The following is a 922746-nucleotide window of genomic DNA, read 5'->3' as shown; positions in this document are numbered from 1 at the left end:
CTGTATGTTTAAATTCGGCAAGCTTTTCTTCTAATTTGACATGAATATCTAACGTTCCGTTGATCGTACGAACCGCACCGGATCCGACCCCATATTTTTTCGTTGCTTCAATGCATGCCTCTATTAATCTCTGATCTGTTGCTAAACCTAAATAGTTATTGGATGATAAATTAATTAACTCTCTGCCTGCAATGGTAATTACCGGACCATTTGGACCTTCTACCGGATCAATAACGTTGTAAAGTCCCTTTTCTTTTAAATCTTCCAAATTTTCATTCAAAAATTGATTTAATATTTCACTAGACATTTCATATACCCCCTTATTGATGGTTGGAATAAATGCAGGATTTTTTTTATGATTTACCTCTATTCTCAAACATTGCATTTAAGAATATTGAATTTTACTCATTTTCAAGAAAATACATGTGTCCTCTCCAAAAATACATGAAGAAGTAACCGAAATCCTTTTGTACTAATAGTTATAAGAATCATAATAATAGAAAAAATTATAGTTGTCCATATTGTGTGGACAAAAAATTTTGGAATTTTTGTAGCTTTGTAATAAATCCCGCTCAAAAATACGTTTAAATTGTAGAAAATACGAAGAGAATTCCATCATTAATTTCGAAGTTAAACATAGTGATAGATGTGAAAAATGAATACTAAAGGCAGTTTTCTTGTTTATTAAAGTGAACTTCGAAAGAGCCCTTATCAGTACGTGTGTCATCGCCTATGAAATATGTTTTTAAAAAAAGAGTTGACATGAAATTTGTACCCTTCTTAAACAAAAAAAGCTTCCAGAAGGAAACTTTTACCAAAATTTAATAACTTTTAATCACCAAATGCAAATATTATTTCTGTTTCGCAAACTATCTCCCCATCAACTGTAGCTATACCTTTGCCTTTCCCAATAGGACCTTTTAATCGCGTGATTTCAACTTCAAGAAGGAGTTGATCTCCTGGTTTTACTTGCTGTTTAAAACGACATTTATCTATACCTGCTAAAAGCCCTAATCGTCCTTGGTTTCCTTCTTTAGTTAACATCACAACTGCACTTACTTGAGCTAATGCCTCTACAATTAATACACCTGGCATAACTGGATAATTGGGGAAGTGCCCGTTAAAAAAATCCTCATTTGCTGTAACATTTTTTATACCAACTGCTCTTTTTCCTTCTTCTAATTCCAAAATCCTATCCACTAAAAGAAATGGATAACGATGTCTAATTACTTCCTTAATTTTTTGAATATCTAACATCATTAAGGCCCCCATAACAATAATAATATTTTATTACTAACTATTCATTTAATTCTATCATCTGGTATTAATAGTTGGTACTAAAAATGATCCTTCTTCAACCTATACTTCCCTTTAATCCATAAGAAAAGGAGCTGCTGATCAGCTCCTAATAATGAAGTAAAGCACTGGTTTGTTGAATAACTTATTTTATCTGAATTTCTTCAAACTACTCATTGCATCGCTTTTACCATGGTTTCAAGCTTTTTGATCGTTTTCCAATTACGTGCTGTGGCTGGAAGACCTAACTTTTGAAGCTGTGAAGAGAGCTTGGATTTTCGAACACCTTGACGTAAATATAGATAAACTTCTTTACCCTTTATATAACATTCTTCCATTTCACTTTTAAGGTCGAGTAAATGATTTATACGTTCCTTTGAAGGCTCTTTTGCCAAGAGAGAAAGGTGCACACTCTCTCCTTCCAATAACAAGTTAACTGGGTATGGACAATTGTTAATAATCTGTTCCAACTCTGTAACCGTTCTCAAGATAACGGTTACTCAAAAACCAAAATAATTTCTAATCTCTTGCTCAATTTGATGTTGTAATTGTTCTGCATTTTCCTCAGACTGAAATACAATATTTCCACTTTGAATATAAGTATTAACTTTATCTAACCCCATATTTGTTAATAAGTTCCTTAATTCTTGCATCTTTATCTTATTGTGTCCACCTACGTTAATCCCTCGCAGAAAGGCGATATAGAAAGTCATTTTTGCCCCTCCTTTTTTTCATTTCACATTTGACCTATTTCTAGCATTAACTCCTACCTCAACTAATCTGCCCTTCTAGCTAAATTAATTTAAGTGAGATGTACTATTAGTAAATCGGATAAGTTGCACGTTCCTAATATATTCAAGGAGATGAATTCCTGTATTATCAGAATTAAACCATACATTATTATTAACTGTTGGTAATTGCAGAAAACTTTCAATAATTTTAGTTATCATTCCACCGTGTGAAATGATAGCAATTCTATTGAACTCTTTACTGTTTTCTTTAATAAAAGAAAAAATTTGTTCACCACGAACCCTAAATTCTAGTTTACTCTCACTTTCTTGCTTTTCTATAAGGTCATCTAAGTATTCCACTGGGCAACCGATAGTATTGGATAGAATCTCAGCTGCTTTACTAGCTCTTTTCAAAGTACTACTCCAAATAAAATCTGGTGGAAACTCGTTTAACACACGATTAGACATTTTCTTAACTTGACTGAGACCTTTACTTGTTAATGGTAAATCAGTAGAACCTGTGTAATCCTTCTCTAAAAAGTCATCTTCTGATTCACCGTGACGAATCAATAAAATTTGCATTTAATCACCTCTACTTTATTTATATTCCTATATAAATTCTTCAAGGTACTATATGATTCCTCTTACTGGTTCAACTGCTTAACTTTATCAGGTTACTTAATTATGATTCTATACGCTATTCGCATTAGAATAGCGTTCAGATAGTTTCTTTTTATGGGCATTAAATATTTCTTCTAAAGGGATGTTGTACTTGTTCGCAATCACAATTAAATTACCTAACACATCTCCTAATTCTTCGGTTAACTCCTGTTTATTCTCCTCAAACGAACCACTTACTTCATCTGGTCTATCCCTGCCAATCTCAAGTGAGCGAATAGCCCGTGCGACCTCGCCAGTTTCTTCTGCTAAAAAGCCAATCCGAATAAAAATGTCTAATTCAGACCAGCCCCTTTCTTCATAATACTCTCTTACCCATTGTTGAAATTCAGTTACGTTCATATTAACCCACCTTCCATTTTAATAATTTTAGTTTAACAAAATTCCCATATTTCTGTATGATAAGTAAGGAAGACTACTTATTAGGATGTGATATTAATTGAAAACTCTAGCTGTATTTTGTGGATCAAGTAAAGGAGCATCTAATGTCTATTTAGATGCTGCAAAAAAGCTGGGTAAAGAACTGGCTAAACGTAATATTACACTGGTATATGGGGGAGCATGTGTAGGAATTATGGGGGCAGTTGCAGATTCCGTTTTGGAAGCTGGTGGAAAAGTAATTGGAGTAATGCCTAGTTTTCTAGAAAAAAGAGAAATCTCCCATAAGAACCTAACCGAACTAATTGTAGTGGACTCCATGCATGAAAGAAAAGCAAAAATGGCAGAACTTGCCGATGGTTTTATAGCTTTGCCAGGTGGGCCAGGAACATTAGAAGAGTTCTTTGAGATTTTTACCTGGGCTCAGTTAGGACTTCATCATAAACCTTGTGGACTGTTAAATATTAATCATTATTATGATCCTCTTGTTGCTTTATTTAATCATATGTCTGATGAACAGTTCCTGCATGAAAAATACCGTTCTATGGCGCTGGTAGATGTAGAACCAAATGGCCTACTTGATCAATTTAATACATATGAACCACCAACCGTAAAATCTTTTATTACTGAAAAACAAACCTGATTATTCAAAAACAACAGGCCCGTACTCTTCTGCCCCTTTAGTTGAAGATGTAACAATCCCGGTACATATCCAACAGGATTTTTATCAAACTTTATTCAAAATCCACAAAAAGTCCCTATCAACATAGATAGGGACTTTTATTATTTTGATTTAGCAAACTACGATTCTTTTGGTTTTTTGAAGAGCTGCCTAAATATCCAAAAATGATAATGGGCACTTGGTTAACTTTCCTGTTTGTCAATTCACTTCATATTATAAGAACAATTATAAGAAATCATTTTAGTAATTACAAACTCATTTCACCTTAGTAAATATAACCTATTATATGGCTCAATCACGTAAGCCTAACGAAGAAGGGGGCAGGGTATCAATGAATTTCATAGAAATTATAAGCTTTACTGCTGAATTAGTAGGATTATTGTCAGATATAAATGAGTTTCTAATATCAGATTCTAATGCTAACTTAGGTATAGTATTTGTTGGATTTTTTCATAATAAAAAAGAAAAGGACTCTAATTTAGGAATTTAAGGTACAGTAAACAACTTTTCTTTTTAGGGTAACCACCTATGAGTTAATGCACCCGTTTAACAAGAAACCTGTTTTATTCTACAAGAATCGAAATTGCACTATACACTAATAACAAAGCCATAATTAGATTAAACTGACTTCTATACTTTTTTAGGAACCTTTGAAACAGCGAACCAAACACACTCCAGCTCATAGTACTAAGAAAACCAACAAAAGCTAGAAAAAATGAAAAAAATAATAAGCTGAAATTTGAAGTATGATATGGAATGATAAAGGTTGATACTGCTGTTATGCCATATAAAATACCTTTCGGATTTACGAATTGTAAAAGCATAGCTGAAAAAAAGCGGTTATTTTTATCCCCATCATCGTCTTTATCATTATTTTTACTACTTATTATTTTTATAGCCAGATACAACATATAGATTGCAGCTAGGAACGTCATAAAAAATTCAATTTTCGGAATGAAATTTTTAAGCAAAAGATTAAAATAACTGGACAATATCATGATTACAAAGAAACCTGCACCTACTCCTAAACAAAATCCAAGTGTCTTTTTAAACCCGTATTTGTTAGCGAATAACATTGCCATAATATTATTAGGACCTGGTGTAAAACTAGTAACAAAAACATATAGCAAAAACGACAATAAAGGCATATTGGGCCCTCCTTCTGTGATGTATGTTATAATGTCTAAAATGAACAATATAACGGTTTACTTTTTATTGTACAATACGGACGTTATATTGTATATAAAGGAGTGTATTTATGGAGGAAATAAATCTTATCCTTGCAAAAAACTTAAAAGCCTTTAGAGAAAGTAAAAAATTAAGCCTTGAAAGGGTCGCAGAGTTGACTGGAGTAAGTAAAACAATGATTGGTCAAATTGAAAGAGGAGGATCGAGTCCCACTATTACAACGATCTGGAAAATTGCAAATGGCTTAAAGATCTCTTTTACTTCTCTAATAAATAATCCGCAGCCAGATACAAAAGTTGTTCTAAGAAGTGATATTCAAACATTATCTGAAGACAACGGAAAATATCGAGTCTATCCCTACTTTCCCTTCGAAGATGATAAACGCTTTGAAGTTTATTCAATCGAGATAGAAAAAGGTGGATTCCTAAGTGCTGATTCACACAGAGAGGGAACTGAAGAGTTCTTAACTGTTTTTGAAGGGGAACTAACTGTACGTGTAAATAATAATGAATACACAGTAAGAAATGGTGATTCTATCAGATTCAAAGCTGACAAACCCCATGACTATCTTAATTCAGGGGAAACATTAACTCGATTAAGTATGATCTTATATTATCCAACTTAAAAAACCCCGTCTTACAAGAACGGGGTTTTTCTTCTGTTTTTATTTGTGCCTTTGTAACAATGAAGTTATTACTAAACCTGCCAATTGTAGTAATCATACTTTAAAAAAAGCCGCAAAAAGGCGGCCTTCTTATGGCGCTAACGCACCCGTTAGTTGAAGGAGAAGGTGTTATTTTCTACTTAAATAAAATGTAAACCTCTCTTAGAGTCTATAATCCAAAATTCATTTCATGTTTTACTCGTCTGATTCACTTTCTTCGAAATCCCAAATTCATCATCATCAACTACGATAGGGTGAGGATTATTTTGAATGAATCTTACAAGCATTTAAACCGATCATCTGAGCAGGTATGGAAGTGTTACCGTCTGGTAAAATAGGAGCGACAGAAAGATCAGCGACTTTAAGATTTTTGGTACCAAAGACATTTAGGAATTCATCGACAACTCCTTTTTCATTGATATCCTTGTTGACCTAAACTGCCCCGTTAGTGCCATAAGAAAAAGGCTGCCTCAGCAACCTGCCTTATTGAAGAAAAGCACCCATTAGTTTAAGTACTATATTTCACAAATTACACTTTTCTGCGTTAATGATTAGTTTTGGAACTCTTCAATTCTATCCAACCATTCATTTAATAGAGTGCTAAAAAGTTGTGGTTGATCAATTTGTAAATTGTGACCTGCTGTATCCAATACAGCAAATGTTCCTCGCGGATACTTGTTTATTATGTCAAGAGCATCTTTATATCCAACCGAAGAGTCTTGTCTTCCTAACAGGAATACACTGGGTTTAATAAAATCAGACTGGTCAATCTTAAAAGAAAACCCATATTTATTCTTAACCTTATTTAGAAACTTTTCATCTCCAATTTTACAACCACTTAGAATTTCTTTGTTGTACCTTAACCATGTGTACTCATCAAGTACAATGTTGTTATTTCCAAAATCTTCTAATTCATCCTTTGATAAATTTTCAATAAACTTTTCATCTGTTCTCAATATTTTATGTTTCTCAACTGTTCTATTTTCTGGAAGAGGAATAATAAGAGGACATATAAATGCTGCACCGAGTATTTGTTCTTGATGCTTTTCAATAATGCCCCTAGCTATATAGCCACCGTAAGATTCCCCAGCAATTACGTACTCTTGGTTAGGAATTACAGTTTGAATAAAATCTAAAACAGCATTCAACATTTCATCAGAACTGCTTATTTCGTTATATTCTTTTGTTAATCCCATTCCAGGTAGGTCAATATAAATACGTCGCCACCCCTCCCTCTTAGTAAATATAGGTTCCATACAACCACTCATTAATCGATGGTCCGGAGAATAACCGTGTATCATTAAAATTGGTTTACCTTCCCCTAAATCTTCATAATAAATTTCAGCTTGCCGAACTTTGCAATATGCCATATTAATCCTCCTTTCTATAAAAATCATTTTAACTAACAGTACCTATTCTCTTTTTGTTTCTTCAATTCCTTCTTCAACTAACCTGCCCCTTTTGTTGTATAAGAAAAGGAGCTACTGATGCTCCTGGTAATGAAGTAAAGCGCCTGTTAGTTGAAGAAGGTTTGTGCTTTTTTAGTCTTCAAAATCATTTTCATAAGGGTTTGCATACAAATCAATATCAATTTCAGCCTTAACACTATTTGCAAATTCAATCTGTTCGTTATCCAGATACAAACCCGGTGAATCTCCATTTTCCATAATAATAACAATAAAGATTTTACATTCCAGTTTATACTTTGTTTTTAACTGATTTATTATATCCGCTTTATTTTTTAACGGTCCTAAAATCTGGTCCATTTGTTCCTTCACATCAAAGGATTCTTGATAGCCTGTACTTAATTCCCAGGCTGTTTCTTTTCGATAAAGAGTTTTCGCTGAAATAACATTTGGGTTATAAGGTCTTACGATGACTTCACCCTTCTTATAGGTTTTTGTTGGTTTAATTTCCAACGTTTTAGTCGCATAATCTATTGGAAATTCAGCTCCATACAAGCTGAAGTAAACCATTACTTGAGTTTTGTCCAAGGTCAAATTTCCACTCACGATAGTTCTCATTTTCCATCTTTTATATGAGAATTATTATATCACCCTTATTCAACTATCCTGCCCCGTTAGTTGCATAAAGAAAAAGCTGCCATAAAGACAGCTCTGATTGAAAGATCTTACAGTTGAACTATAATGAAGATTAAAGAGTTAGTTGAAGAGACCAAAAAGAAAAAGTGGGTCTGAGATTAATAGCTTGTCTAAGAAGATATCGGAGGAAATGATTATGTTTTTTTAAAAAGATTCTAAAATTAATAAAAACAGTGTTTATACAGCATTACAGAGTACATTTATATTTTTGGGGGTTACCCTTCTTATAAATGCACTCTTTGAAATGGCTCAAGATAAACCGTTAGTAAGTAATTCCTTTGTTATTTTGTTTTCAGGATTAGCAATATTCTTTTTAACTGAACAGATAGCTAATTATTTCAACAACAGAAAAAAATAAAAGTTACTGGGATCTACATGAATATGAGTGAGATGCCCCAATTCTAATATCCTTAATAATTATCCCTTTTTCTTTTTTGTTACACACATTAAGTGCATAAATACCAACCGCAGGAAGCGCTATCTTCAGCTATCGCACCCGTTAGTTGAAGAACATAAAATTAGTCAGAACTTAGATAATACTTGGTTAAGGTTATTCCATTCGTATATAAGAAGATTCAATTCAGCACCTGCAATTGTTATTTTTTCTGATTTAAGTAAGTTAGCATCGTAATACTCATAGAAATAACGGGTTTTATTGTCTTCTAATACTTCAACAAAAACTCTATTGAAACCGAGTTCTTCAAATTGAAGAAAAAGTTGTTTAAATAGTTGCTTTCCAACCCCTTTTCCTTGATATTCTTTAAGGAGATAAATAGAGGTTAAATCACCAGAATTATTGACATTATTATTTTCTCTTTTTCCGCAATCTGCAAATCCTACGATTTCTCCCTCATTATTTTCTGCGACAAAGACATAATTTCCTTCTTTAGAGATATTACGATTCCACAAGTCAGTTCGCTGGTCATATGATAATTTCTTTAAAAACTCATCTGGAATAATGTTTTTATAAGTAGATTTCCAACTATCAACGTGTACTTTTGCAATACCTTTTGCATCTGCAAACGTAGCTTTTCTTATATACATTGAATTCACCTCTTATGAAAATTTAATGATCAAAGTATATATTCCATTTAATTACAAACAATCCTTCTCTTGTAAAACTAAACTGCACAGATAGTTCCATAAGAAACTCCTATGGCGGCGCTCCTCGCCGCCACCATCTACTACGAAAATCTATACTCAAAATAGAGTCTAACCCTTTAACTCCTTGACGATAATGGATGATAACAATACAACCAGGCTGAACTTTTTTTGGTGGATCTTAAGGAAGATACCCTGTATAAGAAACTGGTTGTGACAGTATTGAAGAACCATTTAGTGTATTACAAGTACGTATACAAAAATTTTTGTAACAAATCTCCTGTCATATGTATTGTTAATCTTTTATTGAGGTGATTCTCCTATGGAAGCAATGATTGAACGGTGTGCTGGCCTAGATGTACACCAAGAAACAGTAGTAGCCTGTGTATTATTTGGTCCATTAGATAAAAAGCCAAAAACCTCTATTGAAACGTTTTCAACTACAACAACGGGACTCTTGGCTTTAAGTGATTGGTTAACTACCCTTCAGGTATCCGATGTTGTGATGGAAAGTACCGGAGTCTACTGGAAACCAATATGGAATATTCTCGAAGATTCTTTTCACCTTGTTCTTGCCAATGCCAGGCATGTCAAAAATGTTCCAGGGCGTAAAACTGATGTGAAAGATGCCGAATGGCTTGCCAAGCTTCTAAGATGCGGACTTATTGAAAGCAATTTTGTTCCACCGGAGGATATTCGTGATTTACGGGATCTTACTCGTTATCGAAAAAATTGATTCATCATCGTACATCCGAGCAGAATCGCATTCACAAAATTCTTCAAGATGCTAATATCAAGCTAACATCCGTACTATCAGACATTTTTGGTGTATCGGGACGCCGTATCCTTGAAGCGATTCTAAACGGTGAAAAAATAGAGACCGATGGTCTTCGAAAAATGGTGGATTGGCGAACAAAAGCTAGTATTACGGACATTGCCAGTGCAATTAATGGACGTATTCGCCGTCATCATCGTGATATGTTGCGTTACCATTGGGAGCATATGAGTTATTTAGAAAAAGCCATAGAAGAATTGGAAAAACAAATCGATCAACTCCTGTCCCCCTATCGTAAGGAAGTAGAATTATTGGATGGAATACCTGGTGTGAACAAAGCCGCCGCGACTACTTTTATTGCAGAGATGGGCGTGGATATGTCCGTATTTAAGTCAGCTAAACATCTTGCCTCTTGGGCTGGTGTGAGTCCTGGAAATTACGAAAGTGCTGGTAAAAAAAAACGAGTAAAACCACACAAGGTAACAAAGCTTTGAAAACGATGGCTGTAGAATGTGTACTAGCGACATCAAGACAAAATAATCGAATTGCTTCACATCGAAAAAGGATTACCAAACGGCAGGGAAAAATGAAGGGACGAATCGCTTCTGCTCATTTACTACTAACGATTGCTTACAACATCTTAAAAACAGGGGAACCCTATCAAGAACTAGGCTCAAATTATCTTGAAGAAAAACAAAATAACAAAGAATTAAAAATGATCGAATACCTAAAAAAGAAAGGCTATACAATCGATCCATCTGAACAACAAACTGCATAACCAGTTAAAATAACGACATAGTACATTTACGTCCTTCAAAAAAATTAGAATATGGTGGGCTTATTTAAGTATGGCCTTTCACTAAAGTGTTTTCATACAAAAAAGAGCTGCCAAAGCAACTCTCTTATCGAAGTAAAGCAACTGTAAGTGGGACAAGGAAGGATTAAGTGTATAGTTCTTTTTTTAAAGCCTTAATTCCATCAATTACACTTTTTACATTTTCATCATTATTCAATTTGTTTCTTGCATGGAGTAAAACTGGTCTAACAGATTCCACCGAACGTCCAAAATTGTACATCCATTCATATCGAGGAACCATCCAAGTATGAAAATGGTGGGTTGTATCTTCATTATAAAAGTAATAAACATGTTCTATCCCTAATACTTCCCTTTGAGCTTTTCTAATCTTAGATAATAAGTTTATGTAATCAACCTTTTCTAAGTCATTTAATTCGTCAAAGCACTTAATATGGCGTTTTGATGCTAAAATTACTAAACCTTTAATGGGATATGCAACGTCTTGGTGAGCATGAAAATATTCAGTTTCGACTATTACACCACCATCCGGTTCTATTTCCCCACTTGTTAAAGCACAACTTAAACATTCGACTTCAACTGTTTTTCCATTAGACAAAGTAATTCCCCTCATAATTCCCTCCAATAACAAAATATTCTCTCTCTTAAAAAGATAAAAATAAACAAACCCTTGTTGAGCTATCCTGCCCCGTTAGTGCCATAAGAAAAAGGCTGCCTCAGCAACCTACCTTATTGAAGTAAAGCACCCGTTAGCATTCCTGTAGAGCATTAATTATCGGCTTTGAAAAAAACAGAGCCCCTCAGTATGATGAGAGTACACACAAACCAAAACTCATCTTAAGGAGGAAGCCCTACTATGAATTTTAAAATGCAAAACAAACAAAATCAACTGATTGAAAGAATTACGGATCAACATCTAGTTGTTGGTGTGGATATCGCCCAACACGTACACGTGGCCCGTGCTGTAAACTATCGAGGCATTGTGATCGGGAAACCTTTGTCTTTTGAAAATAACGAAGAGGGTTTTACTAGATTACTAAATTGGATCAAGGAACTAAAACACATGAAAAACCTAGACACCACGATAGTCGGAATGGAACCTACCGGTCATTATTGGATAAACCTTTCAAAGTGGCTAGTCAAACAAAACGTTGATGTCGTTACGGTCAATCCTCACCATGTCAAAAGAAACAAAGAAAATCGTGATAATACGCAATCCAAAAGTGATAAAAAAGATGCCCTTGTCATCGCTGATATGGTGAAGAATGGCTATTATGCCTTCGTTCGTTCCACTTCAGAATCATTTGAAAAACTTCGTGTCCTTATGGCCAACCGAGATGTGATCGTTAAGCGCCTTGTTAGCTCCATCAACCAGATTAATCGCTGGGTGGATGTTGTCTTTCCCGAGCTCCGGCAAGTGTTTAAAGACGTATCATGTAAAGGGGCAATCGCAACCCTACGCCTCTTTCCTACCCCAGCTGAAATATGTTCCTTACAGCCTCAAGATATCGTAACCGGGTGGAAATCATGTATGAAGCGACATTCCGGGCATAAAAAAGCCCGTTCCCTGATTACATTGGCCAAGCGTTCAATTGGTACGAAACAAGCCCTTGATGCGTATAAACTTCACTTGGAACAGTTATTAGAGGAATATGATCTCGCTTCATCCCAACTCGAAAGAGTGACGCAAGAAGTCACAAACGTCTTGGAACAGATTCCATTCGTTAAGCAAATACTTGCCATTAAAGGAATCAGCGAAATTTCACTGGCGGGCATCTTAGGAGAAGCTGGAGATCTGAGTGGGTTCGCTCACGGGAATGCGCTCCTTCGTCATGCAGGATTGCATCTCGCTGAGGCAAGCTCTGGGAAGTGGAAAGGCCAAATTGTTCTTTCCAAACGTGGAAGATCACGCCTGCGGCGTTACCTCTTCCTTGCGACCATGAGTCTGGTGATGAATAACCCTGAGTTTAAAGCCCTACACTCGAACAATGTTAAGGTGAAGAAGATTAAGAAAATGAAATCCATCATGAAACTATGTGGAAAACTCGCCCGTGTCCTAGTAGGGATTGCTCGTAATGGCTCTGTCTATAAACCGGAAATGGTATTCCCTCTTGAACAACTAGCAGCGTAAATTTACATTCACATTGTTTTTACGAAAGTTGGCTTATTCGTAGGATTTCAAAGAAAGCACGAAGTACTGGATATATAGAACAAAAGGGCAATGACCCGTTCCGTTAGCAAAACCAGCCTCCACCCCTTGGATAGGCATGACGAAGGAATGAAAGGGCATAGGATTATGACCCGTTGAGACATGGGAGGGAAAGCCTCCAGGGGCAGCGTGGAAAATGCGTGCAGCATATGTAATAATATGGGATTCTCAATGGATCCCCTATTTCAACCTGCCCTCATCTTATCAAAACGGTCCTATCTCTTTCGTTCATCTAAAGCAACCTATACCATGTGGTTTGAAATCCTGCGAATAAGCGAGTATTCGTGAGCATTATCTATTAAACTGAGGGAGTTCTATAAGCATGAAGTGGTTTACCCTTATTTTAGATTAATCCACTCGCTTTTCTCCCAATCATTTTTCAACAGGCTAAATGTAATTAAGTCTTCATAATGGTCATATAACCATTGTCCATCCCGTTTAATTCCTTCTTGAACAAATCCCAATCTTCGTGGAATAGTTATACTTTTTAGGTTATTAACTGCAACCTGAATTTCAATTCTATTTAAATCCAACTCTTTAAATAGGTAGTTTACTAATGAACTTACACTCTTAGTTATTATTCCATTCCCTTGTGCTTCTTCTGACAAAAAATAGCCGATACTTGTAGCTTTGTTCTTCCAATCAATATAATGCAGACCAATCATTCCAACCAGCTTCCCATTATATCTAATACCTGCATCAAATCCATTATTATTAGCGTAATTGTTTATCCAAATCGATATGATAGGCTCAAAATCCTGTGCAGATTTTCTTTTATCAACCCAAAGTAGCCATTTTCGTAAATGTTCTCTGTTATTATCTACTAATTTGAATAATTCCTCTTTGTCTTGCTGTTGAAGTAACTCAATTCCTATTTGATTATCTACTTTGAATGAGAACATCTTCCAACCACCTAATTTTTCCCTATTTTAACACATGTTTTTATTTTATAAAATGTTATTCAACTAACCTGCCCCGTTAGCTGCATGAGAGTTAGTGTTGCTCCTTTTTGGGTGATCATGGTCATATACGGCAGTTACAGAAGGGTTTTTGGCATACAAGGTTGCCGAAGGAATTCAAGTTTCAAATGATCTCCCTAATAGTTACCCCCAACAAAGTAGAAGATTTGACGTCCTGCTTTTTTGGTTTTTTTTTCCTCTTCATAAAATTTTTCAATTGACTTATTGAGAAAAATAAAATAAAATTCAAAGTACTTCTTTTAAACTACTCTAACTTGAGTACTTTGAATGAAGTAACCTGTTAAAATTAACTCAAAAGGATGGATTCAACAGATGAAATTTACTAAATTCTTAAAAACAAGAGGGGCAACTGCGGCAATCTTTATGGGGATTTTCTATGCTGTTGCCATGCTAGGCATCTTCTTGCCTGGGTATACAGCCATTCCAGGGAATGTCGATAAATTACCTATCGCTATCATCAATGATGATGCCGGTAAAAATGGTGCGATGATTGCCGAAAAGTTACAAGAAAATTTACCCTTTAAAGAAATCGAGACGGATATAACCAATAAACAAGCCTTAAAAGATTTAGAGAAAAATGATTTGGCATTAGTCGTACACATCCCAAAAACCTTCTCTGCGAATATGCAAAAAGGTGAAGCATCATCAAGCATTGACTTTACAATCAATGAGGCAGGGGCAACAGTCGTTTCTTCTACCATGAATGCTATCGTAACTGAAATTAACAATCAGTTAAGCACACAATTCTCACAACAAACAGCCCAGGGCGTATTGATGAACTTTAATGTACCAGAAAAGCAAGCCGCTGAATTAGCGGAAAAGATTGAGAAATCCTATGTCGGAAATGTAGTTACAATCAACGAAATACCAGATGGTATGAATAATAATATGCTGCCAATGTTCTTAACAATGGCCGGTTATGTTGGGGCGATGATTGGAGCGATGCAATTAGTAGGTGCATTTAAAGCCAGTCGAGGAAAAGCAAGTAAAACACGTTTATTCATTTATGTGCAATTAGCTGCATTATTGATTGCAGTTATTTCATCACTCGTTGCTGTAGGTGTAGCGTATTTAATTGACAAGCCAAGCGGTGACCTATTCTTCAGTATAGTAGGTCAACAAATTTTAAACTATATGGTATGTTTTAATTTCACAGCGATTTTAATCTTCTTATTAGGTGAAGGCGGCATGATTTTAAACTTACCGATTTTATTAATTCAAACAATAGCAAATGGTGCCACTATTACACGTGATATGATGCATTTACCATATGAATGGATGAGCCACATTTCACCAATGTATTACTCGGTGCAAGCGTACTTTGCAAACCTATATGGCAGCATTAGTCCAAGTCCGTATATTTGGTCAATGGTTGCGGTTGGTGCTGTTTCGATGTTAATTAATATGGCTATTGTCGCGTTTATTCAAAAACCAATGCCAGGACAGGTTTCTGAAACAGAAGCTGAAAAGAATGCGGCTGAAATCACAGCTTAGGTTTTGCTACAATAAGGAGATAATACTTCTTAAAGGAGCGTAGGAAATGTCTATTCAAATTTTTATATTGAGCAAGCTTATGGAAGATAAAAATTATCCTTATAAATTAAAAAAGCGACTTTCAGAACCCATTCCGTTGGATCGCCTAGGCGGGTTAACTGAAAGTAAACTGTACTACCATTTTGAATCATTAGTAAAACAAGGTTTAGTCGAGCCAGTTGAAGTGATAAAAGAAGAACATCGGCCTGATAAACAGGTATTTGCGATTACGGCTAAGGGTCGCGAAGAACTACCAAATAAAATCTATAAATTATTTGAAAGTTCGAATGAAATTAAGGATATGATTGTTGGTTTAGCCAACATCAAGTATGTAGACCGGGATAAAGTAGTAGATATATTAGAAAAGAAAGTAAAGTCCATCAAGGCTATTTGGGAGCAACTTGAGAATTTCGAGCCAGACCCTAAAGGCAACGAGAATATTCGTGAATTTTTGGATGGTTATTTTTCGACCAGAACAGATCACACAATATATTGGTTTGAAGAGTTAATTAGAAGGATTAAGACTAATGAATTATAAGTTTACTCAAGAGCAGGATTTTTGGCAGGAGTTCCATACTTTAGATTAAAAAGTAATTAGAGGTTCACAAAATGAATAATGTATATGTCATTACTGGTGGTTCAGACGGAATGGGCAAAGCGATTGCTGAATTAGTTGGTAAAAAAGGAACACTATTATTAGCTGATATAAATAAAGAACGACTATAATAAGCAAAACAAGAATTAGCAGTCGCAGGGGTTACTGAATTGTAGATGAATTAAACACCTTTGTTAGCCCATTGAATATTAAAAATTTTAAAGAGCCTTACTAACATTCTTTGTAGTAAGGCTCTTAGTTTTCTATTCATATTTAAATTGTTTCCCTATATGATTACAAAAGATTATATTAAGTTTTCCCATCATGAAGTTTAATAAAATGGAGTGCCTAGGCGCTTTTCCCTTTAGCTCCATAAGAAAAAAAGAGTTTACGTGTACTCACTCACAAACTTTAAATTTTCATTCTAAATCTTAAGGCTGAATTACTTAAAATACCATTTTAACGCATTCGTGTACAATATTTTATCGGATGCTTTTTCATCAAATAGACGCTGAATCAATTCAATGTCTGCATACTCAAAAGGTCTTTTCGCCCTTGTAGATGGCAAATCTGTTCCGAACATAAGAGCGTCTGGATTAATATCATAAATAGAGTGTAAGGCATTCTCAATATTCAATTCTACACGACCAAAACCAGTTGCTTTAACTCGAATGCCTTTATCCACCTGCCTTAATAAATGAGGTAATCCTTCTTCAGATAATCCTAAATGGTCAATTGATATGGCAGGTAATTTTTCAATAGTAGATGCAATTTCGGGTAACTCTTTTGCATCAATATAAAGTTCGCTATGCCACCCTACTAAATCATAAACTCTCCTTGCAAAGTAATCGAGCTTCGATAAATCTTCTGAACCACCTCGTTTTATATTAAAACGTAATGCTTTTACCCCATTTTTATTTAAACTTATAATCTCTTCGTCCGTCACAGTAAAAGGTAATTGCGTAACGCCACAAAATGTTGAACCCATTTGTTTAAGTGCCTTCAATAAATATTCTTGATCAAACCCTTGGAATGACCCAGATACAATCGCTCCACCTAATACATTCAAATCAGAAGTTTCATTTTGATAATCTTCTACAACATAGCTGGGTGGCAAATATCCTTGGTTTTCGATGATTGGAAAATCAAAATCAATAATATGAAAATGTGCATCAAAAATTCTCATTTCAAATCCCCTTTCTTTTCTTTAACATATCAATTATGGTACATAAATAAAATTGTGGGTTATTAATACAGATTCATAAGTTTATCTTATCGCACTATCCTGCCCCCTTAGTGCCATAAGAAAAAGGCTGCCTCAGCAACCTGCCTTATTGAAGTAAAGCACCCATTAGTTTAAATACAATTCTTCACAATCTGCTTCGTAAGTCAAAAAAGCAAAAGGCGATGCCCTAATTCAAGCATCGCAACCGTAAATTGAATAAACGTTTATACTCTTGATACCGAAATGATTCAAATACACTGTCTGAGGAATAATTTAAACTCATAAAAACTTTTTTCAATTTCATTAAAAAAACCTTCGGATATTAGTTCAAAATCTTTCTCATACAATTTAATTTCATCTCCAACTTTATACTTTAAAACTGACTTAGCTGGTTCATACTTGATTGTTTTATCGGATCCCATTTTACTGTTGTTATTCATTATTGAATCACACAAAATTCTAACTTCATTCAATGGATTGCCATCCTTCTTTTCTAACCCCCTCATTCTATGTAAAAAATAATCGTTTAAGGCTAAAAGCATGTTATTAAAGAAGTTAGGTTCAAACATTTCAATTGCAGAATTAAGTTTCGCATTATCAGACCCACCTTGTTCTTTCGATGTTGTAACCAAGTCTTTATATGTTGATAGCAGTAAATTAATTTTTTCTCGGCATTCATCTATATATTGTTGAGAATAGTTTTTCACAGCAAGCATATTTTTCCATCCCTTCAACGTTTATAATAATGGTATTTTACAACATTTTCCTTATGAATAATTATAACCCATTTAATGAAAACATATTGCTTTTCTGTTCCTTTAGTCGATTAAGGAAACGGAGAAATATCCTCGAAGGTAACGTACCATATAGTTTAAGTGAAATGCTTCACAAATTATCTGGTATAGTGAAAATATTAAAAGGCTGTCTAGTATTCTCGACATTTTCTATCGTAATTACTTGAAGGGGTTACTTTATTGAGAAGTAGCGAAAGCTTTAGACGTATTAGTATAAGGGTAGATTCGACATTACTTTCTCTCGAAACGCAAATGAACAAACTTCATCATCTTTAATAAATCTACAGCCCTCACCATTACACGAGTTCCACTTTCCCACTTCTTGCTTGCGGGTATACCCTTGAAGTACGATTCGCAGGATAATACCTTGATTTTTGACGACCAGCCTTCAAATACTTTTGGATTGTTGACATAGAAATACATTTTTGCGCCCTTGTTCCCCGTTTTTTCCACCGTACGATTTGAAGTCTTTAACGCAAATTTTGATTCCGCATCGAAGTACAACTCCCCGCCTGGAAAGCGAAGCCCCATTTCCTGAAATATTCCTTTGAGTTCACTCTCCTGAAAATAGTAGAAAACACCAGCAGATACAAAAAGTATGCCGTCTTCCTCATTAAAAATCACATCATCAAACCACGAAACATCAAAAAATGATTTGGCAACGCTGATATTCCTCGGAGAGTCTGCGATAAGATTTTTGCGGAAAGCTATCGCATCTGGTAAATCAAGGTTGTACCAGTTAAGTGTGCCATTATCAACTCTTGAAAATGTAGTATCAAGTCCCGCGCCGATGTTTACAATAGTGGCCCGAGGATGTTTTTCTATAAAAGCCCGGATGGTATCGTCAACTTTTTTTGCTCGGACTATATAGCTTATGCCTCCGTACTCTCCAAATGTATTGGATATTTCGTTAAAATTAAAATCACAACCTGCAATGATCTCTATCGCTTCCTTGTCGTACAAAATTTCTGGATTCTTCTCACTGGCAGTGGCGCGTCCCCAAAGAGGTATTAGCATTGTGCCTTGAACGGATTGTAAATTTAATGACATATTTATCTTTCCTCCTTATTTTAAGCGATCATTACGAATTCTTCATACAGAAGCGATTTCGCCGAATTAATTAAAAGAAGGAATAATAATTGAGCCGATTATAACTCCTAGACTTATCATTGAAGGCACACTCACGTTCAGTCATATATATCAATCCTCCATTTTTTTAAGCAGGTAATTCACTTTATGCAAAGCGTATTGAAGATCCAGTTGCTCTTCACTATCTAACTTGGATAGGTCATTGACGAAGTTCTGATAAATTTTCGTCCATTTTTCTTGTTGTGAAGTTTTTCCTTTCTTTGTTAACTCAATTACAAACGACCTCTTATCATTCTTATTTTGACTCTTAGTAATGTAACCCTGATCAAATAAGCGCTTAAGCAAGTCTGTCATTTGCTGTTTGGGTACATTTAGGCCTTCACTTATTTGTTTGATAGTCAGGGGATTATGATTCATAAATACGAATTCTAAGATTTGGTTCTGTAAATGCGTTAAGTTACTAGATTTTTGATTCATTCGCTGAAAACTCTTAAACAAATTAGGGATTAACTCGATATATTCTTTACTAACTTGTTGAATAGTCATTGATTACCTCCTAATATAGTAATGTATTATATACCAAATCGATTAATAAACAAACTATTTTTCGTATTTAGTAAATAATTCAATACTAAATGTTGATTTTTTGTATAAAAAACTTATGAAAATACAACTGTACTTTTTGTCCAATAAAAAAGAACTGACGAATATCAGTTCACGAGTTCTTGTACACGTTAGCTCTAAAGGAAATTCAAAATCGTTTATCAACCGTTGTTTAGTATTATACTTCCTCAAAACAGTATTATTTATTGAAATCGTTCCTTATTACATAAAGAAAAAACTGCCTTAAAGACAGCTCCGATCTTTAGCTAATTTTCTTTTGTAAGAAGACAGAGTCCCAAAACCAATAAATAGCTGCTGCTGCAAAACTTAAACCGTAATATATTTGGGTTTTAACTAAATATGTAGGTTCCCTTTCAAATAATATTACATTAAACAAAATTACTGCTACTAAAGAAAGTACCGTGTAAATTAAAAGATAAAATACATTAAATTTTCTCGGATGTTTATTAAATGTAGTTTGCAATGGTACTGCAAATAGTAAGTAAGGTATGACAACATAAAAAGAATAAATAATAACAGGCAATGGCCGCAACCAAGAGATTTCTCCACTAAAAACAATTATAGCAACAGAAAAAGAGATACAAGAAAAGAATAGACAAAAAAAATAATACGGTATTGCGTCGCTAAGTTCAGATACTTTTTCGCTTAATTTCCCAATCCCCAATTTTACTCAACCTTCCAAAATGATAGGTATATTTATTCAATTTTAACATAATTCTTAAACTAACTGCCCCGTTAGTGCCATAAGAAAAAAGCTGCCTTTTAAGACGCTTCGATCTTAAGCTAACGCACGTTGAATGGCTATCCAAGTAATAACTCGGACTTAAATACGATTACAGCATTTCCCGCAATCCTTACTTCCTCTGGTTCCTGATTACAAATTTTCACTTGAACATCAATGACACCCGCCCGGTTTATAGCTTCGCCCTGCACTGCTTTAAAACTAAATAAAGTATTATCATGTTTGACAAGTCCATGGTGTATTAAGTATGCGCCTAAAGGGCCGTTCGCATTGCCTGTAACAGGGTCTTCGTTAATACCAATTGCTGGAGCAAACATTCTTCCATGAATTAAGATTTCGGAGTCGGGAGCATTCATCGTAAACACATAGAAACCATTGCAATTAATTAATCCACTGACTTTTGTTAGTAAATCCATATTAGGGTTTAATCGGTGAAGAAGTTCCGAATTTTTAATTCCAATCATCACCTTGGAATGCCCAGTAGAAACGATTTGTACTGGACAATCTTCTAATAAATCATTTTCACTAATATTGAAAGCTGTAAATATGTTTTCTAAAGCTAGACCATCAATCACCGCATCAAAACTTATACTACCCTGGGTCATTATAATTTTGTAATCATTATCTTCTTTAATCACATCGACTGGTAAAATGTCAGCACCAGTTTTATGATAAACTTTACCTGTATTTAAACTATTTTCAACTGCACGAGCATAGTGGGCAGCAATCGTCGCATGTCCACAGATGGGAACCTCATGAGTAGGCGTAAAAAAACGAATATGTACATCAGATTCGCTATTGTCTGATTTAAATATAAATGCCGTTTCCGAATTGTTAAGCTCTCTAGCAATCCTCTGCATCTCACCCGAAGATAAACCATCTGCATTTGTAATTACACCAGCAGGATTACCTGATAATTTTTCTTTCGTAAATGAATCAATTTGATATAATCGGTACTTTCTTGCCATGTCATTTCCCACCTTTAATATAGTGAATTTCCGGTCCTTTATACTATCTATAATTCTTATTATATTAAAAATTACCCCGTTAGCTCCACAAGAAAAAGGAACCGCAGCAACCACAGTTATTGAAGTAAAGCACCTGTTAGTTCAACAAGGTTTACATTATCCCTGACGTAATATTTTTTGAAACATTTTTGGTTGATGTTTTTCCAAAACCTTTATCAATTCTTTTCCAAAAATAGTTATGGTTCTTTCCCAAGGGTGCCCTAATAATCCCCATTCAAAATTCTTATGAATAAAAAAGTAATAATCACCGTTTGGAAAAATAGGTACTGTCCATTCATCAAATTCACTTTTCGGAAACTCCAAACGGAGGTTTATCCAATAACCTGGATGTTGCCAATCTAACGCATACATATATTCATTTTTCTGTGTGAGTTCTTGAAAGACAAGCAATGATTTTTCCTCTAGGTCATTATAAATCTCATCATAAGTATCTAAATCTACGGACACGTTTAAATACTTGGATACATCATAAGTGATAAATGGATTTGGCACTTCAAAAGATGGAAAGTCTGACATACCCGGTTCAAATTTAAATGCATCATATATCCTATCCCATACCGCTTTATATTCTAATGTAGATAATTCAATCCAATTTTCCATTTGAATAGCCACCTTTACGATGCTTTTAATGAGGGTTATTATATCATTTCTTGTAGAACTAACCTGCCCAGTTAGTCCCATAAGAAAAAGGCTGCCACAGCAACCCCTGTTTTTGAAGTAAAGCACCCGTTAGTTCAATAACAAAGTCTAGGAATCTCCTCATTCCAAGAACAAAATAGATAAAATTGAATAAAATGCATCCCATTATAAAGGGTTACATTAATAAATCTTAGCATATATAATTCTAAGTTTGTGTTGTATGAGAAAGGTAGAGGATCTAGCCAGGGTGGATTTTATTCATATAATTTCAGATGCAATCATAATGAGATCTACTTCCTATTCCAAGATAAAAATGGCAATAGAAAATCTAAGCTCTGAATGATGGTTCGGGAGCTATATGAGGGATCTTTTCTGTTTTAAAGAGGGCTTAAATAAAAAATTATTTAGGTTTTATCAATAAAAAAAGCAGATTTTCCTACGTGGAATGAACCCGTTTTTTTGGATTTCATCTCATTAAACAAACACGTGTAGCCAGTCACTGTTATCCGTTAGTTGTGCTGTAAAACCTCGAAGGTTGACTTGTTTGTTGAAGTTAAAAAGACTGGGCAAGACGGAATCCAAGGTCGTCTATACAAAATGACGGATGGCTACGTCGACGACACGAAGCCCCACAACCCCTGGCCTCTTCAGCCCAGCTACCCCCTCGGAAAATTCGGTAGGAGCCGTACACTTGTTCATCATATAAATCCCAACACCACTCCCAAACATTCCCTAACATATCATACAGACCCCATATATTCGGTTCCTTTCTTCCTACTTCATGGATCTTGCCTCCTGAATTTTCGTTATACCAGGCAATCTTATCAAGCTCTCCGTATCTATAACCAGTAGTCCCTGCTTTACATGCATATTGCCACTCTGCTTCTGAAGGAAGTCGATAACCGTTTGATTCCCAATCACAAATAATGTTTTCACCATCATTACTTATAGAATAACACTCTTTCAGTCCAGCTTTCTGTGACAGTAGATTACAAAAAGAAATTGCATCATTCCAAGAAATATTCACAACCGGTTTTAGATCTCCGTCAAAAGAATTAGGTGATTTATTTGTAATAGCATAGTATAGACCCATAGTTACAGGATACCGGGCAAGAAGAAACGGTCTTATTTCAGCTTTCCATTTGCTTTTTATTCTATCGTCTCTTAATTCTATTTCTCCCCCTGGAATTTTTACCATAGGATAGTCAATATAACTCTTTATTTTATTAGACACTCTACCTTCCTCCTAATGATCTTGATTTTATAACCTTATTTCATCTTTTCTTAATCCTAATCTCATTATTTCAACTCCTTTAAATATTAAATTCACTCTTTCACTAAGAAATTCCTTCTTAAACTAACCTCCTAGTTCATTAAGGAAAACCAAAATCAAATCGGTACATCTTTTTTATAAACAGTACGACTTAATTTTAAAACTACACTTAAACACATGACAAAACCCCACCTGTTTCCATTTAGCAACTGGTGGGGTTTCTATTTGGCTTCTACATCTACATCAACCGGGAGGTCCATCTTGTGCAATCACGCCCTTTCATTTAAATGGCTAATTTACTGTATTCATCCAACTGATCTTTGGTTAAATTTTTGATGAAGTGGTCGAAGTTGATCGACTCCATTTCATACCTTTCACAAATCTTTAAATAACTTTCATAGGCTTTATCATAAATGTTCATCATCTGATTCCTCCTTCTGTTATATAACAATAAATTTAACTTATAAATAATATATAACAACGTCATTTTATTGTCAATATTATTTTCTGAAAATTCTAAATAAGCATCCTTCCCTTTAGTATTTCCCCCATTGTTCTTCGCTAACCGTCTACTTTAAAAAAAGCCTGACACAGCTCTTCAATTGGATAATTTGCCTTCAATGGGTAAAGTAGTATTATGAATGCCCCCCTTTGTGTAGCTTTAAAATAAAGTTTGCTTAAATTAACGCTTTTAACCTGGATATAAAAACAAATATGAAGAGCATGTTTTGAAAATAGATTAATCAAAACATGCCCTTATTAATTGGATTTATTCTTTTATAAAAAAGATTGATCATTATTGTGTTCCTTCATGAATGAACTAACGCACCAGTTAGTTCAACAAGGATTTACTCTGTGTAAATAATTCCTACTAACTTCGACTTATTGTACAAAAAACTAAAAAAGGTTCGTGGTATCTAATGATAAAAGGAAATAGTTATATTCTTGTTTTCACTGTGCTTGTCTCTTTAATAATAATACTTGTTTCAACTACACCAATAATAATTTAAATTTCTTTTATCAATCCCATATCCAAAAAAGAACTACCCCAGCTATAAAAAGAATAGGGAATATAATGATTAATACTCCTATCGTTGCAAATCCACTACCCTCACTTATTCCATAGAGAGTAACGACTATCTTGAAAATAAAGGGGCTATTACGAACATTGTAGTTATCCCCCAAATGCTGTACTTCAATCTACAAACAATAAGTCTTAATTTTGAACTACCCACCACTTATCTACCTTACGGTCTGATTGAAGTGGGGGATTCCTAAGAACATTAGCCTATCGGCCAATTTTTAATTAGGCTACTCCCGTAGTTCCTACGGTTAGAAGCCTTATGGCTTCATTCATTAGATTGAGTCCTGCGTTAATATCTCGATCGTGGTGAGTAGTACAAAAAGGACAATCCCATTCACGAAGATTCAGATGTTTAACGTCTTTATTTTGGTAACCGCAGCTAGAACACAATTGGCTAGAAGCAAACGTTTTAGATACGGTCACGATTTGTTTACCATACCATTTTGCTTTGTATTCCAACATTTTTTTGAATTGGTACCAAGATACTTCACTAATAGCTTTAGCTAGTTTGTGATTTTTCATCATATTCGACACTTGCAAGTCTTCCATTCCAATCACATCGTGGTTTTTGATGATTTCGGTAGAAACTTTATGTAAGTAATCCATTCGGGCATTTGAAATTTTTTCGTGTAGGATAGCCACTTTTCGTTTTTGTTTTTGATAGTTTTTGGCTTCAGCCAATGGTTTATTTTGATTCAAGGCTATTTCTTGTCGCCTTGAAAGAATCCGTTGTGCTCTCGCCCTTCACACGCTTGAAGAGGGAGTCTTCTGGCGGGAAATGATAAATTATCAAAATCCACAATAAACGAAATAGAGTTGATTCTACTGTATTGTAGAATCAACTCTATTTTTAATTTCTGACTAATCAACATTAAAATTTGACATAGACTTTATAAAAAGTTTGATCATTTTTTCTATGCACTTACAAATCTATTTATTTATATGACTCATAGCTTGTCCATTAAAGACCTAGCAATATTAAAACACTTAAACAAGTTTTTTCAAACATAAAATACTGCTTTTAAACTGAATCAGCAAGCTTCTAATAAAAGGAATCAACTATTTGGAATGGCTGCATAAAAACCAAATTCTATAAGAAACATAGACTACTTTCAATAAATGCAATTTTAACACGAGAACCGGATATTACCTTTCACATCTTTCTTTTTGTTTTAAATTTCAATAAAAGAGAGAAGTATTGGCATATAGCGATGAGGCGCCGCCAGAGTGTACAAATAGTATATTATCATCCGGCTTAAAGGTGCCTTTTTGTATTAAATCAATGAGTCCCGCTACCGCTTTACCCGTATATACGGGATCTAATAAAATCCCTTCTGTTCTTGCCATGAGTTTGACAGCTTCCACCATTTCTGGCGTAGGTAAAGCATAGCCAGGTCCGACATACTCATCAAAACACATAACAGCCTCACGAGGGATTGAATTTGGAATGCCGATGTGTGTTGAAGTTTCTTTAACAAGCTGAAAAACTTTCTCTTCTTGTTCAGCTTTTCCTCTGCTTACGTTTATTCCAATTACCGATATTCCACTTTGATTTCCATGAAATCCGGTCACCAAACCAGCATGCATTCCCCCACTGCCGCTTACACAAACGACTGACTTCATATCGATTCCTTGATTAAATGACTGTGCCAAAATTTCCTGAGCGCAAGCAGCATATCCCGTTGCACCAATCACATTGGATCCCCCGACTGGTATTATGTAAGGTCGATTCCCTTTCTCCGTTACCTCATTAGCTACTTTCTGCATTTCTTGCATTAAGTCCGCTCCATTAGGCACAATTTTGATTTCTTCAGCGCCCAATAAATGATATAAAAAATAGTTACCGTTAAAATCTGGCTCAGGACTTTCTGAAAGGCCTTCTTCCAACACAAGGATGCACTTCATTTTCTCTTTAACTGCAGCGGCTAGTGTTAAGCGGCAATGATTTGATTGAATGCCTCCACATGTAATTAACGTATCCGCACCTTTTTCCATTGCATCGGCAACAAGGAACTCTAGTTTTCTTGTTTTATTTCCCCCAGCCGTCAGACCCAGTAAATCATCTCGTTTAAGATAAATGGATGGGCCCCCAAGAACTTCAGAAAAATGATGTAATTTCTCAATAGGTGTATCGGTTGGTGTATATCGTCGTCTAGGGAATTGTGCTAAATTCATATTAAATCTCCTCCATATTTCTCTGTTTAAGACTAACCATATGTAAAATAAAGAAAAGAGAATTTCATTCTAACATTCTCTTTTCAATTATTATTATTATTAAATCATAGCAATGGCTTCGATTTCAATCATAGCATCTTTAGGCAAACGAGCAACTTCAATCGCACTTCTAGCTGGATAATTATCTGTAAAAAATTCTCCATATACATGATTCATCGTGGCAAAGTGACTCATATCACTTAAAAAAACCGTTGTTTTTATTACCTGCTGTAAGCTTGCTCCCGCCGCTTCCACAACCTTCTTAAGATTCTCCAATGACACCCTTGTTTGCTCCTCAATATTATCAGGCATTTCTCCAGTTTCAGGATAAATTGGAAGCTGCCCTGAAGTATACACTACATTTCCTACTTTAATGGCTTGTGAATAAGGACCGATAGCCTTGGGGGCTTCTTTGGTTATGATTGTTTCTTTTAACATATAAAACACCTCTTTTTTTGTAATCCTATTTATACGGAATTGAATTTAATTTCCCTTTGAATAAAACGCTTACATTTAATTACAGCCTTACCTCTTATTCTTTGCGCTCAAAATCACACTCCATAAGCGGAACTATTTTTGTTTTCTTAATGATTTTATAACCAAGCCAGAGAAGCAAGAAAATAGGAAGACCAATGTACGTCGCTATAATTTCTGCCCAGCTAATTTGATGTCCAGAAAAAAGTGTCTGCCCAAAAATGAAAACCACAAAAAATAACAGCGTGATAACCGGGCCCAACGGGTACCATTTGGCTTTAAACGGCAATTCATTTAGATCTCTGCCTTGAGCTACATATGCCTTACGGAAGCGGTAATGACTAACGGCAATCCCGAACCATTTGATAAATCCGGTAAGGGCTGAAGCATTTACCAACCAAATAAACACTGAACCATTTCCAAAAAGGGAAGCTAAAAAAGAGGCAAGTCCTATAATAGCAGTTGTACAAAGGGCCAACATGGGAATTCCCTTCCTGTTAAGCCGTGCAAAGATTCGTGGTGCCTTTCCTTCTTTCGCCAGTGCCCATAGCATACGTGAAGAAGCATACATTGCTGAATTTGCTGCTGATAAAACAGATGTAAGCAGCACGGCATTCATGACGGAAGCGGCAAATGCCAACCCAGCTCTCTGAAGAACAAGCGTGAAGGGGCTGATAGATACATTTTGAACGCCGGATTTAAGCAGGTTTGGATCCGTATAAGGGATAATCAAACCGATAACAAAAATCGTCAACACGTAGAAAATAAGGATTCGCCAGAAGATTGACCGAATCGCTTTCGGTACATTTTTCGATGGATTTTCGGTTTCACCGGCTGCCGTCGCAATAACCTCAGTTCCCTGGAACGCAAAGCCCGCGATGAGCACTACACTAAAGATAGATACAAGCCCGCCATTGAAAGGAGCATCTCCATGGGTAAAGTTACTGAACCCGACCGAATGTCCTCCCATAATTCCAAAAATCATAGCAACCCCAATAACGAGAAATACGATGATCGAGATGACCTTAATACCAGCAAACCAGTATTCACTTTCCCCATATGCCTTGACTGATAAGACATTTAACATTAGCAACAAACCCAAAAATAGTGCACTCCACAAGATAGAAGGTGAGTCCGGAAACCAATACTTCATAATAAGAGTAGAGGCCACCAAATCTGCAGGAACCGTTATCGCGGTTGTATACCAATAGTTCCAACCTAACGCAAAGCCTAACGCAGGATCAATATACTTTGAGGCATAGATATCAAAGGCCCCCGGGACCGGTAAGAAGGCCGATAGCTCTCCTAAACTATTCATGACAAAATAGACCATGATTCCTACCAGAATGTATGCTGCTAGCGCTCCTCCCGGCCCCGCAGTGCTAATCGTCGATCCGCTGGATACAAACAATCCTGTTCCAATAGCGCCACCAATAGCCATCATCGTTAAATGTCTGGGTTTCAGCTTCCTTTGTAAGGATGCTTTTGAATTTCGCTCTTCTAGGGTGTTGCTTATCTCTGCTTCTAATTTCCCCATAGTGTATCCCCCTTCAATTTGTATGCAAGGCTCATCTGGCTGTTCTTTTAAAAAATCTCTTTATTGATTATTTTTAGAACTTTCAGTCATTTAACAAAATACCTCTACCTTCTGCTTTTGCCCTGACCCCTCTCAAATCCAGGCGAGAAAATGATATATATGCACTCTCCCGCTTTAATTTTAAGTAACTATTAATTGAGAAAAATAGATATTTTTTATGAAGTTAACATAATTTATATTTTTCCAACTTGCGATAAAGAGTAGAAAGGCTAATCTGTAGTTCCCGGGCAATTTGTTCTTTATCATGCCGATATTTTTCAGCTAAGAAATAGCTCTGGATTACGTCTTTTTCATATTCTGAAATCATTTGTTCTAAACTTAATCCGCTACTCTCCACAGTGAGATGATCCTGTTGAAACAGATAGTCAGGTAAATCATGGAAGGAGACGGTATCTGATTCAGCCATATTTGCCATATATTCTACGGCGTTTTCCAACTGCCGTATATTCCCCGGCCAATCATAGCGTATAAGCCATCGCTCCAGCATTGGGTCCAGTCTCAAGGGGTGCCTTTGCATGATCTTACAATGTTTATGCATGAAATGTTCAAGATACAAAGCGATATCATCACGCCGCTCTCGCAAGGGTTTGGTATGTAGAGGGATGACATTGAGACGATAATATAAATCCTCGCGAAAAGTTCCGTTTCGCACCATTTCCTCCAGGTTTTGGTGAGTGGCTGCAATCACCCGTACATTAATCTCGATTGCTTTTTTTCCACCGATTCTTTCAATCTCTCTTTCTTGTAAAACCCGTAATAACTTTGGCTGCAAGAAAAGCGGCATATCTCCAATTTCATCAAGAAAAATGGTTCCGTTGTGCGCTAATTCAAATTTCCCCATTTTCCCATTCCGACTTGAGCCGGTAAATGATCCGCCCTCATAACCAAACAACTCACTTTCCAACAAGCTTTCAGGTATGGCAGCGCAATTAACTGCTACAAATGAATGCATCCGGCGTTTGCTTTCAAAATGAATCGCTTTGGCTAATAATTCCTTCCCCGTACCGCTATCTCCCCTAATCAGGACAGTGGATGGGCTGTTTATAATCCGTCTTGCTTTTTTAATAACATCTTGAAGCCCGGAATCTTTACCAAGAATGTTTTCAAAAGTAATAGATTTCGGGGGGATCGGGATATCTTCTTGTATTTTGCAACCCGGTTCTTTATCAGGGTCCAGCATTGCTAATTTATTGACTAACAATGTACTAACATTGCGTAAAAACTGGATCAGATTCTCTGATTCTATAATCATTTTCTCCTTTTGTTCATGGGAAAAACCAATCATGCCGATGACGCCAACTGGTTTGTCTTGCTTTACAATAGGAAACCCGATGGTAGCGAGTTCTTTGCATTGATTTACGAATTTACAACTCCTACACTGCGACTCATCTTTTTTCACATCATAAACCACTCCAGGCTCCCCTGTTTCCAATATCATTCTGAAAAAGGAGCCTTCCGGAGCCGTTTTGCCAATGAGATCTTTATAGTAACCAGTTCCGCTAATACGAACGCCCTTTTCATCAAGCACGGTTATATCCAGACCAAGGATTCCTGCTGTGTTCTCAGCGTAATCTTGAATAAACTGCTGCATGCCGATAAATCCTGCCATATTATCCTCCTCTGCTATAGCGGTATATGAAATAATAAAATAAATTTATTATAAAATAAATTTCTACGCATTGCACAAAGAGGAGAAAGCTTTTTCTATGCCACCCAAAGCATTTTTCAACATCGAACGCGGGCAAGCGATATTAAGTCGCATAAACCCTTCACCTTCCATACCAAAAATGTGCCCTTCATTCATTGCAACCCTTGCTTCTTGCAACATAAATTGATCCATTTCTTTAATTGAAAACCCTAATTCCCGGCAATCCAGCCAGACAAGGTATGTGCCTTCCGGCTGGATGACTTTGATTTGAGGGATGTTTTTGCTGAAGTAACTCAGAGTGAACTCCAAATTCTCCTGCAAATATTCAAGGAGCTGATCGAGCCATTCTTCTCCGTATCGGTAAGCAGCCTCTAACGCAACAACACCAAATATGTTCGGCGAACCAATGGATAATGTATTAAGTTCTCGATCATACCTATCGCGCAGTTGCTGATTTGGAATAATGATACTTGACGTCTGTACACCCATCAGGTTAAAAGTTTTGCTTGGCGCAATGCAGGTAAGAGAATGATTCGCAAACTCTTCTGATATAGAGGCAAAAGGAATGTGAGTATGTGTCTTATAAACAAAGTCAAAATGAATTTCATCTGCCACAACGAGAATGTTATGCTTCATACAAATCTGTCCCAATCTGGTCAATTCTTCTTTGCTCCATACCCTTCCGATTGGGTTATGAGGACTACACAAAATCAACATTTTTACCGTTGAATCTATCTTTGCCTCTAAATCTTCGAAATCTATGGAATAATGCCCATTTTCAAGCTTAAGCGGGTTGTTTACAATTTCACGGCCGTTCGCTTGGATCACCCGGGCAAAATGATGGTATACAGGAGGTTGAATAATTATTTTGTCACCTGCCTGCGTGAAGGACTGAATCGCCAACGATAGGGCTGGAATCACTCCTGGGCTGTGGGTAATCCATTCTTTCTCAATGGACCATCGATGTCTTCTTTTTAGCCAACCAACAATGGATTCCATATACGAGTCCGGACTAAGCGTGTAGCCATATACACCGTGCTCCACACGTTGTTTTAATGCTTCGATGATAGGTTGTGGAGACTGAAAATCCATATCGGCCACCCACATCGGTATAACATCCTTTATGCCAAAATGATTTTCTAGATCATCCCACTTTTCGCAGGCTGTACCCAGTCGACAGATTTCTTGGTCAAAATTATATTTCATCGAGTATCTCTCCTTCTTATGTTTGTTTGCACTATGCCTCATTACTAATTTATATAAGCAATTGTCATGCCAACTCATTTCACTTATAAAATCTCCTTATTTTTATAGAGGTTCTTGGTTGAATTCCCTAATGCCGCGGTCATTATTTAAAGACCCTTTCATCCTAAGCATTACCACATTTGCAATTATGGTAAGTATTTTCGCATGGATGATAAAATTCAAAGATTTCATTTAGCATCTCTGGTGGGTCGTAACTTCTTCTGTTTATTCCATTCCTCATAACCACCTACAAGGCTTTGTACTTCTTTAAAACCATGAACTTGTAGAAGGCTTGCAGCGATGGCTGATCTTCCGCCGGTTTTGCAATAAACCAAAATTGGTTTATCATGCGGAATTTTGTGTGCCTGTTCCTGTAAATGACCAAGCATCACATGCTTCGCCTGCGGAATATGGCCTTCCTCCCATTCGCCCATGCTTCGGACATCAAGCACATATATGCGTTCTGTTTGAATAGTGCCATCTATCTGGTCCATTGTCACTTCTTCATACTTCATAACACGTGAATCAGATTCTCCTTCCTGCTCAATGATATATGGTTCCATTGTTGCAACGACACGATCCAATCCAATGGACTGGAGATCATTTATCATATCTGCCACATCAGCATTGCATGCCAGAAGATATATTGGTCGGTCATAATCCAACAGCCATCCCGCCCAAGTTACAAATGATTTGTTATAAGGGATATTAATTACCCCTCGTATATGCTTGGTGGCAAATTCACTGGCCGGACGTGTATCAATGACAATTCCCTGTTCCGTCCATTCCTGCACAATATCTATTGAAACCTCCATACAAAGTGGTGCTGCTATACTTCGAATTTGCTGCGCTCCCTCTTTATTCAACCGCTTCATCATTGAAAAATATGGGGGTGCCTCCGGCTGTCCAGCCAACAGCGCTTCTATAAAGCGATCCTCATTATCATATTGCAGTGCCCAATTTGTCCGTTTTTCATATCCAATGGTCGACGACGGGATTGCACCTAGCGCTTTTCCACAGGCACTGCCCGCTCCATGCCCCGGCCATACTTGCAGATAGTCAGGAAGGTTTTTAAACTGCTGTAAAGACCGATACATCATGCGTGCCATTTTTTCCGAGGACCCGTGCACCCCTGCGGCTTTTTCTAATAAGTCGGGACGTCCCACATCACCGACAAATACAAAATCTCCGGTAAATATGCCAAGTGGATCCTTGGTAGATGCACCCCCATCTGTTACGAGCAGCGATATATGTTCAGGTGTGTGTCCTGGTGTATGTACCACCTCAAAATTGATATTTCCAATGGAAAATACATCTCCATTTCTTAGAAAGCAGTGTTGATATTCAGTTGCGTACTCATATTTCCAGTCCGCCCCTCCTTCATCAGACAAATACAATGTGGCCCCAAGCCTTGAAGCTAGCTCCTTTGAACCAGACAAAAAATCCGCATGGATGTGTGTTTCCGTTACACCCACGATCCGCACACCATGTGCTCTTGCCGTTTTTAAGTAAGCTTCTATATTACGTGACGGATCAACAATGATCGCTTCGCCAGTAGCCTGACATCCCACAAGGTATGAAGCTTGAGCCAGTTTCTCATCATAAAAATACTTGAGTAGCATAAATCATCCTCCTTTTAAGGGCCTTGCTTACTTTTGTTTTGTTATGCCTATCAGAAATGTTTTTACATCATACCTTTAAGCATCCCGTTCCAATACATAACGGGAAGCAAGTTTTTCTTCAATACATACATACTGAACCTCTCACGGGATTGATCGATAGGAAAGGTTTCTTGCGGCTGTAAATCATAATTAAATTCAGCCAGTATAAGCCGCCCGTATCCAGTAACAAGTGGACATGATGTATAGCCGTCATATTTATGAACCATTTGTTTGGCACGCATCCGATGAAGTAAATTTTGCACAAGCACGGGTGCTTGTTTGCGAATTGCAGCCCCTGTTTTTGAAGTAGGCAAGTTTGTGCAATCCCCTATGCCAAATATATTGTCAAAGTGTTCATGCTGCAGCGTATATTTATCTACATTCAGCCAACCATTACTAGCTGCGAGGGAACTATTCTTGATAAAATCAGGGGCGCTCATCGGCGGTACCACATGAATCATGTCATATTGCATATCCACACACTCTTTTGTGTTCAGATTTTCAAATGTCGCTCGTTTCTTGTCACCATCAATTTCAATGAGATGATGCATAAAACATGTCTCGATTTCTTTCCGTTCAATTATTTTATTTAGTGCCTGTTCATATTTTTTTACATTGAAAATGGATGGGCTACCTGAAACAAAAATAACCGAAGATTGCGAGCGAACTCCTGATTTTCTGAAATAATCTTCTGCCAAATACATAATTTTTTGAGGAGCTCCACCGCATTTTACCGGCGTGTTCGGATTGGTAAAAATGGAAGTCCCCCCCTTGAAGTTTCTGATCGCCTCCCAAGTGCTATCAACATAATCATAAGAGTAATTACTACATACCCCATTCTTTCCAATACTCTCTTTTAACCCCTTGATTTCATGCCAGTTAATTTGAATCCCGGCAGCGACAACTAGATATTCGTAGTGCAGTTTCTTTCCGGATGCTGTTACAACAGCATTTTCATCTGGCTGAAATGTGGTTATCGCATCCTGTACCCACACGGCTCCGCTCGGAATAACGGATGCTTCCTCCCTTTGTGTCACAGTTTTGTCAGCTTCGCCAGCTCCCACAAGTGTCCATAATGGCTGATAATAATGTTTCGTCGCAGGGTCAATGATGGCAATGTTTCCGCTCAGAGTGCGAGATTCACGCAGGAGACGGGCTGCAACCGTAATTCCGGCACTGCCCCCTCCTACAATCAAAACTTTGTAATGTGTTTCATTCTTCATATTTGCCATTCTAATCTCCTCATCTCAATTTTATTAAGTAGCTCACCAATCTAACGCTTCAGCATTAATGATTAGCATGTAAATGGCGACCAACATTGCAACACCGGAAAATACATAATGGAGCGTACGCTGCTGTTTGCTTAAGCGCACTGCCAGCCAAGCCCCAACTGTTCCGCCGACAACTCCCCCTCCAACAAATGCGAACACAATCCACCAGTTTACAAGGCCAGATAAGGTATAGCTTATAGCTGTCATAAGCCCAAATGTGCCCACAGATACCAGAGAAGATCCAATTGCTGCAATCATTGGCATCCTTGTTACAAAAATTAAACCGGGTACAATCAAAAATCCGCCACCAATCCCGAAAAAACCGGATAACAGCCCCACTAGAATGGCCATGGTGATCAACAGTGGAAGCTTCACTTGATTTTGAAAATCATCTTCCTGACTCTTCGTTTTCTTTGGCATAACCATTTTTACAGCTATGACGATCATCAAAATGGCAAAAAGAAATAACAACTGTTTACCAGGTACCAACTTTCCGATAATCGATCCCGTATAAGCACCTATTGCACCAGGTAGGGCAAAAGTAATCGCCGATTTCCATTGCACATGGCCGGCTCGTGCGTATGGAATAAGGTTTGCATAGGCATTTATAGCCACGGCTGACGCTGACGTGCCAATTACCACATGCGGATCTTTCATACCAACAACGTAAAGCAAAAGTGGAACAGCAAGTATTGATCCACCTCCGCCGAGCAAACCAAGTACGAATCCGACAATAGTTCCTGAAAAAATGGAGAGGAGCACTTGAATAGTTGTCATTCTTTCCTGAGACTCTTACCAACAAAGCTGAGTAGTTGGTGATTCATCTCTCCCTCCTTTCTCTATTTACTCACTATTTATATAAGCAAAAACCATGCCAACTATTTTCTCCTGTAAAACCGCTTGTTTTGCACACTGAACTCTTTGGAAATTCCCAATTTTGCTATCAATATATAAAAAAAGCCTTTATCATCAAGTTTAAATTCTTCCTAGGACTAGGAACTATTTTTGCATCTGTGATAAACTCTTCAAGCTATTTCTATAAAGTGTTTTAACTAACATATCTGATACCAAAAATTTTTTTAGATTTCGTATAACTGAAATAGCGTACAGGAACTTGTTAATGTGTTAGAAATGAGATAATTCACCTTTTGACATACAGATTAGAGCTATCATTCTACGTGTCATAAAGTATGCTTTTTGACAGTAGCTACAACATTGAAAAAAACCTTACATTTGTTTAAAAACGTTAATCATGCTATTCCATTAAAGGGCCATTTAATGGAATAAGACTCTCAAACAAAACTGGATATTTATGTGACATTGTTAAGAAATGCACTTAAACTAACGGGTAGATTATCGACATAAGTTCCCTGTAACTTTCAAGCCAGGTCTGCTTGACATGACACCAATTAATGTCCTACTATAAATCGGACACCAATCGGAGTCTCTTTATAATCCGAAAGTAAGGGGAGGGTGATTTTGACCCATACAAAAAAAATGAGGGATGTGTATGTTGCCCTTGCCGACCCGACCCGACCCGACTCGACGTGAACTGATGGCAGACGTAGAAGAATTACCTCTTCACGTCCGCCTTAACCGATTCAAGCAAGCTTGCCAAGTGGGTCATATGATTCAAGGTTGATGAATATTCAAGTAAAGCCAAAAAGTGACAGAAAGAATTGGAGAAATTGAGAATGATCATTCTTGACGGTCAGCTGATTGAAAAATTGAAGAGGAGTGTTCCTTGATGACAAATAGTAGAATGAATCCTAAGGTTGATGAATTTTTAAGTAAAGCTAACAAGTGGAAGGAAGAATATGAGAAGTTGAGAAATATCGTTCTTGACTGTGAGCTGACCGAAGAATTTAAGTGGATGCATCCTTGTTACACGTTTGAGAAAAAAAACATTGTTTTAATACATGGATTTAAAGAATATTGTGCGCTTCTGTTTCACAAAGGTGCCTTGTTACAGGATACCCATGGGATTCTAATCCAACAAACGGAGAATGTACAGGCGGCGCGCCAGATTCGGTTCACCAATGTTCAAGAAATAGTTGAAATGGAAACCATCTTGAAAGCCTATATTTATGAAGCCATTGAAGTTGAAAAAGCCGGTTTGGAAGTGAATTTTAAGAAGACGACAGAATTCATAATTCCTGAAGAATTTCAAAATAAATTCGATGAAATCCCTGCCTTGAAAACTGCTTTTGAAGCATTGACGCCGGGACGGCAAAGAGCATACATTCGTTATTTTTCTGAACCCAAACAATCCAAAACTCGAGTGTCAAGGGTTGAAAAATGTATGCAGCAAATTCTCAATGGAAAGGGATTAAATGATTAGGGCACTTATATACTTGATGATAGGAGAATAAAACTAATGCTATTATGGAAAATAAAGAAAATGACAGGACACCAATTAGTGTCATATAATAAAGGCACCAATTGGTGTCTAATTTAAAGGGGGGGTGATTTTGAACGATAAAAATCAAGAGCGTGATGTTTATGGAGCCATCGCTGACCCAACAAGACGTAAATTACTTCGTTTGTTGGCAGATGCAGAAGAGTTACCTCTTCACGAATTAACCGCTCAATTTCAAATGGGTCGTACTGCTGTTTCTAAACATTTGGCTATCCTTAAAGAAGCTGGTCTAGTTGCCGACCGTAAAGTTGGTAGAGAAACAAGGTATCGGCTGAATGCTGCTCCGTTAAGAGAAATTGAGGATTGGGTATCGTTTTACAGGAAATTCTGGAATGAAAGAATATTGCTTTTAAACCAAATATTACAGGAGGAACAAAAAATGAATTTAACAGTATCACAAGATTTTAATTTTAAGAGCCCGATCAATAAGGTGTGGAACGCATTAACAGATTCGGATACTCTTGCAAAATGGATAATGGAAAATAACTTTAAACCAATCGTAGGACATAAAAGTCAATTCCGAAATGAGCAGTGGAATTTAATTGTAGATTGTGAAGTATTAGTAGTGGAAGAGCCTTATAAGTTATCTTACACATGGGTAGGTGGTCCGATAAACACTATAGTCACATGGACATTGAAACAAGAGGATGGAACAACCTACTTACATCTTGAACAAACAGGATTCGAAAAAGAAGATCAAGCGTTCAATGGTGCGAAACATGGTTGGGCGAAAATGGGCGAAGAACTAAAAAAAGTGTTAGAGGAAATGTAAGACCAAGCCTCTGAACCTGTTTTTTTTATTAAGCTAAAAACGTAGAGGAAAAAGCAAACGGCTCAGTATAGGACTGATGCGTTTGCTTTTTTAGTAAAAATATTGATACAAAACACATTACAAATTCAGATGCAATTTTGATTACAATTTCGGATTTTGCAATAGGATATGGAACCCGTCCTCTTTTATGAAAATGGATTTCAAGAAAAGACAATATAATAGGGGAACCGTCAGGCAAATGCGGATTTACAACGCTAAGCCGATTGTCCTGACGAATGTGAAGAGTTGTAAGGAACTACCCAGTAATGGTATTTCATTTTTAAATCAATGATTAAAGGAAGGGATTAAAGGATGAAAACAAAAGGAAAAATGATTGCTTATTGGACGGTCACATTACTACTCGCAGCAGCTATTATGTTAAGTGGTATCGGGCAACTGATGCAATATGGGGGAAACGTCGAGTTAGTGACGAATCTTGGTTACCCATTATACATCTTGACCATTCTCGGGATTTGGAAAGTGCTTGGAGTCATCGCTCTCGTTGTGCCAGGTTTTCCTCGGCTTAAAGAATGGGCTTACTCTGGTATCTTCTTTTTAATGACTGGTGCGGCTTTATCTCATGCGTTTGCTAACGATTATGGTGATTACGGGTTTCATATTATCCTTCCGCTTTCATATGCTGCACTCAATATCGCTTCATGGGCGTTGAGACCACAAAGCCGCATCTTCTACACCAATAAACGAGGCATTGGGCCAAATTGTTAATCAAATCCCCCAAACAAGAAATTAAAGTTTTATATAAAAGAACTAGGAGGCTTTATTTTCAAAAGAATGCGAAATAATGTATGTGAACTAAGGGCGCAATTGTTGAATAATTAAATCCCAATTTCTCATTTATATCACTGAGAGATTGGGATTTTTAATGTTGGAATATCCTTAATGTTGTAAATCCGCGTTTTGCTGGCGGTACCCCCATTGCCATCAAGTTAAAGTTTTGTAGTACCCCAGAACGAAATTTTTACCACTCTACAGTTATTTATGAGAATTAAATTCATTTTTTTCATTACTGGGGAACAAACATTTTTTTAACGTGATGGAGATAGGGTACAATACCAAATGGAATATCGCGTCCGGTAATCATACCTGCTAACCAGCCGATAATACCTCCAATAATGACCATAAAAAGGACATTTTTCTTCCTCCTTTGAATTTTTAAAAGCATAATCGTTTAAGTCTTCAAGCATTTTTTAATATATTGCTTTTATGAAGCTTATTTATTTTGCCGTTATATTTCCCTCCGTATTAAAAATTATTATCCTACCTAGAAAGACGAATAAAAGATGGAAATAAAAGAATTATTTTTAGAATAACAAGGTACTTTTTTGTTAGTAGCCAACACGAGCTCCCCCCACATATTGATTACAAATAGTTATTATAGTGATTAAAATACAGCGTTTTTTTCGATATTTGCCTAGCTTGATGGGCATGTGGTAGGACACCTGTAAGATCAGAAACAGCAATTATTGAAATAAAATTAATTTCGTTTATTCCCCGTGAAAACTAGGGCAGTATCCATAGCGATGATATAAAGTTCTTTTTTTATGAATATTTCCGGAAATCCAGCAGATAGTACTAGGGTATAAACTTTTAAAGGAGTGACTAACATGAAATACACATTTTTAACAAGCGCCTTGATTGCTCTATTCCTAACGGGCTGCGGGGTAAGTGATAATAATGATAATGGAAAAAATGTAGGAATGAATACACGAAGCGATAAAAATAATGCCATGGACAATACCTTGAATGTAAATGACAGAAACAGGGACAACGATTACAATACCAGGCAATTAAGCAATGATGACAATGATAATAAAATGCGCGTGGCTGATGAAGTAGCAAATCGGTTAGAGGACATGGAGGGTGTAGACGGTGCCTCTGTCATTATTACAGATAATAACGCATATGTCGCCGTGAATCTGACAAATGACAAGAACCTGACAAATGACTTAGAAAAGAGAATTGTTGATCATGTAAAAAAACATGATGAAAGTGTAGACAACGTTTATGTCTCTGCGAATCCTGACTTTGTTAAAAGTATGAATGATTACAGGAACGATATTCAAAATGGAAAGCCGATTGGCGGACTATTTAATGAGTTTGGTGATATGGTACAAAGAATGTTCCCGGATGCCAAATAAAAGAGCTTAAAACCTCTGTTTATAATCGACTTGAGCTCATATTGCTTAGGTTCACTATCGGATCAAGATATTGAAAAAACGAGGAAGCATTTTGGTGTATTTCGTTTAGACCTGCGGTAGGCTTTATGGCCAAAAAGAGGTGCTACCTATTGTTACAGGTAGCACCTTCTCATACTTCTTCAATCCCTAAAAGGGGTACCTTTAGCAAAACGCGGATTTACAACGTTAAGGAATTTCCACTATTAAAAATCCCAATCTTTCAGTGATATAAATGAGAAATTGGGATTTAATTATTCAACAATCGTGCCCTTTAACAGAAGACTCGATTTCAAGATAATCTTAACAGACATTAATATCGATCTTCAGTTACTGCCCTCGTATATGTCCTAGTGACAGGGTTCTTACCATAGACCGCAAAGCACCATGATATCAATGATTTTCCTAATTCGAATGCTCTTCTTTTATGATATAAATGTAATGAATTATAGTATTTCTATATAACCTTCTGTTCCATTTACTCGAATACGTTGCCCATCTTTTATCAGCTTGGTGGCATTTTCAACACCGACAACGGCAGGTAAGCCATATTCACGTGCGATGACTGCTCCATGGGTCATCAGTCCGCCAACTTCGGTGACAAGTCCTTTTATGGATACAAACAATGGTGTCCAGCTAGGATCCGTGAAGGTTGTAACCAGTATATCTCCATCTTCTAGATTTGCATCTTCCATTTTTAAGATGACGCGCGCTCTGCCCTCTATAACTCCGGAAGAAACCGGTAGACCTACAATAGCTTCGGCTGTGAGATTTTCTCGTTTGTACTCCCCTACAATGATTTCACCATCAGACGTGATAACACGTGGTGGAGTTAGTTTTTCATATAATTTGTACTCGTCTTTTCGTTTGCTGATGATCTGGTAATCTAGTTTATTTGTGCGTACGACTTCGTGAAGTTCTTCAAAAGTGAGATAGTATATATCTTCTTTTTCATGAATTACGCCCGCTTGTACGAGTTGTTCGGCTTCTTTCAGTAAAGCCTGCTTATAAACGAAGTAGCGATTAACCATGCCGTATTTTGGATATTCCCGATAACCGATGAAATTCCGGATTAGGTCGATCATTCGTTTTGCTTCTTTGGCTTTTTGCTCACCATCCGGTAATTGCTTCAATCGATCTAATAACTCTTGTTCTTTTTTCAAAGCTTCCTGTCGCCCTTGCTCAAATTTCCGATTGCTAGCATTAGGCTCAAAGTTTTTGATATTACTAAGAATCACGGGGACAAGTGTAGTTGGTTTTTCGCTCCAACGAGTTTTAGTAATATCGATTTCTCCGGTACATCGCATTCCGTATTTGCTGAGATAATCATAGATAGCGTCTTGGGTTTCCTGTCCACCATCAAACTTAACCAGTTCATCCAAAAAGTTATCATCTTTTACATCTTGTAAATAATCAATTACTTCTGGATAAGGACGAATCACATCTGCGACATCCAATAGCGCCAGACCCATTTCCGAAGTAATATTGTTTGGTACAGATTGAGAAAGGGTGTCGGCTGCGTTTTTTTCACCTAACCACTCGTTCATATTTTCATTGATCCATGATGAAGCATCTATAGCAGCCATAAACACAGCTGAACTTTGTGGGTCAAATAAAATCTTCTTTAATATCTGGATATCCTCCAGAATAAAATCAAATAAATCCGATCCTAATTTCGTTTGGATGTTTTGTTTTAACTCTTCTATCGATGTTTGACTACTCTTAATCAAATCAGAAACGATTGTCGGGTCGTTTTCGATTTGTGCCTTAGAATCCGCAGACGACACACTTTTATTGCTTTTACCGGAACTCTGTTCTTGCTTATCATTTGGTAAAGATTTTATGAGATCTCCTCGCTCTATTATGGTCATAAGTGCGTCTTTCATGAGCGGATCGTGTTGTCCCATGGCATCTAATAACATTTTTCTGCTGTCAGGTGAAGCCAGCATATGTGTGACATCAACAAACAACCTTCCACCAGCTTTACACATGGGTGCATTAGTCGTTAACAGGAAAAAAGACAATCCCAGTGGTTTCATGGGATCGGTCATCATTTGTTGATGACCGACAGATACATAAACATGATTTTCTTGATCATTCGCTTCAGGGATCGGGTATAAAGTAGTGATTGGCCGACTCTGGACAATATAAAATGTATCATCAACCAAACACCATTCGATATCTTGTGGGTAACCAAAATAAGCTTCGATCTGTCTTCCTGTGCGTGCTAGTTGTAAAATTTGTTGTTCAGTAAGTGTTTGAGTCTTTTGCTGATCAGGATCAATCTGTTGTGTCTCTGTTCCGCCTTCTTTAAGTCCATAGATAGCCAATTTTTTGGTTGCTATCATCTTATCGACGATTTCCTCTTCCTGTACTTTATAACAATCGGCAGATACCAAGCCGGAGACAAGGGCCTCTCCTAGTCCAAAGCTAGCATCGATCGATAGTAGATTTCGATTGGAAGTAATTGGATCATCAGTAAATAAAATCCCTGAAGCCTGTGGGAAAATCATCCGTTGAATGATAACTGATAGGTAAACTTGGCTGTGATCAAATCCGTTTTGGATTCGGTAAATTACTGCGCGATCAGTAAATAGGGAAGCCCAACATTTACTGATATGCTGTAAGATTGCTTCTTTTCCGATGATATTTAAATAGGTATCTTGTTGACCGGCAAAAGAGGCGTGTGGTAAATCTTCAGCAGTTGCACTGGAACGCACTGCATAAGCATGTTCATCGCCAAACTGGGAGAGATAGTGAGCAACAGCCTTCACTACATCGGAAGGAATATCTACTTCCATAATGATTTTCCGAATCTTCCTGCTGATTTCACCAATTTGATCTCGATCCTCTACTTTTAGCAGTGTTAGTTGATCCAACAATGCGTAGAATGCTTCATTTTGTTCGAGGGCTTTTTGATAAGCTTCTGTCGTAACACAAAATCCTTCTGGCACTTGTATTCCATGAATCTTCGATAGTTCCCCTAAATTAGACCCTTTTCCTCCGGCGAGCAAAAGTTGCGTTTTATCGATCTCCCGAAACTCTAGTACATATGGTTTCATTTCTTTCCCTCCCATTTATCTCTCAATACCAAGACGAATCATATTACAAAAATTGTTCATCTGATCAACCAATTACGCTGTCCACTCGTTCCTACTCCTGGCGAAGTTCCATGTTCCCTTAAAAAAATAAAAATAGTGGTTGACTGAAAAGGATTTTATGATGTATAATTAAAATAGGGATACTTTATACAAAAATATACAATTGATGTATCTACATAAATTTACCACAGTTCCTCATTTTTATCAATGTATTTACACGACATAATTGTTGCAAATTCAAAGGAAGAAAAACCCCATTTTACAAGACAAATGACTCACAAATAATTTTGAATTTTAGGTCGTGATTTTCATTTGATAACTACGACTTTTTTTTGTTTTCCTGTGTTGCAAATATACAATACACGCAAACCTCCAAGAAATTCACCAATTACTTTTATGACTGTAGCTTTGAAACAAAGTTGATCAAATTAATAGAAGAAACCTAAATGAATAAATAGAAAGGGCATGTTTTGAAAAAAGATTAATCAAAACATGCCCTTATACTATTTAATTGGATCAATCTTTTATAAAAAAGATTGATCATTTTTGAGATCCTTAATGAACTAACGCACCTGTTAGTTCATTAAGAAAAGTGATTCTTATTAAAGAATCGCGCCCTTTAATTGAATAACTAAAATCTGACTTCACTTATAAAATCACTTAATTCTTACTACAGATTCGTACCTGCTAATAATACGATATTAAACTGTAAGGCTCTAAAAACAAAAGCACTGACTACACACTGCTTTTGTTTACGTATGATATATCTTGTTCTTATGAGTATTTCTTGAAAGATTCTATTATTAGTAATTCGCATAAATCTTCATAACTTATTTGATTAGCATGGGCTTCTTTAGGTAATAAACTAGTTTGCGTCATACCAGGTAGAGAATTTGCTTCAATACAATAAATTACATTATCCTGATCAACAATAAAGTCAATTCTAGAATAGACTTTTAATCCTAATAAATTATGTACTTTTAACGCCGTGTTTTGTAATTCTTCAGCTAGACTATTTGGAATATTTGCAGGAGATATTTCTTCACTTGCACCTTCTTGATACTTACTTTGGTAATCGAAGAAACCTTTCTTAGGAATAATTTCTATAACAGGTATAGCATCATTTCCAATTATGCCCACAGAAAACTCTCTACCATCTATTTTTTCTTCAATTAGAATAGTATTTGAAATATCCTTTATTTCTTCTAATGCTTTATGAAGTTCATCAGAATTATTAAGAATTATCACTCCAATACTAGAACCGTTGTCATTTGGCTTGAAAACTACTGGATAATTAATTTCTGGTAATTCTTTATCGAAATCATAAATATCCCATTTTGGCGTTTTTATCCCATTAAAAGCCATTAATTCTTTTGAAATTATTTTATTCATCGCTAATAGACTGCCCTCATAGGGACTACCAGTATATTGAATACCGTATATATCGAATAAGGCCTGTAATTGTCCATTTTCACCAATTCCACCATGAAGAGCAAGGAAGCAAATATCGGCATCTTGACAAATTTCTAACACATTAGGACCAATTAAAGACTTTTGATTATTTTGCTGTTTTCGTAATACTTCCAAATTAGGTTTTTCTTTAGGCACATTATAAGTATATGTTTCTTTTCTATATTTTTTATAAGCTGATTCAAAATCAGAAACATCTTGTAAACCTTTATAAATATCTAGTAATAATACATCATGATTTTTTGAAACTAAAGCATTAGAAATTTGAGCACCAGAAGCAAGAGAAACATCCCTTTCATCACTTAATCCGCCAGCTAATACAACTATTCTCATTTTTTACCTCCTATGACGATTATTTACTATTAATTAAATAGTTTCACCTCATTCATTATATATTAAGAATGGAAATGGAAAAAGTTTCATAAACACTTATGTCTTATTTCGGATAAACTTTGCACCAGTCCTTCACTAAACTGCTAGTTACTTTAAGTACAATTCTTCACAACCCCTTTATACTTTAACATAATTATCCATTTATTTTAAAAGTGAGTTACTCAACTAAATGGCCCTTTAATGGAATAACATGAATGACGTTTTTAAACAACTTTATTGTAAATTAAACAACTTTAATGTCACTTAACAGTATTCCTTATGGAATTATCCTGCCCCGTTAGTTGCATAAAAAAAGAGCTGTATAAACAAACAGCTCAAAGATTTTCTACTAAAGCACCCGGTAGTTGAAGAACGATTTTTTAGAAATCAATAGAATTAGCTATTTGAACTAGTATTTCGGGTGTTACCTTATCAGAAACTTCTTTATCAATACCGAACATATATACCCAATCATCTCTTTCAAACACTAACAGATTAAAACCCTTAAATGGTTTTTCCATATACTTTGCAACACTTCCGTTATCTAGCTTGAAGGTTTTTGAAACATACTTGTCACTAAATCTTATTTGATGCATAATTGGTCGAACATCAATTTTAAAATGATTTTCAGGTATTTGGTCACTTATAAATTTATCTTCAAAAGCATCATTTATCTGGCTAATTCCTCAAAAGATTGAGGAGTATCGTTTGTATTACCATAAACTTGTCCATCATTTGTTCCAAAAAATAAAATACCTATATAGTTCCTTATGTTGCCGAATTTGTTTGAGATAACATGATTGTTTAGGTGACTGTCATCCTTTTTACTCTTCTTCCACCTTAAATTTAAAATCCTGGTCTACTAGCTGATCGAGAAGAGCTTGGAAAATACAGCGCCTATCTCCGTCTTGAAAACGTTCTTTTCGTTTGACTTGGTAGCCGCGCTATTGACAAGACCATCAAAGTGGAAGTCATTTGAGTTTTATTATGAAAAAATGATGGAGTAAATGAAAAAACTAATCCCGGATTTCAGGACTAGTCTTTGGAGTAATTTATTTATTCTTCATTTGTTGCGATTACACGTGGTTCCGTCGTACTATTTGATGCATCAGTATCAATAACTGCATTTCGTTCTTTGCCTTTATTTGTTGTGATTACATGTGGTTCCGTCGTACTATTTGATGCATCAGTATCAATAACTGGATTTCGCTCTTTGCCTTTATTTGTTGTGATTACATGTGGTTCTGTCATACTATTTGATGCATCAGTATCAATAACTGGATTTCGCTCTTTGCCTTTATTTGTTGCGATTACATGTGGTTCTGTCGTACTATTTGATGCATCAGTAACAATCACTGCATTTCGTTCTTTTCCTTCTTTCAGCGTTGGTGGCTCTTGGCCAGTTGCCGCAAAGACGGTCATCCCTCCAATGACTAATGTACATGCAAATACTGTTCCTAAAACCGACTTTTTCTTTAAGGTCATAATGGACACTATCCTTTCTTCAATCCCGTTTTTACTAAAATGGTTACAAAGCGGCGTAACCGTATAGGTTTCATCTGCCATATTGATGAGAGATAGTGCATATGCTGACTTTGCCTTATCTCCAAACTGTCTAATAACCCTTTCGTCGCAAGACAATTCAATGTCTCTGTTTACTAAAAAATACATAAGCCAAACTAATGGATTAAACCAATGCAAAGCTACCATAATCGTTAAAATTACTTTCCACAAAACGTCAAAGCGTTTAATATGAATTAATTCATGCGTGAGAATAAACTGAATATTTGCAGCGTCTTCCCAATTTGTTGATTTCGGCAATAAGATGACTGGTTTAAAGATTCCATATGTTAACGGGGTTGTAATTCTATCTGATACTGCAATTTGAATCGTTCTTTTTAACTTATGATCGTTTAGCCATTGATCGAGATACTCATTATTCTTCACTGGAATGGCTGTTTGAAATTCTTTATATAATCTAACATAGGCCACTATAAAGAATAGCAAAACCCCGATACCCCCACATGCCCAAAGGTACTGAACGAAATCGCTTGTCATCACAAGCAAAAGCTGATCATAGAACGTGCTTGATGTTTGTGCAATTTCGATTGTATTGTGCATACTTTCCGAATCATTTGAGTGAGTGAGCGTAACAAATAAGTTTTTCAGCATAGGCTGTATGCTCAACTTTGAATAAAAAGAGTAGGGGATGAGTAGTTTAAATGCAACGATTCCCCAAAGAATTAAAAATGTTTGCTTTGGCACTTTATTTCTTACTAACATCCTCATCAATAGCACAATGATGAGGAGGAGAGATGCGTCTACACCCATGTTGAGAATACTCATATCATAATTCCTCACTCAAAATCTTTAACAATTTGCTTTAATTTATCGATCTCACTCGCGGACATTTTTTTCTTGTCTAGTAAGGATGCGAATAGTAAAGATTTAGAACCATTAAATATTTTATCAATCAATTCCGTCGTTTCTTGTTCTTGTATCTGTTCTTTTCTGATGATTGGATGACAGATAAAGTTAGGTTCAATTCTTTCAATGGCCTCTTTTTTTATACATTTTTTTATGACTGTATAGGTGGTATTTTTATTCCAACCTATTCGTTCGTTTAACATTTGTGTGAGCTGTTTAGCTGTCAAATCGCCTTCTTCCCATAAAATATTCATGACTTGTAATTCCGAATCAAACAATTTAACTTGCATACGCGCATGCTCCTTTTCTTAAGTGGACTATTGCAATAGTTTGCCACATACCAATACTACCGCGATAGTCTGTAGTTGTCAAGACTATTGAGATAGTCCGTTGGAGAGAATCCATTTTAAGGGCATAATTATACGGATAAATTAACCTTTGGATACTGTGTCTAAATCCATTTAAAATTCAATAAAAGCTTAGTAAAGTCTTCTTCGATGATGACTCTTTTAATTTGCCTCGGCTTCACTTCACAGGTGACATCAATCTGAATTTTAAGTGCAGGTTCTAAAGCAAATCTGAATTCAATGAGAACCTAACACTCCATGATTCTACACCTTGCTGACCACTAATAATAACCCATTCTAACCCTTCATCAATAAGTGTACGTAGACGGTCTTCAAGCGCTTTTTTCACGATAACGCCAGGATGCTTGTCATTGATAATCCCTAGTTCGTGTGGTTTATAGCCAGTGATAATAATTCGCTGTAGCAACAAAACGCCCCATAAGCTGTATATTATGTAGTACTAATATACAGTTAGGGGCAGGTGAAAACGAATTCCAATAGGTTGTATAGTTGTACCCAAGTAAGGTTAAATGTTAATTAAAATGCAAATAGTGTTAAGACTACAGCTACAGCAGCACATAGGCCTAAAAACCACCATGTATCTGTAAAGTCCTCTTTGGAGTCACTATTCATGTAAAGTACTTCCGTTCTGTTTTATCTTAATCTGTCCGTTCCAAGACCAATTTGTCCAAATTCGAAGTATCGTTTCAAATGGTCCTCGATTCTTTAAATAAGCAAGGCTGAAAATACATTGCAAACTGTAAAGAATTATTAGATAAATCTCATAAACAAGTTGCTTTTAAATTCCAGTCAAGCGACACTACCTCAACATCTTTAAGTGAGCCGATTATAGATAAATCTTCTACTCTCATTTCATATATATACAGCATTTTCGGATTGACTAGTCTCAATATAGTATTGATTTCATTTTGGTTTACTGTGTAAATCCACAGTTTTATCAATTTCGAAAAAGATTTTAGCTTTTCAATATTCTTTGTTTTCCCTTGGATTAACAATTCAGTAGAAGAGTCATCTACGTCGGATAAATCATCTACAAACTGAGGTTGTTCTCCCATACGAAAAATAAAATGGGGGTGTTCTTTTAAAAATAACATTTTATACCTCAGCATAATCGTTTAAAAATATTCTACCATTTCGAATACTATTGAACTAAACTGCCCCGTTAGTTGCATAAAGAAAAAGCTGTTTTAAGACAGCTCCGATCTTCAGCTAACGCACCCGTTACTTTAAGTATATTTCTTCACAAACTTAATATGGTGCGATTGCTCTTATTAAACAATCGCAACCGGTAGTTAAGTAACTTTATTTGACTTTCTGTTTAAACACTCGTCCCGAAATGGCGAATCGGGTTTTCAGCCTTGCGGCATTTTGCTCATATCCATATACAACGCGTTCCACCGATGACCGTCCGGATCGGCAAAACCGCAGCCGTACATCCAGCCACCCTTTTCGCCCGGCTTGCTGAATACAGTGCCGCCGGCACGTTCGGCTTTCAAGGCGAACTCATCAACTTCATCCCTGGAGTTCGCCCCCAGAGAAAATAACACTTCAGTGCCCTGCCACGAATCCGCAACCGCATTACCAGCAAAACCGCGGAACGCGGATTCCGGGAAGAGCATCAAAACAACCTGATTGTCGCCGACGATCAAGCTAAATGAGCCGTCTTGACTCGCATACTGCTCATTCAACCGAAAACCGAGCTGGGTATAAAACGCCTTTGCCCGTTCTGGTTCTCGCACTGGCAGGTTCAACCATAATTCTCTCGACATACCTAACAACCTCCTGATATAGAGATGCAGTAATCACTCACCCCGATATAATTTCAATGCTTATTATAATCTTTCCTTCTTGTTTGGAAAAAATCCTTATGCAACTATCCTGCCCCGATAGTTGCATAAGAAAAAACTGCCTTAAAGACAGCTCTGATCTTCAGCTAACGCCAAAAAAGCGATTCTCAAGAAGAACGTCAACCAAAAGTTCATTTTCAATAGATGGCTTTTCTGTTCCGATATATGGTGTAGTGATAATAAGATAAGAATTGTCTATCTGGTCAGCAATTCTTATTGCTCCATATTTACCATTTGGTAAATTCACAGCAAAAACATCTCCATTTGTTACTATGTTTTTAGCCTTTTCTTTAGCCATTTTGAATCCTCCTATGGAATAGATACAACCTTAATATTTAATTATAATAGACGATTTTCATCTTCAACTAAACTTCCCCTTTAGTGCCATAAGAAAAGGAGCTGCTGATCAGCTCCTGGTAATGAAGTAAAGTACCTGTTAGTTCTATAAAAAAAGCGATTCTTATTAAAGAATCGCACCCTTTTCTTGAATAAATAATTTAGTTTTTTTGTAGATTCATAAGGGTGACTTGAAAATTTAATAAATTTCAAGTAAACCATCCTTATGACGACAAAAGAAAGAACCCCTTTTAGTATTGAATAGATTCATAAATTAATCGAAAATTGGAGAACAATCTAACATAATAAAGGGAGACCTTTTCAAGACTCAATACCCATAACTTCTCATGTTCTACATTTTTACCGTCACCTTAAATAGTGAATTTCACGTTTATTAAAGGATAATTATATGTTCCTGTTGCATCCTCCATTTCATCTGTGTTGATCAACAAGAATGGGATTACCATCAGGATCTTCAATTGTAAAGCTTGCAGGCCCTTCGGTTGTTTCATCTGCTTCAGACAGTATTTTAATTCCATTTTCTTTAAGCTGATTTTGAATGTCTCGAATGTCCGTAAACGAATTGAGATTTTCGGCATTTTCATTCCATCCTGGATTAAAAGTTAGAATGTTCTTTTCAAACATTCCTTGGAATAGTCCAATTATGCAACTTTCTTTTTTCATAATGAGCCAATTTTGGGTAATATCCCCTCCGAAGACTTGAAATCCTAAATTTTCGTAAAATGATTTTGATTTGTTAATGTCTTTTACACTTAAACTTACAGAGAATGCGCCTAGTTTCATAATTCCTCCATTTAAAAAATTAATAATTCAGAAAGTTCGCTGCGTAAATTAAGTATACATCATTACTTTGAAGAACACATTTCAGTTTGTCCAATTTTTATAAAGTAAAACCAAAGCACAGTTAATATTCCATTAAATGGCCCAATTGTTGAACAAAGGTCAAACAGCACTCTTCAACTAATCTGCCACTTTAGTGAAATCCACTTTTATTCCCCCTAAAATAAAAATAGTGCCAACTTCTCATTAATAGAAATCGGCACTTCGTTTATTCGCTATACATTATCGTGTCGCTTTAGGCGGTTGGCACACGTCACATTTACGTTGGTTATTATTTTTAAATTTCGTAAATGTTTTTTCAAAGTTGCTACCACATGTACATTTAAATAGTAACTTTTGAGAAAAACCGTGATATTCAGTCGTTAGCAACTTACTTTCCGAATTGTTCTCAACAAAATCTTTAATTTTACCAATCGTCCATTGTTTATTCATTCTCTTACACCTCCATATTTTATCGCTATGCGGAGGCTTTTCTTGGCATCCGTTCAATTATAGGTAAAAATAGTAATTATCTTAAGTTATCCATTATAACATGAGCTGGCACTCAATTAAACAGATGGAAGATATCTTATTAAACTCCCTCCTAATAAGTCCAAGTAGATTTATAATTTTTTCTTTATGTTTATTACATATAAAAAAACAGATCATCTACTTAGAATTGATCTGTTGGACAAGTTAAGGAGTATCCGAATGAAAATTCATATCGAGGTTCAATTATTTGCAAATTAGGGAAAATAATTATTTAAATAATAAAATACTGCGATAAAAAATGTTACAATCTATTTGTTAATAATAGGAAAAACACATTAGACTGCTCAGGAGGTTTTTTTTGAAATTTTCATTAGGAAAGAATAAGGTTCTAGCCATGCTTCTAGCTTTATCTGTAGTTATTATTGGATGTTCTAATAGTGAGGTTACAGTGACAGAAGATATGGATCAATTCATTACAGATACAATAATAGAAGAAGGTAAAGCTTCTGTCAGTTCGACTGATAAACAATTCGAAGCTCACAATATTTTTGGGACCGAGGAAAAAGATGGTTTAACCAACATTTATCTTCACACTGTTTATGAGGGATATGATAAAGTAACTGGAGGCGAAATTAAAGCAGGGTTTTCTTATCCTGTACTGATTAAATTAGCAAAAGAGAAAAATGTATACGTAGTAAAAGAGTACAGGGTTCCAGAAGATGGAGCAGAATATACAAAATCAATTGAAGAGATGTTTCCTAAAAAATATGCCAAAAAAGCAATCAACAACAAACAAGGTACTGTTCATAAATTGGAAAAAGAGATCCAAAAAGAGGTTGATAATTGGCTAAATAGTACAAAGTGACGAAATTAATATTTTTCTCATATAACTCCTCCTAATTTTTAATACAAAGTTAATTATACATACATTAATTTCAAAAAATATATAAAAAAGCTAAATATTGATTAAATGTACAATACTTTGTAAAGCTTTGTTGTAACACAATAGTTTTTGGGCTTTTTCTGATTTCGAATCAAGGTTCGGCAGACTGAAAAACAAAGGGATGATTATACCTTTGGAGAAGTAGAAAATATTATAGTTGAGCATTTGAAAGCAAACGGGTGCTCATTTCCCTCGTTGGAGATAAGGATTATCACCCGCTAAATCTTGCATGCTAGTAAGCCGTAGCCCACCGCTATGGCTTTTTTTTGGTCGTACTTTCTGACTTTCTCATCACCCATTACAAACAAAGTACATGCATAATAAATTCCCGTTTGGTATGCCCGTACTGCCACTCAAACGTAGTCTCCTCTATCCTCGTCGTAGTATCTTTTTATATACTCGATGAAGTCTTTCCTTGGATGTTTAGCTACATAATCCGGCTCCTGAAGGATTTCAGGTCAAAGAGGTATTCATTAGACACGAAATACAACATATACTGAATGATACTTATGATCAGATTAGAAAGGAGAAATCAGCTTTGACAAAATATCGGATCATGACCTTTGATGGAGGCGGCACCTTAGGGGCTTTAAGTTTACAACTTTTGAACAGACTGGCTCAGCAAAACCCAAAATTAATTAGTCGAACCAATGTTTTTTCGGGAAATTCAATCGGTTCATTCACTGCCCTTGCGTTAGCAAGTGGAAGATCGCCGAAGGAGACACTCCAGTTTTTTAAGGATAAAATCCTGCCGGCATTCAGCGTTTCCCGACCAGGTGGACCTGTTTACAACCAACAATTACCATATTCTGGTTTCATTAAAGCGGTACAAACATTTTTCCCACCAGATCTTCTCCTCAAAGACTTAAAAAGACGAATTGTTGTCCCTGCATTTCATTTATTCTCACCGGAGCTGAATCGTTGGACTCCTGTGTTATTCCACAACTTTCCTGGCTCTCCCTATTTACATGAGAAAGCGAGTGATGTAATACTACGGAGCAGTGGTGCTCCCGCGACGCAACGAGCCTATCAAAACTACGTGGATGGGTATACAGTAGCAACTAACCCCAGTACAGCCAGTATCGCGTTTGCAGTGGGGAAAGCCAAACAGCCGTTGGATCAAATTGCGGTATTATCCATTGGAACAGGTGAAGAGCCGACTCAATTAAGAAGAGATACAAAGGGGTGGGGGATGGTGAGTGCAGATAACATACGCCCCGAAAATATGAAGAACCTTCCCCCAAATTGGGGAGTTCTTTTGGACCGATCGCCCAATGAACCCTTACTGCCATTTCTTCAAATAATCGCTAGTGGATCCGGTTACTATGAATCCATGGTCAGTTCTCAGCTTCTAGGAAATCGTTTTTTTCGGTTAAATCCACGGATCCCTAATTTATCCAAAACGGACCCTTCTGTGGTTCCCACTGTCATTTCAATTGCTAACAAAACAAATTTACAACCTGCAATTCAATTTATAGAGAAAAACTGGAATTAATAAAATTATCCCATAAATTTGATTGAATTTTTTTCATTTTAAGAATTTGGATTTTTTATAAAAAACAGCCAGAACCTGGCTGTTTTTATTTATTTATTTATTTATTTATTTATTTATTTATTTATTTAGTACTTCTTCAACTAATCTGCCCTGTTAGTGCCATAAGAAAAAGGCTGCCTCAGCAACCTTCCTTAGGTGCCCCCTGTATATCTGATCATTACATTAAAATATATATTTTTCCTTAATATTCTGCATTGAGTTATGAAGTCCTTCTTGAATAAACCTGCCCTTTAGCTCCATAAGAAAAGAGCTGATCGTCACAGCTCTTTAAAGAACAAACGCACCAGTTAGTTTAACAAGAAAAAGTTAGGCACTTCTATTTCACGTAATGTTTTTTGAAATCTAGTTTAAGTATAAACCCTCACAATCTAATAGAGTAATGTAGGACCCCTAGTGTACGAATAACAATGACATCCTTTTAAGGTAGATTACTTTAAATAGGGTGATTTTTTATGCAAATATGAATAAGGTATGCAATTTTACATGTTTTTGGAACTTAATTGTGGTCTCAAGTACAAATTTCTTCTCATTTGATAAAGGATTTCTTAAGGCTTGTGTCACCACAAAAGAAGGTCGTTTACTAATTATGAGAAAATGGCATATTTTTTGCTTTGTTTTATGTGTAGAAACTAAAACAGAAATAAAGGGGGTTGTTATATGTCAGATTCAAAAGGGATGAAGAGGTCGTTAACGCTTATTCCTGTCGTTCTATTTGGTTTTTCATTTATGGCGTTGGCCACTGTGTTTAGTACATATGGAATCGCGGCTCAATTATCTCATGGTATGGTTCCAGGATCCTACTTACTCGCTTTAGGTGTGATGTTCTTTACGGCATACAGTTATGGACAGATGGCAAAGGTTATACCTTCAGCAGGTTCTGCTTATGCGTACACACAAAAATCAATCAATTCTTATGCTGGTTTTCTCGTAGGTTGGTCGATTTTAATGGATTATTTATTCATTCCAATGGTCAACTACTTATTATTTAGCATTTTCTTCTCGGCAGCTTTTCCATCTATACCGGCATATGTTTGGGTATTAAGTTTACTGTTGATTGTGACAGTGATTAATGTGATAGGTGTAAAAATAGCGACAAAAGCAAATGCTCTCCTTACAATTTTAGCCATTCTTTTCATCGCTATATTTATCGGATTATCCATCCGTGAAATTACCGGTGGCACAGGAACGGGTACACTTTGGAGTTTTGATTCTTTTTATAATACGAATGAGCACTTTTCTTTCATAGTCGCAGGAGCAGCACTTCTTTGTTTCTCATTTCTTGGGTTTGATTCTGCTACAGCATTTGCTGAAGAGACGATTCAACCTGAAAAAACCATTCCCCGCGCAATCTATATCATCATGTTTACAGGAGGAATTCTATTTATAGCCGTTTCATATTTTGCACATAACGTATGGCCTTTATATGATACGTTCAGTAATGCGGATGCAGCAGCTAATGAAATTATTACATTAGTTGGCGGAAAAACATTTGCTACTCTCTTCTTAGCTGTCTATGGGTTCACCGCCTTTGGATCTGCAATGTCTTCTCAAGCAAGTGCATCACGTGTCCTCTATGCAATGGGGCGTGATGGACAATTACCGAAGCGATTCTTCGGAACTCTTCATAAAAAATATAACACTCCTGTTAATAACATTCTTGTAATTAGTGGGTTTTCACTACTTGCATTAGTTTTAAGTTTGACATTAGTTGCTTCATTTATAAATTTCGGAGCCTTCCTTGCCTTCACTTGTGTTAATCTCTCTGTAATTTTTTATTACTTTATCAAGAACAAACAGCGATCTTTCAAAGGAACCATTCTATATTTAATCATCCCACTTATTGGAGCCGTTCTTGATTTATGGTTACTTGTGAACTTAGATATTCACTCAAAAGTACTTGGAGGGATTTGGTTTGTGCTTGGGTTTGTGTACATGCTGGTATTAACAAAAGGATTTAAAGAGTCACCACCAGAAATAAACTTATCAGGTGAACATACTTAAAAATAAAGGGGAAATTATCATGATAAAAGAAGATACAATAATCAAAAGTAATAGCATTTTTATAGGATTAGGTGAACAGCCAGAGTTAATTTGGCATAGAACTTGCACTTTTTAAATAAAACAAGTGGCATGCGAAAATAAGATTTTACTCTATAAGGAGAGGTTACAATGCCGATCATAGCAGATATTGTTATTAGTGGGAATGCAGTTTTAACTGGGTCAACAGACTCTCCCGTTCCAGCGTCTATATTAATCAAGGAAAATAAAATTATAGAAGTTTTAGAATTAGGTTGTTTTGCTGAATATGTAGATAGTCAGACGAAGATTTACCATTTTGGTGATCAACTGATTATGCCGGGTTTCCATGACTTCCATATCCATTTGTTGTTAGGAGGTTTATTGAATGATAGCGTTCGGCTCAATTCAGCGAAATCGGCAAAAGATGCCGCTGAGATGGTTAAAGCATACGCAGACACCAAAATAGATGACCCCTTTGTCATAGGGTGTAGCTGGGAACAAAGCCTTTGGGAGGATGGGCAGCCGCATCGATCCTTCTTGGACGAAGTAATTTCGGACAGACCTGTACTGTTATATCAGGCTGAATTTCATAGTGCATGGGTGAATTCCAAAGCGTTGGAATTGGCAGGGATCGATAAAAATACGAAAAATCCTCCATACGGCGAGATTGTTAGGGATGAAAATGGGGAGCCTACAGGATTATTACTTGAGCACGCTGTAGGTTTTGTCACGAAAGCATTACCTATTAATCTTGAAATGCAAGAGAAGTTACTCAATAATTTTTTACGTGAAGCAGCTAAATACGGAGTTACTTCTGTTCATGATTTATTAAGGATCCCAGAAATGGGTGTGGAAGAAGCTGAATTGTATGGTGAATATGAAAAACAAGGTAAGTTAACTGCAAGAATTCATTTTGTTGCTCCCTTAAACGGAGATTTGGGACTGGCAAAAAGTTTACGTGAGAAATATACATCCAATTTGGTTCAATTCTGTGGCTTCAAGCAGTTTGTCGATGGAGTCACCACCAGTCATACTGCCTATTTGCTAGATGAATATGCAAACAATCCAACGACAAAGGGGAATACAGTTTTTCCTGAGGAGACGATTAAAAATTGGACAGTAGAAGCTGATGAAGAAGGATTTCGGGTTCGCTTCCATTGTATTGGGGATGGAGCGGTTAAATTAGCTTTGGATTCTTTTGAAGCAGCACAGCGGAAAAATGGGGTGAGAGATTCCCGTCATGTAATAGAGCATGTAGAAATGATTCATCCTGATGACATTGAAAGGTTTAACAAACTAGGAGTACTTGCCTCTGTTCAGCCAGAACATATCAACGTTTCACAAAGGGAGGTGTACGAGGACTTAATCGGGCAAGAGCGAATGAAATATACCTTTTTACTAAAAACGATGATAGATAATGGCACAAATGTTGTATTTGGCACCGACTATCCAGTTGTAAAGTTGGAACCGTTGTCAGGGATTTATCGTGCTGTTACAAGGCTAGATGATGAAGGTGTAACATGGGATGAAAAGGAACGAATTTCATTAAAGGATGCGCTACTTGCTTATACTGCGGCTCCGGCATATGGGTCTTTCCGTGAAAAAGAACTAGGAACAATTGAGGCTGGAAAACTTGCAGATATTATTGTCCTTGACCGTAACTTATTTGATGTCCCATATGAGGAAATCAAAGATGCAAATGTTGTTTTTACCATGGTAGACGGTAGGGTTGTCCATGAAATTGTTGGGGAGGTATCCATATGAGCAAAGTGAAGATAGGATTAATTCAATTGACTTGTGATGAACGAATTGAAGTGAATGTAGAAAAAACAAAAGTGAAGGTCAGAGAAGCTGCAGCTCAAGGAGCAAAGGTTATTTGTTTACAGGAACTCTATCATTCTGAATACTTTGCTCAAACAGTTTCTGTAGAGAATTATCAATTAGCAATCCCTTTAGACCACGTAGCTATAAAGGAGATGCAGGAACTTTCCAAAGAGCTAGGAATCGTGTTAATCGTTCCTTTCTATGAATGGGTAGCAAAAGGGATTTATTTTAATAGTGCGGCAGTTTTTGATGAAAATGGACAACATTTAGGCACAACACGGAAAAACCATATCCCAGACGGGCCTCAATACCATGAAAAATATTACTTTACGCAAGGAAATACAGGGTATCCAGTGTACGATACGAAATTTGGGAAGATTGGAATCGGCATCTGCTGGGACGAGTGGTTTCCGGAGGTAGCCCGTATTTTGACATTGAAGGGAGCAGATATACTATTCTATCCCTCCGCAATTGGTTCGGAGCCGGATCATCCAGAGCTATCCACTAGAAGAACCTGGACCAAAGCCATCTCTTCACACGGCATTCACAATGGAGTATTTGTAGCTGCGGTTAACCGAGTCGGCCAAGAAAAAGATATGAGATTCTATGGTGGAAGTTTCATAAGCAATCCAATGGGGGATATTGTCCAATCATTAGATGAAGAGGAAGGAATCCTGGTCCAGGAAATTAATATAAAAGAAATCGAGTTTGCAAGAAATCTCCTACAATTTTTAAGGGATCGACGAACGGATACATACGGGCCGATTTTGGAACAATGTTAGGGGTACCTGTCCTATGTATAAGTACGTACTAATCATTTATAATTTTCTATTAGAAAATGTTGAATCCAATAAAACACTAATTGGTAACTCTTTTGAAGTTAGCTCAAATAAACCGAATAAACGTTATGTAGATACAAGAGCATAATGCAACTCTTGCTATATTTCGTTCGGATTATGTATATGAGGAAACAAATAATAATCACGGATTGGGGTCCTACCAATTTATTGAATTAAAAAAATAACATAATAAACTGAAGGGACTGCCTTATTTTATATAAGACAGTCCCTCTTCCTTTAAGTCAATCTTTCGTCATCCTTGCTTTTGATAATGACTTCATATAGATCGTCCTTCACCTTTTCTCAAATTTCATCTGTCATGATAAACTCTTCAATCATCGTGTTTAGTTTGCCTGCCAATTCAGTGGCTTTTGGTATGGCGCTAGGAAGTTTTATTCACGCCTTCCCAATTAGCTGTATAAGAAAATTACTCTGCATTTCACTTTTTTGTACAATAGACGCACTTTTTCGAAGTAAAGTCCGGACTCACTATTTAGGTTATAATTGCGGGACGATACCTAGCAATTTTTTAGCCTTTAGCCATATCGTCAATGCAGTTGTCCAAAGGATTAGTGCGGAGCCGAAGCCGATTATCGATAACGGTGCAATGATTTGATGCTCAAACAGCGTGACACTCTCAGGCACAACCAGTAATGTAATAATCGCAAGTAAACAGAGGAGTAATCCGGTAACATAGTAGATTCTTAATTGAAAAAGATGCGCCAAAGGTAAAAAATGAATACCCACAATTAAGGCGATAATTGCCGGTATTAGATCAGTAAAATTAGTTGCGTTACAGATGGCAATTGCAATCCCGATTGCCAAACCTTCCGCAATGAAGGTTATGTTAAACCAAAACCTTATACGCTTCCAGCGCCTGGCCTCTTCTTGTGAGACCTGATTAGATAATCGTTTTGATGCTCGTATTAATGAAATCCCACCAATAATCAACGTAATACCTACGAAAACAGCAACTAACTCCACGTAAGGAAATCCCCAACCTTGCAATCCCATTACACCTGTGCCTGCCCAAAGCGTACCGAAAAACGCCATGAATAGTAAACCACTTGCAGATCCGCGAACAGCAGCTCTAGAAATGATTCTTGAAGTTTGTACCATGAATAAAGGTTTCCTTTCATCTTAAGTATTTGATCATTACACCTTTCATTGGCGAAAAAAAACTATATCCCTTTTTCATTATATTCGGGCGTGTAAATTACTGAACTATTCACCCACATTTGCTCTTCAAGAAAAAAGCGACACTTCGTAATTGAAGTATCGCAACAGTTCGTTTAAGAAGAATTAGTTTAGAATAAATTCAGTAATCTTTTCCTGCGAAGCACCTTTATTATAAGTCCAAATAAAACTATACCAGTTAAAGAACCCACAGTGTATGACCAAGAGGAGTAATCAAAGATAAAATAAACTATCAACATACAAGCAATATATCCTGCTGAAAAACCTATTATATTATCAATTTCCCTTCCTTCACCTCTCAAAATATTACATATTATAAAACATGTGTTTCTTGTTTATCAATCCTGCCTCGTTAGTTGCATACAAAAAAAGTTGCCTTAGCAACCTCCCTTATTTAGTAAAGCACCCGTTAGTGAAACAAGAAAAAGGCGAAGTAATTTACTCTTCTGATTTTATTTTTACAAAAAAAAGCTTCCCTAGAAACTGACACGGCAGTATTAAGGGTAGCTTTTTAAGGAGCATATCTATATTCTATTCCATCCACTTTTTGTAGAGGTCGTCAAATTTTCCCTGGAGCTTCATTTCATCCATCCACATTTCCAAGTAGCTTGCATAAATGAAATCACCTCGTGGGATCATATAACCTTTTTCACTGTTTGTGAAAGGCTTGTCAGTTAGAGCCGCATACAGTCTGGGATCAGCTTTAGCATACAGCATTGCTTCTACTGTGTCTGTGATCATAACATCATACGTACCTTCTGCAACAAGATGAGGGATATCAAGATTGTTTTCTACAACAGTTACGTTAGCATTGCTTAGATACTGACGAACAAATGCTTCGTTTGTTCCGCCTGGATTTACGCCAATGCGTACAGAAGGCTTGTTGATATCTTCAATGGTAAGATAATTGTCTTTATCTTTCTTGCGAATCAAAGGCACCTTACCGAATGAAAGGTAACCTTGGGATACATAAGCGCTTTTTTGTCTGGCTGTGTTGCGAGTCACACCGCCCAAAGCGATATCAAATTTGTCCGCTTGTAGGTCTTTCATCATCGTTGGCCATGTGGTAGCGACAAATTCTACCTCCACACCGAGGTCTTTGCCAAGCTCTTTGGCAGCGTCCACGTCAAAGCCTTCATACTCATTTGTTTCTGGGTTCAAATAGGTAAAAGGTTTGTAGTCCCCGGTCATTCCTACCCGAATGTATCCTCGTTCGATTATTTCATCAAGCCGGGAAGTCTCAACATTTTTCAAATGCCCTGGTGCATTTTCTGATGCGGGTTTAGCCGATACGATTTGCGAGGAGATCAGGTCGTGACCGACGTACCCTGTACCTAGCAAGGATAAGCTGATCACTCCAGCCATTAGTGTTTTTTTCCAATTTTTAAACATGTGATTCCCCCTCCATTTTTTGCTATATTTTCAGAAATAATCTACCAATTATTAAAATACGACAACATCAATGAATCACCTTCAAAACAAATAAAAATGCCACTTTTTTATATTTAGGTTAGATTAGCGTAACAGTTGATATTAAAAGGACTACACATATTAGACATATCTAAAATGTGTAGTCCTAATTTAATTTCTTGTTGAACTAACGCACCCGTTAGTTTAAGTTCAAAGTTTCACAAAAACTTGATAAAGAAAGGTCCTTCAAGATAATTCTCATAGGACTCCTTAAGAACAAACTTTTTAAAAGAATTTTTTCATACTTTCCAACTAATTTTAAAAAGCATCCATGGAATTTCGATAAACCACCCCTGGTTGACAATAGTTCGATGGTTGGAGGAAATAATTCTTCCCCACTGCAACCTCATAGAAAATTAATTGGTCAGATAGAACTCTAAATGTTTTTTTATATAAGTTGGTAACAGCTTCATCACTTAGGTAAGTTTCTATCAATTCTTTTTCGCCATTAATCGCTTCCCCTCTTGCTTTTATAACAGCTTGTGTAATCTCAGTTGCGTGGTCGTAAATTGTCTTGTACATAGTAATCACCTCCACAACTATATGGATAAACAAATCTACTCTTATCTACCTGTTTTTTGTATAGTAGGAAAACCCGGGATATTTCACAACTGGCCATTTCTCCTTGCGTAGAAAATCGAGCAATTCTGATCCAACATTTAAGTTGCTTTGAACTAATTCTTTAGGAGTCAGTGCCATCCATTGATTCAGCGACACATCTTCAAAGCGGTCGCTTTTGAACATCTCTAAAAACCATAATGTTTCTGTACCCGTGTTTTGAATATAGTGTCCAGTAGCAAAGGGTACATATCCGACATCACCAGCTCTATAATCAAATGTACGTGCTGCACCGTTTCCAGTAAATACAGTCATTCGCCCTTGTCCGGTAAGGTAATACTGCCACTCGTCGTTATTGGGATGCCAATGAAGTTCTCTCATTGCACCCGGTTCAATCTCAACGAGTGCTGCTGCGATTGTTTTTGAAATTGGAAAGTTGGAAGAATCCACAATTCGTACACTACCACCAGGCGTTTTGATTGGTGTTTGTTTCAACAGCTCGTGCTTAAAGGTAAAAGGGACTTCTCCGTAGGGTGACTGGACTTCTTGACTTTCCAGTGAACCTGGAACCTCCCCCTGATAGATATATACCTGTTCAGAAGGAATGGAGTTAAACGCACTCTCTGGTACTCCAAAATTGGCCGACAGAACATCTTTTGGAGTATGTGCAAACCAGTCGGAGATGGATAAGGTTGAAAGATCGGAAAAGTTTCCGTCATCGAAGACGAGCAGAAATTCGCAATGTTCCAACCCTTGAATCGAATGCGGGATACCTGGGGGAAAGTACCAAAGGTCACCAGGACCCACGTCGGCAATGAAATTTCGTCCATGTTGGTCAACCGAGGTTATACGTGCCCGTCCCAACAGCATATAAGACCATTCTGCCTGTTTATGCCAATGGAGTTCACGTACTCCTCCGGCCGTTAAGCTCATATTCACTCCAGCAAGAGTAGTCGCTATCGGAAGTTCCCTGGCGGTGATCTCCCGTGACCATCCCCCGTGATTTAATGTCATAGAAGTGTCTGAGAATGAGAATTTCAAGTTAGGAACTAAGCCTGCATCTGTAATAGGTGGGACGAGCATATTCGGATTTTGAATATCTCGCATAATATTACGCGGGCCAGAGTCAATCCCTCCAGCTCCATCACTTCGGATAGGTTGAGGCACGTTCCCACCCAATTGATTAATAGTTCGTTTATCCATCATTACACTCCTCATTTATGGGATTATTAAGGGAAAATTCTTTTTCATAGTGTATGACTTGGGCTTCAAATGGTTACTGTGCCTATTAATAAAAAATACAGGGGCATCCCTTAATGTAGAAATGCTCCCTTAGTTTAAAATTAATATTAGAAACCACTTCTAAAATTTTTGTTGTTCAACTAAACTGCTAGTTACTTGAATAAGAAAAGGGCTCTACTTCTAATTAAAGTAAAGCACCCGTTCGTTTAAGAAGAAAACTAAAAGAACAATTGCCCCAGTACCCTATAAACAAGATTGATAATATAAAAGTTGGTATTGAAATTAATATCTTATTTCGCAACCTAATATTCTCGAATTGTCTATATATCTTACTCACTACTCGGTAAACGATGATTATGATAGGTAAGCTTATACATATTGCTATTAAATCAACAGAAGTAAATGGTTTACCTATGTATTTATCAAGGGGAATGTTGATAACAAAAAGTGCTGAAAATAAGATGAATTGATAAATACAAAATCTTACATAATCCAAAGTTGATTACCTCTATTCGATGGCTATTAATATATCCTTTAAAGGATACTTTTACATTTAGTATATTTCATCAGGAAATTTTTTCCTCCCCCCCTTATTCAACTATCCTGCCCCTTTAGTTCCATAAATCGAGTAGGAGAAGGCGCCTAGCCTCCGACCTCTCACACCACCGTACGTACCGTTCGGTATACGGCGGTTCAGTTTAAGTCTGACGTAGTTTTGTATATCGTTCATATAGATTGACTAACCCTTGGTGGTGCCAATAAACATTATTAAGGGTTTTGTCTAGAATAGGACTATGCGCTATGCGCCAATAACCCTTTCTGCTATTTCCCCATTCATACGCTTTTCCAAATGGGACGCCTAATCCTTTGAGTTTCCTCACTCTCGTTCTTGGCAGTTTCCATTGTTTCCATAGGCACATCCTGAGTCTTCTTCGAATCCATGAATCTAAATTCTTCAATACGTTCGGAGTATCAATGGCCGCTTGCTTCCTTCAGATTCCACGTCACCATGGATACCCTTGCATTAAGTTAACCATTACTACTGCCTTCATGGTTCGGGACTCACACCCTATAGATTGCACCCATGCCGGGCGCACGAAAAAGCCTGTCTTAAAGACAGCTTCGATCTTCAGCTAACGCACCCGTTAGTTCAACAAAACTGGGTTTTACTGTGTATTATGTTCGTTAAAATCAGTTTATAGCTGCTTTTCTGCCTTTTATGACAGCTCCGGTTTACCACTAGTAGAAATCCATTAGTTCCTTAACGCTTTTCTGACTTTCCTTGCAAAAACTAATGGGTCATCAACAGCTTCAATATTAACGTAAATCAAATTCGGATTATCAAAAAGCCACTCATTGTGTATGGATGAAACTATTATTCCTTGTTTAAGAATGGAAGCAACAAAATTCTCAACTTCTTTTTGCAAGAGTGCTACCCTACCTAGGCACAATGCTTGTCCAGTCTTATTATCTCTTGATTCAAATGAGAAAGAAGAGGTCACTCTAAAACGTTTTCCTAAAATTTTTGCTTTTATTTCATTTCGATTTATGGTTGTCACACATTTTCCACCCGCAAATCCTTCTTGGCCGCCGATAATTCTTGCAAACTCTTGACAAATTAATTCATCATTAGATGTCATCTATTCATCTCCTCCCTAGTATTAATAGGATATGAATTAATGAATAGAGCCGAAACGGATATGCATCTATTTTGAAATATAAATTATGAAAATTATTCATATCTTATTCAAACTATCCTGCTCCCGTTAGTTCCATAAGAAAAGCGATTCTTATTAAAGAATCGCGCCCGATTATTGAAGATTGATAGTGATGTAAAGCACCCTTTAGCCGAAGAAACAAAACTATTATTTAACAATTTTTTCAAAAAAATTTAAAAAATAAAATGTATATATTTTTAAAGCATGCTACATTCAAAATGTATCAAACAAATATAAACAAAGAAAGGAAGAAAGAATTTATGAAATTTAAAGTCAAAACACTTCCAAACTATCGTATCGCTTATGTGCGACGAGTTGGTCCATATGGTCCTGAAAATATTGAAGTAATGGAGAAGTTAAAAGTATGGGCTAGGGAGAAAAATCTTCTTAAATCGGCAATCCTACTTGCAATTCCACAAGATAACCCTGAGACAACACTTCCTGAAAACTGTAGGTTTGATGCTTGTATTGTGATTTCAAAGGATTCTCAAATGGATGATTCAATTTGCGAAAGTGAACTTTCTGGTGGAAAATACCTTATTTACGAAATCAAACATACAGCAGAAGATATTCAAAAAGCATATGCTGAAATTTTTCCATCTATACAAAGCTCTGGATATCAAATTGATAACAAACCCATCTTGGAAAGATACACTGGTGATATGATTAATAACCCTTATTGCGAAATATGCGTACCAGTAAAACCTTAATAGTTGATTAGCTTTTTTCTAGTTTGATAACTTTATCAATGGATAATTTCCCAATTAATAAAGGGTAACCCTGCTACTTAATCAAGAACGTCTCTCCTTTTTCATCAAATGCATGCTTAAAATCAAATGCAAAAGGAGTGGGACCATGCTGAATATAATAGTTATATCTCTTGAATGCCTCCTCCCATGAGACATCCGTCTCCTTTTCTGTCCACCAAACTACATAAGAAAGGTGTTTCTCTGGATATGGCTCGATCCATCTGCTTCTATCTCGTAATGCTTGCATATGCTGTCCTGAATAGGTAAAGCGATATAAGGATTGAAGGCTTCTCCATACAGTTAGTGTGAGAATAGGAGAACCCTTTCCCTTTACGGTTTCGTCTGGGAAAGGGACTCCTTCAGGTGAAAACGCCTCTATAAGTCCTGATTTAGTTGCCTGACGATATACTTCATTTCCCACTTGAAAAAATTCACGAGAGGCAGGGTGGTCATAGGGGTGGTTTAGCCTACCAACAGTATAGATTGAAACTAATGCCATAAATAGCCCTCCATCTATAGTCTTTTCCTAGATATATTCAAGTGAAAATGTGAAAATTCCTTCTTCAGCTAACCTACCCCTTTAGTTGCATAAGAAAGAGGTCACCTCAGCAACCTCCCTTATTGTAGTAATGCACCCGTTAGTAGAAGAACACTTGAGCTACACTTATTGGAATAGATGATGAAGCAACCGATCTTTATCTTCAAAAAACTGTTTCATTAATAAATAGTGATTGGACTCCTCTAAAGTTACTTTACTCAATCCACCCTCTTTTATTTCAATAATTTTAGCATCTGGATAGGCCATAATTATCGGAGAATGGGTGGAAATGATAAACTGGGACCCTTGATTAACAAGTTCATTTATTCTGGCTAACATCGATATTTGTCTCAGTGGTGACAAAGCTGCTTCAGGCTCATCGAGGATGTACAGACCATTGCCTTGAAATCGTTCTATAAAAGCTGAAAAAAAAGATTCACCATGAGATTGTTGGTGAAGTGATTTTCCTCCAAAGGAATCTATAATTTTTCGACCACTCGATGGCGCCTTGTCTAATTCCTCTATATTTGTAGCTAAATTATAAAAGGTTTCCGCCCTAAAGAAAAAACTATCCTTCGGCTTATATACCCCCTTTTTTAAACGGAGATATTGCTCTAAATTTGAGTGTGAATCATAACTGGAGAAGTTAAAATTTAGAGTTCCACCTTCTGGGTTAAATCCAAATGCAATAGCAATCCCTTCAAGCAAGGTTGACTTCCCCATTCCATTTTCACCTATAATATAAGTAACATTGGGATGAAAAGTTAATTCTTGCATGTGCTTAATTACAGGTAGATTAAGTGGGAAATTTTCATATGAGGAAATTTGATCTCTTTTAAGGTAGGTACCCCTGATAAACTGTGAATCATGATAAAGCTTCATTATTAATCACCTCGTGTCAAATACAATTCTTTAGCTATAACCATATAAACTTCTAGGAACCTTTACGACAAATAAAGCGAGCTTCATATGTATCATTATAATAAAGTATAGCAGATCTATTTACACTATATTCCCTTAATATAAAGTGTAATCTCCCGTTTCTCAGAATTTTATAGAGGTTTAATTTAGCTAGTTATCTTCTATTCTTTAGAGTTATTCTGCTTACTAAGACATGTGCTTCACCATTCCCAGAAACAGATTCTAAATTAGGTTCTTTGAATTAATTAGTTGTCACCTAGTCATATTTTACATAAATTCACATAGACATGTTTCTCTGTTTAAGAAGTTTCCTAATAGATTCGGCAATTTTTTGTACACCAATACTGATAGAATCATCTTCAATTTGAGAAACACTAAGTCGAATAACATTTTCTTTTTTACATTCTGGCATGTACATTTTTCCAACATCGTCCACATACACACTTTCCATCATTAAATGTTCAATGAGATGTTTAGCTTTTAGAGGATAAGGTAATTCAATGGTTGAATAAAAACCCGATAATGAACCGGAAAAAGAAGCAGAAGAAGGCAGATGATCTCTATAGGCTGTTTGTAATAGCCTTCCTTTGTTTCTATACATCTCCCTCATTTTTTTTATATGTGCATGAAACATTCCATTTTTGAAGTAAATTTCTAGAGCACCCTGTGTAAGAACAGGGGTATGTAAATCTGCAGCAAATTTGGCCTGCAAAAATACTTCTTTCATCGAGTCAGGTATGACTGTCAGGCCCGCCTCAAACCAGGAAGTAATATCTTAGAAAAGCTTTTTGTATAGATAACCCTTCCTGATGTATCATAGGCAAACATCGGGTCCTGCTTCAAATTGAAATCAAGATCTCCCATATAATCATCTTCAACGATATAGACATCATATTGTTGTGCCAATTCCACAATCTTCTTTTTTTCAGCATTCGAATAACTGTAACCAGTTGGATTATGAAACCTTGAAGTTATGTAAAAGAACTTGATGCTATTCTTTTTAAATATTTGTTCCAAATCATGCAAATCTATCCCAGTTTTCGTTACCTCTATTCCATAAACAACAGCATTCTGATGTTTTAGAGATTCAATGAATCCAGTATGTGTTGGCTGTTCAATGCAAATATTATTCTTTCCGTTAGGAAATGGAAGTGAGACAAAAAGATGAAGGGCTTGTTGAGATCCAGTTACAACAAATATTCTTTCGGGTACGGTAAAAACCTGGAGGTCCTGTAAATGCTTCGCTAGCTCTAAACGAAGCGAACGCAATCCTTGAATCTCTGAATAGGAAAACATTTCTTCTTTATATAAATCAATCGCCTGGTTGATGCAATGTTTAAAGTCAAGATATGGCATTGAATGTTTATCGGGACCTGCAGACAAAAAATCTATTTTCTCATTCTCTATGTGACCCTTTTGGCGAAGAGAGTAGTCCTCGACAACATAATAACCACTCTTGGGAACAGAATAGATTAAATGTCTATTCTCCATTTCCTGGTACGCCTTGATCACACTGTTTTTACTGCAAGAGAGCTCGTCCGATAAAGCCCTGATAGAAGGCAGCTTGCTCCCTGTCACCAATGAACCTTGAGCTAGCCGATGATTAATGACCTCGATAATCTCCTCGTATATCCTCACCATTTTTCCCTTCCCTTCTAATCTGTATGGGCACAGCATAAGAAAAACATCGTTTAGTTTCTCAACGGAAATAAGTATACTTTAGCTATCAAATCTTGTTAACTATTTTTGATTGCAGTAATGAAGGCCTGCATTGCTGCTGATCCATCAATCCATGACTTTAAGGAGAGTGTGAAATGAAAACCCTAAAGGTATTTCTAATGCTTATTGTACTCCAATTTAGTGGTTCAATGAGCAGCATTCAAGTAAGTGCAAACAACCAGAAGGTGAAAGTACTGCAAGTTGGGGAATCGTTCGATGGGGTACAAGGGACAACCGTAATACAAAACATTAAAACTGATAAGGTATATATCTATAACAAAAAGAGAAGTAAAGTGCGCTTTACTCCAGAATCGACTTTTAAAGTGCCAAATGCATTAATCGGCTTACAGACAAAAGCCGTACATGATGAATATGAAGTGAAGCGCTGGGATGGTGTACTTAGGGAATTTGAGGATTGGAACAGGGATCATACCCTGGCTTCAGGCATGAGACATTCAGTGATCTGGTATTATCAAGAAATGGCCCGAGATATTGGTGCAGAGGATATGCAGAAATACGTGAATCGAATCAATTATGGTAACAGGGATATATCCGGTGGGATTGATCATTTCTGGCTTGACAGCAGCATAAAAATATCTGCCCAAGAACAAGCTCGTTTTATGGAGAACCTCGTAGAAGAAAAACTACCCTTTGATAAACAGCATATGAGAACAGTAAAGAGAATCATGATTAATGAAGAAGCAGACTCATATGTTCTCCACGGAAAAACAGGTACACGCCTTTCCGATCTGGGATTAGGCTGGTATGTAGGTTACATCGAAACAGACAAAGGGAAATGGGTCTTTGCAACGAACATTAACGGAAGCGGAAGCAAAGCAAAGACGATTACAGTAGATGTTCTGAAAGAGTTGAAAATTATTAACGAATAAACCTTCACGTATGCTTCTAATTAGATTTTACAATATGAGGAAAAATTAAAAGGAACCGATTGATTCAGGTTCCTTTTAATTTCCTTTATGTTCTGCCTTCTCTTAGACTGATATTCCAACCAAAACAGAAACCTTTTTCATATTACCTAAGCTACAACAATTTTACATAAGTGTATGTATGGCAATGAATGACACATTAAGCAAAGTGTTGGTCAGCATACTTGCGGTTTTTTGAAGGATTTCGACCCGTGACTCTTCTCCTTCAGTCATAAAAAAACAAAAACTCCTTTCCACAATAGAAAAAGAGTTCAAAAAGAATTTTTAATCTATTACAACATAAATCTCACAAGTAGATTCCTGAGAAGTTGTTTATTTTTGGGTGAAGTTAATAATTTCTAACCGGTTGGTAATTTCATTTTATCTTTGATTGTTGATAAATATTTTCTTACAGTCCCAATTGTGTTACCTTGCTGATTAGAGGGTTCAATTGTGGTTTGAGCATCGGCCAACAGTCCTAACACTCCCATATCCTGTTCATTATTGTTGGAAGCATGATCTATAAGTTCGGGGGAGTAAATTCGCTTTCCATCCATTATACTGCGAATCGAACAGGCTAACTCGTCGCTTGGGCTGTCCTTCAATAAATATCCTCTTACATTAGCTTTTAACGCACGTTGAAAATAACCATTTTTCCTGAAAGTTGTTAAAATAATTACTTTGAAATCAAATGGCTTTAAAGCTTCTGCTGCCTCAAGTCCACTCTTTTCAGGCATTTCTATATCCATGATACAAACATCCGGCTGTAATTGGTGCACAAGTGTAAGTGCCTCTTCTCCATTACGCGCTTGCCCGACAACTTCAATATCATCTTCAAAATTAAGTAGGGAACTCATTGCCTCTAACAGCATTTCCTGATCCTCTGCAATTACAATTCGAATCATTTAAGTTCTCTCCTTACCGGGCAGTTTTATATTAATCAAAGACTCCCCCTATAATCAAGGGGAGTCTGTCCATAAATGGTGCAGTTAAATCTCAGATTTCACTTTAGCAGAAACACTTTTTTCCGCTACATATCTTAAATCTTTGAAGCCAATAAAATTCTTATTTTCCTCATCCCACAGGCGGAAACGGATTGACCGTAAACTTGTAGCAAGAGTAATCGTTGGTACGTTCTTTAAAGGAAGGGTATTATTATGTGCCTCTTCTAGTTTATAGTTAGGTACCCTTGGACTTAAATGGTGCACATGATGGTATCCGATATTACCAGTAAGGAATTGCATCAGTTTTGGAAGCTTATAAAAAGAACTTCCTTCCACTGCTGCTTTTACATATTCCCATTCCTTATCTTCTTCAAAATAAGAATCCTCAAATGTGTGCTGTACGTAAAACAGCCAAATGCCTACTGAACCTGATATTAAGAATATGGAACCTTGTACTAAAAGAACCGACTGCCAACCAACTGCCAAGCAAAGTAATCCTACTAAAACAACGATTAGTACATTCGTCAAATAGGTATTCATTTTTTCCTTCTTTCGAGCACCTTTTCGGTTAAATCTATTTTTAAGAAGGAAAACATAAATTGGACCTATTCCGAACATTACCAATGGATTGCGATAAAAACGATAGGCTAAACGTAGTTTAAGTGGTGCTGCCAAATATTCATCCACCGTAAGTGTCCAAATATCTCCCGTACCTCGCTTATCTAAATTACCACTTGTAGCGTGATGAACAGAATGCTCATGCCCCCACTGATCAAACGGGAATAACGTTAAAACACCCATAGCTGTCCCCACTATTCTATTGATACGGCGGCTTTTAAAAAATGAATGATGGGTACAATCATGAAAAATAATGAAAATTCGTGTCAAGAAGCCAGCAGCTATCACGGCTGGAACTAATGCTAGCCAATAAGAAACGGAAAGGCTTATATATGTTAAGTACCATAAGATAATAAATGGCCCCAACGTATTGATAATCTGCCATATACTTTCCTTTGTGGTTGATTGTTCAAAAGGAGCAACTTGTTTTCTCAAGTTTTTAGTATTTTGTATGGTCATTATTCAAATGCACTTCCTTTTGTTTTTGTTGTTAATTCATATTATAAAGGAAAGAAAATGACATTGTTAGTACCTGGTGTCATGACTAGCATATGACAAATGTCATGTACAAGTTAAATTTATACTACACTTGCCTATGATATTTCCCTAAATTTCTGAACAAAGGACGTAATATCAGAAACATCCTAGTTTCCTTAGCCTTTAATTCTAGGAGTAGTCAATGCGTTTCTATGGGGTCTTGGTAGAATGCTGCCCCCAAAATAGCTTCTAAATCTAAAAAAAGTTAGCCTTCACTAAAGGCTAACTCAAAAGTTCAAATTAAGAATAAAAAAATCAAGAACTATGCCTTTAACCTTTAGGGCATAATAGGCATAGTTCTTCCAATAAAAATTCTATATATTAAAGTTATTCTCGATCGAAAAGAGAAGCACCCGCAATACCAGGCTTTGTCATCTCATAAGGGTTTAGAATTAAATCTAATTCTTCTTCTGTTAACACATCATACTGTAAGCAAAGTTCGCGAACTGATTTGCCTTTTAAAATCGCTTCACGTGCAATACGTGAAACCACTTCGTAACCAAGGTGCGGGTTGACTGCTGTAATCACTCCAACACTTTGTTCGACATAATCTTTTAAATGTTGCTCATTCGCTTCAATACCTTCTAAACAATAATCTGTAAAGACATTGAATGCATTATTCATAATGCTAATTGATTGCAATAAATTGAATACAAGTACAGGCTCCATTACGTTTAATTCTAATTGTCCTGCTTCTGATGCTAAGCAAATCGTATTATCATTCCCAATTACTTGGAAAGCAACTTGATTAATTAATTCTGGCATTACTGGATTTACTTTTCCTGGCATTATTGATGAACCTGGTTGACGTGCCGGAAGCGAGATTTCACCTAACCCAGCTCTTGGCCCTGATGCCATCAAACGTAAATCATTAGCAATTTTAGACATATTCATCATACATACTTTCAATGCAGCTGACACTTCAGTATAGGCATCCGTATTTTGTGTTGCATCTACTAAATGTTCTGCACCTACAAGTGGCAATTCACTAATTTCAGCTAAATAAGTAACAACATTTTCGATATAACGTGGATCTGCATTTAATCCAGTTCCAACAGCTGTTGCTCCCATATTCACTTCATATAAATGCTGACGTGATTGACTAATTCTTTTTATATCTCGTTCTAGCACGCGACTATATGCTTCAAATTCTTGGCCGAGACGAATTGGCACTGCATCCTGAAGATGTGTACGGCCCATTTTGATAACATGATCAAATTGTTTTGCTTTTGCCTTTAATACTGACGCCATCTTTGTCATTGTTTTTATTAACTGCTCTAATAGTCGTAGTGTTGATAAATGAATAGCAGTTGGAAATACGTCATTGGTTGACTGCGACATGTTAACGTGGCTGTTTGGACTAACTTTTGCATAGTCACCTTTTTCGTGCCCCATTAATTCTAACGCTCTGTTCGCAACGATTTCATTGATATTCATATTCATCGATGTACCCGCGCCACCTTGAATTGGATCAACGATGAAATATTCATGCCATTTTCCATCAATCACTTCATCTGAAGCTTTAACGATAACGCTTCCAATTCCTTCATACAAACGTTTTGTGTCCATATTTGCTAAAGCGGCTGCTTTTTTTATCATGGCTAGTGCACGAATCATTTCTTCATTGACTTTGTAACCGGTAATCGGAAAATTTTCTACAGCGCGCATAGTTTGTATTCCATAATAAACATCTGCTGGTATTTCCTTTTCACCTAGAAAGTCTTTCTCAATTCGGCATGTTCTCTCGTCTATCATCATTTCCCCTGCTCCCCCATGTTTCAAAATGTAATATCTTCTGCAATTGGTGTTTCCATCATTTCCTTCACCTTTTGTGGATCCTGTGTCTTGCCTAATACCCACATCAATTTAGGAACGATGGCTTCTGTATTCATATTTCTGGAACGAATGATTACATTCTGATTTACTTTACGCCCCACTTCGTATATATCCATATCCTCCCCTTCCTCTAAACATTGAGTAGTAATGACAACAGATATTCCACACTCTGCCAATTCATTCAATTTCTCCAAAATGTTTCTTCCGTGAAATGGAATACCGCCGCTTCCATAACTTTCTATTACAATCCCCTGATATTCGTTTTTCAGAAAATCAAAGAATTCTGGCTTAATTCCAGGATGTAACTTTACCAAAGCAACATCTGTACAAAGGGAAGTATCTAATTTAACTTCCTTATTCTTTGATAAATGAACAGACTTATTATACTCTATTTTATCTTTATATATAGTAGCAACATAAGGGTAATTAATACTTTCAAACGAGTCATAGCTTTTCGTTCTCAATTTAATGGCCCTTGTTCCCTGAATGACTCTACCATCAAAAACTACATATACTCCTCCGATCCCTTCACAAGCAAACCGAATTGCGTCCGAGATATTTCTTTTGGCATCTGTTTTTTTAAAGGCAATTGGGATTTGAGACCCTGTAACCACAATTGGTTTCTCTACATCTTGTAACATATATGAGAGCGCAGCTGAAGTGTAGGCCATTGTATCTGTCCCATGGGTGATTACAAAGCCATCGTAATCATGGTAGTGTTCATGGATGGATTTTGCCATTTCAGACCAATATTCCGGTTGCATATTTGTACTATCAATATTCATCAAAGGCTTACTATCAATCTGACAGAGTAAATCTAAACCCGGTAGATGACCTAAAATTTCATCAGCTTTCATCTCTGGAACCAGTCCATTTTTCCCTTCTAACGAAGCAATTGTACCACCAGTCGTGAGAAGCATCAACCTCTTCATAATTATACCTCCTCTATAACTTACCTATATCGGTATTTACAATTACTATAAGTATAACGACAGAAATAAATGCATTTTTCATTAAAATTCGCGTTCCGCGAACGCTATTTGTATTATAATTTTATAAAAGAGGGAAATCAAGCAAAATATTATTCGCTTCGCGTACATTTTATATTATTATAATGGTATAAGAATAAGAAAAAGAAGGAGTACTGGAAAATGATATTAAACAGAATTATCTCATTAAGAAAGAAAAAAAGATGGTCATTGCAATACACCGCTGATCGACTCGGGATTGCCAAGAGTACATATGCAGGTTACGAGTCCGGATATCGTCGTCCATCATTAGAATCTATTAAGTCAATGGCTGATTTATTTGATACTTCGATTGACTACATTCTAGGTAGAGTTGAACATTCAACTTTTCTGCCTAAAGAGATTTCCACAGAGTCCGTTCAATTCATGGAATTAACGGATCCCTTAAATTTGGAGCTGGCTGTCGATGGAATATCTCTTTCTGAAGAGGAAATGATACAATTTATTGCTTTTATTAGAGCTAAGCGAGAATTGGAAAGAAACTGCTATAAACAATATGTGACAAGAGATTCATTGGGCTAAGGCCGTAATGGATTCTTAATCAACCTCAAATTTTTTCAACAAAATAAATAGATATAACCAAAATACAGAATATTCTAATCATAGAAATTCAACTTTAAGTATGATTATATAATCCCATTAACTGAGATTATTTTGTTTTTGCTATCTGTTTATTTTCGCTCCAGAACCACAAAATAATTATTTCCCTAAAAGTTTATCATCAGGAACAGTAGGTGGTTTATTTGAATATTTCAAGCTGAACCACCGTAAACAGTGGTTTTGCTTGAAGAAGCCCCTTTTTGTTGGTTATATTATCAAAAAGATTAGAAAATCTTTGGAATCAAATAGAAATGGTTGCAATTGATGAGCATGATTCTTAAGATCACTTGGTGAAATGCTGCCTTTTGCAAAGGATTCTTTTTGACAAGTTTCTTCTATTGTATGATGATTTTTTTAAGATTCCTTGTCATATTCCCTAGCCAACTTATAAATAGTCTGATCATTTAATGAATTAAGTTATCCACTCTCTATAACAGAACATTACAATTTCTGAATTTCGATTTTCTCCATTTCTTTCTTCCTCTTCTTTGAAACACGTTCACGGCCTGATATCCAAATCCCCATCAAGATTACTGTCCAAATAAACCTAGAAAAATTGCCCCCTTATCATCAAACAGAAAGAACCCATTTTGAAATAGAGCTAATCAAAATAGGTTCTGTACTTACATATAAGATTGTGATTTTTATCCATCTTCTTTTAGAAGTCCCATGAGTAAAACGCGGAAAAGATACCTGGACTTCATTGGTGAAAAAATTTTAAATAATCGTTCGTGTAAACTTCATAAGCTGGCAATTTTATGGAAACTGAGAATCTATGTTTCTAAGGAGTAGATTTTGCACCAGAACCAAAATACTTTTAATTATCTTGAGATAAACCAATTGGAATACAAAGTGGCGTTTGATCAACAGGGTTCTCAATAATACAACAATCTAGTCCAAAGACATCCTTAATCATATCTTTTGTAAACACTGTTTCAGGATGTCCCTCTTTATAGATTTTTCCCTTAACAATGCTAATTAGATGATCAGCATACTGTGCGGCTTGATTTAGATCATGTAAAACCATGACAATCGTACGCCCATAAGTTACATTTAAATCTCGTAGTAATTCTAATATTTCAATTTGGTGTGCTAAATCTAGATACGTTGTCGGTTCATCTAACAGTAAAAGATCCGTATCTTGTACCAAAGCCATTGAAATCCACGCTCTTTGCCTTTGTCCTCCAGATAGTGCATCCAATGTACGATCAGCAAAATCAGTCATTTTTGTTGCAGATAACGCACGGTCTACAATAGCATGATCTTCTGGAGTTTGTCTGGAAAATAAGCCTTTATGTGGATGCCTCCCATAATAGCATAGCTCTTTAACAGTTATATCTTCAGGAGCTTCCGGAGCTTGGGGTAAAATAGCCAATTTCTTTGCAACTTCCTTGGAAGATTGATGATGAATAGCTTTTCCATCTAAATAGATCGTACCTTGTTGCGGTATTAATAATCTAGCTAGAGACCGTAAAATAGTAGATTTGCCACAACCATTAGAACCAATGATAATACTGATCTTACCTTCAGGAATTTCTAAATCGATATTATCCAGGATTTGAGTTGTTCCATAAGAGAGAGAAAGATTCTCTGCCGATAATGTTGTCATAATCTCCCGCCTTCCTTATGCTTTTTTTCGTTCACGACGTAATAGATATAAAAAATATGGCACCCCAATCACAGCTGTGATTATTCCGGCGGGTATTTCTACTGGAGGAAACAATCCTCTTCCTAGGCTATCAGCAACGAGTAGAAAGATAGAACCAAAGAGAGCTGAAGCAGGAAGTAAAACCTTAAATTTAGATCCTACTACTCTTCGAGCAATATGAGGGGCAATTAAACCAATAAACCCGATAGAACCAACTGCAGCAACACATACTCCAATTAAAATTACAGAAACACTTAGTAATATAAATCGTAGAATTTTTGATCTTTCACCGAGACCTGTAGCTATATCGTCTCCAAGGCTCAGTACATCCAATTTAGAAGTTAATCCAATTAATACCGGGACAAGAATAAGACATGGAAGCAATATAAATACTTGATCCCATCCTCTTCCCCATAGACTGCCTGTCAACCACAAGAGTGTCGTATTCACATCATCTGGGAACTTGACCATAAAATACTCAATGCCTGCTTGACATATTGCCCCTAGAGCAATTCCCACCAAAGCTATTGTATTTGGTTGAGCTCCTTTTTTATAAACAAATATCATCAAAATTGCCGCCATGATAGCCGCTCCGATAAAAGCTGAAAGGGGTAGAATGATAATTGGCGATTTTGGAAATAAAACAATTACTATAACCGCTGCCAATCCTGCCCCTTTTGTTACCCCAATCACATCAGGAGAAGCCAATGGATTTCGAAGAACACCTTGCAGAATAGCTCCAGCTGTTGCCAATCCCGCACCTACTATCACAGCAATCAAAATACGAGGTATTCGGTAGTTGTGCAGAATAAACGTCTGACTTTGAATGCCATCTCCTAATAAATTTTGTATAATTTCTAAAGGTGAAATATAAATGGCCCCTAACCCTAGACTCACCATTGATAAAATTAGCGTCGTTACCATCAGCAGAAGGAGAATTGAATAAGGGTACACATTTGGTTTCAACACAAACCTTTGTTTTAGTTTCATTGTTTAATATTCCTGCCTCTCTTCGCTAAGTAAAGGAAGAATGGCGCACCGATTATAGCTGTTACAATTCCTACCGGCGACTCAAAAGGATAGGCGATAAACCGAGCGAGAATATCTGCATAAACTAAGAGTAAAGCGCCGAATAATGCAGAAAAAGGGATGATTCTTCGATAATCTCCCCCCACTAGTCTCCTAACAATATGAGGAATAATCAATCCAATAAAGCCCACTGGGCCTGCGACTGCCACCGAAGATCCTGCCAAGATAATTACCAATATCCCTGCTAAAATGCGGATTCGATACACCCGTTGCCCAAGTCCTTGCGCCATATTTTCTCCTAATACAAGGATAGAAACAGATCGAGAGAACAATACAGCAACAAATAGCCCGGAAAGAGACCATGGAAGAATCACGTTAACATGCGTCCATGTTTTTCCATTAATAGATCCTACTAACCAATAGAGCACATCTTTCGCTTGTTCATTAAAGATAATCATACCTTGCGTTAAAGAAGATAAAAAAAAGTGAACAGCCATTCCGGCCAATGCCAGCTTTACTTGTGTCATTCCTCCTCCCGAAGCAAAAGAATAGACTGCCATTCCTCCCACTGCTGCACCAATAAATGCAATGCAAACTAGAGAGACAGAAGAGAGGTTAGGAAAAAAAACAAAAGATGTCACAATAAAAAATGAGGCACCGGCATTAACACCAAATACTTGTGGAGAAGCTAATGAATTCCGGGTAATAGCCTGCATAAGAGCACCCGCCACCGCTAAATTAGCACCGACTAATGCTCCAACTAAAGCTCGAGGTAAACGAAGAGTCCTTATAATAGTCTGTTCTTTAGACGAGTCCACCTCAAAAAAGGACTTCAAAACCATTGCTACATCTATATCAGCTGCTCCCACAGAAATACTTGTTATAACTCCTAAAATTAACAAAACTATTCCAGCTATAGCCGTACAATACACTTTCATTTTACTTCTAACTACAGTATCCATTGACTATACAACACACTTCCTAACAAAATTTATAACTAATAGAAAGAGAAGTAAGAATTAGATCTCTTACTTCGCTTTTGTTCCTTTATTTTTCATCTAGCATTTTTAAAGTGTCTTTAGCAATAGCCTCCGCGGATACAACACCACGGTATCTCGTCCATAAATCTCGATCAACACTATAAACTTGTCCGTTTTTTACAGCCTTTAGGTCTTTCCAAAGAGGATTGTCCTTCCACTCATCAGTAAGTAACTTACCCTCATTGTTCGCTAAAAGTAGCACATCTGGATTAATCTCGACAAGCTGCTCTAGATTCATCTCAGCATGTGGTTGTTCTTGCTGAATAGCATTTTTCAATCCCAGACGTTCAAGCAATTCTCCATCATAAGAAGAAGAAGTATGAGCCTGGAATGAAGTATCTCGAACAACTGCAGGTAAAACCGTCATATTTGAATTAACATTAAGCTTTGATTTAAGTTCCTTAATCGTTTTTTCATGCTCACTTAACCTTTTTTCTGCGGCCTCTTCCTGATTTACTGCTTTTGCAATCGATTTAAAAGAATCCAAGTTTTCTTGATATGTAGATTCCCGACTTTTTAAGATAACGGTAGGAGCAATCTTCTGTAAATCTTTATAAATACCTTTATGTCGCTCAGCATCTGCAATAATTAAATCCGGCTTTAAAGAACTAATAACCTCTAAATTAGGCTGTTCACGTGTTCCTACAGAAGTATAATCTATTTCTTTACCTACAAGTTTTGTAATCATATCTTTTTTGTTGTCATCTGAAATTCCAATAGGGTTTATTCCTAGAGCATTTAAAGAATCAACGAAAGATAACTCAAGTGTAACGATTTTTGTAGGAGTATTTTGAATTTCTGTTTCTCCCATTTCATGCTTAATTGTTCTTATTTCTTGATTTTTTGTTTCGGCAGAATTCTGTTTCTTCTCTGCTTCTGTCGTTTTTTGAGAGGTATTACATCCTGTTAACAACATCATAATAGTAAATAACAGGATTAATATTCCCCCTCCAAATGTTCTTACTTTATTAAATCCTCGCATTTTTTGCACCCCTTCTGTCTTCTATACCTATTTAACTAATTCTCCAACGAGATAATCATAATTGAAAATGATTATCATTACTGTTGTTATGATAAAGTCAGAGATTGATACCGTCAATATTAAAAAAGTTTTGTGATTAAAAATCATTATGACCATTAAGACAACCTACATGCATTTTATCGTTTACAGTTTTAACCACTGATTCGTGACGTAAACCGGTTAGATTATAAAAGAAAGGATTAGGCAAGGCTTGAAGTAGACCTGGAAATTCCGTAAAAAACCCTAACTAAAAGAGATAGTTAGGGTTTTTAAAGTTTACATAAGTCAGATTGATAGACACATATTATATGAGAAATAAGAGAATAGATGAACGTTATGGGTACTTCCTCTACAGCAAGGGGTTCTTTCTTAAGGTAATTGAAACATTTTCTTCAAAAAGCGATACAAGCCATCTTCTCTATAAGAATACTCTGTCACTTCATCGGCTTGTTCTTTGACAAGGTCAGTGGCATTTTTCATGGCCGTACAATGCCCAGCGAGTTTAAATAGAGGGAGGTCATTTTCTCCATCGCCTACTGCCAGGATATTTTCCGGTGCTAGCTGGAAATGCTTCAGTAATATTTGAACGCCTGTTGCTTTTGAGACACCTTCCACAGTCACTTCCACGTTGTGATGCGTAGAAGAAGCAGTCGTAAAAGCATTATACTGCTTGATCTTTTCCAAATCTGCTTTCCATTTCCGAATGACATTCATTTCATTGCTGAAAAAGTAGATTTTGGCGACACTTTTTATATCTAATTGTTCTGACCAGTGGATTTTCCCATCTATTGCATCCTGTCTTGATAGCCATTCATTTTCTTCGACTGTTGCAGGCTTGGGCCCCAAACCCTGTTTAACCATAAAGACTTTATCTTTAAGTAATGCCATCCGTGATCCGTCGTTCGGATGAACTTCGTAATAAATCTCTCCCTCTCCTGCTTTGGCGACCAATTCTTCCACAAGTTCAGGCGACAGAGTGTGTTCGACAATCTGCTTCTTTCCAATAAATGCAGACATTCCATTCGCAGTTACCATTCCATCCACTTTCAAATCAGCCGGCAAAACGTCTCTTACTTCTTTTAACGTTCTTCCCGTTGCAATAAAAATCAACTTTCCACTTTCTCTAAGTTCGATTAAGTAATTTTTCAGTGTCTCATTCACCGTATTCATTTCATTCAGTGTCGTGCCATCCAAATCTAGTACAATTACTTTATAATCCATACCATCACCTCTTGAACTACCCACCACTTATCGACCTTATGGTCTGATTGAAGTGGGGGATTCCTAAGAACATTAGCCTATCGGCCAATTTTTAATTAGGCTACTCCCGTAGTTCCTACGGTTAGAAGCCTTATGGCTTCATTCATTAGATTGAGTCCTGCGTTAATATCTCGATCGTGGTGAGTAGAACAAAAAGGACAATCCCATTCACGAAGATTCAGATGTTTAACGTCTTTATTTTGGTAACCGCAGCTAGAACACAATTGGCTAGAAGCAAACGTTTTAGATACGGTCACGATTTGTTTACCATACCATTTTGCTTTGTATTTCAACATTTTTTTGAATTGGTACCAAGATACTTCACTAATAGCTTTAGCTAGTTTGTGACTTTTCATTATATTCGACACTTGAAAGTTTTCCATTCCAATAACATCGTGGTTTTTGATGATTTCGGTAGAAACTTTATGTAAGTAATCCATTCGGGCATTTGAAATTTTTTCGTGTAGGATAGCCACTTTTCGTTTTTGTTTTTGATAGTTTTTGGCTTCAGTCAATGGTTTATTTTGATTCAAGGCTATTTCTTGTCGCCTTGAAAGAATCCGTTGTGCTTTGGCCAATTTTTTTTCGACCGTCCGGAAGAATTTTGGGTTTTGATAGACCGTACCATCTGAAAGAATAGCAAAGTTCTTCAAACCAACATCTACACCGCACGAACGATTCGTTTTAGGAAGTACTTGTACATTGGTTTCGGCTAAAACGGAAATGAAATATTTACCCGAAGGGTTCCGCCTGATTGTGGCATTGATGATTCGCCCTTCGACTTCGCGGCTTTTAGCAAAACGAACTAGACCGAGTTTTGGCAATTTGATTTTGTTTCCAATTATTCCGATATTTCCATTCGTATGTTTAGTCGTGTAGGACTGGATAGGATTCTTTTTCGATTTGAAGCGTGGTGACCTGTTTTGCTTTTTATAATATCGACTATAGGAATCTGCTAGATTTTCCACCGATTTCTGTAAGGCAATACTGTCTACTTCTTTCAGGAAAGAATACTCTTTCTTTAAAGCTGGAAGTTCTTTGATTGTTGCGTATTTATTCAGAAAAGAACCTTTCCATTCATTAGAGGGTAATTGGCCGTTCTGCTTCATTTCTTCACAGATATACCAGTAGGCATCTTTCTCCTTTTGTTTGCCTAAAAAGAAGTTATAGACAAAACGGGAGCAGCCGATCGTTTTATTGATTAGAACTAATTGTTCTTTAGTTGGATAGATTCGAAATTTATAAGCTTTGTTTACGACCATTGGTTTCACCCCCTTATAGTTATTATTAACCAAGGAACATACGTTTGTCAAAAGATTACTTTGGCATATGCCAACCGGCCATTCATCTCCCCCTTACCGTTGGGCTCTCGCCCTTCACACGCTTGAAGAGGGAGTCTTCTGGCGGGAAATGATAAATTTCTATTATGTAATAAAAATGCCAACAGCCTACTATCTATAAGATCTTAGGCTGTTGGCAGATATATGATTTTTTCCTTATTCAATATCAGATTAAGATAATCCTAATAGTTTCATAATACTTAGAATTAAGAGACCAACCACACCGAAGTCTGAATCACCAAATGTGGTACCTTCAAACCCTACATCTCCTAAGAAGACCAAGAGAACCGCCGGCAGAAAACTAATAATGATTCCGTTGGCAAATGATCCTAGCATCGCTCCACGTCGGCCACCCGTAGCATTTCCAAATACACCGGCAGCTGCCCCGGTAAAGAAATGTGGTACGAGCCCTGGAACGATAACTTTTAATCCTATTGCCGGAAGAAGGAACATGGATAATAGTCCAGCTAAAAAACTGAATAAGAACCCGATGATCACTGCGTTTGGAGCAAATGGAAAGATGGTTGGACAATCTAACGCTGGCTTTGTATCAGGTGCCACTTTATCCGCAATCCCTTTGAAGGCAGGAACGATTTCAGCAATTAACATCCGTACCCCCGCAAGAATGATGTACACACCGGCCGCAAATGTAATGGCCTGGATGAATGAAAATACGATGAAGTTAGAACCACCGGATAGTTTCGTTTCAATATAGTCTTGACCCGCAAACAACGCAACAATCACAAAGAACAATGTCATCGTTAATGATACAGCGACTGAAGTGTCCCTTAAAAATCCTAAAGATTTAGGAACCTTAATCTGCTCCGTCGTCTTTTCCTTATTTCCAAACCATTTTCCAACAGTAGCGGAAACAAAATACCCGATCGTTCCAAAGTGGCCGATGGCAAAATCATCGCTTCCGGTAATCTTCCGTACGTATGGTTGAAGGATAGCAGGGAACAACACCATGCATACCCCTAATATAATAGAACCGACCAGGATAAGCGGAACACCGTTAAGCCCTCCGACCGACAGGGTCACCGCAATTAAACAAGCCATAAATAATGTATGATGGCCAGTTAAAAATATATATTTAAATGGCGTGAAACGAGCTAGTAAAACATTGACAACCATACCAAATACCATAATAAGTGCAGTCGAAGTACCAAAATCACTTTGTGCTGCTGCGACAATGGCCTCGTTATTTGGTATGACGCCTTGAACATTGAACGCATGATCGAACATTTGACTGAATATATCAAGGGCGCCAACAAGTACTGTCGCTCCCGCTCCAATGATAATGAAGCCCATAACTGTTTTTAGCGTTCCGGATACAACATCAGCACTGGACTTTCGCTGTAACAGCAAGCCAATGAGAGCAAACAGCCCTACTAGTATGGAAGGTGTACCTAAGATGTCATTCATGATAAGTTCCAGCATTGCCTCTCCCCCTCTTCATTCTGTTTTAAATTACAGATGTGACGCTAATTTCGATGTAATTTCAGGAATGCTCATCATGTTTTCCAGGGTAACAATCGTACGAGTCCCATCATCAAGCTGACCTACAATATCCGCTGCTCCAAGGAAAATATCCGCCTGTACCGTTTTTGCGGATGTTAGATCTGTATGATCTACCTCCGCCGTTTTTCGCATTTCCGTTAATGCCTTTTTCACATTCATCTCCATAATGAAACTGCTGCCTAATCCGTTCCCGCACACTACCATGATTTTCTTCATATCAATCTCTCCTTTTTTTATCCTAAATGCGACTCTAATTTAGATTTGATTTCAGGAATGCTCATCATATTTTCAAGCGTAACGATTGTTCGGGTTCCATCATCTAGCTGGCCTACAATATCCGCTGCTCCAAGGAAAATATCCGCTTGCACTGTTTTTGCAGATGTAAGGTCTGTATGATCTACCTCCGCTGTTTTTCCCATTTCCGTTAATGCTTTTTTCACATTCATTTCCATTATGAAACTGCTGCCTAATCCGTTTCCGCACACTACCATGATTTTCATTCCGCTTCCTCCTTTGAATATTTATGAACATACTCCATAAGTACAGATTTATCTGCAGTCTGTAAAATCTCCTCAATATTAGCTGGTTCATTCAATAATTGAGTGAGCTGAATTAATGCCCGCAAATGCGAATCGTTATCTACAGCTGCCAAAACAATAATCAGCCGGACCGGTTTATTTGGTGCGAAGTCCACAGGTTCGTCCAATTTCAATAGACTCATGGATAAAGAGCGAACTCCCTGCTCCGGACGCGCATGAGGTATGGCCACTCCAGGCGTGATGACCACATATGGGCCATTCGTTTCGATAGCCTCAATCATGGCTTCCACATATCGCTCTTCGACAGTTCCTAAATCCACGAGAGGCTTGGCCGCGACTTGAATGGCTTCTTTCCAATTTGAAACATGCGACTTTAATTGAATCGTTTGTATGTTGAGTAATTCTTCTAACACAGGCTTCTCTGCCTCCTTTAAAGAAAATTGGGTTACTTTTGGTGTGTGATTATACACATTTGATTGAAGTGCCTTTTCAAGCTGATCCGGTTCATGAATGGTTGCATACTTGGAAATGACTTTTAATAATGCGGCACCATCTACATTGTCCGTCGTATACCCATACAATTCCTGCATGACTTGCTGACGCAGCTTATGTTTGTCCTGCATTTCTAAAATAGGCGGTACAACAAATAAAGTTGCTTTTGTTCTCATATGCACCGTTGAAAAAACAAGATCGTACGACAGTTGATACTCAGCGGCATTTCGAACAGACAAAACATCCAGAAACAAAATATCCGGAAACAATTCTCTCAATGTATAAATGAGAATATTGCTGATTCCTATACCATTCGGGCATACAACAATCGCTCTTTTTCGATCATCCAATGTTGTCCCTTGCTTGCGCAGCCATCCGCCAAAATAAATAGTAAAGTATGCTATTTCTTCTTCAGATACTGAACGGCCAATCTCTTTTTCTAATAACCATAGAGATTTTTTGGTCAGATGATGCAGTTCAGGATAGACCTTCTGCACCCGTTCTGTCATCAGATTCATTTGTGGGAGCCCATATTTTAGACGATGATAAGCCGGTTTAAAATGAACGTACAATTGTTGGCATAGCTGTTCTTTATCATGTAAATGAACAAAAGCCAATCTCTCAAACTCTTCCACAATCTCCTGCAAAAGATGTTGAATGACTTCATCATCCTTAAGAGGGGAAATATCCTTCGTTCTATTCATACTTAGTAAATGTAAGGTTGCGTATAAATTTTCCGTTTCGCTCCATATTGATTGAAAAGCATCGGTTTTGGTCATTTCCTCAACCATTTTATATTCTTCAGTTGTAACAAAAGGCGCCCAGCTCTGATCAGATTGTAATTCTTCTCCTTTTCCAATGAGCTGATCTGTACATAAAAACAAATATGTCAGTTCATAAAGCCGCTCATCCGTAAAGGTAATGCCCAATTTACGCTCGATTCTTTCAAGCTGTAACCGGATTGAGCTTATTTGTTTTTCTTGATTTCCCCATATGCACTCCAAGATCAATTCACTATTTGGGCTGTTCAGTACATCATGTACGAGATGTTCGATGATATATCTCTTTAATCGACTTTCACCCTTCATCACGTAACCATCTTGTTTGGAATACTGGATCTTAAGCGCTATGTTCTTGTTTTTCTCCTTAAGCCGCTTTAAATCTTTCAACACAGTATTTCGAGAAAGCCCTGTGATCGATTGGAAATGATAGACCGATAATTCTTCCTGGCTTAGTAAAATCATGAGGTAAAATACTTTTTCTCTATCTGTCTCTGAAAATATATAATTGCGTTTTGTCAGTTTTACGTTCAATTCTTCATCTCTGATGTTTCCAGAAAAGGAATAGCCTGTTTCACGATTATATTGAATGGGCTGATATCCTTGAAATTGGAGCCAGTCATTCGCTTTATTCAGGCCATATTGTATTTGCCTTCTTGTCAGACCGGTTTGTGCTTCAAGTTCTTTCATTTTTGAAATGGGCGAATGCTGTAATAGTTTTAGTAAATTGGCGCTTCTTTCATCTAAAAACATTCTCTTATCCCTCTCCCTGCTTCTACGATATCTTACTTCTTATTGAAAATGAATCGTTTCTAAGTCCGATTGTTGTCACATGGACTGCACAACAATATACTCTATAAACATTTGTGCACATTATGGCTCATGAATAAATACTACTACGTTAGAGAAAGAAGCGTTTATATAAAATAAAAAACAGATCACCTACTAGACGGTGATCTGTTTTTTTAAGCTTATATAATACTTTGAGCATATGTTACTTCGGTTTTTTCATGAACAATGAAAGTACCACATTCACGATGGCGAAAATTAAACTAATTTTAAATACAAGTGATGAACCTGAGGCAGCAGCTGCCGGTAAATCATTTGCCACATCAGTCAAGTAGCCATTTTGCTTCGCTGAGAATAGCGAAACCATGACCGCTATACCAATTGCCCCTGCTACTTGTTGAGAGGTTTGCGTAATCGCAATACCATCTGGATAGAATTGTTTTGGCAATGCATTCAATGTATTCGTTTGTACTGAAGCAAGTACCATACCAATACCAAGCATCATCACGATATGCGTAACAACCATAATCCATAGTGCTGTTTCTGTACCATACATTCCATATAGCCCGTAGCCAATGACAACGAGAATCGTTCCTGGTGTAATCACGGCACGAGGTCCATATTTATCAAATAGCCGCCCGATTATTGGGGCAAAAACGCAGTTTAATAGACTACCAGGCAGCATAATCAGCCCAGTGGCGAACGCAGATACCAATAAAGCCATTTGCATATACATTGGTAACACAACCAGCATCGATAACATGTTAAGGAACGTAATCATGTTCATCGCAAGACCAAGTACAAATAGTGGGTACTTGAAAGCTTTTAAATTCAACATTGGGTTTTCCATCTTCGTTTGTCGAATTGCAAAGAGAATCAGGGCGATCAACCCAACGATGATCGTGCCAAATACCGTCGTACTCGTCCAACCGTGATCCCCGCCTACACTTACACCGTATACAACTCCTCCAAAACCAATCGTCGATAACACAACTGACAGGATATCGATTGATACTTGTCGAGTTTCATTGACATTCGGAATATAGAAATAGCCAAAGATAAGGGAGAATAATAAGAACGGAATCGTAATCCAAAATATCCAATGCCATGATAACGTATCTAAAATCATCCCTGCCAATGTAGGACCGAATGCCGGACCTGCCAAAATGACTAAGCCCATCACACCCATTGCCCCACCACGTTTATTCGGTGGAAAAATCGTAAAAATGACATTTTGCGTCAATGGCAAAATAATCGCCAGTCCAGCTGCTTGAATGACACGTGCTGTCAATAACACGCTAAAAGCCGGTGCTACTGCAGCGAGAACCGTTCCGATGATTGAAAAAAATAAAGACGCCATGAACATTTGGCGTGTTGTGAATTTTTGCATTAAAATTCCTGTTACCGGCACTAAAATACCAAGCGTTAAAAAGTAGCCTGTTGCAAGCCACTGTATTGTCGTCGCATCCACGCCAAAAATTTGGCTTAATTCACCTAAGGCGATATTCAATGCGGTTTCACTAAATAGCCCAACAAAGCCTGCTACCAAAAGAGCAGCCATTATGGGTCCTGTTTTAATATTTTTATGATTCACTTGTTAAAACTCCTTCAATTTATTGGGTAACAATTGCGAAATTACTTTTAGCGGCTTTGCCGATGTTTCGGCCAAACAAAGCATCATTGCCCCTTCGATAGAGGCTGTGATCATCAATGCAATATTGGAAGCTAACTCTTTTGAATATCCATCTTCCATAAGCTTTTTAAAATAAATCCCTTGAATTTTTGCATAGAGTTCGGCGCTAGCCTTTCGTACAGGATCACTTAATGTGGCCATTTCACTTACCATGCTGCTAAATGTGTAACCCGTAATCGTCCCTTCCGTTTCTAAATTGACGATTAGCTTTTCAATCATTGAATTTGTCGCTTCTAACGTTGTCGGATATCTTTCAAAAATATCCACGATATCCAACGTAATTACTTCATTCTAAAAATGAAGGCAAGCAATTAATAATTCCTCTTTTCCATTAGGAAAGTGGTGATAAAGCGAACCTTTCGTAACATTACATACTCTTAATATTTCGTTAAGTCCAACACCTTTATATCCTTTTTGTTGGAAAAGAATCGTTGCATTGTCGATTATCAACGATTTAGTATCCATTTCCGTAGCACACCCCCACCATACCAACCGGTCTATTTGTTACTATAACAAAAAAATTTCTTTGAATGTAAGTACTTTTTTGCCTCTCTATATAACGAATTCACAATTTAGACAAACTTTTTATAAACTGCATTTTAATTTTTAAAATGCACATTTGATTACTAGTTGACATTTTGTATACATATGTATACAGTTAATACATAATACAATGTGTATACAATCGTATACACAGGAAGGGGTTTTATAATGAAAAATGAAAAATTCAAGGATTTCAAGAGAGAGGGACATCACCGTGGTGAGCATCACAAAGGAAAAGAGCATGGTTCACACCATCGTGGTCCAAAAACGTTTCGCCGCGGAAGGGCAATTGCTTTTTTAGAAATGATGAATCTTAAACGTTCAACCATCAAGGAGCAATTAGATAAACCAGAGTTTCAATCCATAAACCAAATCTTAGTCGGTGAATTGAAAGCCATTGATATGTTAATCAACGAATTTATTCAATTATTTGAAATACAAGAAAGTGAGGCAGCCGATAAAAAAAGTGAAGAAAAGGAAGCTTCCAATAATGATGAGAAAGGAATTGAAATGAATGAAACAAATTAACAGTTATATCGATTCATTGTTTTATACCCAAGATGCTCTTTTGGAAGAAGTCATTACGACCATACAAGAAAATGGAATGCCGTCCATATCGGTATCTCCCTCATCTGGAAAACTTCTTACCATGCTTATATCCATTTCAGGAGCTAAAAATGTTTTGGAAATAGGAGCTCTTGGGGGCTATAGCGGAATTTGCCTTGCCAGGGGATTCGGCAGCGAAGGAAAATTAACCTCCCTTGAATTAAAAGAGTCATACGCAAAGTTAGCTTATGCTAATCTATCCAAAGCTGGCTTTGGCGATCAAGTATCATATATGACCGGAGCAGCTTTGCAAAGCCTTGAAAAACTCGTTGGTGATAACAAGCGATTTGATTTTTTCTTTATAGATGCTGACAAGGACAATTATGAAAATTACCTGCAATATTGCATTAGACTGGCGGAACCGGGTGCTTTAATCGTCATGGATAACGTACTTGTGGGAGGCAGTGTGGCGGATCAGGATGCTGAACCTAAACATTATACTGCATTTATGAAGACATTCAATGAAACTGTGGCCAATCATCCTCAATTAGAATCCCTGCTTATTCCAATCGGTGATGGGCTGACCATTTCAAAAGTAATCGATCAAACTCACGAGTAAAACTGCTAAATTTACGAGTAAATAGTTCAAACTCACGAGTAAACAGCTCAAACTCACGAGTAAACAGCTCAAACTCACGAGTAAACAGCTCAAACTCACGAGTAAACAGCTCAAACTCACGAGTAAATTGCTCAAACTCACGAGTAAACAGCTCAAACTCACGAGTAAACAGCTCAAACTCACGAGTAAAACTGCTAAATTCACGAGTAAACTGCTCTAACTCTCGAGTAAACAGCCAAATTCACGAGTAAAACTGCTAAATTCACGAGTAAAGTGCGAACTCTGAGCAAAACAGCTCAAACTCACGAGTAAAACTGCTAAATTCACGAGTAAATTGCGAACTCTGAGTAAAACAGCTAAATTTACGAGTAAATTGCACAAAATCACGAGTAAACAGCTCAAACTCACGAGTAAAACTGCTAAATTCACGAGTAAATTGCTCAAACTCTCGAATTTATCGCCCAAACTCAGAATTTATCGCTCTAACTCAAGTTTACGCACTAACTCACGAATCTCACGAGGTCATGCAGAAAAAATAAAATGAATTTCTATAATCTTGAATGAAAATGATAATTGTTATCAATAATATAAATAAAGAAGGGTAACCAGTATGATGGTTACCCCCGATGATTTAAATTTCTGGATCAAATGTTTTGCAATCAGTTTCTTCGCTATTAGATGCTTGTTTCCCTTTATTACTAACTACATAAATAGCATCAGCACTACATTTGTTTCCAGAATCCCAAAATTTACAATTATTCACTTCACATAGAACATCTTTTGCCATAGTATCACACCTCCTCATTTGTTATCATTAACAAAGTTGGGGTTATTGATACTTTCCTTTTTCAGGCTCAAGTTCCTTTACTTTAAAATAAATGTCATGAATCGGGAAATAAAAGCTTTTTAACCGATTAACAAAGGACTTTTTTCTCGTTATACTGTTTAGATATTTTAGACATTAGGTCGTTTTTTTTCTGTTCACAATATTCTTTTGAAGTTGATTGGATATAAATGAATCTAAAAAACCCGGGCAACTTTCGCCCGGATTCTTTAACATTATGCTGACTTTTCCAAAAGTTCGGCTTGTGGGATCTTCCAAAGCTCCCGCCATTTTTTCAAGGCTGAAATAAGAATGACTAATCCTAGGCATAACATGGTGATAGATAATACACCATTTAAGATACTAAATCCTGCAGATTCTGGATTTAAGTATACGTTTCTTACCATCCAGTACCCCGCTACATTAACCGTTACATATAAGTAGGCAAGAGGTACGAGGCATGTCCATATATACCAACGTTTGTCTGCAATTTTTAAGACGACAGTCGCACCGATGATGAGTCCAATCGAGGCCATAAGCTGATTTGATACACCAAAGAGTGCCCAAATTGAACCAATGTCACCAGAGTAGAGAAGATAGCCCCAAATAAAGCAGGCTAACGCACTGGCGAAAATGTTACCCGGTAACCAGTCGACTTTCTTTAATGGTTTATAAAACTCTCCGAAGAAGTCCTGGATTAAGTAACGGGCAACACGTGTCCCAGAGTCGATTGCGGTTAGTATAAAGACCGCCTCGAACATGATGACGAATTGGAAGAAAAATGAAGCCAACTTGTCAAAGAAGGGAATTCCGGTAAAAATATAGGTCATCCCAACAGCAAGTGTAACTGCCCCACCTGTTCTTCCCTCAAGATTAATGCCAATTTCCTCACTAAGTTCGTTAAGATGTACGGTTTCCATGCCTAATGTTTGAAATACTTCAGGTGAGGAGTTAATGGCAAAATAATCGCCTGGTTGCAGGGAAACTGCAGCAATCAATGCCATAATGGCAACTACACATTCTACAAGCATCGCACCGAAACCAACGGATTTTATATCACTCCAGCGATTTAACATTTTTGGAGTTGTGCCTGATCCAACAAATGCATGGAATCCTGAAATGGCACCACAGGCAATGGTTATTGAAATAAATGGCCAAACCGGACCGGCGACAATCGGACCTCCGCCATTAATGAATTCCGTAACCGCAGGAAATTGTATCTCTGGATTTACCACGAAAACGCCGATTATCAATGCGGCAAACACACCAATTTTCATAAATGTACTCAAGTAATCACGCGGTGCGAGCAGCAGCCAAACCGGTAATGCGGCTGCGAAGAAAGCATAGATTGGTAGAATAATAGCAAGTGTGCTTGCTTCTAGTGTCAATAATTCCCCAAGTGCTGTACCTTGAATGTTAGGCCCAAGTAAAATCCCGGCCATAATGAGCCCGAACCCGACAATGGTGGCACCTTTTAGATTGCCAGTTTTTTTATGGTAAATCCCAACACCCATTGCGATAGGAATTGTAATCCCAACAGCAAAGGTCCCCCATGGGTTATTTTCTAAAGCATGCAGAACGACCATTGAAAGTCCTGCCATCGTAATAGTAATGATAAAAAGCATCGCTAGTCCTGTACAGAAGCCTGCTACAGGTCCAAGTTCTTCTTTCGCTACTTCCGATAGGGATTTACCGTCTTTACGCATGGACGCAAAAAGCACCACGGCATCATGGACGGCTCCCCCGATTACAGCTCCGATTAAAAGCCATAATAAACTTGGCAAATAGCCGAATTGTGCAGCCAAGATGGGGCCCACAAGTGGACCAGCAGCTGCAATGGCTGCAAAATGGTGGCCAAATGCCACCCATTTATTTGTTGGTACATAATCTTTTCCATCTTCTAATTTATGAGCCGGAGTCGGCTTAGAATCATCGAGCTTTAACACTTTGAGTGCTATGAATGTCCCGTATAAACGGTAGGCAATCATTAAAATACAAATGGAGCCTATGACGATTGGAACCGCATTCATTTTTGAACCCCCTCTATTTCTTACATCGTAAAATGATGATATCACAATGAAAGCGGATTCAAATGGTTTTCAAGTTATAATGCAAATAATGAGGGATGGGTTGCAAAATAAAGAAGTTAAAATGCAGAATTGTTAAAATATTAAAAACCAATAAGCTGCTTTAGCTCTTTCACATATGTGCGACTTACTGGAATGTTTGATCCATCACTCATAATGAGGTTATAAGTCGAGTTGAACCAAGGTTGTATTTCTAATATATGGACAATATTTACAATGAAACTGCGATGCACGCGTAAAAAAGAGCGATTGTCGAGCTTCCTTTCAAGCACAATGAGAGGGTCACCTATTTTATATTCATTATCCTCGGTTTTAATGATTGTCTTTCCTTCTATGAATCCTAAAAATATAATGTTGTCCCTATCAATCAAGACAATCCGATCATCTATTACAACAGCCAATTTACTTGTTTGTTCAACCGCGGTTCGATTATCAGGAGATTTTATCCTAGATTCGTCTTCCCCGATCTTATGGAGTTTCATAATTTTATCCAAAGTTTGACGAATTCTTTTTTCATTAAATGGCTTTAATAGATAATCAAAAGCATATAATTCAAAGGCTTGAAGGGCAAACTCGTCATAAGCCGTCGCAAAAATAATCGAAGGCGCATGGTCTAGTTCTACTAATTGTTTAGCCAATAGTAAACCATTTCCCTCCGCAAGCTCAATATCCAAAAAGACAAGATCAGGATTCAATCGAGGGATATCCCTCATGGCTTCTTCTATCCCATCAGCCTCGCCCACAACTTCAACCTGTCTGCTTCTCTTCAGAAGATATTTCAATTCATCTCTTGCCAGTGGTTCATCTTCTACGATAAATGCTTTCATCATCGTTGACATATACTCCTTTTTCGTTAAGTGGGATTGATATTTTCACTTGTGTTCCATGACCAGTTTCACTTTCAATAGAGAGGCTGGCATGACCATTATATATACCTTCTAGCCGTTCACTGATATTATAAAGGGCGGTTCCTGTTCCTTTATTAGATTTTACAGCATGTTTACCTAATTCATCTAATTTCTCGCTTGAAATCCCTTTCCCGTTATCTTCTACAACAATACACATCATTTCGTTTTTAAAATATACATGAATGATAATTTCAACATTGCTCTTCACATGTGGAAAGGCATGGTGTATCGCATTTTCAACAAGTGGCTGTAACGTAAATGGAGGCAACAGAACTTCTTTAAGACTTGGCTCAATTCGATACACGATATGATATTTATTTGGAAATCGGGCCTGCTCTAGTGATAAATAAGCGTTGACATGCTCTAATTCTTTTTCAAGCGGAATTAGTATTTGACGAGCACCTTGTAAATTGCTACGAAAAAAGGCACTTAGCTCCAACAATAAATTTCTTGCTTTCTCCACATCAGTCCGGCATAAAACAGATATCGTGTTGATCGCATTAAACAAGAAATGAGGGTGGACTTGGGCCTGTAAAGCCTTGATTTCAGCATCTTTTAATAATTTCGTTTGCATTTCCGCTTCGGCTAGTTCCAATTGTGTGGAAAATAGTTTCGCCAATCCCTCAGCTAACTCTTGTTCTACTTGGCTTAATTTATCGGGATGCTTGAAATACATCTTCAAAGTTCCGACCGTTTTCTGTTGGACTTGCAATGGCAGGACTACGGCAGCTTGCAATGGACAAAGTTCATGGAAACAATAAATATCCTTTCTTGTTTTAGCTATAATAATTTTGCCTTGTTCAAGGGATTTTCTCGTTAAGCCTGTAGCTATTCCCTCCTTTGGGACATGGTGATCAGAAGCAGCACCCACATGAGCAAGGACACTGTGTTCATTGGTTATGGCCACAGCATCGGCTTCAGTCAGCCCCAAAATGATTTGTGCTATTTTCTTACAGGAAGTTTGATTTAATCCTTGTCGGAAATAAGGCAATGTCTGATCAGCAATCAAAAACGCAAGGTTCGTTTGTACAGCCCGCGTCCGTGCTTCATCCCTCATAGTGGATTGAATGATGAGCATAAATAGCAAAGTGCCAAACCCGTTGATAATAATCATAGGGAGTCCGATTACTTCTACGAGCTCCCACGCCCTTTCAAATGGTTTAGCGGTTAATAGTATAATGACCATTTGAATCGCTTCTAAGGCCATACAAATAGGAAGAGCAAACCAGGGAGTGATCATCCCATACTTTCGACGCCTATTACCTAAAAACCCCGATAAGACTCCAGCCAAAATTGCTGCTATGGCACAAGCCCCCGCTGTAAAACCTCCAAGAGAATAACGGTGCAACCCTGCAATCAAACCGACACCTAAACCAACAAATGGTCCCCCTAGCAAACCACCGATCGCTACTCCCATGATCCGCGTATTCGCAATAGCGTTATCGGGAGCTATCTCAGTATGCCAAACACTTTCTGGTATTACATGATTCCCAATTTCGACTCCTGTATAGTTACTTATAATTCCGAATGCCCCAAAAAGTGTTATGAGCATGATTTTCTTTGACATTTGATGTTCATGACCAATCATTTGCCGAAAGGGTTTCATATAAGAAAGCAGGAATGCAGCAATCACGATGATCCCTACTTTTTCAATCAACGACGGTAATAATAGAACCAAATCATTCACCCCTTTTCTGGCTTTTTCATTCATCTTACAACAGCAAAGAAATCATTGTCGAATCTGGTTTTACGTTAGCTACTTAATAGTCATAGGGACTTCCCCATTAACCTGATACCAGTTATTCCTTGGGCACACGCGTTTCCTAACTTTCTAACTACGTGTATACATAAAACTCCTGCTAGTATTTTTGGAATGGAAAAGACGATTTTACCTAATCCAAGGGGAAAATCGTCTTTTTGCTATTATTTCTTGCATGTTCGGGACAAGCCCAAGTTTCAGCGATCCTTAATCATTTTATGTAAAGAGATATGATTTCATATTGGCTCAGGAATGGTTCCAAGCTTTTGATTAAATCTGTTTAACCGTACATTCATGATGAGCTTCAATTGTTTGTAAGAAGCTTTGCATGGAGTTTGTCAAATAAGCATCTTTACGGTGAATGAAGACAGTCGAAATATTGCCGTACTCTTCTGGAATTGCATGAACATGCACATTTTCATTGGCTGCAAGGTGATTTACCGCTGATTGTGGTACGAGGGTTATGCCAAGGCCGAGTGTTACGCTGGTTAAGATGGTCTCTAATACATTGAACTCCATAATCCTTTTAGGCATCACTTCTTCTTCTTTCAACCATTGTTCTAGTTTAGAGCGATATCCACACCCCTGACTGAATACTAAAATTGGTTCTGTTAAAAATTCTTCAAGGTTTAATGTTTCATTTCTTGTAACTAAAACAAGTTTTTCTGTACACACATCGTATTGCTGAATGAGTGGATGTTTAATCGGTCCTGTAACAAATGCGCCATCTAGCCTATGATCAATAACATCTTTAATTAACTCCTCTGTTAACCCAGCCTTTATGGATAAATCGACATTTGGATACTGTTTATGATAAGAGGCTAGAATCTTAGGAAGACCGCTGACCGTTTCAACTGTACCGATGTTCAATATCCCTGTAGGTGTTTCACTATCCAGGAATACTTGCTTGAGTTCTTCCATATCAAGCAAAATTTTATTTACATACTCCAGCATTTTTCGTGCCTCTGCAGTTAAAGACATGCCACGTTTATGCCTATTGAATAAAGGCGTCCGTAACTCATGCTCCAGATGCTTAATCCTCGCCGTTACATTGGATTGGACGTAATTTAACTCAACAGCTGCCTTACTTATGCTTCCATATTTAGCGACACACTGGAATATTTGCAAATCCCTCATTTCCATATAAGTGACCCCCTTTCCAAAATATCATTAATAATGATGGTTATATTCATTTTAAGTCATTTTACATGATAATGACTTTATCATAAGGTGTGTATAGGAATTTAATCAATCATTATTTTTTTGAGGGGAAGCTTTTAATGAAGAAAAATCAAGTTTTAATCGGTGCACTTTTATGTTTGACAGCCAGTATTTCTTGGGGAGCCATGTTTCCAGTTGCAGAAAGGGCACTAAGGTATATTGATCCTATTTATTTCTCTTTTCTGCGATATTTAGCTGTTAGCATAATTTTAGGGATATTGCTTTTAATTAAAGAGGGAAAGAAGTCTTTTTGCTTGGAAGGTAAAGGAAAGAATTTATTGTTTTTTGGAACGATGGCGTTTACAGTATACAATTTTCTCATTTTCTCAGGTCAAGACTTACTGGGCCATAACGGGGTAATTGTTGCTTCCATCATGGAATCATTAATGCCTATGATTTCAATTATGATAATGTGGGTTTTCAAAAATGCAAGACCCATGAAATATACCATCGCCAGTATGCTCCTTGCCTTAATAGGGGCCATTCTTGTTATTACCAATGGAAACTTATCATTCCTATTTTTATTGAAAGACAGCATCATTCCCATCCTTTTCATTCTTATTGGGGTTATAGGATGGGTTATATATACGATGGGCGGCAACCAGTTTAGTGGATGGTCAACACTCCGCTATTCGACTTTAACGTGCATTTTAGGAACATCTGTATCAGGAATCATCACATTCTTTGCAACTGTACTGGGCCTGTCCGTCCCTACAGCAGAGGTTATCGAATCCATTTATGGCGAGATGATTTTTATGATTATTTTCCCCGGTGCCATAGCACTATTAAGCTGGAATTTAGGTATTAAACTTTTAACTCCCATTAATGGAATTCTATTTATCAATGTAGTTCCGATAACTACATTAGTCATTGTTTTTATCCAAGGGGGATCACTTACATCATTCGAATTACTGGGAACTTTTTTAGTGATATATGCATTGATTCAAAACAATTATTATCAAAGAAAAAACTTGCCTTCCCAAGTTGAAGAATTGAATCCAAGGAAAGTAAAAAGAATCGCTTAATTATAAAGGTACAAAACATCAATTGGGAGGACAACAATGGATTACTTATCGCTTATGATAATCTTTGGATTTGCTGTACTATGGGAATTGGCAACGATTAATAAGAATGTGAAAAAAATGAATAAGCAAAATGCAGAATTAATTAATCTATATAATGATAGAAGTAAAAGAAATCAGTAATAATCAAAAATAGACTTTTGTCAGTGCCTGTAAGCAAAAGCACACGAATAATATGCAAAAAAGCCTATCATTTAGAGGCTTTTTTGCACTTTGGTTTGATATAAAATGGTTTATTTACTGTCTCATGACCGTACTATTCACCAAGTTTCTTCCGTATATCCGCTGCTACATTCTTCAACGCCTTTTTGGATCCTCTTTCAAGGTCCCGCTTCAATTTCCTTTCTTTGTAACTGACAAATAAAGAATTCAGGTCATAGCCTTCAGGATATAAATCGCTGGCTTTTATTTCAAGCTCCATTCTATTAACGTGAACCTCTATGAATGTATCTTCGAAAAGCACAACTACATTATTGTAAGAATCCATTTTTTTATATACAATGCCATAACCATTCAGTTCAGTTAACTTTACCTTGTCTCCAACTTCAAATTCATACAATGCTTCCTTTGGAACCGCCGCTACTTTCGGTTTTTTGATTTTACCTTCTTGGATACGGTTCAAGTCATAGTCTTTATTCTCGATATAAAGCTTTGCCTTTTGCAAAACCTTTTCGCGCACATCCATTTTTTTTGCTATCCAAAGGGCGTTACTTTCCCCGGATTGACCGATCAAAAGCTTATACTTTGGCTCTAGTGTTTCACTATTGAACTGCATGGCAGCATTCATAAAATCACTGTGTATTTCCGAATAGCGTTTAATTTCACCATAATGGGTTGTTGCAACTGTTATGCAGCCCATTTGATAAAATTCCTCGAGTATTGCAATAGCTAGAGCTGCGCCTTCATTCGGTTCCGTCCCGCTCCCTATTTCATCGAATAACAGCAATGAATTATTGGTTAATGCACTCATGATTTCTGAGATGTTTTTCATATGCGATGAAAAAGTACTGAGTGCATTTTCAATACTTTGGTTATCACCAATATCGACAAATACTTGATCAAAGACTGCCAGTTCCGTTCCCTCTTTTCCGGCAACATGAAACCCTGACATAACAGCCAATGTAAGGATACCGATTGTTTTCAGGACCACTGTTTTACCACCGGCATTAGGGCCTGTAATAATTAGACTGCGATAGTCCTTACCTATCTCAAAATCCAAAGGTACGCTATTTTGGGGTAAAAGAGGATGTTTACAACCTTTTAACTGAATATAACCATGATTATTTATTTTCGGTTCAATGGCATCCATGCTTTTACTGAACTTTGCTTTTGCGAAAATCATGTCGTATTGACTGATTAGTTCTATATTTATTTTTATTGGTTTCAGTTCCTCGTAAATCGTGCCGGATAGAGTTGCTAAAAGTTGATACACTTCCATCGATTCTTCAGCTTTTAAACTCGCTAATTCTACATTTAATTTGGTCACAGATGCTGGTTCAATGAACACTGTTGCCCCTTTAGATGATACTTCCACGATTGTTCCAGCCACTTGATTTTTATAAGAAGCTTTAATCGGGATCGTAAAGCGATCATCTTTTTTACTGATAAAAAACTCCTGAATGAACTCTTTGTTCGCCCCACTCTTTAAAAATTTATTTAAGCGTTCCTCTATTTTACTTTCTGTCTTAACTATTTGGTTTCGAATGCGCTTCAAATCCTTACTCGCTTCGGAAACAACCATATTTCCTTTTATAACGAATTGAATATCTTCTTCAATACTCCTGAATTCAGTCATGGAGTGAGCATAGGCATGCAATGTGGGTGCGAAGAATTCTTTATCTTTCATAAATTTCTTAATATTCCTGCAGCCTCTTAAAAAATCTGCTATTGCAACTAACTCTGATGGTTCTAAAATCATTCCTTTTTCTAGCTTTTCAATTTGGTATCCAACATTAGATATGCCTTTTAAGGGAATATGGTTTTCAGCATTCAGTAAATTCCTCGCCTCAGTCGTCTCGTTTAAACGAATTTTAACCACATTCAACTGAGTACTTGGCTGAAGCCGATCCAACAACGCTTTTCCTAAACCACTTATGCAATGTTTTTTTACCATTTCTTTCAGTTCTATATATTGTAATTTTTCATATGTCATCTTATTCATTATGATTGCCTCCTTAAATGAGTGAGAGATTAAAAATCCTTGATTCCAAAAAAATGCCCGCAAAAGTCCTCCTACCTTTACAAATGAACAGGCTGCATTGACAGCCATTCATTTGAGTAGAAAGCTCCTGCGGGCATCGGCCTTATAGATAATAAGGACCTTTATCGATAACAAAATCGGCAGGTCAAATAGACCTACTTACAACGAAAAAGCATGGCAGGACAAATCCCACCATGCTTTTCGTCGTAACACCTTTATGTTACACGATTATGGAAAAGGAAGCAGTCTTAAGGTAGGTATTTACAGTGCATATTTACACTGTAAAAAAAGGCACACTTAATGCACTGATAAACCAGTGATTAAAAAACCTTATTCAACTAAATTAGTTGATACCTACTCCCGACATAAAACACCACACCTTTTCTTAGATTGGAAAAATTATACCATATCAGTAAAAAAGAGTCAATGAAATTCAATAACCATTCAGATAAAATATTTATTAGCATAAATTGGCAGACTGGATAGGAAAGCCAAATATTCAGGCCAAAAAACTGATGCAGTGCAAAACTTATCAAAAATACAATACTGGATTAAAAAGAGAAAAAACTGAGCCAACCCCACTTTACATGGTTTTTGGTATCAGTTTTTTCCCTGATTTAATGTAGAAAGGATTTATATACTAAACTAATCCTCATCACTTACTATAAGAGGGACAATTTTCCCTTCATTTACGTTGATTAATCCATGGTCAGTTATTTTTAGAGCCGGGCTGACAGGAAGCGATAAAGTGCTCAATGACATAATTACATTGTAATGTTCATATCCTAACGACTTAAGAGCATTAGTTAGATGCTGAACCTGTTCCGATACAATGTCTAATGGCTCTTCCGAAAGAATTCCTCCTACAGGGAGAGGAATCATGGAAAGGACTTTACCATCTTCTACGCAACAGACTCCGCCTTGCTTCCTTATTACTTCGTTTGCGGCAATCAGCATATCCTGCTTATTGCGACCAATCACCAATAGATTATGGTTATCATGGGAATAGGTGGTGGCGACTGCTCCCCGCTTTAAAACATCCCCTGTGATTACCCCATGCGCACGATTACCGTTTTTTCCGTATCGTTCAAATGTTGCGATTAAACCGTAAGAGCTTTCTTCCCAGCATAACTTACCATCTCTTATATCAAGCATATCATGTGTCTCACTTGTAAAAGTTGAACCATTCTGCACGTTTATAATGCGGCATTTGCAGCGGTCATGCTTGTGTGAAAGTGGGACATCAAAATCGTCTTCTGTAAGTGCTTCAAGCTTCACACTTTGATAAAACGCTTCAGGGAATTGTCTCTCCTTTACTACCTGCACGTATGGCTGTGAAGATTCATAAACAAGCTCACCTTTTTTGTATACCTGTTCAATGTCAAAGGTTTCCAAGTTTGATACAAGCAGAAAATCAGCCACTTTCCCTGGTGCAATGGTACCCCGGTCATACATTCTCATCCGCTGTGCAGGTGTGTAAGTGCACGCATAAATAGCTTTTTCCGGGGACAAGCCCATTTGTATCGCTTTCTTTAATAGGACATTGAGATGTCCTCTTTTTTGAAGAGAGTCAGTCATAACATCATCGGTGACAAAGCAGAAATGTTCATCTACTTGTTTTTCCTTTAAGTAATCGATAACTTCTTTAGTCATTGATTTTTCTTGAATCTCAAGAAACATTCCAGCAGCAATCCTAGCATCCATTCCTTCCACTGTTTGGTGGGTGTGATCTGAATTTACTCCGGCATATGCTATCTTTTGTAAGTCTAAATCGAGCAGTTTTGGAACATGCCCCTCTATTATTAAATCGGGATAACGAGAACGGATATGAGACAAAATCTGATTCGTTTTACAATCCGGGTCGGAAATAATCTCATAGTAGTTCATGATTTCACCCAGACATTTAATGTCTTCTGTTTGGATCAATTCATCTATGTCGCTAATTTCAATAGAACCGCCTGTTGTTTCCATCGACGTCGCAGGAACAGAACTCGGGATTGCATAAAACATATCTGCTACGCAATCTTTACTCGCTTTAATCATTTCCTTAACACCTGAAATTCCGAATATATTGGCCATTTCATGCGGTTCCGGCACGATCGTTGTCACGCCATTCTTGATTAACCCGTAGGAAAACGTGGACGGCGTCACCATCGTACTTTCAATGTGGAGATGGATATCGATCAGACCTGGAACCATATACTTACCATGCCCATCAATAATCTGAGCCGGTTGGAAGGTCTCTATTTCCCGATCTCCAATATAATAAAACTTCCCGTCTTTGATAGCTGCATTTCCTTTAATAAATCTTTTAAAATAGCTGTTAAAAACGTAGATATCTCTTACCAGCATATCTATTTGCATAACTTACCCTCCTAAGCTAATCAACAAGCACCATCTGGTTTCTCGGAATTTCAAGGACAATTTCCTGACCATCACGATAAGATTCTGTCATTTCCTTGTTCACAGTGAAATCTCCTATTGGAGTTTCAACAACATATTGAAAGCTTCTTCCCAGATACGTGCTAACTTTAACTCGGCCAGATATACTATTTTCCGAAATAACTTCAGAGATATCTTTTGCCCGAATTAAAAGATCGTCCGGTCTGATAGCCCCTATTTTTCCAGATAAATTAGACATTTGTGCGTCCTTTTGTATCACAAAGACATAACCCGACTTACTAAGTTCAATTCTATCCTCGTGATCCACGCGCTTATCAAAATCAATGAAGTTTTTAAAACCGATAAAGTCAGCGACAAATTTGGTTTCAGGATATTTGTAGATAGACGCAGGATCGCTAAGCTGCTCAATGACACCTTTATTCATAATCGCTACCTGATCAGAGATGGAGAAACATTCTTCCTGATCATGCGAAACATACACCGTTGTAATCCCCAGCTCTTGTTGGATACGGCGAATCTCAACTCTCATATTCACCCTCAAATTTGCATCAAGATTACTTAAAGGCTCATCAAATAATAGGATATCAGGTTCAATGACGAGTGCCCTTGCAATCGCAACTCGTTGCTTTTGTCCTCCAGAAAGCTCTTGTGGATATCTCTTTTCAAATCCTTTTAGATTAACAGTCTCTAGCACATTCATAACACGCTTTTCAATTTCACTTTTAGAAATCTTTCTAAGCCGAAGACCGAATGCAATATTATCGAAAATGGACAAATGCGGAAATAATGCATAGTTTTGAAACACAAAGCCAAAGTTCCGCTTGTTAACAGGTACTTTCGTATAATCCTTATCTTTAAATAAAAACTTCCCTTCGTTTGCCTGTAAAAATCCAGCAATTAAACGCAAAGTTGTTGTTTTCCCACAGCCGCTAGGGCCAAGAAGAGAAACTAGCTTTCCTTTTTCAATCTCAAGATTGAAGTCTTTTAAAATATTTTGTTTATTATAAGCTACAGAAATATCTTGTAATGTAAATAAAGCCATCCATTATTACCTCCTTATCGTTTTGTGAAATAGGACAAGCCCATTAGCCGTTCAACTATAAACATGAAGAAAGCCGTAATGATCATGAGTAATACCGAAATAGCTGAAATGGTAGGATCAAAGTAGTTCTCTACATATGTCAGCATCTGAATCGGAAACGTACTTACCCCAGGACCTGTCATATACACTGAAATGTCTACATTATTGAAGGATTCTAAAAAGGCAATCATGACAGCTGCTAAGATTCCTGATTTTATATTCGGGAGGACCACTGTAAAAAAGGTACCCACCTTACTCGCTCCTAGACTCTCAGCCGCTTCTTCAATTGAAAAGTCAAAATTTGATAAGCTTGAAGAAATCACACGTATAATGAAAGGAAGCATTATGACTGTATGTCCAACAAACAGTGCCGCATAAATCGGTAGCTGATACGTCCCCACAATGTATCGTAAAAACGCAAAGCCCAGCACAATTCCCGGAACTAATATAGGAGAAACAAAAAATGCATTTATGATTGTTTTCCCTCTAAAATCAAATCGGCTTAATGCATAGGCAGCTGGCACTCCTAGTAAAAGAGCCAAAAGGTTGCCTGCAAGTGAAACTAGAATGGACGTTTTAAACGAAATTAAAAACATTTCCACATTAAAAATATTTTCATACCATCTTAAAGAAAATTCTTCTGGCGGGAATTTTAAAATATTGCCGCCTTCAAATGACGTAACGGATATGATAAGTAAAGGCCCTAGTAAAAAGAGAAACACCAGGAAGGTAAACAGGGCCAATCCTCGATTTTTTTCCTGCATACACCTCTACCCCTTTGGATTTAATTTTTTAGCCAAACCATTCATTATTGATATGATAAGAACAGTTACTGCGATCATTATCGTAGCGACAATTGATGCCACTTGCCATTCATTCAATGTAATGGCATTTTGATAGAGAAACGTCGAAATAACACGCTGTTTCCCACCAAGTAATGCTGGCGTTGTATACGCAGTAAAGCTCCCTACAAAAACTAGAATACTACCAATGACCAAACCTGGAACCGAAAGTGGAATAATCACTTTTGAAAATACCGCCAATCTTGAAGCACCTAAACTCTCCGCTGCTTTTAATAGATCAGTTTCGATATTTTCCATCACTCCTACCAGTGTTACAATAATCAATGGCAAAAATAAATGGACTAATCCGATAATAATAGCCGTTGGCGTGTACAAGATGTCGAGTGGTTTGTCGATCAAGCCTATACTCAGCAGCAATTTATTTATCACGCCGTTTTTACCGATAATCACCATCCAGCTAAATGATCGAACAACCGGACTTGTTAATAGTGGGAAAATTGTCAACAATAGCATGATAGCTTTTGTTCTTTTTCCTAGCTTAGAAATATAATAAGCTGCTGGAAATCCTAACAGAATACAAATAATAGTCGTGAACAGACTCACTCTAAGTGTCGTGAGCAGAATTTCAATGAAGTATCGATCTTTGAAAAAATCGAGGTACCCTTGGATAGTAAAGCCACTTTCATTAAAAAATGTCGTACCAATCGTTAAGAAGATTGGAACAATCATAAAAATCGTTAAAAAAAGAACACCTGGCAACAGCAACAGGTATAGATAACGTTTTTTCACCTCGTAACCCCCTGTTCATATTATTTATGAATTGATTATGCGAATAAACAGGTTGAAAAACGCCTCCGCATTGACGTCTAGACAAACATTTACATTTGCTGGCTTCATCAGCCGGTTTTGAAAGTCGCAAACCATCTGCCCGTCACAAATCTCACTTCTTGTTTCTACATCCACATAGTATTCTTCACTAGTGACAAGATCTTTTTGCAAAGCAATACCTACAGCTAATGGATCATGCATAGCACACGCCCAAATATTATTACGTTCAAAATACCTTTTCCGATATTCAGACGTACTGTCTCTTATATAGTCAGCAAGTGTACTGTTTTGAATCAATTGTATATGCTCTTCTGTTAGAAGAACCTTTCTCGTGACATCAAGACCAACTTGTGTAATAGATTCGAACCCCGCTTGTAATACAATTTTGGCTGCCTCAGGGTCGACAAACGTGTTATACTCCGAGGTTGGTGTGACATTGCCAACCCCCTGTACAACTCCTCCCATAAAGATAACTTCTTTCACAAGCTTGGTAATTTGCGGACATTTTTTAACTGCCAGGGCCAAATTTGTAAGAGGTCCCGTCATGACAAGTGTTACTTCATTAGTGAAATTTAAAATGGAATTAATAATAAAGTCAGAAGCAAAGCCATCATCAGGCTGCTTGTTAACTTCAACATTCTTTAAGGCACCTCCAAGACCGTCTTCCCCATGAACTCGATGTTCAAAAAAGGAATTCCTGATAATTGGAGTATCTGCCCCCTTAATGACTGAAATTTCTTGTTCACCCAACAGATCTAGTATTTTGCATGTATTCCGTGTGGCAGTATCAAGTGATACATTCCCGTTTACTGTTGTAATGCCTAATATGTCAAATTGACGGCTTTTAACAGCAAGAATGATCCCGATTGCATCATCTATTCCTGTATCCACATCGAGAATCAATTTTTTTTTCATCGATCAAACCTCTTTTTCTTAGTGTGCAAGTTCACGATTCCAACGATCAATCCATTGTTTAGAGTTTTCATTAACAAACTTCATATCTAGTACAAATAATCTGTTAACAACATCTTCTCCATACGTTAAGCCTTTTGCTTCTGTTTTAGATAGCTTAACTTCTGTGTTAACTGGAGAGTCGATCTTCGCTTTCGCTGATTTTTCCTGAACTTCATTACTTAAGATGTAATTAATAAATTCTTCAGATAATTCTTTTTGATCGCTTCCTTTTACGATATTCATCGTATTCATGACTGCGTATCCGCCTTCTTTAGGGGAAACGAACTTAGCATTAGGAACGGCTTCCTGTAAATCGCCAAAGTACATTTCCATTATTGGACCTGCAGCAATTTCTCCTTGCGAAAACATGTTGACAAACTCAGAGGTTTGTCCATATTCTTTAACAACATTTGGCAATACTTTTTTCATTTGACCAAAGGCTTTATCTTCATTAAACTCATTACTTCCACTGACTTTTGAAGCAGCATCTAAAAACATTGGTCCAGTTGTTGAAGTAATTGATGGAATTGTAATTTCACCTAAATCCTTGCTCCAAAGATCTTTCCAAGAGGAAATTGGTTTACTCACTTCATCAGGGTTATACGCAATTCCAAATTGCGCAATTGTATAGGCTGGTCCATACTCATCGCCATTTGGAGCTTTTGCTTTGTCATAAATTTTATCAATATTCGAAATCTTGCTATGATCAATTTTTTCAAACAAACCATCATCGATTCCCTGTTGTGCATAGTAGTCGGATAGATAGATAACATCCACATCGGTGTTTTCTTGACGCACTTTGTTCAATCGATCTGCATTGTTTCCTGAATCTATTACAATTTCAACATTGTGCTCCTTTTCAAATGGTTCGTAAACTTCAGGTCGAAAGAAATCCTCAGCAAATCCCCAAGTTGAAATGACTAATTTTGTTGGCTTTTTCCCATCAGAAGTATTTTCATTTGAAGAGCATGCAGCTAAAACTATTGCAAAAACCGATAACATCATAAATGAGCTAATTATTTTTTTCATCAATTAAACCTCCGTTTTTTATATGGTTAAAGTTGCCTTTCTTACTAATATAAATGTAAAAAAAGACAATCTTAAATAGAATATAAATTCTACCCAAGATTGTCTTTTCTTTGTAAACAAAGATAAAACCTATCATTTGGTTCTTTTGTGGCGTTCCCTCCAGATAAATCCGAAGTGGAAATCCATTTATATTATTATATTATTTTTCTTTCAATACTATATTGGTAAATGCCCGTTGCGTCGCTGAGTCATAATCTCTTAGGACGGCTTCAATATCCCAATCCGTTTGCGTTTCTAACTTTTGTCTTAATTTCTTTTTATAAAGCAGTGACATATGAAAATCAACCTCCTGCTTTAGGCTAGGAACTTCTCCCTCTAAAGCTTCAGAGCGTGGGGCACGTCGATGTTTGGCCTGAAATGTAATCACATTCAGCTCAACAGTAACCTTTAGCAACGTCGTACCAAAGCCGAACAATTCCTTCGATACCTCATTATACATATGAGAAAGCAATTTCTTCGTTTCGTTAGAGTTTATCGGTAAGATGACTATCACCTGCCAAACCTGTTGTTTGAGGTAATTATATATACTTTTTGTGAATTACACAAGATAATATTCGGATTTTCAATAAAAAAAATGTTTTTTCTTCAGAAAAATAACTTTTACCCACCAATACCCGAATTATACTAAAAATCATTTGGATATTTTTGTGATTTTATTTACAACTATATATCAGTATAATCACCCAAAATGTGGATTTCAGCCTTAATCATAGCGAATCTCCCTATAACATCCATACAACTACAGCTTTAAAAATTGCAGAAAACAGGGCAATTGTAGTTGTTAGTGATATGTATCATAGGGCTGTAAGTTTTCAGCATGTTTTTGTTAGCTAAACCTGACAGAAGGTCATCGATACTATTCATAATACTGGAGTTGACTCCGTTCCTTCTAAATAAGCAAAAACAGCTTTTAATTTTTTAAAAATGAATACTTTGTCATAAAAAAACTACACCTCCAATTGTTAGACGGTGTCTAACAATTGGGGTGCAGTTCCTTTTAAACTATATCCCTTATTACTGGCATAGAACGTTCTTGGAGGCTATCGGAAAGCAGACTATACGCAATTAATTTCTTCTTGTACTGTTTGACTACATCCACGTGGTCGTTGTAAATGTACACAAATAATCTAACATCCGTTTTGCCTCTTTTAGTATCAATGATTAATGGAGTCCCACCGTTCTCTGGATGCAAAAATAATTGCTCGTTCCCTGGAAATATATGATTTTTTTTCAAAAATATCGCTTTGTTAAAATAATTAATAACTTGAATCTTGTCTTCACCTTCCAAGCGTTTTCCGTCAATGGTTACGATGGCATTCGCGTCACTAAGTTCTGAATGCAGCTTAAATTTACTGATAATCCAATTCACTGCATCGGTTGGAAGACAAGTAACTAATATTTTTAACAAGGCTAAGAGAATTGTTAAAATCAAAATAGGCAATGTCATATTTCATCATCTCCGCTACGTTATAAATTAATTGTTATATCCAAGGAGCGGACAGTTTTTCTTAGAAATGACCGCTCTATTAACGTTTCACTTTTGGTGAAACGTTGTACTTAAACTAGAGACCAGTAAGTTAAGTTCACAATTTTGTCACATTTGTGAACTAATTCACAAATACTCACAAATACTCACAAATAGTTAATGTCATGTACATCACTCGAACAAACATGACCTTTATACAATTAAGCCTATATTTTTCTCCCGTCTTTTCATCTCCATTCTGTCAATAATCAGCAACAGTAAATTGGTTTTAAGTTGATAATTCTATCATAATAAAATTGGATGAAATTAAACCATCCACTTGGGTGGTATTTTGACCATCCACTTTATTTTTTTAGAAAAAATACAAATTAGTTAACCTCTGCTTCATGCTATTAATCCAAATCTTAGCCATAAATGAATTATAAACCTCAAGATTTGATTATTTTTATGATTACTTTAGAAATGCTTTAAACATTTATACAAATACTTATTTATGGTATACCTTAAACAATAATTCAAGCTAATTTTATTATGAAGTAGAAGATGCCTACAGTTAATACTAGTGCAAGACCAATATAAATATAACTAAGATTCAACAAATTCCCTTTTGTAGCTGAAGAATAATTACTATCACTCTTCCCCATTAATGAAATGGTACTAACTAAGGCAACTAAACTAATGGCTACTACTAATATTACACTAATCATCATCATCATACGCCTCCAATATTATTAGTATTTATATCCTTTAACCATTTAACATTATTCTGATTCTCATTATTGATGTGTAACGTAAATATATCAGGTCTGCTGTAATGACCAACTGGATCAAAGTCAAATTGGCTGTATGCTATTTGTTTAAGGTTCAAATCACTAATTAGTATTGCTTCTTCACCATACACTGGTTCAGAGACATATTCACCAAAAGGATTAATAATTGCGCTTCCTCCCCGGCACATTTCAATAGGGGAAGTCTCTAATTCATCATAGCAGGCCAAGTCCTTGGGATACATATCCTTTGTTACGTATTGATTACATGACAAAACAAAGCACCTTCCTTCCATAGCAATATGACGAATAGTAGATTGCCAGGAGTCCCTTGAATCGGCTGTTGGAGCAATATAAAGTTGTATGCCCTGTGCATACATGGCGCTCCTTGCTAATGGCATATAATTTTCCCAACAAATAAGCGCCCCAATCTTTCCATATGGAGTATCAAAAACAGGTAAAGTGCTACCATCTCCTTCGCCCCATACAATTCTTTCTGAGGCCGTAGGTTTAAGTTTACGATGTTTTCCTAAAATCAATCCGTCCGGCCCAATAAAAAGCACTGTGCAATAGAGAGTTCCACCGCTATTCTCAGAATCCCTTTCTATTACTCCAATAACAAGATAAATATTAGCTTTACGAGCAGCTGAACATAATAAATTCGTTTCTTCCCCTGGTACAAGTATAGAATTATCCCAATAACGATACCAATCCTCTCTTCCTGATTGAGAACGGCTGCCAATTTTTGTTCCGAATGAAAGCCCTCTTGGATACGCAGGGATGAACGCTTCCGGGAAAACGACTATATTGGCTCCTTTACTTGCAGCCTCGTGAATAAGATCAATGGCTTTTTTCACACTTGCCTTTTTATCCATTATGACGGAAGCAGCCTGAACAACAGCTACTCGGACATTCTCTTTGTTCTCCATCCTTGTACCTCCTCTTCTAAAGTGCAACAATACCTTTTTTTATTTTCTTTAAAATTTGAGCCTTTAAAAATAACACAAAACATTCAGTGTATATGAATATGAAATAATTTACATACCAAAATTAAATTGTCTAGGTAGACTACTCTTAGTTTTTACGGTGTAAATGTATTAGAATGAGCCCTACTTCTCTATAATAAAAGAACGACCGATTTTATGACCATCCAATCTTGTAATATTTCCACCCTCCACTTGTTGAACTCTTTTATTAATATACATAAAAAGGGAAAAGAACCTTTGAAGGAACGGCTAAGATACCACGTCTTGTGGCACCTCTAACCTAACTCGCTTCTTTGAAAAGACAAAAAAAAGAATCATGACTTTGTCATGATTCACTCGAGAATATTTGAGCATACAGCTATAAGCTCCTTACAGCATCTGCAAATCTTTTGATCCCTTCTTGAATGGACTCCTCGTTTTCTCTCGCAAAGGTAAATCGAATATATTCCTTGTTTGTTCCCAATGTTGAACCGGGAACGTAAATGACTCCTCTTTTGATAGACTCCTCTAGTAATTGTATTTCGTTTAATTGTACTTTCAACTTACACCACAAATGAATACCACCGTTTGGCGAATAATAATCAACTTTGTTTTTTAGAAATTGTTGGAGGCTCGATACTATTGCATCCCTTCTTTTTTCTAGCTGTTCTCTTAAGTAGGTAATATGAGTTGGGAAATGATCTGAATCAAGAAAATCGTTTGCTATCCATTGAGTGAATGAGCCATGACCGAAGTCAACCTGTTGCTTAGCATCAGACAGTCTCTCTATTACTGGTTTCGGTCCTATTATCCAGCCAATTCTTAAACCAGAAGCAACAATTTTTGACAAAGAGCTTATATATAAAACATTTCCGTTGTTGTCCATCGATTTAAGAGTAGAGATTTCCTCCCCAGAAAAGGAAGTTAAACTATAAGGATCATCTTCTATAACCGGTATTCCATATTCGGATGAAATCTCTAGAATCCTTTTACGACGGTTGATATGAAGTACAGTTCCTGTTGGGTTTTGAAAAACAGGGTTCAAAAAAATCATCCTGATTCGATGTTTTTTGTGGAGTGCTAGTAAATCCTCTGGGTTGATGCCATCCTTATCAACTGGTAATAGAAAAGTTCTTAGTCCTGCGGATTGAAAAATGGGAAGGTTGTAACTGTATGAAGGATTTTCCAATACAACGGCATCTCCTGGCTTTAACAAGCATTGGATAACGAGATATATAGCTTGTTGTGCACCAGAAGTAATTAGTATAGAGGATGGATTCGTGTCAATTCTCCTATACTGTTTAACATGATTGGTAATGGTGTCCCTTAAAACCGCATTGCCCTGAGGATGATCATAACCTAAGCTACCAATAAAAGACCTATTCGAAATGATCTCACGTAAGGATTGGACTGGAAATAAGTCTTCTGATAACTCCCCACTAGCTAAGTTTATAAGGTTATGCCCTTCCGTCTCTTTACGTATTCTTTGGGTTACCGGCAAATTGGGTAAAAATGAACCAGCTTCGATATATCTATTCCAACTAGGCATACGTTTTCTGTTGATTCCCCATATATCCTTGCTGATCATTGTTCCGCTTCCTTTTTTTCGTTCAACTAACCCATTTGCTTCCAATTCATCATAAGCTGCTACAACTGTACTTCTGTTAACCCCAAGTTCATGTGCCAAGAAGCGCTCAGAAGGTAACGGCTTATCTAGTAAAAATGTTCCATCAGCAATACCACTCTCAATATAACCGGCTATTTGTTTATATAAAGGCTCCTTGGATTTTCTATCCGTTCTCCATTCCATAAGCTACACCCTTTAAAATCGTTTAGTTAAAAGCGTACTAAATCCTTATTTATTCCCTTAAGTGGAAAAACCATTTATGTCAGTATAATCCTCTATCAAGATTATTGCACGATTGGGATAGAGGTTCACAACATTTGGTGAGTTTCATCCATTTTTTCAAACTCATTGGAATTCTCTGCTAAAATAAAAACGGCCTCTATTCCTTATAGGGGAATGGAGGCTTTAGCTTATTAAGAATGATACATTCTATTAACTACGCAAACTTCCTTTCAGCCATGGGCGCTGTCGATAGGGACCGATTGGAACTTGGATGAGGCTTGTTTTTCCTAGGTGATTTTCCATCTTGTAAATTTCATCACACACGTTCACATCAAATCCGAGTAGGGGGTGACCATTCATCCCGAGTGCTGAAGCCGCTATAAGTAATCGTTGTACGAGCATACCTGCTTCCATTTGCTGGATTCGATATCCTCTATAGCCTAGTTCCGGTTTGTAGTGATCCTTATTACCCGCTACATGAAGGCAGAGCGGTATTTGCTGCAAATTCACATTATCCAGCGACATTCCGTATTGCAAAGGAATCCGATGATCTCCGGGCTGTATCTGACGTAACACATGATCCATGCTGTCATATTGATAAGCTCCATCAGGTATGTCTTCTATATTATATAAACAGCCATACAAGGAAACACGCGGATTTTGCTTTGTATCTGTTTCATCCAAATCATTTCGATAGGAAAAGGAAGCCGTCGCCTCCTGAAGAAGTGTGGCTAGTTGTGTTTGACTTACCTTTCCCAAAACGAAATCCATTTCCGGTGAAAATCGCTTTCGGCTAACCGAAGCCAAATCATACGACAATCGCTTCGTAGAGGACAGAGCGATCTCGATTCCCTCACAATTCCTACCTTTCATTGCTTTCATTGGTCGAAACGACTCTGATGACTCCATCATGGATGCTGCATTCATTTTGGTTAACATCGGATACTCTTTAATCGTCAGTGACCGAACATAGTGATTACACTGAATCGTTGTCAATTCCCTGTATAATTCTTTTGAAGAGACAAGCCCGCCTGTGTTGCCTACATTTGCAAACGAGTGAATCGGTTCCACAGATAAAGGAATCACCGCATACGTGCTCTCTTCTTCTTCGGATAACCCAAGCAAATGATTGATGGCACGATCTAAAAATTGGAAGTATACCATGGATGTAAAGCCAAACCGTTTTGCCACTTCTAGCAACTGTCCAATCAGCACTCCAGCATCCAATCCTTGCAGACGGTATGAAAAATTATTGTATTTATAGAAATTTTTCCAAAACATGGTCGACACAAAAACAGTGCCAAAACAGGATGAGATGTCACACCGATTCCCAAGAGCCTGTTCTAAATATTCATCAAAATTTCCTTCGCGCAAAAACACCAATCGATGATGTGCCACATCATAATGGTACACACCTACAGGCAACTCCTCCATCTTCAAATACACGTATAATTCGTTTGGATACAACGCTCCTCCTGAAGGAGCAAAACGCCGAAAGGATTGCATGAGATCCGCCTGATCTGCAGAACCCAAAGTCTGACTTACTTGTGTAAGTCCGAATACATACCAGAGAAAATGACCGATTCTATCGCAATCAGGGTTCGAAGGCGTTGCCCCTTCTTCAAGCGTCAGCGGCATCTCCATGGATAAAGGAAACACCGGTCTATCACGGTAGAGCTTATACGTAAGCGGTGCATCATTCCAATCCACCACCCAATCTGGTGGACTTGCCTTCTCAACGTCAAAATGTAGATTGTGAAGAAATGTGTCTAGACTCATCCTCCTGCCTCCTAGTCACCGCTTATGGAAACGGGTGCGGATGTGGGTTGAGCTGTTCAAGTTTCAGCGGTTGTTTTGCATATCCGAGTTCCATTGGAACCTTCAATACCCTCTCCAGCCCAGTTGTACGGGTAAGATGATGTCCGAATGTCATCGGCAGCATTCCTGGAATCAGCACCTTTACGCAATGTAATCCGTTTCGTTTGATTTCCGGAGTCGTCTGATCTACCACAATCACCTCAAGTTTCAATCGGCGAAATTCTTGAAGAATATCTTGCAAATCATCAGTCAAATCTGAATGCTTCGCCTTTTGCTTGAATTCCTCATCAAATGTTCTCAATGGACGATTATCATCCAATAAGAACTGCAAGCGTTCTTCAGCTTGTGGCAAGCCATACAGCATGCCATGATCATCCATCTTCTGCACCAGCGAGGAATCATGCAGCATTTTTTCAATCTCCTCTTGGTCCTCCTCCATTTTCTCGTCAAGAGTCAGCATCATGCCAGCCAACTCGAAAACTGCGCTTTTCACCGCCCTTATCGGATCAAGATGAGCTCCGGCCGCACATATGATATTCAAGCCTTTTTGCTTCCTGTTTTTCGCCATCGCCCATACGCTTGGAATGCCGTGTTCCATTGTCGAATTATACAAATAAATATCATATCCCGCCGCAGCCCTTGCCCGGTCAATCATCAACTCCAGTTCTTTGTCATTTGCAGAATAAGGGTCAAGACGCGGGAGAGACAACTGCGCGTACCAAGTCAACAGAAACGAATCACGCTCCACCACTTCCATAATGCCGTAGAAAATGGCCTCCTCCAAACTTCCACCTAAAGCGCAGCCATTGGAGGTTTCATAAACAAATCCTTCCCCGCAGCCTAAGCTGTAATAAGAAAGTAACTCCGGAACAAGGATCGGACGCTCCTGCAGAAATGAATGGCCCCATACCCAATCTATTGAGCGATCAGGATTAAACGGTGGAAACGGAAAATCAGACTTTGCATATTGTTCCTTGGCGTGTACGCCTACCTTGGTAGGATTAAGTGCATGATCTTTCAAATTACGATAGCTGTCATGGATTACTGTCCGTTTGCCACGGGGATCCATCCCACAATACCTTTCCAAGCCCTCCAATATAGCCGTCATCTCACTTACGGCGTATGAGAGAGTCCGACCTGCAGCTCCCTCATCTCCAATGAACAAAGGCAGATTAACACTTACATCAGCAAATGGAGGCACAAGATCATACATTTTATTATTCAAAAATCCCATGCGGTGGTCCAAATAATCTTTGGCTAATACTTTACTCAAATCCTCCATAGAACGACAGCGGTAACTGTCGGGACTGATTTTCAGACTTGATTGTAATGAAATACGGGCCAGTTCTGGCGAGTCTTCAGGCAATTCGCTGCAAACTGCACACAGCGGATCAGGTAAAAAAGAATGCCATGAACTATTCAGTGTTATCAGGTTGATTAATGCAACCCTTCCTTCCGAATGAGGGTGATCACCTTTCATTACCCTCCCTACCTCGGCGCCTATCAGGTGAGCCATCTGCATAAGTCCTGTACGTGATGCCGCCACATCACGCTGTATTCCTCCTTTTTCTTGTAACTGCTTGCGAATTTCCCACATCTCTTTACGATCACGTCCTGCCATGAGATGCCTTAAATCTGCACACTGAGAACACCCCTGAGTGTCCGGGCGTACCAGCGGACCAATTATTCCTTCTCCAAATGAAACGAAGCCCCGCAGCCAAGGAATGCCCGTTGGCCGTAACATCTCTTCTGCCTTTTGATGGGCAATAGGATTCCAAGCATCTAGTAACACCAGAACCATAGCAGTCGTTTGCGGTATTCCTGCCTCGAAATCGGTTTGGTGAGTGACCTGGTATTGGCCGGACAGGTCTCCATAAACATGGTCAGCCAACACTCCTTCTCCGACAACCAATACGTCAGCTTTCACCCTGATTCCTCCTCTCGCAACAACACTCCAAACACCCCTGCCAGTTCTTCTTTCAAAAACGATTCCAACTCTAGTTCGAAAACACAGATTCGCTTTTTATTCCTTTCCAAAACTTGCATGGCAGACTGAAAAACCTCAGAATGCGCTGTCACCTCGTACGCAGGAATCACAAGCTTTAGCGGCGCTTTGCCTTCCTGAAGCAAGCTTGAACCTTCTACCTCTTCCGTTGTGGGGCAAACTGTTTGATTTTGGGATTTCGTAACGGCCTGCTGTAACGCATTTCGCAATGCCATTGTTATATTCAAACCGACAGAACCAGACCAGTCATCACCCGAAAAGACCCATACCACAGGGAAACCGGATACTTCCTCTCCTAAGCCAATGATTGGTTCACCTTGCAGCGTGGTCAGTGCCTGCAAGAAATACTGGCAGCGTTCATCTTCTACCGCGTCCAACTGCACCTTGGCAACGATATTCTCTTGATTGAATGGCTGCTTGTTTAACTCATCATCTAAACACCTTTGCAATCCTCGGCACATGCATTCCGCGAACGTTTCCCCTGCACCAACACCGACAAACCCCTGCACTTTCTCAACTCCCTGGAACGGCGATAAAGTCGTTACAAGCTGTTTGACTGTTGGGGACACATACGCTTCAATCCCTACAAGGCCCGCTTCCCTCCTTGCTTCTTCATGCGTCAAATCGGAACAGATTATTTCTGGCTGCAGCTCGCATGGTCCCTCTGACAATGGATCAGCCACCTGAACTCGGCATTGAGCCAGCGGCAGCTGCTTAAGATCTCCCTCATCCCAACGATGGAAAATTCCTGACTGTACCGATGTCAATCTGCTGAAACCCAAAAATAATTTCCCCTGCTCATCGCTTCCCAATTTCTGTTCGAGACGCTGACCGAAATCCTGAACCCATTTTGCTGCCATATTTCCAATCACCAGCGGGTGAGGCATGAACGAATGCCAGCTTCCCTCCAATGTTTCCATATTAAGCAGGTAGAATTGATTATTTTGCCTCGATTCGTTCACTTCTGTCGTTTCTTTAAAAAATTCAAATACCATCACATTGGCCAACATCGCTCCTGCTGTGGATGAAAAGGCGGAGACATGCTGATTTTTACTCAGTACAGACTCGTGTATTCGACGCCATGAAGACTCCCAACACGCAATAGAATCCGGATTCACCAGCGGGCCTGCCAATCCTACTTGATTTAGACTTATTGCAGGGAGAAACATTTTTTTCTCTTGCCTACAAACCGAATGAAGTTCTTGTAATTCCTCTACAGCACCTTCTTGTGACACATACAATATCGAATCAAACGGCTGTATAATCTCTTGCCAAGAAGAACCGCCCTCTCTCTCCTGCTGGACCTCATCTACGGCTACATCGGAGTCTGTCTTCCGTGCATGTGCCACGAGCTCCTTCAACCGCTGTCTATCAGTTGGTACCGAGTCTGTAATGAAAACATGGAATGTGGGTAATCCAGATTCCATTAATGCGGAAACCAACGAAATAAAAAAGGGACCAGAACCAATAGCCAATACTTTTTCTTGGCGAAAGCCTTGAAAACGGTATTTGCCCGAACCCCCAAAACTGTCCAAAAACTCTATTTGAGAATCATACTTTTTAAGAACCTGTTCCGACAGTTCATGCGGTCGATCTTGACTTACATCCCGAACAAACCCGTTTTTATATAAAACCTCTGCAATTTCGAACACTCGATTTCGGTACGGACCTGGCAATCCTTCAGTCAATTCACTCAATGTATGGTCCCCATTGAACATCGGTAATAGCTTTTCAATCCACGGAACAATCGTACTGCCCTCCATACGGAACGAACTTATGTTATTCCTGAAATACACACCTCTGTTTGGTTCAGGGAGAAAAAACGTGTCCCTTTTCACTTTCAGACGCATAGAAGGGGTCATATTTTCCATTCCGGTCCTCCTAACCCGAAGCTTTTCTAGTTCTGCTTCAGCACTTCACTTTAATCCTATGTATGACAATTTGTCTCTTATGTCTAATCTTATAAAGAAAAGTCCCTGCAACATCAATGCAGGGACTTCTCCTTCTCTTTAGAAAACTTGAACTCTTAACGACCGCAACGTCCACAACCTCCGCAGCGACCACAGCCGCCGCAACGACCAAAACCTCCACAACCTCCACAACGACCGAACCCTCCACAGCCCCCAATAAAGCAACCAAGACATCCAAAACAACCAAAACCGAAACCAATGAGTCGAGAATCATCCGTAGAATACGGTTGCTGGAACTGGTTTTGATCCCAAAGAATTGGCTGGCTTACCTGAAAATCGTCAACATTCAACATTTGAAGTTGATTTTGAAACTCATACATTTATATAACCTCCGTTTATTATATTAATAAGTTAGTGCTTAATAACAGGAAAGAATATCGGACCGAGATAGTCTGGGAATCCACGTCGTGTACTCCCTCCAACAAAATATGTAAGGGGAATGGGGATTGTTACTGATTCAAAAGCCTATTTTTATTGAATCTTTATAAAACGGTTCAAGAGGAAACAGGGATAATCACTTTATTAATATGTGGCTTAGTACAAATGAAAACTTAGAGACAAAGCTAAAAAAACTGGGACTAAGTTAGCAAGCCTAGAGTAGGGACTTAGCTTATCAACTCAAAAACCGCTCTGGTGCAAGTTAGAAACATAGAATCTCAATATCCTTTTCATCTATGAATAATGATGGTACTCAAAACAATTTATGTATGAAAACAATTTCGCTTCGGACCAAAATAAAGCCCTTGCACTAACTTATGCAAGGACTTTATCATTTCCCGCCAGAAGAGGGAGTCTTCTGGCGGGAAATGATAAAATTGTTAAACCTTAAACACAATCAAAAAAAACCAGAAGGTTCCCCAACACCCTTCTGGTTTTCATGCATATGTAATTCTTTAATTATTTGTCTTACAAGTATTCCAATTAGTTCTGTAGTTGTTCATAACGCTTCCAGTTTACCGACTTTTCTAACACTATCGATATTAATACTCCCATTATGAGCCCATTTGTTAAAAAGGGCTGTAAAAGCATGGGAACGCTCGAAAATGCGTTGGGCAAGATGTTCATCAAACTCACTCCAATCAATACAGGTACTGCAAGCCTAAATATCGTGTCTGAAGTAAAATGCTGACCCTTGACGCTATTGAAAGCCGTTCCAAACAGTTGAAGGTAAGCAACAAACAATACAGCGTTCCCGACGGTTATTGGCATGGTGGCCAGGAAAGAGATAAAAGGAGGAATGAGTCCAATTATGGTCAACAACATGCCTCCAATTAGAAAAGGCCTCCGCTCATAGATTTGAGTACTTTGCAAAAATCCGATGGATGAGGTAAAAGGCGTATACGGAACAAGGCCCAGTACCGGAGCGAAAATGGTAAAACCGCCAGTCATAAATAAAGAATTTCTATATTGCTTGTGGCTAGCATCATCTCCCATTAGCTCGGATGCGGCTTGAATGGAAGCAAATGTGTTACACAAATTCAGTAATCCTGCAAAAAAAGAAATCGCTATAATACCGAATTCCAGGTTTGGAACACCTAAAGGGAAAAATGAAAAAGAGACACTTGTTGACCCTATTTCAGAACCAGCATTTGGAAATAGTAACGAGTAAAAAATCCAACCCACGATAATTCCGATCAAAATAGAGAAATTGCTAATATTTCTGGATCCTTTTAACTTTAATATACTTACTAAAATGACAATTCCTAATGATAGGAAACTGACCGGGATGTTAATTTCCCCTTCCTCTGTAATTCCCAGCATCCCTTTAAAAAAGACGAAAATGAGCTGAAATGTCAGAAGGAATAAGTAAACGGTCATGACCATGGGGGTGAAAATCTTCTGGACATAAGAAATCAGGTTAAAGGCAGAAATAATTAGGGTCACGACACCAGCTGCAAGTAGTCCTGTAGCTATACCGCCTCCTATTTCGGCATAACCGAGCCCTAGTGATGGTGCAGATAATCCCAAATTCAACATCACTCCCCACAATAGACCAGAGTGCCCTTCCATAATTGGATACTTATGTCCCTTCCAACCCTGTATAACACAAGCAACCCCTGTGAAAATAAGCGAGCTTCTCATGGTCATTTCCGTAACATCAGAGGGAAGATGAAAGGCAGCTCCGATTGAAATGGGCACTACTACGGTATTTGCAAAAATAAAAAACAGCCATTGAAAAGAAGAAAATAGAGTCACAGTTGATCTCAAGCTTTGCATTGTTTCCATCTCCTTTGAACTTTGAACACGATACTTTCTAAGCTTCTTGCGAATATCTGGCTTCCTCCATAACTCTTTTCCCCTTAAAGGCAGTTGAAAGGACAACACCAATGATTATTAATAGCGCACCGAATAGTTGTGATGGTGTGACGCTATTTTTCAGCACAACCAACCCGACCAACATGGCAACAAAGGGCTCTAAGTTAAGAAACATAGATGCTTTAGATGCTCCTACAATCTGAATTTGATTATTCCAGATTAAAGTGCAAATTCCATGCATAATGATAGCGGTTGCTATTAAAAGGACCCAAGGCCACGGCTCCCTGCTCATTTGTTGGGGCGACTCGGATAATAGAGCAATGGGCAACAGACCGCCAAATCCAATTAAGTTGGAATAAAGAGTTATAGTAATGGAATGGTTTCTCTCAGTAAGCTTCCTAATCATGATAATGGATATGGAAAAAGAAAGCATCGTAAGAAATATCCAAATTAGGCCAATTGAAAGCTGGAGCGTTCCACCACTTGCAATAACTAAAAAAACACCTGCCAATGCAACGATTGATCCTAATAAAAATCTCTTTGTTAATCTTTCCCTCAGAAAAACTGCAGCCAAAAGGGCTGTAGTAATAGGGGCGAGGGCAAGTATTAATGCCGAAGTTGTCGGATGAGCTGTTTCTAGAGCTGCATAAAAGGACCATTGATTGATAAACGTTCCAATGAATCCTAGCAGAATCATTGTTAACCAGTCCTTTTTTTGAATCGAATTCCATTTCTTCTTCTTTAGTGCGTATAAGGCAATAAAGATAATGATAAATAATAACCTTGTTGCTGAAAGCAGCATAGGAGGGAAGTCCTTGACTAGTATAGCCCCAAAAACAAAATTACTTCCCCAGCATATTACACAAATAAGCAATAGTAAATAAGACCGGATCATGTTAAGCAGCCTGCTTTCTTTGTCTTTCATTAACCAAAACGAAAAAGGAAATCCGGACGTGTCCAGAGATCCTTTTTTTGGGTTAGCATTACACGTTAATTGATTGATTTTGTAGATATAGTGAACCGGAAACTATATTTCCCTTGTAAAATACCGCTTTACGCTCAGAGCGCCTTGCAACTGCTTCAGCAGAACAGCTGGCATCAATTAACACCAAGCTAGCAGCATCCCCTACTTTTGGCCATACCTGGTTACCATCTTTATCTAACGGGGTTTTGCCGCCAGTTATATACCTGAGTGTTTGGGATAGCGAGACTTCATCAACCCACTTGAAACGTTCTGCTAGCCGTCCAGCTCTTTCTAGAATATCACCATTTCCTAGAGGTGACCATAAATCAAAGATATTATCGTTCCCTACTGATACCTCAACCCCTCTTTCATGTAACAAATCAACCGGAGGCATTTGTCTGTTAATAGGTACACTTGTAACGATGGAAATCCCTGCATCCCTTAAAATATCAGCAAGCTCATAGGCTTCTTCTTTCGAAACATCTCCTATACCGAATGCATGGCTTACAGCTACTCTGCCTTCCCAGCCCGCTTCCTTAGTAAGAGCCGCTAGCCGTTTCATAGTAAACGTTCCCAGGTGACCAGGGTCATGTAAATGCAGATCAACATCAGCATTTGCTTCCACTGCTAAATCTATTAATTGTACTAATGAGGCTTCAATATTGTTATCGATTGTGGCTGGATCGACTGCCCCTACTATTCCTGCTCCATTTCGCAATGCCTCTCTGACAAGCTTTGTAGAACCTGATCGCAACAATCCGTGCTGCGCAAATGCGACTATTTCTGAACTGAGTCTATTAGAATAGGTTTCTAGTGCCTGTTGCACTTGCTCTAGGTTTTGCAATCTTACTTCTGGGTAAATATCAACATGAGTCCGTACATGAGTAGAGCCAGAAGCTAAAAGTATTTCCAGTAAAGATTCAGCACGATTACGTGTGCTGGTTGCAATAGTAGGAAGCACTTTTTTTTCATTTTCAAAGCGTTCAGTGACACTTGAAGAAGGGGTACATGCTCTCCATACATCTCCCATCAGGGTCTTATCAAGATGTACATGCTTTTCAATAAAGGAAGGAAGCACTAGCAATCCTTTTGCATCTTCCACCGGTACATCATTAGAAATGGGCTCCCCATCTTTGACAATCTTCGTGATCCTTCCATCCTCTATTAACAGATGAAATAGCCCAGTTATTGTGCCTGTAACTCTTTCATTCTCTTTTTGGTAACCACATTCTAAACGTGCATTCTTTAACCAAAAGATTGTATTCATGCCATTCATCCCTTCTTGTAATAGACATTCAATTTGCCTTCAAAGCAGATTCACAGTTGAATCCACCGTAAACCAAATTTCCATTGACGATAACCGCAGCACGCCTTGATCTTCTAGCAACTGCCTCGGCAGAGCATGATGCATCTACTAATACCATACTTGCATCATCTCCAACATTCGGCCATAAACGATTTCCTTCATCGTCTAGTGTCTTAACCCCGCCCGTAATGAATTGGAGGGATTGAGTCAATGCATACTCATCCTTCCAGTTGTACCTCTCAGCTAATCTACCTGCCTTTTCAAGCATATCTCCTGTACCGAATGGAGACCAGGAGTCATAAAAACCATCACATCCAAGAGCTACGTGTACACCCTTTTCATGAAGTAAATCAATGGGGGGAATTACCCGGTTTATCGGAACAGTAGACATGATGGCTATTCCTAAGTTTGATAAAATACTAGCCAGATCATTTGATTCTTCAATAGGAACATCCCCAATTGCAAATGCATGACTAACAGCCACTCTGTTTTTCCACCCTGCTTCTTCGATTAAAGAAGCCAGTTTCTTGATTGTATAAAATCCAAGATGACCTGGATCATGTATATGGATATCAATATCTGCATCAAACTCAACAGCTAAATCCACCATTTCATATAGTGAAGCCTCTATATTATTATCAACTCCACCAGGATCTAAGCCTCCCACTAAGGACGCTCCTTCTTTCATCGCCTGTCTCATTAATGCAGTTGAATTTGTTCTTAGCAGTCCGTGTTGGGGAAAAGCTACTATCTCGTGTGTCATTTTCCCTTTAAAACTCTCTAGTGCTTTCTGAATTTCTTCTAAATTCTTCAAACCAATGTATGGGTCAATATTAACATGAGTTCTGACATGTGTGGCGCCACCTTTTAACAGAAGATGAAGCATCTGCTCAGCTCGGTGTTGTCCTGTTTCGGCGAGTTCAGCGAGCTCCACCGCTTCTAAGTTTAAGCGCTCCATTAAATTCGGAACCGGAATGCATGATTTCCATGGCAGTCCTAAATAGGTCTTGTCAAGATGGTTATGCATTTCTTTAAAAGCAGGAAGTGCAAGTAAATTTCTTGCGTCTTGAACTGGTAAATGAGTTTGCAAAGGAACATTAGCCGATTGAATTTCCTTAATGATCCCGTCATTTATAAAGATATTGTATAGGGCAGTCTTTGTTCCATCAATTCTTTCATTCTCAAATACATATCCGCTATCAAGCGTAACGTTAGTAAGCCAGTACGCTTTATACATTAAATCACTCTCTTTAATAGAAGATTAGACACCTGTCGTCTCAAAAGATGAAATAGATCCACTTACAACATTACCTCTAAAGATGACAGCGGCACGTTTTGACCTTCTAGCCACCGCTTCTGCTGAACAGCTGGCTTCAACCAGAACTATATTCGCTTCATCCCCAATATTAGGCCATGTCTTGACTCCTTCTTGGTTTAATGGAGTCTTTCCTCCTGTAATGAATTGTAGGCTACTAGCTAAAGATCTTTCGTCAATCATGCGAAATCTCTCTGCAAGGCGACCGACCTTTTCAAGATTGTCCCCGATACCAAAAGGTGTCCAATGATCAGTAATGCTATCATTACCCAATTCAACTTTTACGCCTTTTTCATGTAACAGAGGGATTGGGATCGTTCTGAAAATAGGCACTGTGGATGTAATGGATATTCCTAATTCCGAAAACCTTTCGGCTATACTCGTTGCCTCTGAAACTGAAAGATCGGCCAAACCGCTGGCGTGGCTCACAGTTACTCTTCCTTGCCATCCTGCGTCTTCCGTTATGGAAGCAAGGCGTTGCATAGTAAAGAGTCCAAGCTGATCTGGATCATGTAAATGAACATCAATATCGGAATTCGATTCAACGGCAATATCCATGATTGTTTCAAGAGACCGTTCTATATTTTCATCAATGGAGGCAGGGTCCACTCCACCTACAAGATTCGCCCCATTCTTCATGGCCTCCCTAATTAGCCCTACGGAGTTGCTGCGTAATAGTCCATGCTGTGGAAATGCGACTATTTCATGAGTTAATTTATCTTTATATCCTTCTAACGCTTGTAATGTAGCCTCTAAATTTTTCAAGCCTATAACGGGGTCTACATTACAATGGGTGCGTATATGAGTAGATCCGAAGTCCAATAATAAATCCAACATTTTTTCTGCTCTTTCTTTGACAGTAGGTAATAATTTAGGAAGTAATACCTGTTCTTCTTCTATCCGGGTTTTCACACCATTAATTGCTGGCATACAAGCCTTCCAAGGACCACCATAGTAAGTTTTATCAATATGAATATGCATTTCTTTAAACGAAGGGACCATCAGAAGGCCACGAACATCATATTGTGGGTTTTGATCTGTTATAGATTCCTTTGCTAAAATAATAGAAGAAATTTTTCCGCTTTCAATCCTAACGTGGTAATTTCCGGTTGCGGTACCAGTAATCGTTTCATTTTCATTATAAGTAAATCCATTTTCCAAACGTACATTCGTTAACCAATACGATTGTGACATTAAACTCACCCTTCCACTCCAGATTGAACATGCATCTATTTCATTATAATTCTAAAGGACATTTTATAAATTCAGGATTTTTACTCATTTTTATGTTATTTTTACTTTTTCATTGGAGATGAAAGGGGTTCGGAATTATAAAATTCCGAACCCCTTTTGAAATTCCCATTGAATTTTGGCCCAAGGTTAAGAGATTGGGTAAAGTAATCATTTCAAGTTGATCTCGCTGAATAGAATCATATTTAGAAAGCACCCTTTATAACCTCAAGTTTTAATACTTCTATTTTAAAACAAAAAAGACTGTAGGCAAAAGGAGTTCTATCTAAATGTTAAAACAAAGTTGATTGGAATGGAAGGTACGAGACTCCTGCGGGAAAAGCGCGTCCAAGGGAGACCCCGCAGGCGCAATGGCGCCGAGGAGGCTCCCGGACCGCCCGCGGAAAGCGAGTGCCTGGAGTGGAAATCAACGGTCAAATTTTAAAAACAAAAAAAGACTGTAGACAAACTCAATTATTATCGAGTTTGTCTACAGTCTGAAAGTTCATCCTGTGGATGAACTTTTTCTTCATATATTATTATCACTTTAATGTTATGTCATTAATCTCTAGATAGCCTGAAGGACTGATTGAAAACCCTTTTACTTCTTTCGAGACTGCGGCAACATTTTCAATGACCCTTACAGGAATATATGGGGTATCACTCAGCTCAATCTCTTGTGCCTCTGCGTATAGATCTTTGCGTTTTTCCTCCTCTTTTTCTTTACGGGCAGCATCTATTAAATTATCAACCTTTGGATTGCTGTAAAAGAAGGTATTTCCAGCCGGGCCCTGTGAATCCGTATGAAAAAGATTATATTGATTATAATCAGCATCTCCCGTTGCATTTCTCCAACTGATTATAAACATTTCCGATTGCCCTTTATTTACTTGTTCAACGAACGAACCGTACTCCATGACCTGAACCTTCAAATGAATCCCGATACCTTTTAACTGAGATTGAAGTACTTCTGCCAAATTAACTCTTTCTTTACTATCCATTGTTAGAATAGTTGCATCAAGACCTTTAGAATAACCAGCATCAGCCATCAATTTCTTGGCTTCTTTAAGATTGTAATCATAGGTTTTTAGATCAGCGTCGTACCCGAATACCTTAGATCCCATTAAGGAATTTGCCTTTACACCAACATTATTAAAGACACCCTTAATAATGGAATCCATTTCAATGGCATGGGCTATAGCTTTACGGACACGGACATCATTAAACGGTTCTTTATTGACATTAAATCCTATATATTCGGTACCATACCCTTCATTGCGGTAAACATCCATAGCCGCTGAGGATTCTACCTGGTCCATGACAGCTACAGGAAGAGGTTCTGCAATATGCGCTTCTCCCGTTTCTATCATGGATATTCTTGTAGAGTCTTCTGGGACAACCTTGAAGATAACTTTGTCCACCTTTGGCTTGTCTCCCCAATAATTTTTGTTTTTCGTCAATGTAATTTCTTGGCCTGGTGACCATGAATCAAAAACAAAAGGACCGGTCCCATTCGGTTCTTGGATAATTTTCTTTCCATACTTTTCAATAGTTTTTGGACTTATAATCCCTCCTTCATGATTCGCTAAGATAGAAAGCAGTGGGGAAAAAGGTTCCTTTAGAATGAATTGCACGGTATATTCATCAACTGGTTTCACTTCTTTTACCATATCGAATACTACGGCTCTAGGAGAAGCAACATTCGGATCTAAAAGTCTGTCAAACGTCTTTTTTACTGCATCCGCATTAAATGGTGTGCCATCATGAAACTTCACATCATGTCTAAGCTTAAATTCCCAGGTTGTGTCATTTATCTGGTTCCATTTTTCTGCTAGCATAGGCTGTATCTCACTATTTTTATCTCGTTGCACAAGCCCTTCATAGATTTTATGGTGAGTAACACTAGCGGCATTAATCGTGGACATAAATTGCTGATCCAAATTCTCAGCATCTGATAAACGAGCAATAACTAAGGTTCCCCCTTCCTTTGATGCTTTGTTCGGATCACTTGCTTTTGTGCTTACGTCATGATTAGAAGAACAGCCAGTAATTACGATAGCCACAATTATGACTAGAAAAAAATTCCTTATACCTCGTTTTAACCCCATGGACTTCGACCTCCTGCTTTTATTTTGTTTCCGTGACCATTTATCTAATTATAGGAAATATTCAGAAAATTTATTTCGAAAATCTTTACTATATTTTTCATTTTCTTTACTTGTTTTTAATAAAATAATGTTCATGCTTCTGTATGATCTATCGATTCTACAACCTTAAACGACGGCTGAAACAATTCCTTCTCTGAAAGCTGCTGATAATCTCTTTCCATATATCCTCTTCTCATCTTGTTAAAATATTTTTGTCCCTTGTCTTTGATTACTTCCATATCAAGATTAGGTATATTTTGATTTTCCATGACTATCCTGCCATTAATGATAGATAATTTAACGTCTCTTCCAGATCCACTAACGAACATGGTTCGAATGGGATCATCTATTACACCCATATGAAAACTGTCTAAGTCCATCGCAATAATATCTGCTTTTGCACCTACAGCAATACGGCCGAGATCGTTCCTCCCAAGGAAAGCAGCCGCACCAAGAGTGGCTGACCGAAAGAGATCGGCATACGTAGAGCCTTCAACCTCTTTTTCCACCAGCCGTGAGAGCATACTCCCTGTCCTAACATTCTGAAACATATCTGGAGGGAAGGTATCCGTTCCAAGCGCTATATTTATTCCTGACCTTTTATATTTTGCAAAGGATTCTAAAGCTGAACCATGCCTCCCGATAATTAGAGGGCAATGAATCACTGTTGTATTTGTTTCTTTTAGAAGCGCTAAGTCATCACCCTTGCCGTATCTCGCTTCACTATATCCTGACACAAAATGGGCATGCGGTATCCCTGTTCTTGGACCCAGAAAACCAAGATCGTACAAATACCTAATAGGTGTTACACCATGTTCTTCCAATATGGTGTTGAACTCAAAACTTCCTTGTGCAGCATGAAGCTTTATGGGAACCCCTAATTTTTCACTGTAATACTTTGTCTGAAGCAAATTATCTTCAGTTTGAGACTCGATACGTTCTGGGGCAAGCATCCCTCTAACCAATCCTTCAAAGGCTCCATCAAGTTTTTCTACAAACTCTACAGCTCTCTGTAATCCAGCTTCCCCCGCTTTTTCATCCCAGTGTAGTTTTATATTTCCATCAGGCTGGACGACTCTAATCCCAGATTGATAACTGGGTCCTAGGTAAATTCTTAACCCTAAGCTAGCCGCATGTTTCGCTGCAGATGCTAATTCTTCATAGGTTTCAGCCCAGCCTTTATAAAAAACAGAAGTTATAGGCATGGCTGTTGTTACCCCATGAAGAATGAGCTGTGAATAAGCATATAAAGATTTAAAGGACTCTTCTTCCTCGGTCATTAATTCATGATGTCCCCTTTCTATATATTGCTCTGACCAGAGAAGGTTTTTCTGTCTATTAGAACCAGCTTCTAAATGTAAAATATCATGGTCAATGTCCCCTAATGCATTTAAATCTATAAACCCAGGACTAATGATAGCATTACCAGCGTCTATCACCTCATCTACTTCTTCAGTATAATTTTTTCCAACATACACAATCGTGTCTTTTTCATAAACAATCTCCGCATTTTCCAAAATGACATGGTCGCACCCATCATAACCAATTACGTATCTTCCTTTAAGTTTGATTTTCATCTTATTCTCCTTTCCACATAGCAGCAGTGTTTTCTCATTCGTCATATCTCTTTTCATCTACATATGCACGGGCATTTCCCCAGAAATATTTCGTCGGCTGCATATATTTTTCGAGTCCAGCACGCTTTATCGTTGAAAACGCCTCTTCATTTGCCTCATTTAGTACTGTACTTTCATGAACTGTTCGTACATTTCGCCCTTCCATAATTAATTTGCCGTCGACAATGACATGCTCCACATCATTCGCCACTGCTTGAAATACAAGTCTATGAACATGCATGAATTCTGGAGTCAGATGCGGCTGATGCAGATTGACTGTGATGACATCCGCTTTTTTCCCAATCTCGAGGGAGCCTATTTCATCATCCCAGCCAATGCATTTCGCTGCATCTATCGTAATCATTTCTAATAGCTTGCCAGGGGGTAAATAATAATAGTCTCTAAGTGCTGCTTGGTGAACAAACTGTGTTTTCCTCATTGCCTGAAACATATCAAAACTTGTAGAAGGGGAAGTCCCATCTGTAGAGATTGCTACAGTTGCACCCATTTCTAATAATTCAGTTATAGGGGTACGTGCATGAACCTGCCCAAATCCAGGAGATGCACTAACATTAGTACCTGTTTCTGCAAGTATCCTTGCCTCATCAAAAGAAATACCGCGACAATGCTGTAAATGGACATCGGGACCCAACAAGGCATTTTCCTTATCCTGTATCGCTAAATGAATCATCCCACCAAAGGCATCAGAGTGTATCCTTGTGTCATATTTCCTGGCAATTTCTCTAATTTTTTTCGCTTGATAAAGATCATGATTATTTAACCCATAAAGCCTGTCAGGAGATGTGGGATTGGAGGGATCAACGGACGTAACAATGACAAATGGTGTAATAAAGGCTCTCGTCCGGTCTTCATTTGCATGATTCAGCGCTTCAATTACAGCTTCTGCCCCCATTAATACTTCTTCATAGGAAACTTCCTTTACAATTCTTTTTCCGTCAATCCATCGGCTGAATGAATGAGGCCATGGAGGGTTGCAAGGACCCGTGCAGACAACCTCTCTAACACCTACTTCAGCGTACGCTTTCGCATGATTTATTGCGAAAATTGGATCATCGGATCGTGGCATGGAGCCTAAAACACTTACACCTGTTGTCACGCCAGCCTTTAATCTCTCTAGAGAGGAGAGTTTTCCTTCGTAGTACCAAAAGTCATCTGTTACAAAATGTTTATACGTGTTTGTCATAATAGGCATCCAAAAATCAATATTCTCCATAGCAATTGTTTTAAACATAGAATGTCCTCCATGACCATGAACATCTATTAATCCAGGCAATATACATTGATGGCTACAATCAATAACTTTTTTTGCCTCATACTTCGATTTCAGTTTTTCTGTTAAATCAACGTCTAAAATTCTTCCTTGGTTTATGGCGATGGCACCATCTTGAAGAATTCGTCTATTTTGATCCATAGTTATCACAGTCCCATGAATGAGCAGCAAATCAATCATATTTTCCCTCCTAATTGAGAAGACAGCATAACGGCCGTATGCTGTCTGCCCTTTTTGATAAATTCTCTACTGCACAGTTATGTCATCAAGCATTAAATAATTTGCTGGATTCAGCCAAAGTCCTTTAACAGTTTCTCCATAAACGGCTAGATGTTCATAGTTACGGATTGGAACATATGGTACTTCTTCTCTTTCAATTTCTTGTGCTTTCGAATATAGTTCCTTACGTTTATCTCCATCTGATTCTTTACGTGCTGTTTCAATCAATTTATCCACTTCAGGATTACTGTAGAATGAACTATTTCCAGCAGCACCTTGGGATTTGCTATCAAAAAGATTGAATTGATTATAATCTCCATCTCCCGTAGCATTGCCCCAACCACCTATTGAAACCTGATGTTCACCTTTAGCAGTCGCGTCAATATAAGCCCCATATTCAAGAACTTGAATTTTGACCTTAATTCCAATTCCTTTTAACTGGGATTGAATTACCTCTGCCATATTTATTCTTTCCTTACGATCACTCGTTGTTAATGTAATCTCCAAGCCATCCTTAATTCCGGCTTCCTTCAACAGCTTTTTCGATTCATTTATATCATAGTCGTATCCTTTTATATCTGGATCATAGCCAAAAACCTTCGGGCTCATTGTGGAATTTGCCTTCGTACCAACATCGTTATAAACGCCTTTAATAATAGAGTCAACCTCAATCGCATGCGCGACCGCTTTACGAACACGTACATCATCGAATGGCTTATTCTTAACATTAAAGCTTAGGTATTCAACAGCAAGTCCATCTGTGCGATATAAATCCATTGTGTCTGATGCTTCAATCCTATCAATCTCAGTCACGGGTACTTGATCAGTCACATGTGCTTCACCTGTTTCAACCATCGCAATTCTCGTAGCATCTTCAGGAACAACCTTGAATACTACCCCATCAATCTTAGGTTTATCTCCCCAATAGTCCTTATTTTTTGATAGTGCAATCTCTTCTCCTGACTTCCAAGATTTAAAAACAAATGGTCCTGTTCCAACAGGATTTTGGCCTAGCTTGTCACTATTTTCTGTAATGGCTTTGGGACTTAAAATGCTCCCTTCATTACTTACTAATATGGATAATAGTGGAGCATAAGGGTATTTCAGTTTAAATTGTACAGTCGTTTCATCAACTACTTTGATTTCTTTGATCATTTCCAATTTACCCGCTTGAGGAGAAGATGTTTTTGGATCTAGTAATCTGTCAAAGTTAGTTTTTACCGCTTCAGCATTGAATGGTGCTCCATCATGGAATTTCACTCCCTCACGCAGTTTAAACTCCCACGTTACATCATCGAGCTGTTTCCATTCTTTTGCGAGCAGAGGTTGTGGTTCCATGTTTTTGTCGGGAACAACCAATGTTTCATAAACCTTTTCATATACAACATTTGCTGAAGGAATGTCTGTAATGAAATGAGGGTCTAGGGTAGTCGCGTCAGATAGCCGGGCGACGACTAGTGTTCCCCCTTCTTTCGCTTCTCTTTCTGGTTCCTTGCTGCTGGTTTGATCTGATGTACATCCAGATAAAACCGATGAAATACCTAATAACGATGCAAATAGTAATCCAACCATACCTTTTCTCATTATTTTTCCTCCCTTTCATACTTGCTTTTGTTTTCCAAGCAACTTTTTTCTATTAGTACATTGGGCATAATCAAATTATAAAAAAAAACAAAATTTTATATTTTCAGAATCTTTACTCATTTTTTTATTATCTTTACTGCTTTTCCGCATCATATTTACTTCAATACCTATTTTGAATAAATTTAATGAAAGAAAAGGAGGAGTTGCCATGAAGCCAGAGGTCGTTATAAATAATACCGAATTAAATCTAAACAACAAAAAATCTTCAAAACTAAAACACTGGAAAGCCTTTTATAAAAAGTTTAAGAGAAATAAATTGGCATTGATAGGCGGGTACATCGTACTTTTTTATATTTTATTAGCCATTTTTGCACCTTTAATTTCACCACAGGATCCCTATGAAATTGATTTAGTCAACAAACTCCAGACACCCTCAGCAGATCATTGGATGGGAACAGATGATAAGGGAAGAGATATTTTAAGCAGATTATTATATGGAACCCGTCTTTCATTATCTGTTGGATTTGTCTCTGTGTTCTTCGGGGCGTTTATTGGCATACTCTTAGGATTAACAGCAGGCTATTATGGAAAATGGATTGATACCGTCATTATGAGGATTGTTGATGTTCTACTTGCTTTCCCAGGAATATTGCTTGCCCTTGCAATTATAAGTGCTCTAGGGCCAAGTTTAATTAACGTAATGGTAGCAGTTGGTGTCTTTTCAATTCCTATGTTTGCACGTATTGTACGGGGTTCCACACTTTCAGTCAGGAAGCTTGAATATATTGATGCCATTCGTGCATTAGGTGCCACTGACTTCACGATTATTTTCAAACACATTTTCCCTAATATTCTTTCACCTGTCATCGTTCAAGCTACATTACGTCTAGCTACAGCCATTCTATCGGCAGCCGGCTTGTCATTCCTAGGACTAGGAGCTCAGCCTCCTTCACCAGAATGGGGAGCCATGTTAAGCAGCGGACGAGATTATTTGTTCAGTGCCCCTCACATCGCTTTGTTTCCAGGAATCGCCATATCAACACTTGTACTCGGATTCAACGTATTCGGTGATGGACTAAGAGATGCCCTAGACCCAAGAATGAAAAAATAAGGAGGAGAGAAAATGTTTGTATTTATTGTCCGGCGAATTTTGCAAACCATACCGGTATTACTAGGAGTAAGTCTTGTGGTTTTTCTCATCATGCAGATGGTTCCCGGAGACCCGGCAACCCTGCTTGCAGGTGAAGGAGCAACTAAAGAAACGATAGAAATGATTCGACATCAGCTTGGCTTGGATCGTCCAATCCTCTATCAGTACTTTGACTATGTAATCCATGCTGTACAAGGTGATTTTGGAGAATCACTTCGTAGTAGCCGCCCTGTTTTGGACGAGATTTTGGTCCGCTTGCCAATCACCCTAGAACTTGCCCTTGCAAGTATTTTTATAACCGTTGTCCTTGGAATGGTGGCGGGAATTATCTCAGCCACTAAGCAATACTCAGCAGCTGACATTTCTATCATGATCGTTGCTTTATTAGGAATCTCTTTACCTAGTTTTTGGTTAGGTCTGATGCTTATCTACTTTTTTTCCGTTAATCTTCAGTGGTTTCCTGTTTCAGGTTGGGGAACTATTAATCACATGATTCTCCCAGCTATTACCCTCGGGGCGGGAGGAGCTGCAATTGTAGCCAGAATGACAAGGTCAAGTATGCTCGAAGTTGTTCGTCAAGACTATATTCGTACAGCAAAAGCCAAGGGATTAAAAGAGCATGTCATTATATATAAGCACGGTCTAAAAAATGCGCTTATCCCTGTTATTACAGTCGTTGGTCTTCAGTTCGGTGCGCTCCTTGGCGGTACCGTATTAACAGAGTCCGTATTTGCCATCAATGGACTTGGTAGGTTAATAGTTGATGCCATTAGAACGAGAGATTTACCAATGGTACAAGGCGGGGTCCTTATTGCATCTGTTATCTTTGTATTTATGAATCTAGCTGTAGATGTCCTCTATCGATACTTTAACAAGCGAATAGACTTAAATTAGGGAGGTACTAAGATGAAACAGTTTGAAGAAAAAATACTGGAAGTTAAAAATCTGCAGACCTACTTTTTTACTGATGAAGGAACGAGTAAAGCAGTTAATGGAATTAGTTTCACCCTAAACAAAGGGGAAACTCTTGGAATTGTAGGGGAATCTGGGAGTGGTAAAAGTATTACTTCCTTATCACTATTAAGGTTAATCCAATCCCCTCCCGGAAAAATTACCGGGGGCAGCATCCTTTTTAAAGGTGAGGATCTACTTACAAAGACTGAAAAACAGATGCGATCCATACGTGGTAATGAGATTTCTATGATTTTTCAGGAACCAATGACATCATTAAATCCCGTTTATTCAGCGGGTGAACAAATTGCAGAAGCTATAAGACTTCATCAAAAGCTAGGAAAAAAAGAAGCTTGGAACAAAGCAGTTGACATGCTTCGGCTTGTCGGAATCCCCTCTCCTGAAAAAAGGGCAAAACAGGAGCCGCATGAACTAAGCGGCGGAATGAGACAAAGGGTCATGATTGCAATGGCACTTGCATGCCACCCTGAGGTATTAATAGCGGATGAACCTACAACAGCCCTTGATGTGACGATTCAAGCCCAAATTTTAGAGCTAATAAAAACCCTGCAAAAGGATTTCGGTACGGCTGTCATTTTGATTACTCATGATTTAGGGGTCGTATATGAAACATGCGACCGAGTAGCTGTCATGTACGCAGGAAAAATTGTTGAATACACACTGGCAAAAGAGATATTCACAAATCCTAAACATCCATACACGATTGGTTTATTGAACTCCCTACCACGTCTCGACATGGACCAGGAAGAATTGACTACCATACCCGGGACTGTTCCAAGTCCATACAATATGCCCAAAGGCTGCAGCTTTGCACCCCGTTGTGCACATGCAAAGAAAATTTGTGAACAGGCTGTACCAGATCTCCAAACAACCGGCCCAAGTACCCAGGTCAGCTGTTGGATGTTTACCCCCCAATGGGAGAAAGAATATGACGCTCAAGAGAAAGTAGGGGTTTAATAATGGTATTACCAGTTGTAGAGAAAAAGGTTCTGCTAAAAGTAAATCAATTGAAACAATATTTCCCAATTAAGGGTGGGTTTTTCGGGAGAACTATTAATCATGTAAAAGCTGTTGACGACATTAGCTTTAATATCTATCAGGGAGAAACCTTGAGTATAGTTGGTGAATCTGGTTGTGGTAAATCGACAACTGGACGGGCCATTCTTCGATTAGATGAACCTACAAGTGGGAGTATACACTTTCAGGATAAGGATTTACTAAGTTTAGGAAAAAAAGAAATGAGGAGTACAAGGAAGGATTTGCAAGTTATTTTTCAGGATCCATTTGCCTCCCTTAATCCTAGACAGACTATAGGACAAATTCTCGGAGAAGCCTTATCCATACAAAATGTAGTGCCTAAAGAAAACCGAAAGAGCAGAATTGAAGAATTATTAGGCCATGTCGGCTTGAGACCAGAATCCATGGAAAGATACCCACACGAATTTAGCGGGGGCCAACGGCAGAGAATCGGTATTGCACGGGCACTTGCAGTAGATCCAAAATTGATCATTTGTGACGAAGCTGTATCTGCACTTGATGTCTCTATTCAAGCGCAAGTACTAAATTTATTAAAATCATTACAACGACAATTCGATCTTACCTTTCTTTTTATTTCACATGATTTAGGTGTGGTTAGACATATCTCGGATCGTGTAATGGTCATGTACCTAGGAAAGATAGTCGAAATTGCTGACAAAAAGTCCATTTTTGAACAGCCGCAGCACCCATATACACGGGCATTACTATCTGCTATCCCAGTTCCAAATCCAGTGCAAGAAAGAGAACGAATTCTATTAACGGGTGATGTCCCCTCACCTATTGATCCTCCAAGCGGCTGCCGCTTTCATACACGGTGTCCTTTTGCTATAGATATCTGCAAATCACAGCTACCTGAATTAAAGATTTCTGCCCAAAATCATCAAGTCGCTTGTCACATCGTGTCATAAATTGTAATAGATTTCCGAAGGAGTCTTTAGTAAGATACTAATAAGCAGAATTATTAAAGTTATATAAAAATATTATCATTAGAGGTTCATAATGCTTAGTTACGAGGGATTTACATTATTAATCATGCTTTTTATTTTAGCTCCTATCATGGGAGCTATTGCTCTTTTATTTCTGTTTGTATTTGAGAAGAGAATTGATCTTCTTGAAAATAAAAACAAAGAGATACGGCTGGAACAAGCACTCCAAGAAGCCCAATATAATAAATTAAACCAGCAAATTCAGCCTCACTTTTTGTTTAATACACTAAATGTCATATTAAGCTTGGCACGTTTAAACAGAACGACAGAATTGATACGTGCCTTAGAGGCATTTTCGCAATTCTTAAAATTCAAGTATAAAGCATCTGAACCATTAATTCCCCTAGCTCAAGAAATTCAGTATACTCAGCATTATCTAGATATTCAAAGTCTTCGCTTTGGTGATCGGCTTAAGATAGATATGGAGTGCCCAGACCAATTATTAATTGCACTAGTTCCACCCTTCATTCTGCAGACTTTAGTTGAGAATTCGTTTAAACACGGTTTAGAAAAAAAAGTGGGAGAAGCACTTCTTAGTATCCGATTCTATCAGGATTCCCAGACGATATATTTAGAAGTAATAGATAATGGTTTAATGGTAAAAGCCACTTCCTTTACAGAGAAAGGCGGTCATGGCTTAGACAATATCCAAAAACGTTTAGATTTGTACTTTAGTAACCGTGCACAAATAATTATTTCTTCAAATGAGTCAGGAACAAAGGTAAAGGTAGTTTGGCCACTGGTTTATGATAAGAGAGTTGAGGAGGGAGCTTCGGAATGAATGTTTTATTAGTTGATGACGAACCATTAGAACTTGAACAAATGGAATATATGATTCAGTCTATATACCCTTTTTGGAAGTTTCACAAAGCCGCTGATGCCTGTCAAGCACTTACCATCAACCAAAATTTCAAAATAAACCTCGCTTTTTTAGATATTAATCTACCTGGGCGATCCGGTCTTGAATTTGGTGAAGACCTGAGGGCGGTAAACAAAGAAGTAGAAATAATAATGGTTACAGCACATCAAAGTTTCGATTATGCCCAACAATCCATAAGAATAGGAGTGGTTGATTATTTAACGAAACCTGTAATTGAAAGTGATTTGCATAAAGTTCTATCTAAGTATAAAAAACAAGACTCATCTCATGATTATTCAAGCCTAATTCATCATTCGCTTTCATTTATTCATGACAATTTTGCTGAAAAAATCTCTCTTTCCGACATTGCTCGTGAAGTACATACAAACCCGACCTATTTGAGTAGGAAATTTCACGAAGAAGTCGGCGCTTCTTTTACAGAATATTTAATACATTATAGAATACAAGCCGCTAAACGATTTTTAACCAATAACACGAGTTGGAACATATCAGACGTTGCTGAAAACTCAGGTTTTAATAGTCAACATTATTTCAGCACTATATTCCGTAAGACAGAAGGAATAACGCCAAAAGAGTTCCGTGAGAAAGGAAAATAAACATTGCGTCCTCGTTCATTTCAAGAATACGTACAAGGCCCTATTCAAATTGGGATGGGCTTAGGAATTATCTCCCTCCTGGCACGTTGGGTGACAGGAACCACGATATTATCCTCTCCTGAGTCCATGGTAAAGTATGGAGTTTTCGGAGGAATTGGCTATGCTCTAATGGGAGCTATTGCTCTATTTATGTTCAGTTTTATAGGGCGGAGAGTTCGACAGGATTTCCCTGTGGGATTGACTATGGGAGACTATTTAAAAACCAGACTTCATCCCCTTGGATATTGGATATTGATAGTGATTCTGGTATTAACTAGTTTACACACTTTATTCATTCAGGGAATGGCAGCGTCTACCCTTTGTCAATTTCTTTTTGATACGCCACTTTATGTAGGGTTGTTCTTCTTTTTCTGTTTTTGTGTTCTTTTTGCTGGATTCGGCGGGTTAAAATTTATTCACGGAATCGCATCTTTTCAAGTCATTTCTATGTTTGCCGCCGCTATCTTAATTCCATTATACTTTTTCGTCAAGGAAGGGATTCAACCTGTTTATGATGGGATCCGTCTATATCACCCATATATGCTAGTAATCAATAAGTATGATTTATGGAATTTTATTTTTGCAGGGCTTCTAGTAGGGTTCGGTCAGTTTTTCTTTGACCTCACATCATGGCATCGTCTATTTATGATAGAAATAAAAAAAGTCCCCTTAACATTTTCCTTATCTGGTCTTATATGGATTACATTCCCATTATCCTTTTCATCTCTTTTTATCATGGTTATCTTTACAGGTGGGTTCACTGATATACATTCTATTTTAGTTGGATTAGCTAACAAGATTACGACACCTTTCATTTTTATTCTTTTCATATTATGTGCATTTAGTGCAATCACCTCCACATTTGGTGCCTGTCTACATTCATTAATAAGCTTAATTGTGGCCAATATTTTAGAACCTTTCCAAACTAAAAAAAGTGACCAGCAAAAAATAAGAATGGCCTATCTTCTATCAATCTTGATTGGAGGAATGGTTTTTGTTGCTACACTCTTCAATTCTCCAACCTTATTAGAGCTTTTATTTTATTCTGGAAATATATATTCAGCATTGCTAGCACCATTTCTGGCAATAGTATTTAGTAAAGGGCAAGTTGCGAATTTCATTCCAATAAGCGCAGTATTAGCTATAGTTATCTCATACATTATTCAACCTTACGTAAGTGATTTTCAAAGCATTTGGTTTAGTGGGTTAGCTTCATTTACCATTATAGTGATTTGTACGATTCTTTCGTTCATTAAGACTAAATGGAGATTTTTTAAAACTAAACTGAACTAATTACGGAGTAAGATTTATCGGATTTAGTGCAATATTTAAAGAACGTCTAAATACTACCAACCCCATTCATGTACATTACGCTGTTCCGTACATGAATGGGGTTTCTCTATTAATCTCGTAAAAAGTAACGAAAACGATTATCTTAGCTTTCCAACTTTTTGAAATACCGATATACCTTATCTAGTTTTTTTGTTTGTTTTCCATTTGAACTTTCCATATTACCAAATTCAAAAAACTTAGCTTTTTTGATACCCACAAAATTAAATAAGGCTTTTTTCATCAATATTTTATGCGCATTATTCAACCAGAGAAGTGGATATTTTGTGGGTCCCTTCATAGTGGAAACACATACAACTGACTTTCCTTTTAAAAGTCCTTCTGGTAGAAGTCCCTTCTTATCCCTGTAGGCAAAATTTGCAGCAAATAATTGATCAATATATCCCATAAGCATTGCGGGAGGTCTCCCCCACCAGATTGGATAGACAAAGACAATCTGGTCAGCCCAAGTAATTTGATTTCTATATTTTTCAAGGTGAGGATCACGGTGCATATCACGCCTTCGTTTATGCTCATTGAACACTAGGAGTGGATTAAAGCCCTCTTCATATAAATCTAAGACCTGCAACTCCTTTATGTTAGGGTTCTCATTACTACCTTTGATGATTTTCTGTAAAAACGCATAACTTAAACTTTTGTGATTAGGATATGTGTAAATGACTAGCATGTTCATGACGCACCCCTATTTACTTATCATTTGATAATAAAATTATAACACTCACAGATTTTTATTGTCAAATGATAATTGTATTATGATAATATTTTTGTTATCTTCTCAGTAAGAGGTGAAAGTTATGGACAAAAAAGCTCTTTTTGATAAATGGGTGTCATTTACAACTTCTGCTCATCAGGTGACACACGAATTAACACAAAATGCTAAATCTGATTCCATCACGCCAGTTCAATATAACATTCTTGAATATATAACTGTAAGTCAGCCTGTCACTCCAAGTGAAATCAGTGACTGTCAGCATATATCAATGCCAAACACGAGTCGTGAGCTGAAAAAATTAAGCGAAAAGAATTTAATCGAAAAATTAAGTGATTCCGAAGATCGACGAAAACAATATATTCGTCTCTCGAAAGAGGGGGAAACCATGATGAACGAAGCCTTTGCAATCGTAGAATCTCGTTTCCAAAGTCGATTGCAAAATGCTTCGAAAGAAGATTTAGAGGATATTGAGCGTGCCATGGATATTCTTCAAACAAAACTATTTTACTAATGGACATGTAGTACAGAAAAATGGCTCCCTCGATTGAAAGATAATCGTTTACAACTGATCATCTTTCAATCGAGGGAGCTCCTTTATGATCTCCAAACACTAGGCGGTTTTTATTCCAAAATCCATTTCATCTTCATTCACGCTTAATGAGGAGAATGTTCTAGGATCCTTCTTTTGTCTTTCAGCCTCACAAATTGACTTCTCTAATCCTTATAAATCAGGTACCGCAAAAGGTCCGGTAAGGTGTTGTTGACTCAGGCAGTGTGGAGTATTCAGCCTGTTCGGCGGAGTGCGCGTAAGGGTTTGAAAGAACATCTAAAAGCCGCTCCATCACGCTGTAGTCTCCTTTTTCCACTGCTGCTTCCAGTGCCTCTTCTACCCGGTGGTTTCGTGGGATAACCGCAGGATTGCTGTTTTGCATCAACTGATTCGAGGATGCTTTCGATTCCTTCTGCCTGCCTAGTCTCGCCTGCCAGAGCTCATGCCACTGAGCGAATTCAGGCGTCCCAAATAGGACAATATCCTTCGGTGTATCAAAAGTTAATGTGCGGAAGGTATTGGTATAGTCTGCACCATGCTTCTTCATCATATTGAGGAGGTTATCAATAAGCGCTTCATCCTGTGACTCTTCGTTAAATAGCCCCAGTTTTGCTCTCATTCCCGCTAGCCAATTAGATTGATACAACTCATTAAAAACTGAAATCTTATCCTGGGCCAGTTTAACAGCCTGCTCCTGATCATCATGCAACAGCGGCAATAATGCTTCAGCAAATCGTGCAAGATTCCACCCGGCAATATAGGGCTGATTGCCATAAGCATAGCGGCCTTGGGTATCAATGGAACTGAAAACCGTTGCCGGATCATAGGCATCCATGAAGGCGCAAGGACCATAGTCGATGGTTTCTCCGCTAATCGTCATGTTGTCAGTATTCATTACCCCATGAATGAAGCCGACCAGCTGCCATTGTGCAATAAGCTCAGCCTGTCGCTTGATCACTTCCTGAAATAGCGAAAGATAGCGGTTCTCATCTGCTTCAACGTCTGGATAATGACGCTTTATTGTATAGTCGGCAAGGGCCCGTAGTTCCTCAACCGTTCCCCATTTTGCAGCGAATTGAAAGGTTCCTACACGCAGATGACTTGCAGCCACACGGGTCATAATTGCACCAGGCAGCCCGGTTTCGCGGATTACTGATTCACCGGTTGTCACCACCGCCAGACTTCGGGTGGTAGGAATGCCGAGTCCATGCATCGCCTCGCTGATGATGTATTCGCGCAGCATCGGTCCAAGTGCAGCCCGGCCATCACCCCCGCGGGAGTATGGCGTTCTTCCAGGACCCTTCAGCTGGATATCGAATCTCCCGCCTTGAGGCAAGATCTGCTCGCCAAGAAGCACCGCCCGTCCGTCCCCTAACATGTTAAAATGCCCGAATTGATGCCCCGCGTATGCTTGAGCAAGAGGCGAAGCACCTTCTGGAATCCGATTTCCAGCAAACACCGCTACGCCATCTTCGCTTTGCAAGGCCTGAACGTCCAAACCAAGGGATGCTGCCAACTGTTCATTGAGAATGATCAACTCCGGTGAACTTACAGGAGTCGGGTTGGTACTGGTGAAAAATTTTTCCGGAAGACGGGAATAACTATTGTCTAAATTCCATCCTGTTTCATTACTTTTTGTCATAGTTTCTCCTTTTCTTCTTTTGTCTTTTTGTATAATGGTTCCTTCTCTCATAATTCAGTTATATACACGCCATTAAAATCAAGTGCAGTCCATTTTAATGTCTACTTCTGCCAATTTATTATACCGTTTCCACATAAAAATGGCTCTCTTTAAATATAGTTGATTGCCTGCCGCTGCTTGGGATTTTACGAAAACATCGGTATACTCTCACCATTATCTCTTCACACTGCTCCTAGAATTGAATTGAAGCAGGTACCCTTAATGGGTTCCTGCTTCTTCTCTTAAGAATATCTTAGTTGATTATAATTTCTACTTTTTTGTTTACCATCACATGTGATACGGTTCTCCGTATTGTGTCTAAATGAGGTTTTGAAAGCACTCATAATTAATTTACTTTAACTAAACATACTCTACTCTTGTTTCCAGACTTATCCTTTGCGAATACTGTTAAAGTAGCACCTTTCTTTTGCTTCGCAATTGTGATGCGAATATTGCCCTTTGTATCAACAGTACCTTTTTTCACATACTTGTTGCCATTATAAATATAGACTGTTGCGCCTTTTTCTGCTTTACCTGTCAGTATTTTTGTATTCGCTGTAACTTTATTTATCTTTGGCGTCGTTGGTGCAGTTTTATCGATGACTGTAACAGTCTTTGTTTTACTTATATTGTTTAATGGATCTTTTGCGTATACCGCAATTTTTATACCCGCTTTTTGTTTTGAAATTTTGATACTGTAGTTTCCTTTAATAGAAGCCTTCGCCGAGTTGATGATTGTTTGGCCCTTTTTCACATAAACTGTCGTATTCGGTGTCGCTTTTCCTTTAATTACTGTATGCGAATCCCAAATGGTACTCACTGTTGGTGTCGCTGGTTTGCCTTTAAAAATATTATTGATAGTAATTGATTTTGTTGCCAAATTACCAGCTGTATCTTCTACTGTGAATTTATATTCACCTGATTTACTCACGACAAAGATGGTACTTGCGCCATTTAAAATCGTGCCGTCAGGTAATTGGATGTTTTTGATGCGCATGTTATCTGCTGTTTTCGCTACAATCGTTACATCTTTTTTCGTAGGTTCAGTTGTATTCGTGGATAATGTGATTGTTGGTTTGACTTTATCGATATTGCTAATTTTGATTGACTTTTTAATAACATTACCTAACACGTCTTCAATCTCGAATGTATAGGTTCCGTTGCCACTAACCGTATACACCGCTTTGTCTTTATAGACAATATCGTTATGTGGCAGTGTAATTGAGCGAATACCTAAATTATCATTCGCGTGAATTGTAATATCAATATTCCCATTCGTTAGTGATTTCGTGCTGGGTATTAATGTCACAGTTGGTAGCTCTTCATCTACTACCGTTACTTCCATGCTATATTCTTTATCTGCTACCGCAGTGGATTCTTTACTTTTCGCAAGTACTTTCATCGTATATGTTCCTTGATGGCTTGGGCGCCATATAAGATTTGACGATGAACTAAATTTTTGAAGCACCCGTCCTTGCTTTGAGTTTCCTTCATACACTTCGAATTGATACAATGGCTCACGACCGCCAAATGCATTTGCTGTGAACGTATACGCTAATGGTGTTTTATTGCTATTCATTGCCATCGATAACTCCGCTACTGGTGCTACAGCTGTTGTAAATTGAATCGTATGATTTGTCGTAAGTGATTTCCCTGAATAATCAGCCAATGCATCTTTACCAATCGTTAACGTATATGTTGTATGATCTAGTAAATATTCTGGAGTAATCGTTAATTGATCCTTATTTAGCGCCACCCTCACATTGACATCCCCATTAGGGCTTTGTAGCGTAATTTTTTCTTTATCTTTTAGTATCATATTATGATTAAACAAAAGCTTAAACTCGCTATATGTCGGTATGTTTTTTGATTGATTTGTTAAATCTTTCAATATTAATTTTTCGCCTTTATCATATGTAGTAAAAGATTGCTGATCAACAGTAAACTGACCAGCGCCATAATCTTTAATAAACTCTAAGAAATGATTCCCTTGAACATCTGTATAAATAGCTATTAAACCATTTTTAAACAATAGCTTATCCGCAATAATATTACGCTTCAACGTATATACATATTCATTCGTATCATATGTATACACATGAATACCGCCATTGCGACTTGCCGCAAATGTGACATTGTCTTTCAGGCTAAACTCAAAATCGTTATATACTTCATCAAATGTAAATTTATTAAATAAATCTTGTGTTTTCTCTTTCGCTAAACTAAACACCGATGAAGCACTATATATTCTTTCGTCATCAGGAGAAATTTTCGCCTCCTTATTTAGTCGGAAATCTCCATGATAAGGTGAGTCATATATACTCGATATCACACCTTGATTGACATCGTGCGCTTCAATGTCTCTTGGAGATGAAGCCGAAGTAATCGTATATATTTTTGAAAGCGTGGGATTATAAGTAATTGTGGAACTTTGATAGCTGCTCGCACGAGAATTATTCTCTACTTCTTTTTTGTCCGCTAAAGAATAGACCTTAATATAAGAATGTTGACCCGAGCCAGATGTAACATACAAATAGCCATCCTTATCAACAATCACATCATAGGGATCTATCGTCACAGGCAACATCTCTTGAAATGAAAAATCATTTGCATCGACAATTGCCACACTACCATTATACGGACCGAAATTTGTCATACTATGCTTAAACTTCAGCTGTGTAACATAAAGTTTGTCATTATATACAGTTAATCTTTCTGCTATGTAAGGCAATTGCAACGTCTTTATTACACCAGTTTCATAGTTAACTGCATAAATCAATCTACTACCATTCTGCGTCATGTACACGACAGGTTCATTCGGATCTAACACTGTATCTAAAGGTTCAAATCCAAGATTGATTGCATCACTTGCTGCGTTTGCATGGTCTCTAAAATCAACAGTAATTAAAATGCAAAAAACTACAAAATAAAATAAAATTATACGTATACTAGTCTTCAAAAAAACCCTCCTCATGCTGTATCTCAAATATTATATCATTTTCCAATATTAATAATCATTTCCTCATCAATTATATTTGCGTTCATATTATGTAAATGAAAAAACTGCACCTATTTATTGTACAGTTCTCCGTAACTATCTAAAATGCAATTTTCTCTATTCATTTTCCCCATATCGATTTTGCTTTCCCATCCACTCATTTGCTTCTCTCCACTTTAGCTTTTTTGCTGCAATCCAACTCACACCATTTTCAATTTCTTTTTCAGGCTGAAAATTATAGTCATCTGCCCAATAAAAATTGTCGTCACTTTTTAAAATAATGGCATCTCGGATAATTGAGTCATAATTTTCTGGCGTCGGGATAATATGAATACCCGTTACACTTTCAAAAAGCAATTCAATTGCAGATGGATTGCTATACTGACGTTGAAATAACATTTTTATATTCGTATCTAATTCTCCAGGAACAGTCATGGAAAAATCTTCATTTACATAAGTTCCTGTCCACATATGATTTCCCTCAAGCATCCATCATGAAAATAACCTAATCGCTCTAGCAAATCCTTGATATCCGATTCCTCTTTCAATTCAATCCAATTCATCTCTGTTGTCCTCCAATAAATTTTATCTTCTTAATAATTCGTCATTAAAAGAAACCACTCCTTTTTATACAACAATTAAAAACCACCTGAAACGCTTTACTTCAAACGTTTTAGGTGGTTCTTTTATAAACCTCACTTACTTATGGTACGGTTCACTACGTTTCATTCTAAACAAAAAAACCTACCTATGATTCGGCAGGCCATGAATGGATTTTCACATTCTATTATCTTCCCAAACAAGTGAACAAAAACTTGGAACTCGAGTGGAGGCTTCATGATTTCAGATATGCCGCCTTCACCTTTTTATAGTCCTCTCTTTTTCCTACTTTGGCTCCCACGTCCCCTCTCCACTCCAGGCTATACTCAATTCAGTATAGTCAGGCTGATAAAGGCAATGCCAAATATGCAGTACAGGCCGAGGGTAAGAGGCTGAGGAATAATAATGTATACCATCATGCTTACAATCACTAGCAGGATGCTAAAAGCATTTATTCTATCTCTCCACATACTCACCTTTGGTCAACTCCTTTTCTATTGCTTTTCAGTAGCAAGATAATCATTCAGAAACTCTTTTTTGTATAATCATATTCTTCCAGTTTCTCTTCAGAAATAAGGTGTAGCATCTCATCATAGTTCTGCTCGGAGAATCGTTTTACATATTCATCGAATACTTCTTAAGTGTTGCCTGATCGTTTTTAAGGAAATGCCACAAAAACACTCCTCCTAAGGTCAAAGCGGATATCAGCAAGAATAGTAGTCCTTTCTTCATCCTTCATGCCTCACTTAAAATGCTTGTGTACCTAATTTGTATTTTTTTCATTTTTCGTTAGTATGTCAGCGTCTGATAATTTATAATTATATGATTGAACTCACTAAACAGCCATGTAATGAAAATGATAAACCTATGAAAACAATCTAAATATTTAGACTTTTAAGGAGATAAGAAGTGAATGAGCATCAAAACTTTTAAGGTTGTATTGAGAACCATGCACAAAGGCCAACCTGAGGAATTCGCCTATGTCTTTGAAGGAAAAAGCCTCCTGATTGGCCGTGCCAGCCAACACTCCAAAGCTGATTTCAAGCTTTACAATGATTTCGTTTCCAGGGAACATTGCCAGATTTATATGAAGGAAGGAAAGCTTCTTATTGAGGATTTATCGAGCAAACATGGCACCTCAGTGAACCAGATGCCACTTGTGCCGGGGCAGCCTTGCCTAATTGAACCGGGGGATACCATTACTTTGATTAATGGAATGATTGAATTCATGATTTCCATCGACAACGATTTAACACAGGATTTCACTCCGTTGAACATCACTTTTCAACAAAACGTGGTTATTAAAGAGCATCTTCAGACTGTGATCATCAATGAAAAAGCTCCCATTAAAATGCCTTTAAAAGAATTTACTTGCTTTAAGTTGCTTTATGAGAATTTGGAGAACCTTATTTCAAAGGAAGAGATTGTCCGACATGTATGGCCCGAGAGAATTGGGGACCCCCAGCAAATTGTGTCGGCAGAAGAAATCGCTTCACTTCTGTACCGGGTACGAAAACGGGTAAATGGCCATTTCGCAATAAAAGCTGTAGTTCAAAAGGGATATTATATGGAATCCACCCTTTCAATCAACCTATCGGACCTGTAATGAACAATCATTCGAAACTCTAATAACAGGCATGAAAAAAAGCATTGCGAATAACAATGCTTTTTTTTTCATGCTTTTATTTCTTTGGTAAGTCTAAATTAGTGAATTGATCGACTGGAACAACCTCTTCGTCCATATCCATCACTTTCAGCACAACCCGGTCTCCTACATTCGTCAATACAATATCAGAGAGTGCACTGACTCCAGGATCCACTGAGAATCTTTTGGCATTGCCTTCTACAATTAAATAGAACACGTAGCCATTTGAGAGATTGGCATCGTTGATCCTTGTTACTTTCCCTTTGATTTCTTTCAGTTCAAATCCTTTTTGAGGTGTAACACCACTGACTTTTCCTAATGAAGCTATTAGCTTTTTATAGTTCCGGAATGCTTCATCTTTTGTTTTCCCAAAAACCACTTGGGGATTATCGCTATTGGCATACACGATTGCTACCCCTTGAAACTTACTGCCCTTTGTAACGGGAATTACATAAGTGGGTGCACCGTATATCGTATAGAAAATTCCATTAGTGGCTTTCCACCCTGGATATTTAGACAAGAACTCGCTCGCATTGGCGTTGGATTTTGCTTCTTTTCCAGTTAGAACGGACGTAACGCCTTTATAGTATGTCATCTCACCGGTTTTAGCATTGAATACTCCGTAACCTACTAGAGTTTTGGAGTTTCCTTTTGATTTTGCTCTTGTAAAATCAACTACATATATTAATTCGCCTTTTTCGTTAAAAGTAACTTGCATATTATCCTCATTAGGAATCAAAACATCTTTCTTCGCTCCAATTAAGGACTGATTTCTCCACCCGTGAACATATTTCCCCCAGTATGTCCAATATTCCAGGGCTGTTTCTAAGGTAAATGTTCTATCAACCCATTTAGGTTCTTTTCCTAAAGGATAGTATTTTGTGTCGCCCGTTTCCGGATTCACTAATACCACTCCGTCCACAACAGACCCACTGCGGTATTTCAAATAATGTCCTACTGAAGCTACAAAGAAGGGCTTTCCATCTTCGTTTGGTTCTAGGTATGAATCATGTATGATTTTTTTCGGATATTCCTTACGAATCGTTCTTTCTAAATCATAATCAAGATACTGTGATGGAGCATACAACATTTTTCCTTTTACAGTACTTGCACCTTTATCTGTCGAAATGGCGGAAATTAGATTATAACCTGGCGTGTATTCGGCTTTCCCAGCTTTAAAAAATCCGTCCATTTCAATTGGTGAAGTATATGTTAATTCACCATTTATATTGGTTAGACGGTACTCGCCTTCAGTGAAATACGATGCGTTTGATATTTTATTAATAGCTGCATCGCCTTTTGCGTCTGCCATTTTTACTGTTACAAGCGGCATGGTTTTAATGTCTTGAACTTCTTCTAGCTTATTTTTCTTATCAACTTTTGCTAAATCATGAAGTTTCTCGGCAAATGTTAGGGGATAAAACAACATGATAACCCAAGCTGCGATCAAAGCGATTCCCAGCAAACTGTTGAAATGTACATTCCAAGGTGTTCTTGTTGAATGTTTCGCCCCCTCATTATTCCGATTGCGGCGGGGTATTGAAGACACTTTTGCACTGTACATGTACATTCTTGAATCAAAAATAAGAATAAGTCCAAAAATAACGGCAAAATTTGAAAAGAATGCAGTCGCAGTAAGATCTAGTAAAATAATATCAATAACAAAAAATAATACGATAGCAGAAAGTAAAAGTCTCAGCACTTGCTCAATGGAAAAGAGTATATCCTTTTCCTTGATTGCGTTAGTCCATCTTTGTGGAATTAGGGAAAGTCCCAATACAGCAAATGGTATTTTCGTTAAAACCCCTTTTAAGATAAAAGCTATTAGTGAAAGTATCATGGTTTTAAAAATCTCCCCTTATAGTATATGTTTCTATTTATTTACTATTTTATCACTTTTTGACCAACTAATTTACTATCTTCTTCATCTCGTCTAAATATATCGATATAGCATTTTCTCCTAAAATATAAGATTCCTAAATTTTTTTTTCTACGATGCTACTTTCTCATATCTAAAGTTTATATAGACAGTGAAGATTGTTCCTTTCGATACATCTATCCCAGACACTCGGAAAGTTCAATCCAGAACTTTTAGGAGGAATAGAAATGGAATTGGAAACGTTATTAGATCAGAATTATAGCTTAGGGTTCAACCCTTATTTAGCAGAAACAATCGGCATACCAAAGGCGCTGATGCTGGCATTTCTTCACTCAACAATAGAAGCGTATGGAATGGAAAGAGACGGAAGGGACTGGATTTACTCTACATATGATCAATTGCACACGCAGCTGCCGTTTTGGTCAAAAGGGACCATCAAGCGGATAATCCTTAGTCTCGAAAAGGAAGGGTTTATGGTCTCCTGCAACTATAACAATTCGAAAATGGACAAAACGAAATGGTACAGCATCTGTTATGAAAAGTACATCGACATGTGTGAAGACCCAGACGGATTTTTGCTGGATTACTAAGAATAAAATGCCCCCTGCCTCATAGAAAAAGGCGGATAATAAAGGAGACGAAACCGTATGATTTATGAAGAAACCTACCACTATTTATTAAGAAATGTATCTTCTACTGAATTTGATACGTGTTTGTACTCCTTGCTTCATAGTGATTGGGATGGGGTTATTCAGAGCCCGCTTCATATGATGGCGAGCGGCGTGGGTACGACAGAAAAATACTTAAAGCAGATCATCAAGAAATTCACGTCACCTCAAGGATGTCTCCAAAAAGTTTTCGTACCTGTTGGTCAAGGCGGAGATGTTTTATATAAGTTCAATCTTGGACCTACTAGTAATCTTGGCTTTAACAGTAAGACCGACCGTTATTGCAAGAAATACCGTTTCTTTTACAGTGAGGCTTTCAAAAACTTAACCATACATGCAAAGCGGCTGTTGCTGATGGGTGCTTTTCGAATGTCGGTTACGAAGTCCGAAGAAGTATTATTTGATTATAGTGAAATCGTTCCCGATTCCAGCTCACTTTTCACGAGGCAGCGTTTATTAGATGCAATAGATACAGTCCATAAGACTTTAGGTAATTTAGTGACAATTTCTTTCGCAAGCAAGGCTTTTTCAAAAAAAGAGGCTGTTGTGTTTACCTTCAATGAAGGAATGCTGGAGCAGTATATGGAAAATCGAGCAGAACGAGCATTTTTACGCAGAACGATTTTCAACACGGGCTTTCTTGGACATATCAGTGATTCCGTATGTATGGAATTGGAACGAGTCGGCAGATACATTTTTCGTTCGTTTCTTCAAGATGCGAAAAAATCAGGCATTTCTATGGATATACAACATGAACTGCTGAAGCTAGCACGGTTCGTCTATACCTATTCTCTTAAAAAACTCGGTCTTGCTCTTCCTGCCAATAAACACCTTCTTGCGGCTCCTAAACAGGCATCCGCTTATTTAAGTACAATTATTTACAATGAAACGTTAGAGCAGATGGCAAAGTATTCTCACCGAGCAGAATCGATCAAAAGCCTTCTTGACCGTGACCACTTTCATAAAAGCATCTCCGAGAAGGCTCTAGGCCGGGAAGTGAATTATCTGGAAGTAGATCAACATATCGAACCCATTCGCGTCAAGCTCAAGCAAGCCGATTTCATCCACAATGTGCTGAACAACTGGTGCGAGGAGTGGCTCATTTCCCGCGTGAAGACAGTGACAGAAGAAAGCGAAGCAGAAGGAATAAGGAAAAAGACCAGTGATAATAAACGTACCGCATCCGAATTTATTACGGACCTTAGAAACGATACATATGATAAGTTGGACATGCTGATGACACTAATCCGCAAGTTCGGCAATCATGCGGTTCCTCCATCCAGTCAAAATTCTTCCCTCACAAAGAAAAAGGCAACCATTCAATCCTACTTTGCTATTCAAAAGGAGCGTCTCTACATGCTCTCTGTATCACCTTCCTAACATTCACACTGAATGTATTCGTTCAGTGTGTTTTCCCCTGCCCTTTTTTATTAATGGTTCTATCACTTTTATAAAATCACCATGAGAGCTGACCAGTTCTCTTTTTTTTGCCCTCATCGGGTTCTGTGGATAATAAATGCAGTCTGTGAATTGCAGATTTCCATTTGTAGATTGTGAATAACTTACTGTGGGTTTTACCTTTCAGTATGTAGGTTGCAAGTTCGCCTTGTTAATAGCGGTTATAGTCGGCAGTTTGTTTTTAAAGTAGGGGACCAGCCCTGTGATAGCAAGGGTTCCCATAAATAAGTTATCTAAGGGTCTAAAGAAATGGTCTGTAAAAAGGAACTGAAAAAGATTCTGAATATCATTATAAATAAGGAGATGAATCGCCGAGCCCTTTACGAATTAATAAAGAATGAATGGAAGCAACCTAAAAAGAAGTATTCGAGGACTACCTATAAATAAGATAGCCCTCGAATACTTTATGGTATTAATAATATTTTCCCAGTACTTTTACGGCTTTCTAGAAGTCTATGTGCGTCTGCCCCGTCCTCTAAGGAAAAGAGAGTTGGTTCTTCGATTAGGATCTTCTTAGACATGATCCATTCAAACAACTCTGCTGCTCTTTTTTTCCGTTCATCATGAGAAGTTAATACATTCCAAAGATCTCCTCCTATTAATGCTTTTGAAGTATCCATTAACATTCTAGGATCGATTTTCTCTGGATCCCCACCTGCCATTCCAAAGAATACGACAGTCCCTCTAATCTTAGTTGCTTCGAAACTGTCTAGCAAAGTTTTCCCAACTGATTCATAAACAAGATCAACACCTTGTCCATTCGTTACATCCTTAATGGATTTCACCCATTCTGATTCATAAAGAAAAACATGATCCGCACCAGCTTGTTTTGCTACAGTTGCTTTGTCATTTGATGAGGTTAAGCCAATAACTTGACCACCCTTCATCTTGATTATTTGTGTTAGTAATTGCCCGACTCCACCTGCAGCAGCATGAACAAGGACGGTCTCTCCTTCTTTAACTGAATAACTGTCTTGAGTTAAATATTGGGCAGTTAATCCTTGAAGTAAAACTGAAGCGGCAGTTTCAAAAGAAATGCCATCAGGAAGCGGTAACAGCTTATCAGCAGAAACAGAAACTAGTTCAGCGTTGGCATGGGGAACATCAGCAAACCCGACACGATCGCCAACTTTCACACAATGAACATCTTCTCCAACATATTCAATGACTCCTGCACCTTCATAACCTAGAATAAATGGCGGATTACCAACTAAGTGATAATTCCCTTTTCTTCTATATACATCAGCAAAATTCAAGCCGATTGCTTTCATTCGAACAATTACTTCTGATTTTGAATGTTTAGGTTCCTCAATTTCTCTTATAGATAGGACTTCTGGTCCACCAAAATTATCAAAGACAAGTGCCTTCATTTTCATTTCTCCCTTCAAACGTTGTTCCTTCTTTACGATATCGAATGAAGCCTCTGATAGCAAGAAAGTCACTACCTTGAAAGAGAACTTTCAATTAGTTCTTTTACTAGACTAACCACATGGTACCTTTTTAATCATTACAAAAAATACCGCTATGCCCTAAAGGCATAACGGTTGTAGGAAAATGTAAGAAAGGATAGAGAGAAACTCTCCTCTATCATTCAGTATTGGAACCAGGACCATTTTTTCGTTTTTTCGGAGAAAATTCTTCACCGTGTGCTTCTTGTTCGGCTATAATGGCTTCTTCAGGAATATGATTATTTTTTTTCGGTGCATTGACGCGGTTACGGTTTTTTTTACCCATCATTAATCTCCCCTTTATTATTTGGGTTGAACTTCTGCGACTTATATTTAACCTATTGTGGAAAGGCTAATGATAGCTTGTCCGAAAGCCCGCAAAAATACCTGCAAAATGAACATTTCAAAAAAAAGGAAATACCTTCGCTTTGAACGATCTAATAGAACATTAATATTTGTTATCTAATCTACTCCACATTTTTCTAATGTTCTTCCATATTAAAAATTATTTCTTCATTATTATTTTGCTCGTATTCTTTTCTTGCTAATTTACTTATTTCTTCTTCATTATTTAAATCAATATCATGTAAATTATCTTGCTTATTGTCCATTATTAATATCATTTCATCCGTAATTACCTTCACTGTTGGATTCACTTGAATAAAATCTTCTATAGGCTTTGTTTCATTTTTATAGGGCTTTATGAATAAAAAATATCCGACAAATAGTATAAATATTGAAGTTAAAATACCTAATTTTTTTTTCATTTATTCATCCCTTTCTATTTTCCCAAAACTCTAATTATACTTATTTTATCACAAAAGGATATTTTTACCTTAAAAAAACTTTCATTCCTAGTTAATGGAACACAATAAAAAAAGGCTACTGCAACAGCCCTCATTATTTAAGAAAAACATCCTTTAGTTTAAGAAAACCATACCTTTTATTGTGTTAAATTAGGTTATAATAATTATATAACCTATTAATTAGTTTTTTTATGGTTAGAATAAAAGGTGAAATGAGAGATAAACGTAATGACTAAAACAAATAAATTTCCACTTATATCAGGAAATCTTTCTCTTGATTTAGTGAACACAGAACTAGTAAAACGTGGACAGCGGCACGATTTATTGCTCTTGGAAAGAGATGTGCTGGAGTGGCTTCATGTAATAAAAGCGGAAAACGCATTTTGGGATGATCGGTTATTCTTAAAGATAGAAGAAAGAATCGGACAAGTATTTTTATGTATTCTAGAAATGCGTGCTGTTTTAAGAGAGCGATTTGAATTAATAGCAGATGGACAATCAATTCCAGATGAATTTATCTCTTTTTTAGAAAATAAGATTGAAAAAGCGCCATTCATCTATAAATTAATAAATCAAAAACTGATACCCTCACCTATTGGAGAGATAGAGGATGTCCTTTTGTCTCTAATTGCCTTTGACGCTTTAACGTTAATTGAAACAAACAAACTTTCCTCCCTCAAGAGATGCTCTAATCCGGACTGCGTACTTTTATTTATTGATGAAAGTGGAAGACGTAAATGGTGTTCAATGAAAATATGTGGCAACAGAAAAAAGGTAGCCCGCTTTCAACACCGGAAGTCTGATGATGAATGAAGAACCAACTTATTTCAGAGTTGGTTCTTTTTTTTAGGCACTCTAACTAACCATTAAAAATACTTTGACGGGTTAGTTAATTTCATGTAAAGTGAAATATGAATAAAAGGAGGGTGAATGTTGGACAGTACAAAAATAGCAAGCCGAGAAGAAAAACACCTATTTAATGTACGATATTTATCTAAAATGAAAGGAAAAGGGAGAAGTCCATTACAGGTTAATGCAAAGGACTCAGTAACAGGCTTGATTGGTGGATTTTTAACCATTTTCGTTCTAGTTTATTTAACAAATATGACATCTGCCGCGTGGTTAATGGCTCCATTTGGTGCAAGCTGTGTCCTGGCATTTAGTGTTTGGAACGCGCCATTATCACAGCCACGAAATATTATTGGTGGCCATTTTGTTTCAACATTTGTGGGCTTAGCTATATATCATCTTTTTGGTGATGAACCTTGGGCAATTGGCTTAGCTGTAGGCTTAGCAATTGCGGTGATGATGCTAACAAAAACGACGCATCCACCAGCAGGAGCAGACCCTCTCGTTGTTATGCTGGGCGCATACAGTTGGAGTTATTTAATTACGCCTGTTTTAATTGGCTCTATCCTGATCGTTTTCTTTGCACTAATCATCAATAATTTGCGTAGCAACCGAGAATATCCAACGTTTTGGATTTGACTTTTATTATTGGGGAGGAAAAAGTATGAAAAACTACATCTTCAAACAATTAAAGTTTGTTCGGGAAAACACTATTAGGTACGTGGCAAATATGAATGAAGAGAAATCACTTTTCATTCCAGTAGGATTCAATAATAATATCAAATGGAACCTAGGACATATATATGTTGTACAAGAAAGGTTCTCCTTTGATATTATTGGAGAAAAAATGACAATGCCGAATCACTTTACGGAATTATTCTCTACTGGTACTAAACCAAGTGAATGGGGAGAACAAAAATCACCCGCGATCTATGACTTAATCCAATTGCTCGATAATCAAGTCAACCGGGTTGAGCAAGCATTGGAATTTCGGTTGAACACAACGTTAGAACAACCATACACAACATCTACAGGTCTTACTTTATCATCAGTAGAAGAATTACTACCCTTTTGCTTATACCATGAGGGAATGCATTTTGGTGCGATTAAATCGATCTCACGAATGTTTCAAGATGGAGAGAGAAAATGAAGTATTTTACTAAGAACTGAAATATTTTAGTTCTGCCTTTTTATACAATAAGTTTTATAGTATTTTCAAATCTGTTTTTTAAAACCATTCAGCCACATATCAAACGAAATATGGTTAGCGACTTTAAATAAAGTCTCCAGAATAACTAAGAAAAATAAAATTCATTTACAAACGTTCAAATTTTATTTTAATTGATCAGTCTATTAAATAATGAACATGCAACCAATTGGATGGTCATCGCAAAAAGGGCTCTGAAGCAAAAATTACAATGAATGCAATCTTTGCTCCAGAACCCGTATATTATTAAACCTTAGTATTTATTCCAAGTTATTAAAGTATCAAGTGGTAAACGTACTTTTTCAAATCCTGCTTTCATTCCTTTTCCAATGGAGATTAACATGACAGGTTTGAAGTTTTCCGGTACATTGAATGCATCCACAAATTTGTTTTCATCGAACCCTCCCATAGGGACTGTATCGTATCCTTTTGCTTTTGCAGCTAACATGATCTGCATGGAAACTAAGCCACCGTCAATCATTGCTACACTTAAAGCTTTTTCAGCAGAAAAGTTACCATAATTATGCATAATTGAAGCTACATATGGCTCTTTGATTTCATTCTTCATAATTCCTTTATTAACTAATTCACCATAAATTCGTTCAGCATTTTTGTAACCTTCAATATCAGCTAAAACTGCAATGACAGCAGAGGCATCAACAATTTGTTGTTGGTTATGTGCGATGGGTAGCAATTCTTGTTGGATTTGCTTATCTTGTATTACAAGGAATCTCCATGGTTGTAAATTAGAAGAAGACGGTGCTTGAATCGCAATATCCAGGATTTCATGAATTTCTTCTTCAGTCATCACGTATTCTGCATCATATTGGCGAACTGATCTTCGTTCTTTCGCTATCGTAATAAAGTCTGTATCAGTAAGTACCTTTGGTTTTTCAAGTGATGTATTTATTTCATTTGATTTAGTTAGGTACTCTTCTTTACTCATTGTATTTTTTGTCATTTATAATGACCTCCATTTAACTGTGTTTATTACAGGAACAGTATATATCAGATACTGTTCTTATGTCAAATACAGTTTATAAAAGACGAAACCCTATTAGTTTCGTTTTTCACATTATGATTTTGATAGTAAGTCAGCAATCGTCTTTTGTTCAAGACCTTGTATAATCCAACTCTCCATCTCATTTTTCAAACCGCATAAAGCATCACGAGAAGATGGTTGAAAGCATTTTTTATCATTCACATCAAGGAAGCCTTTTGAAAAAGGTTCAGATTTTATTGCAGAGTAAATATCGGCAAGTATGATTTGATCAGGATCTTTGGCAAGTGAATATCCACCATCCCTACCTTCCTTAGCTTGAATCAGCCCTGCTTTTACTAAATTACTTAATATTTTTCTAAGAAAACCAGACTCCGAGTTAAGCTTTGTTGCCAACTTACTGCTGTTACATAATCCCTCATGATCTGCAAGAACAAGTAGAGCTTGTAATGCAAGACTGAACCACATTATACTTGAAACCTTTTCGGTCATTTCTTTCACCTCTCCTCTACTTTAAACTATTTTAATGCATATACAACGAGGTATCAAAGAATTCTGCCGGAAAAAAAGCCACTCTTTTTCAGATCTATCTGGATACGAATTTCTAACCATATTGCATTGTATATAACAACCGCAGTACTAGTCTATCAACAATGAGGTTATTTTATTATCCTCGTTAAAAGAACCATTACCCTATTAGAGGGAATATGTGTTTATTTATCATTCCATTTTTCTTTGTATTCTTCGTAAGCTGCTGTCCAGTGATACGGTTGTACTTCTGATAATGTTTTAAAAGTTAGGTCTCGTCCGGGTAAAGTAACAGCTACTTTAACTGTTGGCCCCCAATAAAATAGTCTTTCTTGGCAAATTCCACAGGGAGAAAGCACTTTAAACTCTGACTTCTCATCATCACGAACTACACATATCGAATGCGTAATTTTTTTATTCAATTTATGCGCCTCTAAAATAGCTCCTGTTTCTATACACAGATTTGTCGAATCGTTTATTATATCAGGAGCGACACTTGTGAGTATTGAACCGTCTTCTAAAGCCATTGCTGCTGCTCCGCCCCAACCTTCGGGGTATCTTTTTTCTATTAAGTTAGTAACTGCATCAAATAATTTTTGCTCGGTATTCAAGTCATTACCTCCTTTGTCATTAGTTAAATTCTAACAACCAATCTATTCTAGGTATAGTTTTTTAAAAGCGAAACTGCCCCTTTAGTTGCATTTGAAAAGAGGCTGCCTCAGCAACCTCCTTTACCGAAATAAAGCAACCGTTTGTTCATTTTGATCAGTTTAAGTTCGTTAAAATCTTACTTCCCTTCCAATATGGTATCAGATATCCGGTAAATAAAACTTTTAATAAACTGAACATCATGGTAATTACAGGTTTTTTTTATTTTATCGTGAAAGGGTACCCTGCAATCGATTCACTTCGGCAATTACTTTTTCTTCATCAATCGTTAAGCTGCAGCCGTCTTTTACAACCATCTTACCATCAATGTATACATCACATACATCATTTCCGCGTGCCGCATAAAGCAAATGCGAATATGCTTCACTAAGCGGTTGTAGATGCTCTTTATTATAAGGATAAATAGAAATGAAATCTGCTTTTTTATCTACTTCCAAAGAACCCGTATGGCCCATGCCAATCGCTTCGGCTCCCATTCTTGTTGCCATGGCCAGTGCCGTTTGAGCAGGGAATTTGGTGGCATCTTTATAAATGCCTTTTTGAAGCAATGCAGCCGTTCTCATTTCCTCGAACATATCGAAGTTGTTATTGGAAGCTACGCCATCTGTTGCAACCCCCACTTTAATCCCGGCATCCAAAAGACTGACAATATCTGCAATCCCAGATCCCAGCTTCAAATTACTAATTGGATTATGGGCAACCCTTACATCATGCTGTTTTAATATCGCTCGCTCTTCATCGTTGAGAACCACTCCATGGGCCATCACGGTTGGTTGATCGAAGAGACCTAAACGGCGAAGGTGCTCGACAGGACGAAATCCGTATCGCTTTTCAATGTCCAGAATCTCAAAATCCGTTTCCGAAACGTGAATGTGCACCATCAAATCATTCTCTTTAGCAATCCGTGCACTCTCAACAATCGCCTCAGGCGTACAAGCATACGGGCTATGTGGCGCGACCATGGTAGTCAGGCGGCCATCGGCAAACGTTTTATAGTTTTTAGAAAACTGCTCAGCCCCCGCGAGATTCGCCTTTTGTTCTTTTTCCGTACCTAAGCTAAAAATCGTGTAGGAAAAGGCTCCGCGCATTCCTGTTTCGCCTATCGTCTCCATAACAGCACCCGCATCTATTCCATTAGGATTAAACATATCCGAAAATGTAGTTGTTCCTGATTTTAACATTTCCAAAATGCCAAGCTGAGTACTTACAGAGGCGATTTCTGTTGTAAACTGGCTCTCAATCGGCCATATTTTCGTTTCCAACCAGGGCTTCAGCAACATGTCGTCTCCGATCCCTCGTAAAAGGGTCATCACAATATGCGAATGAGCATTCACAAGGCCTGGCATAATCCATTTTCCGCCAAGGTTGACCACTTGATCTGCATCTGCCAATTGCTCTTCAGAATGCGGTCCGATGTAGGATATGAGTTGATCTTGCACAATCATCATGCCGTTTTCAAAGATTTGATTTTCCTTGTCCATAGTAAAAAAGGTACCGTTAATAAAAATCGTCTTCATTTGTATTTCCTCCAAATTTATTACGTATCATTAGAAAAACTTGTTTCTATTCAGCTTTATTAAAAAGCTACTTTGATAATCCTCTGTATGCCTTCCAAGCTATGATTTGCCAAGTCTATTGCAGATAACATTAGCAAATGTTCTTTTCTACCACACTTATTATTCTCTCCATATAATTAGTAAACGACAGATAACTGTCTATACGAATATCCTCACCCATATAGTTATAATTACTACTTATTCTACAATTAAATATTTTCTAGGCTGTGACCTTTCCACAATTGATATCTGCCACATCATCCGGATCCATCAGATTCTTCGTCTGTTCTAGAGTAAAAATTCTGTTCCAAAATTCGCTAAGATGTACTTTTACGAACGGTTTAGAAACTCACTTGAAACTTCCAAATCCACATGGAACTTTCAAAAAAAACACTTCAAACAACAAAAAAAGCTATCACAATGACAGCTCCGATTTTAAAGTAAAGCATCCGTTAGTTCAAGAACAATATGATTTTTCCATAAATACCCTTCAAATAAAAACTTTCTTCAAGTTGCCGTAGGCTGCGATAACTTCATTTGCGACCTCTATTAAATTGATTTTAACAAAGAGTAAACGTTCGTACCTGCTTTATTGAAAAATTGTCACATTAGTTGAATTAAAGCTTCATTTTTAGACCCTCATGAGTCGCTTTAAATCCTAAACGTTCATAAAAATTCAGCGCTTCTTCTCGTTTTTTATCAGTTGTTAGCTGAATAATATGACAGCCACGCTCTTTTGCACGCTCGATTGCCCATAGGATTAATTGGGTTCCTATCCCTTTTCCCCGTTCTGTAGATGCCGTTCGAACCCCTTCAATAGTAGCTCTCCAACCACCTTGATGTGTAATATATGGAGTAAAAGTAATCTGTTGAACACCAACAATTTCTTCACCAAGGCACGCAACAATCAATTCATTATTCAGGTCTGAATCAATTGATTCAAATGCTTTTAGATAGCTTTCAGGAAGAGGATTTTCGTAACGTTCTCTCGTCCTCCCCAATTCATCATCCGCAAGCATTTGTACAATTTCATTTAGGTCTTTTGCTGTGGCCTTTCTAAATTTAACCATACAACCCCTCCAAGATTTAAGATAAGTTACTTTAGTAACAATCATCATACCTAACGATTAGATAATGATTAAATTTTAATAAATTATTTACATTGATGACTTTTCCTTAATCAACTATCCATACTTTACATACCGCCAACCAAAACTTCATTCCCAATAAGAAAGTACCAAAATTAGAGTACTTGTACCTTATTGGGAATGTGTGCTTAACCGTAAGAAGCATACTAAGCACAGCTGTAGAAGTAGGATAGGTCGATTGGAAATTAGAACTTTGAGTTGGGGTTTATACTAAGATTAATCATCAAGTATATATAATTACATGATTTTTTTATAAATGAAAAGGTTAATTAAACTAATTTTACGATTTGATTAACCTTTTATAGTACTATCATTTCTGTGAAGTTTTACTCAATAGTAAATAGAATAAATATTGCAGGTATAACCTTAATAAGAAGAATATCCAGTACACCAAAAATGGTATAAAAAAGTGATATTGCTACTTTACTTTCATCTTATAAAACCCCTTTCTATTAAAGGAAGTTTCCAATTTAGACTTTTAAAATTAGTTTCGGCATTCGATGTTATACACTGTTCCTACCTTGCTTTGTCCATTTTCGTATATAGTTTAAATATTATACTTAAAACTGCAAATAGCATGAGAGTATTTAGTACAAGTAAACCTAATTTAATCTGTGTGTGTTTAAAAATCTTATACTGAAATATTTGTAGAATATTTGTGACCTCTCCATCACCCTTATAAATTATCCAATTCAAAGGTATCCCGTATCCATCGCCAATTTGTGGTAACACGAATGCTGCAACAATAGTCACAGCCAAACTAATTAAGAACAATTTCTTGTAAAACATTTTTTACCACCCATTGTATTTAATTACATATTTTGTTTATTTTTTGAAATTATGTTAATATTATTATAGTTTCATACTATCATATTTTATTAGTGGGTAATAAAAGTTTTCAAGCATCATATGTGTTTTTACTTTATTTATGCTCGGGATAGCTAATCCTATTCAAACTTTCGCAGAATCATCATCTACTCAACAGGACATTAATGCTGAAATCAACCAATTAGAAAAAACTTATGGTTTCGAAACAGTTGACTTGAATGATTCAACAGAAACTATTAATCCAACAGAATTAGAGTTTGATACAACAGAAGAATTTGAAGAATTCGTAAAAGGTCTTCAAGAAGAAGATGAAGTTGAAGTTAATGAAGAAATTTCAATTTCTGAAGATGAAGAATACACCGGTAGAATGCAAACTTTTGCTACTACAAAGAATGGCTCAAAACTTCTCAACTGGTGGGCACCAATTCAAAACGGGAAAATTATACTAGGTTCATACAAGAATATTCGAATTAAATATAAATATAAATATAAATTGGTTAATAAAAAACCTCAGTTTGTATCAGTTTCTGAATACGATTCTTACTTGACTGGTATTAATTTAGAAGTTGACTGGTTACATAAAGATGGGAAGAAATCCTTCAGTAAAAAGAACAGTACAAAAGATACTGCTAACATAACTGTTGAAGACATATATGTGCTAGGTGTTATAGTTGCCGGACACCCTATTGGATTTAAATGGAATGGTTCATGGAAACGCTCTTTAACATTAAAGAAAGAAAAGTGATTAGATGTTCAATAATATGAATGTAGAGGTTTATCAGTCTGTATCACTGATAAACCCTTTTTAATTAGCATCATAAACTTCGCAATCTTCGCCACTACCAAGCCTTCTTCTTTATGTATCTTGTTATTATCCCTTATGCCTAGCATAAGACATAGCAGACTACATAGTCCAACAAGCGTTCCCCAAAACATCCTTTTCACTTCATTTATAAACCTAACAAAGGAAAATAACTTTTACTTGAATTTTATTATTAATCTTTATCCATTTACCAGCCCTGTAGCTCTCAATAAGAAAAAGGTACGCCGCAGCAACCTTCATTATTGAAGTAAAGCACCAGTTAGCGAAATAAGGGAGCAATCGTTATCATTAACATTGAAAAGCAAATTAGAAAATACTTATTTTATTTGAGAGTTTTTCTTTTCCTTTACCTTTATAAAACCCTGAAAATCGAAGACGATTTCTATAGAATACAAAAAGTATAATTAAGATTGCTACACCAACAAACCATCCACCAGTAGTATTATCTACGTTTATTTCCATACCCGCATAGATTAAGTTAACTAAAGCTCCTGTTAAACTTCCAAGAATAAAAATGATAGCTACGATGCGAAGTAATTCTAAGATTACCCTAAACATAATTCATCTCCTTATTCAAAAGTTATACCTGCTTTTGCAACTCACTATAATGACTGTGTGGTGACTATCTTCAATTGCACTCTAATCATACAGTGTCTGCCCTACTCTTTTACATAACCTTGTTTTCGGATTCAGTAAGGGTTTTAGGAGCCTTAAGTACATAAAACAATCCGCTGAAAATTAATAAAATTCCAAGGCATTGAAGCAAATCTGGATGAAATCCAGTAATCAAGATATCTAAAAGTATAGCAACAAACGGGTCTACAAAAATCATAAAAGAGACTATGTTTGTAGGCAGGTGACGAATACTATTAAAAAACAAAAGGTACACAACTCCTGTATGAACGATACCAGTGAAAATGGCATAAAACCACTCCGCTGAATGTAGGACTGTGTAGGTTGAAAAATCAATAAACGGAACTAGTAATAGAATACCTATAAACATTTGAAGAGAAGTAGTGGCATACACACTTGTCTTTGTAATGCTCTTTCCTAAAATCATTGTAGCTGCATAGAAAAGGGCCGCAAGCACTCCATATATAATTCCTTCCCATTCAGGAGATGATGAACGGAACCCATCTGTTCCCATAATAAATAATGTTCCTATGAAACATAGAAAGATTGCTATGATAGAGAACAATGTCAATTTCTCTCTAAAGATGAAGCTCCCTATAATAAGAACAATCATAGGAGCTAAATGATAAAGTGAAATAGCAATCGTCACGGATATCAATTCAAACGATTTAAAGAGGAATATCCAGTTTAATAAGTTGGTTCCCCCACAGAGAATGATCAAAGGTGTCTCTTTGAAATTCCATATCTCTTTCTTATAATTCCCTGTCATTACCCAAGCAGTACATAAGAATACTGCAGCACAAATGCAACGAACAAAAACCAGTTCCATTGCCGGAAGGCCTGTGAGTTCAGAGAAAAAACCGACAGTTCCAAATATGGTCATAGCCAAAGAGAGTTGGAATAGTGCATTTCTATTCATTTTTAATTTTCCTTTCTTCATTTCAATAGTAAGCTGGTCATGCTATCTTTCTCAGGCATGCCATCGCGCGTGACAATATTGGCCCACATTTGTTCTAGAATTACTAATCTATCCAGGTTATTGCGCGGCAAGACTGTCACAATATCATCTTCCATACCTTTCATTAATTATTTAGCCTAGGCGGGTTCTATCAATAATTTCCTACAAAGTGCCGAGGCTTTTTGTTCTAAATCCAGTCATTCGGTTATGTATATTATATCTGGGGCTTAATTCTAAAATAGAATTAAGTGTTGGCCCATTTTTATTGTATTTAACAATTCTCATTATATACTCTTGAAGTAGGTTAACGGATGTAGTTTCTCCTTTATCAACTAAAGCTGCCAACTGAACAATGGTTAATTTTCACAGCTTGGATTTGCTCAGTACCCAAACTGTTCCCTTCCTTGCAGTACACAGTGCAATACATTATGTGTTATACCTCCTTCCTATTTATATCTAATTACTTCAGTTCGACAAAAGCAATAAAGAACCTCCCTTTATATTCCATATTACCTACAAAAAAAAGTCACCACTACATGGCGACCTTTAACTGTTACGATTTAACTCACAACCATATAATCCCTTAAGGCCTGCTGTAGCGTCCCCTTTATCTCTGCTTTATTATCGAAACAAAGCCCTGCACGAATCATTTTTGTAACAATTTCTGGGCGTAATCCAGTAATCACAGCTTTACACCCCATCATCGAGGTCCCATCGAGAATCTTCATTAATTGATTAATGATCTCAACCTCCATTTCAAGAATACCAGATAAATCCAGGATCAAGATTTGAATCTTCAGTTTACCTATTTCCATCAATACCTTTTCCTCGATTATACGAATACGCGATTCATCGATTGATCCAATTAACGGAAGAACGCAGGTAGAGGGAGTGATTGGGATGATAGGAACAGATAGATTTTCTACCAAGTTTTGCTGAGCTAGAATCAATTTGTCTTTATAATCAGAATAACTGATAAAAAAAGATTTAAGGAAAACATCAACCTTTTCGTTCACTTTTTTCTCTAAATCGAAAAAGACTTTCGAATCGTTAAACACATCTTTTAATTTCTCAAATTCATAAAGAAAATTCCACAGCGTTCTTCGGATAGCTTGGATCCATTCCAATTTGAACGAGAGAGTTAAGGAATAAGTTGCCCAGACTACTCCTTCTTTTTCGGCAAAGGCAATCATATCATCCTCATTCTGCTCCACGATATAACGGATCAGCTTATGTGCATTATTCAAAAGGTCGACATTTCCAATCAACAAGATTTCCTCAATTTTCTCTCTAACATTGACTGCTTCCGACAAAAGCTGCTCCTCAACCTCACTTTTGTTTTGCACAAGGAATTCCATTATTTTATCTTCCTCATTTAAAGAAAAACTCACTATTCTCCACTCCCTTTTTGGCACATTTCCCCTGTGATTTTTGTTACTAATACATTCTCTATTGGCGAAGTTTTTTCCTTCTTAATTAGAAAGTTCCCCTTAAAGCTAAAAAAAGGTTCCGAATCTAATCGGAACCTCTCATTAACGAGTCATAATAATTTTTCTTAGCTTGGTAGTGTCAGCTTATTTCCAATAAGCTAGTGTACGGGTTTTCATAGATTCACGGAATTGTTTTGTTGATTCTGGCAGTACTTTATTAGTTGCATAATCTATGATGACTCCATGTTGACGAATGACATCCAGGTTATCCAGCTCACCATTCGCGAATTTCTCTTCAACAACTTGAACGTTCTCTTCAAGCCATTGTTTACGATTGTTTCTTATATATGATCTAGCTAGATCTGTTGCTTCATAATCTATTTCAAACAAATCCAGATCTTTATCGATTTCATTAATAACCACACCGTAATCTTTTTTGGCTCTCTCGATTGAAACATACTCATCAATAACATCTTCCATAACATCTTCTGGACTTCTTTCAAGCGGGTCCCCTAAACCACCGCCCCCTGCTGATGGGCGTACAAAGGAATCCCCTTGTTGCACTTTTACATTTGAAAAAATCGCCCCTAAATATTGTTCGTTCTCCTTGCCCGGATTAAGCCATGCTCCATGTGGAGAAGAAGGCAGCCCTCCAAAAATACCCCATGTTATCGAACGAGAACGGTCACAGCAATAGGACATTACCGTGTTTTTGACATTTGTGAGAGTTCCGCCTTTTTCTACACCGCACCCGCCGCGGTATTTCCCAGGACCAGCTGAATCTGTAATAATTTCATGTTTCATCGTAACAACAGGTGACAATCTTTCTTGACCTTCACAAGGCTGAACGCTGAGCCCCAAACCGAATGTTGGTGAAGTGGCGTTCACACCGTCTCGATCGGAACGACCTCCATGCCCGCCAGCCATCCAGTCATACCACATAAAGTATTTATCTTGTTCCTGACGTTGGTCCCACCCGCCGATCAGTAAATACTCGAGGTTAAACGAGCAAGCAATGGCTCTCTCTGGCATAATGTTAGACCAAAGTTCAAAACAAGCACTCATGATTTTTTCATATGCCCCTGAACAAAATCCTGTTACAGCCACCGGTGCAGGAGCATTGACGACTGAGTTTTCAGGCAGTTCAACCTTTACCACTCTATAAAAACCAGAATTCAAAGGAATCTCAGGGAAAAATGTCTTGGTACCTGAATACGTAGCCGATAAAGAAGCCCCGAAACCTGCATTTAAAAAGCAGCCAATATAAGAGTGGGAACCAGAAAGATCATAAAGAATTTCATCATCTGTGATGGTCATCTTCACCTTAATCGGGATTAATCCATCTCCTACTTCAGGATCCATATCAATATAATCAACGGTCTCCCATGTACCGTTTGGCAAAGCCGCAACCTTGGCTCTTGCTAACCGTTCTACATAATTCTGCACTTCGGCAAAAGCGGACAAAGTTGTATCGATTCCATACTTTTCGATGATAGCAAACAGCTGACGCTCGCCTACTTTCGCGGCTTCCACTTGAGCTCGCAGGTCCCCTACCCGTTCTTCTGGAACGCGCATGTTCGAAACGAGAACATTAACCACATCTTTTAAAAACGTTCCTTTACTATAAATTCTAAGAGGTGGAATTCTTACACCCTCACCGAAATGTTCTTTGGCGTTAATATCAAAGGATCCTGGTGTTGATCCTCCCATGTCTGCCCAGTGACCATTTGTTTGCATGAACGCAATAAGCTTTTCACCATGAAAGACAGGCAATAGCACCCGAGTGTCATTGAAATGAGTACCACCACGATACGGGTCATTGACTAAGAAAACGTCTCCAGGGTGGATATCACCTTCGAAGTCTTCCAGTACCGCTTTTGCAGTAAGATGCAGTGTTCCAACATGGACGGAAATATCCTGTGTTCCTTGCATAACTGTATTTCCTTCTGCATCACAAAGCGCACAGCTGAAGTCTCGGTTATAAATAACAAAGGAGTAGCATGTCCGAAGAATCTGCTCAGCCATCTGATCTACAAGGTTAACGAAGCCATTTTTTATCACTTCAAATGTCACGGGATCTAAACCGGTTCCAACTCCAGATTGGTCAATTAACTGTTTATTCGACAATAGAATCCACCTCTTTTTATTTATTTAGTGAAAGAATTAAGTTCCTATATTTATCAACTTTGGCCGTGAAGTTTGGAGGAATAACAGTCGTTGTATCGAGCTGATCTACTATGGCTGGCCCTTGAATTTCAGAGAAAGCCGGAATTAGTTCTCGGTTATACACGTTTGTATTTACATAACCTTCTTCTTCAAAATAAACATCACGCGTTTCTTTCAAAGCATCCTCAAGCGTGCCACCAGGTTCATAGGTAGGAAATTCAGGTTTTGGCACAGTTCCAATAGCCGTAACGAGCAGCCCGTATATTTCCACAGTTTGTTCTTTATCAGAGAAAGAAAATTCCCGTTCATGTTCTTGATGGAAACGGTTCAGAGTCTCTTCTAATGAAGAGATTGGACAGTCAACTTCTATTGCCAATGAACGCCATTGCCCCATATACCTCATGTCAATATATCGCATCAAGGTAGAAGCATCTTTAGAAACTCCTTCTTCTTGCAATAATTCCTCGGCCTCTTTTTCCATTCCAACAAACTCTTTCTCTAAATCCTCTAACGACACATCCTTAACATTCTTAACATATGTTTTGGAGATATCATGACGAACATCAACAAGCAGGCATCCCATTGCCGCGGCAACACCTGGGTGTGGAGGAATGATAACAGTTGGGATTTCCATTTCCTTTGCTAGGTATGCTCCATGTAAAGGACCAGCCCCACCAAAAGCTACAAGTGCAAAATCACGTGGATCATATCCGCGTCTTACTGAAATTAACCGTAGCGCATCACACATATTGGCATTAGCCACCCGTGTAATGGCATTCGCCGCCTCTTCAATTGTATAATTGAACTTCTTAGCGATTTTATCCACAACTTCCATCGCTTTTTCTTTATCCAATTCCATTTGTCCGTCTAATAGTTTTATGCCAAGGCGTCCTAATACTATATTTGCATCTGAATTAGTCGGTTCTACTCCGCCTCTGCTATAGCAAGCAGGTCCAGGAACAGCCCCTGCACTTTGAGGTCCGTTTCGTAAAGAACCACCTTCATCTACCCAGGCTAAGCTGCCGCCGCCTGCACCTATCGTCAGAATTTCGATGCTTGGAAATCCAATCGGATATCCATACTCTATGTACCAATCTTTTGTAATCCGTAAATCACCTTCATGCATCAAGGAAATATCGGTACTCGTTCCTCCCATATCCAGCCCAATCGCATTATTAAACCCGCATAGTTGAGCAATATGTTTACTAGCGATGGCACCTGCAGCAATACCGGAGCTAGCCAATCTTGCAGCATAACGTGGAACAGTTTGTGACGTCATTACTCCGCCACCAGAATGAAGAACTAAAATATCATCTTTATATCCTCTTTTATTCATTTCTCCTTCTAGCGTTTTGATATAGTTACTTACAGTCGGTCCTAAAACCGCGTTGACAATCGTCGTACTCATGCGCTCATGTTCAAAAATTTCAGGGAGGACTTCACTCGAAATGCATATGTAGACATCCGGCAGTTCCTCTTGAATGATTTGTTTCACTTTAGCTTCGTTGCTTCCATTCACATACGAGTTAATGAAGCAAACTGCGATGGACTCAGTACCGCGTTTCTTTAATTTCCTAGCCAGTAACCGTACTTCCTCTTCATTGATTTCTGTCAGAACGTTCCCTGAATAGTCGGTGCGTTCTTCCACTTCAAAACGGTCTCTTCTTTGAATATACGGTTTGGCTACATCATCATATGTATCCCATAACTCGAGTTTGGTTCCACGGCGAATTTCTGAAACATCTCGGAACCCTTTAGAGGTGATCAATGCTGTCTTTGGCAATTTTCTTTCAATCAAGGCATTGGTACCCACTGTCGTACCATGGGAAAACACTTTAATATTTTCACAATCTATTTCCGCTTTTGCGATTCCATCTAATATACCAATCTCAGGATTTAATGGAGTAGACGATGTTTTGGTTATTGAAATTTCCTTCGTACTTTCATCAAAAACAAAAACATCCGTAAATGTTCCACCTACATCTATTGCGAGTCTAGTTTGCTTCGTACCTATCATATAATTCCCACCCCTGCTTCAAGATTTAAAATACTTTATACCATTTGAACATTGCTTTCTGCTTATCTCCTCCGGTGGATCTTTACATGTTTTAATGGAACTGTTTAAAAAATAGATATCGAATGGAGGTCAATCAGCAGTTGAATTTTATCGACTTAGGAAGAAACAGTAAAAAAGTGAATGATAAAATAAAAAAAACCAGTTATATCAATAAGAAATAATTGATATAACTGGTTTTGATCTAAGGTTAGCTTCGTTGCTAAACGAAGTCTATTAGATTTGACAGTTATTTTTCATATTCATCTTTTCATCTAAGTCAATTTTGAGACATTGAATACAATGTAGATCAGAAAACTTCGGCAATCTACCTGTATACACTATTACTATATACATTATATCACTTCAATTCCTAATAAAGTCAAGTTAATTTTTAGAATATTGAAATAACTATCCACTCTGGATTTCTGAGGATTCCCTACAAAGAAGAACAAAATTAAGTAAGCATAACTATATAGCTATGCTTACTTACAATCATTATTTATTAGGTGTTTCTTTTTCATCATCATCATCCATATTAGTGAGATATGCTTCTTGAATTCCATTCATCCCGTTCATAAGTTGTTCTGTTGTATATTCAAGACTTCCGACTTTACTACTCTGCTTATTTTTATTATTCTGTTCGACCTTTTTAGAATCTGAATTATCCAAGTTTTTCACCTCCAATGTTTAGGATGTCTAAACATGGAAGAAGTATGTATGATGGCTGGCCCTCAATGAAGGGGCTAGCCTTCACTCTACTCTACGTTACTATGCTTGGAATAAGTTAATTCATGGCTTATAGACTGGCTTAATGAATAATTTAGGCATACTGCATCACACAAAACATGTACACACTGATCAAACAATGAACTTAAAGGCTGGACACTTTTCGTTTCATGGTTTAAACGATTTTTCGTTGCAGCCGGAATCACCAGAACCTCATTAGAAACATTCGCTAAATCCGATTGATTATTCGTAGTAATGGAAATCACCTTGCATCCGATGTCTCTACCTTTTGCAGCAACGGAAATCACACTATTCGTAGAACCACTCCCGCTAATGGCTATGATTAGATCTCCTTTCGCAAGAGAAGGTGTAATCGTTTCCCCGACTACAAAAACGTTTAAGCCAAGATGCATCAATCGCATCGCAAAGGCTTTAGCCATAAACCCCGATCGTCCTTCACCTACAATAAAAACTCTAGTAGCAGGCTGTATCTGCTGCAGGAGCAATTCCGTTGCTCCTACATCCATTTTGTTAAAAACACCGTTCACTTCTTCTAAAATAATCGAGATTTCCTTTTTCAAGCTTCATTCACACCTTTCACCATATTTATCGTTTCCTTAAACAGACGAGCAGCTTCTGCTGGATCTTTTGCTTTTGTAATCGCCGAGCCAATAATAATAACATCTGGACCCTGCCTGATCATTTCTGGCAAGGTTGCAAGTGTAATCCCCCCTGCTACTGCTCTTATTAATCCAGCCTGCTTTCTCATTTTGGCAACGGCATGATCAGCGATCTCCTGGCTATCCTTACTTACATGCTCACAAAACACTGCCTGATTGTATATCTGTAATTGTTCAAACCGGGAATCAGGTACATTCAATAAATCTATCATGATCTGACCTTTGTATTCACGCGCTTTTTCCAGGCATTTTTGTATGGTTACATCGGGTGCAGCTCCCATCACCGTAGCAACATCTGCACCCTCCTCAAAACATAAATCCATTTCGTAAGCCGCATTGTCCATCGTCTTCATGTCTGCAACGATTTTTTTATCCGGAAATTGATTTTTCATTTTTTTAATACTAGTCGTTCCAAACTCTTTAATAAGAGAAGTTCCTACTTCTATCCAATCAATAGAGGATTCCACGGTTCGAGCCATTTCAATGGCTTCCTTCATGTTCATGCGGTCCAGTGCTAGCTGAATGATCATGACGAAACTACCTCCCTTTGCTCGACTGATGCAACCACAGGCTTTTTAACCGTCAATGTGAGCAGAGCTGAAATCAATAAGGAACCGGCCATAAAAATATAGGATGCTCCTGGCCCTCCAGTTAAGCCGTTCAAATATCCAACAAAATAGGCACCTACAAATGAACCAAGCGCCCCCATACTATTAATTAGGGCCATTGCTCCTCCAGCCACATTCCGCGGAAGAATTTCAGGAATGATGGCAAAGAAAGGGCCATAAGGGGCATACATAGCACCGCCAGCAATGACCAACAGAGCATATGAAAGCCAGAAATTCGATGTACCGATCATGAAGGATCCGAAAAATGCGACCGCCCCTACAAGCAGCGATGTCCAAACAAACGTTTTTCGATTTAATGTTTTATCTGAAAAATAGGATAATGTCAGCATCGAAATAACAGCTAACAAGTAAGGCCCGGATGATAACCAGCCCGTTGCTACAATATCCATATGGGATGCCTTTTTAATAATAGATGGCAGCCACATAACAAACCCATATACTCCAATGCTCCACGTAAAGTATTGGATGCTGAGTACGATGACCTGCTTTGATTTAAAAGCTTCACGATAATCTTTTACAGGCTTTAATGCAGCCTGTTCTTCTTGAAGGACAGACTCCATATTTTTCTTTTCTTGATCCGTAAGCCATTTAGCATCTTTTGGACGGTCATTAACAAGCTTATACCAGATAAACGCCCACAGGACAGCCGGAAGTCCTTCAATTATGAACAGCCATCTCCAGTCAAATGCCTTCAATAAATAACCGGAAAGTATCGACATCCATAATACAGTAACTGGATTTCCTAAAATCAAAAAGGTATTGGCACGAGAACGTTCTTCTTTTAAAAACCAGTGGCTTAAGAAAACGAGCATCGCAGGCATAACAGCGCTTTCAACTACTCCCAGCATGAAGCGAATGGGATATAACCACTCCACACTTGTCGCCATTCCCGTTAATGTGGCTAGTCCTCCCCAGAGAATCAAACTCCAGAAAATAAGTTTCTTTGCACTTTTCTTTTCCGCGTAATGTGCGCCAGGAACTTGGAAAAAGAAATAACCAAGGAAAAATAAGGCGGCCAGAAAGGAAGATACTCCTGCTGTAATATTGAGGTCTTCCCCCATCCCTCCTGCTACACCAAATCCATAGTTGGCACGGTCGAGATAGGCGAGACTGTATGTGATGAACACCAAAGGGATTAATCTCATCCACCTTTTCCTCGAAGCTACCTGTAATTGAGCAGATTTCATGATTGAAGCACTCCTTTTTTCATAAAGTGTTCTAGCTCTACCATATTAGGAAACCCCTCATGATCTCCAGAAGACATCACGGCTTTTGCTCCTATCGCATTTCCTCGTACAACAGCTTCTTCATATGACAACCCTTCCAATAATGCGCTGATTACCCCGACAGCAAACCCGTCTCCCGCCCCAACTGTATCAACCACTTTCGTGACAGTAAAACCGGGCACCTGTTTCCTTTCATTTTCTGTAGCAAGATAGGCTCCTTCTTCCCCCAGTTTAATCACCACAAGCTTAACCCCTCGTTCTAGATAATAACTGGCGATATCCTCTTTGTTGCCATATCCTGTTAGAATTTCTCCCTCCTGAATTCCGGGAAGCAGCCAATCCGCCTTTTCTGCAAACTGATTGACGACGTTAATCATCTCCCTCTCATTCGACCAGAGGGTAGGACGAAGATTTGGATCGAATGATATGGTTACATCCTTTTGTTTCAGATGATTCAACACTTGCCACGACAAATCTCTGAAACTACCTGAAATGGCAGGCGGTATCCCTGTTAAATGCAGGTGCTGAGTTAAAGGGAGCTGTTCTAATGGAAAATCCTCTAGGGAAATCTTACTGGCGCTTGAATTCTTCCTAAAGTATTCAACGACCGGATCTCCTTTTTCGACTTTCGATTTCAGCTGGAACCCTGTTGGATTTAGCTCATCCACTAAAATATTCGAGACATCTACTCCTTCAGTTGTGAGCGTTTTCATAATCATTCGCCCGAATGAATCATTTCCGACCTTGCTCATCCATGCAGTCCTGATTCCTAACCTTGACAAGCCAATGGCTACATTGGTTTCCGCCCCCGCCACAGATCGTTTATAACTTAAGCAGTCTTCAAGGCTCCCCGGCTCATCCGCTATGAACATCGCCATTGCCTCTCCCATCGTTAATACTTTAAGCTCGCTCATGGTTAACCCCCTGTTCCATTTTCATATGTGAAATATAGGTTGCTACATTTTCCAAGGTTACTGGGAATTCTATCGCTCTCGGATAGGTACCACTTAACCTTTCTAATAACTCATTCACATCAGACTGCAGTGGCAATGAAATCGGCTCAGTTATCCATTCCTCTTTCTCCCTCTTCACCTGTTTCAAATGAACATAGACAACATATCTCCCTAACTCTTGTGCAGCCTTCATTGGAACCTCATCTGTGTACAGCCAGTTGCCCATATCAAAAGTCAATCGAATCGGAATGTCCAACTTCTCAGAACGGTTCAGAAAATGAGCGATTCGATTTAAATTTCCACCTTCAAGCGTTTGGTCGTTTTCGATGGTAATCTTTAATCCACTGTGGCTTTGCATCTCTTCTACTAAAACCTTATTTACTTGAGTCATATCAGTTTCCGTGAAATGATAGTGTCCTAGAGGCAGCTTTAGCAATTCAGCTCCCAGTTCATCCGCTTCCCTAGCCAGTTGCTTAAAACGTTGCTCATCCATTTGATAGTGAGGGCCGATCAGACATTCAGGAGCAGAATAATAAATGTCTAAGTTAAGCTCTCTGCATAAGGCACCTAATTCTTTCAATGAATCATCTGGGCCCAATAGCTCTCTTCTGATTTCGATTCCATCTGCTCCAGCGGCTGAGATTGATTTTATGATTTCAAGATGCCCGAGTGTTTGAAGTATTTCTAATGGTATTGAATTCATGCATACAAAGACTTTCATATTATCCCTCCTAATGAATGCGTTTTCATCAAAATGGTATCGGTACCATTTTGTGATGAAATAAGACTTCCTTTCTTAGAAGACTTATTTCTGGATATAAGGCGTTGTTTGTCTTATGTTCAGTTTCGCTTGATACGCCATTGTTTGGGCTGGAGACTCGTGCCCGTCAATACGACGCAATATCATTTCCATAGCAGCCACCCCGATTTGATACGTAGGCTGTTCAATTGTTGTAATTCCTGAATAAACAATCGTACTCCACTCTGGATTATCAAAGCCAATCATTGCTAAATCTTTTGGAACCGACAGTTTCTTTTCTTGTAAAAGCAAAATTAATTTTAATAGCACCACACTATTTGCGGTTAATATAACTCGTGCCTTGCCTTCTGAGTCATCTAAAAAGTGCTGAAGCTTGGAATCTACATCATTTAAATCGTCGACATTTACCTCATAAACATCTTTTGAACTCGGATGACCGTGGCTCAATAACGTTTGCTGAAAGGATAGCCGCCGTTCATACCGGGTACTTACTTTGCTTGCTGGTTCGCTGAAAAACGCTATTCGTTCATAGTTTTGGTTGACCAAATAATTGACCGCTTGCGAAGTGGCCTGAAAATTATCCAAGCCTACAGTATCAATTTCAAGATCAGGTACTTTCCGATCCAGCAAGATAATCGGCGTCTTCTGGTCTTGCATCTGTTTTAACATGTCGTGATTTCCGCCGGTTGTATGAATAATAAGCCCATCAATACGATGGGATAGAAGCATTTCAAAATATCCTCTTTCCTTAACCGGATTATTATCCGAGTTGCAAATCATCAGATTATAACCGTTCTGGCTGCATATATCTTCAGCCCCACGAAGGATAGCCGTCGTGTATGGATTGTTAATGTCTGCAACTATAATTCCAATCAAATAACTCTTATTGCTTTTAAGCCCCCTGGCCATGGTACTGGGGCGGTACTCCATTTTGTTGATTGCCAGCTCGATTTTCTTGCGGGTTTTGTCAGAGAGCTCATCATATCTCCCCCCTAAATAGCGGGAAACCGAGGTTTTTGAGACACCAGCTTCTCTAGCGACGTCGTAAATTGTAACTTTTGAATTTTCTCGTTTAACCATTTCATTCATCCATTCGCGAATTTTGGTACCGGTTCCATTTTTATAAATATTAACACATTACCAATGAATGTCAATCTATTTTCAATCTAAAAAGAACATTACATTAAATCACTTGTATTCTTTAGTTTTCCTTTTTAAAAAGTTTATTTTCAGGTAGTTGCACAAACAAAAAAAGCGGCCAGAGGGCAGCCGGATCTTCAATGAAAGCAAGTTTTCAACCTAAAAAAGCCGATTAGTGTACGTTAAAGTATCGACTTCCTTAATTTGTTTAGTTAAACTAACACCACCATTAGCTTAAAAATAAGTTATCCGCAGATTAATAGTTAAATATGATAAGAAGCATTCATGTGGCGGACTTTCCAAAAAAATTGTAAATATTAAAATCTGTCATAGGAGCATCGGTTAAACCAATATTGCGTCCAATAGTTATAATTTGCCCTCGATGATAGGTACTGTGATTCATTACATGGAGAATATATTCAAATCTTGGACGGGTTTCATTAAACCATGGAGTTTCCACATGGCAATCTTTTGTTATTGAACTTTCGGTAAGTGAATTCACATATAGGGCCAGTTCTTTGGAATTGTCCACAATCATTTTAAACACCTCTTCGACAGTCTTATATGATCGATCACTGAAAACCCCTATATCCGGTGTTGACTCCTGCTTTAACACTTCCAACCAAAATTTCTCACCATCAGAAACATGCTTGAGTGTCCATTTGATACTCGGAAAACTCGAAGGTATTTTCTGTTCTATTATTTCAGATGGCTTTGTTTTCAGCCAATCTATCAATTGGGCATTTGCCCAGAGGTTGTAGTTCGCATAGTCTTTCATGAGCGATGTTAAATTCATTTCTTTTGTTTCTGGTTGTTTTTCTTTCATGTTTAACTCTCCTTTGTTTTAAGATTTTTTTCTACCCTTTTCTTACGTTGTTACCTTAAATAATATTCTTCCATATCCCCCTTTGATACCATGTTGAAAGAGTGTAAAACTAAACGGCCACGTTAGCACAATAAGAAAAGAGTTGCCGCAGCAACCCCTACTTTAAACTTAAGCCCCCGTTCATTAAATAAGAGGTCATATTCAAGTCTATCGTTTAATAGTCATCTATCTCATCACTTTGAAGAACTGGACATTTGAAAAAAACCTTAATAGGGTCCTAGTGAACCCCCTGGTATTTTAGGAACCATCCATATCTAATCTTAGTTCTATGTTTTCTTAACTTGGAAGCATTTCAATTACAACATGTATATTTTAGAAATTTGGAACAAATATTATTACAGTTGCAAATCCAAAGGAGGTGGCTAAAATGAACGCACAACGAGCAGAAGAAATTGCTTCTTCGCCAATTATGGCTAATGTGACCTATAATGGGGAAAGTATCTACATTGAGCATGTGGATGAACAGAATGGAATAGCTACAATCCATTCCCTTGATGAACCAAATAATAAACAAAGTGTTTCTGTAACCATCTTAGAAGAACAGTAATTTGTCGTGTATTTCCTCGATACAATAAGAAACCTTCACCTTCGGGTGGTGGTTTCATTTTAGATTAAGTTCAGTTGCCATCTTCTTCTTTAACAATCCATCTCCTTAATTAGAGCCTTTTCAATAAACTGCCACGTTACTTGAAGTAAAACTACCCCTTCCGATATATCATTATTAAATAAAGAACTTATATACTTTATTAACTTAAGAAAAGTCCCTTTATTTATAAATATGTAGTCATCCTCTTGAACTCCGATACCAAGATAAGGCTTTTCGTTCAATTTCCAATAATAACTTTTCTTTTCCTTTGATGTACGAATCCATATCGTAAGGAAATATATATGACAATTCCTCTTTAAGATCACCATATTTTTCTGCAGCAGAAGGATTTTCTCGTAAGTAATTTCGAAAAGCAAGATGACGTTCAATTCCGGGATTGCCTAATTGATAAATATGAACGTGATGAGTTCGGTTATCTCCTCCTTTTTGAAAGAACCTACGTCCATATAATCCGTTTTCTCCTTTCGGCTCATAACCAATCCCTAACATATTCTTGTTAAACTCATCTATTAGATGGATTTTTCTTACCACAGGCATTATGTCAATAACAGGCTTTGCCTTTAGTCCGTAAACAGAAGTACTTCCTATATGATGAATTTCAATTATTTCAGGCCCAAAAATCTTATGTATTACATTAGCCTCTTCCTTATACATAGAAGTCCATTGGTTATTATATTCAGTTACTTCAACTTTTCTTATTTTTAATCCCTCCTCATATATTTCCCATTTTTTATTTTACAATATATTAGCTCGGCTGATCTTATCTATCTTCATACAGATACCGTCTATATTGAAGACCAACAAAGATCTAAAGGGTTTTGGGCAGAAAAAGTGGATTTTGAAGTGCGCAGACCATCCAATGGGTCCAAAAGAGAAAGCTTATGTAGTTCCGATTTTTCAATAAGCTTAGCTTCGAGCATTAACATAAAAAAACCTCCTATCATTTTCTTAATAGGAGGTTTTATAAGGTAAGTCTATAATACTCATTAATCTAGACTTTTTTGCTATAAGAGTATACCTTCAGGATCCTTCGTTCTTCTTAACGAGTAGTGTTCTTGAAATAGAATTTTTAAATCATGTACTATCTGCACTCTTTCAGACGGTCAAAAAATTTGTTATGTCCCTATAATTTACGAAAACTAATAGAAAACTAGTGTAGGTATATTCATATAGCCTCATAATTTTCTAATTCTTTCCCCCGACTTAATGATAATATTCATATTCCATAAATCGCCACTTTCAATATGACTTTCCATCTGTGATACATCAATATCAGTATCGATTTTCACCCTTTTACGCTCTTTTCCTCTTAATCTTACCTCATATGGAGAATCGGTATTCATAAGTGAAATCATTTTCACATCATCTTCGTACTCGTCAAAAAATTCAATAGTGAATTGTGCATCATCCTTGCTGTAGTTTTCAAAAGGAAGTTCGCATTCCCCATGCAATATTGTCTCATTGGTCATTTCAAAACTGCAACTACTTATATCACGTTCATAGGAAATGGCGTAAATGCCAGTTGCAAAATATTTTTGAAACGAACTGGCTAAGAAAGGAGGAGTAATCATTGCAACCATAATAGCCAGCACTACAAATCTACCATGATATTTTCCCAATGATTTCACAAGAAAAAATAGGCTCATAATTAAAAAAATTAATGATGTAATTCCTATATACTGTAATCCATTTACTGATTCAACAGGTATATTTAAAACCAAAGCAACTGTTTCACCATAAGGACTTTCATGTGGGAAAGGGAAATTTAATGCCATAGACACAAATAAAAAAATGAGAGCAAAATATATATATTTTTTATCTTTTATCAATATGAACCACACCTATTCATTTACTATTATTCAGAACACTTCTTACAACAGGTTTTATTATCTTATTTATCTTGTAACAACACAGCGTAAATTTAACATGTAATTTCCTAAAAGGATATATATCAAAAAAAAATCTCCTGCCCCTTAGTTCAATAAAAACCCCTGTATAGAAACAAAGAAAGCATATAAAGAGGCAATAATACTCATATACCCCCAAAATCTTTTTCTATCTTTTTGAAGCTCGGCTAATCCTGTCACCAACATTAACGCTCCTAAGAAAAAAATCATATATGAAGATAGCTCGAAATTTTTAGTGATTAAACCATATCCTGATAAAGTAAGAACTATTATAGAAAAAACGATTCTTAATATTTTTAACAAGGTACCACACCGACCTTCCATATTAACCCGTTATACTAGAATAAAAAAGCTATCCTATATAATAAAAGGGCCTAAGCTACTACAATAACTAATTAGAAAATTTTACCGAACTAGTCCCCATTATACTTCCCCCACCAATTCCAATCACTATGCCAAAAAGTGTCCATTGGGATATATAAATTCCTACTAGAAACAACGATAACCCTACTAGCCCCATTAACAAACCAATTTTTTTATACCTAGGAGCCCCTTTCATAATCTTCTAATAGATATTTACGGATAATTGGATAAAGTTCCAATTATATTAATTTCTAATTAACCTTTTAGCTTAATAAAGAACTGTTATTCAACTAATGCTGCCGGGTTAGTTGAATAGAAAAAGGCTTTACTTCTCATTGAAATAAAGCACCCATTATAAAATAAGACTGCTAATAAATTTTAAGGTGTAAATACATTCCAGTTATGTTACGATACACTGAATGGGTAATTTTAACATTTTATAAACCCATAAAATGAAAACATTAAAGGAAGTGAAATATTATGAGAAAAAGAAAGGGAATTATTTTTATGACTATGCTTTCAGCAGTCCTTTTTTGTGTTTTATTGATTACAATCTCACTATCCCCGCTTGCAGATTTAGGACCGAATGCTAATCAATTCGGGTCTTCAGGAATGTGGATATCAATAGGAATGATACTTGTTTTTTATCTATTGCCCTTAATAATATATTGGATAGGTATAGATATAATGAGATTCGTTTTAGCCTTGTTTTGTTGCGGCGGTCTACTGATAAATTCCACAATAATTGTAGCAGTTTTAGTAATAGCAAAATTTAAAGACATTAGCGCTATATATATTGCTAGTATCACAGGTCTTTGTCTTGCTGCAATAATTGTAAATATTTTATGGTTCTTCATAGCTTTTCGTTCACCTTCAGCTAAGAATAATCCAAATCAAACCGTATTACCTTAAAAGCAAAAAGCCTATAATAAATGCTCTTCATAATGGAGAGCTTTTTATATGCTTATATTTATTCTTAATTATCCTGCTCCGTTAACTGCATAAGAAAAGGCGATCCTTATTAATGAAGAATCGCACCTGTTAGATTAATAACTATTTAGAGATTTTCTGTGTGGAATGGGAAATCGATTATTCAAGATGTCTTCAGCGGGTATTAATTTAATTTTTTTCCCTTGTTGCTATAAATATTGATCTCATATTGATCGTTTTTAATTATATTCTTTCCTTTCTCTGAGTTAAGATAATCTTGAACTGTTTCTTCAATGGCTTCAACAATCTTTTCTGATTCTGAATCAGAAGATGACAAAGTTGTCTCTATAGAAATCGGTAAATAATCAAATTTATCCTGGCCTATCAGCTCAACAAGAAAAAGTTACCCCGAAAATTGAAATGATAAAATAATGTATATAACCGCAAATCCGTAATTTAATAGATAGACCCGCTTATCTTCTTTTTGAAAATAACTTTCAATCCCATCTATTACTGAATTGACCCCTAATAAGGTAAAGAACATAACAAAATAGAAATCAAAATCATTGATAAAGCCCATTACCAACACGAACAATATTGCTAGGCTCATTAAGATTTTTATTATAATAAATGATTTTGTACTTTTCTTTGCCCTTTTTTCAAAAAATAACCCCAATCTAAAACACCATCCTCATTCATTACATTCCTTTTTCTTCAAGCATAATATAAAACGAAATGAATTTGGTATAAATTCTCAATGTTCTTGTTTTATTAACGCCCTTTGTCTTAATAAGAAAAACCGAAATCAAAGATCGATTTCGGTTCATTCTATTTATAAATGGAAAAATCTTAGTTTGAAATATCCTTCTTTTGAAAGAAGAAAAAGGTTAATGCTAAGAAGATAAGGTAATAGATTGCTAGTACACTTATAGAAAATCCAAGAGTTGCTCCCTCAAACATTGAGAACGATTCAGAAATGTAACCTCTTAAATTGAGATGAGGGAATAAGACGAACTTTAACCACTCATTTTTTTCAATAAGTGACTGTATAACTAAATTTAAAGGAGTTGAAGCAAATAAAATAGATATTGAAACGCCTACTGCAAGTGCTTGGCTTTTAAATAATGTGCTTAACATAAAAGCAATGGTTGTGATAACTAAAAATCCTGGTATCCAATAAACCATCATATCAACAAAATAATCGCCTACTATTACAGGACTAAAACCAAAAGATGCAGGATCTAGAATTTTATCTGAATACGACCCATTTCCAAAGAATAAAATTCCTACTATATAACTGAATATAAATAGACTCACAAGTAATAACGCTGCAAATAGTAGTGATGTTATATATTTAGAAAGGAGAATTTTCCAACGTTTATAAGGCCTGATTAACAATTGCTTAATGGTGCCATCTGAAAATTCAGATGAAACTAAGGAGCTGCAAACAATCACAACAAATAGAGTAACAAATGATGTTAATGATGTAGTCCAGTTTGCCATATACGTCCAGTTCGTACGCAAGTCAGGGTTTATATTAGCGTCTAAAAGTTGTTTATTTAAATCGATTTCTTCCATTATCGCGGACTTTTCATCTTCACTAATTTTAGAAGTTTTTAAATCATTCTGCTGTTCTTGTATTTCTGCTTGTAACTCTTGCTTCCAATCTTTACTTGATTCGACTGGATTTAGTTTATAATCAATCAACGCTGTTCCTACAGCTGCCAATAAAAGAAAAACGATAAACAAATATGTAGATCCTTTTGAAAAGATTTTCATCCATTCATTTCTTATCAAGGACATCATACAGACTCCCTCATTTCCTGCTCAGTTATTTCAAAGAATTTATCTTCTAGTGATTTTCTAGTAATGCCTATTTCATAAACATCTAATTGATTACCATTAAAACTTCTGTTTATACTAGCCGTTTGTTCACGTGTGGCTGATACAGAAATTGAATTCGCCTCATATTTAAGAATAGGTATATTACCAAACTGTTCTTGAAGGATTTTTTTAGCTAGCCCTCCATCACTGACAGTAAAAAGAACTTCACTAATTGTTTCAGTTTTTTCATCTACAATATGTTCTTTCGTATGTATGAGTTTTCCCTTTTCAATAACGGCAAAGCTATCACACATTAATTGCATTTCTGATAGTAAATGCGATGAAATTAAAATACCCACGCCCTCACTTGCCAGTACCTTCAAATAATCACGAAACTCGCGAATCCCTTGTGGATCTAAGCCATTAGTTGGTTCATCAAAAATCAGTAAAGACGGTTTATGCAAAATTGCTTGTGCTACACCAAGGCGCTGACGCATTCCTAATGAATATGTTTTAACCTTTTTATCTATGGCATGATCTAATTTAACAAGCTTTATTACTTCTTCAATTCGCTCATTAGATATTTTATTAGGTGACATACGAGCATAGTGAAGGATATTTTTTCTGCCTGTCATGTATTTATAGAATTCTGGATTTTCAACAATGGCACCTAATTGATTCATGGCACCTTCAAAATCTTTATCGAGGTCATATCCATTAATCATGACTGTACCGCCCGTACGATTAATAAGACCTGTAATCATACGAATAATAGTGGTTTTACCAGCTCCATTGGGACCGAGCAAACCAAATATTTCCTTGCTTTTTATTTCAAAGCTAACATTATCTACAATGGTGGCTTTTCCAATTTTTTTAGTTAAGGATTGGACCTTAAGAACTGTTTCATTCATATAATACCTTCCTTTTTGTATATTTACCAAAATCACACAAATGTAATATTACCATATTATGCATATTATTGCTATGCTGATATTTTTCCATATTGGCTATAACATAGTCTCTTAGGTGAATGAACATAGAAAAAATAGATCTAGTGAAGATAATCTATTATAAAAGTATTATCTTATTCAAATGTTTCTATTTATTTGCCATAGAGGTACATGGGATATAATATTCAAAACTCGAATTGTTGCTTAATATGGAAATTATTAAGCAACATCCAGATATTCCAGATGAATTGATTGAAATAATGAAACAAGGATAGAATTAAAAATGCAGGAGCAGCAATGGTTTGAACATCAATTTTTAATAGCAAGAAAAGAATAATTCATAAAAAAAACCTGCATTTACCTGACGCTGCCCCAGATAGTAGTTATAAAGAAAGGGATATTTATTTGCTCGTTTTACTTAACCAATTTTCAACCTTTTTCTGTAGTTGTTCACCTAAATCAGCACCATCTTCTGTATCTTTCAATACCTGTTTTGAATATTTACTAGGAAACATATCTTCAAGTGAGTCTATGAATTCTTCTCCCTCTTCTGTTTCTTTATATTCTTTTAGAAAAAAACAATAAGAAAAACCGAAATCAAAAATAAATTTCGGTCCATCATTTTATAAACGGTAAAACCTTTTCATAATCCCATTCAATCAGTAGAGTCTAGTAGTATCTTCGATTTTCATTTGAATTTCCCCGTTCTTATTAATAGATTCTAAAGTGATTTTTCCCCCACCTGAATATCCTTTTTCAAAATATCCGATTACATATTCTGTATGCTGTTTTCCTTTACTATCTTTATATTGTAGTTTCATCGAATTCTCTCCAAAATCTTCAGTTGGCGTTACATTTAACTTAGTTTCTTCGCCTGGCTGGATTGAGGGAATTTTAATATCAGAGTTTATATGATTATAGGTCAAATATAAACCTGTAATTTCTTTATTCGTTTGATTTTTTACCGTGAATTCAAATCCTTCTTGCTTTAATAATAGAAAATAACTTCCCAATCCAATAATTCCTAATACCAATATTACGCCTATAACTTTTTTCATCTAGCCAACCACAGCTCCTAAAATCTTGTCGCATTTGATACGTCTCTGAATGTTAATTCGTCCTTCAGGAAGATAATTCGTCCGTAGTGCAAAATAATTCGACCTTCAAGAAGATAATTCGTCCGTGTGTCAAACTAATCCGTCCTTCAGGAAGATAATCCGTCTTAAAATTAGAATTATCGAAAATATCTTAACCCCCATTATATGCCACCCATTTAATTTAATATTTCAACAAAAAATCTTTTAACACTGTAAGTTTAAAGATTTCCCGAAAACTCATATCTAGAATTTAGTTGATTCAAGCTTCAAAATATATTCTTCAACCTCTTCGCCTCGTGCATTTGAATATCCTTTGTCCTCATCGGTAATTGCAAACCCGCATTTTTTCAATACTCGAATAGATGCGATATTATCCTTAGCCGCTCGGGCATAAAGAGGTCGAACATTTATTTCATGGAGGAATTTACTCAGTGCATCAGTGGCAATCCCCTTGCCCCAATATTGCTTTCCAATCCAGTAACTGACTTCTGGATTGCCAAACTGTTCAAAGTTTAGAATGTTGCCCACCACACACCCGTTATAAAGTATGATCTTTTTCAAGATATTCTGGTTCGCTAAAATATTCATCCAGTGTTTCAAAAAAGCCTCTCTGTCAGTAGGATCTTTAGATGTGAAAGCAGCCATATTGTTTACAGTAGAATCTAATTGATGCTCGAAAAAGATGGATAGATCACTCTCTCTGACATCTTGCAGTTGGACTTCTTCGTCATTTTTAAGGAATCCCATAAAATTCACACTCACTCCCTGACAGATTTAGTGTCTATCTTTTACATTAGCATTAGGAAAAGATTTCTCAGCAATCAACCTCATTGAAATAAATCAGACCCCATAGTTCAATTAGAACTATTTCTTTTCGGTAATTGCTTATTCAATAAGGTTCGTACTTCATCTACTCCCCTATTTCAGTAAAGAGTATACGTTCGTATCAAATGGAACATCATTTTGATACATATAATTCTTTAAAACCCCTTCCTTCTCAAAGCCCAATTTTATTAATAACTCATTAGATGCTTTGTTTTCTACAAACACAATAGCTCCAATACGCTTTAGATTAAGTTCTTTAAAACCATATGATATGACTTCTAAAACAGCCTCAGTGGCAAGACCTTTGCCCCAATTCTCCGGAAAAAGTGCATAACCTATTTCAGCCCTCTTATGTTCAGAAGACCAATCGTGAAATCCAATTGTTCCGATAATGCCTTCCTTTTCTTTACTTTCAATTCCCCATTTAATGCCGCGTTTTTCATTGTAGTTATTAGCAAAATTCACAACAATATTTTTCACCTGATCTAAACTGGTTAACGGTTTTTGTCCATAATAACGTAATACATCAGGATTTGAAAAACAGTTTAATATATCCTGGGCATCATCTACAGTAAGTTCTCTCAAGATAAGCCGTTCTGTTTCTAATTTAGGAAACATTCTCCCACCCCTTTTTTCATAGTCTTTCACGTTAATCAAACAACAAGCTAGGTAGACCTATTTTTTCAACTGGTTATTTACTATCTTTTCTAAAAGGGCCTTAATTTCTTCATTCTGCTTTGTATGTTTGTGTAAGTCCTTTGCTATTAGAGGTAAGTAGTAAAGGAGAAAAACAGTAATTGCTATAAAAAAGATTATGGATAAAAATTGCTTGAGTTCACTCCTAATGGTCATTTACAACAATGAAAAAATAACATTAATACGATCAAACTGCCTCGTTTAATAAAAAAGAACTGTCATATAGACAGCCCTGATCCACTACTTGACTTGCAGTTAGACAAGTTTGTCGTTATCTTTTTTTCCTAATATAAATGTAAAGTAAGTTAGTAAAAGTGTTAGTATTCCAGTGCCAAATAAGACACTTCCAATTATTATAAAATTATTTTTATGAGTCTCAACCACCATATTGTATTGGTCAGTATCATAGATTCCATCTTCCTGATTATCAAGCCAAGAATCCCCTAGTGAAATGCCAAAATTAATACTTGAAAACATCAGTGCTAGCCCTGTTATTGCTAGTAAAGATGAAATAATCAATAAGTTATTACTATGTTTAGTTAACATGTAGTTTTCCTCATCTCTAAATCTATTTCCACAATAAATAAATGTTACCATATTTTTCTTCACAATTGAGAGTTAATACAAACAGCACCTTAATAAATCAAAGGGTTTGTTTTTACTATGAATTGATGGATTCCACCATTAATACTTATCGGTTGTAGCACCAAGGATAGAGGCGCGGATAAAATCAAGGTTTTGGAAACGTTTAAGTTCCTTCGGTGTACCTGTCACGACCGCTCCATTTAATCAACCTCAATCAAATTATTTTTATCCAAACCAGCACTTGATGTCCTTCTGCATGGATGGGCCACTGGTAAAATCGATTTCTTCTACTTTTTTTGATTCATTGATTATACGGAGAGCTAGAATTGAAAGGGATGAAGAGTTTATTATATTTAGTATTATTTTCCTAAGTAGTTGTGTAAATTAAGAAAAAATCTTTCTTTTAAGTACGAATGTCCGATAACTGCGTATATGCCACCTCTTCTTCTTCTTCAAAAATGAACTACGCTATTACAACTAAGGATATTGGCATCATATATCCTCCCTATTCGTTTCTCTGTTTGTTACATGTATTAACAATTCTTTAGTGCCTTCGAGGTGTTTTTCCTTAACTGCGCCTGAAAAAGTGATAGTTTAGCGAATTGTTTAAGGCAAGAAACAACGAGGAGGACAAACATGAAAAAAATATTATTTACGATCATAACGGCTTCTATATTCATTATTGGAATTTGTATGCCAACTAGAGGTGAAGCTGCCGTTGGAGATCGCACACTTTCGTATGGAACGAGTCATAGTGATGTAAAGGAGCTACAGGAATTATTAATGACAAAAGGGGTCTTCCCCTATCATGAAGCAACAGGCTACTTCGGTCCGATTACAAAAGAGTCTGTAAAGAAGTTTCAGGAAAAATCAAGACTAAAAGTTGATGGAATAGCAGGTTCACAAACGAACCAGAAAATAAAAGTCCTGCGCAGTGGGGATATTGGCAAGCCTGTAGCTGAACTACAAAGGCTATTGAAGGTATGGGGTGTTTACACTTCAACGGTCGATGGCATATATGGCACTGGTACAAAGCAGGCCGTTTCAAATTTTCAAAAGCAAAAGAGTTTATCGGTTGATGGAATTGCAGGAGCAAGGACTTTAGGCAAATTAGAGGAGAAAGCCAATTTAGTAAGCCAAAATGTTAAGGAGCTGACCGTTGCAAGCACAGCTTATACGGCAAGCTGTTCTGGATGCTCCGGCACCACGAGAATGGGCGTCGATTTAAAAAAGTATGATGATGCAAAGGTGATAGCAGTCGACCCGAATGTGATTCCTTTAGGTTCTAACGTGGAGGTTGAGGGTTATGGACAAGCCATCGCGGTAGATACGGGTGGAGCGATCAAAGGTAATAGAATTGATGTTTTCATCCCAAAAGAAGCGGATGCTTTAACGTGGGGAAGAAAAGAAGTGAAAGTAAAAATAATAGAATGATTGAATACGGCTCCAGCGTTTCAATCTGAATCTGCTAAATAAATAGAGAGAAAGAGCATGTATTGAAAACTTAAAATACATAAACAATTATTAGAAATATCAAATTAAAAAGAGCATCAAGTGTTGATGCTCTTTAATTTCTTATACTAAATATAACATCTCTAGGAAACTTCAGATTAACCTATTTCTAATTCCATTTAAATATTCGTTAATCCTTCAAGAATGTACCTTGCCGATACTCTAGGTAAGCTTGATCAATTTCCTCTTCTGTATTCATTACAAATGGTCCACGGGCAACAACTGGTTCCATCAAAGGTTCTCCCGCATATAAAACAATTCGCAATGGTTCAATTGCTGTTATATCCACTTCACTTTCCTCTGATTCTTTCCCTGCACCCAGCCACAACACTTGACCCTTTGAAGCTTTCATTTCGTTTTTACCGAATACTCCACTTCCTTCTATTAGATAGATCATTCCGTTGTAGCTACCCGGCAAATTCTGTGTGACCGAAGTTCCAGGCTCTAGAAGCATTTCCACCATCGTAACAGGAACATGGTTTTTCGTCGCAGAGATAACATCCTTTGATGAACCAGAAAAGACGCGGATGATAGCTCCTTCTTCTTTTCTCACTGGCATATCTTTTCCCATTAAATTTTGATATCGCGGTGTTGTCATTTTTTTATCGCGTGGAAGATTGACCCAGAGTTGAAGCGAATGGGCTGTAACACCTTCAGAAGGCACCTCATTATGCACAACGCCGCTCCCGGCTGTCATCCATTGGACATCACCCGGTCCGATTATTCCACCATCCCCGGTATGACTGTCATAGTGCTCAATCGTTCCATCAATAACAAATGTGACCGTTTCAATCCCTCTATGTGGGTGAATATCAAATGAACCTTTTTGAAATTTATCCTCCATCATTAAAAGAAAGGGATCACTCTTCTCCCAATTTCCTGGTTCAATGACTGGTCCCGCAGTATGAATCGGACTATATTTTTGAAGTTTCACATCTCTTACTTCAGCAATATCACGTTTGAAGATATTTTTACTTTCCATGCCTCTATTCATCCTCCTTGAAGTTACTAGTAAACTGATAAAGTGCCATTACTATATTTCTTCCTTTTTAGCTACTCAATAACTTTCCTAATGCTTTGAAAACAAGTTTCGCTCCAATCACATACCTGATTTAGGATTCCTCCTGTATGGGATTAGGCACTTCCATTTGTAAACTATATCTATGAACCTTTATCATCATCTCATGCAGATTCTTCTTTTCAGTGTCATCCAATACATCAAATAATGAAGCTTGAAAATCTGATTGAATTGGCATTACTTTTTCCATTAAATCTTTCCCTTTTTCAGTTAATGAAATATATTTAACTTTCCATTGTTGATCCCGAACAATCAGATTATCCTTTTCTAACCTTGTTAACATATGTGATACGCCTCCACGACTGATCGTAAGGTGCTCCGCCAATTCCAGTTGTGAAACAGGTTGATGAATAAGCACTTGTGCCAACATATCAAATTGCGCAACAGTGACGCCAAAATGTTGTAAATGATCATTCGAAAGCTGGTTACTTCTTTGATAAAAACGAACCATTCGCAACCAAATCAACAAACTCAATTTATTATCATCGGTAAACCCTCGTCTATCCATATTTGACCATCACCTCTCCCCTTTGATACACCCTCAGTTTACTAGTAACTTGATAAGTAGTCAAATGGCATTAGTTTATCATACAAATTCCCCCATATAGTATAGCCATTCTGTTTCTAATATAGAAGATTTTCTCTCATCTAATGAGAGATTTTGGGAGAATTATTGTAGTAGCAAAATAAAAGAGAATGTTAAACCTAGAATAATATCAAAAAAACACCTCATACCTTGGTTTGCGATTTACGAGAAATCACTACCAAACGGCTAAGGTGTCCTTATAGGATACTATAATTTAATTTAACATTTTCAATATCAATTCAGGGTGCATAAAAGAAATTTGTTTCTACATCTTTCTATAATTAATTATTGATGTATATTTGTAATAATTGTGTTATCTTTTATTTCTCCATTCTCGGAGTAATTGTCCACATGGAAACTATTTTTTTCTGCACTGGTTGTAATTTCATTTTCTATGATAGAAAATCCTTTTGTATATTGTATAAACAGGCCAATTCTTCCAATATCCGAAAGAGTGTTGTGCCTTATTTTAATATTATTTGTATATCCCTTATGTTGATATTTCAAATCTGGTTCATCTACTAATAAACCATCCGTTCCTATATTTTCAAACGTATTATCACTGATTGTTACGTTACTAGCAAACCCCAAATATATGCCACGGTACGCATTGGAGATCCTATTATTTGAAATAGTTACTCCATCAATCCAGTTGAGATAAATATTAGGCTTTTGATTGCCACCAAGCTGATTATTAAAGACATTTTTTGATATAATGAGGGACTCTATTTTTGCAACGTTTGTAGGGCTAGGCCAACCCTCTCCATATATATTCTCTCTGCGCGTATTTTGAAATATATTATTCGATATTGTTGTGTTACTACCTGATTGTGGAAGTCCTGTTTGAATACCATTAGATGTTTTCGAAGATTCCCCTTTTCCGTCTGGATTGGAAAGTGCAATTCCTCTGTTATTATTTAAAAAGGTATTATCTTGAATAGTCGTATCTTTCCATTTAAAATTACGAATGCCTACGAAGGTAATACCTTCAAATGTATTATCTTGTATCATGATATTAGTGCTGAACTTATTGTGAACAGAACCATGATTCCCAATGCCGACTGGCCAAGCAGTTGTTCCTTTGGTTCCACTTGCTCCAAAATAGGAGTTGCGAATTGTTACATTTTTTGAAGGGGTTCCATCATAAACGCCATATTGACTAAATCCCAATTTAGTATGCTCAGATATTTGGATTGCCTCTGAATAGAAGCGAGAATGGTCAGGTGTTGTGTCCTTAAACCCTAAAAATTTACTATTCTCTATTACAACTTGTTCGGAAGCATTAATATCTATTGCATGATCGCTTGCTACATCTCTAACCTCTATATTTCTTATCGTAATATTTTTCCCTCTTGCAATACCAATAGCATTGAACGGGTCTGGATAGTTTTTAATATTACCATTCCAAATACCACCCTCAATCGTGATATTACCATGTCCATTATAATCCGTATACATTGCTCCGGCATCACCATTAACCATTATCGTATTGTCATGACTGCGTAGCAGCTCAGCCCCTTCTTCAAGGACTAAATGTGTGTTCTTATATATGCGTAACGTGCTTGTAAGCTTATAGGTTCCTTTTGGAATGACAATCTTGATCGGGGTGCTACTTGTCTTAGCTAAGTCTAAGGTTTTTTGTATTGGTTTCGTATCGTCGCTCCTTTGATCTCCTTTAGCACCAGCATCTTTTACATTAATAACAGACTCAGAAACAGTCTTTGAGACAGGCGAATATTCATTATTATTCAAAGATATGATTCCCTTGATAATAACTAAAACGATTAAAACAAAACAGGCGATAATCAAAGGTACCTTTTTAGGTACGTGCTTAAAACGGTGTATTTTTTTCATTTGAAAGATGATTCCTTTTTTCTGGATAAGTCATTTTACTACAATCTACTTGAGCGAAAATCCCTATTTCATGACCTTCTATAACCAAATCCATTACTTTTAAAGAGTTTCATTTATACCATATTATCCTAAATTAACTTTGAAAGTATAATGGGTAATAAATTTTCTACTCATAATCGTTTAAAGAAAAGCCTAAGTCCATATAAATTTGGGACTCAGAGTCGCATAAAACGTTTTTATTTAACTCTGTCTACTTTACAAGGCTCATTCGTAGTAGTTGCTTATAACTTTAGGTCAGCTTTAGTTAAGCCTTAATCAATTGTTTGTTCTCTTGTCCTTGCCTATCACTTTGCAAATCTTGCATTACAAGTTTATTCAATCTATTCATAAATTCTTTATAATAACCTGACTGATAGTGGGAGAACGTTTTCCCGAATGGGTGATCATGTTGTCCAATATACTTAGTATCTTTTAGGTTAATTACCTTACAACCGGGAATGCACTGTATGAACCAAGAATTTAGCTTATCCCAGAAATAATTATTCCTTTGAATAATATGATTCCGTGGGAACTTTTTGATAGAGCCATCTGCATCATAATATGTTGAGGTAAAGCCCCCGATATTAAGGATGATGCGATCTTCAGGAAGGTATTCTTTAATTTTTTCTGAAAACTGAATCATAGCTTCTTTCCATAAAGCAAAGTAAGTATCATTGTTGTCATGAGTAACTACTTCATAATCCATGAATTCCTTAAAGTATTTGCTTTGCCTTAAAGCAAGGCTTGCACTAACGATAGTATCATCATTTATTTTAATTATGTCACGTGCAGCATCTGCATATAAATCAATGATCAAGTATTCAGGACGCAATTCTTTAATCTGATCAAAGAAATTCTTCTCAAAGTCGCTCTGAATAAAATACTTGTTATACTCTGATACATCATCCATCTTAGCAACATCTATTTGCATAGGATTGGAAACCATGCTGATAATGGATGAATGGAATTGGGTTAATACACATTTATAATTCTGCTTATAAGTTGGGTTAAAGTAGTTTGTTGAATTGAATGGATTTCTACTAAAACACGAGCCTAATACTGCAACTTTAACCGCATCATGTGAAGGTTTGTTAGAGTCTATAAAATAGAGAGAGAAGTTGCCTAATCCGTTTACATATGGTTTAAACTTATATGATGGATTAGCACTCATAATTTCGTATGTAAATTTCTCTTTTTTTAGATCTTCAAGTGGCTTAACCATTACATCTATGATTCTACCATCCAATGTAGTTAAACGTACAAACATATCCCATACATCTCCATGATGAATAACTTCATCGTTAAGAAGCTCTGCTACAGATAGTTCTGCTTGAAAATGGGCATTTAACAAGGATAAATGCGATACTTTTTCTGTATAGTAAACATTTTCTTTTCCAACCGTATAGCGCTTTTTTATAATTAGATATGATTCGAGCTCATCGAAATTCCAGACATCATATTCAGGAGAAGAAACTGTCCCTAAAAGATGCATAGTATTGTTTTCAAATTTCAGCTGTGAAAGGTTTATTTTTAGTTCACTAGGCCTAATCAAAAGGGCGATAGAATTCTTCCCCGTAACATATGGCTTGGTTCTATATAAATCATTATGGGAAAAATTAAAATAATTGAAATTAAAAAGTCCTTTAGTTCCGCTTGAACATAGTAATGGAGCTTCAACAACTAATCCATCTTTGCTTGTTACTTCGATAAAAAGGTCCCAAATAAGGTTCTTATTCAATTGATATTTTTCAAATAAATCATTAATGTTTAAGGAGAAATTTAATGGATTTACACCTGTAACAGGCTCAATTACCATAGATTCGTAATACTCGAAAAGGTGCTCTTGCTCTCGTTTTTTCACCATTAATCTAATAGAATAGTTATTCCAATCTTCTTGTTTCAAAATTGCTGAATTACTCATTTGAACTGATAAATTGAAGACTCCCTCATTAAATGAAGCTTTGCCGATGGTTGCTTTAATATCGTTTTTTAATACAAATATAGATACTCCGTTTTCTCCTGTAATGTACGGTTTTACTTTAAATTGTTTATTATCTAAACTCACATAATCATTTATGCTAATTTTTAGTTGGTTGTCTGTTTCTAGTTTGAAATAATCATCCCCAGACAATAAAAACAAGTCCCATATCATTTCATTATTTAGAGAAATCCCTTGAAGAAGAGTGTTTATATCTTTCTCAAAAACAAATTCACTACCGTTAATATTCAGTGGAAATGAATACTCCTCTGGATATTCTAATCCATGTTCAATTTCTCTTCTTCTAATACAAAGGGAACAACTTTCTTCTAATGAAACTTCTGCTTTACCATTTAGCGATAATTCACCATTACTATATCCTAAATTAGTTACTAAAATTGTCATACGTACCGTACCCTCCATAAGATTGAATACCCTTAATTTATTGTTCCACCTAAGGAATTTATAGGTTGTTTATTCATGCTGTGAGTATTTTCTTCTATTATATCTTCCCAAATTTTACCAATGTTATCTATTTCGTATCGCTTAACACTTTCAAGGCCTTTTTCGGAAAATGCTTTCCTATTTTCATAATCCTCCATTAGCGCCATTAGGGCTTCTGCGAATTTCTCAACATTACCATCTTCAACAAGTAAACCATCTTCATTATGGGAAATAATCTCACTTGGCCCTTTTGGACAATCAAAGCTCACCACTGGCACTCCACATTGCATAGCCTCTACAATAACCATTCCAAATCCTTCAAATCTTGAACTTAATGCATAAATAGAAGCTTTAGAAAGTTCAATATCTATATGCTGAGTCGAGCCCATTAAAATCACATGATTATACAGTTTATACTCTGAAATTAAATCTTGAAGATTATCTTTTTCACGGCCGTCTCCAAAAATTTTGAGCTTCCAATCCGGATATCGCTGATTGACAATTTTGAATGCCTCTATTAATAAATCAAATCCTTTTTGTGGTACTAAACGTCCAGCGGCAATTATGGTCTTAGAATCCAAAGGGGATACGACACCTTGTAAATTTGGAATAGAGTTGGTGATTTTTCTAACTTCAACTCTTCCATCTTTAAGTAGTTCTTTGTAATCCTTTGTATCTTCATCTGTTAACGTGGCCAAATAATCCAACTTAACATAATGTTTAATAATGGATTTCTTCATTCCCTCAGGATAGATGGAGAAGTTTAAGTGTTCTTGTCCAATAATGCGAACTTCTTTATTTGCATATTTACTTGCAAAGATGTTAAAGCTTGGTCGAGTGGTGACTAATATCCCCGAATTAATAGTTTTAATTATGTTATACAGCTTTATATCAGTTAGCAAGGAAAAGAAATGATATCCCTCGTCATCTGTATGAATAAGTTTACTTTTGATTTTAGATAATTTATTAGCTGTTCTCGTTTTTAAACTTGTATCATCTTTTCTTCTGCTAACTACATCGTGTAGGACAACGACCTTGATTCTAGGATCTATTTCAAAAAAAGGCACTTTCCGATAACGGAAGACACTAATGATTTCTATATCGTAACCAGATTGAGCTAAATAGTTAGTTACGTTAAGAACAGTTCGTACTGTGCCACCCATTCCATAAATATCAAACACTAAGAAACGAATTTTCACAACAGCTACACCCTTTTTCTATTTAATTTTTAAATACGGCTTCTATCGTTCGTTTAGAGGCTTGTCCGTCTTCTAAATGGCAGAACTTTTCTCTGAAATTCTTGAATCTCTGATTATATAATTTTTCTATTTTATCAATGTTTTCAATTGCATGGAAAAGTTGCTGTTCATTAAGGACAATAGGTCCTGGAGCTTCCGTCTGAAAGTCCATATAGAAACCACGAACCTGGGAACCATAACGAGATAAATCATATGTGAAGAAAATAATCGGTCTGTTTAAATTGGCATAATCGAACATAACAGATGAGTAATCCGTAATTAATAAATCAGAAATTAAATATAATTCCTGAATATCGTCATAACTTGAAACATTATAGATAAACTCTTCATACCCCTGAAGCCTAATACGGGTAGCATCCCGGTAATGTAATCGTAATAGTAAAACGTATTCTTCCCCGAATTCTTCTTTGAACCTTCTTAAGTCAAATTTAAATTCATATGGCTTATGTTGATTTCCGTTATGAAAATCATAGTCTCTCCATGTAGGGGCATATAAAATAACCTTTTTGTTTTTTGGGATATTAAGCTTTCCCTTAATTTTCTCGGTTTTCTCTTCAAGGTTTGTTTTATAAAAAATATCATTCCGAGGATATCCTACATCTAACATCTGTTTATCAAATCTGAATGCTCTCTTTAAAATTGTAGACGTGTACTCATTTGGTCCAATGAGATAATCCCACCTTGCATTTCGTCTGCTGATCTGAGGTGATGTGTTTTCTGCATAAGATAAAGAGTTAGGATCTATATCGTACCCTAGCTTTTTCAATGGTGTTCCATGCCATGTTTGTAGGTGGACTGTCTTATTCCTTTTTTCATAAAAATCAGGGAAGTTCCCATTATTTACAAAATATTTTGATGTAGCCATATAATAGTAGTATTTGAAAGAGTGTGGTCTGACCAGAATTGGATTCCCTGGAACTTCTTGCTTAAGATTATTTAAGACCCATATAGGTTTAATATTCTGTTTTTGCTCAAGCATTTCTTCATAAATTGCTTTAGGACTACATGAATAGCTTTTCCCATGAAAACTTTGGAAAATAACATTTTTTCGGTTAATTGGAAGAACCTTATTACAAGCCTTATAAAAGCGGAGACCCCATTTAGTCAAGATTCTTTTATACTTACCATTTTGTTTAAGACGATCCTCTAAGGTTGAAATCACCTTTGCCGGGTCAATATTCATAGTAAATGGTACAAAACCTTTTTCAAGTTGAATTTCACACTGAATTAGATCAAAGCTAATATCTTTAAGCAATGAATCGCTCATTTCTAAAAGGCCTTGAGAACCTAAGTCTGCGGATACAATAAATTGAAACTCAAGCTTAGTTTTTCCTGTTTTTTCAGTTTGCCATGTGACAGGAAGTTCATATACGACACCGTATTGTGCTTTAATTGTTAATTTTCCTTTAGTAGTTGCAGGGAAGTCGATATTAGGAGGTTGTATATTTAGCTTTCCTACTATAGAAAGAATCCCTTTTTCTATTTCAACCTTTTCAATAGACTTAACGGCAAGATAGTCCCGAGAAAAAATGGATACTTCCTCATGGAGGGTATAATAAGGCTTTACAGCAAGAATTTTCCCTTCTGCATCGGATAACATCATCTGTGGTATTGAGATTAACTTTTGTTTATTAGTAATACCATCCAAACGCGTTACTAAACGGTTCATTTGTCCATCCACCAAAAGATATAAATCCCAAACCCCGTCTGTAAATATGCCCCTGTCCACAAGTTCTTTTACTTCGAATGTGTGGGTGAAATAAGACTCATTGATTTCAATATCTATTTGATATTCTTCAACAGACTGACGCTCTCTCACAACAATATGAGCGTTATTGTAGGATACTTCATTGGCTTTATCTCGTGAGATTACTCTTCCTGATAAAGTGATTTCTCCATTTTCAGAATAAATTGCTTCGACTTCAGCCTGTAAGTTTTCTTTTGTCACAAATAAAGCCATTCCTTGACTCTCTTCATCTATATTAATGTAAATATTCTTAATACCTTCAGAAGTCTGGAAAACTGCTGTTTTATTAAGGTCTACAGCAGGTGGAATTATTATTGGTAACATCATCTCTTGGTTCTCAAAGGTCACTTTGATGAATAGTTCTGTAGATTGTTCATCTAACAACTCATAAGAATTTTTTGAGAAGTCGAGGCGAATATCGAACCCTGTCCAATTATATTTATTATCTGGTTGACCAAAAAGTGTTGAAACATCACTACGAGCCACATTATTAATATCAATATTTATATCTTTATTACTAGAATGAAGAATAAGTTGCTTCCTCACATCTTCAGACTTTTTCACATCCCAAGATGGAACTAGGAAATAGCCACTTAACAATAGAGTTCCGTTTTCTTCTAACGCTATGTTTTCTACTCTGAGGATAGCTTTACTTTCCTCACATCTAAAAGATAAATTTCCTTTGATTGTGGAATAGGGGAGAAATGAGATATTTGAATTTTTCACATAAAAAGGAGGGAATTCAATCGATTCTGAAAGTTTATTTTTAACTCGAGTTTTAATTACAGTTCCATTTTTTTCTTTTTGTAAATAGGCATCCCATATTCCTGTTGTAAGATAGTTGATATGGTTATCTATTGAAATGTCCACACTAAATATTTCTTTTCCTTCATGCTCGTTTATAGGAAACTTCAAAACCTGTCTAGATGTTCTATCGATTAAAGTGAAGAAAGCCTCGCCCTCACTTAACGCTTCATCAGTTTTTAATATGATGCTAATTTTCTTTGCTTGATACTTTATATCAAACAAAGAACACTCTGATTGTTCTTTAGGAAGCCATAATAATTCTAAAACCTTCAATTTGCATTTGCACCTCTCAGTTATTAACTCTTAATTTTTCTGTTGGTTTAAACCATTTAATAAAATATTAATTAAACAATTCGCTTGAGCAAGCAATAAATAATACGATTGTTATATAAAACTTATTTACAAATAATTTATAAATAATTTACAAAATCTTAATACCATTATATATATTTTTTAACAAAACTGAGTATATCATACCATTTAGTTACATACCATAAGGATTTTTTTGTTATCATTTTATAAGGATCGTTCTGTTTAGAATTATAAAATTTCATCAAATATATTAAACGGTTTATGGTACTTTAATTGACGTATAGGCTTTTTTAGAGATTAAACACCTCTTCTATGTACTTTGCAATCATCCACCTTAGTATAATCCCTTGACCCTTGGTCTTTTCCTATTAGCTTTTCCGAATTGTCCATGTAGGAGTATCTACTCATAAGTATTTAAAGAATAGTCATTCATTAAACACTATCCTACCTTTCCCTCCATATTGCTGAACTAATTGGATCTCAAGCATAAAGACATAGAAAATCCCGGATAAGGGACCTTTTTTCATGACCATTATTCGGGATTTTGTTCAAGTTCACAATGAAGAGAGTTTTTTTATACAAACAGAGTATTTTTGAAAGGATTTAAAGTTAAAGATAATTCTCATGAGATTTATGTAAAAAAACTACTTAACTGCCTTATGCTTTTTGAGTATACTTTCCAATTCTCTTAAAATGTCGTCTCTCAATTCAGGACGTTGTAGGGCAAATTCAATGGTAGTTTTTACAAAGCCATCTACAACTCCGACATCATGTCTTTTCCCTTCAAAATCATAGGCAAATACTGTTTGAATTTCGTTTAGTTTTTGAATGGCATCAGTTAACTGAATTTCACCACCAGCACCCGTTTCATGCTTAGCTAAAAAGTGAAATATTTCTGGGGTTAAAATATATCTCCCCATAATGGCTAAATTAGATGGAGCTGTTCCTTGTTCTGGTTTTTCAACAAAGTTATTAACTTCGTACCTTCTACCATCTTGAGTAAGCGGGTCAATGATACCATACCTATGCGTTTCGCTTTCATTAACGGATTGTACGCCAATAATAGACGAACCTGTCGCATCATATTCATTTATTAATTGACGCAATGAAGGTACCTCGCTTTGAACGATATCATCACCTAAAAGTACGGCAAATGGTTCATCTCCAATAAAATTACGGGCACACCAGATAGCATGTCCAAGGCCTCTCGGCTCTTTCTGCCTAATGTAATGGATATTGGCTAAATTTGATGGATATTGTACTTTCTCCAATAAATCAAATTTTCCATGATCCCTCAAATTATTCTCTAGCTCATAGGCATTATCGAAGTGATCTTCTATCGCACGTTTATTCTTTCCTGTGACAATAATAATATCTTCAATGCCTGATTTTACAGCTTCTTCTATAATATATTGAATAGTTGGTTTATCCACTATTGGTAGCATTTCTTTTGGCATTGCCTTTGTAGCAGGTAAAAACCTTGTTCCCAATCCCGTCTGCAGGTATAATTGCCTTTTGTACTTTTTTCATTAATTTGTAGCTCCTTCATATTTTAGAAAATGTAAAACAAAAAAACCTTTCAACAATTACAATTGTTGAAGTTTTATTAATCAAATGGATACCTCTTATAATTTTAAAAAAATTCATATAGGTAATTAACTGATTATTTTTCCAGTATTTATAATGAATTGAAAAAACACTAAAAATTTCTTAATCACATTATTGATAGTAACATAGACTCATTTTTTGTAAATATTTTAGCCTACATTCAATAAAATTTGTAATTATTAATATTTTGAGGTAATTTCATATTTTGATGATGCCTTTTACTAGCATTTTTCCCCATAGCTTCTTAGTATAACTACGGTGGAAGTGAACCTAATCCATCAGATTTTGATTTTTTCAATTCATTAGAATAGGTAATACCAGTAAATTGGTAGCAAAGAACGTGGCTCTAGAGGGTAAAAAGGACGTATCATCCATAGTTATATTGACATACTACATGGTAGTAATCCCAAAACAAAAAGAAGTATCGAGGATTTTCCTTTGATGAGGATATTATTGATAGTGTAGACAAAAGGAAAAGGTTAGAATTAGTAATCCAAGCACTAGTTTGCCCAATGGCGGTATTCGCCAGTACAAGTTGACTCTATTATAGAATGGAAGAATATTGATTTACTTATAAATATAAATACACCTATAATATATTCAATCTTTGCCATTCCATGTTAGTCAGGTACGTTCACCCATTTTATTTTAATGGATATCCCTGACTTATTAGGCAATATTCTGAGATGCTCTCATTCTCTATTCTAGATAATCAAAGAGTTAAGTTCCCTTCGAATATTGTCACTGCATTTCCAGAAAGTTTAACTATATCTTCTACTACTTCAACCTTTATTACGCCCCCTCTTTCTGACGCTTGATAAGCTTGAAATATATTTTTATTCAGCTTACTTTTCCAATATGGCCCTAAACAACAATGTGCAGATCCTGTTACATAATCTTCATTAAGGCCTTGGGCTGGAGAAAAGAAACGAGAAACAAAGTCATATTCACTCGAATCTGATTGACTCGTTACAATGATGCCGCGAATCGGTAACTGAGCAATTAAGTCTATATCGGGATTTAAGTTTCTTACGATTTCTTCTGATTGAACTTCAATTAGGTAATCCCATTTGTTTTGACCAACATAAGTAGGAACAACTCCTAAAGCCTTAATTAGTAAGTCAGGAGCAATAGCCTCCTTCTCCATTAATGACGGAAATTCCAACTGTACCATTCCATCTACCAATTTTGAAGTAAGAACTCCACTTTTCGTTTGATAGACAATTGGTTTATTCTTTTGTACGTATCCTTTTCCCCATAAAAAGAAAGAACTTGCTAGTGTTCCGTGACCACAAATAGGTATTTCAATAGAAGGAGTAAACCATCGTAAATTACATTCATTTTTATGAAGATTAATAATAAACGCAGTAACAGGTAAATTAGTCTCTTTAGCTACCTTTTGCATCCACTCCGGATCCTTTTCCTCACTAAGCAAACAAACAGCAGCTGGGTTCCCTCTAAACGGTTGGTCTGTAAATGTATTGATAATAGTTAATTCCATCAAGTAAGCCTCCGGTAAAAAGTATTGTTAGTTACATATTTCGACTCCAAAGATCACAATCCCTTTGTAAACCTTACTCAAAATTTTGGTTAGTTGTACTAGGATGCTTAAACACCTTCTCCAACTTCGTTAACACATTACCACTTTCATCTTTTCACAAAAAATCCTTCTACCAGTGGTATCGGCATAAGCTGCTCGTTATTGACTACTTTATTAAAATAATAGAAGCACTTATTTGGCAATTCAGCTTCAAAAGGCAAAAACAAAAAAATAACATTTTTTTCAAACCGTTTTGATGTTTGTCTCGTTACCTATAGTACAAAGAATTTTTCTTGAAAGGAGAGAAGAAAGACGTGAAGAAATTTTTTTTTGTTGTTGGCTTGATATCAATAATGATTGTCGTGTTAGGATTTTCAACTGAAACGGATTCTAAACAGGGTCTAGCTGTCAACGATGTTGTAAAAGTATACGGCCCAGGTGGACCTCTTGGACCAATCAAGGAATTGGCGGATCAGTTTACTAACGAAACGGGAATAAAAGTTGAAGTAACTGCAGGACCCGAAGCAAAATGGATTGATCAAGCCAAACAGGATGCCGACATTATTTACGGAGGGTCCGAGTATATGCTGACTGATTTTATGCTTAATCATCCGGGTATCATTAATGAAAAAACCCGTACAGAATTGTATTCACGTGCAGCCGGAATTTTGGTTAGAAAGGGAAACCCCAAGAATATACAGTCTTTAGAGGATTTAACGAAGAGAGGCGTAAAGATTATAGATGTTAATGGAGCTGGACAACTGGGACTATGGGAGGATCTAGCAGGAAGAAAAGGGCTTATTCCAGGAATTAGTAGTAATATTGTCATTTCAGTAAAATCTAGCGCAGAAGCAATCGATTTATGGAAGGCAAATTCTAAATACGACGCCTGGATTACGTATGAATCCTGGCATTACCGTCTGTCAGACGTGACAGAACTGGTTCAGCTTCCTGAAGAAGATAAGCTCTATAGAGGAACTCCAGTAAGTATAACAAGCAAGACCAACAATAAAAAAGAAGCAAAACAATTTATTAATTATCTAAAATCTGATACATCCCATAAAGTGTTTCAAAAGTGGGGATGGAAATAAATAAGTGAGGAGTGGGATTATATGAAAAAATGGATGTTTATTTTAATGACTTTGACAATGGTGTTGGTTTTAGGAGCATGTGGAAATGACGCTAAAGATTCTATTACGAAAGATCAAGTGGTGAATAGCACAGCTGATGATACCGCCGATAGCCTGAAATCATTGGAGAGTGGAACAACGAGCGAGTACCTTGCTGATTCCAAAGGAATGACACTGTATTATTTCAAAAAGGATGAATCCGGAAAAAGCAATTGTTCTGGTGAATGTTTAGAAAATTGGCCGCCGTTCATGGCAAAGGATTTCAATGTGCCAAAGGGCTTTGACAAAAAAGATTTTGGAACAATTAAAAGAGAAGACACTGGGACAGAGCAAGTAACTTACAAAGGATTTCCGCTTTACTATTTTGTAAAGGATAAACAAGTGGGAGATGTCAATGGTGAAGGTGTGAAAGATGTTTGGTATATTGTAAATAATGAAACAATTTTTCCAAAATAACAAAATATAGGGAACGATCAAATAAAAGTGATCGTTCCTGTTGTTTGTTTTCCAAATTTACTTGGTGAGGAGTTGCAGGTGCGATTGGAAGAAAAACTTGATAAAGAATTAATGGCATTAGTAAAGAATAAGTATCGTCCTGCTCTGGAAGAACTTTATGACCGGTATATTAAATTAATCTATGGCTTTATTTTTAAATTCACAAATGGAAATGAAGAAAAAACAAAAGAGATTGTGCAGTTAGTTTTTTTAAAGCTTTGGACGACAAAAAGCAGTTATAACCCCGAAAAGGGAAACTTTGTGAATTGGCTTTTGACTGTTACACGGAATGTATGCGTGGATTATGTTCGTAAAGACAGTATTCATATTCGGAATAACAAACAAATGGATCTGAGCAAGCCCATTGATATAGAAGATCCGAATAATGATATAGAAAATGGACTTATAAACAGTGAAATTGCCAAAGCAAAAAATAAGTTAAGCAAGCCGCAAAAAAGACTAATAGATTTACTATATTGGAAAGGCTATTCGCTAACGGAAATTGCCAAAATTGAAAATGAACCGATTGGGACCATCAAGAGCAGACTACATCAGTCTCTCAAGCAGTTGAAAAAGTATTTGGAAGTAGGTGATTTGTAAATGAGTATAGAATGCGATAACCTGCTTTCATTTTTATCAGATGAGCTGGAAGAAAAAGAAAAAAAGGCATTCGCGGAACACTTAATCCACTGCCCCGAATGCACCAGGGAGTATGATCAAATGACGGAAGCCTGGAATTCATTGAAGTGGGATTTCGAGGAATTTGCCCCCCCTTCTTCCCTAAAATCGGAAGTTATGAATTTTGTATTTGAGAGTAATCCTGAAATTCCTGTGCGAAAGGTGAAGAAATGGAGCAGTTTTTTCCGGAAACAGTTTACTCCTATTACTTCAGGGCTCTTGCTAGCCACTCTAGTTTTGGTGATTGTTCTGTTAAATTCCAATGTGCAACTAAAAAAAGAACTCTCAGCTATCAATCTGCCTGTAGAGGTTGAAACGACTCTTTCTTTACAGCCTGCTGATAAGACGGCTGTAAATATGAATACTGACGGAGTTGCATATGTTTTGCAACAAGGTGAAGAAAGAAGATTAGTCGTACAGATTCAGAATTTGCCTACTCTTAAAGAGTCAGAGGTTTATCAAGTATGGCTGCTGAATAAAGGCGAATGGGCTAATGCAGGAACTTTCAAGCCTGATGAAGCTGGCACAGGATTGTTGACATACAAGCTTATATTAAATGATCAATTCAATCAAATCGGCATCACAAAAGAACCAGACCCAAATGGTACACAGCCGAGAGGTAAAAAGATAGTTGGATCTTCATGACAATGAGAGACTTGCCTACATGGGGAGTCTCTTTTTTGGGATATTTTTCAGACCATACCAAAAGGAGTTTAATCATCCAATTGGCAGTTTCGATATTGTTCGATAAAATCGCAAATGCTAAAGAAAGTACATATCAGATATGTACTTTCTTTTTTATACTATTGAACTAAGCTGACGAACACCATAGAAGAATGGCTATTCATCTACTACGTTGTTCCTTTCATACAAAGAAACAGCTGCTTAAAGGTCCTTCATCCTTTTTAAAGTATAAACTAAATACTCCCAGTTATTTATTGCTGAAGGGATACTTAGGTGTTCATCAGGTGTATGTACGGCAAACATATCCGGCCCGATTGAAACAGCATCTAATCCTGGTATCTTATCTATGAAAACCCCACACTCGATCCCTGCATGCACAGCAATGATTTCAATCTCGTTATTATACTTTTCATTATATGTTTGTTCAAATAATTTCTTGAGCTTCGATTCAGGATTATATGGCCATTCCGGATAATCCGCATCTATTAATAGTTCACATCCAAGCATTTCCGCTAACACTTTTGCCTGAGTAACCATATTGTATTTCATGCTTTTGACCGAACTTCTGATTTCACTTTCGAATTTCATTTCTGTATCCGTTGTTGTTACGACCCCTAAATTCGTCGAGCTCTCAACCAATCCTTCTATTCCCATATTCATCCCCTGAACACCATGTGGGATTAACAGTAAGGATGTAATGGCTTTACGCACCGTTTCTTTGGACAAAACTTTTGTAGAGGCGCTATCGCTTTTTTCAAATCCAATCCATACTTCTGGGTCGGAGGATTGTAGTTCATTTTTAAACGTTTCATCCCACTGTTGGATTTTCTCAGCAATCTTCTGAACATCGTCTAAATGAATCAGAACACTTGCCTCTGCTTCGCGAGGAATCGCATTCCCTTTTAGACCTCCACTAATTTGCTGTACAGAGCAAGGGAATTCTGTTGTTAAATCCTGTAACAATCTACCCAATAGTTTATTGGAATTCCCTCTTTCCTTATTGATTGATATACCAGAGTGACCGCCTTTTAACCCTCTAATACTGATACAGTATGTTACTTCAGTATTTGACGCAGGTTCCCATATAATAGGAAGGATTTGCCTAACGCGTATTCCTCCTGCACTGCTAACTAGCAGCTTCCCATCTTCTTCTGAATCAATATTAATCAAAATTTTACCCTCAAAGTGAGATGCATCAACATCAAGAGCGCCGTTCATTGTCGTTTCTTCTTCAGTAGTGATAACTACTTCAAGAGAAGGATGCGGAATATCATTTGAATCTAATAAAGCTAAAGCATAAGCAACTGCAATTCCGTTATCCGCCCCTAATGTTGTACCCGTAGCATACAACATGTCCCCTATAATCCTTAATTGAAGAGGATCTTTCTCAAAATCATGAATAGTATCCTTATTCTTTTCGCAAACCATATCCATATGCCCCTGGATAATTATGGTGGGAGCACTATTATAACCAGCTGTAGCGGGCTTTTTTATTATGACATTTAATGTTTTATCCTGTACTACCTCCAGGTTTCGATCTCTTGCAAAGCGAACCAGATAGTCACTAATCTCTTTCTCATTACCTGACCCTCTTGGGATATTGGATATCTCCGCAAAGTAATGAAACACTGGATGGCTTGTTAACTCTGCTAAATTGCTATACATAGGATACACCCTCTCATTTAACTTATTTGTTATGCCCAAATTCAATATCTCCATCAACTTTTTAATCACATGTATCTTTTTCTTCACAAAATCATATTATCCTTTTCATTTTTCCAGAATGGAACGCAACCACTTTTGTAAACAATGGATACAGGATGTAACCCAGGTAAACGCCAATCATATTCAATATAAGATCATCAACATCCAAACTTCCTCGTCGAAAAACATACTGACAGATTTCAATGCTCAAGATCGAGAAAAATGGATAAAGAAATTTCCGAAAAGAGGACAACTCTTTCCCCTCCCTGGACATCAAGTACAGCCCAAATGGAATTAACAATCCTACATTGGCGCTAAGGTTATAAAAAGACACAAGCCAGTTAGTTTCGTTCGACAAATAAGAAAGAATCGTAGAAAAAGGGATAAAATTATACGAATAATCCTGCCCATTCGGTCGAAAGAACAGCAAAACCAATAATGAAAAACTGTATCCAATCATACCTGCCTGCCACCAAAACCGAGGAAGCATGACCGTTTCACCTCGAAATAAAAGAACCAGCATCGAGACAACAACCAAGATACAAACCCACACAACCACGATAACCAAAGGATTCAAATATAAAAGGAGCTGAAGAAAAACAGACAGCCCACACAAAAACAAAGCTTGCGATAACAAAAGGGAAAGAATAAAGGATTTTAGTGACATGTATTTTTCTCTCCCTTCTATTTCCTTCCAAAAGTAGCTCATATCTTTTTATCCTAGGACATCTTGTACAAGGCGTCAACAAACTATATGAAAAAGAGACAGAACATAAAATTCTCTCTCTTTTTCCGTTATATAGAAATCTCTTAGTATACTAAGAGTCGTTAATATGAATGTATGATAGTAAACAACCAATTAAATAAAAGGAAGCAGCTTCACAACAGAAGTTAAAAATGCGGAGAACATATGATGGCTATTATCTGACATAAAAAATCCTCCTCTATTCGCAAAATTACTAGGGTCTATTGAACCCCTGTCTACTTGTCTGGGTCACATTAAGGGTAAGTTATTATCTGTTCAACTTTATCAAGAGTAAGCGCATTACTTGGTATAAATTGAGCAGTTAATTGATAGTCACCTTTTGAAAGTAACTTCGAATTAACCTTTATTATATACTCCCAAGTATCTCCTTTATTAAATTCTTTTTTGTGTTTTTCGGTCGGTTGAGATTCAATAGTAATAATATTGCCCTCTTTAATTGGACTATCAGTTAATGTGTGGAATTCTACGTCTATTTCATTACCTGTGCCAAATAGCAGATTAAAATTTTTATTTGTATTATTGGTAATTTTATAAGTAAAACTCTCGTAGTCTTTGGTTTTTAATTGATGTTCAATGGATTGCTTGACGTTAAGATCCATTCTGTTGTTCGTTTTGTCACTTTGAACTATATAGTCAAAATATAAAAAGACGATAAGAAAAATAGCAACAATACATAAAACTAACTTTTTCATATATAACCCTCCGCAAAGTTTCTTACTGTTCATGTAGAAATTCCGTTCTTTTAATTTTGAGCTTGTACATCCCCACTAAATCATCTTCCTGAATAACGTATATGTGGCTCAAAAAACCTTCCCTCATCCTACTTCTACCATTATTTTCGTTAGGTAATTTTCGTAACCCTTTACTGAGACTTCATCTAACATATACTCTTCGTATGAAAACGTTTTGAGGTTCAAGTTTTGACTTTGCATAAAGTTTACTATTTTTTCATATGTTTCGGAAATACTCTTATAACTCCCTTTATGATAGGCAACAATATATTGTCCCTTGGGCTTTACATATGTAAAAGAGCTCGCATGATTGTCCATAACTTTCGTGTACAAATATGAATAGTTATCATGGTCTCCTTGAACTATCTTTTCTTTGTTTATCATGGCCCCAATAGGGAAACCCGTATAAAACTTATTTCTATTACAATAATCGATAAATTTAGATGTTGATCTTAAAAAATCAGCATCAGAAGAATTCAAGATGGAATCACTAAGGAAAAGTTGTTCTTCCTCCTGAAATTCTAATGTGATTTGAGAATAATCAATACGTATCGCTTTTTCCGTGAGGGATATTTTCGTTTCAATAATCTTCTGTATTCGATAAAGATTATCTATTTTTTTTTCTAATTCTATGGATTTTTCTTTAAAAAGGTTAATTAATTCTATAGGAGATCTGTTAGTAAGAAACCATTTAATCTCTTTCAAGGGCATTTTAACTTCTTTTAAAAGTGTGATTACAGAAAAAACATCAAATTGTTGATAGGAGTAATACCGATAGCCTTTTTCATTTTTTATATCGGGAGAAAAAAGCCCAATCTCATCATAGTGAATTAGCGTTTGTTTTTTTACATTACATAGTTTGGCGAATTCTCCAGTAGTAAAATATTTGCCTGAATTTCCATCGACCAATACAATCTCTCCCTTGACTATATGGTAACCATATACCTTAGGCTATTAGTATATCATGTTAACAAAACGGCTAAACATGAGGGAAAATGAGGAAGGATTAATATTATGACCATCACTATTAATGAAGTCACGAACGAAAATGTAAATGACATTTTAAAATTGGGAATAAACACAAAGCAAAAATCGTTTATTGAAACGACAGAACAATGTATAGAAGAAGCCATGGAGTGTAAATATTATAAGCCAGTGGGTCTTTATTCAGACAATAGCTTGGTCGGTTTTGCTATGTATGGATTTTTTCCCGAAGAAGGGGAAAATGGAAGAGTGTGGTTAGATCGTTTTTTAATTGATGCTAGATATCAAGGTCTTGGACTTGGAAGTATCATGTTAAAAGCTTTAATACAACGATTAACTAAAGAATATAATTGTAATGAAATCTATTTAAGTGTAGTTGAAGATAACCAAGTCGCACTTCACTTGTATAAGAAATTTAACTTTACATTCAATGGTGAATTAGATATTAACAAAGAAAAGATCATGGTTAAAAAAGTATAATACATCAGAATGGTATAAATAGATATACATGTAACATGCCACCTAATTGGTGGCATTCTATCTTGATAAACAACTTGTTTTATTGATCAAGAATTTCATGCAAATAATCACCATGTCCTCTAACCAATTCTACTTCGCCCAACATAGATACCCAAAAGAATCGGAACGTTAAACCAGACTCTGCCCCACCACCTGTGGGATTATATGTCCATCCTTCTCGCGTCTCATGAACGGTTATTTTATAAAAATAACGCTCATGTATTGCCCCATCATCGCATTTCCATCGATCCTGTATAATTAATTGCTCTACATTAAAATTCATTAAACCTGTTTCTTCCCTGATTTCACGAATGACTGCATAATAAGGATCTTCTTCTGCTTCTACTGTACCTTTTGGTATCTGTATCCCAGCCTCTTTAATAGGATGTTGAAATACTAATACTTGTGGTTTTCCCTCTTTGATTCGTGTTATATATCCATAAGCTTTTTTTATAGCGGCCATTACACACCACCCTTTAAATTGAAGAATTAGATAAACTTCAATTAGATTTTTTGTTTTTTCTTGGTTTCCATTGCAGACCAAAAGCTTATAAATCTTTTGCCTCCACACTTTTAACGGAATAATATCTGCTCTTAGAAGGCTTCATACTGAGTATAAATAACAAAATTGTAAGAGCAAACATAATTATTGACCCGGTAATGACTACGAACTGAATCGAAATGAACTGGGCTGAAACTCCCACAATTGTTGTCGTAATAATAATCAAACATGCTTCTAACAAGCCAAATACACTTCCGACTCTTCCCATAATCTCAACTGGTATATTGTTTTGATAAAATGTTTGGTAGCCTGTATTGGCAAAAGCCAGCGAAAAGGCAATGATAAAAAATCCTAACGCGGCAATCGAAAAGGAACTTGAAAAGGAATAGATTATATAACCTACCGAAACAAATAAAGAGCCTAAGCCAATTAGAAAGGATATTTGTATTTTACTCACAATCATTGTATTTACTAGAGCCCCTGCAATTATACCTGCCCCGGCTATACTTACAAGGAATCCGTAATCTGTGTCAGTTAAAAAAAGCACAGCTTTTGCAAAGGCTGCCTCTTGTGAATCTATAGCTGTTGCCATTACCATCATGCGACTAAATAAAAAGTATATAAACATAATATAAGAGTATTGTCGACTAAAATTAAGGACAATCGCCCAATCCTGTTTGATTATTTTCCAAGAAAGGTAACTATCGGATTGCTCAAGGGAACGATCCTTTTCAAGATTAGGCATAAATAAAGTTATGATTCCTGATAAAAATAATGCTACTGCGTTAATATAGATGGCTAAAATGGGTGTACCGATTAAAAAAAGGATGCCCGCTATCGCTGGACCAATTAAGAAAGCCCCAGAATCTATTAAGCTTCTAAGTGAGTTAAATCGTTTTCTCTGTTCAATGGGTATTAATTTTGTTATATAAGACCTTGATGTTGTTCCAAACATAGCCCCTGCCATATTAATCACAAAAACAACCGAATATATTACCCAAATAGAAGAAGTCAATGGCAGCAAAGCTATGAATACCGCTCGAAATAGGTCAAGTGCCACCATTAGATTCCGCTTATTTATTCGGTCAATAACGCTGCCAGCCCATACATTCGTGAATAACGCAGCTATCGGTTTAACAATATAAAGTCCAGCTACGGCAAGCGCTGAGTTAGTCAACTCCAATACGATTAAATTAAGTGCAATAAAATAAACCCAAGCACCAAAGTTTGAAATTCCTATTCCAAGTAATAATATCGAAGGGTATTTCCAAGATAATAATAGATTTTTGAATTTCATCTTTTCTCCTTATAGTTGTATTGAATTTTATTAAAAAATAGAAAAATCTCGTCTCCAAGACATACATCTTGAGGACGAGATTTAAAGTCGTGGTTCCACATCTGTTTATTAATATGTCACCATATTAACCTTATTAGGTACGGCACTTAATAAAAATGTGAATACCTTAGCTCTATAACGGAAGCTCCCGTCACACTTTTCCCCAAAACATAAGGTTCTAAAGTGAGGGTCAAAGGCTTGCTTCAATAAAAAACTCTTACTCCTTTTTAGCTAACAGAGCTCTCTAAAGAGTTAATCTTATCTTCATTGCACCCTAGTCTGATTTAACTAAATATTAACATTTTTAGACTGATATTGTAAATAAAATGCTGAAATCCTCCCAAATACTTTTCGGAATATTCTCTTTACACCATTAAGTGATTAAAGAAAGAATTCATACTTATCTCAGCAAGTATGCTTGGCACTAACTAAGTTATGAGGTATTTTAGAATTGAAGTCTCCACATATTCACCCCTATACTTTATCTTCAGTAGCAAACTTATAATGATAACAAGTATGATATAACTCTTCTAATTCTTGTTTAGTTGGGACCCTTGGGTTATTAGCAGGGCTCCCGCTATCTATGGCGTCTCTTGCCATTTTACTGACTGAGAGATTAAATTTCTCCTCTTCTATTCCCCATCCTTCGAGATTAGGAATGTTCAGCTTTTGGCAAAGTGCCTTAACAGATTCTACCGCAACCAAAGCTGCCCTTTCTATAGAAAGGTTTTTATATTCAGTTTTAAAAATTCTCCCCAAATCCGCTAACCGTTCCATACAGGCTTCCTTGCTGAATTCTAATACCGCTGGCAATAGCATGGCATTCGAGTATCCATGAGGTACATGGAACAAAGCTCCAATTGGTCTCGACATTCCATGAACTAAACAAACGGATGAATTCGAGAATGCTATCCCTGCTTGAAGGGCTCCTAATGACATCTTTTCACGGGCATCTATGTTATCCCCATCATCGTAAGCGTTTTCAATATTCTCCACAATCAATCTCATCGCGGACAGAGCCATTGTGTCTGTCATTGGGTGAGACCGTTTTGATAAATAGGCCTCAACCGCATGACTTAATGCATCCACACCCGTCGCAGCCGTTATATGTGGTGGAGAAGAAACTGTCAGCAACGGATCAACAATGGCGACTAAAGGCATAAAATTCGGCTGTTTAATCATCATCTTCACATCATCATCGGTGTTGGTAATAACAGTAGCATCCGTCGCTTCTGAACCAGTTCCAGCAGTTGTTGGAATAGCAATGTGCGGTATTGCCGCTTTGTCTGCTATTTTTCTTCCGCCCATATATTCTCCAATATATCCACCATTCGTGGCCAGGACAGCAATTGCTTTCCCAGTATCAATACAGCTTCCTCCACCAAGGGAAATGATTAGATCACATGACTCCTTTTCAAAAAGTTCTAATGATTCTTCCACATATTGGTCTGTTGGTTCTGAATCAACTCCAAGATAAACTGCACTTGCTACTCCGTTGTCATGAAGATACTGACAACATTGATTGACACAACCGAGTCGGCTCATTACCTTATCACTTATAATGAGTGCTTTCTTCCCACATAATGCCGCTTCCGCTCCCACTTTCTCAAAAGATTTCCTCCCATATATAATAGTCTGTGGCATTCTGAAAAATTCAAATCCCTTCACTTGATAATCCCCCTTTTGTTTTCATACAAATAAATAAAGCAAAAACCAATACCGCACATCCTTATTGAAAAGCACTGAAGAGAGTTCCAGTATCCCTGTAGAAAACGTACAGAGTCTTGCATCCGAAATGCTTGACCCTGGAAGATATCGTTCTCCATTACCTTAAAGTAAAAGAAAATGAAAAGGCAGCTGACATAACAAATTTAGTAAATTACCAATGTACTAATTGATTCTGTTTCTTGTTTTATATTTAAGATAATACCAAGTTTTTTATCTATCATCTGATTAACTCTTGAATACATATGCATCTCTGCTAGTGAATACAATGTAATAAATCTTTTTCACTAGGGGCGAAGAGATGTCTAATAATCAGTTAACGACTCAACAAATGATTAGCATTATTAAAAATGGTCTTAAAAAGTCGCAAGTTCCCAAGAATATTACTATTGTGGGCGCAGGACTAGCAGGACTGGTTGCATCTTCTCTTTTGAAGAATGCAGGGCACAGCGTCACCATCCTTGAAGCAAATAACAGGGTGGGCGGACGCGCCTATACAATACACTCTCCCTTTAGCAATGGGCTTTATTTAAACCTAGGTCCAATGCGTATTCCTGAAGGTCATTTTTTGACATTAGAGTATATTAAAAAATTCGGACTAACCGTAAACCAGTTTATTAACCGAACTCCAATGGATATTCTTTATCTCAATGGTATCAAAACACGTCTTAACATTTTTGAACGGTCTCCTGGTATTCTCAACTTTCCCGTTGCCCCGAATGAAAAAGATAAAAGCGCAGAGATGCTGATGAATTTAGCTACACAGCCCATTCTCGATTTTATTAAACAAGATCCAAAGAGAAATTGGAATCTCGTAGAAAAAGAATTTAAAAACTACTCACTAGGAACTTTCTTAAACACTTACCATTATCAATATGGAACGACTTTTTCAGATGGCGCGGTCGATATGATCGGTTTACTCCTTGACTACGAAGCATATATGGGGATGTCATTTGTTGAAGTTTTGCGAGAAGCGGCGTCCTTTGGAGCAAATCGTTACTATGAGATAACCGGTGGTATGGATCTGCTTCCAAGGGCATTTCTTCCACAATTAAAAGATGTCATTATGTTCTATCAAAGGATGACGAAAATTGTCCAACATAACAACCGTGTAACCATCCATTCCACCCACCCGCACACCCTAGAGGATTCCACCATAACTGGTGATCTTGCCATCATAACTATTCCCTTTTCAGTGTTACAATTTGTGAAAGTTGAACCATACCATTCTTTTTCCTATTATAAACGGAGAGCAATTCGTGAACTGAACTATATGAGCGCAACAAAAATCGGAATCCAGTTTAAAAGCAGGTTTTGGGAAAGGCACCACCAATATGGTGGTAAATCCATAACTGACCTTCCGATTCGATTCACTTATTACCCAAGTCAAGGGATTGGTACAAAAGGTCCTGCTGTGGTTTTGGCAAGCTATACATGGGCGGATGAGGCTTTAATATGGAACGGTCTATCAAACGAAGAGCGCATTCAATATGCTTTAAAGAACTTAGCTGAAATTTATGGAGACCAAGTCTATTCTGAGTTTGTATCAGGAACTTCCTTTAGTTGGGTCGATAATGAGTATTCTTCTGGAGGTTTCGCTGCTTTTGAACCGGGTCAGGAAACCGAGTTGTATCCTTATATCCCTACACCTGAAGGAAGAGTGCACTTTGCCGGTGAACATACTACTCTTACTCACGCTTGGATGCAAGGGGCGATTGAATCTGGAATACGGGTTGCATACGAAGTGAATGACTTGCCAAAATAAAACAGAAAAAAAGGTAAATCAGATGTTTACATGGAGACTTCACATGTTTCCTAAAAAATTTCATAGAGTCCTAAGTTTATTACCATTTAGGTCATTGGATAAAGATGTATTTAAGACTATTATTGGAGTAAACGAGCAAAAAGTCAATAACTTCCAAGCGACAAACTATCTAAAAAATGTATATTAAGTAAAAGTATTGTCGCCCTAGTGATTACCACATGTCTTAGAGAATAATCCAGGGCGAGGTTTCCCCCGCCCCGACTGGATCTGATTTCCAATTTCCTTACGACTCATTGTTCGCTAATGCATAATTTGCCAATGACACACTACCTTTAACTTCTTCTTTATTAGCAGAGTAATCGAAAATGCTTTTATCTTTGTAAATTCTTTCCCGTTAGTCACTAGTGGATAATGTTTCCCACGTTGCATATTTACATAAGCCAATGAATCTATAAATCCTTTTTATTACTTCTCTTCTTTAAAATTTGTAAATGGTTTGTGAGAATATACACTCCCATATGACATATACTCTAACTTCCTCATAATATCGAAAACTGATGAGGAAAAAGTTATGCCTTATATCTTATGGATCAAGGTAATCTTCCATGATTTTTTACTCATTTCCTTTAGATCCATTTTCGATATCACATTCTCTATTACATCCAAATCTTTTAAGCTTTTTTGAATATTTCCATCCCAATATTTAATATACACAAAAAAAACTCATTCAATATAAATGAGTTTGAAAATATAACGCAATATGGATGTTAAGCTTCAGATTGCCTGATTAACGCAGGAATTTAAATAGTTGAAATACTGCAAAAGGACATAATGAGTGAATTATTATTCAATATGCTTGACCCTCTACTATCTTTTAATGTTCAATTATTTGCATGATCCAGTTAATAAGGACCTATGGATTCAGATGAAATTACCTTTGAAAAAAAATTTATCAATGGATTCTTTTTCTTATCTGTTATCCTTAACTCATTCATTATTATTTGATCCTCATGATCGGCTATCCATTTCCTTAGTGCATCTTTATCCTGGCATTGAGTTAAATACGTCTGTCCACCTTTACCTGTAGCGTTAACAACATATCTATTAAACGTCTTCTCCATACTTGCCCGCCTTTTTTATATAATGTATTAAAATTTCAAAATACGAATTCAATAAACTTTGAGATTTTCTGTATCTAATTCCAAAAGGAAATACCATATATTTATTTATTAGAAACATAAAATTACTGGATGTTATTTTTCAAATTTATCGAACCTATCATAATGTCCCAACTAATTTTTGTCAATAAGTTTTTAATATGTAAAAAAAACGTAAATTTTCTGTTTTGTTCTAGCAAATTTTTTTTACAATTTAGGGGTTTACAACTAGTAAATGATGGGAGTAGAATACGTTTATCAATTTAATGCATTTCGGCCTAAACTCAAGTAAATTGATTACGGAGGAACCAATCATTTGGGGTTAATTCTGCCTTGCAGAAAGGATGAGATCAGCTCTTTCGCCATCCTACCCGTCAGCTAACTTCGTCGGCTAAAGCGAAGGAGGTCATAAGACCGCCTATTTCAGGGGCTTTTTTGTTTGCTTTTCTGTAACAAAATAGCAGCCAGATGTTATGTAGGTCTTTTTATTATGCTTTAAAAAAGGATTTCCAAAGAGAATTACCTAAGCTTGATTAAGGATAATGAATACCTTTTTTCACAAATAAAAGGGCTTGTGCAGAATGGGCGCATGTATAGCAAAAGGAACTTGGTCTATTGATTGTTTATCTAGATGGATGACGAATGGAATGCAGTACGAGCGAAATACTAACCCTATCACTGGATAATGGTTGGTTATCTGTGGATATATTACGTTTGTTAGTAGGTTGCTAATTCATTAACAGGGTAAGGATGATCAATTTGATAAAAGCAAAAGATTTGTTAGATCCGCCAAAAATTCTTGTACTTGGCTTTGCCTTCCTGATACTTGTTGGAGCCTATTTATTAACCCTGCCGATTTCCACTGAAAATGGGAATGGTCTTTCTTTTCTAAATGCTTTATTTACCTCAACCTCTGCTACATGTGTAACAGGGCTTGTCGTAGTAGATACGGGAACCACTTTTACAACATTTGGAGAGTTGGTCATTTTATCACTCATTCAAATAGGCGGCTTGGGGTTTATGTCATTTGCGACGCTTTTCTTTTTCTTATTAGGCAAAAGAATTTCTTTAAAAGGCCGGTTAGTCTTGCAGGAGTCTTTAAATAATTTATCTATGGCAGGTGTAGTTAAGTTAGTAAAAAGGATTTTAATTTACACTGCCATTATTGAAATTTCAGGTGCCGTTATACTATCGATTCGCTTTTCTTTTGACATGCCAATAGGCAGAGCAATCTATTACGGCCTTTTTCATTCGATTTCCAATTTCAATAATGCGGGCTTTGACTTAATGGGAGGGTTTAGGAGCTTGACTACTTATGCATCAGATCCTTTCGTAACCCTTACAGTCGCTTCCCTGATCACATTAGGCGGTATAGGATTTATCGTGATGAATGAAATTTACGAATACCGTGATACCCATCGTTTGTCTGTACATACGAAGGTTGTACTGATGGCTAGCTTAATCCTTACAATTGGAGGGGCCATTTTAATCTTTATATTTGAATTTGGAAATGCCAAAACATTGCAGCCTTTATCTTTCATGGGGAAAACGTTGGCTTCTTTGTTTCAATCCGTTACTCCGAGGACAGCAGGTTCTAATACATTGAATATCCCTGATTTAACACAACCCACATTGCTGTTGATCATTTTCTTGATGTTTGTTGGGGCTTCACCGGGATCGACTGGCGGTGGGATTAAAACCACCACATTAGCGACGCTGATTGGAACGGTTTGGTCACAGATTAAAGGAAAAGAAGATGTGGTATTGTTTCGGCACCGTATTGTGAATGAAACGATATTTAAAGCATTATCCGTTACCTCCATCGGGATATTTATCGTTTCAACCATCACCATTCTGCTGACTATTACAGAAACCGGAAGTGATTTCTTGACGGTTTTATTTGAAGCCACTTCAGCATTTGCTACCGTGGGTCTCTCAATGGGATTAACCCCTGAATTATCCCCCATTGGTCGGATGCTCATTATTTTCACAATGTTTGCGGGCCGGGTTGGACCTTTGACTTTTGCTTTTGCTATCGCAATGAGACGTAAACCAGATCCATTCCGCCGTCCAAAAGGCAAAATCATGATTGGTTAATCATTAATGAGGGAGTGTTAAAGATGGGAAAACGACAATATGCCGTTATCGGTTTAGGAAGATTCGGAACGAGTGTAGCTCATAGATTATATACAGCCGGACAAGAAGTCTTGGGTATTGATGTAAGCGAGGAAAGAGTCGAGAATGCAGAATTAAGTGTAACTCATGCAGTTATGGCTGATACTACCGAAGAAGAGGCACTAAAATCCATTGGAATCCGTAATTTTGATTGTGTCATCGTAGCCATCGGAAATGATATGCAGTCAAGCATTTTAACTACATTGCTTTTAAAGGAACTAGGAGTGAAAAAGGTAATAGCAAAAGCTCTAAATAAACATCACGGTCAAGTGCTCGCTAAAGTTGGTGCTGACTGGGTTATCTACCCTGAAAGAGATATGGGTGAACGGGTCGCTAATCAACTCCTATCACCCAACATGCTGAACTATATAGAACTCTCAAAAGAATACAATATCGAGGAAATCATTATACCCATAAGCATGACAGGAAAAAGTCTCAGAGAGCTTGATTTACGTGCGAAATATAATATTAGTGTTATTGCCATCGTGAGTAATGGAGAAATTATCATAGCTCCATCACCTGATCAGAATATCCTTGAAAAAGATATGCTTTTAGTGGTTGGTAATAAAGAAGACCTAGCCGTGTTTGCAAATATTGAATAACCTAGGTCCCTAACCAAGGAGCAGGCTACCCTTTCATTGGTTCCGGCTTTCGCTGTACGAGATGACCTAAAAAAGATTGGGCTTATCCGCCAATTAAGAATGCCTCATCGTATGAATCTGTGTCATAAATATCAATCCCTATAAAATCTAAACAGTCAGCATCCGAAAAGTGAAACACTATTTTCGCAGTATCTGGATGAGTAACTGATTGTTTTACTGATTTATCATGCAATCTGAAAGAGTAAAAAATCTCATTATCAGCAGTAGTTGCCTTTTTGAATATATGTACTGTATCAACAAGATGTTTAATTTTTATCGCAGTAGCTCCCGCTAATTCAATTCCGATGATCGGAACGTCGTTACAAAAATCTAACATTATATCATTATTTTGTGGGAGCTCATCCGTATATGAAATTTTGTATTTATATGGTTCAGCCAAGTAAATATAGCCCATTTCTGCTTCATTATCATATGTTACTTGTTTATCCAATGGTCCACCGTCCTCAATCTATTTTTCTCTTCTACTTGAAAACCAAATCTCTTTAATACTTCCTTACCATTTAAGTAAGAATTCCCCCAGTTAAACCATTTTTAGCTTTATGGCCTTGTGTCCCAGCCCGTAGATAGTTTATTCATTTGTATTAATCGCTTGGGCCAAAGTGGATTTTATCGTTACTTTATCAAAAGGCAGTTGAAGTTGCACAGCAGTAATAGCTATGTCTGGACGAAGTCCCGAAAGAGTTGTATCAACCCCAATTAGATGTAAGGATTCAATCAATTTTGACAGTTGTTGAGCAGATACACTGTCGATTGCATGAACACCTGATAAGTCTATAAAAAGCCTAGTAACATTTTTTTCTGCACATATTTGTAACGTGTTTTCAAGCAAGAACATCCCTCTCATTGTGTCAATATCGCCAATAAGGGGAAGTAACGCGGTGTTATCGTTTAGTGATATGACAGGAGAGCCTAATTCATTAATCGTATCCTGTTGAGCTTTCATTATTTCATTAGAATATCTATTATTAGCTTCAGTAAACCTCTCTAGAACTTCACTGAACACTTTGATAACAATTCGATACCATGAATTTATTTCCTTTTGCGAGTATTGACCTTCATTTAATGATACAAATTGCTCAATAAAATCTAGATATTGCTCCTGCGTTCGAAAAAATTCTCTTAATATAAAATAGATGGGTGTTTCTAAATGCTGCCCATCCTGTGCGATTTCTTCAATCCACTCATCAAAATGCCTAAAGAATTCTGATTCCTCTTCTATAAACACCTGAAAAAAATGTAAGTGAAAATCGTTATTTTGTAGCTTTAGTTTTTTAATTACTTCGGGATTAGCTGAGCTATAAACGCCTATCACATCATTTTTATTTAAGGTTTCGTACCATTCCTCTGTCAATTGTGCTGCTTTGTCTAATAGAAATGAATGTAATTTTTGGTTTCTATGCATAAATTTCTCCACCTATTTAATTTTTTATAAAAATAGCAGTCTAGTACTCGCTTCTATTTACCTCGTATACTTCAATAGAGGTAGGTCCTCACTATATTCCCAACAATATCCACAACCTCATTGTTATTATAGTTTAACATTTATGTTTTTTACCGACAATTTTTTCGCAATCCAATATATTCAAGGTATCTTAAGGAACCTCTATCAAAATTGAATTTTTCACAAAGAAAAAAGGATCTACACTCAGATCCTTAAAGTTCAATTTACTATTTTCATCATAAAGTTCATCCACACTATCTACAAAATCTCATCAGAGATCTTCATTATTATCTGAATGCCATCGCCCTATAGTTCACAAAAATTACTTTTTCCTAAATAAAGCAGTCCATAAACCAGAGACCCCAAAGACTTCATTAGACCGCTTAAATTCCTTCATTTTACGTATTTCTATCTCTTCAAAATCCTTAAAAATCGTTCTTAGTTTTTCCTCAGTAAAACCTAACCCGCCTCTAAGACTTCCTAATCTATATACTTCCCAATCTGAAATATCTGCACCACCTAATATTCCTCCTTGAACAAAACAAGTAATCGCATAGAAACCCTTAGGCTTTAACGCCTTTTTCACCATTTCTATATAATTCATTCTTCTATGTGGAGCAATATGATGAAAGCAACCTGAATCATAGACGGTGTCATATTTTCCTTCTTCAATATCTAAGTCAAAAATGTTTTTTTGAATAAAATTTATGTTCACTTTCTTTTCTGTTGCCCACTCTTTTCCCCATTCAAGAGCTTCTTTTGAAACGTCAACAGCATCAACTGAGCAGCCCTTTTGAGCAAAATAAATGGCATTCCTTCCAGGACCACATCCAAGTTCAAGAACCTCCCCTGAACCAAGTAACTCTCTGTCAAAATAATTAACTAAATTCTCGTCTGGTAGGTTTTCAAAAAAGGGAATCTCCTTTTCACGATCTTCATAAAAATCATTCCAGAATTTAGTTGGTTCACGCAATAACGAGTCCAGCATTTCTAATAAATCTTCATAGTTATAAATCGTTTCAGACAAAATATCCCCTCTTTCCAATTAAATCCTTCCAACTAATTGTACTGAATTTCAAAAAAATTATTCACCTGAAGTTCTTGCTTCATAAAGACCCTTAATCATTGTTTCCTACTCCTTAGAAAGGCACGTCATCTTCATTTGCAAATTATTATCTTTCTATACATTCCATTCATCATAATCGATTGATCTTCTACGATTTTTAGATTTTTATCATGTCTATGATACAAGTCTTCAAACCGCAAGCCAATATCTGTACCTAAAACCCTAATAAAAGGTCTAAGAAGCTTCTTTGGTAAAGATAGCTGTTTATTTTTAGAGATAAACTTATCGAATATAATTATTTTCCCATCTTGTTTTAAAACCCTAATCATTTCTTGAAAACATTTATTTGCATCAGGCACTACTGAAAGGACCAAACTTCCAACTATATAATCAAACGATTCATTGTTGAATTCCATATTTTGTGCATCCATCTCTAAAAATGTGATAGAGGTATTTCTATATCTCTCCATTGCTTTTTTAAGCATATCCTTTGAAAGGTCTATTGCTGTTATCTCTAAGTCAAAGTGCTTGATTAACTCTATGTCAGCACCCGTTCCTACGCCCACAAACAGAACTTTGTCTCTGCTATTAAACGATATCTCATCAAATACTCTTCTTCTGGCATTAAAAAAAAGATTTGAATTGAAAACTTTGTCATAAATTGGAGACCAAATCTTATATATCACTTTATTCCAAGAATTATTCAACATTCACCACTCCCAGATATCTCTTAACACTACTTCTACAAATCATAATAAATTCCTTCCAAGTATGATTGCATAAAGGACAATTAAGAAAAAAGGCCACACCTAAAGAGTAATATTACCTTGACTGTCATAGTAATATGTTATAAGTTATACCAAAGGAGGTGAGGATTTGGTTCAACGAAAACTATCCTCTGACCTACTACGCGGACATGTTGATACGATGATTTTAAAACTCCTGCAAAGTGGCGATAAATATGGTTATGAAATTAGTAAATTGATATATGTGAGTTCAAATGAGCAGTACGAAATAAAGGAAGCAACAATGTATTCCAGCTTAAAACGTCTTGAAAAAGACGAATGCATCATCTCCTATTGGGGAGATGCTACACAAGGCGGCAGAAGAAAATATTATAAAATCACCGCAATCGGAGAAGACACATATACGCAAAACAAAAATAACTGGGAGCAGGCCAAGCAAATACTTGAACGCCTCTTGTAGAAAGGAAGATAAAATGTGATTGAAAAACTAAATGCACATGTTCACAGCATTTTTGCTCCGTATCAAAATGCCAAAACAGCAAAGGAACTGGAAGAAGAACTGCTGCAAAACTTAATAGAGAAATATAATGACTATAAACAAAAAGGTTCTAGTGAGCAGGAGGCTTATAGATTAACGGTGGATTCAATTGGAGAAGTGTCAGAGCTCCTAGAAGCATTTAATCTCCAATACAGTGAGCTTGAGCAGGCGATAAACATGGACTATTCCAGGCAACGCTTATTGGATTCCGACTTCCGCTCGGTTTCGGTGCATGATGGAAAATTTAATTCCTGCGATTTAACCCGTTCTGATTTCAGCCATTCTGACCTGACGAACAGCACATTTAAAAGCAGTAACTTAAATAATTGTATCTTTGAAAACGTCAATTTAACGAGTACCCTATTTAAAAGTTCAAACTTAAAGGGAGTCATTTTTAAAAATAGTAGCTATAATAAAACCCACTTTAAAGGCTGTAATTTAGCTGGTCTTATCTTTGATGGGGAAACATTTAACCAAACCATTTTTGAGGGCTCAACATTGAAGAAAGCATCATTTCGCGACGCAACACTCAAGAATGTTCAATTTCGAACGTCTGATTTAAAGAAAATCGACTTTGAGGGTGCGTCAATGGATAAACTTACTTACAACTTTTTAATTGGAGCTAAGGTTAATCTTAGCAACGTAACAATACTTTAAAGGAGGGATTTTTATGAGTTTACCAATCGCCATTGTAGTATCTACCTCAATCATATGTGTGACTGTGTTCATAACTGCTGTGACATTAAAAGGGATGAGCATGGGAGACTAATTCAACAGCAACATTTTATCAAATTCCCCTTGCTAAGACTGAAAAAGTGTAAGTAGCCTTTCTTTTTTCCTTAAGTAGAGTGGCTTTACACAAGATTTCATCTAAATGGTAATGTCTTAGCTTGGGTTTTTATGTTTATTTAACATTTCCCCTCTAATTTAAGAAACAGAACGTTCCCCTTTATTCGAGTTATCAATGAACTTAAAGAAAGGAAGTAATATTCCTAATAAAGATACAGTGCAGATAATGCTTCCTATTAAAAAGTACAATGGACGTATCCCCCAGATATCACTCAAAAATGTACCTGTTATTACCCCTAATAGCATCGTACTTCTAATAATAAATAATCGAACCGAGGATATTTTCCCCATTAGATGATTAGGTACGCTTTGTTGAAAAATAGTTTTATTATGAATACTAAAAATAGCCATAGCTATTCCAGCAAGAATTTCAGTCAAGAATGCAACAACTATACTATTGCTAATACCTAAGGAGATATATGTTAGACCTCCGATAATTAATGCTCCTAACATCAAAACCCTGCGACTCTTATGTTTTATTTTACTTACAAGCATGGAACCAATTACATACCCTAAAGGGAAACTAGCCATAAAATATCCGTACTCTGCATAACTACCAGATAACTCACCAGTGATATAGGGAAGAGTGATAACCATCGTAACTCCCACTCCAAATTGAACAAACGCCAAAAAGACTCCTAACCAAACTATGAGGGGTTGTCTAAAAAAATAGGATAGACCCTCAATGAATTGGTTTAACCATGATTTGCGTATAGATAATGAGACTCTTGATTCTTGGATGAACAGCAGTATAAAGCCACTTGTAATAAGCAATAAGCAAACAAGCGGTAATGTGGTTTTAACACCTAAGTACTCTACAACGACTCCCCCTGCAATTGGTGCCAAGAACGTCATTAATCGAATCGTTCCATCTAAATAAGCATTTGCAGCGCTTAGCTGGTTCTCAGGAACAATTGTAGGCAAAATTGATTGATTAGCGGGTGAATATAAGGGCGTAATTAAACCTACTATGATTTGGACTGTGAAAATGTGCCATGCTTCAAGATTCCCCGTTAATAATGAAATAAGTGGGATAAGAAAAATTACACCTCTACTCCACTGTGAAAGTATCATCGTCCACTTACGGCTCCATCTATCAATAAAAGGGCCAATAAATAATTGCAAAAGCAGGGATGGTACAAAATATAATATCCACATACTTCCCAAAGCCATAGTGGAACCTGTAAGTTGATAGATAAGAATTGAATTACAAAAGGTCCCAAAGGCAGCGCCTAATTCAGAGATCACATTACCGATCCATATGAAGAGAAATGAACGGTTCTTTAATATATGCTGATTCATTTAACCTCTCACCTTTCTCTTCATCTGTTAGTCCATCTTATTCTAAGATGACACCTGCTGAACTTCCTTTATTTGATTTATTACTAAATGCATCACACTTGAAATTTTCCCCAATTTTAAGTATGACGTCTCCTAGTAAATGAATGATAATCCTTTTAGTTAGTACTTCTATATTCTTATTAAAATCCCTTTTACGACCAGTTAATCTATATTAAGAGAAAGACTGAAATGATAGGGGTTTAATTTATTTTTGAAATGAAAACGTTTATCTAAACAGATTAATGATCGAGGAAATGGAAAATTCGAGGCGAAAGGTAGAAGCCTCACTCCACTAACCGTGCAGGATAGTGACACCTGAAAAATAAAAAAAGAACGACTTTTAAACAGAGTCGTTCTCTCAAATAAAACAATCGAATTTTTAATCTTTACTCCAGTATAGTGAACTAGTAAGAGCTTGCTGCCCTATTGGGTGTGTATTCTTTTAATTCATTTGAGATTTATGCCATTTCCATGCACTTTCAATAATCTCGTCTAAATCTATTGCTGCTTTCCACCCAAGATCTTCATATATCTTATTGGCTGAAGCAACCAGTCGAGCTGGATCTCCCTGCCGACGATCTGCATATTCTATATTCGGTTTTACCCCGGTGACTTTTTCACATGTGTCTATTACATCTTTAACCGAAAATCCTTTTCCATTCCCAAGGTTGTAGATTGCCGTATTCTTCTTCCCAGACAATAGGGCTTGAAGAGCTAATATATGTGCTTTAGCTAAATCCGTTACATGAATATAATCACGAATACAAGTACCATCTTGTGTGTCATAGTCTGTACCAAACACGGAAATCTTCTCCCGTTGACCTAATAAATGCTGTAAAATAATAGGAATCAAGTGTGTTTCTGGGTCATGGCTTTCACCGATTTCTGCCGACTCATGTGCTCCAGCCGCATTAAAGTATCGCAAAACAACATAATGAAGTCCATATGCATGTGCAAAGTCACCTAAGATTTGCTCTACCATCAATTTCGAGCGACCATATGGATTAATCGGATTAGTTGGCTGTTCTTCATCAATTATATCTACATTTGGTATCCCGTAAGTAGCTGCCGTAGATGAAAAAATGAAGTTCTTAACATCATGCTTGAGCATAGTATTTAATAAAGTAATAGTTGAAGCAACATTATTTTCATAGTATTTATAAGGGTCTTGAACAGACTCACCAACTAAACTATTAGCAGCAAAATGCATAACAGCCTTAATTGGATATTTAAGAAATATATCATTTAAAACCGCTTCATCCCCTAAATCCCCTTCTATCAAGATGGCCTTCGAATCAACCAGCGAACAAAAACCGGTAGAGAGATTATCTAGAATAACCACCTCTTCTGTATTTACTAACTCTTTTACAAGATGACTTCCAATATAACCTGCACCGCCAACGACTAAAATCAAATTATATTTCTCCTTTCGAAACTACCTTCACTTGCCCTTACACTGGGAGAGGCTTTTTTCTTACTAAATTAGCGAAATGAGCCTCCAATTATTTATAGGCATTTCTTGAAGGTTTCCATGGCTAATGCATTATATTGATGGTAATCAAATTTTTCTAGTTTAGTGTTAGCATTACTAGCCATCGTAGATAACCCTTTTTCAAGCCCATTTATGCTATTTTCAACAAGTAAACCATATTTACCGTTTTCCAAAACGGTCCGGTTCGCAACAATATCAGTAGCCATGATTTTCATTCCTAACGTCATTGCCTCTAATAAAACCATAGGCTGCCCTTCATAATGTGATGACAGTACAAAGCAATCACATTTCTCCATAAACGAAAATGGATTTTCAAGCTGACCCAAAAGATGTATGGAATGATTTAAATCCAGCTCTTCAATGATGGCTTGTAAATCTTCCTTTAAAGGACCTTGGCCTAAGATATACAGCTTGCTATTTTTGTGTTTCTCATGGAAGCTTGCGAATGCACGAATCAAATTATCTTGACCTTTTTCAGGAGATAATCTTCCCATATTGACAAAATTAAAATCATTTTTATTAGGATATGGGACGAATTGATTATTTACTTCCAACCCATGCACTTCTTGTACGATTAACGCCTGTTTATCCAACCAACCTAGGGATATCCCGTCCTTTAATATATGAGTATACGTACCAAGTTGAGTAACTGCTTCTTTATCGAATTCAACAATCCACCCATTAAAGGTTGGCCCATCTTCCACGATCATGGCATCTTGTAACCCATACGGTTTATCCCAAATATTATAATTTCCTAACTGGATTTCTGCAGTGCCGCGCACTTCCCGTTCTTTTAACACTATTGGCTCGTCTATCATTTCAAAGGCCCCCGTATTTAGCCAGCCAATTTTCTTATTGTCTATTACGAAAAGGTAATAGCCGCCTTTTCTGGTTCTGTTGTATTTTATGATTTTGACGGTTTGCCCTTCAAAATCGATTGCCTTAGTTACTCTTTTAGCCTTGTAATTCGGATAAGCCTTTGACCAAATTGTATGGTCTTCCGGTTTAGTTATTTTTCCATACTTCTGTTCACTGGTGTTTACTTCCTTCAACGTTCTATTATCAATCTTATCAATGAATTTTTTATTACTTTTATAGTTTCTGGATATCATATACTTTCTTTTAAAAATGATTTGCGACTTGTCCTTAAAGCTCGTGTTTTCATTGATTGTACACTGTTCAAGCATGGATAAAGCTGAATTATCCACCCAGCCGATTACCGTACGATTTACGGATATTCTACTATAAATCGAATGTTGGGTTTTTACTTCCTTATCGACCTTCACGATTATGCCTTTAAAATCTTGACTGCCAGAAACTTTGTATGAACCTTCAATCTTATATGGCATCGACCAAATGAAGTTTCCTCTTGGTCTTACTAGCCTTGCGATTTTATCAAGTTCCTTTTCGTAAATAATACTGTCTGGCAAGAACTCTACAGCCTCTTCGTTAATCCAGCCGATTATTTGATTGTTGAAGCTGAATTTGTAAAATGTATTATGATTAACATTGGCTTTTCTAGAAATCATAATTTCAGCATTTTCAAATCGTTCTTCTAGAGGGAATTGAATGGCATCCACATTCCCGGGAAGGGTATTCCAAGCATGATTATTTCTAACATCCCTTAATATCGCTCTTGCTTTGAAATTCTCTGTAGTAGTCAATGAACTTTCGTTATTTTCTACGAATTCAGATTTCTCTGAATCTATTTGAAGGATTTTATCCGGGTTGATAGAATTCATTACATAGTCAAATTTATCATAGTCTGCATACTGCATTAGATTCTTTCGGTTTAATTCCATTGTTCCCTTAGAAACACTTACAAGTTTATCAAATCGATTATATACGGAAAAAAGTCCCCTTAGATTTATCCGATGAGGCCTCCTTCCATTAATCACTCGCTCACTATCAGATAGCAAATCATTATGCATATAACAAACTTTCTTTTTTGTGTCTGCAGCTAGGAGGAATTTAGCCCAATAATGGCTATACCCACTAAAATCAATAACAAAATCAAATTTAGTTTTACCGAATAAACGTGCATGTTCTCTAATATAGGCACTTTCCGGGTAAAACTTTTTCCCTAAGAAGCCTGTTTCCCCTCTGTTATGGATGAATTTATCCTTATACACTTCCAAAAATTTATACACAGGCAATCCAGGTTTAAAAAGAAAACGCACATTCTTATTTACCTTGTCCATATTTTTTAAGACCTCATACGAGTGAGGAGTAGCAGTAAAACAGCTTACATCATATTTGTCATAATCAATGTTATTCATTAAGTTAAGAAAAGAGGATGTAATTCCGTTATCCCTCAATCCGCCAGGATAAATCAATATTTTTTCCTTTGAGGAATCTAGACCAGTAATTGTGTTTAGTTCTTTCGTAGACTTATTAAATAGATTAAGGACAATTCTCTCTGTTACATTCCCATCCTCGTAGTTTGTGAACTTTTGCTGCATGTTTTTATATTTATCAGAATAAAACAGTTTTACATTTTTAATATCTTTAATTGCATGAGCTAATTCTTTTGAGTTAAAAAGCATTGGGCCTGGAAGTTCATCGTTTTGAAGATATTGCCCTCTTTCCTCTGTATAAACATCCGTATCCCAAGTGTAAAATAGAATTGGCTTATTAGTAACAAGGAAATCAAAGAAGATACTAGAATAATCAGTAATAAGCAAATCAACAGTAGCAAGCAATTCATTTGTATCCACATAATCAGGGATTAACCTATTTTTAATTTCTGTATGCTTATTAGCTTCTTTATATAGAAAAGGGTGCACCTTAATCAATAAATTATATTGTTCACCGATTTGACTTTCTAAATAATTTATATCTGCAATGATTTGAAGAATATCATTATCCACTTTGGCAAGATTTGTTCCCTTCCAAGTTGGGGCGTATAAAATATTCTCTTTGCCATCGTTGATTTTCAAACCTAGAGTTCTTAGATAGTCCTTAAACTCCTTCGGATTCGTATTAAGAGTTAAATCGATCCTAGGATATCCTTCTTCTACAATTTTCCCTTTATACAATCCGTTTAACTTATAGCTTCGTGTAAATATGTCTGTAGTATGGGCATTAGGGCTCAAAATATAATCTGCACTTAAAAAGTTCCTTACAACGTTTTGAGAGACCGAGGGGTTGCCTGGTATGTCAAAGCCCATACTCTTAAGTGGTGTCCCATGCCATGTATTAATGTAAATTTGGTCGATTTTAGGTATGAAGAAAGATTGGAATGTTGAGTTATTGATTAAATACTCACTTGTTGCTAAATACTTTAAATAATCCTTTGAATTACGTTGCACAAATTTAACATTAGGCATATCTTTATACTTCGATATGACACCTGAAAGAGCACTAAAATTTTGAATAGACCATATATGCATAAAATCTTTAAAGTCTTGATTTTCTATCATATATTTAAACATCGCGTAGGGACTGTCAGTTATACTGTTTCCATCACGACTCTCATATAGAATTGTGTTTTTTTGCACGTTTAATTTCTCATAATACTTTGCATATCTATTTACACGTTGATGTTTTTCCTTTAATAAGAAATTAGCAATCGGCTGTTTAAGGAAACTAACTTTTCTTTTTATTACCTTCTTATTCACCAAATAGGCATCCCCTTTTATGAATTAATATTCACCATTCAAAATTACAATTACCTTTCATTAACAAAAATAACAACTATGAATGATCAATAGTTGGAGATTTTTTGATATTAAATTAAAACGAAACAATTTGATAATTAGCGAGCAAATAAACGAACCCCTTACTTACTGCTTTTATACTCTTTGTTGTGTAGAAAGATACTTCCTTTATCCTTGGCAAGTAAATTATTTCACAAGGCCTAAAATGAGAAATTGAAGTGTCCCATAGCTATAAGCTCTCACATTTTTCACCATAATTTTCTTCAAACGGTTTTATCCAGAAAGATAATTGAAACTTCCGTCATGTTTATGGGAAGCAATCAACGGATAATTTATTAAATTAATCCGTTGAAATGACAGCGATAAACAACCAATATCTTTGATAACTTACATAAATGGCTGAAAAGGTATTCATCCAATATTATCTAGAGAGTGAAAGTAAATAATCTATTTGCTTACTGCCTTATGCTTTTTGAGTATACTTTCCAATTCTCTTAAAATGTCGTCTCTCAATTCAGGACGTTGTAGGGCAAATTCAATGGTAGTTTTTACAAAGCCATCTACAACTCCGACATCATGTCTTTTCCCTTCAAAATCATAGGCAAATACTGTTTGAATTTCGTTTAGTTTTTGAATGGCATCAGTTAACTGAATTTCACCACCAGCACCAGTTTCATGCTTAGCTAAAAAGTGAAATATTTCTGGGGTTAAAATATATCTCCCCATAATGGCTAAATTAGATGGAGCTGTTCCTTGTTCTGGTTTTTCAACAAAGTTATTAACTTCGTACCTTCTACCATCTTGAGTAAGCGGGTCAATGATACCATACCTATGCGTTTCGCTTTCATTAACGGATTGTACGCCAATAATAGACGAACCTGTCGCATCATATTCATTTATTAATTGACGCAATGAAGGTACCTCGCTTTGAACGATATCATCACCTAAAAGTACGGCAAATGGTTCTTCGCCAATAAAATTACGGGCACACCAGATAGCATGTCCAAGGCCTCTCGGCTCTTTCTGCCTAATGTAATGGATATTGGCTAAATTAGATGGATATTGTACTTTCTCCAATAAATCAAATTTTCCATGATCCCTCAAATTATTCTCTAGCTCATAGGCATTATCGAAGTGATCTTCTATCGCACGTTTATTCTTTCCTGTGACAATAATAATATCTTCAATGCCTGATTTCACAGCTTCTTCTATAATATATTGAATAGTTGGTTTATCCACTATTGGTAGCATTTCTTTTGGCATTGCCTTTGTAGCAGGTAAAAACCTTGTTCCCAATCCCGTCGCAGGTATAATTGCCTTTTGGATTTTTTCATTAATTTGTAGCTCCTTCATATGACCTTTTAAAAAACTACTAATTTTTCCATCTAATATTTATAGTAACATAGACTTGGTTTTTGTAAACAATTTATCCTAAAAAATCCATTTAAGTTGTAGTTGGATACATAATTGTAATTTAAAGCTAATTAACACATCCCAATTACTTAGGTACTTAAAGACCCATACTTAAGAGAAACCTTTTAATTGAGGGTGACTGCCTGTCTAACATTATTTCCAACTATATCACTTGGTTCAAACCCCTAATGAAACTACTTCTTCGACAAAGTTGGAACTGCACTCCCCCTCTTACCTCTTTGACAAGAGAAAACATCACATATTCCGTTCAGTTTTTTGTCTCTAAACCAAATACAAAAACGGAGAGACTGAAAATCCCTCCGTTTTTTGACTATATTTTAATTAAGCCATTAATTTTTTCTATTTAAACATTATAAAGTTTAAGTTTACACTCATAAATCGTTACGAATTATTCAGCTTCCGAAACAACAGTAAAGCGTTCATTTATGTGCTGAGGGCTTTCAATTTCATCTAATACTGCAATAGCAAAGTCAGCATAACTTATATAACTTTCACCTTTTGAGTTTACAAGGATGTTATCTTTCCCTAATTTATACCCACCTGTTCTTTTGCCTTGTGGATCAAAGAATGCAGAAGGACTGATAAACGTCCATTGAATTCCACTAGCATTTTGTAAATCCTCAAGGTTTTTAGATTGATTAGATGCTGTTGCAAAGTATTCTTTAGGAAAATCCGGTGTATCTAGTACGCGAGTTGTTTTCGCTTCGTCGACAAACAGACTTCCTGCACCACCAACAACAAGCAATTTAGTATTAGGTGCATCTTTCATAGCTTCAATTAAGACTTTACCAGCTTCAACATGTAGATGTTCATGCCCTGGAGCAGCCCCAAACGCATTTACGACCACATCAAATTCTTTAACATCATCTGCCTTCAAAGCAAATACGTCTTTTTCTAAAACTTCAGCTCCTTGATTTTGTACTTTCGCTGCATTTCTGACAATAGCCGTAACCTCGTGGCCTCTAGCTATAGCTTCTTTATAAATCAGACTCCCAGCTTTTCCACTTGCACCAATAATAGCTATTTTCATTTTAAAACTCCTCCTATAGTCGTCTTTATATTTAGGTTGTAACTAATTTGTTTACATGTAATAATATAAGTTACAGGATGACGTTTTGTCAATTTATTTTATCCAAACTTTAGTTTACTAATAACTTTTGTGAGCAATACTAACTTGTAACTACTCGAATTACATGTTAAGTAATTTATACTTAAATATAGAGATTTTAAAGGAGAGAAAAAAATGTCTATCAGTACCCGCTTTTCAGTAGGAATCCATATACTATCTCTTTTAGAAGTAAATAAAGAGGGAGTTAATACATCTGAATTTATCGCAAAAAGTGTTAACACCAATCCTGCTTTAATAAGAAAAATCACTGGCATGCTAAGAAATGCAGGTTTGGTAAATGTTCGGCCAGGTATTGCTGGAGCTACTTTGGCTAGGGAATTATCCGATATTACATTACTCGATGTTTATCAGGCTGTTAACGTCGTGCAGGATAAAGAATTATTTGGGATTCATGAACAGCCAAATCCAGCATGTACCGTTGGAAGAAACATACAAGATACAATTGGACCCATTTTTTCCGTTGCAGAATTAGCCCTAGAAAAGGCATTAGGAGTAGTAACTATTGAAGATGTTGTAAAAGATATTTTAGAAAAAGAAAAATTTAATAATCAGTAATGTATATAGAGGATTTTGGGGAAGTACATCAACTTTACGAAATGGTGCAAATTAAATAAAGGCACCATTCATTGTAGAGGTAAAATGAAACCATTTCCACAACGAAAGATGCCTTTATCAAAGGGTGTATTAATTTAAAGATTACTTACTCAATCATTATTGTTCTTACTCATAAGTATTCCCATACATACAGTAATAAATGAAAAAGCAGTAAAAGCTAACAACGGAATGGTGATAAATCCAAGCCAGTTAATATATTCTCCTGAACAAGGAACACCACTTTGACACATTTCGAACTGTTGAAGAGCAGGGATTTTTTGCAAGCTATAGTGATATCCTGAAACCAACATACCTAAAATCGACAAAGGGAGAATATAACGATAAATTTTTAGTTCCTGGTCATAAAAAGCACGGCCTAATAAAAAAACCAATGGATACATCAGGATTCTTTGATACCAACAAAACGTACATGGTACATAATGAAGAACCTCACTAAAATAAAGACTTCCAGATGTCGCAATGATAGATATTATCCAGGAAAATAACAGTGGCTTATTCATGAATTATTTCTCCTTCGCAGCTTCATCTACCATTTTCACTAAATCCTCAAGTGTATTTCCTTCAAACTTCTTACCATTAACAAATAAGGAAGGTGTTCCAGATACTCCTAATTCGGCCGCAGTCTCCATATCTTTGTTCCATGAATCCTCGGAAGAATCTGCTTTAAAAGATGTAACAACCTTTTTGACATCACTATCATTTACGATTTCTTTCAAGGTTTCTTCTAAAAACTTGTCCGTAAACACATCTTCTTTTTCATATTTCTGATCATCTGGCTGTTTACTGTATAACAGCTCATGAAATTCCCAGAAGGTATCATTTCCTAATTCCTTATAAACAGTCTCCGCGAATTTAGCGGATCGTATTGAATCTACGTTAATAAACGAATAATTCATGAAGTAAAATTGTGCTTTTCCGGTGTCAATCAATTCACTTTGAATAGAGGGAAAGAAATTCTCCTCAAATGATTTACAGATTGGACATTTATAATCACCAAATTCAACAATTTGAACAGGAGCCTTTTTATCTCCTAAATAGGGTTGTCCTTTATAATCAATTTCAAAGGCTACATCTTTTTCTTTTCCATTTGCTAAAAATATAAAGCCGATAATAATAACAGCAATTAACCCTATGATCCAAAATGTGAATGTAGACGATTGTTGTTGTTTATTATTTTTTTTGTTTTTATTGTTTTTATTGTTTTTAGTCATCTTATACCTCCATACTTATGTATTTGGGCAGAAACACTTCGTGGAGGTTCGGTTTTCAAACTCCTTTTGCTTCTACATTTATTGATACTTACTACATGTCACGAAATAATCAGCTTCCGAAACAAAAAATTCTTTCATGGATATACTAAGGTTTTTCTATTTCATCTAATGCGGTACTACCAAAATTAGCACCTAAAATGCCAATTTCCCCCTTCTACTTTTCCGCCCTGTAACTAATTCATTTACATGTAATAATATAAGTTTCAGGAGAGTGTTTTGTCAATTACACGTAACTTTTATTTTGGCTCTTAACACACCTTCCATTTTTTAACACTTTTCAAACTAAAAACTGGGTTATCTCTCTAATTTTTTTAACTTGTAACTACTTGTATTACATGTTAAATAATTTATACTATTTAAGTATAGAGATTTTAAAGGAGAGAAAAAGATGTCTATCAGTACCCGTTTTTCAGTTGGAATCCATATATTATCTCTTTTAGAAATAAATAAAGAGGGAGTTAATACATCTGAATTTATCGCAAAAAGTGTTAACACCAATCCTGCTTTAATAAGAAAAATCACTGGCATGTTAAGAAATGCAGGTTTGGTAAATGTTCGGCCAGGTATCGCTGGAGCTACTTTGGCTAAGGAATTATCCGATATTACATTACTCGATGTTTATCAGGCTGTTAACGTCGTGCAAGATAAAGAGTTATTTGGAATCCACGATAACCCAAATCCAGCATGTCCCGTTGGAAGAAACATTCAAGATGCAATTGAACCTATCTTTTCAATTGCAGAACTAGCTTTAGAAAAGGCATTAGGCGTAGTAACTATTGAAGATATTGTAAAGGATATTATAGAAAAAGAAGAATTAGGTAAACGGACATTCTAAGGAAGATCAGCTTATCTATTAGTGATATTTGTTTATTTTTGTAGAAAAATCGATATAGAGATAATTTCGAAGATAATATGCTTTTTTCGTAGATATATTCCTTAATTCGAAGATAAGATGCCTGTTTCATAGATATATCCTCTCATAAGGAACAAAGTAGTCTGCGAATAATAGCTTAAAGTAAAAACACATGAGATATTCTCATGTGTTTTTACTTTTTTATTTATATTTAGGAATTTCAATCGTCAATTTATATGAATCTAATAAACTATACAAATTATAAATCTGTTTCACTTGTTTTGTTGCCCAACCAATATCAGTTGCGTACTGGTGTGAAGCATATCCATATTTCTCTGAGGCTGTGGGATTCCATCTCATTTTGTATAGCGTATCCTGTCCAGCAGAGATATATCCTTTGGCGATGAATTCAGCACCGCCAATGATTGCCGCTTCTGGAGTGAACCATCCTGCATTATAAGCATATTGTGCACCACTGCTTACCGCTGATCCATCATATGCTCCTACTCCATACATATTATAGACCGTTCTTCCATTCACCTTGACACCTGTCGCTAACGGTGAAGTCCCGTTCCCCGTCTCCAACAAAGCGTGTGAAATAAGATAAATCTCATTTACCCCATATTTTTCTCCTGCCGAAGTGAAGGTTGCAGCATGGCCTTGTAAGATACCTTTACCCGAAAGGATTCTATCATTCACTTCAGAAACATTCATGTTGGTCAATTGAGAGAGCTTAACGAATTGGAACGAATGGACTGGATCATTCACAAAATTATCAGGGTTGATATTATATTTTATATCTTCTGGACTAGCATTTACCCATGTCTTGTTATAATTCACTTCATACCAATAGTATCCGTCAGAGCCCTTTACTTTTGATTTAATATCCAATGATTGATTATTGCTGACAGCCCCCACTACCCAATAATTAGATCCGGCTCCGCCCCTTACACGCCAACTGGTTCCTTTTACCGTGCCTTTTGTTGAATTGATTAAAGTTAACCCATCCTCACGTATGTAGGTTTTATACTTTTTATCCGTTTGACCATTTACAGCCATTTGAATTTCAACCATCTTGTCCATCGTAAGATTATACTCTTTATCAACCCTGATGATCGTTCCATTCGAATTCCCTGGACTTTCTGGTGCTTTGGCTGATAAATATTGCGAACTTACATATCCTGTCTTTCCATTCGCCGTGATTCTTGACCACCCATTAGACTCCGAATAAACTGTTACTGCCGTATTGTTTACAAGTTTAGCTATAATCGAAGCGGAAGTTGATGCTGAAGAGCGCATATTTAAATTAGAGCCATCAACCACTTTTACATATTTAACTACCGTGGTTTCTTCATCGTCTGGATCCGGATCCGGGCTTTCCGGGATAGAACCAGGCTTCGTTGTTGATAGATATTGCGTACTAACGTACCCTTCTCCACCATACGCTTTAATTTTTGACCATCCATTCGATTCCGATATGACTTCTACCTCTACACCTTTTGCCAATTTCACAATGATGGAAGCGTCTTCTGACGGTTTATTCCGCATATTGAGCGTCCCCGAACTTACATTTACATATTTCGTCGTCGTTTTTTCAGGTATAGATGGTGTGGATTCCGTTTCTGGCTTTGTTGTCGATAAATATTTGGTACTGACATACCCGTCTTTTCCATCAGCCTTGATTTTTGCCCAACCGTTGGATTCTGAATACACCGTTACCTGCGTGCCTCTCGATAGCTTCGCGACTATGCTGGCACTTTCCGTCCCACTTTTCCGCATATTGAGCGTCCCTGAACTTACATTTACATATTTCGTCGTCGTTTTTTCAGGGGTGGATGGTGTGGATTCCGTTCCTGGCTTCGTTGTCGATAAATATTTGGTGCTGACATACCCGTCTTTTCCATCGGCCTTGATTTTTGCCCAACCGTTGGATTCTGAATACACCGTTACCTGCGCGCCTCTCGATAGCTTCGCGACTATGCTGGCACTTTCCGTCCCACTTTTCCGCATATTGAGCGTCCCTGAACTTACATTTACATATTTCGTCGTCGTTTTTTCAGGGGTGGATGGTGTGGATTCCGTTCCTGGTTTCGTTATCGATAAATATTTGGTACTGACATGTCCTTCTTTTCCATTAGCTTTGATTTTCGCCCAACCTTTAGATTCCGAAAACACCGTTACCTGCGTACCTTTCGATAGCTTCGCTACTATGCTAGCAGTTTCCGTTCCACTTTTTCGCATATTGAGCGTCCCTGAACTTACATTTACATATTTCGTCGTCGTTTTTTCAGGGGTGGATGGTGTGGATCCCGTTACAGGCTTTGTTGTCGATAAATATTTGGTACTGACATGCCCGTCTTTTCCATTAGCTTTGATTTTCGCCCAACCTTTAGATTCCGAATACACCGTTACCTGAGTGCCTTTTGAAAGCTTCGCGACTATGCTCGCAGTTTCCGTCCCACTTTTTCGCATATTGAGCGTCCCAGAACTTACATTTACATATTTCGTCGTCGTTTTAACAGGGGCGGATGGTGTGGATCCCGTTACAGGCTTCGTTGTCGATAGATATTTAGTACTGACATATCCTTCTTTTCCATTGGCTTTGATCTTCGCCCAACCTTTGGATTCCGAATATACCGTTACCTGCGTGCCTTTCGAAAGCTTCGCGACTATGCTGGCAGTTTCCGTCCCACTTTTTCGCATATTGAGCGTCCCAGAACTTACATTTACATATTTCGTCGTCGTTTTAACAAGTACTTCAGCTTTATTTACCGTTCCTGGCTTCGTTGTCGATAGATATTTAGTACTGACATATCCTTCTTTTCCATTGGCCTTGATCTTCGCCCAACCTCTGGATTCCGAATACACCGTTACCTGCGTACCTCTTGTCAGCTTCGCTACTATGCTTGCACTATCCGTTCCACTTTTTCGCATATTGAGTGTTCCGGAACTTACGTTTACATATTTCATCGTCGTTTTAACTGCGGTAGTAGCTGTGGTTACCGTTACAGTCTTCGTTGTCGATAGATATTTGGTACTGACATATCCTTCTTTTCCATCAGCTTTGACCTTCGCCCAACCGTTAGATTCCGAATACACCGTTACCTGCGTACCTTTCATCAACTTCGCTACTACGCCGGCGTTTTCAGATGCACTTTTCCGCATATTGAGCGAACCTGAACTTACATTTACATACATGTTACTAGTTTCTATAGTACTTATTTGTTCTGCAGGTAGTGGAGCTGCAGATATTTTTTCTTCGAAAGCAACTGTAGACAATACTGCAAAACAGAAAGTCGGTATAATTAATTTCTTCATTCCATTCTCCCTACTAAAGAATTATATTTTTACCATTTATTTAAATATCGGTTAAAATCATAGTTGTTTTATAGGTATTTATCCTTATTCATTTAAAAATATATCATATTTCCTAGTGTCTTCAGATCTATAGAATCGATTTTAACAAAATAGTAATCTAACAGACATTTAAGTAATCAAATAGATATAATTGTAATATAGTCCACGTCCCAAAGTTAAAACGGAAAAAATACGCTATTGGATGACAAATAAAACCGAGCAGAATTAATGATGAATGCAAAAAAAGCCCCTCTTCCAGAGGAGTTATTTAGAAAAAATATGAAGATTTAGTTTTGAATTTATTACTCACTTCAGAACAGCCTAACTCCAATTGAAATAATAATTAACGTTCGACTAAATAAAAGCACATTTTTAAAAAAAGTCCGGAATATATATGTAGAGTAAGACATCCAATCCTTTTGTTTGACGCTTTGTCATAATAAACTATATAATTACTTATATATACTTATAGGAATCCTTCTGTTAAGGGGAGTAGCTATACAATAAAGTCGTCAATACAGGATTTTATCCTCGGCTTTATTGGCAACTAATTTTCAGTTGTTTGCAAGACCTTGCCGATTATTTGGTGAGGTCTTTTAATTTTTAAAGACGGTATAACCAACAATCGGTTATACCGTCTTTTTTATTGAAAAGAATTTGAAGCGATAATACTACTAATAGAGGTGAAAAGTATGCAGCAATATAGTGAATTAGCTCAAAGTGTCAAGATTTCTCATGATAAAAATAATACATTACTAGATGCCGATCATTCTTTATCACTTATTGGAAAAGGCCGAAGTGCTTATGTATTTAGAATACATTCTACCAATAAAGCAATGAAAGTTTTTTTTCCGAACCATACTCACACGGCTAAAGTAGAAGCTGAGATATACCAAACTGTTCAATCTATCGAATACTATCCAACTCTTTATGACGCGGGTGAGAATTATTTAGTTATAGATCACATCGAAGGCAACACTCTTTTTGAATGTTTAACATTAGGAATTCCGATAACGGAAGAAAACATAAAAGAGATTGACCATGCATTACAATTAGCAAGGAAAGAGGGATTAAATCCTTCAGATATCCATTTAAGAAACATCTTTATCACTTCTGAAAAGAAGGTGAAGATCATTGATGTTGCAAGGTTTAAGCAAGTGAAATCCTGCAATCAGTGGCACGACTTGAAAAGTGCTTTTCATCTCTTCTATTCGAAGTCATTTTTCCCGAAGAAAATCCCTAGCTTTATACTGAATTCCATAGCAGCGATTTATAAAAAAAGATTCTTACCCATCTAATCATCACTATAAAATCACATTGGAGGAACATATGAAAAAAATTATAATCATTGCTTTTATGTCCATCCTTACATTAAGCGGGTGCTCGCTTTTGGGAGAAGTCAATTCATCATTGGAATATGCAGATAATGCGACAGGGTATGTAAGTACAGTTAAGGAATTTGCCAATGAAGTGCCCGCATTGTCCCAAGATGCCGTCACTGATACCGAAGCAAGAGAAAACCTTGAAAAAGAACTACAATTGATGAAAACGGAGATTGAAGAATTTAATGCAACTGAACCACCCCAAATAGCAGAAAGCATCCATGAAAAAATCGTCAGTTCTAACCAACAGCTGTCAGATGGAATTGATTTATACCTAAATAATATTGAAAATGGTCAATTCGACCCCGAGGCACTAGAAAATTCAGAGATAATGAAATCCATCGAGAATATAACAAGTCTGGCAAACCAAATTGAAGAATTGGGTAATTAAGCAGACGGGCTGGATTGTTTTAAGCGCAGTATTTCTCTAAAATCATGAATAAAAATAAATGCATGGAGACAAGTTATCATTGACATGAAACCAAAAGGTTTTATATAATCAACAAAAGCGAAACCAAATGGTTTTATATTTATGATAAAAAAGGAGAATTATTATGGAATCAAATCAGAATACACTACAAGATGTCAAGAAGACGGTTATTCTTGAAGCACCCATCCAAAAAGTTTGGGATACAGTTTCGAATGCCGAGGGTATAGCTTCATGGTTCATGCCAAATGATTTTCAGCCGAAAGTGGGACAGGAGTTCCATGTACAATCACCTTTTGGCCCATCTCCTTGTAAAGTATTAGAGATAGATGCTCCACATCGGCTCTCGTTCTCCTGGGATACGGATGGTTGGATCGTTTCGTTCATTTTAAAAGAACTGGATGGCAAAACGGAGTTTACCCTTATTCATGGCGGTTGGAAAGAGCCAGACACGATTCTTCCGAAACCGAACGAAAAAAGCTCGATCATTCGCGATAGAATGGATCATGGCTGGGAACAGATCGTTAATCAAAAACTTAAAAAGGCTGTTGAGGGCTAAGTGTCTGCAGCAGAAAAGCATGATGTATTTCAGGCAATTGCAGACCCAACCCGCAGAAAGGTCCTGCAATTGCTTGCTGAAGGGGATTTGCCCATTTCAGAAATCACTTCTCACTTTTCCATGAGCCGTACAGCGATTGCCAAGCATCTTCATATCCTTTCTGAAGCTGAATTGGTCAGTGGCCGGAAGGTCGGAAGAGAAAAACGCTTTCGGCTTCAGCCAGAACCTTTAGCGGAATTGAAACAGTGGCTTTCTTTTTATGATCAATTTTGGGATAACAAACTATCCATCCTTAAACATGTGATTGAAAATTCAGGGGAAAATGGATTGAAAGTCATCGAAAAAGAAAAGGACACGGATGAACCATCATAATGAAGAAAACCCCCGGCGCATTGCACCGGGGGTTTTCTTTATAAATTTATGCATCCAGCTCAACATTGTGTTCTTTGCGCTTCCTGATGACCATTGTTAGCAATAAGAGTAGGTTAAATACAATTATGCATCCAGTCAGGAACACTATACTGGCTGTCAATGCACCCGCTCCAAGGCTCGTACTCATCGCTTGACGGAAGCCCATGACAGAGTATGTCATTGGTATGAACGGGTGAACCGAACTGAAGAAGTTATTGGTCAGCTCCACAGGGAACATTCCTCCGCTTGCACCTAGCTGTAATACAAGGAATATCATCGCCAATAAACGACCTGGATTTCCAAATCCTACAGTCAAGAAGGTAACGATGAACATGAAGGTAAGTGAAGTCAGTATGGAAACCCCAATGAATTGCCCCATATTTTCGACCTGTAAATCCATTCCCCAAATCATGATCGCATCCAACACTAATGCTGAAAGCGTTGCTTGGATAAATAGGACCGTAAATTTACTGAACCACCATGCCACTCCTGATGTAGGTCTTGTAGAAGGCAACCCTGTCGGGAATCCCATATTGAAGGCAATAGCTCCTACAAATAACCCAAGAGATAATACATAAGGAGCCAGAGCATGACCATAATTAGGAACGTCACTGCTTTTTTGTTCTTTAACCTGTGTCGGTTCAGCAATCATGCTGTAATTATCATCGGTTGTTTTATTTTCACTTATTTCTTCTGCACCATCACTTAATTTTTCCGTAAGTTCAACCGTTCCATCTTTTAGTGAGGAGATTCCATCACCCAATTTACCGGAACCTTCAGCAAGTGCTGATGAACCTTCATTGATCTTACCTGCGCCTTCAGCAAGCTGGATGACTCCATTGCTTAAAGTAGGCAGATTGCTTGCCAATTGTTCAGTGCCATTAACAAGTGCTGATGAGCCCTCGTTCAAGGCTGCTGAGTTGGCATTCAGTTGATTGGCCCCATTAGCAAGTTTGTTTGCCCCTTCGCCAACTTGGCTAACACCAAATGCATACTTCTCAAGACCATCCCCAAAGGAGGATGACCCTGCTTGAAGTTGTGAAACTCCATCAACCAACTGACCAGAACCCTCAGTTAGTTTTGACAGGCCATTATTTAACGAGGAACCGCCTTGTGCTAACTGGTTGATCCCCTTCACTAGTTCTGGTGTCTTTTCATTTAAACTTTGTGTTGCCGCCGTTAATTGATTGCTGCCTTCAACAGCTTCATTCAAGCCGCTATTTAATTGGGTTGCACCAGGAATCAATTGTTCTTCCAGCGCGTTCCTTATTGCCGTATATCCGTTTAACGCTGAAACGGCGTTTGGATTGACTTTATTCACCGCATTATTTAAATTGGCCACTTGTTCTGGAAGCTGGCCTAATCCATTCAATACTGGCATTACTTTATCCGTTAATTGCGTTGATAAGTCGGATACACTTGCAGCAAGAGTCGATGCAATTTGTTTTTGTGCTTCCGCCTGGTTTTGAAGTTCATTTTGTATGGCTCCGATTAATTCGGATTGTTGTTCACTGGTCATGCTTTTGAATGCTTCCGTGTTTTGAACGGCATTGATTGTTCTTTGTCCATTATTCGCAATCGTTGATTGAAGTTCCGTTAAAGCTGCTTGGCTATTCTGGAGATCTTCAGTAATGCCAGATACAGTACCGGACGTGCCGCTTCCTGCTGGAACCGCTTCTTGCAATTGATTTACACCGCTTTGAATGCTTGTCAGTCCTTGCTTAAGCTGACTCAGCTGTTCTTCTCCAGGCAATTGGCCATCCATTTTTTTCAGGCCGTCATTTAACGCCTGGCTTCCTGCTGCCAGTTTATTGATTCCCTCATTTAAACTCTGCTGACCTGCTGCCATTTTTGGGATTCCTGTCGATTGGTCCGTCAGCTGGCTTGCATTTTGTGATAATTGATTCAACCCATCATTCAAATTCGCACTGCCTGTTTGCGCTTGTGCCAATCCAGTATTTAAAGTTTGGGCTCCTGGAACCACTTTAGCCAGCCCAGTGGAAAGTTGGGATGAACCTTGTATAAGTGCTTCACTATTATTAGTTAATTCTCCTGTGCCTGATGCGAGTTCGTCCGCACCCTTTTTCAACTGACCGACACCGGAAGTGTATTGTGAAATTCCTTTATTTAATTCCGACGCGCCACTTTCAAGTTTATTGGCTCCTTCTAAAAACTCGCCAACGCCAATTTGAAGCTTATTCGCTCCATCTTTAAAAGTTAATGTACTGGAAGCTAATTTATTCAGATTTTCTGTCACTTCTTTGTTTCCATCATGCAGTTTTTCAGCACCCTCATCCAGTTTTGATGCCCCGTCTGCTGCATCGCCGAATCCATCTCCAATTTCATCCAGCTGTGAGAAGATCGCTTCAGCATATTCTTTTGTGACACTTTCAGCAATTTCCGTTTTCAAATTATTGGTTGCCTGTTTTCCGACCGTTTCAGAAACGAAACTGCGACCAGGATTCACGTCATACGTTAAATTCATTTTTTGGGGCTTATCATCCATGACGGTTGAAGCATTTTTCGAAAAGTCCTCTGGAATGGTGACGACCATATAATATGTACCATCATCAAACCCTTTTTTCGCCGCTTTTTCCGTTACGAAATGCCATTCTAAATCATCATTGTCCTTTAATTGCTCGACTAGCTCATTACCGACAGTTAAGGTTTTACCCTCATACTCCGCCTTCACGTCCTTATTCACGACTGCAACAGGCAATTTACCTGTATTTCCGTATGGATTCCAAGCAGAACTAAGGAATAACCCTCCATAAATAATCGGGACGAACAGTAAAACGATTGCGACACCGAGTAGTTTTCGATTTGTAAGGAAAAGCTTCCATTCTTGTTTAAGCATGTTCACTCTTTTTCACCTTTCTTTTTCCGCAGTACTTCACTCAATGACGCCGAATTCCAATTAAGAGTCGGTATTTCCGTGGTGCCAAAGCTCTCTTTAAGCAAATCTGCTACTGTTTGTCTGGAAAAGAACTCCATTAAAAGTTCATCCGCCTGAGAAAACATCCGTCGAAGGACGTCCATCCCCTTCTCTGCATACTCTCCATCTTTAAACGCTTTTTCTATAAGTCCCGTATCCGGAAACATCGAAATGGGTCCTTCCATCGCTTCAATAATTTCAAGGTTTTTAATCTTATCTACACTTTTGGCAAGAGAAAGGCCACCATTATTACCAGGGACGGAAGTGATTATCTGCTTAACGACCAATTTCCTAATGATTTTTTTCAAATAAGAAGGAGACACCTCTAATCTCCTGCTGATCTCATTAGACGAAAGCGGTACATTTTTATCCTGGGTAGAGAGTATAACAATGATGCATATAGCTTGCTCGACCCCTTTTGTTAATTGCAAATCAGTTCACCTCTTCAAGTATGTATGTGGATGTTTGATATCCATAATGGATATTCGGTATCTATAATTAAAACTCGTTTCACTATAAAAATCAAGCTATTTCTAGAAAAAATTTCTAAAAAAAGTTGAACCCCGCATGACAGCATCATGCGGGGTTCACTTTACCTAAAGTGTTTTTATAGGTTATTTAAAAATTCATTCACTGCCTCTGGAGTTTTAGCATTTGCACTGTGCAAATGAGCAATCTTTTCACCATCTTTAAATACTAATAAAGATGGAATTCCCATAACCGTTTGCTCTTCAGAAATCTCAGGGAACTCATCACGATCGATTGTAAACCACTGTTTATCTTGATGTTCTTGAGTGATTTCATCGATGAACATGTCTAAACGTTTGCAGTCTGGACACCATGTAGTCGTAAAAATCCCAACTGTTAGTCCCTCTTGTTTGATTTGTTCACGGTATTCTTGTTCTGCACTAATATTTTTCATGATTTTCTCCTCCGAGCTTTTCTTTTCTTACCCATCATACTTTAATCCATAAATAAAGGTACTCAAGGATTAATATATAATTAATTCCTTCACAGTACAAACGGTTTATCCTGGATCTATCTAACTAATGCTCGGTTTATGTACCTTTTCTATGCTTTGGGCGAAACCACCATTTCCTGGTCCAAATCTCTCGTATATGAATGAGGAAATCCTTGAAATGAATTCCCTATTTTCATCAATGAAAAGATAGTGACAGCTTTTTTCAAAAATAACCAACTCACTGTCAGGAATCTGGCAAGAAAATAGATTGGTTTCATAGAATTCTCCTCTTATCTAATGATATTGGCTAACGGTAATAATACCTTTTCTAATTCTCCTGGTGAAACGTATTCTTGACCTAAAAGTTTTTTAATAAAACTCAAACAAACATCTCCTTTAATAAAGGCTCTTTTGTATGTATTTGAGGATTTTACTAGTCTAATAATAAAAAATATATAATACTACAAAGGTTCAATAAATTGCCCATATTCAATTTTATTCTCAGGTATAATCAGAGTAGGGTTAAAATAAAGAGGTGGAAATAATGGATACTATTCAAGAAACTATCAAATTGGCTGGTTGGGGCAGAAAAAAGGCTATGGAAAAACAAATAGAAATGTTTGAAAAAAGTTTGCAAAAGGGGGAAAAATTACTTGGTGCAGGAGCTGTGAATGAATATAAGAAAGCAATCTAGTCGATACTCCTGAAGTTTCACCTAGTTATTTTATTGGGGTAGATGGAAGGCAAAAAAGAGAAGAGAATAATTTTAATATTTTCTAGGGGGACGTAATGAAAAAGATTTTGTACACTGCAATCCTAACTTTGATAGTACTTACTATGGGTGCTTGTAATAATACTAATAATATTTCCAAATCCAAATCAGATAATACACTATCTGAAGCTAAGTTGACTGACAGAGAAAAAGACATATTATCAACAACAACTGATCAGTCATTTGTATTCGAATATCATATGGCTGATAGTACATATAAAGAAGTATCTGTATGGGTTGAAAAATATGAGTCCGGTAAAAGGGTTGAAGATAAAAAAATTCACGTTACTGCTGGGCTAAAAAATAATGGTACGATTATCTTTGCAACATCGACACCAACTTCTCACCAAAATGAATCTATGTTTAGTGTCAGCATCAATAGTAAAGGTGATACGACTACAGGTAGCAACTTGGAAACGATTACGAAGGAAGGTTCTGGACAGAGCAAATCTTTAAAAATTTCTGAAATCAACACCGAGAGCGTTATGAGTGTTTGGGGAAGCAATGAAGCAGAAAACATTCTGATTTCAGATAAGATGGTTTTAGCTAGTGTAGGGTATTCCTATGGTGAAGGTAGTATGAGAACACTTTCCCAAGATTTTTATAGCGATATGGACCATCACATTAACGAGATAAAAGACTTTGATGTTGTTTATCTACTGAGAAGTGAATTTACTAAATAGATTGAAGAAGACGGAAAATAGGACCCATAATGGTCCTTTTTCTTTTGAAGAAATATTTACAATTCATTTAAATATCTAAATACGTTCAACAAAAAATTTTTCCGGATTTGCACAGAACCCAAAATATGGGAATATTAGCCTTTTGTGATAAAGTAAGAATAAGGCTGATTTAAGAAAAGGAAAGGGATGAAAAAAATGAAAAAAATAGTAGGGATTTTCACTTCAATAATTATTCTATTTGGCGGATATTTTTTATTTAATAATGCTCATAAAAGTAAACCAAAATCTATCAAAACATGGACGAGAAAGTCTTTCTATGTCGAATCGCAGTTTCAACTCTCCCTTGCTCACACTTCATAATCCTCCTTTCTGCCGTCGAAAGTTATGTGATATTACTTTTAATCTAGCAATCCGCATGCCAGTGTTTAAATATTCTGTAAATAATTTTTAAAATGAAGGTAAGAAGGGAGAATTCACTAGTAATGTTCGATGGGCAAACTTAATATCGAGGACTTATTAGTTGTATTGAGAAGGGAGAATTCTTCTTTATTAGTAAAATTTTTTTTCATCCCTTAAGGCTTCGGAATTTTATACTTCTCCGAATGTCCATGGAGTATGTACAAAGTGCTAAGGAATGGAAAAACCTATAAACCAGATGATTCCATGAAAAAAAGCCACTAATTTAGTGACCATTTCTACATCAATCATTATTTATATTGGAAGAGTAAGTTGCCAAGAAACACCGAACTTATCAGCTACCCAGCCGAATTTCTTACTAAAGGAATAATCAGCTAATGGCATTAGTACTCCTCCACCATCTGTTAAACTCTCATAAATCCTGTCAATTTCTTCTTCAGTATCACATGTAATAAACAATGAAAAAGAAGGTGTAAATGTAAATTCATGCTTGATATTACTGTCGATGCACATAAACTCCTGACCCTTTAACGTAAAGGTAGCTTTCATGACGCTTCCCTCAGCACCTGCTTCATTTGCTCCATACCGAGTAATGCTGGTTATTTCCGAATCTTCGATTAAAGATGTGTAATAATTCATGGCTTCTTCTGCATTTCCTTGGAACATTAAGAATGGTGTAACCTTTGTCATTTATCGTCAAACTCCTTTTTATAGCTTCTGTTATTTTAAACAATGGATTTTCCAATAAGAAAAACAGATCATAATTTAGGGTGCTCTTTGAAGCTTCTTCTTAAACTAATGTCCCAAGCATCCTAGTTGAAAAAGGATATAAAATGTTAATGTATATATCGAACTTCTTGTACATTTATGTGTTGGATTCTGGAGCCCACCAGTTACCAGAAACCACAATCATTGTCTGTAATTTAATCGTATTAGCAAAATAGTCATCATCGTCGTGTTCTTGAATCGTTCTGCTCCATAATTTGTTGATCCATAGCTGATTAGAAGAATCAACCATGGCGCTCACCATGAATGGAGCAACAAAGCTTGTACTATTTCCTTCCTCAACCGCTTTTCCATTTAGCATATAGCCAGATTGAATATTTTCTGGATTGCCATGTGTTTCCTCTTTAATCCAATTGTTCATCCTTTGTATTTGCCCCAACGCTCTAGTGTCACCGGTTAGTAAGTAATCAATCGTATAGCGCCATGGGATTCTACTGCTGTTCCAGCTATAATTACCGTCATTTGGCCCCTCTAGAAAATCAGCTTGAGCCGGCTGATAAACTCCCTTAGATTGTACAATGAAATCAGGCATAAGACCGGTATTGTCACTTTTTGTTGTATAAATAGAATGAATAATCGCATAAGCCTTATCCGTTACATCTTTCCATTTATGATTCCCTGTTGCGGTCTCAAATGTCTTCAAATGATTTAGAAGAAGGTCTGATGAACGAGTTGATTGCCCGTAAACATGATCTTTATCCTCCGCCCAGTCTCCTAGTTTTATAAGAGACTGAGACTGATTTATTTCATTCAACATGATGGCCTCAATAATGTCTTTGGCTCTAGCAAGATAGTCGATATCCCCTTTACTTCCCCACTGCTGATCAGCCAATAATAACGCATAAGCGATGTCCATATCACCATCAGTTGCTGAATCAGCATCCCCTGGCGTATTAATAATTTCTCCCTTTTTATTCTTTACCTGTTGCCAAGCCATTAAAGATGGATTATTTTTGCTGCTATGCGCCTTGTAAAATCTATAAAGACCATCAAAGTTTTGTTTGGCCTTATGATCCTTTCCCGCCATGATTGCGGTTATCATCATCCCATAACCATGCGCTTCGGAAACGGTAACAGCGTTTTTTGGCTCTGCATACCCCTTATCATTGTAAAAAATATAATACTCATCATTTTTATCAACAGGCTGCTTAAGATATTTTTTTTTCCAGGTTTTATAAAAGTCAGCTACTTCATCATCCATCTCATCTTGTGACACATTGTCTGGTTTTATTGTTCCAGATTGATAGACTGTATGTTGAGGAAACGGCCTTTTACTGGCAACCTCTTTTTTTGTATTTTGATCCACTAATGCTATCGAGGCAATGATACCGACTACTATCACGCCTATTAATAAGCTAACTCTTTTTTTCATGTCTGGCTCCTTAGATTATGGTGTTATATTTACTTTAGAATATTGTGCGAGCCATAAACATTTGTATGTAACTGACAATTTTCCATGTATTCAAAGAGCTGTTAGAATTTCCAATCCCCTCAAACACCGATTAAGTAATATACCATTTATTTACGATTATTTATTAAACTAATCTGCTCCGTTATATCAGTAAAAAAAGGGTGTCTCAGCAACCACTCTATACAGTGCACCTGTTAGTTTATCTAGACAAATCTATTATTTCTTCTTACCTACTTTAGTTTCCGTACCCTTCAATATTCTCTTAATATTTTCTCTGTGAAGAATAATGACGAATAAGCTAATAAATAATGAGAGTGCTATAATTAGCTTTTCTTCAAATATAAAACTGTAAATAACAATTGAAATACTAGCTAAAATTGAACTAAGAGACACATATTTAGAAGTTAACAAACTAATAAGAAACACAATAAATGCAGTACATGTACCTAATGGAGATAAAAATATAAACACTCCTGCTGATGTAGCCACTGCCTTACCACCTTTAAAGCCCGCGAAGATAGGAAACGCGTGTCCACATATGACGAGTATGCCACACAATATAGGAGAAACCGTTGAATTAAAGATTTGTGGGAGTAGGCAAGCAACAGTACCTTTTAATATATCCGCAATAGCTACTGTAGTTCCTGCTCTTTTTCCCAAAACCCGAAACGTATTAGTGGCTCCAAGGTTCCCACTCCCATATCCTCGAATATCGGTTTTATAAAACAATTTACCGATAACCAAAGCAAATGAGATTGAACCAATTAAATAACTTGAAACGAGAGTCATTATATTCAGCATAAGTTACCTTCTTACTTGAAATTTATTGTTTCAATTATATATTAATATTCGTTTTATTATGCTTATTTCCCTGCTATTTTTCTTAACTATTCAACACCCCAGTGTTGAACCGAACACCCTTCACACTAACGTCTTTATCATTATCTATTATCTTTCCATCGCGTATTATTACCATAACAACTTCTTGACGGATATATTTGAAAAATATAAAAGGGTCATGCATCCATCAGAATGATAGGCATGACCCTAAATAATAAATTGATACATTAGGTGTGTATAATATTGCGAATGGTTTATTGAAAGAAAAAACATTTAATGCTGTAATCCCTCATTTCTTGACGTTATTCCTTTAATAAAATAATGAAGTAGCCGATTTCTTGATGTCATATTTTGCTTAGCGTATGTTTTTCGCTTTTGGCTAATGAATGTTTGCTCAAATTAATATTATTAATCTTGGTAAACGAACAAAAAGAAAGAAGCTGTTTTGAAAAAAAGGTTGAATGACTAAAAAGATGTTTTATTACAAATAAAGTTGATTAAAACGTTAGTCAAGTTATTCAATTAAAGGGGGCGATTGTTGAAAAGATATAAAAGGATCATACATATTAGTCAGGCTAATATATATGATCCTTTATTTGTTATCCACGCAAAATAAATATGAAAATGACATTTTGATTGATTAAGGGTTATTCAAAAAGGCTTCGACACAAAAAAAAGCTGCTTATGAATAGCAGCTTTTTCGTCCAATAATGCTCAGTTAACTACAAAAGGCATAAAGTACATTTATACTCCAGTCTTATGTCTTTCTGGCATTTGATAATAATATAAGGCAGCAATTAGTACGGATATAATTCCACTTGTTAGAAAAAAAGTATTAAAGAAACTTCCCCCTGCAGACGGGGAATTAGATACCAATCTGCTTAAAAGTAGTAAAAGTACTCCCAAACCAGAAAGAAATAAAGCTATTTTTTTGGCACTTCTTTTAAATAGCATCGATCCCAAAAGAATGATTATATAAAGTGCTGTAATTATCATAAGGCTAGGAAACAATGGTTTGAATTTAGCTGCATATACGAAATAATCTAAAACTGAAATATCATTTGCATCCACAACTTGATCATTCAGCATCTGTGAAAAGTGAGTTGAATATTTCCATTCCCATGGGTTATCTAAAATTTCGCTTCCTTCGTACCATGTACACAATGTAAAAAACAAAAGAAACAACATAGCAATTACTAATTGAAAAATGTATTTCACTTACAATTTCACCACCTCTAGACAATTGCCTACATTATACCAATAATTTGAAAGTTAAAATATAACTAACTTCCCTCATCTTCTTAATAATTAGAAACGATTCGATTCATTTCAAACGATGGGCTACCTCTCATTCCTAAACCCTGGCTTTGAAGGTTTATGTAAACATACACTGGTTTATGAATAATATAAAATAACCTCTTTTAAGGAGCGTTTGGGAATATGACATTTCGTGGAGAAGACCTCATTCTTTCAGGAGCATGGATACTATTTATTGGTTCACTTATTGATACAACCGGGCAGACCCAGCAAACTTTCACCCACAGCGATCAGGGGAAAGATTTAATCGTAAAAGGAAATGGGATTGAAGCATTCGGAAACTCGTTGCAAGCCATCGGGAGAACTAAGCTGTTAAAACCTGAGAGGGAGCTAGCACAAATATATACCATCTTCGGTGCTTGGCTTGAGGCTGCTGGTAATAGTACAAATGCAGTTGGAGTAAGTATTGAACTAAATGGTGCTGAGGAAGAGGGAGTAAAAATAGATACCCTTGGCAGTGGAGTCCAAGGTCTTGGCGCAGCTTTTGAAGCAGTAGGTGCATTTCTTGAAGAGGATTCATCCTATAGGGAACTTGCGATTATAGGAAATAGCTTCATTTCTTTAGGCTCTTTTTTAGCAGCGATCGGTAATATTTACGTTTTAAACGAAAAAAGTGTAATTGGGGAACAGATTCTATTGGTCGGTAGCTGGATTCAAGTTATTGGTGCATTTATATTACTTCATGCAATTACCCTTGAGGTTGAACACATTAAACACGAGGAACACGAGAAAAATCCGAAAAATGGAAACGGCAATTCTTATCCCTATTCTTATAATAATTATTCCTACACCTGATAAAGGGCTACCTACAGCTAAAGATGGATGTCGTTAGCTCCTTATCATATAGTGAGGTTGCTTAGCAATTCTCCTTCATCTTATCAAACTAACTCCCCTATAATGGAAAATACTTAAGGTGCCACCAATTCAACTTTCATTATATCTGGGTCTTCAAAGTAAACAGCATAATGCTCCTTTCCACCAGCGAATGGGTGAGTGTCAGTATAGAGAATGCTTACTCCTTTGTCCCTTAATTTTTGAGTCATATCATCAACCTGATGACGTGAAGTCGCGTGAAATGCTAAATGGTTAAGACCTACTCTCCGCCTATGATAGGGAACATCAAGAAATCGTTCCTCTGCTTGGACAAAGACTATATACATTTCACCTATGCTCCAACTCTTCCCGCTTTCCCACTCCTGAAAAGGTTCATACCCTAATTCCTCTAAAAACCAGCCCCAAAAATCAACAGTCCTTTTTAAATCAGAAACATATAGCTCAATATGATGAATAAGTCCTTTTGACAACTGTCATCCTCCTAGATATCCCCTTATATTTCTAAATTGAAAACCGTATACACGATTCAGTGTGCGAAAGAATGGATTAAAGGTTTTTTCATAAAAATAACTCTTATAACTTAAAAATCTATGTATAGTTGCAAATTCAAATAATTCTTTAAGAAGTGAAGGCTATATGCAGTATTAAACTAAAGAGTATGGCACAAATTTTAATCCAAAAGTAACTCATTTTTGTTAAAACATTCTGGGATCTTTCAATATAACTGATCATAACTATAAGCCCTACGACACCTATATAGGGTTTTAAATCATATAAATTATCATAATTCCAATTTATATCCGTGAAACTAAAAAAGAACAACATGAGAAATGTATATGTTCCAAATACAAATAAAAACTCCTTGAATTTTGCACCTTTCATATCACACCCACTTTTTCTCTCTGTATTTATCTAAAGTTGGTTTTATTCTATTTGCTTTTACTCATGAAAATCCGAAATAAGTCATTTAGTAACAGGTTTTGGATGTGATTTACTTGCTTTAAGATTTAGGAATATGATCCTTCCTATTATATATCATTCTTTTAGTAACTTACTTGTAAGTTTTTTTGAGTGGGTATAAAAGGTTATTTTTCATATAGATAGTATGCACTCGAGATTTTATTATTTAGGGGTGATACTTTGAGGAGTAAATATAGTTTGTTTTCACTTGTTTTAAGTATCATAGGAGCATAACTGATTATTTTACTTTTTAGAGATGTTGGTGAATCCCGAAGTCAGATAGTATGGGCTTATGTATCCTTCATCTTAGGTCCTATCCTTTTGATAACTAGTATTATATTTGGGATTTTAGGTTTCAAATCCAAAGAAAAAGGACGGTTGAAGTATGCCGGAATTATAACCACAATACTCGTTATAATAGGACTCGCCATAGTGATTGCACTTTTTACTATCGGGTTTTAATTAGTTTTCTTCTATTACAAATGACAAAAAGGGCTGTCATTACAGCCCCTTTTTCTGTGATGTCAAACAGCTTAGTGTAGTGACTTTTTATTTAATGACCTCATTAAAAATCTCTCCGCCACCGTTTATTTTTACGATTTTAAGGCGATTGGTATTTTTAACGAAAATGGTTTTATATTGTTTTTCACCCTTTAGGTCAATAAGAAAAACGCGTTTATTGTCATTATCCGTTTCCTTATTAAAATTATAATCTTCGTTGCCGATTTGCTCGATTATCTTTCCATATTCAGGTAAAGAAGACCACTTCTCATGATCTGCAATTGGAGTTGTTCCGTTTTGTGCGGATTCATTTTGTGTTACTTGTTCATCTGCTGTTTGCACGGGCTGTTCACTTTTTTCTGTAACCTCTTTAGTGTTTTCATCTGTTTCATTACTGTTACAAGCAGTTAGCATTGTTGCGGCTGCAACTAATGCAATCATTGATTTGTACATGCTTCACATCATCTCCTCTAGGTGTATTCCCCCTTAACTCTGGCAAAAAACCTAGCCGATTTCATGAAGTGGCTTCTATACCTGATTAAAGAACTACCTATGATGTCTGATCCTTAAAAGCGACTGGACATATTGCTATAATTTCTGTTATTATAGTTACTCAGGGTAACAATTACTCTCAGTAACTATATATTATAAGGAGTGTTTCTGATAAAGACTTACCAAAAATTCTTTCAAGAACTATTGCTACTGTACCGGCCTTTTGAAAATAATCTAAATATACAGCTAAACAAGCATAATTTGCACAGAGCGCAATGGTCAATTTTGCATTACTTATCCAATTATGGTTCTGCAACGCTTGTAGAGCTTGCAAATTATCAGAGTGTGGAAAAACCCACAATTACCAGGACCATTACCCGCTTAGAAGAATTAGGATATGTAGAGCATGTTCCCAGCAAAGATAGACGCGAAAAAAGAATGCAGCTTACAGAGCTTGGAACCAAGATATATAGTGATGTCCGTGTGACCATTGACCAATATGAACAGGACATTTTAACAGGAATCTCTGAAGAAGAACAGCTCGCAGCCATCCGCATTATGAGCGAAGTAAGAAATAATATTATAGAGTAAGGGGATAATAAAATGGATCAATCCAAACCAAAATTGTGGACGAAAGATTTTGTTATTGTTTCCTCCATCAATTTTTTCATAACATTAATTTTTTATTTATTAATGGTGACATTGGCTATCTATGCAGTAAATGAATTAAATGCTTCTACAAGCCAAGCCGGCCTTATATCTGGGATATTTATTATTGGAACTTTAATTGGGCGACTATTCATCGGCCGCTTTATTGATTCGATTGGCCGTAAGAAAACATTGTATATTGGTCTAATCTTTTTTACTTTGACAACACTATTATATTTTGTTGATTTCGGTATTACCTTTCTGCTTGCTAACCGTCTAATACATGGTATAGCAATGGGTATGGCCAGCACAGCGACAGGAACGATTGTAGCTCAGATTATCCCGGCAACACGAAAAGGGGAAGGAATCGGCTACTACAGCATGAGTGCAACACTGGCCACAGCAATCGGTCCTTTCATCGGACTTTATATGACACAACATGCAAGCTTTCAAACGATTTTTAGTTTCTGCCTTGCTTTAGGGGTAATCAGTTTGATTACAGCATTCTTCCTTTATGTACCTGCATTAAAAGGAACGATCAAAGTATCTGAAAGTAAGGGATTCAAGCTATCCAACTTTATTGAGCCAAAGGCACTGCCCATCTCATTTATTACTCTATTATTAGCTTTCTGTTACTCTAGCGTTCTTTCTTTTATCAGTTTCTATGCAATGGAAATCAACCTAGTTAATACTGCAAGCTTCTTCTTTGTAGTCTATGCAGTAGCAGTATTGTTATCACGCCCTTTCTCAGGACCGTTAATGGACCGGAGAGGATCGAACTATATTATGTATCCGGCCTTTATTATCTTTGGAGCCGGACTGCTCCTTCTAAGTCAAACAAGTAATAGTTTCACTTTATTGGCAGCCGGATTCCTTATTGGACTTGGATTCGGTAATATGCAATCAAGCTCGCAAGCGATCGCCGTTAAAATGACTCCGCCTCACCGTATGGGAATGGCAACGTCAACCTTCTTTATCATGCTTGATGCTGGACTTGGATTCGGTCCTTATATACTAGGTTTAATCATTCCATTAACAGGCTACAGTACACTTTATGTCATCCTAGGTGTTGTGGTCATAGCAACTTCTCTTCTTTACTACTTCTTGCACGGCAAGAATGAAAGTGCAGCAAGAGCAAAAATCGCTTCAATTTGATCGAAATTAGAAAGGGATATCCTGTAATGGGATATCCCTTTTTTTAATGCTTTTATGCCATGAGTTCGATCTAAAGAATAAGTCTGAGATAAGCAAATAGTTTTATTGCACAACGGGAATTCGTCCTTTGTTGGGGTTAATTCGTCCGTTGTTGGTATTAATTCTTCCGTTGTTGGTATTAATTCGACCTTCAGAGAAATAATTCGTCCTTCAGAGAAATAATTCGACCTTCATGAGAAATAATTCGTCCTTCAGTGAGATAATTCGTCCTTCATGAGAAATAATTCGTCCTTCAGAGAAATAATTCGACCTTCACTAAAAAAAGAAGCAGTCTCAATAGTTTTTGAGACTGCTTCTAGTGATAGGGGTCCTTATTTGACTTCTATATTTTCTATATAAAAACCATGATTTTTGGTTTTCTTTTGATCTGCTGATTGAATGACTGTTTCACCTTTATATAAAGTCTTTCCGGTCTTTAAATCGGCAATCAGCAATCGAGGCGGTTTAGTTTTATAATCCATTTCCTCTGGATATCTGTCATTACCTAGAAGGATATACACCTTTCCATTCTTAACGGTGGCGAAGTATTCTTCATTCTTATGAACAGCTAGATCTAGCTCTAGATCCTTTGTTATCTTTTGACTGCTTAGATCAAACGTCTTAATGTGATATTTATCGGATTTGGTATCAACTGCGTATAGGTTTTCCCCATCAACATATCCTGATTTTGCCATGTCCAGGCTAAGAGATTCTTTTTCGGACCCATTAACCGTTTCTAATTTTTCCGTTTCATAATGATAAGATAGCAGTTTGCTTTCTTTTGGCTTTTCCTCATATGGACCATCCTCATGATTTACCCCTTTGATCACAGAAAATAAAATCATGTTGTTTGACTGGGTGGGAGCAACATCAATTGGCATCCCAACTTCGACTTGGTCATTGCCATTATAAGTTTCGGATAAAAGAGTTTTATCGCCTATTACTTTCTTATTAGCTAAATCGATCGTATACAGATGAACCTCTTTCGTTTGTTTGTCATCGTTGGAATTCACATCATTAGTCGTTAATACCTGTAGTTTTGAATGGACCAATTGCACATCCACGACATTCGTATTCATTTTTCTCTCTTGATCAGGAAGTTCCAAACTGAAAGAACTTTCATCGTTGCTTTTCTTCTCCAATAAAGCGATATCAAACTTCGCTTCCATGTTTCCGCTCTTTGTGAAATCTTCATTTACCGAGGCGTAAGCCAGGAAATCACTGTCTTCATAAAAAGAATCGATAAAACCCTTACCACGCATAAATGAACGATGTTCTTTCATTAATCTTCCCATTTGAGCATCTTGTCTTCCAGTTAAGCTTTCAAAGTAAGACTTTTCGCTGTCATATGTTGTTTGATTGGATTCAATCGTTAATAATTCAAAATAGGGATTGGCTTCAAGTGAAGAACCATTTATGATTACCGGATCAAGCTCTTTGCTACTACCTTCTAGCGTCTTGAACGTATACTTTGGAAGGCCGGAAGCGGAGGAAGCTACTTTGACATAATAGGTTCCGATGCTTAAGATGACAACCATTCCAATAATGATGCTGCATATATAACGTTTCACCTTGTTCACTCTCCTTTAATAGTTGTTATACGGTAACGCGATTTTTCAATAACCAGGAACCAAGCCAAATCGATAGTCCTGTCACAATGATTCCTAAAGCGATCAGTATACCCACGAGTTCACCAGGGTAAAAATAGAAAACATCACTTGCCATTACGAAAACAGGAGTTAAAAACAACGCAGCGGCGATTCCGGTATACACCAAGCCCAAAATGATGCCTTTTATACGGAAACTCCTTTCAAACATGATCGCTGTGAATAATATCGACATGACCATAAGACCAATGCCATAGTTAAGCAGGAATTGTGTGAAGGTGCTTGGGATAACCAAATTCAAGACACTATTAAATTTCGCAATGGAGTAAATTGACATTTCCTTGTTCAAGAACGATTCAGGTACGTATGAATTAAATAGGGCATTTTCCATGGGTAAAATGATAATCTGCAAAGCAATCAACCCTAACACCATCAAGATGATGGCCGTAGCTTTAGAAAGGTAGATTGACAATCTCGATGTCGGTAACATCAATAGGCGATAAATGAAGGTATTCTTTCCAAACCAATCACGATACCAAATCAGAAAAATGTAAAAAACAAGAGCAACTGCACTCAACGCGATCGGTCCTTGGAACCAGAGAGAATTAGCAATTTGGGTAAAATCAATACCACCATAATTAGTAAAATAGGCGGCTTCTGATATTTTTTCTTCCGACATGATATCATGGGCTCGATTAAGAAAACTCTTTGTTCCAATGATCACTCCAACTAACTGCGACACCAATGTTATCAACAATAAAGAAATATATATTTTACTAAATCGATTGATTTCAAAATTCACTAGCTTTAAATAACGCATCATGATTGGTACACCTCTCTCATTACATCGACTACTGATTTCCCTTCCTCTTCACGCATTTCTTCTGTATTGAACTCTTTGAGGACTTTACCGTTATCCAATAAAATGACCTTATCGATTAAATGTTCAATATCACCGATTTCATGGGTCGTGATGATGACTCCTCTGTCTTCGATAAGGTGGCTCGCAAAGACATCGGCAATTTGCTCCCGGCTAAACATATCAATGCCCGAAAATGGTTCGTCCATCAGTACATAATCCACATCAAGGGACAGACCCAGCATTAGGTTAAGCTTAGCTGTGTTGCCTTTTGACAATTCCGAAATGGGGATCTCTTCGTTCAGTTTAAAAAATCCCAATAATTGATTAGCTCTTTCCGAGTTCCATGACGTGTAGAAATCTTCCATGAAAACCATTGCCTGTTTAACCGTCATTGATGGAAGCATGGTCGGTGCGTCCGGAATAAACGTGATTTTTTCATAACTGTTCTTAGTCATTTTTTCATTATCAATTAAGATTTCACCTTTATAAGGCGTCAATCCCATAATGGCTTTGAGTGTAGTCGTTTTCCCGACACCATTTATCCCGATCAGACAAGTGACTTCACCTTTATTAGCAGTAAACGAAACACCATCTAAGATTGTCTTCCGGCCGTATTTCTTAGAGATTTGTTTTACTTCTATCATTTTTCTTCCCCCTCCCTTATTTCTTCCGAATATTTTTCTTTAACCACTCGAAGCAGCTCTTCAACTGGCACATTAATAGGCCGAATAGCATCGACAAAAGAATCAACCGCTGCCAGAATAAGCTCCTGTCTAACAGCCTGTAAAATCGTTTCATTTGTTGTGATTTGACTAGGAAAATTTCTTTCTGTATGAATCAAACCCTGTTCCTCCATTTCTTTATACGCTTTTTGAGCTGTATTAGGATTAATGTTCAGTGAAGCCGCCAGTTCTCTTCGGGATGGAATTTCCTGTCCCGCTACGAATTTCCCAATGGCAATTTGTTCTTTAAAATGCCTCACAACTTGCAAATATACCGGTTCTCGGGTATTAACGTTCATAAAACTACCCCCTATTTATTTAGGAAAAAACTTCGATTTGAAATTTAATAACGAGTGTATGTATTAAGTAGTTCATACACCTTATAGATGTACTATACTCGTAATACACCTTCACTGTCAATATAGAATTTCCACATATTAAAAAAACCGATTGCGTAATGAAATCGAGGTTTTAGTAGCTTATTGGTGATCATCGTAAAGTCGGCGATAATTTTTTTTGCTCATTTTTCTGTTAAGTCCCTTATAGAGTAAAATCTGTAAATTAATCAAATAATAATAGAGCATGTAAATTTCTATAAAGGGGATGGTTTTTATCAAAAACCGGTTTTTAAAGTTAATGATCTTGTTTATGTCTTTTGCTTTGATCTTTTCTCCTCTAACTACTGAGGCAAAAGGAAAAGGGGCTCAACAAAGACAATGTATTAGTAAATCATCGGAACAGCTAAAACATACTTTACAGAAACTTTGGATCGACCATACTATATGGACAAGAAGCTATATGGTAAGTGCCTTATCAGATTTGGATGACAAAGAAAAGGTACTGACTAGGTTATTAAAAAATCAGGATGATATAGGAAATGCAATCAAACCTTATTATGGCGATGCAGCCGGCAACAAACTAGCTGAACTGTTAAGGGAGCACATCGTTCTTGCAGGAAAAGTGGTGGATGCAGCAAAAAGCGGAAACCAGGAAAATCTGAAAATATTTAATGCTGAATGGTATAAAAATGCTGATGATATTGCTCTTTTTCTTAGTAAAGCCAATCCAAATTGGAGCAATGATGAATTAAAGGAATTGCTATATACACATTTAAAATTGCTTACAGACCAAGTTGTATCAAGAATTAAAAAGGATACAGATGCGGAAATTTCTGCTTTTGATAAAGGTGAAGATCATATTATTAAATTGGCAGACACCCTAACAGAAGGGATTATCAAGCAATTCCCAAAAAAGTTTTAAAACATCTAATAAAAACAAATCCCGATTCTATCTCTTTCTTTCAAAGATAAAGTCGGGTTTAATATGCTGGGGGATCCTAAAGGGGTAGATTCGCAGATACTTGAGCTAAACCCCGTTTATCTGTTTCATCTCGTAAACTTCGTAAAGCTTGTTGAACAATAGCCATTGTTTATGGGCAACTTAGATTCAACCTGAACCTACTTTGGATTTAAGGAAACATCCCGATCATTCAAAAAACGATCCATTTTGGATTAACTTTTAATAAACTTCCTGTAATCCTTATTGCAGGGTCCTTGACTCCAGAACTCTGAATTAAGGCAGGCATTTTATTGTCCACATACCATTGATGTGAACAATCCTTGTCCCATAATGAAGCGACCAGATATCTTCCATTTTTCTTTTCAGCAAATACTCCAGCAAGCATTCCTGGTGAAGCCATCATCCCTTTGTTCCATACTTCTTTTTGCATGTGCTCAAACTCAAGTTGTTTATTTGTTTCTACAAAACAATCTGCCACTCGAAGAAGACTTCCCTTACTTAAAAAATCTGTCATGTCTGTTGTGCTTGTATTAAACATTTTCTCGAAAATTTGAACAGAGATATTGGAATAAGTATTTCTTTGGTTACTCTTCTCGAAAATTCCATCATGCTGTTGCTCCATGAATGCTTGGTAAGAACGATCATCTCTCCAGAAAGAAATAATGCCTGCTTCAAACGGATTGTTTTTATCCCATCCCCCGATTTGGCCTATAAATCCATCTAACTGTTTCAAATCTCCCCAACCCTCTTGTGCGTTAGAAAATGAACTCTTGTTTTCCTCATTCACTTGGCATTTTATCCACTTTATTAACATATTTGATCCACCTACTTATTTATAGATTTCACCCAACTTTTGCTTTTTTATCTATCTCTTTTATTAAATCATTTTTTACCGTTTATATAATCATCGATGGAAATTCTGCATCCAAACTTTGATTTAGCTGACTATGCTTCTGTGCATCCAAAAGCGCTAAGGGTGTTTCTTAAATCCAGTGTATAACAAAATAGATCCATGTCCATGTTCATGTTAAAGAATGGCGTTGGAATCATTATGCTCCTTTGTTATGATGAAGGTATCCATTTTCAAGAAATAATATCCTTTAGGAGAACGCCATGAATAAAAAAAAGAAAACTACTATATCAGATGTTGCTGAGAAGGCTGGTGTTTCCAAAAGTACGGTTTCTCAATATATCAACCAACGTTTTCGTTATATGAGTGCTGAAACCAAAGACAGAATCGAGCAAGTCATCCAAGAACTTGACTTTCGTCCCAATGATAATGCTAGAAATTTAAAAGTAAAAAAAACAAAAGTCATAGGCATTCTCGTAGCTAATATTTTACATACTTTGTCCACCGAAATTATTCGTACCGTGGAGGAACAGTTTCGGCAGCACGGCATGAAGGTATTCATTTGTGACTCTGCTGATGATCCAGAGAAAGAAAAAGAATACCTTGATTTGCTGGTTTCTACGCAAGTAGATGGAATCATTATTTTTCCAGTAGGAAATGATTTTAAAGTCTATAATTATCTAATCGATCATTCGATTCCTATGGTATTCGTTGATCGGTTAGTTGATGGCGTGACATCTGATTCCGTCCTTTTAGACAATCACGCTGCAATCTTTTTAGCTGTATCCATGCTAGCTGAAAAAGGACACGAAAATATCGCGTTTTTAACCTTACCTATTGATATCCCTATCACGCCAAGGTTGGAAAGAATCGAAGGATTTAAAAAAGCAATGGCATCTTATGATTTTGAAGTCAGAGAAGATGATATCTATTCTTTACCCAAAAACCAAATTCAAGAAAAATTGGCCCAAATATTCGATACAGAAAAGCCTCCAACAGCCATAGTAGCAGGAAATGATTTAGTGCTCCGTGAAATCCTTAGCTATTTGAAAAAGCAAAAAGTCTCGATTCCTAATGAAGTAGCCATTATCAGTATTGATGATGTCGCCTATTCGGAATTTTATGAACCTTCTATCACAACAATTGGACAACCTATCCAACAAATGGGAATCAAAGTAGCAGAATTATTATTGGACCGGATAACTAATCCTGTTCAGGCTCCGTTCATTACATATCGGTTTGCCCCGGAACTTATTGTTCGAAGTTCATGCTAAAAGGCTATTACCATAAGATTTCACACACAAAAACGGCAGTTTATATCCACTGCCGTTACATCTGCCATGGAATAATAGAGAACATGTAATAACCGAAAAGCGAACGACTCTTAGATTTGATTTTTCTTTCAGTACTCTTCAGCTTTTACTTCATAGACTTTGACAGTTCAAGTTTTTTACTAATCTTGTTAAGTGAATATAACCTCTAAAAAAACAATCTACGACCACCCCTCCAATTAATTGGTCCCATCGTAAGGAGAAGTGAGCCTAAAATGGTCGCTAAAAAGATTGAAATGATATACTCCTTTTAATCACATACTATTTATCTTTTTTTTGCTTCTTCTATGACATATCGGATAAATGGGGCTTTTGCTTGAGTATATCCCACTCTATCTAAATGATGCTTTTGAGATAAGTTTTGTTTTAATTGCTGGTATTGTTTACGAATATCAGGATGAGTGCTTAAATAATCCCTAAATAATAGATGATTATTCCACTCTTCACTTCCGAATTTGTAGATATGTAAATGGTGTGTACCCGCTCTCCATTGGCCTTTTCTAAAAAAACGCCTTTCAGGAAACTCCTTATGTGCGACAAACTCATAGCCAATTGTTTTTAATGGATCAATAAACTTGTCCACTTCATCTAAATGTTGAACGCCTGCCATTATATCCAAAATTGGTTTTGCGCATAAGTCTTTTACAGAGGTACTCCCAATGTGCTCAACACAAATAGGTTTGTCCTTTAGGACTTCCTTAATCTTCGCTTTTTCATGTTCGAACTCAGTAACCCAATTTGGGTTGTAATTCTCAATCGTAACTGGTTTTTCCATTTTTCCTCTGACTTTCATGTTAATCATGTTCATTAATTAAAAATATCCCCCTAGAATGGGGGGCTTGTTTTAGACTATCGTTTTTATCTATAGTAAAAATGGGATAAGCGTAGTAATAAGAGTTGTCATCTAATCACATACCTTTTTTACTTTTTGTCACGTGACCACTCGATGATAGGATCCTGAGCACTCGGTTCATAGTACGTTCCGGCATACTCCTTTTCTTTTCCAGTTATTTTATTAGTCCGAATAACTGTGTAAGTTCCTTTATCGTAATTTTTGGTAAGATAATATTTCCGGTAGGTAAATCCTTTTTCGGGGCCAGTTAAGGTGACTTCGTGTTTGTACTCTTCTGGCTTGTTTAGGTTTTCTTTCACTACACCTTGAATATTCAGTGGTGTTTCTTCAAGCTGAACATCTGTGCGGATATTAACATCTTGGGTCTTTACTTTACCCAGAGGTACAGATGCCATTTCGATTGTTTCTTCGGTTTGTTCCAAGAATGACTTTGTAACGCTGTAGGAGTATAGGATTTTCATAGAGCTTATATCGTTTTTTACTTTGCCTGCCAACTCTGGCATGGCAAAGCTTAAGACAAAGGTAATGGATATTCCGATGATTAATAGTGTTAGCGGAATTTTTTTCATATTTCCTCTTTCTTAATAACGTATTTGTATAACAAGAATATTGAACATCCTCTGACATCATCAATTCTGTAAATCCCTCTGTTTTGAATCATTAGGAATAATTCCAAATTTCGCGATCAATAGTAAGGCAAAAAAAATAAAACAACTGAAACTGGTGTTATCACTTGTAAAAAATACACTAAGTATAATACGTGATGCAAGAAGTACATTTAAGATATAGGCAATAAGAAAACCCGCATATGAAATGCAACTCAGATAGTTTCCAACTACTGTTCTTTTGTAATGAACATAATCTGATTTATTTCCTTTTCTGATACTAACTATTTGCCGTATTTGTCTTATAAGACCGTATGTGAACGCAATGATCAACATTACAATAATAAGAAAACTAATTATTGCTTCATTCACTTTTTTTATCCCCCCTGTAAATAGGTCTAACACTAATAGATAAAAGCTTTAGGACGGTTAATTACTATCCTTTTTTATGTAATAAACCTGCTTTTTTATCAGGATTATCAGCCCATAGTCAACTAAGCAATCCTCCAAGTACATATTCCTCTATTACGAAACATCCACTGAAAGAGTCATAACGGCAAACTCATCGTAAGTGTTCTGATGTTAAAGCCCATTTTTTCGTAGAGCTTAATAGCTTTGTTCTGGGCAAAAGCACTTAGACGGACTTCAGAATGCCCATCTTGTTTTAGAAAATCAATTGCTGACTCCATTAATCTCTTAGAAATACCTTTCCCTCTGTATTCTTCTATTACAAACAGTTCATAAATAAATCCATTCATCTTATCCGTAAACTGATCTTTACTTGCTCCTAATAGAATCCACCCCATTAGTCGATCTTCTTCTATCGCAATGACATAATAACTCCCTTTTGCAAGCAGTGGTTCAACAAGTTGTTTGATTTTTTGATTAGTTGGCTTCACTTCACCTAATGTGCCGTCAAAAACAGCTTGTGGCGAAAGTGATAAGACCTTTTGAAGTTCATAATCAGTTGGTTTCCTTATTTCCATGAATGAAAGCATCCTTTCTAAGGGCTAGTACATGTTAGTTAAGTAGTTCCATTGCCATTTGAATATTTGTCCTATTAAAAAATATTACTAATACATTTTCTATACTATTTATAAGTATTCTAATGCTTCTATATTCCTTCCCTTAATCAAATTTATAAATAAAGGAATCTTAATGTTATGAGGAAACCAAACAACGACTGTTAACCCCATCCATTTCAAATGGTGTTTTCTTAAATGTGGCCTTGTTGATTTTTCACTTTCACTACTATCGTTCACATTATATACGGATTACGGATGATAAAGTTTCAAAATAAAGGAAGAAATACCAATCTATTTCCCCATAAATTAATTAAAAAGACCACCAAATTGGTGGTCTTTTTAATTAATTCATATTATAAAACCCAACTGCTTCCATCGAATATCCCCTTGGAAAGCTATTACCGTCAATATCGATGATTCGTTGTGAAGTTTTTCACGTTTATCGGTTCGGTTTCTGTTGTTATAAAGGCTTTTGTAAGTATCCTATTATGTTCCATAACAACCCTTCCTTAAATCCATAAACTTCATAAGGCTTTGTTTTTCTTTTTTTTCATGTACCCGCGAATGAACATTCCTGCAATAATAAGAACCGCAACTATTGCGATTGGCTGGATATAGGGCTTGGCCATCTCATTAATCTGTCCCCAATTGCTTCCTAACTTCATCCCGAGAAATACAAAAAGCACAGACCATGGAAGTACGGCTAGTAGCGTATAATTCGTGAATTTTATTAAAGACATTTTAGAAATCCCTGCTGGTATCGAAATAGCATGTCTGACAACCGGAATGAACCGAGCCGTAAAAATGACACTTGGTCCATAGTTAGTAAACCATGATTCCGATAGCTCAATATGTTTCTTGTGTATGAAAATATACTTTCCGTATCGTTCTAAAAATGGTCTTCCACCATAATATCCGATTAAATAAACAAAGATCTGAGCGATGGTTCCACCAATTGTTCCGGCAATAACCGCCCCTACAAAACTGATGTTTCCTTGGGATACTAAAAAGCCTCCATAAGATAATACAATTTCACTTGGAATGATTTCAATCATAAGACCGAGGGTAATTCCAAGGTACCCATAATCCATAAGTGTAAGTAGAATAGATTGGATAAAGTCGTTCATAACTCAGCTTCCCTCTTTCATTTTCAGCTTTTCTCTTAAAAAAATCTCGACCGTTGTTGATAATTCCCCTTGTAGATCACCCAATGGCGCCCACTACAATTTGCTGCTGGATTAAACGAATCTTCCAGCCGATTCATCAAATACAGAACAGATATTTTAACACCATGTACTTTAACTGAATTATCCCTAGCTATAAATAACTTTTGACTGATTGGTTAGGTATGACGGCTTACTTGCTTGTCTAAGATTAAGGATCAATTTCATTACTTCCACCATTCCCTCAGGTTTTTCCAACTCTATTTCCCTTTGATAAGATTCGATGGATATATCCCACTGATCCATTTTTTTATGGTCCTTTAATATACTGAGTATTTGTTTTTCAAATGATAAATTGTGATTGAGTTCAAATACAAGTTTATGGTCTTTTAAATACTGTAGATTAATTTCCTCCTGTCCTGGAAGCATTGAATGAACAAAAATCGGTAGCCTTTTTCGAAGTGCTTCACTAATGGTGACACCGCCGGGTTTCGTAATGATTGCGTCCACTTCTTCATAAAGTTTGTTCATTTCTGACCTTGATGAGATATAAGGTAATGGGTTAATATGAGCTAAATTCCACGTATCGATTGCATCATATAGCTTTTTGTTGTTACCACAAAGTACAAAATAATCACAGTCGGTTGATTTCTTTAACTCATCTTCTAAATTCAATATCCCACCCAGACCACTGTTTCCTCCTGAAATTAAAATTTTGGGGCGATCTGCGTTTTTTAATCCACGGGCTCTTTTAGTGATTTCCTCATGCACAGGAATACCAGTTACCATCATACTATGTTTCGGTATTTGATTCTTGATTATTAGCTTTTCTTTCAATTCCTGGGTAGGAAGAAAATGAAAATCAATCCCCTTGCTTCCCCACACATTATTAATAAAGAAATCCGTATACACGTTGATAATTGGGATATTGCATTTCCCTTTTATTTTCAACTGGCTTAAGAGATAGGAAGGGAACCCGTGTGTACACACAATTAAATCTGGCTTTTCCTCCGCTATCAATTGTTCCATTTTCTTCAAGAATATATGTTGATACCATTTAAAGGAACGTTCCTTCGGCAAGGAAACGTAAAAAAGGTTTTTATAGGCTAGATTATAGGTTTCAGGTGCATAACGGATCCATTTCAAATAACCAGTTGTTATCATTTTTTCTAAAGAGTTACTTGTATAACTTAACAGATCCACTTTTTTCAAAGTAACTCCGCTTGTATGTTTTTTTAACATATCCATTAAGGCCTCTGCAACTTGATGATGTCCTGACTGCATGCGAAAGAGAGGTAAAAACAAAATCTTCTTCATATATGTCATCTCCTATAGAAATCATTCTTTTAATACGATGATTACATACTAAGAAAAAAGACTATTTGCATGTTCAAGAGCTTTTTTCCTCTTACAATATATCACTGATTTTGTTAAAAACTTTCTTTTTAATCAATTTTTAATGATACGTTCAAGGTATCTTTAGTCCCCATCTCTAAACCTAATAGCCCGATTAGAAAACCAATTGTAGAAACTGGTTATTCCAATCGGGACGGGAATCATCCTTAAGAAGTAGGCCTATTTTTGGGCATTCTTTTTTTCTTTTTCATATAATTGATAGAAACGTATATCAATAAAAAAACTATGAATACGACACCTAAAAGTGGAACATATTCCGGATTTATATGAAAGGCATTGCCCAAATAATACCCTGCCACTATAAAAGGGACAGTCCAGAGAACCGTGCCTAGCAGGGAAAAGAGGAGAAATTTACAGAAGGGGATATGATTGATTCCTGCAAAATACGGACTAATTTGTCTTATTCCTGGTAGATAAAATCCAAACACAATTGTTTTTTGGACATTTTTCATATACTTTCCCTGTACTTTCTCCCAGCGATCATTTGTAATGCCCACGTATTTTCCAAATTTATTTATAAAATGATACCCAACGTATTTCCCACATACATAAGCGATAAGCATCCCCATAAAGGCTCCAAGAAATGCACTCAGCGTAGCTAAACCAAAAGAGAGCTTATTTTGTCCAATCAAGACTCCGATTAGAAACAGAAGAGATTCTTCTGGGGCGGGAATTCCCACAATGCCCATGAATAAAAAAAGAAAAATGATAAGATAGCCATATAAGTCAATAAAATGTAAGATACTATCTATATTCATAAAATCCCCTCGAATCAGTTTATAAGTCTTTTAATGTAATAAATTGTGTTCCCTTTTTTATTGTTTCTTGTAGGTAAACTTCCAAGGCTTCAATCATATATCGAGGTGCTTCTTTATCCGCTCCCAAGGTTTCCCCACAGTCATGGAGCAGGAGAATGGAACCTTCTGTTGACGTTTTTCGCAATTGATCAAGTAGGTCATTTTTGCATGTTTCCACTTTCCAATCTCCGAAAATGTCTGACCACATGATCACTTGATATTTCTTACTGGCTATTTGCGTAAAAATATTAAAATGGCCCCATGGAGGTCTGTAAAAAGTGACTTTTTCATGGGTACATTCCATTATGGCCTTTTCAGTCATATCTAACTGTTTCCTTAAATGAAATGGCGAAAGGACCCAGCTTGAAATATGATCAAAATGATGGATTCCAATTGTATGTCCTTCTTCATGCATTCGTTTAATGATATCAGGGTTGTTTTTCACTTTACTGCCCACAACAAAAAACGAACTCTTTATCTTATACCTTTTTAAAAGGTCAAGTAATTGTGTCGTATATTCAGGGTTAGGTCCATCATCAAAAGTTAAGGCTATCCTATTATTCCTCTTGATATTTTTGGTTATGCCCAGTCCGCATACACGAATAAATACCGTTGGGACAATCGTATAAACGAGAAATAGCAATAATAAGATACTCAAGCTAATCATCCCTATATGTGTCACTCACAGAACACCTCATTCTTGTATTTAGCGGCAAATTATCTTGCACCTTCTTCATCCATTCAAGTCTGAATTTAGCAAGAAGCAGATTATCTTTTGGGTAAGGACAATACCACCTCTGTTCCTTTTCCATCGGTACTAACCACTTTAATTTCCCCATTATGTTGATTCATTATATTTTTGGCTATCGACAAACCTAGCCCTGTTCCACCTGTCTCCCGGCTTCTAGCCTTATCCACCCGGTAAAAACGTTCGAAGATATTTTCTATTTCATTCTCAGGTATTCCAATCCCATAATCTTTTACTCTAATGACCGTAGAGTATAGCTGATCCTTTACATACACATCAATTTTGTCTGTACTATATTTGATTGCGTTATCTAAAAGGATAATGATCACCTGTTTTATCTTCAATTCATCTGCTATAACCATAATGGAATCTTCTTGATAATGAAAGTCTATTTCCCGATCATAGACTTCTTTGAATTGATTAAACACGTTCTGACATAAAGTTATTACATTCAATGATTTATAATCTAAAGTATTTTCCAATTCTGTATCGGCTAATTCTAGCAGCCTTTCCGTCATTTTCTGTATACGAGTTGCCTCTGAATGAATTACATCTATAACATCAAGTGCTTTCTCTTCGTTTTGTATACGACGTCTTCGCAGTAGATCAGCATAACTTTTTATAATCGTAAGCGGGGTCTTTATTTCATGAGAAGCATCCGAAATAAATTGCTTCTGTTTATCCAAATTTGCATCCAATCTGCCCATCATCCGATTGAATGTAACAGCCATTTTTTGCAGTTCATCCTTTGTTTCATGTTGGATGATGATTTTTTTTGGTATACCGCTTTGTTCAATATCCTCCATCGTATTAATCATATTGGAAATAGGTCTCATAATTACATTCGATAACCACCTGCCGCCTAGCAACGATAACCCCGCCCCTAATAGCGTACAAAATGTCAGAATGGAAAGTAATACATCCTTCCCTAATTCCAGTCCTAGTAATCTATCTCCAATTTCTAACGTTTCAACAACTTTACCTTTAGATAGGATAGGAACCCTAACAATTAATATTTGCTCTTCTTTATGCGCTTGTCTAATTGTACTTCTTTGCGATTCTTGTTCGCTTGAAAATTCTCCTTTAAATTTAGTAAGCAAATAATGGTCACTGGATACTTCACTACTAATTTGAGAATCAGGTTGAATGATCCGTATAAATGAATGATTCGTTAAATATGTGGTTAATTTTTTTTCTATCTCTTGAGGAGAATCATCCTTTTGAATTTCAGCAATAATATTTTGCGCTTTGTGAAGTAATATATCCTCTTCCATGTTTACAGTAATTTTCATAAAAGAAATAAATACAACAGCATTAACGGCAACCAACACACAGAGTATCCAAGCAGTCGTAATCAGGTTAATTTTTGTAGTAATTTTCATTACTTAATTCTCCCTTACTGTATAGCCAATTCCTCTTACCGTCTGAATAATCGTTGGATCAGAAAAACCTTCTTCTGTTTTCTTTCTTAAATGACGGATATACACATCGATTACATTGGTCTCCCCTTCATACTCATAACCCCATACATTAATCAGGATATTTTCTCGTGTCACTATTTTATTTTTATTGGATAGTAAATAAACGAGTAAATCAAATTCCTTCGGGGTTAACGCTATAGAAAAATCGCCCCTGTTAACCTCCCTAGTATCGAGATTAATGAATAGATCCTTAATTGATAAGATCGATTCCTGTTCTTTTGAAGCTTTGGCAGCTATTGAATTCTGACGAATACAAGAACGTATTCTTGCCAATAACTCCTCGATTTCAAAAGGCTTCGTTATATAGTCATTGGCTCCCTGATCTAGTCCCGTCACCTTATCCATCGTAATATTACGAGCTGTTAATAGGATGATCGGCAGTAAGGTGTTCTCATTTCGTATTCTTCTTAAAACTTCAATACCATTCATCTCAGGTAACATAACATCTAAAAGTATTAAATCTAATTCCCCCTGTAATGCAGCTTCCAACCCCGCCTTACCAGTATGGGCCACAAGCACTTCATACCCTTCGTACTCGAGTTCTATCTTTAATATCGTTGCTATCTGGACTTCATCTTCTACAACCAAAATACGCTGTTTCATTTAAAATCCTCCTACTTGAGTGCAATATGGAAAGGAAGCCACATCCACATGTATTTATTGAATTTAGCTAGGAATATTAGTTCCATCCTAAATACAGAAAATTGTCGTCCGCTTATAATTCAATACCCTTCTATATTTGCTCCAAAGTCCTGCATTTTACTCGCTTTTACTAATTATTGAAATGCTCTTTCTACAATTTAGCATTATTTTGCTTTTAATTTCGCTTTTTAATTGATTTTTAATCCTTTTTTCAAGTTGCGTTAAGGTTGACTCGATATAGTGAATCTAGGGAGCAATAAAACCAGCCAATAAGGTTTTATAGAAAACGAAATAAACCAAGAGAAGATAAGGAGGATTCATAAATGAATGATACAAAAAGCCCATCCATAGGGCGGCAGATGTTGAACAAGGTTCCTGAAGTCATCATTTACTTCTGGATCATCAAAATAATGGCCACCACTGTGGGCGAGACGGCCGCAGACTTTCTGATTGGTAATCTGAAATTGGGCTTGACCAACACAACCTTAATCATGAGTGTCCTTTTAATCATAACGCTTTTCTTCCAATTCAAAGCGAGTAAGTATGTGCCAAGTATTTACTGGTTCACGGTAGTGATGATTAGCGTTGTAGGCACGCTGATTACAGACAATCTCGTGGACAATTTCGGGGTCAGTCTAGTGACGACAACTATCATCTTCACAGTTGCGATGCTTGCGACGTTTGCGGCTTGGTACTCGAGTGAGAAGACACTGTCCATTCACTCTATCTACACGACCAAACGAGAAGCGTTCTACTGGTTGGCCATCCTTTTCACCTTCGCCTTGGGTACTGCAGCTGGTGACCTCATAGCAGAAGGTCTCAACATAGGCTATTGGAAGTCAGCACTTATGTTCGCGGCGTTGATTGGGGTGGTGACCATCGCCCACTACGGTTTCAAACTAAATACAGTGCTTTCCTTCTGGATTGCCTACATCTTGACTCGTCCTCTCGGCGCCTCTCTTGGCGACTATCTGTCACAACCTCGTGATAAGGGTGGCCTTGGTCTAGGTACGACGGGAACCAGTTTGGTCTTCCTCGTTATAATCTTGGGCTTGGTCGTCTATTTGACCAAAACCAAAAGAGATGAGAGCAAAGTTGTAGAGTAGAGGTAGTCAATTTCTGATAATTCAGCTGTCCATCACTGAACAGGTTACAGACCTCGTGGAAAGAGTACAATCATTTACTTGAAACACCCTTCATGGTTCTGTACTCCACCCTGTAGATTGCACCCATGCCCGGCGAACAAAAGAAAAGGCCACCAAATTGGTGGCCTCAGTTTGTAGACAAAAGGGGTTCGGAATGTTTTAATTCCGGACCCCTTTTGAAATTCCCTTTGAATTTTGCTCATGATTAAGAGATTGGGCCTCTACGAGCCCACTTTATTAAGCCATTCTTGGACCTTGCCATGTCCAATTGGCTATCTTCTTTAAATTCATGGCAGCGAAAGTAAGCATCGCCTGCATCGACAATTTTTTAAGTCCCCTTAAAGTAGTCCAACGCATACCATGCTTTTCTTTTGCATCTGCGAATACACGCTCTATTGTTTCTTTACGTTTCGCATATATAGGTTTTACATCCTTGTGATGACGCAGATGATCTGCTTCTTCCATATAATTTTGCCAGATATGGCGTGTCACCACTTTTTGATGGTCTTTGCTTACTGTACACTGTGATAAAAATGAGCATGTCGCACAAGTGTGTTTGGGTGATTTGTACTCGCGATAGCCCTCTTTATTTGTTGTTGAGTACTTTAAAATCTCGCCCGATGGGCAGAGATAACAATCAAAATGTTCATCGTAAACATAGTCATGCTTGCGAAAGAACCCTTCTTTTGTTCGTGGACGTGTATAGGGTAAAGCTGGTGTGATTTCTTTCCCAAAAAGGTAGCTTGTAATGGCTGGTGTTTTGTAAGTCTGCATCTGCGGCAACAGCTTCAGGTTTTCCAACTTTCTCAATCACTTGTTCAACAAGAGGCTCTAAGATATGACTATCATGCGTATTTCCCGGTGTTACAATCGTCCCCAGCACAAAACCGTTGCGGTCCGCAGCCGCATGAAATGAATAGGCAAACTGTTTTGTTCGTTCATCTTTTACATAGTAGCCACTCTCAGGGTCAGTTGTACTTTCTTTAATTTCTTTGGTTTCTTCTTTATCAAATTTATCCGGTGGAAAAGGCTTCTTTCCATTGTTTTCACGATCTTGATTTATTTCTTCTTGAAGGCGTCCTTGATATGCTCGTGTTTCCTTACGAACGATTTTCTTTTCGAATTTTCGCTTATTCGCACTGGCTTTCACATGTGTTGAATCAACGAATACGTGCTCTGCACTTATTAACTTTCTTTCTGAAGCTGTCATTAAGATACGATAAAAAATCCGTTCAAACAGGTCTGTATCTTTAAAGCGACGCTCATAATTTTTCCCGAACGTTGAGAAGTGAGGTACTTTATCATGGAAACCGTAACCTAAAAACCAACGGTAAGCCATATTCGTTTCAACTTCTTCAATCGTTTTACGCATCGAACGAATACCGAAGGTATATTGAATGAATGTCAATTTAACTAAAATAACTGGATCAATACTTGGGCGCCCTATCTCTGAATACATATCTTTCACCAAGTCATAAATGAAAGTGAAGTCAATGGCTCCCTCAATTTTACGAACCAAATGGTTCGCTGGCACCAGTTGATCCAAAGTAATCATTTCAAGTTGATCTCGCTGAATAGAATTATGTTTCGAAAGCATCGTCATCACCTCAAGTTTTAATACTTCTATATTAAAACAAAAAGGACTGTAGGCAAAAGTGGTTATATCTAATTGTTAAAACAAAGTTGATTGGAACGGAAGGTGCGAGACTCCTGCGGGAAATGCGTGTCCAAGGGAGACCCCACAGGCGCAAAGGCGCCGAGGAGGCTCCCTGACCGCCCGCGGAAAGCGAGTGCCTGGAGTGGAAATCAACGTCGAATTTTTACAACCCCTCAAAAAAACTGTAGACAAACTCGATTTTCATCGAGTTTGTCTACAGTCTGAGGCCACCAAATTGGTGGCCTTTGTTATAGAATGAAATTTATCTTTATTTTACAAAACTGCGGCATTAATTCAAATCTTCAAATCCATATTTTTCAAAAACCTTGATAGAATCTTCGCTTTGAAGATAGTCGTAAAATAGCTGCGCTTCTTTTGGATGAGAACTATCCTTAATCATGCCTACTGGATAAATAATCGGGTCGTGTAAATCTTCCTTAGCTGTTGCGACGATATCAACTTTTTCTGAGTTTAAGGCATCTGTTTTATAAACTAGTCCTGCGTCTACATTTCCTGTTTCTACGTATGTAAGCACTTGGCTAACGTCCTTGGCATATACCAATTTACCTTCAATCTCTTTCCAAAGATTTAGGTTTTCTAATGTTTGTTTCGCATATTGCCCTGCCGGCACTGACTCAGGGGTACCGATGGAAATTTTGGTAGCCTTTGTGATGTCATCTATTCTCTTGATTTCTTTATCCGATTCCTTTGGAACCACCAGCACAAGTTCATTTCCTACTAAGTCGATTCCATTTTTCTCTTCAATTAGGTCTTCAGCTACTAATTTATCAAATTTATCTTCTGCAGCAGAGAAAAACAGATCCACAGGTGCTCCTTGTGAAATTTGTTGTTGAAGAGCTCCAGAAGCTCCTAAGTTATAGTTTACTGTCACATTTGGATTTTCTTTTTCAAAAGCAGTTTTAATGTCATTTAAGGCAGCTTGTAAACTCACGGCTGCTGACATCGTCAATTCTACTTTCTCGTCAGCTTGTTGCGTCTGCTTTTCTGTGCCTTTTTCTTTATCACTTGAACACCCTGTGCCAACTATCACAAGTAGCATAATCGAGAAAATCATAAGATATATTTTTTTCAAAGTCTCTCTCCCTTTCTGACTAGTTATAACTAGTTATATCTAATTATAACTAGTATAAAACAGATAAAAGGTTTTAATCAATGCCTTTTTTTACTGTGAATTTACTTTTCAAAGGACTCTAAGCTACAATAAAGAATGGAGGGATGCACATGTCAAAAGAGCTTTCCTATACGATCGAGGAAGTGTCACAGCTTTTAAAGGTATCTAAATTGACAATTTATGATCTTGTTAAAAAAGGGGAACTGCCTGTATTCCGTGTGGGAAGGCAGATGAGAATGGATGCAAAAGACTTGGAGATGTATATTAATAACAATAAGTCCAGTACATCCCCAGTTCCTGTTGCCGAACCCCATAGAAACGATGTGAAGGATTCTCTTAACCTTGTCATTAGCGGGCAAGATATGGTGTTAGATATACTAGGGCAGCACATTGAGAAGGACTCCAGCTATAAAACATTACGCTCTAACAAAGGAAGTCTAAGCGGGCTTATATCCATGTACAATGGGGATTCCGACATCGTTAGTTTACATATGTATGATGGAGATACTGGGGAATATAATCTTCCTTATATAAAAAAGATTTTGGTAGGCTATCCTTATATTTTACTTAATCTGGTTTCAAGGAAAGCAGGTTTATATGTTAAAAAAGGAAATCCTTTAGACCTCACAAATTGGACTGATTTAAAACAAAAAGACTTGTCCATCATCAATCGAGAAAGAGGATCAGGAGCTCGAATTCTTCTTGATGAGCAGCTAAGGATTCACAAAATCCCTTCAAAAAATCTTAAGGGATATGATAACGAAGAGACCAATCACTTAAGTGTGGCATCAGCTGTTTCTGCTGGGATAGCGGATGTAGGTGTGGGAATTGAAAAAGCTGCAAAAATCGTTGGAATCGACTTTGTTCCATTAATTACAGAGCGTTATGACCTTGTTATTTTAAAATCTCCGAAAAACGAACAGCTTATAAACGTTGTTAAGCGAATTTTATCATCAAATTCATTTCAAGCTGAAATCAAAGCTTTAGGTGATTATGATATTTCCCAGACAGGCTCTATCATTTACGAGACATATTAAACAGGAAGGCTACTGATTCAGCAGCCTTCCTGTTTAATATGCAGTTTTTTTACTATGTTAAAGAGCGCATTCTTCAATTTCAAAACCAAGGTCTTCGATAATGCCCCAATCCGCCGTAGGTTCTTGTCCAGCTGTTGTTAGATAATCGCCGACGAAGATAGAATTGGCTGCATAAAGTGCCATGGGTTGCATGGAACGGAGGTTCACCTCGCGACCTCCAGCTAGACGGATTTCCTTACTTGGATTAACAAATCTCATCATCGAAATTAATTTCAAACATTTAGTTGGAGTCAACTCGGAAGTTCCCTCAAGTGGTGTACCGTCAATCGCATTGAGGAAATTACAAGGAATAGAATCCGCGTCAAGACTGCGTAGGGATAGGGCAATCTCTACTGCTTCTTCATTAGACTCATTCATACCAAAAATGGCACCCGAGCATGGAGACATTCCGGCCTCTTTTACAGCTTCGACTGTATCTACACGGTCCTCATAGGTATGTGTGGATGTAATATTCTTATAATTATCTTGAGATGTATTCAAGTTGTGATTGTAGCGATGAACCCCAGCTTCGGCTAACTTACTGGCATGCGTTTCATTTAAGAAACCTAGACAGCAGCAGATTTTAAGATCCGTTGTCTCGCGAATTTCTTTCACGGCTTCAATGACATGATCAATTTCCCTATTGGTCGGACGACGGCCAGAAGCAACGATACAATACGTGCCAGCTTTGCGACGAATTGATTCTTGAGCACCTTCAACAATCTTCTCTTTGGTCAGCCAAGCATATTTATCGATAGGAGCTTCCGACACGATTGACTGCGAACAATAGCCACAATCTTCAGGACATAGACCTGACTTCGTATTAATGATCATATTCAACTTAACCTTTTTTCCATAATAGTGCTGACGAATAAGGAAAGCTGCATTCAAAATCTCTAAAACCTCGTTGTCAGGTGCTTGTACAATAGCAAGTGCTTCTTCTGCTGTTACTTTATATCCTTTGATTACGTTCTCCGCTAGCATCTTCCAGTCCTTTTTCACCAATGTTTCCAAACCTAATCCCTCTTTTCTTATATGTTGTACATCCCATTCATCCTATGAATCTAGCTTATGTCTTTATTTAACGTCCTCGCCGCGATAAACTTCCTTGAAAATCAAACAACCTATTTGTATCTATTGGTACGGATTGTTCTGAACACGTCGATAACATGATTCATTTGTTCTTCTTGATGTGTCGCCATTAACGTAAATCGAATGCGCGAAGTTCCAGATGGTACCGTTGGCGGACGGATAGCTGGTGCATAAATTCCGTGCTTATGTAATTCTTTCGAAAGGAACATGGCCTGTTCCGGTTCTCCGCAAATAATGGCAAGAATCGGAGTTTCTCCCCCCGACACTGTGTAGCCAAGGGAGGTTAATTCATTATAAAGACGCTGGCTCATGGCTCGAATGCGTACTCTGCGTTCAGGTTCTGATTGAATGATATCGACTGCTGTAAGTGCACTTGCTACTACTCCTGCTGATAAGGCGGTAGAGAAGACAAACGGTCTGGCTCGATTTAAGACATAGTCAACTAAAGACCTGCTTCCAGCGATATACCCTCCTTCTGTACCAACAGCTTTGGAGAGTGTCCCCATCTCGATATCTATCTTCCCCTTCAGTCCAAAATGTTCAGAAGTTCCCCTTCCGTCTTTGCCTAAAACCCCCGTCGCATGTGCGTCATCCACCATAACAAGTGCATCATAACGCTTGGCAAGTTCGACAATGCCTGGCAATGGCGCAATATCACCATCCATCGAAAAGACGCCATCCGTTACAATTATTCTTTTCCTGTAGCGGGTATTAATCTGGAGTTTCATTTCCAAGTCAAGTAAATCAGCATGACGATAAATCATAGTTTCCGCACGTGATAAACGGCAGCCATCAATAATACTGGCATGATTCATCTCATCGGATAAAATGAGATCGTCCTTACCAACAAGGGTCGTTAACGCTGCTATGTTAGCCATATACCCTGTGTTTAACACAATCGCTGAATCCGTTTGCTTAAACTCAGCTAGTCTTTTTTCTAGTTTTTCATGGACAATTGTATTGCCAGTTGTTAATCGTGAACCAGTAGAACCCGTACCAAATCTTTGGGTCGCTTGAACAGAAGCCTCGATTAAGCGCTGATCATTGGCAAGCCCTAAGTAATTATTGGAGGCAAACATCATCATTTTGTGCCCGTTCACCATGGCATATCCTTGATCGCTCATTGCTTCAACGGTTTGTAGTTGCCTGTAAAGTCCTCCTTCTTTAATCTTTTCTAGTTCCTTCTCCCAAATCATCTTTCCTTAACCTCATAAACCGATTGATATACAAGATTCCAATATTCGTTACCTATGAGTGGAGCTTCTTGCCATTCTCGCTGATGACTGGATTTTCTTCGAAGAATTGTTTCATCAGAAAAAAAGGGCGCCATAAATACCGCTGTTTCTCTGGAAAGTTCATGCTGTATTAACATTTCTCCTGTCATATTTGTTCCCTCCAAGCTTTTATATGTTAACTATATTTTAAAAATGGTTAACATATAAAATGAATAATAACACACAAACAAAATATTGTTCAATTACTAATTTTCAATATTTTTCTAAGTCTGTCATTTTTAATAGCGTTTTATATGTTAACTAAAATAATAAATGGTTGACATATAAAATATAAATCATGCACACTAATAGTGGGCATTTTACCTACCAATTTCAAAAAAGGAGGTTGAAAACTTGAAAGCAAAAACGATTTCTTACGTGGCCCTATTTACTGCGTTAACTGCCATTGGCGCCTTTATAAAGATCCCTATTCCCTACATACCTTTCACGCTGCAAATTCTAGCAGTCTATTTGGCAGGGGCGCTGCTAGGACCACGTCTCGGGTTACTTAGTCAATTATGCTACGTCTTAATCGGTCTTATAGGAGTGCCAGTGTTTGCCGAGGGCGGAGGTTTTGGCTATATATTTAAGCCCACTTTCGGCTATTTGCTTGGTTATATACTCGGGGCCTATGTGAATGGATGGTTGATTAACAGGCTTAATCTCTCCACGATTCGTTCCATTTTCTTCGCTAACCTAGCATCATTGCTGACTGTTTATTTATTTGGCTGTATATGGCTTTATGGAGCGATGAAGTGGGTTGTAGAAACGCCTCTTTCAATCTACCAGACAATTTTTTACGGCTTCTTACTACCTGCACCCGGTGATTTGTTGCTGTGTGTTCTATGTGCCATCATCATTCAGCAAGTAAGGCCGCGTATTGCACGATTTACAAAAATGAAGGAGCTGAAACACCCATGGGCCAAGCCTACTTTATAACCGGAACTGGCACGGATATCGGAAAAACCGTCGCCACGAGTTTACTCTATATGTCTCTTCAAACAATGGGAAAAAGCGTCACAATATTTAAGCCATTTCAAACAGGATTGATTCACGAAACGAATACATACCCCGACATCTCTTGGTTTGAGCAGGAACTTGGTGTAAAGGCACCTGGGTTTTACATGCTTGAACCAGAAACATCTCCACACTTAGCTATAAAGTTAACAGGGCAACAAATCGACGAGCAAAAGGTCGTGGAACGAGTTCACGAACTCGAACAAATGTATGACGTCGTGTTAGTCGAGGGCGCTGGGGGATTGGCCGTACCACTCATTGAACGAGCGGACAGTTTCTATATGACAACCGATTTAATTAGAGATTGCAACATGCCAGTCATTTTCGTTTCTACAAGCGGTTTAGGATCGATTCATAATGTCATAACTACGCATTCGTATGCCAAATTGCATGATATTAGCGTTAAAACTATTTTATATAACCATTATCGGCCCGACGATGAAATTCATCGTGACAATATCCTAACCGTTGAAAAACTCACAGGACTCGCTGACCTCGCCTGCATACCAACATTTGTCGACGTAAGAAAAGATCTGAGAGTCTACATACTTGATTTACTTAGTAATCATGAATTTACCCAACAACTAAAAGAGGTGTTCAAGAATGAATAGTCATGACTTAGAAAAATGGGATAAGGAATATGTATGGCATCCGTTTACACAAATGAAAACGTATCGAGAAAGTAAACCGCTAATCATTGAACGCGGGGAAGGGAGCTACCTTTTTGACGTAGAAGGCAATCGGTACTTGGACGGTTATGCTTCATTATGGGTCAACGTACATGGCCATAATGAACCAGAGCTAAACAACGCTCTCATTGAACAAGTTGAAAAAGTCGCACACTCTACACTACTAGGATCTGCAAATGTACCATCCATATTACTGGCTAAGAAATTAGCAGAGATTACTCCTGGTCATTTATCGAAAGTCTTTTACTCGGACACAGGATCAGCTGCTGTAGAAATCTCCCTTAAAGTCGCTTATCAATATTGGAAAAATATCGATCCTGTAAAGTATCAACATAAAAATAAATTTGTCTCCCTGAACGAGGCGTACCACGGTGATACAGTTGGAGCAGTGAGTGTCGGCGGAATGGATTTATTCCATAGAATCTTTAAACCACTACTATTTGAACGGATTCCAACTCCTTCTCCTTATACATATCGCATGACTGAATACGGGGATCAAGAAGCAGTGAAAAACTATTGTATTGATGAGCTGGAAAAGTTGCTTCAAGACCAAGCAGAGGAAATTGCAGGATTGATTATCGAACCGCTTGTTCAAGGAGCAGCAGGTATCATTACCCACCCTCCTGGCTTTTTAAAAGCAGTCGAACAATTGTGCAAGAAGTACAATATATTATTGATTTGTGACGAAGTAGCGGTAGGATTTGGTCGCACCGGTACATTATTTGCCTGTGAACAAGAAGATGTCGTCCCTGATATTATGTGTATCGGTAAAGGAATTACTGGCGGCTATATGCCTCTGGCGGCCACTATCATGACCGAACAAATCTTTAATTCTTTTTTAGGAGAACCCGAAGAACATAAAACCTTCTATCACGGCCACACCTATACAGGGAATCAACTAGCCTGTGCCCTGGCACTGAAGAATATCGAACTAATAGAAAGACGAGATCTCGTCAAAGACATCCAGAAAAAAGCCAAGCAGCTATCTGAAAAACTGCAAACACTATATGAACTTCCGATTGTCGGTGATGTCCGCCAGCGCGGTCTCATGATTGGAATAGAAATCGTTAAAGATCGCCAAACAAAAGAACCGTTCACAATCCAAGAAAATATCGTTTCAAGCATCATTCAAAACGCTCGGGAGAATGGTCTGATTATACGGGAACTTGGCCCCGTCATCACGATGATGCCCATTCTTTCCATGTCAGAAACAGAACTGAATATTATGGTCGAAACTGTCTACCGTGCCATTCAGGAAGTCTCCATTCATAAAGGATTGACTCAAGCAGCAAACTGATATAAATTTTTCAAAAAGAACCGGAATAAGACCATATCTCATTCCGGTTCCTTCTCGATTCAATTTTCAGTTCTTCGCAGGGGACTTCGTGAAATACGCTGCCATTAAAAGAAAGATCACAGATAATGTCCACAGTGCGATTCCCTTCCATGGGAAATCAACTGTTAAACCAATTATCTGCACGGCTGCACTTAATAAAATGAAGAATATGATTGGCCGGATTTTCATCCTGTACCTCCTCTGGCAAATTCCATACATACTTCACGTTTTTGCAAAATGATTTTTTCACCTGATACGCTAAGCACATTTCGACACGAAAAAGCCAAGTTTCCTAAGCTAAGGAAGGATTGGCTTTTATTTGTATTGGATAAGGGGGCCTACGACTCCAAAACTTTTTAACGGAGATTTATCCCGATCAAAAAAAGAATTATAATATGAATAGGATAGAAGAAATAAAAGAAATATTTTAATCCAGTACCTTTTTTCCCATTGTAGAGTAATAATAGTGGCAGTGCAGAAATCATCATCCATTGGTAATCACTAAACGGAAATAAATGATTTATAATACCGTCCTTGACAACTCCCCATTTAGCGTAAGCTGTAAAGATAATCAAGTGAAAAATGATATATACAATAGTAATTCCTACTTTACTTCTACTTAAATAAAGTAGAATACCCAGTAATACAAAGAAAATACCACCCTCAACAAAGAATATATTTCCTAATATTGCTCCATAAAATAAATGGTCTGCCTGAAAATTAATCACTATAATCTCTGAAAAAAGTACACATAAGATAGTACTAATCAGTTGCCATAAAATAAAGTACGCATATAGTTTTACCTGCCTTTTATCCAATAAATAAATTACTAGAACAATTACAAATAAAGTTGCAAAGAAATTGTTTGTGATAATGACCCCTGTTTGGCTATAGGCAATGTTAATTCCTAAATTAATAAAGGCCATAGCAACTCCTGAAAAATACAAACGTAACATGTATTTCTTTCTGTTAGATGTATGTTTGTATCCTAAAACAACACAATATATGAAAATTGGGATAGCCAACCTGCCAATCCATCTAAAATATTCTGGAGTATCAGGGATGAATTGCCCGGTATGATCAATAAACATAGAAACTAATGCAATTAGTTTAAGTAGTGTAGAAGTCATTTGAATATTCCCCATTTTGTTTCATGTAAAAAGACTAAAAGCATCAACAAAAGACACTTCTAGTCTTTCAGGTTTTATAATATGTATTTATTCTACATATCCGCTAAAATTACTTGGAGCTGCAAATTTAATGTAGTATAGTCCATTTTTATCTAAACCAGATGGAAATGCAGTTAATGTATGTCCTGAATCTAAAGTTTCAGAATATACAGAAATAATACTTGTGCTTTTATATATTTTTAAGGTTAATTTCGTAGAATGGTTATTCTTTACATAAACCTTAACTTGAGATTTCCCTTTAAAATACTTATTTGTGAATAAATTTGATCCTTGAGCAGAACCAGAAAATGTCATTCTTCCGCTACTTACTAAATTATGAGAGGTAGTTGGAGTACCAGTTCCAAAAACAGTAATTCCCCCGCTTTCAGTAACAGGTGATTCAGTTGTTACACCAATACTTTCTCCTTCTTCCGCAAACGCAACAGTACTACTAAACATTAAAACTACTAACATAATTGATAAGAAACCTAGTTTTGAAATTTTCTTCATTTTCAAAACACCATTTCTTTATTTTGACAACGAAACCTATATTAATCTATTTTACTAGTTATTTCAAATTTTTTAATATATTACAATTTATTTTCATTTTTTAATTTTACTTTTCATATGGGCAATTCAAACACTTCTATCCGTAATGGAAGAGATTTAGGGTAATAGTTTTTGACATTGGGTTGGAAAATCTAACAAATTTGTTGAAGGAAAAAGGGAAATCGTGAGAAGTTTTACTAAAACATATTTCGTCATTAAGATGGGAACATATCAATTTTCTTGGTGAATACACCTTTGATATGAAGAATATAGGATAATCGCCGCGTCCGCTTATCCAATACAAATAAAAGCTAATCCTTCCTTAGCGTATATTTTCCGCGTTTTGTTAGCAGGACCTCTCAAAACGCTGAACAACTGGCGTATGGTAATGGCCCGTTGACTCCATAAAAGAATTAGCCTGATGTGAAAACATTCTAGACTAACTTCCGGATTCTGCAAAGGGTTACATTGGATGCCCTTTTTTTCGACAATTGTTGAATGATGTCACTCTACTCAAACATAGGGATTTCCGGCGGATGCACAAAACATGATAATCATTGTAATAAAAAAGATGACCCCTTTAATTCAGAGGTCATCTTCATTTTATAGTCTATTCCTTTTTTCCTTACTGCTGGCTAAGTGTTAGCGAATGCCTTTCATGTAACCTTGAATCTTTGGTGATAAGGCCATCAGAGCCAGTCCAAGGATCATTGAAGCAACGCCGATCACTCCAAAATAAGCCATTTCGGTTTGAGGAGTGTAGAATCTAACGATTTGCGCGTTTAGTGCTTGTGCTGCTGCACTTGCCAGGAACCACAGGCTCATCGTTTGTGCCGAGAATGCAGCCGGAGCCAATTTTGTAGTTGCTGAAAGTCCAACAGGGGATAAACAAAGTTCTCCAAGCACTACAAGGAAATAACTAAGTACAAGCCATAATGGATTTACTAATGAGTCTGATCCACCGAAATAAACAGGAAGCAGGATCACCAAGAATGATAAACCGGCGAATAGCAAACCTAATGAGAATTTTTGAGGTACGGTCGGCTGACGCTTTCCTAGTTTAATCCATAACCATGCGAATACTGGTGCAAGGGTAATGATGAACAAAGGGTTCAATGATTGGAACCATGCCGGGTTTATTTCTATTCCAGCAAAATTCAACTGTGTCCGTTTGTCTGCATAATTTGCTAATATAGTTGCACCTTGCTCTTGAATTGCCCAGAACATGACAGCTGCTATAAACAAAGGAATATAGGCTATCAATCGTGAACGTTCAACAGAAGTTGTTTTAGGGCTGCGATACATGAAAATGAAATAAAGGGTCGGGATAAGGATCCCTAGGATACCTACAAGATTAATAAAGGTTTTAATCGTTAAGATACCTTTAGTGGCAGTGATGCCGATGATGGCAGCTACAATCAATGCAGCTATTCCCAATTTAGTGAATACGGTTTTCTTTTCATTTTGCGATAATGGGTTAGCAGGAAGAGTTCCAGCTAGGCCCAGGTTCTTTTTCTTTGTTGCAACAAAGACGATAAGCCCAAGTAACATACCAATTGCCGCCAGCCCAAAACCAAGGTGGAAGCTGTAATTCATTCCGACTGTACCGACAAGAAACGGTGAAAGGAATGCACCCATGTTGATACCCATATAGAATATACTGAAACCGGAATCCCGGCGATCGTCATTTTCCGCGTATATTTCCCCGACAATGCTGGAAACATTCGGTTTTAACAGACCAGTACCCAGAACAATGAGTACCATGGAAACAAAGAACATGGAGAGACTGCCTGGTACAGCAAGGACAATATGCCCGAGCATGATCAAGATACCACCGTAAAATACGGATTTTGAAGTCCCGAAAATCCTATCGGCAAGCCATCCGCCAATTATACCGGACATATATACTAAAGATCCGTAGATGGATACAAGGGCAAGGGCTGTGTGTTCATCAAGACCTAGTCCCCCTTTAGAAACCTCATAATACATATAGTAAACAAGAATGGCCTTCATGCCATAATAGGAGAAACGCTCCCAGAACTCAGTAAAGAAAAGGGTGAATAGTCCTTTGGGGTTTCCAAAAAAACCTTTTTGAGGTACACTATCCACAATTTTCTGTTTATTTATCGTTGCCATACCTAGCCCTCCTTTTATTATTGTATAATAACTTTTATTTGCTCTATTGTAAATAAATATTTAGTATATTTAAATAATTGTTTTCAAAATAAAATAGTGCTTCTCACCTTGAAAACCGATCTTACAATCTCCAAAAGGGCAAACCACTATTCAATTTTGCCTATAAAGATGAATCACCAATGATATAATACCTAACTTTCCCGACCGCATCGCAACAGATACACTGTGCAAAAAAAGAGGGTTCGAAAAATATAAGAGCAAATAAAAAGAGTGTATTGTAAAAAAATCCAACCAAAACCATTCAATACACCGTATAATATATATAGTAAAAATACTTTTTAAAACGAGGAGGCACAAATATGATAGGTCTAGTAACAGTTATAATGATATTTTCCATTCCCATTATTGGAATCATAACGAGCCATTTCGAAAAACAAGCAAAAACTAAACACAATATGATTAAAGACGAATTAGAACTCGAAAAACTTAAACACGCAAATTTTCTTATTGAAACGGAAAAAATGAGGCTTGAACTGGATCAGATGAAATTTGGGGAATCAAAAGACGAACCAAAGTTACTGTAATCGCGTAACTTTGGTTCGTCTTTAATTAACGAGTATTTTGAGTTCTCTGTTTTAAAAACAAATCGCTCTTCATACATATAAGTTTAAATAAGTAAGTTCTTAATGAATATATTGATCCCCAACTAGAAGATCTGATATAACCTTGGTCGGGATCGTAAATTCAACTGCACCCATATATCCTGGTGCTGCTTCATAGCTGTTAAAAGCGATCACAAGCTTGCCATCTTTGTTGATATAAAAGTTTTGGGTTGCATCGATACCTTTAAATTCAACAAATTCATCGTCTTCCACCCAATATATTTTATTTGGGTCCTCAGCCATTTGCTGTTTCATCTGTTCCATAATATTCTCGTTTATTACCTGAAGATAGCGGTCATCTTTAAACAAGCTATTTAACGTTAATAGCACTTCGTTTTTCTTGTCAACTGTATCAAATTGGCTCTCTGTAGAACTGGAAGCTTGAATCTTGTCTGTATAACGCTGGACGGATAATATCGTGTCATTATCGGTTAATATCTTATATCCACTTTCCACCGAGATATTTCCATTTTCTCCTTCCTTCAGAGTAGACATGGAGTCCGTGAATTCCTTATAGAGCTGTTTGCTCTCCGCTAAGTATTTATCATTTAAGCTATTTTCCAGCTGTTTATTTTCCAGTCCTGTAATAGCTGGTGTTTTGATTACTGCTGAGGAATTATTTTCTTCTTCATTCCATTCAACGAATGTAATCACTTCGATGACTTTTTCAACTATCGGAATGTCGCTCATTGCTTTTGCCACTGCTGGGCTCATGTTTACTGAGGCTGTCACAATCAGCATGGCCGCTGCTGCTGTAATCCATATGGTTCTGGCAACCCTCGGCTTTTTCCTGGGTTTTTCATTCAAGGCCGCTTGAACGACATCGTTTAATTCCTTTGGGATTGGTGTTTGAAGATACTCTTCTCGCAGATCCTTTAATTTTTTTTCCATTTTTTCGTTTCCTCCTGTTCAGTCATGTTGATCCGCAATAGTTGCAGTGCTTTATATAATCTCGTTTTAATTGTGCTTACGTTCTCTTCCAGCACTTCCGCTATTTCTTCCAACTTCAAGTCCTCAAAGAAACGAAGAATGACTACCGTTTTATACTTGATCGAAAGTCCCTCCATGGCCCTTTGCAAATCCAGGTCCCGATAGTGATCTTCCTCTCCACTACGTAAGTATTCTATTGTTTCGTCATCCGCAATTGTCAGTTTCTTATTCTTTCGTAAAACATCAAGTGCCGTTCTGACTATGATCTTATATAACCAGCTGTCTATAGAAGCAGCATCTTTAATTTTGCTGCTCGAGGCTAGCGCTTTTCTAATTGATTCCTGCACGATATCAAGCGCATCCTCTTTATTTTTCACATAGTAAAAAGCAAGTCTGTACAAATTTTCTTGCCGTTCGGTTATCCGGGCCGCTATTAATTGATTTATATCTAGATTTTTCATTCCCTTAAAGAGCTCCTTACATTTAAATTACGTATCCTAGGTACAAAGAATAGACGCTCGACGGGCTTTAAAAGTTTGAAAATGGCTAAAGAAAGATTTTCATATAAAAAAATGAAATTTCTTACAAACTTTTAAGGCTTTTGGCGCGTCTATATAGTAGAATGATTATCGAGGTGGAATGCATCATGAGGAAATTAAATTATAAAAAGGTCTTTATTTTTCTATTTTGTCTAACAGCTGCAGTGGGAGCAATGGGTTTAGCTATAAAAAGCCTAGCTTTTGATAAGAAGAAAACTGTTTCGGCTTATTCAAATGATCAAAATTACCCAGAAGCTGATATTCAAACGTTTGTAAAAGATGATACGAAAGGCGGGTATTCAGTAAGCAGGCCCGTTCTTCATATAGAAAATATCGACATGCAACTAGAAGCTTACATAAAAAAAGAAATAAAAGATTACGAAAAGAAATGGAAAGCCATTGGCGGTAAAGCGTCTTCTGAGCTTAACCTCACTTATACGATACTCCATTTCAGCAAGCAAACCATTACCATTTCCTTCGATAAATATGAACAAGTAGGAGGAAAGAAGCAGTCCGGATCCCGGATCTTCACTTATGATATTCCATCTCAGAAAAAACTCTCTATAGAAGACATTTTTGCCCCGGATACTGATTATTTATCCGTTTTATCTGACATTGTTTTTGAAGAGTTAACCGAGAGTAAAGAAGAAGGCATTTCGAAAAGTCTTGTTAAGAAGAAAACCCAACTAAAAGCAGCCAACTTTGATTCTTTTTCAGTGCTGAAAAATACGCTTGTATTCTATGTAAAGACTGATGAGGATGGAGACTCATCTAAGACTCATACCATCGCTATTAATAAAGAACTTTTCAAAAATAGTTTGCTAGATTCATATCAAAGTAAAGATTTAAATCAGGATCGTGTAAAGGAATGGCAACCGAAACATGTCGTCGCCAAGCTCCCAGTGAAAAATGAATGGATTGACCCTTCACAAAAGGTAATCGCCTTAACGTTCGATGACGGGCCACATCCAAGTCATACTATGTCTATCCTGGAAGCCCTAAACAAGTATGATGCACATGCTACCTTTTTTGTGCTTGGAAGCCGCGTGCAACACTATCCAGAGGTGCTGCAAAAGATGACTGAACAAGGAAATGAAATCGGCAACCATTCCTGGGATCATCCGCAATTGACACGTCTAAGCAAGAAAAAAATCAAAAGTCAAATTGAGCAGACTCAAGACGCTATTGAAAAAGCTACCGGAACTGAGCCAGACCTTATTCGTCCCCCATATGGAGCGATTAACGATAATGTCCGGGAATATATGGAAGATATGAAGGTCACACTTTGGGATGTTGACCCTGAAGACTGGAAAAATCGCAGTAAAAAGAAGATTGTAGGCAAAGTAATGAGCAAAGCCAAAGACGGTAAAGTCATTCTTATGCATGATATTTACCAAACTAGCGCCCAGGCTGCAGTGGAAATCATCAAACAATTGCATGACAAAGGATATCAACTAGTTACCATTTCCGAACTAGAGCAGGTAAAAAAAGACCGCGAACTTTACGGTATCGACTTACAAGAATAATAGATTGTTAGCAGATTAAACGAAAAAGAGAAGGATAGATAAAAGCCAAATTAATTCGCTTTTATCTATCCTTCTCTCCTTTTATTTTCAACCCTGTTATGCACCTTCATTAAAGCCTTTAATATCTTCTTTAGTAGGAGCTGAGGTTCAAAATGGAACTGCCAATGATTTTTCAGTCATAAAAGAAACGTCCGTCATTTACATACCAGGCTCTCAGTGCCCCATGAATGCAAAATAAGCAGGCCTTTGATTACATAGCAAAGGTCTGCTCAACTTTTTTATTCCCCAAGATCCACATTGTGATAGACCTGTTGAACATCTTCTAAATCTTCTAATGCATCGATCATTTTTTCGAATTGTACTTGTGCATCTTCCGGAAGGGTTAGGTCATTTTGTGCAAGCATCGTTAGCTCTGCTACTGTAAATTCCGTAATGCCCGCATCTTTGAATGCTTTTTGTACAGCATGGAATTGTTCAGGTTCAGCATAAACGATAACCGATTCTTCTTCTTCAATAATGTCACGTACGTCAACATCCGCTTCCATTAATAGTTCAAGCACATCGTCTCCAGTTTTACCTTCAATACCGATAACTGCCGTTGCATCAAACATATAGGCTACAGATCCACTGACTCCCATGTTTCCTCCGTTTTTACCAAATGCAGCACGCACATCTGATGCCGTCCGGTTCACGTTGTTTGTCAGCGCATCTACGATAACCATTGATCCATTTGGTCCGAAGCCTTCATAACGAAGTTCGTCATAGCTTTCTTCAGAACCGCCTTTTGCTTTTTCAATCGCACGGTCAATAATCGCTCTCGGCACATTGTATGTTTTCGCACGTTCAAGTACAACTCTCAAAGCCTGATTGGATTCTGGATCTGGTTCACCTTGTTTGGCCACTACATAAATTTCACGTCCAAACTTAGCATAAATACGACTTGTATTTGCATCTTTTGAAGCTTTTTTTTCTTTGATATTGTTCCACTTACGACCCATTATATTCCACTCTCTTTCATCATTGAATATACACAAATTGATTACTATAATTCTTGTCTCTACAGCATTTTTTCATATAACTACAAGGAAATCCATAAATAAATTCCACGGAAGATATGCTATACGATTACTAGATTATATTATACATCAATTGTATAAATTTGAAAAAGTCCTGCACACCATCTCTAGGGACAAATTGATCCCAACTTGGCACTTTGTTTTTTTTAATACTATGGAAAACGCCAAGAGTAGTATAGTATAAAATGATTACAAAGGAGAGATGCTACATGACGGATACTCAAATTATTATCGGGATACCTGGAAAGTGGAAGAACCGAACAGAATTGATTCAAGCTGTGGCTTCTCAAAGTGAAGGGTACCTGCTAGCCGGTCATATTTTGCATAGCAAGGATAAAAACATAACTTTCCAAGTGGAAGTCTATGATTATGAACCGAGTTTAAAAGAGACCTTTTCCTATGCCAGTAAAGGGGCCTTTTCGGAGCGTTTATTAGAGGAAATCAATAATCATACTTTTACGGTATATATAATTGCTGATGTATCTGACTTTGGAAATATTACAGATTTGATTGATGCTGGGGCAGCAATCCTGAAGGCTGGTGGAATGGCTGTAAAAATAGAAACCACAGGCATTGCACATTCAAAAGAGGATTGGCAACAACTTCATCATACCCCGGATATTCTCTCGGTTTATGCCCATTTTGTTACGATTATTGGCGAGGAAGATTATTATTGTTCATTTGGAATGAAAGCATTTGGTCTACCAGATGCCGTGACACTTAACACGATGAGACCAAAAGAGGCAGCTGATTTACTTAACACATTTAATTATTATCATGCAGGAGAAAGACCCATCTTTACAAATGGTGAAACCTTTTGTGTACAACCAGATGCACCCACCTATATATTGACGGGTCTTCAAGACTTTAGATACGAAGAAGACCATCCTTTCTACAACCCATTTGGATTATGGAATTTAGGGACAAGTAAATAGAGGAGCTAAAAGCTCCTCTATTTTTGTTATTCAAGCTGATCCCGTACTCTTTTCTTCCTCATTTTCTTTCTTCACGAGTGACATACCGCTTGCTTGGTATTTAAGGATTTTTTGAATGACCGTGCCGAGATGTGCTCCCGCTTCGACCGGTGGAATGCCGCCTTTATGAATGTTAGAGATAACCATCCGCTCTGCTTCAATAGTACCCAAACAAGGTTCGTAGCAAAAATAGGCGCTCAGTGATTCAGCACTGACAAGTCCCGGTCGTTCGCCGATCAACAAGACAATGACCTTTGGTCTAAGAATTTCACCGACATCATCCATCACAGCAACTCTGCCTTTTTCAATATAAAAGGGAGTACCGACATCCAAGTTTGCCCTTAGCAAAGATTGTTTAAAAGATAGATAAACGTCTTCCACATTTTCTTCCACTGCCTTGGAGCTCAAGCCATCTGAAATGATGATTTGAACCATAGGGCCCTTTATGCACTTGGCTTCAATCATTTGCTTTGCTTCGTCCGAAAGCTTTCGGCCATAATCCGGACGACGCAAATAGACTTCCTTATCACTCGCCCTCGTTTTCACTTTGAACAGATCCAACCGTTTCAATAAAACCTCACTAACGTCACCATATACTGCATCAACCGCCGCAGCGTGGTCAAACCTAAACTTCAGCCATGAATCTGTCCTCGGACGTGTCCCTGCTCTGCCTATCCCTATTCGAGCAGGAGTTTTCGTTATCAAGGCTTCCAATTCTTCCTTATTAAATGGTTCGTTTATTCCCATATCATCCACTCCTAACGTTTAAAAATAGTCGGATCACCCGCGCGTTTCGTCAACTTGCCGTTTTCCATGATACCCATCTTCTCTAGCCAAGATTCGAATAAAGGTGCAGGTCGCTTGTTCATCGTTTGCCTCAATGTTGCAATATCGTGGAAACTCAAAGACTGATAGTTCAACATACAGTCATCCCCCATTGGAGTAGCAATGATAAAATTCACACCAGCCGCGGATAAAAGAACACCCAGGTCCTCAATATCATTTTGATCCGCTTTCATATGATTCGTATAGCAAATATCCACTCCCATCGGCAGGCCATGCATTTTCCCCATAAAATGATCCTCTAATCCGGCGCGAATGACCTGCTTACTGTTATAAAGATATTCTGGACCGATGAATCCGACGACCGTATTGACGATGTACGGATCAAAATAGCGTGCAAAGCCATAGTTCCTGGCCTCAAGCGTCACTTGATCAATTCCAAAGTGGGCTTCCGCTGATAATTCTGAACCTTGCCCCGTTTCAAAATAAAGATGTTGTGGACCTGTGCCGGTTCCATAAGACTTTGCTACCTCATTGGCTTCTTCAAGCAATTCAACGCTAATTCCAAAAGAACGATTGGCCGCTTCCGTTCCGGCTATACTTTGAAAAATCATATCAGCGGGTGCTCCCTGCTGTACGGCTTTAATTTGAGTGGTCACATGAGCAAGTACGCAATTTTGGGTTGGGATATTCCATTTTTGAATAACGTCCTGAGTGGCATTTAACAACCTTTTGATACTTTCCACTGAATCATCGACAGGGTTGATTCCAATGAGTGCATCCCCAATTCCATAGGAAAGCCCCTCCTTTAATGAAGCTAGCATCCCTTCCACATTGTCAGTCGGATGGTTAGGCTGAAGACGGGAGGCAAGTGTTCCTTTGTATCCGATCGTACTATTGTTTTTGGTAAGCACTTCGATTTTATTGGCTGCATGGATGAGATCGAGATTCGACATGAGCTTTGTTGCAGCAGCAATCATTTCACTATTTAGTCCTCTACTTATCCTCATTAACTCTTCGCCAGTCGTCTCATCACTTAAAATATATTCCCGCAGCTCGGCAACCGTCCAATTTTTCACAGATTGATAGATGCTACGATTGATGAGTCCATCAATTATTCGGGACACCTCATCCTCATCCGGAGAGAGTAATGGATAGTTTCGAATGTCTGCTAAAGTCACTTCGCTTAGTACCGATTTCGCAGCTATCCGTTCCTGGACCGATTCAGCTGCAATCCCTGCAAGTCTATCCCCTGATTTCTCTTCGTTTGCCTTGGCCAAGACGTCTTTAAGTGAAGTAAATTGATAGGTTTCCCCAAAGTATTGTGTAGATAATTTCATCATATCCTCCTCCATTTCTTAGTTGTGGAAAGTTAGTGTTTTAACAACAACCGGCACAACCCCTGACCGCAATAGCCTTCCTATATCTAAATAATCACCATGCTCCACCTGTGTTTGATCGATACAGATAACCGGCTGTTCCGGCTGATTCGCTAGTAAGGTCTGACCAAGCACCTTTCCATAATCACTATCCATGACGATTATCAGCGGCTGCTGCTGATTCGGTTTTTGCTTCAGTGCCTCAGTAAAAGCCAACGTGAGCAGCTGAATGTCCCGGAATGATAGATATGGTAGGTTCGTTAAATAAAAGGCAAAATTCTGTCCTTCCCGCTGGGGGTCATATATCGTAATCGCGTCCTGAACCGCTTTTGTCATTCCCTCGATACCTTGCTCTAGAACACCCTGAAAATCGATCCGATAGACTGGGATATTTCGTACCGGTAGGTGGGAATCATTCACTTCAATTGTTGCCCCGCTGATCTCGGTTGTATGGGTGCCGGCTCCAAGAACAGTCGCACGAATCGTTTCAACTGGCTTTTCCCACTCCCAATAAGCCAATTCTTTATTTTCTTTTATAGAAGTGGCAAGAGTCATGCCAATATCCTGAAAGCTGGTGCACATCAGTTCTTCATGATACATGCAGTCACTGACTCCACCCGAGAACATTAATCCATCAATGCGACCTGTCCAAGTTGGCACCTTTCCTACTAAAAGCTGTTCGTCTTCTTTCGTATATGAATTGTCCAAAAACCTCGCCAGCACCTTAGCCATCTCATCTGTAATTATTCCCCTATTCTCTTTCGAAGGAGAATACCCCTTTGTTTTCAGCCATTGTTCAATCGAAGGAGCGACTTTCATCTCCGCCCCCTCCCATTCCCATTCCATCAAACGGCCTCCGATGTGTAAGGTGCATGTACCGCAAAGCGTACCCGAACGGTATACGGCAATATTTGCTGTTCCCCCGCCAATGTCAATGTTTGCTATAGTTTTTCTTGTCTCTATTGAATGTTGATAAGCACCGGAACCCTTTGCGGCAATGATTCCCTCTAAATCCGGTCCTGCTGCTGCGACGAGGAATTCCCCTGCCGCTTTAGACAACTGGTGTACCATTTCTTCTGCATTTTGTTTTGTTGCCGTCTCGCCGGTGATGATGACTGCGCCTGTTTGAATCTTTTCCATCGTGATGCCTGCATGATGATATTCACTTTCTACTATTCTTTGAACCGCCGGGATATCAATCACTGTATCCGATAAAAGTGGGGTCCTGAAAATCGGGCTTCGATACAGAACTTTCTTATCGGTAATTTCAATTTTCGGGACCTGTCCCCCGCCCGCCACATTCATAAGTGAAAACTCGCTGATAACAAGCTTCGTCGTGCTTGTGCCAATATCAATTCCTGCACTGATGATTCGCTCCAACTGTTTATTTAGCAAAACCTCACCTCAGTTTTAAACCACTTGAATTTTATTGTCCTCTTCTTCTTGGTTTTTTTCTTTATATTCATTCAAACCGATAACACCTAATTCACGATCCTTTTTCTCTAATTCCAAAGCCTTCGGAACTGACAGCCAGTAAGCCAGACCGATTCCGATAACACCAGCAGATAGCTTCCCTACGATGATAGGTAAAATTAAGGAAGGTTGAAAGTTTGCCGTGAAGGATAAGTGATCCCCTAATAAGAAGGCAGCACATACTGAGAAGGAAATGTTAATCACCTTATCCTTTGGGGGCATATCTTTAATAAGTTTGAACATCGCTAATATATTGGCAACCGTGGCTAGAATTCCTGCACTCCCCTCCTTGCTCAATCCAACTTTTCTACCCATTGCTTCAAGGGGCTTGCCTGCATATTTCTGAATCAGATAAATCATTGGAAAAGCACCTGCAAGCATTATTCCGATATATCCTGCCGTCTCCAGGGCACGAAACTGATCCGCCTTATCGGCCATGATTGGATGAAATCCCCAAGCACCAAATACCTTAGAAAACAGCCCGGTGAAAATTTCTACAATCGAGAACACTAATACGAGTTTAATCCCCGCATCCATTATTCTCCCAAACCACATAAATCCTTTAATCATCATATCTGGCAAGAAATAAAGACCTAATGCAAGCAATACAACAAAAATAAGAAGCGGTGAAAGATTCAAGACGATTTTCAAATAGCTCAATGTGAATTCATATGTAGAATCCGCATTAGTAGAAATCACTTCGCGTACCTTTGAATTCGTTGCAACGACTAGTATGCTTGAGATAAAGGCACCTATTGGAATCGTCAAAATTCCAGACATGACGCCAAGTGCCATATATTTATGATCACGTTTCTCTAGCATTGCCAGCCCCATCGGGATCGAAAAGACAATCGTTGCCCCAGACATGAAACCTACAATCATCGCCATGATCCAGCCTTCATATGTCTCCTGTAGTTGAGCTGCTAATTGGTAACCACCCATGTCAGTTGCCAAAATCGCTGTGGCAGCGAGGGCAGGGTCTGCGCCTATCGCGGCAAAAATCGGGCCGCACACTTTATCAATGAACCATGATAAATAAGGAATCGACGCCATAATTCCAGCTGCAGGAATGAATATATGGCCAACGGTATGCAAGCCTTCCATGAACTGCTTACCCAAGCCTTGCTCACTGTCTTTAATCGACGCAAAAGCACCTAGCACAGCACAAGTCATAATGATATAAATAACGAAATTCCCAACCATCTCCATACGTTTTCCCCCTTGAATTATGATTTGGTTTTGCACATTTCAACTAGAAAAAAGAATATAAAAAAAGACGCATCGTATAGCCCAAACTAAGGTTTTTCCGTAGAAGTTTCTACGATACAACCATTTGGTCTATCAAAGCGTCATTGCTTCATCTATTCACTTGTTTTTGATCATTTATAATTATTAGTTCTGCAACTTTTTCAATCGATAGTTGCTTATTCATACTCAACCTTCGTAGCTTGTTATATGCGATTTCTTCGGTTACATTCTTTCTCTTCATGATAATTCCTTTTGCTTTTTCAATGGCTTTACGATTGTGGAGGGTTTCATCCAATTGAGCCATTTGTTCCTGATACTTTTTTGTATTCTCAGCTTGCAGTAAGGCAATCTCTACCGCTGGGATTAGACTAGCTTCGGTAATTGGCTTTACAAGATATCCTACGATATTGGCTCGTTTCGCCTGGTCGATATATTCACGCTGGCTAAATGCCGTTAACAAAAGGACCGGAATCTGAAAAGTATTAGAAATCACTTCACTCGCCTTGAGCCCATTCAGTTTAGGCATTTTTATATCCATTAAAACGAGATCGGGTTGCAATGTATGTGCCAGCTCAATCGCCTTTTCACCATCACGTGCCTGTCCAACCACATCGAAACCCGCATCCTTGAGCATATAAGTAATATCAAGCAGAACAATCGATTCATCTTCCACGACCAAAATCCTCTTGCCCATGTCTCACCTACCTATTGTATGGAAATCTTATGGAAGCCAACGTACCATCCATGATTCGACAAACCGAAAATTCTCCACCCAAATCATTCTCGACCGTCATGCGGATAATATCTAATCCTAATGAAGGCTTAGCTGCCGGAGAATACCCAATGCCATTATCCAAAACTTGAATCTCTAATTCAGAACCATCCTTTTGAAAAGACACGGTAATCTTTCCAACCGTTCTTCCACTGAAAGCATGCCTCACACAATTATAAATGAGTTCATTCGCCACCAACGCAACTGATACAGCTATATCGGAGTCAATGGAATGAAGCTCACCAATATATTCAATACTTAGGTTTTTACTTTCTTGATTCTCACTATACACAATCATATCACCGATTTTTTTAATGAGCTCCAGTAAATCTACATGATCAACATGGCTACTAGCCAAAATGATTTCATAAACCGACGATATGCTTAATACTCGGTTTAAACTGACCAATAAATGAGGTTTACTTTCTTCAGGAACCTCCATCCTCATCTGTAGCCGAAGCAAACTGGCAACCGTCTGCAGATTATTTTTCACTCTATGATGAATTTCACGAATCGCAACCGACTTACTAATCAGTTCTCTTTCTTTTTCCCGCAGTTCAGTCATATCCCGGAAGATGATAAATGCTTCCTTAGATTTCTTGCCGCGTATATGAAATTTCTTTACTTGAAAAATTTTCTTCCCAATGTGCAGCTCCTTCATTAATACTTCTTCTGTTGATGCGAGTACATCAGCAAAGCTAGGAAAATAGTCGAAAATGCTGGTACCTAGCACACATTCGGTCAAACAAATATCCGTTACTAGATTAATAGCCGCCGGATTAGTATAGACAATCTGATTATGATTATTAATCAGGAATATAGACTCTTCAATAAATTCAGGTACTAAAGAATTTTGTTCATCCTGTCTTTCGAAAAAATTTGAAGTTTCGGGTTCTTCTTGAATCGCCTTCTCCATAATCAATACGGCAATGACACGATTGCATTCCCCTCTAACCGGAACAACACTTTGTTGGACCATGACTCCCTCTTGAGTCAATGCTCGATTCACAAACATATCCTTTCCGGTACGTAATACATAAAAGACTGCCGGCTCGAAGGCTTCATAGGCGATCTTACCAACAACCGAATAATTATAAACCGACTTTACAGAATGTGCGCTTTGCTCTGCCACAACAATGGCATGCTTTCCTTCTCGTACTGGACAGTCAATAAAGACATTGGCTTGATTCAAATTAGCAATCAATGTTAGATTATTCGACAGATTTTCAAGTATGCATATATCCTTGTCTATTAAGTTAGTATGCATTTCACATAATTCTCGGACTGAAGATGTCTTCTCCATTGGCAAAACTCCAATAAAAGTTTAATCATGGGTATTATTATTAATCATTATAGATACCGCTTTCATTTTTGTCAATATTCCAAATATTCTAATGTTATATATCCTAACATCAGAAATAATATTTTCATAGGAGCATAATACTAAAGCAAATATCATACTAACGTTGCTTTAGTATTAATTTCAAGCAATTAAATAAACCCTCCATTGACTCTGATCGTTTGTCCCGTAACCCACTGTGCTTGTTCACTCACTAAAAACGTGATCACATTAGCAATGTCATCCGTTTCACCTAAACGTCCGAATGCACTCATTTTTTTCATCCCTTCGATTTGTTGCTCGGATTTTCCTATATTAAACAATTCTGTGTTAACGGGACCTGGAGCAATTGCGTTAATAGTGATCTGTTTAGAACCAAACTCTTTAGCCAGTTGTCTTGTAAATTGTTCAACTGCCCCTTTTGTACCTGCATACATACTATACGTAGGGAACATTTGGCCTAATACAGAGGTAGAAATATTAACGATCCTACCATTGAGCTCCATATATTTTAATGCTTGTTGACAAGCAAAGTACGTCCCCTTAACGTTTACGCCAAATTGTTTATCAAAGTCTTCTTCCGTTACCTCTGCTAGTGGTTTATTAATCATCAGTCCAGCATTGTTCACTAAAATATCAATTCTCCCATACGCTTTGACCGTTTCTTCGAAGAGATTGACAATGTGAGTAACTTGGCTAATATCTGCTTGGATAGCAATTGCTTCTCCATCATTTTTCTTTATGCCTTCCACTACTTCATACGCCTTTTGTGAACTGCCTGAATAGTTGATTACTACTTTTGCACCTAAATCCGCGAGCTGTTCTACTATAGCTCAGCCAATTCCTCTTGATGAACCTGTGACCAACGCAACCTTTCCATCTAAACGATTATTCATTAAGTTCACTTCTTTCTTTTCATATAGTTATTCAATTTCACACCAAAACTTATTAGTCCATATTTTACCACCATTTCCTCGCTACAGTTTCTTTTCGTTCAATAAAAAAAGTTCCTCTGATTATATTTTCAATAAAAGAAAATTTAAAAGTGCTTGTCCCCATCAATGCTCATGAATTACTCCTCTTCTGGTTATAGTAAAGAAGAAAATAACTGAGGAGGTTTTATCCATGAAAAGTTCAGAAGAGTTTGTAGAGAATATTCAAGAACAGCAAAAAAAAGATGCAGCCAATAAGCGTCGTCAAGGTAACGGCAATCCCGCCCAGAAATTACCGAATAAAAAACATTAATACAGCAACATTGTATTAGGTACGCATCTTCATATTCATTCTCCGCTCCTATTTAGGGCGGGGAATGTTTCATGAGGCATTCTCTTTCTTGTTCATCGCTTCGATTTCTTTTGAAAAGGTCTCTTCTATTTCGTTTTTATTTCCATACAGAAAGAGATTATCACCAAGTTGAATTTTATGTTCATTTAACTCTTTCCTAATTTTTGCTTCTCCGCTTTCGATATACAAGATATTGATGTCTACTCCTCGCGATACGATATCAAAAGTAATAACGTCAATGAACTCAGAGTCCTCATTAATATCAATCTGCATAACAACGTCTTCATTTTCTAAAAATAAAACCTCTTCTATCGGGTGTTCCCACAATTCATAATGATTGTGCATTTCACTTTGCATTTTATTCGATAATCTATTATTTATGAATGGTGTTTTAACGGTAATAGTCAAGATCGTCAATATCCCAATAATAATGCTTAACTCCATTAAGCGTAAATCATCTGTAAGCAGTGTACTAATTGATGAAATAATAACAGCAAGAGAAAAGGCTCCAAATAAAATTAAAAACATGCTTATTTTTCTTCGAACAGGATGATCAATAATAGACTTTGATTCGTCAGTAGTGAATCCAGTACCTGTTAGCATGGAGATAACTTGAAATCTAGCTACAGTGTTCTTTAACCCAGTCAGTTTTAATAAGGTAACCGATATTTCAATAACAAGACCAATGATTAAAAAATAAAGCACCATAAACACTACATTCATCATTATGATTATTACCTCCATCCATCTTTCGTCATTTATGGTTTACCCTAATTATTCTAAAAAGAATCCTCATCATTTATTCTAATAGTTTACATCTGATTTAGAGTATTGGATTCATGCGAATAACTAGCGTGAAATACAAAAAAACACAGTAGAATTCATTGCTGAATCCTACTGTGTTTTACGTACCTCTTATGATCCTGTTAATCAAATTGGGATGTATTTTTCCGTTCAATATTTATTCAACCTACTTTAATGTTGCTGAATTCCCCCGCCTTGTATCGGAAATTCAACATATTAGCTCTAAAATCCTTGCATCGGGAATCCTCCAGGTTGACCTTGAAATCCTTGCATCGGGAATCCTCCAGGCTGGCCTTGAAATCCTTGCATCGGGAATCCTCCCGGCTGGCCTTGAAATCCTTGCATCGGGAATCCTCCAGGCTGGCCTTGAAATCCTTGCATCGGGAATCCTCCAGGTTGACCTTGAAATCCTTGCATCGGGAATCCTCCAGGTTGACCTTGAAATCCTTGCATCGGGAATCCTCCAGGTTGACCTTGAAATCCTTGCATCGGGAATCCTCCAGGTTGGCCTTGAAATCCTTGCATCGGGAATCCTCCAGGTTGGCCTTGAAATCCTTGCATTGGAGATCCTCCCGGCTGGCCTTGACCTCCGGGCATTGCAAATCCTCCCGGCTGGCCTTGACCTCCGGGCATTGCAAATCCTCCCGGCTGGCCTTGACCTCCGGGCATTGCAAATCCTCCCGGCTGGCCTTGACCTCCGGGCATTGCAAATCCTCCCGGCTGGCCTTGACCTCCGGGCATTGCAAATCCTCCCGGCTGGCCTTGACCTCCGGGCATTGGAAATCCTCCAGGCTGGCCTTGACCTCCGGGCATTGCAAATCCTCCAGGCTGGCCTTGACCTCCGGGCATTGGAAATCCTCCAGGTTGACCTTGACCTCCGGGCATTGCAAATCCTCCGGGTCGATCAAATTCACCAAACCCTTCCGTCATAGGGGCCCCATCAAAACTTCCATATTCACCATAGTTTTGCATTGTATCTTCCATTTTTCTTTCACTCCCCATCTAGGTTACAGTCTAGAATATGAATGTTGAGCGAAAGAGTGCAGGTACATGGCTTTCTCAAATGGTCTTCAGTAACAGCTTCTTTAATAGCGGGGTAAAATGCTCTGGCAATTCAGCTACACTCGGAATCATCAGCCGTTCTTTGCCGTAGATGTTTTTCATCGTCAGTTCTTCACTTTCATCCACGCTTCCATCCGCTAAAAACATGCCAATGATTTCGATTCCTTTTTTCCGGGCTTCGGATACGGCAAGATGCGTGTCGACGATTCCATTTTGGTCATAATCGGCCGCGGCAGGTTCACCATCGGAAAATACGAGCAAGAAGCGATTCTTTTCTCTCCTTTTTTCCAATTCTTTTGTTGCAACCCTGATACTGTATCCGTCTCGGTTGTCTTCCTCCGGTTCAAGCTGCATGATTTTTGCTCCTGAGTTTTGATAAAACGAATCAGAATGGGATTGGATCACGTGGAAGTAATTTGGCTGATAGCCTTCTTTCACCTCATTTGCATCCTCCCAAAAACCGACAATCGAGTGAGGAATTCTTAATTTTTTTAGCACTTCATGAAACAGGACGATCCCTCGTTTCGTTTCATCCATCTTGTTATGCATAGAGGCCGAGCAATCGATCAATAGCGTGAACACGGCATCTATTTCATTGGAATCCCTATTCTTTTTGTAAAAGACCCTTGGATTTTCGTCGAGTACAAGCGGCAGTAATTTCTTTGATAAGCGGCCATAGACCAAGTCTTTTCTTGGTGCATTCTTTTTATTTTCGAGTGTTTTCTCAATCGTACTTGAGAGTTTTCTCTTGAACGGTTCAATATCCGCAACAAACTCGCGATAGCGTTTTTCCTCAATAGGCGAAGGCATTTTTGCTTCTTTAATTATCTGAACGACGTCTTTATTTTCTTCGCCAAATGGATGTTCACCACTTTTTCCGATATTCATTTGCTTCTTTTCGAGCGTTTCCTGTTGCTTGTATTCCTTTTGTTCACTTTCTCCTGACGAGCCTTGAATCGAGGCCAGCGCCTGGTCAGCATCTTCCGCTTCCCGAGCTCCTCCGCCCATCAAGCTTGTTTTCGTTCCCTGCTCCAATTCAAACTGAAGGAAGGTCGAATTGTTCTCGCCATTTTTATTCTCGCGATGCCATGTCGAGAATTTTTCATCAATAAACTCACTATTCTCTTCACTTACATCTTCTGCGTCATCGTTCACCAGTTCATCATTTCTTGTTAGTTCATCAAATAACGTATTCGCCGTATACTTCTCCACATTAGCAACAGGAAATATGAAATATTCATTCATCGTATCCTGATACTCTTCGTTCAACCTAAAAACGATTTGTTCACAAATTCTAGTGATATCACTCGTTTTTGTTGCTTCAAAGACCGAATGAATAAGTGGTTTAATTTTTTCCAGTTCCTCTAGTTGGCGTTCATTAGCTCTCGGAAAAACAGGATCGGGCCTATCTGAATGAATCAGTAAATAAACGAGGCAATACAGTTCGTCTAGCGCAAAGCTTCTTGTGACATTTGTCGCTAATTGGCTTTCGAAATATTGTTTAAGGTACGTTCCCCGTACAGAGAACCACTTTTTCGTGCCAGGACGTTCTTTTTTCACCAATTCCTCCAAACGCAGATCTTCGAATATGGTGAACAACTGAGCAGCAAACTTTGGAAGCGAGCATTCTTCTATGATGTCCTGGTACTCTTTCATGCTTCGGATTGTAGAATGATGCAGCGTCCCAATTGTTCTAAGCAGCACATCTGTTTTCAATCCCGCTTCCTTTACCTCCTGATTCCCATTTTCCCAAAAATGGCTGGCTGTGACCTTAGTCTGAATCAGATCAATAAAGGAACCATAATTATATTCAAATTCCAGGTCAGGAATACCTGATAAGACAGTCGATAGATCCTGCAGCTGTAAAAAAAGGGCCGTATCAATTATTGAATCATTGAATCGAATATACTTCATGCGGCATTCTCCTAGTTAGAATAATGTATCTGCCAAATTCTTCACAAACTCCCGCTCTCGTTCCTCGTCCAACTTATCCACGATGGAGCGAAGAATCGCACGTTTCGGGGGAATCAATACACTGAGGTCACAGGCATCAAGCAAAGCCCGAATTGATGCTGCATCTTCAGCCACTTTTCCTTGATTAACGGCGTTTATCAAGTCACCTGAGAGCTTAACGAACAATTCGATACTTCTTGAATCCTTCAACTGTGTATTCGATTGAATCAATTGCTTTAACTGCTCTCCTTCGATATAAGGAACCTCGATCACGACAAACCGGTTTTTCAGCGCCTCATTCAGCGGTACTGTACCGACATAGCCTTCGTTTATTGCAGCAATTACGTTAAAACCATCTTTCGCAGTGATGACTTCGTTCGTGAACGGGTTCGTTATCGTTCTCCTGTAATCGAGCACCCCATTGATTAACGGCAGTGTTTCCGGCTTCGCCATATTGATTTCATCTATGTATAAGAAATGTCCATGATTCATCGAATTGATAACAGGACCTGGAACGAATTCAATCACCTGTTTTTCCTCTTTGTAAGCAAGCGTCTTGAAGCCCAATAAGCTTTCAGCATCCAAATCGACTGAGCAGTTGACACTGAACATCGGTTGGTTGAATAAATTCGATAACGTCTCGGCAAATTTCGTCTTCCCTGCCCCTGTCGGTCCTTTCAAGAGGATGTTCTTCCCCATACTTAAGGCTGTAATGGCATCCACCATCAACTCCATCTCAGGAGGCAGATATCCACCTTTCCTTATCAGTTCCTCAAATTGAGAAGAATTTTTTTATTTGTATGTAAAATATTAGCTATTTCTTTTGGTAAACGATTAATCATTGTCTCCATACACCCCTTTTTCATCATTTTAATGCTCTTTACCGGTAAAAACAAACACTAAGAAAAAGAGCCGTCATAAAGACAGCTCTAAGAGTAATCATTTACATTCAACGTTCTGATGCCTATTTTCTATAACTAGGCTTAATACACTTCTTCGGGACTCCTTTTCATTAGGCTTATCGTAAAGCCTAATACACCACCAAAGATGGCTGGAAGCACCCATCCTATTCCTACACTATATAATGGAAGGAAATCGGTGAAAAAATCGGAAATAGCATAAATTTTAACACCGGAAGCCATTAATCCATCCAAAATACTGATGATGGCTGTTAATAATAAACTCCCCAAGTATACCTCGGATTTTCCTTTGAAAAAGGAATGCAAGAATGTTAACACAATTAAAACGATGGCCAATGGATAAATCGCGGTTAACACAGGCACTGTAATCGAAATTAGTTTAGTCAGACCTACATTGGCAACAGCTGCGCTAAAAACTGAAAAAATAACAACAAATGACTTATACGATACAGCAGGAATTACTTTATTGAAATAGGAAGAACAAGCTGTTATCAAGCCTATACTAGTAGTTAAACAAGCTGCGATTACTATTAACCCTAACAGTACTGCACCTGCAGGACCAAAAAAATAATTCGAAGCTTGCGCTAGAACGTCTCCACCATTCCCTAAATAACCAAGTTTCTCCACACTAGTTGCTCCGACATAAGTTAAAGCAGTATAAACAATTACTAATAGAGAAGCTGCTATAAGGCCAGCTTTCATACAGAAACCTAAAACTTCTCTTCTTGAAGTAATTCCTTTATCTTTGATTGCATTAATGATAATAATACCAAATGCAAATGCAGCAAGCGTATCCATAGTTAAATATCCTTCTTTGAAGCCTTTGAAGAACGAATTATCTGAATAATCCGCAATAGGAGATTGGATTTCCCCCATTGGATTTGCAATTGCCACTACAATTAGTATCCCGATAAAAATCAATAATAGTGGAGTTAGAATTTTCCCGACAATATCCAACATTTTCGATGGGTTAATAGATAATAAACAGGCAAGTCCAAAGTATATGACCGTAAATACTAGCAAAGGTAAAAAGCCGACTCCATCTGGAAGAAAAGGTTTAATCCCTATTTCATAAGACACACTTCCCGTTCTTGGAAGAGCGAATAACGGCCCGAGCGATAAATATAGAACGGCTGTGAAAATAAAACCGAACATCGGGTGCGCTCTGCTTGCAAGCGACTGCACATCACTTTTACCTGAAAAACCAAATGCCAATATTGTGACAAATGGCAATCCAACACCTGTTATGATAAATCCTAAACTAGCAGACCATAAATTTGTCCCGGCCGATTGACCGAGCATAGCAGGGAATATTAAGTTTCCTGCACCAAAAAATAAAGCAAAAAGCATTAATCCTGTAACAATTACAAAAGAAAGTGGTGCTTTCTTTGACATTTTGAAGCCTCCAATATTTTGATTCTCTTAACGAAAGAAAAGAGATGTTGTCCATCTAATTTCGATTTAAAAGTGAAATAAACTACTGAATTGACTTATTCCGTAGTCATGTATCCACCTGAAACTTAAACACAACACCCCTTACTATAAAATGCACTGGAACGTTTGTCAAAAGTTATTACATTTATTATTCAGAAAAATCTTTCTTTTCCTGTTACCTTTATTAAAATGAGAGATAACAAAACAAATTAGAAAGAAGGTTGAAGTATTGAAGACAGAAAAAGAAAAAATGGTGAACGGAGAACTATATATTGCGGCGGACCCAGAATTAGTAAAAGATAGAGAGAATGCACGAAGATTAACCCGACTATACAATCAGACAACGGAAACCGATGAGTGTAAAAGAATTGAACTTCTGAGGGAGCTTTTTGGTTTCAGTGGGAAAAAGATATACATTGAGCCCACTTTTCGTTGTGACTATGGGTATAACATTACTGTAGGGGAAAACTTTTATGCGAATTTTAATTGTGTCATCCTGGATACTTGCGAAGTCCGTATAGGAAGGGATTGTATGTTGGCTCCTGGGGTACATATCTATACAGCCACACATCCACTAGACCCATTCGAACGCAGTTCAGGTGTAGAATACGGAAAGCCCGTAACGATTGGAGACAATGTTTGGATTGGCGGCAGAGCCATCATCAATCCCGGAATTACAATAGGGAACACTGCTGTTGTTGCTTCGGGAGCTGTTGTAACAAAAGATGTCCCAGATTGTGCGGTTGTAGGTGGAAACCCTGCTAAGATCATCAAATATATAGAAGGAATAAAATAGCAGAGCACATTCACTTCTGAATGGCTCTGCCTCTATTTTTCTTATTAAATTGTTTTTAACGCTTGAGGAATCGGTGTATCCCCTGTTATTAAGTCAAAGGAACGGTTATACGTATTTTCTTCGATTAATGAGGAAAGAATTGTTTGAGCCACATCCTCCCGCGCAATCGTCCCTCTTTCCAGTTCCTCAGCAGCGGCTACATGGCCTGTGCCAGGTTCGTTCACAAGTCCACCCGGCCGGATGATGGTATACGTTAAACTGCTTTGTAACAATGCTCTATCCGCATAGTGTTTGGCCACATAATATGGTTTGATGGCTTCATTCCAGTTTTCCCTATTATTCGCCTGAAAGGCACTGACCATGATGAATCGGTTGATTCCTAGGTTTTCAGCTGCTTCAATCGTTTTAACAGCACCGTCTAAATCAATCAAAAGCGTCTGATCCGCGCCTGTGCTGCCTCCCGATCCTGCCGTAAACACGATTGCATCGCACCCATTTGCCGCTTTCGCAATCTCATCCACTGATCCCGTTAAACTTACGATTACAGATTCGACTCCGATTTTCTCAAAGTGCTTCCTCTGTTCTTCTTTGCGAATCATTGCTCGTACACTATGTTCCTGGCTATCTTTTAGCAAATCAACCAGGTGTTTACCGATCTGCCCATTTGCCCCAACTACGAATACTTTCATAAAAGTCAGCTCCCATAATGGTTAGTTTACTTTCTATATTCAATTATTTCATGTACAAAGTTCATTATCAAACAATCAGCCCATCCTTCTATCCATTTGGGTCCGTTCATTTTGCATCATCATATATTGGAAATAGTTTGCAATCACATTTATATATTTTATAATAATTAAAATAAGTGTTATTTATAACACAAAGGGGAGGTGTAAAGATGGCAATAAGACTTTTAATGCCACCTTCTGCAGCGTCTCATGCAAAGCCTAGTATTGGAGGCGATACTTTGCATGGGGTAAAATTAATCTAAACTAACATCGCCCAGCTTATCATTTCTATATATTTGGCTTTGCACCTTATTTTGTTCTAAAAAAAGAATAAGGGGCTGGCAGAAATGAAATATGTAAAAGCAACGACTGTTTTACCTGAAAAGCTGATTGTGGAAATTCAAAAGTATATACAAGGTGAAACGATATATATCCCTAAACTAGAAACGACTTATCAAAAGTGGGGAGCTAGTTCGGGATCAAGGAAATACATTGATGACAGAAATGCTTCTATTAAATATGCATTTAAAAAGGGGCATACAATTCATCAATTAGCCGAGGAACATTTTCTCTCCATAGAAACCATCAAAAAAATCGTTTATTCTAAATAGGTAAAAAAATTGTAGCGCTGACAATATTATCAGCGCTACTCATATGTCGAGTATGTTTCTTAGTCGTTCTCTACCTTTTAATGTTGATGCAAATTCTGTAAAGTAATTAGAAACGGTACCAAGTTTAAATGGTATCGTAGCAACATGAACAGGGGTGGAAAAATGGAACCTTTTATCAGAAGTGAGCAATATAACTTTATTAAGTCTCAAACTCAGATTCTCATAAATGGACACGCGACTGCGAATGATAGGGATGTTATTCATACCCTGAAAACAGTCGCGAAAGAAAGAGTGTTAAGCTTATTCAATGAATTGAGTGAGGAGCAAAGGCAAGTATTAGACCCAATTGATACCATCAAAGAGCCTGCACAAGCTGAAGTGTTTCTATTGAAGGTAAAGCCATTTGTGATTCCTTTTAAAGAAGTGACTGAAAAAACGATCAAAAAGCTATTTCCTAAAGCGAAGAAGTTAAAGAACCCTATGTTAGAGAACTTAGACTTGAGAGAGATTTCATATTTGGGATGGGATGATATCGGCTCCGGAAAAAAATTCATCATAGCACCTCATCACAATAAGCTATTGGGGTTGCATGGGACAATTAAACCTTCTAACAAAAAAGGTATCTGTGCCATATGCAGTCGCTTTGAAGAATTAGGAATGTTTATGTCCGAAACAAAAGGAACAGTACAAGGTACATTCATTAAAAAAGGTAATTATATTTGCTTGGATAGCTTAAAATGCAATCAAAACATCACCACATTGGATAAATTAAATGATTTTATCGCGCGAATAAAGTAGATATGGTACCCGAATAAAAAAGCAATCCTTCATTATGGAAGAATTGCTTTTTGTGTTTTAATTTTAGTTATAGTATAGGATCAAACTTAGAAAAAGTGGAATCGTATTTTATGAATTTCTAGTATACTTCAGTGGCAGTAATTCAATAATTTTTGTTTTAACTGTTACTCCATTTACATCTAATATGACAAAACAGTCTTCCGCATAGTCTGAGATTAATTCACGACACATTCCACAAGGACTGACAACTTTTAAAGCTCTATCCACTTCATCAGCATATGGATGCTTTACTGCCACAATTGTATCAAATTCTTTTTCTCCGTCCGATATTGCCTTTCCAATTGCAATAGCTTCTGCACATACTGTTACACGGCCAATATATGCTTCAATATGTACGGCAGCAACTATTTTCCCTGTCTTTGTTTTCAATGCAGCACCCACATGATGCTTATTTTCTTCGTAAAGTTCTGTAATTTTAGCACTTGCAGCAGCAATTAAATGATAATCGGATTCATTTAATGGATAGGTTTTCATGATGATATGCCCCCCTTCTCTTTTGCTTCAAATATTTCATTTAGTTGACTTGTTGTATACGATTTTTTTTCTACTTTCATTGGATGCATAAGGTAACGAATTTGATGACCTTCTTATTTAGCTTGTTTCTTCGCTTGTTTAACAAATTGTGTTCGATTTACTATCAACTCTTTACTTTTTCAACGCTTCTAAAGCCAATAAGCGAAAATAGGAAGCGGCTGGGAAAAGTGCCGTTTCATCTACTATAAACTTCGGATGATGCAGGTCATATGGACCGCCTGAACCTAACATTACGAAAGCACCTGGTATTTTTTCTTGGTAAAAAGCGAAATCTTCACCTATTGAGCTAGCTTCTAGCGTTTTTGTCGTGTAGCCTGCTGAGTCTCCAACCTGAAGCATCAAATCTGCCCATTCTGGCGTATTATCAACTGATGGGGGACCTGGATGCCAAGATAATTCAACTTTCGCATTGAATGTTTCACTTATACCATGTAAGACTTGTTTCATACGTTTATGTATAAACTCTCGTTGGATTTTACTGAAGGTGCGTACGGTCCCTTCTAAATATGCACTATCAGGGATAACATTCCACGTTGATCCACTATGAATTTGAGTGATGCTCAAAACGGCGGTCTCTTTTGGTGCCACATTTCGGCTGATGATGGTTTGCAGCGTTGAGATAATTTGTCCTGCTATGATAATCGGATCATTCCCCTCTTCCGGTTTGGCCGCATGTGAGCCAGTTGCTTTAACATGCACTTCAAAGCGATCGACTCCCGCTGTCAATGCACCATGTTTTGTTCCTAACTCCCCAACTTTCAACGTCGGATCATTATGAAGACCAAAAATCACATCCACATCATCCAACACACCGGTCTCCATTAAAGCACTTGCACCGTGTCCCGTTTCCTCTGCAGGCTGAAATATCAAACGAATCGTTCCGGCCATATCTCTTTCTTCTTTTTTTAATAAAAAAGCAGTACCCAAAATGACAGAGGTGTGAAAATCGTGACCACATGCATGCATCACGCCGACGTGCTTTGAAGGGAAGCTCACCTCAGATTGCTCCAAAATCGGTAAAGCATCAATATCGGAGCGAAGTGCTATCGTAGGTCCAGGCTTGCTTCCTTTTATCTCAGCTACCACACCCGTTTTCAATGGAAAATTAAGTATCTTAATATCCTGAGATTGAAGTGCTTCTTTAATTTTCCTAGTCGTTTCAAATTCTTCGTTTGATAACTCAGGTGTCATATGAAGATCACGCCTGAATTTCAATAGATAATTCTCTAATTCTATATTGCTAATAGTCAACGGTTATCCATCTCCTCAAAAATACGATTAAAAGTTTTCCACATTCATTCTCATGAAAAAATTAAAGAACGAAACTAATTCCAAGGAATATCAATTGAAGCAGCTATCGCTTGTTGATAAACGTGTAAAGTATGAGTTCTAATTTATGTAGCATGGTAAGCATCTGATGGAATGAAGTCAATCATATCCCAGAAATGAAAAGTGTTTATTTTGAATATTTTCCATTGACAATTTATTATACAAAATGCTACCATTTGAAGTAATTTACTATATTAACGTATCAATACAAAAAAGTATTTAATTTCAATAGTAGTAAAAAAGTAAAGACATTACATACACTTTGGGCGGAAGAAACCCTCTTCTAATTGGAAGCGGGTTTTATTTTAGCAATAATTCAGAGTAAACCAGTAAGGATATTTATATTATAAATCCCCTGCGTTTAAAAGTGAAGACACAAAGGAGTAATTGACACATGAAAAAGAAAAAAGTAAAACTAGGTGTATTTTTGGCTGGAACAGGACATCACGTTGCTTCTTGGAGACATCCAAACGCCAATCCGAAAGCTAATATGAACATCGATTATTTTAAGGGGTTAGCGCAGACTGCAGAAAAAGGATTATTTGATTTATTATTTTTGGCAGATAGTTTGTCAGTTGCAAAGGACTCGCACCCTAATATTCTGACACGATTTGAGCCATTGACCCTGTTATCTTATCTAGCCTCGGCGACTTCCAATATTGGTTTGGTTTCAACAGCCTCCACCACCTACGAAGAACCCTTTAATGTTGCTAGAAGATTCGCTTCTTTAGACCATATTACCTCGGGCCGTGCTGGCTGGAACGTAGTCACAACGTCCCTTGCCTCTACAGCAGCAAATTTTAATAAATCAGAACATCTAGAACATAGTCTACGTTATAAAAGAGCTACTGAATTTGTTGAAGTTACCAAGAAATTGTGGGACTCATGGGAAGACGATACGTTGATTATTGATAAAGAAACAGGTCAATTTATTGATGAAAGCAAGTTTCATGAAATCAATCATCAAGGTGAGTTCTTCACTGTAAAAGGACCATTAAATGTTTCTCGCTCTCCTCAAGGGCATCCGGTTATCGTACAAGCAGGCTCTTCTGGCGATGGGCAATTGCTTGCAGCAAAGCACGCAGAGATTGTCTTTACTGCGCAGGAGAACAAGGAAGACGCGATTTCATTTTACAATGAGTTAAAAAGTCATTTGGCCGCTTTTAATCGGGAGAAAAGCAGCTTGAGTATTATGCCAGGATTGTTCCCGATTGTGGGACAGACTGAGAAGGAAGCCAAAGAGAAGTATGAGGCATTACAGGAGTTAATTATTCCCGAAATAGGGTTGGCTATTATGGGAAGGTATTTTGGAAATGTGGATTTTTCGAGTATCCCTTTGGATACACCGTTTGCTGATATTTCATTGCCTGATAATGTAGATAGTATCCAAAGTAAATATGATTTGATCGTTAAACGAGCGACCAATGAAAATTTAACATTACGTCAGACATATCAATGGGTTGCAGGTTCACGTGGACATCATATCGCAATTGGAACACCAACGCAGATTGCGGATAAGATTGAAGATTGGGTGAATGAAAATGCAGCTGACGGCTTTAATATTATGCCAGCCCTATTACCTGATTCTTTAACAGATTTTGTTGAACTTGTTGTCCCTGAACTGCAATCAAAAGGAATTTTCCGTACGAAATATGAAAGTAACACATTACGAGGGAATCTTGGCCTGGATAAACCGGTCAATCAATATTCTCATAACTTTTAAACTTCTTACACCTGGATGATGGTTCGCAAAGACAGAGCCACCCCACCGAAGAAGAAATTACTAGAGTATAGGAGGTACGAGATGAGTCAAATATTTCGTGAAGTACAAGTAGAAGATGTGGATAAATTTCTTCGTTTAACATTAGATGCTTATGCGAGTATTCGAGAATTGGATATTCACTTCTCTGCGTCAACAGCCACAAGAGAGGAAGCGATTAAACACATAACCGAAAATAAGGTATATGTTCTGGAGGAAAATGGGACATTCATTTCCACCGTATCGATTCGGTTACCATGGGGCCCAAATCCTGGCCCGCTCGTATTGCCACACATAGGCTGGTTCGCTACAAACCCTGCATATAAGCGTCAAGGCATAGGGAAAAAAGTTCTGTCATGGCTCGAAGAAGAAATTTTGAAGAAGCAACTGAGAGCCCCCGCGGTTACACTCGGAACCGCGGATAATCATCCATGGCTAAAAGAAATGTACGAAAAAAGTGGATTTGAAGAGATAGGTCAAAAAGATTTAGGCAAAGGTCATCTCACGATATATTTGAGGAAAATATTGCAACCGGAACAATATCAAGCTTGGACTGCAAAACATAATCAAACTATTTAATAATTAGGAGGAAAACAACGATGAAAAAAATCCTTTCCCTTGGACTCTCTTTACTTTTCATAGTAGTACTTGCAGCATGTGGCAATTCAAAACAAGAGGATACGGCAAAAGATTCCTTGCAAAAAACAATCAAAGTGGGGTCAACTGGCCAAAGCTATCCAAATGGTTATCAAGAGGATGGTAAATTAATTGGTTTTGACGTAGAAGTTACAGAACGCATCGCTAAGGATTTAGGATACAAGGTAGAGTGGGTCACTTCTGATTTCAGTGGGATAATGGGGCAATTGGGATCAGGTAAATTAGACACCGTTGCGAATGCGGTTGCTATAACACCAGAACGCCAAGAGCAATTTAATTTTACAGAGCCATATAGTTATTATGGTGCACAAATTGTATCAAGCACAAAAAACAATGATATTAAAAGTTTGGCTGATCTTAAAGGCAAAACCGTTTCCGGTGTGTTGGGGTCTAATAACGTTGCGAACCTAGAAAAATATGATAAAAACGGCGATATCAAAATACGAACCTATGAAACTCGGGATGGCGCAATGCAAGATGCCATTAACAACCGTGTTGATGGATATATCAATTCCCGCCCAATCCTAGTTGCAGAAATAAAGAAAAATGATCTTCCGTTAAAACTAGTCGGTGATCCAGTTGCCTATGAAAATGTAGGATATCCATTTCCCAAGACAGAAAAGGGAAAAAAATTAAATGAAGAATTCACGACAGAAATAAAAAAACTTAAAGAAGATGGTACATTAGCGAAGCTATCCAATAAATATTTTGGTGAAGATATCACCACGAATTCCGGCGAATAACATAGCGGAGGTTTTAAAGCATTATGAATTTTGATTTACAATATATGTTGGAAATTTCCCTACAAATCGCAAAATTTATTCCGATCACTCTGGTTTTAGCCATCATTTCGATGGTTTTAGCCATTATTATCGGACTTGTAGTAGCCTTAATAAGAAATAGTACTATTTTTGGAATCACCCATTTGGCAGGCTTATATATCTCTTTATTTCGAGGGATGCCAACATTGGTACTTTTATTCATCATTTACTACGGTTTACCACAGTTATTCCCGTCGTTGTCAACGATGGAAGCAATCACGGCGGCGATCATTGGATTTAGTTTGAAAGAATCCTCCTATTTAGCAGAAATTTTCCGAGCTGGATTGAATTCCGTGGACAAAGGGCAGATGGAAGCGGGCCTTGCAACTGGCATGAAACGAGTGCAGATTTACTCGCGAATCATTTTACCACAGGCTGCTTTAAATGCATTGCCAGCAACAGGAAATACATTTATATCTTTGATTAAAGAAACGTCCCTTGCCTTTACATTAGGAATCACGGAACTATTTGCAGAGGGAAAAATGATTGCATCCGCTAACATGCGCTTTTTCGAGACGTATTTGGTGGTTGGCTTGATTTACTGGCTATTGGTTATTCTTTATTCTTGGATACAAAAATATCTGGAGATTTGGCTCAGCAAACCACTTAGAAGGTGATCATATGATAAAAGTAAGAAACTTAACCAAACATTTTGATGATAAACAAGTATTGAACGATATTAACTTGGATATAAAAACCGGGGAAGTTGTCGCCATTATTGGTCCTTCGGGTTCTGGAAAATCAACGTTATTACGCTGTCTGAACTTGTTGGAAAAGCCCAACAGCGGCACCATAGAAATCAAGGATGTAAAATTGGATACCCAAAAATATAAAGAGAGAGACGCGTATCAATTAAGACAGCAAACAGCGATGGTATTCCAACACTATAACCTATTTAAAAATAAAACGGCCTTAAAAAACGTGATTGAAGCGTTGCTTGTCAGCAAAAAGATGAAAAAAGAGGAAGCCATTCAAATCGGCGAGGATTTATTGAAACGGGTTGGCTTAGAAAAACAGGCAAAACAATACCCCGCTACCTTATCTGGTGGACAACAGCAGCGTGTTAGCATCGCTAGAGCTTTAGCTGTAAAGCCACATGCCATTTTATTTGATGAACCTACCTCCGCTCTTGACCCTGAATTGGTTAATGAGGTTTTGCAAGTAATACGGGAGTTGGCAAAAGAAGATACCACTATGGTGATTGTGACGCACGAAATGCAATTTGCGAAGGAAGTCGCGGACCATGTCATTTTCATGGCTGATGGACATATTATCGAACAAGGCACCCCAGAACAAGTAATTGACCATTCTCTTAATCCGAGAACGCAGCGTTTTTTACGGCAAATGGGAGATGAATCAGACGGAGCAGCCAGGTAAAAAAGGAAGTGGTGTGGATGAACACGGAAATGTTAGAAGAAGCGATCTATTATTCTAATCCTTTGGAAAATGAGTTGGTAAAAAATGCTGCCATCGAAGGAATGCTTGATTATCTAGCTGTTTCCTATCAAACAAAATCTGAGAAAGAGATTACGATTTTAAAACAAATCATTTTGGATGAAGGCGGAAATGGAAAGAGTTACTTGATTGGAAGTGACATTCAAGCAACAAGGGCCCAAGCAGCACTCTTCAATGGCTTTCAAGCTCATTTACTAGATTATGATGATGTACATTCAGATGTAAGAGGCCATCCAAGCGCAGTCATTTTGTCTGCTTTGTTAGCGGTGGGAGAACCAGAAATGCCCGGGAATCGTTTTTTAGCTGCCTATGTGATTGGTGTGGAGATTATGGCTCGGTTTGGCGAAGCTATGAACCCCTATCATTATACAAAAGGTTGGCATAATACAGCTACACTAGGCGTGATAGCTGCTGCTGGGGCGATTGCATACTTACGGGAATATCCTCCACGTTTAATAGCTGAAACGATGAGTCTGGCCGCTACGCAATCGGCGGGTCTTCGGCTTCAGTTTGGTACTGTGGTAAAGCCACTCCATGTAGGAATTGCTGCTAAAAACGCTGTGGATTCAGCGGATTGGATTCGTGCGGGATTACATAGCAACCCAGACTTCTTAAATGGAAAGAACGGTTTCTTTGAGGTATATGCGGATAATGGAGTTCCCGATTTGACAGTAAATTGGGGAAAGACATGGCGTATCGTTACACCAGGGTTATGGTTTAAACAGTACCCTTTTTGTTCTGCTGCTGCACATGGCGTGGAAGCAGCTGTTTTTTTACAAAAGAAGTACGATTTGTCGGATGAAGATATTCAATCGGTGAGTGTTTGCTTTCCTCCAAATGGTGATTCCGCTTTGATACATCGTAACCCCGCGACTGGTGAAGAAGGAAGATTTTCGATCGAGTATATAGTATGGCTCGCGCTCTCAGGCAAACCGCTGACCTTTTCATCTTTTGAATCGACACCTATTCCATCTTCATGGAGAAAATCTTTTCAGAAAGTAACTAGAGAGATAGATGTAACGACCAAGCCTTCAAAGACAGCACTCCCAGTGGGACGATTTACAATTGTGAACGTGACCACAACAAGTGGGGATGTGCTTTCGAAACGAATCGATACACCTAAAGGAAGTCCTGGGAATCCTTTAACTAAATCCCAACTAAAAGAGAAATTGCTTCAAGCCGTAGGAGATGACGTAAAGACAGAAAAAATAATTGCATCTGTCCATGCACTAACTCACACAGAACTTGGTGTTTTTCAAGAAGCAACTACAGAAGCTGAATGATAGTATTTTAGGCGGACAGTGTTTATATACTGTTCGCCTATTTTGTATACCTAGCAATATTGGCTGCTCATTAATCCTAAGTGAATTTACTCGTGAGTTTTACTGATTTACTCGTGAGTTTTGTTCCTTTACTCGTGAATTTTACTGATTTACTCGTGAGTTTCACTAATTTACTCGTGAATTCACCAGCCAACAAAAAAAGGAGCGCCATAATCGTTTTTATGGCACTTCTTTTTTCTGTTTAAGGTAATACCGACGAACCCATCAAGTAGCGGTCTACTTCCCTTGCTACTTCACGGCCTTCATTGATGGCCCAAACAATTAGGCTTTGTCCTCTTCTTGCGTCTCCAGCAGCAAAAACACCTTCGACATTCGTTCTGTATTCGCCATAGACTGCATCAATTTTTTGATTGACGGTTTCTACACCAAATTGAGTTAAAAGCGGCTGTTCTGTTCCTTCAAATCCGATTGCGATGAATACAAATTGTGCAGGCCATACTTTTTCCGTTCCCGGGATTTCTTTAAAAATGTATACTCCATCTTCCCCTTTAATTTTTTCCATTGAAATCGTATGCAGTTCTTTTACGTTGCCATTTTCATCCGCGACGATTTTTTTAGTTTGGATTGAATATTGGCGCGGATCTGCACCAAATTTCGCTTCCGCTTCTTCATACGCATATTCAAGTGAAAATACATTCGGGTAGGCTGGCCACATATTATCGGAAGTCCGAGCTGTCGGCAGGATAGGATGCTTCCCGAACTGTACGACACTCTTACATTCTTGGCGAAGAGCAGTAGCAACACAGTCAGCGCCTGTGTCTCCTCCACCAATTACAATGACATCTTTACCTTTTGTATTTAAAAATTGACCATCTTCAAAGTTGGAATCCAACAAGCTTTTAGTCGAAGTCGTTAGGTAATCCATCGCTAGGTGAATGCCTTTTGCTTCGCGCCCTTCAATTACTAAGTCACGTTGCTTTTGAGCACCTGTACATAGGATAACTGCATCATATTGATTTTGCAGTTCTTCAGATGAAATGTCTTTTCCAATTTCCGTATTCGTGACGAAATCGATACCTTCCTGGTTCAATAATTTGATTCGACGCGCAACGACATCTTTTTCAAGCTTCATGTTCGGAATGCCGTATGTTAATAGCCCGCCTGCACGGTCTGAACGCTCATAAACCGTGACCGAATGACCTGCTTGATTTAACTGATCAGCACTTGCTAATCCAGCAGGTCCTGAACCGATGATAGCAATTTTCTTTCCGGTCCTATATTCGGGGATTCGAGGTGTGATCCAGCCATTTTCAAACCCTTTATCGATTATAGTACGTTCGATGTTTTTGATGGCAACAGCAGGATCATTAATCGCAACCGTACAAGACCCTTCACAAGGGGCCGGACAAACGCGGCCCGTGAACTCAGGGAAATTATTCGTTTTCGTTAAACGGTCTAATGCTTCTTTCCATCTGCCGCGGTAAACCAAATCATTCCACTCTGGAATCAGATTATGAATCGGGCAGCCCGTTGTGACTCGGTTCAATTCCATGCCCATATGGCAGAAAGGGGTGGCGCAGTCCATACACCGCGCTCCCTGTGTACTTAACTTTTCATCAGAGAAAGGAGCTGTATACTCTCTCCAGTCGCTTAAACGAGTGAGAGGATTCCGGTCTTTTGGCTTTTCTCGCGGATAATCCATAAATCCTGTTGCTTTTCCCATCTTTCTCTCCCCTTCCTTACTGCATCACAGCTTGTTTTGTGGTTTTTTTATCTTGAACGGCATTTGCTTGAAATGCACTCATAATCGCTTCTTCGTCCGTCAGACCTGCATGCTTTTGCTCTTCGATACTTTTCATCATCCGTTTGTAATCTTTTGGAATGACTTTTACAAATTTCTTAACGAAATCGTCCCAATTCTCCAGTACATAAGAAGCTTTGGCGCTCTCTGTATAATGTAGATGGCTATGGAGCATTTCTTTTACTTCGTTCACATCATTTATATCCTCAAGTGTCTCGAATTCTATCATTTCTACATTGCATAATGCCTTAAATTCTTCTGCATTATCTGCAAGTACATAAGCGATACCGCCTGACATACCTGCAGCAAAGTTTTTGCCGACATCCCCTAGAATTACCACTCGCCCGCCTGTCATATACTCACAGCCGTGGTCGCCGATTCCTTCAACAACGACATTGACACCGCTGTTCCTAACCGCAAAGCGTTCTCCAGCACGGCCATTAATGTATGCTTCGCCGCTTGTTGCGCCGTATAAGGCGATATTTCCGGCAATGACATTATCTCCTGCCTCAATCTGATTACCAGTTGGTGCCGTGACAATGATTTTACCGCCGGATAAACCTTTCCCAACATAGTCATTGACATCGCCTGTCAAATACATCGACATGCCTTTGGGAATGAATGCACCAAAACTTTGGCCTGCTGATCCTGTGAAACGGAGTGTAATCGTATCTTCAGGCAACCCTTCTTCTCCATAACGTTTGGATACTTCACTACCGACAATCGTTCCGACTACACGGTTCACGTTCGTAATCGGGAAGCTAACATCCACTTGGGATTGATCATCTAAAGCAGGTTGCACAGCCGGTAAGATCTCCCGAATATCTAAGGATTCTTCAATTTTATGATTTTGAGGACGTTGGAAAGTACGAATGCCCTCTGGTTGGAAAAGAAGTGTCGTTAAGTTCAGATGTTTAGCTTTCCAATGCTTTTGAGCGCGTTCACTCACTTGTAAAACATCGGTGCGGCCAACCATTTCCTCCAATGTTCTAAAACCAAGCTCAGCCATTGTTTCACGAACTTCCTCAGCGATGAAGCGCATGAAATTTACAACATGATCCGGATCTCCTGCAAATTTACTGCGGAGCTCAGGATTTTGCGTGGCAACTCCGACCGGACATGTATCCAAATGGCAAGCACGCATCATTACACATCCAAGGACAACAAGTGGTGCAGTTGCAAAACCAAACTCTTCCGCCCCAAGGATCGCTGCCATAACTACATCGCGTCCCGTCATTAACTTTCCATCTGTCTCAAGGATTACACGACTACGCAGGCCGTTCAGCATCAACGTTTGGTGTGCTTCTGCAAGGCCTAGCTCCCAAGGAAGACCTGTATGTTTAATACTCGTTTTAGGCGAAGCACCTGTACCGCCGTCATATCCACTGATAACAATAACATCTGCAGCACCCTTGGCCACACCTGCTGCGATCGTGCCAACACCTGCTTTAGAAACAAGCTTGACGCTGATCCGTGCATCGCGATTTGCATTTTTCAAATCATGAATTAACTGTGCCAAATCTTCAATCGAGTAGATATCATGATGTGGTGGTGGTGAAATCAGACCAACACCCGGTGTAGAGCCACGAACTTCAGCAACCCACGGATAGACTTTGTTCCCCGGCAGCTGACCACCTTCACCTGGCTTCGCACCTTGCGCCATTTTAATTTGAAGCTCATCTGCATTGACAAGGTAATGACTTTTCACACCAAAACGCCCAGATGCAATTTGCTTAATCCCACTGCGGCGGTTATCACCGTTTTCATCCAATTGATATCGGCTTGGATGTTCTCCGCCTTCACCGCTATTGCTTTTTCCGCCTAAACGGTTCATCGCAATCGCTAATGTTTCATGTGCTTCCTGACTCAAAGAGCCAAATGACATCGCCCCTGTTTTAAATCGGCTGACGATGGATTCTACGGATTCCACTTCATCTATAGAGATACTTTGGCGCTTCTGATCGAATGAGAATAAATTACGTAAAAACCCGAGTCTCTCTTCATTCGCCAAGTTTGAATATTGTTTAAATAAACTGTAGTCACCTTTTCGGCAAGCCCATTGAAGTGTATGAATCGTTTTGGGGTTGAAAGCATGATGTTCCCCTGTTTTTCTCCACTGAAAGTCACTTCCGCTTTCAAGCGTCTGATCATAAGAATCTGCTGCAGCATTTTGGTGACGAATTAACGCTTCTTCTGCGATAGTTTCTAGCTCAATCCCGCTAAGCTGTGAAGCCGTACCATTGAAATAACGTTCAATCACATCTGCACTGATTCCTACCGCTTCGAAAATTTGAGCTCCGCGATAACTTTGAATCGTTGAAATACCCATTTTCGACATCACTTTTACGATGCCTTCTGTTAAGGAGCGAACGTATTTGTTTACCGTTTCTTCGTAGCTGATGGATAAACTGCCTTCTGATACAGCCTGCTTGTATGTTTCAAAGGCAAGATACGGATAAATGGCATCTACCCCATACCCGATAAGTGCCGCAAAGTGATGCACTTCCCTTGTTTCTCCTGTTTCAACGATAATGCTCACTTTCGTACGATTTCCATGACGAATAAGCTCTTGATGAAGGGCGCTCGCAGCCAACAAGGAAGGTATAGCAGCCTTTTCTTTGCTCATATTTTTGTCAGACAAAATTAAGAGACTAACACCTTCAGCAATCGCTTGTTCTGCTTCACGGCAGATTCGATCCAGTTCGCTCTCTAAATCTTCTGAAAATAGAGTTTGAATGACCTTGCTTTTGAATTCCGGATATACATTTTCTTTTAGCTGCTTCATCTGACCTGGCGTCAAAACAGGTGAATCCAATTGAATCCGGCGGCTATTTGTTTCATTTGGCTTCAGAAGATCTCCTTCCGCACCTAAGAAAGTCATCGTTGACGTGACAATTTGCTCACGAAGCGAATCGATTGGCGGATTGGTTACCTGTGCAAAGGATTGCTTGAAATAGTTGAATAACGATTGCGGACGGTCAGATAAGACCGCAAGCGGGATGTCATTCCCCATGGAACCTAATGGATCTTTACCTTCCTTAATAACCGGCAGTAGATATTTTTGAACATCTTCATACGTATAGCCAAACGCTTTTTGTCGGAAAAGCAAATCAGACAACAGTTCCTCTTCAACCACATGTTCTTCGTTATTTAATTGAACAAGCTGCTCATCCAGCCATTGCTGGTAGGGGTATTCCTGTGCCATTTCGGATTTGATTTCTTCATCTGAAATAATGCGGCCTTCCTCTAAATCTAGTAAAAGCATTCTACCTGGGCTTAAACGATCTTTATATAATACATTCTCCGGCTCCACATCGATCACGCCGACTTCAGAGGAGAAAATGATGTAATCATCTTTGGTCACATAATATCGTGCTGGTCTTAAACCATTACGATCTAAAATGGCTCCAATTTGTTTCCCGTTCGTAAAGGAAATCGCCGTTGGACCATCCCACGGTTCCATCAGCATGCTATGATATTCGTAAAAAGCCTTCTTTTCCTTCGTCATATGTGGGTTTTCCGTCCATGGTTCAGGAATAAGCATCATGGCTGCATGCGCCGGTTTACGACCTGCAAGTACGAAGAACTCAAGTGCATTATCAAGAATCGAAGAATCACTTCCATCTATATCTAATATAGGAAGGACCTTTTGCAAATCATCTCCAAATGCTTCTGAAACAAACTGCTGTTCACGCGCTTTCATCCAGTTTACATTTCCTCTAAGCGTATTGATTTCACCATTATGAATCAGGTAACGGTTTGGATGTGCCCGTTCCCAACTTGGAAATGTATTTGTACTGAAGCGGGAATGCACTAAAGCAAAAGCCGACACAAAATCCTCTTGTTGAAGATCAAGATAAAAAGCATCTACCTGCTCTGGTGTCAACAATCCTTTGTACACAATCGTAGTACTTGAAAGACTAGCAAAATAAAAACGATTACCACGTTCACGAGCCCAGTTTTCGGCTTGTTTTCTAATAATGAATAGTTTACGTTCAAAAGCTAAATCGTCGGATATCTCCTCACTAGCCCCAATGAATACTTGGCGGATCGTCGGACATGTCTCCTTGCCGACCTCTCCGATTTTTGCTACATCCACGGGAACCGTTCTCCAGCCTAAAAGCGTTTGTCCCTCTTGTTCTATAAATGCATTTAGACGTGCTTCAATCTCATTCCGTTCCAAATCATTGTTTGAGAAAAAGAGCATCCCCACACCATAGCGCCCTTTAGCTGGCAAATTCATTTCCGGGCATGCCAGTCTGAAGTATTTATCAGGAATTTGCACCATTAATCCTGCGCCATCTCCTGTAAGGGGATCGCTTCCTTGTCCTCCACGATGATCTAATTGACACAGCATCTTTAGTCCTTGTTTGACGATGTCATGTGTAGCAAGCCCTTTTAAATGAGCGTATAAACCGATCCCACATGCATCATGTTCAAATTCAGGATGGTAGAGACCTTGTGCCTTTGGTATTTGATTGTATGTCATATTAATCGCCCCCATCGTATTCTTATACCGTTATTTCACTTACATTTAATTCTAGGTTTTCAAATCAATATAAACAATATATAATTCTATTAAAATCCATCTCATATTGAGATAGATAAATGGAGGATGAATAAATGGAACTACGTCAATTACGTTATTTTGTTGAAGTCGCTGAAAGAGAACATGTCTCTGAAGCCGCAGCGCACCTGCATATCGCACAATCAGCAATCAGCCGGCAGATCGCCAGACTAGAAGATGAACTTGGGGTCCTTTTATTTGAAAAAGCAGGCCGTAATATTCAGTTAACTCCTATTGGTAAAATATTCTTAATCCATGCAAAAACGGCAATAAAGGCGATAGAATATGCAAAAGATCAAATAGAAGAATTTTTAGACCCTGAACATGGAACAATTAAGATCGGCTTTCCTACAAGTCTCTCCACCCAATTATTACCTACCGTTATTTCCGCATTTAAAGATGAGCAGCCGAATATCGGGTTCCACTTAAGACAGGGTTCGTATTCCGCATTAAAGGAAGCTGTCAAAAACCGCGAAATCGGATTAGCCTTTCTTGGCCCAGTTCCAACACAAGATCCAGATATCGAAGGCCATATTTTATTCACAGAAAACATTTCTGCTTTACTTCCCATCTCTCATCCATTAGCTGATAAGAAGAGTTTGCGACTTAGCGACTTACGAGACGTTCCATTCGTATTGTTTCCAAAAGGATATATTCTCCATAGCATAGCAATCGATGCATGCAAGCAAGCAGGATTCACACCGATCATTGCCTCAGAAGGTGAAGATATGGATTCCATAAAAGGACTCGTATCAGCGGGAATCGGAGTCAGCCTTCTACCTGACAGTACCTTTTATGAAGTAATTCCCAGACTAACTGTAAAAATCCCGATTGATACACCTGACGTCAAGCGGACAGTTGGTATCATCACACCTAAAAACAGGGATTTGGCTCCTTCCGAAAAGGTATTTTATCAGTTTGTCAAAAAGTTTTTCTCGATTCTAGAGCAGTACCAATAATTATTTCAGAATAATATAAATGAATGATACTTACTCAATGCATAGCTCTTGCATAGCCTATTTCCACTTCAATATTGAGAGTATATTGAAAATGGATTAAATATGTGATTGAAATGATGGAACTTTTGAAAAATCACCCTTCTTCCAAAACTGGCAATTTAGTCAATTGGATTAATGATCAGTAGATCAGTGTGATTGAAGATAGGAAATTTGAGGTAAAAAGACAGTTAACCGATGCACGCAGGATTTCAATCCTGAGTTGCCGAGACCACTGTCTTTTTCTTGTTCTGCCTTTATTTCGGAGTTTGATCAAGCTTGCCGTTGAAAAAACGGAAAGCGTTTCTCGATAAGTAATCTAAGCTAAAATGCTGGACGATTTTACTCATCTTTTTTCAAAAGACAACTTACCAAGAGCCCACTTTACGAATAACGTATCAAGATTATTTGTTCAGGAGGAGTTTATATGAAACCCACTCATTCACACCTTGCTTGGCACGAAACACTTGAACTTCATGAATTGGTCGCCGCCCAGTCCAATGCACTTATGAAATTGAAAAAAGCTTATCCAAAAGTAAAAGATCCCATTTTAAAAACGATTTACAAGCAAATGATTGATACACTAACTCAAAATATTATGGAGTTGCTAAAATTTTATCCGTTGGCACCTAAAACAGAGAGGGATGATGAGGAGGAGGAACAAAGAGACAATATATCAGCCACGGCTGCCGGAGATTTGCTAGGCTTGGCCAAATCATCTATCAACAATTATGCTACTGCCTTAACTGAAACGGCCACTCCTTCCCTTCGAAAAGTATTTAAAAAGCATTTAAATGGAGCTATTGATAACCATGCCAAAATTTTCAACTATCTATACGAAAGAAACCTATATCCTGCTTATGACTTTAATCAACTGCTTCAAAATGACGTGAATGTAGCTAATAAGGCTCTTTCCCAACAATTCTAAACACAAAAAAGGTAAGTGCACCGAATGGGTGTCCGCTTGCCTTTTTCTCACTTTCCGTTAAATTGCTGGGTCCAGTAGTTTCAATTGCAAACTATGGGACAGATGAGCTCCATTAATATGTTATAATATTAAATAATTGTTTATTATTGGATTACGAATTAAATTTTGGGGGAGAAAATAATAAAAAAAGTATTTCTATCAATCATGATATCCCTGCTCTCATTTTCTTTAGTTGCCTGTAAGAATGCTGATCCTAAATCTGAGAATTCTCTTTCTGTTTCTAAGTTGACCGAAAGAGAAAAGTCCATCCTTACGAATACAAGTGAACACTCCTTTCTTATCGATTTTGATGTTGATGATACATATAAGAAGATGTCCGTTTGGGTCGAAAAATATGAAGCTGGCAAACTTGTTGAAGATGAAATGGGCCTCATGACAACTGGGATTAAAGATAATGGTACGATCATCTTTACAACATCTAAAACGCCCGAAAAACAAAATCTATCGATGTTTAATATCAGTATTCAAAGTGATGATGGTGTGTCTACAGCTACTTATTTAGAAAAGATTGAAGAGAAAGATTCCATCGTAACCGGTAGTATTGAAACGATAAATATGCTGAAAACAAACAAGCTCGTATTAGCGAGTATTTGCTATTCAAGCGGACATGAAGGCATGCATTCTCTTTCTACGGATTTTTATAATGATATGGATAGTCACATAAACGAATTAAAAGATTACGATGTTGTCTATCTTCTGAGAAGTGAATTTACTAAATAAGCTTTATAGATAGTGTTGTTACAAGTTTGCTCCAACTTGTAACAACACTGTTTGGCGTTCATATAATTTAACCTGTGATTAAGATCCTATAAATATTATTTATTTTCCTTCAAGCACTTTTCTGGATCAATTTTAATTAGATCCCATTTCCCTTTAGAATTCTTTTTATATTGAGCAATTAAGATATCAGAATCATTCGTCAATTGATAAAAGACAAAACGATATTCGCTACCATCGGTACCTACACTATCAATATTCTTAACGTATCCCTCCTGCTTTGTTGGCCATCTTTTTTTAATAAGTTTACACCAATTACCATACTCAATATCCACGACCGCTTCCGCATTATGCTGCCAAAGATGATAGGCAGCGCATAAAAAATCTTCTCCAATCAATGTAACTTCTTCTATTTTATACATGTTGTTTTCATTTTTTATAGTGACATATCCATAATAATAGGCAAAATAAGTAAGGTCCTTTGGTGACCCCTCAATCGTTTCAAGCTCAATAAAGTATCGGGTGGTTTTGGATTGGTTTTGGACGGAAAGCTTATTTAATTTGATTAGATTAGTATGACCAATCCCTTTGAAAGACATTAGGTATGCTGTATAGGGTACCTTCTTCTGATACTCCTTTGTAAAAAAATGATAAGCGATAGGAAAAGGGATTTTTGCCATCCCAACCGTTCCACAGCCTCCTACTTGATTACCTGTAAGATTTTCAGCCTCTCGTATTATACTGAAATAATTTACAAGCGTATTTTCAGGTGAATTCATAAGGGATGCTGGAAGAATAATATTATCCAATGCTTTCTCATAATACGGCTGAAAAAACTTATAATCCAATTTCTGATCATTGAGGATAGAGCGACATGAAGGGCGAAAATACTTTTCAGTATCTGCTTTTTTATATTCATTACCTATCTCCCTTGTTTCTGTTTGTTTATCACCCTGCTTTTCAAATGTAGCCCCCATAATTAAAGTTGATTCTTGTTTACTGAATATATAGTGAAACGGATTAATTTTGTCAATAAACTTCACTACATACCTCCACTAAAAACAATTCATTTGAAATGTTTTTTTACACTACTGTATGATTCACTGTTGGGAATAGAACGGAAGCGTGACTAGGCAAATATTATAAGTCAAGTTATTACTAATAATTAGAGAACCCTATAGGAATAAACATGCTTAGGAAATCTAGGTTTTTTGACCGGATGAGGTACTGCAATACCAGTCCTTCAAAAAAGTTGAAGCTGGTGATCATACAAAATTAATAGGCGTGGTTTTAGATATTCAGCTAATAAACCGTTATATATACCCAGAAGAAAATTGGGCAGGATTCCAGATGAGTTTATCTTTAATGGATAATTACCAACTAAAGCAGCCATTGCTCGTCGTTTGAACATGGCTGCTTTTTTTCCATTATGCACTCACTCCATCACAATGAAACTGCTTAGTAATGTTGGGTATGCGTTCATTTTAATGCAATGTCGGATAGGTTTGTGACAATTTTTCAACATCTTTAAAAAGTCTATTGAAGAAAAAGATTTCTAAGTGTAATCTTTTAAAATAAAAAAATAGAAAGAAGATTTTTAAATTGAAGAAGCTCATCCTTTTCTTTGCAAAGCAGTAGTCATTGCAAGCTCTCTCGGACACCAAATAAAAGGCGGATTTAATGACCCCCGTAAATCCCGCCCTAGATATCATATAAAATAATGAATCTTGCTATAATCAGTTTGATTCCTAATGCCTTTTGATAAAATGCACAAAAAAAACGCCCTGAACTATATCCCGAATTTTTGACACTTGGGTTATTTCAAAGGTCATGTCAATAACCCACTTGGTATGCGCTTGATGCAGAAAACTAAATGTAGTGAAAGAGAATGTCAAAAAACAATATGTCTAAATTTTTGCTTTCTCAATAGTTTTTTGTATTTCAAATCGAATTAACTAGTATGACATTGATATTTTTGTTTTTATATCATTTGTAATAGAAGGGTATAAACAGTAACGCCGCCCAAACAAAAAACAGCCGTTTAACATAAATGTTAAACGGCTTTACTTTTTATTTTTTATACTTCTTAACCGTTACTTTTGTCGCTTTACTTGTATTGCCAGCTTTATCTTTTGCTGAGACATATAATACAGAACCTGCTTTTTTCTTGCTGATTTTAACAGAGAATTTTCCATTTTTATCAGCTTTAGCTGTGCCGATATTTTTATCTTGATACTTCACCGTAACAGTTGAACCGATTTCCGCTTTACCAGTTACGTTGGTGGATTTATCGTTTACTTCATTCACTTTCGGTGCACTTGGAGCTGTTTTATCTTTAACCGTTACTTTTGCTGCTTTCCCTGTATTGCCAGCTTTATCTTTAGCTGAGACGTATAATACAGAACTTGCTTTTTTCTTGCTAATTTTAATAGAGAATTTTCCATTTTTATCAGCTTTAGCTGTGCCGATATTTTTGTTTTGGTACTTCACCGTAACAGTCGAACCGATTTCCGCTTTACCAGTTACGTTGGTGGATTTGTCGTTTACTTCGTTCACTTTCGGTGCACCTGGAGCTGTTTTATCAATTACAGTCACGGTTGCTGCTTTACTTTCACGCTTTGCCAAGTCTGTAGCTGTGATTGAAAGCTTAGTCCCCGCTTTTTGTTTGCTGATTTTTACTTTAAATTTCCCCTTGCTATCCGTGTTGCCTGAACCAATTACTTTTTTTGCATTATTTTTGATCGTGATTTTCATGTCGGCTTGCGATTGACCAGTTACATACGTATCTTTGTCACTGACAGCCTTAACAGTTGGCTTATTAGGTGTTTCACCCTTCTTCACAAACACTTTGATTGAAGAGACTGCTAGTTTGGAAGAATCAGATATATTCACAGTAAGAAGCTGACTTGCTTTTTGGACTGGAATCTTAATACTGAACGTTCCATTGGCTGCAGTTGTCGTTTTACCAAGCGTTTGCTTTCCATTTTTCACTTCGATTGTCGAACCTTTTTTTGCTGATCCTGCAATTTTTGTTTGCGTATCAATTAATGGATTAACTTTAGCTTGTAAATCCACTGTACTAAGTGCACTATAAGCATTCAGTCTTCCAAATCCCGATACGATATCTTTTCCAATAGGTAATTCTTCTACTGGATATTGGATTCCACCTTCCTCAGGTTGGTAGTCCTCATACGGATCTACATTATCTTCTTCTTCAAAAGCAACATATTCGGATGTCTCGTGAAGAATTTCTCTTACATCATTTAATTTCAAACCAGGATTCCCGGATAATAACAAGGCAGTAGTTGCAGCAACATGAGGAGCTGCCATTGATGTACCATCCATGTAGGTAACATTCCCATTCGGTACAAGGCTTGGAATGCCTGTCCCTGGAGCAACCATGTCTAATTTCGCGCCATAATTAGAATAATCCGATACTAAATCAAGGGCATTGGTTGCACCGACGGAAATGACATATTTAGAAGATGCAGGGTAAGAAAGACCTTCCATCCCATCATTACCGCTTGCTACGACAACCATTACATTTTTGGCAGCAGCATCTTTCAAAGCATGTTCAATTGTTCTGCTGTATTCTCCACCTAAGCTAAGATTTATCACCTTGGCGCCATGGTCCACAGCATATTTAATGCCTAATGCAATTTTCTCCATGTCTCCATATCCTGAAGAATCGAGAACCTTCACAGGCATGATTTTAGCTACTGGATTAATTCCTTGCATGGAATACCCATTATCAGCTTTGGCAGCGATAATCCCAGAAACATGGGTACCGTGACCATTGTCATCAACGGCATTTCCTTTTTTATCAATGAAGTTCTTTCCTAAATCCATGCGAACTGTATCTTTCAAATCCGCCAGGGAATCATCAACACCTGTGTCAACAACTGCTACTAATGTATCCTTTAAATTACGTTTCTTAATAAGGTTTTGCAGTTTTTCGTTATCGATGTCTGCTCCCTTATAGCCCTCTTCTCCACCGGGGTTATTTAAAGACCATTGATACGGTGACTGAATATCGGCTGAAAGTGCTTTGTACGTTTTAACCGCTTCGATATATTCCACTTCTGGAAGTTTCTCAATATTCGATAGAGCTGCTGTGCTCATTTTAGCTTGATTCTTTAACTCAACAACGTACATATCATCATACAGAACCTCTTGTTTCTTAGGTGTCGATAATGTTCCATATCCTTTTCCTTGTACCTTGGATTGGACTGAACTTAAAGACTTCCCAGGTTTAAGTTTGACAATATATTTGTTCTTTGTATTCTTCGAAGTTGGAAGTTCAATTCCTGCTTTGCTTGCGATATCGACGATTCTCTCACCTGCAAGCTTATCAAGGTTGATTTTCTTTGCAATGCTGTTCATTTCTTTTTTCAATCCAGCTGGAGCGACGTCTGCTGTCTTATTAAATAATGCTTTAATCGCTTCTTGCTGTTTGTTGCTAATGACTGCCGTACTGCTTACTCCATTTTCATTAAGATCCTCAATTAGAGGCTTAAGGACGACTAAATGATTATAGACAGCTTCTCTAGATGTTTTATTACTAGCCAAATGAAGAGCTAGGAATGGAGAGGCTTTATAGTATAAAGATGAAAGGCTACGTCCCTCAGATGACTTCGTGAGAACTTCGTCTCTAAACACGCGAAGTGTTTTCAACATAGATTCTCCCGTTTTCTTATCGGTTACGCTTACTTCAACTGGGCATGATTCGAGATCCATCTCTTCGTCCCCAGCGGATGGCGGTAGCGTTACAGAATGAGCATTGATAGAGTACTCTGCTTCATTTTTAGCTTCTGGTATAGGATTTCCCTCTTCATCCGTTTCACCAAAATATTCAACTTTAACATAATACGTGCCTTCCCAAGCATATGGGAAATCTACAACAGCCTTTTCATCAGGATAAGCAGAGGCCATGTAATTACTCTCATCTTGTTCTGCTTTTTCTTTATCTTGATAAACGGAAATATTCAAGATTTGCTCCGAATTGACTTCGAACTCAATATGGGAGAATTTTTGTATTTCTTCTGCTGTCGGTTTAATTTGGTACCATTGAACATCCGGTTTTTCAAACTTCCCGACTAAAGTATCTCCATTTTTAATCGGTTTTACGTTCTCAATGGGTGATACAGGATTTGGTGCAGCTTGAGATTGTTGTGGAACCATCAAGCTGAAAATCAGTGCAAAAATAAGTACAAACGCTGTAAATCGACTTACACTCTTAAATTTCACAGTTTCGCCTCCAATAAATAGTAAAAAATTACATCACTATACCAAACTATCATACTGTAAAATTTTATCAACCAATTTTTTCCCTTTTTCATAAAAAATGCTTGATATTACTGAACATTTTGCTGAAAAATGGTTCACATGTACCAATTAAGCAATCTCTAAATGTCCAAAAACAGTATTTTCCTCAAAAATATTAAATGAAATTCACTTAGGCTTCCAATAACTAGTTGATGATTTCAAAATCTGATATTTAATACCGGAAATCGACTTTTATCATAGAAATCACAAAATATGTCGAATTTCAGTTTTATTTCTGCTCATGAAAAAAAAGCTGACCCTGCACAAGACATGCGGGCCAGCTCTCAACTATTTAGTTTGCGACAATGTTGACTAGTTTTCCTGGTACAGCAATGACTTTACGGATGGTTTTGCCATCAATTTGTTCTTTGATGGAGTCATCGCCCATCGCAATTTCTTCTAGTTTTTCTTTCGTTGTGTCAGTTGGAACCATTAATTTGGCTTTGACTTTTCCGTTGATTTGGATGACGATTTCAACTTCGTTGTCGACTAGCTTAGCTTCGTCAAACGCTGGCCATGTTCCGTATGTGATGCTTTCAGAATGGCCAAGTTTAGACCAAAGTTCTTCGGCGATATGCGGTGCAACTGGCGCAAGCAATTTCACGAAGCCTTCGATATATTCTTTAGGAAGCGCATCTGCTTTGTAGGCATCATTGATAAATACCATCAGCTGTGAAATCGCCGTATTGAATTTCAATTCTTCATAGTTCTCGGTCACTTTTTTTACCGTTTGATGATACACTTTTTCAAGCTTTCCGCTGTCATCAGTATCAGCCATTTTATCTGTAATCGTGCCGTCTTCGCTAATTAGTAAACGCCAGATACGATCAAGGAATCGGCGCGAACCGTCCAATCCGTTTGTCGACCAAGCAATGGAAGCGTCCAATGGTCCCATGAACATTTCGTACATACGAAGTGTATCGGCACCATGGCTTTCAACGATGTCATCTGGGTTTACGACATTGCCCTTTGATTTACTCATTTTTTCATTATTCTCTCCAAGGATCATTCCTTGGTTGAATAGGTTTTGGAAAGGTTCACTCGTTGGTACGATACCGATATCGTACAAGAATTTATGCCAGAAGCGAGCGTACAATAAGTGAAGAACTGCATGCTCAGCACCGCCAATATAAATGTCGACTGGCATCCATTCTTTTAATTTTTCCGGATCTGCAAGTGCTTCAGTGTTGTCCGGATCAATATAACGAAGGAAGTACCAGCTGCTACCTGCCCATTGTGGCATTGTATTCGTCTCACGGCGGCCTTTACGTCCGTTTTCATCCGTTAAATTCACCCATTCTGCAATGTTCGCAAGCGGTGATTCACCAGTGCCTGAAGGCTTGATGTCTGTTGCTTTCGGTAAAATCAATGGTAGTTCTTCTTCTTTCACCGCGGACATCGTGCCATCTTCCCAATGGATGATTGGAATCGGTTCACCCCAGTAACGTTGGCGGCTGAATAACCAGTCGCGAAGACGGTACGTGATTTTTTTCGTGCCGATTTCTTTTTCTTCCAGCCATTTGATCATGGTTGAAATGCCTTCTTCTTTATTCAATCCATCTAGGAATTCAGAATTCACATGAAGACCGTCGCCTGTGTATGCTTCTTTTGTCACATCTCCACCAGCTACAACTTCTTTAATTGGCAATTCGAATTTAACAGCAAATTCATAATCACGTTCATCATGCGCAGGAACGGCCATGATAGCACCCGTTCCGTAGCTGATTAACACGTAATCAGCAATCCAGATCGGCATTTTCTCGCCATTGACTGGATTTATTGCATAAGCCCCTGTGAACACGCCTGATTTATCTTTTGCCAAGTCTGTTCTTTCCAAGTCGCTTTTATGTTTCACTTCATCTAAATATGCGTCAACTGCAGATCTTTGTTCCGTAGTCGTAATTTTATCAACAAATGAATGCTCTGGAGCCAATACAGCATACGTTGCACCGAATAAAGTATCCGGACGAGTCGTAAACACCGTGAATGTTTCATCGTGGCCATCGATATTGAACGTCACTTCCGCTCCCTCAGAACGGCCAATCCAGTTACGTTGCATATCCTTAATGTTCTCCGGCCAATCCACATCATTCAAATCGTCGATCAAACGGTCTGCATAAGCTGTGATTCGAAGCATCCACTGCTTCATCGGACGGCGCTCAACCGGATGGCCTCCACGCTCACTTTTTCCATCGATGACTTCTTCGTTAGCCAAAACCGTGCCAAGTGCCGGACACCAGTTCACAGCTACTTCATCAATATAAGCAAGACCCTTTTCATATAATTTCAAGAAGATCCATTGCGTCCATTTATAATATTCAGGGTCGGTCGTGTTGATTTCGCGGTCCCAGTCATAAGAGAAACCAAGCGCCTTGATTTGACGGCGGAATGTGTTGATGTTGTGTTCCGTAAATTCCGCTGGGTCATTCCCCGTATCAATCGCATACTGCTCTGCCGGAAGTCCAAAAGCATCCCAGCCGATTGGATGTAACACATTATACCCCTGCGCCCGTTTCATTCTTGCTAAAATATCACTTGCCGTATAACCTTCAGGATGCCCAACATGAAGACCCGCTCCTGATGGGTATGGGAACATATCAAGCGCGTAGAATTTACGTTTTCCGCTCTCTTCCCCCGTTTTAAATGTCTTATTGCCCTCCCAATACTGTTGCCATTTTGTTTCTATACTTCTATGGTCAAAACTCATTTGATTTCCTCCTAATTTCCGTATAAAAAAACAATAAAAAAACCCCTCATCCCAAATAGGGACGAGAGGATTATGTATATCTTCCCGCGGTACCACCCACATTGGCGATACTTAAAAAACCGCCCAGCTCAAACATCCGTAACATGGATTAAACGCCAGGCATTACTATTACCTTCACACCTGTAACTCCAAGGCGAGTTCACAATCATTCCAGGTTGACTTGCACCATCCGTCAACTCTCTATACTGGTTCTAATCGCTACTGCTCCTCATCATAGTCTTTATGAGAATATTTGATTATATTACATTCTAGTCAATTTTACCGATAATTGCAATAGCCGTTCACCAACATTATCAACAGGTTTCTCATTATATATGCATATTTGAGAAAAATCGTTCGAAAATAAATAGGAGGCTATGCATCCATAGCCCCCATTCTTACTTTAATGACGCAGTAAAATCATCTCATTTTTCAGTTCATTCAACTGCTGTTGCATCCGAGCAAGCATATCTCGTTGTTGGGCATTCGAACTGGCATACAATCGTTCCATATCCGTCAAAGCCTCTTCGATATATCTTTGCGAATTTTGAAATTGTTCATCATCATAATGCTCCTGCCGTGAGGCCTCGTTAAATTCAAACTCTGCAAAATGGAGAGCCCCTTCACATTGCTCTAAAAAATGATCGATGGATTGTCTGGTGGCCATTTCAAACCCTCTCCTTCGCGTCTCATTTGGATGATTTGGAATCATCTCGATTAGTTTGAGCAAATAACGAGTGGATTATCAGTTTTTTTGAGGAATCATTATTTATCCCAAAATTTCTCTCCTTGATGGGAAATAAACTGATCAATCCATTCGGCAAAGCCCATATGAAGTTTCTCGCCTTCTTCAAAATCGTCTATATGTCCTTTTACCATTAAATAATTCTTATCGCCTTTCGCAACGGCTTCCCCATCAATCACGATATTATCTTGATAGATGCAGGCAATCTTATAACATCCTTCGTAGGAGTCTTCATATGTGTAATTAATAATATCATCCAGGCTGTATAAATCATTTTCTCCCCCGGATTCGAGGTTATCGAACAGACGGCATCCATTCGTTATTTTCAAAAATTCTTTATAATCATCGGGCAGCAGCAATCCAGTTTTCTGTTCAAAGGAATGAATTTGTTCGTCCGAGGCAGGTGAATTGAAGGTACAAGTGGCTTTATATATAAACCCATCTTCATTTACTTCGATCACCTGATTATTTTCGGCTAATTTCTTTTTCATTTGATTAATTGCTTCTTCAACTTGACCAGTCATGTCCATCAGCTCCCGATTGGATTTATCATTCACTAGATATACTGGCATTAGTAGCCAATGTTTAACCTTCAAGTATACATTATACGCTTATTTTTAGAAAAAAGACCTAGCTGCCAGAATGTTGTATAATATATGTTGCGCTTTATTATTCTTAGGAGGTTGCTGACTTGAATCAAGCAAACCCGTTTATATATGCATCGGATAACAAACGATATCATACTTGGAATTATCACTTACGCAATCACTTTGGACATAAAGTTTTTAAGGTTGCTCTAGACGGCGGTTTTGACTGTCCGAACCGTGATGGCACCGTCGCACATGGAGGCTGTAGCTTCTGCAGTGTCTCTGGATCGGGAGACTTTGCAGGTAACCGCGTTGAGCCGCTCGACGTCCAGTTTAAGAAAGTCAGTGAACGAATGCATCATAAATGGAAAGACGGAAAGTATATGGCCTATTTCCAAGCGTTCACGAATACGCATGCACCCGTGGCAGAGCTTCGTGAAAAATACGAAAGCGTACTGACTCAAGAGGGTGTCGTCGGCCTCTCCATTGCAACACGGCCGGACTGTCTGCCAGATGATGTAGTCGAATATTTAGCGGAACTGAACGAGCGCACTTACCTCTGGGTGGAGCTTGGCCTGCAGACCGTTCATGAAAAAACCGCCACGATGATCAACCGTGCTCATGATTTTGATTGCTACAAAGAAGGCGTTGATAAACTGCGCAAACATGGCATTCGAGTTTGCTCCCACATCATTAATGGCCTTCCTCAAGAAGACTACGAAATGATGATGGAAACAGCTCGTGAAGTCGCGAAACTAGATGTGCAGGGCATTAAGATTCACTTACTTCATCTATTAAAAGGGACGCCCATGGTCAAGCAATATGAAAAGGGCCAGCTTGAATTTCTTGACCGAGACGATTATGTCAATCTTGTTTGTGATCAGTTGGAAATAATCCCTCCTGAAATGATCGTTCACCGCATAACTGGAGACGGTCCGATTGATTTGATGATTGGCCCGATGTGGAGCGTCAATAAATGGGATGTATTGAATGCTATTGATGCCGAATTGAAACGCCGCAACAGCTGGCAGGGGAAAAATTATCATATGGAGGTACCATCACGATGAAGCTGGATCGCATTTTGCCATTCGCAAAACTTCTGCTTGAAAAAGCAGTTCAACCCGGGGACATTACCGTTGACGGCACTATGGGCAACGGCTTTGACACTGTCTTTCTTGCAGGACTAACTGGTGAAAAAGGGCATGTCTATAGTTTTGACATCCAAGAAGATGCCATTCAAATCACAGCAGCTAAACTGAAGGCTGAAAGTATGCATGAACGCTGCACTCTTGTTCATGACGGACACGAGCAGATGAACAAATACATCAGCAAAGAACATTTTGGGAATATTACTGGAGCTATTTTTAACCTGGGCTACCTTCCTGGTGGAGACAAATCAATCGTCACCCAAGCTAATACAACGATATCTGCAATTGAACAGCTTTTCGAAATGATGGCTCCCGAAGGTATCATCATCCTCGTCATCTATCACGGTCATCCAGAAGGTGCTACGGAACGGGACGCATTATTACACTATGTTCAGGATCTCCCTCAGCAAAAAGCCCATGTCCTGAAATATGACTTCATTAATCAAACCAATAATCCGCCATTCATAGTGGCAATTGAAAAGAGATAACCACAATTAACACCGTTCATTAAAACGGTGTTTTTCATATTCATCGAAAATCATTCCCATGTGTTATGAGTAAGCAATAGTACACATGTTACAGGGCAAGCCAGTGACTATTACCAAAAAATATGATTTTTTTCCTCTTTGTTAAAGCAAACTTCCTGATAAGAGTGAACAAAAAAAGCAGTCATTACTAAATTCGCTCTAGATTACATTTACTTTGAACACCTTTCCCCTTATATAAGTTGAGATATATTCATCCCCTTGTTAAAGGGATACTATTCTTATTGCAAACAAATTATCTTAAAATATTACCAAACAGAACTTTTTGAATTTTTAGTCTATAACTATTATAATGATTAAAAACAGATAAGTAGGTGCAGAAAAATGGAACATTTGTCGACTGCAATACTGACAGATATATTGACTGAAAAAATCAAACGAGACACAAGTGAGGAATATGGAGAATTTGTCAGCTCCCTTAACTCATTAACAGAGAAACAAACAACGGTAGAAGACCTGAAACAGTTTGAAAATCATTTTGATAAATTCCTGCCTCAACTCGATTTAGTGATTTCCACTCAAGGACATGAAGAGATCATGAATATGAAGGCGACCCTCTTAGACCTATTCGCGAATGACTTAAGCTTCAAATCAATTTACCTTTTGTCTGCTGCCTTATCCAATAAAAAAGAGCTTACACACTTGAACCAATTTATGTATCCGGTTACTTATTGGGCACCCGTCATTAAGTCGAACGAATTACTTACAAACGCTGGATAAAACAAAAAAGCTGCTGATAATCGCTTCAGCAGCTTTTTATATTTATCCAGCAGTATGTACCTTCAAACAACATACCCTAATATTTTTAAACGATTTTCAACAAAACTCAATGCGTATTGGAATACGTCATCCCGCTCTGGTTCGTTGAAGATTTCGTGATACAGTTTTGGCCATTCTTTGTATTGTTTTTCACTAGCCAAGTTATAATTAAACCACTCACGAACCGCCTTTTTATTCACGATTCGGTCATCTCCGCCTTGCATCAACAAAAGAGGCACATCCTGAAATTCAGGAATCTCTTCAAATGCATCCTTCATAGCCTGTGCAAGCTCACGATACCAGCGAATCGAAACCTTTGTAATGTATAATGTATCATTTTTATCTGATTCACGGACTTCAGAACTTCTCGTAGCCATTTCAGGAGTTAAGCCGGAATCGACTCTGAACTTAGGCATCACGAGGTTCAAACCATGCGAAATGGCTGTTAAGAACTTGCGGGGCTTCGTCACGAGGCCCAGACATGGTGAAGATAAAATCACCCCTGCAATATCCCACTCTTCTTCCTGAAGTAAGCGTATCGAAATCAAACCACCCATGCTGTGTCCAAGCAAAAAGACTGGCAGCGAATATTCGTAGGCATCTTCTATCCAGCTTTTTACTTCGTCTAAATATTCGTCAAAGGAATCGATATGTCCCCGGTAGGCACGAGTTGTCATCCCCTGCCCAGGAAGGTCGCCCATGACAACATGATATCCGGCTGAAAGCCACATTTGTGTTACCCACTTATATCGGCCGTGATGCTCCATTGCCCCATGAATGATGACAATGACGCCTTTTGCGTCTCCTTCTGTCTCCCATTTCCACATTCGAAATCCCCCTTTCACTTTTCTCTTGTTGTATACGATCAATGATAGCTGAAAAATAATATATATAAATTATAACCATATTCATGATTTTCGACAAAAAGGAACTCTAATAAGTTCTACATTTTTATTATAAATAGCCAAGTCTATTTACATACGGTATATTAAAATAATACATAAAAACATCTACTTCGGAAAGGAAATGATTAAAAATGATTATTTATCCATTTAAAGGTAAAGAACCTGAAATCTCTGAAAGCGCTTATATTGCTGAAAATGCAGTCGTGACAGGTGATGTGAAAATCGGCGACGAAACGTCAATCTGGTTTAATACCGTTATACGTGGCGACGTAGCCCCTACTATAATCGGTAATAAAGTAAGTGTACAAGATAACAGCGTTCTTCACCAAAGTCCAAATAATCCATTAATTATTGAGGACGAAGTAACCATCGGCCATCAGGTTATTTTACATAGCTGCAAAGTTCGTAAAGGAGCTCTAATCGGCATGGGGACGATTGTACTTGATGCAGCAGAGATCGGGGAAGGAGCTTTTATCGGTGCTGGAAGTCTTGTTCCCCAAGGCAAAGTCATACCACCAAACACATTGGCATTCGGCCGTCCAGCTAAAGTCGTACGCGAAATTAACGATGAAGATCGCAAGGATATGGAACGTATCGTCCGAGAATATGCTGAAAAAGGACAATACTATAAACATGCAGAACGCATTAAATAATTCATGTAAACTCACGAGTAAACTTGCATAACTCACGAGTAAAACACTAAAATTCACGAGTAAAACTACATAATTCACGAGTAAAACCCAAAACTCACGAGTAAAAACTAAAACTCACGAGTAAAACTAAAATTCACGAGTAAAAAACTACATAATTCACGAGTAAAAAAACTAAATGGCTGGTTTAAATAGGATTTCTTGAATTATTCCCTTAGTCGACAAATTTAATCCATTTCACAATTGAAAAAGGTGCCTCGCTAGTTGCGAGGCACCTTTTACTTTTATTTGATTACGCTTGTGCTTTTAAAATTTCAGCTTTATCTGTGCGTTCCCAAGGAAGATCAACATCTGTACGGCCAAAGTGTCCGTAAGCAGCTGTTTGTTTGTAGATTGGGCGACGAAGATCAAGCATTTTGATGATACCAGCTGGACGCAGGTCGAAGTTAGCGCGTACTAGATCAACTAGTACTTCTTCGCTTACTGTTCCTGTTCCGAATGTATCAATCGAGATTGATACAGGCTCTGCCACACCAATTGCGTATGCCAATTGTACTTCCGCTTTGTCAGCAAGGCCAGCAGCTACGATGTTTTTCGCAACGTAACGAGCAGCGTATGCCGCAGAACGGTCAACTTTTGTAGCATCTTTACCGGAGAATGCACCGCCACCGTGACGAGCGTATCCGCCGTACGTATCAACGATGATTTTACGTCCAGTAAGACCAGCATCCCCTTGAGGTCCGCCAATTACAAAACGGCCAGTTGGGTTAATGAAGTACTTAGTCCCAGCATCGATTAATTCAGCTGGTACAACTGCTTTAATCACATGTTCTTTTAAGTCAGCTTGAATTTGCTCAAGAGTTACTTCTGGATCATGTTGTGTTGAAATAACAATTGTGTCAACTCTTACAGGTTGATTATTTTCATCATACTCCACGGTTACCTGTGTTTTACCATCAGGACGTAAGTAAGCAAGCGTTTCATCTTTACGAACTTGAGACAAGCGGAATGAAAGTTTATGAGCTAATGAAATCGGAAGTGGCATAAGCTCTTCTGTTTCATTGCAAGCAAAACCGAACATAAGCCCTTGGTCCCCTGCACCGATTGCATCGATTTCTTCATCTGACATATTTCCTTCACGAGCTTCCAACGCTTTGTCTACGCCAGCTGCGATATCAGCAGATTGCTCATCAATAGAACTCAATACGGCACAAGTTTCAGCATCGAAACCGTATTTCGCACGTGTGTAACCAATTCCTGCAATCGTATCACGAACGATACGTGGAATATCCACATAAGCGGACGTTGTAATTTCACCAGCAACAAGTACAAGACCTGTTGTTACACTTGTTTCACACGCAACACGTGCATTTGCATCCTTAGCAAGGATAGCATCTAAAATGGAATCTGAAATCTGATCACAAATCTTGTCCGGATGGCCCTCTGTAACAGATTCAGAAGTAAATAGACGTTTCTTTGACATCATATTTCCTCCTCGGAAGTTAGTATGTTGTAGGCAAAAGCCTGATTTTTTTACGGAACTCGTTTTCCCTTATTAGCTTCAACTATAGACACAGAATTACTAAAAAACACAAAAACCTTCCCTGGCAAATGAGGAAAGGTTTAAAATTCTGTCATCTATCCTTTCACTCTTATCGTTCAAGGGTTTTTTACCTTGCTCAGGTTAGCACCATCACCACTATTCCTTGAAGAACTATCGCTTTATTTTCGGCGATTGATCTTGGAGTCAAGTTCAATATGGCAGGTTGCTGGGTTTCAAAGGGCCTGTCCCTCCACCAACTCGGGATAAGAGAATCCGTACAATTTAAGATATTATCGTATTTGGTCGGAATCTGTCAATGCTTTTCGAAAAAGAACATTTTTCCCCATCACAGCTTTCACGATAAAAAATGTGCTAATCCTCTGTCATTATTGGATTTTCGATGTAGAAAACAAACGAAAATGTAGAAAATTACCATAGATAAAAGAACTTGAAAAATCTGACTTCGAACCGCATAATAACTTTTTAGGATTTTGCCTTTTGATGTAATAGCAAGTTGTTCTTTTCTTAATTTCTTCCTATTGAATAAAAGAATAAAACCTTTTTTATATTCCTGAAACGAGACCCATTCGATCAAGATTCTAATCTTGATAATGGGCTTTCTTCCTAATTACACCACCCAGTTCAGATTCCTCCATTCAAGTATATGCAGGAACCCGAACTCGGTTCATAACGCATTTTAAAAAATGATTAAGGAAACCATATAAAAAATATCACAAAAAAAATAAATAGTATAGACTATTTAAGTGAATGTGTTATACTAATTGTAATATAAAAACTTAAAACAAAGGAAGGTACCTCATATATGAATTCTGTAGATGTTTCTAATGAGTTACACCAATTATTGGCAGGAAATAATGTGCAAACTCAACTTTCAGTTCCCCAATTGGTTGAAAAAGTATTAAGCAGAAACGAAGGCGTTCTGACATCAACTGGCGCAGTAAAAGCTGAAACAGGCAAATATACTGGCCGTTCACCTAAAGATAAATATATCGTAGACGAAGCTTCTGTGAAAGACAAAGTAGATTGGGGTTCCGTAAACCAACCAATCTCTGAAGAAGTATTCAATAAACTATATAATAAAGTAGTTGACTACCTAAAAGCAAAAGAAGAGATCTTTGTTTTCAAAGGTTTTGCTGGCGCGGACGAAACATCACGTCTTCCTATCCAAGTTGTAAATGAATATGCTTGGCATAATCTTTTCGCTCACACTTTGTTCATCCGTCCAAATGAAGAAGAACTAAGAGGTCACGAATCAGAATTCACGATTCTTTCTGCACCTAATTTCAAAGCAGATCCAGAAGTGGACGGAACTCAATCCGAAACATTCATCATCGTTTCATTTGAACGCCGTACTATCTTAATCGGTGGAACGGAATATGCAGGTGAAATGAAAAAATCGATCTTCTCAATCATGAACTACCTACTTCCAGAGGCTGGAATCCTTCCAATGCATTGCTCTGCTAACGTAGGACGTGAAGGAGATGTCGCTTTATTCTTCGGACTGTCTGGTACTGGTAAAACAACTTTATCTGCAGACACTAATCGCAAACTGATTGGTGATGACGAGCACGGCTGGTCTTCTAACGGTGTATTCAACATCGAAGGCGGCTGCTATGCAAAAACAATTAACCTTTCACGTGAAAAAGAACCGCAAATTTTCGATGCCATCCGTTTCGGTGCCGTATTGGAAAACGTAGTTGTTGATCCGGAAACACGTGAAGCAAACTACGATGATAGTTCATTAACAGAAAACACTCGTGCTGCATACCAAATGCAAGCGATTGATAACATCGTGAACCCAAGTATCGCAGGACACCCAAATACAATCATTTTCTTAACTGCTGATGCTTCAGGCGTACTGCCTCCAATCAGCAAACTTTCTAAAGAACAAGCAATGTTCCATTTCCTAAGTGGGTACACAAGTAAATTGGCTGGTACTGAAAGAGGAGTAACTTCACCAGAAGCTACATTCTCAACATGCTTCGGTTCACCATTCTTACCTCTTCCTGCTACACGCTATGCTGAAATGCTTGGAGATAAAATTGACGAGCATAGCGCAAAAGTATACCTTGTCAACACTGGATGGACTGGCGGTGCATACGGAACTGGTAGCCGTATGAAACTTGCTTACACTCGTGCAATGGTACAAGCAGCACTTGAAGGCGAATTAGCAAACATCGAGACTATCAAAGACGATATCTTCGGTTTGGATATTCCACTTCATGTTCCTGGTGTTCCTGACGAAGTGCTTCAACCAATCAAGACTTGGGCAGATCCTGCTGCATATAAACAAACAGCAACAGCTCTTGCTGCTCAATTCCGTGCAAACTTTAAAAAATTCGGAAACGTTCCAAGTGAAATTGAAGAACTTGGCGGTCCGACTGCTTAATCTTAATAAATAGAAAACAAAAGGACCAAGCGAAACTTGCTTGGTCCTTTCTTTATAAACTGACTAATCTAAACGATAAATCGGCCATCACGATCTTACTCCTGTAAAAGCCACATTAACCTGAAGCGCCAGTATTTTTGAATTAAAAACAGCCAAGAGGCTGTCTCCTATGTTCCAGCTGGTGTCTTATCCCCTTTGTTTCACAAAAGCCCAGACAAAGGTCTCCTGAGCCAAATCCTCTACAGCCTTGTTTGCCAATATAATAAACTAGAAAGTTCATCATACTTTTTTCATACGTATGATTCCACTCCCTCTTGGTCCGCCACCTATAAATAGGGAGAAGGTGGCGCCAAGCCAACCAATTCTGCTCTTCCCATGTCCCATAGGAAGTCATATTTACAGAACATATAATAATTATCCGATCCCTATTATTATTTCAAATGATTTTTTTAACATGTTGCACAACTATAAAGGGTGCTGACTGAGTCAACACCCTTTTGATCCCTATCATATCCGGCCTTGCAGAATCAGTTGTTTATTAGATAATCATTTTTTTCCTTACTTCTTTCAAATGTTCTGTTTTATATTCGAATACATTGCCTAAGTTGGCAATTTGGATGTTATGTTTATTAGCATCAATGCAATTCCGAGTATCCAAAATCATTTTATGAGCCATCTTGTTCGATAGTTTATCATAATCCATTTCTTTAAATTCATTATGATCGGTTAAGACAAGAATCAGGTCGGCATCTTTTACAGCGTCTTCGACAGAAACGACTGGCATTTTCCCAGATTGGACATGTGGGTCATGCAAGGATACTTCCACATGATCCATGCTCATTAGTATATTTACAACATCAATGGCCGGGCTTTCACGGATATCATCTACATTTCCTTTGTAGGCAAGTCCAAAAACCGCTACCTTTGGTTTACGGATCCCCTCAAGTAACATCCTGACACAATTGACGATATAATACGGCATCGAAACGTTCGTGTCGCGGGCTAATTTGATGATTCTAGCTGTCTCAGGAGCTTTAGCGACAATGAAATAAGGATCGACCGCGAGACAATGTCCACCTACCCCTGGTCCTGGTTGATGAATATTTACACGTGGATGCTTATTTGCCATTGATATGACATCTAATACATTGATATCCAATTCGAAGCAAACTTTAGCCAACTCATTCGCAAGAGCAATATTAACATCACGGAAGGTATTTTCCATCAGCTTGGACATTTCAGCCGTTTTCGCATCCGTACGAATGATTTCCCCTTTAACAAAAGTTTCATAGACAAGACTTCCTTTATAGGAGCAGGCTTCTGTGATGCCGCCGACTATTCGGTTATTATGAACCAATTCTTCTAGAATTCTCCCTGGCAAGACACGTTCCGGACAATGTACGAGAAAGATGTCTTTCCCGATCGTTAGCCCTGTCATCTCAATCAATGGCTTGATATGATCATCCATGCTCCTTGGTGCAATCGTCGACTCGATAATGATGACATTTCCCTTCTGAACAAAAGGAAGAATCCTTGAAGTTGCTTGCATAACATAGGTAAGATCACAGGATTGGTGTTGATCTTCATTGTTTGGAGTTGGGACCGCAATGATGAAAACATCCGCAGACTCCGGATTCAAGGTAGCACGAAATCGTTTAGCATCTAGCACTTCATCTAACACTTCTTCTAGTCCAGGTTCTTCAATATGGAGCTTTCCATTATTCAATTTAGTAATAACATCAGGATGGATATCCACGCCAACAACATCTACACCGTGTTTTGCGAACATTAAAGATGTTGGAAGTCCTATATAACCTAGTCCCATTGTACATAATTTCATAATAACCACTCCTCATCATATTTTCTTCTAGTATTCTAGTTTTTGTTAAGCTGATTGATAGATTTGGATGAAGATTTCTTTCTCTTGTTTCCAATTGTATTTAAGGCGGGCATTCAGACAGTTGCTGCTCATTTCCGCTCTTTTTTCTGGATGTTTTAATAAATAATTGACTCCGTCCGCAATAGAACGGGGATCATGGGAGTCGACACACACACCAATTTTCTCAGTCTCGACTACCTTTTGAATTTCTGGAAAGCTACAGGCGATGACGGGTACTCCGCTCATCATATATTCAAATAACTTATTGGAAGAAGCAGAATAATGATTAAAGCAGACATTATTCAATACCTGAAAACCTAAATATGCATTTTTCGTATAATGAAGCAAATCGTCAACCGGCACCTTCGGGATAAATTTCACCCGATGTTCGAGACCCATTGCCTCTACCTTTTTTATTAACTCAGGCTTGATCTTTCCATCTCCAATAAAAACTAGCGTTCCTGCTTCCATCATCGGCACAGCCTCAACCACTTTCTCTAACCCCCTGCCCGTTTGAATGCCGCCTTGATATAACAATATCGGCTCGTCCTCTGGCAGCATGAGCAACTCGTGTAAATCCACGACTGTACTTTCCTCAGGCAATGTAGGGATTGGGTAGTTATGGACCACTTTCGGATACAGACCGTATAAGTCTTCATTATATTTAGCACGAGTATGATTTTCGGCGATCATTTCGTCGACAAATTTTAATAGAAACTTCTCTTGTATCCCGTAAATCCGGCTATTATAACCGGTTCTGCTTGTTTGAACTTCATGAGAGTCATATATGAGCTTTTTACGTCTTAGAAATTTACTGCTGATTGCTCCCTGCATTAACGTATTCAAATCATTCGAATGGTAAAAGTCATACCTCTTTTTCCGGCCGTAATGAACCATTTGAAAAAAAATATAGCTTCTTGTCAAAAGAATCGGTAGTTTCGTTTTCGTAACAATTGTGGCGATTATTGCAAGAAGCGCCATAACACCGACTAATACGACAGTACTGATCCAGCCCGTTATCAGGTTCATGTTCAACAAGGTATTCCAAACCAATAAGGTGAGAACAGTCAATTCAAACATCTTATTTTTTGTTTTTTTTACGATATTAAGTACTCTATTAAGTCTTTCCCAGCGATTATTCACTCGAATGACATTAAATCCATTTTTATGTTTCTCTTTTTTGGGTAATTCTTCATTTTTCCAGTTATGAATCGCAATTAAGTCGACTTCATAACCTGCTTCGGTAAGAGCAGTGCATTCCCTTAGAACCCGTGCATCGTTGGTAAAATGATTCCACACAAACATACATACCGTCTTCGCCATTTTTACCTCCACTTTTCCAGATATCCGTCAGCTAGATGCTTCCATCACGTTAATGAGCCCTTGAATATTTTTTGACCATAGAAAATTTTGTTCCGCATATCGATGGCCATTTTCACCAAGCTCTTCGCGTAAAGCTTTCTCAGAAGCCATTGTTAGAATATGTTGACTGATTTCATCAACCTTTCTACTATCTGCCACCATCCCGCATTGCGCTTCTGAAATCATTTGTCTGGCACGCCCGGCGACATCACCGACAATCGGTTTTCCGACGCACATATAGTCGATTATTTTTCCAGGCAGCACCTTGTTAAAGACATCCTTCTCAACTAAGCTTACATACGCAATATGGGAAGAGGATACTTCATTAAGAGTCACCCTCCTATTCATCGCTTTGATGACCTTTATATTGGTCAAGCCTTTAGAGGAAATCTCGTCTTGGACTTCGGACATTCGATATCCATATCCAATAATCGTAAACTCAATTTGTTTATGTTCTTTCAGTTTTTCAGCCACTTCTATTAACTTTTTAATATCTTGGGCAAGTCCGATATTACCCGTATAAACGACTTTAATTCTATTTTCCGAAATGGGTGGAAGTCTTTTTTTCAAGTTCAGCTCGTCTGCAGTGAGCGAGTTTGGAATGAATTGGATATCATCATTCTTGACTCCTTTTGAAAGGATATAATCCCTAAATCCAGGACTATTGATGATAATTTGATTAGAGTGCTGATATATTTTTCTTTCAAGGAAAAAAGCCATTTTCAAGATCCACTTATTCGTGAATACGCCTACTCCCTGCAATGATTCGGGCCATAAGTCTCTTACATCGGTTATTAGCTTTGCCTTCATCTTTTTCTTGGCAATCAATGCCGCAAATATCGGGAAAATAGGTGGTGTCGTGACAAACACATAGTCATATTTTTTTTCCAGTCGAATGATTGTGTAAATGAAAAGCCACATCGCTTCCAAATAATGAAGCAAGCGTCTCCCCATATTGCTTGTATACCTCTTCACTTTATCTGGTTGAATCCTGATGATATCTTTCTCCTCAATATCGACTTCATCCCAAAAATGGGCATCTTGATATAAACTTTGGTGAGGATAACTCGGCTTCAAAGTGATGACTGTTACCTCATAGCCGCTTCGCTTCAAATTGAGATATACATTTTTCATCCTGTTTCCTGCACTCCCAATTTCAGGATAAAAGTTTTGTACAATCATCAGGACACTTTTCATATGAGCCTATCACCTCTATTCTTAAAATGTTCATCGTCCTGCTTTTTATTGTAAATGGACGATATTAAGTGGGGATTAAAGAAATATAAAGGTCTTATTAACTTTGTAAATATTCTGTTAATTGTTGTGTCAAAAAATTTTTTCTTAAGAACAACTCGTTATAATAGGGAGGAAATAAAGAAAGCGAGGAAATCATAATGCCTAAAAATCGTTTAAAGGTCATGACTGTGTTTGGGACAAGACCAGAGGCCATTAAAATGGCACCTGTCGTATTGGAGTTGAAAAAGCATCAAGAATCGATTGAAAGCATTGTAGTGGTCACCGCCCAGCATCGGGATATGCTTGATCAAGTCCTGCAATGTTTCCAAATAAGACCAGACTACGATTTGAATATGATGAAAGAAAGACAAACATTAGAAGAGATCACAACTCGCGGGATTGGGAAACTGAGCGCTCTTATGAAAGAACTACAACCCGATATCGTGCTAGTTCATGGAGATACAACGACGACTTTCATCGCCAGCTTAGCCGCTTTTTATAATAAAATTCAAATTGGTCATGTTGAGGCTGGTCTTCGGACTGGTAATAAGTATTCTCCGTATCCTGAAGAAATGAATAGACAGCTGACAGGCGTCTTAGCTGATTTGCATTTTGCCCCGACAAATCAAGCAGCAGAAAATCTCATTTTGGAAAACAAAAAGAGTGATTCTATCTATATTACCGGCAATACAGCCATCGATGCTTTGAAAACAACAGTACGGAAAGACTATGAGCATCCAATTCTATCAGGTTTGAATGGAGATCGTATGCTATTGATGACAGCGCACAGACGAGAAAATATCGGAAAACCAATGGAAGAAATATTCCGTTCCGTCAAACGACTGCTTGAAGATCACATGGATATCCAAGTCGTTTTCCCACTTCATAAAAACCCAGTAGTCCGCGAAATTGCTTATCGGATTTTTGGTGAAACGGAAAGACTTCACTTAATAGAGCCGCTTGAGGTGCTTGATTTTCATAATTTTGCGGCGCATGCCCATTTAATACTGACAGATTCCGGAGGGGTGCAAGAAGAAGCTCCTTCACTTGGCGTTCCTGTCCTTGTGTTACGCGATACGACAGAACGGCCAGAAGGAATTGAGGCTGGTACCCTTTTATTGGCAGGAATTGAGGAAGAACGAATTTATCAATTAGCCACAGACTTACTTACAAATGAAGAAACCTATAAAAAAATGGCGACAGCTTCTAACCCATATGGAGATGGATTTGCCTCGAAGCGAATAGTCGAAATACTTTTAGAGAAATTGAGTGCTGATAACAATAAGATGATAAATCGGCCAACCCTCTCATCCTAATTTTTATCATTTATTAACGTTAGAAAGAACGATAAATCAAAAGAAGAAGCCTAACACTCTTTAAGAGGTTGCTAGGCTTTTTCTAATTCTTCTTATATATTAGATTTTAAAATGATTCACTTCCATTTTAAGACTCTCGGCCAGGGTTGCTAGTGATTGAGCGCCTTCAGAAATCTGTTCAGTCGCTGCATGCTGTTCTTCAGTTGCAGCACTTGTATCATTTGCCCTTTCTGCTGAAGTAACCGCTATTTCTTTTATTGCATTCGCACCAGCGGCTACATCCTTGGTCATCGCTTGAATTTCTTCTATAGCAGAGGATACGGATTCAATTTGCTCACTCACTCCTCCAACTGCGGATTTAATATGATTGAACACCTGGAGTGAGTTTGCTGAAGCAGAAAGTCCATCTTCTGCTTTCTTACTTCCAATATTAATTGATTCGACGCCTTTTTCGGTAGCTTCTTCGATCAATTTGACCATTTTTTCAATTTCTGAGGCTGATATTTTTGATTGTTCAGCAAGTTTTCTAACTTCATCAGCCACTACTGCAAAACCCTTTCCATTTTCTCCGGCACGGGCCGCTTCAATTGCAGCATTTAATGCCAGTAAGTTTGTTTGCTCAGAAATGTCCGTAATTAATGTCGTAACTCTTTGAATTTCACTTGAATGCTTCGACATTACTTCCATTATGCTCGCTGACTCGTGAATCGTAGTGTTTATATTATTCATTTGGGTAGTTACATCATCTATAATGTTAGATCCTTGTTGAACAAGTGAATTCACAGATTCTGCGGAGGTAAGCATTTCGACATTACTTTCGGTGATCTGCTCGATAGCTGCAGCCATCTCATTCATAGAGTTTACTGAGTTCTCTACTATAGTGACCTGCCGAGCTGTCCCTCTCATATTTTCTTCAGCAGTTGTTGCGACCATCTCCGAAGAAGCCAGGCTTTCTTCAGAGCTTGCCGACATTTGTTCTGCTTGAACAGCAAGTTGTGACGAAGAATCCCTCATATTTAAGACAATCGCTTTAAGTTCCGCAACCATTTTATTAAAAGCACCGGCCATTTCACCAATTTCGTCTTTGTTTCGAATCCTAATTTCTTCTATCTGTAAATTACCGCCTGCAACTTGACCAATTGCTTCTGTAAGTTTGCGAACCGGGCGAGAAATACTGCGACTCAGGACGATTGGTAAAATAATACTAAGGATGAATCCAAAGATTATTAGCAATACAATAATTCTTTCCATATCCTTTACTTTCTCGTTCAAATCTTCCCGAGTCTCTTGTAAATAAGCATTTTGATTGTCACTTAGTTTTTCAGCTTTTTCCAAGATTGTTTTTTCCAAGACACTTGCTTTATCCGTTTTCTCAGTTATATCTAGATCCTTCGCACTATCGCCTTGCTGCATGCTGATAATTATCTCTTCAGCCAATTCCATATATTCAAGTTTTGCGTTATGTATCTCTTCCAACAATTCTATATCGTCTTGTGATGTAAATGTTTTTCCAAGATTTTCGTAAGCCTCCTCAAACATTTCGTTTTTAACTACTCTATTTTCCAAATATGTAGAATCCTTATAGATAATATAACCACGAACATCATTTGAAACAGCTTGCTGTTTGTTAATCATTTCATCTACCAGATTGATCTTTTTCACTCGATCATCCAATAAAAAAGTATATTGTTTATTCAAATCGGCGATGATCCAGAGATAAAAGAAACCTATAGTCATAAGGAATATAAGTATAGACAAAAAACCTGCCCATAATTTTTTTGATACAGATAATTTCACGTTAAATACCCTCCAATTAATCAATAATTTTTAATTTTCAAACTCTATCAATAATATCGGTTGCATAGTGCCTTTTTTCTAGTCAGTTCACTAAAACACAATAAAATAAACTTATATCAAAAAACTAAGCGGTTTGGGGTAAAGTAAAAAAGAAGATATGATAATAAAGCCGGAAGTGTTGATCAGCATCGTCCATTTGAGGCTTCGTAAAACAGCATGAAACATCCTTTTCTGCTTGCAAATTAGCGTCAAACCTAGTACTCAATTGCATCTTTTGATTACTTCACCTTTAGTAACTGTACGATTTAAAACTAAGCAAAAAAGACCACCAAATTGGTGATCTTTAGGAATTTCTAATTTTCATCTTATCCTTTGATTAACCGGACATTTTTTCCAAAGTTTGAACCTACGCTTTTTAAATAAAGTAAGACGGTTAAGAATATGACTACCTCTGATAATGGAATGGCCAGCCATGCTGCATTTATTCCAAATATAAGCGGCAATGTTAGCAGGAATAAAAGCATGAAAATAAATTCGCGTCCAATCGTAATCCAAGCGGCCATCTTTACTTGCCCAATTGATTGGAAATAGGTCATCATAACGAAGTTGACTCCCATTAGGATATATCCGCTAAAGAAGATTCTAATTCCAATTGTAGCAAGCTCTTTTACATCTTGAGAAAAGTCTCCGAATAAATCTACAATATAAGGTGCCGCCACTTGTCCCACCAGGGTAATGGATATTCCTGCACCAATTGCTGTGAAAATGGCAATGCGAACCGTTTCGCGCTTCCGCTTTTCATCTTTTGCACCATGATAATAACTTACTAGTGGCTGTATTGCCGACCCGATGCCAAGAAACATCAACAGCATAACACTATGTGCATAATTGACAATAGAAAATGCAGCTAATCCGTCGGTACCAGCAAGGCGCGAGAACGCATTATTATGAGCAATAGTAAAGACTGATACACCTATTTCAGCTAAGAAACTAGGAAAGCCAATCATCATTGTCATAATGAAAAGTGACTTTTCAAAACGAAACTTAACGAGGCGAAGCGTGTTCTTCTTCGTGAAAAAGTGCGTGCTGAGAACCAGTATGCCCAAGGCAGCTGCAATGATTGTTCCGTATGCAATCTCGCGCACCCCTAAATCTAGTACATACAGGATAATGAAGTTCAAAACGAAATTGGAAATGGCCGTGACGATAAGAGATGCCATGGCCAGATTCGGATTACCATTGTTCCTGACGAATATACTTAAGGTGTTTTCTAGGGTGAAAACAAAACCCAGCATTAAGAATACGTTCATGTAGTCCGTTGCAAAGGGAGCGGTTGCTTCATTGGCCCCTAGTGCATAAACAAGCTGATGGTGAAAAGCGTAGGCAATCAGACCAATGATTACGGTGAATATTGTGATTAGAATGATGGAATGGGTGAAAATAAAGCGTGCCCGATTATAATCCTTTGCCCCCATGCTTTGTGAATAAAGCGTTGCGCCGCCTACCCCGATCCAAATCGACATCGCTACAAAGATTGTATAAATGGGCCCTGCAATATTAACTCCTGCAAGGGCAACCGATCCAAGCTTATTGCCGACCATCACGCCATCGACAACAAAGTTCAATGCCATCAATACCATTCCGATCATAGAAGGAATCAGATAGCGCAGAAAGACCTTTCCTGTCGATTCTATCTCCAATAGATTTTGTTGTTGTTTTTCTCTTAATGACATTTATACCATCTCCTGCTATTGACCTTACTTTGAAATTCCTCTCCAAAAAATAGTCCATGACGCCGCAAGTTTTTCCGCAATTCGGTCTGGATTATCGGCATAAACAAGTTCGACCATAATGGCCACGATGATGCCTGAATACGCCAGTGTCAGGGTTCGCGCATCTCCTGAGTTTAAAACCCCAGCGGATATCCATGTTCTGAATATCTTTTCCATTAAGGCTTCCTGTTGAACCTGAAGATCATCAGTCTCTTTCTGAATTTCACTGTATAGATGTGTTGGTGGAAAGAACCCCATACGAAGCCAGAACTTTAAACTCTCAACCTCCTGGAACATCTTTATCATTTCTTCCAAAAATCCGTATAGCGTCTTTTCCGGATCACTTTTTTTCATGATATTGAAATACTCAACATAAAACGAAAGTTCCATTTCCTTGGCGTCTTTAAGTACAGATAAAAACAGATCGTCTTTCCCTTTAAAATGAGAATATATTGATTGTTTTTTTATCCCAACATCTTCGGCAATTTGAGAAAGTGAAGTACCCTCATAACCATGAATCGTAAAATATTTGAGTGCTGCTTTTTTTATTTCATCGCTTTTCATAATGTTCACCTTTCATTGCTGAATATTATTTTCTGTATTTCTGATAAACCTATCATAACCTAACGAACGTTCGTCAGGCAAGTTCTTTCATTTTGGAAATTTAAGGTTTACCTCCTATTGAAATAAAGATTGGTCCGATTGAAACCATTCTATAAAGGAGGGTTCATGCTGCTACATTATTCCCTAGTATTAAAAGGATTATAATGTCTACCTGTCGAAATGATAGTCATAATAAAAAGGAGGGTTCAAATGAAACATCAGATTACCCCATACTTAACATTTGATGGACAAGCTAGAGATGCATTAGCATTTTATGAGGAAGTATTTCAAGCAGAGGTTTTTGATATACAATCATACGGGGAAGCTGATTTCCCAACACCTGAAGAAGCAAATGATAGGATCTTGCATGCTAAGATTAAAAAAGGTGAGTTATTGGTTATGGTATCTTGATACGTTTCCTGGAAATCCCCTTGAGGTCGGGACCAATATTTCTCTCGTGCTGGAGTGTGAAAGCGAATCAGAGATCCAGCATTTATACGAGACATTGCGTGAAAATGGAACAACCTTAATGGAACTTCAAGATACCTTTTGGGGTGCACGATTTGCTAAAGTCAAGGATTGCTTTGGCGTTCATTGGGACTTGAATTACACAAAATGAATCAAAAAAATGGCCGAAAAATACCAATAGTATTTCCGGCCATGTATTATTATTTAAAGTCTTTATTTTTGGTGAAAAAGTCTAAATGAACATATCAAAATAATATCATATATTACTCTTTTGAATGCCTCTTATTAAATCACGTGAAGATAATTCAAGACATTTTTGCCGATCAGTAAAATGGTGACGCAAATAAATAATATACGTACATAGGCAGCACCTTTTTTTATCGCAAAGTTCGATCCTACTAATGCTCCGACAACCATTGCGAAGCCCATCGGAATTCCATAGACAAAATTGACTGACCCCATTGATAAGAAAATAATAAGTGCGGCAATATTGCTACCAAAATTAAGTACTTTTGCATTTCCAGCAGCCTGAACAAAATCAAATCCAATAATCAAAAATGAAAACAATAAAAAAGAGCCTGTACCAGGACCAAGAAAACCATCGTAAAAACCAATAGCAAATATTGCGATGATCAACATAATCATTTTCTTTCGTTTTAACCCTTTATATTTTGCGTCTTTACCCCAATCCTTTTTTAAAATCGTATAAATTGCGACGATAACTAATAAGATTAATATGAGCGGCTTTAGGATTTCAGGGGAAACAAAATGAACCACATATGCCCCTAGAATCGCACCAATCACAGTAAGCGGAAAAAGCTTCATGACAAATTTGAAATTCACTTTTCCAGCTCGAATAAATGAGATTGTACTCGTTAAAGAGCCCATCGAGCTTGCCAATTTATTAGTAGCAAGGGCTGCTGAAGGTGATATCCCTGTAAATAATAAAGCAGGAATGGAAATTAACCCTCCTCCGCCTACAACAGAGTCAATGAACGCAGCAATAAAACCAGCAAGTATTAAAAACAGCAAAGTATAGAGATTAATTTCCTCCATATATTCTCCTCCCTTCAAAAACAATAACTCTATTATACTCCCACTTTCTGTATCTGTATTTCTGGAATTTTAATGAAAATGAATTCTACCGATTACTCTTTTTCATTTAGAAATTCAAACAGTTTTCCCTCTGAAGTTACCGTAAAACCGTGTCGTTTTAGCAACGCAGCCGTAACTCCATTCCCAACCTTTTTCTTCCCCTTAAATCCACCATTATAAATCGTCGAACTCCCACAGGATGGACTGTCTTCTTTTAAAACTACAAGTGTGGCACCTGCTTCTTGAGCCTTATTTAATGTTAAATTTGCCCCCTTTATGTACAAATCCGTTACATCCCTACCAGACTTTTCGATTATTTTTGCTTTCCCATTAAGGACATCTTCACCATCACCGCCTATTATCTCAGCAGGTTCTCTGGGAGTTGAAAAGCCACCAAGCAACTCAGGACATACAGTGATTGCCTTTTTTTCTTCTAACAATCTCAGAATTCTATTATCTAAGCTATGTGTACCATTGTATCTTACCTCTAAACCTGCTAGACAAGAACTTACTAAAATCATTAAAATCACCTCATCATATTAGCTTAACAATATTTTACCATTCTTCTTAAATAATATTATTTGAACGATTAAAATCTGCTGAAGATTGTTATGCTCGATTTATTAGCTACGGGGGTCGATTTATTAGCGTGTAGGTCGATTTATTAGCGCGTTGGTCGATTTATTGGCGTGTAGGACGAATTATTGGCGCCAAGGACGATTTATTGGCGTGTAGGTCGATTTATCAGTGCAAATGTCGATTTATTAGCGTGTAGGTCGATTTATTGGCGTGTAGGTCGATTTATTAGCGCGTAGGTCGAATTATTGGCGCCAAGGTCGAATTATGAGCGCCAAGGACGATTTATTGGCGTTATAGGTCGATTTATTAGCGCGTAGGACGAATTATTGGCGCCAAGGACGGATTATTGGCGTGTAGGTCGATTTATTAGCGCGTAGGTCGAATTATTGGCGCCAAGGACGGATTATTGGCGTGTAGGTCGAATTATTGGCGCCAAGGACGGATTATTGGCGTGTAGGTCGATTTATTAGCGCGTAGGTCGAATTATTGGCGCCAAGGACGAATTATTGGCGCCAAGGACGGATTATTGGCGTGTAGGTCGATTTATGAGCGTGTAGGCCGATTTATTAGCACCAAGGACGAATTATCCGCAAAAAAGGTCAAATTCCACCAACCAAATCAAAAAAAAGCGCTTGCAGAGAAACTATTTCTCGGTAAGCGCTTCATTTATTCAGTTGGTTGAGTTTAATGATAACAATTGGTACGTAATGGTGGTTTTTTCGTTGGTCCATTCAACTTTTTGAATAACTGCTGTTCCGCTTGAGTCAGATTGAATAGTTTTACGGACGTCAATTGGAATGTCGATTGGATATAGCCGATAGCCTGCTTTTGTTAGGCTGAAAATATTTTCTTGTTCTCGAATTTCGTTTCCTTTTGTAACGATCATGGTGTTGAGTTCCATAGGCATGCCCATGTATATCTCCTCCTCTGGCCAATGTATACTTCATTCTAACATTATTCCGTTTTATTTTTCATCCAAGTTGTTAAATCTTCGACTACTTTTCTGTTGACGGCTGGCGGGAAGTAATGTGTGAATTGAGGAAAATACCAGCTTTCTACCTCTTTATCATGGGTTTTCAACCGTTTTTCCAGCCGGTACGCATGTTCAACCGAGACATTGTCATCCAGTTCACCATGAATAATCAGAACAGGAACATTCAATTCTTCAATCGCAAACAACGGAGTCCGGAATTCATATTGGTCTGGGTATTTTTTAGGCGTGCCTCCAATGACTCGCTTCATCATGCGGCGCATATCGACCCGTTCTACATAAGTTAAAAACATATCTGACACACCGCCCCACGTTACAATTGACGCCGCATTCTTACAATAGATTCCAGTCCAAAGCGCCATGATGCCGCCACGGGAAAATCCGAGAATGTGAATATGTTCCTTATTCACTCGGGGATGTTGCTCAAGCAGCTTGAATCCAGATATCGCATCGAACCGATCTTCGCCGGCAAAATCCTCATCGCCCTCGCCACCTTGATTCCCCCGGTAAAAAGGGGCAAATACGATAAATCCTTCTGCAGCATACTGGATAATTCTTGCAGGCCTCACCTTGCCTACATTTTTAATTCCACCTCGTAAATATAAGAAGGCATCGTGCATCTCACCATCCACCGGTTCAGCTAGCAATCCCTTAACCTTCAAGCCCTGTGATATGTATGTAATTAAATAAAGATGGATTTCTGGATGCGGTGATGGAAACCGCTGTTTTGAAATAATCGATCCGTTCTCCAATTTCCACGCCCCTTTCTCTTTCCTTTATTGTAAAACATCCAACAGTTTTTATCCCCTGATAGGCATTCACATATTTTTTCTCCCGTTCATACGATAAGGTAGGCAAAATACCTATTTATGAGGAGGAAAGAATTTTGAAAAAATGGTGTAAAGCAGGTGTCATGTTTTTGCTCATGTGTTTGCTTCTGATTCCGCTTGGAGCATGCGGCAGCAAGGAAAAAGAAACAACGAAGGTCAGGGTTGCCGAAGTGACCCGCTCCCTTTTCTATACACCGCAATATGTCGCGATTGAAAAGGGATTTTTTAAAGATGAGGGCTTATCTATTGATTTAAAAACGACAGCAGGCGGCGACAAGACGATGACCGCTCTCATTACGAATGGAGCGGACATTGCTCTCGTGGGCTCTGAAACATCGATTTATGTGGCGCAGGGATCAGACGACCCGGTCATAAACTTTGCTCAATTAACGCAAACAGATGGAACGTTTCTTGTTTCACGTGAAAAAATTGACAATTTCAATTGGGATATGCTGAAAGACTCCACATTTCTTGGTCAGCGTAAGGGCGGAATGCCGCAGATGGCCGGCGAGTTTGTGTTGAAAAAACATAACATTGACCCGCAAAAGGATTTGAATCTCATCCAGAATATTGATTTCGCTAATATCTCAACTGCATTCGCTTCCGGTACAGGTGATTTTGTACAGCTATTTGAACCAACTGCCAGTGTGTTTGAAAAAGAAGGAAAAGGCTATATCGTCGCTTCTTTCGGCACCGAGTCTGGTCATCTTCCTTATACGGTTTATATGGCTAAACAAAGCTATTTAAAGGAAGACAAAGAGACCGTTCAGAAATTCACGCGAGCTTTGAAAAAAGCACAGGACTGGGTTCAGGAAAGTGATGCATCAGAAATTGCTAAAGTCATTCAGCCCTATTTTGAAGATACCAATCTAGACACGATGGAAACAGTCATCAACCGCTACAAAGAACAAGGCTCCTTTGCCACTGATCCCATTCTTGATGAAGAAGAGTGGAACAATCTGCAAGACATCATGGACGAAGCCGATGAGCTCCCTTCAAGAATTAGCCATGATGAACTGGTAAACACCGATTTTGCTGTAAAAGTATCAAAGTAGCTAGAGGTAAGGAGGATGTCCGATGAGCTTTTTAAAAATCCAAGACATTCACCATACTTATTTTTCAAATAAGACGGCAGCGACCGCACTCGCGGACATTTCCCTCGACATTGAAAAAGGTGAATTTGTCTCTTTTCTTGGTCCGAGCGGCTGCGGAAAGACGACCCTGCTTTCCATCATCGCCGGACTATTCCCGCCCACTTCGGGAAAGATCCTGCTCGAAAACAACCCGCTGAAGGCCGACAGTGACTTATCAATCGGCTATATGCTGCAACAGGATTATCTTTTCCCATGGAAAACGATTGAAGAAAATGTTTTATTAGGATTAAAGCTGATTAATAAGAATGAAGGCCTGGAGAGAATAAAGACGTTGAAACTGTTGAGTGATGTTGGATTGGGAGGCACCGGAAAATTATATCCGCGTGAACTTTCCGGAGGGATGAGGCAACGAGCTGCTCTGGCACGAACACTCGCAGTGGACCCAAAAATCCTCTTGCTTGATGAACCGTTTTCGGCCCTAGATTACCAAACGAAGTTGAAGCTTGAAGACCTTGTTTTTGAAACTCTGAAATCTTTTGGAAAGACGGCAGTGCTTGTCACCCATGATATTGGTGAAGCCATCGCAATGAGCGACCGGATTTATCTATTTTCCGCGAAGCCAGGCAGAATTTACAAAACTTTTGAAGTACCTGATGAACTACGCGAACTAACACCTTTTCATGCCCGTAATCACCCACACTATTCGGTATTATTCCAAACGATCTGGAAGGAGCTTGAGAGCCTTGAATATTGAACAGCTTCATAGCCAGTATAAAACCTCTTTGAAAAAGGAAAACAGGCTAATTCGCTTTTATCAGATCCTGATTTTCATTGTCTTTTTCAGCAGTTGGGAACTTTTTTCTCGGATGAAGTGGATTGACCCGCTCATCTTCAGTTCGCCCTCTAAAGTGTGGCATCTATTTATAAAGAAATTAGGTGACGGAACACTTCTTTCCCATTCAGGCGTGACCCTATTCGAAACCGTGCTCGGCTTCATCATCGGGACACTGCTTGGAACGATACTTGCTTCCTTGCTCTGGTGGTCGCCGAGGTTGTCGAAAACGCTCGACCCGTATCTCGTCATTTTAAATGCAATGCCAAAAGTCGCCCTCGGACCTATTATCATCGTAGCATTCGGACCAGGTTTCCCGTCAATCATCTCGATGGGAGCGATCATTTCCATTATCATCACCACTATCGTCGTCTACACAGCATTTCGCGAAGTTGATCCTAACTACCTAAAGGTACTGCAAACATTTGGTGCCACAAGGGCTCAGTCCTTCCGGGAAGCCATATTACCGGCATCCTTCCCGACTATTATCTCGACATTGAAGGTGAATGTAGGCCTCTCCTGGGTCGGCGTCATCGTCGGTGAATTTCTCGTCTCAGCAAAAGGACTCGGCTACTTAATTATTTATGGATTTCAAGTCTTCAATTTTACCCTCGTTATGCTCTCCTTGATGATTATTGCCTTCTTTGCGACAATCATGTACCAACTTGTCGAACTACTCGAGCGAAAATTAATCAAGGATTAACCTAACTGCCGATACTCGTCGGCAGTTTTCATATTTACCGGGTTTACTCGTGAATTAGATGGTTTTACTCGTGAGTTTTCGGGTTTTACTCGTGAATTAGATGGATTTACTCGTGAATCTATGCAATTTACTCGTACAAACCATCCAACCTCGCTAAACTCAACGGCACGATTTCATCTTTCATGATAAAACTAAACTCCTCACCTAGCACATCCGGCAACACATCCAATAGAATCGGTCCATCCGTTTCTAGATAATTTTCTTTCCACTCTATCTCACTCAACTTAGCAAAGTAAATCGATTTTACAAATGGCTTCACTGGATTATGAACTTTATACTGTCCCAAAAATTGCAGGTGTTCCACCACTCCTCCGGTTTCTTCATACACTTCCCGCTTGGCCGCTGCTTCAATTGATTCCCCAGTCTCCCTCTTTCCGCCAGGAAATTCCAATCCCCGCTTACGGTGTTTCGTCAATACCCACTTTCCTTTAATTCTGCAGAGCACGAAAACATGCCAAGCTTCCCCAAAAACAGGATCCACGGAGAATTCCACCTTATATCCGTTCATATCACAAAACTGTTTCATATTTCCCCTCTCTCTATTTAAGAAAAACTATTTCATTTTATTGGAGTCACCATTCATTATATGGAATAAAAATCCCGCTATCCAGCGAGAATTCTCTTCACATTGAAAAAAACGATGGCCTCTCAATATTCGAGGCCATCATCTGTTCGTTTTGCCTGTAAAATTCCCATACTCTCTATATGCCGCTTTCCTTCTTCAGTTCCAAGTTTATGAATCATTTCGTATATCTTTTGAAGCGTGATATCCTGTTTATCATTTTCCCGGTCAAAATGATATTGAAGATACGGGACGTGGGCGCGATAAAAGTTTTCTTCGCCAACTGAATAATTGTAATCAAATAACTCACGCAACTGCAGGATTTCGTTGTCGGTTGCTTCGATTTCAAAATTCCACTCAGAACCTTCCCTATCTTGTGAGATTTGCCCAGTTGGGAGCCAAATGTAATACGTTTTCCTATTTTCAGACACATCCATCCACCCTTTCAATAAATCCTACGCTTATTTTTTCACGTAACTCTCCACTTCATACAATGGAAAATTTTGTTTACAGAAGACCAAAGATGTTAAATAATAGATTAAAGTATCTTTCATAGGGTAAAACATATAATATAGGCAAGCATCCCTACAAATTTTTATATGCACCCAGAGGTTTTTTTGATAACCTACATATAAAGAGATAACGGATTTCTAAAAAATGTGAGGTGAAAGTTTTGAAGTTAATTGAAGAATTATACAATATGTACCGTAATAAGTTGACCGGTGATGAAGAAGACATTGATATGCTTACTTTTGCGGTTCTGGAACAACTGGACAGGAAGGAAATTTTCGAATTGCTTCAAGAGATGGATGATCAAGAACTAACCAATCTAATGGGCCTTTACATTATTGAAACGTTAAAAGGGAAGTTCGCTCAAAACAGCATGAACGATACGAAACCTACACATTTTCCACCTCGGAATATTCATTAATACATACCATTCAGGTATCCCTCTTTATGGGATGCCTTTTTTCTTTCCGCTTTATGAAAGTTATTGGTGAAATAGACACAGAACCTCTTTCTATCGTACAAATATATTAAAAAAAGCCCTACCGAAGTAGAGCTTTTCAAAAGAAACCTTAATGTCCTAAATACGCACGCAGCATCCATGCATGTTTGTTTAAGCTTTTCTTCATGCCTGTCAGCATATCAGCTGTAACCGGATCTTCTTCTTCAGCAACTGCGATAATTTCTAGGAACTCTTCGGAAAGCTTCTCGAAATCGCTGATGACACTTTGCACCATATCTTCTGTATTTTCGGTCCCTGTTGCTTCTTCAATAGTAGTCAATTCCAAATATTCTTTAAGCGTAGCAACTGGTTTTTCACCAATGGCTAAAAGTCGTTCAGCCAGCTCGTCATAATTAGCTGTCACTTCTTTATATAATTCTTCCAATTTTTGGTGAAGTTCAAAGAAGTGCGGTCCATTCACGAACCAGTGGTAATTGTGAATTTTCGTATAAAGAACACTGAAGTTTGCAATTTCCTTATTCACTAAAGTTCCTAATTTTTTCTGAGCCATAAATATCTACCTCCGTAAGTTGGTTATACCTTTATATTTCCCTCTATTCGAAAATTGAAACATTATCTGACTCGGTTCTTATGCTAAAATGAATCTAAATTGTGAACGTTAGGAGCTGTAAAGTATGATTACGGTTTTAGTTATCTCCATTATTGTGATTCTGATTGTATTGGCCTTATCGGTCCTAACAATCGGAAAAGGTTACAGCTACAAGCATACAGTGGATCCGGTCGATCCTTTGCCTGAGGATGAGGGAAAAAAAGAAGAACCCGAAAAATAAAAAAAGTTCCTGTCACAAATGGACAGGAACTTTTTTATTAACCGAAAACTTTATGAAGATCTTCTTTATCTTGTGACAGCCAGAAATTCATTAATTTCTTAGCTCCTTCAAGATCATGCAACTTCGCTTGGCCGCATTGTTTTTCGTTTGCAGCAGGAATTTCTGTAATTGTAACAGCATCCTTGAATGTATCTTCAAGAACATCGATGATTTCCGTCACTGTCGGCTCGCCGCTGACCACAAGGTAATATCCTGTTTGACATCCCATAGGTGATATATCGATAATATCAAAATGATCGAACCGCTCAGAATGCTTACGGATATTGAAAGCTAGCAAATGTTCTAATGTGTGGATTGTATCCGGCTTCATCGCTTGTTTATTCGGCTGACAAAAACGGATATCAAATTTATTAACAACACCATCTGTTCCAACCTTATGGACACCGCAATGTCTAACATATGGGGCTTTAACAGCGTTATGATCTAATTCAAAGCTTTCAACTGAAGGCATTTAATTCACTCCTTAATTGTATGTCATTTCTATTTTACCTTGAATTACAATATATTTCACCCTTTTAAATTAATTCCCATTATTTCAATCGGATTTATCCTTGCGCTTGTTCCTTTATTAACCTTATTGGAAACAAAAAAAATATGCTATAATTAACGGTATTGAATTTTACTCGAAAAGAGATGAAAACGTCTTGCTGAAAAAAGTATTAATGGGAATTATCTGTATTTACCAAGTTGTGATTTCACCATTAAAACCGCCTACCTGCCGTTTTTACCCAACTTGTTCCCATTACGGTTTGGAAGCGATAAGTCGATTCGGACCGATAAAAGGAAGCTGGTTAGCCATCGTCAGGATTCTTAAATGCCATCCTTTTCATCCAGGCGGTATTGACCTCGTTCCCGAAAAAAAGAAAAAGGGTGAAGATCACTAGAAAAAAACCTTGCTTTCTTGTGTAATCTTTTGTATTATACAGAAGTCAAATCGTAATCATTTCGTTTTTAAATTATAGATCTCAAATCGTAATCAATACGAATTATCTAAAAAGGAGAGTTTTATATGAAAAAAAGTGTACTTCTCTCCCTTTTTCTGGTTACAGCGCTATTTCTTTCAGGCTGTGGCAATTCAAAGGGAGAAACTACTGATACTAATAAAGACATTTTAAACGTGTACACTACCGTTTATCCTTTGCAATACTTCACAGAAGCAATTGGTGGAGAGTACGTAAACGTCGAAACTGTTTATCCACCTGGTACTGATGAACATTCATTTGATCCCTCTCAAAAAGATATTGTAAAAATGGCTGAATCAGACCTATTTTTCTATATTGGTTATAATCTTGAAGGCTTTGTCACAAAAGCAGAACCGATTTTAAGCAAAGAAGGCGTCACTACAGTCGCTATAGGTGAAACGGTTCATTTAGATGAAGATGAGCATGCACACGAAAACGAGCATGCGCATGAAGAAGACGGCCATGATCATGGTGGCGTTAATCCCCATTTGTGGCTAGATCCCATCTATTCCATTGAAATGGCAAAAAGCATTAAGGACGAATTAACGAAGCAAATGCCTGAACAAAAAGACTACTTCGACAACAAATTCAACGAACTTACTGTAAAACTTAAAGCTCTTGATGAAAAATTCGCTACGACAATTAAATCGGGTCGTACCAATAAGATTATCGTTTCTCATTCCGCATATGGTTATTGGGAAGAACGATACGGACTTGAACAAATTGGCGTCACCGGCCTTACGTCTTCAAACGAGCCTTCTCAAAAAGAACTAGGGAAAATCGTAACAATGGCCGACAAAGAAAATCTTCACTACGTCATCTTTGAGCAAAATATCAGTTCTAAACTGACTGAGATTATTCAAAAGGAAATGGGTGCGAAATCACTTGAGCTTCATAACCTTTCCGTCTTGACAGATAAAGATATCGAAGCCGGTGAAGATTACTTTAGTTTAATGGAAAAAAATATCAAGACGCTACAAACTGCGTTGCAATAGACAAAGAAGAGGCAGACTCAAATGGGTCCGCCTCTTCTTTGCTATTGCCATTTTTATAGTTTAAAGTTTCTTTCTTTGTCTCGAGCTATACATGGCTCAAGATGTAAAGTGTTCCGTTGACACCTGTTCCTTCTGAAAACATGGCAATCGCTGTGCTGCCTATCCGGTTCTTCTATTTCTCTAAGTGTTTTTCACGGATTCTTTCCATTTTTTCCATCAGTTTCGTCCCAATTGTAGACTCGAATTCCGGATAGATGACCGTCATTTTATCCATCCACTCTTTTTTTTCTTCATCAGATAATGTGTATATGTCGATATTGGATTTTTTCTCAATTTCTCGAAGCTGAGCTTGATTCATTTCATTGGACTTGATCCATAGCCAATTCGTTGTATCGTCCATTGCCCGCTGAATTTGTTGCTGAATGTCCACCGGAAGCTTGTCCCAAAACGGCTTATTCATCATGACAACATAGCCTAAATACCCGTGATTACTGATAGTTAAATATTTTTGAACTTCGTATAGTTTCTTGGAATAGATATTCGAAATCGTATTTTCCTGGCTGTCCGTTTTATTGATTTCCAGGCTTTTGAACGTATCATTAAATTCCAGCTTAGATGTTGTGGCCCCAAAATGCTGAAATTGGCTTTCAATCACCGTACTTGGCATAATCCGGAAGTTCTTCCCTACAAAATCTTCTGGATGGCGAATTGGCTTATTGCTTGTAATTTGCTTGAAGTTATTCGACCAGAATGCTAGCCCTTCTATATCTATCGTATTTAACTGATCTAGTAGCTCATCTCCCACTTCTCCATTCAATGCTTCCTGTAAGGCGGCATCCGTTGGAAAGACATAGGGCAGGTCCAAAAGCATCCACTTTTTCGATATGCTTGTAATTTTAGAAGTGGTCGGGGCAATCATCTGCACCTTATTTTCGTGTAAAGCATTGATTTCTTCATGATCACTATATAAAGATTGATTAGGGTAGACTTCAATTTTGACACGGTGATTGGTATATTCATCAACAAGATCTGCAAATCGGTTCGCTGCTAGCCCTTTAGGCGTATTTTCAGCGACTACATGGCTGAACTTAATTACAATTTGATCTTCCATTCCTACCTGCTCTTCATCCTTAGGCAGATCAAAATTGGAGCTAGAAAAGAACGATTGAAATGAAATATATACCGCAATCAGCAACCCTATTCCAATTAAAACAAAGTACCCCCAAAAAGCACGCATATTGACATCTCCTTACCGCTCGCTTCACAGTATATCTATTCTATCACAGCCTTTTTCCTGTCGTAATACAATGCGCGAAAAATAGCGAAAAGTGTTAGAAATTCTGTTACTATTAAGTATAGAAGTAATGGAGGAAAAATAATGGATAAATCCTTTCATATGCCGATTCAATTGAAGATTACCCTGCTATCATTCGTAATCGTAGCTTTTTCGATTCTAATAGGCGGGATTTTTATATTTGGAAACATCGTTTCAATCAGGGAGGATGAAATTGGCAAACGCTCCATGATTACAGCCCATACCATTGCCGAACTACCTGAAGTACAAAAATTAGTCCGTGAATCAGAAGGTTGGACAAAACTAAACCCTATGATTGAAAACTTAAGAAAAATTCATCAAGCTGATTATATAGTTGTGCTGAACAATCAACATATTCGCTATTCCCACCCGGTTTTCAGCCAATTGGGAACACAATCAAAAAGCAACGACGAAAGCGCTGCTTTTGCTGAACATGAATATCTATCAAAGGCTTCTGGCGAACTTGGAATTTCAGTCCGTGCATTTGTCCCGATCCTTGATAAGGAAAATGAACAAATCGGTGTCGTTCTCGTCGGAAACATATTACCGACAATTCCCGAATTAATCATGGACTTGAAAGGCCAAATCGCGATTATTCTATTACTTACACTGCTGTTCGGCGTATGCGGCTCCTGGCTCATGGCCAGACGGATAAAAAAAGAAACCTTTCAACTTGAGCCTCATGAAATTTCAAGAATGTTAGTCGAAAGGACCGCTGCCTTTAATGCGATGCATGAAGGTGTCATTGCAATAGATAATAATCAAACCATCACAATTTTTAATGAAAAGGCAAAGCAAATGCTAAATATCAGTGGCGCGGTGATTGGCAAGAATATCAATGACATTATTAGTGATACCCGCCTGCCAGAAGTGCTAGACCGGACATCTCCTATCTTCAATCAGGAAATTTCGGTTCAAAACAGAAACCTTCTAAGCAACCGGGTACCTATTAAAATAGCCGATAAAACCATCGGAGCTGTGGCAATCTTTCAGGATCGTACCGATGTAGCGAAGCTTGCTGAAGAATTGACGAGTGTCAAAGCATTCGTTGAAGCCCTACGTGTTCAAAACCATGAACATATGAATAAACTTCATACGATAGCAGGATTGATTCAACTTGGGAATTTAGATGATGCACTACAGTACATTTTTCAAATTACAGAAGAGCAAGAGGAATTGACCAGGTTTTTAACGAAGCACATTCACGATGATAATTTAGTGGGGCTACTATTAAGTAAAATCTCCTTAGGGCGTGAACTTGGAATCGAACTCATCATGGATAAACATACGAAACTGGACCGCTTTCCAAATGATATGGATCATCATGATTTCGTATTGATTATCGGGAACTTGATAGAAAATTCCTTTGCAGCCCTCAAACATTTATCAGAAGAACCAAAGCAAGTCTACCTATCCATCTATCAGGATGAACAGCATTGCCAAATTGTACTTGAAGATAATGGGTCCGGTATCCCCGAGGAGATTCACAAAGATATATTTGAGTATGGTTTTACAACAAAAGGTGCGGAAGGATCAGGAATTGGTCTCTATCTTATAGACCAAATTGTAAAAAAAGCGAATGGCGAAATGAGTTTTACAACACGTCCTAATGAAGGAACAAGCTTTTTTCTTTCTTTTCCCATGCATGATATAGAGGAGAACCAAAATGACTAACCAAATTCGCGTACTTTTAATTGAAGACGACCCAATGGTCCAAGAGGTAAACAAGCAGTTCATTGAGCGGCTACAAGCATTTAAAGTCTTTGATACAGCTTCCAATGGACTTGAAGGTCTTGAAAAAATCAGGCAATCTAAACCGGATCTTGTCATTTTGGACATCTTCATGCCTTCTTTAAACGGGGTAGATACACTCTATCAAATAAGAAAAGAACAAATTGATGTGGATGTCATCATCATTTCGGCAGCTAATGACCAGAAAACCATCCGAAAAATGATACAAAACGGGGCTTTTGACTATTTAATTAAACCATTTAAATTCGAGAGACTAAAACATACACTTGAGCAATATTATGCTTTTCGTATGGAAGTTGAACCCGACCATCAGATTTCTCAAAATCAACTCGACCGAATTCTCTTTCAAAATAAAACATCTCCTGAAACGAGTCCGAAATACGATGTTCCTAAAGGGTTAAATGGTGCGACCCTTGAGCAGGTCACAAAATTCATAAAAACTCAGCCTGGATCTTTATCTGCGGAGGAAGTGGCCGATGGAATTGGAATTGCCAGAGTAACAGCCCGTCGCTATCTAGAATACTTACACGGCGAGGACGTTCTGCAGCTTGATGTCCAGTACGGCAGCATTGGCCGTCCAGTTAATCGATACCGTCTAAAAAAATCTTAGAACATATGGGGACCTACTAGAACCATAGCGGTTCCCTTTTAGCTTCTTAACCTACGCTCCCGTTGTTCTGTTATATATGCCCCACTTTCTCTTCAAGAGAAACAATTCACACTCAGCCAATGCTGTAACTTCTTTAATGACAAAATCCGGAACGCCTCTTCTTAATAGAATTTCTGCAATAAGGTATGGCTTTTTCATATACTCTCCCCTCCCTATTCCTTAGTTGTTTCACTTTTCTCTATTATACAAAATAATCCATAAAAGGAAAAATAGACAAAGCCCCATTTTTCGAAAAAAATATGACTTTTGGAGAATTAGGAATTACTTATTTTTAAACACCGTATCTGTTTTATGAGTCGTTTTATTTAGAGGAATAAGATGAATAGGGTAAAAATCCATTTGTATCATACTATTAAAAAAGTTTATTAAGGGGTGGATTTTAATCCAAGATTGTTTTATTTGTTACTAACACACAGGAATCATTCAGACGGATGGAGGTACAATTTTCGGGGAAAATGATGATTATGTTGGACATATTAATCATTACGAACAATCAAATTATTCAGGTTATATTATAGTTGGCTTCACAAGATACAACCCTATCTTTTGCGGTATGAATATAGAAGAAAAAGCATTTGGGTTCACTAAGACAAGTGATAGAAATGTATTATTAGACAGTAGAAAGCGGAACATATTTATTCACGTGCCTCCCTTCATTCTATTTCCTATCTTCATATGCATCTAGCTCCTCGCTTGTTATCCAAACAGCCTAAGGAATATTAAAGACGATGGCCTTACGAATTAAAAGTACATTCAAAAGAGGAGGTGCGAATTGCACCTCTTTGTCGTTTTACCGGTACAGCTTACTATAGGTCGTCAATTCATTTAGTCGCTTTTCATTTATGGCAAAACCGATTCCTGCTTTTTCCGGAACCTGAATGACGCCACTTTCGACGATGACTTCCGGTTCAATAATATCCTCTTCCCAATAGCGGGACGATGATGATATGTCCCCCGGAATTGTAAAGCCTTTTAATGTGGCTAGCGCGATATTATGAGCTCGGGATATGCCAAATTCAATCATGCCTCCGCACCAAACGGGCACGTTTTTTTCCACGCATAGATCATGGATTTTGACCGCTTCCGACCAGCCACCTACTTTGGCCATCTTAATTGTAATTACCCCGCAGCTCTCGAGTAAAAGTGCATTTTTCGCATCATGATAGGAATTGATGCTTTCATCAAGACAAATTGGCGTCTGCAGCTGCTTTTGCAAAACAGAATGTTCGACTATGTCGTCATGCCCTAGTGGTTGCTCAATCATCATCAACTTGAACGCATCAAGCTTTTGCAGGTGCGAAGTGTCTTCAAGCTTGTACGCCGAATTGGCATCCGCCATTAACGGGATATCAGGATAGGTGCGTCGAATTTCTGATAGAAACTCCAAGTCATTTTTAGGATTGATTTTTATTTTATACCGCTGATACCCGAATGCGGAAAAATCGTCAATCTGACGCATCGCATCACCGATATTATCCGATGCAACGACAACACCAGCCGTAACTTCGCTCCGTTCCCCTCCAAACAACTGTCCGAGGTAGAATCCCTTCTGCTTCGCATATAAATCCCAAATCGCCTGATCTAGAGCTGACTTCGCCATCGCATTCCTTCTTATTCCGCTCCATAAGCTTGGCAGTTCATTAGGGTGCTTAAACTGACCAGCCAATGTCAAAGGAATTAAGAAATCCTCCAACATATGAAAGCAGGTTTTAACCGTTTCCTCGGTATACCAAGGACTTGTAAATGGCACCGCTTCACCGTATCCGATTAGCCCATCTTGATCTTTGGCTTCGACAACAATCACTTCGCGTTCGCTTACCATCTCGAGGTGGGTCTTAAACGGTTGCTTTAAAGGGGCCGTAATGAGCCGTAATGAGATGGAGGATAACTTCATCGTTGTTTCCCCACTCTCTTCTTCAATTCCCTTCGCAGCAGCTTACTCGCACCATTCCTGGGAAGCTCCTCACAAAAAATAACATTCCGGGGAATTTTATAAGCAGCCAAGGAGTCCCCGCAATAATTCAAAAGCTCGGTCTCTTTCAACTCTGCACCTTGATGTAAGACGACAAACGCGAGTGGTACCTGTCCCCATTTTTCATCGTCTGTTCCCGTAACTCCCGCCTCGAAAACAGCCGGGTGCTTACTTAGAACATTTTCAATTTCAGCCGGATAGACATTTTCGCCACCGGAGATGATTAAATCGGAGCGTCGGTCAAGCACATACAAAAAGCCTTCTTCATCAAGATAACCAAGATCCCCAGTATAAAGCCATCCCTCCGTAATCGCTTGCTGTGTCGCATCCAATCGTTTGAAATAACCTTTCGTCACATTCGGACCTGAAACAACAATTTCACCCGCTACACCAGGTTCACAGGTCCTACCGTCCTTAACTATCCGTAACTGCGAAGGAAACAAAGGTTTCCCCGCCGACCCGATTTTTGTCATGCTATATTCCGGTGCAAGTGTTACAATCTGCGAAGATGTTTCAGTCATCCCATACGTCTGATAGACAGGAATCCCTTTTCCCTTACATACTTCAAGCAAATGAACCGGTGCCGGGCCGCCGCCTAACAGCATACAGCGGAAGGTTTCTGGATAGCTTGTCTTTCCTAAATCATGCAACATCCGGTTCAGCATCGTCGTCACGACCGAAATAATCGTCACGCCATTTTCCTGAATGCTCCGGTTCGCTTCTCGTTCATCAAACTTCTCTACCAGCACGACCTTCATACCATAAATTACATTTTTCATCAAAATAGACAGGCCGCTAATATGAAAAATCGGGACCGCACAATACCATGTATCTTCTTCCCTCAATCCAAGATTCAACATAGAACCAACCGCACTCCACCAGTGGTTGCCGAATGTTTGTATTACACCCTTTGGATTACCCGTTGTACCCGATGTATACATAATCGTAGCTGTATCTTCAAGATTAAACTCATGGAGAAATTCTGTCGTGCCTTCTTCGGGTAATTCTTCCTTTAAAAGAATCTGGAAACCCGTGAGAATGTCACGAATATCGGAGAGTTTTTCAGAGAAGGAATCCTCCGATATCAGACGTACTGCCTCACTATCCTCGATCTGCCAGGAAAGTTCTTTTGCCGTTAACTTATTATTCAGCATCACGATCTTCACACCCAGATAAAAGAGCGCATGAATCACGACGACACTATCTATATGATTCCGGAGCAAAACCGCGCATGATTCGCCAGCCTTCACACCTTTGTTCGCTAGCTTACCGGCCATTTTCCCTGTTAGAGTATGTAGTTCTAGAAAGGTATACGTACGCCCTTCAAATTCAATCGCCGGACGATCCGGTGATAGATGTGCCCGATTTTTCAGCCAGTTCGGCAACTTTTCTTCTGCCATCATTGCTTACCCTCCCATACATTTAGATATAGAAAACAGCCCGGCGATTATCCGCCAAGCTGTCTGTCTTATCGATTCACGCGTCTCATTAAGGGAAACGAGGGAATTGTCCGAAGTCCGGATCGCGTTTTTCTTTGAACGCATCGCGGCCTTCTTTTGCTTCTTCTGTTGTATAGTATAAAAGTGTAGCATCGCCAGCCAATTGTTGAAGACCTGCAAGACCATCTGTATCCGCATTCATCGCTGCTTTTAAGAAACGAAGTGCAGTTGGGCTCTTCTCAAGCATTTCTTCACACCATTTAACTGTTTCTGCTTCTAATTGGTCTAAAGGAACAACCGTGTTAACTAGTCCCATATCCAATGCTTCTTGAGCATTGTATTGACGACATAGGTACCAAATTTCACGTGCTTTCTTATGACCAACGATACGTGCTAAATAACCTGAACCATAACCAGCATCAAAGCTTCCTACGTTCGGCCCGGTTTGTCCAAAGACTGCATTGTCAGCGGCAATTGTTAAGTCACATACCACATTCAATACATTACCGCCACCAATCGCATAACCAGCAACCATAGCTACAACTGGTTTCGGAATCACACGGATCAAACGTTGCAAATCAAGTACGTTTAGACGCGGAATATTATCTTCGCCGACATATCCACCGTTTCCGCGTACTTTTTGGTCCCCGCCTGAACAGAATGCTTTGCCGCCTACACCCGTTAAAATAATAACTCCAATGCTAGAATCATCACGCGCTCTTGCGAATGCATCAATCATCTCAGCAGTCGTTTTTGGCGTGAATGCATTATGTACATGCGGACGGTTGATAGACACTTTCGCAATCCCATTATATTTTTCATATAAAATTTCATCATACTCACGTATTGTTTCCCATTGTATTGTCATCTAAAATCCTCCTTTAATTTCGCATTAAAAACTCACTTATTATTTTACCAAACTTTTCTCCATCTTCCACATGAATCGCATGTCCGGCATCATTAATTATTTTCCATTCAGCCTGTTTCAGCATTTTTTGCATCGATTCCGCAATCAGACAAAACTTGGGATCGAGTTCACCAGTAACAAGAAGCACTGGAAAATCAAGAAATTCTAGTTCTTCCCAATAGGAAGCCTGACTGCCGGTTCCCATTCCTAAAAGGCTACTGGAAAGGCCCGAAGGATTATTTTCCAAACGCTGCTGTCGAATCGCCGCCTGGGTTTTAGATGATAACCTTTTCTGACTTTCAAACAGCGGGATGTTTTCCCACTGATCGACAAACGCCTCGATGCCGTTTTCAAGAATCTTTCCGGCAAGCTTCTTATCATTACTTCTGCGGATTTCCCGCTCCTCTTCTGTTAAAAGGCCAGGTGAAGCGCTTTCTAACATCAATGTCTTTACGTACTCAGGATACAAACAGGCAAAGCCCAAAGCAAGCCTCCCTCCCATTGAATATCCAAGGATATGGGTTTTTGGGAAATTTAACTCATCCAAAATATGCTTAAGGTCCTCAGTCACTTGCTTCATCTTATACCGACGATAATCGGCTGGAGATGCAGTCCCTCCATGTCCGATAATATCGACCATGATCAAGGTATATCTTTCACGCAAAAGCGGGATGAGAAATTTCCATGTATCTCGATTTCCCGTAAATCCATGCAAAAGTACAAGAGGTTCTCCATTTCCCACTATTTCAACAGAATAAGTGACATCTCTGCAGACAATTTTCATGATATTCCCCTATCTAATACCACTTTTATTTCCTGGGAAACAAAATTCCACAAATTTCGATGCTTTTGCAAATTGGACTCCCTTTCGGTAGGTACTTCGATTATTTTCAAGCCTTGGATTTCAAACGACTCTGTAAATACCTGCTTCAGTTCATCCCAATTTTGCACCTTGCTGTATTTCCCGCCGTAAAGCTGTGCAGTATGGGAAAAATCAAGCCCGTGGGGAGTGCCGAATAACGTTTCGAAGTGTTCCCTATCATTTGCCTGTGGAAGGAAAGAGAATATACCGCCGCCGTCATTATTAATCAGCAAAATCGTGATATTTTGCTTTTGCAGCTTAGCCGCAAGCAATCCGTTCATATCATGGAAAAAGCTTAAATCTCCGATTGCGAGTACTGTATTTTCTGAAACGGTGCTTACGCCAAGCGCAGTAGAAACTACACCATCAATTCCGTTCGCTCCCCGATTTGCAAAGGTTTTGATTCCTTTTTCATTATTCAAAAAGAATGTATCCAGATCCCGTATTGGCATACTATTTCCGACGAATAACGTCGATTCTATTGGCATCATGTCCTGTATCAGCGAGAACAGCTTTCCTTCACTTAACTCCGCTTCATCACGGATGGAAGATAAGGCATTCTTCGTTGCTCCATTGACAGTTTGCCACAAACCAAGCCAGTTTTTCTCAGTAGCATTCGGAATTTTTTCACATACACGTTGGCAAAAATCTTTTTCTTCGCAGTAAATCATGTTGGTTGCCAGTCCTGCTGGTTCGCGCCATCCTGCTCCGCCATCAATGACCAAAGTAATTGCCTGTTTTTGTTTTTTCATGAATAACAATAAAGGTTTAGATACCGGCATAGAACCGAAACGCAACACTACATCCGGCCGGAAAGCTTCCTTGGCCGCTTCATCACGTAGAAATGTATCGTAGGTATCAATAATACCTTCTTTATCGTGTTTGCCACTTCTTAGCTGAGAAAGAGGGTCAGCTAGTATCGGGAAAGCAAGCTTCTCAGCTAAAGCTACAATTGCTTCCTTCATCTTTGGATGCCGTAATTCTCCACACACGATCATTCCTTGTTTCGCTTGTGATAACGTAGCTGCTAGCGCCTCTATATGTGAATCAGACAGTGATAGTGCACCATTTTCAATCATCACAGCCGGTGTCATTTTATTTTGCCTATATTCTTTAGCTTGTTCCAAATTTGGAATAAGTGGTTCACGAAGCGGGAAGTTCAAATGTACGGGTCCAGCTGGCTCAGTTGCCGCTGTCGAAACTGACCTTGCACCGATTGTTCTCGCATATCGCATCATTTCATCGGTACTTTCCGGAAGCGCCATTTCGACAAACCACTTCACTTGCCTTCCGTACAGATGAATTTGATCAATGGCCTGTGGAGCCCCTACATCACGCAACTCATGCGGACGATCAGCCGTCAGCACGATCAGTGGCACCCTTGAATAGTAAGCCTCAATGACAGCTGGGTAAAAGTTAGCAGCAGCTGTACCAGACGTACAAAGAAGTCCGACAGGTTTTTTTAATGCCTTAGCCAAACCAAGGGCAAAAAAAGCAGCCGAACGCTCATCCACATTAATATGAACTTCGATATCAGGATGTTCTACCAGCAGCAAAGCGAGCGGTGTGGATCGTGAACCTGGACTTACCACCACATGCTTCATCTTATTTTGTGCAAGCTCATCGACAAATGAAGCAGCATACGCTGTCAATGCATCTCGGTCATTCATTAAGATTTCCTCCTAAAGCACTTAGCATTGGATTAAATTTAATCCCCGTTTCCTGGAATTCACTTTCAGGTGTCGAATCTTCCACTACGCCGCACCCTGCAAAAAGCGATGCCTCATTATCCTGTAGTAGGGCGGAACGAATCCCAACTGCAAATTCCCCGTTCCCATAGGTATCGACCCAGCCCAATGGTCCCGCATAAAAGCCGCGTTCAAGACCTTCTATTTCTCGAATACGGGCGACAGCTTCTTCTTTCGGAAGCCCGCCCATAGCAGGTGTTGGATGCAGATTTTCTACAAACTCAAAAATCGTGACACCCTCATTGCAAATTCCACGGACCGGTGTATACAGATGCTGAATATGACGGTTTTTCATTAATTTCGGTTCGGTCGGAACGATTACCTTTTCACATACCGCCTCAAACGCATTTGATATCATCGAAACGACGTATTGATGCTCTTGTAAATTCTTTTGGTCATGAAGCAGTTCATCACCAAGACAAGCATCCTCTTCTACAGTTTTCCCCCGTCCCATCGATCCTGCAAGACAGGTAGAAAAGACTTCATTACCCTGCTTCTTTATCAAACGCTCAGGAGTTGCACCCACGAAACAGTCACCGCCCGCTTCCAAACTAAAAATATAGCTTAATGGCTGCTCAGCAATCAATTGCTCGAGTACTTTCTCTGAATCAATGGAGCGCTCAAACACAAGGCGCAGCTCTCTTGCCAAAACAATTTTGTCGAGATCTGTTGTCTTGATTTCCTCAACAGCCTCTGCAACCGTCTGCTTCCATTCCTTAGGTTTGACTTCCTTCTGCTTAACAAGAGTATTGGCACGCAGTTCGGTGCCATTCAAGCTTTCGATAAGGAAAGATTCCCGTTCATTTATCATATCTATGAAGAGTTTTTCTGAATCATCCGGTGAACAAAGTAGGTTTGTCGTTAAGTAAGCTTGCTCCCCCACTAGCGATAGCATGAAGGCAGGTATATAAAACAGATTGTCCCCGAATTGGTTCCAAAGGAGCGTACTGTTAGTTTCATAATCAAAAGAAAAGCCACCAAAGAGTAAAGGACCAGTTGCTTCTACATCGGTCACTCCTGTTTTGACAGCAGTATTCTGCAGTTTGATCCAGCTCATTTCGACTTCTCTATAACGGTCGGCATTTGATGCCGCTTGGAGTTTCTTAACGTTGCCTAAACCAGTAATGGTTATTTCTTTTGCAGGGTCCTCCCAGAAAAAGCGTTCACCCGCATACCGTTCTCTTCCAGCTTGATAAAATGAAAGGGGGTTGTTGCAATTTATTTTCTTAATATGACTGAATAGAACTTGACCATTCAAGTCCTTTGCCTTTTGTATAGCTGAAGCCAGTCCCTGAAACTGTTGAGTTTCTTCTGAGATAGCCAAAAAAATCCCCCCAAATGTACATTTTAAAAGCTTTTTAACCTATTTAAAGATACACCTCTCTTCAACCCAATGTCAATAAAACGCCCCTTTATCGAACGATTCATGACTGCTTTTTTCCTTATTATATGATTCTTAGTGAATGAAGTAGAATACCCTTGATATTGGAAGTGATCGTCTATGAAATTCAATTGACACTTCCCACCACTTTTCCTACACTAAATAGGATAACCTTTTGTGAACAATTTCAATATTTGATATAATTCAAGGGAACTAATAATGATTTTGAGGAGAGAAATAATGCAAACAGAATACGACGACCTTCCCCTTAAACGAACCTGGAAAATTTGGTGGGAGTTAATTCGTCCACATACACTTACCGCAGCTTTTGTTCCAGTCCTACTTGGAACTATGATTGCACTTTTAGAAGATGGCGTAAATTGGCTACTATTTGCAGCCATGATGATTGCAAGTATCCTGATTCAAGCTGCAACGAACTTATTCAATGAATACTATGATTTCAAGAGAGGCTTGGATACAGAAGAATCTGTTGGCATAGGTGGTGGCATTGTCCGTCATGGCATGACTCCAAAACTCATCATGACCTTAGCCCTTAGTATGTATGGCATCGCACTGATACTTGGAATCTATATCTGTGCTGTATCATCTTGGTGGCTTGCTGGGGTAGGACTGGTCTGTATGCTTGTCGGCTACCTTTACACTGGCGGTCCACTGCCTATTTCATACACACCATTTGGAGAACTTTTTTCTGGATTGTTTATGGGCTTTCTGATAATCTTGATTGCCTTTTTCATTCAAACTGGTTTTGTTTCTACCACAGCTATCTTAATTGCAATACCAAGCGGAATTTTAGTTGGGTTAATCAATTTATCCAATAACCTCCGTGACCATGACGGAGATAAGGCACACGGTCGAAAAACGATGCCTGTAGTAATGGGCAGAAAAAATGCCTTAACATTTATGGCGATTATGTTTGCCTTCTCTTACCTATGGCTAGTAGGATTAGTCCTAGCTGGAAGCGTTACAGCATGGATTTTGCTTGCCTTCCTAAGCATTCCGAAAGCCTTGGCAGCTATCAAAGGCTTCGTAGGTAAAACTTCACCTATTACGATGGTCCCTGCGATGAAAGCCACGGCCCAAACGAACACCTTCTTCGGCCTGCTTATGGCCATTGGATTATTCATCAGCTATCTTATTTAATCTCTAAGGACTGAGTCGATTTGACTCAGTCCTTTTTTGCTTCCTATCCAATTTGTTTCCCTCCCCTCCGATTCGGGTAATGAATAAGACACCCATCCAACCATTATTCAAATGAGATATAGACTTTCGAAGGAGTGAAATAAACATGGCAACCAAACAACAAACGCAACATTTAAAAAAAGAACTACTTATAGAAAAAGAAGAACTGAATAATAGGCTAAAAAATGATGAACAATCACTTCTAAATAAAAGTCAGACAGAATCTGTAGGGGAACTATCCTCCTATGACAATCATCCCGCTGACCTTGGAACCGAATTATTCGAAATGGAAAGAAACCAGGCACTAGATGAGCATGCACAATCTGAAATGGAAAAAGTCAAGAATGCATTGAATGCGATAGATGCAGGCTTCTATGGCCATTGTAAAACCTGTGATACTGAAATCCCTTTTGAACGGCTTGAAGCCATCCCTACCACTCTCTACTGTGTCGAGCACGCCCCAGAACGACCGACTATACAAGATCGACCAGTTGAAGAAGACGTACTGATTCCATCAAAGGGAAATAATTTTGAAAACCGTCATGGAAGTGAAATAGTAGATAAAGAAGATAGCTTTGGCGAAGTAGCCAAATTTGGTACATCTGAAACACCTGCGGATTACATGGGCGATCATGACAGCTATAATAATCTTTATAAAACAGAAGATGAAACCGATGGATTTCCTGAAGACTATGAAGGATTTGTAGCAAATGATATCGAAGGAAAAAAAATAAGGGGTATCCCGAATAAAAAGCAAAAGAACTATGAAGATACATTAGATGAAGAAAACGTTGAATCTCAGCTTGGAGACATTCCTTATAAACAAAAAGATAGTTATATCAATGAAGAGAAATAAATAAAAAAAAGAAGCATACAGAATGTATGCTTCTTTTTTATGACCCGTACGGGATTCGAACCCGTGTTACCGCCGTGAAAGGGCGGTGTCTTAACCGCTTGACCAACGGGCCAAATGGCGGAGAAGGAGGGATTTGAACCCTCGCGCCGCTCACGCGACCTACACCCTTAGCAGGGGCGCCTCTTCAGCCTCTTGAGTACTTCCCCATGGCTCCGCAGGTAGGACTCGAACCTACGACCGTTCGGTTAACAGCCGAATGCTCTACCACTGAGCTACTGCGGAACAATATGAATATGGTGGGCCTAAATGGACTCGAACCATCGACCTCACGCTTATCAGGCGTGCGCTCTAACCAGCTGAGCTATAGGCCCATAAATTGGAGCGGGTGAAGGGAATCGAACCCTCATCATCAGCTTGGAAGGCTGAGGTTTTACCACTAAACTACACCCGCGAAATGGGGCGACTGATGGGAATCGAACCCACGAATGCCTGAACCACAATCAGGTGCGTTAACCACTTCGCCACAATCGCCGTAATTTTTGAAATAATGGTGGCTCAGGACGGAATCGAACCGCCGACACAAGGATTTTCAGTCCTTTGCTCTACCGACTGAGCTACTGAGCCACATTTGTATTAAATTTTATAATGGCGGTCCCGACGGGAATCGAACCCGCGATCTCCTGCGTGACAGGCAGGCATGTTAACCGCTACACCACGGGACCTAATAATTGCGGGGACAGGATTTGAACCTGCGACCTTCGGGTTATGAGCCCGACGAGCTACCGGACTGCTCCACCCCGCGACGGTAATAATGAAACGATTTCGCATCAAGTTTTCGTGTAAATTGTTTCTTCCGCTTCCTCTATGTAAAGGTTGTTTCAAAACAACTTGCTGCTTTTAAAGAAATGGAGGAGGTAGAGGGATTCGAACCCCCGCGGGATTTGACTCCCCTGTCGGTTTTCAAGACCGATCCCTTCAGCCGAACTTGGGTATACCTCCGTGGCTAAAAAAATTACATGGTGGACCTTGTAGGACTCGAACCTACGACCGGACGGTTATGAGCCGTCTGCTCTAACCAGCTGAGCTAAAGGTCCTTATATTTATTGGTAGCGGCGGAGGGGATCGAACCCCCGACCTCACGGGTATGAACCGTACGCTCTAGCCAGCTGAGCTACACCGCCAATATAATATAAGTTTTGATGAAAAATGGTGGAGCCTAGCGGGATCGAACCGCTGACCTCCTGCGTGCAAGGCAGGCGCTCTCCCAGCTGAGCTAAGGCCCCATTCATTAGAAATCACGTGGTCGGGAAGACAGGATTCGAACCTGCGACCCCTTGGTCCCAAACCAAGTGCTCTACCAAGCTGAGCTACTTCCCGCAAAAAACATGGTGCGCCCGGCGGGAGTCGAACCTACAACCTTCTGATTCGTAGTCAGATGCTCTATCCAATTGAGCTACGGGCGCATATTAAGATGGTGCCGAGGACCGGAATCGAACCGGTACGGTAGTCACCTACCGCAGGATTTTAAGTCCTGTGCGTCTGCCAGTTCCGCCACCCCGGCACATACGAAAAGTGGAGCGGAAGACGGGATTCGAACCCGCGACCCCAACCTTGGCAAGGTTGTATTCTACCACTGAACTACTTCCGCATGAAAGATGCGGGTGAAGGGACTTGAACCCCCACGCCTTGCGGCGCCAGATCCTAAGTCTGGTGCGTCTGCCAATTCCGCCACACCCGCATAATATAATGGTGAGCCATGAAGGATTCGAACCTTCGACCCTCTGATTAAAAGTCAGATGCTCTACCAACTGAGCTAATGGCTCGTACGTTTAATAATAAAAGATGGTGCCGGCAAGAGGACTTGAACCCCCAACCTACTGATTACAAGTCAGTTGCTCTACCAGTTGAGCTACACCGGCAGGTGTAAAAATGGTGGAGGATGACGGGATCGAACCGCCGACCCTCTGCTTGTAAGGCAGATGCTCTCCCAGCTGAGCTAATCCTCCATATGTGTAACTGCTTGGCGGCGTCCTACTCTCACAGGAGGAAACCCCCAACTACCATCGGCGCTGAAGAGCTTAACTGCCGTGTTCGGAATGGGAACGGGTGTGACCTCTTCGCTATCGCCACCAAACAATGTTAACATTTTTTTAAGACATTTATTATTATAACGTCTTTTTGAAAAAATGCAAGAAGAAATTTTCATTCCTTCAAAACTAGATAATAAGAAGGTATTTCATTTTTTAAAGCGTGGTTAAGTCCTCGATCTATTAGTATCAGTCAGCTCCACATGTCGCCACGCTTCCACCTCTGACCTATCAACCTGATCATCTTTCAGGGATCTTACTAGCTTGCGCTATGGGAAATCTCATCTCGAGGGGGGCTTCATGCTTAGATGCTTTCAGCACTTATCCCGTCCGCACGTAGCTACCCAGCTATGCCTTTGGCAAGACAACTGGTACACCAGCGGTGCGTCCATCCCGGTCCTCTCGTACTAAGGACAGCTCCTCTCAAATTTCCTGCGCCCGCGACGGATAGGGACCGAACTGTCTCACGACGTTCTGAACCCAGCTCGCGTACCGCTTTAATGGGCGAACAGCCCAACCCTTGGGACCGACTACAGCCCCAGGATGCGATGAGCCGACATCGAGGTGCCAAACCTCCCCGTCGATGTGGACTCTTGGGGGAGATAAGCCTGTTATCCCCGGGGTAGCTTTTATCCGTTGAGCGATGGCCCTTCCATGCGGAACCACCGGATCACTAAGCCCGACTTTCGTCCCTGCTCGACTTGTAGGTCTCGCAGTCAAGCTCCCTTGTGCCTTTACACTCTACGAATGATTTCCAACCATTCTGAGGGAACCTTTGGGCGCCTCCGTTACTCTTTAGGAGGCGACCGCCCCAGTCAAACTGCCCACCTGACACTGTCTCCCACCCCGATAAGGGGCGCGGGTTAGAATTTCAATACAGCCAGGGTAGTATCCCACCAACGCCTCCACCGAAGCTAGCGCTCCGGCTTCTCAGGCTCCTACCTATCCTGTACAAGCTGTACCAAAATTCAATATCAGGTCAGCAGTAAAGCTCCACGGGGTCTTTCCGTCCTGTCGCGGGTAACCTGCATCTTCACAGGTACTATAATTTCACCGAGTCTCTCGTTGAGACAGTGCCCAGATCGTTACACCTTTCGTGCGGGTCGGAACTTACCCGACAAGGAATTTCGCTACCTTAGGACCGTTATAGTTACGGCCGCCGTTTACTGGGGCTTCGGTTCAAAGCTTCGCTTGCGCTAACCTCTCCCCTTAACCTTCCAGCACCGGGCAGGTGTCAGCCCCTATACTTCGCCTTGCGGCTTCGCAGAGACCTGTGTTTTTGCTAAACAGTCGCCTGGGCCTATTCACTGCGGCTTTTCCGGGCTATTCACCCTAAAAAGCACCCCTTCTCCCGAAGTTACGGGGTCATTTTGCCGAGTTCCTTAACGAGAGTTCTCTCGCACACCTTAGGATTCTCTCCTCGCCTACCTGTGTCGGTTTGCGGTACGGGCACCTTACATCTCACTAGAGGCTTTTCTTGGCGACGTGGAATCAGGAACTTCGGTACTATATTTCCCTCGCCATCACAGCTCCGCCTTAATGGAAACGGGATTTGCCTCGTTTCCGGCCTAACTGCTTGGACGCGCATATCCAACAGCGCGCTTACCCTATCCTTCTGCGTCCCCCCATCGTTCAAACGATGTATAGGTGGTACAGGAATATCAACCTGTTGTCCATCGCCTACGCCTTTCGGCCTCGGCTTAGGTCCCGACTAACCCTGAGCGGACGAGCCTTCCTCAGGAAACCTTAGGCATTCGGTGGAAGGGATTCTCACCCTTCTTTCGCTACTCATACCGGCATTCTCACTTCTAAGCGCTCCACCAGTCCTTCCGGTCTGACTTCAACGCCCTTAGAACGCTCTCCTACCATCGACACCATACGGTGTCAATCCACAGCTTCGGTGATACGTTTAGCCCCGGTACATTTTCGGCGCGGAGTCACTCGACCAGTGAGCTATTACGCACTCTTTAAATGATGGCTGCTTCTGAGCCAACATCCTGGTTGTCTAAGCAACTCCACATCCTTTTCCACTTAACGTATACTTTGGGACCTTAGCTGGTGGTCTGGGCTGTTTCCCTTTCGACTACGGATCTTATCACTCGCAGTCTGACTCCCAAGAATAAGTATTTGGCATTCGGAGTTTGACTGAATTCGGTAACCCGTTGGGGGCCCCTAGTCCAATCAGTGCTCTACCTCCAATACTCTCATCTTGAGGCTAGCCCTAAAGCTATTTCGGAGAGAACCAGCTATCTCCAGGTTCGATTGGAATTTCTCCGCTACCCACACCTCATCCCCGCACTTTTCAACGTGCGTGGGTTCGGGCCTCCATTCAGTGTTACCTGAACTTCACCCTGGACATGGGTAGATCACCTGGTTTCGGGTCTACGACCTCATACTCATTCGCCCTATTCAGACTCGCTTTCGTCGCGGCTCCGTCTTATCAACTTAACCTCGCATGAAATCGTAACTCGCCGGTTCATTCTACAAAAGGCACGCCATTACCCATTAACGGGCTTTGACTACTTGTAGGCACACGGTTTCAGGATCTATTTCACTCCCCTTCCGGGGTGCTTTTCACCTTTCCCTCACGGTACTGGTTCACTATCGGTCACTAGGTAGTATTTAGCCTTGGGAGATGGTCCTCCCTGCTTCCGACGGGATTTCTCGTGTCCCGCCGTACTCAGGATCCACTCAGGAGGGAACGAAGTTTCAACTACAGGGTTTTTACCTTCTTTGACGGACCTTTCCAGATCACTTCATTTACCCCGTTCCTTTGTAACTCCATGTTGAGTGTCCTACAACCCCAAGAGGCAAGCCTCTTGGTTTGGGCTAATTCCGTTTCGCTCGCCGCTACTCAGGAAATCGCATTTGCTTTCTCTTCCTCCGGGTACTTAGATGTTTCAGTTCCCCGGGTCTGCCTTCAGTACCCTATGTATTCAGGTAAAGATACTGTTCCATTACGAACAGTGGGTTTCCCCATTCGGAAATCTCCGGATCAAAGCTTACTTACAGCTCCCCGAAGCATATCGGTGTTAGTCCCGTCCTTCATCGGCTCCTAGTGCCAAGGCATCCACCGTGCGCCCTTTCTAACTTAACCGTTAAAAAAGATCTTACTGATGCTTTGAAAAAATTAATTGCCTTCTATCTATTATCTAGTTTTCAAGGAACAAAGAAGAAAGAATTCCATCACAACGTGATGATGATCTTTCGTATCTGAATGAATTACTCATTCAAAACTGAACAAAACAAAAGCGCTCTCGTATTTATCCTTAGAAAGGAGGTGATCCAGCCGCACCTTCCGATACGGCTACCTTGTTACGACTTCACCCCAATCATCTGTCCCACCTTAGGCGGCTGGCTCCATAAAGGTTACCTCACCGACTTCGGGTGTTACAAACTCTCGTGGTGTGACGGGCGGTGTGTACAAGGCCCGGGAACGTATTCACCGCGGCATGCTGATCCGCGATTACTAGCGATTCCGGCTTCATGTAGGCGAGTTGCAGCCTACAATCCGAACTGAGAATGGCTTTATGGGATTCGCTTACCTTCGCAGGTTTGCAGCCCTTTGTACCATCCATTGTAGCACGTGTGTAGCCCAGGTCATAAGGGGCATGATGATTTGACGTCATCCCCACCTTCCTCCGGTTTGTCACCGGCAGTCACCTTAGAGTGCCCAACTGAATGCTGGCAACTAAGATCAAGGGTTGCGCTCGTTGCGGGACTTAACCCAACATCTCACGACACGAGCTGACGACAACCATGCACCACCTGTCACTCTGTCCCCCGAAGGGGAACGCCCTATCTCTAGGGTTGTCAGAGGATGTCAAGACCTGGTAAGGTTCTTCGCGTTGCTTCGAATTAAACCACATGCTCCACCGCTTGTGCGGGCCCCCGTCAATTCCTTTGAGTTTCAGCCTTGCGGCCGTACTCCCCAGGCGGAGTGCTTAATGCGTTAGCTGCAGCACTAAAGGGCGGAAACCCTCTAACACTTAGCACTCATCGTTTACGGCGTGGACTACCAGGGTATCTAATCCTGTTTGCTCCCCACGCTTTCGCGCCTCAGTGTCAGTTACAGACCAGAAAGTCGCCTTCGCCACTGGTGTTCCTCCAAATCTCTACGCATTTCACCGCTACACTTGGAATTCCACTTTCCTCTTCTGCACTCAAGTTCCCCAGTTTCCAATGACCCTCCACGGTTGAGCCGTGGGCTTTCACATCAGACTTAAGGAACCACCTGCGCGCGCTTTACGCCCAATAATTCCGGACAACGCTTGCCACCTACGTATTACCGCGGCTGCTGGCACGTAGTTAGCCGTGGCTTTCTGGTTAGGTACCGTCAAGGTACCAGCAGTTACTCTGGTACTTGTTCTTCCCTAACAACAGAACTTTACGACCCGAAGGCCTTCTTCGTTCACGCGGCGTTGCTCCGTCAGACTTTCGTCCATTGCGGAAGATTCCCTACTGCTGCCTCCCGTAGGAGTCTGGGCCGTGTCTCAGTCCCAGTGTGGCCGATCACCCTCTCAGGTCGGCTACGCATCGTCGCCTTGGTGAGCCATTACCTCACCAACTAGCTAATGCGCCGCGGGCCCATCTATAAGTGACAGCAAAACCGTCTTTCCATCTTCTCTCATGCGAGAAAAGAACGTATCCGGTATTAGCTCCGGTTTCCCGAAGTTATCCCAGTCTTATAGGCAGGTTGCCCACGTGTTACTCACCCGTCCGCCGCTAATCTCAGGGAGCAAGCTCCCATCGATCCGCTCGACTTGCATGTATTAGGCACGCCGCCAGCGTTCGTCCTGAGCCAGGATCAAACTCTCCGAAGAAATGTTTGACTTGCTCATTTTGCTTTTTTTGATAGTGTGTGCTCACTTAAAAATTAACGTTGGCGCTTTGTTTTGTTCAGTTTTCAAAGAGCAATTTGTTGTCATTTCTCTCAGAAGCGACTCCTATAATGTAACACATTGTGTCACGTTTCGTCAACAACTTTTTTTAAAAAGTTTTAACAGTTTGTTGAGCTGTTTAAGTTGTTGTCTTAGCGACAAGAAATAATATACCATGTACAAATAATGTTTGCAATATGTTTTTCAAAACTTTTTTCAAAAAAGTGTTTTTTCATTCTCCTTCTATATATTCCTTTCTAGAATAACTCTTTTTCGAATGCATCAAGCCCCCCTACCTCTTAAACACAGTCCGCCGCTTCAGCTGAATTAACTCGCATATTTCTCCTTAAACCCAAATAGACATATAAAGATATCTTCTTTCTTTGAGGTGAAGCAATGAATCTATCATTAATCGCACTACTCATTTCTTACAGCATGGCTCTTTACTTATTTAGCACTGCTTATTATGAAGCCATAAAGTTCAGTAGGGAAAAAGGGAAAGTGAATGGTACAACGTTTTTGTTTAGCTTTACATTTGCCTTGATCTTCACTCGGATTACCTATTTGTTTTATCCCTATTAAATAAAAGCAGTAAGTCGGGTTCGACTTACTGCTTTTATATGGAGACTGCTTCTTTTTTCTGCACCTTACTTTTCTTTTCATCCTTTAGGAATATCATCAAGCCGGCCAATATGATGGTACCTCCTAGGATTTGCGTCCAGAGTATGGGTTCACCAAGAATGAAGTAAGCTAGAATTGTCGCTCCAATCGGTTCCAGTAAGATTCCCATAGAGATTGTTGAAGTACTTAACCACTTCAATGACCAGTTGAATAATGAATGCCCTAATAGAGTCGGGAAAATAGCAAGCAAAACGAAATAAATCCAGTCGACAGTAGGATATGGTCCCATTGGCTCTCCCTTAAGGACAACGTAGAAAAACAATGTAAATGCACTAATTGCATACACGACGAATGTGTATGTTATAGAAGAGATACGCTTTCTAACATTTTGACCAAATAGTAAATAACCAGTTACTAACGCACAAGCAACAAGGGAAAGAATGTCTCCCCAAAGCGCCATACCGCTGATTCTAAAATCTCCCCAGCTGATGACAAGACTGCCCGCTATCGCGATGATCCCGCTTAATATTGCCTTCATTGAAAATCGTTCTTTAAAAAACAAGTAAGCCCCTGCAAACGCAAATAACGGCTGAAGGGTGACAAGCACAGTTGAACTCGCAACCGACGTGTAATTGAGCGATTCAAACCATAATATAAAATGAAAAGCTAGGAACACACCTGCCGCAATCGAACACAACCAGTCCTTTTTCTCAATGAATTTAAGTTCATGGCGGTATTTTATTATGAAAACCGGCAACATAAGCAGAACAGTAAATAATAAACGATAAAAGGCTATAACACCTGATGGAGCAGATGCTAATTTAACAAGTATGGCCGAAAATGAAACGGATGCCACACCTATCGCCAATGCAAAATAGGGATTTATTTTAGGTATTTGCATTCTTGTTCCTCTTTTCATGTTGAATTACCTATCATTGTACTCTATTTTACTATGGTAAAATTATTAGAGTGAGTTATTTGAAAAAACGGGTATATTGCACCAAATCATATAATTCTCGATACTCTTTCGGAAGTGGTGAACATTATGGAATGGACATTCGATCCTCAATCAGAACTGCAAATACTTATTAAGCTGGGGATCTCAGCTCTCCTTGGATTAATTATCGGGCTAGAGCGAGAAATGAAACGAAAACCCGTTGGATTAAAAACAAGCTTGGTTATTTCCATCGTCAGCTGTTTATTAACGATTGTTTCCATGGAGTCAGCTTATAAATTCCCCGGAAGTGACGATGTAAATATCACAATGGATCCCTTACGTCTTGCCGCACAGATTGTTTCTGGCGTCGGCTTTATCGGGGCCGGCGTTATTCTCCGCCGTGACAATAACAGCATCTCCGGTTTAACCACCGCTGCCATAATTTGGGGAGCAGCCGGAATTGGGATTGCTGTCGGAGCTGGATTCTTTCTCGAAGCAATTGCCGGAGTCATTCTATTAATCATCAGTGTCGAATTGGTACCCGTAGTCGTCACCTGGCTTGGCCCGATGAAATTACGGCAAAAAGAAATCTTTCTACAACTAGTGGTAAAAGATAAAGATGACATCGCTTTAGTTCTCAAAAAAATCAAAGACGAAAAGATTTTTATCAAAAACCTAAGAATCAAAGATGTTGCAGAAGACCATCACCTCTTAACACTTAAAGTTTTGGTCGATCATAAAGTTAGAACTTCAGAAGTTTATTACACCGTCTCCAACCTTAAAGAAATTGCACGGGTAGAAATCGAGAATGCTTAAGCGAAAAAAACCGTTTGATACCCTCAAACGGTTTTTTCTTACTATTTTGCAAATTTCTCAATTTTATTATTGACTTTTCCTGAAATTTCGATAAAATAATTATTGTACCCTAACCCGGGGCATTAGCTCAGCTGGGAGAGCGCTACGCTGGCAGCGTAGAGGTCAGCGGTTCGATCCCGCTATGCTCCATACTTGAAAACCCTTGTGTATCAAGGGTTTTTTTCTTTTTCCACTTATAGAAACCTGCCGATTCATTTCAAGATTGCACAATGCGTGCACCTTTATCCCACTAAAGTTTTGATCCGTTAAATGCGGAAAGAAGGATTGCTCTAGCCGGAGGGCTGCTTCATCTTGGATAACGGATGATGCAATTCCTTAACCGATTTAGGTGACGGTCCTTCATCCAGTTTGTCATTTATAGAACTCATCCAACATCTGAGTAGTGATTTTATCCATTGAATATTGCCGAAATAAGACAAAATATGCTTTTTAACCGAATACCATCTTGCTTCTGCTCTAGTTTCAGCTACACTCCTACGATAGGAAGTATTAAACCATTTTACCATCGTTACGGTATTTCTTCTGCGCCCTGACGTTAAAAACCATATAATAACTACTCCACCACAGCTACCGTCATATCTCCACTTAAAGCTATCTCAACACCTGGCGAACCATAATCCTCCGTTAACTTATTGATGCAACCATTTCTCAGCTTGCTCCTAATATAAATATCAGTTTATATCCCTCGTATTTCGTGAGGGTTTCCCCCTCGTGATCCCCTTTCCGTTTTCATCTGCTCCTCTTCTTCAAAACACTTTCATCCTTTATCACTTCGCTTACGACTTGGCAAAAACTACTCTAGTAAGGCTACTAGGGTAGTTAACTGTTATTAGCACTTACCGTTTTTCCGTGATACCAATTATTTGCGAAACTATGCGTATATTTTTGTGAAAGATGGACGAGACTGCTAGTACAATAAATACTAGGAGGTACGCGAAATGTTTAGATTCGGGAAGGGAAAGCGTCGGAGTAAGGTCGGCAAATTAATAGATAAGCACGGGTATACACAAGAGGAGTTTGTAAGCGCGTCTGGAATCTCACGCAATACGATTAGCAGAGTTTGCAGCGATCCTAAGTATGTGCCTTCTGCCGGAGTATTAAAGAAAATCATGAAGGCGATTCGGAGTATAGATGCCGGCGCAAAGTCAGACGATTATTTTGATATTTAAGGTTGCGCTGAATATTCGATGTTTAAACGCAAAAAAAGCCCCGACCCAAACAAACGGTTCCACTTAAGGTCGTGGCTTTGCTACGTTACATGAAAACAGATATTTCTTTGAATTGTTTTTTGGTATACCCTATATGCAAGGAGACCTCTTCGTTGGTCTTCGAATTAATTAGGTAGACGTAAGCTTTCGAGTTATCACGGAGACGCCCTCCTACAACAGCTCCGGCAATTGTGCCGATTGGTCCTATGAGAGCCGTTCCGAGGATTGAGCTGACTGCCGGTTAGCCTCCGCTACGACGAGCTCTCTTCCCACTCGATACCATCAATCCTTACTTATCCTTTGATAAGTAAGGAATATGAATGACTACCTCGCCATCGCTTGTCTGGCTCCATCATTACGGCTGAGCAAATCCCCGCCGGTATTTCTTTACCCGTTAAGTTCAAATCGTTCCCGCCCCCAAGTATATCGAGGCTAATTTTCCGTTTCATTGTGTTCTTCCAAAATCCCATATCAACAGCTTCATTTAGCTGCCTCAAAATTGAGTAGAATAAACCCTGCAGGTCAAATTATGTTGATCTTCAGGTTATAACAGCAGTAGCAGGGGATTGCGAGTCCGTGCTTGACAGTTGGCTTTAAACCCTCAAAAAAAGATTGTTGGAAGTAAAATACCCCTTAAGTCGGCACGAAACCGCATATGGGGTATTTTACTTTTTGCGAATTTATTAGAATACTAGTACTATCACCTTTATGGTTTTGAAGAAAGCAAAATGTGCTTTTACCGGTAAGCAGCATAAAGGGCATTCGTATTCTAATATGATTTTCTTAATTTGAAAGAATTGTTCTTGTTCCTAAGAATGACGAATTCATTTACTGAATTTTAAATGCAGAATGACCTTCCAGCCCTACAGCGCCATGCCTTCGAACAAAATAATCAGCATTATTCGGTGGAGACAAATGCGTGAGTTGACATATTAGTTCTTCAGAACCATTATCTCTACTACATCATGATTACTTATTAATCTAATATGTAAAATCCCCCACTTCTATATTAGAAGTGGGGGATTTTTTTGCTAAAGTTATCTATTGATTACATATGCGAAAGGAAAAGAGTCATTTCAACCTTATTCATCGCCGCATCTAATGCTTTGACACTTCATATATAGCGACTTCTTTTTGAGTTTATTAACATACTTCCTACTATTATAGGCATACACGGTTGCACCTTCTTCAAGCGGGGCTCGATGGGACAAGGGGTATGTAATCCGCCACATCTATTTTCGACTAACCATTTTCTTTATCCTTCTAACAACAGGTGACACAATGACTTTATGTGCTTTTGTGAAGGCTAGTCCAATAAACCCTGTTATTACCAGAGCCATTATCAAGCCGATTATCAATCCAGATGTTTCTCTAAGTTCTTCAAATACCGCACCCATTCCTTATCCTCCCCGCCTTACCGATGTCACTTATTTTTCCGGCCCACGCCATTAACTTCCGATCATGTAACAGAAGATGTACTCGGTTGGACCTATAGTCAGATTCATTATATCGCATTGGATTATTATGGTCGAGCTACCACTTTTAAACGCATTAGCAAAGGTTTCATCTTTCACAGGGCTATTTTCTCCTAAGCACCTTTCTTCTAGCTTTTCTTTATAAGATAAATTATAAACCTTTCGTTCTATCCATTAAGATAGGAGAAAATTGAGTACCTCCCCTTCATTGTCTCTAACCGACAAACAAAAGACAGAATTATTGTATTTTTAGAACATTGCGCAAATTGTCGAAAAACCATAAAATTATCTTGTGATTACAACTTCTTAGGGGGTGTGTTTTTTAAATGGAAGCGATTACAAGGGACTTTTTCTTATTTTTATCTAAAAATAACTTACTTAATAATATTGCAAAGAAAAGCGGCGGTAGTTTTGCAGCTGGAAAAATTATAGGGGGAACTGATTTCCAAAGTTCCATTAAATTCATTAAACAGCTTAATAATAGTGGCTTGTCGGTTACAGTCGACCATCTTGGGGAATTCGTTGATTCTAAGGAAGTGACCCAGGAAAGGACAGCAGAATGCATCGAAACCATTGAAATGATCAGCAGAGAAAAACTGGATTCACAGGTATCTCTCAAAATGACTTCTCTGGGTCTTGATATCGATCATAATCTGGTCATCGAGAACATGACAAGAATTCTTGATACAGCAGAAAAACACAATGTCATGGTCACGATTGACATGGAAGATGAAGTTCGCTGTCAAGCAACAATCGATATATTTAGGCAGTTCAAAGAAAAATACAACTGCATAAGTACTGTTTTACAAGCTTATTTATACCGCACAGAGAAAGATTTGGAAGACCTTGCCCAGTATAAACCATTCCTGCGTCTCGTAAAGGGTGCCTACAAGGAATCTGCCGAGGTGGCTTTTCCCGAAAAGAATGATGTAGATGAAAACTATAAAAAGTTGATTAAGCAAAGTCTTCTTAACGGTAATTATACTGCCATTGCCTCACATGATGACCAAATCATCGAATATACAAAAGAGCTGGCTAAAAAGCATAACATTCCAAATACACAATTCGAATTTCAAATGCTTTATGGCATGAGAAACAAAACACAATACGAGTTGGTCAAGCAAGGTTACAAGATGCGCGTCTATGTACCATATGGTCTCGATTGGTATGGATACTTCATGAGAAGGCTTGCGGAAAGGCCATCCAATATTGCCTTTGCCTTCAAAGGGATGGTCAGAAGCTAAATATACATTCAACATTCTAATTGCTACAAAAATTCTATAAAAAGGTGTGATTATCAATGATTTCATATAAACATGAACCATTTGTTGATTTTAAAAACGAGGAAAACAAAAAAGCTTATCAGGAAGCTCTTCAAACTGTTGAAGGCTACTTAGGACAAGACTACCCTCTTTATATCGGGGCAGAGAAAGTGACGACTGATGAGAAAATCGTTTCATATAACCCTGCTGATAAACAAGAGGTCATCGGCCGAGTATCGAAAGCGAACAGGGCTCTTGCTGAAAAAGCTATGCAGGAAGCTGTTACCGCTTTTGAAAGCTGGAAAAAAGTGAAGCCGGAAATCCGTGCTGACGTTTTGTTCAAAGCTGCTGCCATCATTCGCAGACGCAAGCATGAATTCTCTGCGTTATTGACAAAAGAAGCGGGAAAACCTTGGAATGAGGCTGATGCGGATACAGCGGAAGCGATCGATTTCCTTGAATTCTATGCCCGTCAAATGCTGACGCTTAAAGATGGTGTGCCTGTTCAAAGCCGTCCGGGAGAATTTAACCGCTATGATTACATTCCATTAGGAGTAGGCATCATCATTTCTCCTTGGAACTTCCCATTTGCAATCATGGCAGGTACAGCTGTTGCCGCTATCGTCACTGGTAACACAATCCTGTTGAAACCAGCTTCGACTACTCCTATTGTTGCTGCGAAATTCGTTGAAGTGATGCATGAAGCCGGCCTTCCAGCAGGTGTGTTGAATTTCGTTCCAGGAAGCGGAGCCGAAGTGGGCGACTACCTGGTTGATCATCCTAAAACACGTTTCATTTCCTTCACAGGTTCACGCGATGTAGGTCTGCGCATTTACAAACGTGCATCAGAAGTGAACGAAGGCCAAATTTGGCTGAAGCGTGTCATCGCTGAAATGGGCGGAAAAGATACGATCGTCGTTGACAAAGAGGCAGATCTTGAATTGGCCGCTCAATCGATCGTGAAATCTGCATTTGGCTTCTCTGGACAAAAATGTTCTGCTTGCTCCCGTGCTGTCATCGTAGAAGATGTATACGATCAAGTTTTAGATCGCGCTGTTGAATTAGCAAAACAACTTACTGTTGGTAATCCTGTAGAAAATCATTTCATGGGACCAGTTATCGATCAAGCGGCATTCGATAAAATCATGAGCTATATTGAAATCGGCAAAGAAGAAGGACGCATTCTGACTGGTGGAGAAGGAGATAGTTCAAAAGGATACTTCGTTCAGCCGACAATCGTCGCTGATGTCGATCCGCAAGCCCGTTTGATGCAAGAAGAAATCTTCGGACCAGTCGTTGCATTTTCAAAAGCGAAAGACTTTAACGAAGCTCTTGAAATTGCCAATAACACAGAATACGGTTTGACTGGGGCTGTCATTACGACAAATCGCCTGAACATGGAAAAAGCACGTCAAGAATTCCATGTAGGGAACTTGTATTTCAACCGCGGCTGTACTGGTGCAATCGTAGGTTATCAGCCTTTCGGCGGGTTCAACATGTCAGGAACTGATTCCAAGGCAGGCGGACCGGACTACTTGCAGCTTCATATGCAAGCCAAAACAACATCCGAAACATTCTGATAATGTTCCATTAAGCAATTTGAAGATGATTTGTATACCCTCTTTGGATATGTATCTTCGATTCTGTGATATGAATCCAAAAAGAGGTTAAATGGAGGAAGTGACAAATAGGTTGCTTCCTCTTTTAAAACAAAAAATTATATATTTCATCCTGAAGGGAGTCTTCATATGATAGATTACTCATTAATAATTTCCATTAGCATTTATATGGCGGGCATGCTGTTAATCGGATATTTCGCCTACAAAAAAACCTCTAACCTAAATGATTACATGCTGGGCGACCGGGGTCTTGGCCCTGCTGTAACGGCATTAAGCGCCGGTGCTGCAGATATGAGCGGTTGGCTTTTAATGGGGATGCCAGGTGCCATGTTTGCAACAGGACTCAGTTCCATCTGGATTGTAATCGGCCTGACACTAGGTGCCTATGCGAACTGGCTGTATGTTGCACCAAGATTGAGAACGTATACAGAAGTAGCCAATAACTCCATTACGATCCCTGCTTTCCTGGAAAATCGTTTTGGTGAGGGCTCACGGATCTTAAGGCTCATTTCCGCTTTGGTTATCCTGATATTCTTTACCTTTTACGTTTCCTCCGGAATGGTATCTGGCGGAGTCTTATTCCAAAGTACATTTGGCCTAGATTACCATACAGGTCTATGGATCTTAACAGGTGTTGTCGTGGCCTATACTTTATTCGGCGGATTCCTGGCAGTAAGCTGGACAGACTTTGTTCAGGGAATCATCATGGTCGTTGCCTTGGTTCTTGTACCGATCGTTACCCTTTTCCATGTTGGCGGTTTCGGTCCTTCCATAGATACGGCACGTTCCATTGATCCAGCCTTATTGAATATTTTCACAGGGACGAGCTTTTTAGGAATCATCTCATTATTTGCATGGGGACTGGGTTACTTCGGACAGCCGCATATCATTGTCCGCTTTATGGCGATCAGTTCTGTTAAGGAAATCAAGAAAGCCCGTAATATCGGGATGAGCTGGATGATTTTCTCCAGTGTCGGTGCCATGCTGACTGGATTCATCGGTATCACGTATTTTTCTCAGAACGGTCTCAAGTTAGATGATCCTGAAACGATTTTTATAGAGTTAGGGGAAATACTTTTCCACCCACTTATCACTGGTTTCTTGATTTCCGCAATACTGGCAGCCGTCATGAGCACGATTTCTTCGCAGTTGTTGGTTACAGCTAGCTCTTTAACCGAGGATATATACAAAACCTTCTTCCGTCGTTCCGCTTCAGATAAAGAGCTTGTCTTCCTAGGCAGACTTTCTGTACTGATCATATCGATCATCGCGCTTATTCTCTCTTGGGAGAAAAATGACACGATTCTTGGACTTGTAGGGTATGCTTGGGCTGGATTCGGTTCTTCATTCGGTCCATTGGTCTTACTAAGCCTATGCTGGAAACGCATGACAAGATGGGGCGCATTAGCAGGGATGGTCGTTGGTGCCGGGACTGTGATTTTCTGGTCGATGGCAGGATTATCCGATACGCTTTATGAAATGATCCCTGGTTTTGGCGCAAGCTTGATTGCCATTATCGTGGTAAGTCTTCTTACAGCCAAGCCATCAAAAGAAGTAGAAGAGCAATTCGAGGAATTCGAAAGAACATTAAAACAATAATAAATCACCTAAAAGGAACGGTCTATGAAATTTTTTTCATAGACCGTTCCTTCTTTGTGCCCCTATACACATCATCCGTTTAAAAGTATTATTAAACTTAGTTGTCATATACTTCAAAAAATAACAGGGGGCCATATATGTCATTAGAAAAAATCCTGACTCTCACAAACATCAACGATATAACGGATATGGTCAGCACTTATTTAAAAAAACCAGTTGTCATCGAAAATGACCAATTTTTATTGCTGGCATATAGTTCATATTATATCGAGCACTTCGACCAAGCCAATCAGCAAACCATCTTCACTAAGCATTGGCCGATTCCAATCTTGGAGAAATTCATGGATGAGGGCATTGTCGAACAGCTTAAAACGGTGGAGCATCCATTTAGAGTGAAACAAATCGAGGAAATCGGTTTAAATCAAAGAGTTGTTGTAAGCGCTGTCCACAAAGGGCAGGTCTTCGGATTCATTTGGGTCCAAGAGACGGAAGTGATGCCTGATTCCGATTTGGAATTTTTACATGAGGTTTCCCATCATATCGGCAAGCTCCTCTATCAGAAAAAACAGATAAACATGAAAAAAGATGAAGAAAAAAATGAGTTTTACCAAAAGGTCATCGACGAAGTCTATCAAACGGAAAACCAAATAAAATGGGAAGCAGCCAATATGAGTCTTCTTATTCCGGAAACTTTCCTTGTAAATGTCTTTACCATCGCTCAATCCGATGCGGAACATTTCGATGAATTAACGGATACAGTCAGTCTATTCGCAAATGCATTGAATCATTTTTCCCATGTATTCACAAACCAATTGAAGATCATCGTCTTAATTGGTAGCAACGGAAAAGGGAAAGACCTGCTTTCTGATAGCGCCACTGATTTAACGAACACGGTTCTTTCCCAATTCAATGGCCAAAAGGTGTTCTCAGGAATCGGAAATGAGTATTCTTCGATTCTTCAATTAAGAAAATCCTATCTAGAAGCCCTGGAAGTGATCAATGCAGCCAAGTTCATCGGTAAACCTGAACAGCTTCCTTTTCAATATAGCAAACTTGGGATTTTCCGTTACCTCGAAATGATCTCCAATCATCATGGTAAAACGAATTATACCAATATGGATTTACAGATTCTGCAAAAGAAGGACCAGGAAAGCCAAACAAAGCTCCTTCAAACAATGGAAATATTTCTGTTGAATAATTGCCGGATAAAACCGACAGCTGAACAGCTATACATTCATACCAACACGTTAAAATACAGAATGAACCAAATAGCCGATCTCACTTCAATCGATTTTGATGACTTTCATTCACGGATACAGCTATACGTCGACTTACAACTATTAAAGCAGAAAAAATAGGAAATGCTTCTTTGGCTGGCCAGACTTTCAAGCTATCCTTTAAATCAGCTAAGAAATAAGAAACACGGCAAAGGTTCGATCCCGCTATTATTCATACTTTAAAGCCCTTGTGTAGCAAGGGTTTTTTCTTTTTATCCATCACTCCATTTTGATGTCCTGCTGGTCAGGTTTAAACTACACCTTATTGGTCCAAAAGCATCATGAAAATTCTATTTACTATCACGGTAAATCCATAGAGCCAAGCTAATTTAACGTTTTTAAGGGACAAAAGTAATCCTGCTGGAACCAAGAAAATCAATGCTTCCAGTAGCAAATGAAGTTGTGCTGATAGTTGTATGCTGGCCTTAGGGGAACCAAATGCCCCCCAAAGGATCACTATACCAATTGGGATAACAATGCTAAAAAAACTTTCATGATGCTGGTATTTCCTACTTTGAAACCCCAATAACCGTATACAGCAAGTGCAAAAATTTCTAATAAAAACCGAACGGATAAGTTTACCATTTGCAAGACAGCCAGAAAACCCATTTTAACCTTCCACCAGCTCATATTTATCTTTATTTATAACTATAGAATGGATTCCCTCAATATAAGTATTTAGCAGTATAGCAAAACTCTTATCGATATCAATCGGCATCCCAAACCCACCCATTTTTTCAATTGAAGTAAATCCATGTAAAATGCTCCTTAATCCTCTCACCAAGTGAATCGCCATTTCTTCCTTCAAATTATAGGCTTGTAGTACTTGGACAACAAGCTCTACAACTGATTGCTGTGCTTGTTGTAACTCCTTGTCTTCAGAATTTGGAAAACGGGTGGTAGCATCATAAAGTCCTGGATGAATTCTAGCAAATTCAACATATGCCTCACTAAGTGCCCTGATTGCATCATCACCGGAGCGTCCCACTGCTGCTTGAAGCATGTATTCATAAAGCTTTTTAACTCCATTTACTGCTAGTTTCTGTTTTAATCCATTTAGGCCGTCTAAATGGTTATATAACGAGGGGGGGCGTATTTGTAATTCTTCAGCCAACTTGCCTAACGAAAGATGATCAAGGCCGTTTTCATCAACTAGTTCTGTAGCTTTTTGTAAAATGATAGACAAATCTAACCTTATACGTTGAGACATCAATTTTTACCTCCTATTTTCATGATTGAAGTTTTAATTCTGCTTCAACTATTGCTCTGTCAATAGAATTCCCAGGGTGTTCTAGCATCTTCCCATGACCAACAGCAAGTAAACTCGGTTTATAACTTCTTAATTTCTTTACACTTTCAAGAGCGATAAGTTTATTCCATGTGGCAAAGGCCGGGAACGGAAATAAAGGTTTAATCATTCCAGACACCGCAGTTCCACCTCTAGTTTGTAAGGCATCCCCCACAATTAAACTATGATTCCGGGTGTCAAGAAGAGATATAGAACCAGGGGTATGTCCTGGTGAAAAAATAACTTCCAATGAACCAATACGGTCGCCCTCTTTGAGTAATAAGTCTGGTTGAGTTTGAATATTTTTAGGGACTCCTCCGCGGATTGGAGAGTTTGTTTCATTTTGTAGGAGGGTAGAATCACCAGCCAGTAATAACGCATCCCTAAAAGAAATACTCACTTGTAAATCAGGGATTAACGCTTTAATCCCGTCTAGTGCACCAACATGATCATCATGTGCGTGGGTAACTATTAATCTTGTTATCGGTTTTCCAATAATCCGAGCCGCATTTATTATACTTTTTGTACTGTAGGGTAAGGCTGCATCTATTAGTGTAAGACTATTCTCTTCTTCTACAAAATAACAGTTCACAGGAAATACACTTGGCATAAAAGATAGTTGATATACTGTACCAACCTTAGTCATTTTCATCTTTAATCAAACTCCCCCCAAAACTAATATAATTAATATTATAACTAATATGATTAGTTTTTCAATAATATTCCATGTTTAAAGATTTAAAAGTTAATCGCCAAGTCAATTTCTGCACGTAAGTAGTTCTTTATAAGTTTGTTGAATCTATGAAGGCGTGATTGTTCTATTTGCAAGCATTCTATCATTGAATATGTAAAAGATGAGCCGCATTGCCACTCATCTTTTACTCACACATCTTTAATTCAAATAAAATCATGGAAAATAAGATAAACGCCAGCAAAGCCGCTGGCGTCTAATCGTTTCAGGTATAAGTTAAGATACTTTAATAGCACCATGTATTTCTTGTTCCAATTGGTTTGTTCTTTCCGTTTTTGTTGATTCCGTCCAGCCAAAATATTCAGCCATATATTTAATTACTGCACTTTTATGTGTTTGGACTAAATCGATATCAAATAATAGGGTGCCGGTTCTGCGGAAGAAGAAATCAACCGGAGTTGCGGCCATTTCATGATCTAATGCGTATTGCAACTGTACGAACAACTTCTGTGGGAGGCCAGTGCGAGTTTCCACGTCCCCTTCACTTTTTGCGATATTGAACAAAACAGCCGCGTTTGATCCGTACATAGCCAATAATTCTTTGGAATCCTTAGCAGTGAGTCCTGAGTCAACCCCTATTTGAATATGTGTCTGGATATAATCAGAGAAATTGATTGATCCTCCGACATCCCCTCCAGAAATCGGCATTTTTTTGGTACTGCTATTAGGGTAAGATCTATTTGTTTGCTGAGAAAGCTTCCCGGCTACGAGGTCGACTGTAGTTTTTGCCATTTTGCGATATCCCGTTAATTTTCCTCCGGCAATTGTGATAAGACCAGAATCGGATTCCCATATTTCATCTTTTCTTGAAATTTCAGAAGGGTCTTTGCCTTCTTCAAGAATTAACGGTCTAACTCCAGCCCAGCTTGATTCGATATCCTCATCCGAAACTTTCACTTCTGGAAACATATAACCAATCGCCTTTAATAAATAGGCACGATCTTCCGATGTAACGGTAGGGACAGCAGGATCGCCATTATAAAAGGTGTCTGTAGTTCCAACGTAGGCCTTACCAGCTCGCGGTATGGCAAAAATCATCCGGCCATCGGGCGTATCAAAGTAAATCGCCTGCTTCAAAGGAAATTTCGATTGGTCAATTACAACATGAACACCCTTTGATAACTTCAGCGTTTTCCCTTTTTTCGATTGGTCTTTTTCACGGATCGAATCAACCCATGGACCTGCGGCATTGATAACTTTGTCTGCATATATTTCATACTGATTGCCTGATAGTATATCATTGACCTGGACGCCTATTACCTTGCCATTTTCATACAACAGTTTTTCTACTTTTGTATAATTTATCGGCGTCGCGCCTTTATCCACAGCCGCCTTCATCACTTCTATCGTCAGGCGTGCATCATCTGTACGGTATTCAACATAATGGCCTCCGCCTTTAAGTCCTTCTTTCTTTACAAGGGGTTCCATTTTCAGTGTTTCACTAACCGATAGCATTTTCCTTCGTTCACTTTTTTTGACGCCTGCTAGAAAATCATAGACTCGGAGTCCGATGGATGTACTGAATTTTCCAAATGTGCCGCCTTTATGCATTGGGAGCAGCATTCTTTCCGGTGTAGTCACATGTGGCCCATTTTCATAAACGATCTCTCTCTCTTTTCCAACCTCAGCAACCATTTTTATTTCAAATTGCTTTAGGTACCGCAAACCACCATGGACAAGCTTTGTTGAACGGCTTGATGTTCCTGCAGCAAAGTCCTGCATTTCCACCAATGCCACTTTCATTCCTCGAGTCGTTGCATCCAGGGAAATCCCTGCACCTGTAATTCCTCCGCCAATGACTAACACATCAAATTTTTCTTTTTTCAGAAGCTCAATTGTTTCTTCTCGATATATATTTGAAAACCTCATGCCTAACTCCTCCTTTGAGTGATACCTGCTTTTGTCGAGTAGTTGTTGGTTCTTGTATTTAAATAAGTTAATTTGTTCTCATAGTTTTCCATTCATATAGATATTAATTACCCTAATCTGCCAATAAAAACAAAAAAAGAGACCATAAATGCACATTATCGAATTCTCGATAACGCATTCATGGTCTCTCCTGTTCTCCGGCCGATTTATTAACTTGATTTTAGTATATCATACTCTAACTCATATTAGAAAGACTTCGCTTTGTTTTTATTTAACAGTTCAACCAAAGGGGCAGATTAGCTGAAGTAAAAACAAGGAAAGATGATTCCTATCTTATGCCGTATAAGACATATTATGTGCAACAATAAGAGTGAATTATTATCAAATTCACTCTTGAAAAATTATTTATCTTTTTATCGGACGTTCTAGAGTTAATATTTCATCTTCAAGTGAAGAAAATTGCTGTTCCACTACATGTTTAACATCTAAGACAGCAGCGTTATAGAAATGAGGAGCAAGTGACTCCTTAACGAAATCTAATACTCTTTCTGCAGCAAATTCAGTTATTTCTTCATCTCTTTCTTGTGAAAAAAAGTATTGAATGTCAGAAATCATTAATTGCTGTTGGTCTTTTGTAAGTTTTATAAACAAGTAAAACACTCCCTAATAAAATATATTACAGCTAACTATACATGTGAAATTCAGTAAATCACAGGCTATATTTTCATAAAATATTATGTACAAGTAAGAGTGGTAAAAACCCTTTATTATGGGTAGTTGAAACTAGATTTAATGCAGATGAGCATACCTCGACATTGTTTGGTTTAGGTTTTCTCGAATTAATTCTTTTATCATACCCGTATATCTTTATTGGATTATCAGTTTTACAGGAACAAAAGAAGAGCGAATTTAAACGTGATTCTAGTTAATAAAAACAAAATTTAAGGGGCGGTAGTTAGTTGAAGAAGATGAATACTTATAATAAAGTCATTTAATTTTATAGCCATCAATCAAGAAAACCGATACTACTGATGTAGAATCGGTTTTCTAAGTTCGTTAATTTAGTTGGAAAGTGGGTACTACAGAGTAAAAACTTTAACTATAAAGTTGTTTAATCATTCTTTCACTAACGCCCCAAACTGTTAAATAATCCTATAAATTACTGAAATTTAATACAAACGTCATATAGCTGTACATGTAATAAATCACCTAAATTAAAAATCATGCACGGTTACACAAAGTTGGATAATTACTCCAAACGGATCTCGTACAATGGCATATCCTGGACTAAACGCATTGGGTTCATATGGTACTAAAATGGCCACCTGTTCATGTTGAATAAGCGAGTCATAGAGATGTTTAATTACAATCTTATCTTGAGACTGAATACATAAAGATGAACTATTACCTAATTGCCAAGGTTGTGTATTGTCCATTTCTTTCTCTGCAAGCATAAGCTTATTCGCACCGATTTGCAAAACAGAATGTGTAATATACTCATCTTGACCTTCTCCATAAATAAAATTAGGATTCATTTCCTTCATCTCTTTATAATTTTTCTTAAAAAGAACGGTCGCCCCTAAATATTCCTTATAAAACTCAATAGCAGCTGCACCTTTACCATTCATCGATAGAAAGGGAATTACTTCAAAATTCATTTTATTGCCTCCTCAACAATTATTTATTACACTTACAAGTATATAAAATAAAGGTGACAAAAAACGGCACCATTAAGGGGTCATTTTATGAAAAAATCAGAACGCTTAAATCAAATGCTGCGTTTTATCAATCAAAAACAACAGTTTACGCTCCAAGATTTAATGCAAGAATTTCATATTTCTAAAAGAACTGCATTACGAGACATTTCTTCACTAGAGGAAATTGGCGCACCAATTTATGCAGAATATGGTCGGTATGGAGGTTATCATTTACTTAATCAAATGACACTACCCCCCATTTCTTTTAACAGTCAAGAAATTTATGCGCTTTATTTTGCAATGCAGGCACTACGCAGCTTTTCAAATCTACCTTTTCAAGTATCGCTTCATTCTATTCATGAGAAATTTATAAACGCGTTAGCAGAAAAACAACGTCAGCATATAGAGAGAATTCAAGATCGGGTAACCTTTCGACACACGGAGCAAATCAAAGAAAGCGCACATTTAGAAACTTTATTACTTGCAGCCATTAAAAATGAAGTATTAAAAATCAGTTATCAAACAATGCATCAAAAAAGCACTCGTAGCATTCAGCCAATCGCTATTTATGCAATGAAAGGCTATTGGTACTGCCAGGCTTATGATGTAACTAAAAAAGCTTATCGAGTATTCCGGTGTGATCGTATTACAACAGTGGAAATAACGAACATCGAACCATTAATTGACTTAAAGGAGATTAATGTTCACAATGCACATTCACTCTGGAAACCATCTGAAAAGGCAATTCAATTCAAGTGTTTAATAAATCAAGAAGGGGTTGAGCATTTTCAACAGCAACATTTCCCATCTATGAAGTTAATCACCGAGAGTGAAAGTACCTATATTGTTGGTTCGTATGAGCCAAATGAGCTTGAGTTTATAGTTAACTATATTGCTAGCTTTGGTAAGTCCATAAAAATAGTAGAACCTAATATATTAAGAGAACTTTTAAGAAAGTATTATATAGATTTACTAGATAATTTATAGAAGGCTAGTTTGTAAATTATTTCGTCTTATTTAAAGACTTTATTATGGTAATCTGCCCACATATTTAAAGCATTTTATTACTTTATTGTAAATTTAACAACAAAAAGACCACTATATAAGTGGCCTTCTTTATTTGTTAAATTTAGTGTTTATCAGAACCTTTATTTAAAAGCCATTGCTGCTTGAACAGCTTTTTTCCATCCGTCATATAATTTTTCACTTTCTTGCTCATCCATGGATGGTTTAAAGGTTTTGTCTATTGCCCACTGCTGAGCGATTTCCTCTTGGTCCTTCCAATAGCCAACAGCTAGTCCAGCCAAATACGCTGCACCAAGTGCTGTCGTTTCGTTTATAGTCGGCCTTTCAACAGGGACACGTAGTAGATCGCTTTGGAATTGCATTAAGAAGTCGTTCTTAACTGCACCGCCATCCACTCTCAATGTCTTCAGCTCAATACCTGAATCTGCCTCCATTGCATCGAGTACATCCTTCGTTTGATATGCAAGCGATTCAAGGGTAGCACGGACAAAATGCTCTTTAGATGTTCCACGAGTTAAGCCAAAAACCGCACCTCGGACATCGCTGTCCCAATACGGAGTCCCAAGCCCCACAAATGCAGGAACAACATAAACTCCATCAGTACTTTCTACACGTTTTGCATAGGCTTCACTGTCCTCGGCATTTTTTAGCATCCGTAAGCCATCACGCAGCCATTGAATCGCTGATCCTGCTACAAATATGCTGCCTTCTAATGCATATTCAACCTTGCCATTCAATCCCCAAGCAAGAGTTGTCAATAACCCGTGCTCGGAACTGACAGCCTTTTCACCCGTATTCATAAGCATGAAACAACCTGTTCCATACGTATTTTTAGCCATTCCTTCATTAAAACAAGCTTGGCCAAATAATGCTGCCTGTTGGTCACCTGCTGCTCCTGCAATTGGAATCGACTGGCCGAAGAAGTGATATTCGATCGTTTGGGCATACACTTCGGAAGAAGGTCTAACCTCTGGTAGCATTGATTTTGGAACAGTCAATATCTCCAGAAGCTCCTCGTCCCATTTCAGCTCATGAATATTATACATTAATGTCCGAGAAGCATTAGAATAGTCTGTTACATGGGCCTTGCCTCCTGATAGCTTCCAAATCAGCCAGGTATCAATGGTTCCGAATAACAACTTGCCTTCATCTGCTTTTTGGCGAGCTCCTTCCACATTATCCAGGATCCACTTCACTTTTGTACCGGAAAAATAGGCGTCTATTAACAATCCTGTTTTTTCTCGGAACAGATCATTAAGACCTCTTCCTTTCAATTCATCACAAATTTCGCTAGTTTGTCTGGACTGCCATACTATCGCATTATACACAGGGGTTCCTGTTTCTTTATCCCAAACGACTGTCGTTTCACGCTGATTAGTGATTCCAATACCAGCAATTTGCTCAGGCTTTACACTAGATTCCGATAGTACACCAGCAATCACTGCTAAAATTGATCCCCAAATCTCATTGGCGTTATGCTCTACCCAGCCTGGCTTAGGGAAATGCTGTGTGAATTCCTTTTGGGCCGAGTGGACGATCTCGCCCTTTTCGTTAAACAAAATCGCCCGTGAACTAGTTGTTCCTTGATCCAATGATAAGATATATTTTTCCATAATGTGTTTCCCCCCTTTTTAATTTAACTAGCAATGTTGCTAGTTTCTAACTCACGCGACTGCTTTTTTCCAAAAGTATATGCTAATACCAATATTATTAGGCTTGCTCCTAAAACAGTCCAAAAGACTGTCGTCAATTCACCTAAAAAGACTGCTTTATAGAAGACAGCTCCAAGTGCTCCACCGACAATCGGGCCAACAACCGGAATCCAAGCATAGCCCCAATTCGAATTTCCCTTACCTGGTATTGGCAGCATGAAGTGAGCAATACGAGGTCCAAGATCACGTGCAGGGTTTATGGCATAGCCTGTTGTTCCTCCGAGCGACATCCCGATAACAACAATCAATAAACCGACAGCAAATGGGTTCAGACCTTCTGTAAACTTGCCGGCTCCAATAAATAATAAGCCAAGAACAAGGATGAATGTACCAATCATTTCACTTAATAGATTTGAAAAAGTATGTGGGATAGCTGGTGAGGTTGCAAACACACCAAGCTTTGTACCTGGATCCTCCGTAGCTTTCCAGTGAGGCAAATAATGCAGGAATACAAGAGTCGCACCTATAATTGCCCCTATCATTTGCGCCACGATGTACCCTGGCACATCAGCCCAAGGAAAATCTCCATTGATAGCTAATGCTACTGTAACAGCCGGGTTTAAATGTGCTCCGCTTATGGAACCCACTGCAAAGACACCCATTGTAACAGCCAGTCCCCATGCAATCGTGATGACAATCCAGCCTGCATCTTTGGCATAAGATCCCTTTAAGGAAGATCCTGCCCCAATACCTGCACCAAATAAAATTAAAATCATCGTGCCTACTACTTCTCCCCAAAATGGAGTCATACATAACCCCTCCTCTTATAGAATGATGCCTTACCAACAAATAAAAGGAGATTCACAGCAGAACTTTCCTCAAAAAATGAGTATGTCTGGTGTGAATCTCCTAATCTCCGTCACATGTATTAACTTGTAATGTAAATATACTAGGTAGTGAAAACGCTGTCAATTAATTTATATAAAAACAAATGATTTTTTCTGTATTTTTTTTCCTCTATCACACATCAACTCCTATCTGAAATTAAAACATCTCCCATAATTCAGTTTTTGAAGTCGTGATTGACGAAGCTCCTGCCTCAAGGGCATTCAGGACTTCATCTGAAGAACGTATGAGCCCTCCAGCAAAGATAGGAGTTTGTAAGCGTTCCTTTACCTCTTTAATCATCCAAGGCATTGCGCCAGGCAAAACTTCGATATAATCAGGCTTTGTTTTCTGTACCAGCTTATAACTTTTCTCTAACGCATGTGAGTCAATTAAAAAGATTCGTTGAATGGCAATAACACCCTTTTGCTTCGCTTTCAAAATCACGCTGGATTTTGTTGAAATCAGGCCATATGGGCAATACTCCTGACAAATAAATTCTGTAGCGTATTCATCACTTTTAATACCATGAATTAAATCGACATGATAAATCATTTTCTTATTATGCTGCTTTGCCATTAAGCTTACATTTTTCAATTGTGATATATGCAAATCAAGAAACACACCTATTTCATAGGAACTTTCTAGAAATCTTTCGAAATCCTTCATGCTTGCCGAAGCAGGCAAAATTTTCTGGTCCATTCATTTTCCCCCTTATCTACCGGAAAAACTCAAAACTTTTAGTTATTTAGTATATTTTAAAGAACTTGATTTATCAAACACAATATTTCTTATTGAAGAATCGTCCTTTACCATATCCTTACACTAACATACCTGGTATCCCCTTTAAAATAGTACAGGTAAGAATGCTATCATTTCCTTAATTGCTTACCCTTTCTTCAATTCATCATAATGAAAGTTTAATTTTTAATGCACCTTCCACCAACTCATACGATTTAATAGTGCCCACGGGTATTCTTTTCACGATGTTCCAAGCATTAAAATTCATTTTGATCATTCTATTTTCAAATTCAAAAAATGGCGGTCTGTTAAATATCTTTTGGTTAATAAAATTCCTATCAATAGGCTTCATTTCTACTAATTCAAATGAAATCGTTCTTTTTTCCACGTGAATCGGTTTTAATGTAATACGGAAAGGCACGTTTTTCTTAAACATCATTTTTTTCACTTCCGTCGTTCCGAAAAGCACTATATGTACTGGCGTAATCTCGACTTTAACATCCTGCTCACCTGATTTCATCTTTATAATTCGCTCTAGCATAGACGCAGTTAACGTTATCGGTAAACCATTCCCGGAAATATTAGATGGATTGAACGTATTCATCGTGGTTTTCCCCCTCCAACTTAACTTACAGGTAACTTCATTCCATATGGAACGTCAGTTATAGCATATGCTGTCTTCACGAATGTAGTTAACCCTTCATAACATGCAAGGTCCTGGTGAATAATCGGTATATTCTAAATTTTACACCTTTCACCCTTGACCTTTATTAAAACTATCTGTATAGTCATACTTAATTTAATAAACAACTCTTATCAAGAGAGGTGGAGGGACTGGCCCTTTGATACCTCAGCAACAGACTTTAATGTACTGTGCTAATTCCAGAAGTGTAAAAACTTGAAGATAAGAAGAGTAAATTGCTTAGTAGCCAACACCTCTTCTTTTTTTAAAAGAAGAGGTTTTTTATTTTATAAAAAGAAAGAAGGAATGAAACATGTCAATCACAATAACAAAAGCACCATTTAGAGCAGATCACGTCGGGAGTTTATTAAGACCGGATAATTTACATGATGCTAGAAAGCAATTTAAAGACGGCACAATTACTGCAGAGCAACTTCGCGAAGTTGAAACGGAAGAAATCAAGCGGATTGTTGATAAGCAAATTGAAGTTGGACTAGAGGTAGTAACGGACGGTGAGTTTAGACGCACATGGTGGCACTTTGACTTCCTAGAGCATTTAAATGGAATCGATGGGTATGTAACTGAAAAAGGTCTCACATTCGATGGCGTGGAAACAGAGAGATACAATATTCGCAATACTGGGAAGGTTTCATTCAATCCTGAACATCCCTTCATTCATGACTTTATTGAATTGAACAAAATCGTTGCCGGACGTGCTGTTACGAAACAAACCATTCCTAGTCCCAATCAATTATTTGCTGTGGGTGTTTATAATGAAGACATCTACCCTGATATCGAAGACTATGCAAATGACATCATTAAAGCGTATCAATATGCTTTAAAGGCCTTTTATGAAGCTGGTGTACGTTACTTACAATTGGATGATGTTTATATTGCTAGACTTTCCTCTCCAGAATTTCAGTTCAAAGATGGAAAATACTCTAGAGAACAATTAATTGATTTAGCATTGCGCGTAATTAATGGGGCTTTGGAGGGAAAACCAGAGGATTTGGTCGTCACGACACACTTATGTCGCGGGAACTATCAATCAACGTGGGCGTTTGAAGGAAGCTATGCACGTATCGCACCAACATTATTGGCAAAAGAAAAAGTAAATGGATTCTTCCTGGAATATGACGATAACCGTTCAGGAGATTTCAAACCGTTAGAATACATTCCAAATGGCGGAGCACGAGTTGTTCTAGGAGTCGTCACTTCAAAAAATGGAGAAATCGAAGACAAAGAAGCAGTTATAGCTCGTATTAAAGAAGCTTCACAATTCGTGCCACTCGAACAATTATGCTTAAGTCCACAATGCGGATTCGCTTCCACCCATCATGGCAATAAGCTAACGGAAGAACAACAATGGGAAAAGTTGAAATTTATTGTTGATGTAGCGAAAGAAGTTTGGGGATAAAGAAATATTATAGAAAGAGCAACGCATTCAAATAAAGCGTTGCTCTTTCTATATTGTCTATATATCAGCATCCTCTATTTCATGAGGAAGTTTGAGTTATTAATCAAAATGCAATTTATAATCCTCTGCTTTAATCAGTTTTAATTTTTTCGAGAATATATAGATAAGACCTAGGTTCAATACAATCGGAAGAATAAAGAAAGTACTTAGCATGATTGCTACATTCTCAACGACCCATCCACCTTCAGCCAGTTTCATATAATTTAATGGACCAACTAGACCTGATAAACCGAACCCAGCACTATAGGGTGTGCCTTGAATATTTAACAGACCGGCCAAAGCACCAAGAATCGCAGCTGTGATCAACATCGGAAAAGCGATCTTCGGTTTCATGAAGAAGTTTCTCATTTGAATTTTTGGTGAGCCTAATACATGTGCTAATGCCGTTCCAAGGGAGTTTGCTTTATAACTTGCAATGGCCAGACCAACGCCTGCTGCAACAATACCTAGATTAGCCGCACCAGAGCCAATACCTGAAAGCATGATCACAGTGGCTACCCCTACTGTTGAAATAGGCGACAAAATTATGAGACAGAACACAACAGAAATAATAGCTCCCATTATAATTGGTTGTAATGATGTCACATTTGAAATAGCGACTCCCAGTAAACCAGTGGAAGATTTCACAAATGGTAGAATTAAATACCCAATCATCCCTGGCACTAATATGCTTAAAGTCGGCATCAATAAAATGGAATATGCTTTTAATCGGTCACCAATTAATTGAACAAATAACACAGTCAGTGCGGCTGTAATTCCTGTATTAATAACGATTCCAATACCATTTAGGGCAAATAAACCATCAGCCGTTTTTTGAATAGCACCACTACCGACCATTGCCGCGATCCCAACACTTGCTGTTTGTATAGATGTTAGCTTAAATGTAATCCCTACCATCACACCAATCATAACAGGTAACAAACTCATCACAAAAACTGTAATATCGAATATATGTTGTAATACTGGAAAATGAGGAATCAATAACTTAAGTACTTCCCCTAACAAAGCATTTGGAATTAAGGAAACAACAATCCCTATACTCATTCCAGTTAGTAATTTACTGAAAAAATCTTTCATCCTACTAATCTCCTATCCCGTCTCTATAATGTAGAATATTATAAGGAATATTCTGATAATAGTCAAAGGATTTTTTTAGCACTTTACCGCGAAAGCGCGAAAAAGTTTATGAGGTTCTCCTACGTCTTTACCCTATTCTATTTCATCCAAGCACAAAAAAAGAACGAGCATCAAGAACGTCCCTTTTTACTTGCAACTATCATCATCATCCATTTTCTTCACCAATATATCATCAGTCACCCTATCTTCCAACTTGTTCCTCAAGGCCAATTCTGCAGCCTTCCCATCACTAGGCGACCCGTCCGAGAAATACATTGGAAACAAGGAGAAAAACATAATATAGAAGGAAAAATATATGAATTGGTACCATATTACTGAGCTTTCCAAGATATTCTGATACACTAAGCTATATATGATTAGCATACTGACTAAATTAAAGATAGAGCCCCCTAAATAAATCAGCATATTCGTCAATCGATTATCATGTTTCAATCCCCTAAACTCGCATGTCCCATTCCAAAAATAATATTTCCTCACCTCTATGTTACAAAAGGAGAAAAGTTTATTCCCACATCCGATCAAGATTCTCTTTTCTGATCCTCCGAAGATCGTAACAAAGAAGATATGCCCGCTCAAATGTATCAGTGTAACGATTGGCATAATCAGAAAAAAAGAAAATAGAAATTTAATGATATCATAGAGACCAAAGATTATTATCATCCTCCTATCTAGAGCTTTTTCTTATAAATCCTTTGTTGAAGGATGATACTCTGATACCCGGTAAACGCTAGTTGTAACTGGTAATTTTTAGCACACACGTCTTGTTGCTTTCATTGATAAAAGATTAATTTGGCCTTTCTCCGATTAATTCGACCTTCCTCCACTTATTTCGTCCTTCATCCACTTTATTCGTCCTTCATCCAATTAATTCGACCTTCCTCCGATTTATTCGTCCTTCCTCCCACTTAATTCGTCCTTTCTCCTACTTAATTCGACCTTCCTCCGCTTTATTCGGCCTTCCTCCTACTTATTTCGTCCTTCATCCACTTTATTCGTCCTTCATCCAATTAATTCGACCTTCCTCCGATTTATTCGTCCTTCCTCCGCTTTATTCGTCCTTCCTCCCACTTAATTCGTCCTTTCTCCTACTTAATTCGACCTTCCTCCGCTTTATTCGTCCTTCATCCACTTAATTTGACCTTCCTCCCACTTAATTCGTCCTTCATCCACTTTATTCGTCCTTCATCCACTTATTTCGTCCTTCCTCCATTTAGCTCGGCCTCATAAATGTTGCAGCACTATGAGTACAGGAGTATTTACGTCGTTGCAGCGAAGATTGAATTCAAAAAAATTAGGCTATCTCTCTCCAAAAAGATTTTGGAAAAGTGACAGCCTTTAAATATATATATCATTTTAGCTAGGTCCGTTTCTTTATTTAGCGATTAAAGGTGTGGAGAACTTCTTCATTGCTTTGTCCTGGCTTCAGCCCTGTATGTTTATAATCAGGGGTAAAAACCGATGTTTTGATTGGACAGGCAATTTGCTTCTGGATGCTTCCTTTTCCGTCAGGTATTTCAACAATCATGCCCCGTTCCTTAAGTTGGGGATGATTGGTCGCTTCGGTAAAAGTCAGTACTGGTTCTACACAGGCCTCAGAATCAGCAAATATTTCTTTCCATTCATCAAAGTTCTTTTCAAGAAAAGCACGTTGGACAGCTGTTTTAAATCTACTTCCACTCTCAGCATCTCTACTCAAGCTTAGTTCATACAATTCGGGCTTGAGGATTGCTTCACATAGAGCTTTACGGAATGGAGGCTCCAGGCTTCCTACCGAAAAATAACGCCCATCTTTCGTTTCGTAAAAGTCATAAAATGACCCTCCGTTTAACATCAATTTCTCTGGCTCAAGCTCCATGCCCCCTTGTAAATTCAGAGGTGCGGATATGGCATTTAAAGCGAAACTGCAGTCGGTCATGCTGATGTCGATGTATTGGCCTTCCCCCGTTCTGTCTCTATAAATGACTGCGGACAAAATACCGATAATAGCATGCAATGACCCTCCTGCAAGATCAGCTATTTGCGTTCCGTTCTTTGCTGGGCCGTCTTTTTGCGTACCGGAATAGCCTGATAATCCTGCAATCGAAATATAATTGATGTCATGACCCGGGCGGTCTTTGTATGGACCGGTTTGGCCAAATCCTGTGATTGAACAATAAATTAACTTCGGATTGATTTGTTTTAAAACCTCGTACCCCAGCCCTAAGCGCTCCATGACACCTGGCCGGAATTGTTCAAGGACGATATCGTATTCTTTCACTAAATTTTTTACGGCTTCGATGGACTCCGACTGTTTTAAATCAAGGGTAATCGATTGCTTTGATCTGTTAAGATATTGATTCACACCCCATGAATCCCCTGCTGCCGGCCTTTCTACCTTCAAAACATCTGCTCCTAAATCAGCTAGCATCAAAGTGGCAAATGGTCCGGGCAGTAGCGTTGAAAAGTCCAATACTTTCAAATTAGTCAATAGAGTCATAAGCGCGCACCTTCCTTTTCTAGGATTAGATACTTCAAACGGTTAAAGTCTGGCTTTCTCTTCTCGAAGATGGCAGTTCCCCCGTCGTACTAGCATGCATTCCTTTGCTTTTTTTAAAAAATTTGAAAGAGATTAGAATGATACATAGAGTCTCCTTTAGCTAATTTTATAGAAAAACACACATAGAGATTACGTTTATCATATAACATCCCTCTTTGAATTTGTATTAATTTCCATTTATCACAAAATAAAAAAGGCCAGGAATCCCGCTCCCGGCTTTAAATAAAAATTTTGAATGGCGAAGATAAATAAACCTACATGCACATAGCTGTTTTACATATAGACAAATAAAAACCGGACAACTTAAAACAACGTTGTCCGGCTGATTTTACTTAAAGCATTATCATTCGTATTTTTTGTCAAAGTCAAACTCCACTTCCTCAAGTTTAACGAATTTAGTTTTCCTTACCAGTTTATATCCAAACCATAGACCAAGGAAAAGTGGGATTCCTAGGTATGCAGCTATTACACTGCCCCAATCAATGTGGTCTGAAAAAAACGCTTGAAAATTTTGAGATAGAATAACGATTAAGCCAATCACAATAGCAAAAATCGGTCCAATCGGAAACCATAATGCCTTATATGGCAGCTTCTCCAATGAATGGCCTTGAGCTATATAAGCTTTACGGAAACGATAATGACTGATAGAAATACCTAGCCAGAAGATAAATCCTGTAATACCAATAGCATTCATTAACCATATATACACTTTACCATCACCAAAAATAGAAGCTAAAAATGCAAGCATACCGATGGCACATGTCAAAATCATACCCGCAACCGGCACTCCGCGTTTGTTAAGTTTTGCAAAAATGCGTGGTGCTTGCCCATCTTTAGCCATTGAATATAACATACGCGTCGAAGCATATAAACTAGAGTTACCTGCTGACAATACCGCTGTTAAAATGACTGCATTCATGAGCGAAGCTGCAAAAGCAACTCCAGCCTTTTCAAATATAAGCGTGAATGGGCTGACCATAACATTATCCCCTTGTAAACTTTGGCTTGTATAAGGGATAAGTAACCCTATCACAAAGATTGCCAATACGTAAAAGAGTAGGATTCTCCAAAAAACGCTTTTAATAGCCTTTGGTATATTTTTGGCTGGGTCTTCACTTTCACCTGCAGCCACACCGACGATTTCTGTACCTTGAAAAGAAAAGCCAGCTGCAATAAACACAATGAAGACACCCATAAAACCACCCGGGAAAGGCGCGTCATCGATTGTAAAGTTCTTAAAACCTACTGCTTCGCCACCCATGATGCCAACAATCATTAGTATGCCAACGATTATAAAAATAACGATGGCCGTTACTTTTATGAAGGAAAACCAGTATTCCCCTTCACCATATCCTTTAACGGATAAATAGTTTAATAGGAAAATGAGCACCAAGAATGATGAACTCCACAACAATGATGGACTATTCGGAAACCAAAATTTCATAATCATTGTTGAGGCTGCCAACTCCGCCGCTATGGTCATCGACCAATTGAACCAGTACGTCCATCCCAAGGCAAACCCAAATGCCGGATCGACGAATTTCGTTCCATAGGTACTGAATGAACCGCTTGTCGGCATAAAGGCTGCCAGTTCCCCTAAGCTGGTCATCACGAAGTACACCATTGCCCCAACTAAGGCATAAGCAAGTAATGCGCCGCCTGGCCCAGCTGTATGAATGGCTGCCCCGCTGCTAAGAAACAGCCCGGTGCCAATAGCCCCTCCAATAGAAATCATCGTTAAATGACGGGATTTCAAACCGCGCTTTAATTCTTGTTCTTCTTGCTTTGGAGGATGCTGAAAGATGTCATTTTCTTGTTTTGGTATCATAACTTTTCATCCCTTTCTATATAAGCGCTTACATGTATGGGGAAATCCATTTAATAAATTTTCCTATTTCATAGACTTTCAAATAGACCTAATTTACAATTCGAATATTCCTTTTCTGAATATATGCAATTTTCATGCCAAATTTTCAAACTGCAATATTCAACAAATTATTTTAAAAAACGCTTTCAATAGACAAAATATTTTGCACTTTATGCCATGTTTTTTTGCACTTTATGCCATGTTTTTTTGCAGCATAAAAAAAGCGGGACTTATAAAATACTAAGCTCATTTCATACACCCTTAAATATATTCCAAATATTACTAGAAGAATATTTGGAAAGAACATTTCTATTAAGAACCATTTTTCTCCATTTTATTCCTTTAAATGTCATATTTTTTGCGTGTTTTCTCCATTTGATAATAATATGAAACGATGTAAAAATGAGGTATTCTCATGAAGGAGTTGAAAGGTTATGAAAGGTAAGGTATTTTTAGGAACTGCACTATCTATCGGTCTATTATTTTCTGCTATTCCCCAACAAGAAGCTTTAGCGGCAAAAAACGTGTTAAGCGTTGAAAAGTATAATAAGCATAGAGATTCGCTAGAATTCAAGTCTGGGAAACTCACAGAACCTTCAAAGCAGACGGCAGAGGATATCATTCTTACCTTTTTTGATAAAAACACAAAGTCTTACAAGTTAGAGAAGCAAAAGGCGAAAGACTCCTTCATTATCCAAAAAGAAAGTAAGGATGAACTTGGAAATACCGCTCTAAGATTGCAACAAACCTATAAGGGCGTACCTGTATGGAATTCTACACAGGCAGTATTAATTGACGCTCAAGGTGTTTTAACAGTCGTGTCCGGAACAGTTGAAGCCAATTTAAACACTAAATTAGGGAAAAAGGCTAAAAAAGGCATCAGTAAATCAGAAGCAATCCAAATAGCCGAAACAGATATTGGATTCACTCCTTCCTACGAACAATCTCCTGAATCAGAGCTATATGTATACGCCAATGAAGGAAAGGCTGACTATGTATATAAGGTCAATTTAAATTTCTTAGATCCGGAACCAGGAAACTATAATTATTTCATTTCAGTCAAAACAGGTGAAATATTGAATAAATATAACACCCTTGATGAAGTGACGGGGACCAATTCCGTCGGTACGGGCGTCGGAGTCCTAAACAATACCGTATCGGTAAACACTACCTTATCGAGCGGTAAATATTATCTACAAGACAATACACGTGGCAAAGGTATTTTCACCTATAATGCTAATAACCGGTCAAAATTGCCTGGTACACTCTTATCCAATACAACCAACGCTTTTACTTCTTCTACCGATAAAGCTGCAGTGGATGCTCATTTTTATGCTGGTAAAACCTATGATTATTACAAATCCATGTTTGGACGGAACTCTTACGATGGAAATGGAGCCATCCTAAAGTCAACCGTTCATTATGGTTCGAAATACAATAATGCTTTTTGGGATGGTACACAAATGGTTTACGGTGATGGGGACGGCACGACGTTCATCCCATTGTCAGGCGGCTTAGACGTTGTTTCACATGAATTGACACATGCTGTAACTTCTACGGAATCGAATTTGACCTATCAGAATGAATCCGGTGCTTTGAATGAAGCGATTTCTGATATTTTTGGCACCGCTGTTGAATTTAAGAATCAAAGTGCAAAAGCGGACTATCTGATAGGAGAAGATATTTATACACCTAATATTTCCGGTGATGCCCTCCGTTCAATGGCCAACCCAACATTGAATGGCGACCCTGACCATTATACGAACCGTTATACAGGATCGGGCGACAATGGCGGCGTCCATACGAACAGCGGAATCATTAATAAGGCAGCTTATCTTATCTCCGCGGGCGGCACTCACCATGGTGTGACCGTAACTGGAATTGGCATTGATAAACTAGGAACCATCTTTTACCGGGCCAACACGACTTATTTAACTTCCTCGTCCACTTTTTCACAAGCCAGAGCAGCAGTCGTCCAATCTGCCGCTGATTTATATGGTTCAAGCAGTGCAGAAGCCACTGCAGTCAAAAACGCTTTTACAGCTGTCGGTGTGAATTAAGAGATCCACCCTATGAATTTTTATATGTCTAGGCTAATCTAATAAGTAGGACAACCTTAACACCTCCCTAAATGTACAGAAAAAAGTACATGTTAGCTGAGGTGTTTTTTTATAAGTATAAATGTAAGCAACAACCCGCACCCAAACCTGAGTACATAGGATTTAGAATAGTATAGAAGAAGACAAAAGCATTAAAAAACAGTCACTTTTGGAAAGAGACTGTATTTCATTAAATACACTGGTGGCTTTTAAACGATTGTGCCCCACAGTATGAATGTATGCCGTGCCACTTACAATTTACGGACAGGAAAGGAGTACAGCTCCTACTGTGTATGACGCATGAGTTACCATTTCCGCACAGGGAAACGCGTCCTACTATAAATCCATCATTTATCATTTCAGGACGCCCTTACTAAAAATAATAAGCACAATATTAAAAAGTCGCGCACCTTATAGGAAGTTCGTTCCGGACGTTCGTAAAAGGACGCGAGAGTAAAGGACATTCGTATAGTATTTTCGTGCTTTAACGAACGTGAATAACGGCTGTTTTGAGAAGAAACTCCACCGTTCGAGAAGTCGGACTCTTCTACGTTATAGAACTAAAGCACTCGTTTGTTTAAGTGATTTTATTCACAATATTTCAGTGTAAAAATGAAATTCTTATATATTACTACCTTACAAAAAATGCAATAATCCCTAGGATTATGCACAAAATCCCACCCAAAAATTGTCCTAATCCTGATGCTTCTCCCATTATTAATAAATTAAATATATTCTTACTTTTTTGATTTTTTCCGAATAAACCATCGTCAGTTTTCATACGATAAATACTCCAAACTATTAAAACTGCCCCAAAAATAAATAATATAATCTGCATTTAAAATCCTCCGTTGTTTGTTTAATATGTGCATCTTTTTAAAATGGATTATTTGTCATCCTCATCAAAAATAAAAGTTTCTTCAATTGATAAATTAAAAACTGAAGCTATTTTATACGCAAGTAGCACAGATGGATTATACTGTTGTTTTTCTAATGAGATGATTGTTCTAGAAGATACACTTACTTTATCAGCTAATTCTTGTTGTGTTATTTCATGTTCTATTCGTAATTCTTTTACTCTATTTTTCATAAATCCCCCTAATTAAAGGACATGATTATAATATTTTCTAGCCCAAAATTCACTAATTATTAATGATAATAAGACAACAAACAATACAGTTTTTGTTGCGATTACCACAAAATTAGTTAAAAACATAAGAATAAAGATTTCGTATATCAGAATTTGCAAAGAAAAGCGAGCAACTTTTCCATCAATTAAAGCGTCTCTTTCATCATATTCCTTTGCTAATTCCTTTTCTAGAGATTTATTCTTTCGGGATTTAATATAAGAAATTGTTGAGGAAACCAAGATTATTCCCCCTAAGAATAATATGAAATACCCAAAATCAAATCCTACTGATTTATCGAGAGTTATTTGAATGATTCCCAATACAATTATCAAGATTGATACAAAAAAGCGCTGTATGAATAGGTTTTTCAAACATACCTCTCCTAACCAATTTAAATTCTCCTGAAGTGAAGTTTGTTTCACGTGAAGTTTTCTTCACATGAAGTTAACTTCACGTTACTCATTCTCAAAGCAAAAGTCAATAAGTAAATGTTGATTATTAAAATCATTTTAGTTTTCATTGTGTTGAACTAACCTGCCCCCATAGTTCATTAATCAAAAAGGCCACCACGTGGTAGCCCTGGATCTCAACTAACGCATCTATAGTCAGACTCGATCATTTCCAAGATTTCTTCAGCCGTATATTTTTTCTCAAAACCTCCTTCAATTATTTTTGACTGATGAATTTTTCAAGTTCTTCTACTTTCTTCCCATCAGCATGGTATGTGTATCCAGTCAGTTCTTTTCCTTTTATACCATTTGCGACAATATCAAGGTCGTTAAACACGTACTTCTTGTATGTTATAGCTTGTTGCTGTCTGTCTGTCGGTGGATTCCAATACTTATGAGCTTCCCATTTATCTGTCCCTTTCGGTAGGGTAACTCCATCTAAAACTTTGCCTTGTTCTTCTTGAATTATGTAGGATAGTTCTAAGAGGTTGTTGAAGTCTTGTACTAAAACTTTTGGTATATCGTTAGCATCTTCTTCACTCGTAAATGATTGAGCTTCTGCTAAGTAGTAGTATTCAATTGGGTTGCGATATTGCTATCGGATTCATCAACTAAAATTCTTCTTCTAACATCTCATGATCTCGTTAATTATTTTCAAATTTGGCTTGTACATCTTCAATGGTTTCTTTAGGTGCTTAAGGAGCAAGTTTCATATCCTCAAATGTCATCTCGGTTCGAGCGATTTTCTTATCATATGTTAGATGTTTTACCCTTATTTTGAGAGCCGTTTTTTGCTTTGCTTTTTCTAGATTGATGTTGGACGACATAGGACGACCACCGGACATTTGATAAACAATTCTGATACTTGGAATAATAAAAATAAAAAGCCCTTCTCACACGAGAGGGGCTTTTTTGTTATTAATATTCACTTACAGAATAACTTTTATATGTTAACTTGTTGTTTTCAAAAGCCATATCAACATATATGTCAGTAGTGTCACTGTAACGGCTCCAGACATAATCTTTTTCGGTAATACCGCCATAGGTATATGTTGATTCTAATTTCATATATTCACCTGTGATAGATACCATTTGATTATAAGTCATTCCTTTTTTTACATTCGTATATTCATTGAAAGTTATACCATTTTTAATGGGAGTAAAGAAATATCCTTTGGCTGTTTTTGTATACTTGACCCACTTTGTTCCTACTTTATCATAATCTACAAATGTTACTGTAGCATATGAAAAGTTTTTATTTGTTGCATATGGAGTTAACGTTACAGCTTTAGTAGTTTTTGCATTAATTGTATTACCTTTATAATCTTGAACCTTATAGGTAGTACCTACTAAGGCGCTCTTATAGAAAGTTGAACCGATCGGCTTTGTTACTGTTGCAGCTTCTCCTTTATTTGCTCCAACTCCTGCCAGTAATCCTAGAGCTAATACTCCTACAGTTAATGCCTTTGCTAGTTTTTTCATCTTAATTTCTCCCCCAACCCGTTAGGTCTTATGAATTTATATGTACATTTGTAGAATACCAAATCTTTTTCAATGGGTCTATGACTTTTCGTAGAGAACGGGTATTTACAATATCCATCTTAGGCAATGCGGCTTTTGACTTCAGCAAACTTCAACACAAACCAATGCTCCATATTCATGAGTTCTTAGAAAAAGACGCAATTGCACCTCAATATATAATTAACATTCCAAACATGTTAAAGCGGATTGAAGAATTTAATCCAGAAGCACATAAAAAATACCATTGCTTAGATGTAATAGAAGATACTTGTTGGACAATCAGCTGAGGGTGATAATTTCTTGAGCCAATAATAGTTCTGTTTTTGACACCAAGCAGCTTTTGATAATCCACTTTCTTTAAAATCTTGAATGTGAGCTTCCCATCCTTTCTTTATAAGGCGCCTTTTCATAAAAAAACCTCCACATGTAGGATGTAAGGAGATTATCTCATGAGCTATTTACAAGTAGTAGGTGGGGAATATTTGACGCTTACTTTTATCTACTGCTTTTTCTTCTTGCATACATGCACCAAGCAATCCAATTGAGATAACACTTGTCGCTAAAATAAAATAATTCCTTATAAAATTTTTCCCCATTTTCTCTCATATAGTAAAGATTAACTAATCCACCTTAATCTAATTGAACTAGAAAAGCACTATGATTATTCAGAGTACCTAAACAAAAAACTTTGATAAATAAATAGAAAAGGCATGTTTAGAAAAAAGATTATCAAAACATGCCCTTATACTACTATTAAATTGGATTATTCTTTTATAAAAACGCTGATCTTTTGTCTTCCTTAATCAACTAACGCACCCTTTAGTTGAAGAAGAAGTCATCATTTTAATAACTCAGTCTTATACCTATATCGTACATTTTCAAGAATTTGGTTAAAAATATGCAAAGGGATTCCTACTTAATCTTTAATTTCTATTTCTTTTCCCGAATCAAGGTATGTAAGGAATCCCCAATAAGAAATGAAAAAGTTATAAGTTGGTTCGTAAATAAACTCCATCCACCCCCCTGCAATATGTTTATCTTTTTCATTGAATATATTAATTCCTGAGAAGTTTTCCACTACCCCATCTAAATAAATAGCATCATCTCCTTCTATACAACTAATCTGCCCCTTTAGTTCAATAAGAAAAGAGCTACCGAAGAAAACGTATAATTTTGAATTGACTGAATTTTCACTTTGTAATATACTTGGTATACCACATACCAATAGGAGGAAAAATGAAAAAAATAGAGACAGTTATGCCGTTAAGAGATATAGCTTTTGAGGCAATTAAGAAATCAATTTTGAATTATGAACTTCTACCGGGTCAAGCAATTTATGAAAGAGACCTAAGTGAAAAGTTAGGTGTAAGTAGAACTCCTGTAAGAGAATCTCTGTCGTTGTTAGAAAGAGAAAAATGGATAATTTCAAAACCACGGGTTGGTACGTTTATTAATGAAATAACAGAAGAAAATGTAATTGAAGTAATGGAAATTCGAATGATTTTTGACCGATTCTCACTAGAAAAAATCTGTGGAAATATTACTCCAGAACAAATAAAAGTATTAGAAGGTTACATAGAGGAGCAAGAAAAAAATAAAACAGATCACCAAAGATTTATTGAATTAGATAAAGAGTTCCATTCTGAAATTGTATTATTAACTAAAAATCAGCGATTAGAAAAATGGTTTGAAGAAATTGGTGATCAGATTAGATGGTTTGGGTTAAAAGCCATAACTGAGAAGTCGCGTATTGAGGAAACAATATCTGAACATAAAGCAATTGTACAAGGTATAAAATCACAAGATATTAATCAACTTCTGGTAGCATCAAATAACCATGTGGAAAATACCAAAAATGAAATTATTAATCAATTGAGGAGGAATTCAAATGAGAAAAGTAATTAATTTACATCTTTCTAATGGAGAGGTTAAAAAACATGAAATTGATATTAATAGAGTAATTGTTGTTGGATATGGGGGACGAAATATAGAAAAAATTCAAGAACACATAGATGAATTAAAAGAATTAGGTATTGCACCTCCACCTCATGTACCAATGATATATCCACAAAAAATAGAACAACTGAATTTTTCTAATGAATGTAATGGAAGCAAATTTTCCTCAGGGGAAACAGAATATGTGTTATTCCATGATGGAAAAGAATGGTTGGTTACCCTTGGCAGCGATCATACTGATCGAGAAGTAGAAAAAGAAGATATTTTAAAGTCCAAATCAATATGTGATAAACCTCTTGCAACTGATTTTTGGAGATTAGCAGATTTAATAGAAGACTGGGATAATATTATCTTACGTTCTTATGTTACTTCAAATGGGGAAAAATATTTATATCAAGAAGACACTTTAGACGCACTCTTAGAGGTTGATGTTTTATTGGAAAAGCTGGACAAGTTCGGGGAAAAGGATCTAGAACATACTGTTATTTTTTCAGGTACTGTTCCTACAAAAAATGGATTTATTTTTGGTGATAAATTTGAATATGAAATTGAACACCCCAAGTTAAACAGAAAAATTAAACATCATTATTCCATTATTTATTAAGGGGTGATTGTTTTGAAAAAGGAACCTACAAAAGTTAGATGGGGACTAGCATTCTTTTTCTTTATAATAGGTGTAATCGCTTACATGGACAGATCAAATATTTCAATAATAGCAAAACCAATGATGGATGATTTAGGCTTAGATAAAGTTCAGTTTGGTATGCTTGCATCATTATTCTCATTAGGTTACGCGTTAGTTCAAATTCCAGCAGGACTTATGGCAGAAAAGTTTGGTCCAAGAAAAATGATCACTTTTGCTCTAGTATGGTGGTCAGTATTTACGGGTTTGACGGGTTTAGTTAAATCTCACGGTCTATTGTTTATGGTGAGATTCTTATTTGGGATAGGTGAAGGACCGATGTTTCCTGCTAACGCCGTATTTAATACAAACTGGTTTAGAAGAGATGAAAAGGCCAGAGCATCTAGTGCTTTATTGGCCGGTTCATATTTTGGACCAGTTATAGCCCCTATCGTTACGGTTTATATCTATCAATATTTTGGCTGGCAAGCTGTATTTTATATTTTCGGATTAATAGGAATAATCATTGCGGGTGTCTGGTACGTTATAGCCCGAGACTATCCTGAAATTCATAAACTTGTGAATGAACAAGAAAAAGAATATATACTTGAAGACAGAGAAATTGTTGATACCGCTAAAGTTAGAGCCCCATGGAATTCTTTTCTGAAAAGCTATAGATTTTGGGCGTTAGGATTACAATATTTTGTTGTTTTATATATTATTACTTTCTTTTTAGTTTGGTTACCTACCTATTTACTGGAAGATAGAGGATTCTCATTAAGTAAAATGGGATTTGTCTGCAAGCCTACCTTGGTTAGCAATACTGATAACTGTAATGACTGGTGGTATTCTTTCTGACTACTTAGTACGTAAAGGTTTTTCAAAGCAAATATCAAGATCCTCTTTAGCTATATCAGGTTTAATAGTATTTATTATTTCAATGTACCTTGCTGTTATGACAGTATCGCCTTATATGAATGTTTTATGGTTATCATTATGCTTGGGTTCACTAGGATTCACAGTAGTGTGTTCATGGGCTTCTGCTACAGACTTAGGAAGAAACTTTTCTGGTTCCGTTTCAGGTTGGATGAACTTGTGGGGAAATCTAGGAGCATTTGTATCACCGTTATTATGTGGTTGGTTAGCAGAAAACTTTGGGTGGAATATCACATTAGGAGTAACTATAATCCCTGTGTTTATTGCAGCTATATTATGGTTGTTTGTGAAACCAGATACTTCATTACTAAACTAAATACAATTAAGAGGAGTGACCAATGTGAATTATCTAGTATTTCAAATGGATTTAGTAGTTGGAAATCCTGAAGAGAATAGGAAAATCATTGAACGCTGGTTAGAAGCTAACTATAGTGATGATGTGGATGTTGTAGTACTTCCTGAAATGTGGTCTACGGGCTATGTGTTGGAGCAACTGGAAGAAATCTGCAATGTGGATGGTAAGCGTTCCATTGAATTTTTACAATCACTGGCTAAGAAGTTTAATGTAAACTTGGTGGGTGGCTCGATTGCCGTATTAGAAGGTAAAGATATCTTTAATCGTGCGGTTATAGTTAATCGAATGGGTGAGATTGTTCACACATATGACAAGATGCACCTTGTTCCGATGTTAGATGAACCAAAGTTTTTAACGGGCGGTCATAATCAAGTGGAAGTATTTGAACTTGAAGGTGTGAAGATGGGGGTTATTATTTGTTACGATTTACGATTCCCTGAAATTATTCGTGACTTAGCATTACAAGGTATTCAAGTGTTACATATCGTCGCAGAATGGCCACTTGCAAGGGAAACACATTGGAATACGTTACTTCGTGCGCGCGCAATTGAGAACCAAATGTATGTTGTTGCTTCAAATGTGGCGGGGACAAAGTTAGGAGTGGAATTCGCAGGTTGCTCACAAATTGTAGATCCATGGGGAGACATTGTTCAAAAATTAGATCAAGAAGTTGGTGAATTAAAAGCAACTTTAAATTTAGAGACAGTCCCGCAAGTCAGGAAAGATGTGCCGATCTTTAGTAGTCGTGTACCATCACTTTATAGGTCCAACCTAAGATTCTTCTTAGACGGAGTGGAGAAAATATCGAGACCTGAAATTGAATTCACAGACTATAAGAATTTTAAACTTGAACCAATTGATGGGTTGGTAGAAGGGCTGTCACAAAGGGTCATTTCAGAGAATTCGTCAACACAGGAAATGGTTCGTATTTTGGAGTTCGCACCCGGTACAGACACGACGCCTAATGGAGTTCAAGTCCATCATTATTGGGAAGAGCTATATGTCGTTAAAGGGTCTGTCATAGATTTAACTTTAAATAAGATATTCACTGCGGGAATGGTTGCTTCACGTCCCCCCGGAATGCAACATGGTCCATGGAAGTCAACGGATGGTTGCGTAATGTTTGAAGTGCGATACAGTCGATAATAAAGTGCTGATAATTTGATAATGAGTGGAGTTTTTAATAATGGGGTACCACCTATTTCGATGACAAAAAGACGACAATCCAAATGAAAGTTGCCATTTCCCCCGATTATTTGCGCTTATTTTAAGTGTTATTTTGCACATCCAACTTTAAAACCCAGCTACCTTCACATGAGAAGATTAGCTGGGTTTCTTAATTATTTACGTCCAATCACTAAGCTATTTCGTGCAGCTTCTACGGCTTCTGTTGTAATGGATGTCAGGTGATTGATTTCGAGAATACGTTCAATTTGAGTAAATAACCGGTGAATGAGTCTAAAATTACAGTTTGTGACTTTCATGATGTTAGTGAGTGCCTCATAGTCGGAAAAGTCCTCCCGTTTGATGGAGATGCCGAGTTCATCCCCTGTGTTGAGATGGAAGTCTATTTTTAAATTCGCTAAGCCAATTTTTAAAATCATCTTCTTTTAATGGTCTTATTACTAATCTTTCCGTTTCTGAAATGCTGGCAAATTTGTTAAAATAAAACTTACTTTCTAATTACGTCTTTTCTTAATTCTTAAAATCTCTCCCTTTCAAAATAAATCCAATTATTAACTATTCGCATTAACAGTAATAATCCCTTTTTGCAACGTATTCAATCTTCAACTAAACTGCCCCGTTAGCCAACCATGCAGCGCACGACCAGCGCTGCACCACAGAGAATGAAAATGGTGGAAAACCGTCCATACTGATTCTATGGCTGGGTGAGGAAGGTCGATGAACTATGGTGCCATTAGAGCCCATCCGTTAGTCTGACTCCAACGACCTCGGTGCATCACAGACTGTCGCTCCCTTACGGGAAGCACTCATGGTAGATTAATCCTATTCTGGTTTTTGCACCAGCCTCTAATTTTTTGCCATAGAAAGGATGGTTTCAATGGAAGTAATCATTGAACGAGTATGCGGAATGGATGTACATAAAGATAACATTACCGCCTGCATTATGACCCCCGAAGGAAAGGAGATTCAAACATTTTCTACAAAAACGGTGTTTTTAATTCAACTGATGGATTGGATTAAATCACATGGTTGCACTCATGTCGCTATGGAGAGCACAGGTGTGTTTTGGAAGCCTATCGTGAACTTAATTGAGGCTGAAGAAATGGAGTTTTTAGTTGTTAACGCACAACATATGAAAGCAGTCCCTGGTCGAAAAACAGATGTCAAGGATGCTGAGTGGATCGCTCAACTTCTTCGTCATGGTTTATTGAAGGCAAGCTTTATCCCTGATCGAAATCAACGAGAATTGCGTGAGCTTGTTCGGTATCGTAGAAGTATTATTGAAGAACGAGCCAGACAGCATAATCGAATTCAAAAGGTGCTTGAAGGTGCAAATATCAAATTAGGCTCTGTCGTATCGGATATTATGGGTGTTTCATCAAAGGACATGCTTCATGCGATCGCATTTGGTGAGGATGATCCTGAGAAACTAGCAAACCTTGCGCGACGTTCGATGAAGAAGAAAAAAGATGATTTAATCCTTGCCCTGAATGGGTATGTGAATCCTCATCAACGCATGATGCTTAAAACGATTCTAACTCATATTGATTTTCTGACTGAACAGATTAAAAACCTCGATCAAGAGGTTGCCCAAAGAGTTAGTGTGTATCAAGAAAACATAGAACGACTGGATTCAATACCTGGGATTGCCACTCGAATGGCAGAACAAATTCTAGCTGAAATCGGAACGGACGTTGAAAAACAGTTCGAAAGTGCAGCCAGATTATGTTCATGGGCCGCCCTCGTACCAGGACACAATGAAAGTGCAGGAAAAAGGAAATCAACCAGAGGCAAAAAGGGAAATAAATATTTAAAATCTGCTTTAACTGAGGCTGCTCACTCAGTTGGAGCCTCCAAAAACTATCTTGGCGCTCTATACAGACGGACAGTCAGCGCGAAAAGGAAGAAAACGAGCTGGAATTGTCGTTGCCCACGCCATGTTAAGAATTTCTTATTATCTTTTAACAAGGAAAGAAATGTATGTAGACTTAGGCGAAGATTATTTTGATAAGCAAAAGCAAGCTTCCATTGTACGAAATTCGGTCCGAAGGTTAGAAAACTTAGGATATACCGTAAATATATCAGAGGCATCCTAACCACCGATTTATTAGGAGATCTAATAAGGCGCTGCTCTTTTTCAAAAAAATTGAAGCTTGCGTTTTATTTAATATGGTCTTTTTTCTTATTATTAGTGTTTAATTTTCATGGTAGTTGAAGAAGAAAAATCAAAAGCATTGTTTAACAGATTCTATTTTAAAGAAGTAACAATCAAAAAAAAGTTCGTAAAAGTGTAATTAAACGAACGGATAGCTAATAAACAGATTAAGGTTTATTTGTGCACATGGGTCTGTACATACCTATTCACGCTTACAGCCATAAGGATTCTATGTATGGTAAAATGTTGGTTAGGAGATTATATTATTGCCGGCCCTGATTCTTCTACGAGGCCTAGGGAAGCAGCAATAGTTTTTATATCCCACTTTCATTCTTTCAATTTAAATGGAAGTGGTTATTATACATATAACAATCCCTTCTTTTTCATTTGAAAAAGATTAATTCCCTAAAATAGTTGCTTTTCTTCTTATTAACTGTCAAGCTTAGATGATCTAGACTATAAAGAATAGAACAAGTAGGTGACGAACATGATTGAAGTTAAAACTTCCACACTCAGTGATGGTGAGTTCAATAGAGGCGTATTCGCTACGCAAGACATTAAAAAAGGTGAGCTTTTACATGAAGCACCTGTTATTGCTTATCCAAACGAAGAGCATGTTTTCATAGAGAAAACATTGCTTGCAGATTACGCGTTTGAGTATGGAATTAACCATACTGCCATGCTTTTAGGATATGGCATGCTGTTTAATCACTCTTATACTCCCAATGCTACTTATGACATAAACTTTAAGAACCACACGTTTGATTTCTTCGCTTACACCGACATAAAAGCAGGAGAAGAAATTCTTATTAATTATAATGGTGAAGTCGATAATGAAGATCCATTATGGTTCAATAAAGAAGATAATGGTGAAGATGACGCTGAGTAACAACACCATTACTTTTGAATGACCTGAAGGTAATAATTTATTAATGAGAGCCATTTACACAGACAACAAGGTTTAATAAAAAATCCCCTTTAAAAGGATTGTGGCAATTACACAATCACTTAAGGGGATTTTTTTTACTTAATGAGCGGAAGGCTTATTCGATTTTGATTTTGTTAAGGATTGGAGTTGGCTCTTAACCTTATCAATGTTTTCTGGAGTGGCTAGGGATTTTATTTGACTCATGGTTTTTTCACGAGTTTTTTTATTGCGCATTAAGTATGCTGCTGCTCCTATCACGACAGTTCCAATCATTTTATTTGATGGCATATGAGTTTCCTCCTTGAAGTTGGTTAATTATAGTATTCCCTCTATCGATTGATTTAAACAACAGGCCGCAGCTTCAGCCTGCATTGAATAGGCTGGTAAAAACTCTTAAACTTGACCCGCGAAACCCAGCCTTCGCTGTTTTATTTGAGCGAGGGCTAAGCTTTGATAGTTGATTTTCCTTTTATTTCTCCAAGTTCAGACTGTTAATATACTCTAAGCTTTCTGGACTTTTCACCACTTTTGCAGCTTGACCTGGATCTACCTTTGTTTGTTTCATGTTGTAGAGTTTATAGGTTAGAACTCTTTTCGTTGACTCGTTAATTCGCTCCATAGGAACTTCTCCTGCTTTCACCGCTTCAAGTAAACCGTTATATACCTCAAGCTCATGCGAATATTCATGACAGACCAATAATAAATCCGCTCCTGCAAGGATTGCTTCTTTCCCCATATCTTTATAGGAAAAATACTTATTCACTGCGCCCATTTCCAAATCATCCGTGACGACAAGCCCTTCAAATCCAAGTTTCCCCCGAAGCAAGTCTTCAATGATAACCTTGGACAGGCTTGCCGGTTTTTCTTTATCATAAGCTGGATATTTAATGTGGGTCACCATAACGAAAAACTTTTGGTTATCCATTTCACTAATAATTTTCTTGAAAGGATAGATATCTGAGTTTTCCAGATCGAGCTGGTTTGCTTCCACAGAAGATGTTTCGACATGCGGGTCAATCTCGCTGCGTCCGTTTCCTGGAAAATGCTTCAAAGCTCCTGTAACGGAAGCATCGTTCAAGCCTTGAATCGCTTTCGTTCCGTATTGATAAACCTTTTCTGGATCTTTTCCCAGTGAACGGTTGTCCGTCTTTGATAAATCCAGAACAGGAGCAAAATTTATATTAATCCCCATAGAGTTCAGTTCTGTCCCGTTCAATTTTGCCACCTTGTACATGTCTTCGACAGAAGCATTTTCCCCAAGTTCCTGTTGCGAAGGGATTGGCGATACTCGTTCCCTCATTCGGATTATGTCTCCGCCTTCCTGATCGACGGCTACCATAAGCGGAAGGGAATTCTTACTGCGATCAGCCGATTGCTGAAGCGAATTGGATAACTTCGCCACTTGTTTTGGCGATTTCATATTGCGGTCAAAATAAATGACGCCCCCTATATGTTTTTGTTCGATTAGCTCCGTAATTTCACTGTTCTTTTCAGTTCCTTTGAAACCGACCATCATTAGCTGTCCAATTTTTTCTTCAAGTGTCATGTTTTCAAGCAATTCTTCTATTTTTTCATCAGTATCTGTGAGGACATTGATGCCGGTTTCTTCCTTACCGCCTTGCTCTTTCTCTTTATCTGCTGTGTTTTCTACCTTCTCGGTTTCTTTGGATTTCGTATCCATATTTATTTGAACGAGCACCACCGTTAATAACGAAATGATAGCAATGAAGAGCAGTACGATATACTTATTTTTTTTCTTCATTGTACTTTTTTATCCTTTAGTTCCATATCAGAATCCGCAAGCTTCCTTCCGGAGATTCCCTTCATTAGATACCCCTTGCTTCCCCATATATGGACTAACGTTTCGCCCTCCTTACAGTCCTCGTTGAAAATATCAAAAGAGACTGTCGTTTTACTATTCTTCATTAATTCTCCTTTTACTAATGACACTTCATCACTCATATTGTCCGTCATTCCTTTTCTGCTAAATTTATTTTTTCTTTTTAGGCTGTACTGCTTAAATTGTATTTTCCATTTGTTCTCTCTTAATAATGTTCATAAATGACCTATTCTATTTCTTCCTTAGGAATTTATTGTATAAAGCATAAGCCACGTACCCCATACTATACATACCCCAATACAAAGGAGATACAAACCCTTATGGACGGAATCTTAAAGAATCTTGCCGATACTATTAGTCATGCAGTTGTTTATGCAAAAGAAAAAGTAACAGACATCACAAGATCAACATCTGTTACGATTTTGCAGTTGAGTGAGCATATTATGAATCAGCCTGAAACCAAGCAAATAGAAAAAGACCTTTTAGGTATAGTTTATTCTTTTTATCATTTACAAAAAGAAGATGTTTCGTATTATTTGGAAATGAAAAGCTCACATATTCTACAGTTGGACGTGTATTCTCACGACCACACGATTGTTTCTTACCGGTCTTATCGCGATCATTCTAGCTTACCCACTCCAATAAAATTTCCAAAAAACCTTTTATCCGAATTAATATCCTGAATCGTTTAAATATAAGTATATCCACAAATCAACAACACAGAATCAGAAGCTAAGGTAGATAATAAAAAAAGCTGATATCCCACCACATTGGGGATATCAGCTTTTTTGAACTTTATTTGAATTGTGCACTAGAAACAAAGGTAAAACAGGATCTAACTAGAGTAAGAAAAACTGATCTCTTTCTCTCGATATCCAATTCTCAGCATCTTCATTATCCTTTTTAACTAGTCGGTTAACGAGGATATCATGCCAAATGTAGTTTTCTAGAAAATTGATATGAACCGGATCATCTGTGTAAAACGCTGTTTCTCTTTCTTCAGAAGAGGGGCCGTAAATTGTCTCCTTGCCATCAATGGATAAGATAAACCATTTGTTCTCTCCAATATTGTCTACATAACTGGTTTTACGATGAATATCTATCCCTGGTAATGGGTTGTCAACTTGAAAAACAATACCTTTGAGATTACAATACGCTGCTGTATCTTTTAGCTCTTGTTCAAGTTTCTCATACATCTTATCCCATATGGAAACAATCACTCTTTTCTCAGCTTTTTGTAATAAAGTACGACAAAAGGATAGAATATGCCGTTCTCCTTTAAGAGTCATTACACGGTTATCGGAAATGGGCTCTGTTTTTTCAAATTGCTTTAATGTATCACTTATGGATTGATAGGTATTGTTCCATTTTGTTTGAACAGATTCTAAAAATACATCGACAGGTAAAGGTGAATATTGAACCGAATCATTAATTTCTTCTTTTAACACGATTCCCTCTTCTTGAAGCCCATTTAATATTTCATAGATACGCGCTCTAGGAATTCCTGATTCCTTGCTCACTTGATAGGCACTTGTTGGTCCTTGACGTACCAAAGAAACATAAGCCTTTGCTTCATATTGACTAAATCCTAGAGACTGAATTTTTTGAATGATATCTTGCATAGTACCTCCTAGTGCAATTAGTAAGTTATATCTATAATACCAAATCTCTATTTGAAAAGTTAAGAAGTTATAAAATCGTAAAAGTCTTATTTACATGGATAAATTTTTTAGTTACTATTTAAGTAGTAACTAAAAAAATGTCTTACTCTAATTTTTTTAGTAAAGTAGATAACTTTGGATTAAGGAGCCCCCATCAGCGAGTGATTCGTCCTTAATTCTATTGATACGGAGGTTTCTTAGATGGAAGATATTAATATTTCTACACTTTTGTTGTTAGTATGTTTCGGATTTCTAGCAGCATTTATTGATTCTGTAGTCGGAGGCGGAGGTCTCATTTCTATACCTGCTTTATTATTTTCAGGTCTCTCCCCTACAGCGGCAATTGCTACGAATAAATTGGCCAGTTCAATGGGATCTTTAACAAGTACCATTGCCTTTATCCGTTCAGGAAAAGTCGATTTTCAATTAGTAGCAAAGTTGTTTCCTCTTATTTTCACAGGGTCCTTACTAGGTGCCTGGGTAGTCAATTTTGTCTCACCCGAATTATTAAAGCCATTGGTATTAGTTCTCTTAATAGCCGTTGCTATTTATACGATTCTAAAGAAAAACTGGGGACATGAATCGACTTACCAAAAACTCTCTTTGCAAAAAGCCCTACTATTTTCATTTACTATATTTGCAATTGGTTTTTATGATGGATTTTTAGGTGCTGGAACAGGATCCTTTATATTATTTGCCTTTTTGATTATTGGTTTCGATTTTTTACACTCAGCGGGAAACGCAAAATTTCTAAACTTCGGAAGTAATATTGCGGCGCTCATCATGTTCATTTTTCTTGATGCGGTCAACTTTTCCTATGGGATACCGATGGGGATATCTATGATAGTAGGAGCTTTAGTAGGTTCTAAATTCGCCATTAAGAAAGGAGTAGCATATGTAAGAGTGTTATTTATCTTTGTTACTGTTTTCTTAATCATAAAAAATATTATTGATTACATAAAAATTTTGTAATCGTTTAAAAGCCCTTACCCTTTAGTTAAATTAGACTTAACATGTTTTTCGATTTGATTACACTCTTTCACACCTCTAAATGTGACATATAGGAATTATTTAGGTATATGATAGATAGATATAGAATGTGTGGAAAGGTGTGGTTGGTGATGAGTGAAAAGTGGAATGGTGAAGAAATGGTAGATATAACTGGGAAAACGATTGTGATTACCGGAGCTAATAGCGGTATTGGCTTTGAAACAGCCTTTGTGCTCGCTAGTAAAGGGGCAGAGATAATTCTTGCGGTTCGGAATGCTTCAAAGGGCGAAAAGGCTGTCGAAAGAATTACCTCCGTCTACCCTAAGGCGGACGTACGAGTGATGCAGCTCGATTTAAGTGATTTAAGCAGCATTCGTCATTTTGCTGATTCCTATTTGGAAAACTATGACTCACTTTCTGTTCTTATCAATAATGCAGGTGTCATGATCCCGCCTTACAGTAAGACGAAGGACGGTTTCGAGCTACAATTAGGAAGCAATCATCTCGGTCATTTTGCTTTGACAGGTCTGCTTCTTCCGTGTATTCTCTCTACACCAAAATCGAGGGTTGTCACATTAAGCAGCTTAGCCGCCATCAATGGATTTATTGACTTCGATAACTTAAATGGTGAAACTAATTATAAACCCATGAAATACTATGGGCAAAGTAAGCTCGCCAATCTTCTCTTCGCCCGCGAATTACAGAACAAGTTCAATCAGCACCAAGCCGACTCGATTAGTGTTGCCTGTCACCCTGGCCTTGCTCATACGAATCTTATGTCACGCGGATCAGGAAGACCGGTAAATAAGTTCGTCCACTTTCTTTCCAAAACTATCACCCAGCCTGCAAGCATGGGGGCGCTTCCGACTCTGTACGCCGCGACGGAACCTACCTTAACAGGCGGAGAATACATCGGACCCGATGGAAAGAAAGGCAGAAAAGGCTTTCCTAAAAAAGACGATATTATTAATACTTTATATAATGAGGAAACCTCGAAGAAATTGTGGGATATTTCGGAAACTATGACAGGTGTCAAATATAGTTTCACCGCAGACATATACAATAAATAATCATCGAGTCAATCACTTATAAAACATTCATTAAAAGAGCAATTTTCAATGCTCTTTTTTATTTTTCCCTTTTCAATAGAATGGGTGAGCCTATAAAAGAAAGAAACTAAAAACATTAAAGAGGTGCGTAAATGCTTAATAATGAAAAAATCACTTTATATCCACTATTCTCAATGAAAGCAAAAGAGACCGAATGAATAAAAGGCAGGCAAGTTTTTATCTCAAATAGGTTAGCTGTTGCCTCCCCCCTCTCATCTTCTTTCCGGATATGCTATGCGGTCCACACTAACATGGATTTTAAGACCAAAAAAAGAGGAAGCATAATGCTTCCTCTTTCTACATCCATTATTCAGCGTCAAAAACTTCGACTTTCTCCATTTTGTCGCCATTTTTCATAGCTTTAGCTGTTTCAAGTCCAGATGTTACTTTACCGAATACCGTGTGGACACCGTTAAGATGTGGTTGCGGTGCGTGAACGATAAAGAATTGGCTTGAGCCAGTGTCTTTTCCAGCATGTGCCATAGATAGGCTGCCTGCTTCATGTTTATGAGGATTTCCTACAGTTTCACACTTGATCTGTGTGCCGCTTCCGCCTGCACCTGTACCTGTTGGATCTCCACCTTGGCTTACGAAACCTGGGATGACACGGTGAAATACTACGCCGTTATAAAATCCTGTGTTCGCTAAGTTTTCGAAGTTAGCTACTGTGTTTGGTGCTTCGTTCGGGAAAAGATCGAATTCGATTTTTTCTCCATTTTCCATAAGTATGTATCCTTTTTTAGCCATGTAAAACATCTCCTTTAATATAAACTGAATCAAACCTTATAGTAACATTTTTAGAAGAAGAAAGAAAAGATAGAGCCATTTATTTCGAATTCAATCATTATACAGCTTACCGTCTTTTCTTATATAATTAGAATGATTTAAATCAAAGGGGGAACTAATTATGGTACAACGATTTGATGCATTAGTCGTGGACAAGCAAGAGGACCAATTTTCCGTTAGCATACAGGGACTAACACTTGATGACTTACCTCAAGGCGAAGTGCTCATCCGCGTTCATTATTCAGGTGTGAATTATAAAGATAGCCTAGCTAGCATTCCGAATGGAAACATAGTCACAAACTATCCAATTGTTCCGGGAATTGATTTAGCTGGTGTCGTCGTTTCATCAGAGAATCCCCATTTTAAAGAGGGAGACGAAGTCATTGCGACTTCCTATGGAATCGGCGTTTCCCAATCCGGGGGCTATAGTGAATTTGCCCGCGTTCCTGCAGAGTGGATTGTTCCACTTCCTGAGGGCCTTACATTGAAAGAAGCGATGGTTATCGGGACGGCTGGTTTTACTGCGGCCTTATCGGTTCTCCGTCTAGAAGAAAATAACCTCACTCCTGATCAAGGAAGTGTTCTCGTAACTGGTGCAACAGGTGGGGTCGGCAGCTTTGCAGTCTCGATACTTTCCAAACTTGGCTATTCGGTTGAGGCGAGTACAGGAAAAGAATCAGAACACGGGTACCTTAAGGAAATTGGTGCCTCAACAATTGTATCACGTGAAGATGTCTACAATGGCAAGCTTCGGGCACTAGGCAAACAAAAGTGGAGTGGTGCGGTTGACCCAGTTGGCGGAGAACCACTTGCTTCTGTCCTTAGTCAAATTCAATACGGAGGTTCTGTTGCGGTAAGTGGATTAACAGCAGGTACCAATCTACCAGCTACTGTCTTTCCATTCATCCTAAGAGGTGTTAATTTACTCGGAATTGATTCCGTGAATTGCCCAATGGATACGAGATTGAAGGTTTGGCAGCGACTCGCTACCGATTTTAAGCTGGCACATTTAGAACAGCTCATACAACGGGAAATTACCCTTAAAGATTTACCGGATGTCCTTCCTACCCTTTTAAAAGGGGAAGCAAGAGGCAGAACAATCGTTAAACTATAAACCAAAAAGTGACGAGAGCATTGACTTCTCGTCACTTTTCATTGTGAATTTTTATCGATAGGGAGAATGATATCAACGATGGTTCCTTTTCCTACTTCACTACTAAATTGGATTTCACCCTTATGCTCATGAATGATTTTAGTACTGACCATGAGTCCTAATCCTGTTCCTTTTTCCGTTGTACTATAAAAAGGCTGTCCTAAATGCTTTATACGCTCTTCTGAGATTCCACTACCCTGATCAATAAAGGAGATAACTATGGATTCCCCTTCATATTTTAACTGAATATGCAGTTTCCCTCCTTTAGGCATTGCTTCTATCGCATTATTAACGACATTAGTAAACACCTGTTTTAACTGAGTAGGCTCACCAAGGACCCATGCAAAATTCTTTTTATATTCTTTGATAATTTCAACGTCATTTATTATCGCCTGAAACTCGGCTAACATAATTACACTGTCTAATATATCGGTAAGCTGAATCGATTCCCAAACCTTCGCTTCAGGCTCTGCTAAGCTCAAAAATTCATTGGCTAAAATTTCAATTTTCTCAACTTCACTTACAGTCATTTCAAGATAGTCCTTTTTATCAGGGCTTTCTCTCAATAGTTGTAAAAATCCTTTAACCGTTGTTAACGGATTCCTTATTTCATGTGCAATACCCGCAGCCATCTGCCCCACCGCAGATAGCATGTTAGATTTACAAAGTATTTCTTCTGTTTTCTTACGCTCGGTAATATCTCTGCAAAACACCTGTATGGCTGGACGGTCCTTATAAATAATCGGAAGTCCAAGTGTTTCTCCATAAAATTCTTGTCCATCAAGTCTAATGAACTTTTGCTCCAATAAATCAACTGCTTTATAATCGTCTCTCATTATCTTGATTCGTTTTTTTACAGTTTCTAGAGAATCAGGGTGAACGAACTGAAAAACGGACATGCCAATAATATCATCTACACTATCCATACCTAGCATTTTTGCCCCCATAGGATTCATATACTCAATGACCCCATTACGATGCACAAAAATCGCTTCAGGTGATACTTCCACTAAACTGCGATACCTTTCTTCACTTTCCTTCAAGGCAGCTTCAGCAAGCTTTTGATCCGTGATATCCCGATAAACGAAGGACAATGCACTCGGCTCATTTTTATTGTCTCGGATAGTAAAAAGGGAGATGCTCACATTGATTAACTGGCCATCTTTTCTTTGTCTAACCGTTTCAAAGCCTTTCTTTTGTTCCCCTTCCCTAACCTGGCTATGCAATTCATTTACTGACTCCTTCAAGAATTCAGGAATAATCGGAAACGGCTTACCTATTATTTCATCATTTTTCCAACCAAAAAAATCTTCAAAAGCAGAATTAACTTGAAGGGTTTTTCCTTCCAGATCAACGATAGAAATGGCGTCCGCATTATTCTCCATGAAAGACTTAAGTTGCTCTGCGATTTCCTCCGACTGTTCTCCCATTTGCCTTTGCCCATAATTAACAAGCCTTTTACTCATCAATTTTTTTATTCCTTTCTTATCCGGAAATTTACTGTCTCAATTTTACAGTATCAGTAAATCATTTGCTAGTTTTAGCATATGATATTTTGATTACATAATTGACACACAAAGAGGCCAAACCTCCATATAAGGTTCAGCCTCTTTTCTAAAATGTATTATAAATATTTTCACATTCTGTACCTGTGGGTTCATAAAAACAATGAAGCTTAAAACGCCCTACTAAAGGCTGGTTATACCAGGTTGCCGGACAATCTCCCGGTGGCCTGAAGTACCATAGGCTAAATTTTGAAGGCCATATCCTTTCACCATTTACACTACGACGCGCAAGTCTTTTTTCTCTCTCTCTTGCTCGTTGATAAAAATAACCTTTTTGAACAGCTTCGAAGGCATGTTCCTGATAAACCATATCCGGAATCGTTCTTAATCCTAAAAAATCGGAACAGTTCGACCTTATTCGGTTGACTCCAACATTCCCAATCATCAGCATGCCTTGATCACCTTCGCTCTCACCTTCAGCTCTAAGCAACCTTGCCAACAATGCAATATCAGAATCCGTATGTTTTACGACGGCCATTCTATCACCTCCACTTTTTTTATCCTATGCCTAGTGGGTAGAAAAATGACTTCTTGATTTAACAAAACCTTCATACACACTACATGCCCTTTCAACAATGCGGCACTATACTTAAGTAAGGCTGGATAGCACGCGTGGCTATCAAGGTATTTGGCGAAGGCGGGGCCAGTACTAGTACTTTTTATACATATAAAAAAGACGACACCCAATGTGCCGTCTTTTCCAGTTTCCCATCAATCCTGCGGATCAAAAGCTGCTTCGAACGCTAGGGATACCTTTTCGAACTCCTCGTCCGTTTCGATATCGATTAGCTCTCCTTCACCCTCGACTCTGAAAAAGAAAATATCAATATCATCCTCTGTATCTTCTTCAATATCTTCAAGCAAGCCCACTGCTACATATTCCGTTCCTTCTACATCTAATGATCCTAGAACTTCAACTTCATGGCCCTCGTCATTGTCATCAGTAAGGGTGAAAACTTCACCTTCTCGAATTTTTCCCATAATATCTCTCCTCTCATATCCATTAATAATGGCGTTGTTCCCATAGTATATCTACTATTTCATATAGAAACAAATTTTTGCTTACAAAAAGATAAATTCTTTTCTTTCTTTGAAATATGTCACTATAGCCTCAATATATTTTTCGTATTCCCCTGTCCTTAACAAATGACTTCTCCACTATACATGTGTAGACAATACTTTTTCTTCATTAAATATTGTCTATTGATTTATCGATCACTTTTCACGATTTACCAGTCCATTCTTCCTTCATTAATCATTTTTTTAATAATCAGACAAACACTACCTCAAATTGTAATTTTATTACGAATAATGTTATATATACTAGTATTAGCATATTGCACCTAAACAGAAGGAGGAAGTTCCTTGGCTATAAAAAGAGTCGATCATATTGGAGTTGTTGTTAGAGATCTTGAAAAATCCATAACCTTTTATCAGGATGTTTTAGATTTAAAATTGAAATCGCGGGTGCCACATACAGATGGGGTAATCCAACTAGCATTCCTTGGATACAATGATTCAAACGAAACAGAAATTGAATTAATTCAAGGTTATAGCGACACGCTGCCATCCGAAGCAACAATTCATCATTTTGCCATCAGTGTCGATGATATAGAAGAAGAATATGCTCGGATTCAAGGCTTTGAAAACGTCGAGCTAATTGATCAGGAAATTGTTACCCTGCCCAATGGTTATCGCTATTTCTACATATATGGACCAGAAAAAGAATGGATTGAATTTTTCCAAAGATAATTATTAATAAAAAAGCAGAGTTGCTAAAACTTCTGCTTTCTTTGCGTTGCATCATAAAACACCTCTCTTTTACAGCAATGCTGAAATATATGGCTATATCATACCTACTAAAGGAATCCCCCTTCTCTTTAACCAAAATAAAAAGAACCTTACAGGTTCTTTCAGACTGTAGACAAACTCGATGAAAATCGAGTTTGTCTACAGTTTTTTTGAGGGGTTGTAAAAATTCGACGTTGATTTCCACTCCAGGCACTCGCTTTCCGCGGGCGGTCAGGGAGCCTCCTCGGCGCCTTTGCGCCTGTGGGGTCTCCCTTGGACACGCATTTCCCGCAGGAGTCTCGCACCTTCCGTTCCAATCAACTTTGTTTTAACAATTAGATATAACCACTTTTGCCTACAGTCCTTTTTGTTTTAATATAGAAGTATTAAAACTTGAGGTGATGACGATGCTTTCGAAACATAATTCTATTCAGCGAGATCAACTTGAAATGATTACTTTGGATCAACTGGTGCCAGCGAACCATTTGGTTCGTAAAATTGAGGGGGCCATTGACTTCACTTTCATTTATGACTTGGTGAAAGATATGTATTCAGAGATAGGGCGCCCAAGTATTGATCCAGTTATTTTAGTTAAATTGACATTCATTCAATATACCTTCGGTATTCGTTCGATGCGTAAAACGATTGAAGAAGTTGAAACGAATATGGCTTACCGTTGGTTTTTAGGTTACGGTTTCCATGATAAAGTACCTCACTTCTCAACGTTCGGGAAAAATTATGAGCGTCGCTTTAAAGATACAGACCTGTTTGAACGGATTTTTTATCGTATCTTAATGACAGCTTCAGAAAGAAAGTTAATAAGTGCAGAGCACGTATTCGTTGATTCAACACATGTGAAAGCCAGTGCGAATAAGCGAAAATTCGAAAAGAAAATCGTTCGTAAGGAAACACGAGCATATCAAGGACGCCTTCAAGAAGAAATAAATCAAGATCGTGAAAACAATGGAAAGAAGCCTTTTCCACCGGATAAATTTGATAAAGAAGAAACCAAAGAAATTAAAGAAAGTACAACTGACCCTGAGAGTGGCTACTATGTAAAAGATGAACGAACAAAACAGTTTGCCTATTCATTTCATGCGGCTGCGGACCGCAACGGTTTTGTGCTGGGGACGATTGTAACACCGGGAAATACGCATGATAGTCATATCTTAGAGCCTCTTGTTGAACAAGTGATTGAGAAAGTTGGAAAACCTGAAGCTGTTGCCGCAGATGCAGACTTACAAAACACCAGCCATTACAAGCTACCTTTTTGGGAAAGAAATCACACCAGCTTTACCCTATACACGTCCACGAACAAAAGAAGGGTTCTTTCGCAAGCATGACTATGTTTACGATGAACATTTTGATTGTTATCTCTGCCCATCGGGCGAGATTTTAAAGTACTCAACAACAAATAAAGAGGGCTATCGCGAGTACAAATCACCCAAACACACTTGTGCGACATGCTCATTTTTATCACAGTGTACAGTAAGCAAAGACAATCAAAAAGTGGTGACACGCCATATCTGGCAAAATTATATGGAAGAAGCAGATCATCTGCGTCATCACAAGGATGTAAAACCTATATATGCGAAACGTAAAGAAACAATAGAGCGTGTATTCGCAGATGCAAAAGAAAAGCATGGTATGCGTTGGACTACTTTAAGGGGACTTAAAAAATTGTCGATGCAGGCGATGCTTACTTTCGCTGCCATGAATTTAAAGAAGATAGCCAATTGGACATGGCAAGGTCCAAGAATGGCTTAATAAAGTGGGCTCGTAGAGGCCCAATCTCTTATTCTTGAGCAAAATTCAAAGGGAATTTCAAAAGGGGTCCGGAATTAAAACATTCCGAACCCCTTTTGTCTACAAACTGAAAGAACCTTACAGGTTCTTTTTTGGTTTAGTTGTTAGAATGCATATTTGAATAACCCATAATATAACGGTCCAAGACAGACGACTAATGTGATTGCAGTCAATAATTTACTAATAGAATCAGGTAATTCTTCTGCTTTCTTATCACTATTGTAGTTTTTGCTCATAAAGCTGAAAATAATATCCCATAGCAAAGAACCAACAAATACGCATTTCCATACCAGAGGTGTAAGGATAGAGGTTTTCGTTATGTACCCAAATAACCCTACCCAAGTGATAATCGAAATGACAAAATCCATTTTTGCAAGAGAGGTTTTATAAGCACCTTTAATGAGAAAACCAATCGCGGCCGTTCCTAATATTCCTAAATAAATCATCCAAAATATATGTCCCATTTCTCATTCCTTCTTCCCTATGATTCTTCAATTATATGAAGAACCAAAGGAAAAGGAAATCTCTTAATAATTGAAGCCATTGTCCAAACGATGTAAGCAGAAGTTTTGCGTACAAGAACCACTACATCCACGAACATTCGATACAGGATTCAATGAAATAAAAAAGGAAGTGGTGTGAGGACTATTACGAATAAAGATGATTCAAGGGACCCTACCCCTGAATCACCTTTGCTTTTATCCCCGTTATTACCAGCTTGCCTTTTTGACACCAGGTAAATGTCCTTTATGAGCGAGGTCTCGAAAAACAATACGTGACATGTTAAATTTGCGCATATACCCACGCGGTCTTCCTGTTACTCCACAACGATTGTGAACACGTGTTGGTGAAGAGTCTCGTGGGAGTTTGGCCAATGCATCAAAGTCCCCTTTCTCTTTCAGTTCCCTACGGATCTCTGCATATTTTTCTACCATCGCCAACTGTTTTTGTGCTTTTACTACTTTAGATTTTTTGGCCATTTGAATCTCTCCTTTATTAAAATATAGAGAATGTTATTTAGGTTATATAATTCTATAAACTGTTCACGATTCGTTCCGCTACCTATCTTTCTTCATAAAACATAATCATTACGATTTAAAATTCAAAATTACTTCGTTTCACGGTGAAGCGTGTGTTTCTTTAAACGCGGGCAGTACTTTTTCAATTCAATTCGATCCGGGTTATTCCGCTTGTTTTTCGTTGTGATATAATTTCGGTCCCCTGTTTCTGTGCATGCTAAAGTGATGTTTACTCTCATCTTTGTTTCCTCCTATTTAGTTTTTTAATGAACTATTTCCGTAAAAGCAGGTAATGGATCTTCATACTGAGACCAATCCTGCTGCAACTCTATTTCCGTCAACAAGCATTGATCTAATTCATTTTCGATTTCCTGTTGATTCATTTGAATGCCAATCATCACTAGTTCCGTCATCCGGTCTCCGTAAAGATCATCCCAGCTTTTCAACAATTCAGGTTCATCCTGCAATATCTGCTGTTGTTCATCTTTAGGATAAGCTGCAATCCATTTACCTGCTCCCTGGATCATTAATGACGGTCCAGCCTGTGATAGCAGGCCTGCTGTATCATTTCTCGATGCCAACCAAAGGAAGCCCTTTGCCCTCACCACTTCCACCGGCCAACTTTCTAACCACGTCATCAGCCGCGATGGATGAAATGGCTTTTTCCTTCTGTAAACGAAGGAGGCTATCCCATATTCTTCGGTTTCTGGAATATGCTCTTCATTTAATTCCTTTATCCAGCCTGCTCCTTGGCTCGCCTTTTCAAAATCGAACAGATGGGTGTTCATGACTTCTTTTAGCGGCACCTGGGAATGACTCGTTTCAATGATCCGCGCATCAGGATTTATTTTTTGAAGAACCGCGTTCAATTCCGCAACTTCTTCTGCTTTCATTAAATCGATTTTATTTAAAAGAATCACATTAGCGAACTCTATTTGGTCAATCAATAGATCAACCACTTCCCTCTGATCGGCCTCATCGGTTGCCTGCATTCGATCAATAAGAGTTTCCCCTGAAGCGTAATCCTGCCAAAAGTTCTTCGCATCAACAACGGTAACCATCGTATCGAGCCGACAAAATTTTGATAAATCAATTCCCACGTTTTCATCAACATACGTGAAGGTTTGAGCGACTGGAACGGGTTCACTGATACCAGTCGATTCAATCACAATATAGTCGATATTACCTTTTGTGGACAGCTTTTCAACCTCAATCATTAAATCCTCACGAAGTGTACAGCATATGCAACCGTTCTGCATTTCCACCAACTTTTCATCTGTCCGAGTAAACCCTCCCTGTTTGACAAGGGACGCATCAATATTGACCTCACTCATATCATTGACGATGACCGCAACCTTCAGATTCTCTCGATTTTCAAGGATATGATTCAGCAGCGTCGTCTTTCCCGCACCAAGGTATCCACTTAAAACCGTAACGGGGATTTTCTTATTTCTCATTCACAAACACTCCTTAAACATATCTGCATTTTAAATCCATTCACAAATCAAAATCATTACGATTTATACCATAGGATTACTTTCTGTTTAAATCCACCCCCTTATAATAAAACGTAATCATTACTATTTGCAAGTTTTTTTAAAAATTTTATTGATTTCAATTTTCCTTCCATTACACCTTTTTTAATAGTATAAGAATCATAAAAATAAAAATAAATGGAGGCCCAATCACACATAACAGCATGTGTAAAGAACCTCCAGTGTTATTGTCATATTCACATTAAGCTACATCACCAATTTTAACCTTATTCCACCATTTCCAACTCTGAAGATTTTACTGTCTCTTGTTCAAAAGATTCAATCTCTCGTTGTTTCGCCAGTTTAGAAGCTTGTGACACGGACCACGTTAAATTCCCAAAGGCAATCACTGTCCCTACCGAGATAACTAACACCTTTTTACAAAGTATTTTCTTCAATAGCAACCTCCTGAAAATGTATTGGAATACTTCAAATATAAACCAACAATGTTAACCTAACATCAAGAAACTGTAAATGTACGGACTTATTTTTGTACTTTAGATGTAACAAAAAAAGCTGATTGCATAGGCAGTCAGCTTTTCATAGTTGATTCTTATTATTTATAAAACACTTTGTCGATATTGTATTTTGCATGAAGTTTGTTGATCATGTACGTTTCATAGATTTCACGTTCCATTGCGTCTTCTACAACAAGAATGTCAATTTTTTTGACTTCATTACGGTGTAACTTAATCGGAGAAACATTATCCTCGAAATGTTTTTTGACTCTTTGTCTTAATTTACGTGCTTTTCCGACAAAAATCAGCTCATCATTTTCGTTATAAAACATGATGATGCCGCCTTTATCACGGGGAATTAAATGAAAATCAATGAACCCGTAAATTTCTGGGATGATCGCTTCGTCTCCCTCTATTACTTGTTTCCTTTGTTTAATGCTTATATCCGCTGCAGGGATCTCAATATTTATCATTAAAAATCACGTCCTCTATTTGTGTAAGGTAAAACTTCCAACATTGGGCCTGTTTACCCTTTGATGGTTAATATGCACAAAACCAAAATTGCTGCGCCCTGTGTCAACGCCTGGCAACTTACGCCCGGCTCTGCTTTATTCCTAAAGGTAAATGTTATCATAATTATGAAGGAAAAGCCATGCATGCCTTATTTGAGCGTTTATAAGCGATATAGATTGCAATCATGGAAATCAGTGAAAGAACACATATATTAAAAACCTATATCACGGTCCTATGTATACTTTACCCCAACATATAAAGAAGAAGACCCGTTAAGAGTCTCCTTCTTTATCAGAAATATCCGTTACCACTTGTGAGCCTTTGCATTACTTTTTAGTTTAATGTTTGTTTGCGATTCTTGCGTATGGCCATTTACTTGAGACTTGGAACGCTTAGGTCTTGTCCAGTTATGGTGAAACTTTTGAGAATGTGGATCTAATTGATCTTTATAACTCATTCTGTATCACCTCATCAATAGGATTTGGATATTCTGTACACGTGATAGGTCATCCCTATCACATGTCCTAGTATTTGATTTTTGCAAGGCATTCATACACCACTATTATTAAAAAGTAAATTCCATGGACTTACCTTTTGAAAGGACCTTCCCTTGACTATCAATCGCATCACTTGTCATAAAGGAAATTCCCTTCACATCTTTAGCACTTAGAATGAAACCAATGTTCCCCTGCTTTGAGCCATTTCCTTCTATTTCCCCGTTCAGCTCTTCTAAGTAGATGTCATCTTCCCATGTCATATGTTTCCCACTGTCAGTTTCCAGAAAAGCAACCGGGGAGAACATAACGTTTTTCTCTGAAGTATTTTTGATTTCAACATTCACTTTTACGATATCGAATTCGTCATCATGTGTGTATCCATGAAAGAAATCAATCATACTGTAATCCGGGAAGGCATGCATCACCTTTATATCTTTGATTACTACCTCAATCGGACCGACCTTCAGAGACTCATTTGCCTTATTATAGGCCTTTAATGTTAGGTCACCTTTTGCATCGGAAACCGTTTGGCCGATTTGTTTCAGGTTAATATCATCAGGAAGTTGTGGATTCGGAACATAGACATCCTTTTTCACCAATGGTTGTGCAACTTCCTCCGTTTTTTCTTTCCCTTTCTGTTCGTCAAAAGCTGGTTGAGTGTTTAGAGCACCAAATGTGGTTAATAAAAGGGCACCAATAATTAGTTTGTTCACGGAATCCCTCCCAGAATTCATTACCTTTTCTTTAATAGATCAAAGATGATCTTAGCCTGGTCCGTATTATCAACCTGGCCGGCAAAGCGCTCTTTATATGGACCGTATGCATAGACCGGTACATCTTCACCTGTATGACCGCCGGTTGTCCACGCGGTATTAGTCCGATTATCAAATATTGCTTCTATAGCATTATCGATGTTCGTCACATTTTTTGTTTTAGCTGCATCTGAAACCGTTTTGATTTCATCTTTAGTCAGCTTGACTTTATTTTGATCAATATATTGTTTTAAAGTCTTTTCTACATCCGCGCCTTTTACGATCGCATCAGCCATAAAGTCAGGTGTACGTTTTGCAGCCTTAATCGGTTCACCGAACCAGTTATAAATACCCTTTGCTCCAATTGAGAATCCTCCAGTAGAATGGTCAGCAGTCGCCACTACCAAGGTATGCTTGTCTTTCTTTGCAAATTCAATGGCCGCTTTGTATGCTTTTTCAAAGTCCTCCATTTCACTCATCGCACCTACAATGTCATTATCATGTCCAGCCCAATCGACTTGGCTTCCTTCAACCATCAAGAAGAACCCATCTTTATCTTTGTTCAAACGCTGAATGGCTGAATTTGTCATGTCTTTCAAAGAAGGAGTTTCGTTTGGACGATCAATCATTTTCGGTAGTCCTTCTGAAGCAAACAAACCAAGAACCTGTTTATTTTTATCCTTTAACATTTGATTTTTATCGGTTACATAACTATAGCCATCTTTTTTGAAGGCTTTCGTCAAATCAATATCCGGTCGGACAAAATTGGATTTCCCACCACCTAGCAGGACGTCAATCTTATGTTTGCCATTAATTAATTCCTTATAATAATCATCCGCAATAGCATTCATGTTTTTCCGGCTTTCATCATGTGCACCAAAGGAGGCTGGTGTAGCATGAGTGATTTCCGAAGTCGCAACAAGTCCAGTCGCTTTTCCTCTTTCCTTTGCGGCTTCCAACACCGTTTTGACATTGGATTTATCATTATCAACAGCGATTGCAGCGTTATAGGTTTTCACACCTGCAGACATCGCCGTTGCCGCTGAAGCTGAATCCGTTATGTTTTGTGCAGAATCCTCTGGGTATGTCATCTGCTGACCAACCAAGTATTTATCAAACTCTGTCCTTTCTGCCACTGAAGTAGCAGGATTATCTTTTAAATACCGGTAAGCGGAGGTATAGGAAACACCCATGCCGTCACCTATCAAGAAAATGACGTTTCTAATTTCTGGTGATTTTTGTGATTTTTCCTTTGCCAACGCATCTTCATTAGTTGTGGACCATGTTAAACTTCCAATTGCTAAGGCAGAAACGAGGGTAATAGGCAAAAATCTTTTACTCAATTTACTCTTCAAAAAAATGACCTCCCATAAATTAGTTCATATATTTAATTAAACTATAAGGGAAGAAGATGAACCTAGTGTCAAGGAAATGTAAAAATGCAGCGGTTTAATTATTAAGACAGAGTAAATACAAATTAGGAAAAGACGGAGTCATCGTAATATAGTTCGAGGTGGACTGCTTCAACAAACGGATGCCAGTTCTGCTACTTCAGATGAGGTTTTCCAGATGATAATAGAAAGTACTCCACTCCAAAAAGTGACTGCCCCTGAAGAGGCAGCCGATGCTGTGTTATTCTTCACATCCCCCTGGAGCAGGGCTGTAACTAGTCGAACTTAGTTGTGGATTTTATGGATTAACCATGGAGATGGACAATCATGTCTAAAGTAAAAAAAAGCGCTCTATTCCAGAGCGCTTCAGTTTGTAGACAAAAGGGGTTCGGAATGTTTTAATTCCGGACCCCTTTTGAAATTCCCTTTGAATTTTGCTCATGATTAAGAGATTGGGCCTCTACGAGCCCACTTTATTAAGCCATTCTTGGACCTTGCCATGTCCAATTGGCTATCTTCTTTAAATTCATGGCAGCGAAAGTAAGCATCGCCTGCATCGACAATTTTTTAAGTCCCCTTAAAGTAGTCCAACGCATACCATGCTTTTCTTTTGCATCTGCGAATACACGCTCTATTGTTTCTTTACGTTTCGCATATATAGGTTTTACATCCTTGTGATGACGCAGATGATCTGCTTCTTCCATATAATTTTGCCAGATATGGCGTGTCACCACTTTTTGATGGTCTTTGCTTACTGTACACTGTGATAAAAATGAGCATGTCGCACAAGTGTGTTTGGGTGATTTGTACTCGCGATAGCCCTCTTTATTTGTTGTTGAGTACTTTAAAATCTCGCCCGATGGGCAGAGATAACAATCAAAATGTTCATCGTAAACATAGTCATGCTTGCGAAAGAACCCTTCTTTTGTTCGTGGACGTGTATAGGGTAAAGCTGGTGTGATTTCTTTCCCAAAAAGGTAGCTTGTAATGGCTGGTGTTTTGTAAGCTGCATCTGCGGCAACAGCTTCAGGTTTTCCAACTTTCTCAATCACTTGTTCAACAAGAGGCTCTAAGATATGACTATCATGCGTATTTCCCGGTGTTACAATCGTCCCCAGCACAAAACCGTTGCGGTCCGCAGCCGCATGAAATGAATAGGCAAACTGTTTTGTTCGTTCATCTTTTACATAGTAGCCACTCTCAGGGTCAGTTGTACTTTCTTTAATTTCTTTGGTTTCTTCTTTATCAAATTTATCCGGTGGAAAAGGCTTCTTTCCATTGTTTTCACGATCTTGATTTATTTCTTCTTGAAGGCGTCCTTGATATGCTCGTGTTTCCTTACGAACGATTTTCTTTTCGAATTTTCGCTTATTCGCACTGGCTTTCACATGTGTTGAATCAACGAATACGTGCTCTGCACTTATTAACTTTCTTTCTGAAGCTGTCATTAAGATACGATAAAAAATCCGTTCAAACAGGTCTGTATCTTTAAAGCGACGCTCATAATTTTTCCCGAACGTTGAGAAGTGAGGTACTTTATCATGGAAACCGTAACCTAAAAACCAACGGTAAGCCATATTCGTTTCAACTTCTTCAATCGTTTTACGCATCGAACGAATACCGAAGGTATATTGAATGAATGTCAATTTAACTAAAATAACTGGATCAATACTTGGGCGCCCTATCTCTGAATACATATCTTTCACCAAGTCATAAATGAAAGTGAAGTCAATGGCTCCCTCAATTTTACGAACCAAATGGTTCGCTGGCACCAGTTGATCCAAAGTGATCATTTCAAGTTGATCTCGCTGAATAGAATTATGTTTCGAAAGCATCGTCATCACCTCAAGTTTTAATACTTCTATATTAAAACAAAAAGGACTGTAGGCAAAAGTGGTTATATCTAATTGTTAAAACAAAGTTGATTGGAACGGAAGGTGCGAGACTCCTGCGGGAAATGCGTGTCCAAGGGAGACCCCACAGGCGCAAAGGCGCCGAGGAGGCTCCCTGACCGCCCGCGGAAAGCGAGTGCCTGGAGTGGAAATCAACGTCGAATTTTTACACCCCCTCAAAAAAACTGTAGACAAACTCGATTTTCATCGAGTTTGTCTACAGTCTGAAGCGCTCTATTCCAGAGCGCTTTTTAATATTACTTCTCTACCTTCAAACATTCCAAAGCACGGGCTGCATTCACTCGCGCAATTTCGACTGAATCGGCGGAAGATAAAGCAACAGCTACCCTTCTACCAACCTTCGTGACCGGTTTTCCAAAGACGCGCACTTGTGTATTCGGCAAAGCCAAGGCTTGTTCAACACCAACTATAGAATATTCCGATAACTCAACTGGCGCTTTTAACGGACGGCTGGCTCCTGGAGTAATCAGCGTGATTTCTGGAATTGGAAACCCTAGAATTGCTCTTACATGCAGGGCAAACTCCGATAAATTTTGGGTAGCTAATGTCACTAGCCCTGTATCATGCGGGCGTGGAGAAACTTCACTGAAATAGACTTTATCTCCAGATAGGAAAAGTTCTACCCCAAATAATCCGTATCCTCCAAGTTCATCTGTAATGGCTTGGGCAATTCTTTTCGCCTCTACGATTTGTGCTTCTGTCATATTATGAGGTTGCCAAGATTCAATATAGTCCCCACCCTGCTGAATATGACCGATTGGAGCACAAAACATCGTTCCATTTACTGCACGAACAGTAAGGAGCGTGATTTCAGAATCAAAACGAATAAATTCTTCAATTATCACTCGTCCATTTTGAACCCGGCCGCCTTCCATCGCAATTTGCCAACATTCTTCAAGATCATCTTCCGTACGGCAGACACTTTGCCCTTTCCCTGAAGAACTCATTAGCGGTTTTACGACATTAGGAAACCCAATCTCTTTGGCAGCTAGGACAAATTCTTCATATGTATCAGCAAATTTGTAAGCAGCAGTTGGAAGCTCTAGTGTTTCAGAAGCCAACCTTCTAATTCCTTCACGATCCATTGTTAACTTAGCCGCTCTTGCTGTTGGAATGACATGAAAGCCCTCATCCTCTAATTTGATTAATTCAGATGTGGCAATAGCCTCAATTTCCGGCACAATTAAATCGGGTTGTTCTTTTTCAACAATTTCCCTAAGCTGATTCGCATCCAGCATATCGATGACATAACTTCGATGAGCAACTTGCATTGCAGGTGCCTGTTCATAGCGGTCTACGGCAACGGTCTCTACACCAAGACGCTGTGCTTCAAGAATGACCTCTTTACCTAATTCACCCGAACCTAATAATAAAATCTTTTTCGATTTATACATCCAGTCTCTCCCCCTCCATGTCTTCAAAACCATTATATACGAACTATAAATGAATAAACACAAAATTTTATTCGTCTTTTCATTTATTTTTCTCTATTAATAGCAAGTGAACGTAATAAATACAGGTTTTTTAACAAATAAAACGCTTAACACAAAAACCAATATTTAATTCACACTTGACAACTAAGATTAATATGTTTTATGCTGGTTTTATATAATAAAATATATCGGCTGACTAGTTCACTAGAGGCTCTCTATTCAACAACATGAATAGGGGGCCTTTTCGTTATTATCAAATGAGGGAGGAATTTACTTTGCAAAAAGAATTACTAAGGCCTATGTTCCCTATTATGAAGGAGAAAAAAAATACCCGCTTAGAAGAGATGGAGTACCTACATCTGCCTGATAGAAAATTTTTTCAATGGTGCCAGCAGCAATATTCGCTGAATAAAGGAGTTTACAATACGATTGATAATTGGTTTTATGAATATGGTATCATCCATATCCTTAACCGTCGGATCAACCTTTTAGCCTTCTTGGAATTTGCTACTTCTCCAGAACAGGCAGCTGGAAAGACAAAGTTCATTAAATTTGGCAATGGCGGCCTAACAAAAAAACTTCAGGAATTCATCGCTCGTTAACATGGTTAACACTAAAGAATCCCACCTCAGTGAGAAGTCAAATTCCCTTCACTAAGGTGGGTATACAGAAGTAGATGTCGAAATTTGTTCTACGATTTTTTTGTAAATGTAAGCGCTTTCTATTATAATAAACTTAGGTTGGATGGCATGCGTGGCCGTCAATGTATCTGGCGTAGGTGGGGCCGATACTAGCGCTAAAGGAGTCAAGCTTCTTTACCGTAAAACTATTAGTATACCTTTTAGGTAAGGGCTGCAATTTAAGTAATACGAATGCTGGAGAAAAATCGTTACTTTTAGGCTTAAAAACGAGTTAATCATGCAATCAATAAGGAAATTCAAACTTTACCTTATTATTGAAGCAGCCCTCATCGTTTCCGGTCTAATAGTTTATAAGACTAAAAGCTCTTCCCCTAAAGACCCGGAGTTGAGCTTTTTCACATGGACAAATTCACATATACAAACCAGCTAAAAAAATCCCCAGCGTTTTCTGATAAATCTCATCAAATTGTGTTAAAGGAAGCGGGTTTTTTCCTTTGCCGAGTTCAACGGTAAACCCTGGCCTCCGCCAATCCTGAATAAACCAATCCTTATATCCTGCATAACTATTAGCGGATTTGACGGGCTCATAACCGCTGACCCTCGCAAATTCATTGACGATCGTTTTAGACTCGGGTGGTTCCAAATCTTCAAACCCCCAATAAATGACCTCCCCTTGGGTATGAAAAGCAAGCACTCTGTCAAAATCACGTTTTCTTGTCAAATCAGCCATCGCAATTGCCTCTGGCTGCGTTAGCGGACCTTTTCCAGAATAATTTGCTGGTCCTGGCTTCGTTACCATATTGCGAGCTTGTTCTAGCTCCCATTTGGCGGGAAACTGATCATTCAGATCGACTCCATTGATATTAGCTTTCCAGCCGGAAAAATCCTCGCTATTATTATTCCATTCCACGAGCTGTGATTTCAATGAGGCATCAGCAGGTGGTCCTTTTAGAACCAGCTCCACTCCATCAGGATTCACCATCGGAACGAGAGATAGCATCGTCTGCTGATAATAAGGGAACAGAGATAGACTGCGGATCCCAGTTTGATTCGTGATTGCCATTAAATAATCATTTAAAAAAGTCATAATCACAGGGGTCGTAATCCACTCATTTGCATGAAATGAACCATCATAGTGCACTCGTTTGTCACCATTCCCAATCAGCACTTCAGGGATCTCCCTCCCGAGAACCGAATCTCCAATCGAGGATGTTTTAATAAAAGGATAAATGCTTTTCAGTCGTTTTACATCATTCATCATCATTTGATAATCATATTCCTGATTTCCTTGAACAAGCCTCCAAGTAATCCTTAATGGTACAGAAATCGTCTGGCCAATTTTCAAGGCATTCGCATTGAGACTAGGATTAACCAAAAATAGTGCATCCAATGGAAGATTGCGTGATTTGGCAATCGCCCATAAGGAATCCCCTTTCTTAATATGATGACCAGTCGTCGTAAAGCCCGGAATTTTGATCTTCTGTCCTATCTTAAGGGCAAGAGGATCAATCCCGCTATTGGAATCAATTATCAGTTGATAATTCACATTGAATAATTGGCTATAATGCCACAAGGAATCATTCTGCCGCACAAAAACGTCCATACTGCACCTCCACTTATCCAAATGTATGCTGGTTTGACCAAATTATTGCCAATTTTCATCCCAATAATGGGCTGTGCCAATACACAAATACAAACCGCTTTGGTTGGCCTCACTGTCACATTGGTCAAATAACCCAGCTCAATTTTCTCCACATCAAGCCGTTTAACCTTCAAATAAATACAGGCATCCATTTATAAATGGATGCCTGTTTGCTTTTAGTTAAGATTAAGAATTCATTATTTTATGCTTCTTGCTTCTTCTGGTACTACTAAGCCTAGACCTTCAGCAATGCGTGTTCCGTATTCTGGATCAGCTTTGTAGAAATGGCCAATTTGGCGAAGTTTGATTTCTTCTAATTCGACTGGTTTCATTGCTCCCACAATAGTCTCTACAAGTCTAGTTTTTTCTTCTTCACTCAATAGGCGGTATAAGTCACCTGCTTGAGTGTAGTGGTCATCACTGTTATGTCCTACTTGTGCAACTTGCCCAGTCACTTCAAATGGAGTGGTTTTATTTTCAGCTGTTTCAGCAGGGCCATCAAAACTATTAGGTTCATAATAAACTGAACCCTTGCCATTGTCATCCGCACGCATGAAGCCATCACGTTGATAGTTGCTTGCTTCCACTTTCGGACGGTTAACCGGAAGTTGGTTGTGGTTAGAACCAACACGGTAACGGTGTGCATCACCATATGCAAATAGACGTCCTTGAAGCATTTTGTCTGGAGAAGCTTCAATTCCTGGTACGAATGTTCCTGGTGAGAACGTAGCTTGCTCTACTTCTGCAAAATAGTTTTCAGGATTCCTATTCAATTCCATCCGGCCAAGTTCGATTAACGGGTAATCTTTTTGAGACCATACTTTTGTTACATCAAATGGATCGAAACGGTAGGTATCTGCATCTTCCAAAGGCATGATTTGTACGTATAATTTCCATGCAGGGAAGTCGCCTTTTTCAATTGCATTGAAAAGATCTTCCGTATGGTAATCAGGGTTTTCACCCGCAAGTTTTGCAGCAAGATTCACATCAAGATTTTTGATGCCTTGTTCTGTCTTAAAGTGATATTTCACCCAAACGCCTTGTCCTTCATCATTCACCCATTTAAATGTATGGCTTCCAAAACCATGTGTATGACGAAGTGTAGCCGGAATGCCTCGGTCAGACATTAGAATCGTTACTTGGTGTAAAGATTCTGGAGAATGTGACCAAAAATCCCAGACCGCAGTCGGGTTTTTCAAATGTGTTCTTGGATCTCTCTTTTGTGTATGGATGAAATCGGGGAATTTGATCGCATCGCGGATAAAGAATACAGGCGTATTGTTACCAACGATATCGTAGTTTCCTTCTTCCGTGTAGAATTTAACAGCAAATCCGCGTGGATCACGAACTGTATCAGCTGAGCCTAATTCGCCAGCTACTGTAGAAAAACGGATAAATAAATCTGTCTTCTTGCCAACACCATTGAAAAGCTTAGCTTTCGTATACTTAGAAAGGTCGTTCGTTACTTCGAAAGTACCGAATGCACCGGCACCTTTTGCATGAACTACACGTTCAGGCACACGCTCACGGTTAAAGTGCGCTAATTTTTCTAATAAGTGTACATCTTGAATGAGTACAGGGCCACGTTGTCCCGCAGTGATTGAATTTTGGTTATCTCCAACTGGTGCACCCCAGCTAGTTGTAAGGTCTTTCTTATTAGTCATAATTGAACCACCTTTTCATTATTATTTATGTATATAATGATAAGCCTTATCAGAAAAAAATCAATACTTATTTATAATAATTTTAATATAATAATTAATTCATTAAGGTTATAATTGTTTATACTTTTATTTTAAATCCAGTAAAAGGAAATATCAAATTTTACAAATCGCTTTACTACAAGTTTCTTCGATTTTTTCATCCCTTTTACTGGTATTTCACTTCAATGTCACTTTTCCTTCATACTGCATGATTTTATCATTTCTATATCTAATAAGTTATTAATCGAGAATGAAGAAAAGTCTAAGTATTTTCCATTATTTTCTTAAAAATTGGATAAATCTAGATCACTCTCTCATTTTATAACAAAGCATAAGATTCGCATGTGACAATGTTCACTTCTATTTTCTTTTTTAAAATCACAAGCAAAAGAGCTGCCATCCTTATATAAGGAATGGCAGCTCTTTTTTATGAACTAATGCTTTTATTGTTTTTGAGTGATTCCGGTATCTGATCAAACACACTTTATGAAGGACCTAAAAAAACGCCACACCTAATCGATGGTAGCGCCACATTCGCTAAAGCTTAGTTTAGGAAAGCTATGAATCCACCTGATATAAAGGTCGCTATCCACCCTATACAGCCGCCGTTTTATTGATGTTGAACCCTATTACTTTTTCTTCTATTAAACTTATCGTTCATTTTTCCTGACACCACTCCCTTCCTGGAATTAAGCAATAAAACAATTGTGAAAATACTGGTTTGTGTTCGTATAGAAAATAAGATACTATTACGTTAAAATGACCGTCCAATAAGAGTAAGGGTGATTTATATGAATGAACGGAAACAACTTGTAGTTAAGTATGCACACCAGTTATTTATTGAAAAGGGTTATCAAGCAACATCTATTCAGGATATTTTGGACTATAGCGGTATTTCAAAAGGGACATTTTATAACTACTTTTCTTCTAAAAGTGAACTGCTTAAAGCTGTCTTTATCTCGACCCAAGAAAAATTCGAACATGAAAGTAATGAACTATTAATCGGTCAAAATGTTGCGGATATTGAAATATTCATCAAACAATCTGAATTACAAATACACTCCAATAGAAGTAATAAACTATTTTCCTTATTTGAAGAAATAATGATTTCAAATGATACCGAACTTAAAAACTTTATTACACATGCAAAATTCAAACATATACATTGGCTATCAAAACGGTTTCTAGAAATATTCGGCGAAGAGAAAAAACCTTATATATTAGATTGTGCCATACTTTATTCAGGGATGATGCACCAAACCATTCATTTTAATGCGTTAGCTAAAGAGCCTGATTTCAACCCTACTGAAATAATTCGTTATTGTGTTGATAGGCTTAAAACTCTTTTCGATGATGTGAGCCAATCAGGAGTACAGCTTCTCGATCCTGATTATATAAAGCAATGGTTGCCAGAATGTTTCGATACGAAACAGGATTTTCACACTGCTCTCCTTCACTCTACAGCCGAACTTAAAAAAGTCATCTTAAAACTTTTCCAAGATGAAGCAGAACGGGTAAAACACTTAAAATTAGTTCACTTTATCCAAGAAGAATTTCTGCAAAAAGGTGAGCCGCGCCACTTTCTCATCGAAAGTGCTCTACTATCTTTAAACACAAATTTAAAGCTTAAAAACTCAAAAGAATTGAGTGATTTCGAAAAGATTATCGCTAGTAACTAAACTGGTTAAAGCCCCAATTATGGGTCTTTCAGTTTGTAGACAAAAGGGGTCCAGAATGTTTTAATTCTGGACCCCTTTTGAAATTCCCTTTGAATTTTGATCAAGATTAAGAGATTGGGCCTCTACGAGCCCACTTTATTAAGCCATTATTGGACCTTGCCATGTCCAATTGGCAATCTTCTTTAAATTCATGACAGCGAATGTAAGCATCGCCTGCATCGACAATTTTTTAAGTCCCCTTAAAGTAGTCCAACGCATACCATGCTTTTCTTTTGCATCTGCGAATACACGCTCTATTGTTTCTTTGCGTTTCGCATATATAGGTTTTACATCCTTGTGGTGACGCAGATGATCTGCTTCTTCCATATAATTTTGCCAGATATGGCGTGTCACCACTTTTTGATGGTCTTTGCTTACTGTACACTGTGATAAAAATGAGCATGTCGCACAAGTGTGTTTGGGTGATTTGTACTCGCGATAGCCCTCTTTATTTGTTGTTGAGTACTTTAAAATCTCGCCCGATGGGCAGAGATAACAATTAAAATGTTCATCGTAAACATAGTCATGCTTGCGAAAGAACCCTTCTTTTGTTCGTGGACGTGTATAGGGTAAAGCTGGTGTGATTTCTTTCCCAAAAAGGTAGCTTGTAATGGCTGGTGTTTTGTAAGCTGCATCTGCGGCAACAGCTTCAGGTTTTCCAACTTTCTCAATCACTTGTTCAACAAGAGGCTCTAAGGTATGACTATCATGCGTATTTCCTGGTGTTACAATCGTCCCCAGCACAAAACCGTTGCGGTCTGCAGCCGCATGAAATGAATAGGCAAACTGTTTTGTTCGTTCATCTTTTACATAGTAGCCACTCTCAGGGTCAGTTGAACTTTCTTTAATTTCTTTGGTTTCTTCTTTATCAAATTTATCCGGTGGAAAAGGCTTCTTTCCATTGTTTTCACGATCTTGATTTATTTCTTCTTGAAGGCGTCCTTGATATGCTCGTGTTTCCTTACGAACGATTTTCTTTTCGAATTTCCGCTTATTCGCACTGGCTTTCACATGTGTTGAATCAACGAATACGTGCTCTGCACTAATTAACTTTCTTTCTGAGGCTGTCATTAAGATACGATAAAAAATCTGTTCAAACAGGTCTGTATCTTTAAAGCGACGCTCATAATTTTTCCCGAACGTTGAGAAGTGAGGTACTTTATCATGGAAACCGTAACCTAAAAACCAACGGTAAGCCATATTCGTTTCAACTTCTTCAATCGTTTTACGCATCGAACGAATACCGAAGGTATATTGAATGAATGTCAATTTAACTAAAATAACTGGATCAATACTTAGGCGGCCTATCTCTGAATACATCTCTTTCACCAAGTCATAAATGAAAGTGAAGTCAATGGCCCCCTCAATTTTACGAACCAAATGGTTCGCTGGCACCAGTTGATCCAAAGTAATCATTTCAAGTTGATCTCGCTGAATAGAATTATGTTTCGAAAGCATCGTCATCACCTCAAGTTTTAATACTCCTATATTAAAACAAAAAAGACTGTAGGAAAAAGTGTTTATTTCTAATTGTTAAAACAAAGTTGATTGGAACGGAAGGTGCGAGACTCCTGCGGGAAAAGCGTGTCCAAGGGAGACCCCACAGGCGCAAAGGCGCCGAGGAGGCTCCCTGACCGCCCGCGGAAAGCGAGTTCCTGGAGTGGAAATCAACGTTCGAATTTTTACAACCCCTAAAAAAGACTGTAGACAAACTCGATTTTCATCGAGTTTGTCTACAGTCTGAAAGCCCCAATTATGGGGCTTTTTATTATCTGCAAGAAAACGTATCGAATCGTTATTTTTTTGTGACAATTCAGCAAACATATAACTGAAATTCATAAAATTTTAGTATAATGATTAGTGTAGAAAAGTGTCTTCAGGAGGAGTTTTTCATGAATATAATAATGCGATTTCTTATCAACGGGTTGATTTTACTCGTTATTGACTGGCTTCTCGACTCCATCACGATAAAATCTTATGGTACAGCTCTACTGGCGGTTTTTATATTATCAATCATGAACATGCTAGTTAAACCAATTCTTCAACTTATCGCTTTGCCGATCACTATCCTAACCTTCGGCTTGTTTTCGTTCATTATCAATGCCTTCACGTTCCAAATTACATCCTATGTTGTCAGTGGCTTTGAAATAGAATCTTTTTGGGGAGCCCTAATCGGTTCATTGTTATTAAGTTTCATCCAAAGTCTTATTATAAAAAAAGAGTAGAAAAACCGTCAGTAGAATGCTGACGGTTTTTCGTTTCCATGACTATTTCCATAACACCCTTCGATATTTCCCGGGCTATTCCCCTAAATTCCCCTATTATGTAATATCTTTATTCGCTCATTTTTGACACCGGTTATGGTGACTTTTTTTCCTTTTAGTGAAGGATTAGATTTTAACCCAAATTCAGAGTGAAGGAAGGAGGGAATCTGAGCATAAAGGACAGCATAAATCTTGGCTTACGTTTTGTGAACATGTCATTCCTTCTTGAACTACCCACCACTTATCGACCTTACGGTCTGATTGAAGTGGGGGATTCCTAAGAACATTAGCCTATCGGCCAATTTTTAATTAGGCTACTCCCGTAGTTCCTACGGTTAGAAGCCTTATGGCTTCATTCATTAGATTGAGCCCTGCGTTAATATCTCGATCGTGGTGAGTAGAACAAAAAGGACAATCCCATTCACGAAGATTCAGATCTTTAACGTCTTTATTTTGGTAACCGCAGCTAGAACACAATTGGCTAGAAGCAAACGTTTTAGATACGGTCACGATTTGTTTACCATACCATTTTGCTTTGTATTCCAACATTTTTTTGAATTGGTACCAAGATACCTCACTAATAGCTTTAGCTAGTTTGTGATTTTTCATCATATTCGACACTTGCAAGTCTTCCATTCCAATAACATCGTGGTTTTTGATGATTTCGGTAGAAACTTTATGTAAGTAATCCATTCGGGCATTTGAAATTTTTTCGTGTAGGATAGCCACTTTTCGTTTTTGTTTTTGATAGTTTTTGGCTCCAGCCAATGGTTTATTTTGATTCAAGGCTATTTCTTGTCGCCTTGAAAGAATCCGTTGTGCTTTGGCCAATTTCTTTTCGACCGTCCGGAAGAATTTTGGGTTTTGATAGACCGTACCATCTGAAAGAATAGCAAAGTTCTTCAAACTAACATCTACACCGCACGAACGATTATTTTTAGGAAGTACTTGTACATTGGTTTCCGCTAAAACGGAAATGAAATATTTACCCGAATGGTTCCCCCTGATTGTGGCATTGATGATTCGCCCTTCGACTTCGCGGCTTTTAGCAAAACGAACTAGACCGAGTTTTGGCAATTTGATTTGGTTTCCAATCATTCCGATATTTCCATTCGTATGTTTAGTCGTGTAGGACTGGATAGGATTCTTTTTCGATTTGAAGCGTGGTGACTTATTTTGCTTTTTATAATATCGACTATAGGAATCTGCTAAATTTCCCACCGATTTCTGTAAGGCAATACTGTCTACTTCTTTCAGGAAAGAATACTCTTTCTTTAAAGCTGGAAGTTCTTTGATTGTTGCGTATTTATCCAGAAAAGAACCTTTCCATTCATTAGAGGGTAATTGGCCGTTCTGCTTCATTTCTTCACAAATATACCAGTAGGCATCTTTCTCCTTTTGTTTGCCTAAAAGGAAGTTAAAGACAAAACGGGTGCAGCCGATCGTTTTATTGATTAGAGCTAGTTGTTCTTTAGTTGGATAGATTCGAAATTTATAAGCTTTGTTTACGACCATTGGTTTCACCCTCTTATAGTTATTATTAACCACCGAACGTACGTTTGTAAAAAGATTACTTTGGCTTATGCCAACCGCCATTCATCTCCCCCTTACCGTTGTGCTCTCGCCCTTCACACGCTTGAAGAGGGAGTCTTCTGGCGGGAAATGATAAATAGATTCACTCCCATTTCCATCGAAATGGTATGTACGGTTATACTTATGGGTAAAAGGCTCTTCTTTCTTGTTACTGAGTGAATATTTCACCCATCCCGGCTTAAAGGATGTATCTGCCATGGATTCAGTGGGTGACAGAACCGGGGTTGGCTCCTACCATGACTATGAAAATCAGGGTCTTCGCTAAAGAACACCCTGCACGAAATCATCGATGACCCTACAGAAATATCGAAAGGACTACTACAGTACGACCTTCGATAAGAGCTTAATTCACTATGTAGATTCACTTTTTTCGTGTTACTTTTTCCGCATCTTCAAATTACTTATCGGTGAAAACGGCAAATTTTACATTTACAAATCTATAAAAATAGATATAATGATTTATATGGAACCTACATTAATTTATAAAGCTTTATCAAACGATACACGTCGTCAAATTTTGCAATGGCTAAAAAATCCAGAGAAGTGCTTTAATGAAAAGCCTTATTTTCAACAAGGTTTAAATTTTAAAGTTGGTGTATGTGTGGGAGATATTCAGGTTAAATCAGGGCTTGCACAATCTGTCATCTCTAGTTATTTGTTAACAATGCAAAAAGCTGGGCTGTTGGAATCTGAGCGAATCGGAAAGTGGACCTATTATCGTCGGAATGAAAAAACAATACATGAATTTTCCGAGTACATTCAAAAAGAACTATAAAATAAACGTAAAGGAGGTCATTCTTTTTTTTGTTTTTACATATCTAGATATACAGATATTTAATTTTATAAATGATTTATATCTTTATATAAATTAAGAAATATACAGTAGGAATGGAGATTTGTATTAATGAAAAAAGTTAACCCTTTGCTTATTATTATGTTGGCTCTAGGCGTATTCGGCATTATTACAACTGAAATGGGGATTGTGGGAGTTCTACCCCAGATAACTCAAAAATTTAATATAACAACTTCACAAGCCGGATTACTTGTAAGTATATTTGCTTTAATCGTTGCCATTTCAGGTCCATTCTTGACATTACTCACTTCTGGAATTAATCGTAAAATAATTCTATTAACCTCAGTGTTTATGTTCACGATTTCAAATATTATTTATGCATGTACAACGAAATTTGATATCATGCTAGTTTTCCGTATTCTACCCGCTATTTTTCATCCTCTCTTTTTTTCAATAGCTCTTGTGACTGCTGCCAAACTTGTTCCTCCGGAAAAAAGTAACCAAGCAGTTACAAAGGTTTTTGCCGGAATTACTTTCGGATTTGCATTTGGCGTACCTTTAACTTCTTATTTCGCGGAACAGTTTTCGTTAGAAACTGCTTTCCTATTTGGGGCTGTTGTAAATGCGATTGCTTTTGTAGGAATATTAATGTGGCTTCCTTCCATGCCTAATGAGGAAAAAATGTCTTATGGAAAGCAGCTTGGAATATTACGTAAACCGGGATTATGGTTAAACATCGCAGCCGTTATGTTTATCTTTGCAGCGATGTTTTCTGTGTACAGCTACTTTGCCGAATATTTGGGACAATTAACACATATGAATGGTTCTTTGATTAGTGTAATGTTGATGGCGTTTGGTCTAATCATGATTTTTGGGAACTTTTTGTTTGGTGGATTCTTGCAAAAAAGCATAACTAAGACCGTAATAATGTTTCCCCTTCTATATATAGTAATCTATTTATTCGCTTATTATTTGGGCTCTTATTTAATTCCGATGATTCTAATGGTTTTCATTTGGGGAATAGTGCATTCTGGTGGTCTAATTGTCAGCCAAACATGGTTGACAACTGAAGCGAAGGAAGCACCTGAATTCGGCAACAGCTTGTTTGTCTCATTTTCCAATCTTGGAATTACTTTGGGGGCATCTATTGGTGGTTGGTTTATTTCTCACTTGGGAATACATCAACTCATCTGGAGCGGAATTGTGTTTTCATTGCTAGCTTTCTTATTGATTATGATAAAAATTAATATTTTCCGTTCAAACGTAGAAGGAGTTAACGTAGCGTAGGTTCGTGAATTGAATGAACAGCGAAATTGCCCGAATACTGTTTTATATGGCCGTTCATTACGGTGATAGTGGTGAAATTAATTTAGATCTAAATAATCAAGTGAACAACCGCACCAATCCTTATCATAGAAAGTTGGAGGTCCTGCCGGAATGGAACGAACTGTCCCCAGTAGATACCTTTGAACGGAATCGAAATGCAACCATTTATAATAAATATCAGTATAATCGCAACCCATTCATTGATCATCAGGAGTGGGCCTCATCCTCTTACAAAGTCTAAATTTTTAGAAAAATCACATAATTATACTTTCTTCGAATAGCAATCTATTTAAATATTATAAAAATTTCAACTTTTTTTATATAGCTAATACCTTTTATAGTAAGCGTTTTCATTTTTTTACTTTACAAATTTTCTATTAAAATATATTATTTAGTTGTAATATTATGTGAAAAATCAATAAATAATATTGATTAGCCTCTACTAGTGATAAAATGCTAGAAAGACTAGAAAGAGAAAATTACACTCCAACAAAGAAAAGGGGAAAATTATGCAAAACTCCAAAGATTCTCAACTGCACAGAGGATTGGAAGAAAGACACATCGCATTAATGTCTCTTGGCGCAGCCATTGGAGTCGGTTTATTTCTCGGCTCGGCATCTGCGATTAAATTAGCCGGCCCAGCTATTATTATTTCGTATGCAATTGGCGGGCTTATGATCTATCTTATCATGCGGGCACTAGGGGAAATGGCGATAAAAAATCCAGTCGCAGGCTCTTTTAGTCGCTATGCAAGCGAATATGTCGGCCCTCTTGCCGGATATATAACCGGTTGGAATTACTGGTTCGTTTGGATTGCCACCTGTATGGCTGAAATTACAGCAGTCGGAATTTATATGCAGTTTTGGTTTCCAGGGACCCCACAATGGGCTTGGGCATTAGCGGCTCTTGCCATTATGACGACGATTAACTTTCTTGCTGTAAAGGCTTATGGTGAATTGGAGTTTTGGTTTGCCTTAATTAAAATTGTTACGATAATTCTAATGATTGTTCTTGGGTTTGGAATGATTCTCTTTGGACTCGGAAACGGTGGAATCGCAGTAGGATTCGGCAACCTTGTAGAAAATGGCGGTTTTTTCCCTAATGGAATTTCCGGTGTCATCCTCTCTTTCCAAATGGTCATGTTCGCTTATTTGGGAATTGAAATGCTCGGAGTAACCGCAGGTGAAGTCAAAAATCCTGAAAAATCTTTAAAAAGAGCAATCGATACAGTCTTTTATCGAATTTTACTTTTTTACGTTTTAGCTCTAACTGTTATTTTATCGATTACTCCATGGGATCAAATGAATGGAAAAGACAGCCCATTCGTTATGATGTTTGATAAAATCGGTATACCAGGTGCAGCAGGAATCATTCAGTTTGTCGTACTGACAGCCGCCCTTTCATCTTGTAACAGCGGAATCTTTAGTACAGGCAGAATGTTGTTTAACCTAGCACAGCAAGGGGAATCACCTAAAAGCTTCCAACGTACAACAAAGACAGGCGTTCCAGGTGTTGCCATTATTGTTTCGGCTGTCGTGCTTCTTTTCGGCGTCTACCTTAACTATATGGAAGCGGATAAGGTCTTCGGTTACGTAACAAGTGTTGCTACATTCGGTGCCCTCTGGACATGGGGAACCATTCTTGTCACACAGATTATCTCAAGAAAGAAAATGAGTCCGGGAGAAAAACAAGGCTTAACGTATAAGATGCCGTTATTCCCACTCACTTCTTATTTCGCTCTTGCTTTTCTAGTATTTGTAATGGTCATACTCGGCTTTTCAGCAGATACCAGAATCGCCTTGATCGTCGGTCCGATTTGGATCATATTGCTTGTAGTCTTGTATTATGCATCCGGTTTGCATAAGAGAAAATAAATAAAAAAGGGTGTCCAATCAAACTTGGGCACCCTTTTATGATCTATATTTAACCTTTTCTCCTTCTTTTTAGCGTCCAATAAATTACAGCACCCACTCCGCCTAAAATAATGAGGATCGGCAAGTTTCCTATAATAAAAACAATCAGTCCTGAAACTGCTTTAAGTAAAAAATTCGCACTCGTTGCGAATTGCTTCTTCGTTCTCTCCCATGTATTCAATTTTTTATTATCAATACCTGGCACAATAATATGGTCTTGCGATAAAGTTATTGTTACCGTTGAAAACGAGGTTTGGTTTTCAAGATACTTTATTTGCCCAACTAGCTGCTCTATCTCCTCTTGGACAGTGGCAAGATCGGATGATATTTTCAGCAAATCTTCCGTTTTCTTAGCATCCTTCATGAATGCAAGTAACCTCTCTTCCACAGCCCGCTTTGATTTCAGTCTTGCCTTTAAATCTACATACTGCTCTGTTACATCCTGGCCTGTCACATTTCTTTCGACCACTTCTGAAGCCTGCTCCTCGGTATCAACAAGAAAATCCTGAAAACGAGCTTCCGGAATCCGTACTGTAATCGAACCTTCTACCATCTCTTCATCTTCCCTGTATACATTCGACTCTACAACATAGCCGCCGTATTCGTTCGCCTTTCTTTCAATCTTCATTTGTGTTTTTTCAAGATTTTTCACTTTCAACTGAAGCTGTGCTTGATGGATGGCCATTCTTTCATTTGTTGCCGCTTCTTTTTCCGCCTGCTTATCAGAAGCCTGTTCTCCAGATAAGGAGGCGTCCATTTTACTTTCCACTTTTCCTTCCTGTGACTTCGACAAGGATTCTTCTTTATCATTACTACTGCATGCCCCCAATAAAAGAAACAAGCTGAAAATAAGTATCACTTTTTTTCGATTCATCGGTATTCCTCCTTCTCTTAACATTACCGACGAATAATTTGGAAGAAAGTTACACTTCAATGATGAAAGGTACTGGTATACAAACATCCAAATTATGTATAAAGATGGTGGTTAGTATATTGACTATAGAAAATTAGCTAAAAGTGTATTAGTTCCGATTTTCAGAGGCTCATTTGTGGACGTATTAGCCACAAGAAATACTAAAGAAATTTGAAAGCGGGGATATATCAACCTTTCTATAAAGGAAGAGTTTATTCTAACAATACAAAGGAAACAATAAGAATTATAATCAGCGATGGAAAGTCGGGATATAGTGGGAAATTTCAAAATTAGCGCTCGACAATTTGCAATATTAGTTATTTTATTTTCTATAGGTACGACCATCTTGGTGATTCCTGGAATTATGGCTCAAGAGGTAAAACAAGATGCTTGGATTGCAGCTGTAATTGGTACAGGCATAGGTTTATTGCTGGTGGCTTTATATATCTCCGTAGGCAGGATGTTCCCCACTAAGACACTGGTTGAAATCATTGAAACACTTTTTGGCAAATGGTTAGGTAAGGCAGTCTCCATTACATTTGTTTTTTTTTCACTTTACTCCACCGCAGAACTATTGCTTTATGTTGGGAATTTCTTAACTACACAGATTATGCCTGATACACCAATTGAAGCGATCCATATCCTTTTCGCATGCATCTTAATAATGGGAGTTCGACTTGGTCTTGAACCGTTGGCTCGTTCTGCAGAATTGTTATTTCCTATCTTTGTTTTTTTATTCGTAATTCTAGTGGTTTCAATATTATTACCTCCTGCTGAATATAAGTTTGATAATATACAGCCCGTATTTGAAACAGGAATAAAACCGATGATTCATGCTGTTTTTCTTTTTACAAGTATTTTTTCTTTGCCATTGTTTGTTTTATTAATGATTTTTCCTGTTTCAGTGAATCAACCAAAAGCAGCTGAAAAAAGCTTTTTTATCGGAGTACTAATCGGCGGAATCTGTTTACTCATCATTATCGCTTTAACTATTATAGTTTTAGGTGTAGATAATACTGCCAGAAACACGTATCCTAGTTATGCTTTGGCCAGAAAAATAAACGTTGGCGATTTTCTTCAAAGGATTGAAGCAATAATGGCTATCATGTGGATTATCACGATTTATTATAAAATGTCTTTTTACTTTTACGCTTCTGTCATAGGTCTTGCACAAACATTGAATATGAAGGATTATCGGCCACTTACGCTACCCTTAGGGATGATCATAGTTTCGCTTTCCTTATTTATACATCCCAATGTGGTACATTCATCCACATTTGATAAAGAAATTTGGCCCCTATACGTTTCAACGTACGGACTTGTACTTCCTATTCTCTTATTAATAGTCAATGCATTCCGAAAAAAAATACATCAAAAATAAAAAACGTTTCATTGAATACTCCAGATTTTCAGAGTATAGATAATTTACATAAAATCTACTCTAAGAAAATTTATGTAAATTTCTTTCTGTTTTTTTATAGGATTTTGAATAGGAAGGGTTTAGGGACTAAAAGCATTCATTTTAGCCATCAATTTCGAACAATATGTCCCCCTAATGGTCGTTTATGGAACACCCTGAAAAAATTGCCAACGATTGGTAAACTGTATCGCTATGACCCATTTTTAAACGTATCTCGGCTGAACCCCTATAAATAAATAGAGTGAAAGGAGTCTCGTCTATGAAACGGAGCTACACCATGTTTATCATACTAATCGTATTCCTGTTATTCACTACGGGTTGCTGGAACCGTCGTGAATTAAATGAACTGGCTATTACGCTGGCCATAGGACTAGATCGTACAAAAGATGGTCAATATCTTGTAACAGCCCAAGTGGTGAATCCTGGAGAATTAGCTACAGGAAAAGGAGGCGGTGGAGGTTCCGACGGGTCACCGACAATCATCTATCAGGCGAAAGGGGAAACTATATTTGAGGCTTTCCGACAAATGACAAAGGAATCCCCTAGAAAAATATATCCCTCACATCTTCGAACCCTCGTGATTGGTGAGTCATTAGCAAAAAAAGGAATTGGGAAACCGTTAGATATTCTCTCAAGAGACTGGGAACTCCGATCCGATTTTTATATCGTCGTAGCTAAGGGAATGAAAGCAGCAGAGATCCTGAAGGTGCCCACGTCTTTAGAAAAAATACCTGCAAATGAAATATTTGATACCCTGGAAGTCTCTGCAGCTGCATGGTCAGCGACAAGTTCCGTTAACTTAGACGATTTGATTTCAGATATAGTAAATGAAGGAAAACAACCTGTGTTAACAGGAATCCAAGCAGATATAAAAGGTGATAAAAAAACTTCTTTAAGCAAACAGAATGTAGAAATGATTGATCCCCCTGCTCGTTTGAAGTTTCAAGGATTAGCAGTATTTAATGAGGATAAATTAGTTGGCTGGCTAAATGAGAAACAAAGCAAAACGTATACCGTCATTACAAATAAGGAGAAAAGTACAGCTGTGAATTTATCGTGTCCTAAGGGCGGAAAAGCTGTGTATGAAGTGAAAAGGTCAAACACGGAAATGAAGGGTAAGATAAAGAATGGAAAACCTGAGATAGATCTAAATATTCATGTGGAAGGCAATTTAGGCGAAGTAGAATGTCAAATCGATTTGACAAAACCAGAAACGATTGAAAAATTAGAGAAAATTTATGAAAAAGAAGCGAAGAGATTTTTCATGAATTCAATAAAACAGGTACAGAAAAATGAGAAAGTAGACATTTTTGGATTTGGTGAGGCGATTCATCGAGCTGATCCTAAAGCCTGGAAAAAACTAAAAAAAGATTGGGATAAAAATTTTGAGCACGTGCCTGTAAATATAAAGGTGCAAGGAGAGATCCGAAACATAGGTACGGTTGGTAATTCCGTTTTAGAAAAAATAAAGTAATTGGCTTGGTTTATTATGAAATGAGGTTACGTTGTGTTTCATGAATCCCTTTTTTTGAATGGAATCTATTTGAACATGGCCCCTCATTTCACAAATGGTTGCTGTACCCCTATTTGCGATACTCACACAAAAGCATAAACCAAGTTATCTAAAGTGTACTTTTGAAAATTAATCGGATTTTTCAAGCATCTAGCAGATTTATTTCAAAAAGAAAAGGAACTGCCTCCAGCTCCTGATGTGAATGATGGCCTCATTGCTCCGACACACACTGATTAAGTTCTTTAGCCATTTGTTATTAAATTGACCACTCTTTTAATTTAAGTCTGAACATTATCATCATCATGAGAATCATTTTCCGCCAATGAGTGCGCTTCTTCAAATTTTACTGCAATATAGACAACTAAACCGCCTAAACTATCCGCGATAAGTCTGCTTTCAAAAACTTTCCCTTTTTGATCACGTTCGTCTAAATACTCGATATGAAGTGGACACACTTCCTTATTTTTCAACTATCAACCATATGTAAAAAATGCCCGTTTTAAGCATCCCTTCATATTCCATTTTCACTTTAATACTTTCTCAATCATGTCGGAAAGCGGTTTATAAATAGCTGTAATCCAGTCTAGTGGATTGGGAATCTTGATATTCAGTGCTTGGGCAATGCTTAACGCAGTTCCGAATAGTAGAAGAATGGAAAATATCCATAATTCCTTTTTTAATTTTTTCCTCAACAGACTAGGAGCCTCAATAGCGATAATCACAGCGACAATGACAAGGATTCCTGCAACAGCCAACAATTTCTACTACTCCTTTCTCTATTTGCTTTATAACAGAATGGGATACTGTACCGTCAAATCTTTGTATCTACCCAGACAAGTTAAAGTTGTTTATTCCAATCCTTCTTATACCTTTTTGGTATCTTAGAATCGCCATGATAAATGGCTTTATCCAACTAAATAGAAGCGTTTTTTGTGTATTTTGATACCATTTTGATAACTTTGTTGTCAATCTCACACTTTATCCCGCGGCGGTTTCGGTGCCGAGGTCTGCTCGCGTTTATTGTTTTGCTGGCTGATTAAACGGGGGCGGGCAAACATCCCCCATCTCGGTACCCGAATAAGCGTATCCTTCATGTCTTTACCGATAAAAGGAGCAAAAGGACTCATATAGGGAACCCCATAGGAACGCAAGCTGCACAAGTGAAGAACAAGTGCAATGACCCCAACGATTATCCCGAATAAGCCAAAAGTAGCGGCAAGCACCATCATCGGGAAACGGAGTATTCTAATCGACATGGATATGGTAAATGACGGAAGAACGAAGCTTGAAATAGCCGTGATTGCAACAACGATTACCATGGCGGCCGATACGATTCCAGCCTCTACTGCCGCTGTTCCAATCACCAGTGTCCCTACAATAGATATAGCTTGTCCTATAGCTTTTGGCATTCGTAAACTAGCCTCCCGCAAGATTTCAAACGCAACTTCCATCATAAGAGCTTCAATGAATGCAGGAAAGGGAACCCCTTCTCGTTGAGCGGCTAGACCGATCAATAGTTTAGTTGGTAACATTTCCTGATGATACGTGGTGATAGCGATATATAGGGATGGTCCTAGTAGAGCAATAAAAATAGTAAAAAAACGAAGCAAACGAATAAGGGTGGCAATGTCTGCACGCTGATAATAATCTTCCGCGGATTGTACAAAGGAGACGAACAGTGCCGGGACGACTAGAACAATCGGCGTTCCGTCCACTAGTATGGCGACTTTCCCTTCCAACAGCTCGGCGGCAATCACATCAGGGCGTTCAGAATAATAGATAGTCGGAAAAGGGGTGTGCGTCTCATCTTGAATCAATTCCTCAATATAACCACTTTCTAGGATTCCATCGATATCGATTCGATCCAGACGCGTGTGCACTTCTTCGACAACTTTGTCATTCACAATTCCGTCGATGTACATGATTGCTACATCGGTTTTGGTCAAGTTTCCAATTTTTTTCGATTCCAACCAAAGTTGAGGAGTCTTTATTTTTCGTCGAATTAGCGCCGTATTGGTACGCAAGCTCTCCGTAAAACCTTCCTTTGGTCCCCTAACGACGGTTTCCGTGGTGGATTCCATTACACCACGGTCTTTTCCACCACGCATACCGATTGTAAACCCTTGTGCATATCCATCCAATAAAAGAATAACATCCCCTGATAACAGGGAAGTAAATAAGGAACTGAATTCCGTAACATCCTGTATGTCTCCTACCGCAAGGATGCGGCCTTTCAATAATTGTAAAACATTTTGTTGAGACGATATCATTTGCTCTTGATCAGGATGGATATCTAACATGAGTGATTCCAGGATAAAGTTCTGAATGGAATTAGTGTCCACCAATCCATCCGTATAAAAAATACATGCTTTAACGTTTGGCTCTTTGCCAATTTGTATTTCTCTAATCACGATATCGCTGCTATTTCCAAGCTGCTGCTTTACATGTTGAATGTTTCCTTGGAGGCTTGTTTTTAACAAGTCTTTGTTCGTTTCCTTATTTTGATCGTCTTGTTTGAATGAGGAGAGGTTAATGCTGTTTTTTCTTTGTTTTTTAAATAAACTCATACATTTTATCCCCCTCTCAGTCTTTTTCTTTTTCAGAAGGTAGAGTTATTAGATTTCTTCCAAAATTCTTGAGAAAAGATTTGATAAGTTAACTTGGTTTTTAAAGCACTTGTAATTTCATATTTTATTCTCTACTATGTATTTGCTAATTCATTATGGTCAATTGCTTGTGAAGGTTGTATATATATAATTGGCCTAGTGACTGAGAATCCCCGATTTCAATGTTATTAATGCCACTCATAGGTCTTTCTAAAATAAAACTGCAAATGAGGTCTTTATTAGCTAACCCATTTATCTAAATAATCTGGACTGTTTTCAAATACAGGGTTTTCTCCCTTTTTTTTATTATCCGGTTGCATGAATTGGTCACTTTCTTTTAACACTCCAAGTTTATAGTGTTACCTAATGAAGTGCTAGATGTCTTCACTATTATCATGCCTATTTTCCAATTTTTAATACTTTTAGATAATAAATACTTTTCATGATACCCTGCACGGAACAACCTTACTGACACTCATTAATTCAACTGCTTTCGAGATGCGACCGTATAGCAGGAATAGTAATGTTCCCGAACTTTTGTATGTTCAGAAAAATTAATAGAAAAGAGAGCGTCCCTTTGTATTACGGAACGCTCTCTTTTTAATATTTTTGCGAGTAAATCCTGCAAATTCACGAGTAAATACATAAAACTTACGAGTAAACACACCAAATTCACGAGTAAACTTTAATTTGACTGGTAATCTTCAATTAATTATTGATATTCGTAATTCTGCCTTCTATACCTGCCGTGATCTTTCCACCTTTAAAGGTATCTTTCACATAGTTAACGAAAGCCTCTAGATCAGCATGTCCAAACACACGCTCTTTTCCTATTAAAACGGTATAATTATCGCCACCGCTTGCCATGAAGTCATTGACGGTCACGGTGTAAGTTTCTGTATCCTCAATTGGCGTTCCATCCGCTTTCTTCAATAAAGTGACACGTTCCGTGACAGGTTTACTGAAATCGGCCGTATAGCTCAATCCTGAGATTTGTAACGTTTTCGGAGAGCCTTCAACAATCCATTGCTGTTGAAGCAATGTTTTCACTTCAGCCCCAGTTAGTTCAAGTCGGACCAACACATTTCCGAACGGCTGGATTTTCGCTAAATCAGAAAAGGTAACTTCTCCTTTTGGAATATCTGCGCGAATTCCACCTGGATTCATGAAGGCAAAATCAGATTTCAAATCGGCCTTCATGGAGTCCGCAATTAAATTCCCAAGACCAGTTTCTTGTGTATAGGCATTGGCTCTTAAAAATTTCTCATCCGTTGTCCCTAGTGGGGTTTTCAATTCAGGGAACATGTCTAGATAACCGTTAATAAATTTAGTCGTCCCAGCATCTGGCGTGATGCCATCTTGTGTAACTGTAACAATTTCGGCTGACTTTTTAACAATATCCTTTGTGTTTGGATCGATTTCCAAATCAACATCTTCAAAAGCCGTTCCATAAGAATAAGCTTGTACAATCAATTTATTATCTACATAGTTATTGACCCTTGCATGATTATCTCCAGCTAAAATTACATCGACTTCATCATCTACCGCTTTGGCAAGATCCGCTACTTCACCAGTAATGACACCGTCTTTTTCAGTACCTGGGTCATGCGAGATGACGACAATTGATTTTACACCTTTTTTCTTCAACTCATTAACCGCCTTATTTACGGCAGGTGCCTGTTCTATAAATTCCACATTCTTAATGCCATCCGGACTGACTTTTTGAGGTGTGGCATTCGTGACTACACCTATGAAACCAATATCAACCCCGCCGACCTTTTTTATGACGTAAGGGTCCAAAATAGGTTTTTTCGTGTCTTTATATACGACATTGGCAACCACATACGGAAAGTTCAATTTATCAAATACTACATCCGATGTAGGTGACTTTCCGCCATTGATTTGAGCCATCAGGGTTTCTACCCCTTTATCGAACTCATGGTTCCCGAGAGTTCCTACATCAAATTTCATATTATTTAAAAACTGAAGCGTCGGTTTGTCCTGGACCAAAGAGGAAACAGGAGCACTTGCCCCTACTGCATCCCCAGCTGATAGTAAAAGTGTATTTTCAGGGTTTTCAGCTTTACGCTGCTTTAAGTGCGCCGCTAAATAATCAGCACGTCCTTGTTTGACCCCACTAAATTCAGAAGTAGTGTCCAACTGGCCATGAAGATCATTGATTCCAAGCAATTGCACTTTAATGTTTTCTTTCCCCAGATTGAATTTGTAAATACCAAAGCCTTTATCATCTTTTTTACCTGTATAAGAAATCGGGCTATCTTCATTTAAATATTCCGCACCCTTTGGTGATGAGGTGAACGTAACATTCACCTTGCCTGAAATTGGGGCAATCGACCAGTTATTATCAGCGGTTGGATTGATCTCCTTCTCTTGTGTAATGTAATCCATCAAGATCTGGCGATTTTCATCCGCAGAGTCAACTACGTATTCGCTTCCCTTGACTCCCGGGAAGTTTCCACCACCCGAAGCACGGTAATTATTCGTCACGACGATGAAATCCTGATTAGGATTGACTGCTTCACCATTATATTCTAAATTGGTAATCCTGCTTGAATCTGACACTTTTATTCCTTTTTCATCATAACGCGGAGCCTTAGTGACATCGATTTGATACGTAACACCGTCAATCACATCAAAATTATAGACGGCAAACTTTCCATTAAGCAATTCCTGTTCCTCAGTCTTAGCCGGATCAATTGTATTATATTTCCCCGCAGACATTTCAAGCCATTCTTTTACTACGGAACCTTTGATTTTGATCGCTTTCAAGGTATTATCGTATAAATATAAGTCGCCGGCGCTGCGAATTGTCAAACCACCTTTTTTTATTTCGGTGAATTCTTCGACTCCATTTCGTCCTGCTTTGAAAGGAGCTCCTACAGAGAGAATAGGCAAGTCTTTGTATTCAGGTCGGTTGCTTTGGATGTATTTTTCTACATACCATTTCTGTGCGCTTGTCACGACTTGTACAGAAGGATCATCTTGCACAAGGGCGAAGTAACTATGAATTGGAGCTGTAGTCGTTCCAATTGGTGTGTTAACATACTTGATCGTTCCTTCGTGCTCCTTTTTAACGGCTTTGACGACAGATGCATCTTCAGCTGCTTTTTTCCCTGTTATTTTGTCGTTGATTGCTCGTGTTGATGAATCTGAGTTAACGACTTTCCATTTCCCCTTGATATTCTGGATATCAAGATCGATAATCCCTAGATTACTACCGCCATATCCTGCTTGAACGGCCGGTACACCATTGATTGTACCCTTTTTATTATCCACACCTTTAAGAACTTTTCCTTGGCTATCTTTAAATAAGCTGTCTAAAGAAGCTTCATCTTGTGCCGGAAAGACTTTATGTGTATGGGAGAACGTGATAGCATCGATATCAGACACTTTACTTAATGAATAGATGACATCCTCGGTGTTCTTTGTGTCGCCATTAAAACCAGAATGTGTAAGCGCCACGATGACATCTGCGCCCTTTTTCTTCATTTCAGGTACATATTTTTTTGCTGTTGTGACGATTTCTTTTGTAACGACCTTACCATCAAGGTTCGTTTTATCCCAATCCATGATTTGTGGTGGAGCAAATCCGATGTAGCCTACTTTTACGGATTTTTCAGCTCCATTAATATCTTTTACTTTCTTGGTGACAATTTTATAAGGGGTATATTTATTTTTGTCGTTTTTTGGATTTTTATCTTTATCCTTTTTATAAATATTTGCATTTACATAAGAGAAGTTCGCATCGTTGATGGCTTCATCTAAATAGGACAACCCATAGTTGAATTCGTGATTGCCAAATGTAGCTACATCATAATTAAGCAAATTCATTGCTTTATAGACAGGGTGGACTTCACCTTTCTTCAGTGGAACTACCTTCGCTTTGTATGTACCAAGCGGTGTACCTTGAATAAGGTCCCCATTATCTACTAAAACACTATTTTTCACTTCTTTTCTCGCCTGCTTGATTAAAGTTGCTGTGCGTGAAAAGCCGACTGAATCTGATACAGCATCTTTATAATAATCATAGCTTACTAGATTTGTGTGTATATCTGTCGTTTCCATAATCCTTAGTTCAAACGGGGCATCGGAAACGGAGGTTGCTAGGCTGGTGCCAAAATTGCTCGTATTGCCGTTATACTTGGAGACTACGGATATCTTAATCCAATAACCTGATTTGTACGAGTTGAAGTATGCGGAAAATTTCTGGGCTGATTTAATATCCGTCTCAACAGCTGACTGTGAAACAACCTTCTTTCCATTCATTAGCTGGAAGACAACAGTTTCCTTCCCCGTATTTCCTTTTTTCGGTGTGACCGTTACTGTAGCTTTTGCCCCATTTGTATAATTAACAGTAGGAGATGAGATGACAAACGGTTTAGTCGTGACAGGTCTCTTGGCAGCCTCTTTGGCGGATGCCTCCATCGGTACGGTAAATGGAGTCGTAATTAAACTCACAGCAAGAACCGGGGCTAGTATTTTTTTTACATTGGACTTAAACGACATACTTCACAACCCTTCTATATTTTTTGTAAAATTCTAGAATAATATAACATGATTTTGTCGAAAAAGTGTCACAATTTACCTCAATTTTAAGAAACTATAATAAAAAGTACTATTTTAGCTAATTCATTTTAAAACCTGTGACGCTATTGACTTTCAGATATATGTAATTATTAATAAATTTTACCGAATCATAGTAGGTAATCTCCCTTTAATACATGCAAAGAGGCATATGAGCCAGCCTACTAATTATAGATTAACTTGTAGTTTCTTCTTTCTCTGCAGCTCTTTTTCTAATTGGAACGGTTTTATGTGACAGTGTGTAATCCTTTTGAAGCGTCTTATAGAATGAAAGCATGATCAACAGATGCAGACTGCAATCCGGATAATCCGCTTACTAAAAGCAGGACTGATGTGTTTAAGAAAAATAAGTTTATTCCCTACTTTTCAATCCTTAATCCTCCATTATGAAAAAACGATAGGAATTAAATATCTAAAAAGCCGGTAAAGCAGGTTCCTTTACCGGTTTCTTTCATGCTTAAATAAGAACTTACAAAACTCGATCAATCACACTGGCAGATACCGGTTTGATTCCGATTTCCCTCGACCAGATAGACAGCTGGCCAATATGATGAATTTCATGGGCAATCAGATGGCGTAATATCCTGCCTATTTCATATGTCCCCTCCATCCAAGAAGGCTCAACTATCTCATTCTCCCAATCAGGTGAATACGAGTACAAAAAAACTTTCACTTCAGAATGATAACGTTCCGATAAGCCTTTTACCTTCTCGATTGTATTGTAAGAATCCATATCAATCTCTCTATCTGGCTTCCCTTGAATCGTCCGAATCCAACTGTATTCAACATCAATAATATGAACGAGTGTTTTTAAGATAGTGCCCATCCCACCACTCCGCTGCCGTAAAAGTTCAGCACTCGATACAGTCTGGCACCACTCAAACCACTCTCTTCTCACCTGCCAGTTATAGGTGAATAACGTTAGCATCCTATTCCCCCCTTATGTACCTTCACCCAAGCATCATCTTGCGAATTCCTCAATGCTTTTTGTTTCTATTTATTTACTCAGTCAGATATCTCACTTAGTTTTAACTGACATACCGTTTTTAAGTTGGACCATTGAATCCATTCATACAATTATGTCATTCAGCCTTCTAACTTTTTATACTGATAATAATCCTGGCGTTGAACGGTTTTGAATCCGCAAGATTCATAAAGTCTTAAAGCATGATCATTGGTTGCTTCTACTTCAAGAAAAATATCATACCCTAGTTGCCGTTGTTCGGCTACAATCCTTTTCAGCACCTTTCTGCCAAGCCCTTTTCCCTGGTATTCCGGAAAAATTGCAAATCCATAAATCCATGCTTCTCCGCCCGAATGATCAACACGGATTTTACCGACCGCTCGACCATCTTTTTCAATCATCATTGTTTTCAAAGTATCCTCGATTTGAACACGTTGATAATAATCTCGCGCTTCTTTTTCCGAAAACTTAAAACAATGAACATCCAGCTGAATTTCCGTTTCCGCATCATCTCTGTTTGAAGGACGAACGACCACATCCTCATAATTATCCAGCTCCATGTTTGACCATTTCATTTGATACTCAGAAAAGGAAAACTCACATGGCAGTTGCTTCATAAACCCCTGCCCTGAATGAGATTGGGCAGGGGTATTCAGGATAATTAGCTTATAGTCCCGCTGCAAAGCAGTCCTTAAAGCTTCGTCCATTAAATCTGTAAAAATCCCTTGCCTCCGGAAGTCTGGATGAACCATCCCACACATCTCTACTTTATTCCCGAAATCATAAAGACCAAGAAAACCGACAAGTTTGACTCCCACGTAATGAAAGAAATCATTCTTCATTACACCATTTCGGCTGCGAAGCGTCTCCCAATTTAGCTTTAAAGTAAAATCTTCCTGTTCACATCTCTGTTGCAGACTTTCGATATCATCGAGCTGTTTTTTGTTCAAAATTGTCACCCCTTTTCCATAATATCAGTTTATTACCAAAAAAATAAGAAAAGCAGCACCCTTTATTGGGATGCTGCAAGCTTTCTATAAGTTTATTTATTAAAGTTGTTTTTTTAAAAGTATTTTCACTTTAACCTATAAAACTAAAATCGTATGAGAGGAGGATTTCCTACCTAATTCTATTGTCGGATGAATTATAGTAGTAAAATGATTCAATTTGACGATTATTTATCACCCATTTTATGGTATATTCCAAATAATGGAGTATCATTATCCCTATCCGACTCAAAAGGAGGAATTTAATGGACTCACTTTCCATCGTCCCGAATTCTTTATACCCGAATTTCGGATCCTCTTTTGTATAGAATCCGAAATTCGGTTTTCACTACCTAGCGACGTAACGTCCTGAGGTTATCGTTTCGTTTTATGAGCGGACTTTTTTAAGTTCTCGACGTCCGTTGTCAGTTCTTTTAATTTTTTACCGAAGCGGAAGAGCAAAAACATAGAAACGACGAATGGATAGCCAAAATCGCTAACTAATGACACCCACATAGTAGCATCCTCAATCATCATCCTCTTCACCCCTTTTCTTGTATCTGATATCTAAAGTGAAACTTGTTTCAGAAAATCAATCTAGCACTATTGATTTATGGTAAAAAGAACGAATGTTCGTATATAATTGATTTATTCCCCTTGTCTATCACTTTAATAATTAAAGGAGGGATAGCAATGAACAAGTTAACTTCTCATTTCTTTTCTCATTCATTAGAATTTTTACAACAGCATTATTCGTCATTCTTCGAACAGCCAATCATTCAATTATTTTTACAGAATCCAGAGCATTTAAAAATTTTCACTGATACTTTAGATTCCCCTTCTACACACAACATTGGTCATCTCAACGAGACCTTTAAAATTTTCTATTATCGGGCAAGAGTATACAAATACATGTGCTCTTTAATTTACTTCTTCTCAGTTGATTTTGATAAAAGAGCACGAAAACAACGGGAACGCTATCGAATGGTACTTGATGCGACACCAAAGGATACCGGAAGAATGATTGACCGAATTGGCAACTTGGATGGACGACTTGAAAAGATGGGGGAAACCGATGAACTATCCTCCCACATAAGTGATGAAAAATTGATAGAAGCCTTGAAAAATTTAACAACCAAGCAAAACCTGGTACTAACCATGGCCTTTACCTATGGACTATCCAACAAAGAAATTGCGGCTTATTTTCATGAGTCACCTCAGAATATTTCAAGCATACGTAAACAAGCTCTCAAAAAACTGCAAAAGTACTATATGAATGATGTTTATGATAGGAAGGAGAAAAGGTATTGTGGATAAAAAACTCTCAAAAGAAGAATTAATTGACCTAATTGATTCTTTGAATCCTAAAATAAAAAAATCATTAAAAAACACACATTATCAAGACAGAAATGACCTAGAGCAAGATATCAAACTCAAAATCATTGAATCATACGAAAAAATAGCCGCTATCGAAGCACCAAATTTCGAAGAGTTCCTTGCAGAATTCTTAACTAAACAAAAACGTTAAAAGAGTACCAAGTTCAGCTCATGCTGGACTTGGTACTCTTTTTTACCGCTGCCATGTATTGTGTCAATTAAGCACTTAATCGCATCACTCCAGTATCATAAAAAGCCTTACTTCTATCAAAGCAAGTAAGGTTACGCTAATTCTTATGGGTTTAATATCAGTTTATCGCCTTTTGGATGATCTAATACGGTTTTATGATAGGTTCCGTCAGTCCAATCATCAAGCTGATCGTGGTACCATTTGCTTTTAACGTTACCTGATTGACCCGGACCAACGAGATGGTAGCCTTGATTCATATCAGATAGATCGATGACAAAGCGCCATGAGCCTCCATGATTGACGGTTCCATCATCTAGAAATGCTGCTGCCTGTACGGTGACACTGCTGCCGCCGACTGGAATTCCACCTTCGTTGTTAAACAAATAATTCAACGGAGCAACACTCGATAGAGGATGGTTAAAGCGGACTTGGTGATAATCCCCCCACTCCCAATCAGCTATGTCGTTACCCTGTGATTTCTCCAGATCCTTCAATGTCTGTTGTAATGACTTTGCGAGTACTTGCTCAAGTCCGCCAGCTTCTTCTATCCAAGGACCTGGCTTCCCGTCCAGTGCCCGCCGCAGCAGTTCATCAATGGCGGATCGCCTTCCATTAAAGAGGTTGAGAGTTTCCTCAGGTATTTCATCCATTAGCAGAACTTCCCCTATCTTTTTCATCCAGACATTAAAAATCATCGGCGCTGCTGCATCTATAGAATCAATGTTATTCCATTTCTTCAGAATTCTTAAAGCTTGGTCTTCCTGTTTACCAGATGAGCCTTTCAACACCTCTAAAAATTGAGGGACAAACTCCTTAGCCTGTAGGTTTAACTGATCCATCTGCAGACTTTGCATATCCTCTGTGGTGAGCTTTTTATTAGCATGTAAAAACTCCTGGATCCTCATCTGACGGTATGGCTGCGCCCAGTTATTGCTGATATGGTAAGGATAATCATCGGATATAACCTTATTATTTGCTGTCGAAATAAATCCTGATTCTGGATTGATCGTTTTTGGGAGTTCATCGAACGGGATATAGCCTTTCCATTCATATTCATCGGTCCAACCAGGGACAGGTAACATACTATCCCCTTTTTTCCGAATTGGGATTTTCCCGTTCGCCTTATAAGCAATAGTCCCATCGACCGAAGCAAAGACAAAATTCTGTGCCGGCGTTTCAAATTTCAAGAGGGCTTTTTCGAATTCTTTCCAGTCTTTCGCTTTATTCATATTCAATACCGCTTCCAGCTCGGCAGATGGATCAAGTGCTGTCCACCTTAACGCAAGGACAGTATCTTTTCCACTTTTACCAGCAAACTCAGAGACAACCGGCCCATGGCGGGTAACCGTCACTTTATAATCGAGCGTCTTACCGTCCTTCACCTTGATCGGTTCGTCCAAGATATCAGCTTTTTCCCAATCATCTTTGTAAGCAAACTCATTCTCGTTTGCTGGATTTCTCTTTTCGATATACAGGTCCTGAACATCCGGCCCCGTATTGGTCACACCCCAGGCAACCTTTTCATTATGACCGAGAATGATTCCCGGAATCCCGGCAAAAATAACACCGCTCACATTGACAGTCGGAGCCTCCAGGTGCATTTGATACCAAACAGACGGGGTGGCTAAGCCTAGATGGGGATCATCCGCCAAAAGCGGCTGACCTGAATCTGTTTTCTTCCCCGAAACGACCCAATTATTGCTGCCGTTGAATTCATAAGGAATAACTGCCCCAGCAAAGCTTTTTTCAATATCAAGTTCGTCCTTGCTGATAATATAAGGAGCATCCTCTGGATAATTCGGGAATAAATCATACGCTTTTTCCTTTGAAAAAGTTTGCAGCAAATACTGTCTAAACGCTTGGTCTTCCCAATTCCCGCCCAAATCAAAGGCCATATATTTTCCTATAGTGAGAGAATCAACAGGTGTCCAGGGTTCTGGCTCATAGCCAAGTAAAGTGAACTCTACCGGCCAATTTCCGTTCTCCTTCAATTCATCGATATAGAGATTTACCCCTTCGGCAAACACATCCAAGGCTTCTTTCCCTTCACTTGTATACTCTGCATAGGAGGATTCAGCAGCCCGCCTCAACCCCAGCGTTCGAAAATATTTATCATTTTTAACTGTCTTCTCACCAATCACTTCACTTAATCTACCTGAAGCCTGGCGCCTGCTTAAATCCATTTGAAATAAACGATCTTGGGCCTGAATATACCCTTGCGCTAAATATAAATCATGATTATTTTCTGCCTTGATATGCGGTACCCCACTGGAATCCCTCACTACTGTAACCGGTTGCAAAAGACCGGATAGCAATATTTCACCCTTGGTTTCCGGCAGTGAGCGCGATAGAAATACGTTTGCTACAATCAAGATAGACAGCAAAAGTAAAATCAGAATTCCTAAACTCCATAGGACGCGTTTTCTCCACTTCCGTTTTGGTTTTTGCTGAGGTACGACAGCTTCCATTGCTACATCTCCCTTTCCCTTTAAAGCTCTCTTTCTTTCTACTTTAGTTATTCGCGTTTCTATCCATCTTTCCTACTACCTTCCTGATTTTCTCTATTTTTCCTGTTATCTATCAAATATGAAAAGGAATCAAGCATCATGTCAATTGGTATCACGATTTTTTAATGAGGAAAAGGAAATTCTTTTTCACAGTGTCGAAAAAGTCGCCCTGGGAATAAACAATAAAAAAACACACCGAAACAGAGTATCGGCGTGTTCAACATTATTTTGTAAGATATTCAATCGCATTGTCTACATCATCCGTATAATAAAGGGCCTTGTCAAAGTCGTGGGCCGCCTTTGTCTCTGCAACCATGTATTCAATCGGAGATAGAAGACCAAAAAGCCTCTTCCATTTATGGGTTTTCTCCAGAAGCTTCCTTTCTCTTTTTATATCCACTGATTTGAATTCATTAATAATAAAACAAGGATCAGAAAATGTCGGGTATCGAAATCGTTCGTTCAAGGTTTGCAGTTTTTCTTCATCCCACTCTACCCTGACCAAATCCGATATGATTACAACATTTTCGACCGAATCGTGAATGCGTTTTATTAAAGCATCATATTCTTCATCTTGTAGCCCATGATCCGTCATGATTCCTATACTGTACCATTTTTTATTTGGATCCAGTTCATCCCTTTTCTTAAAAAGCACTATTTATCCACCGTCCCTTTATTTTACAGGCAGCTCTTGTTTTTGCGCTTTACTATATCCAATTTTTATTTTAACGCTTGCGCCCTGCTGCACTTCCAGTAGTACCCAACTCTCTTTGAATGTCCAATTATTAGGAAGAGAGGCAAGCATATGTAATCCGGCCATTTCATCTGGTCGATAAACTTCTATCCCCTTTGATCATTTACTAAATTTGTTTCATTTTTTACTATAACATGTTGAAATATTGCCATGATGATATAAAAATTCATTTTCACTTCAATCTACACAGGTAAAGTAAACCTAATTAATGATGCAGCATACAGGAACGGTAAGCAAAGCCAGTCAGTTCTATACCTCTGTTTATGGAATTTTTTTAAGCAGTACCATAAAAAAAGATACCCTCATTTTAAAAGGATACCTTCATTTCACCGGTTGAAGAGCCAGCCCTCTTTGCTTAAAGATATAATCCAGAGCCTGTCCGAATGATAGGAAGGATTTTACCCGATTAGCAAAATCAAGTTGGACAATTTGCCGAACCACATCCGGAGTAAAACCGACAAACATCGTTTCCGTTCCCATCAGCGACAGTGCTCCTACCAATTGATCAAGCAGCAAGAACATATTATTTTCCTTCGTAAAGGTAATGCCAGAGAAATCCAAGATCAAAACTTCTGCATGTAAATCTGCACATTTTTGGATAACCGTCGATTGCATGGACTCCATTCTCCAATCATCCATACGGCCGATTAACGGTACGAGAAGAACGTCTTTGAAAATGGTCTGGACAATTGGTGTTGCCAATTCTTCCATAACTTCTTGATTTTCTTTAATTTTCTGCAATGATTCATTCGCCGCTGTGGCTATTTCTTTATAATAATTCACATAACTTATACTCACGCAATGAATGAACTGATCCAAGATTGCATCAATTATAGAACTTGCCTTTAATAAAATTTCAATGGAATAGTAGCGATTGCTTACTTCTTCTTCAATAAAACTCCAGAAAAGATTACGAACCAGCTGTATTTCCTCAATATGTTTATCCAAAGGAATACCCATATCCACGATTTGCTTTCCAATCTCCATACCCGTTTTTTTCATAATTTCCATTGCTTGAGATTTTCCATGAATTAACGCATCTGCATGAATTTGAATAAGCTGAGCCCGTACCTCTTTACTGATTTCCAAATTATAAAGAGATTCCTCTTCTTCAAACAACTCAATATGTTCCGCTAAAATATATTTGAATTTTTCTATTTTCTCACCAATCAATTTTAGTTCTTCCATGTAGGCCTCCCACACAGGGCTTTTTTCACATTTTATCAAATTATAATTAAAAAAAGAAATAAGATCCTAAAATTACCAATATGATAAAAGACGTTTACCTGAGTCTTCAAAAGGGTATTACGATATATGACATGGAGGGAATCCGATGAAAAAAAATCAACAAGACTATGAATCTGAGAACATGAGTGATTTAGTCGAACTCATAAATAGTAAAAACAACAAGCGTAGAATCTTAGATATACTTCAGCGCAATAAAAAGGACAAAAGTAAAACTAAGAAAAATAAATAAAAAACCCAGTCCATAATGGTCTGGGTTTTTAAATGGATTGGATAAAAAGCTAAACTTTAAACGTATGAATGATTGCATCTCATCCATTTCACCTTCTAATGTGCGTGGATGTTCAGCAAAACCACTAATCTCTTCAATGGCCGCCGATTGTTCCCCTGTAGCAGTAAAAGCGTTTCGCGTCGCTGTTTCTTCCACAATTTTTTCGAAATTGGTTCGAAATTCATCAAAGTAAAAAAAGCTGATTTTGTTATTTAAACAAAATCAGCTTTACCGTTATTTTATGTATTCTGTGTGATTGACGAGCACTACCTTTTTCTTCGAATTTCCTTTACTTGTTTCCCATCAGAAGTAATATAGACTGTTTCATCAATTTTGTATGTTAAATAACGGTCACAATCAATTTCCAACGTTTTCCCATTGTTGAATTTCATTGCGCAATTGGATCCCTCTTCGGTTTCCGTCACATCAATGACTTCGTTCGTCTTAAAACCGACCGCCTTGCCATCGGAAAAATGTGGGTAGTATTTTTCTACAATCTCTACCTTTTCCAAACGACTTGGACTTGTTAAGTATACAACGAATAATATAATTAAAACGGCTACTAAGCCAATGAGAATTACAGCTTTTTGTTTCACTCTATCCACTACCCTCTTCTCTTATCAATCTATTATTCTTTATCCGTTTTCACTAGATTATATTCAGAAATTCGGCAAATATGATAGAAAAGATACTTTTATTGAGCGATTTTCACCTTTTCAACCATCATGGCACACACGGCAGCGAGAATGATTAGGATGGATACTGCTGAAATGACCCCGCTCCAGCCGAACTTCATCAGAAATAGTCCACCCGATGCCCCTACGACACTAGACCCTGCATAGTAAAACAAAAGGTATAAAGAGGAGGCTTGTGCCTTTTCACTTTTTTTAGCTAACCTTCCGACCCAACTGCTCGCAATTGAATGAGCTCCAAAAAAACCAAATGTAAAAAGTGCCAGACCCATTATTTTTAATAAAAGTGGGCCTAATAAGGTTAAAAGGGCACCCATTAGCATGATGGCTATTCCGGAAAGAAGAACGATCCTCCGACTAAATTGGTCCGCCAGCTTTCCCATCCACGTTGAACTAAATGTCCCAACGAGATAGATAATAAAAATGAAACCAATCAATGTCTGTGATAAATGATACGGCGGTCCCATTAATGGTATACCTACAAAGTTATAAACAGTCACAAACGAGCCCATTAATAAGAATGCCATGCCGAATAAGAGTACTAGTCTAGTATTCCTTAAGTTGTTGATAAGTGAATTTTTAATTCTCGACAACGATATTTTATTGCGAACAGCATGCTGTGAAGGAGGAAGCATCCACCAAAAGGCTAGACTAATAATCAAACTCAAAGCCCCAAGACTACCTATCGCTATATTCCATGAGAAATGATCAGTCAGCACTCCTACAATGAGCCTGCCCGCCAGTCCGCCGATACTCGAACCGCTCACGTAGATTCCCATCACATAGCCCAGACTTTTCGGATGAAATTCTTCACTGATATAGGCCATTGCTATCGCGGGGAAACCTGCAAGCACCGCTCCTTGAACCGCTCTGATTGCGATCAAGATGTATAGGTCGTCTTGAATAAAGCTGACACATATAGATAACAATGCAGACAATGTGAGCGCTGTACCCATTATCTTTTTCCTATCGATATTTTCAGAGAAAAAGGAAACAAGCAATAAACAAATGGCAAGCGTCCCTGTAGCGAAAGATAGTGTCAGGCTTGCCACCGCTGGAGAGACTCCGAATTGTTTTGCGAATACCGGAATGACTGGTTGAGTACTATATAAATCGGCAAATGTTACAAAGCTTCCAAGAAATAAAGCCAAGATTGTCTTTCTGAATGATTTACCAGCAGGCTCAATATAATTCACTGTTGTTCAAACCTTTCAAAATTAAACTTTCTCTTATGTTAATACTATCTGCCTGAGTTGTCTATTTCGCCATAAGTTGTTGAACGGAAAGATTTTAGATTCATAAGAAAAACCCTTCACCGCAAAAGCGAAGGGTTTTCTTAAATCATTAATTTGATTGCTTCTCATTCCGCTCATTTTTTGTAAGCAACCAGTATACCGGCATACCCACGATCACAATAATTACCGAGTAAAGAGCATCTAACGGTGTATCAATTAATGTGCTCACAACAATATAAACTGCACCAGCAATCGCTATAATAGGAACTAGCGGATAAAAAGGTACTTTATACGTTTTTGCATCCGGGTCTTTTTTGCGTAAGATGAAGACCGCAAAGAAGGCAAGCCCATAAAAACTAAAGACAGAGAATATTGCCATATTGGTAAGTTTGTCGGGATTTGTTACAACCATCATGATAATCGCTATGACCACTTGTAAAATGGTTGCATTAATAGGTGTTTTAAACTTGGGAGATATTTTACTGATTTGTTTATGACCAGGCATCATTTTATTATCCGCCATTGCTAGTGTTATACGCGGAAAGGTTAGAAGTTTCCCGTTCAAACAACCGAAAATTGAAACCAATATTCCGATCGCTATTAATTTCCCACCCAATTCTCCAAAAAGAAGTGTGGCCGCAACGTTTGCTGCATTTGTTCCATTAGCTATAATTCCCTCTGCACCCAATACATGAAGCATAGCAAGGTTTACAGCTAAGTAAGCAACCATGACCACAAGAATTCCCGTAATAATCGCTCGTGGCAAATTTTTCTGTGGATTTTTCATTTCGCCCGCCATGAAGCCGACATTCATCCAGCCGTCATATGCCCAAAGTGTAGCCAAAATGGCACCGGCCATACTGATTTTCATTGAACTTTCACTATCTATATTGAATACAGGCATCTCACCTTGTGCAATTCCGAATACTGCAATGAAAATAATCGGAATCAATTTACCAACCGTCGATAATGCTTGTATCATACCGCCGTATTTCGTCCCTAGCAGATTCATACCGGCTAAAAATACAATCGTTAGAATTCCTATAAACAATGTATAATCCCTAGAGATATTAAATAGCCCTACCACTAACAACCCAAAATATAAACTGAGTGCGCCCATAACTGCAGGACCATATACTAATGTTTGAACCCAGCCGCACAGAAATCCCCATACTTTTCCGTACACTTCCTCTAAATAGACATATAAACCACCCGTTTTAGGAATGCGTGTACTTACTTCAGCAATTGTCAATCCGCTAGCTAGTGTAATTAAACCACCAATCAACCAAGCTAATAAAGCCATTGTTGAATTACCACTTAACTCAAGCACGTCACCAGGCTTCATGAAAATACCAGAGCCGATAACTGTACCAACTACAATAGATGTTCCAACCCAAAAGCCAATCGTTTTCTTCAATTGGTCATTCCCCATGATGTCCTCCCGACGTGTACACATGTACTTATTTTATACTAAAATTATATCATAAAAATTATTTGGGAATAGTTTATGCAATAGTTGGAATATTACATCATCGTCTGAAACTGTTGGTGTTCCTGCACTGAGAGCGTTTTATAAAAATTTATTTATTTTTTTCTAATTCTGAATTAGATACCTTAAAACCGAATATTTTTTTTACATTTAGGAATTAAACGATTATTTACCGACTAATTGCGAATTAAAAATTTTTTTATTATAAAATCGTTCGCTATATTTAAGGGGAACTTTCGCATTATTTTAAAAAAATACAAAAAAACCACCCCTTATAAAAGGGATGGATGTGATATTCCTTAAGGATTAAGTTCGTATTACCAAAAAATAAACATAAGCACAACTGCCACGACAATCCGATAGATGGCAAAAGGAGTCAATTTAACTTTATTGATTAAAACCAAGAAAAAGCGGATACAGAATAACGCAAAAATAAATGCGCTGATAAAGCCTGCGATAAAAAATGGCAGAACTTCAGGTGTGAAAATATCCCAATATTTTATAATTTTCAACAAACTGGCACCAGCCATGATTGGAACTGCCATGATAAAAGTGAAATCAGAAGCCGCCCGGTAGCTCATACCTAATAGCACACCGCCTGATATCGTTGAACCTGAGCGGGAAAATCCCGGCCATAGGGACAAACATTGAATTAACCCGACCCCAAGGGCTTGTTTATAAGTAATTTGATCAACCGTTTCAGCAGTCATCTTTGGACGGAATTTATCAGCAGCAATCATCAATAATGCGCCCAAGATTAATCCAACGATAACCGTCTTCATCTTAAATAAGTTTTCATCAATATAATCTTCAAACAATAAACCTAATACGCCAGCCGGTAACAATCCGACGAGTATCTGCAATAGGTTGAGCTTTTGTCCCCCTGGAGCAGATGGGTTTTTCATTTTCCTTAAACCAAGCAAGTCCATGAATCGACCCCAGAAGAGAACGACTACAGCAAGAATCGATCCAAGCTGGATTACAACTTTAAATGCATTGGCCACTTCACTTCCAAAAAGCTCGTTCGATTTCAGCCATATGTCATCAACAATAATCATATGCCCTGTAGATGATACAGGAGCAAATTCAGTTAATCCTTCTACTAGTCCAAGGATAACCGCTACAAAGATTTCCCACATATTCATTATTTTCACCTCATAATTCGCACACCTATTTATGGAAATACCATTAGTATTGTACTAGTTGTTTAATATATTGTCTATTAAACATTGCTGAAAGAAATTTGGGGTACATGTATGATAGGTATAAAGATAAATTCTAAAAGGAGTGATGAACTTGAAAAACATCCAAATTTTCGCCCATAGAGGGTCCAAAGGAACACATCCTGAAAATACTATGGCCGCTTTTAAAGAGGCAGCACGAATCGGGGCTGAGGGAATTGAGTTTGACGTCCATCTTAGTTCAGATGGAGAAATGATCGTTATCCATGACGAAACACTTGACCGAACTACTTCCCTTTTAGGTTATGTAAAAGATTGTTCAGCACAAAAATTGAAAACAGCAGATGCTGGGAGCAAATTTTCTGAGGAATTCCAAGGAGAGCCGATTCCTTTTTTAAAAGAAATTTTCGACTGGGCTATAGATAATACAATGTTGATGAATATCGAAATCAAAACGGATAAGCTCCCATATGAAGGAATTGAACAGAAAATTGTTGATTTAATTCGTCAGTACCGATTGGAAAATCGTGTGATTCTGTCCTCCTTCAATCATCAATCAATTGAGAAAGTGAAGAAGCTGGCTCCTGAAATCGAGCGGGCCTTATTGTTTGAGGGACTGCCTGAGAACATCGAAGAAATCTTAAGCGCAAAAAAAGAAGCTGGGTTCCACCCTGATAGAAACAGCCTGACTGAAACTATTAATCACTATGCGAAAAAACTTGGATACAAAGTCCGGCCATGGGTCGCCAATAATAAAGCTGACATTATCAGGCTCGCTGAAATGGATGTCGATGTGATTATGACGGACTTTCCTGAAAAGGCAATCAAGACCTTAAAAGCTTGGCAAACGAGCGACTAAAATAATGCGAAAGAGAAGGAGGACGATGCTCCTTCTCTTCCTAATCCATTTTTATTCAGTTAATTAACGAGAATATCCGCCTAATTGTTGTTCAGCCATTTGCACTAAACGTTTTGTAATTTCTCCACCAACAGATCCGTTAGCACGAGCAGTAGTGTCGGCACCTAAGTTTACGCCAAATTCACTAGCGATTTCATTCTTCATTTGTTGTAGAGCTTGCTCTGCACCAGCTACTACTAGTTGATTGCTGCTATTGTTGTTTGCCATGTGTTTTTCACCTCCTACTAATATTAATTAGCATTTTTAGCTTAAATTATTATTGCCAATTTATTGAATTATTTTATCTTTACGTTCCCTTCAATCCAAAGCTCTTTATCATGAATTTCTTTTTAGGCTCATAAACTGTTAGGAAACTTTCAGTAGGAGGGAAAAGAATTGCAAATTCATGTGGTTAGGCCTGGCCAGACGTTATTTGGCATCGCCCAGACGTATAGCGTAAGCGTTGACCGGCTCGTGGAAACAAATAAGATCCCTAACCCAAATAATCTTGTTACGGGGCAGGCCCTTGTCATTCCAATTGTCGGCAGTTATTATTTCGTGCAATCCGGCGATAGTTTATCTTCGATATCTAAAAAAGTTGGTGTCCCTGTTCAAGAATTGGCAAATATAAATGGTATTTCCGAAAATCAATCTTTATCCGTTGGATACCGTCTCTACATTCCTGCACAAAAGAAAAGGACAGCTGAATTTAATGGCTATGTCGAGCCGCGGGGCACGACCGTCGCACCTGCCCTTGAGACAGCTGCAAGGGAAGCTGCGCCCTATTTAACCTATTTAGCTCCTTTCAGCTTTCAGGCGCTTCGTGACGGCTCCTTAAAGGAGCCATTGCTCAACAACTTTCCTACCATTGCCAAAGAAAATAAAAATGTATTAATGATGGTAATCACGAATCAGGAAAATGACCAATTCAGCGATGAGCTCGGGCAAATCATCTTAACGAATACTTCCGTTCAGAATAAGTTCCTGAACAACATCGTTGCAACTGCGAAGAAATATGGTTTCCGGGATATCCACTTTGACTTTGAGTTTTTACGGCCGTCTGATAAAGAAGCCTATAATCAATTTCTCCGAAAAGCCAAGGAACGTTTCAAAAAAGAAGGATGGTTCATATCAACTGCACTAGCCCCGAAAACAAGTGCAGAGCAAAAAGGACGCTGGTATGAAGCGCATGACTATAAAGCGCATGGTGAAATTGTCGACTTTGTTATCATCATGACATATGAATGGGGATATAGCGGCGGGCCCGCAATGGCTGTATCACCAATAGGCCCTGTCCGCGATGTTCTCGAATATGCCATCACGGATATTCCAGCCAACAAAATCCTGATGGGGCAAAATCTATATGGCTATGATTGGACATTGCCCTTTGTGCAGGGTTCCATTGCCAAGGCCATCAGTCCACAGCAGGCCATCCAGATTGCAGCAACCAATAACGTATCAATCGAGTATGATGAAAAAGCGCAGGCTCCTCATTTTAGATATACAGACGTTGAGGATAAACAGCATGAGGTCTGGTTTGAAGATGCCCGATCTATTCAGGCAAAGTTTGATTTAATCAAAGAATTGAATCTAAGAGGTATGAGTTATTGGAAGCTCGGTCTAGCCTTCCCTCAAAACTGGCTTCTTATAAGCGATAACTTTAACGTACGAAGAAGGGTTTGAATCACCAATCGTAAAACTTTCAGGAATATCGCGGAAAGTGCTTGCATATAATCTAACATCGAGCATAAAGTCCAGTTCCAGGATACGTGACTCATCTATAAAAGCCTTCCGTCGTTTAACGGAAGGCTTTTATCATTTTTCCTCCTTAATCGCCTACTGAAGCTTAGGTTTTTAATCTTTTTGATATCAGTCTCGACAAAATCAAGGAATCCATCAAGAAATTTTTCAGTTTGCATTATGAACCCTTGATCTAGAAGGTACTTTGGATCCAATGTCGTCATAATACCCAGGTTTTCACCCTCAGATTCTTCTATACTCCTTGTTACTATAATGAAAAATTTTTTTCATTAGAGGGACTCATTCAAAATTTGTCCAGCCAATCCTTATGAGCTATTCCTTTTTTGTCCATACTAAAAAGGTACATCTAGGGGGTGTGAAAAACATGATTCGAATCAAACCATTCAATACCGTCTTTCCAAGAATTCCGCGATTTATTAGATTGCTTTCTATCATCGCGCTATTTTTACTCTCATTTGGTATACTGATTCATCTAGTTGAGCCACGGAATTTCCCTACCCTACTTGATGGTATCTATTGGGCAATCGTAACTATGTCAACGGTAGGGTATGGAGATTACACTCCAATGACGGATATTGGAAAGATCATTGGAATATTCCTCATTTTGTCAGGTGCCGGCCTGGTCACTTCTTATTTTGCTCAAATTGCTAAAATGTCTATCTCCAATGAAAGGCAATATCTAACAGGAAAAAAGGAGTTCTCTAGTGGAGGACATATTATCATCGTTGGCTGGAATGGTCGTTCTAAAAGAATCATCAGTGACATTCATGATAGTAAGCACCATCAAGCTATTGTCCTGATAGATGATACGTTACAAAAGCACCCGCTTCCCAGAACAAATATCCACTTTATACAAGGAAAAGCAACCTTAGATTCCGTTTTGAAACAAGCTAATATAAAACAAGCCATACGAGTTCTTATCACTGCTGATCTAAAGCAAAATGAACTTCAAACCGACATGTTCTCGATTTTAACGTTACTAGCGGTCAAAGGACTAAATCCGAATGTGTATTGTCTAGTAGAAATTTTAACGCAGGAACAAAAGGAAAATGCTTTACGAGCTGGGGCAGACGGTATCGTAGAAACAAATAAGTTTGCAAGTGAATATATGCAGGATTGTTTATGGAAAGGGATGGCAGGAGAGTTTGAAGAGAAAATAGAAAAGTGGAGTTTGAACATTAAACAGCTGCCCACTCATATCGAATGGACAGGTTTGTCGTTCAAAGAATTGAGCGTTAAGTTATTTGATAAAAACATTTTATTAGTCGGTATCATTTCAGGAGGCGAGACAATTATCAAACCCCCTGCAGATATAATCATTCATCATAATGACACCCTACTAATCATTGAAGATTAATGTATTAAAAGCTTTTCCAAATCATGGACTAGTGATTTTCCGTATGAGATATAGTTCTCCGGGAACTCCGCATCTGGATTTTCCGGTTCAGCAAACTGATTGAAGGAGGCTGCAATGTTACCTATATTTCCTTCATCGTCAGTACCATCCTCGTACTTATGAGATAACAAAAACGGTTGTAAAAGTTCTACCATCACCCCATCCGTATCAAGAGACCCATCAACAGCCTTGAAAGGAATTCTTAAAAATTGATAACCATCACTGTCATCCATTTTATAATCAAAAGATCCATGGTCATAGTCCCAGCCTCCGCCTATCACATAGCCTTCTGGTTTTAACTTCGTCTCCAGATCAAATAAACCGAATGTTTTCCCTTCCAACTCAGAAGATATTTTAATCATTGTAAAAACCTCTTTCGCTAATTTTTTATTAGCATAACCAAAAAGGCTTTAAAAAAACCTGGGGATTACTACTATTCCTCCCTCGTTTGAGCATAGAGGAGATTAGCTTTGTCACTGATTTCCAAGCTATCCCCACTCTTTTTCGTAGTCTCTTCACCTTTATTGCTTCTTTTGTCTCGTCCATTTGCAATAGATGTATTTGTCTCAATTTGCTGCATTTCTTGTTGCAGCTGCTGGACCTTCTGCTGCATTGCTTCAGCCATTTCATCCGATAGGTAAGCTTCCTGAATATCAGCCTAGAGCTCACTCCTCTGTTTCTCAAGCACTTTGATGGCACTTGAGAAGCTACCCATTGCAGAACTTGTAGAACCTAATATGTCGTCGATGATACTTGCATCATAATCCCTCACTTCTATTTTAATATTGCGATTACCATTATCAGGGATGTATTTTAACTTCCCCTTGATTTACATTTACTAAAATTAGATAAAAACAAAAAAGGTATCAAGCTTGGACAGTGTAATCCAGCTTGATACCTTTTTTAATAAATGCTTATAGGCGCTGTTCGAGCTCCTCTTTTTTCTTTTCATAACCTGGTTTACCTAGAAGGGCAAACATGTTCACCTTATACGCTTCCACTCCAGGCTGATCAAATGGATTGACCCCTAGTAGGTAACCGCTCATCGCACAAGCTTTCTCGAAGAAATATACGAGATAGCCAAATGTATACGCATCCAGCTGCGGCACCGATAAAATCAGATTTGGAACACCACCGTCTGTATGAGCTAACAGCGTACCTTCGAAAGCTTTATTATTGACAAATTGCACCGTTTCTCCCGCCAAATAATTCAAACCATCCAAGTCATTGTCCGCTTCCTCAATTAAAATTTCATGACGAGCTTTTTCCACTTTGATGACCGTTTCAAAAAGATCGCGGCGTCCTTCCTGAACATACTGTCCTAATGAATGCAGGTCAGTTGAAAAGTTGGCGGATGCAGGGAAAATTCCTTTTTGGTCTTTCCCTTCACTCTCTCCGAATAACTGCTTCCACCACTCGGAAAAGTACTGAAGTCCAGGCTCATAGTTTATCAGCATTTCAATAGTCTTACCTTTATTGTATAGAACGTTGCGGACCACTGCATACTGGTATGCCTGATTATCAGCTAGCTCAGAAGAACTGAAGTCCACTCTTGCATGTTCGGCACCCTCCATGATTTGGTCGATATCTGCACCGCTCACTGCAATTGGAAGCAACCCTACTGCTGTTAATACTGAATAACGGCCACCAACATCATCTGGAATAACGAAGGTTTGGAAGCCCTCTTCAGTTGCTACCGTTTTTAAAGCGCCCTTTTCTTTATCAGTGGTCGCATAAATCCGGCCTTTCGCTTCTTCGACACCATATTTTTGTTCGAGCAGTTTCCGGAAAATTCGGAACGCAAGAGCAGGTTCAGTTGTCGTGCCCGATTTTGAAATTACATTGATGGAGAAATCCTTATCCGCCAATAAATCCATAACATCTTGCATATATGTAGAGCTGATATTGTTACCGACAAATATAATTTGTGGTGTATTTCTTTTGTCCGAATGCAAAAGATTATAAAAACTATGTTGAAGCATCTCAATGGCAGCACGTGCCCCTAAGTAGGATCCGCCAATTCCGATAACCAATAACACATCTGAATCATCTTTTATTTTAGCGGCTGCTTTTTTAATCCTTGAGAATTCTTCCTTATCATAATTAGCAGGTAAATCAATCCAGCCAAGATACTCATTGCCTGCCCCTGTCTGTTCATGCAGAGAATGGTGTGCCACTTTTACAGCATCCTGTAAATAAGTCATTTCATGCTTTCCAAAAAACGGTAGAGCCTTTGAATAATCGAAATGTAAATGGGCCAAGCCAATTCCTCCTCTAATTTTAAGATTCTCTTTCACTTTATCTGATGTATTAATCATAATCAAGGAATCGATAAAGTAAACATCAGATTATACCCTTCGTTTAAGAATTTCTCCCACCATTTGTGATGGGAGAACTCAGCTTTATAACTCGAATTATAACGAAGCCCGTAAAATGGCAAGAACATCTTCGCGATTCAACACTTTAAATTGGCCAAAATCTCCTCTGCTCATGGCTTTATCGGCCATGATCTCTAACTGCGAGTCGTCGATACCATAATCCGCAAGACGTGTCGGCGCCCCTAAGCTGCTCCAAAATGTACGAAGTCGTTCAATGCCCTCAAGCGCAGCTTCCTCATCCGTTTTACCATTCGGATCTACATTAAATACGCGGACTGCAACCTGCTTGAAACGGTTGACATTTTCATGGAGCACATGTTTCATCCAATTTGGAAATAGGATAGCCAATCCTCCAGCATGGGGGATATCATATACCGCCGAAACTGCATGTTCAATATTATGTGTAGCCCAATCGCCGTTGTAACCAACCCCTAGAGATCCGTTTAAGGCAAGTGTTCCCGCATATAATACCGTAGACCGGTGCTCATAATTCTCCAGGTCTTCCAATAGCTTTGGAGCCGTTTCGATGACCGTCAACAAGAGAGATTCACAAAAGCGGTCCTGAAGAGGTGCATGGGTTTCTGGATGAAAATATGATTCAAACACATGTGACATCATATCAACCATTCCGTAGACCGTTTGATTTTTTGGAACCGAAAAAGTATTTACGGGATCTAAAATGGAGAATTGCGGATAAACTAAAGGACTTCCCCATCCGTATTTCTCTTTCGTTTCCCAATTTGTTATGACAGAACCTGGATTTGCTTCAGAACCAGTTGCGGCTATAGTCAGCACTGTGCCAAACGGAAGGGCTTCATTCACTGGTGCCTTTTTAATTACGAGATCCCATGGGTCTCCCTTATATTTCGCACCTGCAACAATGGCCTTTGTAGCGTCAATAACGCTTCCTCCGCCAACTGCAAGTACAAAGTCGATTTGATGCTCCTTACAAAGCTCCACACCTTTACGGACTGTAGAAATGCGTGGATTCGGTTCAACTCCGGCAAGTTCATGTACTTCCGCATTAATCTCCCTTAATGCTGTGATTACCTTATCATACAGACCATTTTTCTTTATACTTCCACCGCCGTATACAAGTAACACTTTATCACCAAAGGGTGGAATTTCTGTTTTTAGACTTTCAAGCTGATTTTTCCCAAAAATTAATTTAGTAGGATTTTTATAAGTAAAATTCTCCAATACATTCTCTCCTTTTATGACACATTGTCCTCTTTTTCAGGCCACAATATCCACCTCTTGGGCAATGGTGAGTTTTTGCTTTTCTTCATTATGCCGAAAGTTCCATATAAATACAAAGTATCCGTTCGGAAGTTTTGTCCGGATGTATATTTGCATGGTGAAAAAGCATGATAAATAAAGAACTACTTATTAAAAAAGGAGGCTGTACAATGAGTGGAATACAAAGAACTGCACTTGTTTTTACAATTATCGGTGCCGTGAATTGGGGATTAATCGGGTTTTTCCAATTCGATTTAGTTGCTTCTATCTTCGGCGGACAAGATGCTGCATTGGCTCGTATCGTTTATGGAATAGTAGGAATTGCCGGTCTTATTAACCTTGGTCTTCTCTTCAAACCAAGTCCTGAAGTTTCAAGAGAGCCTGAAGCTAAACCAACTCGTTGAAAGTCTTAGGTCTATAGATAATTTGTTTGTCCTATAAATAAAGCCGGTCCATGATAACCTCATGCCCCGGCTTTATTTTAATTAATACTTTTTTTCAATGCGTTCAAAGTCCTAATCAATTTCTGGCTTATCAATTACATCGGAGTACAAATCGAATGATGTTTTCGCATTTTCTTACAGCTTTACAGAGTTTATATATCCGACTTCAATTCTTCTTCAATCACAAGCAAACATTTTCCACCTGACTTAATTTATCAGTAATAAAAACAAGTGGAATTCATCTCTATATTTCGTATTGGAGAGCGGCATGGCTGTCGTCGTCCGACCATGAAAGTTCCCGATAGAAGCAATTATTTTCACCGTTCAAACAGAGATAACCCGCACTTTGGCGAGTTGATGATTTGAATATGAAGGGTCGAAATGCTATATGAAAATGCTAATAAGCACAAAAAAACCGACTGATCAAAGGATCTGTCGGTTAAAAAAATTATTTTTTGATTAGGTCTTCGCGTTGAGATTGCTCAATCCAAGCTTGAAGTTTGTCTTTCAAAGAGTTGAAGCCTTCAGTAGATTCGATGTGAGATGTTGCTTTAACAGATGCTTGGCGTTTTTTCGGAGCTTTTTTCGGAGCTTCAGTACGCTCAGGAGCTTCTTCTGTTGCGCGGATCGATAAGCCAATTTTTCCAGCAGCTGAATCGATAGAAAGCACTTTAACTTTTACTTCATCGCCCACTTTTAAATGTTCGTTAATATCTTTTACGAATCCGTGAGTAATTTCAGAAATATGAACTAAACCTTGAGTTGAATCATCTAGAGCAACAAATGCACCGTATGGTTGAATACCAGTTACTTTGCCAGTAACTACCGCACCAATTTCGAATTTTTCAGACATGGTAACACTCCTATTTTATATATATTTTTTCGTCTTTTCACGCAATAAAAAATTATATCACATAATTGGAAAATAATCAAAGTTAAGTATATCATACTTTTTAGGTTTTTACTCAATAAAAATGTTTGTTTTTTGGAAATACTTATTATTATAAGATTGTTATTTATAACTTAACCTAAAAATATGCAATTAAACATGATTTCCTTTAACATATTCACTTATTTTTCTAAAGATTGTAATTTTAAAACACTACCTAATGTTGAAGAGTTTGGTTTTTCTTGATTCGCTACATCGTACCAATCATGAATATCCCCGTGTTTCTCAAGTCGATAAATCTAATGTAACATCCCAAATACGCCGCTTCGATATTTTCTCGATGTGGCGTTTTTTCACAAAACATACATATTCATTCACTTTACTTATACTATAATATGGTAAAATAATCATATAAAGAATATTTCCTGATAAAGGAGTGCTTGACAATGTCAAATATCGCGAAGAACATCCGTCAGTACCGAGAAGATCATAACCTCACTCAGCAGGAACTGGCTTTAAAATTACGTATTGGCACCAAGAAAATTGAAATGTATGAATCAGGTGAGTCAGTCCCTGATACACAAACCATTTTGCGGCTTTCTACCGTTCTTGATATTCCAGCTTCAGAATTTTTAAAAGTTAGTCCAACAGTGAATGCCGCTGGTGTTGACGAGGAAATCGAAAAGCTAATTGAGGAGATTGGAACCGAAAAGGCAATACTTATCCTAAGAACAGCTAAAGATTTTAGTGAAGAGCAAATTCTGAATGTTATGAATAAATTATATAACACGCAAACTTAATTAAAAAAATGCTGGTTGCACATGTATTTTTTTCCAAATTATCGGATATACTATGATTAACACTTTCTATGTTAATCCATTAGATTAACTCTTTTTTCTAATTCCCCCTATGGAAAAGGGATCCGTCGTAAGTAACGACAGGATCCCTATTTTTTTGCTTTTATTCAACAATGATTCTTCATGAAACGTTCCATTCTTTTCAGTGCTTCTTGAAGATGCTCCATGGAAGAAGCGTAAGAACAACGGATATGCCCTTCACCGCTTTCTCCAAATACATCTCCCGGCACAACAGCAACTAGTTCTTCCTTCAGAAGTCTTTCTGCAAATTCCATCGAAGTCATCCCTGTTTTTTCGATAGATGGAAAAGCATAAAAGGCCCCTCCTGGTTTATGACAGTCCAGACCGATGTCATTGAACGATTTCACTATATAATTCCTTCTTCTTCGATAACTCCTTCGCATCTCTTCCACATCTTGCATCCCGTGCTTTAATGCTTCCAATGCTGCATGCTGCGCCATAGTTGGGGCACACATCATCGCATATTGGTGAAGCTTCAGCATTGCTTCAGAAATTTCTTTAGGCGCACATACAAATCCTAGACGCCATCCAGTCATCGCAAAACCTTTAGAAAATCCATTGATTACGATTGTACGTTCCATCATGCCATCAATAGCTGCAAAAGAAGTGAATACCTCATCATAAGCAAGCTCCGCATAGATTTCATCGGAAATAACTAGTAAATCATGTTTTTTAACGATATCAGCAAGCATCACTAATTCTGCCTGCTCAAGTTGAGTACCTGTAGGGTTATTCGGCGAACAGATTAAAACGGCCTTCGTTTTAGGAGTAATCGCCGCTTCAAGTTGTTCGGGTGTTAACTTAAAGTCATCATCCTTAGAGGTTTGAACCGTGACTGGAATCCCCCCTGCCATGGTCACTAGGGGTGCATAGGCGACAAAACAAGGTTCGACGACGATAACTTCTTCACCTGGATTCAAAATAGTTCTCAGCGTAATATCGAGCGCCTGGCTTGCTCCAACCGTTACAATAATTTGATCCTCAGGTCTATACGAAACATGGAACTGCTTCTCCATATATTTGCTGATCTCTGACCTTAATTCAAATAATCCGGCATTAGCTGTATATGAGGTATATCCTTCCTCCAATGAGTTGATAGCTGCTTCCCTTACTGCCCATGATGTAACGAAATCTGGTTCACCTACACCAAGTGAGACGACACCCTCCAAATTGGCAGCCAAGTCGAAGAAGCGGCGAATTCCTGATGGTTTTAGCTCTGCAATCGTCCTTGAAACATAACTCGTTTTAATCATGGTGACACCACTATCCGCTTATCTTCTTCAGTTTGATCAAATATAGTGCCGTCATGCTTGTATTTTTTCATAATAAAGTGAGTCGTAGTAGATATAACAGAATCAAGTGTCGAAAGTTTTTCTGATACAAAGCTTGCCACTTCATTCATCGAACGTCCCTCGACGATGACGGAAAGATCATAGGCTCCAGACATTAAATAGACGGACTCTACTTCTTTAAACCGGTAAATTCGTTTTGCGACCTCATCGAAACCAACACCGCGTTTTGGTGTAACTTTTACATCAATCATCGCAGTGACACCATGGTATTCATCCACTTTTGCCCAGTTAATAACTGTTAAATAACGGACAATCACACGCATGTCTTCTAATTTTTTTAATGTTACTTCAATGTCCGCTTCTGATAACTCGGTCATTTTCGCCAAATCCTTCAGATCAATCCGGCTGTTATTTTCAATGATTCTCAAGACTTCCAATTCCTCTTCATTCAAGTGCATCGGAAAACCCCCCTTTTGGAATTCACTAATTTAGACGTGATGTTTGGCTGGCAGATAGTCTGATGAATTACCTTATTAGACTTTTATAGAATCAAGTACGACAATATAAATTAATAAGTCCTATTCTGTCAGGATAAACTTACACTATTATATCAAAATTGATTGAAAACCTGTTATAGTAATTGTCTTTTTTCATGGTTATTATTACAATTACTGTTATGCAACAGCGTTAAAGGACAGAATTTTTGGATTTTCAGGGAAAATCTGTGATTGAGACAATATCTCTTTTTATTTAGATGAGAAATAATAATAGAGAAGGAGCTTTATATGGAAGGTCACACAATTAAAGGCATCGAACAGGTGGGAAATATTGATATCTATTTTGAATATGATCAAATTAATGATTCCTTTCCGACCCTTGTATTACTGCATGGGTTTTTATCATCCAGCTTCAGCTTCCGTAAATTAGTACCTTATTTAATCCAAGATTTCAATGTAATCTCGATAGATCTTCCTCCATTCGGTCAAAGCGGGAAAGCTTATCGATATACATATTCTTTCCAGAATATCGCCAAATCCGTTGTCCAGTTTTTAGAAGGCAAAAACATCAGGAAATTTAGTATCATCGGGCACTCTATGGGTGGCCAGGTTTCCTTGCAACTCATTAAATCACATCCGGACCTGGTCGAACATGCCATTCTCCTTGCCGGTTCAGGCTATCAGCCTAGCTATTCAGAAAAAATGAAGATGATTAGCTATCTGCCTTTCTTTTCGTTCGGAATAAAACGGTATCTACAAAAGTCGGGGATAGAAAAGAACTTGAAAAACGTTGTTCATAATCAAGCCATGATTGATGATGAAATGCGGCAAGGCTATCTAGAACCATTCATTAAGAAGCATGATATATTTCGTGCGCTAGGAAGGATGCTACGCGATAAGGAAGTCGATTTATTAGAGGAGGACCTATATTCGATTCAAACGCCTTGTCTGCTTGTTTGGGGTCGGCATGATAAAGTAGTACCCCTGAAGATTGGTGAAAGGTTACATAAAGACCTTCCTAATTCAAAACTTGCCGTCTTAGAAAATTCAGGACATCTGCTTCCAGAGGAGAATCCCGAAGAAGTGTATCACTTAATTAAGGAATTTTTAAGGACACCGACTATCCAAACATAAAAGAGGATGACCCTTATTTCGGGTCATCCTTCACAGTCTTTAGATCGAGCAGCTGGCATCATTCTTTATGATTAGCAGCTTCTTTGCAACATCCAGACATTTTTCCATCATAACGGGCGCATCAAATGCGAACTCATAGATAGATTTTATTTTTATCGCCAGTTCCTGTGGGTTATCTATATCTCGGATTGCAACAACTGTATCCGCAATTTCGGGCTCATATAGTTCCCCGCCAATCTGAAAAGGGTCCCATTCTTGCAAAATAGCAACCAACGCTAAATTCATTTGCTGTGTATCCATATAATCATCACCTGCTCAATATATTCAGAGAACATGATATCATAGTATCATAACAACACGCTTTTCGCGAAGACGACAAATTTTTAAATCGGTGGTGGATATTTTGAAAGAGTCAATTTTTGAAGAACACATTAACAGGGAAAATACCGGATCAGTAAAATGGGATAAAAACTCGCTTAAATCATTGTATGGAAGAGAAGATGTACTGCCAATGTGGGTTGCCGATATGGATTTCCCTTCTCCTGAGGGCATTCAAAAAGCGTTAATTGAACGCCTGAATCATCCGATTTTCGGTTATACCGTCCCTTCCGAAACGGTTTTCACCGAAATTCAAAGCTGGCTTAGAGACCAGCACTCCTGGCCCATCACAAAGGAATGGATCTCATTTAGCTCTGGCGTCGTTTCAGCCATCGGTACAACGATCCAAGCATTCACGAACCCGGGTGATAAAATATTGGTACAATCACCGGTCTATACACCATTTTTTGATATGGTCAAAAATAATGACCGGGAAGTGGTCAACAGTCCGCTTATCATAGAAGACGATCGCTTTAAGATTGATTTTACGGATTTTGAAGACAAGCTGAAAAGTGGAGTGAAACTATTCCTGTTTTGCAGTCCACATAATCCCGGCGGACGCGTTTGGACAAAAGACGAACTCCTGCGGATTGGCGAGCTCTGTGTAAAATATGATGTAATCATAGTCAGTGATGAGATTCACGCTGACTTATTCCATTCAACATCCAGACATTATCCCATCGCCTCACTTTCAGAACAATTATCGGATATAACAGTTACGTTAATGGCACCAAGTAAAACATTCAATATAGCCGGCATTCAGGCTTCATTCCTGATCACCAGTAATGAAAAACTGCAGAAGCAATTGCAAAAGGCTCAAACGAAACTGGCCTTTCATGGACTGAACATCCTAGCTTTAACAGCTATGGAAGCCGCGTATCGAGAGGGCTTACCCTGGCTGAAAGACATGATTGCTTACATCGAGGAGAATATAAAAGTGGCAGAGGAATTCATTGCTGCTGAAATTCCTGCACTGCACGTCATGCATCCGGATGCCTCTTACCTTTTATGGATTGACTGCCGTGATCTAGGATTGAACGACAAGGAAATTAAGGAACGACTGATCCATCAAGGGAAGCTCGCATTAGAGCCTGGTTCAAAATATGGCCCAGGCGGAGAAGGTTTCGTCCGGATGAATATTGGTTGTTCACGCAGTGTGCTGTTGGATGGGCTTAATCGATTAAAAGTGGCTTTTTCATAAGAAATAACAAAGAACCAGGTTTGAAGCCTGGTTCTTTGCTTTTTTCTATTAGTCCTTCTCTTCTTCTACATATGGATCATGCTCATAACGAGGCAGATCCCCAATCGATGTTTGTATATTTTCTTCAATAAGTGTTTCCTTCAATTCTTGATACTGGGAGTTAGGATAGACCGTTATCTCCTTACCGTATATATCCACGCCAACAAAATTTTCATAATCTTCAACATACCCAATATTTTCTTCAGACTCGACATACATATCTTCATAATCGTTAGGAGGATAAGCAAAATCAGAAGGCGTTTCAGATGTTCCATAGCTAGCAACTTCCTGCCATGAATCCTCCGCATCGAATGCAACCGATTCGTCCCGCCCATCATAATCAAACCTTCCAAATGGAGGTCCCAACACTTCCTCTTCTACCGGCCGATTGTCAGAAGTTTCTTGAGATGGCGAATGTTCAACACAAAAGGTAGTCGTCGGGATAATGCTCAAACGGTCAAGAGGAATTTCTTTTGAACAAACTTCACATTTCCCATACTCTCCTGCATCAATTGCTTGAAGGGCTCGATTAATATCCCTAATTTCATCTCGGACATGCTCACCCAGCGCCAAATCTTTTTCACGCTCATATAATTCTGTTCCTTGATCACCAGGATGATTATCATAGCTCGATAACTCACCAGTCGAATCATCTTGACTTCTTCTTAAACCAAAGTCACCCGAGTCATTTAATTGCTTTTCCAACTCCTGCTTTGTGTGCTGCAATTGCTGTTGAAAGCTTTTTATTTGCTGATTAGATAGCATGTGCAACATCCTTTCATAATCGTTTCTTCTCTCTAGTATTTCTATCTTTACTTCATTCCATAAAGGTACTTTTTACCTCAAGAATAAATCGGAAGAGAGAACAAAAACTAATAAAATTCAAAAAGATGGGCTTTTCGTGTGTTTTTCCAAAGAGGATTAATTAACATAATCGTTCCAGACAATTCGGTAAGATGCAGATGATGATGCAATATTCGTATCAAAGCGTAAACTTTCGTGTAAGTAGGGGATCACGGGGGATTATTAGATGCGACTTAAATAAAATAAGGCGGACACATCATTCTGTGTTCGCCTCTTTTTTAATTATTGATATATTTTTCAAAAACATAACCGAAATCTTTAATATGATACTTTTTCCGGCTGTCCATCAACCATTCAAAAGCAGCGGAATTAATATCCTTAAAACTCGCGGCCATTTGACTTCCTTCAGTCCGAACCTGGTTCAAAGTGGAAGAAGCAAGGTTTACACTTTGCTGGGCATATTGAAGGGCATACTCATTTTCATGACAAATTTCCGATATTTTAACAAGTGATTTGAACAAGTCCTTTAATTCTTCGATGAATTTTTTATGAACATCAATGGAAAAAGTTTTTGCCCCAATCGAAAATTTAATTTCTGCATCCAAATCCACGGTGCCTGCCGTTTCAAGGGTCACGTTGGAAATATTATGCTGGCTATAGCTATACCTTGTAAGTGTACGCTTTTTACTAATGGCACTTGTACCATCCAAATGGATAAACGCCTGATTCGTAAAACAGTATTCATCGGTTTTCGATTTAATCAGGAAATAAATTTTTTCCTCATCTTCGTGCATGATGTAATCATCTGCATCCACCTTGTCATAGTCGGCAGGCTTAATCACACTTCCAATATCACTGAGACCAAGTGCATCAGCCGCAATTTTCTTAAACAAATTCCATTCCTCCTCTATTTATACTCAGTTAAATTCTACCATATTATAAATATTTCTCTAGTATTATCTCATCTCGTACCGGAATTCCATCAAAGCTGTAAAATGGGATTTCAGGCTTGATTTTTCTTGATTCTTCGACTGCATTTTTCACAATTTCTGAAATGACATAGCCACGCTTTTGGAAAAACTTCAATGCCTGTAAATTATCATTGGTTGTAATCGCTTTAATAGTATGGCAATTTTTTTCCTTTGCAATATTTTCTATCACATAAAGCAACGATGAGCCCACACCTTGCTTCTCATGCTCACTATTCAAAGAAATGATCTGACATACCTGATTGGCCATCTTGTATGTCCCTAATCCAGTGATTTTTTCATTCTCATCCATCACCCCAAATCCCTCAAGTTCTGCATAATGAAACAAGCCTCTAGAAAAAACGACTTGAGTCGTTTCCCAATGCTGCATGAAAAAACTCTTAACCGTATCTGCCGCAATCATTCTTTTAGCTACGATTTGCATAACAATTTACGCCCCCAAAAATTCTATCTATATCCTTATAGTATAAAATGCTTATGCTGATAAAGGAACAGTTTATTATGTATACAGGGACTTTACGACCTATTATCAAAATCGAATCCCATTCATAACAGGATAATTAATGTTCAAATTACCAATAGAATATAATAAAAAACTGCAATCTCTCATGAATGAGCTCGCAGCTTTTTTAGTTTAAGAAAGAGAATCATCCTTTATACGTTGATTTCTTTTAGTGACTTCATCTTCAAATTGTTTTGTTTTCATTTCTTCTTTTTTTGAATATTTTATGATGGCTCGCATCGTAAAAACAGCTGCAATTAAAAAGATGAAACATGTTATACCTGCCGAGATATATTCAGTCTTGTCTTCTGGAAAGTAAAGAAACAAACCTAATAAAGTATGATTAAGAAAGTCCATCCGATACATCCTTCCTGATAGAAAATAACTTCTTTATCTCATTATAACAATTACCAGAACAATCCACTAGTGGGCCAAATCCACTAAAACTTTATAAAACGAGAGGTATCAAACCCCTCGCTTACCTTTGACGATTATTAAAGGGTAATACCCTTGATGAATACGTCTACAGCTGGTGTATCTCCAGCCACTGTCTCAACGTTAGCGATCATGTCGACAAAATCCATTAAGTAAGGTGAAATAGAAGGATATTTTGACGTGGTTTGAGGAAGGGTAGAAGGAAAAAGTTTACTAATATTTGTGTATAAATCGTGAAAACCATTACTGTTAGAGAGTTAAAAATGCCTTGACTTATAAAATGTTATTTTGATATATTTAAAAATAGACCGGTTGGTATGGAGGGTGTTTATTATGGATACGAAATCGCGGATAATCGACATCGCGACAAGTCTTTTCCAGCAAAAAGGATATTTGGGAGTAGGATTAAACGAAATTTTAAAAGCATGTAACATTTCAAAAGGTTCGCTTTATCATCACTTTCCAAACGGAAAAGAAGAATTACTCATCGCTTGTCTTCATTCATTAAATGAAGCAATTACAACGCATATGGAAGAAATTTTTCAAAATTATCCATCTACTCAAGCAGCTACACAAGCGATGATTGAGGAATTGATCGTTCAATATGATCGAGATGGGATGATTACTGGTTATACATTTAGCAGCATCGTTAGCGAAATGGGATTACTAAGTGAATCAGTCAGGAATGCCTGTGATCAATCTTTCACAAATATTCAAGAGATTTATTCGAACAAGTTAGTAGCAGATGGTTTTTCGAAAGAAACAACTGATTCAATTTCTCTAATGATGACAGCTTCTATTGAGGGTGCTATTATGCTTTGTTTAACAAAAAAAACAAGTGATCCACTAAAAATGATTTCACAGGTATTACCAAATTTATTAAATTCGTATTAATAAGTGAATAAACAAAACTAAACAGGGTCTATTATGGCTCTCTTTTAGTAACTGACTTGTTGGACTTTTTAGTGAATCCGTATTAAATATTGCCTTAGCATTTGTGATGCAAATGCTTTTAAAGCACTAAATCATGTATTGATACTATCTGAAATACTTTTTTTGAAAGGAAGAAAAACATGAAACTAGAAACAAGATTACCTAGAAACGGTAAAGAAGGAGCGTTATATGGCGGTATCATTTGTACGCTGACTGTTTTGTTGATGACGACGCTAAGTATCATTCTAATTTCAGAAAAATTAGATGGGAATGTTGTATTACTGATACTTAAAACGTTACCGATTATGTGGATTATTGCGATGATTATGGAACCGGTAATCGTAGGTCCTATTGCAGAAAAATTAGTTGGGAAATTTACAGAACCAGCAGATAGCTTTAATGCAAAGATTTTATTTAGGATCTTATTCACTGTATTGGGAATGTCAGCGTGTATGACGCTTATTGGGGATATCGTAGGAAACGGTATTAGTTCAGAAATATTTAGTAGATTTTTAACGAATTGGCCAAGAAATTTCTTGATCGTACTTATAGCTGAGAGTTTAGTGATTCAACCAATTGCAAGATTTGCGATGGTAAAATTACATGCTTATCAAGATAAAAAAAATTATGCATCGATGATGACAAAATAACATTGTTTAACGAAAGAAATTAATTTAATGAGCTATCATAGGAATGGATTTGTATTCAGGTAGAAACAATTATTTCGACCGCATCAGCTATCTTTGGAGTGAAAATAGGATTTGCAGCAGCTTTTTTAGCTCCAGCCATTGAAATTATTTTTATAATTATGCAGGTGTGGCCAACGCTAAGATTGGAACGCTAGTAAAAACGAGAGGCATCAAGCCCCTCGTTTCATTTTGACGATTATAAAATGGTAATACCCTTAATGACTACGTCAACAGCTGGTTTGTCTCCGGCAACTGTCTCTACGTTAGCAATCGTATCAACAACATCCATGCCTTCGATAACTTGTCCAAAGACAGAGTGTTTATGGTCAAGCCATGGTGTGCCGCCTTGTTCCATATAAGCGTTAATGATTTCTTCCGGATAACCGGCTTGCTTCATTTGTTCACCCATTCTGCTGTCTACGTGCTGTGCTTGAACAACGAAGAATTGGCTGCCATTTGTTCCTGGTCCTGCATTCGCCATGGAAAGAGCTCCTCGCAGATTGAATAATTGCATAGAGAACTCGTCTTCAAATGGAGCGCCCCAAATACTTTCACCACCCATTCCAGTTCCTGTAGGATCTCCGCCTTGAAGCATGAAATCTTTGATGACACGATGGAATATAATCCCTTCATAGTAACCGTTTTCAGCATGTGTTAAGAAGTTTTCTACTGTTTTTGGAGCCAGTTCGGGAAACAGTTTAATTTTAATATCGCCTTGCGTTGTTTGCATAATGACCGCTTTTTCATTTTCCAATACTTCGTTTGTTAATTGTGGAAAGTTTGTCACAGTTCATAACCTCTTTCTTTTTTAAATAAAATGGCTTACATCTCCATTTTCAACCTTCATTTGTACACTTTACACGATTTTTGTAAAAAAAGCATCTTTGCGAAAATTAAACAAATTCGCTGTGAAAAATCGTTGTTCTTATGTATCATGAAGGAAGCTAAAAGAAAGGTGGATGAAAAATGTCCGAACAGGAATTTAACATTGGCGACAAGGTTACTGCCATATATAAAACAGGGAAATACATCGGCGAAATCAATGATATCAGGCCTACTTCATATCTTGTAAAAGTGTTGGCAGTTGTGAAGCATCCTATGCAGGGAGATCTTCATAACCCGAAGCAAACAGAAGTTTCCATGTTTCATCAACGTCGTGCACTTGCATTCCGCGAGAGAACCAATGTACCGAAGAATATGGTCAGGGTCTTTGAAGAGGAAATTCCTGAGTATAAGGAATCATTAAGAGAAGCTGTTGAGAATATGGCACGAACTTTAAGCGAAGTCCACACAGAATGGAATAATAAAAGCTTACAGTTGCTTGAAGAGTTAGCAGCGGATTATTTCAAATAAAGCATGATAAAAGCCAAATCAGTAGTAATTGATTTGGCTTTTATAACGCTAAATGATTCAATACCTTCGATAAATCAATGCGATCGCCAATTGTCGTCGGTTCATGATTTTGCATATAACTCTTATCTTTCTCGACTAACTTAAAGATGTTATAGGTCGTAATCGCATCATCAAGGGCTCTGTGGTGCTTGCCTGTCCCTTCTTTACCATAGGCCTGTACAGCCTTCCATAATCCGGTTTGATTTTGATCTCCGAAAAAGCGTTTGTATTCCAAACAAAGATCCACTTGTTTACCAGAAAAAGGAAACTTTAATCCTGATTTCTGACAGTTCTGCCGCAGTACCTTCATGTCCATATTTCCCCAAGTCACAATTGTCGATGGAGCTTGCTCATCTATTTTCTTCAATAAAGAAACCAACTCTTCAAATGAAATCCCCCGGTCCACCTGATTTTGGGTGATATTCAAGAATTTCTTACATCTTCCCGTTAAGACTGGAAATTTCAACGGGTTAACAAAGGAAGAGAACTGTTCTTGGATTGTCTCATTTATAACTGAGACTAAACCGACCTCAATAATTTCCGGATAAAACCCTACTGGATTCGCTTTTCCTTCAGGCATCGTAAATTCAAAATCAATGAATATATATTGCTGTTGTTCCTCCATTTTTATGACCCCCTTCTTATTCCTGACATCTTCATATCAACCAAAATTTGGTTTTCAATATTCTCATGAGAATATTATAACAGAAGATTTAGAAAAATTTTTATTGGATTTTACTACCCTAGATATTCAGTGTCATTGCGACTGACGATTCCCAATTTCTTTTAAAACTCTTTATTGTCTTCCTTAATTGGATTGTGATGGATTCATAAATCGAAAGTACCATTCTTTATTCCCTATACTTTTCCATAAATATACTAAAAATATATTAGTTAGGAAGTTGAACTATGCGCACGTATCTTGCTTATATCACGATTTTCTTCTTGTTTCCTGTTTTATCCATTCTTATTTTTCTTTCCTATAAAGAGTGGTCTAAAACCCAATCTCCCAATCAAGTTCTCGACGAGAGAATTCCCATTGAAACTATCGAACTGGCTCGGACAAGTTATATGACGGCCGCAAATGGAAAAGTAATAAGTGAAATTTCCAATGGTGAAAAACGAACTTACCTGAAACTTGAAGATATACCTTTGTTCCTAGAAGACTTGTTCATTGTTACAGAAGATCAAAATTTTTATGAACATGCAGGTGTTGATATAACCGGTATCAGCAGGGCGCTTTTAGTCAATTCACAAAACAATGATTTAGAAGCTTAGTGAACTCTTTTATGCCTATCAGTTAGAACGAAAAATATTGAAATCAGAAATCATTGAGTTATATATGAACGCTATTTATTTCCATAATGAAGATTACGGAATTGAAGCTGCTTCCCAGTTTTATTTCAGTAAACCAAATGCGGAGTTATCAAAAGCAGAATTGTCATTCCTAGCAGCGATTCCTAATAATCCCGAAATCTATAACCCTCTTAAACATTTTGATAAAACGAAAAAGCGTCAGGAACGGATTCTAAAGCAAATGGTCGCAGAAGGTAAATTAAAACAGAACGAGTATGAAAAGCTTGTCAAAGAAACAATTAAATTAGACTTGTCCACCACGATCGACTTATATCCCGATTATGTGACATATGTTCATCAAGAGTTGAAAAACCTGGAAGCATCCTCTGAAGGTCTCACAAAGTCTTTGCAAAGTTCTAATGAAGCTACACGTCAGCAGGCGGAAGTCGAGCTGAATAAAAGGGTCGAAAAGCTTTTGAATTCCGGTGTAACCATCCATACCGCACTAGATACTAAGCTGCAAACCCAGTCTAAGACTGCTGTGCAATCAAAATCGGCGTCAATGATATCGAGGGAGCTACAGTGGTTATACAGCATCATACGCACGAGCTTGTCTCTTTGATTGGGGGAAAAGATTATAAAAAAAATTCTTTCAATCGAGCTTACCAAAGCTATAGGCAGCCAGGATCAGCCATTAAACCACTTCTTGATTATGCACCCTATATCGAAGAAACAAATGCGGATATTACTCAACTTGTAAGCGGGGCCAGCTATTGCAGCAATAGCTATTGTCCGAAAAATTACAGCGGTGACAACTACGGGATTATGCAAGATATTATTCAATTCGACAATGGATGGCATTTATTATTCCATTAAAATCACTTATAAATAAATTTTTTAGGTCGATTTTCTCTCCTTTTCTACCTATATATAAATCTTTATTTCGGCATGCCACCCCTGCTCCTAAAGCCATGCAAACCCTGAAAAATTACGTTATACTTTTAAGCAAGACAAACATTTATTAATAAAAAACACATTCAACGAAGATATCCTAACGTCTAGGATTGCGTGAAAAAATGCATAATAAGACGAATAACTTCGTTTAAAAGGGGGGGAGTTTATGTCTTTGCTTCATTGGGCTGTATTATCACCGTTTCTATTAGCAATTATAGTACCGTTCTTATACAAACTATTTCGACAAATACATACAGGATGGTTTGTATTAATTTTACCTGTTATACTTTTCACCTATTTTTCACGGTTCATTTCATTGACCAAACAAGGAGAAGTAATTACGGAAAGAGCTACATGGATTCCTTCTCTCGGAATTCATGTTGATTTCTATCTAGATGGACTTGGACTTTTATTTGCACTGCTCATTACAGGAATTGGTTCACTCGTAATTTTGTATTCGATTTTTTATTTATCAAAAGTGAAAGAAAAGCTGAATCAGTTTTACGTCTTCCTCTTGCTTTTCATGGGTGCGATGCTTGGTGTTGTACTTTCTGATAACTTAATCGTCCTTTATTCCTTTTGGGAATTTACGAGTTTATCATCCTTTTTATTGATTGGATATTGGAACGAAAGGGAGCGCTCACGTTATGGAGCACAAAAATCCCTGCTTATCACCGTGTTCGGGGGCTTAAGCCTGCTTGGAGGAATCATCCTCCTTTCCATTATGGGGAACACATTCAGCATACGTGAATTGATTTCACAAAGCGGAGAGTTGATGGACCACCCGCTCTTCACTCCCGCACTTTTGCTCGTGTTACTTGGTGCCTTCACTAAATCCGCACAGTTTCCATTCCATATCTGGCTTCCTGATGCGATGGAAGCTCCGACACCGGTCAGCGCTTACCTTCATTCCGCCACAATGGTCAAAGCGGGAATTTATCTGGTTGCCCGTTTAAGCCCAGTTTTCGCAGAATCTGGCGTTTGGTTCTGGTGCGTTTCGATTGCCGGCTTGATTACCCTATTCTGGGGTTCGTTCTCTGCAGTCAAGCAAACCGATTTAAAGGGGATTCTGGCATTCTCCACCATCAGTCAGCTCGGCTTGATCATGTCTCTATTGGGACTTGGAGCAGCAGCACTCCACTATGACACATTGGGTGAAAATATATACTTGGCAGCCACGGTGGCAGCTGTTTTCCACTTAATCAATCATGCGACTTTTAAAGGCAGTCTATTCATGGTTGCTGGTATTATTGATCACGAAACTGGCACCCGGGATATCCGGAAGCTCGGCGGATTGATGCAGCTGATGCCAATCACCTTTACCGTGGCCGTCATCGGTGCTTTTTCAATGGCAGGCCTTCCACCCTTCAATGGTTTCTTAAGTAAAGAAATGTTCTTGGCCAGTATGGTGAATGTATTAGAACTAGATATTTTTAATATGGAGACATGGGGAGTATTGTTCCCCGTTCTTGCTTGGGTTGCTAGCGTGTTCACATTTATTTACAGCATGATTGTCGTGCTCAAGCCCTTTACTGGCAAGCTTCAGCTCCATCTATTAGAAAAGAGGCCGCACGAGGCACCAATCGGCATGTTAATTTCTCCGATTATCCTTGCTACCTTGGTCATTGTTTTTGGAATTTTTCCAAATCTGCTGTCTTCGTCAATTATAAAACCGGCGGTAGCCAGCATACAGCCAAACTTAGTAGATTCGAATTTCCAAGTTCATATCGCTTTCTGGCATGGATTCTCACCAGAATTATGGATGACGATTGGCATCATTGTAATAGGGTTAATTTTATATAAAACGTTTCCGAAATGGGAAAGGATTTATCAGTGGTTGCCTGAACGTTTTTCTTTGAACACTCTGTATGATAATGGGCTAAAAGTGCTCGAACGCTCCGCTTCCTCTGTCATGAAATTTCTGATGACAGGCTCTATTCGGACCTATTTATTATCGATTTTCCTTTTCTTTATTCTATCATTGGGCTTTGCCCTCTATTGGAAGGATGCATTTAAATTAGATACAGGGAATTTTGCCCCGATTGGTTTATATGAATTGGTTTTAGCGGCGATTATCGTGATTGGCTCAATTTCCATTCTGTTTGCAAAATCCCGTTTAACATCCATTATCCTATTAGGAGCTGTTGGTTATACGGTTTCTCTATTTTTCGTCTTATTCCGGGCACCGGATTTAGCGTTAACTCAACTAGTCATCGAAACGATTTCAGTCGCTCTGTTTTTGCTCTGTTTCTTCCACTTACCGTTACTGGCAAGCAGAAAAGAAGAGCGGATGACCTTCAGATTGAATAACGCATTGATTTCTATTGGTGTAGGTACCATCGTCACATTGATTGCCTTATCAGCTCACAGCAACAAACTATTTGATTCTATATCAAGTTATTATCTTGAAAATGCTTACAAGGAAGCAGGCGGGAAAAACGTAGTAAATGTCATTCTAGTTGACTTCCGCGGACTTGATACGATGTTCGAAATTAGTGTTCTTTCTATCGCTGCGCTCGGAATCTTCGCGATGATTAAATTGCGGCTGACAGGGAGGAAAGATAAATCATGAAACAAAATGACCTGATTCTTCAAACGGTGACGAAGGTAGCCGCCTTTGTTATTTTACTTTTTTCGGTAGCAATCTTTTTAGGCGGCCATTATTCGCCAGGGGGCGGGTTTGTCGGCGGCTTGATGACTTCAGCAGCAATTGTCCTGCTTCTGCTCGCTTATGACATTAAAACCGTCACCAAGATCTTGCCGATTGACTATAAATTAATGATTGGTTCAGGCTTGTTCATCTCAAGCCTGACTGTTGCTGGTGGGTTAGTGTTCGGGGTTCCGCTCATGACCCATGTGTACCGATATATCGACCTACCTATTCTTGGGCACATCTCGCTTCATACGGCAGTACTTTTTGATTTAGGTGTTTATCTTGTGGTTGTTGGTGTAACGATGACCATTATTCAAACGATTGGGGAGAGTGAATAATGGAACTTTTAATGGCCATTGTCATTGGAATTTTATTTATGAGTGCGACCTATTTAATGCTTTCAAAAAGTATTTTACGAATCATAATAGGAACTGGTTTGCTCAGTCACGGTGCCCATCTTTTAATTTTGACGATGGGCGGTTTAAAAGGCGGCTCGGTTCCATTGCTTAGCGATAAAGTGGCATCCTATGTTGACCCGCTTCCGCAAGCACTTATCTTAACTGCGATTGTCATCAGTTTCGGTGTCACCTCATTTTTACTGGTGCTTGCTTACCGAACCTATCAGGAGCTTGGAACTGATGATATGGAAGAAATGAGAGGTACGGAAGCAAATGAATAATCTAACTTTTATGCCTGTTTTATGGCCGCTTTTTACAGGCATTATCCTCATCTTCTTTGCAAAAAAAATCAAGCTCCAACGAGGGATTTCTCTATTTTCCTCCCTTATTGGAATCGTAATATCCCTTTATTTAGTGCTTTCCGTTAATAATCAAGGGATTTTGACACTCGGTGTCGGTAGCTGGGATGCTCCATTTGGGATTGTGATTGTCGCTGACATGCTTTCCTCGCTGCTAGTTCTAACCACGAATATCATTGGATTAGCTATATTGATTTACTCGTTTTACTCTATTGGTAAAGAACGTGAAACACACTATTATTATCCTGTATTTCAATTTTTACTGATTGGTGTTAACGGAGCATTCCTCACGGGAGACCTCTTTAATTTATTCGTCTTCTTTGAAGTCATGCTGATGGCTTCTTACGTGCTTCTCGTACTTGGAGGAACGAAAATCCAGCTGAGAGAATCATTGAAGTATATTATCGTCAATGTACTATCATCTGCCTTTTTCGTCATCATGGTCGCATACCTGTATTCAGTTCTCGGCACCTTGAACATGGCACACCTCAGCCAGCGGATATCAGAGGTTAACCAGCCTGGGATCATCTCGGTGATTGCCATTGGTTTCTTAATCGTATTCGGTTTGAAGGGAGCTATTTTCCCGTTACTCCAATGGCTCCCTGGGTCCTATTATGCCCCACCTATCCCAGTGATGGCTCTATTTGGAGCGTTGCTGACCAAGGTCGGGATTTACGCTATTTTCAGGACCTATACACTGATGTTTTATCATGACCAAAATTTCACCCATACTTTTTTAGCGATACTTGGTATCTTAACCATCATCATCGGTGTCATTGGTGCGATCGCCTATTGGGATGTTAAAAAAATTATCATTTACAATATCATCATTGCAGTTGGGGTTATCATTTTCGGAATCTCCTTGATGAATGAGCAGGCCTTATCTGGTTCCATTCTTTACATCATTCATGACATGCTGATTAAGGCAGCACTCTTTCTGTTGGTTGGTATCATGATTAAAATTAGTGGATCAGATAATTTACGGAATATGGGAGGACTGATCAAGCAATACCCTGCCCTTGCCTGGACCTTTTTTATTGCAGCTATATCATTGGCAGGGATTCCTCCCTTCAGCGGATTCGCTGGCAAGCTGCTGATTCTTCAGGGAGCTGCAGAAAAAGAGGCCTACTTTGGAATGGCTGCAGTCTTATTATCAAGCTTAATGGTTTTATACTCAGTGATGAAGATTTTCATAAATGGCTTCTGGGGTACTCCAAAAGCAGATTATACCCTAGCTGAAAATACGGTTAATAAGATGCTTGTTCCTGCTGTTCTCCTTGTTGTCCTTTCCGTTTTATACGGAGTTGGAACAGAATCAATTTATCCTTTTATTTCACAAGCTGTTGACACATTAATGAATCCCGATATTTATATCGATGCGGTTTTAAAGGAGTAGTGCCTGATGTCCTTTCAAATTTTACTGAATGTGTTCCTGGCGGTTATCTGGATGTTTTTAAAAAATGAATTTAACGGGAGCACCTTTATCATCGGCTATGTATTAGGGCTCGGTATCATGTTTGTCTTCCGTCATTTTTTCACTGAGCGTTTTTACCTGAATCGGGTGAAAGCTGTCATTCAATTAACCCTGATTTTCGCCAGGGAGCTCATATTATCAAACGTTAGCGTCCTTAAGGTCGTGCTTAAGCCCAAACTGGATATGAGGCCTGGCATATTTGCATTCGAGACCGTGCTTACAAAAGATTGGGAAATTACGATACTATCAAATTTAATTACACTGACCCCCGGAACACTTGTCGTTGAAGTTTCAGAAGATAATCGAATTCTTTATATTCATGCGATGGATATCGCCGACAAAGAAGAAGCCGTAGACAGCATTAAAAATACATTTGAAAAAGCGATTATGGAGGTGAGCAAATAATGTTTGATCTTTTACTTAAAATCGCGTTGCTCGGTGTCTCCCTTTCCATGATTGGTTTTTTATATCGTTTAATTAAAGGACCATCCGTGCCGGACCGGGTCGTTGCACTTGATGCGATGGGTATAAACCTTATTGCAATCGTAGCGCTTGCCTCCATCGTTATGGATACAAGCGCTTATCTTGAAGCCATTCTGCTGCTCGGAATCCTATCATTTATCGGAACGGTCGCTTTCGCTAAATTCCTTGAGAAAGGGGAGATTATCGAAAATGATCGAAATCGTTGAAATCCTATCAGCTGGATTCATTTTAATTGGGGTATTTCTCTTTCTAGTCTCAGCTTTCGGTGTCATTCGACTGCCTGATGTCTATACAAGAAATCATGCTGCATCCAAAAGTTCAACACTCGGAATCATGTTCATCCTAATCGGCACATTGTTATATTTTTATTATAAGCATAGCCACTTCGATTTCCGTGTCGTGCTTGCAATTTTCTTTATCTTCATGACAAGCCCCGTAGCCGGACATTTAATCAACCGCTCCGCTTACCATTCCGGTGTTAAAATGTGGGATAAAAGTGTCCAGGATGATTTGAAGAAGAACCGATGATTCGTTATATCCAAACCAAAAGAGCTGCCCTGTTGAAAGGGGCAGCTCTTTTGTATGTCTTAATCCTTTAAAAATACTTGATCTCCCAAACTGATTTCACCAGTTCGAATTACCGAGGCATACACGCCAAAATGATTTTTTCTTTCTTTGACTACTGTTTTTAAAAGAGATGGATCTCTTTTTGAATCGGTTGGATCGACTGTTATAATCATACAGCGCTCACAATGCCTTTTAATTTCCAATTCAACACGATCTCCGATTTGAAGTCTCTTTCCGAACCACTTCTCTTCTAGAAAGGGTTTTTTGTTCATTAGTGACAGCACCAAATTGTGCCTAAATCTCCTGCCATCTACTTCTTTTCCCCAAAGCTCTGTCAATTTGGCAATCGAGGCGTCGCTCACAAGTAAGATGCTCTCTTCTTCAATTGCTCCCAATGGAATATGTGCCGGTGAATACTCAACGAATGATGCCTCCTGTTTTAACAGCTGATCCATTTCTTCTTGAAAGGCTGTATCTCCCCAGGTTAACACGTTTCCTGAAGGAGTCTTCACTTGAATTTCCGGATAATGGTCCAGAGCTTCCTCTCCAGAAAAAACGGCTTGATAACGGACCATTTCAGGAACTTGAGTAATCGTTAAAAACTTTCCATTCTTATCTTTAAAGGCATGGCTGCGATCTCCATATAATCCATATCCCATAACCTTAGTTTTTTGTACCTGTTCCCCTGTAAACGATTTTACCGGGTGACGGGTTATCTCTTGTACATGACCAACCAGCATAAGAGAAAACTCCTTTCTAAACAATAAAGGTCTACAACATTACTATACTTAACCCAAGAAATGTAGAATCAAGAAAAGGAACTAAATTACAAAAACACTGCGTTATTTCTAAAATCAACTTCATTCATTTTACTCACTTTTTGGTAAATCAATTATAGCTAATGTACAGCGTGAGATGCAGATAAGTTGATCTTTGTTATCCCTGATTTTCACATCCCATACCATTGTTGACTTCCCTCGATGGATTATGTTCCCTTCTGCGATAACATGACCAGAACGCACGCCTCTTACATGATTGGCATTGATTTCAAGACCAACTACCGCTTGTTTCGTACTATCAACAAGCTGTATTCCACCAACGCTTGCGACTGTTTCCGCAAGGGCTACAGATGCTCCTCCATGCAATAAACCAAGCGGCTGCCTTGTTCGTTCATCAACTGGCATCGTCGCAACGACTTTCCCATCACTTATTTCTTTCATTTCAATTCCAAGCGTACCGATCAGTGACTTTTCGATATTAATCTCCATCTCTATACCCCCACATTTTGTTTTTTTACTATCTAGATAATTTTACCTTTTCATTAAGTAATACAACAGGAAATTATTATATATAAAAAGGATGACTCAGTTTAATCAAGTCATCCTTCATCCTATACTGATAGTGCGTTACTTTGAAAGAATCTCTTTCAGTTCCAACCAACTTGTCAATCTTGGAATATCCATTTCTCTGTTATAGGAGTTGTCCATAGCATATACTTTCGTTGGAATATCCAATAATGTTTCCAAAACTGCCGGTTTATCATCAAAGTAATAATCCAATTCCAATTCGCGAATCGTTTCAATTTTTTCATGATCCTTCATACCGCAGTAAAAATGTTCGTCCTTAACTGGAAAGCCGTTTTCGATCAACCATTTTTTCGTCCGTTCACCATGCTCCGATTTTCTGGCGGTAATGTAGTATATTTCATGTCCTTCGCTTTCAAGCTCCTGTAACGTCTCTACTGCGCCCTCAAAGGCTGGACAGGATGAATAATAGACTTCTTCCGCAAGGCTGTTCCACATCTTTCCTCCTGCCTCTTTATCCAACCCGAAAGCTTCATGGATCTCTAGCGTTTTTAATGCCCTGAATTCCGTTAACTCTACATTCTTATTAAGCTTTTTATTATAGAGATGGAACGCAAACTCCCTCAAATTAATAAGAGTATCGTCTATATCAAAACCAAATTTCATATCCTTCACTCCTCATTCAAACATAAACGGCAAACTGTGATGCGAAGGAAATTTCCTTGTCCACCTGAACGGCCTGTAATTTTTCAATCTCAGCTTTTCTTTTCGGCTCAGCCATTTTCAGACCAAAAAAGCTGGTATCCTGCTGCATGATGCATTCTTGAATAAGATCAGCTAATATATCTGCATCCTTCATTGCACAATTAAGGCCAAATGCGCCTGTAGGTGTCATCGTATGGGCCGCATCGCCCAATAAAGCAACCCCATCTTTTGTCCACGTTTCACAATAGCTACTGTGAACATCCAATAAAATAAAATCCTGCCAGGAATGAATATTTTCTCGCACCACACTCTTTAACTCTGGGAAGGCTAATATCAATTTTTCAATAAATGGCTCAAAGGGTTGTTTTCGCAGATGAGGATACGAACCATGTTCAATATTCCACCCGATTTGTATGAAACCTCCTGCCTGAGTGAAGAGAGCAAGCTGGGAATCATTGACCAAAGCCATCTTGATGGAAGGTTTCCATCCCTGTGGAGCAGGAATCTTAGCCCACAGCAAATCATAGCCATGGTTTTTAATAACCACAGGAATTTTCGCTTTCTTTCTAACAGTTGAAAATCTGCCGTCCGCCCCAATAATCAATGAGCTTTCCACTCTAATGTTGTTTTCTTCTTTTCGAGCTTCCACACCGGTAAATTGGCCCATTTCGTTCTGAATTAAGTCAGTCACCCTTGTGTTCATCATCAATTGAAAAGAATCGAGCTTTTCAGCTTCATTCAATATAGCAGTAAGCAGGTGATTCTGAGGGACATGGATGCCAAGGTTATCTTTAGTAACTTCGGGAAAAATCCGCTTAAATACTTGGCCGTCCTGCCAATATTCAATTTGCTCCATTCTAAGCAAGCCAAGCTCTTCCACATCCTCGAATAAGCCGTGCTTTTTAAGAATGCTTTCTCCTTCATCGTTTAAAAACTCACCCCGAAACTCTCTTGCTACTTCTGAATGCCTCTCAAGTAGGATGACTGATATGCCTTGTTTGGCCAATAGGTAGCCTAATAGCGCTCCTCCTGGTCCTGATCCGACAATACATACATCTGATTTAACCACCATGCTTTTTCACCTGTTGTCTATTTTTTATTTAGGATAAGCAATGATACAGATATCCTCTCCAGACATGTCCACACTAGAGATGGAAACATCCATTGCTTCATCCATTGTATCTACATTGATTCCGCTAAATGGTGTAAGCGAGTTTCTCCCGCCTAATAGTTTAGGTGCGACATAGATCAAGTACTTATCGATGAGTCCTGCCCTTAGGAATGAGGCGTTTACTTCGCTTCCGCCCTCAAGTAAGACATCCGTTATTCCTTTTTTATATAGTTCTTCCATCAGAATTCTCAAATCCAAACCCGCATCTGTTTTTGGAACAATAATGAATTCAATTCCCTTTTCACTTAAGGCAGCAATTTTATCTACAGATGCATTTTCCTGCGTCACAATCACGGTTTTAGCATCCGATACCTGAACAACATTGGCATCTAATGGAACACGGAGTTCACTGTCTAAAATAATTCGTATCGGGTTCTTCCCTCCGCCTTCTGGAAGCCGAGTCGTTAAGGATGGGTTATCAGCCAATACAGTCCCAATACCGATGAGAATAGCATCGACTTCATCACGAAGAAGATGAACGGAATGGCGAGACTCTTCTCCTGTAATCCACTTAGAATGGCCTGTATGGGTCGCAAGCTTGCCATCGAGTGTCATCGCATATTTGGAAATGACAAATGGACGATTTGTTATCATATTGTGAATAAAACGCTCATTCAATCTTTGGGCTTCCTTTTCCAAAACTCCGACTTCCACTTCAATTCCTGCATCCCGAAGAATTGAAATTCCTCTTCCTGCAACTTCAGGGTTTGGGTCTTGTGTAGCCACTACAACTCGACGTACACCTGATTCTTTTACTAAATTAGCACACGGAGGTGTCTTTCCATAATGAGAACATGGCTCAAGAGTGACGTAAAGAGTCGCATCTTTCGCATAATCCCCCGCCATTTTAAACGCATGAACCTCTGCATGCGGCTCACCCGCTTTACGATGGATCCCCGTTCCAGCGATGACACCGTCTTTAACTATAACTGCCCCAACTACTGGATTAGGATTCGTCTTTCCTTTAGCACTGGCCGCTAAATCAAGCGCCAATTTCATGTAATATTGATCATTATTCATAGCCACATTCTCCTTACACAATCAAAGTAGGCTTCTTTTGCGGAATATGCCCGGATTTCTTAACCTTTGTATTCAGATAGAAACTATTATCGTCTGTCAAACCGCCCCAAAGTGGGATATGGTCTTTAGCCGCAAGTCCATGCTTTTTAAGAGCGTTCAACTTTTTCGGGTTATTCGTAATCAAAGTTACTGGATTCTCACGCAGTTCTCTCAATACCCGAATGGCACCCTCATACGACCGTGTGTCGTCTTCAAATCCTAAAGCTTGATTCGCTTCAACAGTGTCATAACCTTCTTGTTGAAGCAAATATGCCAAGGATTTCGAGAACAAGCCTATCCCTCTTCCTTCATGGTCTGCAAGGTAAAAAATAGCGCCGCAACCATGCTCGGCTATCATCTTCATTGATTGGTGAAGCTGGTATCCGCAATCACAGCGTTTACTGCCAAAGATATCCCCTGTGTGACAGATGCTATGCATACGGACTAGTGCATCCTCCGACTTCTGGAAATCACCGTACACCAATACAGAAGATTGCTGACCAAAAGCCAGGTTGGCTTCTGAAAGCGACTCAAGTACTGTTTCCTTTTCGTTCTCAGTGCCATCTAACTGGAGCCATGTATACCATTGAAAAACAGTAGAGAAATCCCCTTGTTCAACTGGAAGATTCACCGGCCCCACAAGGCATAGATCATCTTTCCCTGGAGTTTTAATGATGTTCATTTTATCTATTAAAAGGTCTTTTGTTTGCTTGGTTATATTCATAATAACATCACCTATTTTATAATTTATAGTGAGCCTGCCCCTTACTTTAGGTAAGTAAGTATATTACTATACACTATACCTGTCAATGAATGAGTTTACAAATAATAGTGTGTGTTTGTTTCTAATTTTCAAGTAGGTTTTTCTCAAACCGCTATCATATCGGCTATCTATAATACATATTTTAACGTATAAAGAAAACGTGTCTATAGATAGACTCAGGAAAGGAAGGCAAGATTTTGGAGGATTTCCCTTATTTTTTATACGACCCTGACCTTTTTCCGATTTGTGACAAGGCAGAGAATATGTATCGAAAATCCGAAGGACCAATGTTCCGCCCCTTCTCGGCCGCTAATCCAGATATGTTAGTTAAATCAGCAAAGTCTTCGCAATCTTTACTACTCGATGTAAAAAAAGTCGTGGATACTTTAGCCACATCCATGCCCTTCTCCACCAGGTTAATGACTGCTGCTCAAGAATCAAAAAAGACTGTCGTGATCGATATGATTCGAAAGACAGGCGTCAAAACCGTACCTGACATCATGTATAGCCCTGATGGAATACGCTTTGATTTCCATCAAATAACAGGTGATGAAACGCGTATCATCGTCAGCTTGAAATGGAGGGATATGTAGGTAATGACCAATCTTTTCAAAAAACCGAAGCCCTTTTTTCGGCTTCGGTTCATTAAGTTCATTTGTTTACGATTCGAAAGTTTCAACTAACAATGCGAGCGTACGTGCCATGACTCCAGTAGCCCCCGCTGTGCATAATTCGGAACTAATCGAGGTCGTGGATGTTCCGGCAATATCCAGATGCACCCATGGAGTTGCTTCGGCAAATTCACCTATAAAGGCACCGCCCATGATTGCATGTCCAGCTCCACCTGGTGAATTATTCAAATCCGCTATTTTACTGTTGCGCACCCGTTCTTTGTCTTTTTCGGTAATTGGCAGACGCCACATCGGCTCTCCCGCTTCCTCTGAGGCTTTAAGGACTTGCTCATAGAATTTCACGTTATTGGTCATTGCACCCGTCATATCCATACCTAGGGCCGTTATAACACCACCAGTTAAGGTTGCAACGTCAACAAGATATTCTGCACCATGATGTTTAGCGTACGTTATAGCATCCGCCAAAACAAGCCGTCCTTCCGCATCAGTATTCAATACCTCAATCGTTTTGCCGCTCATGGCAGTAATCACATCATCCGGCTTAAAGGCATCGCCGCTGATCATGTTATCAGTAGAAGGAATGACAGCTACGACATTTTGATCCGGTCCTAATTCACTTATAATTTCCATTGCACCTAAAACCGCTGCCGCTCCTCCCATATCCGTCTTCATTCCGACGATTCCAGCCTTCGTTTTCAATGAGTAGCCACCAGTATCAAAAGTGATACCTTTTCCCACCAACCCGATAACATCTGTCCATTCTTCTTTGCCTTGATACTTAAGGACAATCATTTTCGGAGGTTCGACCGACCCTTGATTAACTGCAAGAAGAGCACCCATACCTAGCTTGAGCATGTCTTCTTTCTCAAGGATTTCTACTTCAAAACCATAACGTTCACCTAAAGTAGATGAATAGTCAGCTAGATCCTTTGATGTCAACAAATTTCCTGGAGTGTTAACCAATGTTCTGGCTGAATTCGTTGCTCTTCCAAAAATGCGGCCAACATGAAGGGCAGCTCCAACTTCTTCGTTATCAAATTCACTATAGACCGTAATTGATTCAATATTTTTTTCAGCCTGATTCGATTTTTGTTTGTAGCCCGCAAACTTATAGGAAGCCAGCTCGAAAGCCTCAGAAAAGGCGTGGGCAGCATCTAGTGCATCCAAGTTTTCAGTCGTAAATGTATCCAAAGCTATCGAAAGCGTCGTAAGTTTTGATTTTGCAATTGTTTTACACGATTTACCCAGAGCTTCACGCAACGTTTCAAGGGTAAGCTCTTTATCCTTTCCCAACCCTACAAAGATCAATCTCTTTACACCTAATTTTCCTAATGTATGTATTTTTACAACTGATTTTTTCTTGAAAGAGATTTCACCTGCCTTCACTAATTCAGTAAGTTGACCGGATAATTTCTCATCGGCTTCTTTTCCTATACCGGCAAATTTTATGGGCCGGTCAAAAACGCCTATAATCAGGCATTCTTCGATTACATCTATATTCAAGGAATTTTTTACTGTAAACATTCTGATACCTCCTCCGTTCGATTATCTTTATTATAACGAAATCTTCCGAAATTTTCGAATAAGGACCAATGTTAATAATAATAAGAGATATAGTTTAGAATACCCACCTTTAGAGAAATAGTATAAGAAAGATCATATTTACTCTTACAAGCAGGTAATCGACAGGATTTGATGGAAAGTATAATAAGGACCAAATCGTCCGATGAAAGAAGCAAGATTACTTATTCACCTTTATATAGATTTCAACGTAATTTTATAATCAGAAAGAAGGCTGATACTTTTGGAATTATTTTTTAACTTCCCTTTAATCGCAGCATTAATTGCCATTTTCTTTGCTCAATTCATTAAAGTACCCATTCATTTTATCGCTTTTCGTAAAGTTAACTGGTCACTTCTTAACTCGACTGGCGGTATGCCAAGCTCTCACTCAGCGGCCGTGTCCGCTCTTACCGTAGCCGTGGGGATAGAAACCGGAATGGACTCCCCGGTCTTTGCCGTTGCTACCATATTCGCCGTCATCACGATGTTTGATGCGACTGGAGTAAGACGGCAGGCAGGAGAACAGGCGGCTGTCTTAAATCAACTCGTAACAGACTTTAATACGTTTGTCGAGCAAGCAAAGAATTGGCAGAAAAAAGCGGAGAAACAGAAACAGCAACAATTAAAGGAACTGCTAGGCCATAAACCTATTGAGGTCTTTTTCGGTGCCTTAACAGGAGTATTCATTGCACTTATTCTTCACTTTTTTATCTTTCAAGGGTAGGTGGTTAACATGAAAATAATCTCTCTTTGCCCAAGCAATACAGAGCTTTGCACATATTTGGGTATTGAAGAACAGCTGATTGCAATTGATGACTATTCAGATTGGCCTGAATCCATTCAGCATCTGCCAAAAGTCGGTCCGGATTTGTCGATAAATATCGAACTCGTAGAATCATTAAAGCCTGATTTGGTGCTGGCTTCACTGAGTGTACCTGGCATGGAAAAAAATATTGAAGGACTAAAGGAAAGAAATCTCCCTTATATTATTTTCAACCCGCAATCGCTTGAAGATATCGCCCAGGACTTGCTGACACTTGGCAAGGCCATTCACGCTAAGGATATAGCAGAGGAACAGGCTGCCAAATTCCGGGCGACTATCTTGCAATATAAAACGATTGCCGACAAAATCGAAACAAAGCCATCCCTATATTGGGAATGGTGGCCTAATCCCCTATTCAGCCCTGGGGGGGTTAACTGGTTAACGGAGATCAGCCGACTGGCCGGTGGGTATAATCTTTTTGAAGAGATAGATATGGCAAGTATTCAGGTTCCTTCCGAAGAGGTCCAAACAAAGAATCCTGATCATATTTGTTTAGCCTGGGTCGGTGTTCCTTTACGAAAAGTAAAACCTGAGCTGGTCAAGAAACGGAAAGGGTGGGCAGAGATAAAGGCTGTCCGAGATAATAACATTCATATTATGGAGGAACCTTTATTCTGCAGGCCTTCTCCTCGTTTACTAGATGGATTGTCAAAGCTGGCTATGACTCTTCACCCTGAGGCCTACAGCGGCATTAGGTAAGTCAATAAAGCATCTGCTATAACAAAAATTACATCAAAAAAGGCTGACTCCCAAGTTGAGTCAACCTTTTTTTAAACTCCAGATTTCCGTCGATTGGAATTTTAATAGTCATCTAGTTAGCTTTTAAAAGGCAAAGGAAGAAACCTTTTTGTTTAATGCCTTTTCGGCAATTTTATGCTTAAAAACCTGCCTAACTTTGGTTTCATTCAACTTGTTTAATTGTTCTTCTGATAAATTTCCATTCCCTTTTTGCACAATATATACTTCTAGGGTTTTCTTTCCCCAGTTTTCATACACATCTTGTACCGTTTCGTAGTATAGATCGAGGTGATTTCCTTTAATCGCTCCACCCTTATCTGCTACTACTCCAAACCCATAACCAGGTATCCAAAGGATGGTGCCTAGCGGAAAAACAGTAAGATCAGCAGCAATGGTGGAAAACAAATCCCTCTTCACCTTCACCCCTGAATATGTAATCCCATAAGATGGGCTTTCCGGATACTTTCCTGTCGACTCATACCCTGCTGTATATCCTGTTGCCAAAACCTCATGCTTAGGATATTTAGAGAGCTCGATTGCCTCTTCAATAGTTGCTGGACTATTGCTCATTGAAGCGGAGGCCGCTAGTTTTGTGACATGGCTCCCTCTATGTACGGCTTTATATTCGAGACCAATCATTCGATTTTGTCTCACAGCATCCTCTAAAGGGTGAACTTCTGACGATGCTCCAAAAGCATGATTTAAGGTTGATTCAATAGCTAAGATAAATAATATGATGATAGCAACCCTCAAAAATAATGTCTTTAAAATCTTCATGTATATTTGTTTCACTCCTCTCACAAGGATATTTGTTCCCTTTCCCTAGTGAAAGTATTCATAAAACATAAAAAAAGACTGCCGATAAATGACAGTCCTTCATATTTAAAACATTTGATATCCTTTATTTCTTAAAGTCTTAATAACGACTCCAGCTAAAACCGCTCCAAGTAATCCACTTGATAAAATTATAATATCCGCAGTATGCAAGGAAGTAAGGTTCGTCCCAAGTCGCGAAAAAGATTTCCCCGGATTTCTGAAATATTCGATTAGCTTAGTTTCATTAACAATGATGATGAAAACGATTGGAAATAAGATGACCATGATCCATGAAGAACGAAAGAGCATATTAAGCAAAAAGCCTATACCAAAAAATAATATAAAAAATAAGAGTATTGAGATAATTAAAACAGGCAATGGCATGTTATTCTAGACCCTCCTTTAAAGCAACACTTTTAGTTTACTGAAAACATAATTGGTACGTCAACGACTTAATACCAAATAATACCGAACAAACGATAATTAACCAAATCACATAAATAATTTATACGATGTATATCCAAATTGATTTCCCGGGTTTAACCCGTCCAGCATAGTCTGCATTCTTTCCTTTTTAAAGGCTAATAGTTGTTCTAATAATAAAGATTGCTTGCCTTCCTGTATGAGTAAATCAGGATCATAAAATTTAGCTTCATACAATTCATCCAATTGAGCGGTCACTTCAAAACTAAGCGGCTTAAGTAAAAACACTAACATATTATCACTTATTTCCCCTTTAATGACCCCGCTTCTTACACCTACCATGCCTTCGATTTCTGTATGAATGCCTGTCTCCTCTAACACTTCTCTTATGACAGCTTCATCAACTGTTTCATCATTTTTGACAAAACCGGCAGGAAGAGACCACTGCCCCTTCAACCCGCCGTAACGTTTGTTGACGACCAGCCATTCACCCGTATCGGATATCACAAGACCAGACACAGCCAGCCAAACATTTTTGCAGCGTTCCACCAAATCCCACTTCCCTCTATTTAATTTCCACTATTAGTAGTGTAAACCCATTTTTCCCATAAAACCACAGAGAACGTACAATATTGAGACAGATACTATCCGTTCATTCAAGGGTTTGACTTAATCAATTTATTAGCATCTATTTGGGATGAATTTCAATAATATGTCTGTAACGTACAAAACTTTATCAATCTAATCTTATACCAATACTTATTTTTCATTGTGTTCCACATCTGAATGGCACATACTCCTCATCTCTCACAGAGTGAGTATCATTATTTCAAGAACACATACTTGCTAAAGATTGAGATGTTTCCATATAATAAAAAAAAGCCATTCAGGGAAAATCCCCAAACGGCTTTCGGAATATATTTTAAAATTAAAGGACGTTGAATTTACCCTTTTTAGCAACTAGGGAGGCTCCACCAATCATTAATAACGCTCTATTATCAACCATTTTCTTCATAAATGAAGCGGTTTTCCCTGTAACTTTCTTGCCGAATACAACGCCAATCGCATTGTCATCACCAAGTGAACATACAGTTCCTTTGTTTTCGAATGTGAAAGTCTCAAGGTCACTTTGGTTACGTACTAATTTAGTGAGGTTTTTCGCAATAACTTCACCTTGTTGCATAGCGATTTGTGCAGTAGGAGGATATGGACGATTAATTTCTTCGTTGATGATTAATGCACAGTCACCTACAATGAAGATATCGTCATGACCTGGTGCACGCATATCAAGGTTTACTTTAATACGTCCGCGCATTGCTTCAAAGCCAGAAGCTTCAATAACTGAGCTACCACGTACGCCTGCTGCCCATACTACAGTTCCTGCTTTGATTTCTTCTACTTCATCTTCGCCTTTTGCAACGATAATACCTTCAGGAGTAGCACCTTTAATCGGAGTACCGATTTTGAATTCCACACCTTTTTTCTCAAGGTAAGACACAGCATAGTCCACTAATTCTGGATCGAAACCCGGAAGAACAGCTGGTGCTGCTTCTACACAGTACATACGAACTTTTTGGAAATCGATATCGTATTCTTTACAAAGTTCAGGGACACGGTTAGCTAATTCTCCAAGGAATTCGATACCCGTAAATCCTGCTCCACCAACAACGATTGTTAAGCGATCTTCATTTTTCTCAACTTCTGAGCTGTAAGTAGCAAATTGCAATTGAATATGATCACGGATTTCACGTGCAGTGTTTACGTTAGAGATAGAGAAAGCATATTCTTTTAACCCTTGAATTCCGAAAGTTTCAGATTCTGGTCCAAGTCCTACCACAAGGAAATCATAAGAAACTTCGCCGTTTTCAAGAATAACTTTTTTATCTTCTGTTTTAACTTCTAAAACAGAGTCTTGGATGAATTTAACTTTACTGCTGTTGATTACACTTTTGATTGGGTAACGCACACGATCGTGGTGAAGAGTTCCAGCGGATGCTTCATGTAGCCAGGTTGTTTCATAGTGGTAATCATTTTTGTTAACTAATACGATTTCTGCTTCATTTTGACCTAATGCTTTTTGTAAACGAGTAACGGTCATTAATCCACCATAACCTGCTCCTAAAACAACGATAGTTGGCTTTTTCAAAAGTATTCGTCCACCTTTACGATATTTTCTTGTGATGCTTCCCATAACTAAAATCTATTGACTATCCTATAATTTCCATTATAAAAAGCACTCTTATACATTTGTGACTTATTTCACGTACTATTTCAAAATTGTCATAAAAAGTTCATAAAAATTTTACAAAATGATGTCTAAGTAAATATTAGTCGTTTTCCTATCCTTTTTCAAGTAACAATCTGAATTTTTTCTTAATTAAAATACAGATAAAAAATGACACTAATTACTTAGTGGTTATGCAGTATTTTACTACTCTTTTTATAGCAGAAAGAGCACTTTTACCTACTTGACATAGGATAGCGAAGTACATTCTCATTCTATTTATTTAGCATGCCTCTCTTATTGTCGGAACTTTCTTACTTTTTGAATCTTTCTCCGTTTTTTAAAACTTTATCTATGGTAAAATAAGAGAATAAATTTTAGCAAACCTAGTATATCGGAGGGATAACGTTGGAAGTTAATGAAAAAGTTTATGATATTACCATCATTGGCGGAGGCCCAGTCGGACTATTTACTGCATTTTATGGTGGCATGAGACAAGCATCCGTGAAAATCATTGAGAGTCTCCCACAATTAGGCGGGCAATTATCAGCCCTTTATCCTGAGAAATACATTTATGATATCGCAGGTTTCCCTAAAGTACGCGCTCAGGAATTAGTCAATAATTTGAAAGAGCAAATGGCAAAATTTGAACAAACTGTAGTCTTAGAACAATCCGTTAAAGAAGTAGAAAAGCAAGCCGATGGCGTATTCAAGCTAACGACTGATAAAGAAATTCATTATTCTAAAACCATTATTATTACAGCTGGGAATGGAGCATTCCAACCGCGCCGCATCGAAATTGAAGATGCAAAAAAATACGAGAGCAACAACCTGCACTATTTCATCGATGACCTTAATCATTTTGAAGGCAAAAAAGTGGTGGTCTTCGGAGGCGGGGATTCAGCAGTCGACTGGGCACTAATGCTTGAGCCTATCGCTGAGAAGGTAAGTATCGTTCACAGAAGAGATAAGTTCCGTGCCCACGAACATAGTGTAGAAAATCTTAAAAATTCAAAAGTTGAAATAAAAACCCCTTACATACCTGCAGAATTGATTGGTATTGAAAATCAAATCCATACAGTGGTCCTTAAGGATACAAATGGTGAAGATACAGAAACTTTAGAAGTAGATGCAGTTATTGTCAACTACGGTTTCGTTTCTTCTCTGGGTCCCATTAAAGAATGGGGACTTGATATTCAGAAAAATAGCATCTTAGTGAACTCCAGAATGGAAACAAACATCCCCGGAATCTATGCTGCAGGAGATATTGCAACCTATGACGGCAAAGTCAAATTAATTGCAAGTGGTTTTGGCGAGGCTCCAACCGCTGTTAATCACGCTAAGCAATATATTGATCCAAAAGCAAAAGTCCAGCCTATGCACAGCTCCTCTATGTTTTAATAAACAAACTTTCAATACAACGCATGAACCGGCATAATCAAAGCCGGTTTTTTTATTGTCCCCATTTTCCTACTGTGGATAACTATTTTTTTTATGAATTATCCACAGTATTAACCATGTTTTATAACGGGTAGAGAATATTAGTAAAACAGAAAAAAAGAATGCACATATGAATATTTTAATTGCAGGAGCTGATGGAACAACTGGAAAGCATATATTATTGAAGAATTATTGAAGAATTTTCAAAAAATCCACAACTTACAGTGTATGGCATGATCCGGAAAGAAGAACAAGCTCGGACACCCTATACTTGCAGATTTAGGGGGTAATGTGGATAAAACAGTGGATAACATGAAAGCGATCATATTTTCAGCCGGACCCGGACCAAAAACAGGACCCGTTAAAACGACAGCTGTGGATAAGAATAGAGCAATTAAACTAATTGATGCTGCTAAGATGAACGGTATCGATCGTTTTGTAATGATAAGCTCTGATGGTTCTGATAATCCACAACAAGCTCAAGAAACACTTCGCCACTATCTCGAAGCAAAACATGATGCGGATGAACATTTAAAAGCAAGTGGAATGACTTACACCATTGTCCGTCAGTAGCATTGACCAATGACAAAGCTGTGGGCAAAATCACAGCTGAGGAAAAAGTCGACCATCCCCACAAATCAATTCCAAGAGCCGACGTTGCTACAGTTCTTGCTCATTCTGTCACATAGGAAAAAACATTTAATAACACATTTGAGATTTCCAGCGGCAGCCTTCCAATCAAGGAAGCTCTGCACAATATATAAAGTATCGCTTAATTAATAAGCATTAAAAAGGTGAGCACTTTAAAAAGTGCTCACCTTTTTTTCAACAATCAAGATTTTTTAGCAATTCTCCGGTGTACCAGCGTTCTTTGCTGTTTTGAAAGAAGACCCACAACCGCATGACGCGATAGCATTTGGGTTTTCAATTGTAAACCCTCCACCCATCATCGTTTGTTTATAATCAATCACTGTTCCATTCAATATATCTGCATCCTCGTTATCCACAAGGATCTTAATTTCAAACTGTTCCAGCTGGTCATCTTTCTCTCCGGGCTCTTGTTCGAAGCCCATTCCGTAGGATAATCCACTGCAGCCTCCGCCTTTAACAGCCACTCTTAAAAAGGAACCTTCTTCACCATTTTGCTTCATCATTTCTTTTATCTGAAAAGCAGCAGCTTCCGTTATTTGAACAACTTCACTCACAATAAATCCCTCCTTCTTCTGATATGTGAGATAGACTATTTCTCCTTATATTATATACCAAAGAATTTCACCCGCTCAATTTTCCAGCTCGAAAAAATTAATCTTCCATCTCCTATTGTACCAACATTTTATAAAAATTAGGTTATATTAAGGTGTATAGATATAATGAACCAAGCAAATAGTCTTACTCTTAAAAAGGGGGAATCTTTATCGAAGATTTAAGGCCTCTATATGACAAAAGCATGGAATGTCTTCTGTACCTATTTTATAACAAGCAAAAAGACTACCCCAAAAGGAACAGCCTTTTTGATTGTTATTGATGATTAAAACATTTGATACTCATCAATAAACTTATATATTTTTTCTACCAGTTCATCCGTTGTATCCCCAAAAATTACTTCACCATTTACAAGTGCGTATAAGTTACTGGAACATCTACCACAATGACCCAGACAACCATATTCAATAATATCTAAATTAGGATCGCGTTCTAATCTTTCCAAAGCCTCTTGAGCACCACTGGCTAGATTGCTTACACAAAATTCAATAATCGGATACATTGTTTCACCTCATCGTTATTAACAATACATCTTATTACATCTTCCATATACAGTCAATATTTACGCACAAAAAATAAGCCGATTTTAAGATACCAGTTGTGATTTCCCTTTATATTCGTTATACTTTTGTCGGGGTATGTAAAACAAGAAAATCATTTATTTATTTTTATTCTTATTAAATTGGGGCATATATATTTAATTAAATTTTAAAGGGATTCATTTGGGGGAATCCTATAGTAGGACATTTACTTTTACAAGTGAAATAATTAACAAATTTTTCAAGAGATCAAATAAAGGGGAAAAAAACATATGAAGAATTTAGTCATACTTGGTGGTGGCTATGGTGGTATGCGCATGTTGCAAAGATTGCTGCCTAATCAGCTTCCTGAAAATGTGAGCATCACGCTTATCGACCGTAATCCTTATCACTGCTTAAAAACGGAATATTATGCTTTAGCAGCAGGTACCATTCCTGATCAGCACATCCGTGTTGCATTTCCAGAACATCCTCGCTTGAAGAACGTATACGGAGAAGTACTTTCCATCGATATGGAAAATAAACAAGTTATTTTAGAAAATCAAGAGCCTGTTGTTTATGATGATTTAGTTATTGGCCTTGGCTGCGAAGATAAATACCACAATATTCCTGGTGCAGACACACATACTTATAGTATCCAAACCATTGATAAATCACGTCGCACATATTCAGCATTGAATAATTTAGGTGCTGGTGCAACTGTATCAATAATTGGTGGAGGACTTAGCGGTGTTGAGTTAGCCAGCGAATTGATTGAGAGTCGTTCTGATTTAAATGTTAAGCTATTTGACCGTGGACCACATATTCTATCTGCATTCCCAGAAAGACTAAGTACCTTTGTCGAATCTTGGTTTGATAAACATACAATTGAAATTATTCATCATTCTAATATAACCAAAGTTGAACCAAACCTTCTTTATAATGGCGATGAAGCCGTTCAAAGTGACGTCATCGTCTGGACAGCTGGCATTCAGCCAAGTAAAATAATCCGCGATATGGATATTGAAAAAGACGGTCAAGGTAGAGCAGTACTGACGCCTCAGCATTTCCTTCCATCTAATGATAGCATCTTTGTAGTCGGCGACTGTGCTAGCCTGCCGCATGCACCAAGTGCCCAATTAGCGGAATCACAAGCTGAACAAATCGTCCAAGTCCTTGTAAAAAAATGGGCAAATGAACCACTTCCAGAAAGCTTCCCTACCATGAAATTAAAAGGGACATTGGGCTCTCTTGGGAAGAAACAAGGTTTCGGTCTTGTTGCAAATCGTCCTATTACTGGAAGAGTAGCACGCCTGATGAAATCAGGAATTCTATGGATGTATAAATACCATAACGGTTGATTCAAGATTTCATAAACTGACCCAAGAAGTTGCGATAAGCTTCCAAACGGGTCAGTTTTTTTATTTTCCTTCCATTATATATCACTTAAACTTTATATCCGTATTTCCCCATCACTTCCACCACTTTTTTAAGACGCACATTTCCTTCTGCAACGATTTCATCCTCAATGATGATAAGCGGATAAAATAAATCTTCTTCAATCATCTTTGCTGCAAAGCTTTTTTGCTTAATATTTTCTGGAGGATTAAACATATCGATATACGAAATTTTAAAGTTCTGCTCAGGAAACTTTCTCGTTAAAGCAGCTTCTAGCCACTCACACGTATCTTTCGAAGAGGGAAGATTTACACAACTTGCACAAATCTGTTCCGCCCCATATACTTCTATCTCAATTTCTTTCTTTACCATACTCTTCCTCCTTTATTTTAGTTTTTTAGCTTCATTTCGATAACTTTTTAAAACCATTCACCTGTTCCTAGCTTACTTGAATAAGATAGATTATTTTTCCGCAAGCTACAGTTGGATTTTTTACTATCTTCGCATTATAATATGATTAGGAAAGGAGTCGATTGCAATGTCTGACCAAACAATGGAAGCCCAAGTTCAAGATGTTCTAGATAAGCTTCGTCCGTTTCTTCTTCGTGATGGCGGTGACTGTGAACTAGTTGACGTAGAAGATGGAATTGTAAAATTACGATTACTAGGAGCTTGCGGAAGCTGTCCAAGTTCGACCATTACGCTAAAAGCTGGGATTGAGCGTGCTCTTCTTGAAGAAGTTCCCGGTGTAGTGGAAGTAGAACAAGTTTTCTAATAGCCTTTATAATAACGTATAACGTATATTAGCTAGAGTATCACTTCAGCTAATATACGTTCAACCATTTTAGATACACACAGCCAAGAACCTTTTTTGCCTGTTATAGAAATAAAGCTGACTCCTCTTTCGGTCCTATCAATTGAATTGATACGGCTTTTGAAGGGGTCAGCTTTTTTTATAATTAAAGAGTAAGTATATGAAGCAGGTATGGCTCACGATTTAATAAAGTTCAATTCCTTCTTTTCTTCCTCTGATAAGATCACTGTATGGCTGCCATCGTTATCAATTTGCAACTCTTTCACTTGAAAGTCCGGAAAGATTTCTGTCAAACTTGAAATCACACTGCCTGCTTTTTCGGCAGAGACCAAGCACAGAACAGTGGGACCTGCACCACTTAGTGCAGTACCATACGCACCTTCATTAAGGACAACCTCTTCTATTTGTGCTAAATGAGGCACTAGCCCAGCCCTATATGGTTGATGAAAACGATCATTTTGCATCATTTTACCGACAAGATTCCAATCATTCGACAAGATTCCAGCAAGCAAAACATTGGCTGCCGCACTTCCGTTTATCGCTTCTTTATAGGGAAGCGAATTTGGAAGGACATTTCTTGAATCCTCTGTAAGCAATTCAAAATCAGGAATGACTGCAATTACCTTAACGCCCTCAATTGGAAACGAAAGGACATCAGTTCTTTCCTCTGTATGCAATCCTACAACCAATCCACCGTAAACAGAGGCCCCTGCATTATCAGGGTGCCCTTCAAAGAGAGAGGCATGTCTATTCTTTTCCTCATCGGATAAATGGAGTTCACCTACCAGGTTTGCTAATTCAATACCTGCTACAATGGCAGATGCACTGCTTCCGAGGCCCCTGGCAAGTGGGATTTCACTTGAAACATAAAGGCGACATGGGGAAAGTTCTTTTCCATAAGAAGCTGCCGTTTTCTTGGCAATTTGAACAATATAATTACTATCATCCCCAGGGAAAACAGACATTTCCTCAGACAGCGGGATGACTTCCCAATGGTCTGATAAAGATCCGTGTACTTCTAAGTAAAGTCCTAGGGCCAGGCCGATTGAATCGAACCCTGGTCCTAAATTGGCCGTACTCGCTGGTACACGGATCAAGAACATCTCAGAATCTGCACTCATGCCTGCTTCACACCTTGCAGATGTTCTAAAATAATCCCTTCATCCATTGGCAGCAACGTTGGTTGAATGGTACTTGTATCAACTGCCACATTCGGATCTTTCAAGCCATTCCCTGTTAGCACCGCTACAATCTTGCTTCCCTTTTTAATTTCACCGCTTTTTAATTGTTTATAAATACCTGCAATAGATGCACATGATGCTGGTTCAGCAAATACTCCTTCTTTTTTCGCAAGGAAATGATAAGCTTCCAGTATTTCTTCGTCGGTCACCTCATCAATTTTACCGTTAGATTCGCTTGCTGCTTCCACAGCGAATTTCCAGCTTGCAGGGTTACCAATACGGATAGCTGTTGCAATTGTTTCAGGATTTTCAATAATAGTGTCCCGAACAATCGCAGCGGCGCCTTCCGCCTCGAACCCTCTCATTTCAGGGAGACCCGTTTGTTTCGTCTCATTATATTCTTTAAACCCTTTCCAGTAAGCAGTAATATTCCCTGCATTTCCAACTGGAAGCGCCAAAATATCAGGTGCCGTGCCTAGGGCGTCACAGATTTCGAACGCGGCCGTCTTCTGGCCTTCAATCCTAAATGGGTTTACCGAGTTCACAAGAGTAATTGGTGAACTCTCACTAAGTGAACGAACGATATTTAATGCTTGGTCAAAATTCCCTTCAATTGAGATAATCTCAGCTCCGTACATAACAGCTTGAGCAAGCTTACCCATTGCAATTTTCCCCTCTGGAATAACGACGATACAGCGTAGGTTAGCACGCGCTGCATAAGCTGCTGCAGCTGCTGATGTATTTCCAGTAGACGCACAGATGATTGTGTCACTGCCCGCCTCGATTGCTTTGGCAACAGCCATGACCATTCCGCGGTCTTTAAACGAACCCGTCGGATTCGCTCCTTCATATTTTACATGCAGGTCGATTCCCCACTCTTCAGATAAACGGTTTAGTTTAATTAAAGGTGTGTTTCCTTCTAATAGGGAAAGTGCAGGTGTATTTTCATTTACAGGTAAAAATTCTTTATATTCACTAATTAGTCCTTGCCAGCTCATTTGATGTTCTCTCCTTCAACTCGGTATGTGCTTTTGACTTCTCTTACCATATTGTAATCATGTAATTTCTGCTTTATTTGTTCAAATGCTGCCAAAGAAGCTGTATGTGTAACCAGTACGATTTCGGAAGATTCTTTTTCATCCAGCGGCAGTTGAAGGATTTTGTCGAATCCAACCCCATGCTCTGCAAATAAATTCGTGATTCTAGCTAAAACTCCCACTTCATCCTGTACATGCAACCGGATAAAGAACTTAGCAAAAATCTCTGTAGCATCTTTTAATTGTTTCGGGTACTGCGGTGAAACAGCACTTCGCCCATTTACACCTAGTCTCATATTCTTGATGACCGTTACCATATCTGAAACAACAGCAGTCGCGGTCGGCAGGCTACCAGCCCCTGGTCCGTAAAACATCGTTTCTCCTACAGCTTCCCCATAAACATATACCGCATTATATTCATTATTTACCGATGCTAATGGATGTGCTTCCGGAAGCAAGGCTGGTTGGACGCTTACTTCAACCCTATCTCCAGCTCTAGAAGCCACTCCAATCAATTTCATTGTATAGCCCAGCTTTTTACTGTATCTCAAATCCTCTTCAGAAATCTCAGTAATCCCCTGTACCTCAACATCATGTAAGCCAATATTCATTGAGAAACCAAGAGTCGATAGAATCGCCATTTTTCGGGCCGCATCCAATCCCCCTACATCAGCTGTTGGATCAGATTCTGCAAATCCTAGCTCTTGTGCTTCCTTTAATACGTCTTCATAGGCTCTGCCTTCTTTGCTCATTTTCGTTAAAATGAAGTTCGTCGTTCCATTGACAATTCCCATCATTTTTGTGATTCGGTCAGAAGATAATCCATCAACAAGACCTCGCAAAATCGGTATTCCCCCTGCAACACTTGCTTCATAGAACAAATCACACTGATTCTCAGTGGCCAATTCCAGCAGTTCCGGACCATATAAGGCCATCAGATCTTTATTAGCCGTTACGATATGCTTTTTATTGTTCAACGCTTCTATTAAATAGCTGCGTGTTTCTTCAATTCCGCCCATTACTTCAATAACTACATCAATCTCAGGATTCGAAAGAATATCCTCTGGATTGGAAGTTAACATACTTTTATCAATATCAACAAGGCGCTCCTTCGTCGTATCCTTGACAAGTATCTTATTAATTGATATTGAACAACCTACTTGATGCATGAGCTTGTCCTGATGACTTTCGATAATTTGTACGACTCCTGATCCGACTGTACCTAACCCCAATAATCCGATCGAGATGGTTTTCATATTTGGTTCCCCCTTAAGAACTGTTTACCTGAAGAAAACATTTGTATTTGTATAGTAGACATTATATGTTTTTTTTATTTAATTATCAATAGTTAGAAAATACAGTCTTCAAGATTTTTTTCTTCTATCCCTTGAAAGAGTAAGATCGAATACCCCTAAATTTTTTATGGGAGAACCATTTTGATGGATATTACTTAACGGATTTCAAGGATTCATTCGTCCCCATAATTATATGTGGGTTTTGCTCGGGATCCATCCATTTCAACAAACTTAGTACATTCTTTTCAGCAGTAGCCGTGCATCCCGCTGTCGGCTTAGTTTCTCCTCTCCATATATGAAGAAAGATTGCACTGCCTTTTCCTTTTTTGATGGGATTCATATTATAATTGATGACCGCTCCATATTTATAGAGTTCATGGTTCATCCTTTCAAAAGACTTCCATTTATCAGCAGGATTTCCCGTGTAAGTCCTCCACTTGTTATAATCCTTCGAGGTCTGATCATCAATCCAGTAATCATTTTTGGTTGTTTTCTTATATTTCATTTTCATATTTGCCGGCTTCGTTTCACTTCCAAAAGCCGTACCAAATGAATATATTCCAATAGGTGATTTTCCGTCGCCCTCTTTTTTACTCTTAGTAAAGCCGTTCTTCCCAATGACGCCCTCCATCTTCTTTAACGCACGTCGCCATTCGCCTTTTTTCTTCTCATATGTTTGAATTGTCACCTTGGTATCACTCATAGATTTTCCTGTGACAGCTACAACTTGGTTAACATTCTTTCTCGTATCAAATTTCTTCAGAATGGCTTTTTCACTGGAACTGAATACCTCTTTGGCATCTGTCATACTGATATATGCGGTCTTTTTTGAATAGCAAACCTTATACCAGTTTCCAGTTCTCCCACTGACTGATAACTCTTTATTTTTCTTATATGTTTTTAAGGTTTTACTGCCAGCCGACGCCTTTTCTTTCAAATCAGTTGTGCTCTTAATGACAATCTTGAATTGCGTTGCTTCACAACTTGTTTTCGTTTCAGCCTTGGCAGGTATCGATGCTTGGAAGACTAGTAGGAATAAAAGGGTAGCCATCATAATTCTTTTCATGGATTCATCCTTCCTCATCTTGAAGTAAAGTAAATAAATATCAAACTATTCTAAAAAATCTTGTTTTTATCATAACATAGTAAGCAAGGATGAATCATATTTCTTTCCAGTTTTTATCTAAATCCAGTCAATTTGAGGCAAATTATATTGCTTGACCGGGACTTCCGCCAATTCATAAAAATGTTTGAGGAAAGACTCATATTGTTGGGATGATTTCGTAATTGAAGATATCTTATCTTCCAGTTCATTGGATCTTGATTCCGTTGTTTTGGAAAAATACTCTTCGACTGTTTCAAAATAATGAATCGGAAACAGCATTCTCGAATATAACAACCGAGCAGAGAAACTCGAAAACTGCTCTACATTCTGATATTCATGAAAAAAATGCGCAATGCCTCGCTGATAAGTATGTTTGTTTTGAAAATAGTGTTCCCTCACCCATTCTGCCACATCCCTTGTTCCATGGTCGAATACCCAATCAAACGGATTTTTCATCCAATTATTGCTTTTCCAGGTATCATGTAAAAATCGTTCATAGCATACCGTTCCACTGTCGACAAGTTGTGGGGTATCATCAATTTCCGTGTCGACTAAATATTGAATCGCATTTTCACCTAATACCATATAATAGGGAAAGGTTTCTACAAATAATTTTTCAAACTGGTTATCCGGATGGGCGTTCAGCTTATCCTTCCAGATCATTTCTAATTGATCAATCCTTTGTTCCCAGAGCTCTTTCCATTTACCAATTCTTGAACATGTTCGAATCGTTTCATTAATATCTCTCCCACGCTGATGAAATCTCGCTAAACGCCGGCCCGGGTTGAAATTTTTCGGACCTTCCAATGCCTCATTAGCAAGGAGGATAAATAATTGCTCATCCGCTTCCGAAACATAACTGCCATGATTTGCAAGGACAAAGGCTGAAACATGACGATCTCCCTGTGAAATCAGATGCTGAGACATTTTATGACGTTCCACTAATTCCTCTTGTTCCACATTTTCTATTGGAACAATGCTGTAAAACATATTTCCAGAACGAAAGCTAGGAAACCGGCTATTGGCTTCCTCTCGCTCTACTTGTATACCGTAATTATTAAAAATGATTTCTTCTATCATAAAATTGCCCCTTTCATCAAATGGATAAAAATAGAAATATTTGGACATTATATACTTATATATATGTGGAATAACCCGTTTTCTGAATGATTATCGAAACCTTATTAGGAAATAAAAGCATGTTTCAGGATTTTCAGTTTTACCACAGTACTACTAGCGTTAGAACTATCCCTTAAAATATAGAGAAATGGGTGAAGACCATGGCTAATATTGAACAATCAATATCTGAACAAACGGCTCGAAGATGGCTAAGTGAACGGGGAGTGAAACTAGAGGATATTGCAGAGCTTGTCATGTATCTGCAAAAAAGCTACCATGAAAATCTTCAAATGTCTGATTGCCTTCACAATGTCGAACGGGTAATCTCTAAACGCGAGGTCCAAAATGCTATCTTAACCGGCATACAGTTGGATATTTTAGCTGAGAAAAAATTGCTTGAAGAGCCTCTACAAAGCATCATTGAAATAGATGAAGGACTATATGGAGTCGATGAGATATTAGCCTTATCGATTGTAAATGTGTATGGATCTATCGGTTTTACGAATTATGGATTTATCGACAAGCAAAAACCCGGTATCTTGAAATATTTAAACGATAAAAGCACAGGTAAGGTCCATACTTTTTTAGACGATATCGTCGGTGCTATTGCTGCTGCCGCATCAAGCCGACTTGCCCATCGAACTAAAAATGTTGAATAGTGGACACCACCTTTAAACAATCGGAGATAAATTTTTTCATCTCCACAAATTCCCCTTAATTTTGAATATATGCTGAAATTTTATGATACATCTAAATTCCAGTTCCATAAAAAAATCCAGGGCTGCTTTCGCAGGCCTGGATTTTTTTATTCGAAGTGCCATAGGTCGAGCGTGTCCACCACATATGTAGGCTGCTTCTCATATTGCTCTAAGCGTTCTTTTGTTGTTACACCTGTATGTACAAGTAATGTATCGATACCTGCGTTAAGGCCAGCCAAAATATCCGTATCATAATTGTCGCCGACCATGATTGTTTCTTCTTTTGGTACACCCAATACTCTTAGCGCCTGCTCTACTATGACGGATTCAGGTTTTCCAATGAATATCGGCTGTACCTGAGTAGAAACAGAGACAACGGACGTCAACGCGCCATTTCCCGGTAATAGACCCTGTTCAGTAGGGATGGCAATATCACCATTAGTTGAAATGAAAATGGCGCCATTTCTCACTGCAAGACAAGCTTTTGACAGTTTTTCGTAATTAACGCCACGGTCGATACCCATCACAAGAAAGTCAGGAGATTCATCAACAAGATTCATTCCCTTTTCCTTAAGAGCCTCGATAATGCCTTCTTCACCAACTACATAAACGGATGCATCTTCTTTTTGTTCAGCAATGTAATTCGCTGTAGCCATACTTGTCGTGAATACCTGGTCATCTTCAGTTGAAATACCAATGCTTCTTAATTTATCCGCTACCTGTGCCGGAGTCCGGGAAGAGTTATTGGTTACGAATAAATAAGGGATATCTCTTTTTCTTAGTTCATTAATAAAACCTGCTGCTTCTGCAATTTGTTCGGTTCCACGGTACATCGTGCCATCTAAATCAATTAAATATCCTTTGTACGATTTCATTTGAATTCCCCCTTACCTAACCAAACTAATTTTTAAAAGCTGAAACAGGACCCAATTCGTTTGTTAAATAGTTTCTTACCAAATCAGGGAATTGTTTAAATGCCTCTATGTTTTCCTCGAATACGGAAAGTAGTTCTTGATGGTTCACTTCAATGAAATCCTGAACTAGCATTTTTCTTAGCGGCAGCACCTTTTTAAATTGTATGGCGATAACTTCGGAAATGACTTTTTCATCATGAAGGATATCAATAATATCTTCGTAACTGCCTGGATCACGCATAATAAAACCATCAATTACTGCATTCCCTACATCCAACACAGAATCGATGGAAGTGTGTATGAGCCTTTCGACGATAAGCTCCGAAAGGTCTCCATCCCAATTATCTTGCCCTTCAAAAAGCCCAAGCTGTTTTTCAAGAAATCCTAAAATCTGTTCAATTTTTTGTCGGTCTACAAAGTACATTCTTTCCAGATCCTTTCTGATCTAAGATGACACATGAATTTTATCTACAATTGAAGGTCTAGCCTAGTAATAGCCCAGTACCAAATCAACCTTATACCTTGATAATACCATAGCTTCTCCAATACTCTCAATTCCTTGGGCTACAACTACTGACCCATTCTCTTTGGCAATCATGTAATTTGGTCATTTCATCAGAAATTTCATACTAAATACTCTCTCTAAAAAAGTAGTACCTCCATAGTACTCCAAAAATGTCTGTTCCCCTATTGCAGTCACTTTGTTATGATGGAACTACCAAAATGCAGATATGAAGGGGATGATAATGTGGAAGAACGTTTTTATTTATACAATGACGTGGTTGACTCCAAAACCCGGTTTATAAGTTTTATGGGTGAGGAATCAAGATTTGATTTGGCCATTACGACTACCGACCGCTTTTATGGCAAGAAGCTTGTATTAAACATGCAGAGTAACCGTTTCGCGATTATTGGACCGGATGATTTAGAAGAGGAAGGCTATCTTGAACATGCATTTCAGTTAACAGAAGCGGAAGCAGAGGAACTAAGTCACTTTTTAATGGAAATCGTATAAATGCTAAAGTTTTTTTCTTTAACGGGAAAACCTACTGAATGTACGATTACATGAGGAGGGTTTACCTTGGAAAAAGAAGAGGAAACATACCACGATTTCTCCAATGTTGAAAAGCAGCGGGATTTTTTACTTCCTGAAGAATTTCCCGAAGGACCTTTTGGATCCACAATAGCACAAGATGCCCCTGTCGAGAATAAAAGTACACCATGGCAGGAAGGACAACGATCTCAAAGTGCCTTTAATTTTGAAAATAAATCATTGCACGAAGACTTACCGCGCAAATATCCTGGTGCTCATCCGACACATGATGATCCGGAAAAGCCTGAACAGCCCCCTTATGAAGGATATGGAAGCTCTTAAAGTTAAAGGCCAGAATGCATTCTGGCCTTTTTTATTTCTTTATTTTTTTCACAACAAAATATGGACAGCCAAAATTGCAGTACTCATATAAATATTCGCTAAGCGTACTTATTTTTGTATCGAAGGTTGCTTTCTGATTAGAATCATCAAAAAATCCGCGCAGTCTCAATTGACCGTAACCCCAATCCCCTACGATAAAATCATACTTCGTTAAAATCTCACTGTATCTGGCTTTAAACGCTTCTTCGTTATAACCTTCTCTTTCGTCTTCGATTATTTCATAGGTCAGGTTATTGATGTTAATCATTCATTTCACCTCTCAAAAATACATTCCTTCTTTAAATTATAACTGATTCCCCATCAATTACTAAGCGAAAATTAGAGAAATATGTTCATCCTAAGGTTACAGGGGGTGTTTTTTAATGAAAAAAACAATAATAGCAGTAGGTTTAAGCTCAATTATTGCACTAACCGGCTGTGCTACTAATAAAGATAAAGAACAAGGTATGGGTCCCAACAATAATGCCGATAATCCTACAAATGTAAATAATCCAACTCAATATTATGACGAGGATTATCGTAATCATGACAACAAAAGTGATGATTTTGGTTTTACCCGGACCAATAAAACGACCATTAAGGGCCGTAACATTTCTAATAAAACAGCTACCGTTGACCGTGAACAATTGTCTGATATTATTTCAACACTAAGCGTTCAGCTTCCAAATGTCAATGATGCCGCTACCCTCGTAACTGATGAGGAAGTTCTTGTCGTATATGATACAAATACCAAGAATCGAACCGACACCGCGGATCAAGTGAAGCGTACGGCAATGTCTATCGTCCCTCGCTACTATCATGTTTATGTCAGTGATGATCCAACACTTGCCCAAAATGTCGAAAACTTCGCAACTCTGCAGTCCGACAGCAAAGGTGTCGACTATACTATCGAAGAGACCATTAAACGCATGCTAAAGTCACCTCAAGGACACAAAATGAGTGATGTGGAAAACGAGAACGGTGAAATGGTTAACGATAAAAGTGATCATCATGATAACATCCAACAAAAAACGGACAATTTTTAATTATCTAATTTACTGATTAAGTAAATGAATAAAAGGAAAGGACCGAATATTTTCGGTCCTTATTTCTTTCTATTTCAATAATTCTTCACCTTTAATTTGCTTATGTTTTGCTGCGGCATTAACCTGTTCATCTGCATGATAAGAAGAACGGACAAGCGGACCGGATTCACAATGACTGAAGCCTTTTTCCAGTGCCCTCTCTTTCAATTCATTGAACTCTTCTGGTGTGTAGTATTTCAACACCTTTAAATGTTTTTTAGTCGGTTGTAGATACTGGCCGATCGTCATGATATCCACATTATTTGCCCTTAGGTCATCCATTGTTTCAAGGATTTCCTCCCTCGTTTCACCTAAGCCGACCATTAAACTCGACTTCGTTGGAATCTCAGGATACATCTCCTTGGCTCTTCTTAAAAGCTCCAAAGAACGTTCATATTTAGCTTGCGCCCGCACTCGGTCGGAAAGGCTTCTGACTGTCTCAATATTATGGTTCAGAATGTCAGGTTTAGCATCCATCAATATCTTGATATTATCATACACTCCGCCCATATCTGATGGTAATACCTCAATCGATGTAAATGGATTTTTGCGTCGGATAGCACGAACCGTTTCAGCGAAAACTTCAGCGCCACCATCCTTTAAATCATCACGGGCAACAGCCGTAATTACAACATGTTTTAAATTCATCAATACAACGGAATCTGCAACGCGTTCAGGTTCAGCCCAATCTAATTCGTTTGGACGTCCAGTTGTAACAGCACAAAAGCGGCACGCTCTTGTACAGATTTCACCTAAAATCATAAATGTGGCTGTTCGTCTAACTGCCCAGCATTCATGAATATTCGGACATTTTGCTTCTTCACAAACAGTATGCAGATTTTTCTCCCGCATCATATTTTTTAAACCAATGTAATTCTCATTGGTATTAAGCTTTATTTTTAACCAATCTGGTTTACGAAGAATTTCTTTATTTGTAGCAGACATGAAAATGTCACTCCATTCTATAGAAATTAACACACCCTACTTTAACAATAATAATACATTTAGACAAGTTATAGGGAGTTTCCCATCATTTATTTTTCATGTTTAAAGCTAAATCAGTAAAACTTATAAAAGATAGACAAACTGATGTCTTTATAAATACGGATAGCAATATGAAAGGAGCCTGCCCCGTTGAAAAAAGTATTCCTTTTTACCCTAGCTTGTTTGTGTTTTTTGAATACCCAAAGCCTAGTTGCAAATGCTGCTGACACCCCTGATCCTTATCCAGGGAGAATGGAGCTTTATAAAAACATGGAAACAACTCTCCAAATTCCTTGGTATTATCTAGCAGCAGCTGATCAATATGAGCATAGCCTGAGACTTGCCCGCAGGGACCTAGAGCCGGCAAAGGGCCTAATAGGGATTAATATTGAACCTTCTAAGTGGAGAGGGGCTCTTAATCCCAACTTAAATGATGTAAATCCGCTTACAATCACATTTTTTGATGGCTTAGGTCAAGATGGGAATGGTGACGGGAAAGCTGATATTACCAATGATACAGATCGTTTATATGCCTTTGCAAAACATCTTCTTAATTACGGAACTGACGAAGATAATATCCGGATCGGCCTCTGGAATTATTATAAACGAGATAAAACAGTTAGCATAATTATCGGCAACTCCATGATTTATAAAAAATATGACCGGCTGGATTTGCAGGAGAAAGCTTTCCCTGTTCCAGTAAGGACTCATTATACGTATTTAAATACATGGGGAAGTGCTCGTGGGTGGGGCGGCAGGAGAATCCATGAGGGAACTGATATTTTTGCAGACTATAGCCTTCCTGTACGGTCAACAAGCTATGGAATTGTTGAAATGAAAGGCTGGAATAAATTCGGAGGGTGGCGAATTGGTATTCGTGATTTAAATAATACGTATCATTACTTTGCCCATTTAAGTGGTTTTTCTGATGGATTAAAAGTCGGCCAAATCGTTGAGCCTGGCCAAATAATCGGTGGTGTCGGCAGTACGGGTTATGGTCCTCCAGGTACATCCGGTAAATTCCCCCCACATCTTCATTACGGAATGTACAAAGACAACGGAATAACAGAGTGGAGCTTCGACCCATACCCTTATTTAAAGATGTGGGAAAGGAAAGATTTAGCGAAAAAGCAAAAGTGAGCAGCGGGAAATTTTCCGCTGCTTTTTTTTGAAACGAACATAAACCCCTGAACTTTACGCATAAGTATTAGTAAAGGGGGCTAAAGCGTGTTCCGAAAAAGATTTCGCCCAAAAAAATTCCGAAAAAAGGGACCTCTTCCTACCCGAAAAGTATTTCTCTATTCTTTTATCCTTTTTATCATATCGAGCATCTCTACACTCTGGTATGTTGATAAAGCAATCGAACCCGTTATCATGAGCGTGGCTGAAAAAGAAATCACGCGTATTGCTACAGAAACGATTCATGAAGCTGTTGATGAGAATATATCAAAGGTTGATATGAAAGAAATGATCACTACCAGCAAAGGCGGTGAGGGGGCCCCTTCTTCTTACAGCTTCAATCCAACGATTTATAGTGAATTGAGATCCAACATTACTAAGGATATTCAAAATAAATTAGGAATCAAAAAAGGAAACCCTTTTACTGAAACCGGCAAAGCGAAACTCAGTGATGAACAATATAAAAGCGTTGTGTACTATATACCTCTTGGTGTAGTTACCGGAAATAACCTTCTTTCAAATTACGGACCTGAGATTCCTGTGAAAATGTCTGTCATTGGAAACGTTGAATCAGATTTAAAGACCAAACTGACCAACGCTGGTATCAATAACATTTATTATGAATTAACCGTTGATTTTAATGTCAATATTCAAATTGTCATCCCCTCACTATCTGAGGAAACTAAGGTGAGTCAGGAAGTAAAGGTTGGAGATATACTGATTAATGGTGACGTACCTAGTTATTACAGCAACGGAAGCGGCTCAGTCCCTCCGGCCATTATGAAGGATAGCAAGGAATAAAAAAACAGCTTAACCAGTAACAGGTTAGGCTGTTTCTTGTATGTTTAGGCATTTCCTAATCAGCAAGTGCAGGTTTTTCTTCAAATTCACTTCATAGGGCTCTACTACCTGTTCACCATTTTCCTCAAGGATTCGTATCATGGGACGGTCTCCTATTCCCTCATTTTGAGCAGTCACGACCCCTTTTCTCCCATCATTCAATTCAATAAATAGTCCATTTGGGTATATAGCAACCGCCCGGCGGAAAGCCTCAATGATCGTATTATCAAACTTCTTTCCTGCTCCCGCATAAAGAATTTCCAAGCCCTCATGCGGCATCATAGCCTTGCGGTAAACCCGGTTAGACGTAACGGCATCAAACACATCAGCCACGGCAATAATCTTACCGAAATAATGGATTTCATCCCCTTTGATACCACCGGGATAACCAGATCCATCTAATCTTTCGTGATGCTGATAAGCACAATTCGCAACTAGGAGTGATACAGTGTGTACATTTTTTATAAGTTGGAACCCATACTCGGCGTGCTTCTTGATTTGCTCAAACTCTTCTTCTGTTAACTTACCGGTTTTTCGTAAAGTATCCACAGGGACAAGTATTTTCCCGACATCATGCAAGATCGCTCCAAGCCCAAGAGCTTCTAGATTCTTTTTATTTATGTTCAATTCCATCCCAATTGCCAGTGTATATAAGGTCACATTAAAGGAATGAGTAAAAATATAATCATCATATGTATAAACATCAGCCAATAGAGTCAGTAACTCTTTATTCCTGTTCAACTCTTCCATGATGTTTCGAACTATTTGAGTGAACTTAACGTCGGCCTTCTCTATCGTAAACGAACCATCCAGCTTCATATTTTTTTTCAAGTCCAGAAAAGTGCTTTCTATCGTTAGAATAGCGTCTCGCCTTAATCCCCCAGCGATTGTAGGCGCAGGAATAATGTCATCCGTCCTTGAGTCTTGAATGTAGACAAAGGGAATATTAAGGAAAATCATTCGATTAATCATGTTCTGCGTTAATGTTAGGCCCTCAGCCAATAGGATATTACCCCGCTCATTATAGATGCTTTTACCGAGCTTGGCTCCTGGGGTGAGAGACTCTGTAATAGATAGCCTCATAATTATACTCCGTTTCCCCATTCAAGATTTGTAAATCCACGTTCATATTCCTTTATAAGGATTATCGGACAATATCTAGAAAAATCAATCTGTTATTGTACATATTTACAAAAAAAATATTGATTTATCTAGGTGAATTAAAAACAAGGCTCCCTCTAGATAAAGGAAAGCCCTCCTGATTAAATCATTTTCATTAATGCCTTTTTTCCAATCATCCCTGGATGAATGCCCTTTTCCGCGGCCTCCCAGGTAACCGATTCAAGTGGTGCATCTAAAAGCTCTTCAATCGACTTAACACCGGTTGCCCTTCCTGCAAGGATTTTACGATTTTTCAATTTATCATTTAGTAGTCCGATATCTAGAGCACCGCACATTATATACCCTTTCTCGGACGCGACAGCAATCAAATTGGTTTTGGGCAGTTGGACAGAAATAGCTAGGAATGTATGATTTTCAAGTATTATTGGCATCATGTTAATCAATTGGTTTCGCCCCTTTCTTCCCCATACTTTATGAAAAAAAGGGAGAAACCGTGTTTATAGCCTATTCATTCGGATATACTTTTTTCAACTTCCATAATAGGATATCCCGTAAAAATTCCGGCAATAAGTAATCTTTTCGATTAGAGCGCTGGATACTTGGAAAGAAGTGCCCAAACGTGAACATATCCGGTATCGCAAGTTTATAGGACTTATGAGGCTGAAGCTTTTCCCCATTTATAAGAATCTCTTTTACTATTCCATTTGTAACTTCTTTAAATTCTATTTGATCATAATGCATGACTCCCATGATTTTCCCACGGAAACCGAACCCCTTTATCTGAATATGAGGCCACTCCTCATTTCTCGATTGCATTAAGATTTCCTTTAATTCATTACCGTTAACCTCAACGATGCATGGATTAATCGGGTGTGGACAGATTCGGTGAATATCTCCTTTTGTGACAGGTCCCTTTGGCAAACCATCAAGTAGAAGGCCTGCATTCAAAAAGGTACAATCTGCCTCACTCCACTCCCTTAAAGCCTCCCCAAGGATTTCAGTAAGCGGACTAACTTTAAACCATTCATTTTCCAAAGACTCGGGTAAGTTTACTGCGACTTGTTGAAGAGTCTCTCCTCCGGCCTGGTACATCTCTTCAATCCAAGATCGTTCATCCTCTAATTCTGGAAGATCGTTTGTATCATAGAGAATAGCCCTCTTTTTACAGACTTTCATTTCTTCATTGACGGACATTTCTACCTGTCCAATAAAAAAGCCATATTTCCCAGCACCACAAAGAAGCGTATTATTAACTAATTTGCCTTGATGAAGTATGTGATGGGTATGTGCACCAAGAATTACATCAATCTCGGGAAAGTCCTCTGCCATTCTTTCGTCATCATGAATGCCTAGGTGGGAAAGTATAATGATTGCATCTGCTTCACCTTTAATCTTATGTAGCTGTGTCTTTAATTCCGTAAATGGTTCGGTTAGTTCCCAACCCATTGCTGAATAAAACTTTTGAAAATAAGCAGTCAATCCTATCATGGCAATCTTTGTACCTTTTGCCGTCGTATGTATCCAATAAGGCAGCGCCCATTCCGGTCTTTCATTATTCTGGTTATAGATATTGGCTGCCAGCACTTGGAACTTTGCATTCTCATATAAGGAGTCTAACGCTTCATGCGGCAAAGTGATTCCTTCATTATTGCCGATTGTTACATATTGATAACCCGCTTCATTCAGCAGTTCAATATTTCCTTTCCCTAAAGTACCTTCTGTATATGGGTGCCAGCGATCAACATGATCTCCTATATCTAGTATGATCGCTTCTTCTCCCGTTTCTTGATGAAGTTGTCTTCTTTCTTTAAGAAACTTATCAATACGAGGCCAGTTTTCAAAATGACTATGAAGATCATTGGTGTGATATATATGAATGATTTCTGACATTTTTTCCTCCTCGTTATCCTGTAATACCTTGGTATATAAGACGTAGACCAATGATTATCAGCACAATTTTCAACATATTTTCGAGCGATGTACTTTTTAAGCGTGTATTAATAAATGCACCCAATTTTGCTCCAAACCAGGCTCCGGGAATAAGGGCAAAAGCATATGGCCAATTTACATTACCAAGCGAAATATGTGCAATCGAATTAGTAATGGAAGACAGAAACACCATGAACATCGACGTCGCTACAGCCATATGCGGCGGGAAGAAGAACATCAGTATCATTACTGGAACCATTAAGGAACCTCCGCCAATCCCAAATAAACCGGAACTGAATCCAACGACGAAAGCAATTAATATCGCTACCAGAGGGTAATATCCATAAGAAGATACTTGTCCATTTTTATTTTTATACGTTTTTACGACCTTCCCTGTTCCAGGTTTGAATACCATAGGCTTCAGGCGGCCTTTTACTAATAAAACCAAAGCCATTAATACCATGAAGATTCCAAAGTACAACGAAAAGGCTTCCACATCAAGTTTTTTATTAACATAGGCTCCAATTATTCCTCCAGGAGCACTGCCTATAAAGAAAATTAAGCCCGCCTTATAATCGACTACTTTATGCTTCATATAGGATAAAGTAGAAGATAACCCGGTAAAAATCATAATAACAGTTGAAACACCGACGGCGACTTGAGGTGTTAGTTCATCGATAATATCTGTCGATGTACCTAGAAACAAAAGGGAAGGTACTATGATTATGCCGCCACCCAGGCCAACGAGAGAGCCGATTGAGCCTGCTAATAACCCGATACCCACTAATACTAACCATACCATGAAGAAATCCGCCTTTATCTGTTTGTGGGCCTCGCGATCCCTTACTAGTTTGTCACATCAGCTAATTTACTAATTATATAATGACGCTTAAAACAAACCAAGCTGCTTAGGGGCTAGCCCTTCATATTCTATACCAAGCATCTCAATCATCTGCTTCGCATTATCTGCGGCATCTCCGCCTGAGTTATTATTGAAAAGGACATATATATCCTTACTCTGTTTTTCTAATTTCCTGATTTTCTCCACCCATTCGGTCAATTCCTGATGATTGTATCGGTATAAATAACGAACTTCCCGCCAATTATCCCCCGAAGAAGGTTTTTGCCAACCATGGATATTGCGGCCATGAAGGCGAACTAAGGTTTTATCTGGATGTATAGACTCGAGCACAATAGGAATGGACCCTTCTCCTGCCTGCGGCTCATCACATACAGTATGAATCCAACCTTCCTTTTGGACAAACTCCAGGGTTTGCTGATACATGTTGGGTCTGTACCAGCTTTGATTCCGGAACTCAATAGCTACTGGAGTATCCCCCATCTCTGCTTTGCACCACCGTAAATAGTTTACATTCTCCCGCTTACAATCAAACCATGGTGGAAATTGAAACAGCACCATTGCTAGCTTGCCGGCTTTTTGATAGGCTTCAAGAGAGTCACGGAAAGCTTTAAACATTTCTTTTTTATTTTCAAAAGGAATTTCTCCACGCTGATGCCCTGTTATCCCTTGATAGGCTTTTACAACAAATTGAAAAGGAACCGGTGTCTCGGATACCCACTTTTCACTGTTCCTCTTAGGCTGGACCGCATAAAACGAAGCGTCCACCTCCACAACAGGAAAATGAGCCCCATACTCTTTCAGCTTATCACGTTGGGACACCCCGTCACGATACAAACTATCATGATCCCCCCAACCAGTCACCCCAACATAAATCATCTGCACCACTCCTTTTAGGGGTCAGACCCCATTTCCCGAATTATTTCCCAAAAGAAAAAGCCTGCCGGATCTACCTGGCAGGCTTTTTATATGAATCGGTTATTCTAAAATGCACTACAGGCAAGTTAGTCGGTTATTATCCGATTGAGCCTTCCATTTCGAACTTGATCAGACGGTTCATTTCAACCGCATATTCCATTGGAAGTTCTTTTGTAAATGGTTCGATGAAGCCCATAACGATCATTTCTGTTGCTTCTTGCTCGGAGATTCCGCGGCTCATCAGGTAGAACAATTGCTCTTCTGATACTTTGGATACCTTCGCTTCATGTTCAAGAGAAATGTTGTCATTCAGGATTTCATTGTAAGGGATTGTATCAGATGTAGACTGATTATCCATGATTAATGTATCACACTCAATGTTAGAACGAGCTCCATCCGCTTTACGTCCAAAGTGAACGATACCACGGTATGTTACTTTTCCGCCTTGTTTTGAAATTGATTTTGATACAATAGTTGAAGATGTATTTGGCGCAAGATGAATCATTTTTGCTCCAGCATCTTGGTGTTGACCTTTTCCAGCAATAGCAATAGATAATGTCATACCACGAGCACCTTCACCTTTTAAGATGACAGCAGGATATTTCATTGTCAATTTAGAACCGATGTTTCCATCAATCCATTCCATTGTTGCATTTGCATCACAAACCGCACGTTTCGTAACCAGGTTAAACACGTTGTTTGCCCAGTTTTGAATCGTTGTGTAACGGCAGTAAGCATCTTTTTTAATGACGATTTCAACAACCGCACTATGAAGAGAGTTAGTTGTATAAACAGGTGCTGTACAACCTTCTACATAGTGAACAGATGCTCCTTCATCCACAATGATTAGCGTACGTTCGAATTGACCCATGTTTTCAGAGTTGATTCGGAAATAAGCTTGAAGCGGAGTATCTACTTTAACACCTTTTGGTACATAGATGAAAGATCCGCCTGACCATACAGCTGAATTCAATGCCGAAAACTTATTATCAGTAGGCGGGATTGTTTTACCGAAATGCTCACGGAAGATATCTTCATTTTCACGAAGTGCAGAGTCCGTATCTTTAAACACGATACCCAAATCTTCTAATTCTACTTTCATGCTGTGGTAAACTACTTCGGATTCATATTGAGCAGAAACACCTGCTAAATATTTTTGTTCTGCCTCAGGAATTCCTAATTTATCAAAAGTTTGTTTGATTTCATCAGGGACTTCATCCCAAGATTTCTCTGATTTCTCTGATGGTTTAACATAGTATGTGATTTCATCAAAGTTCAAGCTTTGCATGTCGCCGCCCCATTGAGGCATTGGCATATTGTAAAAATGCTCCAATGATTTCAAACGGAAATCAAGCATCCATTGCGGTTCATTCTTCATTCGAGAAATTTCTTCCACGATTTCTTTTGTCAGACCACGCTTTGAACGGAAGATGGAAACATCTTTATCCGCAAAGCCATATTTATAATCGCCGATTTCAGGCATTTTCTTAGCCATAGCTCGTATTCCTCCATTTCAAATGGCTGAATCTACAACAGCTCATTTAAATTTATTTATTCCTTTAATCCCTTTTCCATGGCTTTCCAAGCTAGAGTTGCACACTTGATACGGGCAGGAAATTTAGAAACTCCTTGAAGGGCTTCAATATCCCCAAGGTCGATCTCATCATCATACTCTTTTCCCTGTATCATTAAGGAAAATGTCTGGGACATTGCTAGAGCGGTATCAACGTCTTTGCCCTTAATGGCTTGAGTCATCATAGAAGCTGAACTCATGGAAATGGAACAACCATCACCATCGAACTTAACATCGCTGACTTTGCCATCTTCAATCTTCATCGTTAAACGAATCCGATCGCCGCAAGTTGGATTATTCATATCGATTGTCATGCTACCATCTTCTAGCATACCCTTATTACGTGGTTTCTTATAATGATCCATAATGACTTGACGGTAAAGTGTATCTAAGTTATCAAAAGACATTACTGAAATACTCCTTCGTTTTAACAAGCCCGGACACAAGCTTATCAATATCTTCTTCCGTGTTGTAGAGATAGAAACTTGCTCTTGCTGTCGATGATACGTCAAGCCATTTCATTAATGGCTGTGCGCAGTGATGACCGGCACGGACAGCAATTCCATCTGCATCAAGAACGGTAGCGACGTCATGTGGATGAACGTCATTAATATTAAAGGTTATTACACCTGCACGCTTTTCTGCATCTTTAGGACCGTAAATAGTCAGTCCTTCAACTGCAGACATTTTCTCCATTGCATAAGCTGCAAGTTTATGTTCATGCCGTTCAATATTATCCAAGCCGATTTCTTCTAAGAAATCAATTGCAGCCCCAAGGCCAACGGCGCCGGCAATGATTGGGGTACCACCTTCGAATTTCCACGGGAGTTCTTTCCATGTAGACTCATACAAACCTACAAAATCAATCATCTCTCCACCAAATTCAATCGGCTCCATTTTTTCAAGAAGTTCTTTTTTACCATATAAAACGCCGATACCTGTTGGACCGACCATTTTATGACCTGAGAAGGCAAAGAAATCACAATCCAAATCACGAACATCCACTTTTAGATGCGGAGTGCTTTGTGCCCCATCCACAACCATGACAGCATGGTGTTCATGGGCAATTTTTGCGATTTCCTTCACAGGGTTGATAACACCAAGCACATTGGAAACCTGCATAATGGAAACGATTTTCGTTGCATCTGTAATTGTAGCCCTCACATCATCAAGGGAAATCGTTCCATCCTCTTGAAGCGGAATATATTTCAGTACAGCACCTTTTTCTTTAGCCAACTGCTGCCACGGAATAATATTACTGTGATGCTCCATGTAAGAGATAACAATTTCGTCGCCCTCTTTTACATTTGCTCCACCGTAACTTCTTGCTACAGTATTTAAAGAAGTTGTTGTTCCTCTTGTAAAAATGATTTCTTCTGTAGAAGAAGCATTAATGAATTTACGCACCTTTTCACGTGCACCTTCATACGCATCCGTAGCTTTTGTTCCAAGTGTATGCACCCCGCGGTGAACATTCGAGTTGTATCCGCGGTAATATTGCTCAATCGCTTCAATCACTGCAGCCGGTTTTTGAGAGGTTGCAGCACTATCTAAATAAACTAATGGCTGACCATTGACTTCTTGATCTAATATCGGAAAAAGCTTACGAATTTCGTATGGGTTCATTACTGTACTTTCCTTTCAATGACCGCTACTAATTGTTTTTTAACTCCTTCAATTGGAAGCTGGTTAACAACAGGGGCCAAGAATCCGTGAATGACAAGTCTTTCTGCTTCTTTTTTAGTAATACCACGACTCATTAAATAATAAAGTTGAAGCGGGTCAACACGTCCGACAGAAGCTGCATGCCCAGCCGTTACATCATCTTCATCAATTAAAAGGATTGGATTGGCGTCTCCGCGTGCTTTTTCACTTAACATCAGTACGCGTGACTCTTGTTCAGCATTGGCCTTTGTAGCACCATACTCAATTTTCCCAATTCCATTAAAAATGGAGGATGCGCCGTCTTTCATAACACCGTGCTTAAGGATATAGCCCTCAGAGCGTTTGCCATAATGAATAATGGCTGTCGTAAAGTTTTGTTTTTGTTCCCCGCGGCCGACTACAACGGTTTTAGTATCACCGTGAGAGCCATCGCCCATTAGATATGTTGTGTTATCTGAAATCGTATTTCCATCGTTCATTAGGCCAAGTGCCCACTCAATACGAGCGTCACGTGCTGCAACTCCACGGCGGTTAACATATGTCGTAAAACCTTTCGAAAGGGTATCAACAGCTCCATATTCCACTTTGGCATTCGCATTTGCAAATACTTCAGTTACGATATTAGCAATACCTTCGTTAGACTCAAGGCTTGAGAAGTAGTTCTCTACATATGTTACAGAGCTATTATCTTCTGCCACGATTAAAACGTGGTTGAAAAGTGTAGTTTCAGGGTTATCCAACAAAAATACTGCTTGAATTGGATCTTTGATCTCTACATTTTTTGGAACATAAAGGAATGCACCACCGTTAACTAATGCAGCATGTAATGCTGTTAAACGGTGCTCATCTATTTTAACTCCGTCCTTCATGAAATATTTTTGTACGAGCTCAGCATGGTCACGAGCCGCTGTAAAAATATCCGTGAAAATAACGCCTTGTTCTTTTATTTTTGCTGACAAATTAATATGTGCCGGCGTATTATTGCGTTGAATGTATAAGTTTTCATTTCCTTCAATGATGGATTTAATTTCTTCCGGAAGCTCATCTAAAGAGGCAAAAGTTTCACTTTCAACTGTATGAGTCTTGAAAGAAGTAAAATTCCATTTATCGATTTTTGTTTTATCCGGCTTTGGCATTGGGAGCTTTTCTAATTCAGAAAACGCTTGAATTCGAAGCTCAGATAGCCAAGCTGGCTCATTATTTTTAGTTGAATAAGAGCTTATGTCCTCTTGTTCAAACGGTAATTTCGTTTCTGTAGTCATTGCAAATCCTCCTACTTACGCTTCTTCGCCAACAGTTTCGTCTTCAATGCCCAATTCTTGTTTGATCCAATCATAACCTTCTGCTTCTAAACGTGCAGCTAGTTCAGGCCCGCCTGATTTTACAACACGGCCTTGCATCATTACATGTACGTAATCAGGAGTGATGTAATTTAATAGACGTTGGTAGTGAGTGATGATTAAACATCCAAAGTCTTCTCCGCGCATTTCGTTGATTCCTTTTGAAACGACTTTAAGAGCATCGATATCTAGCCCAGAGTCAATTTCATCTAAAATAGCGATTTTTGGCTGAATCATCATTAATTGAAGAATCTCGTTACGTTTTTTCTCTCCGCCTGAGAATCCTTCATTTAAATAACGTTGCGCCATATCTTCATCCATTTCAAGGAATGCCATTTTTTCGTCCATTTTACGGATGAATTTCATCAATGAAATTTCATCGCCTTCTTCACGACGTGCATTGATAGAAGAACGTAAGAAGTCAGCATTTGTAACACCACTGATTTCGCTTGGATATTGCATAGCAAGGAAAAGACCAACACGAGCGCGCTCGTCAACTTCCATTTCCAATACGTCTTCACCATCGAATGTGATGCTGCCGCTTGTTACTTCATATTTAGGGTGACCCATAATTGCTGAAGATAAAGTGGATTTACCAGTTCCATTTGGTCCCATGATTGCATGGATTTCTCCGCCTTTTACTTCAAGGTTAACCCCTTTTAAAATCTCTTTACCCTCAATTGATACGTGAAGATCTTTAACCGTTAATGTAGAAGCTGACATAATAATACCTCCGTGAACTAATTCCTATTTTATTACCAGAAAGTAAAAACTACTTTCTTTACTATTTATTTTTCATAAAAGCATTCTCACTTTATTCTCATTCCAATTTTATAACAAATCCAATTTGGAATCAACTAATATAGATAGGGGTTTCCACTTCTTTCATGATGAAAACCTGTCCTATTGTTACAAACCCTACTGTTATAGGCTATTTACAGCAAATAGAGCCTTATTTTAGCTTTTCTTATTTAAAACTTATTATTCAACAAACCTTCGTTCTTATTAATATATGTCTAAAAAATCTTAATTGGAAGGTACATATTACCTTTGTTAAAGAAAAAAAGGTCTGCTAGGTGCTATGTAAGTTAATCTAATAAGGAAACCCTTATTTTCTAGACCACTTATCATTTTACCTCTACAGACCGATCTTTTAAAGACTCTTTTATATGCTTAACCGTGAATTTTACGTTGTAGGTCAATGACCATTTTGTTGCACTTTTCATGTTCCTTATCTCGTTCTTTCTCAACCTCGATACGGAGGTCTAAATTTCTGCTGTACTCATTATAGCCAATCCCATGTGATAACTGCATCGCTTTTTCCATTTCGCTTGTTACATTTAAATCTAAAGTATTGATAGTGAACCATCCTTTCAAATTTGTGAATTACTTTATTACTCTATTAATTCTATACCCTGTGTTTTCATCTTTAAACAAAAAACGACCTGAAGATTTCCAGGTCGTTCTTTACCATAAATTATTTAGTTGGTACGACTGCACCTTTGTATTCCTTTAGAATAAAATCTTGAATTTCTTTAGAATGTAATACTTCTACTAGCGTTTTGATTTCTTCTTTATTTTCATCACCTTTGTTAACAGCAATAACGTTCACATATGGTGATTCAGAGTCTTCAATAGCAATTGAATCTTTAAGCGGATTCAATCCAGCGTCAATCGCATAGTTAGAGTTGATTAGAACGGCATCCCCTTCGCCACTCTCATAAATTTTCGGAAGTAAAGCTGCTTCATAATTAGCATCAAATTTAAGTTTTTTCTTATTTTCAACAATGTCTTTTGTTGTAGCTGTCGTTTTATCGATGCCTTCTTTTAATGTAATCAGGCCATTTTTTTCTAATAGAGATAACGCACGTCCGTGGTCAGCAACAGAGCTGCTCATAATAATTGTTGCGCCTTCCGGAAGTTTATCAATGCTTTTATATTTTTTTGAATATAGAGCAATCGGCTCGATATGAATTCCACCAGCATTAACGAAGTCATATCCATTTTCTTTAATTTGCCCCTCTAAATATGGAATGTGTTGAAAGTAGTTAGCATCCAATTCTTTATCGTTTAAAGCCTTATTCGGTAAAACATAATCTTGGAACCGTTTAATTTCCAACTCAATTCCTTTTTCTTCAAGAAGAGGTTTAGCTTTTTCAAGAATCTCAGCATGCGGAACATTGGATGCACCTACAACTAATTTTTTCGTTTCCTTTTCTGTATCGCTGCCGCTGTTGTCCTTATCGGTTCCACAAGCAGCAAGAGCAATCGATAAAACAAGTACTAATGCAAATCCTAAAAACTTTTTCATCCTATTCATCTCCCTTTATCTTTTGTCTAATTTAGATGTAATCACATCTCCAATAATTTGAATAATGAAGACGATAATTAGTATAACAATCGTCGCTACAAGTGTAACGTCATTGTGAGTCCTTTGATAGCCGTCTAGATAGGCCAGATTACCAAGCCCGCCTGCACCGATAACCCCTGCCATTGCGGTATACCCAACCAATGCAATCGATGTTACCGTAATCCCTGAAATTAATGCTGGCATCGATTCTGGAAGAAGTACCTTCCAAATGATCGTGCTCGTTTTCGCTCCCATTGATTTAGCCGCTTCAATTACACCTTTATCGATTTCACGGAGGCCGATTTCAACCATACGTGCATAAAATGGTGCCGCCCCGATAATAAGGGCTGGTAAAGCAGCATCCTCACCGATCATAGAACCGACAAGCAATTTTGTGAAAGGTATGAGCAACACAATTAAAATAAGGAATGGAATGGAACGGAAAATATTAACGATAGCACTCATGGTCGTGTTAATTACCCGATTTTCCCACAAGTTACCTTTCCCTGTTAAAAACAGGACTAGCCCTAATAGTATGCCTATAAAAAAGGTTGCTAGTACTGAGATACTAGTCATATAAAGTGTTTCTTTTGTTGCTTCAATAATGTCTTCCCAATATACATTCGGTAATAATTCTTCAAGCATGAGTAATCACCTCCACGCCTACATGCTGTGCTTTAATGAATTCGATTGCGCGGAGCATTTCATCCTCATTGCCATCAAGGTGGATAAATAACGTTCCATATGAACCACTTCTAGTTTGAGATATTTTTCCTTGAACGATATTGACATCCAACTCAAAGTTACGTACCAGCCTAGTAATTAACGGACTCTCTGCATGATCTCCTACGAACGTCAATTGAATTACTTTTCCTGCTGGATAGCGTTCCAGCAAGTGTTCCATTGTTTCTTTTGTTTCTTCAGGCTCTGTTACCTGTTGAACGAAACGCTTCGTCATTTGTTCTTTCGGATTCTTGAAGACTTCCAGGACAGGTCCTTGTTCAACTACTTGACCACTTTCCATTACTGCAACGCGGTGACAAATTTTACGGATGACGTGCATTTCATGTGTAATCAAAACAATCGTTAGACCAAGACGCTTATTGATGTCCACAAGCAATTCAAGTATTGAATCGGTTGTCTGCGGGTCTAAAGCAGACGTCGCTTCATCGCACAGTAGCACCTTAGGATTGTTAGCAAGAGCCCTAGCAATCCCGACCCTTTGTTTTTGCCCTCCGCTTAATTGCGAAGGATATGCCTTTTCTCTTCCTTCAAGCCCAACTAACTTAATTAATTCATTCACACGCTTGATACGCTCATTTTTCGAAACCCCTGCAATTTCTAGAGGAAACGATATATTCTCCTGAACGGTTCTAGACCATAATAAATTAAAATGTTGAAAGATCATGCTGATTTCTTGTCGAGCTTTACGTAGCTTAGCACCTTTGATTTTGGAAATTTCTTTATCAGCCACCACAACGGATCCTTCTGTTGGTGTTTCCAATCCATTAAGCATCCTGATCAAAGTACTTTTCCCTGCTCCGCTGTAGCCAATAATACCGAAAATCTCGCCTTTATTTATTTCAACATTAACATTATTTACAGCCTTAATCGTGTCACTGCTTCCTTTTCCTGTTCGGAATAGCTTACTAACTTTTGTCAATGTAATCATTAATACTCACCTCTTTTATCCAATAAAACCTATGAACTTAGTTGATTTATCTTCATTATCAGCCTGTAAATATGATTTAAAACCGTTTTTCAATATTGCTATACATGTAAAGGTTTTCCCAAACTAAATAGAAAAAACCTTTCTGCATGAGCAGAAAGGCAGGTGAAAAAGCAGGCCTTTCTCTCATCTTCCAAAGCGATTAAACTTTGTGTGAATTGGCACCTTTCCAAGGAAATTTCCTTGTCGGTTGCCGGGTTTCATCGGGCACATCCCTCCACCTCTCTTGATAAGAGCTAATATATAGAATATTTGTACATCATTAAGTTCTTTAGTATGGAGAAATTTTATCATAGATAAAAAAGGAGCGCAATGTATAATATTTCTAGGAAAGAATGAACAGGTCTTTTTTATTAAACAGTTTTAGAAGTTAAGGAGACAATATTCGTCGCTTTTTCAATTGCCTGCTCTAAATCTTCTATTAAATCCTCTACGTTTTCAATACCAATCGATATGCGCACTTGATCAGCACTTACACCCGCTTTTGCTAAACCTACATCATTCAATTGTTGATGGGTCGTACTAGCAGGGTGGATAATTAAACTTTTAGCATCCCCTACGTTGGCTACATGCGACCATAACTCTACCGAATTGATAAGTTTTGCTCCAGCTTCGCGTCCACCTTGAATTCCAAAAGTCACAACAGATCCTGCTCCCTTAGGCAAATATTTATCCGCCAGCGCTTTATCAGGGTGACTTCCATTACTAGGGTGCGAAACCCAGTTCACAGCAGGATGATTTTCCAAATATTGAATAACAGACTTAGTATTCGAAAGATGCTCTTTCATTCTCACATGCAACGTTTCTAGCCCCAGCGTAAACTGGAACGCGCTTTGAGCACTTAACGTCGGCCCTAAATCACGAAGTAATTGCACACGAGCTTTTGTGATAAAGGCAGCAGGGCCGACTGCTTCAGAGTATACAATCCCATCGTAGCTTGGATCCGGTTCCGTAAAGCCAGGGTAGTTTGGTGAGTTCCAGTCGAATTTGCCCCCATCCACGATGATGCCTCCTAAGGTGGTTCCATTTCCCAAGAGCCATTTTGTAGCAGAGTGGATGACAATATCCGCTCCAAAATCAATTGGCCGGCAAAGGTATGGGGTAGCAAAGGTATTATCGATAATGAGTGGTATGCCCGCATTGTGAGCAATGTCCGCTACAGCCTCAATATCAAGAATCCTTAGACTTGGATTTCCAATTGTTTCCGCAAATATAGCCTTCGTTCTAGGCGTGATGGCTTTTTTGAAATTTTCAGGGTCATCAGGAGAGACGAACTTCACTTTTATCCCATATTTAGGAAGAGTATTTTCAAAAAGATTATACGTACCGCCATATAATGTAGAAGCGGACACTATTTCATCTCCTGCACCAGCAATATTTAGGATTGACAGTGTAATGGCAGCCATCCCACTTGCGGTTGCCAGTCCGCCGATACCACCTTCCAACAAGGCCATTCTTTCTTCGAAAACACTGACCGTAGGATTATGAAGTCGTGTATAAATATAGCCATTTTCCTTTAAGCCAAATAAATTTGCTGCATGGTCAGTATCTTTGAACAAGTATGCATTGCTTTGATAAATAGGCACTGCACGTGCACCCGTTTCATCTACTTGCAGACCCCCGTGAACACTCAATGTTTCGAAACGCAACTTTTTCTCTGCCATAAGATTTCTCCCCTTTTTCTATGGATTTAGTTGGATTTAAGAATCAGGCCTTCCTCTTTTAACAAGCAAAAAAACCACTTCATAAGAAGAGGCTTATATACTCTCCTCATCTTCCAGAGCCAATACTCTGTTGGAATTAGCACCGTATATAAATTTATACCGGTTGCCGGGCTTCGTCGGGCCAATCCCTCCGCCACTCTTGATAAGAACTATTAAATTTAGCAGTTACTTTCTTAATTCAAAATATAGCACTTTAGAATTATCCAGTCAATCAATTATTTGAATATTCTTATTTCAATTCCCCATCAACTATATCGTTTATTCACTACTTTTCTACAGCTAAAAAGCCAACCCATATTGGATTGGCTTTTTAGCTTATTTCCTTAAGCACTCCGTACAAATAAGGAACAGACTGAAAGGCATAAATTTTTTTCCGCAGCTGCCCTTCTTTAAATAGTAATAAACAAGGTACACTCTCAATTTCATATGATTCGGCGATTGTTTGGACATAGTTCATATTCATCTTTCCTGCCTTCAAGTCTGGAAAAAGCTCCAATGATATCGTAAGCATCCTAGAAGCCACCTGACAGGTCCCACACAAAGGTGTATATAAATATAAGCAAAAGGTTTCCCCTTCTTCAACAGCACGCCTACAATCTTCTTCTTTCAATTCTTGCATCAATTAGTCGTTCACCCTTTGACTTAAAAATTTCATTTTCACATTCATATTGGCAGATAGGAGCACTGTAGCGATATGATGTTCGGGGGCACTTTCCACTTCTTTGTACATTTTATTGATATACAAGTGGCTTGCTTCTGGCATTTCCCTTCGGAATTGCTTCCGTAGCTTTTCTCCTGAATCATCTGCGTCAAAAAGGAGATAAACATCACGGTCCATCATTTCATCTACTAACTCATCCAGCTTAGTTAATGAAATGGTCCCATTTGTACATCTTATTTCCACATCTTCATTCAAAACGGAGGCAACTTTTCTTCTATCGGAACTGCCTTCTACAATGATAACTTTATCAAATTCGCCCCACTCCATGTCATCACTCCATCTCACGAATTGTGTGCATGCTGCCTTTTTATAAACTGAAAAAGAGAGCAGGCCTATTTAGACCCTCTCTCCTTCATTTTAACCGTTTATCAGGCTATCATATTCTTCAGCGCTCATCAGGTTTTCAACGTCACTGATATTTGATGGTTCAATCACGATCATCCATGCCTTTTCAAAAGGAGATTCATTTACGAATTCAGGATTGTCATTCAACTCTTCATTTACTTCAACAACTTTACCACTGATAGGAGCATACAGCTCAGATACAGTTTTAACAGATTCAACACTGCCAAATGGCTCGTTCGATTTCAATTCAGCGCCAATCTCTGGAAGCTCAACAAAAACGATGTCCCCAAGTTCGGACTGAGCAAATGCTGTAATTCCGATGCGTACTGTTCCATCTTCTGTTTTGACCCATTCATGTTCCTTTGTGTAACGAAGTTCTTTTGGTGTTGTCATCATTAATTCCCTCCATAGTACATCTTATTTTATCTATTACATTATAAGGTAGATTTTTTTTAAAAGTAAGGAATTAACCAAATATTTCGTATTATTTTAGTTCCAAGTCTGTTCGAATTGTTCTTCTTTGAAACCAACTGTCACTTTTGTGCCGTCCGTAACAATCGGCCTTTTAAGAAGCATACCATCAGTAGACAATATATCTAGCATTTCTGCTTCAGAAGCTTCTTTCAGTTTGTCCTTTAAACCCAGCTCCCGGTATTTTTGCCCACTAGTATTAAAAAACTTCTTCAGCTCTAATCCGCTGGTATTATATAGTTGTTCGATTTCTGTTCGAGAAGGCGGATTTTCTACTATATGAATCGCTTCATATTGCAGTTCATGACTATCCAGCCACTTCTTCGCATTACGGCATGTGCCGCATTTTGGGTACCAATATAATGTTAAGCCCATTGTTTCACCACCTATCAATAGAATACCCGTTTTTTCTGTGCAATACAACGAATTCTCCTTGTCTTTCCATCGTGAAAATTTCACACGTAATAAAGGGAATACCCGATTACGGGAATTCCCTTTAAAGGTTGAACTTTGATTATAGTGCGTATTTTTCAGTTTCGATTACCTTAACAGAAGCTTCGCGTTTTTTCGCAATGACATTGATTGGGTTGTGTCTAGTCAACTTGCGAAGTGAAGAAAGCATAATGCGAAGAGTATCGCCTGTTTCAACGGCAATTAACGTTTCTTTTGCATGCTGTTCTATTTCATTGAACGCTTCTTGAACGAAAATTTCAGTGTACAATACCTTTTGTTTATTCTTTTCTAAACCTGTAGTCGCAATTGCTTTTTCTGTACGTAAAACCACAGATTCAGCAGCGTATGCAAGGGATGCGATATCAGCAATGTTAGATAAGATTTCTTGTTCTTGATCAAGTTTCTTGCCGTATTTCTGTGCTGCAAGACCTGCTGCCAAAATACCGATTTTCTTAGCATTTCTAACCAGCATTTTTTCTTGTGCCAATGGCTCATCGCTAGGCTCTTCAGGCATCATCATCATTAATTCCTCTTGCAGTCCCTGTGCTTTTTGTAGAAGAGGAAGTTCTCCTTTAAGTGCTTTTTTCAGGAATGTTCCCGGAACAAGCAAACGGTTGATTTCATTTGTGCCTTCGAAAATCCGGTTAATACGAGAGTCACGGTACGCTTTTTCAATTTCATATTCCTGCATGAAACCATAACCACCATGAAGCTGTACGCCTTCATCTGTTACGTAATCCAATACTTCAGAAGCGAAGAATTTATTCAAAGAACACTCAATTGCATATTCAGCGATCGCTGCTGCCATTGATTTTCCATCTTTCACTTGCTCATCAGTCAGCTTGCTTTGTCTTTGATCATAAAGACCGACGGTACGGTATACAGAGCTTTCTGCTGCATAAATTTTAGAAGCCATCGTTGCAAGTTTTTCTTTCGTTAGGTTAAAGTCAGAAATTTTCGTTTTGAACTGCTGACGTTGATTTGTATAAGCAGCAGTAATTTCAAGAGCGCGTTTAGATCCGCCGACTGCGCCAACACCCAATTTATATCGGCCAATATTCAAGATATTGAAAGCAATAACATGCCCTTTTCCAGCTACGCCAAGAAGGTTTTCAACTGGAACATGTACGTCTTCCAGGATTAAAGTACGTGTAGATGAGCTTTTTATACCCATTTTCTTTTCTTCAGCGCCCGTAGATACACCTTGATATTCACGCTCTACAATAAAGGCAGAGAATTGTTCGCCGTCGATTTTAGCATATACACAGAACACATCCGCAAAACCTGCATTGGTAATCCATTGTTTTTCACCGTTTAAAACGTAGTGAGTACCTTCTGCATTTAATTTCGCTGTCGTTTTTGCACCCAATGCATCAGATCCTGAGCTAGGTTCAGTTAAAGCATAAGCAGCAATTTTTTCGCCCGTTGCTAGCAATGGAAGGTATTTTTTCTTTTGTTCTTCATTTCCAAATAGTACGATTGGCAAAGATCCAATCCCTACGTGTGCACCGTGAGTGATTCCGAACCCACCTGCAAGCGCCATTTTTTCTGTAATTATTGCCGAGCTAATTTTATCAAGACCAAGCCCGTTATATTCTTCAGGAACGTCAGCACCAAGTAAACCGATATCCCCTGCATGCTTCAGTAATTTTACAGAACGGTCGAATTCATGATTCTCTAAATGCTCAACTTGCGGAAGAACTTCATTCACTACGAAATCTTCAGAAGTTTTGGCAATCATTTTATGCTCATCAGAATAATCTTCTGGTGTAAACACTTGATTATACGTAATATCTTCTACTAAAAAGGCGCCGCCTTTTATGAGGTTATCTGTTGTTTGTTTGGACATGTTATTTCCTCCTAAATGATTAATGATGATTAATTATCTTAAGCCCGCCGGAATTGTTGATAAACTTTCGATCGAGATGAAATTACGCTAATAATTCAAATACTCCAGCAGCACCCATACCGCCACCGATACACATTGTAACGACTCCGAATTGTTGGTTTCTGCGCTTCATTTCATGAAGTAGGCTTAATGTTAATTTAGTACCGGAACATCCTAGTGGATGGCCTAGGGCAATAGCTCCACCATTGACATTGACAATCTCTTCATTCAATCCCAGCTCACGAATGATTTGAATGGATTGAGAAGCAAAGGCTTCATTCAATTCAAATAAACCAATATCAGAAAGCTCAAGACCTGCTAGTTTCAAAGCTTTTGGAATCGCAGCGATCGGACCAATTCCCATAATTTCCGGTGGTACCCCTGCTACGGCAAAGGAACGGAACTTACCAAGTGGCTTCATCCCTATTGAAGAAGCTTTTTCTCCATCCATGACCATAACTGCAGCAGCTCCATCACTCGTTTGTGATGAATTTCCTGCTGTAACGGATCCTGTCACAGAGAATGCTGGTCTTAATTTCTTAAGCACTTCAAATGTTGTGCCTTCACGAACGCCTTCATCTTGTGCAAACTGGAATGACTTTTCCTGTAATTTAAGATCCGGACCTACTGAGCGAATGGTTACATCAACCGGAACGATTTCATCTGAAAACTTTCCTTCAGCAATGGCCTTAGCAGCCCTTTGATGACTGCGCACAGCAAATGCATCCTGTTCTTCACGCGAAATACCGTATTTTTTTGCAACGGCTTCAGCTGTGTGACCCATCCCCATATAGTATTCTGGTGCTGTTTCCGCAAGTTGTGCGTTCGGACGGGTTACATGTCCCATCATTGGCAAAAGACTCATGGACTCTGCTCCACCTGCAATGACCGTATCACTTTGGCCGAGCATGATTCTTTCCGCTCCATAAGCAATACTTTGTAATCCGCTTGAACAGTAACGATTAATTGTTATAGCTGGTACTGTGTAAGACAATCCTGCTAACGCACCAATATTTCTCGCCATATTCAGCCCTTGCTCCGCCTCAGGCATTGCGCAACCGATAATTAAATCATCAATAGAACCTTCATAATTTCCAGCACGCTTTAACGTTTCTTTTACAACAAGAGCCCCTAAATCATCTGGTCGAACGTTAGCAAGAGAACCCTTTTTTGCTCTTCCTACCGGAGTCCTTGCTCCAGCTACTATTACCGCTTCTTTCATGAGGATCCCCCTTACTTCATTTTTAAGCTATCAATCTATTAACCTTCATTTGCAATCTAACCGTATTTTCACTTATCCATTAGTTTCGAAGTGGTTTCCCTTTTACAAGCATATGCTGCATTCTTTGCTGAGATTTCGGAGTAGAAATTAGTTTTAGGAAAGCTTGTTTCTCTAGGTTCAAGATATACTGCTCATCTACTTCTGTACCGTATGGAAGTTTTCCTCCGGCCAGGACGTATGCAAGCTCTTTAGCTATAACAAGGTCATGTTCAGATAGGAAGCCGGAAAGGCGCATGGATTCTGCCCCTAAAAGAAGTGTGGCATAACCTGTTTCACCGACCACAGGAATTTTTGTACGAACTGGAGCTGTATACCCTTGGTTATACATGGAGATGACTGCCTGCTTCGCATCATATAATTGATGATCTGCGTTCACACTTATTCCATCAGAAGAATTAAGGAAGTTATTCCCGCGTGCTTCTTCAGCAGAAGTCGAAACTTTTGCCATCGCGACTGTTTCAAATACTTGATTAGCCACTTTCTGCAAATCAAAGGCGACGCCCTTTGGCATATTCTTCAGCGTTTTTACATAAAGTTCTTTTGTTCCGCCACCGCCTGGAATCAATCCAACACCAGCTTCTACAAGACCCATATATGTTTCTGTCGTTGCTTGGATACGTGCAGCAGGAAGAGATACTTCCGCACCGCCGCCAAGTGTCATATTAAATGGCGCTACAACAACAGGTACAGCACTGTACTTAATCTTAAGCATTGCCTTTTGGAATTGGCTGATAACCATATCCAATTCCAAAATATTGTCATCTTGTGCTTCCATCAACATCATGGCAATATTAGCACCTACACAGAAGTTTTTGCCTTGGTTTCCGATCACCAGACCTTTATAATTAGCTTCTGCTTCATCGACTGCGGCATTGATCATTTGCATGATATCAAGACCTATTGCATTATTTGGTGAAGTGAATTCAAGAAGAGCCACTCCATCACCAATATCAATCAGACTTGCACCGCTGTTTTTCTTGATTACGCCTTTTTGCTTCTTGATTGCTTTAAGGTTAATCACCTTAGGGTTTTCAAGAAGTTCTTTATATTCTCCATTATCATAGTAGAAAACTATGCCATTTTCTTCTTTGTAAAAAGAAGTGATACCTTTTTCCAGCATATCCTTCACCCATTGAGGAACAGTAACTCCTTCTTGTTCTAAACGTGCTACTGATTTTTCAACACCAATCGCATCCCACGTTTCGAAAGGTCCCATAGACCAGCCGAAGCCCCATTTCATTGCTTGATCGATTGCCACAATATCATCGGCAATATTCCCAAGCAGTTGTGCAGAATACACAAGAGCTGGATTTAACACATTCCAAAGTAATTCACCAGCACGGTCATCGCTATAAACAAGCGCTTTCATTTTGTTGGCTAGACCCTTGGCCTGTTTAGCCATTTCAATAGAAGGAGTCTTTAATTTTTTACGGGCTTCATATTCAAGAGTTTCAGGATTCAGCTCAAAGATCTCCTTACCCTTTTTCACAAAAAATCCTTGTCCGGACTTGCTTCCAAGCCAGCCGTTTTCAAGCATCCTATTCATGAAACCCGGTATTTGGAAAACTGCTTTTTCTTCCCCTTCCACCTGGTCATATACATTTTTAGCAACATGTGCAAAAGTATCCAATCCAACTACATCAAGCGTCCGGAATGTCGCGCTTGTCGCTCTTCCGATTAATGGACCAGTTACCGAGTCCACTTCACCAACGCTGTATCCGCCTTTTTGCATTTCACGAAGGGTAACTAGCAAACCATAAGTACCGATGCGGTTTGCAATAAAGTTTGGTGTATCCTTTGCTTCGACAACACCTTTGCCCAGTACATCTTCGCCGAATTGTTTCATGTACTCGAGCACTTCTGGAGATGTTTCTTTAGTGGGAATGATTTCTAACAATTTAAGATAGCGCGGCGGATTGAAAAAGTGAGTTCCTAAGAAGTGCTTTTGGAAATCCTCTGAGCGGCCCTCTGCCATAGCTTCAATTGAAATTCCAGATGTATTGGAAGAAATGATGCTTCCAGGTTTACGATGTTGATCAACCTGGGCAAATACACTTTGCTTCACTTCAAGTCTCTCAACGACTACTTCAATAACCCAATCGACGTCTTTTAAACGACTTATATCATCTTCCAGGTTCCCGGCTTCAATTAACGCAAGATTTCCTTTAGCTGAAAGCGGAGCTGGTTTTTGCTTTAAAAGTTTAGTAATCGCAGTTTGGCTGATGCGGTTACGTACTTGTTTATTTTCTAATGTAAGACCTTTTTTCTTTTCATCCTCTGTGAGTTCACGAGGTACAATGTCCAATAATAAAGTCGGAATGCCGATGTTAGCAAGGTGTGCAGCAATCCCTGATCCCATAACTCCTGACCCTAGAACAGCAGCCTTTCGTATTTGTCGAACCAAGTTTATATCCCCCTTACACAATGTATTGAATGAATGCTCATTCATTTTTAATTCAAAAAAATTTTGAATATTTTTTCTTATTACTAATATAGAATATAATTGGAAATTCCGCAATGATAAAACTGGAAAAAAATAAATTTTTTTATCATATTACCTTTGATTAATTCTCCTCCTTTTAGTAGACAATAACGACCAGGAGGTGACTTATACAATGAAGCGTAAAAATAATCCTTCTAATAGAGCTGTGAGTGCCGCAAGCGTTAAAGGCAATGCCGGCCCTGGTCGTGAACGTCAGCAAGGGATAAATAAAGTAAACAGCCAGAACAATCAGTACAAAAAATAAAGTCGTTATTAGAGCAGCCGTCCCTTATCCGGGCCGGCTCTCGATTTAGCTATTTTTTAAATAGTCCCTTTAAAACGAAAGCAATATTGGCCGGCCTCTCTGCAAGGCGGCGCATGAAATATCCGTACCAATCCGTACCATATGGAACATACACTCTTACCTTATATCCATCTTTTACGAGTTCAAGCTGCTTTTCATTACGTATGCCGAATAACATTTGAAATTCAAATTGATCAAGAGAGATCCCTTGCTCTTTGACTAAGCTCTTCGTATAATCAATAATTTTATCGTCATGGGTGGCAACAGCTGTGTAATTTCCATTCAGCAGATGCTTCTTAATGATCTTTTTAAAATTATCATCGACATCAATTTTCTCTGGAAAAGCTATTTCCCGAGGCTCTTTGTAAGCTCCTTTAACAAGTCGTAGATTCGGGTTGTATGCATTCAACTCCTCAATGTCTTTCTCTGTCCGATAAAGATAAGCTTGTATGACCGTCCCCAGTTCATTATATTCAGCCTTTAAGTTTTTGAATACATCCAAAGTTGGCTGACAGCGCGGAAAATCTTCCATATCAAGTGTTACGAACACCCTATGGGTTTTGGCTTCTTCTAATATTCTTCTCATATTATTCATTACGACTTGTTCTGATATATCCATGCCCATCGACGTCAATTTCAAAGATAACTGTGAATCCAGATTTTTTCTGGAAATCATTCGAATGGCCTTTATACACTGATCTGCCATCTCATTTGCTTCTTGTTCATTATCAATGAATTCACCTAAATAATCGATGGTTACAGACAGCCCTTTTCGGTTTAAATCTGCGATAGCTGCAGCTGCCATATCCAACGATTCTCCAGCCACAAAGCGGGATGCCCCAAACCGCAATCCATATTTTTTCGCTGCCTTTGTCATATTTTTATTCTTTGATAGAAAAAGAAATAGATTTCTTAATATTTGTTCCATCTGCATTCCCTCCGTATCTTTTCTTCGGAAAATAGATGTATTTCATAAGAATATTTTACCATTTAATTCAAATTCCAGATATCCAAACATCAAGAATAAAAAAATTGTTAATGGGAAAATTAAAGTCGTTTAGATAACACTTAAGGAGGTAGACTGATGGAACAACAAAATTCATTTAACAGCCAACAACAGTCCACCGGCTTCATGAAACAACCGCCGGAAATGGTTTCTGTAAAAGACAGTTTATACTTATGTGATATGCTTGCATGGAACCTGATTGCGATTAAAAAGGCACATTTTTTTGCGGCTCAATGTAAAGATCCACAAATTATTGATGCGTTAAACCGCTGTGGACTAATGCATCAGCGCCATTACGATACCATTCTGAATCATTTAAATCCAAACCAATATCAGAGTCAACAACAATTCCAGTAAGGAGGGTTCTTGATGCCCAACCAAAACAAAGTCCAAAATCCAGAGTCTCCTGTGGCAAAGACACCACAAATGAATGATCGGGATTTTATTAATGATATGCTTGCAACGGAGAAGTACTTCTGTAACTCTTTATCTGTTGCCCTACATGAAATGAGTAACCATGCGTTATTCCAAGACATTTTCTCAGTTTCGAAAGAAAATCAGGAGATGCAACGTGAGCTTTATAACCTTATGTTCGAAAAAGGCTGGTATAGTTTAGAAAAGGCTCAATCCAATAGCTTAAGCCAAACCTATCAACAGTTTTCGGGCTATAAAAACCAATTCCCATATGGATCAAACATTCAATAAGGACATATATATGAGCTGAGATGCACTATAATTCAGTTCCTTTTGTTTGTTTTCTCAATAGCTGTGGCAACAACCTCATTTAAAAGAGCCGGCCCATAGCGAAGCGTGGACCGGCTCTATATATTTAGATATCCGTTGAAAACATATACTTTTTATAGTGATACCTGATGCTGAATATTAGGCCCATGGCCATCATATTCCCCATTAGCGAGCTTCCTCCATAACTGATAAATGGAAGTGGAATCCCCGTAATCGGTAAAAGGCCTACCGTCATTCCGATGTTCTGAAAAACATGAAACGTTAACATGCTGATAACACCAACACAAATATATGTATAGAAGTTATTTCTCGTTTCCATTCCCGTTTTTGTTATATGGTAGATCAAAAGGAAGAACAAGGAGATGATGATACTTGATCCGATAAAACCAAATTCTTCTCCGATTATACTGAAGATGAAATCCGAATGACTCTCAGGTAAATACACTTCTCTCGACCCAATTCCCTTTCCTGTGGTCTGACCAGAGCCGATAGCTAACAGAGACTTGGTCAAGTGATAACCTTCAGCGCTCGCATAATTATAAGGATCCAGCCAGGAATAGATGCGGCCGAATTGATAGGATTTTACTCCCAAGTATTTTTCCAGAAGTTCTGGCTTCCAAAGTACAAAATATAGAATCGTAGAAGCGACAACAATTCCTCCTGAGACTATCGGAAGCAATATTTTCCATGAAACCCCTGAAATAAAAACCATTCCAAGCATAATCGACAGTATGACAAGCGCGGTTCCTAAATCCGGCTGTTGCATGATTAACAAAAGCGGAGCACCCGTCACAAGACCGATTTTAACAAGCAACCATAGATCCGTTTGAATCGTTTTCAGCGTGCTTTTGAGATGATGGTTTGATATAACATTTGCTAAAGCCAGGATCAGGAAAACCTTCATGAATTCCGATGGCTGAATCGAACCGACTCCCGGAATTTTGAACCAGCTTCTTGCACCATTTAATTTAGGTACGATGCTTTCCGGCATAAGGATCAGCAACAAAAGCAAAAACAATCCGAATCCATAGGCATACCAAGAAATTTTTTTCAACTGATCTGAATCTAGAGTAATAAACCCTAATACGATTCCAATTCCTACTATATACCAAAAAATTTGTTTAATTAAGAAGTTTTCAGCGTACTGTCCAGTCGTTTGGGCACTATAGATTGCTAAGCAACTTCCAACGCATAACAACAGCAATATTGTGACCAAAGAAAAATCTATTCGTGATGAAAATTTATTTTGTTCTTCCATACTTAACTCTCCCTTAAAAAGGCTCCTGCGATACATCTTTTAATACACTTATTCATTATACTTTAAACAAATAAAATCACAACTATATCGCAGAATAGATTACAGGCTGCATGGAGTTATAAGCATGCAGCCTGTTAGTTGGAGATACTAAGAATGTGATTCCATTGCGCTTCTGCGTTTCAAAAATCTACTGACTAATCCATGGCTTGGAGAAAAAAGAAATGCCAATCCGAATAACAGAGCGGCTGCACCTACCATGCATCCCGATATCGAGGCATCTAAAACGGTAGCTGAAAAGTAACCGATAATAGAACTGAGTATTCCAACCCCGATACTGACCAAAATCATCCGACTTAAACGGTCTGACAGCAAATAGGCTGTTGCCGCTGGTATAATGAGCATCCCGACTACCAAAATTGAACCTACACTATCAAAGGCGGCTACTGTCGTTAGCGAAATAAGGCTCATCAGTAAATAATGAAAGAACAAAACCGGAATTCCCATCGCAGCCGCAAGTGATGGATCAAAGGAAACAAGCTTAAACTGTTTGAAGAAAAGAAAAATCAGAATAAGATTGAGAATAAAACAACTGCCAACAATCCAAACAGCTTTTGGTCCCGCCTCGAATCCGCTAATTGTCATCGTATTCCATGGAGTATAGGCAATTTCTCCATACAGGACATGCTCCAGGTCAAAATCGATTTGTTGCGTATACAAACTCACTAGTACAATCCCTGTTGCAAAAAGAGAGGTAAACACAATGCCGATTGCTGCGTCAGACTGAACGCCTGAAGATTGAAAAAGCTGGATTAAGAATACTGTAAGTAACCCTAGTGCTGCTGCCCCGATCAGCATTGGAACCGAGTCACGTGTCCCGGTTATTAAAAATGCCAATACGATTCCTGGTAAAACGGAATGACTGATTGCATCCCCAATCAATGTCATTTTTCTGACTATCAAAAAGCAACCTAATACACTGCAAGAACCCGCAACTAGTGCCCCGACTAAGATAATCCAAAAATCATTCATAATGGATGGCTCCCTTTCCTTTTATCCTGTTCGAGAGAATATTTCTTTTTCGTTGATAGCCTTCTCCATACAGTTGAAAGAACCCCACGTTTAGGAGCAAAAAGCATGGAAAAGAAAAACCATACCGTCGCGGACAAGACAATTAATGGACCTGTCGGCAAATTATTGACCGATGTACTGATTAACGTACCTGATACACCGCTCAGCATACCGAATATTCCAGACAGGATAACCATGATATGCAGCCGCTCTGTCCAGTACCTAGCAGAAACAGCCGGAGTAATGAGTAAAGATGCCATCAATACAACTCCTACTGCTTGAATACCGATGACCACGGCCGCCACGATCAGCATCATAATGAAATAGTCTAGAAAAACAACCGGTAAACCTATTCCCTTAGCAAATCCCGGGTCGAAGGACAGTAATTTAAATTCCTTAAAAAACACGGTACAAGTGAAGATGAGTATAAAGGAAACAGTCATCATCATATAGACATCCGACATGACCATTGATGCAGTCTGCCCAAATAGAAATGTATCCAATCCACTCTGGTTTCCATATTCACTCTGCTGGATTTGCGTAAGTAACACAATTCCAAAACCAAAAAATGAAGATAACACAATTCCGAGTGCAGCATCTTGCTTGATCTTACTGTACCTCGTAAGTACGCTGATTAGGAAAACTGCCACTAAACCAGCCAAGGCTGCTCCTATTAGAAAGAAGGAAGTAGATTTCACCCCAGTTAATATAAAAGCAACGCAAATTCCTGGCAATGCCGCATGTGCGAGCGTGTCACCAAGCAAAGACTGCTTTCTGAGGTAGGCAAAACTGCCGATGACTCCACTGCTTAATCCGAGGAACATCGTGCCAAGCAGAATCCACCGTGTATTCGGATCATTAATAATATCCAGTAAATTCATCATGTACACCTCATTTTAATAATAGACCGGACTGTGCATCTGATAATATCGCTAAGCGGCCCCCGTATGTTTCCTGTAAGTATTCGGGGATAAATACCTCTTTTGTCGGTCCAATTTTCATAACCTTTTTATTCAACAGCATCGTCCAATCAAAATATTCCTTTACTGTTGATAAATCATGGTGCACAACAAGAACTGTCTTGCCTTTTTCCTTCAATTCCATCAGCAATTGAATGATCGCTTTCTCTGTTGCTGCATCTACCCCTACAAATGGTTCATCCATAAAATAAATATCCGCTTCTTGTGCTAAAGCACGAGCTAGAAAAATCCGTTGCTGCTGCCCGCCTGAGAGCTGGCTTATCTGCCGGTTAGCGTATTCAACCATCCCCACTTTATCCAAGCATTCCATTGCCTTATGTCTTTCAGCCTTTCCTGGTCGCTTTAACCAGCCGAGGTGACCATACCTGCCCATCATCACGACATCGAGCGCATTGGTTGGGAAATCCCAATCTACTGACTCCCTCTGTGGTACATAGCCTATACTCTTCCTCATCGATTTATAGGAAGATCCACTGATTGTGACTTCCCCGGATAGTTTAGGAATCAGTTCGAGTATCCCCTTTATTAATGTGGATTTCCCAGCTCCATTTGGACCTATGATACCGATTAGATTCCCTTCTGGCACCTCAAATGAGACATCTTCGACAACCGGTTTTTTATGATAAGCTATCGTTAAATTTTCTACCTTCAGAGCTGCCTGATACATTCTTTCTCCCCCTTATTTCAAAGCATTAACAATGGTATCTGTATTATGACGGACCATACCGATATATGTTCCTTCTTCAGTGCCTTTTTCCCCCATCGCATCCGAGAATAGTTCACCACCGATTTTCACTTTGTGACCTTGCTTTTCAGCTCCTTGAATAACCGCCTCAATAGCCTTCCTTGGCACGCTAGACTCTATGAATATTGCTTTAATTTTATTCTTCACAAGATAATTCCGCATATCAGTCACATCTTTTGACCCATATTCCGATAGCGTATTAATCCCCTGTAGCCCTCTTACTTCCAATCCATATGACTTGCCGTAATATCCAAATGCATCATGTGCCGTAACGAGCACTCGCTGATCTTCTGGTATTTTATTTATTTCACCCTGTACATATTTATCAAGTTCCTTTAACTGCAGAACATAAGCTTCATAATTTTCTAGATAACTTGCTTCATGGTCAGGATCAATGGCAATTAACTCTTTTTTTACCGCTTCCGCTGCAACCATCCAGAGCTTTACATCAAACCAAACATGCGGATCATGTTCCGTTGCACTTACTTTACGAAGTTGTTCCTCCTTGAAATCCTCCGTTACCGCAATCGTCGGTTTATCCTTGCTCATCATTTCAAAGATATCTGTCATTTTCCCTTCAAGGTGCACGCCGTTATAAAAAATCATGTCAGCTGAATCCAGTGTCTTCACATCACCCTGTGTTGCCTTATAAAGATGGGGATCGACTCCCGGTCCCATTAAACTAGTGACCTCCACATGTTTACCGCCAATATTCTCAACCAAGTCCCCAATCATCCCCGTTGTTGCGACGACATTTAACTTGCTATTGCCTTTATCTTGTTCAGTCGTATCATTTCCGCATCCCGCTAAAATGATCACAGCAGCAAGTACGCCACCAATAGTTTTTAAAAACCCCATCCTTATTCCCTCCCTTTTTCATCTTCCTAAAAATGTTTACCAAGCGCAAAATTTAGCTCAAATTTTTTTTCTGTCTATCACATTGTCGTAAATGCTAAAAAGTTTCCCGTACACAACTTATTTTATACTATACACAAATGTACTAAAAAAGTGCAACATTTTTATCTTTGACCACTATTCTTTATCATAGGATTTTGTCGAATGAAAATTATTTACACATTTTCAATTTGTAAAGTATACTTTACGTAAAGCTAGCTTTACATTTCTGAAAGGAGTTTAAGAATTTGAAAAATAACATTCGGGAACTACGCAAAGCGCATCAACTTACACAAGAAAAGCTGTCCGAACTTACAGGCGTGTCCCGACAGACGATTATTTCTATAGAAACAGGAAGATTCGACCCTTCCATCAAGCTTGCTTACAAGCTAGCGAAAGTGTTTCAACTGGCCATTGAAGATATATTTATATTTGAGGAGGAGTTATGATGGAGGATTTTAACTGGGGGGCCTTTTTAGGAATCACGCTTGGGATTATTTGCGGACTGACTGGATTATGGTGGGGACGCCGTGCCGCCGCCAAGCAACGGGGATTAGATGAACGATTTGACCTCATCCGAACTAGAGCACGGGCATCCAGTTGGTTTTTCCCAATTATTGGGACGTGCTTTTTTTTCTTGTTATTGCTTTTTGGAGTGAAGCTCTCTGTTGCAGCTGTCCTTGGCATTCTATTGTTCATTCATCTGGGCTCATGGGCGATCTTCGTTCTTTATTATCAAGCGAAGTTATAAGCCGTCAACATTCCATTCATTTTTCCGACTTCAAATATACTGCGAAGTAAGCTAATCCCAATTCGATACCGCATAGTACGATCAGACAGAGTAAAGTTTGGACCATCCTAATCTCCTCCTCTAAGACTTTTTTCAATCTTAAAGGATGAAACCCATACCAGAACAAGACCCTGAATAAAGAAATCTTTAGTTCTCTTATTCTCGCCTCTTGCTCTGAAATGGGTTTCATACGATACAATAAAAAAAAAGAAAAAACGGTGATCCTATGACAAATATTAAAGAAATTGCTCAATATGCAGGTGTGTCCGTCTCCACAGTGTCTCGTGTAATGAATAATCACCCATATGTTAGTCCTGAAAAAAGAAAGAGTGTTTTACAGGCCATTGACCAATTAAACTATTCGAGAAATATCAACGCCATTCATCTTTCAAAAGGCAAAACGAATCTAATCGGCGTCATCATTCCATTCACCAATCACCCCTATTACGGAGCAATCGTGCAAGGAATTACAAAACAAGCCAATGCTATCGGCTATCATATAGTCATCTTTCAAACACAATATGAAAGAGAAAAAGAAATTCAGGCATTGAATATGTTACAAATGAAGCAACTCGATGGCATTATCGTTTGTTCAAGAATTTCAGAAATGAAAGTCCTCTTGGACTATCAAAAATATGGACCAATTATCTTATGTGAAGATACAGCCCAGGCTGAATTATCGTCCATAAGCATTGATCACTATGCCGCTTTTTCCTCTGCACTTGAATACGTGGTTGCTAAAGGATATAAGAAAATCGGATACAGCCTCGGGCGAAAAAAGAGCAGAAACAGCTCCCTTCGTACAAAGGCGTTTAACGATATTATGAATAAGTATCATCTTTTAAATAAAAAAGAATGGCTGTTTGAAGGCAGTTATCACATCAAAGATGGTGAAAAATTGTTCCAAGATTGGAATTCTATGATAGATAAACCAGAGGCTATCATCATTACTAATGATGACACCGCGTCCGGATTCATTCTTACTGCCAACAAATTCGGAATGAAAGTACCAGAAGACGTGGCCATTCTAGGTTTTAATAATGATAGCCTCAGTGAGATGCTCGATATCACAACCGTTTCCTTACCGCTTGATTGGATTGGCAAAATGGCTGTTGATCTATTTGAAAATCCTGAAGTTATCAGACATGTAAAATTAGATTATACTCTTATGAAACGAAAAACTATTTGAATTATCTTAATTATCCAAATAAAAGATGTTTAAATGACAAACATTTAAACATCAAATTCAAGTGATACATTTAAAAACTAGGAAAAAATAACCTTGAAAAATAATCATTGCGCTATCTATAAGATTATTTTATAATTTTAATATAGTAAAGTTTACTCAATGACCTGCTGACATAGAAGTAATTGTTTGAACTTTATATTGAAATCGTATAGGTTGACTAGAAGTTGACGCAACGATTTATATATTTAGTATAAGAAAATTGAATACTTCCTCATTTACCGATGAGTTAGAGGCTGCGGCTTATAAAAGTAGTACGGACGAGATTCAGGAAAATTGACGACTCCGTTTGAAAGGATAAGTTGCCGAAGTTTAGATATGGTCCTTGTATATCTAGGCTGGCGGTGTTACCGAATAGGAACACCACTGTCACGTTTTATTAACGTGGGGAGCTATCTTCGGAAGGATAAACGGGTTTATTATAAACAGCCGTCGATCTTTTTCGACTGCTGTTTTTTTATATATCGTTCCCTTCCAATAAAAAGGAGTGTAACATCAATTGTCAAATTCACAAACAACATCAAATCCCACTGAGTTGAAAAGGAGCCTGAAAGCACGTCACTTAATGATGATTTCATTAGGTGGAACGATTGGAACAGGTTTATTTTTAGCAAGTGGCGGTGCCATCCATACCGCTGGGCCTGGAGGTGCTTTGGCAGCATACGCAGCCATTGGCTTCATGGTTTATTACTTAATGACAAGTCTTGCAGAAATGGCAGCATTCATGCCAGTAGCCGGTTCGTTCCGTGTCTACGCATCCAAATTCGTCGACCCATCTTTCGGCTTCGCGATTGGCTGGAACTATTGGTATAACTGGGCCATCACAATTGCAGCTGAACTGGCTGCCGTTGTCCTAATTATGAAATTCTGGTTCCCGGACAGCTCGTCCATTATCTGGAGTGCCGTTGCGTTAATTATTATGTTTCTTTTTAACTATATGTCTGTTAAAGGATTTGGCGAAGCTGAATTCTGGTTTGCTTTAATCAAGATCGTGACCGTTATCATCTTCTTAATCACTGGATTTCTAATGATTTTCGGAATCCTGGGGGGAAATGACCCAATTGGTTTTTCTAATTTCACCATGGGAGAAGGTCCATTTAATGGAGGCTTCTTCACAATTCTAGGAGTATTCATGGCAGCAGGTTTCTCTTTCCAAGGAACAGAATTACTTGGAGTTACAGCCGGCGAAAGTGAGAATCCGGAGAAAAATATCCCTAAAGCGATCAAGTCCGTTTTTTGGCGCATCCTTTTATTCTATATCCTTGCGATTTTTGTAATTGGAATGATTATTCCGTTCACAGATGCACGTTTATTAAGCGAAGATGTTGCCGTCAGTCCATTTACACTTGTATTTGAACGCGCAGGTCTTGCGTTTGCGGCATCGGTCATGAACGCAGTTATATTGTCATCTGTGCTCTCTGCTGGTAACTCCGGCATGTATGCTTCAACTCGTATGCTATGGGATTTGGCCCGCGACGGAAAAGCTCCGAAATTCCTTGGCAAGCTCGATAAAAGAGGGGTACCAGTGAATGCTCTTATCGCGACTTCTTTAGTTGGTTGCCTCGCTTTCTTAGCTTCATTTTTTGGAGACGGTGTTGTTTATATCTGGTTATTAAATGCTTCAGGTATGGCCGGATTTGTCACATGGGTTGGAATTGCGATTGCTCATTATCGATTCCGCAAAGCTTATGTAGCTCAAGGTCTTGATTTGAATGCTTTACCATACCTTGCTAAAGGATTCCCAACTGGACCGATTTTCGCGCTCGTCCTATGTATTTTCATTATCATTGGACAAGGCTATCAAGCTTTCAGCAGCAGCGGGATTGATTGGAATTCAATGTTTGTTTCTTACATTGGCCTGATCTTATTCTTCGCCCTATGGTTCGGCTATAAAATTAAGTATAAAACTAAAATCATCCCACTTGAGGAATGTGATTTTAAAGTAAAATAAGCGTTTTAAAAGGACCTGATTTCTTCTTCAAGAGGAATCAGGTCCTTTTTTTATCATTTCCCACCAGAAGACTCCCTCTTCAAGCGTGTGAAGGGCGAGAGCACAACGGTAAGGGGGAGATGAATCGAGGTTGGCATAAGCCAAAGTAATCTTTTTACAAACATACGTTCTATGGTTAATAATAACTATAAGGGGGTGAAACCAATGGTCGTAAACAAAGCTTATAAATTTCGAATCTATCCAACTAAAGAACAACTAGCTCTAATCAATAAAACGATCGGCTGCTCCCGTTTTGTCTATAACTTCTTTTTAGGCAAACAAAAGGAGAAAGATGCCTACTGGTATATTTGTGAAGAAATGAAGCAGAACAGCCAATTATCCTCTAATGAATGGAAAGGTTCTTTTCTGAATAAATACGCAACAATCAAAGAACTTCCAGCTTAAAGAAAGAGTATTCTTTCCTGAAAGAAGTAGACAGTATTACCTTACAGAAATCGGTGGAAAATTTAGCAGATTCCTATAGTCGATATTATAAAAAGCAAAACAAGTCACCACGATCGAGATATTAACGCAGGACTCAATCTAATGAATGAAGCCATAAGGCTTCTAACCGTAGGAACTACGGGAATAGCCTAATTAAAAATTGGCCGATAGGCTAATGTTCTTAGGAATCCCCCACTTCAATCAGACCGTAAGGTCGATAAGTGGGGGGTAGTTCAATTCAAATGATAAACACGGCATTCAAACGGTCGCAGAGGTTTAACGGAAATTTCCTCAATCGGCAGTTGTTCATAATTGCCGATTAACAGTGTAGCAGACATTGTATCTAACCCTTCAGGTATGGAATAGGAAGCTTCATAGTCTTTGAAATTACATAACACCAGCAGCTTTTCTTCATCAAGTGTTCTCGTATAAGCAAATATTTGTTCATCATCAGGCCATAGTAGTTCGTAACGGCCATAAACGACGATTTCATGTTTTTTACGTAATTGAATAAGCTTTTTATAAAAATGAAAGATGGAATTCGGATCGTTATAGGCTTTTTCTGCATTGATCAACGGATAATTAGAATTGACACCGATCCAAGGAGTTCCCGCTGTAAACCCCGCGTTTCTTGAGTCATTCCACTGAACAGGTGTCCTCGCATTATCTCGACTGCGCGCGTAAATGGCCTCTAGCATCCGCTCTTCTGTCCATCCACACGAATTCACAAGTTCCTCATAAGAATTCAGCGTTTCAATATCGCGGTATTCATCTATTCTTTCAAAGCAAACGTTGGTCATACCCAGTTCTTCGCCTTGATAAATATAGGGCGTTCCCTGAAGCATATGCAGACAAACAGCAAGCATTTTTGCGCTTTCTACCCGATACTTCCCATCATCTCCGAACCTTGAAACAATTCTCGGTTGATCATGGTTATTCCAGTATAAACTGTTCCAACCATCCTCCTCTAAACCAATCTGCCACTTGGAAAGAATCCGCTTTAAGTCACTCAATTCCCACTTTTTGTTACTCCATTTCCCTTCTGGTCCTCCCCCCAAATCCATATGTTCAAATTGAAAGACCATATGTAGCTCACCACGTTCTTTCCCTGTGAACAATTGAGCTTCATCAGGTGATACACCAGGCATTTCACCAACCGTTATCAAGTTATAACCTGAAAGCACTCGCTGATTAATTTCCTGCAAAAACTCATGAATGCGCGGACCATTCATGAAAAATGGACTTCCATCACCATGCTGCTTCCCATACCGGACATCCCCGTCCAAATATCGCTGATCTTTCGAAAGGAAGTTAATAACATCCATTCGGAAGCCATCGACTCCCTTATCCAGCCACCATTTCATCATGCTATAAATTTCTTCACGAAGCTCAGGATGTTCCCAATTTAAATCCGGCTGTTTTTTACTGAATAAATGCAAATAATATTCATCCGTTGCCTCATCATATTTCCACGCCGAACCTTTGAATATGGATTCCCAGTTATTTGGCTCCTTTCCATTCTTCCCAGGTCTCCAAATATAGTAATCCCTCTTCGGATTATCTTTAGAAGACCGGGATTCCTTGAACCATGAATGTTCATCTGACGTATGATTGACCACAAGATCCATCATGATTTTCATTCCACGTTCATGAACTGCCTTCAATAATCGGTCAAAATCACTCATTGTCCCAAACTCAGTCATAATCGAACGATAATCACTAATATCATAACCGTTATCATCATTGGGAGATTGGTAAACCGGAGAAAGCCATATCACATCTACACCCAGCTCCTGTAAATAATCAAGTCTCATCAATATTCCTTTCAGGTCCCCTATCCCGTCTCCATCGCTATCCATAAAACTCCTGGGATACACCTGATACACAACCGCCTCTTTCCACCATGTTTTGTCCATTTCCTCCACACCCTTCATTAAGCAAATTGACATAAATGTTTACATCAATACACCTATTATAAAGAGCGAAACTTCAGAATATTCTTGATTAACGAATCTATTTAAGGAATTTTTATATTATGGATTTTTTTCCTTATTCTGCGATTCCCGTTTGAATCATTTCAATATCTACAGCCAAATCAATTGGAATATGAGGATATACTTCCTCCCAATGTTTTCGATTAAAATTTCTTGTTTTACTTCTAGCGATATCACCCATCGCAATTGGATCTATATTATTTTCCTGAAACATAGTTAACATCTTATTTAGTTTTTTTTCAATGGCCTGCTCAGCTTTATTCTCAATATTTTTCACGTCGAGTGGTTTGCCCAAGTCATACCCTTGTACCTCAAGTATACTTGCCTTTATTTTCACTTCAATCCTGACCTTGGGCTCTTGGTTTGCATGTAAGATATCATAATGGACATGTGATTGAACGTTATTAATATCAATAAAGTCATTATCCTTCAATTTTATTTCATAACTCCCCAGTTTGAAGTTTTCGCTAAGTACTTTGAATAAGAAACCGTCCTCATAAGAAATATACTTACCAATGTACCTGTCCTTTTTAAACAGAGCTATCCCTTTCACCCGTACACGCTCGCCTGCTGTTTCCAATAATGGCATAACCGGATCAATTCCTTTACCATGACTGGCATATAAATAGTGGTGCAAATCGACATTAGGTAAATTCGTTCTGATGTTTTGTTCAATTAGCTCTTTTACTTGAACCCCTGGAGTTTTGGATAACTTCGGCTCTATTTTAACTACATCATCAGCTCTGCCATGAACAACAGCTAAATATAGATTTCTTCCTACCATTGGGTCACGCCTATATGTATCGACATAATCATTGAGGCCTTTTCCAGCTAATTCTTCACTATAGAGAATTACTGATAATCTACCACCAACAATTGGAAATGTGGTTTTAGAGTTTTCTTGCTGACGAGTAGCTTTTACGTCATGAGAAATAGCTTCATAAACTTCCTTACCTAGGTTTGCTTCCTCTCCAAGTTGAGGAACATTGACAACAACTGTTCCCTTAATCTTATGGTCACCAGCATCATCATAGCCAACGACTTCGGCAATTAAGATATCTTCTAAAATTTGCTTCTCCACTCCGCACGCTGTCATTAATACGCAACCTAATGTAATCAATAGTAGTTTGGTTTTCATGGTTTATGATCCCTCACTTTGTAAACAATCAACTGCCATAAAAATAAAAAGGGAAGGTACAGATACATCATATAAAAACCCATACGGGAAATGTACGTATTTAACAAATCGATTTTATTGCGATTATCCAAAAAAATACAAGACACTAAAATAACCATCAGAATAATAACTAACATTTTTTTCTGTCGGAACCCAAATACCCGTTTCGCACATCTGCTTGCAGCCCAGACTCCCAGGCATGCATTCGGTATCACCATAAAAAGCCACATAGAAATTCCTATGTATTCAAATCTTTCAATAAAGGGTAGGTCTACAATTTTCCATAACGTCAAAGTTGCCCAAATAACATCTTTCAGCTGATCCTGGTGATAGTATGCTAATGAGACAAGAATTGAGATGAGATATAGAAAAGTTGTATAAAGTGCCCCGAGATGGGCCCACTTTTGAGACCGTTCACGCTTTTTTATAAATGGATAATAGACCAAGAGCAGTTCAAAACCGAGATAATTCAGCGTCATCGACTTACATGCTTTCATAATATCTAGAAAGGAATGATCCAGGACAGGTGTCAAATTATAGAAATGAGCTTGTTTTAATGGGAAATACTTCAAAAGCATTAAGGGCAATCCAATCATCAGCCCGATCATACAAAAACCGGTGATAACTCTAAACCCTCCCGTAACAAAACTATAAACAAGAATCAGGATGATGGTTAATAACAGCGGGATATTAACACTAGGGAACATCCAGACCTGAATAACCTCTAAATAAGTCCTAATAATAATGATGGAAATCAATATAAAGTAGAGGATAAATACTATATTGAAAGCATTTCCTGCCCATTTGCCAAACAAATCTTGATGGACAGCAACCAAATCAAGTGTTTGTGGACCGCGTCCTAAAATTTTGTAGCACATCCAAAGAAGAATATTTATGATTAATCCTGAAATCAGGACTGATATCCAGGCATCTTGGCCTGCCTCTTTTGCTATGATCCGTTCAAATCCCAATACCCCTACTCCAATTTGCATACCTGGTATGAGGAAAGAGACAAAGAATGGAGAAATCTGTTTAGTCACATTTGTTTGAGCTTCCATGCTTTCTCACCGCTTTCTACACCTTATTCATCAATATCATTTTGGGATTTTTGGGTTTGAGTTTTCTTTCTTATTCTTACTGGATTTTCAGTCCGCAAAAAATGCGGACGTTTTTTCTGTTTTGAAAAGTGAAGTCGAATAAAACTATCTTTAAAATCCTTAATTCTTAGCGGATAAAGCGGTTCTAAATATGGACTGCCAAGTGACGTCAGTTTTAATAAATGACTTAAAATAAATGCACTACATAATGCTATTCCAAACAATCCGTATAACTGGGCGCCCAATAAAAAAGGAAAGCGGATGAGACGAATCGTATTACTAATCTGGTAAATAGGTACCGTAAAAGAAGCAAGGGCAGCCAAAGCGACAAGCATTAATAAAACATTACTAACAAACCCCGCTTCTACAGCGGCTGTACCGATAACAATACCGCCAACAATACCGATGGTAGAGCCGACCTTTGCCGGGAGCCTTACCGCAGCCTCCCTCAGCAATTCAATCGTTCCTTCAAGCACTATTGCTTCTAAAATCGGCGGAAAAGGGATGACCCCCCGTGAGGAGATTAGGATTGGCAATAAATCCGTTGGAATAACCTGATAATGATATGTTAAAACTGCAACATAAAGAGGCGAAGATAAAACAGAAAATAAAACTGCGAAAAGGCGAATCAAACGAAACGAAGTACCGATATTCCAAGTTAGAAAATAATCTTCAAATGACGAAAAAAAACTAATGATGGTGTTGGGACCTATCAATACATGAGGTGATCCATCCAGCATTATCCCTATTTTCCCTTCTGTTAATACACTGGCCAAATGGTCAGGCCGTTCTGTATCAATCAGCTGGGGGAACATCGAATTCCGATTATCTGTTATCAGCTGGCTAACAAAAGAAATATCCACGACCGTATCATAATCGATGTCATTTATTCTCTGCATAATCGTATTAATATTTTGTTGATTAGTAATCCCCTCTATATAGAGAACTACTAACCTGGTTTGTGAGATACTCCCTACCTGAAATTCTTTTGCCTGCAATTCGGGAATTGGGAGACGATTACGGATTAAATTTAAATTCGTATCAATCGATTCTACAAAGGCCTCTTTAGGACCCAGGACAGTATACTCCGACTCTGGAGTAGAAATTTGCCTTTTAACACTGTTGACACATGGAATTAACAAACAATTTTTATCATCTTTTTTGTATTGAATCATGATTGATCCTGTCAGCATCAACTCTTTAATTTCGTTTAAGTCCGCCGTTTCTTTTATATCTCCGACTGGAAAATCACTTTTTAATTGGTGGATATCTTTCTTTGGTTGATTCGAGATAACAGGTAGCAATTGTTCATGGACCTGTTGTGAACTAACTAGTGATTTAAAATAGGAAATGATATAGCCTTCTTCATTTGGGAATAGGTAAGTAAGAAAATCAGATGACTCTTCAAACTTTTTAAACAGTTCCTGAAAATCCTCAGAAGAATGCTGAAAAGCTGTTACCTCAGATTTCTTTTTTCCATTAAAAAACCTCACTTTCCCGCCCCCTAACACCGTTCTAAGTTTACCCAATTATTGTAACCAGACTCCCCAAAGTTAGTCATAAAATCCCATTACCTCAGAACCTGACACAGTAGCTGAATACTCTAGCTAGTGGTTTATCTCTTCATAAAACATAAAAGACCTATCCGTATCATTTTCAAGCTCTTATAAAGCTGAAAATAAAAGAATAAGTCTTAATGTGGAAGGGATTTCACCCCTTATTAATCACTCTGAGCTTGGAAAAATACGTGTTACAAGATCACGGAATTCATCAACAAATCCTTTAACAGGCTTTCCATTATTTATATCGGTAACATAATCATTCATTCTTTGAACAAAATCAGGGTTCGTAGACACATACACTTTTTCTACGGATGAATCGGCTCCTCTTACAGAGTCGGCGATTCTATCTTTCAATTCATTTGTAAGATCCTTATCCGCCCCGTCATTTAGCTCAGCCCCAACATACGCATGATGATCAGTTACAATAACCCAGGCATTTTTTACTTCCTTCAAGGCCTCAACACGATTTGAGATATCTTCAGAAACCCTCAAATCGTTTGTACCATTATCATTTATATTATCATTTAGATCATTATCATTTTGCCTTGTGTCACTTACCCTCATAGGTGTATCATAATTATCCTGATTGTTCCGATTAAGTCCAAGATTTTCATTTGCTCCTTGTTTATCATTAGACGTACAGCCTGAAATCAATAAAGCCATCATCGCACTTGATACTACCGCTTTATAATTCATTTTCCTCACTCCTTACAAATTGTTTAATGCTACTATTTGCAAGGAAGCAATTAATTATTCAGAAGAGGTGACCTTTAATCCAATAATGCCAATCAAAATGCAACCAACAAAAACTAAGCGCATCGCATCTTTTGGCTCGTTAAAGACAATAATGCCAACAAGGACGGCACCGATTGCCCCTATTCCGGTCCAGATTGCATATGCTGTCCCCATCGGCAATGTTTTTATCGCCGATGATAAAAAATAAAAACTAATAACCATACCGACAATCGTTATGATAGAAGGAATTAATTTTGTAAACCCCTCCGTGTATTTCAAACTCGTTGCCCATATTACTTCGAATAATCCTGCAATAACTAAGTATAACCAAGCCAACTTTTTCCCTCCAATACAGAAAAAAACCCAGTAGGTTATAAATATAACCTCCCGGGCTTTTTTCCCTCCGTGTACGCAAAAAAATCCTGCGCGCTTCTCTCGGACCATCCTGCAATTAAACTGCGGAACCCTAGAAACTTTTTATCCCCATACTATATCACGCAATATCAAAAGTGGTCAAATACATCCTCAACCGTTTCGTCTGCTTCTAAGGTTCCATTTTTCACCCTTGATTGTAAGCCAAATATTTTTAAATGGTTCCGGCGTTTGTTTAGCTGCATCAACTGTATATTGAACGGCCTCTTTTTTATATTGAACATCTTCTGTGATTTCCTGCTGTATCAATGCTAGCTGATCCGTCTCTGATTTAATTTGATCCGTTTTTGCCTGAATCCGTGCAACGGTTTCCGTCACGTTCTCAATTGCAGGTTTAGTATCCTTATATGTTTTGAGTGCAAAAAAGACTAAGTAAATAATGGCTCCAATGAAGAGGGCAAGACTAATATATACAATTAACATCTATAATTCCTCCTTCTTCTTTTATCTCTAATATACCCATAATACTGGGCAGAAAACGACTGACTATGTATTTTATTTTATTCCTGGACATATTATTGAAGAGAAAAGGAGGAATGAAAAATGAATCACACACCTCTCATTAAGGCTTGTCTTAAAGCTGGGTTACACTTTATTAGACATATGACCATTCAGCAGGCTGCCACAATTGCAGGAATCGTTTTTCTTATCATTCATCCAGAAATATTTAGCCCTATTTGGCTAACCCTGGCAACCTCTGTCTTAATATTACTCTTTCTTTGACATGAAAATACCCCTCTATAAAAAAAAGTTTTACCGCAGGTGTTTCACTAACAGCTTTTAAAAGTTCACCCCAAACATCAAATTATTTGAGTTCTGTGCAATCATTTTTGTAAACATTTCTTTTACCTTCGATACACTTATGATTTGTCCTTGCTCACTTTCTCTACTCATTGAAAATATTTGCACATACAATCTTTAATTAGTATTAAATATCTTCCTGGAAGTTTCCCTCTACAAGCCACAAGACTACATTGAGGTACATACTGAACAAGAAGGCAACAGGCCACCGCGTAAAGTATACTCGATTAATGAAAAGGGCAAACAATATTTCACGAACTATTCATTCCTAACCTCTCATCAGCTGAATCTACCGTTGGAGAGAACCATCCCTGTGCGGAAAAGCAGACTTTCTGAGAATATGAATTTCATAAATATGTTTGATCAAGCATCGATACATGGGACATGCCTTGGGGTTGATCTTGCAATAGAGCATAAAATCGCTATGTGCTAAGGCAGAAACTTAATTCATAAAAAAACCGTCCCTATCCTTAAAGTGTAACAGGAAAAGGGATGAACTTGGCTCTTAAAAGATTACCCTTTCAGGAAACAAAAATAACCAATTTCCCAAAATGGACCTTGAGGGGGATTAAATGAATGTTAAACCCTTATTTAATTAAAAAGAAAAAAACTGTAGATTCCCTATTTGGTAACTATATAAACTCCCCCCCTTCCTACTACAGGATGGGGGTTTGTCGATTAGAGACATATTCCTTTATCCATTTAGAATTGTAAAACATCGTCTAAAAGTTATAAAGAATGATAACCTATACCTATTATCCGAAAATTATAAAAATTGTTATAATTAGGCTATATTCCAAAAATCCTAAGGAGGACTTATTTTCATGGATACTCTCATTCAACAGTTTAAAGCTTTACCTACCACGGCCATTTCTGATGCAATGGATGGATTGAACAATCTAGACTCAGCAATTAAACCCCTAAAAGATGATTATCATTTTGCCGGACGCGCATTAACTGTCCAGGTACCAGTCGGTGATAATTCAGCCGTTTTAAAGGCAATCGGTGAGGCCCAGGCAGGGGACATATTAGTTGTTGACTGCAAAGGGGATACATACCGAGCTATCGCTGGTGACTTTGTTGTGGGCATGATGCAAACAATGGAAATTGAAGCTCTCGTCGTCGATGGAGTTATTCGTGATCTAGCAGCCATTAAAGATCTAAATTTCCCTGTATTCAGTAAAGGGACCACTGTTGCCTCAAGCGGAAAGGCTGGTGTGGGTGAAACCAATATCCCAATTTCCTGTGGTGGTGTCACTGTATATCCAGGCGACATTATAATAGGGGATGTAGATGGAGTCGTGGTCGTCCCTCAAGCTATTTGTGAAGAAATATTAAAAAAAGCAAAAAATAAAATCGTAAAGGATGAACAGCGTGCAGAAAAGTATGCAGGAAAGCCTGATGAAATCAGGAAGTATATTGCCATGATGACTGCAAAATCCTAAAGAACTGCCTTATTAAAATTATCCCTTAAACTATAAAAAAACAGGCAGGAAGCTATTGCTTCCTGCCTGTTTTTTTATTAACCACTTATTTATCAGACTCAGCTTTTGAATCAACTTCTTTTGAATCTTCTTCATTGTATGTGTAATCATAATCCTTCGGATCAATCGGTTTAAAACCATTTGGAGTATAGAATCGGAGTAAGTCTCCGTTTACGACTTGGTCGGATAAATTAAGCATCTTTTCAGCTCTCGTTTTATAATTGAGAATGTCTTCATTCTCCTCGACCAATTCTCCAGTATTAGTATCATAGTACTTTCCTTTAATGGAAGTAACATCTGGCGTTACAAAGTCTCCATTCCTGAAAGGTACTACTTCATTATGATCTTTTGACAATAAATCTGAACCGAATTGTACATAATCATTTGATTTAATCCCTAACAAATGTAGTAAAGTTGGGAGAAGATCTATCTGTCCACCGTATTGATGCATTTCCCCGCCTTCAACGCCTGGAACATGAATCAATAATGGTACACGTTGTAATTGGGCATTCTCAAACGTGCCTACTTCTTTGTCCAGTACTTTTGACATCGCTTCTTTATGGTTTTCAGAAATACCATAGTGATCGCCATACATAACGATTACCGAGTTATCATATAGGCCTGATTCTTTCAGATAATCGAAAAATTCTTTAAGCGCTTCGTCGGCATAGCGTGCAGTTTGGAAGTAACTATCAACCGATGCATCACCCGTTGTTTGTTTACCAATTGTTGCTTTTTCCTGATCCATAGCATATGGGAAATGGTGAGATACTGTTATGAATTTTGTATAGAAAGGCTGCTTAAGTGTTTCTAACATAGGAATGGATTCTTTAAAGAAAGGCTTATCCATTAATCCATAACTTAGTACTTCTTCTTTATTTTCCATATTATAATGGTTTGCATCGAAGAACTGATTAAAGCCAAGAGACTTATACATATTATCCCGGTTCCAGAAAGATTTATAATTACCATGGAACACAGCAGATGTGTATCCTTTTTGTCCTAAAATCGCTGGTGCCGCTTGATACGTATTTTGAGATCGATTTGTGAATGCTGCCCCCTGTGGTAAACCAAACAGAGAATTTTCGAGCATGAATTCAGCATCCGCTGTTTTACCCTGACCAACTTGATGGAAGAAATTATCAAAATACATGAAATCAGATTTATCATGTGCAAGTGAGTTTAAAAATGGAGTTACTTCTTCTCCATTCAACTTATAGTCAATCAAGAAATTCTGCATGGATTCCAAATGCAAGTATATGACATTCTTTCCTTCAGCTGCACCGAAGTATTTAGGATTAGGCTCAGCGCTTGTCGCTTTTGTATAGTTGACGACTTCTGCGATATCCGTGCTATTAGCTGTTGCACGCTGAGCATAGGTTTTAGTATTCTGAACCGCATCATAGACAGTATAGTTATACATGCCTAGATATTTGACAATATAGTTCCTGTCAAACGTTCTCGATAATAATTGCGGACGATCCTTTTCAGCAAGTCCCAAATTGATAGCGAAAATTGCAAGTCCTGCAAGGTATACCATTCCAACAGTACGACGTTTAATTTTGATGTCTTCCACTTTAAAGTCTTTGAATTTATATAAAACAATTAAAAGAACCGTATCAAGGAAATAAAATACATCATGGCCTTTAAATAATTCTAAAATACTCGGTCCCAAATCCCCGGCATTTTGCACTTGTGTCAAGGTTGGTAATGTAATGAAATCGGTAAATGAACGGTAGTATACAATATTGAAGAATAGCCATAAGGACATCAATAAGTTCAACCGAATAATCCATTTAAACGATTTTTTACCTTTTGCCAGTAATGCCAACCCAAAGAATAAAATAGCTGAACTAATCGGGTTTATGAATAGCAAAAACTGTTGTAGTCCATTTTCAATACCTAAGTTAAATTCAACTCGATATCCAATATAAGTTTTAATCTGAAACATTACTACGGCAATAAAGAAAAAGCCTAGTACATTATTTGCAAATAAATGCTGGCTCTTTTTAAGAAAATTATTCATGCTTTCACCTCTATTAATCTAGTGGTTTATATATATAAATTTTTACATACTTACAGAAGACGGAAAATCGCAAACCTTATGATAGCATTCTTTCCCTTAGATAGTCAAGATTGCGCAAAACCACTTTTTGTCACAATATTTACTATTGCATAAAGAACGCTTCTTTAGCTTATGAACAAGCCTTTGAAAAAATAACAGAGTTTCGCCCCGCCTTTGAAGTATGATTTCCTATAATAAATATATAGGAACTCCAAATCTTATTCCAATAAATATCACCATAAATTCCTGGTAAATGTGGATGACAAGTTATATTTATTTTCACTTCCCTTAGGCTTTTACCATTATAAACGACTCCTTATAAAAACACCAGTACATTACAAAAACTGTAAAAAAAATTCTTTAAACATCGAAAGCTATTAGATTTATCCTAGATTTTTTTCCCGATAATTCGACAGTATAAAAATGATCTGCTTTTTTTCATTTTATTTATGTCCAGGAATTACTCCCTGAAAACTTTTTAACTTCGAACATCTACCTGCAGGGCTTCTCTTTCAATATCTCCGACCTCATACGCGAGTCGGATACCTACTAATAACTCAAAGCATTTATCCTACATTTACTTGTATTCCTGACTGTAAAAGATGCCTTTTCTTATGCTCAATTCGAGTATTATCGACAACATCGCCTTCCAAATTTCCCATAATTCGATCATTTGTATATTCTTTTTTTTCAATATTATTAGGCTTCTTTTGATTAACACCGCAATTATTTATTAAATAATTGTCTATGTTAAATAAGTGTTGATTCACTAACAAATTGTAAAAATATCTCAAAGAACATATGGAAAGCGAGTATTCTTTTTCTCTATCTAGATATTTTTCATCTGCTCCATTTTTTCGTACGGCAACCAAAAGATATAAAGAATGACAGGCTGAAAATGATTACAAATGGAATAACGGAAGTGAAAAATGTCACCCAGCTACTTGTCTTTTTCCGAGGATCAACAGTGATGATGCCTTTATCTAACCTTTCTACGGCATCACCAGATACGTACGTTACTAAGTTCTTGTTTTCATCATACCCCTTATGCCTTCCCTGTGATTTTATATTTACTGCTTTCGGACTGCATCGTAAGTGATGTTACTTCCCCACTCTTCAAAAAAATAGAACTTATCTTGGGTCATTTTCTCTGTTTGTTCATTGATATTATTCAAGATGCATACAAATCCTATGATGACCAGCCAAAGTTCACTGAGATTTTTGACTTTAAAATACCCCTGACTCATAAATAGCAGCAAGATAAATAGCATCGCTATACAAACGACATATAATAGGAAGAAAGTATATTTATTCTCTTCTGGTTTTTGTTTTTTTTGGTTCCCTGTTTTAAGCTCCTAGGAGTCCAATTCCAGCTTTTGATCTCCTTGGCTGCTATCAAATCCATAGCTGGGATTGTATTCACTATGGTGCCCAACTACAAGGCTTGGTTAACGGTCGTTGAGCATAAGCCCTCGTTATTTAAAGGTGGGGATTTTCAATAATTACAGTCATCTTTCATTATGGTATGTTCTCTTAGCCTATTTGTTATATGAGCAAATCTGCTTTATATATAAAACAAAAAAAGCCTGCTTTCACTTTACGTGAGAGCAGGCCTTGCTTTACATCTTTATTATTTAATACCCTTAGAGATTTCTTTAACCATAGAATCAACAGACTCTAAACCGCCGCCTGATAAGTACCAGTAGTTAGGATCAAGATAAATGATGTTGCCTTCTTTATAAGCTTTTGTATTTTTTACAATATCATTTTCAACTGTTTCTTTCGCTGCAGCTCCATCACCAGCAACTGCATCCCTATCAACTACGAAAAGGTAATCAGGGTCTTTTTCAGCAATGTATTCGAAAGAAATACTTTGACCATGTGTAGATACTTCTAATTTATCATCAACTGCAGGAACGCCGAATACATCATGGATAATACCAAATCTTGAATCCGGACCGTATGCACTTACTTTTCCACCGCTAGCAAGAATGATTAAACCTTTTTTATCTGTTGGTGCTTTTTCTTTCAAAGCAGTGATGTTTTCTTCAACACTTGCAAATTCTTTAGCAGCTTCTTTTTCTTTACCAAAGATTTTACCAAGAAGTGTTACGTTTTCTTCAAATGATTCCATATATTTTGTAGTATCCACACCTACATAAACTGTAGGAGCAATTTTACTTAATTCTTCATATGCATCAGATTGACGACCTGAAATAAGGATTAAGTCAGGAGCAATCTCGTTAATTTTTTCGAAGTCAGGTTCTTTTAATCCACCAGCATTTTCAGTTGTACCTTCATATTTAGAAAGGTATTCAGGAAGGCCATCATGAGGAACAGCAGCCACTTCTACACCCAATTTATCAAGTGTATCAAGAGTTCCCATATCGAATACGACAACTTTTTCAGGGTTTGTTTTTACTTTCGTCTCTCCTAGTTGGTGCTTAACTGTTATTTCTTCGCTTTTAGCCGATTCTTTTTTCGGACTTGAATCTTCTTTTTCATTATTTGATCCACAAGCTACAGCCACTACAGCCAGCATTGCTATTAATAGCAGTAAAGATAATTTCTTAATCATTAAAATGTCACCTCAAAAAGTATTTTTTATTATTTAAAATTACATGTTGAATCCGTAACTTGTTAGAACCCATCGTTTTTCCCTCTTTTTCCTTATATTTAAACAGGAGGCGGCTAATTCTTGGGCGCCCGCCAACTCTTAACAGCCTAAAGAGTGTTCTTAATGTTTCCTAGTTTAGTTACGAATACCTGAAGTAATTTAAAACCAAATGGCATAGTTCCTAAGTAAAGTACACGCAGATCTTATTATCATTGATATTTTGAATCTCAATATCCATATCATAGATTTCCTTTAATACATTGGAATTAATGACTTGTTCGGTAGGTCCATTTTGGACAACCTTTCCATCCTTCAATGCAACAATATAGTCGGAATAACAGGATGCAAAATTAATATCATGAATGACGATAATGACTGTTTTCCCTAATTCATCAGCCAACCTTCTTAATACCTTCATGATTTGGACAGAATGCTTCATGTCCAAATTGTTCAAAGGTTCGTCAAGAAGTACATACTCTGTATTTTGTGCAATTACCATTGCAATGAAGGCCCGTTGTTGTTGGCCCCCGCTAAGCTGGTCAAGAAACTTATCCTGCATATTCTCAAGTTCCATATATTCAATCGCTTCATCGACATATTTCCAATCCTCTTTAGTCAATTTCCCTTGTGAATAAGGGAATCGACCAAAGGCGACGAGTTCACGAATCGTCAATCGGATATTAATGTGGTTAGCTTGCTTTAAAATGGCGATTTTTTTCGCAAGCTCATTGCTGTTGAATTTCCCCATGTCTTTACCATCAATCAGGACTTCCCCTGAATCTTTAGTAATGAGTCGGCTGATCATCGAAAGAACCGTACTTTTCCCCGCACCATTAGGGCCGATGAAAGAAGTGATTTTTCCTTTGGTAATTTCAATGGATACATCTTCGACAACCGTTTTATTATTATATTTTTTGAATAAACTTTTCACTTCTACCATGACTTATTCTCCTTTAATAGAAGATAGATGAAATAGACACCGCCAACAAAGTTGATAATGACACTCAAAGTTGTAGAGAAGGTGAAGATTCTCTCAACTATGAATTGGCCGCCGACCAAGGCAATCACACTAATCAGCATCGCACCTGGAAGGATATGTTTGTGCTGATAAGACTTAATAAATTGATACGCCACATTGGCAACAAGTAAGCCGAGGAATGTGATAGGACCTATCAGGGCTGTTGAAATGGAGATTAAAATCGTGACAACGATTAATACCCGTTTCGTTACAAAATCATAATCCACACCTAAGTTGATGGCTTGGTCTCTCCCTAAGGACATGACATCTAAATACTTCAAAAATCTCATAAAATATACGATTACTGCTATCATAAGGACAATAGCTAACGTCAATAAGTCCGTATTGACATTGTTAAAACTCGCAAACATTTTATTTTGAATGATTTGAAATTCATTCGGGTCAATCAATACCTGCATAAATGATGACATACTGCCGAATAATGTTCCGAATATGATGCCTATCAGCAAGAGAAAATATATATTTCGATTTTGCTTGAACATGAACTTGAACAGCAGACTGGAGAAAATAAGCATAGCTGTCAAAGTAACCAGAAAATTTAGATTTTTATTTAAAATCATGACATGTGTTGAACCGAACAGGAAGATGACTCCTGTTTGAATCAGCATATACATAGAATCTAATCCTAAAATGCTTGGTGTTAAAATTTTATTATTTGTTACTGTCTGGAAAACTACTGTTGCGAAGGCAATCGCACAACCAACTACAATGATGGCGATAATTTTGATAACCCTTCTTGGAAGTGCATAATCCCAATTCGGGCCAAGATCCCAAAAGATATAACATGCCGTTAAAACAGTTGCAACAACAGCTAGTAAAATGATTTTTCCTTTATTATTCATATGCCTTTCTCCTCATTATCAGATAGATAAATACGGCGCTTCCTATTACACCAACTACGAGACCTATCGGAATTTCAAATGGATAAATGATAATCCGACCCAGAATATCGCAGATCAATAGGAACACAGCCCCTAGCAATGCTGTATGAGAAAGACTCTTCTTCAAATTATCACCAAGGTAAAGTGAAACAATATTAGGTACAATCAGTCCTATAAAAGGAATTGTTCCCACCGTTAACAAGACGACGGTAGAGGATAATGCTACGATTACCAATCCAAAATTGACTACAAATTTATAATTGAGTCCAAGATTGATAGCAAACTCCTCACCCATCCCTGCCACAGTGAATTTATTAGCAAAGAAGTATGCGAGAATGACCAAAGGGATACTTATGTATATTAGTTCATATCTTCCCGACATAATCATCGAGAAATCACCATTCATCCATGTGTTGAGACTTTGAATCAAATCATATTTATAAGCAAAGAAAGTTGAAATAGATCCGACGATATTACCGAACATCAAACCAACCAATGGAATGAAAATCGTATCCTTGTATTTAACTTGATCAAGAATTTTCATGAACAAGAAAGTGCCTGCCAAAGCGAATATGAATGCGAATGCCATTTTCTCAATAAGTGCTGCGGATGGAAAAATGATAATAGCAAGAAGAAGACCCAACCTTGCAGAATCCATCGTACCGGCAGTTGTTGGTGATACAAATTTATTTCTACTCAATTGCTGCATGATTAAGCCACTGATGCTCATAACCACCCCAGCAATTACAATAGTTACCATTCTAGGAAAACGGCTTTGCAGCATAATTTGCACTTTATCATCACTTAAATCTAATAAATCGAGTGGCGTAATATCTTTTACTCCAATGAATAATGAGGTAAATGATAAAACAATTAACGCCATGACTAAATATCTTATCTTCATCTTCATTTCCTACTCTTCCTATATCAGTAAAAACACAGTGATAATATTTTTAATTAAAAATGTCTGAATAAAGACTATTATTAAGTTTTTATCTATCTTTAATAAAAATAAGACCCATGAGCTACAATAACTGCACGTGTTTTCCTTTTTTTGATAATGAGATTCATTATCAATATCGTATTCATTTCTATTCTACCATTCCTTTGACATGTGTCAACATATACAAGCGAATTACTTTGATAAATTGGAAATTGTATCCGTTCTTGTTCACACAATCTATATAAAGTTCTTGTGTATTAAATTCTTTCAAACCATGCATTTCGCAACATTAAGTGATAAAATCAAAATAACATATATTTACTCTTCCAATGAAAGTAGCGATATGATGAAAACCTTTCTTTCTAAAATGTTCACCAAAAAAGAGAAAATCCAGATTGAATTTTGTCAAAATAATCTTGACCGTTTCCTTAATGAGCAAACACTCGCTGTGTTTGGAAAGTTCTTGACGAACCCCCGAATTCAATATAAAGAATATGAATGTTTAAGTGAATGTAAACTTTGTAATAAGACACCCTATGCTAAAGTAAACGGGCAGATTATGAGTGGGGAAAATACACAAGATCTTTTAAACCAGTTACAAAACATATTAAAATAAATACGGGCCAAGCAACTTCAAATTGCTTTGGTCCTTATTTTATTGTAGAGACTTTAACTATATCCCTAAAATTATAATGAAGAAAACCGTGTAGAAAAAAACCTCTATAACTCCTATTCCTTCTATATTATAGGAGTGCATAAAAGGATTAGCTGTATCAGCCCCTCTGGAGCATCCGTTATATCAGCCATTGCAGTCGGGATGAAACAAGATCCTGCTCTACTGTTTCACGGCTGGAGCTCTCTTATTGTTGTTTCGTCTTCATTTCTTTGATTTAGGTTTTACATTGTGATTTATGAGGAGTAGCAGAATACATACTACTTCTGGGCACCTAGCCATAGAACGCCCTTTATCAACCTAGTAGATACTTCCTGTTTTTTACTATTTTCAAAGTTTATGCTATTTTTCTAGTATTATATGTGATAATTTATGGAAAAAAGATTAATTAGGAGGATGTCTGTGAAAAAGATCATACCAACGATTGTTTCTGTTGTCTCTCTTAGTCTTATCACTGGATTGCCCGGCCTAAGCTCCACGGCTCAGGCAGATGAATTTACCCCTTATTATGGCAAGGGTCCTAGCTACATTCAGCCAGAAAATCTCTCCTACCTTTTCCCAGACCCTAAAGTTACCTTCAATACTCCTGCCTTTCAACATGACAAGATTGCCTTTACAAGCCAAGAAGAAATGATAGCTTATATCAAAAAACTATCCCACAAAAGTAAAAACATCCAAATTAAGACGATTGGTCAATCTACAGAAGGACGCGATATCCCGATGCTCCTTTTCAGCAAGGATTCAAAAAAGCTGAAAAAGGATACTAAGAAACCGTTGATTTGGATTCAAGGTCAGATTCATGGCAATGAACCCGCCTCTGGTGAATCTACATTAGTTATTGCCCAATGGCTTGCTGAAGGAAAACTTGGTGATGTCCTCGATAAAGTGAACATTGCCATCGTTCCACGTGTAAATCCAGATGGCTCCTATTATTTTAAACGGTTTACCTCTAATGACATGGATGCGAATCGAGACTATTTAAAAGTGGAGTATCCTGAGGTACAGACTATTCATCAAACCATCAATGATTATGAGCCTGAAGTCATTCTTGATGTACATGAATATACAGTGAACCCCGCTCCCCTTAAGAAGGTTGGCGCAAATGGATCCATCGCTTCCTATGATCTGCTCATTTCTTCAGCAAAAAATTTAAATATTCCGGAACAGCTTCGAAAAGCATCCGACGAACTACTTTTGCCTAATGTTTTTAAAACATTGGAAAAAGAAAAGCTTTCCTATCATGATTACTATACACTTGATACTTCTGATGCTGGAATTCTTACCGCTACTGAAGGAAGCACAGAAGCCCGCATCGGTCGCAACGCTCTCGGATTGAAAAATACGATGACCTATTTAATTGAAACAAGGGGTATCAATATCGGTCGTACTGACTTCAAACGTCGTGTTTATGCACAAGCTACAGCTCAGGCGGCCTTCATTAAAACGACAGCTGATCAAGCCAGTACAGTAAAAAAGGTGGTCAAGCAGGCCGAAAATGAAGTGGTGAAAAAAGGGAGAAAGGCAAATGATCATGATAAAATTGTCATCACCAGCGAAAATAAATTGATAAAAAATCAAAAGTTAACAGTAGTTGATTTAGCAAAGTCCAAAAAGGTCGATACGCCTATCGATTGGCTGGATTCTACCGATGCCTACCCTACCCTTGTTAGAGATCGACCAACAGCTTATATCCTCCCACCTGAATATGAAGATATTGCAAAAAAACTTCAGTTATTGGGAGTGCAGGTGAAAAAACTAAAAAAACCTGTAAAATTATCTGTGGAAAGTTACAAAGTAAAGGATTTGAAAGTGTCCACTACACTTGAAAGCGGACATACAACCAAAGAAGTGACGACCAATGTATCAGCGAAAAAACAGGAATTCCCGAGAGGAAGCTATGTATTTAACATGGACCAGCCTGATGCTAACTTCATTTCCCTCGCACTCGAACCTGAGGGCATAGACAGCTATGTGACATTCAATTTCATTCCCGCTGTTAAGGGCGGAGAACTTCCGATTTACCGCTACATGCAACAATCAGCATTACCAGTTAAATAATAAATCTCCACTACTATCTAAAAAACGCTTTGGCAGCTTTCCTTGCCGAAGCGTTTTATTTTTTATTCCATCTTTAAGCATTAGCAGAATTTCTGACACCATTCAGTCGTCTTTCTTGAATGCAGCAAAAACTTTTGAATATATATATAAACGGACAATGTGTTTAGGAGGGGGGAACACCTTTGAACCACCAACATGTACAATTGGAAATTAACCGACTTGTTTATCGCTTAAAGCAAGACCAATCAGCAGATGGATCTTGGAACTATCCCTTTGACACTGGGATAACAGCTGATGCCTATATGATTATTTTACTAAAAATTTTAGACATAGAAGATGCTCCACTTATAGAGGCCTTAGTAAAAAGGATTGAAAGCAGACAAACAGAAAACGGTTCTTGGAAACTTTTCCATGATGAAAAGGAAGGCAATCTCTCGGTCACAATTGAAGCTTACTATGGTCTTCTATATAGCGGCCAACGGAAAAAACAAGATCCCCATATGAGAAAGGCCAAACAATTCATTCTTTCTAACGGCGGAATCAAACAGGCCAATACGCTAACTAAAATGATGCTCACCGTCACTGGCCAATATAAATGGCCGCCTCTATTCCCGATCCCACTCGAGGTTATATTACTGCCGCCAACCTTTTTCATCAGCATTTATGACTTTTCCGTATATGGGAGAGTTAACATGATCCCCATGCTTCTGCTTGGACATAAAAAGTATCAGATTAAGTCCTCGAACGCTCCTAATTTAAAAGATTTATATCAAACGCGGGAGGAACGTACTGAAGAATATGTGTGGGAGGAATATCGAACGGACGAATACCGCTCTTTCTTTTCCAAACTTCAAACAGGTGTCAAAACCTTAATTGGTTATCCAGATTATTTGCATTCCTTGGCGCTAGAGTCAACGAAAAGATATATGCTCGACCGGCTAGAGCCCGACGGAACGCTTTACAATTATTTTGTTTCTACCTTTTTCATGATCTTTGCACTTCTCTCAACCGGCTATTCGAAAAAAGATCCGGTGATCCTAAAAGCAGTTGCCGGTCTGAAGGGAATGGCCTGTTCAGTTGATGGTTACACTCATATCCAATTTACAACAGCCCATGTTTGGAATACCTCCTTAATCAGCTATGCTTTGCAAGAAGCAGGATTGCCTTCCAAAGATCAAACTGTTAAAGCCGCAAATCAGTACTTACTTTCCCGTCAGCATTATATGTATGGTGATTGGCTGGTTCATAACCCTTACGCGGTTCCAGGTGGCTGGGGTTTCTCAGATTTGAACACAATGAATCCAGATGTAGATGATACGACTGCTTCACTACGGGCGCTTGCCGGTCAATTGCAAACAAACCCAGATAATCAGAACAGCTGGCAGCGTGGTGTCGCCTTCACGATTTCCATGCAAAATGATGATGGCGGATTTCCTGCATTCGAAAGAAATAACGACCATAAATGGTTACACCTTACCCCTTTCAAAGGAGCCAAATATCTCCTAACTGACCCATCGACCGCTGATTTAACAGGAAGAACACTTGAATTTTTAGGGAACTATACAAATTTGAAGAAACCTGAGAAAGTCAGCAAAAAAGCCGTAGATTGGCTCTTGAAAGACCAGGAGCGCGACGGATCTTGGTACGGACGCTGGGGAGTTTGCTACCTATATGGCACATGGTCTGCACTGACTGGCCTTAAGGCAGCTGGGCAATCCTCTGATCACCCAGCTATCCAAAAAGCTTTGGCCTGGTTAAAGAAAATTCAAAATAAAGATGGAGGCTGGGGAGAATCTTGTTACAGTGACATCAAGCAACATTATATGCCTCTCGGGACCAGCACCCTGACCCATACAGCTTGGGCTGTGGATGCGTTGATTTCGGCATCTGAAAAAACGACACCCGAAATCGAAAAAGGCATCACCTATCTCATTCGCGAAGCCCAAAAAGAAAGCTGGACCAATGACTATCCTGCAGGTCAGGCACTGGAAAATTTTGTGTATATCCATTATCACAGCTATCGCTATATTTATCCGCTATTGGCCTTAAGTCACTACAGAAATAAGTTCATGAATGTTTAAGCGCTGTGTGTCGGCGCTTTTTTTCGTCATAAAAAGATGAATATGTGGATTACCTGTGGAAAAGGGTGGCACATAAAAGTACAGTTATCCACATTTTAAGGTTATCCACATATAATTAGCCAAAAAATTGACCCGAAGCATTTTATAAACAAATTATTATCCACAATTGCTGTGAGTAACGTTCATTCTTATGTATTTTGCCAACTTATTTGTCCGAAAGTATGCACACAAGCTCTAGATTACTTGTCTTCTTAAGGTTTTGTGGATAATTTGGGGATGAATCCTCACTGTTTTATTATTTTTCACTTCCAAACCGTATCAAGTTTATCGCTATAGAATTCTATTGCCTTTGCATATGACTGGATTGCATGATCCTTAGAAGTTTCCGCAATAATTTTCAGTAAAGATTCCATTGCCAAATTATGATGTCCTAAATTATAGAATGCCATTGCTCTAAATACTATTAAAGCCTTGTCCTCAGGAAACTTGCTCAGCCCTGTTTCTAATGTTCGTTTTGATTTTTCATATTCTCCAATGGTACGATATGTACTCCCCAACCCTAAATATGCACCTTTAGCATCCTCCTCTGATAAACCCAATGTGAGCGCTGTTTCATAATAGGGCACAGCCTGTGACTCAAGCCCAAGAATATCCAAACTCCAGGCACATTGATACTGAATTACAGCATCCTCGGGATTTTTCTTTGCGAGTTCCATTAAAAGTTGATTTGATTTCTCAAACTCTTTCTTACACCGTAACGATAGCGCCGCTTCTAAATTCTTCACTCTCATTCCCCCTATTGGATAAAGATCTTTATGTCCCTTATTCTGGAGGAACCCTTTAATTCCTTCTTAATTTCGAAACGGATATTGCCATTGGTCATTTATAAGAAAAAAACTAATATGACTGACCAGATACTGTAACAACTATTCTTTTAATGGATTTTGTAAGTATTTAGATTACTAACAAAAAAAGGATCTGCCCCATGGCAAATCCTTTTTAGTCTTTGATAATCATTTCAGCAAGGTTATTAACAATAAATGTTACGTATTCGAAACAACTTTTGGTCTTGATATTCGATTAATCATCCAATTCGGTTTTTAATACTTTCCCCGTAGTAGCATCAACTACTACGTCATATTCCTTTTGTCCCTGGTTTATCTCCAGCTCGTATACAAGGATGCCATTCTCAGAATCCAGCTCTACATCCGTAATTTGGCCATCCACCTTTTTCAAAGCAATCTTTTCAGCTTGATCCATACTGATTTTGGCAGTTTCCACCGCTTTTTGAGTGCTCATATCCTCATCATCATCGTCTTCCATCTCCTGAGAAAGAATCTCTCCTTTTTCAGCATCCACATCTACGTCTTGATAGCCTTCTTCCGTTTTAACGGTCATCTCATAGGTCATCGGCTGGTCCCAATCTTTTTCAAATTGAGTAACTTCCCCACCTAGTTTTTCTGAAATCATTTTGACAGCCTCGTCTTCAGATAGCGCACCCTTATTGACTGCATATACGGCCGTTCCGGCAGCACCACCGAAAAGCAATACAGAGGCTATGGACACCGTCATTATTACCTTTTTCTTTTGGATGATACCTTGTTTTATCATGCTCCACTGCTTTTTCATGAATGAATTCCTCCTTTAATTTGTTACCTTAAGAATAACAATCCTTCATGAAACGAACATGAACGCTAGATTAGAATTTGATGAGAAAGAATAATCGTCACCGACGTTCCTTCTCCCACTTCGCTTTGAATTTCCAATTTGCCGCCGAATGACTCAACAATTGATCGAGCAATGGAAAGACCAAGTCCATTGCCTCCCGTTTTCCTTGCTCTCGATGAATCCACACGATAGAAGCGTTCAAATACATGTAACAGATGTTCTGGTGATATGCCTACACCTTGATCTTTCACTCCAATAAAAACTTCATTTCCCTGCTGATTAATCAAGATCTTTATACCCGATTCACTGTATTTCATGGCATTGTCCAATAGGATGACCAACACCTGTTCAAGCTTACTGGAAATGATCATTGCATATATTTCCTTAAACTCGGATTGTATATTTATTTCACGATTCCCAGTCCGTCTAAACGTTTGGGCAATCTGTTCACAAAATGAAATAAGTTCGATTTTTTCCTCCATATCGACTGAAGGTTCCGATTGGGAAGCCGCCTGTAGAAGATGTTCCGTCAACTTTTTCATCCGGATGGCTTCATGATGGATCGCTTCCACTGCCTCTTCCTGAATCGCTGCATCCTTCATTCCCCAGCGTTTCAATAGTGAGGAATAGCTTTCAATAACCGTAATCGGTGTTTTCAACTCATGTGAAGCGTCTGAAAGGAATTGCTGCTGTTGGTTATAATTCCGTTCTAGCCTTTCTATCATCCTGTTGAATGAAACTCCCATTACCTGTAGTTCGTCCTTTGATTGATCCGATAGCGGAATCCGTTTGAATTCTCCACTTTCCTCAATATCCATCATTGTCCCGCTCATGATGGATATTGGTTTAAGAATTAGATTTGCCAACCACTTGCCAGCAAAAATGGATAAAAGAATGACAAAAAGGGATGAACCAGCAAGCACAAGTGCAAGTGTTGATAAATTATCAAGAAGGCTGTCCTGTGCCTGGGTGACCTCAATCATTCCAAGCGGCTTACCTTCTTCCGGATAAGGATAGCGGTAGGTTAACACATACTCTCCGTCGACTTTGGTAAAATCATATCCCTTCTCGTTAACGGATTTTATTATAAGCCCCTGGAGGTCCTCTTCATCAGTAAATATGTTGACCAAGCGTCTTTCGGTGTTAAATACTCGTACCATTCCATCGTCTGGGGTATATGGCTCTACCAAGCTAGAATTGCCGGAGAATAGATCCTTCGCCTGGACATTTTCTTCGATTAACGAAGCCTGATTTTCAAGCATATCCTGTTCCCTCTCAACGGAAATCCAAAGAAAGGCGGTTAAAACGATGATACTCAGCACTACCAGCATGAGGATTAAAAAAAGACTAGAATACCATTGGATTTTCGTCCGGATCTTCATACTGGCTCCTTCAAGCTATATCCTACCCCTCGATAGGTATGTATGAGCTGCAAATCAAAAGGATAATCAATTTTTTTACGTAAATAACGAATATACACATCAACCACATTCGTATCCCCTACAAAATCATACCCCCATACATGGGTCAGGATTTGGTCTCTCGACAATACTTGATTTTTATTTTGCAAAAGATAAACTAGCAAGTCGAACTCGCGGGAAGTCAGCTCGATCCTTTTACCTTGCCTCAGAATGTCCCTTGTACCAAGGTTCAATTGCAGATCATGGACCTTAAGGTCATCCGCTTTTTCTTCTGATTGGCTCCCCTGTACATTCATCCGAAAACAAGCACGAATCCGGGCAAGTAGTTCTTCTATTTCAAATGGTTTTGTTACATAATCATTCGCACCATGGTCCAGGCCGTTCACCTTATCAGGTATTGCATCCCTGGCTGTTAAGAGGATGACTGGTGTGTGACCATTCTTTTTTCTAAAACGCCTAAGTACTTCTATGCCATTCAACTCGGGTAGCATCACATCTAATAAGATTAAATCCCACTCTTCAGCTTCAGCCCTTTCCAGACCTGTTTTTCCGGTAAAAGCCGATTCAGTTTGATAACCCTCATGGTTCAGTTCCAGCTGTATGACCCTCGCGATTTTTTCTTCATCTTCTATAATTAAAATTCTTTTAATCATTATTTAACACCACCTACCCCTTAGTGTACTGAAGAAAAATGAAAATATCATGAGAAATTGAACCCTTCTCGTTAAATCGTATGACAAAAACAATTCTATAGAGAAAAAAAAGCCCTGCTTCTATCTTTACAGATTAAAGAGAGGTGACCTCCCTGTTTTATGTTCCTTAACTATCGATACTGTAGAGCTTTAATTAATAGGGGCGGATTCCCAGCAATCCACTGCCTTATGCTCTATGTCATTTTTTCGCGCCAACTGTCCCATATACTACCGATAAAGAAGAATCTTTAGAAATTCTGTTGGATCGCCCTTATTAACAACGAATATACTTACATGAAGAAAGAGTCAAAATTGAAAAAAGAACCGGATGTGAAAACACATCCGGTTCTTTTGTTCTTTTATTTACCAATCCAATGTTGATCAATAAATTCATCGCGTCCTGATTTCGCACGGTCCGCTTTGTACTCATCTTTGTTCTTCTTATGATAGCCTTGATGATATTCTTCAGCCGGATAAAAGGTTTGGGCCTGCAGGATTTCAGTTACTATAGGTTTCTTGAACTTACCGCTAGCTGCTACCTGTTCCTTAGTTTCAATAGCTAATTGTTTTTGAGTTTCATTATGATAGAAGATAGCCGTGCGATACTGGCTTCCTCTGTCATGGAATTGACCGCCATCATCGGTTGGGTCAATCTGCTGCCAATACAATTCCAGCAGTCTTTCATAAGGAAATAACATAGGATCGAAAGTAATTTCAACGACTTCATAATGGCCCGAAGTTCCCGTCTTCACTTCCTCGTAAGTTGGGTTTTCAAATTGTCCACCTGTATAACCGGATACGATTCCTCCAATGCCAGGTTGTTCTTCAAATGGTGTCACCATGCACCAAAAACAGCCTCCAGCAAATGTAGCTTTTTGCATAATGGTCATCTCCCTCCAATACTTATGAATAAAAATTAATATATCATATCCTAACCCCAACCATATGTTTTTTTGATTCTTTATAATTTGCGGAACCGCCATGTCATCGTGCCAAAAAGGATCTGCCTCTTTGGCAAACCCTAAATCAATCTTTTGACCAACCCTTTTCCTTGAATCTTACTATCGCTTCAACGCGATTGCTTACATCCAATTTATCGAGAATGACCGAAATATAATTACGAACCGTTCCATTAGTTAGATAAAGTTGGCTGGCAATTTCCTTAGTATTCTTACCATCTGCAATCAATTTGAGCACTTGACTCTCTCGTTCAGTCAACGGGTTTTCTTCTTCAAAAGCCATATCCACCAGCTCCGGAGCATATATGCGCCGACCATCCATGATGACTCTAATTGAGTTTGCCAATTCCTCACTTGGACTATCCTTCAGTAGATATCCACCTACTTCTGCCTTTCTGGCTCTTTCAAAATATCCAGGACGTGCAAAAGTTGTTAAAATGATGACTTTGCATTGATGGCCCTGACTCTTAATCTCTTCTGCTACATCGAGGCCTGTTTTAACGGGCATTTCAATATCCGTAATGCAGATATCCGGCTTTAAACGATTTACGAGATTCATTGCTTCTTCCCCATTGCTTGCTTTTCCGACAACTTCCATATCCTCTTCTAAATCAAGGATAGAACCTAGCGCACCAAGCAGCATCCGCTGGTCTTCAGCAATAACGATTCGAATCAAAGTTAATCCCACCTATTCATTATTTTTTATAGCATTCGGAACCCTAATGTAAAGTGTAGTTCCTTCAGTTGATTTAATATCTAGGCTGCCGTTAACGAATTCAAGCCTTTCTTTCATTCCTTGAAGTCCATTGCCTTTAAAAAACTCTGATTTGTGTGAAAGCCCCACTCCATTATCTTGGACTTTGATCGTCACTCCTGTCTTTAATTCTTCTATAACGATATTACAGCAGTCGGCACAGCTATGTTTGACTATATTGGTCACAGCTTCTTTCAAGCACATGCTTAAAACCGTTTCAACAAGCAATGGGGTATCTTGCAATTCCGTGGTTCCTTCCAATTTGAATTCTATCTCTGCCGCTTTCAAAATTTGCTTGACCCGGATTATTTCATCGCTTAGCTTAGCCCCACGCATTTCCGACACCATTTCCCGTACTTCTTTGAGTGCCGTCCTCGCCGTTTGGCGGATATCCTTGATTTCCTTCTTAGCCGAATCCGGGTTTAAATCAATCAATTTCCCAGCAAGGTCACTTTTCAAGCCAATCAAAGAAAGTTTTTGTCCAAGAGTATCATGTAAATCACGAGCAATCCGCTGACGTTCTTCCATTTTGCCAAGTTCGGATATTCTTTTATGCGCATCTTCCAGTTGTTCTTCCAGCCTATCCCGTTTATTCCGATTATATGTGTTGAATGGGAGAAGAATCACGCCTACTACACAAATGAGCATAAAGGGAAATTGCGAAAAGAAGGTAGGATCTTTCATGATGAACCCAATATTGACGGACACGATGGTAGCTAATAACTGAATCGAATATAATACGAAAAAACCAACCTTATTTTGAACATTCCCAATAAAGAATGCTAAAAAAAGTGAAAAGTAAATGTAGCTGAAAAATATGGTCATGGATATGGATATGACTATTTGTATCGCAGTCCAAACGTATACGGGCCATCCCTTTGAAACGAATGAAAGGCCATATGAAATGAAAAACAAAATGATCATGACGATTCCAAAAACAATCTCCAACATAGATGAAGATTTGAAAATGAAATAAAAAGGGAGGATACAAAAAATGATCCAGACATAAGGGCTTAGCCCTGTGTTCTTCGGAAAGATATGATACCAACTTTGCATGGCGCTGCCTCTTTTTCTTTTTCTCCTAGTATATACTAAGGTGTTTTATCAAAAAACCATCCAATGGAAATTGAATGGTTTTTTAATAAACTATTTATTTTTCTTGAAGACTTGGACGTTTATTATTGATTCCTACCTTTGATTTTGTATCGCTTAGACGGTGCTTAATCTCTTTAAAACTTACAAACGTTTTGTTTTCGCTATCATAAAGGCGGAAGCGAAGCGATTTTAAGCTTGAACCAAGAGTGATTGTTGTTGCCTGTTGCAAAGGAAGGGTGGAATCATGGACTTTTTCCAGATTATAGTTTGGCACTCTTGGACTAAGATGATGCACGTGGTGGAAACCGATATTTCCAGTTACCCATTGTAAAATCTTTGGAAGCTTATAATAAGAACTTCCATCAATGGCAGCCTTCACGTAATCCCATTCTGATTCCTCTTCGAAATAAGAATCTTCAAACTGATGCTGTACATAGAACAGCCAGATGCCCAGTGATCCCGTTACAAAAAGAAGCGGTACTTGGATCATCAAGAATGCCTGCCATCCGATAGCCAAGCATAAAAGACCATAAATCACCAAAATAGAAGCATTTGTCAAATACGTATTCATACGTTCTTTCTTTCTAGCGCCTTTTGTATTCAAACGATTCGACACAAGGAATAGATAAAATGGTCCTAAACCAAACATGACGATCGGATTTCTATATAAACGATAAGCTAGACGTCCCCAGAATGAAGCGGCTACATATTCATCAACGGTCATGACCCAAATATCGCCAGTACCGCGTTTGTTTAAATTACTGCTTGTTGCATGATGTATGGAATGACTATGCTTCCATTGTTCATACGGAAATAATGTGACGATTCCACTGATTGTACCCAGGATATTATTCGCTTTCCTACTTTTGAAAAACGATTGATGACAGCAATCATGAAAAATAATGAAAATCCTGACCACAAACCCTGAAGCTAGAACAGTAAATGCAAGGGTCAGCCAATATGAGATCGATAAGCTCTGATAGGCTAAGAACCATAATAGAAAAAAGGGTGGAAATGTATTTAAAAGTTGTTTCACACTTGATTTAGTATTGGACATTTCAAAAGGGGCAATATCTTTTCTCAATTGTTTTTGATTATGGTTACTCATAACTTCCTCCTAATAAATATTATATAGAAACGTGGAGTGTTTAAATGGATTGGTAAGCTTACATTTTAAAGCAACTATAATTTACGCTTTGGCCCGTTAAATTTAACGAACTATCTTTCTCTTCTTAAGTATAGGAATAATCACCGATCATCTGAAGTAATAAACGTCAATTGGCTGGCATGACAAACGTCATATACTTGTCTATCCTTTCACTTTTCACACGTATTTTTTCCTCATTTATCATTTTTACCCCTCGAAAATTGATAAATCCACTCAAATGGGGGAAAACAATTAACTATTTTCAACCCAATCAAAACAACTTCCCTTATATGTAAAGCAAGTCTATGTATTGCTCAAACACAAAAACAGATTCACCACAAGGCGAATCCATTTATATCTTAATGGCATAAACCCTTTCAGGCCGTCCTACCGTGCCGTATGTTAAATCCGCTTCAATTTTTTCCTCAGACATCAAGTGTTCAAGATAACGCCTTGCCGTAGTCCTACTCACTCCGATTTCCTTCGCCACTATTTCGGCAGTTAACCCAGGGGATGTGTTTCCCAACACTACTATCACCTTCTCCAAAGTCATCCTATCAATCCCTTTTGGCAATGAAGTCTGTTCTCTTTCCTTGTCATTCATTTCCTTTCTCAAAAGCTTATCCACTTGTTGCTGTGTCACAGGAAAATTGCCCTTTCCTAATTCAGATAATTTAATGTAATATTCTTGATATCGGAGTAAGGACTGTTTGAACCGTTCAAATACGACAGGCTTGATAATATAATCAAATATACCGATTTTAATGGCTTCCTGGACTTTTTCAATCTCTTTTGTTGCCGTAATCATAATGACATCCATTTGTTTGCTTTGCTGCTTGATTTCTTTCAGGATATCGAGCCCATTCATATCCGGAAAATACATATCGAGCAGCAATAGGTCCGGCTGCATGATTTCAATGAAGCTTTTAGCTTCGACATAACTTGACGCTATCCCAATGGTTTGAAACCCTTCAATTTTTTCGATGAACAGCTTCTGTATTTCAGCAATCCGTAAGTCATCTTCTACGATTAAAACTTCTATTTCGCTAATAGCCTTCATTTAATCACCCCTCTGTTTTTTGGTATGGCTACTGTAAAGATCGTATATTCCCCTTCCTTTGATGAAAAAGTGATATATCCTCCTAAACCATTAATTGCTTCCTGAACAAGACTCAGACCAATCCCTGAATTAGTTTGATGGTTTTTCGTGGTAAAACCTTTCTGAAAAATTTGTTCGGTAACACCTGAATTCATCCCTTTTCCGTTATCTTCAACTTCGATAATCAGTTCTTTACCCAAATCAGTTACGAACAACGAAACCTTTTTTTCCTCCCTTTGGTTTTCCCGTACCGCTTCAAAAGCATTATTGATAAGGTTACCGATAATCGTCACTAACACATCCCGGTCTATTTCGGACGGAATATCTTTAAAACTGCTCTCTCTATCAATAGTAAAATGAATTTTCAGCTCGCTTGCTAAACTTACTTTCCCTAAGATGAACCCAGCAATAATCGGATCAGGTACTTCCTTCATTAAAAAGTGAATGAACCCTTGTGTGACATCTACTTCCTTCGATATAAAATCTATCGCTTCTTTATAGGACCCCAGTTGAATCAAACCAAGAAGAGTATAAAGCCGATTGGAATATTCATGTGTCTGAGCCCTTAGCCCCTCTGCATAGGCCTTCACATGGGAAAGCTCTTGAAGAAGGTTCGATAGTTCGGACTTATTTCTTAAACTCGCAACAGCACCGATAACTTCTCCGTGTTTATTTAATATTGGAATGCGACTTGCCAAAAAAATTTCACCGTCTATCATAAATTCCTGATCATATTCGGCCTGTGCTGTACTGACTACATCAAGCAGATGTGTATTTGTAATGACCTCTTCAATTTTTCTCCCGCGTAGCACAACGTCTTTAGGAATATGAAGGAATTTATGCGCCGTTTCATTGACAACAGTGATTTTCCCATAGACATCAATGGCTATAATTCCTTCATGAATGGATTCCAAAATGGCATGTTTCTCTTGAAACATCCAGGCAATCTCCTTGGGCTCAAGTCCTAATATGGCCTTTTTTATATTTAATGAAATAAAGAAGGCAATTAGTAAACCACCTATTAAGATAAAAGAGATGGTCCATACTATCTTTCTTTGTATTCTAGACACTTCATTTTCAATATCGTTCTGCATGTAACCAACAGAGACTACACCAATGACTTTTCCCTCATCCTCTATTGGAGCTTTCCCCCTTATGGAAGGGCCCAATGTCCCGGTTGATTCCGTGATGATTGATTTCCCATTCCAAACCTCGGCGTTATCTCCCCCTACCATTTTCTTCCCAATCAATTTGGGATTAGGGTGAGACAGGCGTGTTTCATTCTCATCTCCTATTACAATGAATTCCGCATCGATCTGTCTGCGAATTTTTTCCGCAATAGGCTGGATGATCACGGAAGGGCTATCCGTTTGAAAGGCTTGTTTAATTTCAGGCAGCAGTGAAATAGTCTGGGCAACTGATAATGCTTTTTCCCCTGTTTCCTGTTTCAGGTTAATTTCTAAGATATTTATAAAAATAACTTCAAAGATTCCACCTATTAAGATGATTAACGTGCAGATGCCCAGCATCAACTTAGTATGTAAACGCATTCAATCACCTCTTCTTACATCATATAAAAAAAAACCCCTTTAAAAAAGGAGTTTTTTTGCAACATTCAGAAAATATTTATTAACCTTCTATATTGATGACGACATCTTTCCCTCTCTTCTTAAGTAAAACCGGAATGAGCAGCCATAATGCCGTTACAATCAAAAAGGTAAGTGAAAGTGGCCTAGTGAAAAACAAGCTGTAATCACCATCGGATATGGTCAAGGCTCTGCGCATATTATTTTCTATCATCGGCCCTAATACCAACCCTAGTACCAATGGAGCAATTGGATAATCATTTTTACTTAAGAAATACCCCAAGACCCCGCACCCTAATAATAGCAATAAATCATAAGTGGATACTTGAACCGCATAAACACCAAAAATGGAAATCGCGATAATGATCGGAATCAAGTACTTCTTAGGCGTTTCAATGATTTTTGCAAAAACCTTAACGAGCGGAAGATTAAGGATGAGAAGCATCAGATTCCCAATGAACATACTGGCGATAAGTCCCCAAGCTACCTGAGGATGATCTTCGAATAATAATGGTCCAGGTTGAACATTGTACATCATGAGTGCTCCCATTAAGATAGCTGTTGTACCGGAACCTGGAATCCCCAGAGTCAATAATGGAATCATCGCTCCACCAGAAGCTGCGTTATTAGCTGTCTCAGGCCCTGCTACTCCTGCAATTGCTCCAGTACCAAATTTCTCAGGTTTTTTTGAAATCCGTTTTTCCATAAGATAAGAGAAGAAAGAAGCAAGAGTTGCCCCTGCACCTGGTAGGATTCCTACAAAGAAACCTAAGAGCGATCCCCTGGCAATGGGACCCGCGGATTCTTTGAATTCTTCTTTGGAAGGAATCAAATTACTAATCTTAGCGATTTCCCCGTCATCCTCTTCTTTTTCCAATATCGTCTTGAACACTTCTCCAAGGGCGAATAACCCAACTGCGATTGTCAGGAATTCAACCCCTTGATATAGCCAGGGAACGTCGAAGGTAAAACGAGCAATCCCTGATACATTATCAATGCCTATCGTCCCAATCAGCAAGCCGCAAACAGTCATAATTAACGCCTTCGTTACTGACTTTCCCGCCAAACCACTAACAGCTGCCAGTCCTAGAAGCATAAGTGAAAAATACTCAGCTGGACCAAATTTTATGGCAATCGTCGATAATGGTTGAGCTAAGGCAATCATAGCGATAAGGGTGACAATCCCTCCAACAAAGGAACCGATGGCAGAAATAGACAAAGCACTTCCAGCCCTGCCCTTTTTCGCCATTTGATAGCCATCCAATGTTGTAACAACAGAAGAAGATTCCCCAGGTGTATTTAATAGTATAGAAGTTGTCGAGCCTCCATACATCGCTCCATAATAGACACCTGCAAGTAAAATGATGGCGCTTGTTGCCGCTTGCTCTGGGGGAAGTCCTCCCGTAATTGAAGCCGTTACCGGAATTAAAAGGGCCACACCGCTCATCGGTCCAATCCCTGGCAAAACACCAACTGCCGTTCCAATCAATACTCCAACAAAAGCAAAAAGCAAATTATACCAAGTAAGTGCTGTTTCAAACCCTTGTAATAAATAATCAAAAGTGCCCATTACTCATCCTCCTTTCCTTTATGAAAACCAGATTGGCCAACCAGGCAGTGTTCCTTTTAAGACATTTACGAATAAAAAATAGACGATTCCGGAAAACCCTGCAGATATAATGAGTGCTGTTACCCACTTGCTCCGTTCCATAGTTTGAAAGCAAACAAACAAAAAGAGAAAGGTTGTAATGACATACCCAAATGTTTCTAATGTCAAAATATAAATCAATGTTGAGAGTAAAATAATGATAAAAGGCTTATACTCCAGCTTTTCCTTACTCGATTCTTGTCTCTTACTCTGATATGCCTCATAAAATAGGCGAATACTCAATGCAGCAAGAACAAGTCCCAAAACAAATGGAAAAATATCTGGCCCCACTGAACTTCCATAAGAAGAACTGGATAAATTCCTGCTCCCTATCATAAACAACACACCGACAGCCAGAAAGGCTACAGCTGCAAAGCGGTCAAATTTCATGTCCACCCTTATCCCCCCAATTCAGAAAATAAGAAGAAGGAGAAGTACCTCCTTCTTCTCCCATTATTTTTCCATTCCTAAAGCTTCTAATAATTGCTGCACTTGTTTCTCTTGTTCTTCTAAAAACTTGCCAAACTCTTCACTGTTTTTATATTCTTGCTCCCATCCTTGTGCCTCGACTTCCTTTTTCCATTCAGAGGTTTCAACTAACTTTGCAATAGATTCGTTCCAAAATGTTTTAGCTTCATCAGACATTTCCTGAGGACCAAAAACTCCCCTCCAAATGGTAAACTCAGCATCTACTCCCTGTTCCTTAGCCGTTGGTATATCTTTAAGATCTCCACCAAGGCGTTCAGTCGATGTTACGGCCAGAACTCTAATCTTCCCTGCTTTTAAAAACTCTCTTACACTAGAGGCATCCGTTCCAATTACATCTGCATTGCCTCCAAGCAATGCCGTTATCGCTTCCCCGCCACCGTCGTACGATACATATTTAAGTTCAGTAGGATTTAAACCATATTCATAGGCTGGAAGAATGGAAATCAAGTGATCCATGGAACCAGGAGCTGATCCTCCTGCAAAAGTTAGCTTGCGCGGATCTTTTTTTACTACTTCCAACACTGATTTTAAATCTTTAAATTCTGAATCCGCTTTGACTACGATAGCTCCATAATCTTTTGTCAGCTGCGCCAAAGGAGTCGTATTTTTATATCCATAAGGACTGTTGCCCTCTTTTTTAAGATTATTAATAATGACAGGGGGCGAGTTCACAAACAGCATGTCGTTATTATCAACTTGCTGTGTTGCATATTCCGCCATAAAAACAGCACCACCACCACCGGGTTTGTTTTCAACGGTTAACGGCTGGCTTACCAGTTTTGTCTCACTTAAGACCTTTGTAAATGAACGAGCTGTTAAATCCCATCCGCCACCTGCACCCGACGGAGCAACAATCGTTATGGCTTTTTTCGGATATCCAGTACTTTCTTTCTTTTCGCCTGATGTATCCGAACTACTGCATGCACCTAAACTTAGGGCTAACGAACTTGCCAATATAACCGCAGAAATCTTTTTACGAGAAAACATATGAATCCCCCTTTTGAAAGCGTTTTCTTAATTTTACAAAAATTTATACCTTTTCTTTAATTATTCACCTAAAAAACATAAATTCCATAATATCCATATTGTTCATAAAGTTTTATAGCAGGAAAAGGGGGAAAAGACTGCTCCTTCAGAGCAGTCCCAGTTTGTAGACAAAAGGGGGTCTATCTAAATTAAACAAAGTGATTGGAATGGAAGGTGCGAGACTCCTGCGGGGAAAGCGAGTGCCTTACGTTCCAATCACGGTTCGAATTTTACAAACACTTAAAAAAAACTGTAGACTGCCCATTAAGAGCAGTCCAACTAGAATAGAATTTTTGATAGATATACGACCAACGTTACCGTTATACTGCTGAATAAAGTGGACATCAAGACGGCCTGTGCCGCATACTCCGGATGGTTACCATATTCCAAAGCAAATAAAGCACTGTTTCTTGATGTTGGAAATGAGCTTGCTATAAATAATCCTTGAGCAACCGTCCCTTCCAGCCCAAGCATGAGAATGATTAGGAAGGCAATAGATGGGGAGAGTATTAAACGGCCAATCAAGCTAAGAATTAGCGGAAGCGGGAAGTGAGTTATTTTTAAGTACGCACTCTGTGCACCCAGTGTAATCAAGGCAATCGCTATGAACGCACTTGCGATATTATCAATCGGAGTCCATAAAAACAAAGGAATATTGATTGAAGTCGCCTGTAAAACGAAACCAAGTAAGAGAGCGTATATAACAGGGTTCTTCAAGAACTCACTGATCGCTCCCTTTGCACTTTTTGTATGAACGGAAACGGAATTCATCAATCCATATGTATAGGTCAGTAGATTTTGAAAGATGATAACGATGACTTGAATTGATAGCCCAAGAGGATTATTATGAAACACCAACTGGCTGACTGGCATCCCAAAATTGGCTGAGTTATTTAAGACCACACTATTTTTAAAAGTTGCAGAGAGACTTTGATCAAACTTAGCGAGTTTAGCAATCAATGTACTTACTATGATGAGACTTACAGCTTGAAGAGCAAGGAAGCCAAATATTTGTACAATCATCCCCCCTCCCATCTTGCTTTGATAAATATTAACAAAGCTAATGGCCGGCATAAGCAGGAAATTGTTCAATTTAGACAACGTGTTCATATCCAGATGGAATTTACGATGAAGAAATGCCCCCGCTCCTATTAGAAAAAAGACAGGTACAATGACATTCAATAAAATTAGAAACAAAACACTCATATTACTACCTCTCCATTTCAAAAGGAAATATCCTGTAGATTCACTTCTCTCATACATCATAATGTGGATGAACCCATAATTAAAATACGAATAAATTATCGTTGGCTATTCAAAAAAGGAATGATAAAAAAAGCACAGAAGTTTCTGTGCTTTATCTAAATATCTCTCATAAAATCGACACTCTTAACAAATTGGACAAACTCATTGACCAGCTTTAATTCTAGCGTCTTTTCATGATATAACATCCAAGTATCTCTAATAAGTGTATCTCCTTGTTCATCCTTTAAATTAATCTGATATAGATTTTGGTCTTTCTCCAGTAAGACGCTTGGAAGAATCCCATATCCTAGCCCATTCCTGACCATTTCTTTGCATGTATCACCCTTATCCACTTCCATTCCAACCAAAGGGGGTCTGGAGAAATTCCTTCTCCACCAATTATCAATCATCGATTTCAAAAGAGCGTCGGTCCCATAATCAATCCTCGGCAAAGATGGAAGGTCCTGGATATCAATTTTTTCCTTTGAAGCGATACAAATCGTTTCCTCAAAAAGATGATGCCTTGATTCCGACCATTGATAGTCCCCACGTACAATCCCAACATGGACTTCTTCGTTGTAAATGAGGTTTAGTATTTCCTTACTCCAACCCGTTGTCACATTAAAATCAACCTTAGGAAATTGTTCACGAAAAATTTTCAACAGGCCCGGCAACTTATGAAGCGTAATATAGTTGGAAACTCCCAATCGCAACGTTCCACTAATCTCCTGTCCCATGTTAAACGCAGTCTCTTTTATCTGACGGAGCCTTATCAGCATCTCATTTGCACAGTTCGCCAAGTACTCCCCTTGAGGGGTAAACTGGACACCTCTTGTTCCCCGCTCCACAATCTTCAAATTAAATTCTTTCTCGATTTGTTGAATTCGTTTTGTTAAAGAAGGTTGCGAGATATATAAACTTTGCGCGGTTTTAGTAATATTCTTTTTTTGATATAAAACCTTTAAAATATGCCAATCCCTTTCATCCATTGACTTTCCTCCGATATAACTTTCCAGTAATTGTTTTACCCAAACTGTACCACAAAAGGCTTGAAGGATATATTATTTAACAAAGTCAAAAAAAGGTCCGAGCCATGCCGGCAAGGACCTTTTTACCTTTAAGCAAATTCTCCACCCTTTTCCCTAGTGGGGGGTGGCAACATTCAAGAGGAATACGCTCATTTATTCATTTAATTGAATTCTTTCAGGACATGTATAGATATTCATGGAATCATTACGAATAAATCCGACCGTCGTAATTCCTAATCCTTCAGCTAACTCCAAAGCTAGTTCTGTTGGAGCAGATTTTGAGAGTATAAGTTCACAACCAATCTTCGCCACTTTCAATAAAATTTCCGATGAAATTCGGCCACTGAACACGATAGCCTTTCCTTCTATCGAAATACCATTTTTCAAGCAATATCCATATATTTTGTCCAGAGCATTATGTCGTCCAATATCCATCCGACTTAATACGAGGCCATCGACATCACATAACGCAGCATTGTGAACTCCACCCGTATTTTGAAACGTGACAGCAGAATTTTGCAGATCCTTCATCAAGCGGAAGCAATCATCAGGTGTAAGTTTTACTGAAATATTATCCATTTTCTTAGCAGTCAGTGCATCGTTTACAAAGACAAATCCTTGCCTGCTCATCCCACAGCAAGACGTAATATACCGCTTATTTTGAAAGTCCTGGTAGTATGGGTTCACCTTATCCGTTTTCACATGAACAAAACCTTCTTTTTCTTGCACCCAAATTTCCTTTATTTCTTCATATTTTTTGATAATTCCTTCAGAAGCCAAGTAACCAATGACCATATCTTCAATGTATTCAGGTGTACAAACCATGGTAACAAATTCTTGTCCATTTATTTTCACAGTAACAGGAAACTCCGTCACGACCGTATCTTCTATTCTCTCAATTTCTCCATTAGCTATACGGATAATGTCCCGCTTCATTTCAATTGCTTTCATGTCCCCACTCCTTTTAATGTCTAGGAGCTAATTGACCTAATATGTTAGGAACCTATATCTTCTAGAGGTTGGTCAATGCCCGTTTAGTTTTTCCGCTATTTCCTTATCAAAGACAAATACGGAAATCGCTATATTTTCTTTTACTTTTATATCTGAAAACAAATGGACTAGTTTAGCTCCAACCAGTTTTTCCATTCCTTCCGGAGGATTCACCGAGTATACATCCTGAATCATTTTAGTTCTGGCTGAATGGACCATCTCTTTTCCTTCCTCTGTGCTTGATATGAACATTTCCGTCGGAGTTAAATTACCGTATAACGTTGAGACGGCCATATTTTCAACGAAAACTGTGTGGATACGCTCCGGACCTTTTCCAAATAGTTCCTTACGAAGCTTACGAATCATATCATTGAATTCATGAATTACTTTTGACATATTACCCTCACTCCAATCCACGGGATTACACTTCTCAATTTTCTTATCATAAATCAACAAGAAAAAAAACGAAAGGAATTTGGAAATGGTAGCTCCTTTACAGGATTGTTTCTTTTTGAAATTAAAGGTATAATATCAATAATAAAAGTTGGGTACGCAATAGTGTACTGTTGTGTTTCTATCTTTTCTCAATACCCATACATAATGGTATGATTGGTATATTGGCAAGTTTTGCTATTAAACTATTCCACCATGACTTACACCACCGTTCAGAGCCGGAGGTGTAATCATGGTGGTTTTTTTCGTGTTTTCGGCTATAAAAGGGGGAAATATTATGAGCGATTCAAATATTACTATAAAAATTAATGGTTTGGACTATACAGCAAAAACCGGATCAACAATACTGGAAGTTATCAATCAAAATGAGATAGCTCATCCACAAATTTGTTATGTTCCTGAAGTAGATCCGATCCAAACATGTGATACATGTATCGTAGAAGTAAATGGGAAACTCGTCCGATCCTGCTCGACAGCGGCAGTGAGCGGCATGGATATTGCCTTAGACTCAAGCAAGGCAAAAGAAGCCCAAACCGAAGCTATGGACCGGATCCTGGAAAATCATTCTTTATACTGTACAGTATGTGATAATAATAATGGAAATTGTAAACTTCATAACACCGCAGAATTAATGGAAATTGAACATCAAAAATATCCTTACACACCGAAAGTGAAATTGGGTGACGTCGATATGTCCCATCCTTTTTACCGCTATGATGCTAATCAATGTATTGCATGCGGACAATGCGTAGAAGTCTGCCAAAACCTTCAGGTCAATGAAACGCTATCCATTGACTGGGAAGCAGATCGCCCTCGGGTAATATGGGATGAAGGAACAGATATTAACAACTCATCTTGTGTCGGTTGCGGACAGTGTGTAACCATTTGTCCTTGTAATGCATTAATGGAGAAATCAATGCTTGGTGAAGCTGGTTTCATGTCAGGTTTGAAAAACGACATGCTTGAGCCAATGATTGATCTTGTTAAAGAAGTAGAACCTGGCTACAGTGGTATATTTGCCATTTCAGAAATTGAAGCAGCAATGCGAGACACTCGGACGAAGAAGACAAAAACAGTCTGTACGTTCTGTGGGGTAGGCTGCTCATTCGAAGTTTGGACAAAAGGCCGAAAAATCCTTAAAGTCCAACCAACTCATGAAGGCCCTGTTAATGCGATTTCCACTTGTGTTAAAGGGAAATTCGGTTGGGACTTCGTAAACTCTGAAAAACGGTTAACTAAGCCCCTAATTCGTAAAAATGGACAATTTGTTGAATCAAGCTGGGATGAAGCACTTGATTTAATTTCATCTAGATTAGGTTCAATCAAACAACAGCACGGAGGTAATTCTGTAGGTTTCATTTCTTCATCTAAGATTACGAATGAAGAAAACTATGTAATTCAAAAACTAGCACGTCAAGTTTTCGAAACGAATAACGTCGACAATTGCTCCCGTTACTGTCAATCTCCAGCAACAGATGGATTGTTCCGTACAGTCGGCATGGGTGGAGATGCTGGAACGATTAAAGATATCGCCGCTGCAGGTCTTGTCATTATCGTTGGGGCAAACCCGGCTGAAGGCCATCCTGTACTAGCAACACGCGTTAAGCGGGCACATAAGCTTCATGGTCAAAAACTGATTGTTTCAGATCTTCGTAAAAATGAAATGGCAGAGCGTTCTGATATCTTTATGAGACCAAAGCAAGGTACGGACCAAGTATGGCTAATGGCCGTTACAAAATATATGATCGATCAAGGTTGGCATGATCAAGAATTCATCAGTGAAAATGTGAACTTCTTCGACGATTATAAAGAGATACTTAAAAAATATACCTTAGAATATGCAGAACTAAACACAGGGATTTCAAAAGAAACACTAATTCAAGTAGCCGAAATGATTCGTGATGCTGACGGGACTTGTATTCTTTGGGGAATGGGTGTAACACAAAACACTGGAGGTTCCGATACTTCCGCTGCGATTTCCAACCTTTTACTAGCTACAGGAAACTACCGTCGTCCAGGGGCTGGAGCTTATCCGCTTCGCGGTCATAACAATGTACAAGGTGCTTGCGATATGGGTACACTTCCAACATGGCTTCCAGGATATCAGCATATTTCTGATGATGTAGCACGTGCTAAATTCGAAAAAGCATATGGAGTAAAAATTGATGGAAAACCAGGTATGAACAATATCGAAATGCTTCACGCTATTGAAAAAGGCGATATGAAAGCAATGTACCTTGTCGGTGAAGATATGGCACTTGTCGATTCCGATGCCAACCACGTCCATAAAGTGTTATCAAGCTTAGATTTCTTTGTTGTTCAAGATATTTTCCTTTCTAGAACAGCTCAATATGCAGACGTCGTATTACCAGGAGTACCATCTCTTGAAAAAGACGGAACGTTCACTAATACAGAACGTCGCGTACAGCGTTTATACCAAGCACTGCCTACTTTAGGAGAAGCTAAAGCAGACTGGTGGATCACCCAAGAAATTGCTAAACGTTTAGGAGCGGATTGGAACTTCAATCATCCAAGTGAAATTTATGCGGAAATGGCGAGCCTGTCTCCAATATTCAGCGGAGCGAATTATGAAGTCCTTGAAGGCTGGAACAGCTTCCTATGGGGAAGCCATGATGGAACTAGCACACCGCTTCTTTATGTGGATGGCTTCAACTTCCCTGATAAGAAAGCCCGTTTTGCTCTATCTGATTGGGTGGAGCCTGCTCAGTTCCCAGAGGAATATGATCTTCATATCAACAATGGACGTATGCTTGAACATTTCCATGAAGGAAATATGACGAATAAATCCAATGGAATTCAATCTAAAGTTCCTGATATATTCGTTGAGGTTTCTCCTGAGCTTGCAAAAGAACGTAAAGTCAATGACGGCGGACTCGTACGCTTAGTGTCACCGTTCGGAGCCGTTAAATTAAAGGTTCTTATCACAGACCGAGTACAAGCAAATGAGCTTTTTCTACCGATGAACTCAGTTGACAAAGATTCAGCCATTAATTTCCTGACAGGTCCTGTGTATGATAACCGTACAAGCACGCCTGCTTATAAACAAACGATGGTTCGCATGGAAGTATTAAATAAAAGCGGAGACACTCCATTACCGGGATCTAATCCACGGAATAAAAAACGTCATCCTCAAAAAGGTGTTGAGGTAGAACGTAAGTGGGCTCGTCCAGGGTATGTTCACTTAACGGATAAATAATTAAAGGAGGGTGAAGCTCATGGCAGCTCCAATTACGGAAATCCATAACCCTATAACAGAGGAAGAAATAAAGCTACAAAAACTCGAAGAACTAAAAACGCTTGTCACCAACAATGAGGATGTGTTGAACAATATGTTTAAAATCCTCGGTGAACTTAATGAATCAGGTGTCCTTGAAGCTGCGAATTCCATGCTTCAAGGAAAAGAACAAATTGCAAAAATCGCTCTTCAACAAGTCACAAGACAACCTGTAACCAATTTAATCAATACCCTTATGGGAGCAACAGGAGCTTTGATGAACGCTGATGCCGCACAATCTACAAAACTACTTAACAGTGCACTAGCAGGAGTCGATGAAGCCAACAAATTCCTACAGACCGATAAGAAAATTGGTGTAATGAATTTAATGAAAACATTAAATGACCCAGATATAAATCGAGCAATCGGTTTTGGCATCCATTTCCTAAAAGGAATGGGTAAGGAACTAAAAGAATAGATTTAGAACCTTTTTTACAAGTGACTATCCCTAAAAGTCAGCTTTCTCTCAACAAATAGATTAAGACTTAAAAGAAGTTCATCCTTCTTTTGAGTCTTTTTTCTATCATGCACGACGATATTGAAAACAAAAGGATGGATGAAATGCTAACACATGAAAAAGTCATGGATGCTTTGAAACATGTCGAAGATCCTGAATTGCATAAAAGTATTGTAGAGTTGAATATGGTTAGAAATATCAAAATCGACGGAACCCATATCCAGTTAGAAGTAGTCTTAACCATTCAAGGTTGTCCTTTAAAAGCGAAAATTCAGGAAGATATTGAAAACTCGCTAAAAGCCATCGGTGCTTCAACTGTGTCTTTAGAATTTGGCTCGATGACTAAAGAAGAACGAGAAGCCTTGACGAAATTACTAAAAAGCAATGCAACCACTGAAACGGGTATGCCTAATATGCTTCGCCCTGATTCAGGTGTGACCTTCATTGCCGTTACAAGCGGGAAAGGAGGCGTTGGAAAATCAACTGTTACGATTAATCTCGCAGTCTCTTTAGCACGAATGGGCAAACGTGTGGGCATTTTAGATGCTGATATATATGGCTTCAGCGTCCCAGCAATGATGGCAATTACCCAAAAACCAACAATGATTGACCAAACCGTCATTCCCGTTGTCAGTCATGGTGTGAAGGTCATGTCCATGGGATTTTTTGCAGCAGATGATAATCCTGTTATGTGGCGGGGACCTATGCTTAATAAATGGATAAAAAACTTCCTTGTGAACACGCATTGGGGAGAACTGGATTACCTGCTGCTTGATTTACCTCCTGGAACTGGAGACGTAGCCATCGACGTAGCGGCAATGATCCCTCAAGCTAAGGAAATCGTTGTAACCACTCCACATAACGTCGCCTCTTTTGTCGCTTCAAGAGCAGGTGCAATGGCCAAACATACTAAACATGAAATCTTGGGTGTCATCGAAAACATGGCATATTTTGAAGAACAGGACGGATCGAGGAATTACCTGTTTGGAAAAGGTGGCGGGGCCATTTTGGCACAACGACTTGAAACTGAAGTAATTTCTACCATCCCATTCTCAAACCGCAAAGAAAATAACGACGCCTCTGTCTTTGATGAAGAATCGTACGTTGGAGAAACCTTTACATCTTTAGCAGAAGATATTATCAAACAAGCATAATTGAACAGAGGTTGACTCTTAAGAGTCGTCCTCTTTTTTTACTCATTAAAAGACAAGCTGTATACTCTCCCCTTATTCGCCCCCCTACTTGTTAGATTCAATGATTGCAATATTCTCGCAGCACTAGCAGAAGATGAAACAAGTAAAAACTCCCTCAATTGACGATTGATTTATAGTCGAGAGTTATAGCGGATACACTTCCGGAACTTGTTAATGGAATGAATAAGACGAGAATTTACTCAATTTTGCCGATATCGAGCGGCAAATCCTTGCGAGGGGCAGGTCCTCTCCTTTGTCTATTAAACCTTGCACAGGAGCAGGAGCACCTGGAAGAATTCGGAATAAAACTTTCCAAATACTTTGCCTGTAAAATCCGGTTTCTGTTCTAACCCCGATTGTAAGAATGAGGAATTATCAACTTTACGCTATTTCTCTAGAGTGTATTTTTAATAATGGACCCTTTATTTGCGTTACCGTTTGTTCAAAAGAAGTAATTATCTTATAAAAATTCGACCTATATGGAATTTAATTCGATAGTTATTCCTTTTTATATCACATATAATAAAACGAAAAAGAGCAATTAGCTCATATTTGCTCTTTCCATACAAAAATAGCCATATTTAGTCAGTAAGGAGATAAAAATATGAATGTTGTACATATTTGTTTTGGTGATTCTGCTTATGGGAGTTTAAAAAATATTTTTCAAAAAAGTAATGAACACCAAAACCAACAAATTATTTGTATTAATGAAGATTTTTCAATAGGTCCTATTTATAAATTAGAATCTATTGAAGGGCTACACGAAAGAAAACAATGGCTGAAAGAAGTGTTAACAAAAACAGGACCAACCTCAGATACAGACTACTTAGATTGGATTGAAACAATCCTTAAAAGTAATTCACGAATCGCAATTGAAGTTCCGAGTAATAGCAGAGTAATCTTATGGCATGGTGACAATACTTCTGATGAAATCGGTTTAAGATTTGTATTATTTTTACTTCAAAATAAACATATTCAATTTGAAGAGGTCGATGTTACAGAGTACAGCCACCATATAGAATACAAAGTACGTGACTTACAGGACAAAGAAATTTCATATGTGATAAGAAGTTTAGGTGAAATGCCTCCAAAACTGATTTCAGATGCTCTACAAATGAAAAAAAGCATGTCTCATATAAAAATTAAAGATTTAATAAGTGACTGGAAAAAATGGTCTCAAACGAAAGACGTATTAAGAATATTATTAGATGGAAAACTAGTAGCTGTATCTGAAGATTATTATGATGGATCTATCTTAAAAAATATTTCAAATGAATATCAAAGTGCAGCCCGAGTTGTTGGAGAAGTAATGGGGGAAAGTGACCAATGTATTGGTGATACGTATTTAGCTTTCCGAATATACCAATTGATTCAGCAACAAAAATTAAGTTATCAAGGAAATCTGGGATCTTTAGGAAAATTGAAGATTCGATTATCTTAAATAGTAGAACTTAAAGAAGATGACCCCTGTTAAATACAGGAAATCATCTTCTTTGTGCTGCATGCTTATAGATTGTTGTTATTCGTTCTGGCTTCGATTAACATTCTAGTAAAGCATTAGGCGGTATGTGTTTAATATTGCTGAAAAAACTAAGTTCAAGATAAGAATCTTTTGTTAATTTGTATTTGTCCCTCCGCCATTCAATCCTTCTTTAATCAGCTCGTTGACTTTACTGTTCCAGAGCATTCCCACGTGGTCTACACCGCTAATTTGAACGTTTTTCGCTCCCTGAAGTATTGAAAGCGAAGTGGGTACAACATAGTCGTTGGTACTGTAAATCGAAGTATAACGGATTTTACGGGTAGGATCTGTACCTACGGGAGCTTTCGATGTTACAAATTTGTTTGGAGAACCCAACGTTACCACATCGTTTACCTTGCTTCCGCCGCCATTGAGGAGAATATAAGTCAGGGTATTGATGCCTCCCGCGCTGTGTCCAATAATATCAACCTTACTCTTTCCTGTTTTCTTTAACACTTCATCTACATAAGGAGCTAGCTGTCTTGCATTATTCAAGCTATTACCCGATTTATCCACCATTTCGATGGCATACAGTTCATTATCGGACCAGCCTTGTGCTTTCAGGTAGTTCTTAATGCTGTTAAAGTTTCCGCTATTACCGCCGGCTCCGTGAATGAAGATAACTGGATCATGGCTGTTTGTCTGTGCTTTGGAATCAGAAGGCTGAATAGTAACAACAGAAAAAATAATGGCCATGCATGCAATTATTGAAAGTAGCAATCTCTTATTTTTCATTATTTCCCTCCTATGTGTTTGTCTGCTTTTTTGTTACGTTAATTGTCATACATTTTGGAGGGTGAAACAACCGGCAACTTTTTGTAACACTGGTTACTGCTGGTATTTAACTGGTAAATAAGAGAAAAACTACTTCGCCTATGGCCCTGTAAAATACAGAAATCATCTTTTTTGTGCCGCCTAGTCCTTTTTTCAAATAACCTTTACAAAGGGGACACTTCATTTAAATTTATCCTTTATACTTTTGAACAAATGGTAATCTTTTCTATTATTATTTATATGCAAATAAGGGTAACAGCCCTAATTGACCATTGTTTTCTTTCTTCTTGTAGCGTCAGGAAAATGCGGATTTACAACGTTAAGGAAATGCCAATATAAAAAGCCCAATTTCTCAGCATTAAAATTGAGGAATTGGGCTTTTTTCGTTACTTGTTCCTACTTTACACTCTTACTTGTAAGAGAATAACTTTAATGGTCCTTTTAATTTTCATCATTTACGGATTCCAATGTTTATTAATAATATGGATGAATGATTTAGAATCATTGCACTTTGTACATTAAATAAATTTGATTTGCAATATAATCTGAACTAAAATGAAGCCCCTTCGTTATCCACCACATGATGATGCCTACCAATGAAGCTGTTTTAATATCAACCGCGACATAGTCAGCAGGTAAATCCTTTTTGGTATTCTTTCTTCTTGTTTCTACTAGTTGCTTTAAAAATAAAAACAATTGCTCCTCAAATTGATTCATTTTAAATATAATAAGTAAATAATTTCGATGGATATATAAATAATCAAGAAATTGTGTTAGCTTTTGTTTTTCTGATAAATCTTTTGCATGTATTAAATCAACAATTTTATTAGAAAGCTCATTTGAAATCTCGTTGGTGATTTGCGTTAGTAAATCTTGAATATCTTGATAATGTAAGTAAAATGTTGTCCGATTTAATTCTGCTTTGGCTGCGACTTTCTGAACCGTTAAGTTTGAAATGGCGGGGTCCTCACATAAAAGAGAAAAGACGGCATTTTTAAACATTTCTCTTGAACGAATTGTACGAGGATCTTCTTTTTTAGGTGTAGACATTTTTAACCCCCTTATAGATTTTCCTTTTACTTTCTCAACATCATATATGTTTTATGTCGAGTAGTGAACATTTTAAAAAAAACTGTTCATGGTCAAAGAATATATATCTTGTTACTATTGATTTTATCGACACGGTGTCGATAATTCAAGTCTAGAATAAAGGAGTTTATGAATGCAGAAGAAAATAGCGGAAAAAAATAAAAAAATCTTATTAATGGTCCTGATTGCTGGCTGTTTTTTATCAACATTAAATCAAACACTATTAAATGTAGCAATGAGTAATTTTATGGAGGTATTTCATGTTACGGCTGCAACTGTACAATGGCTATCAACAGGCTTTATGCTCGTAAACGGTATTTTAGTGCCGATTACTGCGTTTTTAATGAAACGTTTTACAACAAGGCAGCTGTTTATTAGCTCGATGTTCTTTTTGTTCATGGGGACTGTGCTATGTGCCTGTGCCATGAACTTTAGCATTCTGTTAACAGGAAGAATGATTCAAGCAATTGGGGCAGGAATTATTATGCCACTAATGATGACGGTTATTTTGTATTTATACCCTAGTGAAAAGCGTGGAAGTATTATGGGAACTATCGGCTTTGCCATAATTTTTGCCCCAGCCATCGCTCCAACAATATCTGGCTTTATCATTGAATATGTATCATGGAGATGGCTATTTATTGGATTAGCTCCAATAGTATTAATCGTCATTATTCTGGCTTTTAAATATTTAATGAATGTTGCAGACACAACAAAAGCAAAATTAGATATCGTAAGTGTCATTTTATCAACGATTGGCTTTGGTTGTATTTTATTTGGATTTAGTAGTGCAGGAAGCAAAGGATGGGCACATCCAGTTGTTATTACAACAATCATCATCGGAATAATCGTTACAACTCTATTCTGTTTACGTCAAATAAAGTCTAACGATCCATTATTAAATTTATCCGTATTTAAGTATAAAATTTTCACTCTTACATCAGTCATTAACATACTCATTACGATGATTATGTATGCCGATCTAATTCTTTTACCAATTTACTTGCAAAATGGACGAGGTTTTACCGCATTTGAATCAGGTCTACTTCTATTACCTGGAGCCGTGATTAATGCCTTCTTATCACCTATCACAGGTAAAATGTATGATAAATACGGGGCGAAGCCACTCTTTATTACAGGTTTAGTATTTATCATTATTTCGATGTGGGGTGCAATTGATTTGACCGAATCCACAACTTATATGTATTTAATGGTTCGTACCATTATTTTACGAATTGGATTAAGTTTCATTTCGATGCCTTTAAATACAGCAGGGTTGAATGCTTTACCCAGAGAATTGGGTTCACATGGTTCAGCAGTAAATAATACCATTCGCCAATTAGCAGGTGCTATAGGAACAGCAGTTATCATCACAGTGTATACAATTCAAGCAACTTCGCATGCTTCTCAGTTATCCATTGAAAATGGAGACATTTCAGCTATACAACTAGCGAAATTATCTTCTATCTTCAGCTCAAGTGACGCCTATGTATTTATGTTATTCGTATCTTTTGTAGCATTAATTTTTGCATGTTTAATGCCTAAAAAAGTAGCCATTCAAAAATACGAAAGTGAATCACATAACTAAAATAGCCAACATTATTATTTAGTGTATTTAAAATGAAAGCATATCTGAGAAATCTCAGATATGCTTTGTTATTTTTCAGATATTACAATTCCATATAATTCATCTCGGAGTAGGTAATTTTAATGGTGACTTTTTACATCATATATCTACTTTAGGATGGGATCATATTAATTTACGGAATTAATTCAGAGAAAATGATCACACTATCTTTATTTTAAATAATCTAACTTTGTTTTAAATGATCAATCTTTTTTATAAAACCACAATAAGTGAGTTAACGTTAACTTTGTGGAAGCATATTATTGCACAACAAAAAAGGAAGCATAACCCTGCATTTTATGAAAAGTTACGCTTCCTGTTATATAAAAATAAAAAACCACCAATATATGTATTGGTGGAGACGGTGGGAGTCGAACCCACGTCCAGACATAACGGCACTTAAGCTTCTACGAGTGTAGTCGATATATTCGCATTTCGCGAACTCATTAGCCTATCGACAGGCGGCAGAGCAGCTAGTCTGATTGGTCTCTTCCTTCATCCTCAGACGGTGGATTCCGGCGTATCCCACTTAGAGTGAGTCCCTTACCCTACCACGTGGGCCATGGAGGGAGGAACAGCTATCGACTGTTGTTACGCAGCGAAAGCTAGGTTGTTGTTTTGTTTGCCAGTTATAGGCGTTGACGTTTTAACGAGGCCGATCCCCTCGACTCGCAACTTAAGCTCGAACTATCCCTGTCGAATCCGTAACGTCCCCATGATTAAAATGGAGCGTACGAGAAAAGAATAGTCAGCAAGTTGTGCTGATATTCAGTTGTCATCGGTACAGGATTAATTATAACAGATTCATTAAAAAAATCAATTGTAAGGTCTTGGCAGTTCTACATCTTCTGTCTGTCGCGGAAAGCACGTTCAATATCACGTTTCGCTTCCTTCTTCTTCAGGTCTTCACGCTTGTCATATTGTTTCTTCCCTTTACCCAGCCCAATTAAAACCTTGGCAAAGCCATTTTTCAAATACATTTTCAAGGGTACAATTGTGTATCCTGTTTCTTTCGTTTCCCCAATAAGCTTATTAATTTCCTTTTTGTGCAGGAGAAGTTTTCGTGTCCGTAATGGATCATGATTATAACGGTTTCCTTGCTCATAAGGACTGACATGCATATTATGTAGATACAATTCGCCGTTTTCAATTTTGGCAAAGGAATCCTTTAAATTGGCTTTTCCAGCCCGAATCGATTTGATTTCTGTCCCTTGCAAAACAATTCCTGCTTCAAAGGTATCTTCAATAAAGAAATCATGAAATGCTTTTTTATTTTGTGCTAATTGCTTCCCTGAGCCTTTTGGCATCTAACTCTCCCCTTTATCATCCAATCAGGGAGAGGATGACTGGATCATCCTCTCTCCTCAATCTTATCTCTTTTTAGGTTTTCTTTTGCGCTTAGCAGCTGGCGCATTTTCAAAGAATTTTTTCTTCTTTTTCGGTTTTCTTTCTGAAGAAGACGAATCACTATTGCGATTGCCTCCACGGCTTCCGCCTTTGCTTTCGTTACGGCCCGAATTACCACCGCGGCCTCGTTTACGCTCACCTGAATTAGCCTTGAATATTTTCTTCTCCCCAGAAGGACGAGGACGGCTAACTTTCATGCCGATGATTTCAAAATCAATGGCCCGTTCCTCTTTATTCACGTTGGAAACACGTATGTCTATCTCATCGCCAATCCGGAATACCTTACCTGTTCGTTCCCCGATCATCGCAAGCTGACGCTCATCAAAGCGGTAATAATCATCCGTCATAAAGCTGACATGAACAAGCCCCTCAATGGTATTCGGCAGCTCAACAAACATCCCGAAGTTCGTAACAGATCCAATGATACCGGTGTATTCTTCACCAATTTTATCAAGCATGTACTCTGCTTTCTTCAAATCATCGGTTTCCCGCTCAGCATCGACTGAGCGACGTTCGCGCTTCGACGTATGATCGGCAATCTCAGGTAAAATGGCATTCCACTTTTCCTTGGTAGCTTGATCTAGTTTACCCTCCACCAAATAGGTCCGAATTAAACGATGCACGATTAAATCCGGGTAACGGCGTATCGGTGATGTGAAATGGGTATAAAACTCAGCTGATAAGCCAAAGTGGCCCAAACTCTCCGGATCATATTTAGCCTGTTGCATTGAACGAAGCATTACCGTTGAAATAACCGTTTCTTCCGGTTTTCCAGCAACAGCCTCAATGATTTCCTGTAAAGCCTTTGGATGAACATCATTTGCCGATCCTCGAACAATATATCCGAAGTTCGTAATGAATTCAAAGAAACGCTGCAGTTTTTCAGGTTTCGGATCCTCGTGAATACGGTAAATGAAAGGTACATCGAGACGATGGAAATGCTCTGCAACAGCTTCGTTAGCTGCAAGCATGAACTCTTCAATCAGCTTTTCCGCAACTGATCTTTCACGTAATACAACTTCAGTCGGATGTCCTTCTTCATCCACAATGACTCTCGCTTCATTAAAATCAAAGTCGATTGCACCGCGGTTCATCCGCTTTTTACGAAGAATGGCCGCTAACTTCTCCATGTCCTGGAACATAGGTACCAGCGCTTCATATCGTTCGAGTTGTTCTTCATCTTTGTCCACAAGAATTTTGTTCACATTGCCATAAGTCATTCGTTCCGTCGTTTTAATGACACTTTCAAAAATTTCATGATTGACGACATCGCCATTTGGCGTGATTTCCATTTCACACGATAGTGTAAAACGATCAACTTGAGGGTTCAAAGAACAAATCCCATTCGATAAGCGATGCGGAATCATAGGAATAACCCTGTCCACCAAATAAACGCTCGTACCTCTTTCAAGAGCTTCCTTATCGATCGGTGAACCTTCCTTCACATAATGGCTTACGTCAGCAATATGTACACCCAACTTGTAATTGCCATTTTCAAGTTTAGAAACCGTAACAGCATCATCCAAGTCCTTCGCATCCGCTCCATCTATCGTTACTAATACATCATTACGCAAATCCCTGCGGTTGCCAATTTCACTTTCTTCAATGGTATCCGAAACGGCATTAGCTTGCTCCATGACTTCTTCAGGGAACTCCATTGGCAAACCATATTTATGAATTACTGACAGAATATCCACGCCAGGGTCATTCTTATGCCCAAGAATTTCAATGACTTCTCCTTCTGCACTTACACGTCCTTCAGGATAAGAAGTCAGCTTAACTACAACCTTATGACCCTCTACCGCTCCATGAGAAGCATGCTGTGGAATGAAAATATCATTCGCAATTTTTTTATCATCTGGGATGACAAAACCAAAACTTTTACTCTCGGAGTATGTACCGACTACTTGTGTAATTCCGCGTTCAAGTATTCTAATAACTGTACCTTCTTGTCTTGAGCCGGATGTTTCTGAAGAAACACGGACCATGACGATATCTCCATGCATTGCTGTACCTGTTTCATTTGGCGGAATGAAAATATCATCCATTCCTGGATTATCTTCAGGTGTAACAAATGCGAAGCCCTTAGCATGTCCTGTTAATTTACCGCGAAATAAGTTCATTTTTTGCGGCAGACCGTAACGATTGCTTCTCGTTCTGACTACCAATCCCTTTTCTTCCATCTTAACTAGCGCCTTCACGAAATTCTTGAAGTCTGCTGAGTCTTCGATTTTTAGAGCCTCTTCAAGTTCTTGTACTGTTAATGGCTTATACGCTTCGTCTGTCATATACGTCAGAAGCTTATTTATGTGTTCTTGAATGTTATCTTCCATAAAACCCCTCCTATTCAGGGTATGATAATTTTGTTATTCGGACCAATCCAGACTTTCTAAAAATTCAAATACATCTTCATGCAACTGGTTACGTTCTTTATCAAGGGTTATGACATGACCGGATTCTTCATACCACTTGATTTGTTTAACAGGTGATTCGATAGCTTCATAAATAATATCGGCACTTTTCGGATTGATTACATCATCATGCCGACCCTGCACGACAAATGTCGGCGTGTAGATATGATCGACGTGCTCTCGTACATCAGTTATCAATTCCTGAAGAGCTTTCAATGTATTCATAGGTTTGTCAGCAAAGCGGTCCATTTCCTGCTCTATTTGTTCTTGTGTTTTCCCTTCGTACTTCTTAAATTCTCTGGCGTACTCCAATACTCCTTTATACATCATTTCTTCACTTTTAATATACATAGGCGCACACATTGATACGATACCCTTTATAGGTACAGTGTAACCTAATTTCAGAGAAAATACGCCTCCTAATGAGAGTCCAGCAACAGCAATTTCTTCATGGCCTTTGCTTTTTAAAAAATCATAGGCCATCATGACATCTTTCCACCAATCAGCAGGACCCGTTTTTACCAATTCCTCTGGTGGCACACCATGTCCTTTATAGTGTGGAGCATGACAGGTGTATCCCTGTTTCTCCAAGTATCGGCCAAGCATACGTACATCTGCAGAATTTCCCGTAAATCCGTGTAAAAGTAAGACAGCTCTTTTTCCGCCTTCAAAAGTAAAGGGCTGTTGCAGCTTGATTTTCATGATTATAAGCTCCTTTATTTGTAAATAGCATCCAAAAAAATTTCTGTATTTTATCATTAAGTGCTAAAATTACTATATCTATACATACAACTATAGTGCAAAGAAAAAAGCCTAGCTATTTAGCTAGACTCATTTTTGATCCATTACACATCAAAGAATGCAACAAGTAAAGTTAAAGCAAAGAATAAAACAGCTAATACTATCGTTGCCCGATGTAAAATTAGGTCTAAGCCGCGTGCTTTTTGTTTTCCGAATAACTGCTCAGCACCACCGGCAATCGCACCTGATAAACCTGCACTTTTTCCTGATTGAAGCAATACCGTCACAATAAGAGCGATACTAACAATCACTAAAAGCGTTATGAGAATTGCATGCATGCAATTACACCTCCTGAAGGACCAATACAATTAATTTAACTTTACCACACCCAATAAATATCTACAATCTTTGTTATGATTTTATGGTAAGAACTTCTAAACATTTATAGTCATTGATTTCTTTTTGAATCAAAGTTTGAGATAATTTACATAAAGAGAAGAAAGAGGTGTCACCATGTTTAAGTCCATACTTCGGATTCTTGATCTCCTGACCATCCTATTCTCGGCGGTTGCCGGTTATTCTTTATGGACAGGCGGTAGCAACCTTATGAGTGTCCTGTTAATCATCCTATCACCGCTTTTATTGCTGCTTGCCAAGTATCACGGAAACCGTTACTTATTATTTGCTGCATATATCACGACAACTATTTATTTTACTGCTATTATTTATAATGGACTTTCCAATAGCAGTGTCGACTTTTTCCAATCAAGCTTTCATGTACTTCTAATTGGGGCAGCAGCTGTTTTACTGAGTATCGTAGCCGCAGTTATTGGGTTTGGAACTAATACCCTTACGATTCTCTGGCTATCGCTACACGCCCTAGTCACATTTGAGACAATCAGAATGTCATCTGGTTTCCTTTCGCACTTTTGGTCTACACCAGTCGTGGAAGCCGCAGTCCGTAATGATTATCCTTTTTTGTTGATGGTAGTCTGGATTGGATTATTTCTGGATAAATATCAGAGTGAATTAACAAGGGACTATTTATCCCGGTAATATTGTAAAAACTTTATCTTTGGAAATCTTATTTTAAAAGCAAGGGGCCTTTCATATGTTAAAACCTATATTTGCAGCAACTGCTCTTTCAACTTTTATTCTATTAGCTGGATGTTCATTCGACCTATCCAACGATGATAAAAAAGAGCAAAAAGAAGAACAGCCGATCTCCCAAGATACGGAGACAGAAACTAATGAGAAAAGTGATTCAAATGAATCGGCCCAACGCCAGGTAGAAGTCGATACGACTGTTAAACCCGCACAGAAAGGGCTTCAGACATTGGCCGAACCGGAAAGCATACCTGTCCTTGTCAATAAACAATACAGTCTGCCGGAAGATTACAAACCTGACGATCTTTTCTATCCAAAAGTAGATTTCATCTTTCAAGATAAAATTGAAAAAAGAATGATGCGAAAAGAAGCAGGAGAAGCTCTTGAAAAAATGTTCCAAGCTGCTGAAAAAGAAAACATGCATTTAGCTGGCGTCTCTGCCTACCGCTCACACCAAACACAAATCTCTATCTTTAATAACTATGTGAAAAGAGATGGGGAAGAAAAAGCTAAAACCTACAGTGCTCTGCCCGGAACAAGCGAGCATGAAACAGGTCTAGCTATTGATGTTACGACCCATGATGGTGCATGCGCTGCTCAAGACTGCTTCGGCGACACAAATGAAGCTACCTGGCTGGCCGAACACGCCCATGAATACGGATATATTATCCGCTATCCAAAAGGCAAGGAAAGCATCACAGGCTATAAATACGAACCATGGCACATCCGCTATGTTGGTGTTGATACCGCTGCTGAAATTTTTGAAACTAATAGTACATTAGAAGAATTCTATAATGCAGTTCCCGTACAAGCTGTAACGGATAATTAAAAAAAGGTGCCCAGATGCGGCACCTTTTTTTGGATGAATTCGATTTAATCAAACGTTTGATTAAATCTATTTATCAGGCTTGAACCCAATGTTATTAAGGTTTTCATTAAAAAGCTGGCTCAGTATTATCGTCTTTCAACGAATTTTAGAGTCAGCCTTTTTTAGAAGATTACTTCTTCAAGTTATAGAAAGATTTCAAGCCGCAAGATCACCAAGCTGGTCTTCAATGCGAAGAAGTTGGTCGATTGCATGTGATTTCATGAAATCCACCTAGTTCCCTTTGCCAAATCTATTAAGGTCAATTGAAATAAAAAAGAAGAAGATTTTCATCTCCTACTTTATTAAGTAATCATCATTATACAAAAACTATATACGCGTCTCTTTTTCCATTTAACAAAGTCAAAATGTATTTAAAAACTTCATCAGGTTTAATATCTTTAATAGAAACATATATTAATGTGTCACCAAATTCTTTTTCCACTAGATAATATTCTTTCCAGTTATTTATTTCTATCATGAACTCCTTCAAAAATCCTTTATAAACATAAAAAACCTCCTATTTAAATGTGGATTACCACATTTAAATAGAAGGTCAAAAGCATTAATCTGTACTAATTAAATCTGCTTCTCGTCAGAAGCGGACTTCAAAATGATTACTTCTTCAAGTTATAGAAAGATTTCAAGCCACCATATACAGCCAAGTCACCAAGCTGGTCTTCGATGCGAAGAAGTTGGTTGTATTTAGCGATACGGTCTGTACGAGACATAGATCCGGTTTTGATTTGCCCTGCGTTTGTTGCAACAGCGATGTCAGCGATTGTAGCATCTTCTGTTTCACCTGAACGGTGGGAAACGACTGCAGTGTAACCAGCGCGTTTTGCCATTTCGATCGCATCAAACGTTTCAGTTAGTGTACCAATTTGGTTCACTTTGATCAGGATGGAGTTGCCGATGCCTTTTTCGATGCCTTCAGCCAATTTTTTCGTGTTAGTTACAAATAAATCGTCACCCACTAATTGAACTTTTGAACCTATGCGTTCAGTTAGAAGTTTGTGTCCATCCCAGTCATTTTCATCCAAGCCGTCTTCAATAGAAAGAATCGGGAATTCATTCACTAGCTCTTCATAGAAAGCAACCATTTCTTCGGATGTTACTCCATTGCGGCCTTCGCCTGCAAGATCGTATTTGCCTGTTTCTTTGTTATAGAATTCAGATGAAGCTACGTCCATACCAAGGTAGATATCTTCGCCAGCTTTGTAGCCTGCTTTTTCAATTGCCTCGATAATGACTTGTAACGCTTCACGGTTTGAACCAAGGTTTGGCGCAAATCCTCCTTCATCACCAACAGCCGTGTTCAGGCCTTTAGCAGAAAGAACAGATTTTAAGGCATGGAATACTTCAGCACCCATACGAACTGCTTCTTTGAAGCTAGGAGCACCGACAGGAAGAATCATAAATTCCTGGAAGTCGACATTGTTATCGGCATGTGATCCACCGTTAATGATGTTCATCATTGGAGTTGGAAGTTGTTTCGCATTGAACCCTCCAAGGTAACGATACAATGGTAAACCGGAAAATTCCGCAGCAGCATGGGCTGCAGCCATTGATACACCAAGGATTGCATTTGCTCCCAAGTTTCCTTTGTTTTCTGTACCATCTAGTTCAATCATGGTAAGGTCAAGGCCTGCTTGGTTTGTTACATCCAAACCGATGACAGCTTCAGCAATGATCTCATTTACATTATCAACTGCTTTTTGTACCCCTTTACCCAGGTAACGAGATTTATCTCCGTCACGAAGCTCAACTGCTTCGTGTTCTCCTGTGGAAGCACCTGATGGTACAATTGCTCGTCCGAAGTATCCGGACTCTGTTTGGATTTCTACTTCTACTGTTGGATTACCACGAGAATCTAGCACTTCGCGTGCATATACATGTTCGATGTACGGCATTATAAATCTCTCCTTTTCCAATTCACAATTTTATTTAGATAATAGGGATTTCCCTGTCATTTCAACAGGTTTTTCGACTCCAAGCAAATCAAGCATCGTTGGAGCTAAATCACCTAGGATACCACCTGTTCTTAATGTTACCTGATTTTTAGTGATAATGACAGGCACAGGATTTGTTGTATGGGCTGTCATGGGGTTGCCTTCAAGCGTTACAACTTCATCAGCATTCCCATGGTCAGCGGTTATGATTGCTGTTCCGCCTTTTGAGACGATTAGATCGACAATTTTACCTAGGCACTCATCCACGGTTTCAATCGCTTTAATAGTCGGCTCCAGCATCCCTGAATGGCCGACCATATCCGGGTTGGCAAAATTCAAAAGAATAGCATCAAAGCGGTCCGCCTCAATTTGTTCCAACAACGCATCCGTCACTTCATAAGCACTCATTTCTGGCTTTAAATCATATGTAGCAACTTTCGGAGAATTAATTAAAATTCTCTCTTCTCCAGGAAACTTCTCTTCACGTCCGCCGCTCATGAAAAATGTCACATGAGGATACTTTTCAGTTTCAGCAATGCGAAGCTGGGTTAGTTGATTTTGAGAAAGTACTTCCCCTAATGTATTATCAAGATTTGTTGGCTTAAAAGCAACATATCCGTCAACTGTTTCTGAAAAATGTGTCAAGCAGACAAAATGCAGGTTATTCGGATGACCAGGACCACGGTCAAATGATCGAAAATCCTTATTCGTAAACGTATTTGAAATCTGAATTGCCCGGTCTGGACGGAAGTTATAAAAAATAACCGCATCATCATCTTTTATTGTCGCTACCGGTTTCCCATCTTCCGCTGTAATGACTGAAGGTATCACGAACTCATCAAAAATACCATGTTCGTAAGAGTCTTCTACACATTCCATCGCAGAAGGGTAAGCAGGTCCATCACCGTACACCATTGAACGATAGGATTTTTCCACACGCTCCCAGCGTTTATCACGGTCCATGGAATAATATCGTCCGGATATGGTCGCGAACTGACCAACACCAATTTCCTTCATTTTCGCTTCCGCATCCTTAATATAACCTTGTGCCGTTTTCGGTCCAACATCCCGTCCATCTAAAAATGCATGAACATATACGTTTTTAACTCCTTCTTTAGCCGCCAATTTCAGCAGGGCATACATATGTTCAATATGACTGTGCACACCGCCATCTGAAAGGAGACCAAAAAGATGAAGGTCTGTACCTTTTTTCTTGGTATGGTTCATGGCATCAAGAAAAGTTTGGTTTTCTGCAAACTCTCCTTCACGAATTGCTAGGTTCACCCGGGTCAGACTTTGATAAACGATCCGTCCGGCCCCTATATTCAAGTGACCCACTTCAGAGTTCCCCATTTGACCAGCAGGCAAGCCGACAGCTTCCCCGCTTGCAGTTAAATGGGAATGCGGATACTGGTCCCAATAACGATCAAAGTTCGGTTTTTTTGCATGAAAAACAGCATTTCCTTCTTCTTCATTTCGGCAACCAAAACCGTCTAAGATGATAAGTGCCACAGGCGACTTACTCATAGTGACCAGCCTCCAGCAATTGTAAAAAGGAATCGGTTTTCAAGCTTGCCCCGCCTACCAATGCACCGTCAATATCAGGCTGTGCCATGTACTCTTTGATATTCTCAGGCTTCACACTGCCGCCGTACTGAATGCGGATGGCTGCCGCTGCTTCGTTAGAAAACTTATCAGCAACAACTGAGCGGATATGTGCACAAACTTCATTTGCATCCTGAGCAGATGAAGATTTCCCTGTTCCAATCGCCCAAATCGGCTCATAAGCAATAACAGCTTGTTTCAATTGGTCATCAGATAGCCCCGCAAGGCCTTTTTCAATCTGGCTACCAACGAAATCATTCGTTTCTCCAGCTTCCCTCTGCTCTAGTGTTTCACCACAACAAATGATAGGCGTTAACTGATTTGCAAAAGCAGCATGAGCTTTTTTATTTACGGCTTCATCCGTTTCATTGAACATTTCCCGGCGTTCAGAATGACCAAGAATGACATATGATACACCAAGATCAGCCAAAGCAATTGGACTGATTTCTCCTGTGAAGGCACCACTCTCTTCAAAGTGCATGTTTTGCGCCCCGATTTTCACATCGGTTCCTTTTGCTGCTTGAACAAGTTGATCCAAAAATAAAGCTGGAGCACATACAACTGAATCGATTAAATCTTGCTTCGGAATCAAATTGCTCACTTCTTCTAAAAAGGCAGTCGCTTCAGATAGTGTTTTATTCATTTTCCAGTTTCCTGCAATAATCGGTTTTCGCATTTGGTTTCTCATCCCTTCTAAAGTTGATATTTTTAACGGTTCACTCTTATTTATCGTTCAAGGCTACTACTCCAGGAAGCTCTTTGCCTTCCATGAACTCAAGAGAAGCACCGCCACCAGTTGATATATGGGACATCTTTTCTGCTAAGCCAAACTTTTCAGCAGCTGCAGCAGAATCCCCTCCGCCTACAATGCTGTAAGTATCTTTTGCTTCCGCCAATGCTTCAGCAACAGTTCTCGTTCCATTCGCAAATTTATCGAATTCAAATACACCCATTGGTCCATTCCAAATTACTAGCTTAGAGCCCTTGATTACATCTGCAAATAATTCACTTGTTTTAGGTCCAATATCAAGCGCCATTTTATCATTTGGGATAGCATCAATATCGACATTCTGGGCTTGTGCATCAGGTGAAAATTCTGCTGCTACAACAGCATCAATTGGCAAATGCAGTTGTACGCCTTTTTCTTTCGCACTCTCAATGAAAGATTTAGCCAGCTCGATTTTGTCTTCTTCTAATAAAGAATTACCGATTTCATGACCTTGTGCTTTAATAAATGTATAACCTAATCCACCACCAATAATCAAGTGATCGACATTTTCCAACAGGTTCTCGATAACACCTATTTTATCCTTTACCTTTGCTCCCCCAATTATAGCTGTAAAAGGACGTTCTGGATTGGATAGAGCTTTTCCTAATACCGCAAGCTCTTTTTCCATTAACAATCCAGCAACAGCAGGAAGATGATGGGCTATCCCTTCCGTTGAAGCATGTGCACGGTGCGCAGCTCCGAATGCATCATTTACATAAACATCAGCCAATGCAGCAAATGACTTCGCTAATTCAGAATCGTTCTTCTCCTCACCAGGATAGAAACGAACGTTTTCCAATAATAGAATCTCGCCATTTCCCATGTTATCAATGATTGATTGAACTGACTCCCCGTAAGCTTCTTCAGCCTTTTGTACATCTTTGCCACTAAGTTCACTTAGTCTTTCCGCAACAGGAGCTAGGCGTAATTCTTCAACAACTTGTCCCTTTGGACGACCAAGGTGGCTGGCTAAAATAACTTTAGCACCTTGTTCTGTCAGATAGGAAATCGTCGGCAGTGCAGCTTTGATTCTCGTATCATCCGAAATCTTTCCGTCCTGCATCGGAACGTTGAAATCAACACGGCAAAATACGCGTTTCCCCTTTAATTCAATATCTCTAATCGACTTTTTATTCATAATCCAAGAACCCCCTTAGATATTGTTAACATATTTTTGATTCTTTTAGTCAAAAAGGGAGAGGGTAAATATCCCAACTCCCCTTTTCTCTTTTTCATTATAGTCGGTTTCCAGGAAATTATCCAAAAACAAGAAATGTAAACGCTTGACTGTTTAATGACTTACTAATAATATCATCTTCTGCCAAGTTTTTTTAGAGGTGTTATTAAAAAAACCTCACCTTGGTGAGGTTTTTTTAATATTCTAATTACAATCCTTTTTTAGCCAAATAGTCGATTAAATCTACAACACGGCTAGAATATCCTGTTTCATTATCATACCAAGATAATACTTTTACCATGTTTCCTTCCATTACCATCGTGGAAAGAGCATCAATTGTAGAAGATGATGCGTTACCGTTATAGTCTCCTGATACTAGAGGAAGTTCGCTGTAATCAAGAATTCCTTTTAGTTCTCCTTCTGATGCCTTTTTAAATGCTGCATTTACTTCTTCAGCTGTTACATCTTTTTCAAGCTCTGCAACAAGGTCGACTACAGATACGTTTGGAGTAGGTACACGCATTGCCATACCATTCAATTTCCCTTTAAGTTCAGGAAGAACAAGTGCAACAGCTTTTGCTGCCCCAGTTGTTGTAGGAATGATATTTTCAGCCGCTGCACGTGCTCGACGATAATCTTTATGAGGCAAATCAAGGATTTGCTGATCATTTGTATAAGAGTGAACTGTAGTCATCATACCGCGTTTAATTCCGAATTGTTCATGAAGCACTTTAGCAAATGGAGCTAAACAGTTCGTCGTACAAGAAGCATTTGAAATAACGTGGTGGTTTTCTGCATCATATTTGTCTTCGTTTACACCCATAACGATCGTGATATCTTCATCAGATGCAGGAGCTGAAATAATAACTTTTTTCGCGCCAGCTTCTAAATGTTTAGCAGCATCGGAACGTTTTGTAAAACGTCCTGTAGATTCTACAACTACTTCTACTCCTAGTTCTCCCCATGCTAACTGTGCAGGATCACGTTCAGCCAATACTTTAACTTTATGGCCATCAACAACTAAGTAATCCCCATCCACTGTTACTTTTTCATTAAGAGAGCCATGAATTGAATCATATTGCAGAAGGTGCGCTAACATATTAGCATCTGTTAAGTCGTTAATAGCTACAATATCTACCTCAGGATTACTCAATGCTGCCCGAAATACATTACGTCCAATACGTCCAAAACCATTAATTCCAACTTTTACTGTCATGAAAAATTCCTCCTTTTAAGTTCGCAAATATATTAAGGGGTATAATTCCCCTGAATTAACTCTTGTGCTGCCGCTTCATCCGTGATTAAAACCGTCGATGAAGGTGCGCCTTTCATATATGAACGGATTGCTTTTGCTTTAGTTTTCCCACCTGCTACAGTAATCACTCGCTTTTCAGGGCTAAGATCATCTAATTGAATGCCGACAGTCAAAACTTTATGAACAACTTTTCCGTTTTCATCGTAATAATAACCGAATGCTTCTCCTACAGCATTTCCATCAATCAGCTTCTTTAGCATTTCTGGTGTAGAATTTCTTCTTTTAGCCATTGCCAAAGCATCACCAATTCCATGGATAATCATATCGGCTGACTTGATTTGGGAAATAACTTCTTTAATTGCAGGTTCTTTCATAAAGGAAGCATATACCTCACCGCTTAATTGATCAGGTACATATAACACTCGGTACGAGGAATGCGTCTTATGTGCCATTTTCTCTACAATGGTATTAGCTTGATTCTGTACAGCTTCACCAATTCCGCCGCGAGCAGGGACAAATGTCAATTTCCTTGACGCTGCATCAGGTGACAAAGAATTAGCTACTTCGGCCATTGTTGATCCACCTGTAACAGCAATGGTATTCTTTGATTCCCACTCTTGTTTCATACGGTTTGCACATGCTTTGCCCAATTCTTTTTTTACCCATGGAATTTCATCACAATTACCAGAGACTATGATGACTTCATCAACTTGTAATATGTCCTGCAACTTCCGTTCCATTATGTCTATACCCATTACTTCACGCATTATTCCTTCTAACTTATCCAGGATCTCCATCCCTTCATCAGTGAGAGTCATTCCAGAACTGAATATATTTATCAGGTTCTGACTTTTCAGAAAATCAACCTCACCTCTTAGCGTCCGCTCCGTCAAATTAAGGCTAACTGCCAGACTTCGCCTTCCAACTGGCTGCATCATTTTGATATAACGCAGGATATCATATCTTTTTTGCATAACCATAAGGAAATCAGGTAATAATTTTCTTTGTACCTCGAGTAATGTACGCATGTTTAAAACTCCTAAAAGTTAAAGTTGGACACTTTATGTCCCGTATAGTCATTTAATGTCCCACTTAAAACAAAAAAATATTCCTGCTACATATTTTATTCTAGCAGGAACGGAATGTTTCTTCAAATGATTTGAAAAATTATTTTTCCACAAGCCTATTTAAAGCTGATTTATCAACATTTCCGAATTGAATTATATTACCTTTCCATTCTATAACAGGAATCATAAGCCCGAACTTTTCAAGTAAAGCATCATCAGAATAGATATCAATTTCCGTATATACTATACCTGATTCAAATTTAATCTCTTCAAGAATCTGTTTGGCCTTTTCACATAATGGACATTTTTCCCTGCTGTATAAAACAAACACATTTGATTCCAAATTACTCATCCTTTTCAATCATATCTTTTTCGTTTAGATGAAGAAGGAATCCCTAATTGTTCCCGGTATTTGGCGACAGTTCGACGTGCCAGAATAATTCCATTCTCCTCTTTTAATCGTTCAGCCAAGTCCTGGTCAGAAAGCGGCTTTTGTTTATTTTCACTATTGATCGCTGCCTGGAGGCTTTTTTTTGCTTGCATGCCCGACATATCTTCATCAAGGCCGACAGATTGTAAAGAAGTAGTGAAAAATATCCGCATCTCTATCGTACCAAATGGTGTCTGCACGTATTTCCCTTTAACAGCCCGACTTACTGTGGACTCATGTATGCCAAGCTCGTCGGCGATTTCTTTCATGGTCATCGGCTTTAAATAATTTAAACCGTGATGAAAGCAAGCTGGCTGTTTTTCGACTATACACTGAATAACCTTCAATATAGTCTCTTTTCTCTGTTGAATCCCTCTTGAGATCCATTGGTATTCTTGCCACTTATCCTGGATAAAACGTTGCACTCCCTGGTCCTTATGACTCTTCATTCTGTTTAAATACCCTTTATCCACATTAAGATTAGGTGTGTTACCATCAAAATTCCCGACAAGCAGGATTCCGTCACGAACTTCCACGACTACATCCGGCACAATATAGGATGGTTTTTCCTGAAAAAAGAGTGAAGCAGGACGCGGATTCAATGTCTGGACATAATCAAAAACTTCTTGAATCTCCTTCATTGTAGCGCCAATTTTTTTACTTAAGTCTTTCCACCGCTTTTCAGCAAAATCGAGGAAATGGTTTTCTATGATCGATTCTGCCAGCAGATTCACACCTTCTGCTTTTACCTGAAGTAAAAGACATTCTTGAAGATTCCTCGCTGCAAGCCCATGCGGCTCGAGTTGCTGTAAAAGTCGTAGGCTCTCATCTAAAACGGCTGAAGATATCCCCGGAACACATATATCTTCCAGCTGGATTCGCAAGTAACCGTTTTCATCAAGGTTATGAATTAAGAGCAACATCGCCTTCTGATGCTCACCAGAAAGTTGCTGGTGATTCACTTGCGACATGACATGCTGTTCAAGTGAAAGGGTATCTTCACTGATTTGTTCAATCCAATAATTAGCATCATACGTATTTTTAAGAGTTCGTTTACCCTTTTTCCGGTCAAGGGTTGGCTGAAACAAAGCAGATGTTGGCTGATCTAGGGACAGTAATGGATTTTCCACCATTTTATTTTCTAAAAAAGCGGAAAGCTCTTGTGCGGAGTACTGCAACAATGTAATAGCTTGCATCAGCTCCTGGGTCATTGCCATTTTTAATGTTTGCTGTTGAAAAAGTCCTGCTTTCATATTCATACTCATCGATTCATCCCTCCCCTATTTCATTTTACATTATCAGGAGAAAATTCTACACAAAAACCCATGAAAACGCTTACGTTTTTTTCTGAATAGTGTATTTGTTTTAAATACTATATGTCAGGAATGCTATTTTCACAACTACTTTTATTGAGAAATCAACATTTTCTAAGGGTAATGACTATTTTTTTCCAAAATAGGGTGATATTACAGGATTCGATGGAAATTTACGGAAATCGATTAAATTCATCAAAAATCGCTTGGAGCCATCGGATGCCTTCACTTAAAAATAACAAATAAAAAATCCCCCACTTAATTAAGCAGGAGATTGGTAATGCCCTCGGCAGGAATCGAACCTGCATTTCAAGCTTCGGAGGCTTGCGTTCTATCCGTTGCACTACGAGGGCGAAATAGAAGATCATTTACTATATTTTTTCGACAGACTTCATTATATGATAGAATGCCTTCCTTTGCAAGGGTTATCAGGTTTAAAACTTCGGCTTTTGGGTATTATGGGTAATGTGGAAATTCATCCCTGTGCGGCATAATTATAAATAAATTTAATTAGGAAGGAGACTTAGCTAGAAAATTGTCGAACAAATTATCAATTATAGGGTTTGTTTTGTTTGACCTAAATTGACCAAAAAGTGTATCATACATACATAAAGAATTTAAATGATTCTCTTAATCGAAGGAGGAAATGAACATGAATTTAATTCCTACAGTTATCGAACAAACAAGTCGTGGGGAGCGTGCCTACGATATTTATTCCCGTTTATTAAAAGACCGGATCATTATGCTTGGAAGCGCAATTGATGACAATGTTTCCAATTCTATTGTTGCTCAATTACTATTTTTAGAAGCAGAAAATCCTGAAAAAGATATTACTTTATATATCAACAGCCCAGGTGGAAGCATCACATCTGGTATGGCTATCTACGATACAATGCAATATATTAAACCAAATGTATCAACTGTATGTATTGGTATGGCTGCTTCTATGGGTGCATTCCTATTGGCTGCTGGTGAAAAAGGCAAACGTTATGCCCTGCCAAACAGTGAAGTCATGATTCACCAACCACTTGGAGGAGCTCAAGGTCAAGCAACGGAAATTGAAATTGCAGCACGCCGTATCCTTCACTTGAAAGACAAATTAAACCAAATCCTAGCAGAACGTACTGGACAACCTATAGAAGTCCTTCAAAGAGATACAGAACGCGATAACTTCATGACCTCTGAAAGAGCTCTTGAATATGGCTTGATTGACAAAGTCATCACTCGTAGCAATCTTGAGGATAAAAAAGACAAATAATAAAACTAAAGGACTCGAAAGTAGCATAAAGCAACTTTTGAGTCCTTTTTCTTTTATGTGAAAACTTTAAGAGGATGCTTGTCGGCACCCTCTTATTTTATCCTTCTTGCTGTACGAATTCTTCTAATGCCTCTATTGCTTCTTTTTCATCACGGCCTTCAACAATAAGCTTGACGGACACGCCAGAGCTAATGGCAAGACTCATTAACCCCATAATACTTTTTGCATTCACTTTTTTTCCTTCTTTTTCAAGGAAAACATCTGAATGAAAGCGGTTAGCTTCTTGAACAAAAAGAGCAGCCGGTCGTGCTTGTAAACCTGTTTTCAGTCGTACTTCTACTTGTTTTTCCACCATCTTGATCTCCCCTGTTAGCTTTATTTTTTCGCAGCAATAGCTTCTCCTCCACGGAGTCTATCAGCTATTTCATCAATTTTTCGCAACCGATGATTAATCCCCGACTTACTGATGTTTCCTCCTGATACCATTTCTCCAAGTTCCTTTAATGTTATATCCTGAAATGCTATCCTTAGCTCCGCAATTTCCCGAAGCTTATCTGGTAAAATATTTAATCCTACCGTATCCTCAATGTAATGGATATTTTCAACCTGACGCAATGAGGCCCCAATCGTTTTGTTCAAATTAGCTGTTTCACAATTCACAAGGCGATTTACGGAATTACGCATATCACGGACAATTCTTACATCCTCAAACCTTAATAAAGCTGAATGAGCTCCCACAATACTTAAAAACTCTGCAATTTTTTCGGCTTCTTTTAAATAAATGATATACCCTTTTTTACGTTCTAGCGTCTTAGCCTTTAAACCAAACTTATTCATTAGCTCACAAAGCGCATCATTGTGCTCTTTATAAAGTGAGAAAATCTCAAGATGATAGGAAGACGTTTCCGGATTATTGACCGAACCTCCCGCAAGAAATGCACCTCTTAGATATGAACGCTTACAACATTTTTTCCCAACAATAGTATCGGATATAGCATGGAGAATTTCAAAGCCCTCGCCTAAAATTTCTAAATCGGTTAAAATCCGCTGCCCTCCAGATGACATCCTGACAATATAAACATTATTCTTTTTAAGCTTCATCTTTTTACGAACCAGCAGCTCGACCTGGACCTCATAACTTTTTTTCAACAGCGTGTAAATCCGTCTGGCAATCGCTGCATTTTCAGTTTGAATATCCACAACAAGCTTCCGATTAGAAAATGAAAGGGATCCATTCATCCGGATAAGTGCACACAATTCTGCTTTTCCGCAACAATCCTTTCCTTCCAATGTAGTAAGCTCTTTTTTTGTTTCTGAAGCAAAAGACATCCATTTCACCCCCAATCGAACGCAGGTAATCTCTTTTTATTAGTCAAAAAGCAGTATCCACTTATATCTACGGAACTATATGACTTTTCGTTTCATTTACCAGCATATTATAAAGCAAATCTGCCACTTTTTTTGTGTCATGGCGTATTACATTACCTTCATAGCTAAAAATGCGTTCTTGTATGATTTCAAGACCCATTCTTTTTAAACTTTCCACATCGTACACAACCGGTTTGGCATATTCAGCTTTATAACGTTCCTGAATTTCAGACGGTATTTCCTCATTATTAACAAGTATCCTGTCAATATATGCATTTCCCATATGATCATATATAGCTTTTATATGATCGCTTGCGCTATAATCCAGCGTCTCGCCTGCTTGTGTCATTAAATTGCAAATGTACACTTTCTTCGCCTTAGAGCGGCCTACTTCTTCACCAAGACCTGGAACAAGTAGATTAGGCAGAATGCTAGTGTATAAGCTTCCTGGACCGATGACGATAAGATCTGCCTGCTTGATTTCTTGGAGAGTTTCACTTAGCGGCTTTATATGTTGGGGCGACAGAAATACTTTTTTTATTTTCTTTCCTGAAAAGGGGATTTTGGATTCTCCAGTAACAATCGATCCATCATCCATTTCCGCTTGGAGAACCACACTTTGGTTGGCAGCTGGCAGTACTTTACCCCGGACATTCAAGAATTTACTCATTTCCTGGATTGCATGGACGAAATCTCCCGTTAATGAGGTCATAGCAGCGAGAATCAGATTCCCCAACGAATGCCCGGACAACTCATTTTTACTCTGAAAGCGATGCTGAAACATTTGCTCAACAAGAGGCTCTACATCTGACAATGCAGCAAGAACGTTACGAATATCACCAGGTGCGGGGATATCCATGTCCTCACGAAGGCGCCCTGAACTTCCACCATCATCAGCTACCGTAACGATTGCTGTTATATCCACTGGATGCTTCTTTAATCCTCTTAATAAAACCGGAAGGCCGGTTCCCCCTCCAATGATCACAACTTTAGGCCGGTTCTTTTTATTTAACATCTTTTACTTTCCCCTTACTTTTTTCGATATCTCGATGAGACACCTGAACCCTGTAATCCTTTTGGAAGTAGTTCGAAATATACTCAGTCAATGCTACAGAACGGTGCTGACCTCCTGTACACCCAATCGCAATAACAAGTTGCGCTTTCCCTTCACGCTTATAATATGGAAGCATAAAGGTAAGCAGATCTGTTACCTTTTCTAAAAACTTTTGTGTCTCACTCCATTTTAAAACGTAGCTAGATACTTCTTGCTCCAACCCCGTCTTTGGCCTCATGTGGTCAATATAGTACGGATTGGGTAGAAAACGTACATCAAACACAAGGTCTGCATCTATAGGTAGACCATGCTTGAACCCAAAGGACATGACATTGACTGTAAATCCTACACTTTTATCCGTTGAAAATTCTGAAGCAATTTTTTCCCTAAGTTCACGTGGCTTCAGCTGTGAAGTATTAAAAATCAACTGAGCCCTTCCTTTTAGTTCATCCAAGAGTTCCCGTTCCATTTTAATACCTTCTAATGGCCGGCCTAATGGAGCTAATGGATGGGTCCTTCTCGTTTCCTTATATCGACGGACCAAGGAATCATCATCAGCTTCAAGAAAAAGAATTCTTGGTGAGACCGATGATGTTTCTGTTAATTTGTCCAAAGCAAGAAATAAGGAATCAAAAAATTCTCTCCCCCGTAAATCCATAACAAGTGCTACTTTATTCATCTTATTCCCAGAGTCCTTCATTAACTCCAAAAACTTTGGCAATAAAGTGGGCGGCAAATTATCGACGCAAAAAAAGCCGAGGTCTTCAAAACTTTGAACCGCCACTGTCTTTCCTGCTCCTGACATTCCAGTTATGATGACCAATTGCGTTTCATTCATCTGCCCTGTACTCATTTTTCTCCGCCCCCATGTATAGCAATCTTTTTTATAAGTAAATATTAACCTGGATCTAGTCGATAAGAAAGCAACTTAAATTCAGGTGTATAGGTAAACGTTCCGTAAATAATTCCACTTCCATGAACCATATAGTCCAGAATGTGAAAATCCCCTTCAGCCATTTTCAGCTTTTTAACATCTTCTATAGGGTGCCAGAAAAGCTCCCCTTCTTCACATACATCTACATTGACACCATCAGAGTCCGTAGCAAAGAAAGTAAACATCATCCATTCTGACAACACCTTATCCCCATCCTTCATAATGAAGGTGAAAATGCCTTTGATGGTAGGGTTTTTTAAATAAACACCTGTTTCTTCGCGAAATTCTCTTATACAGGCATCACGTATAGATTCTCCGGGCTCCATCTTGCCACCAGGAGCTACCCACCATCCGCGTCTTGGTTTTTTTAATAATAAGATTTGATTATCCTTAATCAATACACAGTTTGTGACACGTTGCACGTTCTTCACCTCAAATTGGCCTCTGCTCGACTATAGAAACCTTCACTCTTGTGTTCCAGAGATTCAGTTTATATCTTTAAACCGCCGCTAGACATCCATTTGGCGATTTACAAATGCTTATAGTTCAAACAAGCTGTATTTTAAATCTTACCCTTATGAATGATATATGTTTAGTATATCTTATCATTATACTATTTTTGAAATAAGCTAACAATAAAGTAACCTTCCTGCATTGGGGGAATATTCATCTCGTGGAATTACCGAGTAAATTTCTTCTCTAGCTTACCTCCTATTCTTCTCCACTTTCATTCCCTAAATGCAGATGGCTATCTTACTTTCTATTACAACATATTGATTCTTCCTAGAAAATGGTAGGGAAGATATAGTCTTAAAGCAGGAAACGAAAAAAAGGACACAGATTCTTAATCTGTGTCCTCAACGTTTTATAATAAAAGGGGGTCAACTTCTACTCTTACTATACCCAATCATTATTTCACTGGTGTTACAACATAATTAAAACAGAATTACGATGTGTAAATTTTTGTATATAAATTATAATACTTAAGCCTTCGGTTGCAACTTTTCTTGAAGTTCTTCCACATAATGCTGAACAGATTGAGCAGCAATACTTCCATCACCTGTTGCTGTAACAATTTGGCGCAAAGTTTTTTCACGAACATCTCCAGCAGCAAAAATACCTGGGACCCGTGTTTCCATCCGATCATTCGTTTCGATGTAGCCTGTAGAATTCAAGATGCCTAATTTTTCAAATGGCTTAGTTAGTGGCAACATTCCGATATAGATGAATACACCGTCTGCGTCCATTACTTTCTCTTCTCCATTTACTGTGGAAACAAGAGTGACACCACCAACTTTACCGCCTTCTTCATTAATTTGCTTCAAAGTATGATTCCAGATGAAGTTAATTTTTTCATTGGCAAACGCACGATCCTGAAGGATTTTCTGTGCACGAAGCTCTTCACGTCTGTGAACGATCGTTACTTTCGAAGCAAAACGAGTTAGGTACACACCCTCTTCAACTGCAGAGTCTCCTCCGCCGATAACGAACAGTTCTTTTTCTTTGAAGAATGCTCCATCACAAACAGCACAATACGATACACCACGTCCGCCTAATTCTTTTTCGCCAGGAACGCCGATTTTCTTGTATTCGGCACCTGAAGAAATAATGATCGAACGAGCTTTAAATTCTTTAGAACCGGCAACAATTGTTTTATACTCTTCCCCGTCGATGATTTCCTTAACATCACCATAGGCATACTCCGCACCAAATTTCTTGGCATGGTCAAACATTTTTGTTGAAAGTTCAGGTCCGAGGATTGTGTCGAATCCTGGATAGTTTTCAACTTCCTCTGTGTTCGCCATTTGGCCGCCTGGTACTCCGCGTTCTAACATCAATGTTGAAAGGTTCGCACGTGATGTATAGACAGCAGCCGTCATCCCAGCAGGACCAGCTCCGATAATAACAACGTCATAAATTTTTTCAGACATGTTCTCACTCCTCCATATTCCATAACAAATGGAACCTTCACTAAGGTTAGTGTTCCCTACCTATTATCCTATATAACAAATAATTTTTCGTCCAAATATCTGCTCACTCTAGGAGCGTTTGAACCAATTTTACATACTTCGATAAGGTCGACACCGATATGAAATGTTTGTCTGCTATTGCCTGCTTGCTCATCTTTTCATTTTTAAGCTGATTCCACACGTATTCGACTGCAGATGCCCAGCCTGCTGGATTATTAAGCTTTTGCTCTGAATTAACCGCTTCGATGAAGACAGAAAACCACATTAAATAGAGCCCAGCTTCATCTAATTGAATCGGTTGAAAATGCTGATATAATAATTCAGCCGTTCGATCGGCAAAATCAATGGGTGTCAGTTGACGATTTTTTGCAGGAGCTTGCACCAGGTCTGCATAATCCCTTTCCAAGTCAGTGAAGTTCTGATTCAGGTTGAGGACCTGGTTTTTCAATAGCTTTTGCTTATGAACCGAATGTTTCAAAAGGAAAATAGCAAACAGTCTTTCTTCAATAAATTCGCTTTCAAGCCGTTTTATAATGGAAGGAAAATGATGTTCAAAACCATCAGAAGTTGCATTCATATCTCCCCAAGGCTCCATGCCTTCTTTTTCCGGATTCATTTCTACAACCTTTTTCCAAGCTTTTCTAGCTGCCTGTTCATGTCCTAAGTGGAAGGCCGATATAGTAAGCCAATAGTAGAAGGTTCCATCTCCTTCAAACCCTTGTTTCTGCAATATTTTTAGCCATTTATATGCGGATGCATAGTTCCCGATTAACGCGAAAGTCGCACCAAGCTTGAAGCGATGTTCAGATAACATCGGCCGAATTTTTTCGAGCATTTGTATGAGCTCTTCCACCTTATCCTCATCCTGTTGATAATGATGGAAAACCACCAGATTACAAAGCGCATGTAAGTTTCCTGGACTTTTTTCAAGTACCTCATCCAACGTTTCAAAGGCTTCATCTACCTGACCAAGGTAAAAATAAGCAAGTGCTAGATTATTATAAGCCGACCAATAATCCTGGTATTCGGCAATCGTTTCTTTTAGTACTTCAATTGCCTTAGGGAAATTCCCCGATTCTAAATACTCACGAGCCTTTTCCTGCTTGGAAATAAGTCCATCATGCTTAAAGAGATTTTCTTCGGATTCATCCGACTCGAAGGTAATGAGTTCAAGAAGATCCTCTGCATCATCGCTGAACTCTCCGTCTTCTTCTTTATCCAGGTATGCACTCGCGTGGCGGTAAGCCTCCTTGAACATGCCTAAATGAGCATAATTATTCGCCAGGAAGTAATGGCATTCCGACATATATGGATCCATCACATCCAAGATATTTTCCAGGAGGTTATTTGAATAATTATATTCACCGATCTCTGAGCAGGTGATTGCCAATTGACAGGCTATCATCGGTTCTGACGGTTCAAGTTCCAGCGCACGTTCCAAGTATTTTTTTGATTTAGGTAGTTCTCGTCTATGATATGCTTTTAGACCCTTGGTGAAATAATACTCACCTGTCGGGTGAAAGGTTAGAATTTTTGCCTGTTGGCCAAATTTAGAGTCTTTACTCATGTAATCCTCCATCTACAAGTTGATTAACCATAGTATTATAACATATTGAAGAATTTTTGCCGAATAATTCAAGAAAATGGAAAACGGATTTATGATACTTTTATTTAGAAATTATCAGGCAAAATACACGGGTTTTGAATCATCATTTTCTCATAAATGTTTTCCTTCACAGGTGTAAAAAAGAGCCAAGATTATGAAGTGAACCCAAAAAGTTAGACACTTTATTTAATTAGGCAGCCTTGAGGGCATGAACCCGGTAATCTTCCGGGCTCATGACTTTTAAATTTTACCTTGATTCGTTGATGATTGTCGTCGTAAACACACAGAAAAAAACCTTATAAGGAAAAATACCCTCCGGATTTGGGAGGGTATTTGACTATTTATTTATTCATTTTCTTTAGGTTCGTCTTTATCAGAATGTCTGGCCTTCAGTACATCAAGCACTGCTTGGAAAGGCAATTCTTGTTCTTGAAGAAGAACAAATAAGTGATAGAGAAGGTCTGCACTTTCCATAGAAAGCTCTTCAGCATCGCGGTTTTTAGCAGCAATGATTACTTCAGCAGCTTCTTCCCCTACTTTTTTCAAGATTTTATCAACGCCCTTATCGAATAGGTAGGTTGTATAAGATCCTTCAGGCATTTCCGTTTTTCTTTTTCCAATCAATTTCTCTAATTCCGTCAAGAAAGTCACATTTGTCTGTACCGCTTGTTGCGCTTCTTTATTTTGATAAATCGTTTCGCTGAAACAGCTTGTTGCACCTGTATGGCATGCCGGCCCTGCAGGAACAACACGAACGACTATTGCATCCTGATCGCAGTCATACTTCATTTCTGTGATTTTTTGCGTATTTCCACTCGTTTCTCCCTTATGCCATAACTCATTGCGTGAACGGCTGAAGAACACGGTTTCTCCTTTTTCTATGGATAATTGCAAGGATTCTTTATTCATATAAGCAAGTGTCAGCACTTCGCCAGTTCCTGCATCTTGGACAATCGCCGGAACCAGACCTTTTTCGTCATATCTAATAGTTTCGAGATTCATCGTACAACCACTCCTTGTTGTTTGAGAAACGTTTTGACTTCTTTAACAGATGTTTCTTTATAATGAAAAATTGAGGCTGCTAACCCTGCGTCCGCTTTTCCTTCTTCAAATGCTTCCTGGAAATGCTCCGCGTTACCTGCACCGCCAGAAGCAATAACAGGAACCGAAACTGCTTCCGATACCGCTTTTGTTAATGCGATATTAAAGCCCTGTTTTTCTCCGTCACAATCCATGCTTGTCAATAAAATTTCACCAGCACCACGTGTGACCGCTTCCTTCGCCCAATCAATTACTTCCCATTCAGTCGGTTTTCGACCGCCATGGGTATAAACGCGCCATGAACCAAGCTCTTCATCATATCGCGCATCAATAGCAATTACGATACATTGAGCACCAAAATAATCGGAACCTTCATTAATTAAGTCAGGTCGTAAAACAGCTGCTGTATTTAAAGATACTTTATCTGCACCAGCACGTAGAATCTTCTTCATATCAGCTAGCGAATTAATACCGCCGCCAACTGTAAACGGGATTGCTAGACTGCCTGCAACCGCTTGAACGACGTCTACAATCGTTTCCCTACCTTCGTGTGAAGCAGAAATATCAAGAAAGACAAGCTCATCAGCACCTTCTTGGTCGTAAAAGGCAGCTAGCTCGACTGGATCCCCGGCATCCCTTAAGGAAACAAATTGTATCCCCTTAACCACACGTCCGTCTTTTACATCCAGACAAGGAATAATTCGTTTGGTCAGCATTTAACCACGCACCTTTTCTACCGCTTCTTTTACAGTAAAGCGATTAGTATAAAGCGCCTTGCCAATAATCGCCCCTGCAACACCTTGAGCTTCATACTCCTTGAGGGTGATTAGATCTTCGAGCGAACTAATGCCGCCAGAAGCAATTACATTTTTGCCAGTTGCCTTCGCCATAGCCACAATCCCGTGCACATTTGGCCCTGAAAGCATGCCGTCTGTTGCGATATCGGTCACGATAAATGTCTCTGCACCAGCATCAGCTAGTAGTTTCCCAAGCTCTATGGCCTGTGTTTCTGACGTTTGAAGCCAGCCATGAGTGGCAACCTTACCATCCTTCGCATCAATGCCAATCGCGATATGGTTTCCATATTTTCTGATCATATCTTTAGTAAATTCCGGGTCTGAAACGGCCGAGCTGCCTAGAATTACACGCTCTACACCATTATCAAGATAATGAGCAATGTTCTGCTCCGTTCGAATGCCTCCGCCAATTTGGACGCGGGCACCTAACTCTTTGGCTGCTTTAATAACGTAGGAATCGTTGATACGAACGCCTTCTTTAGCTCCATCCAGATCAACCATATGTATCCAATCCGCTCCTTGGTCCGCAAAACTTTTAGCCATATCAAAGGGGGAATCGCCATAAACCGTTTCCTGATTGTAGTCTCCCTGGATTAAGCGAACGCATTTGCCTCCACGCATATCAATCGCTGGGTAAATCGTAAAGTTGCTCAAGCTTTTCCCTTCCCTTCTACTAATGTCAAATAATTTTTCAAGAGTGACATGCCCATCTGGCCGCTTTTTTCCGGATGAAACTGCATCCCAAATACATTTCCTTTGCCAACAATCGCCGGTACTTCCACATCATAAGTTGCTGAAGCGGTAATGTATGACTCATCAGTATCAGCGTAATAAGAATGGACGAAATAAACGTGTTCCTCTTCAAGGCCTTCGATCACTGGCGATACATGTTTAAATTCAAGACGATTCCAGCCCATGTGCGGCACCTTATAAGTCATCTCATTGGCATCCATCCCCGTAAAACGAACGACTTTACCTGGGATGAGAGATAATCCTTTTGCTGGTCCATTTTCCTCGCTTTCATCAAAGAGAAGCTGCATACCCAAGCATATGCCTAATAAATAACCTCCACCGGCTACGTATTTTTTCAGGAATTCATCCAGCTTTTGTTTTTCCAAAAGACTCATAGCATCTCTGAAAGAACCGACACCGGGAAGAATAATGCCTGTCGCTTTAGAAAGTTCTTCTGGATCATCGGAAATGAATGAGTCAGCTCCAAGTCGTTCCAGCCCTTTACTGACAGAGAATAAATTCCCCATTCCGTAATCGACGATTCCTATCATTTACAACATTCCTTTCGTTGAAGGAATACCTTTAACACGAGGATCAATGGTAGTAGCTTCGTCCAATGCACGCCCAAGCGCTTTAAATATCGCCTCAATCATATGATGCGTGTTGTGACCGTAATGAACGACAACATGAAGGTTCATCCGGGCTTCAAGCGCGAACTTCCAAAGGAACTCGTGCACTAATTCAGTATCGAATGTACCAACCTTTTGTGAAGGAAACTCTGCACGAAACTCAAGATGCGGCCGATTACTTAAATCGATGACAACCTGCGCAAGTGCTTCATCCATAGGCACGAAAGCATTTCCGTAACGTTTTATACCACGCTTGTCTCCAAGAGCTTCCAACAATGTTTGACCTAAGCAAATACCAATATCTTCAGTTGTATGATGATCATCGACTTCTGTATCACCCTTCGCATCAACGGTCAAATCAAACTTCCCGTGCTTCGTGAACAAATCAAGCATATGCGTCATAAACGGAACACCCGTCATAATTGAGGAATTCCCTTCCCCATCCACACCAAACTTCAAGCTAATATCAGTCTCATTCGTCTTCCGCTCCACACTAGCAAAACGCTCCATTACAACTCCTCCTCATTGGGGTCAGACCCCATTTCCCAGATGCAAAAATGCATTACAAATACTTTTATATCAATGTTTTCCGTATTATTTTCAGGGGTCAGGCCCTATTTCCCAAGTTTATTCGCACCGCGAGATTCGATTGCGCGGGCATGAGCTTCGAGGCCTTCCATGCGGGCAAAGGCAGCGATTTTCTCCGCATTTTGACGGAAGGCGGTTTCGCTGTACATGATGATGCTGGACTTCTTTTGGAAATCATCCACATTCAGCGGGCTGGAAAAGCGGGCCGTCCCATTAGTAGGCAACACATGGTTTGGGCCTGCAAAATAATCACCGACTGGCTCCGAACTAAAGCGACCAATAAAGATGGCCCCTGCATGGCGAATTTTAGCCATTACTTCGAGTGAATTATATGTCACAATTTCTAAATGCTCTGGTGCCAGTTCATTGATGGCCCCAACAGCTTCCACCATATTTTCGCATACAACAATCCGTCCATAATCGTTAATGGATGCAGCTGCAATATCACGGCGTGGAAGTAACGCTACCTGCTTGTTCACTTCCGCTGACACTTCTTCAGCCAGCTCCATTGAAGTCGTCACCAGAACACTGCAAGCACGGGCATCATGCTCTGCCTGTGATAGCAAGTCCGCTGCCACTTCTGAAGCAATTGCGGAATCGTCAGCTAACACGGCTATTTCGCTAGGCCCGGCAATCATATCGATGGCAACGTCCCCGAATACTTCCCGCTTTGCTAACGCCACATAAATATTTCCTGGACCTACTATTTTATCAACTTTCACAATTGTTTCTGTCCCATAAGCAAGAGCCGCTATAGCCTGAGCGCCTCCAACCTTATAGATTTCTGTCACTCCTGCAATTTTCGCTGCAGCTAAAACCGCTGGCGTTAATTTTCCATCTTTTCCTGGAGGAGATACCATAACGATTCGTTCCACCCCTGCAGCTTTAGCCGGCATTGTGTTCATCAGTACAGATGAAGGGTATGCTGCTGTGCCACCTGGGACATACACTCCAACCGCATCAAGAGGTGTTAATTTTTGTCCAAGCATTGTTCCCGTATCATCAGTGGTAATCCATGAATTGCGAATTTGTTTCTCGTGAAACAATCGAATATTATCTGCCGCTTCTTGGATTATTGCAAGCTGCTCTACTGTTAATGCTGCTGTTGCTTCTTCAATTTCCTGTTCGGAAACGAGTAATTCCTCAAGACTTACACCATCAAAACGCTCAGTATAATTATGTAAAGCGACGTTTCCGCTTTTTCTTACATCATAAATAATATCCTGAACCGCTTTTCGTTGATCAGCCGTACCTGCATCAACAGAGCGCTTCAGTGAAATTCCTTCTGCTAACCGTTCAATTTTCATACGCTCACCTCATTAGCGATTCTTTTACTATTCTATAATTTCTGCTAAGCGATCCACAATTTCAGTAATCCTTGCTTCTTTTATCCTGTAGCTGACAGGGTTTGCCACCAACCTTGAAGTCACATCAGCAATTTTCGCATATTCAACAAGACCGTTTTCCTTCAACGTCTGTCCCGTTGAAACGATATCCACAATTCGTTCAGCTAAGCCAATTAAAGGAGCTAACTCAATAGATCCGTTCAATTTAATAATTTCGACTTGCTCTCCCTGTTCACGGAAATAACCAGAGGCTACATTTGGATATTTACTGGCTATTTTGGGCGCGATATCGCTAATTTTCGTACCAGGAAGACCAGCAACAGCTAAGTAGCAGGCACTGATTTTCAAATCAAGTAACTCATATACATCTCGTTCTTCCTCTAACATAACATCCTTACCTGCAATTCCAATGTCCGCTACACCGTGTTCCACATAGGTTACAACATCCATCGGTTTAGCTAAAATGAAACGTAGATTCTCCTCTTCTACTTCAAGAATTAATTTCCGGGAATCATCAAACTCAGGAGGTAGACGGAAACCGGCCTTTCTTAATAGCTCTGCCGCTTCTTCAAAGATTCTCCCTTTAGGCATCGCAATTGTTAAAAAGCTATTATTCATCTTTTCCATTCCCTCCATTCCCCACAAATAAATGCACTTCCGAAAATGTTCTAGTAAACGCATCAACATTTTGAACGACCGTGATATCTTGAATCGTCACCCGTTTTCCTTCAGATCTTTTTGATTTTGCAAAATCAAGTGCTTCCATTCTGCGTTCGGGAGTGAATAAAATACATTCCGGCGCAACAGGCTGCATAGGTTCCCCAAGTGCTTCAGCAAGACGATCCACACGGATGGCAAAACCCGTAGCAGAAGCATTCCAGCCGAATTTTTCAAGCAGGTTATCGTAGCGGCCACCATTACCGATTGGTGAACCTACTTGATCTGCATACACTTCAAATAAAGTTCCTGTGTAATAGCTCATATGGCTGACTAATGTTAAATCAAAGCTCACATATTGAGCCACGCCAAATTCTTTCAACTGCTCAGATAATTCCTTCAGTTCACCTAAAGAATCTTGTCCTTTGTTGTTTTCAACTAAATCCAAAGCTTTTGTCAGCGTGTCTTCACTACCTCTTAATGAAATAAACTCGATGAGCCTTTGTTTATCAATAGATGAAAGCGGCAGTGATTTTACATGCTCCCTAAAACCTACATAATTCTTCTCATATAAAAACTTCCTTAATACAGAGGCTCTTTCTTCCGTACCAAGAATGCTCACGAAAAATTCCTGTAAAAATCCGATATGACCAATGGAAACCTTAAATTCCTGAAGTCCGGATGCCTTTAAAACATCTGCCAGTAACGCAATCATTTCAGCGTCGGCACAGATGGACTTATTTCCGATACATTCAATACCTATCTGTTCGAATTCTGCTGGTCGGCCGCCTTCACGCTGCTGAGCGCGGTACACATTTGCTGAATAGGCAAGGCGAAGCGGTATTTGCTGTTTTAGCAGTTTGGATGCCGCAACTCGTGCAATAGGGGCTGTCATATCCGGTCGAAGTACAAGCGTATGGCCCTGAGAATCAAGCAGTTTAAACAACTGCTGATCCAAAATAGCTGAAGCTTCACCAATTGTTTCATAATATTCCAAAGTAGGCGTTTCAATAAATTGATAACCCCACTTCTTGATTTCATCACTCATTTTATTTCGGACCGAGGCTTTCGTTTCATACAGCACCGGCAGTGTATCTCTCATGCCTAACGGTTTCTCAAACATAAATGGCTTAGTCACGACTGCACATCCTTTTGAATAATGGTTACTTTATATATATTTCCAATCGGTCCGCCTTTAAGCAAAAACCAATGTCATTACAAGTACTCATTTTTGTATATACAATTATCTTTCCAAGATAAAACTCTTAAAACCCACTGGGCTAACATATAAAATAGTATCAAAAAAAATAACATAATCATATAAATACTCGAAATTATCTATTAAATCACTTTAGTTCGCTAATATGGTAACAAGATGAAGTTATTAATAGTTTACTCCTGCCCCTATCTCCCGTCAAGAAAAAGGTGCCTGACCTTATTTCCCAAAATAAATAACGGTTACTGATACTTACAGCAGCAAGGTTTTGGAATAAAAAGTAAAGGGTCAGATCCTATTTCCCAGACCCATATACCTATCTTCAGTCAATCTTTGTTGTTGATGTATACCTTTTGTTCAGGCTGTCTTATACTTTTTAGGAGATTGGTATTATTTTATTTTAGGGGGAAATGAGATTGAAGAGAATTTTTTCGTTTTTTGTTGCATGTGTCGTTCTTTTTTCGCTTGGTTTTAGCGGAACAAAGAGCTTTGCCGCAACTATGATTAACCAGGATGAGCTTAAAGCATATCTGACTGAAATAAGAATGACACAAGTTGAACTGGAAGATTATTTAGCATACTACGACTTGACATTAGATGAGTTAGAATCGGTAGCAGAGCTGCGTGATACGTTGGGACCGACTGTCACTCCAGAGACTTTACAGAATCTGCTTAATGAATATGAAATGACCGAAGAAGAACTTACGGACTTATTAATTGAATACGGCGAACTTGAAGAAGGAGAATCCATTATCGATACCTTCCACTTCATTTATGACATTGAAGATCTAATTAATTTAGAAATGGATTATGATGAGGAAGACATGGAATATGATGAGGAAGAGATGCTCGATTTAATGGATGGACTCTTTACTGAGATCGGTCTTACAGACGAAGAGCTTGAAAGATTCATGAATCACCTTTTACCCATCGTCGAGGACCCAGCTTTTGAAGATCGTCTAATGGCGATTTCCGATAGGATGGACCAATTCGAATATTTTGAAACAATTGATGAATTGTCTGCGGAACAAGTAGCGGAATTGCTTTCGATTTATAATGATTTGCAAAGCTTGCTACAAATTCAATTCAAATTTGCCTTAATACAGGACGGTGTCACCACAAACCTATCCCTTGAAGCATTATTCAAGCTTGATGAATTGACGAATGCTAGTTTACTAGTTTCAATCTATGATTTAAGCGGTAACCTTTTACTAGATTTTAAATTGACAGGTGAAATGATTGGTTCCAATTTAGTAAAAGAAACCGGTAATGACCTAAAACAGTCTACTGAGGTCATATCTAAAGTGGTGGATGTAAAATCTAAAGTGGTGAATGTAAAAAAAATAAAGAAGAAACCCACACATAAAACTGTAAAAGGCGGAGTGATGCCTAAAACAGCTGGCAATTACCTATTCGGTTCATTAATCGGTTTAATCATGATAGCCTTTGCATTTGGATTATTTAGAAAAGCGAGACTCGTTAAGTAAAATGAGCGAAAATAGGCATTCTAAGCACAAAAAAAGATGGTTGATTGCCACTGCGGCCTGCTTTTTGATCGTGGGTTTTTATTTTACAACGACGAACGCTTATACACTGTTAAAAGGATATGCCATATATAAATGGAATAAGTCTGAAACAACTGAGGCAACAGCTAAACACCCAGAAACAAAGGCTGATACTCCGGACGAGGATGAACTATATGATACACGACCGGAAACAGGTGATTTAATAGGTGAGCTTTATATTCCAAAGCTTGAGGCAACACTTCCGATCTACCATGGAACGAATGAAGATGAACTTGAAAAGGGTGTCGGTCATTTCGCTGAGTCGGTCCTACCAGGTGAGATGGATAATTCCGTTTTATCTGGACATCGAGATACCATTTTCAGAAAGCTTGGTGAAGTTGGAAAAGGTGACTTGCTTATTACCAAAACAGAAGCTGGCACGTTTACCTATAAAGTGAGGAAGGTCCGTATCGTTGATGCTGATGACCGTACGGTAATTGTTCCCAAGCCTAAATCCACACTTACTGTAACAACCTGCTACCCATTCTCATATATTGGTAATGCACCTGAAAGGTATGTACTGATCGCTGATTTACTTAAATCGGAAATAGACAATTAAAAATGAGGGCTGCATGCTTTTGCAGCCCTCTCTCCATAAAAAAAGGGTAGGAGGACAAATTCAAAATGGATAAAAAAGCTCAGGATAAGTTTTTTCAAATATTAAAAAATACGTATGATACTACAACTAACGAAGAGAATATATCGATTGACGAATTCATCGGCCAAATAAAGAATGAATTGACTTCACTATACCCCAAATTACATTAAAAAGGACTTGCCACATAGAATGGTAAGTCCTTATTTTCATAAAGAAGTTTGCTGTTCCCGATTCAGCATTTCCTCTTTTGTATAAATGATTTTCATTGGATTTCCTCCGACAAAAGCTCCCTCGGGAACATCTTTATGGACTAGTGTACCAGCAGAGACAATCGATCCATTTCCAATTGTAAGTCCTGGGAGAATAGTTGAGTTGGCTCCAATCAATACTTCGTCTCCAATCACGACTTCTCCTAACCGATATTCATTAATTAAATATTCATGAGCAAGAATCGTCGTATTATAGCCGATGACAGTATTTTTCCCCACAGATATTTTTTCTGGAAACATCACATCCGGCATGACCATCAAGGCGAATGAAGTATGCTTTCCAACTTTCATATGTAAAAAAGTCCTGTAAAGCCAATTCTTCATGCCTAAAAACGGTGTATAACGCGCTAACTGAATCACCACAAAGTTCTTCACGACTTTCCAGAATGGTACGGTCTTATACACATGCCAAAGTGAATTAGCCCCTTCTACCGGATAGCGGGTCGTGCGTCTCATTTTCTAACCTCTGTATGCTTTTCAATCTCTATGATATTCAGTAAGTCAGCCATTTGCTCTAGCATATAGTCAGGATGATAGCTTTCTAAAAATTCACGTCCTCTAATCGACCACGCGACCCCCGCTGTTTTGGTACCAGTATTTTTCCCACCAAGAATATCATGATAACTGTCTCCAACCATGATTGCCTCTTCAGGAACCGAACCGAGTTGGTTTAACGCTTTTACCAGCGGCTCTGGATCCGGCTTGGCTTTTTCCACATCATCCAGAGTGACCACGACTTCAAAGAATTGGTCAAGTTTGCTTAAACGCAGACCTTTTTCGACGACATCACGTCTCTTCGTCGTAACGACCGCCAATTTATAGCCACTCTGCATCAAAGTTTGAATTGTTTCAAACACACCGTCATACTGTGTCACAAGTAAATCATGATTCTTCCAATTGTGCTCCCGATAGAAAGCGATCATTTCATCTATACGTTCCGGATCTATAGACGAAAACGTATCAACCAAAGTCGGGCCGATAAATGGAATAATATCCTCCCGCTTGAACTGTCCCGGACAATAATGATCTAAAGTTTTTGTAAAAGAGTCGATAATCAATTCAATAGTATTGATTAACGTTCCATCAAGGTCAAATAATAATGTAGTTATGTTACTGTTCATATACGGCTTCCTTCCTCTGCACACTGTCAGTCCGATTCCAAATATAAGCGACCACCATAGTAAGCACAATAGCGGTGATTAATCTGATAAGTAATAACGGCAAAACCGGAATCCCCAGTGGAATAAAAATTAGTGTATCCTCTATAACAGCATGACAAGCAACTAAAAAGATAAATGCAATCGTCATATCCTTCTTCGAGACATTATCTTCTTTCGCTGCTTGAATCATTACACCTGCCCCATATGCAAGACCAAGCGTCAACCCTGTTACAAATGGCATAGAGGCATTTGGCTTCATCCCTAAAACTCTCATAAAAGGAGCAAGAGCTTTTGAGAAAGCTTCTAGCCATTTTAAATCTTTCATGATTTGAACGGCGACCATAAGCGGGATAACGATAACCGCCAGTTGGGCTATTCCGGAAAGAGCTTGCATAACCCCATGTAAAAGGATGGCACCAACCCCTGTAATCTCGGCTGTCTCCCGGATAGCAATTCCTTGTGCCATTTCCGATCCGCCCTGCCAAACGAGATTGATGACAACCGCAGACAAAAGCGCCAGTCCAATCCGTACAGTTAAAATGATCCACAACTTGACACCAGTTTTCATCGCCACACCTGATTCAATTAATAAATTATGTGAAAAAGATAACATCATTGCGATAATAAATACCTCTTTCACAGTCAGGTCTAGCGTTAATATGCCTGCAATCGCTGCATATAAGTTCAAAAAATTCCCTAGAACAAGCGGGATTGCTGCGTCACCAGGAAGGCCGATGAGATTCATCAATGGTGCTATCAAGTTAATGATCCATGGCAATACAGGTGTATATTGAAGCACGGTAACAATCAACGTAACTGGAAAAATCACTTTTCCCAATGACCAAGTTGTATTCAAGCCAGAAAGGAGCCCCTTTTTAACTGAATCTACTATCACTATGCCCTCTCCCTTTACACATTTTCTCTAAGCATCTAAATATCTTTTCTCGGCATATCCACGGACCCTTCTAAAGATCACTAATGCAATAGCAACAGCGATTAACACAATGGAAATCACTTGTGCGATACGTAGTGACTCCGTTAACATCAAGCTATCTGTCCTTAGTCCTTCAATGTAAAAACGGCCAATAGAATACCAGAATACATACGTTAAAAATAGCTCGCCCCTACGCAGGTTCACTTTACGTAAACTTAGAAGAATAATTACACCGATAATATTCCAAAGCGATTCGTACAAAAAGGTTGGATGATAATACGTTCCATTTATGTACATTTGGTTAATAATGAATTCAGGCAGATGCATATTTTCCAAGAACGATCTTGTTATTTCTCCTCCATGCGCTTCCTGATTCATAAAATTACCCCAACGGCCAATTGCTTGACCTAACAATAAACTCGGTGCAGCGATATCAGCCAACTTCCAGAACGAGACTTTCTTCACCTTAGCAAAGACTATCGCGGTCAGTACCGAACCGATTAACGCACCGTGGATTGCAATTCCACCATTCCATATCTTAATGATATCCCCAGGATTTTGTGAATAGTACTCCCACTGGAAGATGACATAATAAATACGTGCACTAATAATCGCAATTGGAACAGCAAACAATATCATATCTGTAAATATTTCTTTATCAAGACCTCTGCGCTCAGATTCCCTTAAAGCAATAATAAGACCTAGTAACACTCCGAAACCGATAATTAGACCATACCAATGTATCTGGATTGGCCCGAGATCAATTGCAATCGGATTCAGCGGCTGTATAGCTTGTTCCATTTCGTCCCCTCTTTTCCTATATACCTATTCATTAAAATTCATCATGATCCGGTTCTGCAATTGCATGATTCAAACGATCTGAAAATTGTTCTGCAGCATTTACTCCCATCCGTTTTAGACGATAGTTCATGGCTGCCACTTCAATAATAACAGCTAAATTTCGTCCGGGGCGGACAGGTACAGTTATTTTCGTAACTTCCGTATCAATTATTTTCATTTTTTCTTCATCAAGACCAACTCGGTCATATTGCTTATTTTTTTCCCATAGTTCAAGATTAATGACTATCGAGATTTTTTTATTGCTCCGGACAGCACCAGCCCCAAATAGCGTCATTACATTAATGATTCCTAACCCTCGGATTTCAAGAAGATGTTCAATTAAATCAGGAGCATTCCCGACTAACGTATCCTGATCTTCCTGACGGATTTCTACACAGTCATCTGCAACAAGTCGATGGCCCCGTTTCACTAATTCAAGCGCTGTCTCACTTTTACCGACCCCGCTTTTTCCAGTAATCAATACACCTAAGCCATAGATATCTACTAATACACCATGAACGGCTGTAGTTGGTGCTAGTCTACTTTCAAGGAAGTTGGTCAGACGGCTGTACAACCTTGTAGTCTTCATATTAGATCTCATCACAGGAACGGACTCCCGCTCAGATGCTTCAATCAACTCTATTGGCACTTCCTGACCACGCGTAATGATAATGCCTGGTGTAAAGTCCCTACATAGTTCTTCCATCCTCTGTATTCGATCCGGCTCATTCAGTCGATTAAAAAACGACATCTCCGTCATACCTAAGAGCTGTACTCGATCCGCAGGATAATAATCAAAAAAACCAGCTATTTCAAGTCCTGGACGAGATAAGTCACTAGTGACAATTGGGCGATTAATTCCTTCTTCTCCGCTGATAAGTTCTAGACCGAATGCTTCAACTATATCTTTTGTACGGACTTTTGCCATATATCTTTCCTCCTTTTGGAGCGATACTATTTTTAGCGATACTTTTTCTATTTTAGCATTTTTCTGTTAATAACCAAACAAAGCATTATCGATTTATTCTTTTTTTCTGATGAACATGCTACTTTTTATTCCACTCGTTTGATTATAATAATGGATAAAGTATTTTTGGAAAGGAAAGAATTACATGAAAATCATTATTGATGCAGGGCATGGGTATAATACTCCCGGCAAACAATCTCCTGAGGGTATGAAGGAATATGAATTCAATAGGGAAACGGCTGAATTTACGAAGTTCTATTTAGAAAAATCAAAAGCAGTCACCGTTCATTTTGTTCATGAAGACGGGCGAGATGTTCCACTTAAGGAACGTATAAACAGAGCCATTTCACTCGGAGCTGACTTATATATCTCCATTCATGCAAACGCCTTTGGTTCTGGAAGTTGGCATGAGGCAAATGGAATTGAAACGTTCATTTATCTCTCGAGACCGAAAGAGTCACTTTCCATAGCTGAAAAGGTCCAAAGCGAACTTGTTAAAGCTACTCAGTTAAAAAATAGAGGGGTAAAAACCGCCAATTTCCAGGTTTTACGCGAAACAAGATGTCCGGCCATTTTAGTCGAATGCGGGTTTATGACCAATCAAAAAGAAGCATCTCTTTTAAAAACTACGGCGTACCGGAAAAAATGCGGAGAATCTATTGCTAAAAGCATCCTCGCATACTATAACCTCCAAGCTGATGTAAACCCCATTATGTATAAAGTTCAAATAGGTGCCTTTACAGAAAAGAAAAATGCAGAGGCTCTTGTCAAAAGGTTAGCCAAAGATGGTTACAAAGCAATCATTAGCGTACAAAAATAAATGAAAGCCCCCCAATTTGAACTGGTGGGCTTTCATTTTCACTAGGAAACTGTTATCGCTGCAGTCTTGGTTTCTGCAAATACATGAAGCACAGGAACTTCCTCTTTAGCAGTCTTAAACTTAAGGACCTTTTGAACCACATCACTCTTTTCTTCGATGATGGTCATCCCTTCCAAGCTTACGTTAAAACCTCCTAAATTAGATTTCAACTCTCCCTCGATTGCCTTTCCTGGCGGCAGGATCAGCTGGACTTTTCCGGTAATCGATTTAGCATGTATAGAGTCGCAATCTAGCTCGGAGTTTTTGCAGACAATTTCACCATTAAAAGTTTGCACATCTATTTTTTTGAAATAACCATCCGCATTAATAGCACCGTTTAAGGTTTCAGCTTCCAAGTCATTATAATTTGTATCTGAAATGGTGATCGTTCCATTACCTGTTTCGAGCTCGCACGACTCACCATTACCCTGTAAAATATGAATCGCACCATTGGCTGTTTTTGCTTTGAGTTTATTGGATTCCAATGATTCGGCGGTTATAGCACCGTTAAACAACCTTACCTGAATGTCCTCATATTCCTTCCGAGGAATGTACAAAACCGCATCGACTTTAATGGATTTTTCGAAAACCTTAAACCTCATTTTCCCTTCTTCAATCGAGAAGTGAACATCCTCTAAAAAGTTTTTTCTCGCTTCTTCGATATCCTCCACCCTGTATACCTTTGCCTGACATTCAACCCGTACATCCTTATGATCCCAAGTAGCAATTTTTATTTTCCCATTGGCTATATCTATATCGACTCCATTCAGAACCTCATAATCATGCTGGAAAATATGACTGACATCAACTGATTTTCCAAAGTTGAAATCAAGATCGGTTTCTTTAATCTTCTTAAAAGCACTTTCAACAAAATCAATAATCTTTTCCTTTGATGACTGAATATTCTTCTTGAACGTGTCCTGAGTATTGTCCTCGCTTTTCTTATCCACGACTACGGTTGATAATTCATTTTGTAGTTTCTGCTCTTTCGCTTCACTTTCCTGACTAGCTTTTTCTAAGTCTTCCAAAAGACTCATTGCTTCTACCGCAGTCAACTTTCCATCTTGAATCATCTCTAAAATTTTCTTTCTTTCTTCCTGCATGAACATTCCTCGCTTTCTTAAATCATTTTATTCATACATACGCCTAGAAATCTAAAAAGTTTCATAAATACACTAATTCCCATTTCTCGACAAGGTGCTGCGACAATTTTCGAAAAGAGCAAAGTGGAATTTCCCCGGAAATATCTAGCTTTCATGGGTTTTAATCAAATGATTAATTAAATTGACGCTGTCATATTTCCACATAAAAAAACAAGCCAACTGGCTTGTTTTTTTATGCATGTTCATGCTCTTGTTCTTTTTCTTCAATCAATTTTTCCATTCTAATTTGGTCACGGGTCAGAACAGGCTTTAAGTATTTCCCTGTGTATGATTCGGAAACTTCACATATTTCTTCAGGCGTACCGTAAGTGACAATCGTTCCGCCCTTATCCCCGCCTTCTGGACCTAGGTCAATAATATGGTCCGCAGCTTTGATGACATCAAGATTATGTTCTATTACTAAAACAGTATCCCCATTGTCTACCAGCCGTTGCAAGACTTCGAGCAACCTCGCTATATCATGGACATGAAGTCCGGTAGTTGGTTCATCCAAGATATAAAAAGAGCGGCCAGTTGAACGGCGATGCAATTCAGAAGCGAGTTTCACCCTTTGCGCTTCACCGCCCGATAAAGTGGTTGCCGGCTGTCCAAGCTTGATATAGCTCAGACCAACATCATAAATCGTTTGTAGCTTCCGCTTGATTTTCGGGATGTTTTCAAAGAAACTAACCCCTTCCTCAACAGTCATATCGAGAATGTCGGAAATGTTTTTACCTTTATATTTCACTTCAAGCGTTTCCCGGTTATAACGTTTACCATGACAGATTTCACACGGAACGTAGACATCAGGAAGAAAATGCATTTCAATCTTGATAATTCCGTCACCACGGCAGGCTTCACAACGACCGCCCTTCACATTGAAACTGAATCGTCCTTTTTTATAGCCACGGATTTTCGCTTCATTCGTTGAAGCAAAAACGTCACGAATATCATCAAATACACCTGTATAGGTTGCTGGGTTAGAGCGTGGCGTTCTACCAATAGGTGATTGGTCAATATCAATGACCTTATCTAAATGCTCGATTCCTTTAATTTCACGAAACTCCCCTGGTCTAGCTTTGGCGCGGTTTAGCTTTTGAGCTAATGACTTATGAAGAATCTCATTCACTAATGTACTTTTCCCCGAACCTGAGACTCCTGTGACAGCTGTAAAAACTCCAAGCGGGAATTTAACATTAACGTTTTTTAGGTTATTTTGTTTGGCCCCTTTAATTTCAATAACACGGCCGTCATTTTTCCGGCGTTCCAATGGCAGCGGGATAAATTTCCTCCCTGATAAATATTGGCCGGTTAAAGATTTAGGGTTATTCATGACCTCTTCCGGGGTTCCAGCAGCCACGATTTCTCCACCATGAGCGCCTGCACCTGGTCCGACATCAATCAAATAATCCGCCGCAAGCATCGTATCTTCATCATGCTCAACAACAATCAGCGTGTTTCCAATTTCGCGCATATTCTTTAATGTTTCAATTAATCGATCATTATCTCGCTGATGCAATCCTATAGACGGTTCATCTAAAATGTAAAGAACACCAGTCAAACGGGAACCAATCTGTGTTGCCAATCGAATACGCTGGGCTTCACCGCCTGATAATGTTCCGGCTGCTCGGCTTAACGTTAAATATTCCAAACCGACATTGGCTAGGAAACCGAGCCGCTCCCGGATTTCACGTAAAATCAATCTCGCAATTGCAGCTTCCTTTTCGGTCAAATCAAGCTCGTCAAAAAATACTAAAGCTTCTTCTACCGATAAAGCGGTAGTCTCACTTATATGAACCCCTTGAATAAGCACAGAAAGACTCTCTTTTTTCAGCCGATGTCCCTTACATGTTGGACAGTGGTGCTCCGACATATATTTCTGCATTTGTTCACGAATATAATCTGAGTTCGTCTCCTTAAAACGCCGCTCGATGTTTCTTATGACGCCTTCAAATAGAATATGTCCCTCTTGCACTCTTCCAAAATCATTTTTATAGCGGAAATAAATTTTATCTTTACCTGAACCGTATAAAATTTTCTCCAATTTATCATCCGGTATATCTTTAACTGGCACATCCATATCTATGTCATAATGGGTGGCTACCGCTTCAAGAAGCTGAGGATAATATTGAGAACTCGTCGGTTCCCATGGGGCAATCGCATGTTGACGCAGACTTAATTCCTTATTCGGGATGACCAAATCACGGTCCACCTCAAGTCTCGCTCCCAAGCCATCACAATCAGGGCAGGCCCCGAACGGGCTATTGAAGGAAAACATTCTCGGCTCTAGTTCTTCGATGGAAAAGCCGCAGTATGGGCAGGCATGGTGTTCGCTGAACAGTAGTTCTTCTTCACCCATTACGTCAATGATGACTTTGCCTTCACCAAGCTTCAAAGCACTTTCTAATGAATCCGCAAGCCGTGCCATGACTCCCTCTTTAATAACAATTCGGTCTATAATGACTTCTATAGAATGCTTTTTATTCTTTTCGAGAGTGATTTCTTCACTAAGATCGTGCATCTCCCCATCCACACGAACGCGGACATACCCTTGTTTTTTTACTTCTTCTAAAACTTTTACATGCGTTCCTTTTCTACCTGAAACAATCGGTGCCAATACTTGAAGCTTAGTTCGCTCAGGGTAATCAAGGATGCGATCTACCATTTGCTCAATCGTTTGAGAGGTAATTTCTATATGATGGATCGGACAGGTTGGCCGGCCGACTCGAGCATATAGCAATCTTAAATAATCATAAATCTCCGTGACAGTCCCCACAGTTGAACGAGGATTCCGGCTCGTCGTTTTCTGATCAATAGAAATCGCCGGTGACAATCCTTCAATCGCATCGACATCCGGTTTATCCACTTGGCCTAAAAATTGACGGGCATAAGCGGACAGTGATTCTACATAACGTCTTTGACCTTCTGCATAAATCGTATCAAAAGCCAAGGAAGACTTTCCAGATCCAGATAATCCTGTTATCACGACGAGTTTATCTCTAGGTATCGTGACATCAATATTCTTTAAATTGTTGGCTCTGGCGCCTTTTATCACAATTTTCTCCATTGCCATGTTTCGTCACCCTTCCGCTTTTAACTCTAGTAATAAGTCACGCAGCTCGGCAGCACGTTCGAAGTCTAGTGCTTTTGCTGCTTCCTTCATTTCTTTTTCCATGCTTACCATCACTTTTTCGCGCTCTTTTTTAGGCAACTTCGCGAGGCTTGGAGCAAGGTCTTCTTTATATTCTTCACCTTCTTCGGCTACATGAGTAGCCCGGATGGAGTCACGAATGTCCTTTTGAATGGTTTGCGGTGTAATTTGATGCTCTTTATTGTATCTTTCCTGAATTTCACGGCGCCGCTTCGTTTCATTAATCGCAAGTTCCATTGAATTCGTAATACGGTCGGCATACATAATAACGTGGCCGCTTGCATTACGAGCAGCGCGGCCCATCGTTTGGATGAGTGAACGCTCTGAGCGAAGGAAGCCTTCTTTATCAGCATCGAGAATCGTAACCAACGACACTTCCGGAATATCCAAACCTTCACGTAAAAGATTGATTCCAACCAGCACATCGTATTTGCCCATTCGTAATTCTCGGATGATTTCTATCCTATCTAATGTTTTTACCTCTGAATGCAGGTATTGAACTTTGATTCCAATTTCCTTTAAATAATCAGTTAAATCTTCAGACATCTTTTTCGTTAAGGTCGTAATTAGTACCCGTTCATTCTTTTTAACCCGCTCCTGTATTTCACCTATTAGGTCATCTATCTGGCCTTCAATTGGTCGTACTTCAATCGTAGGATCTAGCAAGCCAGTAGGACGGATTATCTGCTGAACCATTTCCGGTGTGTGTTCGAGTTCAAATGGTCCCGGAGTTGCCGAGACGAATATAGATTGATGAACCTTTTCTTCAAATTCCTCAAATCGGAGTGGACGGTTATCTTTTGCAGAAGGCAGGCGGAAGCCATGATCAACGAGCACTTGCTTACGAGCCTGATCTCCATTGAACATGCCCCTGATTTGTGAAAGGGTTACGTGTGATTCATCCACAACTAATAGAAAGTCTTCTGGAAAGTAATCCATCAAGGTGTATGGTGTTGCACCTGAGGGACGGAGGGTTAAATGGCGTGAATAGTTCTCGATACCCGAACAAAAACCCATTTCCCGCATCATTTCTAAATCATAACGGGTCCGCTGCTCCAAGCGCTGAGCTTCAAGCAGTTTTTCATCCTCCCTCAATTCCTTCAATCGTACTTCCAGCTCTTTTTCGATATTTTGAACGGCGATCTTCATTTTCTCTTCACGAGTTACGAAATGGGAAGCTGGAAAAATTGCGATATGTTCCCGTTCACCAGTAATCTCACCGGTTAGGGCATCGACTTCACGAATACGATCAATCTCATCCCCGAAAAACTCGACCCGTACACAATGTTCATCACGGGAGGCCGGGAAAATTTCGACCACGTCACCACGAACCCGGAAAGTCCCCCGTTGAAATGCAATATCATTCCGCTCATATTGAATGTCCACAAGTCTGTGCAACAATGTATTTCTATCTATTTCCATGCCTGTGCGGAGAGATACCACCATCTCCCGATACTCTTCTGGAGAACCCAATCCATAAATACAAGAAACACTGGCAATGATGATCACATCTTTTCGTTCGAACAAAGAGGATGTCGCCGAGTGACGTAGTTTATCAATCTCATCATTGATACTTGCATCTTTTTCAATGAATGTATCAGTGGAAGGCACATAGGCTTCTGGTTGGTAGTAATCGTAATAGCTAACAAAGTATTCAACAGCATTATTAGGAAAAAACTCTTTGAACTCACTATAAAGCTGCCCTGCCAGCGTTTTATTGTGGGCAATGACAAGCGTCGGTTTATTTATTTGTTGAATGACATTAGAAACGGTAAATGTTTTCCCTGTACCCGTTGCCCCCAACAATGTTTGCATTTTCTTTCCTTCTTTTACACCATCGACAAGCTTTTCTATTGCTGCAGGTTGATCTCCTTGAGGAGAGTATTTTGAGACTAACTCAAACTTATCCTTCACCAAGCATAGCCTCCTACTGAAATATTTTTATATAAAAAACGGGATATACTATATCCCTTCTATTTATTCCGGTTTTAGAAAGTATATATACACATTCTACCACAATAGCCTCAAAACAAACCAGCAAAAGCGAACATCTATTCTATTTTTGGTTTTTTATAATCTTTAGATGTCGAGAGTAATAACAGGAAGAAGTACAAAAAAAGCACCTTTATGTCAGGCGCTCTTTGATGTTCGTTTCATCATTCTTTTTGACAACCAAAATCCCACTGTCAGTGACAGTGCGTCAACGATGATTAATAAATTTGTATGCGTATAACCTTTATATGCAGAAGCTGTAATCAACGCAACTGTTAAAACAAGACCCACGATATTATTATAGGTGACCCTTGAAAATAGCATAACAAGTAGACAAGGAAAGAAAAGGGCAGAAAGAAATTTAATCATTTTTTCATCTCCTTTATAAGAGAAAAATAGAATAGTTTCAGTTTAAATGATTATGAAGTTTTTTGCCAATCTATTTCCTACTATATTTAATAATTGTTCGGAAGGTTGGCTCTACCACGATTACAAATTTATTCTTATTAAGCAAAGAGACAAACCCCTTCTAAGAAGGAAGTTTGCCTCTTTTCCATCTGTTAATACGGATCTGCGTCATGTCCTTTTCTAGCTCCTTCCTCTGGGTTATCTGTCCCTCCCATAGGTTTTGAAGACTCTGTATGTTCAGAAGCTGAAGCTAAACCTTCTTTCAGTCTGCGACCGTATTCTTCATCAGCCTCCTCAGCAAGAGCAACCATTTTTTCCTGAATGCGTGGATCTGCAGGAGCTAATGCTGACACAAGATTGGAGATTAATTCATCTCTTTCCCAATCTTCAAATTCACGGAATGTTTCACCAGCCTGTTTCGTATTACTTTGCCGATCTATTGTTTCTCGAACAAGTTTTCCTTCTATAAAAGGTGTATACTCTTTGCCAGTTTGCTTGGCTTCCTTTAAACCACCTACAGTTGATGGTTCGTAGTTGATATGAGGACTTTGATCTCCTCTGCCAACTTCATATTGCATTTGTCCACCAGTTTGATTGGTTGCTGTTGGTTTTTTCGGTGAATTAATCGGTAATTGAAGATAATTTGCTCCTACACGGTGACGTTGTGTATCAGAATAAGAGAACGTACGCCCTTGTAACATCTTGTCATCCGAGAAGTCTAGTCCATCTACTAGGACGCCCGTACCGAATGCAGCCTGCTCCACTTCAGTGAAATAGTCCTCCGGGTTTTTATTCAATACCATCGTACCAACATGCAGCCACGGGAATTCATCTTTTGGCCAAATCTTTGTATCATCTAGCGGGTCGAAATCCAATTCAGGGTGATCATCATCACTCATAATCTGTACGTTGAGATCCCATTCCGGATATTCCTCACGTTCGATTGCTTCATATAAGTCCTGTGTGGCATGATTGAAATTCGTAGACTGAATTTCATTAGCCTCTTTCTGTGTCAAGTTCTTTATCCCTTGTTTAGGTTCCCAGTGATACTTAACAAGGACTGCTTTCCCCTCTTCATTCACCCATTTATAGGTATTAACACCAGATCCCTGCATCATGCGGTAGTTAGCTGGAATGCCCCAAGGGGAGAACAAAAACGTAACCATATGAAATGTTTCAGGAGAGCTTGAGCAAAAATCAAAAATTCTTCTCCCGTCCTGTATATTCGTGACCGGGTCAGGTTTAAAAGCGTGAATCAAATCCGGAAATTTCATGGCATCACGGATAAAGAAAATTTTCAGGTTATTTCCGACAAGATCCCAGTTTCCATCTTCTGTATAAAATTTAACAGCAAATCCACGAGGGTCACGTAACGTTTCTGGTGAAGTCCCTCCATGAATTACAGATGAAAACCTGACGAATACCGGTGTTTTTTTACCCTCCTCCTGAAATACCTTAGCTCTCGTATATTTTGAAATCGGCTCGTCCCCTGCTTTACCAGTCGGAACAAAATAGCCATGGGCGCCTGCACCGCGGGCATGCACGACCCGCTCTGGAATCCGTTCTCTATCAAAGTGACTAATCTTTTCCAGAAAGTCGTAGTTCTCTAGTGTACTTGGGCCTCTGTTACCGACCGTTCGGATACTCTGATTATTCGTGATGGGGTGCCCTTGCCGGTTTGTTAACGTTTTTTCTGAGTTATCATTTGTTCTTTTAGATTTTTCAGACAAAACATTTCCTCCTTTGCTAATTAAAACCATAATACATTTTACCTTACCCTAATTCCCAAATCTTACTCGTCTATCTTCAACATTATTCAAGATATTGTAAGACCAAGTTCTGCGGTTTAAACCTGGTAACCAATGTTAATGAAAAAAAGTTAGCTAAAACTATACAATCTGAATTCAGAAAACAAACAAACTTGAAAGACCACGATACAAAACGTGAAATTTCGAGGTTATTTAATCAAGCAGCTAATTAGTAGAATTAGGATTTTTCACCAATCCCCAATCAAACCTAGAGGAAAAATTGATAGTAACTACTGGGGGAGATTGGGTTAAAAAAACACTTAAATTTGATTTAAATTTCTATAATCATGAAAAAGCTTTGAATGGAAAGCTATTCAAGGCCTTTTTTGTGAGAAGACGAGCATACCCATTTTTGTATATGTCATCAAAGCTCCATTATAATTAAGGATAGAATAAAAAAATTCAAAAGCGAGGTGCCTTCATTGGATGAAACATTATTAGGAAGACTAAGCAAAATGATGACAGGAAAGGTCAGCCGCTGGGTCGTCATCGCTGTCTGGATAATTGCAGCTACAATATTAACAATAACGTTACCGGATGTTAAGGATCGCACATCCAATAATACCGCTGACCTGCCTGCAGACTCAGCTTCTGTCGTGGCTGATAAGCTCATTAAAGAAGAGTTCCCGAATTCCTCAGGGATACCCGCTTTACTTACATGGCATCGGGAAGGTGGACTGACAGAAGCCGACTTGGCCGAGGTTCAATACCTTTCCAAGGAATTGACAGAGAATCCATTAACACAACAATCATTTTTACCTCCTCTTCATGAAATCCCATTGCCTGCGCTGCAGGGATCTGTTTCAGAAGATGGTACGACTTTCGTACAGCCGCTCTTCTTTAAGGAGAAAACTGAGACCGCTGTATTAGAAAAAAACCTTAAAATTATTTATAGAATAGTAACAGAGCGCGTTGGCCTTGACCCGTTGAAAGTTCAAACAAATACAGAAAATTTATCACTTCGTGTAACAGGCCCGGTTGGAATTTCTGTCGATGCAACTGGATTATTTTCAGGTGCAGATTTCCAATTACTTTTTGCGACAGTAATACTTGTACTTGTCGTGTTATTACTAATTTACCGCTCCCCACTTTTAGCCATTATTCCACTTATCGGAGTCGGCTTCGCCTATCTTGTCACCAGTCCAATCCTTGGATTTATGGCAGATCACGACTGGATTACAGTTGATTCTCAGGCTATTTCCATTATGACCGTATTATTATTCGGTGCAGGAACGGATTATTGTCTATTTTTAATCTCCCACTACAGAAGTGAATTAAGACATCATGAAAGTAAACGAGAAGCCATGATTGCAGCCTTTAAGGATTCATCAGGTGCCATTGCGATGAGTGGACTTACGATTGTAATCTCTCTACTAACTTTACTTGTAGCCAAATATGGAGCCTATCATCGTTTCGCAGTACCATTCAGCTTATCCATTTTAATCATGATGTTAGCAGCCTTAACACTCGTACCTGCACTACTTTCCGTATTCGGTCGGGCCTCTTTCTTCCCTATCGTTCCACGCACACCAGAAATGGAAGAATCACGTGCGAAGAAAAAAGGCAAACCCGTTAAGAAACATAAAGAAGCAGGTCGCATCGGCAATTGGATTGGGAATATCGTAACAACCAAACCATGGACTGTCATTCTTACATGCCTGATTATCTTCAGTGTATTAGCGTGCTATTCATCTCAAATAAAATATTCCTACGATATTCTATCTTCATTCCCTGAAGATATGAACTCCCGTGAAGGATATAAGGTCATTTCCGACTCATACACACCCGGAGAACTTGCACCAGCCACAGTGGTTGTCGATACTGATGGTAAGGACATCGACTTGGCAGATGAACTAAAAAAGATGAATCTGGTTGAAAGTGTCACAGATCCTATTAACAGTAAATCCAATAAGGATTTGCAGTCATATGAAGTCACATTCAATATCAATCCGTACGATATTGAAGCCATAAATTCAATTCCTGACATTCGCAGCCTAGCTGAAAAAGAACTGAAAGCCGCCAATATCTCAGCTGTTGATGAAAAAGTATGGATTGGAGGGCAAACAGCCACTCAATTTGATAAAAGAGATACGGTTAAGACCGATGAATTTATGATTATCCCAATCATTATCGTCTTGATTTCCTTGCTCCTTTTAGCCTACTTGCGCTCTGTGACAGCTATGATTTATTTAATGGGAACGGTCATCCTCTCCTTCTTTGCCGCTATGGGCTTAGGTTGGATAATCCTCCACTATTTCATGGGAGTGGAAGCAATTGAAGGTACAATTCCACTATATTCATTCGTATTCCTTGTCGCCCTTGGGGAGGATTACAATATCTTTATGGTTTCGAGTATTTGGCGCAAGAAAAAAACAATGCCTATCAAACAGGCAATCAGAGAAGGAGTCGCCGAAACAAGTGGGGTCATCACCTCAGCTGGCATCATCTTAGCAGCCACTTTTTCTGTTCTTGCTACACTGCCAATTCAAGTACTGGTTCAATTCGGACTCATTACCGCACTCGGTGTGTTAATGGACACGTTCATCGTTCGACCATTCCTTGTTCCAGCGATTACCGCGCAGCTTGGGCGCCATGCCTTCTGGCCAAGTAAAGTCGCTATTCATGAAGAAAAAGAAAGTGCCCAATAATAAAGAAAGTTAGTTTTATTTTTTAAGAAAATAAAGTATTAAATAACCTGCGCCTCGTAACATCGGCACAGGTTTTTTGTATATTTTTCAAAATTAAGGAAAAATTCCAGTTGACACTAGTAAGCTAACCTCTTATAATTACATCAAGTTCAAATATCTCAAATTAAAGATATATAAATTCAAGATTAATATACTAGGAGGAAAAAACAATGACAAATACCAAATGGGCAATTGATCCGACTCACAGTGCAATTGAATTTTCTGTAAAACATATGATGATCGCAAAAGTAAAAGGGAGTTTTAATAAATTCGAGGCAAACATTTCTGCAAATCCATCTGATTTAACAACAGCTGAAATAGATTTTACTGTAGATGTAGCAAGTATCGATACACGCAACGCAGACCGAGATAATCACCTGCGTTCAGCTGACTTTTTTGATGTAGAAAAAAATCCGACTTTAACGTTTAAGTCAACGAAAATTGTGAAAACAGGTGATGATGAGTACGATGTGACAGGTGATGTAACCCTTAATGGATTTACTAATGAGGAAACATTCGCTATTACATTTGAAGGTCAAGGAAAAGATCCATGGGGAAATGAAAAAGCAGGGTTTAGCGGAAAAGGTAAAGTTAAACGCAGCGATTATGGTTTAACCTATAATGCAGCATTAGAAACAGGCGGCGTTCTTATAGGCGACCAAATCACACTTACCATCGAAATAGAAGCAGCTAAAGAAGCCTAATATTAAAAGCAGCTATCCGTTAGGATAGCTGCTCAGACTGTAGACAAACTCGATGAAAATCGAGTTTGTCTACAGTTTTTTTGAGGGGTTGTAAAAATTCGACGTTGATTTCCACTCCAGGCACTCGCTTTCCGCGGGCGGTCAGGGAGCCTCCTCGGCGCCTTTGCGCCTGTGGGGTCTCCCTTGGACACGCATTTCCCGCAGGAGTCTCGCACCTTCCGTTCCAATCAACTTTGTTTTAACAATTAGATATAACCACTTTTGCCTACAGTCCTTTTTGTTTTAATATAGAAGTATTAAAACTTGAGGTGATGACGATGCTTTCGAAACATAATTCTATTCAGCGAGATCAACTTGAAATGATTACTTTGGATCAACTGGCGCCAGCGAACCATTTGGTTCGTAAAATTGAGGGGGCCATTGACTTCACTTTCATTTATGACTTGGTGAAAGAGATGTATTCAGAGATAGGCCGCCCAAGTATTGATCCAGTTATTTTAGTTAAATTGACATTCATTCAATATACCTTCGGTATTCGTTCGATGCGTAAAACGATTGAAGAAGTTGAAACGAATATGGCTTACCGTTGGTTTTTAGGTTACGGTTTCCATGATAAAGTACCTCACTTCTCAACGTTCGGGAAAAATTATGAGCGTCGCTTTAAAGATACAGACCTGTTTGAACGGATTTTTTATCGTATCTTAATGACAGCTTCAGAAAGAAAGTTAATAAGTGCAGAGCACGTATTCGTTGATTCAACACATGTGAAAGCCAGTGCGAATAAGCGAAAATTCGAAAAGAAAATCGTTCGTAAGGAAACACGAGCATATCAAGGACGCCTTCAAGAAGAAATAAATCAAGATCGTGAAAACAATGGAAAGAAGCCTTTTCCACCGGATAAATTTGATAAAGAAGAAACCAAAGAAATTAAAGAAAGTACAACTGACCCTGAGAGTGGCTACTATGTAAAAGATGAACGAACAAAACAGTTTGCCTATTCATTTCATGCGGCTGCGGACCGCAACGGTTTTGTGCTGGGGACGATTGTAACACCGGGAAATACGCATGATAGTCATATCTTAGAGCCTCTTGTTGAACAAGTGATTGAGAAAGTTGGAAAACCTGAAGCTGTTGCCGCAGATGCAGACTTACAAAACACCAGCCATTACAAGCTACCTTTTTGGGAAAGAAATCACACCAGCTTTACCCTATACACGTCCACGAACAAAAGAAGGGTTCTTTCGCAAGCATGACTATGTTTACGATGAACATTTTGATTGTTATCTCTGCCCATCGGGCGAGATTTTAAAGTACTCAACAACAAATAAAGAGGGCTATCGCGAGTACAAATCACCCAAACACACTTGTGCGACATGCTCATTTTTATCACAGTGTACAGTAAGCAAAGACCATCAAAAAGTGGTGACACGCCATATCTGGCAAAATTATATGGAAGAAGCAGATCATCTGCGTCATCACAAGGATGTAAAACCTATATATGCGAAACGTAAAGAAACAATAGAGCGTGTATTCGCAGATGCAAAAGAAAAGCATGGTATGCGTTGGACTACTTTAAGGGGACTTAAAAAATTGTCGATGCAGGCGATGCTTACTTTCGCTGCCATGAATTTAAAGAAGATAGCCAATTGGACATGGCAAGGTCCAAGAATGGCTTAATAAAGTGGGCTCGTAGAGGCCCAATCTCTTAATCATGAGCAAAATTCAAAGGGAATTTCAAAAGGGGTCCGGAATTAAAACATTCCGAACCCCTTTTGTCTACAAACTGAGCAGCTATCCGTTAGGATAGCTGCTTCTTTTGTTTTTGCATACGAAAACAAGTATTATAAATATCCTGATCCATCATGTTTAGCATTTATGATTTCCTGCCAGAAGACTCCCTCTTCAAGCGTGTGAAGGGCGAGAGCCCATCGGTAAGGGAGAGATGAATGGCGGTTGGCATAAGCCAAAGTAATCTTTTGACAAACATACGTTCTGTGATTAATAATAACTATAAGGGGGTGAAACCAATGGTCGTAAACAAAGCTTATAAATTTCGAATCTATCCAACTAAAGAACAACTAGTCCTAATCAATAAAACGATCGGCTGCTCCCGTTTTGTCTATAACTTCTTTCTAGGCAAACAAATCGTGACCGTATCTAAAACGTTTGCTTCTAGCCAATTGTGTTCTAGCTGCGGTTATCAAAATAAAGACGTTAAACATCTGAATCTTCGTGAATGGGATTGTCCTTTTTGTTCTACTCACCACGATCGAGATATTAACGCAGGACTCAATCTAATGAATGAAGCCATAAGGCTTCTAACCGTAGGAACTACGGGAGTAGCCTAATTAAAAATTGGCCGATAGGCTAATGTTCTTAGGAATCCCCCACTTCAATCAGACCGTAAGGTCGATAAGTGGTGGGCAGTTCAAGAGTTCCTAGTTTTATAAAGTAAATAAATAAAGTATGGCGCCCCAATGCTTGCTGTAAAGACACCAGCAGGTATTTCTAATGGTGAAAATAAGGTTCGCCCAATCAAATCTGCGATCATAACTAGGATACCGCCTAGTAAGGCTGAAGTGGGCAATAACACTCCAAAACTTGAACCTACCAGCCTTCTAGCCATATGAGGAGCCATTAATCCAACGAAACCAATACCTCCTGCAAAAGCAGTAGCACCACCTATCAAAGCTGTGCTTATCATCAATAATGTAAATCGCTGTTTTTGAACTTGCCCTCCAAGCCCGGTTGCCAAGTCATCACCCAGCTCTTGTAAATTAATATTTCTTGCATAAAGAAAGGCTAGTAAAAGAAATAGGATGGTCCATGGCGCAAGCACGGCGATATTTTGCCAGCTAGAGTTAGACACTGATCCTGTAATCCAAAGGTTTGCCTGGCTTGCTTGATAGATGGGACCAAGAATCATCATCATAGTAGTGAGGGCTTTCATTAAAGCCATGACTCCTATCCCAATCAATACAAGTCTTATTGGGGGAACTCCATTTTTCCATGCTAAGAAATAAACAAGTAATGCAACAACTGTGGCACCAATAAACGCAGCTAGCGGCATCCAATTAATACTCACTGTTAAAGAATGATTTTTGTCGCTAAAAATAGCCATGAAACCAACAACAGCTACAGTTGCTCCTCCAGTTATTCCTAAAATATCAGGTGAGGCAAGTGGATTTCGAATCATCCCCTGAAGAATCCCCCCTGCTACTGCAAGACCCATCCCTACCAAAAGTGCCACAATAATTCTCGGCAGACGGAAAGACTGAATCACAAGGCGATCACCCTCAGTTCCTCCTCCAAGGAAGACCTGTAAGACACTCAAAGGGTGAATATTCATTTCACCTATCCCTGTACTGATCACAAACACTAAAGCAGTAACCAAAAATAATACAAAAACAACAATTATAGCTTTTTTGTCCATTAGGAATGATATTCTTTCATTGAATAAACGAAAGTTCTTATATGACTTCATCGACCGCTGAACCCCTTTCTGGCAATATAAATAAAGAATGGGGTTCCGATAATAGCTGTCATAACTCCGACTGGAACTTCCTGTGGCATCAAAATATACCTAGATATGATATCAGCTGCAAGCAAAAGCACCGCCCCTAAAAGTCCAGCAAAAGGAATTAACCAGCGATGGTCAATACCTACTATAAAACGGGTAAGGTGGGGAACAACAATCCCAATAAAGCCAATTGGACCAGCAACCGCTACTGATCCTCCTGCTAGTAGGATAACTACCAGTCCCAGCACAATCTTAAGAAAAACTATATTTAAGCCAAGACCTTTTGCAACATCTTCACCCATAGATAACACATTCATTTTTCCAGATGTAAATAAGGCTAGGACCCATCCAACTGCAAGATACGGAAACACTGCAGTTAAATTATCCAAACTCCTACCGGAAACTGACCCTGCAAGCCAAAATAAAACTTGCTCTAAAAGTGCCTCATTTGAGACAAGAAGACCTTGTGTTAGCGAAGATACCATGGCTGTCATTGCTGCACCAGCCAATGTCAGCTTCATCGGTGTTAAACCGCCTCGGCCCATGCTACCAATCATATATATACTTACCGCTGCTATAGCGGCTCCAATAAAAGACAGCCAAGTGAATACTTGAAGATTGCTTATTCCAAATATGGTGACTCCAGTAACAACCGCCAAGCCAGCCCCAGCATTGACCCCAAATATATCAGGAGAAGCGAGTGGGTTCTTAGTTAGAGTTTGCATTAATACACCTGAGATTGCTAGACTTGCACCAACTGCAGATGCGATAAGAGCGCGGGGAAGCCTTACAGATTGAATAACAATATGTTCATTTGATCCATTGAAATGTGTAAATGCGTCAATGGCCATTTGCCAAGTTGTATTCGTATAACCGTATACGATGCTTGAGCACAGTAAAAAAAGCAGCAAAACAATGGTAGTAAATATTCCCATCCATTTCTGCCATGTATTTTTTAATAACATATCCAATTACCTTCCCAATCACTTTTGTAAATACTTATGATAATTAATTGTACTGGCGGTAAAGGGAATATGTCAATGAATTTGAGAATCATTTTCAATTATATATTGACAGAAAAGTATATTCATTTTATGATGATGCTGTTAAGTGCGAATGATTATCATTTGCTCTATATTAGGAGGGATACATAAGATGTTTAAGATTAGATCACTTTTTACTATTATTACTTTATTTGCAGTCTTCCTTCTAGCAGCTTGCGGAAGTTCAAATGACCAAGCAGAAGGAAATAAGGCTGATGACAAAAAAGAAGAGAAAAGCTATACAATTGAACATGCCATGGGAACAACCAAATTAGAAAAACAACCTAAAAGAGTGGTAGTTCTTACAAATGAAGGTACAGAAGCATTACTAGCTTTAGGAGTTAAACCAGTTGGGGCTGTTCAATCTTGGCTTGGAGACCCTTGGTACGATCATATTAAAGAAGATATGGATGGCGTTGAAGTTGTTGGTGTTGAGCATGAGGTGAATTTAGAGAAAATTGCCGCATTAAAACCTGACTTAATTATCGGAAGCAAGATCCGCCAGGAAGCTGTATATGATAAATTAAGTGCAATTGCTCCTACTGTTTTTTCAGAAACACTTAGAGGAGATTGGAAAGAAAACTTTAAATTATATGCAAAAGCTTTAAATCTTGAAGAAAAAGGTAACGACGTAATTGCTCAATTTGATGCCCACACTGAAGATTTAAAAGCTAAACTTGGTGATAAGGTAAATCAAGAAGTTTCTATTGTTCGTTTCATGGCTGGAACAACTCGTATTTATTACACAGATTCATTCTCTGGAGTAATTTTCGATCAATTAGGATTTAAGCGTGCAGAGCAGCAGAAAGAACTATTTACTGCAGATAATAAACTTGGTAACCTTGCAATTGAGGTAGGAAAAGAAGTCATACCTAAAATGGATGGAGATATTCTTTTCTACTTCACATACGCACCTGAAGGTGACAAACAAGCCCTAAGTACAGCAAAAGAATGGACAAATGATCCTCTTTGGAAAAACCTAGATGCAGTGAAAAAAGGAAATGCCTATGAGGTCAGCGACGCAACATGGAATACGGCTGGCGGTGTTATTGCAGCTAACAAAATGCTAGATGATCTAGAAAAAATAATGCTTAAAAAGTAAAACTCATACAAAGAAACGGCCTTTCTTGATTTAAAAATCGAGAAAGGCCGTTTCTATTTTTCAAATCATTTCAATTGAAGTTTTGTCTCTTTCATCGAAATAAAAGTTAGTACTGTGTTCAAAGATCCAGTCGATATATATTGAAATTATTATTAGCCGATCTGCTGAAGTCGTCTTGGCAACTATTTTCCTCTATATAGATTAACATCAAAAATAATACGTCCCGCAAAAATTATTAACGTGGAATTACGACACTATTCCAAGTGATTATGAAAAATCTCAATTACCCTGCTTGTCCACTTTCTTTCAATTGATCGTCAACAAACAGTATGCCTAATTCATAATGCTCGCCGTCAAATAAGGCTCTTTGCACAAAACGTATTTGTTCATTATTACCGATTACCTCAAGCTTACAGTGAGCCCGATTTATTTGCAGCGCCCTGTATAACTCCTCTTCTTCCCTGACGACTATACCATTTATTTTCGAAATGATCTCGCCTTTTACTAACCCCATTTTATCCGCCGGGGACTGAGGGATAACGCCTAAGATCTGGACACCAAGCTTGCTTTTCGAAAAATAAAAAGGTAGCTTTGCATCCGAAACCTTTTGGGAATAATGCAGAAACTCTCGTCCTAGAAGAGCTAAAACAGCTGTTATAATGGCCAATAGCGGGTACCAGTTACTAATAACCGCGAATGCAGTAATCACAAACCCTAAAGCTCCCACCTTTTTACCATGGGCCCTAATGGCCTGTTCCGGAAGCGTTCCATGAACTTTTTGCTTAAACCCAATTAAAAAGGGCACAACAATCGGTGACAGATTCACTTCTCCGATTGAAAAAACCGGATACCATTCGAAAGGTGCTGGAAGTTCACCCCCTGGAATCATAACGAACATCGGAATTAGCCATATTCGTTGAGAAACATACACACCTATTGGCTGTCCCCGCTTGGAAACCTCCAACTGAGGGGATATCTTTTTACTTCCATTGCTAACAATCAGAAAGCCTTCAGCAATCAATAAAAACCCAATCAAAATAACGAGTGTTGGATAGACAGATTGATTCAACTGATTAAACGCATCCTGAAATATCGGCAGTTGGATATCTCTATCGTATAAAAAGAAAAGGATAAAGAAGGTGACTCCCATTGTATAAACGGGTGAAACAAATCTCCGGTTCATGGTCAGCACAGCTATCATCGTAACCGCTGCCACAATGATTAGCGCCGCCAGCGGAATGACGATTCCAGAAGCCAAGGTGAGGAACGAAAGAATTAATCCCCAGATCACTCCTTGCGGAAACAAAGCACGCAGCTCCATGGATTTTCTGTAAATCTTCGTATTAAAGTCATGGCGTTCTCGTTTAACGCGAAGATAGCCTATGAATAAACAATATGCAATTGAAACATAAAGCAATGGATGAAGAAAAAGTTTTCCTAATCCTAGTAAGCATGCACTCAACCAATCTGTTGTCAATTTCTTCCCACCATCCTTACAAGTAATCAAATGTATGTATAATTTCTCCTAGTCAGTTATCTCCTATTCTATCAAATATGCCAGCTCCCTGCCTATTAAGATGAAGAAAAAAAAGCGTTTCCTTAAGTTTTCTCCGTTCATCGTATTTAAAATATCCACCCTGCAAATTGAAACCATGCAAAAAAGGCACCGCCACAAATGAGCGATGCCTTCTCCTTTACTTCACCACATAATTCAATGCCGTGCGCAACTGAATATCATTGTCTTCATCCTGAATTTTTTCCAGAATTGCGGTTTCTAGGTGTGCAGCGGTTTTAGTGTCCAGTTTACCAGTCACTTTCAAACCATACTGCTTTTGGAATGCTTTAACTGCTATCTCTGTACTCCAGTCATAATAGCCATCTTCACGTCCCGTTTCAAAACCAAGTCCTTTTAAAATAGTTTGGGCATATTGAATTTGTTCATCAGTCATATCACGCTGAAGTACCTTTTCAACGGACAGCTGATGGGCATCAAAGAAATCCGGCTGTTTTACTTCAATTGTAGGCTTAATCCCCTTTTTATGAATCCAGTTCCCAGATGGCGTCAGCCACTTGTATAGCGTAAGTTTAATCTTGCTGCCATCTCCCATTGGTACAGCCTGCTGTACAGTTCCCTTGCCGAAGGTCTTCTCACCTATCAATGGGTAGCCCCCCGCCTCCTGCATCGCACCAGCCAGGATTTCTGAGGCCGAGGCACTGCCCTTATCCGTCAAGACGGCGATTGGATAATCCTTTTCTTTATTTAGATTTGTAAAAAAGGATTGCGTTTCACCCGTTCTCTCAGCAATTTGTAAATATGGTTTATCCTTTGTTATAAACTCTCCAAGTATCGTTTCCACACTCGATAGGAGGCCGCCTGGGTTGCCGCGCACATCTATGACCAATCCTTTAATCCCTTTCTTTTCTAACTCCTTCATCTGCTTTTTAAAATCAGATGCGGTATTTTCCGAGAAAGTGGTTAATTCGATATAGCCAATTTGCTCTCCCGCCGCTTCTTTAATCGATGAAAAAACAGTGTCAAGTGGAATTTCAGCACGAACCATATTGAATTCAATTGGATTTGAAACCCCCGCACGCTTTATTTCCATTTTAACGGCTGACCCTTTTTCACCACGGATCTTTAAGCGTGTTTCATACAAATCCAAACCTTCGACACTTTCATCATTCACCTTAAGGATTTGATCCTTCGGCTTTAACCCCGCTTTTTCAGCAGGGGAGTCTTTGTAAGGAGACACAATAATGACCTTACCATCTTCCATCCCGATTTCCGTACCGATCCCTTCAAACGAGGAATCTAAAGTTTCATTAAATTGCTTAGCGGTTTCCTTGTCCATATATACGGAATATGGATCTTTCAAAGCTGACAGCATACCTTGAATGGCACCTTCGACAAGGTGAGAACCGTCAACCTTGTCCACATACTGATTTACGATCAAACCATAAGCTTGTTCCACTTTTGCCCATTCCTTATCTTTTATTACCATTTGGTTTTCCTGTTTTGTCTCATTCTTACCTGGGGAGCTTGTCCAATATATGCCCCCCCCTGCCCCAATAACTAATGACATAATGATTGCTAGAGGAAGTACCCATTTTTTGACCATATTTATCCCCATTTCTGCCCTGATATGTATTTCAATATATGAGCAGCTTGGAGGAAATATGCTTGTAGACAATAGTGAACACAACAAAAAAACAGACTAGAATTTTATCCTAGTCTGTTTTTCTATTGATGTATTGGGTATTAATTAGGTATGTAGTTTAATGGATTTACTGCATTTGACTTGCTATAATTCCATGCACCTTTATGTAGCTCAAAGTGTAAATGCTGACCGTATGAATGTCCTGTGTTCCCCATAATACCAATTTGTTGACCTTTGGCAACAACAGAACCAGTACTTGCTTGTCTAGAGCTTAAATGTGCATACACCGTTGTCCATTGCTGACCACTGATTGAATGGGTAACAAAGATAACATTACCGTATGTACTAGAGAAGTAAGAACGGCTTACAACTCCGTCTGCTGCCGCTACAACAGGAACCGTTCCACTAGCAGCAATATCAATGCCGGCATGCTGTTTATTCCAACGTTCACCCATTGTTGAAGATACATATCCTGCACTTGGTCTAGTAAAAGTACCCGATGAAACAGCTGGCACTTGACTTACATTAGACGAAGATTGGGATGATGATGATGGTGATGGTGATGAACTGTTGCTTTTTGCACTAGCCCCTGAAGAAGAAGATTGTTTTTTTGATTCAGCTGCCTGTGATGCCGCTTGTGCCGCTGCTTGCTCTGCACGTTTTTTCGCTTCGGCTGCCGCTTTTTTACGAGCTGCTTCCAATTCTGCAAGACGGTTTTGTTCTAAGTTGATAGCCGATTTGATAGCAGTTTCTTGAGCAGCAAGGTTCGCTTTTTCTTCCTCTAAGCCCATTTTCTCATCTTCATGTTTTTTGGTTTGTTGCTTTAATTTCTTAACTAAAGCAGCCTTTTCTTGCTTCTGCTGTTTTTGTTGCTTTTGGATTTCCAAAAGTTCGGCTTTGGCTACTTCTAAACTAGCAAGCTTCTTTTCAACAGCTGTCTGCTTTTCTTCTAGGTCCTTTTTATCCAACTCATGCTGCTTTAAAATATCCCGATCGGCTTCAGCAATTGTCGCTACAGCTCCGACGCGGTCAATTAAATCACCGAAACTGGATGATCCGAATAACACTTCTAGGTAGTTCACGTCCCCACCAGTCTCTTGGAAAGAACGCGCCCTTTCCTTCAATACTTCATTACGTTTGGCGATCCGTTCTTTTAATACTTTAATCTCTTCTTTTAATGCTTCAATTTCTTTTTTCGTTTGTGTAATTTCAGCATTTTTAGCATCGATTTTTTTTGTCGATTCTGCAATTTTTGCTTCAATGGCTGCAATTTGTTCCTCTGCCGTCAATTGTTTATCCTGCAGGTTATCGATTTTTTTCTCAGTATCGGAAATATTCGATTCAACACCCGAACGTTTCTCCTGAATAGATTCTTTCTTTTGTTGCAAATCTGAAAGCGATTCAGCATAAGCCGAAGGTGCGACTAAAATGCTCCCCAACCCGATCATTATCGAAGCATTCATGGCAATGATATTTTTTTTCAACGTTTCATTTCCCCTTTCAATCCCGTCACATCTAACGCCTTGTAACGTCTCTCTATTTGTACTAGGCTTCTTTTGACATTCGAGTGTAAAAGAAGGTGTGAAGATACATTTTTATACTTTTAAGAACTTCCTAACGGACATCAAGCTACCCCATATCCCGATAACGGCGCCTATTGCAATAAGAATGGCCGAAACTTGATAAATAAACGGGCTTGCAGGTAGAAAATCTATGAATTTAAACGTAATCTGTGGTGCTGCATATTTATAAATATTGTAATAGAGTACTGAAATCAGACCAATTGGCACGATTGAACCGAGAATTCCCAACCAGAGTCCCTCTAAGAAAAATGGCCAACGGATAAAGTTATTTGTTGCTCCTACTAATCTCATAATCTCAATTTCTTTTCTTCTAGCTACAATTGTAATTTTAATAGTATTCGAAATAAGGAACATCGCAGTAAAAAGCAAACCTACAATAAGAACGATTCCTATATTTCTGGCTATATTCACGAAACTGAATAGTTTCTCGACGTAGCCTTGTCCATATTTAACACTCTGGATATATTCAAAACCTTCAATTTTTTTTGCCACCTTGATGACATCTTGCGGAGATTTCGTTTTGATAATGTAAACGTCCCTTAATGGGTTGTCCTGTTCAAATGGTTTGAAGGCATCACCATTATCGCCTAAATCATCTATTAAATTGGTGAGCTCTTCATCTTTTGGAGAGAATATGACTGTTTCGATGCCGCTCATCTCTGTAATTTTCTTACCGATTGCTTTTATATCGTCATCATTCGCAGCATTATCAATATGTGCACGAACTTCGACATCCTTCTCCACATTTCCCGCGATATGATTTAAATTCATCATGAGCACTAAAAAAACGCCAACCAATGTTAGAGTGACTGTTACTGCACTGACTGATGCAAACGTCATCCAACCATTACGGCCAATATTTTTAAAACTTTCACGGAAGTGACGGAGTAATGTTCTAAATTTCATATCCGTAATCACCTCGATGTTCGTCTCGAACTATTTTTCCACTTTCAATGGCAATGACACGTCGTTTAATATTGTTAACGATGTCCCTATTATGTGTGGCCATGACGAGTGTTGTTCCACGATTATTAATTTCTTCAAATATGTTCATAATTTCCCATGATGTTTCAGGATCTAGATTCCCTGTAGGTTCATCGGCGATAACCACCTTAGGGTCATTGACGATCGAACGTGCAATCGCAACCCTCTGCTGTTCTCCACCAGATAGTTCAGAAGGTAGCATTCTAGCTTTATGTTTAATCCCTACTAGATCAAGAACTTCCATGACTCTCATTTTAATTTCTTCTGGTTCTTTTTCGATAACTTCCATCGCAAATGCAACATTTTCATAAACTGTGAAGGTTTGAAGGAGTTTGAAATCTTGGAATACCATACCGATATTACGGCGGAATAGAGGAACTTTCGAATTGCGGATACTTGGAAGGCTGACACCATTTACCAAGATATTACCACTTGTCGGCTTTTCTTCCCGATACATCATTTTGATGAAGGTCGATTTACCGGCACCGCTGGGTCCTACTACATAAACGAATTCGCCTGGTTTTATTTTTACATTGAGTCCATTAATGGCAATTACGCCATTAGGATAGGTCTTTTTCACATCTATCATTTCTATCATTCTAAAACCACCTAATTTGCTTGTTTTTATATCTATGTAACTAAGCTTTTTCGACAATTTTCACTGGAATCTGACAGGAATCTTTCTTACTAGAGCACAGAAACATTATAACATCTAATTTTGTCAAATTAAGAATAAAAATATTACAGTTTCATTTCAGTGAGAAAGATTATCAACATCTACGTAATAATTCTAGGATTAGTTTTCTTGATTAGGGATTAGATGTGGGTTTTCTGTGGATTTAAAAGGAGGATAAATGAAACGCCCCGCTGTATGCAGAACGTTTCTATAGTCGTTATTTATGTTCAGCAAGCCATTCAGCAACTTTGCTCGCTTCGGTTCCCTGAATTATACCTTTTGGCATTGCTCCTTGACCCTTTGCAATGACTTGCTCGATTTCTTCTTTTGATAATCTCGAACCAACTTTCGTTAAATTCGGTCCTACGCCACCTTCAAGATTTACTGCATGACAGCTTGAGCATTTGTTTTCATAAATTTTCGCTGCATCTCCTGCATCTACGGTTGTAGTTTCGTTCTTATCACTTGCTGGCTCATTATCTGCATTATCATTGTTTCCTCCGCATGCAGCCAAGGCGAGAGACGTACCCATTAATAAGGCTAACCATTTCTTTTTCATAGAATTTACCCCCTCTGATTTATACCAGTACAGAAATATTATACCAATTTTAATCTAGTTTAAAACCCTCCCCAAGTACTTCCGATGCATCCATTACGATCACAAACGCTTTAGGGTCAACAAGTTTAACCAATTGTTTCAATTTAGTGAATTCCGACTGGTCTATTACACACATCAATATTGGACGAGTATCATCCGTATAGCCGCCATACCCGGAAATTCGTGTTACTCCCCGGTCTAGCTCATGTAAGATAGCATTCCTTACTTCCATTTCATTATTCATGATAATTAATGCCATCTTAGAACGATTCAACCCAACCTGAACGAGATCAATCGTCTTGCTTGTCACATATAAACCTATTAACGCATAAAGCCCTTTTTCAATATCAAAGACAATCGCAGCGCTTAAGACAATGATTCCATCAATCACAGCTACACATGTCCCTAATGACATATGGGTATACTTATGAATAATCTGCGCCGCTAAATCCGTTCCCCCTGTGGAACCCTTCCCGCGGAAAACAATTCCTAACCCAAGGCCCACCATAATTCCCCCACATATTGAACCAAGCAAAGCATCATTCGTCCATGGCTCCCAATCCTTTGTAAGGAAAACAACAAGCGGTAAGAACAAGGTTCCAATCAGACTCTTGGCACCAAAATGCCGTCCAAGTATAATAAGTCCAGCAATAAATAAGGGAATATTACATCCCCACAGAACATAGGCTGGCTCCCAACCGAGCGTAGAATCGAGAATCGTACTAATTCCGCTGACTCCGCCTGAAGCAATTTGGTTGGGAAGCAAGAATACATTAAAACCAATTGCAATAATAGCCGAACCGACAATTACCAACCCATACTCCATTAACTTTTGTATCAAAGGGTGCTTCTGCTCCCGGTATCTTTTTCTCATTCTATATTGTCTCCTAAAAAACCATCATTTTTTATCTAGTATTGGCCGAACGTTGTATTGCATCCCCTATAAGATCCTGTAAAAGTCAGCCAAATGACTTTTACAGTGGTAGTAAATTGAACTTCCATGTATACGTAATCATAAAAAAAGCCGAACCAGAAAATCCGGCCCGACTTTTACTTCTTATAATTTTGAACGTAAATAAGCATCAATGAACATATCGATATCTCCGTCCATGACAGCTCCCAAGTTTCCTGTCTCCGCACTAGTACGGTGGTCTTTTACCATGGAGTAGGGATGGAAGACGTAAGAACGAATTTGGCTTCCCCAGCCAATTTCCTTTTGCTCTCCGCGAATTTCATCCAAATCGGCTTGCTGTTGTTCAATTTCAAGTTGATATAATTTGGCTTTCAGCATATTCATGGCTTGAGCCTTGTTTTTGATTTGCGATCTCTCGTTTTGGCACGTTACCACAGTATTTGTAGGTAAATGCGTAATCCTTACGGCTGAGTCAGTTGTATTGATATGCTGACCACCTGCCCCACTTGCCCGGTACGTATCAACCTTCAGATCTTCCGTACGAATTTCTATATTAATCGTCTCGTCGAATTCAGGCATAACTTCGCAAGAAACGAATGAAGTATGACGGCGCCCTGATGAATCGAAAGGAGAAATTCGAACTAGACGGTGAACACCTTTTTCTGCTTTCAAATAACCATATGCGTTATGGCCCTTAAACAGAAGCGTGACACTCTTGATTCCAGCTTCATCACCTGGAAGGTAATCAAGGGTTTCTACTTTAAAGCCCCTTTTTTCACCCCATCTTGTATACATACGAAGCAACATTGAACCCCAATCTTGGGACTCAGTTCCACCTGCACCAGGATGCAATTCCAGAATTGCATTTTTCGAATCATATTCTTCACTTAGTAAAAGTTGAAGTTCAAATTCATTCATCTTTTGTGAAAGAATCGTGATTTCTTCTACCAACTCAGCAAGAAGTTCTTCATCGCTTTCTTCTTTCACTAATTCATACGTCAAATCCAGATTTTCATATGCATCATTCAAATCGGACAATTGATTGACTTGATCTTTCAATGCATTCGTTTCATTGATGACAGTCTGTGCTTTTGACTGATCATTCCAAAAATCAGGGTGTGTCATCTCATTTTCTAGTTGTGCGATTCGTGCCTCTTTTTCATCTAAGTCAAAGAGACCCCCTAAAGTCTGTTAATCGTTGTGCGGTTCGTTCAAGTTCATTTCTAATTTCTGCTAATTCCATTTCTCTTCACCTCATTAAGTATGTTAAAAAAACCCCTGTACAGGGATGTGTTTCAGTACCAATAAACATCTTCAAACTATACGCAAACTAAACATGAAAAGAGGCGGCAAGTTCTTACACCGTCTCTCTTATCATTATACACCTAACTTTAGGCTAAATTACCATGGCAATTCTTATATTTTTTGCCGCTGCCACATGGACATAAGGCATTTCGCCCGACTTCATCCTTTTTACGGGCTGGAGCCTTCTTCACTTTTCCTCCATCTTCTTCCTTCGGATTGACCGCTTGTCCTTTTATGACTTCTTTCCGTTCTAAATTGTTGCGAATTTCAGCTTTCATAATGTATTTAGCGACTTCATCTTCCATGGAGGCAATCATGGCTTCAAACATTGCGAAACCTTCTGATTGGTATTCACGAAGTGGGTCAATTTGACCATAAGCACGAAGGTGAATCCCTTGACGCAATTGTTCCATAGCATCGATATGGTCCATCCATTTGCTATCCACCGCACGAAGAACGATAACCTTTTCAAACTCTCGCATTTGATCTTCTGAAAGCTCTGCTTCTTTTTGATCATAGTCTTCTTTCACTTTATCTAAAATAAATTCAACCAATTCCGATTCATTTTTTCCTTCTAAATCTTCTATTGTGATTGAACCTTCATTGAATAGGTTACCATTCAAGTAATCGACAAGACCTTGTAAGTTCCAGCCTTCTTCATCACCCATTGGGGCAAACGCAGCAACATTGCGCTGAATGGATGCCTCAATCATCGTCTCAACAATTTCACGTAAGTTTTCACTTTCCATCACATCAAAACGCTGTTTATAGATGATTTCCCGTTGTTGACGTAGGACATCGTCATACTGCAGCAATTGTTTACGCGAATCAAAGTTATTCCCTTCCACTCGTTTCTGAGCAGATTCAACGGCTCTCGTCACCATTTTACTTTGAATTGGCTGTGAATCATCCATACCAAGACGTGCCATCATACTTTTCATATTATCCGAACCGAAGCGTCGCATCAGTTCATCTTCCATTGATAAATAGAATTGAGTAACCCCAGGATCTCCCTGACGACCGGAACGACCACGCAACTGGTTATCTATCCTTCGACTTTCATGACGTTCCGTACCGATAACAGCAAGGCCGCCAAGTTCTTTGACACCTTCGCCAAGCTTGATATCCGTACCACGGCCAGCCATGTTAGTAGCGATTGTAACTGAACCTTGATTACCTGCATTCGCAATGATTTCTGCTTCACGCTCATGATTCTTTGCATTCAAAACATCATGAGGTATACCTTTTTTGGATAAATACGCAGAAATGACTTCAGACGTTTCAATGGCAACAGTACCAACAAGCACTGGCTGTCCTTTTGTATAACGCTCAGCGATGTCTTCCACAACAGCGCGGAATTTCCCATCCGTTGACGCGTAAATAAGATCGGCGCGGTCATCACGAACAATATTCCGGTTTGTTGGAATCGCAATAACATTCATATTATAGATATTCCGAAATTCCTCTTCCTCTGTCTTAGCTGTACCTGTCATACCAGAAAGTTTTTCGTACATCCGGAAATAGTTTTGGAACGTGATGGTTGCAAGAGTCATGCTTTCATTTTGAATTTCAAGGCCCTCTTTTGCTTCAATTGCCTGATGAAGACCTTCACTATAACGACGGCCCTTCATTAAACGGCCAGTGAATTGATCGACGATGACAATCTCGCCATCTTGAACAACATAATCCACATCCAAATGCATGGAAACATGCGCCTTCAAAGCCTGATTAATATGATGGTTTAAGGTAACATGGTTGATATCGAACAAGTTATCGATATTAAATGCTCTTTCAGCACGGTTCATACCTTCTTCGGTCAGCTGAACACCTTTTGTTTTTTCATCATACGTATAGTCCGTTTCTTTTTGTAACGTCCTCACAAACGCATTTGCTTGGATGTAAAGCTGTGCCGATTTTTGCGCTGAACCAGAAATAATCAATGGCGTTCTCGCTTCATCAATCAAAATCGAATCGACTTCATCGATGACAGCAAAATGCAACGGGCGCTGTACCATTTGTTCTTTATACAAAACCATATTGTCACGCAAGTAATCAAAGCCTAACTCATTATTCGTGCTATAAGTAATGTCAGCATTGTAGGCAGCTTGTTTTTCTTCTTTAGAATGACTGTTCAAATTCAACCCAACAGTCAAACCCAGGAAATCATACAATACACCCATCTCAGTTGCATCACGGTGCGCCAAGTATTCATTGACAGTCACGACATGCACACCTTTACCAGTAAGCGCGTTTAAATAAACCGGCATGGTTGATGTTAATGTTTTACCTTCCCCCGTTTTCATCTCAGAGATGTTTCCATCATGAAGTGATGCCCCACCCATGATTTGAACACGGTAAGGATACAAACCAAGAGCTCGTTTTGCCCCTTCACGCGCAACCGCAAAAGCTTCAACAAGCAAATCATCCACGGTTTCCCCGTTTTGATAACGCTCCTTAAACTCCTCTGTTTTGGCGCGCAACTGCTCATCCGATAACGCAGCTGTCTCATCAGCCAGCGCTTCGACCTGATCAGCGACTTTTTCCAGACGCTTAATTTCTCGCTTATTCGGATCAAAAACTTTATTTAATATATTAAGCATTCAATAACGCTCCTCTATTATGGTAATGATCATTCAATAACACATTCATATAAGTAAGAAGAAACACACCTTCTGTTAATACTAATCCAAGCTTAATTTTAACACTTCTATTCTAGAGGTACAACTTCATGTCACTCTATGTCTATGGACCTGAATTCAGTTCTTACGAAAAACATTGGATAAAAGAGGGGTAAAACTGTTAAAATAGAGGGAAGTAGCAAAAGTACATTACACACTCCCCACTTTTCACATGAGTCCTTAACAAGACAAACGAAAATGCGAAGTAAGCACAACCTTCTATCAATAGAAATTTTTGGTCCCTCTATGACTGATAGTCAGTTGAAGCAATCTAGCTTTTCAGGCTTCCTATTCCTGTGATTTTATGTGGGTTTAAAACTTATAAATCGAAGATAAAAAGAACATGTTTCGAGGTGGTATTGTTGATTGGTGAACGTGTAAAAAAACTGCGAGAAGAAAAGAAAATGTCAATGACTGAACTAGCCGATAAAGCCGGAGTAGCAAAGTCATACTTAAGTTCGCTCGAGCGTAACTTACAAACGAATCCTTCTATTCAATTTCTCGAAAAAATCTCTTCTGTACTTAACATTCCTGTAGATGCCCTTCTTTACGATGCACCAAATAAGGAATCCTTGGACACTGACTGGATGAAAATTGTTGAGGAAGCTATGAATTCTGGCGTTTCAAAACAACAATTCAGAGAGTTCATTGAGTTTAATAAATGGAGAAAAGATAAGCAAGAATAGATGAATTCTAAACTATCTTCACAAACATAAATAGTACTGCTCTATCAAACTAGTATTGATAGAATTTCAGAAAATAAAATAATCCCTATAGACAGCTATGTTGTAAATCAACTGTTTATAGGGATGTTTTTTTCATTCCTTTTTGGTTCTTAGTTTTCATTGTTCTGCTCTAGTGGCACATTTAGATTCTCTTTTTTTAAAAAAGCACTAATTTCTTCTTTCTTAAAACCCAATTTCCTAGCTTCTGAAATCAACTTCACCCATTCTTGATCCACTTCCACGTTAACCACCTCTTTTATCCTCCTAAAATACTACTTGTATGTATTTCAGGCAGACCAGCCATCTTAGCATTAAGCAAACTTAGGCCTGTGCCTTTGCGCCCTCATCTTTCGCTGAGCTTGCCTTTGTCAGGGAAATTATTACAAAAACTATATTTATTAAGTTATTATAGCGAATATTTGCTCCAAATATTGCTACTTTATGTCGCTAAATTACCACAATGCACAACTTTTTATCGACAAAATATTACAAAATCAAGAAATCCATGATATTTTTTGTCTATTTCATGTACAAAACAAGATGGTTCAAATGATTCACGTTCGTTTTTTTATAAAATTATAAACATTGCCCTTCTTATTCAAACGATGGGGCATATTAATTCTTTCCATAATAAGTGCATCAAAGGCTTTTTGCGCAGACAAGTCCTCACCGCAGGTCGGACAAAGCCAACCTCCATATTCTGCACTGCTAAAAGACGCTCTATGACATGTATAGCAATTTTTCTGATACAAAAATCCAACTCCTCTGCACCATAATCAAATCATTTTATATAAATAAATTATTGTTCTTTTTAAAGAACTTTAATCTGAGTATAGTGCAATAGGAGGGGTTATTTAAATAGGTATAAGTACCTATTTATCTTATTAAAGAACGGAAAATGTTCTTTTTAAAGAAAATACAATACATTCCATACTTCATTGTGTTTTTTAGAGAACAATGAAATTCCCAGGAGCCAACCAATTAATCGATACTATTTGATACCTTGTTTTCAACAGATGGATTTTACTTATTATCACATTATCAAAACACTTATCAAATTGCCGAAAGTTCATTAAGGAAAAAGGAAGGAAATATAAACAACCATTGACTTCTATGGTTGAAATCGGTGGTTTTTTTCCAGAGCTTATAGAACTCCTTAGCCCAAATGAACATTGCAATGGATGGAGTAAAATTTAAAAAGCACAACCCATAGTCTGGGTTGTGCTTTTGTTTATAGATTCATATTAACTAGGTTCAATTAATCCGTAGCGCCCATCTTTACGACGGTACACAACGTTCGTTGTATTTGTATCCGCATTGGTGTAAACGAAGAAACTGTGACCAAGCATATTCATTTGCAGAATCGCTTCTTCACTATCCATTGGCTTCAAATCAAAGCGCTTATTGCGGACTACTTCAATATCAGTATCATCTTCAAATTCATCCACCACTTCATCAATTTCCGTATTAAAGGCGAACGCCTCAGGAGTTGTAGATAAGTTGTTACGGAATTTACGATTGACTTTCGTTTTATGTTTACGAATTTGGCGTTCAAGCTTGTCATTAATCAAGTCAATAGCAGCATACATATCCGCATTTTCCTCTTCAGCGCGAAGAACCAAATTCTGCATAGGAATCGTCACTTCGACCTTGGATGTATTATTGTTAACTTTCAAATTCACTAACACATTTGCATCTGGTGTATTGTTAAAATATCGTTCTAACTTGCCAATTTTCTTTTCGACGTATTCTCGAATTGCTGGAGTTACCTCAATGTTTTCACCGCGTACGTTGTAATTCATAAAGTGAGTCCTCCTTAAATTAAGACTATACAGTTAGATTCTACAATACCCCTCCGGTTTCCTTTAGAAACACATCATGAAATATGTCGAGATTATGAAACAATTGTCGGAAGGTTAGGAAAGGGTTGATGTCTGCCCTAGCTTTATTATAACAAATACAAAGCTATAAAGAAAAAATTAAGCCCTTAATATTTACAGAAAATTTAAAAACAATTAACATTAAAACTGTTTGCAATTAAAACGGCTGATTAATATCTAATTTCTTTTATCGTAGAACACGCCATCTGTGGATAATGATTGATAAGGGTTCACATATTTATTAGTAGATTCTTTTTTGAGACTTAGCTGTTTAATATCGCGTTGGATTTCTACTTTTTGTTCTTCTAGAAGTTGTGAAACTTTTTCGTTGAGTTCGATTAACTTCTTCCCTAAATCCTGTTCAGAATCAGAAAAAGGCGGTTGAATCCCTGCCATCAACTTCTCCCGCTCCTCAAGCAAGGCCTCAACCTTTTCAATTTTCCGGTCCCGATCCTGCTCATTTTCCAACGTCGAAAGTAATTGGTTCGTTGCCTCATAAAAATGTTGAATAGCTCCCATTATGCTTGACCACTATTGGCAAATTGCTTCTGGCGGTTCAACTGAATAGCTTCCTTCCATGTATCGCGAAATTCCATGACAAACCCTTCAACCTCTTCTAAAATATCCAGATCACTTTTAATGTTGGCTTCAATCAAGCGTCGATTCAAATAATCATAAAGGGACATTAATTCCTTGGATATAGCCAAATCCATTTTTAATGTGACCATTAGCTCCTGAATGATTTTTTGCGCTTTAATTAAATTCGTGTTTTTTTCTTGAAAGTTTTTTTCCGCAATTGCTTTTTTGCCCAATGTAATAAACTTAAGGCATCCATTATAAAGCATTAACGTAAGTTCACCTGGAGAGGCAGTATTCACCGAATTTTGTTGATAAGATTGGTAGGGATTATTGATTGCCATCATTCAAACTTCCTTTCTAAAATTGCTTAGCTGAAATACTGAGATAGGCTGCTGCTTTGACTATTCGCTTTCGAAATCGCTTTCTCCATGGCTGTGAATTGATTATAATAGCGGGTTTCTAAAGCCTTCAGCTTGTCTTGCCAACTATCTATTTTCGTATTGTAGCTATTTAAGAGTTTTCCAATCGTGAAACTTGAATTATTAACAGAAGTCGCTTTACCTGCTTTATCTTGGATATTAGTCATCGTCGCTTTGATATCAGCCCTCAACCTTTTGGCCAATCCCATTTCACCAGTTGTTTCTCCTGATTTCATAAACAAATCATAAATTTTGTTTGGATCCTCTGAAATAGCAGCACGCAGTTTTTCTTCGTTTATGGTTAACTTACCACCTTCAAGATAGTTACTTGTAGTAGTTATTCCAATTTCACTTAATGAGTTGACGGAGTTGCTTCCACCAACAGAGGTATATAGCGAGGTCCGCATTTTCGTAAGGAGACCCGTCAACATAGAATCTCCCCGAAGTGTCCCACTCTTTGCCTTCGTTTCCCACAGTTTAATTTCATCCTCAGTCATGTCTTTCCTTTGTGCCGTGGTCAACGGTTGGTATGCACGGTACTTTGTTTCATCTGTCTTCGTTTTGATGTTAGCGATAATCTCATTGTACTTGTCAACGAATTGGGTAACAGTATCTAGAACTGCGTCTACATCTGAGGTAGACGAAAAGGTTACCGGACCCGTATTCCCCTGTTTAAGAGTAATTTCAACACCGTTAATGGTGAATGTGTTGGCGGAACGTTCAATATCCAGACCGTTATAATTTAAGGTTGCATTTTGACCGGCCGTTCCTCTACTCGCTCCAACAGCAACTATATTATTTTCATCTAAATTTAGGAGATCCGTAAAGAGTGTACCACTCAAACCAATTTCTGCAGTAACACTCGTTCCATCTTCTCTTGTTAATCCATCTGGAACTGCCCCCGTGTTTTTCGCCGTAAATGAAATCTGTTTCGTGTTCTGATCATAAAAAGCGGTAACACCTGAATTAGCATTAATTTTTGATATTAAACTATTTAACGTATCAGTATCTTCAATTTTTGTTGTAAAGGTATTTAAAGAACCGTCCTTATTAATCGTTTCAATTTTTATTTCCTGTCCTATATACGCTTCAGGAATGATATCTGTTGCTTTTTCAACTCCCACTGCCCCATTACTGAGCATAGTTGCTGCTGAAGCTAATTTTCCTACTGTCAAAGTCCCAGAAAAATCAACCGTTGAATTGATATTCTTTACTGAGATTGCATTAGGATCAGAAACTGACACTGTTTTCTGAATAAAGGATTTTTGCATCCCCACTCCATCTTTAATAAGGGTATCCAGTTCCAACAATAACTTATTGATCTCACGATAATCATCTCGCTGCCATTCAGCATTTTGTTTCTTTTGTTCTAGCGTATCCAAAGGAACACGTGCAGCCTGCATCATACTGCTAACAAGCGCGTCAATATCCATCCCACTCGCTAAACCGTTAATTCTTACCATCGTAACATCACCTACCTATACTTTTTCATCTACCATAATACCGACGAACTCGGTCATCGCTGCATAAAAGTCTAAAAGCTTCTTTGGTGGGATTTCCCGAATCGTTTCATTGGTTACGTCATCCACAACCTTGACATAATACTCATTCAATTTTTCATGATATTCAAAACGAACTGCCGTATGTGTTGGATTCAGAAAGGTGTTTAAACTATCAACTACATCTTGAACCCTTTCTTTTGAAGGCTCAATATTAGATTCCGCACTTTGTTCTGAATAGGTAACTGTATTTATTTCTCTCTGATAGTAGGAACTAATTCCATCTGAAATTGCTGTTCTAAGTTGTGAGGAAAGAATATTCGTGGATAAACTCTCCAGCATCTTAATGCCCCCAATGTATTATCTTTATTTTTTATATCGGTAATTACTATTTTATATTTAGGCTTTCAACATTTCTTAAGAAGTAAGATATACGGGATTTATTTAGTAAGCATCTATTTAAAACCTTGGAAACTTTGATTATACCTATGACTTTCTGTATTCTTCGATAATTATTCTTTTACTAACTCTCTATGAAAAAGGATTCTACCTTAGCGAGTTTAATATGGACTATTAAGTAATACTTTAGCAATTTAATTTCCTTAGAAACGAAAAAAGACTCTAGAAAAATTCTAGAGTCCTTTTTTTCTAAACTGTAGAGTAAAAATTAACGTAATAACTGAAGAACACCCTGTGGTTGTTGATTAGCTTGAGCCAACATTGCTTGAGCTGCTTGAGAAAGAATTGAATTCTTAGTTTGGTTCATCATTTCTTTTGCCATATCAACGTCACGTACACGAGACTCAGCAGCAGTTAAGTTTTCTGAAGCATTATTTAGATTATTGATTGTATGCTCCAAACGGTTTTGAACTGCTCCTAGATATGAACGACCTGAAGAAACAGATTCTATTTGAGCCTGTACAGCAGTAACAGCAGCATCAGCACCTGCTTGAGTTGATATATCTAATGCAGCAACAGCAGTGTGAGCAGCAGATAAATCAACACCTACAGTAGTTAGGTCGATGTCAATTGTTTGACCTGCATCAGCGCCAACTTGAATTTTACCGTTTGCGTCTGAACCGTCCAGCAATTTTTTTGTGTTGAAAGTCGTATTGTCTTTAATACGCTCTATTTCTGAAGAAAGTTGTGCAAATTCATCTTGTAAAGCTTTACGATCTGCATCTACATTTGTGTCATTTGATGCTTGAACTGCTAATTCACGCTGACGTTGAAGGATAGAATGTACTTCATTAAGTCCTCCCTCAGCTGTTTGAATTAAAGAGATACCATCTTGGGCGTTACGAGAAGCTTGGTCAAGACCACGAATTTGCCCACGCATTTTTTCAGAAATAGCAAGACCTGCTGCGTCGTCACCTGCACGGTTGATGCGAAGACCTGAAGCAAGTTTCTCCATTGATTTAGATTGTGCATTTGTTGCACTTGATAATTGACGGTGTGTGTTTAGAGCTGCGATATTGTGATTAATAATCATTTTTGTTTCCTCCTTGAGTTTTAAGTTCCCACATCCATGTGGTTTTTTACGATGAATAGTGAATAAGACTCCCGTCTATTTCACTACTTATCGTTGTATGTATAATATCGACGTGCGTAGAAACATATTTAGAGATTTTAAGATTTTTTCTTGAAATGTTCATATAAATTTTCCAGAATACTGGTTTCTGTTTTAGTAGCTTCATTATTTTCTTGCTGAATTGATAGATAGATTTCTTTTCGATGAATCTCCACATTTTTTGGAGCATTTATACCAAGTTTGATCTGTTCGCCTTCTATAGCTAAGACCGTAATTTCAATATCATTACCTATCATGATCGATTCATTAGATTTTCTAGTTAGAACAAGCATTATTTTTCCTCCTGTTCTACTGAAGGTTCAATAAGAAGATGCTTAGTCATGTAGCCACTTCCATTCATGATAAACTGCTTTCCTGTTTTTTTAGAGCTATTTAAAATGATAGGTGCTTGAAGATTAGCGGTCGTTTTCTTGAAAGGTTCGTGGATTGTTAAAATGACGAACGTAATAACCTCCTTTTCTGCTTCTATTTGCAAAGTAGATAGTACCTCATCAGAAAGCTTCACTTCATAATCATGAAAAATATCAAAAGGGTTCAAAATAATAAAAGCAACCTCTTTTGTTGTTAGAGATTGCAGAACGACAAATGGTGTTTCCTCCAAAGCTAGCAAACAAAACTGTTTTTCGTCTAAAAACCCTGGTATCCCGCTTTCAAATGTATAAATGTTTTCTTGTGCTATCTCTATTTCGCCATGAAATTTTGTTTGTCTATTCATATATGTTTTCACTCACCTATCTCATCTGGAAACAAATTAATGAAATCTATATCCAGCGAATTTTCTTGTAAAACTTCCACTTCTACATTACCTGGCGTGTATGTATGGTTTGGCTTATTAACCTGCACATCGATGATCGGTTTTTGAGGGGTTGCTTCAATTTCTACCTGAGCCGGTTGATAGTCCAGCTGAACACTGAAATGAGAGGGAATCCAGCTGAGATTGAATTGCTTTTCTGGCCCCTTGCTGTTTCGCTTCGCCTGAACCGCGATTGCATTACCTCCGTTTTAAATATGTCTCAACTCCGTGCCTTGCTGTGACCTTCTCGCCATACCTGCCAGCCAATCCTGATAGCCCTGCTGTGCAAATTCCTCAACTCGCTTGGATAGGCTTTTCAAATCCATATCTTCTCTCGCTTTTGTTTGATCAATCGTTAGCTTCCCTGGGGTTATCTGAATTTCTAAGATTGCTCTCGGCTGTTCAATTGATTGGCCCGCTGCCTTCTGTTCAATTTCCTGTACAGGTTGGTCTATATTCAATCCAATCTTCATTGAGGAAGACTGCAATTGTATTTGTGGCATTTGCATCCTTATCGCTCCTCTCCTTATAGAAAAAAAGCTACCCATTTAGGAATAGCTTAGCGAAGAAAATCTAGTAAACTCGGTTGGATGATTCTTGCTCCAACACTTAATGCAGCACTATGAATACTTTCCTGGGTCGTTAAATCCATTATCGCCTTTTCGATATCGACATCCTCATTTTTCGAAAGGATTTCTGTAGCAAAAACTTCCTGCTGCTTTAGGCGGTCCGTCATCAATTCAATTCGATTCTGCCTGGCACCAACCTGAGCTTGCATAGCTAAGAATGTATTGATAGTTTCGTCAATTCCTTCCAGTGTGCTACTCACGTCACCGCCGTTTTCAAGTGCATCGATCGTTTGATCAATGCTGCCGCCAATAGCAAGCGCATCTCCAAAAAGCTTGGATCCGTCTGTATTAATCTGAATAGTAATCCCAGAAAATACTTCAAGATTAATAGCTCCTGTGCCGTACAATATATTCCCATCACCATCTTTAACGGAAGATGGTTTCACATTCGTATTCTGACCGTTAAAAATATATTTCCCACCAATCTGGGTATCACCTATACTTACGAGATGTTCTTTTAATTGCTTAATTTCTTCTGATACACTTTCAAACTGTTCTCCATCATAGGTTCCATTACTACCTTGAACGGTTAACTCACGAATCCTTTGCAGAACGGAAACTGCTTCACTAATGGCATCATCTGTACTATCAATCCAGTTAGTTGCCTCCGAGATGTTACTTGTATACTGCTGGATTTGATTGAGATTGATCCGGTACCCCATTCCCATCATTGCAGCAACAGGATTATCGGATGGTTTAGAGAATTTTTTTTGAGAAGAGACTTGTTCCTGCAACTTGCCCATTTTTTCGTAACTTCTGCTTAAATTACTTAACATATTATTGGTTAGCATGGATTGCGTCACACGCATATTTTCTCACTCCTATTATCGGCCTACCGTACCCATTCCGTTAATGATTTTATCGAGCATTTCATCCATCATCGTCATCATTCTTGCAGAAGCATTGTAAGCTTGCTGGAACCTAATCATATCTGTCATCTCTTCATCTAAGGATACAGAACTGACAGAGTCTCTATTTTGGTTAACGGATGTAGCAAGCACTACAGAGTTGGAAAGATTCTTTTGAGCACTTTGTGAATCAACACCCAATTTCCCAATAATCCCGGAATAATAGGTGTCAAAGGTCCCAGTTAACTCCTTAGAATTTTGGTCTTTAGTTGAGTAATCACTAAAAGCTTTCTTTTTCAAATCAGCTAAGAGTTTAGCATTTTCATTATCCCCAGAAGCTCCTCCACTATTACCACCTGCGGCGATTAATGAAGGGTCCTTCAATATCTCACTATTCACCTTGATGCTTTCAGCAGCACTCTTACCTGGTTCAATTTCAAAAAAGTTTAATGTCGATGTTTCACTAGCTCCTAACGCATACCCCTGCTTATGAATAGCATTAAACTCATTCACAAAAGCCGTTGCCATATTATCCAGCTTCTGCAGCATATCAGGATAGGTTCCTCCGATTGTACCATCACTCTTTTTATAGCCAAAACTGTTAATCAACCCGGATAGCTCTCCTGAAAACTTGTACTCCGTTAATGTTTTCGAACCAAATTTCACTCCATCTACCATACCTGTCGATTTATCATAGCTAACTTCAACTTTTGAAGTTCCAAGCATCCCAGTTTGGTTAACACTGACTAGATTGATAGGTGGCACATAAGAAGAACCGTCTTCTTGCATTAATTCAATGTTGTATAGTCCTGTTGCTACATCACTAGCTTTGCCATAATCAGTTGGAATGACGTTTTTTACGTTTATACTGACAAGCTGAGAGAGGCTGTCTACAAGTAAATCACGTTTATCGTAAAGTTCATTCGGGATAATCCCATGCGGCTCTACTTTACTAATTTGCTGGTTAAGTTGATCAATACTGCTAATAAGCAGATTGATTTCGTTCGCTTTAACGTTTATTTGATTTCCGATATCCGTTTGAACGCTTTTTAGCGAATTGTAGTAGTAGTTAAGGGTATCCGCGACCATAACGCCTGTTGAGGCAACAACCTCACGAGCCCCTGAGTTTTCCGTGTTGGCCGTTAACCCCTGCAGAGAATTCCAGAATTTTTCCATCATTGCAGCTAACCCGCTGTCGGTTGGTTCATTCATGATGCCTTCCATTTTAGACAATGATTCGCTCATCGCCCCGTAAAAACCGATTTTATTACTTTGAGTCCTGTATTGCGAGTCCAAAAAGCTGTCTCGGATTCGCTGTACAGTTTCTGCAGCCACCCCTGTCCCGAGTTGACCTGCTACACGAGGGCTGTTTAATCCGACGGTAGGAAACCCAGATGTCTGTACCAAGTTAACACGCTGCCTTGAATATCCTAATGTATTGGCATTGGCAACGTTATTTCCTGTAGTATACAAGGCTCCTTGTGAGGTCGATAATCCACGTTTAGCTGTTTCAAGCCCCATAAAGGTTGAAATCATTTGCTCAAACCCCCATCTTTTTCTGTTTCTTATGCTTTCGAATCAAATATGCCTATACCGCTTTTTGTTGGCTTTTTAACGGACTTCCCGTAGTTCATATCCTGAGTTTGCGGTCTCAGCATATCTAAAGAGACATTAATGAATTGAAGTGACTGATAGATTAATTGCTGATTTAAAATGTTCCGCTCTTTCAGCTTAGCTACTTCATCGATTAGCTCTTTTTTTAGTCGTTTTAGTGCAGCCGTTTCAATTGGTTCTGTTAATTCCATTACTGTGTCGATGGAAGCAGTCTGTCTCACTGCTCCTTTTGCTGTAAAAAATCCCTCGACTGCTGCTTCTCTTTCTTTATCCGTTTGACTGATTGCTTTAATATGCTTTTGTTCTTCGATCAGCAGGGCGGTAATTGCCTCAGTGTCGCTAGCTTTTAAAATGGTTGTTTTTCTTAAGGCTAATTGATTGAAACTTTTATGAAGCTTGATCAATTTTTCAACCGACTCGATGATGTTTCGTGCAGACATTCTTACTCCCTCCTCTGCTCATGAATGATGGACGGAATATGTTTCCGTTCACAATAATCAAACGTTTATTAATAATTTATTTTCGATAAAAATCAATAATGCCTTTTGCTGTCGCCTGTGAATTCAATTTATAATTTCCATTTTCTACTTGGATTTTCAGTTCGTCCACTTTTGCTTGTCTTGCAGCAGGAATTGGAGATAATTGCTGCATTTCTTTTGCCGCTGAAGAAATTTCAACTTTATCTGAGGCATTGACCTTAGATTCTTTGACATTCCCCGCTTTATTGGCTTGAAGATTATACGGGTTAATCCCTGTCATACCGACGTTATTGATTTTCATATTCCAGATCCTCTCCTTCGGCCGATTTTCTTTATCTAATCTTATATATAACTTCATATTTCGATTCCTTTAACAGACCATGAGAATGACTCTTGGCTGTGTTTATTCTCCCTATCATTAATATCGACAAGGACTTATTTTTTTTTATGTTTTCCTGTAATCTTTCCTTCGACAACCATTGTCGAATTTTGTTCTCAATACCGAATATTCTAACAAAATACCAATCATGAAGCCAAGGATTATCCTTCGTGATTATCTTTAATATAATACGTATTTTTTTTATTTCGTTCTTGTATTTTAGTTAGGCACTTTTCTTCATCTTCAAAAGTCTGCAATTCAGAGCGAAGGGAATCGCTGCATTTGCTACATAATCTCCCACTTTGAATGTTGGTCCCGCATTTTTCACAAGGAATGCCTAGGTTAGGAAATTGGGAAATTCTCAGTTTTCCTGTTTTTACAAATTTAATAATCAAATCTTCTTCCACGCCTGTGGCCTCAACCACTTGCATCATTAACGCCGTTCGATTACTTTTCTTGCGAATGTAGGCATACACTTCATCAAATTTAGCTTCTTCTTCTTTATAGCAAGCATCGCAAACATCACGAAATTTTGTTTTAACAAATAACGAATTACAGTTTTGACAGTTGAACAAATCCATTGAGGACCCCTCCTTTACTATCACAATGATTGTTCTTCAGTACTGTATATATCGAATATTAACACCGATACTTTAGAAGGTTTATAAAAAATATTCGGTTTTACCTAGCCAGAGTAATTGATGAAACTTCTGTGGCACCAGCGGTTTTCAAAGCCTTAGCCGCATGCCGGAGTGTTGAGCCTGTTGTGTAAATGTCATCCACGATCAAGATTGATTTTTGCTTTAATAAATCCGGTTTGGTGACCTGAAAAACTTGTGGCAATGATATCCGCTCCTCACGTGACTTTTTCGATTGTTTTTCCGTATGAAGGCGCGTTAATAGCTCAACCGTGTTAAGGCCTAGCAGATCTGTCAAAGCCTGCGCCTGATTGAAACCCCTCTCCATCAGACGTTCATTACTAAGAGGAATGAACGTTACCAAGTCAAAATCCATGTCTTTTAGTTTGTCTTTTAAAAAGGGAACGAAGGCCTCAGCCAGTGCATAATCTCCTCGGTATTTATATTTCGCAATCATGTCTTTCAGGAATTCATTATAATGAAAAAGCGATATGTTTATGGACAAATACCCGCTCCATTTCTTATCTTTTTCCCATCTCACACAATCCAAACAAAGATCCTCGATGCGGTAATTCTTATCAAGCTCTCGAGAGCAAATCGAGCATGCCTCACCTGCTAACTTTTTAAGTTTCCCTTCACATCTTTCACAGATTGTCATTGCCTCTTTCTTCAGTAATAGATTTCTCCACGTCAATACTGCTTTCATTTCTTCAACACAAAATAAGCATCTAGCCATCCAGCAGACCTCTTTTCCAGGCCTCTTTATTCATCATTTGTATATGGCAGATCGCCTCGACCATAGCTTTGCTTTTTCCGTAATGAAAAAAAGTGATAGTACCCGTTGGATAAGTAAAGCTTCTGCCGACTCGGCCGGCAATCTGGACGAGAGCACTCTCAGAAAATACCTCATGTTCAGCACCAATCACGGCTACGTCTAGTCGTTCAATTGTCACCCCGCGTTCTAAAATCGTCGTGGTCAATAATCCAGGGACCTCGCCATTCCGTAATGCCTGTACTCTTTCTTTTCGTTCAGGGTGCTGTGAGTGAACGGTCTCCAATTTAGGGGATAGTGTTTGAAACAACGGAATTACCTGTTCCATCACCTGAATGCTCGGAAAAAATAATAATAGAGGAATCTTCAGCTGAAGACGTTCGCTTACCCAACTGGCAATCACAGGAGGAATCTTTTTTTGGAGATATTGTTTTTGCCAATTGCCGCTCCATTTCATTTCAGGAACAGGGATCGGCTTATGATGGTAACGGGCAGGGATTGTCACGGCTTGTAGTTTCCCACTACGGTAAGATCGTTGCATCTGTTTAGAAGGAGTGGCAGTTAAGTAGATAGTTGTAGCAGAGGGCTTTTTGGATTTGTTAACCGCATAATGTAGAGAATCATCAATAGAGTAGGGAAACGCATCGACTTCATCAATGATGACTACATCGAAGGCTTCAGAAAAACGAAAAAGCTGATGTGTGGTGGAAACGGTTAGCGGCGAAGCTTTGCTTCGGTCTTCGCTGCCTCCATACAGAGCGGATACCTCAATGGCTGGAAAGGCTCTTTTTAACCGGGGTGACAGTTCGAGAACGACATCGGTCCGAGGTGTTGCCATACAGATTCGTTTTCCGGCAAGCAAGCCCGCCTCAATGCCAGCAAATAGGACTTCCGTTTTACCAGCTCCGCATACGGCCCATACCAGTAATTCACCTTTTCTTTTTATAGCCTCAACGACACAGTCCGAGGCCGTTTGCTGACCTGAAGTTAGAGTTCCATCCCAGCTCATTACTTTGTCAGGAACCGCAAACTTCAAATCAGGACCGATCCAGCCGTATAATTTTGCACATTCACTGACCCGCCCCATCATGATACAGGCCCGGCAGTAAGTACAATCTTGATTGCAAATTTTACACGGAAACGTATAAAACAAAGCAGAATTTTGGTTACCGCATCGTACACAATTGTACTGACCATTCACACATTGCACGCCGGAAGTCACAGAGACATAGCCGTGCTTTATTTGGTCGGAAATGATTGCCGGGGAAAAAGGAATTTCGGAGGCCAATAACAACCTTCCTGTGAGGTGATTCTGAAGTTCTGGGGAAAAAGGGGGAGAACTAATCGTATTTTCCAAACTATAACCTTCTTTCTTTCTTAGAATTGAATTTTACACTCGTAAATAGAATTCGCTTTTCACTTTAGAATCCCTCTTACATCCATAAAAAAACGCCTCCTCCTTTTTCAAGGAAAGACGTTCCTCTGTTTATACTTTATACCAGCCCATCCCCATCGAGCCTTCGCCCAGATGCGTTCCGATCACAGGACCGAAGTAGCTGATGTCAAACTCGACATTTGGGAAACGCGCTTCAAGTTCCGTTTTCCAGTCTTTAGCTTCAGCTTCACGCTTAGCATGAATAATGACCGCTTTATAGTTTTCACCGTTTGCCGCGTCTTCTCCAAGTAAATCAGCAATCCGTTTCATCGCCTTTTTTCTAGTACGGATTTTTTCGAACGGGACAATGACTTTGTCAACAAAATGGAGAACAGGCTTTACTTGTAGCAAACTCCCTATCAAGGCCTGGGCACTGCTTAGCCGCCCCCCACGCTGCAGATGGGATAAGTCATCCGCCATGAAATATGCCCGGACGGAAAGTTTCATTTCTTCGAGCCTGGCCATAATCTCTTCTGCGTCCTTACCGTCAAGTGCCATCTGAGCCGCTTCGAGAACATAAAATCCCTGGACTCTACAGCTGATTTCAGAATCAAAGGCGTGGACCTGAACTCCCTCTACCATTTCACCTGCTGAAACCGCACCTTGATACGTACCACTGATACCACTCGATAAATGAATTGAAATAACATCATCATATTCTTTTTGCAGCTCTTCAAACTTCTCAACAAACTGACCGATTGGCGGTTGTGACGTGGTCGGTAGCTTCGCTTGCCTTTTTACTTCTTCATAAAACTCATCTGCAGCAATATCGATTTCTTCCCGGTAGGCTTCGTTGGAGAAAATGACATTAAGCGGCATCATATGTATATGTAAACGATCACGCATATCCTTAGGTATATATGCAGTGCTATCTGTTACGACTGCGGTTTTCATAGTGAGTACCATCCTTATAAAATTACTCTAAATATCTTATACACCATTCTATCTGAAAATGCCTTAACTTGCATTAAATAGCTTATCTTTTTTTACCATAAATTAGTACAATTTAAGTAGGTGAATAGATTTATGCCGAGTTCGGCATTTGACAAAAAAGTCCGGCGCATCAGTACGCATTGCGAAAACTGAAGAGCCGGACTTATCATAAGTTGAAATTATTTCACTTCTACCCAGCCGTTTTTAATAGCTAAAACAACAGCTTGGGTACGATCGTTTACATTCATTTTTTGAAGAATGTTACTCACATGGTTTTTTACTGTTTTTTCACTGATATATAAAGTTTCGCCGATGGCACGATTGCTTTTTCCGTCTGCTAAAAGTTGAAGAACTTCACACTCGCGTCGAGTCAATAGGTGAAGCGGTCTTCTAATCTCTACAGCATGTACTGAATCACGATCAGCACCCTCTTCAGCAGCTAAACGGCGATATTCTTTGACTAAATTATGTGTCACCTTTGGATGAAGGTATGAGCCACCTTCTGCGACTACACGAACAGCATCAATTAGCGCATCTGCGTCCATTTCTTTCAACAGGTAACCTTGTGCTCCTGTTTTCAATGCATGCTGTACGTAGTTTTCATCATCATGAATCGATAAAATGATGACTTTCGTTTCAGGGTAACGGTTTACAAGCATTTTAGTCGCTTCGACACCGTTCATATTCGGCATGTTGATATCCATGATAACAACATCTGGTTTGTGTGTTTCAACAAGATCCATAGCCTCGCTTCCGTCATCGCCTTCGGCAACAACATCAAAGGATGATTCAAAATCTAATATACGCTTAACACCTTCACGGAAAAGCTGATGGTCATCTATAATGATGATACTAGTCTTCAACGGCTTCTTCCTCCTAATTTCTATTTAAATGCCTATTCTCTAAAATTTATAAATGATAGGGAATTTGTATAAACACCAAAGTGCCTGCCCCTGGTTGTGAATCAATTGTCATTTCACCTTCAAGTAGCTCGACTCTTTCCCTCATGCCTACTAAGCCAAAAGAACCCTCTTTTTGAATGGAAGAATCAAACCCTTTTCCATCATCTTTGACGACAACCGTAACCATCTCTTTAGAAATGGAAAGTTTTACTTGAACTTGCTTTGGCTCTGCATGTTTCAGTGAATTCTGTACAGCCTCTTGGACCAGCCTAAATAAAGCAACCTCCATATCAGAGGGAAGCCTTTTGACCTGGCCGAGGTTAACGAAATTCAAATGCACACCAGTATTATAGTCTTCGGTCGTTTGCAGATACTTTCTGAGGGTAGGAACAAGACCTAGATCGTCAAGGGCCATAGGACGCAGATCATAGATGATTCTACGCACTTCATATAACGCATTCCGTACCATGACTTTTAAGCTACGGATTTCCACAAGAGCTTCATCAGGACCTCTCTCTCGTTGTACACGTTCTATCAAATCCGAACGCATCATGACATTAGCAAGCATTTGCGCGGGGCCATCATGGATTTCCCGTGAGAGTTTTTTACGTTCCTGCTCCTGGGCTTCTATTATTTTCAAGCCGAAGTCCTGCTTACGTTTCGCTTCTTGTAGAGCTTCTCCCACAAATTTCAAGTCCTGTGTCAAATAGTTTTGTACAACAGAGATTTGCGAGACGAGATGTACAGCTTTATCAATCGTCTGCTGTAATCCCCTTAATCTAAGCTCAAGTTCATCCCGTCGATTACGAAGCTCTTTCTCTAACTGGCGATTTATTTGTAAATCGACTTGCAGCTTATGTGCTCTTTCATAAGCATCGCGAACCTGTTTTTCAGAAAAATGGTTGAAGTGCATACTGACTTCGGAAAGCCTTTTTCGAGCAAATCTGGCTTTTGAATCCAGTGCATCGCTGTCGGTTATCACAATGGCAACTCTGATTTTCACATCATCAAGCTCTTTTGTTAATGACTCAAAGTCTTTGCGACATTGCTCTCCAATATCAAAGACTTCATCCTTACTTTCACTAACAGTGCTTACCATTGTTTCTAAGATCTTGTCCAATGCTTTAGCATCAACCTTTTTTATGGACATTAAGATCCCTCCACTTAAATCAACAGACTTAAACAATTTGTTGTCTTATAGACTATGTATATGGAAAAAAGCTCTTTTTCCTTTTTCATGAATGGTTAATTATCAGGAAACTTGCAATGAAGTAACCTTCATGAACATATTGTACCAAAAAAAGAAGAAAAATACGTCAATTTCATTGTAGGATTTTCACAAAATATACATATTTAGTATACATTTCATATTCCTAGCTTTTATGGATATCACGTTAGACCACCTATTAAAAGGTTGTTTCTATTATCCTAATCCGAATTATCCTTATCAATCAAATGGAATATTCCACTCCATTGATTATTATACGAAACAGATACATTTATTAAATGGCAAAATCCTTGAAATGAGCTGACTCGATATGGACAAGCCAGGTTTATGGTACAAAACTCATTGTTTTTCCTACAATGATATTCTTTTAAGCATATATGACCATCTAATAAACATTAGCTGGCAGTAGAATTAATTATAACACGTACAACTTTTTCTTATATTAAAGTTTCTTTACACTATACGGAATAAAAAATAATCTTCATTGCCACTTTTTGCGCAAAGCCTTATAATGAATCAACTAATAGCGAGAGCGAAGGTGGAATAGTAATGCTCCCTCATTATTTAACGGTAAAAGGACGTGGTGAACATGAAATCGTGATTGAGAAATCTCGATTTATTGCCCACATCGCCCGAGTGGAATCAGAAAAAGCAGCACAGGCCTTTATTCAAGAAATTAAGAAAAAGCATAAAGATGCTACTCATAATTGTTCAGCCTATATGATTGGAGAACAAAATCAAATTCAAAAAGCCCTTGATGATGGAGAGCCAAGCGGTACGGCAGGCGTCCCTATTCTTGAGGTTCTTAAGAAAAAAGACCTAAAAGATACGGCTGTTGTGGTTACACGATATTTTGGCGGCATCAAACTTGGTGCAGGCGGCCTGATTCGTGCTTATAGTAAAGCGACTTCAGAAGGAATTAATACCACGGGTGTAGTTAATAGAAAATTAATGCGCGTAATTTCAACAAATGTCGACTATACCTGGCTCGGAAAATTGGAAAACGAATTACGATCATCGATTTATCAAATAAAGGAAATTCAATACCTTGAACAAGTCAATCTTCTGGTATATGTAGAGGAAGCCCAAAAACAGGCATATACCAACTGGATGACAGAGCTGACAAACGGTCAAGGCCGTATCACTGAGGGCGAAATGATTTATTTAGAACAGGCTCTCGTTTAATTTTCTCCTGCATATTTTTCCTTTTTTTTGCTGTAATATAATTGAAAAGAAATATTTATTTTACGAAATTATTAAATCATTGTAAAATTAGTATTAATATATGACGAAATATATACTGAAGGATTCGAAAAATGGCGATTTATGTCTGCTATTTAAAAGGAGAAGAAAAAGATGTCTAATACTAGGCGTGTTTATAAAATTAAAAAAACAAAGAAAAAAAGGCGAAAGAGGCTTTGGTTATTTCTAGTCCCCCTGTTGGTACTTGGTCTAGGAGCTTCTACGTATGCTGCAACTCTATATATGAAAGCCCAAAATGTATTTAATGATTCTTACGATCCTGTCGAGGCCTCAGCCAAGCGGAGTGAAACGGTTGACCCACTCAAGGATAATTTCTCAATTCTTTTCATAGGGATTGATGACAGCGATGAACGCGACTATAAAGGAAATTCACGCTCGGATGCTTTAATGCTGGCTACATTCAACAAAGATCAAAAATCTATTAAACTATTAAGCATTCCACGTGACTCCTATGTGTACGTACCAGCCAAAGGCGTAACGACGAAAATCAACTCAGCTCATGCAGCTGGTGGACCAAAAGCAACAATGGATACTGTGGAAGAATTATTCGATATCCCTGTTGATTATTATGTCCGGATGAACTTTAATGCCTTCATCGACGTGGTGGACTCATTAGATGGAATTGAAGTTGATGTACCTTATGAAATGAACGAAATGGATTCACATGACAAGAAGAATGCCATTCATCTCGAAGAAGGATTACAAACTGTTAATGGTGAAGAAGCATTAGCCTTTGCACGGACTCGTAAAAAGGACAGTGATATCCAACGTGGTGAGCGACAACAGGAAGTTCTGAAAGCCATCATGGCCAAGGCAACCTCTGTTGGAGCATTAACGAAGTATACAGGAGTTATGGAAGCTGTTGGCGACAATATGACAACGAATCTCCAATTCTCACAAATTAAAGGTTTCATAAAATATGTAACATCTGACAACGGTCTGGATCTCGAAACTATTAAACTTGAAGGTCAAGATTCCACAATTAGCGGAACCTATTACTATCAATTGAACGAAACATCAGTAGCAAATACTAAGCTACTACTTCAATCCCACTTAAATCTGGGACCTAAAGAAGTCTCTAATCAAACTGAAGCCGTTCAATCACAATAACAATTAGAATAAAAGCCCCCCCACTCATCCTAGGATGATGTGGGGGGGGCTTTTTTTTTGACTCTCTCTTTTATCCCCTAAGAAGGTCTCCTCTATCGTCCTTAAAACGCCAGTAGCAAAGAAAACAACTTGATAAAAAAATGACCGGAGAGGAGTGCGTAAACATAATAATACGATGTCCAAAACTTTGATTAAATGAGCATCTGAGTGGTAAATTTACGACTTGATATTTTATACTAAATATTACACACAAATAGGAATTTAATATATAAAACATCCTTCCGTACTAGATACACACTTTTTATTTCATGGGAAGGTTACCCTTAACGAAACTATAAAAAAACCTCCATACGTATTAGTAAATACGGGATGGAGGCATTAAACATATTTATTGAGCTTTGCATAGAGAATAATAATCTAGTATTCTATGCACTAAAGCAATTATGGTTTGTTTTTAAAATTAAGCATCTTCAGCAAAGGCTGATAATTCGAGCTGACCAGTCCAATTTTTTCTACAAAAATTTCTATAATCAATAAGAGGCCAGTTACAAGAATCAAAGCTCCCCACATTGTTGCAAACGAAAAGATTATGGCAGCTAAACCAAAGCAGGCAGCTAAAGCGTAAATAAGAAGTACAGTCTGCTTATGAGTAAATCCTAGGTCTAACAAGCAGTGATGTAAATGTGATTTGTCAGCAGCTGATATCGGTTGTTTATTGACAATCCTGCGGATAATCGCAAAAAATGTATCCGAAATAGGAACCCCTAAAATGATAATCGGTACAATTAAGGAAATCATTGTAACGTTTTTGAATCCAAGCAGGGACAGAACTGCGATGATGTAACCTAGGAACAATGCTCCTGTATCTCCCATAAAAATCTTTGCAGGATGGAAATTATATTTCAAAAAGCCAAGGGTACTTCCAATCACAGTCAATGCAACCATCGCTACAAATAAATCCCCTTTAATAAGGGCCATCGTAGCAATCGTCACTAATGCAATTGTGGAGACTCCACCCGCAAGACCATCTAGGCCATCTATTAAATTAATGGCATTAATAATCGCCACAATCCACAAAATGGTAATAGGGATACTAAAAATGCCAAACTGAAGTGTGTCGGTAAAAAATGGTAAGTTGATAAATTCAACTTCAAGACCGCCCCATAACACGATAATGAGTGCAGCTAAAACCTGACCCAAAAACTTGGGTGCAGCTCTTAATTCATATATATCATCCGCCATCCCAATTAATATGATGACAAGAGCACCTACTAGAAGAGGCAATTGCTCCCAAAAGTCATTCGTAAAAATTAAGAATGTAATGAAAAAACTCAAAAATATAGCTAAACCGCCCATGCGTGGCATAATTTTGCTATGCACTTTTCGCTCATTCGGTTTATCAGTAGCTCCTAATTTAATGGCCAACTTTCCGACAAAAGGAGTCAAAAAAATGGACAATAAAAATGCTACCAACAAGGCCCCTATTAACATCAAGAACCACCTCTATTCAACATAAATCTAATACCCTTAACAATCATTAAGAAAACGTATTTATAATAACTTATTTATTTTTTCATCCTCAAATAAACATTATATACGTTTTCGGCTAAAATCTCTATAGAAAAGTTGTTTTTTGCAAATTTTTGTAAATCTGTCCCTAACCTTGTCAGGTTTCCGGATTTTTTTAATTCTACTGCTTTACAGATAGCCATTTTCAATTGGGTTACATGCCCAATCTCTGTTATCCAGCCAAATTTCTCATCCGGAATTAATTCTTTTACACCGCCAACATCACTTGTAATCGCAGGCAAACCTGCCCTTGCCCCTTCAAGTAAAACAAGTGGGAAACTCTCGCTTAAAGACGTTAACAATGTGACATCAGCCAAGGGATAGAGCTTCTCTATATCTTTACGATACCCTAAAAAGAACACGTGATTAGTTAAACTTTTTTCCAAAACCATCTTTTCTAAAGCCAGTCTTCTGCTTCCCTCACCCACAAGCAACAGCTTTACATGGGGAAACTCCGATATCACTTGACTTAATGCCTCTAAGGCAAATTCATGCCCTTTTACAGGTTCAAGCCTAGCAGGCATAATGATAACAAAATCATCAGCCACAAACCCAAAGTCTTCTCTTTGAAAGGGTCCCTCTAATTTCTTTTCAAAGTTAATACCATTTAAAATCTTGGTGATCTTGGTTGAGGGAATCCCTTGACTAATTAAGTCTTGCTTAAATCGATCGGAGACCGCCAGTATATGATCAGTATGCTGAAATGACCTAATATGCAAGTTCGTAAACAGTTTTCCTTTTACACCCATATCTAAAAAATCATGCTGAGGGGAACTGTGCACAGTAAGAACCCAGGGGCGTTTTACGAGACGTTTTAAAAAAGCTCCGTAAATATTCGCACGCGGACCATGTGTGTGGATGATCTCTATATTATTTAGACGGATAAAGTCCCGTAAAGGTTTCAATATCGAAAGATCATATTTAGAATGTTGCTTGAAAATTTCAGTTTGAATCCCAGATGCCACAGCCTGCCGGTACAGAGCTCCTTTTTCAAACACTCCAAGAAGGCATTCCTCTTTATTTAGTTGGTTAAGTAAGGACAGAATATGAAACATACCGCCGCCAGTTTCATTACCAGCGTTTAAGTGCATGATCTTCATCTAGTTCACTCCTTATGTTTAGGAACGCTGCAACCTTTTCTTTTTCCGTCTAACCTTTAATACGAATTTCGGCAGCACAAGCATCCGTTTCCATCGGGAGGGCTGTTGGATTAGTCGGAACAACCATTCAAGACGCACCTTCTGCCATAAGACAGGAGCGCGGTTCACCTTCCCGGCAAGAACATCAAAGCTCCCTCCAACTCCCATAAAAAACCCCTTTTTAAATAAGGGATAGTGCATAGAAACCCACTTTTCCTGCCTAGGAAAGCCTAAGGCAGTCAAAATAATGTCGGGTTCCAGTTCCGCTATGGACTTTGCCAAGCACTCGTCCTTGATATCAATGTATCCATGGTTGTATCCTACAAGTTCGATACCCGGATATTTCTCTTGAACCTTTAAAGCAGCTGTTTCAATCACGGATTCTTCAGCTCCAAGCAGATATACCTTTAGAGCCTGCTCATCGGCAATCCGGAATAGTTCATTCATCAAATCGAACCCAGTAATCCGCTCCTGTAATGGTTGATTCAGCCATTTTGAGGCCATAATAATACCAACGCCATCCGGTGTAATGTAATCAGCCGATGTAATGATGTCCTTATAATCCTGATGTTCATTTGCATACTCAACAATTTCAGGATTTGCCGTAACGACAAACGTTTTTTCTTGATTCATTAATCTTGGGTAGATCATCTGATTTATAAATTCATCCATATTGCTATCAATAAATGGTATGGACAATATCTCCACATATTTCTCAGTCATATCTCTTCAGCCTTTCATATGTACTATACATCTATAGGGTCGGGTATTATTCAAGAAATTTTTTCATACAAATCATATAACGTAATTTTGATTCAAAGGTGGTTGAACAATTGAAGCTTCTTGAAAAACTTTCGTTACCCATTCTAATTGTGTGCCTGCTCTTCTCATTAGCAGTACCTCACCCTATCGTCGGCTACACTGCGACGGCATTGATGCTAATTTTTATCGTTATAAATAAAAAAAACCTGATATTAATTCTATTCATTTATTTCCCAGCCCGTCCCTTATTTATGGAACTGAATAGCGGCTTAACCTATACAGGAGACCTAATTATCCTTTTCCTATTTATTTCTTTACTTATTGAAAAGTTTAAGAAGAAAGAATGGTCAACTGCGAAGTATCATTTCACTTTACCGTTCTGGCTGTATTGTTTAGTTGGTGTTGTTGCCTCGGTCTTAACCGGGGTGGGTCTCATTCCAATTCTGTTTGAACTCCGAGCTATACTTGTGACCTTCTTGCTTCTCTATATTATCGGTGAATTAAATCTAGAAAGAAAGGATATCTTTCGCTTTTTGAAGGTCACCCTACTATTTACAATCGTCCTTTGCCTTCACGGCTTATTGGAGAAAATCTTTTCTCGTTCCATCTTACTGCCTCATGCTTGGGAAATGTGGACTCTTTCCTCAACAAATCGAATGAGGATTTATGGTGCAGCTGCCAATCCTAATGTCTTTGCTTTATTTTTAAGCATCCAGTTGTTTTTTAGCTTCTTCCTCTTTCAAGCGTTAAAGAAATATAAGTTCTCGGTCTTTCTAGCATCCATCTTAATGTTCGGAACTTTACTGCTCACCTATTCACGGGGGACGATGATCGCTTTCGGAGTAGCAACGCTTGTCTTTACTATCTGGACTAAAAATAAAACATTTTTCAAATTTGCTTTAGGGTCATTTGTTTGCGGTCTGCTTCTCATATATTACCCGGTTCTATTCACTTCAAGCAAAGTGGAGCTGTCAGCATCGGTTCCAATGGAAAATATGACAATTGGCAGCACTCCTATTTCCGAACGTGAACATGCCCTGTCCAATCGTTTCTCAGACATGTTCTCTGATAAGACTCTTCATCAAAGTACAGAATGGGGCAGGTTATATGTCGTTTTTAAAGGGCTTGAAATTTTTATGGATCATCCCATAGCTGGTACGGGGCTTGCTACATTCGGAGATTCAGCCACCCTTTCCTTCCCCTCACCGATTTATCAGGAATACCAGATTGGTGAAAGGATGTATACTGATAATCAATACATTCAGATTCTTGTCCAAACAGGGGTGCTCGGTTTTTTATCAGTTTTCGTATTTATTCTTTTAACCTTTCGTAAAATCATTAAAACAAGCAATGGCACTTCAGCAGTCTTCACCATCTGCTTGATGATAGCAGGGCTAATAGCTGGACTTTTTTACAATATTCTTGAGGATAAAACGTTTACCCTCATTTTTTATAGTTGTTTAGGATTTTGTTTACACAAGGACATCTTTTTAAAGGATTGAACATATGCCTACTCTTTCACATGTTGTTAAATCGGTCGGGCTCGTCACTATCATTGCAGCCATTGGAAAAGTCCTTGGCTTCGGCAGGGAATCAATCATTGCCGCCTATTTCGGAGCATCATCAACGGCAGACATCTTTTTCGTAGCCAGTCTAATTCCTACCATTCTTTTTACAGCTCTCGGCAGCGGTCTTCAGGCCGGTGTCATTCCTATTTACCTGGAGAAAAAAGCGGAAAATCCAAGGAGAGCTGATGAATTCATCAGTGTATTAGGTTCCTTTTTTATGCTAGTAGCCGTCGTAATGACCATTGCCTGCCTGATTTTCACAAAGCCGCTCGTTATGATGGTGGCCCCTGGATTCTCGGGTTCCGAACTTGCTTTAACAGAGGTTCTAACCAGGATTATGCTGCCGAGTTTACTTTTTTTCACGCTTGCCTACATGGCGACAGGAGTATTAAATGCGAATCAGCGTTTTCTACTCCCAGCTTTTACTTCAACAGCCCAAAATACAGTCATTATAGTAGCTACCGTATTGTTCGCTGCTCCCTTTGGGGTGAAAGGATTGGCCTGGGGATTTGTGTTTGGTGCCGCCAGCCAATTTATAATTCAATATCCATCATTAAGAAAATACCAGATTCGTCCGATTTTTTCCTTTCGGCCTTACAAACAGCAAATTAATAATACGCTTATCACCTTTTATCCTATTATCATTGCGGCTTTGGCCATCCAATTAAATAGTGTCGTCGACCGGATTATTGCCACCTCGCTCGAGACTGGAAGTGTATCGGCCCTGAACTATGCGAATCGGCTATTGTGGTTGCCACTAAGCATTGTCCTCACACCGCTGATTACCGTTTTATATCCTTCGATTGTCGAACGCGCTATTGAAGGATATCAATCTTTCCTTAGTTTAACCTTAAAAGGATTGAAGTCCCTTTTATTCTTAGCTGTTCCTTTTATGATTGTCATGTTGATCAGTGGAAACAGCTTAATCGCTCTGGCTTTTCAACGCGGTGCCTTTGATGCATCCGCAACAGAAACAACTTATGCAGCATTTTTCTTTTATTCAGCTTGTCTCCCTTTTTTTGCACTAAGAGATTATTTGATGAACGCCTTTTACGCCTTAAAAAAAACAAAGGTGGCTATGTATTCCTGCCTGATTGCTGTTTTACTAAATGTCCTGCTCAGCTGGGCACTTTCACGTTTTCTCGGTGTCGGCGGAATCGCCTTAGCCTCAGGTATTTCGATGCTCCTGCAATCTCTCTACCTATTCTTCTTCTTGTGGCTAAAAACAAAAAAAACTGACAAAGCTGTATTTACTGATGTTTTTCAAGAAAGTAGCAAGCTAATCATCATCGGAGCTCTCATCTATGGACTTGCTTTATGGATCCATCCTTTTACGCTAAAGTTCTCCATTTTTGTGGAATTAGTTATAGTTTCCCTTATGGTATTCGGGTTATATATCCTATTTTCCATGCTTTTTAAAGTAAGTAGTCTACATGCATTGCGGAAGATTAGATCGAAGTAGTCATTTAAAAGAACGGAGTGCGGATATGAATATATTAATAACAACGATATTTTCCTACCCTCATGAAGGGGGCCTATCAAGTCATATCACCACGTTAAAAAAGGGATTGAATTCACGAGGTCATAGCGTGGACATTTTGTCTTTCTCACAATTACCCTCATTTAAGAAAAAGTTGCTCGCCCAGGCTCCAGGTTTTTTATTAAATAAAGTAAAACACGGGAGCGGGCAGCTGTTCAATGATCGACAACGTCTGAAGTTATTGACCTCTTCTATTAAAAGTTTGAAAAAAAAGTATGATGTCATTAATGCACAGGATATTTTCGCAACGCTTGCCTCCATTGAATCAGGAATCCCAACTGTGGAAACAGTCCATGGGTATTATTCATTTGAGGCGGTTAGCAGGGGGGCCATTTCTCCTGACAGTATGGAAGATTTAATCATTCGCGATTTTGAAAGAAAAGCCTATCAGTCTGTTGCAAAAGTAGTAACCGTCGATCACCGAATTAAAGACTATATTAACCATTTAGCACATATCGAAGCGGAAACAATTAAGAATTTCATTGACGTGGCTGCTTTCAAACCCGAAACCACCGACCGGAATGAAACTCGACAAGTCTTTCAAATCCCCTTACATAAAAAGATGCTCTTTGTTCCTAGAAGAATGACAGAAAAAAACGGCGTTATTTATCCGATAATGGCTCTTCCCGAGGTACTGAAAAATCATCATGACACTGTATTAGTCTATGCCGGGACAGGAGAACAGCAAGCCCAACTTGAAAAAACGATAACCAGGCTCAAATTAACAGATTCAGTACTATTCCTAGGTTCAGTGCCTTTCGAGAAAATGCAAAACCTGTATGGTGCTTCAGATATCGTACTCATTCCAAGCGTTCATTCACACGGGGTAGAAGAAGCGACCTCCATATCTGCTTTAGAAGCGATGAGTTCCGGTTCACCTGTTATTGCAAGTGCAGTCGGAGGCCTCAAGGAAATTCTCTCTGATGGAGAAGATGGTTTGCTCGTGGAGGAGAAAAACATCACAGCACTATCTCAAGCCATCTCTACTCTGCTTAGTGACCCAGTACGAGCTGCAAAATTAGCCGAAAAGGCAAGATATAAAATTGAAAATGAGTATTCCCATCTAGCCGCTGCCGAGCGGTTTGAGAAGGCTTACCAAGAAGTGGTGAATTCAAAAACAGGCAGACCCAATACTTGAGTCTGCCTGTCACTTTTATACCGTTGTAGAACTACGCTTGTTCATTTGATCTTCGCGGTATTTTTTCTGTTCTTTTTTAGACATTGCTTTATATTCTTTCAAGAATGCTTCATATTGCGGCATAACTTCCTTGATGGGGCCGTACGCTTTTACTTCTCCATATTCAAGCCATAACGCCTTTTGACAGAATTTCTTCATCTGACCGATTGAATGGCTGACGAAGAACATCGTTTTGCCTCTTTCCTTAAATTCATTCATCTTCTCTAAACACTTTTCAGCAAAGTTTTTATCCCCAACTGATAAGGCTTCATCAATAATCAGGATATCTGGATCAATATGAACGGAAATGGCAAATCCAAGCCTTGACTTCATTCCACTTGAATAAGATTTCACCGGTTGGTTAATGAACTTGCCAAGCTCTGAAAACTCAATGATTTCAGGCTCCAGTTCGCGAATCTGCTTTTTATCGAATCCGAGCATCAACATTTTCAATTCGATATTTTCTCTACCTGTCAATTGGTTGTTAAGACCTGATGAAACAGCGATTAAAGCTGTTTTCCCGTTAGCTTGCACATTTCCATCCGTGGGCGGGATAATACCAGCAATAATGTTGGACAATGTGGATTTTCCGGAACCATTGACCCCGACAAATCCGATTACATCTCCCTTTTCCGCTTCAAAGTTAACATTTCTAAGAGCATAATACTCTTCTCCATAGCTTTTAGGCAAAAGAAGATCCATCAATTTTTCTGAGTTTTTATTATATAATTTATATTTTTTCGTTACGTTTTTGACAACTACCGATTTTTCCATCTATTCTCACTTCCAGTTTACTTAAAGTCAACAAAGCGATCTCTAAATCTAACATGCAGCGAGGAACCTATCAAAAATAAGACGATTACGACTGCCCAGAAATAAAGCGTATATTCCCAATTCACTATTAGGTACCATGATTCCCCCAATAACGAAGCTCGATACCCTTCAACAATATAATATAGAGGATTTAGCTTCATGATATTAACGATTACTGGATGATCTTTAGCATCTAATACCCAAAGGATTGGTGTTAAATAAAACAAGACTTTCATTAATGACAGTATTATATTGTGAACATCACGAATAATGGTTGATAAGGTGGAAGAAATTAATCCAAATGAAAATAACAGAGCCACTGTCGCAACAATATAGTAAGGCAGTTGTATGATGTAAAACGTCGGGAGATAACCCGTAAACGCTAAAAGTATGATGATGATACCAAGCAGCATGAGATGTTGATACAACTTAGCAAAAATAACATAAGAAGGAATGACACTCATTGGAAAACTCATCTTGGACACCATATTCATTCGGGAATAGACAGATTTAGACGTCTGGGTTATTGTCGGATTCACAAAGAACCAAACTACGATCCCTGCCATCAGCCATGGAAGGAAATCCTCGCCACGATTAACCATTATAAACCCGAATACAAACCAATAAATCGCAATTTGAATCATCGGATTGATGATTTCCCACAGGATTCCTAGGTAGTTACTGCTGTTAGCGCTTTTCATCTCGTAAGCAGACAAACGCCTTATCAAATAAAAATTGTTAATTTGTTCTTTTAAAACGGTCAAAGCTGAACTCATATATTACACAGACCTTCCTAAAAACACTTTTTCTACGACACGGCGCGAAGCTTGGCCATCCTCGAGCGCACAAAACTTCTCATGAAATTGATTAGATCCTACAGCATTTCCAAACTCCATAGCCTTGATGCTATCAATGACCGCATCAGACGTTTTTACTAACGAACCTGGTGCCATCGCTTCAAAATCAAAGTAAAACCCGCGAAGCCTGTCCCTGTAATTTTCAATATCATATACATAGAACAACATTGGTCGCTTTAAATTTGCGTAATCAAAGAAAACTGATGAATAATCAGTTATTAATAAATCTGAAATAAGATACAAATGATTGATATCTTCATAGCTGGATAAATTGTAGACAAAACCTTGATACGCCGATACATCCAAGTTCTCAGAAATTAAATAATGAAGACGGAGCAAAATAACATACTCATCCCCTAATTCCTGTTTCATTTGATCCAAGTCCAGTTTTATTTCAAATTTATATTTTCCCTTGCTATAAAACTCATCGTCTCTCCACGTAGGGGCATATAAAATAACCTTTTTCTCTAATGGTATACCCAACTTCCGTTTCAATGAGTCGATTGTATCACGATTATTCCCATTGTACAGTAAATCATTACGCGGATAACCCGTTTCCAGTATTTTAGAAGGTTCAACTTGAAAGGCACGAGCAAAAATCTCACTTGAATAAGCATTCGGAGAAATTAAATAATCCCATTTACTTGATTCGGCATGGAAATTTTCTTTATAACTTTCCGTTGTCGTTCCAGGCATATGAACTTCCTTCATATCTGACGCAAGTTTCTTCAATGGAGTTCCATGCCACGTTTGCAAATAAACCGTGTGATTCGGCTTTGGAATCCAAAGCGGTAACCTGCTGTTCGTTACCCAGTAACGAGCGCGTGTCATTTTAAGTAGCCAACTAAGTGAAAAACGTTTGAGATAGGGAATACCTGCCTCTTCAAATTGAGCGGTATACCTATTATCTACACTCCAATACATTTTATATTCAGAATGGTGACACTGCAAGTATTCATATATTGCACGAGGATTACAACTGTATTGCTTCCCTAAAAAACTTTCAAAAATAACAAGCTTTTTGTCGACTGGAAGCACTTTCGCTGCTATGCCAAAAATGAATTTATATCCTCTAAAAAAAATGGTTTTAACTATATTTTTAAACGCTGATAAAAAGGAAGGTTTACTTGGGATTTGTATTTTTTTATTTAACATATCTTATCTCCCTGTTTATTAAGTAGTAGTAGTGGTTGAATGCTTAAACCCAGAAAATACAGAATCTCTCCTACTCAACAAACTACTTCTTTAAAATATTCCGGACTAAAAATAAGCTCGCCCATATTAGGGAGAGCTTATTTTTGGTGTACACTTAACGGCTACTCCAAAGGCTTTAATGCTAGTCCCAAATTATTTGCCACTGTTGTCTAAAACTCGACATTTTTATTAGAATCTCGCATTAACCATTCAAATAGCATTATGAAATCACCGATGCGATTCTCCATAAATCAATCATCTATGATTATAATTCAATCTGATCTCTATAGATTGATTAATTACCGATTCAATGGTTTTTCTAATGAACTTCTCGGCATTATATGCTACAGCAACTACAGAGACCTTTTTATCTCACCTAGAAATAGTAAATCAATTATCAAAGAATTTATCAACGATTCTCTTTGTTGCTTTACCATCCTCTATTCCACAATACTTTTCTCTAAATAAACTGTACCTTTTTTTGTATTGCATGTTTAATTCATCAATATTGGTAATAGATTCTATAATATCCTCAGTGGTTTTTAAAAATGGACCTGGTGCTTCTCTTTCAAAATCCATATAGAATCCACGAATATTATCTCTGTAATCTTCCAAATCATAAGTGTAATACAAAATAGGTCGACCTGTATTAGCAAAATCAAACATTACTGAAGAATAATCAGTAATCAATATATCACTAATCAGGTAGAGCTCCTGAATATCTGAATAATTGGACACATTCATAACAAAATCTTCGTACCCTTCTGGGATACGGAATTTATTACTAATTACAACATGCATCCTTAATAATAGGATGTATTCATTTCCAAGAACTTCTTTCATTCTCTCCAAATTTAAATTCAACTCAAAAATGAATTTATTGTTTTTAGATGTTTGATTATCTCGAAATGTAGGAGCATATAAAATAACTTTTTTTCCTTTTGGCAACTTCAATTTACCCGCTACAGAGTTTGCAATGACTGAAACATCTTCCCTATAAAACAGATCATTCCTAGGATATCCCGTTTCTAATATTTCTCCATCATAGCGAAACGCACTTTTGAAGGCCTTGGACGCATATGGACTTGGTGATATTAAATAATCCCAATTCTTTGTTGCACTATGCACTCGATTTAAATATCCATCGTCTCTTCCTTGAATATTCTCTATATCAAATTGCATCTTTTTCAAAGGTGTACCATGCCACGTCTGAATATAAGTCGTCTCTTTTCTTTTATTTATATACGTAGGAAAGTTTTGATTATTTATCCAATAGCCTGCTTTAGCTAAATAATAATAATATTCCGGACTTAAACGTTTTATCCGTTTAGTATTCTTATCCTTTATCGGTAAATTACTATTATAAACCCAAATTTTTTTATAGTTATTATCCCTTTTTACTAGTTCTTCATAAATATACTTGGGACTATCTGCAAATTGTTTTCCAATTCCACTTTCAAAAAGAATAAGGTTTCGGTCAACAGGTAGTACCCTAGACATAATTTTATATACTTTTTTCATTACAGGGAAATAAACTCCACTCTTCCTGAAACGATTCAATAAGAATTTAAACATTACATGATTATAGATTTTCTCTATTAACTTTTCTTCTTTTTTAACATTTTGAATCACATCGAAAATTCTTGAATTAGAATGAACATCACGATATTTAATAAAACGGTTAGCTTTATCTATATATTTTTTCTCCATGATAAAATTATTTTTGGCATACTTTTCAATAAAAACGATCAGTTCATCCAATTCATTAACGATTTCACCTGGAAGATCATTATCTAAATCCAAATGTGATGGTCTTTTCCCTATGAAACGGTCTCTATCAAATTGATAGTAAATCACTGGCTTATGCAGGAAGCTAAAGTCAAAGGCAACACTTGAATAATCCGTTATCATAATCGCACTTTCCTTAATTAGCCTTTGAACATCCACTTCTCCCTGACTAATTACCCTAACTGGAGCATCTTTAAAATAAGGCGTGAATTTTTGCATATTAGGGTGCAGGCAAAAAATGATTTCAAAACCGTAATTTTTAGAAAAATCATGTAAAGCCGAATGGTGCACTAATTTCTGATAACGCTCAAAATACTCACTTTCCAAAAATGCTTCATCAGATGTAATCCAATCTCTCCAAGTTGGAATAATCAACAATTGTCGCTTCAATAAAACATCATTCTTAAACAAGGAGTCAAACCTCGAGAGTCCTGTCGTAAACACTTCATTTTCGTTATACTCAAAATCAGTGACAATCATATTCTTTTCGAAATCTGAACTTACTAGAAAAACATCCGTATTAAAGCCTGATGTTGCATGTTTCCCATAATTAGCTACCATATTCTTAGTACCCATAACACCATGTTGAAGAAAAACTTTAACAGCCTTAACCCGCCTTTTAAAAGCAGATGTTCTTAAAGGATACAAATAATCAGGATGATGTGATGATATAACACGTGTCGATTCTAAGGTCTTTTTAATATGTTCCCTTGACTTGAAATAGAGTACATTACCTAGAGGCTCTACGTTCTTAGCTTCCACAGATTTTTCCTCGATCACATAATACACTTCTTTTTCAGGATGATTTTCCCTCATATATTTAAAAAAGTGATATCCAGTATCCTGCGCTTTATAAGTTCTTTCGCCAATAATCCATACATCTTTTTTCTTTTTAAATAAACTCGAGAACCTTCCCCAACGCATTTCCCTTCTTAAATATTGATACGTATCTATCGGGAAGTTAAACACTTCTAATGATAAATTTGAGGCTTTAAAGGTATAGTATGGTTTGACTACAGCAACTGTATTATCCCGGTTAACACTGGTCTGTTTTGTAAATATTTTAGCTCTAGTTGTTGGTCTACCAACCCGTACCATTTTCGGCTCTTCCTGATCGTGCAAATGCAATTTCATATAAATATCAAATACATCATCTGCCAAATCTTCATCGACTAATTGTTCTAAATTTAAATTGATATTATATATATAACGATTCAACCCATATTTCTTAATATTAACTTCCTGGTTATAAATAAAGGATATATTTGCTTGATATTCTTTTTCACTTTGTCTTCCTTTTACTATACCTTCACCTGAAAGAATCTTTGAATTCTTAGTAAAAATTTGCCCATTGATAAGCATTGATTTTGGCTCATAGGTCAATTTTTCAATTTGGGATTTTACTGAAGTGCCAGGTACCTTATTGAAGTGAAGAGATAGATTACCTTTTTTAGTTATAGAGAAAATACTTTGTTTATCTTCATATGTGAAAAAACTTAATTGATCAATGTAGGTTTCCTGAAAACGCCCTAGACGAAGTAAATATTCGATATATAACTCGTCGCCTACCTCCACATACTCGGCTTTATCTTCAATTTTAAGGATTGTTTTTTCGCTCAGTTTTTCAACAGGCACGGAAACCTTGATATAACAGTCATAAATCATTGGTTCCGACTCTTGTAAGTTTTGGTTTAAATCTTTTAGATTTATTTTAAAATCAAAATTAGATGAAGTTTCAGCGATTTTTATCGTTTTAACTTCATTTTCCCTTGAATGAAGCCAAAGTTCTTTTGCGCAATAATATTCTTTTGAAAACTTTCCTTTAATCAAAAGAATATCTTTTTCTTGGACAATGGTCAGACTCTGTTTCAACCTAATTTTAGGAGATTTTTTCACTTTCCTTTTTCTAAGAAGCTTATTTATCATTGTAGACCACCTATAACAAATTATTTAAAATAAATCATTTGCAAATTTACACTCTAAAATCATAAACTTTTTTAACGTTTTTCTCAATAATTAATGAGGTAAACTATCTTTACATAACTGGATGAATTATTGCTTATGGCACGTTTCAATAGGATGAGGTCAATGTTAGGGGATACATTATATAGAAGTATTATGCGCAATAATCTTGATATAACAGCGAAATGGATTACATATTAACAAAATGTACAAGGGTTTCCAAATCTTTTCTATTGCACAGAATTATTCTTCCTACGAAGCGGGATGTAGGTATAGCGGTCCATCTTGCACGTGACAACTTGGTAAATACGCATTTTGGGTCTATAAAGGTTGTACTATAACCCTTGCCTTTACTCAACTAGACACAAAGGGTACCCTGAATCTCTCAGCTTGCTTTCTGTCTCAAGACGAAATGCAATTGGCACATAGCTTCCATTGATAAAGCAGTTGTAAATTTGTTTTTAAACGATAGTTCCCATATTGTTCAGGAGACCATTTATAAAGCAATTTTACGTAGTCTGTTCAAGCTAGACTAAATAATATTTCCCACTATGTATACAAGCTATTTATGACCTTATATCCAGCTATTGAGCCTCCTGGCTGCTTTATTTATCATATAAACCATAATTTCATTTTTACTCACGCGCAATACAGAAAGAATGGCTATTTAAAATGACACCAACTTCTCTTGTAGAATGCCCTAGTATACGAATTATTCGCTTCTAGTTGTTGCGCTTAAGATTACAATGCATCTTATAAATTTGTTGCTAACAACTCGCCCTTACTCGAAACAAGAATGTTATTGTTCCCCTACTGGTTGTACCTATAACTTAATCACCCCTTTCTAAAATAGATTTAACCGCAAACCTAACAGTATCAAAATAAAAAAATTAATGAATATGTACTGACACATTTTCGAGTACCAAAATAACTAAAAGATACTATATAATAGATATTTAAGAATTTAACTTCCTTATGTAATTTATTGGAATATTGTGCTTTTTTCTTGTCCTAACAGGTTTAAAAATTGTTAAACTCATGAATAGTTATCTAATAAACTAATTATTTATTAATATTGTAAAAATTTTGTGGTTTATTTGTAAAAATTTTGCGTTATAATTAGATAGTGAAGCATTATTAAAACACAAACACTTCATATTCATATATATAATGCGTCCAATTGTTCGCCTTTATGCTTCTCATTAAAATATCCTACTTCGACCTTTTCTTAATAAATATAAATAAATATACTTGTACAGGAGGAATAAAGATGAAGAAAGTAATCACGTACGGTACCTTTGATTTGCTTCATTGGGGCCATATCAATCTATTAAAACGCGCTAAGGACCTAGGAGATTATCTAATCGTTGCTATTTCAACGGATGAATTTAATGCTCTAAAAGATAAAAAAGCTTATCATAGCTTTGAAAACAGAAAAATGATTCTTGAATCCATTCGCTACGTGGATGAAGTTATACCGGAAGACAATTGGGCGCAAAAAAGAGAAGATATCGTTCGTGAAGGTGTAGATATTTTTGTCATGGGAGATGACTGGAAAGGCCAATTCGATGAACTGGCTGAAGTTTGTGAAGTTGTATACCTGCCAAGAACAATCGGCATCTCTACTTCTCAAATTAAAGATGACCTTTTACAAGTTACAAATGGCTAAAGAATTCGCGATAGGGATTTATTTATTTTGCTTCAAAGTGATATTCTCTATCTTTAAACTATTTCCATTAACTGATAAAACAACCTTTGTCACATCCTTCGGGGACAATTGTCAGTACATTGCAGATGAAATGGACAAGCAGAACCTTGCTGTACAAAAAGTATTTTTAATGAAATCGAGCAGTCATATACAAGTGAAGGACGATGGAAAAACCATCGTCCTTCCGTTTGAAACGAAAAATATAATCGCCATGATTCGGTCGATTTATCACCTGGCTACTTCCAAAGTAATTATCATTGATAATTACTTTGGTTTTCTTTCAACCACTACATTTAAAAAGACAGTGACTTGTGTTCAAGTATGGCATGCGGCCGGTGCCATTAAGCAATTCGGGTCGAAGGATCCTTCGATTAAAAGTCGTTCTGCCGGTGCAAGAAAAAGATTTTTGGAGGTATATCAAAAATTTGATTATGTCACAATAGGTTCCGAGAAAATGGCAGAAATTTTTCAGGAAAGTTTTCAATTACCGAAATCCCATATTCTTAGAACTGGGATACCTCGGACTGATTTCTTCTTTAATGATGAATCTAAAAAAACTTCACGTAGAGCGTTGTTAGCCATGTTTCCTGAGCTCGAGCATAAAAAAATCATGTTATATGCCCCCACATTTCGAAATGATGGCTTAAACACCGGAGAAATTGCACTCGATTTAGAATTACTCTACAAAGAACTGCAAAGCGAAAATTACGCGTTATTGTTGAAACTGCATCCGGCTGTAAAAGCAGAACATGATTTACAACATAAATTTCCCGGATTCGTATATCCAGTCCATAGTGATTTTCATGTGAACCAACTGCTAATTAGCACGGATCTTTTAATAACCGATTACTCTTCGATTCCATTTGAATTTTCTTATTTAGAAAAACCAATGATTTTCTTTGCTTATGACTTGGAAAAGTACGAGAAAGAGCGCGGATTTTGGGAGGATTATTCCTCTTCCATGCCCGGACCGGTCGTATCTACCAATGAAGAGCTCATTAAAAAAATCCGGAACGCTGATTATTCTATAGAAAAAATTGAGCCCTTTAAGCAAAAGTGGAATCAATACTCCACTGGAAATTCAAGTGAAAAGTTAGTAGATTTTCTCTTTCACAATTCAAAATAAGAAAATCATTAGATAAATTCTGATTTTCGATAAAAATAGAGCAACCACTCCGTAAAACACGGAGTGGTTTTTTTATGTAATAAACCATCGACAATCAGTTCAAATAAACAAACATTTAAAAAAGGAACGAAATTATGGTTGTAGCAAGTTCTATAGAAGAAAATAATTCTGCTAATTTGTTCAATTGGTATAAGATCCAAATTTCAGGATCAACCGCCATTTGGTATGTCGCTTTTTCCAATAAACGAAAGAAAGGATACCGTCCAGGAACCCTTTTTTCGTTTTTATTTATTTATAATTGTAGATCATCATATACGCACAAATCTTCAATATCTGCAAAATGTGAAAAAAGACTCATAAAATAGAAAATATTGTAGATTACAATACTCAAATCCCACCAGTATAAACCAGTAAAATACTACTATCTTCCCCTTGTAACAAAAATGTAATATAATTTTTACCAATTAATTTGATAGAATAGGGAAAAAGACATATTTGAGGTGGAAAACCGTGAAAAAGAGTGTTGTCGCATTTTCGACATTAGCTATTCTATCATCGACGTTTGTTTCTCCTGCCCTTGCCAGTACCTATACAGTTAAAAGCGGCGATACCTTAAGCAAGATCGCTCAAAATCATAATACTACGGTGAAGGACTTAAAACTTCTTAATAACTTAAAAACAGACCTATTGAAGATTAATCAAAAATTAATTACACCCAACTCCAAAACAACAACAACCACAACAGCAAAGTCTGCTTCAGTTTCCGTAGAAAAAACAAAGAAAACCACTTATACCATTGTTTCTGGAGATACTTTAACTAGAATAGCAAACAAACATAACCTTACACTTGCTGAGTTAAAGAAGTTAAATAACCTAAAATCCGATAGAATTTATGCAGGTGCTAAACTTATCGTATCTAGTTCCACTACTTCAACTACTATTGATTTACCTAGCAGTTCCAAACCATCAAATGTTACATCGCCCCCAAAAATATCGGGTACATACGTTGTGGTAAAAGGTGACACACTTTCAAAAATTTCAAAAAAGACTAACTTAACTGTGGCTGAACTTAAATCAATAAACTCGTTAAAGTCCGATCTAATCAGAATAGGCCAGAAACTAAAACTAGTTAAATCAGCCAATACAGACTCTACAGATCAAAGCAATGAAAAAGTAGATACACCACACTCCGGTAATAAGGTAGACACACTCGTTTCTGAAGCAAAAAAATTAATTGGTTCCCCTTATTCGTGGGCTGGCGCTTCCCCCTCAGGTTTCGACTGCAGCGGATTTATTTACTATACGTTTAAAAAAGCTGGTTATAAAGTTTCGAGGCTTTCCTCTTCCACTTATTATGATATGGGAAAAAAAGTTACTTCACCGAAGTCTGGTGATCTTATCTTTTTTGCAACTGGTTCGAATAGAGCAGTCGTTAGTCATATGGGTATTTACCTAGGAGATGGACAGTTCATTCATGCCTCTTCAAGTAAGGGAATAGAAATCAATACCGTTTCAAACTCTTACTTCAAAAGTAGAATCATTGGTTATAGAAGTTTATAGTGTTTTTTACCAGACTACATTTTAAGATTCTGGTAATTTTATGCAAAAATATGCACTTTCTATATTAATCTATGGTTATTATTATCTCGAAATGGGGCATAGCATGTTAATATTTCGTATATTTTTATTTTCTTTCGTCATCCTCTGCGGGTCTATATCACTTTTCACAGAATCTACTTTTGCACAATCATCGATTGTTAATCCGAATCAAACATACTCTACCGCTAAGATGCTAAACGATATTAAGAAGCTCGAACAAGCTTATCCCGGTATCATCAAAAAAGAAGTTATTGGAAAATCTGAATACGGGCGGAATATATATGCTGTTTCTCTTGGAAAAGGGGATTCTACTGTTTTCATTAATGGATCTCACCATGCCCGTGAATGGATTACTACCAATCTCACGATGAATATGATAGACAAATATTCAGCTGCCTATAAAAGCGGCACCAAAATCAACGGCTATGATGTCAAAAAGCTCCTTAATAATACAACCATTTGGTTTATACCAATGGTCAATCCGGATGGAGTAACCTTGCAACAATTTGGTCTGAAATACTTCCCTGCAAAAGACCATTCAAAAATCATTAAAATGAATAATGGCAGCAAAAACTTTAAACGTTGGAAAGCAAATGCAAAGGGAGTAGATTTAAACAGACAATATGATGCAAATTGGAAGAATCTCGAAAGCCCTAAAGCACCCTCATATAAAAATTACAAGGGCGCTAAAGTGGCGACAGCGTCCGAAACTAAAGCCGTACTTTCATTTGTTGAAAAAATCGATCCAGAAATGACGATTTCCTACCATTCAAGCGGGCAAATTATTTTCTGGAAGTATCAGCAAACAGGGAGCCGCTATACTCAGGATTATAAGTATGCCAGTAAATTAAGTAAAATAACCGGCTACAGCCTTGTTAAACCAAGATCGACCGGAGGCGGTTTCGGTGATTGGTTTAACAAAGTAGAAAAGAAACCAGCCTTCACCATTGAAGTTTCTCCAGCTGTTGGGGAAACTAATGTACCTCTTAAACATTATTCTAAAATTTGGAGTCAAAACGCAAGCATTGGTCTTTATACAGCACAAGAAGGCTACAAGCTATTTGATACTCGCAATACTGCAGCCAGTGATAAAGTAACGAAGAATATTAAAACGTACAATAATACAGCGGCTAAGTTGAAAAACTATTACTCTCAAAACAAATTGACGGTTACGAGCACCCATAAGACACTATATGACAAAACGGTTAAAGAAATAAAAAAACAAGAGAAAGCAATTGCCAAGCTTCCAGCGAAATATCGGACAAAACCAAATGCGGCATTAAAAACGACCAAAACCTATCGTGATTACTCCCTAGCCTACATGAATGGAATTAAGGCAGGAGACGATCTCGTCTCAGCTAACAAGAAGCTTACCGGTTATTTAACTGCAGGAACTTTAAACGATACAACGCTTACTCTCTATAATAATTCGATAAGTCAGATAACAATAGTTGAAAGTAAAATCAAGAAAATGTACAGTAAAGATGTCCAAAAACTTGCCACTGCCAAATATGTCACCCCAGCTAAAACTAGCAATAAAAACATAGGCTATGACTTAGCCAGATATGAGCTATTATTAAAAATGAAAAATGATTTAAAAAATGGAAAATATGATGAAGTTAAAGCTAATATTTCAAATTATGAAAAATTATTTTCGACTTACTCTTACAAAAACACAGAGATTCAATTATCGAACATGCTGCAAGCCATTAAAGATGAGATCCTGCAACTAGAACCAGAAGAGCCTGAACAACCTGAACCACCAATTGAAGAACCAGGAGAACCAGGAGATTCAGATACAGCTCCTGAAGCTATAGAGGGCGACTCAGCCGCCCACTAATATTCCACTAACAGGAAATCGAAGGAATCTTGTTACTAGGACTCCTTCGATTTTTTGAATGGAAATAGGTAAAAATACACTGTAAGTACAAAAAGAAACTATTCTATTCTTAACAAAAAACAGGTATAGTTAAACATACCAACTAGGTACTTTTTCATACTTTTCCATTTTAGTGGAATGGTTCAGGGAGGAATTAAGATGAGATCCGAACATAAAAAAAAGAAAAAGAAACGAAAAACGTTTAAAATAATAGGGTTTACCCTTCTTATCCTTTTCATCGGTGGTGGCGCTTATGCGGCCTCTGTTTATCAATCCTTGGCAGGTGCAATTCATACTATGCAGGGTGCGGCGCATAAAACGGACAAACGTGTAGATGATATCAAATTTAAAAGTCAGGACCCTTTTTCACTGCTTATACTTGGAGTAGATGAAAGAAAAAATGACAAAGGCCGTTCAGATACGATGATTGTTATGACCATTAACCCTAAACAAGAATCCATCGAATTATTGAGTTTGCCCCGTGATACACGTACAGAAATAATCGGTAAAGGTACGAATGATAAAATGAACCATGCCTATGCATATGGTGGCGTGAATATGTCGATAAACACAGTGGAAGCCTATTTAGATATTCCGATTGATTATTACGTCAAAATGAATATGGAAGGCTTTCAGGATATTGTAAATGCTGTGGGTGGCGTCACGGTAGATAATGATATGGACCTTGCCTATAAAGGATATAGCTTTAAAAAAGGCACTATAGACTTGGATGGTAAAGAGGCTTTAATTTATTCCCGAATCCGTAAAGAAGATCCTCGCGGTGATTATGGTCGCCAAATGAGGCAACGTCAAGTTATACAAGCCGTCATGAAAAAAGGAGCAAGCCTATCCACACTTACCAATTATGACGATATATTTGAAGCCCTTGGTAAGAACGTTGAAACCAATTTAAGTTTCAATGAAATGTTAAGTATTCAAAAAAACTACAAATCGTCACTTAAAAATATTGAACAATATACACTTGAAGGTGACAATCAAAAAGTCGATGGAGTTTGGTATAACATTGTTTCCGAGAAAACAAAACTCGAAGCCCAAAACCGTGTAAAAACACATCTTGGATTATAAAGAAAGAGGATGGCTATTATTAGTCATCCTCTTTTCTGATATTAAAAAACGCTTTAAATCAAGGTTTACTTTATTAATCAATCGTTTGATTAAAATAATCGGAACGGATAACTTGGTCACTCATATCCACATCTTTTTGGTCTTCCGGTAAAAACTCTTCTACTCTCCCCTTTCCATTTATTTTCATTTGGGCACCATAATCCCCTTTTAATATCAGAGCTTCTCCCTCTTCACCATTAAGCATGGTCTCTCCAAAGAAAGAAGAGCTTTGAATGCCAAGCAAATCATATAATGTTGGTAAAATATCGACTTGCCCGGCCACCTTATCAATCGTACGCCCTTGAATATCCTCCTGATAAATAATCACTGGAATGGGCATATACTTTTCGATCCATTCTTCATCGCTAATTTTAATTCCGTAGTACCCTTCAACTTCATGTTTATCTTTTACAAATAGGCCATCATGATCTCCGTAAATAACAATCACGCTGTCCTTCAATTTTCCATTTTCTTTCAAATTCTTTACAAATTCCTCTATGGCCGAGTCTGTATAATGTAACGCTTCATAATATTTCGTAAGGTAGCTTCCCTCTTTTCCTACTTCAGGTTTCAATGTTATCTGATCCGCTGGTAGCGAAAACGGTACATGACTCGTCAATGTCACGAAAAAAGCGTAATAGGGATTTTGTTTATCTTTTAAATAATCATAGCCTTGTTTAAAAAAACTACGATCACTCAAGCCCATCGATATAATCTCATCCTGCTGCATATCCTCAATGGAGATATAGTCATCAAAACCTAGAGCAGGATATGCATGCTGCCGGTTCCAAAAGTTTTCTTCATCACCATGGAAAGCATAGCTTTGGTAATCTATCTTCTTTAATTCTTTAGCAAGGCTCGGAAAATCGTTGTAAGGAAATCGGAAAAAGGTCGCCCCTTGCTTTAAAGGATATAACCCAGTATTCACAATCAACTCACCGTCTGATGAGTTTCCAAATACCGTCTGTGGATATACATGTGGGAAGAATAAACCGTCTTTTGCTAGTTTATTCATAAATGGCGTGACTTCTTGTCCTGAACTCTTTTGGAATAACGGAAAGGCCTGTAATGATTCTACTTGGATGATGATGACATTCTTACCTGCTAATGAGCCAGAATATGTACTATCCTGCTTGTTCTTTTTATCGAAGTAATTAGAAACGGCTCTCTTTTCTTCTGAAGACATTTCATTCTTTCCCGAATCAACAAAGAAGGCATACGTATCCAATACATGATGACCAATTGGACCCCAACTTCGCAAAAAGGTATTCGCCTCATAACGTCGAGTTATATCTACCTGATCGATAAAAATATTTTTTACTGGCTTCAGCCCCGCTATCATCAGAAATAATACAGCCGGTACAAGTGCCATAGCTTTGAGCGGGTATATTTTCTTTACAAATGATTCAGCAATTGGAACGCCCACCAGTAGAAAGACAGCGTCCTTCACTTCCACCATACTGAATATGCTTTCACCAAGCCCATTTAGATTGCTTTTTTGCATCCACATATAGGAAGTGATAGGTGTTGAATAGTAACGGTAAAACCATATATCACCAAGAAAAAAGGCCATTATAGTAAGAAGAAAGACTGTAAAAATAGTACCCTTTATGAATCTTTTCGTTATCCATTCCTTAAGATAGACCAAAAATCCAGCGACACCGAGAATAATTGTAAATATACCGATAGAAAGATTATTATCCATCTTTTCATTCGTATAAATAAAAAGTATGGCCACGATGGATATAGATAAGACCTCCAATAGTCTCTCCTTCAATCGCCGGTTGTTATGCTTCATGCTACCGCCACTTTCCTCTTCATTATTTCCAAGCTCTTTAAGAAGTCCGCTTACATAAGATTACTTATAGATATTACTTATCGTTACCATTTATGAGAAAATACACACGTGATATAGTTAGAATATTATGAAATTAAATCTTGGTTTTCAATTTATCGAAAAGTAAGTAACCCATCTTCTTTACCATTTAATTATCGTACTATAGTAAAGATTGACGGAAATCAAAGTCAAAAATATCCTGTTTTTTTCTTGACTCCAATAAATAACTCCTAGTCCGATTATTAATAAACTCATAAAATAATAATGACTTCATTTCTCATACACAAAAAGCCCTCATCACAGATGAGGGCTTTTCAACTTCACTATTTAGAACTTGGTGGGTATACTTTCCAACGTGTCAAATCGGGATTTTTCTTTGTTACTAGTTCACCCGGAAAAATAAACGTCCATGGCTTGCTTGTATTCGCCTTCACTTCAAAGTCTGTAAGAGAAAAACCACCTTGGCAAACCTGGTCTCCATCTGCATCCTCTACAATCAATGGTAGCTTTTCAATTTTAATCTGTTTGTCACTGCCATTACGAACCAAAACGGTGACTGCTAATTGATTATTTTCTTTCAAAGTAGCTTCTAGTCCCATAAAATTAACTTCACCTTGATTAATCTTTGGCAGTCCGGCAACAAGCCGCTGTAAACTCTCTCGTTGAGCTTCGGAAAGCTGTTCTATCCAGATCGGTGCCAAATCCAATGCATGCTCCATAGATTCCTGATTCTTTAGTTCAAATGCTATCTTCCAACCTTTGTCTGGTATCGACTCCACTAGAATATCTTCCTCTTCAAACATAAAGCTCCACGGCATACATGAAAGGGCTGGTATTTCTCCCATTTCCGTCAAATCGAAGGACTTCTTCGCCAGAACTTGTCCATTTTCATCCAGCAACAATAAATCCACTAATTCAAAGCTTACAGCCTTATCTAATGTATTACGAATAAAAGCCATAATTATTACATCTTCTTCAAACCTTGATAACCGAACTTCTGAGATAGAAATTTGATTCGGTTTTAACAAAGACAACTGTTGATGATGAAACTGAAGTACATATCTTTCCTGTTTGGAAAAATCCGCTTCCTCATGAAAAACCAAGGAAGTATTAATTGCAGCATCAACAGCTGATACGGAATCTTCCACTGTTACCGTGTTACTCTGCACTGCTTCTTTTATCTTCTCACCTCTACCAAATAGGCCCATTACTTCTCATCCTCCTTTTCATCAAGTTCTTCCTCTTCATCATCCAATTGGTTTTTATAAAATTCCATAAAGTTTGTACTGATACCTGACTCAATTTCGACTAATAGCTGCTCAAATTGATCAAGTGCTTCTTTTTCAAACAACATATAAGGGTCCTGTTGACCGTAGGCATTTAAACCAATGCCTTCCTTCACTCTATTCATTTCACCTAAATGGCTTATCCAGTTCATATCTATTTGTTGTAGCATAAAGGCGCGAAGCTGGCTTACCCAATCAACATTGTCCTGAAATGTTAAGATCATGGGTTTTATCTCGTCAAATGAAGCCAGTGCTTTAGCTTTCACTTCAGACCCATCTAAATTTTGCACGTCAATTTCCTGCCAATCTAATGCAAAAAATACAAGGGAGAGCTCTTCAATAAAAGCCTTTGAATTTGGTTGTTCCGTATATTCAGGATAATATTTCAAAACGAGTTGACGGATGTATTTCTCAATATATTCAAAAATAATGGTGAACATTTGGTCAGGATTGAGATTCAAGATTCTATCTCTCATCGAATAAATAATTTTACTTTGCTCATTTAATGCATGTTCTAATTTCAATAAGTGGTTACGGCTTGATTGATACATCTGCTGAATCGTTTCCTGCACCTTTTTTGTAAATTTTTCCGGAGCGGGACCTACCACCATACCATTTACATCCGTTTTGACTTTCTTCATATATCGTTCAATTTCTTCTTCATCATAGTAATCAAACAATTCATCTTCCAGGGAAATGATAAATTGTGTAGAGCCTTGGTCCCCTTGTCGTCCGGACCGTCCACGAAGCTGCATATCAATCCGATTGCTTTCGTGACGCTCCGTCCCGATAATATGAAGACCACCTAATTCCTTAACTTCTTCATCAAGTAAAATATCCGTTCCTCTTCCAGCCATGTTCGTAGCAAGCATAACTTGATTTTTTTTCCCGGCATTGGCGATAATACCTGCTTCGCCTTCTTCCGTTTTTGCATTAAGGATCTGATGTTGAATTCTTTCCCTCTCTAAATGAATAGACAGTGCTTCCAATTTTTCAATGGAAGTCGTACCTATTAGAATTGGCCTTCCTTCTCCATGAATTCGTTTTACTTCCGAAACAATTTTATTGATTTTACTTATTTCATCTTTAAAAATTAAATCCGGTTCATCACAACGCTGAATAGGCTTATTCGTTGGAATTTCAATAACAGGCAGCTGATATGTTTCCCAAAATTCTGACTTTGAAGGCATAGCACTTCCAGTCATCCCTGAAAGCGAGTTATATAAACGGAAATAATTTTGGATGGTAATTGTAGCCTGTGTTTCGTTCTCTTCAGAAATTTCCAAGCCTTCTTTTGCTTCAATTGCCTGCTGAAGCCCTTCACTAAAACTACGTTCTTCCATCACCCTGCCTGTGAATTTATCGATCAAAGAAATCTCTCCATCCTTGACGATATAGTCCACATCTAATTTCATAATGGCATGAGCTTTAAGTGCCTGTGACACATTATGCAATAACTCCTGATGCTCTAAGTCATACAAATTATTGACTCCAAATGCCTTTTCAATCCTGGCCGCACCTTGATCTGTTAAAAAGGTCGCTTTAGATTCGTTAGAAATCTCATAATCTTCATCCTCATTTAATGTCTTCATGATCTGTGATGTAATATGAAAAAGCTCTGCCCCATCACTTGATTTTCCAGCAATGATTAAAGGCGTTCTTGCTTCATCAATCAAGATGCTATCAATTTCATCGACAATCGCAAATTGGTGGCCCTTTTGCACCTTTTCCTCTTTTCGAAAAACCATATTATCACGCAGGTAATCAAAACCGAATTCCGTTCCCGTTCCATATGTAATATCTGCTGCATAGGCTTCACGCTTTGCTGAGGGCTGCATTTTAGAAATATTCAAGCCAACCGACAAGCCAAGAAATTCATGAACCTGGCCCATTAATTCTTTATCTCTGCATGCCAGATACTCATTCGCCGTGATAATATGAACACCTTTTCCCTCCAATGAGTGTAAATAGCTAGGTAAGGCTGCAACAAGTGTTTTTCCCTCACCTGTGTTCATTTGAGCTATGGCTCCCTCATTTAAGACAAAACCTCCTATAAGCTGAACATCATAGTGCCGAAGTCCCAATACACGTCTGGTTGCTTCCCGCACCACAGCAAAGGCATCAACTTGTATATCCATCAAGGTTTTACCAGAAGCAAGGAGACTTTTAAATGTATCCTTCATGCCTCTCAATTCATTATCTGAATATTTTTTATATTTAATCTCTAATTGATTCACATTATCTACAAGCTTATAAATTCTTTTTAAGTCTTTAGAACTCTCATTAAATATCTTCTTCATACTAGTTAACATAGGATTTTCTCTCCTATAATATCAATTGTACAACTAGTTAAATTATATCATATATAGGTATATATTGAACTTTTATCAATGATTACCTATCCATAGCAAATAGCAGTGTGAAAGGATTTTTTCAATTTTTGTAAGACCCTCGTAACAGGAATTTCCGCTGCTTTATCCCAGGCTGTAATCTGGTTCAAACCTGGACGAAATGTAAATCATGCAGATATATCCACATATAAGATTAAACCCTTCCTGATATTAAGGAAGAGTTTTTTTATGGATTTCAACAAATAATATAAAGACTTACACCAAATGGAGGATTACATATGAATAAGACAACTAGAAAATTCATTCATAAACCTAGACGACCTTATCAATTTGGACTACTCGTTCTCTTCTGCCTTATTGGCTTAACATCTCCTATTCAGGCAGAATCGCAAAACACTCCGAAAAATGTCATTTTGTTAATTGGTGATGGCATGGGGTTGGGTGCAATAGACATTGCCAGGCAATTTGAATATGGAAAAACGGGAATTTTACATTTGGAAAAGTTAGAGCATGTCGCTCTGATGCGTACTTATTCCGCTAATAATTTTGTCACTGACTCGGCTGCTGGGGGTTCAGCGATTGCCACAGGTGTCAAAACCAACAATGAATCAATCGGTGTAGATTCAAATGGTTCTGAAGTAGACAGTGTACTGGATGCCTTTCAAATGAGCGGAAAAAAAGTCGGAATTATCTCAACCAATATGGTTGTCGATGCCACCCCTGCTGCTTTCGGTGCCAGTGTATCAAACCGCTGGACAGGTGGCGCACATATCGCGAGACAACTCTTTGATAATCGTATCGATGTTATTCTTGGCGGTGGAGCCAGTTATTTCGGAGCGGATAAGCAAAATGGTGTAGATTTAGTCGCTAAATTTAAAGAAGCTGGCTATAGGGTTACGGCTAATAAGCAAGAACTTGATTCGGTTCAAAAATCAGAAAAACTTCTGGGACTGTTTCACCCTACTTATATGAATTTCAAGCTTGATAAAGAAGAATTTCATTCACAGGAGCCATCACTACCCGAAATGACAACCAAAGCAATCGAAATTTTGTCTAAGGGTGATAATGGATTCTTTTTAATGACTGAAGGTGCACGAATTGACCATACGGAGCATGCTGCGGATATCACTGGGATATGGAAGGAAACAATCGAATTTGATCAAACTGTAAAAGAGGTTGTAGACTGGGCTAAGAACAGAAATGATACCCTGATTGTAGTGCTTGCAGACCATGAAACAATGGGGACCTCTGCTTCTGAAACAATGGATATCAGTGCATTGAAAAGGATCAACGTTTCTTCTGAATATATGTCCAAGCAACTTACTTTCGATAAAAATAATGAAATCAATCCCGAAAGTGTCGGTTCCGTATTTAAAAAGTATGCTCATATATCTCTTACAAATAAAGAGGTCCATCAATTCATTGATAACGTAAGAAAGAATAGAACCCTTGTCTATCCACAACATCAAATAGATTGGGAAATCGGAAGCACAATTGCCAACTATTATAAAGCAGGAGTAGCTGACCGCAGCGTACGGGCAGCCAGTTCCACCGGAGGACATACCGCCAATATGATTCCTGTTTTTGCAACGGGCCCAGGCAGTGAAGCCTTTGATGGAGTCATTGATAATACAGATATATCGCAAATCATCACAAAAGCCGCCCGGGTACCATTTACACCTGGCCAGCATCAAACAAAAGAGGAATGAATTTATTCATACCTCTTTTCAGATATTCTACTGTGTCAAAAGATAGATTTTTTCGGAATTCAAGAGAAATTCTGCGGATAAATATTTCTGCTGTGCCTATCGCAACATTAATCGTTAGATCCTGTTTATATTGTGTTAAGAACCTAGTCCAGATTTTTTCCAGACCTTAAATTGAATGTTTCGACCCACTTTTTGAAAGGTAAATTTTTTGAATGTCAGATTTGTCGCTCTACTGGCTAAGATCCCTCGAATCCGCTACTATAAAACCATCTTATTCAAAAAGACGCCATATAGTTTAAATATGGCGTCTTAAGTAGTTACTTTTTCACATATTCTTTTGAAACATACCCGATTTGGCTTCCATTCTTTATTTTATACCAATTTCCTTGTTGGGCCAGAATCGTCACAGTTTGGTTTTTCTTTAGCTTTCCGACGATTTTAGAAGATGTATTTGTTTTCTCTCTAATATTAAGTACGCTAGCCGTCACTTTTCCGGTTGTCTTCTTGATAGAGATTTTCTTTGAAACCGTTCTTTGATTATTACTTGCATCCTTGGCAGTGATCGTCACTGTATACGTACCGTTGGACACATTTTTAAAGTTCCAGGTAGCTGATTGACTACCTTTCTTTAGCGATTTCGTATCGGTCGGGGTGGCTATCACTTTATCTTTACTGTTCTTGACTTGCACCGTAACTTTAGCTGCTTCGCTTATGGTATACGTAATGCTTGCTTTTTCTGTACTGTAATTTCCTGATGTATCAATACTCGTGATATTCGGTGCCGTTATATCCTTATTTACTTTAAACGCTTGTGTTACAGTACCTTTATTTCCGTCTCTATCAGTTGCGGTAATTTCCGCTGTGTAGTTTCCATTACTTACGGCTTTCGTGTTCCAGGCAGCCACCTGACTTCCCTTCTTCATAGATTTCCTACTAATTGGGGTGGCTATCACCTTGCTATTTTTATCTTTAATCGTGAGGGATACGGTAGCATCTTCATCAATAGCATACGTGAAGTTGACCTTACTATTTAGATAATCTTCCTTAGCCTTCACGCTCGTTATTCTTGGTGCCGTTTTATCTTTATTCACAACAGGATCAGTTTCAGATCCAGTCGCAGCGTTACTATATTCCCTCACTATACTTGTGTTCGGATAATAAAATTCTAAAATCCCCTGATATGTTTGACCCGCTTCTGCTCTGTGTTTTGCTCCATACTGACTTAGTCCAACTCCATGGCCGTATCCAGATCCATCAATTTTAATCTTGGCTGGATCCGTTGATGTTGAATTATCAACTAGATAACTCTTCATATTACCCAGTCCCACCATAGCCCGGATTTTTGAAGCCGCAACATTCGTAAGGGTGACATTTTGCTGTACTAATTTCCCCTTATCATCGGTAAGATCCTTCACATAAAAGTTCAGCTGGATCGAGCCTTTTGTAACCCTGCCTCCAGATGTTTTATCCGTTAAGGTTAGAACAGGAATTTCCGTTATTTTTATTTCCTTTTTGGCATATCCATTACTTTGAAGCCAAGTCTTCAGATTAGGAATAATCGTTTTGTCCTTTTCTTGTACGCTTGTCCACCAATCTTCCGGATTTGATACATCGAGATTCGTTAAATCGATTTGCTTTTTATCCAAGGCTATCATCCACTTTAATTTCGGGTCATATGAATCTTCTTTAATAGACAAATAAGCAAGAGGCTCTCCACTTGTCCAAACATTAGAATTTAATTCAGTCATCCCGCCATTGCTCGAAGAAAAGAGTGCTTCGATTAATTTCCCATCATGCTTGATTACCATACCCGTTGTCTGTTCCACGGCTAAACTAGAGTGGGAGTGACCCTCAGCCCCTCCATATACCTGGTAAGAAACCGTATCATTAATTACCGTAGATTGATAGCGAAGTGCATAAGTACGGGCCGCAATTGCCTGTGCTTTTACGGCTTCAATATGCCATAATGCCGGCATTTCCCTTGGAACCACGCCCTTTAGATAATCTTCAATATATACATGATTGATAGGTCGAATATACTTGCCTTCAACTGTAAATTCCAAAGAACCGGGATACGGACGGTTATTAATGGAAAGTAGAGAATCTTGTTTAACAGGAGTTACCATCATGGAAGAGAATAACCCTTTCTTCTGGGAGTTTTTGTACACCACGAGTTTTCCTGACTCTACTTTCACAGTCAGCTCTTCACCTGCCTTGATAAATACCTCTTTATCAGAAGTTTGATAGTCCCCTGTTGCCGTTAGTGTGACACTTGTTTGGTTTCCTAAGAAATTTTCCAGTTTCACTTTCATCGATGTATACTCTTCGGCTGCCTCTGCTTCATGTGCAGGTAATGTAGAAAAAATGATAAAGAAAGCAATAAAAAGATACTTCAAACTTCTCATTCTAGTTCATCCTCATTTCTTTACCAACCTCTAGATTGATATTCAAAAGATTTCTATATTAATATTGACCCATTTATTAGTCACAACAATTTTACTTTGACATCAACTATGGCTCTTGCGACATTGTACATTGCGATATTTAGTGTAATAGCAATCATAAATATGCTTCTTCATTTTCTGCAAATCTATTTGAATAGCAAACTGTATTTTTCTGATAGAATTCATCATCACCCCAGGTGGGGAGTACTTAATTAACTTTTTATCTCTAAGAATTTGGAGCTTCTTTTAATATACAGAATAGCGAGATGCATAAGAGAGTAACTGATTTTACTTAACGAGAAAAAAATTTAATATCGCTGAGCTCATACGTATAAAAAAACCTCACCGTATTGACGATGAGCTGTGCAAAAATATATCAGCTTGCTTTTTTAATATCTTGTATTTTCTCAGCTTTCCAGATTTCGTTTGCCCACTCAGGGTGGTCAACAAAAGGATTGCGATTATGCTGCCATCTTTCATATATCACATCGTTTCGACGGCGTTCAAAATCATCAACTGGGTCTAATTCATTCCACTCTAATAGAGTGGAAAATTTTCCATGCAATGCTTTGGGATAGGTATTAACTGTATCTGACAGCTCTAAATCAATTTCTCCGTTATCTCCTTCATAGCGGACAGCCATATAGAATATCATTCTCGCAACATCACCTTTAACACTGTTAGGTGGTTCCCAAGAGTCAGTATCATAATAACATTCACATCCACTATATTTTTTGCCGCCATTATCAAAATCAAGATGTCCCCTAACACTATTTACGGTAACATCCTCGGGGCGTAAATGATGAATATCTGTTCCTGGTCCTACACTGGTACCAAAGTCACCATGGGATTTTGCCCAGACATGCTCACGATTCCATTGACCGTTGCCTCCACCATTATTCGACTTTGCCACAGACTTACCAGAGTAAAGTAAAATGACATTGTTTGGATTTTTAGGATCTTCGTCTGTATCTTTGAGTGCATCCCAAACCTTTGCGTATGTCAATTTCGTTTGTGACTTAATAATAGTATGCAATGACGTCTTTAATTCAGACCCGGTCTTACCTTCAGCTTTTTGATAATAGGGTTCAAGCTGATCGTCGGCAGTAACGTTTACTGAGAAAGTAGCAATTGTTTTCGATTCCCACTTGTCTCTTGCAGTGACAGCAACAATATAGGAACCTTTTTTACTAGTTGGAATTGTTAGTATGGACCCTGAGACCGTACCAATTGTTGTGGAATAAGAAAGAGCATCGCTATCTGGATCTGAAAAATGATTGTTTAAGTTTAAACTTACATCTTCTCCAACTTTCACGGAGAGATTATCGATAGTCTTTATTATTACTGGAGGACGATTTTCTTTTGGAATAAAAGGAGAAGCGATCGCTTCTCCTTTTGCATTATAGAATTTTATACCAGAAACATCTATACCTTCTTTAAAAATCCATTTTTGAACATTTTCTGCTCCCCTGATTTCTTTTACATTACTGTTATCAATCAACACTTCCTTGACTTCGGCACCTGAGAAATCAATGACAGTTTCCTTTTTTACTGGACTGATTATGATTTTCGTTTTCTTCAGACCTTCACCAGATAGGGTCGTATCTGTCTTCAGCCAGATTCCTTCTTTGATATTCGAAGTCGCATCAAGTTTGACCAATGAATTAGGTGTTTCAACAACCAATTTTTTTGTTGTGAATCCAACCAAGTCATATACTTTTTGTGGCTGTGGTGTTTGTGTTGGTTTTAATTCTGTTTGAATCAGGACTGGATCATGGTCACTCGCGCGGCCATCAGCTTCTGTAAAGGATGAATTAATATGGACGATATTCACCTTAGTTTCTGCTGCAATATTATTAGAAACAAGAATATGATCCAGAACTTGAGAATTGCCTTGGTACGTATAAGAATATCTTTCTTCAAAAGGAACCTTCTCCACCATGTTTGTTAATTCACTGCCTTTTAATGCAGTTAGTGTCTTAGAAAATTCAAAGTCATTGAAATCTCCTAGTAAAACAACATTTGCATTAGCATCTTTTGATTTAATATCCTTAACAAAGCTGTTAACAATACTTGCAATCTTAAGACGTTGAACTTCACTTTTTAATTCTGGCGGCTGATTTTTCCCAAATAGAGGCTGATCTCCACCCTTCGAATTAAAGTGATTGGCAACCACAATAACACTTTCACCGTTGAATTCAAATTGGGCTGCTAACGGCTTCCTGCTTGAAGCAAATGCTGCATTTGTCGGATCGATTCGGCCTGGGTTTAATGTAAGCTTGCCATCGTTAAAGCCGACAGACTCTGTAGCTTTTCCCTTTGTTCCTTCAGTAAGCGAAACAGTACCTTTTTTATATAAGAAACCTACTCGGATATTCCCACCTGGTGCTCCACCATCTTGCTTATCTTCTGGAGCTATATCAGTAAATAGATACTCTGGTCCACCTTCTGCTTGAATCTTGGCAACCAGCTTTTTAAAGCTTTCAGTCGCATCTGTAGTACCACTATCAGCCTCACCATCATTATCCTGCATTTCTGTTAAACCGATAATATCTGGCGTCTTCAGGTTCTGTACAATGGCTTTAGCTAATTTCGTTAGTTTTTCATTGTCAGTTTTAGTTGAGAAATTCTCCACATTATAAGAGGCAACTGTCAGCTTCTTCGCATCCGGTTCAATAGAAGTAACTTCACGCTTCGTTCCCCCATCTTGTAGTTCAGGTAGCTTATCCTTACTTGTCAACACTTTAAAGTTACTATAACCGTAGCTTACAACACCCGTAATACTTCCATTAAAACTATCACCCGTTTTCGCTACATATTTATCGTTATCAAATTTCAGATGAATTCTTTCTGGGTGGGTATCTGTTTCTGTAAACTTGACTCCACCAGCAGAAGTAGAAGTTTCCATGTTCTTAGGAATAACAACAACTTCCCCATACTCCTGTGGTGCCACAACCTTCGGACTATCAAGCTGAACAAGCATTCCCTCTAAACTTTCGTAAAAATCAATCCCGTCAACTGCTGGATTAAAAACAGTCAATCCATCACTATCAATCTTCCCTGTTGGCGGGGTACGGTCTTTGCCAATTACAATTGGGTCAGGTAAAGCCTGTCCATTTTTTTCAACCGTAATAGCGGATGCACTAATTTCTGTTACAGGAAGATCCGTTGTTGCTTTTTCGGAATATCCCTCCATCACAAACTCTTTTACCGTTCCGCTTACTTTGACCACATCGCCAATCTTAACGCCATTAGCACTTTTGTAAACAAGAATTCCCTCTGAAGTGTCTATATCATTATCAGGCTTTTGATCCTGAATAAAGAAATTATTATTATCAATCGTGGATACGACAATACCCTCTATATCTGTTACATTTTGATTTAAATATGGAGAAGTATGTCCAGCTCCTTGAATATCATGAATTCGGACATCACCTTTTGAAATAGTGTAAGTAAAAGTCGAAATGTTACCATCCGTTAAGCCACTTTTTACCGCAAAAGTTTTTAATGTCGTAGCTTCATTGATTGTAATTGGTTTGGTATAGACAGCGCTGCTTTTCGTAGGCTCCTGTCCGTCTGTTGTATAATAGATTGTTGCATCAGCTGTTCCTGAGGTCAGTGTGACAGTTTCACCTGCTTTAATAAATCCTGTACCAGGTGTTGCAACTACAGTTTGTACTTTATTTGCATCTTGGATAATATCAAGTGTACTTCTTGGAATTAATTGATATACGCCTTTATATGATCCCAATACACCTGTAATTGAATCATATGTTGTACCGGCTGAAAGAAGGGTTGCATCTTGAGGGCGTAATGTAAGGGACTCTCCCTCCCCATCTTTTCCAATAAAGGTTCCGTTTGAAACAGACTCAACTGTTACATCTTTCACCGTTACAAGCTTAGCTTCCTTGCTCTCTTCAAATTGAGCAGCAGTCAATTTTTCTGCAACAGGAATACTTTCTTTTTTAAGAATAGTTACATCTGCTTTTTGAACATTTAACTCTAAGAGTGTATTATAATCAGCTAGCGTTCCTTTTGCGCTGATTTTATCTCCTGCCTCAACAGCTAGGTCTGAACCATAAATAACAATCCCTGCTGTGTCATCCTGGATATAGACTGTATTATTCGTGCCTGATGTAAAAACTGCCGTAACGACTCCAGAAGTAAGGGCTGAACTGCCAATGGTCATTTTTCTTACTTCGGCTATTGATTTAAGTGATATAATTTTATATTCAAACGATGCTATATCGCTATTATCCAAACCTGATGCTAAAGCAATTGCTTTAATTGTCATGTCTTTTGTAATAGTTATCGATTCTGTATATTGAGTGCTTGAACTCGTAGGAGTTGAACCATCAATTGTATAATAAATGGTTGCATTTTCAGTACCTGAGGAGAGCGATACTTTTGTTCCAGCTATCACCCCGCCAGCAGCTACACTGGCTTTGACAGCTTCTGCTTTATTAGGAGAAGTTTCTTCTATGAAGTTCGCCGCAGATAAATCTTTTAGGCCCGGTACTGAGAAATAGGCTGTGAGAGTTCCGGTGAAAAGCACCTTCTTACCCAAATTACCCGGATTTGTCTTTAGTCCGTAAGTAGCCCGATAAGTACCGCTATTTTTCAATTCTACCGGTATTATTTTACTTGGGTCTGTTTCGTCAGGAGAATCGGCAATCGCTAGATTTGTATCTCCTGCAAATTTTGCCGGGTCTTTAGTATATTTGTTTGTTCCTGTTGTATACCCCACGATATATCCCTGCACAGTAGCAGTTCCCGAGTTATTAGCAATCGCCTCTGCAACAGTAATTGGCTCTGCAGCTTTCGTAACGATAGAATTCATTGGTGCAAAAAAGCTTAATATCAATGTGAAAATTAGAATAAGGTTTATCTTTATTTTCCAATTCTTTCTTTTCATTGAACACTCTCCATAATTAATATATTTAGCAAAGGAAAGCCTCCAGCAAAGCCGCTAGAAGGCCTTCCATAAAACTATTAGTCTATGAAATATGTGTTACCAAGAACAGTTACATTTTTAAGAACTACCTTATCAGCGTCAGTGCCCTTCAAGTGAAGATTTCCTGTGATTATAGCATTTTCGAGACTAGATACTCCTGTTATATCGACTACTATACTGCCTTTATGAGTTTTAGGGTCCTCTGCTGTACCATTGAACTCACTTGCTTTCACTTCTGTTTTAGCTTCATCGATGATACGTCCTTCAAGAGCTGGGGCAATTTTTTGGTCTTTCTGTACTTTGATATAATCTTGCAATACTTCCCAATCAACAAAGCCTAGCTCACTTACACGTCCTTCGCTGTATGCTTTTGCAAACATTGTGTAACCATCACCGCCTTTAGCAGTGAAAATATTTGTAGCAACCTGATAATTTTCATCATCTTTTAATTCTTCAAACATTCCATCTTTATAAACTTCCACATTTTGCACGCGAGATCCGGTGGCTTTTGTGTGGTCATATGTGAACCTTAGTCCGGAAACCTGCAGAAAACCGCCAAATGCAGCAGGAGCATCCTTCACGCTTAATTCAAGGGCAGATTTAATCTCTGAACCTTTTAAATCCATTACTCCCAATGAGTTACCAAAAGGAAGAATCTCAAAAATGTTTGCTAATGTAATGTTTCCAGCCTTAATTGTTGTACGAACTCCGCCTCCATTTTGAAGGGCAATAACTGTACCTGGTTTGTATTGTTGTGCTTTTGCAAGCATTCCGTCTGCAATAAAGTCACCCAGATTCGTTTCCCCTGTACGTGCTGCCGGATTTCCACCAATTAAGTCTACATCAGCAATGCCCACTACAAATTTCTGCATATCGTCGACCGCTGGCTTGTATTTAGTATTAAGGATATTTAAGGCTTCCTCATCATCTTTAATAACATAGGATTTATCTGCATTTTGTTTATTTAAATCTATTAACTTACCATCATTAGCAATAACCTTTCCATCTTTATCGAACTCTACATCCAATTGCCCTAGATAATTGCTATATTCATTAGCCTGAACAATGACAGTAGGCTCTGCTCCTGCTTCTGTATTAACAACAGTTGGTTTTTCTAATTTATCATGGGAATGTCCGCCGACAATTACATCAATTCCTTTTACTTTTTCTGCTAGAGTCAAATCGTTATCTCCACCGCCATCATTAAAGCCAAGATGGGTAAGTGCAATGACTTTATTAACGCCTTGTTCTTCTAAGCTATTAACGGTTTGCTGGGATTTTGCAAGATATTCTTCAAACTCAACCCCCGCTCCCGGGCTTGAGATATCTTTTGTTTCAGCAGTTGTAAGACCGAAAATCCCAACCTTTTCCCCATCAATACTCTTCACGATACTGCTGTATATTTCACCGCTTTTTGCTGTTTGTGTGCTTTCTCCCTTAAAGTAAGATTTGAGATACGTATCATTTGAAAAGTTAACATTTGCACTTACAAATGGAAATTTTGCATTTTTAACAAAATCAGCCAACTTTTCTGTACCAAGATCAAATTCATGGTTCCCAAAAGTCATTGCATCATATCCAATTAAATTCATGAACTCAAGATCAGCTTGCCCAGTATATTGGTTGAAATATAGTGTTCCAGAAAAGACATCTCCTGCATCTAAAAGCAAAGAGTTTTTGTTTTCCTTTCTTACTTCTTTAATAGCTGTAATGCGCCTAGCGATATTATCCAAATGTGCATGTGTATCATTTGTATGCATGACTGTTAATTCAAAGTTCTCATTAGTAACAGTAATTGTTTTGGTTGCCGAAGTTTTAGTAGCTTTGTGAATTAATGTTACGTCTATTTGGTCTCCTGCTTTCAGGTCATTCGCTCCATCAACTTTTGTTAATACGAGTTGACCATCAGTGTTTGAAACTTCTTTTGCTCCTTTAACACTTACTTCAACAGTCTCAAGCTTTGTTACATCTTCACCATATTGGTTAACAACCTTATATCCAACGCTAACTTGCCCACCTACAATTGGAGCTTTCTCAGAAAGAATTTCGATACCTTTTACTTTTTCATCTTCTGTTTTAACCGAACCAGAAACTACTTTGCCTTGAACTAAACCAGATACGTTAACAACGTATTCACCTTTTGTAATTTTAGATGTAAGTTCGATTGTTGCTGTTTTCTTGTCTTCGCTGAAAGATACTTTTGAATAGTTAACTTTACGTCCGTCCTTTTTCAACTCAAATAATGCTTTTGTATCATCAACAGCATTGTTGAATTTAACTTCTAAGGTTTTAGAGGTGATCGCACTCACTTTCTCAACTTTAACAGTAGCTTCTTTAACTACAACTGTAATTACTAAGTCTTTTGCTTTGTTACCTTTAGCGTCAGTTGCTGTGTAAGTTACTTTGTATACTCCGGCAACATTAGTATCAATTTTAGTCGCTCCTTTTGGCCCTTTAATTTTGTATGTTACGTACACTTTATTAAGCTTGTCTTCTGCTGTTACTTTAGGAAGCTTGAAATTTTCTCCAATTTCTACTTCGAATTTAACTTCACCTTTGTAAGTGAATTTTGGTGCTTCTTTGTCAGTTGCTTGATCATATTTAGTTTGAACTTTTTTTGCATAGACTTTAATTGCTTTGCCTAAGTCTTTTTTAGTATCTACTTTAATTTTCGAAGCAGTTTTAATTCTATCCGCTGCTGTTTTTGTATCTCCTTTATTCAGCCAGTACTCTGCTTTTTCATAGTAATAGTAAGCTTTGATTTCTCCTTGCAAAGCAGTTTTAGTAGCTGCTGTGAATTGAGCGTAAAGAAGTTTTTCAATTTTCGCACCGTATACAGTGTCTTTAATATTTTTGTCTGTTTTTTTAACAGAAGCATCAAGAGCATTGTATTTATTCTTTACATCTGTTGGCTTTTGAGCAATCGCAGCAGCGTTTAGTTTAGTAAGATCACTTTTAAGCGTTTTTTTAGCTTTTTCAGCTGCTTTGTAGCCTTTTACATAGCCTTCAGCACGTGTGATATATTTTTCGTAACCTTTAAGTTCTTTGTAATAAGCATCTTTCTTAGCTTTGCTATTGCTTGAATTTTTTATTGAATTCTTCACATTCGTGTATTCTTTTTTAGCAGATTTAATTTGTTTTTCAACAGTTGTCACGTTTGCTAATTTTTTAGCGTCGAAGTAAGTGCTAAATGGTTTTTTCATTGCTGCTTTTGCATTTTTAACTTGAGTGGCAATGCTAGTAGACGCCTCTGATTGTATTGGTGCAACAGCAGTGAATGCTGATGCGGCAATTGCAGTTGCCGTTGCTAGTTTAATTGCTTTCTTCTTATTCATATAGAAAGTGTTCTCCCTTCAAATATCTAAAATAGTGCTCTAGGTACTAATAGAGTAAAAAATAACAACGACTTACGAAACAAACAATTCAGCACTAATTAACCCCTTCTCAACTCCTATTTTAAGTACCAATGTTAAAAACTAGTTCTATAAAACTATATAAACACAATATTTTTTGCCAATTTATCCTTGTAAATCTACAATAATACAATTATTTTGAAATTTCTACCTCTTTTATAATAATTTTAAGTTAAAGTTTTTGTTATTACTTCCAATTATCTCTCTATTAATTAACTATAATTTGTGATGATTTATTATTTCATTAACTAATATTTAAAAGAGTTTTGTTTTTATATGTTATCAATTTGTAATAGGAATATAGATACATAAAAAAGGCACCTACTACCAGTAGGTGCCTTTCCTTATTCATTTCAAATATTTCTTCAAGATCGGTTTCATTTGATCGACAGCTAAATGACTCCCGCCGCGTCCTTTTACATCTTCAATCATCCATGCCATAAGAAGTTCTGGATCTTCCGTGTCCATAGCGACGAACCAGCCGTTTTCTGTTCCGTTGGAGTTTTTGGAAGCCTTTATTTCAGCGGTTCCCGTTTTGGCTGCGATTTTGATGCCAAGATCATTTATGCCATGACCGCTTCCCTTAGGATGTTCCACTACTTGTGTCAACATCTTAGTGATCTGATTCGCTTGATCAGCTGATATGACTTTTTCTTTCCATATTTTCTTTTCAGTTTTATTGCCTGTTATTAACGAAGGCTTAAGGATGTTTCCTTCATTTAAGAATGCTGAGTACGTCATAGCCAAATGAAGCGTACTCATTTGAACTTGCGCTTGACCATATCCAGCATCTGCCAGGCGCCCTTCACTGTCGACTTTACCAATGCTCGATGCTTTGATCGGGTAGTCGTAGTCCAATGCATCATCAAAGCCAAATGCTTTGAGTCCACTTGTGAATTTGTCCTTACCTAGGCCAAGTGCTTTTTGGGCAAAATAAATATTATCTGAATAAATTAACGCTTTTTCCATATCGATTGCTACACCGGGATCAGCGACTCTTGTGATGGAATGGTCTTTCCAAGTCGACTTGGCCCACGTTTTCCCTTGGATATTGATTGACTCATTCGGATCCACACCATTTTTCAAAGCTATCGCCGCAGTTATTGCCTTAATAGTTGAACCAGGTGCAAAGGTTGAACTGAATCGATTCAGAAGCGGCTTATCCGGATCTTCTTCAAGCGCTTTTTGTTCGGCTTTTGTTATTCCGAATATATATTTGTTTGGATCAAATGACGGGCTTGAGACAAGCGCCAGTGTTTCGCCGGTCTTTGGGTCAAGTGCTGTAGCTGACCCTGCTTCTTTTTCGTATTGCTTAAAGATATCCTTTTGAAGTTCAGCGTCAATGGTTAATGTAATTGTTTCTCCTTCTTCAGCTGGCTTTTCAGCTATGACTTTTTCTTCGCCATTTTCTGTCTTAATATAGATTTTACCGCCTGGCTTTCCTTTCAGACGTTCTTCTAAAATTTCCTCGAGACCACGCTTGCCGATAACGTCACTTGCGGTATAGCCCTTGCCTTTCAATCTTTCCAGGTCTTCCGCTGACGCCTCACCGACATATCCGATTAGGTGGGCAGTAGCATCTTTATAGGGATATATACGATCCTCTGTATTATTGACCGAGACCCCAGCAATGCTTAACAGTTTTTCCAAGGTTGCGGTGTTATCGGATGACATTTTCTTGATAGGCACAAAATAGCTAGGCTGCACCCATGATTGGTTCAATTTCTGATTCACTTCATCCGTAGACATGTTGAGAATTCCAGCAACCTTCTTAACAGTCTCAGTTTCATTGGCCATTTTCTCTGGTACGATTCCTATTTCTGCAACGTTACCATTCATTGCAAGACCACGTTCATTTCGATCAACAATTTCCCCGCGTATTGCAGGGTACGATTCAACTGAAATTTTTTCATTAGCTTCTAATTCAGGGAAGATATAGCTTTCATCCCACTTGACGTACCAATTTTCTTCCTTATCTCCCTCTTCTTTGACAAGGGTTGCCTTATGATCAGAGCTAATCGCTCCCGCCATTGTTTCCATATCAACTGTATAGGCAAGATTTACTTTTTTTGCATCTTTATGATTTTTTTCTTCTTTTGGCTTTTTATAGTCCACTTTTAATTGGTCGACCTCAATGCCCTTATAGATTTTTTCATAGCGCTTCGCAAATTCATCTGCACTGACTTTTTCCTTTGTATCAGATGACAGATACTCATACATCTTCGTATAATCCTGTTTATTCCAAAGCTTCGTGTAAGCCGAAAAGCGCTCTTCTGGACTAGGCTCATCCGAGCAGCCTGCCAAAAACAATACGCTCATCAACAAAAAGCTGGAAACTAATGCTAGTTTCTTCATGATTTCCTCCTATTGAATAGTTAGAATGGTATACATATAGTTTATCAAAATATTAGAGAAATGGGGGAATTTGTATGACTAATTTCTTCATTTTACTAATTTCCCGTGTTTATGCTAAAGCAAAAGTCCTGTACCTAAGTACAGGACTCCTACAAATTAAAGCATTTTCTTTTTTCGACTCCTTTTCTCTTGCAGCCATTTTTTCAGGAAGAAAAAGCCCAATAAACTGGAAATAACAAGACCAGTTGTCGTTACAAAGACGGCCACCCATTCATATATGGTGTAATTCATATACTCTTTCCATGTTAATTTCCCTTTCCAATCTTCAATATATAGATTCATCCCGAAAATTCCGGAGATAACGGTGTAAATCGTGAGGATTTGCAAGAGATAATTACTGCTTTTCCCAGCTAGTTTATCCTGATTCTGATAGAGGTAGGAAAGTGTTTCTTTTACTTCTTTATAAAGCGGGGCAATCCTAAAGGTTTCATCCGTCATTTTAAATAGCTCTTTCCCAGTGGCCGTACTGTTGACTTCGGTAAATAAGTATTTTGCGGAAAACTCAGTGATCATGAAGATTAGCTGTTCTGTACTTGTTTGGTCTTTTTCCACATCAATTCGGGAGTGTTCATGAGCCAATTTCAGAAGGACTATTTTATAATAGAAGTAAAGCAACACCGCATAAAAGTGCTGACCGTACATTTCGCTCGCAAGTTGCTGTTCCATCTTGCCTGTCGCTTTCGTGACACAGGCAAAATGATACACGCTTGTTACATAATAGGTTTCCTTCGCCCACCTGTCATACACCCTTTCCTGATAATACCGTTCGATGTAATCTGGATTTGTTGCACCGATATAGGGTTCACCATCACTATCATACCCATTCAGATCACTGGCACGGTACAAATCATTTTTAGAAATATTACGATACTCTGGGAGTGCAATATAGCTAATTACATACATTCTTTCATCGATAAAAAAAGGTAAGCTTCCGAAATAAGACGGATCGGCTTGTTCTTCGTCCATATACTCTTCCAGCGGTGGAAGTAACTCTTTAAAGATAAAATCCTTCACCTGTTTATATTCATTTTTACTACAGCCGATTTTCGTTTTCTCTTCGTCATCGGCAATTGGCTCGAGGATTCGGAACGTGTCGCCAAAATAGAGCACATCATTGTATGAAAGCCCCTCTGGCAACGTAACACGGAGATTCATCATGCCAATATGAAATGGGCATATAAAGATATCAATTGAGTTAATAATAAAAGGGGTATTTAAATACGGTGATTCGAAGGTGCACCCAACATCCAGTTTTTTTGTAAAACGTCGCAATCCTTCCTTCTGCTTTGAACTGCTTGGAAACAAAATCGGCTCAATGTACGGCATAAAGTATTTTTCTAATTTACGGTGTAAAACTTTGTGGTCTCCGTAAAATCCACCTTGCTGATTCATATCTTTCAAGTTCAAAAATACGAAATTGTCCTCTAGCAAATTTTTCACAAAAGTTTCAATCTTATTTCCCCCAAGTGTGAATGGAAAGATGAACTGCTGAAAGGAACGCTTCGTAAGATCATTTTTATTATTTATCACATCCATCATCTATTCCTCCGCTTAAACCGGGATGGCCCAGGTTTAAATCATCTTGTTTCTTATATCTACCCAGGCATACAAAAACAAAACGAAACATATTGTAAAAATAAAGTGGACAAAGTATCCGCCAACAAAAAAAAGATCCCCCAAGCCTGAGCCTGGGGGCCATCGAAGAGAGTCTTTCAACTCTCCTCACTTTAGGGTACTAGAAACTGATGTTTCTAATGAAAATCCGATATTCGGAACATTTTAGCATTTATTTTCAGTAGAATAAAACACGAAAATACACCTTATTTAAGCATTACAGCCTATTAGATGGTAATAAATTCTATTATACTGAGATTTTCAGACAAAAATATAACTATAGGAATATTTAAGTTTTCCCGACCCTATCTTTTATATACGGTCCTACTTATCCGTTAAATTCACGTTTTAGATGAAATGAAAAAGGGTAAAAACCCAGAAAAGGAGCGGCATCATGAAATCCAATAACAACAAACATCAATTCAAATTATTTGAAAAAAATACCTCAAAGCCAAGTGATAGAAAACGAATGAGTGACTTCATGAAAAAAGTGAAAATGAAAGCTCAAAAATCTCAATTAAACAGTAAAAACTCATGACACACAAATGCCATGAGTTTTTACTGTTTAAAATGCAATTTCATTTCCCAGATGGTTGTGCCTTACGCACTTTTTGATACCGATTACGTCCAAAAAATGTTGAATTTTCTTCATAGATGTTGCCTGATATTCATCTACTATAGAAAATTCTTTAATATAAGCGATTTTTTCCTGTATATCTGTATCTATATTATCTTGGTTGTATCCTTTTTCGTTTGATTTTTTGCATGTGTATACCACAGCTTCACCGATCTTTTTGGTTGCCTTATCAAAATAAAAAGAAAACACAATGGCACATTCTTCATCGTAAAAAGAGGGTTGAACTTTCATATTAATATCAATCATTAACCTTACACCTCTCTCCGTTTTGTTATTTATACTATAACAAAATTAATAAAAGGAAATAGGCGTTCCAAACTACGCTTACGTTTCTTCTACCCGTACCAATTGGACCTTTTATTCCCAATTCGTAGATAATTATAACTAAAGGAATATGCGCAAAAGAATAATCTCCAAAAGAACAAAAAAAAACATCTTCGAATGAAGATGCTAGAAAGAGCAAAATTAAAGTTCAATTCTTATTTATATAAGCCTGGAAGTTCTGCGTATAGGCCTGGTAATTCGTTTGGAACAATTACAAAAGCAGCGATGATAAGAAAAGATACGACTAATGCTTTAGTACTTTTTTTCATAGGTCAATCCTCCTTTTTTACAAAAAAATATTGGTTAAAATAGAAATTAATTCTATAGTTATATTTAACCACACTTCTTAAAATCATATATATCGACTACAGAATCTATTTAAACCGTTAAGGACAGGTACATACAGCTTTTACCGATTTTTCATAACAAAATATAACTCTAGGCATATTTTAAGGAGAATCAAAATGGATTTTTTTGCAGTTGGACAAAAAATAAAAGAACTACGCAAACAAATCGGACTTTCACAGGAAGAGTTAGCATCCGGTATTTGTACACAAGCACAGATTAGCAAGATTGAAAAAGGTGATGTCTATCCCTACGCGTCCACTCTCTATCTAATTTCTCAACGCTTAGGAGTGGATGTGAATTATTTTTTTGATATTGGCATGACCCCTAGACTGGATTACGTAGAAGAAGTGATCCATCAACTAAAAATAGCCAGAAGAACCCGAAATTATGAGGAAATGCAACAAATTGTGAAGACTGAGGAAAACAGTCCACTATTTCTTCAGAACAAAAAGAATCATCAGCTGATTCTTTGGCACAAAGGCATCTATGAATACGAAAAAAATAAAGATCTAGATAAAGCTATTGAATTTATTAAACAAGCCATTGCTATTACTCATACTACGGATAAAATTTATTCGGAACGAGAGCTCGAAATTTTAAGTAGTCTCGGAGTGATGTACGTTGCCGAAGAACAATACGAAAATGCGTTTGCATTGCTTCAGAAGGCACTTGATCATTTGAAAGCCCTTCCTATCCTAACAGATAAGACGCTAAAGACACGTTTATCCTATAATTTTGGTAGAGTGTTAACACGATTAGTCCGATATGAAGAGTCTATTACATGCTGCCGCGATGCGATAAAATGGTGCTTGGAACATGATCAATTATATGCTTTAGCCGATTTACACTACCATTTAGGCTACAACCTTGAACTGGTAGGTAACTATAAAGAAGCAAAAGAATATCTAGAAAAGTCTGCATTTCTCTTCACGTTACAAAAGAATCATACATTTGCTACGTTTATCAACAAAAGACTGGATAGTTGGAAGAATGAAATGAAAATAAACTAAAACTATATTAAAAGGCCATTCCCCACACGGGAATGGCTCTTCACATTTACGAATTCACAAAGCAAATACACAAGCTCTCATGTCCATATTCCAAAACCTGTATTCCTCCATTTCAAATTCCAAGCCAAAATGAAGTATAATAAAGAGATGCTTCAAAAAACCACTCGGGAAATGGGGTCTGACCCCTATCCGATTGCTCGAAAACCCTATACTTTCAAAGGTTTTCTGGTCTTTTTTACAGATGGGAAATAGGGTCTGACCCCCTCATTACGTATTCTTCGTAATTTTGTGGGGTTTGAAAGTAATGAAGGATTTGTGTGGGGTTGACGTGCATGTTTGGTTTCCCTATTTGGAAGGCTTTATAGCTGCTCCACTTATATTCAGCGGGGTTTTTGACGATATTGGCTTTTACAGGGTTTAAATGAATATAACGGCTTGTAGCAGTGAATTGTTCGATTGATTCGATTAAGACGGAATGATAACGGCCTTGGAAAAGGTGTCCATCGTGGTCATGACGCCTATTGAAGGAGATAGCATAGCGGGAGTTCAGCTAATGCATAATATCGCTGATGGGGTGCTGCATCGTTTCGAGGAGAAGATGAACATGATTGGTCATGAGGCAATAGCTATGAAGCTCGAAGAAATATTTTTCTTTCGTTTCCTCTAAATGATGCAGATAACGAAGTCGGTCCTTGTCGTCTAAAAAAATGTTACTGTGGCGATTGCCACGGCTTGTAATATGGTACATCGCACCAAGGTACCATATCCTCGGTTTTCGAGGCATAAAACATCATCCTTTCCTATTCCGGGAAATAGGGTCTGACCCCTATCCGGTGTTGTTAAAGTACTGATAGATCAATGATAATACAAAAATATAATTTCGGGAAATGGGGTCTGACCCCTAAAGGAGGAGAGTATGGAGCGGGAGTTGTTGTTTGTTGGGGAGCGACTGGCAGGATTTTTGGATGCCGGGAATTCGGATGATTCGGATGTGGTAAATCAAGGGCTTCAATTATACCGTCAGGGGCTTGTTGATCTTAAAGAGGAAGCGGTGGATACAATTACTGCTGAGGTGCAGGATGTCACTCGCTATAAGGCAAGGTTGAATCTTCTCTTCCCTCAGGATGGAAGCTGTACATGTGATTCCAGGTTTATTTGCCGGCATCAAATGGCAGTTTTCTTTTCTGCGTATTCGGAATACGCTAGTGTTTCCGATTGGCTAAGCGAATGGAACGCACCAAAGAATACCACACCCGCCCAAGCTTTACAGCAAGTAAAGCGGGCAAGTGAATTACTTAAACAAGTAGAGGAGAAATCCATTATCTTAGATAAAAGCTATCCATCATGGAAGCAATTCGTGAACGTTACCTTCACGGAACAAGTAGAGCCTCATTTAGGCGCACCAACTTATGTGATTGAAAACCATATACAGACCTACTTTAAACGTCTCAGCTCCAAGGCCCCCATGGAACGGGAATGGAAGCTACTTTATCATTTTGTTACACAATTTTGCACAATGCAGCTGACACTGAGAATGATTCAGTTGCATAAAAGTCAGACGCAAACGATCCGTGTCTTTTATGCACTGGCCGTCGATCTTGCAGAAGAGCTGCATGAAACGGTACAGCCGCTTAGTCGACAGGCACGTCCCTTCGCCTTTGATCCTTTCGTTTTCAGCATCAAAGAAGATGTAGCGAAGCTACTGAATGGCGGGGAAGGCCTAGAATATGAAAAGATTGATCTCTATCGGGAGATTTGGAGCTTTTTGTTCACCACGTCCTCATGGCGTAAAGAGGAACTCGAACGGGTCAAGAGAGAACTTCCAGAACAGTATTTAGGTACGACTGAGCGTACCTCCTATTCTCTAGCAGCGATTCACCTATCCCTGTTAGAGAATCAGGATCATCAGGCGATCGAACTTCTCCATGAATTGAAGAAGGAAGCCTGTCCGTATATCTTTTATTGGCTGACTCTCCTGTCTGAATCAGACAACCGTTCACGGGCCATTCCTTTCATTGAGTTCATCATCGCTCATGTACAGGAGTTTTTGGAGGATCTGTCTGATTATTATCAGCGGGTGGATTTCGTTCGGACCTTTACGACTTTGATTAGCAGCTGCTGCTATAAGTTAAAGCGGACCGATTTGCTTGAAAAATTTTACCGAGCTACCCTTCCACACAGCTATTGGAACTACGCAAATTTCCTTTTTGAACAAGGACAATATAAAAAATGGGTGGAAATGCATATTTACTCAGATATCAGCATTGATTTAATCAGCAGTGAATCCATTAAAGAAGTGGTCTCTAAGGAACCTGAACTAATCCTGCCCCTCTATTACCATGCGGTTCAGGAAAAAGTGTCCTTGAAAAACCGTCCTGCCTATAAGCAAGCTGTTCGCTATTTAAAAAAGATGCGCACTATCTATAAAAAGAGTAAAAAAGAAGACGTATTCGAACGCTATATTCTATATGTAGCCGATTCAACGAAACGGCTACGCGCTTTCCAAGAAGAACTAAAAAGGGGTAAGCTAATCGATGTTTAATCCAGGAAAATTAAAAATCAAAATAGCGGCTCTCGAAAACGGAACCTACGTCCTTGGTGTCGTCAATGAAGAGAATAGCTTTCTCAACACGAATTATATTCGCAGACTGTTATTTAATTGGGATGACGCCAGCTTTTACGGTACTAAAATGACGACCGATACGATAGAAGGAAATCCAGTTTTCATTCTTGACGCTTGGGGTCTGCTCAATTTTTTTGCGAAGGAAAGCTTTAACTCCTTCATTGAATGGGAATGGTCCGAGATTTCCTCTCTTTGCCTGTCTGCAGCACCTGTTCTCCATGAATCCATTGAAGCAGGGATTCCCGTACCGGATTTCACTAATTTACAGTTGGATTCAATCGGCTGGAAGCTGCCGGAAGAAGTAGAGGAGGAATTTGTTCCTTCCTTTTGGGAAGAAGAAATCTCCTTGGACCTTCCTACACATGAAATGGAAACCAATCGAACTTTTATCGAGAAGTGGTATAATGGTGCCGCGAATATGTATTTAAAAAACTACTCACCGATGCAGCATAAATGGAGCGAAGCTGTCGGAGCATTAAAGGATTCACGACTTTCTCCTGAAGAATTGCAGGCCTTTTTCGACAAAGACAGCTGGCAGGAGTGGCTCGGCGCCCAGCATGATCCTAAACCATTCACTATAGGCCTTCGGTTAACTGAGCCCCCGGATGGTGATGGACCTTGGATACTCGATGTCACCCTTCGTTCCAAAAGAGATGAGAATATCATCGAAACATATACAGGAAAAAAACTTCCACGTGGCTGGAATAAGTACGCAAGCGATGTGGTGCGTGCTACTAAACGCTGGCAACTCGTCGTGCCCTGGCTTGGAGAGAATGGGCGTCTAAAAAGAGAGCTTTCGGAAACCGACGCATGGGAGTTTTTGACCGATGCTAGCGAAAAATTACTGTTTCTTGGTGTTGAAATTCTTCTTCCATCCTGGTGGCTAGCCCTGAAAGAGTCCACTCTCAAGGTGAAAGCGAAAGTAAAAAGCCAATCGAATCGGGGCCCCTCTTACGTCGGCCTTAAAGCATTAATGGACTTTGATTGGCGGTTCTCCCTGAATGGTAAAGAGCTCACTGAGGCGGAGTTCGAGGAGCTCGTCAATGAAAAACGCAGACTCGTTTATATTCGCGGCCAATGGGTTAAACTCGACCCAGCTTTCATTAAGCAAATTCAGGAACTGATGGAAACAGCCAATGAAAAAGGAATTCAATTGTCGGATTTGCTGCAGCAAGAGTTATTGAACAGCACAGAAGAGGATGCCGATGATGATTCAGAAAACGACGAAATGCTCCGAATTCAATTTGAATTGAATCAGGAGCTTCGTAAAATGGTGGGAAGACTGCAGGAAACAAAAAACATTTCCATCCTGCCCATTCCTAAGACACTTCAAGGCGATTTGCGTCCCTATCAAAAACTCGGCATGAGCTGGCTGCTTTTTTTAAGAGAGCATGGTTTTGGAGCTTGTCTTGCAGACGATATGGGGCTCGGGAAAACCGTTCAGATGATTGCCTACCTACTTCATGTGAAGGACACTGAAGGAGCCCTTAAGGAGCTCCCTATTGCCTCGAAGGACGAACAAAAGAGTGAACCGATCATTGTCGACGAAGAAAGTAACACGGAGAGCAGCGATGAGGTAGAAATAATTACCTCCATTCCAGAACTTGTTTCAGTTCAATCAGCCCTTATCGTCTGTCCGACATCCGTTCTTGGCAACTGGCAAAAAGAATTAGAAAAATTCGCGCCCACACTTAAGGTTCATCTTCATTACGGATCTAATCGAGCTAAAGGTGAAGCCTTTGCTAAAAAAGCAGCTGGCCATGATATCGTTTTAACTTCATATGGCCTGACCCACCAAGATGTGGCTGAACTGTCTTCCATCCATTGGAGCAGTGTCATCCTTGATGAAGCACAGAATATCAAGAATGCCCAAACGAAGCAATCCAAGGCGGTTCGCAAGCTTAATGGCAGTCATCATATCGCCTTAACGGGTACGCCAATGGAAAACCGTTTAAGCGAATTATGGGCAATCTTTGACTTTATTAACAAAGGCTATCTTGGAACGCTTGGTCAATTCCAGGAAAAATATGTGGCGACCATCGAACGTGAAGAACAGAAGGGTAAAATCAAGGAATTACAGCGCTTGATTCAACCATTCTTGCTTCGCCGGACAAAACGTGATAAAGAAGTCGCTCTGAATCTTCCGGATAAACAAGAGCAAAAGGAATTCGTTCCGCTTACCACCGAGCAAGCATCACTGTATGAACAGCTAATCAAGGATACCTTTACTGATATCGAACAGCTGTCGGCCTTTGAACGAAAAGGCATCATACTGCAAATGCTTAATAAACTAAAGCAACTTTGCAATCACCCTGCTCTTTATTTAAAAGAGACGGAAAAAGAAAACATCCTGAAGGCACCTAACCGCTCTGGCAAACTTGAGAAACTGACTGAGCTTGTCGACGCTGTCCGCGAACAAGATGAAAGCTGCCTCATTTTCACTCAATATATTGGGATGGGCAATATGATGAAGGAATTGTTAGAAAAACGGTATGGCTTTGAAGTTCCCTTCCTGAATGGGAGTGCGAACAAAAAGCAACGTGATGATATGATTACTCGATTCCAGGATGGAGATTTTCCAATCTTCATTCTATCGTTAAAAGCAGGTGGCACAGGACTTAATTTAACAGAAGCAAACCACGTCATTCACTATGATCGCTGGTGGAATCCAGCTGTTGAAAATCAAGCTACAGACCGTGCCTATCGAATTGGACAACAGCGGTTCGTTCATGTTCATAAGTTAATATGCACAGGGACACTGGAAGAAAAAATCGACCAGATGCTTGATAAAAAGCAAGCACTAAACGACGAAATTATCAGTAGTGACAACTGGATCACTGAACTTTCCACAGAGGAAATAAAGGACTTAGTTGCACTTCAATAATGTACTCACACTCAAAAAAAACCTCTCACGATACGAAGATGAATGAGGGCAGGGTGTTAGCTTATTAAGACATAAAAAAAGGGAGAATACATATTCGAGATGTATTCTCCTTTTTTATTCAAAAAGCGCCGATTAATACTGCAATTTTTAACTCTTAAAAACCTTTCATAGCTAGCAAACTAGTCTATAACCTTCTCCGATCCAGTTTATTTAAAGCAATCCTTGCTTTGACCCTGTTCATTCATCAAAGAACCTTTCTTCTAATAGCGTAAGGAATGATTGCAACACGGGAGATACCCATCTGGATCTATGATAGATGACATGACTCTTTATAAATCCTGGTACTTCGATTGGCTTGAACGCTAATTGGTTTTTTTACAATTCTCTTTCACAACACAGAGGCACTAGTGGAGAAGAATATCATTTAAAAAGAAAGGGTTTGAGTTATCACCAGAAATGGAAAGGGAGATAATGAAAACAGATCAAAACTATCCTGTAAGGCTAATACATGAATTTGCATAGTTTTAACTGCAATAAGAAAGGGAAAATTGCATTTCCTCCTTAAATATAGATTATCCAACTGGGTAATCTACTTCTTTTCCAGATTAGTTTAGTTCGAATTCAGATGCCATTTATCTGTTTCAAAACATCGATTTCACCATATAGAGAGCCGTAATCCAGATGATGATTGCAGATGTTTTATTTAATATTCCAAGGAATTTGCCAGACGTATCAACCTTTTTTAGCAATCGTCCTGCAAGACATAATCCATGGAACCAGCACCATGATACCACGATGCATGTTGCCGTGAAAATCGTTTTATCCGTTCCGGAATAAACAAGTGAACTCGAACCGATTACACCTATCGTATCTAAGATTGCATGTGGATTCAGTAGTGATACGGATAAAGCAAATACAATTTGCTTTTTGGTGGACATCTGCATAGTTTGAGCATCTGACCGTGAGTTCGCTTTGGCAAACCAAATCTGAAAACCCATATACAATAAAAATATAACTCCGATTATGATTAATGTAAGACGCAACCAATCATATTGCATGACAATCAACGAAACACCTAAAATAGCTAACAGAATAAGTACTGTATCACAAATGGCAGCTGTGATCGTTGCAGGCAATGCTTTTTTTAAGGTAGGTTGGGTTGCTCCTTGATTAAAAATAAATATATTTTGCACTCCTAATGGCAGTATCAGCCCTAATGCCAATAACAATCCATGAAAAAATGGTCCCATACGAATACCTCCCTCCATTCATATTCAGTATAATGAAAAAAACAAAGGGATTGACCATCCATTTGGTTGGTTTTCAATCCAACCAATTTATAATGAATATAGAACATGAAAGGAGTGGTTTTCGTATGTTTATCGAATGGAGACCAAACCGGCCGTCCAACCAATCTCTTCACCAACAAATAGTAGATTGGATGAAACAACAAATTACACGAGGGGAATGGCCAGTTGCTACCAAGCTTCCATCACAACGCTCATTGGCCGATTCTTTTGGCGTAAACCGAAGTACCATCATTACAGCTATAGATGAGTTGATTGCAGACGGACTATTAGAAACTAAGGTTGGGTCTGGCACATTTGTTTCGAATAACACATGGAATGTGCTCGTCTCCAGCAAACAGCCCGACTGGAAAAACTATGTCCGGAATGGCCTTCATGAACCTAATTTAAAAACGATTCAGGACATTAATCAGTATGAAACAGACACTGCCATCATCAGGTTAGGCACGGGGGAACTTTCTCCATCTCTATTGCCTACAAAAAAAATCGAAAAGACGTTGCAATCCACTTCTTTTGATGCCCACTCATTAGGTTATTCTGAACCCAAGGGTGATAAAAGGCTTCGCCAATGTATAAGTGTTTATTTAGAAACAAAAGGGGTCAACGCAAGCCCCAGCTCCCTCATGATCGTTTCTGGTGGGCTTCAAGCACTACAATTGATTTCAGTTGGTTTACTTCAAAAGGGATCAATGGTTTTACATGAATCCCCTTCCTATTTAAATTCTGTTCATCCTTTTCAATCTGCGGGCATGCACTTAGTAGGCTTATCAAAACAAGGCCGAGAAAGTATTCCCACACAAATAAAGCGCATCAATGGAAGGAAGAAAGCGTCACTGTTTTATACTGTTCCAACGTTTAACAATCCAACCAATACTACATGGACAAAAGAGGAAAGACTAAACCTCTTATCCATATGTAAAAAAGAGCAGATTCCGATTATTGAAGATGACGTATATAGTGACTTGTGGTTTGAAAAGGAACCGCCGCTACCTATAAAATCCCTTGATACAGATGGCCTTGTATTGCACATTGGCAGTATGTCCAAAACATTAAGCCCCGGATTGCGCATCGGATGGATTGCTGGTCCAATAACTGTGATTGAACGTTTAGCAGATATTAAAATGCAAATGGATTACGGGTCCAGTGCTCTTTCCCAACACCTTGTGGCAGAATGGTTAGCAAGTGATCAATATTCAAAGCATTTAGAGTGGCTAAGGCATGAGTTGATAGTACGTAGAGATTTTACATTAACTCTTCTCAATCAATATTTTAAGGAACTGGCTGAATGGCAAATACCTCAAGGCGGATTTTATATATGGTTAAAATTATGTAAACCAATTGTGAATCCAAACCTTTTCAAGCAAGCGATAAAGGAGAACATACTCCTTAATCCGGGGTACATATATGAACCAAATAACAATACACATCTACGGCTTTCATATTCTTACGCCTCGGAGGAACAATTAGCTTATGGTATTCAAACCCTCTCAAAGATCATTCGGCGGTTGATTTAAATTCTTGAAGGATTCAGAAAGCCGACTCATCATGTTGAGACATAAATGGGAGCTGCCTGCAGCCCCATTCTTATTGACTGAACAATCAACAGGCAGTGGTAAGGAATCTTATCGAATTACTTTTCGAAAGTCACTAACCTTTCACTGCTTACTAAGAACTCTAAAGAAGAGGATATCATGGAGTAGTGGCTTTCCTTTTTGCGGCCCACTCTTTCGGCCTGACTATGAAAAAAGAATGGTAATTTCCATGATTGATCATTATATGCTCTAGAATTGTAGTAAGCGCCTCTCCCTTATTCAGCTGATAATCCTCTGAAATTTCCTCAATGGTGATTTTTTCTTGATGAGGGTCATATTTGATTGATGTTTTAGCAATACCCTTTTCAAATAGCGAAAGGGTAACCTCCTGACAAAGCGGATAATCTTGATAGGCTAAATCTGTGCGGGGTACTTTTTCAAATGGAGAATTAACATGTTGAAGTGCATCAAAGAAACTCGGTTTTGTAATTGATAACTGGTCACTTGCTCTTTTTTCAAATTTAATGGTAATTCCGCGACTATATACCTTTTTGTTCAAACCCCTTTTATAATTCATAGATACCCTCCTATTTAGATTGGTTCTTTATACCTAATTCCTTTATCTTCTATTATATTCCTGCCAGAACCCGAAAATAATTTTTTTATCTCATTGATTTCGATATTAGCATGGTGAAAATACCATAAAGCTACTGAAAGCTTGTCGAAGAAATATGTGAAGATTTATTATGAATTACGAACAAAAATACATGTTCTACATATTTGCAAAACATATATTTCTAAAATGGCAGTTGGAAGAAAAGCTGCTCAAACTTCACCTTTTGAAAATTCCACAGAAATTTTTATCATAGGTCTGAAATACGAAAAAACAGCCCCCTTGGATAAGAGGGCTGCCTTACGTTTATTTTTTGGCTTTTTGAATGTTAAATACTTTCTTCGATTCATTTCCGGCAAGATCGGTTACCTTAAATTCAAACTTATTGTTGCCTGGTTTAAGCGGTAGTTCCAAATCCTCTATCTTCTTCTTATAGGAACGCATTTTGTATGGTTCCTTGAATTCGTTATAGAATACTTCGCTTCCGTTCAAATAAAGGCGGATCTCATCGAAATTATCCTCTACTGTCACGTCCACTTTTGGATTTGACCCTTTGACTCCCACAGTTGCTGGCACACCTTTAACCTTTAAACCTGGTTTTGTTGTATCAACCATAATCGTCCGCTTAAAGGAAACCGTGTTATCCCATTTGTCTGTTGCTTTAACAGTAAAGCTTTGGACGCCATCCCCAAATTTCTTTTCAATAGAGAATTCATACTTATTCTTCGTTTTGTTATACGTTACAGGGACCTTTTTATTGTCGATTGTAAATTCCTTTATTTCCGACGCTTCTTCAATTTCACCTGTTATTTTGATTTTATTTTTATTGTTCACGCTTAAGGCTTCAGGACTTTTGATCTTAACAGCTGGTGCATTATTATCGATTGGAGCTGAATCAGTGGCCAATTCGGTTTCAGCTGCTTTTTCATTACCAGCGAAGTCTATTGCCACGACCTGTACCTTTTCCCCTCTTACATCAGGTAGAGTGAATTTTTTCGTATTCGCTGCAAGGGGCTCTTTAAGGATAGATTCACCATCGATTTGTACATCGTAATAGGCAAGTCCTGAACCATTTAAATTATCCTTACCCTGGATGGTTAATACCTTACCTATTTTCGAAATCTTAACTGTCGGTTCTAAGGTATCTACTTTGATAGGCATTTTATACGTCTGCCATTTTGCACCCTCGTAATCTATCATCGCTTTGATTTCAAAATAATAGACTCCATCTTTAGCGAGTGCATTATTAATTTTACCATCCCATTTACGGGCAGGATCAAGAGAGTAATAGGACCCTTTTCCGCCATCATAATAGTCCTTACGCACATTATTCTCTGTTCGAAGTTTCCGAACTGATTTGTTTGCACCATTCAATATATTGAATTCTACCTTTTTCGCATTCCTTAAGAATGATAGGATCGGCACGAAGTCATCCTGTGCTCCATCACCATTCGGGGAAATCGCAATATATTTACTATTAAATGTTTTTCCTGCAGGGTCGTACCCAAGATATGTGAAATCTTTATCTGCTGTCGAAACTCCTCCTGCCATGCCATAGAACGACTCTTTATCATACTTAGTTCCATCTAGGATCGGAGCCTTGTCCCATTCTCCTTTAAAACCTACATACGGAACATGGAGTTCTGGTTTAGTGTCAGTTGGATCCTTCAGTGTCACGAACCCTTCAACAAAATATCCATTTGGGAAGACCTTGTCAATGTCTACAAGAGTCTGAAGATCATCGCCAAGTACTTTTGCATTGGATATGTCCACTTTCACTTCAAATGTAACCGATTTTTTTGCAGGTACGGTAATCTTGTTTGTATTTTTATTATTGATTTTAATCGAAGCGTTCTGAATTTCCTGTGCCTCTAATTGGTTAGCGGAATAACCCAGTTGACCCTGGATAGCATAGTCTGTTTGGATATTTCCTTTTACATCATATTTGACTGCTTTGTTACTGAAGTTTTCAACCTTCAAAGTAAAGGCGAACTTATTGCCGATTTCCTTCATAGCAACCTTCGCTTCTTTCGTAAATGCCTCCGTCACGACAGCTGGTGTGGACAAAGCAGATTGTAGCTGCATGACTCCTGCTCCTTGCCTCCGAGGCGAGTAAGGATTTTTCCAACCAAGAGCATTATTGACGACACCTTGATCCGTTAATGGCTTTGAAGTATTCATCATCAGGTTCTTAGCCAAATTCGCCCGCGCAAATCCATTTAGTTTAAATTCTTTATCCACTCTTTCAAGAACCAGTGCAGAACCCCCGGATACATGCGGTGCCGCCATCGAGGTACCACTCATCATGCCATATTCATCATTGTTCAACGTCGAGTAAATTTGTCCACCTGGAGCTGTGATTTCTGGTTTGAAATCCAGATTCGGTGCGACACCCCATGAACTGAATGAGCTCATTTTCCCTGCTTCGGGATTTACAGCTTTTGTTTTATCACCATTAAAGGTAACCTTCACCTTTTCCCCTTCAGTTATGGCTGTTTTCAACTTTATTCCATCCGATTTCAACATAAACAACTGCGGAATCGTTATGCTTGGATCTGTAGCCATAGAAATATACCCATCAGCATTGTTAAAAATAATGACTCCTGCCGCTCCTGCTGCCTGAGCATTTTGGGCTTTTTCAATAAAAGAAAGCGTCCCGCGCTCAATAAGGGCAAACTTGCCTTTCACATCCACTTTCGAAAGCTCCCCTGGCGTCCCAAGACCTGCAACAACCAAGTCATATGTTTTATCCTTTAGAGCATTGGGATGTACGCTTGAAGCCGACATGAACGGTGCTTTCCCTTCCTGCCCTTTAATATCATAAGTAGCCGCATCTAAATCCATGAAGTTATTCTCGACGGATGCTACTTGTACCGAATCATGAGCAAGTCCAGGTGAACCTGAAACGCCGATATCCGGGTTTGAGGCCGTTGGGTTTGCAAACCCATTACCAAAATGAGCCGAGTTCCCTGCTGAAATCGACATGAGTATCCCATTATTCACAGCTCTCGAAACCGCCTGCTGCTCAGGATCTTCAGCTGATACAAAACCTGCAGTAGATCCTAGGCTCATGTTCAGCACATCTGCCCCAAGAATAATTGCATCATCAATTGCCTTAATATAAATATCGCCCCATGTTGTCTGCATAGCAGGATCATTCCCGAATACCTTTAAAGCAAGCAACTGGGCTTCAGGAGCGACCCCTTTAATGCCGCCATTCTCTTCATCCCCATTGGCTCCTGCGGTTCCGGCTACATGCATTCCATGCATCGAAGCCTCTTCACCAAGATCAAGGATTTCTTCATTTTCGTCCATGTAATTGTATCCATAAGGTACCTTCGCAGTATAATAGTTACCTAATAGATGGCTAGAATCCTTTATTCCACTAATTTCACTTTCAGTCAGTTCTGCTTTATTTTCATCGCTTAGAACCATATCACGGTGAGATGGGTCGATTCCAGTATCTATAATACCGACGACCATTCCTTCCCCTTTATAACCATACTCCCGCCAAGCTTCCTGAGCCTGGACAAGTTCTTTACTATAAATCATCTCCGGCTTTTCAACAGGACGTTCATATTCATTCGCTATATGTACTTCAGCAACTTCAGGCATGGCTTCGACTTTTTTAATTTCGCCATATTGAAGCTCTGCACTGAAACCATTTACCACTGTCGTAAAGCTTTCTAGTTCCTTGAATGCTATTTTTTTCTCTTTCACTTTATTTTTCACTTTTTTCTGGTTGGCCAACTTTTCGGACTTTAATTGTTGCCTCTTATTTTTAGATAGCTCTTTAAAAAGTTTCCCTTCCTTCGAAGCTATTTCTATTGCCGGGGCTTCCTTCATCTCTACGATGACCCTGACCTTCTCGTTACTTTTGTATTTCTTTTCCGTTTCGTTTTTCTTTAACTTTAAAATACTTTCCTGATTCTTCTTTCCAACGCTCGAACCGTTCGAAGGATCAGGGAGCTTGGCTGCGGAAACGGTTGCCGTAAATACTAATAGAAAGATTGCTAGAATGGACAAGCTACGTTTAATCAATGAACTTTTCCTCCTCTAAAATAATCAATTTTTGGAATTTTCTTACTAAGTATAAAAGTATCACAACCTTTGGGGTGATTTTAAGAGATAATAGTCACTATTTTCCTATTTCTAACTAGGATTTTGTTATTATTTTTCATATTTTAATAGATTTGTAAGAGAAACAAAAAAGATGGTGATTGTAAAAGAATCACCATCTTTTAACATTTAGTTTTTCATTCTCGGATCCAATGCATCTCGCAGTCCATCACCCATTAGGTTAAAGCCGAGGACAGTTAGCATAATCGCAAGACCAGGAAACAGCACCGTCCATGGTGCCTGAATGATAAATGACCTCGAATCGGCAAGCATTTTTCCCCACTCTGGTGCCGGCGGTTGTGCACCGAGACCAAGGAACCCGAGTGCTGCACACTCAATAATGGCAGTGGCAATCGCCAAAGTACCTTGAACAATAATCGGTGCAAGGCTGTTCGGGAGTACGTGATGAAGTAGAATCCGGCCATCCCCCATTCCTATTGCCTTGGCAGCTGTTACATATTCCTCTTCTTTCACTGTTAAAACCCTCGAACGTAAAAGCCTGCCGAATATCGGAACATTGACGATGGCAATGGCAATAAGTGCATTGCGAAGTGAAGGCCCCAATACGGCTACTACGGCAATGGCAAGCAATATACTTGGAAACGCTAGAATAATGTCAAAAACTCTCGATATGATTGTATCTATCCACTTTCCGTAATACCCGGCGATAATTCCTAGAAAAGACCCGACTACGACAGACCCGGCCACAGATAAAAAACCAATTCCTATTGATATGCGCGAGCCATAGATAACCCTACTCAAAATATCACGGCCGAATTCATCCGTTCCAAACCAATGTTCTGAAGATGGAGACAGATGTTTATCACTAAGCTTCTGCCCCTCAAATGAATAAGGTGCAATAATCGGTGCGAAAATAGCGATTAAGACAAAAAATAAAACAATGCCAAGACCGACAAGGGCTATCTTGTTTTTCTTAAAGCTTTTCCACCCTTCCTTCCAGGGAGAGATGACTTTTTCCTCTGTCTCTTGGGGATGAAGGATTGGCGATGTATTCGTTGCTATTTCAGGCATGAGTTTCCCTCCCTATTTATACTTAATCCTAGGATCAATCGCTGCATACAACAAATCCACAACTAGGTTAATCATGACAAACAAAAAGGCGATGATGAGGATTCCGGACTGAATGACCGGATAATCCCGGGAAAGAATTGCATCATAAATGTATGTACCGATACCTGGCCAACCAAATATATTTTCCGTTAAAATAGCCCCTCCTAAAAGCAACCCTGTCTGTAGGCCGATAACCGTAACCACTGGAATTAAAGCATTCTTCAAGGAGTGCTTATAAACAACCCAAAACATTCTCATTCCCTTGGCACGAGCCGTACGAATGAAATCCGATCTCATTACCTCTAGCATGGACGAGCGTGTCATCCTTGCAATAATCGCCATCGGAATGGTAGCAAGCGCGAGTCCCGGTAAAATTAAATGCTTAACCACTTCGCTAAATTGGTCAACTCTTCCAGAAATGAGGGTGTCTAATAAATACAGACCCGTTATTGCCTCAACAGGATCTCTGATATTGTCACGTCCTGTCGTAGGAAGTAAATCCCATTGAATCGAAATGATATATTGTTCCATTAGACCAAGCCAGAATATCGGCATAGACAAACCAATCAACGCAATGACCATTGCTGCATAATCAAACCATGAGTTTTGGAACCATGCCGAAATAATACCGGCATTTACACCAATGACTACAGCTATAAGCATGGCAATCAAGGCTAACTCAATCGTCGCCATTAGATAAGGCCCAATTTCTTCAGATACCGGACTCTTTGTTTTTAAGGAAACACCAAGATCGCCTGTGAACAGACCTAATAGATAATCCCAAAATTGAATAAACCAAGGTTTATCCAAACCGAGTTCCTTTGTCATTGCTGCAACTGCCTCTTTTGTTGCTTGCTGTCCTAAAATTACTTGTGCAGGATTTCCTGGAATCGCACGAATCATCATAAATACAATAAACGCCATTCCAAGTAATACTGGAATGAGGGATCCTAAACGCCGTACGGTATAGGAAAACAAAACAATCACCCGCCTTTTTACAATAGGGTCCTTTACATTCACCCTCGATTATTTTGAAATGCATTCCATAACAAAACCGGGCAGCATGCATAAATCCATACTCCCCGATTCGTACGGTTAATTCTCTATAGACACGTTAACTAGAGATTGAGAACCGGTTGGATGCGGAACAAATCCTTTTATTGTCTTAGTTCCAGCAAGTTGTGGTAAAGAGTGTACAAGTGGAACCCATGGCGCTTCTTCATGAATGATTTCCTGCGCTTTTCCATATAACTCATTACGTTTAGCTTCTTCTGCAGTAGATTGAGCTTCAATCAATAGTTCATGAACCTCTTTGTTTGCATAGCGAGCATAGTTATTTGATCCGATATTATCTTTATCCAATAAGGTGTAAAGGAAGTTATCTGCATCTCCATTATCGCCTGTCCAGCCTAGCATGAAGGATTCAGCTTCTCCTGCCTGCACTTTCTCTAAATATGCAGCCCATTCATACGAAACGATATTTGCTTCGATACCTACTTGTTTTAAGCTTGCTTGAATGGCTTCAGCTACTTTTTGACCATCCGGCATATATGGACGTGGTACCGGCATTGCCCAAAGATCCATTTTGAACCCATCTTCAAGTCCAGCCTTTTTAAGTAATTCCTTCGCTTTTTCTACATCGTAGTCATAGTCTTCAATGTTGTCATTGTATCCAGAAACAGATGGCGGCATTGGATTCTTAGCAGGCTCAGCTGTGCCTTCGTAAAAGTTATCAATGATTTCTTTTTTGTTAATTAGGTGTGAGATGGCTTGGCGTACTTCCTTTTTGTCGAATGGTGCTTTTTCAACATTGAATGCAAAGTAGCCGACATTCATGGATGGCCTTTCGAATATTTGTAGTTTGTCATCCCCTGTTACTTTGCTAATATCACTTGGGTTTAACCCGTCCATTAGATCAACTTCACCTTTGATTACAGCATTTAATCGAGCAGAGTTATCTTTAATGACTTTAAACGTGATTCCATCAAGCTTTGGCAGTCCATCTTGCCAATAGTCATCATTTTTCACCACTTCAATCGTATCGCCTGGTTTCCATGATTTAAATTTGAATGGACCTGTTCCAGAAGGATTCTTACCGAAATTGTCTGCATCTTTTTCAAATCCAGTTGGACTTGCTATTGCAAATGTAGGCATAGCAATATTTTTCAAGAATGGTGCCTGCGGACGATTTAAAGTGAATTCCACTGTATTATCATCAATAGCTTTTACCTCTTTGATAACATGGCCTTCATCACCTTCAAAGCCGCCAAACATAGAGGCATAGTATGCAAATTTAGCTTCATCCTTACTTTGTGCCCAGCGCTGAAAGTTTTTAACAACTGCTTCCGCATTGAAATCCGAGCCATCATGGAACTTAATGCCTGTTTTCAATTTGAATGTATATGTCTTTGCGTCATCGGAAACATCCCATGATTCTGCAAGACCTGGCTTTATTTCCGTATTATCTTCTCCGTATTTTACAAGGGTTTCAAAAACCTGCTGTGTGACGATAAATGATTCACCATCCGTTACTATAGCGGGATCAAGTGAAACTGCATCGCCGCCTTTACCATAAATTAATACGCCTCCTTTTGCTTCACTTGATCCCCCTTTCTCTTCATCTTTCTCTTTTGTTGTAGATGAGGAACATCCTGCAAGTGCAAGTGAAAGCGCCAGGATAGTAGTTAACAATAAAGCCCATGTCTTCTTCATATTCTTCCCCCTTTATTTTTTTAAGAATTTATGTGTACGTCGTGTCAATTGTATAAATGACAAGCAACGTAGTGACCGGGTTTATGCTCATGCAAGACGGGTTTTACTGATTTGCACTCCGCCATGGCCTGCGGGCATCTCGTATGGAAGGGACATCCGCTTGGCGGGTTAGATGGGCTTGGAACATCGCCCTGCAGGATTACTCTATCTCCCTTATATTCCACATCTGGAATCGGCACAGCAGATAATAAAGCCTGCGTATATGGATGAAGGGGGTCTTCGTAGAGTTCTTCGCTTCCCGTCAATTCAACGATATGACCAAGATACATGACACCGACGCGGTCAGAGATATGCCTTACTACGCCAAGATCGTGGGCAATGAATAAGTAAGTCAGATCAAAATCCTTCTGCAAATCTTGCAAAAGATTCAACACCTGAGCTTGAATCGACACATCCAGTGCAGATACGGGCTCATCAGCGATAATCAGCTTAGGGTTAACTGCAAGTGCCCTAGCAATGCCAATGCGTTGCCGCTGACCACCACTGAATTGATGCGGGTACCTTTTGGCATGGTAACTGCTTAAACCAACAACCTTTAGGAGCTCCTGCACCCGGTGTCGGCGTTCCTTTTTATCTTTTAAACCATGAACGATAAGGGGCTCTTCCAATATCTTTTCAACAGTATGCCTGGGATTAAGGGACGCGAATGGGTCCTGAAAAACCATTTGCATTTCTCGACGCATCTTTCTCATTTCACGGGAAGTTAAAGTCGTTAGGTCTTTTCCCTCAAAATAAACATTCCCTTCACTTGGCTCAAGCAATCGAAGCAGTAACCTACCTGTTGTTGACTTTCCGCAACCGCTTTCACCAACAAGACCTAAGGTTTCTCCTTTATAAATGGAGAATGACAAACCATCAACGGCCTTTACCTCCCCCACCGTCTTCCCGAGAATACCTCCTTTGATTGGAAAATGCTTCTTCAAGTTTTCTACCTTAACTAATGGTTGAGTCATGCAATGCTGCTCCTTTCCCATCTTCATACATCCAGCAGCGTACTTGCTGGCCATTATCGAATTCCAGAAGTGACGGGGTCTCACTTAGACATTTCTCCATAGCATGAGAGCAACGAGGGGCAAACTGGCAGCCCAGGTTGCTTGTTCCTGGCCTTGGAACATTACCTGGAATCGAGTAAAGCCGCTCTTTTTTTAGACGCATATCGGGAATCGATTGTAGTAAACCTACCGTATATGGATGTTTCGGATTTCGAAAAATCGTTTGCACTTGTCCTTCCTCTATTACCTTGCCGGCATACATTACAATGACACGCTCACACATTTGCGCCACAACGCCAAGGTCGTGAGTAATCATCATGATTGCTGTATCTGTCTCTTTATTTAAGTTCTTCATTAACTCTAAAATTTGTGCTTGAATCGTCACATCCAAAGCGGTTGTCGGTTCATCTGCTATGAGAAGTTTCGGCTCACAGATCATTGCCATTGCAATCATGACCCTCTGTCTCATCCCACCTGAAAGCTGATGGGGATATTCATTGATAAGTTCCTCAGCACGTCCAAGTCCAACCAGCTTTAACATTTCCACGGCTCTTTGACGGGCCTGCTTTTTATTCCATTTTCTATGTATCCGAAGAGTCTCCACCAATTGCTCTCCAATTGTAAAAACTGGATTCAAGCTTGTCATTGGTTCCTGAAAAATCATGGCAATTTCATTTCCACGAATCTTTCGCATTTTCGCTTCAGAGGCATTGGCGATGTTAACCCCTTTAAAAAGAATCTCTCCTTCTACCTTACCAGCCGGAGAGGGAACTAGTCCCATGATGGACAAAGAAGTTACACTTTTCCCGCAGCCTGATTCCCCAACAATCCCCAGCACCTCACCTGGATTGATGTGAAAATCAATGGAATTTACGACTGGAATTTCCCCATCGTCTGTGCGAAAACTCGTTCGTAGTCCGTTCACTTCAATAATTGGTCCTTTCATTACATCACTTCCTATATATAACTATTTTACCAATTTAATATTATTTGATTTATTATTGCATCTAAATTGAAAATTTACAATATATTTTCTTAAAATTCTAATTTTTTAGAATAATAATTTTATTTTACATTTACCACTTTGTTGTACATATTTATTACATAAAAAAAATGACTGCGATTTTGCAGTCATTCAAAAGGAGGGAATCAAGTACCTTGATTCAATTTAGGGGTAATCGGAGATACTTACGGGGGAAAAGCCACATCGGCTTTGGGGAAATAAGGGGAGTAAACGAGTCTTATATGAAGTAATACTTTACGAAATTGTTTTATGTTGATGAAAAAGACGCCTGGTTCAAGAACAGAAATTCACGTTAGACTATAAACCAATATGCTCAAAATCCTTTGGCTTAACATCATTTTGTTTAGATCCTATGAATTGAACCTTCTCGGCGACAACTTCGGTGACATACACTTTTTTACCTTCTTGGTTTTCGTATCTCCTCGTTTGAATTCTGCCGGTAATGCCAATTAAGGCCCCTTTTTTGCAATACTGAGCGGTGTTTTCAGCTGTCTTTTTCCATATGATACACTGTACAAAGTCCGCCTCATAATCTCCTACTGTATTACGAAAGTTACGGTTAACCGCTAACGTAATATTGGAAACTGCCTTGCCATCCGGTGTGTATCTTAATTCGGGGTCCTTCGTCAGTCTCCCTACAAGGGTAATTTGGTTGATCATCTTTTCACTCCTTTCTCTTTAATATGCTTTTATCATAATGAATCTTTCATCAAATGGAAAATCGAGAAAATAATCTGTATCCACCTATTTTCTTCATAAAAACCTGGTTTGTATTTACCTAAAATTCAATTTTTGCAATGGAAAGTAAGTAAAAAACAAAAAGAGTACAAATTTAAATTTTTTGCAAATTTTTATTGTATCGTTCATAATTTAGACAATTGTTGGGTTTTCATTTCATTTAGGTACGGTTTTTTAGTATGATATAATTACCTTTAAAAGGATTAACAGGTTTAAACTTTCACGAAACCAATCATATATCGGAAATCTAGGTTTAAGAGGGGTATTTTCCACCCTTCTTCATACAGGCAAGAAACGGAGGAATTAGATGAAATCGTTTAAATTAATTTCGTTGCAAATTGTTACTGAGGAATTACACTTAATTGATATTGTATTAACAGACGGTCTTATAATTAATAAAGAAAATGATGCTAGAACCTGGTTACTCGAAGCCTTTGTAGAAGAAAGCCACTTCAGAGAGCTTGAATCCTCACTTCCCAATATAGACGGAGAGGTGTTTATCCAAGCCGTTATTACAAAAAAGGACAATGAACCAGCTTTATTTAGCACTGTCCTACGTACCATAAGAAAAGTTGGCAACCATTATAGCCTATTATTTGTTGGACACATCCAAAAAACACGCAGCAAATATGCAGAACTTCTTCTTGAAGATTTGGTCCAGAAAGGTCTAGTCGGCGATGAATTAATAAATGAATTCAAGCAAAAAATCCGCTCTAAGCCTAAACTAGCCACGAATAAATAAGGTACCCTTCCCTTTATTCCTATTTCCCCTCAAACCAAATACACACAAAAAAAGACTGACCTAGACGAAAAAGGATAATAATCCTCTTCTTAACTAGGTCAGTCTTTTTAATCAATTTCTAATTACTTTACTTGTTATCGTCATCGACGTCGTTATCTTTGGTATTATCGTCGTTTTCAATCATTCCATCATCATCTTTATCCAGATCATTTGCATCGTTATCATTATCATTCACATTGTTATCATCATTCACATTGTTATCATCAACGCCATTGTTATCATCATTAATTATGTTATTATCTTCTGGAGCGGGATTGTTATCATTATTATTTGTTCCACACCCAGCAAGGAACATCACAGATAATAAAGATCCCGCAATTAGTGCAAAAATTCTTTTCATCATCATTTTTGGCAACCTCCCTTCTATCTTTTAATCATTACTTATTTTGCCCGAATGTGAAAATAACTTGCGTCCTATTTTAAAATAGCAAAGAAGATCCGCTGAACTCATATTTATAACGAATGATTCGCATTAAAAAATGCCGGACATATATGTCCGACATTCAAAGGGAGAATAAAAAGAAATTGTAATTAAAGAATTCAACGCATTTGCTTCTTATATATACACCTATAAAGACTTTTTAAAACCATTTTTATAAAAAAAGTTATATTAATCCAACTTTATCTTGAACAAGTATATTTTTATTTGTCTCCGAAGGCAAACATAATCTCTGTTTCACATGCAACCTCGCCATCTACCGTTGCCACCGCTTTCCCTTTACCCAATGATCCCCTCATACGCACTATTTCAACTTCAAGGCGTAGTTGGTCACCTGGTTTTACCTGCTTTTTAAATCGACAATTATCAATTCCAGCAAAAAACGCAAGCCGTCCTTTATATTCATCTTGTTTCAAAACTGCTACAGCGCCAACTTGTGCTAATGCCTCTACAATTAATACTCCAGGCATAACAGGATAATCAGGGAAATGCCCATTAAAGAATTCTTCATTAGCTGTAACATTTTTCAGTCCTACAGCTCTTTTTCCTTCTTCTATTTCAATAATCCGATCAACTAATAAAAATGGATAACGATGCGGAATGATTTCCTTTATTTGCGTAATATCTAACATATTTGTTCCTCCTATGACTTTAATTTTTTCACACATAACGAAAACCCGCCTCTACCCTAAAGGCAGAGGCGTAGTTGCCATAAATATTTCTATAACAACGGCAACTACTTCGAAAAATATGGAACTATGCGTCTTTGTTTACAATATCAATAATATGGGTCCACGTTGATTTTTGAAAAACATCCGTTGCGTGTCCTCCACCGATCACACTGTAACCTAAAAGCGCCCCAGATAATACAGCAAAGAAAATTAATCCCATAACAATGAGTAAACGAAGCCAAATTGGCAAAAGACGGACCCTGATTCTACGGTTCTGTTTCGCTTCAACTTCCATTACCTCTTCATTAAGTTGTTGTCTCACTACACTTTTTTGCTCCATATAAGATGTAAAAGCTCCTTTTTCTAAGAAAACTCGCCGACTGATTTTCTCTCTTCTCATACTATCGGCAGCCATGTCGAAATGAAAAGCGCCAACAAATACCTTTGTTAAAGTATTAATTATAACTGATTTGTTATAAACTCGCAGCGAGGTATTCTTTATTCTGTATTCCTATTACTCAACGGATACCATTGATTAATCCGCTCATTTGATCAGCCATCGTTACGGCACGAGATTGAAACTGATAATGACGCTGAACATTGATTAAATCCGTCATTTCTTTAGAAAGATCGACATTCGAGGACTCTAGGACGCCTTGGCGGACAGCTATTTCACTACGTGAATCTCCTGTTAGCGCTGTCATTATATCATCTTCCGTAACGCCCAGGCCTCTCATGTTATCGGGAAGACCAAGTAAATTACCACCTAATTGGTCAAGGAATTGTGGTTTTTTTACCGAGACAACGCCGAGCCTAAAACTCTTCTCGCCAAATTCCTCCGTATCAACCGTCAATAAGCCTTTTTCCGAAACTGTGATTTCTTTAATACTCCCCTCAATAAGGATCGGCTCCCCATATTCATCAAGGACTCGATGCCCAGCAGAGGTAACTAGCAGCATTTGTTCTGGATTTTTCGCACTAGGGGATAAATAAAAAGCACCATCCCGTGTTAACCTTGTATTGACCCCTTTGTCATCCTGAACGCTTACCGTAAAGAATAGATCTTCCTTTGTGAATGCCACATCAAGATTACGGTCTGTCGTCTTTAAAGCCCCCTGTGCAAGCACCAATTGAGATTGACTTATCTTAGCACCTGTTCCCTGTCGAATACCAGGTGTTGTCAACCTTCCAATTTCCTTGGACTTACTCGGCTGATTATCAAAACTTTGCGTTAACAAGTCATTAAAACTCGTTTGGGTCTTTTTGTAAGCAGTCGTATCCACATTGGCAATATTATTGCTGATTTGATCAATTTTACTTTGAAGTTGGTTTAGCGTATTCGTCGCTGTTATCATAGTTCGATTCATAGACATTCCCCTTAAATGTTCAAATTCCCAAAGACAGTTTTCTACAAATCGATTACTTAAAGCTTGCCAACCTCATTGACCGCTTTATCCAAACTTTTATCATAGGCTTGAAGGACTTTCTGACTAGCTTCAAAAGAGCGGTATGACGACATCATTTCTGTCATCGTTCTCGATTGATCGACATTCGAGCCCTCAAGAAAACCTTGTTTCGTAGAAAAACTAACCTCTGCACCCGCATATGCACTAGGTAATTCATCATCATTCACAACTTTATAAAGACCTTCTCCATCTTTCATAAGCTGTGCAGATGGATTATCTGAAAAACCGATGCCAAGGCGTGCCTTTTGAACATTTCCTTCTAAAATAACACCGTTTTCTGTAACGGTAAACTGATCACTATCAAGCTGAATTCGTTCATTATTCTCATCCAGTACATAATAACCATTAGGGGTAGTCAAATACCCTTGCCCATCTAAAGTAAAACTGCCGTTACGTGTATAACGGAGTCCACCATCGCCATCCAGAACAGTAAAAAGCACCGCCCCTTGCCGACCGGTTCCTTCATTGATTGGAAGATTTTCGTCAGCCAAGGCAAGATCTGTATTAAGCTGGGTTTCCTCTAGAGTACCTTGTGTAAATAAAGGATTGGTTTCTTGTACATAAACACCGGTACTAAGGCTCCCTACCTGAGAAAACTTCGACATGCTTAATTTGTTTTCTGTAGGAATCGTTTTACTATCGATGTTGCTGAGAAGCATTTCCGGAAAAGATCTTATACTCGTTTGGTCAGCTTTAAACCCTGTTGTATTTGCATTGGACATATTGTTTGTAAGCATTTCTGTACGCCTTTGCTGTGTAAGCATCCCAGAAGCAGCTGTATAAAAACCTCTTAACATCTTCTTCACTCCTTATTCTACATTACTTATACCGTTTAATTTCTTATATCTATCTTATCGGTCATAAACTTCAGTATCTTAAGGAAAAAAGAAAAGCATTAGGCAGAAGAATTTGTCTGTATTATAGGCTAGGTCAGATTTAAAGGAATGGTGTTAAATTTTCAACTAAAAGAAGAGGGCCTATTGCTCATCAGTACTAGAACTGCACGCACTTTCACTATGCCTCATGTTTGTCTGAACCTTAGACCCCTATCTTATAATGCAGATTTTCACGTCCGCTTTTTAATTGAATTTGTGCCGTGGCAATTTGTCCATATTATCAAGCATAATTCCAGTTCCAATTGCAACACAATCCATTGGATTTTCTGCTACAAGTACTGGGACTTTAAGTTCTTCTGCAAGAAGGAGATCAATACCATGAAGCAATGCGCCTCCGCCTGTTAAAATGACGCCTCTGTCAATAATATCGGCAGAAAGTTCAGGTGGTGTCCGCTCAAGTACACTTTTTGCAGCTTGTACGATGATAGAAACTTGCTCGCGAAGAGCTTCTTCAATTTCTTCAGAGTTGACAGAGATGGTTCTAGGTAATCCTGATACCATATCACGCCCACGAATATCAATGACTTCTTTACGTGAACCAGGGAAGACTGTTGCAACCTGAATTTTAATGTTTTCTGCTGTACGTTCACCGATTAGAAGCTTATACTTCCGTTTGATATAATGTAAAATTTCATTATCAAATTTATCACCGGCCATTTTAATAGAAGAAGACGTAACGATATCCCCCATCGAAAGAACCGCAATGTCAGTTGTACCGCCGCCGATATCTACGACCATGTTGCCGCTTGGTTGAAAAATATCCATGCCAGCACCGATTGCAGCTACTTTTGGTTCTTCTTCAAGGAATATTTTCTTTCCACCGCTCTTTTCTGCAGCTTCTTTAATCGCCTTTTGTTCAACACTTGTTACGTTTGTTGGGCAGCAAATTAAAATTCTAGGCTTTGAAAGAAAGCCTTTCACATTTAATGTATTTATAAAATGCTTAAGCATCGATTCTGTTACATCAAAGTCCGCAATGACGCCGTCTTTTAAAGGACGAATTGCGATGATGTTTCCTGGAGTCCGGCCTACCATTTTACGAGCTTCTTCCCCGACAGCAAGAACACGGTTTGTATTCTTATCGATCGCTACTACCGAAGGCTCATTTAACACAATTCCTTTACCTTTGACATGTATTAGAACATTGGCTGTTCCAAGATCTATCCCAATATCTCTAGCAAACATTTCTTAAATCCTCCTTGAATATCCTCACATATAACCTACTTCTGTCCTAATTGTTTATTTTACCATATCGTATTGACACAAGTAAGTATGAATTATAAATAAACATAAACATATACTATTTTTTCCTAAATAACCAATATGAAACATCATCAATGCACCTACATATATCCATAATCACTATCCCATACTTTTACCCAATAAAAAAATCCCGGCATGGAGATTCATAATCAAGGTTTTATAAAGATGACACATTTTCATGTCCTCTTTATCTATTCCCTAATTTCTCGAATCACTTCCAAATACCGGAATCAATTTAAATACTTATTTAACGATTTCTTCTTCTCTTTCAGATCGTTTATATTTTAATTTTGTCGCTTCTCCACCTCGAAGGTGACGAATGGATTTATGATAATCCAATATATCCTTCACTTCGTTAGCCAAATCAGGATTAATTTCTGGCAGCCTCTCCGTTAAGTCTTTATGCACTGTACTTTTAGAGACTCCGAACTCTTTTGCAATGACGCGAACTGTTTTTCTAGTTTCCACGATATACTTTCCTATCTTGATAGTTCTTTCTTTGATGTAATCGTGCACACCACTCGACCTCCCCAAATTGGATGTGAGAAGTGTGAAATGAGATTCGTATTTTTCGAATCGAATACCGCTGCCCTATAAACAATGAAAGATAGAATTATTCAACTATTAGATAATTTGTAATAAACGATTCCTCACCTCAAACACTCTCTTTTCATGGTTTATAACATCTTATTAGCTTGGTTAAGAATATATGCCTAATGGGACAGGTGAATTAGATTTATTTCTAAGATTTATCTGTTTATTTTCCTTAAAAACAAATTATTTCCCGAGAAATTTGTCGGAAGAGCGAGGGTTTCAGCGTTTGAACCAATATTTCCTCGAAAGAAAAAAGGAAGCCGTTCAAAATGAACGGCTTCCTTTTACCAAATTTTCAGTTGTTGTCATTCGAAACGCTCAAGGTTTATGTTTTGATTTTATTAAAAATCTTAATCTTAATTAGATTGATTTAACGAATCTTTCAAGGAATCGCTTTTCTCAGTAGAATCTTCACCTGGTGTAGAGCCTTCCTTATCAGTACCACTTTCTAAATCTGTGCCCTCTTCAGTTTCATCAACTGCAGGCGTTTCATCTGTTCCAGTTTCTGATTCGTCAATTGCTGGTGTTTCTTCTTTCTCAGTTTTAGATTCGTCAACTGCTGGTGTTTCTTCTTTCTCAGTTGAATTGTCAAGTGTGCTGCCTTCTGTTTCAGTTGCTGATTGAATGGCAGATGCTTGTTTATCAACAAAATCAATTGGATTTAATGCAATGTTATCTTTTCTGATTTCGAAGTGGACATGCACGCCTGCTTCTTCATTGATTTGACTTTTTCCAGCAGTAGCAATAGCTTGCCCTTGTTTCACTTTGTCACCAACCGCTACTTTGATATCTTTCACTGATTGATAACGAGTAACAACACCATCTTCATGCTCAACTTCAATTAAATTGCCAAGCAAAGCATCGTCTTGAACTTTCGTTACATTTCCACTTAACGATGCTTTTACATCGAAAGCTTTTCCATCTTCCATTGCAATGTCTATACCTTTGTTTTGCTCATATCTATTGTTGTAGAAAACCAAAGCTTCTTCTTGTGCCTTTTCATCTGCATTCACATCATAGAATTGTTTTTTAATTACCGTTTTGTCGGCATTGGCTACAGGCATCTTGATTGTCTCAAGATTACTATTGACCTCGACTGAAGGCTGATCGTAGTTTTTTCCTGTTTCAGCTGAGTCCTCTTTACCGTCATTAGCTGAATCATCAAAACTATTTTGTAATAAGAAGGCCGCGGCTAAGATTATGGCTGCACTTGCGATATAGATTGCTGATAACGCCCAACGTTGTTTAAGTATACGTCGGATTTTGGAAGTTGGTTTCTTTTCTTCCTCTCTCATATTAATCACCTCAGCAATCATTCTGAACATTTTGCTAAGATTATATACATTTTGGTAAAAAATTTTTTAGATTTATTTTGTGGAAAAGAAACCGATTTTATTCGTAGAATGGTAAAATGTTTTGTATCTTATTGTTGAAGGATGTTTAATTTATGAAAAAAGCCTTTAAACTCGTGTTAACGTTATTACCTTTTTTATATATGATTGCCATTTGGACAATGTCCAGCCTTCCTGATGATGTTATTCTTGATATCCCCTCATCATCAACGGACCGATTTATCAAAGAGGCACTTCATTTAGTCGAATTTGCAATTTTGTACATATTATTCGTATCTGCTCTTGCAGTAAACCAAAAACTGAAGCCAACGCTAAGCTTGTTGGCAGCCCTTGTGGCAGGCTTATACGGTATTGTAGATGAATATCATCAATCTTTCATTCCCTATCGTTCCGCCACCTTAATAGATGTAATCAAAGATATCATCGGAGTATTGGCTGTCTATTTTCATGTTCACTACCACTATTTCAAGCACGAACGTGGCTTTTTAACTATTATAGAAAAATTAGGCGAAAAAAAATGAGAGATGGGGAATCCCATCTCTCATTTTTTCGCCGTCATTGTATTCATCCACTTGCTAGAAGACTGTACTTTTACCCCTTTATAGTAGTACTTTACAATATCTTCATAGTTTTTTCCTTCCCTGGCCATTCCATTAGCACCGTATTGACTCATTCCAACTCCGTGTCCATATCCTTTAGTCGTGATGACAATTTGGTTGCCTTGGCGCTCCCAGTTAAAATCAGATGACTTCAATCCGAGCTTTTCACGAATCTGCTTCCCTGTCAATTTCTTTCCGCCGATTTCAACTACACCTACACGATTACCTGATGTTCTTTCAATGACAGTCCCTATTGTTGTCGCTGATGATAGACTTACGCCTAGCTTCTTTTCAAAATCCGCAGCGTCCACTACCATTTTATTATAAAACTTTGGTGATTCTTTATCCCATGGACTGGATACACTTTTTAAATAAGGAAACTCTGCTTCCCAATAGTCCTCGGAATTCTCTGTATATCCATTGCTGGTCGAAAAAAAAGTCGCTGTAATTGGTTTTCCATTATAGGTTAGAATTTGGCCTTGTGTTTCCTTAATAGCTTTGTTAATTTTCTTCATCTTCCATTTATAATCAGAGCCCCACTGCTCTTTTAGCTCATCATTATTCATATAAACTTGATGCATTACCGTATCGCTCACATCTGCACCGTCTGGCAAGCCCATTCGATTATCGTTTATGAGCTGATCGACAATGTAAGTTCTGGCTGTCAATGCTTGGGCCTTCAATGCTTCTTCCTCAAAATCCGCCGGCATTTCAGCTGCAACCACTCCAGCCAAATACGATTCAATCGGCAGTTTTTGAATCTTTTTAGCAGATGTACGGTAAACAGCAACTTCAACGGAACTCATTTCATTTGTACTCACTTCTTTACCCTCTTCCTTTGCTTTCTGTTCTAATTGTTCGTCTAACTTTCCACTTGTCTTATCACTTGAAAATGGAAGCACAAGCACTGCTGGAATCATAATAATCACAAATGCTACTGCTATAAATAGTACGATCATCGGTTTGATAGCTTTCAAATCCTGGGCCTCCCTACACTTGTTCTCTGCTGATATTCTCCCATCCAGCAGGTATCTCTACATAACATATGTATGTCGAAGGACAAGCTTTTATGAATAGAAAAACGACAGTTACTGAGTTAGAAGTTTTAATACTAGAACAAAACAAAAAACCCATTCACACTTCAATGACTGAAGCGTGAATGGGTTTTTTAAGATATCTTATGCGTTTAAATCGGCAATTTTTTTTGTTTCTGAAGGTACTTCTTCGTTAATACGCTCCACATCAGCACCTAAAGATGCTAATTTACCATGGAAGTTTACGTATCCTCTGTCAAGATGCTTTAATTCTGTAACACGAGTAATGCCATCCGCAACTAATCCAGTCAGGATAAGCGCAGCAGCAGCACGTAAATCAGTTGCAGCCACTTCAGCACCTTGAATATTAGTTGGTCCATTCACAATAACAGAACGACCCTCAATTTTTATATTCGCATTCATGCGGCGGAATTCTTCAACATGCATAAAACGGTTTTCGAACACTGTCTCCGTAATCATACTTGTTCCTTCAGCACGCAATAATAATGCCATCATTTGTGATTGCATATCAGTTGGGAAACCAGGATGTGGCATTGTTTTAATATCAATAGCCTTCAAGGTTTTTGGACCGATAACACGCAATCCATCTTCTTCCTCAAGGATTGTAATGCCCATTTCTTCCATTTTCGCAATAAGGGAAGTAAGATGTTCAGGCACAGCTCCTTGAACAAGAACGTTACCACCGGTAAGAGCAGCCGCCGTCATAAACGTACCAGCCTCGATGCGGTCAGGTATAATCGCATGTTCAGTGCCATATAATTTATCGACACCTTCGATTCTCATTGTACCCGTACCAGCGCCTCTAACTTTGGCACCCATTTTATTAAGGAAATTCGCAAGATCTACAATTTCAGGCTCTTTGGCCACATTTTCAAGTATAGTCGTACCTTCAGCAAGTGTTGCTGCCATCATGATATTTTCAGTGGCACCTACACTTGGGAAGTCAAGGTACACTCTTGCACCCTTAAGTCTGCCTTCAACTTCGGCATCAATAAAACCGTTACCGACCTTCACTTTTGCTCCCATCGCTTCAAAGCCCTTTAAATGTTGATCGATAGGACGAGAACCGATGGCACAACCACCAGGGAGAGCAACGCGGGCCCGGCCATTCCTTGCTAATAATGAGCCCATCACTAAAACGGAAGCTCTCATTTTACGTACATATTCAAATGGTGCTTCTTCTAATAACTCTCTTGATGCATCTACAGTTACTTGATTGTCATGAAAGGCAACATCTGCATTTAAGTTGCGCAATACTTCGTTGATTGTATATACATCGGAGAGCGTAGGAACATCTTTAATGATACTTTTCCCATCACTTGCTAATAATGTTGCAGCGATAACTGGCAAAACGGCGTTTTTAGCACCTTCTACTTTAACTGTCCCGCTAAGCCTATTTCCGCCGCGGACGATGATTTTTTCCAAAAGTATTCCCCTCCGCGTCCATTTTCTCTATATTAATATTCAAACGTTATGATTGGTGTGCCAACTACAAAGTTCGTTCTGTCACCCAATCCTTCTGTCCGTAGCCCAAACTGCAAATTTAATTTTTCTTTTGTCAAAGGTTGTTTAAACAATGTTGAATGTGCAGATATAGATGTAAAGTTTGTTTCATGCACACTCTCAATTTCCCTTGCTTGGAACATATCTAACAGATCTTCAGTTTTAGAGTTTAAAACCGAATCCATATTATCATTGATAGACCCTTTTATACAAGAAAAAATTGAAGGAGTTCCTATAAATAGGTCATTCACCCTGTTCTGGAACGTTGTTGTAAAGAAGGCTGAATTAGCTTTTCTCCACTTTTGCCCCTTCACTTCGTAAATAACATAGGTAACTTTATCAAATTTCTCTTCCGTTGTCATTATTTTAATAGACTCGGTTAGACCTGAATCGACATTGTGAATTAACGCCTCAGCCTTCCAGCCGGAAGCATCATCTTCCCGGTACCATTGAAATTGAGGGTATTTTTGTTTTAAAACTGATACTTCTCTTTCAAAATCTTGTTTAGTTGCAATCTCTTTATTTATTTCTCTAGCATATACAGACCATTCTCCTATGTTTAAATCCTTATCCTGTTGTAGCAGTTCCACCAACTTGACTATATCGGTTTTACTTTCTGCCACAATCGTTCTATTCCCAATTAAAATCACCATCAAACCAAGAAATACTATGTATGTTAACATTTTTTTGTTCCAATTATGCATGTTAAATCCCTCCCCTTTTATACATTCTTTCCACAAGGAGAGAGTTCATACTTCGTGTTTTCCGACAATTGGTGACACCTCACTACCTGATATTATTAATAGCAGGGGAAGTATGGCGAATACAAGAGTAGAATCATATTTTGCTATAAGCAGAGCCTTACAGCTTATTAATCATCACTAAACATATATGGGAGTTGGTTCGCAAATCCCAGGTAGTCAAGGAAGAAATTACTAACAACTGAACCAATGGCAACCGTTAATAAAATATATAAAACCCTGGCCTTGATGACTGAATTGGATCTTAAAATTTTATCAAAGTGTAATGCCTGTAAAGCCCACCAGGTAACTGCAATGAAAAACAAGTGTGCAATTATTCCTGTTAAAGCCTGCTGTCCCATTGTTGAAAACATGTACATACCTCCTAAAAGACACCCGTCTTCTATTCTAACACAAAACCCCTTCGAATTTGGAATATAAAAGGAAGAATTGCAAAATATCTTTTTGAAACTGTAAATAGAGGCTTGATCCAATGGAACAAGCCTCTAATACAGGCATTATATCATTCACTCGAAATAAAGTCTGTAAAATCCCCAAATTGATTATGGAGAAAATCCAAGGCTATATTTGGAACTATCCCGAAAAGGATGGTGCCTACTAGACAAATAATTATAACGGTGGACAGACCGGATCGAATTTTAATTACCTTGTCTGAATGAATGGGGCGGAAAAAGACTTGAACCAATAATCCAAAATAATACACATAGGACACAATTGTACCTGCAATCATGATCCCTGCAAGGACATAATGTCCAGGTTCAGTAATGAATGTTCCAAGAAAAATATTCAGTTTGCCGATGAACCCTGTCGTTCCAGGAATTCCAGCTAACGAGAGGATAAAGACAGTAAATGCTATGGCAAGGTAAGGAGATCTCCCCCCAAGCCCTGCCACAATACTTATGTCCTCTGAGCCACTTTGACTGGAAAGCAGTTGAATGACCGCAAATACGCCGATATTCATTAGTAAATATGCCAGTAAGTAAAACCAGACTGTATCCATCAGGAAGTAGCCACCGCCCATTGTCGCTACCGCTATAAGGAGGTAACCGGCATGGGCGATACTAGAAAAGGCAAATAACCGTTTTAAGTTTTGTTGTCTTAATGCAATTACATTTCCAATAATGATTGTCAAACCTGCCACAAAAGCTATATAGATATTATTTTTTTCCAAAAAGTCGAGTGCTCCGAATGTATCACCGGGAGCGGTTAGAAACAGTGAAAGGAAGATGCGCAGGATAATGACGAATCCTGCAGTTTTCGAGATGACACTTAAAAAGGCAACAACAGGAGTAGGTGCTCCCTCATAGACATCCGGCGCCCACATATGAAACGGAGCAGCAGCAATCTTAAAGGATAAACCAACAAAAACCATGAAGAAAGCGAGACCCATAATGTATTGCAGCTGACCATCCGTCATAGCGGCCATCGTCCGGCTCATCTCCCCTAGATTTACCGAGCCGGTCACTCCATATAAATAGCTCATTCCGAACAAAGTAATTGCCGTGGAAATACCGCCGTTAATCACATATTTCATAGACGCTTCATTAGACTTTCGATTATGTTTACGTATTCCTACTAATATATAAGAAGAAAGTGAAAGTAGCTCTAGTCCAACAAACAAGGTTATCATATCACCGCTTGAGGTCATGATCATCGCCCCAAGCAATGCGGTCAGGAACAGATAATAAAATTCCCCGCGATGCTCCTGCAATCCCTCTTGGGGCTCGTAGCTTTCAGCAAGGAGGATGACAAGACCCGCTCCGAATAATAAGATTAGCTTAAATGCTTTTGCAAATGAATCTAAACGAAATGTATCGGATAAGATGCTTACAGTCTCATAGGAAAATAAGCTAATCAGTGACAAAAATGCCAGAATAATTCCGGTTAACGCGAGCCATGCAAGTTTCCTTCGATTAAAATGCTTTGGCCAGAATAAATCCAATATCGAAAGAATCATGGCCGTTCCAAGGATGATGAATTCTGGCATCATCGCTCCCCAATTGTAAGAAAGCATTGTGTTCCAATCCATCCTTCATCGCCCCCCTAGCGCTAGCATCATGGCATCAATCGTTTCTTGAAGAGGCCCGCCTAATAGATTTGGGTACACCCCAACCGATATAATCAACCCGAGGAGTACCACGGTTGGCACAAACTCCAGCCCCTTAAGGTCATGTTTCTCTTTCTCTACCAAGCTATTACTTTTACCAAACGTTATCATCAGGACCGCTCTCAGCATATAGACAGCCGTTAAAACAAGTCCCAGAGCTCCGATTGCCCCAAACAATGGCTGACTCTTGAATAAGCCGAGAAATACCATAAATTCACTGATGAAGCCAGACATCCCAGGCAAACCGAGGGAAGCCATCCCGCCGGCTAACAAAAGTCCAGAAAATATTGGCATCGACTTTGTCAAGCCGCCAAGTTTATTAAACATGGTTGTACCCGTACGCTCATACAACACGGCAACCAAGAAAAACAACAAAGCAGCAATTAATCCATGTGAGATAACTTGAAAGATGGCTCCCTGAATACCCGATTCGTTCAAGGCCCCCAGCCCCATCATAACGATTCCCATATGCGAAACCGAGGAATATGCTAAAACGAGCTTGAAATCCGTTTGCACTAACGCTAAAAATGCACCATACAACAAGCTTAGGACTCCAAAAAGTACAACGATAAAGGCCAGGCTTTTATATTGTTCCGGGAAAATCCCCATTCCAAACCGGATGATTCCGTATGCCCCTATTTTCAAAAGGACACCTGCATGAATCATAACAATGGAGGGCGGTGCCTCGGCATGAACCCGCACCATCCAGCTGTGGAAGGGAAATACGGGCAGCTTAATCGCAAAAGCTATGATGAAGGCCAAACATAATCCATACTTCATCGAACCGGAAATTGGTGCAAAGAGCGAGACGCCGCCCATCGTCATCATCTGAGACAAAGCCGCAATATTCGTCGTTCCTGTCCGGGCAAACAAAATCAAAATAGCCACCAATAAAACCGCCGAACCAATGCCATTATAAATTAGGAAACTATAAGCTGCTTTCTCCTTCTCTAAAAATCCCCATCTCCCAATTAAAAAGAAAGTCGGAATCAAAGTCATTTCAAAAAAGATGAAAAAAAGAATTAAGTTTTCTGCTGTAAAGACACCGAGCATACCAATCTCTAAAATAAAAAATAAAAGGTAATACCCTTTCCACTCTTGTTTTATATAAATAGAAGCCATCGCTGCTAACGACGAAACGATTGTTGTCAGTAATATAAAGATGAGACTTAACCCATCCAGACCCAATTCAAAATTAACGGTAAACAATTTAGGGTCATACATCGCCAAATTTCCAAATCGGATCCAATTCATCTTGGTATCAAAGGAAGAGAGTGCCACACCCGAATAATATTGACTAAATAGAAATAACGAGAGAATAAGGGGAGGCAGTGTTCCAAAAAAACCGAATTGCTTGATTGTCCTTTCCTCTTTTTTCGGCATAATGGCAACCATTACAATGCCAAGTAGCGGAGAAAACACTAATAGTGAGAGCAAATAGACATTCATCTTAAATACCCCCCTGTTAACGCAAAGATGACCAATAGTACCGCGAGCCCAAGAAAGGCGATCATGCCATACTGCTGCACCTGTCCTGTTTGCAGTTTAGACCCTATTTTCCCTAGCCCCTCTATTGAACTTGTTACTGTTGAGATCAATCCCCCGACAATGAACTTTTCAATATAAGAAAGAAATAAACTAAAGACCTTAATTGCATAGCCTACTGTAAAAAAGTAAATCTCATCAATAAAATACTTATTATCTAAAACTTTATATAATTTGGAGTTCTCTTTGAAGAGCCAGTCCCGGGGTATCTTCTTTTTAGCGTACATCATATAAGCAAGTAATATGCCAGCAAGCGATACAAACACGGCCATAAACATAATCCACACTGGTCCCTCATTATGGCTAGCACCAAGCAGCGTTTCATTTCCTTCGACTAGCCAATCACCAAGGAATGTTCCGAACCATGGGGTTTGAATATATCCACTAATCACAGCAAGCAACGCCAAAATAAACATAGGAAGTAACATGATTAAAGGTGATTCCTTAACCTGATTAACTGGACTTTGTGATTCTCCTGCAAATATCATGAAAAACAGGCGGAACATATAAAATGCGGTTAAAAAAGATGTAATCACCGCAAGTGTAAATAGGAGATAATCCCCATGCTCCCAGGCTGACATGAGAATTTCATCTTTACTGAAAAACCCTGACAGCAAGGGAAACCCCGATATCGCCAAAGTTCCAATCAAGAAAAGCGGTCCTGTCCAATTCAACCTTTTCCATAACCCACCCATTTTTTCTATGTTCTGTGTATGTATAGCATGAATTACACTTCCTGCTGCTAAAAACAGCAATGCTTTAAAAAAAGCATGAGTCATTAAATGAAACACCCCTGCTACATATCCAGCCGTACCTAAAGCTAGCATCATAAAGCCAAGTTGGGAGATCGTCGAATAGGCTAGCACACGCTTAACATCCTTTTGCACAAGAGCAATGCTTGCGGCAAAGATGGCTGTAAATCCACCCGTTACTGCTACGACGTGCATTGCTGTAACACTTGCCAGAAACAACGGAAACATAGTGGCTACCAAGTAAACTCCTGCTGCAACCATAGTTGCTGCGTGAATCAGTGCAGATACAGGAGTCGGACCTTCCATTGCATCAGGAAGCCAAGTGTGAAGAGGAAACTGTCCCGATTTCCCAACCGCACCGATAAAAATCAGAACACCAATCAACGTCAACCTTCCAACTGAAATCTCGCCAGCTTGAACAGCTTGAAAGATCTCTCCATATTCAAAGCTACCAGTTTCCCAGAATAGTAGAATAATGCCAATTAAAAGCCCTACATCACCTATTCTGGTCATAATAAAGGCCTTCTTCGCTGCCTTCTTTGCTTCTTGTTTATAAAAGTAAAACCCAATCAATAGGAAGGATCCAACCCCGACCAATTCCCAGAAGAAATAGAGTTGCAATAAATTGGGTGCCATGACAAGCCCAAGCATTGCAAAGGTGAAGAAACCAAGGTATGCATAGAAAATGGAGAATCGCTCTTCACCGTACATGTACCCCTTCGAGTAAATCTGGACAAGCAGGCTAACAAGTGAAACAATCACGAGCATCAAGGCATTAAGCTGATTGATTTCAAATCCTGCCGTAAGTTGCGTCCCACCGATGGAAAGCCAATCTATCGTTACTTTATAAGTAGGTTCTTTAAACCGTTCTATCAAGACAAGCAGCGATAAAATAAACGAAGCTAGCGTTAATAATATTCCTATATAGGCTCCTTGTTCTCGCCATCTCCTGCCTGATAGAAGCAGAACCAGAAACGTGACGAGTGGGAAGATCGGTATGAGCCAAGCATTCTCCATCATCGTATCAAATCCCCTTCTTCATTTATATAAACCTTCAATGCTTCATTGAATCCATTTCATCAACATTGACCGTCTTACGATTACGATAAAGGGCCATTAATATGGCCAGCCCAACAGCTGCCTCGGCTGCAGCAATTGTAATTGTAAATAATGAAAACACTTGACCAGTAATGGATGGCGTTACTCCAAATTTACTGAAAGCAACCAAATTGATATTCGCAGCGTTCAGCATCAGCTCAATGGAAATCAAAACAATGACCGCATTTCTTTTTACCAATGCGCCATACAGTCCAATACAAAATAAAACTAGTGCCAATACCAGATAAGCCGACAAGGGAACTCCTGTCATAATTGATCTCCCTCCTCATCCTTATCGTCTTTTTTTGCTAACACAATGGCACCTACTAAAGCAACAAGCAGGAGAACAGACATCACTTCAAATGGAATCACATATTTGGAAAACAGCTCAATGCCAATTTGTTTCGTATTTTCCTCATGCAAGGTCGTTGGCTGAACAGGTATATGCAGATTGTAAATACCTAGATAAACTGCCACAGCAAATCCAGCAACCGCTAGCAACAAAGAGAATTTTCCCCACCTCCCTTTTGACGGTTCTTCGCGTTCTTGATGTTTAGTCAGCATAATTCCAAACAACATCACGATCGTAATTGCCCCAGAATAGATTAAGATTTGTACGACTGCCACAAATTCTGCCGAGAGCAGCATATAAATGCCTGCAATGCTTAGAAATGTAAAGACAAGGGCAATTACCATGTGTACCACTTTTGTTAACGTAATTAGCAGCACACCGCCTAATATGGCGACGAATGCCAAACCCAAAAATGCAATTAATTCACCGGACAAACTCATACTTTATTCACCTTCCGGATATTTTCATCATTTTCATCCAGCCACTCCAGATTTTTAAATAACTGTTCACGGCTGTATTCCGCCAGTTCAAATTGATTCGTCATCACTATCGCTTCAGTAGGGCAAACCTCCGTACATAGATCACACAAAATACATATCTCAAAATTGATGTCATACGTATCGATGATTTTACCTTTTTTTGTTTGGTCCGGATGCTTTTTCCCTGTTAATTGTATACAATCTGTTGGACAAATCGTCACACATTGATTGCATACAATGCACTTCTCAGGATAGAATTTTTGTATTCCACGGAATCGATCAGGGAGCGGCAGCGGCTCATTTGGGTAGTCGTAGGTCACTTTTTTCCGTGTCAAGTTCTTCAACGTATAGGTTAAACCTTTTGCTAAGCCAAGCATATTAACCCCTCGCTTTCTGATTAGCTTAAAGTTTTTTAAAAAAGTTTAAATAATTCTTTTAAAAGTGCAGTTAAAAATATATTAGCTAACGCAATCGGCAGCAGTACTTTCCAGCCGAACTCCATCAATTGGTCGGCCCTTATACGCGGAAAGGTTACACGAATCCAAACCAATACATAAAACACAGCACTAAACTTCAGTCCAAACCAGACAGCTGCCGGAATAAAATCCAGAAACGGTATAGAATTCCATCCCCCTAAAAATAATACAGTGGTTAATGTAGCCATTGCAAACATATACACATATTCCGACAACATAAAGAACGCCCAGCGAAATCCAGAGTATTCAACATGATAACCCGAAACGAGTTCAGATTCCGCTTCCGGAAGATCAAAAGGGACCCTGTTCAACTCAGCTACCGATGCAATAAAAAAAACTATAAACGCAATTGGTTGAAGAAAAATGAACCAAACCTTCTCCTGTGCAGCGACTATATCATTTAAGTTTAAGCTCCCTGTCAACAGGACTATCCCCACTAACGACATCACGAGCGGAATTTCATACGATATCATTTGCGCTGCCGCCCGCATTCCGCCAATCAAAGAGTATTTATTGTTGGATGCCCAGCCTGCCGTGACGATACCAATCGTCGTAATACCGGAAACCGCCATATAATACAATAGTCCGACACCTATATCGGCAAATTGAAATGCATCGGTAAATGGCAATGTAGCAAGGACCATGAAAGCTGGAGCAAAGGCGATTACCGGTGCCAATATATAAAGCGGCTTATCGGCTTTTTTTGGGATTGTATCTTCCTTGATTAAAAGCTTCAAAACATCGGCAACGGTCTGCAAAAGCCCCCATTTACCACCAATCTGATTTGGCCCCACCCGCAACTGCATGAACCCCATGATTTTTCGTTCAGAAAGAATACCATAGGTGACAAACCCTAAAACAACAAATAGGAGCAGCACAGCCAAGCCAAAAAAGATGCCAAAATTCAGTAGACTTGGCGTGGATTGAAGCAAATCCTGGATCATTTATCCATCCACCTCCCCTAATACAATATCGATGGCACCTAGTATCGTTATCAAGTTCGCCATATTTTCCCCTTCCAGTAACTTTGGAAGAATTTGCAGATTATAAAATGAAGGTCGGCGGAATTTTAACCGGTACGGCTCCTTTTTTCCCTCGCTTGCGATATAACAGCCGATTTCCCCTCTTGGTGATTCAATTCGGACAAAGGCCTCGCCTTTTGGTACCTTTATTATTTTCGGGACCTTAGCAATGATTGGTCCTTCGGCTGGAAACTGCTCAACCGCCTGCTCAAGGATTTTCAATGATTCTTCAATTTCCTCCATCCTGCAGTGATAGCGTGAAAAAGCATCGCCTTCTTCTCGGGTAGGAATATTAAATTGAAACCTGTTATAAATAGAATATGGTTCATTTTTTCTTAAATCCCATTTTACACCTGTACACCTTAAGTTTGCACCGCTTAGTGAGTACTGAAGCGCTTCTTCCTTCGAATAGGTGCCCACTCCCTTAACTCGGTTCACGAAGATTTCATTCCCTGTTACCAGCTCATGGTAACCAGCTAGCTGCTCCCTCATATAAGGAACAAACTCTGCCACCTTTTCAATCCAGTCTTCAGGAGCATCCCATTTCACACCTCCGACCCGCATATAATTAAATGTAAGTCGTGCACCTGACAATTCAGTCAATAAGTTAACGATCATTTCACGTTCACGAAAAGCATATAAAAAGGGGCTCGTCGCTCCAATATCAAGCAAATACGTTCCCCACCAAACAAGGTGACTCGCAACTCTGCCTAACTCCATTGCGATTACCCGCAAATACTCAGCCCTGTCGGGGATTTCAACCCCCATCATTGTTTCAACAGCATGACAAAGCACATAATTATTTGTCATAGCGGCCAGATAATCCAGTCGGTCGGTATAGGGAATAATCTGAGTATATTGTAGATCTTCCGCTAATTTTTCCGTACCGCGATGTAGATACCCTATGACAGGTGTAGCCTCTTTTATTATTTCACCATCGATTTTGATGACAAGCCGAAAAACACCATGTGTACTCGGATGCTGTGGCCCGACATTGAGAAGCATTTCTTCCGTCCGTAACATTGGGTTACACCTCCACATCATAAGGCTGATAATCTTTTCGAAGAGGATACCCAATCCAATCCTCACCAAGTAAAATCCGCTTTAAATCAGGGTGTCCCTGAAAGAGGATACCGAGTAAATCGTAGGCCTCACATTCAGGCCAATTTGCCCCCGACCATAAAGGGACTAATGAAGGAACAACTGGAGAATCCCTATCCAGCTTCACTTTCAAGGCAGCCGAATGATTCGTATTAAATGAATATAGGTGAACATAGATTTCCATATGAGTTTCAAAATCTGATCCATGCAGTTCTGATAAATAGTGAAAGTTCAACTGTTCATCATATCGTAAAATTTTAGCTATTTGAAAATATGTATCTGGTTTAGCAACTAATGTGGGGACATCTTTTGATAGGTTATTAATATAGTAATCTGTTAGAGCACCTTGTCCCAAATTCCTTTCAATAGCCTGAACAATTTGATCGAGTATTGATTGGTTTGGTGAAGGTTCATCTGGGGTGTGAACTTCTGTACTCTCCTCTACTCTAGCCCTGGTCTTTGCAGCCGCGGCTGCTTTCGCTTTTGCAGCAGCAATGGCCTTAGCCTTTGCTTTTTCTGGATCCTCTTCTTTGCCCACTAATTCCTTTCTTTTGACGAGAGCAGCAGCTTTTGCCTTTGCAGCTGCGGCGGCTTTTTGTTTCGCTACATCCATACTTCTTTCCGATTCTTCTATTCCACTTTCTTTTGATTGTTTTCGGGCGAGAGCGGCGGCTTTTGCCTTTGCAGCTGCAGCGGCTTTTTGTTTCGCTACATCCATATTTCCTTCCGATTCTTCTATTCCACTTTCTTTTGATTGTTTTCGGGCGAGAGCGGCGGCTTTTGCCTTTGCAGCTGCGGCGGCTTTTTGTTTCGCTACATCCATATTTCCTTCCGGTTCTCCTGTAACACTTTCTTTTGACTGCCTTCGGGCTAAAGCAACTGCTTTTGCCTTTGCAGCTGCGGCGGCTTTTTGTTTCGCTACATCCATATTTCCTTCCGGTTCTCCTGTAACACTTTCTTTTGACTGCCTTCGGGCTAAAGCAACTGCTTTTGCCTTTGCAGCTGCGGCGGCTTTTTGTTTCGCTACATTCATATTTCCTTCCCGTTCTTCTGTAACACTTTCTTTTGACTTTCTTCGGGCTAAAGCTGCGGCTTTTGCCTTTGCAGCTGCCTCTTTCTTTTGTTGCGCTAAATCCTGCTCTTCACTCATCTATATCACCCGCTTTCCAGTTTTCGCTTCGTAACGGATTTTTTCTTTTAATTTATTAATACCATAAATAAGTGCTGCCGGGTTTGGGGGGCACCCAGGGATATAAACATCAACAGGTACTATTTGATCTACCCCTTTGACAACCGAATATGATCGCACATATGGTCCTCCTGCAGTTGCACAAGACCCCATAGCAATAACCCATTTCGGCTCTGGCATTTGGTCGTACAATCTCCTTATTATCGGAGCCATTTTTTTCGTTACAGTGCCAGAAACAATCATGACATCCGATTGTCTAGGTGATGTCCGGAAAAAAGAACCAAAACGGTCCAAATCATAATGAGAGGAACCCACTCCCATCATTTCAATCGCACAGCATGCTAAACCAAAAGTCATTGGCCATAGGGAATTACTTCTTGCCCAGGCCTTTACTTGTTCAAGTGTGGATAAAAAAATACTGTGACGCAATTCTTCCATTTCTGCAGGAGTAAGGTCGTCTAATTTTAATTCCACTTTAACACCTTCTTTTTCCAAGCGTAGATTAGTCCTAATAAAAGGATAAGGACAAAAAATAACATTTCAATTAGCGCAAACAGCCCCAGCTCGTCGTAAGCTACTGCCCATGGGTAAAGGAAAACAGTTTCTACATCAAAAATGACGAACATCAAGCCAAATAAATAATACCTGACATTGAACTGAACTCTTGAATCCTGAAAAGGCTCGATCCCACTTTCATAAGTCGTGTATTTCATATCATTCGGTTTGTATGGTCTAAGCAGTCTTCCAATAAATAATGCGACTAAAGGTAGTAAAATGCCAAGACTAAGAAAAACAAATACAATTAAATAGTTATTTTGGTAAATATGCAGCTGTCCCATGTCCATCTCCCTTTATAGAGAAATCATGTTTAATAGGTGTATTTTTAACTTGCTTGTCTTCTTTTTTATTGGAATCTTGTTTTAAATATTTATGCAGTGCTACAATTTTTTAGAAGTAACGTGACAACGAGGGGGCAAGAAGTAATAAATGTAAGCGTATACATTATATCATCCAGAAATTAGTATGTCGATGAAGTAAGGCTTAATATGGAAAATACTTTACACTATAATTCGATATTTTTTATGAACTTTCAGCAGATTTTTTCATATTTCGACGTTCAAATGCAGAAATTATGAGTTTGTATGATAATAAGCTCTTTTAAAGGCAGTTTAGATTGCATGCCTAAAATAAAAAACACCAGGACTCTCTGCAATTAGAAAGTCCTGGTGTTTTGATTATATAAAATTATCGCATTTCTGCAATTTGAATCCGATTGATAGCACGTTTAAGCGATAAATCAGCTCTTTTGGCATCATTTGATCCATCATTGTTCTGCAATCTTTGTTCCGCACGTGCTTTTGCTGCTTGAGCGCGTGCAAGATCGATAGTTTCAGCTCTTTCAGCAGATTGAGCTAAAATGGTTACCACATCAGGGCGAACTTCTAAGAAGCCACCGTTTACAGCTACATAGTCTGTGTTGCTTCCATTTTTAAGACGGACAGCACCGATGGTAAGAGGAGCTACAGTTGGAACGTGTCCAGCCATAATTCCCAGCTCACCACTTTTAGCTTTAGTGCTTACCATTTCAACTTCTGCATCATATACTGGGCCATCGGGAGTAACAACATTGACTTTAATGGTCTTCATTTCATTCCCTCCTAGGTCCCTTTAATTAAGCCATTTCTTTTGCTTTAGCAATAACTTCTTCGATGCGACCAACTAGACGGAAAGCATCTTCAGGAAGTTCGTCGTATTTTCCAGCTAGGATATCTTTGAATCCTTGGACTGTTTCTTTAACTGGTACATAAGATCCTTTTTGACCAGTGAATTGTTCAGCCACGTGGAAGTTTTGTGACAAGAAGTTTTGAATTCTACGGGCACGAGCAACGATTACTTTTTCGTCTTCGCTTAACTCGTCCATACCCAAGATCGCAATAATATCTTGAAGTTCTTTATATTTCTGTAAAGTTGATTGAACTTGACGAGCTACTTTATAGTGCTCAGCTCCAACGACTTCTGGGCTAAGAGCACGAGAAGAAGAAGCCAATGGATCAACTGCTGGGTAGATACCCATTTCAGAAAGTTTACGCTCAAGGTTAGTTGTTGCATCTAAGTGAGCGAAAGTTGTAGCTGGAGCCGGATCCGTATAGTCATCGGCAGGTACATAGATCGCTTGAATAGATGTAACAGAACCTTTATTAGTTGATGTGATACGTTCTTGTAATTGACCCATTTCTGTAGCAAGGGTTGGTTGGTAACCTACCGCTGAAGGCATACGGCCTAGAAGGGCAGAAACCTCTGAACCTGCTTGAGTGAAACGGAAGATGTTATCGATGAAGAAAAGAACGTCTTGTCCTTGTTCGTCACGGAAATATTCAGCCATTGTCAAACCACTTAAAGCTACACGCATACGTGCACCTGGTGGCTCGTTCATTTGTCCGAATACCATAGCTGTTTTCTTAATAACACCAGAATCAGTCATCTCGTAGAAAAGGTCATTTCCTTCACGAGTACGCTCACCTACACCAGCGAATACTGAGATACCGCCGTGCTCTTGTGCGATGTTATTAATAAGTTCTTGGATAAGTACAGTTTTACCAACACCGGCACCACCGAAGAGACCGATTTTACCACCTTTGATGTAAGGTGCAAGTAAATCTACTACTTTAATACCAGTTTCAAGAATTTCAACTGATGTTGATAAGTCCTCAAAAGTTGGTGCTTGTCTGTGAATTGGATCACGACGTACTTCTGCTGTAAGTGGTTCAAATAGGTCAATATTTTCCCCTAATACGTTGAAAACGCGACCTAGAGTTACTTCACCTACAGGAACGGAAATTGGAGCTCCTGTATCAACAGTCTCTGCACCACGAGTTAAACCATCCGTGGAAGACATTGCTACAGTACGAACTGTATTATCACCTAGTTGAAGGGCTACTTCAAGAGTTAGTCCTGTACCAGACGCTGTATTTTCGATTCTTAACGCGTTATAGATCTTAGGAAGTTGTCCGTCTTCGAATTTCACGTCAACAACCGGACCCATAACTTGAGTAACGCGTCCTATATTCATCGTTTTCCCTCCTAACGTTGCTTATAACGACTATCAAATTTATGGAACGGCCAGCATATCGTCCGGGCCGGCCGCCCCTTTAATGATTTTATTCTAAAGCTGCTGCACCGCCGACAATTTCCGTGATTTCTTGAGTAATTGCGGCCTGACGTGCACGGTTATATTGCAATGAAAGTGAATCGATCAATTCTTTTGCATTATCGGTTGCATTTTTCATTGCAGTCATACGTGCAGAGTGCTCACTTGCTTTACCATCTAACAAAGCACCATAAATTAAACTTTCTGCGTACTGAGGTAGTAATACCTCAAGAATTTCTTCTGCATTAGGTTCAAATTCATAAGAAGTCAATGCTGCATTGGAAGTATTAAAGTCAGCTAACGGAAGGACTTGCTTTTCCGTTACATCCTGCTGGATTGGGCTGACATAATGGTTATAGTACATATAAAGCTCATCACACAGTTCATTTAGATACAAATTCACTGTTGATTTAGCAAGGGAGCTAATGTCAGCGAAAGACGGCTGATCAGGAACACCAATTACTTCAAGCTCTACGTGCATATTACGGCTGACAAAGAAATCACGGCCAACCCTTCCGATTGCGATAATGACGAACTCATCATTGGATTTATGGCGTTCAAGAATAGTTTTATGAACGTGGCGTAGGATACTACTGTTGTAGGCTCCTGCCAATCCTCGGTCCGATGTGATTACCAGGTAACCGGTTTTCTTTACTGGACGTGAGACAAGCATTGGATGAGATGCATCCGTACTTCCGTTCGCAATACTTGATACTACTTCTTGAATTTTTTCCATATAAGGAACATATGCTTTAGCATTCGCTTCTGCACGGTTCATTTTAGAAGCAGATACCATCTGCATCGCTTTTGTAATTTGACTCGTCTTTTTCGTTGAAGTAATCCGAGACTTAATATCGCGTAAAGAGGCCATTCATTCTCACCACCCTTTATAAATTAGTTAGACCTTATTATTCAGAAATAACGAAATTCTTTTTGAACTCGTTAATTGCAGCAACGATAGCAGCGTCTTCAGGAAGACCTTTAGTTGTGCGAATGTGATCTAATAATTCTGGATGAGAACGATCTAGGAACACATAGTATTCTTCTTCAAAACGAAGGATATCCGATACTGGAATATCATCTAAATGACCTTTAGTTAATGCATAGAAAATCATGACTTGTTTTTCAACTTTAATTGGTTTGTTTAGATCTTGCTTAAGAACTTCAACTGTACGAGCACCACGGTTAAGTTTTGCTTGTGTAGCAGCATCAAGATCAGAACCGAATTGAGAGAATGCTTCCAATTCACGATAAGAAGCTAAGTCTAGACGTAATGTACCAGCAACTTTTTTCATCGCTTTAATTTGTGCAGATCCACCAACACGGGATACGGAAAGACCAGCGTTAATCGCAGGACGTACACCTGAGAAGAACAAATCAGATTGTAAGAAGATTTGTCCATCTGTGATGGAAATAACGTTTGTTGGAATGTAAGCAGAGATATCGCCTGCTTGTGTTTCAACAAATGGAAGCGCAGTGATTGAACCAGCACCTAAAGTGTCATTCAATTTAGCTGCACGCTCAAGTAAGCGGGAATGCAAGTAGAATACATCCCCAGGGAAAGCTTCACGACCTGGAGGACGGCGAAGCAGCAAGGAAAGTTCACGGTATGCTGATGCTTGTTTAGAAAGATCATCATAAACCACTAAAACGTGCTTGCCAGCAAACATAAACTCTTCACCCATAGTCACACCAGCATATGGAGCTAGGTATAAAAGTGGTGCTGGTTGAGAAGCTGATGCAGATACAACGATTGTGTAATCTAATGCACCATTTTTACGTAGTGTTTCAACTGTTCCACGAACTGTTGATTCTTTTTGGCCAATAGCAACATAAATACAGATCATGTTTTGGTCAGCTTGGTTAAGGATTGTATCGATCGCAACTGATGTTTTACCAGTTTGACGGTCGCCAATGATTAACTCACGTTGTCCACGTCCGATTGGAACTAGAGCATCGATAGCTTTAATCCCTGTTTGTAATGGTTCATGAACAGATTTACGGTCCATAACACCTGTAGCAGGGCTTTCGATTGGACGAGTTTTTGTTGTAGCGATTGGGCCAAGACCATCTAATGGCTGTCCAAGCGGATTTACAACACGTCCGATTAATTCTTCTCCAACTGGAACTTCCATGATTCTTCCTGTACGGCGTACTTCACTGCCTTCTTGAATGTCTCTGAAAGGTCCAAGAATAACAACACCTACGTTATTTTGCTCAAGGTTTTGTGCTAAACCCATTGAACCATTGGAAAATTCTAAGAGCTCCCCAGACATTGCATTATCTAAACCATGAACGCGTGCGATACCATCACCAACAGTGATAACTGTACCTACATCGCTTACTTTAATTTCCGACTGATAGTTTTCAATCTGCTTTTTAATCAGCGCACTGATTTCTTCAGCTTTGATGCTCATGAATTTCACCCCTATCTGTGAATATTAACCTAATAGTTGTTTGCTAAGACGACCAAGCTTACCGCTAATCGTTCCGTCATATATGCGGTTACCGATTTGAAGTTTGATGCCGCCAAGAATATTGGTATCCGTAATATTAGTAATGCGTAAATTTCTTTTACCGATTTTTGCAGCAAAAGATGAAGACACAGCTTCCATTTCTGATTCAGTCAATGGACGAACTGTATAGACAGTTGCATCCGCAACTGAGTTTTCTTCATTCGCAAGTTCAATAAACTCTTGTGCCATAGCAGTCACTTCATCTGTACGATGACGCTCTACCATTAACATTACTGTGTTTTGAACGGAAGAAGAAAGGCTTGCAAATGCATTTGCAATCAAAGCACTTTTTGCATCTTTAGTCATTTTAGGATGAGCTAAGAAGCTTAATAGCTCATTATCATTTGTAAAAACTTCATTCACTATGCGAAGCTCTTCTTCAAGTTGGTTAATGAGATTTTGCTCTTTCGCAATTTGGAAAAGGGCAACGGCATAACGCTTTGCTACTGTTATATCGCTCATTTCCCTTCTCCTGCCTCTTGAATGTAGTCATTAATCAATTGCTCTTGATCAGCTTCAGATAGTTCTTTTTCAATTACTTTAGAAGCAATAAGTACGGATAAAGATGCCACTTGCTCGCGTAGTGCTGTAATAGCTTTTTCTTTTTCCTGTACAATTTCACGCTTCGCTGATTCTTTAACACGTTCAGCTTCAAGACGTGCTTGATTCACGATATCTTCACGCTGCGCTTCACCTTGAAGTTTTGCGTTTTCTATAAGTTGTCCCGCTTCAGTGCGAGATTGTTTTACGATTTCACGTTGTTCTTCTAAATATTTAAGTGCTTCTTGTCTGCTAGCTTCCGCTGCTTGAATTTCATTTGCAACATGTTCTTCACGTTGAGTCATGATGCCCATTAGAGGACCCCATGCAAATTTCTTCAGCAACGCTAACAAAATGATAAACATTACTAATTGGTATAAAATGTCTCCGCCGTTAAAGCCAGCCGATGACCCAAGTACAAAGCTGCTTGTTAACACGCTTGGTTCACTCCCTTCACGAGTTTCACTTCTTAAAGCTTTCATTCATATGAACTTTTAGAAAACTATGATCTTAAACTGTATTAAAAAAGGATTGTGGACATAAAGGAAAGGCGAAGGTTCACATGGAACGAACTTCGCCATTTTTGAACTTTTTAAAGGTTCTATTAACCACCATATACCATAAACGCAATTACTACCGCGATGATAGGCATCGCTTCAACTAAACCTACACCGATGAACATTGTTGTTTGAAGCATACCGCGAGCTTCTGGTTGACGAGCGATACCTTCTACTGTTCTTGAAACGATAAGACCATTACCAATACCTGCACCTAGTGCTGCTAAACCAATTGCAATTGCTGCTGCAAGAAGACCTACTGAACCTGTCATTATAAATATCCTCCTTAAATTGTATCAAAATTTTATTTTTTTAGTTCTAAATGAACTTATAATTAATGGTCGTCACTGACTTTATGAGACAGATAAACCATTGTTAACGTGACAAAGATAAACGCTTGGATACTGCCGACGAAAATACTATAGCCTTGCCATACTAGAGTAGGGATGATTGCACCAATAAATCCGGCAAATCCACTCGCAGCCAGCGAACCGGCTAACAAACTTAGCAAAACTTCACCAGCATAAATGTTACCATATAGACGCAGACCAAGTGTCAAGGAGTTTGTAAATTCCTCTACTAGTGTCATTGGGTTTTTATAAGCTTTAAAGTACCCTTTGGCGCCTTTCATTTTTATAGCATAGAAATGCGTTAAACCTAAGACCATGACTGCAAGAGTCAATGTGATAACTGGGTCGGCTGTTGGTGATTTCCACCAAAGCACTCCATCGTAACTAATTGCAAACGGAAGACCTAGCATATTGGACACAAAAATGTACATTAGCAAAGTCATACCAAGCAGTTGAAACTGACCACCTGTTCTCCAGTCCATGTTACTATTAATAATACCCTTAACAAAATCCATAATCCATTCCATGAAATTCTGCATGCCAGTTGGCTTCATTGCTAACTTACGTGTACCAATCACTGCAATTAAGAACACAACAAGACTCGCAATTGTTATCATTAGGACGTTACTCAAGTTAAAGGTTAAACCCATAAAATCGTGTAAGGGTGCTTCATGATTCAACTATATTCACCTCTCTTCCCCGCTATCGACGTATTAATTGGATGAAAAAATCTATAAAAATGACGATATAAGCTGTCATTAATCCCCATACAACACTAATCAGATGAAAATGCTCCGGAAATTCCAATGCAATGAGTACCGCTAGACCTGCGGATGCCATTCGTGTCATCGTTCCAAGAGATTTAGTTTTCTTTCCCTCATCAAGCGCCTGACTGAATTTTTTCATTTTCTGATTAATCAGCCATAAATTGTATAAACTCAAACTCGTACCCAGTATAAGCCCTGCAAAAACGGCTTGATAACTCGTAAGTCCCCATCCAACAACATAAACCGCCAGAAGAAAAATTATATATTTACTCTGCCTGTTGAACATGATTTTCATTTCTGGCATTTTTCATTTAATCTCCTGAGAAATATTTTCGAACTGAATGGAGCATTGCTTGTAAACCTAATGCAAGTCCACAAAGAAGGCCAATTACTAATAGCAGCGGTTCGAATCAAGGGTTCTGTCAAATCATCTTTCTAAAAAGAAGATACCGATCAAAACTGATCCGACTATTTGAGAAAGAATCGCTGACATCAAAGTCATAGCCATTAATAGACGGCAATTTATTTGACGAAAGTTGCATCCTCGCGGTTGAAATTTGGTGGAGGATAGAAAACATTTCATGCTGTAAAAATCTGCATGTTGGGCTCCTGAAAACCCTCTCATTTTACATCCTTAGTTAGCATACAATAGGCAAGAATCAATGTCAATGAGTGGTTAGTGAAATTTGTCACAGGTTTGTAATTATTAACGAATTGTTCACAAATTATCTTTTTAATACTATTGACATACGTTTTATTTTACTTATTGTCATTTCTTCACTCAATAAGTAACGTCTTTTCTATCCGATCTTCCCTCCCATTCCTTCTTGCAAATATTATTGCTTTATATACGCCTTTAGGCGGCAAGTCTTCTCTAAATATATTTTTTTTGGTCAAACCTGAGGGTGCTGGTTTCGACCAATCCATATATCCGGCAAATTTTAAGGTGTCTGCGTCATAAAGAGCAATCCCGAATTCTTCAGCTCCTCGAGGTAGATACATCTCGTATCGATAAGTGCCGGCCTGGTCGCCTTGGCCGAATTCAAACCCCATTACTCTTGGATAATCCGGTTCTTCTTTAACGTATAAATAAGGGAGTGAAATTTTTTTACTTCCTTCCATTATAATTAGGTACCCATCATAAACCCCCTTCTTGAGTTCGGACGGGTTTACTTGAAGTCCCACATCGATTGCTTTCTTTTCACTTGGATTTAAAGTAATCGATTTCGGCAAATCCCAAATGAGTCCCTTCTCTTTTAATGGGACAATAAAAGAGTACCTCCTAATCTTCTTTCCTGTATTTTCAAGGACAATCGGTTCATGATGCTCTTCAATTCCTTCTTTTTTTGTATACATTCCAAATGACAAAGAACTTGGATACAGCAGTGTGTCTGCTTTTAATGCTTCAGCAACCTGGATGCGGCCAGCTCCCTGTTCATATGTGTGATACAGTTGATGTGCCGTTTTACTTAATGGCTTAGAAGTACTCATCAAGGCTGACTTTACTTGATCAGGAGTCCACTCCGGATGCTTTTGTAAAATTAAAGCGCACGCACCTGCAACATGCGGGGCAGACATACTTGTGCCAGCTAAGGACATATATCCCTTAGGAATGGTGCTTTCAATCTCAACTCCAGGCGCTAACACGTCTGGCTTAATCCCCCAAGATACCGTTACCGGTCCCCTCGAGCTAAAATCAGCCAGTCTATCTTGCTCCTTCTTATATACAAAATGAACTTTTTCGTGTTTTTTTTGATCCACAAATTTCTTAAGTCGTAATCCATCTCTTCTATTAATAGAAGCAACTGGTATGTTCATCTCTTTTTCTAAGCTTCCGGTAAAGGTTCCGCTCGTATTGTTATATATAATTACCGCTTTCGCTCCTGCCTTTTCAGCATTGGATACTTTCTCCTGAAAGGTAAGTGTGCCACGCTCAAGTAACACGATTTTATCTTTAACATGTTTTAGCTCATTTTCATTTCCGATATTTCCATAAATTACTTCCTCCGAAAAAGTTAAGTTCCACTTCTTAGAGTCTTGAAATAGAGTCAAATGAGATTGATACTTTTTTGACCCAAGTCCGTAAACCATATATGGAACCTTCAACGGAGGAGTTGACGCTCCTACCGAAATCGCTTTTTCTGCTGTCCCAGGCGAACCCACAGTCCAAACAGCCGGCCCAGAATTACCGTTTGATGTGACAGCAACGATTCCGCTTTCCACCGCTTTATTTAAAGCTAGCGAAATAGGTAAATCCGGGCCATTGACATTGTTCCCAAGAGAAAGGTTTAAAACATCTACCTTATCTTTCATTGCTGACTCAATAGCCGTCAAGACTTGCTCAGTATCTCCTGCACCTCCTGGCCCCAATGCCCGATATGCATAAACCTCTGCTTCTGGAGCGACGCCCATCATTTTTCCATTAGCTGCAATAATACCCGCAACATGGGTTCCATGTATTGTATCTAAACCTCCCATGTTCTTCGTTTCCATCGGGTCTTCATCACTATCAACTAAATCTTTTCCTCCTTTATAATTACGCTGCAAATCTGGATGTGTATAATCAATCCCTGTATCGATAATCCCTACTTTTACTCCTTTCCCGGTTATCCGGTGATTCTTTTTATCAAAGAAACTCCTCACCCTGTCTCCTCCAATGAAAGGGACACTTTCATCTAGCAAGGCATGATACATAGATACTTCAGTAACAGCTTGAATCGCACTCTCCTTCTTAAGTTGTTCAATTTCATTCTTTTTCCCATATACAGAAAATCCATCAAGGGCAACCGTATAAATATTACGTAAATGAAGGGATGGATACTTTTCAAGCAGCTTATTAATCTTTTCTTGTGAAATCGGGTTTTCCATCGTGACAACAACCGTTACTTTCTTAGATTCAGATAACTTTGGTAATGGCGGCAGAATGACAGAGGCTAATACTTTTTCATTTGAGAAAAAAATATTAAAAGGAAAACAGACAATATAAAAGATATCTTTCTCAACATAATCATCCCCTTAGCAGTTATCTTTTCTCAACTACCTTGGAGTATGCAAATAAAAAAGGAAAAGCCAATTGGCTTTTCCTTTTTTATGGTTCAAATCTTGTTGGCGGTACACTGACTTGCTTAAAATAGTAACGTACGGCTTCAGCAATTCGGGCTGAAGCATTTCCGTCCCCATATGGATTAGAGGCCTTAGCCATTTTTTTGTGTTCTTCATGATTGGTTAGCAATTCATGCGCCATTTTAAAAATGGTCTGTTCATCCGTACCCGCCAGTCTTAAGGTGCCTGCTGCAATCCCCTCCGGGCGTTCAGTCGTATCTCGTAAAACAAGAACAGGTACACCAAGTGATGGTGCCTCTTCCTGGATGCCTCCGGAGTCAGTCAAAATCAAATAGGCTCTTGATGCAAAGTTATGAAAATCCAATACGTCCATCGGTTCGATTAAATGGACACGCGGATTATCACCGAGAATCTCGTTTGCTAGCTCTTGAACAGCGGGATTTAAATGGACAGGATAAACCACCTGAACATCGTCATGATCTGCAACGATTTTTTTGACAGCCCTAAAGATATTCCTCATAGGCTCCCCTAGGTTTTCCCTGCGATGAGCTGTAAGTAAAATGAGCCGGTCATCTTCCAATTTATTCAAAACTGGATGAGAATACGTGGAGCGTACTGTCGTTTTTAAGGCATCGGTTGCCGTATTTCCCGTCACGAATATGTTTTCTTTCTTGTTTTCATTCAGCAAATTCTCTTCCGCTTTTGAGGTCGGCGCAAAATGTAAGTCTGCCATAGTTCCGGTAAGCTGTCGATTCATCTCTTCCGGATAGGGGGAATACTTATTCCATGTGCGCAGCCCTGCTTCCACATGTCCAATGACGATTTGATTATAAAAAGCAGCTAAACTGGCTACAAAGGTTGTAGTTGTATCACCATGAACAAGAACAATGTCAGGTTTAGCTTCCTTCATTATAGAATCCAGACCACTTAATGCTCTTGTTGTAATATCAGCAAGCGTTTGCCTTTCCTTCATTATATTCAAATCATAATCGGGTTGAATGGAAAATAAGTCGAGAACTTGATCTAACATTTGTCGATGCTGAGCCGTAACAGCAACGATCGGTTTGAAATATTCTGGGTGTTTTTGAAATTCGAGTACTAAGGGCGCCATTTTGACAGCTTCTGGTCTCGTTCCAAAAATCGTCATGACCTTAATCGGTTGGTTCAATCGTGACACCTCAGTTTCTTTCTATTATTTTGTGCCGAATAAACGATCTCCCGCGTCTCCTAGACCTGGAACGATGTAGCCATGTTCATTCAGTTTTTCGTCAAGCCCTGCAATATAAATATCCACATCAGGATGCGCTTCTTTTAATGCTTCTACGCCTTCTGGGGCTGCAATTAGGCACATGAATTTGATGTTAACTGCACCGCGCTTTTTAATAGAATTGATAGCTTCAATAGCAGAACCGCCTGTCGCTAACATTGGGTCAACAACAATGCATTCTCTTTCTGCCAAATCACTTGGCATTTTCGCATAATATTCAACCGGTTTTAATGTTTCTGGATCACGGTAAAGACCGACATGACCTACCTTTGCAGCAGGAATCAATTTAATAATTCCATCTACCATTCCAATACCAGCACGTAAAATTGGAACGATACCAACTTTTTTACCAGAAAGCATTTTTACTTTCGCTTTGCTGACTGGTGTTTGGATTTCCACTTCTTCAAGCGGCATGTCTCTTGTAATTTCAAATGCCATTAATGACGCAACTTCATCTACTAGTTCGCGGAATTCTTTTGTTCCTGTATTTATATCACGTATATAGGCTAATTTGTGTTGAATTAACGGGTGATCGAAAACATAAACTTTTCCCATTTAGCATCTCTCCAATTCTATTGATTAATTTTGCTCTTTTTATAATTTCCCTATTCGTTTAGAAAAATTTTCGTATCTTTTAAAATTCACTTCAACCTATTTTACAGAAAAAAGGTTCAATCTTCAATAAAGGTTTAGATGTCAGACCTATTTTCACTATTCCGACTCTTCAAAACACACTCTTCTCTGTGTCTATCTATTTAAGCACACAAAAACCGCTTCCCTAGAAAGGAAGCGGCTCCGTTATTACAATGAAGGATATAATTCAAACTTGCTTGTTAATGCTTCAACACGCTGTTTTGCTTCTTCAAGTTTAGCTTCAACTTCATTATTTTTCAAAACAAGTCCGATGATTGCAGCGATTTCATCCATGTCTTCTAATCCAAAGCCACGAGATGTTACTGCCGCTGTTCCAATACGTATACCACTTGTAACGAATGGTTTTTCCGGATCATACGGAATCGCATTTTTGTTAACGGTAATACCGATTTCATCTAGTACATGTTCTGCAATTTTTCCTGTTAGTCCTGTAGAACGTACATCAAGAAGAATTAAGTGATTATCTGTTCCATCAGAAACAAGGGTAAAGCCTTCTTTTTTCAAACCTTCGCCCAAACGTTTAGCATTGTCGATAATTTGTTGTGCATAAGCTTTAAAATCATCTTGAAGCGCTTCGCCGAATGCTACAGCTTTAGCAGAAATTACATGCATTAATGGCCCACCTTGAATTCCAGGGAAGATTGATTTATCAATTTTCTTACCGAACTCTTCTTTACAAATAATCATACCGCCGCGTGGTCCGCGAAGCGTTTTATGAGTAGTTGTCGTTACAAAGTCTGCATAAGGAACTGGACTTTGATGCAATCCTGCAGCAACTAAACCTGCGATATGTGCCATATCAACCATTAAATAAGCTCCGACTTCATCTGCAATCTCACGGAAGCGTTTGAAATCAATTTCACGTGGATATGCACTAGCCCCTGCTACGATCAGTTTAGGCTTGTGCTGACGTGCTTTTTCCAAAACATCGTTGTAATCGATACGGTGATCTTTTTCGTCTACACCATATTCAACAAAGTTGTAGTTAACACCACTGAAGTTAACCGGGCTTCCATGTGTTAAATGACCGCCGTGGGACAGGTTCATTCCTAACACAGTGTCGCCAGTTTGAAGAACGGTAAAGTAAACTGCCATATTAGCTTGAGCTCCAGAGTGTGGTTGTACGTTTACATACTCGCCACCGAAAATCTCTTTTGCACGGTCACGTGCTAAATCTTCAACGATGTCGACATACTCACACCCACCGTAGTAACGTTTACCCGGATATCCTTCTGCATACTTATTAGTTAGAACCGATCCTTGAGCTTCCATGACAGCTTCACTCACGAAGTTCTCAGAAGCAATAAGCTCAATCTTACTTCTTTGACGCCCTAATTCCAGTTGAATTGCGTTAAACACTTGCTCATCTTGCTTTGCTAAACGATTCATTCCGTAATTCCTCCTCAAATTGTGCGTTATTCGCTTTTTACATTATTTTTAACATGACTTCAAAAAGACATGAAAAAGCCTTATCAATAATTATTTGAAAATTCTACTCCATTTTAACATGTCTATTTTAGAAGTGATAGTCTATTTTTATCGAACGTTCATTGTTTTTTCATTTAAAAACGTTCGCATTTCACATCTTATTTAAGGTAAATAGCTCTTCCTACCTGAATTTTATTAGTAAAAAAGCTTTCCAATGAGGGGGATACCGTTTTTTCTTCACTAACCATTCTATTGGTACTACACAAAAAAATCGTTAAAGATTCTTCTTGTTCTTTACATTTTTCTTTTATTTAATAGTCTCCATACAAAAACAGCATCCCTCATCTGAGAAATGCTGCCTAATTTTCTATTAAGTACAACTCTTGTTTACTGTAGTATCCTGATATACAGCCCGCTCTCCGCCAATTAGTTTTGGGCGGGTTTTAGCCATAGTCACATGTGCATGACCAATTTCTTTAATGGAGACTCGAACAGGGACAGCCACATGTTTTAAATGCATACCGATGAAAGTATCACCGATGTCTATCCCCGCTTCTGCCTTGATATGCTCAACGACGATAGCATCTTTCCATTGTTGATAGGCATAGGTTGCCATCGACCCTCCTGCCGTTCTTACAGGGACAACTGACACTTCTTCATAATCTCTTCGAACTGCGGTCTCTCTCGGTAAAACGAGAGCCCTATTTAAGTGTTCACAACATTGATAAGCAACCTGAATTCCCGTTTTTCTTTGGAAATCCTCCATTACAGCAAAGATCATTCCCGCAACATCAATTGTTCCGTCTGTGCCGATTCGTTTTCCAATCACTTCACTTGTACTGCAGCCAATTACCAATAGCTGTTTTTCTTTTAGAGCTGCCTCTTCTTGAAACTCATGTAACAGTATTCGAAACTGATTTTTCCATATCTCAAGCTCATCTGAAAATGTAGTATCATTTGTCATGAAATACGCATCCTTTCATTTAAAGAAAACTTACTGATGATTAGACCTTAGATGAAGAGAAGACCCCTTGTCCTTGTTCTAAATCTGCACATCTTATCGCTTAAGAAGGGCATTCTAGTGATTTAAATTAGGAGTGTTTTCCTTCATACTCCGCTATCTTACCAATCCTGTTTTCATGACGGCCGCCTTCAAATTCTGATGTCAACCATGTTTGGGCAATTTCCCTGGCAAGCCCAGGACCAATTACACGTTCCCCCATCGCCAACATATTGCTGTCATTATGCTGACGAGTCAATTTCGCACTATACACATCATGAACCAATGCACAACGTATCCCTTTAACCTTATTCGCTGCAATGCTCATTCCAATACCTGTACCGCATATTAGTATTCCACGATCAAACTCACCCTGCGCTACTTTTTCGGCAACTGGCAAAGCATAATCCGGATAATCCACGGATGTACTACATTCACAGCCAAAATCCTCAAATGGAATATTTAACTCATTCATTAAATTCTTTATTTCTTCACGGATTTGAATACCACCATGATCCGATGCAATTGCAACTTTCATCAAAATCCTCCTCTAGCTGTTTTTATTTGATTTTATTGTGTCACAAAATTGTGAAAAGATAAAGTGAAGCTATAGGTTTCCGCCCATATAGAAACAGGAAACCTACACTGGTTTCCTGTAAAAATTTAAGTATGAAAGCGTGTAATGGTCTGTTTCAATTTATCTGCTTGCTCTTTAAGCTCCATAGCCAATTTTTTTACGTTTTCCATAACCTTTGCTTGTTCATGAGTCGTAGCCGTTACTTCTTCCGCTCCAGCAGATGTTTCTTCTGCAATAGCAGCCACTTCTTGAGATTGCCTTGATGTTTCTTCAACACTTTCCATTTGACGATCAACAAGCTCAGTAATATCTTTTACCGCAGCGGCAACATTATGTACTGTTTTTGTCATTCCTTCTATCGCTATATCCGTATTAGTACCTTTTTGGGCTTCTTTATTTGCCAAGATGACCTGTTCGCCAATTTGTTTAACAACAGCCTGTACCTCAACCTGAATATTTTGAATCAAACTTGAAATGCCTTGAACAGCTTTAGCGCTCTCATCAGCTAACAGACGGACTTCTTCCGCCACAACAGCAAATCCTTTCCCATTTTCTCCTGCTCGTGCAGCTTCAATGGAGGCATTCAATGCAAGCAGGTTCGTTTGTGCTGCAATATCGCCGACAAGCTCAATGATTTGTTCTACCTTTTTCGCATTTCCCTCTAAACGCTTGACTGTTTTTAGGGACTGTTGGTTTTCTTCAGCCAATTGTTTAATGCCGAAAACTAAGGAATTAACTACTTCTTTACTCTGAGAAAGCTCTGCAGCCATTTCACTGGATATAACAACAGATGCCTTCGCTTTATTTTGAACCTGTTGGGCAATCATGATGACATCATCAATAGATTCAGCCGTATTCATGATGGAAACAGCCGAGGTATCAGCACCTTTGGATATTTCCTCAATGGTTCTAGCAATGTTTTCTGCCTGTTCCGATGCTTTTGAGGATTCTTGAGAAATATGGATGACCTTGTTATTGGTCTCTTGGAAATTTTCTTCAATACTTTGCACCATTTCCCGCAGGTTAAAAAGCATATGGTTAAAAGCTGTGCCTAATGATCGAATCTCATCATCCGTCTTAGATAAAACTACTTCTTCGTTAATACTTCCCTGGGCCGTACTTAACGCCACTTTTTCTAATCTTTGCAGGGGTTTAGTAATAAGACTGGCTGCAAAAAACGCAAGAATTCCAGACCACAATATGCCTAATAGCAGTGTCCCGACACTAAAACTTATCGAACTCATGTTTTTAAAAAACATTGGATGGACCACGAAAATAAAAAATGCCGAGGCTGAATAAGTGATTAAAGCAAGGACTGTGATAAAGATAACTAATTTTTTTCGTAACCCAAACTTATATTGAGTTCTTTCCGCCATTCTTTCCCCCCCTGTAGATTTGTTTACTTTTCCAGACTTTTTACTAATTCTTCTATTAAATCTTGAAGCTCCCTGAACGTTTCTCGATAAAGGTCTTCCGGGCCACCAAACGGATCTATTATGTCTCTATCATGTTTATCGTCATTAACAAATTCTTTTAAAGTAAAAGTTTTATCAATAATATGGGGGAATGTACTCATAATGGCCGCTTTATGCCCTTCCGTCATGGTAAAAATATGAGTAGCCCAATCTATTTCCTTCTCAGATAAAGGTGTTGAGGAATGATTATGTGATATGTTATTTTCAACTAATACACTTTTAGCATGCATTGAAGCGTCTTGGCCAGCTGAAGCATATACGCCAGCAGATCTCACTTCGATACCTATAATATTCTTGTTTTTTAAAATTGCTTCTGCCATGGGGCTTCTGCACGTGTTACCGGTACATACAAATAATACTCGGATCATTTTAACGTCCTCCTTTTTTATCCATTATAAGCTATTGCCCCATTTTTAATAGTCAAAATAAAAGCACTCTTATTATTAAAATATCATAATAAATTCACTTCAAACAAAAAAATTAAGTCTATTTCGTAAACCCTTTATCCTATAAGATAAAACCATCTTTCTTCCCCTTTTTCCGCAGTGAAATGTTTAAAAGAGAAAAATAAAAACCGCCCCGGTAATTCGGAACAGTTGAGGAAGGACATATGAAATTAGGTGCATCAAAAGGAGAATAATAGTTTTAGACCAAACGCACACAGAATACTACCACCAAGGATCTCACTGTAAACCCCCAGTAACCCCTGCATCTTTCTCCCCAGCAAAAGTCCCGCCCAGGTTAAAAAAGTGGCAGCCATTCCAAAACAGAGAATGGTCAAAATCGTTTTAGCTCCATAAATCCCTAGCGTTAACCCTACCGAAAAACTATCCAGACTTACCCCTAGAGCAAATATAAACAGACCTTTTCCGATAGGAGCGAGCATCTTATTATCTCTATTTCCAGCTTCTCCCCTTTTACCGGGAATAAACATCTGGATGCCCAAAATTAACAGCAATAGACCGCCAGCGTATGTAGCAAATGTTCCGAATTTATCAGAAATGAAACGACCTGCCCCCATACCTAGCAAGGGCATCCAAATATGAAAAAAGCCTACAGTTAGCCCTATAAAAAGGATTTGCCTTAACCTTAGCTTAAACATCCCCATTCCAAGGCCGACAGAAAAGGCATCCATACCCAACGCAAAAGCCATTAGCAATAAGGTGATGATTTCTCCAGCGAATGTATTCATTCCATACCTCCCTCGGACGTACCTACTACATGTTATGCATGTCCGAAAAGAAATAGAAGAATAAATCAGTTCTTATTACGCATGTTCTTCTATGATTTGATGACCTGCAGCCTTCTCGAGCCGGTTCATAACCGCAACCCCTATACCAGACTCAGGAAACATTTCGCTAAAAATGATATCGACATCAAGTACATCAAATTGTCGTAAAGCATCATATAGCCCTGCTGCAACTGTATGTAAATCCGCTAATGATCCAGGAGCAACAATATAATCCGCCTTATATTCTCGTTGATGTTCAGTAGGTGTTATCACACCGACTTTTAACCCATCACCTCTTTTTTCATCCACAAGCTTCTGAAGGAAAGCTTGATTACCCTTTACTAAAAAAAGAGGGGCTTTCGGTGCATAGTGGGTATATTTCATACCCGGAGCTTTTGGTGCTGCATCCTTATGTTTCAAGGCAGCGTCTTGTCTAACTGTTCCAATGACTGCTTCCAGTTGTTCAACTGTCACGCCACCCGGTCTTAAAATAACAGGCACTTCCTCCGTGCAATCAAGCACGGTAGATTCAACGCCTACACCTGTGGTCCCACCATCGACGATGCCCGCAATCCGGCCCATTAAATCATCCACAACATGTTTAGCTGATGTGGGGCTTGGTTTCCCAGAGGTATTTGCACTTGGAGCAGCAATAGGCAGATTACTTGCTTGAATAAGACCTAGGGCAACCTGATGATCTGGCATCCTCACCGCGACTGTGTCTAAACCCGCCGTCACTAGGTTTGATAGCTGCCCTGGTTTCCGTTTCATAATCAATGTTAAAGGACCCGGCCAAAATTCCGCTATAAGTTTCCTTGCCTGTACCGGAATCTCTGCAACAATATCTTTCAACTGTTCTTCAGTAGCTATATGAACAATTAAAGGGTTATCACTCGGACGCCCCTTCGCTTCAAACACTTTTTTGACAGCCTCGTCACTTTTAGCATTAGCTCCCAGCCCATATACGGTCTCCGTTGGAAAAGCAACCACTTGATCAGCCTTTAATAATTCAGCTGATTGTGTAATTTGGGGATAACTTTGTAAATTATCCACATTTTTATCCACTAACCAAATTTTCGTTTTCATCGTAAACACCTTCACCTTTTAACATTACTTATTTTATATAATTGCTTTTATATGAACGATATTTCAGTCTTATCGTACTATTATTTCTTAAAATATACTTTGAAAGTATAAAAGAAGTATACACATAATTCAAGTGTTATCCACAAATTGTGGATAATTGTAACGAAACGGTGGATAACTTTGTGGATATTATGGATTATTGACAGACTTTTTCGATATTTTGTTAATAACTCTGTGGATATGTATTATTACATTTATCTAATCGTAAAAAAACGAGGGCAGATGCCCTCACTTTAAAAAATCTCATTGAAAATTTCTGCAAATAAGGACTTCACTTCCACCTCGGGTTCCTTTTCCCCTTCATATAATTGTTGACCTCGGTCAGTAGATGCCGTCAAATTATCGCTTGTATCTTCAACGTTCTCTTCGATAACTTTCTGTGTCACTTCTTCCTTAACCTTTTCTTCTGTCACTTCCTCTTTTACACTTTCCTCTATAACTTCTTCTTTAACTTTTTCCTCTGGCGCTTCCTCTTTTACACTTTCCTCTATAACTTCTTCTTTAATCTTTTCCTCTGGCGCTTCCTCTTTTACACTTTCCTCTATAACTTCTTCTTTAACCTTTTCCTCTGGCACAACTTTCTCTTCATTCGTTGCAGCATATGCCTTCCCTTTTGAAGTCACTGATTCTTCATCTTCATCCTCGACAATTGGACTTTGGCTTACAGCTGTCCCATTTGAAAAATCCAGGAAACATAATGGAGGAAATAACACACACCACCAATTAGCCCCTTCCCCTTCACCAAGTGTGATAATCACCGCTTCATAATCACCTGCAGGATATAAATACTGACCATAAAGCTTTGTCGGGAATTCCGCCTGTCCAAAATCGACGTTGACTGACTGTTCCAAACCATTTTCCCTCACTACTGCCTCCGCTGTTGCTTGGATATCTGGTAAATGCGAAGTAATCACTTCCCTCGCCTCATCCAAAGAGGTAAGCTCCTGAACCCACTTCGTAATATCTTCATTTACTTTATCTCTAATCAGGCGCTTAACAGCTTGATCCTCTTCTGTATCACTATTAGCAAGTATTCGCAGACGAATTGCTTCATCCGGAATCACCATAGTTTCTTCCGCACTGACCGCCTCCGCTTTAGGCATATATATACTTACAATTGTTCCTATTGTTAAGATTAATAGATAGATAATGGCTAAATGTTTAGTTTTCATCGCCCTCGCCCCCTCACACAAATTAGTCTCGCCAATTTTCCGTTATCTTAAACTAGTAAAAGTAAAAAAGAGGATAACTAAAAATATAGATTCTAAAAGGTATATTGGGTGAAGCACGTTACATTCCAAACAAAAAAAATCCGTCTCACATATGAGACGAATCATTTTAATACAGCAAAGACCATTCGATCCTTTTTGTTAATGTCATTTTCAATGGACACTTCTGCCGCAGGAAATGTCCGCTTTAAGAGACCAGCAACTGCCTGACCCTGTCCAGTGCCTACCTCAAAGCCAATCAGTCCCGGTACTTTCATAACAAGTGGCAATTGTTCCATAAATCGGCGATAGAAGTCTAAACCATCGACACCAGCGAATAACGCACGATGTGGTTCATGATCAGTTACGACCACTGACATGGATTTTTGATCATCATTTGGTATATAAGGAGGATTCGATAAAAGGATGTCCACCTGATTGTTCTGCTTAATGAATGGCTGCAGCAAATCGCCTTGCACAAACTGTACCTCAGCTCCAAGTAACTTGGCATTCTTTCTCGCTACCTCAAGTGATGGATCTGCTATATCCGTGGCTGTCACCAGCAAGCCTGTTTCTTCAAGCTTCATCGTAATTGCAATCGCACCGCTGCCCGTCCCAATATCCGCTAAGCTTAGCTTCTGTCCCTTCGTAAAAATGTTAGGGAGCTTGCGAAGTGTATAATAAATTAATTCTTCTGTTTCAGGTCTTGGAATCAACACTTCTTCATTAACAAGGAAGGCCCGTCCATAAAATTCTTCACTGCCTGTAATATATTGAACAGGGGTCCCATCAACATGTAGCTCAACAGCGGACTTAAATTGTTCTAACTCCTCTTTACTGAGTTCATAATGGAGATTGGCTAATAGCTGGGAGCGAGTTTGCTTTAAATAATGCTGCAACAAAATTTCTCCTGCATTAGCATCCCGATCATTTTCCTTTAAAAAAGAAGAAGCCCATTTAAGGACTTCGAATACTTTCATTACAGAATTATTCATCTGCATTTTCCAGTCTTGAAGATTGATCTTCCATGATTAAGGCATCCACGACATCATCCAGCTTACCTTCCATAATTTGATCCAGCTTTTGAATCGTTAAGCCGATACGATGGTCGGTAACACGGTTTTGCGGGAAGTTATACGTACGAATCCGTTCTGAACGATCACCCGTTCCAACGGCAAGCTTCCTGTTTTGGTCATATTCCGCCTGTACTTCGCGATGAATTTTGTCATACACACGGGCACGCAAAACTTTCATTGCTTTTTCTTTGTTCTTGATTTGTGATTTTTCATCCTGACAAGATACAACGGTATTTGTTGGAATATGCGTCAATCGCACCGCTGACATTGTGGTGTTAACACTCTGTCCTCCCGGGCCACTCGATGCAAAGGTATCTACTCGAACATCCTTATCATGGATTTCAACTTCCACTTCCTCAGCTTCCGGTAAAACGGCAACCGTAGCCGTGGACGTATGAATCCGTCCGCCTGATTCAGTTTCAGGTACACGCTGCACGCGATGGGCTCCATTTTCGAATTTCAACTTTGAATATGCACCGTTACCATTAATCATGAAAATGATTTCCTTATAACCACCAAGCCCTGTAGGACTTGATTCAATAACTTCAGTCCTCCAGCCTTGCACCTCAGCAAAACGGCTGTACATACGGTATAGACTACCTGCAAATAAGGCCGCTTCATCTCCGCCTGCCGCTCCGCGGATCTCCATGATTACGTTTTTATCATCGTTAGGGTCTTTTGGAATAAGCAATATTTTCAGCTTATCTTCAAGACCCTGTATGGTCTCTTCAAGTTCATTAATCTCTTCTTTAACCATTTCACGCATATCCGCATCAAGTTTGTCTTCAAGCATCGCCTTGGCTTCCTGGAGTTGCTCACGAACTGCTTTATACTCTTTATACGTTGAAGCCGTCTCCTGAATACTGGATTGCTCCTTAGAATATTCCCTTAGCTTCTTTGAATCATTAATGATTTCAGGGTCACTCAATAGTTCATTCAATCTTTCATATCTATCTTCTACTGCCTGCAGTCGATCAAACAAATTATTCACCTCATAAATTTTCCAAAACATCTACATGAAACGAGTTGGAAGTAATCCATCCTTTTTAACTATAAATAAGTGCCCCAACCGAGTTCACTTCTAGCTTAATTATAGTATAGGTGAATAATCAACGTCAAAGAGGATTCAAAAATGTGGTTATTTCTTTAATTTAACATCTATATTATATTGGGGAACAACCCTGGTTATCATGTCTTGAATTCGCTGCTTTTCCTCATTTCTTTCTTCATCCGTCTTGATTTCACCTTTATCATGGACCGTAACATGTATGGTATTGCCATTAAACCATACGGAGCCTGCATCATAATTAGTTTCCGATTTAATGATTGATCGGATTTTATCTATTTCCTGCCCCATGGATGGAGAATTATTGGATGTATGATGCGGAGTGTTGAGGAGTTGATCTGATGGCCGTTCCGCTTCATTGTCCCAATCATTATTAGATACACGTTTTAAACTTTTGCCAACAAAATCTTTGCCATCCCGGGATTGATCCCCATATTCCGAATCATTATTTATTGCATTGTCATTTTGACTGCATGCTGTTAGTGCAGCAAGAAGAAAAGCAGTCATAAAAATCAGTATTGATTTCATATTTTTTCCCTCCATTTTGGTTAAGTTTATAAAGAGCGGTTCCTCTTCAGCTTTCCCAAAATGAAGCTAAATGTATCTTTTATTTCTCTTCCCTCTTTTTTACAAAATGCTCGACTTTATCTTAATGGTTAAAGTTTATTGCAAATGTCAACATTTTGAATAATTTATTTTTAGTTCAAACCGCATTGCGTTAAACTTCATCTTAAAATCTTTGTATGTTAAAATCCTTTTGAAAGGATTATCTACATGGATTTAGGAGAAAATGAATAAAGGGTAATAATTAGCTCCCCTTTCTTCCAAATAGGGAGTTTTTTTATTGTTTGTAATTACAACAGGAGGATTCAACTATGCATTTATTGCCGCGGGAAATCGACAAGCTTATGATAGTGGTGGCAGCGGATCTTGCGAAGCGCCGAAAAGACAGAGGATTAAAGTTAAATCATCCGGAGGCTGTCGCCCTCATCACTTATGAGGTAATGGAAGGGGCAAGAGACGGGAAAACTGTAGCCCAACTTATGGAGTACGGGGCTTCCATTTTGACACAAGAAGATGTCATGGAAGGAATACCTGAAATGATAGATGATATTCAGGTTGAAGCAACTTTTCCAGATGGAACGAAATTGGTGACTGTCCACAGCCCGATACGATAAATAGGAGGGATAGCTATATGTTGCCAGGAGAATACATTTTAAAAGAAGAAGAGATTATTTGTAATGAAGGAAGAGAAGTATTCACCATTTCTGTTACTAACACCGGCGACCGCCCTATTCAGGTCGGATCACATTTTCATTTCTACGAAGTAAATGAAGCACTCCAATTTAATAGGAAGAAAGCTTACGGAAAGCGATTAAATGTCCCTGCTGGAGCGGCTGTTCGTTTTGAACCCGGGGATGAAAAAGAAATACAGCTTCTAAATTTTGCAGGAGAACGGCGTATATACGGGTTCAATAATAAAGTAGACGGCAAATTAGAAAGTGAGGATGAATCATGAGCTTTAAAATGTCCCGAAAACAATATGCTGAAATGTATGGACCAACTACTGGTGACTCTATCCGCCTTGCTGACACAGATTTGTTTATTCAAATTGAAAAAGATTACACTACATACGGAGAAGAAGTTGTCTTTGGCGGCGGAAAAGTCATTCGGGACGGCATGGGCCAGCACCCCCTTGCAACTCGTAAAGACGGTGTGGCAGATACCGTTATAACGAACGTAGTAATTTTAGATTACACAGGAATTTGTAAAGCAGACCTAGCCATTCGAGATGGTAAAATTTTCGGAATTGGTAAAAGCGGAAATCCACTCGTTATGGACAATGTGGATATTATTATTGGCGCATCTACAGAAATAATCGCCGGTGAAGGTTTGATTGTGACAGCTGGTGCCATCGATACCCACGTTCATTTTATTAATCCGGAACAAGTACAGGTAGCACTAACATCTGGAACAACAACATTAATCGGGGGCGGTACAGGTCCTGCAGCTGGATCTAAGGCAACTACGGTTACTCCGGGTGAATGGAATATTCACCGCATGCTTGAAGCTGCTGAAGGCCTCCCTATAAATATTGGATTTACAGGTAAAGGACATGCTGCTTCCACTGAACCCTTAACCGAGCAAGTTAGAGCTGGAGTTATCGGATTAAAAGTTCATGAAGACTGGGGAGCTACTGGTTCATCCCTTGACTACGCACTACAGGTAGCAGACGAATTTGACATTCAAGTTGCCCTGCACGCAGATACATTAAATGAAAGCGGATTTATGGAAAATACCATGGCCGCAGTAAAAGACCGAGTTCTTCACATGTACCATACTGAAGGCGCAGGCGGTGGCCATGCACCTGATTTAATCAAATCAGCAGGTTACCATAACATTCTGCCTTCATCAACGAACCCCACCCTCCCTTATACCGTTAATACTATCGACGAACACCTTGATATGGTCATGGTTTGCCATCATTTAAATCCTTCTGTTCCAGAAGACATCGCTTTTGCAGATTCTAGAATAAGAAGGGAAACAATTGCAGCAGAAGATATCCTTCACGACATGGGCGTATTTAGCATGGTAAGCTCTGATGCCCAAGCAATGGGCCGGGTAGGAGAAGTCGTTCTACGCACATGGCAAGTAGCAGACAAAATGAAAAAACAAAGAGGCATCCTGTTTGGAGATAGCAAACATGCCGACAACAACCGGGCTAAGCGCTATATCGCCAAATACACTATTAATCCAGCCATTACACATGGGATTTCAGAGCATGTTGGTTCTATTGAAGTTGGAAAATTGGCAGATTTAGTCCTCTGGTCTCCAAAGTTTTTTGGCGTGAAGCCAGAAATGGTGCTTAAAAACGGTCTTGCGGTTACTGGGTTAATGGGTGATGCCAATGCATCTATCCCGACACCACAGCCGTATATTTATCGTCCAATGTACGCTCAGTTTGGAAAGGCCTTAGCAAAAAGTTCGGTTACTTTCATTTCTCAAGCAGCCTACGATGATGGTGTTCATGAAAAACTTGGACTACATAAAATGATTCTACCTGTTGGCGGAATTCGGACTCTAACTAAGAAAGATATGAAATTAAATGCTGAAACACCTGATATTACAGTTGATCCGCAAACATATGAAGTAAAAGTAAATGGAGAACTCCTGACATGCGAGCCAGTTGATACGGTGCCAATGGGTCAGCGATATTTCCTATTCTGAGGTGAAAAGTATTGATTATAGAAAAAGTTGTCACTAACTTAGAAAAGATGGATACAAACGAAATTAAAAAGCGTCATATAGAAAAAGTGTACTTGGAAAGCGCACATTTAATGAAGCGCATTCAACGGGTCAAAACGGATCACGGCAATGAGCTTGGTATTCGCTTAAAAGAGCATCGAGACCTTTTAGCTGGAGATGTATTATACATGGATGATAAAAATATGATCGTCATAGATGTGCTATCAGATGATTTACTTGTTATCTCCCCTCGAAGCATAAAAGAAATGGGTACAATCGCCCATCAACTTGGCAACCGTCACCTCCCTGCTCAATTTGAAGAAGATGATATGTTGGTCCAATATGACTATTTGGTTGAGGAATTACTTCAAGAACTCGGAATTCCTTTTAAACGGGAAGAACGAAAAGTGAAACAAGCGTTCCGTCATATAGGCCACAGTCATGAATAACAATATTCTCTCTTTGTTTCAGCTATGCGACTCTAATTTACCTACCGGCGCTTTCAGCCATTCTTTCGGCCTGGAGAGTTATATACAAGAAGATCAAGTTAAGGACCAGAAGACATTTTTCCAGTGGCTTAAAGTGTATTTACATGAGCAGCTCATCTACTCAGATGGGCTTGCCTCTCGTCTCGTTTATGAAGCTCTTATGGATGAGGATATTCAAGAAATATGGAACCTGGATCGGCTATTAACTGTCCAAAACTTGCCGAGGGAAACGCGGGAAGGAACACAAATGATTGGGGATCGAATGCTAAAACTCACAGAATCGCTATACGGCATGCCAATCCTCTCACAATATAGAGCGGAAATTAAGAGAAAGAGTTCATTCGGCCATCCCGCTATTGTATTTTCGATGGTAGCACATGGACTTGGGGTAACAAAACCAGACACCATCCTCTACTATTTGTATTCTGCTATTTCCAGCCAAGTTCAAAATGCGGTACGAGCCATTCCTCTTGGACAAACAGCAGGCCAAACAATTACTCACAACTTTATACCAGAATTAACACAGGCTGTGGAAAGAATTCTGCAACTAACGAAAGATGATTTTGGCATCGTTTCTCCTGGTATTGAACTCTCTCAAATGAAACATGAGCGCGTTAACATTCGAATATTTATGTCTTAATTTTTTTGAAAGAATCAGTAAAGGAAGTGTTTTAATGGAACCAATAAGAATCGGTGTTGGAGGACCTGTTGGAGCAGGTAAAACAATGCTTGTAGAAAAATTGACACGCCATCTCGAAAATGAAATAAAAATGGCAGTTGTCACAAACGATATTTACACAAAAGAAGACGCTAAATTTTTAATACAAAATGGTGTTCTTCCAGAGGATCGGATCATTGGTGTGGAAACAGGCGGCTGTCCTCACACCGCCATTCGCGAAGATGCTTCCATGAACTTCGCTGCTATCGATGAGTTAATCGAGCGTCACCCGGACGTTGAACTTATTTTTGTTGAAAGTGGCGGAGACAATCTTGCAGCTACTTTCAGCCCTGAACTAGTTGACTTTTCTATTTATATTATTGATGTTGCCCAAGGGGAAAAAATCCCCCGCAAAGGCGGACAAGGTATGATTAAATCTGATTTGTTCATCATTAATAAAACGGACCTTGCTCCATATGTCGGTGCCAGCCTTGAAGTAATGGCAAAGGACACAAAAGTATTCCGTGGTGACAAACCATTCGTTTTTACAAATTTAAAAAATGATGATGGCCTTCCTGAAGTAATCGACTGGATTAAGCAGCATGCTTTATTAAAAGGTTTAGATTAATATGACAGATTGGACTGGCACTTTATCTCTGGACCTAGAAGAACGGAAAGGGAAAACCGTCGCAAAAAGGGTGTATTTTCAAGGTGCACTCAAAGTTATGCGACCGATCTATTTTGATGATTCAGGTCAGGTCTGCTATTACCTTCTAAATCCCGGCGGCGGCTATTTAGACGGCGATCGATACAAGATGGAGATATCAGCCGATGAAGGCTCTAAAGTTACTTTAACTACCCAATCTGCGACAAAAGTATATAAAACGCCGAAAGGCTATGCCTATCAGGAAACCCAAATTCACTTGCAAAAAGGCAGTTATTTAGAATACCTTCCAGATCCGCTAATTGCTTATGAAAATGCTCATTACAAGCAAAAAAATGTAGTCCATATGGAAAGTGGAGCAACGTTTATTTACACAGATATTCTCACACCTGGCTGGTCCCCGGAGGGTAAAAAGTTTAGCTATAATACCATTCAATTAGTTACTGAGGTTTATCTGAATGGTAAACTTGGTGTGTTTGACCATATCAAATTAATGCCAGAACAACAAACACTATCGGGTCTAGGTTTCATGGAAGGCTATACTCACCTAGGCTCTATGATTGCGGTCAGCGAATATACGAATAATTCTCTTCTCGATGAATTGTATGAAGTGATTCAAATAGAAGAATCGAGTTTTAAATTTGGAATTTCAAAGCTAGCCGTGCCAGGCTTTAGCATACGAATCCTAGCCAACTCTACCCAAGTCATTGAACGAATATTGGATCAGTGCCAAAAGATCATCAGCGAGAAGTGGAATAATCGTACACCAAGCTTTTTACGGAAATATTAATACATTCATCGGAGGCTGCTCCTTTAAAAGGCACAGCCAGATGAGCCATTGTATATTGTATTTATTTTGAGTTCCTAAATTCACATTTCGCTGTGCTATTAAAGACCGTTTTCCCATGAACTGCGCCCTTTAAATGACAGTCTTAAATAAAGACCTATATATAGGCAATTAATAGATTACTCCGGTATTTTACCGATCTTGTAACTCAATATTTACGATAATCCAGGAAAAATATTTAAGTAGAAACTTTCATGAGAGGGGATACAGTATGCCTGAAGATAAGAATGCAAAACCCGAACTTGAAGATTTTGAGGTAGAAACAGTGTTTGAGAACCGTGTTCACGAGCGACACGCATTCACTTTTAAGGTCCAAGGAGAGGAATTCAAGGGGCATTTTCATGAGGATGAAATTCATTGGCTCCACCCTCACCCAAAACAAAAGATTGGTGAAAGTAAAGTGGACATTATTGAAACTACCATACATTCATTAATGCGACACTATGGAATTTCAAAAGAGATTAAAGACCTTGAATTAAAACCAGCATTTGAAGACCGGGTACATGAACGCCGACAATTTTCTTTGCAAGTGCAGGGAGAGGAATTCAAAGGCTTTGTTCATGAAGGAGAAATTCAATGGTTCCATCCTCAGCCAAAGCAAAAGCTTGAAGAGGATCTGGTTGAGGCAATTGAATCAGAAATCCACGAAAAAGTAGCGGAACAAGAAAATAATAGTAAAGAGAATGATTAGAAATAGATAATATAAGAAAGGAGGTCTCTGTTAAAGAGATCTCCTTTTCTACTGTCATTCAATTAATTTCTTTATCTCAACTAAAATCATTAAAATCAATCACACGTTGACAAAGTCTATGCATAAGCTTAGATTCATGAGTTACAACTACTATTCCCATCTTTCTCTTTTTAGCAATTTCAATGACAGCATGCCAGATTTGAGCCTGTGTGATTGCATCGAGCATTGTTGTCATTTCGTCTGCAATTAGAAATCGAGTATTGGGTCCTAATGCACGGGCAACACAAAATCGTTGTAGCTCTCCTCCGGATAGTTCGTTAGGCCATCGTTCTAGCCACTCCCGATCAATTCCCAGTAATTCTAACACCTCTTTATTGGGTTTCCATCCTTCATTAAGAATCTTGTGCATCTTCCATCGTGGATTAATTGCTTTTTCTGGATGCTGAAAGATCAATTGAACAGGATGATATCCTTTCTTTGGCAATGGAGCACTATTAAAGGTCACAGTTCCCTCAATTGGTGTCTCAAAACCCGCTAAAATCCGGCAAAAAGTTGTTTTCCCACATCCACTTGGACCAGTGATGCCAACGATTTCCCCTGGCTCTAGCGTTAAATTGACTCCTTGAAACAGCCATGGTCCATTTCCATATCGAAATCCGATGTCTTTTGCTTCAAGTTGCATGAATACACCTCACCATTCCCCCCCTAAGTTTTCGCATTTCAGGTTGTACTTGTCGGCATTCAGGTGTTGCCATTTCGCAACGTGGTGCAAACAAACATCCCGCTGGTAATGAACTTGGATGAGGTTGCGAACCTGGAATTGGAATAAAATCATTTTGAGGTAATGCTCTCCACAAAGCCTTACTATAAGGATGCCGTATTTCCTCACCGTGACCTTTAAAGTTCTTCACTGGAGCTATCTCTACTGTAGTTCCTGCATAAAATACGGCAATTTTATCTGCAATATTAAGGGCCGATTCAATATCATGAGTTATCAGCATCACCGCACAACCATTGTCGGCAACCTCTCTAAAATTATTTAGCGCTTCCTTTATTACATCGGGGTCGAGCCCTGGAGTAGGCTCATCCGCAATAATCACCTTTGCTCCGCTTACCATAGCAGTGGATAGAAGCGTCCTCCTGGCCATACCTCCAGAAAGTTGAAATGGATACATTTTCTCAACCTCTTGCCTTAAGTGATAGCGCTCAAAAACCTCTCGTTGAACCGATACAGCATCCCCATTTTTTACAGAAGTACGGACTTGACTTCCAACACGCATGAGTGGGTCCAGAAAGTTTACCGATTGTGGTACAAGAGCAATTTCCTTACCTCTTAATACAGTTTGCCGATCAGGGGTGAGTTCCTCTCCCGCATATTTAATTACTCCACTTATACTTGCATTTCTCGGCAGTATTCCTAGAATGGCATGTGCGAGCAGACTTTTTCCCGATCCACTCGCTCCAACAACAGCAAGAATCTCACCTGCCTCAAGAGTAACATTTAAACTTGATATAACTTTATGAGTTTTCTGTTTAAGTCCAGTATATTGCTTAAAAGATACTGATAAATTTTCCACTTCAAGAATAGGCATTTGTTAACTCCTCTTAATATTGAACGTAGCATATCTGATTAATCTTGAGCCCTATTAGGATCTATGAGCATCCGGATATTCTCTCCAATCTGATCAAACGTTCTAACGATAATCAGCAAACAAAGCCCTGGAAAAAAGGCAAGCCACCACATACCTGAAGATAAGTACTTCATCGATTCTGATAGAATAATTCCAATTGCCGGCTCGTGTGGCGACAATCCTAAACCTAAAAATGTAACTGCCGCCTCATGTAAAATAACATGAGGAAACAGTAACATAAAACCAATTAAGAGTTGTGGAGCTATATGTGGAAGAATATGATGCAAAGCAATCCACCATTGGGATTTCCCCATTTTCTGTGAAACCTGAACATATTCCGCTGAACGGACTTGCATAACCTCTGCCCTGATGACTCGAGCAAGACTTGGCCAATGTGTTAAAGTTAATCCAATTACAATTCCTTTAAATCCTCCCCCTAATGTAAAAGCGATAAGAATAAGAGTTACGAGATGTGGTACACTCAGAAAAAGGTCGATGAGCCATGAAATAAGACGATCTACCATTTTCCCCATTGTTGCTGCTGCCATACCCAAGAAAAGAGCAATTGACGCACTTCCAATTGCTCCAATCAATCCAACTCCTATACTTAAAGAAAGTCCCATTACCGTTCTTGTAAACATATCTCTACCTAACCAATCGGTACCAAAGAGATGGTCTAGGGATGGAGGAGCATTTCGATCATTAAGATTTGTTACAATTCTCCCCTCATCAATTAAAACACCTCCTAATATAACAATTACTAAAAAAATAATTGAAATTAGGATTATAAAAAGCGTCCAGTCGCTTTCGATTCGAAGGAAGTTGTTTATGATTATCTTTATTTTTTAATTTGAGGCTTGAAATCATATCTTCTCCCCTCCCTCATTCTCGGATCTAATAAACGATAGCTCAAATCAGCCAGTAAATTTCCTACAAAAACAAATATTGTACTAAATATAACTAATCCCAATAAAAGGGGAACGTCTCCCCTTAGCCCCGCTTCTACCGTAGCCTGTCCTAAACCGGGATATGAAAAAACTTGCTCAGCCAGCACTGCTCCACCAAACAATTCACTAAAAGCCGCAAATTGCAAGGTAATCGCTGGCAAAGCAACATTACGTAATCCATGTCTCCAAAACAAGACAAAACCTTGTTCACCTCTCGCCCTAGCGAATAAGACATAATTACTAGCAAGAACATCAATCAGCTTCTGGCGCGTATGTAGTGCCACATTAGCGACCCCAACTATACTAAGTGTGATCGCTGGCAGAATAAGATGATTGATTCGATCCACCATTGTGACATTTTCCGCAAGGACCCCAGCTGGAACCCCCATTCCAATTGGAAACCATTTTAGCCAAACGGCAAAAACGATAAGAATAAGGAGCCCCATCCAGAAGGTAGGAGTTGAAGCTAGTGTGAAACAGTACCATTTTATTATTCGATCAACCCAAGTCCCCTTTTTCATTGCCGCTACAACACCCATGGCAAATCCAATCATACCTGATAATACCCAAGCTGATATCATGAGCGCTAGGGAATTTAAGAATCGTTCACCAATTATGTCAATTACCGGGCGGCGAAATATCATTGAAATTCCTAAATCACCTGTTAGCAAAGCAGAGCCCCAATTCAAGAACTGCACCATAACTGGTTGGTCAACTCCCCAATATTCAGCTATCTTCTCCCGTTGCTCAGGTCCTACCTTCAACATATCTGCACCGATGTAGGCTTGAATTGGATCAATCGGAGAGTTTTTTATTAATAGAAAAGAAATTAAACAAATGGCAAATAATAATGTGACCATTCTTAAACCTTTCAACAATAAAAATAATCCAAGCTTTCCACCTATATATTTACGCACAGTTACTTAGTCCATTTCCATTCAACTATATTATCTGTTGCAGGCCAACCATGACCATGAACATGGATTCTTTGTTCTCCGATATCAAGTCCATCTTTCACTAAATATAAATGATCAATATTCACTAACCAGGCCCATGGAGCGTCGCCATTCGCACTTAAACCTGTTGTTCCATCCCATTGCGCTTTTTTCCAAAACTCAATTGCTTCTGTTTCACTTGTAGCGCGAAGAGCCTTTTCAAAATAATCATCTACCGTTTTGTTTTGATAAAAACCAGTATTATAATAGTCTACCCCTGCAAATTCACTACTATAAATGTTATACATCTCATGAGGGTCATGGCTTCCCCAACCTAAAAGGACAGCATTCGAATACATTTTCTTTTCAATAATATCCCAGCTTCCACCTTCTAATTTAATATGAATTCCTAGTGGCTCGATCATATCGGCCACAGAAATGGCAAGAGATTGTCTTATTGCATCACTCGCTAAGTAATAAAGAGTGAACTCCGCTTTCAAAGAGTCTTTCTCAAGAATCCCATCTCCATCTGTATCCTTCCACCCGGCTTCTTTCAAAAGTTTTCGCGCACCGTCCAAATCAGCATCTTTAATGACTGTATCTGGGTTCCACCAAGGAAGGCCATCCACTGAAGTATAGGCTGGAGTCCCGCGTCCTTCTAAGACTCCATCCACAAGTGCTTTTCGGTCTACTCCAATATTTATCGCATGACGAATAGCTGGATCGGCTGTTACATCGTTACCAATTGGTAAACCATCTTCAGTAAAATCCCCTGACTTTATAAATGGGAAGACGATTCCCCGATTATCTACGGTTTTTACTGATTCCAGTCTCATTCCAGGTACTTCCTGGTTACTAAACGCAGCTGGTATATAGGCAAGATCAACCTTTCCCGCTTGTGCAGCAGCAAATGACGCATCCTCGTTTAAGAATAAAAAGGTTATCTTTTTAAAATACGACTTTTTGTCATAGTATTCAGGATTAGCCTTTATAATAAGCTGTTGCCCCTTGTCCCATTGAACGAGCTGATAAGGCCCTGAACCTATAGGGTTTTCAGCATAGTCTGCTCCATATGCATGTTTTGGGACAATTCCCGTTCCTACTAAAGAATTAACAAATGTTGATTGAGGTTCTTTTAATGTGAATTTTACTGTGTAATCATCCATTGCCTCTACTTTATCCATACCATTAAGATCAACAACTGACCCATTTTTAGTAGCTGTTTCAAATGTAAAGACTACATCATCAGCGGTTAATGGTTGACCGTCTGAAAATTTCACATCCTTACGCAAGATTACAGTCCAAACCTTGCCATCTTCATTGACTTTATAACTGGTTGCAATATCATTTACAATGTTTAACTTGTTATCTCTTTTTAGTAGAGTACTCTGGAATAGCGGTGAACCATAACGTCCCCATCCAGTCGTTGGATCAAAACCTGCTTCAGGCTCAGATCCAAAAGCCATCACAAGTTCGTCCTTTTTCTTCTGAATACCCTCACCATTTGCATCACCAGATTGATCGAGTTGTTGATTACAACCCCCTAACATAAAAGATGAAACTAATGTAGCTAATACTATAATTCCAAACAATTTCTTTTTCATTTGTCACACCCCATAAATTAATATCTTTCTAATAAAGGTTAAATACTTAACCCGCCTGTAAAATTAGGTGAATTTCACGGGTGCATACCTCACCCGATTTACAGGAATAAACAACTAATTGGTACACAAAAAATACATTATTCAATTAATTCAGATACGTATAAGGCAAATGTCCATAGCATCTTTCTGGCAGGTGTTGTTACAGGAGGTATTACAAATCATGACTACGATGAAGATAAACAATTTCGCGGAATAAAAATTGTGGAAACTAAACTACATAAAATAGCATAAGACGAGAATAGGCACCTGCTGATTCGGTGTCTATTCTCGTCTATCCCTTATCTAAATAGTTTATTTGATAATAAACAGCTTTATTATCTACTGAAGGACTCACTTTGCAAGAGATATTAGAAAAGAATTTTTTCCATACAACAACAACAATAGTAAACGACTTTTGTGTCAAGTATACGATTTTTTCTATAATTAAACAACTCTATTATTAGCATAAAATCAAGTTTGATAAAACTCTAAATCAAGAATTTAAAAGCAATTGAATGCGGTAACGTATAGGACTGAATAGTTTTGAGTAGGCGAGAGGGGGAATAGAAAAATGAAGAGACTTATACAGGTCTAATGATTGATCCATGAAAGGGACACACAGGGCTAAATAAGTAACAACAAAGGATACCCTCTTGAATTTGATATCAATAAAACACAAGGTTTTGCCACTCTAACACTCAAGGTAATAGCAGTTTTCCCTTAGGCTCTTTTTTAGCTGAACTTCTGTAATTAATAAAAGTGCCCTAAGATCTCTTTGGATCTTAAGGCACCATGATTTAAATATGTTCTTTAATCCCTGCCGTCTGCTTGCCTGGGACTTCGTGGTGATGGCGGCAACGGGGCTCGTATGATTCCGATGCGCCTACAAGGATGATCGGCTCATCATAGGAGGCCGGTGCACCATTAATCAATCGTTGTGTCCTGCTCGCAGGTGATCCGCACACTTCACACACAGCCTGTAGCTTTGTTACTGATTCCGCTAGCGACAATAAAGCAGGCATAGGACCGAATGGTTCACCTCTGAAATCTTGATCGAGTCCTGCCATAATCACTCGATAACCGCTGTCCGCAAGATGCTGGGCAACCCCGACAATTTCATGATCAAAAAATTGCACTTCATCTATTGCAATGATATCTAAGGGCTTGTCTAAATACTTAAAAATATCTGTTGAATGGGCAATAGGTTTTGCCATCACAGAGGACCCATTGTGTGATACGACAGCCTCTTCCGCATAGCGATTATCTATAGCAGGTTTAAAAACAGCTATTTGCTCTTTAGCAAATTGAGCACGGCTGACTCGTTTAATCAATTCCTCAGATTTACCTGAAAACATGCTTCCGCAAATAAGCTCGATCCAGCCTGTTTGTTTCATTACATACATGGAAACAGCTACTCCCTTCCACCTGTCAATCCCTTGGCCATAATGGAATTAGACCCGGCTTTATATAAATTCAAACTTGTTTACAGAAAAGAAAAAACAGGCAAGAAAAATACTTGCCTGTTTTTTGAAAAGTCCGGCTTATTTAATACCGTATTTTTTGTTGAAACGATCAACACGTCCGCCAGCTTCAGCGAATTTTTGACGACCAGTATAGAATGGGTGGCATTCTGAACAAGTCTCAACTTTGATCTCTTCTTTAACTGAACCAGTTTCAAAAGTGTTTCCGCAAGAGCAAGATACTTTTGAAAGTTTATAATTTGGATGAATTCCAGTTTTCATTCTTTTCAGCTCCTTCTGCCCTGAATCATTCGAAACAGAGTTATATACTTCAAGGTGTGGGAAAAGTACCCTCACATTTATTGTAAAAACACATGAACTCATTATAGCAACTTAAGAGTAGTTGTGCAACAGTTTGTTTCTTTCCCTGTTTACGAACGTTTTGCGTTTGCTGGTCCCTTTTTCATTTCTAACATCTCTTCATCCAACTTACTGAAAAATTCTTCATTTCCTTTTGTCTGTTTTAAACGGCGAAGGAATTTTTCGGCAAAATCAGGTGAATCAGACATTGTTTTCCGAATTGCCCAAAGTTTATCCAAACGATCTTTCGGAATTAACAGTTCTTCTTTACGAGTACCAGAGCGACGAATATCAATCGCTGGGAAAATACGTCTTTCTGCAAGGGCCCGATCTAAATGAAGCTCCATATTACCTGTACCTTTAAACTCTTCATAAATGACGTCGTCCATTCGGGAACCTGTATCTACCAAAGCTGTAGCAAGAATCGTCAAGCTACCACCCTCTTCGATATTTCTAGCTGCACCGAAAAAACGTTTTGGCCGGTGAAATGCAGCCGGGTCAATCCCTCCGGATAGTGTACGACCGCTTGGCGGAATGACAAGGTTGTATGCACGTGCCAGACGAGTAATACTGTCCATTAAAATAATAACATCACGTTTATGTTCAACTAGGCGCATTGCCCGTTCTAACACTAGTTCTGCCACTTTGATATGGTTCTCCGGCACTTCATCGAACGTCGAACTAACCACGTCCCCAGCCACGGAACGTTCAATGTCTGTTACTTCTTCCGGACGTTCATCAATAAGCAATACAATCAATTCCGATTCCGGATGATTCGTGGTTATGGCATTAGCAATTTCTTTGATTAACATCGTTTTACCAGCCTTTGGCGGTGCAACAATCAAACCACGCTGTCCAAAACCAACAGGTGCTAAGACATCCATAATTCTCGTTGATAAATTCTTCGGTGTTGTTTCCAGTTTAATTTGTCTGTTTGGATACAGCGGTGTTAAGCCTGGGAAATGAACACGCTCTTTAGCGGACTCTGGGTTATCTCCATTGACAGCTTCAACATGCAGCAATCCATAATAACGCTCGTTTTCTTTTGGCGGCCTAACCTTACCGGAAACCTTATCACCGTTACGCAAATCAAATCTGCGGATCTGCGAAGCAGAAATATAGATATCCTCCGAGCTTGGAGAATAGTTAATTGGACGTAAGAAACCAAAGCCCTCTGAAGGGATAATCTCTAAAACGCCTTCCATGAACAGAAGACCATCTTGCTCAGCTTGTGCCTTTAAGATTGCGAAAATAAGTTCCTTTTTTGACAGTTTGCTGTAATAGGAAACTTTATATTCACGCGCGTGCTCATAGAGGTCCTTTAGTTTCATGTTTTCTAAATTGGAAATAGTTAAATTCATTATGACACCACACTTTTATTAATTAAACGTTTTCACCCATACTGAAAAAGAAATGGTTTGTTAAATGGAAGAAAAACCGCAATCCATGTACCCGACCAGAGTTTTCTTAGAAAGGATGATACATTTTTACATGTAAAGAAGAAAATTATTTGAAGGCTTCTTGAAGTTTGGAGTGAAAGGGCAGATTATATATATTCAAATCAATTATTAGTAGACCAAGCTTTATTTTACTTTTTTTATTTTAATTATTCAACTTAAATTTTTTTATAGAGAAAGCGAGCGATGAAACCGCTCGCTTTCTCTCGGTAATTTTTTATGAAAATAGTCTCAGTCAATTAAGCCATTCGGTTTAATTTTTAGACTATGTCTTCCATCAATGAAACGAACGGTACCTGATTTAGCACGCATGACTACGGATTGTGTTTCACCGTAATGGCCTTTAAATTGAACACCACGTAAAAGTTCTCCATCCGTCACACCTGTTGCAGCAAAAATTGCATCATCTCCACGAACCAGATCTTCCATTCTCAAGACTTTCCCTAACTCAAGACCCATTTTCCCACAGCGAGCCACTTCTTCTTCACTTTGAGGAAGAAGCTTACCTTGAATTTCTCCTCCGAGGCATTTCAAAGCCACAGCTGCAATAACTCCCTCTGGAGCTCCGCCTGATCCGAATAATATGTCAACACCAGTTAAGTCGAATGCCGTATTAATGGCACCAGCAACATCTCCATCGTTGATTAACTTAATCCGGGCACCTGCCTCACGAAGTTCATGAATGATCTTCGAATGACGATCGCGGTTTAATACCGTTGCGACTACGTCTTGAATATCTTTATTTTTTGCTTTGGCTACCGCTTTCAGGTTGTCCAGTACTGATGCATTGATATCAATCTGTCCAACTGCCTCAGGACCAACTGCTATTTTGTCCATATACATATCCGGAGCATGAAGCAGATTCCCTTTATCTGCAATCGCCAAGACTGCTAAAGCATTCCAACCTCCTGATGCAACGATATTCGTTCCTTCTAAAGGATCAACCGCAACATCCACTAATGGCCCAAGCCCAGTACCAAGCTTCTCACCAATATAAAGCATTGGAGCTTCATCCATTTCCCCTTCACCGATTACAACTGTACCTTGCATAGGAATTGTATTGAAAACATCCCGCATTGCAGTTGTTGCTGCATCATCTGCTTCGTCTTTCTTTCCTCTTCCCATCCAACGTGCAGAAGATAGCGCCGCCGCCTCTGTCACGCGAACAAGCTCCATCGATAAACTTCTTTCCATTCTTGGTTCCCCCTCAATGTGCACTAGCATGCTTTATTTATATATTAGTATAACACATTACTTTATATATGTAACACAATGAGGCAGCAAGAAACGGATCAGCTTTTAAGCTGCTCCACTTCTTCTTCCGTCATTTCTTCACGCCAAATCGTTGCTCCCAAACCTGAAAGTTTCTCTACAAGATGACTGTATCCACGATCTATATGCTCAAGCCCGGTCACTTCAGTAATCCCTTCTGCCATTAAGCCGGCAATTACTAAAGCTGCTCCGGCACGTAAATCACTTGCCTTTACTTTTGCACCGTGAAGTTGAACCGGACCATTAATAATTGCGGCTCTGCCTTCGACTTTAATCTTTGCATTCATGCGCCGCAGTTCATCTATGTGCTTAAAGCGGGCCCCGTAAATCGTATCGGTCACCATGCTAGAACCACTTGCTTTTGTTAGAAGAGACGTGAAGGGCTGCTGAAGATCTGTTGGAAACCCAGGGTAAACTAACGTCTTGATATCAACCGCTTTATATTTCTCACCTGGAGAAACAAAGATTTGATCATCACCAGCCTCAATATTTATGCCCATTTCCCGCATTTTGGCCGTTAACGACTCTAAATGCTGGGGAATGACATTATCAATCAAGATGCCTTCGCCGACTGCTGCGGCTAAAATCATGAAAGTTCCAGCTTCTATCCGATCAGGTATGATCGTATGTCTGCAACCATGCAAACTGTCCACACCATCAATACGGATAATATCCGTTCCAGCACCCTTGATTTTTGCTCCCATATTGGTCAACAACGTGGCAACATCAATGATCTCCGGTTCTTTCGCTGCATTTTCAATAACTGTCCTTCCTTTAGCCAAAACGGCAGCAAGCATAATATTAATCGTTGCCCCGACGCTCACGACATCCAAATAGATACGTGCGCCTCGTAGCTCATCTGCCCTTAAGTAAATAGCACCTTGTTCATTCGTCACTTGTGCGCCAAGTGCTTCAAAACCTTTTATATGCTGATCTATTGGTCGAGGACCTAAATGGCAACCTCCAGGCAGGCCAATCACAGCCTTTTTAAACTTCCCTAGCATCGCGCCCATTAAATAATAAGAGGCACGTAATTTCTTCACTCTTCCGTTAGGCAGAGGCATTGAAATCATCCTGCTGGGGTCTACTGTCATTTCTCCATCATTAAAGGCAACATCGCCGCCAATTTCCTCCATTAACTCTTTCAGCATCTCAACATCTGAGATATCAGGCAAGCCTTCTATCGTTACAGGAGAGTCCGCTAAAATTGTTGCAGGAATCAAGGCGACCGCACTATTTTTTGCACCGCTGACACGAATGCTTCCCTTTAGAGGATAGCCACCGGCAATTTTAAGTTTTTCCATAATATACTCCCTTCCACGCTAAGCACTTAGAAGCTACTTCCAAAAAGTAATATTTTACCACAAGAAAATTGCATAATCCGACAACATTTACTATCTAGTTTCTTAGTTTACACAAAAATAGAAAAGTCATGTAAAAAAATGATAAAAATTTCTAATTTTGTTTATTTCCATTTTACCGGTGCAATTTATAGCGACTTAGCGGCAAGGTAAATTATGCTTCTGTACGAGAATTCCAATCCTTCAAGAAAGCTTCAATCCCTTTATCTGTTAATGGGTGATGGAATAATTGCATTAAGACTTTATAAGGAATCGTTGCAATATGGGCTCCTTTAAGAGCAGCTTCTGTAATATGCATCGGGTGACGAATTGAAGCTGCGATAATTTCAGCATTGATATCATGAATTGCAAAAATATCAGCAATATCAGAGATTAAATCCAGGCCATTTTGACCGATATCATCTAAGCGTCCTAAAAATGGAGAAACATAAGTTGCTCCTGCCCTAGCAGCTAATAATGCCTGGTTGGCACTAAAAATAAGGGTAACATTTGTTTTGACTCCTTGTTTTGTTAAAGCCGCAACAGCCTTCAATCCGTCTGGAGTCATTGGTACTTTAATGGTGATATTAGGGGCAATAGCAATAAGTTCTTGAGCTTCAGCCATCATTCCCTCAAAATCAAGCGCAATGACTTCTGCAGAAACAGATTCCTTTACAAGGCTTGTAATTTCTTTTAAACGGTCATGGAAAGATACACCTTTTTCTCTTGCAACAAGAGACGGGTTAGTCGTAACTCCTGCTAATACGCCAAGTTCGTGCGCTTGTTTGATTTCTTCCATGTTTGCTGTATCAATAAAGAATTTCATAAGTTTTCCTCCGTATGTAATCTTTTTTTTTTGCTGTATATGCATCTGAATTCTAATTGTTCAAAAAACAAAGTGCGATTTTTGGCCGCACGTATAAATAGATACCATCAAAGGGGAAGAGTGCCCCTCCGATGGATATTCTAAATTTAAAAATGATAAAACCTAATGGCTATAGAATTACGCTTTACCGTTTGAACCAAATTCCCTTATCTTTCCGATGACAGTCTCTTTAATCGCTTCACGGCCAGGTCCCAAGAATTTACGAGGATCGTAAACTTCTGAGTTGCTATTTAGAACCTCACGTACAGCTTTTGTGAAAACAATCTGATTTTCAGTATTGACATTGATTTTTGATGTTCCAAAAGAGATCGCTTTTTGGATATCTTTCGTAGGAATACCTGTACCGCCATGGAGTACTAGAGGTTTGTGTGTTAAATCCCGTACCTCTTCCATTTCTTTATAGCCTAGGTTAGGTTCTCCTTTATATGGACCATGAACAGATCCCAATGCTGGTGCAAAGCAGTCAACATTCGTTTCTTTAACTAGCTGTTCGCACTCTTGAGGGTCTGCATATACGACTCCATCAGCGATTATATCGTCTTCTTGTCCACCAACAGTGCCCACTTCTGCCTCAACGGAAACATTGCGTGCGTGAGCATATTCAACAACTTTCTTCGTCGTCTCAATATTTTCTTCAATTGGGTGATGTGAAGCATCGATCATTACAGACGTAAATCCTGCCTCGATAGCTTCTTTACATTTATCAAAGCTTGAACCATGGTCAAGATGAATTGCCACAGGTACTGTGATTTTCATGTCTTCCAATAAACCTTGAACCATCATAACTGTCGTTTTGAAACCACCCATATGACGGGCAGCCCCTTCAGAAACACCAAGAATGACTGGAGATTTTTCTTCTTCTGCAGCAGCTAGAATAGCTTGTGTCCATTCCAGATTATTAATATTAAATTGACCTACTGCATATTTTTCATCAAGAGCTTTATTCAGCATATCTTTCATAGAAACTAAAGGCATTTGATTTCCTCCTACTAGTGAATGTTTATTATTTAAAGTTAATTCTATCTAGATATTCCCTAAAACCTTTGGAACATACACTTATAAATCGGAATATCTCTCCTCTTTTAGCATATCAATACATGAAAAAAACAGCAACAAATTCACTATATCAAGTCTCAAATTTATTCCAAAAAAACACGGCCAATCTTTTAAAAGATAGCCGTGGCATTCTTTAATTTATAATAATATTAATCATAAAGACTGTTAACTTGATTGAATTGGCAAGTATTCACGCACAGCTTTTCTAATATCATCAATGTCAAACGGCTTGGCAAAGTGAGTCATGGCTCCTAAGTCTTTTGCTTCTTGAATCATATCAAGTTCACCATAAGCGGTCATAATAATGACCCGAATGTCTGGATCAACTACCTTCATCCGCTTCAAAATCTCAATTCCATCCATTCCTGGAATCTTCATATCCAGTAATACAAGATCAGGTGAATGATTATTTAACACTTCTAAGGCTTGAATGCCATTCGCTGCTTGAAATGTATCATACCCTTCTTTATGTAAAACCTCGTTCAATAAAATACGAATCCCAAATTGATCATCAACAATTAATATTTTCCCTGACATTTTTTCACCTCACCTCTTCCCAATTTATTATTATAAAAAATGTATCTGCCTGACTAAATTACCTGCCAAAGGGTAGTTCGTTAGATTGCCGTCAAATTACATAGATGTCAATGCTTCTATTTTATCACTGATTTCTATGTTCATATTCGATAATTGTAACAAAATTCCTGCCATATGGCTAAAAGGATTTATATTTTTTTGTTTTTTCAATCGATTATGTAAATTCGTCTTTTCAGCCTTAAGCCCCGAAACCTGTCAATGCAGGGGAAAGTCCTTTATAATAGGGGTACTATTTTTAAAGGAGTTTCTAGCATGTTAAAAATTTTTTCGACGCAGATAAGTGGTTTATTTAATAAAATGATGGAAAAGGAAGCCTTCGAAATGGAGGATGCAGGACGCTTGTTAGCTCAGGCTGCGGTTGGAGACGGATCTGTTTTTGTACACGGGTTCGGCGAAATGCAAGGAGTGGCAGCTGAAGCGTTGGAAGGGGCGGAACCCTTTCCTAAAGCAAAAAGATACGAAGATGGCGCGGCTATTTCCCGAGAAGATCGGTTTCTTTTATTCAGCCGTCATTCAGACGATTCAGAAGCCGTAAAGCTGGCTAAACAGCTTCAGAAGGAGGATATACCATTTGTTGCGGTTTCAACAGCTGTTCCATCAGAAGAAGAATCGCTTTTGGAGCTTGCTGATGTACATATAGATTTACGAATTCAACGAGGCTTAATCCCCGATGAAACAGGAAATCGATATGGATATCCAACCCTCATCGTCGCTCTTTTTGCTTATTATGGAATTAAATTCACCCTTGTAGAAATTATTCAAGAATATGAAAATGAAGATTAATTCTTCAATAAAAAAAACAGCCACATGGGCTGTTTTTTTGTTTTATTATTGTTTTTTATTGTTTTTTAAAGACATGCCAACGAAGTCACGGAATAGTGGCTGTGGACGGTTAGGACGTGACGTGAATTCCGGGTGGAATTGTGAAGCCACGAACCAAGGATGATCTTTTAATTCAATGATTTCAACTAGGCGACCATCTGGGCTTGTACCAGAAAAGACAAATCCTGCCTCTTCCATAGCTGGACGGTAATGGTTGTTGAATTCATAACGGTGACGGTGACGTTCATAAACAACCTCATCATTATACGCTTCGTATGCTTTAGTTCCTTCGATAAGCTTACAAGGGTATAGACCAAGACGCAGTGTACCACCCAAATCTTCTACATCCTTTTGCTCAGGAAGAAGGTCAATAATTGGGTCTGGAGTTTCCTCATTAATTTCAGCTGAGTGCGCTTCTGTCAATCCTAGAACGTTGCGTGCATATTCAATGGATGCCAACTGCATACCTAAACAGATTCCGAAGAATGGTGTTTTTGTGGTGCGGGCAAATTCAGTAGCTGCAATTTTCCCTTCGATTCCACGATCTCCAAATCCTCCAGGAACAAGGATTCCATCTGCATCTTGAAGAAGTTCAGCCACATTTTCTTTTGTAACATCTTCAGAATTTACCCAGTCGATTTCAACATCCGCATCAAATGCGTAACCTGCATGCTTAAGTGCTTCCACAACAGAAAGGTAAGCATCTTGCAATTCAACATATTTTCCGACAAGAGCGATTTTCGTTTTCTTTGATAAAGAAGTAACCTTTTTGACAAGCTCTTTCCAATCTTCCATATCCGCTTCGCCACAGTCCAATTTCAAGTGATCACAAACGATTTGGTCCATGTTTTGTGCTTGAAGCGCAAGAGGGATAGAGTAAAGTGTATCTGCATCTAGACATTCGATAACTGAATTTTTATCGATATCGCAGAATAACGCAATTTTATCCTTCATATCTTGTGAAATTGGGCTTTCTGTACGTGCAACGATGATATTCGGCTGAATTCCAAGACTACGTAATTCTTTTACACTATGCTGTGTCGGTTTTGTTTTCATTTCACCAGCAGCTTTGATGTAAGGAACAAGTGTACAGTGGATATACATAACATTATTGATTCCGATATCACTTTTAATTTGACGAATCGCTTCAAGGAATGGAAGAGACTCAATATCCCCGACCGTACCACCGATTTCAGTTATGACTATATCCGCATTAGTTTCATTACCTGAACGGAATACCCGTTCTTTAATTTCATTTGTGATATGGGGAATAACTTGAACTGTTCCACCTAAGTAGTCGCCACGGCGCTCTTTTCTTAGGACGGTTGAATAAATTTTACCTGTTGTCACATTGCTGTGTTTGCCAAGGTTAATATCAATAAAACGCTCGTAATGACCAAGGTCCAAATCTGTTTCAGCACCATCATCTGTTACAAACACTTCACCATGTTGATAAGGACTCATTGTCCCTGGATCTAAGTTAATATAAGGGTCAAATTTTTGAATCGTTACATTCAAGCCTCTATTTTTTAAAAGTCTACCTAAAGAAGCAGCTGTTATCCCTTTTCCTAAGGAAGAAACTACTCCACCTGTTACAAAAATATATTTTGTCATCTCATATCCTCCTATAGAATGTTTTCATCCAATGCTGTTCTCTTACTTTTTCAAATACATTTAAAACAGAACCCGCATCTTTATGATATAAATTAATTTTCTGCCGCCACACTGGCGGTTTAAAAGCACAAGGCAGGTTTTAACTTCTTGTCCTTTTCGTTTAAGACCGCAAAGCAGTACAAACCAATAATTACTTAAAGGTCTTTAGTGAGAGTCATGCCGGATACACGAATAAGAATAAATTTCCTTAAATGACAGTAACATTTAATTATGTTCTCTATAGTTTTACCCTTATAAGAGAAATCATTTTAAAAAATAAAAAAATGATGTCATTTATTCATTCCATCATTAAAAACAAAAACGCTCCGCTTACAATAAAAGTAAGGGAGCGATATAATTTAATCATTGTGTCCTTTTTTAAGGAGCCCAAAAATGATTCTACAAATTTCGCCTTAAAAAGTCAAGGGCGATTATTTATTTCTCATGATCTTCATCAAGCTCTTCTTCGTCTTCATCTTCGTCCTCATCGTCTTCTATGACAAATGCTTCGTCTTCAATTATTTCTTCTTCTAGATCGTCATCATCGTCTACGTCATCTTCTAAAAGTTCCTCGTCGATTACTGGAGCACCTAAAAGATCATCGTCGTCGTCATCCTCATCTTCGTCTAAATCATCGATATCTTCTTCAAAATCAAGATCTTCATCTTCAAGCTCATCGAAATCGTCGACAACCACAGCGGCTTTTTTAGCTTTCTTTTTCTTCTTCGGTTTTACAACATGTACAACTTCTTCTTCAATTTGGTCAACTGGGTACCATGTTTTCAATCCCCAGCGGTTGTCTCCAAGTGAAGTAAATCGGCCATCTACATTCAAATCTGTATAGAATTGAGCAATTCTTTTTGCCACTTCTGCTTTAGATAAATGATGAAGCGTAGCTAACTCACTTATTAAATCTTTAAATGGAATCGGTTCATTTCTTTCCACTAACAAATCATATGCCATCTCTATTAAGGACATTTCCAATAACTGCTCTTTTGAGTATTGTTTTAAACTCAAATTCCGCACTTCCCTTCTCTATTCAAACACTAAATTCTGTGTTTTTTCACATAAAAAAATAATCTAAAACAGTATTTCGATAAAATAACGACAATTCCTGCTAGACATATACTCCATTATAAACAATCTAATTGGGTTTATGCTAGTTCTATCTGATACTTTCACAGATTTACCCTTACGTTTATGTAAACAGAAATCTTTAAACAGATTTTATTTACTCTTCAATGATTTCTGACGATAGGTCGCAGTAAAAAATACTACAGATAGAATAAAAAAGGAAACGGCGCCTAATTGATGCTCATACAACTCAAATAAAATAATGATAGCAAAAATATAACCTATGATTAATCCAATCATCTTCAGGTTCATTTTCTCAACTCCAATAGGGCTGATTCATCATTTTTGCCCCTTTACCAAATAATTATAAGGGAAAATTTACATTTTGCGAAAAAAACTCGGAATTTTTTTGAAAAAGGGGCCTCCTCAATTTCGGAGTACCCCTTAACTTTACATATTTCTTCGATATTGTCCGCCGACATCATATAATGCACGTGTAATCTGGCCCAAACTAGCCACTTTCACACAATTCATGAGTTCAGCAAAAATATTTTCCCCGTTCATCGCCGCTGCTTTTAAATTAGTTAGGGCTTCTTCTATGAACGCTTTATTTTTTTCCTGAAATGCCTGCAAGTTAATGATCTGCCCTTCCTTTTCTTCTTTCGTGGCACGGGCAATCTCCATGCTGTTCACAGCTTCTTCTGAAGGAGGATTAGGATTCAAGTACGTATTAACCCCAATAATCGGCAATTCTCCCGTATGCTTTTTCATTTCGTAATGCATGGATTCATCCTGGATTTTCCCGCGTTGATATTGTGTCTCCATAGCACCCAATACACCGCCCCGATCATTGATGCGATCAAACTCTTGTAGTACCGCTTCCTCAACTAGATCTGTCAACTCTTCTACTACAAAAGCACCCTGCATCGGGTTTTCATTTTTTGATAGCCCGTGCTCCTTTGTAATGATCATTTGAATAGCCATTGCACGACGTACAGACTCTTCCGTAGGTGTAGTAATAGCTTCATCGTATGCATTCGTATGCAGGGAGTTGCAGTTGTCTTGCAGGGCCATTAATGCCTGAAGTGTCGTTCGGATATCGTTAAAATCAATTTCCTGCGCATGGAGAGAGCGCCCCGACGTCTGGATATGATATTTCAACTTCTGACTACGGTCATTCGCTCCATATTTATCACGCATGACTGTCGCCCAGATCCGTCTTGCAACCCTTCCGATAACCGTATATTCCGGGTCTAGCCCATTCGAGAAGAAGAAAGACAAATTCGGTGCAAAGTCATCAATATTCATTCCGCGGCTTAAGTAATACTCTATATAAGTAAATCCATTTGCTAAAGTAAAAGCCAATTGTGAAATAGGATTGGCGCCTGCTTCAGCGATATGATACCCAGAAATGGATACCGAATAATAATTTCTGACTTTATTATCAATGAAATACGCTTGGATATCCCCCATCAGCCTTAGGGCAAATTCCGTGGAAAAGATGCATGTATTCTGCCCTTGGTCTTCTTTTAGAATATCGGCTTGAACGGTTCCACGTACCGTTTGAAGCGTGTAAGCCTGCACTTGTTCAGTTTCGGCATCTGTAAGAGAACGGCCCAACTCTTTTTCTTTCAGTTGAACCTGCTGATCAATCGCTGTATTCATATACATGGCCAAAATAATTGGCGCAGGACCATTGATAGTCATGGATACAGAGGTCGATGGGTGGCATAGGTCGAAGCCGGCATACAATTTTTTCATGTCATCCAACGTACAGATACTGACGCCGCTTTCACCTACCTTTCCATAAATATCCGGCCGGTAATCAGGATCTTCCCCATATAACGTCACAGAATCGAAAGCCGTACTGAGTCGTTTGGCATTATCGTCCTTTGACAAATAATGAAAACGTCGGTTGGTTCGATCCGGTGAACCTTCACCAGCAAATTGCCGCTTAGGGTCTTCTCCCTCACGCTTGAATGGAAAGACTCCGGCTGTATAAGGGAAGAAGCCAGGTACGTTTTCACGGAAGACCCAACTTAATATTTCTCCATAGTCCACATATTTAGGCAGTGATACTCTCGGAATCATTAGACCTGATAAGCTTTTAGTTTTCAGCTTTGTGATGATTTCTTTATCCCGGATTTTTGTTACAAACTGCTCCCCTGCATATTTTTCTCTTAAGTCCATCCATCCAGAAAGGATCTTTTTTGATTCAGAAGATAATTTAGAAGCGGTTTCTTTTTTCAGTGTTTCCAGAGAATTGATAACGTCTTCATTACTTTCATTTTCCTTAACTGCTTCAATTGCTCCTTCGAGCTGAAAGAGTCTGCGGGCAAAACGGACTTGTTCACCAGCCCGCTTATGATACGATCGGACCGTATCACTGATTTCACGTAAATAATAGCGGCGGTCGGTTGGAATTATGACATTTTGTTTGTATACTTCCGCTTCTTTTGAAAAAGTAGTACTCCACTCTGTCCCTGCTTTTTCATTTAATTTTTCAATTAGTGCAGCGAATAATGCATTCGTTCCTGGATCATTGAATTGGGAAGCAATTGTGCCATAGACTGGCATTTCAGAAGGATCTTGATCAAAAAGCGTACGGCTACGTTGATATTGTTTTTGAACTTGGTTTTTTGCATCCTCGGAACCTTTACGCTCATATTTGTTTATCACTATTAAATCGGCATAATCAATCATATCAATTTTTTCAAGCTGGGAAGGAGCACCGAACTCACTCGTCATCACATACATAGCCACATCGCATATCTCAGCAATCTCCGCATCCCCCTGACCAATTCCGCTCGTTTCAACGATAATTAAATCGACGCCAGCTGCCTTCACAACCGAAATGGCATCTTTAATCGCTAAAGACAACTCACTTTTTGAACGACGAGTGGCTAGGCTCCGCATGTAAACACGCTCAGAAAAAATTGCATTCATTCGGATTCGGTCACCAAGCAAGGCACCACCTGTTTTTTGCTTTGTCGGGTCGACAGAAAGGATGGCCACCTTCTTATCTGGAATTTCGTTTATAAATCGACGAATCAATTCATCAGTCAGCGAACTTTTCCCTGCTCCTCCCGTCCCTGTTATCCCAAGAACCGGAACCTGCTTTTCAGATGTCTTGATTTGCTCAAGGAGGCTCTCCACCGCAGCCGCAGATTCATTTACAGCATCGAGTCTATTTTCAGCGAAGGTAATATATTGGGCAATGGCGCTTGTTTCCCCTGCGATCAGTTCATCAAAGCGTTCCTGCAAGGATGGTTTGACGGTTGAAAAGTCGCACTCCTCCATCAATACATTAATCATGCCTTGAAGCCCATACTCCCGTCCCTCATCAGGAGAGAAAATACGGGCAATTCCATACTCATGAAGCTCTTTAATTTCCCGTGGGATGATGACTCCTCCTCCGCCGGCAAAAATCCGAATGTGCTGAGCTCCCTTTTCCTTCAACAAATCATACATGTATTTAAAATATTCCACATGCCCACCTTGGTAAGATGACATCGCTATACCTTGAACATCCTCTTGGATCGCCGCGTTAACTATTTCCTCTACCGAGCGATTATGGCCTAGGTGAATAACCTCCGCACCGCTAGCCTGAAGGATTCTCCTCATGATGTTAATAGATGCATCATGTCCATCAAATAAACTCGAAGCAGTCACGAATCGGATATGGTTCTTTGGTTTATACACCTCAACTGTACTCATTTAGCTCCTCCTTATTGAAACGAATTCATATCAAAGTACTTTTCTGAATCGATACATTTTGAATCAATAATTGTGTCTGCAGTTCAACATACTCTTGAAGCGTATACTTTTTGTGTAAAGCCCATCTTCTAAAACTCCACATCTGTCCCTGAACAAAAATGTTATGAGAAACAAGACTTATTTGATTTTCCGTTAACAGAAGCTCCCCATTTTCGACACATTTTGTTATGACCTTTTCAAACATACCTACCATCTGGATTTCTTTGTTTAGCACGTATGGTAATGCATCTTTCGTCAGAGCTTTCACTTCTTGATACATAACTAGAACTTCGTCCTGCATTTCATCCATTACTTGATAAAAATAAGCGATTGTCAGTTTCAGACTTTCTAGTGTCCCATCACTCTGTTCAATTTCTTTCTGAAGTTTTTCCTGAACTTCATCGTAAATAAAATCACAGACCAAATATAAAACATCTTCCTTTGTCCGGATATACTCATATAACGTACCTATACTGAAACCAGCGGCTTTAGCGATTTCCCTCGTCGTAGTACGATGAAATCCCTTTTCTTTAAAAAGGGTCACCGCACCTTTTATCATTTGTGTGCGCCTTTTTTCAACCAGCCGCTCATCCTTTACTGACGCATGAACTTCTCTTTTCTCCATTTTCTAACCCCTTTTGGAAAGCCTATCATTTAATGTTCAAAAGACAGTCTTTTGAAAAATGAAAAGGGTATTCCGGGAAGAACGATTCCTCACCGGAAAACCTGATTTCAATTCTATTTAGTTATCATCCTTGAGATGACCAGCTTTTGAATTTCCTGCGTACCTTCATAGATCTGGGTGATTTTTGCATCACGCATATAGCGTTCAACTGGATAATCTTTTGTATATCCATAACCACCGAAAACTTGCACGGCCTCTGTCGTCACTTTCATTGCTGTATCCCCTGCAAATAGTTTTGACATTGCCGACTCTTTTCCATAAGGAAGACCTTCTGACTCTAACCAAGCTGCCTGATAGGTTAATAGCCTTGAAGCCTCCACTCCTGTCGCCATATCCGCTAATTTAAAACCGATGCCTTGCTGTGCGGAAATTGGTTTTCCAAATTGGACACGCTCTTTTGCATAGTCAACTGCTGCATCCAATGCACCTTGTGCAATGCCGACTGCCTGGGCCGCAATTCCGTTACGGCCACCATCAAGCGTCATCATCGCAATTTTAAAGCCCTCTCCTTCTTTGCCAAGAAGATTTTCTTTAGGCACACGGCACTCATCAAAAATAATTTCCGTGGTAGGTGATGAACGAATCCCCAGCTTTTTCTCTTTTTTACCCACACTAAAGCCCGGGAAGTCTTTTTCAATGATAAAGGCACTTGTTCCTTTTTGTTTGGATTCAGGGTCTGTCAATGCAAAAACTACATACGTATCAGCAATCCCGCCATTCGTGATGAAAATTTTTGAACCATTAATAATATATTCATCACCTACAAGCTTTGCAGTCGTTCTCATACCACCAGCGTCAGAGCCTGAGCTTGGCTCCGTCAGACCATACGCACCTATTTTTTCACCCTGCGCCATCGGACGAAGGTATTTTTGTTTTTGCTCTTCAGATCCAAATTTGTAAATTGGCCATCCTGCAAGAGAGGTATGAGCGGATAAAGTTACTCCCGTAGAAGCGCAAACACGGGAAAGTTCCTCAATCGCGATACAATAAGCTAAGTAATCGCTTCCAATGCCGCCATATTCTTCTGGCCATGGAATCCCTGTCAATCCCAGTTCAGCCATTTTATCAAAAATCTCACGGTCAAATCGTTCTTCTTCATCCCTTTCAGCGGCTGACGGAGCCACTTCATTTTGGGCAAAGTCGCGTACCATTTTTCTGATCATTTCATGTTCTTCTGTTAGTTTAAATTGCATGACTATGTCCCCCACTTTTTTCTTTTTTATAGATTTTTACTGATGACCATCCTCTGTATTTCACTGGTACCCTCATATATTTCGGTTACCTTTGCATCCCTGAAATAGCGCTCGACTGGATATTCCGTTGTGTATCCATAGCCGCCGTAAACTTGAACGGCTTCTATTGTCACCTCAACAGCCGTCCTCGAAGCGAATAGCTTAGCCATGGACGCCTCCTTGCCGCAATTCAACCCTTTGGAGCGTAAATACGCCGCTCGATAGACCAGTAGTCTAGAAGCTTCTATGTTCGTTGCCATTTCAGCCAGCTTGAAACCAATCCCCTGCTGGGTTGCAATTGGTTTACCAAATTGCACTCTGTCTTTTGCATATTGGACAGCATGTTCCAAAGCACCTTCAGCGATTCCAAGTGCTTGAGAAGCAATGCCTATCCTTCCAGAATCCAAGTTGGCCATCGCTATCTTAAAGCCCTCTCCTTCGTTGCCAAGGATATTAGCTGCAGGTATTTTCATATCTTCAAAGGTTACCTGTACGGTGCTCGATCCATGAAGACCCATTTTACGTTCATTTTTTCCAATGATTAAGCCCGGGGTTCCTTTTTCTACGATAAAGGCAGAGATTCCCTTGCTCCCCTTCTCAGGGTTGGTTGAGGCAAAAATAATATATACATCTGCTTCGCCACCGTTGGTGATAAATACCTTGGATCCATTTATTCGATACATACCGCCTTCCTTGACCGCTTTTGATTTCAAACTAGCAGCATCGGAACCTGAGCTTTGTTCTGTTAAACAAAAAGCACCTAACAATTTTCCCGCGGCAAGCTTAGGCACATATTTTTGCTTCTGCTCATCCGTTCCAAAATAAACGATTGGATTTGTTCCAACAGAAGTATGAACAGACAATATGACACCGAGAGTCGGGCTAACTTTGGAAATTTCATTAATGGCGATAATATAAGACATAAAGTCCATACCCGCTCCCCCATATTGTTCTGGAATCGGGATTCCCATTAACCCAAGCTCACCCATTTTATGCAGGATTGTTTTGGGGAACTCTCCTCTTTCCATTGCCTCGATATGTGGGGTAATCTCATTCACCGCAAAATCACGTACCATTTTCCGCATCATTTCCTGCTCTTCTGTAAACTTGAAATCCATTCCTTCATTCCTCCCTAGCTGCATACTCTCTATGATTTGTTATATTCGTAAAAGCCACGTCCTGACTTCTTACCTAACCACCCTGCTTTTACATATTTTCTTAACAGAGGACATGGACGGTATTTATCATCTCCTAGCCCTTGGTGAAGGGTTTCCATTATGTATAAACATGTGTCCAACCCAATGAAGTCGGCTAGTGTCAACGGACCCATCGGATGATTCATTCCTAGCTTCATCACGTCATCGATTGCCTCTTTAGTAGCGACACCCTCGTATAGTGTATAAATGGCCTCATTAATCATCGGCATCAAAATCCGGTTCGAGACAAAGCCAGGGAAATCATTTACTTCAACCGGTACCTTGCTTAGAGATTCCGCCATTTTCTCAACTTTTTTATAAACTTCGTCCGTTGTTGCAAGACCTCGAATAATCTCAACCAGCTTCATGACCGGAACGGGATTCATAAAATGCATGCCAATTACCTTTTCCGGTCTTCTTGTGGCGGCGGCTATTTCGGTAATCGGTAGAGAAGAAGTATTGGATGCAAGAATTACGTGTTTCGGAGTAATTTCATCCAACTCGGCGAATAGCTTTGTTTTAATTTCCATATTTTCAATCGCCGCTTCAATCACCAAATCAACCCCAGCGGCATTTTTTAAATCTGTTGATGAAGTCAATCGTGAAAGGGTTGCATCTTTATCCCCAGCTGCCATTTTCCCTTTTTCAACTTGACGGGAAAGGTTTTTGATAATTGTGCCTAAGCCTTTTTCTACATATTCTTCTTTTAAATCATGTAAAAGAACTTCATAACCGCTCATTGCGCAAACTTGTGCAATACCAGATCCCATCTGCCCCGCGCCAATGACCATCACTTTATGAATGCTCATGAATATCCCTCCTTATTTATCTATGAATCTATCAGCCCTGCTTTGGTACTTCGATTAATATGGCATCTCCTTGGCCGCCGCCACTACAAATTGCTGCAATACCTAATCCACCGCCACGCCGTTTCAATTCATGCATCAGCGTAATGATGATTCGAGCTCCACTGGCTCCGATTGGGTGCCCTAATGCTACGGCTCCACCGTTCACATTGACTTTTTCCGGCTCGATGTTGGCAATTTTCCCACTGGCCAGTGCCACCGCAGCAAATGCTTCGTTTACTTCAAATAAATCAATGTCTTCTATCGATTTACCAGTCTTTTCTAAGATTTTATTTATGACTAAGCCCGGTGTTTTAGGAAAATCCTTTGCTTCAACAGCCACTTCGGCATGACCTAAAATATAAGCAAAAGGCGTTTTCCCTTCTTTTCTCGCACGATCTTCGCTCATTAACACGAGTGCACCTGCTCCATCATTGACGCCGGGCGCATTTCCTGCAGTTATAGTCCCTTCGTTATTAAAAGCCGGACCTAATTTAGCGAGCTTCTCAGAGGATGTATCTTTTCTTGGCCCTTCATCATGTTCAATTGTAATTGGTTCACCTTTTCGTACCGGAACCTGTACGGAAATGATTTCTTCAGCAAGGATACCGCCATCAATTGCTTTTATCGCTTTTTGATGACTTTCGTAGGCCCAGCTATCTTGGTCCTCACGGGTAAGTTCAAGTTCCTCAGCAGTACTATTGCCGTATGTACCCATATGTACGCCGGTAAAGCTACAGCTAAGCCCATCAGAAATCATTGTGTCCTTAAGCGGGGCATCACCCATCCTAAGTCCCCATCTTGCTTTCGGAAGAATATAAGGTGCATTGCTCATCGATTCCATCCCGCCGGCAACAATGATTTCTTCCTCCCCCAAGCGAATAATCTGATCAGCCAATGTCACACTACGAAGTCCTGATGCACATACTTTATTAATGGTTTCGGTTTTCACTTCCCAAGGTAATCCTGCAAGACGTGCTGCCTGGCGAGAAGGTATTTGGCCTTGACCTGCTTGTAGCACATTCCCCATAATGACCTCGTCTATCTGGCTGCTTTCAATCCCTGCCCGCTTAACCGCCTCCTTGATTGCAATTCCTCCAAGTTGTGATGCTGTCAAACTGCTAAGACCTCCGCCGAATTTACCAAAAGGTGTTCTCACACCACTAACAATCACTGTTTTTGTCATCATTTTTTCCTCCTTTAAGTAACATTGATTGAACGCTCGCTCAATATAGGATCAAAAAAATATTTATTGTAAGCGCTTAATATTATATTACATAATTTTTACAAAAATTAAAATATTTAGTTCAAAATTAATTAAAAATTGCCTACTTCAATTGAATATATTCATTTAAAAGAAGCAGGCAATTTTATTTTAAAATTAAGATGCTATTGACTTATTTTCACCAATAACCGCTTTTTCGAGTAATTCGGCTACATCATACGTTTTTACATTTTCTTCAACTTCTTTTGCTTTTGTACCATCAGATAACATGGTCAAACAGTACGGACAGCCGGAACTGATAACAGTTGGGTTAACGGCGAGTGCTTGTTCAGTACGTGCCACATTTATACGGTTTCCGGTTTCTTCTTCCATCCACATCAAGCCGCCTCCAGCTCCACAGCACATGCCTTTTTCACGGTTACGTTCCATCTCAATAAGCTTGACGCCTTCAATAGATTGTAAAATTTCACGTGGCGGACTGTATACATCATTGTATCTTCCCAAATAACAAGAATCATGGAATGTAATCGTTTCATTAACCGGATACTGTGGTACCAATCTGTCTTCACTGACAAGTTTGGCTAGTAATTCAGTATGGTGATATACCTCAGCCTCCAAACCAAAATCCGGATACTCATTCTTAAAAATATTGTAGGCATGAGGATCAATTGTCACGATTTTTTTAATTTCATTTTTCTGGAATTCCTCTATATTTTTCATTGCAAGCTCTTGAAAAACAAACTCATTACCTAACCGGCGAGGAGTATCTCCTGAGTTTTTCTCCTTATTTCCTAAGATTGCAAATTTGATGCCCGCTTCATTCATTAGTTTAGCGAAGGAAAGGGCAATTTTCTGGCTTCGGTTATCGTACGATCCCATTGAACCTACCCAGAATAAATATTCGAATTCCTCGTCTGCTTTTTGCAATTCTTTAACTGTCGGGATGTTAACATCATCACGCAGGACTCTCCAGTCTTCTCTCTCTTTACGATTCAATCCCCAAGGGTTCCCTTGTCTCTCAATGTTTGTCATCGCACGTTGAGCATCTGGATCCAACCTACCTTCAGTCAAGACTAGATATCGGCGCATATCGATAATTTTGTCGACATGTTCATTCATTACCGGACATTGGTCTTCACAGTTCCTGCAAGTGGTACATGCCCAAAGTTCTTCTTCAGTAATGACTTCTCCAATTAAGCTCGGGCTGTAAGCTTCAGTTGCTGCAGCTGATTCCTGTGCTCCCTGCGTGGCACTGGCTAGTGCTATCTTATTTCCCTTTGAATTGCCAAAAACGAAGGATGGAACCCATGGCTGCTTTGTTGTAACAGCTGCACCTGTATTTGTTAAATGGTCACGCATCTTGATGATAATATCCATCGGCGACAGCATTTTCCCTGTACCAGTTGCCGGGCACATATTCGTACAACGGCCGCACTCTACGCATGCATAGAGGTCCACCATTTGATATTGCGTTAAGTCCTCGATATATTTGGCACCATAATATTGATTGCCTTCTTTGTCTAAAACCTCTTCTTCTAAATCTACCGACTTTAATTTTCCTGGATTATCCAGACGGTTAAGAAATACATTTATTGGTCCAGCAATTAAGTGAGCATGCTTAGACTGCGGGATATAAACGAGGAACGATAATATGATTAGCAAATGCATCCACCAGGCTACATAAAACACAACAGTCGCTGCTGTTGGTCCCATCCAGCCAAATAGGTAGGCGATACTAGAGGCAACTGGCTCTGACCAAGTTGCTTCGTGTCCGTGCCAGATCATTCCCATCCCATTACCTAGTAACACTGTAATCATGATTCCTGTTATGAAGATAACAACCAATCCTGCTTTAAAATCTCTTTTCAAACGAACAAGTTTCTCTACGTAACGACGATAAGCTGCCCAAAGGATTGCGACAAGAACCGTAAGCGTCACGATTTCTTGGAAGAAAGTAAAGGCCGGGTATACGGGGCCAAACGGTAGATGCCACCCAGGCTTTAAGCCTTTTATAAAAAAGTCCAGTGCACCAAATTGCACTAAGATGAAACCGTAAAATAACATGGCATGGATGATTCCGCTCTTTTTATCTTTAAAGAGCTTCTTCTGTCCAAACACATAAACCCCTATTTTCACGAGACGATCTTTCACACGGTTATCGAATTCCACTTTTTTACCAAGTTTTATATAAGCTATTCGAGTCCTTATCAAATAGACAAATAATCCAGCGGCGTAAGCGGTTACAAGTAAAAATGCAGTTAAGTTAATCCACAGCAGGCCATTCATTTCCATGCACTCTTTCCCCCTCTAAAAAGTTTTTTATTCAAGTAAAATGCCTAGTTGCTCATTTTAATAAATTTGAAAATATGGCATTTTTCTGAAATTTGATTAATTCCATTATATAATGAATGAGCATTCAGTCAACTTTTTCTTTCTAAATAAATATAGTTTGTTTTTCAACATCTTATTGTATAGTTCGACAATTCTGTAAATTTACCTTCTATTTTAGAAAAAAAATGTAGTTTATCTTCACTCTTTTTTTGATGGTTATGAACAAGTAACTTGAGCCAAACTAAATTAAATCAATTAGGGGGGATTTTGTTGAAGATAATCACTACGCTTGCCTCTATTTTTTTATTGATCTTCACTTGGTGTTGGGTCGATTTTAAGTTAGGGCATAAGCGTAATATGAAGCAGGTAACGAACATTAAATATCCGCCTCGGAAAAGTGACTTGACTGTATTCACATCAGGGAAAATACTGTTTGATGATTTCATGAAAGAAATCAAGCTAGCTCAGGATTCTATCCATATTCTTTTTTATATAGTAAAAAATGATAAATTTAGCAAGGAGTTTTTAAAGTTACTTCAAACTAAAGCTGAAGCGGGTGTTGAAGTAAGACTGTTAGTCGACAGGATTGGCAGTAAAAACATTTCCCGGGAGAGCATTCAGGAATTAAAGAAAAGCGGCGTTCATTTTTCATTTAGCTTTAAACCCAAGCTCCCTTTCCTTTTTTATTCGATACAAAAAAGAAATCACCGCAAAATTACCGTAATAGACGGTCGGATCGGCTATCTTGGCGGATTTAATATCGGCAAGGAGTATATTAACCAAGGGGAAAAGTTAAATCCTTGGAGAGATTACCATGTAAAAATAACTGGGGAAGGAGTTAAGGATTTGCAGGAAGTCTTCCTTTCTGACTGGGTTCACGATACAAACGAAGATTACCGGGGAACACCTGCATATTTTCCTACCTTGGTTCCTGGTACTCAGGCTCATCAGGTTATTGTCACGAACGGAAGCCATCTTGAGCAGACTTTAACACGCTTAATTCAGCAAGCTGAGAAAAAAATCATTATCGGAACCCCATACTTCATCCCCAGTCAAACACTGTTTCAGGAATTAAGGTCAGCCCTTGCACGCAAGGTTTCTGTGACGGTCATTGTTCCTGAAATGTCGGATCACGCCCTTGTCAAAGAGGCATCCTTCCCCTATTTCCGGATTTTATTAAAGGAAGGTGCTACTATTCTGCAATTTCAAAGAGGGTTCTACCATTCTAAAGTGATATTGATTGATGATATAATTTGTGATGTTGGTACTGCTAATTTTGATAAACGAAGTCTATTTTTAAATAGTGAAATCAATTGTTTGATATTTGACCAAGCATTTATAGAAGATGTAAAAAAGGAATTGGCGGTAGACATAGCTGAATCTAAGCCATTAAGCAGGGATTCACTATCCTCCATTAATGTAGCCCGTACAGCAAAAGAGTCACTGGCTTCCATCCTTTCTCCTTTTCTTTAACATCGCGTTTTTAGGGAGAGAATTAAATGAAAATTAGATTTGGATATGTATCTAATGCCACCTGTCTTTGGGAAGCTTCCCCCGCTAAGACGCTTACCTTTAAGCGGTACAGCGCACTTGGACAAGAGGAAGGGATGCAAAAGCTTCTTAGTGTGACAAAACAGAACATTGAAAGTACATTAAGGGTCCTTCAATATAATACAGCTCACCAAATAGAAATCTACCGGATGTCCAGTTCAATTGTTCCTTTAGCCACGCACCCCGAGGTAGAATGGGATTTTGTCACTCCTTTTAAACAAGAATGGAAACAGCTCGGCGATTGGATATCTGCACATAAAATGCGGGTTAGCTTTCACCCTAATCAGTTTACGTTGTTTACAAGCCCTAAACCCGAGATTACACAAAATGCCGTAAAAGATATGGAGTTTCACTATAAGATGCTTGATGCGATGGGGATTGCCGACTCCTCTTTTATCAATATCCATGTCGGTGGAGCTTATGGTGATAAAGAATCAGCCATAATACGGGTTCATGACAACCTTAAGTCGCTCCCCAAGCATGTGAAAGCAAGGATGACCTTGGAGAATGACGATAAAACATATACAGCATCAGAAACCTTGATCGTGTGTAAAAAGGAAAACATTCCGCTTGTCTTTGATTACCACCACCATCTTGCGAATCTATCCGATGAGCCGCTTAACGAGCTGCTCATCCAAATTTTCTCCACCTGGAGTCAGTCTGGGACGGTACCTAAGGTTCATATTTCTTCTCCAAAGTCGGCAGTTGAATTTCGCTCGCATGCAGATTATATCGATTTTGAATTCATTATTCCCCTTTTGAAAGTACTAAGGGAACTCAGACAAGACGTCGATTTCATGATTGAAGCTAAAATGAAGGACCGGGCAATGTTGAAACTTATTGAAGATGTCGCTAAGGTACGTGGTGTGAAAAGAATTAGCGGCGGTGCTGTAGAGTGTTAATCAATACAATAAAAAGCGACTGTTTCACAAGAAACAGTCGCTTTTTTTATTACATTTTTTCCGGAGCTGAAACACCAATCAGTGCTAATGCATTTTTCAACGTAATTTGAACTGATTTGACAAGACCCAGACGGGCCTTACTTCTATCCATCTTCTCAACATCCAATACTTTATCAGCATTGTAGAAGCTGTGGAATGTAGAAGCCAGGTCGAAAATATAATTTGTCATGCGGTGAGGCATCCTTTTTTCGGCAGCTTCTGCAATTGCCTGAGGGAACTCTCCCAATTTCTTCAATAATTCTACTTCCTTTTCAGTAGAAAGAGCAGAGAAATCAGTGGTACCTTCATAGCTGATTCCTTGTTCCACACCTTGGCGTAAAATACTTGAAATACGAGCATGGGCATACTGTGCATAATAAACTGGGTTATCATTGGATTGTGACACTGCAAGATCCAGATCAAAGTCCATATGTGTGTCCGCGCTTCTCATCGCAAAGAAATAACGTGTTGCATCCAGACCCACTTCTTCAATAAGATCACGCATCGTCACTGCTTTACCAGTACGCTTACTCATTTTCATTTTCTCGCCATCTTTGTATAGATGGACAAGCTGAATGATTTCTACTTCAAGCTGCTCACGTTTATAACCTAACGCTTCGATTGCTGCTTTCATACGCGGGATATAACCATGGTGGTCCGCACCCCAAATATTAATCAACGTTTCAAAGCCGCGCTCCAATTTATTGCGGTGGTATGCAATATCCGGTGTCAAGTATGTGTAAGACCCATCCTGCTTAATAAGAACGCGGTCTTTATCGTCGCCAAGTTCTGTAGAACGGAACCATGTCGCACCATCTTCCTCATAAATATGACCTCTTCCCTTCAACACTTCAAGCGCTTCGTCAATTTTACCGTCTTGATAAAGAGAAGTTTCAGAGTACCATACATCAAAACCGACACGGAAGTTTTCCAAGTCTGTTTTCAGTTTTTGCATTTCATATTTCAAACCATACTCACGGAAAAAGTCAAAACGTTCTTTTTCATCAACGTTTACATATTTATCGCCATATTCACTTGCAAGTGTTTTACCGATGCCAATAATATCTTCGCCATGATAGCCACCCTCTGGCATATCTTTTTCGAGACCTAGCGCTTGGAAATAGCGTGCTTCTATTGAAATAGCCAAATTATTAATTTGGTTTCCTGCATCATTGATGTAGTATTCACGTGAAACATCATAACCTGCTTTAGACAATACATTACACAAAGTATCACCTACTGCAGCACCACGAGCATGGCCAAGATGAAGATCACCAGTCGGATTGGCAGAAACAAATTCAACCTGGATTTTTTCACCTTTTCCAAAGTCACTTTCTCCATACGCATCGTTCGCTTTCAAAATGACCGGAATTAGTTCTGTCAAATACGAATTATTCATGTAGAAGTTAATGAACCCTGGTCCTGCAATTTCGATTTTTTCGATTGATGCTTTTGAGTTATCAAAGTTTTCAATGATTGCTTCAGCTATCATTCTCGGCGCTTTTTTTGCAATCTTTGTTAATTGCATCGCCATATTTGTGGAATAATCTCCGTGTGTTTTATCTCTCGGAAGTTCCAATACTACGTTTGGAATTTGCTCTTCCGTTGCTAAACCAGCCTTAATAACTGCAGCGTTAATTTCTTGTTTCAGTTTTTCCTGTACCTCTTTTACTATGTTCATGTTCTATGCTTCCTCCTTGTAGGAAATCGTCATTTCATATTGCCCGGGTTCGCTTCCCTGCATATGTAACGTATAGTGAAGGACCAGCTTCCCTTCCTTTTTTTGTTCATCCCATTGATGATGAATTTTCTTCGTGGTCGTCAGTAACCCGAGCCTGCCATATATACTTTCATAATGTCCATTTGTCGCTTCCTGAAAGCGGAAAAGCTGCCTCATTTTAATGGCACCGTTTCTAAGCAGAATCGTATCATTCGTTTTGTGCTTGATTGTTGTCTGCGTTTTACCGGCTTCATTTTCTTCTGTATATTGCAAATACAAATCGGAACCTTTATACATTTTTGTACCAAATGTAACCAACTCATACGTTTCCGTTTCCGAGCCATGCTTGATTTTTGTCTGTAAAGTAACTTTAATATTATGTTTATCTATATCATGAAGAGACAAAGCTACACTTCCTTCGTCATGTCGTTCTTAACTTTATAAGTATAAATATTCTTCAGGGAAGTTTCAACTTGGAGCGGAAAATAAAGTTTGAATCTAAATTGGGCGGAATAGTCTGCTGAAAAACATGTGATGCCAATTCATTTGATTTTAACGCAATAATTGCTTCGTGTGGTGGAATTTTTTAAAAAGTATCTTTCAGATACAGAAAATCTACACGTCTTCTTGTTCTCAGTATACAAAAAAGACCATTCCTGCTTAAAAACAGGAACAGTCTTCCATCCATTAACCTTTTTGAACCCAACCCAGGAGCATTTCGCGAATCAGCTTGCTTGCTGTGTTCGCTGTTTGCTCGGATGGATCATAGATCGGTGCCACTTCAACTAAATCGCAACCTACTACATTAATTTCAGAACGCGCTATCTCATGAATCGAGGCTAATAGCTCTTTAGATGTAATGCCTCCACAATCAACAGTGCCTGTTCCCGGTGCATGCGCAGGGTCAAGAACATCGATGTCAATCGTCACATATACTGGACGACCTGCTAGCTGAGGCAATACTTCTTTCAGTGGCTCAAGAACTTCAAATTTCGAGATATGCATGCCGTTTTCTTTTGCCCATTGAAATTCCTCTTTTAAGCCGGAACGAATGCCGAAAGAGTAAACATTTTTCGGACCAATAAGCTCCGCTGATTTGCGGATGATGGACGCATGTGAAAGCGGCTCACCCTCATAGTCCTCGCGTAAATCTGTATGGGCATCCATATGGATAATAGCCATGTCTGGATATTTCTTATACATAGCCTTAATAACAGGCCAAGTGACGAGGTGCTCCCCGCCCATACCCAATGGGAATTTACCTGCATCAAGTACGCCGTCAACAAATTTTTCAATCATATCGATACTGCGTTGTGGATTCCCAAATGGCAATGGAATATCCCCAGCATCATAGAATTTCACTTCTTCTAATTCACGATCTAAATACGGGCTGTATTCTTCCAAACCGATAGAAACTTCACGAATTCGAGTAGGACCAAAGCGGGAACCTGGACGGAAACTTACTGTCCAGTCCATAGGCATACCGTAAAGCACTGCTTCAGATTCCTCAAAACTCGGGTGGCTTTTAATGAATACATTACCAGAGTAGGCTTCATCAAATCGCATATTCATGCCTCCCTTATTTCACTAAATCTTGAACAAATTTAGGCAGAACGAAAGCTGCTTTATGAAGTTCTTTTGTATAATATTTTGTTTCAATTTCATGGAAACGCTCTTCTGTCACTTCAAGCGGGTTATACTTTTTAGAGCCGATTGTGAATGCCCAAAGACCACTTGGATATGTCGGGATATTTGCTAAATAAAGGCTAGTGATAGGGAATATTTCTTTCACATCGCGTTGCACATCACGTATTAAGTCTGCTTTAAACCAAGGATTATCAGATTGTGCCACAAAAATCCCGTCTTCTTTCAGTGCTTTGGAGATCCCAGCATAAAAGCCTTTAGTAAATAAATTTACAGCGGGACCAACTGGTTCAGTAGAGTCAACCATGATCACGTCATATTCATTTTCACTTTTAGCGATGTGCATGAAGCCATCCCCTACTTGTACGTCTACACGCGGATCTTCAAGCATACCTGCAATTTCAGGTAAGAACTTCTTTGAGTATTCGATAACTTTCCCATCGATATCAACCAAAGTAGCTTTTTTTACGCTTGGGTGTTTTAGGATTTCACGGATTACTCCACCGTCTCCTCCGCCTACAACCAAAACGTTCTCTGGATTAGGATGAGTAAATAAAGGAACATGGGCTACCATTTCGTGGTAAACGAATTCATCGCGTTGTGAAGTCATTACCATGTCATCTAGCAATAGCATATTGCCCCACTCTTCTGTTTCAATCATATCTAGCTTTTGAAACTCAGTTTGCTCCGTATGTAAAGTACGATTCACTTTCATCGTAATACCAAAATTCTCTGTTTGTTTCTCAGTAAACCAAATGCTCATTTATTAACGCTCCTTTTCCAATTCATATAGTAAGTCACCTAATAGGTTTCCCATTTTCGTTATTGTCATTAGCTAGAAAAATTATAGACGAATCTAGCAGAATTGCAAGTTAAATTTCACAAATGCAGTTCTTATGTTTAAAAATTTCTTTTTTTCCATAATAGTAATAGATTCTTTTTATAAAAAGAGAGGTGAAAGCAATTGGAGTTAATTCCAAGCGAACGATTTAAAAGGACAACTAAATATGTGCGGGCCTTTATTATTCTTGCCACAATCGGACTTACAATACTCTTTGTATTGCTTCTCTCTTTACTGGTGTATGCAAAAATATTAGGTCCGCCGCCTTTGGTTGTGCCACAGTCCACTCTCTATTATAGTGATAGCGGAAATGTGATTGGTGAAACCGATAATGGCCAGAAACGTTATTGGGCTGGAATGGAATCGATTTCTCCACAGCTTATCAAGGCTACTGTTGCGGTTGAGGATCGACAATTTTACACCCATAAAGGCTTTGATATAAAACGAATCGGCGGAGCTATCCTTGCCGATATTCGTGCAAGGTCGAAGGTCCAAGGGGCAAGCACGATTACCCAGCAGTATGCCAGGAATCTGTTTCTCGGCCATGACAAAACGTGGACGCGAAAGTTTAATGAAGCCTTTTATACGATACGGCTGGAAATGAACTATTCCAAAAAGGAAATTCTAGAAGGCTATCTAAATACGATTTACTACGGTCATGGCGCCTATGGAGCTCAGGCCGCTAGTCAATATTACTTTGGCAAAGATGCTAAGGATTTAACTCTTTCAGAAGCGAGCATGCTAGCCGGGATACCTAAAGGGCCGTCCAACTACTCTCCATTGGATAACTTGGAAAAAGCAAAATCAAGGCAACAAATTGTCCTGCGAGCCATGAAAAACAAAAACTACATTTCAGAAGCAAATATGGATAAAGCCTTGCAAACAGCTCTTACATTAAAAGGCGAGCACGGGACTGTAACCAATAAAACAGCCCCTTATTTCCAGGATGCTGTTAAGCAGGCTTTAAAATCTCAGCTTCATATAGATGACCGGACGATTGAACTGGGCGGGCTTAAGGTTTATACGACTCTTGATGAAAAACAACAGGACATTGCTGAAGAGGTTCTTTCTACTACCATACCCAAGTCCTCAGACATTCAAGCTGCTATAGTCGCAATGGATCCGGGCACAGGGGAAGTCCGTGCATTAGTCGGTGGTAAAAATTACACAGAATCACCGTTTAATCGTGCCACACAGGCCGTTCGCCAGCCTGGTTCTACGATGAAGCCATTGCTCTACTATTCAGCACTGGAAAATGGTTTTACACCATCTACCACCTTGAAAAGTGAGACAACTACGTTTTCTTTTGATGATGGTCACTCTTCTTACACGCCGCACAATTACAATCATCAATATGCGGAAGGCGAAATCACAATGGCTCAGGCCATTGCTCTATCGGACAATATCTTTGCCGTAAAAACGCATTTGTTCCTTGGTGAACAATCTTTGGTAGATACGGCGCATAGGTTCGGCATCACTTCGAAAATGGATGCTGTTCCATCTCTAGCACTTGGCACGTCAGGTGTTCGAGCCATTGAAATGGTTAATGCCTACAGCATTCTGGCTAACGGCGGTAAAAAAGTTGAACCCATCTTTATCAAAAGAGTTGAAAATCAAAAAGGCGAAGTGATTTTTGACCATACTAAGAAAACGGAACAGGTTCTGGATGCGGATAAAGCCTTTGTAATGACCGAGATGCTTACAGGGGTTTTTGATGAAACTTTAAATGGCTATACGAAAGTGACTGGCAGCACAATCAGTTCCCAGTTGACACGCCCATACGCTGGAAAGTCCGGCTCCACCTCTACAGATAGCTGGATGATTGGCTACACACCGCAACTTGTTGCCGGAGTTTGGACGGGTTATGATCAAGGAAAGAAAATCGAAGTTCCAGCTGAAAAAAGCTATGCGAAGAAGATTTGGGCTTCCTATATGGAAAAAGGCCTACAAGGACAACCCGCAAAATCGTTTAAGGAAACGGAAAATGTAATCGGAGTTTATGTGAATCCTGAAAGCGGTAAATTGGCAACGAAGGCCTGTCCTGCTTCGAGGTTGACCTACTATGTTAAAGGAACTGAGCCAGTCGAATACTGTGCAGAGCACTTCAAGGGCAAGAATTCAAAACGTACTCCGAAGGAAGAAGAACAAAAGACTCCATGGTACAAAAAAGTATTAAAGCCATGGGGATAACGAAAAACCCCGAAGCCGGTAGCGGCTTCGGGGTTTTTCTGTCCTAGTTCCACAGTGTCTAAACTGCTGTCTTTAAGTTTACTGATTTTATCTGTTTCCTACAAGTGCATTTTTCACTAAACTTCAAATTTCATACATTAATACATTAAATCACATTCAAACCGTCAATGACTGCTTGAGCTGGGCTGATGAGCGTTCCCACATGCCTGCGTCATGGTTTTTCAGGAAGTCCGCAAGTATCCGCTTTGATTTGTCATCCATGTCGTCGACGATGATATGTCGTTTTAGCGATTTATCCATCCGGTTAACATGCTCCGGAAGGGATTTGTACCCGCGTCTAATTGAACGATCGACCATCATTTCACATGCTGTCACACCTGCATAATGCGGACCATTTTGAGTGGCTTCAATAGTCACCCAAACAAGCCAGTAAGGTTTGGCATTCGGGACCTCTTCCTTGGTCTTTAAAAATTTGATTCCTTTTTCCACTGCACTTCTCGCATGCATCGCCCCAATATCGACCTCGGCTTCGCCCGCGTCAACATCGATGATGACCGGAGAAATATTATCGAGCGTCAAAACCCCAGCCCCATATCCGCTATGACCTTTCATCGGATCGTTTTTAATAATATTAAACCCTACCTTTTTCTTTGGTTGTTCTTCCATGTTTATATCCCCCTTTATTGTTTGTCATTCCTTATCAGTTAAAAAAACAAAAGTGAAAAAAATTGACTCAAGGTGCCACCTACAAATGGCACAACTTTATTCAAAACCGGACTAATTGTATAACGGCTCAGCGGTGTGATAATCAGAATCAAAAAAATCAGGGAGCCATATTGTTCATACTGGGTCATTTTTGCCCGCAAGTCTGCTGAAACAAGATCTTGTACGATCCTATAACCATCGAGCGGTGGTAGCGGTATCAGATTAAATACAAATAAAAGGATATTTAAGTTTATTAGAATTCTTAAGAAGGTCTCGACGAAAAAAGGTAAATCAGGTCCAACGCCTGACGCAAGCAACCCGTAAAAAATTAAAAACCCCAAAATTGCAACAAGCAAATTACTGAACGGACCGGCAAAAGAGACGAGTACTCCTGCCAATTTTGGATTCTTAAAATGAAAACGATTGACCGGGACAGGTCTTGCCCAACCAAATCCGGCTATCAAAATCAGCAGTGTTCCTATCGGATCCAAATGCTGAATCGGATTCAATGTGACTCTTCCTTCATTCTTTGCAGTCGGGTCACCGAACTTATAGGCTACATAAGCATGGGAAAATTCATGAACCGTAAATGCGATTAACAGTGACACAATGACATATGGAAGTTCTTCCAAACTATATGCCAAAAACCGTTCTATTTGCTTCAAGAATTGCATCAATAGCTCCAATAGCTTCTCCCCCAATATTTATTACCGTTAGTATACAACAAAAGACCAAGAAGTGAAAAAACTCTGATTTCAGTATCTTGCAATTCCATTTCCAATGTGAAACACTACAACATAAGGGGAAAGGGGGGAAAGAATATGCCATATGTAACAGTCAAAATGCTTGAAGGCCGTACGGACGAGCAAAAAAAGGCTTTAGTTGAAAAAGTAACCGCAGCGGTTACGGAAACGACTGGAGCACCAGCTGAAGCTGTAACGATTTTCATTGAAGAAATGACAAAAAATCATTTAGCAGTAGCAGGCGTCCGCAAAAGCGATCAATAGATTTACATAATTAGGAAAAGCTAAGCCATCAATTCGGCTTAGCTTTTGTTTTTAATTGATCAATATATACATATGCTTCATCAATTTCTTCAAGCGTATATTTTTGCTTACTTTTCAATGTAAAGATCTTTTCGATAACCTCTTCTTTTTCCAAAGTATCGAAGTAAAGCACCGTCGAAACGAGCTCCAAAAAACGGGCATTTTGTTCGTTCATATCCAGTAAGCAAGCTTCAAGAGCGGGCATCTCCACTTCCTGTATGGATAGGAAATCCTGTCCAGCATCCGTTATAGAATAACAGTACTGGTAATAACCTGCTTTTTTTTCTCTTACTTCATTCAAGTAACCCATATCGCAAAGCTCTTCAATTCGTAAGGTCAACTCCTCCGAATACGGTCCGTAAAAGTGAAACTGAAACTTTTCATGAAACGGAAAGGACAGCTTCTTCGCGATATACACGATTTTTTGTAGTTTTTTCCTACCTGAAATTTCACCAGCAGTAGAAATCGCATTGATAATGTTTGCATGATCCTTAAACAAGGCTCGTCACTCCTCACCAAAAATGTACCACTTTAATCCGAAAGCTCCAAAAGCTTACGAATTTGTTTTTTAATATTTTTCTTCGTTGATTCATCGCGCAATAAATCGGATGGATAATACAATTTATGATCCGTTCTTCTTTTCCCCGAAATTGCATCGACTATTTCAGATTCACGTGACAATTCACGGATTTCCCCATTATTTTTCAACAAGTGAATCGGTAGTCTCTCCTCTTCCTCACCTGGCCGGTAAAAATCATACGGCAAATCGGATGAGGAATCGACGACGAGATAATAATCCGGATCGATTCCTGCCTTCTTAAATAATGTTCTTAACTCCATTAATCTGTTCATCTGACTATTAGATGGATGAAATTCTACATATTTAAATAGTTTACGGTTAACGAAGCGAGTGCATAAATCCTTTAATATCGCATCATTTTCCTCTTCCCATGCTTCAAAATAATAGAGCATCACAGCTTCATCCATTTTCAAATAGTCTGCTAACGTTACTTCTCCCTTAAACAGAGAATAAAAATGATGAGGTTCCTGAGCAAACTCATAGCCGGATTCATATAAATGCTTCGCCCTGTGTAATATTTTGGTAAGAATGACTTCCGCACTCCTCGTCACTGGATGGAAATAAACCTGCCAATACATTTGGTAACGGCTCATAATATAGTCTTCCACCGCATGCATCCCACTTTGCTTAATGACGGCATGCTCTTCACGAGGCCGCATTACCCTCAAAAGCCGTTCCATATCAAAATGTCCATAACTTACCCCAGTAAAGTATGCATCCCGTTGCAAATAATCCATTCTATCGGCATCAATCTGACTCGAAATCAGGCTGACTACTAATTTGCCTTTATACGTTTTTGCAATAACCTCTGCCACTTTTTTAGGAAAATCACGACCTACTTTGAGCAGGATTTTATTCACTTCCGTATCACCCACAATAATCTGTTGGGTGAATTGCTCGTGATCTAGGTCAAACACCTTTTCAAAAGAATGAGAGAATGGACCATGTCCTAAATCATGCAGAAGTGCCGCACATAGAGAAAGTAGCCGTTCCTCCGGTTTCCATTCCGGTCTGCCTTCGAAAACATCATCAACGATTCTCCGGACAATCTCATATACCCCAAGCGAATGGCTGAGTCGACTATGTTCCGCACCGTGAAAAGTTAAATAAGTCGTCCCCAGTTGCTTGATTCTACGAAGACGTTGGAATTCCTTCGTCCCAATTAAATCCCATATAACCCGATCACGAACATGTATATATCGGTGCACCGGGTCTTTGAATACTTTTTCTTCCTGTAATTTTTCGCCGGAATATCCCATGAACTACCCTCTTTTTCATATTCTCATTGCTTTCATTATAGCGTGTTTTGACAAAAAACCCTAACTCACCCCTTGATAGCAAGAGGGACCATTTTGTAAGAAAACGGAAGTTTTTATCGATTTGCGTATCGAAAATAAGGAAATAAAAAATCACCGCAGTTTGTTGAATCTGGGTGATGAATGGCGTGTTTCATTTATCAAAAGTAGTCAATCTACCCTAATTATCTATCATGAATTCTACTTTAGTTTTTTATTAATTTTATCTAGTAACTCGTCTTCCGTTGGAGCTGCAACTGGACGGTTATTGACAAAGGCAAATGATTTCTTTCTGCCTGGACCGCAATAGGATTGACAGCCAATTTCAATTTTCGCATCGGGATCAAGCTTTTCCAGACGGGGAATTAACGTTTTAATATTTACCGCCAAGCAGTCATCACACACTCTGAATTCATTGGACATCCTTCGGTCACCATCCTTTCTATGACAAACTATTTTTCATCCCATTTACATAACTAAAGGGTATTTTACCGTTTCTACCTATTAATATCAAGAGGGGTAGATGGATGTGAAAAGGGAAGTCCAGCCAAAAGGAAATGGTGTAATTAATGATTTCTGAGTCAGTGCATCCTTTATTTTCCCTAAAATTACAAAAAACTAGTATCCTTTCAACCTTTTTGTATAAAAAATCCAGATTTTGTCCAAAATGCTAGTAGAACACCCCATAAATCATTGCCACACGATATTTTATATAGTTATTTATTTTAAAAGTTACCAGAAAGGGAGTATGTAGAAATGAAGGTTCGTCAAGATGCCTGGACAGAAGAAGATGATTTGCTTTTAGCAGAAACGGTATTGCGCCATGTGCGGGAAGGCAGCACTCAGCTGAATGCTTTTGAGGAGGTTGGGGACAAGTTAAACCGCACCTCTGCCGCTTGCGGGTTCCGTTGGAATGCAGTCGTCCGCCATAATTACGATAAAGCTCTTTCCCTTGCTAAAAAGCAGCGCAAGCAGCGTCAAAGGATTCTTGGAAAAGATCAAGGAGGGAAAAAACGGCTTCTTTATACACCGCCGTCTCCAACGATTACTGATATTATGGTTCCTCACCTACAAGAAGAGGAACTAGAATTAGAATCCGAAGTAGAAACTACTAATTATGAAACAGCAGAAGAATTCGTTGTGGCTGAAGCTTTCATGCCAAAGCATCAGAACATACCAGTAACACTAGAAAAGACTATGAACCTTGATACGATTATAGCCTATTTAGAATCTATGAACGGCCGAATGCTTCAGGCTGAAGTATTAAAAACCGAAAATGAAAGATTGAAGCTCGAAATTAAAGGTCTGAAAAAACGAAATGAAGATCTTGAAAATAAGATCAGCCATCTAGAGCAGAACAGCGGCTTGATGCAGGAAGATTATGAGACTTTGATGAATATCATGAATCGGGCAAGAAAGCTGGTCTTATTAGAGGAAGAGGAACGGCCAGCAACAAAGTTCAAAATGGACCGAAATGGAAATTTAGAAAAAATGGCTGAGTAACAAAAATAATGTGGGGTTCTGCTTACAGATCAACCACATGGTAAAGGCCAACCATAGGTTATCTCAGATCGAAAAAGAGAGTCTAAAAAAGGCTCTTTTTTTCATGGCTTCAAGTGATAATAGTTGAAAGGACTAAAGACGTGGCTTATCTGATTTTACTTTGGTTTCCAATCTCTGTTCCTTTAACAGTTTCAGTGAATGATAACATCATATTGAAATGTGAAAAAGCTGTTTCCAACTTACAGAAACAGCTTTTTCATATCAGTCTTCTTTTAATGAATCAAATACCTTATCATTACGTTCTACCACTCTTGTTAAGTAAGCTTCGTATAACGGCCATTCTTCCACTGAAAGAGAATCGGAGAAAATCCTACCGCTATGTTCCTTCAATACATGCAGGAATCTAAGCATTACGTCCTGCACGCTCAATCGCACGTCTAATAGTTCTGAAAGGGAAGCCATTACAGATGGCATGATATCAGGATAAGTAAATTTTGTTTCTGCATCTCCTTTAGCGGCTTCGTAAAAACCCTTCACAAGACTGGCTCGCTCTGCACCGCTTCCATTGACGCACAAGTAAATTTGCACCGCTACTCCATTGCGAATCCGACGCTGAGATATACCGGCAAACTTTCTCCCATTTATACTTAGATCATAGCTTCCAGGGCAATATGAACCGGTGATTTCCCTTGCCTCCATTTCGACTTGGAAATCAGCAAACATCAATTGAACAAGCTCCCACATCGCATCATATCCACGGTTGATTTCAATTTTCCGCTCATTTTCGGGGAAAATGAGCGATAAATTAAGAACTCCCTCATCCAGCACAACTGCAAGCCCTCCAGAATTCCGTACAATGGCCTGGAAATCGTGTTCTTTTAAATAATCCACACCTTTTTTAAGAAAAGGCAGCTTCGTATCCTGAATACCAAGCACAACCGTCTGATGGTGTACCCACGCTCTTGCTACGGCCATTGATTTACCAGACCCTACGGAAGCACAAAACGTATCATCCATAGCAAAGGACTCTAGAGCAGGAAACTGAGGACCGACGGATGATTGATCAATAACCCGCCACTCTTGCTGCTTTAACAATGAATCTGTTTCACACATATAAATCTCCCTCTACTTTTTATCCTTCATGACATGACTTATTGATATTGGGCCACTAAGCCCTGTGCAGCTGTGATAACAGCTAATTTATATACATCCTCTTCACTGCATCCCCTTGAAAGATCATTTACAGGACGGTTAAGTCCCTGCAGGATCGGGCCGACCGCTTCGAAGCCACCCAGGCGCTGTACCATTTTATAGCTAATGTTTCCTGCCTCAAGACTTGGAAAAATAAAAACATTAGCATCTCCTTGAATAGGAGAATCCGGTGCTTTTTGTCTAGCGACCGACGGAACAAAGGCCGCATCAAATTGAAATTCTCCATCAAGAAGAATTTGAGGGTCCATTTCTTTTGACAATTTGACAGCATCAACGACTTTCTGAGTCTCCGAAGATTTTGCCGATCCTTTTGTCGAAAAACTCAGCATCGCCACACGCGGTTCGATATCAAACATAAGGGCCGTCTTCGCACTTTCTACGGCGATTTCTGCCAGGTCCTGGGAATCAGGGTTAATATTAATTGCACAATCAGCAAACACGTACTTTTCCTCGCCACGGACCATAATAAAGGCACCTGATGTTTTTTGAATACCTGGCTTTGTTTTAATGATTCGCAGAGCAGGACGGACCGTATCAGCTGTTGAATGAGTTGCGCCACTCACCATGCCATGTGCCTGTTTAATATGAACAAGCATTGTTCCAAAATAATTCTCATCCAATAGGGTTTCACGGGCTTGTTCTTCAGACGCCTTACCATTTCGTACCTTTACAAACGCTTCGACCATTTCATCCATCATGATATAATTCTTCGGGTCATATATTTCAATTGATTCAAGAGAAATTTTTAATTCCCTAGCTTTCTCTTGAATCAACTCGATATCGCCAATCAATACAGGCGTTACTAGTTTAGCTTTGGCAAGCCTGCCCGCAGCTCCCAAAATACGTTCATCCAATCCTTCTGGAAAGACGATTTTTAAATTATGCCCTGTAATTTTCGATTCTAATATTTGAAATAAATCACTCACTACCGCTTCCTCCTTTTATGTACGCTGCTCTTGTTATTTCTATATCAACCATTCAGCAAAACTTCCATTTTCATCTTCTATTAAGAATACTCTAGCAGCTAGGTAAATTCCAGCCACTTTGGTCACCATCATGAAATCGGCAAATATGAAATTTGTTTGAACACCGAAGAACAGTAACGGTGTTTGCGGACTGATATAAATTTCCTTATACTTAAACTATGTTATATTAAAGATATACTAAGACTTAGGAGTGATCGCAATGAGTGAAGCAGCACAAACACTTGACGGCTGGTATTGTTTACATGACTTCCGTCTGATTGATTGGGCTTCTTGGAAAACGTTATCAAGTGACGAACGCCAATTAGCTATCTCAGAATTCCAAGGTTTACTGGATAAATGGAATACGACTCAAAGCAATAATGAAGGCAGTCATGCCCTCTATTCCATCGTTGGCCAAAAAGCGGACTTCATGCTTATGTTTGCCCGCCCAACAATGGAAGAATTGAATGCAATTGAAAACGAATTCAATAAAACGAAACTTGCAGAATATACAATCCCAGCTTATTCCTACGTTTCTGTAGTGGAATTAAGTAATTACCTAGCAGGTGGAGATGATGAGGATCCTTACCAAAACCCTCATGTACGTTCAAGACTTTATCCGATTCTTCCACAAGCGAAGCATGTATGCTTCTACCCAATGGACAAGCGTCGTGAAGGTGATGATAACTGGTACATGCTTTCTATGGAAGAACGCAAAGGCTTAATGCGTTCACATGGTTTGATTGGCCGCAGTTATGCCGGTAAAGTAAAACAAATCATTTCCGGTTCTGTCGGTTTTGACGATTATGAGTGGGGCGTTACGCTATTTGCAGATGATGTCCTTCAATTTAAAAAGTTAATCTATGAAATGCGTTTTGATGAAGTAAGCGCACGCTACGCTGCGTTCGGTTCTTTCTTTGTAGGGAATATCCTTCCGGAAGAAAGCGTACCCTCTTTTTTATACGTATAAGACATGAGCTTCCGGATCTTCCGGAAGCTTTTTTCTTTTTAAAACCCTCCTTTTATTTCCCCGGCTGTGGAATAAATCTATGACACATCCCATACATTTTCAATAGTGATGAATTTATTTTTTCACATGTTTATTCAACTTAAGGAATATTGACCAAGGCAACGCCTAACTCCAGCGAGGTGAAGGAACTTTACTTCTATCTTACTAGCCCGTCAAGAGGATTTGACTTTACCCGTAAATCATTAAAGGCAACCGTTATGTATCGCTTAAAATTCATTGTGGTTTTTTAAGCCACCCGGGGATTGTCAAGAACAGTGGTATAACCAATACAATACCGGTCGCTATAAATCGCACTGTTTCTTCCAGCCCACGCACTCGGATTGTCCAAATTCCACAAAATCAAATAAACCTTGAATTTAGGAGGGAATGTAATGTCACAAAATAACCCTTATGGTAATTATCCGTACGGAGGAAGCCCATATTACCCCTATGAAAATAATGAGTCTGACCTGCGACAACAGGCTCCTTACCCGCAACAAAATTTCCAGCAGCAGGCTTACCAACAACCATCATACCAGCCACAGCAGCCCACTAAGGCAGGCACGCCTCAACAAATACCTATGCCGATGAATGCTCCCACATCCGGACCACAGGTACCTGGCATGCTTCCAGTCGAGGCATCTTATATCGAGAACATCCTACGTCTAAATAAAGGGAAATTGGCGACCGTTTATACGACGTTTGAAAACAACAAGGAGTGGAATGCAAAGATCTTCAAAGGAATTATTGAGGCTGCGGGACGCGACCACTTAATCATAAGCGACCCGCAAACAGGAAAACGTTACTTAATCCCGATGGTATACTTAGATTACATTACCTTTGACGAAGAAATTGAGTATGAATATCCATTTGGAGGCGCTGGGCTTGCCACGTATTCGCCAAGGTGAAGAAAGCTTTAATGTTATAAGAAACAGGCTCAAATTCTTGTGATTTTGAGCCTGTTTCTTATATGAAAATAACCTAGATAATTCATTTTTCATCCATGATGCAAAAAAAGCTGACCTAGAAAAAGGTCAGCTTTTTTTATAAGTATTTATATGCAGCAATGATCATTAGAACCCAAGCAACCAAGAATGAAACTCCACCAATTGGTGTAATGGCTCCCAGAACTTTGATTTGAGTAACACTAAGAACGAATAAGCTTCCGGAAAACAGGATAATTCCTATCAGCATAAGCCAGCCTGACCAATTAATTAGCGGGCTTGAGATCTTTCCCGCCAACAAACCAAGCACTAATAAACCCGCTGCATGAAACATTTGATAATCGACAGCCGTCTGCCATGTTGCTAAATATTTATCAGGAATTTTCCCTTCCAGTCCGTGCGCTCCGAATGCACCTAGCGCTACGGCAAGAAAACCATTCAATGCTCCTAAAATGATAAACAGTTTCACTTTTTCTTCGCCCCTCTTTATTTAATTTAAAAATCGAATAAGGATGCGCCATTTGCTTCATCCATTTTAACCGGCTCTACATTGGATACAGATGATATAACAGGCTGGGTCAATGTGATTGGCTTTGGAATGCTGATGTTACCAGCTTTTTCATCCACCATTACTTCACATAGAGACTGAATGGCAATTACATACCCCTGCAACTTATCCTCTGAATTTGCCTGTTTCGCTTTCAAGACAAGCTCTTCCATTTTATCTAACATTCGTTTTGATGAAATATCCACCTTTACCACCTCGTCTACATACATGTCAAAACTTTCATACCTAGCATAGCAAAAATTTGAGGTGAAGAAAACATCCTTGCATACTGATCTACTTTTTTAACAGCTTGGATTCAAACTTCATGCAAAGCTGTCCGGAAGAACGAAAAACATCAAGAGATGGTTGGTTTAACGTTTTAAATTGAAAAGCACGGCAGCCTTTTGGAAAATTAGAATCCCAAGTTACATAAAAATGCCTGCACGCCATACAATTTACCCGTTCAATTTTCTTCTCCACATCAACGATTCGAGATTTTCCAATCAATTGGGGATTCCCCCATTTCCTTCAGCAATTGATTTGTTTTAGAAAACGGCTTGCTACCAAAGAAACCTCGTGTCGCCGACAATGGGCTAGGATGGACGGACGTAATGATCTTATGACGGCTTTCATCGATCAAAGGGATTTTAGTTTGAGCCGGCCTCCCCCACAAGATAAAAACAACCGGTTTTTGTCGGTCATTCAGCAAGCGGATAACTTGATTCGTAAAGATCTCCCATCCCTTTCCTCTGTGTGAATGGGCTTCTCCCTCACGCACAGTCAAGACGGTATTCAACAGAAGTACACCCTGGTCTGCCCATTTAACAAGGGAACCATTATCAGGAACCTCACAGCCTAGATCACTTTGTAACTCTTTAAAAATATTTCTTAGAGAAGGCGGAATACGCACCTCCGGCTTCACGGAAAAACTAAGGCCATGTGCTTGGTCCGGTCCATGATAAGGGTCCTGACCAAGAATGACAACCTTTACCTTTTTATATGAAGTAAATTGAAGTGCATTGAAAATATCATCCTGATTCGGATGAATGACATGCTGACTGTACTCTTGTTTTATAAACTCCCTTAGCTCTTGGTAATAATTTTTTTTGAATTCCTCTTCCAACAGAGGCCACCAATCATTTGTTAATATCTGCTTTGCCATCTGCCATAGCCCCTTTCTTCTTTTTATACTATTATATCAAACTCATTTTCTTACCCTTTTTCAAATAGGTTACGATTTATGTTTCTATTTACCCCCAAATTGGGGAAATAGGTAGTTAGCAAGCAATTTAACCATGTTGGAGGATTCCCTATGAAAAAATGGTACAAAAGAAAACGATTTTATCTGCTTGTTAGTATTTTGATCGTCATTACATTCGTGATTATCTATAACAGCTACAAGCCCTTGCCTGATGGCATTTCTTATGAAGGGAAGATTCATCATGTCGAGGATATTGATTTTATTTATGACCTGTCTTATCACGATAAACAGGGAAATCTGCAACATGAGCAGCGAATCTTCCAAACCATCAATCAAGCTATCGAAGAGGCTAATTCTTTTATCGTAATCGATATGTTTTTGTTTAATAATTTTTATGATGAAAAGATAAACTTTCCAAAGTTAACTGAGACTCTAACAGATAAACTGGTTGCCCAGAAGAAAAAGAAACCTAAGCTCCAGGTTATGTTCATTACTGATGAAGTAAATACTTCCTATAACGCCTACCAATTAGAGGCACTGGAAACCCTGAAGCAAAATGACATTGATGTTATTGTAACCAATTTAGATCGGCTACGGGATCCAAACCCGCTCTATTCAGGTGTATACAGGACCTTCTTCCAATGGTTCGGCGAAAGCGGAAAAGGTTGGATTGTGAACCCAATGGCCAAAAGCGCTCCAAAAGTCACCGTGCGCTCTTATCTTAGATTGATGAATATCAAAGCCAATCACAGGAAAGTGATTGCTACAGAAAAGACGGCCATTATTTCATCAGCAAACCCTCATGACGCGAGCGGATTCCACTCCAATATCGCCTTCCAGATGGATGGAAATATCATCGGCGATTTTGTTAAAGCAGAAGAAGCTGCTTCGAAATTCTCAGGGGGTCCGAAGGCATTTCCAGAATTCAAGGAGGCCTCTGCCGATAAAGGGCCGATTTCTGTACAGTTACTAACAGAGGGAAAAATCAATAAACATGTTCTTAAAGCAATTAAGGAAACGGAGAAAGGCGACCAAATCCAGCTTGCCATGTTTTATATTGCCGATCGCCATGTTGTCGAGGCCTTAACAGATGCAGCTAAACGAAACGTGAAAATTCAAATGATATTAGATCCGAATCAAAATGCATTTGGAAGTGAGAAAATCGGGCTCCCTAATCTTCCAGTTGCTGCTGAATTCGAAAAGCTGGGTGATGAAAACATCTCGATTCGTTGGTACAAAACAGATAAAGAACAGTTTCATACAAAGTTGATGATGATTCAAAAAGCAGATGAAATGATTATTATTGGAGGATCGGCTAATTACACTGCACGCAATCTAGATGACTATAACCTCGAAGCCAATGTTGAAATCCACGCTCCGAATGATGCCGAAGTCACCCAGGATGTCGATAACTATTTTCAAAGACTTTGGAAAAATCAAGACGGAATATACACTGCGGATTATAGCGAATATCAGGATAAATTACCTGTTTTCAAATATTTAACCTACCGATTACAAAAGGTGTTCCGTTTCACCACATACTAAATATTATTATCATTATTCCATTGCAAAATGTTTATCCATGTCCAAATAAGGTTATATACTACTATAGCTAATCAACAACTAAGATAAGCAAGATACTATTTACCTAATTTAAGAAAGTCTTACACTAAAATTCAAGGAGGAGTTTATATGTATCAAGTACATGTTGTAGAAAACGGATTGCAAGCAAAGGAAAAAATTGATGAATTAGTTACATTCGGGTATACAAAGGATGATGTATATTTGTTTGCCCATGACAAAACTCGTTCGAAGCATCTTACCGAGAACACGAATACAGAAGATGTTGGCATGAAAGAACAAGGCTTCCTCGATACAGTTGGAAATCTCTTTAAATCACGTGGAGACGAACTTCGTAATCGAATGAGCAATCTTGGCCTTAGTGATATGGAAGCAGAACGTTATGAGGAAGTACTTGATGAAGGAAAAGTCGTCATCGTTGCATCCAAACAAGATAATAAAGACGGTATTACTCACTAATTCTAATCAATCTTTATATATTACCCTATATAGCATTCTATAAAAAAGCGAGGCGCCTCTACCGGCAGCCTCGCTTTTTACATTCGCTATCCCAGAATACTTTGGTACATGGCCTTTGCATGGACCATGTCCTTCGTACCGTGAACCAATGCCCGACCATCTTGGAAAACAACCATCCGTTCACCATTCTTTTCACAAGAGAGAAGAAATGGATTAACTTTTACCAAATAACCACTTCCGTTCAAGTCTTTGGCCAACTTCTCTAGTTGAAGTTTCAATGGTTTTGGCGGTCTGACCTGTACTGTATCTCTTCCGCAAAGAACCGCTGTTTTCGTCGCGTTTTCCAATGTTAAAAATGGATATGTCCGCTGATCTCCGCAAGAAAGACAATCCTTCTTTTCCACTTTTGTTAATCTAACAGTTTGGTATTGATTCCGCCACAAATCAAAAGTAACGAGCGAAGGACGAACTGATTCCCAATCTTCAACGATAATTTTTAAGGCTTCGGCTATTTGATGTGCTACCACCATCGTTACAGCCGGTGAAATAATCCCACCTGTATCACAGGTCATTCCTTGAATCGGAATAGTTTTTAGCAAACAGTGCAAACAAGGCGTCTGTCCAGGCAGGATTGTCATTGTCATTCCAACACTGCCTACACAGGCCCCATAAATCCACGGAATTTGAAGCTTTTGTGACAGATCATTGATAATCATCCGTGTTTCAAAGTTGTCAGTAGCATCCATTATCAAATCAACATGACCTAGCAGTGGTTCCAGAGTCTGCGCGGTTGCATCCATTATGACCGCCTTTACTTCTACTTCATGATTGATAGCATGCAAATGGCGTTTTGCCGCTTCAGCTTTTGGCAGCTTTTCTTCAACGTCCTGTTCAGTATACAGCTGTTGTCGTTGTAAATTACTGGTCTCGACATAATCCCTGTCCACAATAGTCAGCTTACCTACACCAGCGCGAGTCAAGGCTTCAGCGTTAGCAGATCCCAGTGCTCCGGCCCCGAGAAGTAATACATGCTTCTGTTGAATTTTCACCTGTCCCCCTTCACCAATGGGCGAAAATAAGGTCTGTCTTGAATATCGCTCGTTCACTATGATTCCCTCCTATCTGATCTAATCAGCCTCCACTAACAGGTGGAATAAAGGCTACTGTATCTCCATCAGATAAAATCGTTTCATCGTCGGCAAATTCTTCATTAACCGCTGTCATCACGGTTTCAAGACCCTCCAATTGAAATTCAATCTTCATTTTCCCTTTTAGCTGAGCCACACTAATTCCATTTCCTTCTATAGAAAGAGTTTCTTTTCCTAATTCATCTTTTAATTGAGCAAATAAGAGTACATTAATCATCTATATCCACCTCTTCTGGTTTTCCTTTCGGATAAGGAACAGTTTCCAATTGATTACCAACCCATGTTTCCCCATCCTCCCAATGTTCTTTTTTCCAAATTGGGACAATTTCTTTAATTCTTTCAATCGCATATCGATTTGCCTCATAGGCATCATTTCGATGTGGAGTACTAACGGCGATAACAACGGCGATATCCGTGATTTCCAATTTACCTACGCGATGGGTAATCGCCGTTTCTGCATCAGGCCAACGCTCCTTGATTTCGGAGCCGATTTGCTCTAGTTTCTTAATTGCCATCGGTTTATATGCTTCGTAGATTAAGAATAAAGTCTTTTTACCCTTCGTCATTTCCCTTACTGTACCAATAAAGGTCGTTACAGCACCCGCATTACGATTGACTACTTTATCAATCACTTCCTGGATGACAATCGGTTCTTTAGAAATGTCATAGTTCATGGCTACCATCCTTTATATAAAATTCAGTTTGATTAATATGCCCTGCCTCTTGATAATCTTCCCTCGTATTCATATTGAAAAATAGGCGTTGAAAACGCTTAGGATTCTTATGATATAGCTCAAAGTCAGTTTCCTTAATAATTTTCACCGTAATCTTTTCTAAAAAGATCCTCATTTTCAATTCCTGTTTCACTAAACAATCCGTTAGTACAGGTAGACACCTTTTATGGTAAACAGCGAAAAGCGGCTGAAGCCTGCCGTTGATTTCAGGGATGATGGCATCTAGATCAGACTCATAATAGGAAATAATTTCATTTATTGCTTCTGCACTCACAAAAGGCATATCACAGGCCGTAAGAAACTGCAGCTCTGTTTTTGAGTAGGACATTCCTGCATGTAGTCCTCCAAGGGGGCCTCGATCTTTATGTAAATCGGGAATTAGCGGAAGGTGAAGAAATCGATAATCTTCAGATGTATTCGTAATGACTAGAATGTTTTCTGAAACTTTTTTCAACTCGGAAGCCACTCTTGAGATGTTCACGTCCTCACCTATCTTCAACAGAGCTTTATTCACACCCATACGGCTAGATTTCCCGCCTGCCAAAAGCAGCATTGTGCATTCCATCTGATTCCCCCCTTCCTATTTCGGGATTAACCTTGCATCTAATGGTAACGCTATAAGGAATATATCCTTTAAAGAAGTTTTCAATGTATCCATATTTTAAATCAACTTCGAAAATAAAGACACTTTCACAAACTTTGCTTATTAATTAAAAGATAGAATATAGCATATTTTTTATATGAACCAAACCCTAACACCCAGGAATTCCCACTTCCTAATCTCTTAAATTTCGTTCATTGGTTCATAATTTCCGATAATATTTTTTCAATTAAAACGTGTTTATTCGAAGCCTCTCCATGTCTCTCAAAAAGGTACTCATTTAGGGTGACAACTAAGTTTTACATAATAGAAATTTTGGTATATTCTAAAAACAGGATATTACCTGGTATGCTGATAATATCGATACAATTCTCCTGAGGAGGTCACATAATGACTATGAAAAGAGCTATGACAGTTGCTGGTTCTGATTCCAGCGGCGGCGCAGGTCTTCAAGCTGATTTAAAGACATTTCAAGAATTCGGTGTTTACGGAATGTCCGCTTTAACGACTATCGTTACGATGGATCCTAAAAACGGCTGGTCTCACAATGTATTCCCTACACCGGTTGAGATATTAGAAGCCCAAATCGAGACGATTTTATCAATCGGTATCGATGCTATGAAAACAGGAATGCTTGGATCAGTCGAAATCATTGAACTTGTTGCCCGTAAAATTGACGAGTTGAAACTGGACAAAGTCGTAATTGATCCAGTAATGGTTTGTAAAGGTGAAGATGAAGTATTGCATCCAGAAACAGCTGTAGCACTTCGTGACCTACTTGTTCCACGTGCAACAGTAGTTACACCGAACCTTTTCGAAGCTGCCCAATTAGCAGGCACAACGCCAATCAAGACGATTGATGATATGAAGAGTGCAGCTGAGAAAATTCATGCACTTGGTGCGAAATATGTCTTGATCAAAGGTGGAAATAAGCTGGATCATGACAAAGCTATCGACCTTTTATATGATGGAAAAGAATTTGAGATTCTTGAATCTGAAAAAATTGAAACAACCAATACACACGGTGCCGGCTGTTCATCTTCAGCAGCTATTGCAGCTCAATTGGCTGAAGGTAAAAGTCCGCGCGAGGCGATTCATGTTTCAAAAGACTTCATAACAGAAGCTGTTCGTCATTCTTGGAAGATGAATGACTATGTAGGTCCTGTCAATCATGGTGCATACCATAAATACGGGGTTGCTGAAAAAACAAAATAATTAATTAAAAATAAGGGCCCGCTCAAAATCATTGAGCGGCCTTTTTCGCTTTTTTTGTTTATATTTAGTAAAATAGAAAGAAGGAAATGCTTATCTAGCCGCCCAGTTAAGGAGGAAATTGTAGAATGAAACCTATAGACCGTACAGAGGTGCAGAATGCTATCGATTCTTTTGCAGGACAAGATGTATATCTTCACCTTGAAACAACCAACGGCGCCTATGCCACTCATGTAGATGAAGCTTTTTTTTCGGCAGGCGCTTATATCCGTAATGCTTTTATACAGTATGAACATGGGAAGATAGTTGGGGACGGACCCTATCGTATCGGCTTAAAGCTCAATATTGGCTGGGTATACGCTGAAGGAGTAAACCACTTCGAAATTGATGAACATGGGAGATTGCTACTGGCAGGGCTTGATTTTACCGGAAAACTTGCTGTTTCCATGCAAATTAGTCCTACTCCCTTTGAATAATTACAATCTTGCTGCAGGTGTCAAAAATCCGCCATGCACGCCCCAATTGGCAGATAACTATACTCACTGTAAGTAGAACGGAAGGAGAAATATACCTTGGAAAAAGAACGCCATGTATTAGTTATTTTCCCACATCCTGATGATGAAGCCTTCTCGGTTTCTGGAACGCTTGCTTTACATAGAGAAGCAGGCACCCCCGTTACCTACCTATGCTTAACACTAGGAGAGATGGGACGGAATTTAGGAAATCCTCCTTTTGCAACAAGAGAATCGCTTCCTAAAATTCGTAAAAAGGAATTAATCGATGCTGCAAACGCGATTGGTATCCAAGATTTACGCATGCTCGGTTTGCGTGATAAAACCATCGAATTTGAAGATGATGAAAAGCTGACTTCTTTATTTACAGATGCCATTAATGAACTTAATCCTTCATTAATCATTACGTTTTACCCAGGATACAGCGTTCATCCGGATCATGAAGCAACTGCACGAGCTGTGGTCCGAGCTGTGGAAAGAATCGAAGAAAAAGAGAGACCTAAACTTCACTGTGTCGCTTTCTCCAATAACTGCATCGACGATTTAGGACAACCTGACATCGTCCATGATATTTCTGCCGTCGAAAACAAAAAGGTAGATACATTTACAGCACACCGTTCGCAAACGGAGGCGATGGTGGTCGACTGGAAAGAAAAATTCGAAAACCAAGATGCTGACTTTCTTGACTGGATCCGCAAAGAACGATTATGGACCTATAAATTTTAAACCCGCCAATTTGGCGGTTTTTTTTGTTATAACATAAAAAAAACGCCTGTATATAACAGGCGGAGAAAAGGGGGATTACTTGGAAAATCAATCATAATATAAGCATCCCCATTTTTTTTGTTTTTAAACAAGAAAATGCAGAAAATTAAGCAGAAAACCGCTCTTCAGATTGCATTTTCTTTCTTGCAGAAGCCTTTTTACCATGCGCTAAATAGTAAATGACTATGAGAACAAATGACAAAATGGACATGCCTATAAATAACCCTTGGAACCCGGTAAAAGGAATAAGGAATCCAAGTAGGAATGGACCTACACCAATACCAAAATCATACATTGTAAAGTACGTAGAAGTTGCTAATCCCATTCGGTTTGATGGGGACTCCTTAATTGAAATCGCCTGACAGCTTGATTGGAACGTACCATATCCCACTCCGATTAATGCGCCAGCTATTAGGAGGGTGATTCCATGATGGGCTTGGCTAAGAATGACCATACCCACCGCAAATAGTAGGAGCGATGGATAGATAACTGCATTTTCACCTTTCACATCAAACATACGCCCTGTAAAGGGACGTGACACCAAAAGGAATATAGCAAACACTACAAAGAAAAAGCTCGCCGCGTCCATTAAATTTAGTTCCTTTGCAAAGGATGTTAAATAGGACAAGATGCTCGAATACGTAAAACCGGCAAATCCAATAAAAATAGAAATAGGTAAAGCTCTTTTTTCAAAGTAATCGCCAATTTTAAAGCCTTTTTGTTGAGATACTCGTTCTTTTTCCCCCTCAGGTACATGCATAAATAATGAAGCAACTAAAGAGAATGCAGCAAATAAAGATGCAGCATAGAAAATAATGGAATAGCTAAAATGCTGTGTAATCAATAATCCAATAAACGGCCCAAATGCCATTGCCAAGTTTGTGCTCATGGCAAAGTAACCTGTTCCTTCACCACGTCGTTCATTCGGAATAATATCTGCTGCAATCGTTCCCGTTGCTGTAGTAGCAAGGCCAAAAGAGATACCGTGAATTAATCGATCAATTAACAAAAGTGATAAACTATCTACTAGAAAATATCCAATGGATGATATTAGAAATAAGATCAATGATCCAAGCAACATTCTTCTGCGGCCAATCTGGTCAATCTTTTTCCCTGCAATTGGCCTTACAAGTACAGCCCCTAGGACGAAAATACTTGAAGCAAGACCAGCTTGCGCTTGGGATGCATGAAAGTTATCCATCGTGTAAATGGTCAATGTCACCATTAAGACATAAAATGTTAAAAATAGAAAAAAGTTCGCAGACGATACAATCAAAAAGTCTTTCGTCCACAATTTCGGTTTCTGATTCATTTCAATCCTTCTTCCTTCCTAATTATTTTAATTTTCCCTTTAAGAAAAGCAAAGTTCGTAACGTTGTCTCACGATCTTCTTCAGCCAAACCACTCATTAATTGAAGTTCAAATTCCTCAACTACTTTTTTGGCTTCTTGATATGTTATTTCGCCTGATTCAGTTAACTGTATTCTCCGTTCCCGCTTATCTTTTCCGGGTATTTGTTCAATCAACTTACGTTCTTCTAAACGATTGACCGTCCGAGTTACTGTCGGTTTCTCCACATCTAGATAATTACTAATTTCGACAAGCGTAGAACAACCATACTGATTCAAATAATATATAATCAACCATTGAGAATGAAAAAGATTAACCTTGGCCAATTGTTCATTTAACTTTTTAGTAAATGACCTTGAAAATTGCAGATTATGATGAAAAAAACCATTATGAAAGGACATAGGTATTCCCCCTATTAAATAGTTACCTAGGTAACTATACACTGATTTATTAGAAATGTCTACACTACAGATGAAGAAAATGGCCAACTACTTAAATAGTGCACTGATATTTTTCTCTAAACCTTTAACAGTATTCAAGCTAATTATTTGCTAAGTTCGATGCTTCTTAAAACACACAAAAAAAAGGCCATTTTAGGGCCTTTCAGTTTGTAGACAAAAGGGGTCCAGAATGTTTTAATTCTGGACCCCTTTTGAAATTCCCTTTGAATTTTGATCAAGATTAAGAGATTGGGTCTCTACGAGCCCACTTTATTAAGCCATTATTGGACCTTGCCATGTCCAATTGGCAATCTTCTTTAAATTCATGGCAGCGAATGTAAGCATCGCCTGCATCGACAATTTTTTAAGTCCCCTTAAAGTAGTCCAACGCATACCATGCTTTTCTTTTGCATCTGCGAATACACGCTCTATTGTTTCTTTGCGTTTCGCATATATAGGTTTTACATCCTTGTGGTGACGCAGATGATCTGCTTCTTCCATATAATTTTGCCAGATATGGCGTGTCACCACTTTTTGATGGTCTTTGCTTACTGTACACTGTGATAAAAATGAGCATGTCGCACAAGTGTGTTTGGGTGATTTGTACTCGCGATAGCCCTCTTTATTTGTTGTTGAGTACTTTAAAATCTCGCCCGATGGGCAGAGATAACAATTAAAATGTTCATCGTAAACATAGTCATGCTTGCGAAAGAACCCTTCTTTTGTTCGTGGACGTGTATTAGCTGGTGTGATTTCTTTCCCAAAAAGGTAGCTTGTAATGGCTGGTGTTTTGTAAGCTGCATCTGCGGCAACAGCTTCAGGTTTTCCAACTTTCTCAATCACTTGTTCAACAAGAGGCTCTAAGATATGACTATCATGCGTATTTCCTGGTGTTACAATCGTCCCCAGCACAAAACCGTTGCGGTCTGCAGCCGCATGAAATGAATAGGCAAACTGTTTTGTTCGTTCATCTTTTACATAGTAGCCACTCTCAGGGTCAGTTGAACTTTCTTTAATTTCTTTGGTTTCTTCTTTATCAAATTTATCCGGTGGAAAAGGCTTCTTTCCATTGTTTTCACGATCTTGATTTATTTCTTCTTGAAGGCGTCCTTGATATGCTCGTGTTTCCTTACGAACGATTTTCTTTTCGAATTTCCGCTTATTCGCACTGGCTTTCACATGTGTTGAATCAACGAATACGTGCTCTGCACTAATTAACTTTCTTTCTGAGGCTGTCATTAAGATACGATAAAAAATCTGTTCAAACAGGTCTGTATCTTTAAAGCGACGCTCATAATTTTTCCCGAACGTTGAGAAGTGAGGTACTTTATCATGGAAACCGTAACCTAAAAACCAACGGTAAGCCATATTCGTTTCAACTTCTTCAATCGTTTTACGCATCGAACGAATACCGAAGGTATATTGAATGAATGTCAATTTAACTAAAATAACTGGATCAATACTTGGGCGGCCTATCTCTGAATACATCTCTTTCACCAAGTCATAAAGTCAATGGCCCCCTCAATTTTACGAACCAAATGGTTCGCTGGCACCAGTTGATCCAAAGTAATCATTTCAAGTTGATCTCGCTGAATAGAATTATGTTTCGAAAGCATCGTCATCACCTCAAGTTTTAATACTCCTATATTAAAACAAAAAAGACTGTAGGAAAAAGTGTTTATTTCTAATTGTTAAAACAAAGTTGATTGGAACGGAAGGTGCGAGACTCCTGCGGGAAAAGCGTGTCCAAGGGAGACCCCACAGGCGCAAAGGCGCCGAGGAGGCTCCCTGACCGCCCGCGGAAAGCGAGTGCCTGGAGTGGAAATCAACGTTCGAATTTTTACAACCCCTCAAAAAAACTGTAGACAAACTCGATTTTCATCGAGTTTGTCTACAGTCTGAAAGGCCCTTTTAGGGCCTTTTTCAATTTATATGAGATAGCGGCAAGCGATACAGCTTATCATCTTTTTCATCAGGATTTCCCCGACCATCCGTATTGTTGCTTATAAAATAGAGAGAATCTTCATCCACAAACACATCACGTATCCGCCCGGAATCTGTGATAATATCGGTCATTTTTTCGCTTTGTACATCATAGCTCTTGAGCGATTCTCCCCTTAAGGTTGCAATGTATAGCTTTCCGTCAAAATAAGCAATTCCAGAAGGGGCCCATGTATTTTCACCGGAATGTATCAATGGGTTTACCATATTCGGCTTTTGTTCATCGCCCTCTATTTCTGGCCAGCCATAGTTCATACCGGGGGCAATTTTATTTAATTCATCGTGAGAAGACTCACCATGTTCACTTTCATACATCTGACCAGCCTCATCCCAGGCCAAGCCTTGTGGGTTGCGGTGTCCGTATGAATAGACGTATGAGTTTTCGATTGGATTATCTTTCGGAATGGTACCATCAAGGTTCATTCTTAGGACCTTCCCACCTAAAGAATCAAGATCCTGGGCTATTGTTGGATTCCTCGCGTCCCCTGTTGTTGCATATATCTTATCATCCGGGCCAATCTTGATTCGACCTCCATGATGGTAGTCACCGCTTGGTATTCCGTCGATTAATGTTTCCAACTCCCGCCACGTATCATTATCCTTTTGTAAAGTAACGATTCGATTAATAGAATTCCCGCCTTCTTCATACGTGTAGTAGGCAATTGCACGCCTGTTATTCGAGAAGTCAGGAGTTAACAAAAATCCAAGTAATCCAGCTTCGGCCTTCACAGACAATGTCTTTTTAAGCTTAACCTTTTGCCTCGTCATCTCGCCCCTTTCCCATTGAACGATGGTGCCTGTCCGCTCTGACACATACATTGTATCCCCATTCTTCTGAATCGACCAAGGTGCAATTAAGTTCGTTAACAGCACCTCAGGGCCCTCTCCTAGAGTTTCCGACACTTCTTTATCAGGGCTCTGCTGTGCTTTACTGTTCTCTTCTTTATTAACGTTACAACCAGTTAAAGTTAATGTGGCCATGAGAAAATATAAGCACCATCTTTTCAAAAGCTCTTCTCCTTTCGTTCCATATTTAGTATGCTGATGACTGCGTAAGTACCTTTAGAATAGCTGTAGCAACACCGTGATCATCATTAATACCTGTTACTTCATCACAAAGCTTTTGAATATCAAGCGGGGCATTTCCCATTGCGACAGACAAACCCACTCTTTCAAACATTGATATATCATTGTAATTATCTCCGATGGCCATAGTTTCCTGCATCGAAGCAGACTTTTTAGTCACATATTTTTCAAGCGCAGTACCTTTTTGCGCCTGCCCACTCATGATTTCCACATTTTCACGTCCTGAAGAGGTGACGGTCACCCCATCCTGAGTTTTCAATTGTGAAGCAATTTGGTCTAATTTACTTAAATTTTTGGAGAAGCTTAGAATTTTATAATATTCTATATCAGAGTGGCTGAATAAATCTGAGTAATTGGAAACGGACTTTACCTGTCCAAGCTGTAAACGGTCCTCTGCAAATTTTCTGATTCCCACAGGGTCAATGTCCGGATTAGCTGTAACAAAAACATCCACTAAAGCAGATATTGCGTTTTCATAGTCTTTAGAATAGATTCCTTGACTCGTATAAATTTCAAAATAAATTTCCTGTTCTTCGAGGTATTCGGCAACACTCTGTGCAGTAGCAGGTGACATCGGATTGGAAGCAGCAATTTTTCCGTCCTGCGTGAAAATAGCAGCCCCATTTACACAGATAATCGGACACACAATGCCCGTTTCATCTAAAGCGTACTTTGCTTCCTCGTACGATCTTCCTGTAGCAATGATCACCTCAACTCCTTCTCTTTGCGCCCTCTGGATAGCGGCTTTATTTTCATCACTCACCTTTTGCATCTTGTTTAATAATGTTCCGTCCATATCAATCGCAATCGTCTTAATCAATTCAACCCGCTCCTTTTTTTTCAATATAACCCTTATTTTAACCGAAAGAGAGTTGATAAACACGTATAACAAACGGGAGAGCTTTTCAACGCCAATCTAAAAATGATTATCTTTCAGTTGTCTCTTCTATGTATATAAAAAAACTGCACCTATTTTGAATAGGTACAGTTTATTTTCTTAATGTAAAATCGTATGATTATCCACAGTCTTTGACCGTGCAGTAATTTGTTCTTGAATGTCCTTTTGAATGTCATCAATTGCAGTAAAGTCCATTGCTTTTACATAAATGGCTTCAAGTGCGTCATGCTGCTCTTTCGCTTTTACAAGACATGCAGTTGCTTCATTCATTTTCGCCCGGTATCTGGAGGAAACATCCTTGATCTGATCAGCATAAATTTCATCTGTTCCAGAGTGGATGGCTGTTTTATAAATATCAATGATTTCATCACCCTCTCTACTCGGGAAATATTCATGCGGAGAGGTGCTGTCAAAAATAGCGATTCCCGCCTCCCGGACGATTACCATATCCAAACTTTCAGGATCAAAACCGCAATGATACACTTCTACATCAAATCCTCTTTTCTCCGCAGCCTTTGCAATCTTTTTCAGCATCGTCGATTTTCCTGAGCCAGGTCGACCCTTTAAAAAGTAGCGTTTTTGCACTCCTTTTGTAATACTCGGGATGTAATCAACTGCTCCCTCTGGCGTAGCGGCACCTAAAAACCGGTGACGAACATCTGCTTTTTTGTTGAGAACAATATCTCTATAAAAGCCTTCTATCAATTTATTGGTTAATCCATTTAATTTAACGAAATCAATGTTCGCCTTATAAATATCTTCCCATTCATCATGTATCTTTAATGCTTCTGCGAAAAGAGCATATGCCTTCTCAAAACTCTTGGTTCTAGCATTGGTCAATCTTATGATTGTCGTTCTTTCAGCTGCCAGCTGTTGAGAATTCCAGGCAGCCCCTAGGTTGACGTATTCTTCAACGGCTCCCGGTGCTTTCGGTTCAATCACATGTGGCGCAGTCCCATCAACAAGACCTATTTTCAAGGCGGGAATAATTACCCCATCAATGGAATCATTATCCGACGAACAATGCAAAAACTCGATATCATAGTCTTTATCCAGCCATTCCTGGCCAATTTTTTTCATAATAGTCGATTTACCTGAACCAGGTCCGCCTTTTAAAATAAATAATTTCTCCAAACCAGCTAGATTGGAATCATATAAACTATAAAAACCTTTAGCCGTATTGCCTCCAGCGAAATAATGCATCACTTTTCCTGCCACTTTCACACTCTCCTTCACCATACAGATGTGCATCTTCAAGACAGCTTATGCAGGAAAACCCAGGTAGGTGAATGCCTAAGGTTTAGGTTTAATAGTATTCTTTATCTATTTGATAAGAGCTCTAGGCTCCGCTTGTGCAGCCACAAGGAATTCTGACGGTTTCAAGACAATTTGTGTCCCAATTTTCCCACCGCTTACGATGATTTCACACAGATTGGTTGCACTTTCATCAATAAAAGTCGGATACTGCTTTTTCATACCGATTGGTGAGCAGCCCCCTCGAATATACCCTGTGTATTTCTGCAAGTCTTTAACAGCGAGCATTTCAATTTTTTTCGCACCTGCTGCTTTCGCTGCTTTTTTCAAATCCAGCTCGGTGTCTACAGGAATAACAAATACATAAAGCTGCTGAGGTCCGCTGTGAGTAACGAGTGTTTTAAACACGGTTGCTGGCGCTTTACCAATTTTACTCGCCACGGTAACACCGTCTATTTGGCCGTCGTGGACATCATAGCTCATCATGTCATACTTTATATGTTTGTTATCGAGAATTCGCATTGCATTTGTTTTACTGGCTCCCATCTCAAAAGTCCCCTTATCCTTTTCTCCATTTTACCATTTTTTGTAGGCAAAAAGAAAAGCACAGCGCTTCTGCATCTGTGCTTTCACTCAAATTTATTCTAAATGACGTCTTTGATAATCAGCAATACGCTTGTAGTCGCCTTCTAATTGCCGGCTTACGGATAAATAAATCGACATTAGTTCTTCATACACTTTAACGTTCTCCTCGATTGGAACAAGTTCATTTGTATGCCCAATCATGTTTTCAACCTCATCCAGGCTTTCAATTTCACCTAAAGCATATAATCCTAGAACGGCAGCACCTAAACTCGAGCTTTCAAAGCTTTCTGGGATTGTCACATTCTGATTAAATACATCAGCCATAATTTGCCGCCATAGCTTGGAGCGGACAAATCCGCCACTTGCATGGATTTTCTCCGGAGCACCTGTCAGTTCCCTTACAGCAAGGAGGACACTGTATAAGTTGTACATCACACCTTCAAGCACAGCCCGCACCATATGATCGCGAGTATGATGAAGAGCTAGTCCAAAGAAGGAACCTCTTGCATCAGCACTCCATAATGGCGCCCGTTCCCCTGCCATATACGGGTGGAATATTAACCCGTCTGAGCCAGGTGCAATATTTGAAGCCATTTCGGTCAATATCTCATATGGATCCTGACCCGAGGCCTTAGCTCTTTCGATTTCTACCCGACCAAATTGATCCCGGGCCCATCGGAAAGTGATTCCCCCATTATTGACTGGTCCGCCAATTACCCAATGATTCTCAGTGAGGGCATAACAGAACGTCCGCCCTTTCGGATCAGTAAGCGGACGGTCACTGACGGTTCGCACTGCACCGCTTGTTCCTATTGTTACCGCAAGCACACCAGGCTTGATAGCATTTTGGCCTAAGTTGGCAAGCACCCCATCACTTGCACCAATAACAAATGGAGTACCAGCACAAATGTTCATTTTTTCTGCCAATTCCTGGCTCAATCCAGAAAGGATATGGGTCGTTGGCACGAGCATAGGAAGCTTGTCCGATCCAATTCCCGCAATGGCCAATGCCTCTTCATCCCACGCCAAGTTTTTCAAGTTGAACATACCTGTTGCAGATGCAAGTGAATAATCCATTACAAACTCTTTGAAAAATTTATAGATAATATATTCTTTAATCCCTAAAAATTTATCCGTTTTGTTAAAGATTTCTGGATGCTCTTTTCTAAGCCACATAACTTTCGTGATTGGGGACATAGGGTGAATTGGTGTTCCCGTTCTGTGATACAATTGCGTCCCCTGTTCCGATGCCTTCAATTGCTCCGCATAGGCTACACTTCGGTTATCTGCCCACGTAATACTATTTGTGAGCGGCTTACCGTCTTTATCCATGGCAATCAAACTATGCATCGCTGAACTAAAAGAAATAAAACTTAGTTCATCCTTTGCTATTCCGCTTGCAATCATCACTTCACCGATTGCAATAATAGCCGCTTTATAGATTTCTTCCGGATCTTGTTCCGCAACAGACGGAGTTGGACTGTGAAGCGGATATCCTTTAGAACATGAATGGACGACCTCGCCCCTCTTTGAAAAAAGAACAACTTTCGTGCTCGTCGTACCAATATCGATCCCCATCATATAACCTGAATGTTTCATATTTTTACATCGTACTCCTTTCTCTTAAACAATTGAATTCAATAGTAAGATTAGGATAAGAGAAACGACTGAAATTATCGTTTCCATAACCGTCCCAGATTTAAACGTTTGTGTCACTGTTAAATTAAAGAATTCGGAATTGGTGAAATTTCAAAGGATGCGGCTTGCAATAAATTCCGCCCACTCCACTCGTGATTAATACATTTTTAAATACGCCACCTGCTCCGATAATCAAGATAATGGATGCAGTTGGTGCAAGGCAGGCAGACATAAATTGGTTAAGTTCTTCTATATTAAAACCTCTAGCATAGCCTAATGTAAAGAAAGAAACCACAACAGAGACCAATGGAGCGATAATTGGCTTTCCAAGGAATGTAATCCAATCATTCAGTATCGACTCGTTGGAAAAAAACGGCACCGACAGCTCCCACTAACATCAAAATAAATGGCATTAAAATCGTGATTAGTGTAATTCCGAAACCTAGAAGCTTGCGATTATGTTTATTAGAGAACTGTTCCGATAACTCCTCAGCAGCTTGTACATTAATTCTTTTTAATATGAAGGAACCGAAAACTGGACCAGCTATAATGGCTGTTGGAATTCAGATAATCAAAGCATATAAAATGGTTTTAGCAACATTTGCATCAAATTCTTGAACCGCAATCATTGGTGCTGGATGTGGAGGCATCAAGCCATGTACTGTCGATAATCCAACTACCATCGGAATCCCGATTTTTAAAAGGGGTAAATCCGTTCTTTTAGCAATTGTGTAAACGATTGGAATTAATAAGACGAGGCCAACTTCGAAGAATACGGGCATACCACCGATAAAAGCAACAATAATCACGGCCCAATGTACCTACTTTTCTCCAAACTTATCTAAAAGCGTATTTGCAATCCGATCGGCTCCGCCTGATTCGGCCATCATTTTCCCAAACATCGTACCCAGACCGACAACCAAGTGTATTTCCTACCCCTGTCTGAACAGCATCTGCAACATCCGGAATATCCATACATGCGATGATCCCTAAAATAACGGAAGCAAGAAGTAACGCAATAAATGGGTGCCATTTCGTTTAAGCTATGATAACGATTAAGAAAATAATTGAAATTAGCGCATAAACCAACAAACTATTATTATATATTAGTCCAAATAAACTAGACATCTTGCATCTCTTTATGTAGTTAAAAAAAAAGATTGGATCGATTGCGAAGATTGTTTGGTACTTCCCTTCCAGCTGAAATCTTTTAAATTCCTTCTATTCTTTCTATTTATATAAACTAACTGAAAATAATATTTTATATAAAATATAACAATACAGTAAATAATTATATTTTTAATACAAATAGCTCATTACTTAAATTATTGCTATGTTAATGGACATTGTTGATTTTTTCTTATTCAACTTACTACTAGGATCCCCAAATGGAATCCTTCCCTTGAAATAGGAATCAAATTTGAAAAAACCGACCAATAAAGGTCAGCTTTTTGCATACTATTTTTATCAGATGGCGCCCTATCCGGAACGCTGCCACAACTACATCCAACAATGATTAAGAGTAAAAACAAAACGACTATAAAGGCGAAACCTCCACTACCACCGTCACAACCTGAAATATAGAAACATTCACTCAATCACATTAAACCATAACGGAGATTTATCTTCAGGGTCACCATTATAATTTATGGTGATTTCCTCCCCCGCCTTAATATTAGTTATTGCATAAAAGTCTATTGATAAATGATCTTCATTATTATTAAACGTCGCATTCGGAGTGTATGAATGATTAAATAGTGCTCCATATCCTAATGCAATGGCTATGTCATTATAATCCCCCCAAAAGAAGCAGTAATTAAAGAGTATAGTCTTCTCTAGATATTTCCATTCATTTTCAGGTGATATTACAACAGGTGATGCCTCAATGAGTTCATCCTTTTTAATATCACGTGTAGAATATACCCCTCTACCATACTTTCCAGTATTTTTAATACATATTGGTGCCACAGTAGTAGCTCCTTTCTGAAATTATTAATAACTTTTCAAGTATAAAGTCTAGTATTAAGGTACTCTTTTAATCTAAATTCCCTAGGTGCTTTATAAATATAGGGACGCAAGTGTTGTACTCCATGATTCCCACCGTTGACTTACTTTACCCAAGCATCATTGTCCCAAGGAATAATTTCGAACAAACTCACTATTGCGGATACAGGGAATGGATGTGAGTAAACCCGTCATTCTTCATTGTACAAACTGTTCCAACTAGCCAGCGTAGGTATTTACCAATATTAATATGCTATTAGGCTTCATCAGGGAATTAATTAATGGGGTAATATTGATTTTTTTTGATCAAATCATAAATGAAATCATCGTCGGATTGTTTTCCAAACGCTTGTTGATAACCATACAGAAAAATCTCCCATAGCTGACTTCCATTCGCAATGTTGGTCATGTGAAAATGAAACTTTTCGAAAAATAAAAGATATATTAATCTAATTTTATTTTAGCTCGATTTTGTTAACTAACGTACATGTTAGAGCTATTTTGCATATTATATTTTATTCTTTTATAAAGGAGGGGTCTGCATGCCGAAAGGGAAAAAAGCTAGTGGCAAGTCAAATGAAGGTAAGTCAAATGAAAGCAAGTCAAATGAAGGTAAGTCAAATGAAGGCAAGTCTGATGGAAAATAGTCCTGATTTAGCGCGCTTTTGAAGATCCTCAATCATGATTGACGGCTGCTGGAGCGATTGCGAAGAAATCAGCTATAGAGAAAGAAATCCTAAATCAAACTTTACAGGAAGAAACCGTGAAAAACTGTTTCCTGAGTTAATCATTTACTTTGCTGAAGATCTACAAAGGGTGGTTTTATACACATAAAAAAGGAACTGCATTCCCTTACATAGGGGAAATCAGTTCATTTTTCCATTTGTTGCCTTAGCGCGGGTTTGACAAAATTTTGACGGCACCTTATGTTTTCATCGAAATATTGGCTGGACCCACGCTAAGAAATAGCAATTCACAGTGTTTCTAAAGAAGTTTAGCATAAAGATATACAAAGTGTGACCCGTACAAACCTAAATTGCAAAAAAAAGCATCTAACCAGCATTATGAACTAAACTCGATGCCTAATTAATTCAGAAAATAATCATTCACCCATAAAAAAAGAACCGGATTGGAGCTTGATTTCATCCTCCAGATGTTCAGGATAAGCAATAAGAAAGCAAGTAGATGGTCCTGACGATTTTTCGATATCGACTTGACTCCTTATATGTGCAGAAACACCTTCCCCATTTGGGTCCAGATGCTTCCATTCATTTGCTATCCCTTTTGAGCCAACAGGAAGTACCTGAACTTCTTCAAGCTCACAAAGGCTTTTATATAAAGATAACGGCGCGATCCACTCTTGTTGTTTCATAACTTCTTCCCCAACAAGTGGCTTGCCAATAAGGGCCATTTTCCGTTGAAGAATTGGCTTCATTACACGTTCATTCCTGCGTTTTCCAATCACCATAAGACCAAGTGCGGATTGAAGAAGCGGCATGTTACTTTCGGTGCTACCTGTAATAGAGAGATCCAGACCGATTTCATCCATTCCCTTCATGACGCCTATTTTCAAGGCATCCCAGGCTTCATCGCCGCAGAAATTATGAAGGACAACGGTCATTGGACTTCCGCCAGCAGCCAGGCACTCCATAACGGCAACCCGGAACGAAAAATATCCAACAACTTCGTATGGGACCTGAACGAGATCTTTTTCCTTCAACCCAATTCCGCCACTATTATCACAAGAAACGACTAATGATTGTGACTCCGTAAACGGTAAGATCAATGAATCATTCATTCTACGAATCCATCTTTTAAAATCACTTTTTTCAAAACTGGTTCTAGACGTGGAAGTAAAAGGGCCGCCAACACTACATTTATTGCTGTAGCACCTGTTAACCCCGGAACTAGCATCGTGTAAAATTCAAGGCTAACCAGAAATATGAAAGGTAGAGCTAAGATGAAGGCATTACCGATAAAAAAGAGGAAAAATGCGCCTATTTTCTTTCCATGTACATATAAAACGCCAAACATCCATACGAGGACCGCCATTTCTACCATGATCAAAAAATGGAAAGGGCCTAGTGTCATGCCACCGATGAAAGCTGAAATAATATGACCAAGTCCAGCTACTATAGCTCCGGACACCGGGCCAAGTATGACAGCCGCCAAAAGGGCCGGAAAACTGTCTAAAGCCATACTGCCTATAGGGGAAGGGACTTTAATCATTGCCCCAACCGCCGATAAAGCAATAAAAATAGCAATTGTACTAATTTTTCTTACGTTCATGTTTACTCTTTTTCCTTTCTTTTTCCTCCACTGAATACATTTGCGCTGCGGATATACTCCACATCTTTTACGCCAAGGCGGAAGTTAATCACACGTGCTACAGCAAAAAAGTAATCAGACAAACGATTTAAATATTGAAGAGATAGTGGTGAAACTGCCGCACCCGACTTAATCAAAGAAACAACCAACCGCTCCGCCCTGCGTGTAACCGTCCGGGCAATATGAATGGTTGCAGACGCTTTTGAGCCTCCTGGAAGGATAAACTTTTCTAATTCCGGTGCTTCGACGATAAAGGCATCAATTCGTTCTTCCAAATAGGTAATCGCCTCATCCGTTAGCTTCTGCGGGGCTTTCTCAGAAACTGTCGCCAAATCACCGCCACAGTCAAATAACTCATGCTGAATTTTTTCCAAGTCCGTTAGTACGTCTGCAAAAATCGCTGAGTCCAATTCAGTTACTGCAAGGCCGATATAACTGTTCACTTCATCCACTGTTCCGTAAGATTCTACACGGATGTCATCCTTGTCCAGACGTCCTCCGATTACGCTAGTTTGTCCCTTATCCCCAGTACGTGTATAAATTTTCATCTCTATTTCCTCCTCTATTTAATTTGCTGATTGATACCGTACCAAATGACATCCACACGGTTTGATAAGGAGGCTACATCTTGAAAGACCCAGCCGCAGGCATCGCGCCATTTGCGATCTTGTGCCTCCATCGGAACAATTCCTTTGGAAATATCTGATCCGATTACAATACAGTTGTGATCATCCTTTTCCTTCTCCCATATTCGCCAGTCAGCCATGATTTCCTTCCACCGTTTTCGAATCGACTCTGCATCCATCTTTTCTGCATCTTGTTGGATCCATGCATCCAAGCCATGCAATACCACTGTATTACCTTGAAAATCCGTCATAGTCGGCTGTTCTTTTTGATAACCGGATAGCCAAAGAGTCTCACTTTCCAACCCATAAAAGTGCTTTACCCATTTTGTTTTCCCATTATAGGCGCCACCTGTAACAAAGTGCAACGTTCACCCCTCCTTAAGCTGTTCCGGTCCTCCCAAATCAGCTCATATCCCATACCGTGGGAAATTTCCCAATCAAAAAAAGACTTTTCCATCGGTGCATAGCGGACAAGTAATTCACGTACTACACCCCCATGAGTCATTAATACATATTGGCTTTCCTCACCGGAAATCAATTGGCTCCAGCCATTTTGAATACGTTTGGAAAATGCCGGATAGCTTTCACCACCAGGAACCATTGCCTCCATAGGATGCTCTAGCCATTTTTGATAATCGCCATCAGTCTTCAACTCTTCATAAGTTCGCCCTTCCCAACTGCCGAAGTTCAGTTCACGGAACGCAGGGTGTTTTATCGGAACAACATCTGGAAACAACAGTCTTGCGGTTTCAATACAACGAGGCAAATCACTCGTGTGAATCTTTTCATACTGTGGGTAAGAGCCCCTTAAGTCTAGAATTTCCTTTTCTCCTTTCAGACTTAATGGAGAATCTGTCCAGCCTAAATAGGATCTTCGCTCATTTGCTTCTGTCAGCCCATGGCGAAGTAGTGTAATAGCCACAGAATCAGCCATAACCAAAGCTCAACTCCTTCCACGGATGCTCCCAATACATCCCCCGTTATCCCACCGAACCAACTAACGATTTTCCGCTTTATATACAATAGGAAGAGTAGAGCAGCCAGACACATGATAAAAAATAAAGTGACCAGCTTGAAATCGATGCTCCATGCAACCGCAAAACTCACAATAAAATACAACCAATAAATATATAAACTGTTTTTCCTTACTGCACTTTGAAAGAAAGCACCAAGTCCCTCTTTTTTTGCCAAGGGCATCCGGCTAAGTAAATAGCCCATCACACATTTACTTAAAAGTGGAAGACTAATAATTAAAAAGTATGTCCACTCATTGACTCTATCGACGATTTCATAAATAAATATAAACCGGGCGGCCAAAAGTACGATGACGGAGATGACACCGAATGCTCCTGTCCTGGAATCCTTCATGATTTCTAGACGCCTCTCTTTATCCTGATAGGAAAAGAAGGCATCACTTGCATCAATCCAACCATCGAGGTGCAAACCGCCTGTTAATGCCATCGTTAAAAACCAAACCACAAACGCAATCGAAAGGGATGACAATGGGGTCCATTCTACTAACGCGTATAAAACACCTCCCAATATCAAGCCTAGGAAAAGCCCTACTAAAGGAAAGGTTTGAATCGCACGGTGGATATATTTCTTATCCATCGGTAGCTGTTTCTTTATTGGGAACACGGTAAAGAACTGCAGGTTAATCAAGAATCCAATCCATCCGTTCATTCCTGCATGCACCCTTTCATCAATAACGGAATCCCTGATTCAACAAGATAAGCCTCATCTGCCTGTTCGACGACCGCTTGATGAAGCAGGCCAAGTATTTTTCCGTATATATGGAGGAACTCATTTTGAAAAATCGGCTCCTGTACCACTTCGTTGCTTACGATTATCAAACAGCTGGCTTGTTTTCTTATCTCATTAATTCCGCTGATTATTTTTGTGAAAACACTATGTAAAAACTCCTTTTCAAGCGGTATATTGGGACCGAATAATTCATTATCGAGTAGGGTTGTCAGGCAATCGAGTAGGATTATTGAATCTTGATTTAGATCTGCACCTATCCGTGTAATATTCGTCGAGTATTCCCAAGTCCTCCAAGCAATTGGACTACTTTTGCGATCCCTTTGGTGCCGGCGGATGCGTTCTTCCATTTCAGCATCACTGACTCGGCCACAAGCGAGGTAATGCAAGTTCCCACTCAATTGGATTGCATATTCTATTGCCTTTTTTTCTGCAAAACGGCTTTTACCGCTCCGGACACCACCGGTTATAAAACAGAGCCTAGAGTTCTCCACTGTCTTACCCCCTCCATTAGCATGGCATTATCACGCTCACTCTTCACTGCGAACCGGAGCCACATTCCATCTAACCCTGGAAAATTATACGTATGACGTGGTACGATGCCCTTTTTTAATAAAAAAGGCAAAAGGGATAAGGATTCATCTTTCACTAAATAAAAATTGACCGTGCTATTTGAGACAATCAACTCATGCTCTTCATAAAACCGGAAAAGTTTCTGCTTTTGGAATTGAATATACGCTCTTGTTTTTTCTATATATTCTTCTTCAGCAAGGCAGATTTTCCCGACTTCTAATGCCACATGATTGACGCTCCAATGCGATTTATAGGTTTTTGCCTGATTTATGATATCTGGTGCCGCCAGCAAATAACCCAACCTCAAGCCTGGAATTGCAAAAATTTTCGTCATTGATCGTAGAATCAGTAAATGAGGGAATTGCGTAATTAAAGAAGCATAAGTAAAGGCGTTTTCCGTAAAATCATAAAAAGCCTCATCCAAAACAACCAGACAATTTGCTTTTCCGCATTCTTTGATTAATTCCCTAACTGCTTCTTGCTTAAATGAAATCCCTGTCGGATTATTAGGCGTACATAAAAAAATCGCGTCATATTCAGGTAATTGAGGAATCAATCGATCGAGATCTAGTTGCCACTCAGGTGCATCAAGTTGATGAAAGTCTACCTCGCATTCGGCTGCTAAACAAGCTTCTGCATATTCCGCAAATGCAGGCTGAATGATTAAGACCTTTTTATTGGCTAACCTGTTCGCTACCAACATTATTATTTCCGCACCACCGTTACCTACCAAAACGGATTGCTCAAGAAGCGCTTCTTTTTTTGCAATTAATTTTGTCAATTCAACGGCATGCGGATCTGGGTAATTTAAGATTCCTTCGAAGAATTCGGACCACCGTTCCTTTATACATAAAGGAGGACCCAATGGGTTGATATTAGCACTAAAATCGAGAACCGATTCAGGCATTTCAATTTCCAGCGCTTCGTAAAGATAATGCGGATTAGAGCCATGAGAAGGTAATGCCAAGCGTAAGTCCCCCTAACCAAAGCATCAGTAAAAATATAAAAGATGTCCGATGCATGATGGTAATCGTTTTTTGTATATGTATTGCTTCTAATGGAACAAGTGGAACGCCCATCCTAGCACGGTCAGAAACTACTCCTTTGTACATATTCCGGCCGCCAAGCTGTACACCCAAAATTGCAGCAACGCCTGCTTCACACCACCCACTATTCGGGCTTGGGTGCTTTTTCGCATCATTGAACAAAATCTTCCATCTAGCCCCCAAGCTATGATAGCTGGATTTCGAGCTTAGCAGCATCAAGAAACCAGTGAGGCGACTAGGAATCCAGTTCACGATATCATCGAGCTTAGCTGAAGCCCAGCCAAATTGTCCATATTTATCATTTTTGTAACCAACCATTGAATCGCAGGTATTAATTGCCCTGTACATCATCGCGAGTGGAGCACCGCCAATTGCTGCCCAAAACAGTGGAGCCGTAACTCCATCACTCGTATTTTCAGCTACGGTTTCTACAGTGCCTCTGACTATTTCGGATTCATCAAGTTCAGCAGTATCACGACCGACAATATAGGAAAGCTTTAGCCTCGCTTCAGGAAAAGCTTGTTTATTCAGTGGATGACACACATCCATTCCTGCCTGCTTTAAGCCCTTCTGAGCAATCGTCGTAGAAATAACAACAGCTTCCCATAAAATTCCCGCAAGCGGATGGATAAGATAAGCTAAATAGACAGTTAGACCTGTTGCCAATAACACCAGTGTTAAAACAATTACCAGCATGAAGAGGCCATTTCGCTTTTTATGTGTACCTCTATTGAATGCATGATCCAACTTGCTTATCAACGTTCCTATCCATTTAACGGGATGTGGCCAATTTGGTGGATCACCTATTAATAGATCAAAGAAAAAAGCCAGTGTAACAGCAAAAAGGTGATGGTAAATCATAGTTCCTCAATCCGTTTCCGATTTTTCTTTATTGCTTCTACGGTACAATCATATACACCGCGACTGATCAACTTCCCTAGCGGAGTAATGGTGCCTGCATATTGAAGTGCCTTCCCTCTTTGGGTTGCGGCAATCAAAATACTGTCTGTCGAAGTTCCTGTCGCCACTGTATTTGTCACCTTATCCAAAACACGCAAATCATGAAGCGCTTTTACTTTTGCCTCGGTCGCGGTGACAATGCTGTGGATAAAGGCCTCTTCTGCCAAGTGCCCATTTACAAAGATCCATGTATTTATGGTTCCTGGAGTGGAAATCCAAGAATGTTGGTCAGCTAAAGAGGCGTCGATGGCATTCCCTACTCCAGCCGTCACAATGATAAAAACCGAGAAATCATCATCTCTTAAAAACTTGAAGGCCACCGTATCGAGAAAGACAGCTGTCATCATTCCGACCGTTTCCTGCGGTTCAAAACCGTGTGTTTTTAAAAAGTCAGCCATTTCAGCAAAATGATCCTCGTAATTATAATCACGATGGACATGCCTATTCACGAAATGTTGATGCCAGCCCGTTCCTGAACCGGTCACACCAGAAGACATCGTTCTAAGCGGAATTGGTGAATTCAATTGAATTATTTCGTTGCCCACCGTCAAATAGGTTTCATCAATTTCCAAAGGTGCGAAATCACAGACATGCTTTTCCGGGACAATGAACATTTGCGGCTTCGGTAGGGCAGGATGCGGATGTTTTTCAATCGTCGTCCGGTATACCTCCTGGATCCGTTCCTGTTGGAGCACTTCATTCGGCACATTAATGACTTGAATTTGTCCTTTTTCAAGCAACATCAGCCGATCACAGTACAAGCCGGCCAAATTCAAGTCATGGAAGATTGAGATAACTGTTAGCTCCAGCTCCTTGGCCATTTTCCTCATTAAATCAAGAAGCTCCTTTTGATAGGAAAGATCCAAGTGGTTCGTTGGTTCATCTAAAAAAAGAATTTCCGGTTCTTGGGCAAGTGCTTGTGCCAATAAGACCCGCTGTCTCTCACCGCCTGATAATCGTTCAAAATGAAGATCCTGAAAATCCGCGACTCCCGTTTGCTTCATCACACGTTGGACAATCACCTCATCCTCAGAAGTCCAACTATGAAACCAGCCTGTTTGGTGAGCATAACGGCCAAGAGAAACAGTCTCTTTTACCGTATAAGAAAAGGCTAATGAGGAATGTTGAGGCAACACGGCTATAACTTGTGCAAGTTGTTTGGCCGAATACTCCTTCAAGTCTCTTCCCCTTATTCGTATGCTTCCTACCTTATAATCGAGAACCCCGCTAAGCATACTTAATAGCGTCGTTTTTCCGCTGCCATTTGGACCGAGAATCCCAAATAATTCCCCTTTATGTACGTCAAAAGAGACAGAGTCCAAAACAGCTTTATTGCCATATCCACCTGTTAACCCTTTAACTTCAAGCATGAATTCTACCCTTCTCTCCGTCTCTTTAATAAAATCAGGGCAAATGCCGGGGCCCCGATAAGTGAGGTAATTACACCAATCGGCAGTTCCGAAGGTGCAATAATCGTCCTTGCTACAAGGTCAGCCAAAATTAAAAATCCGCTTCCTACGAGCAAAGATAACGGCAACAAATGCTTATGATCTGGCCCCCAAATCCTACGAACCAAATGAGGAATAACCAATCCTACAAAGCCAATCGTTCCCGAAACAGCAACAGCTGCCCCAGTTAATATCGAACCAGCTATCAGAATCCACATTTTTCTCCGCTGAACATTCACACCCAAATGCTTTGCACGATCTTCCCCAAACGTCATCGCATTCAATTCTTGGGTATTCATAATCAAGATCAACGAACCAATGATAAAAAACGGCAAAATAATCGCGATATAATTCCAGCCGCGCATTGAAACGCTTCCCATCAGCCATCCGATGATTTGTCTTAATTCCTCGCCCGTCAACGCAATCATTAATGAGATGAAGGCACTTAAAAACGAGCTGAAAATGATTCCGGTTAAAATAATTGTTTCTACTTTCATCGATCGATCCATTTTTCTCGCAAAAGTTAGCACACAGAAAATCGTAAGCAATGAAAACATAATACTTAACGCCGGTAGGGTATATAAACCGATCAACGGCAATGATATATTCAAAAACAATGTCAATACAGCGCCTACTGATGCTCCTGATGAAATCCCTAATGTGTAGGGGTCAGCAAGCGGGTTCCTGAGCAGTCCCTGAAAGGCTGCCCCGGCAATCGCAAGCGAAGCCCCAACCAAACCTGCAAGTAATACACGTGGCAGGCGGATGTTCATTACGATATTCGTCAGCATCACATCTGGCTCAACTGAGATTGGTAAATGAAAAAATTCCTTGCCGATAATTTGTATAAGCGCGGGAATCGGTACTGACACCGAACCAAAGGAAATGCCAATCGTCATTGCGAAAAGCAAAAACAATAACGCAATCAAATAAGCAAACGCCCACTTAGTTGTCAAATAGGTTCGGATAGACTGATTTGGCAAGTTCCTCTACTCCCTCTATTAAGCGTGGACCAGAACGGGTCACTAAGTCAGAATGGACATCAAAGACTTGACCATCCTTAACAGCAGCTACATCTTCCCATCCTTTTCGGCCCGTCACTTCACTGATTGGATCTTTTGTATAATAACCATATGTTGTAATAATGACATCCGGATTTGCAGCAATCATAGACTCTTCGTCAATTTTCGCCCACCCGTCCAATTCGGCTGCTGCATTTTTCGCTGAAATTATGTTAAGCATTTCATTCATGAATGTATTTTTTCCAGGTGTATAAATATCCGGTGATGGCGAAACCTCTACTAGAACGGTTTTTCTTTCCTCATCCTTAACGGATTTAGCTTTTTCCTGAATTTTCTTCAGTTTCGTTTTCATATTCGCAACGATTTCTTTTGCCTTATCATGTTCTCCCGTTGCCTGTCCAATCATATCAATAGACTCATACACTTCGTCAAAGCTTTGTGCATCATTGACTACAAGGACATCTATTCCAGCATCCTTAAGCTGCTGCAATCCCTCATTCGAATTATGGGCACTGGATGCATGAGCAAGAACAAGATCAGGCTTTAAGGAAACGATTAACTCCGTGTTCATTTCCATTCCGCCAACTTTTTCAATTTCTTTCGTTTCTTCCGGGTAATTATCATTGTCGGATACACCAACAACCTTTTTACCCAAACCAAGTGCAAAGACCACTTCTGTATTACTTGGTATCAATGTAACAATTTTCTTTGGTTGTTCTTCTATCGTTACTTTTTCACCCGTTGCATCTTTTATCGTAATCGGGAAAGCTTGGTTTTCAGTATGATTCGTTTGTTGCTTTTCTTTCGTTCCTTCTTTTGATGTATCATTGCAACCAACCATCATACCTGCAGTTAGTAACATCACTAGAATCAGACCATAGATTTTCTTCATTTTACATCCCCCACAATCTTTTAATTCAATTTCCGACCACCTAAAGAAAACGCACCCTGAAGTGAAGAAGCGAATTTCAAAACAAAAGCATCTCCCGTCAAACGGAAGATGCTTGTATGGCAACAATATAATTACGGACTCAGAAGGTCTGCCACACACCTTCCCATCCGCGTAGGTTACAGGTGTACGAATCTTGGCAGGTCTCCTGGCTAATGGTCATCGTCAACGGCACCTTCCCATATCTCACATACAGTGGTACACAGCCGCTAACTCCCATTTACAGTGGCGGGACCGCGTTGGTATTTCACCAACTTCCCTTTTAAGTCATTAAGACACCAAATCGTTCATATGTATATAATTTTCACTGCTTTTCATTATACACTATGTAAGAAATGATTATTATATGATTTTTCAGACTGATTCCGAAATACCTTGTCTTCAATTAATAACGTGATGCATTTTCAATCAGCGCTGCAAATCCATCGACTGATAATCCGGGTGAAATCCGAACTCGGTGCAGTGCATGCATCCCTTGGTCCCTTGAAGCTCCACCAGCTTCGGTGGTTACTGCCATCTTGTATCCAGCTTCTTCTGACAACCTAAGGCTCTCCTCGTTATACCGACCAACAGGATATGAAAGTACTGTCGTGTCCTGTTGGAGAATACGATCGAATAAATCCTTTGACTGTACCATTTCAGCTTCCTGCTGCCCTACCGTCATACGGTTAAGCTCAAGATGGTTGATAGTATGACTTTCAATAGAAATCCCATTCTCGCTCATCTCCACCATTTGTTCTTCCGTCAGGTGATGACTTTTTTCAATAGATTTCCCGATCATAAAAACAGTAGCTTTCATATTATATTCTTTTAATATAGGAAAAGCCTCCGTGTAATTATCTGTATAGCCATCATCAAAAGTAAGCCAGACACACTTTTCACTTGGCATCCGATTTTCCGTTAAAACAAGAAATGCTTCCCTAGGGGATAATGTATAGTAATCATTCTCCCGAAGCCAGTTCATTTGTGATTGAAATTCCTCTCTTGGTACCCGAAGGTTATTACCTTCAGAAATACTATGATACATCAATATTGGAAGTTGAACCGTGGACTCGGCTCTTATCCAGTTTCTCGTATCGATCTGTTCAGGATATAATCTGTCCTCCGAATTCTGCCCGACGTCATTCTCCGCTGCTGCAACCACTTCAATGTTATCTTCCGCAATCGGTGCAGCCGTCTTTGTACCTATATTCTCTAAAACCCCTTGTGAGCATGAAGGCAAAATTAAAATTCCCAGCAATGCTACCATCAATAAAACTCTGTATTTTCCCACTATCATTCTCCTAATTTTTTCTAGCATAATAGTACCAGAAAACTAGTAAATAATAAAGTATTCCATTTAGCGAAAAAAAAGGCAACCCGGTGGCTGCCTTTTTTTAACTAGTAAATCGACAAGTATTTTGATCACGCGGAATGCCTAAATCTTTCGGCACCATCGTTTCAATAAAAAAGTTCTCATCTTCTTCATAAATAATCTTCTTCATTTCAATTCCGAAGTATTCCTTCATCCGGGATTCTGTCATGACTTCCTGGACTTCTCCGTAAACGACCGGCTTTTGTTTGGCTGTCATTAACACATGGTCAGCAAGGAAAAACGCATGGTTTGGGTAATGCGTGTTTATGATACAAGAGATTTTCTTTTCTTGTGACAAACGCTTTAATGTCTGTAAAATCACAACCTGCTTTTGAACATCAAGATGGGATTCCGGTTCATCGAGAATGAGCACTTCCGGGTCTGATACCAGCGTACGTGCAATCAACGCTAGTTGCAACTCACCACCACTGACTGTATTGCAGGACTTCCCAGCAAGATGGTCAATCCCTACAGTTTCCAGGGCTAGGTGAGCGGCTTCACGGTCCTTCACGGAAGGCTGGGCAAGCGCACTGATGTATGGGGCTCTTCCCATAATGACCAATTCTTCGAGTGTAAAACCAAATACCATTTTATGCGCCTGCGGAACATAACCAATCCGTTTCCAGACGGTTTTGCGTGAAAGCGAAGGAAGCGGCTTTCCATCAATGAGCGTTTGACCTTTTTTCCAGTCCAGAAGACCTGTGATGCATTTTAACATCGTTGTCTTTCCTGCACCGTTTGGTCCTAGTATCGCCATTATCTCTCCGTCATTCAGCGAAAAGTTAATGTCTGTTTGGTAAAGGTAAGGAACTTCTTCTTTTTTCCGAGCATAAAAGTAATTTCCTCCCTGCACCTCAATTCTCATGACCAGCCACCTCCTGTTTTTCTAAGCAATATTGCGAAAAATGGTGCACCTATAATTGCCGTCAAGATTGAGAGTGGAATTTCTGTAGCCGTTACCGAGCGAGCCAGATTATCAATCAACAATAAATAGGCTCCACCGATTGAAAGAGATACTGGTAAGACTAGTTGATTGTTATTACCAACTAGCATTCTTGCAACGTGAGGAATAATTAACCCAACCCAGCCAATGATACCGCCTATCGCAACTGAGGCAGCAGTAATAAGTGTTGCGCCAAAAATAACTGTCCATTTCAAACGTGTTACTGGAATACCAAGTGATTTAGCTTCATCCTCAGGCAACGTCAATAAATTTATTCTCCAACGAAGGGAATATAGAATCAGAATGCCCACAAGGATAATCGGTCCCCCGATATACAAGTCCTTATATGTTGCCGTACCAAGACTTCCCATCAGCCAGTAAGTAATCGCTGGCAGTTTTGCTTCCGGGTCAGCGACGAATTTAATCAAGGAAATCAACGCCTGGAATAATGCCGATGTAACGACACCAGCCAGAACAAGCATGAAAACAGGTGAATCTTTTTTTCCGCTAATCACGAAGGTAAAGACGATTGCCGCTAGGCCGAAACCAAGTGCCATCACTTGTGTAGCGAAGCCATGACCTAGTAATAGAATCCCAAGGGAAGCCCCAAACCCGGCACCAGCCGAAACCCCAAGGATATCCGGACTAACCAACGGGTTGCCAAACATACCTTGGAATGAGGCACCTGCGATTGAAAGACCAGCACCTATTAACAAGGCAAGCAAAATACGCGGCAGGCGTATTTGCAGGACCACTGTTTCTTCCATCTGCGTCCAAGTATGGTCAATTGGAAGAAAAGTTGATAGTAATATCTTGATTTGAGTCCCTAAATCCATTCCGTAACGTCCAATGCTTAGAGACAAAATAACCATAGCAATTGGTAAAATCCAGAACAGGAGCGTTTTCCATTTTTTCATATTCATTCCCTACTTTACTGTTTTGCAGCATCAGAAGAAGGGTGCAGAATATTCTCTACTTGTTCTTCCGTTACATCGTAATCATAGAATTCTGAATAATAGTCTGTGATTTCTTTCTTCATATCATAGTCAAATAGTTCAGGATGATTTTTCTGTGCCATCCACTCCAACATAAGCGGCGCATCCCCACTTGGCGGGAACCATCTGTAAATACCCAGAGGAATTTTATAAACATTTCCTGCTTGCACAGCCTTTACCTGACTCCAGTCTTGACCTTCAAATACATTGTTTGTTAGGTCTTCAGGTTGTGTAGTTGAAAAGTTTGTAATGTAAATAATATCGGGATTCCACTTATAAATTTGCTCCATATTCACTTCTTTTGTTCCGGTAACTTCTTCTGCCGTAACGTCGTATGCTCCTGTTGCGTTTAGCCATTGATTACTAAAGAAGTTTTTACCGCCAACCATAATGCTTTTATCGCTGTGTTGGTATAGTATTAATGCTCTTGGCTTATCTTTCTCTTTGATACCATCCAATTTTTCATCCAACTCAGCTTGGACCTTTTTGCCTTTTTTCAAGAACATGTCCGTTCTCTCAGTTGTTCCAGTAATGTCACTCGTCACTTTCAACCAACTGTTAAAAGTCGCTAATGGTTCAGCTGCCGCTACATCAATAGCACTTAAGGCCACCACAGAAACGCCTGCATCCTCTAATTTATCAATAGATTTTTGATTCTGTGAGTTTTCAAAATAAAGCTGCGGATTGATTTTCAATAATTCTTCTACGTTCACTTCACCATTTTTAATAAACGACGTATCCGCTTTTAAAATATCCGGCGACATGTCAGCAAGAATGGAATTCTCCGCAGCATTATAAGCATTCGGATGTAATCCAACAACTTCCTTCGTTGAGTTTGTAGCTACATACCATGTAGAAAAGTATGGAAGAATACCACCAACCGCAATACGCTCGACTTTACCCGGTACAGTTACGTCACGGCCAAGCTGATCTTGAATGACTTTCTCCTCAGCCGTCGTTTGTTTTTCAGCTGTATCTCCTTTTGTTTCTTCCGCTGTATTGCCGCAGCCTGTAATCAAGGCTGCCACCACAGTTGTTGCCGCTAACATTGTCCATTTTTTCTTCATGATGTTCTCTCCCGTACTTCTTTTCTAAGCCATTTCGCCATCCCATGTAAAAATGGTTTGGATTGATCTATGAATCCTAATCCGATATGAAAGATTGGATCTAGTGTAGTAATAACTAATTCTCCGTTATATGACACGTCATCTGTATAAATAATTGAGCGGCCGTCCGGTGTATCCACTAGTGATTTTGCACCTTCCGGAACTTTGAACGTTCCATGATAATGCCATTTCATATCTGACAGACTTACATACTGATACAACGGATGATCTATATTATTAGCTGTTAACGGCAGGTCTCCGTGCTCTTTCACCCACCAACTAAAATCCACTTCTGAATTCTCCCAATATACTCCCGGAAGCCAATTGTCCAGTACTTCGCCGAAAACGACTAATCGTTTTCCTTCCTGAAGGAATTTAATGAAATACGATTGGTAACGTTTTAAAAGTAGTAGCGACATCCGATCATTAACAATTAGCGTGTCATATTGATTTAAGTCATAGGTATGTAGCTGCCGAATTTGGAGCACATCGTCATACATATAAGCGAACTCTTCCATTTGAAAGAAGCGATGATGAAAGCTGTAACCGTTATCTAAAATTGCTACTTTCATTTCTGTTCCTCCTTGTTTGCTTCATATTCTTGACGAATCCAATTTAGCATCTGAGTGCTTAAAACGCGTGAACTATTTTCTTCAATACCGAAACGGTAAAGGTCTGTTCCAGCTCCAGCAACAATCGTGCCACCCGTCGTTTTCCGATCGATATAAATGATCGCTTTCCCATCTTGATCCTCCACAATGACTTCCGAATGTTCAGGAGCCTCTAAGTATCCTCTTGAGAAAAAGCCCCGAACTCCTTTTTTATGATTCAAATCATAAGGATCAATTCCATAGAACATTGGATGCACGGGCTCGGTAAGACGGATTTCACGGTCTCGTAAGGAAATAGGGGATCGCTTCCAATTCTCACAACCAGGTAGCCAAGGAAGGAAATTTTCAGCTTGTGAAAAAATGACGCCACCATCATTTAAATAGTCTTCAAGGATGTTTTTATGATCAAGTAAGAAGGCCTCTTCTACAAAATTCGTGATCAGGATTCCCGCATATGCAGATAAATCAGCGTATGGAATATCATATAATTGCAGAAATACTAACCCTCTTTTGTAGTCAATCTCCTGAAGCCTTGTAAATTGAATATCCGTACTTATATATGCAATAGGTTTCATAACTCACTCACTTTTCTTATATTAATATAATATATTCATTTGGTAATAATTGAAAAATCGCCACTCTTCTAATGTCTATTACTAATTTTATTTTCTTGAAATAGAGTATTTACTATGGGTTCAGTATAGTTGATAATGATTATCAATGTCAATGAATATATTATGAATCTTCAGGAAACATAGTCTCTCCCTGCTTTAATAAATAGCTTGCCTCCCCTACTTGAACTCAAGCAAGGTTCTTATATTAGACACCATCATTACCAAGCTTTCTCCGACTATTAACACTGAACATCATCACTTGTTAAGCTATTATGATGAATATTTTCATAAGTATAAGCTATTAACTTGAAAAGTTTGCCTATAAGAAATATAATGAATAGGTCGTTGAACTTTTTATATGTCCCAGTAGCTCAGTAGGATAGAGCGACAGCCTCCTAAGCTGTAGGTCGTAGGTTCGATTCCTATCTGGGACGCTAATTTTAAAACCCTGTTACAATGCGGTTCTTCTGCGTCGTAACAGGGTTTTTTCTTTTGGTATGGCTCTATCCAAATTTTAGTTATCGATCGTGCAGCCTCTCATGGTTTTACATTTCAAGTGATTCTTCTTTTTGAAATTATCAAAGATATGCAAAAAATCGACTATTTTATGGTAATGTAAAGCAAAAAGGTTAGGGGAATCATTTTATGGAAATGGTAAATTTCATTGAGTTAAAGCATTTTTCAGATGAATATTCCGAAAAACTAAATCATTTTGAACTCCCTGAAGAACAAGGACTATTTACTACCTTGCCCAACAATTTTACTGAAGTAACAAAAGGACAGCATCGTATCGTCATTTTAAGTGATGATGAACCTGTAGGTTTCTTTTTACTGCATTCAACAGATCGCGTAATTGAATATTCGACTAATCCGAATGCCATGTTGCTAACTGCATTATCAGTTGATCATGCTAAGCAGGGAAAGGGCTATGCAAAACAAGGCATGCTCCTACTGGCCGAGTTTGTTAAATCAGAATTTCCTAATTGTGATGAAATTGTATTAGCTGTTAATCATAAGAACATCCCCGCACAAAAACTATATATAAAGGTTGGATTTCAAGATACCGGTATGAGAAGGGTCGGAATGATTGGCGAACAATACATTATGAAATTGACCATTTAATTCATCTTTACCTTTTTGAATATATATCTGCTGAAAATTAATGGATATACCTTACATCGAATATATAATTACACCTTTTTTTGAAAATAAATGTTTTAACCTGTCCTAGCCGGGTATACAAATACTGTAAGACATTCTCACCAAAGGAGATGATGTGCACGATGAGTACAATCAGAAGCCAATGGAACAAAGAGAATGACGCAGCGGTGTTTAGTCCCGGTGATCAGCGTTAGAGTTAATTGAAAAGTTAGATGATAATCAAGAAGGGAATTACTAGTCTTCTCACCCAAAGGAGGATACAGATTATGAGTATTTACAGCCTATGGAATCCAGAGAATGATGAAGCGATTTTCAGTCCAGGCGATCAGCAGCCATTCAGTACGCTCATACGAGTAGATTCGGGTAAACACACACAAAAAATGGACAACACACTTGAATATGAATTACATGGCACCGTACTGAATGAAATTTAGTCGAAGCAGTAATATAAAGAAAAAGGATGGAGCGATTGCTCCATCCTTTTTCTTTTATTTATCGAATTTCAGTTTAGCCAGGGCATCCGCCAGGGCTGTGTTGATCGGTTCTTCTTTATTTTGCTTTTTCATATAATTGGAGACTTCATTTTTCGATACCCGCTGGTTTTTATTTTGCCCTCTCCGTTTATTGTACGAAGAAAGTTTTTCGTGAAAACCGCATTTACATGTGAATGTTTGTGCTTCTCCTTGACCGCGCATTTCCATCTTTTTGTGACATTGCGGGCATCTGGCATTTGTTACACGTGAAACACCTTTTTTGTGTCCACATTCACGATCCTGACAGACAAGCATTTTCCCCTTTTTACTATTCACTTCAAGCATCAGCTTGCCGCAATCCGGGCATTTCGTTCCTGAAACATTATCATGCTTGAATTTTTGATCACTATTTTTGATTTCATGAACGATATTTTTGGCATAGGTACGCATATCGCCGATGAAAGCTTGTTTTGGCAGCTTTCCTTTTGCGATGGCCGTTAGCTTTTGTTCCCATTGTGCTGTTAATGCCGGAGAACGTAAGTCTTCAGGAGCCAACTCGAGGAGCTGCTTCCCTTTCGACGTAACATGAAGACCCTTCCCTCTCTTTTCAATCAGGAAGCTATTGAACAATTTTTCAATAACGTCAGCCCGGGTCGCAACGGTACCAATCCCGCCTGTTTCTCCCAAAGTCCTGATGAGTTCCTTGCTTTCCCCTGCCATGAAGCGAGCAGGGTTTTCCATTGCTGATAGCAATGATCCTTCATTGAATGGTTCCGGTGGTTTTGTTTCCCCATCTGTTTGTTTCACAGTTAAGATAACTAAATTGTCACCTTTTTGAACGGCAGGAAGCAGTTGCTCAACAAGGCCATCCTTAGCCTCTTCTTCATCGAAGTGATGATCATAGACTTCCTTCCAACCTGATTTCAAGACGACCTTCCCTTTAGCAATGAACGTTTCTTGACCTATCTTAGCGGTGATAGTCGTTTGTTCATATTCAAACGGAGGCATTAATACAGCCAGGAATCTTTTGACAACCAAGTCATAGATCTTCGATTCTTTGTCACTCAGTTTCCCCGGAAGCGGCGTTTGCTCAGTCGGGATGATTGCGTGGTGATCGGAAACCTTGCTATCATCCACAAACGATTTATTGGCCTTGATCGGGCTGCGCAGAATTCTCGAAGCATACTGGGCATACGGCTTGATGCTGACCGCCTGCAATCGTTCTTTTAGCGTATCAACCAAATCCGTTGATAAAAAGCGTGAATCCGTCCTTGGATAAGTCAAGACCTTATGGCTCTCATATAAGCGCTGCATGATCGATAACGTTTCTTTCGCCGAATAGCCGAATTTCTTATTGGCTTCCCGTTGAAGCTCCGTTAAATCATATAAAGAAGGCGCAAAGCTTTTCTTATGGGATTTGTTCACTTCCACCACTTCCGCCTGTTTCCCTTTAACAGCTGTAAGAACCTTTTCTGCCTTCGCTTTATCAAATGTGCGGACATCTTTTGATTGAGCATCCTGCCAAACGAGTCGCAACTTAGACTCTGCTGTTGCCGAAACACCATAATATTTCTTAGGCTGGAATTGTTTGATTTCCTCTTCTCTTTTGGCAATCATCGCAAGCGTTGGCGTTTGAACCCGACCGCAGGATAGCTGGGCATTATGCTTGGTTGTGAGCGCCCGTGTTGCATTCATACCTACGATCCAATCTGCTTCCGCTCTAGCTACCGCAGAGGCGAATAGGTTTTCATACTCTTTTCCCTCTTTGAGCTTTTTAAAGCCATCTTTAATAGCTTTATCCGTTACAGAGGAGATCCAAAGCCGCTTGATGGGCTTCTTCACATTCGCTTTCTCGAGAATCCAGCGTGCAACAAGTTCTCCTTCACGACCTGCATCAGTCGCAATGATGACATCCTTGACATCATTACGGTTCAATTGCGTTTTAACCGATTGAAATTGCTTGCCTGATTGTTTGATCACGACTAATTTTAAGGAAGGAGGCAGCATAGGCAGGTCCTCAAGACGCCACGTTTTATATTTTTCATCATAAGTTTCCGGGTCGGCATGGGTCACCAAATGACCGAGTGCCCAAGTAACGATATACTGATCGCCTTCAAAAAAGCCATTACCCTTTCTTCCGCAATTCAGCACTTTTGCTATATCTCTTCCGACCGATGGTTTCTCGGCCAGTACGACTGTTTTACTCATAATAACATCCTTTCCCTTTTAAACTGCTTCCCTCATTATCTCATATAATTTATGCAGGAGCGATAAAGTACAAAGACATAACACGCAAAAAACATGATTCCCAATACTGTTTCATGTTCATTATTAAGAAACAATTATTCCTCAGCCACTGTTTGCCTGAAGATTCGTAACCCGTTTTTCGATTGGTCAAGAGTCAGTAGTTATAAGCCAATCTATATAAGTTTTCGAACATGATCCTTTCACTCACTCCGTTTAATAGAGGGCTCATATGTAAATAAGATTAGATAGCAATCTAGTACAGATTTTAGTATGATGAAACGTAGAGATTTTTTCAAATTAATTGGGAGGTTCAATATAAATGAGCTTACTTTCTATAGATAAATTAGCACACAGCTTTGGCGATCGTACCTTATTCAAGGATGTTTCCTTCCGTCTAATGGCTGGCGAGCATGTAGGTCTAGTCGGGGCAAATGGTGTTGGGAAGTCAACAATGATGAATATCATTACAGGACAACTGATTCACGATGAAGGACGGGTTGAGTGGACACCTGGTGTCGAATACGGCTATCTTGATCAACATACGATTCTTTCAAAAGGTAAATCGATTCGCGACGTATTAAGGGATGCGTACTTACCGTTATTCGAGCAAGAAAAAGCATTGAATGAAGTAACAGAGAAAATGGGGACAGCTACTCCTGAAGAACTTGAAGAACTTTTAGAACAAATGGGTGAAATCCAGGACAAGCTTGAAGCCGGTGGTTTTTACAATCTAGATATTAAAATTGAAGAGGCAGCACGCGGTTTGGGATTAGATGCAATCGGATTGGACCGTGACGTTTCTGCCCTAAGCGGTGGACAACGGACAAAAGTTTTACTTGCCAAGTTACTTTTAGAACAGCCTGAAGTACTGCTCCTTGACGAACCGACTAACTACTTGGATGTGGAGCATATCCGCTGGTTGAGCAGCTACTTAAAGGAATATCCTAATGCATTCTTATTAATTTCGCATGATACCGAGTTCATGAACGGGGTCGTCGACGTCATTTTCCATCTTGAATTTTCAAAATTGACCCGTTACACGGCAACTTATGAAAAATTCCTGGAGCTTGCCGAATTGAATAAAAATCAACACATCAATGCATATGAAAAACAGCGTGAATTCATTAAAAAGCAGGAAGATTTCATTGCTAAAAATAAAGCCCGCTACTCAACGACCGGTCGGGCAAAGAGTCGTCAGAAGCAATTGAACCGCATGGAACGCATCGATCGTCCGGAGACTGCAATGAAACCGACTTTTGACTTCAAAGAATCACGTGCGAGCAGCCGTTATGTATTTGAAGGGGAGGATTTGGAAATTGGCTACGACCGTCCATTGCTTCCAAAGCTATCGATGACCATCGAACGAGGGGAAAAAATTGCCGTAGTCGGCTGTAACGGAGTAGGAAAATCTACGCTGTTAAAAACGATTCTTGGTAAAATTGATCCTCTAAGCGGAAAAAGATCCCTTGGCGATTTCCTTTTCTCTTCTTATTTTGAGCAAGAAGTGAAAGCAGGCAACACGACACCGATCGATGAAGTATGGAATGCATTCCCACATCTCGATCAACCACAGGTACGCGCCATCCTTGCTCGAGTTGGTTTGAAAAACGAGCACATTACACGTCCAATGAGTCACTTAAGTGGTGGTGAACAATCGAAGGTCCGCTTGTGTAAGCTCATGCTTACAGAAAGTAACTGGCTGCTTTTTGATGAACCGACGAACCATTTGGATGTTGTCGCGAAAGAAGAACTAAAACGTGCATTAAAAGAGTATAAGGGAACGATTATCCTTGTCTGTCATGAACCTGATTTCTATGAAGATTGGATTACCAAAGTATGGGATGTAGAAGAATGGTCGAACCAAAATTAATTTTTTTTAGAGGGTGCCCGCTTGAGAAGGGGCACCTTCTTTGTATGTCAAAAAAAAGACTGAAATGGTTATAAAATCCCCTTTCAGTCAGCATCACTTTTTATTATTTATTTTTGTTCATGTTTTGTTTCGCCAATTCGGATCCTAGAAACTTCGCTAATTCAAGCATGCCATATTGGCCTGCTGCTTCCTCAGCGTCATTGTTATAATTCGTATTGGTATTGATGTCATAAGTATAGATTTCACCATCGCTGTTACGAATGAATTCAATTCCTGCAATCGAAATTTCATTTGCTTGTAAAAACGCTTCATATTTTTCAATAATCGGATCATGAAAATCTTGCACAATTTGAAATTTTGGTTTTTCTACTACCTCTTCACCGATCGGGCAGAACAAGTCACCAATTTGGCAGGCATCTGCCGGACAAAGCTCGAAACCTTCGGATGTATCAACCTCTACCGCATACATAAACTTGCCACCCACGAATTCACAACGGGTGATGAATGGCTCCGGTGCTTTTATGTATTCCTGAATTAATGTAATCCCATCAACTGGCTCATCGAATTCTGGACCTTCCACATAATGTTTCAATGCTTCTACTGAGTGAAATAATTGAACACCGAGTCCCTTACCTGCACGGTTATGTTTCGTGATAAACGAAGCGGCATTTAATTTCTCTGCTGCTTTCATGATATTTTCCTTGCCTACAGCTGCGATCGTTTGCGGAGTCTTAATTCCAGCCTTTGTCAGTGCCGTATATTGATTGACTTTGCTGACCTCCAAACGAAGCGCTCGTGTCCCATTGAAGACTGTACGATTATGCTGTTCAAGCCACGCTAGCACAGATTCTGTCATTTCAGGAGCAAATCGGTGCCCACGAGTATGTGAGCTTGCACTCATACGGCTATAAAAAACGCCCTCTGGCGGTTCCTCTGTTAAATCCACCACACCCTGATCAAGATGCCATTCTTCATAGGGAAGTTCTAACTCATTCATTCTTTTGGTTAAATGGGCAGTCCATTCCTCATTTTCATGAATGATATAAATTTTACTCATAAAAGGTTCCTCCTGATTGTTTAAAATTTAATGTTTTTATCTGAGGGCATAGAGACATTAATACAAACATCCTTTTTATATGCATAACACTTTTAACTGCATCCTTACACTCGTTCCGCTACCAAGGTATATGTTTTCGGAAGACCGATATCGTGGATCTTATGGTTTGGTTCTTCCTCAAGCACCTTGATCGCAAGCCCTGATTGACCTACTGCCGTTATAAGTTCTCCTATTGTCCATTTACGCTGAACCACTTTTGAAAGGCTCTCTTTTTCTTCATCCGGCATATGCTTGGAAAAAGCGACCTCGTTGTTTTCAATTGCTGGAGCAAAATAGTTGCCTGCCACCTTATGCTTTTTACCATTAGAGGTAATGAGTTTTGTTGAAATCGGGTGGAATTCATGTAAAATGAATCGTCCACCTGGCTTTAAAATCATTTTAATTTTTTCGAATAATGGTTGAAGATCAATTAGGTAGTGAAGCACACCCAGCTCCATTAAAACCAAATCCTGTTTCTCAGATACATGTTCTGATGATAATGACAGCACATCAGAGATGATATACTCAATCGAAACATCGGCCTCTTTTGCCAATTCATTTGCAAAAGTCGCGTTTTCCTGAGAAAAATCAACTACCTTGACATTGGCCCCTATGATGGCCATGGCAACCGCTTTAACGCCATTTGACCCCATTAAATGAGTGATTT

The 922746-nt window shown here is 38.6% G+C and carries 854 protein-coding genes, 24 tRNA genes, 3 rRNA genes, 1 other RNA gene, 27 pseudogenes, 9 riboswitches and 1 other annotated feature (2 of these 919 running past the window's edge); of the genes and pseudogenes, 253 read left to right on the top strand and 656 right to left on the bottom strand.

Annotated elements, in window-relative coordinates:
* From JFU50_RS14930 to JFU50_RS14910, 5 genes and pseudogenes are all read right to left on the bottom strand, one after another.
* Nucleotides 1–307: the beginning of a glycine C-acetyltransferase gene (locus tag JFU50_RS14930; RefSeq protein WP_201223123.1), read on the bottom strand. 884 nt of this gene lie to the left of the window's left edge; 307 of the gene's 1191 nt are visible here — the first part of the coding sequence; it begins with the start codon at nt 305–307; its stop codon lies beyond the left edge, outside the window.
* Between the two features lie 524 nt (nt 308–831).
* Nucleotides 832–1257 carry a 3-hydroxyacyl-ACP dehydratase FabZ gene (gene fabZ / locus JFU50_RS14925; protein WP_201223121.1) on the bottom strand — a complete coding sequence of 142 codons (426 nt, stop codon included), beginning with the start codon at nt 1255–1257 and terminating at the stop codon, nt 832–834.
* Between the two features lie 212 nt (nt 1258–1469).
* Nucleotides 1470–2009, bottom strand: a pseudogene (locus JFU50_RS14920) (DUF1697 domain-containing protein).
* An 84-nt stretch (nt 2010–2093) separates the two neighbouring features.
* Complete coding sequence (locus tag JFU50_RS14915) at nt 2094–2609, bottom strand: histidine phosphatase family protein (RefSeq protein ID WP_201223119.1); 516 nt, start codon at nt 2607–2609, stop codon at nt 2094–2096.
* Between the two features lie 108 nt (nt 2610–2717).
* Nucleotides 2718–3047 carry a MazG nucleotide pyrophosphohydrolase domain-containing protein gene (locus JFU50_RS14910; RefSeq protein WP_201223117.1) on the bottom strand — a complete coding sequence of 110 codons (330 nt, stop codon included), beginning with the start codon at nt 3045–3047 and terminating at the stop codon, nt 2718–2720.
* 97 nt (nt 3048–3144) lie between these two features.
* Here JFU50_RS14910 and JFU50_RS14905 point away from each other — a divergent pair, with 97 nt between their 5' ends.
* The gene (locus tag JFU50_RS14905) at nt 3145–3726 is read left to right on the top strand and encodes an LOG family protein (protein ID WP_201186613.1); all 582 of its coding nucleotides are present in this window, start codon (nt 3145–3147) and stop codon (nt 3724–3726) included.
* Between the two features lie 325 nt (nt 3727–4051).
* The gene (locus JFU50_RS14900) at nt 4052–4255 is read left to right on the top strand and encodes a hypothetical protein (protein ID WP_201223115.1); all 204 of its coding nucleotides are present in this window, start codon (nt 4052–4054) and stop codon (nt 4253–4255) included.
* A 73-nt stretch (nt 4256–4328) separates the two neighbouring features.
* Here JFU50_RS14900 and JFU50_RS14895 read toward each other — a convergent pair whose 3' ends face one another.
* On the bottom strand, nt 4329–4913 hold the full coding sequence (locus JFU50_RS14895) for a LysE family transporter (protein WP_201223113.1): 585 nt from the start codon (nt 4911–4913) through the stop codon (nt 4329–4331).
* A gap of 110 nt (nt 4914–5023) precedes the next feature.
* Between JFU50_RS14895 and JFU50_RS14890 the strand changes: the two genes are divergently transcribed.
* The gene (locus tag JFU50_RS14890; protein ID WP_053347629.1) at nt 5024–5578 is read left to right on the top strand and encodes a helix-turn-helix domain-containing protein; all 555 of its coding nucleotides are present in this window, start codon (nt 5024–5026) and stop codon (nt 5576–5578) included.
* Between the two features lie 300 nt (nt 5579–5878).
* Here the strand turns inward: JFU50_RS14890 and JFU50_RS14885 are convergent, their stop codons facing one another.
* The 4 genes from JFU50_RS14885 to JFU50_RS14870 all read right to left on the bottom strand — a co-directional run bounded on the left by JFU50_RS14885 (nt 5879) and on the right by JFU50_RS14870 (nt 8763).
* Entirely contained in the window at nt 5879–6037 is a 159-nt protein-coding gene (locus tag JFU50_RS14885) for a GMC oxidoreductase (RefSeq protein ID WP_313889288.1), read from the bottom strand.
* Between the two features lie 131 nt (nt 6038–6168).
* On the bottom strand, nt 6169–6987 hold the full coding sequence (locus JFU50_RS14880) for an alpha/beta fold hydrolase (protein ID WP_201223112.1): 819 nt from the start codon (nt 6985–6987) through the stop codon (nt 6169–6171).
* A gap of 171 nt (nt 6988–7158) precedes the next feature.
* Entirely contained in the window at nt 7159–7611 is a 453-nt protein-coding gene (locus tag JFU50_RS14875) for a DUF4279 domain-containing protein (protein ID WP_201225093.1), read from the bottom strand.
* Between the two features lie 630 nt (nt 7612–8241).
* Nucleotides 8242–8763 (bottom strand): GNAT family N-acetyltransferase, encoded by a 522-nt coding sequence (locus JFU50_RS14870; protein ID WP_201223111.1) that lies wholly within the window; start codon nt 8761–8763, stop codon nt 8242–8244.
* Between the two features lie 379 nt (nt 8764–9142).
* Between JFU50_RS14870 and JFU50_RS30790 the strand changes: the two genes are divergently transcribed.
* Genes JFU50_RS30790 through JFU50_RS30780 form a run of 3 tightly spaced genes read left to right on the top strand, consistent with a single transcriptional unit; the run spans nt 9143 to nt 10373 of the window.
* Nucleotides 9143–9556 carry an IS110 family transposase gene (locus tag JFU50_RS30790; RefSeq protein WP_242486028.1) on the top strand — a complete coding sequence of 138 codons (414 nt, stop codon included), beginning with the start codon at nt 9143–9145 and terminating at the stop codon, nt 9554–9556.
* Nucleotides 9553–10089 (top strand): transposase, encoded by a 537-nt coding sequence (locus JFU50_RS30785; protein ID WP_242489051.1) that lies wholly within the window; start codon nt 9553–9555, stop codon nt 10087–10089. The genes JFU50_RS30790 and JFU50_RS30785 overlap by 4 nt, the downstream gene beginning before the upstream one ends.
* Before the next feature lie 5 nt (nt 10090–10094).
* Nucleotides 10095–10373 carry a hypothetical protein gene (locus tag JFU50_RS30780; protein WP_242486030.1) on the top strand — a complete coding sequence of 93 codons (279 nt, stop codon included), beginning with the start codon at nt 10095–10097 and terminating at the stop codon, nt 10371–10373.
* 163 nt (nt 10374–10536) lie between these two features.
* On the opposite strand, the gene JFU50_RS14860 is transcribed toward JFU50_RS30780, so the two are convergent.
* The gene (locus JFU50_RS14860) at nt 10537–11022 is read right to left on the bottom strand and encodes an HIT family protein (RefSeq protein WP_201223110.1); all 486 of its coding nucleotides are present in this window, start codon (nt 11020–11022) and stop codon (nt 10537–10539) included.
* 243 nt (nt 11023–11265) lie between these two features.
* Here JFU50_RS14860 and JFU50_RS14855 point away from each other — a divergent pair, with 243 nt between their 5' ends.
* A complete protein-coding gene (locus tag JFU50_RS14855; RefSeq protein ID WP_201223109.1) occupies nt 11266–12540 on the top strand; it encodes an IS110 family transposase in 1275 nt (424 codons plus the stop codon).
* A 416-nt stretch (nt 12541–12956) separates the two neighbouring features.
* Here the strand turns inward: JFU50_RS14855 and JFU50_RS14850 are convergent, their stop codons facing one another.
* The gene (locus tag JFU50_RS14850; RefSeq protein WP_201223108.1) at nt 12957–13520 is read right to left on the bottom strand and encodes a GNAT family N-acetyltransferase; all 564 of its coding nucleotides are present in this window, start codon (nt 13518–13520) and stop codon (nt 12957–12959) included.
* A 390-nt stretch (nt 13521–13910) separates the two neighbouring features.
* Between JFU50_RS14850 and JFU50_RS14845 the strand changes: the two genes are divergently transcribed.
* Both JFU50_RS14845 and JFU50_RS14840 read left to right on the top strand, forming a co-directional pair.
* Complete coding sequence (locus JFU50_RS14845) at nt 13911–15092, top strand: YhgE/Pip domain-containing protein (RefSeq protein ID WP_201223106.1); 1182 nt, start codon at nt 13911–13913, stop codon at nt 15090–15092.
* A 46-nt stretch (nt 15093–15138) separates the two neighbouring features.
* Entirely contained in the window at nt 15139–15669 is a 531-nt protein-coding gene (locus tag JFU50_RS14840) for a PadR family transcriptional regulator (protein WP_201223104.1), read from the top strand.
* Between the two features lie 499 nt (nt 15670–16168).
* Here JFU50_RS14840 and JFU50_RS14835 read toward each other — a convergent pair whose 3' ends face one another.
* The 18 genes and pseudogenes from JFU50_RS14835 to JFU50_RS14750 all read right to left on the bottom strand — a co-directional run bounded on the left by JFU50_RS14835 (nt 16169) and on the right by JFU50_RS14750 (nt 35111).
* Nucleotides 16169–16912 (bottom strand): amidohydrolase family protein, encoded by a 744-nt coding sequence (locus JFU50_RS14835; protein ID WP_201223102.1) that lies wholly within the window; start codon nt 16910–16912, stop codon nt 16169–16171.
* A gap of 287 nt (nt 16913–17199) precedes the next feature.
* Nucleotides 17200–17667, bottom strand: coding sequence for a hypothetical protein (locus JFU50_RS14830; protein WP_201223100.1), 468 nt, complete (start codon nt 17665–17667; stop codon nt 17200–17202).
* A 309-nt stretch (nt 17668–17976) separates the two neighbouring features.
* A complete protein-coding gene (locus tag JFU50_RS14825; protein WP_207198801.1) occupies nt 17977–18795 on the bottom strand; it encodes a class I SAM-dependent methyltransferase in 819 nt (272 codons plus the stop codon).
* Nucleotides 18796–18945: 150 nt separating this feature from the next.
* On the bottom strand, nt 18946–19380 hold the full coding sequence (locus tag JFU50_RS14820; RefSeq protein WP_201223098.1) for a MarR family winged helix-turn-helix transcriptional regulator: 435 nt from the start codon (nt 19378–19380) through the stop codon (nt 18946–18948).
* A 319-nt stretch (nt 19381–19699) separates the two neighbouring features.
* Nucleotides 19700–20122, bottom strand: coding sequence for a UPF0715 family protein (locus JFU50_RS14815; RefSeq protein ID WP_201223096.1), 423 nt, complete (start codon nt 20120–20122; stop codon nt 19700–19702).
* A 137-nt stretch (nt 20123–20259) separates the two neighbouring features.
* Nucleotides 20260–21168 (bottom strand): PhzF family isomerase, encoded by a 909-nt coding sequence (locus JFU50_RS14810; RefSeq protein ID WP_201223093.1) that lies wholly within the window; start codon nt 21166–21168, stop codon nt 20260–20262.
* Nucleotides 21169–21324: 156 nt separating this feature from the next.
* Nucleotides 21325–21828 (bottom strand): DUF2716 domain-containing protein, encoded by a 504-nt coding sequence (locus JFU50_RS14805; protein ID WP_201223091.1) that lies wholly within the window; start codon nt 21826–21828, stop codon nt 21325–21327.
* Between the two features lie 592 nt (nt 21829–22420).
* The gene (locus JFU50_RS14800) at nt 22421–23065 is read right to left on the bottom strand and encodes a formylglycine-generating enzyme family protein (protein WP_201225091.1); all 645 of its coding nucleotides are present in this window, start codon (nt 23063–23065) and stop codon (nt 22421–22423) included.
* A 358-nt stretch (nt 23066–23423) separates the two neighbouring features.
* Nucleotides 23424–23564: a hypothetical protein gene (locus tag JFU50_RS14795; RefSeq protein WP_201188185.1), complete on the bottom strand. Its 141-nt coding sequence runs from the start codon at nt 23562–23564 to the stop codon at nt 23424–23426.
* An 882-nt stretch (nt 23565–24446) separates the two neighbouring features.
* Nucleotides 24447–24965, bottom strand: a pseudogene (locus JFU50_RS14790) (RNA-guided endonuclease TnpB family protein); the annotation flags it as partial.
* Between the two features lie 438 nt (nt 24966–25403).
* Nucleotides 25404–26399: a D-cysteine desulfhydrase gene (locus JFU50_RS14785; protein ID WP_201186622.1), complete on the bottom strand. Its 996-nt coding sequence runs from the start codon at nt 26397–26399 to the stop codon at nt 25404–25406.
* Nucleotides 26400–26498: 99 nt separating this feature from the next.
* Nucleotides 26499–26876: a RidA family protein gene (locus JFU50_RS14780; protein WP_201223089.1), complete on the bottom strand. Its 378-nt coding sequence runs from the start codon at nt 26874–26876 to the stop codon at nt 26499–26501.
* 94 nt (nt 26877–26970) lie between these two features.
* Nucleotides 26971–28449, bottom strand: a complete 1479-nt coding sequence (locus JFU50_RS14775; RefSeq protein WP_201223087.1) for an amino acid permease — start codon at nt 28447–28449, stop codon at nt 26971–26973.
* A gap of 223 nt (nt 28450–28672) precedes the next feature.
* Nucleotides 28673–30118: a sigma-54 interaction domain-containing protein gene (locus JFU50_RS14770; RefSeq protein ID WP_201186625.1), complete on the bottom strand. Its 1446-nt coding sequence runs from the start codon at nt 30116–30118 to the stop codon at nt 28673–28675.
* A 63-nt stretch (nt 30119–30181) separates the two neighbouring features.
* On the bottom strand, nt 30182–31441 hold the full coding sequence (locus JFU50_RS14765; protein ID WP_342366280.1) for a MalY/PatB family protein: 1260 nt from the start codon (nt 31439–31441) through the stop codon (nt 30182–30184).
* Between the two features lie 149 nt (nt 31442–31590).
* Nucleotides 31591–33024 carry an MBL fold metallo-hydrolase gene (locus JFU50_RS14760; RefSeq protein WP_201186626.1) on the bottom strand — a complete coding sequence of 478 codons (1434 nt, stop codon included), beginning with the start codon at nt 33022–33024 and terminating at the stop codon, nt 31591–31593.
* A gap of 62 nt (nt 33025–33086) precedes the next feature.
* Complete coding sequence (locus tag JFU50_RS14755; protein WP_201225089.1) at nt 33087–34286, bottom strand: FAD/NAD(P)-binding oxidoreductase; 1200 nt, start codon at nt 34284–34286, stop codon at nt 33087–33089.
* Between the two features lie 42 nt (nt 34287–34328).
* The gene (locus tag JFU50_RS14750) at nt 34329–35111 is read right to left on the bottom strand and encodes a sulfite exporter TauE/SafE family protein (protein WP_201223085.1); all 783 of its coding nucleotides are present in this window, start codon (nt 35109–35111) and stop codon (nt 34329–34331) included.
* A gap of 970 nt (nt 35112–36081) precedes the next feature.
* Between JFU50_RS14750 and JFU50_RS14745 the strand changes: the two genes are divergently transcribed.
* The 4 genes and pseudogenes from JFU50_RS14745 (at nt 36082) to JFU50_RS14735 (ending at nt 38290) form a co-directional block, all read left to right on the top strand.
* On the top strand, nt 36082–36675 hold the full coding sequence (locus JFU50_RS14745) for a YdeI/OmpD-associated family protein (protein WP_201186630.1): 594 nt from the start codon (nt 36082–36084) through the stop codon (nt 36673–36675).
* A 130-nt stretch (nt 36676–36805) separates the two neighbouring features.
* Nucleotides 36806–37132: pseudogene (locus JFU50_RS31445) on the top strand (ArsR/SmtB family transcription factor); the annotation flags it as partial.
* Nucleotides 37133–37525, top strand: a complete 393-nt coding sequence (locus JFU50_RS30770) for an SRPBCC family protein (RefSeq protein ID WP_242485487.1) — start codon at nt 37133–37135, stop codon at nt 37523–37525.
* Between the two features lie 351 nt (nt 37526–37876).
* The gene (locus tag JFU50_RS14735) at nt 37877–38290 is read left to right on the top strand and encodes a DoxX family protein (protein WP_201223083.1); all 414 of its coding nucleotides are present in this window, start codon (nt 37877–37879) and stop codon (nt 38288–38290) included.
* Between the two features lie 298 nt (nt 38291–38588).
* Here JFU50_RS14735 and JFU50_RS14730 read toward each other — a convergent pair whose 3' ends face one another.
* Entirely contained in the window at nt 38589–38747 is a 159-nt protein-coding gene (locus JFU50_RS14730; RefSeq protein ID WP_201225218.1) for a GlsB/YeaQ/YmgE family stress response membrane protein, read from the bottom strand.
* 442 nt (nt 38748–39189) lie between these two features.
* On the opposite strand from JFU50_RS14730, the gene JFU50_RS14725 reads away from it, so the two are divergent.
* Nucleotides 39190–39723 carry a YhcN/YlaJ family sporulation lipoprotein gene (locus JFU50_RS14725; protein ID WP_201223081.1) on the top strand — a complete coding sequence of 178 codons (534 nt, stop codon included), beginning with the start codon at nt 39190–39192 and terminating at the stop codon, nt 39721–39723.
* A gap of 482 nt (nt 39724–40205) precedes the next feature.
* Here JFU50_RS14725 and ppsA read toward each other — a convergent pair whose 3' ends face one another.
* The 11 genes and pseudogenes from ppsA to JFU50_RS14670 all read right to left on the bottom strand — a co-directional run bounded on the left by ppsA (nt 40206) and on the right by JFU50_RS14670 (nt 50973).
* Complete coding sequence (gene ppsA, locus JFU50_RS14720) at nt 40206–42821, bottom strand: phosphoenolpyruvate synthase (RefSeq protein WP_201223079.1); 2616 nt, start codon at nt 42819–42821, stop codon at nt 40206–40208.
* Between the two features lie 813 nt (nt 42822–43634).
* Entirely contained in the window at nt 43635–44663 is a 1029-nt protein-coding gene (locus JFU50_RS14715; RefSeq protein ID WP_201223077.1) for a D-alanine--D-alanine ligase family protein, read from the bottom strand.
* Nucleotides 44664–45082: 419 nt separating this feature from the next.
* Nucleotides 45083–45298 (bottom strand): hypothetical protein, encoded by a 216-nt coding sequence (locus JFU50_RS14710; protein ID WP_201223075.1) that lies wholly within the window; start codon nt 45296–45298, stop codon nt 45083–45085.
* A 460-nt stretch (nt 45299–45758) separates the two neighbouring features.
* Entirely contained in the window at nt 45759–47048 is a 1290-nt protein-coding gene (locus JFU50_RS14705) for a M56 family metallopeptidase (protein WP_201223073.1), read from the bottom strand.
* A gap of 11 nt (nt 47049–47059) precedes the next feature.
* Nucleotides 47060–47419 carry a BlaI/MecI/CopY family transcriptional regulator gene (locus tag JFU50_RS14700; RefSeq protein ID WP_201186646.1) on the bottom strand — a complete coding sequence of 120 codons (360 nt, stop codon included), beginning with the start codon at nt 47417–47419 and terminating at the stop codon, nt 47060–47062.
* Nucleotides 47420–47714: 295 nt separating this feature from the next.
* Nucleotides 47715–47903 (bottom strand): annotated as a pseudogene (locus JFU50_RS14695) (SLOG family protein); the annotation flags it as partial.
* A gap of 355 nt (nt 47904–48258) precedes the next feature.
* Nucleotides 48259–48552 (bottom strand): hypothetical protein, encoded by a 294-nt coding sequence (locus JFU50_RS14690; protein ID WP_201223072.1) that lies wholly within the window; start codon nt 48550–48552, stop codon nt 48259–48261.
* Nucleotides 48553–48849: 297 nt separating this feature from the next.
* The gene (locus JFU50_RS14685) at nt 48850–49266 is read right to left on the bottom strand and encodes a VOC family protein (protein ID WP_201223071.1); all 417 of its coding nucleotides are present in this window, start codon (nt 49264–49266) and stop codon (nt 48850–48852) included.
* Nucleotides 49267–49426: 160 nt separating this feature from the next.
* A complete protein-coding gene (locus JFU50_RS14680) occupies nt 49427–49642 on the bottom strand; it encodes a hypothetical protein (protein ID WP_201223070.1) in 216 nt (71 codons plus the stop codon).
* Nucleotides 49643–50112: 470 nt separating this feature from the next.
* Nucleotides 50113–50484: a VOC family protein gene (locus JFU50_RS14675; RefSeq protein ID WP_201223069.1), complete on the bottom strand. Its 372-nt coding sequence runs from the start codon at nt 50482–50484 to the stop codon at nt 50113–50115.
* 279 nt (nt 50485–50763) lie between these two features.
* Entirely contained in the window at nt 50764–50973 is a 210-nt protein-coding gene (locus tag JFU50_RS14670) for a hypothetical protein (protein ID WP_201186653.1), read from the bottom strand.
* A 397-nt stretch (nt 50974–51370) separates the two neighbouring features.
* Here JFU50_RS14670 and JFU50_RS14665 point away from each other — a divergent pair, with 397 nt between their 5' ends.
* The 6 genes from JFU50_RS14665 (at nt 51371) to JFU50_RS31440 (ending at nt 58280) form a co-directional block, all read left to right on the top strand.
* Complete coding sequence (locus JFU50_RS14665) at nt 51371–51877, top strand: hypothetical protein (protein WP_201186654.1); 507 nt, start codon at nt 51371–51373, stop codon at nt 51875–51877.
* Between the two features lie 616 nt (nt 51878–52493).
* The gene (locus JFU50_RS14660; RefSeq protein WP_201223068.1) at nt 52494–53450 is read left to right on the top strand and encodes a patatin-like phospholipase family protein; all 957 of its coding nucleotides are present in this window, start codon (nt 52494–52496) and stop codon (nt 53448–53450) included.
* A gap of 717 nt (nt 53451–54167) precedes the next feature.
* A complete protein-coding gene (locus tag JFU50_RS14655) occupies nt 54168–55511 on the top strand; it encodes an APC family permease (protein WP_201186663.1) in 1344 nt (447 codons plus the stop codon).
* 168 nt (nt 55512–55679) lie between these two features.
* On the top strand, nt 55680–57293 hold the full coding sequence (locus JFU50_RS14650; RefSeq protein WP_201186664.1) for an amidohydrolase: 1614 nt from the start codon (nt 55680–55682) through the stop codon (nt 57291–57293).
* Nucleotides 57290–58135, top strand: a complete 846-nt coding sequence (locus tag JFU50_RS14645) for a carbon-nitrogen hydrolase (RefSeq protein WP_056529917.1) — start codon at nt 57290–57292, stop codon at nt 58133–58135. The genes JFU50_RS14650 and JFU50_RS14645 overlap by 4 nt, the downstream gene beginning before the upstream one ends.
* A 13-nt stretch (nt 58136–58148) precedes the next feature.
* Nucleotides 58149–58280 carry a hypothetical protein gene (locus JFU50_RS31440; protein WP_274608143.1) on the top strand — a complete coding sequence of 44 codons (132 nt, stop codon included), beginning with the start codon at nt 58149–58151 and terminating at the stop codon, nt 58278–58280.
* A 410-nt stretch (nt 58281–58690) separates the two neighbouring features.
* Here JFU50_RS31440 and JFU50_RS14640 read toward each other — a convergent pair whose 3' ends face one another.
* The 6 genes and pseudogenes from JFU50_RS14640 to JFU50_RS14615 form a co-directional block, all read right to left on the bottom strand.
* Nucleotides 58691–59311 (bottom strand): hypothetical protein, encoded by a 621-nt coding sequence (locus tag JFU50_RS14640; protein WP_201186666.1) that lies wholly within the window; start codon nt 59309–59311, stop codon nt 58691–58693.
* A gap of 609 nt (nt 59312–59920) precedes the next feature.
* Nucleotides 59921–60781 carry a transporter substrate-binding domain-containing protein gene (locus JFU50_RS14635; RefSeq protein ID WP_201223066.1) on the bottom strand — a complete coding sequence of 287 codons (861 nt, stop codon included), beginning with the start codon at nt 60779–60781 and terminating at the stop codon, nt 59921–59923.
* 336 nt (nt 60782–61117) lie between these two features.
* Entirely contained in the window at nt 61118–61381 is a 264-nt protein-coding gene (locus tag JFU50_RS14630; RefSeq protein WP_201186668.1) for a hypothetical protein, read from the bottom strand.
* A 45-nt stretch (nt 61382–61426) separates the two neighbouring features.
* Entirely contained in the window at nt 61427–62620 is a 1194-nt protein-coding gene (locus JFU50_RS14625; protein ID WP_201223064.1) for an oxalate decarboxylase family bicupin, read from the bottom strand.
* A gap of 737 nt (nt 62621–63357) precedes the next feature.
* Nucleotides 63358–63642 (bottom strand): annotated as a pseudogene (locus JFU50_RS14620) (group II intron maturase-specific domain-containing protein); the annotation flags it as partial.
* A 270-nt stretch (nt 63643–63912) separates the two neighbouring features.
* Nucleotides 63913–64299, bottom strand: a complete 387-nt coding sequence (locus tag JFU50_RS14615; RefSeq protein ID WP_201223062.1) for a DUF1259 domain-containing protein — start codon at nt 64297–64299, stop codon at nt 63913–63915.
* Between the two features lie 338 nt (nt 64300–64637).
* On the opposite strand from JFU50_RS14615, the gene JFU50_RS14610 reads away from it, so the two are divergent.
* Nucleotides 64638–65087 (top strand): AraC family transcriptional regulator, encoded by a 450-nt coding sequence (locus tag JFU50_RS14610; protein ID WP_201225087.1) that lies wholly within the window; start codon nt 64638–64640, stop codon nt 65085–65087.
* A gap of 73 nt (nt 65088–65160) precedes the next feature.
* Here the strand turns inward: JFU50_RS14610 and JFU50_RS14605 are convergent, their stop codons facing one another.
* From JFU50_RS14605 to JFU50_RS14595, 3 genes and pseudogenes are all read right to left on the bottom strand, one after another.
* Nucleotides 65161–65625 (bottom strand): DUF3291 domain-containing protein, encoded by a 465-nt coding sequence (locus tag JFU50_RS14605; RefSeq protein WP_201223059.1) that lies wholly within the window; start codon nt 65623–65625, stop codon nt 65161–65163.
* A 165-nt stretch (nt 65626–65790) separates the two neighbouring features.
* Complete coding sequence (locus JFU50_RS14600; RefSeq protein WP_201223057.1) at nt 65791–66546, bottom strand: AAA family ATPase; 756 nt, start codon at nt 66544–66546, stop codon at nt 65791–65793.
* A 316-nt stretch (nt 66547–66862) separates the two neighbouring features.
* Nucleotides 66863–68226, bottom strand: a pseudogene (locus tag JFU50_RS14595) (aminotransferase-like domain-containing protein).
* 173 nt (nt 68227–68399) lie between these two features.
* Between JFU50_RS14595 and blaOXA the strand changes: the two are divergent.
* Nucleotides 68400–69194 carry a class D beta-lactamase gene (gene blaOXA, locus JFU50_RS14590; RefSeq protein ID WP_201186673.1) on the top strand — a complete coding sequence of 265 codons (795 nt, stop codon included), beginning with the start codon at nt 68400–68402 and terminating at the stop codon, nt 69192–69194.
* 369 nt (nt 69195–69563) lie between these two features.
* Here blaOXA and JFU50_RS14585 read toward each other — a convergent pair.
* The 4 genes and pseudogenes from JFU50_RS14585 to JFU50_RS14570 form a co-directional block, all read right to left on the bottom strand.
* Nucleotides 69564–70135, bottom strand: a pseudogene (locus JFU50_RS14585) (response regulator).
* 84 nt (nt 70136–70219) lie between these two features.
* Nucleotides 70220–71251, bottom strand: a complete 1032-nt coding sequence (locus JFU50_RS14580) for a fatty acid desaturase (RefSeq protein WP_053347681.1) — start codon at nt 71249–71251, stop codon at nt 70220–70222.
* A 405-nt stretch (nt 71252–71656) separates the two neighbouring features.
* Nucleotides 71657–73087 carry an aspartate ammonia-lyase gene (gene aspA, locus JFU50_RS14575; RefSeq protein WP_053348174.1) on the bottom strand — a complete coding sequence of 477 codons (1431 nt, stop codon included), beginning with the start codon at nt 73085–73087 and terminating at the stop codon, nt 71657–71659.
* Nucleotides 73088–73107: 20 nt separating this feature from the next.
* The gene (locus tag JFU50_RS14570) at nt 73108–74097 is read right to left on the bottom strand and encodes an asparaginase (RefSeq protein ID WP_053347682.1); all 990 of its coding nucleotides are present in this window, start codon (nt 74095–74097) and stop codon (nt 73108–73110) included.
* 219 nt (nt 74098–74316) lie between these two features.
* Here JFU50_RS14570 and JFU50_RS14565 point away from each other — a divergent pair, with 219 nt between their 5' ends.
* Nucleotides 74317–74715 carry a helix-turn-helix domain-containing protein gene (locus tag JFU50_RS14565; protein ID WP_201186675.1) on the top strand — a complete coding sequence of 133 codons (399 nt, stop codon included), beginning with the start codon at nt 74317–74319 and terminating at the stop codon, nt 74713–74715.
* Nucleotides 74716–75610: 895 nt separating this feature from the next.
* Here the strand turns inward: JFU50_RS14565 and JFU50_RS14560 are convergent.
* From JFU50_RS14560 to JFU50_RS30765, 13 genes are all read right to left on the bottom strand, one after another.
* The gene (locus JFU50_RS14560; RefSeq protein WP_057214114.1) at nt 75611–76402 is read right to left on the bottom strand and encodes an ABC transporter ATP-binding protein; all 792 of its coding nucleotides are present in this window, start codon (nt 76400–76402) and stop codon (nt 75611–75613) included.
* A 15-nt stretch (nt 76403–76417) separates the two neighbouring features.
* Complete coding sequence (locus JFU50_RS14555) at nt 76418–77431, bottom strand: FecCD family ABC transporter permease (protein WP_201223053.1); 1014 nt, start codon at nt 77429–77431, stop codon at nt 76418–76420.
* Nucleotides 77428–78432, bottom strand: coding sequence for a FecCD family ABC transporter permease (locus JFU50_RS14550; protein WP_201223052.1), 1005 nt, complete (start codon nt 78430–78432; stop codon nt 77428–77430). The genes JFU50_RS14555 and JFU50_RS14550 overlap by 4 nt, the downstream gene beginning before the upstream one ends.
* An 85-nt stretch (nt 78433–78517) precedes the next feature.
* The gene (locus JFU50_RS14545; RefSeq protein WP_201223051.1) at nt 78518–79492 is read right to left on the bottom strand and encodes an ABC transporter substrate-binding protein; all 975 of its coding nucleotides are present in this window, start codon (nt 79490–79492) and stop codon (nt 78518–78520) included.
* A 408-nt stretch (nt 79493–79900) separates the two neighbouring features.
* Entirely contained in the window at nt 79901–80752 is an 852-nt protein-coding gene (locus JFU50_RS14540; RefSeq protein ID WP_201223050.1) for an HAD family hydrolase, read from the bottom strand.
* Between the two features lie 95 nt (nt 80753–80847).
* Entirely contained in the window at nt 80848–82053 is a 1206-nt protein-coding gene (tnpB, locus tag JFU50_RS14535) for an IS200/IS605 family element RNA-guided endonuclease TnpB (protein WP_201223049.1), read from the bottom strand.
* Nucleotides 82054–82302: 249 nt separating this feature from the next.
* Complete coding sequence (locus JFU50_RS14530; protein WP_053347685.1) at nt 82303–83571, bottom strand: PTS ascorbate transporter subunit IIC; 1269 nt, start codon at nt 83569–83571, stop codon at nt 82303–82305.
* 30 nt (nt 83572–83601) lie between these two features.
* Entirely contained in the window at nt 83602–83868 is a 267-nt protein-coding gene (locus tag JFU50_RS14525) for a PTS sugar transporter subunit IIB (RefSeq protein WP_201223048.1), read from the bottom strand.
* Nucleotides 83869–83885: 17 nt separating this feature from the next.
* The gene (locus tag JFU50_RS14520; protein ID WP_056520029.1) at nt 83886–84152 is read right to left on the bottom strand and encodes a PTS sugar transporter subunit IIB; all 267 of its coding nucleotides are present in this window, start codon (nt 84150–84152) and stop codon (nt 83886–83888) included.
* Nucleotides 84149–86215 (bottom strand): BglG family transcription antiterminator, encoded by a 2067-nt coding sequence (locus tag JFU50_RS14515; RefSeq protein WP_201223047.1) that lies wholly within the window; start codon nt 86213–86215, stop codon nt 84149–84151. The genes JFU50_RS14520 and JFU50_RS14515 overlap by 4 nt, the downstream gene beginning before the upstream one ends.
* Before the next feature lie 241 nt (nt 86216–86456).
* A complete protein-coding gene (locus JFU50_RS14510) occupies nt 86457–87812 on the bottom strand; it encodes a DHA2 family efflux MFS transporter permease subunit (RefSeq protein ID WP_201225086.1) in 1356 nt (451 codons plus the stop codon).
* A 36-nt stretch (nt 87813–87848) separates the two neighbouring features.
* A complete protein-coding gene (locus tag JFU50_RS14505) occupies nt 87849–88211 on the bottom strand; it encodes an LmrA/YxaF family transcription factor (RefSeq protein WP_446728182.1) in 363 nt (120 codons plus the stop codon).
* Between the two features lie 24 nt (nt 88212–88235).
* Nucleotides 88236–88409: a TetR/AcrR family transcriptional regulator gene (locus JFU50_RS30765; RefSeq protein ID WP_242489049.1), complete on the bottom strand. Its 174-nt coding sequence runs from the start codon at nt 88407–88409 to the stop codon at nt 88236–88238.
* A gap of 246 nt (nt 88410–88655) precedes the next feature.
* Between JFU50_RS30765 and JFU50_RS14500 the strand changes: the two genes are divergently transcribed.
* The gene (locus JFU50_RS14500; RefSeq protein ID WP_201186685.1) at nt 88656–89015 is read left to right on the top strand and encodes a hypothetical protein; all 360 of its coding nucleotides are present in this window, start codon (nt 88656–88658) and stop codon (nt 89013–89015) included.
* Complete coding sequence (locus JFU50_RS14495) at nt 89002–89652, top strand: O-methyltransferase (RefSeq protein ID WP_056520039.1); 651 nt, start codon at nt 89002–89004, stop codon at nt 89650–89652. The genes JFU50_RS14500 and JFU50_RS14495 overlap by 14 nt, the downstream gene beginning before the upstream one ends.
* Nucleotides 89653–90283: 631 nt before the next feature.
* Here JFU50_RS14495 and JFU50_RS14490 read toward each other — a convergent pair.
* From JFU50_RS14490 to JFU50_RS14470, 5 genes are all read right to left on the bottom strand, one after another.
* Nucleotides 90284–90439 carry a DUF1540 domain-containing protein gene (locus JFU50_RS14490; RefSeq protein ID WP_082527361.1) on the bottom strand — a complete coding sequence of 52 codons (156 nt, stop codon included), beginning with the start codon at nt 90437–90439 and terminating at the stop codon, nt 90284–90286.
* 272 nt (nt 90440–90711) lie between these two features.
* Nucleotides 90712–92505: a carbon starvation CstA family protein gene (cstA, locus tag JFU50_RS14485; RefSeq protein WP_201223045.1), complete on the bottom strand. Its 1794-nt coding sequence runs from the start codon at nt 92503–92505 to the stop codon at nt 90712–90714.
* Between the two features lie 140 nt (nt 92506–92645).
* Nucleotides 92646–93392: a LytR/AlgR family response regulator transcription factor gene (locus tag JFU50_RS14480; RefSeq protein ID WP_201223043.1), complete on the bottom strand. Its 747-nt coding sequence runs from the start codon at nt 93390–93392 to the stop codon at nt 92646–92648.
* A complete protein-coding gene (locus JFU50_RS14475; RefSeq protein WP_274608347.1) occupies nt 93364–95181 on the bottom strand; it encodes a sensor histidine kinase in 1818 nt (605 codons plus the stop codon). Before JFU50_RS14475 ends, JFU50_RS14480 begins: the two co-directional genes overlap by 29 nt.
* 318 nt (nt 95182–95499) lie before the next feature.
* The gene (locus JFU50_RS14470) at nt 95500–96372 is read right to left on the bottom strand and encodes a LysR family transcriptional regulator (protein ID WP_201223040.1); all 873 of its coding nucleotides are present in this window, start codon (nt 96370–96372) and stop codon (nt 95500–95502) included.
* 137 nt (nt 96373–96509) lie between these two features.
* Between JFU50_RS14470 and JFU50_RS14465 the strand changes: the two genes are divergently transcribed.
* The gene (locus tag JFU50_RS14465; RefSeq protein WP_201186693.1) at nt 96510–97475 is read left to right on the top strand and encodes a DMT family transporter; all 966 of its coding nucleotides are present in this window, start codon (nt 96510–96512) and stop codon (nt 97473–97475) included.
* A 36-nt stretch (nt 97476–97511) separates the two neighbouring features.
* Nucleotides 97512–97655 (top strand): YrzO family protein, encoded by a 144-nt coding sequence (locus JFU50_RS14460; RefSeq protein ID WP_201223038.1) that lies wholly within the window; start codon nt 97512–97514, stop codon nt 97653–97655.
* A 133-nt stretch (nt 97656–97788) separates the two neighbouring features.
* On the opposite strand, the gene JFU50_RS14455 is transcribed toward JFU50_RS14460, so the two are convergent.
* The gene (locus tag JFU50_RS14455) at nt 97789–99693 is read right to left on the bottom strand and encodes an endonuclease MutS2 (protein WP_201186696.1); all 1905 of its coding nucleotides are present in this window, start codon (nt 99691–99693) and stop codon (nt 97789–97791) included.
* A 509-nt stretch (nt 99694–100202) separates the two neighbouring features.
* On the opposite strand from JFU50_RS14455, the gene JFU50_RS14450 reads away from it, so the two are divergent.
* Nucleotides 100203–100358 carry a hypothetical protein gene (locus JFU50_RS14450; RefSeq protein ID WP_201223036.1) on the top strand — a complete coding sequence of 52 codons (156 nt, stop codon included), beginning with the start codon at nt 100203–100205 and terminating at the stop codon, nt 100356–100358.
* Between the two features lie 19 nt (nt 100359–100377).
* On the opposite strand, the gene JFU50_RS14445 is transcribed toward JFU50_RS14450, so the two are convergent.
* From JFU50_RS14445 to JFU50_RS14330, 24 genes are all read right to left on the bottom strand, one after another.
* Complete coding sequence (locus tag JFU50_RS14445; protein WP_201223034.1) at nt 100378–102096, bottom strand: adenine deaminase C-terminal domain-containing protein; 1719 nt, start codon at nt 102094–102096, stop codon at nt 100378–100380.
* Nucleotides 102097–102112: 16 nt separating this feature from the next.
* Nucleotides 102113–103177, bottom strand: coding sequence for an ABC transporter ATP-binding protein (locus tag JFU50_RS14440; RefSeq protein ID WP_201223032.1), 1065 nt, complete (start codon nt 103175–103177; stop codon nt 102113–102115).
* A 14-nt stretch (nt 103178–103191) separates the two neighbouring features.
* Entirely contained in the window at nt 103192–103980 is a 789-nt protein-coding gene (locus tag JFU50_RS14435) for an ABC transporter permease (protein ID WP_201186702.1), read from the bottom strand.
* Nucleotides 103981–103986: 6 nt separating this feature from the next.
* Nucleotides 103987–104808 (bottom strand): ABC transporter permease, encoded by an 822-nt coding sequence (locus JFU50_RS14430; protein ID WP_056520065.1) that lies wholly within the window; start codon nt 104806–104808, stop codon nt 103987–103989.
* Nucleotides 104809–104832: 24 nt separating this feature from the next.
* On the bottom strand, nt 104833–105762 hold the full coding sequence (locus tag JFU50_RS14425) for a nucleoside hydrolase (protein WP_201223029.1): 930 nt from the start codon (nt 105760–105762) through the stop codon (nt 104833–104835).
* Between the two features lie 18 nt (nt 105763–105780).
* A complete protein-coding gene (locus tag JFU50_RS14420) occupies nt 105781–106830 on the bottom strand; it encodes an ABC transporter substrate-binding protein (protein WP_201186706.1) in 1050 nt (349 codons plus the stop codon).
* Nucleotides 106831–107029: 199 nt separating this feature from the next.
* Nucleotides 107030–107329: a DUF2294 domain-containing protein gene (locus JFU50_RS14415; protein WP_082527362.1), complete on the bottom strand. Its 300-nt coding sequence runs from the start codon at nt 107327–107329 to the stop codon at nt 107030–107032.
* A gap of 558 nt (nt 107330–107887) precedes the next feature.
* Complete coding sequence (locus JFU50_RS14410) at nt 107888–108337, bottom strand: YfmQ family protein (RefSeq protein WP_201223027.1); 450 nt, start codon at nt 108335–108337, stop codon at nt 107888–107890.
* 554 nt (nt 108338–108891) lie between these two features.
* A complete protein-coding gene (locus JFU50_RS14405; RefSeq protein ID WP_201223025.1) occupies nt 108892–109086 on the bottom strand; it encodes a hypothetical protein in 195 nt (64 codons plus the stop codon).
* Between the two features lie 2 nt (nt 109087–109088).
* Complete coding sequence (locus tag JFU50_RS14400) at nt 109089–110072, bottom strand: carbon-nitrogen hydrolase family protein (protein WP_201186712.1); 984 nt, start codon at nt 110070–110072, stop codon at nt 109089–109091.
* Between the two features lie 415 nt (nt 110073–110487).
* The gene (gene pdxR, locus JFU50_RS14395; RefSeq protein WP_201223023.1) at nt 110488–111918 is read right to left on the bottom strand and encodes a MocR-like pyridoxine biosynthesis transcription factor PdxR; all 1431 of its coding nucleotides are present in this window, start codon (nt 111916–111918) and stop codon (nt 110488–110490) included.
* Between the two features lie 249 nt (nt 111919–112167).
* Entirely contained in the window at nt 112168–113736 is a 1569-nt protein-coding gene (locus JFU50_RS14390) for a SagB family peptide dehydrogenase (protein ID WP_201223021.1), read from the bottom strand.
* Nucleotides 113737–113758: 22 nt separating this feature from the next.
* Nucleotides 113759–115702, bottom strand: coding sequence for a TOMM precursor leader peptide-binding protein (locus tag JFU50_RS14385; RefSeq protein ID WP_201223019.1), 1944 nt, complete (start codon nt 115700–115702; stop codon nt 113759–113761).
* Complete coding sequence (locus tag JFU50_RS14380; RefSeq protein ID WP_201223017.1) at nt 115699–117651, bottom strand: putative thiazole-containing bacteriocin maturation protein; 1953 nt, start codon at nt 117649–117651, stop codon at nt 115699–115701. Before JFU50_RS14380 ends, JFU50_RS14385 begins: the two co-directional genes overlap by 4 nt.
* 155 nt (nt 117652–117806) lie before the next feature.
* A complete protein-coding gene (locus JFU50_RS14375; RefSeq protein WP_201186717.1) occupies nt 117807–118070 on the bottom strand; it encodes a heterocycloanthracin/sonorensin family bacteriocin in 264 nt (87 codons plus the stop codon).
* Nucleotides 118071–118671: 601 nt separating this feature from the next.
* Nucleotides 118672–119967 (bottom strand): uracil/xanthine transporter, encoded by a 1296-nt coding sequence (locus JFU50_RS14370; RefSeq protein WP_201223015.1) that lies wholly within the window; start codon nt 119965–119967, stop codon nt 118672–118674.
* Between the two features lie 37 nt (nt 119968–120004).
* On the bottom strand, nt 120005–120901 hold the full coding sequence (locus JFU50_RS14365) for a DMT family transporter (RefSeq protein ID WP_201223013.1): 897 nt from the start codon (nt 120899–120901) through the stop codon (nt 120005–120007).
* A gap of 88 nt (nt 120902–120989) precedes the next feature.
* Nucleotides 120990–122237 carry an amidohydrolase gene (locus JFU50_RS14360; protein ID WP_201186723.1) on the bottom strand — a complete coding sequence of 416 codons (1248 nt, stop codon included), beginning with the start codon at nt 122235–122237 and terminating at the stop codon, nt 120990–120992.
* A gap of 28 nt (nt 122238–122265) precedes the next feature.
* Nucleotides 122266–123513, bottom strand: a complete 1248-nt coding sequence (locus tag JFU50_RS14355) for an amidohydrolase (protein ID WP_201223012.1) — start codon at nt 123511–123513, stop codon at nt 122266–122268.
* A gap of 24 nt (nt 123514–123537) precedes the next feature.
* On the bottom strand, nt 123538–124785 hold the full coding sequence (locus JFU50_RS14350; protein WP_201223010.1) for an amidohydrolase family protein: 1248 nt from the start codon (nt 124783–124785) through the stop codon (nt 123538–123540).
* A 578-nt stretch (nt 124786–125363) separates the two neighbouring features.
* A complete protein-coding gene (locus tag JFU50_RS14345; protein WP_201223008.1) occupies nt 125364–126929 on the bottom strand; it encodes a glutathione ABC transporter substrate-binding protein in 1566 nt (521 codons plus the stop codon).
* Between the two features lie 131 nt (nt 126930–127060).
* Nucleotides 127061–128545: an amidohydrolase family protein gene (locus JFU50_RS14340; protein ID WP_201223006.1), complete on the bottom strand. Its 1485-nt coding sequence runs from the start codon at nt 128543–128545 to the stop codon at nt 127061–127063.
* 34 nt (nt 128546–128579) lie between these two features.
* Complete coding sequence (locus JFU50_RS14335) at nt 128580–130055, bottom strand: amidohydrolase family protein (RefSeq protein ID WP_201223004.1); 1476 nt, start codon at nt 130053–130055, stop codon at nt 128580–128582.
* A 66-nt stretch (nt 130056–130121) separates the two neighbouring features.
* Nucleotides 130122–131678, bottom strand: coding sequence for a glutathione ABC transporter substrate-binding protein (locus JFU50_RS14330; protein WP_201223002.1), 1557 nt, complete (start codon nt 131676–131678; stop codon nt 130122–130124).
* 208 nt (nt 131679–131886) lie between these two features.
* Here JFU50_RS14330 and nikC point away from each other — a divergent pair, with 208 nt between their 5' ends.
* From nikC to JFU50_RS14295, 7 genes are all read left to right on the top strand, one after another.
* The gene (gene nikC, locus JFU50_RS14325; RefSeq protein ID WP_201186728.1) at nt 131887–132789 is read left to right on the top strand and encodes a nickel transporter permease; all 903 of its coding nucleotides are present in this window, start codon (nt 131887–131889) and stop codon (nt 132787–132789) included.
* 12 nt (nt 132790–132801) lie between these two features.
* Nucleotides 132802–133722: a nickel ABC transporter permease gene (nikB, locus tag JFU50_RS14320; protein WP_053347726.1), complete on the top strand. Its 921-nt coding sequence runs from the start codon at nt 132802–132804 to the stop codon at nt 133720–133722.
* A gap of 12 nt (nt 133723–133734) precedes the next feature.
* The gene (locus JFU50_RS14315) at nt 133735–134757 is read left to right on the top strand and encodes an ABC transporter ATP-binding protein (protein WP_053347727.1); all 1023 of its coding nucleotides are present in this window, start codon (nt 133735–133737) and stop codon (nt 134755–134757) included.
* Between the two features lie 2 nt (nt 134758–134759).
* Nucleotides 134760–135746: an ABC transporter ATP-binding protein gene (locus tag JFU50_RS14310; RefSeq protein ID WP_053347728.1), complete on the top strand. Its 987-nt coding sequence runs from the start codon at nt 134760–134762 to the stop codon at nt 135744–135746.
* Nucleotides 135747–135894: 148 nt separating this feature from the next.
* Nucleotides 135895–136605, top strand: a complete 711-nt coding sequence (locus JFU50_RS14305) for a sensor histidine kinase (protein WP_242489048.1) — start codon at nt 135895–135897, stop codon at nt 136603–136605.
* Nucleotides 136602–137300, top strand: a complete 699-nt coding sequence (locus JFU50_RS14300) for a response regulator transcription factor (RefSeq protein WP_053347730.1) — start codon at nt 136602–136604, stop codon at nt 137298–137300. The genes JFU50_RS14305 and JFU50_RS14300 overlap by 4 nt, the downstream gene beginning before the upstream one ends.
* Nucleotides 137301–137303: 3 nt before the next feature.
* Nucleotides 137304–138632 (top strand): transporter, encoded by a 1329-nt coding sequence (locus JFU50_RS14295; protein WP_201186732.1) that lies wholly within the window; start codon nt 137304–137306, stop codon nt 138630–138632.
* A 142-nt stretch (nt 138633–138774) separates the two neighbouring features.
* Here JFU50_RS14295 and JFU50_RS14290 read toward each other — a convergent pair whose 3' ends face one another.
* Nucleotides 138775–139362: an NAD(P)H-dependent oxidoreductase gene (locus JFU50_RS14290; protein ID WP_201223000.1), complete on the bottom strand. Its 588-nt coding sequence runs from the start codon at nt 139360–139362 to the stop codon at nt 138775–138777.
* Between the two features lie 121 nt (nt 139363–139483).
* Here JFU50_RS14290 and JFU50_RS14285 point away from each other — a divergent pair, with 121 nt between their 5' ends.
* Complete coding sequence (locus JFU50_RS14285) at nt 139484–139912, top strand: MarR family winged helix-turn-helix transcriptional regulator (RefSeq protein WP_201186736.1); 429 nt, start codon at nt 139484–139486, stop codon at nt 139910–139912.
* A gap of 217 nt (nt 139913–140129) precedes the next feature.
* Here the strand turns inward: JFU50_RS14285 and JFU50_RS14280 are convergent, their stop codons facing one another.
* The 3 genes from JFU50_RS14280 to JFU50_RS14270 all read right to left on the bottom strand — a co-directional run bounded on the left by JFU50_RS14280 (nt 140130) and on the right by JFU50_RS14270 (nt 145101).
* Complete coding sequence (locus JFU50_RS14280) at nt 140130–141593, bottom strand: protein adenylyltransferase SelO (RefSeq protein WP_201225085.1); 1464 nt, start codon at nt 141591–141593, stop codon at nt 140130–140132.
* A gap of 385 nt (nt 141594–141978) precedes the next feature.
* Nucleotides 141979–144591, bottom strand: coding sequence for an Ig-like domain-containing protein (locus tag JFU50_RS14275; protein WP_201222999.1), 2613 nt, complete (start codon nt 144589–144591; stop codon nt 141979–141981).
* 156 nt (nt 144592–144747) lie between these two features.
* Nucleotides 144748–145101, bottom strand: coding sequence for a hypothetical protein (locus tag JFU50_RS14270; RefSeq protein ID WP_242489047.1), 354 nt, complete (start codon nt 145099–145101; stop codon nt 144748–144750).
* Between the two features lie 1042 nt (nt 145102–146143).
* Between JFU50_RS14270 and JFU50_RS14265 the strand changes: the two genes are divergently transcribed.
* Complete coding sequence (locus tag JFU50_RS14265) at nt 146144–146836, top strand: FHA domain-containing protein (RefSeq protein ID WP_201186739.1); 693 nt, start codon at nt 146144–146146, stop codon at nt 146834–146836.
* Nucleotides 146837–146912: 76 nt separating this feature from the next.
* Here JFU50_RS14265 and JFU50_RS14260 read toward each other — a convergent pair whose 3' ends face one another.
* A complete protein-coding gene (locus tag JFU50_RS14260) occupies nt 146913–148715 on the bottom strand; it encodes a hypothetical protein (protein WP_201222998.1) in 1803 nt (600 codons plus the stop codon).
* A 266-nt stretch (nt 148716–148981) separates the two neighbouring features.
* Here JFU50_RS14260 and JFU50_RS14255 point away from each other — a divergent pair, with 266 nt between their 5' ends.
* Nucleotides 148982–149344 carry a hypothetical protein gene (locus JFU50_RS14255; protein WP_201186741.1) on the top strand — a complete coding sequence of 121 codons (363 nt, stop codon included), beginning with the start codon at nt 148982–148984 and terminating at the stop codon, nt 149342–149344.
* A 57-nt stretch (nt 149345–149401) separates the two neighbouring features.
* Entirely contained in the window at nt 149402–150802 is a 1401-nt protein-coding gene (locus tag JFU50_RS14250) for a hypothetical protein (protein WP_201222997.1), read from the top strand.
* Nucleotides 150803–151284: 482 nt separating this feature from the next.
* Here the strand turns inward: JFU50_RS14250 and JFU50_RS14245 are convergent, their stop codons facing one another.
* From JFU50_RS14245 to JFU50_RS14235, 3 genes are all read right to left on the bottom strand, one after another.
* On the bottom strand, nt 151285–152250 hold the full coding sequence (locus JFU50_RS14245; protein WP_053348176.1) for a quinone oxidoreductase family protein: 966 nt from the start codon (nt 152248–152250) through the stop codon (nt 151285–151287).
* A 217-nt stretch (nt 152251–152467) separates the two neighbouring features.
* Complete coding sequence (locus JFU50_RS14240; protein ID WP_162878680.1) at nt 152468–152614, bottom strand: hypothetical protein; 147 nt, start codon at nt 152612–152614, stop codon at nt 152468–152470.
* 196 nt (nt 152615–152810) lie between these two features.
* On the bottom strand, nt 152811–153095 hold the full coding sequence (locus tag JFU50_RS14235; RefSeq protein ID WP_201222996.1) for a hypothetical protein: 285 nt from the start codon (nt 153093–153095) through the stop codon (nt 152811–152813).
* Between the two features lie 267 nt (nt 153096–153362).
* Between JFU50_RS14235 and JFU50_RS14230 the strand changes: the two genes are divergently transcribed.
* The 3 genes from JFU50_RS14230 to JFU50_RS14220 all read left to right on the top strand — a co-directional run bounded on the left by JFU50_RS14230 (nt 153363) and on the right by JFU50_RS14220 (nt 155133).
* On the top strand, nt 153363–153947 hold the full coding sequence (locus JFU50_RS14230; protein ID WP_201222994.1) for a CGNR zinc finger domain-containing protein: 585 nt from the start codon (nt 153363–153365) through the stop codon (nt 153945–153947).
* A gap of 120 nt (nt 153948–154067) precedes the next feature.
* Nucleotides 154068–154622 carry an HPP family protein gene (locus tag JFU50_RS14225; protein WP_446728140.1) on the top strand — a complete coding sequence of 185 codons (555 nt, stop codon included), beginning with the start codon at nt 154068–154070 and terminating at the stop codon, nt 154620–154622.
* 25 nt (nt 154623–154647) lie between these two features.
* Nucleotides 154648–155133, top strand: a complete 486-nt coding sequence (locus tag JFU50_RS14220; protein ID WP_201222990.1) for a DinB family protein — start codon at nt 154648–154650, stop codon at nt 155131–155133.
* Between the two features lie 310 nt (nt 155134–155443).
* Here the strand turns inward: JFU50_RS14220 and JFU50_RS14215 are convergent, their stop codons facing one another.
* The 5 genes from JFU50_RS14215 to JFU50_RS14195 all read right to left on the bottom strand — a co-directional run bounded on the left by JFU50_RS14215 (nt 155444) and on the right by JFU50_RS14195 (nt 160013).
* A complete protein-coding gene (locus JFU50_RS14215; RefSeq protein ID WP_201222988.1) occupies nt 155444–156151 on the bottom strand; it encodes a nitroreductase family protein in 708 nt (235 codons plus the stop codon).
* Between the two features lie 114 nt (nt 156152–156265).
* Entirely contained in the window at nt 156266–156682 is a 417-nt protein-coding gene (locus JFU50_RS14210; RefSeq protein WP_098176049.1) for an RrF2 family transcriptional regulator, read from the bottom strand.
* Nucleotides 156683–156903: 221 nt separating this feature from the next.
* Complete coding sequence (locus tag JFU50_RS14205; RefSeq protein WP_201186751.1) at nt 156904–157329, bottom strand: cytidine deaminase; 426 nt, start codon at nt 157327–157329, stop codon at nt 156904–156906.
* 264 nt (nt 157330–157593) lie between these two features.
* Nucleotides 157594–158904: an amidohydrolase family protein gene (locus JFU50_RS14200; RefSeq protein ID WP_201222986.1), complete on the bottom strand. Its 1311-nt coding sequence runs from the start codon at nt 158902–158904 to the stop codon at nt 157594–157596.
* Between the two features lie 656 nt (nt 158905–159560).
* Nucleotides 159561–160013 (bottom strand): GNAT family N-acetyltransferase, encoded by a 453-nt coding sequence (locus JFU50_RS14195; protein WP_201222984.1) that lies wholly within the window; start codon nt 160011–160013, stop codon nt 159561–159563.
* A 1006-nt stretch (nt 160014–161019) separates the two neighbouring features.
* Here JFU50_RS14195 and JFU50_RS14190 point away from each other — a divergent pair.
* Complete coding sequence (locus JFU50_RS14190; protein WP_201222982.1) at nt 161020–161664, top strand: hypothetical protein; 645 nt, start codon at nt 161020–161022, stop codon at nt 161662–161664.
* Nucleotides 161665–162048: 384 nt separating this feature from the next.
* On the opposite strand, the gene JFU50_RS14185 is transcribed toward JFU50_RS14190, so the two are convergent.
* From JFU50_RS14185 to JFU50_RS14120, 14 genes are all read right to left on the bottom strand, one after another.
* Nucleotides 162049–162300, bottom strand: coding sequence for a hypothetical protein (locus JFU50_RS14185; protein ID WP_201222980.1), 252 nt, complete (start codon nt 162298–162300; stop codon nt 162049–162051).
* 109 nt (nt 162301–162409) lie between these two features.
* Nucleotides 162410–163294, bottom strand: a complete 885-nt coding sequence (locus JFU50_RS14180; RefSeq protein WP_201222977.1) for a DMT family transporter — start codon at nt 163292–163294, stop codon at nt 162410–162412.
* Between the two features lie 17 nt (nt 163295–163311).
* Nucleotides 163312–163458: a hypothetical protein gene (locus JFU50_RS14175; RefSeq protein WP_201222975.1), complete on the bottom strand. Its 147-nt coding sequence runs from the start codon at nt 163456–163458 to the stop codon at nt 163312–163314.
* Nucleotides 163459–163893: 435 nt separating this feature from the next.
* Entirely contained in the window at nt 163894–164724 is an 831-nt protein-coding gene (locus JFU50_RS14170; protein WP_342366279.1) for an STAS domain-containing protein, read from the bottom strand.
* Between the two features lie 183 nt (nt 164725–164907).
* Nucleotides 164908–166890: a hydantoinase B/oxoprolinase family protein gene (locus tag JFU50_RS14165; RefSeq protein ID WP_207196191.1), complete on the bottom strand. Its 1983-nt coding sequence runs from the start codon at nt 166888–166890 to the stop codon at nt 164908–164910.
* Nucleotides 166891–166906: 16 nt separating this feature from the next.
* Nucleotides 166907–168946 carry a hydantoinase/oxoprolinase family protein gene (locus JFU50_RS14160; RefSeq protein WP_201222973.1) on the bottom strand — a complete coding sequence of 680 codons (2040 nt, stop codon included), beginning with the start codon at nt 168944–168946 and terminating at the stop codon, nt 166907–166909.
* 534 nt (nt 168947–169480) lie between these two features.
* Nucleotides 169481–169654, bottom strand: a complete 174-nt coding sequence (locus JFU50_RS14155) for a hypothetical protein (protein WP_157444338.1) — start codon at nt 169652–169654, stop codon at nt 169481–169483.
* Nucleotides 169655–169740: 86 nt separating this feature from the next.
* The gene (gene hxlB, locus JFU50_RS14150; protein WP_201222971.1) at nt 169741–170292 is read right to left on the bottom strand and encodes a 6-phospho-3-hexuloisomerase; all 552 of its coding nucleotides are present in this window, start codon (nt 170290–170292) and stop codon (nt 169741–169743) included.
* Nucleotides 170289–170921: a 3-hexulose-6-phosphate synthase gene (gene hxlA, locus JFU50_RS14145; protein ID WP_201186768.1), complete on the bottom strand. Its 633-nt coding sequence runs from the start codon at nt 170919–170921 to the stop codon at nt 170289–170291. Before hxlA ends, hxlB begins: the two co-directional genes overlap by 4 nt.
* The gene (locus JFU50_RS14140; protein ID WP_053347753.1) at nt 170918–172207 is read right to left on the bottom strand and encodes an MFS transporter; all 1290 of its coding nucleotides are present in this window, start codon (nt 172205–172207) and stop codon (nt 170918–170920) included. Before JFU50_RS14140 ends, hxlA begins: the two co-directional genes overlap by 4 nt.
* Nucleotides 172204–173160 carry a sugar kinase gene (locus JFU50_RS14135; protein ID WP_201222969.1) on the bottom strand — a complete coding sequence of 319 codons (957 nt, stop codon included), beginning with the start codon at nt 173158–173160 and terminating at the stop codon, nt 172204–172206. The genes JFU50_RS14140 and JFU50_RS14135 overlap by 4 nt, the downstream gene beginning before the upstream one ends.
* Nucleotides 173147–173920 carry a sugar phosphate isomerase/epimerase family protein gene (locus JFU50_RS14130; protein ID WP_201186772.1) on the bottom strand — a complete coding sequence of 258 codons (774 nt, stop codon included), beginning with the start codon at nt 173918–173920 and terminating at the stop codon, nt 173147–173149. The genes JFU50_RS14135 and JFU50_RS14130 overlap by 14 nt, the downstream gene beginning before the upstream one ends.
* Before the next feature lie 84 nt (nt 173921–174004).
* Complete coding sequence (locus tag JFU50_RS14125; protein ID WP_056520161.1) at nt 174005–175039, bottom strand: LacI family DNA-binding transcriptional regulator; 1035 nt, start codon at nt 175037–175039, stop codon at nt 174005–174007.
* Nucleotides 175040–175382: 343 nt separating this feature from the next.
* A complete protein-coding gene (locus JFU50_RS14120) occupies nt 175383–175925 on the bottom strand; it encodes a DinB family protein (protein WP_201222967.1) in 543 nt (180 codons plus the stop codon).
* A gap of 427 nt (nt 175926–176352) precedes the next feature.
* Between JFU50_RS14120 and JFU50_RS14115 the strand changes: the two genes are divergently transcribed.
* On the top strand, nt 176353–176532 hold the full coding sequence (locus JFU50_RS14115; protein WP_053347758.1) for a small acid-soluble spore protein H: 180 nt from the start codon (nt 176353–176355) through the stop codon (nt 176530–176532).
* Nucleotides 176533–176769: 237 nt separating this feature from the next.
* Here the strand turns inward: JFU50_RS14115 and JFU50_RS14110 are convergent, their stop codons facing one another.
* The 4 genes from JFU50_RS14110 to JFU50_RS14095 form a co-directional block, all read right to left on the bottom strand.
* A complete protein-coding gene (locus tag JFU50_RS14110) occupies nt 176770–177291 on the bottom strand; it encodes a GrpB family protein (protein WP_201188062.1) in 522 nt (173 codons plus the stop codon).
* A gap of 86 nt (nt 177292–177377) precedes the next feature.
* Nucleotides 177378–177518 (bottom strand): hypothetical protein, encoded by a 141-nt coding sequence (locus tag JFU50_RS14105; RefSeq protein ID WP_201186776.1) that lies wholly within the window; start codon nt 177516–177518, stop codon nt 177378–177380.
* Between the two features lie 249 nt (nt 177519–177767).
* A complete protein-coding gene (locus tag JFU50_RS14100; RefSeq protein ID WP_201186778.1) occupies nt 177768–178421 on the bottom strand; it encodes a hypothetical protein in 654 nt (217 codons plus the stop codon).
* A gap of 144 nt (nt 178422–178565) precedes the next feature.
* Entirely contained in the window at nt 178566–178802 is a 237-nt protein-coding gene (locus JFU50_RS14095; protein ID WP_201186780.1) for a DUF3953 domain-containing protein, read from the bottom strand.
* Between the two features lie 540 nt (nt 178803–179342).
* On the opposite strand from JFU50_RS14095, the gene JFU50_RS14090 reads away from it, so the two are divergent.
* Nucleotides 179343–179774: a DUF5391 family protein gene (locus JFU50_RS14090; RefSeq protein ID WP_201186782.1), complete on the top strand. Its 432-nt coding sequence runs from the start codon at nt 179343–179345 to the stop codon at nt 179772–179774.
* Between the two features lie 202 nt (nt 179775–179976).
* Here the strand turns inward: JFU50_RS14090 and JFU50_RS31980 are convergent, their stop codons facing one another.
* The 8 genes from JFU50_RS31980 to JFU50_RS14050 form a co-directional block, all read right to left on the bottom strand.
* A complete protein-coding gene (locus JFU50_RS31980; protein ID WP_446728181.1) occupies nt 179977–180177 on the bottom strand; it encodes a DUF4030 domain-containing protein in 201 nt (66 codons plus the stop codon).
* 18 nt (nt 180178–180195) lie between these two features.
* On the bottom strand, nt 180196–180468 hold the full coding sequence (locus JFU50_RS14080) for a hypothetical protein (protein ID WP_201253992.1): 273 nt from the start codon (nt 180466–180468) through the stop codon (nt 180196–180198).
* 173 nt (nt 180469–180641) lie between these two features.
* A complete protein-coding gene (locus tag JFU50_RS14075; RefSeq protein ID WP_201222963.1) occupies nt 180642–181595 on the bottom strand; it encodes an ABC transporter permease in 954 nt (317 codons plus the stop codon).
* Nucleotides 181595–182527 carry an ABC transporter ATP-binding protein gene (locus tag JFU50_RS14070; protein WP_201186791.1) on the bottom strand — a complete coding sequence of 311 codons (933 nt, stop codon included), beginning with the start codon at nt 182525–182527 and terminating at the stop codon, nt 181595–181597. Before JFU50_RS14070 ends, JFU50_RS14075 begins: the two co-directional genes overlap by 1 nt.
* A 698-nt stretch (nt 182528–183225) precedes the next feature.
* A complete protein-coding gene (locus JFU50_RS14065; protein WP_201225217.1) occupies nt 183226–183624 on the bottom strand; it encodes a hypothetical protein in 399 nt (132 codons plus the stop codon).
* A 282-nt stretch (nt 183625–183906) separates the two neighbouring features.
* Nucleotides 183907–184410, bottom strand: a complete 504-nt coding sequence (locus tag JFU50_RS14060; protein ID WP_201188064.1) for a GNAT family N-acetyltransferase — start codon at nt 184408–184410, stop codon at nt 183907–183909.
* A gap of 171 nt (nt 184411–184581) precedes the next feature.
* Nucleotides 184582–185106, bottom strand: a complete 525-nt coding sequence (locus tag JFU50_RS14055) for a GNAT family N-acetyltransferase (RefSeq protein WP_056520188.1) — start codon at nt 185104–185106, stop codon at nt 184582–184584.
* Between the two features lie 333 nt (nt 185107–185439).
* On the bottom strand, nt 185440–185730 hold the full coding sequence (locus JFU50_RS14050) for a hypothetical protein (RefSeq protein ID WP_201222961.1): 291 nt from the start codon (nt 185728–185730) through the stop codon (nt 185440–185442).
* A 675-nt stretch (nt 185731–186405) separates the two neighbouring features.
* Here JFU50_RS14050 and JFU50_RS14045 point away from each other — a divergent pair.
* Nucleotides 186406–187203 (top strand): peptidoglycan-binding protein, encoded by a 798-nt coding sequence (locus JFU50_RS14045; protein WP_201186799.1) that lies wholly within the window; start codon nt 186406–186408, stop codon nt 187201–187203.
* A gap of 208 nt (nt 187204–187411) precedes the next feature.
* Here JFU50_RS14045 and JFU50_RS14040 read toward each other — a convergent pair whose 3' ends face one another.
* From JFU50_RS14040 to JFU50_RS14005, 8 genes and pseudogenes are all read right to left on the bottom strand, one after another.
* Nucleotides 187412–188263, bottom strand: a complete 852-nt coding sequence (locus tag JFU50_RS14040; protein ID WP_201222960.1) for a pirin family protein — start codon at nt 188261–188263, stop codon at nt 187412–187414.
* Nucleotides 188264–188393: 130 nt separating this feature from the next.
* The gene (locus tag JFU50_RS14035; protein ID WP_201222959.1) at nt 188394–188867 is read right to left on the bottom strand and encodes a MarR family winged helix-turn-helix transcriptional regulator; all 474 of its coding nucleotides are present in this window, start codon (nt 188865–188867) and stop codon (nt 188394–188396) included.
* Nucleotides 188868–189230: 363 nt separating this feature from the next.
* Nucleotides 189231–190799: a right-handed parallel beta-helix repeat-containing protein gene (locus JFU50_RS14030; protein ID WP_201222958.1), complete on the bottom strand. Its 1569-nt coding sequence runs from the start codon at nt 190797–190799 to the stop codon at nt 189231–189233.
* A 304-nt stretch (nt 190800–191103) separates the two neighbouring features.
* A complete protein-coding gene (locus tag JFU50_RS14025) occupies nt 191104–193221 on the bottom strand; it encodes a DUF6270 domain-containing protein (protein WP_201222957.1) in 2118 nt (705 codons plus the stop codon).
* Between the two features lie 32 nt (nt 193222–193253).
* Nucleotides 193254–194459, bottom strand: coding sequence for a glycosyltransferase family 4 protein (locus JFU50_RS14020; RefSeq protein WP_201222956.1), 1206 nt, complete (start codon nt 194457–194459; stop codon nt 193254–193256).
* A gap of 22 nt (nt 194460–194481) precedes the next feature.
* Nucleotides 194482–197346 carry a CDP-glycerol glycerophosphotransferase family protein gene (locus JFU50_RS14015; RefSeq protein WP_201222955.1) on the bottom strand — a complete coding sequence of 955 codons (2865 nt, stop codon included), beginning with the start codon at nt 197344–197346 and terminating at the stop codon, nt 194482–194484.
* A gap of 683 nt (nt 197347–198029) precedes the next feature.
* Nucleotides 198030–198915 (bottom strand): annotated as a pseudogene (gene galU / locus JFU50_RS14010) (UTP--glucose-1-phosphate uridylyltransferase GalU).
* Nucleotides 198916–199705: 790 nt separating this feature from the next.
* Nucleotides 199706–200494 (bottom strand): PhzF family phenazine biosynthesis protein, encoded by a 789-nt coding sequence (locus JFU50_RS14005; protein ID WP_201222953.1) that lies wholly within the window; start codon nt 200492–200494, stop codon nt 199706–199708.
* A gap of 353 nt (nt 200495–200847) precedes the next feature.
* Here JFU50_RS14005 and JFU50_RS14000 point away from each other — a divergent pair, with 353 nt between their 5' ends.
* The 4 genes from JFU50_RS14000 (at nt 200848) to JFU50_RS13985 (ending at nt 203481) form a co-directional block, all read left to right on the top strand.
* Nucleotides 200848–201624, top strand: coding sequence for an extracellular solute-binding protein (locus JFU50_RS14000; RefSeq protein ID WP_201222951.1), 777 nt, complete (start codon nt 200848–200850; stop codon nt 201622–201624).
* A 21-nt stretch (nt 201625–201645) separates the two neighbouring features.
* Nucleotides 201646–202119: a COG4315 family predicted lipoprotein gene (locus tag JFU50_RS13995; protein WP_201222949.1), complete on the top strand. Its 474-nt coding sequence runs from the start codon at nt 201646–201648 to the stop codon at nt 202117–202119.
* Between the two features lie 84 nt (nt 202120–202203).
* Nucleotides 202204–202758, top strand: coding sequence for an RNA polymerase sigma factor (locus JFU50_RS13990; RefSeq protein WP_190270797.1), 555 nt, complete (start codon nt 202204–202206; stop codon nt 202756–202758).
* Complete coding sequence (locus tag JFU50_RS13985) at nt 202759–203481, top strand: anti-sigma factor (RefSeq protein ID WP_201222947.1); 723 nt, start codon at nt 202759–202761, stop codon at nt 203479–203481.
* Nucleotides 203482–203721: 240 nt separating this feature from the next.
* Here JFU50_RS13985 and JFU50_RS13980 read toward each other — a convergent pair whose 3' ends face one another.
* From JFU50_RS13980 to JFU50_RS13965, 4 genes are all read right to left on the bottom strand, one after another.
* Complete coding sequence (locus JFU50_RS13980; RefSeq protein WP_201222945.1) at nt 203722–205185, bottom strand: aminoacyl-histidine dipeptidase; 1464 nt, start codon at nt 205183–205185, stop codon at nt 203722–203724.
* 91 nt (nt 205186–205276) lie between these two features.
* On the bottom strand, nt 205277–205891 hold the full coding sequence (locus tag JFU50_RS13975; RefSeq protein WP_201222943.1) for a VanZ family protein: 615 nt from the start codon (nt 205889–205891) through the stop codon (nt 205277–205279).
* Nucleotides 205892–206223: 332 nt separating this feature from the next.
* Entirely contained in the window at nt 206224–206682 is a 459-nt protein-coding gene (locus JFU50_RS13970; protein ID WP_201222941.1) for a hypothetical protein, read from the bottom strand.
* A gap of 123 nt (nt 206683–206805) precedes the next feature.
* Nucleotides 206806–207630, bottom strand: a complete 825-nt coding sequence (locus JFU50_RS13965; RefSeq protein WP_201222939.1) for a MerR family transcriptional regulator — start codon at nt 207628–207630, stop codon at nt 206806–206808.
* A gap of 105 nt (nt 207631–207735) precedes the next feature.
* Between JFU50_RS13965 and JFU50_RS13960 the strand changes: the two genes are divergently transcribed.
* Complete coding sequence (locus JFU50_RS13960; RefSeq protein ID WP_201222937.1) at nt 207736–208185, top strand: GNAT family N-acetyltransferase; 450 nt, start codon at nt 207736–207738, stop codon at nt 208183–208185.
* A gap of 79 nt (nt 208186–208264) precedes the next feature.
* Here JFU50_RS13960 and JFU50_RS13955 read toward each other — a convergent pair whose 3' ends face one another.
* The 3 genes from JFU50_RS13955 to JFU50_RS13945 form a co-directional block, all read right to left on the bottom strand.
* Complete coding sequence (locus JFU50_RS13955) at nt 208265–208687, bottom strand: NUDIX hydrolase (protein ID WP_201222935.1); 423 nt, start codon at nt 208685–208687, stop codon at nt 208265–208267.
* A gap of 85 nt (nt 208688–208772) precedes the next feature.
* A complete protein-coding gene (locus JFU50_RS13950; RefSeq protein WP_201222933.1) occupies nt 208773–210023 on the bottom strand; it encodes an MFS transporter in 1251 nt (416 codons plus the stop codon).
* Between the two features lie 513 nt (nt 210024–210536).
* On the bottom strand, nt 210537–211706 hold the full coding sequence (locus tag JFU50_RS13945; protein ID WP_201225083.1) for an iron-containing alcohol dehydrogenase: 1170 nt from the start codon (nt 211704–211706) through the stop codon (nt 210537–210539).
* A 382-nt stretch (nt 211707–212088) separates the two neighbouring features.
* On the opposite strand from JFU50_RS13945, the gene JFU50_RS13940 reads away from it, so the two are divergent.
* Complete coding sequence (locus JFU50_RS13940; RefSeq protein ID WP_242489045.1) at nt 212089–213552, top strand: flavin monoamine oxidase family protein; 1464 nt, start codon at nt 212089–212091, stop codon at nt 213550–213552.
* A gap of 902 nt (nt 213553–214454) precedes the next feature.
* Here JFU50_RS13940 and JFU50_RS13935 read toward each other — a convergent pair.
* On the bottom strand, nt 214455–214673 hold the full coding sequence (locus tag JFU50_RS13935) for a hypothetical protein (protein WP_201222931.1): 219 nt from the start codon (nt 214671–214673) through the stop codon (nt 214455–214457).
* Between the two features lie 301 nt (nt 214674–214974).
* Nucleotides 214975–215117, top strand: a riboswitch (cyclic di-AMP (ydaO/yuaA leader).
* Nucleotides 215118–215459: 342 nt separating this feature from the next.
* On the opposite strand from JFU50_RS13935, the gene JFU50_RS13930 reads away from it, so the two are divergent.
* Entirely contained in the window at nt 215460–216806 is a 1347-nt protein-coding gene (locus JFU50_RS13930) for a TrkH family potassium uptake protein (RefSeq protein ID WP_201222929.1), read from the top strand.
* Nucleotides 216807–216829: 23 nt separating this feature from the next.
* A complete protein-coding gene (locus JFU50_RS13925) occupies nt 216830–217486 on the top strand; it encodes a potassium channel family protein (RefSeq protein ID WP_053347790.1) in 657 nt (218 codons plus the stop codon).
* Between the two features lie 82 nt (nt 217487–217568).
* On the opposite strand, the gene JFU50_RS13920 is transcribed toward JFU50_RS13925, so the two are convergent.
* The 4 genes from JFU50_RS13920 to JFU50_RS13905 form a co-directional block, all read right to left on the bottom strand.
* Nucleotides 217569–217976, bottom strand: coding sequence for a DUF2283 domain-containing protein (locus JFU50_RS13920; protein ID WP_201222927.1), 408 nt, complete (start codon nt 217974–217976; stop codon nt 217569–217571).
* 138 nt (nt 217977–218114) lie between these two features.
* A complete protein-coding gene (locus JFU50_RS13915; RefSeq protein WP_201186839.1) occupies nt 218115–218948 on the bottom strand; it encodes an STAS domain-containing protein in 834 nt (277 codons plus the stop codon).
* Nucleotides 218949–219309: 361 nt separating this feature from the next.
* Nucleotides 219310–220014, bottom strand: coding sequence for a class I SAM-dependent methyltransferase (locus tag JFU50_RS13910; protein WP_056526292.1), 705 nt, complete (start codon nt 220012–220014; stop codon nt 219310–219312).
* 131 nt (nt 220015–220145) lie between these two features.
* On the bottom strand, nt 220146–220760 hold the full coding sequence (locus tag JFU50_RS13905) for a class I SAM-dependent methyltransferase (RefSeq protein ID WP_201186840.1): 615 nt from the start codon (nt 220758–220760) through the stop codon (nt 220146–220148).
* Between the two features lie 169 nt (nt 220761–220929).
* Here JFU50_RS13905 and JFU50_RS13900 point away from each other — a divergent pair, with 169 nt between their 5' ends.
* The gene (locus JFU50_RS13900) at nt 220930–221259 is read left to right on the top strand and encodes a PadR family transcriptional regulator (protein WP_201186841.1); all 330 of its coding nucleotides are present in this window, start codon (nt 220930–220932) and stop codon (nt 221257–221259) included.
* Nucleotides 221260–221274: 15 nt separating this feature from the next.
* Nucleotides 221275–221994 (top strand): pentapeptide repeat-containing protein, encoded by a 720-nt coding sequence (locus JFU50_RS13895; RefSeq protein ID WP_201186842.1) that lies wholly within the window; start codon nt 221275–221277, stop codon nt 221992–221994.
* Nucleotides 221995–222264: 270 nt separating this feature from the next.
* Here the strand turns inward: JFU50_RS13895 and JFU50_RS13890 are convergent, their stop codons facing one another.
* The 5 genes from JFU50_RS13890 to JFU50_RS13870 form a co-directional block, all read right to left on the bottom strand.
* A complete protein-coding gene (locus JFU50_RS13890; RefSeq protein ID WP_201222924.1) occupies nt 222265–223488 on the bottom strand; it encodes an MFS transporter in 1224 nt (407 codons plus the stop codon).
* A 481-nt stretch (nt 223489–223969) separates the two neighbouring features.
* Complete coding sequence (gene galE / locus JFU50_RS13885) at nt 223970–224941, bottom strand: UDP-glucose 4-epimerase GalE (RefSeq protein WP_201222922.1); 972 nt, start codon at nt 224939–224941, stop codon at nt 223970–223972.
* Nucleotides 224942–225033: 92 nt separating this feature from the next.
* Nucleotides 225034–228639, bottom strand: coding sequence for a CDP-glycerol glycerophosphotransferase family protein (locus JFU50_RS13880; RefSeq protein WP_201222920.1), 3606 nt, complete (start codon nt 228637–228639; stop codon nt 225034–225036).
* Between the two features lie 486 nt (nt 228640–229125).
* Nucleotides 229126–230031: a UTP--glucose-1-phosphate uridylyltransferase GalU gene (gene galU, locus JFU50_RS13875; protein ID WP_201222918.1), complete on the bottom strand. Its 906-nt coding sequence runs from the start codon at nt 230029–230031 to the stop codon at nt 229126–229128.
* A 469-nt stretch (nt 230032–230500) separates the two neighbouring features.
* Entirely contained in the window at nt 230501–231142 is a 642-nt protein-coding gene (locus JFU50_RS13870) for an NAD(P)-dependent oxidoreductase (RefSeq protein WP_201222916.1), read from the bottom strand.
* Between the two features lie 213 nt (nt 231143–231355).
* On the opposite strand from JFU50_RS13870, the gene JFU50_RS13865 reads away from it, so the two are divergent.
* Nucleotides 231356–231796, top strand: a complete 441-nt coding sequence (locus tag JFU50_RS13865; protein WP_201186850.1) for an Rrf2 family transcriptional regulator — start codon at nt 231356–231358, stop codon at nt 231794–231796.
* 149 nt (nt 231797–231945) lie between these two features.
* Here JFU50_RS13865 and JFU50_RS13860 read toward each other — a convergent pair whose 3' ends face one another.
* Both JFU50_RS13860 and JFU50_RS13855 read right to left on the bottom strand, forming a co-directional pair.
* The gene (locus tag JFU50_RS13860; protein ID WP_053347803.1) at nt 231946–232356 is read right to left on the bottom strand and encodes a disulfide oxidoreductase; all 411 of its coding nucleotides are present in this window, start codon (nt 232354–232356) and stop codon (nt 231946–231948) included.
* A gap of 3 nt (nt 232357–232359) precedes the next feature.
* Nucleotides 232360–233067 carry a DsbA family protein gene (locus JFU50_RS13855; RefSeq protein WP_201222914.1) on the bottom strand — a complete coding sequence of 236 codons (708 nt, stop codon included), beginning with the start codon at nt 233065–233067 and terminating at the stop codon, nt 232360–232362.
* A 448-nt stretch (nt 233068–233515) separates the two neighbouring features.
* On the opposite strand from JFU50_RS13855, the gene JFU50_RS13850 reads away from it, so the two are divergent.
* Nucleotides 233516–233962, top strand: a complete 447-nt coding sequence (locus JFU50_RS13850; protein WP_201186855.1) for an Rrf2 family transcriptional regulator — start codon at nt 233516–233518, stop codon at nt 233960–233962.
* Between the two features lie 219 nt (nt 233963–234181).
* Here JFU50_RS13850 and JFU50_RS13845 read toward each other — a convergent pair whose 3' ends face one another.
* Nucleotides 234182–237298: an SH3 domain-containing protein gene (locus tag JFU50_RS13845; RefSeq protein WP_242489043.1), complete on the bottom strand. Its 3117-nt coding sequence runs from the start codon at nt 237296–237298 to the stop codon at nt 234182–234184.
* A 731-nt stretch (nt 237299–238029) separates the two neighbouring features.
* Between JFU50_RS13845 and JFU50_RS13825 the strand changes: the two genes are divergently transcribed.
* The 4 genes from JFU50_RS13825 to JFU50_RS13810 all read left to right on the top strand — a co-directional run bounded on the left by JFU50_RS13825 (nt 238030) and on the right by JFU50_RS13810 (nt 240077).
* Nucleotides 238030–238635 carry a protein kinase family protein gene (locus JFU50_RS13825; RefSeq protein WP_056520214.1) on the top strand — a complete coding sequence of 202 codons (606 nt, stop codon included), beginning with the start codon at nt 238030–238032 and terminating at the stop codon, nt 238633–238635.
* Nucleotides 238636–238666: 31 nt separating this feature from the next.
* Nucleotides 238667–239110 carry a DUF6376 family protein gene (locus tag JFU50_RS13820; protein WP_201222912.1) on the top strand — a complete coding sequence of 148 codons (444 nt, stop codon included), beginning with the start codon at nt 238667–238669 and terminating at the stop codon, nt 239108–239110.
* 163 nt (nt 239111–239273) lie between these two features.
* Entirely contained in the window at nt 239274–239705 is a 432-nt protein-coding gene (locus JFU50_RS13815) for an SRPBCC family protein (RefSeq protein WP_201186859.1), read from the top strand.
* Entirely contained in the window at nt 239706–240077 is a 372-nt protein-coding gene (locus JFU50_RS13810; RefSeq protein WP_053347811.1) for an ArsR/SmtB family transcription factor, read from the top strand. It abuts the gene before it with no gap.
* 46 nt (nt 240078–240123) lie between these two features.
* Here JFU50_RS13810 and JFU50_RS13805 read toward each other — a convergent pair whose 3' ends face one another.
* The 4 genes from JFU50_RS13805 to JFU50_RS13790 all read right to left on the bottom strand — a co-directional run bounded on the left by JFU50_RS13805 (nt 240124) and on the right by JFU50_RS13790 (nt 244290).
* On the bottom strand, nt 240124–242973 hold the full coding sequence (locus JFU50_RS13805; RefSeq protein WP_207198869.1) for a YhgE/Pip domain-containing protein: 2850 nt from the start codon (nt 242971–242973) through the stop codon (nt 240124–240126).
* Between the two features lie 2 nt (nt 242974–242975).
* Complete coding sequence (locus JFU50_RS13800) at nt 242976–243482, bottom strand: RrF2 family transcriptional regulator (protein WP_201222908.1); 507 nt, start codon at nt 243480–243482, stop codon at nt 242976–242978.
* 176 nt (nt 243483–243658) lie between these two features.
* Nucleotides 243659–243976 carry a thioredoxin family protein gene (locus JFU50_RS13795; protein ID WP_446728180.1) on the bottom strand — a complete coding sequence of 106 codons (318 nt, stop codon included), beginning with the start codon at nt 243974–243976 and terminating at the stop codon, nt 243659–243661.
* 146 nt (nt 243977–244122) lie between these two features.
* A complete protein-coding gene (locus JFU50_RS13790; RefSeq protein WP_201186863.1) occupies nt 244123–244290 on the bottom strand; it encodes a hypothetical protein in 168 nt (55 codons plus the stop codon).
* Nucleotides 244291–244556: 266 nt separating this feature from the next.
* Here JFU50_RS13790 and JFU50_RS13785 point away from each other — a divergent pair, with 266 nt between their 5' ends.
* Together JFU50_RS13785 and JFU50_RS13780 are read left to right on the top strand one after the other, a co-directional pair.
* The gene (locus JFU50_RS13785) at nt 244557–244706 is read left to right on the top strand and encodes a hypothetical protein (protein WP_201222906.1); all 150 of its coding nucleotides are present in this window, start codon (nt 244557–244559) and stop codon (nt 244704–244706) included.
* 95 nt (nt 244707–244801) lie between these two features.
* Nucleotides 244802–245467 carry a hypothetical protein gene (locus JFU50_RS13780; protein ID WP_201186869.1) on the top strand — a complete coding sequence of 222 codons (666 nt, stop codon included), beginning with the start codon at nt 244802–244804 and terminating at the stop codon, nt 245465–245467.
* A 711-nt stretch (nt 245468–246178) separates the two neighbouring features.
* On the opposite strand, the gene JFU50_RS13775 is transcribed toward JFU50_RS13780, so the two are convergent.
* The 4 genes from JFU50_RS13775 to JFU50_RS13760 form a co-directional block, all read right to left on the bottom strand.
* Nucleotides 246179–246574, bottom strand: a complete 396-nt coding sequence (locus JFU50_RS13775) for a VOC family protein (protein WP_201186870.1) — start codon at nt 246572–246574, stop codon at nt 246179–246181.
* 175 nt (nt 246575–246749) lie between these two features.
* Nucleotides 246750–248042, bottom strand: coding sequence for a glycosyl hydrolase family 8 (locus JFU50_RS13770; RefSeq protein ID WP_201222904.1), 1293 nt, complete (start codon nt 248040–248042; stop codon nt 246750–246752).
* A gap of 255 nt (nt 248043–248297) precedes the next feature.
* On the bottom strand, nt 248298–248879 hold the full coding sequence (gene plsY / locus JFU50_RS13765) for a glycerol-3-phosphate 1-O-acyltransferase PlsY (RefSeq protein WP_397327810.1): 582 nt from the start codon (nt 248877–248879) through the stop codon (nt 248298–248300).
* 786 nt (nt 248880–249665) lie between these two features.
* Complete coding sequence (locus JFU50_RS13760; protein ID WP_313888866.1) at nt 249666–250139, bottom strand: YjdJ family protein; 474 nt, start codon at nt 250137–250139, stop codon at nt 249666–249668.
* Between the two features lie 222 nt (nt 250140–250361).
* Between JFU50_RS13760 and JFU50_RS13755 the strand changes: the two genes are divergently transcribed.
* Nucleotides 250362–251033 carry a DUF6944 family repetitive protein gene (locus tag JFU50_RS13755; RefSeq protein ID WP_201222902.1) on the top strand — a complete coding sequence of 224 codons (672 nt, stop codon included), beginning with the start codon at nt 250362–250364 and terminating at the stop codon, nt 251031–251033.
* Nucleotides 251034–251146: 113 nt separating this feature from the next.
* Here JFU50_RS13755 and JFU50_RS13750 read toward each other — a convergent pair whose 3' ends face one another.
* Both JFU50_RS13750 and JFU50_RS13745 read right to left on the bottom strand, forming a co-directional pair.
* Nucleotides 251147–251542, bottom strand: a complete 396-nt coding sequence (locus JFU50_RS13750) for a VOC family protein (RefSeq protein ID WP_201222900.1) — start codon at nt 251540–251542, stop codon at nt 251147–251149.
* A 1039-nt stretch (nt 251543–252581) separates the two neighbouring features.
* Nucleotides 252582–252986: a hypothetical protein gene (locus JFU50_RS13745; protein WP_201222898.1), complete on the bottom strand. Its 405-nt coding sequence runs from the start codon at nt 252984–252986 to the stop codon at nt 252582–252584.
* A 201-nt stretch (nt 252987–253187) separates the two neighbouring features.
* Here JFU50_RS13745 and JFU50_RS13740 point away from each other — a divergent pair, with 201 nt between their 5' ends.
* Together JFU50_RS13740 and JFU50_RS13735 are read left to right on the top strand one after the other, a co-directional pair.
* Nucleotides 253188–253616 carry a MarR family winged helix-turn-helix transcriptional regulator gene (locus JFU50_RS13740; protein ID WP_397443382.1) on the top strand — a complete coding sequence of 143 codons (429 nt, stop codon included), beginning with the start codon at nt 253188–253190 and terminating at the stop codon, nt 253614–253616.
* Between the two features lie 12 nt (nt 253617–253628).
* Nucleotides 253629–254828, top strand: coding sequence for an MFS transporter (locus JFU50_RS13735; RefSeq protein ID WP_201222896.1), 1200 nt, complete (start codon nt 253629–253631; stop codon nt 254826–254828).
* A 371-nt stretch (nt 254829–255199) separates the two neighbouring features.
* Here the strand turns inward: JFU50_RS13735 and JFU50_RS13730 are convergent, their stop codons facing one another.
* The 4 genes from JFU50_RS13730 to JFU50_RS13715 are packed head-to-tail and all read right to left on the bottom strand — an operon-like array spanning nt 255200 to nt 258357.
* On the bottom strand, nt 255200–256438 hold the full coding sequence (locus JFU50_RS13730) for a hypothetical protein (RefSeq protein WP_201222894.1): 1239 nt from the start codon (nt 256436–256438) through the stop codon (nt 255200–255202).
* A 25-nt stretch (nt 256439–256463) separates the two neighbouring features.
* The gene (locus tag JFU50_RS13725; RefSeq protein WP_201186890.1) at nt 256464–257297 is read right to left on the bottom strand and encodes a hypothetical protein; all 834 of its coding nucleotides are present in this window, start codon (nt 257295–257297) and stop codon (nt 256464–256466) included.
* Entirely contained in the window at nt 257294–257980 is a 687-nt protein-coding gene (locus tag JFU50_RS13720; RefSeq protein ID WP_201186892.1) for an ABC transporter ATP-binding protein, read from the bottom strand. The genes JFU50_RS13725 and JFU50_RS13720 overlap by 4 nt, the downstream gene beginning before the upstream one ends.
* Nucleotides 257977–258357, bottom strand: coding sequence for a GntR family transcriptional regulator (locus JFU50_RS13715; RefSeq protein WP_056521067.1), 381 nt, complete (start codon nt 258355–258357; stop codon nt 257977–257979). Before JFU50_RS13715 ends, JFU50_RS13720 begins: the two co-directional genes overlap by 4 nt.
* Before the next feature lie 349 nt (nt 258358–258706).
* Here JFU50_RS13715 and JFU50_RS13710 point away from each other — a divergent pair, with 349 nt between their 5' ends.
* On the top strand, nt 258707–259318 hold the full coding sequence (locus JFU50_RS13710; protein WP_242489042.1) for a glycosyltransferase: 612 nt from the start codon (nt 258707–258709) through the stop codon (nt 259316–259318).
* A gap of 229 nt (nt 259319–259547) precedes the next feature.
* On the opposite strand, the gene JFU50_RS13705 is transcribed toward JFU50_RS13710, so the two are convergent.
* Nucleotides 259548–260171, bottom strand: a complete 624-nt coding sequence (locus JFU50_RS13705) for a YdbC family protein (protein ID WP_201186894.1) — start codon at nt 260169–260171, stop codon at nt 259548–259550.
* Between the two features lie 299 nt (nt 260172–260470).
* Between JFU50_RS13705 and JFU50_RS13700 the strand changes: the two genes are divergently transcribed.
* Nucleotides 260471–261481, top strand: a complete 1011-nt coding sequence (locus JFU50_RS13700) for a LacI family DNA-binding transcriptional regulator (protein ID WP_201222892.1) — start codon at nt 260471–260473, stop codon at nt 261479–261481.
* A gap of 322 nt (nt 261482–261803) precedes the next feature.
* Here the strand turns inward: JFU50_RS13700 and JFU50_RS13695 are convergent, their stop codons facing one another.
* The 9 genes from JFU50_RS13695 to JFU50_RS13655 all read right to left on the bottom strand — a co-directional run bounded on the left by JFU50_RS13695 (nt 261804) and on the right by JFU50_RS13655 (nt 270229).
* Nucleotides 261804–262313, bottom strand: coding sequence for a GrpB family protein (locus tag JFU50_RS13695; protein WP_056521258.1), 510 nt, complete (start codon nt 262311–262313; stop codon nt 261804–261806).
* Between the two features lie 146 nt (nt 262314–262459).
* Entirely contained in the window at nt 262460–262960 is a 501-nt protein-coding gene (locus JFU50_RS13690; protein ID WP_201222891.1) for a hypothetical protein, read from the bottom strand.
* 584 nt (nt 262961–263544) lie between these two features.
* Nucleotides 263545–263982, bottom strand: a complete 438-nt coding sequence (locus tag JFU50_RS13685) for a GNAT family N-acetyltransferase (protein ID WP_201222890.1) — start codon at nt 263980–263982, stop codon at nt 263545–263547.
* A gap of 563 nt (nt 263983–264545) precedes the next feature.
* Nucleotides 264546–265148 carry a DedA family protein gene (locus JFU50_RS13680; protein ID WP_098372998.1) on the bottom strand — a complete coding sequence of 201 codons (603 nt, stop codon included), beginning with the start codon at nt 265146–265148 and terminating at the stop codon, nt 264546–264548.
* A gap of 186 nt (nt 265149–265334) precedes the next feature.
* Entirely contained in the window at nt 265335–266501 is a 1167-nt protein-coding gene (locus JFU50_RS13675) for an MGDG synthase family glycosyltransferase (RefSeq protein ID WP_201222889.1), read from the bottom strand.
* A gap of 245 nt (nt 266502–266746) precedes the next feature.
* On the bottom strand, nt 266747–267358 hold the full coding sequence (locus JFU50_RS13670; protein WP_201222888.1) for a DedA family protein: 612 nt from the start codon (nt 267356–267358) through the stop codon (nt 266747–266749).
* Nucleotides 267359–267377: 19 nt separating this feature from the next.
* Entirely contained in the window at nt 267378–268064 is a 687-nt protein-coding gene (locus JFU50_RS13665) for a polysaccharide deacetylase family protein (protein ID WP_201225078.1), read from the bottom strand.
* A gap of 101 nt (nt 268065–268165) precedes the next feature.
* On the bottom strand, nt 268166–269527 hold the full coding sequence (locus tag JFU50_RS13660; RefSeq protein ID WP_201186907.1) for a sensor histidine kinase: 1362 nt from the start codon (nt 269525–269527) through the stop codon (nt 268166–268168).
* Nucleotides 269528–269530: 3 nt separating this feature from the next.
* Entirely contained in the window at nt 269531–270229 is a 699-nt protein-coding gene (locus JFU50_RS13655; RefSeq protein WP_201186909.1) for a response regulator transcription factor, read from the bottom strand.
* Between the two features lie 362 nt (nt 270230–270591).
* On the opposite strand from JFU50_RS13655, the gene JFU50_RS13650 reads away from it, so the two are divergent.
* Nucleotides 270592–271374, top strand: coding sequence for a COG4705 family protein (locus JFU50_RS13650; RefSeq protein WP_201222887.1), 783 nt, complete (start codon nt 270592–270594; stop codon nt 271372–271374).
* A 276-nt stretch (nt 271375–271650) separates the two neighbouring features.
* Here the strand turns inward: JFU50_RS13650 and JFU50_RS13645 are convergent.
* Nucleotides 271651–273010: pseudogene (locus JFU50_RS13645) on the bottom strand (IS1182 family transposase).
* A 349-nt stretch (nt 273011–273359) separates the two neighbouring features.
* Nucleotides 273360–274163, bottom strand: a complete 804-nt coding sequence (modA, locus tag JFU50_RS13640) for a molybdate ABC transporter substrate-binding protein (RefSeq protein ID WP_201186913.1) — start codon at nt 274161–274163, stop codon at nt 273360–273362.
* Nucleotides 274164–274312: 149 nt separating this feature from the next.
* Between modA and JFU50_RS13635 the strand changes: the two genes are divergently transcribed.
* Nucleotides 274313–275239: a helix-turn-helix transcriptional regulator gene (locus tag JFU50_RS13635; RefSeq protein ID WP_201222886.1), complete on the top strand. Its 927-nt coding sequence runs from the start codon at nt 274313–274315 to the stop codon at nt 275237–275239.
* Between the two features lie 57 nt (nt 275240–275296).
* Here JFU50_RS13635 and bioB read toward each other — a convergent pair whose 3' ends face one another.
* The 3 genes from bioB to JFU50_RS13620 form a co-directional block, all read right to left on the bottom strand.
* Nucleotides 275297–276262, bottom strand: coding sequence for a biotin synthase BioB (bioB, locus tag JFU50_RS13630; protein ID WP_218973287.1), 966 nt, complete (start codon nt 276260–276262; stop codon nt 275297–275299).
* 140 nt (nt 276263–276402) lie between these two features.
* Nucleotides 276403–277566, bottom strand: coding sequence for an 8-amino-7-oxononanoate synthase (bioF, locus tag JFU50_RS13625; RefSeq protein ID WP_201186917.1), 1164 nt, complete (start codon nt 277564–277566; stop codon nt 276403–276405).
* The gene (locus JFU50_RS13620; protein ID WP_201222885.1) at nt 277563–277754 is read right to left on the bottom strand and encodes a hypothetical protein; all 192 of its coding nucleotides are present in this window, start codon (nt 277752–277754) and stop codon (nt 277563–277565) included. Before JFU50_RS13620 ends, bioF begins: the two co-directional genes overlap by 4 nt.
* 244 nt (nt 277755–277998) lie before the next feature.
* On the opposite strand from JFU50_RS13620, the gene JFU50_RS13615 reads away from it, so the two are divergent.
* Genes JFU50_RS13615 through bioA form a run of 3 tightly spaced genes read left to right on the top strand, consistent with a single transcriptional unit; the run spans nt 277999 to nt 280647 of the window.
* Nucleotides 277999–278583 carry a biotin transporter BioY gene (locus JFU50_RS13615; protein ID WP_201222884.1) on the top strand — a complete coding sequence of 195 codons (585 nt, stop codon included), beginning with the start codon at nt 277999–278001 and terminating at the stop codon, nt 278581–278583.
* Nucleotides 278562–279272 (top strand): dethiobiotin synthase, encoded by a 711-nt coding sequence (gene bioD, locus JFU50_RS13610; RefSeq protein ID WP_201222883.1) that lies wholly within the window; start codon nt 278562–278564, stop codon nt 279270–279272. The genes JFU50_RS13615 and bioD overlap by 22 nt, the downstream gene beginning before the upstream one ends.
* Nucleotides 279265–280647, top strand: a complete 1383-nt coding sequence (bioA, locus tag JFU50_RS13605; protein ID WP_201186921.1) for an adenosylmethionine--8-amino-7-oxononanoate transaminase — start codon at nt 279265–279267, stop codon at nt 280645–280647. The genes bioD and bioA overlap by 8 nt, the downstream gene beginning before the upstream one ends.
* A gap of 66 nt (nt 280648–280713) precedes the next feature.
* Here the strand turns inward: bioA and JFU50_RS13600 are convergent, their stop codons facing one another.
* The 4 genes from JFU50_RS13600 to JFU50_RS13585 form a co-directional block, all read right to left on the bottom strand.
* Nucleotides 280714–280875, bottom strand: a complete 162-nt coding sequence (locus JFU50_RS13600; RefSeq protein WP_201186923.1) for a hypothetical protein — start codon at nt 280873–280875, stop codon at nt 280714–280716.
* A gap of 167 nt (nt 280876–281042) precedes the next feature.
* Nucleotides 281043–281831: a TraX family protein gene (locus JFU50_RS13595; protein WP_242486939.1), complete on the bottom strand. Its 789-nt coding sequence runs from the start codon at nt 281829–281831 to the stop codon at nt 281043–281045.
* 72 nt (nt 281832–281903) lie between these two features.
* Nucleotides 281904–282365 carry a hypothetical protein gene (locus tag JFU50_RS13590; RefSeq protein WP_201222882.1) on the bottom strand — a complete coding sequence of 154 codons (462 nt, stop codon included), beginning with the start codon at nt 282363–282365 and terminating at the stop codon, nt 281904–281906.
* A 681-nt stretch (nt 282366–283046) separates the two neighbouring features.
* Nucleotides 283047–284540 carry a peptide MFS transporter gene (locus JFU50_RS13585; protein ID WP_201186927.1) on the bottom strand — a complete coding sequence of 498 codons (1494 nt, stop codon included), beginning with the start codon at nt 284538–284540 and terminating at the stop codon, nt 283047–283049.
* 359 nt (nt 284541–284899) lie between these two features.
* Between JFU50_RS13585 and JFU50_RS13580 the strand changes: the two genes are divergently transcribed.
* Nucleotides 284900–285124 carry a hypothetical protein gene (locus JFU50_RS13580; protein ID WP_201186929.1) on the top strand — a complete coding sequence of 75 codons (225 nt, stop codon included), beginning with the start codon at nt 284900–284902 and terminating at the stop codon, nt 285122–285124.
* A 99-nt stretch (nt 285125–285223) separates the two neighbouring features.
* On the opposite strand, the gene JFU50_RS13575 is transcribed toward JFU50_RS13580, so the two are convergent.
* Nucleotides 285224–286093 carry a DUF3298 and DUF4163 domain-containing protein gene (locus JFU50_RS13575; RefSeq protein ID WP_201222881.1) on the bottom strand — a complete coding sequence of 290 codons (870 nt, stop codon included), beginning with the start codon at nt 286091–286093 and terminating at the stop codon, nt 285224–285226.
* On the bottom strand, nt 286078–286593 hold the full coding sequence (locus tag JFU50_RS13570) for an RNA polymerase sigma factor (protein ID WP_057215326.1): 516 nt from the start codon (nt 286591–286593) through the stop codon (nt 286078–286080). Before JFU50_RS13570 ends, JFU50_RS13575 begins: the two co-directional genes overlap by 16 nt.
* A gap of 185 nt (nt 286594–286778) precedes the next feature.
* Between JFU50_RS13570 and JFU50_RS13565 the strand changes: the two genes are divergently transcribed.
* Nucleotides 286779–288197, top strand: coding sequence for a polysaccharide deacetylase family protein (locus tag JFU50_RS13565; RefSeq protein WP_201222880.1), 1419 nt, complete (start codon nt 286779–286781; stop codon nt 288195–288197).
* Nucleotides 288198–288475: 278 nt separating this feature from the next.
* Here JFU50_RS13565 and JFU50_RS13560 read toward each other — a convergent pair whose 3' ends face one another.
* Nucleotides 288476–289195: a YebC/PmpR family DNA-binding transcriptional regulator gene (locus tag JFU50_RS13560; RefSeq protein ID WP_201186933.1), complete on the bottom strand. Its 720-nt coding sequence runs from the start codon at nt 289193–289195 to the stop codon at nt 288476–288478.
* A 287-nt stretch (nt 289196–289482) separates the two neighbouring features.
* Here JFU50_RS13560 and JFU50_RS13555 point away from each other — a divergent pair, with 287 nt between their 5' ends.
* Nucleotides 289483–290208 (top strand): DUF4261 domain-containing protein, encoded by a 726-nt coding sequence (locus JFU50_RS13555; RefSeq protein ID WP_201186934.1) that lies wholly within the window; start codon nt 289483–289485, stop codon nt 290206–290208.
* A 30-nt stretch (nt 290209–290238) separates the two neighbouring features.
* On the opposite strand, the pseudogene eutC reads toward JFU50_RS13555, so the two are convergent.
* The 7 genes and pseudogenes from eutC to JFU50_RS13520 form a co-directional block, all read right to left on the bottom strand.
* Nucleotides 290239–290991: pseudogene (eutC, locus tag JFU50_RS13550) on the bottom strand (ethanolamine ammonia-lyase subunit EutC); the annotation flags it as partial.
* A gap of 14 nt (nt 290992–291005) precedes the next feature.
* The gene (locus JFU50_RS13545) at nt 291006–292370 is read right to left on the bottom strand and encodes an ethanolamine ammonia-lyase subunit EutB (protein ID WP_201222876.1); all 1365 of its coding nucleotides are present in this window, start codon (nt 292368–292370) and stop codon (nt 291006–291008) included.
* 18 nt (nt 292371–292388) lie between these two features.
* Entirely contained in the window at nt 292389–293804 is a 1416-nt protein-coding gene (locus JFU50_RS13540; protein WP_201222875.1) for an ethanolamine ammonia-lyase reactivating factor EutA, read from the bottom strand.
* A gap of 15 nt (nt 293805–293819) precedes the next feature.
* Nucleotides 293820–295091 (bottom strand): ethanolamine utilization protein EutH, encoded by a 1272-nt coding sequence (eutH, locus tag JFU50_RS13535; protein WP_201186938.1) that lies wholly within the window; start codon nt 295089–295091, stop codon nt 293820–293822.
* A gap of 148 nt (nt 295092–295239) precedes the next feature.
* The gene (locus JFU50_RS13530) at nt 295240–295824 is read right to left on the bottom strand and encodes an ANTAR domain-containing response regulator (protein ID WP_201222874.1); all 585 of its coding nucleotides are present in this window, start codon (nt 295822–295824) and stop codon (nt 295240–295242) included.
* A 7-nt stretch (nt 295825–295831) separates the two neighbouring features.
* Nucleotides 295832–297205, bottom strand: a complete 1374-nt coding sequence (locus JFU50_RS13525; protein ID WP_201186942.1) for a sensor histidine kinase — start codon at nt 297203–297205, stop codon at nt 295832–295834.
* A 188-nt stretch (nt 297206–297393) separates the two neighbouring features.
* Nucleotides 297394–298071: an SDR family oxidoreductase gene (locus JFU50_RS13520; protein WP_342366348.1), complete on the bottom strand. Its 678-nt coding sequence runs from the start codon at nt 298069–298071 to the stop codon at nt 297394–297396.
* Between the two features lie 295 nt (nt 298072–298366).
* On the opposite strand from JFU50_RS13520, the gene JFU50_RS13515 reads away from it, so the two are divergent.
* On the top strand, nt 298367–298486 hold the full coding sequence (locus tag JFU50_RS13515) for a DUF4023 domain-containing protein (RefSeq protein WP_053347866.1): 120 nt from the start codon (nt 298367–298369) through the stop codon (nt 298484–298486).
* 69 nt (nt 298487–298555) lie between these two features.
* Here the strand turns inward: JFU50_RS13515 and JFU50_RS13510 are convergent, their stop codons facing one another.
* From JFU50_RS13510 to brnQ, 5 genes and pseudogenes are all read right to left on the bottom strand, one after another.
* Nucleotides 298556–299251 (bottom strand): hypothetical protein, encoded by a 696-nt coding sequence (locus tag JFU50_RS13510; protein WP_242486069.1) that lies wholly within the window; start codon nt 299249–299251, stop codon nt 298556–298558.
* Between the two features lie 300 nt (nt 299252–299551).
* Nucleotides 299552–300313, bottom strand: a complete 762-nt coding sequence (locus tag JFU50_RS13505) for a hypothetical protein (RefSeq protein WP_201222873.1) — start codon at nt 300311–300313, stop codon at nt 299552–299554.
* 75 nt (nt 300314–300388) lie between these two features.
* A complete protein-coding gene (locus JFU50_RS13500) occupies nt 300389–302305 on the bottom strand; it encodes a vWA domain-containing protein (protein ID WP_201222872.1) in 1917 nt (638 codons plus the stop codon).
* 15 nt (nt 302306–302320) lie between these two features.
* A pseudogene (locus JFU50_RS13495) lies at nt 302321–303130 on the bottom strand (AAA family ATPase); the annotation flags it as partial.
* A 197-nt stretch (nt 303131–303327) separates the two neighbouring features.
* Nucleotides 303328–304659 carry a branched-chain amino acid transport system II carrier protein gene (brnQ, locus tag JFU50_RS13490; protein WP_201186947.1) on the bottom strand — a complete coding sequence of 444 codons (1332 nt, stop codon included), beginning with the start codon at nt 304657–304659 and terminating at the stop codon, nt 303328–303330.
* A gap of 268 nt (nt 304660–304927) precedes the next feature.
* Here brnQ and JFU50_RS13485 point away from each other — a divergent pair, with 268 nt between their 5' ends.
* The gene (locus tag JFU50_RS13485; protein ID WP_201186948.1) at nt 304928–305494 is read left to right on the top strand and encodes a maltose acetyltransferase domain-containing protein; all 567 of its coding nucleotides are present in this window, start codon (nt 304928–304930) and stop codon (nt 305492–305494) included.
* Nucleotides 305495–305538: 44 nt separating this feature from the next.
* Here the strand turns inward: JFU50_RS13485 and JFU50_RS13480 are convergent, their stop codons facing one another.
* A complete protein-coding gene (locus tag JFU50_RS13480; RefSeq protein ID WP_201186949.1) occupies nt 305539–306183 on the bottom strand; it encodes an SDR family oxidoreductase in 645 nt (214 codons plus the stop codon).
* 386 nt (nt 306184–306569) lie between these two features.
* Between JFU50_RS13480 and JFU50_RS13475 the strand changes: the two genes are divergently transcribed.
* Together JFU50_RS13475 and JFU50_RS13470 are read left to right on the top strand one after the other, a co-directional pair.
* A complete protein-coding gene (locus JFU50_RS13475; RefSeq protein WP_053347873.1) occupies nt 306570–306833 on the top strand; it encodes a CD3324 family protein in 264 nt (87 codons plus the stop codon).
* A 162-nt stretch (nt 306834–306995) separates the two neighbouring features.
* Nucleotides 306996–307631, top strand: a complete 636-nt coding sequence (locus tag JFU50_RS13470; RefSeq protein ID WP_201186951.1) for a FusB/FusC family EF-G-binding protein — start codon at nt 306996–306998, stop codon at nt 307629–307631.
* 108 nt (nt 307632–307739) lie between these two features.
* On the opposite strand, the gene JFU50_RS13465 is transcribed toward JFU50_RS13470, so the two are convergent.
* Together JFU50_RS13465 and JFU50_RS13460 are read right to left on the bottom strand one after the other, a co-directional pair.
* Nucleotides 307740–308168: a cytidine deaminase gene (locus tag JFU50_RS13465; RefSeq protein ID WP_397329221.1), complete on the bottom strand. Its 429-nt coding sequence runs from the start codon at nt 308166–308168 to the stop codon at nt 307740–307742.
* Nucleotides 308169–308336: 168 nt separating this feature from the next.
* Nucleotides 308337–309476 (bottom strand): amidohydrolase, encoded by a 1140-nt coding sequence (locus JFU50_RS13460; RefSeq protein ID WP_274608346.1) that lies wholly within the window; start codon nt 309474–309476, stop codon nt 308337–308339.
* Nucleotides 309477–309948: 472 nt separating this feature from the next.
* Here JFU50_RS13460 and JFU50_RS13455 point away from each other — a divergent pair, with 472 nt between their 5' ends.
* From JFU50_RS13455 to JFU50_RS13430, 6 genes are all read left to right on the top strand, one after another.
* The gene (locus JFU50_RS13455; protein WP_201222870.1) at nt 309949–311277 is read left to right on the top strand and encodes an LLM class flavin-dependent oxidoreductase; all 1329 of its coding nucleotides are present in this window, start codon (nt 309949–309951) and stop codon (nt 311275–311277) included.
* Nucleotides 311278–311358: 81 nt separating this feature from the next.
* The gene (locus JFU50_RS13450) at nt 311359–311892 is read left to right on the top strand and encodes a GNAT family N-acetyltransferase (RefSeq protein WP_201222868.1); all 534 of its coding nucleotides are present in this window, start codon (nt 311359–311361) and stop codon (nt 311890–311892) included.
* A 20-nt stretch (nt 311893–311912) separates the two neighbouring features.
* On the top strand, nt 311913–312713 hold the full coding sequence (locus JFU50_RS13445) for an amino acid ABC transporter substrate-binding protein (protein WP_201186960.1): 801 nt from the start codon (nt 311913–311915) through the stop codon (nt 312711–312713).
* A 23-nt stretch (nt 312714–312736) separates the two neighbouring features.
* Nucleotides 312737–313408, top strand: coding sequence for an amino acid ABC transporter permease (locus JFU50_RS13440; RefSeq protein ID WP_201186962.1), 672 nt, complete (start codon nt 312737–312739; stop codon nt 313406–313408).
* A gap of 4 nt (nt 313409–313412) precedes the next feature.
* On the top strand, nt 313413–314168 hold the full coding sequence (locus JFU50_RS13435) for an amino acid ABC transporter ATP-binding protein (protein WP_201186964.1): 756 nt from the start codon (nt 313413–313415) through the stop codon (nt 314166–314168).
* A 17-nt stretch (nt 314169–314185) separates the two neighbouring features.
* Nucleotides 314186–315529: an MmgE/PrpD family protein gene (locus JFU50_RS13430; RefSeq protein WP_201222867.1), complete on the top strand. Its 1344-nt coding sequence runs from the start codon at nt 314186–314188 to the stop codon at nt 315527–315529.
* Between the two features lie 241 nt (nt 315530–315770).
* Here JFU50_RS13430 and gltD read toward each other — a convergent pair whose 3' ends face one another.
* Together gltD and gltB are read right to left on the bottom strand one after the other, a co-directional pair.
* Nucleotides 315771–317252: a glutamate synthase small subunit gene (gltD, locus tag JFU50_RS13425; RefSeq protein ID WP_201222866.1), complete on the bottom strand. Its 1482-nt coding sequence runs from the start codon at nt 317250–317252 to the stop codon at nt 315771–315773.
* 16 nt (nt 317253–317268) lie between these two features.
* Complete coding sequence (gltB, locus tag JFU50_RS13420; RefSeq protein WP_201222865.1) at nt 317269–321819, bottom strand: glutamate synthase large subunit; 4551 nt, start codon at nt 321817–321819, stop codon at nt 317269–317271.
* Between the two features lie 134 nt (nt 321820–321953).
* Between gltB and JFU50_RS13415 the strand changes: the two genes are divergently transcribed.
* The 3 genes from JFU50_RS13415 (at nt 321954) to JFU50_RS13405 (ending at nt 324600) form a co-directional block, all read left to right on the top strand.
* Nucleotides 321954–322856, top strand: coding sequence for a LysR family transcriptional regulator (locus JFU50_RS13415; protein ID WP_201222864.1), 903 nt, complete (start codon nt 321954–321956; stop codon nt 322854–322856).
* Between the two features lie 463 nt (nt 322857–323319).
* Nucleotides 323320–323820 (top strand): spore coat protein, encoded by a 501-nt coding sequence (locus JFU50_RS13410; RefSeq protein WP_201222863.1) that lies wholly within the window; start codon nt 323320–323322, stop codon nt 323818–323820.
* Nucleotides 323821–323985: 165 nt separating this feature from the next.
* Nucleotides 323986–324600, top strand: coding sequence for a hypothetical protein (locus JFU50_RS13405; protein WP_201222862.1), 615 nt, complete (start codon nt 323986–323988; stop codon nt 324598–324600).
* A 95-nt stretch (nt 324601–324695) separates the two neighbouring features.
* Here the strand turns inward: JFU50_RS13405 and JFU50_RS13400 are convergent, their stop codons facing one another.
* From JFU50_RS13400 to JFU50_RS13380, 5 genes are all read right to left on the bottom strand, one after another.
* Nucleotides 324696–325640, bottom strand: coding sequence for a hypothetical protein (locus JFU50_RS13400; RefSeq protein WP_342366278.1), 945 nt, complete (start codon nt 325638–325640; stop codon nt 324696–324698).
* A gap of 1027 nt (nt 325641–326667) precedes the next feature.
* Nucleotides 326668–329844 carry an Ig-like domain-containing protein gene (locus JFU50_RS13395; RefSeq protein WP_201222860.1) on the bottom strand — a complete coding sequence of 1059 codons (3177 nt, stop codon included), beginning with the start codon at nt 329842–329844 and terminating at the stop codon, nt 326668–326670.
* A 370-nt stretch (nt 329845–330214) separates the two neighbouring features.
* Nucleotides 330215–332629 carry a leucine--tRNA ligase gene (leuS, locus tag JFU50_RS13390; RefSeq protein WP_201222858.1) on the bottom strand — a complete coding sequence of 805 codons (2415 nt, stop codon included), beginning with the start codon at nt 332627–332629 and terminating at the stop codon, nt 330215–330217.
* A gap of 54 nt (nt 332630–332683) precedes the next feature.
* Nucleotides 332684–332913: a binding site (T-box leader), on the bottom strand.
* Nucleotides 332914–333071: 158 nt separating this feature from the next.
* Nucleotides 333072–333335 (bottom strand): DUF2524 family protein, encoded by a 264-nt coding sequence (locus JFU50_RS13385; protein ID WP_201186978.1) that lies wholly within the window; start codon nt 333333–333335, stop codon nt 333072–333074.
* Nucleotides 333336–333433: 98 nt separating this feature from the next.
* Nucleotides 333434–334009 (bottom strand): SMI1/KNR4 family protein, encoded by a 576-nt coding sequence (locus JFU50_RS13380; RefSeq protein ID WP_201222856.1) that lies wholly within the window; start codon nt 334007–334009, stop codon nt 333434–333436.
* Nucleotides 334010–334104: 95 nt separating this feature from the next.
* On the opposite strand from JFU50_RS13380, the gene JFU50_RS13375 reads away from it, so the two are divergent.
* The 3 genes from JFU50_RS13375 (at nt 334105) to JFU50_RS13365 (ending at nt 336413) form a co-directional block, all read left to right on the top strand.
* A complete protein-coding gene (locus JFU50_RS13375; protein ID WP_201222854.1) occupies nt 334105–335067 on the top strand; it encodes a TIGR01212 family radical SAM protein in 963 nt (320 codons plus the stop codon).
* Nucleotides 335064–335636 (top strand): tRNA (mnm(5)s(2)U34)-methyltransferase, encoded by a 573-nt coding sequence (locus tag JFU50_RS13370; RefSeq protein ID WP_057215376.1) that lies wholly within the window; start codon nt 335064–335066, stop codon nt 335634–335636. Before JFU50_RS13375 ends, JFU50_RS13370 begins: the two co-directional genes overlap by 4 nt.
* 381 nt (nt 335637–336017) lie before the next feature.
* Nucleotides 336018–336413 carry a hypothetical protein gene (locus JFU50_RS13365; RefSeq protein ID WP_056521175.1) on the top strand — a complete coding sequence of 132 codons (396 nt, stop codon included), beginning with the start codon at nt 336018–336020 and terminating at the stop codon, nt 336411–336413.
* Between the two features lie 62 nt (nt 336414–336475).
* On the opposite strand, the gene JFU50_RS13360 is transcribed toward JFU50_RS13365, so the two are convergent.
* Nucleotides 336476–337279, bottom strand: coding sequence for an alpha/beta hydrolase (locus JFU50_RS13360; protein ID WP_201186983.1), 804 nt, complete (start codon nt 337277–337279; stop codon nt 336476–336478).
* Nucleotides 337280–337491: 212 nt separating this feature from the next.
* On the opposite strand from JFU50_RS13360, the gene JFU50_RS13355 reads away from it, so the two are divergent.
* A complete protein-coding gene (locus tag JFU50_RS13355) occupies nt 337492–338010 on the top strand; it encodes a gamma carbonic anhydrase (RefSeq protein ID WP_201188087.1) in 519 nt (172 codons plus the stop codon).
* A 289-nt stretch (nt 338011–338299) separates the two neighbouring features.
* On the opposite strand, the gene metK is transcribed toward JFU50_RS13355, so the two are convergent.
* A complete protein-coding gene (gene metK, locus JFU50_RS13350; RefSeq protein ID WP_201186985.1) occupies nt 338300–339493 on the bottom strand; it encodes a methionine adenosyltransferase in 1194 nt (397 codons plus the stop codon).
* A gap of 163 nt (nt 339494–339656) precedes the next feature.
* A riboswitch (SAM riboswitch) is annotated at nt 339657–339820 on the bottom strand.
* 553 nt (nt 339821–340373) lie between these two features.
* Between metK and pckA the strand changes: the two genes are divergently transcribed.
* Nucleotides 340374–341960, top strand: a complete 1587-nt coding sequence (gene pckA, locus JFU50_RS13345; protein ID WP_201186987.1) for a phosphoenolpyruvate carboxykinase (ATP) — start codon at nt 340374–340376, stop codon at nt 341958–341960.
* A 538-nt stretch (nt 341961–342498) separates the two neighbouring features.
* On the opposite strand, the gene JFU50_RS13340 is transcribed toward pckA, so the two are convergent.
* The 3 genes from JFU50_RS13340 to JFU50_RS13330 are packed head-to-tail and all read right to left on the bottom strand — an operon-like array spanning nt 342499 to nt 346398.
* On the bottom strand, nt 342499–343800 hold the full coding sequence (locus JFU50_RS13340; protein ID WP_201222852.1) for a nucleotide sugar dehydrogenase: 1302 nt from the start codon (nt 343798–343800) through the stop codon (nt 342499–342501).
* A gap of 45 nt (nt 343801–343845) precedes the next feature.
* Entirely contained in the window at nt 343846–345162 is a 1317-nt protein-coding gene (locus JFU50_RS13335) for a glycosyltransferase (protein ID WP_242485370.1), read from the bottom strand.
* A gap of 27 nt (nt 345163–345189) precedes the next feature.
* Nucleotides 345190–346398: a glycosyltransferase family 4 protein gene (locus JFU50_RS13330; RefSeq protein ID WP_201186994.1), complete on the bottom strand. Its 1209-nt coding sequence runs from the start codon at nt 346396–346398 to the stop codon at nt 345190–345192.
* Between the two features lie 197 nt (nt 346399–346595).
* Between JFU50_RS13330 and wecB (JFU50_RS13325) the strand changes: the two genes are divergently transcribed.
* Nucleotides 346596–347753, top strand: coding sequence for a non-hydrolyzing UDP-N-acetylglucosamine 2-epimerase (gene wecB, locus JFU50_RS13325; RefSeq protein WP_201222850.1), 1158 nt, complete (start codon nt 346596–346598; stop codon nt 347751–347753).
* A 99-nt stretch (nt 347754–347852) separates the two neighbouring features.
* Here wecB (JFU50_RS13325) and JFU50_RS13320 read toward each other — a convergent pair whose 3' ends face one another.
* From JFU50_RS13320 to JFU50_RS13310, 3 genes are all read right to left on the bottom strand, one after another.
* Entirely contained in the window at nt 347853–349550 is a 1698-nt protein-coding gene (locus JFU50_RS13320) for a methyl-accepting chemotaxis protein (protein ID WP_201222848.1), read from the bottom strand.
* Between the two features lie 365 nt (nt 349551–349915).
* Nucleotides 349916–351283: an MATE family efflux transporter gene (locus JFU50_RS13315; protein WP_098175257.1), complete on the bottom strand. Its 1368-nt coding sequence runs from the start codon at nt 351281–351283 to the stop codon at nt 349916–349918.
* A 24-nt stretch (nt 351284–351307) separates the two neighbouring features.
* Nucleotides 351308–351886 (bottom strand): TetR/AcrR family transcriptional regulator, encoded by a 579-nt coding sequence (locus JFU50_RS13310; protein ID WP_201187000.1) that lies wholly within the window; start codon nt 351884–351886, stop codon nt 351308–351310.
* 249 nt (nt 351887–352135) lie between these two features.
* On the opposite strand from JFU50_RS13310, the gene JFU50_RS31755 reads away from it, so the two are divergent.
* Together JFU50_RS31755 and JFU50_RS31750 are read left to right on the top strand one after the other, a co-directional pair.
* The gene (locus JFU50_RS31755; RefSeq protein WP_342214692.1) at nt 352136–352336 is read left to right on the top strand and encodes a hypothetical protein; all 201 of its coding nucleotides are present in this window, start codon (nt 352136–352138) and stop codon (nt 352334–352336) included.
* Nucleotides 352311–352544 (top strand): VOC family protein, encoded by a 234-nt coding sequence (locus JFU50_RS31750; RefSeq protein WP_342214691.1) that lies wholly within the window; start codon nt 352311–352313, stop codon nt 352542–352544. Before JFU50_RS31755 ends, JFU50_RS31750 begins: the two co-directional genes overlap by 26 nt.
* Nucleotides 352545–352678: 134 nt before the next feature.
* Here the strand turns inward: JFU50_RS31750 and JFU50_RS13300 are convergent, their stop codons facing one another.
* The 4 genes from JFU50_RS13300 to JFU50_RS13285 form a co-directional block, all read right to left on the bottom strand.
* A complete protein-coding gene (locus JFU50_RS13300) occupies nt 352679–353449 on the bottom strand; it encodes a TSUP family transporter (protein ID WP_201222845.1) in 771 nt (256 codons plus the stop codon).
* Between the two features lie 92 nt (nt 353450–353541).
* Complete coding sequence (locus JFU50_RS13295) at nt 353542–354009, bottom strand: DUF523 domain-containing protein (protein ID WP_201222844.1); 468 nt, start codon at nt 354007–354009, stop codon at nt 353542–353544.
* Between the two features lie 728 nt (nt 354010–354737).
* Nucleotides 354738–354980 carry a DUF2584 domain-containing protein gene (locus JFU50_RS13290; RefSeq protein ID WP_053347907.1) on the bottom strand — a complete coding sequence of 81 codons (243 nt, stop codon included), beginning with the start codon at nt 354978–354980 and terminating at the stop codon, nt 354738–354740.
* 41 nt (nt 354981–355021) lie between these two features.
* Nucleotides 355022–355810, bottom strand: coding sequence for an alpha/beta hydrolase family protein (locus JFU50_RS13285; protein WP_201187006.1), 789 nt, complete (start codon nt 355808–355810; stop codon nt 355022–355024).
* Between the two features lie 161 nt (nt 355811–355971).
* Between JFU50_RS13285 and JFU50_RS13280 the strand changes: the two genes are divergently transcribed.
* The 3 genes from JFU50_RS13280 to JFU50_RS13270 are packed head-to-tail and all read left to right on the top strand — an operon-like array spanning nt 355972 to nt 358517.
* Complete coding sequence (locus JFU50_RS13280; RefSeq protein ID WP_201225075.1) at nt 355972–356943, top strand: ABC transporter substrate-binding protein; 972 nt, start codon at nt 355972–355974, stop codon at nt 356941–356943.
* A 22-nt stretch (nt 356944–356965) separates the two neighbouring features.
* A complete protein-coding gene (locus JFU50_RS13275; RefSeq protein WP_201222843.1) occupies nt 356966–357736 on the top strand; it encodes an ABC transporter ATP-binding protein in 771 nt (256 codons plus the stop codon).
* Nucleotides 357717–358517 carry an ABC transporter permease gene (locus JFU50_RS13270; RefSeq protein WP_242485369.1) on the top strand — a complete coding sequence of 267 codons (801 nt, stop codon included), beginning with the start codon at nt 357717–357719 and terminating at the stop codon, nt 358515–358517. The genes JFU50_RS13275 and JFU50_RS13270 overlap by 20 nt, the downstream gene beginning before the upstream one ends.
* A 127-nt stretch (nt 358518–358644) precedes the next feature.
* On the opposite strand, the gene ytkD is transcribed toward JFU50_RS13270, so the two are convergent.
* Nucleotides 358645–359103, bottom strand: a complete 459-nt coding sequence (gene ytkD, locus JFU50_RS13265) for an RNA deprotection pyrophosphohydrolase (RefSeq protein WP_201187012.1) — start codon at nt 359101–359103, stop codon at nt 358645–358647.
* 122 nt (nt 359104–359225) lie between these two features.
* Nucleotides 359226–359576: a hydrolase gene (locus JFU50_RS13260; protein WP_201187014.1), complete on the bottom strand. Its 351-nt coding sequence runs from the start codon at nt 359574–359576 to the stop codon at nt 359226–359228.
* A gap of 227 nt (nt 359577–359803) precedes the next feature.
* On the opposite strand from JFU50_RS13260, the gene JFU50_RS13255 reads away from it, so the two are divergent.
* Complete coding sequence (locus JFU50_RS13255) at nt 359804–360070, top strand: DUF6154 family protein (RefSeq protein ID WP_376103862.1); 267 nt, start codon at nt 359804–359806, stop codon at nt 360068–360070.
* Nucleotides 360071–360218: 148 nt separating this feature from the next.
* Here JFU50_RS13255 and JFU50_RS13250 read toward each other — a convergent pair whose 3' ends face one another.
* Nucleotides 360219–360659, bottom strand: coding sequence for a Dps family protein (locus tag JFU50_RS13250; RefSeq protein WP_201187016.1), 441 nt, complete (start codon nt 360657–360659; stop codon nt 360219–360221).
* Nucleotides 360660–360783: 124 nt separating this feature from the next.
* Here JFU50_RS13250 and ytzI point away from each other — a divergent pair, with 124 nt between their 5' ends.
* Nucleotides 360784–360939 (top strand): YtzI protein, encoded by a 156-nt coding sequence (gene ytzI, locus JFU50_RS13245; RefSeq protein WP_081113018.1) that lies wholly within the window; start codon nt 360784–360786, stop codon nt 360937–360939.
* 37 nt (nt 360940–360976) lie between these two features.
* Here ytzI and JFU50_RS13240 read toward each other — a convergent pair whose 3' ends face one another.
* A complete protein-coding gene (locus JFU50_RS13240; protein ID WP_201187018.1) occupies nt 360977–361450 on the bottom strand; it encodes an S-ribosylhomocysteine lyase in 474 nt (157 codons plus the stop codon).
* A 211-nt stretch (nt 361451–361661) separates the two neighbouring features.
* Here JFU50_RS13240 and yidD point away from each other — a divergent pair, with 211 nt between their 5' ends.
* Entirely contained in the window at nt 361662–361883 is a 222-nt protein-coding gene (gene yidD / locus JFU50_RS13235) for a membrane protein insertion efficiency factor YidD (protein ID WP_446728179.1), read from the top strand.
* Nucleotides 361884–362008: 125 nt separating this feature from the next.
* Nucleotides 362009–362956: a metal ABC transporter solute-binding protein, Zn/Mn family gene (locus JFU50_RS13230; protein ID WP_201187023.1), complete on the top strand. Its 948-nt coding sequence runs from the start codon at nt 362009–362011 to the stop codon at nt 362954–362956.
* Nucleotides 362957–363128: 172 nt separating this feature from the next.
* Here JFU50_RS13230 and JFU50_RS13225 read toward each other — a convergent pair whose 3' ends face one another.
* Entirely contained in the window at nt 363129–364193 is a 1065-nt protein-coding gene (locus tag JFU50_RS13225; protein WP_201222840.1) for a DctP family TRAP transporter solute-binding subunit, read from the bottom strand.
* A gap of 141 nt (nt 364194–364334) precedes the next feature.
* Between JFU50_RS13225 and JFU50_RS13220 the strand changes: the two genes are divergently transcribed.
* Nucleotides 364335–365945: an ATP-binding protein gene (locus JFU50_RS13220; protein ID WP_201187027.1), complete on the top strand. Its 1611-nt coding sequence runs from the start codon at nt 364335–364337 to the stop codon at nt 365943–365945.
* Nucleotides 365938–366633: a response regulator gene (locus JFU50_RS13215; protein WP_053347921.1), complete on the top strand. Its 696-nt coding sequence runs from the start codon at nt 365938–365940 to the stop codon at nt 366631–366633. The genes JFU50_RS13220 and JFU50_RS13215 overlap by 8 nt, the downstream gene beginning before the upstream one ends.
* Before the next feature lie 51 nt (nt 366634–366684).
* Here JFU50_RS13215 and JFU50_RS13210 read toward each other — a convergent pair whose 3' ends face one another.
* From JFU50_RS13210 to JFU50_RS13180, 7 genes are all read right to left on the bottom strand, one after another.
* Nucleotides 366685–366831: a hypothetical protein gene (locus JFU50_RS13210; RefSeq protein ID WP_157443825.1), complete on the bottom strand. Its 147-nt coding sequence runs from the start codon at nt 366829–366831 to the stop codon at nt 366685–366687.
* 652 nt (nt 366832–367483) lie between these two features.
* Nucleotides 367484–368587 (bottom strand): o-succinylbenzoate synthase, encoded by a 1104-nt coding sequence (gene menC / locus JFU50_RS13205; RefSeq protein ID WP_201222839.1) that lies wholly within the window; start codon nt 368585–368587, stop codon nt 367484–367486.
* The gene (locus tag JFU50_RS13200) at nt 368584–370065 is read right to left on the bottom strand and encodes an o-succinylbenzoate--CoA ligase (RefSeq protein ID WP_201225074.1); all 1482 of its coding nucleotides are present in this window, start codon (nt 370063–370065) and stop codon (nt 368584–368586) included. The genes menC and JFU50_RS13200 overlap by 4 nt, the downstream gene beginning before the upstream one ends.
* 88 nt (nt 370066–370153) lie before the next feature.
* Nucleotides 370154–370972, bottom strand: coding sequence for a 1,4-dihydroxy-2-naphthoyl-CoA synthase (gene menB, locus JFU50_RS13195; protein ID WP_056521242.1), 819 nt, complete (start codon nt 370970–370972; stop codon nt 370154–370156).
* 13 nt (nt 370973–370985) lie between these two features.
* Nucleotides 370986–371795, bottom strand: a complete 810-nt coding sequence (gene menH / locus JFU50_RS13190) for a 2-succinyl-6-hydroxy-2,4-cyclohexadiene-1-carboxylate synthase (protein ID WP_201187032.1) — start codon at nt 371793–371795, stop codon at nt 370986–370988.
* On the bottom strand, nt 371792–373543 hold the full coding sequence (gene menD, locus JFU50_RS13185) for a 2-succinyl-5-enolpyruvyl-6-hydroxy-3-cyclohexene-1-carboxylic-acid synthase (RefSeq protein WP_201222837.1): 1752 nt from the start codon (nt 373541–373543) through the stop codon (nt 371792–371794). The genes menH and menD overlap by 4 nt, the downstream gene beginning before the upstream one ends.
* Complete coding sequence (locus JFU50_RS13180) at nt 373536–374945, bottom strand: isochorismate synthase (protein WP_201222835.1); 1410 nt, start codon at nt 374943–374945, stop codon at nt 373536–373538. Before JFU50_RS13180 ends, menD begins: the two co-directional genes overlap by 8 nt.
* 297 nt (nt 374946–375242) lie before the next feature.
* Between JFU50_RS13180 and JFU50_RS13175 the strand changes: the two genes are divergently transcribed.
* Nucleotides 375243–376163: a 1,4-dihydroxy-2-naphthoate polyprenyltransferase gene (locus JFU50_RS13175; RefSeq protein WP_201187035.1), complete on the top strand. Its 921-nt coding sequence runs from the start codon at nt 375243–375245 to the stop codon at nt 376161–376163.
* A 145-nt stretch (nt 376164–376308) separates the two neighbouring features.
* A complete protein-coding gene (locus tag JFU50_RS13170) occupies nt 376309–377058 on the top strand; it encodes a TraR/DksA C4-type zinc finger protein (RefSeq protein WP_201187036.1) in 750 nt (249 codons plus the stop codon).
* A 40-nt stretch (nt 377059–377098) separates the two neighbouring features.
* On the opposite strand, the gene JFU50_RS13165 is transcribed toward JFU50_RS13170, so the two are convergent.
* The 24 genes from JFU50_RS13165 to JFU50_RS13050 form a co-directional block, all read right to left on the bottom strand.
* Nucleotides 377099–377170, bottom strand: a tRNA-Glu gene (locus tag JFU50_RS13165).
* A 3-nt stretch (nt 377171–377173) separates the two neighbouring features.
* A tRNA-Ser gene (locus tag JFU50_RS13160) sits at nt 377174–377264 on the bottom strand.
* A 1-nt stretch (nt 377265) separates the two neighbouring features.
* Nucleotides 377266–377340: transfer RNA gene (locus tag JFU50_RS13155), tRNA-Asn, on the bottom strand.
* Between the two features lie 12 nt (nt 377341–377352).
* Nucleotides 377353–377429: transfer RNA gene (locus tag JFU50_RS13150), tRNA-Ile, on the bottom strand.
* Nucleotides 377430–377435: 6 nt separating this feature from the next.
* Nucleotides 377436–377509 (bottom strand) — tRNA-Gly (locus tag JFU50_RS13145).
* A 4-nt stretch (nt 377510–377513) separates the two neighbouring features.
* Nucleotides 377514–377589, bottom strand: a tRNA-His gene (locus JFU50_RS13140).
* Nucleotides 377590–377606: 17 nt separating this feature from the next.
* Nucleotides 377607–377682, bottom strand: a tRNA-Phe gene (locus tag JFU50_RS13135).
* 22 nt (nt 377683–377704) lie between these two features.
* Nucleotides 377705–377780: transfer RNA gene (locus tag JFU50_RS13130), tRNA-Asp, on the bottom strand.
* A 6-nt stretch (nt 377781–377786) separates the two neighbouring features.
* Nucleotides 377787–377860, bottom strand: a tRNA-Met gene (locus JFU50_RS13125).
* Between the two features lie 104 nt (nt 377861–377964).
* Nucleotides 377965–378057: transfer RNA gene (locus tag JFU50_RS13120), tRNA-Ser, on the bottom strand.
* Between the two features lie 18 nt (nt 378058–378075).
* Nucleotides 378076–378152 (bottom strand) — tRNA-Ile (locus tag JFU50_RS13115).
* A 10-nt stretch (nt 378153–378162) separates the two neighbouring features.
* Nucleotides 378163–378239: transfer RNA gene (locus JFU50_RS13110), tRNA-Met, on the bottom strand.
* 26 nt (nt 378240–378265) lie between these two features.
* Nucleotides 378266–378341 (bottom strand) — tRNA-Ala (locus JFU50_RS13105).
* Nucleotides 378342–378358: 17 nt separating this feature from the next.
* Nucleotides 378359–378435 (bottom strand) — tRNA-Pro (locus JFU50_RS13100).
* 9 nt (nt 378436–378444) lie between these two features.
* Nucleotides 378445–378521: transfer RNA gene (locus JFU50_RS13095), tRNA-Arg, on the bottom strand.
* 9 nt (nt 378522–378530) lie between these two features.
* Nucleotides 378531–378619, bottom strand: a tRNA-Leu gene (locus JFU50_RS13090).
* Nucleotides 378620–378631: 12 nt separating this feature from the next.
* A tRNA-Gly gene (locus JFU50_RS13085) sits at nt 378632–378706 on the bottom strand.
* Nucleotides 378707–378714: 8 nt separating this feature from the next.
* Nucleotides 378715–378796 (bottom strand) — tRNA-Leu (locus JFU50_RS13080).
* A 9-nt stretch (nt 378797–378805) separates the two neighbouring features.
* Nucleotides 378806–378881 (bottom strand) — tRNA-Lys (locus JFU50_RS13075).
* Between the two features lie 20 nt (nt 378882–378901).
* Nucleotides 378902–378977 (bottom strand) — tRNA-Thr (locus tag JFU50_RS13070).
* Nucleotides 378978–378988: 11 nt separating this feature from the next.
* Nucleotides 378989–379064 (bottom strand) — tRNA-Val (locus JFU50_RS13065).
* A 12-nt stretch (nt 379065–379076) separates the two neighbouring features.
* Nucleotides 379077–379192: ribosomal RNA gene (gene rrf / locus JFU50_RS13060) — 5S ribosomal RNA — on the bottom strand.
* Between the two features lie 116 nt (nt 379193–379308).
* Nucleotides 379309–382242 (bottom strand): 23S ribosomal RNA (locus JFU50_RS13055).
* Between the two features lie 176 nt (nt 382243–382418).
* A 16S ribosomal RNA gene (locus JFU50_RS13050) occupies nt 382419–383968 on the bottom strand.
* Together the 16S, 23S and 5S rRNA genes with 21 tRNA genes alongside form the textbook arrangement of a ribosomal RNA operon.
* 453 nt (nt 383969–384421) lie before the next feature.
* Here JFU50_RS13050 and JFU50_RS13045 point away from each other — a divergent pair.
* Complete coding sequence (locus JFU50_RS13045; protein WP_141521436.1) at nt 384422–384607, top strand: hypothetical protein; 186 nt, start codon at nt 384422–384424, stop codon at nt 384605–384607.
* A gap of 34 nt (nt 384608–384641) precedes the next feature.
* On the opposite strand, the gene JFU50_RS13040 is transcribed toward JFU50_RS13045, so the two are convergent.
* A complete protein-coding gene (locus JFU50_RS13040) occupies nt 384642–385547 on the bottom strand; it encodes a DMT family transporter (RefSeq protein WP_201222833.1) in 906 nt (301 codons plus the stop codon).
* Between the two features lie 144 nt (nt 385548–385691).
* Between JFU50_RS13040 and JFU50_RS13035 the strand changes: the two genes are divergently transcribed.
* The 3 genes from JFU50_RS13035 (at nt 385692) to JFU50_RS13025 (ending at nt 387628) form a co-directional block, all read left to right on the top strand.
* Nucleotides 385692–386399 (top strand): MgtC/SapB family protein, encoded by a 708-nt coding sequence (locus tag JFU50_RS13035; RefSeq protein WP_053348841.1) that lies wholly within the window; start codon nt 385692–385694, stop codon nt 386397–386399.
* A 116-nt stretch (nt 386400–386515) separates the two neighbouring features.
* Nucleotides 386516–386588 (top strand) — tRNA-Ala (locus JFU50_RS13030).
* A gap of 809 nt (nt 386589–387397) precedes the next feature.
* Nucleotides 387398–387628 (top strand): helix-turn-helix domain-containing protein, encoded by a 231-nt coding sequence (locus JFU50_RS13025; protein ID WP_098178080.1) that lies wholly within the window; start codon nt 387398–387400, stop codon nt 387626–387628.
* Nucleotides 387629–387960: 332 nt separating this feature from the next.
* Here the strand turns inward: JFU50_RS13025 and JFU50_RS13020 are convergent, their stop codons facing one another.
* Together JFU50_RS13020 and JFU50_RS13015 are read right to left on the bottom strand one after the other, a co-directional pair.
* Nucleotides 387961–388116 carry a hypothetical protein gene (locus JFU50_RS13020; RefSeq protein ID WP_201222831.1) on the bottom strand — a complete coding sequence of 52 codons (156 nt, stop codon included), beginning with the start codon at nt 388114–388116 and terminating at the stop codon, nt 387961–387963.
* Between the two features lie 783 nt (nt 388117–388899).
* Entirely contained in the window at nt 388900–389064 is a 165-nt protein-coding gene (locus tag JFU50_RS13015) for a hypothetical protein (RefSeq protein WP_161804983.1), read from the bottom strand.
* A 404-nt stretch (nt 389065–389468) separates the two neighbouring features.
* On the opposite strand from JFU50_RS13015, the gene JFU50_RS13010 reads away from it, so the two are divergent.
* From JFU50_RS13010 to JFU50_RS12995, 4 genes are all read left to right on the top strand, one after another.
* Nucleotides 389469–390386: a proline dehydrogenase family protein gene (locus JFU50_RS13010; protein WP_201187043.1), complete on the top strand. Its 918-nt coding sequence runs from the start codon at nt 389469–389471 to the stop codon at nt 390384–390386.
* A gap of 56 nt (nt 390387–390442) precedes the next feature.
* Entirely contained in the window at nt 390443–391984 is a 1542-nt protein-coding gene (gene pruA, locus JFU50_RS13005; RefSeq protein ID WP_201222829.1) for an L-glutamate gamma-semialdehyde dehydrogenase, read from the top strand.
* A 168-nt stretch (nt 391985–392152) separates the two neighbouring features.
* Entirely contained in the window at nt 392153–393622 is a 1470-nt protein-coding gene (putP, locus tag JFU50_RS13000) for a sodium/proline symporter PutP (RefSeq protein WP_207196206.1), read from the top strand.
* Nucleotides 393623–393759: 137 nt separating this feature from the next.
* Nucleotides 393760–394980 (top strand): PucR family transcriptional regulator, encoded by a 1221-nt coding sequence (locus JFU50_RS12995; RefSeq protein WP_201222827.1) that lies wholly within the window; start codon nt 393760–393762, stop codon nt 394978–394980.
* A gap of 181 nt (nt 394981–395161) precedes the next feature.
* Here the strand turns inward: JFU50_RS12995 and JFU50_RS31975 are convergent, their stop codons facing one another.
* The 7 genes from JFU50_RS31975 to JFU50_RS12960 all read right to left on the bottom strand — a co-directional run bounded on the left by JFU50_RS31975 (nt 395162) and on the right by JFU50_RS12960 (nt 400465).
* The gene (locus tag JFU50_RS31975) at nt 395162–395425 is read right to left on the bottom strand and encodes a YrdB family protein (protein WP_201254028.1); all 264 of its coding nucleotides are present in this window, start codon (nt 395423–395425) and stop codon (nt 395162–395164) included.
* A complete protein-coding gene (locus JFU50_RS12985; RefSeq protein WP_207196208.1) occupies nt 395356–395529 on the bottom strand; it encodes a DUF2568 domain-containing protein in 174 nt (57 codons plus the stop codon). The genes JFU50_RS31975 and JFU50_RS12985 overlap by 70 nt, the downstream gene beginning before the upstream one ends.
* Nucleotides 395510–396109, bottom strand: a complete 600-nt coding sequence (locus JFU50_RS12980; RefSeq protein ID WP_201222820.1) for a TetR/AcrR family transcriptional regulator — start codon at nt 396107–396109, stop codon at nt 395510–395512. The genes JFU50_RS12985 and JFU50_RS12980 overlap by 20 nt, the downstream gene beginning before the upstream one ends.
* Nucleotides 396110–396128: 19 nt before the next feature.
* Nucleotides 396129–396839 carry an MBL fold metallo-hydrolase gene (locus JFU50_RS12975; protein ID WP_201222818.1) on the bottom strand — a complete coding sequence of 237 codons (711 nt, stop codon included), beginning with the start codon at nt 396837–396839 and terminating at the stop codon, nt 396129–396131.
* Between the two features lie 315 nt (nt 396840–397154).
* Nucleotides 397155–398807, bottom strand: coding sequence for a glycerol-3-phosphate dehydrogenase/oxidase (locus JFU50_RS12970; RefSeq protein WP_056523138.1), 1653 nt, complete (start codon nt 398805–398807; stop codon nt 397155–397157).
* Between the two features lie 405 nt (nt 398808–399212).
* On the bottom strand, nt 399213–399458 hold the full coding sequence (locus JFU50_RS12965; protein WP_053348825.1) for a DUF2164 domain-containing protein: 246 nt from the start codon (nt 399456–399458) through the stop codon (nt 399213–399215).
* A gap of 563 nt (nt 399459–400021) precedes the next feature.
* Nucleotides 400022–400465, bottom strand: coding sequence for a VOC family protein (locus JFU50_RS12960; protein WP_201187059.1), 444 nt, complete (start codon nt 400463–400465; stop codon nt 400022–400024).
* 87 nt (nt 400466–400552) lie between these two features.
* On the opposite strand from JFU50_RS12960, the gene JFU50_RS12955 reads away from it, so the two are divergent.
* Nucleotides 400553–401491, top strand: a complete 939-nt coding sequence (locus JFU50_RS12955; protein ID WP_201222816.1) for a helix-turn-helix transcriptional regulator — start codon at nt 400553–400555, stop codon at nt 401489–401491.
* A 161-nt stretch (nt 401492–401652) separates the two neighbouring features.
* On the opposite strand, the gene glpK is transcribed toward JFU50_RS12955, so the two are convergent.
* The 4 genes from glpK to JFU50_RS12935 all read right to left on the bottom strand — a co-directional run bounded on the left by glpK (nt 401653) and on the right by JFU50_RS12935 (nt 405412).
* Entirely contained in the window at nt 401653–403143 is a 1491-nt protein-coding gene (glpK, locus tag JFU50_RS12950; protein ID WP_201222814.1) for a glycerol kinase GlpK, read from the bottom strand.
* Nucleotides 403144–403166: 23 nt separating this feature from the next.
* Nucleotides 403167–403991, bottom strand: coding sequence for an MIP/aquaporin family protein (locus tag JFU50_RS12945; RefSeq protein ID WP_201222812.1), 825 nt, complete (start codon nt 403989–403991; stop codon nt 403167–403169).
* Between the two features lie 235 nt (nt 403992–404226).
* Nucleotides 404227–404769 (bottom strand): glycerol-3-phosphate responsive antiterminator, encoded by a 543-nt coding sequence (locus tag JFU50_RS12940; RefSeq protein WP_053348820.1) that lies wholly within the window; start codon nt 404767–404769, stop codon nt 404227–404229.
* Between the two features lie 205 nt (nt 404770–404974).
* Complete coding sequence (locus JFU50_RS12935; protein WP_201187065.1) at nt 404975–405412, bottom strand: hypothetical protein; 438 nt, start codon at nt 405410–405412, stop codon at nt 404975–404977.
* A gap of 206 nt (nt 405413–405618) precedes the next feature.
* A riboswitch (SAM riboswitch) is annotated at nt 405619–405719 on the top strand.
* A gap of 84 nt (nt 405720–405803) precedes the next feature.
* Here JFU50_RS12935 and JFU50_RS12930 point away from each other — a divergent pair.
* On the top strand, nt 405804–406907 hold the full coding sequence (locus tag JFU50_RS12930; protein ID WP_201222811.1) for a 5-methyltetrahydropteroyltriglutamate--homocysteine S-methyltransferase: 1104 nt from the start codon (nt 405804–405806) through the stop codon (nt 406905–406907).
* A gap of 99 nt (nt 406908–407006) precedes the next feature.
* Here JFU50_RS12930 and JFU50_RS12925 read toward each other — a convergent pair whose 3' ends face one another.
* From JFU50_RS12925 to JFU50_RS12910, 4 genes are all read right to left on the bottom strand, one after another.
* Nucleotides 407007–408044, bottom strand: coding sequence for a PTS transporter subunit IIC (locus tag JFU50_RS12925; protein ID WP_201222810.1), 1038 nt, complete (start codon nt 408042–408044; stop codon nt 407007–407009).
* A gap of 186 nt (nt 408045–408230) precedes the next feature.
* Entirely contained in the window at nt 408231–408764 is a 534-nt protein-coding gene (locus JFU50_RS12920) for a hypothetical protein (RefSeq protein WP_176527617.1), read from the bottom strand.
* A 715-nt stretch (nt 408765–409479) separates the two neighbouring features.
* The gene (locus JFU50_RS12915) at nt 409480–410580 is read right to left on the bottom strand and encodes a CaiB/BaiF CoA transferase family protein (RefSeq protein ID WP_201222809.1); all 1101 of its coding nucleotides are present in this window, start codon (nt 410578–410580) and stop codon (nt 409480–409482) included.
* 403 nt (nt 410581–410983) lie between these two features.
* Nucleotides 410984–412468 carry an amino acid permease gene (locus JFU50_RS12910; RefSeq protein ID WP_201187069.1) on the bottom strand — a complete coding sequence of 495 codons (1485 nt, stop codon included), beginning with the start codon at nt 412466–412468 and terminating at the stop codon, nt 410984–410986.
* A 473-nt stretch (nt 412469–412941) separates the two neighbouring features.
* Here JFU50_RS12910 and JFU50_RS12905 point away from each other — a divergent pair, with 473 nt between their 5' ends.
* Nucleotides 412942–414567 carry a M4 family metallopeptidase gene (locus JFU50_RS12905; RefSeq protein ID WP_201222808.1) on the top strand — a complete coding sequence of 542 codons (1626 nt, stop codon included), beginning with the start codon at nt 412942–412944 and terminating at the stop codon, nt 414565–414567.
* A 670-nt stretch (nt 414568–415237) separates the two neighbouring features.
* On the opposite strand, the gene JFU50_RS12900 is transcribed toward JFU50_RS12905, so the two are convergent.
* The 5 genes from JFU50_RS12900 to JFU50_RS12880 all read right to left on the bottom strand — a co-directional run bounded on the left by JFU50_RS12900 (nt 415238) and on the right by JFU50_RS12880 (nt 417667).
* Nucleotides 415238–415444, bottom strand: a complete 207-nt coding sequence (locus JFU50_RS12900) for a hypothetical protein (RefSeq protein ID WP_201222807.1) — start codon at nt 415442–415444, stop codon at nt 415238–415240.
* Nucleotides 415445–415492: 48 nt separating this feature from the next.
* Complete coding sequence (locus JFU50_RS12895; RefSeq protein ID WP_034306678.1) at nt 415493–415696, bottom strand: helix-turn-helix transcriptional regulator; 204 nt, start codon at nt 415694–415696, stop codon at nt 415493–415495.
* Between the two features lie 12 nt (nt 415697–415708).
* On the bottom strand, nt 415709–416158 hold the full coding sequence (locus JFU50_RS12890; protein ID WP_207198798.1) for a hypothetical protein: 450 nt from the start codon (nt 416156–416158) through the stop codon (nt 415709–415711).
* Between the two features lie 722 nt (nt 416159–416880).
* Nucleotides 416881–417012, bottom strand: a complete 132-nt coding sequence (locus tag JFU50_RS31430; protein WP_274608140.1) for a hypothetical protein — start codon at nt 417010–417012, stop codon at nt 416881–416883.
* A gap of 91 nt (nt 417013–417103) precedes the next feature.
* A complete protein-coding gene (locus tag JFU50_RS12880) occupies nt 417104–417667 on the bottom strand; it encodes a hypothetical protein (RefSeq protein ID WP_201222801.1) in 564 nt (187 codons plus the stop codon).
* Between the two features lie 80 nt (nt 417668–417747).
* Here JFU50_RS12880 and JFU50_RS12875 point away from each other — a divergent pair, with 80 nt between their 5' ends.
* Nucleotides 417748–417993, top strand: a complete 246-nt coding sequence (locus tag JFU50_RS12875; protein WP_201222800.1) for a hypothetical protein — start codon at nt 417748–417750, stop codon at nt 417991–417993.
* Here JFU50_RS12875 and tnpA read toward each other — a convergent pair.
* Both tnpA and JFU50_RS30440 read right to left on the bottom strand, forming a co-directional pair.
* Nucleotides 417955–418116, bottom strand: a complete 162-nt coding sequence (tnpA, locus tag JFU50_RS31970; protein ID WP_446728139.1) for an IS66 family insertion sequence element accessory protein TnpA — start codon at nt 418114–418116, stop codon at nt 417955–417957. The two genes, JFU50_RS12875 and tnpA, sit on opposite strands and share 39 nt — an antisense overlap.
* Before the next feature lie 506 nt (nt 418117–418622).
* Nucleotides 418623–418931: a hypothetical protein gene (locus tag JFU50_RS30440; protein WP_207198797.1), complete on the bottom strand. Its 309-nt coding sequence runs from the start codon at nt 418929–418931 to the stop codon at nt 418623–418625.
* Between the two features lie 11 nt (nt 418932–418942).
* Here JFU50_RS30440 and JFU50_RS12865 point away from each other — a divergent pair, with 11 nt between their 5' ends.
* The 4 genes and pseudogenes from JFU50_RS12865 (at nt 418943) to JFU50_RS31745 (ending at nt 422721) form a co-directional block, all read left to right on the top strand.
* Entirely contained in the window at nt 418943–419611 is a 669-nt protein-coding gene (locus tag JFU50_RS12865; RefSeq protein WP_053344578.1) for a GntR family transcriptional regulator, read from the top strand.
* Nucleotides 419595–420266, top strand: a complete 672-nt coding sequence (locus tag JFU50_RS12860; protein WP_201222798.1) for a DUF2848 family protein — start codon at nt 419595–419597, stop codon at nt 420264–420266. Before JFU50_RS12865 ends, JFU50_RS12860 begins: the two co-directional genes overlap by 17 nt.
* A gap of 12 nt (nt 420267–420278) precedes the next feature.
* A pseudogene (locus tag JFU50_RS12855) lies at nt 420279–421536 on the top strand (MFS transporter).
* Between the two features lie 24 nt (nt 421537–421560).
* Nucleotides 421561–422721 carry a nitrilase-related carbon-nitrogen hydrolase gene (locus tag JFU50_RS31745; RefSeq protein WP_201222797.1) on the top strand — a complete coding sequence of 387 codons (1161 nt, stop codon included), beginning with the start codon at nt 421561–421563 and terminating at the stop codon, nt 422719–422721.
* A gap of 194 nt (nt 422722–422915) precedes the next feature.
* Here JFU50_RS31745 and JFU50_RS12845 read toward each other — a convergent pair.
* A pseudogene (locus JFU50_RS12845) lies at nt 422916–423119 on the bottom strand (AAA family ATPase); the annotation flags it as partial.
* 518 nt (nt 423120–423637) lie between these two features.
* Here JFU50_RS12845 and JFU50_RS12840 point away from each other — a divergent pair.
* Both JFU50_RS12840 and JFU50_RS12835 read left to right on the top strand, forming a co-directional pair.
* Nucleotides 423638–424856: pseudogene (locus tag JFU50_RS12840) on the top strand (IS110 family transposase).
* Between the two features lie 546 nt (nt 424857–425402).
* Nucleotides 425403–425804 carry an SET domain-containing protein gene (locus JFU50_RS12835; protein WP_053348811.1) on the top strand — a complete coding sequence of 134 codons (402 nt, stop codon included), beginning with the start codon at nt 425403–425405 and terminating at the stop codon, nt 425802–425804.
* A 138-nt stretch (nt 425805–425942) separates the two neighbouring features.
* On the opposite strand, the gene JFU50_RS12830 is transcribed toward JFU50_RS12835, so the two are convergent.
* The 3 genes from JFU50_RS12830 to JFU50_RS12820 form a co-directional block, all read right to left on the bottom strand.
* Nucleotides 425943–426131, bottom strand: a complete 189-nt coding sequence (locus JFU50_RS12830) for a hypothetical protein (RefSeq protein ID WP_053348810.1) — start codon at nt 426129–426131, stop codon at nt 425943–425945.
* Between the two features lie 181 nt (nt 426132–426312).
* On the bottom strand, nt 426313–427605 hold the full coding sequence (gene nagZ, locus JFU50_RS12825) for a beta-N-acetylhexosaminidase (protein WP_201222796.1): 1293 nt from the start codon (nt 427603–427605) through the stop codon (nt 426313–426315).
* Nucleotides 427602–427817 (bottom strand): hypothetical protein, encoded by a 216-nt coding sequence (locus JFU50_RS12820; protein ID WP_201222795.1) that lies wholly within the window; start codon nt 427815–427817, stop codon nt 427602–427604. Before JFU50_RS12820 ends, nagZ begins: the two co-directional genes overlap by 4 nt.
* Nucleotides 427818–428003: 186 nt before the next feature.
* On the opposite strand from JFU50_RS12820, the gene JFU50_RS12815 reads away from it, so the two are divergent.
* The gene (locus JFU50_RS12815; RefSeq protein WP_201222794.1) at nt 428004–428366 is read left to right on the top strand and encodes a hypothetical protein; all 363 of its coding nucleotides are present in this window, start codon (nt 428004–428006) and stop codon (nt 428364–428366) included.
* Nucleotides 428367–428522: 156 nt separating this feature from the next.
* Here the strand turns inward: JFU50_RS12815 and JFU50_RS12810 are convergent, their stop codons facing one another.
* A complete protein-coding gene (locus JFU50_RS12810; protein ID WP_201222792.1) occupies nt 428523–429305 on the bottom strand; it encodes a TrmB family transcriptional regulator in 783 nt (260 codons plus the stop codon).
* Nucleotides 429306–429545: 240 nt separating this feature from the next.
* Here JFU50_RS12810 and JFU50_RS12805 point away from each other — a divergent pair, with 240 nt between their 5' ends.
* The gene (locus tag JFU50_RS12805; RefSeq protein WP_201187091.1) at nt 429546–430316 is read left to right on the top strand and encodes a TSUP family transporter; all 771 of its coding nucleotides are present in this window, start codon (nt 429546–429548) and stop codon (nt 430314–430316) included.
* A gap of 149 nt (nt 430317–430465) precedes the next feature.
* Entirely contained in the window at nt 430466–431404 is a 939-nt protein-coding gene (locus JFU50_RS12800) for an oxidoreductase (protein WP_201222790.1), read from the top strand.
* Nucleotides 431405–431749: 345 nt separating this feature from the next.
* Here the strand turns inward: JFU50_RS12800 and JFU50_RS12795 are convergent, their stop codons facing one another.
* Nucleotides 431750–432190 (bottom strand): peptidylprolyl isomerase, encoded by a 441-nt coding sequence (locus JFU50_RS12795; RefSeq protein ID WP_053348803.1) that lies wholly within the window; start codon nt 432188–432190, stop codon nt 431750–431752.
* Between the two features lie 160 nt (nt 432191–432350).
* Between JFU50_RS12795 and JFU50_RS12790 the strand changes: the two genes are divergently transcribed.
* Entirely contained in the window at nt 432351–433343 is a 993-nt protein-coding gene (locus tag JFU50_RS12790; RefSeq protein WP_201222788.1) for an NADPH:quinone oxidoreductase family protein, read from the top strand.
* A gap of 38 nt (nt 433344–433381) precedes the next feature.
* Here the strand turns inward: JFU50_RS12790 and JFU50_RS12785 are convergent, their stop codons facing one another.
* From JFU50_RS12785 to JFU50_RS12775, 3 genes are all read right to left on the bottom strand, one after another.
* Entirely contained in the window at nt 433382–434848 is a 1467-nt protein-coding gene (locus JFU50_RS12785; protein ID WP_201222787.1) for a PAS domain-containing sensor histidine kinase, read from the bottom strand.
* Nucleotides 434849–434996: 148 nt separating this feature from the next.
* A complete protein-coding gene (locus JFU50_RS12780) occupies nt 434997–435425 on the bottom strand; it encodes a cell wall hydrolase (protein WP_201222786.1) in 429 nt (142 codons plus the stop codon).
* Nucleotides 435426–435658: 233 nt separating this feature from the next.
* Nucleotides 435659–435928, bottom strand: a complete 270-nt coding sequence (locus JFU50_RS12775) for a DUF1292 domain-containing protein (protein ID WP_053348799.1) — start codon at nt 435926–435928, stop codon at nt 435659–435661.
* A 384-nt stretch (nt 435929–436312) separates the two neighbouring features.
* On the opposite strand from JFU50_RS12775, the gene JFU50_RS12770 reads away from it, so the two are divergent.
* Both JFU50_RS12770 and JFU50_RS12765 read left to right on the top strand, forming a co-directional pair.
* Nucleotides 436313–436699 (top strand): VOC family protein, encoded by a 387-nt coding sequence (locus JFU50_RS12770; RefSeq protein ID WP_056523096.1) that lies wholly within the window; start codon nt 436313–436315, stop codon nt 436697–436699.
* 446 nt (nt 436700–437145) lie between these two features.
* Nucleotides 437146–438505: pseudogene (locus JFU50_RS12765) on the top strand (IS1182 family transposase).
* Nucleotides 438506–438648: 143 nt separating this feature from the next.
* Here the strand turns inward: JFU50_RS12765 and JFU50_RS12760 are convergent.
* The 9 genes from JFU50_RS12760 to JFU50_RS12720 all read right to left on the bottom strand — a co-directional run bounded on the left by JFU50_RS12760 (nt 438649) and on the right by JFU50_RS12720 (nt 444673).
* The gene (locus JFU50_RS12760) at nt 438649–439008 is read right to left on the bottom strand and encodes a hypothetical protein (RefSeq protein WP_242485368.1); all 360 of its coding nucleotides are present in this window, start codon (nt 439006–439008) and stop codon (nt 438649–438651) included.
* 246 nt (nt 439009–439254) lie between these two features.
* Nucleotides 439255–439524 (bottom strand): 30S ribosomal protein S14, encoded by a 270-nt coding sequence (rpsN, locus tag JFU50_RS12755; RefSeq protein ID WP_053348793.1) that lies wholly within the window; start codon nt 439522–439524, stop codon nt 439255–439257.
* Nucleotides 439525–439652: 128 nt separating this feature from the next.
* A complete protein-coding gene (gene rpmG, locus JFU50_RS12750) occupies nt 439653–439802 on the bottom strand; it encodes a 50S ribosomal protein L33 (protein WP_053348792.1) in 150 nt (49 codons plus the stop codon).
* 24 nt (nt 439803–439826) lie between these two features.
* A complete protein-coding gene (locus tag JFU50_RS12745; RefSeq protein WP_201222785.1) occupies nt 439827–441020 on the bottom strand; it encodes a GTP-binding protein in 1194 nt (397 codons plus the stop codon).
* A 305-nt stretch (nt 441021–441325) separates the two neighbouring features.
* The gene (locus JFU50_RS12740) at nt 441326–441496 is read right to left on the bottom strand and encodes a hypothetical protein (RefSeq protein ID WP_201187105.1); all 171 of its coding nucleotides are present in this window, start codon (nt 441494–441496) and stop codon (nt 441326–441328) included.
* A gap of 158 nt (nt 441497–441654) precedes the next feature.
* Nucleotides 441655–442029: a nucleotide excision repair endonuclease gene (locus JFU50_RS12735; protein WP_053348790.1), complete on the bottom strand. Its 375-nt coding sequence runs from the start codon at nt 442027–442029 to the stop codon at nt 441655–441657.
* A 344-nt stretch (nt 442030–442373) separates the two neighbouring features.
* The gene (locus JFU50_RS12730; RefSeq protein ID WP_201187107.1) at nt 442374–442526 is read right to left on the bottom strand and encodes a YpzG family protein; all 153 of its coding nucleotides are present in this window, start codon (nt 442524–442526) and stop codon (nt 442374–442376) included.
* A gap of 108 nt (nt 442527–442634) precedes the next feature.
* Nucleotides 442635–443279 (bottom strand): DUF4352 domain-containing protein, encoded by a 645-nt coding sequence (locus tag JFU50_RS12725; protein ID WP_201222784.1) that lies wholly within the window; start codon nt 443277–443279, stop codon nt 442635–442637.
* A gap of 20 nt (nt 443280–443299) precedes the next feature.
* Nucleotides 443300–444673 (bottom strand): alkaline phosphatase, encoded by a 1374-nt coding sequence (locus JFU50_RS12720; protein ID WP_274607084.1) that lies wholly within the window; start codon nt 444671–444673, stop codon nt 443300–443302.
* 115 nt (nt 444674–444788) lie between these two features.
* On the opposite strand from JFU50_RS12720, the gene JFU50_RS12715 reads away from it, so the two are divergent.
* Entirely contained in the window at nt 444789–444998 is a 210-nt protein-coding gene (locus JFU50_RS12715; RefSeq protein WP_342214752.1) for an SDR family oxidoreductase, read from the top strand.
* 187 nt (nt 444999–445185) lie between these two features.
* Here the strand turns inward: JFU50_RS12715 and JFU50_RS12710 are convergent, their stop codons facing one another.
* Both JFU50_RS12710 and purT read right to left on the bottom strand, forming a co-directional pair.
* A complete protein-coding gene (locus JFU50_RS12710; RefSeq protein WP_201180978.1) occupies nt 445186–446544 on the bottom strand; it encodes an IS1182 family transposase in 1359 nt (452 codons plus the stop codon).
* Between the two features lie 314 nt (nt 446545–446858).
* A complete protein-coding gene (gene purT / locus JFU50_RS12705) occupies nt 446859–448016 on the bottom strand; it encodes a phosphoribosylglycinamide formyltransferase 2 (RefSeq protein ID WP_201187111.1) in 1158 nt (385 codons plus the stop codon).
* 314 nt (nt 448017–448330) lie between these two features.
* Between purT and JFU50_RS12700 the strand changes: the two genes are divergently transcribed.
* A complete protein-coding gene (locus tag JFU50_RS12700) occupies nt 448331–448657 on the top strand; it encodes a hypothetical protein (RefSeq protein ID WP_242485367.1) in 327 nt (108 codons plus the stop codon).
* 448 nt (nt 448658–449105) lie between these two features.
* Here the strand turns inward: JFU50_RS12700 and JFU50_RS12695 are convergent, their stop codons facing one another.
* The 3 genes from JFU50_RS12695 to katA are packed head-to-tail and all read right to left on the bottom strand — an operon-like array spanning nt 449106 to nt 452002.
* Complete coding sequence (locus tag JFU50_RS12695; protein ID WP_201187113.1) at nt 449106–450299, bottom strand: M14 family metallopeptidase; 1194 nt, start codon at nt 450297–450299, stop codon at nt 449106–449108.
* Entirely contained in the window at nt 450239–450490 is a 252-nt protein-coding gene (locus JFU50_RS30435) for a hypothetical protein (protein ID WP_207198796.1), read from the bottom strand. The genes JFU50_RS12695 and JFU50_RS30435 overlap by 61 nt, the downstream gene beginning before the upstream one ends.
* Nucleotides 450491–450535: 45 nt before the next feature.
* On the bottom strand, nt 450536–452002 hold the full coding sequence (gene katA, locus JFU50_RS12690; RefSeq protein WP_201222783.1) for a catalase KatA: 1467 nt from the start codon (nt 452000–452002) through the stop codon (nt 450536–450538).
* Between the two features lie 830 nt (nt 452003–452832).
* Here katA and JFU50_RS12685 point away from each other — a divergent pair.
* On the top strand, nt 452833–453720 hold the full coding sequence (locus tag JFU50_RS12685; protein WP_053348784.1) for a TetR/AcrR family transcriptional regulator: 888 nt from the start codon (nt 452833–452835) through the stop codon (nt 453718–453720).
* Nucleotides 453721–453858: 138 nt separating this feature from the next.
* On the opposite strand, the gene JFU50_RS12680 is transcribed toward JFU50_RS12685, so the two are convergent.
* Nucleotides 453859–455217, bottom strand: coding sequence for an IS1182 family transposase (locus JFU50_RS12680; protein ID WP_201222782.1), 1359 nt, complete (start codon nt 455215–455217; stop codon nt 453859–453861).
* Between the two features lie 434 nt (nt 455218–455651).
* On the opposite strand from JFU50_RS12680, the gene JFU50_RS12675 reads away from it, so the two are divergent.
* Nucleotides 455652–455984, top strand: coding sequence for a phage holin family protein (locus JFU50_RS12675; protein ID WP_053348783.1), 333 nt, complete (start codon nt 455652–455654; stop codon nt 455982–455984).
* Nucleotides 455985–456332: 348 nt separating this feature from the next.
* On the opposite strand, the gene tnpB (JFU50_RS12670) is transcribed toward JFU50_RS12675, so the two are convergent.
* Complete coding sequence (gene tnpB / locus JFU50_RS12670; protein WP_201225071.1) at nt 456333–457538, bottom strand: IS200/IS605 family element RNA-guided endonuclease TnpB; 1206 nt, start codon at nt 457536–457538, stop codon at nt 456333–456335.
* A gap of 541 nt (nt 457539–458079) precedes the next feature.
* Here tnpB (JFU50_RS12670) and JFU50_RS12665 point away from each other — a divergent pair.
* From JFU50_RS12665 to JFU50_RS12650, 4 genes are all read left to right on the top strand, one after another.
* Nucleotides 458080–458391 carry an ArsR/SmtB family transcription factor gene (locus tag JFU50_RS12665; protein WP_201187119.1) on the top strand — a complete coding sequence of 104 codons (312 nt, stop codon included), beginning with the start codon at nt 458080–458082 and terminating at the stop codon, nt 458389–458391.
* Nucleotides 458392–458520: 129 nt separating this feature from the next.
* The gene (locus JFU50_RS12660) at nt 458521–459696 is read left to right on the top strand and encodes an MFS transporter (protein ID WP_201222780.1); all 1176 of its coding nucleotides are present in this window, start codon (nt 458521–458523) and stop codon (nt 459694–459696) included.
* A gap of 13 nt (nt 459697–459709) precedes the next feature.
* A complete protein-coding gene (locus JFU50_RS12655; RefSeq protein ID WP_201222778.1) occupies nt 459710–459976 on the top strand; it encodes an endonuclease in 267 nt (88 codons plus the stop codon).
* Between the two features lie 268 nt (nt 459977–460244).
* Nucleotides 460245–461609 (top strand): amino acid permease, encoded by a 1365-nt coding sequence (locus JFU50_RS12650; RefSeq protein ID WP_098178128.1) that lies wholly within the window; start codon nt 460245–460247, stop codon nt 461607–461609.
* 49 nt (nt 461610–461658) lie between these two features.
* Here the strand turns inward: JFU50_RS12650 and JFU50_RS12645 are convergent, their stop codons facing one another.
* Entirely contained in the window at nt 461659–462522 is an 864-nt protein-coding gene (locus JFU50_RS12645) for a DUF4349 domain-containing protein (protein ID WP_201222776.1), read from the bottom strand.
* Nucleotides 462523–462835: 313 nt separating this feature from the next.
* On the opposite strand from JFU50_RS12645, the gene JFU50_RS12640 reads away from it, so the two are divergent.
* Together JFU50_RS12640 and JFU50_RS12635 are read left to right on the top strand one after the other, a co-directional pair.
* Nucleotides 462836–463942, top strand: a complete 1107-nt coding sequence (locus JFU50_RS12640) for a GerAB/ArcD/ProY family transporter (RefSeq protein WP_342366277.1) — start codon at nt 462836–462838, stop codon at nt 463940–463942.
* Between the two features lie 298 nt (nt 463943–464240).
* A complete protein-coding gene (locus JFU50_RS12635) occupies nt 464241–465455 on the top strand; it encodes a Ger(x)C family spore germination protein (RefSeq protein ID WP_201222772.1) in 1215 nt (404 codons plus the stop codon).
* 317 nt (nt 465456–465772) lie between these two features.
* Here JFU50_RS12635 and JFU50_RS12630 read toward each other — a convergent pair whose 3' ends face one another.
* The 7 genes from JFU50_RS12630 to JFU50_RS12600 all read right to left on the bottom strand — a co-directional run bounded on the left by JFU50_RS12630 (nt 465773) and on the right by JFU50_RS12600 (nt 475192).
* Nucleotides 465773–465964 carry a hypothetical protein gene (locus tag JFU50_RS12630; protein WP_242485365.1) on the bottom strand — a complete coding sequence of 64 codons (192 nt, stop codon included), beginning with the start codon at nt 465962–465964 and terminating at the stop codon, nt 465773–465775.
* A gap of 54 nt (nt 465965–466018) precedes the next feature.
* Nucleotides 466019–466252 (bottom strand): hypothetical protein, encoded by a 234-nt coding sequence (locus JFU50_RS12625; RefSeq protein WP_201187131.1) that lies wholly within the window; start codon nt 466250–466252, stop codon nt 466019–466021.
* Nucleotides 466253–466465: 213 nt separating this feature from the next.
* A complete protein-coding gene (locus JFU50_RS12620; RefSeq protein ID WP_201222770.1) occupies nt 466466–468061 on the bottom strand; it encodes a spore germination protein in 1596 nt (531 codons plus the stop codon).
* Nucleotides 468062–468808: 747 nt separating this feature from the next.
* Nucleotides 468809–472627 carry a bifunctional 2',3'-cyclic-nucleotide 2'-phosphodiesterase/3'-nucleotidase gene (locus tag JFU50_RS12615; protein WP_242489041.1) on the bottom strand — a complete coding sequence of 1273 codons (3819 nt, stop codon included), beginning with the start codon at nt 472625–472627 and terminating at the stop codon, nt 468809–468811.
* A gap of 547 nt (nt 472628–473174) precedes the next feature.
* Nucleotides 473175–473633 carry a DinB family protein gene (locus JFU50_RS12610; RefSeq protein WP_201187134.1) on the bottom strand — a complete coding sequence of 153 codons (459 nt, stop codon included), beginning with the start codon at nt 473631–473633 and terminating at the stop codon, nt 473175–473177.
* Nucleotides 473634–473791: 158 nt separating this feature from the next.
* The gene (locus JFU50_RS12605; protein ID WP_309558246.1) at nt 473792–474628 is read right to left on the bottom strand and encodes a GNAT family N-acetyltransferase; all 837 of its coding nucleotides are present in this window, start codon (nt 474626–474628) and stop codon (nt 473792–473794) included.
* A gap of 402 nt (nt 474629–475030) precedes the next feature.
* A complete protein-coding gene (locus JFU50_RS12600) occupies nt 475031–475192 on the bottom strand; it encodes a YvrJ family protein (protein WP_082527571.1) in 162 nt (53 codons plus the stop codon).
* A 156-nt stretch (nt 475193–475348) separates the two neighbouring features.
* On the opposite strand from JFU50_RS12600, the gene JFU50_RS12595 reads away from it, so the two are divergent.
* Nucleotides 475349–475972 carry a sigma-70 family RNA polymerase sigma factor gene (locus JFU50_RS12595; protein WP_056525642.1) on the top strand — a complete coding sequence of 208 codons (624 nt, stop codon included), beginning with the start codon at nt 475349–475351 and terminating at the stop codon, nt 475970–475972.
* Nucleotides 475965–476183: a hypothetical protein gene (locus tag JFU50_RS12590; protein ID WP_201222769.1), complete on the top strand. Its 219-nt coding sequence runs from the start codon at nt 475965–475967 to the stop codon at nt 476181–476183. Before JFU50_RS12595 ends, JFU50_RS12590 begins: the two co-directional genes overlap by 8 nt.
* A gap of 143 nt (nt 476184–476326) precedes the next feature.
* On the opposite strand, the gene JFU50_RS12585 is transcribed toward JFU50_RS12590, so the two are convergent.
* From JFU50_RS12585 to JFU50_RS12545, 9 genes are all read right to left on the bottom strand, one after another.
* Complete coding sequence (locus tag JFU50_RS12585; protein ID WP_201187135.1) at nt 476327–478690, bottom strand: penicillin acylase family protein; 2364 nt, start codon at nt 478688–478690, stop codon at nt 476327–476329.
* A 262-nt stretch (nt 478691–478952) separates the two neighbouring features.
* On the bottom strand, nt 478953–479384 hold the full coding sequence (locus tag JFU50_RS12580) for a hypothetical protein (RefSeq protein ID WP_201222768.1): 432 nt from the start codon (nt 479382–479384) through the stop codon (nt 478953–478955).
* An 18-nt stretch (nt 479385–479402) separates the two neighbouring features.
* Entirely contained in the window at nt 479403–479549 is a 147-nt protein-coding gene (locus JFU50_RS12575) for a hypothetical protein (RefSeq protein ID WP_201222767.1), read from the bottom strand.
* Nucleotides 479550–479804: 255 nt separating this feature from the next.
* Entirely contained in the window at nt 479805–480671 is an 867-nt protein-coding gene (locus JFU50_RS12570; RefSeq protein ID WP_201222766.1) for an STAS domain-containing protein, read from the bottom strand.
* Nucleotides 480672–480903: 232 nt separating this feature from the next.
* Nucleotides 480904–481155, bottom strand: coding sequence for a hypothetical protein (locus tag JFU50_RS12565; RefSeq protein ID WP_201222765.1), 252 nt, complete (start codon nt 481153–481155; stop codon nt 480904–480906).
* A gap of 110 nt (nt 481156–481265) precedes the next feature.
* Nucleotides 481266–481604, bottom strand: coding sequence for a hypothetical protein (locus JFU50_RS12560; RefSeq protein WP_056525653.1), 339 nt, complete (start codon nt 481602–481604; stop codon nt 481266–481268).
* Nucleotides 481605–481693: 89 nt separating this feature from the next.
* Nucleotides 481694–482887, bottom strand: coding sequence for an MFS transporter (locus JFU50_RS12555; protein WP_201222763.1), 1194 nt, complete (start codon nt 482885–482887; stop codon nt 481694–481696).
* Nucleotides 482888–483035: 148 nt separating this feature from the next.
* The gene (locus JFU50_RS12550; RefSeq protein ID WP_201222761.1) at nt 483036–484358 is read right to left on the bottom strand and encodes an APC family permease; all 1323 of its coding nucleotides are present in this window, start codon (nt 484356–484358) and stop codon (nt 483036–483038) included.
* Between the two features lie 374 nt (nt 484359–484732).
* Complete coding sequence (locus tag JFU50_RS12545) at nt 484733–485560, bottom strand: undecaprenyl-diphosphate phosphatase (RefSeq protein WP_274608138.1); 828 nt, start codon at nt 485558–485560, stop codon at nt 484733–484735.
* Nucleotides 485561–485711: 151 nt separating this feature from the next.
* Between JFU50_RS12545 and JFU50_RS12540 the strand changes: the two genes are divergently transcribed.
* Nucleotides 485712–486455, top strand: coding sequence for a glycerophosphodiester phosphodiesterase (locus JFU50_RS12540; protein ID WP_201222759.1), 744 nt, complete (start codon nt 485712–485714; stop codon nt 486453–486455).
* A 63-nt stretch (nt 486456–486518) separates the two neighbouring features.
* Here JFU50_RS12540 and JFU50_RS12535 read toward each other — a convergent pair whose 3' ends face one another.
* Entirely contained in the window at nt 486519–486722 is a 204-nt protein-coding gene (locus JFU50_RS12535) for an alpha/beta-type small acid-soluble spore protein (protein WP_053348762.1), read from the bottom strand.
* A gap of 168 nt (nt 486723–486890) precedes the next feature.
* On the opposite strand from JFU50_RS12535, the gene JFU50_RS12530 reads away from it, so the two are divergent.
* Complete coding sequence (locus tag JFU50_RS12530) at nt 486891–488177, top strand: glycosyl hydrolase family 18 protein (RefSeq protein WP_201187145.1); 1287 nt, start codon at nt 486891–486893, stop codon at nt 488175–488177.
* A 442-nt stretch (nt 488178–488619) separates the two neighbouring features.
* The gene (locus JFU50_RS12525) at nt 488620–489612 is read left to right on the top strand and encodes a potassium channel family protein (protein WP_201187147.1); all 993 of its coding nucleotides are present in this window, start codon (nt 488620–488622) and stop codon (nt 489610–489612) included.
* Here the strand turns inward: JFU50_RS12525 and JFU50_RS12520 are convergent.
* The 4 genes from JFU50_RS12520 to JFU50_RS12505 all read right to left on the bottom strand — a co-directional run bounded on the left by JFU50_RS12520 (nt 489609) and on the right by JFU50_RS12505 (nt 493229).
* Complete coding sequence (locus JFU50_RS12520) at nt 489609–490013, bottom strand: YugN-like family protein (RefSeq protein ID WP_056525664.1); 405 nt, start codon at nt 490011–490013, stop codon at nt 489609–489611. The two genes, JFU50_RS12525 and JFU50_RS12520, sit on opposite strands and share 4 nt — an antisense overlap.
* A 71-nt stretch (nt 490014–490084) precedes the next feature.
* A complete protein-coding gene (locus tag JFU50_RS12515; protein ID WP_207198795.1) occupies nt 490085–490276 on the bottom strand; it encodes a hypothetical protein in 192 nt (63 codons plus the stop codon).
* 289 nt (nt 490277–490565) lie between these two features.
* Complete coding sequence (locus JFU50_RS12510) at nt 490566–491912, bottom strand: glucose-6-phosphate isomerase (protein WP_201222755.1); 1347 nt, start codon at nt 491910–491912, stop codon at nt 490566–490568.
* Nucleotides 491913–492065: 153 nt separating this feature from the next.
* Nucleotides 492066–493229: an iron-containing alcohol dehydrogenase gene (locus tag JFU50_RS12505; protein ID WP_201222753.1), complete on the bottom strand. Its 1164-nt coding sequence runs from the start codon at nt 493227–493229 to the stop codon at nt 492066–492068.
* Between the two features lie 209 nt (nt 493230–493438).
* Here JFU50_RS12505 and JFU50_RS12500 point away from each other — a divergent pair, with 209 nt between their 5' ends.
* Nucleotides 493439–493672 (top strand): DUF378 domain-containing protein, encoded by a 234-nt coding sequence (locus tag JFU50_RS12500; protein ID WP_056525676.1) that lies wholly within the window; start codon nt 493439–493441, stop codon nt 493670–493672.
* Nucleotides 493673–494159: 487 nt separating this feature from the next.
* Here JFU50_RS12500 and yugI read toward each other — a convergent pair whose 3' ends face one another.
* Complete coding sequence (yugI, locus tag JFU50_RS12495) at nt 494160–494564, bottom strand: S1 domain-containing post-transcriptional regulator GSP13 (RefSeq protein WP_201187152.1); 405 nt, start codon at nt 494562–494564, stop codon at nt 494160–494162.
* A 482-nt stretch (nt 494565–495046) separates the two neighbouring features.
* Between yugI and JFU50_RS12490 the strand changes: the two genes are divergently transcribed.
* Nucleotides 495047–495400, top strand: a complete 354-nt coding sequence (locus JFU50_RS12490; protein WP_053348755.1) for a helix-turn-helix domain-containing protein — start codon at nt 495047–495049, stop codon at nt 495398–495400.
* A 164-nt stretch (nt 495401–495564) separates the two neighbouring features.
* Here the strand turns inward: JFU50_RS12490 and JFU50_RS12485 are convergent, their stop codons facing one another.
* Both JFU50_RS12485 and JFU50_RS12480 read right to left on the bottom strand, forming a co-directional pair.
* Nucleotides 495565–496731 carry an aminotransferase gene (locus JFU50_RS12485; protein WP_056525678.1) on the bottom strand — a complete coding sequence of 389 codons (1167 nt, stop codon included), beginning with the start codon at nt 496729–496731 and terminating at the stop codon, nt 495565–495567.
* Nucleotides 496728–497228 carry an Lrp/AsnC family transcriptional regulator gene (locus JFU50_RS12480; protein ID WP_053348753.1) on the bottom strand — a complete coding sequence of 167 codons (501 nt, stop codon included), beginning with the start codon at nt 497226–497228 and terminating at the stop codon, nt 496728–496730. The genes JFU50_RS12485 and JFU50_RS12480 overlap by 4 nt, the downstream gene beginning before the upstream one ends.
* Before the next feature lie 327 nt (nt 497229–497555).
* Between JFU50_RS12480 and JFU50_RS12475 the strand changes: the two genes are divergently transcribed.
* The gene (locus tag JFU50_RS12475; RefSeq protein WP_201222751.1) at nt 497556–498401 is read left to right on the top strand and encodes an alpha/beta fold hydrolase; all 846 of its coding nucleotides are present in this window, start codon (nt 497556–497558) and stop codon (nt 498399–498401) included.
* A 39-nt stretch (nt 498402–498440) separates the two neighbouring features.
* On the opposite strand, the gene JFU50_RS12470 is transcribed toward JFU50_RS12475, so the two are convergent.
* Nucleotides 498441–498701, bottom strand: a complete 261-nt coding sequence (locus JFU50_RS12470) for a DUF1871 family protein (protein ID WP_201187156.1) — start codon at nt 498699–498701, stop codon at nt 498441–498443.
* A 103-nt stretch (nt 498702–498804) separates the two neighbouring features.
* Here JFU50_RS12470 and JFU50_RS12465 point away from each other — a divergent pair, with 103 nt between their 5' ends.
* Nucleotides 498805–499980: a MalY/PatB family protein gene (locus JFU50_RS12465; RefSeq protein WP_201222749.1), complete on the top strand. Its 1176-nt coding sequence runs from the start codon at nt 498805–498807 to the stop codon at nt 499978–499980.
* 48 nt (nt 499981–500028) lie between these two features.
* On the opposite strand, the gene JFU50_RS12460 is transcribed toward JFU50_RS12465, so the two are convergent.
* The 4 genes from JFU50_RS12460 to JFU50_RS12445 all read right to left on the bottom strand — a co-directional run bounded on the left by JFU50_RS12460 (nt 500029) and on the right by JFU50_RS12445 (nt 502671).
* Entirely contained in the window at nt 500029–500784 is a 756-nt protein-coding gene (locus JFU50_RS12460) for a TraR/DksA C4-type zinc finger protein (protein ID WP_053348749.1), read from the bottom strand.
* Nucleotides 500785–501101: 317 nt separating this feature from the next.
* The gene (locus JFU50_RS12455; protein WP_053348748.1) at nt 501102–501716 is read right to left on the bottom strand and encodes a PH domain-containing protein; all 615 of its coding nucleotides are present in this window, start codon (nt 501714–501716) and stop codon (nt 501102–501104) included.
* 43 nt (nt 501717–501759) lie between these two features.
* Nucleotides 501760–502236 (bottom strand): GNAT family N-acetyltransferase, encoded by a 477-nt coding sequence (locus JFU50_RS12450; protein ID WP_056525694.1) that lies wholly within the window; start codon nt 502234–502236, stop codon nt 501760–501762.
* A gap of 210 nt (nt 502237–502446) precedes the next feature.
* Nucleotides 502447–502671, bottom strand: a complete 225-nt coding sequence (locus tag JFU50_RS12445) for a hypothetical protein (protein WP_053348746.1) — start codon at nt 502669–502671, stop codon at nt 502447–502449.
* A gap of 411 nt (nt 502672–503082) precedes the next feature.
* On the opposite strand from JFU50_RS12445, the gene JFU50_RS12440 reads away from it, so the two are divergent.
* Together JFU50_RS12440 and JFU50_RS12435 are read left to right on the top strand one after the other, a co-directional pair.
* On the top strand, nt 503083–503643 hold the full coding sequence (locus JFU50_RS12440; protein WP_201222748.1) for a TetR/AcrR family transcriptional regulator: 561 nt from the start codon (nt 503083–503085) through the stop codon (nt 503641–503643).
* 179 nt (nt 503644–503822) lie between these two features.
* On the top strand, nt 503823–504332 hold the full coding sequence (locus JFU50_RS12435; RefSeq protein WP_201222747.1) for a DUF2798 domain-containing protein: 510 nt from the start codon (nt 503823–503825) through the stop codon (nt 504330–504332).
* A 235-nt stretch (nt 504333–504567) separates the two neighbouring features.
* Here the strand turns inward: JFU50_RS12435 and JFU50_RS12430 are convergent, their stop codons facing one another.
* Nucleotides 504568–505101, bottom strand: a complete 534-nt coding sequence (locus JFU50_RS12430; protein ID WP_053348878.1) for a peptidylprolyl isomerase — start codon at nt 505099–505101, stop codon at nt 504568–504570.
* 236 nt (nt 505102–505337) lie between these two features.
* Between JFU50_RS12430 and JFU50_RS12425 the strand changes: the two genes are divergently transcribed.
* On the top strand, nt 505338–505724 hold the full coding sequence (locus JFU50_RS12425; protein WP_053348743.1) for a kinase-associated lipoprotein B: 387 nt from the start codon (nt 505338–505340) through the stop codon (nt 505722–505724).
* A 40-nt stretch (nt 505725–505764) separates the two neighbouring features.
* On the opposite strand, the gene kapD is transcribed toward JFU50_RS12425, so the two are convergent.
* A complete protein-coding gene (gene kapD, locus JFU50_RS12420) occupies nt 505765–506388 on the bottom strand; it encodes a 3'-5' exonuclease KapD (protein ID WP_098176233.1) in 624 nt (207 codons plus the stop codon).
* 284 nt (nt 506389–506672) lie between these two features.
* On the opposite strand from kapD, the gene JFU50_RS31425 reads away from it, so the two are divergent.
* From JFU50_RS31425 to mnhG, 10 genes are all read left to right on the top strand, one after another.
* Complete coding sequence (locus JFU50_RS31425) at nt 506673–507041, top strand: transglycosylase domain-containing protein (protein ID WP_201222746.1); 369 nt, start codon at nt 506673–506675, stop codon at nt 507039–507041.
* 37 nt (nt 507042–507078) lie between these two features.
* Nucleotides 507079–507681, top strand: a complete 603-nt coding sequence (locus tag JFU50_RS12410) for a transglycosylase domain-containing protein (RefSeq protein ID WP_201187169.1) — start codon at nt 507079–507081, stop codon at nt 507679–507681.
* Nucleotides 507678–507935: a hypothetical protein gene (locus JFU50_RS12405; RefSeq protein ID WP_242485363.1), complete on the top strand. Its 258-nt coding sequence runs from the start codon at nt 507678–507680 to the stop codon at nt 507933–507935. Before JFU50_RS12410 ends, JFU50_RS12405 begins: the two co-directional genes overlap by 4 nt.
* Nucleotides 507936–508179: 244 nt before the next feature.
* On the top strand, nt 508180–510585 hold the full coding sequence (locus JFU50_RS12400; RefSeq protein ID WP_201222744.1) for a Na+/H+ antiporter subunit A: 2406 nt from the start codon (nt 508180–508182) through the stop codon (nt 510583–510585).
* Complete coding sequence (locus JFU50_RS12395) at nt 510582–511004, top strand: Na(+)/H(+) antiporter subunit B (protein ID WP_201222743.1); 423 nt, start codon at nt 510582–510584, stop codon at nt 511002–511004. Before JFU50_RS12400 ends, JFU50_RS12395 begins: the two co-directional genes overlap by 4 nt.
* Nucleotides 511004–511345 (top strand): Na(+)/H(+) antiporter subunit C, encoded by a 342-nt coding sequence (locus JFU50_RS12390; RefSeq protein WP_056525719.1) that lies wholly within the window; start codon nt 511004–511006, stop codon nt 511343–511345. Before JFU50_RS12395 ends, JFU50_RS12390 begins: the two co-directional genes overlap by 1 nt.
* Nucleotides 511338–512819 carry a Na+/H+ antiporter subunit D gene (locus JFU50_RS12385; RefSeq protein WP_201222741.1) on the top strand — a complete coding sequence of 494 codons (1482 nt, stop codon included), beginning with the start codon at nt 511338–511340 and terminating at the stop codon, nt 512817–512819. Before JFU50_RS12390 ends, JFU50_RS12385 begins: the two co-directional genes overlap by 8 nt.
* A 6-nt stretch (nt 512820–512825) precedes the next feature.
* On the top strand, nt 512826–513302 hold the full coding sequence (locus JFU50_RS12380; protein ID WP_053348734.1) for a Na+/H+ antiporter subunit E: 477 nt from the start codon (nt 512826–512828) through the stop codon (nt 513300–513302).
* 47 nt (nt 513303–513349) lie between these two features.
* A complete protein-coding gene (locus JFU50_RS12375; protein WP_376110396.1) occupies nt 513350–513586 on the top strand; it encodes a Na(+)/H(+) antiporter subunit F1 in 237 nt (78 codons plus the stop codon).
* Nucleotides 513570–513908 (top strand): monovalent cation/H(+) antiporter subunit G, encoded by a 339-nt coding sequence (gene mnhG / locus JFU50_RS12370; protein WP_053348732.1) that lies wholly within the window; start codon nt 513570–513572, stop codon nt 513906–513908. The genes JFU50_RS12375 and mnhG overlap by 17 nt, the downstream gene beginning before the upstream one ends.
* Before the next feature lie 59 nt (nt 513909–513967).
* Here the strand turns inward: mnhG and JFU50_RS12365 are convergent, their stop codons facing one another.
* From JFU50_RS12365 to JFU50_RS12340, 6 genes are all read right to left on the bottom strand, one after another.
* A complete protein-coding gene (locus JFU50_RS12365; RefSeq protein ID WP_201187177.1) occupies nt 513968–514687 on the bottom strand; it encodes an MOSC domain-containing protein in 720 nt (239 codons plus the stop codon).
* A gap of 129 nt (nt 514688–514816) precedes the next feature.
* A complete protein-coding gene (locus tag JFU50_RS12360) occupies nt 514817–515215 on the bottom strand; it encodes a hotdog fold thioesterase (RefSeq protein ID WP_201187179.1) in 399 nt (132 codons plus the stop codon).
* A gap of 138 nt (nt 515216–515353) precedes the next feature.
* Complete coding sequence (locus tag JFU50_RS12355; protein ID WP_201187181.1) at nt 515354–515917, bottom strand: 5' nucleotidase, NT5C type; 564 nt, start codon at nt 515915–515917, stop codon at nt 515354–515356.
* A 16-nt stretch (nt 515918–515933) separates the two neighbouring features.
* A complete protein-coding gene (locus JFU50_RS12350; RefSeq protein ID WP_201222739.1) occupies nt 515934–517028 on the bottom strand; it encodes an FAD-dependent monooxygenase in 1095 nt (364 codons plus the stop codon).
* Nucleotides 517029–517052: 24 nt separating this feature from the next.
* Nucleotides 517053–518147 carry a bifunctional diaminohydroxyphosphoribosylaminopyrimidine deaminase/5-amino-6-(5-phosphoribosylamino)uracil reductase RibD gene (gene ribD / locus JFU50_RS12345; protein ID WP_056524761.1) on the bottom strand — a complete coding sequence of 365 codons (1095 nt, stop codon included), beginning with the start codon at nt 518145–518147 and terminating at the stop codon, nt 517053–517055.
* A 13-nt stretch (nt 518148–518160) separates the two neighbouring features.
* Nucleotides 518161–518910: a GTP cyclohydrolase II gene (locus JFU50_RS12340; protein WP_201222737.1), complete on the bottom strand. Its 750-nt coding sequence runs from the start codon at nt 518908–518910 to the stop codon at nt 518161–518163.
* Nucleotides 518911–519146: 236 nt separating this feature from the next.
* Here JFU50_RS12340 and JFU50_RS12335 point away from each other — a divergent pair, with 236 nt between their 5' ends.
* Complete coding sequence (locus tag JFU50_RS12335; protein WP_201187188.1) at nt 519147–519542, top strand: hypothetical protein; 396 nt, start codon at nt 519147–519149, stop codon at nt 519540–519542.
* Nucleotides 519543–519608: 66 nt separating this feature from the next.
* Here JFU50_RS12335 and JFU50_RS12330 read toward each other — a convergent pair whose 3' ends face one another.
* The gene (locus tag JFU50_RS12330) at nt 519609–521105 is read right to left on the bottom strand and encodes a leucyl aminopeptidase (protein WP_201222735.1); all 1497 of its coding nucleotides are present in this window, start codon (nt 521103–521105) and stop codon (nt 519609–519611) included.
* 280 nt (nt 521106–521385) lie between these two features.
* Between JFU50_RS12330 and JFU50_RS12325 the strand changes: the two genes are divergently transcribed.
* A complete protein-coding gene (locus JFU50_RS12325) occupies nt 521386–521868 on the top strand; it encodes a divergent PAP2 family protein (RefSeq protein WP_201187192.1) in 483 nt (160 codons plus the stop codon).
* A 9-nt stretch (nt 521869–521877) separates the two neighbouring features.
* Entirely contained in the window at nt 521878–522666 is a 789-nt protein-coding gene (locus JFU50_RS12320) for a cobalamin-binding protein (protein WP_053348722.1), read from the top strand.
* A gap of 123 nt (nt 522667–522789) precedes the next feature.
* Here JFU50_RS12320 and JFU50_RS12315 read toward each other — a convergent pair whose 3' ends face one another.
* The 4 genes from JFU50_RS12315 to JFU50_RS12300 all read right to left on the bottom strand — a co-directional run bounded on the left by JFU50_RS12315 (nt 522790) and on the right by JFU50_RS12300 (nt 526090).
* Nucleotides 522790–523482, bottom strand: a complete 693-nt coding sequence (locus tag JFU50_RS12315; protein WP_201222733.1) for a 3D domain-containing protein — start codon at nt 523480–523482, stop codon at nt 522790–522792.
* A 105-nt stretch (nt 523483–523587) separates the two neighbouring features.
* Nucleotides 523588–523905 carry a YuiB family protein gene (locus JFU50_RS12310; protein ID WP_201222731.1) on the bottom strand — a complete coding sequence of 106 codons (318 nt, stop codon included), beginning with the start codon at nt 523903–523905 and terminating at the stop codon, nt 523588–523590.
* A 108-nt stretch (nt 523906–524013) separates the two neighbouring features.
* A complete protein-coding gene (locus tag JFU50_RS12305; RefSeq protein WP_176527503.1) occupies nt 524014–524493 on the bottom strand; it encodes an NUDIX domain-containing protein in 480 nt (159 codons plus the stop codon).
* Nucleotides 524494–524872: 379 nt separating this feature from the next.
* Nucleotides 524873–526090, bottom strand: a complete 1218-nt coding sequence (locus JFU50_RS12300; RefSeq protein WP_201187196.1) for an NAD(P)/FAD-dependent oxidoreductase — start codon at nt 526088–526090, stop codon at nt 524873–524875.
* A 486-nt stretch (nt 526091–526576) separates the two neighbouring features.
* Here JFU50_RS12300 and JFU50_RS12295 point away from each other — a divergent pair, with 486 nt between their 5' ends.
* From JFU50_RS12295 to JFU50_RS30755, 3 genes are all read left to right on the top strand, one after another.
* Entirely contained in the window at nt 526577–527569 is a 993-nt protein-coding gene (locus tag JFU50_RS12295; protein ID WP_201187198.1) for an NAD(P)/FAD-dependent oxidoreductase, read from the top strand.
* A gap of 330 nt (nt 527570–527899) precedes the next feature.
* Complete coding sequence (locus JFU50_RS12290; protein ID WP_201187200.1) at nt 527900–528181, top strand: NAD(P)H-binding protein; 282 nt, start codon at nt 527900–527902, stop codon at nt 528179–528181.
* A gap of 2 nt (nt 528182–528183) precedes the next feature.
* Nucleotides 528184–528297, top strand: a complete 114-nt coding sequence (locus tag JFU50_RS30755) for an SDR family oxidoreductase (RefSeq protein ID WP_242486073.1) — start codon at nt 528184–528186, stop codon at nt 528295–528297.
* 153 nt (nt 528298–528450) lie between these two features.
* Here JFU50_RS30755 and JFU50_RS12285 read toward each other — a convergent pair whose 3' ends face one another.
* Both JFU50_RS12285 and JFU50_RS12280 read right to left on the bottom strand, forming a co-directional pair.
* Entirely contained in the window at nt 528451–528813 is a 363-nt protein-coding gene (locus JFU50_RS12285) for a HesB/IscA family protein (protein WP_056524722.1), read from the bottom strand.
* A gap of 323 nt (nt 528814–529136) precedes the next feature.
* Nucleotides 529137–529373: a YuzB family protein gene (locus tag JFU50_RS12280; RefSeq protein WP_053348713.1), complete on the bottom strand. Its 237-nt coding sequence runs from the start codon at nt 529371–529373 to the stop codon at nt 529137–529139.
* 309 nt (nt 529374–529682) lie between these two features.
* Between JFU50_RS12280 and JFU50_RS12275 the strand changes: the two genes are divergently transcribed.
* Nucleotides 529683–530750 carry an NAD(P)/FAD-dependent oxidoreductase gene (locus JFU50_RS12275; protein WP_053348712.1) on the top strand — a complete coding sequence of 356 codons (1068 nt, stop codon included), beginning with the start codon at nt 529683–529685 and terminating at the stop codon, nt 530748–530750.
* An 85-nt stretch (nt 530751–530835) separates the two neighbouring features.
* Here the strand turns inward: JFU50_RS12275 and JFU50_RS12270 are convergent, their stop codons facing one another.
* Complete coding sequence (locus JFU50_RS12270; RefSeq protein ID WP_201222729.1) at nt 530836–531159, bottom strand: YuzD family protein; 324 nt, start codon at nt 531157–531159, stop codon at nt 530836–530838.
* Between the two features lie 166 nt (nt 531160–531325).
* Between JFU50_RS12270 and JFU50_RS12265 the strand changes: the two genes are divergently transcribed.
* The gene (locus JFU50_RS12265) at nt 531326–531562 is read left to right on the top strand and encodes a NifU family protein (protein WP_053348710.1); all 237 of its coding nucleotides are present in this window, start codon (nt 531326–531328) and stop codon (nt 531560–531562) included.
* 215 nt (nt 531563–531777) lie between these two features.
* On the opposite strand, the gene thrB is transcribed toward JFU50_RS12265, so the two are convergent.
* The 5 genes from thrB to yutH form a co-directional block, all read right to left on the bottom strand.
* Entirely contained in the window at nt 531778–532722 is a 945-nt protein-coding gene (thrB, locus tag JFU50_RS12260; protein WP_201222727.1) for a homoserine kinase, read from the bottom strand.
* Entirely contained in the window at nt 532719–533780 is a 1062-nt protein-coding gene (gene thrC / locus JFU50_RS12255) for a threonine synthase (RefSeq protein ID WP_201222726.1), read from the bottom strand. The genes thrB and thrC overlap by 4 nt, the downstream gene beginning before the upstream one ends.
* Entirely contained in the window at nt 533777–535075 is a 1299-nt protein-coding gene (locus JFU50_RS12250) for a homoserine dehydrogenase (protein ID WP_057215288.1), read from the bottom strand. The genes thrC and JFU50_RS12250 overlap by 4 nt, the downstream gene beginning before the upstream one ends.
* A gap of 190 nt (nt 535076–535265) precedes the next feature.
* Entirely contained in the window at nt 535266–536180 is a 915-nt protein-coding gene (locus JFU50_RS30750; protein WP_242485362.1) for a L,D-transpeptidase family protein, read from the bottom strand.
* A gap of 117 nt (nt 536181–536297) precedes the next feature.
* Complete coding sequence (gene yutH / locus JFU50_RS12240) at nt 536298–537299, bottom strand: spore coat putative kinase YutH (protein WP_056524703.1); 1002 nt, start codon at nt 537297–537299, stop codon at nt 536298–536300.
* A gap of 200 nt (nt 537300–537499) precedes the next feature.
* Here yutH and JFU50_RS12235 point away from each other — a divergent pair, with 200 nt between their 5' ends.
* Complete coding sequence (locus tag JFU50_RS12235; RefSeq protein WP_201187205.1) at nt 537500–537997, top strand: phosphatidylglycerophosphatase A family protein; 498 nt, start codon at nt 537500–537502, stop codon at nt 537995–537997.
* Nucleotides 537998–538143: 146 nt separating this feature from the next.
* Here JFU50_RS12235 and JFU50_RS12230 read toward each other — a convergent pair whose 3' ends face one another.
* Both JFU50_RS12230 and JFU50_RS12225 read right to left on the bottom strand, forming a co-directional pair.
* Nucleotides 538144–538911 carry a TIGR01457 family HAD-type hydrolase gene (locus JFU50_RS12230; RefSeq protein ID WP_201187206.1) on the bottom strand — a complete coding sequence of 256 codons (768 nt, stop codon included), beginning with the start codon at nt 538909–538911 and terminating at the stop codon, nt 538144–538146.
* 25 nt (nt 538912–538936) lie between these two features.
* A complete protein-coding gene (locus JFU50_RS12225; protein WP_201187207.1) occupies nt 538937–539374 on the bottom strand; it encodes a DUF86 domain-containing protein in 438 nt (145 codons plus the stop codon).
* 324 nt (nt 539375–539698) lie between these two features.
* On the opposite strand from JFU50_RS12225, the gene JFU50_RS12220 reads away from it, so the two are divergent.
* Entirely contained in the window at nt 539699–539965 is a 267-nt protein-coding gene (locus JFU50_RS12220) for a DUF3055 domain-containing protein (protein WP_053348702.1), read from the top strand.
* A gap of 66 nt (nt 539966–540031) precedes the next feature.
* Complete coding sequence (locus tag JFU50_RS12215; protein WP_053348701.1) at nt 540032–540325, top strand: hypothetical protein; 294 nt, start codon at nt 540032–540034, stop codon at nt 540323–540325.
* A gap of 31 nt (nt 540326–540356) precedes the next feature.
* On the opposite strand, the gene JFU50_RS12210 is transcribed toward JFU50_RS12215, so the two are convergent.
* Complete coding sequence (locus JFU50_RS12210; RefSeq protein ID WP_053348700.1) at nt 540357–540632, bottom strand: YutD family protein; 276 nt, start codon at nt 540630–540632, stop codon at nt 540357–540359.
* A gap of 115 nt (nt 540633–540747) precedes the next feature.
* Between JFU50_RS12210 and JFU50_RS12205 the strand changes: the two genes are divergently transcribed.
* On the top strand, nt 540748–541410 hold the full coding sequence (locus JFU50_RS12205) for a YhcN/YlaJ family sporulation lipoprotein (RefSeq protein WP_201222725.1): 663 nt from the start codon (nt 540748–540750) through the stop codon (nt 541408–541410).
* A 69-nt stretch (nt 541411–541479) separates the two neighbouring features.
* Here the strand turns inward: JFU50_RS12205 and lipA are convergent, their stop codons facing one another.
* On the bottom strand, nt 541480–542394 hold the full coding sequence (lipA, locus tag JFU50_RS12200) for a lipoyl synthase (protein ID WP_053348698.1): 915 nt from the start codon (nt 542392–542394) through the stop codon (nt 541480–541482).
* A gap of 189 nt (nt 542395–542583) precedes the next feature.
* On the opposite strand from lipA, the gene JFU50_RS12195 reads away from it, so the two are divergent.
* Together JFU50_RS12195 and yunB are read left to right on the top strand one after the other, a co-directional pair.
* Nucleotides 542584–543573: a M23 family metallopeptidase gene (locus tag JFU50_RS12195; RefSeq protein WP_056524686.1), complete on the top strand. Its 990-nt coding sequence runs from the start codon at nt 542584–542586 to the stop codon at nt 543571–543573.
* Nucleotides 543574–543660: 87 nt separating this feature from the next.
* On the top strand, nt 543661–544413 hold the full coding sequence (gene yunB / locus JFU50_RS12190) for a sporulation protein YunB (protein WP_201222724.1): 753 nt from the start codon (nt 543661–543663) through the stop codon (nt 544411–544413).
* A 24-nt stretch (nt 544414–544437) separates the two neighbouring features.
* On the opposite strand, the gene JFU50_RS12185 is transcribed toward yunB, so the two are convergent.
* From JFU50_RS12185 to JFU50_RS12080, 22 genes are all read right to left on the bottom strand, one after another.
* Complete coding sequence (locus JFU50_RS12185) at nt 544438–545535, bottom strand: HD-GYP domain-containing protein (RefSeq protein ID WP_201222723.1); 1098 nt, start codon at nt 545533–545535, stop codon at nt 544438–544440.
* A 179-nt stretch (nt 545536–545714) separates the two neighbouring features.
* Complete coding sequence (locus JFU50_RS12180) at nt 545715–546017, bottom strand: YunC family protein (RefSeq protein WP_201187217.1); 303 nt, start codon at nt 546015–546017, stop codon at nt 545715–545717.
* A gap of 61 nt (nt 546018–546078) precedes the next feature.
* Entirely contained in the window at nt 546079–547464 is a 1386-nt protein-coding gene (locus JFU50_RS12175; RefSeq protein ID WP_201187219.1) for a bifunctional metallophosphatase/5'-nucleotidase, read from the bottom strand.
* A gap of 13 nt (nt 547465–547477) precedes the next feature.
* A complete protein-coding gene (locus tag JFU50_RS12170; RefSeq protein ID WP_201187221.1) occupies nt 547478–548305 on the bottom strand; it encodes a sulfite exporter TauE/SafE family protein in 828 nt (275 codons plus the stop codon).
* An 87-nt stretch (nt 548306–548392) separates the two neighbouring features.
* Entirely contained in the window at nt 548393–549241 is an 849-nt protein-coding gene (locus JFU50_RS12165) for a DUF72 domain-containing protein (protein ID WP_201222722.1), read from the bottom strand.
* Between the two features lie 136 nt (nt 549242–549377).
* Nucleotides 549378–550775 carry a Fe-S cluster assembly protein SufB gene (gene sufB / locus JFU50_RS12160; RefSeq protein WP_056524668.1) on the bottom strand — a complete coding sequence of 466 codons (1398 nt, stop codon included), beginning with the start codon at nt 550773–550775 and terminating at the stop codon, nt 549378–549380.
* 56 nt (nt 550776–550831) lie between these two features.
* The gene (gene sufU / locus JFU50_RS12155; protein WP_053348689.1) at nt 550832–551260 is read right to left on the bottom strand and encodes a Fe-S cluster assembly sulfur transfer protein SufU; all 429 of its coding nucleotides are present in this window, start codon (nt 551258–551260) and stop codon (nt 550832–550834) included.
* Nucleotides 551250–552479 carry a cysteine desulfurase gene (locus JFU50_RS12150; protein ID WP_098176260.1) on the bottom strand — a complete coding sequence of 410 codons (1230 nt, stop codon included), beginning with the start codon at nt 552477–552479 and terminating at the stop codon, nt 551250–551252. The genes sufU and JFU50_RS12150 overlap by 11 nt, the downstream gene beginning before the upstream one ends.
* Nucleotides 552479–553780, bottom strand: a complete 1302-nt coding sequence (gene sufD / locus JFU50_RS12145) for a Fe-S cluster assembly protein SufD (RefSeq protein WP_201222721.1) — start codon at nt 553778–553780, stop codon at nt 552479–552481. The genes JFU50_RS12150 and sufD overlap by 1 nt, the downstream gene beginning before the upstream one ends.
* Nucleotides 553781–553795: 15 nt before the next feature.
* Nucleotides 553796–554581 (bottom strand): Fe-S cluster assembly ATPase SufC, encoded by a 786-nt coding sequence (sufC, locus tag JFU50_RS12140; protein ID WP_053348686.1) that lies wholly within the window; start codon nt 554579–554581, stop codon nt 553796–553798.
* Between the two features lie 450 nt (nt 554582–555031).
* Nucleotides 555032–555184, bottom strand: a complete 153-nt coding sequence (locus JFU50_RS12135) for a hypothetical protein (RefSeq protein ID WP_201222720.1) — start codon at nt 555182–555184, stop codon at nt 555032–555034.
* Nucleotides 555185–555335: 151 nt separating this feature from the next.
* Complete coding sequence (locus JFU50_RS12130; RefSeq protein WP_201222718.1) at nt 555336–556169, bottom strand: MetQ/NlpA family ABC transporter substrate-binding protein; 834 nt, start codon at nt 556167–556169, stop codon at nt 555336–555338.
* Nucleotides 556170–556184: 15 nt separating this feature from the next.
* Nucleotides 556185–556853 carry a methionine ABC transporter permease gene (locus JFU50_RS12125; RefSeq protein ID WP_201187225.1) on the bottom strand — a complete coding sequence of 223 codons (669 nt, stop codon included), beginning with the start codon at nt 556851–556853 and terminating at the stop codon, nt 556185–556187.
* The gene (locus JFU50_RS12120) at nt 556846–557880 is read right to left on the bottom strand and encodes a methionine ABC transporter ATP-binding protein (protein ID WP_201187226.1); all 1035 of its coding nucleotides are present in this window, start codon (nt 557878–557880) and stop codon (nt 556846–556848) included. Before JFU50_RS12120 ends, JFU50_RS12125 begins: the two co-directional genes overlap by 8 nt.
* 180 nt (nt 557881–558060) lie before the next feature.
* A riboswitch (SAM riboswitch) is annotated at nt 558061–558173 on the bottom strand.
* Nucleotides 558174–558290: 117 nt separating this feature from the next.
* A complete protein-coding gene (locus JFU50_RS12115) occupies nt 558291–559601 on the bottom strand; it encodes an O-acetylhomoserine aminocarboxypropyltransferase/cysteine synthase family protein (protein ID WP_201222716.1) in 1311 nt (436 codons plus the stop codon).
* Between the two features lie 103 nt (nt 559602–559704).
* Nucleotides 559705–559810, bottom strand: a riboswitch (SAM riboswitch).
* A 161-nt stretch (nt 559811–559971) separates the two neighbouring features.
* Nucleotides 559972–560280, bottom strand: coding sequence for a thioredoxin family protein (locus JFU50_RS12110; RefSeq protein WP_201225068.1), 309 nt, complete (start codon nt 560278–560280; stop codon nt 559972–559974).
* A gap of 3 nt (nt 560281–560283) precedes the next feature.
* Nucleotides 560284–560649 carry a toprim domain-containing protein gene (locus JFU50_RS12105; RefSeq protein WP_053348680.1) on the bottom strand — a complete coding sequence of 122 codons (366 nt, stop codon included), beginning with the start codon at nt 560647–560649 and terminating at the stop codon, nt 560284–560286.
* 90 nt (nt 560650–560739) lie between these two features.
* A complete protein-coding gene (gcvH, locus tag JFU50_RS12100; RefSeq protein WP_201187229.1) occupies nt 560740–561120 on the bottom strand; it encodes a glycine cleavage system protein GcvH in 381 nt (126 codons plus the stop codon).
* A 96-nt stretch (nt 561121–561216) separates the two neighbouring features.
* Nucleotides 561217–561573 carry an arsenate reductase family protein gene (locus tag JFU50_RS12095; protein ID WP_201188106.1) on the bottom strand — a complete coding sequence of 119 codons (357 nt, stop codon included), beginning with the start codon at nt 561571–561573 and terminating at the stop codon, nt 561217–561219.
* A gap of 139 nt (nt 561574–561712) precedes the next feature.
* A complete protein-coding gene (locus tag JFU50_RS12090) occupies nt 561713–563500 on the bottom strand; it encodes an acyl-CoA dehydrogenase family protein (RefSeq protein ID WP_201187231.1) in 1788 nt (595 codons plus the stop codon).
* An 82-nt stretch (nt 563501–563582) separates the two neighbouring features.
* Entirely contained in the window at nt 563583–564761 is a 1179-nt protein-coding gene (locus JFU50_RS12085) for an acetyl-CoA C-acetyltransferase (protein ID WP_201187233.1), read from the bottom strand.
* A gap of 79 nt (nt 564762–564840) precedes the next feature.
* On the bottom strand, nt 564841–567270 hold the full coding sequence (locus JFU50_RS12080) for a 3-hydroxyacyl-CoA dehydrogenase NAD-binding domain-containing protein (RefSeq protein WP_446728138.1): 2430 nt from the start codon (nt 567268–567270) through the stop codon (nt 564841–564843).
* Between the two features lie 166 nt (nt 567271–567436).
* Here JFU50_RS12080 and JFU50_RS12075 point away from each other — a divergent pair, with 166 nt between their 5' ends.
* Nucleotides 567437–567568, top strand: a complete 132-nt coding sequence (locus tag JFU50_RS12075; RefSeq protein WP_082612715.1) for a YuzL family protein — start codon at nt 567437–567439, stop codon at nt 567566–567568.
* Nucleotides 567569–567617: 49 nt separating this feature from the next.
* Here the strand turns inward: JFU50_RS12075 and JFU50_RS12070 are convergent, their stop codons facing one another.
* Nucleotides 567618–568535: a proline dehydrogenase family protein gene (locus JFU50_RS12070; protein WP_201222713.1), complete on the bottom strand. Its 918-nt coding sequence runs from the start codon at nt 568533–568535 to the stop codon at nt 567618–567620.
* Nucleotides 568536–568691: 156 nt separating this feature from the next.
* On the opposite strand from JFU50_RS12070, the gene JFU50_RS12065 reads away from it, so the two are divergent.
* Nucleotides 568692–568970, top strand: a complete 279-nt coding sequence (locus JFU50_RS12065; RefSeq protein ID WP_201222712.1) for a hypothetical protein — start codon at nt 568692–568694, stop codon at nt 568968–568970.
* A 12-nt stretch (nt 568971–568982) separates the two neighbouring features.
* Nucleotides 568983–569318 carry a spore coat protein gene (locus tag JFU50_RS12060; protein ID WP_201187239.1) on the top strand — a complete coding sequence of 112 codons (336 nt, stop codon included), beginning with the start codon at nt 568983–568985 and terminating at the stop codon, nt 569316–569318.
* 124 nt (nt 569319–569442) lie between these two features.
* Here the strand turns inward: JFU50_RS12060 and rodA are convergent, their stop codons facing one another.
* From rodA to JFU50_RS12035, 5 genes are all read right to left on the bottom strand, one after another.
* The gene (gene rodA, locus JFU50_RS12055; RefSeq protein ID WP_201187241.1) at nt 569443–570615 is read right to left on the bottom strand and encodes a rod shape-determining protein RodA; all 1173 of its coding nucleotides are present in this window, start codon (nt 570613–570615) and stop codon (nt 569443–569445) included.
* A gap of 147 nt (nt 570616–570762) precedes the next feature.
* Entirely contained in the window at nt 570763–571644 is an 882-nt protein-coding gene (locus JFU50_RS12050) for a metal ABC transporter permease (RefSeq protein ID WP_056524635.1), read from the bottom strand.
* Nucleotides 571641–572567, bottom strand: coding sequence for a metal ABC transporter permease (locus JFU50_RS12045; protein WP_053348671.1), 927 nt, complete (start codon nt 572565–572567; stop codon nt 571641–571643). Before JFU50_RS12045 ends, JFU50_RS12050 begins: the two co-directional genes overlap by 4 nt.
* Before the next feature lie 7 nt (nt 572568–572574).
* Nucleotides 572575–573330 carry a metal ABC transporter ATP-binding protein gene (locus JFU50_RS12040; protein WP_056524634.1) on the bottom strand — a complete coding sequence of 252 codons (756 nt, stop codon included), beginning with the start codon at nt 573328–573330 and terminating at the stop codon, nt 572575–572577.
* Between the two features lie 12 nt (nt 573331–573342).
* Nucleotides 573343–574266, bottom strand: coding sequence for a metal ABC transporter solute-binding protein, Zn/Mn family (locus tag JFU50_RS12035; RefSeq protein ID WP_201222711.1), 924 nt, complete (start codon nt 574264–574266; stop codon nt 573343–573345).
* Nucleotides 574267–574550: 284 nt separating this feature from the next.
* Between JFU50_RS12035 and JFU50_RS12030 the strand changes: the two genes are divergently transcribed.
* The 5 genes and pseudogenes from JFU50_RS12030 to JFU50_RS12010 form a co-directional block, all read left to right on the top strand.
* Nucleotides 574551–574751, top strand: a complete 201-nt coding sequence (locus JFU50_RS12030) for a helix-turn-helix transcriptional regulator (protein ID WP_056524628.1) — start codon at nt 574551–574553, stop codon at nt 574749–574751.
* Nucleotides 574751–575053, top strand: a complete 303-nt coding sequence (locus tag JFU50_RS12025; RefSeq protein ID WP_201187243.1) for a hypothetical protein — start codon at nt 574751–574753, stop codon at nt 575051–575053. The genes JFU50_RS12030 and JFU50_RS12025 overlap by 1 nt, the downstream gene beginning before the upstream one ends.
* A 265-nt stretch (nt 575054–575318) precedes the next feature.
* A complete protein-coding gene (locus JFU50_RS12020; protein WP_201222710.1) occupies nt 575319–576281 on the top strand; it encodes a LacI family DNA-binding transcriptional regulator in 963 nt (320 codons plus the stop codon).
* Nucleotides 576282–576560: 279 nt separating this feature from the next.
* A riboswitch (Lysine riboswitch) is annotated at nt 576561–576741 on the top strand.
* Nucleotides 576742–576837: 96 nt separating this feature from the next.
* Nucleotides 576838–578289 carry an amino acid permease gene (locus JFU50_RS12015; RefSeq protein WP_242485361.1) on the top strand — a complete coding sequence of 484 codons (1452 nt, stop codon included), beginning with the start codon at nt 576838–576840 and terminating at the stop codon, nt 578287–578289.
* Between the two features lie 204 nt (nt 578290–578493).
* Nucleotides 578494–578846 (top strand): annotated as a pseudogene (locus tag JFU50_RS12010) (helix-turn-helix domain-containing protein); the annotation flags it as partial.
* Nucleotides 578847–579005: 159 nt separating this feature from the next.
* Here JFU50_RS12010 and JFU50_RS12005 read toward each other — a convergent pair.
* From JFU50_RS12005 to JFU50_RS11975, 7 genes are all read right to left on the bottom strand, one after another.
* Nucleotides 579006–580688, bottom strand: coding sequence for a glycoside hydrolase family 13 protein (locus JFU50_RS12005; RefSeq protein ID WP_201222709.1), 1683 nt, complete (start codon nt 580686–580688; stop codon nt 579006–579008).
* A gap of 133 nt (nt 580689–580821) precedes the next feature.
* Nucleotides 580822–581904: a Ger(x)C family spore germination protein gene (locus JFU50_RS12000; RefSeq protein ID WP_201187246.1), complete on the bottom strand. Its 1083-nt coding sequence runs from the start codon at nt 581902–581904 to the stop codon at nt 580822–580824.
* Entirely contained in the window at nt 581901–583001 is a 1101-nt protein-coding gene (locus JFU50_RS11995; RefSeq protein ID WP_201187247.1) for a GerAB/ArcD/ProY family transporter, read from the bottom strand. Before JFU50_RS11995 ends, JFU50_RS12000 begins: the two co-directional genes overlap by 4 nt.
* A gap of 23 nt (nt 583002–583024) precedes the next feature.
* Entirely contained in the window at nt 583025–584533 is a 1509-nt protein-coding gene (locus JFU50_RS11990) for a spore germination protein (protein ID WP_342214690.1), read from the bottom strand.
* Nucleotides 584534–584764: 231 nt separating this feature from the next.
* Nucleotides 584765–585298: a YhcN/YlaJ family sporulation lipoprotein gene (locus JFU50_RS11985; RefSeq protein WP_201222708.1), complete on the bottom strand. Its 534-nt coding sequence runs from the start codon at nt 585296–585298 to the stop codon at nt 584765–584767.
* 54 nt (nt 585299–585352) lie between these two features.
* Nucleotides 585353–585673, bottom strand: a complete 321-nt coding sequence (gene sugE / locus JFU50_RS11980) for a quaternary ammonium compound efflux SMR transporter SugE (RefSeq protein WP_201222706.1) — start codon at nt 585671–585673, stop codon at nt 585353–585355.
* Between the two features lie 46 nt (nt 585674–585719).
* A riboswitch (guanidine-I (ykkC/yxkD leader) is annotated at nt 585720–585818 on the bottom strand.
* Between the two features lie 44 nt (nt 585819–585862).
* Nucleotides 585863–586192 carry a DUF948 domain-containing protein gene (locus JFU50_RS11975; protein WP_201222705.1) on the bottom strand — a complete coding sequence of 110 codons (330 nt, stop codon included), beginning with the start codon at nt 586190–586192 and terminating at the stop codon, nt 585863–585865.
* Between the two features lie 120 nt (nt 586193–586312).
* Here JFU50_RS11975 and JFU50_RS11970 point away from each other — a divergent pair, with 120 nt between their 5' ends.
* Together JFU50_RS11970 and JFU50_RS11960 are read left to right on the top strand one after the other, a co-directional pair.
* On the top strand, nt 586313–586492 hold the full coding sequence (locus JFU50_RS11970) for a hypothetical protein (RefSeq protein ID WP_053348658.1): 180 nt from the start codon (nt 586313–586315) through the stop codon (nt 586490–586492).
* Between the two features lie 902 nt (nt 586493–587394).
* Nucleotides 587395–588015 carry an RraA family protein gene (locus tag JFU50_RS11960; RefSeq protein ID WP_201222704.1) on the top strand — a complete coding sequence of 207 codons (621 nt, stop codon included), beginning with the start codon at nt 587395–587397 and terminating at the stop codon, nt 588013–588015.
* 85 nt (nt 588016–588100) lie between these two features.
* Here the strand turns inward: JFU50_RS11960 and JFU50_RS11955 are convergent, their stop codons facing one another.
* The 7 genes from JFU50_RS11955 to JFU50_RS11925 form a co-directional block, all read right to left on the bottom strand.
* The gene (locus JFU50_RS11955; RefSeq protein WP_201187260.1) at nt 588101–590080 is read right to left on the bottom strand and encodes an LTA synthase family protein; all 1980 of its coding nucleotides are present in this window, start codon (nt 590078–590080) and stop codon (nt 588101–588103) included.
* A 605-nt stretch (nt 590081–590685) separates the two neighbouring features.
* Nucleotides 590686–590991, bottom strand: a complete 306-nt coding sequence (locus JFU50_RS11950; RefSeq protein ID WP_201222703.1) for a hypothetical protein — start codon at nt 590989–590991, stop codon at nt 590686–590688.
* Nucleotides 590992–591189: 198 nt separating this feature from the next.
* Nucleotides 591190–591366: a hypothetical protein gene (locus JFU50_RS11945; RefSeq protein WP_201222702.1), complete on the bottom strand. Its 177-nt coding sequence runs from the start codon at nt 591364–591366 to the stop codon at nt 591190–591192.
* Nucleotides 591367–591749: 383 nt separating this feature from the next.
* Nucleotides 591750–592694 carry a siderophore ABC transporter substrate-binding protein gene (locus tag JFU50_RS11940; RefSeq protein WP_201225065.1) on the bottom strand — a complete coding sequence of 315 codons (945 nt, stop codon included), beginning with the start codon at nt 592692–592694 and terminating at the stop codon, nt 591750–591752.
* 223 nt (nt 592695–592917) lie between these two features.
* Entirely contained in the window at nt 592918–593676 is a 759-nt protein-coding gene (locus JFU50_RS11935) for an iron ABC transporter ATP-binding protein (RefSeq protein WP_201187265.1), read from the bottom strand.
* Nucleotides 593670–594617, bottom strand: a complete 948-nt coding sequence (locus JFU50_RS11930; RefSeq protein ID WP_201222701.1) for an iron chelate uptake ABC transporter family permease subunit — start codon at nt 594615–594617, stop codon at nt 593670–593672. The genes JFU50_RS11935 and JFU50_RS11930 overlap by 7 nt, the downstream gene beginning before the upstream one ends.
* Complete coding sequence (locus tag JFU50_RS11925) at nt 594610–595560, bottom strand: ABC transporter permease (RefSeq protein WP_053348872.1); 951 nt, start codon at nt 595558–595560, stop codon at nt 594610–594612. Before JFU50_RS11925 ends, JFU50_RS11930 begins: the two co-directional genes overlap by 8 nt.
* 208 nt (nt 595561–595768) lie before the next feature.
* Here JFU50_RS11925 and JFU50_RS30430 point away from each other — a divergent pair, with 208 nt between their 5' ends.
* From JFU50_RS30430 to shc, 3 genes are all read left to right on the top strand, one after another.
* Nucleotides 595769–596215 carry a DUF1450 domain-containing protein gene (locus JFU50_RS30430; protein ID WP_207198793.1) on the top strand — a complete coding sequence of 149 codons (447 nt, stop codon included), beginning with the start codon at nt 595769–595771 and terminating at the stop codon, nt 596213–596215.
* 453 nt (nt 596216–596668) lie between these two features.
* Nucleotides 596669–598330, top strand: coding sequence for a M14 family metallopeptidase (locus tag JFU50_RS11915; protein ID WP_201222700.1), 1662 nt, complete (start codon nt 596669–596671; stop codon nt 598328–598330).
* A gap of 182 nt (nt 598331–598512) precedes the next feature.
* Complete coding sequence (shc, locus tag JFU50_RS11910; RefSeq protein ID WP_201222699.1) at nt 598513–600411, top strand: squalene--hopene cyclase; 1899 nt, start codon at nt 598513–598515, stop codon at nt 600409–600411.
* Between the two features lie 302 nt (nt 600412–600713).
* Here the strand turns inward: shc and JFU50_RS11905 are convergent, their stop codons facing one another.
* From JFU50_RS11905 to JFU50_RS11825, 17 genes are all read right to left on the bottom strand, one after another.
* On the bottom strand, nt 600714–601202 hold the full coding sequence (locus JFU50_RS11905; RefSeq protein WP_201222697.1) for a tetratricopeptide repeat protein: 489 nt from the start codon (nt 601200–601202) through the stop codon (nt 600714–600716).
* Nucleotides 601203–601491: 289 nt separating this feature from the next.
* Nucleotides 601492–602040 carry a PepSY domain-containing protein gene (locus tag JFU50_RS11900; protein WP_201222695.1) on the bottom strand — a complete coding sequence of 183 codons (549 nt, stop codon included), beginning with the start codon at nt 602038–602040 and terminating at the stop codon, nt 601492–601494.
* Nucleotides 602041–602105: 65 nt separating this feature from the next.
* Nucleotides 602106–603410, bottom strand: coding sequence for a sensor histidine kinase (locus JFU50_RS11895; RefSeq protein WP_201187272.1), 1305 nt, complete (start codon nt 603408–603410; stop codon nt 602106–602108).
* Nucleotides 603411–603457: 47 nt separating this feature from the next.
* A complete protein-coding gene (locus JFU50_RS11890) occupies nt 603458–604153 on the bottom strand; it encodes a response regulator transcription factor (RefSeq protein ID WP_201222688.1) in 696 nt (231 codons plus the stop codon).
* Between the two features lie 398 nt (nt 604154–604551).
* The gene (msrA, locus tag JFU50_RS11885; protein WP_201222687.1) at nt 604552–605073 is read right to left on the bottom strand and encodes a peptide-methionine (S)-S-oxide reductase MsrA; all 522 of its coding nucleotides are present in this window, start codon (nt 605071–605073) and stop codon (nt 604552–604554) included.
* A 145-nt stretch (nt 605074–605218) separates the two neighbouring features.
* Nucleotides 605219–605827 carry a response regulator transcription factor gene (locus tag JFU50_RS11880; RefSeq protein ID WP_053348644.1) on the bottom strand — a complete coding sequence of 203 codons (609 nt, stop codon included), beginning with the start codon at nt 605825–605827 and terminating at the stop codon, nt 605219–605221.
* A 12-nt stretch (nt 605828–605839) separates the two neighbouring features.
* Nucleotides 605840–606961, bottom strand: a complete 1122-nt coding sequence (locus JFU50_RS11875; protein WP_201187280.1) for a sensor histidine kinase — start codon at nt 606959–606961, stop codon at nt 605840–605842.
* A gap of 94 nt (nt 606962–607055) precedes the next feature.
* Nucleotides 607056–608108, bottom strand: coding sequence for a fatty acid desaturase (locus tag JFU50_RS11870; RefSeq protein WP_201222686.1), 1053 nt, complete (start codon nt 608106–608108; stop codon nt 607056–607058).
* 391 nt (nt 608109–608499) lie between these two features.
* Nucleotides 608500–609207 carry a response regulator gene (locus tag JFU50_RS11865; RefSeq protein WP_201222685.1) on the bottom strand — a complete coding sequence of 236 codons (708 nt, stop codon included), beginning with the start codon at nt 609205–609207 and terminating at the stop codon, nt 608500–608502.
* The gene (locus JFU50_RS11860; protein WP_201222684.1) at nt 609204–610796 is read right to left on the bottom strand and encodes an ATP-binding protein; all 1593 of its coding nucleotides are present in this window, start codon (nt 610794–610796) and stop codon (nt 609204–609206) included. Before JFU50_RS11860 ends, JFU50_RS11865 begins: the two co-directional genes overlap by 4 nt.
* A 79-nt stretch (nt 610797–610875) precedes the next feature.
* A complete protein-coding gene (locus tag JFU50_RS11855) occupies nt 610876–612402 on the bottom strand; it encodes a tripartite tricarboxylate transporter permease (RefSeq protein WP_053348639.1) in 1527 nt (508 codons plus the stop codon).
* Between the two features lie 18 nt (nt 612403–612420).
* The gene (locus tag JFU50_RS11850) at nt 612421–612870 is read right to left on the bottom strand and encodes a tripartite tricarboxylate transporter TctB family protein (RefSeq protein ID WP_207198866.1); all 450 of its coding nucleotides are present in this window, start codon (nt 612868–612870) and stop codon (nt 612421–612423) included.
* Nucleotides 612871–612933: 63 nt separating this feature from the next.
* Nucleotides 612934–613956 (bottom strand): Bug family tripartite tricarboxylate transporter substrate binding protein, encoded by a 1023-nt coding sequence (locus JFU50_RS11845; protein WP_201187288.1) that lies wholly within the window; start codon nt 613954–613956, stop codon nt 612934–612936.
* A 318-nt stretch (nt 613957–614274) separates the two neighbouring features.
* Nucleotides 614275–615201, bottom strand: coding sequence for an AEC family transporter (locus JFU50_RS11840; RefSeq protein WP_056524565.1), 927 nt, complete (start codon nt 615199–615201; stop codon nt 614275–614277).
* 155 nt (nt 615202–615356) lie between these two features.
* Nucleotides 615357–616229 (bottom strand): LysR family transcriptional regulator, encoded by an 873-nt coding sequence (locus JFU50_RS11835; RefSeq protein ID WP_201222680.1) that lies wholly within the window; start codon nt 616227–616229, stop codon nt 615357–615359.
* A gap of 192 nt (nt 616230–616421) precedes the next feature.
* Entirely contained in the window at nt 616422–617219 is a 798-nt protein-coding gene (gene fdhD / locus JFU50_RS11830; protein WP_201187292.1) for a formate dehydrogenase accessory sulfurtransferase FdhD, read from the bottom strand.
* A gap of 72 nt (nt 617220–617291) precedes the next feature.
* Complete coding sequence (locus JFU50_RS11825; protein ID WP_053348632.1) at nt 617292–617654, bottom strand: DUF2294 domain-containing protein; 363 nt, start codon at nt 617652–617654, stop codon at nt 617292–617294.
* 334 nt (nt 617655–617988) lie between these two features.
* Here JFU50_RS11825 and fdhF point away from each other — a divergent pair, with 334 nt between their 5' ends.
* The 4 genes from fdhF to JFU50_RS11805 all read left to right on the top strand — a co-directional run bounded on the left by fdhF (nt 617989) and on the right by JFU50_RS11805 (nt 624097).
* Complete coding sequence (gene fdhF, locus JFU50_RS11820; protein ID WP_201222677.1) at nt 617989–620928, top strand: formate dehydrogenase subunit alpha; 2940 nt, start codon at nt 617989–617991, stop codon at nt 620926–620928.
* Between the two features lie 19 nt (nt 620929–620947).
* Nucleotides 620948–621424: a DUF1641 domain-containing protein gene (locus tag JFU50_RS11815; protein WP_053348631.1), complete on the top strand. Its 477-nt coding sequence runs from the start codon at nt 620948–620950 to the stop codon at nt 621422–621424.
* Nucleotides 621425–621567: 143 nt separating this feature from the next.
* On the top strand, nt 621568–622617 hold the full coding sequence (locus JFU50_RS11810; RefSeq protein ID WP_201225064.1) for a P-loop NTPase: 1050 nt from the start codon (nt 621568–621570) through the stop codon (nt 622615–622617).
* A 643-nt stretch (nt 622618–623260) separates the two neighbouring features.
* Nucleotides 623261–624097 carry a DUF1835 domain-containing protein gene (locus JFU50_RS11805; protein WP_201222675.1) on the top strand — a complete coding sequence of 279 codons (837 nt, stop codon included), beginning with the start codon at nt 623261–623263 and terminating at the stop codon, nt 624095–624097.
* A 174-nt stretch (nt 624098–624271) separates the two neighbouring features.
* On the opposite strand, the gene JFU50_RS11800 is transcribed toward JFU50_RS11805, so the two are convergent.
* On the bottom strand, nt 624272–624913 hold the full coding sequence (locus tag JFU50_RS11800) for an esterase/lipase family protein (protein WP_201187299.1): 642 nt from the start codon (nt 624911–624913) through the stop codon (nt 624272–624274).
* Between the two features lie 540 nt (nt 624914–625453).
* Complete coding sequence (locus JFU50_RS11795) at nt 625454–626002, bottom strand: TetR/AcrR family transcriptional regulator (RefSeq protein ID WP_201222673.1); 549 nt, start codon at nt 626000–626002, stop codon at nt 625454–625456.
* A gap of 172 nt (nt 626003–626174) precedes the next feature.
* On the opposite strand from JFU50_RS11795, the gene JFU50_RS11790 reads away from it, so the two are divergent.
* Nucleotides 626175–627629, top strand: a complete 1455-nt coding sequence (locus tag JFU50_RS11790; protein WP_201222671.1) for a DHA2 family efflux MFS transporter permease subunit — start codon at nt 626175–626177, stop codon at nt 627627–627629.
* Between the two features lie 392 nt (nt 627630–628021).
* Here the strand turns inward: JFU50_RS11790 and ssrA are convergent.
* From ssrA to secG, 5 genes are all read right to left on the bottom strand, one after another.
* Nucleotides 628022–628383, bottom strand: a transfer-messenger RNA (tmRNA) gene (ssrA, locus tag JFU50_RS11785).
* A gap of 124 nt (nt 628384–628507) precedes the next feature.
* Nucleotides 628508–628975 carry an SsrA-binding protein SmpB gene (smpB, locus tag JFU50_RS11780; protein WP_053348626.1) on the bottom strand — a complete coding sequence of 156 codons (468 nt, stop codon included), beginning with the start codon at nt 628973–628975 and terminating at the stop codon, nt 628508–628510.
* A gap of 63 nt (nt 628976–629038) precedes the next feature.
* Nucleotides 629039–631408, bottom strand: a complete 2370-nt coding sequence (rnr, locus tag JFU50_RS11775) for a ribonuclease R (RefSeq protein ID WP_057215845.1) — start codon at nt 631406–631408, stop codon at nt 629039–629041.
* Between the two features lie 33 nt (nt 631409–631441).
* Nucleotides 631442–632188: an alpha/beta hydrolase gene (locus JFU50_RS11770; RefSeq protein WP_056524536.1), complete on the bottom strand. Its 747-nt coding sequence runs from the start codon at nt 632186–632188 to the stop codon at nt 631442–631444.
* Nucleotides 632189–632331: 143 nt separating this feature from the next.
* Nucleotides 632332–632565, bottom strand: coding sequence for a preprotein translocase subunit SecG (gene secG / locus JFU50_RS11765; RefSeq protein ID WP_053348623.1), 234 nt, complete (start codon nt 632563–632565; stop codon nt 632332–632334).
* Between the two features lie 175 nt (nt 632566–632740).
* Between secG and JFU50_RS11760 the strand changes: the two genes are divergently transcribed.
* Together JFU50_RS11760 and JFU50_RS11755 are read left to right on the top strand one after the other, a co-directional pair.
* Complete coding sequence (locus tag JFU50_RS11760; RefSeq protein WP_201187305.1) at nt 632741–633283, top strand: hypothetical protein; 543 nt, start codon at nt 632741–632743, stop codon at nt 633281–633283.
* Nucleotides 633284–633338: 55 nt separating this feature from the next.
* Nucleotides 633339–634163: a M15 family metallopeptidase gene (locus JFU50_RS11755; RefSeq protein ID WP_201187307.1), complete on the top strand. Its 825-nt coding sequence runs from the start codon at nt 633339–633341 to the stop codon at nt 634161–634163.
* 355 nt (nt 634164–634518) lie between these two features.
* Here the strand turns inward: JFU50_RS11755 and JFU50_RS30425 are convergent, their stop codons facing one another.
* The 10 genes from JFU50_RS30425 to JFU50_RS11710 form a co-directional block, all read right to left on the bottom strand.
* A complete protein-coding gene (locus JFU50_RS30425) occupies nt 634519–634680 on the bottom strand; it encodes a hypothetical protein (protein WP_207198792.1) in 162 nt (53 codons plus the stop codon).
* Nucleotides 634681–634816: 136 nt separating this feature from the next.
* Nucleotides 634817–636112, bottom strand: a complete 1296-nt coding sequence (eno, locus tag JFU50_RS11750) for a phosphopyruvate hydratase (RefSeq protein ID WP_053348619.1) — start codon at nt 636110–636112, stop codon at nt 634817–634819.
* A gap of 30 nt (nt 636113–636142) precedes the next feature.
* Nucleotides 636143–637678: a 2,3-bisphosphoglycerate-independent phosphoglycerate mutase gene (gene gpmI / locus JFU50_RS11745; protein ID WP_201222670.1), complete on the bottom strand. Its 1536-nt coding sequence runs from the start codon at nt 637676–637678 to the stop codon at nt 636143–636145.
* Nucleotides 637671–638432 (bottom strand): triose-phosphate isomerase, encoded by a 762-nt coding sequence (tpiA, locus tag JFU50_RS11740; protein WP_201188120.1) that lies wholly within the window; start codon nt 638430–638432, stop codon nt 637671–637673. Before tpiA ends, gpmI begins: the two co-directional genes overlap by 8 nt.
* 46 nt (nt 638433–638478) lie before the next feature.
* Nucleotides 638479–639663: a phosphoglycerate kinase gene (locus JFU50_RS11735; RefSeq protein ID WP_201222669.1), complete on the bottom strand. Its 1185-nt coding sequence runs from the start codon at nt 639661–639663 to the stop codon at nt 638479–638481.
* Between the two features lie 247 nt (nt 639664–639910).
* Nucleotides 639911–640918: a type I glyceraldehyde-3-phosphate dehydrogenase gene (gene gap / locus JFU50_RS11730; protein ID WP_201187312.1), complete on the bottom strand. Its 1008-nt coding sequence runs from the start codon at nt 640916–640918 to the stop codon at nt 639911–639913.
* 32 nt (nt 640919–640950) lie between these two features.
* Nucleotides 640951–641985, bottom strand: a complete 1035-nt coding sequence (locus tag JFU50_RS11725) for a sugar-binding transcriptional regulator (protein WP_201222668.1) — start codon at nt 641983–641985, stop codon at nt 640951–640953.
* Nucleotides 641986–642124: 139 nt separating this feature from the next.
* Nucleotides 642125–642367, bottom strand: a complete 243-nt coding sequence (locus JFU50_RS11720; protein WP_235566054.1) for a glutaredoxin family protein — start codon at nt 642365–642367, stop codon at nt 642125–642127.
* 14 nt (nt 642368–642381) lie between these two features.
* A complete protein-coding gene (rpoN, locus tag JFU50_RS11715) occupies nt 642382–643719 on the bottom strand; it encodes an RNA polymerase factor sigma-54 (RefSeq protein WP_242489040.1) in 1338 nt (445 codons plus the stop codon).
* 329 nt (nt 643720–644048) lie between these two features.
* A tRNA-Arg gene (locus JFU50_RS11710) sits at nt 644049–644120 on the bottom strand.
* A gap of 299 nt (nt 644121–644419) precedes the next feature.
* Between JFU50_RS11710 and clpP the strand changes: the two genes are divergently transcribed.
* Nucleotides 644420–645025, top strand: coding sequence for an ATP-dependent Clp endopeptidase proteolytic subunit ClpP (clpP, locus tag JFU50_RS11705; RefSeq protein ID WP_053348613.1), 606 nt, complete (start codon nt 644420–644422; stop codon nt 645023–645025).
* A 97-nt stretch (nt 645026–645122) separates the two neighbouring features.
* Here the strand turns inward: clpP and JFU50_RS11700 are convergent, their stop codons facing one another.
* From JFU50_RS11700 to JFU50_RS11630, 15 genes are all read right to left on the bottom strand, one after another.
* Nucleotides 645123–645380, bottom strand: coding sequence for an HPr family phosphocarrier protein (locus JFU50_RS11700; protein ID WP_053348612.1), 258 nt, complete (start codon nt 645378–645380; stop codon nt 645123–645125).
* 20 nt (nt 645381–645400) lie between these two features.
* Nucleotides 645401–646354 carry a DNA-binding protein WhiA gene (whiA, locus tag JFU50_RS11695; RefSeq protein ID WP_056524512.1) on the bottom strand — a complete coding sequence of 318 codons (954 nt, stop codon included), beginning with the start codon at nt 646352–646354 and terminating at the stop codon, nt 645401–645403.
* A gap of 67 nt (nt 646355–646421) precedes the next feature.
* A complete protein-coding gene (locus JFU50_RS11690; RefSeq protein ID WP_056524509.1) occupies nt 646422–647408 on the bottom strand; it encodes a gluconeogenesis factor YvcK family protein in 987 nt (328 codons plus the stop codon).
* Nucleotides 647398–648300, bottom strand: coding sequence for an RNase adapter RapZ (gene rapZ / locus JFU50_RS11685; protein WP_201222667.1), 903 nt, complete (start codon nt 648298–648300; stop codon nt 647398–647400). The genes JFU50_RS11690 and rapZ overlap by 11 nt, the downstream gene beginning before the upstream one ends.
* Nucleotides 648301–648344: 44 nt before the next feature.
* Nucleotides 648345–648803: an 8-oxo-dGTP diphosphatase gene (locus JFU50_RS11680; RefSeq protein WP_053348608.1), complete on the bottom strand. Its 459-nt coding sequence runs from the start codon at nt 648801–648803 to the stop codon at nt 648345–648347.
* A 561-nt stretch (nt 648804–649364) separates the two neighbouring features.
* Nucleotides 649365–650312, bottom strand: a complete 948-nt coding sequence (trxB, locus tag JFU50_RS11675; protein ID WP_201187319.1) for a thioredoxin-disulfide reductase — start codon at nt 650310–650312, stop codon at nt 649365–649367.
* A gap of 103 nt (nt 650313–650415) precedes the next feature.
* Nucleotides 650416–651918 (bottom strand): tetratricopeptide repeat protein, encoded by a 1503-nt coding sequence (locus tag JFU50_RS11670; RefSeq protein ID WP_201222666.1) that lies wholly within the window; start codon nt 651916–651918, stop codon nt 650416–650418.
* Nucleotides 651919–652302: 384 nt separating this feature from the next.
* Nucleotides 652303–652959 (bottom strand): bifunctional phosphoribosyl-AMP cyclohydrolase/phosphoribosyl-ATP diphosphatase HisIE, encoded by a 657-nt coding sequence (gene hisIE / locus JFU50_RS11665; RefSeq protein ID WP_201187324.1) that lies wholly within the window; start codon nt 652957–652959, stop codon nt 652303–652305.
* Nucleotides 652956–653714, bottom strand: a complete 759-nt coding sequence (gene hisF, locus JFU50_RS11660) for an imidazole glycerol phosphate synthase subunit HisF (RefSeq protein ID WP_053348604.1) — start codon at nt 653712–653714, stop codon at nt 652956–652958. The genes hisIE and hisF overlap by 4 nt, the downstream gene beginning before the upstream one ends.
* Nucleotides 653715–654449, bottom strand: coding sequence for a 1-(5-phosphoribosyl)-5-[(5-phosphoribosylamino)methylideneamino]imidazole-4-carboxamide isomerase (gene hisA / locus JFU50_RS11655; RefSeq protein ID WP_201222664.1), 735 nt, complete (start codon nt 654447–654449; stop codon nt 653715–653717).
* The gene (gene hisH / locus JFU50_RS11650; protein ID WP_201187328.1) at nt 654446–655078 is read right to left on the bottom strand and encodes an imidazole glycerol phosphate synthase subunit HisH; all 633 of its coding nucleotides are present in this window, start codon (nt 655076–655078) and stop codon (nt 654446–654448) included. The genes hisA and hisH overlap by 4 nt, the downstream gene beginning before the upstream one ends.
* Nucleotides 655079–655666: an imidazoleglycerol-phosphate dehydratase HisB gene (hisB, locus tag JFU50_RS11645; protein ID WP_056524495.1), complete on the bottom strand. Its 588-nt coding sequence runs from the start codon at nt 655664–655666 to the stop codon at nt 655079–655081. It lies immediately after the preceding gene.
* Between the two features lie 104 nt (nt 655667–655770).
* The gene (gene hisD, locus JFU50_RS11640; protein ID WP_201187330.1) at nt 655771–657051 is read right to left on the bottom strand and encodes a histidinol dehydrogenase; all 1281 of its coding nucleotides are present in this window, start codon (nt 657049–657051) and stop codon (nt 655771–655773) included.
* Between the two features lie 27 nt (nt 657052–657078).
* Entirely contained in the window at nt 657079–657708 is a 630-nt protein-coding gene (gene hisG / locus JFU50_RS11635; protein ID WP_201225062.1) for an ATP phosphoribosyltransferase, read from the bottom strand.
* Nucleotides 657701–658885: an ATP phosphoribosyltransferase regulatory subunit gene (locus JFU50_RS11630; RefSeq protein WP_201222662.1), complete on the bottom strand. Its 1185-nt coding sequence runs from the start codon at nt 658883–658885 to the stop codon at nt 657701–657703. The genes hisG and JFU50_RS11630 overlap by 8 nt, the downstream gene beginning before the upstream one ends.
* A gap of 494 nt (nt 658886–659379) precedes the next feature.
* On the opposite strand from JFU50_RS11630, the gene JFU50_RS11625 reads away from it, so the two are divergent.
* The 3 genes from JFU50_RS11625 (at nt 659380) to JFU50_RS11615 (ending at nt 661296) form a co-directional block, all read left to right on the top strand.
* On the top strand, nt 659380–660450 hold the full coding sequence (locus tag JFU50_RS11625; RefSeq protein ID WP_201222660.1) for a processed acidic surface protein: 1071 nt from the start codon (nt 659380–659382) through the stop codon (nt 660448–660450).
* A 1-nt stretch (nt 660451) separates the two neighbouring features.
* Nucleotides 660452–661087 carry a class D sortase gene (locus tag JFU50_RS11620; protein WP_056524485.1) on the top strand — a complete coding sequence of 212 codons (636 nt, stop codon included), beginning with the start codon at nt 660452–660454 and terminating at the stop codon, nt 661085–661087.
* A 65-nt stretch (nt 661088–661152) separates the two neighbouring features.
* On the top strand, nt 661153–661296 hold the full coding sequence (locus JFU50_RS11615; RefSeq protein ID WP_201222658.1) for a hypothetical protein: 144 nt from the start codon (nt 661153–661155) through the stop codon (nt 661294–661296).
* A 36-nt stretch (nt 661297–661332) separates the two neighbouring features.
* Here the strand turns inward: JFU50_RS11615 and JFU50_RS11610 are convergent, their stop codons facing one another.
* From JFU50_RS11610 to hprK, 5 genes are read right to left on the bottom strand one after another with little or no spacing between them, the layout of a single operon-like run.
* On the bottom strand, nt 661333–661851 hold the full coding sequence (locus JFU50_RS11610; protein WP_056524482.1) for an acyltransferase: 519 nt from the start codon (nt 661849–661851) through the stop codon (nt 661333–661335).
* Nucleotides 661848–662516: a pyrophosphatase PpaX gene (gene ppaX, locus JFU50_RS11605; protein ID WP_201187341.1), complete on the bottom strand. Its 669-nt coding sequence runs from the start codon at nt 662514–662516 to the stop codon at nt 661848–661850. Before ppaX ends, JFU50_RS11610 begins: the two co-directional genes overlap by 4 nt.
* Complete coding sequence (locus JFU50_RS11600) at nt 662506–663450, bottom strand: nucleoside recognition domain-containing protein (protein ID WP_057215882.1); 945 nt, start codon at nt 663448–663450, stop codon at nt 662506–662508. Before JFU50_RS11600 ends, ppaX begins: the two co-directional genes overlap by 11 nt.
* A gap of 27 nt (nt 663451–663477) precedes the next feature.
* The gene (gene lgt, locus JFU50_RS11595; protein WP_201187345.1) at nt 663478–664290 is read right to left on the bottom strand and encodes a prolipoprotein diacylglyceryl transferase; all 813 of its coding nucleotides are present in this window, start codon (nt 664288–664290) and stop codon (nt 663478–663480) included.
* A 31-nt stretch (nt 664291–664321) separates the two neighbouring features.
* A complete protein-coding gene (hprK, locus tag JFU50_RS11590; protein ID WP_201187347.1) occupies nt 664322–665257 on the bottom strand; it encodes an HPr(Ser) kinase/phosphatase in 936 nt (311 codons plus the stop codon).
* A gap of 184 nt (nt 665258–665441) precedes the next feature.
* Between hprK and JFU50_RS11585 the strand changes: the two genes are divergently transcribed.
* Nucleotides 665442–666116 carry an N-acetylmuramoyl-L-alanine amidase gene (locus JFU50_RS11585; RefSeq protein ID WP_201187349.1) on the top strand — a complete coding sequence of 225 codons (675 nt, stop codon included), beginning with the start codon at nt 665442–665444 and terminating at the stop codon, nt 666114–666116.
* 41 nt (nt 666117–666157) lie between these two features.
* On the opposite strand, the gene JFU50_RS11580 is transcribed toward JFU50_RS11585, so the two are convergent.
* From JFU50_RS11580 to JFU50_RS11560, 5 genes are all read right to left on the bottom strand, one after another.
* Nucleotides 666158–667258, bottom strand: a complete 1101-nt coding sequence (locus JFU50_RS11580; RefSeq protein WP_057216271.1) for a DUF4097 family beta strand repeat-containing protein — start codon at nt 667256–667258, stop codon at nt 666158–666160.
* A 232-nt stretch (nt 667259–667490) separates the two neighbouring features.
* Nucleotides 667491–670370 (bottom strand): excinuclease ABC subunit UvrA, encoded by a 2880-nt coding sequence (uvrA, locus tag JFU50_RS11575; protein ID WP_201187352.1) that lies wholly within the window; start codon nt 670368–670370, stop codon nt 667491–667493.
* Nucleotides 670371–670376: 6 nt separating this feature from the next.
* Complete coding sequence (gene uvrB, locus JFU50_RS11570) at nt 670377–672362, bottom strand: excinuclease ABC subunit UvrB (protein ID WP_201187355.1); 1986 nt, start codon at nt 672360–672362, stop codon at nt 670377–670379.
* Between the two features lie 216 nt (nt 672363–672578).
* Nucleotides 672579–672809: a CsbA family protein gene (locus JFU50_RS11565; RefSeq protein WP_053348589.1), complete on the bottom strand. Its 231-nt coding sequence runs from the start codon at nt 672807–672809 to the stop codon at nt 672579–672581.
* A gap of 191 nt (nt 672810–673000) precedes the next feature.
* Entirely contained in the window at nt 673001–674578 is a 1578-nt protein-coding gene (locus tag JFU50_RS11560) for a catalase (RefSeq protein WP_242486077.1), read from the bottom strand.
* 533 nt (nt 674579–675111) lie between these two features.
* Between JFU50_RS11560 and JFU50_RS11555 the strand changes: the two genes are divergently transcribed.
* The 5 genes and pseudogenes from JFU50_RS11555 to JFU50_RS11540 form a co-directional block, all read left to right on the top strand.
* Entirely contained in the window at nt 675112–677304 is a 2193-nt protein-coding gene (locus tag JFU50_RS11555) for an MMPL family transporter (protein WP_201225061.1), read from the top strand.
* A 209-nt stretch (nt 677305–677513) separates the two neighbouring features.
* Complete coding sequence (locus JFU50_RS11550; RefSeq protein WP_053348586.1) at nt 677514–678047, top strand: YceI family protein; 534 nt, start codon at nt 677514–677516, stop codon at nt 678045–678047.
* Nucleotides 678048–678364: 317 nt separating this feature from the next.
* A pseudogene (locus JFU50_RS11545) lies at nt 678365–679724 on the top strand (IS1182 family transposase).
* A gap of 269 nt (nt 679725–679993) precedes the next feature.
* Nucleotides 679994–680182: pseudogene (locus JFU50_RS31740) on the top strand (helix-turn-helix domain-containing protein); the annotation flags it as partial.
* Nucleotides 680183–680395 (top strand): annotated as a pseudogene (locus JFU50_RS11540) (zinc ribbon domain-containing protein); the annotation flags it as partial.
* Nucleotides 680396–680475: 80 nt separating this feature from the next.
* Here the strand turns inward: JFU50_RS11540 and JFU50_RS11535 are convergent.
* The gene (locus JFU50_RS11535) at nt 680476–681531 is read right to left on the bottom strand and encodes a FecCD family ABC transporter permease (RefSeq protein WP_201187367.1); all 1056 of its coding nucleotides are present in this window, start codon (nt 681529–681531) and stop codon (nt 680476–680478) included.
* Nucleotides 681528–682532, bottom strand: a complete 1005-nt coding sequence (locus JFU50_RS11530; RefSeq protein ID WP_201222656.1) for a FecCD family ABC transporter permease — start codon at nt 682530–682532, stop codon at nt 681528–681530. The genes JFU50_RS11535 and JFU50_RS11530 overlap by 4 nt, the downstream gene beginning before the upstream one ends.
* 190 nt (nt 682533–682722) lie before the next feature.
* Between JFU50_RS11530 and JFU50_RS11525 the strand changes: the two genes are divergently transcribed.
* On the top strand, nt 682723–683712 hold the full coding sequence (locus JFU50_RS11525; RefSeq protein WP_056524448.1) for an ABC transporter substrate-binding protein: 990 nt from the start codon (nt 682723–682725) through the stop codon (nt 683710–683712).
* 283 nt (nt 683713–683995) lie between these two features.
* On the opposite strand, the gene JFU50_RS11520 is transcribed toward JFU50_RS11525, so the two are convergent.
* From JFU50_RS11520 to secA (JFU50_RS11480), 9 genes are all read right to left on the bottom strand, one after another.
* The gene (locus tag JFU50_RS11520) at nt 683996–685189 is read right to left on the bottom strand and encodes a PDZ domain-containing protein (protein WP_201222655.1); all 1194 of its coding nucleotides are present in this window, start codon (nt 685187–685189) and stop codon (nt 683996–683998) included.
* 217 nt (nt 685190–685406) lie between these two features.
* Nucleotides 685407–686831, bottom strand: a complete 1425-nt coding sequence (locus tag JFU50_RS11515) for a S41 family peptidase (RefSeq protein ID WP_201187371.1) — start codon at nt 686829–686831, stop codon at nt 685407–685409.
* Between the two features lie 140 nt (nt 686832–686971).
* Entirely contained in the window at nt 686972–688354 is a 1383-nt protein-coding gene (locus JFU50_RS11510; protein WP_201222654.1) for a murein hydrolase activator EnvC family protein, read from the bottom strand.
* Between the two features lie 111 nt (nt 688355–688465).
* Nucleotides 688466–689359 carry a permease-like cell division protein FtsX gene (gene ftsX, locus JFU50_RS11505; RefSeq protein WP_201187375.1) on the bottom strand — a complete coding sequence of 298 codons (894 nt, stop codon included), beginning with the start codon at nt 689357–689359 and terminating at the stop codon, nt 688466–688468.
* Nucleotides 689349–690035: a cell division ATP-binding protein FtsE gene (gene ftsE / locus JFU50_RS11500; RefSeq protein WP_201187377.1), complete on the bottom strand. Its 687-nt coding sequence runs from the start codon at nt 690033–690035 to the stop codon at nt 689349–689351. The genes ftsX and ftsE overlap by 11 nt, the downstream gene beginning before the upstream one ends.
* Before the next feature lie 295 nt (nt 690036–690330).
* Nucleotides 690331–690672 (bottom strand): cytochrome c551, encoded by a 342-nt coding sequence (gene cccB, locus JFU50_RS11495; protein ID WP_201187379.1) that lies wholly within the window; start codon nt 690670–690672, stop codon nt 690331–690333.
* Between the two features lie 49 nt (nt 690673–690721).
* Nucleotides 690722–691537 carry a YitT family protein gene (locus tag JFU50_RS11490; protein WP_376106588.1) on the bottom strand — a complete coding sequence of 272 codons (816 nt, stop codon included), beginning with the start codon at nt 691535–691537 and terminating at the stop codon, nt 690722–690724.
* Between the two features lie 231 nt (nt 691538–691768).
* Nucleotides 691769–692867, bottom strand: a protein-coding gene (gene prfB, locus JFU50_RS11485; RefSeq protein WP_235569524.1) for a peptide chain release factor 2 whose coding sequence is annotated in 2 segments (ribosomal slippage) — nt 691769–692803 and nt 692805–692867 — 1098 coding nt in all. Because the reading frame shifts where the segments join, the coding sequence is not laid out codon by codon here.
* 148 nt (nt 692868–693015) lie between these two features.
* On the bottom strand, nt 693016–695529 hold the full coding sequence (gene secA, locus JFU50_RS11480; RefSeq protein WP_201187380.1) for a preprotein translocase subunit SecA: 2514 nt from the start codon (nt 695527–695529) through the stop codon (nt 693016–693018).
* A 440-nt stretch (nt 695530–695969) separates the two neighbouring features.
* On the opposite strand from secA (JFU50_RS11480), the gene JFU50_RS11475 reads away from it, so the two are divergent.
* On the top strand, nt 695970–696293 hold the full coding sequence (locus JFU50_RS11475) for a helix-turn-helix domain-containing protein (RefSeq protein WP_201222652.1): 324 nt from the start codon (nt 695970–695972) through the stop codon (nt 696291–696293).
* 149 nt (nt 696294–696442) lie between these two features.
* On the opposite strand, the gene JFU50_RS11470 is transcribed toward JFU50_RS11475, so the two are convergent.
* The 20 genes and pseudogenes from JFU50_RS11470 to JFU50_RS11375 all read right to left on the bottom strand — a co-directional run bounded on the left by JFU50_RS11470 (nt 696443) and on the right by JFU50_RS11375 (nt 712872).
* Nucleotides 696443–696583: an anti-repressor SinI family protein gene (locus JFU50_RS11470; RefSeq protein WP_309558283.1), complete on the bottom strand. Its 141-nt coding sequence runs from the start codon at nt 696581–696583 to the stop codon at nt 696443–696445.
* Nucleotides 696584–696619: 36 nt separating this feature from the next.
* A riboswitch (cyclic di-GMP riboswitch) is annotated at nt 696620–696706 on the bottom strand.
* Nucleotides 696707–697576: 870 nt separating this feature from the next.
* Entirely contained in the window at nt 697577–698134 is a 558-nt protein-coding gene (hpf, locus tag JFU50_RS11465; RefSeq protein WP_053348571.1) for a ribosome hibernation-promoting factor, HPF/YfiA family, read from the bottom strand.
* Between the two features lie 255 nt (nt 698135–698389).
* A complete protein-coding gene (locus JFU50_RS11460) occupies nt 698390–698731 on the bottom strand; it encodes a flagellar protein FliT (protein ID WP_053348570.1) in 342 nt (113 codons plus the stop codon).
* Nucleotides 698731–699132 (bottom strand): flagellar export chaperone FliS, encoded by a 402-nt coding sequence (gene fliS, locus JFU50_RS11455; RefSeq protein WP_116821167.1) that lies wholly within the window; start codon nt 699130–699132, stop codon nt 698731–698733. The genes JFU50_RS11460 and fliS overlap by 1 nt, the downstream gene beginning before the upstream one ends.
* A gap of 26 nt (nt 699133–699158) precedes the next feature.
* Nucleotides 699159–700673 carry a flagellar hook-associated protein 2 gene (locus JFU50_RS11450; protein ID WP_201222651.1) on the bottom strand — a complete coding sequence of 505 codons (1515 nt, stop codon included), beginning with the start codon at nt 700671–700673 and terminating at the stop codon, nt 699159–699161.
* A gap of 15 nt (nt 700674–700688) precedes the next feature.
* A complete protein-coding gene (flaG, locus tag JFU50_RS11445; RefSeq protein ID WP_201187383.1) occupies nt 700689–701051 on the bottom strand; it encodes a flagellar protein FlaG in 363 nt (120 codons plus the stop codon).
* A gap of 325 nt (nt 701052–701376) precedes the next feature.
* Nucleotides 701377–702201, bottom strand: a complete 825-nt coding sequence (locus JFU50_RS11440) for a flagellin N-terminal helical domain-containing protein (protein WP_201187384.1) — start codon at nt 702199–702201, stop codon at nt 701377–701379.
* A gap of 137 nt (nt 702202–702338) precedes the next feature.
* Nucleotides 702339–702572, bottom strand: a complete 234-nt coding sequence (gene csrA / locus JFU50_RS11435; protein ID WP_056524408.1) for a carbon storage regulator CsrA — start codon at nt 702570–702572, stop codon at nt 702339–702341.
* Nucleotides 702572–703015 carry a flagellar assembly protein FliW gene (gene fliW / locus JFU50_RS11430; protein WP_201187386.1) on the bottom strand — a complete coding sequence of 148 codons (444 nt, stop codon included), beginning with the start codon at nt 703013–703015 and terminating at the stop codon, nt 702572–702574. Before fliW ends, csrA begins: the two co-directional genes overlap by 1 nt.
* A gap of 8 nt (nt 703016–703023) precedes the next feature.
* Nucleotides 703024–703596, bottom strand: a pseudogene (locus JFU50_RS11425) (DUF6470 family protein).
* Nucleotides 703597–703652: 56 nt separating this feature from the next.
* Complete coding sequence (gene flgL, locus JFU50_RS11420) at nt 703653–704531, bottom strand: flagellar hook-associated protein FlgL (protein WP_057215936.1); 879 nt, start codon at nt 704529–704531, stop codon at nt 703653–703655.
* Between the two features lie 15 nt (nt 704532–704546).
* Nucleotides 704547–706106, bottom strand: coding sequence for a flagellar hook-associated protein FlgK (flgK, locus tag JFU50_RS11415; RefSeq protein WP_201222649.1), 1560 nt, complete (start codon nt 706104–706106; stop codon nt 704547–704549).
* Between the two features lie 29 nt (nt 706107–706135).
* Nucleotides 706136–706624 (bottom strand): flagellar protein FlgN, encoded by a 489-nt coding sequence (locus tag JFU50_RS11410; RefSeq protein WP_201187394.1) that lies wholly within the window; start codon nt 706622–706624, stop codon nt 706136–706138.
* Between the two features lie 76 nt (nt 706625–706700).
* The gene (gene flgM, locus JFU50_RS11405; protein ID WP_201187396.1) at nt 706701–706964 is read right to left on the bottom strand and encodes a flagellar biosynthesis anti-sigma factor FlgM; all 264 of its coding nucleotides are present in this window, start codon (nt 706962–706964) and stop codon (nt 706701–706703) included.
* 239 nt (nt 706965–707203) lie between these two features.
* A complete protein-coding gene (locus JFU50_RS11400; protein ID WP_098177201.1) occupies nt 707204–707623 on the bottom strand; it encodes a TIGR03826 family flagellar region protein in 420 nt (139 codons plus the stop codon).
* Nucleotides 707624–707723: 100 nt separating this feature from the next.
* Nucleotides 707724–708416: a ComF family protein gene (locus JFU50_RS11395; protein ID WP_201222647.1), complete on the bottom strand. Its 693-nt coding sequence runs from the start codon at nt 708414–708416 to the stop codon at nt 707724–707726.
* On the bottom strand, nt 708409–709740 hold the full coding sequence (locus tag JFU50_RS11390; protein ID WP_242485358.1) for a DEAD/DEAH box helicase: 1332 nt from the start codon (nt 709738–709740) through the stop codon (nt 708409–708411). The genes JFU50_RS11395 and JFU50_RS11390 overlap by 8 nt, the downstream gene beginning before the upstream one ends.
* A 198-nt stretch (nt 709741–709938) precedes the next feature.
* A complete protein-coding gene (locus JFU50_RS11385) occupies nt 709939–710781 on the bottom strand; it encodes a DegV family protein (protein ID WP_053348556.1) in 843 nt (280 codons plus the stop codon).
* Between the two features lie 218 nt (nt 710782–710999).
* The gene (locus JFU50_RS11380) at nt 711000–711683 is read right to left on the bottom strand and encodes a response regulator (RefSeq protein WP_053348555.1); all 684 of its coding nucleotides are present in this window, start codon (nt 711681–711683) and stop codon (nt 711000–711002) included.
* A 46-nt stretch (nt 711684–711729) separates the two neighbouring features.
* The gene (locus tag JFU50_RS11375) at nt 711730–712872 is read right to left on the bottom strand and encodes a sensor histidine kinase (RefSeq protein ID WP_201222646.1); all 1143 of its coding nucleotides are present in this window, start codon (nt 712870–712872) and stop codon (nt 711730–711732) included.
* 627 nt (nt 712873–713499) lie between these two features.
* Here JFU50_RS11375 and JFU50_RS11370 point away from each other — a divergent pair.
* A complete protein-coding gene (locus JFU50_RS11370; protein ID WP_201187401.1) occupies nt 713500–714135 on the top strand; it encodes a YigZ family protein in 636 nt (211 codons plus the stop codon).
* Nucleotides 714136–714306: 171 nt separating this feature from the next.
* Complete coding sequence (locus JFU50_RS11365) at nt 714307–715323, top strand: LCP family protein (RefSeq protein WP_201187403.1); 1017 nt, start codon at nt 714307–714309, stop codon at nt 715321–715323.
* 441 nt (nt 715324–715764) lie between these two features.
* Here JFU50_RS11365 and JFU50_RS11360 read toward each other — a convergent pair whose 3' ends face one another.
* From JFU50_RS11360 to JFU50_RS11350, 3 genes are all read right to left on the bottom strand, one after another.
* On the bottom strand, nt 715765–716814 hold the full coding sequence (locus JFU50_RS11360) for a glycosyltransferase family 4 protein (RefSeq protein WP_201187404.1): 1050 nt from the start codon (nt 716812–716814) through the stop codon (nt 715765–715767).
* Nucleotides 716815–716888: 74 nt separating this feature from the next.
* Nucleotides 716889–717992: a glycosyltransferase family 4 protein gene (locus JFU50_RS11355; RefSeq protein ID WP_201222645.1), complete on the bottom strand. Its 1104-nt coding sequence runs from the start codon at nt 717990–717992 to the stop codon at nt 716889–716891.
* An 18-nt stretch (nt 717993–718010) separates the two neighbouring features.
* Nucleotides 718011–718754, bottom strand: a complete 744-nt coding sequence (locus JFU50_RS11350) for a WecB/TagA/CpsF family glycosyltransferase (RefSeq protein WP_201222644.1) — start codon at nt 718752–718754, stop codon at nt 718011–718013.
* Nucleotides 718755–718864: 110 nt separating this feature from the next.
* Here JFU50_RS11350 and JFU50_RS11345 point away from each other — a divergent pair, with 110 nt between their 5' ends.
* From JFU50_RS11345 to JFU50_RS11335, 3 genes are read left to right on the top strand one after another with little or no spacing between them, the layout of a single operon-like run.
* On the top strand, nt 718865–720295 hold the full coding sequence (locus JFU50_RS11345) for an O-antigen ligase family protein (RefSeq protein WP_207198791.1): 1431 nt from the start codon (nt 718865–718867) through the stop codon (nt 720293–720295).
* 4 nt (nt 720296–720299) lie between these two features.
* Entirely contained in the window at nt 720300–721823 is a 1524-nt protein-coding gene (gene murJ, locus JFU50_RS11340; RefSeq protein WP_201187410.1) for a murein biosynthesis integral membrane protein MurJ, read from the top strand.
* Between the two features lie 25 nt (nt 721824–721848).
* On the top strand, nt 721849–723039 hold the full coding sequence (locus JFU50_RS11335) for a glycosyltransferase family 4 protein (protein WP_201187411.1): 1191 nt from the start codon (nt 721849–721851) through the stop codon (nt 723037–723039).
* Between the two features lie 15 nt (nt 723040–723054).
* Here the strand turns inward: JFU50_RS11335 and tagH are convergent, their stop codons facing one another.
* The 5 genes and pseudogenes from tagH to JFU50_RS11315 form a co-directional block, all read right to left on the bottom strand.
* The gene (gene tagH / locus JFU50_RS11330) at nt 723055–723852 is read right to left on the bottom strand and encodes a teichoic acids export ABC transporter ATP-binding subunit TagH (protein ID WP_201187413.1); all 798 of its coding nucleotides are present in this window, start codon (nt 723850–723852) and stop codon (nt 723055–723057) included.
* Nucleotides 723853–723869: 17 nt separating this feature from the next.
* Entirely contained in the window at nt 723870–724667 is a 798-nt protein-coding gene (locus JFU50_RS11325) for an ABC transporter permease (protein WP_201187414.1), read from the bottom strand.
* Nucleotides 724668–724670: 3 nt separating this feature from the next.
* Nucleotides 724671–725894, bottom strand: a pseudogene (locus JFU50_RS11320) (CDP-glycerol glycerophosphotransferase family protein); the annotation flags it as partial.
* A gap of 303 nt (nt 725895–726197) precedes the next feature.
* Nucleotides 726198–726290, bottom strand: a pseudogene (locus JFU50_RS31965) (hypothetical protein); the annotation flags it as partial.
* A gap of 42 nt (nt 726291–726332) precedes the next feature.
* A complete protein-coding gene (locus JFU50_RS11315) occupies nt 726333–729656 on the bottom strand; it encodes a CDP-glycerol glycerophosphotransferase family protein (RefSeq protein ID WP_201222641.1) in 3324 nt (1107 codons plus the stop codon).
* A 1306-nt stretch (nt 729657–730962) separates the two neighbouring features.
* Between JFU50_RS11315 and tagD the strand changes: the two genes are divergently transcribed.
* From tagD to JFU50_RS11290, 5 genes are all read left to right on the top strand, one after another.
* Nucleotides 730963–731361, top strand: coding sequence for a glycerol-3-phosphate cytidylyltransferase (tagD, locus tag JFU50_RS11310; RefSeq protein ID WP_201187419.1), 399 nt, complete (start codon nt 730963–730965; stop codon nt 731359–731361).
* Nucleotides 731354–732526 (top strand): CDP-glycerol glycerophosphotransferase family protein, encoded by a 1173-nt coding sequence (locus tag JFU50_RS11305; RefSeq protein WP_201187420.1) that lies wholly within the window; start codon nt 731354–731356, stop codon nt 732524–732526. The genes tagD and JFU50_RS11305 overlap by 8 nt, the downstream gene beginning before the upstream one ends.
* Nucleotides 732527–733036: 510 nt before the next feature.
* Entirely contained in the window at nt 733037–734086 is a 1050-nt protein-coding gene (locus JFU50_RS11300) for a C40 family peptidase (protein WP_201222639.1), read from the top strand.
* Nucleotides 734087–734189: 103 nt separating this feature from the next.
* Nucleotides 734190–735965, top strand: a complete 1776-nt coding sequence (locus tag JFU50_RS11295; RefSeq protein ID WP_242489039.1) for a M14 family zinc carboxypeptidase — start codon at nt 734190–734192, stop codon at nt 735963–735965.
* Between the two features lie 198 nt (nt 735966–736163).
* Nucleotides 736164–737090, top strand: a complete 927-nt coding sequence (locus JFU50_RS11290; RefSeq protein ID WP_201222635.1) for an LCP family glycopolymer transferase — start codon at nt 736164–736166, stop codon at nt 737088–737090.
* A 73-nt stretch (nt 737091–737163) separates the two neighbouring features.
* On the opposite strand, the gene JFU50_RS11285 is transcribed toward JFU50_RS11290, so the two are convergent.
* The 3 genes from JFU50_RS11285 to secA (JFU50_RS11275) form a co-directional block, all read right to left on the bottom strand.
* Nucleotides 737164–738927, bottom strand: coding sequence for an LTA synthase family protein (locus tag JFU50_RS11285; RefSeq protein WP_201222632.1), 1764 nt, complete (start codon nt 738925–738927; stop codon nt 737164–737166).
* 362 nt (nt 738928–739289) lie between these two features.
* Nucleotides 739290–740174, bottom strand: a complete 885-nt coding sequence (locus tag JFU50_RS11280; RefSeq protein ID WP_201222630.1) for an accessory Sec system S-layer assembly protein — start codon at nt 740172–740174, stop codon at nt 739290–739292.
* On the bottom strand, nt 740174–742564 hold the full coding sequence (gene secA, locus JFU50_RS11275) for a preprotein translocase subunit SecA (RefSeq protein ID WP_201222628.1): 2391 nt from the start codon (nt 742562–742564) through the stop codon (nt 740174–740176). Before secA (JFU50_RS11275) ends, JFU50_RS11280 begins: the two co-directional genes overlap by 1 nt.
* A 317-nt stretch (nt 742565–742881) precedes the next feature.
* Here secA (JFU50_RS11275) and JFU50_RS11270 point away from each other — a divergent pair, with 317 nt between their 5' ends.
* Nucleotides 742882–744312, top strand: a complete 1431-nt coding sequence (locus JFU50_RS11270) for an alkaline phosphatase (RefSeq protein ID WP_201222626.1) — start codon at nt 742882–742884, stop codon at nt 744310–744312.
* A gap of 317 nt (nt 744313–744629) precedes the next feature.
* On the opposite strand, the gene JFU50_RS11265 is transcribed toward JFU50_RS11270, so the two are convergent.
* The 6 genes from JFU50_RS11265 to JFU50_RS11240 form a co-directional block, all read right to left on the bottom strand.
* On the bottom strand, nt 744630–746717 hold the full coding sequence (locus JFU50_RS11265) for a SpoIID/LytB domain-containing protein (RefSeq protein WP_201222624.1): 2088 nt from the start codon (nt 746715–746717) through the stop codon (nt 744630–744632).
* Nucleotides 746718–747132: 415 nt separating this feature from the next.
* Nucleotides 747133–751671 carry an endonuclease gene (locus JFU50_RS11260; RefSeq protein WP_201222622.1) on the bottom strand — a complete coding sequence of 1513 codons (4539 nt, stop codon included), beginning with the start codon at nt 751669–751671 and terminating at the stop codon, nt 747133–747135.
* Between the two features lie 77 nt (nt 751672–751748).
* Entirely contained in the window at nt 751749–755045 is a 3297-nt protein-coding gene (locus JFU50_RS11255; RefSeq protein WP_201222620.1) for a 5'-nucleotidase C-terminal domain-containing protein, read from the bottom strand.
* A gap of 426 nt (nt 755046–755471) precedes the next feature.
* Nucleotides 755472–757478, bottom strand: coding sequence for a penicillin-binding transpeptidase domain-containing protein (locus JFU50_RS11250; RefSeq protein ID WP_201222618.1), 2007 nt, complete (start codon nt 757476–757478; stop codon nt 755472–755474).
* Nucleotides 757479–757634: 156 nt separating this feature from the next.
* A complete protein-coding gene (locus JFU50_RS11245) occupies nt 757635–759074 on the bottom strand; it encodes a hypothetical protein (protein ID WP_201222616.1) in 1440 nt (479 codons plus the stop codon).
* 643 nt (nt 759075–759717) lie between these two features.
* Entirely contained in the window at nt 759718–760035 is a 318-nt protein-coding gene (locus JFU50_RS11240) for a hypothetical protein (protein WP_053348526.1), read from the bottom strand.
* Between the two features lie 542 nt (nt 760036–760577).
* Here JFU50_RS11240 and JFU50_RS11235 point away from each other — a divergent pair.
* Complete coding sequence (locus JFU50_RS11235; protein ID WP_053348525.1) at nt 760578–761471, top strand: helix-turn-helix domain-containing protein; 894 nt, start codon at nt 760578–760580, stop codon at nt 761469–761471.
* A gap of 550 nt (nt 761472–762021) precedes the next feature.
* Here the strand turns inward: JFU50_RS11235 and JFU50_RS30740 are convergent.
* Nucleotides 762022–762219, bottom strand: a complete 198-nt coding sequence (locus JFU50_RS30740) for a transposase (RefSeq protein ID WP_242489125.1) — start codon at nt 762217–762219, stop codon at nt 762022–762024.
* A gap of 168 nt (nt 762220–762387) precedes the next feature.
* Between JFU50_RS30740 and JFU50_RS11225 the strand changes: the two genes are divergently transcribed.
* Both JFU50_RS11225 and JFU50_RS30735 read left to right on the top strand, forming a co-directional pair.
* On the top strand, nt 762388–764013 hold the full coding sequence (locus JFU50_RS11225; RefSeq protein ID WP_056524292.1) for a hypothetical protein: 1626 nt from the start codon (nt 762388–762390) through the stop codon (nt 764011–764013).
* Nucleotides 764006–766978, top strand: a complete 2973-nt coding sequence (locus JFU50_RS30735; RefSeq protein WP_242485355.1) for a DEAD/DEAH box helicase — start codon at nt 764006–764008, stop codon at nt 766976–766978. Before JFU50_RS11225 ends, JFU50_RS30735 begins: the two co-directional genes overlap by 8 nt.
* A gap of 641 nt (nt 766979–767619) precedes the next feature.
* On the opposite strand, the gene JFU50_RS11215 is transcribed toward JFU50_RS30735, so the two are convergent.
* Entirely contained in the window at nt 767620–768228 is a 609-nt protein-coding gene (locus tag JFU50_RS11215) for a LysE/ArgO family amino acid transporter (protein WP_201222614.1), read from the bottom strand.
* 32 nt (nt 768229–768260) lie between these two features.
* On the opposite strand from JFU50_RS11215, the gene JFU50_RS11210 reads away from it, so the two are divergent.
* Nucleotides 768261–769799, top strand: coding sequence for an aminotransferase-like domain-containing protein (locus JFU50_RS11210; RefSeq protein WP_309558298.1), 1539 nt, complete (start codon nt 768261–768263; stop codon nt 769797–769799).
* A gap of 175 nt (nt 769800–769974) precedes the next feature.
* On the opposite strand, the gene JFU50_RS11205 is transcribed toward JFU50_RS11210, so the two are convergent.
* The 8 genes from JFU50_RS11205 to ssb all read right to left on the bottom strand — a co-directional run bounded on the left by JFU50_RS11205 (nt 769975) and on the right by ssb (nt 781068).
* A complete protein-coding gene (locus JFU50_RS11205) occupies nt 769975–770394 on the bottom strand; it encodes a hypothetical protein (RefSeq protein WP_057216029.1) in 420 nt (139 codons plus the stop codon).
* Nucleotides 770395–770736: 342 nt separating this feature from the next.
* On the bottom strand, nt 770737–774471 hold the full coding sequence (locus tag JFU50_RS31410) for a S8 family serine peptidase (protein ID WP_274607085.1): 3735 nt from the start codon (nt 774469–774471) through the stop codon (nt 770737–770739).
* A gap of 207 nt (nt 774472–774678) precedes the next feature.
* Nucleotides 774679–775581 carry an ABC transporter permease gene (locus JFU50_RS11195; protein ID WP_201187439.1) on the bottom strand — a complete coding sequence of 301 codons (903 nt, stop codon included), beginning with the start codon at nt 775579–775581 and terminating at the stop codon, nt 774679–774681.
* 12 nt (nt 775582–775593) lie between these two features.
* On the bottom strand, nt 775594–776598 hold the full coding sequence (locus tag JFU50_RS11190; RefSeq protein ID WP_201188136.1) for an ABC transporter permease: 1005 nt from the start codon (nt 776596–776598) through the stop codon (nt 775594–775596).
* 117 nt (nt 776599–776715) lie between these two features.
* A complete protein-coding gene (locus JFU50_RS11185) occupies nt 776716–778332 on the bottom strand; it encodes an ABC transporter substrate-binding protein (protein WP_201222612.1) in 1617 nt (538 codons plus the stop codon).
* 44 nt (nt 778333–778376) lie between these two features.
* A complete protein-coding gene (locus JFU50_RS11180) occupies nt 778377–779345 on the bottom strand; it encodes an ABC transporter ATP-binding protein (RefSeq protein ID WP_201187441.1) in 969 nt (322 codons plus the stop codon).
* Nucleotides 779326–780330, bottom strand: a complete 1005-nt coding sequence (locus JFU50_RS11175) for an ABC transporter ATP-binding protein (protein ID WP_201187442.1) — start codon at nt 780328–780330, stop codon at nt 779326–779328. Before JFU50_RS11175 ends, JFU50_RS11180 begins: the two co-directional genes overlap by 20 nt.
* A gap of 375 nt (nt 780331–780705) precedes the next feature.
* Nucleotides 780706–781068 (bottom strand): single-stranded DNA-binding protein, encoded by a 363-nt coding sequence (gene ssb, locus JFU50_RS11170; protein ID WP_053348513.1) that lies wholly within the window; start codon nt 781066–781068, stop codon nt 780706–780708.
* Between the two features lie 385 nt (nt 781069–781453).
* Between ssb and JFU50_RS11165 the strand changes: the two genes are divergently transcribed.
* A complete protein-coding gene (locus JFU50_RS11165) occupies nt 781454–781888 on the top strand; it encodes a YwpF family protein (RefSeq protein ID WP_201187445.1) in 435 nt (144 codons plus the stop codon).
* A gap of 127 nt (nt 781889–782015) precedes the next feature.
* Here the strand turns inward: JFU50_RS11165 and JFU50_RS11160 are convergent, their stop codons facing one another.
* From JFU50_RS11160 to JFU50_RS11125, 8 genes are all read right to left on the bottom strand, one after another.
* Complete coding sequence (locus JFU50_RS11160; protein WP_201222610.1) at nt 782016–782294, bottom strand: hypothetical protein; 279 nt, start codon at nt 782292–782294, stop codon at nt 782016–782018.
* 296 nt (nt 782295–782590) lie between these two features.
* Entirely contained in the window at nt 782591–783019 is a 429-nt protein-coding gene (fabZ, locus tag JFU50_RS11155) for a 3-hydroxyacyl-ACP dehydratase FabZ (protein WP_056524251.1), read from the bottom strand.
* Nucleotides 783020–783143: 124 nt separating this feature from the next.
* Nucleotides 783144–783473 (bottom strand): DNA-directed RNA polymerase subunit beta, encoded by a 330-nt coding sequence (locus JFU50_RS11150; protein WP_242486080.1) that lies wholly within the window; start codon nt 783471–783473, stop codon nt 783144–783146.
* Nucleotides 783474–783576: 103 nt separating this feature from the next.
* A complete protein-coding gene (locus JFU50_RS11145) occupies nt 783577–784425 on the bottom strand; it encodes a flagellar hook-basal body protein (RefSeq protein WP_201187448.1) in 849 nt (282 codons plus the stop codon).
* A gap of 56 nt (nt 784426–784481) precedes the next feature.
* Nucleotides 784482–785321, bottom strand: coding sequence for a flagellar hook-basal body protein (locus JFU50_RS11140; protein ID WP_201187450.1), 840 nt, complete (start codon nt 785319–785321; stop codon nt 784482–784484).
* Between the two features lie 282 nt (nt 785322–785603).
* The gene (gene mreB / locus JFU50_RS11135) at nt 785604–786605 is read right to left on the bottom strand and encodes a rod shape-determining protein (protein ID WP_053348506.1); all 1002 of its coding nucleotides are present in this window, start codon (nt 786603–786605) and stop codon (nt 785604–785606) included.
* A gap of 321 nt (nt 786606–786926) precedes the next feature.
* Nucleotides 786927–787199: a sporulation transcriptional regulator SpoIIID gene (gene spoIIID, locus JFU50_RS11130; RefSeq protein ID WP_034315767.1), complete on the bottom strand. Its 273-nt coding sequence runs from the start codon at nt 787197–787199 to the stop codon at nt 786927–786929.
* A gap of 434 nt (nt 787200–787633) precedes the next feature.
* A complete protein-coding gene (locus JFU50_RS11125) occupies nt 787634–788593 on the bottom strand; it encodes a M23 family metallopeptidase (RefSeq protein ID WP_242489038.1) in 960 nt (319 codons plus the stop codon).
* Nucleotides 788594–788724: 131 nt separating this feature from the next.
* Here JFU50_RS11125 and JFU50_RS11120 point away from each other — a divergent pair, with 131 nt between their 5' ends.
* Nucleotides 788725–789150, top strand: a complete 426-nt coding sequence (locus JFU50_RS11120; protein ID WP_201187454.1) for a VanZ family protein — start codon at nt 788725–788727, stop codon at nt 789148–789150.
* Nucleotides 789151–789170: 20 nt separating this feature from the next.
* Here JFU50_RS11120 and spoIID read toward each other — a convergent pair whose 3' ends face one another.
* From spoIID to JFU50_RS10930, 39 genes and pseudogenes are all read right to left on the bottom strand, one after another.
* Nucleotides 789171–790205 (bottom strand): stage II sporulation protein D, encoded by a 1035-nt coding sequence (gene spoIID / locus JFU50_RS11115; RefSeq protein WP_201187456.1) that lies wholly within the window; start codon nt 790203–790205, stop codon nt 789171–789173.
* Between the two features lie 201 nt (nt 790206–790406).
* Nucleotides 790407–791708 (bottom strand): UDP-N-acetylglucosamine 1-carboxyvinyltransferase, encoded by a 1302-nt coding sequence (gene murA / locus JFU50_RS11110; protein ID WP_053348502.1) that lies wholly within the window; start codon nt 791706–791708, stop codon nt 790407–790409.
* 32 nt (nt 791709–791740) lie between these two features.
* Entirely contained in the window at nt 791741–792490 is a 750-nt protein-coding gene (locus JFU50_RS11105; RefSeq protein ID WP_201187458.1) for a YwmB family TATA-box binding protein, read from the bottom strand.
* 167 nt (nt 792491–792657) lie between these two features.
* On the bottom strand, nt 792658–792900 hold the full coding sequence (locus JFU50_RS11100; protein ID WP_053348500.1) for a DUF1146 family protein: 243 nt from the start codon (nt 792898–792900) through the stop codon (nt 792658–792660).
* 149 nt (nt 792901–793049) lie between these two features.
* A complete protein-coding gene (nuoN, locus tag JFU50_RS11095; RefSeq protein ID WP_201187460.1) occupies nt 793050–794576 on the bottom strand; it encodes an NADH-quinone oxidoreductase subunit NuoN in 1527 nt (508 codons plus the stop codon).
* 3 nt (nt 794577–794579) lie between these two features.
* Complete coding sequence (locus tag JFU50_RS11090) at nt 794580–796103, bottom strand: complex I subunit 4 family protein (RefSeq protein WP_201187462.1); 1524 nt, start codon at nt 796101–796103, stop codon at nt 794580–794582.
* Entirely contained in the window at nt 796100–797971 is a 1872-nt protein-coding gene (nuoL, locus tag JFU50_RS11085; RefSeq protein ID WP_201187464.1) for an NADH-quinone oxidoreductase subunit L, read from the bottom strand. The genes JFU50_RS11090 and nuoL overlap by 4 nt, the downstream gene beginning before the upstream one ends.
* A gap of 34 nt (nt 797972–798005) precedes the next feature.
* Nucleotides 798006–798320 carry an NADH-quinone oxidoreductase subunit NuoK gene (gene nuoK / locus JFU50_RS11080; protein WP_056524221.1) on the bottom strand — a complete coding sequence of 105 codons (315 nt, stop codon included), beginning with the start codon at nt 798318–798320 and terminating at the stop codon, nt 798006–798008.
* Nucleotides 798317–798841 carry an NADH-quinone oxidoreductase subunit J gene (locus tag JFU50_RS11075; RefSeq protein WP_201187466.1) on the bottom strand — a complete coding sequence of 175 codons (525 nt, stop codon included), beginning with the start codon at nt 798839–798841 and terminating at the stop codon, nt 798317–798319. The genes nuoK and JFU50_RS11075 overlap by 4 nt, the downstream gene beginning before the upstream one ends.
* Entirely contained in the window at nt 798838–799257 is a 420-nt protein-coding gene (gene nuoI, locus JFU50_RS11070; protein WP_053348494.1) for an NADH-quinone oxidoreductase subunit NuoI, read from the bottom strand. Before nuoI ends, JFU50_RS11075 begins: the two co-directional genes overlap by 4 nt.
* Nucleotides 799258–799292: 35 nt before the next feature.
* Nucleotides 799293–800300, bottom strand: coding sequence for an NADH-quinone oxidoreductase subunit NuoH (gene nuoH / locus JFU50_RS11065; RefSeq protein WP_053348493.1), 1008 nt, complete (start codon nt 800298–800300; stop codon nt 799293–799295).
* The gene (locus JFU50_RS11060; protein WP_098177153.1) at nt 800301–801401 is read right to left on the bottom strand and encodes an NADH-quinone oxidoreductase subunit D; all 1101 of its coding nucleotides are present in this window, start codon (nt 801399–801401) and stop codon (nt 800301–800303) included.
* A 4-nt stretch (nt 801402–801405) separates the two neighbouring features.
* Nucleotides 801406–802629: an NADH-quinone oxidoreductase subunit C gene (locus JFU50_RS11055; RefSeq protein WP_201222608.1), complete on the bottom strand. Its 1224-nt coding sequence runs from the start codon at nt 802627–802629 to the stop codon at nt 801406–801408.
* Entirely contained in the window at nt 802630–803106 is a 477-nt protein-coding gene (locus JFU50_RS11050) for a NuoB/complex I 20 kDa subunit family protein (protein ID WP_176527554.1), read from the bottom strand.
* Nucleotides 803107–803132: 26 nt separating this feature from the next.
* The gene (locus JFU50_RS11045) at nt 803133–803507 is read right to left on the bottom strand and encodes an NADH-quinone oxidoreductase subunit A (RefSeq protein ID WP_201222606.1); all 375 of its coding nucleotides are present in this window, start codon (nt 803505–803507) and stop codon (nt 803133–803135) included.
* A 406-nt stretch (nt 803508–803913) separates the two neighbouring features.
* On the bottom strand, nt 803914–804315 hold the full coding sequence (locus tag JFU50_RS11040) for a F0F1 ATP synthase subunit epsilon (RefSeq protein WP_201187472.1): 402 nt from the start codon (nt 804313–804315) through the stop codon (nt 803914–803916).
* 25 nt (nt 804316–804340) lie between these two features.
* Nucleotides 804341–805738: a F0F1 ATP synthase subunit beta gene (gene atpD, locus JFU50_RS11035; RefSeq protein ID WP_201187474.1), complete on the bottom strand. Its 1398-nt coding sequence runs from the start codon at nt 805736–805738 to the stop codon at nt 804341–804343.
* A gap of 88 nt (nt 805739–805826) precedes the next feature.
* Complete coding sequence (locus tag JFU50_RS11030) at nt 805827–806687, bottom strand: F0F1 ATP synthase subunit gamma (RefSeq protein WP_201187476.1); 861 nt, start codon at nt 806685–806687, stop codon at nt 805827–805829.
* Nucleotides 806688–806724: 37 nt separating this feature from the next.
* Nucleotides 806725–808233 (bottom strand): F0F1 ATP synthase subunit alpha, encoded by a 1509-nt coding sequence (atpA, locus tag JFU50_RS11025; protein ID WP_053348485.1) that lies wholly within the window; start codon nt 808231–808233, stop codon nt 806725–806727.
* A 24-nt stretch (nt 808234–808257) separates the two neighbouring features.
* Complete coding sequence (locus tag JFU50_RS11020) at nt 808258–808794, bottom strand: F0F1 ATP synthase subunit delta (RefSeq protein WP_053348484.1); 537 nt, start codon at nt 808792–808794, stop codon at nt 808258–808260.
* Nucleotides 808791–809309, bottom strand: a complete 519-nt coding sequence (gene atpF / locus JFU50_RS11015; RefSeq protein WP_056525353.1) for a F0F1 ATP synthase subunit B — start codon at nt 809307–809309, stop codon at nt 808791–808793. Before atpF ends, JFU50_RS11020 begins: the two co-directional genes overlap by 4 nt.
* 167 nt (nt 809310–809476) lie before the next feature.
* Nucleotides 809477–809701: a F0F1 ATP synthase subunit C gene (gene atpE, locus JFU50_RS11010; RefSeq protein WP_048685857.1), complete on the bottom strand. Its 225-nt coding sequence runs from the start codon at nt 809699–809701 to the stop codon at nt 809477–809479.
* 62 nt (nt 809702–809763) lie between these two features.
* Nucleotides 809764–810459, bottom strand: coding sequence for a F0F1 ATP synthase subunit A (gene atpB / locus JFU50_RS11005; protein ID WP_056524201.1), 696 nt, complete (start codon nt 810457–810459; stop codon nt 809764–809766).
* Between the two features lie 22 nt (nt 810460–810481).
* Nucleotides 810482–810850, bottom strand: coding sequence for an ATP synthase subunit I (locus JFU50_RS11000; protein WP_048685860.1), 369 nt, complete (start codon nt 810848–810850; stop codon nt 810482–810484).
* Nucleotides 810851–810857: 7 nt separating this feature from the next.
* Nucleotides 810858–811048, bottom strand: a pseudogene (locus JFU50_RS30715) (AtpZ/AtpI family protein).
* 275 nt (nt 811049–811323) lie between these two features.
* Entirely contained in the window at nt 811324–813414 is a 2091-nt protein-coding gene (locus tag JFU50_RS10995) for a S8 family serine peptidase (protein ID WP_201222604.1), read from the bottom strand.
* Nucleotides 813415–813634: 220 nt separating this feature from the next.
* On the bottom strand, nt 813635–814756 hold the full coding sequence (gene wecB, locus JFU50_RS10990; protein WP_201188139.1) for a non-hydrolyzing UDP-N-acetylglucosamine 2-epimerase: 1122 nt from the start codon (nt 814754–814756) through the stop codon (nt 813635–813637).
* Between the two features lie 45 nt (nt 814757–814801).
* On the bottom strand, nt 814802–815431 hold the full coding sequence (upp, locus tag JFU50_RS10985; protein ID WP_053348481.1) for a uracil phosphoribosyltransferase: 630 nt from the start codon (nt 815429–815431) through the stop codon (nt 814802–814804).
* A 246-nt stretch (nt 815432–815677) separates the two neighbouring features.
* Complete coding sequence (locus JFU50_RS10980; RefSeq protein ID WP_201222603.1) at nt 815678–816919, bottom strand: serine hydroxymethyltransferase; 1242 nt, start codon at nt 816917–816919, stop codon at nt 815678–815680.
* Between the two features lie 409 nt (nt 816920–817328).
* Entirely contained in the window at nt 817329–817922 is a 594-nt protein-coding gene (locus JFU50_RS10975; protein ID WP_201222602.1) for a TIGR01440 family protein, read from the bottom strand.
* Between the two features lie 127 nt (nt 817923–818049).
* A complete protein-coding gene (rpiB, locus tag JFU50_RS10970; protein ID WP_053348478.1) occupies nt 818050–818496 on the bottom strand; it encodes a ribose 5-phosphate isomerase B in 447 nt (148 codons plus the stop codon).
* 125 nt (nt 818497–818621) lie between these two features.
* Nucleotides 818622–819911 carry a methyl-accepting chemotaxis protein gene (locus JFU50_RS10965; RefSeq protein ID WP_201222601.1) on the bottom strand — a complete coding sequence of 430 codons (1290 nt, stop codon included), beginning with the start codon at nt 819909–819911 and terminating at the stop codon, nt 818622–818624.
* A gap of 23 nt (nt 819912–819934) precedes the next feature.
* Nucleotides 819935–820378 (bottom strand): low molecular weight protein arginine phosphatase, encoded by a 444-nt coding sequence (locus JFU50_RS10960; RefSeq protein ID WP_201187486.1) that lies wholly within the window; start codon nt 820376–820378, stop codon nt 819935–819937.
* A 257-nt stretch (nt 820379–820635) separates the two neighbouring features.
* Nucleotides 820636–821202: a manganese efflux pump MntP gene (locus tag JFU50_RS10955; RefSeq protein ID WP_053348475.1), complete on the bottom strand. Its 567-nt coding sequence runs from the start codon at nt 821200–821202 to the stop codon at nt 820636–820638.
* 75 nt (nt 821203–821277) lie between these two features.
* Nucleotides 821278–822327: an L-threonylcarbamoyladenylate synthase gene (locus JFU50_RS10950; RefSeq protein WP_201222600.1), complete on the bottom strand. Its 1050-nt coding sequence runs from the start codon at nt 822325–822327 to the stop codon at nt 821278–821280.
* A gap of 293 nt (nt 822328–822620) precedes the next feature.
* Nucleotides 822621–823559 carry a stage II sporulation protein R gene (gene spoIIR, locus JFU50_RS10945; protein WP_201222599.1) on the bottom strand — a complete coding sequence of 313 codons (939 nt, stop codon included), beginning with the start codon at nt 823557–823559 and terminating at the stop codon, nt 822621–822623.
* 161 nt (nt 823560–823720) lie between these two features.
* Nucleotides 823721–824590, bottom strand: coding sequence for a peptide chain release factor N(5)-glutamine methyltransferase (gene prmC / locus JFU50_RS10940; RefSeq protein WP_274607087.1), 870 nt, complete (start codon nt 824588–824590; stop codon nt 823721–823723).
* Nucleotides 824583–825653 carry a peptide chain release factor 1 gene (prfA, locus tag JFU50_RS10935; RefSeq protein WP_053348858.1) on the bottom strand — a complete coding sequence of 357 codons (1071 nt, stop codon included), beginning with the start codon at nt 825651–825653 and terminating at the stop codon, nt 824583–824585. Before prfA ends, prmC begins: the two co-directional genes overlap by 8 nt.
* A 156-nt stretch (nt 825654–825809) precedes the next feature.
* Nucleotides 825810–826265, bottom strand: coding sequence for a hypothetical protein (locus tag JFU50_RS10930; protein ID WP_201222597.1), 456 nt, complete (start codon nt 826263–826265; stop codon nt 825810–825812).
* A 347-nt stretch (nt 826266–826612) separates the two neighbouring features.
* Here JFU50_RS10930 and JFU50_RS10925 point away from each other — a divergent pair, with 347 nt between their 5' ends.
* The 8 genes from JFU50_RS10925 (at nt 826613) to JFU50_RS10890 (ending at nt 832331) form a co-directional block, all read left to right on the top strand.
* On the top strand, nt 826613–826915 hold the full coding sequence (locus JFU50_RS10925) for an urease subunit gamma (protein ID WP_053348471.1): 303 nt from the start codon (nt 826613–826615) through the stop codon (nt 826913–826915).
* 17 nt (nt 826916–826932) lie between these two features.
* The gene (locus tag JFU50_RS10920; RefSeq protein ID WP_053348470.1) at nt 826933–827256 is read left to right on the top strand and encodes an urease subunit beta; all 324 of its coding nucleotides are present in this window, start codon (nt 826933–826935) and stop codon (nt 827254–827256) included.
* The gene (ureC, locus tag JFU50_RS10915) at nt 827253–828965 is read left to right on the top strand and encodes an urease subunit alpha (protein ID WP_201222595.1); all 1713 of its coding nucleotides are present in this window, start codon (nt 827253–827255) and stop codon (nt 828963–828965) included. The genes JFU50_RS10920 and ureC overlap by 4 nt, the downstream gene beginning before the upstream one ends.
* Before the next feature lie 11 nt (nt 828966–828976).
* Nucleotides 828977–829432: an urease accessory protein UreE gene (ureE, locus tag JFU50_RS10910; protein WP_053348468.1), complete on the top strand. Its 456-nt coding sequence runs from the start codon at nt 828977–828979 to the stop codon at nt 829430–829432.
* Nucleotides 829425–830111, top strand: a complete 687-nt coding sequence (locus tag JFU50_RS10905; protein WP_201222593.1) for an urease accessory protein UreF — start codon at nt 829425–829427, stop codon at nt 830109–830111. Before ureE ends, JFU50_RS10905 begins: the two co-directional genes overlap by 8 nt.
* 34 nt (nt 830112–830145) lie before the next feature.
* Complete coding sequence (gene ureG, locus JFU50_RS10900) at nt 830146–830757, top strand: urease accessory protein UreG (protein WP_056524172.1); 612 nt, start codon at nt 830146–830148, stop codon at nt 830755–830757.
* Between the two features lies 1 nt (nt 830758).
* Nucleotides 830759–831583 (top strand): urease accessory protein UreD, encoded by an 825-nt coding sequence (locus JFU50_RS10895; RefSeq protein WP_056524169.1) that lies wholly within the window; start codon nt 830759–830761, stop codon nt 831581–831583.
* A 268-nt stretch (nt 831584–831851) separates the two neighbouring features.
* Nucleotides 831852–832331 (top strand): hypothetical protein, encoded by a 480-nt coding sequence (locus JFU50_RS10890; protein WP_201222591.1) that lies wholly within the window; start codon nt 831852–831854, stop codon nt 832329–832331.
* A gap of 76 nt (nt 832332–832407) precedes the next feature.
* Here JFU50_RS10890 and JFU50_RS10885 read toward each other — a convergent pair whose 3' ends face one another.
* From JFU50_RS10885 to JFU50_RS10825, 13 genes and pseudogenes are all read right to left on the bottom strand, one after another.
* Nucleotides 832408–833013, bottom strand: a complete 606-nt coding sequence (locus JFU50_RS10885; RefSeq protein ID WP_201222589.1) for an ABC transporter ATP-binding protein — start codon at nt 833011–833013, stop codon at nt 832408–832410.
* Nucleotides 833003–833923 carry an ABC transporter ATP-binding protein gene (locus JFU50_RS10880; RefSeq protein WP_201222587.1) on the bottom strand — a complete coding sequence of 307 codons (921 nt, stop codon included), beginning with the start codon at nt 833921–833923 and terminating at the stop codon, nt 833003–833005. The genes JFU50_RS10885 and JFU50_RS10880 overlap by 11 nt, the downstream gene beginning before the upstream one ends.
* 38 nt (nt 833924–833961) lie before the next feature.
* A pseudogene (locus JFU50_RS10875) lies at nt 833962–834829 on the bottom strand (ABC transporter permease).
* Nucleotides 834801–835769 carry an ABC transporter permease gene (locus JFU50_RS10870; protein WP_201222585.1) on the bottom strand — a complete coding sequence of 323 codons (969 nt, stop codon included), beginning with the start codon at nt 835767–835769 and terminating at the stop codon, nt 834801–834803. Before JFU50_RS10870 ends, JFU50_RS10875 begins: the two are co-directional and overlap by 29 nt.
* Before the next feature lie 59 nt (nt 835770–835828).
* Nucleotides 835829–837448: an ABC transporter substrate-binding protein gene (locus tag JFU50_RS10865; protein ID WP_201187502.1), complete on the bottom strand. Its 1620-nt coding sequence runs from the start codon at nt 837446–837448 to the stop codon at nt 835829–835831.
* Between the two features lie 836 nt (nt 837449–838284).
* Nucleotides 838285–838890 carry a thymidine kinase gene (locus JFU50_RS10860; protein WP_053348459.1) on the bottom strand — a complete coding sequence of 202 codons (606 nt, stop codon included), beginning with the start codon at nt 838888–838890 and terminating at the stop codon, nt 838285–838287.
* A 138-nt stretch (nt 838891–839028) separates the two neighbouring features.
* The gene (gene rpmE, locus JFU50_RS10855) at nt 839029–839229 is read right to left on the bottom strand and encodes a 50S ribosomal protein L31 (RefSeq protein WP_053348458.1); all 201 of its coding nucleotides are present in this window, start codon (nt 839227–839229) and stop codon (nt 839029–839031) included.
* 149 nt (nt 839230–839378) lie between these two features.
* Nucleotides 839379–840668 carry a transcription termination factor Rho gene (gene rho, locus JFU50_RS10850; protein ID WP_053348457.1) on the bottom strand — a complete coding sequence of 430 codons (1290 nt, stop codon included), beginning with the start codon at nt 840666–840668 and terminating at the stop codon, nt 839379–839381.
* Nucleotides 840669–840995: 327 nt separating this feature from the next.
* Nucleotides 840996–841958 (bottom strand): class II fructose-bisphosphatase, encoded by a 963-nt coding sequence (glpX, locus tag JFU50_RS10845; RefSeq protein ID WP_053348456.1) that lies wholly within the window; start codon nt 841956–841958, stop codon nt 840996–840998.
* Nucleotides 841959–842056: 98 nt separating this feature from the next.
* Complete coding sequence (locus JFU50_RS10840) at nt 842057–843340, bottom strand: UDP-N-acetylglucosamine 1-carboxyvinyltransferase (protein WP_056524149.1); 1284 nt, start codon at nt 843338–843340, stop codon at nt 842057–842059.
* A 211-nt stretch (nt 843341–843551) separates the two neighbouring features.
* Nucleotides 843552–844202: a fructose-6-phosphate aldolase gene (gene fsa, locus JFU50_RS10835; RefSeq protein WP_053348454.1), complete on the bottom strand. Its 651-nt coding sequence runs from the start codon at nt 844200–844202 to the stop codon at nt 843552–843554.
* A 177-nt stretch (nt 844203–844379) separates the two neighbouring features.
* The gene (locus JFU50_RS10830; RefSeq protein WP_201187504.1) at nt 844380–845237 is read right to left on the bottom strand and encodes a class II fructose-bisphosphate aldolase; all 858 of its coding nucleotides are present in this window, start codon (nt 845235–845237) and stop codon (nt 844380–844382) included.
* A 246-nt stretch (nt 845238–845483) separates the two neighbouring features.
* Nucleotides 845484–845855, bottom strand: a complete 372-nt coding sequence (locus JFU50_RS10825) for a response regulator (RefSeq protein ID WP_053348452.1) — start codon at nt 845853–845855, stop codon at nt 845484–845486.
* A 312-nt stretch (nt 845856–846167) separates the two neighbouring features.
* On the opposite strand from JFU50_RS10825, the gene JFU50_RS10820 reads away from it, so the two are divergent.
* Entirely contained in the window at nt 846168–846698 is a 531-nt protein-coding gene (locus JFU50_RS10820) for a DUF2529 domain-containing protein (protein ID WP_201222584.1), read from the top strand.
* Between the two features lie 45 nt (nt 846699–846743).
* Here JFU50_RS10820 and JFU50_RS10815 read toward each other — a convergent pair whose 3' ends face one another.
* The 10 genes from JFU50_RS10815 to JFU50_RS10770 form a co-directional block, all read right to left on the bottom strand.
* Entirely contained in the window at nt 846744–848351 is a 1608-nt protein-coding gene (locus JFU50_RS10815) for a CTP synthase (protein WP_056524140.1), read from the bottom strand.
* A 474-nt stretch (nt 848352–848825) separates the two neighbouring features.
* Entirely contained in the window at nt 848826–849407 is a 582-nt protein-coding gene (gene rpoE, locus JFU50_RS10810; RefSeq protein WP_201187508.1) for a DNA-directed RNA polymerase subunit delta, read from the bottom strand.
* 210 nt (nt 849408–849617) lie between these two features.
* On the bottom strand, nt 849618–849776 hold the full coding sequence (locus JFU50_RS10805) for a hypothetical protein (RefSeq protein ID WP_201222581.1): 159 nt from the start codon (nt 849774–849776) through the stop codon (nt 849618–849620).
* A gap of 138 nt (nt 849777–849914) precedes the next feature.
* On the bottom strand, nt 849915–853181 hold the full coding sequence (gene icmF, locus JFU50_RS10800; protein ID WP_201222579.1) for a fused isobutyryl-CoA mutase/GTPase IcmF: 3267 nt from the start codon (nt 853179–853181) through the stop codon (nt 849915–849917).
* Nucleotides 853182–853206: 25 nt separating this feature from the next.
* Nucleotides 853207–853845 carry a TetR/AcrR family transcriptional regulator gene (locus JFU50_RS10795; RefSeq protein ID WP_201187512.1) on the bottom strand — a complete coding sequence of 213 codons (639 nt, stop codon included), beginning with the start codon at nt 853843–853845 and terminating at the stop codon, nt 853207–853209.
* 113 nt (nt 853846–853958) lie between these two features.
* Nucleotides 853959–855098, bottom strand: coding sequence for an acyl-CoA dehydrogenase (locus JFU50_RS10790; RefSeq protein ID WP_053348446.1), 1140 nt, complete (start codon nt 855096–855098; stop codon nt 853959–853961).
* A 26-nt stretch (nt 855099–855124) separates the two neighbouring features.
* On the bottom strand, nt 855125–856255 hold the full coding sequence (locus JFU50_RS10785) for an acyl-CoA dehydrogenase (protein ID WP_201222577.1): 1131 nt from the start codon (nt 856253–856255) through the stop codon (nt 855125–855127).
* Between the two features lie 29 nt (nt 856256–856284).
* A complete protein-coding gene (locus JFU50_RS10780) occupies nt 856285–857142 on the bottom strand; it encodes a 3-hydroxybutyryl-CoA dehydrogenase (RefSeq protein ID WP_056524130.1) in 858 nt (285 codons plus the stop codon).
* Nucleotides 857143–857173: 31 nt separating this feature from the next.
* Nucleotides 857174–858364: an acetyl-CoA C-acetyltransferase gene (locus JFU50_RS10775; protein WP_201222575.1), complete on the bottom strand. Its 1191-nt coding sequence runs from the start codon at nt 858362–858364 to the stop codon at nt 857174–857176.
* Nucleotides 858365–858559: 195 nt separating this feature from the next.
* Entirely contained in the window at nt 858560–860689 is a 2130-nt protein-coding gene (locus JFU50_RS10770; protein WP_201225057.1) for a (Fe-S)-binding protein, read from the bottom strand.
* 315 nt (nt 860690–861004) lie between these two features.
* Here JFU50_RS10770 and cls point away from each other — a divergent pair, with 315 nt between their 5' ends.
* Entirely contained in the window at nt 861005–862207 is a 1203-nt protein-coding gene (gene cls, locus JFU50_RS10765) for a cardiolipin synthase (protein ID WP_242485354.1), read from the top strand.
* A gap of 26 nt (nt 862208–862233) precedes the next feature.
* Nucleotides 862234–863187: a UV DNA damage repair endonuclease UvsE gene (gene uvsE / locus JFU50_RS10760; protein ID WP_201222573.1), complete on the top strand. Its 954-nt coding sequence runs from the start codon at nt 862234–862236 to the stop codon at nt 863185–863187.
* A 49-nt stretch (nt 863188–863236) separates the two neighbouring features.
* On the opposite strand, the gene argS is transcribed toward uvsE, so the two are convergent.
* The 4 genes from argS to speE form a co-directional block, all read right to left on the bottom strand.
* Entirely contained in the window at nt 863237–864907 is a 1671-nt protein-coding gene (gene argS / locus JFU50_RS10755; RefSeq protein ID WP_201187522.1) for an arginine--tRNA ligase, read from the bottom strand.
* A gap of 3 nt (nt 864908–864910) precedes the next feature.
* Nucleotides 864911–865351, bottom strand: coding sequence for a DUF1934 domain-containing protein (locus JFU50_RS10750; protein WP_201222571.1), 441 nt, complete (start codon nt 865349–865351; stop codon nt 864911–864913).
* A 282-nt stretch (nt 865352–865633) separates the two neighbouring features.
* A complete protein-coding gene (speB, locus tag JFU50_RS10745) occupies nt 865634–866512 on the bottom strand; it encodes an agmatinase (RefSeq protein ID WP_056524116.1) in 879 nt (292 codons plus the stop codon).
* A gap of 13 nt (nt 866513–866525) precedes the next feature.
* Complete coding sequence (gene speE / locus JFU50_RS10740; RefSeq protein ID WP_056524113.1) at nt 866526–867353, bottom strand: spermidine synthase; 828 nt, start codon at nt 867351–867353, stop codon at nt 866526–866528.
* A 201-nt stretch (nt 867354–867554) separates the two neighbouring features.
* Between speE and JFU50_RS10735 the strand changes: the two genes are divergently transcribed.
* Nucleotides 867555–869621, top strand: a complete 2067-nt coding sequence (locus tag JFU50_RS10735) for a transglycosylase domain-containing protein (RefSeq protein WP_201222569.1) — start codon at nt 867555–867557, stop codon at nt 869619–869621.
* Between the two features lie 156 nt (nt 869622–869777).
* Here the strand turns inward: JFU50_RS10735 and JFU50_RS10730 are convergent, their stop codons facing one another.
* Together JFU50_RS10730 and JFU50_RS10725 are read right to left on the bottom strand one after the other, a co-directional pair.
* The gene (locus JFU50_RS10730; RefSeq protein WP_201222567.1) at nt 869778–870287 is read right to left on the bottom strand and encodes a YwhD family protein; all 510 of its coding nucleotides are present in this window, start codon (nt 870285–870287) and stop codon (nt 869778–869780) included.
* A gap of 38 nt (nt 870288–870325) precedes the next feature.
* Nucleotides 870326–870982, bottom strand: coding sequence for a site-2 protease family protein (locus tag JFU50_RS10725; protein ID WP_201225055.1), 657 nt, complete (start codon nt 870980–870982; stop codon nt 870326–870328).
* Nucleotides 870983–871147: 165 nt separating this feature from the next.
* Here JFU50_RS10725 and JFU50_RS10720 point away from each other — a divergent pair, with 165 nt between their 5' ends.
* Entirely contained in the window at nt 871148–871333 is a 186-nt protein-coding gene (locus JFU50_RS10720) for a 2-hydroxymuconate tautomerase (protein ID WP_053348435.1), read from the top strand.
* Between the two features lie 28 nt (nt 871334–871361).
* Here JFU50_RS10720 and JFU50_RS10715 read toward each other — a convergent pair whose 3' ends face one another.
* The 3 genes from JFU50_RS10715 to JFU50_RS10705 all read right to left on the bottom strand — a co-directional run bounded on the left by JFU50_RS10715 (nt 871362) and on the right by JFU50_RS10705 (nt 873670).
* The gene (locus JFU50_RS10715) at nt 871362–871871 is read right to left on the bottom strand and encodes a YwgA family protein (protein WP_053348434.1); all 510 of its coding nucleotides are present in this window, start codon (nt 871869–871871) and stop codon (nt 871362–871364) included.
* A 32-nt stretch (nt 871872–871903) separates the two neighbouring features.
* Nucleotides 871904–873211, bottom strand: coding sequence for an HD domain-containing protein (locus tag JFU50_RS10710; RefSeq protein WP_053348433.1), 1308 nt, complete (start codon nt 873209–873211; stop codon nt 871904–871906).
* A gap of 237 nt (nt 873212–873448) precedes the next feature.
* Nucleotides 873449–873670 carry a DUF1450 domain-containing protein gene (locus JFU50_RS10705; protein WP_053348432.1) on the bottom strand — a complete coding sequence of 74 codons (222 nt, stop codon included), beginning with the start codon at nt 873668–873670 and terminating at the stop codon, nt 873449–873451.
* Between the two features lie 333 nt (nt 873671–874003).
* On the opposite strand from JFU50_RS10705, the gene JFU50_RS10700 reads away from it, so the two are divergent.
* Nucleotides 874004–874750, top strand: a complete 747-nt coding sequence (locus JFU50_RS10700; RefSeq protein ID WP_201222565.1) for an RsfA family transcriptional regulator — start codon at nt 874004–874006, stop codon at nt 874748–874750.
* Nucleotides 874751–875011: 261 nt separating this feature from the next.
* On the opposite strand, the gene JFU50_RS10695 is transcribed toward JFU50_RS10700, so the two are convergent.
* Both JFU50_RS10695 and pta read right to left on the bottom strand, forming a co-directional pair.
* Nucleotides 875012–875863: a lipoate--protein ligase family protein gene (locus tag JFU50_RS10695; protein WP_201187528.1), complete on the bottom strand. Its 852-nt coding sequence runs from the start codon at nt 875861–875863 to the stop codon at nt 875012–875014.
* A gap of 38 nt (nt 875864–875901) precedes the next feature.
* Complete coding sequence (pta, locus tag JFU50_RS10690) at nt 875902–876888, bottom strand: phosphate acetyltransferase (protein WP_201222563.1); 987 nt, start codon at nt 876886–876888, stop codon at nt 875902–875904.
* A 259-nt stretch (nt 876889–877147) separates the two neighbouring features.
* Here pta and hemQ point away from each other — a divergent pair, with 259 nt between their 5' ends.
* Together hemQ and gerQ are read left to right on the top strand one after the other, a co-directional pair.
* Complete coding sequence (hemQ, locus tag JFU50_RS10685; RefSeq protein ID WP_053348428.1) at nt 877148–877897, top strand: hydrogen peroxide-dependent heme synthase; 750 nt, start codon at nt 877148–877150, stop codon at nt 877895–877897.
* A gap of 431 nt (nt 877898–878328) precedes the next feature.
* On the top strand, nt 878329–878844 hold the full coding sequence (gene gerQ / locus JFU50_RS30710) for a spore coat protein GerQ (RefSeq protein WP_082612735.1): 516 nt from the start codon (nt 878329–878331) through the stop codon (nt 878842–878844).
* A 136-nt stretch (nt 878845–878980) separates the two neighbouring features.
* On the opposite strand, the gene JFU50_RS10675 is transcribed toward gerQ, so the two are convergent.
* The 4 genes from JFU50_RS10675 to JFU50_RS10660 form a co-directional block, all read right to left on the bottom strand.
* Nucleotides 878981–879349: a DUF423 domain-containing protein gene (locus JFU50_RS10675; RefSeq protein ID WP_056524091.1), complete on the bottom strand. Its 369-nt coding sequence runs from the start codon at nt 879347–879349 to the stop codon at nt 878981–878983.
* 26 nt (nt 879350–879375) lie between these two features.
* The gene (locus JFU50_RS10670) at nt 879376–879657 is read right to left on the bottom strand and encodes a YwdI family protein (RefSeq protein ID WP_207198790.1); all 282 of its coding nucleotides are present in this window, start codon (nt 879655–879657) and stop codon (nt 879376–879378) included.
* A 64-nt stretch (nt 879658–879721) separates the two neighbouring features.
* Nucleotides 879722–879934, bottom strand: a complete 213-nt coding sequence (locus tag JFU50_RS10665) for a uracil-DNA glycosylase (protein WP_342366276.1) — start codon at nt 879932–879934, stop codon at nt 879722–879724.
* Entirely contained in the window at nt 879909–880589 is a 681-nt protein-coding gene (locus tag JFU50_RS10660; protein WP_201222561.1) for a uracil-DNA glycosylase, read from the bottom strand. Before JFU50_RS10660 ends, JFU50_RS10665 begins: the two co-directional genes overlap by 26 nt.
* 150 nt (nt 880590–880739) lie before the next feature.
* Here JFU50_RS10660 and JFU50_RS10655 point away from each other — a divergent pair, with 150 nt between their 5' ends.
* The gene (locus tag JFU50_RS10655) at nt 880740–882173 is read left to right on the top strand and encodes a phospholipase D family protein (protein ID WP_201222559.1); all 1434 of its coding nucleotides are present in this window, start codon (nt 880740–880742) and stop codon (nt 882171–882173) included.
* Nucleotides 882174–882320: 147 nt separating this feature from the next.
* Complete coding sequence (locus JFU50_RS10650; protein WP_053348422.1) at nt 882321–882668, top strand: general stress protein; 348 nt, start codon at nt 882321–882323, stop codon at nt 882666–882668.
* Nucleotides 882669–882754: 86 nt separating this feature from the next.
* On the opposite strand, the gene JFU50_RS10645 is transcribed toward JFU50_RS10650, so the two are convergent.
* The 4 genes from JFU50_RS10645 to mobA are packed head-to-tail and all read right to left on the bottom strand — an operon-like array spanning nt 882755 to nt 885115.
* The gene (locus tag JFU50_RS10645; protein ID WP_201222558.1) at nt 882755–883774 is read right to left on the bottom strand and encodes a MoeB/ThiF family adenylyltransferase; all 1020 of its coding nucleotides are present in this window, start codon (nt 883772–883774) and stop codon (nt 882755–882757) included.
* A gap of 25 nt (nt 883775–883799) precedes the next feature.
* Nucleotides 883800–884033, bottom strand: coding sequence for a molybdopterin converting factor subunit 1 (gene moaD, locus JFU50_RS10640; protein ID WP_201222557.1), 234 nt, complete (start codon nt 884031–884033; stop codon nt 883800–883802).
* Complete coding sequence (locus JFU50_RS10635; RefSeq protein WP_053348419.1) at nt 884026–884490, bottom strand: molybdenum cofactor biosynthesis protein MoaE; 465 nt, start codon at nt 884488–884490, stop codon at nt 884026–884028. The genes moaD and JFU50_RS10635 overlap by 8 nt, the downstream gene beginning before the upstream one ends.
* On the bottom strand, nt 884480–885115 hold the full coding sequence (gene mobA / locus JFU50_RS10630; RefSeq protein WP_201222556.1) for a molybdenum cofactor guanylyltransferase: 636 nt from the start codon (nt 885113–885115) through the stop codon (nt 884480–884482). The genes JFU50_RS10635 and mobA overlap by 11 nt, the downstream gene beginning before the upstream one ends.
* Before the next feature lie 426 nt (nt 885116–885541).
* Between mobA and pdxK the strand changes: the two genes are divergently transcribed.
* The 3 genes from pdxK (at nt 885542) to bshB2 (ending at nt 887601) form a co-directional block, all read left to right on the top strand.
* Complete coding sequence (gene pdxK / locus JFU50_RS10625; RefSeq protein WP_201222555.1) at nt 885542–886366, top strand: pyridoxine/pyridoxal/pyridoxamine kinase; 825 nt, start codon at nt 885542–885544, stop codon at nt 886364–886366.
* 125 nt (nt 886367–886491) lie between these two features.
* On the top strand, nt 886492–886839 hold the full coding sequence (locus JFU50_RS10620) for a YojF family protein (protein ID WP_201187541.1): 348 nt from the start codon (nt 886492–886494) through the stop codon (nt 886837–886839).
* A 96-nt stretch (nt 886840–886935) separates the two neighbouring features.
* Nucleotides 886936–887601, top strand: a complete 666-nt coding sequence (gene bshB2, locus JFU50_RS10615) for a bacillithiol biosynthesis deacetylase BshB2 (protein ID WP_053348416.1) — start codon at nt 886936–886938, stop codon at nt 887599–887601.
* 145 nt (nt 887602–887746) lie between these two features.
* On the opposite strand, the gene JFU50_RS10610 is transcribed toward bshB2, so the two are convergent.
* From JFU50_RS10610 to JFU50_RS10470, 29 genes and pseudogenes are all read right to left on the bottom strand, one after another.
* A complete protein-coding gene (locus tag JFU50_RS10610; RefSeq protein WP_201222554.1) occupies nt 887747–888952 on the bottom strand; it encodes an MFS transporter in 1206 nt (401 codons plus the stop codon).
* Nucleotides 888953–888974: 22 nt separating this feature from the next.
* On the bottom strand, nt 888975–889391 hold the full coding sequence (locus JFU50_RS10605) for a MarR family winged helix-turn-helix transcriptional regulator (RefSeq protein WP_201187545.1): 417 nt from the start codon (nt 889389–889391) through the stop codon (nt 888975–888977).
* Between the two features lie 312 nt (nt 889392–889703).
* Nucleotides 889704–891046: pseudogene (locus JFU50_RS10600) on the bottom strand (IS1182 family transposase).
* A gap of 307 nt (nt 891047–891353) precedes the next feature.
* Nucleotides 891354–892439 (bottom strand): PQQ-dependent sugar dehydrogenase, encoded by a 1086-nt coding sequence (locus tag JFU50_RS10595; RefSeq protein ID WP_342366275.1) that lies wholly within the window; start codon nt 892437–892439, stop codon nt 891354–891356.
* Between the two features lie 25 nt (nt 892440–892464).
* Nucleotides 892465–893337 (bottom strand): Cof-type HAD-IIB family hydrolase, encoded by an 873-nt coding sequence (locus JFU50_RS10590; RefSeq protein WP_057216149.1) that lies wholly within the window; start codon nt 893335–893337, stop codon nt 892465–892467.
* A 177-nt stretch (nt 893338–893514) separates the two neighbouring features.
* A complete protein-coding gene (locus JFU50_RS10585; protein ID WP_201225052.1) occupies nt 893515–894633 on the bottom strand; it encodes a PRK06851 family protein in 1119 nt (372 codons plus the stop codon).
* Between the two features lie 105 nt (nt 894634–894738).
* On the bottom strand, nt 894739–895215 hold the full coding sequence (gene ybaK, locus JFU50_RS10580; RefSeq protein ID WP_201187553.1) for a Cys-tRNA(Pro) deacylase: 477 nt from the start codon (nt 895213–895215) through the stop codon (nt 894739–894741).
* A gap of 93 nt (nt 895216–895308) precedes the next feature.
* The gene (gene gntK, locus JFU50_RS10575) at nt 895309–896853 is read right to left on the bottom strand and encodes a gluconokinase (protein WP_201187555.1); all 1545 of its coding nucleotides are present in this window, start codon (nt 896851–896853) and stop codon (nt 895309–895311) included.
* Nucleotides 896854–896877: 24 nt separating this feature from the next.
* Nucleotides 896878–898020, bottom strand: a pseudogene (locus JFU50_RS10570) (GntT/GntP/DsdX family permease).
* A 368-nt stretch (nt 898021–898388) separates the two neighbouring features.
* Nucleotides 898389–898472: pseudogene (locus JFU50_RS30705) on the bottom strand (YjcZ family sporulation protein); the annotation flags it as partial.
* 10 nt (nt 898473–898482) lie between these two features.
* Nucleotides 898483–898860 carry an SET domain-containing protein-lysine N-methyltransferase gene (locus tag JFU50_RS10560; RefSeq protein WP_201222553.1) on the bottom strand — a complete coding sequence of 126 codons (378 nt, stop codon included), beginning with the start codon at nt 898858–898860 and terminating at the stop codon, nt 898483–898485.
* 1138 nt (nt 898861–899998) lie between these two features.
* The gene (locus JFU50_RS10555) at nt 899999–900694 is read right to left on the bottom strand and encodes an ATP-binding protein (RefSeq protein WP_201222551.1); all 696 of its coding nucleotides are present in this window, start codon (nt 900692–900694) and stop codon (nt 899999–900001) included.
* Entirely contained in the window at nt 900691–901185 is a 495-nt protein-coding gene (locus JFU50_RS10550; protein WP_201187561.1) for an ECF transporter S component, read from the bottom strand. The genes JFU50_RS10555 and JFU50_RS10550 overlap by 4 nt, the downstream gene beginning before the upstream one ends.
* A gap of 2 nt (nt 901186–901187) precedes the next feature.
* Nucleotides 901188–901772 carry a cob(I)yrinic acid a,c-diamide adenosyltransferase gene (locus JFU50_RS10545; RefSeq protein ID WP_201187563.1) on the bottom strand — a complete coding sequence of 195 codons (585 nt, stop codon included), beginning with the start codon at nt 901770–901772 and terminating at the stop codon, nt 901188–901190.
* A 14-nt stretch (nt 901773–901786) separates the two neighbouring features.
* Complete coding sequence (locus tag JFU50_RS10540; protein WP_201187565.1) at nt 901787–902215, bottom strand: bifunctional adenosylcobinamide kinase/adenosylcobinamide-phosphate guanylyltransferase; 429 nt, start codon at nt 902213–902215, stop codon at nt 901787–901789.
* Nucleotides 902167–902784, bottom strand: coding sequence for a histidine phosphatase family protein (locus JFU50_RS10535; RefSeq protein WP_201222550.1), 618 nt, complete (start codon nt 902782–902784; stop codon nt 902167–902169). Before JFU50_RS10535 ends, JFU50_RS10540 begins: the two co-directional genes overlap by 49 nt.
* The gene (gene cobS / locus JFU50_RS10530; RefSeq protein ID WP_056527433.1) at nt 902742–903533 is read right to left on the bottom strand and encodes an adenosylcobinamide-GDP ribazoletransferase; all 792 of its coding nucleotides are present in this window, start codon (nt 903531–903533) and stop codon (nt 902742–902744) included. Before cobS ends, JFU50_RS10535 begins: the two co-directional genes overlap by 43 nt.
* On the bottom strand, nt 903530–904105 hold the full coding sequence (locus JFU50_RS10525) for a bifunctional adenosylcobinamide kinase/adenosylcobinamide-phosphate guanylyltransferase (protein ID WP_201187570.1): 576 nt from the start codon (nt 904103–904105) through the stop codon (nt 903530–903532). The genes cobS and JFU50_RS10525 overlap by 4 nt, the downstream gene beginning before the upstream one ends.
* Nucleotides 904078–905151 carry a threonine-phosphate decarboxylase CobD gene (cobD, locus tag JFU50_RS10520; protein WP_201222549.1) on the bottom strand — a complete coding sequence of 358 codons (1074 nt, stop codon included), beginning with the start codon at nt 905149–905151 and terminating at the stop codon, nt 904078–904080. The genes JFU50_RS10525 and cobD overlap by 28 nt, the downstream gene beginning before the upstream one ends.
* A complete protein-coding gene (cbiB, locus tag JFU50_RS10515; protein WP_201222548.1) occupies nt 905126–906091 on the bottom strand; it encodes an adenosylcobinamide-phosphate synthase CbiB in 966 nt (321 codons plus the stop codon). Before cbiB ends, cobD begins: the two co-directional genes overlap by 26 nt.
* Nucleotides 906088–907560 carry a heme ABC transporter ATP-binding protein gene (locus JFU50_RS10510; protein ID WP_056527442.1) on the bottom strand — a complete coding sequence of 491 codons (1473 nt, stop codon included), beginning with the start codon at nt 907558–907560 and terminating at the stop codon, nt 906088–906090. Before JFU50_RS10510 ends, cbiB begins: the two co-directional genes overlap by 4 nt.
* Before the next feature lie 5 nt (nt 907561–907565).
* Nucleotides 907566–908621, bottom strand: a complete 1056-nt coding sequence (locus JFU50_RS10505; protein WP_242485353.1) for a FecCD family ABC transporter permease — start codon at nt 908619–908621, stop codon at nt 907566–907568.
* A complete protein-coding gene (locus JFU50_RS10500) occupies nt 908584–909552 on the bottom strand; it encodes an ABC transporter substrate-binding protein (RefSeq protein ID WP_201222547.1) in 969 nt (322 codons plus the stop codon). The genes JFU50_RS10505 and JFU50_RS10500 overlap by 38 nt, the downstream gene beginning before the upstream one ends.
* A gap of 178 nt (nt 909553–909730) precedes the next feature.
* Nucleotides 909731–909907: riboswitch (cobalamin riboswitch) on the bottom strand.
* An 87-nt stretch (nt 909908–909994) separates the two neighbouring features.
* Nucleotides 909995–910858 (bottom strand): polysaccharide deacetylase family protein, encoded by an 864-nt coding sequence (locus JFU50_RS10495; protein WP_201188156.1) that lies wholly within the window; start codon nt 910856–910858, stop codon nt 909995–909997.
* 127 nt (nt 910859–910985) lie between these two features.
* A complete protein-coding gene (locus tag JFU50_RS10490) occupies nt 910986–911828 on the bottom strand; it encodes an ABC transporter ATP-binding protein (RefSeq protein WP_201222546.1) in 843 nt (280 codons plus the stop codon).
* Entirely contained in the window at nt 911825–912823 is a 999-nt protein-coding gene (locus tag JFU50_RS10485; protein ID WP_201222545.1) for a FecCD family ABC transporter permease, read from the bottom strand. The genes JFU50_RS10490 and JFU50_RS10485 overlap by 4 nt, the downstream gene beginning before the upstream one ends.
* A 14-nt stretch (nt 912824–912837) precedes the next feature.
* Nucleotides 912838–913968 (bottom strand): ABC transporter substrate-binding protein, encoded by a 1131-nt coding sequence (locus tag JFU50_RS10480; RefSeq protein ID WP_201222544.1) that lies wholly within the window; start codon nt 913966–913968, stop codon nt 912838–912840.
* A complete protein-coding gene (locus JFU50_RS10475) occupies nt 913965–914579 on the bottom strand; it encodes a hypothetical protein (RefSeq protein WP_201222543.1) in 615 nt (204 codons plus the stop codon). Before JFU50_RS10475 ends, JFU50_RS10480 begins: the two co-directional genes overlap by 4 nt.
* The gene (locus JFU50_RS10470) at nt 914576–915193 is read right to left on the bottom strand and encodes a hypothetical protein (RefSeq protein ID WP_201222541.1); all 618 of its coding nucleotides are present in this window, start codon (nt 915191–915193) and stop codon (nt 914576–914578) included. Before JFU50_RS10470 ends, JFU50_RS10475 begins: the two co-directional genes overlap by 4 nt.
* A gap of 399 nt (nt 915194–915592) precedes the next feature.
* Between JFU50_RS10470 and JFU50_RS10465 the strand changes: the two genes are divergently transcribed.
* The 3 genes from JFU50_RS10465 to JFU50_RS10455 all read left to right on the top strand — a co-directional run bounded on the left by JFU50_RS10465 (nt 915593) and on the right by JFU50_RS10455 (nt 916827).
* A tRNA-Arg gene (locus JFU50_RS10465) sits at nt 915593–915666 on the top strand.
* A 211-nt stretch (nt 915667–915877) separates the two neighbouring features.
* On the top strand, nt 915878–916354 hold the full coding sequence (locus tag JFU50_RS10460) for a GNAT family N-acetyltransferase (protein ID WP_201187590.1): 477 nt from the start codon (nt 915878–915880) through the stop codon (nt 916352–916354).
* A gap of 305 nt (nt 916355–916659) precedes the next feature.
* A complete protein-coding gene (locus tag JFU50_RS10455; protein ID WP_201222539.1) occupies nt 916660–916827 on the top strand; it encodes a hypothetical protein in 168 nt (55 codons plus the stop codon).
* Nucleotides 916828–916881: 54 nt separating this feature from the next.
* Here JFU50_RS10455 and JFU50_RS10450 read toward each other — a convergent pair whose 3' ends face one another.
* Nucleotides 916882–919074: a DNA topoisomerase III gene (locus tag JFU50_RS10450; RefSeq protein WP_201187616.1), complete on the bottom strand. Its 2193-nt coding sequence runs from the start codon at nt 919072–919074 to the stop codon at nt 916882–916884.
* Nucleotides 919075–919432: 358 nt separating this feature from the next.
* Here JFU50_RS10450 and JFU50_RS10445 point away from each other — a divergent pair, with 358 nt between their 5' ends.
* Complete coding sequence (locus JFU50_RS10445) at nt 919433–920983, top strand: ABC-F family ATP-binding cassette domain-containing protein (RefSeq protein WP_201187617.1); 1551 nt, start codon at nt 919433–919435, stop codon at nt 920981–920983.
* Nucleotides 920984–921086: 103 nt separating this feature from the next.
* Here the strand turns inward: JFU50_RS10445 and JFU50_RS10440 are convergent, their stop codons facing one another.
* Nucleotides 921087–922040, bottom strand: a complete 954-nt coding sequence (locus tag JFU50_RS10440) for an ATP-grasp domain-containing protein (protein ID WP_201187619.1) — start codon at nt 922038–922040, stop codon at nt 921087–921089.
* 104 nt (nt 922041–922144) lie between these two features.
* On the bottom strand, nt 922145–922746 hold the 3' portion of the coding sequence (locus tag JFU50_RS10435) for a class I SAM-dependent methyltransferase (protein WP_242486958.1). The gene runs 586 nt beyond the window's last position; 602 of the gene's 1188 nt are visible here — the last part of the coding sequence; its start codon lies off the right edge, out of view — the gene reads right to left on this strand; it ends in the stop codon at nt 922145–922147.

It is taken from the genome of Peribacillus sp. TH14 (assembly GCF_016651145.1).
GTDB lineage: Bacteria > Bacillota > Bacilli > Bacillales > DSM-1321 > Peribacillus > Peribacillus butanolivorans.
The sequence above is the reverse complement of the archived record's forward strand: the minus strand, read 5'-3'. Positions and strand labels throughout refer to the sequence as shown.

What these genes read in the sequence shown, in the direction of transcription:
- fabZ (WP_201223121.1), bottom strand. Translation starts at nt 1,257, where the DNA reads ATGTTAGATATTCAAAAAATTAAGGAAGTAATTAGACATCGTTATCCA.
- JFU50_RS14915 (WP_201223119.1), bottom strand. Translation starts at nt 2,609, where the DNA reads ATGCAAATTTTATTGATTCGTCACGGTGAATCAGAAGATGACTTTTTA.
- JFU50_RS14910 (WP_201223117.1), bottom strand. Translation starts at nt 3,047, where the DNA reads ATGAACGTAACTGAATTTCAACAATGGGTAAGAGAGTATTATGAAGAA.
- JFU50_RS14900 (WP_201223115.1), top strand. Translation starts at nt 4,052, where the DNA reads ATGGCTCAATCACGTAAGCCTAACGAAGAAGGGGGCAGGGTATCAATG.
- JFU50_RS14895 (WP_201223113.1), bottom strand. Translation starts at nt 4,913, where the DNA reads ATGCCTTTATTGTCGTTTTTGCTATATGTTTTTGTTACTAGTTTTACA.
- JFU50_RS14890 (WP_053347629.1), top strand. Translation starts at nt 5,024, where the DNA reads ATGGAGGAAATAAATCTTATCCTTGCAAAAAACTTAAAAGCCTTTAGA.
- JFU50_RS14880 (WP_201223112.1), bottom strand. Translation starts at nt 6,987, where the DNA reads ATGGCATATTGCAAAGTTCGGCAAGCTGAAATTTATTATGAAGATTTA.
- JFU50_RS14870 (WP_201223111.1), bottom strand. Translation starts at nt 8,763, where the DNA reads ATGTATATAAGAAAAGCTACGTTTGCAGATGCAAAAGGTATTGCAAAA.
- JFU50_RS30790 (WP_242486028.1), top strand. Translation starts at nt 9,143, where the DNA reads ATGGAAGCAATGATTGAACGGTGTGCTGGCCTAGATGTACACCAAGAA.
- JFU50_RS30780 (WP_242486030.1), top strand. Translation starts at nt 10,095, where the DNA reads ATGGCTGTAGAATGTGTACTAGCGACATCAAGACAAAATAATCGAATT.
- JFU50_RS14860 (WP_201223110.1), bottom strand. Translation starts at nt 11,022, where the DNA reads ATGAGGGGAATTACTTTGTCTAATGGAAAAACAGTTGAAGTCGAATGT.
- JFU50_RS14855 (WP_201223109.1), top strand. Translation starts at nt 11,266, where the DNA reads ATGAATTTTAAAATGCAAAACAAACAAAATCAACTGATTGAAAGAATT.
- JFU50_RS14850 (WP_201223108.1), bottom strand. Translation starts at nt 13,520, where the DNA reads ATGTTCTCATTCAAAGTAGATAATCAAATAGGAATTGAGTTACTTCAA.
- JFU50_RS14845 (WP_201223106.1), top strand. Translation starts at nt 13,911, where the DNA reads ATGAAATTTACTAAATTCTTAAAAACAAGAGGGGCAACTGCGGCAATC.
- JFU50_RS14840 (WP_201223104.1), top strand. Translation starts at nt 15,139, where the DNA reads ATGTCTATTCAAATTTTTATATTGAGCAAGCTTATGGAAGATAAAAAT.
- JFU50_RS14835 (WP_201223102.1), bottom strand. Translation starts at nt 16,912, where the DNA reads ATGAGAATTTTTGATGCACATTTTCATATTATTGATTTTGATTTTCCA.
- JFU50_RS14830 (WP_201223100.1), bottom strand. Translation starts at nt 17,667, where the DNA reads ATGCTTGCTGTGAAAAACTATTCTCAACAATATATAGATGAATGCCGA.
- JFU50_RS14825 (WP_207198801.1), bottom strand. Translation starts at nt 18,795, where the DNA reads ATGTCATTAAATTTACAATCCGTTCAAGGCACAATGCTAATACCTCTT.
- JFU50_RS14820 (WP_201223098.1), bottom strand. Translation starts at nt 19,380, where the DNA reads ATGACTATTCAACAAGTTAGTAAAGAATATATCGAGTTAATCCCTAAT.
- JFU50_RS14810 (WP_201223093.1), bottom strand. Translation starts at nt 21,168, where the DNA reads ATGGCAAGAAAGTACCGATTATATCAAATTGATTCATTTACGAAAGAA.
- JFU50_RS14805 (WP_201223091.1), bottom strand. Translation starts at nt 21,828, where the DNA reads ATGGAAAATTGGATTGAATTATCTACATTAGAATATAAAGCGGTATGG.
- JFU50_RS14800 (WP_201225091.1), bottom strand. Translation starts at nt 23,065, where the DNA reads ATGGTAAAAATTCCAGGGGGAGAAATAGAATTAAGAGACGATAGAATA.
- JFU50_RS14795 (WP_201188185.1), bottom strand. Translation starts at nt 23,564, where the DNA reads ATGATGAACATTTATGATAAAGCCTATGAAAGTTATTTAAAGATTTGT.
- JFU50_RS14785 (WP_201186622.1), bottom strand. Translation starts at nt 26,399, where the DNA reads ATGAATTTAGCACAATTCCCTAGACGACGATATACACCAACCGATACA.
- JFU50_RS14780 (WP_201223089.1), bottom strand. Translation starts at nt 26,876, where the DNA reads ATGTTAAAAGAAACAATCATAACCAAAGAAGCCCCCAAGGCTATCGGT.
- JFU50_RS14775 (WP_201223087.1), bottom strand. Translation starts at nt 28,449, where the DNA reads ATGGGGAAATTAGAAGCAGAGATAAGCAACACCCTAGAAGAGCGAAAT.
- JFU50_RS14770 (WP_201186625.1), bottom strand. Translation starts at nt 30,118, where the DNA reads ATGGCAGGATTTATCGGCATGCAGCAGTTTATTCAAGATTACGCTGAG.
- JFU50_RS14765 (WP_342366280.1), bottom strand. Translation starts at nt 31,441, where the DNA reads ATGAGTTGGCATGACAATTGCTTATATAAATTAGTAATGAGGCATAGT.
- JFU50_RS14760 (WP_201186626.1), bottom strand. Translation starts at nt 33,024, where the DNA reads ATGCTACTCAAGTATTTTTATGATGAGAAACTGGCTCAAGCTTCATAC.
- JFU50_RS14755 (WP_201225089.1), bottom strand. Translation starts at nt 34,286, where the DNA reads ATGAAGAATGAAACACATTACAAAGTTTTGATTGTAGGAGGGGGCAGT.
- JFU50_RS14750 (WP_201223085.1), bottom strand. Translation starts at nt 35,111, where the DNA reads ATGACAACTATTCAAGTGCTCCTCTCCATTTTTTCAGGAACTATTGTC.
- JFU50_RS14745 (WP_201186630.1), top strand. Translation starts at nt 36,082, where the DNA reads ATGACAAATAGTAGAATGAATCCTAAGGTTGATGAATTTTTAAGTAAA.
- JFU50_RS30770 (WP_242485487.1), top strand. Translation starts at nt 37,133, where the DNA reads ATGAATTTAACAGTATCACAAGATTTTAATTTTAAGAGCCCGATCAAT.
- JFU50_RS14735 (WP_201223083.1), top strand. Translation starts at nt 37,877, where the DNA reads ATGAAAACAAAAGGAAAAATGATTGCTTATTGGACGGTCACATTACTA.
- JFU50_RS14730 (WP_201225218.1), bottom strand. Translation starts at nt 38,747, where the DNA reads ATGCTTTTAAAAATTCAAAGGAGGAAGAAAAATGTCCTTTTTATGGTC.
- JFU50_RS14725 (WP_201223081.1), top strand. Translation starts at nt 39,190, where the DNA reads ATGAAATACACATTTTTAACAAGCGCCTTGATTGCTCTATTCCTAACG.
- ppsA (WP_201223079.1), bottom strand. Translation starts at nt 42,821, where the DNA reads ATGAAACCATATGTACTAGAGTTTCGGGAGATCGATAAAACGCAACTT.
- JFU50_RS14715 (WP_201223077.1), bottom strand. Translation starts at nt 44,663, where the DNA reads ATGAGAATAGTTGTATTAGCTGGCGGATTAAGTGATGAAAGGGATGTT.
- JFU50_RS14710 (WP_201223075.1), bottom strand. Translation starts at nt 45,298, where the DNA reads ATGCATCAAATAAGATTTAGTGACAAGTATGTTTCAAAAACCTTCAAG.
- JFU50_RS14705 (WP_201223073.1), bottom strand. Translation starts at nt 47,048, where the DNA reads ATGAGTATTCTCAACATGGGTGTAGACGCATCTCTCCTCCTCATCATT.
- JFU50_RS14700 (WP_201186646.1), bottom strand. Translation starts at nt 47,419, where the DNA reads ATGCAAGTTAAATTGTTTGATTCGGAATTACAAGTCATGAATATTTTA.
- JFU50_RS14690 (WP_201223072.1), bottom strand. Translation starts at nt 48,552, where the DNA reads ATGGGAGAACAACCTCAGTTTGTAGATGATTTATCCGACGTAGATGAC.
- JFU50_RS14685 (WP_201223071.1), bottom strand. Translation starts at nt 49,266, where the DNA reads ATGTCGAGAGAATTATGGTTGAACCTGCCAGTGCGAGAACCAGAACGG.
- JFU50_RS14680 (WP_201223070.1), bottom strand. Translation starts at nt 49,642, where the DNA reads ATGGCTAAAGAAAAGGCTAAAAACATAGTAACAAATGGAGATGTTTTT.
- JFU50_RS14675 (WP_201223069.1), bottom strand. Translation starts at nt 50,484, where the DNA reads ATGAAACTAGGCGCATTCTCTGTAAGTTTAAGTGTAAAAGACATTAAC.
- JFU50_RS14670 (WP_201186653.1), bottom strand. Translation starts at nt 50,973, where the DNA reads ATGAATAAACAATGGACGATTGGTAAAATTAAAGATTTTGTTGAGAAC.
- JFU50_RS14655 (WP_201186663.1), top strand. Translation starts at nt 54,168, where the DNA reads ATGTCAGATTCAAAAGGGATGAAGAGGTCGTTAACGCTTATTCCTGTC.
- JFU50_RS14650 (WP_201186664.1), top strand. Translation starts at nt 55,680, where the DNA reads ATGCCGATCATAGCAGATATTGTTATTAGTGGGAATGCAGTTTTAACT.
- JFU50_RS14645 (WP_056529917.1), top strand. Translation starts at nt 57,290, where the DNA reads ATGAGCAAAGTGAAGATAGGATTAATTCAATTGACTTGTGATGAACGA.
- JFU50_RS31440 (WP_274608143.1), top strand. Translation starts at nt 58,149, where the DNA reads ATGTATAAGTACGTACTAATCATTTATAATTTTCTATTAGAAAATGTT.
- JFU50_RS14640 (WP_201186666.1), bottom strand. Translation starts at nt 59,311, where the DNA reads ATGGTACAAACTTCAAGAATCATTTCTAGAGCTGCTGTTCGCGGATCT.
- JFU50_RS14635 (WP_201223066.1), bottom strand. Translation starts at nt 60,781, where the DNA reads ATGTTTAAAAATTGGAAAAAAACACTAATGGCTGGAGTGATCAGCTTA.
- JFU50_RS14630 (WP_201186668.1), bottom strand. Translation starts at nt 61,381, where the DNA reads ATGTACAAGACAATTTACGACCACGCAACTGAGATTACACAAGCTGTT.
- JFU50_RS14625 (WP_201223064.1), bottom strand. Translation starts at nt 62,620, where the DNA reads ATGGATAAACGAACTATTAATCAATTGGGTGGGAACGTGCCTCAACCT.
- JFU50_RS14615 (WP_201223062.1), bottom strand. Translation starts at nt 64,299, where the DNA reads ATGACATCTAATGATGAATTAATTTGTCAAGAGTTTGCAAGAATTATC.
- JFU50_RS14610 (WP_201225087.1), top strand. Translation starts at nt 64,638, where the DNA reads ATGAAATTTAAAGTCAAAACACTTCCAAACTATCGTATCGCTTATGTG.
- JFU50_RS14605 (WP_201223059.1), bottom strand. Translation starts at nt 65,625, where the DNA reads ATGGCATTAGTTTCAATCTATACTGTTGGTAGGCTAAACCACCCCTAT.
- JFU50_RS14600 (WP_201223057.1), bottom strand. Translation starts at nt 66,546, where the DNA reads ATGAAGCTTTATCATGATTCACAGTTTATCAGGGGTACCTACCTTAAA.
- blaOXA (WP_201186673.1), top strand. Translation starts at nt 68,400, where the DNA reads ATGAAAACCCTAAAGGTATTTCTAATGCTTATTGTACTCCAATTTAGT.
- JFU50_RS14580 (WP_053347681.1), bottom strand. Translation starts at nt 71,251, where the DNA reads ATGACCATACAAAATACTAAAAACTTGAGAAAACAAGTTGCTCCTTTT.
- aspA (WP_053348174.1), bottom strand. Translation starts at nt 73,087, where the DNA reads ATGATGATAGACGAGAGAACATGCCGAATTGAGAAAGACTTTCTAGGT.
- JFU50_RS14570 (WP_053347682.1), bottom strand. Translation starts at nt 74,097, where the DNA reads ATGAAGAGGTTGATGCTTCTCACGACTGGTGGTACAATTGCTTCGTTA.
- JFU50_RS14565 (WP_201186675.1), top strand. Translation starts at nt 74,317, where the DNA reads ATGATATTAAACAGAATTATCTCATTAAGAAAGAAAAAAAGATGGTCA.
- JFU50_RS14560 (WP_057214114.1), bottom strand. Translation starts at nt 76,402, where the DNA reads ATGACAACATTATCGGCAGAGAATCTTTCTCTCTCTTATGGAACAACT.
- JFU50_RS14555 (WP_201223053.1), bottom strand. Translation starts at nt 77,431, where the DNA reads ATGAAACTAAAACAAAGGTTTGTGTTGAAACCAAATGTGTACCCTTAT.
- JFU50_RS14550 (WP_201223052.1), bottom strand. Translation starts at nt 78,432, where the DNA reads ATGGATACTGTAGTTAGAAGTAAAATGAAAGTGTATTGTACGGCTATA.
- JFU50_RS14545 (WP_201223051.1), bottom strand. Translation starts at nt 79,492, where the DNA reads ATGCGAGGATTTAATAAAGTAAGAACATTTGGAGGGGGAATATTAATC.
- JFU50_RS14540 (WP_201223050.1), bottom strand. Translation starts at nt 80,752, where the DNA reads ATGGATTATAAAGTAATTGTACTAGATTTGGATGGCACGACACTGAAT.
- tnpB (WP_201223049.1), bottom strand. Translation starts at nt 82,053, where the DNA reads ATGGTCGTAAACAAAGCTTATAAATTTCGAATCTATCCAACTAAAGAA.
- JFU50_RS14530 (WP_053347685.1), bottom strand. Translation starts at nt 83,571, where the DNA reads ATGCTGGAACTTATCATGAATGACATCTTAGGTACACCTTCCATACTA.
- JFU50_RS14525 (WP_201223048.1), bottom strand. Translation starts at nt 83,868, where the DNA reads ATGAAGAAAATCATGGTAGTGTGCGGGAACGGATTAGGCAGCAGTTTC.
- JFU50_RS14520 (WP_056520029.1), bottom strand. Translation starts at nt 84,152, where the DNA reads ATGAAAATCATGGTAGTGTGCGGAAACGGATTAGGCAGCAGTTTCATA.
- JFU50_RS14515 (WP_201223047.1), bottom strand. Translation starts at nt 86,215, where the DNA reads ATGTTTTTAGATGAAAGAAGCGCCAATTTACTAAAACTATTACAGCAT.
- JFU50_RS14510 (WP_201225086.1), bottom strand. Translation starts at nt 87,812, where the DNA reads ATGGCTGCTCTTTTGGTAGCAGGCTTTGTTGGGCTATTTAGTGAAACC.
- JFU50_RS30765 (WP_242489049.1), bottom strand. Translation starts at nt 88,409, where the DNA reads ATGGATACTAAATCGTTGATAATCGACAATGCAACGATTCTTTTCCAA.
- JFU50_RS14500 (WP_201186685.1), top strand. Translation starts at nt 88,656, where the DNA reads ATGAAAAATGAAAAATTCAAGGATTTCAAGAGAGAGGGACATCACCGT.
- JFU50_RS14495 (WP_056520039.1), top strand. Translation starts at nt 89,002, where the DNA reads ATGAAACAAATTAACAGTTATATCGATTCATTGTTTTATACCCAAGAT.
- JFU50_RS14490 (WP_082527361.1), bottom strand. Translation starts at nt 90,439, where the DNA reads ATGGCAAAAGATGTTCTATGTGAAGTGAATAATTGTAAATTTTGGGAT.
- cstA (WP_201223045.1), bottom strand. Translation starts at nt 92,505, where the DNA reads ATGAATGCGGTTCCAATCGTCATAGGCTCCATTTGTATTTTAATGATT.
- JFU50_RS14480 (WP_201223043.1), bottom strand. Translation starts at nt 93,392, where the DNA reads ATGATGAAAGCATTTATCGTAGAAGATGAACCACTGGCAAGAGATGAA.
- JFU50_RS14475 (WP_274608347.1), bottom strand. Translation starts at nt 95,181, where the DNA reads ATGAATGAAAAAGCCAGAAAAGGGGTGAATGATTTGGTTCTATTATTA.
- JFU50_RS14470 (WP_201223040.1), bottom strand. Translation starts at nt 96,372, where the DNA reads ATGGAAATGAGGGATTTGCAAATATTCCAGTGTGTCGCTAAATATGGA.
- JFU50_RS14465 (WP_201186693.1), top strand. Translation starts at nt 96,510, where the DNA reads ATGAAGAAAAATCAAGTTTTAATCGGTGCACTTTTATGTTTGACAGCC.
- JFU50_RS14460 (WP_201223038.1), top strand. Translation starts at nt 97,512, where the DNA reads ATGGATTACTTATCGCTTATGATAATCTTTGGATTTGCTGTACTATGG.
- JFU50_RS14455 (WP_201186696.1), bottom strand. Translation starts at nt 99,693, where the DNA reads ATGAATAAGATGACATATGAAAAATTACAATATATAGAACTGAAAGAA.
- JFU50_RS14445 (WP_201223034.1), bottom strand. Translation starts at nt 102,096, where the DNA reads ATGCAAATAGATATGCTGGTAAGAGATATCTACGTTTTTAACAGCTAT.
- JFU50_RS14440 (WP_201223032.1), bottom strand. Translation starts at nt 103,177, where the DNA reads ATGGCTTTATTTACATTACAAGATATTTCTGTAGCTTATAATAAACAA.
- JFU50_RS14435 (WP_201186702.1), bottom strand. Translation starts at nt 103,980, where the DNA reads ATGCAGGAAAAAAATCGAGGATTGGCCCTGTTTACCTTCCTGGTGTTT.
- JFU50_RS14425 (WP_201223029.1), bottom strand. Translation starts at nt 105,762, where the DNA reads ATGAAAAAAAAATTGATTCTCGATGTGGATACAGGAATAGATGATGCA.
- JFU50_RS14420 (WP_201186706.1), bottom strand. Translation starts at nt 106,830, where the DNA reads ATGAAAAAAATAATTAGCTCATTTATGATGTTATCGGTTTTTGCAATA.
- JFU50_RS14415 (WP_082527362.1), bottom strand. Translation starts at nt 107,329, where the DNA reads ATGTATAATGAGGTATCGAAGGAATTGTTCGGCTTTGGTACGACGTTG.
- JFU50_RS14410 (WP_201223027.1), bottom strand. Translation starts at nt 108,337, where the DNA reads ATGACATTGCCTATTTTGATTTTAACAATTCTCTTAGCCTTGTTAAAA.
- JFU50_RS14405 (WP_201223025.1), bottom strand. Translation starts at nt 109,086, where the DNA reads ATGATGATTAGTGTAATATTAGTAGTAGCCATTAGTTTAGTTGCCTTA.
- JFU50_RS14400 (WP_201186712.1), bottom strand. Translation starts at nt 110,072, where the DNA reads ATGGAGAACAAAGAGAATGTCCGAGTAGCTGTTGTTCAGGCTGCTTCC.
- pdxR (WP_201223023.1), bottom strand. Translation starts at nt 111,918, where the DNA reads ATGGAATGGAGAACGGATAGAAAATCCAAGGAGCCTTTATATAAACAA.
- JFU50_RS14390 (WP_201223021.1), bottom strand. Translation starts at nt 113,736, where the DNA reads ATGAGTCTAGACACATTTCTTCACAATCTACATTTTGACGTTGAGAAG.
- JFU50_RS14380 (WP_201223017.1), bottom strand. Translation starts at nt 117,651, where the DNA reads ATGGAAAATATGACCCCTTCTATGCGTCTGAAAGTGAAAAGGGACACG.
- JFU50_RS14375 (WP_201186717.1), bottom strand. Translation starts at nt 118,070, where the DNA reads ATGTATGAGTTTCAAAATCAACTTCAAATGTTGAATGTTGACGATTTT.
- JFU50_RS14370 (WP_201223015.1), bottom strand. Translation starts at nt 119,967, where the DNA reads ATGCAAAGCTTGAGATCAACTGTGACTCTATTTTCTTCTTTTCAATGG.
- JFU50_RS14365 (WP_201223013.1), bottom strand. Translation starts at nt 120,901, where the DNA reads ATGATCCGGTCTTATTTACTATTGCTTATTTGTGTAATATGCTGGGGA.
- JFU50_RS14360 (WP_201186723.1), bottom strand. Translation starts at nt 122,237, where the DNA reads ATGAATACAATCTTTTGGTTAAAGAATGCACGTTTAGAATGTGGTTAC.
- JFU50_RS14355 (WP_201223012.1), bottom strand. Translation starts at nt 123,513, where the DNA reads ATGTATAAAGCGTACTGGCTTACTAACGTTACGCTTGATAGCGGATAT.
- JFU50_RS14350 (WP_201223010.1), bottom strand. Translation starts at nt 124,785, where the DNA reads ATGTCACAATCGTATTGGTTAACGAATGTACGTTTGGAAAATGGATTT.
- JFU50_RS14345 (WP_201223008.1), bottom strand. Translation starts at nt 126,929, where the DNA reads ATGGGGTTAAAACGAGGTATAAGGAATTTTTTTCTAGTCATAATTGTG.
- JFU50_RS14340 (WP_201223006.1), bottom strand. Translation starts at nt 128,545, where the DNA reads ATGAAAATCAAACTTAAAGGAAGATACGTAATTGGTTATGATGGGTGC.
- JFU50_RS14335 (WP_201223004.1), bottom strand. Translation starts at nt 130,055, where the DNA reads ATGATTGATTTGCTGCTCATTCATGGGACTGTGATAACTATGGATCAA.
- JFU50_RS14330 (WP_201223002.1), bottom strand. Translation starts at nt 131,678, where the DNA reads ATGAGAAAAGGTATGGTTGGATTACTATTTGCATCGTTATTAGGTATT.
- nikC (WP_201186728.1), top strand. Translation starts at nt 131,887, where the DNA reads ATGAAGCCAGAGGTCGTTATAAATAATACCGAATTAAATCTAAACAAC.
- nikB (WP_053347726.1), top strand. Translation starts at nt 132,802, where the DNA reads ATGTTTGTATTTATTGTCCGGCGAATTTTGCAAACCATACCGGTATTA.
- JFU50_RS14315 (WP_053347727.1), top strand. Translation starts at nt 133,735, where the DNA reads ATGAAACAGTTTGAAGAAAAAATACTGGAAGTTAAAAATCTGCAGACC.
- JFU50_RS14310 (WP_053347728.1), top strand. Translation starts at nt 134,760, where the DNA reads ATGGTATTACCAGTTGTAGAGAAAAAGGTTCTGCTAAAAGTAAATCAA.
- JFU50_RS14305 (WP_242489048.1), top strand. Translation starts at nt 135,895, where the DNA reads ATGGGAGCTATTGCTCTTTTATTTCTGTTTGTATTTGAGAAGAGAATT.
- JFU50_RS14300 (WP_053347730.1), top strand. Translation starts at nt 136,602, where the DNA reads ATGAATGTTTTATTAGTTGATGACGAACCATTAGAACTTGAACAAATG.
- JFU50_RS14290 (WP_201223000.1), bottom strand. Translation starts at nt 139,362, where the DNA reads ATGAACATGCTAGTCATTTACACATATCCTAATCACAAAAGTTTAAGT.
- JFU50_RS14285 (WP_201186736.1), top strand. Translation starts at nt 139,484, where the DNA reads ATGGACAAAAAAGCTCTTTTTGATAAATGGGTGTCATTTACAACTTCT.
- JFU50_RS14280 (WP_201225085.1), bottom strand. Translation starts at nt 141,593, where the DNA reads ATGACAAAAAGTAATGAAACAGGATGGAATTTAGACAATAGTTATTCC.
- JFU50_RS14270 (WP_242489047.1), bottom strand. Translation starts at nt 145,101, where the DNA reads ATGTGGACAGGAACTTATGTAAATGAAGATTTTTCCATGACTGTTCCT.
- JFU50_RS14265 (WP_201186739.1), top strand. Translation starts at nt 146,144, where the DNA reads ATGAGCATCAAAACTTTTAAGGTTGTATTGAGAACCATGCACAAAGGC.
- JFU50_RS14260 (WP_201222998.1), bottom strand. Translation starts at nt 148,715, where the DNA reads ATGATACTTTCACTAATAGCTTTTATCTTAAAAGGGGTTTTAACGAAA.
- JFU50_RS14255 (WP_201186741.1), top strand. Translation starts at nt 148,982, where the DNA reads ATGGAATTGGAAACGTTATTAGATCAGAATTATAGCTTAGGGTTCAAC.
- JFU50_RS14250 (WP_201222997.1), top strand. Translation starts at nt 149,402, where the DNA reads ATGATTTATGAAGAAACCTACCACTATTTATTAAGAAATGTATCTTCT.
- JFU50_RS14245 (WP_053348176.1), bottom strand. Translation starts at nt 152,250, where the DNA reads ATGAAGGCACTTGTCTTTGATAATTTTGGTGGACCAGAAGTCCTATCT.
- JFU50_RS14240 (WP_162878680.1), bottom strand. Translation starts at nt 152,614, where the DNA reads ATGGGTAAAAAAAACCGTAACCGCGTCAATGCACCGAAAAAAAATAAT.
- JFU50_RS14235 (WP_201222996.1), bottom strand. Translation starts at nt 153,095, where the DNA reads ATGAAAAAAAAATTAGGTATTTTAACTTCAATATTTATACTATTTGTC.
- JFU50_RS14230 (WP_201222994.1), top strand. Translation starts at nt 153,363, where the DNA reads ATGACTAAAACAAATAAATTTCCACTTATATCAGGAAATCTTTCTCTT.
- JFU50_RS14220 (WP_201222990.1), top strand. Translation starts at nt 154,648, where the DNA reads ATGAAAAACTACATCTTCAAACAATTAAAGTTTGTTCGGGAAAACACT.
- JFU50_RS14215 (WP_201222988.1), bottom strand. Translation starts at nt 156,151, where the DNA reads ATGACAAAAAATACAATGAGTAAAGAAGAGTACCTAACTAAATCAAAT.
- JFU50_RS14210 (WP_098176049.1), bottom strand. Translation starts at nt 156,682, where the DNA reads ATGACCGAAAAGGTTTCAAGTATAATGTGGTTCAGTCTTGCATTACAA.
- JFU50_RS14200 (WP_201222986.1), bottom strand. Translation starts at nt 158,904, where the DNA reads ATGAAGACGATTTTTATTAACGGTACCTTTTTTACTATGGACAAGGAA.
- JFU50_RS14195 (WP_201222984.1), bottom strand. Translation starts at nt 160,013, where the DNA reads ATGGTTAAATTTAGAAAGGCCACAGCAAAAGACCTAAATGAAATTGTA.
- JFU50_RS14190 (WP_201222982.1), top strand. Translation starts at nt 161,020, where the DNA reads ATGCTCGGGATAGCTAATCCTATTCAAACTTTCGCAGAATCATCATCT.
- JFU50_RS14185 (WP_201222980.1), bottom strand. Translation starts at nt 162,300, where the DNA reads ATGTTTAGGGTAATCTTAGAATTACTTCGCATCGTAGCTATCATTTTT.
- JFU50_RS14180 (WP_201222977.1), bottom strand. Translation starts at nt 163,294, where the DNA reads ATGAATAGAAATGCACTATTCCAACTCTCTTTGGCTATGACCATATTT.
- JFU50_RS14175 (WP_201222975.1), bottom strand. Translation starts at nt 163,458, where the DNA reads ATGAAAGGTATGGAAGATGATATTGTGACAGTCTTGCCGCGCAATAAC.
- JFU50_RS14160 (WP_201222973.1), bottom strand. Translation starts at nt 168,946, where the DNA reads ATGATAGGTACGAAGCAAACTAGACTCGCAATAGATGTAGGTGGAACA.
- hxlA (WP_201186768.1), bottom strand. Translation starts at nt 170,921, where the DNA reads ATGATCATTCAGCTAGCACTGGACCGCATGAACATGAAGGAAGCCATT.
- JFU50_RS14140 (WP_053347753.1), bottom strand. Translation starts at nt 172,207, where the DNA reads ATGAAATCTGCTCAATTACAGGTAGCTTCGAGGAAAAGGTGGATGAGA.
- JFU50_RS14135 (WP_201222969.1), bottom strand. Translation starts at nt 173,160, where the DNA reads ATGAGCGAGCTTAAAGTATTAACGATGGGAGAGGCAATGGCGATGTTC.
- JFU50_RS14130 (WP_201186772.1), bottom strand. Translation starts at nt 173,920, where the DNA reads ATGAAAGTCTTTGTATGCATGAATTCAATACCATTAGAAATACTTCAA.
- JFU50_RS14125 (WP_056520161.1), bottom strand. Translation starts at nt 175,039, where the DNA reads ATGGTTAAACGAGAAAATTCAAAAGTTACAATTTACGACGTCGCTAGA.
- JFU50_RS14120 (WP_201222967.1), bottom strand. Translation starts at nt 175,925, where the DNA reads ATGAAAGAAAAACAACCAGAAACAAAAGAAATGAATTTAACATCGCTC.
- JFU50_RS14115 (WP_053347758.1), top strand. Translation starts at nt 176,353, where the DNA reads ATGAACGCACAACGAGCAGAAGAAATTGCTTCTTCGCCAATTATGGCT.
- JFU50_RS14105 (WP_201186776.1), bottom strand. Translation starts at nt 177,518, where the DNA reads ATGTTAATGCTCGAAGCTAAGCTTATTGAAAAATCGGAACTACATAAG.
- JFU50_RS14090 (WP_201186782.1), top strand. Translation starts at nt 179,343, where the DNA reads ATGAGAAAAAGAAAGGGAATTATTTTTATGACTATGCTTTCAGCAGTC.
- JFU50_RS14075 (WP_201222963.1), bottom strand. Translation starts at nt 181,595, where the DNA reads ATGTCCTTGATAAGAAATGAATGGATGAAAATCTTTTCAAAAGGATCT.
- JFU50_RS14070 (WP_201186791.1), bottom strand. Translation starts at nt 182,527, where the DNA reads ATGAATGAAACAGTTCTTAAGGTCCAATCCTTAACTAAAAAAATTGGA.
- JFU50_RS14065 (WP_201225217.1), bottom strand. Translation starts at nt 183,624, where the DNA reads ATGAAAAAAGTTATAGGCGTAATATTGGTATTAGGAATTATTGGATTG.
- JFU50_RS14060 (WP_201188064.1), bottom strand. Translation starts at nt 184,410, where the DNA reads ATGGGATTCCTTAAAAATGACGAAGAAGTCCAACTGCAAGATGTCAGA.
- JFU50_RS14055 (WP_056520188.1), bottom strand. Translation starts at nt 185,106, where the DNA reads ATGTTTCCTAAATTAGAAACAGAACGGCTTATCTTGAGAGAACTTACT.
- JFU50_RS14050 (WP_201222961.1), bottom strand. Translation starts at nt 185,730, where the DNA reads ATGTTAACTAAACATAGTAATAACTTATTGATTATTTCATCTTTACTA.
- JFU50_RS14045 (WP_201186799.1), top strand. Translation starts at nt 186,406, where the DNA reads ATGAAAAAAATATTATTTACGATCATAACGGCTTCTATATTCATTATT.
- JFU50_RS14040 (WP_201222960.1), bottom strand. Translation starts at nt 188,263, where the DNA reads ATGGAAAGTAAAAATATCTTCAAACGTGATATTGCTGAAGTAAGAGAT.
- JFU50_RS14035 (WP_201222959.1), bottom strand. Translation starts at nt 188,867, where the DNA reads ATGGATAGACGAGGGTTTACCGATGATAATAAATTGAGTTTGTTGATT.
- JFU50_RS14030 (WP_201222958.1), bottom strand. Translation starts at nt 190,799, where the DNA reads ATGAAAAAAATACACCGTTTTAAGCACGTACCTAAAAAGGTACCTTTG.
- JFU50_RS14025 (WP_201222957.1), bottom strand. Translation starts at nt 193,221, where the DNA reads ATGACAATTTTAGTAACTAATTTAGGATATAGTAATGGTGAATTATCG.
- JFU50_RS14005 (WP_201222953.1), bottom strand. Translation starts at nt 200,494, where the DNA reads ATGGAATTAACTATTATCAATACATTTACAGACCAACCGTTTAGAGGG.
- JFU50_RS13995 (WP_201222949.1), top strand. Translation starts at nt 201,646, where the DNA reads ATGAAAAAATGGATGTTTATTTTAATGACTTTGACAATGGTGTTGGTT.
- JFU50_RS13985 (WP_201222947.1), top strand. Translation starts at nt 202,759, where the DNA reads ATGAGTATAGAATGCGATAACCTGCTTTCATTTTTATCAGATGAGCTG.
- JFU50_RS13980 (WP_201222945.1), bottom strand. Translation starts at nt 205,185, where the DNA reads ATGTATAGCAATTTAGCAGAGTTAACAAGCCATCCAGTGTTTCATTAC.
- JFU50_RS13975 (WP_201222943.1), bottom strand. Translation starts at nt 205,891, where the DNA reads ATGTCACTAAAATCCTTTATTCTTTCCCTTTTGTTATCGCAAGCTTTG.
- JFU50_RS13970 (WP_201222941.1), bottom strand. Translation starts at nt 206,682, where the DNA reads ATGAAAAAGTTAGTTTTATGTATTGTTGCTATTTTTCTTATCGTCTTT.
- JFU50_RS13960 (WP_201222937.1), top strand. Translation starts at nt 207,736, where the DNA reads ATGACCATCACTATTAATGAAGTCACGAACGAAAATGTAAATGACATT.
- JFU50_RS13955 (WP_201222935.1), bottom strand. Translation starts at nt 208,687, where the DNA reads ATGGCCGCTATAAAAAAAGCTTATGGATATATAACACGAATCAAAGAG.
- JFU50_RS13950 (WP_201222933.1), bottom strand. Translation starts at nt 210,023, where the DNA reads ATGAAATTCAAAAATCTATTATTATCTTGGAAATACCCTTCGATATTA.
- JFU50_RS13945 (WP_201225083.1), bottom strand. Translation starts at nt 211,706, where the DNA reads ATGCCACAGACTATTATATATGGGAGGAAATCTTTTGAGAAAGTGGGA.
- JFU50_RS13940 (WP_242489045.1), top strand. Translation starts at nt 212,089, where the DNA reads ATGTCTAATAATCAGTTAACGACTCAACAAATGATTAGCATTATTAAA.
- JFU50_RS13935 (WP_201222931.1), bottom strand. Translation starts at nt 214,673, where the DNA reads ATGGAGAAGACGTTTAATAGATATGTTGTTAACGCTACAGGTAAAGGT.
- JFU50_RS13930 (WP_201222929.1), top strand. Translation starts at nt 215,460, where the DNA reads ATGATCAATTTGATAAAAGCAAAAGATTTGTTAGATCCGCCAAAAATT.
- JFU50_RS13925 (WP_053347790.1), top strand. Translation starts at nt 216,830, where the DNA reads ATGGGAAAACGACAATATGCCGTTATCGGTTTAGGAAGATTCGGAACG.
- JFU50_RS13915 (WP_201186839.1), bottom strand. Translation starts at nt 218,948, where the DNA reads ATGCATAGAAACCAAAAATTACATTCATTTCTATTAGACAAAGCAGCA.
- JFU50_RS13890 (WP_201222924.1), bottom strand. Translation starts at nt 223,488, where the DNA reads ATGAATCAGCATATATTAAAGAACCGTTCATTTCTCTTCATATGGATC.
- galU (WP_201222918.1), bottom strand. Translation starts at nt 230,031, where the DNA reads ATGAAGGAGCTACAAATTAATGAAAAAATCCAAAAGGCAATTATACCT.
- JFU50_RS13870 (WP_201222916.1), bottom strand. Translation starts at nt 231,142, where the DNA reads ATGAAAATAGCTATTATTGGTGCAAGTGGAAAAGCTGGGAGTCTGATT.
- JFU50_RS13865 (WP_201186850.1), top strand. Translation starts at nt 231,356, where the DNA reads ATGTCTATCAGTACCCGCTTTTCAGTAGGAATCCATATACTATCTCTT.
- JFU50_RS13860 (WP_053347803.1), bottom strand. Translation starts at nt 232,356, where the DNA reads ATGAATAAGCCACTGTTATTTTCCTGGATAATATCTATCATTGCGACA.
- JFU50_RS13855 (WP_201222914.1), bottom strand. Translation starts at nt 233,067, where the DNA reads ATGACTAAAAACAATAAAAACAATAAAAACAAAAAAAATAATAAACAA.
- JFU50_RS13850 (WP_201186855.1), top strand. Translation starts at nt 233,516, where the DNA reads ATGTCTATCAGTACCCGTTTTTCAGTTGGAATCCATATATTATCTCTT.
- JFU50_RS13845 (WP_242489043.1), bottom strand. Translation starts at nt 237,298, where the DNA reads ATGAAGAAATTAATTATACCGACTTTCTGTTTTGCAGTATTGTCTACA.
- JFU50_RS13825 (WP_056520214.1), top strand. Translation starts at nt 238,030, where the DNA reads ATGCAGCAATATAGTGAATTAGCTCAAAGTGTCAAGATTTCTCATGAT.
- JFU50_RS13820 (WP_201222912.1), top strand. Translation starts at nt 238,667, where the DNA reads ATGAAAAAAATTATAATCATTGCTTTTATGTCCATCCTTACATTAAGC.
- JFU50_RS13815 (WP_201186859.1), top strand. Translation starts at nt 239,274, where the DNA reads ATGGAATCAAATCAGAATACACTACAAGATGTCAAGAAGACGGTTATT.
- JFU50_RS13805 (WP_207198869.1), bottom strand. Translation starts at nt 242,973, where the DNA reads ATGCTTAAACAAGAATGGAAGCTTTTCCTTACAAATCGAAAACTACTC.
- JFU50_RS13790 (WP_201186863.1), bottom strand. Translation starts at nt 244,290, where the DNA reads ATGAAACCAATCTATTTTCTTGCCAGATTCCTGACAGTGAGTTGGTTA.
- JFU50_RS13785 (WP_201222906.1), top strand. Translation starts at nt 244,557, where the DNA reads ATGGATACTATTCAAGAAACTATCAAATTGGCTGGTTGGGGCAGAAAA.
- JFU50_RS13780 (WP_201186869.1), top strand. Translation starts at nt 244,802, where the DNA reads ATGAAAAAGATTTTGTACACTGCAATCCTAACTTTGATAGTACTTACT.
- JFU50_RS13775 (WP_201186870.1), bottom strand. Translation starts at nt 246,574, where the DNA reads ATGACAAAGGTTACACCATTCTTAATGTTCCAAGGAAATGCAGAAGAA.
- JFU50_RS13770 (WP_201222904.1), bottom strand. Translation starts at nt 248,042, where the DNA reads ATGAAAAAAAGAGTTAGCTTATTAATAGGCGTGATAGTAGTCGGTATC.
- JFU50_RS13755 (WP_201222902.1), top strand. Translation starts at nt 250,362, where the DNA reads ATGACATTTCGTGGAGAAGACCTCATTCTTTCAGGAGCATGGATACTA.
- JFU50_RS13745 (WP_201222898.1), bottom strand. Translation starts at nt 252,986, where the DNA reads ATGTACAAATCAATGATTGCATTAGTTGCAGCCGCAACAATGCTAACT.
- JFU50_RS13735 (WP_201222896.1), top strand. Translation starts at nt 253,629, where the DNA reads ATGGATCAATCCAAACCAAAATTGTGGACGAAAGATTTTGTTATTGTT.
- JFU50_RS13725 (WP_201186890.1), bottom strand. Translation starts at nt 257,297, where the DNA reads ATGATGCGTTATTTAAAGCTAGTGAATTTTGAAATCAATCGATTTAGT.
- JFU50_RS13720 (WP_201186892.1), bottom strand. Translation starts at nt 257,980, where the DNA reads ATGATAGAAGTAAAACAAATCTCTAAGAAATACGGCCGGAAGACAATC.
- JFU50_RS13715 (WP_056521067.1), bottom strand. Translation starts at nt 258,357, where the DNA reads ATGAACGTTAATACCCGAGAACCGGTATATTTGCAAGTTGTGAGGCAT.
- JFU50_RS13710 (WP_242489042.1), top strand. Translation starts at nt 258,707, where the DNA reads ATGTCTTTTGCTTTGATCTTTTCTCCTCTAACTACTGAGGCAAAAGGA.
- JFU50_RS13705 (WP_201186894.1), bottom strand. Translation starts at nt 260,171, where the DNA reads ATGTTAATAAAGTGGATAAAATGCCAAGTGAATGAGGAAAACAAGAGT.
- JFU50_RS13700 (WP_201222892.1), top strand. Translation starts at nt 260,471, where the DNA reads ATGAATAAAAAAAAGAAAACTACTATATCAGATGTTGCTGAGAAGGCT.
- JFU50_RS13695 (WP_056521258.1), bottom strand. Translation starts at nt 262,313, where the DNA reads ATGGAAAAACCAGTTACGATTGAGAATTACAACCCAAATTGGGTTACT.
- JFU50_RS13690 (WP_201222891.1), bottom strand. Translation starts at nt 262,960, where the DNA reads ATGAAAAAAATTCCGCTAACACTATTAATCATCGGAATATCCATTACC.
- JFU50_RS13685 (WP_201222890.1), bottom strand. Translation starts at nt 263,982, where the DNA reads ATGGAAATAAGGAAACCAACTGATTATGAACTTCAAAAGGTCTTATCA.
- JFU50_RS13680 (WP_098372998.1), bottom strand. Translation starts at nt 265,148, where the DNA reads ATGAACGACTTTATCCAATCTATTCTACTTACACTTATGGATTATGGG.
- JFU50_RS13675 (WP_201222889.1), bottom strand. Translation starts at nt 266,501, where the DNA reads ATGAAGAAGATTTTGTTTTTACCTCTCTTTCGCATGCAGTCAGGACAT.
- JFU50_RS13670 (WP_201222888.1), bottom strand. Translation starts at nt 267,358, where the DNA reads ATGAATATAGATAGTATCTTACATTTTATTGACTTATATGGCTATCTT.
- JFU50_RS13665 (WP_201225078.1), bottom strand. Translation starts at nt 268,064, where the DNA reads ATGATTAGCTTGAGTATCTTATTATTGCTATTTCTCGTTTATACGATT.
- JFU50_RS13660 (WP_201186907.1), bottom strand. Translation starts at nt 269,527, where the DNA reads ATGAAAATTACTACAAAAATTAACCTGATTACGACTGCTTGGATACTC.
- JFU50_RS13655 (WP_201186909.1), bottom strand. Translation starts at nt 270,229, where the DNA reads ATGAAACAGCGTATTTTGGTTGTAGAAGATGAAGTCCAGATAGCAACG.
- JFU50_RS13650 (WP_201222887.1), top strand. Translation starts at nt 270,592, where the DNA reads ATGAATGATACAAAAAGCCCATCCATAGGGCGGCAGATGTTGAACAAG.
- JFU50_RS13635 (WP_201222886.1), top strand. Translation starts at nt 274,313, where the DNA reads ATGTCAAAAGAGCTTTCCTATACGATCGAGGAAGTGTCACAGCTTTTA.
- bioB (WP_218973287.1), bottom strand. Translation starts at nt 276,262, where the DNA reads ATGCTAGCGGAGAACGTAATCAAAGGATATAAAGTAACAGCAGAAGAA.
- bioF (WP_201186917.1), bottom strand. Translation starts at nt 277,566, where the DNA reads ATGATTTGGGAGAAGGAACTAGAAAAGATTAAAGAAGGAGGACTTTAC.
- JFU50_RS13620 (WP_201222885.1), bottom strand. Translation starts at nt 277,754, where the DNA reads ATGACAGGAGAAATGTTAATACAGCATGAACTTTCCAGAGAAACAGCG.
- bioD (WP_201222883.1), top strand. Translation starts at nt 278,562, where the DNA reads ATGGGCCAAGCCTACTTTATAACCGGAACTGGCACGGATATCGGAAAA.
- bioA (WP_201186921.1), top strand. Translation starts at nt 279,265, where the DNA reads ATGAATAGTCATGACTTAGAAAAATGGGATAAGGAATATGTATGGCAT.
- JFU50_RS13600 (WP_201186923.1), bottom strand. Translation starts at nt 280,875, where the DNA reads ATGAAAATCCGGCCAATCATATTCTTCATTTTATTAAGTGCAGCCGTG.
- JFU50_RS13595 (WP_242486939.1), bottom strand. Translation starts at nt 281,831, where the DNA reads ATGGGGAATATTCAAATGACTTCTACACTACTTAAACTAATTGCATTA.
- JFU50_RS13590 (WP_201222882.1), bottom strand. Translation starts at nt 282,365, where the DNA reads ATGAAGAAAATTTCAAAACTAGGTTTCTTATCAATTATGTTAGTAGTT.
- JFU50_RS13585 (WP_201186927.1), bottom strand. Translation starts at nt 284,540, where the DNA reads ATGGCAACGATAAATAAACAGAAAATTGTGGATAGTGTACCTCAAAAA.
- JFU50_RS13580 (WP_201186929.1), top strand. Translation starts at nt 284,900, where the DNA reads ATGATAGGTCTAGTAACAGTTATAATGATATTTTCCATTCCCATTATT.
- JFU50_RS13575 (WP_201222881.1), bottom strand. Translation starts at nt 286,093, where the DNA reads ATGGAAAAAAAATTAAAGGATCTGCGAGAAGAGTATCTTCAAACACCA.
- JFU50_RS13570 (WP_057215326.1), bottom strand. Translation starts at nt 286,593, where the DNA reads ATGAAAAATCTAGATATAAATCAATTAATAGCGGCCCGGATAACCGAA.
- JFU50_RS13565 (WP_201222880.1), top strand. Translation starts at nt 286,779, where the DNA reads ATGAGGAAATTAAATTATAAAAAGGTCTTTATTTTTCTATTTTGTCTA.
- JFU50_RS13560 (WP_201186933.1), bottom strand. Translation starts at nt 289,195, where the DNA reads ATGGGTCGTAAGTGGAACAATATCAAAGAAAAAAAAGCTTCAAAAGAT.
- JFU50_RS13555 (WP_201186934.1), top strand. Translation starts at nt 289,483, where the DNA reads ATGACGGATACTCAAATTATTATCGGGATACCTGGAAAGTGGAAGAAC.
- JFU50_RS13545 (WP_201222876.1), bottom strand. Translation starts at nt 292,370, where the DNA reads ATGAAATTATCTACACAATACTTTGGGGAAACCTATCAATTTACTTCA.
- eutH (WP_201186938.1), bottom strand. Translation starts at nt 295,091, where the DNA reads ATGGAGATGGTTGGGAATTTCGTTATTTATATCATTATGACTTGTGCT.
- JFU50_RS13530 (WP_201222874.1), bottom strand. Translation starts at nt 295,824, where the DNA reads ATGGGCAAGAGGATTTTGGTCGTGGAAGATGAATCGATTGTTCTGCTT.
- JFU50_RS13525 (WP_201186942.1), bottom strand. Translation starts at nt 297,205, where the DNA reads ATGGAGAAGACATCTTCAGTCCGAGAATTATGTGAAATGCATACTAAC.
- JFU50_RS13515 (WP_053347866.1), top strand. Translation starts at nt 298,367, where the DNA reads ATGAAAAGTTCAGAAGAGTTTGTAGAGAATATTCAAGAACAGCAAAAA.
- JFU50_RS13510 (WP_242486069.1), bottom strand. Translation starts at nt 299,251, where the DNA reads ATGATGAATGTAGTGTTTATGGTGCTTTATTTTTTAATCATTGGTCTT.
- JFU50_RS13505 (WP_201222873.1), bottom strand. Translation starts at nt 300,313, where the DNA reads ATGGAAGATACAATGCAAAACTATGGTGAATATGGAAGTTTTGATGGG.
- JFU50_RS13500 (WP_201222872.1), bottom strand. Translation starts at nt 302,305, where the DNA reads ATGAAGTATATTCGATTCAATGATTCAATAATTGATACGGCCCTTTTT.
- brnQ (WP_201186947.1), bottom strand. Translation starts at nt 304,659, where the DNA reads ATGTCAAAGAAAGCACCACTTTCTTTTGTAATTGTTACAGGATTAATG.
- JFU50_RS13480 (WP_201186949.1), bottom strand. Translation starts at nt 306,183, where the DNA reads ATGAAAGTATTCGTAGTTGGGGCAAATGGGCAGATCGGTAAACACCTG.
- JFU50_RS13475 (WP_053347873.1), top strand. Translation starts at nt 306,570, where the DNA reads ATGAAATATGTAAAAGCAACGACTGTTTTACCTGAAAAGCTGATTGTG.
- JFU50_RS13470 (WP_201186951.1), top strand. Translation starts at nt 306,996, where the DNA reads ATGGAACCTTTTATCAGAAGTGAGCAATATAACTTTATTAAGTCTCAA.
- JFU50_RS13455 (WP_201222870.1), top strand. Translation starts at nt 309,949, where the DNA reads ATGAAAAAGAAAAAAGTAAAACTAGGTGTATTTTTGGCTGGAACAGGA.
- JFU50_RS13450 (WP_201222868.1), top strand. Translation starts at nt 311,359, where the DNA reads ATGAGTCAAATATTTCGTGAAGTACAAGTAGAAGATGTGGATAAATTT.
- JFU50_RS13445 (WP_201186960.1), top strand. Translation starts at nt 311,913, where the DNA reads ATGAAAAAAATCCTTTCCCTTGGACTCTCTTTACTTTTCATAGTAGTA.
- JFU50_RS13440 (WP_201186962.1), top strand. Translation starts at nt 312,737, where the DNA reads ATGAATTTTGATTTACAATATATGTTGGAAATTTCCCTACAAATCGCA.
- JFU50_RS13435 (WP_201186964.1), top strand. Translation starts at nt 313,413, where the DNA reads ATGATAAAAGTAAGAAACTTAACCAAACATTTTGATGATAAACAAGTA.
- JFU50_RS13430 (WP_201222867.1), top strand. Translation starts at nt 314,186, where the DNA reads ATGAACACGGAAATGTTAGAAGAAGCGATCTATTATTCTAATCCTTTG.
- gltD (WP_201222866.1), bottom strand. Translation starts at nt 317,252, where the DNA reads ATGGGAAAAGCAACAGGATTTATGGATTATCCGCGAGAAAAGCCAAAA.
- gltB (WP_201222865.1), bottom strand. Translation starts at nt 321,819, where the DNA reads ATGACATACAATCAAATACCAAAGGCACAAGGTCTCTACCATCCTGAA.
- JFU50_RS13415 (WP_201222864.1), top strand. Translation starts at nt 321,954, where the DNA reads ATGGAACTACGTCAATTACGTTATTTTGTTGAAGTCGCTGAAAGAGAA.
- JFU50_RS13410 (WP_201222863.1), top strand. Translation starts at nt 323,320, where the DNA reads ATGAAACCCACTCATTCACACCTTGCTTGGCACGAAACACTTGAACTT.
- leuS (WP_201222858.1), bottom strand. Translation starts at nt 332,629, where the DNA reads ATGAGTTTTGACCATAGAAGTATAGAAACAAAATGGCAACAGTATTGG.
- JFU50_RS13385 (WP_201186978.1), bottom strand. Translation starts at nt 333,335, where the DNA reads ATGGCCACCAGACAATCCATCGATCATTTTTTAGAGCAATGTGAAGGG.
- JFU50_RS13370 (WP_057215376.1), top strand. Translation starts at nt 335,064, where the DNA reads ATGAAGCTGGATCGCATTTTGCCATTCGCAAAACTTCTGCTTGAAAAA.
- JFU50_RS13365 (WP_056521175.1), top strand. Translation starts at nt 336,018, where the DNA reads ATGGAACATTTGTCGACTGCAATACTGACAGATATATTGACTGAAAAA.
- JFU50_RS13360 (WP_201186983.1), bottom strand. Translation starts at nt 337,279, where the DNA reads ATGTGGAAATGGGAGACAGAAGGAGACGCAAAAGGCGTCATTGTCATC.
- metK (WP_201186985.1), bottom strand. Translation starts at nt 339,493, where the DNA reads ATGATGTCAAAGAAACGTCTATTTACTTCTGAATCTGTTACAGAGGGC.
- pckA (WP_201186987.1), top strand. Translation starts at nt 340,374, where the DNA reads ATGAATTCTGTAGATGTTTCTAATGAGTTACACCAATTATTGGCAGGA.
- JFU50_RS13340 (WP_201222852.1), bottom strand. Translation starts at nt 343,800, where the DNA reads ATGAAATTATGTACAATGGGACTAGGTTATATAGGACTTCCAACATCT.
- JFU50_RS13335 (WP_242485370.1), bottom strand. Translation starts at nt 345,162, where the DNA reads ATGGCGAAGACGGTATGTATGTTTGTGTGGAATCATTTTACCAACGAT.
- JFU50_RS13330 (WP_201186994.1), bottom strand. Translation starts at nt 346,398, where the DNA reads ATGAAAAGTGTCCTGATGATTGTACAAAACTTTTATCCTGAAATTGGG.
- wecB (WP_201222850.1), top strand. Translation starts at nt 346,596, where the DNA reads ATGCCTAAAAATCGTTTAAAGGTCATGACTGTGTTTGGGACAAGACCA.
- JFU50_RS13315 (WP_098175257.1), bottom strand. Translation starts at nt 351,283, where the DNA reads ATGTCATTAAGAGAAAAACAACAACAAAATCTATTGGAGATAGAATCG.
- JFU50_RS13310 (WP_201187000.1), bottom strand. Translation starts at nt 351,886, where the DNA reads ATGAAAAGCGATGAAATAAAAAAAGCAGCACTCAAATATTTTACGATT.
- JFU50_RS31755 (WP_342214692.1), top strand. Translation starts at nt 352,136, where the DNA reads ATGAAACATCAGATTACCCCATACTTAACATTTGATGGACAAGCTAGA.
- JFU50_RS13300 (WP_201222845.1), bottom strand. Translation starts at nt 353,449, where the DNA reads ATGGAGGAAATTAATCTCTATACTTTGCTGTTTTTAATACTTGCTGGT.
- JFU50_RS13295 (WP_201222844.1), bottom strand. Translation starts at nt 354,009, where the DNA reads ATGATTTTAGTAAGTTCTTGTCTAGCAGGTTTAGAGGTAAGATACAAT.
- JFU50_RS13290 (WP_053347907.1), bottom strand. Translation starts at nt 354,980, where the DNA reads ATGGGCATGCCTATGGAACTCAACACCATGATCGTTACAAAAGGAAAC.
- JFU50_RS13280 (WP_201225075.1), top strand. Translation starts at nt 355,972, where the DNA reads ATGTTTTTGCTCATGTGTTTGCTTCTGATTCCGCTTGGAGCATGCGGC.
- JFU50_RS13275 (WP_201222843.1), top strand. Translation starts at nt 356,966, where the DNA reads ATGAGCTTTTTAAAAATCCAAGACATTCACCATACTTATTTTTCAAAT.
- ytkD (WP_201187012.1), bottom strand. Translation starts at nt 359,103, where the DNA reads ATGAAACAGTTTTGTGATATGAACGGATATAAGGTGGAATTCTCCGTG.
- JFU50_RS13260 (WP_201187014.1), bottom strand. Translation starts at nt 359,576, where the DNA reads ATGGATGTGTCTGAAAATAGGAAAACGTATTACATTTGGCTCCCAACT.
- JFU50_RS13250 (WP_201187016.1), bottom strand. Translation starts at nt 360,659, where the DNA reads ATGGCTCAGAAAAAATTAGGAACTTTAGTGAATAAGGAAATTGCAAAC.
- ytzI (WP_081113018.1), top strand. Translation starts at nt 360,784, where the DNA reads ATGATTACGGTTTTAGTTATCTCCATTATTGTGATTCTGATTGTATTG.
- JFU50_RS13240 (WP_201187018.1), bottom strand. Translation starts at nt 361,450, where the DNA reads ATGCCTTCAGTTGAAAGCTTTGAATTAGATCATAACGCTGTTAAAGCC.
- yidD (WP_446728179.1), top strand. Translation starts at nt 361,662, where the DNA reads ATGGGAATTATCTGTATTTACCAAGTTGTGATTTCACCATTAAAACCG.
- JFU50_RS13230 (WP_201187023.1), top strand. Translation starts at nt 362,009, where the DNA reads ATGAAAAAAAGTGTACTTCTCTCCCTTTTTCTGGTTACAGCGCTATTT.
- JFU50_RS13225 (WP_201222840.1), bottom strand. Translation starts at nt 364,193, where the DNA reads ATGCGTGCTTTTTGGGGGTACTTTGTTTTAATTGGAATAGGGTTGCTG.
- JFU50_RS13220 (WP_201187027.1), top strand. Translation starts at nt 364,335, where the DNA reads ATGGATAAATCCTTTCATATGCCGATTCAATTGAAGATTACCCTGCTA.
- JFU50_RS13215 (WP_053347921.1), top strand. Translation starts at nt 365,938, where the DNA reads ATGACTAACCAAATTCGCGTACTTTTAATTGAAGACGACCCAATGGTC.
- JFU50_RS13210 (WP_157443825.1), bottom strand. Translation starts at nt 366,831, where the DNA reads ATGAAAAAGCCATACCTTATTGCAGAAATTCTATTAAGAAGAGGCGTT.
- menC (WP_201222839.1), bottom strand. Translation starts at nt 368,587, where the DNA reads ATGAAGTTATCCTCCATCTCATTACGGCTCATTACGGCCCCTTTAAAG.
- JFU50_RS13200 (WP_201225074.1), bottom strand. Translation starts at nt 370,065, where the DNA reads ATGGCAGAAGAAAAGTTGCCGAACTGGCTGAAAAATCGGGCACATCTA.
- menB (WP_056521242.1), bottom strand. Translation starts at nt 370,972, where the DNA reads ATGACAATACAATGGGAAACAATACGTGAGTATGATGAAATTTTATAT.
- menH (WP_201187032.1), bottom strand. Translation starts at nt 371,795, where the DNA reads ATGAAAATTGTCTGCAGAGATGTCACTTATTCTGTTGAAATAGTGGGA.
- menD (WP_201222837.1), bottom strand. Translation starts at nt 373,543, where the DNA reads ATGAATGACCGAGATGCATTGACAGCGTATGCTGCTTCATTTGTCGAT.
- JFU50_RS13175 (WP_201187035.1), top strand. Translation starts at nt 375,243, where the DNA reads ATGCAAACAGAATACGACGACCTTCCCCTTAAACGAACCTGGAAAATT.
- JFU50_RS13170 (WP_201187036.1), top strand. Translation starts at nt 376,309, where the DNA reads ATGGCAACCAAACAACAAACGCAACATTTAAAAAAAGAACTACTTATA.
- JFU50_RS13045 (WP_141521436.1), top strand. Translation starts at nt 384,422, where the DNA reads ATGAATCTATCATTAATCGCACTACTCATTTCTTACAGCATGGCTCTT.
- JFU50_RS13040 (WP_201222833.1), bottom strand. Translation starts at nt 385,547, where the DNA reads ATGCAAATACCTAAAATAAATCCCTATTTTGCATTGGCGATAGGTGTG.
- JFU50_RS13035 (WP_053348841.1), top strand. Translation starts at nt 385,692, where the DNA reads ATGGAATGGACATTCGATCCTCAATCAGAACTGCAAATACTTATTAAG.
- JFU50_RS13025 (WP_098178080.1), top strand. Translation starts at nt 387,398, where the DNA reads ATGTTTAGATTCGGGAAGGGAAAGCGTCGGAGTAAGGTCGGCAAATTA.
- JFU50_RS13020 (WP_201222831.1), bottom strand. Translation starts at nt 388,116, where the DNA reads ATGAAACGGAAAATTAGCCTCGATATACTTGGGGGCGGGAACGATTTG.
- JFU50_RS13015 (WP_161804983.1), bottom strand. Translation starts at nt 389,064, where the DNA reads ATGGGTGCGGTATTTGAAGAACTTAGAGAAACATCTGGATTGATAATC.
- JFU50_RS13010 (WP_201187043.1), top strand. Translation starts at nt 389,469, where the DNA reads ATGGAAGCGATTACAAGGGACTTTTTCTTATTTTTATCTAAAAATAAC.
- pruA (WP_201222829.1), top strand. Translation starts at nt 390,443, where the DNA reads ATGATTTCATATAAACATGAACCATTTGTTGATTTTAAAAACGAGGAA.
- putP (WP_207196206.1), top strand. Translation starts at nt 392,153, where the DNA reads ATGATAGATTACTCATTAATAATTTCCATTAGCATTTATATGGCGGGC.
- JFU50_RS12995 (WP_201222827.1), top strand. Translation starts at nt 393,760, where the DNA reads ATGTCATTAGAAAAAATCCTGACTCTCACAAACATCAACGATATAACG.
- JFU50_RS12985 (WP_207196208.1), bottom strand. Translation starts at nt 395,529, where the DNA reads ATGAGCTGGTGGAAGGTTAAAATGGGTTTTCTGGCTGTCTTGCAAATG.
- JFU50_RS12980 (WP_201222820.1), bottom strand. Translation starts at nt 396,109, where the DNA reads ATGTCTCAACGTATAAGGTTAGATTTGTCTATCATTTTACAAAAAGCT.
- JFU50_RS12975 (WP_201222818.1), bottom strand. Translation starts at nt 396,839, where the DNA reads ATGAAAATGACTAAGGTTGGTACAGTATATCAACTATCTTTTATGCCA.
- JFU50_RS12970 (WP_056523138.1), bottom strand. Translation starts at nt 398,807, where the DNA reads ATGAGGTTTTCAAATATATATCGAGAAGAAACAATTGAGCTTCTGAAA.
- JFU50_RS12960 (WP_201187059.1), bottom strand. Translation starts at nt 400,465, where the DNA reads ATGAATTTTGAAGTAATTCCCTTTCTATCGATGAATGGTAAAGGTGCA.
- JFU50_RS12955 (WP_201222816.1), top strand. Translation starts at nt 400,553, where the DNA reads ATGAAAAAATCAGAACGCTTAAATCAAATGCTGCGTTTTATCAATCAA.
- glpK (WP_201222814.1), bottom strand. Translation starts at nt 403,143, where the DNA reads ATGGAAAAATATATCTTATCATTGGATCAAGGAACAACTAGTTCACGG.
- JFU50_RS12945 (WP_201222812.1), bottom strand. Translation starts at nt 403,991, where the DNA reads ATGACTCCATTTTGGGGAGAAGTAGTAGGCACGATGATTTTAATTTTA.
- JFU50_RS12940 (WP_053348820.1), bottom strand. Translation starts at nt 404,769, where the DNA reads ATGGACCAGAAAATTTTGCCTGCTTCGGCAAGCATGAAGGATTTCGAA.
- JFU50_RS12935 (WP_201187065.1), bottom strand. Translation starts at nt 405,412, where the DNA reads ATGAATACGTTCAATCCATCTAATATTTCCGGGAATGGTTTACCGATA.
- JFU50_RS12930 (WP_201222811.1), top strand. Translation starts at nt 405,804, where the DNA reads ATGTCAATCACAATAACAAAAGCACCATTTAGAGCAGATCACGTCGGG.
- JFU50_RS12925 (WP_201222810.1), bottom strand. Translation starts at nt 408,044, where the DNA reads ATGAAAGATTTTTTCAGTAAATTACTAACTGGAATGAGTATAGGGATT.
- JFU50_RS12920 (WP_176527617.1), bottom strand. Translation starts at nt 408,764, where the DNA reads ATGATAATAATCTTTGGTCTCTATGATATCATTAAATTTCTATTTTCT.
- JFU50_RS12915 (WP_201222809.1), bottom strand. Translation starts at nt 410,580, where the DNA reads ATGACTCTATTGACTAATTTGAAAGTATTGGACTTTTCAACGCTACTG.
- JFU50_RS12910 (WP_201187069.1), bottom strand. Translation starts at nt 412,468, where the DNA reads ATGATACCAAAACAAGAAAATGACATCTTTCAGCATCCTCCAAAGCAA.
- JFU50_RS12905 (WP_201222808.1), top strand. Translation starts at nt 412,942, where the DNA reads ATGAAAGGTAAGGTATTTTTAGGAACTGCACTATCTATCGGTCTATTA.
- JFU50_RS12900 (WP_201222807.1), bottom strand. Translation starts at nt 415,444, where the DNA reads ATGCAGATTATATTATTTATTTTTGGGGCAGTTTTAATAGTTTGGAGT.
- JFU50_RS12895 (WP_034306678.1), bottom strand. Translation starts at nt 415,696, where the DNA reads ATGAAAAATAGAGTAAAAGAATTACGAATAGAACATGAAATAACACAA.
- JFU50_RS31430 (WP_274608140.1), bottom strand. Translation starts at nt 417,012, where the DNA reads ATGTCGTCCAACATCAATCTAGAAAAAGCAAAGCAAAAAACGGCTCTC.
- JFU50_RS12880 (WP_201222801.1), bottom strand. Translation starts at nt 417,667, where the DNA reads ATGAAAAAACTAGCAAAGGCATTAACTGTAGGAGTATTAGCTCTAGGA.
- JFU50_RS12875 (WP_201222800.1), top strand. Translation starts at nt 417,748, where the DNA reads ATGACTTTTCGTAGAGAACGGGTATTTACAATATCCATCTTAGGCAAT.
- tnpA (WP_446728139.1), bottom strand. Translation starts at nt 418,116, where the DNA reads ATGAAAAGGCGCCTTATAAAGAAAGGATGGGAAGCTCACATTCAAGAT.
- JFU50_RS12865 (WP_053344578.1), top strand. Translation starts at nt 418,943, where the DNA reads ATGAAAAAAATAGAGACAGTTATGCCGTTAAGAGATATAGCTTTTGAG.
- JFU50_RS12860 (WP_201222798.1), top strand. Translation starts at nt 419,595, where the DNA reads ATGAGAAAAGTAATTAATTTACATCTTTCTAATGGAGAGGTTAAAAAA.
- JFU50_RS12835 (WP_053348811.1), top strand. Translation starts at nt 425,403, where the DNA reads ATGATTGAAGTTAAAACTTCCACACTCAGTGATGGTGAGTTCAATAGA.
- JFU50_RS12830 (WP_053348810.1), bottom strand. Translation starts at nt 426,131, where the DNA reads ATGCCATCAAATAAAATGATTGGAACTGTCGTGATAGGAGCAGCAGCA.
- nagZ (WP_201222796.1), bottom strand. Translation starts at nt 427,605, where the DNA reads ATGAAGAAAAAAAATAAGTATATCGTACTGCTCTTCATTGCTATCATT.
- JFU50_RS12820 (WP_201222795.1), bottom strand. Translation starts at nt 427,817, where the DNA reads ATGACGGACAATATGAGTGATGAAGTGTCATTAGTAAAAGGAGAATTA.
- JFU50_RS12815 (WP_201222794.1), top strand. Translation starts at nt 428,004, where the DNA reads ATGGACGGAATCTTAAAGAATCTTGCCGATACTATTAGTCATGCAGTT.
- JFU50_RS12810 (WP_201222792.1), bottom strand. Translation starts at nt 429,305, where the DNA reads ATGCAAGATATCATTCAAAAAATTCAGTCTCTAGGATTTAGTCAATAT.
- JFU50_RS12805 (WP_201187091.1), top strand. Translation starts at nt 429,546, where the DNA reads ATGGAAGATATTAATATTTCTACACTTTTGTTGTTAGTATGTTTCGGA.
- JFU50_RS12800 (WP_201222790.1), top strand. Translation starts at nt 430,466, where the DNA reads ATGAGTGAAAAGTGGAATGGTGAAGAAATGGTAGATATAACTGGGAAA.
- JFU50_RS12795 (WP_053348803.1), bottom strand. Translation starts at nt 432,190, where the DNA reads ATGGCTAAAAAAGGATACATACTTATGGAAAATGGAGAAAAAATCGAA.
- JFU50_RS12790 (WP_201222788.1), top strand. Translation starts at nt 432,351, where the DNA reads ATGGTACAACGATTTGATGCATTAGTCGTGGACAAGCAAGAGGACCAA.
- JFU50_RS12785 (WP_201222787.1), bottom strand. Translation starts at nt 434,848, where the DNA reads ATGAGTAAAAGGCTTGTTAATTATGGGCAAAGGCAAATGGGAGAACAG.
- JFU50_RS12780 (WP_201222786.1), bottom strand. Translation starts at nt 435,425, where the DNA reads ATGGCCGTCGTAAAACATACGGATTCTGATATTGCATTGTTGGCAAGG.
- JFU50_RS12775 (WP_053348799.1), bottom strand. Translation starts at nt 435,928, where the DNA reads ATGGGAAAAATTCGAGAAGGTGAAGTTTTCACCCTTACTGATGACAAT.
- JFU50_RS12760 (WP_242485368.1), bottom strand. Translation starts at nt 439,008, where the DNA reads ATGGGACATATATTTTGGATGATTTATTTAGGAATATTAGGAACGGCC.
- rpsN (WP_053348793.1), bottom strand. Translation starts at nt 439,524, where the DNA reads ATGGCCAAAAAATCTAAAGTAGTAAAAGCACAAAAACAGTTGGCGATG.
- rpmG (WP_053348792.1), bottom strand. Translation starts at nt 439,802, where the DNA reads ATGAGAGTAAACATCACTTTAGCATGCACAGAAACAGGGGACCGAAAT.
- JFU50_RS12745 (WP_201222785.1), bottom strand. Translation starts at nt 441,020, where the DNA reads ATGAGAAATAAGAAAATCCCCGTTACGGTTTTAAGTGGATACCTTGGT.
- JFU50_RS12735 (WP_053348790.1), bottom strand. Translation starts at nt 442,029, where the DNA reads ATGATAAATATTGAGATCCCTGCAGCGGATATAAGCATTAAACAAAGG.
- JFU50_RS12730 (WP_201187107.1), bottom strand. Translation starts at nt 442,526, where the DNA reads ATGAGTTATAAAGATCAATTAGATCCACATTCTCAAAAGTTTCACCAT.
- JFU50_RS12710 (WP_201180978.1), bottom strand. Translation starts at nt 446,544, where the DNA reads ATGCTTTCGAAACATAATTCTATTCAGCGAGATCAACTTGAAATGATC.
- purT (WP_201187111.1), bottom strand. Translation starts at nt 448,016, where the DNA reads ATGTATAAATCGAAAAAGATTTTATTATTAGGTTCGGGTGAATTAGGT.
- JFU50_RS12695 (WP_201187113.1), bottom strand. Translation starts at nt 450,299, where the DNA reads ATGGACGTTTTTGTGCGGCAGAATGATTCCTTGTGGCATTATAGCCAA.
- JFU50_RS30435 (WP_207198796.1), bottom strand. Translation starts at nt 450,490, where the DNA reads ATGGATGCCTGTATTTATTTGAAGGTTAAACGGCTTGATGTGGAGAAA.
- katA (WP_201222783.1), bottom strand. Translation starts at nt 452,002, where the DNA reads ATGACTAATAAGAAAGACCTTACAACTAGCTGGGGTGCACCAGTTGGA.
- JFU50_RS12685 (WP_053348784.1), top strand. Translation starts at nt 452,833, where the DNA reads ATGAATGAACGGAAACAACTTGTAGTTAAGTATGCACACCAGTTATTT.
- JFU50_RS12680 (WP_201222782.1), bottom strand. Translation starts at nt 455,217, where the DNA reads ATGCTTTCGAAACATAATTCTATTCAGCGAGATCAACTTGAAATGATT.
- JFU50_RS12675 (WP_053348783.1), top strand. Translation starts at nt 455,652, where the DNA reads ATGAATATAATAATGCGATTTCTTATCAACGGGTTGATTTTACTCGTT.
- tnpB (WP_201225071.1), bottom strand. Translation starts at nt 457,538, where the DNA reads ATGGTCGTAAACAAAGCTTATAAATTTCGAATCTATCCAACTAAAGAA.
- JFU50_RS12665 (WP_201187119.1), top strand. Translation starts at nt 458,080, where the DNA reads ATGGAACCTACATTAATTTATAAAGCTTTATCAAACGATACACGTCGT.
- JFU50_RS12660 (WP_201222780.1), top strand. Translation starts at nt 458,521, where the DNA reads ATGAAAAAAGTTAACCCTTTGCTTATTATTATGTTGGCTCTAGGCGTA.
- JFU50_RS12655 (WP_201222778.1), top strand. Translation starts at nt 459,710, where the DNA reads ATGAACAGCGAAATTGCCCGAATACTGTTTTATATGGCCGTTCATTAC.
- JFU50_RS12650 (WP_098178128.1), top strand. Translation starts at nt 460,245, where the DNA reads ATGCAAAACTCCAAAGATTCTCAACTGCACAGAGGATTGGAAGAAAGA.
- JFU50_RS12645 (WP_201222776.1), bottom strand. Translation starts at nt 462,522, where the DNA reads ATGAATCGAAAAAAAGTGATACTTATTTTCAGCTTGTTTCTTTTATTG.
- JFU50_RS12635 (WP_201222772.1), top strand. Translation starts at nt 464,241, where the DNA reads ATGAAACGGAGCTACACCATGTTTATCATACTAATCGTATTCCTGTTA.
- JFU50_RS12620 (WP_201222770.1), bottom strand. Translation starts at nt 468,061, where the DNA reads ATGAGTTTATTTAAAAAACAAAGAAAAAACAGCATTAACCTCTCCTCA.
- JFU50_RS12615 (WP_242489041.1), bottom strand. Translation starts at nt 472,627, where the DNA reads ATGTCGTTTAAGTCCAATGTAAAAAAAATACTAGCCCCGGTTCTTGCT.
- JFU50_RS12610 (WP_201187134.1), bottom strand. Translation starts at nt 473,633, where the DNA reads ATGCTAACGTTATTCACCTATAACTGGCAGGTGAGAAGAGAGTGGTTT.
- JFU50_RS12600 (WP_082527571.1), bottom strand. Translation starts at nt 475,192, where the DNA reads ATGATGATTGAGGATGCTACTATGTGGGTGTCATTAGTTAGCGATTTT.
- JFU50_RS12595 (WP_056525642.1), top strand. Translation starts at nt 475,349, where the DNA reads ATGAACAAGTTAACTTCTCATTTCTTTTCTCATTCATTAGAATTTTTA.
- JFU50_RS12585 (WP_201187135.1), bottom strand. Translation starts at nt 478,690, where the DNA reads ATGGAAGCTGTCGTACCTCAGCAAAAACCAAAACGGAAGTGGAGAAAA.
- JFU50_RS12575 (WP_201222767.1), bottom strand. Translation starts at nt 479,549, where the DNA reads ATGGCCGGATTACATATGCTTGCCTCTCTTCCTAATAATTGGACATTC.
- JFU50_RS12570 (WP_201222766.1), bottom strand. Translation starts at nt 480,671, where the DNA reads ATGGAAGAACTAAAATTGATTGGTGAGAAAATAGAAAAATTCAAATAT.
- JFU50_RS12550 (WP_201222761.1), bottom strand. Translation starts at nt 484,358, where the DNA reads ATGGGGAATGACCAATTGAAGAAAACGATTGGCTTTTGGGTTGGAACA.
- JFU50_RS12545 (WP_274608138.1), bottom strand. Translation starts at nt 485,560, where the DNA reads ATGAATATGTGGGAAATCTTTGTAGCGGTTATCCTTGGACTAGTAGAA.
- JFU50_RS12535 (WP_053348762.1), bottom strand. Translation starts at nt 486,722, where the DNA reads ATGGCAAACAACAATAGCAGCAATCAACTAGTAGTAGCTGGTGCAGAG.
- JFU50_RS12525 (WP_201187147.1), top strand. Translation starts at nt 488,620, where the DNA reads ATGATTCGAATCAAACCATTCAATACCGTCTTTCCAAGAATTCCGCGA.
- JFU50_RS12520 (WP_056525664.1), bottom strand. Translation starts at nt 490,013, where the DNA reads ATGATTAAAATATCTTCTGAGTTGGAAGGGAAAACATTCGGTTTATTT.
- JFU50_RS12515 (WP_207198795.1), bottom strand. Translation starts at nt 490,276, where the DNA reads ATGGCTGAAGCAATGCAGCAGAAGGTCCAGCAGCTGCAACAAGAAATG.
- JFU50_RS12500 (WP_056525676.1), top strand. Translation starts at nt 493,439, where the DNA reads ATGAGTGGAATACAAAGAACTGCACTTGTTTTTACAATTATCGGTGCC.
- yugI (WP_201187152.1), bottom strand. Translation starts at nt 494,564, where the DNA reads ATGTCTGAAAAATTCGAAATTGGTGCGGTAGTTACTGGCAAAGTAACT.
- JFU50_RS12490 (WP_053348755.1), top strand. Translation starts at nt 495,047, where the DNA reads ATGTCAAATATCGCGAAGAACATCCGTCAGTACCGAGAAGATCATAAC.
- JFU50_RS12485 (WP_056525678.1), bottom strand. Translation starts at nt 496,731, where the DNA reads ATGATTAAAACGAGTTATGTTTCAAGGACGATTGCAGAGCTAAAACCA.
- JFU50_RS12480 (WP_053348753.1), bottom strand. Translation starts at nt 497,228, where the DNA reads ATGCACTTGAATGAAGAGGAATTGGAAGTCTTGAGAATCATTGAAAAT.
- JFU50_RS12475 (WP_201222751.1), top strand. Translation starts at nt 497,556, where the DNA reads ATGGAAGGTCACACAATTAAAGGCATCGAACAGGTGGGAAATATTGAT.
- JFU50_RS12470 (WP_201187156.1), bottom strand. Translation starts at nt 498,701, where the DNA reads ATGGATACACAGCAAATGAATTTAGCGTTGGTTGCTATTTTGCAAGAA.
- JFU50_RS12460 (WP_053348749.1), bottom strand. Translation starts at nt 500,784, where the DNA reads ATGCTATCTAATCAGCAAATAAAAAGCTTTCAACAGCAATTGCAGCAC.
- JFU50_RS12450 (WP_056525694.1), bottom strand. Translation starts at nt 502,236, where the DNA reads ATGCAAATCGTAGCTAAAAGAATGATTGCGGCAGATACGGTTAAGAGT.
- JFU50_RS12445 (WP_053348746.1), bottom strand. Translation starts at nt 502,671, where the DNA reads ATGGACTTTCTTAATCATACTTTATTAGGTTTGTTTCTTTACTTTCCA.
- JFU50_RS12440 (WP_201222748.1), top strand. Translation starts at nt 503,083, where the DNA reads ATGGATACGAAATCGCGGATAATCGACATCGCGACAAGTCTTTTCCAG.
- JFU50_RS12435 (WP_201222747.1), top strand. Translation starts at nt 503,823, where the DNA reads ATGAAACTAGAAACAAGATTACCTAGAAACGGTAAAGAAGGAGCGTTA.
- JFU50_RS12430 (WP_053348878.1), bottom strand. Translation starts at nt 505,101, where the DNA reads ATGCAAACAACGCAAGGCGATATTAAAATTAAACTGTTTCCCGAACTG.
- JFU50_RS12425 (WP_053348743.1), top strand. Translation starts at nt 505,338, where the DNA reads ATGTCCGAACAGGAATTTAACATTGGCGACAAGGTTACTGCCATATAT.
- kapD (WP_098176233.1), bottom strand. Translation starts at nt 506,388, where the DNA reads ATGGAGGAACAACAGCAATATATATTCATTGATTTTGAATTTACGATG.
- JFU50_RS31425 (WP_201222746.1), top strand. Translation starts at nt 506,673, where the DNA reads ATGCGCACGTATCTTGCTTATATCACGATTTTCTTCTTGTTTCCTGTT.
- JFU50_RS12400 (WP_201222744.1), top strand. Translation starts at nt 508,180, where the DNA reads ATGTCTTTGCTTCATTGGGCTGTATTATCACCGTTTCTATTAGCAATT.
- JFU50_RS12395 (WP_201222743.1), top strand. Translation starts at nt 510,582, where the DNA reads ATGAAACAAAATGACCTGATTCTTCAAACGGTGACGAAGGTAGCCGCC.
- JFU50_RS12390 (WP_056525719.1), top strand. Translation starts at nt 511,004, where the DNA reads ATGGAACTTTTAATGGCCATTGTCATTGGAATTTTATTTATGAGTGCG.
- JFU50_RS12385 (WP_201222741.1), top strand. Translation starts at nt 511,338, where the DNA reads ATGAATAATCTAACTTTTATGCCTGTTTTATGGCCGCTTTTTACAGGC.
- JFU50_RS12380 (WP_053348734.1), top strand. Translation starts at nt 512,826, where the DNA reads ATGTCCTTTCAAATTTTACTGAATGTGTTCCTGGCGGTTATCTGGATG.
- JFU50_RS12375 (WP_376110396.1), top strand. Translation starts at nt 513,350, where the DNA reads ATGATTGGTTTTTTATATCGTTTAATTAAAGGACCATCCGTGCCGGAC.
- mnhG (WP_053348732.1), top strand. Translation starts at nt 513,570, where the DNA reads ATGATCGAAATCGTTGAAATCCTATCAGCTGGATTCATTTTAATTGGG.
- JFU50_RS12365 (WP_201187177.1), bottom strand. Translation starts at nt 514,687, where the DNA reads ATGCTGGTTGGTCATGTACAAGAGATAACCCGTCACCCGGTAAAATCG.
- JFU50_RS12360 (WP_201187179.1), bottom strand. Translation starts at nt 515,215, where the DNA reads ATGGAGATTAATATCGAAAAGTCACTGATCGGTACGCTTGGAATTGAA.
- JFU50_RS12355 (WP_201187181.1), bottom strand. Translation starts at nt 515,917, where the DNA reads ATGAAATTTGGTTTTGATATAGACGATACTCTTATTAATTTGAGGGAG.
- JFU50_RS12350 (WP_201222739.1), bottom strand. Translation starts at nt 517,028, where the DNA reads ATGGTGGTTAAATCAGATGTATGTATTGTCGGATCAGGACCAGGAGGA.
- ribD (WP_056524761.1), bottom strand. Translation starts at nt 518,147, where the DNA reads ATGAATAATGATCAATATTACATGAAATTGGCGCTTGATTTAGCGGCC.
- JFU50_RS12340 (WP_201222737.1), bottom strand. Translation starts at nt 518,910, where the DNA reads ATGAATATAACCAAGCAAACAAAAGACCTTTTAATAGATAAAATGAAC.
- JFU50_RS12330 (WP_201222735.1), bottom strand. Translation starts at nt 521,105, where the DNA reads ATGTTTACAGTAAAAAATTCCTTGAATATAGATGTAATCGAAGAATGC.
- JFU50_RS12320 (WP_053348722.1), top strand. Translation starts at nt 521,878, where the DNA reads ATGAAAATAATCTCTCTTTGCCCAAGCAATACAGAGCTTTGCACATAT.
- JFU50_RS12315 (WP_201222733.1), bottom strand. Translation starts at nt 523,482, where the DNA reads ATGAAGATTTTAAAGACATTATTTTTGAGGGTTGCTATCATCATATTA.
- JFU50_RS12310 (WP_201222731.1), bottom strand. Translation starts at nt 523,905, where the DNA reads ATGCCATTGCCTGTTTTAATTATCTCAATACTCTTATTTTTTATATTA.
- JFU50_RS12280 (WP_053348713.1), bottom strand. Translation starts at nt 529,373, where the DNA reads ATGTATCCGATTATTGAATTTTGTGTAAGCAATCTAGCCAGTGGTGCT.
- JFU50_RS12275 (WP_053348712.1), top strand. Translation starts at nt 529,683, where the DNA reads ATGAAGAATTTAGTCATACTTGGTGGTGGCTATGGTGGTATGCGCATG.
- JFU50_RS12270 (WP_201222729.1), bottom strand. Translation starts at nt 531,159, where the DNA reads ATGGTAAAGAAAGAAATTGAGATAGAAGTATATGGGGCGGAACAGATT.
- JFU50_RS12265 (WP_053348710.1), top strand. Translation starts at nt 531,326, where the DNA reads ATGTCTGACCAAACAATGGAAGCCCAAGTTCAAGATGTTCTAGATAAG.
- thrB (WP_201222727.1), bottom strand. Translation starts at nt 532,722, where the DNA reads ATGAGTGCAGATTCTGAGATGTTCTTGATCCGTGTACCAGCGAGTACG.
- thrC (WP_201222726.1), bottom strand. Translation starts at nt 533,780, where the DNA reads ATGAGCTGGCAAGGACTAATTAGTGAATATAAAGAATTTTTACCTGTA.
- JFU50_RS12250 (WP_057215288.1), bottom strand. Translation starts at nt 535,075, where the DNA reads ATGAAAACCATCTCGATCGGATTATTGGGGTTAGGTACAGTCGGATCA.
- JFU50_RS30750 (WP_242485362.1), bottom strand. Translation starts at nt 536,180, where the DNA reads ATGAAAAGAATTATGATGGCTACCCTTTTATTCCTACTAGTCTTCCAA.
- yutH (WP_056524703.1), bottom strand. Translation starts at nt 537,299, where the DNA reads ATGATAGAAGAAATCATTTTTAATAATTACGGTATACAAGTAGAGCGA.
- JFU50_RS12235 (WP_201187205.1), top strand. Translation starts at nt 537,500, where the DNA reads ATGGCTAATATTGAACAATCAATATCTGAACAAACGGCTCGAAGATGG.
- JFU50_RS12230 (WP_201187206.1), bottom strand. Translation starts at nt 538,911, where the DNA reads ATGAAATCGTACAAAGGATATTTAATTGATTTAGATGGCACGATGTAC.
- JFU50_RS12225 (WP_201187207.1), bottom strand. Translation starts at nt 539,374, where the DNA reads ATGTACTTTGTAGACCGACAAAAAATTGAACAGATTTTAGGATTTCTT.
- JFU50_RS12210 (WP_053348700.1), bottom strand. Translation starts at nt 540,632, where the DNA reads ATGATTAACATCAATAACCTGACCTATGAAATAATCGAAGACGAAAGA.
- JFU50_RS12205 (WP_201222725.1), top strand. Translation starts at nt 540,748, where the DNA reads ATGAAAAAAACAATAATAGCAGTAGGTTTAAGCTCAATTATTGCACTA.
- lipA (WP_053348698.1), bottom strand. Translation starts at nt 542,394, where the DNA reads ATGTCTGCTACAAATAAAGAAATTCTTCGTAAACCAGATTGGTTAAAA.
- JFU50_RS12185 (WP_201222723.1), bottom strand. Translation starts at nt 545,535, where the DNA reads ATGAGGCTATCTATTACAGAGTCTCTCACCCCAGGAGCCAAGCTCGGT.
- JFU50_RS12175 (WP_201187219.1), bottom strand. Translation starts at nt 547,464, where the DNA reads ATGTCAGAAATCATTCATATATATCACACCAATGATCTTCATAGTCAT.
- JFU50_RS12170 (WP_201187221.1), bottom strand. Translation starts at nt 548,305, where the DNA reads ATGGTATGGTTAGTATTAGTGGGTATCGGGTTATTAGCAGGCTCAATC.
- JFU50_RS12165 (WP_201222722.1), bottom strand. Translation starts at nt 549,241, where the DNA reads ATGATTTATGTTGGGGTGACTGGTTGGGGGGATCATGATAGTTTGTAT.
- sufB (WP_056524668.1), bottom strand. Translation starts at nt 550,775, where the DNA reads ATGGCTAAGAAAATGCCTGAAATCGGCGATTATAAATATGGCTTTGCG.
- sufU (WP_053348689.1), bottom strand. Translation starts at nt 551,260, where the DNA reads ATGTCTTTTGATAACTTAGATACACTTTACCGTCAAGTCATTATGGAT.
- JFU50_RS12150 (WP_098176260.1), bottom strand. Translation starts at nt 552,479, where the DNA reads ATGAACCCATACGAAATTCGTAAGCTTTTTCCGATATTAGATCAAGAA.
- sufD (WP_201222721.1), bottom strand. Translation starts at nt 553,780, where the DNA reads ATGACTACAGAAACGAAATTACCGTTTGAACAAGAGGACATAAGCTCT.
- sufC (WP_053348686.1), bottom strand. Translation starts at nt 554,581, where the DNA reads ATGTCAGCTTCTACATTAACGGTTAAAGATCTTCACGTATCAATTGAG.
- JFU50_RS12135 (WP_201222720.1), bottom strand. Translation starts at nt 555,184, where the DNA reads ATGGAAAAAGCGATGCAGTTATCACATGGGATTGGCTATAATGAGTAC.
- JFU50_RS12130 (WP_201222718.1), bottom strand. Translation starts at nt 556,169, where the DNA reads ATGAAAAAGTTTTTAGGATTTGCATTAGTACTTGTTTTATCGATTGCT.
- JFU50_RS12125 (WP_201187225.1), bottom strand. Translation starts at nt 556,853, where the DNA reads ATGCTTGAAGAATTATTACCGAATGTATATTGGGAAGACATTATTGAA.
- JFU50_RS12120 (WP_201187226.1), bottom strand. Translation starts at nt 557,880, where the DNA reads ATGATTACATTGACAAAAGTTAGTAAGCTATTCCGAACAGGAAAAGGA.
- JFU50_RS12115 (WP_201222716.1), bottom strand. Translation starts at nt 559,601, where the DNA reads ATGGCAGAGAAAAAGTTGCGTTTCGAAACATTGAGTGTTCACGGGGGT.
- JFU50_RS12110 (WP_201225068.1), bottom strand. Translation starts at nt 560,280, where the DNA reads ATGCAAGAATTGAAAGAAGAAGATTGTAGGCGTGCTGTTGAAGAAGGG.
- JFU50_RS12105 (WP_053348680.1), bottom strand. Translation starts at nt 560,649, where the DNA reads ATGGAGTGGGGCGAATTTGATAAAGTTATCATTGTAGAAGGCAGTTCC.
- gcvH (WP_201187229.1), bottom strand. Translation starts at nt 561,120, where the DNA reads ATGACAACACCAAAAGAACTTCGTTACACAAAGGAACATGAATGGGTC.
- JFU50_RS12095 (WP_201188106.1), bottom strand. Translation starts at nt 561,573, where the DNA reads ATGGGCTTAACATTATATTGGTACCCAAAATGCGGCACATGCCGTAAT.
- JFU50_RS12090 (WP_201187231.1), bottom strand. Translation starts at nt 563,500, where the DNA reads ATGTCCAAACAAACAACAGATAACCTCATAAAAGGCGGCGCCTTTTTA.
- JFU50_RS12085 (WP_201187233.1), bottom strand. Translation starts at nt 564,761, where the DNA reads ATGAAAGAAGCGGTAATAGTAGCTGGAGCAAGGACTCCGGTAGGAAGA.
- JFU50_RS12080 (WP_446728138.1), bottom strand. Translation starts at nt 567,270, where the DNA reads ATGAATGAGCATTCATTCAATACATTGTGTAAGGGGGATATAAACTTG.
- JFU50_RS12075 (WP_082612715.1), top strand. Translation starts at nt 567,437, where the DNA reads ATGAAGCGTAAAAATAATCCTTCTAATAGAGCTGTGAGTGCCGCAAGC.
- JFU50_RS12070 (WP_201222713.1), bottom strand. Translation starts at nt 568,535, where the DNA reads ATGGAACAAATATTAAGAAATCTATTTCTTTTTCTATCAAAGAATAAA.
- JFU50_RS12065 (WP_201222712.1), top strand. Translation starts at nt 568,692, where the DNA reads ATGGAACAACAAAATTCATTTAACAGCCAACAACAGTCCACCGGCTTC.
- JFU50_RS12060 (WP_201187239.1), top strand. Translation starts at nt 568,983, where the DNA reads ATGCCCAACCAAAACAAAGTCCAAAATCCAGAGTCTCCTGTGGCAAAG.
- rodA (WP_201187241.1), bottom strand. Translation starts at nt 570,615, where the DNA reads ATGGAAGAACAAAATAAATTTTCATCACGAATAGATTTTTCTTTGGTC.
- JFU50_RS12050 (WP_056524635.1), bottom strand. Translation starts at nt 571,644, where the DNA reads ATGAATGATTTTTGGATTATCTTAGTCGGGGCACTAGTTGCGGGTTCT.
- JFU50_RS12045 (WP_053348671.1), bottom strand. Translation starts at nt 572,567, where the DNA reads ATGATGAATTTACTGGATATTATTAATGATCCGAATACACGGTGGATT.
- JFU50_RS12040 (WP_056524634.1), bottom strand. Translation starts at nt 573,330, where the DNA reads ATGTATCAGGCAGCTCTGAAGGTAGAAAATTTAACGATAGCTTATCAT.
- JFU50_RS12035 (WP_201222711.1), bottom strand. Translation starts at nt 574,266, where the DNA reads ATGGGGTTTTTAAAAACTATTGGTGGCGTACTTGCTGCTGTGATCATT.
- JFU50_RS12025 (WP_201187243.1), top strand. Translation starts at nt 574,751, where the DNA reads ATGGAGGATTTTAACTGGGGGGCCTTTTTAGGAATCACGCTTGGGATT.
- JFU50_RS12020 (WP_201222710.1), top strand. Translation starts at nt 575,319, where the DNA reads ATGACAAATATTAAAGAAATTGCTCAATATGCAGGTGTGTCCGTCTCC.
- JFU50_RS12005 (WP_201222709.1), bottom strand. Translation starts at nt 580,688, where the DNA reads ATGGACAAAACATGGTGGAAAGAGGCGGTTGTGTATCAGGTGTATCCC.
- JFU50_RS12000 (WP_201187246.1), bottom strand. Translation starts at nt 581,904, where the DNA reads ATGAAAACCAAACTACTATTGATTACATTAGGTTGCGTATTAATGACA.
- JFU50_RS11995 (WP_201187247.1), bottom strand. Translation starts at nt 583,001, where the DNA reads ATGGAAGCTCAAACAAATGTGACTAAACAGATTTCTCCATTCTTTGTC.
- JFU50_RS11985 (WP_201222708.1), bottom strand. Translation starts at nt 585,298, where the DNA reads ATGAATTATAAAGCGGTAGTATCAAGTGCGATGATGGCTTTATTGATT.
- JFU50_RS11975 (WP_201222705.1), bottom strand. Translation starts at nt 586,192, where the DNA reads ATGTTAATTGTATATATTAGTCTTGCCCTCTTCATTGGAGCCATTATT.
- JFU50_RS11970 (WP_053348658.1), top strand. Translation starts at nt 586,313, where the DNA reads ATGAATCACACACCTCTCATTAAGGCTTGTCTTAAAGCTGGGTTACAC.
- JFU50_RS11960 (WP_201222704.1), top strand. Translation starts at nt 587,395, where the DNA reads ATGGATACTCTCATTCAACAGTTTAAAGCTTTACCTACCACGGCCATT.
- JFU50_RS11955 (WP_201187260.1), bottom strand. Translation starts at nt 590,080, where the DNA reads ATGAATAATTTTCTTAAAAAGAGCCAGCATTTATTTGCAAATAATGTA.
- JFU50_RS11945 (WP_201222702.1), bottom strand. Translation starts at nt 591,366, where the DNA reads ATGAGTCAGGGGTATTTTAAAGTCAAAAATCTCAGTGAACTTTGGCTG.
- JFU50_RS11935 (WP_201187265.1), bottom strand. Translation starts at nt 593,676, where the DNA reads ATGGTAGAAGTGAAAAGTTTATTCAAAAAATATAATAATAAAACGGTT.
- JFU50_RS11930 (WP_201222701.1), bottom strand. Translation starts at nt 594,617, where the DNA reads ATGAATAATAAAGGAAAAATCATTTTACTAGCTGTTGTTGCAACTGTT.
- JFU50_RS11925 (WP_053348872.1), bottom strand. Translation starts at nt 595,560, where the DNA reads ATGAAGATAAGATATTTAGTCATGGCGTTAATTGTTTTATCATTTACC.
- JFU50_RS30430 (WP_207198793.1), top strand. Translation starts at nt 595,769, where the DNA reads ATGTGTCAACATATACAAGCGAATTACTTTGATAAATTGGAAATTGTA.
- JFU50_RS11915 (WP_201222700.1), top strand. Translation starts at nt 596,669, where the DNA reads ATGTCTGTGAAAAAGATCATACCAACGATTGTTTCTGTTGTCTCTCTT.
- JFU50_RS11905 (WP_201222697.1), bottom strand. Translation starts at nt 601,202, where the DNA reads ATGAGAGTGAAGAATTTAGAAGCGGCGCTATCGTTACGGTGTAAGAAA.
- JFU50_RS11900 (WP_201222695.1), bottom strand. Translation starts at nt 602,040, where the DNA reads ATGAAAAAGCAGTGGAGCATGATAAAACAAGGTATCATCCAAAAGAAA.
- JFU50_RS11895 (WP_201187272.1), bottom strand. Translation starts at nt 603,410, where the DNA reads ATGCTGGTAGTGCTGAGTATCATCGTTTTAACCGCCTTTCTTTGGATT.
- JFU50_RS11890 (WP_201222688.1), bottom strand. Translation starts at nt 604,153, where the DNA reads ATGATTAAAAGAATTTTAATTATAGAAGATGAAGAAAAAATCGCGAGG.
- msrA (WP_201222687.1), bottom strand. Translation starts at nt 605,073, where the DNA reads ATGCAAAAAGCTACATTTGCTGGAGGCTGTTTTTGGTGCATGGTGACA.
- JFU50_RS11875 (WP_201187280.1), bottom strand. Translation starts at nt 606,961, where the DNA reads ATGCAAAGTTGGTATCATATCTTTCCGAAGAACACAGGGCTAAGCCCT.
- JFU50_RS11870 (WP_201222686.1), bottom strand. Translation starts at nt 608,108, where the DNA reads ATGAGTAACCATAATCAAAAACAATTGAGAAAAGATATTGCCCCTTTT.
- JFU50_RS11865 (WP_201222685.1), bottom strand. Translation starts at nt 609,207, where the DNA reads ATGAAGGCTATTAGCGAAATAGAAGTTTTAATCGTAGAAGATGACTTA.
- JFU50_RS11860 (WP_201222684.1), bottom strand. Translation starts at nt 610,796, where the DNA reads ATGCGTTTACATACTAAGTTGATGCTGGGCATCTGCACGTTAATCATC.
- JFU50_RS11855 (WP_053348639.1), bottom strand. Translation starts at nt 612,402, where the DNA reads ATGGGCACTTTTGATTATTTATTACAAGGGTTTGAAACAGCACTTACT.
- JFU50_RS11850 (WP_207198866.1), bottom strand. Translation starts at nt 612,870, where the DNA reads ATGAAATTTGACCGCTTTGCAGCTGTAGCCTTTCTGGCTGTCGGTGTG.
- JFU50_RS11845 (WP_201187288.1), bottom strand. Translation starts at nt 613,956, where the DNA reads ATGTTTTCTCGTAAAAAGATTTCTGCGGTTATATTGGCAAGTTCGTTA.
- JFU50_RS11840 (WP_056524565.1), bottom strand. Translation starts at nt 615,201, where the DNA reads ATGAGTGTTTTGTTTCTAATTTTATTGAATGTCATTGTACCTGTCTTT.
- JFU50_RS11835 (WP_201222680.1), bottom strand. Translation starts at nt 616,229, where the DNA reads ATGGATGAAAGGGATTGGCATATTTTAAAGGTTTTATATCAAAAAAAG.
- fdhD (WP_201187292.1), bottom strand. Translation starts at nt 617,219, where the DNA reads ATGAAAGCAATTGAAATGAAGCGGGACATTATCCGTATAGCTAATGGA.
- JFU50_RS11825 (WP_053348632.1), bottom strand. Translation starts at nt 617,654, where the DNA reads ATGTCAAAAGTAATTCATGAATTCAATGATATGATTCGTAAGCTTCGT.
- fdhF (WP_201222677.1), top strand. Translation starts at nt 617,989, where the DNA reads ATGAGCGATTCAAATATTACTATAAAAATTAATGGTTTGGACTATACA.
- JFU50_RS11815 (WP_053348631.1), top strand. Translation starts at nt 620,948, where the DNA reads ATGGCAGCTCCAATTACGGAAATCCATAACCCTATAACAGAGGAAGAA.
- JFU50_RS11810 (WP_201225064.1), top strand. Translation starts at nt 621,568, where the DNA reads ATGCTAACACATGAAAAAGTCATGGATGCTTTGAAACATGTCGAAGAT.
- JFU50_RS11805 (WP_201222675.1), top strand. Translation starts at nt 623,261, where the DNA reads ATGAATGTTGTACATATTTGTTTTGGTGATTCTGCTTATGGGAGTTTA.
- JFU50_RS11800 (WP_201187299.1), bottom strand. Translation starts at nt 624,913, where the DNA reads ATGAAAAATAAGAGATTGCTACTTTCAATAATTGCATGCATGGCCATT.
- JFU50_RS11795 (WP_201222673.1), bottom strand. Translation starts at nt 626,002, where the DNA reads ATGTCTACACCTAAAAAAGAAGATCCTCGTACAATTCGTTCAAGAGAA.
- JFU50_RS11790 (WP_201222671.1), top strand. Translation starts at nt 626,175, where the DNA reads ATGCAGAAGAAAATAGCGGAAAAAAATAAAAAAATCTTATTAATGGTC.
- smpB (WP_053348626.1), bottom strand. Translation starts at nt 628,975, where the DNA reads ATGCCAAAAGGCTCAGGGAAGCAATTAGCACAAAATAAAAAAGCATTT.
- rnr (WP_057215845.1), bottom strand. Translation starts at nt 631,408, where the DNA reads ATGGAAGATAACATTCAAGAACACATAAATAAGCTTCTGACGTATATG.
- JFU50_RS11770 (WP_056524536.1), bottom strand. Translation starts at nt 632,188, where the DNA reads ATGAAAATCAAGCTGCAACAGCCCTTTACTTTTGAAGGCGGAAAAAGA.
- secG (WP_053348623.1), bottom strand. Translation starts at nt 632,565, where the DNA reads ATGCATGCAATTCTCATAACGCTTTTAGTGATTGTTAGTATCGCTCTT.
- JFU50_RS11760 (WP_201187305.1), top strand. Translation starts at nt 632,741, where the DNA reads ATGTTTAAGTCCATACTTCGGATTCTTGATCTCCTGACCATCCTATTC.
- JFU50_RS11755 (WP_201187307.1), top strand. Translation starts at nt 633,339, where the DNA reads ATGTTAAAACCTATATTTGCAGCAACTGCTCTTTCAACTTTTATTCTA.
- JFU50_RS30425 (WP_207198792.1), bottom strand. Translation starts at nt 634,680, where the DNA reads ATGATAGAAATAAATAACTGGAAAGAATATTATCTAGTGGAAAAAGAA.
- eno (WP_053348619.1), bottom strand. Translation starts at nt 636,112, where the DNA reads ATGCCGTACATCGAACATGTATATGCACGCGAAGTGCTAGATTCTCGT.
- gpmI (WP_201222670.1), bottom strand. Translation starts at nt 637,678, where the DNA reads ATGAGTAAGTCGCCTGTGGCACTTATCATCTTAGACGGTTTTGGTTGC.
- tpiA (WP_201188120.1), bottom strand. Translation starts at nt 638,432, where the DNA reads ATGCGAAAACCGATTATTGCAGGAAACTGGAAAATGAATAAAACACTA.
- JFU50_RS11735 (WP_201222669.1), bottom strand. Translation starts at nt 639,663, where the DNA reads ATGAATAAAAAGTCGATTAGAGATATTGAATTAAAGGGGAAACGCGTA.
- gap (WP_201187312.1), bottom strand. Translation starts at nt 640,918, where the DNA reads ATGACAGTAAAAGTTGGAATTAATGGTTTTGGACGTATTGGACGTAAT.
- JFU50_RS11725 (WP_201222668.1), bottom strand. Translation starts at nt 641,985, where the DNA reads ATGCGTACATTACTCGAGGTACAAAGAAAATTATTACCTGATTTCCTT.
- rpoN (WP_242489040.1), bottom strand. Translation starts at nt 643,719, where the DNA reads ATGAGTATGAATATGAAAGCAGGACTTTTTCAACAGCAAACATTAAAA.
- clpP (WP_053348613.1), top strand. Translation starts at nt 644,420, where the DNA reads ATGAATTTAATTCCTACAGTTATCGAACAAACAAGTCGTGGGGAGCGT.
- JFU50_RS11700 (WP_053348612.1), bottom strand. Translation starts at nt 645,380, where the DNA reads ATGGTGGAAAAACAAGTAGAAGTACGACTGAAAACAGGTTTACAAGCA.
- whiA (WP_056524512.1), bottom strand. Translation starts at nt 646,354, where the DNA reads ATGTCTTTTGCTTCAGAAACAAAAAAAGAGCTTACTACATTGGAAGGA.
- JFU50_RS11690 (WP_056524509.1), bottom strand. Translation starts at nt 647,408, where the DNA reads ATGTTAAATAAAAAGAACCGGCCTAAAGTTGTGATCATTGGAGGGGGA.
- rapZ (WP_201222667.1), bottom strand. Translation starts at nt 648,300, where the DNA reads ATGAGTACAGGGCAGATGAATGAAACGCAATTGGTCATCATAACTGGA.
- trxB (WP_201187319.1), bottom strand. Translation starts at nt 650,312, where the DNA reads ATGTCTGAAAAAATTTATGACGTTGTTATTATCGGAGCTGGTCCTGCT.
- JFU50_RS11670 (WP_201222666.1), bottom strand. Translation starts at nt 651,918, where the DNA reads ATGAGTAAAGACTCTAAATTTGGCCAACAGGCAAAAATTCTAACCTTT.
- hisIE (WP_201187324.1), bottom strand. Translation starts at nt 652,959, where the DNA reads ATGAATCTCGAAACTATTAGATATGACGAAAAAGGTCTGGTTCCGGCG.
- hisF (WP_053348604.1), bottom strand. Translation starts at nt 653,714, where the DNA reads ATGCTGACCAAACGAATTATTCCTTGTCTGGATGTAAAAGACGGACGT.
- hisH (WP_201187328.1), bottom strand. Translation starts at nt 655,078, where the DNA reads ATGATAGGAATCGTCGATTACGGAATGGGGAATTTATTCTCTGTCAGT.
- hisB (WP_056524495.1), bottom strand. Translation starts at nt 655,666, where the DNA reads ATGGAGCGTTTTGCTAGTGTGGAGCGGAAGACGAATGAGACTGATATT.
- hisD (WP_201187330.1), bottom strand. Translation starts at nt 657,051, where the DNA reads ATGAAAATTGAACGGTTAGCAGAAGGAATTTCACTGAAGCGCTCTGTT.
- hisG (WP_201225062.1), bottom strand. Translation starts at nt 657,708, where the DNA reads ATGAATAATAGCTTTTTAACAATTGCGATGCCTAAAGGGAGAATCTTT.
- JFU50_RS11620 (WP_056524485.1), top strand. Translation starts at nt 660,452, where the DNA reads ATGAGCGAAAATAGGCATTCTAAGCACAAAAAAAGATGGTTGATTGCC.
- JFU50_RS11615 (WP_201222658.1), top strand. Translation starts at nt 661,153, where the DNA reads ATGGATAAAAAAGCTCAGGATAAGTTTTTTCAAATATTAAAAAATACG.
- JFU50_RS11610 (WP_056524482.1), bottom strand. Translation starts at nt 661,851, where the DNA reads ATGAGACGCACGACCCGCTATCCGGTAGAAGGGGCTAATTCACTTTGG.
- ppaX (WP_201187341.1), bottom strand. Translation starts at nt 662,516, where the DNA reads ATGAACAGTAACATAACTACATTATTATTTGACCTTGATGGAACGTTA.
- lgt (WP_201187345.1), bottom strand. Translation starts at nt 664,290, where the DNA reads ATGGAACAAGCTATACAGCCGCTGAATCCGATTGCAATTGATCTCGGG.
- hprK (WP_201187347.1), bottom strand. Translation starts at nt 665,257, where the DNA reads ATGGCAAAAGTCCGTACAAAAGATATAGTTGAAGCATTCGGTCTAGAA.
- JFU50_RS11585 (WP_201187349.1), top strand. Translation starts at nt 665,442, where the DNA reads ATGAAAATCATTATTGATGCAGGGCATGGGTATAATACTCCCGGCAAA.
- JFU50_RS11580 (WP_057216271.1), bottom strand. Translation starts at nt 667,258, where the DNA reads ATGCAGGAAGAAAGAAAGAAAATTTTAGAGATGATTCAAGATGGAAAG.
- uvrA (WP_201187352.1), bottom strand. Translation starts at nt 670,370, where the DNA reads ATGGCAATGGAGAAAATTGTGATAAAAGGCGCCAGAGCCAACAATTTA.
- JFU50_RS11565 (WP_053348589.1), bottom strand. Translation starts at nt 672,809, where the DNA reads ATGATTAAATTTCTTTCTGCCCTTTTCTTTCCTTGTCTACTTGTTATG.
- JFU50_RS11555 (WP_201225061.1), top strand. Translation starts at nt 675,112, where the DNA reads ATGATGACAGGAAAGGTCAGCCGCTGGGTCGTCATCGCTGTCTGGATA.
- JFU50_RS11550 (WP_053348586.1), top strand. Translation starts at nt 677,514, where the DNA reads ATGACAAATACCAAATGGGCAATTGATCCGACTCACAGTGCAATTGAA.
- JFU50_RS11535 (WP_201187367.1), bottom strand. Translation starts at nt 681,531, where the DNA reads ATGAAGTCATATAAGAACTTTCGTTTATTCAATGAAAGAATATCATTC.
- JFU50_RS11530 (WP_201222656.1), bottom strand. Translation starts at nt 682,532, where the DNA reads ATGTTATTAAAAAATACATGGCAGAAATGGATGGGAATATTTACTACC.
- JFU50_RS11525 (WP_056524448.1), top strand. Translation starts at nt 682,723, where the DNA reads ATGTTTAAGATTAGATCACTTTTTACTATTATTACTTTATTTGCAGTC.
- JFU50_RS11515 (WP_201187371.1), bottom strand. Translation starts at nt 686,831, where the DNA reads ATGGTCAAAAAATGGGTACTTCCTCTAGCAATCATTATGTCATTAGTT.
- ftsX (WP_201187375.1), bottom strand. Translation starts at nt 689,359, where the DNA reads ATGAAATTTAGAACATTACTCCGTCACTTCCGTGAAAGTTTTAAAAAT.
- ftsE (WP_201187377.1), bottom strand. Translation starts at nt 690,035, where the DNA reads ATGATAGAAATGATAGATGTGAAAAAGACCTATCCTAATGGCGTAATT.
- cccB (WP_201187379.1), bottom strand. Translation starts at nt 690,672, where the DNA reads ATGAAAAAGAAATGGTTAGCCTTATTAATGGGTACGTCTCTCGCCTTG.
- JFU50_RS11490 (WP_376106588.1), bottom strand. Translation starts at nt 691,537, where the DNA reads ATGGAGTATGGGTTGGTAATTGTCGGTTCGGCTATTATTGCAATTGGT.
- secA (WP_201187380.1), bottom strand. Translation starts at nt 695,529, where the DNA reads ATGCTTAATATATTAAATAAAGTTTTTGATCCGAATAAGCGAGAAATT.
- hpf (WP_053348571.1), bottom strand. Translation starts at nt 698,134, where the DNA reads ATGAATTACAACGTACGCGGTGAAAACATTGAGGTAACTCCAGCAATT.
- JFU50_RS11460 (WP_053348570.1), bottom strand. Translation starts at nt 698,731, where the DNA reads ATGGGAGCTATTCAACATTTTTATGAGGCAACGAACCAATTACTTTCG.
- fliS (WP_116821167.1), bottom strand. Translation starts at nt 699,132, where the DNA reads ATGGCAATCAATAATCCCTACCAATCTTATCAACAAAATTCGGTGAAT.
- JFU50_RS11450 (WP_201222651.1), bottom strand. Translation starts at nt 700,673, where the DNA reads ATGGTAAGAATTAACGGTTTAGCGAGTGGGATGGATATTGACGCGCTT.
- flaG (WP_201187383.1), bottom strand. Translation starts at nt 701,051, where the DNA reads ATGCTGGAGAGTTTATCCACGAATATTCTTTCCTCACAACTTAGAACA.
- JFU50_RS11440 (WP_201187384.1), bottom strand. Translation starts at nt 702,201, where the DNA reads ATGATTATTAATCACAATATCGCAGCTCTAAACACACACCGTCAATTA.
- csrA (WP_056524408.1), bottom strand. Translation starts at nt 702,572, where the DNA reads ATGCTTGTTCTAACTAGAAAATCTAATGAATCGATCATGATAGGTAAT.
- fliW (WP_201187386.1), bottom strand. Translation starts at nt 703,015, where the DNA reads ATGAATAGACAAACAAAATTTCATGGCGAAATAGAGATAGCACAAGAA.
- flgL (WP_057215936.1), bottom strand. Translation starts at nt 704,531, where the DNA reads ATGCGTGTGACGCAATCCATGCTAACCAATAATATGTTAAGTAATTTA.
- flgK (WP_201222649.1), bottom strand. Translation starts at nt 706,106, where the DNA reads ATGATTTCAACCTTTATGGGGCTTGAAACAGCTAAACGTGGATTATCG.
- JFU50_RS11410 (WP_201187394.1), bottom strand. Translation starts at nt 706,624, where the DNA reads ATGTCTGCACGAAACATCATCGAGTCGGTTGAAAAATTGATCAAGCTT.
- flgM (WP_201187396.1), bottom strand. Translation starts at nt 706,964, where the DNA reads ATGAAAATCAATAACGTCGGTATGACAGGGATTAACCCGTATAATCTT.
- JFU50_RS11400 (WP_098177201.1), bottom strand. Translation starts at nt 707,623, where the DNA reads ATGGATTTGTTCAACTGTCAAAACTGTAATTCGTTATTTGTTAAAACA.
- JFU50_RS11395 (WP_201222647.1), bottom strand. Translation starts at nt 708,416, where the DNA reads ATGGCTAGATGCTTATTTTGTGTTGAAGAAATGAAAGCAGTATTGACG.
- JFU50_RS11385 (WP_053348556.1), bottom strand. Translation starts at nt 710,781, where the DNA reads ATGAAAACCGCAGTCGTAACAGATAGCACTGCATATATACCTAAGGAT.
- JFU50_RS11375 (WP_201222646.1), bottom strand. Translation starts at nt 712,872, where the DNA reads ATGTCCATAAAAAAGGTTGATGCTAAAGCATTGGACAAGATCTTAGAA.
- JFU50_RS11370 (WP_201187401.1), top strand. Translation starts at nt 713,500, where the DNA reads ATGCTCCCTCATTATTTAACGGTAAAAGGACGTGGTGAACATGAAATC.
- JFU50_RS11365 (WP_201187403.1), top strand. Translation starts at nt 714,307, where the DNA reads ATGTCTAATACTAGGCGTGTTTATAAAATTAAAAAAACAAAGAAAAAA.
- JFU50_RS11360 (WP_201187404.1), bottom strand. Translation starts at nt 716,814, where the DNA reads ATGTTAATAGGGGCCTTGTTGGTAGCATTTTTATTGTCCATTTTTTTG.
- JFU50_RS11355 (WP_201222645.1), bottom strand. Translation starts at nt 717,992, where the DNA reads ATGAAGATCATGCACTTAAACGCTGGTAATGAAACTGGCGGCGGTATG.
- JFU50_RS11350 (WP_201222644.1), bottom strand. Translation starts at nt 718,754, where the DNA reads ATGACTGAGAAATATGTGGAGATATTGTCCATACCATTTATTGATAGC.
- murJ (WP_201187410.1), top strand. Translation starts at nt 720,300, where the DNA reads ATGCCTACTCTTTCACATGTTGTTAAATCGGTCGGGCTCGTCACTATC.
- JFU50_RS11335 (WP_201187411.1), top strand. Translation starts at nt 721,849, where the DNA reads ATGAATATATTAATAACAACGATATTTTCCTACCCTCATGAAGGGGGC.
- tagH (WP_201187413.1), bottom strand. Translation starts at nt 723,852, where the DNA reads ATGGAAAAATCGGTAGTTGTCAAAAACGTAACGAAAAAATATAAATTA.
- JFU50_RS11325 (WP_201187414.1), bottom strand. Translation starts at nt 724,667, where the DNA reads ATGAGTTCAGCTTTGACCGTTTTAAAAGAACAAATTAACAATTTTTAT.
- JFU50_RS11315 (WP_201222641.1), bottom strand. Translation starts at nt 729,656, where the DNA reads ATGATAAATAAGCTTCTTAGAAAAAGGAAAGTGAAAAAATCTCCTAAA.
- tagD (WP_201187419.1), top strand. Translation starts at nt 730,963, where the DNA reads ATGAAGAAAGTAATCACGTACGGTACCTTTGATTTGCTTCATTGGGGC.
- JFU50_RS11305 (WP_201187420.1), top strand. Translation starts at nt 731,354, where the DNA reads ATGGCTAAAGAATTCGCGATAGGGATTTATTTATTTTGCTTCAAAGTG.
- JFU50_RS11295 (WP_242489039.1), top strand. Translation starts at nt 734,190, where the DNA reads ATGTTAATATTTCGTATATTTTTATTTTCTTTCGTCATCCTCTGCGGG.
- JFU50_RS11290 (WP_201222635.1), top strand. Translation starts at nt 736,164, where the DNA reads ATGAGATCCGAACATAAAAAAAAGAAAAAGAAACGAAAAACGTTTAAA.
- JFU50_RS11285 (WP_201222632.1), bottom strand. Translation starts at nt 738,927, where the DNA reads ATGAAGCATAACAACCGGCGATTGAAGGAGAGACTATTGGAGGTCTTA.
- JFU50_RS11280 (WP_201222630.1), bottom strand. Translation starts at nt 740,174, where the DNA reads ATGGGCCTATTTGGTAGAGGTGAGAAGATAAAAGAAGCAGTGCAGAGT.
- secA (WP_201222628.1), bottom strand. Translation starts at nt 742,564, where the DNA reads ATGTTAACTAGTATGAAGAAGATATTTAATGAGAGTTCTAAAGACTTA.
- JFU50_RS11270 (WP_201222626.1), top strand. Translation starts at nt 742,882, where the DNA reads ATGAATAAGACAACTAGAAAATTCATTCATAAACCTAGACGACCTTAT.
- JFU50_RS11265 (WP_201222624.1), bottom strand. Translation starts at nt 746,717, where the DNA reads ATGAGAAGTTTGAAGTATCTTTTTATTGCTTTCTTTATCATTTTTTCT.
- JFU50_RS11260 (WP_201222622.1), bottom strand. Translation starts at nt 751,671, where the DNA reads ATGAAAAGAAAGAATTGGAAAATAAAGATAAACCTTATTCTAATTTTC.
- JFU50_RS11255 (WP_201222620.1), bottom strand. Translation starts at nt 755,045, where the DNA reads ATGAATAAGAAGAAAGCAATTAAACTAGCAACGGCAACTGCAATTGCC.
- JFU50_RS11250 (WP_201222618.1), bottom strand. Translation starts at nt 757,478, where the DNA reads ATGAAGAAACTAGCATTAGTTTCCAGCTTTTTGTTGATGAGCGTATTG.
- JFU50_RS11245 (WP_201222616.1), bottom strand. Translation starts at nt 759,074, where the DNA reads ATGGATGTGATAAATAATAAAAATGATCTTACGAAGCGTTCCTTTCAG.
- JFU50_RS11240 (WP_053348526.1), bottom strand. Translation starts at nt 760,035, where the DNA reads ATGATTGATATTAATATGAAAGTTCAACCCTCTTTTTACGATGAAGAA.
- JFU50_RS11235 (WP_053348525.1), top strand. Translation starts at nt 760,578, where the DNA reads ATGGATTTTTTTGCAGTTGGACAAAAAATAAAAGAACTACGCAAACAA.
- JFU50_RS30740 (WP_242489125.1), bottom strand. Translation starts at nt 762,219, where the DNA reads ATGTACCATATTACAAGCCGTGGCAATCGCCACAGTAACATTTTTTTA.
- JFU50_RS11225 (WP_056524292.1), top strand. Translation starts at nt 762,388, where the DNA reads ATGGAGCGGGAGTTGTTGTTTGTTGGGGAGCGACTGGCAGGATTTTTG.
- JFU50_RS30735 (WP_242485355.1), top strand. Translation starts at nt 764,006, where the DNA reads ATGTTTAATCCAGGAAAATTAAAAATCAAAATAGCGGCTCTCGAAAAC.
- JFU50_RS11215 (WP_201222614.1), bottom strand. Translation starts at nt 768,228, where the DNA reads ATGGGACCATTTTTTCATGGATTGTTATTGGCATTAGGGCTGATACTG.
- JFU50_RS11210 (WP_309558298.1), top strand. Translation starts at nt 768,261, where the DNA reads ATGAAAAAAACAAAGGGATTGACCATCCATTTGGTTGGTTTTCAATCC.
- JFU50_RS11205 (WP_057216029.1), bottom strand. Translation starts at nt 770,394, where the DNA reads ATGAATTATAAAAGGGGTTTGAACAAAAAGGTATATAGTCGCGGAATT.
- JFU50_RS11195 (WP_201187439.1), bottom strand. Translation starts at nt 775,581, where the DNA reads ATGCCTGAAATAGCAACGAATACATCGCCAATCCTTCATCCCCAAGAG.
- JFU50_RS11185 (WP_201222612.1), bottom strand. Translation starts at nt 778,332, where the DNA reads ATGAAGAAGACATGGGCTTTATTGTTAACTACTATCCTGGCGCTTTCA.
- JFU50_RS11180 (WP_201187441.1), bottom strand. Translation starts at nt 779,345, where the DNA reads ATGACTCAACCATTAGTTAAGGTAGAAAACTTGAAGAAGCATTTTCCA.
- JFU50_RS11175 (WP_201187442.1), bottom strand. Translation starts at nt 780,330, where the DNA reads ATGAAAGGACCAATTATTGAAGTGAACGGACTACGAACGAGTTTTCGC.
- ssb (WP_053348513.1), bottom strand. Translation starts at nt 781,068, where the DNA reads ATGATCAACCAAATTACCCTTGTAGGGAGACTGACGAAGGACCCCGAA.
- JFU50_RS11165 (WP_201187445.1), top strand. Translation starts at nt 781,454, where the DNA reads ATGAAATCGTTTAAATTAATTTCGTTGCAAATTGTTACTGAGGAATTA.
- JFU50_RS11160 (WP_201222610.1), bottom strand. Translation starts at nt 782,294, where the DNA reads ATGATGATGAAAAGAATTTTTGCACTAATTGCGGGATCTTTATTATCT.
- fabZ (WP_056524251.1), bottom strand. Translation starts at nt 783,019, where the DNA reads ATGTTAGATATTACGCAAATAAAGGAAATCATTCCGCATCGTTATCCA.
- JFU50_RS11150 (WP_242486080.1), bottom strand. Translation starts at nt 783,473, where the DNA reads ATGGCTGCCGATAGTATGAGAAGAGAGAAAATCAGTCGGCGAGTTTTC.
- JFU50_RS11145 (WP_201187448.1), bottom strand. Translation starts at nt 784,425, where the DNA reads ATGAATCGAACTATGATAACAGCGACGAATACGCTAAACCAACTTCAA.
- JFU50_RS11140 (WP_201187450.1), bottom strand. Translation starts at nt 785,321, where the DNA reads ATGTTAAGAGGTTTTTATACAGCTGCTTCTGGGATGCTTACACAGCAA.
- mreB (WP_053348506.1), bottom strand. Translation starts at nt 786,605, where the DNA reads ATGTTTGCTAGAGATATTGGGATAGATCTTGGAACAGCCAATGTTCTA.
- JFU50_RS11125 (WP_242489038.1), bottom strand. Translation starts at nt 788,593, where the DNA reads ATGATTGCTGAGGTGATTAATATGAGAGAGGAAGAAAAGAAACCAACT.
- JFU50_RS11120 (WP_201187454.1), top strand. Translation starts at nt 788,725, where the DNA reads ATGAAAAAAGCCTTTAAACTCGTGTTAACGTTATTACCTTTTTTATAT.
- JFU50_RS11105 (WP_201187458.1), bottom strand. Translation starts at nt 792,490, where the DNA reads ATGCATAATTGGAACAAAAAAATGTTAACATACATAGTATTTCTTGGT.
- JFU50_RS11100 (WP_053348500.1), bottom strand. Translation starts at nt 792,900, where the DNA reads ATGTTTTCAACAATGGGACAGCAGGCTTTAACAGGAATAATTGCACAC.
- nuoN (WP_201187460.1), bottom strand. Translation starts at nt 794,576, where the DNA reads ATGGATTGGAACACAATGCTTTCTTACAATTGGGGAGCGATGATGCCA.
- JFU50_RS11090 (WP_201187462.1), bottom strand. Translation starts at nt 796,103, where the DNA reads ATGAATGTCTATTTGCTCTCACTATTAGTGTTTTCTCCGCTACTTGGC.
- nuoL (WP_201187464.1), bottom strand. Translation starts at nt 797,971, where the DNA reads ATGATGGAGAATGCTTGGCTCATACCGATCTTCCCACTCGTCACGTTT.
- nuoK (WP_056524221.1), bottom strand. Translation starts at nt 798,320, where the DNA reads ATGACAGGAGTTCCCTTGTCGGCTTATCTGGTATTGGCACTAGTTTTA.
- JFU50_RS11075 (WP_201187466.1), bottom strand. Translation starts at nt 798,841, where the DNA reads ATGAGTTTGTCCGGTGAATTAATTGCATTTTTGGGTTTGGCATTCGTC.
- nuoI (WP_053348494.1), bottom strand. Translation starts at nt 799,257, where the DNA reads ATGCTTGGCTTAGCAAAAGGTTTAACCTATACGTTGAAGAACTTGACA.
- nuoH (WP_053348493.1), bottom strand. Translation starts at nt 800,300, where the DNA reads ATGATCCAGGATTTGCTTCAATCCACGCCAAGTCTACTGAATTTTGGC.
- JFU50_RS11060 (WP_098177153.1), bottom strand. Translation starts at nt 801,401, where the DNA reads ATGTTACGGACGGAAGAAATGCTTCTCAATGTCGGGCCACAGCATCCG.
- JFU50_RS11055 (WP_201222608.1), bottom strand. Translation starts at nt 802,629, where the DNA reads ATGAGTGAAGAGCAGGATTTAGCGCAACAAAAGAAAGAGGCAGCTGCA.
- JFU50_RS11050 (WP_176527554.1), bottom strand. Translation starts at nt 803,106, where the DNA reads ATGGAAGAATTGCGTCACAGTATTTTTTTATCCACACTTGAACAAGTA.
- JFU50_RS11045 (WP_201222606.1), bottom strand. Translation starts at nt 803,507, where the DNA reads ATGGGACAGCTGCATATTTACCAAAATAACTATTTAATTGTATTTGTT.
- JFU50_RS11040 (WP_201187472.1), bottom strand. Translation starts at nt 804,315, where the DNA reads ATGAAGACCATTAAAGTCAATGTTGTTACTCCCGATGGCCCAGTATAT.
- atpD (WP_201187474.1), bottom strand. Translation starts at nt 805,738, where the DNA reads ATGAATATAGGACGCGTTACTCAAGTTATGGGTCCGGTTGTTGACGTG.
- JFU50_RS11030 (WP_201187476.1), bottom strand. Translation starts at nt 806,687, where the DNA reads ATGGCCTCTTTACGCGATATTAAGTCTCGGATTACTTCAACGAAAAAG.
- atpA (WP_053348485.1), bottom strand. Translation starts at nt 808,233, where the DNA reads ATGAGCATCAAAGCTGAAGAAATCAGTGCGCTGATTAAAAAGCAGATT.
- JFU50_RS11020 (WP_053348484.1), bottom strand. Translation starts at nt 808,794, where the DNA reads ATGAGCGATATAACAGTAGCAAAGCGTTATGCCGTTGCCCTTTTCCAA.
- atpE (WP_048685857.1), bottom strand. Translation starts at nt 809,701, where the DNA reads ATGACAGGTTCAGTAGGTCTTCTTGCAGCAGCAATTGCAATTGGTTTA.
- JFU50_RS11000 (WP_048685860.1), bottom strand. Translation starts at nt 810,850, where the DNA reads ATGCCAGAAATGAAAATCATGTTCAACAGGCAGAGTAAATATATAATT.
- JFU50_RS10995 (WP_201222604.1), bottom strand. Translation starts at nt 813,414, where the DNA reads ATGGAAAACCCGATTTCACAAGAAAAGATTAATAAGCTGCTTGAAAAG.
- wecB (WP_201188139.1), bottom strand. Translation starts at nt 814,756, where the DNA reads ATGACGATTTTTGGAACGAGACCAGAAGCTGTCAAAATGGCGCCCTTA.
- upp (WP_053348481.1), bottom strand. Translation starts at nt 815,431, where the DNA reads ATGGGAAAAGTTTATGTTTTCGATCACCCGTTAATTCAACACAAATTA.
- JFU50_RS10980 (WP_201222603.1), bottom strand. Translation starts at nt 816,919, where the DNA reads ATGAATCGTTTAGCAAAGCAAGATGAGCAAGTGTTTAACGCAATTCAA.
- JFU50_RS10975 (WP_201222602.1), bottom strand. Translation starts at nt 817,922, where the DNA reads ATGACAAATGATACTACATTTTCAGATGAGCTTGAGATATGGAAAAAT.
- rpiB (WP_053348478.1), bottom strand. Translation starts at nt 818,496, where the DNA reads ATGAAAGTTGCAATTGCATCGGATCATGGTGGTATTCAAATCCGTGAA.
- JFU50_RS10965 (WP_201222601.1), bottom strand. Translation starts at nt 819,911, where the DNA reads ATGGCGGAAAGAACTCAATATAAGTTTGGGTTACGAAAAAAATTAGTT.
- JFU50_RS10960 (WP_201187486.1), bottom strand. Translation starts at nt 820,378, where the DNA reads ATGATCCGAGTATTATTTGTATGTACCGGTAACACGTGCAGAAGCCCC.
- JFU50_RS10955 (WP_053348475.1), bottom strand. Translation starts at nt 821,202, where the DNA reads ATGAATACATTCGCTGGAGAAATCATCACCTTATTGCTAATGGCTTTT.
- JFU50_RS10950 (WP_201222600.1), bottom strand. Translation starts at nt 822,327, where the DNA reads ATGAAAACGAAAATTTGGTTAGTGGATAAAAATGTGGATAATTTACAA.
- spoIIR (WP_201222599.1), bottom strand. Translation starts at nt 823,559, where the DNA reads ATGAAAACTAAACATTTAGCCATTATCTATCTATTAATCTTAACAATA.
- prmC (WP_274607087.1), bottom strand. Translation starts at nt 824,590, where the DNA reads ATGAATAATTCTGTAATGAAAGTATTCGAAGTCCTTAAATGGGCTTCT.
- JFU50_RS10930 (WP_201222597.1), bottom strand. Translation starts at nt 826,265, where the DNA reads ATGAAATCAATACTGATTTTTATGACTGCTTTTCTTCTTGCTGCACTA.
- JFU50_RS10925 (WP_053348471.1), top strand. Translation starts at nt 826,613, where the DNA reads ATGCATTTATTGCCGCGGGAAATCGACAAGCTTATGATAGTGGTGGCA.
- JFU50_RS10920 (WP_053348470.1), top strand. Translation starts at nt 826,933, where the DNA reads ATGTTGCCAGGAGAATACATTTTAAAAGAAGAAGAGATTATTTGTAAT.
- ureC (WP_201222595.1), top strand. Translation starts at nt 827,253, where the DNA reads ATGAGCTTTAAAATGTCCCGAAAACAATATGCTGAAATGTATGGACCA.
- JFU50_RS10905 (WP_201222593.1), top strand. Translation starts at nt 829,425, where the DNA reads ATGAATAACAATATTCTCTCTTTGTTTCAGCTATGCGACTCTAATTTA.
- ureG (WP_056524172.1), top strand. Translation starts at nt 830,146, where the DNA reads ATGGAACCAATAAGAATCGGTGTTGGAGGACCTGTTGGAGCAGGTAAA.
- JFU50_RS10895 (WP_056524169.1), top strand. Translation starts at nt 830,759, where the DNA reads ATGACAGATTGGACTGGCACTTTATCTCTGGACCTAGAAGAACGGAAA.
- JFU50_RS10890 (WP_201222591.1), top strand. Translation starts at nt 831,852, where the DNA reads ATGCCTGAAGATAAGAATGCAAAACCCGAACTTGAAGATTTTGAGGTA.
- JFU50_RS10885 (WP_201222589.1), bottom strand. Translation starts at nt 833,013, where the DNA reads ATGCAACTTGAAGCAAAAGACATCGGATTTCGATATGGAAATGGACCA.
- JFU50_RS10880 (WP_201222587.1), bottom strand. Translation starts at nt 833,923, where the DNA reads ATGCCTATTCTTGAAGTGGAAAATTTATCAGTATCTTTTAAGCAATAT.
- JFU50_RS10870 (WP_201222585.1), bottom strand. Translation starts at nt 835,769, where the DNA reads ATGGTCACATTATTATTTGCCATTTGTTTAATTTCTTTTCTATTAATA.
- JFU50_RS10865 (WP_201187502.1), bottom strand. Translation starts at nt 837,448, where the DNA reads ATGAAAAAGAAATTGTTTGGAATTATAGTATTAGCTACATTAGTTTCA.
- JFU50_RS10860 (WP_053348459.1), bottom strand. Translation starts at nt 838,890, where the DNA reads ATGTATGTAATGAAACAAACAGGCTGGATCGAGCTTATTTGCGGAAGC.
- rpmE (WP_053348458.1), bottom strand. Translation starts at nt 839,229, where the DNA reads ATGAAAACTGGAATTCATCCAAATTATAAACTTTCAAAAGTATCTTGC.
- rho (WP_053348457.1), bottom strand. Translation starts at nt 840,668, where the DNA reads ATGAATTTAACTATTTCCAATTTAGAAAACATGAAACTAAAGGACCTC.
- glpX (WP_053348456.1), bottom strand. Translation starts at nt 841,958, where the DNA reads ATGGAAAGAAGTTTATCGATGGAGCTTGTTCGCGTGACAGAGGCGGCG.
- JFU50_RS10840 (WP_056524149.1), bottom strand. Translation starts at nt 843,340, where the DNA reads ATGGAAAAACTTAAAATTGCCGGTGGCTATCCTCTAAAGGGAAGCATT.
- fsa (WP_053348454.1), bottom strand. Translation starts at nt 844,202, where the DNA reads ATGAAATTCTTTATTGATACAGCAAACATGGAAGAAATCAAACAAGCG.
- JFU50_RS10830 (WP_201187504.1), bottom strand. Translation starts at nt 845,237, where the DNA reads ATGCCTTTAGTTTCTATGAAAGATATGCTGAATAAAGCTCTTGATGAA.
- JFU50_RS10825 (WP_053348452.1), bottom strand. Translation starts at nt 845,855, where the DNA reads ATGTCAGGGAAAATATTAATTGTTGATGATCAATTTGGGATTCGTATT.
- JFU50_RS10820 (WP_201222584.1), top strand. Translation starts at nt 846,168, where the DNA reads ATGTTAAAAATTTTTTCGACGCAGATAAGTGGTTTATTTAATAAAATG.
- JFU50_RS10815 (WP_056524140.1), bottom strand. Translation starts at nt 848,351, where the DNA reads ATGACAAAATATATTTTTGTAACAGGTGGAGTAGTTTCTTCCTTAGGA.
- JFU50_RS10805 (WP_201222581.1), bottom strand. Translation starts at nt 849,776, where the DNA reads ATGAACCTGAAGATGATTGGATTAATCATAGGTTATATTTTTGCTATC.
- icmF (WP_201222579.1), bottom strand. Translation starts at nt 853,181, where the DNA reads ATGAGTACAGTTGAGGTGTATAAACCAAAGAACCATATCCGATTCGTG.
- JFU50_RS10795 (WP_201187512.1), bottom strand. Translation starts at nt 853,845, where the DNA reads ATGGAGAAAAGAGAAGTTCATGCGTCAGTAAAGGATGAGCGGCTGGTT.
- JFU50_RS10790 (WP_053348446.1), bottom strand. Translation starts at nt 855,098, where the DNA reads ATGCAATTTAAACTAACAGAAGAACATGAAATGATCAGAAAAATGGTA.
- JFU50_RS10785 (WP_201222577.1), bottom strand. Translation starts at nt 856,255, where the DNA reads ATGGATTTCAAGTTTACAGAAGAGCAGGAAATGATGCGGAAAATGGTA.
- JFU50_RS10780 (WP_056524130.1), bottom strand. Translation starts at nt 857,142, where the DNA reads ATGAGCATTCATAAAGTGATGGTCATTGGCGCGGGGCAGATGGGATCT.
- JFU50_RS10775 (WP_201222575.1), bottom strand. Translation starts at nt 858,364, where the DNA reads ATGACAAAAACAGTGATTGTTAGTGGTGTGAGAACACCTTTTGGTAAA.
- JFU50_RS10770 (WP_201225057.1), bottom strand. Translation starts at nt 860,689, where the DNA reads ATGAATGGCCTGCTGTGGATTAACTTAACTGCATTTTTACTTGTAACC.
- uvsE (WP_201222573.1), top strand. Translation starts at nt 862,234, where the DNA reads ATGAAAATTAGATTTGGATATGTATCTAATGCCACCTGTCTTTGGGAA.
- argS (WP_201187522.1), bottom strand. Translation starts at nt 864,907, where the DNA reads ATGAACATAGTAAAAGAGGTACAGGAAAAACTGAAACAAGAAATTAAC.
- speB (WP_056524116.1), bottom strand. Translation starts at nt 866,512, where the DNA reads ATGCGATTTGATGAAGCCTACTCTGGTAATGTATTCATTAAAAGCCAC.
- speE (WP_056524113.1), bottom strand. Translation starts at nt 867,353, where the DNA reads ATGAGCATTTGGTTTACTGAGAAACAAACAGAGAATTTTGGTATTACG.
- JFU50_RS10730 (WP_201222567.1), bottom strand. Translation starts at nt 870,287, where the DNA reads ATGGAAGAACAACCAAAGAAAAAGGTAGGGTTTAATATTATTAAAAAC.
- JFU50_RS10720 (WP_053348435.1), top strand. Translation starts at nt 871,148, where the DNA reads ATGCCATATGTAACAGTCAAAATGCTTGAAGGCCGTACGGACGAGCAA.
- JFU50_RS10710 (WP_053348433.1), bottom strand. Translation starts at nt 873,211, where the DNA reads ATGGGATATTCCGGCGAAAAATTACAGGAAGAAAAAGTATTCAAAGAC.
- JFU50_RS10705 (WP_053348432.1), bottom strand. Translation starts at nt 873,670, where the DNA reads ATGTCCAATGAATTCAGAGTGTGTGATGACTGCTTGGCGGTAAATATT.
- JFU50_RS10700 (WP_201222565.1), top strand. Translation starts at nt 874,004, where the DNA reads ATGAAGGTTCGTCAAGATGCCTGGACAGAAGAAGATGATTTGCTTTTA.
- JFU50_RS10695 (WP_201187528.1), bottom strand. Translation starts at nt 875,863, where the DNA reads ATGTGTGAAACAGATTCATTGTTAAAGCAGCAAGAGTGGCGGGTTATT.
- hemQ (WP_053348428.1), top strand. Translation starts at nt 877,148, where the DNA reads ATGAGTGAAGCAGCACAAACACTTGACGGCTGGTATTGTTTACATGAC.
- gerQ (WP_082612735.1), top strand. Translation starts at nt 878,329, where the DNA reads ATGTCACAAAATAACCCTTATGGTAATTATCCGTACGGAGGAAGCCCA.
- JFU50_RS10670 (WP_207198790.1), bottom strand. Translation starts at nt 879,657, where the DNA reads ATGTATGTAGACGAGGTGGTAAAGGTGGATATTTCATCAAAACGAATG.
- JFU50_RS10660 (WP_201222561.1), bottom strand. Translation starts at nt 880,589, where the DNA reads ATGGCAAAGCAGATATTAACAAATGATTGGTGGCCTCTGTTGGAAGAG.
- JFU50_RS10655 (WP_201222559.1), top strand. Translation starts at nt 880,740, where the DNA reads ATGAAAAAATGGTACAAAAGAAAACGATTTTATCTGCTTGTTAGTATT.
- JFU50_RS10650 (WP_053348422.1), top strand. Translation starts at nt 882,321, where the DNA reads ATGTATCAAGTACATGTTGTAGAAAACGGATTGCAAGCAAAGGAAAAA.
- moaD (WP_201222557.1), bottom strand. Translation starts at nt 884,033, where the DNA reads ATGATTAATGTACTCTTATTTGCTCAATTAAAAGATGAATTAGGAAAA.
- JFU50_RS10635 (WP_053348419.1), bottom strand. Translation starts at nt 884,490, where the DNA reads ATGAACTATGACATTTCTAAAGAACCGATTGTCATCCAGGAAGTGATT.
- mobA (WP_201222556.1), bottom strand. Translation starts at nt 885,115, where the DNA reads ATGGAATGCACAATGCTGCTTTTGGCAGGCGGGAAATCTAGCCGTATG.
- pdxK (WP_201222555.1), top strand. Translation starts at nt 885,542, where the DNA reads ATGACTATGAAAAGAGCTATGACAGTTGCTGGTTCTGATTCCAGCGGC.
- JFU50_RS10620 (WP_201187541.1), top strand. Translation starts at nt 886,492, where the DNA reads ATGAAACCTATAGACCGTACAGAGGTGCAGAATGCTATCGATTCTTTT.
- JFU50_RS10610 (WP_201222554.1), bottom strand. Translation starts at nt 888,952, where the DNA reads ATGAATCAGAAACCGAAATTGTGGACGAAAGACTTTTTGATTGTATCG.
- JFU50_RS10605 (WP_201187545.1), bottom strand. Translation starts at nt 889,391, where the DNA reads ATGTCCTTTCATAATGGTTTTTTTCATCATAATCTGCAATTTTCAAGG.
- ybaK (WP_201187553.1), bottom strand. Translation starts at nt 895,215, where the DNA reads ATGGGAGCCAGTAAAACAAATGCAATGCGAATTCTCGATAACAAACAT.
- gntK (WP_201187555.1), bottom strand. Translation starts at nt 896,853, where the DNA reads ATGAAACATTCAGGTTATATGATGGGGATCGATATTGGTACGACGAGC.
- JFU50_RS10555 (WP_201222551.1), bottom strand. Translation starts at nt 900,694, where the DNA reads ATGAATGATTCATTGATCTTACCGTTTACGGAGTCACAATCATTAGTC.
- JFU50_RS10550 (WP_201187561.1), bottom strand. Translation starts at nt 901,185, where the DNA reads ATGAACGTAAGAAAAATTAGTACAATTGCTATTTTTATTGCTTTATCG.
- JFU50_RS10545 (WP_201187563.1), bottom strand. Translation starts at nt 901,772, where the DNA reads ATGAAAATTTATACACGTACTGGGGATAAGGGACAAACTAGCGTAATC.
- JFU50_RS10535 (WP_201222550.1), bottom strand. Translation starts at nt 902,784, where the DNA reads ATGGCTGATTCTGTGGCTATTACACTACTTCGCCATGGGCTGACAGAA.
- cobS (WP_056527433.1), bottom strand. Translation starts at nt 903,533, where the DNA reads ATGAACGGATGGATTGGATTCTTGATTAACCTGCAGTTCTTTACCGTG.
- cbiB (WP_201222548.1), bottom strand. Translation starts at nt 906,091, where the DNA reads ATGATTTACCATCACCTTTTTGCTGTTACACTGGCTTTTTTCTTTGAT.
- JFU50_RS10510 (WP_056527442.1), bottom strand. Translation starts at nt 907,560, where the DNA reads ATGCTTGAAGTTAAAGGGTTAACAGGTGGATATGGCAATAAAGCTGTT.
- JFU50_RS10500 (WP_201222547.1), bottom strand. Translation starts at nt 909,552, where the DNA reads ATGAAGAAAATCTATGGTCTGATTCTAGTGATGTTACTAACTGCAGGT.
- JFU50_RS10495 (WP_201188156.1), bottom strand. Translation starts at nt 910,858, where the DNA reads ATGGTAGCATTGCTGGGAATTTTAATTTTGCCTTCATGCTCACAAGGG.
- JFU50_RS10490 (WP_201222546.1), bottom strand. Translation starts at nt 911,828, where the DNA reads ATGAGAATTGAGGTGCAGGGAGGAAATTACTTTTATGCTCGGAAAAAA.
- JFU50_RS10485 (WP_201222545.1), bottom strand. Translation starts at nt 912,823, where the DNA reads ATGAAAAAATGGAAAACGCTCCTGTTCTGGATTTTACCAATTGCTATG.
- JFU50_RS10480 (WP_201222544.1), bottom strand. Translation starts at nt 913,968, where the DNA reads ATGAAGAAAAAATGGACAATGTTAGCGGCAACAACTGTGGTGGCAGCC.
- JFU50_RS10475 (WP_201222543.1), bottom strand. Translation starts at nt 914,579, where the DNA reads ATGAAAGTAGCAATTTTAGATAACGGTTACAGCTTTCATCATCGCTTC.
- JFU50_RS10470 (WP_201222541.1), bottom strand. Translation starts at nt 915,193, where the DNA reads ATGAAACCTATTGCATATATAAGTACGGATATTCAATTTACAAGGCTT.
- JFU50_RS10460 (WP_201187590.1), top strand. Translation starts at nt 915,878, where the DNA reads ATGGAAATGGTAAATTTCATTGAGTTAAAGCATTTTTCAGATGAATAT.
- JFU50_RS10455 (WP_201222539.1), top strand. Translation starts at nt 916,660, where the DNA reads ATGAGTATTTACAGCCTATGGAATCCAGAGAATGATGAAGCGATTTTC.
- JFU50_RS10450 (WP_201187616.1), bottom strand. Translation starts at nt 919,074, where the DNA reads ATGAGTAAAACAGTCGTACTGGCCGAGAAACCATCGGTCGGAAGAGAT.
- JFU50_RS10445 (WP_201187617.1), top strand. Translation starts at nt 919,433, where the DNA reads ATGAGCTTACTTTCTATAGATAAATTAGCACACAGCTTTGGCGATCGT.
- JFU50_RS10440 (WP_201187619.1), bottom strand. Translation starts at nt 922,040, where the DNA reads ATGAGTAAAATTTATATCATTCATGAAAATGAGGAATGGACTGCCCAT.